The sequence below is a fragment of the Cupriavidus sp. KK10 genome (assembly GCF_018223725.1).
GTDB classification, from domain to species: domain Bacteria; phylum Pseudomonadota; class Gammaproteobacteria; order Burkholderiales; family Burkholderiaceae; genus Cupriavidus; species Cupriavidus necator.
In genome coordinates, this window is the sequence record NZ_CP073678.1 from 57,672 (window position 1) to 980,417 (window position 922,746).

General features: G+C 62.7%; 783 protein-coding genes, 1 other RNA gene and 109 pseudogenes (2 of these 893 running past the window's edge). 392 read left to right on the forward strand and 501 right to left on the reverse strand.

Annotated features, from left to right (window positions below; genetic code table 11):
- From KB879_RS31465 to KB879_RS31485, 5 genes and pseudogenes are all read left to right on the forward strand, one after another.
- Window positions 1–65, forward strand: the 3' end of a protein-coding gene (locus KB879_RS31465; RefSeq protein ID WP_051068932.1) for a transposase. It extends 346 nt beyond the left edge of the window; 65 of the gene's 411 nt are visible here — the last part of the coding sequence; its start codon lies beyond the left edge, outside the window; the stop codon is at window positions 63–65.
- Window positions 62–409, forward strand: coding sequence for an IS66 family insertion sequence element accessory protein TnpB (tnpB, locus tag KB879_RS31470; protein WP_011154074.1), 348 nt, complete (start codon window positions 62–64; stop codon window positions 407–409). Before KB879_RS31465 ends, tnpB (KB879_RS31470) begins: the two co-directional genes overlap by 4 nt.
- A gap of 30 nt (window positions 410–439) precedes the next feature.
- Window positions 440–1,993 (forward strand): IS66-like element IS883 family transposase, encoded by a 1,554-nt coding sequence (locus tag KB879_RS31475; protein ID WP_211983344.1) that lies wholly within the window; start codon window positions 440–442, stop codon window positions 1,991–1,993.
- A 223-nt stretch (window positions 1,994–2,216) separates the two neighbouring features.
- Window positions 2,217–2,714: pseudogene (locus tag KB879_RS31480) on the forward strand (hypothetical protein); the annotation flags it as partial.
- Between the two features lie 123 nt (window positions 2,715–2,837).
- Window positions 2,838–3,872 carry an H-NS family nucleoid-associated regulatory protein gene (locus KB879_RS31485; RefSeq protein ID WP_211983346.1) on the forward strand — a complete coding sequence of 345 codons (1,035 nt, stop codon included), beginning with the start codon at window positions 2,838–2,840 and terminating at the stop codon, window positions 3,870–3,872.
- A 269-nt stretch (window positions 3,873–4,141) separates the two neighbouring features.
- Here KB879_RS31485 and KB879_RS40495 read toward each other — a convergent pair whose 3' ends face one another.
- Window positions 4,142–4,774, reverse strand: coding sequence for a hypothetical protein (locus KB879_RS40495; RefSeq protein WP_371827453.1), 633 nt, complete (start codon window positions 4,772–4,774; stop codon window positions 4,142–4,144).
- A gap of 100 nt (window positions 4,775–4,874) precedes the next feature.
- Between KB879_RS40495 and KB879_RS31495 the strand changes: the two are divergent.
- A pseudogene (locus tag KB879_RS31495) lies at window positions 4,875–5,230 on the forward strand (transposase); the annotation flags it as partial.
- Between the two features lie 232 nt (window positions 5,231–5,462).
- Here the strand turns inward: KB879_RS31495 and KB879_RS31500 are convergent.
- Window positions 5,463–5,753, reverse strand: coding sequence for a hypothetical protein (locus KB879_RS31500; RefSeq protein WP_211983350.1), 291 nt, complete (start codon window positions 5,751–5,753; stop codon window positions 5,463–5,465).
- Between the two features lie 89 nt (window positions 5,754–5,842).
- Here KB879_RS31500 and KB879_RS31505 point away from each other — a divergent pair, with 89 nt between their 5' ends.
- The gene (locus tag KB879_RS31505) at window positions 5,843–6,766 is read left to right on the forward strand and encodes a Ppx/GppA family phosphatase (protein ID WP_211983352.1); all 924 of its coding nucleotides are present in this window, start codon (window positions 5,843–5,845) and stop codon (window positions 6,764–6,766) included.
- A gap of 116 nt (window positions 6,767–6,882) precedes the next feature.
- On the opposite strand, the gene KB879_RS31510 is transcribed toward KB879_RS31505, so the two are convergent.
- From KB879_RS31510 to KB879_RS40500, 5 genes are all read right to left on the reverse strand, one after another.
- Window positions 6,883–7,161: a hypothetical protein gene (locus KB879_RS31510; RefSeq protein ID WP_211983353.1), complete on the reverse strand. Its 279-nt coding sequence runs from the start codon at window positions 7,159–7,161 to the stop codon at window positions 6,883–6,885.
- A 10-nt stretch (window positions 7,162–7,171) separates the two neighbouring features.
- Window positions 7,172–7,414 (reverse strand): hypothetical protein, encoded by a 243-nt coding sequence (locus KB879_RS31515; protein WP_211983354.1) that lies wholly within the window; start codon window positions 7,412–7,414, stop codon window positions 7,172–7,174.
- Window positions 7,415–7,660: 246 nt separating this feature from the next.
- Entirely contained in the window at window positions 7,661–9,193 is a 1,533-nt protein-coding gene (locus KB879_RS31520; RefSeq protein WP_211983355.1) for a CYTH and CHAD domain-containing protein, read from the reverse strand.
- Entirely contained in the window at window positions 9,194–9,424 is a 231-nt protein-coding gene (locus KB879_RS31525; protein WP_211983356.1) for a hypothetical protein, read from the reverse strand.
- 64 nt (window positions 9,425–9,488) lie between these two features.
- On the reverse strand, window positions 9,489–9,848 hold the full coding sequence (locus KB879_RS40500; protein WP_211983357.1) for a DUF3562 domain-containing protein: 360 nt from the start codon (window positions 9,846–9,848) through the stop codon (window positions 9,489–9,491).
- 557 nt (window positions 9,849–10,405) lie between these two features.
- Here KB879_RS40500 and phaP (KB879_RS31535) point away from each other — a divergent pair.
- The 4 genes and pseudogenes from phaP (KB879_RS31535) (at window position 10,406) to pstS (KB879_RS31550) (ending at window position 15,867) form a co-directional block, all read left to right on the forward strand.
- Window positions 10,406–10,975: a TIGR01841 family phasin gene (gene phaP, locus KB879_RS31535; protein WP_211983358.1), complete on the forward strand. Its 570-nt coding sequence runs from the start codon at window positions 10,406–10,408 to the stop codon at window positions 10,973–10,975.
- Between the two features lie 619 nt (window positions 10,976–11,594).
- A complete protein-coding gene (locus KB879_RS31540; protein WP_211983360.1) occupies window positions 11,595–12,038 on the forward strand; it encodes a hypothetical protein in 444 nt (147 codons plus the stop codon).
- A gap of 511 nt (window positions 12,039–12,549) precedes the next feature.
- Window positions 12,550–14,599 (forward strand): annotated as a pseudogene (gene ppk1, locus KB879_RS40260) (polyphosphate kinase 1).
- A gap of 218 nt (window positions 14,600–14,817) precedes the next feature.
- Complete coding sequence (pstS, locus tag KB879_RS31550) at window positions 14,818–15,867, forward strand: phosphate ABC transporter substrate-binding protein PstS (RefSeq protein WP_211983362.1); 1,050 nt, start codon at window positions 14,818–14,820, stop codon at window positions 15,865–15,867.
- 282 nt (window positions 15,868–16,149) lie between these two features.
- Here pstS (KB879_RS31550) and KB879_RS31555 read toward each other — a convergent pair whose 3' ends face one another.
- The 4 genes and pseudogenes from KB879_RS31555 to KB879_RS31570 all read right to left on the reverse strand — a co-directional run bounded on the left by KB879_RS31555 (window position 16,150) and on the right by KB879_RS31570 (window position 18,627).
- On the reverse strand, window positions 16,150–16,380 hold the full coding sequence (locus KB879_RS31555; RefSeq protein WP_224011220.1) for a hypothetical protein: 231 nt from the start codon (window positions 16,378–16,380) through the stop codon (window positions 16,150–16,152).
- Window positions 16,377–17,038 (reverse strand): annotated as a pseudogene (locus KB879_RS31560) (ExeA family protein); the annotation flags it as partial. The gene KB879_RS31555 and the pseudogene KB879_RS31560, both read right to left, overlap by 4 nt.
- Complete coding sequence (locus tag KB879_RS31565; RefSeq protein WP_211983364.1) at window positions 17,025–17,414, reverse strand: transposase; 390 nt, start codon at window positions 17,412–17,414, stop codon at window positions 17,025–17,027. The gene KB879_RS31565 and the pseudogene KB879_RS31560, both read right to left, overlap by 14 nt.
- Window positions 17,415–18,333: 919 nt before the next feature.
- Entirely contained in the window at window positions 18,334–18,627 is a 294-nt protein-coding gene (locus KB879_RS31570; RefSeq protein ID WP_249221447.1) for a CoA transferase, read from the reverse strand.
- Window positions 18,628–18,710: 83 nt separating this feature from the next.
- On the opposite strand from KB879_RS31570, the gene KB879_RS31575 reads away from it, so the two are divergent.
- Window positions 18,711–18,935, forward strand: coding sequence for a transposase (locus tag KB879_RS31575; RefSeq protein WP_249221564.1), 225 nt, complete (start codon window positions 18,711–18,713; stop codon window positions 18,933–18,935).
- Window positions 18,936–19,046: 111 nt separating this feature from the next.
- On the opposite strand, the gene KB879_RS31580 is transcribed toward KB879_RS31575, so the two are convergent.
- Both KB879_RS31580 and KB879_RS31585 read right to left on the reverse strand, forming a co-directional pair.
- Window positions 19,047–20,168 (reverse strand): J domain-containing protein, encoded by a 1,122-nt coding sequence (locus KB879_RS31580; RefSeq protein WP_211984259.1) that lies wholly within the window; start codon window positions 20,166–20,168, stop codon window positions 19,047–19,049.
- Between the two features lie 315 nt (window positions 20,169–20,483).
- A pseudogene (locus KB879_RS31585) lies at window positions 20,484–21,077 on the reverse strand (IS110 family transposase); the annotation flags it as partial.
- A gap of 123 nt (window positions 21,078–21,200) precedes the next feature.
- Between KB879_RS31585 and KB879_RS31590 the strand changes: the two are divergent.
- Window positions 21,201–21,344, forward strand: a pseudogene (locus KB879_RS31590) (IS5/IS1182 family transposase); the annotation flags it as partial.
- A gap of 193 nt (window positions 21,345–21,537) precedes the next feature.
- On the opposite strand, the gene dmpG reads toward KB879_RS31590, so the two are convergent.
- Genes dmpG through KB879_RS31620 form a run of 6 tightly spaced genes read right to left on the reverse strand, consistent with a single transcriptional unit; the run spans window position 21,538 to window position 28,114 of the window.
- Window positions 21,538–22,563: a 4-hydroxy-2-oxovalerate aldolase gene (gene dmpG / locus KB879_RS31595; protein WP_211983368.1), complete on the reverse strand. Its 1,026-nt coding sequence runs from the start codon at window positions 22,561–22,563 to the stop codon at window positions 21,538–21,540.
- Between the two features lie 20 nt (window positions 22,564–22,583).
- A complete protein-coding gene (locus KB879_RS31600) occupies window positions 22,584–23,534 on the reverse strand; it encodes an acetaldehyde dehydrogenase (acetylating) (RefSeq protein ID WP_211983370.1) in 951 nt (316 codons plus the stop codon).
- Window positions 23,535–23,545: 11 nt separating this feature from the next.
- On the reverse strand, window positions 23,546–24,325 hold the full coding sequence (locus KB879_RS31605) for a 2-keto-4-pentenoate hydratase (RefSeq protein ID WP_211983372.1): 780 nt from the start codon (window positions 24,323–24,325) through the stop codon (window positions 23,546–23,548).
- Window positions 24,325–26,208 carry a bifunctional 3-(3-hydroxy-phenyl)propionate/3-hydroxycinnamic acid hydroxylase gene (locus tag KB879_RS31610; RefSeq protein WP_249221448.1) on the reverse strand — a complete coding sequence of 628 codons (1,884 nt, stop codon included), beginning with the start codon at window positions 26,206–26,208 and terminating at the stop codon, window positions 24,325–24,327. The genes KB879_RS31605 and KB879_RS31610 overlap by 1 nt, the downstream gene beginning before the upstream one ends.
- The gene (locus KB879_RS31615) at window positions 26,205–27,215 is read right to left on the reverse strand and encodes a VOC family protein (RefSeq protein WP_211983374.1); all 1,011 of its coding nucleotides are present in this window, start codon (window positions 27,213–27,215) and stop codon (window positions 26,205–26,207) included. The genes KB879_RS31610 and KB879_RS31615 overlap by 4 nt, the downstream gene beginning before the upstream one ends.
- On the reverse strand, window positions 27,212–28,114 hold the full coding sequence (locus KB879_RS31620) for an alpha/beta fold hydrolase (RefSeq protein WP_249221449.1): 903 nt from the start codon (window positions 28,112–28,114) through the stop codon (window positions 27,212–27,214). The genes KB879_RS31615 and KB879_RS31620 overlap by 4 nt, the downstream gene beginning before the upstream one ends.
- A 144-nt stretch (window positions 28,115–28,258) precedes the next feature.
- On the opposite strand from KB879_RS31620, the gene KB879_RS31625 reads away from it, so the two are divergent.
- Window positions 28,259–28,921 carry a TetR/AcrR family transcriptional regulator gene (locus KB879_RS31625; RefSeq protein ID WP_211983375.1) on the forward strand — a complete coding sequence of 221 codons (663 nt, stop codon included), beginning with the start codon at window positions 28,259–28,261 and terminating at the stop codon, window positions 28,919–28,921.
- 18 nt (window positions 28,922–28,939) lie between these two features.
- On the opposite strand, the gene KB879_RS31630 is transcribed toward KB879_RS31625, so the two are convergent.
- Window positions 28,940–29,392: a hypothetical protein gene (locus KB879_RS31630; protein WP_249221450.1), complete on the reverse strand. Its 453-nt coding sequence runs from the start codon at window positions 29,390–29,392 to the stop codon at window positions 28,940–28,942.
- 121 nt (window positions 29,393–29,513) lie between these two features.
- Window positions 29,514–29,707, reverse strand: a pseudogene (locus KB879_RS39605) (ISKra4 family transposase); the annotation flags it as partial.
- A 454-nt stretch (window positions 29,708–30,161) separates the two neighbouring features.
- On the opposite strand from KB879_RS39605, the gene ppk2 reads away from it, so the two are divergent.
- The 3 genes from ppk2 (at window position 30,162) to KB879_RS31645 (ending at window position 33,656) form a co-directional block, all read left to right on the forward strand.
- Window positions 30,162–30,983, forward strand: a complete 822-nt coding sequence (gene ppk2, locus KB879_RS31635; RefSeq protein WP_211983377.1) for a polyphosphate kinase 2 — start codon at window positions 30,162–30,164, stop codon at window positions 30,981–30,983.
- A gap of 77 nt (window positions 30,984–31,060) precedes the next feature.
- Window positions 31,061–31,843, forward strand: coding sequence for a potassium channel protein (locus KB879_RS31640; protein ID WP_211983378.1), 783 nt, complete (start codon window positions 31,061–31,063; stop codon window positions 31,841–31,843).
- A gap of 94 nt (window positions 31,844–31,937) precedes the next feature.
- Window positions 31,938–33,656, forward strand: a complete 1,719-nt coding sequence (locus KB879_RS31645) for a SulP family inorganic anion transporter (protein WP_211983379.1) — start codon at window positions 31,938–31,940, stop codon at window positions 33,654–33,656.
- A gap of 139 nt (window positions 33,657–33,795) precedes the next feature.
- Here the strand turns inward: KB879_RS31645 and KB879_RS31650 are convergent, their stop codons facing one another.
- The 12 genes and pseudogenes from KB879_RS31650 to KB879_RS31705 all read right to left on the reverse strand — a co-directional run bounded on the left by KB879_RS31650 (window position 33,796) and on the right by KB879_RS31705 (window position 50,318).
- The gene (locus tag KB879_RS31650; protein ID WP_211983381.1) at window positions 33,796–36,885 is read right to left on the reverse strand and encodes an efflux RND transporter permease subunit; all 3,090 of its coding nucleotides are present in this window, start codon (window positions 36,883–36,885) and stop codon (window positions 33,796–33,798) included.
- Complete coding sequence (locus KB879_RS31655) at window positions 36,882–37,994, reverse strand: efflux RND transporter periplasmic adaptor subunit (protein WP_211983383.1); 1,113 nt, start codon at window positions 37,992–37,994, stop codon at window positions 36,882–36,884. The genes KB879_RS31650 and KB879_RS31655 overlap by 4 nt, the downstream gene beginning before the upstream one ends.
- Window positions 37,991–39,388, reverse strand: a complete 1,398-nt coding sequence (locus KB879_RS31660; protein ID WP_371827454.1) for an efflux transporter outer membrane subunit — start codon at window positions 39,386–39,388, stop codon at window positions 37,991–37,993. Before KB879_RS31660 ends, KB879_RS31655 begins: the two co-directional genes overlap by 4 nt.
- A 935-nt stretch (window positions 39,389–40,323) precedes the next feature.
- Window positions 40,324–41,343: a hypothetical protein gene (locus KB879_RS31665; RefSeq protein WP_211983385.1), complete on the reverse strand. Its 1,020-nt coding sequence runs from the start codon at window positions 41,341–41,343 to the stop codon at window positions 40,324–40,326.
- 40 nt (window positions 41,344–41,383) lie between these two features.
- A complete protein-coding gene (locus tag KB879_RS31670; protein WP_211983387.1) occupies window positions 41,384–41,638 on the reverse strand; it encodes an RNA-binding protein in 255 nt (84 codons plus the stop codon).
- A 279-nt stretch (window positions 41,639–41,917) separates the two neighbouring features.
- Window positions 41,918–42,154, reverse strand: coding sequence for an RNA-binding protein (locus KB879_RS31675; RefSeq protein WP_211983389.1), 237 nt, complete (start codon window positions 42,152–42,154; stop codon window positions 41,918–41,920).
- A gap of 41 nt (window positions 42,155–42,195) precedes the next feature.
- Entirely contained in the window at window positions 42,196–44,514 is a 2,319-nt protein-coding gene (locus KB879_RS31680) for a DUF3141 domain-containing protein (RefSeq protein ID WP_211983391.1), read from the reverse strand.
- A gap of 163 nt (window positions 44,515–44,677) precedes the next feature.
- Window positions 44,678–44,839 (reverse strand): hypothetical protein, encoded by a 162-nt coding sequence (locus tag KB879_RS31685; RefSeq protein ID WP_211983393.1) that lies wholly within the window; start codon window positions 44,837–44,839, stop codon window positions 44,678–44,680.
- 143 nt (window positions 44,840–44,982) lie between these two features.
- Window positions 44,983–45,117, reverse strand: a pseudogene (locus KB879_RS31690) (3-hydroxyacyl-CoA dehydrogenase family protein); the annotation flags it as partial.
- Between the two features lie 270 nt (window positions 45,118–45,387).
- The gene (locus KB879_RS31695; protein WP_249221451.1) at window positions 45,388–45,699 is read right to left on the reverse strand and encodes a TetR/AcrR family transcriptional regulator; all 312 of its coding nucleotides are present in this window, start codon (window positions 45,697–45,699) and stop codon (window positions 45,388–45,390) included.
- Window positions 45,659–48,643, reverse strand: a complete 2,985-nt coding sequence (locus tag KB879_RS31700; protein WP_211983400.1) for a Tn3 family transposase — start codon at window positions 48,641–48,643, stop codon at window positions 45,659–45,661. Before KB879_RS31700 ends, KB879_RS31695 begins: the two co-directional genes overlap by 41 nt.
- A 5-nt stretch (window positions 48,644–48,648) precedes the next feature.
- Window positions 48,649–50,318 (reverse strand): annotated as a pseudogene (locus tag KB879_RS31705) (phage integrase family protein).
- A gap of 236 nt (window positions 50,319–50,554) precedes the next feature.
- Here KB879_RS31705 and KB879_RS31710 point away from each other — a divergent pair.
- Window positions 50,555–51,676 (forward strand): J domain-containing protein, encoded by a 1,122-nt coding sequence (locus KB879_RS31710; protein ID WP_211984259.1) that lies wholly within the window; start codon window positions 50,555–50,557, stop codon window positions 51,674–51,676.
- A 185-nt stretch (window positions 51,677–51,861) separates the two neighbouring features.
- Here the strand turns inward: KB879_RS31710 and kdgD are convergent, their stop codons facing one another.
- Both kdgD and KB879_RS31720 read right to left on the reverse strand, forming a co-directional pair.
- Window positions 51,862–52,776, reverse strand: coding sequence for a 5-dehydro-4-deoxyglucarate dehydratase (kdgD, locus tag KB879_RS31715; RefSeq protein ID WP_211983402.1), 915 nt, complete (start codon window positions 52,774–52,776; stop codon window positions 51,862–51,864).
- 66 nt (window positions 52,777–52,842) lie between these two features.
- On the reverse strand, window positions 52,843–54,339 hold the full coding sequence (locus KB879_RS31720) for an aldehyde dehydrogenase (NADP(+)) (protein ID WP_211984267.1): 1,497 nt from the start codon (window positions 54,337–54,339) through the stop codon (window positions 52,843–52,845).
- On the opposite strand from KB879_RS31720, the gene KB879_RS31725 reads away from it, so the two are divergent.
- Window positions 54,243–55,583, forward strand: coding sequence for a hypothetical protein (locus KB879_RS31725; protein ID WP_249221452.1), 1,341 nt, complete (start codon window positions 54,243–54,245; stop codon window positions 55,581–55,583). The two genes, KB879_RS31720 and KB879_RS31725, sit on opposite strands and share 97 nt — an antisense overlap.
- A 560-nt stretch (window positions 55,584–56,143) precedes the next feature.
- On the opposite strand, the gene KB879_RS31730 is transcribed toward KB879_RS31725, so the two are convergent.
- Both KB879_RS31730 and KB879_RS31735 read right to left on the reverse strand, forming a co-directional pair.
- Window positions 56,144–57,385, reverse strand: a complete 1,242-nt coding sequence (locus tag KB879_RS31730) for an IS4 family transposase (RefSeq protein ID WP_211984271.1) — start codon at window positions 57,383–57,385, stop codon at window positions 56,144–56,146.
- Window positions 57,386–58,031: 646 nt separating this feature from the next.
- Window positions 58,032–58,961, reverse strand: a complete 930-nt coding sequence (locus KB879_RS31735; protein WP_211983403.1) for an AraC family transcriptional regulator — start codon at window positions 58,959–58,961, stop codon at window positions 58,032–58,034.
- A 141-nt stretch (window positions 58,962–59,102) separates the two neighbouring features.
- Here KB879_RS31735 and KB879_RS31740 point away from each other — a divergent pair.
- Window positions 59,103–59,840 (forward strand): annotated as a pseudogene (locus tag KB879_RS31740) (SDR family oxidoreductase).
- 675 nt (window positions 59,841–60,515) lie between these two features.
- On the opposite strand, the gene KB879_RS31745 reads toward KB879_RS31740, so the two are convergent.
- A complete protein-coding gene (locus KB879_RS31745) occupies window positions 60,516–61,538 on the reverse strand; it encodes a hypothetical protein (RefSeq protein WP_211983405.1) in 1,023 nt (340 codons plus the stop codon).
- 17 nt (window positions 61,539–61,555) lie between these two features.
- Window positions 61,556–64,219, reverse strand: coding sequence for a DEAD/DEAH box helicase (locus tag KB879_RS31750; RefSeq protein WP_211984273.1), 2,664 nt, complete (start codon window positions 64,217–64,219; stop codon window positions 61,556–61,558).
- A gap of 848 nt (window positions 64,220–65,067) precedes the next feature.
- Between KB879_RS31750 and KB879_RS40265 the strand changes: the two genes are divergently transcribed.
- Entirely contained in the window at window positions 65,068–65,190 is a 123-nt protein-coding gene (locus tag KB879_RS40265; RefSeq protein WP_256449358.1) for a hypothetical protein, read from the forward strand.
- A 162-nt stretch (window positions 65,191–65,352) separates the two neighbouring features.
- Here KB879_RS40265 and KB879_RS31760 read toward each other — a convergent pair whose 3' ends face one another.
- The 3 genes and pseudogenes from KB879_RS31760 to KB879_RS40505 form a co-directional block, all read right to left on the reverse strand.
- Window positions 65,353–65,724 (reverse strand): type II toxin-antitoxin system VapC family toxin, encoded by a 372-nt coding sequence (locus tag KB879_RS31760; protein ID WP_211983406.1) that lies wholly within the window; start codon window positions 65,722–65,724, stop codon window positions 65,353–65,355.
- On the reverse strand, window positions 65,721–65,918 hold the full coding sequence (locus tag KB879_RS31765) for a type II toxin-antitoxin system VapB family antitoxin (protein WP_211983407.1): 198 nt from the start codon (window positions 65,916–65,918) through the stop codon (window positions 65,721–65,723). Before KB879_RS31765 ends, KB879_RS31760 begins: the two co-directional genes overlap by 4 nt.
- Window positions 65,919–66,096: 178 nt before the next feature.
- A pseudogene (locus KB879_RS40505) lies at window positions 66,097–66,289 on the reverse strand (hypothetical protein); the annotation flags it as partial.
- Window positions 66,290–66,563: 274 nt separating this feature from the next.
- Between KB879_RS40505 and KB879_RS39625 the strand changes: the two are divergent.
- Window positions 66,564–66,692, forward strand: a pseudogene (locus KB879_RS39625) (helix-turn-helix domain-containing protein); the annotation flags it as partial.
- 589 nt (window positions 66,693–67,281) lie between these two features.
- Here KB879_RS39625 and KB879_RS31775 read toward each other — a convergent pair.
- The 3 genes from KB879_RS31775 to KB879_RS31785 form a co-directional block, all read right to left on the reverse strand.
- Complete coding sequence (locus KB879_RS31775; RefSeq protein ID WP_211983409.1) at window positions 67,282–67,557, reverse strand: XRE family transcriptional regulator; 276 nt, start codon at window positions 67,555–67,557, stop codon at window positions 67,282–67,284.
- Between the two features lie 412 nt (window positions 67,558–67,969).
- Window positions 67,970–69,007 carry a nucleotidyl transferase AbiEii/AbiGii toxin family protein gene (locus KB879_RS31780; RefSeq protein ID WP_211983410.1) on the reverse strand — a complete coding sequence of 346 codons (1,038 nt, stop codon included), beginning with the start codon at window positions 69,005–69,007 and terminating at the stop codon, window positions 67,970–67,972.
- On the reverse strand, window positions 69,000–69,593 hold the full coding sequence (locus KB879_RS31785) for a DUF6088 family protein (protein ID WP_211984277.1): 594 nt from the start codon (window positions 69,591–69,593) through the stop codon (window positions 69,000–69,002). The genes KB879_RS31780 and KB879_RS31785 overlap by 8 nt, the downstream gene beginning before the upstream one ends.
- 292 nt (window positions 69,594–69,885) lie before the next feature.
- On the opposite strand from KB879_RS31785, the gene imuA reads away from it, so the two are divergent.
- The 3 genes and pseudogenes from imuA to KB879_RS39630 form a co-directional block, all read left to right on the forward strand.
- Entirely contained in the window at window positions 69,886–70,590 is a 705-nt protein-coding gene (gene imuA, locus KB879_RS31790) for a translesion DNA synthesis-associated protein ImuA (RefSeq protein ID WP_211983411.1), read from the forward strand.
- Window positions 70,517–71,980, forward strand: a complete 1,464-nt coding sequence (locus KB879_RS31795; protein ID WP_211983412.1) for a DNA polymerase Y family protein — start codon at window positions 70,517–70,519, stop codon at window positions 71,978–71,980. Before imuA ends, KB879_RS31795 begins: the two co-directional genes overlap by 74 nt.
- A 4-nt stretch (window positions 71,981–71,984) precedes the next feature.
- A pseudogene (locus KB879_RS39630) lies at window positions 71,985–73,636 on the forward strand (PHP domain-containing protein); the annotation flags it as partial.
- A gap of 15 nt (window positions 73,637–73,651) precedes the next feature.
- Here the strand turns inward: KB879_RS39630 and KB879_RS39635 are convergent.
- Window positions 73,652–73,888 (reverse strand): annotated as a pseudogene (locus KB879_RS39635) (hypothetical protein); the annotation flags it as partial.
- Here KB879_RS39635 and KB879_RS39640 point away from each other — a divergent pair.
- Window positions 73,829–75,130: pseudogene (locus KB879_RS39640) on the forward strand (OB-fold nucleic acid binding domain-containing protein); the annotation flags it as partial. The pseudogenes KB879_RS39635 and KB879_RS39640 overlap by 60 nt on opposite strands.
- A 20-nt stretch (window positions 75,131–75,150) precedes the next feature.
- Here KB879_RS39640 and KB879_RS31805 read toward each other — a convergent pair.
- The 3 genes from KB879_RS31805 to KB879_RS31815 form a co-directional block, all read right to left on the reverse strand.
- Window positions 75,151–75,597 carry a zinc-finger-containing protein gene (locus tag KB879_RS31805; protein WP_211983414.1) on the reverse strand — a complete coding sequence of 149 codons (447 nt, stop codon included), beginning with the start codon at window positions 75,595–75,597 and terminating at the stop codon, window positions 75,151–75,153.
- 306 nt (window positions 75,598–75,903) lie between these two features.
- Window positions 75,904–76,878 (reverse strand): IS5 family transposase, encoded by a 975-nt coding sequence (locus KB879_RS31810; protein WP_116386451.1) that lies wholly within the window; start codon window positions 76,876–76,878, stop codon window positions 75,904–75,906.
- 63 nt (window positions 76,879–76,941) lie between these two features.
- A complete protein-coding gene (locus KB879_RS31815; protein WP_249221454.1) occupies window positions 76,942–77,832 on the reverse strand; it encodes an SOS response-associated peptidase family protein in 891 nt (296 codons plus the stop codon).
- 316 nt (window positions 77,833–78,148) lie between these two features.
- Here KB879_RS31815 and KB879_RS40510 point away from each other — a divergent pair, with 316 nt between their 5' ends.
- Genes KB879_RS40510 through KB879_RS31835 form a run of 4 tightly spaced genes read left to right on the forward strand, consistent with a single transcriptional unit; the run spans window position 78,149 to window position 82,478 of the window.
- Window positions 78,149–78,250, forward strand: coding sequence for a hypothetical protein (locus KB879_RS40510; protein WP_371827484.1), 102 nt, complete (start codon window positions 78,149–78,151; stop codon window positions 78,248–78,250).
- Complete coding sequence (gene ligD / locus KB879_RS31825; RefSeq protein WP_211983416.1) at window positions 78,219–80,741, forward strand: DNA ligase D; 2,523 nt, start codon at window positions 78,219–78,221, stop codon at window positions 80,739–80,741. Before KB879_RS40510 ends, ligD begins: the two co-directional genes overlap by 32 nt.
- A gap of 31 nt (window positions 80,742–80,772) precedes the next feature.
- Window positions 80,773–81,666: a Ku protein gene (locus KB879_RS31830; protein ID WP_013959259.1), complete on the forward strand. Its 894-nt coding sequence runs from the start codon at window positions 80,773–80,775 to the stop codon at window positions 81,664–81,666.
- Entirely contained in the window at window positions 81,663–82,478 is an 816-nt protein-coding gene (locus tag KB879_RS31835) for a tetratricopeptide repeat protein (protein ID WP_013954363.1), read from the forward strand. The genes KB879_RS31830 and KB879_RS31835 overlap by 4 nt, the downstream gene beginning before the upstream one ends.
- 294 nt (window positions 82,479–82,772) lie before the next feature.
- Here KB879_RS31835 and KB879_RS31840 read toward each other — a convergent pair whose 3' ends face one another.
- From KB879_RS31840 to KB879_RS31870, 8 genes and pseudogenes are all read right to left on the reverse strand, one after another.
- On the reverse strand, window positions 82,773–84,326 hold the full coding sequence (locus tag KB879_RS31840; RefSeq protein WP_211983344.1) for an IS66-like element IS883 family transposase: 1,554 nt from the start codon (window positions 84,324–84,326) through the stop codon (window positions 82,773–82,775).
- 30 nt (window positions 84,327–84,356) lie between these two features.
- Window positions 84,357–84,704: an IS66 family insertion sequence element accessory protein TnpB gene (gene tnpB, locus KB879_RS31845; RefSeq protein WP_011154074.1), complete on the reverse strand. Its 348-nt coding sequence runs from the start codon at window positions 84,702–84,704 to the stop codon at window positions 84,357–84,359.
- Window positions 84,701–85,111, reverse strand: a complete 411-nt coding sequence (locus KB879_RS31850) for a transposase (RefSeq protein WP_051068932.1) — start codon at window positions 85,109–85,111, stop codon at window positions 84,701–84,703. Before KB879_RS31850 ends, tnpB (KB879_RS31845) begins: the two co-directional genes overlap by 4 nt.
- 231 nt (window positions 85,112–85,342) lie before the next feature.
- Window positions 85,343–85,652 (reverse strand): annotated as a pseudogene (locus KB879_RS31855) (DNA-binding protein); the annotation flags it as partial.
- A 65-nt stretch (window positions 85,653–85,717) separates the two neighbouring features.
- Complete coding sequence (locus KB879_RS31860) at window positions 85,718–85,951, reverse strand: hypothetical protein (RefSeq protein ID WP_211983418.1); 234 nt, start codon at window positions 85,949–85,951, stop codon at window positions 85,718–85,720.
- A gap of 520 nt (window positions 85,952–86,471) precedes the next feature.
- Window positions 86,472–86,861, reverse strand: coding sequence for a hypothetical protein (locus tag KB879_RS39645; RefSeq protein ID WP_249221455.1), 390 nt, complete (start codon window positions 86,859–86,861; stop codon window positions 86,472–86,474).
- On the reverse strand, window positions 86,858–87,082 hold the full coding sequence (locus tag KB879_RS39650; protein WP_249221456.1) for a hypothetical protein: 225 nt from the start codon (window positions 87,080–87,082) through the stop codon (window positions 86,858–86,860). The genes KB879_RS39645 and KB879_RS39650 overlap by 4 nt, the downstream gene beginning before the upstream one ends.
- A 926-nt stretch (window positions 87,083–88,008) precedes the next feature.
- A complete protein-coding gene (locus tag KB879_RS31870; RefSeq protein ID WP_211983420.1) occupies window positions 88,009–88,335 on the reverse strand; it encodes a hypothetical protein in 327 nt (108 codons plus the stop codon).
- An 856-nt stretch (window positions 88,336–89,191) separates the two neighbouring features.
- Between KB879_RS31870 and KB879_RS31875 the strand changes: the two genes are divergently transcribed.
- The 7 genes from KB879_RS31875 to KB879_RS31905 all read left to right on the forward strand — a co-directional run bounded on the left by KB879_RS31875 (window position 89,192) and on the right by KB879_RS31905 (window position 97,682).
- Window positions 89,192–90,067 (forward strand): site-specific integrase, encoded by an 876-nt coding sequence (locus tag KB879_RS31875; RefSeq protein ID WP_211983423.1) that lies wholly within the window; start codon window positions 89,192–89,194, stop codon window positions 90,065–90,067.
- A 22-nt stretch (window positions 90,068–90,089) separates the two neighbouring features.
- A complete protein-coding gene (locus tag KB879_RS31880) occupies window positions 90,090–91,259 on the forward strand; it encodes an IS91 family transposase (RefSeq protein WP_211983425.1) in 1,170 nt (389 codons plus the stop codon).
- Between the two features lie 838 nt (window positions 91,260–92,097).
- Entirely contained in the window at window positions 92,098–92,934 is an 837-nt protein-coding gene (locus tag KB879_RS31885; protein ID WP_211983427.1) for a phytanoyl-CoA dioxygenase family protein, read from the forward strand.
- A 25-nt stretch (window positions 92,935–92,959) separates the two neighbouring features.
- On the forward strand, window positions 92,960–93,367 hold the full coding sequence (locus KB879_RS31890) for a RidA family protein (RefSeq protein ID WP_211983429.1): 408 nt from the start codon (window positions 92,960–92,962) through the stop codon (window positions 93,365–93,367).
- A gap of 92 nt (window positions 93,368–93,459) precedes the next feature.
- Window positions 93,460–94,893 carry an MFS transporter gene (locus KB879_RS31895; RefSeq protein WP_211983432.1) on the forward strand — a complete coding sequence of 478 codons (1,434 nt, stop codon included), beginning with the start codon at window positions 93,460–93,462 and terminating at the stop codon, window positions 94,891–94,893.
- A gap of 38 nt (window positions 94,894–94,931) precedes the next feature.
- Window positions 94,932–96,293 carry an FAD-binding oxidoreductase gene (locus KB879_RS31900; protein ID WP_211983434.1) on the forward strand — a complete coding sequence of 454 codons (1,362 nt, stop codon included), beginning with the start codon at window positions 94,932–94,934 and terminating at the stop codon, window positions 96,291–96,293.
- An 84-nt stretch (window positions 96,294–96,377) separates the two neighbouring features.
- A complete protein-coding gene (locus KB879_RS31905) occupies window positions 96,378–97,682 on the forward strand; it encodes an NAD(P)/FAD-dependent oxidoreductase (protein ID WP_211983436.1) in 1,305 nt (434 codons plus the stop codon).
- Between the two features lie 6 nt (window positions 97,683–97,688).
- Here KB879_RS31905 and KB879_RS31910 read toward each other — a convergent pair whose 3' ends face one another.
- On the reverse strand, window positions 97,689–98,348 hold the full coding sequence (locus KB879_RS31910; RefSeq protein WP_211983438.1) for a TetR/AcrR family transcriptional regulator: 660 nt from the start codon (window positions 98,346–98,348) through the stop codon (window positions 97,689–97,691).
- A 370-nt stretch (window positions 98,349–98,718) separates the two neighbouring features.
- Here KB879_RS31910 and KB879_RS31915 point away from each other — a divergent pair, with 370 nt between their 5' ends.
- Complete coding sequence (locus tag KB879_RS31915; RefSeq protein ID WP_211983440.1) at window positions 98,719–99,933, forward strand: porin; 1,215 nt, start codon at window positions 98,719–98,721, stop codon at window positions 99,931–99,933.
- 110 nt (window positions 99,934–100,043) lie between these two features.
- Here KB879_RS31915 and KB879_RS31920 read toward each other — a convergent pair whose 3' ends face one another.
- The 22 genes and pseudogenes from KB879_RS31920 to KB879_RS32025 all read right to left on the reverse strand — a co-directional run bounded on the left by KB879_RS31920 (window position 100,044) and on the right by KB879_RS32025 (window position 125,306).
- Window positions 100,044–100,970 (reverse strand): MBL fold metallo-hydrolase, encoded by a 927-nt coding sequence (locus KB879_RS31920; protein ID WP_211983442.1) that lies wholly within the window; start codon window positions 100,968–100,970, stop codon window positions 100,044–100,046.
- Window positions 100,971–101,169: 199 nt separating this feature from the next.
- Window positions 101,170–102,648, reverse strand: a complete 1,479-nt coding sequence (locus KB879_RS31925; RefSeq protein WP_211983444.1) for an NAD(P)(+) transhydrogenase (Re/Si-specific) subunit beta — start codon at window positions 102,646–102,648, stop codon at window positions 101,170–101,172.
- Window positions 102,648–102,989: an NAD(P) transhydrogenase subunit alpha gene (locus tag KB879_RS31930; protein ID WP_211983446.1), complete on the reverse strand. Its 342-nt coding sequence runs from the start codon at window positions 102,987–102,989 to the stop codon at window positions 102,648–102,650. Before KB879_RS31930 ends, KB879_RS31925 begins: the two co-directional genes overlap by 1 nt.
- A 14-nt stretch (window positions 102,990–103,003) precedes the next feature.
- Entirely contained in the window at window positions 103,004–104,119 is a 1,116-nt protein-coding gene (locus KB879_RS31935) for a Re/Si-specific NAD(P)(+) transhydrogenase subunit alpha (RefSeq protein WP_211983448.1), read from the reverse strand.
- Window positions 104,120–104,135: 16 nt separating this feature from the next.
- Window positions 104,136–104,916, reverse strand: a pseudogene (locus KB879_RS31940) (SDR family NAD(P)-dependent oxidoreductase).
- Between the two features lie 28 nt (window positions 104,917–104,944).
- Window positions 104,945–106,021 (reverse strand): phosphotransferase, encoded by a 1,077-nt coding sequence (locus tag KB879_RS31945; RefSeq protein WP_211983450.1) that lies wholly within the window; start codon window positions 106,019–106,021, stop codon window positions 104,945–104,947.
- Between the two features lie 14 nt (window positions 106,022–106,035).
- Complete coding sequence (locus KB879_RS31950; RefSeq protein WP_018003921.1) at window positions 106,036–106,704, reverse strand: hypothetical protein; 669 nt, start codon at window positions 106,702–106,704, stop codon at window positions 106,036–106,038.
- A 34-nt stretch (window positions 106,705–106,738) separates the two neighbouring features.
- Window positions 106,739–107,395: a c-type cytochrome gene (locus KB879_RS31955; RefSeq protein ID WP_211983451.1), complete on the reverse strand. Its 657-nt coding sequence runs from the start codon at window positions 107,393–107,395 to the stop codon at window positions 106,739–106,741.
- 9 nt (window positions 107,396–107,404) lie between these two features.
- The gene (locus tag KB879_RS31960) at window positions 107,405–108,859 is read right to left on the reverse strand and encodes a flavin monoamine oxidase family protein (protein WP_371827485.1); all 1,455 of its coding nucleotides are present in this window, start codon (window positions 108,857–108,859) and stop codon (window positions 107,405–107,407) included.
- Window positions 108,860–108,881: 22 nt separating this feature from the next.
- Window positions 108,882–109,250 carry a hypothetical protein gene (locus KB879_RS31965; RefSeq protein WP_211983453.1) on the reverse strand — a complete coding sequence of 123 codons (369 nt, stop codon included), beginning with the start codon at window positions 109,248–109,250 and terminating at the stop codon, window positions 108,882–108,884.
- A gap of 98 nt (window positions 109,251–109,348) precedes the next feature.
- Window positions 109,349–110,638, reverse strand: coding sequence for an acyl-CoA dehydrogenase family protein (locus KB879_RS31970; RefSeq protein WP_211983454.1), 1,290 nt, complete (start codon window positions 110,636–110,638; stop codon window positions 109,349–109,351).
- A gap of 162 nt (window positions 110,639–110,800) precedes the next feature.
- Entirely contained in the window at window positions 110,801–111,487 is a 687-nt protein-coding gene (locus tag KB879_RS31975) for a TetR/AcrR family transcriptional regulator (RefSeq protein WP_018003916.1), read from the reverse strand.
- A 168-nt stretch (window positions 111,488–111,655) separates the two neighbouring features.
- Complete coding sequence (locus KB879_RS31980; RefSeq protein ID WP_211983455.1) at window positions 111,656–113,005, reverse strand: FAD-binding oxidoreductase; 1,350 nt, start codon at window positions 113,003–113,005, stop codon at window positions 111,656–111,658.
- Between the two features lie 11 nt (window positions 113,006–113,016).
- Complete coding sequence (locus tag KB879_RS31985; RefSeq protein ID WP_211983456.1) at window positions 113,017–114,258, reverse strand: thiolase family protein; 1,242 nt, start codon at window positions 114,256–114,258, stop codon at window positions 113,017–113,019.
- A 25-nt stretch (window positions 114,259–114,283) separates the two neighbouring features.
- The gene (locus tag KB879_RS31990) at window positions 114,284–115,840 is read right to left on the reverse strand and encodes an AMP-binding protein (protein WP_211983457.1); all 1,557 of its coding nucleotides are present in this window, start codon (window positions 115,838–115,840) and stop codon (window positions 114,284–114,286) included.
- A gap of 104 nt (window positions 115,841–115,944) precedes the next feature.
- On the reverse strand, window positions 115,945–117,075 hold the full coding sequence (locus KB879_RS31995) for a trans-acting enoyl reductase family protein (RefSeq protein ID WP_211983459.1): 1,131 nt from the start codon (window positions 117,073–117,075) through the stop codon (window positions 115,945–115,947).
- A gap of 79 nt (window positions 117,076–117,154) precedes the next feature.
- Complete coding sequence (locus KB879_RS32000; RefSeq protein WP_249221457.1) at window positions 117,155–118,150, reverse strand: YCF48-related protein; 996 nt, start codon at window positions 118,148–118,150, stop codon at window positions 117,155–117,157.
- 9 nt (window positions 118,151–118,159) lie between these two features.
- Window positions 118,160–120,538 carry an RND family transporter gene (locus KB879_RS32005; RefSeq protein WP_211983462.1) on the reverse strand — a complete coding sequence of 793 codons (2,379 nt, stop codon included), beginning with the start codon at window positions 120,536–120,538 and terminating at the stop codon, window positions 118,160–118,162.
- Window positions 120,538–122,511: a DUF1302 domain-containing protein gene (locus tag KB879_RS32010; protein WP_249221458.1), complete on the reverse strand. Its 1,974-nt coding sequence runs from the start codon at window positions 122,509–122,511 to the stop codon at window positions 120,538–120,540. Before KB879_RS32010 ends, KB879_RS32005 begins: the two co-directional genes overlap by 1 nt.
- A 28-nt stretch (window positions 122,512–122,539) precedes the next feature.
- Window positions 122,540–123,904 (reverse strand): DUF1329 domain-containing protein, encoded by a 1,365-nt coding sequence (locus KB879_RS32015; protein WP_211983464.1) that lies wholly within the window; start codon window positions 123,902–123,904, stop codon window positions 122,540–122,542.
- A gap of 133 nt (window positions 123,905–124,037) precedes the next feature.
- A complete protein-coding gene (locus KB879_RS32020; protein ID WP_211983466.1) occupies window positions 124,038–124,439 on the reverse strand; it encodes a RidA family protein in 402 nt (133 codons plus the stop codon).
- Between the two features lie 33 nt (window positions 124,440–124,472).
- Window positions 124,473–125,306 carry a phytanoyl-CoA dioxygenase family protein gene (locus tag KB879_RS32025; RefSeq protein WP_211983468.1) on the reverse strand — a complete coding sequence of 278 codons (834 nt, stop codon included), beginning with the start codon at window positions 125,304–125,306 and terminating at the stop codon, window positions 124,473–124,475.
- A 227-nt stretch (window positions 125,307–125,533) separates the two neighbouring features.
- On the opposite strand from KB879_RS32025, the gene KB879_RS32030 reads away from it, so the two are divergent.
- From KB879_RS32030 to KB879_RS32045, 4 genes are all read left to right on the forward strand, one after another.
- On the forward strand, window positions 125,534–127,099 hold the full coding sequence (locus KB879_RS32030; RefSeq protein WP_249221459.1) for an FAD-dependent oxidoreductase: 1,566 nt from the start codon (window positions 125,534–125,536) through the stop codon (window positions 127,097–127,099).
- 6 nt (window positions 127,100–127,105) lie between these two features.
- Window positions 127,106–127,744 (forward strand): cytochrome c, encoded by a 639-nt coding sequence (locus KB879_RS32035; protein ID WP_211984284.1) that lies wholly within the window; start codon window positions 127,106–127,108, stop codon window positions 127,742–127,744.
- A 297-nt stretch (window positions 127,745–128,041) separates the two neighbouring features.
- Window positions 128,042–129,523, forward strand: a complete 1,482-nt coding sequence (locus KB879_RS32040) for an ATP-binding protein (RefSeq protein WP_371827455.1) — start codon at window positions 128,042–128,044, stop codon at window positions 129,521–129,523.
- Window positions 129,520–130,707 carry an adenylate/guanylate cyclase domain-containing protein gene (locus tag KB879_RS32045; RefSeq protein WP_211983472.1) on the forward strand — a complete coding sequence of 396 codons (1,188 nt, stop codon included), beginning with the start codon at window positions 129,520–129,522 and terminating at the stop codon, window positions 130,705–130,707. Before KB879_RS32040 ends, KB879_RS32045 begins: the two co-directional genes overlap by 4 nt.
- Window positions 130,708–131,581: 874 nt before the next feature.
- Here the strand turns inward: KB879_RS32045 and KB879_RS32050 are convergent.
- Both KB879_RS32050 and KB879_RS32055 read right to left on the reverse strand, forming a co-directional pair.
- Complete coding sequence (locus tag KB879_RS32050; protein WP_211983474.1) at window positions 131,582–131,896, reverse strand: hypothetical protein; 315 nt, start codon at window positions 131,894–131,896, stop codon at window positions 131,582–131,584.
- Window positions 131,881–132,888, reverse strand: coding sequence for a hypothetical protein (locus KB879_RS32055; protein WP_211983476.1), 1,008 nt, complete (start codon window positions 132,886–132,888; stop codon window positions 131,881–131,883). The genes KB879_RS32050 and KB879_RS32055 overlap by 16 nt, the downstream gene beginning before the upstream one ends.
- Here KB879_RS32055 and KB879_RS32060 point away from each other — a divergent pair.
- The 3 genes and pseudogenes from KB879_RS32060 (at window position 132,859) to KB879_RS32070 (ending at window position 134,982) form a co-directional block, all read left to right on the forward strand.
- Window positions 132,859–133,053, forward strand: coding sequence for a hypothetical protein (locus KB879_RS32060; RefSeq protein WP_211983478.1), 195 nt, complete (start codon window positions 132,859–132,861; stop codon window positions 133,051–133,053). The genes KB879_RS32055 and KB879_RS32060 overlap by 30 nt on opposite strands.
- Complete coding sequence (tnpB, locus tag KB879_RS32065; protein WP_011154074.1) at window positions 133,050–133,397, forward strand: IS66 family insertion sequence element accessory protein TnpB; 348 nt, start codon at window positions 133,050–133,052, stop codon at window positions 133,395–133,397. Before KB879_RS32060 ends, tnpB (KB879_RS32065) begins: the two co-directional genes overlap by 4 nt.
- A 30-nt stretch (window positions 133,398–133,427) precedes the next feature.
- Window positions 133,428–134,982: pseudogene (locus KB879_RS32070) on the forward strand (IS66-like element IS883 family transposase).
- 76 nt (window positions 134,983–135,058) lie between these two features.
- On the opposite strand, the gene KB879_RS32075 reads toward KB879_RS32070, so the two are convergent.
- On the reverse strand, window positions 135,059–135,226 hold the full coding sequence (locus tag KB879_RS32075; RefSeq protein WP_211983480.1) for a hypothetical protein: 168 nt from the start codon (window positions 135,224–135,226) through the stop codon (window positions 135,059–135,061).
- Window positions 135,227–135,307: 81 nt separating this feature from the next.
- Between KB879_RS32075 and KB879_RS32080 the strand changes: the two genes are divergently transcribed.
- From KB879_RS32080 to KB879_RS32090, 3 genes and pseudogenes are all read left to right on the forward strand, one after another.
- Window positions 135,308–135,499, forward strand: coding sequence for a hypothetical protein (locus KB879_RS32080; protein ID WP_211983482.1), 192 nt, complete (start codon window positions 135,308–135,310; stop codon window positions 135,497–135,499).
- 870 nt (window positions 135,500–136,369) lie between these two features.
- Entirely contained in the window at window positions 136,370–137,623 is a 1,254-nt protein-coding gene (locus KB879_RS32085) for an IS256 family transposase (RefSeq protein ID WP_211980211.1), read from the forward strand.
- A 564-nt stretch (window positions 137,624–138,187) separates the two neighbouring features.
- Window positions 138,188–140,440, forward strand: a pseudogene (locus KB879_RS32090) (Tn3 family transposase); the annotation flags it as partial.
- A gap of 45 nt (window positions 140,441–140,485) precedes the next feature.
- On the opposite strand, the gene KB879_RS32095 reads toward KB879_RS32090, so the two are convergent.
- The gene (locus KB879_RS32095; protein WP_211984286.1) at window positions 140,486–141,739 is read right to left on the reverse strand and encodes an IS256 family transposase; all 1,254 of its coding nucleotides are present in this window, start codon (window positions 141,737–141,739) and stop codon (window positions 140,486–140,488) included.
- 78 nt (window positions 141,740–141,817) lie between these two features.
- On the opposite strand from KB879_RS32095, the pseudogene KB879_RS32100 reads away from it, so the two are divergent.
- The 3 genes and pseudogenes from KB879_RS32100 to KB879_RS32110 form a co-directional block, all read left to right on the forward strand.
- A pseudogene (locus KB879_RS32100) lies at window positions 141,818–142,570 on the forward strand (Tn3 family transposase); the annotation flags it as partial.
- Complete coding sequence (gene tnpC, locus KB879_RS32105) at window positions 142,563–142,907, forward strand: Tn3 family transposase post-transcriptional regulator TnpC (RefSeq protein WP_211983484.1); 345 nt, start codon at window positions 142,563–142,565, stop codon at window positions 142,905–142,907. The pseudogene KB879_RS32100 and the gene tnpC, both read left to right, overlap by 8 nt.
- 130 nt (window positions 142,908–143,037) lie before the next feature.
- Entirely contained in the window at window positions 143,038–144,078 is a 1,041-nt protein-coding gene (locus KB879_RS32110; protein WP_211983485.1) for an arsenic resistance protein, read from the forward strand.
- 363 nt (window positions 144,079–144,441) lie between these two features.
- Here the strand turns inward: KB879_RS32110 and KB879_RS32115 are convergent, their stop codons facing one another.
- Both KB879_RS32115 and KB879_RS32120 read right to left on the reverse strand, forming a co-directional pair.
- The gene (locus tag KB879_RS32115) at window positions 144,442–145,749 is read right to left on the reverse strand and encodes a lipopolysaccharide biosynthesis protein (protein ID WP_371827456.1); all 1,308 of its coding nucleotides are present in this window, start codon (window positions 145,747–145,749) and stop codon (window positions 144,442–144,444) included.
- A gap of 414 nt (window positions 145,750–146,163) precedes the next feature.
- Window positions 146,164–146,580, reverse strand: a pseudogene (locus tag KB879_RS32120) (transposase domain-containing protein); the annotation flags it as partial.
- 227 nt (window positions 146,581–146,807) lie between these two features.
- On the opposite strand from KB879_RS32120, the gene KB879_RS32125 reads away from it, so the two are divergent.
- Window positions 146,808–147,014 (forward strand): hypothetical protein, encoded by a 207-nt coding sequence (locus tag KB879_RS32125; protein WP_211983487.1) that lies wholly within the window; start codon window positions 146,808–146,810, stop codon window positions 147,012–147,014.
- 34 nt (window positions 147,015–147,048) lie between these two features.
- Here the strand turns inward: KB879_RS32125 and nhaR are convergent, their stop codons facing one another.
- Window positions 147,049–147,978: a transcriptional activator NhaR gene (gene nhaR / locus KB879_RS32130; protein WP_211983489.1), complete on the reverse strand. Its 930-nt coding sequence runs from the start codon at window positions 147,976–147,978 to the stop codon at window positions 147,049–147,051.
- 334 nt (window positions 147,979–148,312) lie between these two features.
- Between nhaR and KB879_RS32135 the strand changes: the two genes are divergently transcribed.
- The 3 genes from KB879_RS32135 to KB879_RS32145 all read left to right on the forward strand — a co-directional run bounded on the left by KB879_RS32135 (window position 148,313) and on the right by KB879_RS32145 (window position 151,888).
- Window positions 148,313–148,819, forward strand: a complete 507-nt coding sequence (locus KB879_RS32135; RefSeq protein WP_211983495.1) for a universal stress protein — start codon at window positions 148,313–148,315, stop codon at window positions 148,817–148,819.
- A gap of 117 nt (window positions 148,820–148,936) precedes the next feature.
- Window positions 148,937–149,908: a TerC family protein gene (locus KB879_RS32140; RefSeq protein ID WP_305852189.1), complete on the forward strand. Its 972-nt coding sequence runs from the start codon at window positions 148,937–148,939 to the stop codon at window positions 149,906–149,908.
- A gap of 409 nt (window positions 149,909–150,317) precedes the next feature.
- A protein-coding gene (locus tag KB879_RS32145) for an IS3 family transposase (RefSeq protein WP_211983496.1) occupies window positions 150,318–151,888 on the forward strand; the annotation gives its coding sequence in 2 pieces (ribosomal slippage) (window positions 150,318–150,747 and window positions 150,747–151,888; 1,572 coding nt in all).
- A gap of 419 nt (window positions 151,889–152,307) precedes the next feature.
- Here the strand turns inward: KB879_RS32145 and KB879_RS32150 are convergent.
- Together KB879_RS32150 and KB879_RS32155 are read right to left on the reverse strand one after the other, a co-directional pair.
- Window positions 152,308–152,605, reverse strand: a pseudogene (locus tag KB879_RS32150) (YbgF trimerization domain-containing protein); the annotation flags it as partial.
- A gap of 78 nt (window positions 152,606–152,683) precedes the next feature.
- Window positions 152,684–152,944: an H-NS family nucleoid-associated regulatory protein gene (locus KB879_RS32155; protein WP_211983497.1), complete on the reverse strand. Its 261-nt coding sequence runs from the start codon at window positions 152,942–152,944 to the stop codon at window positions 152,684–152,686.
- A gap of 398 nt (window positions 152,945–153,342) precedes the next feature.
- Here KB879_RS32155 and KB879_RS32165 point away from each other — a divergent pair.
- Window positions 153,343–154,370 (forward strand): annotated as a pseudogene (locus KB879_RS32165) (ISL3 family transposase); the annotation flags it as partial.
- A 152-nt stretch (window positions 154,371–154,522) separates the two neighbouring features.
- Here KB879_RS32165 and KB879_RS32170 read toward each other — a convergent pair.
- The 3 genes from KB879_RS32170 to KB879_RS32180 form a co-directional block, all read right to left on the reverse strand.
- Complete coding sequence (locus KB879_RS32170; RefSeq protein WP_211983498.1) at window positions 154,523–154,978, reverse strand: carboxymuconolactone decarboxylase family protein; 456 nt, start codon at window positions 154,976–154,978, stop codon at window positions 154,523–154,525.
- A gap of 24 nt (window positions 154,979–155,002) precedes the next feature.
- The gene (locus tag KB879_RS32175) at window positions 155,003–155,419 is read right to left on the reverse strand and encodes a cupin domain-containing protein (protein WP_211983499.1); all 417 of its coding nucleotides are present in this window, start codon (window positions 155,417–155,419) and stop codon (window positions 155,003–155,005) included.
- A 120-nt stretch (window positions 155,420–155,539) separates the two neighbouring features.
- Window positions 155,540–156,949 carry a PLP-dependent aminotransferase family protein gene (locus KB879_RS32180; protein WP_211983500.1) on the reverse strand — a complete coding sequence of 470 codons (1,410 nt, stop codon included), beginning with the start codon at window positions 156,947–156,949 and terminating at the stop codon, window positions 155,540–155,542.
- 181 nt (window positions 156,950–157,130) lie between these two features.
- On the opposite strand from KB879_RS32180, the gene KB879_RS32185 reads away from it, so the two are divergent.
- Together KB879_RS32185 and KB879_RS32190 are read left to right on the forward strand one after the other, a co-directional pair.
- Window positions 157,131–157,790: an HD domain-containing protein gene (locus KB879_RS32185; RefSeq protein WP_211983501.1), complete on the forward strand. Its 660-nt coding sequence runs from the start codon at window positions 157,131–157,133 to the stop codon at window positions 157,788–157,790.
- A 51-nt stretch (window positions 157,791–157,841) separates the two neighbouring features.
- Window positions 157,842–158,564, forward strand: coding sequence for an SDR family oxidoreductase (locus tag KB879_RS32190; protein WP_211983503.1), 723 nt, complete (start codon window positions 157,842–157,844; stop codon window positions 158,562–158,564).
- A 365-nt stretch (window positions 158,565–158,929) separates the two neighbouring features.
- Here KB879_RS32190 and KB879_RS32195 read toward each other — a convergent pair whose 3' ends face one another.
- Genes KB879_RS32195 through KB879_RS32205 form a run of 3 tightly spaced genes read right to left on the reverse strand, consistent with a single transcriptional unit; the run spans window position 158,930 to window position 161,844 of the window.
- On the reverse strand, window positions 158,930–159,655 hold the full coding sequence (locus tag KB879_RS32195) for an aminotransferase class I/II-fold pyridoxal phosphate-dependent enzyme (protein ID WP_211983505.1): 726 nt from the start codon (window positions 159,653–159,655) through the stop codon (window positions 158,930–158,932).
- A 46-nt stretch (window positions 159,656–159,701) separates the two neighbouring features.
- Complete coding sequence (locus KB879_RS32200; protein ID WP_211983506.1) at window positions 159,702–160,892, reverse strand: MFS transporter; 1,191 nt, start codon at window positions 160,890–160,892, stop codon at window positions 159,702–159,704.
- 46 nt (window positions 160,893–160,938) lie between these two features.
- Window positions 160,939–161,844 (reverse strand): MBL fold metallo-hydrolase, encoded by a 906-nt coding sequence (locus KB879_RS32205; protein ID WP_211983507.1) that lies wholly within the window; start codon window positions 161,842–161,844, stop codon window positions 160,939–160,941.
- A 198-nt stretch (window positions 161,845–162,042) separates the two neighbouring features.
- Between KB879_RS32205 and KB879_RS32210 the strand changes: the two genes are divergently transcribed.
- Window positions 162,043–162,954, forward strand: coding sequence for a helix-turn-helix domain-containing protein (locus KB879_RS32210; protein WP_371827457.1), 912 nt, complete (start codon window positions 162,043–162,045; stop codon window positions 162,952–162,954).
- Here the strand turns inward: KB879_RS32210 and KB879_RS32215 are convergent.
- The 4 genes from KB879_RS32215 to KB879_RS32230 all read right to left on the reverse strand — a co-directional run bounded on the left by KB879_RS32215 (window position 162,951) and on the right by KB879_RS32230 (window position 168,253).
- Entirely contained in the window at window positions 162,951–164,420 is a 1,470-nt protein-coding gene (locus tag KB879_RS32215) for an amidase family protein (RefSeq protein WP_249221461.1), read from the reverse strand. The genes KB879_RS32210 and KB879_RS32215 overlap by 4 nt on opposite strands.
- Window positions 164,421–164,527: 107 nt before the next feature.
- Window positions 164,528–165,901, reverse strand: coding sequence for an MFS transporter (locus KB879_RS32220; protein WP_211983508.1), 1,374 nt, complete (start codon window positions 165,899–165,901; stop codon window positions 164,528–164,530).
- A gap of 97 nt (window positions 165,902–165,998) precedes the next feature.
- Window positions 165,999–167,033, reverse strand: coding sequence for a GlxA family transcriptional regulator (locus KB879_RS32225; protein ID WP_211983509.1), 1,035 nt, complete (start codon window positions 167,031–167,033; stop codon window positions 165,999–166,001).
- Window positions 167,034–167,572: 539 nt separating this feature from the next.
- Window positions 167,573–168,253 (reverse strand): M24 family metallopeptidase, encoded by a 681-nt coding sequence (locus KB879_RS32230; RefSeq protein ID WP_211983510.1) that lies wholly within the window; start codon window positions 168,251–168,253, stop codon window positions 167,573–167,575.
- 279 nt (window positions 168,254–168,532) lie between these two features.
- Between KB879_RS32230 and KB879_RS32235 the strand changes: the two genes are divergently transcribed.
- Window positions 168,533–169,534, forward strand: a complete 1,002-nt coding sequence (locus KB879_RS32235) for a GlxA family transcriptional regulator (RefSeq protein WP_211983511.1) — start codon at window positions 168,533–168,535, stop codon at window positions 169,532–169,534.
- A gap of 144 nt (window positions 169,535–169,678) precedes the next feature.
- Window positions 169,679–170,653, forward strand: coding sequence for an MBL fold metallo-hydrolase (locus KB879_RS32240; protein ID WP_211983512.1), 975 nt, complete (start codon window positions 169,679–169,681; stop codon window positions 170,651–170,653).
- Window positions 170,654–170,770: 117 nt separating this feature from the next.
- Here KB879_RS32240 and KB879_RS32245 read toward each other — a convergent pair whose 3' ends face one another.
- The 3 genes from KB879_RS32245 to KB879_RS32255 form a co-directional block, all read right to left on the reverse strand.
- The gene (locus tag KB879_RS32245; protein WP_211983514.1) at window positions 170,771–171,040 is read right to left on the reverse strand and encodes an H-NS family nucleoid-associated regulatory protein; all 270 of its coding nucleotides are present in this window, start codon (window positions 171,038–171,040) and stop codon (window positions 170,771–170,773) included.
- Window positions 171,041–171,242: 202 nt separating this feature from the next.
- The gene (locus KB879_RS32250) at window positions 171,243–172,433 is read right to left on the reverse strand and encodes an H-NS family nucleoid-associated regulatory protein (RefSeq protein WP_211983516.1); all 1,191 of its coding nucleotides are present in this window, start codon (window positions 172,431–172,433) and stop codon (window positions 171,243–171,245) included.
- Between the two features lie 94 nt (window positions 172,434–172,527).
- Entirely contained in the window at window positions 172,528–173,640 is a 1,113-nt protein-coding gene (locus KB879_RS32255; RefSeq protein ID WP_249221567.1) for a DNA-binding protein, read from the reverse strand.
- A 242-nt stretch (window positions 173,641–173,882) separates the two neighbouring features.
- Between KB879_RS32255 and KB879_RS32260 the strand changes: the two genes are divergently transcribed.
- Complete coding sequence (locus tag KB879_RS32260) at window positions 173,883–176,816, forward strand: Tn3 family transposase (protein WP_211983518.1); 2,934 nt, start codon at window positions 173,883–173,885, stop codon at window positions 176,814–176,816.
- 608 nt (window positions 176,817–177,424) lie between these two features.
- Here KB879_RS32260 and KB879_RS32265 read toward each other — a convergent pair.
- The 14 genes and pseudogenes from KB879_RS32265 to KB879_RS32330 all read right to left on the reverse strand — a co-directional run.
- Window positions 177,425–177,688: pseudogene (locus KB879_RS32265) on the reverse strand (tyrosine-type recombinase/integrase); the annotation flags it as partial.
- Between the two features lie 192 nt (window positions 177,689–177,880).
- Window positions 177,881–178,129 carry a cupin domain-containing protein gene (locus KB879_RS40515; protein ID WP_211983519.1) on the reverse strand — a complete coding sequence of 83 codons (249 nt, stop codon included), beginning with the start codon at window positions 178,127–178,129 and terminating at the stop codon, window positions 177,881–177,883.
- Between the two features lie 96 nt (window positions 178,130–178,225).
- Entirely contained in the window at window positions 178,226–179,260 is a 1,035-nt protein-coding gene (locus KB879_RS32275) for an NAD(P)-dependent alcohol dehydrogenase (protein ID WP_211983520.1), read from the reverse strand.
- A 44-nt stretch (window positions 179,261–179,304) separates the two neighbouring features.
- Window positions 179,305–180,726, reverse strand: a complete 1,422-nt coding sequence (locus tag KB879_RS32280; protein ID WP_211983521.1) for an aldehyde dehydrogenase family protein — start codon at window positions 180,724–180,726, stop codon at window positions 179,305–179,307.
- A 23-nt stretch (window positions 180,727–180,749) separates the two neighbouring features.
- Window positions 180,750–182,267: a class I adenylate-forming enzyme family protein gene (locus KB879_RS32285; RefSeq protein WP_249221462.1), complete on the reverse strand. Its 1,518-nt coding sequence runs from the start codon at window positions 182,265–182,267 to the stop codon at window positions 180,750–180,752.
- Between the two features lie 342 nt (window positions 182,268–182,609).
- Window positions 182,610–183,575 carry a LysR family transcriptional regulator gene (locus KB879_RS32290; RefSeq protein WP_211983523.1) on the reverse strand — a complete coding sequence of 322 codons (966 nt, stop codon included), beginning with the start codon at window positions 183,573–183,575 and terminating at the stop codon, window positions 182,610–182,612.
- A 58-nt stretch (window positions 183,576–183,633) separates the two neighbouring features.
- The gene (locus KB879_RS32295) at window positions 183,634–184,437 is read right to left on the reverse strand and encodes an enoyl-CoA hydratase (protein ID WP_211983524.1); all 804 of its coding nucleotides are present in this window, start codon (window positions 184,435–184,437) and stop codon (window positions 183,634–183,636) included.
- A 49-nt stretch (window positions 184,438–184,486) separates the two neighbouring features.
- Entirely contained in the window at window positions 184,487–184,690 is a 204-nt protein-coding gene (locus tag KB879_RS32300; RefSeq protein WP_042876136.1) for a ferredoxin, read from the reverse strand.
- Between the two features lie 44 nt (window positions 184,691–184,734).
- The gene (locus tag KB879_RS32305; RefSeq protein ID WP_211983525.1) at window positions 184,735–185,928 is read right to left on the reverse strand and encodes a CaiB/BaiF CoA-transferase family protein; all 1,194 of its coding nucleotides are present in this window, start codon (window positions 185,926–185,928) and stop codon (window positions 184,735–184,737) included.
- Window positions 185,925–186,785, reverse strand: a complete 861-nt coding sequence (locus tag KB879_RS32310; RefSeq protein ID WP_211983527.1) for an enoyl-CoA hydratase-related protein — start codon at window positions 186,783–186,785, stop codon at window positions 185,925–185,927. Before KB879_RS32310 ends, KB879_RS32305 begins: the two co-directional genes overlap by 4 nt.
- Window positions 186,786–186,855: 70 nt before the next feature.
- Entirely contained in the window at window positions 186,856–187,716 is an 861-nt protein-coding gene (locus KB879_RS32315) for an enoyl-CoA hydratase/isomerase family protein (RefSeq protein ID WP_211983529.1), read from the reverse strand.
- Between the two features lie 41 nt (window positions 187,717–187,757).
- Window positions 187,758–188,954: a cytochrome P450 gene (locus KB879_RS32320; protein WP_211983531.1), complete on the reverse strand. Its 1,197-nt coding sequence runs from the start codon at window positions 188,952–188,954 to the stop codon at window positions 187,758–187,760.
- Between the two features lie 20 nt (window positions 188,955–188,974).
- Window positions 188,975–190,126, reverse strand: a complete 1,152-nt coding sequence (locus KB879_RS32325; protein ID WP_211983533.1) for a 4Fe-4S binding protein — start codon at window positions 190,124–190,126, stop codon at window positions 188,975–188,977.
- 55 nt (window positions 190,127–190,181) lie between these two features.
- Entirely contained in the window at window positions 190,182–191,288 is a 1,107-nt protein-coding gene (locus KB879_RS32330) for a Zn-dependent alcohol dehydrogenase (RefSeq protein ID WP_211983535.1), read from the reverse strand.
- 352 nt (window positions 191,289–191,640) lie between these two features.
- Between KB879_RS32330 and KB879_RS32335 the strand changes: the two genes are divergently transcribed.
- The 8 genes and pseudogenes from KB879_RS32335 to KB879_RS32370 all read left to right on the forward strand — a co-directional run.
- Window positions 191,641–193,710 (forward strand): NAD(P)/FAD-dependent oxidoreductase, encoded by a 2,070-nt coding sequence (locus tag KB879_RS32335; RefSeq protein WP_211983537.1) that lies wholly within the window; start codon window positions 191,641–191,643, stop codon window positions 193,708–193,710.
- Window positions 193,711–193,806: 96 nt separating this feature from the next.
- Window positions 193,807–194,643 carry a patatin-like phospholipase family protein gene (locus KB879_RS32340; RefSeq protein ID WP_211983539.1) on the forward strand — a complete coding sequence of 279 codons (837 nt, stop codon included), beginning with the start codon at window positions 193,807–193,809 and terminating at the stop codon, window positions 194,641–194,643.
- A 66-nt stretch (window positions 194,644–194,709) separates the two neighbouring features.
- The gene (locus KB879_RS32345; protein WP_211983541.1) at window positions 194,710–195,963 is read left to right on the forward strand and encodes a CaiB/BaiF CoA-transferase family protein; all 1,254 of its coding nucleotides are present in this window, start codon (window positions 194,710–194,712) and stop codon (window positions 195,961–195,963) included.
- Window positions 195,960–197,102: a CaiB/BaiF CoA-transferase family protein gene (locus KB879_RS32350; protein ID WP_211983543.1), complete on the forward strand. Its 1,143-nt coding sequence runs from the start codon at window positions 195,960–195,962 to the stop codon at window positions 197,100–197,102. Before KB879_RS32345 ends, KB879_RS32350 begins: the two co-directional genes overlap by 4 nt.
- Window positions 197,103–197,107: 5 nt before the next feature.
- Window positions 197,108–198,007 (forward strand): 3-hydroxyisobutyrate dehydrogenase, encoded by a 900-nt coding sequence (mmsB, locus tag KB879_RS32355; RefSeq protein WP_211983545.1) that lies wholly within the window; start codon window positions 197,108–197,110, stop codon window positions 198,005–198,007.
- A 24-nt stretch (window positions 198,008–198,031) separates the two neighbouring features.
- Window positions 198,032–199,531, forward strand: coding sequence for an aldehyde dehydrogenase family protein (locus KB879_RS32360; RefSeq protein ID WP_211983546.1), 1,500 nt, complete (start codon window positions 198,032–198,034; stop codon window positions 199,529–199,531).
- Window positions 199,532–199,585: 54 nt separating this feature from the next.
- Window positions 199,586–200,539, forward strand: coding sequence for a tripartite tricarboxylate transporter substrate binding protein (locus KB879_RS32365; protein ID WP_211983547.1), 954 nt, complete (start codon window positions 199,586–199,588; stop codon window positions 200,537–200,539).
- 43 nt (window positions 200,540–200,582) lie between these two features.
- Window positions 200,583–200,896, forward strand: a pseudogene (locus KB879_RS32370) (DUF3363 domain-containing protein); the annotation flags it as partial.
- A gap of 42 nt (window positions 200,897–200,938) precedes the next feature.
- On the opposite strand, the gene KB879_RS32375 reads toward KB879_RS32370, so the two are convergent.
- Entirely contained in the window at window positions 200,939–201,787 is an 849-nt protein-coding gene (locus tag KB879_RS32375; RefSeq protein ID WP_249221463.1) for an AraC family transcriptional regulator, read from the reverse strand.
- Window positions 201,788–201,925: 138 nt separating this feature from the next.
- On the opposite strand from KB879_RS32375, the gene KB879_RS32380 reads away from it, so the two are divergent.
- Window positions 201,926–202,660 (forward strand): SDR family oxidoreductase, encoded by a 735-nt coding sequence (locus KB879_RS32380; RefSeq protein ID WP_211983548.1) that lies wholly within the window; start codon window positions 201,926–201,928, stop codon window positions 202,658–202,660.
- A gap of 8 nt (window positions 202,661–202,668) precedes the next feature.
- Window positions 202,669–203,264 (forward strand): annotated as a pseudogene (locus KB879_RS32385) (alpha/beta hydrolase fold domain-containing protein); the annotation flags it as partial.
- 136 nt (window positions 203,265–203,400) lie between these two features.
- Here KB879_RS32385 and KB879_RS32390 read toward each other — a convergent pair.
- The 8 genes and pseudogenes from KB879_RS32390 to KB879_RS32425 form a co-directional block, all read right to left on the reverse strand.
- A pseudogene (locus tag KB879_RS32390) lies at window positions 203,401–205,128 on the reverse strand (Tn3 family transposase); the annotation flags it as partial.
- Entirely contained in the window at window positions 205,122–205,790 is a 669-nt protein-coding gene (ybgF, locus tag KB879_RS32395; protein WP_249221464.1) for a tol-pal system protein YbgF, read from the reverse strand. The pseudogene KB879_RS32390 and the gene ybgF, both read right to left, overlap by 7 nt.
- A 78-nt stretch (window positions 205,791–205,868) precedes the next feature.
- Complete coding sequence (locus KB879_RS32400; RefSeq protein WP_042876636.1) at window positions 205,869–206,135, reverse strand: H-NS family nucleoid-associated regulatory protein; 267 nt, start codon at window positions 206,133–206,135, stop codon at window positions 205,869–205,871.
- Window positions 206,136–206,310: 175 nt separating this feature from the next.
- A complete protein-coding gene (locus tag KB879_RS32405) occupies window positions 206,311–207,570 on the reverse strand; it encodes an H-NS family nucleoid-associated regulatory protein (RefSeq protein WP_211983549.1) in 1,260 nt (419 codons plus the stop codon).
- 94 nt (window positions 207,571–207,664) lie between these two features.
- Entirely contained in the window at window positions 207,665–208,876 is a 1,212-nt protein-coding gene (locus KB879_RS32410; RefSeq protein ID WP_211983550.1) for a DNA-binding protein, read from the reverse strand.
- A 258-nt stretch (window positions 208,877–209,134) separates the two neighbouring features.
- Window positions 209,135–210,577 carry a hypothetical protein gene (locus KB879_RS32415; RefSeq protein WP_211979737.1) on the reverse strand — a complete coding sequence of 481 codons (1,443 nt, stop codon included), beginning with the start codon at window positions 210,575–210,577 and terminating at the stop codon, window positions 209,135–209,137.
- A gap of 1 nt (window position 210,578) precedes the next feature.
- Window positions 210,579–211,559 (reverse strand): ATP-binding protein, encoded by a 981-nt coding sequence (locus tag KB879_RS32420; RefSeq protein ID WP_013954257.1) that lies wholly within the window; start codon window positions 211,557–211,559, stop codon window positions 210,579–210,581.
- A gap of 3 nt (window positions 211,560–211,562) precedes the next feature.
- Window positions 211,563–213,608, reverse strand: coding sequence for a hypothetical protein (locus KB879_RS32425; protein WP_211979736.1), 2,046 nt, complete (start codon window positions 213,606–213,608; stop codon window positions 211,563–211,565).
- 257 nt (window positions 213,609–213,865) lie between these two features.
- Between KB879_RS32425 and KB879_RS32430 the strand changes: the two genes are divergently transcribed.
- The 3 genes from KB879_RS32430 (at window position 213,866) to KB879_RS40525 (ending at window position 215,644) form a co-directional block, all read left to right on the forward strand.
- Window positions 213,866–215,101 (forward strand): tyrosine-type recombinase/integrase, encoded by a 1,236-nt coding sequence (locus KB879_RS32430; protein WP_211983551.1) that lies wholly within the window; start codon window positions 213,866–213,868, stop codon window positions 215,099–215,101.
- Between the two features lie 73 nt (window positions 215,102–215,174).
- Window positions 215,175–215,336 (forward strand): hypothetical protein, encoded by a 162-nt coding sequence (locus KB879_RS40520; RefSeq protein WP_371827458.1) that lies wholly within the window; start codon window positions 215,175–215,177, stop codon window positions 215,334–215,336.
- A 26-nt stretch (window positions 215,337–215,362) separates the two neighbouring features.
- A complete protein-coding gene (locus KB879_RS40525) occupies window positions 215,363–215,644 on the forward strand; it encodes a ProQ/FinO family protein (protein WP_371827459.1) in 282 nt (93 codons plus the stop codon).
- Window positions 215,645–215,849: 205 nt separating this feature from the next.
- Here the strand turns inward: KB879_RS40525 and KB879_RS32440 are convergent, their stop codons facing one another.
- Window positions 215,850–216,164 carry a helix-turn-helix domain-containing protein gene (locus tag KB879_RS32440; protein WP_211983552.1) on the reverse strand — a complete coding sequence of 105 codons (315 nt, stop codon included), beginning with the start codon at window positions 216,162–216,164 and terminating at the stop codon, window positions 215,850–215,852.
- Window positions 216,165–216,506: 342 nt separating this feature from the next.
- Here KB879_RS32440 and KB879_RS32445 point away from each other — a divergent pair, with 342 nt between their 5' ends.
- From KB879_RS32445 to KB879_RS32455, 3 genes are all read left to right on the forward strand, one after another.
- On the forward strand, window positions 216,507–216,725 hold the full coding sequence (locus tag KB879_RS32445) for a tyrosine-type recombinase/integrase (protein WP_249221466.1): 219 nt from the start codon (window positions 216,507–216,509) through the stop codon (window positions 216,723–216,725).
- Window positions 216,726–216,844: 119 nt separating this feature from the next.
- A complete protein-coding gene (locus KB879_RS32450; RefSeq protein WP_211983553.1) occupies window positions 216,845–217,081 on the forward strand; it encodes a DNA-binding protein in 237 nt (78 codons plus the stop codon).
- Window positions 217,068–217,484: a type II toxin-antitoxin system VapC family toxin gene (locus tag KB879_RS32455; RefSeq protein ID WP_211983554.1), complete on the forward strand. Its 417-nt coding sequence runs from the start codon at window positions 217,068–217,070 to the stop codon at window positions 217,482–217,484. The genes KB879_RS32450 and KB879_RS32455 overlap by 14 nt, the downstream gene beginning before the upstream one ends.
- Window positions 217,485–217,735: 251 nt before the next feature.
- Here the strand turns inward: KB879_RS32455 and KB879_RS32460 are convergent.
- Both KB879_RS32460 and KB879_RS32465 read right to left on the reverse strand, forming a co-directional pair.
- Window positions 217,736–219,288 (reverse strand): IS3 family transposase gene (locus KB879_RS32460; RefSeq protein WP_249221202.1). Its coding sequence is split into 2 segments (ribosomal slippage): window positions 217,736–218,826 and window positions 218,826–219,288, totalling 1,554 coding nucleotides; the frame shifts between segments, so codons are not numbered across the junction.
- Window positions 219,289–219,499: 211 nt separating this feature from the next.
- Window positions 219,500–220,783 carry an IS4 family transposase gene (locus KB879_RS32465; RefSeq protein WP_249221529.1) on the reverse strand — a complete coding sequence of 428 codons (1,284 nt, stop codon included), beginning with the start codon at window positions 220,781–220,783 and terminating at the stop codon, window positions 219,500–219,502.
- A 769-nt stretch (window positions 220,784–221,552) separates the two neighbouring features.
- Between KB879_RS32465 and KB879_RS32470 the strand changes: the two genes are divergently transcribed.
- Window positions 221,553–222,011, forward strand: a complete 459-nt coding sequence (locus KB879_RS32470; protein ID WP_249221568.1) for a reverse transcriptase domain-containing protein — start codon at window positions 221,553–221,555, stop codon at window positions 222,009–222,011.
- A 531-nt stretch (window positions 222,012–222,542) separates the two neighbouring features.
- Here KB879_RS32470 and KB879_RS39655 read toward each other — a convergent pair.
- Window positions 222,543–223,646 (reverse strand): annotated as a pseudogene (locus tag KB879_RS39655) (recombinase family protein); the annotation flags it as partial.
- A gap of 340 nt (window positions 223,647–223,986) precedes the next feature.
- Between KB879_RS39655 and KB879_RS32480 the strand changes: the two are divergent.
- From KB879_RS32480 to KB879_RS32490, 3 genes are all read left to right on the forward strand, one after another.
- The gene (locus KB879_RS32480) at window positions 223,987–224,637 is read left to right on the forward strand and encodes a reverse transcriptase domain-containing protein (protein ID WP_211983557.1); all 651 of its coding nucleotides are present in this window, start codon (window positions 223,987–223,989) and stop codon (window positions 224,635–224,637) included.
- 356 nt (window positions 224,638–224,993) lie between these two features.
- The gene (locus tag KB879_RS32485) at window positions 224,994–225,980 is read left to right on the forward strand and encodes a DNA-binding protein (RefSeq protein WP_211983559.1); all 987 of its coding nucleotides are present in this window, start codon (window positions 224,994–224,996) and stop codon (window positions 225,978–225,980) included.
- Window positions 225,981–225,990: 10 nt separating this feature from the next.
- A complete protein-coding gene (locus KB879_RS32490) occupies window positions 225,991–227,484 on the forward strand; it encodes a tyrosine-type recombinase/integrase (RefSeq protein ID WP_249221467.1) in 1,494 nt (497 codons plus the stop codon).
- 163 nt (window positions 227,485–227,647) lie between these two features.
- Here KB879_RS32490 and KB879_RS32495 read toward each other — a convergent pair.
- Window positions 227,648–227,959, reverse strand: a pseudogene (locus KB879_RS32495) (acetyl-coenzyme A synthetase); the annotation flags it as partial.
- Between the two features lie 52 nt (window positions 227,960–228,011).
- A complete protein-coding gene (locus KB879_RS32500) occupies window positions 228,012–229,088 on the reverse strand; it encodes a porin (protein ID WP_211983561.1) in 1,077 nt (358 codons plus the stop codon).
- A gap of 403 nt (window positions 229,089–229,491) precedes the next feature.
- Between KB879_RS32500 and KB879_RS32505 the strand changes: the two genes are divergently transcribed.
- The 4 genes from KB879_RS32505 (at window position 229,492) to KB879_RS32520 (ending at window position 233,981) form a co-directional block, all read left to right on the forward strand.
- Complete coding sequence (locus KB879_RS32505; protein WP_211983563.1) at window positions 229,492–230,682, forward strand: mandelate racemase/muconate lactonizing enzyme family protein; 1,191 nt, start codon at window positions 229,492–229,494, stop codon at window positions 230,680–230,682.
- Between the two features lie 142 nt (window positions 230,683–230,824).
- The gene (locus KB879_RS32510) at window positions 230,825–232,162 is read left to right on the forward strand and encodes an MFS transporter (RefSeq protein WP_211983565.1); all 1,338 of its coding nucleotides are present in this window, start codon (window positions 230,825–230,827) and stop codon (window positions 232,160–232,162) included.
- A gap of 30 nt (window positions 232,163–232,192) precedes the next feature.
- Window positions 232,193–233,107 carry a 2-dehydropantoate 2-reductase gene (locus KB879_RS32515; RefSeq protein ID WP_249221469.1) on the forward strand — a complete coding sequence of 305 codons (915 nt, stop codon included), beginning with the start codon at window positions 232,193–232,195 and terminating at the stop codon, window positions 233,105–233,107.
- 193 nt (window positions 233,108–233,300) lie between these two features.
- Entirely contained in the window at window positions 233,301–233,981 is a 681-nt protein-coding gene (locus KB879_RS32520; protein ID WP_249221470.1) for a GntR family transcriptional regulator, read from the forward strand.
- A 70-nt stretch (window positions 233,982–234,051) separates the two neighbouring features.
- Here KB879_RS32520 and KB879_RS32525 read toward each other — a convergent pair whose 3' ends face one another.
- On the reverse strand, window positions 234,052–234,951 hold the full coding sequence (locus tag KB879_RS32525) for an N-acyl homoserine lactonase family protein (protein ID WP_211983569.1): 900 nt from the start codon (window positions 234,949–234,951) through the stop codon (window positions 234,052–234,054).
- A 36-nt stretch (window positions 234,952–234,987) separates the two neighbouring features.
- The gene (locus KB879_RS32530) at window positions 234,988–235,377 is read right to left on the reverse strand and encodes a cupin domain-containing protein (RefSeq protein ID WP_211983571.1); all 390 of its coding nucleotides are present in this window, start codon (window positions 235,375–235,377) and stop codon (window positions 234,988–234,990) included.
- Window positions 235,378–235,784: 407 nt separating this feature from the next.
- Between KB879_RS32530 and KB879_RS32535 the strand changes: the two genes are divergently transcribed.
- From KB879_RS32535 to KB879_RS32555, 6 genes and pseudogenes are all read left to right on the forward strand, one after another.
- Complete coding sequence (locus KB879_RS32535) at window positions 235,785–236,714, forward strand: LysR family transcriptional regulator (RefSeq protein WP_211983573.1); 930 nt, start codon at window positions 235,785–235,787, stop codon at window positions 236,712–236,714.
- 301 nt (window positions 236,715–237,015) lie between these two features.
- Window positions 237,016–238,338 carry an epoxide hydrolase family protein gene (locus tag KB879_RS32540; protein WP_211983575.1) on the forward strand — a complete coding sequence of 441 codons (1,323 nt, stop codon included), beginning with the start codon at window positions 237,016–237,018 and terminating at the stop codon, window positions 238,336–238,338.
- 378 nt (window positions 238,339–238,716) lie between these two features.
- Window positions 238,717–239,001 (forward strand): annotated as a pseudogene (locus KB879_RS40530) (C4-dicarboxylate ABC transporter); the annotation flags it as partial.
- Window positions 239,002–239,071: 70 nt separating this feature from the next.
- A pseudogene (locus KB879_RS40535) lies at window positions 239,072–239,622 on the forward strand (hypothetical protein).
- A 169-nt stretch (window positions 239,623–239,791) separates the two neighbouring features.
- Complete coding sequence (locus KB879_RS32550) at window positions 239,792–240,502, forward strand: SDR family NAD(P)-dependent oxidoreductase (protein WP_211983577.1); 711 nt, start codon at window positions 239,792–239,794, stop codon at window positions 240,500–240,502.
- 85 nt (window positions 240,503–240,587) lie between these two features.
- Window positions 240,588–240,794: pseudogene (locus KB879_RS32555) on the forward strand (organic hydroperoxide resistance protein); the annotation flags it as partial.
- Between the two features lie 279 nt (window positions 240,795–241,073).
- Here the strand turns inward: KB879_RS32555 and KB879_RS39660 are convergent.
- Window positions 241,074–241,241, reverse strand: a pseudogene (locus KB879_RS39660) (acetamidase); the annotation flags it as partial.
- A 474-nt stretch (window positions 241,242–241,715) separates the two neighbouring features.
- Between KB879_RS39660 and KB879_RS32560 the strand changes: the two are divergent.
- Together KB879_RS32560 and KB879_RS32565 are read left to right on the forward strand one after the other, a co-directional pair.
- Window positions 241,716–242,870, forward strand: a complete 1,155-nt coding sequence (locus tag KB879_RS32560) for an MFS transporter (protein ID WP_371827460.1) — start codon at window positions 241,716–241,718, stop codon at window positions 242,868–242,870.
- A 129-nt stretch (window positions 242,871–242,999) separates the two neighbouring features.
- Window positions 243,000–243,839 (forward strand): oxidoreductase, encoded by an 840-nt coding sequence (locus KB879_RS32565; RefSeq protein WP_211983581.1) that lies wholly within the window; start codon window positions 243,000–243,002, stop codon window positions 243,837–243,839.
- Here the strand turns inward: KB879_RS32565 and KB879_RS32570 are convergent.
- Window positions 243,797–244,435: pseudogene (locus tag KB879_RS32570) on the reverse strand (substrate binding domain-containing protein); the annotation flags it as partial. The gene KB879_RS32565 and the pseudogene KB879_RS32570 sit on opposite strands and share 43 nt — an antisense overlap.
- A 457-nt stretch (window positions 244,436–244,892) precedes the next feature.
- Here KB879_RS32570 and KB879_RS39665 point away from each other — a divergent pair.
- Window positions 244,893–245,300, forward strand: a complete 408-nt coding sequence (locus KB879_RS39665; RefSeq protein ID WP_249221472.1) for a hypothetical protein — start codon at window positions 244,893–244,895, stop codon at window positions 245,298–245,300.
- Window positions 245,301–245,379: 79 nt separating this feature from the next.
- On the forward strand, window positions 245,380–245,826 hold the full coding sequence (locus KB879_RS39670; protein WP_249221473.1) for a transposase: 447 nt from the start codon (window positions 245,380–245,382) through the stop codon (window positions 245,824–245,826).
- A gap of 142 nt (window positions 245,827–245,968) precedes the next feature.
- Here KB879_RS39670 and KB879_RS32580 read toward each other — a convergent pair whose 3' ends face one another.
- From KB879_RS32580 to KB879_RS32600, 5 genes and pseudogenes are all read right to left on the reverse strand, one after another.
- Complete coding sequence (locus KB879_RS32580) at window positions 245,969–246,619, reverse strand: DsbA family protein (protein WP_211983584.1); 651 nt, start codon at window positions 246,617–246,619, stop codon at window positions 245,969–245,971.
- Between the two features lie 137 nt (window positions 246,620–246,756).
- Window positions 246,757–247,206, reverse strand: a complete 450-nt coding sequence (locus KB879_RS32585; protein ID WP_211983586.1) for an organic hydroperoxide resistance protein — start codon at window positions 247,204–247,206, stop codon at window positions 246,757–246,759.
- A 35-nt stretch (window positions 247,207–247,241) separates the two neighbouring features.
- Complete coding sequence (locus tag KB879_RS32590; RefSeq protein WP_211983588.1) at window positions 247,242–247,607, reverse strand: hypothetical protein; 366 nt, start codon at window positions 247,605–247,607, stop codon at window positions 247,242–247,244.
- A 222-nt stretch (window positions 247,608–247,829) separates the two neighbouring features.
- Window positions 247,830–249,165, reverse strand: a pseudogene (locus tag KB879_RS32595) (sensor histidine kinase).
- Window positions 249,162–249,755 (reverse strand): annotated as a pseudogene (locus KB879_RS32600) (winged helix-turn-helix domain-containing protein). The pseudogenes KB879_RS32595 and KB879_RS32600 overlap by 4 nt, the downstream one beginning before the upstream one ends.
- A gap of 280 nt (window positions 249,756–250,035) precedes the next feature.
- Between KB879_RS32600 and KB879_RS40270 the strand changes: the two are divergent.
- Complete coding sequence (locus KB879_RS40270; protein ID WP_256449359.1) at window positions 250,036–250,167, forward strand: hypothetical protein; 132 nt, start codon at window positions 250,036–250,038, stop codon at window positions 250,165–250,167.
- Window positions 250,168–250,254: 87 nt separating this feature from the next.
- Here KB879_RS40270 and KB879_RS32605 read toward each other — a convergent pair.
- Window positions 250,255–250,530 (reverse strand): annotated as a pseudogene (locus KB879_RS32605) (IS256 family transposase); the annotation flags it as partial.
- A gap of 161 nt (window positions 250,531–250,691) precedes the next feature.
- Between KB879_RS32605 and KB879_RS32610 the strand changes: the two are divergent.
- Genes KB879_RS32610 through KB879_RS32620 form a run of 3 tightly spaced genes read left to right on the forward strand, consistent with a single transcriptional unit; the run spans window position 250,692 to window position 253,856 of the window.
- Complete coding sequence (locus KB879_RS32610; RefSeq protein ID WP_211983591.1) at window positions 250,692–251,927, forward strand: tyrosine-type recombinase/integrase; 1,236 nt, start codon at window positions 250,692–250,694, stop codon at window positions 251,925–251,927.
- Window positions 251,924–252,868: a tyrosine-type recombinase/integrase gene (locus tag KB879_RS32615; RefSeq protein WP_211983593.1), complete on the forward strand. Its 945-nt coding sequence runs from the start codon at window positions 251,924–251,926 to the stop codon at window positions 252,866–252,868. The genes KB879_RS32610 and KB879_RS32615 overlap by 4 nt, the downstream gene beginning before the upstream one ends.
- Complete coding sequence (locus tag KB879_RS32620) at window positions 252,861–253,856, forward strand: tyrosine-type recombinase/integrase (protein ID WP_211983595.1); 996 nt, start codon at window positions 252,861–252,863, stop codon at window positions 253,854–253,856. Before KB879_RS32615 ends, KB879_RS32620 begins: the two co-directional genes overlap by 8 nt.
- A 97-nt stretch (window positions 253,857–253,953) precedes the next feature.
- Here the strand turns inward: KB879_RS32620 and KB879_RS32625 are convergent.
- Window positions 253,954–254,951, reverse strand: a pseudogene (locus tag KB879_RS32625) (IS256 family transposase); the annotation flags it as partial.
- A 12-nt stretch (window positions 254,952–254,963) separates the two neighbouring features.
- Between KB879_RS32625 and KB879_RS32630 the strand changes: the two are divergent.
- The 3 genes from KB879_RS32630 (at window position 254,964) to KB879_RS32640 (ending at window position 257,168) form a co-directional block, all read left to right on the forward strand.
- On the forward strand, window positions 254,964–255,425 hold the full coding sequence (locus KB879_RS32630) for a redoxin family protein (RefSeq protein WP_249221474.1): 462 nt from the start codon (window positions 254,964–254,966) through the stop codon (window positions 255,423–255,425).
- A 151-nt stretch (window positions 255,426–255,576) separates the two neighbouring features.
- Window positions 255,577–256,041, forward strand: coding sequence for a RidA family protein (locus KB879_RS32635; RefSeq protein WP_211983597.1), 465 nt, complete (start codon window positions 255,577–255,579; stop codon window positions 256,039–256,041).
- Between the two features lie 638 nt (window positions 256,042–256,679).
- Entirely contained in the window at window positions 256,680–257,168 is a 489-nt protein-coding gene (locus KB879_RS32640; RefSeq protein ID WP_249221475.1) for a reverse transcriptase domain-containing protein, read from the forward strand.
- A 14-nt stretch (window positions 257,169–257,182) separates the two neighbouring features.
- On the opposite strand, the gene KB879_RS32645 is transcribed toward KB879_RS32640, so the two are convergent.
- The 5 genes from KB879_RS32645 to KB879_RS32665 all read right to left on the reverse strand — a co-directional run bounded on the left by KB879_RS32645 (window position 257,183) and on the right by KB879_RS32665 (window position 263,096).
- The gene (locus tag KB879_RS32645) at window positions 257,183–257,749 is read right to left on the reverse strand and encodes a helix-turn-helix domain-containing protein (RefSeq protein ID WP_249221476.1); all 567 of its coding nucleotides are present in this window, start codon (window positions 257,747–257,749) and stop codon (window positions 257,183–257,185) included.
- A gap of 52 nt (window positions 257,750–257,801) precedes the next feature.
- Window positions 257,802–259,055 carry an IS256 family transposase gene (locus KB879_RS32650; RefSeq protein WP_211982161.1) on the reverse strand — a complete coding sequence of 418 codons (1,254 nt, stop codon included), beginning with the start codon at window positions 259,053–259,055 and terminating at the stop codon, window positions 257,802–257,804.
- 50 nt (window positions 259,056–259,105) lie between these two features.
- Window positions 259,106–260,782: a recombinase family protein gene (locus KB879_RS32655; protein WP_249221477.1), complete on the reverse strand. Its 1,677-nt coding sequence runs from the start codon at window positions 260,780–260,782 to the stop codon at window positions 259,106–259,108.
- Window positions 260,772–260,936: a hypothetical protein gene (locus KB879_RS39675; RefSeq protein ID WP_249221478.1), complete on the reverse strand. Its 165-nt coding sequence runs from the start codon at window positions 260,934–260,936 to the stop codon at window positions 260,772–260,774. The genes KB879_RS32655 and KB879_RS39675 overlap by 11 nt, the downstream gene beginning before the upstream one ends.
- A gap of 408 nt (window positions 260,937–261,344) precedes the next feature.
- Window positions 261,345–263,096 carry a recombinase family protein gene (locus tag KB879_RS32665; RefSeq protein WP_211983599.1) on the reverse strand — a complete coding sequence of 584 codons (1,752 nt, stop codon included), beginning with the start codon at window positions 263,094–263,096 and terminating at the stop codon, window positions 261,345–261,347.
- A gap of 340 nt (window positions 263,097–263,436) precedes the next feature.
- Here KB879_RS32665 and KB879_RS40540 point away from each other — a divergent pair, with 340 nt between their 5' ends.
- From KB879_RS40540 to KB879_RS32695, 6 genes and pseudogenes are all read left to right on the forward strand, one after another.
- Entirely contained in the window at window positions 263,437–263,973 is a 537-nt protein-coding gene (locus KB879_RS40540; RefSeq protein WP_211983600.1) for a reverse transcriptase domain-containing protein, read from the forward strand.
- Window positions 263,974–264,016: 43 nt separating this feature from the next.
- A pseudogene (locus KB879_RS32675) lies at window positions 264,017–264,888 on the forward strand (IS701 family transposase); the annotation flags it as partial.
- Window positions 264,889–264,981: 93 nt separating this feature from the next.
- On the forward strand, window positions 264,982–265,380 hold the full coding sequence (locus KB879_RS32680; protein ID WP_249221569.1) for a transposase: 399 nt from the start codon (window positions 264,982–264,984) through the stop codon (window positions 265,378–265,380).
- The gene (gene tnpB, locus KB879_RS32685) at window positions 265,377–265,724 is read left to right on the forward strand and encodes an IS66 family insertion sequence element accessory protein TnpB (protein ID WP_211984308.1); all 348 of its coding nucleotides are present in this window, start codon (window positions 265,377–265,379) and stop codon (window positions 265,722–265,724) included. The genes KB879_RS32680 and tnpB (KB879_RS32685) overlap by 4 nt, the downstream gene beginning before the upstream one ends.
- A gap of 51 nt (window positions 265,725–265,775) precedes the next feature.
- A complete protein-coding gene (locus KB879_RS32690) occupies window positions 265,776–267,374 on the forward strand; it encodes an IS66 family transposase (RefSeq protein WP_211983602.1) in 1,599 nt (532 codons plus the stop codon).
- A 44-nt stretch (window positions 267,375–267,418) separates the two neighbouring features.
- Window positions 267,419–267,958 (forward strand): annotated as a pseudogene (locus tag KB879_RS32695) (IS701 family transposase); the annotation flags it as partial.
- A gap of 220 nt (window positions 267,959–268,178) precedes the next feature.
- Here the strand turns inward: KB879_RS32695 and KB879_RS32700 are convergent.
- Window positions 268,179–269,198, reverse strand: a complete 1,020-nt coding sequence (locus KB879_RS32700; RefSeq protein WP_211983603.1) for an IS3 family transposase — start codon at window positions 269,196–269,198, stop codon at window positions 268,179–268,181.
- Between the two features lie 14 nt (window positions 269,199–269,212).
- Window positions 269,213–269,335: a hypothetical protein gene (locus tag KB879_RS40275; protein ID WP_256449360.1), complete on the reverse strand. Its 123-nt coding sequence runs from the start codon at window positions 269,333–269,335 to the stop codon at window positions 269,213–269,215.
- A gap of 59 nt (window positions 269,336–269,394) precedes the next feature.
- Here KB879_RS40275 and KB879_RS32705 point away from each other — a divergent pair, with 59 nt between their 5' ends.
- On the forward strand, window positions 269,395–269,691 hold the full coding sequence (locus KB879_RS32705; RefSeq protein WP_371827461.1) for an SOS response-associated peptidase family protein: 297 nt from the start codon (window positions 269,395–269,397) through the stop codon (window positions 269,689–269,691).
- Between the two features lie 547 nt (window positions 269,692–270,238).
- Here the strand turns inward: KB879_RS32705 and KB879_RS32710 are convergent.
- A pseudogene (locus tag KB879_RS32710) lies at window positions 270,239–270,463 on the reverse strand (transposase); the annotation flags it as partial.
- 233 nt (window positions 270,464–270,696) lie between these two features.
- Here KB879_RS32710 and KB879_RS32715 point away from each other — a divergent pair.
- From KB879_RS32715 to KB879_RS32755, 9 genes are all read left to right on the forward strand, one after another.
- Window positions 270,697–271,002, forward strand: coding sequence for a hydroxyquinol 1,2-dioxygenase (locus KB879_RS32715; RefSeq protein WP_211983606.1), 306 nt, complete (start codon window positions 270,697–270,699; stop codon window positions 271,000–271,002).
- A gap of 65 nt (window positions 271,003–271,067) precedes the next feature.
- Window positions 271,068–271,343: a DUF2282 domain-containing protein gene (locus KB879_RS32720; RefSeq protein WP_211983608.1), complete on the forward strand. Its 276-nt coding sequence runs from the start codon at window positions 271,068–271,070 to the stop codon at window positions 271,341–271,343.
- A 98-nt stretch (window positions 271,344–271,441) separates the two neighbouring features.
- Entirely contained in the window at window positions 271,442–271,825 is a 384-nt protein-coding gene (locus KB879_RS32725) for a DoxX family protein (protein WP_249221570.1), read from the forward strand.
- Window positions 271,826–271,882: 57 nt separating this feature from the next.
- Window positions 271,883–272,647, forward strand: coding sequence for an alpha/beta hydrolase (locus tag KB879_RS32730; protein ID WP_211983610.1), 765 nt, complete (start codon window positions 271,883–271,885; stop codon window positions 272,645–272,647).
- Window positions 272,648–272,694: 47 nt separating this feature from the next.
- Window positions 272,695–272,970, forward strand: a complete 276-nt coding sequence (locus KB879_RS32735) for a hypothetical protein (RefSeq protein WP_211983612.1) — start codon at window positions 272,695–272,697, stop codon at window positions 272,968–272,970.
- An 87-nt stretch (window positions 272,971–273,057) separates the two neighbouring features.
- Complete coding sequence (locus KB879_RS32740) at window positions 273,058–273,882, forward strand: DUF692 domain-containing protein (protein ID WP_211983614.1); 825 nt, start codon at window positions 273,058–273,060, stop codon at window positions 273,880–273,882.
- Window positions 273,879–274,631 (forward strand): DNA-binding domain-containing protein, encoded by a 753-nt coding sequence (locus KB879_RS32745; RefSeq protein ID WP_211983616.1) that lies wholly within the window; start codon window positions 273,879–273,881, stop codon window positions 274,629–274,631. Before KB879_RS32740 ends, KB879_RS32745 begins: the two co-directional genes overlap by 4 nt.
- Window positions 274,632–274,726: 95 nt before the next feature.
- Window positions 274,727–275,704, forward strand: coding sequence for an alpha/beta fold hydrolase (locus KB879_RS32750; RefSeq protein WP_211984314.1), 978 nt, complete (start codon window positions 274,727–274,729; stop codon window positions 275,702–275,704).
- A 47-nt stretch (window positions 275,705–275,751) separates the two neighbouring features.
- Window positions 275,752–277,092 carry an acetamidase/formamidase family protein gene (locus KB879_RS32755; RefSeq protein ID WP_211983618.1) on the forward strand — a complete coding sequence of 447 codons (1,341 nt, stop codon included), beginning with the start codon at window positions 275,752–275,754 and terminating at the stop codon, window positions 277,090–277,092.
- A gap of 38 nt (window positions 277,093–277,130) precedes the next feature.
- Here the strand turns inward: KB879_RS32755 and KB879_RS32760 are convergent, their stop codons facing one another.
- From KB879_RS32760 to KB879_RS32780, 5 genes are all read right to left on the reverse strand, one after another.
- On the reverse strand, window positions 277,131–277,286 hold the full coding sequence (locus KB879_RS32760; RefSeq protein WP_211983620.1) for a hypothetical protein: 156 nt from the start codon (window positions 277,284–277,286) through the stop codon (window positions 277,131–277,133).
- A 246-nt stretch (window positions 277,287–277,532) separates the two neighbouring features.
- Window positions 277,533–278,243, reverse strand: coding sequence for an SDR family NAD(P)-dependent oxidoreductase (locus tag KB879_RS32765; protein ID WP_211983621.1), 711 nt, complete (start codon window positions 278,241–278,243; stop codon window positions 277,533–277,535).
- Window positions 278,244–278,530: 287 nt separating this feature from the next.
- The gene (locus tag KB879_RS32770; RefSeq protein WP_211983622.1) at window positions 278,531–279,607 is read right to left on the reverse strand and encodes a porin; all 1,077 of its coding nucleotides are present in this window, start codon (window positions 279,605–279,607) and stop codon (window positions 278,531–278,533) included.
- Between the two features lie 198 nt (window positions 279,608–279,805).
- Entirely contained in the window at window positions 279,806–280,351 is a 546-nt protein-coding gene (locus KB879_RS32775) for a thioredoxin family protein (RefSeq protein ID WP_211983623.1), read from the reverse strand.
- Window positions 280,352–280,584: 233 nt separating this feature from the next.
- On the reverse strand, window positions 280,585–280,902 hold the full coding sequence (locus tag KB879_RS32780; RefSeq protein WP_211983624.1) for a hydroxyquinol 1,2-dioxygenase: 318 nt from the start codon (window positions 280,900–280,902) through the stop codon (window positions 280,585–280,587).
- A gap of 540 nt (window positions 280,903–281,442) precedes the next feature.
- Between KB879_RS32780 and KB879_RS32785 the strand changes: the two are divergent.
- The 3 genes and pseudogenes from KB879_RS32785 to KB879_RS32795 all read left to right on the forward strand — a co-directional run.
- Window positions 281,443–282,699, forward strand: a pseudogene (locus KB879_RS32785) (IS256 family transposase).
- 410 nt (window positions 282,700–283,109) lie between these two features.
- A complete protein-coding gene (tnpB, locus tag KB879_RS32790) occupies window positions 283,110–283,358 on the forward strand; it encodes an IS66 family insertion sequence element accessory protein TnpB (protein WP_211983625.1) in 249 nt (82 codons plus the stop codon).
- Window positions 283,256–284,272, forward strand: a pseudogene (locus KB879_RS32795) (MFS transporter); the annotation flags it as partial. The gene tnpB (KB879_RS32790) and the pseudogene KB879_RS32795, both read left to right, overlap by 103 nt.
- 61 nt (window positions 284,273–284,333) lie before the next feature.
- On the opposite strand, the pseudogene KB879_RS32800 reads toward KB879_RS32795, so the two are convergent.
- Window positions 284,334–285,464: pseudogene (locus KB879_RS32800) on the reverse strand (acetamidase/formamidase family protein); the annotation flags it as partial.
- A 173-nt stretch (window positions 285,465–285,637) separates the two neighbouring features.
- Between KB879_RS32800 and wrbA (KB879_RS32805) the strand changes: the two are divergent.
- The 3 genes from wrbA (KB879_RS32805) (at window position 285,638) to KB879_RS32815 (ending at window position 290,285) form a co-directional block, all read left to right on the forward strand.
- Window positions 285,638–286,252 carry an NAD(P)H:quinone oxidoreductase gene (gene wrbA, locus KB879_RS32805; protein WP_211984316.1) on the forward strand — a complete coding sequence of 205 codons (615 nt, stop codon included), beginning with the start codon at window positions 285,638–285,640 and terminating at the stop codon, window positions 286,250–286,252.
- A gap of 54 nt (window positions 286,253–286,306) precedes the next feature.
- Window positions 286,307–286,702, forward strand: a complete 396-nt coding sequence (locus KB879_RS32810) for a nuclear transport factor 2 family protein (protein WP_249221479.1) — start codon at window positions 286,307–286,309, stop codon at window positions 286,700–286,702.
- A 172-nt stretch (window positions 286,703–286,874) separates the two neighbouring features.
- A complete protein-coding gene (locus KB879_RS32815; protein ID WP_211983626.1) occupies window positions 286,875–290,285 on the forward strand; it encodes an adenylate/guanylate cyclase domain-containing protein in 3,411 nt (1,136 codons plus the stop codon).
- Window positions 290,286–290,535: 250 nt separating this feature from the next.
- Here KB879_RS32815 and KB879_RS32820 read toward each other — a convergent pair whose 3' ends face one another.
- Window positions 290,536–291,456 carry a LysR family transcriptional regulator gene (locus KB879_RS32820; protein ID WP_211983627.1) on the reverse strand — a complete coding sequence of 307 codons (921 nt, stop codon included), beginning with the start codon at window positions 291,454–291,456 and terminating at the stop codon, window positions 290,536–290,538.
- A gap of 145 nt (window positions 291,457–291,601) precedes the next feature.
- Between KB879_RS32820 and KB879_RS32825 the strand changes: the two genes are divergently transcribed.
- The 4 genes and pseudogenes from KB879_RS32825 to KB879_RS32840 all read left to right on the forward strand — a co-directional run.
- A complete protein-coding gene (locus tag KB879_RS32825) occupies window positions 291,602–292,336 on the forward strand; it encodes an SDR family NAD(P)-dependent oxidoreductase (RefSeq protein ID WP_211983629.1) in 735 nt (244 codons plus the stop codon).
- Between the two features lie 71 nt (window positions 292,337–292,407).
- Window positions 292,408–293,247 (forward strand): oxidoreductase, encoded by an 840-nt coding sequence (locus tag KB879_RS32830; protein ID WP_211983631.1) that lies wholly within the window; start codon window positions 292,408–292,410, stop codon window positions 293,245–293,247.
- A gap of 90 nt (window positions 293,248–293,337) precedes the next feature.
- Window positions 293,338–293,973 carry a glutathione S-transferase family protein gene (locus tag KB879_RS32835; RefSeq protein WP_211983633.1) on the forward strand — a complete coding sequence of 212 codons (636 nt, stop codon included), beginning with the start codon at window positions 293,338–293,340 and terminating at the stop codon, window positions 293,971–293,973.
- A gap of 248 nt (window positions 293,974–294,221) precedes the next feature.
- A pseudogene (locus KB879_RS32840) lies at window positions 294,222–294,587 on the forward strand (LysR substrate-binding domain-containing protein); the annotation flags it as partial.
- 19 nt (window positions 294,588–294,606) lie between these two features.
- On the opposite strand, the pseudogene KB879_RS32845 reads toward KB879_RS32840, so the two are convergent.
- Window positions 294,607–295,069: pseudogene (locus KB879_RS32845) on the reverse strand (RidA family protein).
- 619 nt (window positions 295,070–295,688) lie between these two features.
- Window positions 295,689–296,843 (reverse strand): MFS transporter, encoded by a 1,155-nt coding sequence (locus KB879_RS32850; RefSeq protein ID WP_371827462.1) that lies wholly within the window; start codon window positions 296,841–296,843, stop codon window positions 295,689–295,691.
- Window positions 296,844–297,062: 219 nt separating this feature from the next.
- Here KB879_RS32850 and KB879_RS39685 point away from each other — a divergent pair.
- Window positions 297,063–297,230: pseudogene (locus KB879_RS39685) on the forward strand (acetamidase); the annotation flags it as partial.
- A 355-nt stretch (window positions 297,231–297,585) separates the two neighbouring features.
- On the opposite strand, the gene KB879_RS32855 reads toward KB879_RS39685, so the two are convergent.
- Together KB879_RS32855 and KB879_RS32860 are read right to left on the reverse strand one after the other, a co-directional pair.
- Window positions 297,586–298,011 (reverse strand): organic hydroperoxide resistance protein, encoded by a 426-nt coding sequence (locus tag KB879_RS32855; protein WP_211983639.1) that lies wholly within the window; start codon window positions 298,009–298,011, stop codon window positions 297,586–297,588.
- Window positions 298,012–298,096: 85 nt separating this feature from the next.
- Complete coding sequence (locus KB879_RS32860; protein ID WP_211983577.1) at window positions 298,097–298,807, reverse strand: SDR family NAD(P)-dependent oxidoreductase; 711 nt, start codon at window positions 298,805–298,807, stop codon at window positions 298,097–298,099.
- 194 nt (window positions 298,808–299,001) lie between these two features.
- On the opposite strand from KB879_RS32860, the gene KB879_RS32865 reads away from it, so the two are divergent.
- Window positions 299,002–299,406, forward strand: a complete 405-nt coding sequence (locus KB879_RS32865; protein WP_211983641.1) for a hypothetical protein — start codon at window positions 299,002–299,004, stop codon at window positions 299,404–299,406.
- Window positions 299,407–299,672: 266 nt separating this feature from the next.
- On the opposite strand, the gene KB879_RS32870 is transcribed toward KB879_RS32865, so the two are convergent.
- Together KB879_RS32870 and KB879_RS32875 are read right to left on the reverse strand one after the other, a co-directional pair.
- A complete protein-coding gene (locus KB879_RS32870; RefSeq protein ID WP_249221480.1) occupies window positions 299,673–300,047 on the reverse strand; it encodes a GntR family transcriptional regulator in 375 nt (124 codons plus the stop codon).
- Between the two features lie 206 nt (window positions 300,048–300,253).
- Complete coding sequence (locus KB879_RS32875) at window positions 300,254–302,041, reverse strand: FAD-dependent oxidoreductase (protein WP_211983643.1); 1,788 nt, start codon at window positions 302,039–302,041, stop codon at window positions 300,254–300,256.
- A gap of 518 nt (window positions 302,042–302,559) precedes the next feature.
- Between KB879_RS32875 and KB879_RS40545 the strand changes: the two genes are divergently transcribed.
- Complete coding sequence (locus KB879_RS40545) at window positions 302,560–302,679, forward strand: hypothetical protein (protein ID WP_371827486.1); 120 nt, start codon at window positions 302,560–302,562, stop codon at window positions 302,677–302,679.
- 33 nt (window positions 302,680–302,712) lie between these two features.
- Window positions 302,713–303,111, forward strand: coding sequence for an FCD domain-containing protein (locus KB879_RS32885; protein WP_211983646.1), 399 nt, complete (start codon window positions 302,713–302,715; stop codon window positions 303,109–303,111).
- 73 nt (window positions 303,112–303,184) lie between these two features.
- On the opposite strand, the pseudogene KB879_RS40550 reads toward KB879_RS32885, so the two are convergent.
- The 4 genes and pseudogenes from KB879_RS40550 to KB879_RS32900 form a co-directional block, all read right to left on the reverse strand.
- Window positions 303,185–303,277, reverse strand: a pseudogene (locus KB879_RS40550) (RidA family protein); the annotation flags it as partial.
- 169 nt (window positions 303,278–303,446) lie between these two features.
- Window positions 303,447–304,457 (reverse strand): sigma factor-like helix-turn-helix DNA-binding protein, encoded by a 1,011-nt coding sequence (locus KB879_RS32890; protein ID WP_211983650.1) that lies wholly within the window; start codon window positions 304,455–304,457, stop codon window positions 303,447–303,449.
- 367 nt (window positions 304,458–304,824) lie between these two features.
- Window positions 304,825–305,103 carry a DUF1488 domain-containing protein gene (locus KB879_RS32895; protein WP_211983652.1) on the reverse strand — a complete coding sequence of 93 codons (279 nt, stop codon included), beginning with the start codon at window positions 305,101–305,103 and terminating at the stop codon, window positions 304,825–304,827.
- Between the two features lie 251 nt (window positions 305,104–305,354).
- Window positions 305,355–305,618 carry a hypothetical protein gene (locus KB879_RS32900; protein ID WP_211983654.1) on the reverse strand — a complete coding sequence of 88 codons (264 nt, stop codon included), beginning with the start codon at window positions 305,616–305,618 and terminating at the stop codon, window positions 305,355–305,357.
- Between the two features lie 251 nt (window positions 305,619–305,869).
- On the opposite strand from KB879_RS32900, the gene KB879_RS40555 reads away from it, so the two are divergent.
- On the forward strand, window positions 305,870–306,688 hold the full coding sequence (locus KB879_RS40555; RefSeq protein ID WP_371827463.1) for a DUF1016 N-terminal domain-containing protein: 819 nt from the start codon (window positions 305,870–305,872) through the stop codon (window positions 306,686–306,688).
- Here KB879_RS40555 and KB879_RS32910 read toward each other — a convergent pair.
- Window positions 306,680–307,765, reverse strand: a complete 1,086-nt coding sequence (locus KB879_RS32910) for an IS630 family transposase (protein WP_211983656.1) — start codon at window positions 307,763–307,765, stop codon at window positions 306,680–306,682. The genes KB879_RS40555 and KB879_RS32910 overlap by 9 nt on opposite strands.
- 73 nt (window positions 307,766–307,838) lie before the next feature.
- On the opposite strand from KB879_RS32910, the pseudogene KB879_RS32915 reads away from it, so the two are divergent.
- Window positions 307,839–308,075: pseudogene (locus KB879_RS32915) on the forward strand (PDDEXK nuclease domain-containing protein); the annotation flags it as partial.
- 23 nt (window positions 308,076–308,098) lie between these two features.
- Here the strand turns inward: KB879_RS32915 and KB879_RS32920 are convergent.
- From KB879_RS32920 to KB879_RS32935, 5 genes and pseudogenes are all read right to left on the reverse strand, one after another.
- Entirely contained in the window at window positions 308,099–308,650 is a 552-nt protein-coding gene (locus tag KB879_RS32920; protein ID WP_211984325.1) for a TniQ family protein, read from the reverse strand.
- Window positions 308,625–309,494 (reverse strand): TniB family NTP-binding protein, encoded by an 870-nt coding sequence (locus tag KB879_RS32925; protein ID WP_211983658.1) that lies wholly within the window; start codon window positions 309,492–309,494, stop codon window positions 308,625–308,627. Before KB879_RS32925 ends, KB879_RS32920 begins: the two co-directional genes overlap by 26 nt.
- A 6-nt stretch (window positions 309,495–309,500) precedes the next feature.
- The gene (locus tag KB879_RS39690) at window positions 309,501–309,995 is read right to left on the reverse strand and encodes a Mu transposase C-terminal domain-containing protein (RefSeq protein ID WP_249221482.1); all 495 of its coding nucleotides are present in this window, start codon (window positions 309,993–309,995) and stop codon (window positions 309,501–309,503) included.
- 24 nt (window positions 309,996–310,019) lie between these two features.
- Window positions 310,020–310,895 carry a DDE-type integrase/transposase/recombinase gene (locus tag KB879_RS39695; protein ID WP_249221483.1) on the reverse strand — a complete coding sequence of 292 codons (876 nt, stop codon included), beginning with the start codon at window positions 310,893–310,895 and terminating at the stop codon, window positions 310,020–310,022.
- 458 nt (window positions 310,896–311,353) lie between these two features.
- Window positions 311,354–311,812, reverse strand: a pseudogene (locus KB879_RS32935) (SDR family NAD(P)-dependent oxidoreductase); the annotation flags it as partial.
- A 2-nt stretch (window positions 311,813–311,814) separates the two neighbouring features.
- On the opposite strand from KB879_RS32935, the gene KB879_RS32940 reads away from it, so the two are divergent.
- Window positions 311,815–312,207, forward strand: a complete 393-nt coding sequence (locus KB879_RS32940) for a winged helix-turn-helix transcriptional regulator (protein WP_371827464.1) — start codon at window positions 311,815–311,817, stop codon at window positions 312,205–312,207.
- 430 nt (window positions 312,208–312,637) lie between these two features.
- On the opposite strand, the gene KB879_RS32945 is transcribed toward KB879_RS32940, so the two are convergent.
- Entirely contained in the window at window positions 312,638–313,201 is a 564-nt protein-coding gene (locus KB879_RS32945) for a PadR family transcriptional regulator (RefSeq protein ID WP_211983661.1), read from the reverse strand.
- Between the two features lie 274 nt (window positions 313,202–313,475).
- Between KB879_RS32945 and KB879_RS32950 the strand changes: the two genes are divergently transcribed.
- The 4 genes from KB879_RS32950 to KB879_RS32965 all read left to right on the forward strand — a co-directional run bounded on the left by KB879_RS32950 (window position 313,476) and on the right by KB879_RS32965 (window position 316,592).
- Window positions 313,476–314,381: an NmrA family NAD(P)-binding protein gene (locus KB879_RS32950; RefSeq protein ID WP_211983663.1), complete on the forward strand. Its 906-nt coding sequence runs from the start codon at window positions 313,476–313,478 to the stop codon at window positions 314,379–314,381.
- Between the two features lie 22 nt (window positions 314,382–314,403).
- Window positions 314,404–314,763, forward strand: coding sequence for a YciI family protein (locus KB879_RS32955; RefSeq protein WP_211983665.1), 360 nt, complete (start codon window positions 314,404–314,406; stop codon window positions 314,761–314,763).
- A gap of 189 nt (window positions 314,764–314,952) precedes the next feature.
- Window positions 314,953–316,239 (forward strand): MATE family efflux transporter, encoded by a 1,287-nt coding sequence (locus tag KB879_RS32960; RefSeq protein ID WP_211983667.1) that lies wholly within the window; start codon window positions 314,953–314,955, stop codon window positions 316,237–316,239.
- Window positions 316,240–316,382: 143 nt separating this feature from the next.
- Window positions 316,383–316,592 carry a hypothetical protein gene (locus tag KB879_RS32965; protein WP_211983669.1) on the forward strand — a complete coding sequence of 70 codons (210 nt, stop codon included), beginning with the start codon at window positions 316,383–316,385 and terminating at the stop codon, window positions 316,590–316,592.
- A gap of 205 nt (window positions 316,593–316,797) precedes the next feature.
- Here the strand turns inward: KB879_RS32965 and KB879_RS32970 are convergent, their stop codons facing one another.
- Complete coding sequence (locus tag KB879_RS32970; RefSeq protein ID WP_211983671.1) at window positions 316,798–317,865, reverse strand: alkene reductase; 1,068 nt, start codon at window positions 317,863–317,865, stop codon at window positions 316,798–316,800.
- Between the two features lie 364 nt (window positions 317,866–318,229).
- On the opposite strand from KB879_RS32970, the gene KB879_RS32975 reads away from it, so the two are divergent.
- Window positions 318,230–318,679, forward strand: coding sequence for an Rrf2 family transcriptional regulator (locus KB879_RS32975; RefSeq protein WP_211983673.1), 450 nt, complete (start codon window positions 318,230–318,232; stop codon window positions 318,677–318,679).
- A gap of 518 nt (window positions 318,680–319,197) precedes the next feature.
- On the opposite strand, the gene KB879_RS32980 is transcribed toward KB879_RS32975, so the two are convergent.
- Entirely contained in the window at window positions 319,198–320,214 is a 1,017-nt protein-coding gene (locus KB879_RS32980; protein ID WP_211983675.1) for a LysR family transcriptional regulator, read from the reverse strand.
- 416 nt (window positions 320,215–320,630) lie between these two features.
- On the opposite strand from KB879_RS32980, the gene KB879_RS32985 reads away from it, so the two are divergent.
- From KB879_RS32985 to KB879_RS33000, 4 genes are all read left to right on the forward strand, one after another.
- On the forward strand, window positions 320,631–320,927 hold the full coding sequence (locus KB879_RS32985) for a hypothetical protein (RefSeq protein ID WP_211983677.1): 297 nt from the start codon (window positions 320,631–320,633) through the stop codon (window positions 320,925–320,927).
- A 263-nt stretch (window positions 320,928–321,190) separates the two neighbouring features.
- Complete coding sequence (locus KB879_RS32990; RefSeq protein ID WP_211983679.1) at window positions 321,191–322,021, forward strand: alpha/beta fold hydrolase; 831 nt, start codon at window positions 321,191–321,193, stop codon at window positions 322,019–322,021.
- Between the two features lie 303 nt (window positions 322,022–322,324).
- Entirely contained in the window at window positions 322,325–322,879 is a 555-nt protein-coding gene (locus KB879_RS40560; protein WP_211983681.1) for a hypothetical protein, read from the forward strand.
- 5 nt (window positions 322,880–322,884) lie between these two features.
- A complete protein-coding gene (locus KB879_RS33000; protein ID WP_211983683.1) occupies window positions 322,885–323,334 on the forward strand; it encodes a transposase in 450 nt (149 codons plus the stop codon).
- 193 nt (window positions 323,335–323,527) lie between these two features.
- On the opposite strand, the gene KB879_RS40280 is transcribed toward KB879_RS33000, so the two are convergent.
- Window positions 323,528–323,659 (reverse strand): hypothetical protein, encoded by a 132-nt coding sequence (locus KB879_RS40280; protein ID WP_256449371.1) that lies wholly within the window; start codon window positions 323,657–323,659, stop codon window positions 323,528–323,530.
- Between the two features lie 132 nt (window positions 323,660–323,791).
- Window positions 323,792–325,121: pseudogene (locus tag KB879_RS33005) on the reverse strand (PLP-dependent aminotransferase family protein).
- 166 nt (window positions 325,122–325,287) lie between these two features.
- Between KB879_RS33005 and KB879_RS33010 the strand changes: the two are divergent.
- Window positions 325,288–326,064, forward strand: coding sequence for an enoyl-CoA hydratase (locus tag KB879_RS33010; RefSeq protein WP_042876415.1), 777 nt, complete (start codon window positions 325,288–325,290; stop codon window positions 326,062–326,064).
- 31 nt (window positions 326,065–326,095) lie between these two features.
- On the opposite strand, the gene KB879_RS33015 is transcribed toward KB879_RS33010, so the two are convergent.
- Window positions 326,096–326,530 carry a MarR family winged helix-turn-helix transcriptional regulator gene (locus KB879_RS33015; protein ID WP_211984327.1) on the reverse strand — a complete coding sequence of 145 codons (435 nt, stop codon included), beginning with the start codon at window positions 326,528–326,530 and terminating at the stop codon, window positions 326,096–326,098.
- A 183-nt stretch (window positions 326,531–326,713) separates the two neighbouring features.
- Here KB879_RS33015 and KB879_RS33020 point away from each other — a divergent pair, with 183 nt between their 5' ends.
- The gene (locus KB879_RS33020) at window positions 326,714–327,472 is read left to right on the forward strand and encodes a sulfite exporter TauE/SafE family protein (RefSeq protein WP_211983685.1); all 759 of its coding nucleotides are present in this window, start codon (window positions 326,714–326,716) and stop codon (window positions 327,470–327,472) included.
- Between the two features lie 512 nt (window positions 327,473–327,984).
- On the opposite strand, the gene KB879_RS33025 is transcribed toward KB879_RS33020, so the two are convergent.
- A complete protein-coding gene (locus tag KB879_RS33025; RefSeq protein ID WP_249221484.1) occupies window positions 327,985–328,773 on the reverse strand; it encodes a TetR/AcrR family transcriptional regulator in 789 nt (262 codons plus the stop codon).
- On the opposite strand from KB879_RS33025, the pseudogene KB879_RS39710 reads away from it, so the two are divergent.
- Window positions 328,711–328,932 (forward strand): annotated as a pseudogene (locus KB879_RS39710) (fumarylacetoacetase); the annotation flags it as partial. The gene KB879_RS33025 and the pseudogene KB879_RS39710 overlap by 63 nt on opposite strands.
- Window positions 328,933–329,036: 104 nt before the next feature.
- Here the strand turns inward: KB879_RS39710 and KB879_RS33030 are convergent.
- Together KB879_RS33030 and KB879_RS33035 are read right to left on the reverse strand one after the other, a co-directional pair.
- Window positions 329,037–329,393 carry a hypothetical protein gene (locus tag KB879_RS33030; RefSeq protein ID WP_211983687.1) on the reverse strand — a complete coding sequence of 119 codons (357 nt, stop codon included), beginning with the start codon at window positions 329,391–329,393 and terminating at the stop codon, window positions 329,037–329,039.
- Between the two features lie 105 nt (window positions 329,394–329,498).
- Entirely contained in the window at window positions 329,499–330,101 is a 603-nt protein-coding gene (locus KB879_RS33035) for a TetR/AcrR family transcriptional regulator (RefSeq protein ID WP_249221485.1), read from the reverse strand.
- Between the two features lie 140 nt (window positions 330,102–330,241).
- Between KB879_RS33035 and KB879_RS33040 the strand changes: the two genes are divergently transcribed.
- The 5 genes and pseudogenes from KB879_RS33040 to KB879_RS33065 all read left to right on the forward strand — a co-directional run.
- Window positions 330,242–331,024: an SDR family oxidoreductase gene (locus KB879_RS33040; protein WP_211984333.1), complete on the forward strand. Its 783-nt coding sequence runs from the start codon at window positions 330,242–330,244 to the stop codon at window positions 331,022–331,024.
- Between the two features lie 66 nt (window positions 331,025–331,090).
- Complete coding sequence (locus tag KB879_RS33045) at window positions 331,091–331,879, forward strand: crotonase/enoyl-CoA hydratase family protein (protein WP_211983689.1); 789 nt, start codon at window positions 331,091–331,093, stop codon at window positions 331,877–331,879.
- Between the two features lie 54 nt (window positions 331,880–331,933).
- Window positions 331,934–332,914 carry a nitronate monooxygenase family protein gene (locus KB879_RS33050; protein ID WP_211983691.1) on the forward strand — a complete coding sequence of 327 codons (981 nt, stop codon included), beginning with the start codon at window positions 331,934–331,936 and terminating at the stop codon, window positions 332,912–332,914.
- Between the two features lie 30 nt (window positions 332,915–332,944).
- The gene (locus KB879_RS33055; RefSeq protein ID WP_211983693.1) at window positions 332,945–333,226 is read left to right on the forward strand and encodes a putative quinol monooxygenase; all 282 of its coding nucleotides are present in this window, start codon (window positions 332,945–332,947) and stop codon (window positions 333,224–333,226) included.
- 436 nt (window positions 333,227–333,662) lie between these two features.
- Window positions 333,663–334,495, forward strand: a pseudogene (locus KB879_RS33065) (transposase); the annotation flags it as partial.
- Here KB879_RS33065 and KB879_RS33075 read toward each other — a convergent pair.
- Window positions 334,490–334,624: pseudogene (locus KB879_RS33075) on the reverse strand (IS110 family transposase); the annotation flags it as partial. The pseudogenes KB879_RS33065 and KB879_RS33075 sit on opposite strands and share 6 nt — an antisense overlap.
- Window positions 334,625–335,098: 474 nt before the next feature.
- Here KB879_RS33075 and KB879_RS33080 point away from each other — a divergent pair.
- From KB879_RS33080 to KB879_RS33090, 3 pseudogenes are all read left to right on the forward strand, one after another.
- Window positions 335,099–336,072: pseudogene (locus tag KB879_RS33080) on the forward strand (IS110 family transposase).
- Between the two features lie 38 nt (window positions 336,073–336,110).
- Window positions 336,111–337,037, forward strand: a pseudogene (locus KB879_RS33085) (alpha/beta fold hydrolase); the annotation flags it as partial.
- A 455-nt stretch (window positions 337,038–337,492) separates the two neighbouring features.
- Window positions 337,493–337,831 (forward strand): annotated as a pseudogene (locus KB879_RS33090) (efflux RND transporter permease subunit); the annotation flags it as partial.
- Window positions 337,832–337,919: 88 nt separating this feature from the next.
- On the opposite strand, the gene KB879_RS33095 reads toward KB879_RS33090, so the two are convergent.
- The 3 genes from KB879_RS33095 to KB879_RS33105 form a co-directional block, all read right to left on the reverse strand.
- Window positions 337,920–338,951, reverse strand: coding sequence for an XdhC family protein (locus tag KB879_RS33095; RefSeq protein ID WP_211983697.1), 1,032 nt, complete (start codon window positions 338,949–338,951; stop codon window positions 337,920–337,922).
- A gap of 92 nt (window positions 338,952–339,043) precedes the next feature.
- Window positions 339,044–340,411: an MFS transporter gene (locus tag KB879_RS33100; protein WP_211983699.1), complete on the reverse strand. Its 1,368-nt coding sequence runs from the start codon at window positions 340,409–340,411 to the stop codon at window positions 339,044–339,046.
- A gap of 75 nt (window positions 340,412–340,486) precedes the next feature.
- Entirely contained in the window at window positions 340,487–341,143 is a 657-nt protein-coding gene (locus KB879_RS33105; protein WP_211983702.1) for a DUF302 domain-containing protein, read from the reverse strand.
- Window positions 341,144–341,685: 542 nt separating this feature from the next.
- Between KB879_RS33105 and KB879_RS39730 the strand changes: the two genes are divergently transcribed.
- Window positions 341,686–341,838: a hypothetical protein gene (locus KB879_RS39730; RefSeq protein WP_249221486.1), complete on the forward strand. Its 153-nt coding sequence runs from the start codon at window positions 341,686–341,688 to the stop codon at window positions 341,836–341,838.
- Window positions 341,839–341,864: 26 nt separating this feature from the next.
- On the opposite strand, the gene KB879_RS33115 is transcribed toward KB879_RS39730, so the two are convergent.
- The 3 genes and pseudogenes from KB879_RS33115 to KB879_RS33125 all read right to left on the reverse strand — a co-directional run bounded on the left by KB879_RS33115 (window position 341,865) and on the right by KB879_RS33125 (window position 343,990).
- Window positions 341,865–342,551 carry an enoyl-CoA hydratase family protein gene (locus tag KB879_RS33115; protein WP_249221487.1) on the reverse strand — a complete coding sequence of 229 codons (687 nt, stop codon included), beginning with the start codon at window positions 342,549–342,551 and terminating at the stop codon, window positions 341,865–341,867.
- A 32-nt stretch (window positions 342,552–342,583) separates the two neighbouring features.
- Window positions 342,584–343,520, reverse strand: a pseudogene (locus tag KB879_RS33120) (ketopantoate reductase family protein).
- Window positions 343,521–343,531: 11 nt separating this feature from the next.
- The gene (locus KB879_RS33125) at window positions 343,532–343,990 is read right to left on the reverse strand and encodes a MaoC family dehydratase (protein ID WP_211983704.1); all 459 of its coding nucleotides are present in this window, start codon (window positions 343,988–343,990) and stop codon (window positions 343,532–343,534) included.
- 199 nt (window positions 343,991–344,189) lie between these two features.
- Between KB879_RS33125 and KB879_RS33130 the strand changes: the two genes are divergently transcribed.
- Window positions 344,190–344,864: an alpha/beta fold hydrolase gene (locus tag KB879_RS33130; protein ID WP_211983706.1), complete on the forward strand. Its 675-nt coding sequence runs from the start codon at window positions 344,190–344,192 to the stop codon at window positions 344,862–344,864.
- Window positions 344,865–344,977: 113 nt separating this feature from the next.
- Here KB879_RS33130 and KB879_RS33135 read toward each other — a convergent pair whose 3' ends face one another.
- Window positions 344,978–345,928 (reverse strand): GlxA family transcriptional regulator, encoded by a 951-nt coding sequence (locus KB879_RS33135; protein ID WP_211983708.1) that lies wholly within the window; start codon window positions 345,926–345,928, stop codon window positions 344,978–344,980.
- A 171-nt stretch (window positions 345,929–346,099) separates the two neighbouring features.
- Between KB879_RS33135 and KB879_RS33140 the strand changes: the two genes are divergently transcribed.
- Together KB879_RS33140 and KB879_RS33145 are read left to right on the forward strand one after the other, a co-directional pair.
- Window positions 346,100–346,909 carry an SDR family oxidoreductase gene (locus KB879_RS33140; protein ID WP_211983710.1) on the forward strand — a complete coding sequence of 270 codons (810 nt, stop codon included), beginning with the start codon at window positions 346,100–346,102 and terminating at the stop codon, window positions 346,907–346,909.
- A 259-nt stretch (window positions 346,910–347,168) separates the two neighbouring features.
- Window positions 347,169–347,905 (forward strand): annotated as a pseudogene (locus KB879_RS33145) (enoyl-CoA hydratase-related protein).
- A 34-nt stretch (window positions 347,906–347,939) separates the two neighbouring features.
- On the opposite strand, the gene KB879_RS33150 reads toward KB879_RS33145, so the two are convergent.
- Window positions 347,940–348,290 (reverse strand): MarR family winged helix-turn-helix transcriptional regulator, encoded by a 351-nt coding sequence (locus tag KB879_RS33150; RefSeq protein WP_249221488.1) that lies wholly within the window; start codon window positions 348,288–348,290, stop codon window positions 347,940–347,942.
- A 562-nt stretch (window positions 348,291–348,852) separates the two neighbouring features.
- Here KB879_RS33150 and KB879_RS33155 point away from each other — a divergent pair.
- The gene (locus KB879_RS33155; protein ID WP_249221489.1) at window positions 348,853–349,176 is read left to right on the forward strand and encodes a DUF3562 domain-containing protein; all 324 of its coding nucleotides are present in this window, start codon (window positions 348,853–348,855) and stop codon (window positions 349,174–349,176) included.
- 218 nt (window positions 349,177–349,394) lie between these two features.
- Window positions 349,395–349,625, forward strand: coding sequence for a hypothetical protein (locus KB879_RS33160; RefSeq protein WP_211983714.1), 231 nt, complete (start codon window positions 349,395–349,397; stop codon window positions 349,623–349,625).
- A 295-nt stretch (window positions 349,626–349,920) separates the two neighbouring features.
- Here the strand turns inward: KB879_RS33160 and KB879_RS33165 are convergent, their stop codons facing one another.
- From KB879_RS33165 to KB879_RS33175, 3 genes are all read right to left on the reverse strand, one after another.
- Window positions 349,921–351,249 carry an acetamidase/formamidase family protein gene (locus KB879_RS33165; protein ID WP_211983716.1) on the reverse strand — a complete coding sequence of 443 codons (1,329 nt, stop codon included), beginning with the start codon at window positions 351,247–351,249 and terminating at the stop codon, window positions 349,921–349,923.
- A gap of 89 nt (window positions 351,250–351,338) precedes the next feature.
- Entirely contained in the window at window positions 351,339–351,686 is a 348-nt protein-coding gene (locus KB879_RS33170; protein WP_249221490.1) for a GNAT family N-acetyltransferase, read from the reverse strand.
- A gap of 142 nt (window positions 351,687–351,828) precedes the next feature.
- Complete coding sequence (locus KB879_RS33175) at window positions 351,829–352,107, reverse strand: hypothetical protein (RefSeq protein ID WP_211983721.1); 279 nt, start codon at window positions 352,105–352,107, stop codon at window positions 351,829–351,831.
- 224 nt (window positions 352,108–352,331) lie between these two features.
- Between KB879_RS33175 and KB879_RS33180 the strand changes: the two genes are divergently transcribed.
- Genes KB879_RS33180 through KB879_RS33190 form a run of 3 tightly spaced genes read left to right on the forward strand, consistent with a single transcriptional unit; the run spans window position 352,332 to window position 356,209 of the window.
- Window positions 352,332–355,118, forward strand: a complete 2,787-nt coding sequence (locus KB879_RS33180) for a PAS domain S-box protein (protein WP_211983723.1) — start codon at window positions 352,332–352,334, stop codon at window positions 355,116–355,118.
- On the forward strand, window positions 355,118–355,510 hold the full coding sequence (locus tag KB879_RS33185; protein WP_211983725.1) for a response regulator: 393 nt from the start codon (window positions 355,118–355,120) through the stop codon (window positions 355,508–355,510). The genes KB879_RS33180 and KB879_RS33185 overlap by 1 nt, the downstream gene beginning before the upstream one ends.
- Before the next feature lie 12 nt (window positions 355,511–355,522).
- A complete protein-coding gene (locus KB879_RS33190) occupies window positions 355,523–356,209 on the forward strand; it encodes a response regulator transcription factor (protein WP_211983728.1) in 687 nt (228 codons plus the stop codon).
- Window positions 356,210–356,399: 190 nt separating this feature from the next.
- Here KB879_RS33190 and KB879_RS33195 read toward each other — a convergent pair whose 3' ends face one another.
- The 4 genes from KB879_RS33195 to KB879_RS33210 form a co-directional block, all read right to left on the reverse strand.
- Complete coding sequence (locus KB879_RS33195) at window positions 356,400–357,437, reverse strand: alpha/beta fold hydrolase (RefSeq protein WP_211983730.1); 1,038 nt, start codon at window positions 357,435–357,437, stop codon at window positions 356,400–356,402.
- A gap of 75 nt (window positions 357,438–357,512) precedes the next feature.
- The gene (locus tag KB879_RS33200) at window positions 357,513–357,905 is read right to left on the reverse strand and encodes an MAPEG family protein (RefSeq protein ID WP_211983732.1); all 393 of its coding nucleotides are present in this window, start codon (window positions 357,903–357,905) and stop codon (window positions 357,513–357,515) included.
- A gap of 64 nt (window positions 357,906–357,969) precedes the next feature.
- A complete protein-coding gene (locus KB879_RS33205) occupies window positions 357,970–359,316 on the reverse strand; it encodes an epoxide hydrolase family protein (protein ID WP_371827465.1) in 1,347 nt (448 codons plus the stop codon).
- Entirely contained in the window at window positions 359,313–359,981 is a 669-nt protein-coding gene (locus tag KB879_RS33210; protein ID WP_249221573.1) for a MarR family winged helix-turn-helix transcriptional regulator, read from the reverse strand. The genes KB879_RS33205 and KB879_RS33210 overlap by 4 nt, the downstream gene beginning before the upstream one ends.
- 751 nt (window positions 359,982–360,732) lie before the next feature.
- Between KB879_RS33210 and KB879_RS33215 the strand changes: the two are divergent.
- From KB879_RS33215 to KB879_RS33225, 3 genes and pseudogenes are all read left to right on the forward strand, one after another.
- Window positions 360,733–362,043, forward strand: a pseudogene (locus tag KB879_RS33215) (epoxide hydrolase family protein); the annotation flags it as partial.
- A gap of 109 nt (window positions 362,044–362,152) precedes the next feature.
- A pseudogene (locus tag KB879_RS33220) lies at window positions 362,153–362,556 on the forward strand (Ohr family peroxiredoxin); the annotation flags it as partial.
- A 138-nt stretch (window positions 362,557–362,694) separates the two neighbouring features.
- The gene (locus KB879_RS33225) at window positions 362,695–363,159 is read left to right on the forward strand and encodes a RidA family protein (protein ID WP_211983738.1); all 465 of its coding nucleotides are present in this window, start codon (window positions 362,695–362,697) and stop codon (window positions 363,157–363,159) included.
- A 177-nt stretch (window positions 363,160–363,336) separates the two neighbouring features.
- On the opposite strand, the gene KB879_RS33230 is transcribed toward KB879_RS33225, so the two are convergent.
- The gene (locus tag KB879_RS33230; RefSeq protein WP_211983740.1) at window positions 363,337–363,555 is read right to left on the reverse strand and encodes a cupin domain-containing protein; all 219 of its coding nucleotides are present in this window, start codon (window positions 363,553–363,555) and stop codon (window positions 363,337–363,339) included.
- A 35-nt stretch (window positions 363,556–363,590) separates the two neighbouring features.
- Window positions 363,591–364,094 carry a tripartite tricarboxylate transporter substrate-binding protein gene (locus KB879_RS33235; RefSeq protein WP_211983742.1) on the reverse strand — a complete coding sequence of 168 codons (504 nt, stop codon included), beginning with the start codon at window positions 364,092–364,094 and terminating at the stop codon, window positions 363,591–363,593.
- A gap of 163 nt (window positions 364,095–364,257) precedes the next feature.
- Here KB879_RS33235 and KB879_RS33240 point away from each other — a divergent pair.
- Window positions 364,258–364,478, forward strand: a pseudogene (locus KB879_RS33240) (sodium:solute symporter); the annotation flags it as partial.
- Window positions 364,479–364,645: 167 nt separating this feature from the next.
- On the opposite strand, the gene KB879_RS33245 reads toward KB879_RS33240, so the two are convergent.
- From KB879_RS33245 to KB879_RS33255, 4 genes and pseudogenes are all read right to left on the reverse strand, one after another.
- On the reverse strand, window positions 364,646–365,668 hold the full coding sequence (locus KB879_RS33245; protein ID WP_211983744.1) for a zinc-binding dehydrogenase: 1,023 nt from the start codon (window positions 365,666–365,668) through the stop codon (window positions 364,646–364,648).
- A 19-nt stretch (window positions 365,669–365,687) separates the two neighbouring features.
- Window positions 365,688–365,855: pseudogene (locus tag KB879_RS39735) on the reverse strand (amino acid ABC transporter permease); the annotation flags it as partial.
- Between the two features lie 114 nt (window positions 365,856–365,969).
- Window positions 365,970–366,758: an alpha/beta fold hydrolase gene (locus tag KB879_RS33250; RefSeq protein ID WP_211984338.1), complete on the reverse strand. Its 789-nt coding sequence runs from the start codon at window positions 366,756–366,758 to the stop codon at window positions 365,970–365,972.
- 138 nt (window positions 366,759–366,896) lie between these two features.
- The gene (locus KB879_RS33255) at window positions 366,897–368,339 is read right to left on the reverse strand and encodes an efflux transporter outer membrane subunit (RefSeq protein ID WP_211983746.1); all 1,443 of its coding nucleotides are present in this window, start codon (window positions 368,337–368,339) and stop codon (window positions 366,897–366,899) included.
- 90 nt (window positions 368,340–368,429) lie between these two features.
- On the opposite strand from KB879_RS33255, the gene KB879_RS33260 reads away from it, so the two are divergent.
- From KB879_RS33260 to KB879_RS33270, 3 genes are all read left to right on the forward strand, one after another.
- A complete protein-coding gene (locus KB879_RS33260; protein ID WP_211983748.1) occupies window positions 368,430–369,047 on the forward strand; it encodes a TetR/AcrR family transcriptional regulator in 618 nt (205 codons plus the stop codon).
- 79 nt (window positions 369,048–369,126) lie between these two features.
- A complete protein-coding gene (locus KB879_RS33265) occupies window positions 369,127–370,254 on the forward strand; it encodes an efflux RND transporter periplasmic adaptor subunit (protein WP_211983750.1) in 1,128 nt (375 codons plus the stop codon).
- A complete protein-coding gene (locus tag KB879_RS33270) occupies window positions 370,251–373,394 on the forward strand; it encodes an efflux RND transporter permease subunit (RefSeq protein WP_211983752.1) in 3,144 nt (1,047 codons plus the stop codon). The genes KB879_RS33265 and KB879_RS33270 overlap by 4 nt, the downstream gene beginning before the upstream one ends.
- A gap of 46 nt (window positions 373,395–373,440) precedes the next feature.
- Here the strand turns inward: KB879_RS33270 and KB879_RS33275 are convergent.
- Window positions 373,441–374,399, reverse strand: a pseudogene (locus tag KB879_RS33275) (XdhC family protein).
- 120 nt (window positions 374,400–374,519) lie between these two features.
- Between KB879_RS33275 and KB879_RS33280 the strand changes: the two are divergent.
- The 4 genes from KB879_RS33280 (at window position 374,520) to KB879_RS33295 (ending at window position 376,547) form a co-directional block, all read left to right on the forward strand.
- Window positions 374,520–375,221, forward strand: coding sequence for a TetR/AcrR family transcriptional regulator (locus tag KB879_RS33280; RefSeq protein ID WP_249221491.1), 702 nt, complete (start codon window positions 374,520–374,522; stop codon window positions 375,219–375,221).
- Between the two features lie 54 nt (window positions 375,222–375,275).
- Entirely contained in the window at window positions 375,276–375,431 is a 156-nt protein-coding gene (locus tag KB879_RS40565) for a helix-turn-helix domain-containing protein (RefSeq protein WP_211983754.1), read from the forward strand.
- Entirely contained in the window at window positions 375,428–375,697 is a 270-nt protein-coding gene (locus KB879_RS33290) for a hypothetical protein (RefSeq protein WP_211983756.1), read from the forward strand. Before KB879_RS40565 ends, KB879_RS33290 begins: the two co-directional genes overlap by 4 nt.
- A 130-nt stretch (window positions 375,698–375,827) precedes the next feature.
- A complete protein-coding gene (locus KB879_RS33295) occupies window positions 375,828–376,547 on the forward strand; it encodes a TetR/AcrR family transcriptional regulator (RefSeq protein WP_211983758.1) in 720 nt (239 codons plus the stop codon).
- A gap of 21 nt (window positions 376,548–376,568) precedes the next feature.
- Here KB879_RS33295 and KB879_RS33300 read toward each other — a convergent pair whose 3' ends face one another.
- From KB879_RS33300 to KB879_RS33315, 4 genes are all read right to left on the reverse strand, one after another.
- On the reverse strand, window positions 376,569–377,429 hold the full coding sequence (locus tag KB879_RS33300; RefSeq protein ID WP_211983761.1) for a xanthine dehydrogenase family protein subunit M: 861 nt from the start codon (window positions 377,427–377,429) through the stop codon (window positions 376,569–376,571).
- Complete coding sequence (locus KB879_RS33305) at window positions 377,426–379,915, reverse strand: xanthine dehydrogenase family protein molybdopterin-binding subunit (protein WP_249221574.1); 2,490 nt, start codon at window positions 379,913–379,915, stop codon at window positions 377,426–377,428. Before KB879_RS33305 ends, KB879_RS33300 begins: the two co-directional genes overlap by 4 nt.
- On the reverse strand, window positions 379,803–380,291 hold the full coding sequence (locus KB879_RS33310) for a (2Fe-2S)-binding protein (RefSeq protein ID WP_211983763.1): 489 nt from the start codon (window positions 380,289–380,291) through the stop codon (window positions 379,803–379,805). The genes KB879_RS33305 and KB879_RS33310 overlap by 113 nt, the downstream gene beginning before the upstream one ends.
- 119 nt (window positions 380,292–380,410) lie before the next feature.
- Window positions 380,411–380,890, reverse strand: coding sequence for a carbon monoxide dehydrogenase subunit G (locus KB879_RS33315; protein WP_211983765.1), 480 nt, complete (start codon window positions 380,888–380,890; stop codon window positions 380,411–380,413).
- Between the two features lie 451 nt (window positions 380,891–381,341).
- Between KB879_RS33315 and KB879_RS33320 the strand changes: the two genes are divergently transcribed.
- The 5 genes from KB879_RS33320 to KB879_RS33340 all read left to right on the forward strand — a co-directional run bounded on the left by KB879_RS33320 (window position 381,342) and on the right by KB879_RS33340 (window position 387,281).
- On the forward strand, window positions 381,342–382,526 hold the full coding sequence (locus tag KB879_RS33320) for an acetyl-CoA C-acyltransferase (protein WP_211983768.1): 1,185 nt from the start codon (window positions 381,342–381,344) through the stop codon (window positions 382,524–382,526).
- Between the two features lie 28 nt (window positions 382,527–382,554).
- On the forward strand, window positions 382,555–383,346 hold the full coding sequence (locus KB879_RS33325; RefSeq protein WP_211983770.1) for an enoyl-CoA hydratase/isomerase family protein: 792 nt from the start codon (window positions 382,555–382,557) through the stop codon (window positions 383,344–383,346).
- A gap of 2 nt (window positions 383,347–383,348) precedes the next feature.
- Entirely contained in the window at window positions 383,349–385,298 is a 1,950-nt protein-coding gene (locus tag KB879_RS33330) for an acyl-CoA synthetase (protein WP_211983772.1), read from the forward strand.
- Window positions 385,299–385,423: 125 nt separating this feature from the next.
- Window positions 385,424–386,422 (forward strand): tripartite tricarboxylate transporter substrate binding protein, encoded by a 999-nt coding sequence (locus KB879_RS33335; protein ID WP_211983774.1) that lies wholly within the window; start codon window positions 385,424–385,426, stop codon window positions 386,420–386,422.
- A gap of 31 nt (window positions 386,423–386,453) precedes the next feature.
- On the forward strand, window positions 386,454–387,281 hold the full coding sequence (locus tag KB879_RS33340) for an oxepin-CoA hydrolase, alternative type (protein ID WP_211983776.1): 828 nt from the start codon (window positions 386,454–386,456) through the stop codon (window positions 387,279–387,281).
- Between the two features lie 414 nt (window positions 387,282–387,695).
- Here KB879_RS33340 and KB879_RS33345 read toward each other — a convergent pair whose 3' ends face one another.
- From KB879_RS33345 to KB879_RS33360, 4 genes are all read right to left on the reverse strand, one after another.
- Window positions 387,696–389,168: an efflux transporter outer membrane subunit gene (locus tag KB879_RS33345; protein WP_211983778.1), complete on the reverse strand. Its 1,473-nt coding sequence runs from the start codon at window positions 389,166–389,168 to the stop codon at window positions 387,696–387,698.
- Between the two features lie 10 nt (window positions 389,169–389,178).
- Window positions 389,179–392,388 (reverse strand): efflux RND transporter permease subunit, encoded by a 3,210-nt coding sequence (locus KB879_RS33350; protein ID WP_211983780.1) that lies wholly within the window; start codon window positions 392,386–392,388, stop codon window positions 389,179–389,181.
- A 9-nt stretch (window positions 392,389–392,397) separates the two neighbouring features.
- Window positions 392,398–393,531, reverse strand: coding sequence for an efflux RND transporter periplasmic adaptor subunit (locus KB879_RS33355; RefSeq protein ID WP_211984344.1), 1,134 nt, complete (start codon window positions 393,529–393,531; stop codon window positions 392,398–392,400).
- Window positions 393,532–393,723: 192 nt separating this feature from the next.
- Window positions 393,724–394,254: a carbonic anhydrase gene (locus KB879_RS33360; RefSeq protein WP_211983782.1), complete on the reverse strand. Its 531-nt coding sequence runs from the start codon at window positions 394,252–394,254 to the stop codon at window positions 393,724–393,726.
- A 339-nt stretch (window positions 394,255–394,593) separates the two neighbouring features.
- Between KB879_RS33360 and KB879_RS33365 the strand changes: the two genes are divergently transcribed.
- Both KB879_RS33365 and KB879_RS33370 read left to right on the forward strand, forming a co-directional pair.
- Window positions 394,594–395,502 carry a LysR family transcriptional regulator gene (locus KB879_RS33365; RefSeq protein ID WP_211983783.1) on the forward strand — a complete coding sequence of 303 codons (909 nt, stop codon included), beginning with the start codon at window positions 394,594–394,596 and terminating at the stop codon, window positions 395,500–395,502.
- Between the two features lie 127 nt (window positions 395,503–395,629).
- Complete coding sequence (locus KB879_RS33370; protein WP_371827466.1) at window positions 395,630–396,031, forward strand: hypothetical protein; 402 nt, start codon at window positions 395,630–395,632, stop codon at window positions 396,029–396,031.
- A gap of 226 nt (window positions 396,032–396,257) precedes the next feature.
- Here KB879_RS33370 and KB879_RS33375 read toward each other — a convergent pair whose 3' ends face one another.
- Complete coding sequence (locus KB879_RS33375) at window positions 396,258–397,451, reverse strand: MFS transporter (RefSeq protein WP_211983784.1); 1,194 nt, start codon at window positions 397,449–397,451, stop codon at window positions 396,258–396,260.
- Window positions 397,452–397,669: 218 nt separating this feature from the next.
- On the opposite strand from KB879_RS33375, the gene KB879_RS33380 reads away from it, so the two are divergent.
- Window positions 397,670–399,222, forward strand: a protein-coding gene (locus KB879_RS33380) for an IS3 family transposase (RefSeq protein WP_249221202.1) whose coding sequence is annotated in 2 segments (ribosomal slippage) — window positions 397,670–398,132 and window positions 398,132–399,222 — 1,554 coding nt in all. Because the reading frame shifts where the segments join, the coding sequence is not laid out codon by codon here.
- A 45-nt stretch (window positions 399,223–399,267) separates the two neighbouring features.
- Window positions 399,268–399,741: a helix-turn-helix domain-containing protein gene (locus KB879_RS33385; RefSeq protein ID WP_211984348.1), complete on the forward strand. Its 474-nt coding sequence runs from the start codon at window positions 399,268–399,270 to the stop codon at window positions 399,739–399,741.
- A 66-nt stretch (window positions 399,742–399,807) separates the two neighbouring features.
- On the opposite strand, the gene KB879_RS33390 is transcribed toward KB879_RS33385, so the two are convergent.
- Window positions 399,808–400,032, reverse strand: coding sequence for an alpha/beta fold hydrolase (locus tag KB879_RS33390; protein WP_211983785.1), 225 nt, complete (start codon window positions 400,030–400,032; stop codon window positions 399,808–399,810).
- A complete protein-coding gene (locus KB879_RS33395; protein ID WP_211983786.1) occupies window positions 400,033–401,055 on the reverse strand; it encodes a GlxA family transcriptional regulator in 1,023 nt (340 codons plus the stop codon).
- 110 nt (window positions 401,056–401,165) lie between these two features.
- Between KB879_RS33395 and KB879_RS33400 the strand changes: the two genes are divergently transcribed.
- The 4 genes from KB879_RS33400 to KB879_RS33415 all read left to right on the forward strand — a co-directional run bounded on the left by KB879_RS33400 (window position 401,166) and on the right by KB879_RS33415 (window position 404,324).
- On the forward strand, window positions 401,166–401,666 hold the full coding sequence (locus tag KB879_RS33400) for a MarR family winged helix-turn-helix transcriptional regulator (RefSeq protein WP_371827467.1): 501 nt from the start codon (window positions 401,166–401,168) through the stop codon (window positions 401,664–401,666).
- Window positions 401,667–401,746: 80 nt separating this feature from the next.
- Window positions 401,747–402,739, forward strand: coding sequence for a carbon-nitrogen hydrolase family protein (locus tag KB879_RS33405; protein ID WP_211984352.1), 993 nt, complete (start codon window positions 401,747–401,749; stop codon window positions 402,737–402,739).
- Entirely contained in the window at window positions 402,687–403,823 is a 1,137-nt protein-coding gene (locus tag KB879_RS33410; RefSeq protein ID WP_249221492.1) for an alpha/beta fold hydrolase, read from the forward strand. The genes KB879_RS33405 and KB879_RS33410 overlap by 53 nt, the downstream gene beginning before the upstream one ends.
- 102 nt (window positions 403,824–403,925) lie before the next feature.
- The gene (locus KB879_RS33415; RefSeq protein ID WP_211983787.1) at window positions 403,926–404,324 is read left to right on the forward strand and encodes a cupin domain-containing protein; all 399 of its coding nucleotides are present in this window, start codon (window positions 403,926–403,928) and stop codon (window positions 404,322–404,324) included.
- Window positions 404,325–404,439: 115 nt separating this feature from the next.
- On the opposite strand, the gene KB879_RS39740 is transcribed toward KB879_RS33415, so the two are convergent.
- The gene (locus tag KB879_RS39740) at window positions 404,440–405,078 is read right to left on the reverse strand and encodes a helix-turn-helix transcriptional regulator (RefSeq protein WP_249221493.1); all 639 of its coding nucleotides are present in this window, start codon (window positions 405,076–405,078) and stop codon (window positions 404,440–404,442) included.
- Window positions 405,047–405,415, reverse strand: a pseudogene (locus KB879_RS39745) (cupin domain-containing protein). The gene KB879_RS39740 and the pseudogene KB879_RS39745 overlap by 32 nt, the downstream one beginning before the upstream one ends.
- A gap of 286 nt (window positions 405,416–405,701) precedes the next feature.
- Between KB879_RS39745 and KB879_RS33425 the strand changes: the two are divergent.
- Both KB879_RS33425 and KB879_RS33430 read left to right on the forward strand, forming a co-directional pair.
- On the forward strand, window positions 405,702–406,247 hold the full coding sequence (locus KB879_RS33425; RefSeq protein ID WP_211983788.1) for a carboxymuconolactone decarboxylase family protein: 546 nt from the start codon (window positions 405,702–405,704) through the stop codon (window positions 406,245–406,247).
- Window positions 406,248–406,624: 377 nt separating this feature from the next.
- Window positions 406,625–407,605: an alpha/beta fold hydrolase gene (locus tag KB879_RS33430; RefSeq protein WP_211983790.1), complete on the forward strand. Its 981-nt coding sequence runs from the start codon at window positions 406,625–406,627 to the stop codon at window positions 407,603–407,605.
- A gap of 262 nt (window positions 407,606–407,867) precedes the next feature.
- Here KB879_RS33430 and KB879_RS33435 read toward each other — a convergent pair whose 3' ends face one another.
- Together KB879_RS33435 and KB879_RS33440 are read right to left on the reverse strand one after the other, a co-directional pair.
- Entirely contained in the window at window positions 407,868–408,182 is a 315-nt protein-coding gene (locus tag KB879_RS33435; protein ID WP_249221494.1) for a tautomerase family protein, read from the reverse strand.
- A complete protein-coding gene (locus KB879_RS33440) occupies window positions 408,124–409,101 on the reverse strand; it encodes an alpha/beta hydrolase (RefSeq protein WP_371827487.1) in 978 nt (325 codons plus the stop codon). The genes KB879_RS33435 and KB879_RS33440 overlap by 59 nt, the downstream gene beginning before the upstream one ends.
- Between KB879_RS33440 and KB879_RS33445 the strand changes: the two genes are divergently transcribed.
- Together KB879_RS33445 and KB879_RS33450 are read left to right on the forward strand one after the other, a co-directional pair.
- On the forward strand, window positions 409,009–409,410 hold the full coding sequence (locus KB879_RS33445) for an alpha/beta fold hydrolase (RefSeq protein ID WP_211984627.1): 402 nt from the start codon (window positions 409,009–409,011) through the stop codon (window positions 409,408–409,410). The two genes, KB879_RS33440 and KB879_RS33445, sit on opposite strands and share 93 nt — an antisense overlap.
- A gap of 96 nt (window positions 409,411–409,506) precedes the next feature.
- A complete protein-coding gene (locus KB879_RS33450; RefSeq protein WP_249221495.1) occupies window positions 409,507–410,040 on the forward strand; it encodes a nuclear transport factor 2 family protein in 534 nt (177 codons plus the stop codon).
- Window positions 410,041–410,193: 153 nt separating this feature from the next.
- Here the strand turns inward: KB879_RS33450 and KB879_RS33455 are convergent, their stop codons facing one another.
- The 7 genes from KB879_RS33455 to KB879_RS33485 form a co-directional block, all read right to left on the reverse strand.
- Window positions 410,194–411,357 carry a porin gene (locus KB879_RS33455; protein WP_211983792.1) on the reverse strand — a complete coding sequence of 388 codons (1,164 nt, stop codon included), beginning with the start codon at window positions 411,355–411,357 and terminating at the stop codon, window positions 410,194–410,196.
- A 136-nt stretch (window positions 411,358–411,493) separates the two neighbouring features.
- The gene (locus KB879_RS33460; RefSeq protein WP_211983794.1) at window positions 411,494–412,441 is read right to left on the reverse strand and encodes a Bug family tripartite tricarboxylate transporter substrate binding protein; all 948 of its coding nucleotides are present in this window, start codon (window positions 412,439–412,441) and stop codon (window positions 411,494–411,496) included.
- A gap of 55 nt (window positions 412,442–412,496) precedes the next feature.
- Window positions 412,497–413,444, reverse strand: coding sequence for a TauD/TfdA family dioxygenase (locus KB879_RS33465; RefSeq protein WP_211983796.1), 948 nt, complete (start codon window positions 413,442–413,444; stop codon window positions 412,497–412,499).
- A 344-nt stretch (window positions 413,445–413,788) separates the two neighbouring features.
- On the reverse strand, window positions 413,789–415,144 hold the full coding sequence (locus KB879_RS33470; RefSeq protein ID WP_211983798.1) for an MFS transporter: 1,356 nt from the start codon (window positions 415,142–415,144) through the stop codon (window positions 413,789–413,791).
- A 95-nt stretch (window positions 415,145–415,239) separates the two neighbouring features.
- Entirely contained in the window at window positions 415,240–416,862 is a 1,623-nt protein-coding gene (locus tag KB879_RS33475; RefSeq protein ID WP_249221496.1) for a class I adenylate-forming enzyme family protein, read from the reverse strand.
- Between the two features lie 47 nt (window positions 416,863–416,909).
- Window positions 416,910–417,509, reverse strand: a complete 600-nt coding sequence (locus tag KB879_RS33480) for a gamma carbonic anhydrase family protein (protein ID WP_211983800.1) — start codon at window positions 417,507–417,509, stop codon at window positions 416,910–416,912.
- 50 nt (window positions 417,510–417,559) lie between these two features.
- Complete coding sequence (locus tag KB879_RS33485; protein WP_211983802.1) at window positions 417,560–418,327, reverse strand: crotonase/enoyl-CoA hydratase family protein; 768 nt, start codon at window positions 418,325–418,327, stop codon at window positions 417,560–417,562.
- Window positions 418,328–418,460: 133 nt separating this feature from the next.
- Here KB879_RS33485 and KB879_RS33490 point away from each other — a divergent pair, with 133 nt between their 5' ends.
- Window positions 418,461–419,129: a GntR family transcriptional regulator gene (locus tag KB879_RS33490; RefSeq protein ID WP_211983804.1), complete on the forward strand. Its 669-nt coding sequence runs from the start codon at window positions 418,461–418,463 to the stop codon at window positions 419,127–419,129.
- Between the two features lie 57 nt (window positions 419,130–419,186).
- On the opposite strand, the gene KB879_RS33495 is transcribed toward KB879_RS33490, so the two are convergent.
- From KB879_RS33495 to KB879_RS33550, 12 genes are all read right to left on the reverse strand, one after another.
- Window positions 419,187–420,407, reverse strand: coding sequence for a CaiB/BaiF CoA-transferase family protein (locus KB879_RS33495; protein ID WP_211983806.1), 1,221 nt, complete (start codon window positions 420,405–420,407; stop codon window positions 419,187–419,189).
- An 11-nt stretch (window positions 420,408–420,418) separates the two neighbouring features.
- Window positions 420,419–421,201 carry an enoyl-CoA hydratase/isomerase family protein gene (locus KB879_RS33500; RefSeq protein WP_211983808.1) on the reverse strand — a complete coding sequence of 261 codons (783 nt, stop codon included), beginning with the start codon at window positions 421,199–421,201 and terminating at the stop codon, window positions 420,419–420,421.
- Between the two features lie 64 nt (window positions 421,202–421,265).
- A complete protein-coding gene (locus tag KB879_RS33505) occupies window positions 421,266–422,861 on the reverse strand; it encodes a cation acetate symporter (protein ID WP_211983810.1) in 1,596 nt (531 codons plus the stop codon).
- On the reverse strand, window positions 422,854–423,225 hold the full coding sequence (locus KB879_RS33510; RefSeq protein WP_211983812.1) for a DUF485 domain-containing protein: 372 nt from the start codon (window positions 423,223–423,225) through the stop codon (window positions 422,854–422,856). Before KB879_RS33510 ends, KB879_RS33505 begins: the two co-directional genes overlap by 8 nt.
- A 36-nt stretch (window positions 423,226–423,261) precedes the next feature.
- Complete coding sequence (locus KB879_RS33515; protein WP_211983814.1) at window positions 423,262–424,197, reverse strand: 3-keto-5-aminohexanoate cleavage protein; 936 nt, start codon at window positions 424,195–424,197, stop codon at window positions 423,262–423,264.
- Window positions 424,198–424,215: 18 nt separating this feature from the next.
- Complete coding sequence (locus KB879_RS33520; protein WP_211983817.1) at window positions 424,216–424,527, reverse strand: YciI family protein; 312 nt, start codon at window positions 424,525–424,527, stop codon at window positions 424,216–424,218.
- Window positions 424,528–424,553: 26 nt separating this feature from the next.
- Window positions 424,554–425,564: an alpha/beta fold hydrolase gene (locus KB879_RS33525; RefSeq protein WP_211983819.1), complete on the reverse strand. Its 1,011-nt coding sequence runs from the start codon at window positions 425,562–425,564 to the stop codon at window positions 424,554–424,556.
- Window positions 425,565–425,583: 19 nt separating this feature from the next.
- Complete coding sequence (locus tag KB879_RS33530; protein WP_211983821.1) at window positions 425,584–426,444, reverse strand: fumarylacetoacetate hydrolase family protein; 861 nt, start codon at window positions 426,442–426,444, stop codon at window positions 425,584–425,586.
- 39 nt (window positions 426,445–426,483) lie between these two features.
- Complete coding sequence (locus tag KB879_RS33535; RefSeq protein ID WP_211983823.1) at window positions 426,484–427,248, reverse strand: 2-keto-4-pentenoate hydratase; 765 nt, start codon at window positions 427,246–427,248, stop codon at window positions 426,484–426,486.
- Window positions 427,249–427,430: 182 nt separating this feature from the next.
- Window positions 427,431–429,317 (reverse strand): dihydroxy-acid dehydratase, encoded by a 1,887-nt coding sequence (ilvD, locus tag KB879_RS33540; RefSeq protein WP_211983826.1) that lies wholly within the window; start codon window positions 429,315–429,317, stop codon window positions 427,431–427,433.
- Between the two features lie 175 nt (window positions 429,318–429,492).
- Window positions 429,493–429,675 carry a hypothetical protein gene (locus tag KB879_RS33545; protein ID WP_211983828.1) on the reverse strand — a complete coding sequence of 61 codons (183 nt, stop codon included), beginning with the start codon at window positions 429,673–429,675 and terminating at the stop codon, window positions 429,493–429,495.
- Between the two features lie 14 nt (window positions 429,676–429,689).
- Entirely contained in the window at window positions 429,690–430,091 is a 402-nt protein-coding gene (locus KB879_RS33550; RefSeq protein WP_211983830.1) for a hypothetical protein, read from the reverse strand.
- 449 nt (window positions 430,092–430,540) lie between these two features.
- Between KB879_RS33550 and KB879_RS33555 the strand changes: the two genes are divergently transcribed.
- Entirely contained in the window at window positions 430,541–431,014 is a 474-nt protein-coding gene (locus KB879_RS33555; protein ID WP_211983832.1) for a MarR family winged helix-turn-helix transcriptional regulator, read from the forward strand.
- A 441-nt stretch (window positions 431,015–431,455) separates the two neighbouring features.
- Here KB879_RS33555 and KB879_RS33560 read toward each other — a convergent pair.
- The 3 genes and pseudogenes from KB879_RS33560 to KB879_RS33570 all read right to left on the reverse strand — a co-directional run.
- Window positions 431,456–431,858: pseudogene (locus KB879_RS33560) on the reverse strand (hypothetical protein); the annotation flags it as partial.
- Window positions 431,852–431,980 carry a DUF3311 domain-containing protein gene (locus tag KB879_RS33565; RefSeq protein WP_249221497.1) on the reverse strand — a complete coding sequence of 43 codons (129 nt, stop codon included), beginning with the start codon at window positions 431,978–431,980 and terminating at the stop codon, window positions 431,852–431,854. The pseudogene KB879_RS33560 and the gene KB879_RS33565, both read right to left, overlap by 7 nt.
- 232 nt (window positions 431,981–432,212) lie before the next feature.
- Window positions 432,213–432,731 (reverse strand): flavin reductase family protein, encoded by a 519-nt coding sequence (locus KB879_RS33570; protein ID WP_211983836.1) that lies wholly within the window; start codon window positions 432,729–432,731, stop codon window positions 432,213–432,215.
- A 44-nt stretch (window positions 432,732–432,775) separates the two neighbouring features.
- Here KB879_RS33570 and KB879_RS33575 point away from each other — a divergent pair, with 44 nt between their 5' ends.
- Window positions 432,776–434,029, forward strand: coding sequence for an IS256 family transposase (locus KB879_RS33575; protein ID WP_211982161.1), 1,254 nt, complete (start codon window positions 432,776–432,778; stop codon window positions 434,027–434,029).
- A 7-nt stretch (window positions 434,030–434,036) separates the two neighbouring features.
- On the opposite strand, the gene KB879_RS33580 is transcribed toward KB879_RS33575, so the two are convergent.
- From KB879_RS33580 to KB879_RS33605, 6 genes are all read right to left on the reverse strand, one after another.
- Window positions 434,037–434,207 (reverse strand): hypothetical protein, encoded by a 171-nt coding sequence (locus KB879_RS33580; RefSeq protein ID WP_211983838.1) that lies wholly within the window; start codon window positions 434,205–434,207, stop codon window positions 434,037–434,039.
- Window positions 434,208–434,533: 326 nt separating this feature from the next.
- A complete protein-coding gene (locus tag KB879_RS33585) occupies window positions 434,534–435,472 on the reverse strand; it encodes a zinc-binding dehydrogenase (RefSeq protein ID WP_211983841.1) in 939 nt (312 codons plus the stop codon).
- A 283-nt stretch (window positions 435,473–435,755) separates the two neighbouring features.
- The gene (locus KB879_RS33590) at window positions 435,756–436,370 is read right to left on the reverse strand and encodes a DJ-1/PfpI family protein (protein WP_211983843.1); all 615 of its coding nucleotides are present in this window, start codon (window positions 436,368–436,370) and stop codon (window positions 435,756–435,758) included.
- A 336-nt stretch (window positions 436,371–436,706) separates the two neighbouring features.
- The gene (locus KB879_RS33595) at window positions 436,707–437,672 is read right to left on the reverse strand and encodes a tripartite tricarboxylate transporter substrate binding protein (protein ID WP_211983845.1); all 966 of its coding nucleotides are present in this window, start codon (window positions 437,670–437,672) and stop codon (window positions 436,707–436,709) included.
- A 62-nt stretch (window positions 437,673–437,734) separates the two neighbouring features.
- A complete protein-coding gene (locus KB879_RS33600) occupies window positions 437,735–438,487 on the reverse strand; it encodes an alpha/beta fold hydrolase (RefSeq protein WP_211983847.1) in 753 nt (250 codons plus the stop codon).
- A gap of 61 nt (window positions 438,488–438,548) precedes the next feature.
- Window positions 438,549–440,645 (reverse strand): NAD(P)/FAD-dependent oxidoreductase, encoded by a 2,097-nt coding sequence (locus KB879_RS33605; RefSeq protein WP_211983849.1) that lies wholly within the window; start codon window positions 440,643–440,645, stop codon window positions 438,549–438,551.
- Between KB879_RS33605 and KB879_RS33610 the strand changes: the two genes are divergently transcribed.
- Both KB879_RS33610 and KB879_RS33615 read left to right on the forward strand, forming a co-directional pair.
- Window positions 440,644–441,594 carry a LysR family transcriptional regulator gene (locus tag KB879_RS33610; protein WP_211983851.1) on the forward strand — a complete coding sequence of 317 codons (951 nt, stop codon included), beginning with the start codon at window positions 440,644–440,646 and terminating at the stop codon, window positions 441,592–441,594. The two genes, KB879_RS33605 and KB879_RS33610, sit on opposite strands and share 2 nt — an antisense overlap.
- A gap of 556 nt (window positions 441,595–442,150) precedes the next feature.
- Window positions 442,151–443,024: pseudogene (locus KB879_RS33615) on the forward strand (LysR family transcriptional regulator).
- Between the two features lie 149 nt (window positions 443,025–443,173).
- On the opposite strand, the gene KB879_RS33620 reads toward KB879_RS33615, so the two are convergent.
- Together KB879_RS33620 and KB879_RS33625 are read right to left on the reverse strand one after the other, a co-directional pair.
- Entirely contained in the window at window positions 443,174–444,478 is a 1,305-nt protein-coding gene (locus KB879_RS33620) for a cytosine permease (RefSeq protein WP_211983853.1), read from the reverse strand.
- A gap of 35 nt (window positions 444,479–444,513) precedes the next feature.
- Window positions 444,514–445,974, reverse strand: coding sequence for an amidase (locus KB879_RS33625; RefSeq protein ID WP_211983855.1), 1,461 nt, complete (start codon window positions 445,972–445,974; stop codon window positions 444,514–444,516).
- A 192-nt stretch (window positions 445,975–446,166) separates the two neighbouring features.
- Between KB879_RS33625 and KB879_RS33630 the strand changes: the two genes are divergently transcribed.
- Entirely contained in the window at window positions 446,167–446,919 is a 753-nt protein-coding gene (locus KB879_RS33630; protein WP_211983858.1) for a response regulator transcription factor, read from the forward strand.
- Here the strand turns inward: KB879_RS33630 and KB879_RS33635 are convergent.
- From KB879_RS33635 to KB879_RS33645, 3 genes are all read right to left on the reverse strand, one after another.
- Window positions 446,841–449,195 carry an ATP-binding protein gene (locus KB879_RS33635; protein ID WP_249221498.1) on the reverse strand — a complete coding sequence of 785 codons (2,355 nt, stop codon included), beginning with the start codon at window positions 449,193–449,195 and terminating at the stop codon, window positions 446,841–446,843. The genes KB879_RS33630 and KB879_RS33635 overlap by 79 nt on opposite strands.
- 68 nt (window positions 449,196–449,263) lie before the next feature.
- Window positions 449,264–450,556, reverse strand: a complete 1,293-nt coding sequence (locus KB879_RS33640; RefSeq protein ID WP_211983862.1) for a cytosine permease — start codon at window positions 450,554–450,556, stop codon at window positions 449,264–449,266.
- A 601-nt stretch (window positions 450,557–451,157) separates the two neighbouring features.
- Window positions 451,158–452,546 (reverse strand): MATE family efflux transporter, encoded by a 1,389-nt coding sequence (locus KB879_RS33645; protein WP_249221499.1) that lies wholly within the window; start codon window positions 452,544–452,546, stop codon window positions 451,158–451,160.
- A 185-nt stretch (window positions 452,547–452,731) separates the two neighbouring features.
- Here KB879_RS33645 and KB879_RS33650 point away from each other — a divergent pair, with 185 nt between their 5' ends.
- Entirely contained in the window at window positions 452,732–453,205 is a 474-nt protein-coding gene (locus KB879_RS33650; protein ID WP_211983864.1) for a MarR family winged helix-turn-helix transcriptional regulator, read from the forward strand.
- 20 nt (window positions 453,206–453,225) lie between these two features.
- On the opposite strand, the gene KB879_RS40570 is transcribed toward KB879_RS33650, so the two are convergent.
- From KB879_RS40570 to KB879_RS33750, 20 genes and pseudogenes are all read right to left on the reverse strand, one after another.
- Window positions 453,226–453,585: a winged helix-turn-helix transcriptional regulator gene (locus KB879_RS40570; protein ID WP_371827468.1), complete on the reverse strand. Its 360-nt coding sequence runs from the start codon at window positions 453,583–453,585 to the stop codon at window positions 453,226–453,228.
- A gap of 278 nt (window positions 453,586–453,863) precedes the next feature.
- A complete protein-coding gene (locus KB879_RS33660) occupies window positions 453,864–454,841 on the reverse strand; it encodes a tripartite tricarboxylate transporter substrate binding protein (protein WP_211984362.1) in 978 nt (325 codons plus the stop codon).
- Window positions 454,842–455,033: 192 nt separating this feature from the next.
- Window positions 455,034–456,377, reverse strand: coding sequence for an MFS transporter (locus KB879_RS33665; protein WP_211983868.1), 1,344 nt, complete (start codon window positions 456,375–456,377; stop codon window positions 455,034–455,036).
- A 141-nt stretch (window positions 456,378–456,518) separates the two neighbouring features.
- Window positions 456,519–456,815, reverse strand: a complete 297-nt coding sequence (locus KB879_RS33670) for a DUF1330 domain-containing protein (protein ID WP_211983870.1) — start codon at window positions 456,813–456,815, stop codon at window positions 456,519–456,521.
- Window positions 456,816–456,941: 126 nt separating this feature from the next.
- Entirely contained in the window at window positions 456,942–457,523 is a 582-nt protein-coding gene (locus KB879_RS33675; protein WP_249221500.1) for a DUF302 domain-containing protein, read from the reverse strand.
- 69 nt (window positions 457,524–457,592) lie between these two features.
- A complete protein-coding gene (locus KB879_RS33680; RefSeq protein WP_211983872.1) occupies window positions 457,593–458,891 on the reverse strand; it encodes a CaiB/BaiF CoA-transferase family protein in 1,299 nt (432 codons plus the stop codon).
- Between the two features lies 1 nt (window position 458,892).
- The gene (locus tag KB879_RS33685; RefSeq protein WP_211983874.1) at window positions 458,893–459,669 is read right to left on the reverse strand and encodes an enoyl-CoA hydratase/isomerase family protein; all 777 of its coding nucleotides are present in this window, start codon (window positions 459,667–459,669) and stop codon (window positions 458,893–458,895) included.
- A 112-nt stretch (window positions 459,670–459,781) separates the two neighbouring features.
- Window positions 459,782–460,429: a 3-oxoacid CoA-transferase subunit B gene (locus KB879_RS33690; protein WP_211983876.1), complete on the reverse strand. Its 648-nt coding sequence runs from the start codon at window positions 460,427–460,429 to the stop codon at window positions 459,782–459,784.
- A gap of 43 nt (window positions 460,430–460,472) precedes the next feature.
- A complete protein-coding gene (locus tag KB879_RS33695; RefSeq protein WP_211983877.1) occupies window positions 460,473–461,135 on the reverse strand; it encodes a 3-oxoacid CoA-transferase subunit A in 663 nt (220 codons plus the stop codon).
- 268 nt (window positions 461,136–461,403) lie between these two features.
- Window positions 461,404–461,835, reverse strand: a complete 432-nt coding sequence (locus KB879_RS33700; protein WP_211983878.1) for a tautomerase family protein — start codon at window positions 461,833–461,835, stop codon at window positions 461,404–461,406.
- A gap of 123 nt (window positions 461,836–461,958) precedes the next feature.
- Window positions 461,959–463,362 (reverse strand): NAD-dependent succinate-semialdehyde dehydrogenase, encoded by a 1,404-nt coding sequence (locus KB879_RS33705; protein WP_211983879.1) that lies wholly within the window; start codon window positions 463,360–463,362, stop codon window positions 461,959–461,961.
- A gap of 450 nt (window positions 463,363–463,812) precedes the next feature.
- Window positions 463,813–464,721 (reverse strand): LysR family transcriptional regulator, encoded by a 909-nt coding sequence (locus tag KB879_RS33710; RefSeq protein ID WP_211983880.1) that lies wholly within the window; start codon window positions 464,719–464,721, stop codon window positions 463,813–463,815.
- A gap of 87 nt (window positions 464,722–464,808) precedes the next feature.
- Window positions 464,809–465,684, reverse strand: a complete 876-nt coding sequence (locus tag KB879_RS33715) for a YciI family protein (RefSeq protein WP_211983881.1) — start codon at window positions 465,682–465,684, stop codon at window positions 464,809–464,811.
- 128 nt (window positions 465,685–465,812) lie between these two features.
- On the reverse strand, window positions 465,813–466,403 hold the full coding sequence (locus KB879_RS33720) for a TetR/AcrR family transcriptional regulator (protein WP_371827469.1): 591 nt from the start codon (window positions 466,401–466,403) through the stop codon (window positions 465,813–465,815).
- A 91-nt stretch (window positions 466,404–466,494) separates the two neighbouring features.
- Window positions 466,495–467,487 (reverse strand): zinc-binding dehydrogenase, encoded by a 993-nt coding sequence (locus KB879_RS33725; RefSeq protein WP_211983883.1) that lies wholly within the window; start codon window positions 467,485–467,487, stop codon window positions 466,495–466,497.
- Between the two features lie 315 nt (window positions 467,488–467,802).
- Window positions 467,803–468,216, reverse strand: coding sequence for a hypothetical protein (locus tag KB879_RS33730; protein ID WP_211983885.1), 414 nt, complete (start codon window positions 468,214–468,216; stop codon window positions 467,803–467,805).
- Window positions 468,217–468,590: 374 nt separating this feature from the next.
- Window positions 468,591–468,869, reverse strand: a pseudogene (locus KB879_RS33735) (alpha/beta fold hydrolase); the annotation flags it as partial.
- A gap of 425 nt (window positions 468,870–469,294) precedes the next feature.
- Window positions 469,295–470,233: a tripartite tricarboxylate transporter substrate binding protein gene (locus KB879_RS33740; protein WP_211983889.1), complete on the reverse strand. Its 939-nt coding sequence runs from the start codon at window positions 470,231–470,233 to the stop codon at window positions 469,295–469,297.
- 69 nt (window positions 470,234–470,302) lie between these two features.
- The gene (locus tag KB879_RS33745) at window positions 470,303–470,896 is read right to left on the reverse strand and encodes a UbiX family flavin prenyltransferase (RefSeq protein WP_211983891.1); all 594 of its coding nucleotides are present in this window, start codon (window positions 470,894–470,896) and stop codon (window positions 470,303–470,305) included.
- Window positions 470,897–470,900: 4 nt separating this feature from the next.
- A complete protein-coding gene (locus tag KB879_RS33750; protein WP_211983893.1) occupies window positions 470,901–472,394 on the reverse strand; it encodes a UbiD family decarboxylase in 1,494 nt (497 codons plus the stop codon).
- Between the two features lie 354 nt (window positions 472,395–472,748).
- Here KB879_RS33750 and KB879_RS33755 point away from each other — a divergent pair.
- Window positions 472,749–472,841: pseudogene (locus KB879_RS33755) on the forward strand (LysR family transcriptional regulator); the annotation flags it as partial.
- Here KB879_RS33755 and KB879_RS33760 read toward each other — a convergent pair.
- The 3 pseudogenes from KB879_RS33760 to KB879_RS33770 all read right to left on the reverse strand — a co-directional run.
- Window positions 472,839–473,126 (reverse strand): annotated as a pseudogene (locus KB879_RS33760) (aldehyde dehydrogenase family protein); the annotation flags it as partial. The pseudogenes KB879_RS33755 and KB879_RS33760 overlap by 3 nt on opposite strands.
- Before the next feature lie 255 nt (window positions 473,127–473,381).
- Window positions 473,382–474,115, reverse strand: a pseudogene (locus KB879_RS33765) (polysaccharide deacetylase family protein).
- A 10-nt stretch (window positions 474,116–474,125) separates the two neighbouring features.
- Window positions 474,126–474,827 (reverse strand): annotated as a pseudogene (locus KB879_RS33770) (reverse transcriptase domain-containing protein); the annotation flags it as partial.
- A gap of 343 nt (window positions 474,828–475,170) precedes the next feature.
- Between KB879_RS33770 and KB879_RS39750 the strand changes: the two are divergent.
- Window positions 475,171–476,259, forward strand: a pseudogene (locus tag KB879_RS39750) (recombinase family protein); the annotation flags it as partial.
- A 567-nt stretch (window positions 476,260–476,826) separates the two neighbouring features.
- Here the strand turns inward: KB879_RS39750 and KB879_RS33780 are convergent.
- The 6 genes and pseudogenes from KB879_RS33780 to KB879_RS33800 form a co-directional block, all read right to left on the reverse strand.
- Window positions 476,827–477,363, reverse strand: a pseudogene (locus KB879_RS33780) (reverse transcriptase domain-containing protein); the annotation flags it as partial.
- Window positions 477,364–477,506: 143 nt separating this feature from the next.
- Window positions 477,507–478,481 carry an IS5 family transposase gene (locus tag KB879_RS33785; RefSeq protein ID WP_116386451.1) on the reverse strand — a complete coding sequence of 325 codons (975 nt, stop codon included), beginning with the start codon at window positions 478,479–478,481 and terminating at the stop codon, window positions 477,507–477,509.
- A 73-nt stretch (window positions 478,482–478,554) separates the two neighbouring features.
- Window positions 478,555–478,830, reverse strand: a pseudogene (locus tag KB879_RS39755) (group II intron reverse transcriptase/maturase); the annotation flags it as partial.
- 367 nt (window positions 478,831–479,197) lie between these two features.
- Window positions 479,198–480,481 carry an IS4 family transposase gene (locus tag KB879_RS33790; RefSeq protein ID WP_249221529.1) on the reverse strand — a complete coding sequence of 428 codons (1,284 nt, stop codon included), beginning with the start codon at window positions 480,479–480,481 and terminating at the stop codon, window positions 479,198–479,200.
- Between the two features lie 170 nt (window positions 480,482–480,651).
- Window positions 480,652–480,821: pseudogene (locus KB879_RS33795) on the reverse strand (polysaccharide deacetylase); the annotation flags it as partial.
- 26 nt (window positions 480,822–480,847) lie between these two features.
- Window positions 480,848–481,441: a flavin reductase family protein gene (locus KB879_RS33800; protein WP_211983895.1), complete on the reverse strand. Its 594-nt coding sequence runs from the start codon at window positions 481,439–481,441 to the stop codon at window positions 480,848–480,850.
- 101 nt (window positions 481,442–481,542) lie between these two features.
- Between KB879_RS33800 and KB879_RS40575 the strand changes: the two are divergent.
- The 3 genes and pseudogenes from KB879_RS40575 to KB879_RS33810 form a co-directional block, all read left to right on the forward strand.
- Window positions 481,543–481,894 (forward strand): annotated as a pseudogene (locus tag KB879_RS40575) (LysR family transcriptional regulator); the annotation flags it as partial.
- Window positions 481,895–481,993: 99 nt separating this feature from the next.
- On the forward strand, window positions 481,994–482,221 hold the full coding sequence (locus KB879_RS40580; RefSeq protein ID WP_371827488.1) for a hypothetical protein: 228 nt from the start codon (window positions 481,994–481,996) through the stop codon (window positions 482,219–482,221).
- A gap of 118 nt (window positions 482,222–482,339) precedes the next feature.
- Window positions 482,340–482,596, forward strand: a pseudogene (locus KB879_RS33810) (transposase); the annotation flags it as partial.
- A 182-nt stretch (window positions 482,597–482,778) separates the two neighbouring features.
- On the opposite strand, the gene KB879_RS33815 reads toward KB879_RS33810, so the two are convergent.
- The 10 genes and pseudogenes from KB879_RS33815 to KB879_RS33860 all read right to left on the reverse strand — a co-directional run.
- The gene (locus tag KB879_RS33815; RefSeq protein WP_211983897.1) at window positions 482,779–483,480 is read right to left on the reverse strand and encodes a GntR family transcriptional regulator; all 702 of its coding nucleotides are present in this window, start codon (window positions 483,478–483,480) and stop codon (window positions 482,779–482,781) included.
- A gap of 61 nt (window positions 483,481–483,541) precedes the next feature.
- Window positions 483,542–483,949: an oxalurate catabolism protein HpxZ gene (gene hpxZ / locus KB879_RS33820; RefSeq protein WP_211983899.1), complete on the reverse strand. Its 408-nt coding sequence runs from the start codon at window positions 483,947–483,949 to the stop codon at window positions 483,542–483,544.
- 40 nt (window positions 483,950–483,989) lie between these two features.
- Window positions 483,990–484,679, reverse strand: coding sequence for a cysteine hydrolase family protein (locus tag KB879_RS33825; RefSeq protein WP_211983900.1), 690 nt, complete (start codon window positions 484,677–484,679; stop codon window positions 483,990–483,992).
- Window positions 484,676–486,319: an ABC transporter ATP-binding protein gene (locus KB879_RS33830; RefSeq protein ID WP_211983901.1), complete on the reverse strand. Its 1,644-nt coding sequence runs from the start codon at window positions 486,317–486,319 to the stop codon at window positions 484,676–484,678. Before KB879_RS33830 ends, KB879_RS33825 begins: the two co-directional genes overlap by 4 nt.
- Window positions 486,320–486,324: 5 nt before the next feature.
- Window positions 486,325–487,014 (reverse strand): cysteine hydrolase family protein, encoded by a 690-nt coding sequence (locus tag KB879_RS33835; protein ID WP_211983902.1) that lies wholly within the window; start codon window positions 487,012–487,014, stop codon window positions 486,325–486,327.
- Between the two features lie 39 nt (window positions 487,015–487,053).
- Window positions 487,054–487,980: an ABC transporter permease gene (locus KB879_RS33840; protein WP_211983903.1), complete on the reverse strand. Its 927-nt coding sequence runs from the start codon at window positions 487,978–487,980 to the stop codon at window positions 487,054–487,056.
- Entirely contained in the window at window positions 487,973–489,088 is a 1,116-nt protein-coding gene (locus KB879_RS33845; protein WP_211983904.1) for an ABC transporter permease, read from the reverse strand. Before KB879_RS33845 ends, KB879_RS33840 begins: the two co-directional genes overlap by 8 nt.
- A gap of 75 nt (window positions 489,089–489,163) precedes the next feature.
- Complete coding sequence (locus KB879_RS33850; RefSeq protein ID WP_211983906.1) at window positions 489,164–490,261, reverse strand: BMP family ABC transporter substrate-binding protein; 1,098 nt, start codon at window positions 490,259–490,261, stop codon at window positions 489,164–489,166.
- 102 nt (window positions 490,262–490,363) lie between these two features.
- Window positions 490,364–492,205 carry an allophanate hydrolase gene (atzF, locus tag KB879_RS33855; RefSeq protein WP_211983919.1) on the reverse strand — a complete coding sequence of 614 codons (1,842 nt, stop codon included), beginning with the start codon at window positions 492,203–492,205 and terminating at the stop codon, window positions 490,364–490,366.
- A gap of 458 nt (window positions 492,206–492,663) precedes the next feature.
- A pseudogene (locus KB879_RS33860) lies at window positions 492,664–492,822 on the reverse strand (2-dehydropantoate 2-reductase N-terminal domain-containing protein); the annotation flags it as partial.
- Between the two features lie 100 nt (window positions 492,823–492,922).
- On the opposite strand from KB879_RS33860, the pseudogene KB879_RS33865 reads away from it, so the two are divergent.
- Both KB879_RS33865 and KB879_RS33870 read left to right on the forward strand, forming a co-directional pair.
- Window positions 492,923–493,123: pseudogene (locus KB879_RS33865) on the forward strand (tyrosine-type recombinase/integrase); the annotation flags it as partial.
- Between the two features lie 348 nt (window positions 493,124–493,471).
- A complete protein-coding gene (locus KB879_RS33870; protein WP_211983920.1) occupies window positions 493,472–494,641 on the forward strand; it encodes a GGDEF domain-containing protein in 1,170 nt (389 codons plus the stop codon).
- Window positions 494,642–495,122: 481 nt separating this feature from the next.
- Here KB879_RS33870 and KB879_RS33875 read toward each other — a convergent pair whose 3' ends face one another.
- From KB879_RS33875 to KB879_RS33900, 6 genes are all read right to left on the reverse strand, one after another.
- Window positions 495,123–497,210 carry an FUSC family protein gene (locus KB879_RS33875; RefSeq protein ID WP_211983921.1) on the reverse strand — a complete coding sequence of 696 codons (2,088 nt, stop codon included), beginning with the start codon at window positions 497,208–497,210 and terminating at the stop codon, window positions 495,123–495,125.
- A 13-nt stretch (window positions 497,211–497,223) separates the two neighbouring features.
- The gene (locus KB879_RS33880; protein ID WP_211983922.1) at window positions 497,224–497,829 is read right to left on the reverse strand and encodes an LUD domain-containing protein; all 606 of its coding nucleotides are present in this window, start codon (window positions 497,827–497,829) and stop codon (window positions 497,224–497,226) included.
- Window positions 497,826–499,199: a lactate utilization protein B gene (locus KB879_RS33885; RefSeq protein ID WP_211983923.1), complete on the reverse strand. Its 1,374-nt coding sequence runs from the start codon at window positions 499,197–499,199 to the stop codon at window positions 497,826–497,828. The genes KB879_RS33880 and KB879_RS33885 overlap by 4 nt, the downstream gene beginning before the upstream one ends.
- Window positions 499,196–499,939: a (Fe-S)-binding protein gene (locus KB879_RS33890; protein ID WP_211983924.1), complete on the reverse strand. Its 744-nt coding sequence runs from the start codon at window positions 499,937–499,939 to the stop codon at window positions 499,196–499,198. Before KB879_RS33890 ends, KB879_RS33885 begins: the two co-directional genes overlap by 4 nt.
- Before the next feature lie 27 nt (window positions 499,940–499,966).
- Entirely contained in the window at window positions 499,967–500,953 is a 987-nt protein-coding gene (gene cydB / locus KB879_RS33895; protein WP_211983925.1) for a cytochrome d ubiquinol oxidase subunit II, read from the reverse strand.
- A 72-nt stretch (window positions 500,954–501,025) separates the two neighbouring features.
- Window positions 501,026–502,408: a cytochrome ubiquinol oxidase subunit I gene (locus KB879_RS33900; protein ID WP_211983926.1), complete on the reverse strand. Its 1,383-nt coding sequence runs from the start codon at window positions 502,406–502,408 to the stop codon at window positions 501,026–501,028.
- 282 nt (window positions 502,409–502,690) lie between these two features.
- On the opposite strand from KB879_RS33900, the gene KB879_RS33905 reads away from it, so the two are divergent.
- Complete coding sequence (locus KB879_RS33905; protein WP_211983927.1) at window positions 502,691–502,930, forward strand: hypothetical protein; 240 nt, start codon at window positions 502,691–502,693, stop codon at window positions 502,928–502,930.
- A 36-nt stretch (window positions 502,931–502,966) separates the two neighbouring features.
- Here KB879_RS33905 and KB879_RS33910 read toward each other — a convergent pair whose 3' ends face one another.
- The 8 genes from KB879_RS33910 to KB879_RS33945 all read right to left on the reverse strand — a co-directional run bounded on the left by KB879_RS33910 (window position 502,967) and on the right by KB879_RS33945 (window position 514,591).
- A complete protein-coding gene (locus KB879_RS33910) occupies window positions 502,967–505,408 on the reverse strand; it encodes an ATP-binding protein (RefSeq protein WP_211983929.1) in 2,442 nt (813 codons plus the stop codon).
- Window positions 505,409–505,670: 262 nt separating this feature from the next.
- Entirely contained in the window at window positions 505,671–506,420 is a 750-nt protein-coding gene (locus tag KB879_RS33915) for a response regulator (RefSeq protein ID WP_211983931.1), read from the reverse strand.
- Window positions 506,421–506,942: 522 nt separating this feature from the next.
- Window positions 506,943–507,119: a hypothetical protein gene (locus tag KB879_RS33920; protein WP_211983933.1), complete on the reverse strand. Its 177-nt coding sequence runs from the start codon at window positions 507,117–507,119 to the stop codon at window positions 506,943–506,945.
- 57 nt (window positions 507,120–507,176) lie between these two features.
- Window positions 507,177–508,250, reverse strand: a complete 1,074-nt coding sequence (locus KB879_RS33925; protein ID WP_371827489.1) for an AI-2E family transporter — start codon at window positions 508,248–508,250, stop codon at window positions 507,177–507,179.
- A 64-nt stretch (window positions 508,251–508,314) separates the two neighbouring features.
- Window positions 508,315–509,049 carry an MgtC/SapB family protein gene (locus KB879_RS33930; protein WP_211983934.1) on the reverse strand — a complete coding sequence of 245 codons (735 nt, stop codon included), beginning with the start codon at window positions 509,047–509,049 and terminating at the stop codon, window positions 508,315–508,317.
- A gap of 12 nt (window positions 509,050–509,061) precedes the next feature.
- Entirely contained in the window at window positions 509,062–510,414 is a 1,353-nt protein-coding gene (locus KB879_RS33935) for a TolC family outer membrane protein (RefSeq protein WP_249221501.1), read from the reverse strand.
- Window positions 510,415–510,443: 29 nt separating this feature from the next.
- A complete protein-coding gene (locus KB879_RS33940) occupies window positions 510,444–513,497 on the reverse strand; it encodes an efflux RND transporter permease subunit (protein ID WP_211983935.1) in 3,054 nt (1,017 codons plus the stop codon).
- Window positions 513,494–514,591 (reverse strand): efflux RND transporter periplasmic adaptor subunit, encoded by a 1,098-nt coding sequence (locus KB879_RS33945; RefSeq protein WP_249221503.1) that lies wholly within the window; start codon window positions 514,589–514,591, stop codon window positions 513,494–513,496. Before KB879_RS33945 ends, KB879_RS33940 begins: the two co-directional genes overlap by 4 nt.
- Window positions 514,592–514,909: 318 nt before the next feature.
- Between KB879_RS33945 and KB879_RS33950 the strand changes: the two genes are divergently transcribed.
- Window positions 514,910–515,623: a TetR/AcrR family transcriptional regulator gene (locus KB879_RS33950; protein ID WP_211983937.1), complete on the forward strand. Its 714-nt coding sequence runs from the start codon at window positions 514,910–514,912 to the stop codon at window positions 515,621–515,623.
- 17 nt (window positions 515,624–515,640) lie between these two features.
- Here the strand turns inward: KB879_RS33950 and KB879_RS33955 are convergent, their stop codons facing one another.
- Entirely contained in the window at window positions 515,641–516,348 is a 708-nt protein-coding gene (locus KB879_RS33955) for a TetR/AcrR family transcriptional regulator (protein WP_249221504.1), read from the reverse strand.
- Between the two features lie 173 nt (window positions 516,349–516,521).
- Here KB879_RS33955 and KB879_RS33960 point away from each other — a divergent pair, with 173 nt between their 5' ends.
- The 5 genes from KB879_RS33960 to KB879_RS33980 all read left to right on the forward strand — a co-directional run bounded on the left by KB879_RS33960 (window position 516,522) and on the right by KB879_RS33980 (window position 520,570).
- Complete coding sequence (locus KB879_RS33960; RefSeq protein WP_211983938.1) at window positions 516,522–517,202, forward strand: paraquat-inducible protein A; 681 nt, start codon at window positions 516,522–516,524, stop codon at window positions 517,200–517,202.
- Window positions 517,199–517,873 (forward strand): paraquat-inducible protein A, encoded by a 675-nt coding sequence (locus tag KB879_RS33965; RefSeq protein ID WP_211983939.1) that lies wholly within the window; start codon window positions 517,199–517,201, stop codon window positions 517,871–517,873. The genes KB879_RS33960 and KB879_RS33965 overlap by 4 nt, the downstream gene beginning before the upstream one ends.
- Entirely contained in the window at window positions 517,857–519,488 is a 1,632-nt protein-coding gene (locus KB879_RS33970) for an intermembrane transport protein PqiB (protein ID WP_211983941.1), read from the forward strand. The genes KB879_RS33965 and KB879_RS33970 overlap by 17 nt, the downstream gene beginning before the upstream one ends.
- Entirely contained in the window at window positions 519,485–520,093 is a 609-nt protein-coding gene (locus KB879_RS33975) for a membrane integrity-associated transporter subunit PqiC (protein WP_211983943.1), read from the forward strand. The genes KB879_RS33970 and KB879_RS33975 overlap by 4 nt, the downstream gene beginning before the upstream one ends.
- A 117-nt stretch (window positions 520,094–520,210) precedes the next feature.
- Window positions 520,211–520,570 carry a winged helix-turn-helix domain-containing protein gene (locus KB879_RS33980; RefSeq protein WP_249221505.1) on the forward strand — a complete coding sequence of 120 codons (360 nt, stop codon included), beginning with the start codon at window positions 520,211–520,213 and terminating at the stop codon, window positions 520,568–520,570.
- Here the strand turns inward: KB879_RS33980 and KB879_RS40285 are convergent.
- Together KB879_RS40285 and KB879_RS39760 are read right to left on the reverse strand one after the other, a co-directional pair.
- Window positions 520,533–520,781 carry a hypothetical protein gene (locus tag KB879_RS40285; protein WP_256449363.1) on the reverse strand — a complete coding sequence of 83 codons (249 nt, stop codon included), beginning with the start codon at window positions 520,779–520,781 and terminating at the stop codon, window positions 520,533–520,535. The genes KB879_RS33980 and KB879_RS40285 overlap by 38 nt on opposite strands.
- A complete protein-coding gene (locus KB879_RS39760; RefSeq protein WP_249221506.1) occupies window positions 520,696–520,965 on the reverse strand; it encodes a YbhB/YbcL family Raf kinase inhibitor-like protein in 270 nt (89 codons plus the stop codon). The genes KB879_RS40285 and KB879_RS39760 overlap by 86 nt, the downstream gene beginning before the upstream one ends.
- A 52-nt stretch (window positions 520,966–521,017) precedes the next feature.
- Between KB879_RS39760 and KB879_RS33990 the strand changes: the two genes are divergently transcribed.
- On the forward strand, window positions 521,018–521,569 hold the full coding sequence (locus tag KB879_RS33990) for a tripartite tricarboxylate transporter substrate binding protein (protein ID WP_249221507.1): 552 nt from the start codon (window positions 521,018–521,020) through the stop codon (window positions 521,567–521,569).
- A gap of 133 nt (window positions 521,570–521,702) precedes the next feature.
- Here the strand turns inward: KB879_RS33990 and KB879_RS33995 are convergent, their stop codons facing one another.
- The 3 genes from KB879_RS33995 to KB879_RS34005 all read right to left on the reverse strand — a co-directional run bounded on the left by KB879_RS33995 (window position 521,703) and on the right by KB879_RS34005 (window position 523,488).
- Window positions 521,703–522,446, reverse strand: coding sequence for a transporter (locus tag KB879_RS33995; RefSeq protein ID WP_211983945.1), 744 nt, complete (start codon window positions 522,444–522,446; stop codon window positions 521,703–521,705).
- Window positions 522,447–522,692: 246 nt separating this feature from the next.
- Window positions 522,693–522,935 (reverse strand): hypothetical protein, encoded by a 243-nt coding sequence (locus KB879_RS34000; protein ID WP_211983947.1) that lies wholly within the window; start codon window positions 522,933–522,935, stop codon window positions 522,693–522,695.
- A 94-nt stretch (window positions 522,936–523,029) separates the two neighbouring features.
- The gene (locus KB879_RS34005; RefSeq protein WP_211983950.1) at window positions 523,030–523,488 is read right to left on the reverse strand and encodes a hypothetical protein; all 459 of its coding nucleotides are present in this window, start codon (window positions 523,486–523,488) and stop codon (window positions 523,030–523,032) included.
- A 365-nt stretch (window positions 523,489–523,853) separates the two neighbouring features.
- Here KB879_RS34005 and KB879_RS34010 point away from each other — a divergent pair, with 365 nt between their 5' ends.
- Complete coding sequence (locus KB879_RS34010; protein WP_211983952.1) at window positions 523,854–524,597, forward strand: TetR/AcrR family transcriptional regulator; 744 nt, start codon at window positions 523,854–523,856, stop codon at window positions 524,595–524,597.
- Window positions 524,598–524,672: 75 nt separating this feature from the next.
- Here the strand turns inward: KB879_RS34010 and KB879_RS34015 are convergent, their stop codons facing one another.
- Window positions 524,673–524,888 (reverse strand): hypothetical protein, encoded by a 216-nt coding sequence (locus KB879_RS34015; protein ID WP_211983954.1) that lies wholly within the window; start codon window positions 524,886–524,888, stop codon window positions 524,673–524,675.
- A 196-nt stretch (window positions 524,889–525,084) separates the two neighbouring features.
- On the opposite strand from KB879_RS34015, the pseudogene KB879_RS34020 reads away from it, so the two are divergent.
- Window positions 525,085–525,948, forward strand: a pseudogene (locus KB879_RS34020) (IS701 family transposase); the annotation flags it as partial.
- 391 nt (window positions 525,949–526,339) lie between these two features.
- Here KB879_RS34020 and KB879_RS34025 read toward each other — a convergent pair.
- The 5 genes and pseudogenes from KB879_RS34025 to KB879_RS34040 form a co-directional block, all read right to left on the reverse strand.
- Entirely contained in the window at window positions 526,340–526,984 is a 645-nt protein-coding gene (locus KB879_RS34025) for a TetR/AcrR family transcriptional regulator (RefSeq protein ID WP_211983956.1), read from the reverse strand.
- 224 nt (window positions 526,985–527,208) lie between these two features.
- Window positions 527,209–527,340, reverse strand: a pseudogene (locus KB879_RS39765) (enoyl-[acyl-carrier-protein] reductase FabI); the annotation flags it as partial.
- Window positions 527,337–527,912 (reverse strand): annotated as a pseudogene (locus KB879_RS34030) (acetate kinase); the annotation flags it as partial. The pseudogenes KB879_RS34030 and KB879_RS39765, both read right to left, overlap by 4 nt.
- An 11-nt stretch (window positions 527,913–527,923) precedes the next feature.
- Window positions 527,924–528,865: a phosphate acetyltransferase gene (locus tag KB879_RS34035; RefSeq protein WP_211983958.1), complete on the reverse strand. Its 942-nt coding sequence runs from the start codon at window positions 528,863–528,865 to the stop codon at window positions 527,924–527,926.
- 78 nt (window positions 528,866–528,943) lie between these two features.
- On the reverse strand, window positions 528,944–531,229 hold the full coding sequence (locus KB879_RS34040; protein ID WP_211983960.1) for a DUF3141 domain-containing protein: 2,286 nt from the start codon (window positions 531,227–531,229) through the stop codon (window positions 528,944–528,946).
- A 183-nt stretch (window positions 531,230–531,412) separates the two neighbouring features.
- On the opposite strand from KB879_RS34040, the gene KB879_RS34045 reads away from it, so the two are divergent.
- Together KB879_RS34045 and KB879_RS34050 are read left to right on the forward strand one after the other, a co-directional pair.
- The gene (locus KB879_RS34045; protein ID WP_249221508.1) at window positions 531,413–531,622 is read left to right on the forward strand and encodes a hypothetical protein; all 210 of its coding nucleotides are present in this window, start codon (window positions 531,413–531,415) and stop codon (window positions 531,620–531,622) included.
- Window positions 531,623–531,898: 276 nt separating this feature from the next.
- The gene (locus KB879_RS34050; RefSeq protein WP_211983962.1) at window positions 531,899–532,690 is read left to right on the forward strand and encodes a hypothetical protein; all 792 of its coding nucleotides are present in this window, start codon (window positions 531,899–531,901) and stop codon (window positions 532,688–532,690) included.
- Window positions 532,691–533,278: 588 nt separating this feature from the next.
- Here KB879_RS34050 and KB879_RS40585 read toward each other — a convergent pair.
- A pseudogene (locus KB879_RS40585) lies at window positions 533,279–533,453 on the reverse strand (ISKra4 family transposase); the annotation flags it as partial.
- A 70-nt stretch (window positions 533,454–533,523) separates the two neighbouring features.
- Complete coding sequence (locus tag KB879_RS34060) at window positions 533,524–534,612, reverse strand: hypothetical protein (protein ID WP_211983966.1); 1,089 nt, start codon at window positions 534,610–534,612, stop codon at window positions 533,524–533,526.
- A 118-nt stretch (window positions 534,613–534,730) separates the two neighbouring features.
- Here KB879_RS34060 and KB879_RS40590 point away from each other — a divergent pair.
- Together KB879_RS40590 and KB879_RS34065 are read left to right on the forward strand one after the other, a co-directional pair.
- Window positions 534,731–534,832: pseudogene (locus tag KB879_RS40590) on the forward strand (integrase); the annotation flags it as partial.
- Between the two features lie 161 nt (window positions 534,833–534,993).
- The gene (locus tag KB879_RS34065) at window positions 534,994–535,776 is read left to right on the forward strand and encodes an IclR family transcriptional regulator (protein WP_211983968.1); all 783 of its coding nucleotides are present in this window, start codon (window positions 534,994–534,996) and stop codon (window positions 535,774–535,776) included.
- A gap of 65 nt (window positions 535,777–535,841) precedes the next feature.
- On the opposite strand, the gene KB879_RS34070 is transcribed toward KB879_RS34065, so the two are convergent.
- Window positions 535,842–537,089 carry a Zn-dependent hydrolase gene (locus KB879_RS34070; protein ID WP_211983969.1) on the reverse strand — a complete coding sequence of 416 codons (1,248 nt, stop codon included), beginning with the start codon at window positions 537,087–537,089 and terminating at the stop codon, window positions 535,842–535,844.
- Window positions 537,090–537,320: 231 nt separating this feature from the next.
- Between KB879_RS34070 and KB879_RS34075 the strand changes: the two genes are divergently transcribed.
- The 7 genes from KB879_RS34075 (at window position 537,321) to KB879_RS34105 (ending at window position 545,713) form a co-directional block, all read left to right on the forward strand.
- Window positions 537,321–538,898, forward strand: a complete 1,578-nt coding sequence (locus KB879_RS34075; protein WP_249221577.1) for an ABC transporter substrate-binding protein — start codon at window positions 537,321–537,323, stop codon at window positions 538,896–538,898.
- A 139-nt stretch (window positions 538,899–539,037) separates the two neighbouring features.
- Window positions 539,038–539,988 carry an ABC transporter permease gene (locus tag KB879_RS34080; protein ID WP_211983971.1) on the forward strand — a complete coding sequence of 317 codons (951 nt, stop codon included), beginning with the start codon at window positions 539,038–539,040 and terminating at the stop codon, window positions 539,986–539,988.
- A gap of 10 nt (window positions 539,989–539,998) precedes the next feature.
- Window positions 539,999–540,886: an ABC transporter permease gene (locus KB879_RS34085; RefSeq protein WP_211983973.1), complete on the forward strand. Its 888-nt coding sequence runs from the start codon at window positions 539,999–540,001 to the stop codon at window positions 540,884–540,886.
- A 2-nt stretch (window positions 540,887–540,888) separates the two neighbouring features.
- Window positions 540,889–541,932: an ABC transporter ATP-binding protein gene (locus tag KB879_RS34090; RefSeq protein ID WP_211983974.1), complete on the forward strand. Its 1,044-nt coding sequence runs from the start codon at window positions 540,889–540,891 to the stop codon at window positions 541,930–541,932.
- Between the two features lie 47 nt (window positions 541,933–541,979).
- Window positions 541,980–542,978 carry an ABC transporter ATP-binding protein gene (locus KB879_RS34095; protein ID WP_249221509.1) on the forward strand — a complete coding sequence of 333 codons (999 nt, stop codon included), beginning with the start codon at window positions 541,980–541,982 and terminating at the stop codon, window positions 542,976–542,978.
- Window positions 542,979–543,024: 46 nt separating this feature from the next.
- Window positions 543,025–544,215: an amidase gene (locus KB879_RS34100; protein ID WP_211983976.1), complete on the forward strand. Its 1,191-nt coding sequence runs from the start codon at window positions 543,025–543,027 to the stop codon at window positions 544,213–544,215.
- A gap of 256 nt (window positions 544,216–544,471) precedes the next feature.
- On the forward strand, window positions 544,472–545,713 hold the full coding sequence (locus tag KB879_RS34105) for an IS4 family transposase (protein WP_211984271.1): 1,242 nt from the start codon (window positions 544,472–544,474) through the stop codon (window positions 545,711–545,713).
- Between the two features lie 702 nt (window positions 545,714–546,415).
- On the opposite strand, the gene KB879_RS34110 is transcribed toward KB879_RS34105, so the two are convergent.
- From KB879_RS34110 to KB879_RS39770, 4 genes and pseudogenes are all read right to left on the reverse strand, one after another.
- A complete protein-coding gene (locus KB879_RS34110; protein ID WP_153956716.1) occupies window positions 546,416–546,856 on the reverse strand; it encodes a type II toxin-antitoxin system HigA family antitoxin in 441 nt (146 codons plus the stop codon).
- The gene (locus KB879_RS34115; RefSeq protein ID WP_371827470.1) at window positions 546,841–547,185 is read right to left on the reverse strand and encodes a type II toxin-antitoxin system HigB family toxin; all 345 of its coding nucleotides are present in this window, start codon (window positions 547,183–547,185) and stop codon (window positions 546,841–546,843) included. The genes KB879_RS34110 and KB879_RS34115 overlap by 16 nt, the downstream gene beginning before the upstream one ends.
- A gap of 29 nt (window positions 547,186–547,214) precedes the next feature.
- A complete protein-coding gene (locus KB879_RS34120; RefSeq protein WP_371827471.1) occupies window positions 547,215–547,400 on the reverse strand; it encodes a hypothetical protein in 186 nt (61 codons plus the stop codon).
- 344 nt (window positions 547,401–547,744) lie between these two features.
- Window positions 547,745–548,020: pseudogene (locus KB879_RS39770) on the reverse strand (transposase domain-containing protein); the annotation flags it as partial.
- 879 nt (window positions 548,021–548,899) lie between these two features.
- Here KB879_RS39770 and KB879_RS34130 point away from each other — a divergent pair.
- The gene (locus tag KB879_RS34130; protein WP_153956718.1) at window positions 548,900–549,202 is read left to right on the forward strand and encodes a hypothetical protein; all 303 of its coding nucleotides are present in this window, start codon (window positions 548,900–548,902) and stop codon (window positions 549,200–549,202) included.
- Between the two features lie 247 nt (window positions 549,203–549,449).
- Here the strand turns inward: KB879_RS34130 and ssrA are convergent.
- Window positions 549,450–549,809: a transfer-messenger RNA gene (ssrA, locus tag KB879_RS34135) on the reverse strand.
- Between ssrA and KB879_RS34140 the strand changes: the two are divergent.
- The 8 genes and pseudogenes from KB879_RS34140 to KB879_RS34175 form a co-directional block, all read left to right on the forward strand.
- Window positions 549,763–550,404: pseudogene (locus tag KB879_RS34140) on the forward strand (IS1634 family transposase); the annotation flags it as partial. The gene ssrA and the pseudogene KB879_RS34140 overlap by 47 nt on opposite strands.
- Before the next feature lie 84 nt (window positions 550,405–550,488).
- Entirely contained in the window at window positions 550,489–550,695 is a 207-nt protein-coding gene (locus KB879_RS34145; protein WP_249221511.1) for a RidA family protein, read from the forward strand.
- 656 nt (window positions 550,696–551,351) lie between these two features.
- The gene (locus KB879_RS34150) at window positions 551,352–552,131 is read left to right on the forward strand and encodes an ABC transporter ATP-binding protein (RefSeq protein WP_211983980.1); all 780 of its coding nucleotides are present in this window, start codon (window positions 551,352–551,354) and stop codon (window positions 552,129–552,131) included.
- A gap of 2 nt (window positions 552,132–552,133) precedes the next feature.
- Window positions 552,134–552,838, forward strand: a complete 705-nt coding sequence (locus KB879_RS34155) for an ABC transporter ATP-binding protein (RefSeq protein ID WP_211983981.1) — start codon at window positions 552,134–552,136, stop codon at window positions 552,836–552,838.
- Window positions 552,839–552,859: 21 nt separating this feature from the next.
- Complete coding sequence (locus KB879_RS34160; protein ID WP_211983982.1) at window positions 552,860–553,747, forward strand: branched-chain amino acid ABC transporter permease; 888 nt, start codon at window positions 552,860–552,862, stop codon at window positions 553,745–553,747.
- A gap of 8 nt (window positions 553,748–553,755) precedes the next feature.
- Window positions 553,756–554,736: a branched-chain amino acid ABC transporter permease gene (locus tag KB879_RS34165; RefSeq protein ID WP_249221512.1), complete on the forward strand. Its 981-nt coding sequence runs from the start codon at window positions 553,756–553,758 to the stop codon at window positions 554,734–554,736.
- Between the two features lie 111 nt (window positions 554,737–554,847).
- On the forward strand, window positions 554,848–556,068 hold the full coding sequence (locus KB879_RS34170) for an ABC transporter substrate-binding protein (RefSeq protein WP_211983983.1): 1,221 nt from the start codon (window positions 554,848–554,850) through the stop codon (window positions 556,066–556,068).
- The gene (locus KB879_RS34175; protein ID WP_211983984.1) at window positions 556,065–556,298 is read left to right on the forward strand and encodes a hypothetical protein; all 234 of its coding nucleotides are present in this window, start codon (window positions 556,065–556,067) and stop codon (window positions 556,296–556,298) included. The genes KB879_RS34170 and KB879_RS34175 overlap by 4 nt, the downstream gene beginning before the upstream one ends.
- 60 nt (window positions 556,299–556,358) lie before the next feature.
- On the opposite strand, the gene KB879_RS34180 is transcribed toward KB879_RS34175, so the two are convergent.
- Window positions 556,359–557,237, reverse strand: coding sequence for a LysR family transcriptional regulator (locus tag KB879_RS34180; RefSeq protein WP_115664331.1), 879 nt, complete (start codon window positions 557,235–557,237; stop codon window positions 556,359–556,361).
- A 164-nt stretch (window positions 557,238–557,401) separates the two neighbouring features.
- On the opposite strand from KB879_RS34180, the gene KB879_RS34185 reads away from it, so the two are divergent.
- From KB879_RS34185 to KB879_RS34225, 9 genes are all read left to right on the forward strand, one after another.
- Window positions 557,402–558,523 carry a glycoside hydrolase family 88 protein gene (locus KB879_RS34185; protein ID WP_211983986.1) on the forward strand — a complete coding sequence of 374 codons (1,122 nt, stop codon included), beginning with the start codon at window positions 557,402–557,404 and terminating at the stop codon, window positions 558,521–558,523.
- Between the two features lie 27 nt (window positions 558,524–558,550).
- Entirely contained in the window at window positions 558,551–558,991 is a 441-nt protein-coding gene (locus tag KB879_RS34190) for a MaoC/PaaZ C-terminal domain-containing protein (RefSeq protein ID WP_153955538.1), read from the forward strand.
- Window positions 558,992–559,028: 37 nt separating this feature from the next.
- A complete protein-coding gene (locus KB879_RS34195; RefSeq protein ID WP_211983988.1) occupies window positions 559,029–560,597 on the forward strand; it encodes an acyl CoA:acetate/3-ketoacid CoA transferase in 1,569 nt (522 codons plus the stop codon).
- 26 nt (window positions 560,598–560,623) lie between these two features.
- A complete protein-coding gene (locus KB879_RS34200) occupies window positions 560,624–561,754 on the forward strand; it encodes an iron-containing alcohol dehydrogenase (RefSeq protein WP_153955540.1) in 1,131 nt (376 codons plus the stop codon).
- Window positions 561,755–561,765: 11 nt separating this feature from the next.
- A complete protein-coding gene (locus tag KB879_RS34205) occupies window positions 561,766–562,908 on the forward strand; it encodes an acyl-CoA dehydrogenase family protein (protein ID WP_211983990.1) in 1,143 nt (380 codons plus the stop codon).
- Between the two features lie 28 nt (window positions 562,909–562,936).
- The gene (locus KB879_RS34210; protein WP_211983992.1) at window positions 562,937–564,592 is read left to right on the forward strand and encodes an acyl-CoA synthetase; all 1,656 of its coding nucleotides are present in this window, start codon (window positions 562,937–562,939) and stop codon (window positions 564,590–564,592) included.
- Window positions 564,593–566,147: 1,555 nt separating this feature from the next.
- Window positions 566,148–566,504 carry a hypothetical protein gene (locus KB879_RS34215; RefSeq protein WP_211984629.1) on the forward strand — a complete coding sequence of 119 codons (357 nt, stop codon included), beginning with the start codon at window positions 566,148–566,150 and terminating at the stop codon, window positions 566,502–566,504.
- Window positions 566,505–566,756: 252 nt separating this feature from the next.
- Complete coding sequence (locus KB879_RS34220; RefSeq protein ID WP_211983994.1) at window positions 566,757–567,059, forward strand: type II toxin-antitoxin system HigB family toxin; 303 nt, start codon at window positions 566,757–566,759, stop codon at window positions 567,057–567,059.
- Window positions 567,059–567,409: a type II toxin-antitoxin system HigA family antitoxin gene (locus KB879_RS34225; protein ID WP_211983996.1), complete on the forward strand. Its 351-nt coding sequence runs from the start codon at window positions 567,059–567,061 to the stop codon at window positions 567,407–567,409. Before KB879_RS34220 ends, KB879_RS34225 begins: the two co-directional genes overlap by 1 nt.
- A gap of 366 nt (window positions 567,410–567,775) precedes the next feature.
- Here the strand turns inward: KB879_RS34225 and KB879_RS34230 are convergent, their stop codons facing one another.
- From KB879_RS34230 to KB879_RS34285, 12 genes and pseudogenes are all read right to left on the reverse strand, one after another.
- Complete coding sequence (locus tag KB879_RS34230; RefSeq protein ID WP_211983998.1) at window positions 567,776–568,192, reverse strand: cupin domain-containing protein; 417 nt, start codon at window positions 568,190–568,192, stop codon at window positions 567,776–567,778.
- Window positions 568,193–568,426: 234 nt separating this feature from the next.
- The gene (locus KB879_RS34235; protein WP_211984000.1) at window positions 568,427–568,669 is read right to left on the reverse strand and encodes an H-NS family nucleoid-associated regulatory protein; all 243 of its coding nucleotides are present in this window, start codon (window positions 568,667–568,669) and stop codon (window positions 568,427–568,429) included.
- 11 nt (window positions 568,670–568,680) lie between these two features.
- Window positions 568,681–569,582 (reverse strand): annotated as a pseudogene (locus KB879_RS34240) (hypothetical protein).
- Between the two features lie 155 nt (window positions 569,583–569,737).
- Window positions 569,738–571,009 carry a glycolate oxidase subunit GlcF gene (gene glcF / locus KB879_RS34245; protein WP_211984380.1) on the reverse strand — a complete coding sequence of 424 codons (1,272 nt, stop codon included), beginning with the start codon at window positions 571,007–571,009 and terminating at the stop codon, window positions 569,738–569,740.
- Window positions 571,010–571,132: 123 nt separating this feature from the next.
- Entirely contained in the window at window positions 571,133–572,107 is a 975-nt protein-coding gene (locus tag KB879_RS34250; protein ID WP_116386451.1) for an IS5 family transposase, read from the reverse strand.
- A 101-nt stretch (window positions 572,108–572,208) separates the two neighbouring features.
- Window positions 572,209–573,282 (reverse strand): glycolate oxidase subunit GlcE, encoded by a 1,074-nt coding sequence (gene glcE, locus KB879_RS34255; protein WP_211984002.1) that lies wholly within the window; start codon window positions 573,280–573,282, stop codon window positions 572,209–572,211.
- A pseudogene (locus KB879_RS34260) lies at window positions 573,283–574,787 on the reverse strand (FAD-linked oxidase C-terminal domain-containing protein).
- A gap of 627 nt (window positions 574,788–575,414) precedes the next feature.
- On the reverse strand, window positions 575,415–577,088 hold the full coding sequence (locus KB879_RS34265) for an ABC transporter substrate-binding protein (protein ID WP_211984382.1): 1,674 nt from the start codon (window positions 577,086–577,088) through the stop codon (window positions 575,415–575,417).
- A 130-nt stretch (window positions 577,089–577,218) separates the two neighbouring features.
- The gene (locus KB879_RS34270; RefSeq protein ID WP_211984019.1) at window positions 577,219–577,965 is read right to left on the reverse strand and encodes an SDR family NAD(P)-dependent oxidoreductase; all 747 of its coding nucleotides are present in this window, start codon (window positions 577,963–577,965) and stop codon (window positions 577,219–577,221) included.
- A 19-nt stretch (window positions 577,966–577,984) separates the two neighbouring features.
- Complete coding sequence (locus tag KB879_RS34275) at window positions 577,985–578,239, reverse strand: oligopeptide/dipeptide ABC transporter ATP-binding protein (RefSeq protein ID WP_249221513.1); 255 nt, start codon at window positions 578,237–578,239, stop codon at window positions 577,985–577,987.
- Window positions 578,196–578,492: an ATP-binding cassette domain-containing protein gene (locus KB879_RS34280; RefSeq protein ID WP_211984021.1), complete on the reverse strand. Its 297-nt coding sequence runs from the start codon at window positions 578,490–578,492 to the stop codon at window positions 578,196–578,198. Before KB879_RS34280 ends, KB879_RS34275 begins: the two co-directional genes overlap by 44 nt.
- Window positions 578,489–579,511, reverse strand: coding sequence for an ABC transporter ATP-binding protein (locus KB879_RS34285; RefSeq protein ID WP_211984022.1), 1,023 nt, complete (start codon window positions 579,509–579,511; stop codon window positions 578,489–578,491). Before KB879_RS34285 ends, KB879_RS34280 begins: the two co-directional genes overlap by 4 nt.
- A gap of 177 nt (window positions 579,512–579,688) precedes the next feature.
- On the opposite strand from KB879_RS34285, the gene KB879_RS34290 reads away from it, so the two are divergent.
- Window positions 579,689–580,972, forward strand: a complete 1,284-nt coding sequence (locus KB879_RS34290) for an IS4 family transposase (RefSeq protein ID WP_249221529.1) — start codon at window positions 579,689–579,691, stop codon at window positions 580,970–580,972.
- A gap of 21 nt (window positions 580,973–580,993) precedes the next feature.
- On the opposite strand, the gene KB879_RS34295 is transcribed toward KB879_RS34290, so the two are convergent.
- The 9 genes from KB879_RS34295 to KB879_RS34335 form a co-directional block, all read right to left on the reverse strand.
- Window positions 580,994–582,004, reverse strand: coding sequence for an ABC transporter permease (locus tag KB879_RS34295; protein ID WP_211984023.1), 1,011 nt, complete (start codon window positions 582,002–582,004; stop codon window positions 580,994–580,996).
- Window positions 582,005–582,018: 14 nt separating this feature from the next.
- The gene (locus tag KB879_RS34300) at window positions 582,019–582,963 is read right to left on the reverse strand and encodes an ABC transporter permease (protein ID WP_211984024.1); all 945 of its coding nucleotides are present in this window, start codon (window positions 582,961–582,963) and stop codon (window positions 582,019–582,021) included.
- Window positions 582,964–583,299: 336 nt separating this feature from the next.
- Entirely contained in the window at window positions 583,300–584,700 is a 1,401-nt protein-coding gene (locus KB879_RS34305) for an amidase (protein WP_211984025.1), read from the reverse strand.
- A 19-nt stretch (window positions 584,701–584,719) separates the two neighbouring features.
- Entirely contained in the window at window positions 584,720–585,862 is a 1,143-nt protein-coding gene (locus tag KB879_RS34310; protein ID WP_211984027.1) for a GTP-binding protein, read from the reverse strand.
- Between the two features lie 76 nt (window positions 585,863–585,938).
- Window positions 585,939–586,640: a cyclase family protein gene (locus tag KB879_RS34315; RefSeq protein ID WP_211984029.1), complete on the reverse strand. Its 702-nt coding sequence runs from the start codon at window positions 586,638–586,640 to the stop codon at window positions 585,939–585,941.
- A gap of 111 nt (window positions 586,641–586,751) precedes the next feature.
- On the reverse strand, window positions 586,752–587,483 hold the full coding sequence (locus KB879_RS34320; protein WP_211984030.1) for an ABC transporter ATP-binding protein: 732 nt from the start codon (window positions 587,481–587,483) through the stop codon (window positions 586,752–586,754).
- The gene (locus KB879_RS34325; RefSeq protein WP_211984031.1) at window positions 587,480–589,312 is read right to left on the reverse strand and encodes an ATP-binding cassette domain-containing protein; all 1,833 of its coding nucleotides are present in this window, start codon (window positions 589,310–589,312) and stop codon (window positions 587,480–587,482) included. The genes KB879_RS34320 and KB879_RS34325 overlap by 4 nt, the downstream gene beginning before the upstream one ends.
- Entirely contained in the window at window positions 589,309–590,184 is an 876-nt protein-coding gene (locus KB879_RS34330; RefSeq protein ID WP_211984032.1) for a branched-chain amino acid ABC transporter permease, read from the reverse strand. The genes KB879_RS34325 and KB879_RS34330 overlap by 4 nt, the downstream gene beginning before the upstream one ends.
- A 111-nt stretch (window positions 590,185–590,295) precedes the next feature.
- Window positions 590,296–591,495, reverse strand: coding sequence for an ABC transporter substrate-binding protein (locus tag KB879_RS34335; RefSeq protein ID WP_211984033.1), 1,200 nt, complete (start codon window positions 591,493–591,495; stop codon window positions 590,296–590,298).
- Window positions 591,496–591,719: 224 nt separating this feature from the next.
- On the opposite strand from KB879_RS34335, the gene KB879_RS34340 reads away from it, so the two are divergent.
- Window positions 591,720–592,598 (forward strand): IclR family transcriptional regulator, encoded by an 879-nt coding sequence (locus tag KB879_RS34340; RefSeq protein ID WP_211984034.1) that lies wholly within the window; start codon window positions 591,720–591,722, stop codon window positions 592,596–592,598.
- 447 nt (window positions 592,599–593,045) lie between these two features.
- On the opposite strand, the gene KB879_RS34350 is transcribed toward KB879_RS34340, so the two are convergent.
- The 6 genes from KB879_RS34350 to KB879_RS34375 form a co-directional block, all read right to left on the reverse strand.
- A complete protein-coding gene (locus KB879_RS34350) occupies window positions 593,046–594,389 on the reverse strand; it encodes an MFS transporter (protein WP_211984036.1) in 1,344 nt (447 codons plus the stop codon).
- Between the two features lie 178 nt (window positions 594,390–594,567).
- Window positions 594,568–595,383 carry an enoyl-CoA hydratase/isomerase family protein gene (locus tag KB879_RS34355; protein WP_211984038.1) on the reverse strand — a complete coding sequence of 272 codons (816 nt, stop codon included), beginning with the start codon at window positions 595,381–595,383 and terminating at the stop codon, window positions 594,568–594,570.
- Between the two features lie 3 nt (window positions 595,384–595,386).
- The gene (locus KB879_RS34360; RefSeq protein WP_211984040.1) at window positions 595,387–596,991 is read right to left on the reverse strand and encodes an AMP-binding protein; all 1,605 of its coding nucleotides are present in this window, start codon (window positions 596,989–596,991) and stop codon (window positions 595,387–595,389) included.
- Window positions 596,984–597,562 carry a (2Fe-2S)-binding protein gene (locus KB879_RS34365; RefSeq protein WP_153955553.1) on the reverse strand — a complete coding sequence of 193 codons (579 nt, stop codon included), beginning with the start codon at window positions 597,560–597,562 and terminating at the stop codon, window positions 596,984–596,986. Before KB879_RS34365 ends, KB879_RS34360 begins: the two co-directional genes overlap by 8 nt.
- Window positions 597,559–598,374, reverse strand: coding sequence for a xanthine dehydrogenase family protein subunit M (locus KB879_RS34370; RefSeq protein WP_211984041.1), 816 nt, complete (start codon window positions 598,372–598,374; stop codon window positions 597,559–597,561). The genes KB879_RS34365 and KB879_RS34370 overlap by 4 nt, the downstream gene beginning before the upstream one ends.
- Window positions 598,371–601,415, reverse strand: coding sequence for a molybdopterin cofactor-binding domain-containing protein (locus KB879_RS34375; RefSeq protein WP_211984042.1), 3,045 nt, complete (start codon window positions 601,413–601,415; stop codon window positions 598,371–598,373). The genes KB879_RS34370 and KB879_RS34375 overlap by 4 nt, the downstream gene beginning before the upstream one ends.
- Before the next feature lie 453 nt (window positions 601,416–601,868).
- Here KB879_RS34375 and KB879_RS34380 point away from each other — a divergent pair, with 453 nt between their 5' ends.
- Complete coding sequence (locus tag KB879_RS34380; protein WP_018312595.1) at window positions 601,869–602,774, forward strand: LysR family transcriptional regulator; 906 nt, start codon at window positions 601,869–601,871, stop codon at window positions 602,772–602,774.
- Here the strand turns inward: KB879_RS34380 and KB879_RS34385 are convergent.
- From KB879_RS34385 to KB879_RS34405, 5 genes and pseudogenes are all read right to left on the reverse strand, one after another.
- Window positions 602,701–603,495, reverse strand: a complete 795-nt coding sequence (locus tag KB879_RS34385; RefSeq protein ID WP_211984043.1) for a sterol desaturase family protein — start codon at window positions 603,493–603,495, stop codon at window positions 602,701–602,703. The genes KB879_RS34380 and KB879_RS34385 overlap by 74 nt on opposite strands.
- A 79-nt stretch (window positions 603,496–603,574) precedes the next feature.
- Window positions 603,575–605,315: pseudogene (locus KB879_RS34390) on the reverse strand (GMC family oxidoreductase).
- 45 nt (window positions 605,316–605,360) lie between these two features.
- Window positions 605,361–606,323 carry a tripartite tricarboxylate transporter substrate binding protein gene (locus KB879_RS34395; protein ID WP_211984044.1) on the reverse strand — a complete coding sequence of 321 codons (963 nt, stop codon included), beginning with the start codon at window positions 606,321–606,323 and terminating at the stop codon, window positions 605,361–605,363.
- 69 nt (window positions 606,324–606,392) lie between these two features.
- Window positions 606,393–606,986 carry a UbiX family flavin prenyltransferase gene (locus tag KB879_RS34400; RefSeq protein WP_249221514.1) on the reverse strand — a complete coding sequence of 198 codons (594 nt, stop codon included), beginning with the start codon at window positions 606,984–606,986 and terminating at the stop codon, window positions 606,393–606,395.
- A gap of 4 nt (window positions 606,987–606,990) precedes the next feature.
- Window positions 606,991–608,460: a UbiD family decarboxylase gene (locus tag KB879_RS34405; protein ID WP_249221532.1), complete on the reverse strand. Its 1,470-nt coding sequence runs from the start codon at window positions 608,458–608,460 to the stop codon at window positions 606,991–606,993.
- Between the two features lie 370 nt (window positions 608,461–608,830).
- On the opposite strand from KB879_RS34405, the gene KB879_RS34410 reads away from it, so the two are divergent.
- The 6 genes and pseudogenes from KB879_RS34410 (at window position 608,831) to KB879_RS34435 (ending at window position 616,664) form a co-directional block, all read left to right on the forward strand.
- Window positions 608,831–609,775, forward strand: a complete 945-nt coding sequence (locus KB879_RS34410; protein WP_211984047.1) for a LysR family transcriptional regulator — start codon at window positions 608,831–608,833, stop codon at window positions 609,773–609,775.
- Window positions 609,772–611,231: pseudogene (locus KB879_RS34415) on the forward strand (aldehyde dehydrogenase family protein). Before KB879_RS34410 ends, KB879_RS34415 begins: the two are co-directional and overlap by 4 nt.
- A gap of 301 nt (window positions 611,232–611,532) precedes the next feature.
- Complete coding sequence (locus tag KB879_RS34420; RefSeq protein WP_211984049.1) at window positions 611,533–613,134, forward strand: FAD-binding oxidoreductase; 1,602 nt, start codon at window positions 611,533–611,535, stop codon at window positions 613,132–613,134.
- Between the two features lie 30 nt (window positions 613,135–613,164).
- Complete coding sequence (locus tag KB879_RS34425) at window positions 613,165–614,388, forward strand: CaiB/BaiF CoA-transferase family protein (RefSeq protein WP_211984051.1); 1,224 nt, start codon at window positions 613,165–613,167, stop codon at window positions 614,386–614,388.
- A gap of 62 nt (window positions 614,389–614,450) precedes the next feature.
- Entirely contained in the window at window positions 614,451–615,434 is a 984-nt protein-coding gene (locus KB879_RS34430) for a tripartite tricarboxylate transporter substrate binding protein (protein ID WP_211984053.1), read from the forward strand.
- A 153-nt stretch (window positions 615,435–615,587) separates the two neighbouring features.
- The gene (locus tag KB879_RS34435; protein WP_211984055.1) at window positions 615,588–616,664 is read left to right on the forward strand and encodes a substrate-binding domain-containing protein; all 1,077 of its coding nucleotides are present in this window, start codon (window positions 615,588–615,590) and stop codon (window positions 616,662–616,664) included.
- A gap of 218 nt (window positions 616,665–616,882) precedes the next feature.
- Here the strand turns inward: KB879_RS34435 and KB879_RS34440 are convergent, their stop codons facing one another.
- Complete coding sequence (locus KB879_RS34440; RefSeq protein WP_249221515.1) at window positions 616,883–617,755, reverse strand: FadR/GntR family transcriptional regulator; 873 nt, start codon at window positions 617,753–617,755, stop codon at window positions 616,883–616,885.
- 160 nt (window positions 617,756–617,915) lie between these two features.
- Between KB879_RS34440 and KB879_RS34445 the strand changes: the two genes are divergently transcribed.
- The 7 genes from KB879_RS34445 to KB879_RS34475 all read left to right on the forward strand — a co-directional run bounded on the left by KB879_RS34445 (window position 617,916) and on the right by KB879_RS34475 (window position 625,621).
- Complete coding sequence (locus KB879_RS34445) at window positions 617,916–618,899, forward strand: D-glycerate dehydrogenase (RefSeq protein ID WP_211984057.1); 984 nt, start codon at window positions 617,916–617,918, stop codon at window positions 618,897–618,899.
- Window positions 618,900–618,937: 38 nt separating this feature from the next.
- A complete protein-coding gene (locus KB879_RS34450) occupies window positions 618,938–620,398 on the forward strand; it encodes an NAD-dependent succinate-semialdehyde dehydrogenase (RefSeq protein WP_249221516.1) in 1,461 nt (486 codons plus the stop codon).
- A 29-nt stretch (window positions 620,399–620,427) separates the two neighbouring features.
- Window positions 620,428–621,309, forward strand: a complete 882-nt coding sequence (locus tag KB879_RS34455; protein WP_249221517.1) for an NAD(P)-dependent oxidoreductase — start codon at window positions 620,428–620,430, stop codon at window positions 621,307–621,309.
- A 21-nt stretch (window positions 621,310–621,330) separates the two neighbouring features.
- Window positions 621,331–622,407 carry a tartrate dehydrogenase gene (locus KB879_RS34460; protein WP_211984059.1) on the forward strand — a complete coding sequence of 359 codons (1,077 nt, stop codon included), beginning with the start codon at window positions 621,331–621,333 and terminating at the stop codon, window positions 622,405–622,407.
- Window positions 622,404–623,417: a hydroxyacid dehydrogenase gene (locus tag KB879_RS34465; RefSeq protein ID WP_211984061.1), complete on the forward strand. Its 1,014-nt coding sequence runs from the start codon at window positions 622,404–622,406 to the stop codon at window positions 623,415–623,417. Before KB879_RS34460 ends, KB879_RS34465 begins: the two co-directional genes overlap by 4 nt.
- Window positions 623,414–624,562, forward strand: a complete 1,149-nt coding sequence (locus KB879_RS34470; RefSeq protein ID WP_211984063.1) for a mandelate racemase/muconate lactonizing enzyme family protein — start codon at window positions 623,414–623,416, stop codon at window positions 624,560–624,562. The genes KB879_RS34465 and KB879_RS34470 overlap by 4 nt, the downstream gene beginning before the upstream one ends.
- Before the next feature lie 156 nt (window positions 624,563–624,718).
- The gene (locus KB879_RS34475; RefSeq protein WP_249221518.1) at window positions 624,719–625,621 is read left to right on the forward strand and encodes a tripartite tricarboxylate transporter substrate binding protein; all 903 of its coding nucleotides are present in this window, start codon (window positions 624,719–624,721) and stop codon (window positions 625,619–625,621) included.
- 407 nt (window positions 625,622–626,028) lie between these two features.
- Here KB879_RS34475 and KB879_RS34480 read toward each other — a convergent pair whose 3' ends face one another.
- The 14 genes and pseudogenes from KB879_RS34480 to KB879_RS34545 all read right to left on the reverse strand — a co-directional run bounded on the left by KB879_RS34480 (window position 626,029) and on the right by KB879_RS34545 (window position 641,976).
- Window positions 626,029–627,003 carry a tripartite tricarboxylate transporter substrate binding protein gene (locus KB879_RS34480; protein WP_211984066.1) on the reverse strand — a complete coding sequence of 325 codons (975 nt, stop codon included), beginning with the start codon at window positions 627,001–627,003 and terminating at the stop codon, window positions 626,029–626,031.
- A 22-nt stretch (window positions 627,004–627,025) separates the two neighbouring features.
- Window positions 627,026–628,711, reverse strand: coding sequence for a dihydroxy-acid dehydratase (locus KB879_RS34485; RefSeq protein ID WP_211984068.1), 1,686 nt, complete (start codon window positions 628,709–628,711; stop codon window positions 627,026–627,028).
- Complete coding sequence (locus KB879_RS34490; RefSeq protein WP_211984070.1) at window positions 628,708–630,042, reverse strand: FAD-dependent oxidoreductase; 1,335 nt, start codon at window positions 630,040–630,042, stop codon at window positions 628,708–628,710. Before KB879_RS34490 ends, KB879_RS34485 begins: the two co-directional genes overlap by 4 nt.
- Before the next feature lie 108 nt (window positions 630,043–630,150).
- Entirely contained in the window at window positions 630,151–631,158 is a 1,008-nt protein-coding gene (locus tag KB879_RS34495; protein WP_211984072.1) for a LacI family DNA-binding transcriptional regulator, read from the reverse strand.
- A 747-nt stretch (window positions 631,159–631,905) separates the two neighbouring features.
- Window positions 631,906–632,271: pseudogene (locus KB879_RS34500) on the reverse strand (zinc-binding dehydrogenase); the annotation flags it as partial.
- Between the two features lie 70 nt (window positions 632,272–632,341).
- Window positions 632,342–632,905, reverse strand: a complete 564-nt coding sequence (locus KB879_RS34505) for an Hsp20/alpha crystallin family protein (RefSeq protein WP_211984074.1) — start codon at window positions 632,903–632,905, stop codon at window positions 632,342–632,344.
- A 299-nt stretch (window positions 632,906–633,204) separates the two neighbouring features.
- Complete coding sequence (gene dnaK, locus KB879_RS34510; RefSeq protein WP_211984076.1) at window positions 633,205–635,142, reverse strand: molecular chaperone DnaK; 1,938 nt, start codon at window positions 635,140–635,142, stop codon at window positions 633,205–633,207.
- Window positions 635,143–635,193: 51 nt separating this feature from the next.
- The gene (gene groL / locus KB879_RS34515) at window positions 635,194–636,816 is read right to left on the reverse strand and encodes a chaperonin GroEL (protein ID WP_211984078.1); all 1,623 of its coding nucleotides are present in this window, start codon (window positions 636,814–636,816) and stop codon (window positions 635,194–635,196) included.
- Window positions 636,817–636,857: 41 nt separating this feature from the next.
- Window positions 636,858–637,145, reverse strand: a complete 288-nt coding sequence (locus KB879_RS34520) for a co-chaperone GroES (protein ID WP_211984080.1) — start codon at window positions 637,143–637,145, stop codon at window positions 636,858–636,860.
- Between the two features lie 143 nt (window positions 637,146–637,288).
- Window positions 637,289–637,669 (reverse strand): hypothetical protein, encoded by a 381-nt coding sequence (locus tag KB879_RS34525; protein WP_153957012.1) that lies wholly within the window; start codon window positions 637,667–637,669, stop codon window positions 637,289–637,291.
- Window positions 637,670–637,769: 100 nt separating this feature from the next.
- Window positions 637,770–638,336 carry an Hsp20/alpha crystallin family protein gene (locus KB879_RS34530; RefSeq protein ID WP_153957013.1) on the reverse strand — a complete coding sequence of 189 codons (567 nt, stop codon included), beginning with the start codon at window positions 638,334–638,336 and terminating at the stop codon, window positions 637,770–637,772.
- A gap of 85 nt (window positions 638,337–638,421) precedes the next feature.
- Window positions 638,422–638,829 (reverse strand): Hsp20/alpha crystallin family protein, encoded by a 408-nt coding sequence (locus KB879_RS34535; RefSeq protein WP_153957014.1) that lies wholly within the window; start codon window positions 638,827–638,829, stop codon window positions 638,422–638,424.
- Between the two features lie 15 nt (window positions 638,830–638,844).
- On the reverse strand, window positions 638,845–639,285 hold the full coding sequence (locus KB879_RS34540) for an Hsp20/alpha crystallin family protein (RefSeq protein WP_211984082.1): 441 nt from the start codon (window positions 639,283–639,285) through the stop codon (window positions 638,845–638,847).
- 1,035 nt (window positions 639,286–640,320) lie between these two features.
- Complete coding sequence (locus KB879_RS34545; protein ID WP_194946941.1) at window positions 640,321–641,976, reverse strand: SulP family inorganic anion transporter; 1,656 nt, start codon at window positions 641,974–641,976, stop codon at window positions 640,321–640,323.
- 589 nt (window positions 641,977–642,565) lie between these two features.
- Here KB879_RS34545 and KB879_RS34550 point away from each other — a divergent pair.
- Window positions 642,566–643,444, forward strand: coding sequence for an ADP-polyphosphate phosphotransferase (locus KB879_RS34550; protein WP_035823710.1), 879 nt, complete (start codon window positions 642,566–642,568; stop codon window positions 643,442–643,444).
- A gap of 561 nt (window positions 643,445–644,005) precedes the next feature.
- On the opposite strand, the gene KB879_RS34555 is transcribed toward KB879_RS34550, so the two are convergent.
- The 11 genes and pseudogenes from KB879_RS34555 to KB879_RS34605 all read right to left on the reverse strand — a co-directional run bounded on the left by KB879_RS34555 (window position 644,006) and on the right by KB879_RS34605 (window position 652,053).
- Complete coding sequence (locus KB879_RS34555) at window positions 644,006–644,962, reverse strand: AraC family transcriptional regulator (protein ID WP_153956675.1); 957 nt, start codon at window positions 644,960–644,962, stop codon at window positions 644,006–644,008.
- Between the two features lie 243 nt (window positions 644,963–645,205).
- Window positions 645,206–645,676 (reverse strand): pyridoxamine 5'-phosphate oxidase family protein, encoded by a 471-nt coding sequence (locus KB879_RS34560; protein WP_153956674.1) that lies wholly within the window; start codon window positions 645,674–645,676, stop codon window positions 645,206–645,208.
- Window positions 645,677–645,749: 73 nt separating this feature from the next.
- Window positions 645,750–646,448 carry a glutathione S-transferase N-terminal domain-containing protein gene (locus KB879_RS34565; protein ID WP_211984084.1) on the reverse strand — a complete coding sequence of 233 codons (699 nt, stop codon included), beginning with the start codon at window positions 646,446–646,448 and terminating at the stop codon, window positions 645,750–645,752.
- Window positions 646,449–646,591: 143 nt separating this feature from the next.
- Window positions 646,592–647,137 carry a carboxymuconolactone decarboxylase family protein gene (locus KB879_RS34570; RefSeq protein ID WP_153956673.1) on the reverse strand — a complete coding sequence of 182 codons (546 nt, stop codon included), beginning with the start codon at window positions 647,135–647,137 and terminating at the stop codon, window positions 646,592–646,594.
- Between the two features lie 187 nt (window positions 647,138–647,324).
- Entirely contained in the window at window positions 647,325–647,960 is a 636-nt protein-coding gene (locus KB879_RS34575; RefSeq protein ID WP_211984086.1) for a nitroreductase family protein, read from the reverse strand.
- Window positions 647,961–648,311: 351 nt separating this feature from the next.
- Window positions 648,312–648,398: pseudogene (locus tag KB879_RS40595) on the reverse strand (RidA family protein); the annotation flags it as partial.
- 135 nt (window positions 648,399–648,533) lie between these two features.
- Window positions 648,534–649,457: a LysR family transcriptional regulator gene (locus KB879_RS34585; RefSeq protein WP_153957088.1), complete on the reverse strand. Its 924-nt coding sequence runs from the start codon at window positions 649,455–649,457 to the stop codon at window positions 648,534–648,536.
- A gap of 223 nt (window positions 649,458–649,680) precedes the next feature.
- The gene (locus KB879_RS34590; RefSeq protein ID WP_013958580.1) at window positions 649,681–650,130 is read right to left on the reverse strand and encodes a GNAT family N-acetyltransferase; all 450 of its coding nucleotides are present in this window, start codon (window positions 650,128–650,130) and stop codon (window positions 649,681–649,683) included.
- A 159-nt stretch (window positions 650,131–650,289) separates the two neighbouring features.
- Window positions 650,290–650,787: a YkgB family protein gene (locus KB879_RS34595; protein WP_013958579.1), complete on the reverse strand. Its 498-nt coding sequence runs from the start codon at window positions 650,785–650,787 to the stop codon at window positions 650,290–650,292.
- A gap of 152 nt (window positions 650,788–650,939) precedes the next feature.
- Window positions 650,940–651,557, reverse strand: a complete 618-nt coding sequence (locus tag KB879_RS34600) for a nitroreductase family protein (protein WP_211984088.1) — start codon at window positions 651,555–651,557, stop codon at window positions 650,940–650,942.
- 64 nt (window positions 651,558–651,621) lie between these two features.
- Window positions 651,622–652,053, reverse strand: a complete 432-nt coding sequence (locus KB879_RS34605; protein ID WP_041229135.1) for a cupin domain-containing protein — start codon at window positions 652,051–652,053, stop codon at window positions 651,622–651,624.
- Between the two features lie 87 nt (window positions 652,054–652,140).
- Here KB879_RS34605 and KB879_RS34610 point away from each other — a divergent pair, with 87 nt between their 5' ends.
- On the forward strand, window positions 652,141–653,556 hold the full coding sequence (locus KB879_RS34610) for a PLP-dependent aminotransferase family protein (RefSeq protein ID WP_153957102.1): 1,416 nt from the start codon (window positions 652,141–652,143) through the stop codon (window positions 653,554–653,556).
- A 548-nt stretch (window positions 653,557–654,104) separates the two neighbouring features.
- Here KB879_RS34610 and KB879_RS34615 read toward each other — a convergent pair.
- Window positions 654,105–655,235, reverse strand: coding sequence for an IS110 family transposase (locus tag KB879_RS34615; protein WP_211984090.1), 1,131 nt, complete (start codon window positions 655,233–655,235; stop codon window positions 654,105–654,107).
- Window positions 655,236–655,438: 203 nt separating this feature from the next.
- On the opposite strand from KB879_RS34615, the gene KB879_RS34620 reads away from it, so the two are divergent.
- The gene (locus KB879_RS34620; RefSeq protein ID WP_013951806.1) at window positions 655,439–656,575 is read left to right on the forward strand and encodes an IS110 family transposase; all 1,137 of its coding nucleotides are present in this window, start codon (window positions 655,439–655,441) and stop codon (window positions 656,573–656,575) included.
- 349 nt (window positions 656,576–656,924) lie between these two features.
- Here the strand turns inward: KB879_RS34620 and KB879_RS34625 are convergent, their stop codons facing one another.
- Window positions 656,925–657,620: a TetR/AcrR family transcriptional regulator gene (locus tag KB879_RS34625; RefSeq protein WP_041228960.1), complete on the reverse strand. Its 696-nt coding sequence runs from the start codon at window positions 657,618–657,620 to the stop codon at window positions 656,925–656,927.
- 189 nt (window positions 657,621–657,809) lie between these two features.
- Between KB879_RS34625 and KB879_RS34630 the strand changes: the two genes are divergently transcribed.
- The 6 genes from KB879_RS34630 to KB879_RS40600 all read left to right on the forward strand — a co-directional run bounded on the left by KB879_RS34630 (window position 657,810) and on the right by KB879_RS40600 (window position 664,432).
- Window positions 657,810–659,075, forward strand: coding sequence for an MFS transporter (locus tag KB879_RS34630; protein WP_153956670.1), 1,266 nt, complete (start codon window positions 657,810–657,812; stop codon window positions 659,073–659,075).
- A gap of 46 nt (window positions 659,076–659,121) precedes the next feature.
- The gene (locus KB879_RS34635) at window positions 659,122–659,925 is read left to right on the forward strand and encodes a cyclase family protein (protein WP_041228959.1); all 804 of its coding nucleotides are present in this window, start codon (window positions 659,122–659,124) and stop codon (window positions 659,923–659,925) included.
- A 7-nt stretch (window positions 659,926–659,932) separates the two neighbouring features.
- Window positions 659,933–661,246: a fumarylacetoacetase gene (gene fahA, locus KB879_RS34640; RefSeq protein ID WP_211984091.1), complete on the forward strand. Its 1,314-nt coding sequence runs from the start codon at window positions 659,933–659,935 to the stop codon at window positions 661,244–661,246.
- Window positions 661,247–661,465: 219 nt separating this feature from the next.
- Window positions 661,466–662,545: a porin gene (locus KB879_RS34645; RefSeq protein WP_211984093.1), complete on the forward strand. Its 1,080-nt coding sequence runs from the start codon at window positions 661,466–661,468 to the stop codon at window positions 662,543–662,545.
- Between the two features lie 33 nt (window positions 662,546–662,578).
- Entirely contained in the window at window positions 662,579–664,291 is a 1,713-nt protein-coding gene (locus KB879_RS34650; RefSeq protein ID WP_211984095.1) for a CocE/NonD family hydrolase, read from the forward strand.
- 12 nt (window positions 664,292–664,303) lie between these two features.
- The gene (locus tag KB879_RS40600) at window positions 664,304–664,432 is read left to right on the forward strand and encodes a twin-arginine translocation signal domain-containing protein (protein ID WP_211984403.1); all 129 of its coding nucleotides are present in this window, start codon (window positions 664,304–664,306) and stop codon (window positions 664,430–664,432) included.
- A 353-nt stretch (window positions 664,433–664,785) separates the two neighbouring features.
- On the opposite strand, the gene KB879_RS34660 is transcribed toward KB879_RS40600, so the two are convergent.
- Window positions 664,786–665,412: a hydrolase gene (locus KB879_RS34660; protein WP_013953086.1), complete on the reverse strand. Its 627-nt coding sequence runs from the start codon at window positions 665,410–665,412 to the stop codon at window positions 664,786–664,788.
- 137 nt (window positions 665,413–665,549) lie between these two features.
- Window positions 665,550–665,966 (reverse strand): annotated as a pseudogene (locus KB879_RS34665) (DUF1348 family protein); the annotation flags it as partial.
- A 58-nt stretch (window positions 665,967–666,024) separates the two neighbouring features.
- Here KB879_RS34665 and KB879_RS34670 point away from each other — a divergent pair.
- Window positions 666,025–666,300: pseudogene (locus KB879_RS34670) on the forward strand (IS5/IS1182 family transposase); the annotation flags it as partial.
- Between the two features lie 102 nt (window positions 666,301–666,402).
- On the opposite strand, the gene pstS (KB879_RS34675) reads toward KB879_RS34670, so the two are convergent.
- The 4 genes from pstS (KB879_RS34675) to phaP (KB879_RS34690) form a co-directional block, all read right to left on the reverse strand.
- A complete protein-coding gene (gene pstS / locus KB879_RS34675; protein ID WP_249221533.1) occupies window positions 666,403–667,359 on the reverse strand; it encodes a phosphate ABC transporter substrate-binding protein PstS in 957 nt (318 codons plus the stop codon).
- A gap of 310 nt (window positions 667,360–667,669) precedes the next feature.
- A complete protein-coding gene (gene ppk1, locus KB879_RS34680; RefSeq protein WP_211984405.1) occupies window positions 667,670–669,784 on the reverse strand; it encodes a polyphosphate kinase 1 in 2,115 nt (704 codons plus the stop codon).
- 491 nt (window positions 669,785–670,275) lie between these two features.
- Window positions 670,276–670,692 carry a hypothetical protein gene (locus KB879_RS39790; protein WP_249221520.1) on the reverse strand — a complete coding sequence of 139 codons (417 nt, stop codon included), beginning with the start codon at window positions 670,690–670,692 and terminating at the stop codon, window positions 670,276–670,278.
- Window positions 670,693–671,340: 648 nt separating this feature from the next.
- A complete protein-coding gene (gene phaP / locus KB879_RS34690; protein WP_211984101.1) occupies window positions 671,341–671,910 on the reverse strand; it encodes a TIGR01841 family phasin in 570 nt (189 codons plus the stop codon).
- Between the two features lie 583 nt (window positions 671,911–672,493).
- Here phaP (KB879_RS34690) and KB879_RS40605 point away from each other — a divergent pair.
- The 5 genes from KB879_RS40605 (at window position 672,494) to KB879_RS34715 (ending at window position 675,420) form a co-directional block, all read left to right on the forward strand.
- On the forward strand, window positions 672,494–672,829 hold the full coding sequence (locus tag KB879_RS40605; RefSeq protein WP_211984103.1) for a DUF3562 domain-containing protein: 336 nt from the start codon (window positions 672,494–672,496) through the stop codon (window positions 672,827–672,829).
- 65 nt (window positions 672,830–672,894) lie between these two features.
- The gene (locus tag KB879_RS34700) at window positions 672,895–673,125 is read left to right on the forward strand and encodes a hypothetical protein (protein WP_211984105.1); all 231 of its coding nucleotides are present in this window, start codon (window positions 672,895–672,897) and stop codon (window positions 673,123–673,125) included.
- Window positions 673,126–674,658: a CYTH and CHAD domain-containing protein gene (locus tag KB879_RS34705; RefSeq protein WP_211984107.1), complete on the forward strand. Its 1,533-nt coding sequence runs from the start codon at window positions 673,126–673,128 to the stop codon at window positions 674,656–674,658.
- A 230-nt stretch (window positions 674,659–674,888) separates the two neighbouring features.
- Window positions 674,889–675,131 (forward strand): hypothetical protein, encoded by a 243-nt coding sequence (locus tag KB879_RS34710; RefSeq protein ID WP_211984109.1) that lies wholly within the window; start codon window positions 674,889–674,891, stop codon window positions 675,129–675,131.
- A 10-nt stretch (window positions 675,132–675,141) separates the two neighbouring features.
- Window positions 675,142–675,420: a hypothetical protein gene (locus KB879_RS34715; protein WP_211984112.1), complete on the forward strand. Its 279-nt coding sequence runs from the start codon at window positions 675,142–675,144 to the stop codon at window positions 675,418–675,420.
- A gap of 54 nt (window positions 675,421–675,474) precedes the next feature.
- Here the strand turns inward: KB879_RS34715 and KB879_RS34720 are convergent, their stop codons facing one another.
- Entirely contained in the window at window positions 675,475–676,398 is a 924-nt protein-coding gene (locus KB879_RS34720) for a Ppx/GppA family phosphatase (RefSeq protein ID WP_211984114.1), read from the reverse strand.
- A 165-nt stretch (window positions 676,399–676,563) separates the two neighbouring features.
- Between KB879_RS34720 and KB879_RS34725 the strand changes: the two genes are divergently transcribed.
- Window positions 676,564–676,866: a hypothetical protein gene (locus tag KB879_RS34725; RefSeq protein WP_211984631.1), complete on the forward strand. Its 303-nt coding sequence runs from the start codon at window positions 676,564–676,566 to the stop codon at window positions 676,864–676,866.
- A 68-nt stretch (window positions 676,867–676,934) separates the two neighbouring features.
- Here KB879_RS34725 and KB879_RS34730 read toward each other — a convergent pair whose 3' ends face one another.
- The 9 genes and pseudogenes from KB879_RS34730 to KB879_RS34770 all read right to left on the reverse strand — a co-directional run bounded on the left by KB879_RS34730 (window position 676,935) and on the right by KB879_RS34770 (window position 686,848).
- Window positions 676,935–677,165: a DUF2798 domain-containing protein gene (locus KB879_RS34730; RefSeq protein ID WP_211984116.1), complete on the reverse strand. Its 231-nt coding sequence runs from the start codon at window positions 677,163–677,165 to the stop codon at window positions 676,935–676,937.
- Window positions 677,166–677,230: 65 nt separating this feature from the next.
- Window positions 677,231–677,956: a cysteine hydrolase gene (locus KB879_RS34735; RefSeq protein WP_211984118.1), complete on the reverse strand. Its 726-nt coding sequence runs from the start codon at window positions 677,954–677,956 to the stop codon at window positions 677,231–677,233.
- Between the two features lie 69 nt (window positions 677,957–678,025).
- Window positions 678,026–679,015 carry an alpha/beta fold hydrolase gene (locus KB879_RS34740; protein ID WP_211984120.1) on the reverse strand — a complete coding sequence of 330 codons (990 nt, stop codon included), beginning with the start codon at window positions 679,013–679,015 and terminating at the stop codon, window positions 678,026–678,028.
- Window positions 679,016–679,443: 428 nt separating this feature from the next.
- Window positions 679,444–680,881: pseudogene (locus KB879_RS34745) on the reverse strand (PLP-dependent aminotransferase family protein).
- Window positions 680,882–681,125: 244 nt separating this feature from the next.
- On the reverse strand, window positions 681,126–682,169 hold the full coding sequence (locus tag KB879_RS34750) for a glutathione S-transferase family protein (protein ID WP_211984122.1): 1,044 nt from the start codon (window positions 682,167–682,169) through the stop codon (window positions 681,126–681,128).
- A 71-nt stretch (window positions 682,170–682,240) separates the two neighbouring features.
- Window positions 682,241–683,707: an amidase gene (locus KB879_RS34755; protein WP_371827472.1), complete on the reverse strand. Its 1,467-nt coding sequence runs from the start codon at window positions 683,705–683,707 to the stop codon at window positions 682,241–682,243.
- 177 nt (window positions 683,708–683,884) lie between these two features.
- Entirely contained in the window at window positions 683,885–684,796 is a 912-nt protein-coding gene (locus tag KB879_RS34760; RefSeq protein WP_153956662.1) for a LysR substrate-binding domain-containing protein, read from the reverse strand.
- A gap of 281 nt (window positions 684,797–685,077) precedes the next feature.
- A complete protein-coding gene (locus tag KB879_RS34765; protein WP_153956661.1) occupies window positions 685,078–685,986 on the reverse strand; it encodes a transporter in 909 nt (302 codons plus the stop codon).
- A 178-nt stretch (window positions 685,987–686,164) separates the two neighbouring features.
- Window positions 686,165–686,848 (reverse strand): nitroreductase, encoded by a 684-nt coding sequence (locus tag KB879_RS34770; protein ID WP_211984416.1) that lies wholly within the window; start codon window positions 686,846–686,848, stop codon window positions 686,165–686,167.
- A 258-nt stretch (window positions 686,849–687,106) separates the two neighbouring features.
- Between KB879_RS34770 and KB879_RS34775 the strand changes: the two genes are divergently transcribed.
- From KB879_RS34775 to KB879_RS34785, 3 genes are all read left to right on the forward strand, one after another.
- The gene (locus KB879_RS34775) at window positions 687,107–688,225 is read left to right on the forward strand and encodes an iron-containing alcohol dehydrogenase (RefSeq protein WP_211984124.1); all 1,119 of its coding nucleotides are present in this window, start codon (window positions 687,107–687,109) and stop codon (window positions 688,223–688,225) included.
- A gap of 173 nt (window positions 688,226–688,398) precedes the next feature.
- Window positions 688,399–689,307: a tryptophan 2,3-dioxygenase gene (locus KB879_RS34780; protein WP_211984126.1), complete on the forward strand. Its 909-nt coding sequence runs from the start codon at window positions 688,399–688,401 to the stop codon at window positions 689,305–689,307.
- 58 nt (window positions 689,308–689,365) lie between these two features.
- Window positions 689,366–689,701 carry a hypothetical protein gene (locus tag KB879_RS34785; RefSeq protein ID WP_211984128.1) on the forward strand — a complete coding sequence of 112 codons (336 nt, stop codon included), beginning with the start codon at window positions 689,366–689,368 and terminating at the stop codon, window positions 689,699–689,701.
- A 90-nt stretch (window positions 689,702–689,791) separates the two neighbouring features.
- Here KB879_RS34785 and wrbA (KB879_RS34790) read toward each other — a convergent pair whose 3' ends face one another.
- The 3 genes from wrbA (KB879_RS34790) to KB879_RS34800 all read right to left on the reverse strand — a co-directional run bounded on the left by wrbA (KB879_RS34790) (window position 689,792) and on the right by KB879_RS34800 (window position 692,446).
- The gene (gene wrbA, locus KB879_RS34790) at window positions 689,792–690,418 is read right to left on the reverse strand and encodes an NAD(P)H:quinone oxidoreductase (RefSeq protein WP_153956658.1); all 627 of its coding nucleotides are present in this window, start codon (window positions 690,416–690,418) and stop codon (window positions 689,792–689,794) included.
- A gap of 17 nt (window positions 690,419–690,435) precedes the next feature.
- Window positions 690,436–691,386 carry a ring-cleaving dioxygenase gene (locus KB879_RS34795; protein ID WP_153956657.1) on the reverse strand — a complete coding sequence of 317 codons (951 nt, stop codon included), beginning with the start codon at window positions 691,384–691,386 and terminating at the stop codon, window positions 690,436–690,438.
- Between the two features lie 388 nt (window positions 691,387–691,774).
- Window positions 691,775–692,446, reverse strand: a complete 672-nt coding sequence (locus KB879_RS34800) for a DsbA family oxidoreductase (protein ID WP_211984418.1) — start codon at window positions 692,444–692,446, stop codon at window positions 691,775–691,777.
- A 422-nt stretch (window positions 692,447–692,868) separates the two neighbouring features.
- Here KB879_RS34800 and KB879_RS34810 point away from each other — a divergent pair, with 422 nt between their 5' ends.
- From KB879_RS34810 to KB879_RS34835, 6 genes are all read left to right on the forward strand, one after another.
- Entirely contained in the window at window positions 692,869–693,612 is a 744-nt protein-coding gene (locus KB879_RS34810) for an SDR family oxidoreductase (RefSeq protein ID WP_249221521.1), read from the forward strand.
- A 38-nt stretch (window positions 693,613–693,650) separates the two neighbouring features.
- Window positions 693,651–694,157 carry a 2,4'-dihydroxyacetophenone dioxygenase family protein gene (locus KB879_RS34815; protein WP_211984130.1) on the forward strand — a complete coding sequence of 169 codons (507 nt, stop codon included), beginning with the start codon at window positions 693,651–693,653 and terminating at the stop codon, window positions 694,155–694,157.
- A 16-nt stretch (window positions 694,158–694,173) separates the two neighbouring features.
- The gene (locus KB879_RS34820) at window positions 694,174–695,283 is read left to right on the forward strand and encodes a glycerol dehydrogenase (RefSeq protein WP_211984132.1); all 1,110 of its coding nucleotides are present in this window, start codon (window positions 694,174–694,176) and stop codon (window positions 695,281–695,283) included.
- Between the two features lie 33 nt (window positions 695,284–695,316).
- Entirely contained in the window at window positions 695,317–696,954 is a 1,638-nt protein-coding gene (locus tag KB879_RS34825) for an arylsulfatase (protein WP_211984134.1), read from the forward strand.
- Window positions 696,955–697,014: 60 nt separating this feature from the next.
- On the forward strand, window positions 697,015–697,401 hold the full coding sequence (locus KB879_RS34830; RefSeq protein WP_305852191.1) for a MaoC family dehydratase: 387 nt from the start codon (window positions 697,015–697,017) through the stop codon (window positions 697,399–697,401).
- Window positions 697,402–697,513: 112 nt separating this feature from the next.
- Window positions 697,514–698,515, forward strand: coding sequence for a tripartite tricarboxylate transporter substrate binding protein (locus KB879_RS34835; protein ID WP_249221522.1), 1,002 nt, complete (start codon window positions 697,514–697,516; stop codon window positions 698,513–698,515).
- A 183-nt stretch (window positions 698,516–698,698) separates the two neighbouring features.
- On the opposite strand, the gene KB879_RS34840 is transcribed toward KB879_RS34835, so the two are convergent.
- Complete coding sequence (locus KB879_RS34840) at window positions 698,699–698,911, reverse strand: hypothetical protein (RefSeq protein ID WP_211984136.1); 213 nt, start codon at window positions 698,909–698,911, stop codon at window positions 698,699–698,701.
- Window positions 698,912–699,183: 272 nt separating this feature from the next.
- On the opposite strand from KB879_RS34840, the pseudogene KB879_RS34845 reads away from it, so the two are divergent.
- Window positions 699,184–699,474 (forward strand): annotated as a pseudogene (locus KB879_RS34845) (Tn3 family transposase); the annotation flags it as partial.
- A gap of 86 nt (window positions 699,475–699,560) precedes the next feature.
- On the opposite strand, the gene KB879_RS34850 reads toward KB879_RS34845, so the two are convergent.
- The 3 genes from KB879_RS34850 to KB879_RS34860 all read right to left on the reverse strand — a co-directional run bounded on the left by KB879_RS34850 (window position 699,561) and on the right by KB879_RS34860 (window position 702,512).
- Window positions 699,561–700,349, reverse strand: coding sequence for a GntR family transcriptional regulator (locus KB879_RS34850; RefSeq protein WP_211984138.1), 789 nt, complete (start codon window positions 700,347–700,349; stop codon window positions 699,561–699,563).
- Window positions 700,350–700,419: 70 nt separating this feature from the next.
- Window positions 700,420–701,415 carry a CoA ester lyase gene (locus KB879_RS34855; protein ID WP_211984141.1) on the reverse strand — a complete coding sequence of 332 codons (996 nt, stop codon included), beginning with the start codon at window positions 701,413–701,415 and terminating at the stop codon, window positions 700,420–700,422.
- A gap of 35 nt (window positions 701,416–701,450) precedes the next feature.
- Window positions 701,451–702,512 (reverse strand): MaoC family dehydratase, encoded by a 1,062-nt coding sequence (locus KB879_RS34860; protein ID WP_211984143.1) that lies wholly within the window; start codon window positions 702,510–702,512, stop codon window positions 701,451–701,453.
- 371 nt (window positions 702,513–702,883) lie between these two features.
- On the opposite strand from KB879_RS34860, the gene KB879_RS34865 reads away from it, so the two are divergent.
- The 12 genes from KB879_RS34865 (at window position 702,884) to KB879_RS34920 (ending at window position 715,406) form a co-directional block, all read left to right on the forward strand.
- Entirely contained in the window at window positions 702,884–703,591 is a 708-nt protein-coding gene (locus tag KB879_RS34865) for an IclR family transcriptional regulator (RefSeq protein ID WP_249221524.1), read from the forward strand.
- Between the two features lie 31 nt (window positions 703,592–703,622).
- The gene (locus KB879_RS34870) at window positions 703,623–704,372 is read left to right on the forward strand and encodes an SDR family NAD(P)-dependent oxidoreductase (protein ID WP_211984147.1); all 750 of its coding nucleotides are present in this window, start codon (window positions 703,623–703,625) and stop codon (window positions 704,370–704,372) included.
- Window positions 704,365–705,528 (forward strand): acyl-CoA dehydrogenase family protein, encoded by a 1,164-nt coding sequence (locus KB879_RS34875; RefSeq protein ID WP_211984149.1) that lies wholly within the window; start codon window positions 704,365–704,367, stop codon window positions 705,526–705,528. The genes KB879_RS34870 and KB879_RS34875 overlap by 8 nt, the downstream gene beginning before the upstream one ends.
- A gap of 105 nt (window positions 705,529–705,633) precedes the next feature.
- Complete coding sequence (locus KB879_RS34880) at window positions 705,634–706,134, forward strand: MaoC/PaaZ C-terminal domain-containing protein (RefSeq protein WP_211984151.1); 501 nt, start codon at window positions 705,634–705,636, stop codon at window positions 706,132–706,134.
- Window positions 706,131–708,266, forward strand: a complete 2,136-nt coding sequence (locus tag KB879_RS34885; RefSeq protein WP_211984153.1) for an acetate--CoA ligase family protein — start codon at window positions 706,131–706,133, stop codon at window positions 708,264–708,266. The genes KB879_RS34880 and KB879_RS34885 overlap by 4 nt, the downstream gene beginning before the upstream one ends.
- Complete coding sequence (locus tag KB879_RS34890; protein ID WP_211984156.1) at window positions 708,260–709,030, forward strand: citryl-CoA lyase; 771 nt, start codon at window positions 708,260–708,262, stop codon at window positions 709,028–709,030. Before KB879_RS34885 ends, KB879_RS34890 begins: the two co-directional genes overlap by 7 nt.
- 88 nt (window positions 709,031–709,118) lie before the next feature.
- Window positions 709,119–710,285, forward strand: a complete 1,167-nt coding sequence (locus KB879_RS34895; RefSeq protein WP_211984158.1) for an acyl-CoA dehydrogenase family protein — start codon at window positions 709,119–709,121, stop codon at window positions 710,283–710,285.
- 75 nt (window positions 710,286–710,360) lie between these two features.
- Window positions 710,361–711,527, forward strand: coding sequence for a CaiB/BaiF CoA-transferase family protein (locus KB879_RS34900; RefSeq protein ID WP_249221534.1), 1,167 nt, complete (start codon window positions 710,361–710,363; stop codon window positions 711,525–711,527).
- Window positions 711,528–711,598: 71 nt separating this feature from the next.
- Window positions 711,599–712,339, forward strand: a complete 741-nt coding sequence (locus KB879_RS34905) for an IclR family transcriptional regulator (protein WP_211984162.1) — start codon at window positions 711,599–711,601, stop codon at window positions 712,337–712,339.
- Between the two features lie 172 nt (window positions 712,340–712,511).
- Window positions 712,512–713,294: a crotonase/enoyl-CoA hydratase family protein gene (locus KB879_RS34910; protein WP_211984164.1), complete on the forward strand. Its 783-nt coding sequence runs from the start codon at window positions 712,512–712,514 to the stop codon at window positions 713,292–713,294.
- A 41-nt stretch (window positions 713,295–713,335) separates the two neighbouring features.
- Window positions 713,336–714,307, forward strand: coding sequence for a tripartite tricarboxylate transporter substrate binding protein (locus KB879_RS34915; protein ID WP_211984166.1), 972 nt, complete (start codon window positions 713,336–713,338; stop codon window positions 714,305–714,307).
- A gap of 175 nt (window positions 714,308–714,482) precedes the next feature.
- Window positions 714,483–715,406, forward strand: a complete 924-nt coding sequence (locus KB879_RS34920; RefSeq protein WP_211984169.1) for a LysR family transcriptional regulator — start codon at window positions 714,483–714,485, stop codon at window positions 715,404–715,406.
- A gap of 12 nt (window positions 715,407–715,418) precedes the next feature.
- On the opposite strand, the gene KB879_RS34925 is transcribed toward KB879_RS34920, so the two are convergent.
- Entirely contained in the window at window positions 715,419–716,591 is a 1,173-nt protein-coding gene (locus tag KB879_RS34925) for an acetate--CoA ligase family protein (RefSeq protein ID WP_211984171.1), read from the reverse strand.
- A 50-nt stretch (window positions 716,592–716,641) separates the two neighbouring features.
- On the opposite strand from KB879_RS34925, the gene KB879_RS34930 reads away from it, so the two are divergent.
- Window positions 716,642–718,194 (forward strand): IS3 family transposase gene (locus KB879_RS34930; protein WP_249221202.1). Its coding sequence is split into 2 segments (ribosomal slippage): window positions 716,642–717,104 and window positions 717,104–718,194, totalling 1,554 coding nucleotides; the frame shifts between segments, so codons are not numbered across the junction.
- Window positions 718,195–718,203: 9 nt separating this feature from the next.
- Here the strand turns inward: KB879_RS34930 and KB879_RS34935 are convergent.
- The 10 genes from KB879_RS34935 to KB879_RS34980 all read right to left on the reverse strand — a co-directional run bounded on the left by KB879_RS34935 (window position 718,204) and on the right by KB879_RS34980 (window position 729,071).
- Entirely contained in the window at window positions 718,204–719,241 is a 1,038-nt protein-coding gene (locus KB879_RS34935) for a CoA-binding protein (RefSeq protein WP_249221525.1), read from the reverse strand.
- Window positions 719,242–719,373: 132 nt separating this feature from the next.
- The gene (locus KB879_RS34940; protein WP_211984173.1) at window positions 719,374–720,144 is read right to left on the reverse strand and encodes an SDR family NAD(P)-dependent oxidoreductase; all 771 of its coding nucleotides are present in this window, start codon (window positions 720,142–720,144) and stop codon (window positions 719,374–719,376) included.
- 26 nt (window positions 720,145–720,170) lie between these two features.
- Entirely contained in the window at window positions 720,171–721,277 is a 1,107-nt protein-coding gene (locus KB879_RS34945) for an acyl-CoA dehydrogenase family protein (protein WP_211984175.1), read from the reverse strand.
- Window positions 721,274–722,413 (reverse strand): acyl-CoA dehydrogenase family protein, encoded by a 1,140-nt coding sequence (locus KB879_RS34950; RefSeq protein ID WP_211984177.1) that lies wholly within the window; start codon window positions 722,411–722,413, stop codon window positions 721,274–721,276. The genes KB879_RS34945 and KB879_RS34950 overlap by 4 nt, the downstream gene beginning before the upstream one ends.
- 27 nt (window positions 722,414–722,440) lie before the next feature.
- A complete protein-coding gene (locus KB879_RS34955; RefSeq protein ID WP_211984179.1) occupies window positions 722,441–723,211 on the reverse strand; it encodes an enoyl-CoA hydratase/isomerase family protein in 771 nt (256 codons plus the stop codon).
- Window positions 723,212–723,224: 13 nt separating this feature from the next.
- On the reverse strand, window positions 723,225–724,409 hold the full coding sequence (locus KB879_RS34960) for an acetyl-CoA C-acyltransferase (RefSeq protein WP_211984181.1): 1,185 nt from the start codon (window positions 724,407–724,409) through the stop codon (window positions 723,225–723,227).
- A 23-nt stretch (window positions 724,410–724,432) separates the two neighbouring features.
- The gene (locus KB879_RS34965) at window positions 724,433–725,452 is read right to left on the reverse strand and encodes an acyl-CoA dehydrogenase family protein (RefSeq protein ID WP_211984183.1); all 1,020 of its coding nucleotides are present in this window, start codon (window positions 725,450–725,452) and stop codon (window positions 724,433–724,435) included.
- Between the two features lie 13 nt (window positions 725,453–725,465).
- Window positions 725,466–726,608: an acyl-CoA dehydrogenase family protein gene (locus KB879_RS34970; RefSeq protein WP_211984439.1), complete on the reverse strand. Its 1,143-nt coding sequence runs from the start codon at window positions 726,606–726,608 to the stop codon at window positions 725,466–725,468.
- A 48-nt stretch (window positions 726,609–726,656) separates the two neighbouring features.
- Window positions 726,657–727,871 (reverse strand): CaiB/BaiF CoA-transferase family protein, encoded by a 1,215-nt coding sequence (locus KB879_RS34975; protein WP_211984184.1) that lies wholly within the window; start codon window positions 727,869–727,871, stop codon window positions 726,657–726,659.
- Between the two features lie 360 nt (window positions 727,872–728,231).
- Window positions 728,232–729,071, reverse strand: coding sequence for an enoyl-CoA hydratase/isomerase family protein (locus KB879_RS34980; protein ID WP_249221526.1), 840 nt, complete (start codon window positions 729,069–729,071; stop codon window positions 728,232–728,234).
- A gap of 260 nt (window positions 729,072–729,331) precedes the next feature.
- Between KB879_RS34980 and KB879_RS34985 the strand changes: the two genes are divergently transcribed.
- Complete coding sequence (locus KB879_RS34985) at window positions 729,332–730,534, forward strand: acyl-CoA dehydrogenase (RefSeq protein ID WP_211984186.1); 1,203 nt, start codon at window positions 729,332–729,334, stop codon at window positions 730,532–730,534.
- An 87-nt stretch (window positions 730,535–730,621) separates the two neighbouring features.
- On the opposite strand, the gene KB879_RS34990 is transcribed toward KB879_RS34985, so the two are convergent.
- The 6 genes from KB879_RS34990 to KB879_RS35015 form a co-directional block, all read right to left on the reverse strand.
- Window positions 730,622–731,077 (reverse strand): MaoC family dehydratase, encoded by a 456-nt coding sequence (locus KB879_RS34990; protein WP_211984188.1) that lies wholly within the window; start codon window positions 731,075–731,077, stop codon window positions 730,622–730,624.
- Window positions 731,074–732,240 carry an acyl-CoA dehydrogenase family protein gene (locus tag KB879_RS34995; protein ID WP_211984190.1) on the reverse strand — a complete coding sequence of 389 codons (1,167 nt, stop codon included), beginning with the start codon at window positions 732,238–732,240 and terminating at the stop codon, window positions 731,074–731,076. Before KB879_RS34995 ends, KB879_RS34990 begins: the two co-directional genes overlap by 4 nt.
- Window positions 732,241–732,248: 8 nt before the next feature.
- Window positions 732,249–733,448, reverse strand: coding sequence for an acyl-CoA dehydrogenase (locus KB879_RS35000; protein WP_211984192.1), 1,200 nt, complete (start codon window positions 733,446–733,448; stop codon window positions 732,249–732,251).
- A gap of 58 nt (window positions 733,449–733,506) precedes the next feature.
- Entirely contained in the window at window positions 733,507–734,418 is a 912-nt protein-coding gene (locus tag KB879_RS35005; RefSeq protein WP_211984194.1) for an SDR family NAD(P)-dependent oxidoreductase, read from the reverse strand.
- Window positions 734,419–734,726: 308 nt separating this feature from the next.
- Window positions 734,727–738,554, reverse strand: coding sequence for a LuxR C-terminal-related transcriptional regulator (locus tag KB879_RS35010; RefSeq protein WP_211984196.1), 3,828 nt, complete (start codon window positions 738,552–738,554; stop codon window positions 734,727–734,729).
- 98 nt (window positions 738,555–738,652) lie between these two features.
- A complete protein-coding gene (locus KB879_RS35015) occupies window positions 738,653–739,672 on the reverse strand; it encodes a tripartite tricarboxylate transporter substrate binding protein (protein WP_211984198.1) in 1,020 nt (339 codons plus the stop codon).
- A gap of 358 nt (window positions 739,673–740,030) precedes the next feature.
- Between KB879_RS35015 and KB879_RS35020 the strand changes: the two genes are divergently transcribed.
- The 6 genes from KB879_RS35020 to KB879_RS35045 all read left to right on the forward strand — a co-directional run bounded on the left by KB879_RS35020 (window position 740,031) and on the right by KB879_RS35045 (window position 746,033).
- Window positions 740,031–740,465 (forward strand): hypothetical protein, encoded by a 435-nt coding sequence (locus tag KB879_RS35020; RefSeq protein ID WP_249221527.1) that lies wholly within the window; start codon window positions 740,031–740,033, stop codon window positions 740,463–740,465.
- 56 nt (window positions 740,466–740,521) lie between these two features.
- The gene (locus tag KB879_RS35025; RefSeq protein ID WP_211984200.1) at window positions 740,522–741,100 is read left to right on the forward strand and encodes a DUF2889 domain-containing protein; all 579 of its coding nucleotides are present in this window, start codon (window positions 740,522–740,524) and stop codon (window positions 741,098–741,100) included.
- Between the two features lie 44 nt (window positions 741,101–741,144).
- Window positions 741,145–742,131: a tripartite tricarboxylate transporter substrate binding protein gene (locus tag KB879_RS35030; RefSeq protein WP_211984202.1), complete on the forward strand. Its 987-nt coding sequence runs from the start codon at window positions 741,145–741,147 to the stop codon at window positions 742,129–742,131.
- A gap of 73 nt (window positions 742,132–742,204) precedes the next feature.
- A complete protein-coding gene (locus KB879_RS35035) occupies window positions 742,205–743,371 on the forward strand; it encodes a thiolase domain-containing protein (protein WP_211984204.1) in 1,167 nt (388 codons plus the stop codon).
- A 37-nt stretch (window positions 743,372–743,408) separates the two neighbouring features.
- Window positions 743,409–743,807, forward strand: coding sequence for a Zn-ribbon domain-containing OB-fold protein (locus KB879_RS35040; RefSeq protein ID WP_211984206.1), 399 nt, complete (start codon window positions 743,409–743,411; stop codon window positions 743,805–743,807).
- A gap of 120 nt (window positions 743,808–743,927) precedes the next feature.
- Complete coding sequence (locus tag KB879_RS35045) at window positions 743,928–746,033, forward strand: acetate--CoA ligase family protein (RefSeq protein WP_211984208.1); 2,106 nt, start codon at window positions 743,928–743,930, stop codon at window positions 746,031–746,033.
- Window positions 746,034–746,136: 103 nt separating this feature from the next.
- On the opposite strand, the gene KB879_RS35050 is transcribed toward KB879_RS35045, so the two are convergent.
- Window positions 746,137–747,060, reverse strand: coding sequence for a tripartite tricarboxylate transporter substrate binding protein (locus KB879_RS35050; RefSeq protein WP_211984209.1), 924 nt, complete (start codon window positions 747,058–747,060; stop codon window positions 746,137–746,139).
- Window positions 747,061–747,567: 507 nt separating this feature from the next.
- On the opposite strand from KB879_RS35050, the gene KB879_RS35055 reads away from it, so the two are divergent.
- The 3 genes from KB879_RS35055 (at window position 747,568) to KB879_RS35065 (ending at window position 752,033) form a co-directional block, all read left to right on the forward strand.
- Window positions 747,568–748,680: a CaiB/BaiF CoA-transferase family protein gene (locus KB879_RS35055; protein ID WP_211984210.1), complete on the forward strand. Its 1,113-nt coding sequence runs from the start codon at window positions 747,568–747,570 to the stop codon at window positions 748,678–748,680.
- A gap of 19 nt (window positions 748,681–748,699) precedes the next feature.
- Window positions 748,700–750,268, forward strand: a complete 1,569-nt coding sequence (locus tag KB879_RS35060; protein WP_211984212.1) for a class I adenylate-forming enzyme family protein — start codon at window positions 748,700–748,702, stop codon at window positions 750,266–750,268.
- 115 nt (window positions 750,269–750,383) lie between these two features.
- Window positions 750,384–752,033: an ATP-dependent acyl-CoA ligase gene (locus tag KB879_RS35065; protein WP_211984213.1), complete on the forward strand. Its 1,650-nt coding sequence runs from the start codon at window positions 750,384–750,386 to the stop codon at window positions 752,031–752,033.
- Window positions 752,034–752,219: 186 nt separating this feature from the next.
- Here the strand turns inward: KB879_RS35065 and KB879_RS35070 are convergent, their stop codons facing one another.
- Both KB879_RS35070 and KB879_RS35075 read right to left on the reverse strand, forming a co-directional pair.
- Window positions 752,220–753,842: an arylsulfatase gene (locus KB879_RS35070; RefSeq protein WP_211984215.1), complete on the reverse strand. Its 1,623-nt coding sequence runs from the start codon at window positions 753,840–753,842 to the stop codon at window positions 752,220–752,222.
- Window positions 753,843–753,876: 34 nt separating this feature from the next.
- On the reverse strand, window positions 753,877–754,551 hold the full coding sequence (locus KB879_RS35075) for an iron-containing alcohol dehydrogenase (protein WP_211984217.1): 675 nt from the start codon (window positions 754,549–754,551) through the stop codon (window positions 753,877–753,879).
- A gap of 245 nt (window positions 754,552–754,796) precedes the next feature.
- Between KB879_RS35075 and KB879_RS35080 the strand changes: the two genes are divergently transcribed.
- Window positions 754,797–755,882: an AraC family transcriptional regulator gene (locus KB879_RS35080; RefSeq protein WP_249221528.1), complete on the forward strand. Its 1,086-nt coding sequence runs from the start codon at window positions 754,797–754,799 to the stop codon at window positions 755,880–755,882.
- Between the two features lie 138 nt (window positions 755,883–756,020).
- On the opposite strand, the gene KB879_RS35085 is transcribed toward KB879_RS35080, so the two are convergent.
- Window positions 756,021–756,767 carry a hypothetical protein gene (locus KB879_RS35085; RefSeq protein WP_211984219.1) on the reverse strand — a complete coding sequence of 249 codons (747 nt, stop codon included), beginning with the start codon at window positions 756,765–756,767 and terminating at the stop codon, window positions 756,021–756,023.
- A gap of 532 nt (window positions 756,768–757,299) precedes the next feature.
- Here KB879_RS35085 and KB879_RS35090 point away from each other — a divergent pair.
- Window positions 757,300–758,634, forward strand: coding sequence for an MFS transporter (locus KB879_RS35090; RefSeq protein ID WP_371827473.1), 1,335 nt, complete (start codon window positions 757,300–757,302; stop codon window positions 758,632–758,634).
- 83 nt (window positions 758,635–758,717) lie between these two features.
- Here KB879_RS35090 and KB879_RS35095 read toward each other — a convergent pair whose 3' ends face one another.
- The 4 genes from KB879_RS35095 to KB879_RS35110 form a co-directional block, all read right to left on the reverse strand.
- On the reverse strand, window positions 758,718–759,299 hold the full coding sequence (locus KB879_RS35095; protein ID WP_211984221.1) for an HD domain-containing protein: 582 nt from the start codon (window positions 759,297–759,299) through the stop codon (window positions 758,718–758,720).
- 220 nt (window positions 759,300–759,519) lie between these two features.
- Window positions 759,520–760,320, reverse strand: a complete 801-nt coding sequence (locus KB879_RS35100; RefSeq protein ID WP_211984223.1) for a class II aldolase/adducin family protein — start codon at window positions 760,318–760,320, stop codon at window positions 759,520–759,522.
- A gap of 405 nt (window positions 760,321–760,725) precedes the next feature.
- On the reverse strand, window positions 760,726–761,868 hold the full coding sequence (locus KB879_RS35105; RefSeq protein WP_211984225.1) for an acyl-CoA dehydrogenase family protein: 1,143 nt from the start codon (window positions 761,866–761,868) through the stop codon (window positions 760,726–760,728).
- Window positions 761,869–761,952: 84 nt separating this feature from the next.
- Complete coding sequence (locus KB879_RS35110) at window positions 761,953–762,723, reverse strand: enoyl-CoA hydratase/isomerase family protein (protein ID WP_211984227.1); 771 nt, start codon at window positions 762,721–762,723, stop codon at window positions 761,953–761,955.
- 235 nt (window positions 762,724–762,958) lie between these two features.
- Between KB879_RS35110 and KB879_RS35115 the strand changes: the two genes are divergently transcribed.
- From KB879_RS35115 to KB879_RS35160, 10 genes are all read left to right on the forward strand, one after another.
- Complete coding sequence (locus KB879_RS35115; protein ID WP_211984229.1) at window positions 762,959–766,774, forward strand: IS630 family transposase; 3,816 nt, start codon at window positions 762,959–762,961, stop codon at window positions 766,772–766,774.
- Between the two features lie 321 nt (window positions 766,775–767,095).
- Window positions 767,096–768,073 carry a tripartite tricarboxylate transporter substrate binding protein gene (locus tag KB879_RS35120; protein WP_211984231.1) on the forward strand — a complete coding sequence of 326 codons (978 nt, stop codon included), beginning with the start codon at window positions 767,096–767,098 and terminating at the stop codon, window positions 768,071–768,073.
- Window positions 768,074–768,106: 33 nt separating this feature from the next.
- Complete coding sequence (locus KB879_RS35125; protein ID WP_211984233.1) at window positions 768,107–768,868, forward strand: AMP-binding protein; 762 nt, start codon at window positions 768,107–768,109, stop codon at window positions 768,866–768,868.
- A gap of 133 nt (window positions 768,869–769,001) precedes the next feature.
- Window positions 769,002–770,180 carry a thiolase family protein gene (locus KB879_RS35130; RefSeq protein WP_211984235.1) on the forward strand — a complete coding sequence of 393 codons (1,179 nt, stop codon included), beginning with the start codon at window positions 769,002–769,004 and terminating at the stop codon, window positions 770,178–770,180.
- A gap of 59 nt (window positions 770,181–770,239) precedes the next feature.
- The gene (locus tag KB879_RS35135; protein ID WP_211984236.1) at window positions 770,240–771,100 is read left to right on the forward strand and encodes an SDR family oxidoreductase; all 861 of its coding nucleotides are present in this window, start codon (window positions 770,240–770,242) and stop codon (window positions 771,098–771,100) included.
- Window positions 771,101–771,508: 408 nt separating this feature from the next.
- Window positions 771,509–772,660, forward strand: a complete 1,152-nt coding sequence (locus KB879_RS35140; RefSeq protein ID WP_211984238.1) for a porin — start codon at window positions 771,509–771,511, stop codon at window positions 772,658–772,660.
- Between the two features lie 506 nt (window positions 772,661–773,166).
- The gene (locus KB879_RS35145; RefSeq protein WP_211984240.1) at window positions 773,167–774,099 is read left to right on the forward strand and encodes an SDR family oxidoreductase; all 933 of its coding nucleotides are present in this window, start codon (window positions 773,167–773,169) and stop codon (window positions 774,097–774,099) included.
- A gap of 42 nt (window positions 774,100–774,141) precedes the next feature.
- A complete protein-coding gene (locus KB879_RS35150; RefSeq protein ID WP_211984242.1) occupies window positions 774,142–774,585 on the forward strand; it encodes a MaoC family dehydratase N-terminal domain-containing protein in 444 nt (147 codons plus the stop codon).
- 13 nt (window positions 774,586–774,598) lie between these two features.
- Window positions 774,599–775,018 carry a MaoC family dehydratase gene (locus tag KB879_RS35155; RefSeq protein ID WP_371827474.1) on the forward strand — a complete coding sequence of 140 codons (420 nt, stop codon included), beginning with the start codon at window positions 774,599–774,601 and terminating at the stop codon, window positions 775,016–775,018.
- Window positions 775,019–775,042: 24 nt separating this feature from the next.
- Complete coding sequence (locus KB879_RS35160) at window positions 775,043–776,740, forward strand: AMP-binding protein (RefSeq protein WP_211984243.1); 1,698 nt, start codon at window positions 775,043–775,045, stop codon at window positions 776,738–776,740.
- 220 nt (window positions 776,741–776,960) lie between these two features.
- On the opposite strand, the gene KB879_RS35165 is transcribed toward KB879_RS35160, so the two are convergent.
- From KB879_RS35165 to KB879_RS35210, 11 genes and pseudogenes are all read right to left on the reverse strand, one after another.
- Window positions 776,961–777,947, reverse strand: coding sequence for a tripartite tricarboxylate transporter substrate binding protein (locus KB879_RS35165; RefSeq protein WP_211984245.1), 987 nt, complete (start codon window positions 777,945–777,947; stop codon window positions 776,961–776,963).
- Between the two features lie 69 nt (window positions 777,948–778,016).
- On the reverse strand, window positions 778,017–779,204 hold the full coding sequence (locus KB879_RS35170) for a lipid-transfer protein (protein ID WP_211982374.1): 1,188 nt from the start codon (window positions 779,202–779,204) through the stop codon (window positions 778,017–778,019).
- A gap of 53 nt (window positions 779,205–779,257) precedes the next feature.
- Window positions 779,258–780,397, reverse strand: a complete 1,140-nt coding sequence (locus KB879_RS35175; protein ID WP_211982376.1) for an acyl-CoA dehydrogenase family protein — start codon at window positions 780,395–780,397, stop codon at window positions 779,258–779,260.
- Window positions 780,398–780,517: 120 nt separating this feature from the next.
- A complete protein-coding gene (locus tag KB879_RS35180; protein ID WP_249221355.1) occupies window positions 780,518–783,286 on the reverse strand; it encodes a LuxR C-terminal-related transcriptional regulator in 2,769 nt (922 codons plus the stop codon).
- A 380-nt stretch (window positions 783,287–783,666) separates the two neighbouring features.
- Window positions 783,667–784,713: a formylglycine-generating enzyme family protein gene (locus tag KB879_RS35185; RefSeq protein WP_249221535.1), complete on the reverse strand. Its 1,047-nt coding sequence runs from the start codon at window positions 784,711–784,713 to the stop codon at window positions 783,667–783,669.
- A 227-nt stretch (window positions 784,714–784,940) separates the two neighbouring features.
- Entirely contained in the window at window positions 784,941–785,939 is a 999-nt protein-coding gene (locus KB879_RS39795; protein ID WP_371827475.1) for a hypothetical protein, read from the reverse strand.
- Window positions 785,919–787,352: pseudogene (locus KB879_RS39800) on the reverse strand (arylsulfatase); the annotation flags it as partial. The gene KB879_RS39795 and the pseudogene KB879_RS39800, both read right to left, overlap by 21 nt.
- A 157-nt stretch (window positions 787,353–787,509) precedes the next feature.
- Window positions 787,510–789,804 carry an arylsulfatase gene (locus KB879_RS35195; RefSeq protein WP_249221357.1) on the reverse strand — a complete coding sequence of 765 codons (2,295 nt, stop codon included), beginning with the start codon at window positions 789,802–789,804 and terminating at the stop codon, window positions 787,510–787,512.
- A 199-nt stretch (window positions 789,805–790,003) separates the two neighbouring features.
- The gene (locus tag KB879_RS35200; RefSeq protein WP_371827428.1) at window positions 790,004–790,720 is read right to left on the reverse strand and encodes an SDR family NAD(P)-dependent oxidoreductase; all 717 of its coding nucleotides are present in this window, start codon (window positions 790,718–790,720) and stop codon (window positions 790,004–790,006) included.
- A 61-nt stretch (window positions 790,721–790,781) separates the two neighbouring features.
- Window positions 790,782–791,684 carry an SDR family oxidoreductase gene (locus KB879_RS35205; protein WP_211982380.1) on the reverse strand — a complete coding sequence of 301 codons (903 nt, stop codon included), beginning with the start codon at window positions 791,682–791,684 and terminating at the stop codon, window positions 790,782–790,784.
- Window positions 791,685–791,712: 28 nt separating this feature from the next.
- Window positions 791,713–792,222 (reverse strand): 2,4'-dihydroxyacetophenone dioxygenase family protein, encoded by a 510-nt coding sequence (locus tag KB879_RS35210; protein WP_211982382.1) that lies wholly within the window; start codon window positions 792,220–792,222, stop codon window positions 791,713–791,715.
- A 184-nt stretch (window positions 792,223–792,406) separates the two neighbouring features.
- Between KB879_RS35210 and KB879_RS35215 the strand changes: the two genes are divergently transcribed.
- From KB879_RS35215 to KB879_RS35230, 4 genes are all read left to right on the forward strand, one after another.
- On the forward strand, window positions 792,407–793,444 hold the full coding sequence (locus KB879_RS35215) for an AraC family transcriptional regulator (protein WP_211982384.1): 1,038 nt from the start codon (window positions 792,407–792,409) through the stop codon (window positions 793,442–793,444).
- Between the two features lie 248 nt (window positions 793,445–793,692).
- A complete protein-coding gene (locus KB879_RS35220; protein WP_249221358.1) occupies window positions 793,693–794,907 on the forward strand; it encodes a CaiB/BaiF CoA-transferase family protein in 1,215 nt (404 codons plus the stop codon).
- A 545-nt stretch (window positions 794,908–795,452) separates the two neighbouring features.
- Window positions 795,453–796,826 (forward strand): MFS transporter, encoded by a 1,374-nt coding sequence (locus KB879_RS35225; RefSeq protein WP_211982387.1) that lies wholly within the window; start codon window positions 795,453–795,455, stop codon window positions 796,824–796,826.
- Between the two features lie 205 nt (window positions 796,827–797,031).
- A complete protein-coding gene (locus tag KB879_RS35230) occupies window positions 797,032–797,979 on the forward strand; it encodes a DUF1254 domain-containing protein (RefSeq protein ID WP_249221359.1) in 948 nt (315 codons plus the stop codon).
- 87 nt (window positions 797,980–798,066) lie between these two features.
- Here KB879_RS35230 and KB879_RS35235 read toward each other — a convergent pair whose 3' ends face one another.
- Window positions 798,067–799,647, reverse strand: a complete 1,581-nt coding sequence (locus KB879_RS35235) for a DUF1254 domain-containing protein (RefSeq protein WP_211982391.1) — start codon at window positions 799,645–799,647, stop codon at window positions 798,067–798,069.
- 199 nt (window positions 799,648–799,846) lie between these two features.
- Here KB879_RS35235 and KB879_RS35240 point away from each other — a divergent pair, with 199 nt between their 5' ends.
- From KB879_RS35240 to KB879_RS35265, 6 genes are all read left to right on the forward strand, one after another.
- A complete protein-coding gene (locus tag KB879_RS35240) occupies window positions 799,847–800,593 on the forward strand; it encodes an SDR family NAD(P)-dependent oxidoreductase (RefSeq protein WP_211982393.1) in 747 nt (248 codons plus the stop codon).
- Between the two features lie 52 nt (window positions 800,594–800,645).
- On the forward strand, window positions 800,646–801,401 hold the full coding sequence (locus KB879_RS35245; RefSeq protein ID WP_211982395.1) for an SDR family NAD(P)-dependent oxidoreductase: 756 nt from the start codon (window positions 800,646–800,648) through the stop codon (window positions 801,399–801,401).
- Window positions 801,402–801,605: 204 nt separating this feature from the next.
- On the forward strand, window positions 801,606–802,694 hold the full coding sequence (locus tag KB879_RS35250; protein WP_211982398.1) for a Zn-dependent alcohol dehydrogenase: 1,089 nt from the start codon (window positions 801,606–801,608) through the stop codon (window positions 802,692–802,694).
- A 125-nt stretch (window positions 802,695–802,819) separates the two neighbouring features.
- Window positions 802,820–804,433: an NAD(P)/FAD-dependent oxidoreductase gene (locus tag KB879_RS35255; RefSeq protein WP_211982400.1), complete on the forward strand. Its 1,614-nt coding sequence runs from the start codon at window positions 802,820–802,822 to the stop codon at window positions 804,431–804,433.
- Window positions 804,434–804,506: 73 nt separating this feature from the next.
- Window positions 804,507–805,469, forward strand: a complete 963-nt coding sequence (locus KB879_RS35260; RefSeq protein ID WP_211982402.1) for an alpha/beta hydrolase — start codon at window positions 804,507–804,509, stop codon at window positions 805,467–805,469.
- A 25-nt stretch (window positions 805,470–805,494) separates the two neighbouring features.
- Entirely contained in the window at window positions 805,495–806,922 is a 1,428-nt protein-coding gene (locus tag KB879_RS35265) for an aldehyde dehydrogenase family protein (RefSeq protein WP_211982404.1), read from the forward strand.
- Here the strand turns inward: KB879_RS35265 and KB879_RS35270 are convergent.
- From KB879_RS35270 to KB879_RS35285, 4 genes are all read right to left on the reverse strand, one after another.
- Window positions 806,897–807,958 carry a LysR family transcriptional regulator gene (locus KB879_RS35270; protein WP_211982406.1) on the reverse strand — a complete coding sequence of 354 codons (1,062 nt, stop codon included), beginning with the start codon at window positions 807,956–807,958 and terminating at the stop codon, window positions 806,897–806,899. The two genes, KB879_RS35265 and KB879_RS35270, sit on opposite strands and share 26 nt — an antisense overlap.
- A gap of 58 nt (window positions 807,959–808,016) precedes the next feature.
- Complete coding sequence (locus KB879_RS35275) at window positions 808,017–808,799, reverse strand: class II aldolase/adducin family protein (protein ID WP_211982408.1); 783 nt, start codon at window positions 808,797–808,799, stop codon at window positions 808,017–808,019.
- Window positions 808,800–808,809: 10 nt separating this feature from the next.
- A complete protein-coding gene (locus KB879_RS35280) occupies window positions 808,810–809,793 on the reverse strand; it encodes a tripartite tricarboxylate transporter substrate binding protein (RefSeq protein WP_211982410.1) in 984 nt (327 codons plus the stop codon).
- 83 nt (window positions 809,794–809,876) lie between these two features.
- Window positions 809,877–810,902 carry a TauD/TfdA family dioxygenase gene (locus KB879_RS35285; protein WP_211982412.1) on the reverse strand — a complete coding sequence of 342 codons (1,026 nt, stop codon included), beginning with the start codon at window positions 810,900–810,902 and terminating at the stop codon, window positions 809,877–809,879.
- Between the two features lie 172 nt (window positions 810,903–811,074).
- On the opposite strand from KB879_RS35285, the gene KB879_RS35290 reads away from it, so the two are divergent.
- A complete protein-coding gene (locus KB879_RS35290) occupies window positions 811,075–811,998 on the forward strand; it encodes a LysR family transcriptional regulator (protein WP_211982414.1) in 924 nt (307 codons plus the stop codon).
- A gap of 351 nt (window positions 811,999–812,349) precedes the next feature.
- On the opposite strand, the gene KB879_RS35295 is transcribed toward KB879_RS35290, so the two are convergent.
- Together KB879_RS35295 and KB879_RS35300 are read right to left on the reverse strand one after the other, a co-directional pair.
- Window positions 812,350–813,729, reverse strand: coding sequence for an arylsulfatase (locus KB879_RS35295; protein ID WP_249221360.1), 1,380 nt, complete (start codon window positions 813,727–813,729; stop codon window positions 812,350–812,352).
- A gap of 119 nt (window positions 813,730–813,848) precedes the next feature.
- Window positions 813,849–815,129, reverse strand: coding sequence for an NAD(P)/FAD-dependent oxidoreductase (locus tag KB879_RS35300; protein WP_211982418.1), 1,281 nt, complete (start codon window positions 815,127–815,129; stop codon window positions 813,849–813,851).
- 4 nt (window positions 815,130–815,133) lie between these two features.
- Here KB879_RS35300 and KB879_RS35305 point away from each other — a divergent pair, with 4 nt between their 5' ends.
- Window positions 815,134–816,012, forward strand: a complete 879-nt coding sequence (locus tag KB879_RS35305) for a helix-turn-helix domain-containing protein (protein WP_211982420.1) — start codon at window positions 815,134–815,136, stop codon at window positions 816,010–816,012.
- A 980-nt stretch (window positions 816,013–816,992) separates the two neighbouring features.
- The gene (locus KB879_RS35310; RefSeq protein WP_211982422.1) at window positions 816,993–818,162 is read left to right on the forward strand and encodes a site-specific integrase; all 1,170 of its coding nucleotides are present in this window, start codon (window positions 816,993–816,995) and stop codon (window positions 818,160–818,162) included.
- A gap of 1,717 nt (window positions 818,163–819,879) precedes the next feature.
- Here KB879_RS35310 and KB879_RS35315 read toward each other — a convergent pair.
- Together KB879_RS35315 and KB879_RS35320 are read right to left on the reverse strand one after the other, a co-directional pair.
- Entirely contained in the window at window positions 819,880–820,851 is a 972-nt protein-coding gene (locus KB879_RS35315; protein ID WP_035817758.1) for a ParB/RepB/Spo0J family partition protein, read from the reverse strand.
- A complete protein-coding gene (locus KB879_RS35320; RefSeq protein ID WP_013958495.1) occupies window positions 820,848–822,059 on the reverse strand; it encodes a ParA family protein in 1,212 nt (403 codons plus the stop codon). Before KB879_RS35320 ends, KB879_RS35315 begins: the two co-directional genes overlap by 4 nt.
- A gap of 1,364 nt (window positions 822,060–823,423) precedes the next feature.
- On the opposite strand from KB879_RS35320, the gene KB879_RS35325 reads away from it, so the two are divergent.
- Window positions 823,424–824,821 (forward strand): replication initiation protein, encoded by a 1,398-nt coding sequence (locus tag KB879_RS35325; protein ID WP_211982424.1) that lies wholly within the window; start codon window positions 823,424–823,426, stop codon window positions 824,819–824,821.
- A 334-nt stretch (window positions 824,822–825,155) separates the two neighbouring features.
- Here the strand turns inward: KB879_RS35325 and KB879_RS35330 are convergent, their stop codons facing one another.
- From KB879_RS35330 to KB879_RS35340, 3 genes are all read right to left on the reverse strand, one after another.
- Window positions 825,156–825,935 (reverse strand): PTS sugar transporter subunit IIA, encoded by a 780-nt coding sequence (locus tag KB879_RS35330; RefSeq protein ID WP_249221361.1) that lies wholly within the window; start codon window positions 825,933–825,935, stop codon window positions 825,156–825,158.
- Between the two features lie 86 nt (window positions 825,936–826,021).
- Window positions 826,022–826,243 (reverse strand): DUF2188 domain-containing protein, encoded by a 222-nt coding sequence (locus KB879_RS35335; RefSeq protein ID WP_211982428.1) that lies wholly within the window; start codon window positions 826,241–826,243, stop codon window positions 826,022–826,024.
- Window positions 826,244–826,364: 121 nt separating this feature from the next.
- Window positions 826,365–826,913, reverse strand: a complete 549-nt coding sequence (locus KB879_RS35340) for a universal stress protein (protein WP_211982430.1) — start codon at window positions 826,911–826,913, stop codon at window positions 826,365–826,367.
- 402 nt (window positions 826,914–827,315) lie between these two features.
- On the opposite strand from KB879_RS35340, the gene KB879_RS35345 reads away from it, so the two are divergent.
- The 10 genes from KB879_RS35345 (at window position 827,316) to dapA (ending at window position 838,479) form a co-directional block, all read left to right on the forward strand.
- Window positions 827,316–827,480 carry a hypothetical protein gene (locus KB879_RS35345; RefSeq protein ID WP_211982432.1) on the forward strand — a complete coding sequence of 55 codons (165 nt, stop codon included), beginning with the start codon at window positions 827,316–827,318 and terminating at the stop codon, window positions 827,478–827,480.
- Window positions 827,480–827,569: a K(+)-transporting ATPase subunit F gene (gene kdpF, locus KB879_RS35350; RefSeq protein WP_078199188.1), complete on the forward strand. Its 90-nt coding sequence runs from the start codon at window positions 827,480–827,482 to the stop codon at window positions 827,567–827,569. Before KB879_RS35345 ends, kdpF begins: the two co-directional genes overlap by 1 nt.
- Window positions 827,569–829,389: a potassium-transporting ATPase subunit KdpA gene (kdpA, locus tag KB879_RS35355; RefSeq protein WP_211982434.1), complete on the forward strand. Its 1,821-nt coding sequence runs from the start codon at window positions 827,569–827,571 to the stop codon at window positions 829,387–829,389. The genes kdpF and kdpA overlap by 1 nt, the downstream gene beginning before the upstream one ends.
- 103 nt (window positions 829,390–829,492) lie before the next feature.
- Window positions 829,493–831,730: a potassium-transporting ATPase subunit KdpB gene (gene kdpB, locus KB879_RS35360; RefSeq protein ID WP_211982436.1), complete on the forward strand. Its 2,238-nt coding sequence runs from the start codon at window positions 829,493–829,495 to the stop codon at window positions 831,728–831,730.
- 20 nt (window positions 831,731–831,750) lie between these two features.
- Window positions 831,751–832,377 (forward strand): potassium-transporting ATPase subunit KdpC, encoded by a 627-nt coding sequence (kdpC, locus tag KB879_RS35365; RefSeq protein WP_211982439.1) that lies wholly within the window; start codon window positions 831,751–831,753, stop codon window positions 832,375–832,377.
- A 114-nt stretch (window positions 832,378–832,491) separates the two neighbouring features.
- Window positions 832,492–835,338: a sensor histidine kinase KdpD gene (locus KB879_RS35370; RefSeq protein WP_211982441.1), complete on the forward strand. Its 2,847-nt coding sequence runs from the start codon at window positions 832,492–832,494 to the stop codon at window positions 835,336–835,338.
- Between the two features lie 31 nt (window positions 835,339–835,369).
- On the forward strand, window positions 835,370–836,065 hold the full coding sequence (gene kdpE / locus KB879_RS35375; RefSeq protein ID WP_211982443.1) for a two-component system response regulator KdpE: 696 nt from the start codon (window positions 835,370–835,372) through the stop codon (window positions 836,063–836,065).
- Window positions 836,066–836,197: 132 nt separating this feature from the next.
- Window positions 836,198–837,025 (forward strand): TorF family putative porin, encoded by an 828-nt coding sequence (locus KB879_RS35380; protein WP_211982445.1) that lies wholly within the window; start codon window positions 836,198–836,200, stop codon window positions 837,023–837,025.
- A gap of 142 nt (window positions 837,026–837,167) precedes the next feature.
- Entirely contained in the window at window positions 837,168–837,524 is a 357-nt protein-coding gene (locus KB879_RS35385; RefSeq protein ID WP_211984459.1) for a hypothetical protein, read from the forward strand.
- Window positions 837,511–838,479: a 4-hydroxy-tetrahydrodipicolinate synthase gene (dapA, locus tag KB879_RS35390; RefSeq protein ID WP_211982448.1), complete on the forward strand. Its 969-nt coding sequence runs from the start codon at window positions 837,511–837,513 to the stop codon at window positions 838,477–838,479. Before KB879_RS35385 ends, dapA begins: the two co-directional genes overlap by 14 nt.
- 606 nt (window positions 838,480–839,085) lie before the next feature.
- On the opposite strand, the gene KB879_RS35395 is transcribed toward dapA, so the two are convergent.
- From KB879_RS35395 to KB879_RS35420, 6 genes and pseudogenes are all read right to left on the reverse strand, one after another.
- Entirely contained in the window at window positions 839,086–839,808 is a 723-nt protein-coding gene (locus KB879_RS35395) for an MgtC/SapB family protein (protein WP_211982450.1), read from the reverse strand.
- Window positions 839,809–839,875: 67 nt separating this feature from the next.
- Complete coding sequence (locus tag KB879_RS35400) at window positions 839,876–841,174, reverse strand: nitrate/sulfonate/bicarbonate ABC transporter ATP-binding protein (protein WP_211982452.1); 1,299 nt, start codon at window positions 841,172–841,174, stop codon at window positions 839,876–839,878.
- Window positions 841,175–841,187: 13 nt separating this feature from the next.
- A pseudogene (locus KB879_RS35405) lies at window positions 841,188–842,923 on the reverse strand (ABC transporter permease).
- Between the two features lie 208 nt (window positions 842,924–843,131).
- Window positions 843,132–844,568 carry a carbohydrate porin gene (locus KB879_RS35410; RefSeq protein ID WP_371827429.1) on the reverse strand — a complete coding sequence of 479 codons (1,437 nt, stop codon included), beginning with the start codon at window positions 844,566–844,568 and terminating at the stop codon, window positions 843,132–843,134.
- A 238-nt stretch (window positions 844,569–844,806) separates the two neighbouring features.
- Window positions 844,807–845,292, reverse strand: a complete 486-nt coding sequence (locus tag KB879_RS35415; protein WP_211982454.1) for a hypothetical protein — start codon at window positions 845,290–845,292, stop codon at window positions 844,807–844,809.
- An 18-nt stretch (window positions 845,293–845,310) separates the two neighbouring features.
- Entirely contained in the window at window positions 845,311–845,907 is a 597-nt protein-coding gene (locus tag KB879_RS35420) for a hypothetical protein (protein ID WP_211982456.1), read from the reverse strand.
- A 145-nt stretch (window positions 845,908–846,052) separates the two neighbouring features.
- Between KB879_RS35420 and KB879_RS35425 the strand changes: the two genes are divergently transcribed.
- Window positions 846,053–847,138 (forward strand): IS630 family transposase, encoded by a 1,086-nt coding sequence (locus KB879_RS35425; RefSeq protein WP_211982458.1) that lies wholly within the window; start codon window positions 846,053–846,055, stop codon window positions 847,136–847,138.
- Here the strand turns inward: KB879_RS35425 and KB879_RS35430 are convergent.
- A complete protein-coding gene (locus KB879_RS35430; protein WP_211982460.1) occupies window positions 847,112–847,651 on the reverse strand; it encodes a GNAT family N-acetyltransferase in 540 nt (179 codons plus the stop codon). The genes KB879_RS35425 and KB879_RS35430 overlap by 27 nt on opposite strands.
- A 542-nt stretch (window positions 847,652–848,193) precedes the next feature.
- On the opposite strand from KB879_RS35430, the gene KB879_RS35435 reads away from it, so the two are divergent.
- The 6 genes from KB879_RS35435 to KB879_RS35460 all read left to right on the forward strand — a co-directional run bounded on the left by KB879_RS35435 (window position 848,194) and on the right by KB879_RS35460 (window position 856,300).
- Window positions 848,194–849,336 (forward strand): VOC family protein, encoded by a 1,143-nt coding sequence (locus tag KB879_RS35435; RefSeq protein ID WP_211982462.1) that lies wholly within the window; start codon window positions 848,194–848,196, stop codon window positions 849,334–849,336.
- Window positions 849,337–849,384: 48 nt separating this feature from the next.
- Window positions 849,385–850,341 carry a fumarylacetoacetate hydrolase family protein gene (locus KB879_RS35440; protein ID WP_211982464.1) on the forward strand — a complete coding sequence of 319 codons (957 nt, stop codon included), beginning with the start codon at window positions 849,385–849,387 and terminating at the stop codon, window positions 850,339–850,341.
- The gene (locus KB879_RS35445) at window positions 850,338–851,360 is read left to right on the forward strand and encodes an alcohol dehydrogenase catalytic domain-containing protein (protein ID WP_211982467.1); all 1,023 of its coding nucleotides are present in this window, start codon (window positions 850,338–850,340) and stop codon (window positions 851,358–851,360) included. Before KB879_RS35440 ends, KB879_RS35445 begins: the two co-directional genes overlap by 4 nt.
- Before the next feature lie 31 nt (window positions 851,361–851,391).
- Entirely contained in the window at window positions 851,392–853,320 is a 1,929-nt protein-coding gene (locus tag KB879_RS35450; RefSeq protein WP_211982469.1) for an acyl-CoA synthetase, read from the forward strand.
- 34 nt (window positions 853,321–853,354) lie between these two features.
- A complete protein-coding gene (locus KB879_RS35455; RefSeq protein WP_211982471.1) occupies window positions 853,355–855,010 on the forward strand; it encodes a bifunctional 3-(3-hydroxy-phenyl)propionate/3-hydroxycinnamic acid hydroxylase in 1,656 nt (551 codons plus the stop codon).
- Window positions 855,011–855,199: 189 nt separating this feature from the next.
- The gene (locus tag KB879_RS35460) at window positions 855,200–856,300 is read left to right on the forward strand and encodes a transporter (RefSeq protein WP_211982473.1); all 1,101 of its coding nucleotides are present in this window, start codon (window positions 855,200–855,202) and stop codon (window positions 856,298–856,300) included.
- Window positions 856,301–856,350: 50 nt separating this feature from the next.
- On the opposite strand, the gene KB879_RS35465 is transcribed toward KB879_RS35460, so the two are convergent.
- From KB879_RS35465 to KB879_RS35525, 13 genes are all read right to left on the reverse strand, one after another.
- Window positions 856,351–857,343, reverse strand: coding sequence for a tripartite tricarboxylate transporter substrate binding protein (locus KB879_RS35465; protein ID WP_211982475.1), 993 nt, complete (start codon window positions 857,341–857,343; stop codon window positions 856,351–856,353).
- 53 nt (window positions 857,344–857,396) lie between these two features.
- Window positions 857,397–858,158, reverse strand: coding sequence for a cupin domain-containing protein (locus tag KB879_RS35470; protein ID WP_211982477.1), 762 nt, complete (start codon window positions 858,156–858,158; stop codon window positions 857,397–857,399).
- 39 nt (window positions 858,159–858,197) lie between these two features.
- The gene (locus KB879_RS35475; RefSeq protein WP_013959830.1) at window positions 858,198–859,013 is read right to left on the reverse strand and encodes a GntR family transcriptional regulator; all 816 of its coding nucleotides are present in this window, start codon (window positions 859,011–859,013) and stop codon (window positions 858,198–858,200) included.
- Window positions 859,010–860,800, reverse strand: a complete 1,791-nt coding sequence (locus KB879_RS35480) for an acyclic terpene utilization AtuA family protein (protein ID WP_211982479.1) — start codon at window positions 860,798–860,800, stop codon at window positions 859,010–859,012. The genes KB879_RS35475 and KB879_RS35480 overlap by 4 nt, the downstream gene beginning before the upstream one ends.
- Before the next feature lie 10 nt (window positions 860,801–860,810).
- Window positions 860,811–861,578, reverse strand: coding sequence for an enoyl-CoA hydratase/isomerase family protein (locus KB879_RS35485; RefSeq protein ID WP_211982481.1), 768 nt, complete (start codon window positions 861,576–861,578; stop codon window positions 860,811–860,813).
- Window positions 861,571–862,824 (reverse strand): CaiB/BaiF CoA-transferase family protein, encoded by a 1,254-nt coding sequence (locus tag KB879_RS35490; RefSeq protein ID WP_211982483.1) that lies wholly within the window; start codon window positions 862,822–862,824, stop codon window positions 861,571–861,573. The genes KB879_RS35485 and KB879_RS35490 overlap by 8 nt, the downstream gene beginning before the upstream one ends.
- A 98-nt stretch (window positions 862,825–862,922) precedes the next feature.
- Window positions 862,923–863,990: an SMP-30/gluconolactonase/LRE family protein gene (locus tag KB879_RS35495; RefSeq protein WP_249221363.1), complete on the reverse strand. Its 1,068-nt coding sequence runs from the start codon at window positions 863,988–863,990 to the stop codon at window positions 862,923–862,925.
- Window positions 863,991–864,169: 179 nt separating this feature from the next.
- Window positions 864,170–864,718: a 2,4'-dihydroxyacetophenone dioxygenase family protein gene (locus KB879_RS35500; protein ID WP_013959825.1), complete on the reverse strand. Its 549-nt coding sequence runs from the start codon at window positions 864,716–864,718 to the stop codon at window positions 864,170–864,172.
- A 256-nt stretch (window positions 864,719–864,974) separates the two neighbouring features.
- Window positions 864,975–865,793 (reverse strand): GntR family transcriptional regulator, encoded by an 819-nt coding sequence (locus tag KB879_RS35505; RefSeq protein WP_013959824.1) that lies wholly within the window; start codon window positions 865,791–865,793, stop codon window positions 864,975–864,977.
- 143 nt (window positions 865,794–865,936) lie between these two features.
- Entirely contained in the window at window positions 865,937–866,542 is a 606-nt protein-coding gene (locus KB879_RS35510; protein ID WP_211982485.1) for a membrane integrity-associated transporter subunit PqiC, read from the reverse strand.
- Complete coding sequence (locus tag KB879_RS35515; protein ID WP_211982487.1) at window positions 866,539–868,170, reverse strand: intermembrane transport protein PqiB; 1,632 nt, start codon at window positions 868,168–868,170, stop codon at window positions 866,539–866,541. Before KB879_RS35515 ends, KB879_RS35510 begins: the two co-directional genes overlap by 4 nt.
- Window positions 868,154–868,828, reverse strand: coding sequence for a paraquat-inducible protein A (locus KB879_RS35520; RefSeq protein ID WP_211982489.1), 675 nt, complete (start codon window positions 868,826–868,828; stop codon window positions 868,154–868,156). The genes KB879_RS35515 and KB879_RS35520 overlap by 17 nt, the downstream gene beginning before the upstream one ends.
- Window positions 868,825–869,472, reverse strand: a complete 648-nt coding sequence (locus KB879_RS35525; RefSeq protein ID WP_051591464.1) for a paraquat-inducible protein A — start codon at window positions 869,470–869,472, stop codon at window positions 868,825–868,827. Before KB879_RS35525 ends, KB879_RS35520 begins: the two co-directional genes overlap by 4 nt.
- A 334-nt stretch (window positions 869,473–869,806) precedes the next feature.
- On the opposite strand from KB879_RS35525, the gene KB879_RS35530 reads away from it, so the two are divergent.
- Window positions 869,807–870,454, forward strand: coding sequence for a TetR/AcrR family transcriptional regulator (locus tag KB879_RS35530; RefSeq protein WP_049800746.1), 648 nt, complete (start codon window positions 869,807–869,809; stop codon window positions 870,452–870,454).
- Window positions 870,455–870,463: 9 nt separating this feature from the next.
- On the opposite strand, the gene KB879_RS35535 is transcribed toward KB879_RS35530, so the two are convergent.
- Window positions 870,464–871,177, reverse strand: a complete 714-nt coding sequence (locus tag KB879_RS35535) for a TetR/AcrR family transcriptional regulator (RefSeq protein ID WP_153955827.1) — start codon at window positions 871,175–871,177, stop codon at window positions 870,464–870,466.
- 329 nt (window positions 871,178–871,506) lie between these two features.
- Here KB879_RS35535 and KB879_RS35540 point away from each other — a divergent pair, with 329 nt between their 5' ends.
- From KB879_RS35540 to KB879_RS35560, 5 genes are all read left to right on the forward strand, one after another.
- The gene (locus KB879_RS35540) at window positions 871,507–872,655 is read left to right on the forward strand and encodes an efflux RND transporter periplasmic adaptor subunit (RefSeq protein ID WP_013959817.1); all 1,149 of its coding nucleotides are present in this window, start codon (window positions 871,507–871,509) and stop codon (window positions 872,653–872,655) included.
- Window positions 872,652–875,705 carry an efflux RND transporter permease subunit gene (locus KB879_RS35545; protein WP_211982490.1) on the forward strand — a complete coding sequence of 1,018 codons (3,054 nt, stop codon included), beginning with the start codon at window positions 872,652–872,654 and terminating at the stop codon, window positions 875,703–875,705. Before KB879_RS35540 ends, KB879_RS35545 begins: the two co-directional genes overlap by 4 nt.
- Before the next feature lie 80 nt (window positions 875,706–875,785).
- Window positions 875,786–877,099, forward strand: a complete 1,314-nt coding sequence (locus KB879_RS35550) for a TolC family outer membrane protein (protein WP_238553179.1) — start codon at window positions 875,786–875,788, stop codon at window positions 877,097–877,099.
- A 12-nt stretch (window positions 877,100–877,111) separates the two neighbouring features.
- Window positions 877,112–877,846 (forward strand): MgtC/SapB family protein, encoded by a 735-nt coding sequence (locus tag KB879_RS35555; RefSeq protein ID WP_013959814.1) that lies wholly within the window; start codon window positions 877,112–877,114, stop codon window positions 877,844–877,846.
- Window positions 877,847–878,603: 757 nt separating this feature from the next.
- On the forward strand, window positions 878,604–878,993 hold the full coding sequence (locus tag KB879_RS35560) for a BON domain-containing protein (protein WP_371827430.1): 390 nt from the start codon (window positions 878,604–878,606) through the stop codon (window positions 878,991–878,993).
- A gap of 137 nt (window positions 878,994–879,130) precedes the next feature.
- Here the strand turns inward: KB879_RS35560 and KB879_RS35565 are convergent, their stop codons facing one another.
- Together KB879_RS35565 and KB879_RS35570 are read right to left on the reverse strand one after the other, a co-directional pair.
- On the reverse strand, window positions 879,131–879,277 hold the full coding sequence (locus KB879_RS35565) for a DUF3096 domain-containing protein (RefSeq protein WP_084187141.1): 147 nt from the start codon (window positions 879,275–879,277) through the stop codon (window positions 879,131–879,133).
- Between the two features lie 1,047 nt (window positions 879,278–880,324).
- On the reverse strand, window positions 880,325–882,421 hold the full coding sequence (locus KB879_RS35570; RefSeq protein ID WP_211984472.1) for a TonB-dependent receptor: 2,097 nt from the start codon (window positions 882,419–882,421) through the stop codon (window positions 880,325–880,327).
- Window positions 882,422–882,797: 376 nt separating this feature from the next.
- On the opposite strand from KB879_RS35570, the gene KB879_RS35575 reads away from it, so the two are divergent.
- Window positions 882,798–884,177 (forward strand): PepSY domain-containing protein, encoded by a 1,380-nt coding sequence (locus KB879_RS35575; RefSeq protein ID WP_249221365.1) that lies wholly within the window; start codon window positions 882,798–882,800, stop codon window positions 884,175–884,177.
- An 86-nt stretch (window positions 884,178–884,263) separates the two neighbouring features.
- Here the strand turns inward: KB879_RS35575 and KB879_RS35580 are convergent.
- Window positions 884,264–884,560 (reverse strand): annotated as a pseudogene (locus KB879_RS35580) (TonB-dependent receptor); the annotation flags it as partial.
- 392 nt (window positions 884,561–884,952) lie between these two features.
- On the opposite strand from KB879_RS35580, the gene KB879_RS35585 reads away from it, so the two are divergent.
- The 4 genes from KB879_RS35585 to KB879_RS35600 all read left to right on the forward strand — a co-directional run bounded on the left by KB879_RS35585 (window position 884,953) and on the right by KB879_RS35600 (window position 887,856).
- Window positions 884,953–885,234 carry a hypothetical protein gene (locus KB879_RS35585; RefSeq protein ID WP_211982496.1) on the forward strand — a complete coding sequence of 94 codons (282 nt, stop codon included), beginning with the start codon at window positions 884,953–884,955 and terminating at the stop codon, window positions 885,232–885,234.
- 202 nt (window positions 885,235–885,436) lie between these two features.
- Window positions 885,437–886,399: a hypothetical protein gene (locus tag KB879_RS35590; protein WP_211982498.1), complete on the forward strand. Its 963-nt coding sequence runs from the start codon at window positions 885,437–885,439 to the stop codon at window positions 886,397–886,399.
- Window positions 886,400–886,404: 5 nt separating this feature from the next.
- Entirely contained in the window at window positions 886,405–886,779 is a 375-nt protein-coding gene (locus tag KB879_RS35595) for a copper resistance protein CopC (RefSeq protein WP_211982500.1), read from the forward strand.
- 6 nt (window positions 886,780–886,785) lie between these two features.
- Window positions 886,786–887,856: a copper resistance D family protein gene (locus KB879_RS35600; RefSeq protein WP_211982502.1), complete on the forward strand. Its 1,071-nt coding sequence runs from the start codon at window positions 886,786–886,788 to the stop codon at window positions 887,854–887,856.
- Window positions 887,857–888,626: 770 nt separating this feature from the next.
- Here KB879_RS35600 and KB879_RS35605 read toward each other — a convergent pair.
- Window positions 888,627–889,094, reverse strand: a complete 468-nt coding sequence (locus tag KB879_RS35605; protein WP_035817051.1) for an Lrp/AsnC family transcriptional regulator — start codon at window positions 889,092–889,094, stop codon at window positions 888,627–888,629.
- Window positions 889,095–889,284: 190 nt separating this feature from the next.
- On the opposite strand from KB879_RS35605, the gene KB879_RS35610 reads away from it, so the two are divergent.
- From KB879_RS35610 to KB879_RS35625, 4 genes are all read left to right on the forward strand, one after another.
- A complete protein-coding gene (locus tag KB879_RS35610) occupies window positions 889,285–890,487 on the forward strand; it encodes an amino acid aminotransferase (protein WP_211982505.1) in 1,203 nt (400 codons plus the stop codon).
- 34 nt (window positions 890,488–890,521) lie between these two features.
- On the forward strand, window positions 890,522–890,914 hold the full coding sequence (locus tag KB879_RS35615; protein ID WP_211982507.1) for a RidA family protein: 393 nt from the start codon (window positions 890,522–890,524) through the stop codon (window positions 890,912–890,914).
- A gap of 69 nt (window positions 890,915–890,983) precedes the next feature.
- Window positions 890,984–892,048 (forward strand): porin, encoded by a 1,065-nt coding sequence (locus KB879_RS35620; RefSeq protein ID WP_211982509.1) that lies wholly within the window; start codon window positions 890,984–890,986, stop codon window positions 892,046–892,048.
- A 41-nt stretch (window positions 892,049–892,089) separates the two neighbouring features.
- Entirely contained in the window at window positions 892,090–893,532 is a 1,443-nt protein-coding gene (locus KB879_RS35625) for an amino acid permease (protein ID WP_211982511.1), read from the forward strand.
- A gap of 165 nt (window positions 893,533–893,697) precedes the next feature.
- Here the strand turns inward: KB879_RS35625 and pxpB are convergent.
- A pseudogene (pxpB, locus tag KB879_RS35630) lies at window positions 893,698–894,599 on the reverse strand (5-oxoprolinase subunit PxpB).
- On the opposite strand from pxpB, the pseudogene KB879_RS40610 reads away from it, so the two are divergent.
- Window positions 894,532–894,753, forward strand: a pseudogene (locus KB879_RS40610) (acetyl-CoA carboxylase biotin carboxylase subunit); the annotation flags it as partial. The pseudogenes pxpB and KB879_RS40610 overlap by 68 nt on opposite strands.
- A gap of 47 nt (window positions 894,754–894,800) precedes the next feature.
- Here the strand turns inward: KB879_RS40610 and KB879_RS40615 are convergent.
- The gene (locus KB879_RS40615; protein WP_371827431.1) at window positions 894,801–894,917 is read right to left on the reverse strand and encodes a biotin carboxylase N-terminal domain-containing protein; all 117 of its coding nucleotides are present in this window, start codon (window positions 894,915–894,917) and stop codon (window positions 894,801–894,803) included.
- A 34-nt stretch (window positions 894,918–894,951) separates the two neighbouring features.
- Window positions 894,952–895,131 (reverse strand): annotated as a pseudogene (locus tag KB879_RS39810) (biotin carboxylase N-terminal domain-containing protein); the annotation flags it as partial.
- A gap of 657 nt (window positions 895,132–895,788) precedes the next feature.
- Here KB879_RS39810 and KB879_RS39815 point away from each other — a divergent pair.
- From KB879_RS39815 to KB879_RS35665, 6 genes and pseudogenes are all read left to right on the forward strand, one after another.
- Window positions 895,789–895,965, forward strand: a pseudogene (locus KB879_RS39815) (integrase); the annotation flags it as partial.
- Window positions 895,965–896,615: pseudogene (locus KB879_RS35645) on the forward strand (DUF1016 N-terminal domain-containing protein); the annotation flags it as partial. The pseudogenes KB879_RS39815 and KB879_RS35645, both read left to right, overlap by 1 nt.
- Before the next feature lie 103 nt (window positions 896,616–896,718).
- A complete protein-coding gene (locus KB879_RS39820) occupies window positions 896,719–896,856 on the forward strand; it encodes an N-terminal phage integrase SAM-like domain-containing protein (protein WP_249221540.1) in 138 nt (45 codons plus the stop codon).
- Between the two features lie 223 nt (window positions 896,857–897,079).
- Window positions 897,080–897,457, forward strand: coding sequence for a type II toxin-antitoxin system RelE/ParE family toxin (locus tag KB879_RS35655; RefSeq protein ID WP_211984474.1), 378 nt, complete (start codon window positions 897,080–897,082; stop codon window positions 897,455–897,457).
- The gene (locus KB879_RS35660; RefSeq protein ID WP_211982515.1) at window positions 897,441–897,743 is read left to right on the forward strand and encodes a DNA-binding transcriptional regulator; all 303 of its coding nucleotides are present in this window, start codon (window positions 897,441–897,443) and stop codon (window positions 897,741–897,743) included. The genes KB879_RS35655 and KB879_RS35660 overlap by 17 nt, the downstream gene beginning before the upstream one ends.
- Before the next feature lie 18 nt (window positions 897,744–897,761).
- A pseudogene (locus KB879_RS35665) lies at window positions 897,762–898,425 on the forward strand (TIGR02391 family protein).
- A gap of 23 nt (window positions 898,426–898,448) precedes the next feature.
- On the opposite strand, the gene KB879_RS35670 reads toward KB879_RS35665, so the two are convergent.
- The 10 genes and pseudogenes from KB879_RS35670 to KB879_RS35710 form a co-directional block, all read right to left on the reverse strand.
- Window positions 898,449–898,751 (reverse strand): AAA family ATPase, encoded by a 303-nt coding sequence (locus KB879_RS35670; protein WP_249221367.1) that lies wholly within the window; start codon window positions 898,749–898,751, stop codon window positions 898,449–898,451.
- A gap of 35 nt (window positions 898,752–898,786) precedes the next feature.
- Window positions 898,787–899,872, reverse strand: a complete 1,086-nt coding sequence (locus KB879_RS35675; RefSeq protein ID WP_013958932.1) for an IS630 family transposase — start codon at window positions 899,870–899,872, stop codon at window positions 898,787–898,789.
- Between the two features lie 24 nt (window positions 899,873–899,896).
- Window positions 899,897–900,145 carry an AAA family ATPase gene (locus KB879_RS35680; RefSeq protein ID WP_211982517.1) on the reverse strand — a complete coding sequence of 83 codons (249 nt, stop codon included), beginning with the start codon at window positions 900,143–900,145 and terminating at the stop codon, window positions 899,897–899,899.
- A gap of 85 nt (window positions 900,146–900,230) precedes the next feature.
- The gene (locus KB879_RS35685; protein ID WP_211982519.1) at window positions 900,231–901,061 is read right to left on the reverse strand and encodes a class I SAM-dependent methyltransferase; all 831 of its coding nucleotides are present in this window, start codon (window positions 901,059–901,061) and stop codon (window positions 900,231–900,233) included.
- Window positions 901,062–901,418: 357 nt separating this feature from the next.
- A pseudogene (locus KB879_RS39825) lies at window positions 901,419–901,550 on the reverse strand (VOC family protein); the annotation flags it as partial.
- A 109-nt stretch (window positions 901,551–901,659) separates the two neighbouring features.
- A pseudogene (locus KB879_RS35690) lies at window positions 901,660–901,812 on the reverse strand (copper-binding protein); the annotation flags it as partial.
- Between the two features lie 54 nt (window positions 901,813–901,866).
- A complete protein-coding gene (locus KB879_RS35695) occupies window positions 901,867–902,001 on the reverse strand; it encodes a YHYH domain-containing protein (protein ID WP_013959811.1) in 135 nt (44 codons plus the stop codon).
- Window positions 902,002–902,059: 58 nt separating this feature from the next.
- Entirely contained in the window at window positions 902,060–905,239 is a 3,180-nt protein-coding gene (locus KB879_RS35700; RefSeq protein WP_211982523.1) for an efflux RND transporter permease subunit, read from the reverse strand.
- Between the two features lie 17 nt (window positions 905,240–905,256).
- On the reverse strand, window positions 905,257–906,750 hold the full coding sequence (locus KB879_RS35705; protein WP_211982525.1) for an efflux RND transporter periplasmic adaptor subunit: 1,494 nt from the start codon (window positions 906,748–906,750) through the stop codon (window positions 905,257–905,259).
- On the reverse strand, window positions 906,747–908,078 hold the full coding sequence (locus KB879_RS35710) for a TolC family protein (RefSeq protein ID WP_211982527.1): 1,332 nt from the start codon (window positions 908,076–908,078) through the stop codon (window positions 906,747–906,749). The genes KB879_RS35705 and KB879_RS35710 overlap by 4 nt, the downstream gene beginning before the upstream one ends.
- A gap of 155 nt (window positions 908,079–908,233) precedes the next feature.
- Here KB879_RS35710 and KB879_RS40290 point away from each other — a divergent pair, with 155 nt between their 5' ends.
- The 7 genes and pseudogenes from KB879_RS40290 to KB879_RS35740 form a co-directional block, all read left to right on the forward strand.
- Window positions 908,234–908,368, forward strand: coding sequence for a hypothetical protein (locus KB879_RS40290; RefSeq protein ID WP_256449340.1), 135 nt, complete (start codon window positions 908,234–908,236; stop codon window positions 908,366–908,368).
- A 10-nt stretch (window positions 908,369–908,378) separates the two neighbouring features.
- Window positions 908,379–908,765 (forward strand): thioredoxin family protein, encoded by a 387-nt coding sequence (locus tag KB879_RS35715; protein ID WP_211982529.1) that lies wholly within the window; start codon window positions 908,379–908,381, stop codon window positions 908,763–908,765.
- Entirely contained in the window at window positions 908,765–909,493 is a 729-nt protein-coding gene (locus KB879_RS35720) for a cytochrome c biogenesis CcdA family protein (RefSeq protein WP_211982531.1), read from the forward strand. The genes KB879_RS35715 and KB879_RS35720 overlap by 1 nt, the downstream gene beginning before the upstream one ends.
- Window positions 909,494–909,526: 33 nt before the next feature.
- Entirely contained in the window at window positions 909,527–910,045 is a 519-nt protein-coding gene (locus KB879_RS35725) for a hypothetical protein (RefSeq protein ID WP_249221368.1), read from the forward strand.
- Window positions 910,046–910,149: 104 nt separating this feature from the next.
- Window positions 910,150–910,359, forward strand: a complete 210-nt coding sequence (locus KB879_RS35730) for a DUF2892 domain-containing protein (RefSeq protein WP_211982533.1) — start codon at window positions 910,150–910,152, stop codon at window positions 910,357–910,359.
- A 3-nt stretch (window positions 910,360–910,362) separates the two neighbouring features.
- Window positions 910,363–910,887, forward strand: a complete 525-nt coding sequence (locus tag KB879_RS35735) for an RNA polymerase sigma factor (protein ID WP_211982535.1) — start codon at window positions 910,363–910,365, stop codon at window positions 910,885–910,887.
- A gap of 1,272 nt (window positions 910,888–912,159) precedes the next feature.
- Window positions 912,160–912,993: pseudogene (locus KB879_RS35740) on the forward strand (patatin-like phospholipase family protein); the annotation flags it as partial.
- On the opposite strand, the gene KB879_RS35745 reads toward KB879_RS35740, so the two are convergent.
- The 3 genes from KB879_RS35745 to KB879_RS35755 form a co-directional block, all read right to left on the reverse strand.
- Window positions 912,926–913,558 carry a haloacid dehalogenase type II gene (locus KB879_RS35745; RefSeq protein WP_211982537.1) on the reverse strand — a complete coding sequence of 211 codons (633 nt, stop codon included), beginning with the start codon at window positions 913,556–913,558 and terminating at the stop codon, window positions 912,926–912,928. The pseudogene KB879_RS35740 and the gene KB879_RS35745 sit on opposite strands and share 68 nt — an antisense overlap.
- An 83-nt stretch (window positions 913,559–913,641) precedes the next feature.
- Window positions 913,642–914,220 carry a carboxymuconolactone decarboxylase family protein gene (locus KB879_RS35750; protein ID WP_211982538.1) on the reverse strand — a complete coding sequence of 193 codons (579 nt, stop codon included), beginning with the start codon at window positions 914,218–914,220 and terminating at the stop codon, window positions 913,642–913,644.
- Window positions 914,221–914,283: 63 nt separating this feature from the next.
- Window positions 914,284–914,856: a TetR/AcrR family transcriptional regulator gene (locus KB879_RS35755; RefSeq protein WP_211982539.1), complete on the reverse strand. Its 573-nt coding sequence runs from the start codon at window positions 914,854–914,856 to the stop codon at window positions 914,284–914,286.
- A 264-nt stretch (window positions 914,857–915,120) separates the two neighbouring features.
- On the opposite strand from KB879_RS35755, the gene KB879_RS35760 reads away from it, so the two are divergent.
- Both KB879_RS35760 and KB879_RS40325 read left to right on the forward strand, forming a co-directional pair.
- The gene (locus KB879_RS35760; protein WP_211982540.1) at window positions 915,121–915,318 is read left to right on the forward strand and encodes a hypothetical protein; all 198 of its coding nucleotides are present in this window, start codon (window positions 915,121–915,123) and stop codon (window positions 915,316–915,318) included.
- 50 nt (window positions 915,319–915,368) lie between these two features.
- A complete protein-coding gene (locus KB879_RS40325; RefSeq protein ID WP_305852192.1) occupies window positions 915,369–915,431 on the forward strand; it encodes a hypothetical protein in 63 nt (20 codons plus the stop codon).
- A 227-nt stretch (window positions 915,432–915,658) separates the two neighbouring features.
- Here KB879_RS40325 and KB879_RS35770 read toward each other — a convergent pair whose 3' ends face one another.
- Both KB879_RS35770 and KB879_RS35775 read right to left on the reverse strand, forming a co-directional pair.
- Entirely contained in the window at window positions 915,659–916,309 is a 651-nt protein-coding gene (locus KB879_RS35770) for an NrsF family protein (protein WP_211982542.1), read from the reverse strand.
- Window positions 916,306–916,908, reverse strand: a complete 603-nt coding sequence (locus tag KB879_RS35775) for a sigma-70 family RNA polymerase sigma factor (protein WP_249221369.1) — start codon at window positions 916,906–916,908, stop codon at window positions 916,306–916,308. The genes KB879_RS35770 and KB879_RS35775 overlap by 4 nt, the downstream gene beginning before the upstream one ends.
- Window positions 916,909–917,084: 176 nt before the next feature.
- Between KB879_RS35775 and KB879_RS35780 the strand changes: the two genes are divergently transcribed.
- The 7 genes from KB879_RS35780 to KB879_RS35810 all read left to right on the forward strand — a co-directional run.
- Window positions 917,085–917,399 carry a DUF2282 domain-containing protein gene (locus KB879_RS35780; RefSeq protein ID WP_211982543.1) on the forward strand — a complete coding sequence of 105 codons (315 nt, stop codon included), beginning with the start codon at window positions 917,085–917,087 and terminating at the stop codon, window positions 917,397–917,399.
- 12 nt (window positions 917,400–917,411) lie between these two features.
- Entirely contained in the window at window positions 917,412–918,272 is an 861-nt protein-coding gene (locus KB879_RS35785; protein ID WP_211982544.1) for a DUF692 domain-containing protein, read from the forward strand.
- 1 nt (window position 918,273) lies between these two features.
- The gene (locus KB879_RS35790) at window positions 918,274–919,065 is read left to right on the forward strand and encodes a DUF2063 domain-containing protein (protein ID WP_211982545.1); all 792 of its coding nucleotides are present in this window, start codon (window positions 918,274–918,276) and stop codon (window positions 919,063–919,065) included.
- 19 nt (window positions 919,066–919,084) lie between these two features.
- Entirely contained in the window at window positions 919,085–919,555 is a 471-nt protein-coding gene (locus tag KB879_RS35795; RefSeq protein ID WP_211982546.1) for a DoxX family protein, read from the forward strand.
- Window positions 919,556–919,576: 21 nt separating this feature from the next.
- Window positions 919,577–920,677, forward strand: a complete 1,101-nt coding sequence (locus tag KB879_RS35800) for a hypothetical protein (protein WP_211982548.1) — start codon at window positions 919,577–919,579, stop codon at window positions 920,675–920,677.
- A gap of 57 nt (window positions 920,678–920,734) precedes the next feature.
- Window positions 920,735–921,817, forward strand: a complete 1,083-nt coding sequence (locus KB879_RS35805; protein ID WP_211982550.1) for an inorganic phosphate transporter — start codon at window positions 920,735–920,737, stop codon at window positions 921,815–921,817.
- A 78-nt stretch (window positions 921,818–921,895) separates the two neighbouring features.
- A protein-coding gene (locus KB879_RS35810; protein WP_211982552.1) for a methyltransferase domain-containing protein crosses the window boundary here: on the forward strand, window positions 921,896–922,746 show its 5' portion. Its footprint extends 289 nt past the window's final position; the window shows 851 of its 1,140 coding nt (coding positions 1–851); the start codon lies at window positions 921,896–921,898; the stop codon falls past the right edge of the window.

A 922,746-nucleotide genomic window follows, 5' to 3' on the forward strand; every position in this document is an offset into this window, starting at 1 on the left:
TTCGCATTGAAGGGGCAGTCGACCCGGCCACGTTGCGTACCGTACTGGACCGTTTGACGCCATGATCGGGTTGCCGGCGGGAACACGCATCTGGATCGCTGCAGGCGTGACCGACATGCGCTGCGGATTCAACGGGCTCGCAGCGAAGGTGGAGGCGACTCTGCAGGAGAGCCCGTTCTCCGGTCATGTCTTCGTCTTCCGCGGCAGGCGCGGCAACGTCATCAAGGTGTTGTGGTCAACGGGCGATGGGCTTTGCTTGCTCTCGAAGCGCCTGGAGCGCGGACGTTTCGTCTGGCCGCAGGCCGACAGCGGCAAGATCCACCTGACGCAAGCGCAGTTGTCGATGCTGCTGGAGGGGATTAACTGGAAGCAGCCCGAGCGCACCTGGCCGCCACTGTCGGTGTTGTAAACCTTGCGCCATGTGCGTAAACTGCCGCGCATGCCAATCGACCCCAGCGATCTCCCCGACGACATTGAGGCCCTGAAGGCCTTGGTGTTGGCACAGCGGGAATCGATCGCACTCATGGAACGGGCCTTGGCGGTCCGCTCCATGGAGATCGAGCAGCTAAATCTGCAGATCTCAAAGCTGAGGCGGATGCAGTTTGGCCAGAAGTCCGAGAAACTGGATCGACAGATTGAACAGCTCGAGACCCGACTGGAAGATCTGCTGGCCGAGGAAGGTGCGGCCGAAACCGAAGCCGATCCGCAGGCTACCCCTCCTGTCCGGAAGAAAGCGGTACGCAAGCCGTTGCCGGAGCACTTGGAGCGGGAGGAGCGCATTCTCGAGCCCGAGACCGAAGCCTGTCCAGAGTGCGGCGGTAAGCTCAAGCCGCTGGGCGAGGACATCTCGGAGCAACTCGATATCATCAGCAGTTCATTCAGGGTGATTCGGCAGGTGCGGCGCAAGAAGGCCTGCGCCTGTTGTGATTGCATCGTCCAGGCTGAGGCGCCAAGCCGGCCGATTGAGCGCGGCATTGCCACGGCGGGGCTGCACGCTCACATACTGGTTGCCAAATACGCTGATCATCAACCACTGTACCGCCAAGCCGCTATCTATGCCCGGCAGGGCGTGGAGCTGGACCGCACGACCATGGCTCGCGGTGTCGGCGCTTGCGGTGCGCTGGTACGCCCCCTGGTCGAGGCTTTGCACCGATACGTGATGATGCCCGGCAAGGTGCACGCGGACGACACACCGCTGCCGGTACTTGCGCCAGGTAAGGGACAGACCAAGACGGGAAGACTATGGGCTTACGTGCGGGACGATCGTGCATCGGGTTCAGATGCTGCACCTGCGGTCTGGTTCGCCTACACACCAAATCGCCAGGGCCAACATCCCCAAGCGCATCTGGCCGGCTTCCGAGGCATCCTTCAGGCAGACGCGTATGCGGGCTTCAACGCTGTTTTTACCGATGGCAGTGTGCGCGAAGCAGCTTGTATGGCCCACGCGCGCCGTAAGGTGCACGATCTGCATGTCCGCAAGGCAACGCCGACCACAACGGAGGCGTTACGCCGGATCGGCGAGCTCTATGCCATCGAAGCGGAAATCCGGGGTAAGCCACCTGCCGTGCGTCAACAGGTGCGGCAGCAAAGATCCCGGCCCCTACTGGACAGCTTCGAAGTGTGGTTGCGAGAGCGGCTATTGACGCTCTCGACGCAGTCGGAAACGACCAAAGCCATCAACTACATGCTGAACCAGTGGCAAGCGCTAATCTACTACTGTGATGATGGCCTGGCAGAGATAGACAACAACATCGCGGAGAATGCGCTGCGCGGTGTCGCGTTGGGTCGGAAGAATTTTTTATTCGCCGGCGCTGACAGTGGCGGCGAGCGCGCGGCCGCAATGTACTCGCTCATCGGGTCCTGCAAACTCAACGGCATCGATCCTGAGGCCTATCTGCGTCACGTCTTGGCCCGCATCGCCGATCATCCCGTCAATCGGATCGACGAACTTCTGCCGTGGAACGTCGCCGCTCAACTGGCGTTGCAAGCCTAAAGCAGCACCATTCCTGTCTCGTCGTCAACCACGGTGCTGGCGATCCGCTTACTGTGATCTATAGCTCCAAGTACCACAAGGGCTGCGCTTGCGGGTAACGCGGGCGCCAGATTTTGCATCGAAAGGATGCGAGGCAGTGAACGTTCCGGTTTATTAAAGCTTTGATTTGTAAGGATAATTCTTAGTTCACCGCCAGATTTTGCACGAAAAGTACGATTACCCCCAGAAGAGCGAGCGAACGGCCGAACACCTGCGCGCCGAACTGGCGGTGGCACGCTGCGAGGCGCGTGATGCCGCGGTGGCGCAGGTGGAGGGCCGTGCCAAGCTGGAAGCGCAGGCCGTGGCGCTGGCCGAGCGGCTCGCAGTGGCCGAGCAGGCGCAACGCAAGGCGGCGGGCGACCTGGACACCGTGCAGGCGGAACTCGCGGCGGCGCAGCGCCGGGCCGAGCGCAGCGAAGCGGAAGCGGCGCTCGCGCGTCAGCTGCTGGCCACCCTGCGCGTCGCGCCGCGCGAACGCGACGGCGGTGGCGCTGGTGGAAGGCGGCGCAAGGGCGGCAGTTCGGCGGCGACCGCGCCGGAAGCGCAGGGCGACGGTCAGGGGGACGCTCAGCAGGATGAGCTGGGCGAAGAACCGGGTGACGAGCCGGGGGCGTCGGCGCTACCCAACAATCAGGACGAAGGCAACGACAGCAGTGACGGCAGCGATGACAGCAAAGACTGAGCGGGCGGACGCGATCCGCTGGATCCAGCCGCAGAGGGGCGTAGGCGAGAAGCGAACGACACGCAAGAGACAAGGTCTCACCGTCCATGGGATAAGGCAGCGTCTGCACGTGCAGTGACGTCAATGAAGGAGAACGAATTGGCCCCAAAGCAAGTGGTTGAACCCCTTGTCGCGAGCAATGCGACGGACGGATTGGGTCAGAAGGAGCTTCCCATCGCTGAGGCGATGCGCGACGCGGATCCCGTCAGTGGTGAAGCCAGTGGTGCAGGCGTCGGTAGTGGCAGCGTTGACACTCAGGCCCAACGCTTGGACTTCTGGTCGACAAGCCGGGATAGCGGCCCGACGGCGACCGTGTCATATCGGCGCCGGCGGCCTTACGCAGCCCCGGACGCTTCCACGGAAGACGTGGCACCGGAAGCATCGAGGGAAGCCGCCGCCTCGGAAGCGTTGAGGGAATCTGATGCGCCGGAAGCGCCCATTGAAGCCATGCCCTCGGCAGCGCCCACTGAAGCCGTGGCCGAAGCTCCGGTTGAAGTCCTGGCCACGGACGAACCGACGGAAGCTGCCGCCCAGGACGAACTGACCGAGACGGCCGCCCCGGTCGCACCGCTTGACGCCCCAGCTCCGGAAGTTGCGCCGGAAGAGACGCGGGCCCCGAAGCGCGGTCGGAAGCCGAAAATGCTAGCTGAAGTTGCCGCTCCGGAAGTCATGACTCACGAAACCCCAACCCGGAAGCGCGGGCCGAAGCAGATAACACTGCCTGGAGTGGAGGCTGCCCCGGCAGCGCCAACTCGGAAGCCGCCAACTCGGAAGCCGCGACAGGAGCAAAAAGCGCCTACCGCAACCCAAAGCCGGTCCCAATCCTCACTGCTCGCCCAACTGGCATCTGTCAATGCGCAACTTGAGCAGTTGCGAGCCACGGAAGTGCCAAAGGTCGTGGAACAGATTCGGCAGTGGATGCAGGAGTACGACCTCAGCATTGAGGACATTGCGGGCAAGCCCAGTGTTGAGCCCGCTGCCCGCGCTGTTCCGACGAAGGCCGCGCAGCCTCCGAGGTACCGCAACCCGAAGACGGGCCAGACCTGGTCGGGGCGCGGTAGGGCTCCCGCGTGGATTGGCAAGAAGCCCGAGCGTTTCCTAATCGATCTCTTGTACTGAACGACAGGTTGGCGGGCGCGGCCGGTCCGCCTAGCCATAGCGGACCGCCGGCGGGATCGCAGCCGCAACCATCTGAGTCTTTATCAGCTCTCGGCCCCCAGCGGCGGCTGCGAAACGCCGGGGCAGCCCCGTCCGCCGCCTGAAAGAGGGCGCGGCTGCAGCGCCGCGGTAGCCGGCGAGGCCTGCTCGGGGAGAAGGCGGCCGCGGCGGCCTTTCGCGCACCAGCGCTCCGCGCTATCTCTTGGGATGACGGCGCAGTTCCGCGGGCGTTAAGCCTTCGGCGGACGTCCAGTCTTCACGGCTTCGATCTTCCTGATTGCCGCCAGTAGTTCCTTCGGCGACCTCTCGGCCAGCAGTAACAACCCGGCACGCAGAATTTCGCTCTTCTTGATACGGACGCCGCCGTCCAGGCAGCGCTCCTTCAGTTCAGCGATCTTCTGGTAGTCCGACTTCGGCATCGTGAAGCTGTCGCGCACCACCTTTTCGCGCTTGGGCGCGGGCGCCTTCTTCGCCGGCTTTGCATTCGGGCGCGACCCGGACTTTGCGGCCTTGGTCTTTTCAGCCTTTGCCGGCTTTGCGGCCTTCACGGCCTCTGTGGGCTTTTCAACCTTCGCGGCCTTCACGGCTTTCACTGTCTTCACGGGCTTCTCGGCCTTTGTGGCCTTCGCGGACTTAGCGGCCTTCACCGTGTTCGTGGCTTTCACAGCCTTCGCGCTCTTTACTGCTTTCACGTCCTCCACAGGCCTCTTCGCCTTTGCGGTCTTAGCAGCCTTCGTGGCTTTCACAGCCTTGGTTGCATTTACAGCCGTCGGGTCGTTCACCGCCTCGGTGGCCTCTGTGGCTTGCGGGGCCTCCATGGCCTGCGGCTCGACCACTTCGTCGTTCGGGACTTGCTTCTTCACATCCGATTCCGCTTGTTCCGGAGGCGTGGCGCTGGTCGGGAAATAAAACGCTTGCTCCGTCGGAGCCTTGATAATCGGCGAGTTCACAATGGGTCCTGGCATGAAAAATTGGAGAAACAGTATATACCGTTTTTGGCCCATCCCTGGCGATGTGACGCGCCGCCAGCGCTTCATGAGGGAGATGGAAAGCGTGGTGCCATAGTCGCGCCTGATTGCGGCCGTCAAGCCGTATTACCCCAAGGGCAAACGTGGACGACCGACGATCGGCCTGGAGCGGATGCTGCGCATTTACCTCCTCCAGCAATGGTATGGTTGTCGGACGAGGCACTGGAAGACGCGCTGTACGAAAGCATGCCGATGCGAGCGGGATCGACCTGGCAGTCGAAACGGTGCCAGATGTGATCACATTGGCTGAAGTTTCGCCGCCTGCTCGTCGAGCATGAACTGACGCAAAAGCAATGAGGGTGGCATCCACGATCGTGCTTTTCTTCATCATCAGCCCCGCTCGCACAGCATGATGCTGATCTCGTCGAACAGCTGAGGCGCCACCGTCGACCGAGAACAAGGAGAGCGAAATCCTGCGTGCATGCCTATCGCTGTCGGCGAAGAAGTCTCCGAAGCAATTGCTAGCAGCCATCGCGAAAATAGAATCCGGCAAGCCGCCCAAGGCATAGCCTGACTCGGAGCGTTACTGCCGCACCTCGTATGCCGAGCGATTGGGCATGTGCCAGTCGAAAAATCCTGACCACCAGTAGCGCGCACGAGGGTGCTTGGTGAAGGCGCCGAAGCGCTTGGTGCTGCCCCCACTGCGGCACCTCGCTTTCTCCAGATGTTCTGGGATGCGCGCGGCCATCCTGCTGTTCTTCTTGATCACGCCGTCGCGCTCATTGCCAAGCCGAGGCCGCACCTGTGCCGACCAGGCTTTAGTCTCTCCCGCCGGCGGACCGGGGCGATTAAAGGGGGACATGCGTGTTGTCATCAGCTTGTCGTATTTCGCTGGGCATCATCCTGAACCTTCACAGATCGGGGCCAGCACAAGCGCTTCGCCTGACTGCCTCCGCGTTCCGTATGACAACCCCGTACTATGCCGCAGTAGACCTTGGCTCCAATGCGTTTCGCATGATGATCGGCCAACCCGCGCGCGATGGTAGCCGTGTCATCAGGGAAGTGGCATTTTTCCGTGAGCCGGTTCGTCTTTCCCACGGCCTGCGCGGCTCGGAGTTGGACAACTCCTCTCTCGAGCGGGGCTGGCGCGCGCTGGAGCGCTTTGGCAAGCGGTTGCGGGGATTCGAGCCCACCCGTGTACGGGCCGTGGCCACCAATACCGTGCGGGTGGCGAGCAATGCCACTGTGTTCCTCGCCAAAGCCGAGCAACGCCTTGGTTTCCAAATCGATGTGATCTCCGGTCACGAGGAGGCACGCCTGGTCTATGCAGGCATCGCACATACCATGCCGGACGCAAACACCACACGGCTGGTGGTCGATATTGGCGGCGGCTCGACGGAGCTGGCCATCGGTCGTGGCGAGCGGCTTCTGGCGGTGGACAGCGTGCCGATCGGCAGTGGCACATTCGGCAAGCGATTCTTTCCCAACGGCGTACTAGACGGACGCAGCTTACAGCTGGCTGAGCGGATCGCAGGCGAGGAAATCGAGAAGGTGGCTGCACGGTATCGGGATCATGCCTGGCAGCTGACCATCGGCTCGTCGGGTACGGCTCGCCTGCTTGCGCGGTTGTTGCGATGCAATGGCCTGAACACACCGAGCCGCAGCACGATTACCTATGATGGACTGTTACGGCTGTCGCTGCGCCTGCTGGAGGCGGGGCATCTGCGTCGCCTAGAGCTCGCCGGCCTGAAGCGCCATCGCCTCGAAGCGCTGCCGGGTGGCCTTGCCGTGATGCTGGCGGTGTTCAAAGTGTTTGGCATCGATGAGATGCTGCCATCCGAGCCCGGCTTGCGTTTCGGCGTATTGCACGGCTTGATGCAAAGCTAGCAGGGCGCTGGTAATCAGGGACTGAGGGCGCGGCGCCGGTCCGAGTCTGGCATCTGGCGGGAGGGTCCTGGCGCGGTCACTGGGAAGGTTGCGCCAGGACGCGGCAAACGCGCGACCTACCGTTGGCTGTCCAGCAGCGACCGACCATCGGCAATCATTGCCTTAAGCTTCGCAGCCTTCAATTCGGCACTGGTGAAAGCGGTAGCCTGTTGCACTTCCTTGCCGCCGGCTCGGAAGATGGTCTGCTGCAGGCCGGTCAACGTGTGATGGCGTACCAACACGAAGCCTTGGTAGCCTCCACTGGAAAGCGGCTCAACGTAGGCGCGGAAGTCGTAATAACCGGCGCGGTGGAAACTCTCAAAGGAAGAGGTGGGATTGTTACTAGTGGTGGTCAAGCTGGAAACTTCAATGCGATGGCGTCGGAATGTCAAACGGCGGCATTGCGGCCACCAGGTACCGGCGGTAGGCGTGCTCGATGTCGGCATCCGCGTCAAAGCGCGCCTCAAGGGGATCGCTTCGGTACTTCGAGCAGTGAAAGCTGCTAATGCCGGCGGGGGATTCCAACGTCACCAATCCTTGATACCGTCCGGACGGTAGTTCCAGGACCGAAGTCGTAATGGATACCTCTCCACGCTGATACGTCGCCATCTTTGATTCCATTCTGGACACCAAATATCGACAGCTTATCAGAGGCTTGCTGATTTCAAGCAGGATTTGATGTGCGCACCAACGTGGCGCATCAAGGCGGAGATCGTCCAACTTCCGAAGAGGATCCTCATCAACGATTGCGCCGGATGGCGCGCCTCGGTTTCGACGCCATCATCAATTGTAGTGCATAGATCACTTAGCAAGCCTCTTTGTTCGATGCCTCGGCCAGAGTCCGTAGCTGTTTCGCTAGAAGGGCAGGCGGGTTCCCTTGAAGCGTCTCCACAGGCTTTGCAGTTGCTCCTTGTCCGCGTCCACCCTACCTGCAAGGTAGCCGCGCGCATAGCCGGTGCCAGAGGCCAGCTGCGGGTCCTTGACGGTGAGGCTGCGCAACAGGTCATCCGCAACCGCCATGTCGTTGCGCCAACCCAGGTCATCCTGCAGGCGCGACAGCTGGCGACGGAAGCGCTGCAGCTTCTTCGCCGGGAACAACGACTCGAAAAATTCCGTCGCGTAGCGGAGCTTCTTGGCGGCAATGCGTGCGCGGTGGCGCCGATGTACGTCGAGCCTTGCCATGCGCCGGCCGCGCTTCAACAACTTGCGATGGCGCTGGTGCAAGGTGTCCAGCGCGAACTTCGCCGCCGGCCCAGCCAGCTCAGTGTGTTGCGCATCGCCGTGCCCATGACGCCAGTCGCCGCTACCTGCCCAATGGTTTAGTGCAAGGATCAGCCGGGTGTAGCGCACCGAGTCGACCGCTTGCGCGGCACGTTGTCGCGCTTCGGCGGCGACCTCATTCGCCGCAGCCAGGATCTCATCGGCGCCCACGTCACTCGGCGCCCCGTCGACGGCCTCGCGTAATGTGGAGTGGGCGAGGACCTCCCAGTCCCGTGCAGGGCCGAGCTCGCCGGCAATCCACTTGATTTCTTCCTGAAGTTCGGGCGGGCAGGCAATCAGCGACTGGAAGATGTCCAGTGCGGAGCGCAGGCGGCGTAGCCCGACCCGCATCTGATGCACTGTCTCCGGGTTGTCGCTGTTCACGACGCCGTGTTCGTTGGCTGAAATCTGCGCCAGGCAATTTTGCACAATGCTTTGGAACACGGCTTCGGTCGAAGCCTCGTCGGAAAGCGTGAGGGGGGCGGCGCGAACCGCTTCCGAAGGCTCGCAAACGACAAGCGCGTAGCCGCGGTCGCCCTTGCTCGCTCGGCTCAGGCGCATGGGAATCGCGTCGAGCAACTCCAGTGCGAACCCGAAGAGCGCCGTCGGCGCTCCGGCCTGGATCTCCAGTTCGAGCTCGCGGATGGGCACCGTGGCTTTTCCTGCCCGGATGCTGCCGCGATCCAGGGCCACCTCTACCTCTGCGCCTTGTGGCAAGCGCAGCAGCGCAACGGTCCGCTGCACCTCAGAGACGAAGAGCGGCTCCAGGCGCTCCGCCAGGTCGCCTTCACGAAGCAGGTCTCCCAACGCCGTGTCCTTGGGGAGTTTCTCCCGCAGCGCAGTCAGGTCGGGCGTGGGCCCGGCAATCGCAGATTCGAACTCATTCCGCTCGTACAGACCGCCCTGCCGCCTGCCTTGGGTCTTCAACGTCTGCACGAAGTGGTCCCCTGCCTGACGCACGCGCAGGGAGGCACGGTGTCGACGCAGCGATAGGTCACCCGTATCAAAATAGGTACTGACGAGCTGCTCGTCGTGAGGCGGCTCCACGCACCGCGACGAAAGCAGGGGCAGTGCAATCAGCCGGTCAACCTCGTCTTGCAGCAGTTCGAGCTTCAGTTCGCGTTCCATCTATTCCAGCTTGGCGGAACGCTCGAATTCCGCAAACACGCGGGCCTGTACCGCGTCCATGACCGCCAGGACCTGGGCATTTGCCGGCCCGCCGGCCATGACACCCGTCGCATTCTTGGGCTTCGACCCGAGCGGATAGAAAACAAACACCGTATCGAACTGGCCTGCCGCCTCCTTCTTGAGGTTCCGGTTGAGCGCTTTCAGGTATCGCTTCTTTGCGGTCTTCGACATGGGCGTCATCGCTTACTGATGTTGTCAAGGGTTGGCGGTTGCCGGCGAACTCCAACCAGTCCGTCTAGAGCCGTTGGTACCATTGCGCGCCGCCGAGGTCAAGCATCCACCCGCCCGTGGCAGACGGCGCCAAGGACGTAGCGGATGGGCAATTCGGGATCGTGTCTGCGACGGCTATATGCGTGCGGGACGTGATCCCGTCTCGATCCGGGTCCAAGTCTGGGGGCACTACCGACTCAAATTGCAATTTCCGAAGCCGAGCGATGGTGCGCTTTGCAGCGAACAATGGCAGATAAAAATGAACGCGGGCGTCCACGCTCAACTCTGCGATGGCGGTGAGGTAAGACTCCCTGACAACCTCTGGCGGAAAACCCGTGTCGACCGCGATTCTCGCGACCATAATGTCCTGGTCTTCTGTTCTCATCGCTCCCCCTTTCCCTTCTCATTCATGCATGGGTGATGGGAAGGCTCCGCATGCATGCTCGCGGCGTCCCTTAGATGTGATGACTGCGGCAGCCCTGTTTGGGGATGGCTCGTCGAGCCTGCCACCTATCGCTTGGAACTGATAACTACTCTAGTCAACCTCGCGAGCAAAAGTGGCACCGTCTTGCGTAACGTAGGGGCGAGCCCTTTTCGGTTGGTGCTTACTTAGGACTCCAGCGCAGAGGCGTCTTTCCTGGAGCACCGAGGATTGCGGCGATGACGAGGTGCCGCGGGCATGGTCCCGGCGCGCCGTCGCCTCGCTGTCACAGTCCCAACCTACATTCTTCTAAAAGTCTGCCGACCGTAGACGGTATCCGGATTGCCAGACGTCAAGTGCAAGCACGGTCACGGGTTGGAATGTCCACGCAGGCTCGATCCTGACCGTCTTGGGCAGTTCCGTTCCCGCCCCGCTCTCTCACGGGGCGATTCACTGGGCGCCTTCTCAAACGTGCCATCGCCGGCAGAGTGGGGCGCTTCCCTACAAGTCAGGAGTTGCAAATGGATCAATCGTCCTCCGATCAAATGACGGAAGCGCAGACCGCGCATGTTGACGCCTTCATTGGGCTGGCCAACACCACCTTTGAGGGATTCGAGAAATTGCTTGTGCTGAATTTTCAGACTGTGAAGACCGCGCTGGCGGAAACATACGCGGAAGCGCAGAAAGTGCTGTCAGCCAAGGACACCCACGAGTTGCTGTCGGTGGAATCGGACTGGCTTCGTCCGGTGCCGGACAAAATGCTTTCGTATCAGCGTCATCTTTGCAAGATCGCGACCGATACCCAGGCCAGGCTCGGCGAGGTAGCCGAAGCGCAATACGAGGCCAGCAAGCACAATATGACGGACTTCGTCAAAGGCACAGCAAGCGCAGTCGTAGCATGGGACGCCGGAACCTCCGACGCCGGCCTACGGGCTGCCATCGAGACAACGGACCTGCTGTTCGAAAGCATGCGGAAGGCCGCGAAGCAAATGGCGCAAGCCGCTGAAAGTAGCCTTGAAGCAGCCGGCGATGCTGTCGCCAATGCGAGTCAGTCTTCAGGCGAACGTTCATTGCAGGAGGCTGCGCAGTAGTCCCTGGTATGAACGCCTCATGGCCGCGGGCCGTTGCTGTGGGGCAGGACGCTGCACGGCCCCGTCTGGGGTCACCAGTGAGACCGTGTGAATACCAGCTCGGTACTCTCGAAAGAGCCCGATGATGCGCAAGCCGCGGCCTTGAGCGTCGGCCGCTCAATACCCGGTTGCGCCCGTGCAGGCCGCTACCAGAGGTTTTGGCGTGTTCGAGTGGCGGCGTCGGAGAATCCCCGATTGGACTTTTCATGTTGGTGCCCGGATTCTGAGGCGGGGATCCCTTGACCGGGCGCACACACGATTCACTCGGCTCAATCGCGTGGAAGAAGGGGGTGGTCAGTGGGGCCGTGAGGGCGGAAAGCCCACCGGCCGGGGCGTGAAATCTGCGCATGCTCGGCTCCTCTCGTCGCCATGCATCGCGCCGCAGGGCAACACAACGCCAGCGCGTTCTGGCAGGGCAAACAAAGAGCGGGGCTGCGAGGCGAACGTGGACCAGATCCACTGCCTCGTTCTTCTTTTCGTGGGTACCAAAAAGCCAGGCTACTCCTGGCGAATCCACGAACCTCGCATCGTCAATACTATATATACTGTATGAACGTAAATGCATAGGGTAGAGGGCTTGATGCCAGGTAATTCCCGGAAGAAGCTGGTGACGACGTTACCATCGGACGCACGGAACGAGAAGGGATCCGAAGGCACGCTGCGCGCTGGCAAGGCAGGACGGAAAACTTCTACCCAGACGATGTCGCCTGCCTTGGCGCCTCCGACCGACGAGGGGTCTGCCAGCGTAACGAAAGCCAAGACGCCGAGCAATGATGCGGCGCAGCAGTCAGACAAATCAACCAAGAAGCCAAAGGTCGTTCGGGACAGTTTCACGATGCCGGCGCACGACTATGGAAAGCTGGCCGAGCTCAAGCGAAAGTGCCTGGCAGGTGGCGTCCCGGTGAAGAAGAGCGAGTTGCTGGGGGCGGGACTATGGGCTCTCGAAGCCCTCTCGCAGGAGAGGCTACTCAGCGTTGTTGCGCAAGTCGAGGCAGTCAAGACGGGACACCCCGCGAAGTCCTGAAGCGGACGCCGTTACCGATACCCGAAGAAGCCGTCCATCGGGATCACTCCGACCCACCCGACAACAGGTCCAGCTAAGTTTGCAGCCACGGCCGAATGACTGTCTGCCGCTAACGGTAAGTGTCATGGTCGAAGCCTCCGGTCTCGAAGGATGGGGAGGTCGAAGGGCAGGGTGCAAGCGGATTTCGTCAAAAATTTGTCATTCGCCAGTGGCAAATGGCCCACGCCCTGCCCAATGCAGATTAGGACAGGAGTATCAACGTTTGATGACGAAAGTGGGCTGCGCTGCAGACCAGTGACGACCTCGGCGCTGAGAGACGAAGACAGAGGCAGCGTGCAAACGCCTCGGATAGGTTCAACCCGCAGCTAGAATCCAGGGTCTCTTGTTGACCGAGCCACAGCGTTGCCCAGGGGTCCCCCTCTGGGCCCGACCATCATGAAACACGCAGCCGAGCGCATGCAGACGACCCCGTCGAGCCCCCCGGGAGCGGACGGGAGCGGGGAGCCTTGATATCCTGGCAGAACCCGTTGGCGTGCAGAATGGCAATGACCTCCTCTTCAACCGCGAGCTCAGCGAACTCGAGTTTTACGACCGCGTTGTGCAACAGGCCGCCGATCCAGCGATGCCACTGCTGGAGCGTCTGCGCGCGCTGTGTACGGTCAGGAGCAATCTGGACCAGTTCTACGAGATCCGGGTCGCTGGCCTGAGAGAGCGCTGCTTGATTCAGTCTGCTACCGTCGGGCCGGACGGGATGGCGCCGCAGGAGCTCTACGCAAGTCTCAACTCGCGGGTCCGTGATCTGGTGGATCGACAGTACCGTCTGTTCAATGACGTGCTGGTGCCCGCGTTGGCCGAGCAACAAATATGCTTCTTGCGGCGTCCCACGTGGAATCCCACGCAATCAGCCTGGACCCGGGATTCTTCTTCGCCGAACTGATGCCGGTGCTGACGCCCATCGGACTGGACCCGGCGCATCCGTTCCCACGGTTGCTTAACAAGAGCCTGAACTTCGCCGTCGAGCTCGAGGGCAGGGACGCGTTCGGGCGCAACGCCGGCCATGCGATCGTGCAGGCGCCACGCGCGTTGCCGCGGGTGATTGCCCTGCCGGAGGACATCGCCGGATGTCAGTACGGCTTCGTTTTTTCTCTCGTCGATTCTGCACGCCCACGTTGGCGAGCTGTTTGGCTGCATGACAGTGCGCGGCTGCTACCAGTTCCGCGTGACCCGGAACAGTGAACTGTTCGTGGACGAGGAAGAAGTCAAGAACCTGCGCAGGCGCTGCAGGGCGAACTACCGCATCGCCACTTTGGCGATGCGGTTCGATTGGAAGTGGCGGACAACTGCACGCCGGGGATGACTACGTTCCTGCGGGAACAGTTCGGCCTGACGGCAAGCGAGATATTCGCCGTCAATGGCCCGGTCAACCTGGTTCGCCTGTTGCAGGTCCCGGACCAGGTCGATCGACCGGAGCTGAAGTACCCCCCGTTCCGGCCTAGCCTGCCAAGGGCCCTGCGGGAGCATTCGGACAAGTTCCGCGCCATGCGCGATGGCGACATCCTGCTGCATCATCCATTCCAGTCGTTCGCACCGGTCGTGGATTTTGTCAGGCAAGCGGCACGTGACCCGGATGTGGTGGCCATTCGCCAGACGGTCTATCGGGCGGGGCACGACTCGGCCCTGCTCACGGCATTGCTTGAGGCGGCGCGCAATGGCAAGGAAGTCACCGTTGTGGTGGGGAGTTGCTGGCCCGCTTCGATGAGGAAGCCAACATCGGCTGGGCTGCGCAGCTCGAGGAAGTCGGCGCGCATGTCGTCTATGGCGTCGTAGGCTTCAAGGCGCACGCCAAGATGGTCATGGTCTTGCGCCGCGAAGGCGGGGTGCTCAGGCGCTATGTGCACCTTGGCACCGGGAACTATCACAGCCTGACGACCCGAACCTATACGGATTTCGGGCTGCTGCCTGCCATGAGACGCTGACGCAGGATGTGGCGCAGGTCTTCAGCCAGCTGACGGGCCTCGGTCAGACCGAGGGCATGACCCATCTCTGGCAGTCTCCGTTCACCATGAAGCAGGCGTTGTTGTCAGCAATTCGCCGCGAGACCGAGAATGCTCGGGCGGGCCGCAAGGGGGCGATCGTCGCCAAGATGAATGCCTTGCTGGTTCCGGAGTTGATCCAGGCCCTCTACGAGGCCTCACGTAACGGTGCGGGGCGCTTGTGCGCTGCGGCCGGGCGTCGCCGACTTGTCGGAAAACATTGAGGTGAAATCGGTCATGGGCCGGTTTCTCGAACACGCCCCCATCTTCTACTTCCACGATGGCGGGGAAGAGCGGGTGATGCTGTCCAGCGGCGAATGGATGGAGCGCAGCCTCTCCCGACGGATTGAGATCTGCTTTCTGATCCTCGACCCCATCCTGAAGGCGCGCGTCATCGCCGAAGGCCTGAAACCCTACCTGACCGACCGGCGCGACGTCTGGCAGATGGCGCCGGACGGAACATATGAGCGCCGCTCACATCAGGAGGGCGCCTCGGCGCAAGATACTCTGCTGTCGTCTTTGACCTGAGTTGTCGTGGTTCTTCCGTTGGTTTATCTGGCCCGAAGCGCCACCATGTCAGAAATATGACCGTCACAATCGGGGCGAGTCTGGCGAGCCGGTCCACAGTGGCACGGATATTCCTCGGCAACAAGCATGGCGCTCTTTCCGCGCGATGGCGGCGGTGATCTGCTAGGCTGAATTGCCAAGGCGTTACAACGCAACCGTCAAACCACGGAAAAATAATCATGAAGCGGACGCACGACTTCCGGATACGTTCCTATATCCACGCTTTGGCTCGCCACCTGGCAATCGTGTTGCTATCTCTTGGCGTGGCTTCGTTGGCACGAGCCGGGGATATTACGGGGGCGGGTTCCACCTTTGTCTACCCGCTGATGTCCAAATGGGCGGCAACGTATTACGCCCGTACCGGTCAGCAGGTCAACTATCAGCCGACCGGATCCGGCAACGGCATCCGCCAGATCCGTGCGGCGAGCGTGACCTTCGGTGCCACGGACATGCCGCTCAAGTCGGAGGACTTGCGGACCGCGGGGTTAGCGCAGTTTCCCATTGTGATCGGTGGCGTGGTGCCGGTTCTGAACCTGGACGGCGTTGGCGCGGGACAGCTGCGCGTGACCGGTTCGCTATTGGCGGACATCTACCAGGGAAAAATCGTTAACTGGAATGATCCGGCCATTGCCGCCGCAAATCCAGGCATCAAACTACCCGATCAGAAGATCGTGGTCGTTCACCGTAGCGACAGTTCAGGCACTACTTTCAACTGGACAGATTACCTGGCCAAGGTTAGCCCCCAGTGGGGCGGGTCTGTTGGCGCTGGCACGACGGTGAAATGGCCCGTTGGCGTCGGCGCGAATGGCAATGAGGGCGTGGCGACCTATATTCGCAACGTCAAGGGATCCATTGGCTACGTAGAGCTGACCTATGCATTACAGAGTAGGCTGGCCTATGCCGCCGTCAGGAATCGCGATGGCATCTTTGTGCAGCCGTCACGCGAATCGTTCAGCGCCGCGGTGTCGGCGGCAGAGTGGAATCCGAAGGTAGACTTCTATCAGGTCCTGACGAATGCTTCTGGCTCTCAGGCTTGGCCGATTACGGGTGTCGTGTTCGTGCTGATCTCCAAGACACGCGGTAACGCTGCCGAGACCCGAGACGCGCTCGCATTTTTCCGTTGGGCGCTGTCCGAAGGACAGGCCGACGCGGCGGCCGAACACTATGTCGCTCTTCCAGAGAGTCTGGTCCGGCACGTGGAGTCGTATTGGAAGGAAACCTTCCAATGAGGGAGGGCAGAAGGCGCAGCAGATGCTGATGCGGAGGGCAGCGAGTGAAGACCCTAGACTCCCTTAACTCCCATTCATAAGGATTCAGTTGCTCCAGGTGTTCCGTTGCGGGCTGAATGAGAGTTGGCGTCGCGAGATATTTGGCATGAGACAGGGGCGGATGTCTCGCGCTTTTTGCACAAGAGATTCATTGCCGTAGAGCGCGAGACATGTTGGATCGCCTGGAAGCCGGTATCGGTGCGGCCCAAGCGAATCGGCCCCGGTGGAAGCCGGGGCCGATGTTCAGAATGGATCGTCAGGCAGATCGCCGCCGTCGGGCTCTTGGAGATCGGGCGGCGGGCGGTAGCGACGGGCCTGTTCGCCATAGACGGTGTTGAACCACAGCCATAGGTCGTCGAGGATAAGCTGGATGACGAAGGCGGTTTCGTCGGAGAGTTTCGGATCGGCAGCGCCGGTGCTGCGAGTGAACATGTACATGATGGATTCGCGGATTGAGGCGTGCGGGGTTCTCATCGCATTTCCCCGATGGCCTGCTGCAGCAGTTCGTCAGGCAGATGGTTCAGCCCCTTGGGCACGGCCAGCTGCATGGCGGTGCGCAGGATGCGTCCGGCGTTGCGGGGCAAGCCACGCGAGGCTTGGCGCAACAGCTCGAGCCCGGTCTCTGAGAGCAGCGTGTGGTTGCAGCCGGCGGTCTTGAGTGCGTGCGAGGCTGGGCGAAGCGGGCATGCTCGGTGACGGGTTGAAGTTGCGCGCAGGTCTGGATGCGGCTGTAAAGTGCGGCGTAGACGTTGCGTTCGAGCATTGAGGCCAGCTCCGGGTGGCCAACGAGCCAGACTGTGATGAGATGACGGGCGTCGAAGGCGAAGTTCAGGAATGAGGGGAAGTCGCGGAAAAACTCGGGAGGCAGGTTCTGCGCCTCATCGATTATCCATAGGGACAGAACCTGTTTGCCATTAGCCAGTTCGGTGATGCGCGCCTTGATGTCGCGCCAGAGATCGGCGCGGCGATGGCTGGGTTCGAGCCCGAGCGAGCGGGCCAGTGACCGGTACAGGTCAACGCGGCCGAACTCGGTCTCGGCCAGGTAGATGGTCTGGTAGCGATGCGGGTTGAGGTTGCGCGTGAGATGGCGTAGCACGGCGGTCTTGCCCACGCCGGGCTCACCGGTCAACATTTCGGGGTCGATTGGTCTTGCCGCTGTGCTCGCGCCGCCAGGCAACACCGGGGGCCTTCTCCGAGCAGCGCATCACCAGCGTGTCGTCGAGGACCAATGTGAGCATATCGCAGGGCAATACCGCAATCACCAAGCGCAGCAGTGGCCGTGCGAGCCGTACCGTGCGCAGGCTGCCGCGCTCCAGCAACTTGTAGTACGTCGTCCAGTGCTTGTTGCTGTCGATCGCCGAGATCGCTCGCGTCACACAACCCTCCGGCGAAACCATGCAGCCGCACAGCAGTTCCACGAAGCTGGCCTGCGAGCGAAGCGGGACAGTGATGAGGAGAATGTTGATCCATTCGGACAGGTAAAACCGTGTACGTTCAGTGAGGGACATCGACGGGCAAACAAGGATCGAAAACGATCCTCATTGGCCGCTGCGCTGCTTGCGCTAAGAACCCGCGCAAGCAGCGCAGCGGCCTCACGATTGCCCACCCATGTCAAGCGTTTTTCCGATTTCCAACTACTTTCTCGACCCCGATTCGGGGCGCTGAATGTCTAAAGTCCAGTATTGGGTTGCGACGATAGGTCCCGCGAACAGTCAACGGTCGTCTCTAGCCGACCCACCTTCAAGGTTGGCGCCTTGAGTGGCCCAATGGGCTTGATATGAGTCCGTAAAGCTGGCTTAGTTTCCCGGCGCCGATTTCTTTCACATGCCGCGTATGGTCCTTGTCAGCATGTTTAGCGAAAGTATTCTGAGGTACCGTCCCACAGCAACTTCAAAGCGGTGAAAACCCGATCGCGACCGCGCCGCGTACATCACCATCACATGCTGACAGCCGAGAATTAGGAGCGGAAAGCCTCCTATTTTTTGATCAACGCTACTCGGTTGCATTTCAGTTCTCCAAAGTAAAAGAAACAGTTCGACGGCTCCGCAAATAGGGAGACGTACCAGTTCCGTGCACTGGAGAGGGGTAGTAATCTTCGGCCTGATTTTTTGGGGCTCTCTTTTGTGTGCTTCCTCGTGCCTCGTGAGCGATCTGAACGATGACAATATGACATTCGCGCGTCCACTCCAGGGCGTCAAGGTTCGGGAGTTGTCGCAGATTATGGCAAGGGCCCACCTGCGGCCTCATGCTCGCATGACATGGGCGTCGAAATCTACAAAGTCGAGAAGTTCCCTGGCGGTGGCAATTCGAGCAACCGGGACTCCTCGGTTTCGACCGAAGGATGCTGTCCTGAGCCTGCTTCATCTGTAGCTATGTGTCGCCGCCGCAAGAGAAGACCACGAGTTCAACCGCCTGGTTCACGTCGCATCAACCCATCGTTATGCCGCGGCCGATGTCGAAATGTGGCAACCTGTGCGTGCCCACGCCGGCGAGCGCAGCACCAGTCTCCCCTGTACGGCCATCGCCAGTGATGGAGCAGTAGATCGGGGCCGGATTAACCTCCCGAAGCACGTCATAACCCAAGCCAAGCCGCTCCATGACGCCTAGGGGGAAGTTCTCGGTCAGCACATCCGCTTGTGCCACCATGCGCAACAACGCTGCCCGGCCCACCTCGTTCTCCATATTGATGCCGATTGAACGCTTGCCCCGGTTCAGCATCATGAACGACGGCGCAGGCCGGCGTCGCCATCACGGCGATAGTTTCGGGCGTCGTCGCCTTGTCCAAGCAATTCCGCACGCAAGTCGTGGCGGAAACGCTTGACCCGACACGCTCCCTGGCAGAAGTTGCCCGCTCACACGGCCTGAACGCGAATCTCGTGTCGAACTGGCGGCGGCATCAGCAGCGGGCCGCGGCGTCCGCATCCGAGCCGGCCGAACTATTCCTGCCTATAGAGAGATGGCATCGCCGCCAATGCCGAGGGTTGGCCGCCATTCGTGAAAAATCCGCCACATCTCCGGCAACCCACTGATTTGTATAGAAAATCAGCTGTTCTCGATGCGCAGAAACGGACGCGGAGGGTGCCGAGGCAGGCTACTGCGCAGCAAGCGTTTGCGCCGACAGCGCGGTGGCAATGCCGCCGCTAGAACGGCATCTCATCGAAGACGGGTGCAGACGGTGCAAGCTTGAAAGTCCTGAGCCAACCTTTCAGATTCTTAATGTCTTCGAACGCGGCAAGATCATGCTCAAGGGTTCGAATATTGAGCCGGAGATCTTTCATGTCTGCGGCAAGGTTTCGTAGGAGCGTCTGTGGAGATAGGTCTTCGAAAGGATCGATTCCATAGCTGTGCCGGAACGCGGTTTCGACATGCTGGATCTCCTGATCCAGTTCGCGAACTTGCTCCTTGAGGATCTTGTTGTAGTGCTTCAGCCGATCTTCGCCGATGCCATTGATCGAATGCTGGTCGATGTGTTCCAGCTCCAGTTGTAGCTCCAACAACTGCAGCAGGTTGTTCTTGTTGTAGGCCTCGTTGACGCGCTGCATCAGTTTGGTCTTTCGCTCGCGCTCCTGCGGGTCGGTTTCGCGGTCCGGATGCAGGGCGCTGGCCAGCTTGCGATAGACCTCGCGGATGGAGAGGCTGAGTTGAGCCTGCTCTTCCTGGGCACGTGCCTCTGCCGCAAGCTGCTTGGGGGATTTTTTCCGCTTGGCGCGACGCGCTTCGCGCGCAGCGGCTTCAGTGGTCGCTTCCGCTTGTTGTTGCTCAATGTGTGCCTGGGCGCGTTGGAGCAAGTCTTCTGGCGAACTCATGTCCACGTCGTCGCCCAGTTCGACACCAAGCACGGCCTCCAGCATGGATTTCATGCCGTCGATTTCGGCAGCGGTTTCGCTGTCATAGTCGGTCGTGCTGTACTTATTGTAGATGGCTTTCAGGCTGTCATCTTCACCTGCCAGATCACCTGCCAAATTCGTGATCACGGCGGCGAGCTTGTGGCGTTCTGCCTTGGTCAGTCCCTTGTGCTCGTAGGCGCGGTCAAGACAATGCACCATCTGGATCTGCAGATCGGTCGAGGACTGCTCAAGCGGCAGGAAGTCGTTGACGTACCGCTGATGGAACGTGGCGGTGGCAGATTCCCAGGCACGCAGCCTCATGCGACGCTTCTCAATCTGCTGGATCAGTGAGTTGAACGTCTTTTGCCCTTTCGATAGGGTGGATCGGTTGTGGTCAGGCGCGATGCTGACAGACTGGTGGTTGGTCCGGGCCATGAGCTGGATCTGCGCGAAGAAGCGGCGGAAAGCGAAGTCTGTCCGCATTCTAGTCGCTGTGGCGGATGGAAGCCACCTGGCGCAGGGCTCATATTCGCAGTCCTATATCGATAACCGCTGTTAGCGATATAGACATGTTTGTCTGGCAAACTGCCATCTTGCGACTTGCGCCTGACCCCAACGCGCCGGCCTGGTCATCGACCGTCAAGGCCGGCTCAATCCGACCAGCACTTGATGCCAGACACGAAGATCCCGCCCGACTTCCCGGATGCCGCCTCCCTGGCCGCCCTGCGCGCCTGGTATGCGGGCGCGCCATCTCTCGATGCCGGCTATCTGTTCGTCTAACCTTGCGAGCCCGCTCCACTGCTCACGCAATGTGTCGATTAGCGCCGCCGGCAAGCGATCGGCAACCCCCGCGAGCACTTCCGGTATCGTCTTATCCAAGGCAGTTCGTCCTTTGCACATCACTTCTCCGTACTCTGCCAGCAGTCCGCGCAATGCGTTGATCTGCATAGTGCGGAACTTCACCGGTTGCTCACACATACGGTGCAATGCCAGCATCGCCTGCTGCATCTCGGTCTTCACCGCAACCGCTTTGATTGGCTGCTGCACCGCCAGCCAGATCGCCCGGGCATCAGCAGCATCGTTCTTGTTGCGGATGTTGAACGCCTTAACGAACTCTGCTGGCATCAGCCTGACTTGGTGGCCCATCTTTGTCAGGCGTCTCGCCCAATGGTGCGCGTCGCCGCATGCTTCCATTCCGATCAGGCAGGGAGCACGGTTCGCAAAGTGCTCGAGGAATTTTGCTCGCTTGATCGGCCTGTTCACGATCTCGCCTGTTGCCTGATCGATGTAGTGCACCTGAAACACGGTCTTTGCGATATCCACACCCACGGCCGTACAGTTCATTTCTCGATCCTCCGGTTGCCTGGGAAATATGCACATCTTCGCACTTGGCCACTTCAATGCCGTTGGCCCGTGAGGATCCATCTTAAGATCCTTCGATCACCGCCTCACAGTGGGGACGCGTTCATTTCAATTCTCTTCGGTCATCGCAAAGTTCGCTACAAGGGTCTGGTCAAGAACACGGCGCAGTTGTTCAGCCTGTTTGGTCTGGCGAATCTAGCACTCGGCAGGAAACTGTTGCTGGCTTCCCAGGGTAGCAATCCGTCCTGAGCGCGCAAGGCGCGGCAGAAAAGGTACGAAGCGAGGCAAATGCCGTCCTGAATTGGCCTTCTTCTCTCACATTACGAAAGCCGAGGTCGGGCTGACCTGCATCGCCGTTCTCCGACCTCATTGATCAGCGTTTCCCAAGGAGCGCATGGCATGGTCGCGTCGACCACAGCCCGCCGCTGTGGGCTTCCCCGACCTACGCCCCTTGCTGCTCGCGCAGCAGATCCAGCGCCACATCGACGATCATGTCCTCCTGACCGCCCACCATGCGGCGGCGGCCCAACTCGACCAGCACGTCCACGGTCTTCAGGCCATATTTCTTCGCCGCCGTCTCGCTGTGGCGCAGGAAGCTCGAGTAAACGCCGGCATAGCCGAGCGCCAGCGTCTCGCGATCAACCCGCACCGGGCGGTCCTGCAGCGGGCGCACGATGTCGTCGGCCGCGTCCATCAGCTTGTACAGGTCGCAGCCGTGGTCCCATCTCATGCGTTCGGCGGCGGCGATGAACACCTCCAGGGGCGCATTGCCGCCGCCGGCACCCATACCGGCCAGGCTGGCGTCAACGCGGTCGCAACCTTCTTCCACCGCAACAATGCTGTTGGCCACGCCCAGGCTCAGGTTATGGTGAGCGTGAATGCCGGTCTCGGTCTCTGGCCGGAGTGCGTCCTTGAAGGCCCGCATGCGGTCGCGCACATCGTTCATATTCAGCGCGCCGCCCGAGTCAACCACGTAGACGCAGGTAGCACCGTAGCGCTCCATCAGCGTGGCCTGCTCGGCCAGCCCCTGCGGCGAGTTCATGTGGCTCATCATCAGGAAGCCGACGGCCTCCATGCCGAGGTGGCGGGCGTACTCGATATGCTGGCGCGAGATGTCAGCCTCAGTGCAGTGCGTGGCCACGCGCACGATGCGCGCGCCAGCCTCGTAGGCGGCCTTGAGGTCATGCACGGTGCCGATGCCGGGCAGCAGCAGCGTGGCGATCCGGGCGTGCTTGACCACGCTGGCGACGGCCTCGATCCATTCCAGATCGGTGTGGGCGCCGAAGCCGTAGTTGAAGCTGCCGCCCTGCAGCCCGTCCCCGTGCGCGACCTCGATCGAGTCCACGCGGGCCTCGTCGAGCGCGCGGGCGATGGCCTTGGCCTGCTCGACACTGTATTGGTGGCGCACGGCATGGCTGCCGTCGCGCAGCGTCACGTCGGAGATGTAGAGTTTCTTGCGGTTGCTCATGGCGAGGTGTCCTTGGTCAGTCAGGCGGCGGCTCTTCTGGCCAGCATGGATTCGGCCATGCGTTCGGCGGTGGTCAGCGCGGCGCTGGTCATGATGTCGAGGTTGCCGGCGTAGGCAGGCAGGTAGTGGGCGGCGCCCTCCACTTCCAGGAAGACGGTGGTCTTGAGCCCGCTCACGCGGCCCACACCCGGCACCAGCAGCGGCGCGGCGGCGGGGATGCGGTCGAACTGCACCTTCTGCTTGAGGCGATAGCCCGGCACATACTGCTGAACGGCCGCGGCCATTTCCTCGACGGAGCGCGCGACGGCGTCCTCGTCGGCGGACTCGCTCAGGCAATAGACCGTGTCGCGCATGATCAGGGGCGGCTCGGCCGGGTTCAGGACGATGATGGCCTTGCCCTTCTTCGCGCCGCCGACGACCTCGATCGCCTTGGAAGTCGTCTCGGTGAACTCGTCGATGTTGGCGCGGGTGCCGGGCCCGGCGCTCTTACTGGAGATGCTCGCCACGATTTCGCCGTACAGCACCGGCGCCACGCGCGACACGGCCGCTACCATGGGTATGGTGGCCTGGCCGCCGCACGTCACCATGTTGACGTTGGGCACGTCCAGGTGGGCGTCGCCGTTCACCACCGGAATGCAGTAGGGCCCGATCGCCGCCGGGGTCAGGTCGATCATACGGATGCCCGGCTTGAGCCCGCGCAGGAAGGCATCGTTCTTCACGTGCGCGCCGGCGCTGGTGGCGTCGAACACCACGTCGATATCTGCGAACACCGGCAGACGGGCGAGGCCCTCCACGCCTTCGTGGGTGGTTGCCACGCCCAGCCGCCCTGCGCGCGCCAGGCCGTCAGAGGCCGGGTCGATGCCGACCATTGCGCCCATCTCGACATACCTGCCGTGACGCAGGATCTTGATCATCAAGTCCGTGCCGATGTTGCCGCTGCCGACGATGGCAGCTTTCAATTTTCGGGTCATTCCCTTATCTCCTAAACTATGCGGCAGGCGACGCTGCCCAGTGCAGCGATCTGTGCGTGGATATGGTCGCCGGCGACGACCGGCACCATCGGGCCGAGAGCGCCCGAGAGAATCACCTCGCCTGCCTGGAGGCCCGCGCCGCGCGCAGCCATCGTGCGCGCCAGCCAGAACGCGGCGCGCAGCGGGTGCCCCAGACAGGCGGCGCCGCCGCCCACCGAGGCCAGTTCGCCGTTGCACGTCATCTGCATGCCCAACTCGCCCAGGTTGAGCGCTCCTAGCGCCACGGGCTGGTCACCGAGTACGTAGAGGCCGCAGGACGCGTTGTCGGCCACGGTATCGGCGAGCGTGATCTTCCAGTCGGCGATTGCGCTGTCGACGATCTCGATGGCGGGCAGCGCATAGGCGATGCAGCGCAGGAACTCCGCCCAACTCGGCACACCGGCGTCGAGCTCACGGCCGACGACGAAGGCGATCTCGGCTTCGGCCTTGGGCTGCATCAACCGACGCATCGGCACTTCCTGGGCATGCTGGAATTCCATGTCTTGGAACAGCATGCCGAAGTCGGGTTGGTCAACGCCCAGTTGCAGTTGCACCGCACGCGAGGTGAGGCCGATCTTCCTGCCGACGATGCGCCCCCCTTCGGCCACGCGAATCCGCGTGTTGATTTCGGCCACCTCATAGGCGGCCTCCAGACTGGCGATGGCGAAGCCCGCTGAAATCGGTGGGATCGGCGTACCGCTTCGGCGCGCTTCACGCAGCGCGGCCGCTGCGCGGTTGGCGGCGTAATCCATCACGCAGCCTCCCGGGTGACGACGCTCACGGGACGAGGCGACGCGCCGGCGACCATTCGGTCCCGCTGCAGTTGTTCGCTCGCAACCCGCGTGGCGCGGGCCAGCCCATCGCCGCGTTCTAGCGCAAACACGTACTTGTCCGGCCGGAGGATCGCGACGCTGCCGCGCTTGTGGCCCTGGGCCTTCAGCCAGGCGAACCAGGTGGATTCGAAGTCTTCGACCTCGATGAGCCCCTCGGGTCGCGTACGCTGACGCGGGTCCTGCGGCCTCAGGCCCCACGGGTAGACCACGACGAAGCGGGCGCCAAGCGTCTGCCAGGCCGCGAGTGCCTCCGCGCTAAGTTGAGCGCGGGGATCCACGCCGGCGCCGATCAGCGCATACTCGGCGCCGATCAAGTCGTCGAGGCGGTGCGTCCTGCCGTCGGGACCGATTACCTTCGGCTGCGGCATCAGCCGTCCTTCCGGCCCGCCCAGCCGGCGCCGTGCGAGGCCGTGGTAAGTCCCTCGACGGTAGGTGGCCGAGGGAATGAAGTTCCCCTCGCGCATGAACTTGCCCACCACGGGCAGCCTCAACGCCAGCCTGAACGCGATGTTGCGCAGCCGCGCGCCAAGGGGGCTGGTCATCGACACGATGCTCTTCACGCGCACCGCCTCGCGCGTCATTGCCGCGGCATGCGGGCGGCGTTCGGTTTCGTAGCTGTCGAGCAGGCGATCGCCAGCGCGGCCACGCAGTACGGCATCGAGCTTCCAACCCAGGTTGTAGGCGTCGCGTACACCGGCGTTCATGCCCTGGCCGACGAACTGAGGCGTCATGTGCGCCGCATCGCCCGACAGAAAGACGCGGCGCTCGCGCCAGCGCTCGGCCATCAGGGCGTTGAAGGTGTAGACGAGGTGGCGCAGGATCTCGAACTTATCGACCTCGATATGGCGCGCCAGCAGTTTGCGCACGGTATGGATGTCTTCGAGGTATTCGCGCTTCTGGCCCGGCATCAGCATGAACTCGAAGCGGTGGTGCCCATCGGGTTGCACGCAGTTCACTGTCGGGCAGGCGGGGTCGCAGATGAAGCTGAAATAGGGCAGATGGTGCAGGCCGTCGCCGCGTACTTTCTCCTTGATGTCGACCACCACCCAGGGATCGGGAAAGCTCTTGCCCTGCATGGAGATGCCGAGCTGCGTGCGCACGAGGCTGCGGCCGCCGTCGCAACCGATCAGGTAGCGCGCGCGCACTGCAGATTCGTGCGCCGAGGGCTTCAGCTTGACTTCCGCCGCCGCCGGCTTGCCGTAGTTGCAGCCCTCCGTGGTGATGTGAAAGACGGTGACGCCCTCATCGTCCTGCTCGAAGCGGGTCAGCTCCCGGCCTCGCTGCACCGTGACGTTCGGATAGCGTGCCAACGCGTCGCCAAGCGAGGTTTCGAGCCGCGGCTGATAGAGGAAGTAGGACGCGTCCCAGGCGTAAAGTCGGTTCGGGTTGCTCAACTGCAGGAACACGTCGCCGTCGGGCATGGCGAACTGCACGACCGGCGACTGCAGCATGCCTGCCGCTAGCTCCTCTGCCAGACCGAAGGACTGGAAGATGCGCATGCATTCACCATCGGTGTAGACCGCGCGCGCATTACCGTAGAACTGCGGCTCGCGCTCCAGCACCAGCACACTGTGGCCGCGCTGGCCGAGCACGTGGGCGAGCGTGAGTCCGGTCGGCCCAAGGCCGACGATAACGACGTCGTAGTTAAACTCCCCGACCCGACGGCCGGGGGGCTCCCACGATTCGGAGCGAAGCCTGTCCGCTCCCGAGTCGGAGCGATCGCCCTGCCGATCTCCGGCCTGCGTGCCCAAGCGCGCACTGGGCGCGTCGTCGAACGAACGGTTTGCGGTATCCATCTTCATGATGAAACCCCTGGCGTGTATTCCTTGCGGGTGAGCGAGCCGAGCGCTCGCGCCATCTGGACCAACTTCATGCCGAGCGTCAGGCTTTCGGGAAAATGCCCCCACAGGCTGATGCCTTGGTAGGTGCAGGCCTGCCAGCCGGCCTCGGCCTCCTCGGTGACGACGATCGGGTCCCAGCCGAACTCGACCGCGAAGCCGGAAGGGGTCGTGACGTAGAACGAGAGCTCGCGGTCGTTCGGATGCTGGCCGATGCCGTTGGCCATGGCAAAGCCCATCTCGCGCAGCCGGCGGTAGGCCGTCACCACGTCATCGAAGCGGGCGACCTGCAGGTTGAGGTGGTGAATGCGGTTGCGCAGCGGATCCATGCGCTTGCCGCGGGTCGCGGCAAGCGCGAGGCTGTGGTGGCGCTCGTTGAGACGCAGGAAGGTGATGTCCATCACCACGCCGTTGACGCGTTCCTCGATGAAGTCGGAGATCCGGGCGTCGAAAGTGCGCTGTAGGAAGGCGAGCAGGGCCTCGGGTTCGCGCGTCGAGATCGCGAGGTGGCCCATGCCGGCCGCTGCGGTGACGAAGCCGCCGGCCTTCATCTGAAGCGGTGCGGTGCTGAGGATCGACCGGGTGAAGAGCTCGAAGGCCATGTGTTTCGGCCCCTCGAAGGACCAGTAGCGCTCGACGCCGCGCAGGCCCGCCGCTTCGCCGGACTGCTCCCGCACGATCACGCCGTCATTGCGCAGGCGGCTCAAGACGAGTTCAAGTGCCGCTTCGTCTTCAAGCTGCCAGCCAACGGCCACCACATCTTCGGCAGGTCCGAGACGAACGATGAGCCGCCGCTGGTGTTCATCGATACGCATGGCCAGCACGCCGGCCTGAGGCGCGTCGACGTGCAGGCCGAGGCCTTCCCCGGCGAAACGCTGCCACTCATCAAGCCGGGACGACTCGACTAGCACATATCCCAGGCGGATGCGGCCGTACAGGCTGGTCGCGATTGGAGTCGAGCTCGATTTCATGCTGCGACTCCGACGACAGCCGGCTTGGCGGCAAGCTCATCCGCCTTCAAGAAGGCGCTGACCGCCGCATTGAATTCGTCGGCCCGTTCCCACTGCACCCAGTGGCCGGTGCGGCTGAAGAGGTACAGATCGCAACGGGGCATCAGCTTCTGCAGTGTCGCGCCGCCGCTTGCCGGATTGACGCGATCCTCCACGCCCCAGAGCACCAGGGTCGGATTGGCTAGGGCTGGCAGGCGCGGGTCGAGAGTCAGGTCCAGCTTTGCCAGCACCGCTGGATCCCCAGGCGCACGCAGCGGCGGATTGGCGATCACCTCGGGGTCGATGCTGGCCTCGTAACGCTCGCGCAGTACCGATTCGGGGACTTGGCTGCCGTCGTACACCAGGTCTTCGGTGATGAAGCGGCTCAGCTTTTCGAAAGTGGGCCCGTCACCGGTGTAGTAAGTGAGGAGGCGCTTCAGCCCGTCGGTGGGCGGCGCCTTGGAAACGTCTACACCGCCCGGGCCCATCAGTACGACGCGATCGATCCGCTCGGGCTGATCAAGCGCCATCCGCAGCGCGCAACCGCCGCCGGCGGAATTGCCGACCACGTGCGTGCGTGCGATGCCCAGCGCATCAAGCAGGCCATGCATGGTGTCGGCCAGGTCGCCCCAGATGTCGCTCGGGTCGAGGCCTTTACTCGACTTTCCATAGCCAGGCATGTCGGGCACCAGCACGCGGAAATGCGCGGCCAGCGCCGTGATGTTCCGCGCGTAATTGGAGACGCCCGAGGCGCCCGGGCCGCCGCCGTGGAGCATCAGCACCGGCGGGCCTTCACCCGTGTCGGCAAGATGGATCTGCCGGTTACCGACTCGCAGCATGCGGGTCTCGGTACTGCGATCGAGGGCTTGGATGACGCTCATGCGATGCTCTCCTGAGGTGGCTGAATGGGTATTGCGTAATACAACACACATGTTATATATTGAACATATGTGTTCAGTATAGAGCAATATGGTCCACTGTTGTCAAGGGTATAATCGTGCAAGAATTTCTGGAGCTGTCCTTTTATGAACGAATCTGTTCAAGGCGGAGTCGACTCCGCCCCGCCCCCCGAACCCGCCCTCAGCGCGGCCCAGAAGCGCATTCACAGTGCGGCGATGAAGCTGTTTGCAGAGATGGATGTGACCCGGGTGAGCATCAGCGATCTGGCCGCCGCGGCCGGCGTCGCGCGCGGCACGGTCTACAAGAACCTGGGCGACACCGAGGGCTTGTTCGAGCAGGTCGCGGCGCAGCTGGTGCGCGAGATGACGATCCGCGTCACCCAAAGCCTCGCGGACACGGGCGACCTCGCCTTGCGCCTGGCCTTCGGCATCCGTCATTACCTTCGACGCGCCCATGAGGAACCGCACTGGGGGCGCTTCCTGAACCGCTTCGGATTCAGTAGTGCTTCACTTCAGACGCTGTGGTCGACCGACCCTATCCATAACCTCAGTGAAGGCATCGAAGCTGGCCGCTACCGGATCACACGCGAGCAACTGCCGTCGGCCGTGGTCATGCTGGCCGGAACGGTGATCGCCGCCATGCTGCCGGTGCTCGAAGGCCACCGCACTTGGCGAGAGATCAGCGCCGATACGGCGGAATTGCTGCTTGTGGCCCTGGGAATTGCGCGCGACGAAGCAAGGGTTCTGGCGAATTGCGATTTGCCGCCGCTGCTGACACTGGACAAGTGATCCGCGTAACTGACACTCTCAACCCAGGCTTATCAGAAGCTGTTGCACGCGACCGGTATGAAGTAGCCTGAAAATGGCGGCGCGCACAAGCACGGGGTCACCCTTCGAGAACTCGCGCTCGATGGCTAGAAGCGGCTTCGGACTGGCAACAAAGCGCTCGACCGCGTCGAGCAGTGACACCGACACGAAACCTCGCGTGGCTACGATACTTGGCAGCATGCGCTGCCAGTTGTCGATCCACATGCGTGATGCTGCCTGTTCGGCCGCGTCGACCAGCCGGACATTGAGCACATCAGCGCTCAACTCAAGGCCCTTCTTCGCTTCTTCATCGATAACTGGATTCGGCAGGAGTACTAACTCCTGGCGGTCGGAGCATGAGAGCAGGAAGTCCGCAAGGTACCGCCGTCCGCGAAACTGAACGAACCCGGGACGCTCACAAGAGTGGGCGATCGCCGGATCTGATTCGATCAAGACCCATTGGTCGAACGCACAGCGTCGGTAGAAAGTGAGCCGCCGCTTCAGCTTCGGACTGAAGGCTTCGAAGCGGTGCGCGCCGCGGGGGCGGACGAGCGCAACCGGCTCCGCTAGTTGCAGAGATCTTCTGGAGGCCATTTGCGCCGTCAGTGATCACCGAGAGTCGCGGCTGAGCACAACCGGTGACGGACTGTACAAATCTGGCGAGCCTTTGCGCCGCATCTGCCAACTCACTTCTAACGAACGCGAAGACCCGCGGCGGTTGACTTTTAGCGGCCAGCCTCCCGTCAGGATTTCAAAGCTCGAACACTCAATTTGCACGGTGCGGAGAGGGGGCACCGGTTCCTATCATGCCGGTTATCAACCTCGTCGAGCGCAGAGGCTGTTCGGGCGACCAGGAAGACGGTTCATCTCTCGCGCACAGACATCTTGGCTCAGAAGGGCAAGGTTGATCTGCGTCAATATCGCCGGGTCCGGTTAGCCCAATCTTTTAGCATGACCGTTGCGATGGCACCCCCGATCCACCCGAAGGAGCGGAGATGGCTCGACCCGTACCTGGAACGGCTCCGCCTTGTTGGGCCCGGACGCTTCGGTGGTGGAAACGCAGTTTTCGAAGGGGACTGCAAATGCCTTTCGAGGGTCTTTGGCTAACGGGACGAGGCGTCAGTTTCAGGTCGATGCAGCCGCAAGAGTGCATCGCCTGGGTGGCCGAAACCCGCCTTCCTGAATGCTGATGCCATGAATCTGTTGCCGAGGAGATAATGCAATGTCCGGGTCCCGGAACGAGGTGAAGGCGAACGGTGCGAAAACAGGCAACAAGCCAAGCAAGAAGGCATACGAGAAGCAGTTGGCTTTGCTTCACATTGAACTGGTCAAGCTACAGGAATGGGTGGTGCGGACCGGTGCGAAGATTTGTATCGTATTCGAAGGGCGTGATGGCGCCGGCAAGGGCGGCGTGATCAAAGCGCTTACCGAGCGTGTGAATCCGCGCGTTTTCCGGGTCGTCGCGCTACCAGCGCCGACAGATCGCGAAAAGACACAGATGTACTTCCAACGCTATCTTTATCACCTGCCGGCTGCCGGCGAAGTCGTCGTGTTTGATCGAAGTTGGTACAGTCGGGCAGGTGTCGAACGGGTCATGGGGTTCTGCACTGAGGCGGATGTGCAGATGTTCATGTTGGCCACACCGATGGTGGAGCGTGCCTTCATCGACTCTGGGCTTATCCTCATCAAGTACTGGCTGGAAATCGGCCCTGAAGAGCAGACGCGCAGGCTGGAAGCCCGGATTCACGACGAGCGCAAGATCTGGAAACTTTCGCCGATGGATCTCGAATCCTATCGCCGCTGGTACGACTACTCACGAGCGCGAGACGCAATGTTCACCATGACCGACACAGAGTACTCGCCATGGTATGTCGCAAACGCGGATAACAAAAAGCGCACTCGACTCAACGTTATCAGCCATCTGCTCAGCAAGATTCCGTACGAGGATTTGCCGCGCAAGAAGGTTTCGTTGCCCACACGACAGAAAGCAGAAGGCTATCGCGAATCGGATCACCATTTCAGGTACGTGCCCGAGAAGTTCTGAAGGCGCATTGCAACTGGCGGCAATAAGGATTGTTGAACGTCGGTTACGTGGTCCGATCTCGCAAGAGGAAAATCAGAATGTACCGGATCGAGGAACCACGGCTGGGTGGTCTACGAATCAAGGAATGGCGACGCCGTACGCACCTTGCGATCGGGCTGTTGTTTCTGGTGCTGCTGGGATCGACGCTTGGGATTGCGCTGCTCGACCACACAGATGCACCGGTAAGAACCAAGACGTTCACGGCGTTTTGGGATGCGATCAACCTCATCTCGACACTTGGCGACTTCTCGGACTTCAATGCGGACCAGAAGGTTTTCATGCTGGTCGCCATTAGCGTCACGATGGTGGTCGCGGGCTACGCGTTGCGCCAGCTAACGGGGATGCTGTCGGGCGACGACGTGATGATTATTTGGGAGAACAAGGTCATGGAACGCACGCTGGAAACGCTGGGCAACCATGTCGCGGTTTGCCCGTTTGGCGCGGTTGGCCAGATGGTCGCCGCCCGCCTCCGAGATGCGGGATCGACCGTGCTAGTTCTCGATTCCGACGCGAAGCAGGCCGATAAGGCGTCCCGACTCGGATACATGGTCATGCTCGGCGATCAGAATTCCTTCGACGACGTACTCGAACGTGCCAGACTGGATACCGCCCATGCGCTCTTCCTGACGGGTTCCGATCCCAACAGCAATCTGGAAATCACGCTGGTGGCGCACACGCTCAATCCGGACCTCAAGATCGTGGTATCAGGCGAGAACAATTTGCGCAGGATGTTGCTGCAAAGGGCAGGCGCGTCGACCGTGATCGACCAGAACGACATCGTCGCGCGCGCCATGGTCGTGCAGATCGATGCCCGCAAATGAAGCCCGGTGATTGCAGCGCAATCTAGAGACCGGTATGACAAGGCGACTTTTCTAGAGTCGTGGCTTTTAGGACAACTGTGGGATCCGCGCGATCATGGGACAAGAGTCATCAAGACGTTCCACCGGCGGTTTTCGCGTTCCGCTGCCCGAATGGATCCGCGACTATCGGAAGACGTGGATCAAGCCCGATATCGTCGCCGGTGTCTCTGCTGCGGCGGTCGTCCTTCCGAAAGCCATGGCCTACGCGACTGTTGCTGGGCTGCCCGTGCAAGTCGGGCTTTACACGGCCTTCGTCCCGATGGTGATCTACGCCTTCCTCGGCACATCGCGTCCGCTCAGCGTGAGCACCACCGCAACGATCGCGATCCTCACCGCAGCGGCACTGGCCCGGGCGGTCCCGGGCGCGGGCCCGGCAGACCTGCTAAGCGCCTCTGCAACGTTGACATTGATGGTCGGTGCCATCCTCACGCTCGCAGGGCTCCTGCGGTTGGGCTTCGTTGCCAGCTTCATCTCCGATCCAGTGTTGACAGGGTTCAAGGCTGGTCTCGCCGTTGTTATCGTGCTGGATCAGTTGCCGAAGCTACTCGGCATTCACTTCCCAAAAGGGTCGTTTTTCCACAACATGCTGGCGATCGTCACGGGTATTCCACATACAAGCGCAGCGACGGTCGCTGTGGGAGTGATGACAGCAGGTGTTCTGGTGGCAATCGAACATTTCTTTCCACGAGCTCCCGCCCCGCTGTTAGCGGTGGCGGGCGGGATCGGCGCCGTAAGCCTGCTCCACCTGCAATCTCACGGGGTCGACATTGTCGGCCATGTGCCGCCAGGCTTGCCTTCCGTCGCCATCCCGAACCTTTCTCTTCTCGCATCGCTCGGGCCGGCTGCTGCGGGCATTGCTTTGATGAGCTTTACCGAAACCGTCGCATCGGGGCGAGCGTTCGTTGAGCGCGGGGAACCCGTGCCAAATGCCAGCCGGGAGTTGCTGGCGATCGGGCTGGCTAATGCGGGCGGCGCGCTGTTGGGCTCGATGCCGGCCGGCGGAGGAACGACGCAGACAGCCGTCAACCGGCTCGTCGGTGCCCGCAGCCAGCTTTCCGAGCTGGTCACAGCTGCCGTCACGCTAGGCACGATGCTGCTCCTTGGGCCTTTCATTGGACTCATGCCGCAAGCCACAATGGCGGCAGTTGTCATCGTCTATTCGATCGGCCTGATCGAGCCATCGGAATTTCGCGCGATTGCCGCTGTGCGGCGCACGGAGTTTCTCTGGGCCGTGATTGCGGTCTTCGGCGTTGTGCTGTTTGGAACGTTGCCGGGCATACTGACCGCCATTGTCGTCTCACTTCTGGCGCTTGCTTACCATACATCCGATCCACCGGTGCATGTCTTGCGCCGCAAGCCGGGTACGAACGTGTTCCGCCCTGTGTCCGCTGAGCACCCCGACGACGAAGCTTTTGCCGGCCTCCTGTTGTTGCGGCCGGAGGGTCCAATATTCTTTGCGAACGCCGAACGCGTCGGGCATAAGATTCGCACGCTGATCCACCAATATCAGCCGCAAATCGTCGCGCTCCATTTGCGCGCCGTGTCCGATCTCGAGTACACGGCGCTGAAGATGCTGACGGAAGCGGAAAAGGAACTGCGCAAGCAGGATATCGAGCTCTGGCTCGTTGGTCTCAACCCGGGCGTACTGGCGATGGTGCAGCGTTCGCCGCTCGGCGACGCCCTCGGGCGCGGCCGGATGTACTTCAACCTCGATCGCGTGGTGGCGGCATGGCAGGCGCGGCGATCACTCGATCGCCAGGGGCCACTCGGGTAGCTGTGCGTCGAGCAAGCCGGCCGGCTGCTCGTTCAGCATTTCAGACCGCAATGCCGCAGCCGCAGCAGAGGGGACTTGACCGTCTCGACAGCGGCGCGCGCGATTTGGGCATCGTGTCTTCCGTTCGCGCGACCACCGTTCAGGAAGGGTTGGAGGGCGACGAATTTCGCGCTTGCGATTCGGTCGTGCGTCGAACGTTGAACCACGCCGCATACAGAGCCGGCATGAAGAAAATGGTCAGCAAGGTCGCAACGGTAAGGCCGCCCATGATGGCGATGGCCATAGGCGCCCAAAAAATGCTTCGGGTCAGCGGAATCATGGCGAGGACCGTGGCCGCCGCAGTCAGCGCCACCGGACGCGTGCGATGCACGGCGGCATCGACGACCGCCGTCCAGGTGTCCCGCCCTTGCGCGATTTCCGCCTGCACCTGGTCGACAAGAATCACTGAGTTTCGCATGATCATCCCGCTCAAGGCGGTGACGCCAAGAATGGCGACGAACCCCAGCGGCGCCTGGAAAATGAGCAGCGCCGCGACCACGCCGATGAGCCCCAGCGGGGCGGTGAGGAAGACCATCGTCATGCGCGAGAAGCTCTGAAGCTGCAACATCAGGATCGTCAGGATGGTGACCAGCATCACGGGAAATACCGCCATCAGCGCGCGATTGGCCTTGTCGCTTTCCTCGACCGCGCCGCCGACGTCGATGCGGTAACCGAAGGGCAGCTTCGCCTCGATGTCCTTCAGGAGCGGCCGGATTTCCTGGGTCACTGACACGCCCTGCTCACCATCCTTGACGTCCGCGCGCACGGTGATCGCCATGTCGCGGTTGCGGCGCCAGAGCACCGGCTCTTCAACTTCGTACCGCACGCGCGCGACCTGCGACAGCGGCACCACCGTTACCTCGCGGGTATAAAGGCTCACGTCCTTCAGGGCGCCGAGATCGAGCCGCTCGGAAGGCACCGCACGGGCGACTATTTCAATCAGATCCTCCCCCTCGCGCAAGTGGGACAGCGTCGCGCCGTTCGTGAATGTTTGGGTCACGAAGGTGACGTCGGCCGGAGCCAGCCCGAGCGCGCGCGCCTTGTCCTGGTCGAGGTCGAACTTTAGCGTGCGAACCGGGTCGTTCCAGTCGAGCTGGACGTCGCGCACTTTGAGGCTCGACGCCACCACTCTTTCGACCTCGCGGGCGATTTCGCGAACCTTCTGTGTGTCCGAGCCGACGACGCGGAACTGTATCGGGAACCCTACCGGAGGACCGAGTTCGAGGCGGGTGACTCGAACCCACACTTGCGGGAATTGCTCGTTGACGCTTTCCATCAGGCGCGAGCGCACGCGCTCACGAGCCTTCGTGTCTTTCGTCATCACGACGAAGACAGCGTAGCCCGGGTTCGGCAGTTCGGGATTGAGGGCGAGATAGAAGCGTGGCTGCCCCGCCCCCGTGTAGGCCGTGAAGAAACGCACGTCCTGGTCCTTCTTGAGCACCGCCTCCATTTTCTTCACCTGCTCGGTGGTCGCGGCGAACGACGCGCCTTCCTTCAGTCGCAGCTCGACGATCAGCTCGGGTCGCGCGCTGCTCGGGAAGAACTGCTGTGGTACGAACCTGCTCGCGGCAACCGCAGCGGCGAGCGCGGTCAACGTCGCCCCGATGACCCACCAGCGTCGCACGAGAGCCAGGTCGATCCATGTTCGCAGCTTGCGGTAGAAAGGCGTGTCATACGGGTCGCCGCCATGGTGCTTCGTTCCGAGGTCCTTCGGCAGCATGTTGACGGCCAGATACGGCGTGATGATCCCGGACACAACCCACGAGAACAGCACCGCGGTGCCGACGATCCAGAAGATGCCGCCCGCGTACTCGCCGGTGGTCGACTGGGAGAAACCGATCGGCATGAAGGCGGCAGCCGTAATGAGCGCGCCAGTCAGCCGCGGCATCGCAGTCGCCATGTACGAGTAGGCGGCCGCCTTCACGCGGTCCCACCCTTCCTCCATTTTCACAACCATCATCTCGACCGCGATAATGCCGTCATCCACCAGCAGACCGAGGGCAATGATCAGGGACCCGAGCGAGACGCGCTCGAGATTCCAGCCCATTGCACGCATGACCAGGGCGACGACGCCGAGCACGATCGGCACTGAAATCCCGACCACGATTCCCGTGCGCCAGCCGAGACTGATGAGGCAGACAGCGAGAACGATGGTCAGCGCTTCCAGCAGCGAGCGCTCGAACTCCCAGATCGATTCGCTGACGACGGTCGGCTGATCGGCCACCCGCTCGAGTTCAACGCCATAGGGCAGCTCGAGCTGCACTTTTGCGACTGCCTGCTCGATCGCCTTGCCGAGGTCGACAATGTTGCCGTCGTCGGTCATCGTGATGCCGAGCATCAGCACCTGCTGCCCGTTATGGCGTACCGTATAAATCGGAGGATCTTCGTATCCTCGTGTGATCGATGTGAAGTCGCCGAGCTTGAGCAGCCGCCCGCCGGCGGCGATCGGCACGCTGCGGATCTCGTCCAGGTTATGGAACTGGCCGCTCACGCGCACGAGCACGCGATCGCCGTGCGTGTCGATCTGTCCGCTGGCCAATACGCTGTTTTGGCTTCTGAGGCTTTCAGCGATCTGTAGCGGCGTAATCCCGAGCGCGGCGAGCCGCTCGTTCGAGAATTCGACGTAAATCTTCTTGGCCTGCTTGCCATAGATGTCGATCTTTTTCACCATCGGCACCTTGAGCAGCTGCCGCTTGATATTTTCCGATACGTCGGATAGCTCCCACTGACTGATGCCGTCTCCTTTGACGGCATAGAGCAGGCCGGTCACGTCGCCGTATTCGTCGTTGAAGATCGGGCCGATGACGCCGTCAGGGAGCTCGAGCTTGATGTCGGTGAACTTCTTGCGCGCCTGGTACCAGGCCTCGCGCTGGTCTGCATGGGACGTGCCGCCCTTCACGGTGATCGTCATGCCGCCGTAGCCTTGGCGCGCATAGGTCACGACTTTCTCGAAATGATCGAGCTGTTCGAACTTCTTCTCCATGCGGTTGAGCACCTCGTCCTGGACCTGTTGCGCAGTGGCGCCGGGCCAGATCACAAGCGCCGTCATCGACGGTACCGAGAAGTTCGGATCCTCGAGCTGGCCGAGCTTTGCGAAGCTGAGCGAACCGCCAATGCCGACCAGGAGGATCAGGAACAGCACGATGGCGCGGTGGCTCAACGCCCATTCGGTGAGATTGAACGGCTTCATGGCACAGCTTTCCCGGTTTGCGAGGCGCCCGCCGCGCCTGCAAGCGCGACCTTCAGGCCCGGGGCCATCTTCTGCACTCCCGCAGTAACGACTAGCTCGCCAGCGGGCGGTCCGGAAACGAGCACATCGTCATTGCGATAGCCGTGCACCGAGACGCGGATCAGATCGACCCTGCCCACCGGCTGGGAACCCTCACGACGAACCGCCCAGACAGCGGGCTGGCCCTTGTTCTGCGTGAGCGCCGAGGCAGGGATCACTGCTGCTGACGCTTCGCCGGATGATCGTTCGACCAGCAGCGTAGCGGTCGCGCCGAGCGGCAGCAGCCGGGGTACCGTAGGCTTCAGGCGGGCGCGGTAGGTCCGAGTTTGCGCCGCCGCCTGCGGCGAGAGTTCGCGCAACTCGACCTCGAAGCTTTGCTCGGGCGTGCTAGCGAGCCGCGCCTCGTATCGCGCCGCCCTGAACGTTGCGAGGCGATCTTCCGGCAGATCGGCGACTATTTCTGGCTCGCCCTCGTTGGCGATCGATACCATCGTCTGTCCTTCGGCGACAACTGCTCCCACCTCGAAACGCACGGCGGTGATGACGCCACTCCGCGACGCACGCAGCACCGTGTACTTCAGCCGGTTGCGTGCGAGCTCGAGTTTCTTCCGCTCGGCTTCGGCCGTCGCGGAGGTTGTCTGCGCACCGGTCTGTGCCTTTTCGTCGTCGGAGACGCTGACGGAGCCGTCGGTTTTGAGCAAATTGAGCCGCTGCCGATCGGACTCGGCGAGCCGCGCCTGCGACACGGCCGCGGTGAGCTGCTGCCGCGCCGCTTCCTCGGCGAGCCGATAGTCGGTATCGTCGAGCACGGCCAGTACATCGCCCTCGCTAACCTTCTGACCGACGTCGACCTTGCGCTTGACGACCTTGCCGCTGACACGGAACGCCTCATTGACTTCATGACGTGACTGCACGGTGCCGACGTAACGGTCCGTCACCGCGCTCTTGTCGTAGCGGATCTCGGCAGTGCGGACCGCGCGAAGCGCCTCGGGGGCGGGCTTCGATCCGCATGCGAGTACCATCGCGGCACTCGGCAACACCGCGAACAGCGCGCGTAGAGAGGTTTTCACGATGGTTCCTTGTGTCGATCCACACTTGATGAATTGCCGGAAACCGACGTGCCGTCAGGCGCGTCAGCGGTCTCGAAAACCTCCCAGCCTCCACCGAGCGCCTTGTAGAGTTGGACGCTGGCGAGCAGCAATTGCGTGCTGCTGTCGTTGGCGATCGCACGGACGGCCAACCGCGTCCGCTGAGCATCCAGCAGCGGCAGCAGATCGATCTGGCCGCGGTCGTAGAGGGATTGCGCGCGGCCCAGCGCCGCTTCCGCCGTCGACGCGGCGTCGTGCAGCAGTTGCGCCCGTTGGCGCTCGTCGTCGAGCGCGACCAGCGCGTTCTCGACGTCTTCCAGCGCTCGCACGATCGCGTCCTCATAGTGGAGCACCGCTTCCTTCTGACCGCTTTCGGCGATGTCGTTGATCGAGCGCGTCCGTCCCGCATTGAAGATTGGCATTGCGATGAGGCCCGCTACGTTGCTGAAGCGCGCCGGACCGAGCGCAATCCCGTTGAGATCAATCGACTCACGGCCGAATACTGCGCCGAGAATGAGCCGCGGAAACCATTCCGCCATCGCCTGTTGCCTGCGCGCGTTGGCCGCGTCGAGTTGCGCGCTTGCGACGAGCAGATCCGGTCTGCGCTGCAACAGGGCGGCCGGTTGCCCCGGATGCGCGGGCGGAACGATGGCTTCGACGCCCGATGGCGTGATGCTCGCGGCGTTGAAGGCCTGATCCCCCACGAGCACCGCAATGTGATGGCGCGAGATCGCGGCAAGCGTCTCGAGCGGCGGTATCGCCGCGTGCGTCTTGGATGCTTCCGTTTTCACGCGCTCGACGTCGAACGGAGTCGCGAGCCCGACGCGTTCACGGGCGGTCACGAGGCGCAGCGTCTCGTCTTGCGCAGCCGATATCGCGCGCACGGTCTCCAGCTGGCGCAACGCCCCGACGAGCGTAAAGTAGTTCGTTGCAACATCGGTCAACACGAGAAGGCGCACGCCGCGCGCGGTATTCTCGACTGCGACCGCATCGGCTTCAGCCGCCTTCGCACCTGCCCGCAGGCGGCCGAACAGGTCGACTTCCCACGAGGCACCGATACCGACCTGTCCCGCCCGCGTATTCGCCGCTTCGGGCACGAAGTTTTTCAGGGCAGTATCGTAAGTCGTCGTGTGATTGAAGCCGTTGGCGCCAACGATCACGGTCGGCAAGAGCCACGACCGGCTGATCGTTTCTCCGGCTCGCGCGGCGCGCACGCGTTCCGCCGCGATCCGGATGTCCCGGTTTTCGTGCGCCGCGTGACGGACCAGATCAGACAGCACCGGATCGCCATAGCTATCCCACCAGGCGGCCTCGGGCTCCTCCACAGATGCCGACGTGGCCGCGAACCTGCCGGGAACCTCGATCGACGGTTGCATCACCAGTGTTGCGCAACCAGCCAGAACAACCGCCAGCGACACGGCCAACGTGACCGCCGTGCCGCGACCCGCCACTTCACCAGGGCGGGGTGGCAACCTCGGCGTCTGAGAAATGGTAGATGATGGCAGCATCGCGAGCGGATCCGGCAAAGTTGGTCTTGCGACTGGTGTAATGGAAGGCCGGCGTGATTCGGGTTCGCGGCGCAGACCCAACGCCAGCCGGTCCACCACGCCAGGTCTCTTATGCAGACGATTGCGGCTGGGACTGCGACCGCGGTTATCTGTCAGCCTGAAATCACGTTACTCATTCTGTAGCCCAAAACCTTGACGCAGATCATGAGACTGGCGCTGTGAAGCTCGGGCGGCCAAGGCCATGCGGCGGCCCCTCACCCGGGGTAGACGTCTATCGTTGAGCGTTATGCACCGGCATGGAAACCTGCGCAGGAATGGCAGGATTTCCGCAAATGATTCGAATTCGTTCCCAGGCATGTTTGGAAGGTCGCGAACGACCGCAGGTGGGGGGGGTGACGGGTGATCTGCGTGACCTGTTACTAACGCTCTCGGATGGCAGGAACTGGCCGATCTGACGCCCGGTGCCAGATTTCAAGCAGGCTTCAGCCAGAGTACACGCGCTAGAATCCGTGCGTGGCTGAGGCAGCGGTGCAGCCAAAAGCCATCCAGGCCGGCCTTATAGCAGGAGCGCAACGGTGCATCGGCGGCCAGATGACACCGAGCTTTCGCCTTGGCGATAGAGGTAAGAACCGACGCCATGTTGGTGGCCGGCCACCGAGCACCGGCTCGGCGCACGCGCGCCGTCGCCCTGCGCCAGCGCCGAACTCGCTATCACCGCGAGCCCAACCGTCATCAGGAATGTCTTGCTTTGCATTCTTCGCTGCTTTAACACACCAGAGACACCCCCCTTCTCCCGCTCCCCGCTACAGCAAGCGCTCGGCCTCGTCGAGCAAGCTCATGCGCGACAACATCGCTGCGCGTGCGAAGCGCACCAGCGCGAACGTCCGGACCAGCGGCGGATCGCCGGGAACACGCGCCGTCAGCAACTCCAGTTCATGCCCGGGCACGGTGCTGCCTTCCGGCAAAAGCAAATTCATCAGGCTTAGCCGCCTGCGCTGGCTTTCAATGGAGAAGCACGACCTTGCATCCTTGAACACCGCCGCCATGCCTTCCAACTGGCGGTCAAGCGCGCCGGACTTGTCGCCCAGTTCGCGCAGTTCCCTGTCGTTCTGTTCGATCTGCTCGCGCAGCCGGGCCCGTTCCCCGGCGTCCGCTTGCTCGTCGCCGCCCATCACCGAACGCAAACCGGTGCTCTGCCGTTCCAGCAGGCGCAAGCGCGCCTTCAGCAGACCATGCTCCCGCTCCAGCACATCGCGCCGCGATGTGTCGGCAGCAATATTGGCAAGGCTCTGAAGGGCCATCTGATCCAGCATTCGCCGGACGATCTCCTCGCGCAGCGTCGCATCGGTCGAGGCGCAAATCCGGACCTCATGGTCACTGAAGCAGACCCTGGTCTGTGGCACCTCGGCACGCATCACATCCCCTTCGAGGGCAATGCCCAGGGTACGGCGCTCCGTCATCGTCATACCCAGCACGGCGTAGGCCTGGTCCGCGCCAGTGGACGCATCGAAAAACTCGCGTAGGTCCGATGAGCGGCTGAAGGCGAGCTCCACGTCATGCGCCGTGCCAAAAAAAGCATGAATATAGGGATCGGTTCCCCACGTCGCCGCGCTGGCTTCCCGCGGCGCCGGCAAGCCGGCTACGAGGTCCCGCACATAATCGAGCGCCATGCCGACCGCGGGGCCGAGCCGTTGCTGGTAGCGCGGCACCAGCCGCAGACGCGGGCTGAACCCGAGCACGCGCTCCGTCAACCCGGCTATCTCTTGCTCGTCATGCGGGTGCGCCCCGGCCTCACGCCGCCGCAGCCAGTTCAGAATACTCATGCAACTGCTCCCTTCACACGCGTCGCCCTGCTCTGCGAGGTCAGCTATAGCGCTCCGCCATGACCAGCGCGCTGAGGTTGTGGCCTTTCCAGAACATGTTGTGGATGCGCGGCTGAAGCTTGCGCAAGGCATCCGGATCGAGGGAATGGAAGGTCAGCGTCACGGCTAGCCGTGACCCGTCCCCCGGAACATGCTCGATTTCGTCGAACGGTGGGAGGCTGTACTTGACCAGGAATGCCTTGATCTCGTCATCGGTCGTGCCGCTCTCGATATTCTCCAGTAATAGCAAGGACATGATTCACTCTCCTCAGTTGCTGCCGGGGCGCGCTACGCCATGATGTTGACGCCGCCTCCCGCGAAGCGGTTGCCAGCCCTGACAGGTATGGGTCGAAATGCCCGCCCTTCAACAAGACCAGTCGCTTGGGCTCCAATGCCTGTTGGTAAGCGTTTAGCGCCAGATCGGTGACAGCGATTTGATCGCGCTCGGCCACCAGCATCAGCAATCCATGGTTTCGTCACCCGGCGTTCAGCGGTGGGCACCGCTGAACGCCGGGCCCGTTCGAGAGTGCCGCCGCTACCCGTTCCACCGCGGCACCCAGGCTTGCAGGCGCTGGCCGTGATAGATATGACCGCTGATTCTCAGGGCCAGCGCCGTGGCCTCCGCGCGCGTCATCTCCATCTCGATGACCGCGGTCGGCATCTCGCCCTCCACGATGAGTGTGATTTTCTTGACCGGTGCGTATGCACTCAGGGCCTCACGGACTCCGTCTTCCGACACGTCGTGGGGCAGGTTTTGAATCACGATTCGCATAGACGTCTACCCTTCCGGCATTTCGCTCGATTACCGCTCCGTCACCGACCAACCGCGCGCAGGGCCCCGCTGCCGCCCGCCTCGCCGAGCACGCCGCGGATGCGCGCGAGCATCGCCCTCTGCGCGGCCGTGGGCTGGATGCCCTGCACCCGCTCGTCGGCGAGCACGCGCTCCAGCAGCGTGAGCAGCCGATCCCGGTCCTCATGCTCGGCCAGCAGTAGCGGCAGCGTCTCGATTGCTTCTTCCGGCTCGTAGCGCGCGATGATTGCCTGCTCGCCGCCGATGCGCCGCACTTGGTCGCGCGGCAGATCCGGCAGCAGCTCGCGATAGTCTTCGATCAACTCCTGCGCGAGCTGCACGCGGGAGAGCGGGAGCGGCTCGCCCTTGCGCGCCAGCAGGACGGCGACCCGCGCGAGTGCTTCCGCGTAGCCGCCGCTCCCGATCGAAGCCAGCGCTTCCTTGACGAAGGCGAGCTCGCGCGGGGCCGCTTGCTGCGCCTCCGTTTCGCCCTCTCGCCCGTCGGCGAGGTAGAAGGCGAACAGGTTGCCGTAGATCAGGAAGAAGGCAGCCTCGCTCAGCGCATCGCGCAGGGCGCGGTGGCATTCGAGCGACGCGCTGGTCAGCTCGGACACCACCTCCTCGATCCCTCGCGCCGGATGCTCGGCCCCCGGCGCCTGGCGCTGGGCCTTCACGGCCTGGGCGGCCGGCCCCAGCCACCACAGCCAGGGGTTGAGGTCGGAGATCGCCCAGCGTTGCAGGCGCATCGGGTGGAAGATGCGCCCCAGCTTGGCGGTGTACTCGTTTGCCAGCGCCTTGACCCATGGCCGCCCGAAGAGCTCGTACGCGTGCTGGTTGAATTCCGAGACGACGCTCACCGCCTCGAAGGGCCGTTCATCGGCGCGCTTGAAACGATTCAGGCGAGCGGCGACGTCCTCCAGGCGCAGTTCCTCGAAGCTCACCTCGTACGCCGACTTGCCGCCGGCGTCCTTCTGCTCCGCGATCCGCATTCCGTACAGGCCGGGCGGCAGCGCCTCGATGGACTTCAGAACCGAGACGATCTGGGTGTATTCCTTCCTCGCCACCTGGCCGGAAACGAAGATGCCGAGGTGGCCGACTTCCTCGTGCATCAGACCGACGATCACCTGCCCGTTGGCCTTGATCTCGTCCGTGCTGCCATAGACGTCGGCGACCCAGTTGAAGGCCTGTTGCGGCGGCGTGATGTTGTCTCCCAGCGAGGCGAACAGCACGATGGGCGACCTGATCTCGCGCAGGTCGAGCGCGCCGCGCGGGCCGGCTTTCACCGTGCCAGACCACAGCTTGTTGCCGACGAAGAGGTTCTGCGTGATCCATTCGATCTCCTCGCCGTTCAAGATGTAATAGCCGCCCCACCAGCGTTCGAACTCGAGGAAGCGTGCCGGCTCGGTGTCGACGTTGGCAAACACCCGGTAGTACTTGTCCCAGAAGGTGTTCGCAGGGTTGAGGTTCTCGAAGTTCTGCACCAGCCAGGCGCCGTCGAATTTCCCGGCGCCGAGGTCGGAGGTGAGGGAGGCGAGCCAGGTGCCGCCGAGCAGTCCCCCTGCATAGCGCATCGGATTGTCGCCCTCGCCCTCGCGCCAGGCGCCGCCCCAGTAGGACATCGGCGCGCCGACGATCACCACCGGGCCGATGTCGTCGGGGTCGGAAGCGGCCAGCATCATCGCCGCCCAGCCGGCCTGACAGTTGCCGATGATCGCGGGCTTCTCGGCGTCGGGGTGCAGCGAGCGCACGCGGTGCACGAACTCGCGCTCGGCATTGCACACGTCCAGCAGCGTCTGTCCCGGTTCGGGATTGGGGAAGAACATCACGAAGTACACCGGATGGCCTGCGCGCAATGCCACGCCGACCTGGGAATCGTCTTTGAATCCGCCTATGCCCGGTCCGTGGCCGCCACGCGGGTCGATGATCACGTAGGGGCGGCGCCTGGGATCGATCGTCGTGCCCTCGGGCGGAACGATGCGCACCAGTGCGTAGTTGACCGGACGCTCCAGCGAACGCCCGTCCATGATCGTCTCGTAGTCGAAGTGCAGCACCGGCGGCAAGCCTTGCTGCTCGTGCTCGATGAAGTTGTTGCCGCGCTGGCGCAGCGTGTCCCAGAGTAGGATGGAGCGCTGGCCGAAGTCCACCGCGTATTGCGCACCGCCCGCCCACATCTGCCACGGCATCATGGGGCTCGCCATCAGCCCGGCGGGTTGCCCCGCACAGGCCTTCTGTACCCGCTCGCCGAAGCGCTCCACCGCAAGCTTCGTGCGCGTCTGCAGTACCTGCGCGACCTTCGCGGAGATGTCGTGGCTCTGGGAGAGTTGTCTGGCTGTATTGCTCATCAGGTCTTCCTTTCCGGGGTGCCGGCAAACGGTTCGCCCCGGCACCATTTGTATCGAAAACGCATCAGTTCACTCCCGAGCGACGCGGCACCATGCACATCCTGGTGGCATCCGATCGCCAAGTCGAAACCCTGCTGCGCAGCCTCATTCGGAATTGCGGGGGTCAGGCGGGATTGAGGTCGGAGATCGCCCAGCGCTGGGCACACATGCCTGTTGCACGCGCTCTGAATTGTGTGAGCGCTAGTCCCGCGCGAGTCTGCGGCATCTGCGCAACCTTCGCCGTCATGTCGTGGCTCTGGGAAAGCTGTCTGGCCGGATTGCTCATGGTGTCCTTCCTCCTTGCGTGTGCCGGTTGCGCGGCGGCAGCGCGTGTGCCACGAGATGTGCTCGGCACGTGAGCCCTGCTCGAAGCGCGCCACCAAATGGAGCCGCGGCCGAGCGACGCGAGCCCCGGTCTCGGTGCAGGGCTCAATTCACAGCCTCATACGTGTAAAAGCCGCGGCCGGTCTTGCGGCTGAGGTGCCCGGCGGCCACCACTTCCTTGAGCAGCGCAGCCGGCCGGTACTTCGGATCGTTGAAGTCGTGGTGGAACACCTCCACCACGTCCGGGTCGATCAAGAGGTTTCTCTGCTCTGTACCAAGCGCTTGCATACGAATAGCAACCGTTTTATCGCTAAGTCCTCATGACCTTTCCCCGGCTCCTTGTGCTGCCCGCGTGCTGTTCAAACTGGGCTCCGTGACACCACTCGAAAAAGACTGGCACACGCGGGCCGAACCACCTTGCGCTACGTCAAGGAATGCGCGGTTGCCCTTGAGTGGGTGCTGCTATCGGCATAACGCCCGAGCCAGTCGGTCATAGCAGCGGCGCGGCAGTCATTCTCGGATGCGGTCCTCGATCGGTGCCGAAATGCCATCGGTGCGGACGATTTGGCTAGCAATTTCAGTGGCCAATTCCCGGATAAGGACATCCGGAGACGCGAAGTACTTGTAAAACGTCCCGCGTGACACGCCCGCCTCCCGGATCACGTCATCGACCGACATGGCGGCGTGGCCCTTGCTCGCTACCAGCTTCAGTGCACTGTTCAGAAGCCTCCAACGCATTCGAGGGTCGGCCGGAATTCGTGAAATTTTCGCCACATCTCCGCTAAGCGGCTGATTTGAATAGAAATTCAATCGTTGGGTCAAGCGGCGGAGCCCGTCTTCGGAGGTCCAGCAGGTAGTCCCCAAGCCGGTTGATATGCTCGCGCCGGTAAGGCGAAAGCACCTTCAGCACCTCGGCATCGACGGGGTGCCCCTTCTCCTGCAACGCCTTGAGCTTGCGCGACATCCACTGGACGTTGTAGAGAATGACCATGTTGGCGACGAGCTGGTTGTATTTGATGACCTTGCGCTGCTCGTGCCGCACGTTTTCGGCAATGGTGCCGTCCCCGCCGAACATCAGCCATTGCGCGAAGTCATTGAACTGCTCGCTCTTGTTCGTCGCCGCATGGATTGTGCGACGCAACTCCGGCTCGTTCAGGTACTTCAACAGGAACAGCGTGCGGATGACTCGGCCGAGTTCGCGGAACGCGAAGTACAGCTTGTTCTTGGCGCTGTCCGACCCCAGCCGGCGCAAGATGGTCGACGGCGTCATTCTGCCGGCCTTGATCGAGACCGCCACCCGCAGCATGTCGGGATAGTGGCGCTGAATCAGATCCCAGTTGATGGTCTGGCGACACAGGGACTCGATGTGAGCATATTTCCGGCGCCGGTCCGCCTTGAACAGCACCAGGCCCTTGATATTGCGCATACGCGGCATCAGGTTGATACCCAGCAGGTAGGACAAACCGAACACCGGCCCGCTCTGCGCCTGGGTGTCGCCGTGAATGGTATCGGGCTGGATCTCCGAACCATTGCGGATCAGCCCGTCCAGGATGTAGACGGCCTCATGCACCCCACACGGAATGAAGTTGCTGAAGAGCGCGATGTACATGTCGGAGACATGATAGTAGCCGATCCCGCCATACCCGCCATAACGGATGTGGTACTCCGACAGCAGGTTTTGCTCGTACAGGCTCCACTTGGTTCCGTCCGCCGACACGCGCTTGCCGCTGCCCCAGTACTTCGGCAGCGCGAACTGGTTGTAGGCGTTGATGACCTTCACGATCGCCTTGTCGAGCCGCTCTTCGGTGACGTGATGCAGATTCAGCCAGGCGATCTGCTTGCGGCTCAGCCCCTTGACCGAGCGCGCGGTCTGGCTGGGCCCGAGGTTGCAGCCGTAGCAGAACAGCGTGCTGATGAAGCGCTTGCGCGGCTCGTCGAGCTTGGCATCGAACCCGGACAGCGGCCCGAAGAGCTGGTGCAGGTTCAGCCATTGCTCGGTCTCGGTCAGCACATCCAGGATACTGATCTGCGGCATCGAGGCCGTGATGGCCTGGTCGATCAGCATCTTGTTGGGCGGGTCGGGCTCTTTGCCCGGCTTGTGAATGATCAGGCCCTGTTCGCCGAACTCGATGCTGTCGTTCGCAGGGAAGTTCGCGTCCACCTCGTCGAGCACGGCGCTGAGTTTGTCCCGCAGCGTCTTGATGAAGCTCTTGCCATCGGTCGGCAAGCCCACGATTTCACAGTAGCGCGGCATCTCCCGCTGGAATTCCTGCTGCGAGACCTGGTGCACGCGGAAATCATCAAAGCGATCGCTGCCTTCGACGTAGAGATCGCCGGAACTCAGTTCCTGCATCACCTGGTGGAACACGCACAATTCGAAGTACCGGCGGTGGAGCAGCCGGGCGCTGCGGCCGTCTGGGAAGATGGCCTTATTCCACTTGTCCGGGATCCAGTCCAGAGGCAGGTTGGCAAGATCGTTGTCAGTGAGCTGCAGATACTCGCGGTGGGAGGCTCGGAAGCCATCCATCCAGGCCAGCGCCACCAGGATCGCCTTGTCCTGCGAGCTGGAGCGCAGCGGCAGCACCTCAACGCACTGAAACAGCAAGGAGCGCTGCTGGCGATATGGCGCCAGCATGAACGGCGGGTCAAAGTTGCCGGCGTAGGCAATATGTTCATTGCAGCGCGCGAACGCCCCGGCGGCGTCGTTGCCGAGCACTTCGCGCACCTTCTGCAGCCGGAAAATGTCGGCGATGCCATCGTCCTGCAGAACCTGCAGCACGTCGCGGAACTGGCCGACCAGGCTCTCCAGCGCGTCCGCGTGCGCCAGCTGATATTGCTGCAGCCGGGTCCTGGCGAGGGATTCGAGCTTGCGCATCACCTTGATGAAGATCTCGGCCACATCATCGAGCGCCTTCTGCAGTTGCGCCTGAATGAAGAGCACCGCCAGCGTGTAGCGCTTGGGGGGCTTGAGCCCGCGCAACTTGGTAATGTCCAGCGCCCGCGCCTCCGTGACCAATTGCGTGCGCTTGGCGACCGAGAGCATGGGCGGTGCTGGCGGCAGGCCATCGGCCAGTTTCCGCAGACCGTGAATATGCTTCAGAAAGCTCGCGATCTCGCGCGTGGCCGGGCGTTTGGGCTCGCGTTTGAGCTGGTCCCAGCCGGACTTGCCGGTCTGGCCGTCAAACAGCGCCTCGATCCGAGTTTTCAGCGCGTCATCGAGCGCCCCCGTGATGGTGCGGTAGATCGCTTCGTTGAGCCGGGCCCGGGCCTGTGCGGCCATCCGCTGCAGGCCCGCCAACGGCGGCAATTCGTACCGCCCCCGGATCAGCTCCTCGATCAGCAACTTGACGATGTCCGGCAGTTCAGCCTTGGTCCGCGCGGCATCGGTTGCCTGCGACTCCAGCCATGCCTGCGCGTTGGCGTCCACCTGCCGGATGCCAACATAGGCGCGCAGCAACTTTTGATGCCGGGCGCGGGTGCCCGAGACATCGTAGCGTGTCAGCACGCTGCGCGACAACGGCCGCGCGCGCAGGGCAGCCCGTACGTGCTCGATCACCGCGGCCGGCACCTCGGTCAGCATCGGAAAGTAGCCAAGGCGCTGCAGCAATTTGAGCTGCACGAGAATCAGCACCGACGTCGAGGCCTGGCGCGCCTGGCTGCGCGCAAAGCGGATCTCGGCCGCGGTCGGCGTGAACGCTGCCCGCAGTTCCACAACGGTGGGCTCGGCGGGCAGCACCGGGTAGGCGGTCTCGTGGATCGGCGGCATGATTTTTATCTGCGCCAGAAGGCCTGCTCAAGCTGGCGCGTGCGCTGCACCTCGTCATCGTGCAAGTAGATCGAGGTGGTGGAGATGGAGGCGTGCCGCAAATTGTCACGCACCGTTGTCAGGGTTGCGCCGTGCGCCAGGGCATGAGTTGCATGGGTGTGTCTTACCCAGTGGGGCGTGGCGCGCCGCAGCTTGTCCGCCAGCGCCGGATGGTCACGCTGAATGAAGTCGGCGGCCAGCAGAAAGAAGCGGCGAAACACGTCGCGCAGACGCGGCGTGGTAATGGCCGCGGCGCTGTCCAGGTTGGCGAGCAGGGGCGTATCCGGCTTCCAGTGCGAGGGCGTCACCGGCAGGCCACGTTGGACCAGGTATTGATCGAGCGCGTGGCGCGCCAGGGACGGCAGCGCGACCTTGCCAGGCTTGGCACCTTTGCCGACCAAATGCAGCCAGCGCTCGCCGCGCGCGCCGATCTCGATTCCGCCAAGTGTCACGCCCACCAGTTCACCGGCGCGCAGCCCGGTGGCGTACCCGAAGTCCAACAGAAACCGCAGTCGCTGCGCGGCCGGCTCCGTCCAGCCATGGGACCATTCGAGCCCGTCGGCAATGGTCCGCACCAGTTCCCAATCGCCCGCCGAGAAGGCGCGGGAAGCGTCCAGGCCGGCCGCCCGCTGGCCGCCGCGCACTTTCAGTCCGGCAAAAGGGTTCGCCAGCACGTAGCGCTGCTGGATTAGCCAGCGGAACATGCCCCCGAGCACGGACAGGGCATAGGCGATCGAGCGTGGCGACAAGGCGCCAGTAAAGGGGCGCCATTCCGGCGACGTGCGCGGCCGTGCCGGCGCGACCCAGCGATGGTGCGGCGTGGGCCGGCGCAGGAAGGCGCGGTAAGCCGACGCGTCTTCCGAGGTCAGCGAGGACAACGCCTTGCCGCGCTCGAGGATGGCCCACAGCAGCAGGCGCTCCGCCTCCTTGCGGTAGGCACGTTCGGTCTCGGTCGACTCGTACAAGGCCAGCCAGGCCCCGATGGCGTCATAGTCATTGTCGGCAATGAGCGTGCACATCCGGCGCGGGGCCCGGAAGGCTCCATGCGATCCGTCGACCTCATGCGGCAGCCGGATCTGCTCCCAGGGCACGACCGGATCGGGCGGTGCCGCCGTGACCAGGGCGCGCGCCCGTTCGGTGAGCTTCGGGTGCGCCGCGAAGAAGGCCTCGATGGGCCTGGCGCCGCGGGCGCCCAGCCCATCGATGGCGGCCCACCAACGGCGTCGGCGCGGAATGCGCACCGTCAGGTCGGCGAGCGTGCGGATACCATGGGCGCGTAGCGCGGTGACCGCGCGTGGGGACAGCCACCAGTCAACCGAATCGCTGATCTGCGGCTCGGGGAGGGGCAGCGACCGCAACGTTTCGAGCGCGCGGGCGACCGCCTTGGCGTGGCTGGCCCGATCTGCCGCGTCACAGCAGAACAGTGCAGCAAAATCCTCGCGCGCCGCCGCCGCGCGAAGTCGGCGAGCTGGCGGCGAATGACCCCGAGCACGCCACGCGCCGACCGGCCCACGCCCAGCGCGTCGGGGCAATAGCGTGCGACCGCCTGGCGCGACGACGCGCCCACGTACCAGGCCCGCAAGGCCGCCAAGGAGGCGGCGTCGGGGAAATCGGGCGAGATCGTCGTGTCTTGCATCGAAAGTCGTTCGCGGGGTGCGTAAGCCTTGGTATGGAGATGGCCAGGCCGGCACGCCAAGGTGGGGGCAAATTGCAAGACTGCAGTTTGCCAGAAAAATGTTCCTATATCGCTAACAGCGGTTATCGATATAGGACTGCGAATATGAGCCCTGCGCCAGGTGGCTTCCATCCGCCACAGCGACTAGAATGCGGACAGACTTCGCTTTCCGCCGCTTCTTCGCGCAGATCCAGCTCATGGCCCGGACCAACCACCAGTCTGTCAGCATCGCGCCTGACCACAACCGATCCACCCTATCGAAAGGGCAAAAGACGTTCAACTCACTGATCCAGCAGATTGAGAAGCGTCGCATGAGGCTGCGTGCCTGGGAATCTGCCACCGCCACGTTCCATCAGCGGTACGTCAACGACTTCCTGCCGCTTGAGCAGTCCTCGACCGATCTGCAGATCCAGATGGTGCATTGTCTTGACCGCGCCTACGAGCACAAGGGACTGACCAAGGCAGAACGCCACAAGCTCGCCGCCGTGATCACGAATTTGGCAGGTGATCTGGCAGGTGAAGATGACAGCCTGAAAGCCATCTACAATAAGTACAGCACGACCGACTATGACAGCGAAACCGCTGCCGAAATCGACGGCATGAAATCCATGCTGGAGGCCGTGCTTGGTGTCGAACTGGGCGACGACGTGGACATGAGTTCGCCAGAAGACTTGCTCCAACGCGCCCAGGCACACATTGAGCAACAACAAGCGGAAGCGACCACTGAAGCCGCTGCGCGCGAAGCGCGTCGCGCCAAGCGGAAAAAATCCCCCAAGCAGCTTGCGGCAGAGGCACGTGCCCAGGAAGAGCAGGCTCAACTCAGCCTCTCCATCCGCGAGGTCTATCGCAAGCTGGCCAGCGCCCTGCATCCGGACCGCGAAACCGACCCGCAGGAGCGCGAGCGAAAGACCAAACTGATGCAGCGCGTCAACGAGGCCTACAACAAGAACAACCTGCTGCAGTTGTTGGAGCTACAACTGGAGCTGGAACACATCGACCAGCATTCGATCAATGGCATCGGCGAAGATCGGCTGAAGCACTACAACAAGATCCTCAAGGAGCAAGTTCGCGAACTGGATCAGGAGATCCAGCATGTCGAAACCGCGTTCCGGCACAGCTATGGAATCGATCCTTTCGAAGACCTATCTCCACAGACGCTCCTACGAAACCTTGCCGCAGACATGAAAGATCTCCGGCTCAATATTCGAACCCTTGAGCATGATCTTGCCGCGTTCGAAGACATTAAGAATCTGAAAGGTTGGCTCAGGACTTTCAAGCTTGCACCGTCTGCACCCGTCTTCGATGAGATGCCGTTCTAGCGGCGGCATTGCCACCGCGCTGTCGGCGCAAACGCTTGCTGCGCAGTAGCCTGCCTCGGCACCCTCCGCGTCCGTTTCTGCGCATCGAGAACAGCTGATTTTCTATACAAATCAGTGGGTTGCCGGAGATGTGGCGGATTTTTCACGAATGGCGGCCAACCCTCGTTTACCGCTGGATTTCCGGCTTACTGCGGACCCAGCTTGCAGATGAGGGCGTCGAGCTCGGCTATTTCCGCTTCGGTCAGGTCGGTCAGCGGCGCGCGCACCGGGCCGGCATCGTGGCCCACCAGGCGTGCGCCGGCCTTGACGATGCTGACGGCGTAACCCTGCTTGCGGTTGCGGATATTCAGGTAGGGCAGGAAGAAAGAGTCGATCAGACGGCCGACGGTCTCGTGGTCGTCGGCGGCGATGGCGCGGTAGAAGTCCATCGCAGTGCGAGGAATGAAGTTGAACACGGCCGAGGAGTACACGGGCACGCCCATGGCCTTGTAGGCGGCGGCATAGACTTCGGCGGTGGGCAGGCCGCCGAGGTAGGAGAGGCGGTCGCCCAAGCGGCGGCGCACGCGCACCATTGCCTCGATGTCGCCCACGCCGTCTTTGAAGCCGATCAGGTTGGGGCAGCGGTCGACCACGCGCTCGAGCAGGTCGGCGCCGATGCGCGAGTTGGCACGGTTGTAGACGATCACGCCGATGCGCACGGCCTTGCAGACCTCTTCGATATGGTTGGCAATGCCTTCCTCGCTGGCTTCGGTCGGATAGTGCGGCAGCAGCAGCACACCCTTGGCGCCCAGGCGCTCGGCTTCCTTGGCGTACTCGATGGCCACGCGGGTGGGGCCACCGGCGCCGGCGAGGATGGGTACCTTGCCGGCGCAGGTTTCGACGGCGGTTTGGATGACGTGGGAATAGTCCTGCGGGGTCAGCGAGAAGAACTCGCCGGTGCCGCCGGCGGCGAACAGTGCGGTCGCACCGTAGGGGGCGAGCCATTCGAGGCGTTCGACGTAGGTGCTTGCGCGGAAATTGCCCTGTTCGTCGAAATCGGTCACAGGGAAGGAAAGCAGGCCGTCTGAAATAATCTGCTTGATTTCTTGCGGTGTGGTCATAGTCGTTCTTTCGTAGTTGTTCGCAAGCGGCTCGGCAGCGCGCCTGCGGTCTATTTGCTGATAGCGTCAGGCGCGGCCGGGTTCGCCGTCCTTGAGACGCCACAGGCCGAGCGGGTTGCCGTCCTGCAGTGCGGCCGGCAGCAGGGCTTGCGGCACGTTCTGGTAGCACACCGGGCGCAGGAAGCGCTCGATGGACGAAGCGCCAACCGAGGTCGCCCTGGCGTCGGACGTGGCCGGGAAGGGGCCGCCGTGCACCATGGCATGGCAAACCTCGACGCCGGTCGGGTAACCATTGAAGAGCGCGCGGCCCGCCTTGCGTTCGAGCAGCGTCAGCAGTCGCGCGGCGAGGGCGTAATCGGCTTCGTCAGCTTGCACGGTGGCGGTCAACTGGCCTTCCAGCTGGCGTGCCACTTCAAACAGGGATTGTTCGTCGCGGCAGCGTACCAACACGGTGGACGGGCCGAAGACCTCTGCATGCATGCGCGGATCGGCCAAGAAGCGCTCGGCCGTGGTCTCGAAAAAAACTGCCTGCGCCTGGTTCGGGCCGGCAGGCGCCAGACCACACGCGGTGCGGATCAGGCCCTCGATGTCTTCGAGCGCGCTGACGCCGCGTGCGTAGGCCTGGTGAATGCCCGGGGTCAGCATGGTGCCGGCGGGCTTGGCTTGCTCGGCAGCGGCAGCGGCGGTGCGGAAGGCATCCAGCGCGGGGCTTTCGATGGCTAGCAGCAGGCCCGGGTTCGTGCAGAACTGGCCGACGCCGAGTACTAGCGAATCCACCAGATCACGCGCGATGGTCTCGCCACGGGCGGTCAGCGCCTGCGGCAGCAAGAAGACCGGATTGATGCTGCTCATTTCCGCGTAGACCGGAATGGGCTGGGAGCGCGCGGCAGCGACTTCCATCAGTGCCTGGCCGCCTGAGCGCGAGCCGGTGAAGCCAACCGCCTGGATGGCGGGGTTGGCCACCAGCGTGGTGCCAACGGACTGGCCCGAGCCAAACAGCAGCGAGAATACGCCTTCGGGCAGGCCGGCTTCGGCCACGGCGCGCTGGATGGCGCGGCCGACCAGTTCCGACGTGCCGGGATGGGCCGAGTGTGCCTTGACGACCACCGGGCAGCCAGCGGCCAGAGCGGCTGCGGTGTCGCCACCAGCCACGGAGAAGGCCAGCGGGAAGTTGCTGGCGCCGAACACGGCCACCGGGCCGAGCGGGATCTTTAGCAGGCGCAGGTCGGGACGCGGCGGGGTGCGCTGGGGGATGGCTGCATCGAGCGTGGCGCTTTGCCAAGTGCCGGCGCGCAGCACCTGGGCGAACAGGCGCAACTGGCCGGTGGTGCGGCCGCGCTCGCCCTGCAGGCGGGTCACTGGCAGGCCGCTCTCCTGGTGGGCGCGCTCAATCAGGGTATCGCCGATTCCTTCGATCTGCGTGGCCGCATTTGAAGAACCTTGGGGGTAACGCGGCAGTCTCCAGCATGACGCCCTACGACATCCCGCAACAATGGTCGCGTGCGCTGCATGACCATCCGGCGCACGTGGTTCGTGATGTCGAAACGGTCTGCATGCATGTATCCGGCTTGCCTAGTGGGCCCTTGCCGAAGCATGCCCGCTACCTCGAGGAGATCGGCAGCCCAGGCACGCCACCTTCGCTGTCGTCCATTGTCGTCAAAACGACAATTGCCGTTTTGACGACAATGGACGACAATACCCACATGATTACCTTCGACGATATCGAGATCCGCCGGCCCGAACTGGCCAAATCTTACTTGCAACTACTCCAAGCTCAGCCTGGGCGGCCAATTGCATTATTTGCACCACGGCGGGTCGGCAAGACGTTTTTCCTGGACCAGGATCTCACTCCTGTATCCCGAAAAGCGCGGTTCGTCCCCGTTTATGCGGATCTCTGGTTGAATCAGGCTGCGCCATTGGCGGCAATCAACCATGCGTTGGAAGAGGCGCTTGATGATCTCACTATGCCCACGACCCGCGCCGGAAAGATCGGGAAAACACCCGTCAAGAAAATTGGGATGCTCAGCGCCAGTGTTGAGCTGGGCGAAGAGCCTACCAGGCGCAAGCTGCCCGACGATCCTGCACTCCGGTTTGACACGCTGGTCGCACGGCTGGCGTCGCAATCTGGCCATACGGTTCTACTGATGTTGGATGAAGTGCAAGTGCTGGCCGAGATCGCCGACGGTCGATCAGCCATCGCTACGATCCGAGCGGTTCTGCAGAAGCGCAAGCGAGACGTCCTCGCGGTTTTCACGGGTTCCTCGCAAGAGGCCTTGGCAGCAATGACGGTCGCTTCCGGCGGACCGATGTATCAATTTGCCCAGTTGCTCGATTTTCCCGCACTGGGTATCGAGTACCCCAAGGCCCTGGCCAAACACTATGCATCAGTGCACACCGATAAGACCCTTGATGTCGACGATCTTGTAAAAGCATTCGAGTATCTCGGTCACAAGCCAGCATTGATGAAGGACCTGGTGAAATGGATGTCAGCCGAGGGCGTGACGGACGTGCAGCTTGCTCTGAATCGCTTCGTTCAAGACGGACGCCTTATCGCGGGCTGGGAAGGTCTGCTGGCAAGCCTGCAGCCATTTGAACAGGTATTGCTGAGCGTCATCGCGAAGGGTCACGCACCGTTCGCTAAGGGCACGATTACATTGCTCAATAAAGACCCGCGTTTCACCGCTTCGGTGTCGAAGGTCCGTGCCGCTCTGGAGCGCCTGCGCAAGTCCGGTGTTCTGGCCAAGACGGCAGGGCGCGGCTACCTCATAGACGACACGTTGTTCGCCGAGTTTCTGAAACGTCATTAAGACCAGATTGGACTGGACTGGTATGAATACGACGGACTCCCATGACGCGACATCTTCAATTCTTGGCCCGGACCTTCTGCGTCGGCCATCATTGTGATCGTCGCAATTGTCTCCCGGCAAGTATATCTGCGCAGCGCCGCAGAGGCTGACCTAGCGGATTCGGATGCGGAATCCGCGAGAATGATGTTGATTCGCTGCGAGACGATGCACGATCGTCTGCAGAATGAGCAGCGCAGTTTGGCTGTAGAAGCTGACCCGCGGCCGCGTGCTCGTTGTCGCGAATCCTGAGTTCGGCGAATCTCGATGCACTCTGTGCTGGTGTAGCGCTGGCGGCTGTCCGCTTCCGGAAGGAACGCAGGATTTTCCGCTTGCTTCATCCCCGTGGCTTCTTTTCGCGTAGCCCCGCTACAGGTAAATGCCAGCAGATCCCCCTGCGGCGGTTCAGACGCCACCACTGCCCGCGTTAGGGCGAAGACCTAAACCAAGCCAAAAAAAGAATAGCCCACTGCAAGGGCGGGCTGGAATCAATCCACCCAAGATAAGCACCGCCCAAATAGGCATCAAAAAGCCTTGTAAGTAGCATGTCGATGAGGTTTGTGGCGAGGCGGGCGTGGCTTAGCGCGATCCGGTCGCACGCGATGGGTACGTGTTGCGATCAAGGCCAAGGTCTCATTCAGAGCAGCCTTGGCCCAGCGCAAGCCGAGCAGCGCCGCTGACAGGACAGGTTTGAGAGCGGTGATGGCAAAGGTTCGGTTGATGCGATGGTCCGAGTCAATTTCATGTTCCTGCGCGGCGCTGAGGCAGCATAGGGCGTGCAGGTTGTCGCTGAGGATTTTGGCGCCGAAGTCCTGCCTGGCGGCCAACTGTGAGAGGCCGGACAGATGTTCGAGTGCCATGCGGTGCTTGAGGCGTTTGAACGCCTCCTCGAGGCGCCAGCGTTGATGGTAGAGATCGCGGAAGGTGGCCGCCGGATAGCGCTGCATGTCGAGCAGATTGGTGATGAGCACGCGCACCTTGCCGGCTGGCGAGATCTGCCGGATCAGCCGAACGGTCTGCGGGGTAGCCGCACACTCATAGTCGCGCGCGTCGATGCGGGCTGGAGCCGGGAGCCTGACGATGGCCTCGTCACGGCCAGAGCGCACAAAGCGCTGTACGGCAGCAAAGCCGCTGCCGTCTGCGCGCATGCAGAAAGGAATGCTTTGTTGGTTGAGCACGGCCACCAGCCAGCGAGCGGGGTAGCCGCGGTCGAGGAGAAGCAAGTCGTCGGATTGCAGGCGGTCCAGATGCTCGAACAGGATCTGGCGTTCGTTCTCGTGCACGCTGTGCAATGAGGCGGTGAGCATGATCTCGGCCTCGGGCAGGTACAGGCCGAAGGCGAGTTGATCGCGGGTGGCGGCTCGAGGGAGATGGCTGTGGCGGATGGCAAAACGCAAGTGTGAGGCGTCCGCGGCGACCAGCCGAAAGCCATGCCAGCGCGGCAAATGTTTGGACACTTGCTGAAGCAGCCAGTCGTTGAGGTGAGCAAAGACATCGCCGCTGAGTTTGCTGCGAGCCTGGGCGAACGCTTGTTCACTGACGCCTCGGCACAAGGTATTTTGGCGGGCGAGTGCGGCGAAGAATTGATCGAGTTCGGCTTGTACCCCCATGCGCAAGTTGCCAAGCATAAAGGTGATCAGTGTTGGCAGGGTGAGCTTACGCTGACGGGTGAATGCAGCCGGATATTCGGCATGACGGGCAAGATCGCGAAAGACCTGGGTGTGCAGATATTGGGTAAGCGTAGCGAACAGATCAGACAGGGGCATCAGAGCCAAGCGAGGATCGAGAAACGATCTTCTATTGGCCGCCGCCCTGCTTGCGCTAAACAGCCAGCGCAAGCAGGGCGGCGGCCCCTCGAACCTCGTCACCTGTCAAGCGTTCTTGGCGAAAATTGCGATTTTTCTTGGCGGCTTATCTTGGGTGGATTGGGGCTGGAATCCCTTCGGTGAAAGGGAGGAGACAGGGTGAGTATAAACCCCAATAAGAAATCTTGCAGAGCATGGTCAGGGCCGTCGGGTGGTGCCAACCCTAACTTTCATGATTGTGAAACAATGAAATGGCGATGCTAGCGAACGGTGCAATGAACGGCAAGATCTCGCCGGCGCCTACTCGTCGTCTCTTCGCGCCCCGAGGCGTCATACGAGTTCGCGAGTTCCCAAGTCAGCTTCCGAAGTACAGCGGTCACTCGTCATATGCGATAACTAGCGAGTTCCATCGGCCTCAGCGGCCTGTTACCCCGTCCGTCCTGGACGTCTGCCCAGGACTCCATACCGGCCATTTCTCTGTTACCGGGACCGAATCTGCGCTTTTTGTCTGTGGCAACGCGGAATCTTGACCTTCATGGGATATTCGCGATTTCGGAAAGCGACCATGCGAGCCGGTCGAACGATAATGCAATCAGGACACGGCTTATTATTTCCTGCTGCATGCCGCGGATTGCGATTGCCGGTAGCGCCCCGGACTTTGTCCAACGATCCGTTTGAACGCGGAATTGAAGGCAGCCTCTGAACCATAGCCGATGCTTTCGGCGACCGAAGCTATACTTTTCCCTTCTCGCAGCGCGGCGCCAGCTTTTGCGATACGCCAATCGGTCAGATAATCAATGGGCGTCATGCCGACTAGCGTCCTGAAGCGCTCGGCAAACGTCATGCGCGACATGGCCACTGCCGCCGCGAGTTCATCGACTTTCCAACGCCGGGCTACGTCCTCATGGATGAGGGCAAGGGCGGTCCCGATCTTTGGATCGGCCAGCGCGCCAAGCCAACCCGGCGTATGCGCTCCCGACGCCAAATATTCGCGCAGGACTTGCACAAGTACCATGTTCGCGAGGCTCGCTGCGGCAACCGACGCGCCCGGGCGGGGCGTCTCCGTTTCAAGTCGCAGCAGATCGAGCACGGCCCGCAGCGCCGGAGCCATTTCAGAAGCAGCCGGAATATGGATAAGGGGCGGCAAGGACTTCAGGAAGCGTTCGCTGGTATCGGCGTCGAAGACGAAGCGGCCTCCGGCTGCACTGACCTTCTCTCCGCTGCGGCCATAACGCACGATCCCGTCTGCGCAAAGGCTCGTGGCAAGCACTTCACGGCCATCGACAGGAGTAAGTGAAGGGTCGCTTCCGGTGCAATACGCCCGCCCTTGAGTCAACAGATAGAAATCGCCCGCCCTCAGCTCGACCGGCGGGGCGCCATCTTCGAACCATAGCCAGAAAGCACCTTCCAGGACGCTACCGAACTTGATGTGTTCATAACCAGAAAAGCGCAGCGACCATGCGCCATACGCTTCCAGCCGTGCCGACAGCACGCTGTCGACTTTGAGCAAGTGAAAGACATCTGAGAGTGGGTCCATCCGAATCCGTACGATCGATAAATAAATACGTTGATTCGATTATAGATTAGACGACCCAGCTAGGCGAACATGGGATGTGCAGAGCGTGCGGGGGCCATTTCATGATTCTCGCCCTCTTGGACAAACGATGAGGAAAATATCATGTCGACAATCAAGGACAAGGTCGTTGTCATCACCGGTGCAAGCAGCGGAATCGGCGAGGCGGCGGCACTGCTACTGGCTGAGCGCGGGGCGAAGGTGGTGCTGGGCGCCCGTGGGGAGTATCGGCTTCGCGACCTCGCCGATCGCCTTGCCAAGGCGCAGCGACCATGTGCATGGGCATGCACGGATGTTAGGCTCCGAGAGGACATGTCGCAACTCGTAAAACTGGCATGCGAGCGATTCGGTCAGCTTGACGTGCTGATCAACAACGCTGGCGTCGGGCCGATTTCTCCTCTCGACGAGCTGCGCGTGGACGATTGGGAAGACATGATCGACGTGAACATCAAAGGCGTGCTGAACGGTATTGCAGCGGCGTTACCGCTCTTTCGTACGCAGGGCTTCGGTCACTTCATCAATACCGCGTCCACCGCCGCTCTTCGCATCGCGCCGAACATGGCGGTCTACGCCGCAACCAAGAGTGCGGTGCGCGCGATCTCGGAGGGGCTAAGGCAAGAGGCGGGAGACAAACTGCGTGTAACGGTCATTTAACCCGGCTTCACGCGGACGAACTTTGCAGAATCGGTGACCAACTCGGAAGCCAAGGCGCAAATCTCCGCCTCGATGGATAAATTCGCCATGCCGCCGGACGCCATTGCCCGGGCGATGGCGTTTGCAATCGAGCAACCGGCCGATGTTGACGTGGGCGAGATTATCGTCCGCCCCACGGCGCAGGGATAGATTGCTGCCGCCGCAGCCGGCATTATCGCTTCTGACTGGTAGCTGACATTTCAACAAATTGCTCGGGTTGTTCGTGGCCGATGCGACGGGCGTCGGCGGCCTGCGAACGGCCGGAAACTGAACGGAGCCGACACCTGAATGTCAGGTCCACGACACTAGCGGACGGCTCTTCATGGCCGGTTGCCGACGCTGGCGGCGGTGAGGCTGTCTCGGTCGCGGCGGCGGGCCAAGTGTGGTAGCCCCCGGTGCGGGCCTTTTTATCGATCTCGCGACGCCAGCCGCCATGTCGGAATGCCGTCATCGAAACTATCGAACCACTCACGAATCGCGTCGACCACAACGCTTGGATCGCAAGTGGCGGCATCCGGAACGCATGCCCGAATGAGACCTTCAACGTCAAACCCTTCTTCCACCCGCGGCCGCCAGCGTCGTGGTCCGGGGCTAGGATAGCTTGGTGCTGTTTTCGGATCGGGAGTTACGCATGGCGCAGACAGGAAATGGAGTTGCCCCGTATTGACGGCCGCCTCGCCGACATCTTGACCCACTCACTGCTTTAGTCAGCAGAGTGTGAACTGTGTGCCGACCGTCAGGTACTGGCTCAGCTTCGGGGGGAATTGCACGGCAGTCCAGCTAATTCCGGTTTCCTACAGTAACCCTGCGAGATCAAATCGGGGTTTAACGGGAGCTACCTTTCACCCGTCGAGTACTGGCGCGCTTGCTTGTTGCCGTCTCTTTCGGGGTTGCAGACGAGTTCGCCACGTTCGCTTTACCGGCAACAACGTTGCCAGAGGTTGATTTGCGTGGCCCAGCAGATCTCTTGACCGGTAACTTCTTTGTGACCGATTTATTGTCCTCCGCAGTCTTCGCGTTCGCAGGGGGCTTGCGGATTTTCGAGACAGCCGACCTGGTCGCCTTCTTCGCTGTCACCTTACCTGCCGGTGGCTTGTTACGCCCGGCAGCAGGCGTCGACGGTGGGTAAGCGTCGGCCATTTCGATGCCAAACACATCGGCCACCAGCGCGTCGTCGAGCACCTTGCTGGAAGTGGGTCGTTTGGTGGATTTGGGCAGGCCAGCGCCGGCCTGCCTGACGAGATCAGTGGCCTCGACGCGGCGCAAGGCGAAGAGCAATTCCGGCTGTTGGTCGAGCCGCGCGCCGACGCCGTAGAGTACGGCGGCAACGTGCTTGCACATTGACGCCCAGTCCGGACAACTGCAATTGAACCTGATTTCCTTCGGCATCGGGAAAAGGCCGGTGCCAGGTTTGCAGATGCGCTCCATCACGGCTGTCGAGAGCTTGCCCTGCAAGAGTTCCACGACCGAATCGATTGACCCCGCGCAATCGGCTCCGATCGCTCGCCATTGCTTTGCAGGACACGCCGTCACGGTCACAGCAACCGTGTAGAGGCTCGAACCCATTACCTGCGCGCGGACTTCGCCTGCCGTAATCTGAAGGTCGATCACGGAACCGTTGCGCACATAGGTGCGGCCGCGCGGCAGCCGGTTGGCATAGTCGCTGTAGACTTCCAGATTGTCGCACCAGGCCTTGCCCCAGAAGGTCTTGGCGATAGCACCGCGATACGACGCAATGGGCGACAGGACCGCACCAGCCTTCTTCGCCTTCGCGGCGGCCACCTCCGCCTTTTTTCTGCGCTCGGCGGCCGAGACATAGGGCTTCCATTCCCCGTAACCGTAATCCATTGCGGTTCCTCTGACGATCAGTTTTCCTGCGCGGCATGAACGTCGAGCTTCACGAGATCGAGCAATTCGCGATCGCTCATCTCGGTGAGCAGGAGTTCTGCGCCGCCCTCCAGCACATCCTTCACCAATTGCTGCTTCGCTTCGATCAACTGGTCGATACGGTCCTCGATCGTGCCACGGCAGATAAATTTATGCACCAGGACGTTCCTCTGCTGGCCGATACGGAATGCTCGATCAGTCGCCTGATTTTCCACGGCGGGATTCCACCAGCGGTCGTAGTGGATCACATGCGAAGCGGCGGTGAGATTCAGACCGGCCCCACCGGCCTTGAGCGAGAGCACGAAGAAGGGGATCAGCTCATCTTCCTGGAATCGCTTGACCAGTTCGCGGCGCTTGGCTACCGGGGTGCCGCCATGGAGCACAAGACCTTCGCGGCCAAAGATCGACCCCAGAAATGCCGCCAGTGGCTCAGTGGTCTCGCGGAACTGGGTGAAGACCAGCACCTTTTCCTGCTTGGCGGCAATGACTTCGGCCAGTTGGCGCAGGCGGGCGAACTTGCCGCTGTCTTCCGCGTGCCAGGCCGCGTCGCCCAACCACTGTGACGGATGGTTGCAGATCTGTTTGAAGCGCATCAGGAAGCTCAGCACTACACCCTTGCGACCAATGCCTTCGGCGTCTTCAAGCGCGGTGGCCAGATCCTTCACTGCACGCTGATAAAGTGCCGCCTGGCTCGGGCTCAGGTGGCACCAGGCCTTGAGTTCGGTCTTGTCCGGAAGATCGTCGATGACCCGCTTGTCGGTCTTCAGGCGGCGCAGAATGTAGGGCCGTACCAGCGTTCGCAGCGGACCGAAGTGCTCGGCCTGCGCCAGCCGCCTGGTAAAGTTGGCAAAGACTTTGTCTGAGCCCAGCAAACCGGGGTGGGTGAAATCGAAAATGGACCACAGGTCGGACAGACGGTTTTCTACGGGGGTTCCGGTCAGCGCGATGCGCGATTGTGCCTGGAGTTGCTTGACCTGTCGCGTTTGCTTGGCGCCCGGATTCTTGATCGCCTGGGCTTCGTCGACAATGGCAACGCGCCATGGGATGGTGCCCAATACCGGCTGGCGCAGCAGCGAGCCAAAGCTGGTGATGACGAGATCGGTGTCCGCAAGCCGCGCGGGGTCCAGCGCACGCAATTCGGCCGCCGGCATGACCGACGGATGGGCGATCAGGAGGCGCAAGCTGGGGGCAAAGCGCTCGGCCTCTGCCGCCCAGTTGGCCAGCAGCGATGCGGGGGCGACCAGCAGGCTGGGCCGCACCTCGGCGCTTTCGCGCTTCAGCACGAGCAGCAGCGAGAGTACCTGCATGGTCTTGCCTAGGCCCATATCATCGGCCAGGCAAGCGCCCAGTCCGAGCCGGGTGAGCAGGTACAACCACCGCACGCCGGCCTGTTGGTAGGGCCGCAGGTTAGCCTTGAGTTCCGGCCCCGGGCAGATCTGCGCCAACCCCTCCGGCTGACGCAACTCCTGCAGGATGTGGGCCAGCCAGGGCCCTGCCACCAGCTGCGACCAGTCGCGGTCAGCGGGATCGGCGCTATCGTCGAGCGAAACACCCGCCAGAAGACGAAGCGCCTCATTAAAGGGTAGGCCGGTTTGCGCCGCCTTTTCCATGGCCTCGAATCGCTTCAGGAGGCGACCGAGCTTTTTCTTGTCCACCTCGACCCAGCGGCCCCGGATGAGTTGCAAGCCGTCGGCGCCTTTGAGCAGATCCCTGACCTCGGCGGCGCTGAGACGCTCGCCGTCGAGCGAGACTTCCATGTCGAAATCGAGTAACGCGTCCTTGCCCAGGAGCGAAGGCGGTTGTGCGCCGACGCTGGCTTTCACAACGGGACGGGCAGGGCGGCCCGATTGCCAGCTGCCTGGGGTGCGTACGACAATCCCGGCGGCTTCGAGTTGGGACAGGTCCGAGAGAAAGCGATAGGCATCGAGCGGCGTCCAGCGCAGCGGATGGTATATCTCGCCGGTATCCACCATCTCGCGTAGCCAATCGCAGTGTTCCGCGGCGCGCTGCACCGGCAGCAGTAACGACAGCAGTTGCGCCTTGCTCCTGGCTCCTGAAAATTCCGCCAGGGCTTGCGACAGTGGCTGATGTTGCGCTTTGCCAAGGGCCGACAGGCGCGAGGTGTACGTCGCAAGGAAGGCGAACGGTGACTCCGGATCCCTGCGGTTCTCAGCGAGATTGAAATGCACACGGCCGACAAGATTCCACGCCGGGTGACGCATTTTGAGGAAATCCTGAAGCGAGACATTGGCGGCCGCCAGTTCCTGATGCAAGGCAGTATCCATCTCGCCCCACAGCGTGGCCAGCACATCGGGCGTGAGATACTCGCCGCCCATCATTGGCGGCGCATCGTCGATCAGGGCATAAAGGTCTTGGGCAGCAGGCGTTGCGACCTCGATCTCACCGCCTTCGGGCGTAGCGCACAAGGCGGTAACATAGCGCGCGGCAAAATCACGCCACCAGGCCCATGCGGGGGGCAAAATGCGGTCGATTTCCGCCGCGCCCAGATGCAGCAGGCCATGCCCCGCGCCAAGGGCGAAGGAATTTGCCAGCCGCAGTCGCGTTTCATCTGCCAAGATTGGCGCGGCGTCCTCCGGCACTGCGAGCAGGTGTCCGCCGGGCGTCAGGTGTGGTGCGAGCATGTCGGCAGCAGTCAAAGGCGCCCGTCCCCATCGCACGGTTGCAGCAAGCGCTGACGCCGCATGTCAAGATAAGTGGCTGCGGCATCAAGCAGCAGGCCCGCCAGCCTAGGTCGGACCGGGCGAATCTCCGTTGACGTCGGGGCCGACCGAATTATCGGATCGACCAGTCGTCCGGGGTACGCCTGGCCGCCGCGTTGTACATGTTCTGCGCACTGTTTTTGCATCTGCTGTAGGAGAACTAATTGCTATGTATTCACTCACGGAAAGTCGCTTCGCGCTTTGCCGCCCATCAAAGGGTACCAAAACCTCAATCATGCGAGATTGAACTGCACGGCGAAAATCAGTTGGCTAAGCTTGCGCGCTGGTTTGCAAACGACTAAATGGAGGCGTGTCCGTGCTCGACGACGGCGCTGCCGGAGTTGCGGTGCCGGCACGGCCTAGGAAAGCTCTCGGCCAGCCCGTGAGGCCCACCGTATGTAGCCCTCAGCGGCGGGTCTAGCGTGGACCAAGCAGATATGTATCTAAAATCGATCAATACCACCAACATGCTCGATTTGACGAGCATATTACTAGCTGCGGATGCGTTTTATATAATGTTCGTGAAATCGAGCAATATCGCTTTTTGCGAGCGATTTTCCGAGCATGAAAGTCTCCCAGTCCTCCGTCCTCTCCCCAGAGTTGGCGCAGCAAGCGGCATGTTGGCTGGCTGCTGGCCCGGCTACGCCAGGCTCGCCACATCAAGCAAGCCGACGCTGCGGTGCGCGCGGGGCTTTCTCGCAACACGGCCTATCGAATCGAGAAGGGGGATCCAGGCCTCGCATTCGGCCAGATGCTCGAGTACCTCATTCATGGAGGCCGCAGAGCGTATCGAAGACGGCCTGCCTGTTCCGGCCAACCTCGAGCTGATCTCCGGCAACCGCCTCGGCAACCTGTGCCGCGACCATCGTGCGCTGCAGCCGGCTCAACAATAGTCTCGCTCGAACTGCGCGATCTCGGTCACGGTGGCCGGCGTGTCACTCGGTATCCACTACGATTTGTAAACTGATCCACATGGCGGCCTCCCACGCATGTCCGGGCAGCCAGTCTATGCCAGGATCTCTCTTATCTTTTCGGACGCATCGCTTTTTCGTTATCTAGTGCGCGAGCACCGCGCCGAGATTGAGTTCATCGGCAACTTTCTTCAATCGCTTGTCGCGCGTCCAGATGGTGATGCCTGGTTGTAGGCGCGCGGACGCCAACAGTGACGTGTCGACATATCCGATTCCACGATTGAACAAACCTTCGCGCTCGATCAGATAGAACGTCTCCTCCGGCGTTACAACTGGCGCGCGCGGCAGATCGAGCAACGCGCCAAGCACGACGTCACGGTCACGCAGACTACTGAGCGAAATCTCGCCTATCACATATGGATGAGCCAGCACACGCTCCTCGGCAAGCAGGCTAATCAGCACAGGATCAGAAGCGTTGATGTGGTCAATCCAGACCGACGTGTCGACAAGAATCATTCGACGTCCCGCCGGCGACGCGGCGCCCCCTTGATGCCCGGTTGGCTACCGCCAAGATTCGCGAGTCGTTTCGCGGCTTCGCGCTGGATCAAGGCCTTTAGCGCTTCGCGCACGAGTGCCGTTTTTTCCTCCAGGCCCGTATAGGCTTGAGCCTTGGCGATCAAGTCGTCATCAAGCGCAATAGTCGTGCGCATCGGAACCTCCGTAAGTACCGGCACTAATTATAGCATCTTTTGATGCTTATAATAGTGCGTTTTGCGTCTCGTAATGAACGCGTTTTGCCGCGACATTCCAATGCAGTTACACGCGAGAACAGCCGAAAACCGCCTGCGAACACACACCACATAATCGTGGTGCGGTGTGGCCCGGCAGTCAGCAGAAGTTGCGACTGCCGGTTTTCGAGCCTGCCGAGTAGCGGCGACAGATCCACCATGCGCTGCGCCACCAAGTGCCGGACCCCGTCTTCGCATTGCCATTGCCCATAGACTCCTGCTAGCGTTGCGCTCAGGATCTCCTTGCGGAATGCCTCCAGCACGCCGGGCCAGACAATCACGTTCACCAGTCCATCATTCGGGCACCCTCGCATATGTCCTCTTGAGCGAGATTCCCGAGCCTGCCCACTCGTTCTTCACTCGCAATAGCAAAGACTCGACCAGGCCAGCGGTTGACCGCGAGACCGACCCGAAGGACTGCGCGTATCTCTGGGATTGGGAGGACTTTTTTGATGGCAGGAGATGAATAGCTGGCAGCCGGGAGGCTAGCAATCATGTCCATCACATCCGTTCAGCAAGACTCACCATGCCAATCTGGCCAGCTAGGCCCGTGAGTTTGCAACTGGAATCTTTGCGTTGTACCCAAATACCAGCACGTCGACAGTTCAAAAGTGGGAAAGCGGCCAAAAGCAGCCCAGCGGCATGGCTGCCAGGCTCCTGCAGGTAGTCAAGAAGCATGGCCTAGATGAGGCCTAGATGTACTCTCTTGAACTGTCATTGGCTCTGACAATGCGGGGCTCGTATGGGATGGGGCGATCGGTGGAGGCCTTGCCATGCTCAACTTGTAGAGTCGCCGCGGCGGGGTTCGCGTTACTGCCGTAGGCGCCGATAATCGGACGCTGCATACCCCGGGGTCGTGCGGCTGGGGCGTGTCGCGTTCGTATTGCGCGAGCTCGCGTACGATCGGTATCGTCGCCACTCCGCGTTGCGGAGGATGAACGTGAGAACAGAGAGCGCGCCATCCGTGAAAGTGCCCCATAGAGCACGTTTCGCATAATTTGCATTATGTAAAATTGTTATGATGCATAACAATGGCCGGGCACGAGGACTTGCGGCATTGCTTAGATTGCAGTGTGCCTGCGCTGGCGGGTGCGGCGTCCTCATTCGTTGGCAGGCGCACCTGCAAAAAGTTCATGTGGCGTCGCGGACCGCTATAGGCGCCACGCTTGTCGGTCCGAGGGCGGGGACACCAAATTTCACGTTGGTGAGATTTCAACCTTAATGCCGGGGATGCTCGCGGAAGAGTATCTGGCGCAAGAACGGCGGAGCCCGCTTAGTCGTATTGTCATCTTCCACGGGGCGTCACTAGCGGGCAGCTTAGCCGTTTGAGCCAGCCGCGTAGCTCTGCCGCGCGAAAGGCTTGGAACTTGCCGCACAGGGCCAGGAGCAGATCCGCTTGCGATGCTTCAATGAGGGTTGCGGCCTGGCAAACCGTCAGTCCACTGCCCCGAATCCGTTCGGTGATGTCTCGCACAATGCCCGCCTTGAGCGGGATTTCGTCTGCGTCAGCGAAGCCAAGCTGCGCATAGACATTGGTCGTTCCATACTCGAAGCGAAACACGTGGACTCCTTTACTGGTAGACAACAACCCCTTTCTGCCGCTGCACGGTGGTGGCTGAGGGCGCGATTATTCCGGGAAGGCAATGTAAAGACAACTTCGGGGAAATACCAAGAGTGCCAGGGCATCCAAGGAACTGAGCGGTACTCGCACGGACGCGTCGCGACGGCTGATCACATCAAGATGTGATATAAAACCCGCCTTGTAAACGGCGAGAGCTCGGGCCGTGGGCATCCCCTACATTGGGGGATGGAAGGGAAGGATAGCCCGATGGCAATATCATTGCGCTGGTGGTTGCGACCCGCCAGCAGACGCTCCGCCCTCGGCATTTCCACGCCGAGGGCTTTCTTTTTTGCGGGTCATCGACTACAAGCAGCTAGCGCGGCAGCAAGCCCGCCGACGGTCTTTGCGGTCACTAGCCGTTGATGGTTCGTTCTAGGTTCTCGACCCTTGCAAGAATATCTTCGAACGAAGGCGGGTTCTCATCGAACATCATTGGCGCCATCGCCCGGTAGTCAATGCGTAGGTCCTTGATGCGCGTCGCGTTCGGGATGAGCTGTAAGGTGCCGGGCCGTGCGAGGTCGTAACGCGCCCAGCTCGACCGAAAGAACGTTGCTTTGTGCGTCACGACTTGTGCGAGAAGGCCGAAGTCGGTTGCGGCCTGCTTCCCCTCCTCGGTGTCGGACAGCATGGCGAGGTCGTAATAGTGTCGCGAAAAATACTGCGGTGTCGGCGCCTCCATTGGGCGGTGTGCCTCCGCATGCAATGCAGTGGCCTTCTCCCAGAAAGTACGTCGTGCGGATAGCACCGGCACCGTACAGGTGGAGTCTTCGAAGAAGCTGGGATAGTCCTCCGCCGCGTAAGGGCGAATCACTCGCTGCTCGGTCGGCCACGGATCACCGCGTGCGCCAAGCTCGAGCTTTACCCGCGGGGTGATGTAAGCCATGCCCTCGTATTCGGAGGCCTGTAGTGCGGTCGGATAATGGAAGTTCACCGTCTGCGCGTCGGCGGTGTCGATCTCCAGGGACCACCGCCCCTGGGTCGGCTCGCCCAGTTGCTCGACGATCGCGGCTCGAAGCGCAGGTAGCAGCTTCTGGGCAATATGGTCCTCGACATCGCCTATCAGGTCTTTGATGAGCTGGTTCGCTTGCTTCCGGCCGATTCCCTCCATTTCGGGATCGCGGTCGCCCGTGTAGCCGAGGTCGGCTCGATCGAAGGACAGATCGATATCCTCGGAGAAGCGGCGGATGGCGCCGAACGCCTTGGATAGCGATGTTCCGCCTTTGAAGACGAGGGCCGCAGCGTCCCGGCGCTGCAGGCCGAACAGTCGCTTTAACGTCCAGCAGACCCAGAAATCCTTTTCGATGATCGTATTGGCGACCCCTCGACCGGCGCCAGTTTCGCCAAAGAGAGCGGCTCGATCGTCCGCCGGAAGCTTGGCAACTTTATCCATCGATCTCACCCGTTGCCGCGTTAGCAATCGATACGAGGGTCGGTCGCATCCAGGCGGGCGCCTGGATCGCGGTCGATGCGAGCGTCCGCTTGTCGCTGGCCGACAGACGACTCGCTGCGACTCGCACAACGTCCGCTGCACGCACGGGCCCCACATGACGAAGCGCCTGAAACACGGTGCCCGCCGCACTGCCCGGAGCAATCAAATGCTTGGGCGAAGCATGCCGCAGATCGACGACGCGCTTGCCGAGCACGACACGGCGAGAGGGGCCGTTGGTCAGATAAGTCGTTTTCGCTGGAACCTGCGTGGTCAGCCCCAGAACATTTGCCGCGCGTGCGCCGGCGATCTGTACTTGAGACCCGGTCTCCCGCGCAAGCGCCTGCGCCACGTCATCAGGCGCCGGGGAAAGCGGGCCAAGCTTCGGGTGAACTTTGGGAAAGTCGTACAGGCCTCGTGCCAAACGACGGAGCTTTCCGCCTTTCGTCAACCGTGAAAGGGCCTGGTCAATGGCTGCCCTACCCCCTACGTCCAGAAAATCACTGGGTGTGAAAACTCCCCCACGCCCGGCAGCGCGGGCGCGCCTCATGATCTGGTCCGGAACGGATGGTGTGGTCGCTTTCATAAGTCAGAAATTAACCTATTTTTTTCTGACATACAAGCGCCGCCGCGCAAGAGTTTGAACGCGGCGTTTGTGGCACATATTGCTTCAGCAAATGCAGCATTCAGCGCAAATTATGTGCAATGGCAGGATTGCCGTCATGGCTCCCCGACTCAAAACCTGCCACTCACCAGCGCTTCCATCTGGCGCGGAAACGGCACCCGATTTTGTACAGGTGACCACTGTATAAATATACAGTAGACTGTTAGCAGGAGCCCTCATGCTGACAGTCGCCCCCGAAACCATCCATCCATCACTTTGGCTCGCCTCGCAGCTGGCCCGCGGCTACGAGCGCGCCGTGTCGACCGGACATCCCTCGCTGGACCGCGAATTGCCCGGCGGCGGCTGGCCGATTGGCGGCCTGACAGAACTGCTCCAGCACCAGCCCGGGATCGGTGAACTGCGCCTGCTCCGCCCCGCCCTGGCCGCCCGCTGCGGACGCCCGATCGCACTGCTGACGCCCCCGCACGCCCCACAAACGCTGGCGCTGGCCAACTGGGGCATCCCGCCGGAGCAACTGCTCTGGGTCGCCGCCGAGCGCACGGCCGACGCCCTGTGGGCAGCCGAGCAGATGCTGCGCGCCGGAACCTGTGGCGTCCTCATCCTCTGGCAGTCGCACCTGCGCAACGACGCCATGCGGCGGCTGCATCTGGCCGCTCAATCGTCGGACACGTTGTTCTTCGTCGTGCGCCCGAGCGCCTGCGCAAGGGACGCTTCGCCCGCGCCGTTGCGACTGGCGTTGGAGCCGGCCGCCGGCGGCGTTCGGGTCCAGTTCGTCAAGCGCCGCGGGCCGCAGCAGGAGTCGCCATTGCTTCTGACGCTGGAACCCTCCCCCATTCTGCTGTACCGCCATGCTGCGCCTCTGGATCTGCCTGCGCCTGCCGTGCCTGCCGCTCGAAGTCTTCCGGCCGAGCTGGTCCACTGAGCTGGCCGTCGCCGTCATCGAGCGCGAACGCGTGCACTTGGCCTCGCCACTGGCAGTCAGCGCCGGCGTCAGGCTGCAGATGCGCCGCGGCGGCGTGCAGACCATCGCACCCCAGACTATTCTGTACGAGCGGGACACCTGCGCCGAGGCAGCGGCGCAGGCGCGGGTCACCATGGCGATGCTGCAGTATTCGCCGAACGTGGTGGCGGCCGACGAGGCCGCGGTCCTGATCGACGTCAGCACCACGCTTCGGCTCTTTGGCGGACTGCGCAAGCTGCGCGGCCGGATGCGGGCGACCGTACAAGCGATGGGATTCAGTGCAGTCGTGGGCTGCGCGCCCACGGCGCAGGGCGCTTGGCTGCTTGCGCGCGTCGGGGGCGGCACCTCGCTTCGGATGCCCTCGCTGCAGCGTCGGATCGCTAGCCTGCCGGTAGACGTTCTCCCGGAGGCTCGCCCGTTCGCCGAATGGCTCGATGGCCTCGGCTGCCGCACCTTGGGCGATCTGCGCCGGCTGCCACGCGTCGGCCTGCAGCGACGATGCGGGGGCGACATTGTCGCGGCGCTGGACCGGGCTCACGGCGAAGCCCCGGAAATATTCACCTGGGCTGAGGCGCCTCTCGCCTTCGATGCCGCGGTGGACCTGCCGGACCGTTTGGAGAACGCCGAGGCGGCCCTGGCCTATGCCCGCGGCCTGCTGGTGCAGATGGTGGGCTGGCTGACCGCCCGGCACCTGGCGATCCGCCGCTTTGGCGTCGAACTGCGCCACGAGCGCGGCCGCGCCGCGGTCGCACCCACCAAGCTCGAGATCGCGCTCGCGGAACCCAACTGGCATGAAGAGCATCTGGTTCGCTTGGTGAAGGAGCGGCTGGCACGCCTCACCGTTGAAGCCCCGATGATCGCCGTGGCGGTGTCCGCGCTCGAGACCGAGCCGGTGGCGCCGCCCAGCGGATTGCTCTTCCCCGAGCCCGGCGGCACGCCCGCCGACCATGCGCGCTTGCTGGAACTGCTGGTCGCGCGTCTGGGCGCCGACCACGTGCGCCAGCCCTGCCTGCAGGCCGACTACCGGCCCGAGGTGGCCAACGGCTGGCAACCGGCGACCGAGAAGCCCGGGCGGTCGCCGCTGCCGCCGGCCCTGCCCCGCCCGACCTGGCTGCTCGGTAAGCCCGTCCCGCTGCTCGAGCGCGACCACCGGCCGTTCTACGGCTCACCACTGCATCTCGTGTCACCGCCCGAGCGCATCGAAGCGGGCTGGTGGGGCGGCGAGCTGTTGACGCGCGACTACTACGTGGCCGAGGCGCACGACCACACCTGCTACTGGATCTTCCAGGAACGCATGGGCAGCCGCGAGGGCGATGCGGCGCGCTGGTACCTGCACGGCCTCTTCGGATGACGGGATGCCAGAGATCACCGACCCAGGCCTGCCCGCTTATGCGGAGCTGCACTGCCTGTCCAATTTCAGCTTCTTATCAGGCGCCTCGCGTCCCGAAGAGCTTGCCGAGCGCGCCGCGCAACTGGGCTATCACGCACTGGCCATCACCGATGAATGCTCGCTGGCCGGCATCGTGCGGGCGCACATCGAGGCCAAGAAGGCTGGCGTTCGGCTGGTCGTGGGCGCGTCGTTTCGCCTGCAGAACGCCGATGGGTCGCCTGCCCTGTCTTTCGTGGCGCTGGCCCGCAACCGGGAGGGTTGCGGCAACCTGTGCGAGCTGATCACGCTCGGGCGCATGCGGGCCGCCAAGGGCTCGTACGTGCTGACGCCGCGGGACCTGGCCATGCCGGAAGCTCCGCAACAGCATTTGAAAGGTCTGCCGGACTGTCTAGTGGTCTTCACGCCGGACTACGACACTCCGGCCGAGAAGCTCGACGCCCAGGCCGCCTGGGTCAGCGCCACGTTCGCCGGGCGGGCCTGGATGGGATTGAGTCTGCTCTATCGGCCGATGGATGACATCCACCGCGGCACCGTCGAAGCGGCCGCGGCGCGCCACCACCTGCGCATCGTCGCCACCGGCCAGGTCAACCTGCACGTGCGCTCGCGCAAGCCCTTGCACGACGTGCTGACCGCGGTCCGGGTCGGGCGCCCGGTGTCGGCGTGCGGCTACCACCTGACACCGAATGCCGAGCAGCACCTGCGCTCGCGGCTGCGTCTGGCGAACATCTACCTCCATCGCTACCTCACCGAATCGGTACACATCGCCAACTTGTGCCAATTCTCGCTGGACGAGCTGCGCTACGAATATCCCGACGAACTGGTGCCGGACGGCGTCACGCCGGCGGAATACCTGCGCTCGGAGACCTTTGTCGGTGCGCACCGCCGCTTTCCGCAAGGCATCCCGCTCGCCGTTCAGCAGCAGATCGAGCATGAGCTCGCCCTCATCCGCGAGATGTCGTATGAGTTTTATTTTTTGACAGTTTTTGACATCGTGCGATTCGCGCGTTCTAACGGCATTCTGTGCCAGGGTCGGGGCTCCGCGGCCAACTCGGCCGTTTGCTACTGCCTGGGCATCACCGAGGTCGACCCAGCGCGGGGCAACCTGCTATTTGAGCGCTTCATCTCCAGGGAGCGCGGCGAGCCGCCCGACATCGATGTCGATTTTGAGCACCAGCGGCGCGAGGAGGTGATCCAGTACCTGTACCGCAAGTATGGGCGCGAGCGCGCCGCCTTGACCGCCGCCGTGTTCACCTATCGCCCGAGGAGCGCGCTGCGCGATACCGGCAAGGCCCTGGGCATCGATCCGGCGATTGTCGACATCGTGGCCAAGTCCCACCACTGGTTCGATAGCAAGGGTGATTTGCTCAAGCGCTTCAACGAGAGCGGCGTGGACCCGGACGCGGAGTTGTCCCAACGGTGGGCCAGCATGGCCGTGGCCCTGCTCGGCTTCCCGCGGCACCTGTCGCAGCACACCGGCGGCTTTGTGCTGTCCCGCGGCAAGCTGTCCCGCCTGGTACCGATCGAGAACGCGGCGATGGCCGATCGCAGCGTGATTCAGTGGGACAAGGATGATCTCGACGCCCTGGGCCTGCTAAGGTGGACGTGCTGGCGCTGGGCATAGAACGTGCGCGGCCGCAGGCGCGGCAGCATCGACATCTGGGCCCGGGACTCGATCTGGAATACCCCAACGGTGTCGGCCTTGCAGATCATGTCGTAGGTGGCGGGATCCTCGGCGGGAATGTCCTGCAGCTCAAAGGCCTCGCCACGCTGCTGCGCCACCAGGTCCAACGCACGGCGAATTGCAGACAGCACCTCGTCATCGAAGTGGCGATCGTGCGGCCGGGGCCGGTGCAAGGGGGCATGGTGCATCCCTACCTGCGCCGCCGGCAGGGGTTGGAGCCGGTCAGCTATCCGAGTCTGGAGATGGAGCAAGCCCTGTCCCGGACACTTGGTGTGCCGATCTTCCAGGAACAGGTGATGCAGGTGGCGATGCTGGCGGCCGGCTTCACCGCTGGGGAAGCGGATCAACTGCGTCGCGCCATGGCCGCGTGGAAACGCAAGGGCGGCCTCGACAAGTACCACGAGCGCATTGTGACGGGCATGCTCGAGCGCGGCTATGACCGCGAGTTCGCGGAGAGCATCTTCCGGCAGATCCAGGGCTTTGGCGAGTAGGGCTTTCCGGAAAGCCATGCAGCAAGTTTCGCACTTCTCGTCTACGCGAGTGCCTGGCTCAAGTGCCACGAGCCTGCCGCCTTCCTCTGCGCCATGCTGAATAGCCAGCCGATGGGCTTCTACACGCCATCGCAGCTGGTGCAGGACGCAAAGCGCCATGGCGTCACGGTTCTTCCTGTTGATGTGACAGTGAGTGGCTGGGACGCCAGCCTGGAAAGTCACGAAGGCTCGGTGCTGGCCGTACGCCTGGCCCTCTCGCAGCTGCGGGGCATGCGCCGCGAAGCGGCCGAACGCATCGAAACGACACGCGCACTCCGGCCCTTCGCCTCTGTCAAGGATCTCGCTCGCAGAGCCTCGCTAGACCGGCACGATGTCAATGTACTGGCCGCTGGCAATGCGTTGATTGGCCTTACCGGTAGCCGGCGTCAGGCGATGTGGCAGGCGGCCGCAGCAGTCCCTGACAAGGATCTGCTGCGGCCCGCGGATCTGGACGAGCCAACACCCGAACTCCCACAGCCAACGGAAGGCGAGGAGATCGTCAGCGACTATCGCTCGCTTGGCCTCACGCTGAACCGCCACCCGCTTGCCCTGCTCCGCCACAAGCTTGCCGCGTTTCGCTTTGTTCCCGCCGATGTGCTTGCCACCTATGCGACGCGGCAGATTGCCCGTGCCTGCGGAATCGTGACCGTACGGCAGCGCCCGAGCACGGCTAACGGGGTGGTGTTCTTGTCGCTGGAGGACGAGACTGGCACCGTCAGTGTCATCGTCTGGCCGTCCGTGATGGAGAAATACCGACGCGAGGTATTGACGGCCTCCCTGCTCGGTGTCTATGGCCAGTGGCAATGCGAAGGCGAGGTGAGACACCTGATCGCGCAACGCTTTGTCGACCTGTCGCCCATGCTTGGATCCCTGGACACCGCGAGCAGGAATTTCTGCTAACGGTATTCTCGTTGCCCTCATCAGGAAGGCTCTCGCCCACGTGAGGCCTGGAACTCGGCGATGAATTGGATTGCCTGTTCGCACTGATCAAGCGAAAGGGCATGGATGCTGGGGCTGTTGACTGGAATATGGAGCGATGCAATCAGCCACTTCATTGCCTTGCCCCGCGCCTCAAAGGCGTTGACACCGTCGCGCCGCATCTTCGCAGTGACCAAAGGCTCGAGGGCATCGTGCAGTCGGCTCTTCTTTTCGCGTAATGCCGCGTCGGCCAACCTTCCAAGCGGGGTGTGTTGCTTGCTTCGCGCACGCACGCCGATCCACGCCTGGCACGGGGAGCAGATCCACACAGGCCCGTGGTCCTCCAAATAGGGGTATGCCTCTTCTCCCACGCGGGCAAGAACCGCCTTCCCGCCGCAGTAATCGCAGAGGGGCTGGGGAGGAGCAGGTATCGGTCGGCCAACACGCATCAATGACCCTGAGTTGCGCAGTGCAGGAAGTGCGAGATTCTACGACATGGAATCGGGATCCTTCGTTCCCTACGCTGCCAGCTGGTGCTCGTAGTAGGGCTGGTTTCGGTCGTCCAGGATTGCATCGAGCGCGGCCAAGTTCTTCGCGTCGGGATTTAAGGCTACGCTGAATAAGCTGCTGATTTTTTGTGGAGCGGTTCGACGCGGAGCCTATTCGCTTTGAAAAATGGCTCTGATGACGAGATTTTGGCTTGCTGCGCCCCCCAACGGGGTGTGTTGGCGAGGCGCTCGCCCCGCACTCGCCCTTTATGGGCGGACTGCTCCCATCAGATGTCCTCGGCTCAGGTAAAGATTGGCCAGCGCCAGGGCCGTGAAGGCCCGGCCGGCATTCTTTTTCAGGCCGCGGTAGCGGACTTTGGTGAAACCCCACAGGCGCTTGACCACGGCAAAGACATGTTCGACCCGGGCACGGATCTTCGATTTGTTTCGGTTCTTCCCGCGTTGCACCTCGTCAATCTGGCCGTTCTTGCGGGTACGCTGATTGGTGAAGTCCTTGGCGTGGGGAGCTTTCGATGCGATCAGCTCCTGCTGACTGGCGTAGGCACTATCACCATAGACGCGCTGTTCCTGCCCATGCAGTAACTGGGGTAGCGCATGCTTGTCGTGGACATTGGCCGGCGTCACGACTGCCGAATGGGCCAACCCACTCTGGCTGTCCACGCCGATGTGCAGCTTCATCCCAAAGAACCACTGTTGTCCTTTCCGGGTCTGATGCATCTCGGGGTCGCGCGCCTTCTTTTCGTTCTTCGTCGAACTGGGGGCACCGATGATCGTGGCATCCACAATGGTGCCGGTTTTCAGTTTCACGCCGCTGGCTTGCAGGATCCGGCCTACCTCAGCGAATAGCCGCTCCGCAAGCTGGTGCTTTTCTAACAGGCGGCGAAACTTCAGCAGCGTGGTGGCATCCGGCACAGGTTCACGACCCAGGTCAATCCCAACGAAGCGGCGCAGGCTGGCGCTGTCATACAGCGCCTCTTCGCAGGCCAGATCCGCCAGGTTGAACCAGTGCTGCAAAAAGTGGATGCGCAGCATCCGCTCCAGGCCAATGGGCGGCCGGCCGTTGCCGGCCTTCGGATAGTACGGCTCGATCACCGCGCACAACGCCGCCCACGGCACGATCGTCTCCATCGTCGCCAGAAATGCCTCACGTCGCGTCGGCTTACGGTATTGCTCGAATCCAGCCCCTTGATCTGCACCCGCTGCCAACGTCATCTGCTTCATGTTCTTCTCTTTGCGCTCTTGATCCCTCACATAACGCTCTTCCTCATGAAGCGGAGGACTTAATCAGCATTGCCTTAACCAGGCTTCCACATGCTCGGGCTTGACTGGCACGATACAACGATCATGCCCTGCGGCCGACACCTCAGCGGGCGGCTCGTCGGTAATGGCAGCGAAGGAATAGAGCTCGGCCTCGCCCTCTCCTCCTTTGCTAAACGACCATAGACACGCCACCAGCATGTCCTGCCGCGGCTCGGGCCTGAACTCCAAAACTACGTTCTCTTCCGGCTCGCCAGGCGCCAGCTCTCGCTGCTCCATCCGATGCCGTGCGACATTTTCGTAGAAAGCATTGACGATCATGATGCCGTGTTTATAGCCGTATAGCTGTCGCCATGCCTTCTTCAAATTGTCGCGTCTTGCATTGTATGAACCAAGTTTCTGGCGCTCCATCGCCGGCGTCCACCCCGGCAGCCTGCACTGATAGCGCATCGGAATCACAACCCGCTGGCCGTCCTGCACCACCATCACAGGCGCGTAATGCCCCGGGGAAATACGCGAGTCCCGATCCATCAAATCGGCTCGCTGCAGGTCGGCAAGATTGCGCTGTGCCCTCGCGATCTTGTCAGTCGCGATGCGCTGATCGTTCTCCGCCTTCTTCGTCGGCTTGGCTGCCAATGCGCGCTCCGCGGCCGTCAGCCGGGTCTTCTGCTGGAACAGCTCCGTTTCCAACGCTCTCGCCTGATCTTTGTCACCCGCCGCCACAAGGTCGGCGACAGCGCGCTCCTTGTCGCTGGCGGCGGAAAGGAATGCGGCACGCATTGCCTTAGGCAGCTTGGACCAGCCGCCGTCTCTGCGCTTCTCCCAGAAAAGCTCGACAAAATGCTCAAAACTGACGGAGGCCCCGAATTCCCGAACGTACTTCCGATAGCTGGCGTGAATCTGCGCGGAATAGCACATCGCTGTCACCGTGGCGTTGTGGCTGAAGAAGCCATTCTAGTGGCGTCGGCCTGACCCTGCAGGGGCACCCCCTTCTTGAAAATGGGTGAGCACGCCGGTTGCACGGCAGGCCTTCCGAGCATACCTGTCAGACGCCGCCTTCTATATCGCATTGAGATAGCGGCCTAGACTGCAGCAATATGGCAACCCGAGGAGCCGACATGTCAAATGTTCATGTGGTGCCAAGCGGCGACCAACGGAAGGTTGAAGTGGAGGTGGCGCAGAGGACACTCCCACATTCGACAGCTAGGACGCAGCGATTAGCTCCGGGACGACGCTGGCAAAAAGACAGCAGGCCGAGCTGATCGTCCATGGAAGGGAAGTAGCGATCCGGATGCGAAACGCCTATGGCAATGACCCCAGGGACGTCAAAGGCTAGAGCTCGCACTGCAGAGCGATTGCCCAACCTCGACCGCTATCAGAAGAAGCGCAACTTCAGCGTCACTTCAGAGCCGGCGGGAACACGACAGCGGCTCCAACAGGCCAATCCGTTACGCTTCGTGGTCCAGAAGCATTGGGCACGGCGGCTGCACTACGACTTCCGGCTTGAACTCGATGGTGTGCTGCTCAGTTGGGCAGTGCCCAAGGGCCCTAGCTACGATCCCAGCGAAAAGCGCATCGCGGTCCATGTGGAGGACCACCCGCTCGACTATGCCAATTTTGAGGGAGAGATCCCGGCCAAACAGTATGGCGCCGGCTCGGTGATCGTCTGGGATCGTGGCACGTGGGAGCCAATCGGCGATCCGCATGAAGGTATGGCCGCAGGCAAGTTGCTCTTCGACCTGTATGGAGAAAAGCTGGCAGGCCGTTGGGAACTGGTACGCATCGCCAAGCCCGGTGACCAATCAGAACAGTGGATCCTGTTCAAGAAGCGAGATGCCTGGGCGCGACCACTGGCGGAGTTCGACGTGTTGGCAGCTTTGCCGGATAGCGTCATCGCAAAGCCACTGGGTACGCTGACTCAGACGTCACAGGGCTCAACCGAAATGGCTTCCGATTCCGCCATCACGGACGCCCCGCTCGCCCCCTTGCCGGCTAAGCTCGGGCCACAGCTTGCGAACCCGGCACCCGCACTTCCGACTGGTACCGGGTGGGTCATCGAAACCAAGTTCGACGGCTATCGCATCCTGGCCAGGATCTCCGACGCCCGGGTGACGCTCTTTACCCGCAATGGGCATGACTGGACCCGGATGCTGCGTTCGCTGGCCGCGGAGATCGAGAAGCTCGACATCTCGGAAGGCTGGCTGGACGGCGAGATCGTCGTGCTGCGCGATGGCATGCCAGATTTCAATGCCTTGCAGAACGCCATCGACGGGCATCGCAGCGACGCAATCGTCTTCTTCGCCTTCGATCTACCCTTCTGGGAAGGCCGGGATTTGCGCAACGTGCCCCTGGCCCAGCGTCGGGCTAAGCTGGCGGAGCTTGTCGGAGATCGCTCCGAACGCGTGCGCTTTAGCGAGGCCTTCGATGCCCCCCCGGCGCAGATCTTCCAGGCGGCGTGCCAGCTCGGTCTCGAAGGCTTGATGTTCAAGCGGGCGGACGCCTCCTATGTTTCCGCGCGCACGCAGACGTGGCTGAAGGCCAAATGCAAACTGCGTCAGGAGTTTGTGATTGGCGGGTTCTCGGACCGCAGTGGTGCGGCAGCCGAGGTAGGCAAGCTATTGCTTGGTGTGTATGCGCACAGGGAACTCCGTTACGTCGGCGGCGTTGGAACCGGCTGGGACAGCGCGACGGCGACAGAGCTCAGGAGGCGCTTGGCCGCCTTGGAGGTTGACCGAAGTCCCTTTTCGACGGAGGCGCATTCCAGCCGGCGATGGGGTGGAGGTCGAGAAGCCGCTGTGCGTTGGGTAAAACCCACCCTCGTTGCAGAAGTCGAGTTTTCCGATTGGACCCCTGAAGGCCAGGTGCGTCAAGCCTCGTTCAAAGGCCTGCGCGCCGATCATCCAGCTAAGTCGATCCGGCGAGAGGCGATCCAGACTACCGTGACGCCGCACGGTGTGAGCGCCATCAAGGTCACCAATCCGGACCGTGTCATCGACAAATCCACAGGGATCACGAAGGTCGAGTTGGTTCGCTACTACGAGAGCGTGGCGGAGCGGATGCTGCCCCACCTCAAAGATCGGCCGCTATCCTTGGTGCGCGCGCCGGATGGCATTGATGCGCCGACGTTCTTTCAGAAGCACGCGGAAACGGCGATGCCCGGCCTCACCGAGCAACCCCAATCCCTTTGGCCCGGCCATGCCGCATTACTCACTGCTGATTCGGCAGAAGCAATCGTCGCCGCTGCCCAGATGAATGCGGTTGAGTTTCATACGTGGAATTCGACAGCCCGCCACATAGCGTGTCCCGACCGAGTCATTTTCGACCTCGATCCTGGCGAAGGGATTGCATGGGAGACGATGGTCGAAGCCGCCATGCTGGTGCGCACGCTGCTGGATGAACTGGGGCTGCAGTCCTGGTTGAAAACGAGCGGTGGCAAGGGGCTGCACGTCGCCGTGCCACTGGCGCCGCAGCGTTCCTACGACGAAGTGAAGGCGTTTTCGCGGGCCGCCGTCAAGCACTTGGCGGCCACCCTGCCCCAGCGCTTCACCGCCCGCTCCGGGGCGGCCAACCGCAAGGGGCGGATTTTCGTGGATTATCTGCGCAACGGCTTCTCGCAAACCACCGCAGCCGCGTTCTCGGCGCGAGCGCGGCCAGGACTCGGTGTCTCCATGCCGGTGTCCTGGGAGCAGCTTACCAAGCTGAAAAGTGGCGCACAGTGGACTATCCGCGACGCCCGGGAATACCTCAGTTTCCAAGTGGCGGATCCCTGGCAGTCTTACTGGGAGGCACGCCAAAGTTTGACCGCCGCCATCGAACGATTAAGCTGAATGCTGGCGCATCTGTACTGTGGAGTATCCAATGCCTGCACGATCTCTCGCCTCTTTGTCCCTGTCGTTCGGCCTGGTGTCCATCCCCGTCAAGCTCTACACCGCCACCGAGACAAGTTCTGCCGTGCGCTTCAACTTACTGAGCAAAGACGGCGCGCGGCTGAAACAACAGTACGTTTCCGAGCAGACCCAAAAGGTTGTCGAGCGTGCAGACATGGTGAAGGGCTACGAGTTTGAGAAAGATCGCTTCGTGACGTTCTCCCCCGATGAACTCAAAGCCTTGGAAGAGAGCGCCAGCCACATGGTCGATATCGTTGCGTTCATTCCCGAGCACAGTGTGGATCCTCTGTATTACGACAAGGCGTACTTCATCGCTCCAGATAAGCGCGGCGGTAAGCCGTACAGCCTTCTACGCGAGGCCATGTCGAAGACCGGTCGCTGTGCCATTGCGAAGTGGGCCTCGAAAGGCAAATCGCATATCGTGCAGATCCGACCGGTCGAGGGCGGCCTGGTGTTCCAGCAACTGTTGTTCGCGGATGAAGTCCGCAACATCGCCGAACTGCATATCGAGGAAGTGGCAGTCTCAGATGCGGAGCTAAAGTTGGCGATGCAGCTTATCGAGCAAGCCTCGGAAGGCCAATACGATCCGGCCCAATACAAGGACGAGGAGAAGGTCAGGATTCTCGCCGCCATCGACGCGAAGATCGCCGGCAAGCAAATCGTATCGCCCGAACCGGTTGAAGTCACCGCTGGCGGGCAGGTCATCGATCTGATGGATGCACTTCGCGCGAGTCTGTCCAAGAAGGGAGCGCCCGCGGGCAGAGCGAAGGCCGCCGAGCCGTCAACTTCCCGCAGAGCCGGTAAGCGGGGCACAGCGCCTTCTGAGCCGACCCCGATCCGACGCAACACCAAAAAGTCGGCATGAACCACGGCGAAGGGTTGACCACGCGCGATTTGGAGACGCGCCTGGGCGCTTCGCGCCGGCTGATCTCCAGTCTGGTAGCGGCCGGGCTGGTCACTCCTGCACGAGGCCCACGCGGTCAGTACGTCTTCTCTTTCCAGGACGTGGTTCTGATTCGCACCGCCGAATCTCTGCACAGATCGAGCGTTGCGCCCGCACGGATTCTGCGGGCGCTGCGTCGTCTCGAACGGCTCACACCGAACCGGCACCTATCGGCGCTGCGAATCTCCGCAAGCAGCGGAAAAATATCGGCATGGGACCGGCACGGCGCGTGGCTTGTCGAGAGCGGCCAACGTCTGATCGAGTTCGGACCGGATGAAGCCGATGTGCGAGTCGTTGATCTAACGCGAACGCGTGCCAACCAAGCGACCGCCGAGGAAGCCTTTGCGCGAGGCTATGCACTTGAACCTGTCGACGCGGATGCGGCTGAAGCGGCGTACCGACGCGCCTTAGAGATCTCGCCAGGAATGCTGAACGCCTACCTGAACCTTGGGTGCATGTTGGCAGACCAAGAACGCTTCGACGAAGCCATCAGGCTCTATGAAGGGGCATTGTCAGTGCTTCCGAACGCGCCGCAGTTGCATTTCAACCTGGGGGTTGCACGCGAGGATGTCGGCGCCCTGCAGTCAGCTCTGGCGGCATATGAACGATGCATCGAACTTGCGCCTGATGATGCCGATGCCCACTACAACGCAGCGCGTTTGCATCAGGAGTTGGGCCACTTCCAGAATGCGCTGCGGCATTTCAACGCATTCCGGAAACTCGACCGTCCATAAAGCCACAAGTGGGTGGCCGCTCGATCAAGTGGTCACCAGCCCTCCTAGAGCGGACAATCGAGCGCGGCCAGCCGCGGCATTGGTGCCACGCCGTCATGAGCGACGGCGATGCCGTTCGGGCGGCATTTCTGGCTGGCCACCCCTCCAATGGGATGCCTTTCAAAATAACGTTTAGATCACTTAGAGAAAGAGATGCGTAGATCATTTTCACGCTTGAAAGTGATGGCTCCACTTTCCCATTGGTAAGCGGATCGCCAGCACCGTGGTTGACGACGAGACAGGAATGGTGCTGCTTTAGGCTTGCAACGCCAGTTGAGCGGCGACGTTCCACGGCAGAAGTTCGTCGATCCGATTGACGGGATGATCGGCGATGCGGGCCAAGACGTGACGCAGATAGGCCTCAGGATCGATGCCGTTGAGTTTGCAGGACCCGATGAGCGAGTACATTGCGGCCGCGCGCTCGCCGCCACTGTCAGCGCCGGCGAATAAAAAATTCTTCCGACCCAACGCGACACCGCGCAGCGCATTCTCCGCGATGTTGTTGTCTATCTCTGCCAGGCCATCATCACAGTAGTAGATTAGCGCTTGCCACTGGTTCAGCATGTAGTTGATGGCTTTGGTCGTTTCCGACTGCGTCGAGAGCGTCAATAGCCGCTCTCGCAACCACACTTCGAAGCTGTCCAGTAGGGGCCGGGATCTTTGCTGCCGCACCTGTTGACGCACGGCAGGTGGCTTACCCCGGATTTCCGCTTCGATGGCATAGAGCTCGCCGATCCGGCGTAACGCCTCCGTTGTGGTCGGCGTTGCCTTGCGGACATGCAGATCGTGCACCTTACGGCGCGCGTGGGCCATACAAGCTGCTTCGCGCACACTGCCATCGGTAAAAACAGCGTTGAAGCCCGCATACGCGTCTGCCTGAAGGATGCCTCGGAAGCCGGCCAGATGCGCTTGGGGATGTTGGCCCTGGCGATTTGGTGTGTAGGCGAACCAGACCGCAGGTGCAGCATCTGAACCCGATGCACGATCGTCCCGCACGTAAGCCCATAGTCTTCCCGTCTTGGTCTGTCCCTTACCTGGCGCAAGTACCGGCAGCGGTGTGTCGTCCGCGTGCACCTTGCCGGGCATCATCACGTATCGGTGCAAAGCCTCGACCAGGGGGCGTACCAGCGCACCGCAAGCGCCGACACCGCGAGCCATGGTCGTGCGGTCCAGCTCCACGCCCTGCCGGGCATAGATAGCGGCTTGGCGGTACAGTGGTTGATGATCAGCGTATTTGGCAACCAGTATGTGAGCGTGCAGCCCCGCCGTGGCAATGCCGCGCTCAATCGGCCGGCTTGGCGCCTCAGCCTGGACGATGCAATCACAACAGGCGCAGGCCTTCTTGCGCCGCACCTGCCGAATCACCCTGAATGAACTGCTGATGATATCGAGTTGCTCCGAGATGTCCTCGCCCAGCGGCTTGAGCTTACCGCCGCACTCTGGACAGGCTTCGGTCTCGGGCTCGAGAATGCGCTCCTCCCGCTCCAAGTGCTCCGGCAACGGCTTGCGTACCGCTTTCTTCCGGACAGGAGGGGTAGCCTGCGGATCGGCTTCGGTTTCGGCCGCACCTTCCTCGGCCAGCAGATCTTCCAGTCGGGTCTCGAGCTGTTCAATCTGTCGATCCAGTTTCTCGGACTTCTGGCCAAACTGCATCCGCCTCAGCTTTGAGATCTGCAGATTTAGCTGCTCGATCTCCATGGAGCGGACCGCCAAGGCCCGTTCCATGAGTGCGATCGATTCCCGCTGTGCCAACACCAAGGCCTTCAGGGCCTCAATGTCGTCGGGGAGATCGCTGGGGTCGATTGGCATGCGCGGCAGTTTACGCACATGGCGCAAGGTTTACAACACCGACAGTGGCGGCCAGGTGCGCTCGGGCTGCTTCCAGTTAATCCCCTCCAGCAGCATCGACAACTGCGCTTGCGTCAGGTGGATCTTGCCGCTGTCGGCCTGCGGCCAGACGAAACGTCCGCGCTCCAGGCGCTTCGAGAGCAAGCAAAGCCCATCGCCCGTTGACCACAACACCTTGATGACGTTGCCGCGCCTGCCGCGGAAGACGAAGACATGACCGGAGAACGGGCTCTCCTGCAGAGTCGCCTCCACCTTCGCTGCGAGCCCGTTGAATCCGCAGCGCATGTCGGTCACGCCTGCAGCGATCCAGATGCGTGTTCCCGCCGGCAACCCGATCATGGCGTCAAACGGTCCAGTACGGTACGCAACGTGGCCGGGTCGACTGCCCCTTCAATGCGAATCACCGCTCGGCCCAAACGGATCTCAATGGCGCCGTGCGGCGGCGTCGGCTCGCAAACCGCAGCGGCCGGACTCATTGGCATCGGACCGGGTGGCGAGCTTGGGTGTTCAACGGTCACCGGCAACAACACCGCGGCTTCATGGCGCTGCTCCATTCGATAGCGTCGGCGCCAGGTGAACAGCATGTTCGCGTTGATGCCGTGCTCGCGCGCCAATTTCGATACCGAGACACCCGGCTCACACGCGGCGGCTGCCAACCGCCGCTTGAATTCCTCGCTGTGGTTCGGCCGGCCTTTGCGACTGCCGGCGACTGGTTCTTCCTGTGACTGTGACAAAGTAGTTCCCATCACTATTTGGTGGGAACTACTTTGGCGCCACTCTACTGAACGGTACAGACGGTGCTGGCGACTCGCTTACCTTTCGGTGCTGATTGACACGGTTTCAGCAAGAAAACCGTTCTGTATCAACGAGTCGTGCAAAGAGCTTTTCGTGGAAAAGTCGGTGTGTGCAAATTGTTGATTTCAAAGAGGAATTCGCCCGCCGGCGTATCATTTTGCAGCTAAAGCACTATCGCCCCAAATAGCGCCCACCTCTACCCGAGCCGCAGCGGACTCGGCCGGGTCGCGTCGCGCTGGGCCTCAGTGGCGCTCGCGGCGTGGCGCGCCTCGGAGCACAGCCTGTCGAGCTCGCCAGTGGCCGCCTCGTTGGCCGCGTGCCAGATGGTCTGGACCGCCCCGACCGCGATTTCCTTCAACGAAGGTCGGGATGGTCGATGGTGACCCGCGTGCGCCTGCGCAGTTCTTGCCAGAACGCCTGCAGCACCTCGGCGGGTGTGGCCATGCTGCCCATTCGCACCAGGCTAGCGCTTTTGGCGGTGCGTGTGACACCAACTCAGCCAGGTCGGCATGTAGGTAGAAGCTCCCGCCCGCTCCGCGCCGACAGCTTCAATTGCCTTAATACTCGGCCGAGCGCTCAGCACTAAGATGCCATTTCCGTACCAGGGCGGCCGCCGCCGGCTGCGCTGCCAAGACTTGCTCCGCCTCGGGAAAGAACGCCACATCGTGATGCGCGAAGAAGCCCGGAATCACCTTGCCGGCCTGAGATTCGATCAGCTGCACTGTCAAGTGCAGCAATGTCCGGGATTCGCTCGTTCGCGCCTGCGTGACCACCACGTTGCTGTCTGCCATCACGCGTGGCGCAATCGTCTGGCTTTGCCAGCTCCTTTCCCGCCTGAAGTTGGGTGACTCTATCCCTTGCTTCTGGGCTTGCAGGGAGAAAACACAACTGTAACGCTAGGCTTCGATGGCGGAGCCGGAACTTCGTCGCCGGCCGGACGCAAACCAGCCGCCCTAGCCTCTTCAACCGCCTTCACGACCGCGCGGGAACAAGCTTCCTGAAACTTCTCGCTCATGATGTACTGGGTAAGTTTCGTCGCCATGCCGAATCCTCCTTCCCTGTCAGTCTACCGAACTCGGAACGCCTGTGCAGCGCACTATCTGCCAGGCAATTCCCATGTCGACGCGCCATCCGAGACCGATTGAGCCAAAAGATTATGTCCCCAAAACTCGCGGTTCGGATGGGAACTCGCCTGCCAGGCATGAGCGGTCGTATAGGGTTTATGCGCCTCTAATTTCTCAATTTGACATAGGTGGGGCTATGTCAAAAACACAGAGAAAAACGCAGCAAAAACAATGCATTGGCGGCGCATTACGGCTTGTCGATCTCCCAGAAGGCAGGCTCGGGCTTGCCTTCGAAACCCACGCGCATACCAGGACATTCGATGACGAGCCCTGACGATCGCGGGGCATCATTCTGGATCTTCACAGCTCGGGCTGGCGCAAGCGCCTCGCTTGGACTGCCTCCACTTTCCGTATGACAACCCCGTTCTATGCCGCAGTAGACCTTGGTTCCAATGCGTTTCGCATGATGATCGGCCGACCCGCGCCGATAGGCGTTAGCCATGTCATCAAAGAGGTGGCATCCTTCCGCGAGCCGGTCCGCCTCTCCCATGGCCTGCGCGGCTCGGAGTTGGACGACTCCTCGCTCGAGCGGAATCGCCTCGTGCCTGAGGTCGTGGAAATGGAGATCCTCAATCAAGAGGTTCCGGACCATACTGCGCCACGAGCTTTTGAATCCGTTGGCTTTGTACTTGAACACGCGCCCGGCGAGCTGCACACCTTGGGCCGCCAGAATGTCCCGGGCTCAAGCGTCAAAGGAACGTCTCGTTTGCTGCTGTTCTTTGTCTCCGGAAGATGGGCGATGCGGGCCTTCACGTTGATGTGCTCCCATCGCAGTGCCAACAACTGTCCCTGGCGCATTGCCGTCTCCAGCGCGAGCTGCACAATCGCCCGGACGTGCCTTGCTTTGCGCAGTACCGCATGATCTGACGTTCTTCCCGCGGCGAAAGGCGTCGGTCCCGACCTGGTGGAAGCTTCGGCTTGCGGACATGGGTTACGGGGTTGTCATCGCAGATTCCCCACTCGATCCGGCCGATGCGGAAAGCATCCGAGAGTAGCGCTAGATCCAACGGACGGTAGCTGGGGAAAGTGGTTTTTTGGTTCGAGGGTTGATTTCGGCTAGACGCTGATCGCGAAATGCCGCGACATCGACTGACGTGATCTCCCGCATTCGGAGGTCTGCAATGGGATATCGGGAGTAAAGGGCGCTGCGATAGACCTCTTGTGCGTACCCTTTCTTCAGAATACTAATGCGGTCGCGGTACATTGCGAGCGCTGCTCGCAAAGTGGGTTCTTCTGTGGTGCTCATTCCGTGTCGTCTGTGCCTCATGCGTCGATGCGTAAGTAACCACACCGTCACGTGTACAGGCACAGACAATTGTCGGAATTCGTGTCCTGGTCATGCCGTAGCCCACAGTCACCAGCTCGCTTGAAAAAGCCTATGGACAGCGGCAAGCCCCCGCTTCCGGCGAGGCCCGAGAGGAAGTCCCTGCAGCCAAGCATGGGCTGAGGCTTAGTGAGCGCGCCTCAGCATAGCTTTCATGCGGGTCGCCACGCCGCACGCGGCCCCGCGTGCAAAAACGGTGGGCCGCCCTCCCGCTGAGTCAGTACCACGTCGAGCCAGAAGCGTGTGCCGACCGGCCAGGCCGTGCGCATGGCGACTGAGCACCGTACCTTGAGCCCGCCGATATCCTGCCCGTCCAGCCTCTGATCCGGCAGGGCACGCACACGTACGCGCGCGTGGGAAGGCTCGCCAGGATTGCGATAGGTTTCAACGAGAATCTCCACTACGGGCCCTCCTTCACCCCATTCGTTGTCGATAGCGGGCGAGGATCCTCCGCATCGACCCAGTTGGCGGCCAGCGCAGCAGCGGCCCGCCGGGCGGCCGCCGGCACGTCGCCGGCCTGGACCGGTTCGCGGTGCTGCTGAGACATTGACTCCGCCACCATCTCGTCCCCGCAACGTTGGAATGAGATCCCGGTGGCCACCAGCAGGCGCAGGCAGTGGTCGCTGTCGTGTAGCGGCGCAAAGCCATCAAGGGGCTCGCGTACGCTGCCGTCCTCGTCCATGAAGGCAGCCAAGCCGGCGCGCAGGTTGAGGTCGTGATAGTTCATTGGTTCTTCGTGTGGTGGGAAAGCACTCACTAACGGTTGTCACGGGAGTCGGCTTAACGGCGTTGAGGCTTGGGGCGCGTTTTGGTGTCTGTTAGAGATACTTGCTCTTTGATTACAGCGACAACGTGGCCCATCATGCTCAACCATCCCGCCTTCTTCCAGGAGATCTCCGGCAAATGTGCTGAGGAGTGGGAGAACATCGGAGTGCCCGGCGGCATGAAGCCACGTGGCGCGAAGTCTGCAAATGCGAAACAGCCCCTGACAACATTTGTTGCGCGAATGCAACGGCATTGTGCGCATCGAAAGACATTGCACAAGGCGGCTTGGTGCGTCGCAGCAAATTGTGTATCGTGAAGTCTGTCTCCTCCACCACCTCGGTGGATTCCAACCCACGCATAACCTGCGTGGGTTTTTTTTGCCCTGAAGCCGGAACATCGTCAAAAGCCTGCCTGGTCTCGACGCGGCAACGCGCAAAAATTGTGAAGACACGCACTCCATCCTGGCTTGAACTGCCATCGCGGTGCAACGGACCGATGCGGCCCGCAGGATTCGTTTTGGTGCAGCGCACCAACCGCTGTTGTAGAGTGGTTACACGAAGCGCCGCCAGCGTGGCGGCCCGCGCGACCCTGGCCCGCGTGTTCGCCCCTACCGGGAATAATCCGCCACTACAGTAGTCAAGCGAACCTCTGGCGATAGCGCAGCCGTGGCCCGGTGGGCCGATGTCAGAGACCGGCCAGTGGACTAAACCGCTCCCGCGGTAACCCTCCGGCCAAGCGCAAAGTGACTGAACCGCCAGCGCTGTTTCCTATGTTGAGGACCGAGGCAACTCGCCTCGAGCCTCGACAGGAGCACAGCCATGTCAGTCGCGACGCCTACCATCAGCCCGCTACGCCAGCGCATGATCGAAGACATGCGGATGCGCAAGCTCTCAGACAAGACCCAGTCCCACTATATCCGCGCCGTGCGTCAGTTCGCGGTCTTTCTCGGCCGCTCGCCGGACACGGCCAGCACCGAGGATCTGCGGCGCTACCAACTCCATCTGGTCGATCACGGCATTTCTCCGGTTTCGCTCAATGCAGCGATCACCGGATTGAAGTTCTTCTTCGAGGTGACTCTCAGCGATGCCAACCGGATGGCCAAGATGCGCCCGGTGCGAGTGCCACGCGTCCTGCCAGTGGTGCTCAGCCCCGATGAAGTCGCCCGACTGCTGGCTGCCGCCAGCAACCTGAAGCACCAGACCGCGCTCGCGGTCGCCTATGGCGCAGGCCTGCGCGCCAGCGAAGTGGTGGCGTTAAAGGTCAGCGATATCGACAGTGAGCGGATGACCCTGCGGATCGATCAAGGCAAGGGCCGCAGGGACCGCTACGCCATGCTCTCGCCGGTCCTGCTCGAACGACTACGCGTCTGGTGGCGCGTGGCCCACGCTCAGGGCAAGATGCTCGATGGTGGCTGGCTGTTTCCGGGCCTCAACCCGATCGAGCCGCTCAGCACCCGGCAACTCAATCGCGCCATCCATGCCGCCGCCCTGGATGCACAGATTGACAAGCGCGTGTCCATGCATACGCTGCGACACAGTTTCGCCACTCACCTGCTGGAACAGAAGGTCGATATCCGCGTGATTCAGGCACTGCTTGGGCATAAGAAGCTTGAGACCACAGCGCTGTATGCCCAAGTCGCGACCGACCTGCTGCGCGAGGTGATCAGCCCGCTCGAGAACCTGCGTTCCGACTAGGCATACTGCCACCGAGCCTATTGTGCTCGAGGTCGCGGACATCTTCCGCCTCCACGGGCCGGCCTGGCGACAGACTGCACACCTGAGCCTAGGTCAGTTGCAAGTCATGTCGGCCATTGAACAGTGTCGCACCGCGGCACTGGGTGGGCATGTGCTGCGCTGTTCCGGCTGCACAAAGCTCGAGATTGCCTACAACTCCTGCCGCAACCGGCATTGCCCCAAGTGTCAGGCCAATGCTGCCCGGCGCTGGCTCGACGCACGCAGCGACGACCTCCTCCCCATTGAGTACTACCACGTCGTGTTCACGCTGCCTGCGCCCATCAGCGCCATCGCCTGGTACAACAAGGCGGTGATCTATGGTCTGTTGTTCGATGTCGCCGCTGATACCCTCCGAACCATCGCCGCTGACCCGAAGCACCTCGGTGCGCAGATTGGCGCCACCCTGGTGCTGCACACCTGGGGATCGGCACTCACACATCATCCGCATGTACATGGCATCGTCCCGGGCGGCGGCCTCTCACCAGATGGCGAGCGCTGGGTGGCCTGCCGCCCAGGTTTCTTCCTGCCAGTCCGCGTGCTCTCCCGTCTGTTCCGGCGGCGCTTCCTTGAGGCACTCCAGACAGCACACACGATGGGGCAACTGCAGTTCTTTGGCGAGTACGCTGCGCTCGCCGACCCGCACGCCTTCGCGCGGTGGTTGGCACCACTACGCGCCACCGAATGGGTCGTCTACGCCAAGCGACCGTTCGCTGGACCGGAAGCTGTGCTCGCCTACCTCTCGCGCTATACCCATCGTGTGGCCATCTCCAACCAACGCCTGGTCGCGCTCGACGAACGTGGCGTGACCTTCCGCTGGAAGGACTACCGCGCCAAGGGACGCACCCGCTACAAGACGATGACGCTGGATGTCGGAGAGTTCATGCGGCGCTTCCTGTTGCACGTGCTGCCTGGCGGCTTCCATCGCATCCGCCACTACGGTCTCCTTGCCAACCCCGTGCGCCGCACGAATCTGGTCAAGGCACGCGAGCTGTTGAACGTCGTGCCGACAGTCACCGCTCCCCCTGACGACACCGATCTCGCTATACGTCCCTCCTTCCTTTGCCGGCACTGTGGCACACCGATGCTCATCGTCGAGGTCATCCCTCGCAGTGTCTGCATCCGCGGACCGCCAACACAGTGGGTTATGCCATGAGCCCGCGCGCCCTCCGTCATCGACCCGCCCGACGGCTCTCCGGAATCCGGAGCCGCAAGCGGACAGTCGCGCTCGCCGTCTCGCGCGACCACGTTGCATGCGCACGGCGCCCTGGCGGTCCCGACCTGTCCGGACCTTCCCCCCATGACGGGCGCCGATCGACGCCTGGCTTACTCCATAAGCCCAGGCGCTACTGACCGCCCGACCCCATCAATCGCCATAGCCCGCATCACGACATCGCTGGGCTCCGCGGTTTCCTCCCTTGAGGTTTGTTCAACGCCTGCCCTCATGCGCCTAGAGTTCAGCAGCCACGGGCAGGCATCAAACAAACCTAAACACTTGCAGCCATTTGCCGAGGTAGCGTTTCGGGACACCCCTACCTTTCCGATGGCCTTAACTGAGCCTTAGTCAACGGGCGTTGCGCCAGTCCCCACACTTTGCACTCCCCACGCTTTTCATGACGGCGGCCATGGGCCGGCGTCGCACAGCACCTTCCACGACCCCGGTGCCCACGGCCCGGTGGGACATTCAACTACCCGATCTGCGACCAGCCCGCCACGCATCGAGGCGGCATGTTGCCACGGCGCACGCCGCGGTATCCGCACGTCCGTCTTTCCCGAGTTGAAGCCATATACCTGGACAACGCCTTCTTGTCCGCGGAGAACCAAGCACGGTCGAACTCTCGTCACGATTACACGGACGGCAAACTCGACGATTCTCCAAGAATCCCGAGGCTCGCACTTTAACACAACGCATGTTGTCTTAAATCGGATTGCGAGTTATTGTTCATGCATCGCGCCGGCCAGCGTCCATCACCGAGGAATGAAGGAGACTTATCATGCTCACCACCCAATCCCAACGAGAGGCGTTTCGCGAGCACGGCGCCGTACTTGTAAAGAACTGCCTCGACCCTGTGCAGCTGGCCCGGTGCTACGAGGCTTTCAAGTGGAACGTCGCCAACCCGGGCCCATATCACTTCCGCTCGCTGGACGGCACCAGCCTGCAGACCCACATCGACAACGCCAATCCGGTGGTTAAGCAGAAGCTTGACGACCTGGTCACGACGCTGCCGTTCGGAAAGGTGTTCCAGGAGTTATGGGGCTCTGAGCATGTCTGGTATTTCGCCGAGGAGGTGTTCGCCAAGGAAGGCGGCAACAGCGGCCGCGGGCCGTGGCATCAGGACACCGCGAACCTGCCGTGGGCCGGCAAGCATTGGGGCAACGCGTGGATTACCTTCCAGGCCATTCCAAAGAAGAATTCGCTGGAGATCATTCGCGGCTCGCACCTCGGCATCCAGTACGACGGGGCCAGTTTCGCGAATGCCGATGACCCGACCGATCCGCTGTACGGCGACGGCACCCTGCCCCGCCTGCCGCATATCGACAAGGAGCTCGCCGAAGACCCCAATTCCTGGGACGTGCTCTCTTGGGAGGTGACCCCTGGCGATGTCGTGTTCCTGCATCCACGTTCGCTTCACGGAGGAGCTGCCGTCGATGCCGCCTGCCCGATCCGGCACACGCTGGTGCTGCGCTTCTTCGGTGACGACGCCACGTTCCGCGCCCTGCCAATGTCGAACCCGCGCTATGCCCGCAACGGGCCGCTCTTCCGGGAAGAAATGGCCAGGCTCAATGAAGGCGAACCGTTCCGCTCGCCTGTCTTCCGCCAACTCGCCTGATATCGCCTTGCATGGAGCAGCCGCCATGAAACGACAAATGATCAATCCCGGCCTCATGCAGGCTAGGCACTACGACCAGCTTCACTTCTCTTCGGCAACCCGTGTCGGCGACATGATCTGGGTGTCCGGCCAGGTGGGCTTCGATCTGGCGACGGCCTCGGTGGGCCAGGGAATGGAAGCGCAGGCCCGGCTGGCGTTCGAAAACCTGAAGGCGGTGCTCGAAGCCGCAGGAGCCAGCCTTGCCGACGTCGTGGAAATCATGACGTTCCACACCGACCTGCGCGGCGAGATACAGGCGTTCGTGAAAGTCAAGGATGAGTACTTCCCCGACCGCTATCCCTCGTGGACAGGCGTGGGCGTAAGCCAGCTGGCACGTCCCGAGTTCCTGGTCGAGATACGCGCGATTGCAGTCGCCGGTTGCGGCGCCGGCTGACAGCCAGAAGCCGCGGCCCGTTTGCACACCAGGGTCGCGGCACGACATCCCTTAGAAAAAAGAACAGCGACAAAGCTGATGGAGACACAAACATGAACCGTCCGAATGCGGTCGTCAGAACGGACAAGCCAGCCAGCATTCTTGCGCGGCTTGACCGCCTGCCGGTAATGGCTTCCCACTACGTCTGGGCCGCGCTGCTCGCGGCCAACCTGATGCTGGAGTATTACGACAACGCCATCTTTGCCTATGCCAGTCCCACGATCAAGGCCCACACCAACCTGAGCACCGAGCAGATCGGCGCCATCAGCAGCGCGTTCTTCATCGGGATGATCATCGGAGCGCTGGTGGGAGGAAGACTGTCTGACCAATGGGGACGACGTTCGGTGCTCGTATGGACCACTGTGCTGTACTCGCTGGGAGCGTTGGCGACGGCATTCGCACCTACCTACGAGACCATACTGGCCTCCCGCGTCATCACAGGTATCGGCGTGCAGGCCGCCACCTCGGTGCTGCTGGTCTATATCGCCGAGATGTTTCCCGGCACGGCACGTGGCCGCTTCGTCTCCATCGTGACGATCGGGTTCGTGGTCTCCGGCATCGGTGCTGCCGCGCTGGCAATGTTCTATCTCCCCCACAGCAGTAGTGAGGCCTGGCGCAACCTGTTCCTGGGCGGCAGCGTCGGCCTGTTGATTGCGCCCCTGGCACGCTTCATCCTGCCGGAATCGGTGCGCTGGTGTGTCTCGCGCGGTCGATTCGATCGCGCCGAAGGCATCGTCAGCGAGTTGGAAGCGCGCGCGCTGCGCCACGGTCCGCTCGACGAACCCGCAATTGCCACCGTTCAGCCGACCGCCGCAGCGCCTACGCTACGCGACCTCTTCAACGACAAGGCCTTGCTGCGAACCATCGCCGTGCTCACGCTCGGCTACTTTGGTGCCAGCCTGGCCTATTACTTGTTCGGCCAATGGGGCGTCTACTCGCTCGTATACAGCCTCAAATACTCCGAGGAGCATGCGTATTACATCCAGTTCCTGTGGAACGTGATCTATGGCGCCACGCCGCTAGTCGCCATGCTGTTTCTCGACCGGTATGAACGCAAGTCCACCATCCTTGTCGTGTCCGTGCTAAGCGCACTGCCGTTGGCGGTGCTCGGCATCTCGGCCACCAGTTGGGCAGTGACCGGGGCAGGCGGACTCGCCGCCATCATCACGGGGCTCGTCGTCAACGCCTACTACACCTACATCCCGGAGACGATACCGACGCAGCTGCGTGCCCTCGGCAGCGGGATCGTGATGTCTGGCGGCCGGTTCGGCGGAGCGGCCGCCGGCGTCCTGGGCGCCGCGCTGTTCTCCGCAAGCGGCATGGCTGGCGTCATGCTGGCAGCGGCAGCCTGCTACATCGTCTTCTCCATCCCCGTCGCGCTGTTCGGCCCGCGCACGACCAACCGCTCGCTGGAAGCCGTTGCCGGCGACGAGCCGGGCGCTGCCAACGGAGCGCGTCCATGCCCGGACACGTCCATGGCCGCCTGACACGGCATTTGCGACAAGCGCGGATTGTTCCCGCCCGCATGGCTCACCAGACAAAGGAAGGCGGCAACGTGACCGAAGACTTCAAGACATATCGAACGCTGGGCGGCTGGATCGAAAGGCCGGCTGACCTGCAGCCATCGCTCGAGGGCCACACCAACGCCGATGTGGTCATCGTCGGCGCCGGCTTCGCCGGGCTATGCGCGGCGCTGGAGCTCGCCCGGCAGTGCGTGAAGGTGGTCGTGCTCGAACGCGAGTTCTGTGGCCATGGAGCGAGCAGCCGCAACGCGGGCTATCTCGCCGGCGGGCAGGGACTAAAGTACGACCGCTTCCTCAAGCGCGCGGGCCACGAAAAGGCGAAGCAGATCGTACGCTTCTACGAAGACGGGGTCCGCTTCGCCGAAGGCAAGTTCGCGGAGCATGGGATCGACTGCGACTACCACCGGTCGGGATTGATCCGTGCCGGCATCGAGCCGTCGCAGGAAGCCAGGGCGCGCGAGGATATGCGGATCGGCGCCGAACTCGGATGCCCATCGGAATACCTGGACCAGGCCGAGATGCGCGCACGCGGCATCCCGCCAGCGTTCCTGTTTGGCAGTTACGTGCCGACCGGCGGCACGCTCGATCCCGGCAAGTACGTCCTGGGACTGCGGCGCGCGGCCCTGCGGGCAGGCGTGACGATCCACGAAAACACGCCGTTGCTGTCCTTCACCGAAGGACCAACCGTCAGGGTGCAGACACCTCGCGGCAGCGTCAGTGCGCCGGTGATGATCCTGGCCACCAACGCCTATACGCCCCAGCTCGGCCCGCTTGCGGACAAGGTGGTGCCGTTGCGGCTTTCGGCCATGGAGACCGAACCGCTTTCCCCTGTACAGCTGGCGGCGCTTGGATGGCACCGCCGCGAAGGCATCACAACCATGCACTGGGTCATGGAGAGCCATCGCCTGACGGCGCGCAACACGCTGGTCTTGACCACCAAGCGCCTGCGCTACCCGTTCGGCTCGCGGACGCCCGAAGTGGCCGAGCACGACCAGTATCGAGCCCTGCGGATGGCACTGCATGACCGCTTCCCGCCCTTGAGGGGCATCGCCATCCGGCGCTGCTGGAGCGGCTACATCAGCTATGCCGACGATGGCCTGCCGGTGATCGGCCGCACAGGAGCAGACAGGAACATTTACTACGCGGCGGGATGTTCCGGCCACGGCGTCGGCACACAGGGCATGGTCGGACACATGCTGGCGCAAGACATCCAGGGTATCGGCAACCCGCTGCTTGCCATGCTGATGCAACACGCGCCGCCCGCGACGCTGCCGGAACCCCTGCGCTGGCTCGCCCTCAACGGCGCCCTGAAGGTCGCAAGCGGTCTCGATGAACGTTCGAACCGCAAGGCGCGCCGCGCATGAGGCAGCGTGAGAGGCGGCCTCGCAATTGCCGGGAGCCATCCTTTCCCGCCCACGCATCACCTGAAACTCAATACGGAAATTCCCATGACAGATCTGTACGATGTGGCCGTGATCGGCGCTGGCTTCGCAGGCGTGACCGCTGCGCGGGACCTCAGCATGGCAGGCCATTCGGTGCTGCTGCTCGAAGCGCGTGACCGGATTGGCGGGCGCACCTGGTGGGGCAAGGCGCTTGGCCTGGACCTCGATCTGGGCGGCACCTACGTGCACTGGACGCAGGCGCATGCGTGGCGGGAACTCAAGCGCTATGGCATCGGCCTGGCGACACCAATGCCGGTGACCAGGGCCTATTGGTACGCCGACGGCGTGGTACACGCCGGGACATGGGAACAGCTCAACCAACTGGCCACGCCGCTGGTCGCCCGCTTCTTTGCCGATGCGCGGATGCACTTTCCCCAGGTGGATGACCTGGCAGCCGCCGACGTCGGCACGATCGACAGGCAAACCATCGGCGACCGGCTTGACGCGCTTGAACTCTCGGCGCACGACCGCGACGTGCTGGTCAACGCGATGTCCATCCTGGTTTGCTCCGAACGCGAGCAAGGGCTTGCGCAGCTGCTGTTCTGGTGCGCGATCTGCTTCGGCAACTGGAGCGCGTTCAAGGAAATCGCCGGGCACTGGCCGATCGAGGGCGGCACCGGTCGCCTGATTGGCGCCATGAGCGCCGAATCGAAAGCCGAACTGCGCCTCTCGACGCCAGTGGCCGCTGTCGATGACAACGGGCACGAGGTCATTGTGACCACTCGCGATGGACAGCGTATCCGTTCCCGGCGCGCCGTGGTGGCATTGCCGCTGAACATGCTGAGCGAGTTTTCCGTCACGCCTGCGCTGCCGCGCCCCGTGCGCGCCATGATCGAGCAAAGAAACCCGATCATGCCCACCAAGATCTGGGTACGGGTCAGGGGCGAGATCGAGCCCTTCGTGATCTATGCACCGGCGGGCAAGCATCCCATCAACACCGCCCATGCCGAGCGGCGCGACCATGGCGATACGCTGGTGGTGTGCTTCTGTTCCGACAGCTCGGCGCTGGACGGCAATGACCGCGAGGCAGTACAGCAGGCGCTGCGGGACTTCATTCCGGACATCGAAGTGTTGGACACCGTCTGCCAGGACTGGGCGAACGACCCGTTCTCCAAAGGCGGATGGATGCATCACCGCCCCGGCAATCTGACGCAGGCCGCGCCCCTGATGCGGCAGAGCCACGGCCGCATCCATTTCGCGGGCGCGGACATAGCGCCCATCGGGGTCGGCGGCATCGACGGCGCCATCGAGACCGGCGCCAAAGCCGCTATTGACGTCGCTCGCGCCCTGCGTGGCGAGCACCGGTTGTGATCCGTGCTACGCGCGCGCCGCCCGTCCGCCAGGCTTCCGCTCGCCCGGCACGGGCGCCACCAGCACCGCCAGGGCATCAATGAGCGCCCGCATTCGCTTGGGCGTGAAGCGCTTGGGTTCGATCGGGTACATCATCATCCATCCATCCCCCATGGCAACGAGCTGGTCGGTGAGGATGTCCGCCGGAATATCGTTGCGGACCGTCCCCCGTTCCTGCGCGTCCTTGACAATGGCGGTGAGCAGGCGACGATAGCGAGCGTAGCGCCTGGTAATGACTTCCGCAAACGCAGGCTCGTGTCGTCCCTGCGCCAGCAATTCCGATGTCGCCGGCCAGAACCTGGTGCTGCGGTCGGTCAGCCTGATCCAGCTTTCGAACGGGGCGAGGATGTCACCGCTTTCCCGGGCCGACTCCAGCATCCCGTCGAAACGGTCGAATGCGCTTTCCATCAGCGCCACGACCAGCTCTTCCTTGTTGGCGAAGTAATAGGTCACCGCGCCGGTGGTGTAGCCCGCATGCTTCGCAACCTTGCGCAACGATGCGTTGGCATAGCCCTCCTGTGCGATCACCGTCGATGCCGCGCGCAGCAACTCCTTGCGCTTCGCTTCGCGATCGCCGACCGGACGACCCCGGGTTGAGACCTGCTCGATATCGTCGTCGCTTTCCATTGTCTTGTTCTGTCTCTTGAGCATTTCGATCACCAGCTGCCGGCCTGGTTAGCCGCCAGATGCGTGATTTTACAGAATCATCGTTATGTTCTGATTCCATGTGGTCCTCTCCCGCTAGCTCCGCTCGGGCAAGGCCTATGCGCAGTCTGTTCCACCCAGGTAGTGCGCCGGCGTTCGCACGCCCCCACGTAGCCACACCTGTGCCAGCTCAGGGCGCCGCCCAAGCAGGGAATACCCGGCCTTTTTATTTAACATTACGATCGTTATGCTAATTCACGATTTGCGCGAATCGCCGACAGGTTTCAGGACGAGTGCGCGGCCGATGCGCTGCATGCGGCCGCCAGGCAACTGACAAACAAGGAGATCGTTGATGGATGCATTCAGGCGCTATGCCTCTGACAAGGATGGGGCTGTGGTCACGGCGGTGCCGTGCAAGCTGGCACGCGACTGGGGCAAGACGCCTGTTGTCGCACTGGCAGCTTTTGGTGTCTTCGCAGGCGCGGCGCACGCCCAGTCGTCCGTCACGTTGTACGGTACGCTCGATACCAATCTGGAATTCGACACCAACTTCAAGAGCGCCGGCAGCGGCTCGGCCCATCGATACGCGCTGAACGGGGAAGGTCTCTCGGGTTCGCGTTGGGGCCTGCGCGGCGTGGAAGACCTCGGCAACGGACTGAGCAGCGTCTTCGTGCTGGAAAGCGGCATCGGCGCAGACGATGGCACCCTGCAGCAAGGCGGTCGCCTGTTTGGCCGGCAGGCGTTTGTCGGCCTGCAGAGCGCCACCTACGGCAAGATCACCTTCGGTCGCCAATACACCTCGATGCTGGAGGCACTGGCCAACTTCTCGCCAGCGGCGATGTCGAGCCTGTATGAGCCCGTGATCGCCCAGATCGGACCGGTGTACCGCGAGGACAACACCGTCAAATATTCGGGCACCTTCGGTCCGGTCAGCGTCGGGGCACACTGGAGCTTTGGCACCGGCGGCAGCAGCGGCACCGTGGACCTGAGTCGCCTGGGTGGCTCGGGCGAGGTTCCCGGCCAGTTTCGCCGCGATACCGGCTTTGGCGCCCGGGCCTCCTATGCGGCGGGGCCGTTCAGTGCCACCGTCACCTACGACCAGGTGAATCCGAGCATCATCGGCAATGGCGGTTTCGCCGGTACCGGCACATTCAAGAAGGCCGCCGCAGCAGCCAGCTACGCCGTCGGTCCAGCGATCTTCATGACTGGATACCGCTGGGGCATGTCGACTGCGCCGGGGCACACACTGACGCGCGACAACTTGTACTGGGCCGGCGTCTACTACGAGATGACGTCTGCGCTGAGCCTGACGCTGGACTACTACTACCAGACGTTCCGGTCCTCGACCTTGCCGGCGCTAAGGCCTGCCGGCAATCCGAGACAGTGGATGCTCATCGCCGACTACCGCCTTTCCAAGCGTACGGACCTGTACCTGACCACCGCTTACGCAAAGAATGCCGGCCTGTGCCTGGACACCGCGTCCATTGCGTTCAACAACGGCTATCAGCCCGCTGCCGGCAAGGACAGCATGTTCGGCGTCGCGCTGGGCATCCGCCACAACTTCTGACCGCGACGGCAATCGTCAAACTGATGCAATCCCGATGCGGGCAGCTTCAGTGATCCGCATCGGGAGATGATGCAAGGGCGGCCACTACCGAAGTGGTCCCCCCGGGTATCTCATCCCACCCGGTAGACGCCTTCTTCGTTCACCTCGACCCGCCCGTCCGCCAGCAGTTCTGCCAGATGCCGGGAAATCGTACGGGTCTCGGCATCGACTACCCATGAGCCTTGAAAGCCCGGCGGATACAGCAGCCGCAGGTCGACCAGCTGTGCCAGTGTCTTTGGCGATTCGCGCAGCAAGGCCAGCAGGCGCTGTTCGCGTTGGTCCAGCTTGGCCGCATAGGCAGCGAGATCGCGCAGGAAGTGCTCACGATCGGTATAGACGCCCCGATGATGGGACGTAACCCAAACCTTGGCCGGAACCTCAGGCAACCGTGCCAGGCTACGACGGAAGTCCCCCAGGCTGGACCCTGCATCGCCATAGTAGGGTCCGAATCCGGTCAGGTCGATATCGCCCGTGAAAGCCACCCCCTCCGGTTCCACCAGGAGAACGGTATGGCCCGCGGTGTGCCCTGGCAGGTGGAAAGCCCGAATTCCGGTCTGCCCCAGATCCCAGCACGCACCGTCCACGTAGCCTTGCGCGTCGGGCCGCGGCGCATAGAAGAATTCACGCTGAAACCTGAGCAGGGTCTCCGATGCATACGCCGCATTACCGAAAGCGGCAACCATGCCATCCCAGCTCCTCGCCGCCGGCAAATCGCCTTCGTGCACATGGACCGATGCATCCGGCAGGCGATGCAACCCAGCCATATGGTCCTCATGCACATGGCCCATCACCACCAGCTCGGTGGCGTCAAACTCGGGACCGATGTAGTTCGCGACAAGCGGCGTGTCGAAAGCCGCTCGGGTCTCGGACCCCCTTATCAATACCTGGTTGCCGTCGGGATACTTGCCGCTCTTCTCGCCAAAGAAGACCGACACGCGTCCGAAATCCACGCGCTGGATATGTCGCTTCGTGCCTGAATTGCAGAACGCTGTGCTCATGTCGATCATCCTTGCCTAGGCAGTCTTGGCGATCTGCCGCAGCCGGAGCGTCCCGGTAGCGATCAGGTCAGGCTGCGCAGTTCTGTTCTCTGTCTATTTATAATAACATCAGTCATCAAAATAAAAGATGCCTGCAAACGCGGCACAGGCAGAACGGGATGTCGTTATGGACGCAGACGCCTTCACGCGTGCATCAGGGTTATGCTTCGACCGCCTTGAACATGTCCTCGACCACCTTCTTGGCGTCGCCGAACACCATCATGGTCTTGTCCATGTAGAAAAGCTCGTTGTCCAGCCCGGCATAGCCGGCGGCCATCGAACGCTTGTTGACGATGATGGTCTTGGCCTTGTAAGCCTCCAGGATCGGCATGCCCGCGATCGGCGACTTGGGGTCGGTCTTGGCCGCCGGGTTGACCACGTCGTTGGCGCCTAGCACCAGCACCACGTCGGCCTGGCCGAACTCGCTATTGATGTCTTCCATCTCGAAGACCTGGTCGTAGGGCACCTCGGCCTCGGCCAGCAGCACGTTCATGTGGCCCGGCATCCGGCCCGCCACCGGGTGGATCGCGTACTTGACGGTCACGCCCCTCTCGGACAGCTTCTCGGTCAGCTCCTTCAGGGCGTGCTGGGCGCGTGCCACCGCCAGGCCGTAGCCGGGCACGATGATCACGGTCTCGGCGTTGCCCATCAGGAAGGCGGCGTCGTCCGCAGAGCCCGACTTGACGTTGCGCTGCGCCTGCGCGCCGGCGGCCGCGCCAGCCGATGCATCGCCGCCGAAGCCGCCCAGGATCACGTTGAAGAACGAGCGGTTCATCGCCTTGCACATGATGTACGAGAGGATTGCACCGCTGGATCCCACCAGCGAGCCGGCGATGATCAGCATCGGGTTGTTCAGCGAAAAGCCGATGCCCGCCGCCGCCCAGCCCGAGTACGAGTTCAGCATCGACACCACCACCGGCATGTCGGCGCCGCCGATCGGGATGATGATCAGCACGCCCAGCACGAAGGCGATCGCCAGCATCACCAGGAACGGCAGCCATTCCTGCGTCATGAAGAAGGCGATGCCGAAGCCGACCATGGCCACCGCCAGCGCCAGGTTCAGCATGTGCTGGCCGGCAAACACCACCGGCGCGCCCTGGAACAGGCGGAACTTGTAGCGCCCGGCCAGCTTGCCGAAGGCGATCACGGAACCGGAGAACGTGATCGCGCCGACGAAGCAGCCGATAAAGAGCTCGATGCGGTTGCCCAGCGGGATCAGGTGCGAGCCGGCCGGGCTGATGCCGAACGCCGCCGGCTCGGCCACCGCCGCCACCGCGATGAACACCGCGGCCAGGCCGATCAGCGAGTGCATCGCGGCGACCAGTTCCGGCATCTTGGTCATCTGCACCTTGCGCGCGACGTAGGCGCCGATGCCGCCGCCCACCACCAGCGCGGCAAAGATCAGCGCCAGCCCCGTGCCCACCGACGACTGGGCCGTGCCCGCCGCGAGGAATTCATTCTTCAGCTTGATGATCAGCACCAGCGTGGTGACCACCGCAATGGCCATGCCGATCATGCCGAAGGCATTGCCCTTGCGCGCCGAGGCCGGGTGCGACAGCCCCTTGAGCGCCTGGATAAAGCAAACCGAGGCCACCAGGTAGAGCAGGGTGACGAGGTTCATGCTGACAAGGCCCGCCATCACGCGCCCTCCTTGGCCAGTGCCGGCTTGGCCTCGGGCGCCTTGGCCTTCGGTTCCTTCTTCTTGAACATCTCCAGCATGCGCTGGGTCACCAGGAAGCCGCCGAACACGTTGACCGTCGCCAATGCCACCGCCAGCGTGCCCATCACGCGCCCGACGCCGCCTTCAGTCAGGCCCGCCGCGAGCATGGCGCCGACGATGATGATGGCCGAGATCGCGTTGGTTACCGCCATCAGGGGCGTATGCAGGGCCGGCGTGACCGTCCAGACCACGTGGTAACCCACGTAGATCGCCAGCACGAAGATGATCAGGTTGATCACCGTGTGGTTCACCATTTCCATGATTGTTCTCCTGATCAGGCCACTGCCTGTTCTTCCCGCCGCGTCATCAGACAGGCGGCGACGATGTCGTCTTCCTTGTTGATCACAAGCTGGCCGTCCTTGTCGATGATCAGCTTGAGGAAGTCCAGCACGTTGCGGGCGTAGAGCGCCGAGGCGTCGGCCGCCACCATTCTGGCCAGGTTGGTATGTCCGATCAGGATCACGCCGTTGTGGTTGACCACCTGGTCGGCCATCGTCAGTGGGCAGTTGCCGCCCTGCGCGGCGGCCAGGTCCACCACCACCGAGCCCGGCTTCATCTGCGCCACGGTGGCTTCCTGCAGCAGCACCGGCGCCTTGCGGCCCGGGATCAGCGCGGTGGTGATGACGATGTCGGCCTGGAGCGCGCGCTGGTGCACCAGCTCGGCCTGGCGTTTCATCCAGTCCGGCGGCATCGGGCGCGCGTAGCCGCCCACGCCCTGCGCGATCTCGCGCTCTTCGTCGGTCAGGAACGGCACGTCCACGAACTTGGCGCCGAGCGATTCGATCTGTTCCTTGACCGCGGGGCGCACGTCCGAGGCTTCGATCACCGCGCCCAGGCGCTTGGCGGTGGCGATGGCCTGCAGGCCGGCCACACCCGCGCCGAGGATCAGCACGCGCGCGGCCTTGACGGTGCCGGCGGCGGTCATCAGCATTGGCATGAAGCGCTGGTAGTGGTGCGCGGCCACCAGCACGGCCTTGTAGCCGGCGATATTGGCCTGCGACGACAGCACGTCCATGCTCTGCGCGCGCGTGGTGCGCGGCGCGGCTTCGAGCGCGAAGGCGGTGATGTTGGCGGCCGACATGCGCGCGTTGTTCTCGGCATCGAAGGGATTGAGCATGCCCACCAGCACCGCGCCGGGCTTCATCTGCGCCAGCTCGGCGGCATCGGGCGCGCGCACCTTCAGCACCAGTTGCGCGCCGAGCGCGTCGGCGGCGCTGCCGATGGTGGCGCCGACCGCCTCATACGCGCCGTCGGGCTGGCTGGCGTTCAGGCCGGCACCGGCCTGCACCACCACCTTGTGGCCCTGGGCGACGTACTTCTTGACGGTCTCCGGGGTGGCGGCGACGCGAGTCTCGCCGCGGAGTGTTTCCCGTGGAATACCAATTTGCATATTCGATTCCCTTGTGTCAGGCCAGCGTCAGCCCGCCGTCGACAAGCAGCGTCTCACCAACCATGTAGGAGGCCAACGGCGAGGCCAGGAAAAACGGCGACTCCGGCGATCTCGTGTGGCAAGCCCATGCGGCCCAGGGGCACGCGCGAAAGCGTTGCATCGAGCCGCGCCGGCGAAGCCGTGGTGACCTTGGTGAGCTTGGTATCGACCAGTCCCGGGGCAATGCCGTTGACGCGAATACCTTCGGCTGCCCAGGCTTCGCCCAGCGTGCGGGTCAGACCCACCACGCCTGACTTGGATGCGGCGTAGGCCGGGTTTCCGCGCACGGACCGGAAGCCCGCAATCGAGCTCAGCGTAACCAGGGAACCCTGGCTCTCGCGGAGCATTGGCCGGAACTTGACCGCGCACGCCATCACGCTGGACAGGTTAACGCTCAGGACCCGGTCAAAGGCTTCCATTTCGAACTCGGCCCGCTTGTACAGAATGGTGCCCTGTGACAGCACCAGCGCATCCAGGCGCTGGAAGGCAGGCTGCACGGCGTGGATGGCGGCCTGGTCGGAGACATCTACCTGCGCATAATGCAAACCGGAGAGATCAGAGCCGTCGTCGGCGCTGTAGTCCGCCGCGCGGGCACGCGTGCCCCATGCGTGGACCTCTGCGCCGAGTTGCCGGAATGCCTGGGCAATGCCGTTGCCGATGCCGCTGGAGCCTCCCACCACCAGCACCGTCTTGCCGGTGAAGTCCAGGAATCCGGCAAGGCTGGGCTGCGCGATAGGGGTCGGTGTTGAATTCGCCATGATGCTGTGATGTTGGAAGAAGTGCCGGTCAGCGCGAATGCATTTGCAGATGCTTCCAGGCCATTGCCGCGACCGGGCTGGCCAGTTTCCCGGCTTCGAGCGCACGCGTGGAAGTCGCGGTGCCATCCGACGCCCGCTTCATGATGCCTTGCAGGATGCCCGCGGTGCGAAACATGCTGAAGGCGAGGTAGAAGTGCCAGTCCTGCGCAATCTTGCGTCCGGTACGTTGCTCATAGGCACGCCGATAGGCCGCCTCGTCCGGGATACCCAGGCTGGCGGCGTGAACGCCTGCCATGCCCCGGAGCGGGCCCGGTTCGATATGCCAGCTCATGCAGTGATAGCTGAAGTCCGCCATCGGATGGCCGAGGGTCGAGAGTTCCCAGTCGAGCAGCGCAAGGACACGAGGCTCGGTCGGATGGAAGATGAGGTTGTCGAGCCGGTAATCACCGTGAACGATGCAGACCTGCTCCTCCGCTTCGTGCGGGATGTGCTGGGGCAGGCATGACATCAGCGCATCCATCGCCGGAATGGATTCGGTCTGGGAAGACTTGTACTGCCTGCTCCACCGCTCGATCTGTCGCGAAAAATAGTTGCCAGGCTTGCCATAATCGCCCAGGCCAACAGCCTTGCAGTCGACGCTGTGCAGCGCCGCGATGACCCGGTTCATCTCGTCGTAGATGGCCGCGCGCTCGTGCGGGGCCATGCCGGGCAGCGACGGGTCCCACAGCACGCGCCCTTCGACATGCTCCATGATGTAGAAGGCGCGGCCGATCACTGCCTCGTCCTCGCACATGGCATAGGTCCTCGCAACCGGCACGTCGGTACCGGCGAGCGCTGCCATCACGCGGAACTCGCGCTCGATGGCATGCGCCGATGGCAGCAGCCTTGCCCGCGGCCCGGGCTTGGCACGCATGACATAGGTCTGATCCGGCGTGACCAGCTTGAAGGTGGGATTGGACTGGCCGCCGTTGAACTGCTCGATGGCCAGCGGGCTGGCGAATCCCTCCACGTGCTGCGTCATCCAGTCCTGCAGTGCAGCGGGATCGAAGCCGATGGCTTCGGTCACCGGGCGCGTGCCGGCGAACGCAGAGAAGTCCGTGCTCATGGGAGTCGCCGGGTTCATCGGGCCGCCAGCATCGACGACAGCGATGCCTCGTTCTTCTCCGCGCGCTCCAGCGCACCATAGGCGTAATACATCACGACGCACATGAGCGACCACGCCAGGCACGCGAGCACATAGAAGAGGGCCTGCTCGTCATCGCCGGGGATCTTGTAAAAGTCGTAGATGGTGGCGATGGCCTGAGACGTCAGCAGGACTACGAGCACGCCGAGTGCAAGCAGACCTTCCCCGGCGCTCAGCAATCTCCAGGCAAAGTAGGCGAGGTACACCGAGAATGCGGACCACATCGCTACGTAGAAGTACGGCCGGGGCTGCGCCATGAAGTCTGCCGACACCAGGACCGCCGTTGCCGCGATAGCGGCGGCAAAGAACAGGACATCCGACAGGATGGACGGCTTGTAGCGATGCGTGACGGCCATCAGTCCGGCAGTGGCGATCACCGGAATACCGAAGCCCCGGGAGAACGCATCCAGGAAGTAAGAGATGCGATAGGAGAATTCCACACCGCCCAGGAAATAGAGCAGGAAGTTCGATGCCGAGAACGTCACGACCAGCCACTCGAACCCGAGAAGATAGTTGCGCTTGCCCAGAAACTTCAGGCCGAAGATCAAGGACGTTGCCACCAGTGTGGCGATCGAAAGGCAGAGAATGTAGAAGCTGAGTTCCATTACGACTCCAGGTATATGTTTTCGGGCAGCTTCGTCACTTCTGCGGGGCGAGGCTGGCGAGGTAGCTCGCCATCGCCTTGCGGTCCTGCGCTGAAGCCGCCATGGCAATGCGTTTCATCATTCCGGTCGGATCGCTGCGCGTGCCGTCGGCGAACGCGTCGAACTGCGCAAGCAGGTACTTATAACCCTGGCCGGCAAGGCGCGGAAACTGGTCACGCCCCATCAACTGGCCGCCGTGGCAAGCGATGCAGTTGCCCGATGCCACCAGCTGCCTGCCCCGCTCCCGCAACACCGCATCCGGCGTGAAAGTCCGGTTGGCCACGGCCGGTTGCCTGGCAAAGTGATCGGCCAGATGGTTGATCTCGGTCTCGCTCATGGTCATCGCCAGCGGGCCCATGGTAGGGTTGGGCCGCTCGCCGCTCGCGAACTTGTGGAGCTGGGCCGCCACGTACGGGGCCGGCTGGCCCGCCAGGCTCGGATAACCCTGATGCATCGAATTGCCCCTGACGCCGTGGCACGCGATGCAAGCGTCGGTCACGTGAGGCCAGGGCCCGCTATTGGTCTCGTAGGCCGCCGCGGACGCAGAGATGTAGCGGTCAAGCCGATAGAGTCCGAGGAGGTCGGCCCCCAACCAGGCCGTCAGTCCGGCAACGATGGCGCCGGCGGCGCCCAGCAATATACGTTTCTTCATCTCTGCCTCCTACACGCGACGCAGCGCGTTGAGCGCCTGGAGCGCGGCGTGGTGACCCGATCGCACGGCGCCGTCCATGTAGCCGGCCCAGATCTCGGCCGTCTCGGTGCCGGACCAGATCAGCTTCCCGCACGGTGGGCGCAAGGCCTCGCCGTGGGTGCTCCAGAAGCCCGGCGGGATCGCGGAGACGCAGGTGATCGTCCATGGATCAGCGCGGCCCCAGTCGTGGTCGTGATATGACACCGGGGACAGCGCTTCGCGGCCAAAGGCACGGGCGTACAGCGCCGTCAGGAATTGCTGCGCGGCCTTGGGTTCCGACGGGACCTGCGCGTTCGAGATAAAGGCGTTGATGACGCCGATCTCCCCCCCTGGCGGAGAGTTGTCAAAAGCCCACAGGATGGGCCCGTTCACCTGGAAGATATGTCCGTTCAAGCCCTTGTCGCGCCAGAACGGCCGGGAATAGACCATGGCCGTCTTCCGCGCCGGCGAGTGGGCGGGCCAGGCACGCTGCAGGGCGGCACGCTTTGCCGGCAGCGGGGGATCGAACTGGATCTGCTGGCACAAGGGTGGGCTCAGGGCCATGATCACCTGCCGGGCGCGCATCTCGCCATGGTCCCTGTGCAGCGTGACGACGTCGCGGTCCCATCCGGAGATTCGTCGCACCGGGCTCGACAGTCGCACCTTCCCGCCCAACGCCTGCGCCATCCGGTTGCTCAGTACCTGCGACCCGCCGACGAAACGCGTTTCCTGCGCGCTATGCTTGATGCTGTCGAGCTGCATGTAGTCGCAGGCAGCCGAATTGATCATCGAGAGGAAATGCAGCAGTCCCATCTTGGCCGGCATCACGCCGCCGGAGAGCGCGATGCTCGCATTCCAGCCGGTGCGGTCCTCCGGCTTGATGTTCTGTCGCGTCAGCCAGTCGCCGACCGAGAGCTTGTCCAGTTCGGCTGCCTTCGGCGACTTCCATGGCGCGCCGGCGGGAACTTCGCGCGAGAGCCCGCTGAGCTTGCTCCCGATCGCCTCGTCACTGCCGAACGTGCCCTTGAGGTCCATCTCCAGGCGGCCGTCGCCGCCGAGAATGACGGTGTTGCCCTGGTAGAAGCTCGGGAACGTGCCGACGTCCAGTTCGCGCGCAAGGTCGGCCACGGCGGTCTGGCCAGGGCCGATCCACTGGCCGCCGACCTCGGACACGTGCCCGGAACCCACGTCGTAGTTCAGCGTCCGCCCGCCAACGCGATCACGCGCTTCGAGCACGACCAATGACTCGCAGCCGGCATGGCTCAGGTCCCGTGCCGCCGTCAGGCCCGCCAGGCCCGCGCCGACAATGACGACGTCGAGGACGTCCCCCGGCTTGCCGGCATGCGCCGGCCCAGGGCTCAGGCTGCCCATACTGCCTACCGCAGTCGAGATGCCAGCCAGCTTGAGCAGCTGCCTGCGCTGCGTGTTGATTGAAGGCTTCACCATGTTGTTTCGCAATTTCATTGCCTCACTGCGGGTCGAGCGCGAACCTGCGCGCGCCCTTCCCGCTTCTCATGCTTCTGTGCCGGACAGCCCAGACCAGTCCGCGCAGCGCCTGCTGATCAGCCTGTTGCACGGCGGCCGTACACTGCTCCAGGACCTCCGGTTCCGGGAACAACATCAGTTCTGCCGCGCTCCCGAGCACCAGCGCGATCTCGAACGGCGAGCCCGCCGCGAGCGCGTGGCGCAGGAGGGTCGACAAGAGGCGTTCGATGCCGGCACCGTTTGCCGCATCCACGCGAATGCGCGCCACCGAGGCGCGGATCCGGTGGAGCAGTTCGCTGGAGCCGGGCTGCTGCCCCCATGCGGCTGCGCTCGCGCTGGAACATGTCGTCATGACTGCTTCTCACTGCAAAGGGCTGCTTTGTCCGTTGCCCTGCGCCGGCCGCCGCGACGGACGGTGTCTGGCGCATGGCCGGACGCATGCCGATACGCTTACTCGCGCGCCCAACCATTCTGGTAAAGCCGCCCGGCCAGCACCCCCAGGCGCGAGGCGAGCACGTAGTTCTCGCCGTCCTCGATCAGTGCGGAGCGCACATCGCGGAAGAGCTTCTCGATCGGGAACTCGCGCGTGGTGCCGTTGGCACCGAAGAGCTGGAAGGCCTCGTGCGTGATCTTCATCGCCTCTTCGGTCACGCTGACCTTGGCTTGCGCGGTCGCATAGGGATGGCTCTGCGGCGACAAGCGCGCGAATGCCAGGCTGCGGCGCGCGATGGCGCGCGCCATCTCCAGCCGGCGCAGCATCTCGCCGACGCGCAAGTGGGTCATCTGGTGGTCCATCAGCAGCGCCCCACCCTGCTTGCGTTCGTGGCAATAGGCCAGCGCCAGCTCGAAGGCCGCACGCGCCACGCCGACGAAGACCTGGCACATGTGGGTGCCCGCGAACGACCAGGTCGAAGCCAGGTTGCCAAGGTAGTCGTCCTTCAGCGCAATGGCGAAGCGCTTCGGCACCCTGACGTTGTCGAAATAGATCTCCCCCTGGGGCAGGGAACGCTGGCCGATCTTGTCCAGCGGTTTGCCGCGCGAGATTCCTGGCAGGTCGAGCGGCAGGATCAGGCCGATGCCGTTGGTGAACCCGCCCTGCTCCCCGGTGCCATGGAAGCCGTCGCCGTAGTCCGCCGCCATGTAGGCCAGCGCGACCTGCGCCACCGATCCGTTCGACACCCAGGCCGAGCTCTGGCCGTTGATGACGATCTCATCGGCACCGACCTTTGCGGTGACGTTGCCCACCGGCTGCTTGCCGCCGGCGCTCAGTTCCTCGCGGTACAAGATCGCGGCATCGGAACCGCGGTCGGGCTGTGTATTCATCCAGCAGCCGATCTTGCCCGCACACATCTCGACCAGTTCCTGGTTGCCGAGCGATTGCGCCATCGTCAGCGGCATGGTCGCGGCGCCCAGCGAGACGGCCAGGCCGGCATCGCCCCACCCGAGCTCCTCACCGATCAGCGATTCGATGCGAACGGCAACCTCAGGCGGAAACTGCGCGATCAGCTGCGGGTCGAGCCCCAGCTTCGCGCTTTCCATCATCGCCGCCCAATACGGCGACCCCGGGGCGACGACCTCCTCCGGCGTCATGCGGTCAAGCTCGCGGCCAACCGGCCGCAGTACCTCGCGAGCAAAACGATGAACGGTCTGCTGGATCGCGTTTTCCTCTTCGCTCAACGGCGTCTCGAATCCGGTCAGGCCGACTGCGGGCAGGGCCGTGGTCTTGTTCAGGCGAATCATCTCTGTCTCCTTTGTTCGTGGACAAACCGGGCGGCTGTCGGGACCAGTCGCTCATTTATTAGAACACTATACAAAACATAGGTCATGTTGCCAAACATACAAGCATAAAAAAAGACAGGGTAATCCCTGTCTTTCCGCATCCGGGCACCGACGTTGTGACGCCTAGCCGGCCTCTTCGGTCGACCGCTCGCCCAGCACGAGATGATTGACGGTGGCACGAAAGGCCTTGTTGAGGCCGCCGTGGTACGCACGCTTGCGTCGTCCCGCACCGAGCTGCAGGGCGAGTCCATCGGCCATGGCGATCAGCAGCGAGGCGACATGCAGACTTTCTGCCGTCTTCAGTTCAGGATTCACGGCTCGCGCCAGTTCAGCAATGCCGCGCGTGAGCGTGTCATACCACTCGTCGAACATGCGCGCACACTCGGGATCGGTGGAGGCCAGCGAAACGAAGTGCCACCACAACGCCGACTCCTTGTGGCTGCTGGCGTCTGTGAGCGCCTTATCCAGCAGCGTGTCGAGCGCCTCCCGCGGTGCCATGCGGCTGTCCAGCGCGCGCTTCAGGTCTTCGAGGTAGGCGTCGATGATCGGCGCCATGATGGCGCGCAGCACGGCCTGCCTGGTCGGGAAGTAGTACTGGAGGTTGCTGATGCTGATACCGGCGCCAAGGGCCACGGCGCGCAGCGAGAATTCCAGGCTGCCGCCTTCGAGCAGCAGCTTCCGCGCGACGCGGATGATGGCATTGCGCGTGCGCAGGCCCTGGGCCCGCAGCCCTTCGGGGTCTGCTCCGGTGGACGCTGCGGTCGCGGTGCGCCGCTTCCTGGTGGTGCGCGGTTCCGTAGGCACGGTCATCTCTTCTGCCTTGAATCAGGGCCTTTCGGCACTGGGGAAAGGATCGCGCCAGCGGGTCGCTGGGCGGGCGTCATTATAGCTGACGCCCGTCGGCGCGCATGGCGCCAGAGTCGCTTCGGCGGCGGCTCCCTCCTTGAAGATAGCAGTGAAATGGCATGCTGCCGCACCTTACCGGCGCGCGGCGTCCCTCGCCTTGCGGTTCACCCGGTGGTCCAGCCTGTTGGCCACGCCCAGCGCGGCATTGACCGCGCACCACTGCAGCGGTTCAGGCAGCGTCAGCGGCGTCTTGTGGCGCAACGCCGCAAGCAGCGGATTTTCCGCGCCGCAGATCCGCTCGGCCAGCAGCAGCCCCATCAGCGACTGGGTGCCGACGCCATGCCCCGAACAGCCGGCGGCATAGAGGACGTTGCGCTGTGCGCCGGCTTCGCCGACCACGGGCAGCGCGTCGTAGGCGAAACTGATATAGCCGCTCCAGCATGACCGGATGGCCAGGTCCCCCAGCATCGGGAAGCGCTGGTGCAGCCCGTTCGCCAGCGCCCGATAGGCTGCCTCGTCCGGCACATTCGGCGTCTGCCTGCCGTAGACGTAGTGCAGCCGCTTCGTCGTTGTCACAAGCGTGTTGCGCGCGGTCAGGCGATGGCTTTCCATGGTCCAGTGCGCCGTCACGATGCCTTCGCGCCGTGGCCAGCCGAGCGACGCCAGTTGTGCCGCGGACAGCGGCTCGGTCTCGAGCGCCGACACCCGCAGCGGGATCACCTTGTTGCTCAGCAGGCCAAGCTGCGGCGTATAGGCATTGGTGGCAAGCACCAGGAATGGCGCGTGCGCGCGGCCCCGTTCGGTCTGCACCGTGACGGTGGGGCCGTCGGCCCAGGACAGCACCTTCGTGTTCTCGCAGATCCTCACCCCGGCACGCAGCGCCGCGCGCCGCAAGCCCATGACATATTTGCCCGGATCGAGCGTGCCACCGCCTGGCAGGTAGCAACCGAACAGGAATGCCGGCGGTATGCCGCGCGCGCGCATCGCGGCGTAGTCAAGGAACTCCCCCGGCGAGCCGAGTGCCACGCCGGTCCGCAGGCTCTTGCGCAGCTTCTTCTCCTGCGAAGGATGAACCCCCGCACGGATAATGCCCGAGGCGTTGTATTCGCAATCGATCCCGAGCTCGGCAAGCTTTCGCTCCACGTAATCCACGCCGTCATCGTAGAAGCGGATGATCTGCTTCGCCTGCGCGTGACCCACGCGCCTGAGGAACAGATCGTACTCGAGCCCTTGCCCGCCCGCGAGATAGCCCGCGTTGCGACCGCTCGCGCCAAATCCGGCGAACTCGCGCTCGAGGACGATCACTTTTGCGCCGCGCGCGGCCAGCTCCAGCGCGGTGGAGAGGCCGGCAAAGCCGGCGCCGACAATGATCACGTCCGCGGCCGCCTCGCCCTCCAGTTCCGGCTGCAGGTCATCCGGCGCCTCCACCCAGCCGCCGAGCGGGCGATACACCGGCCTGCCCTGCCTGTCGAACCCAGCCATGTCTGTCTCCTTCAATCCTTGCTCAGGATATGGATGGCGAGCGCCGCTTCCTCGACGCCCTGCAAGCCCCCGCCGTTCTCCTGGATCGCGTGACGCGCGCCCTGCACCTGCCGCACGCCGGCTTCCCCGCGCAACTGGGTGACCAGTTCATAGAGCTGGCCAATGCCGGTCGCGCCCAAGGGATGACCCTTGGATTCGAGCCCGCCCGAGGTGTTGATGGGGATCCGCCCGCCCAGCGTGAACTCGCCGCGCTCGGCAGCCGGCCCGCCCTCGCCGAACGGCACCAGGCCGAGGTTCTCGGCCTGGATGATTTCACCCATCGCCGAGGCGTCATGGACTTCTGCGACGTGCATGTCCTGCGGGCCCAGGCCGGCCTGTTCATACGCCTGGCGCGCGGCCAGGTAGCCGATGTTGCGTTCCGGCGCATCAATGGGCCGGTGCGTGAAGCTGCGGATCACGCTCGCCGCAACCCGGATGCATCGGCCGCGGTCCGCGCCGATGCGCCGCAGGCCTGCCTCGGTGCAAAGAATGGCGGCCGCCGCGCCGTCCGAGACCGGCGCGCACATCGGCAGCGTGATTGGATACGTGATCGGCGGCGCGGCAAGCACCTCGTCGATCGTGAACGGCCGGCGGAACTGCGAGTGCGGGTTATGCACCGAATGCCCGTGGTTCTTCGCCGACACCGCCGCGATTTGGCGCTGTGTGGTGCCGTAGGTCTTCATGTGATACCGGCACAGCGCGGCATAGATCTTCATGAAACGGCTGTAGGGCTTGTCTGACTCCGATCCGGGCGGTGGCTCGATACCTTCGCCCAGCCGTGCCAGCGTCGCGAAATTCTCCTCGACCCTGGACACGTCCCACCCCCCTTCGAACAGCGCAAATGACCTGGCCTTGTCCGGAACGTTCATCTTCTCGGCGCCGATGGTCAGCGCCACGTCGCACGCTCCGGCCCTGAGGTGCTGCACCGCCAGGTGAACGGCGGTGCTGCCCGAGGCGCAGGCGTTCTCGACGTTGAACACCGGAATGCCCTCGACCCCGGTCTTGCTGAAGACAACTTGTCCGGGGACCGACAACTGGCCCTGCAGCGCGCCGTTGGTGATGCCGGAGTAGAACGCCGCGCCAATGGCGCCGGCGGTGCAGCCGGCGTCCGCCAGCGCGCCGCGCAGCGCCTCGCCGGCAAGGTCCTCGATGCTGCGCTCGGGATGCCGGCCGAATACGGTCATGGCGATGCCTGCGATGTAGATATTGCTCATAGCTTGTCGTTCCCCGAAAACCCGATCAGATCTTGCGTTGCAGGCCTTGCCAGTATTGCTCGCGCAGGTCTTTCTTCAGGACTTTGCCGACCGGGCTGCGCGGCAGCGCGGCGACGAAGTCCACGCTCTTGGGCGCCTTCACCGAGCCTAGCTTCTGCTTGCACAGGCCGACCAGTTCGTCCGCACTGACGCTATGGCCCGCGTTCAGTTCCACCACGGCCTTCACCGCCTCGCCCCACGTCTCGTCGGGCACCCCGATCACCGCGCAGTCCTGCACCGCCGGATGCGCCCAGATGACCTGTTCGACTTCGCTGGGGTACACGTTGAAGCCACCGCTGATGATCATGTCCTTCTTGCGGTCGGTGATATGCAGATAGCCGTCCGCGTCGAGATGGCCGATGTCGCCGGTGTGCAGCCAGCCGTCGACAATGGTCTCGGCCGTCTTGTCGGGCGCCTTGTAGTAACCCTTCATGACGAGGTCCCCGCGCACGCAGATCTCGCCGCTCTCGCCCTGGGGCAGCACCTCGCCACGGTCGTTCAGGATCTCCACGCGAATCAGCGGGTTCGGCCGGCCAACCGAGGACAGCCGCTCGTCCGATGCCAGCCGTCCGCCGACGAAATGCTCGGCCGGTGTCAGGTAGGAGATCGACGCCGGCGCCTCGGTCTGGCCGTAGCCGCCCGCCATGACCGGGCCAAACACTTCGATCGCGCGCTTGAGCTTCTCGACCGACATCGGCGCGGCGCCATAAAGGAAGCACTTGAGCGAGGAGAAGTCCTGCTTCGAGATGCCGGGGATGTCGAGCATACGATAGATGACCGTGGGCGGCAGGAAGAACTCCGTCACCCGGTGCCGCGCAATCGCGCCCAGCACGGCCGCGGGATCGGGCTTGGGCAGGACCACCACGGTGCCGCCCCGAGCGGTGCAAGGCAGCGACAGCATCCCGGCCGTATGCGTCATTGGCGCGGCGGCGAGGTTCACGGGGCGCTCCTCGCCCTGGTAGGGGAACGCAGTCATGAACTGCGCGAAATAGGTCTGGTAGGCGCGGTGCGTGTTCATCACGCCCTTGGGCCGGCCCGTGGTGCCGCCCGTGGCCGACAGGGTCACGACATCGTCCATGTCGTAGTCGACCACCGGTGCGCTCGACGGCTGGCCCGCGCTCCACGTCGCAAGCGACGGCGCCCACGGCAGGTCGGCGTCGATGCACACCCAGAGCTTCACCTTCGGCAGCCCGCCACGCAACGCATCGATCACCGGTGCGAACGCCTGCTGGAAGAACAGCACCTCGCAGTCGAAGGCGTCGAGGATGAACTGGTTCTCGTCGGGCGCATTGCGCCCGTTGACGGGGATATACGCCATCCCCGCGCGCCATAGCCCCAGCGCACAGCCCCAGGCCGTGACATCGTTGTCCGCCCAGACCGCGCCCTTGGTCTCCCTGGCGAGCCCTTCAGCGAGCAGCCCGTTGGCGATGCGGCACGACAGTTCGCCGATCTCCCGGAACGTAAAGCTGCGCTCGTCCTGGATATAGGCGATACCGTGCGGATTGATGCGCAGGCCGCGATCAAAAAAATCAATGATTGCCATCTCAGGCGTTCCTCACTCTCAGCGTGTTCTGACGAATTCTGTGAAACTATTCTGCGCAGCTATTCCCCGCCCTGAGGCGGGCAAGGAATAGCCGGACCGGCGAGTTAAAGGCTGGTCACCATGGCGCGGGCCAGCCCGCGCTGCTCGAGGAAGCCGAGCAGGTACCGATGGCCGAAGGCCTTCGAGCCCGAGGCAAAGCCGACGCGTGCCGTGTCGCCGTCAAGCAGCTTGATGACCTGGGCCGCCTGGATCGCGCCGGTGGCGATGTAGGGCGTGATGCCGTGCACGGTCGCGCGCACCGATGCGAGCTGGCCGCGACCGATGGCAAAGTCCACCGTGCGCTGCAGCGTGGTGCGTTCGCGCGGCGGCATGGCCGGCGTGGTCGAATCGACCAGCTGCTTGAGTACTGCGTCCTGCTGCTCGGGCGCGAGGTGCTTGTATTCGGACTCCCACTTCTGTCCGATCGCATGCACCATGCGCATGGCGTTGTTGTCGTAGAAGCCCACGCAGGAGGTACAGCTGCGCACGCGCGGATCGTTCTCGAAATAGACCGGCAGCGAGGTGCCGCCCCACGGCAGGCAGAACACCGGCTGCATGAACGCCGGGTCGACGATGTTGAACGACGCGTCCGGCGCATGGCGCTCCAGCTTCTTTTCCCACAGGAAGCACGCTTCCTGTCGGTAGCCTTCGAAGATGGTCGCGGTCGAGCCGACGCTGACCCCGGCGCCGCCGCGCGGGCCGCGGCACAGCGCGGCGGTCTCGAGCGCATCAACGCCCGGCGTCTCCAACGCGAGCTCGGCCGCGATTTCCGAGAACGTGTACATGTAGGCGTTCGACGGGGACACCAGCAGCCCGGCCTCGCGATACTGCTCGCCGAACTCGTCGCGGACCTGGCGGATGTAGTGCTGCTCGCCGGCCGGGTCTAGGTAGTGGCATCCGGCCTTGAGCGCCGCCTCGACCGCTACCATGCCGAAGCGGAAGAACGGTCCGACCGTGCTGCACACCACCTTGGCGCCACGGAAGGCCTTGACGAGCGAGTCGACGTCGTGCTCCGCCTCGATGATCTCGTACTCCGCCGCTTCGAGGCGGACGACACGCTGCGCCATCATTTCCCTGGTCCGGCCCGCATTGCGCGCGACAGCGGTGAAGGGAATGTTCTGGTCGATCAGCCAGTCCATGATCAGCATGCCGGTGTAGCCGCTTGCGCCATAGATGACGACGGGGTGTTTTGCCATGATTGTCTCCTTGAGAGGATGGGCAGGTTGGTTCTGCTCGGTGAATGAAGGTGTTGCAGTGCCGCGTGTGCGCGAAGGTCTATCGCTGCGCCGGGCCGGACGCCGGTAACGGGCCGGTCATCGACACCACCAGCGCGCGCGCGCCGTCAGCAAGCACCGCTGTCAGCGCCTCTTGCCCGGCGCGCTCCGTGCGCGCAAAGGTCTTGCCGTGGTCCGTGCTCGCGAGCACGGTGCCGCCCATGCCGACGATGGTCACGCTGCCGTCGGCGAGCTCCGCGATCCCCGTCAGCGACTGGGTTGTATGCGCGTCGACGGCTTGCCACGTCTTGCCGTCATCGCTGCTGCGATAGAGGTGACCGCGCATGCCACAGACGAGCAGCGTGCCGTCCGAGAGCGCAAGGCCGTGCCAGAGCGAGCCCTTGCCTGCGGTGGTCGTCGCTTCCCATGACTTGCCCCGGTCGGTTGAGCGGTAAATCGTCCCGCCCTCGCCGAAGACGAACAGCGAGCCGCGGGCGGTAGCGAACATGTGCAGCAGATGCCGGTCGGCGCTTTCGCCTGACGCGATCGCCAGGTCGGTCCAGGTCCGGCCTGCGTCGTGTGTCTCGATCGCCCAACCGTACAGGCCTACGACGATGCCATGCTTGAGGCTGTCGAAGTGCATCGCCAGAATCGGCTGCTCGACGCCGGGCGTGGCGCGCAGCAAGGTCCAGGTCTCGCCGCCGTCCTGCGTGGCCAGCACCACGCCATCGTGGCCCGCCGCGTAGCCGTGGCGGGCGTCGATGAATTGGACCGTGGTCAGCAGCGTACGGACCGGAACGGCTTTCGCCTGCCGGAAGCTGACGCCGTCATCGGACAGCAGGATCACGCCGTGGTCGCCGACCGCGACGACGCGCTTCCCGGCGCGCGCGGCTGCCAGCAGCGGCGCAGTGGCTGCGTTCGAAACCTGCCGGGCCCGTTCCATGGCCGGCCAGGGCGCGGGTGCCGTGGCCCCGGCGGCTGCTGCCGGCAACGACAGGCATGCCATGAGCGCGGCAAAGGGCAGGTATCGGAGCGGGCTCATCAAAAGGTGGCTCATCGTTGTGTCCTAGTGCTTCAGAATTTCCGGCATGTACACCGGTCCACGCCGCGGGAAGAATTTCTCGAGCATCGCCGCGAAGGCGGGCAGCAGCGTGATGGCCATCACCATGTTCACGATGAACATGAAGGTCAGCAGCGCGCCCATGTCGGCCTGGAACTTGAGGCTCGAGAACGTCCACGTGGCCACGCCGACCGACAGCGTGATGGCGGTGAACACGGTGGCAAGCCCGGTCTCCTTCATCGCCAGCTCGAGTGCCCGGGTGAACTCCAGACCGTGCGCAAGCTGCACCTGCAGGCGGTTGTAGATGTAGAAGGCGTAGTCCACGCCAACGCCGACCGCGAGCACCATCACCGGCAGCGTGGCCACGGTCAGCCCGATCTCCAGCTTCTTCATGAACCAGTAGCCGATCCACGTCGCGACGGTCAGCGGCAGGCAGCAGGCGATCATCGCGCGCCAGTCGCGGTAGACCAGGAACACCAGGATCAGGATGGCGGCGTAGACGTAGAGCATCATCGGCAGCTCGCTTGCCTCCAGCACCTCGTTGGTGGCGGCCTGCACGCCCGCGTTGCCGCTCGCCAGGCGCACGTGCACGCCGTCGATCCGGTTGGCGTCGCGGAAATCCTTCACCGCCTCCACCACCCTCTTGATCGTCGTGGCGCGGTGGTCCGGCAGGTAGAGGTTGACGCCCTGCACGCGGCAGTCGATCGACGACAGGCCGACGATGCGGTTGTTCACGCCCTGGAACTGCGAGCCGAGGCCGCGCGGGTCGCGCGTCACGGTCGCCATCTTGGGGCTGCCCTCGTTCATGCCGACGTTGTAGAGCTTGAGCTGCGCGGCCAGCGAGTCGGTCGACACGACCCCGGGCACGCTGCCCATGCGCCAGGCAAAGTCGTCGATGAACAGCAGCTCGTCGGCGCGCGAACAGACTTCGCCCTTGTGCTCCGGTCTCGCCTCGAACACGACGGTCAGCCAGTCCAGGCCCACGTCGAAGCGGTCGACGATCGCCGCCACGTCGAGGTTGTAGCGCGAGTCCGCGCTCAGTTCCGGCGCGCCCGCCTGCAGGCTGCCGATGTGGCGCCCCTGGCTCTGCCAAACCGCCAGGCCGAAGACCACCGCGCCGGCAAGCGTCACCATCGCGGCGTTGCGCGGCCGCGCGATGCGGGCGATGGCTTCCAGCCACAAGTTATGGCGTTCACGCCGGGCCAGGGACCGGCGCGCGAACTCCGGCGAAAAGCGGAAGTACGACGCGGCCACCGGCAGCATCATCAGGTTAGTGACGATCTTGTAGCCCACGCCGATCGCCGCGGTCAGCGCCAGCTCACGGATCATCGGGATCGGAATCAGGAGCAGCGTGACGAAGCTGACCAGCGCGGTGATCAGCGCGAGCGAGCCTGGAATCAGCAGGCCCGTGAAGCTGCGCCGCGCGGCCATGGCGGAATCGGTTCCCTGCGCAACTTCACGCACGATGAAGTTGATCTGCTGGATACCGTGCGAGACGCCGATGGCGAACACCAGGAACGGCACCAGGATCGCCAGCGGATCAAGCCCGTATCCGAGCAGGCGCAGCGTGCCGAACTGCCACACCAGCGACACCAGCGAGCACGCGAGCGGCAGCAGCGTCAGGCGGAGCGAGCGGCAGTACCAGTACACGGCGAGCCCGGTGAGCAGGAAGGCGATGGCGAAGAAGCGTGCCACGTCGGCCGCGCGGTCGGCGATGTCGCCGGTCTGCTTGGCAAACCCGATGATCTGGATCTCGACCTTGTCATTCTCGAACGGGCGCCGGATCTTCTCCTCCAGCAAGCGGTTGAACTGGATATAGTCGAGCTTCCTGCCCGTGGCCGGGTCGACATCACCAAGCTCGGCGGTGATCAGCGCGCTGGTCTGGTCGCGCGCGACCAGCGTGCCGATATGGCCCCCGGCGGTGGCACGCTGGCGGACCATGCCGATCACCTCGGCCGACAGCTTCTCCGGCACGACGTCTCCGCCGGTCACCGCCTCGGCGCGGAAGCCGTCTTCGGTGATCTCGGTGAAGAAGACGTTCGGCGTCCACAGCGAAGTCACGCTCGCCCGGTCCACGCCGGGCAGGTAGGTGACGGCTTCGGTTACCTTGAGCACCTGGGTCAGCGCCTGCGCGTTCCAGATGTCGCCGTCGCGGGCATGGACGGCGATGGTCAGCCGGTTGGCGCCGAACAGCTGGTGGCGGTACTGCTCGAAGGTCTTGATGTACTCATGGCCCTGCGGCAGCTGCTTTTCGAAGCCGGCTTCGAGCTCGAGCTTCGCCCCCAGCACGCCCATGACGGCCGTGAAGCCCGCCAGCAGCAGCAGGAATGGAAGGCGATGCCCGAACAGGGCAGCTTCTAGACGGGTTAACAGGCGTGCAAGCATCAGAAGGCGGTGGTCATGCTGAGGGAAAAGAAGTCGCGGTCGCGCAGCAGGTTGCTGCCGCTACCGCCCCAGTTGTGGGTGTAGTCCAGGCGCAGCTTGGTTTCCGGCTTGGTCTTGAAGTCGATGGTCGCGCCGATCACCGCGGCGCCCGCGCCCTGGATGAAGCCCGGCAGCGCCGTTGCCGAATAGCCACCGATGCCCTGCATCACGGCGATATCCGGCGACAGCGACGCCCTTGTGCCGATGATATTGGGATAGGTCACCGACGCCGCCAGCACCATGCCCGCCGAAAGCTTCGTCGGCAGCTTGTAGTCGGCGGTGACCGCATACGGGATGCCGGCGTTGAGCTTCAGCTTCGGGTAGTAGGCGAGCGCACCCTCGGCGGTGAGCGTGCCCTCGCTGGCGCCCAGCGCGCGCAGCAGCCAGCCGAACGATCCCGATGGCGACATGATGTGGATGCCGGTCAGGTGCAGCTGGTAGTGCTGCGTGTCGACCCAGCCCTTGCAGCTGCTGCCGACCGGCTTCACGTTGAAATCGGCCAGCGCATTGCAGTAGTACGGATTGCCCGGATCGATCACCGTGGTGGGGTCGATCGCGACGCCATCGCGCGGCCGATAGGAAAGCTCCGTGCCGATCACCCACTCGCCCGCCTGGAAGTTGTACGACAGGCCGAACAGGTCGCGGTTCTTGCCGTAGTCGAGCGACGCCTGCCAGCCGAAGGGGTTGGCCGTGGTGGTGCCCACCTGGTAGCTGACGAACGGCACCTTGTCGCTGTAGTGCTGGTAGTAGAAGCCGAGCTCGTTGCCGCTATCGGGGAACTTGTAGCGCAACGCTAGCCCGCCCTGCCCGGCATTGGTCGGCTTGTTGTCCGGGCCGCGCGGGATGAACGTGCCGGCGCCAAGCAGCGGCCCCACCGGGTTGGCGCCAGGGTCAGCCAGCTCGCCAGCGCTCAGGCGGCGGTTGTAAGGCAACCCGGTCGCGGGATTGATGCCAACGATCCGGGTGCCGTTGTCGCCGATGGTGGCGCGCGGAAACGGCGGCAAGCCCGCGGCGCCCAGCGCCGCATTGACCGTAGAGGTCGGGATATAGAGGCCGCGCCCACCACTGCCGACGAAGTCGCTGGTCGAAAAGAACGTCCCGGGCGCATCGAACACAAAGCTGTTCCACTTCCACTGGTAGAAGGCTTCGATGCCCAGGTCCGAACCCAGCGACGAACTGGCCGAGACCATCGGCGACGGGATGAACAGGTTCTTCAGCGGCGTGCCGGGCTGGTGCGCCGACGGCAGGTAGATCGGGTTGATCGAGTTCACGCCGCCCGGGATGTAGAGGTTTTCACCCCAGCTCAGCACCTGGTTGCCGACGCGCACGCGCGCCTGCTGGTCGCCGACCTCGAACTCCTTAGTCACGTAGGCGTCGAGCAGGCGCGGGTTGCTGGTGGCAAAGTTGCGCGCCGACGGGTCGAGGTCGCTGCGCCGGGTGTGGTCGACAGCGAAGTCGTAGTTGACCACGCCGCGCAGCAGCCCGCTCCAGCCGTCGGACGCCTTGACGTACAGGTCGCTGGTCCACTGCGCATTGGCGGACACCGGCTGCCAGCGCTTGTAGTTCAGGTTGCCGTCGTCCTGGTTCACGCGCAGCACGTCCAGGCTCGACGAGAACACGGCCGGGTTGCTCTGCTGCAGCGGCGTCGGGGCGTCGCCGACGCAACCGCCGTTGTCATTGCCGACGAAGCTGCAGTTCGTTTTCGACGTGCGCACCGCCACGCCGAACGACACCGTCGAGTCGAAGGCCACCTGCCAGCCGTTGTCGAGCGTCCATTGCGCGGCGCGGGCCGCTCCTGCATTGGCCCCAGCCAGCACGCCGACGATCGCGGTGCAGACCAGCTTCCGGTCCAGTTTCCTTGCGCTTGCACATGCATTCGCACTCGCCCTGCCGATCGCCCCGGCGACCGGTCCCGCGTGATCACGCAGTTTCATGATGGCCTCTCCGTACCCGTGTGATCGCTTAGCGCGTGGTGAATCGGCGCAGGCCGTCCGGCTCGAAGGTCTTCTCTTTCAGGCGTCCTTCGCGCGTGGCCAGCCAGTCCGGCTCCTTGCGGCCTGCGACCACGCGGTCGAGCACCGCGCGCCGGGTCTGGTGGTCATAGCTGGTGTTGGCCGCCCACACGCAGGCCGGGATTTCCCAGGCCATGTAGGGGCCCATCTCGGTCGTGCGCCAGACCTTGCCCTGCGCGTCGTACATGTCTTCCACCAGGATGGTCCAGGTGTCCTCGTCGAGATAGAACACGCGCTTGGGGAAGGTATGGCGCATGCCGGACTTGAGCGTGGCCTCCACCACCCACATGCGGTGCAGCTCGTAGCGCGTATGGTCGCGGCTGAGGAACTTCGGCTTGACGACATCCTCGACCTTGTTCGCGGAAGAATTGAGGCGATAGGTGTTGTACGGGACGTACATCTCCTTCTTGCCGACCAGCTTCCAGTCGTAGCGGTCCAGCGGGCCGTTGAACTGCATGTACTGGTCGACCGTCAGCAAGTTCTCCGTATTGAGCTGCGGCGCGTCGTACTGGTACGTCGGCGCCCGGCGTACGCGGCGCTGGCTGGCGAAGTACAGCCAGACGTCGTTGGCCTCGGCGAACTTGTACCGCGTGAGCGTGGCATCCCCGGCGATCGACGGCGGGCTGGTGAAGGTGTTGAGGTACAGGCTTTCGATGCCGCGCGCGTCGGCGACGCCCTTGTTCGACGGCGACCACATCGGCGACGTCTGCCATTCCTCCTGGCCGAGCGGCTCGCCGATGCCGTCGCCGCCTTTGGGCGGGATATAGCCGGCGTAGCTCATCTGAAAGCCCTCGCCCTTCCAGTGCAGCTTGTGGTTCCACATCGCTTCGACGCCGCTTTGCGGGATCGGGAAAGGCACGCCGGCACCGAGCGCCTCGGCCAGGTTCTGGCCGTTGTCGGCAAGCCTGGCGCTCGCCGCATTCTTCTTCGTGCGCTCGTAGTAGAAGTCGGGGAAGCCACAGGAACGGCGCGTCGTATAGACGTCCATGCGGTAGCCCGGGATCGTCTTCACCATCTCGACCTGCCCGGGGGCGAGCTTGTCCTTGTAGCGGTCGACATTGGACGCGTCGATCGACAGCAGGCGCTTGTCGTTCGCATAGGGGTCGGGGCGCGGCGTGCCGGGCTTCCAGCCGCCTGGCGCCTTCATGTCGCCACCGGTCCATTCCGGAATGGACCCGTCCTTGTTGCCGGCACGCTCGGCACCCACCGGGGTAAGGTCCTTGCCAAACCGGGCCATGTCCTGTTCGGGAGCGGCGGCGTAAGCTGCGCCGCCGAGCGCAACGGTCGCGCTGATCAACCACGTCGTGTATTTCATCTGTGTCTCCTACCACCAGGTTCAACCGGTTACTGTCCCGGCTTCGCATTCTTTAAACAGAGTGCCTAACATAGGACACTATGACAAACATAGGCGCAAAAAAATGGCGGTTGTTGCCCGCGAGCGACCTGGCTCAGGTTTCGCCGCTGCCCACTACCGCAACCGCCTGGATCTCGATGCACAGCCCCGGCAGCGCCAACTCGGTCACGCCGACCGCAGTCCAGGAGGGATAGCGGTTGGGGATGTACTCGTCCTTCACCCTGGTGAATTCGGCGAGCTCGCTGCGAAAGCGGGTGTGGTAGGTCGTCAGTTCGACCACGTCGGCAAGGCAGGCACCGGCCGCCGCCAGGACGCCTTTCAGCGCTTCGAAGGCGAGCCGCGCCTGCGCCTCCATGCCTTCTGCAGGGGTCATGGTGGCGTCGACGCCAACCTGCCCGGAAACCCAGATGGTGTCGCCAACGCGGGTCGCGGGAGAGAAATGGAGGGCGTCGTACAGCGCCTCGGTGCCGGGCGGAATGATGGACTGTCGGTTCATGGCGGGAGTCGTCATGTCAGGGAAGGCCTTGGCTTAGAAAATTTGACGGAAGCAGGAAGCTCGGAACGGGTCGCCCGCCTTCAGCGATGCCAGTTCTTCAACAAACAGGACGCCCGCCGGCGTGAAACCCGCATCGCTGTGCTCCGGCAGCGGACTGAAGACCGCATCGTCGCCAAAGAAGCGCATCACCAGCGTGTGGCGATCCGGGAAGTCGGCGTCGACGGCGCCGCCCCCGTGCAGCACGCCGGGATGCAGCAGCAGCACGTCGCCGGGCCGGGTCGCCCAGGAGACGATGTCGTACGCATCGGGATTGGCACGGCGCTCGACCTCAATATTCGGCAGCTGCGGCCAGGCGTCACCACCGTGCAAGGGTTCGGTGGGATCGTCAGGGTTCTGGAAGGTGCTGCCGTCGTGGCGCGTGCCGAGATGCGAGCCGCGGACGATCTCCAGCGCGTTGCGTTTGGGTACCGCTTCGAAACTGATCCAGGCGTTGGCGAAGTGCTTGCCGGCCCAGGGGAGATAGGAAGTGTCCTGATGCCAGGGCGAGCGCCCTGCGTTGCCGCCGGCCTTCAGGAACAGTTCCTCGGCGAAATACCAGACGTGCTCGGAGCCCCACAGGTCGGCAAACAACCTGCCAAAGGGCAGCGCGGCGGCCAGTTCATCCAGCCTGCCCTTGGCAAAGGGATTTGCGTTGTCGACATGCGACTTCTGCACCGAGCCGTCGAACAGGCTGTGCGCATTGGGACCGGGGTTCTCGATGCCCCAGTCGAACGCCTGCCGGCACAGCGCCAGCTGTTCCGAATTGAGACAGCCTTCGATAAGGACGGCCCCGTCCTCCGCGAAAGCCTTGCGCTTGGATTGATCCATGGGTGAACTCCTGTCGTTCCGAGGCCGATTCGTTAATAGGCCAACACACCAAAGTTAGGTCACTATGACAAATATCGAAAGAAGAAAAAAGACAGGGTATTCCCTTCCCTGACTCGTCATTCATGGCGCGAAGCGATGCCGAAACCACCTACACCGCGGTCTTTTGACTTGTTTGTCTTTTCGTCCTATATTTACACTCATATACTACTTTTGGCTTTCACCGAACAATGAGCGAGCACACAAGGCGCCGGGATGGCGCGGCACAGGTCGAGGCGATACAGGACAGGGCGCCCGGCTCCGGGCCGGACTCACACACGCGGCGCCGGCTGCTCGGCATTGCGGCAGCGGCGGCGGCGGCATCGCTAGCGGTAGCTGCCGCACCGCATGCCGCCAGCGCCGCACCCCTGCGCGCGGGCGCTGCACGCGCTCAGCGCGACGTGCTGGACGTGGCCATCCTCGGCGCCGGCCTGGCCGGACTGACCGCCGCGCGCGACCTGCAGCGCGCCGGCTGCCAGTCCTTCGTGGTGCTGGAGGCGCGCAACCGCGTCGGTGGCCGCACCTATAACCACGACCTCGGCAACAGCGTGGTTTCCGAAGCGGGCGGCCAGTGGATCGGCCCCGGCCAGACCGCCATTGCCGACCTGGCGCGCGAGCTCGGCGTCGAGACCTTCGGCACCTATTACGCCGGCAAGACCGTATTCCTCGCCGACAACATCCGCGTGACCCAGGACCTGCATGGGGGCATCGGTGCGCAGGGACAGGTTGCCGCCAGGCTCAGCGAGATGGCGCGCGGCGTGCCCAGCGGCGCGCCATGGAAGGCGTCGAAAGCGGCGGAATACGACAAGCTGACGCTTGGCGACTGGCTGGCGCGGCAAGGCCTGAGCAACGAGGAGAAGTTCTCCTTCAGCATGGCGGCGACCCTGTCGCTCGGCGCGCCGCCCGCACAACTCGGGTTGTTGCACTATCTGTCCGTGATCAACAGCGCGAACAGTGACTACGACACGCTCGAGAAGATCAAGGACGGCGCACAGGAAACCCGCTTCGTCGGCGGCTCGCAGATTCTCAGCATCCGGATGGCGCAAGACCTCGGCGACAAGGTCCGGCTGTCCTGCCCGGTGCGCAAGATCGTGGGCTGGGACCGCGAGATCGTCGAACTGCACACCGATCACGGCGTGGTGCGCGCGCGTCACGTGATTGCCGCGCTAAATCCGGCGCTGTGCCAGCAGATTGTGTTCGATCCCCCCCTGCCTCCCGGCCGGGCCCAGTTGCACCGGGCGTGGCCTGCCCATGCGCCCATGCGCAAGGCCGCACATGTCTACCCACAGCCGTTCTGGCGCGAGAAAGGCTTCAACGGCCAGGTGGTGCCGCTCGACGGCCCGCTGATCTGGTCGGTCGACAACTCGCCGCCGGACGGCTCGGTCGGCGTGCTCAGCGCCTTCGTCAAACCCGGCTACCTGCCGGCCGACCCGAACGCCGCCGAGCCCATCCTGTCCGCCATCTATGCCAGGGCATTCGGAGACCAGGCGCTGAAGCCCACGCAATACCACGACCTTGACTGGGGCAAGGTCGACCCCTGGTCGATGAGCTGCATCAACCCGATGCCCGCCGGCTTCTGGACGAAACTCGGCCAACACCTGCATCCACCGCTGGGCCGGCTGATCTGGTCGGGGACCGAGACGGCCGACATCTGGGCCGGCGCCATGGACGGCGCCGTGCGCTCGGGACACCGTGCCGCCCTGCAGGCACTCGGCGCGCTGCAAGCGCCGCTGCCCTCTCCCGTCCCGGAGGCATAAATGAAGATGAAGCGCATGATGCTCGCGACGGCCGCGGTAGTGGCGGCAGCGGCCGCATTCCTCGTTCCCGAACTGGTGGACTACCATCGGTTCGGCTCGGCACTGGACAATCAGGCCAGGGCAAGCCAGGCCAATGGCGGCCCCTGGCCGCAATTTGCGGAGACCTGCTTTGCCTGCCATGGTCCGCAAGGGCAATCCCGGAACGCGGAGTACCCGGCCCTGGCCGGGCAGCCGGCAGCGTATCTCGAGGCGCAGCTGCGCGCGTTCGCCAGCGGGCAGCGCGACAACCCGACCATGGGGCCACTTGCCAGGAGCCTGACCGACGAGCAGATCCGGTCACTGGCAGCCTACTACGCAAGGCAGGCACCGGCCGACAGCACGGACGCGATGGAGAGCGCCGCGCTCGAAGCGCGCGGCAAGGCCGTGGTCCAGGCGCGCAGCTGCCAGGCCTGCCATGGGGAAGCACTGACGGGCAAGGCGCTGGCACCGCGTCTCGCCGGCCAGGGAGAGCATTACCTAGCCCACCAACTTGCGGCGTACAAGAGCGGCAAGCGCCATGACGCGACCGGCGCGATGGACGGCATTGCCGCCACCTTGTCGAACGAAGACATCCCGGCCGTGGCCCGCTATCTCGCCAGGATGTAGTGGCATCCAGCCTCGGTTGAGCTGCCTGGAGTGGTGCACTATCGACTTACGAGTTGACCAGCGACTTCACCGCCCCGGCCGGTTTGCACCGGCAGTGGCTGGGCGTATTCTTTCCCTGAGACGCGGATTCCGGCCGGCCTGCCATCGCCGCTTGCATGCCAGGCGCCAGCCCGCGGACTGCGGGGGTAGATCATGCGCAGGCAGACTCACGGCGGAGCGGGAAAGGATCGCCTTTCCGCCCTCGACTTCAGGCAGTTCGAGCCGCACTTCAGGCAGCTAGCCGATGGCATTCCTCACATGATCATGACCGCCGATGCGGATGGTCAGATCGATTACTGCAACCGGCGGTGGACCAGCTATACCGGCCTTGGCCTCGACCAGACCCGGTCCGGCGCCTGGAAATCGGCCGTCCACCCCGAGGACATCGCGCGCAATCTCGGCCGCTGGGCAGACGCGGTGGCGCAGGGCCGCGAATACGAGATCGAATATCGCCTGAAACGGGCATCCGATGGCGCCTACCGGTGGCACCTCGAACGCGGGTCGCCATTGAAGGATGCCGACGGCAAGATCGTGAAATGGCTCGCATCCAGCACGGATATCGAAGCGCTGAAGCAAGCCCAGGCGTCCGCTGAAAGCGCCAATCATGCCAAGACGGAATTCCTGTCGAACATGAGCCATGAGTTGCGCAATCCGCTGAACGCCATCCTTGGCTTCGCGCAGGTGATGGCCTCCGAGTCTCCGCCTCCGACTGCGTCGCAGCAGGCCAGCATCGACCAGATCCTGAAAGCGGGCTGGCATTTGCTGGAGCTCATCAACGAAGTGCTTGACCTGGCCAGAATAGAAGCCGGCCAGGCGTCGCTGTCCCCCGAGCCGGTTTCGGTCATCGACACCGTGCACGAGTGCCAGGCAATGCTTGAGCAGCAAGCAGTGAAACGCGCGGTCCGCATGCGGTTTCCCGCGGCCACGCCACCCTGCTTCGTCCGTGCCGACCGGACCCGCCTGAAGCAGATCCTTCTCAACCTGCTTTCCAATGCCATCAAGTACAACCGGGACCGGGGCTCGGTCGATGTGCAGGTGACGACGACGGGACATCGCGTATGCGTCAGCGTGCGCGACACCGGCACGGGGTTGACACCGGAACGGCTCGCTCAGCTATTCCAGCCGTTCAACCGCCTCGGACATGAGGCGGGCCCCGTGGAGGGCACCGGGATCGGGCTCGTGGTAGCCAGGCGACTGGCCGAGCTGATGGGTGGGACCATCGACGTTGAAAGCACGCCCGGCGTGGGCAGCGTGTTTCGGGTCGAACTGCCTGCCGCCGCCCCTCCGGCAATCTCTCGCGAAAGCACGGACACCGCCGCGCCCGTCCGGGCGCGTGTCGAATCTTCGAGCACGATGCATACCTTGCTGTATGTGGAAGACAATCCGGCGAACCTCAAGCTCCTTGAGCAACTTGTCGCGCGCCGGGCAGATGTGCGTTTGTTGTCCGCGGCCACGGGGACGCTCGGCGTCGAACTTGCGCGCACTGCCCTGCCCGAGGTGATCGTGATGGACATCCATTTGCCCGACATCAACGGCATCGACGCACTGGCGCGCCTGCGCGACGACCCAGTGACGCGGCATATCCCGGTCATCGCCCTCAGTGCCAACGCGATGCCGCGCGACATCGAGCGTGGCGTGAAGGCAGGATTCTTTCGATACCTGACCAAGCCGATCAGGATTCAGGAGTTCATGGACGCACTGAACGCTGCGCTGGAACCGCCGCGAACCAGCTTGCCATGATCGACACGGCGGATATCCTCGCTGCAAGAATCCTGGTCGTTGACGATCTCGAGGCCAACGTCCTGCTGCTCGAGGCCATGCTGCATGGGGCCGGCTACACCCGTGTCGAGGCAACCACCGATCCACGCACGGTCGGCGAGCTTCACCGCAGGAATCACTATGACCTGATTGTGCTGGATCTCCAGATGCCGGGCATGGATGGCTTCGAAGTCATGGAGCACCTCCAGGCCGTACAGCCGGAAAGCTACCTGCCGGTGATCGTCATCACCGCCCAGCCCGATCACAAGCTGCGAGCACTTCGGGCCGGAGCGAGAGATTTCGTGAGCAAGCCGTTCGACCTCGGCGAGGTGCTGATGCGGGTAAGGAACATGTTGGAAGTGCGCCTACTCCACTGTGAGTCCCTGCGGTACGGCGAGGAACTCGAGCGCAAGGTATGTGAACTGGAAGCGAGCAGGGAAACGATCGTTCACCAAAGCGATGAACTCAGGCAGCTCTACGAAAAACTTGTTCGCGAGCAACAGGTCACCGAACGACTGCTCCTTAATGTACTGCCGGCGCCCGTTGCCGAACGGTTGAAGCTGCGATTCGATCTCATCGCCCCCGGTCCGCCCGAAATCATTGCCGACAGGTTCGAGGAAGTGTCGGTGCTGTTTGCCGACCTCGTCCAGTTCACCTGCTTCTCTCCTGCCCTGAGCCCCGAAGGCCTGGTAGCCGTACTAAACGAGATCTTCGCTGAGTTTGACGATATCGCGGAGAACCGCGGGCTGGAGAAGATCAAAACGATCGGCGACGCCTATATGGCAGCGGCCGGCCTTCCCGTCCCTGCTGACGACCACGCAGCCCGGGCCGCTCACATGGCACTGGACATGCTGGATTTCCTGACCCGGTTTAACCAGCAAAGCGGCTTCAGCTTGCAACTGCGGGTCGGTATCCACAGCGGCGCGGTCGTTGCCGGCGTGATCGGCCGACGAAAATTCATCTATGACTTGTGGGGCGAAACCGTCAATATTGCCAGCCGGATGGAGTCCCACGGTATTGCCGGCCGTGTTCAGATATCGGAAGCCACCAAGGAACAGCTGGGGGAATCCTTCCTGCTGGAAGCGCGCGGAACCATCAACGCGAAGGGAATCGGCGAGCTACGGACATGGTATGTAGCTGGACGAACCACTGACGGCTCTCGGTAATCGCCCGCTGGCCGCGACGCCGCATGGTTCCACCATTGATTTCAGCCCGCCTTAACACAGGCTCGAGCCCATTCCCCGCTCACGCTCGTTTCGTCCTTCGCCCGGAGCTTCGCCTGAAGTCGGTGCTGTACTCGCGCTAGCGCGCCCACTCAATTTTCGACGCCTTTCCCTGATCCTCCTTCGTGAGGAAGCGCCAGATCCCCTCCCTCGATTGCAGTAGATGAACTGGTCGCTTACTGTACACCGCTGCAACGAAGATCATTCTGGATGGCCGTTACAGATTGCTTACCGGCCTTAATTGCAATTAGGCCGGCTGACCGAGAAGGGTCGGGAGCAGCCGTAGCACTCGCGTCGGAGCGAAGGGCAAAAGTGGGTCGACTGCTGCCTGTCGCCGGTGACTTTTTCGCACCGGCGACGGCCGAAGTCGCGCCGACCTTCATATCATCGCAACGCTACCTGTCGCGCCCGAGTCCGGGCAGTCTCACGATTTCCGTTTTTCTAGTCTCACGAAAAGTCGTCCTAGTCTCACTAATTCCGTTTCCCTGCAGGAGATCGCAGTCTCGAGAATTCCGATTCCTCACACCAAGAAGGCTTTTAATGCGGGGTGATTTGGTCGCGCAGCTACCACAGCGTGAGGTGATTTGGTCGCGCCCACCGCGCGTATGGGGTGATTTGGTCGCGCCCCATCAAAGAGTCGCATGCAGCACATACAAGAGATGGGGTGAATTGGTCGCGCCCGCTCCCGGCGCGAGGTGAAATGGTCGCGCTGCAAAAGGATGGGTGTCGTTTGCCATTTCATCCTAGACCGAACTTTGAGCACGCGGCGCGCATAACGCTTTGATTGCTCGCGGTTATGTGCTCGCGAGCGAGTCGATTACTGGGTACAGGCGACGGGGCTGATGTTGAGGAGGCGGAAGGCCTTTTCTTGAATGGGGGTCGGCCGCGTGATCATGACGATCTTTGCTTGCGGGTTCAGGGGTGTGTGACAGACGTTGTACGCGAGCGTGGCCAGATCATCGAGCAACGTGCGGAAGCTGTGCACCGGCAAGCCGTCCTCGCCAAGCCTGGTGGCGTCCTTGGCTTTCGCCTGGTCCGAGCGTCGTGCCTTGGCCACTGGCGAAGGCCGGGCCGCACGCGCGAGCTCGACGTATTCATCGTCAAACAGCATCGGCTTTAACGTCTCGCGCATGTGCCACTCGACGTAATAAGCGAGCATGCACAGAAAGACGTGAGCGCGCACGCGCGCGGCGTTCCAATGGAACACGGGGCGCACCTGCAGATCGACCGTCTTGAGCGAACGGAAGGCCCGCTCCCCACGTACAGGCCATCGAGTGCAGCCTCCTGCTGAATCTGTTCGGCCTTGCGCCCCCACGTGAAGCTCGAGTCGGTGATGCTCAGCTCGAAGTGCTTGCCCATCCTGAAGTGATCGATGACGCGGCCTACGCGCAGGGCAATCGCCTCGGTGCCCTTGAGGCGGTTGCGGGCACGCGTGGTCGCGTCGGTAATCTTCATCAACTCGGCTTCGGTGGCCTGCAGCAGCGCCTCGCGTTTGCGGCTGCGCTCCTCGGCCAGTAGCGGATTGCGACACACGATGAGCCGCTCGCCGGGGAACGCCTCGCTGGTCACCTCCAGCAGGTTGCGCTCATCGAACAGCGAGGGCTGGAAGGGCCCCTTCTCGTGAGCAAGCGCGGCCATCTGCGGCGCGCGCAGGCTGCTCACCCAGTCCAGGCCAGCCGGGCGCAATACCGTGTCGATGCGCGCCTGCGTGAGCATGCCCCGGTCGCCCACCCACGCGAGCTTCTCGATGCCATAGCGATTCTTGAGCTTGTCCACCTGCGAGGCCACGGTTGCCGGATCGGCGGTGTTGCCAGCGAAGACTTCGACTGCCACCGGACAGCCCTCAGGCGTGCAAACCAGACCGAACACGATCTGGGGATCCGTCGAACTCGAGCAGGTCTCGTCGCGCTTGCCATCGCGGCTGTTGCCGTGGGCGGCAAGCTCGCAGCAGCGTCCCGTCACCCACGTGGAAGTGAGGTCATAGAGCACCAGCGTACTGCCGCTCAGATGCTGCCTGGCAAGCCGCTTCTCGATGCCTTCCTGAGCGTCTCCCAGCCAGTCGAGCGCGGCATAGAGTCCGCCGATGAGGCCTTCGTGATCGAGCGCAGCCTGCCACACGGACATGTGGCCGCCGTGCTCGGCGCGGCGCGCGCCTGCGGCGCCGAGCAGTTGGTTGTCCTCAGCGCCGGCCGCGCTGCGCTCGGTGGGGTGCGTACGAGCCTGCCGGCAACGGACCTGTCAGCTGAGGCGGCCGTGACGGCCTACAAGGGGCTGGCAGTGGTGGCATGATCGGGTTGCCGGCGGGAACACGCATCTGGATCGCTGCAGGCGTGACCGACATGCGCTGCGGATTCAACGGGCTCGCAGCGAAGGTGGAGGCGACTCTGCAGGAGAGCCCGTTCTCCGGCCATGTCTTCGTCTTCCGCGGCAGGCGCGGCAATGTCATCAAGGTGTTGTGGTCAACGGGCGATGGGCTTTGCTTGCTCTCGAAGCGCCTGGAGCGTGGACGTTTCGTCTGGCCGCAGGCCGACAGCGGCAAGATCCACCTGACGCAAGCGCAGTTGTCGATGCTGCTGGAGGGGATCAACTGGAAGCAGCCCGAGCGCACCTGGCCGCCACTGTCGGTGTTGTAAACCTTGCGGCAGGTGCGTAAACTGCCGCGCATGCCAATCGACCCCAGCGATCTCCCCGACGACATTGAGGCCCTGAAGGCCTTGGTGTTGGCACAGCGGGAATCGATTCGCACTCATGGAACGGGCCTTGGTGGTCCGCTCCATGGAGATCGAGCAGCTAAATCTGCAGATCTCGAAGCTGAGGCGGATGCAGTTTGGCCAGAAGTCCGAGAAGCTGGATCGACAGATTGAACAGCTCGAGACCCGACTAGAAGATCTGCTGTCCGAGGAAGGTGCGGCCGAAACCGAAGCCGATCCGCAGGCTACCCCTCCTGTCCGGAAGAAAGCGGTACGCAAGCCGTTGCCGGAGCACTTGGAGCGGGAGGAGCGCATTCTCGAGCCTGAGACCGAAGCCTGTCCAGAGTGCGGCGGTAAGCTCAAGCCGCTGGGCGAGGACATCTCGGAGCAACTCGATATCATCAGCAGTTCATTCAGGGTGATTCGGCAGGTGCGGCGCAAGAAGGCCTGCGCCTGTTGTGATTGCATCGTCCAGGCTGAGGCGCCAAGCCGGCCGATTGAGCGCGGCATTGCCACGGCGGGGCTGCACGCTCACATACTGGTTGCCAAATACGCTGATCATCAACCGCTGTACCGCCAAGCCGCCATCTATGCCCGGCAGGGCGTGGAGCTGGACCGCACGACCATGGCTCGCGGTGTCGGCGCTTGCGGTGCGCTGGTACGCCCCCTGGTCGAGGCTTTGCACCGATACGTGATGATGCCTGGCAAGGTGCACGCGGACGACACACCGCTGCCGGTACTTGCGCCAGGTAAGGGACAGACCAAGACGGGAAGACTATGGGCTTACGTGCGGGACGATCGCGCATCGGGTTCGGATGCTGCACCTGCGGTCTGGTTCGCCTACACACCAAATCGCCAGGGCCAACATCCCCAAGCGCATCTGGCCGGCTTCCGCGGCATCCTGCAGGCAGACGCGTATGCGGGCTTCAACGCTGTTTTTACCGATGGCAGTGTGCGCGAAGCAGCTTGTATGGCCCACGCGCGCCGTAAGGTGCACGATCTACATGTCCGCAAGGCAACGCCGACCACAACGGAGGCGTTACGCCGGATCGGCGAGCTCTATGCCATCGAAGCGGAAATCCGGGGTAAGCCACCTGCCGTGCGTCAACAGGTGCGGCAGCAAAGATCCCGGCCCCTACTGGACAGCTTCGAAGTGTGGTTGCGAGAGCGGCTATTGACGCTCTCGACGCAGTCGGAAACGACCAAAGCCATCAACTACATGCTGAACCAGTGGCAAGCGCTAATCTACTACTGTGATGATGGCCTGGCAGAGATAGACAACAACATCGCGGAGAATGCGCTGCGCGGTGTCGCGTTGGGTCGGAAGAATTTTTTATTCGCCGGCGCTGACAGTGGCGGCGAGCGCGCGGCCGCAATGTACTCGCTCATCGGGTCCTGCAAACTCAACGGCATCGATCCCGATGCCTATCTGCGTCACGTCTTGGCCCGCATCGCCGATCATCCCGTCAATCGGATCGACGAACTTCTGCCGTGGAACGTCGCCGCTCAACCGGCGTTGCAAGCCTAAAGCAGCACCATTCCTGTCTCGTCGTCAACCACGGTGCTGGCGATCCGCTTACGCCTAGGGCGCGCGCCAGTCCGGTTTACCACCCGCTCGATGCATTCTGAATGCCAATGGCAACCTTGTGCGCCGCGCGGTGATGAGGATAGATCTTGGCAAGGCTCGAAATGACCGCGTACTTGTAGAACATGACACTGGGCTGTGGTTCGCTGGCACTGCCGACAAATTCGCCGCTGTCGGGAAGGTGCACGACATATCCAACGAACACGGACTTTAGGAGGCCCAGCCTTCCTCGTCTCCCGCCCTCCAGGCCTATCCTTTGAACGTGCGCATGGACGAGATCCGCGAGCTGGAAGGAATCCTGCGCCATATCTATCGCTACGACGCCGAGTCTCAGGCGATGAACAAGCAACTGGCCTACATCAAGCTCAAGCGCACGCCCCAGATCGAGCTGAGCGAGTCCAACCGCAAGACTGTCGAATGGGTGAGCGACGACGAGGACGAGGCCCAGAAGTACAACTGACTGCCGGCGCGCGCGCCGAAAGAGAGGTTCGACTGAACGGGCCGGCTTGCGCCGGCCCGTCTTTGTCAGGTCACGATGAAGGGGACGGAGAGATGGGACGTTAGCGGGGCACCCGTGCAGACAGGTTCTTATTGCAAGTTTCATTGACCGCATTACGAACCAAGACAAATCCGGGTTGGTTCCATTGCTCTGGATGCGAGGCAATATAAAGGCGCGCAATGGTCGTGAACTGTCCCCTGCTCACTACTGAGCCAAAGCAGCTCTTATATGTCTTGTCGTCTTCGGCCCACAATTCGTCAACGATCCGCAATTCCTTTCACTAGTCTCGGCGCCGCAGGAGGCGCACCATCAGATGCGGCCTGGAATGCGTGCAAACGGGTTGTGAAGCCGAGTTCCATTGTTAGAATGGAATTATCGTCGACGCTCTGGAGGGCGTGATGGCATCGTATCAACGTGGATGTATATCAATCATCACTTCGGTGGAAGAACTGCCATCGGGACGATACCGTGGGTTCGTAACTCTTGCCGAAGGCAAGGACGAGTGCTCTCGGCACACATGCAAGCAGTGCCGAGACAACCCACTTGATGCGCACCTAGACGCGGACGGTGAAGTGGAGTACGCCTATCGGCACTATCTCTCTGAACACATTAAGGGCAGCGATCAGCGCGGCACTGCCGTGCACTGAAAGCAACCTGAAATTCCCGGGAGAGGAAATGGAAAGTGTCAGGCGAGCGGGGTATCACGACTTCAAGGCATTTACAGAGCAACTTGCAAGTGGGAAGTACCAGGGCTGAGCCTGTCAGATTTCTTGTGTGTTGAGGTCATGAGACGATATCGAAAGAAACGCCCTTATGACCGAAACAAAAAGCATGACCAAGAAGAGCAAGAAATCGAGCGCGCCGAAGCTGTTTCCGGATGAGTTGATCGATCAACTACTGGCTCAGGTACAGAACAAGGACGCCGAGTCGATTCTCGGTGAATCAGGCTTGGCCGGCCTGCTCAAGAAGCAGTTGGCCGAGCGTATGCTTGCCGCCGAACTGACGCACCATCTGGCCAGCGAGGCCAAGCAAGGCAAGAGCGGCAATCACCGCAACGGCAGCAGTGCAAAGACCGTCATCACGCCCAACGGCGAGCTGGAACTGGACATTCCGCGCGACCGGCAAGCCACCTTCGAGCCGCAACTGGTCGCCAAGTACCAACGCCGGCTGTCCGGCTTCGACGACCACGTAATCAGCATGTATGCTCGCGGGATGAGCGTGCGTGAGATTCAGGGCCATTTGCAGGAACTGTATGGGCTGCAGGTCTCGCCCGACCTGATTTCCACCATCACCGACGAAGTGCTGGCCGAGGTCGAACAATGGCAGCAGCGCCCGCTGGAGGCGATGTACCCCATTGTCTACTTCGACGCGCTGCGCCTGAAGATCCGCGACGAAGGCACCGTCAGGAACAAGGCGGTGTACCTCGCGCTGGGCATCCGCGCCGATGGGCGCAAGGAAGTCCTCGGCCTGTGGATCGAGCAGACCGAAGGCGCCAAGTTCTGGCTCAAGGTCTTCAACGAACTGAAGAACCGCGGCCTGGAGGACATCCTGATCGCCGTGGTCGATGGCCTGCGCGGCTTCCCCCAGGCCATCGAGGCCGTCTACCCGGCCGCGCAAATCCAGACCTGCATCGTCCACCTGATCCGCAACTCGCTCAACCTGGCGAGCTGGAAGGATCGCAAGGGCCTGGCGGCCGCACTCAAGCCGATTTACCAGGCTGCCACGGCCGATGCCGCTGCCACTGCGCTGGATGCCTTTGCCGGCAGCGACTGGGGCCGCAAATTCCCGACGGTGGCCGACATGTGGCGGCGGCAATGGGAGCAGGTCATCCCGTTCTTCGCCTATCCGCCGGAAGTGCGCAGAATCATCTACACCACTAATGCCATCGAGAGCATGCACATGCAGTTGCGCAAGATCGTCAAGAACCGGGGCCACTTCCCCAGCGACGAAGCCGCCAGCAAGCTGCTGTACCTGGCCTTGCGCAACATCGAGAAAGATTGGAAGATGCCGCCCATCACCTGGAAACAAGCGGCCAACCAGTTCGCCATTCTCTTCGGTGACCGCTTCACCAACGCCCTACGCTGAGATTTAATTAACCGACCTCAGCACACAGAATTCCTGACACCTCCCCAGGGCTTTGTACTCGTCCGACACCATACGGTGACCGGGACAGTCCAAACAGTATTTCGGGCCGGACGGGCGGTTCCGTTGGAGGAAGATGCCTTCGCAAGCGCCGAATTGAAGGCCGCTGCCCTCATTCGAGTCGCAGGAGAAGCCGCATTCCGGCCGCGCCGCAAGTTGTCAGCATGAAGGACAATCAACCTGCAGTAGGCAGCACAATGGCCAGCCATGCGGCGTTCCCAGCAACGACAGCGGCCAGGCGGGCCATGACCCTGCAACCGGCAGTCCCCAATGTGGGTCTTATCGGGATGCAGTTTCAAGCCGTTAGCGTCCACCCAAGCCCTCAGGCGAGTGAAAGCAGCTTCTGCTTCCTCACGCGTACGGCCCCTGACCAAGATACGCCCAAACCGCTATCATAAGTCTTTAGGTTATAAAGACAGCAACATTCATTACTTTCTAAAATAAGAGGCAAACTGTCACCTGCCCCAGCTAGGCTGGCCGGCCTTTCAGCGATTGTCGAGATCCTGTATGGCTACCGTCGAGCGTACCGCCTACCCGCGTTTCCCGAAGGTCTTTTCCCTCAAGGAATTGCGGGCCTGCTACATACCCAGCGCGGAAGAGCTGGACTGGGCGACTCGGTCCACACGCGGGCAAGAATCGCGACTTGGTCTGCTGGTGCTCCTGAAGGTCTTTCAGCAGCTACACCACTTCCCGGACCTTGACACAATTCCCGCCAGCGTGACGGAGCTGGTACGCATCAGCGCCGGCCTGAACCCAGGTACGAGGTTTGGCTACGACCGAAAGGTGTCGCCGACTTTGTTCCGGCACTACAGGGCGGTGCGAGAGTTCCTTGGTATCCAGGCCTACCTCGGCACCGATGCCAACGAGGTTACTATCCGCGCCGCGCGCGACGCCGCCGAAACGATGGACCAGCCGGTTGACATCATCAACGCGACGATCGACGCGCTGGTCCTGCATCAAATCGAACTGCCATCCTTCTCTACGTTGGATGCCATCGTTGAGCAAGTCCACGCGCGCACGCAAACGGCCCTGTTTCGCCGTATCACACGACGCCTGTCCGAGGACGAGCGACACCGGCTTGACCGGCTGCTGACCCGAGACCTGGCGAGCCGTCAGACCGCTTATCACAACATCAAACGCCACGCGCTGCGTCCCTCGCGCAAGCACCTGACTCTGCTGATCGAGCATCTGACCTGGCTGGACACCATTGGCGACTTTTCCAAGACCGTTGCAGGCGTGCCGGCGTCGAAGCTGCGGTCCTTGGCGAGCCAGGCCATGAGCCTGGACGCAGCCAATCTCAAGGAGATCTTGCCGGAGAAACGCTATACGCTGATGGTGGCCCTCCTCAATCAAATGCGGGTACGGGTGCGGGACGATCTCGCCGAAATGTTTATCCGGCGCATGAGCGCCATCCACAAGCGGGCACGGGAGGAATTGGAGCAAATCCACTCCCGCCGGCGCGCGCAAATGGAAAAGCTCGTCGCGCTGCTCGATGGCGTGGTGGAGATCGTCGCCCAGGGCGACGACGACGCTCAGATCGGCGTGGAGGTACGTCGCCTTCTTGCCCCCTCAGGCGATTTGGAGCCTCTACGTGAGTGCTGCGCCGAGGTCCGCGCCTTCAGCGGGAACAACTACTTGCCCCTCTTGTGGCGGCATTTTCGCCCGCACCGCTCAGTAATGTTGCGCCTCGCCGAAGTGCTGAAGTGGCAGTCAACCAGCCAGTCATGCACCCTGCTGGCCGCACTGGCAGTGGTGTTGAAGAATGCGGCTCTACACCGCGAGTGGCTTTCCACTGACGTCGATCTGAGCTTCGCCTCGGAGCGGTGGCGCAAGCTCGTCTATCGCACTGACAAGCTGGGGCCAGGCATCAATCGGCGCCATCTGGAGCTATGCGTACTTTCGCATATGGCCAGCGAATTGCGCTCTGGCGACCTCTGTGTCGTCGGCTCAGACGCGTATGCCGACTACCGGCTGCATCTGTTGCCCTGGCGTGAATGCGAGCGGCGCCTCCCTGACTACTGCGCCAAGTTGGAGATGCCGGCCAACGCGCAAGATTTCGTTGCACACCTACGTGAGTGGTTGGCCGTGACGGCACAGAACCTGGACGACTGCTTCCCGAGCAAGCGTCAGCACGTCACCATTGGCCGCAACGGCGAGCCGGTACTCCGTCGGACCGTCGCCAAGGAAATCCCCGCCAGCGCGCTTGCGCTTCAGCAGACGCTGATCGGCCACATACCGAACCGCAACCTGTTGGACGTCCTGGCCAACATCGAGCATTGGACCCACTTCACGCGCCACTTCGGCCCGCTCTCCGGCAGCGATCCCAAGATCCGCCATGCCGCCGAGCGCTACTTGCTGACGATCTTCGCGATGGGTTGCAATCTCGGACCCACGCAGGCAGCTCGCCACATGGGCGAACGGGTGACGCCGCACATGATGTCATTCGTCAATCGGCGGCATATGAGCCTCGAACGGCTGGAAACCGCGCAGCGCGAATTGATCGAGTTGTATCTCCAGCTCGACCTGCCCAAGCATTGGGGGGACGGTAAGACCGTGGCGGCTGACGGCACGCAATACGATTTCTACGACAATAACCTGCTCACGGGCTACCACTTCCGCTACCGCAAGAAGGGCGCGGTGGCTTACCGGCATGTCGCAGACAACTACATCGCCGTATTCCGACACTTCATCCCGCCCGGCGTGTGGGAGGCGGTCTACGTCATCGAGGGCTTGCTCAAGGCAGGCCTGAGCGTGGAGGCAGGGAGGTGTCAGAAATTCTGTGTGCTGAGGTCGGTTAAATAAATCTCAGCATAGGGCGTTGGTGAAGCGGTCACCGAAGAGAATGGCGAACTGGTTGGCCGCTTGTTTCCAGGTGATGGGCGGCATCTTCCAATCTTTCTCGATGTTGCGCAAGGCCAGGTACAGCAGCTTGCTGGCGGCTTCGTCGCTGGGGAAGTGGCCCCGGTTCTTGACGATCTTGCGCAACTGCATGTGCATGCTCTCGATGGCATTAGTGGTGTAGATGATTCTGCGCACTTCCGGCGGATAGGCAAAGAACGGGATGACCTGCTCCCATTGCCGCCGCCACATGTCGGCCACCGTCGGGAATTTGCGGCCCCAGTCGCTGCCGGCAAAGGCATCCAGCGCAGTGGCAGCGGCATCGGCCGTGGCAGCCTGGTAAATCGGCTTGAGCGCGGTCGCCAGGCCCTTGCGATCCTTCCAGCTCGCCAGGTTGAGCGAGTTGCGGATCAGGTGGACGATGCAGGTCTGGATTTGCGCGCCCGGGTAGACGGCCTCGATTGCCTGGGGGAAGCCGCGCAGGCCATCGACCACGGCGATCAGGATGTCCTCCAGGCCGCGGTTCTTCAGTTCGTTGAAGACCTTGAGCCAGAACTTGGCGCCTTCGGTCTGCTCGATCCACAGGCCGAGGACTTCCTTGCGCCCATCGGCGCGGATGCCCAGCGCGAGGTACACCGCCTTGTTCCTGACGGTGCCTTCGTCGCGGATCTTCAGGCGCAGCGCGTCGAAGTAGACAATGGGGTACATCGCCTCCAGCGGGCGCTGCTGCCATTGTTCGACCTCGGCCAGCACTTCGTCGGTGATGGTGGAAATCAGGTCAGGCGAGACCTGCAGCCCATACAGTTCCTGCAAATGGCCCTGAATCTCACGCACGCTCATCCCGCGTGCATACATGCTGATTACGTGGTCGTCGAAGCCGGACAGCCGGCGTTGGTACTTGGCGACCAGTTGCGGCTCGAAGGTGGCTTGCCGGTCGCGCGGAATGTCCAGTTCCAGCTCGCCGTTGGGCGTGATGACGGTCTTTGCACTGCTGCCGTTGCGGTGATTGCCGCTCTTGCCTTGCTTGGCCTCGCTGGCCAGATGGTGCGTCAGTTCGGCGGCAAGCATACGCTCGGCCAACTGCTTCTTGAGCAAGCCGGCCAAGCCTGATTCACCGAGAATCGACTCGGCGTCCTTGTTCTGTACCTGAGCCAGCAGTTGATCGATCAACTCATCCGGAAACAGCTTCGGCGCGCTCGATTTCTTGCTCTTCTTGGTCATGCTTGTTGTTTCGGTCATAAGGGCGTTTCTTTCGATATCGTCTCATGACCTCAACACACAAGAAATCTGACAGGCTCGGAGGCAGACACGGTGCATGCCGACACCCAGGGCCAGTCAGCTGCCGTTTTTGCCTTTACCTACCTGCTGGGCATCAACCTAATGCCGCGAATTCGTAACTGGCAGGATCTGAAACTTTACCGAGCCGATTCCACTTCCAAATATCGTCACATTGACCGCCTTTTTTCGGCCGCGGTGGATTGGGACCTGATCACCCTTCACTGGCAGGATCTAATGCAGGTCGCATTGTCGATCCAGGCCGGAACCATATCCTCTCCCCTACTGCTACGCCGCTTGGGATCGGATAGTCGCAAGAATCGCCTCCTGCTAGCCGCTCAGGAACTGGGCAAGGTTGTTCGCACCGTGTTTCTGCTGGAGTGGATCGGTAGCCGCGAATTGCGCCAGGAAATCACTGCGACGACCAACAAGATCGAGTCCTACAATGGCTTTGCCAAGTGGTTCTCGTTCGGCGGCGATGTGCTGCCCGTGAACGACCCCGACGAACAGCAAAAGCGATTGCGCTACAACGATCTGATCGCCTCCGCAGTGATCCTTCAGAACACCGCCGACATGATGCAGGCGCTTCGTGCCATGGAGAAGGACGGTATCAAGGTCGACGTGGACGACATCAGCTTCCTCAGCCCATATCTCACCAGCAACATCAAGCGCTTTGGCGACTACAAGCTAAACCTTGAGCGGACTCCGGAGGCCTGGATCCACGACAGTATTTTCGCTGCCCCAGCATTCTCCGTTCGGAAACCACGCCATGCCTAACACCCAGACCCCTTATGGCCCGGTTGACACCGAGGCCTTGCGTTGCCTGCAGGACAGTTTCGACACCCGGGAGATCCTGCGCATTGTGGACCTAGTTGATACTCTTCGAACTCGATTGTGCGAGCCAGAAGGGATTCGCGACGACCTACTCCAATTACATGGCATGGCCCATACGGTTCTCAATGGTGCTAGTCTCGTCTCAAGAGACACGAATCCTACCTTGGTCCAGCAGGCCGAGACCATTGTGGAGGAACTGGAAGACTTGATACGGGTGCTCCAACACGCTGTGCACGTGCTGCACCCACTAGAACTTCTCCGACCATCCGGCGACACGTGACAGGCTTGCTGCATCGATAGCTGCCCTGCCCTTCAATTGCCGACAGTCCATTCTGTACTGCCTTCATGCCATTCTCCCGGCTGAAAACAAGAAAAGCCTTCGTACGTCTCGATCTCCCGCCTTATATCAAATGAGCACAGTTAGATGGATTCATCATAACCGAAAGGCTTATGATAGTGGATTGGGCGTATCTTGGCAGGACCCCATACTGGAAAGCCGGCAAGTTGCCATCTACTTCTGCACCGTCGCGGCCGCCACGGTCGCCGCCTTGTTGGTACCCGATACGACCGCGTTGTTCGAGGTCGCCGTCAATCCTGCGTTGGCGCTGATGTTGTTTGTGACGTTCCTGCAAGTGCCAGTGGCGGAACTCAAGCGGGCCCTCGGGCAACTCCGCTTTCTCACTGCTCTGGTCGTTGCAAATTTCGTCGTGGCTCCGCTTCTCGTAGGCGTCCTCGTGCAGTTTCTACCCGTCGACCCCATGGTGCAGTTCGGGGTGCTCCTGGTGCTGCTCACACCATGCATAGACTATGTCGTTACGTTCTCCCATCTTGGGCGCGCCGACGCTCGGTTGTTGCTGGCAGCAACCCCGGCACTGCTGATCGCACAAATGTTGCTGTTGCCGGGCTACCTCGGTGTATTCCTTGGTGAAGATGCTGCCCGGCTTGTCAAATTGGGGCCGTTTATTCACGCATTCGTCTGGCTGATTGCCGTACCCCTCGCCCTGGCCGCGCTCACACAGGTCTGGGCGGCCCTAAGCGCGACCGGCTCGCGAGTGGCAACGAAGCTTGGACTGATGCCGGTGCCGGCCACTGCGCTGGTCCTTTTCGTCGTCGTTGCCGCCGTGGTGCCACAGCTAGGCCCAGCCATCGACGTAGCCTGGCGTGTGGTTCCAATCTATGTGGCTTTTGCGATCTGCGCCCCCCTGCTTGGGTGGCTCGTCGCCCGGATTTCCCGCCTTGAGGCGGCGGCCGGACGGGCGATTGCATTCAGCGTCGGTACTCGCAATTCGCTCGTGGTACTCCCATTGGCACTGGCAGTGCCTGGTGCGGTGCCGGTGCTGCCTGCGATCATCGTCACGCAAACGCTTGTGGAATTGTTCAGCGAACTGGTCTATGTGCGTTTGATCGCCATGCTGGGCAGCGGCGATCCGGCCGGTTCGCAGACATCATAGACGAGGGGGCGAGAGCACCTTAGGCACTGGTCTTAGTTGATTGTGATGGTCGATCCGGTAACGCCGCGACTCGCGGGAGCACAGGAAGCGCACAGATGCGGCCAACCCCCTTGAGTTGTCCCAGGCGCTCCACGGGGATCGTCAGGATGGCCTAGGTATTCAGCCGCCTTCACCAACTTGGTGGCGATATAAGGCCGAAGAGTTGGTATTGACAGTCGCGCCCGGCTTGTACCCCAGCAATCTGATGCGACCGAGCACGCCGGTCTTGGCGACCGCGTAGCTGTCCTGGCAGGCCCGTCGAAGGCTTAGCGTGCAATATTTTCCTTTTTCTGAAGCGACCCCAACATTGCCAACAGCCACAATTCAACGTAAGAACCAGGATCTGGCTGACGCGGCCTGCTCTGCCGCGAAAGGCTCTCGTGACCGGAAGAAGAAACCGATACCGACAATCACAGCCACTGCATTGCCCGCGATATAGCCGTAGACGGCGCCACTTGCACCGTGGTTCGGGATCGCGATGAGGTCGACCATGACGATGGTAACCAGCACCAGCAGCCATTTCTCCACCAACCACTTCGGTTTGCGCAGATGGATCACTAGCAGCGACAGCGCTGTATCAGCGAACACCAGGCCGGAGGCCCAGGAGCAAAGCCGCAGCAGGTCTGTCGCCGCAGCATAATGTTCGCCGTAGATCAGTGTAATGATCCAGGGGGCGCAGTAGGCGAGCACCACGCCACCGGCCACGCCGACGGCGACCATGCCGAGGGCAACACTCAGCACATTTCGCCGCACCAGCGCAATGGTTGGCTGCGCGTAGATCATTAACGGCGCGACTGAACTGGCAAGGATCGCGCTGAGCATCATGAAATTGTCCAGGATCTGCATACAAGCTGCATATGCACCTAGATCGAACAAGGAGATGTGTGGCCTAAGCAGGAGTTGGTCAACGCGCTTGGCACCGAACATCAGCATTAGGCCTACCCAGAACACCGAGCCGTCTCGCAGCAATTGCCTGGCTAGCGGCCAATCAAAGCGCACAGCAACGCGGGGGCTGTGCAGCCGGTAATAGCGGGCCAGCAGCCCGGCGATCAAGATGGACTCCACGGCGATGACCCACGCGAAATCCGGGGCGGAGTCCATGCCAACCAAGTAGAGCGCCGAGACCGCCACTACTCGGAACGCAAGGCCGATCATGCCGTACACCACGCCAGGCCGGCTATCGGTACGCGCCTGCATCCAGGACCGGACTACACCGAACGGTTCGCGCAACAGCATGGGGAAGCCGAGGATGGCGACGACCATCACAATGACCGTGTCCTCTTCTGTCATCGCCACGAGCGCCAGAAGCAGCCCATAGCCCGCCACCGCGGCAAGCTCGCTTAAGCCATACACATGAGCCAGTAGGCGATGCTGCGCGGCTGGCACATCGTTGGCCACCAAGCGCGGGATGACCACTTCATTGCCACAGATCAAGGCCATCGATGACGCAATTAGCACCAGCGACTGCGCGTACTGGAACTCGGCAAAGCCCTCTGGTCCGACGGCGCGTGCGATCATGGCCACGCTGACGATGCCGAACGCCACCTGTAAGCCGCGCTCGGCAACCAGCCAGAACACATTGCGCGCGATCTGCATACGCATGCCATAACTCCCCGGAAAGAAAATCAGCAACGTCGTCGCCGGATCCGGGTGCACCTTCCCGCTTACCAGCTGTCTGTTCTTTGGATTACTGAACGGTCAGTACACGCGGATCTGACTCATGCCGACGCCCGGATCGCCGGGAGCCTGCCCCGATTCTAGACATGTTTGCCCCCCTGGTTCGACGCTTACTGTTCCACTCCGCACAGTGCCGCGACGTGCCAGAGTGGTGCAACCAGACCGAGTCCTATGCTCGAGTGTCAGATTTCTCTGTTAATCGGGGTTGGTACCTTCAGCACTCCACCGAGAGCCTGACTCGATCTCCCTCACCGCTGAGCGGCGCCTTCAGCGAATATTTAGGCCCGACGATGCTCACTTCCCGTTCTGGGGCTTGGGGTTACCCCGTTTCATCGGACAGTTCTGCATTTGAATTTCATGTCGATGGGCCGTGCGTAGCGTCGTGCCATCCATCGCCCACAGGCTGAGTCCCTTGAAGGCGTAGTCGCTGGAATCCTGCAAGCTCCAGGCACGTGCTGTTCGTTCGAACAGCCAGGCCAGCGGCGCTTCCCCCACGCGCTGGCGAGCTTGTGCCGCCGCGCTCTTGCTGACGAACGGCGCCACCTCATCAGGCAATGCCCGTTCCAGGTTGTCGAGCACTTCGCTGATCGACCAATGGCGGTACATCGCCAGCGCAATCACCAGCCAAACCACCTGTTCCGCGGGCAACCGACGGCGACGAATACTCGCCGTTCCCGTCGCCTCTACCGCACGCTCGATCCACTCGTACGGCAGATGCTCGGCCAGCCGACTTAAGTCGGCTGGCTGTTGCGCTTCGAGCAGGAAGGTCAGGTGACTGGAGAGCATCGCGCCCGAAAGTTAACACCCCGGCGCAAGGTTTACAACTTCCTCTGACGCTCCATACAAAAATGCCGTTCAGCTCTTAACTGAACGGCATTACACCCTTCTGAGTGCTTTTTTATTCATTTCGCACGGCTTGTCCGCCAAGCTACCAGATAGTTTGGCCGTCTCTGGCGCGCCTTTGGTAGGTCGCCGGCTATGCGCTCCAGACGTCCCCTTTTTTGGTTGCTTCAATGGCCGCGCTGCGACGCCTGCGTTTCGGCCCCCCCTACAGTCACCTACAGTCGGAGGACCACGAGGCGCTGGCGCAGTTCGTCAAGCGCCTCACCTGGACGGACATGCGTGCCTGCGCCGTCGACGACGAGGAAGCGTATGCGATCCGAGACGCGGTAGACCGGCTGGGTAAAGCGCTCGCCGAGCAAGGCTACGCTCCGCGGTAGAGCCTCGCGCACAGGAGGGTTCGCTCGCGATGCCTCAGGCTCCGGCTCGGCGCGGTCGCTCGCGCGATGCCGGTGCGAATAGCTCGTTTCGCGCGGCCTCGGTAATCGCCGTCACGCAAGGATGTGTAATGCGGCGTTCGACCGAGATTGCGAAGAACTCTTCCGCCACGTCGGTGGCCGCCCCGAGCGCACGCACGCCGAATTGTTTCTCGATGTCCCGCTCTAGGACAGTGAGCCCGATAAAGATGCCCATCCCGCGCCGTCCGAACTCCTTGGCGAGGGCGCTGTCGTCGCATTCGCCGACGACCTGCGGGCGCAGCGCCCGCGCTTGCAACCAGTGTCGCAGGCGCTGGCCGACCGCGGACTCCTCGGCGGGCATGAGCATGGGTGCCCCGTCGAGGCACGCCGGGAAGGGCCTGTTGCAAAACTCGCGCAGCGCTGGCGCGGCGAAGAAGCTGATCCCGCAACCACCCAGCCGGTGGTTGAAAGCGCGCACGCTGACGGCGGAGGGAATCGGTGCATCCGCGATGATGAGGTCGAGGCGGTGAAGCGCCAACTCGGCAAGCAGCATGTCGAGCTTCCACTCGCGACAGATTATGCGAACGGGTTCCGGCAACTGCGAGGCCGGCTCGATCAGCCGACAGGCAATCGTTTTCGGAACGGCGTCGGCAACGCCCACGCGGAATTCTAGCAGCTTGCCTTTGTGGGGATACTCACGCACGGCCTCCTCAAGTTCCGCGCCGATAGAGAAGATGGCCTCAGCGTAGCCAAACACCATGCGTCCTGTCTCGGTAAGCGCTAGACCACGTCCGCTCCTGATCAGCAGCGGCATGCCAAGTGCCTCTTCGAGGGACTGGATCTGGCTGCTGATCGTCTGCGGCGACAGATGCAGACATTCGCTGGCTCGGATCACGCCCCCAAGTTTGGCTACCTGATAGAAATAGTGGAGATGCTTGTAGTTCATGATCGCCCCGTGTCGGAGCCTGGCCATGCAGGCAAATCCTCCCATTTTTTCGAATGATGGTATCCAAACAATCTGCTTTTCCCTGGCAGTTTCGCATCCTAGATTGCAAATGTCACCTGCAGCGGTGCCTAGGATTCGGCAGTCGTTGCATCCGGTCCGCACTCGCGAGCGATGAATTGGAACCCGCCGCGCCATGGATGGCCGCGGGAACGGTCGGGTCATTGCCACGTACCTGCGTGCGTCGCGGCAAGACGGCTCGCGAACCTGCCGCCGTACTTTTTTTCCAACGGCACGGGCGAGTGCATCACCCATCTCTTTCAGGAGATATCGCGACATGGCTACGCTCCTTTTGCCTTGCGACGGCTCACCCAGCGCGCTGCTTGCGGTGCAGCATGCCATCGCCGAATTCCGCCAGGGTGATGCACAGCGAATCCATTTGCTGAACGTGCAGCCGCCTTTCTCACACTACGTGAAACGCTACACGGCCCCCCAGCTGCGTGCCGACTTCCAACGCGAGCGGGCCGACGAGGAGCTTGCCGAGGCGCGGCGTATGCTCGATGCCGCCGGCGTCCCGAATTCTGCGCACTTCCAGGTTGGCGACAAGGCACGTTGCATCGCAGAGATGGCGAGCCAGCTGCATTGCGATCGCGTTCTCATCGGCACCGCACGAAAAAGCGCGTTCGTGCGCGCGGTGGAGCACTCGCTTACTAACCAGCTGCTAGAGAGTTGCCCGGTACCGGTCGAGGTGATCGGCGGCGCTCCCGCGCGCATGATCGAGCGCGTTGGCATTCCGGCAGGAGTGGGGGCCGGCCTGGCATTGCTTCTCGCGAGTCAAGCGTGAATCGTATGTCGATGAACGGAGCGCCCGCATGACTGGGTCTCGCTGGCCGCTTCGTCACCTTCGTCAATACGCCGTTCTCCGGCGTATCGGCGGGCCGGACTCGCATCGTTTCCTGTCATGATGATGGACTCTTTCGCAAACGCCGCAATGTGGGTTGGTTTTATCGCCTTCGTGCTGTCGATGCTGGCGCTGGACCTGTTCGTTTTTGGCGGGAACAAGGTGCACCGTGTCTCGGTCAAGGAAGCCGCCGCTTGGGTTGCCGCATGGGTCACGATGGCCTGCACCTTCGCAGGCCTCCTCTGGTGGTATCTCGATATCAATGCCAGCCGCGAAATCGCCAACAGCAAGGCGATGGAGTTCATCACCGGTTACCTGATCGAACAGTCGCTATCGATCGATAATATGTTTATTTTTGTCATGATCTTCAGCTACTTTTCCGTACCGCCGGAATTGCAGCGGCGAGTACTGCTGTACGGCGTGCTGGGGGCCATCGTGATGCGAGCCGGCATGATCTTGGCGGGCGTGTGGCTGGTGAGCGAGTTCGCCTGGGTCCTATACGTTTTTGGGGCCTTCCTGATCGTGACTGGCATCAAGATGCTCATCTTTGCCGAAAAGCAGCCCGATCTGGAGAAGAATGCGTTGCTGCGCTGGCTGCGAGGCCACATGCGTGTCACACCCGATTTCCACAGCGAGAAGTTCTTTGTGCGGATTAATGGCGTGCGCGGGGCGACGCCGATGTTCCTAGTACTGATGATGATCGAAGCAAGCGATCTCGTGTTCGCCGTCGACAGTATCCCGGCCATCTTCGCAGTGACTACCGACCCCTTCATTGTCTTCACGTCCAACATCTTCGCCATCATGGGGCTCCGGGCACTTTACTTCCTGCTCGCTGATATGTCGGAGCGCTTTCATCTTCTCAAATATGGATTGGCGCTGGTGCTGGTATTCATTGGCGGGAAAATGCTGGCGGCTCCGTGGTTCCACATGCCTGTGCAGTGGTCGCTGGCGATCGTCGGCTCGGTGATCCTGGTCTCCGTCCTCCTCAGCCTCAAGTTTTCCGCCCGCAAGCTCCACCACCGCGCAACATGACAGGTGTTACGTCCCGCGCAATCTGTGGGAAGGGCCGTTGATCCCGCGAACGGCTGGGGCGATTTTCTGAACATCTCCGCAATCAGCGCGAGACGCAACGGACATAAGGAAGGCCAGTACTGGGCCTCTGACCAAGATAAGGAGCGGGTAAGAGAGCAGCGTCGCCGCCACCCCCAATCCACCCTATAAGGAGCCTCGCCCTATAGCAAGGTCAGTTTGTGGTCGCGTGGCGTGGCGCGAGTTGTCCACGGGCGGGCGGCGGGTCGCCGTTGTCGATCACGACGCCGCCCAGCAGTGGGCAACTCGCTGGCGAGCGCGTTTCGTTGTGCTTCGGCCTGACGCTGCCCCCCGCGGCAGAATAGATGTCGCCCCGTTAGAATTTGAACCCTGGGGGCGATAAGAGATAGAAGTGGCTCGATACGGACAAGCATTCAAGGACCGGGCAGTAGCACGGTTGTTACCGCCGGAGAGTGCAGCGGTGGAAGTGGTTTCAAGGGAATTGGGTGTGGCAGTGGCCACGCTGGAGCGCTGGCGTGCGGACGCTATGTCCATGCCCGCTCGCGAGCGGGCATGGACAGCGGCGGCCCGGTTTGAGGCGGTGCTGGCGACGGCAGCGATGGACGAGGCCAGTAAGAGCGCCTGGTGCCGCGAGAACGGTGTGTTTCCGCAGGAGTTGGAGCAGTGGCGCCAGGCCGCCACGCAGGCGCTGGCCGAGCCCGAGGATGCCCGCGCCAGCCATCGCGAGACGAAGGCCGACCGGCGGCGGATCAAGGAGCTTGAGCGCGAACTGCGCCGCAAGGAGAAGGCCCTGGCCGAAGCCGCTGCCCTGTTGGTGCTTTCAAAAAAGCTCGAGGGGATCTTCCCGAAGGACAAGGACGAGGACGCATGATCGGCCTGGAAGATCGCCAAACGATGGTCCGCCATATCGAGACCGCTCACGCAGCCGGGGCGCGCCTGCGCCTGGCCTGCGAGGTAGCTGGCATTACCGTGCGCGCGCTGCAACGCTGGAAGGCCCACGATGGCCTGGTGGTCGGCGACCGCCGCCCCGGGGCCGAGCGGCCCACGCCAGGGCACGCGTTGAGCAACGAGGAGCGCGAACGCATTTTGGCCGTTGCCAACGAGCCGCGCTTCGCCGACATGCCGCCGGCGCGCATCGTGCCCATGCTGGCCGATGAGGGCGTGTACCTGGCCAGCGAGTCGAGCTTCGGCCGAGTGCTGCGCGCCCATGGGCAGACCCGGCATCGGGGGCGTGCCAAGGCGCCGCGCCAAAGCCGTCCGCCCACCACGCACGTGGCAACGGGGCCGCGCCAACTGTGGTGCTGGGACATGACCTATTTGCCGGCCGAGGTCGCCGGGCGCTGGTTTTATCTGTACCTGATCCTGGACGTGTACAGCCGCAAGATCGTGGGCTTCGAGGTCCATGATCGCGACGACGCCGACCACGCGGCGCATCTGGTCAAGCGTACGGCGCTGGCCGAGGGTATTCACGCCATGGCGGCCAAGCCGGTGCTGCACGGGGACAACGGCGCCACGCTCAAGGCCACTACGGTGCTGGCGATGTTGCACTGGTTGGGCGTCAAGCCCTCGTATTCGCGTCCGCGAGTGAGCGACGATAACGCGTTTGTGGAAAGCCTGTTCCGCACGGCCAAGTACCGGCCGGAGTTCCCCTCCAAGGGCTTTGCCGACCTGGACTCTGCGCGTACTTGGGCGGCGCACTTCGTCCACTGGTACAACCATGAGCATCGGCACAGCGGCATCCGCTATGTGAGCCCGGCACAGCGCCACGCCGGTCAAGACGACAAGATTCTCGCCGCGCGCCACGCGCTGTATGTTCAGGCCCGTGAGCGCAACCCGCGTCGCTGGACATGCGACACACGAGACTGGTCGCCAATCGACAGGGTCACGCTCAATCCGGAGCGCGAGATTGCCGTGCCCGCCGGTATCAAGCCAGGCGCCGAAAAACAGCGTTTGGCTGCATAAATGAGGCGACATCTACCTTGACGCGCGCCGGCTGTTCGCAGGCAAGTGGCGAGCAATAGCCCAGCGCGCAGTGAGGCTCTTGGGCATGATGGCACCTCCCCCCCAGGGGATGTGGGGTTCCCTTGGGTGAGGGACGAGTTGGCATGAAGCGGCGGGAGACACTGCACACCTATAATCGGCCTTGTTAGACGGGGAGTCACTGCACGTCCGGGCCCGGATAGTAACCGCGCAGCAGGACTCCATCCAAGATGCGGCGAAGTGAGCGCGACACTTCCCGTAGTACACCCCCATCCACCAGGACGCAACAAGCAACGATAGCGACAGGTCAGACCGGCAGCGGGCGAACTCGGCAATCCACCAGGCGCTACATCACATGTATGACCGTCGGCTGGCGGACATGGGCGGGATCGAATTTTTCCCCTTTCGCGAGGCAGCGTCGCTACCGTGTTCTGCAGCACTTCGTTCTGTGCCGCGTAGCCGCGCAAGTTCCTGGCGTAGACCTTCGAGCTGGTTCTGCAGGTCGAGCGTAGTTCGGCTATTCTGCTCAATGCGCTGGGTCGCCGTCGCCTGGAAGCTGTTGAACTGGTCGCGCAGGTTGATGACCGTTTTGCGCGCCTGCTCATCGTCGAACACTCCGGCGTGCGCCTGCGTGAGGGGCAGCATACCGCCGCTCGCCATGGCGGCGAGCCACAACAGGGTGGAAACGTGTACTTTCATAAATGGGTCGTCGTGGGTTGTGTCGGTTAGCCCTCGTCAGATCGCTGTTGGTCTGCGGGCCAAATGCATCGGCGGCCCCTATCCAACCCGGAAAAACTCAACGCTCTGCCCCGCATTGACCGCGCGCTTGAGCCATGACGGCATCTCGCCCTGCCCGTCCCAGGTCAGCCCCTCCGCATTGCGGTAGCAGACCACCGGCGCCGCTGGTGCGGGCGGTGGAGGTGGAGGCGGCGGCGCGAAGCACCCCGCCGCGTCGAGGTCTTCGAGGGTGAGCCCGTAGTCGTCCATCCGCGCCTGGATCCAGCGGATCGCGTCCGCCCGCTCAGTCTTTGCTGTCATCGGTGCCGTCACTGCCGTTACTGCTGTCGTTGCCTTCGTCCTGATTAACCAGGCAGCGCCGCCGCCCCCGGGCTCGTTGCCCGGCTCTTCCCCTTGGGCTTCCTACGCAGTGGCCGCCGAACTTCCGGCCTGCCGAGTTTGCTAGTCCGAAGGGGGGGCGGACCGGCCGCGCCCGCCAACCTGTCGTTCAGGACAAGAGATCGATGAGGAAACGCTCGGGCTTCTTGCCAAGCCACGCGGGAGCCCGACCGCGCCCCTCTACTTCGGAAGCTGACACCGGGGCTGTCGAGGGGCGAATGACGTCAGGGGGTCGTCCTCTGCCCCGGTGGCCGCTCCGAGATGAACGCTTGGTTGTGCTCAGCGTCGAGCGTGCGTCGGCGCCGGTACTGCAGTGGACGCGGGATCTGCCGGTATTCGAGATGCCGGTCGATTGATCGTGCCGCGGCTTCGTCTGGCGTGCCTGCGGTGTGGACCCAAACTGGAACGCCTGGACTGGCTTGCCCCTTATGCGCGGGTGACAACACGGCTGGCTACCAGCGTGGCGCGGCTTTGCAAGGTAATGTCGCTGCGCCATGTGGCCGCGTTCTATCGGCTGTCCTGGACCGCAGTCAAGCGGATAGACCAACGTCATCTGGAGCAGGAACTCGGGCCGGTGGACCTGCGTGGCGTCACGGTCATCGCCATGGACAAATTTGCAATCCAGAAGGGGCACCGCTACGCCACCGTCATCGTTGAGCCGTCGAGCAAGCGGGTGCTCTGGGTGGGCCGCGGGCGTTCCCGCGACGACATCCGACCGTTCTTCGAGCTACTCGGCCCTGACGGATGTGCCAGGCTGCGTGCCGCCGTCATGGACGTGAATACTGCCTACGATCTTGAGGTGCGCGAGCATTGCCCGCAAGCGCAGGTGGTCTACGACCTGTTCCACGTGGTAGCCAAGTATGGGGGGAGGTCATCGACCGAGTGCAAGTGGACGAGGCGAACCGGCTGCGCGGCGACCGCGTGGCTCGCAAGGTAGTGAAATCCTCGCGCTGGCTGCTGCTACGCAATCGGGAGAACGTCAAACGAGAGGCCGACCAGATCTGGCTCGAAGAGATCCTGGCTGCCAACCAGGCGCTCATGGCAGTCTACGTGCTCAAGGACAATCTCAAGGCGCTGTGGGACTACCGGCACCCGGGCTACGCCAGGCGCTTCTGGGAGGGCTGGTACGAGCGCGCCATGAGCAGCGGGATCGGGCCGCTGTGCCAGTTCGCCCGGCGGCTCAAGCCCTACCTGCAGGATATCCAGGCCCATACTCGCTGGCCCTGGGACCAATCTGGTTGAAGGCGTCAACAACCGGATCAAGGTGATCAAGCGCATGGCCTATGGCTTCCGCGATGACCACTACTTCTTCCTCAAGATCCGAGCGGCCTTCCCCGGAAATCGGTGAAGAACCTTTCTTTTTGGCGCTCTGACGGGATAACTCCAAGATATGCACTCGCGCCGCGCCTATCCATAGCGATTGGGGAAGCTCGTTGGAAAATTGCGTCGGCTTATGCCGAAGTCGGGGCGCTTTTATGCCGTATAAACCCGCGAGGCGTTTTACTGTTCCATCACGGCCTGAGGCGTGTTCCGGAAGCTGATCGCCATACGGTTATACGTATTCATCAGGCTGATGGCTATGGTCAGGTCAACCAGTTCGCGTTCATCGAACACGGCGCGGGCGGCCTCGTAGGCCGCGTCCGGCACGCCGGTCTGCGCCACCAGCGTGACCGATTCGGCCCACGCGAGTGCTGCTCGCTCGCGGTCGTCGAACAGCTGGCCTGCTTCCCTCCATGCTTGCACGAGCGCCAGCTTTTCGACCTTCACGCCTTTTTTTAGCAGGTCGCGTGTATGCATGTCGAGGCAATAGGCGCAGTTGTTGATCTGCGAGACGCGCAGGTAGACCAGGTCGACGAGGACCGGCGACAGGTCGCTCTGCATGACGTAGCCGTAGACGCCGCCAAGGGCTTTGACGCCCGTAGGCGCAATCTGGGTGTAGTCGAGGCGCTTGCTCATGAGGTGACTCCTGGAGGCGGCGGTTTACTTGATGGGGGTGGTCAGGGCTTTGTCGTTGCTGTCCGCGACGAACACGGCGAGCAACTTTGCAGGCCTTGTTTCGCTCGCGTTGCGGCTTATGCGGTGAACGGCGCCGGGCTCCTCGAAGAAGCTCTCGCCGGCATGGTAGACGTGCTTCGGACCGTCATCCACCTGTGACTCGATGTCGCCCGATACGACGTAGGCATAGATGAAAGCCGAGCCCGCATGCCTGTGCGCGGGCGACGCTGCACCGGGTGCGTAATCGACGACGACGGCGGTCAGCGACTTACCCGGAATGTTGGGAATGGCGTGCTGAAAGTTCGGTGTGACGGTTTCAGCCGCGCCATGTGCTGCGGCCGGCACGGTGATGGCGAAGGCCATGGCTGTGCCGGCGGCTCTTACGATGGATTGAATGTTCATGGATGTCTGGCTCCTTTGTGCTCCTGCATTGTGGTGTGACTTGGGTGCCAAGCAAAAGCACCAGGAATGAACATTTTCGATGTACCAAGAAGCGATGGCAGAGTAGGTGCCGGTGGTCCGTCAGTGGCGCCCGTGAACGAGTTCGAGCAGGCGGGCACAGTTGGCCGGCAGCGTTCTTTCATTCAAATTCGTCACGCCAAGCAGTAGCCCGTGCTGCGCCGGATTGCTCGTGTACCAGGGTGAGAGAGGAACTGGGGCCAGCCCGAAAGCTCGTGCCCGCAAAGTGATATCAATATCCGATACGGATTCGGGAAGCGCGGCGACGACGGTCATGCCGGCGGCGGCCTGCACTTTGATTGATTCCGAGGCCAGTTCCTTCAGACAACGAACGAGGGCTTCCTGTCGGGCAGTGTAAAGACGCTTCATACGTCGCAGATGGCGAAGAAAGTGTCCGTCGTGCATGAACTCGTTCACGGCGTGCTGCACGGATGCAGCCGGGGCGGGCGCAAGGCACGCCGCGACGTCGCCGAAGCGGCGTGCCATGTCCGGCGGGACAACGAGAAATCCCAGGCGCAGTGCCGGGCTGATCGTCTTGCTGAAGGTCCCGATGTGCAGCACTCGTCCGTCCTGATCGAGCGAGGCCAGCGCCGGTGCGGCCCGTCCTTTCAACTGCAACTCGCCGAGATAATCGTCTTCGACGATCCAGGCGTCGCGTTGTTTTGCCCAGCCGAGCAGTGAAATTCGTCGAGCGAGCGACATCGTCATCCCGAACGGCGCCTGTTGGCCCGGTGTCACCACCGCGAGGGGGGCTTCGGGCGCGATCCGCATGCCTGCTTCGATATCGAGCCCGTCCGCGTCCACCGGCACCCCTGCCACGGTCATGCCGGCCAGTCCGAGCGCCGTACGCGTGAGCGGAAAGCCAGGGTCTTCCATCCAGGCTTGTCTGCCTTCCACGCGCAGGGCGCGAATCGCGAGATTGAGCGCGCCAGAGAAACCTGCCGTGACGAAGACCTGAGAGGGACTGCATCGAAGCCCGCGCGAGACGCCAAGATACGCCGCGATCTCCTGCCGCAAATCCGGTTCGCCGCGTGGATCGGGGTATCCGACAGGAGCCGCTGCCGCCCGGCGCGCCGCGCGTGCCTGAATGCGTGACCAGAGCTTGAAGGGAAAGGCGTCCTGGGAGGGCACACCCATTTGAAACGCCAAAGGCGCCGTGCCGAAGTCGTAGAACAGATCCGGAAGGGGCGGCGCCTCCGGCGACCATCCAGTTGTCGCCTGCAGGGGCCGTGCGGCTACCCGGGTCCCGGCCGCGCCTAGGCCGATCGCCAACTGCTCGTCGATCAGACGTTCATAGGCGGCACGCACGGTGCCCCGGGACACGCCGAGCTGGGCGGCCAAATCCGACCAGGAGGGCAGCCGCGCGCCGGCGACAAGCTGGCCCGACTCGATCGCATCTCGGATCGAGCCGTAAATTTGCGCCGATAGCGAGATGCGTCCGGCGCGATCGAGGCCAATAGAAAGTGTTGCCATGGACGCGATAGTACATTGGTATTTCTCGATCTTGGTCCTGTTCCATGATCCATGGGCAGCGTAACCTCCTGGATGTAACCCCGCCAGTCAGTCCCGGCGCGGAATCAGCCGCCCACGTGGGGCGGTCGGGAAGTCAAGCGTGCCGCAGGAAACGCACGCTCTCTACAGCTCGAGTAACCCGATGAAGCAAGATAAGACAGCACCGACGAACGAAATGTTCGACGTCGTAATTCCAGACAGCCAGCTGGCGCGTGAGGTAGCCCAGCTCATTCGCGACACCGAAAGCGAATTGCTGTTTAACCACTCGACACGGGTCTACCTTTGGGGCGCGCTGTTGGGAATACGAAAGAGTGTCGCATTCGACCCAGAGCTGCTCTACGTTGCGGCCATGTTCCATGATATCGGTTTGACGTCCGCCTATCGCGAAAGCCAACTTCGTTTCGAAGTGGACGGCGCCAACGCCGCGCGCGAATTTCTGCGCAGCCATCATGTCGACGAGGCGGACATAGCAAAGGTGTGGACCGCTGTGGCGCTCCATACGACGCCGGGCATTCCCGAGCACATGCACGGTGAAATCGCGCTGGTGCAAGCTGGAGCTGGGATGGACGTGGCGGGACGGGGCTTCGATGCGTTTACCGAGGAACAGCGCACGGCGGTGGTCGCGGCCTATCCGCGCGGCGCCGATTTCGCCGGCAAGATGATCGATGCCTTCTACGATGGCATGAAACATCGCCCTGGCACCACGTTCGGCACGTTCAACGACGATTTTCTGGCGCACAAGGATCCGGGCTTCGAGCGCGTGAACGTGTGCAGCATCATCTTGACTTCCAGTTGGGGTTGACTTTCTCGGCGGACCCCAAGGGCTCACTCCTACATCTATCGGATTTTCGCAATGCTCAGACGTACATTTTTGGTCACTGGCGCCAGCAAGGGCATCGGGCGCGCGTTGTCACACCGGCTCGCCGGCGACGGACATCAGGTCATCGGGCTTGCGCGCGGGGCCTACGACCCCAGTTTCCCCGGCACACTGGTTTCCGTCGATCTGACCGATCGCGATGCGACGACACGAACGCTCGAGGGGCTGGTCGACCGTTATACCTTTGATGGCGTCATCAACAACGCGGGGTTCGTCCGTCTGGCCGGCGTTGAAGCGGTTGATCTCGACGATCTCGAAGCCTCCTTCCGTCACAATCTCACCTCCGCCGTGCAGACCGTGCAAGCCTTGCTACCCGGCATGCGGAACCGAGGGTGGGGACGAATCGTCAATCTCTCGAGTCTCGTCGTGCTTGGCGTCGCCAATCGCACGGCCTATGCCGCGGCGAAAGCCGAGATGATGAGCTTTACGCGCACTTGGGCGCTGGAGCTTGCGCAGACCGGCATTACCGTCAATGCTGTCGCGCCCGGGCCTACCGAGACCGAACTGTTCCGGCAGAACACGCCCGTCGGCAGCGAAGCGGAGCAGCGCTTTCTGTCGCTGGTGCCGATGAAGCGATTCGGCAAGCCTGAAGAATTGGCTGCGGCCGTGGCGTTTCTTTTGTCCGAGGATGCGGGCTTCATCACTGGACAGACCTTGTTCGTCGACGGTGGCGCGTCGGTGGGCAAAGCGGCATTCTGATCGTTCGCCTCTTGTCGTCCTCAAAATACGCGACGGAACAACGCCGCCCTCAAGCAATATTGCCTGAAGCGGCCTGGCGACTGACGCTAGGGAGTTTCACGATTTGTCATGCGCTGCCTCAATTCGGCAGGCAGCTCGACACCAGGATGACGAGCCGCCATATCGGCCAAATCCACTGCGATGACTGTAGCCGACCCAGACCGGGCATTCAGTCGCACCGATAACGGCCGTTCCCGTCGCCCCGCAGTTCTTCGACCGCCTCGTCAATGGGGCTCTTCCCGACCATGAAGCGCCATTCGACCGTCGCGTCGCACGGACGTTCAGATTGGCGAATACGAACGTTGCTTCGTCGGCCCTAAATGCCTCTATCCAGCGGACATGGCAACCGGAACTGATAGCTGCCCTTCACCCTGCCCGCCGGCAAGCGCGAGGGCATGACGCGCGGGAAGAAAGCCTGGGTCCTCGATCCATACCTCATCGCCCGTGGTCAGCAACGTCCGCGCAACCAGAGTCAAGGCGCCCATGAACCCTGATGTGACGAATATCTGTTCCTCGCTGCACGGAATGCCGCGGCCGATGGCCAGGTCATTCGCGATCGCCTCCCGTAGGGGGCCATACCCGCTTGTTCCTTGGTAGACCATCCTGGAGAGCGAGAGCGACCGCGCGTGGTGGGCGGCAAGTCGGGACCAAAGCTTACGCGGAAATGCGTCGAGCGCCGGTAACCCCATCTGAAAGAGGCGCGGAGGCTGATCAGGTTCCGAAGCCACCCCAGGAATCAATGTCCGCGGCGTCGGTGGCGCATGCCGAACAGGCAGGTAGATAGGGCGCGCCGCCACGCGCGTGCCGGCGGCATTCTGGCGGGTCAGATAGCCCTCGCCAGCGAGGATGCTGTAGGCAAGTTCGACGGTTGCGCGAGAAATCGACAGTTGGGTTGCTAGGCTGCGGGACGAAGGAAGACGGGCTCCCGGGCGCAGCGAGCCCGTCGAGATCGCCCGCTTGATGCGGTCTGAAACCTGCTGGTGCAGGGGCGTGGCTTGACTCCGATCAAGTGAGGAGTCAGCCAGCATCGACTCGGGCGTGCGTTTGATCATCGATCGTTCATTTCAAATGGCCTTGGTCAGCTTCGACAGGCGTGATTTACAGCGCTTCCGCCTGCGGGTCGGCCGTTGTGTAGTCCCGCCTGCGCGTTCGCTCAGTGCACAGATGCGCGGCCTCGGCACAAGCCAAAGCGACTGCAACCAAGCCCGATCCGACGAGACTGAGGTACTGCCGGTCGACGAATAGAAGCACAATGCCGCCGAGAACGCCCGAGCAGGCAAGTCCGCCGTAGGTGGCTGTATTGTTCAGGGCGAGCAGCAACGGAGCCACTTGCGGCGCGATCTTCACCAGCCGGTGTTGTTGCGGCACGATCAGTCCCCATCCGACCAGCCCCCAGACAATCAGGGCGGCCACGGCGGTAACCATATATGCGGAAGTCCACGGCAGCGCACAGAAATTCAGGATGCCAACGCAAAGCCCCGCATTGATGATCTTGCGGCCTTCGAAGCGATCGACTAGACGGCCAGCAAACATGTTCCCGACTGAGGCGGCGGTGCCCCAGACGAGAAGCATGCCAGCGAGCACGCGTTCGTCGCCGCCGGTGACCTGCTCCAGCACCAGTCCGGCATAGGTATAAACCATCAGGAACCCGCCAAAGGCGAACAGCGATGTGAGCAGGGTGAGCGCAACGCGAACATCGCGCAAGGGGGCCAGCCGCTCGCGCAGCGTGATGCGTTCAGGCTGAGGAACCGAGCTCAGCATGGCCCCTACCCCGACCATCGCGATCACCCCAAGAAGCGCGACGAACCAGAGCGTGCTTCTCCAGCTTCCGAATCCACCGATGAACGTGCCGATCGGGGCGCCCAGCGCCGTTGCGCCGGCTAGACCGGCGGTGACGGTGGCAAGCGCGCGCCCTCTTCTATCAGGTTCCGCAAGCAAGGTGGCAACACCCAGTGCGGTTGGAGAAAACATCGCCGCGCCAAGGCCCGCCAGCGCGCGGCTGAGCAGAACCGTATTCAGATCCGTTGCGAGCGCAGTGATGGCGTTGCCGACGACGAAGATACCGAGCGCGGATACCAGCAGCAGCTTCCTGGGCCACCGCCCTGCGACAGCCGCCATCACCGGAGCCAGGATCGCATAGGAGAGGGCATAGACGGTGACCATCTGGCCGGCCAGGCTGACAGTGGTGTGCAGTGATTCAGCGACACCCGGAAGAATGCCTGCGACAACGAAGTTGTCCGTCCCCATGGCGAACATGCCTAACGCAAGCATGAGCAGTCGACGATCCATTTGATTGACCTTTATGTGGTTCGGTAAGCTTGAGATGGGGCGCGGGCTAGAAGCTGTACGACTCGCCGTCCTGCGGCACCAACACGCGCCGCGGGTCCATTCCCTTCTCGGCGATGTAGTCGCGCAATTCCTTGCGTGATTGCGTGCAGTGGGCAAGCGCCTCCATATGGCTGGCAACCACTGTAGCTCTGGGCGCGGCCTGGTAGAAGCGATAGAGGTCTTCCTTGCCCATGATGAAAGCGCCGTCATAACCGACCAAACGTCCAAAGCAAGCGTTCAGGATCACGACGTCTGGCCGGTATTGCGAAATTGCGTCCTCCACATATCGGTTCCATACCGTGTCTCCGGCCACGTACACCGTCTTATATTCTGGCCGCTCGAATACGATGCCCGAAGACTTTCCCAGGCGCTTCCCCCGGCCTTCCTCCATGGCGTCACTGCCGTGCTGGCCACCAGTCTTGCTCAAGCGTGTCCCATGAAAGTCAACGTTGGCGGTAAGGACGCGCACGTTCTCAAAGCCATCCTTGCGCAGGCTTTCGGCATCGTCATCGCTCTGCGTAAAGATCGGAATGTCCTTGGGGAGACTGCGCCTGGCGACTTCATCCCAGTGATCATAGTGTTGCGCGTGGGTGATGATGACCGCGTCAGCCTTGATGACTTCGTCCAGTGGCATCGGCAGGTCTACCAACGGATTTCTCAGCTGGCTGTTGTAGGTACCCTCGAATCCGGGGTATGCGCCCTTCTTGCCGAGCATTGGGTCGATGAGGAAGGTGGCCCCGGCATACTCCACTTTGATCGTGGCGTTGCGAACCTGCCTGAATCGCACCACCGCCGTGACTGGGGCGGGGTTCGCGTGGGCGATGGCATCAGTGGCAACGACGTCCGCACAGCCGGCTAGCAGGATGGCGCATGCCGCGGCAACTGCGATCTGCAAGTGCGTGGAGATATTCATGGATATCCTTTGTATTGACCGGGAATGTTCCGGCAACAGCGCCGCTTCCCATGACCCGAATTCTGTGCGTATCGCTCGTGAGCGAACAGTGTCCTGGAGGCCCACCTTCGATATAATCGGGCCAGGCGGAAAACAGCCTCCACACCTCGACGCCTGAGAGTTGCTGTCGTTGCCTTCGACGGCATAACGCCTTTCCACTTGTCGGTGCCATGCCTGATTTTTGGCGGCAATCTCAGCGATCCCGGGGTATCGGCTTTCGACGTGATGGTTTGTGCAGCGGACGCGGTGCCGCTAAGGACTACCGCCGGCTTTGCCATCGACACCTCGTACGACCTTGCCGCCCTGGACTCTGCCGATCTCGTGATCATGCCTTCCTGGCATGACGACTGCCGTCAAGCGTCACCCGATTTGCTTGAGGCGCTGCGGCGCGCGCATCGTCGCGGCGCGAGGGTGGTGGGCTTATGCCTCGGGGCATTTCCACTGGCCCAGGCCGGCCTGCTGGATAGCAAAACCGCGACAACTCACTGGGAATGTGTCGGCACACTGTCGCAACGATATCCGAAGGTAAGAGTGAATCCGGATGTGCTGTATGTCGACGAAGGCGATATCCTCACCTCTGCGGGCGTCGCTGCTGGCATAGATTGCTGCTTGCATCTGTTACGCCAGATTTCTGGCGCAGAGGTTGCCAATCGTCGCGCCAAACGGCTACTGATCGCTCCACATCGACAGGGAGGGCAGGCGCAGTTTATCGAGCGGCCGTTACCGATCACCCACAGCGACGACCGGCTTTCACAGGTTCTTGACTGGGTGACGCACCATCTGGAGCAAGCCCACAGCATCGAATCGCTTGCGGAGCGCGCCGCGATGAGCCGACGCAACTTTACCCGCCATTTTCGCCAGACCACCGGCACGTCGTTCAAGCAGTGGATATTGCACCAGCGGCTGGCACGTGCTCAGCATATGCTTGAAAGTAGTGACGCCTCGATAGAATTCATCGCGCAAGCAGCGGGTTTTGGAACAAGCTTGTCCCTGCATCAACATTTTCGCGCCGCCCTGCTCATCTCGCCGTCGGCCTACCGCAAGCAATTCCGGTCGGATCCGTCCACCTAGCCGGGAAACCCCGGGCGCTGGTCCCAGAGCTGCTGGATCAGTGTTCCGTGCGCTGCCTCGATGATGGCGCCCGCATGCAATAGTCGCATTTCACGGAATGCCGGCGCAACGAGCTGTACCCCAAGGGGCAACCCCCGAGCCAGTCCCGTCGGAACGTGCAGACCCGGCAACCCGCATACTGCCACTGCCATCAGCGGACTCTGCACGTTGAGCAAGGCACGCATTTCATCGACTGACCCTTGGTCGGCGTCCCAGCACAATGGCAGGCGGCACGACGTAGGCATGAGGACCAGCGGATAGCGCCGGAACAGGATATTCCACTTGCGGCGCATTTCATCGCGAGAGGCAATCGCCTCGGCATAGCCGGACAGGCTCAGGTCTGGCGCACAGGCTGCCATGTTATGCACCGGCGTACTGATGACCGCGTCGCCAATTGCGTCCACGGCGTCAAGCATGCCGAGCCTGCATTCCGACATGACGATGCTTTCCCATAGCTCCATCCCTTGCTTAAGATCTGGCAAGGGAACCCGCTCAACCGTGTAACCCGCGCTGGCCAGCGCGGCGGCGGCCGAGAGTAGTGCTTGTTGAATCTCCCGATCGACATCGATGCCATCTATCTCGTCTACGAGAGCGACATGGGTTGGCAGTTCGTCATCGTCGTATCTGAGGCGCGCATCGACCCAGATCGGGTCAATGCCGCCATCACATGCCATCGCCTCCAGAGCCAGCCGCGCGTCTGAAATAGTGCGCGTGAGCGGACCCTGCGCAGAGATCGCCTGAAGTCCGAAGTAGCGTCGTGGCGCCGTGGCCTGGAAAGAGGGAATGCGACCAGTGGTTGCCCGCAAGCCTACGACACCATTGACATATGCCGGATAGCGGATTGACCCCGCTATATCAGTTCCGTGAGCGATCGGACCCACACCACTCGCCACGGCTGCGCCGGCGCCACCGCTCGAGCCACCTGATGTCACGCCCGCCGACCATGGGTTGCGCGTACGTCCATAAACCGAATTCTCGGTGAACCAGCGAAAAGAGTATGGCGGAGTGTTGGTCCGCCCGATGACCACAGCCCCCGCGCGGCGCAGGTTAGAAACAACGCCACTGTCTTCACTGGCAATTCGATTGAGCCATAGCGGATTGCCATTGCTCGTCGCCTCGCCAGCGACATCAACATTCAGCTTGATCGAGACGGGCACTCCGGCAAGCGGCCCCAGCGTTTCGCCCGCATTGCGCCGCCGATCCAGCGCTCTGGCTTCGGCCAGCGCGCGTTCCCGGTCCATATGGACGATGCTGTTGATCACGGGATTCACCGCCGCAGCACGAGCGTAAACGCTCTCTACGACCTCTACAGCCGAAATATCGCCATGACGAACCGCGGCCCCTATTTCTGCGCCAGTCCAGCGCCAGAGATCGTTGGGGCCATCGATCGCGCGTTTGCTGCTCTCCGTTTGATTCACTGACATCATTTCCTTCTCAGTCTCCTCTGGTGACGTGGCAGGCCCTGGTTGACATTGGCAATCACCTAACTGGCCGGGGCGCATTGTGTTCGCGCCAGATTTGGAAGCGTGCAAAATCAACGCATGTTGCAAGGCTGAACGCTCCCCTCCTCCAGGATCGTGGCTGTGACCGTCATTGAATTCGGTCGTCGGTCAATCAATGCGACCGCAACCATTGCGATAGCGGCTGGCGTCGCTATAAGCAGGAAATTTTGATGGAGCGGGAGTTGCATCCCGACCACGGCGCCAAGGATGACTGGCGCCGAGATTGCGCCAAACCGGCCCACGCCAGAACCGACACCGATACCAGTCGAACGAACCGATAACGGATAGTACTGCCCTGCATAAGCGTAGACGACAATCTGTGTGCCAATTGTTGATGCACCCGCTACGCACAGAAGGCAATACAGCACCGGCGATGACGTGAATCCCAGTAGCGTGATGGAGGCACCGGCCAATGCAAACATGAAGATGAGCACGCTGCGAATCTTCATGCGGTCCGCAAGGATCCCACCACCAATTGCGCCAAGCATGCCACCGATATTCAGGATGAGAACGAACGTCAACGCCGATCCCAGGCTATAGCCCGCATTGGCCATGAGTTTCGCCAGCCAGGAACTCAGGGCGTAGACCATGAACAAGCACATGAAAAACACAATCCAGAACATGCATGTACTCAGGGCCCTTCCATCACTCAACAACGTGCGCAAGGAAGCCTCGCCATCTCGGTTCGAGCCGATAACGAATTCATCATCGGGGCGGAACACGTAAGTACAATCCAACCTTGCACAGATACGGCTCAACTCCTTCCGGCGATTGTGCTTGACCAGGTAAGCGATTGACTCGGGAACATACTTCAATACCCAGGGAACCACCAGTACGGGCGCTGCCGCCGCGTAGAAGACCGCCTGCCATCCATAACTCTCGATAAGTCCCTTTCCGAGCAGCGCGGCAATCATGCCTCCGACAGAGTAGCCACTGAACATCACCGTAACCAGCGTGGTCTTCAACTTGCGCGGGGAATATTCCGTCATGTGCGCCACAACCGCGGGCATCACGCCACCAATGCCAAGTCCGGCAATGAATCGCGCAATGCCAAAGGCTACCGGATTGCTAGCCGAACCAGCGATTGCCGTAAACACACTGAAGAGAGACACGCAAAGCGCAATGGCACGACGTCTCCCGATGCGGTCAGCAAGGGTACCGAGCAACACCGCGCCGCACATCGCGCCAAACAGTGCTGAACCGACCATCATCCCGGCGCCGGTGGCGTCCACATGCAGATCTCGCATAATGGATGGCAGCGCGATCCCGGCAACAGCGAGGTCATAACCATCGAAGATAATGATCAATGCACACCACGCCAGCACCAATGCATGGAAAGCGCTGAAACGCGCATCGTCCGCAACTTTTTGCAAATCAATAGAACGCCCGACAAGTTTTCGGCCCACCACTGTCTCCTTCTTTATATCGCCTAATTGAATCCGAAATATTCTCTATCCTGGAGACCCATTCATCCCCAGGAATTGCGCTGCGGCCAATCTTGAGTCACGCGTTTGTGGTCGTCTCGTGAAGGCGATCATCGGAACGCACCTGGCGCTGACTGTGCGTCCGGGGCGCCGAAGATGGATCGAGAAAATGTGCCCGATAGTCTTGGGGTGAAATGCCCAGGCGCCGCCGAAATACCGAACGCATTCGGTGCGCGCTGCAAAAGCCGCACTGGTACGCGATGGTCTTGATGGGTTTCGATGATGTTTCGAGCAGGCCTCTCGCCGCATCTATCCGGACGGCCTCGACGAAATCCATGACGCTGACGTTGGACTCGCGCATGAAGGTTCGCGTGAAGTGGCGAACGCTCATTCTTACGACGTTCGCCAGAACGTTGAGTGACAGATCAGCGGTCAGATTGGCAAATACGTACTGCTGTACCTGCGATACCAATGAATTCGGCTCAGCCGAGATATTGAGGTATGAACTGAACTGGGACTGCCCCCCTGCGCGATGGGTAAAGAGCAACAACTGCTTGGCCACGTTGACGGCGACTTCCCGACCATGGTCTCGCGCAAGCAGATACAGGCTCATGTCAATGCCGGCGGTGACTCCGGCAGACGTAACCAGGTTACCGTCCTGGATGTATAGTCTGTCAGCACTTACCAAGGCGGACGGACACTCCCTTGCAAGACCGGCCGCGTCGTTCCAGTGAGTCGTGACATGCTTGCCATCGAGAACGCCAGCTCTGGCCAAAAGAAATGTGCCATTGCAGATGGTGCAAACGCATCCTGAATTTGCGAAGGCCGTCCGCAACCACGCATACAAGGACGGCGCAAAGCTCTGTTGAGGCAACGTAGGACCTCCTGCAATGAGCAACAGGTCGTACGCGCCACCCGAGTCCGAAAACAAGCGATTGGCATGGATTTCCAGGCCGTTCGAGCAACGTACGCGGCCGCTCTCTGTGCCCAGAATTTCAAAGCTGTACTGATCGTCTGGAGAAAGAAAGCGATTCGCTTCCGCAAAGACATCGAGCGGCCCGGAGACATCGAGCCCCTGAACCTCCGGGAATATCAATATGGCTGCGGTTTTCATGTACGGGCCTGCACTTCCGGTGATCTCCAACCACGGCAGCTACGAAACGGCACGGGCCGTTTTCCTGTCAGCCCCGGTCGGGTCGGCTTGCCCTGCAGGTCCGTCATACAGATCGGCAAATCTTCCACTCTTGCTTGCCTTCTCAAGCACGCATTCCGGAATCAGTGTGACAAGGAGGTACGTTGTGTACCCGCCGAAGAGCAGCGCCAGCAGAACATACGTCACGGAAAGTAGCGCGAACATGAATGGCCTCAGTCCAGAAACTTGAAGGGAAAGTCCGCTATGCCGTCCTTTGAGACGGCCAGCGACACGCTGATTGGCCCGTCGTCGTCCCTGCATGTACCTACGAGCCTTCACACCGCAGTTTAGGCGGTGTGGAACATGTCTCTCGTAGCAGACGGCGAACGAATCCAGCCAAAGTACGGTGGTTTCGGGTCGCGGTGGTCTGGCCGCTGTCCCGGAGGCGCACGGCACGGCACTTGTGATGGAGCCTTCCACCGCACTTCGCGTACGCGACTAGCCTCGGAGCGAGGTTATCGTTAGGCCGCTTCGTCCAGCAGCATGTCCTCGAAGAACGCGCCGAATCGCTTCCGTGGATCGCGTAGGTGAATCTCGAGAATCCAGCGCATTGCCGCCGGGCTGTCTTCGAAATCGGCTAGCGATCCGGTATAGATCGTGGCGTGAGGAAAGTCCGACACACGGTGACCCGGCAGATCGAAGTTGAGTTCCCAGCCCATCGATTTCGCCATACGGTCCGCTTCGGCGTACAGCGCCTGTCCGGTCAGACGATCGCGCTTCCAGACATTGCGCACCTCGTGGAACAGTACCTCTGCATCGCGTGCACAACGTTCGTACTCCGTATGCTGCCCGACCACAAAGGATGCCCCGCCGTCGCCTTCCCAGGCCTCCACGCGAGGGGCGATGTCGATGAAGAAGATGTCGTTCTCCTGCAGGATCACGCCGGGCTCCGACGCCAGCTTCATCGGTTTGATAGTGTTGCGGCCGAATCGGACACGCGTGGGATGCCAGCTGAGGACAAGGCCTGCGTCGAGCATAACGCGCTTGGCCATCTCAACGGCGTCCTCCTCGACCATGCCCGGTGTGACGCGTGCCGCGATCTCGGCGATTGCCTGGCGGGTCTTGCTGCGCGCCAGAAGCATGCCATCGACAGTAAAGGCCGGGCCGACGCGCTCGGCGAGGGATGCTGGAACTGCGCTCATTCAATGCTCTCCTGTGAGAAGGCCGAAACAGCTTCGGACCTCGAGCAGTGATTGTTCCCGCGTTCGCCATTCCAGGCAGCGCAGACAGACCGCTGGGGAGTGCCATTCTGCGTGCTTTTCGTGCCAGTCTCGCGTGGCTGCGATGTCAGCGGTGCTTCCGGGCCAAAAGGCGTTCAATTCGGGCTATGACAGAGGAGTTGCCATGGCTCGAACCGAGGCGTTCCGATATCGTTCTACATTCAACAATGTCCTCGTCCGCCGCCTTCCGCATCTGCGCCTGTGAGCCGAACTGTTGCCCTCCTCGTTTTCCCCGGCGTGCAGGCGCTGGACGTCGGCGGTCCGATGGATGTGTTTGCGGAGGCGAACCGCTTCGTGCCGGAGGACGCTCGCTACGAAATTGAAGTCATCGTCATAGGCGGTGATGGGTTGATCGCTTGCTCCAATGGATTGCTGCTCAAAGCGCATCGTGCGTATGGCGACGTCGATCCCGTGATCAGCAGTTACGACCTCGTCTTGACAGCCGGCGGCCCGGACTTGCCCAAGGTCATATGGAACTCCGGTGTCTATGACTGGTTGCGACGCATCTGCGCAGTATCGCGGCGTTACGGGTCCATCTGTAACGGCGCCTTCGCACTCGCGCGTGCAAGCCTGCTCGACGGGCGCACCGTCACCACGCACTGGAGCGATGCCGGGGAGCTTGCGAACCTATGCCCGAACGCACGCGTGGAGGCTGACCGGATCTTCGTACGTGACGGCAACCTTTATACGTCGGCAGGAGTGACGGCGGGCATTGACCTCTCGCTGTACCTGGTGGCGCAGGATCATGGCGACGATGTAGCACTCAACGTTGCCCGACGCCTCGTCGTGTTCAGGCAGCGCGCGGGTGGGCAATCGCAGTTCAGTCCCTACCTCACTCCCTGTGCGGAGCCGACTTCGCCGGTCGCGCTGGTGCAGGAATACGTGCTTGGGCACCTGTCGGAAGAGCTGAGCGTTCGCGTCCTCGCCGGCGTTGCGAGGATGAGCTTGCGCAACTTCGCGCGGGTCTTTGCGCGGGAATCCAGGATGACACCCGCCGCCTTCGTCGAAAGCGCTCGGGTCGATGCGGCGCGTGCCATGCTCGAGAAAGGCAATGCACCGCTCAAGCGCATCGCCTACGAATGCGGATTCAGCGATTCCCACAATATGCGGCAGATCTTCAAGCGGCGCCTTGGCGTGTCTCCTCAGCAGTATCGCGCCACCTTCTCTGCACCGGCAGCTGACCCGGTCTTCCCAACACGTTGACGCCAATGCTGAGGCTGGCACGAAGGCGTTGCAGTTTGGCCTGAATCGTCCCCCTGTCGCGACGCCGTCGCTCGCCCCCATTTGCCATACTTGTCCCAGATGCAGGCAATCCGGCTCGCGTCCCCGCATTAGACACACGACTTCATGTTAAAGCGACTTCTTCTATCTACTCTTATCGTGGCGAGCCCGCTGCTCCCGTCCGCGGCGATCGCTGGCAATCCTGCCAGTCTGGCCCCCGCCAGTCCCGAAGCCACACCAGACGATTACTTCCATACCGGTGCAGGGGCACGCTATCTGCGTCGCGCCGATGCCGATCTCGTTGTTCAACCCTTGCGCGGAAACATCACCGTGCTGATGGGATCCGGCGGTAATATCACAGTGCTGTCGGCCAAGGAAGGAATGTTCCTGGTTGACGCAGGTATCAGCAAATCGCAGGAGAAACTGCGGGCAGCGCTCATGAAGATTAGCCCGGCCCCGCCAAGGTTCGTCGTGAACACGCATTGGCACTGGGATCACACCGATGGCAATGCGTGGATGCACGCGGCGGGCGCCACCATCGTTGCGCAAGAGAATACCTTCAGGCATCTGACCGAAACCACACATGTGAACGCCTGGAACTGGACATTCGATCCGGTGCCCGAAGCGGCCCGCCCAACGCTGCTGGTCAAGGACGGGAAGACCTTCAACTTCGGGGGCACCCGAGTCGAAATCGAAAATTTCGGCCATGGCCATACCGATGGCGATCTATGGGTGTACTTCAAGGACGCAGACGTACTGGCGCTCGGCGACACCTTCTGGAACGGCTTCTATCCGTATATCGACAATGAGGACGGCGGCAGTATCGACGGCGCAATTAAATGGGCCAACAAGGCTGTCGCGCGTACCACCGCGAACACCATTGTCATTCCCGGCCACGGTGCGATCGGCACGCGCACGCAGTTGGTCGAGTTTCGAGACATGCTGGTCACGGTACGCAACAACGTGGCGGTCCTGAAAAAGCAAGGCAAGTCGCTCGACGAGGTCATCGCGGCCAGGCCGACGGCCGCGTTCGACGCGAAATGGGGAAATTTTGTGTTCAACGGCGACCAGTTCACAAAGATGGTCTATGCCGGCTTGTAGGTCTCCCTTTGTTTTTTCTGCAGTTTACTGGGGCGTGCCAAGATATGGGGAATCCGCTATCACAAGGGGCTACGGCCGCAGATCGATCCGCAGCCGATGCCGAGATAACCGACATCGCTATCCGACGCGGAAAAACTCAACGCTCTGCCCCGCATTGACCGCCCGCTTGAGCCACGACGGCATCTCGCCCTGCCCGTCCCAGGTCAGCCCCTCCGCGTTGCGGTAGCAGACCACCGGCGCCAGTGGTGCGGGCGGTGGAGGTGGCTCGGGTGGAGGCGGCGGCGCGAAGCACCCCGCCGCGTCGAGGTCTTCGAGGGTGAGCCCGTAGTCGTCCATCCGCGCGTGGATCCAGCGGATCGCGTCCGCCCGCTCAGTCTTTGCTGTCATCGCTGCCGTCACTGCCGTCACTGCCGTCACTGCTGTCACTGCTGTCGTTGCCTTCGTCCTGATTGCCAGGCAGCGCCGCCGCCCCCGGCTCGTTGCCCGGCTCTTCCCCTTGGACTTCCTACGCAGTGGCCGCCGAACTTCCGGCCTGCCGAGTTTCCTAGTCCGAAGGGGGGCGGACCGGCCGCGCCCGCCAACCTGTCGTTCAGGACAAGAGATCGATGAGGAAACGCTCGGGCTTCTTGCCAATCCACGCGGGAGCCCGACCGCGCCCCGACCAGGTCTGGCCCGTCTTGGGATTGCGGTATTTCGGGCGCGGCGCGGCCTTCGTCTTGGTCGGAACAGCGCGGGCAGCGGGCTCAACGCTGGGCTTGCCCGCAATGTCCTCAATGCTGAGGTCGTACTCCTGCATCCACTGCTGAATTTCCTCCACGACCTTTGGCACTTCCGTGGCTCGCAACTGCTCAAGTTGCGCATTGACAGATGCCAGTTGAGCGAGCAGTGAGGATTGGGACGGGCTTTGGGTTGCGGTAGGCGCTTTTTGCTCCTGTCGCGGCTTCCGGGGTTGCGTCTTCTGAGTCGGTGCTTCCGGGGCAGCCTCCACTCCAGGCAGTGTGATCTGCTTCGGCCCGCGCTTGCGGGTTGGGGTCTCTTGGGTCGTGACTTCCGGAGCGGCAACTTCCGCCAGGATTTTCGGCTTCCGACCGCGCTTCGGGGTCCGCCTCTCTTCCGGCGCAGCTTCCGGAGCGGCGGTTTCGGTGAGCGCTTTCAGCTTCCGACCGCGCTTCGGGGTCCGCGTCTCTTCCGGCGCTGCTTCCGGAGCGGCAGTTTCGGTGAGCGCTTTCGGCTTCCGACCGCGCTTCGGGGCCCGCGTCTCTTCCGGCGCAGCTTCCGGAGCTGGTGCGTAAAGCGGTGCGACCGGGGCGGCCGTTTCGGTCAGTTCGTCCTGGGCGGCAGCTTCCGTCGGTTCGTCCGTGGCCAGGACTTCAACCGGAGCTTCGGCCACGGCTTCAGTGGTCGCTTCCGAGGGCATGGCTTCAATGGGCGCTTCCAGCGCGTCAGATTCAGTCAACGTTTCCGAGGCGGCAGCTTCCATCGATGCTTCCGGTGCCACGTCTTCCGTTGAAGCGTCCGGGGCTGCGTAAGGCCGCCGGCGCCGATATGACACGGTCGCCGTCGGGCCGCTATCCCGGCTTGTCGACCAGAAGTCCAAGCGTTGGGCCTGAGTGTCAACGCTGCCACTACCGACGCCTGCACCACTGGCTTCACCACTGACGGGATCCGCGTCGCGCATCGCCTCAGCGATGGGAAGCTCCTTCTGACCAAGTCCGTCCGTCGCATTGCTCACGACAAGGGGTTCAACCACTTGCTCTGGGGCCAATTCGTTCTCCTTCATTGAAGTCACTGCACGTGCAGACGCTTCCTTATCCCATGGACGGTGAGACCTTGTCTCTTGCGTGTCGTTCGCTTCAGCGGATCGCGTCCCCCGCTCAGTCTTTGCTGTCATCGCTGCCGTCGTTGCCTTCGTCCTGATTGTTGGGTAGCGCCGCCCCCGGCTCGTCGCCCTGTTCTTCGCCCAGCTCATCCTGCGGAGCGCCCCCCTGACCGTCGCCCTGCTCTTCCGGCGCGGTCGCCGCCGAACTGCCGCCCTTGCGCCGCCTTCCACCAGCGCCACCGCCGTCGCGTTCGCGCGGCGCGACGCGCAGGGTGGCCAGCAGCTGACGCGCGAGCGCCGCTTCCGCTTCGCTGCGCTCGGCCCGGCGCTGCGCCACCGCGAGTTCCGCCTGCACGGTGTCCAGGTCGCCCGCCGCCTTGCGTTGCGCCTGCTCGGCCACTGCGAGCCGCTCGGCCAGCGCCACGGCCTGCGCTTCCAGCTTGGCACGGCCCTCCGCCTGCGCCACCGCGGCATCACGCGCCTCGCTGCGTGCCACCGCCAGTTCGGCGCGCAGGTCTTCGGCCGTGCGCTCGCTCTTCTGGCGCGCAGTGCGCTCCTGGTCCAGTTCGCGCAAGCTGCGACGCTCGCTGGCTTCGGCGCGTTCCTGCGCGAGCGTCACCGCCTCGCGCGCCCGCTCGAGCTCCGTCGAGAATTGGGTGCGCAAGGCGTCCAGCTGGCGCCGACCCGCCTCGAGTTCCGTCCGCCCCGCCTCGAGCCGGGCCTGCGTGGCGGCGTGCGCCAGCCGCTCGGTGGCCAGCTCCGCGTGCACGGTGTCGTGCGCCTGCCGGGCTTCCGCCAGTTGGGCGGCAATGGCCGCCGCGTCCTCGCGCGCGGCGGCCGTCTCCGCGCGCGCCGCATCGCGCTCGGCTTCCGCTTCGCTCGCGGCGTGCCGGGCCTCCGCGCGCAGCGTGGCGAGTTCCGCCGTCGCGGCCTCGTTGGCCGACTGCCAGATGGTCTGCACCGCCTCGGCGGCGATCTGCTTGAGGGGGTCCGGCAGGTCCGGATGGTCGATGGTCACGCGGGTGCGCCCGCGCAGTTCCTGCCAGAACCCCTGCAACACCTCGGCGGGCGTGCCCATGCTGCCCTTGCGCACCAGGCTGTAGAGCTTGTTGGCGGTGGGCGTGATGCCGTAGCGAAAGAACAGCAGGCCGCAGACCTCGCGATACAGCGCGCGGGTCTCGGGGAAAGGTCACCCCTTGTTTTTGCTGCAGTTTACCGGGCTAGCCACCCCAAGTAGTCATGCGGGTTTCCGGGCCGCCACCCAAGAAAAATGCCAATAAATCAATAGGTTGCTGTCTACCCCATTCTTTTCTTTAGGTGCTGCAGGCGGCATATTTTCGTGCTGAATGTTGCGACCACCTCTCATTGCCGCTACCCTCCGCAGTCCGTCTCACGCGTGGGAGAAGCGCGATGGATCACTGGCGGTTGGCCTACCTCGGGATGCGGCAGATCCCACAGGAACTCAGCGAGTTCGAGCTTGCCACGTTCTTCACCTACTCCCCCAAGGAGCGGGCACTGATTGATGCTCGGCGCAGCCCCTTGTATCGCTTGGCCGTTGCCGTACACATCGGCTTTATCCGCATGACGGGACGCACGCTTGATGCCTGCAAGCAAGTGCCTAGATTTCTCTGGGCGCATGTCGGTGCCCAGGTTGGTGTGACGCCGCCGGATATGGGCACGCTCAACGCACTCTACGATGGGCGCACCGATACACTGTCAAATCACCAGATGCTGGCTTACCAAGTCCTCGGCTTCAGTCCGATGGCTGAGCACCAGCGCCGCTATGTCACGCGCTGGCTCAAGGAACGTTTGACGGGACAGCCGAGCCGCACCGAGCTGTTTCATGAGCTGAAGCGCTGGCTGTATGAACATCGGATACTGATACCCCATGATCGCGCACTAAAAAGACTGATCAGCCTGGCCGTCGCCACCGCCGAGGCGGCGCTTGCCGTCGCTCTGGTGCGCGCCTACGGGGCTTCCGTGGATTCGTGGGGCATATCACTTGCGCGCCCGCATGGCGATCGCACGAGCCTGCAGCAATGGCTTTGGGCCGTCCCGTTGCGAACCTCGACCCACCAGATAGGGGAATTGTTCGACAAGGTCGAACTCCTTTACAAGATGGGCATTCACCGAAACTGGCCAGCGGCGTGCAATGAAGCGCTGATACGCTACTATGCCCGGCGCTGCGCCAATCGTCCGCCTTCAGTGAGCAAACGAGTCGCGCAGCAACCCCGCCGATTGGAAGCTGCCTGCTTTCTGCGTTACGCTTTATGCGCCGCCACGGATCATCTGGCGACCATGTTGCGACACTGGATTCAAAAGTCCGTCAATGACGTTCGGCGCCTGATTGAGGCTGGCCGACCGGACCCTGGCACCCAGATGCGAGAGTTCGCGACCGCGGTCAAAGCGCTGGCCGCGGATGAGATGCTAACCCGTGAAGCACTCTGCCAGCAGTTGTCGGCGCTGGCCGACGCGGCGCTCAACCGGCGTGTGCCCAGCCGTGCCAGCCTGATCCGCGCGCAACTCCTGTCGCGACACCGCCAAGCTCGAGCGTTGCTCGGCAGGTTGGTTCTGCTGCCATTCTCCGCCCTGTCAGCACACCCGGTGATTGAAGCGTTGGCAGTGCTCCAGGAACTCTACGCGCGGAAGTCCGATCATCTTCCCGACCATATCACGATTCGACTTGGCCGCGCCTGGCAACCCGCTCTGGATGGAGAGGACCGACAGCGGGCCCTGGCCGCATTCGAGTGGGGCACGCTTTTCGCCCTGCGGGTGGGATTGCGCAATGGCTCAGTCTTCCTTGAGCACAGCTTTGCCTTCCGAAGCCAAGCGACCCTCTTGATCGGCGCCAGCGATTGGAAGGCCAAACGCAACCACTTCTATGGCCATCTTAAGCTGCCACAGGATGCTCAGGCATTTCTGAAGCCTGTGATCGCGCATCTGGACGAAAGCCTCGCCAGGCTCCGGGACGCTGTCGTGTGTGGGAAGCTCAAGATTGACGATGCGATCCACATCGACCCCTTGGTGGCAAGCGCCACGCCCGCGAATGTGGAGACATTGCGAGGCGCACTGTTCGAGCGGCACCCAGGTGGTCAGTTGCCTGAAATCCTGCTCGAGATCGACAGCGCCACGCACTTTAGTTGGCTCTTGCTGGGAAGAGAGCCTCATTCCCGCAGCGAATTGCTATTGGTCTACGCAGCGATACTCGCGCACGGCACATCGATGTCAGCTGCGGATCTCGCCCGAATGGTGCCGGAGTTGTCGCCTCCCGCGATCCGGCAGATGATGCATCGCGTTGCGGACGAACGGAAGCTGCGCCACGCGGCTGAAGCCGTGCTGACCTTCATGCATCAACACCCGATTGCCCAGCATTGGGGACGCTCCGATTTGGCCTCGTCAGACATGATGTCGTTGGAAACGACACACTCTGTCTGGAAAGCGCGGGCCGACCCACGCCGGCGAACCGCATCGATCGGGATGTACACTCACGTTCGCGATCGGTGGGGAATTTTCTATGACCAGCCAATTTTGCTCAACGAGCGCCAGGCCGGCGCAGCGATCGAGGGCGTGATCCGACAAGGCGGTTCTGAAGACGTCGCGCAACTTGCAGTGGATACGCACGGCTTTACAGATTTCGCGATGAGTCTGTCACGGCTGTTGGGCTTCGATCTCTGCCCACGTCTGTCCCACCTGCGCGACAGACGTTTGCATGTTCCCAGGCATCATAATGTGCCTGGCGAACTGGCTGCCGTCACCGATGCAGATGTTCGACTGAGCCTCATTGAGTCCGCCTGGGACGAGCTGGTCCGGATTGCGGCGTCCGTGCAAAGCGGGCAATGCACTGCAGTCCAGGCACTCTCGCGCTTTGGGGTGGCGGCGCGCGGACAGCCCGTCTATGAGGCCGGCATGCATCTCGGACGGTTGTTTCGTACGATCTTCCTGATCGACTATTTCACGAATACCGCATTTCGCCATGAGATGCAGCACGTGCTGAACCGCGGTGAAGCGGTGCACATTCTCCAGCGGGCGATCCATTCCGGCAAGATACCGATCGAGCTGGCGCGCCATGACGCGTCGCTGGCGGCAGTGTCATCGGCCTTGACCTTGCTATCCAATTCAGTAATGGCTTGGAATACGATGCACATGCAACGCAGCTGGGACATCCTCGAGAGAATCAGCAGCGAGACGACTCGATCTGAGGACCTTCGGCACATCGGTCCCACTCATCTCGAGGGAATCAATCTGCGGGGCACATTTGAGTTTCCCATCGCGCGCTATGCGCATCGGCTCATGCCCACCGCGGCGTTCCGGTCCGACTCACCTTCGCAGTGGCGTACGGCATAACCAATCTGTTTTGAAAGCGGCCCCGAGGGCTGTACCAAAGACCAGATACCTCTGGGTCCGCGATAGGCGCACCAGCGGCACACGTCCCCGGGCCGGCGAGAGCGTGGCGTCATCCGTCCGTCGCGCCCGACTCGGTTTCTCGAAGGCTTACCGCCCTTCCCCGCGGTCAAGCCCATTCTGCGATCGGTATCTGTGGATGCGGGGAACGGGCCAGTCAGCAAATGATTGATTTTATGGGGATTTCTTGTGGGCACCGGCCGGAAACCCGCCTGAATACTGGGGGTAGCTATCCCGGAAAATTGCATCAAAAACAAAGGGACACCTGGACGGCTCGCTTTCAACCCGATGCCGGCGTTCTGGCTAGCGCTGATTCCGCCAAGCGCTCTCGCATTGAAAGTCGCCAGAAGGCGTGTTGGCTTTCGGGACGTAATAGTCTTGGACTTACCCTTCGCTGGTTGTGTTGCAGCCATCATGGCACTTCGGTGCTAACTGTCGGCTTCCGCCGCAACCTCTGGACGGGCAGTCCTTCCATTCGATTACCCCTATAGGGGTCGCTTCAGAATTCGGAAAATAAAGCACGCTAAGCCGGAAGACCCACCAGACGCCGGTTACCGGGCGGCAAAGGCCTGATCCATCTGGCGTGCCCGCTTGACCTCATCGCTTTGCAGGTAGATCGAGGTGGTGGCCACCAACGCGTGGCGAAGGTTATCGCGCACTGTGGTCAGCTCCGCACCGCGGGCCAGGGCATGGGTCGCGTGCGTATGCCGCATCCAGTGGGGACTGGCGCGGCGGAGCTTTTCCGCGACTGTCGGGTGATCGCCGGCGATGATGTCCGCAGCCTGGCCAAAGAAGCGCCGCATTACCGTCCACAGGATGGCCGACGCCTCGGCCGAATTACTGCCGATATGAAGGCAAGGTGGCAGAACCTCCGACAGCAAGCTTGCCACGCTCCTGGTCCAAGGCAATGTGCGCACCAACGGCGAAGAAGTCGACACCATGGCCGACTGTCACCATCTTTTCCAATGCCTCAGAGAAAAGCCCGCTGCAATCGACGGGAGTGGTTTTCAAGTCGCCGGCCAAAACGAAAGCCCGATCGGCCGGAAGCACGAATACGTCGCGCCCGTCATGACCTGACGCGGCGCTGCCTTCCCTTCAATGGTCAGCCAGCATTCGCCCTTCATGAGGGCCACAAACTTGAGCTTCCTGGGCGGAGGGAATCGCAGTGCCCACGATCCTCCCGCCGCCAGGCTCCCAACGTCAACACATCGCGCGCTGGCTAAGGTGAGAATGTCAGTGAGCGGGTCTTCCTTCATTTTTCAATCATGGCGCAGACCCCCGCGCTTTACAAGTCTCCATCCCCGACGCCCGAAGGCAGTCGGCTCTGAAGGTCAGATGTACAGAGCGCCTGCCTACATCTCCACGACGATCTTGCCAAAATGGCGACCGGCTTCCTGGCGCCGGAACGCTGCAGGCAGTTCCTGCAACTGGAAGCTTGAATCGATCACCGGACGTACTCCCAGCGACTCGATAGCGCGGATCATCTCCAGCTGATCCGTCCGACTGCCGACCACGACCCCTTGCAGCCGAACTTGTTGGGCCATGATCCGGCCTGTGGCGACACGGCCGGACGTGCCTGCGAGCAGGCCCACAAGCGCGATGCTGCCGCCAGTACGGCATGCCTCAATCGATTGGTTCAGAAGGTCGGCGCCGCCGATATCGACAATGTGATCGACGCCGCGCCCGCCGGTCCATCTCTTGGCCGCGCGCCCCCAGTTCGGCTCCGCTCTGTAGTTGATCACGTGGGACGCACCAAGCGCACGAAGACGCTCCAACTTGCCCTCGGACGATGAGGTAGCAACCACCGTTGCCCCCATCGCCTTGGCGAACTGCAGTGCGAATACCGACACCCCGCCAGTGCCTTGGACAAGAACCACATCACCGGGACGGATACCGCCGCAACACCCGAGCGCGCGCCAAGCGGTCAGGCCTGCGCAGGGCAACGTTGCGGCCTCAGCCAGCGAGAGTCCATGCGGTACGCGCGTCAGCGCGGCCACTGGCACGACGGCGAACTCGCGTGCGTACCCGTCGACGTGCTCGCCTGCCACTACGGCATGCCCCCACTGGGCAGGAGCACCTTCGCGCCAGTGACGGAAGAAGGTTCCCAGCACAGCTTCGCCCACCCGCAACGTCATGGACGGATCGGCATCGACCTCGTCCCCAGGTGGTGGCCCTACCTCGACTATCTCGCCTGCGCCGTCAGACAACGGGATACGGCCGACCGCGGTTGGCATGCGGCCGGTCACCACAAGGTAGTCATGGAAGTTCAGCGAACTGCCGCGCACCCGTACCAGCACCTCCCCGGCTCCCGGGCGACCCGGATCCTCTTCGAACGGCACCAATTGATCGATGCCGGCCGGCCGCCCCAAGCGCATTGTTATCGCCATGTCGATCGCCCTATGAATGTCTCAGGCGTGAAATCGGGCGGGCGTCAGGCACGTAGCTGAATTGCTTTGTACTCGAGGAACTCTTCCAGTCCGTAAATGCCGTTCTCGCGACCTTGTCCGGATTGTTTGTATCCGCCGAACGGTGCAAGGGGGTTCCAGCGGCCGCCGTTGATGTCGACCTGGCCTGTGCGCAATTGCCGCGCGACACCGAGCGCACGCTCGTCTGTTCCGGCCCAGACAGCGCCCGACAACCCGTATATCGTGTCATTGGCAATGCTCACAGCGTCGTCCTCGGAATCATAGGGAATGATCGTTAGTACAGGGCCGAAGATCTCTTCCTTTGCAATTGTGCTCCGATGATCAGCGACGAACACGGTAGGCCTGACGAAATACCCGCCGCCCGTGCCGGCCGGAGCCTCAGGTCCACCGGCCACGAGTTCGGCACCTTCTTCAAGGCCGAGGCGGATGTAGCTGAGTACCCGGTCGCGTTGCGCTACCGACGCCAACGGACCCAGCTTCACACCTGCGGAGAATGCACTTCCGACGACGTACGAATCGGCGGCCTCCTTGGCTAGTCCGCGTACGTGGTCCAGGTGAGCTCGCGGCACCAGCATCCGAGTCCAGGCAGCGCAGGTCTGGCCGGAGTTCAGGTAGCAGTGTGAAACGGTTGCCTTCACAGCCTTCTCCAGGTCAGCGTCCTCAAGCACGATCGATGCGCTCTTTCCGCCCAACTCCAGCGAGACGCGCTTGACCGTCTCCGAGCCGACGCTGCTGACGCGCTTGCCCGCGCGTGTCGAACCCGTAAACGACACCATGTCCACCTCCGGATGTGCTGCCAGTGCTTCACCGACCGACGGTCCGAGACCTGTCACGAGATTGAAGACCCCCGGCGGTATGCCCGCCTCATGGAGGACCTCAGCAAGAACGAAAGCATTGAGAGGAGCGATTTCAGACGGTTTCAGAACAACCGTGCAACCACTGGCCAGCGCCGGCGCAATCTTTTGCGTGATCTGGCTCAGCGGATAGTTCCAGGGCGTGATGGCGGCAACCACTCCCACTGGTTCGCGCAGGACCAGTGAGTTGCCAACGCGTGCCTCGTAGCCGAACTCCTGCGACAGTTTCGAATAGTACGCCCAGGAATTCACTGGCGCGGCGACCTGGACCAGTGAGCAAGCCTTTAGCGGTGTACCGACCTCTGTGGCAATCAACCGCGCGAGTTCGTTACTGCGGTTCAGCAGCCCATCGGACACCTTTTGCAGGAACCTCGCCCGATCGGTTGACGAGGTCCGGGACCATCGGGGGAACGCTGCGCGAGCCGCATTCACGGCCGCGTTCACATCGGCCTCGGAGCCCGCAGGGATAGTTCCGTAAAGGTCGCCCGTGTTCGAGTCTGTAACCTGCAGCGTCCCGGAGGAGGATGACGTCAACCAACGTCCGCCAATATAGAGTGTGGTGCGTTCGATCATAATGCCTGTCTCACGTCGTTCAATCAGCACGCGGGGAGATCCAACCCCGCCTGCCGCCACTGAGCCAGTACTTCTCGCTTGGCGACCTTGCCGGTAGCATTCGTTGGCAACGCCTCGGAGCGAAGCCACCAGCGGGAAGGCACTTCATGCCGCCCAAGCAGCGCGGCTGCATGGGCGCGCAAGAGCTCAGCCGTAATGGCCGTCCCGGGCCTTAAGACAACGACGGCGCCGACCTCCTCTCCAAGGTCGGCGTGCGGAAGTGGCACGACTGCTGCCTCGACCACGTCGCCGTGTTGCAAAAGACATTGCTCGACCTGCACGCATGCGATGTTTTCGCCCGCACGAATGATGATGTCTTTCGAGCGGCCAACCAAATATAAGTAGCCCTCGGCATCGAGCCAGCCGCGATCGCCAGTGGCAAACCATCCCTGCCGGTCAGTGATCGGCTTAGGGTCGCGAAGGTATCCGCCGGTGATCGTGGCTGTGCGCACCATGATCTCCCCTACGCCCTTTTCGTCCGGGGCGTCGATCCGAACCTCGACGAGGGGAAGCGGCCGGCCAACACAGCCTTTAGGCCGCCCTTCGATCTCCGCGCTGGAGCCCGCCGCCACAACACCGCCAGCCTCCGTCATCCCATACAAGCTGCCCACACGCTTCTGCATGGACGGGAACGCCTTCTGCACCTTGGCTCGAAGGTCGTCGGACAGCGCTGCTCCACCCATTGGAATCGACCGCAAGCTGGTGGTATCGAACTTGCCGAACAGTTCGTGCTCGACCACGCGCGAGACCATCGTGGGCACACTGCCCCAAACGCGTACCTTTTCCTGATCGATGAGCGCCAGCACCGTAACCGGGTCGAAGCGCCCCTCCAACAGAACAAGGGTACCGCCGGTCAGCAGGGTGGTCGTCGCAATTTGGATGCCGCCCATGTGGAACAGAGGCATCGTCAGCAGGCTGATAGTGCCCGGCGCTCCGGGCGCAAGTTCGTCAGGCAGACGCCCGGTCAGGACAAGGAGATTCTGGATATTGGCGATGATCGACCGATGCGAGATCACCACGGCTTTGGGGTCGCCACTGGTCCCCGAACTGAACATGACAACGGCGGTCTCGTCCTCCATCTCGGGGGCATGCTCCAAGCATAGCAACTCTGCAGTGGCGTCGCGAGAGACCTCGCCAATCTCATCGAAGGCAATGGTGAACCACGCTCCCTGAAGCGACCCCTTCGCTCTGTCCGTAATAAGCAGAACCGGTTCAGCCAATTCGGCGGAAGCTTTCGCTTGCGCGTTGCCCCACATTGCATTGCCAAGTACAGCAACTCCGCCAAGGCATTGCACCGCCCAAAATGAAAGCAGCCACTCGAGGCTGTTATAGCCGAGCAACATGACGCTCGTCCCGCGGCCAATCCCCTGCGCGGCAAGGAAGCGGGCAACGCGCCGCACGGCTCGCTCGAAATCCTGAGTGCTCAGGCGCAGATCACCTTGCACGATGAATGGACGGTCAGCCCAGCGGCGCGCGTCAATCAGGAACTCGACCAGCGACATCGGACGATGTGTATAGACCAGTGTTGAGTGGTTCTCAACCCTTGCGCTCGCGACGTCGCGAGACCAGCGTCGTGGGGAGATCATAGGAAGGTACGAATGCTGACGTTTACGTTGATGGGGGGCTAGCACAGGGCATCGACATCTGGCGTCCAACCCATGGGCCACGCGGTATCGATCATTGACCGGGATACCCCGATACCGATCGCACATCGCGTGGGTAGTAGTAGACCCTGCGCGCTGACGGAGATCAACGAAACGGAACGAACAAGAGTACTTCGCCAGACGAGAGATGCATGGCGTACCGAATTGAGCGGCGTGAGCTCGCCGTTCGGCGACCGTACCCTACAGCCGTTGCGCGAGCTTTCCTTCGGGCATCGACGCAGAGTCATCCGAGCGCATGCTCACGGCCATGCCACTCCAACCCACGGGCAGAACGCGGGACAGGAACTCGACGAAGGCCTTCACTTTGGCGTTTCGGCCTTGCGCTGGCGGGTAGACCGCGTACAGGGTCTGACCGCGCGCGACGTAGTTGGTCAGGACTTGTTCAAGGCGCCCGGCGCTGACGTCGACATCGAACAGGATCGAAGGGCCTTGGCCCAGCCCCAACCCGGCGAGAACGGCTTCTCGGTAGTTGTCGCTGTTGTCGAACGCAAGGTTGCCTTTCACGGGCACCAGGCGTTCTCCCTCCGGCATCTGAAAGAGCCACGAGCGCCCTCCATGAAAGAGGTCCGCAGTCAGGCAGTTATGCGATGCCAGATCCTCGATGCGTTGGGGTCGGCCGCAGCGGTCAAGATACTCTGGCGTTGCGCAGGTGACGCGCAGATTCCGTGTCAGCGGACGCGCGACGAGGCGTGAGTCGGGCAGATCGCCGCCCCAGACGGCAATGTCCAGGCCTTTTCCAATCAGGTCGTGCTGCAGCCCGTCCGCTTGTGTGATCTTCAGTTTGATTCCCGGATACTGCGCAACAAATTCACTGAGGCGTGGCACCACATGCAGCCGCGCCACAATCAGCGGCAGTTGGACATGCAATCGTCCGACCGGATCATCGCAGGCACGTTCTAGCTCCTGTTCCGCTTCCTCCATGGACGAGAGGATTTCGCGGCAGCGCACAAAATACGCCTCGCCCGCCGGCGTCAATGCGAGCTTTCGGGTATTGCGCACGAGCAGCGGCACGCGCAATTCCTGCTCCAGGCTCGCGATCCGCCGAGTCAGTATGGACGCCGTCACGCCGAGTTGGCGAGCGGCCGCAGAAAATCCTCCCCGTTGCGCAACGGCGACGAAGGATTGAATAGCCGCGAACTTGTCCACTAACCTTTTCTCCTGCGCCCAGTACTGCACTGCACTGCGCGCACGGTTTCAAGTCCACTCAACGTCCCATGAATCTCGGCGCGCGCCGCTCGGCGAATGCGGTGCAACCTTCGATGAAATCCTCGCTCGCGAAGCAGGCAGCAATGCATTGGTCCCAACGCCCAGTATTCCAGTCCACGGGTGGCTTGTCCAGATCGCGGTCTATCAGCTTGATTGCCCGAACCGTCAAGGGCGCAGCTGCGGCGATGGATGCGGCCACGCTCCCGGCTTCCGATGCCAACTCCTTATCGGGCACGATCGTGTTGACAAGTCCAATACGCAGAGCCTCCGATGCAGAGAACTGGCGTCCCGTCAGGAGGATTTCCTTCATGAACGCCGGGCCGACAAGCGAGCGGATCTTCTCCATGCTGTCACCCGGATAGCCAACCCCCAGCTTGACGGCAGGAATGCCAAACCTCGCCGTATCCGATGCGATCCGAAGGTCGCAACAGCATGCCAGCGCGAGTCCGCCGCCGAGGCAGTAGCCACGGATGACTGCCACGGTCGGCTTGGCACAGTCCCAGACTGCCCTGTAAGCCTGCAGCGCACTGCGTTCGACAGTGCGTACGGCATCGGCCTGCGACAACCGGCTATTGAACTCGGCAATGTCGGCACCGGACATGAAATCCCGTCCGCCGTCGCCCTCGATCAGGATGACTCGTATGCCCGGGTCAGCAGCGAACGAATCCAAGGCTGGCGCGAAGGCGCGCCACATCGAGTCGGTGCCGGCGTTGCGACGGGCCACATTGCTGATCGCTATACGCCCCGTCGCACCATCACGCTCGACGATCAGGTGTCCGCTATTCTCCATCGTGTTGTCCAATTATCGTTTCAAAGCGCCAGTCGCGTCAGGTGCCTTCGGCAAGGCCGGCTCAGCGCTCGGCATCCTCGACCTCGATAGCGAACTCGGGGCAGTTCGCCCAGGCGAGAAGCGCCTGTTCCTTCAGGGCCGGCGGCACATCGCCACATTCTCTGACCTGAGCAAAGCCGTCTTCCCCGACAACGAACAATTCCGGCGCCGCCCGGACGCAGTTCTGATGCCCTTTGCATCGCTCCGATTCAATTCGAATTTTCATTGTCACTCCGTAGTCTGTGGTTAGTTGGAAGCATTCGTCTGCAATCACACCACGTGACGCTCGCGCAGGTCCGAGATCTGTCCCGCGGTGTAGCCAAGTTCCATCAACACGTCGTCGGTGTGCTCGCCTCGCCCGGGCGTTGCCGCGCGCATCTGGCTTGGTGTTCGGGAAAGCGTGTACGGCTGCGCCACGACCTTTATCTCCTGAAGCACCGGATGCTGCAGGGATACGGCCATGCCGAGATGCTGGGCTTGGCGGTCCTTGAATACCTCGTCCATCCGGTAAATGGGACCACAGGCAACGCTCGCCTGCTCGAAAGTGCAGATCCATTCGGAACTTGTTTTGCGCATCGTATGTTTCGAAAGCTCGGCCTTCAACGCCTCCCGGTTCTTCGTTCGAAATTCGTTGCTGGAATATTCGACCCGCTCGAGCAACTGGGGCGCCTCGATCGCGTTGCACAGGCGCCTCCACATCTCCTCACCAGCCGTGGCAATGTTGATGTGGCCATCGGCGGTCGGGAACACGCCCGTTGGCGTCGCAGTTGGATGATCGTTGCCAGCCTGTTCTGGCACCTCACCGTCCATCAGCCATCGCGCCGCCTGGTAGTCGGTCAGTGCGATCATGCCCTGCAGCAAGGAGGTCTGTACCCATTGCCCACGGCCCGACACTTCGCGCTCGAGCAGGGCAGTCATGATGCCGAGCGCAGCGTACAGGCCTACTCCGGTATCCGCGAGCGAGATGCCGGTCCGCAAAGGCGGCTGCCCTTTTTCACCGGTAATTGCCATCAGCCCACCCATGCCCTGAACGATCTGGTCATAGCCCGGCCGGTCGGCATACGGGCCGTCCTGCCCGAACCCCGAGATGCTTGCGTAAACGAGCCCGGGATTGCTGCGCCGCAGCGTCTCATAGCTCACCCCAAGCCGTGTCTTCACGGTTGGCCGAAAGTTCTCTACCAGCACGTCAGCCGTCTCGGCCAGACGCTTAAGAATTCGGACGCCTTCCGGATCCTTGAGATTGAGAGTGACGCTGCGCTTGTTGCGATGCAAGTTCTGGAAATCAGAGCCCAGGCGGTCTCCGATCCAGCCGTCGCTGACGTTAAGCGCCTCCGGGCTTTCAACCTTGATGACATCTGCGCCCCAATCCGCGAGCTGGCGTACAGCCGTTGGGCCTGCCCGCAGGCGGGTAAGATCAAGCACACGAAAGCGTTCGAGCGGGCCCTGCCGATAGGATGAACTCATGACCCGGTACTCCCCATGGCTGTGCCCGGCAGCGGAGTGAAGGCCGGGGCGCGCTTGTCCTTCATGGCCCGCAAGGCTTCACTGAAATCCGGTTCCTTCATCAACTGCCCCATCAGTTCCCGGGAATCCTCAATCGCGGCACCTGCGTCGTGCCGCATGAGGTCGGCGTAGACCTGACGCTTGGCCGTCTTCACCGCCACAGGAGACGTTGAGCCCGCCAAACCGCGCGCGATTCGGAGTACTTCCTCCTCAAGCTCCTCACGCGGCATCACGCCGTTGAGAAAGCCCATGGCGCGTGCCTCGTCCGCCAAGAACACGCGACCCGACAGCAAGATGTCGGCACTGTGGGTCAGACCGACGATACGGGGCATGATCCAGGACAGCCCAAACTCGGCAGGCAATCCCAGACGCGGCGTTGACGTCGTGAATTTGGCGCCTTCCGCGGCATAGCGGAGGTCACAGTAAGCGGCCAGGGCGACGGCAATTCCGGCGCAGGCCCCGTTGATTGCAGCAATGACGGGCTTTTGCAGGCCCCAATGCCAGATCAGCTCGTGCTCGTATTCAGGGCGCACGCCGTAACCTGGCGTTGCCATCACGTCATTCCGAAAGCTTTCGAGATAGTTCTGATCGGACTCTCGGTAATGGTCCAGCGCCTTGGTGTCTGCGCCGACGCAAAACTGCTGGCCGGCTCCGGTAACGACAATCACGCGCACCCGTGGGTCATCGTCCAGGCATGACATCAGCCAGCGATATTCGGCATTCATGCGCGTGGTCCAAGAGTTTCCGCGCCCGGGTCGGTTGAGCCGAACCAGACCGACACCGTTGTCGACGTTCAGTTGGGTGACATGCAGTTCCACGCTGTCTCCTTGTCAGAGTGATTAGCATTGACGCTCAGGTGTGCGTCGTGGTTGGCGGTCGGGCCTTGCCTCAATCGGCGTCCCTATGGTTCATGTCGCGCAGCTTGAATGTCGCTGTCGTGCCTGACTCGCTGCGCTCGCGCAAGAAGTTGAACTCGTCGCTCTCGAACCTCAGGTTCGTACCGAGAGTGTGACCGACGAAGCCCCGCGTGAACTGGGCCGCGCAGCCAAGGCTTTCCAGCGCCATCTGGTGCATGGCCTTGCCCGTCACCAAGGCGTCACGTGGGTGCTTGGCGATACGCCCGGCCCAGTTCTCAACGGTAGACTCCAACTCCGCCAACGGCACCGCACGATTGACCAGACCGAGCCGGCAAGCCTCACTGCCGTTAAAGCGCTCGCCCAGCAGCATCAGTTCCCGAGCAACCTTGGCGCCGTACATCAGGATCTGCGAGTTCATGTGCCAGGTATTGCCGGCGAGACCAAATCGCTGCTCCGCATGACTAAAGCAGGCGTCCTCCGCGGCAATCGCCAGGTCCACCAACTCCACTAGGTAGATGCCTACGCCGGTGCAATGGCCATGGACCTGCGCGATGACCGGCTTGGCCGAATTCTGGAATGCCATGTAGCTCATACCCAGACGTCGGTCCCGCTGCAAGCGCATTCTCTGGCTGGGGCGGCGCGGCTTGCCGCCGTCCGGTGTCAGCTCCAGCCCGTACGACTTGACTGCATCGTTGTAGTCGTGCCCAGCGCAGAATGAGGGCCCGTTGCCCTTCAGGATGATGACTTTGATGTCATCGTCGTACTCGGCATCCCGCAAGGCGGCAACCAGATCGTCCATCTCATCGAAGCGCAGAGCATTGTGTTTCTCCGGTCGATTTAAGATCAGCCGTGCCACCGCGCCGTCCTTTTCCAGGATAACTGTGCTGTTCAACGGAGTCTCCTTGTTCTGTATCTGCTTTTGGAAACCAGGCGTCAAAGCACCCGGATACGCACATTCTCAGGACCGCGGGCATTGCCCGCAGACCACTTAACCGCGCCGGATATGCGCTCATAGTTCGGAATCGCCTTGAGCCATTCCTCGATGGCGACGCGCATCTCCATCCGGGCGAGGTGGGACCCGAGGCACCGGTGCACGCCCACCCCGAAGGTCAGGTGGCGGTTGCGCTTGCGCTCGAGCTGCACTTCGTCCGGGTTCTCGAATACCGCTGGGTCACGATTCGCCGCCGGGTAGGCCAGAATCACCCGCTCGCCAGCGCCGATGCAGCGCCCGCGCAGTTCTGCCTCCTGGGTGGTGACGCGCGCGATAGACAGCGGCGCGTAGAAGCGGAGCAGTTCCTCAACCGCGGTAGTCCTCAACAAAGCAGGCTCATTGATGAGCTTTTCCCGGTCGGCCGGGTTGTCGGCCAAATGGTTCAGACTCGCGTTGAGCGCGTTCCATGTAGTGTCGGCGCCGGCGAGGACGGCAAGCAGCAGGCTACCGATTCGGTGCTTGCGTGAGATGGGCTTGCCGTCGATCGTGGCCGTCGCGATATGGCTGACGAGGTCTTCGCCGGGATCCTGTGCCCGCTCATCGAGCAGTTGCTCGAGATCGGCGAAGGCTTCGTCGAAAGCCGCCTTGCGCAGTTCCTGGTCGAACGGCCCATACTTCAGAACCCGGATGGCCCAGTCCATAAAGCGCTCCTGACGGTCCTCGGGCACGTCGAGGAAGCGTGTCAGCAGCGACAGGACAAACGGCTTGGAGAAATCGTCACCAAGGTCAGCTTCGCCATTGGCGGCAATCCTCTGCGCATGATGACGAGCGATGCTCTGTGCATAGGGCTCAATCGCTGCAACGCGAGCGGGCGTAAAGTAGGGTTCGAGCAAGTCCCGGTGGATCTTGTGATCCGGCGGGTCGCTGGTCAGCGGTGGCAACACAAGGCCCGAACCTTCCGAAGGTACCTCGCCCGCAATTTCTGCTGCACGCGATGAAAACACGGCTGGATTTTGAGCGACGTGGTGGATGTCCTCGTATGTGGTGGGCAGCCATGATCCCCCCCATTTTTCACTATGCGCAACCGGGCAGCCGCTGGAACGGATGTCGCTCCACAGGACATGCGCCTCCTGTACATAGTGGTCGGAGAGAAGGTCATACCCGTCATGGGGTAGTGAGTGCTGGTTGGTGTCGGTCACCTGGGATCTCCTGGAAAAGGTCAATAGGTTTCAACGTGATAGCGTCCGCTGGTCAGCAGGCTCTCCCGGATCATTGGCCATGCAGATGTCCCATCCCCGCGAAGGACATCCGCGAAAGCCTCCTCCACACCGGTTTCCATGCCCTTGCGACCACACAGGAAAACGTGCGTGAGTTCGTCCTGCAGAAGCGTCCTGATTCGCTTGCCGGCGGCCCGGATTCCGTCCTGCACATACATCCGGGGCTCGTTCGGTTGGCGCGAGAAGCAGAAGTAGTGCTCTACGAAGCCCTCCGGTAACCCGTTCTCCTCGCCGGAGTAAGGCAGCTCTACAGGACGACGGCCCCCGAAGAACAGCATCAGGCTGCCGCTAGCGTCGCGCATACTGCGCAGGCGATGCTGAATGAAGCCCCGAAAGGGCGCGACGCCCGTGCCGGTGCAGACCATGATCAGGTTGGCGGACCTTTCCATGGGCAGCAGGAACGTGTCGCCCAGCGGGCCGACGACCCTCACCGTCTCGCCTGGCACCAGGTCGCACAGATAGTTTGAGCAAAGACCGCCTGGCTTGCGGCGCACCGTCAGCGCCACGGTGCTGGTGCCCCGCCGCTCGCCCGTTCGTGCGCTGGCGACCGAGTACAGCCTCTCGATGTGCGGGCGCCCATTGGCGTCGATGCCGGGCGGTAGGATGCCAATGCTCTGGCCCTCCAATACGGGCATCGACTGGTCTCCGAAATCCAGTACGATGTGCCAAACGTCATCGTCAGCGTCGAGCGCCGTGGCCCGCTGGCGCAATTTCACCGTTGCGACGGCCGGTGCAGCGCGGCTGTAAAGATGCAGCGCTGGCGCACTCGCCGACGCGGGCGCCCTCACGCTGACAGGACCTTCGGTGGCACGGATCTCGGTGCTCGGTTGCGTCGGTGGCGGCAGGTCCTGCCACGAAAGCTGTTGCTCAAGGGTGTACGGCTGCTGCAGCGAGTACCAGTGATTAATCGCACCTGTTGGGCACGGCGGGATGCACGCACGGCAATGGCTGCAGCGCTCGACGTCGACCACGTAGTTGTTGTGGTCGTGCGTGATAGCGCCGATCGGACAAGACTCCTCGCAGCTGTTGCAGCGGATGCAGATAGCGGGATCAATCAGGTGCTGCGTGATCGATGTTGGCTGAGGAAGCATCATTGGTGTTCCTGTTCGTTGGCATCGCGTGCGCGGTGATCTGTCATCGCGTGCGAACTCATGGCTTCACAATCGCCCGACCGCCCTCCTCCATGGCGCAATGGGCCATGGCCTCGTTAACCTGGTCGAGCGAATAGATGACTGACGCGAGGTTGGCTAGTTGCAGCTTGCCGGCGTCGTACAATTCAACCAGCCGCGCAATGTCGCGGCGCACGTGCGCTGAGCCATAAAGCGAGCCACGGATTGTCTTCTCGGTAAGAACCAGTCCGCCAAAGGCGGATATATTCACCACCACGTCCTTGCCCGGAGCACTGACGATGACGGCGCGACCGCCACGCCTTGTCATCCGTATGGCGTCGTCGATGGATTGCTGGCGCCCGGCGACTTCCAACGCGACCTCGACGCCTCGCCCGCCGGTGAGCGCGCGCACCTTTTCCACCAGGCCGGGCGCAGGCTGGAGCTGATGGGTCGCACCCAGTGACCGCGCCAGCTCCAGGCGATCGGGACGGGGATCGATCGCTATGATCATGCTGGCCCCGCTGACGCGCGCGCCCTGGACCGCATGCAAGCCGACACCACCGCAACCAAGAACGGCCACCGCTTCGCCGACCTCGACCTTTGCCGTGTTTACTGCCGCGCCCCAGCCCGTCATGACCCCGCAGCCGAGCAATGCCGCCTGCTCCAGCGGCAGCGAGTTCGGGATCGGAACGACCGATGAAGCGGGTACAACAACCCGCTGCGCAAGCGTTCCCAGGCCGGCCATCTGGAAAACCGGTGTGCCATTCCAGGCAAAACGCGTGGTGCCATCTGACATGGTGCCTTGAAGCATCGATGGCTGGCCAGACTCGCACAGCACCGGCTGGCCATGGTTGCAGTAGAAGCAGTTGCCACACTGAGCGAGCAGGCTGAGCACCACGCGATCGCCGATCGCCAAGCCCGAGACATGAGATCCCATGCCCACGACAACGCCTGCGCTTTCGTGTCCCAGGATCACCGGCAACGGTGTCGGGAGCACTGCCCGATACACGGACAGGTCCGAATGGCACACGCCTGTCGCGGCAATCTCCACCATCACTTCGTTATCGTGCGGTTCATCCAGGTCCAGCAACTCCACCTGGAGTTCGCGGGCCTGCACCATCACGGCAGCATGCACCTTTGTTCCCATCTCGTCGCCTCTTGTTTCCAGTCTTCAGTCGCTTGAAGTTTAGAGGCGCACATCCGAGTGCATTGCACCGTTTCACGAAGTACTCACTTGCTCAATTCGAGCAATTCCCACCTTTCTTCTGTCTGGCACTCCATACGCTGCTGCACTGCGTCAGCGCGCGTGCGCTTTGCCTGGCCAAGCGCTCGCAGACGTTGCCTATCGCGTTTTGCGAAGTTCTCATCTTCACGGGCTCCTGTTGGCTCGGCGGTGCGCCGTTCCTACACTTCCAACACGTGACCAGGGACGGCATGGTCCCCGCAGTCTGGAAGGCCGTGCCACACGAACAACCACTTGATCGAAACGCTAATCCACTATGTTCATTGATACTTCCGATGCAGCCATTGCATCCACTGCCCGGACCAATCCGATTTCGCCCAGGAGCGAACTTCGCGAAATCTTCACAAACATTGCGCGTCAACGTCGTATTGCAGAATCTGACCTTCGCAAATACCTTGCAGAAGTTGACCCCGCACTGCTGCTGGCGTCACTTGTGCATATCACGCGTGACCCAGCGCTGCTCAGCCGCTACGCGCCGGAACTGAAGATGCCGGACAAGGCCGAGCTCATGCCCGGCGTGAAGGTGGTCGAAACGCTAAAGGGCTTCGCTCAGGTCGCCACCATCCCCGGGGCAATCCGGCAGGAAATGATCGAGCTGGCAGTCGCCGCGCTGGACAAGCCTCCCTCCGAACAGACGGAATACCTGTCCGGCTACGATTTGGAGCCCGATCTGTTTCTCAAGATGGCAGCGATGGTTACCGGCGAGCCGATCGATGCCGAGTTTGGCGACATGCTTCTCGAACAGGCTGGCTTCGTACGCAACATGCCTGTGCTGCCTCAGCGCGGTCGCCCGACCGAGCGTATCGAACTGGCCATCATTGGTGCCGGCATGACTGGCATCGCGGCCGCCATCCAGGCGAAGGACCGCGGATTCCGCTACCGCATCTTCGATAGCAACAACAAGGTCGGAGGCGTATGGGCGGCGAACGACTACCCAGGTGTCGCGGTCGATACACCAGCCACGTACTACTCATTGTCATACGAGCTCAATCCGTCGTGGAGCAACTACTACCCGGTGGGCTCGGAGTACCTGCGCTATCTCGAAGGCATTGTCGAGAAGCACCACATGAGCGAGTTCATTGAGCTCGAGAGCGAAGTGCTGAAGATCCAGTGGATCGAAGAGGATGAGGAATGGGAGTTGATGGTGGTCAAGAAGGGGCGCGAGGCCTCGAAGGTGCGCGCCACAGCGGTCATGTCATGCCTGGGCCATCTCAACCGCCCGAACTATCCTGACCTGCAAGGTCGCGAGACGTTCAAAGGCGTATCGATTCACGCCAACCGCTGGAAACATGACGTCGATTTGCGTGGCAAGCGGGTCGGCATCATCGGTACGGGAGCTACCGGTGTGCAGGTGATCGGCAAGATCTCGCAGGAAGTTGATCACCTCACCGTCTTTATGCGCCAGCCGATGTGGATCATTCCCAACCAAGCGGGAGACGGGGATATCCCGCAGAGCAAGCGGTGGGCGCGCCAGCATCTGCCGTACTTCCTGCACTGGGACAGGCTGAAGTCATACTGGACCTATAGCGACAAGGTCGGATATCCGATCGTTCGCACGGATCCGGAATGGGCGAAGACACACATCTCCATCTCACCGGCCAACGACCGCCTGATGCAGTTCTGCATCAACTACATCAACTCGTGTTTTGGTGAGGGCAGCGAGCTGGCTCAAAAGCTGACGCCGGACTATGCGCCGCTGGGCAAGCGTAGCGTGCGTGACCCATACGATTTTGCCCCTGGCGGCTTCTACTACGCGTTGTCGCAGCCGAACGTGGCCCTCGAAACCAGCAAGCTCGCGCGGGTGGTTCCGGACGGCATTCTTACCGTGGACGGCAAGCTGATCGAATTGGACGTCATCATCTACGCAACCGGGCTGACCCTCGACTGGCTGTCGCCGATCCAGGTGGAGGGCCGCAACGGCGTACGGCTGTCCGACGTCTGGCGTGACAACAGTCCGTCCTCGTATCTGGGCGGGATGGTACCAAAATTCCCGAATCTCTTCGTGAACTCCGGCCCGCATACAGGGGCCGGACATGCCGGTGGGCACAACTTCATGGCGGAGGTCGTCAACCACTACGCGATGGAATGCCTGCAGATGTTGGTCGAGGAGGGTGCCCGCTCGCTCGAGGTGACTCAGGAAGCGTTTGATGAACACAACCGCAGGCTCGACGAGAAGATGGCCGGGTCGATCTGGGCCTGGGAGCGGCGTGCCCATACCTATTACACCAACCAGAAGGGGCGGCCCCTCCTTCCGACGCCATGGCGGCACGTTGAGTTCTGGCGCATGACCCGCGAGCCCATCAAGGAAGCCTTCATTCTGCGCTGAGGCAGTTCCATCGGCGCCCCGCAGTCCGGAAGCCCGCCTGCCGGCGGTCTTCCGGTGCGGGGTTGTGAACAAGTCAAGATAACGGGTATTTAGAGCATGAACCGCGGATTGATTCTTGGGGGCGGTGGCGTCCTCGGGCTCGCCTGGGAGATTGGGGTGCTCCACGGACTTGCGTCTGGTGGCATTGACCTGCTCGGCGTAAGCGAAGTGATAGGGACATCGGCCGGCGCCTTTGCCGGCTCCGCACTCCTTGACCAGAGGGGTATTTCATGGGCATACGAACGGCAGGTTTCCGCGAGCGTACAAGAGGTGCCGGTAGCCTCATCGTTAGACGTCATCGAGACCCTGACCACGATTCTGAGGCGATGCTCCGGAAACGAGCATCTCGCGGGACGGTGCATCGGCGAGTTTGCCCTGGCGGCATCTCCTATTGACATACGGCTGCGCCTGGCTGTCGTTCGAGACCGGCTCGACCGCGATGATTGGCCGTCCGACCGACTCACGCTCACCGCCATCGACGTGGACAGTGGCGAGTTGCACCTGCTTACCAGCGATTCGGGCATCGACCTCGTGCACGCAGCCGCTGCCAGCGGTGCGGCACCGGGAATCTGGCCCGTGATTGTCGCCGGAGGAAAACGCTGGGTGGACGGGGGCAGCGTATCGGTAACCAATGCCAAGCTGGCACGGAGATTCGACCGGTGCATCGTCATCTCGCCTCGACCTGGCAATCTGACCGGCCTCACCGTGCAGTCCGAGATCGACGGCTGTGGCAAGCGAGACGATGCCGTGCTCATTGTTCCCGACTCGCTCAGTGAAGCCGCGATCGGGCAGAACAACTTCGATCCGAGCCGGCGCCGTGTGGCAGCCGAGGCAGGAAGACAACAGGGTGAACGATTCGTCCGCGAGATGCCAGACGCATGGCGGGTGTGCTGACGTGGGGAGCCCAGCGGCAAAGTCGCACACACGCCGCCGAGCTGTACAGTAACTTCGGGGAACAATATGACTACCGACAACGGGGACAAAGCGTCCGGTCCGTGCGCAGGATTGCGCGTGTTGGAATTCGCAACGATGGTTGCGGGGCCGTTCGCCGGCCAGATGCTGGCCGACCTTGGGGCCGAGGTAATCAAAATAGAGCCCATCAGTGGTGATCCCATGCGCAAGGGCCACCCCCAGCACCAGGGAGTATCGGCCGGATTCGCTCTGTTCAACGGCAGCAAGCGGAGCATGTGCATCGATCTCAAGTCCCCTTCGGGACAAGCGCTGGCGCGCGAGCTGGCGTTGACGGCCGATGTGTTGATTGAAAACTTCCGCCCAGGCGTCATGGAGCAACTTGGGCTCGGGCATGATGCCCTTTGCCAGACCAATGCAAAGCTCATCTACGCGTCGATCAACGGCTTCGGCGTAGATGGACCGTACGCCCCACGGCCCGCGTACGATCACGTCGTTCAGGCGTTGAGTGGGACCATGCCGAGCATCGGAAGCCCGGACAAGCCCGAGCCTGTCCGCAATTCGGTCGTCGACAAGATTACCGCTGCCACCGCCGCCCAGGCAATCCTTGCCGCACTCGTCCACCGCGAACGGACCGGTGGGAAGGGCCAGCGGGTCTGCGTATCGCTGCTGGATTCCTACGCCGCATTTATGCTGCCGGATCTCATGGTGAACCACTACTTTCAAACGCCAGGTATCGGTGCGCATGCCCTACCCAACACCTACTTTCCGATCAGGACGTTGGACGGCCATGTCATGGGTCATATCTTTACCGACGAGCAGTTCAGGAATCTATGTCGAATGTTTGGCCGCTTGGATCTTATCGATGATCCCCGTTTCGCTGGCGTGAAAGAGCGTCGCGATCACTGCGAGGCGATGTGGGATGAAATCCGGTGCAGTGCGCAAAGGATCGACACGGCCACCATCGAGGCGCTTGCCGAGAAGTACAGCGTGCCGCTTGGACGCGTCAACGACCTTCCCGGGTTCTTCGCTGACCCGCAGGTCCTGCACAATGGCACGTACTCCGACGATGACGATCCACTGCTCGGAAAAGTGCGTCAGTTGCGATCCCCCATTCGCTTTGCACTGACACCCGCGGCCAGCCGCGGTCGGCCACCCCTGCTCGGAGAGGACACCAGCGAACTCCTCACGAGCCTGGGCAAGACGACGACGCAGATCGACAAGGCCTTTGCAGGTCATGTGGTCGCCGGTCGCATGGACGAAGCGGATGCCGCAGGCGAGTCCGTTGTGGGAGCACAACCATGAGCGGACCTTTGAAAGACGTCCGGATCATCGAGTTCGGAGCGATCGGCCCTGCACCGTTCGCCTGCATGATGCTGGCCGATAACGGCGCGGACGTGATCCGTGTGGCGCGACATGTACCGGCCTGGCGTCAAGGCATCATGGATGCGAGCAAGGACGTTCTGGCACGCTCGCGCCGTGTCGTGCACCTTGATCTCAAGACGCCCGACGGCGTGCGCGAGGCCCGAGCGCTCGCACGCAGCGCAGACGGCATTGTTGAGGGCTACCGCCCAGGCGTCATGGAAAAACTCGGGCTCGGGCCCGAGGTCTTGTTGGCAGACAACCCGCGGCTTGTGTACGGGCGAATGACGGGGTGGGGCCAGGAGGGACCCCTCGCGCAACGAGCCGGGCACGACATCAACTACATCGCGCTCGCCGGTGCCTTGCACGCCTTCGGGCGCGAGGGTGGCAAGCCAACGCCACCCGCCAACCTGGTCGCCGACTTCGGTGGCGGTGGCATGCTGCTTGCGTTCGGCATGGTCAGCGCCATCCTGCATGCACGAACCTCGGGTGAAGGCCAGGTGGTGGACTGCGCGATGGTCGATGGCACCGCTTTGCTGATGGGCATGATGTGGTCGCTTCGTTCCGCCGGCGTCTGGCGCGACGAACGCGGCGTCAATCTCCTCGACACCGGCGCGCATTTCTACGAGACATATGAGACCAGCGATGGTAAGCACGTCGCGATCGGCGCGGTTGAGCCCGAGTTCTATGCACTCTTGCGAGAGAGACTGGGTCTGGTTGATGACCCGGACTTCGACTGCCAGCGGGACCCGAAAGCTTGGCCGGGTCTCAAGGCCAAGCTTGCCAAGATCTTCAAGAGCCGCAGCCGTGACGAATGGTGCCGCATATTCGACGACAGCGATGCCTGCGTCACGCCGGTACTGTCGATGAGCGAGGCACCCAATCACCCGCACGCGCGCGCGCGCGGGGTGTTCGCGACAATCGACGGCGTCATTCAACCCAGCCCGGCACCGCGCTACTCGCGCACAGTAAACGATGCTCCCAGGATGCTTCGCCCTCAACAGGACGATCGCGATGCGGTCATCGCGAGTCTCGCACCGCTCCATGCGGAATCGGATAGTTCACTGACAAATAAGGGGTAAGAAAAATGAAAAGAATCGCATTCATTGGTCTCGGCAACATGGGCATGCCAATGGCTCTGAACCTTATACGTGCAGGCCACGAAGTTCGGGGATTCGATATCTCGGAAGCCGCAATGGCCGGCTTCGCTGAACATGGGGGGCAATCACATCGCTCCATCGCCTCAGCAGTCGACGGTGCGTCGATTGTCATTTCCATCGTTAGAAACGCCAATGACGTGAAAAGCTTGTACTGCGCAGCAGACGGTGTCCTGAAGGTCGCGACGCCGGGAACCTTGCTGATCGAGAGCTCCACGATAGGACCTTCTGCGGTACGTGCCGTCGCCGCCGAAGCGGCGCAAGCTGGCTTTGCGATGCTGGACGCGCCCGTGGCCGGCGGCCAGGCAGGCGCGCGGGATGCCCGGCTGACATTCATGGTCGGCGGCGATCGGCAGGCGTTCGATCAGGCTGAGCCAGTCTTGCGCCAGTTGGGCGCCAGGATCTTTTATGCCGGGGCCATCGGCAATGGCCAGATTGCCAAGCTGTGCAACAACCTGATCGCATGTGTCAGCAGCGCAGTGGTCTCGGAAGCCTTCATCCTGGGCCGTAAGCTCGGCATGGACTATCAGACGATGTACGACATCATCACTCAGTCAACCGGCCAATGTTGGACACTCACAAACAACTGTCCGGTACCGGGCCCGGTACCCTCATCGCCCGCAAGTCGCGACTATGTGCCTGGATTTGCGGCGGATCTGATGCTTAAGGACCTCTCCCTTGTCGCGTCTGCCGCCAATGAGGTTGGCGCAGCAACGCCTTTTGGTGCCAGGGCCGTCCAACTGTATAGGCAGCTAAGTGACTCTGGCTACGGCGCGCACGACTGGACCGTCGTATCCAAGTTGATCGAAGACGGCACTTTCCTCAATTAATACTGCATAGCCCAGGAGACATCTGTGTCAGCTAACACGCTCCATCCCAATCTAAACGCCGAAGACCTGGCCCGAACCCTGAGCGGGCACAATTTCATCGACGGTGAGCTCACGCCCGCGCGCTCGGGCAGAACCTTCGCTGTGATCAACCCTGCCACCGGCCGCAAGATCGCGGATGCGCCCTTCAGCGTTGCCGATGACGTGGATGTCGCCGTCCGGGCCGCGCATCGCGCCCAGCGCGAGTGGGCCAATGCGCCGGCGCGTAGGCGCGGTGCCTTGGTAATCGAGTGCGCCCGGTTGCTGGCCTCACACGTCGAGGAACTGGCTCGCCTGGTGACGCTGGAGACCGGCAAGGCGATTCGAACCGAGAGCCGTCCCGAAGCCGAAGGTATCGCCGACATGCTGCAGTACTACGGCGGACTGGCCTCGGAGCTGAAGGGCGAGACGGTGCCCCACCGGCCGGATGTCTTGACCCTCACGGTGCGCGAGCCGATCGGTGTCGTTGGCGCGATACTGCCGTGGAATGCGCCAATGTATATCCTCGCGATGAAGATTGGGCCTTCGCTCGTGGCGGGTAACGCTGTCGTGGTGAAGTCTGCCGAGGAGGCGCCATTGGCGGTGCTGCGTGTGTGTCAGATCTTGAACCAGGTGCTGCCCAAGGGCCTGCTCAACGTGGTCGCGGGCCACGGTCCGGAGTGCGGAGCGCCACTGGTCGCACATCCGAGTGTGCATAAGATAACTTTCACCGGGTCGGTGGAAACCGGCAAGATCATCTATAAAACAGCGGCCGAGAAGCTGATCCCCGTCACGCTTGAGTTGGGCGGCAAGAGCCCCATGATCGTCATGCCCGACGCTGACCTGGATCAGGCTGCCGCTGGCGCTGTGGCCGGCATGCGCTTCACCCGGCAGGGCCAAAGCTGCTCGGCCTCCAGCCGGATGATCGTGCATGAGTCGGTGCACGACGCGTTTGTCATCAAGGTGAAGGCGCTGGTCGACGCGATGACGATTGGCGATCCGATGGACGAGTCCACAGATATCGGCACCATCATCTCGCCAGCCCAGTACGACAAGGTGTGCGGCTACATTGAAACCGGGCGTTCCCTGCCCGGCACAACCGCGGTCGAATGCTCGACACTGCCAGCAAACGAGGCACTACGGGCCGGGCTGTTCGTGCGCCCTGTGATGTTCACCGGCCTGACCAACGATAGTAAGTTGGCGCGCGAAGAGATCTTCGGTCCGGTCGTCTGCGTCATAAAATTCTCGAGCTATGAGGAGGCGTTGGTGATGGCCAACGACACGGACTACGGCCTCACCGCGTCAGTGTGGACCCGGGATCTGCAGACTGCAATGGATGCCAGCCTGAGGCTTCAGGCCGGCTTCGTGCAAGTGAACCAAAATATCGTAGCCCAGCCTGGTCTTTCATATGGCGGCTACAAGAATTCGGGCTTGGGCAAGGAGGCGTCGCTTGAGGCGATGTTGGACCACTTCACACAGATGAAGACCATTCTCGTGAATCTCGCATAGCAGTAGCACCGTGGGCGCCGCCCTGCCCCAAAAAATATTAAGGAGACACCGGTCATGAAAAAATCGATTGCGTTGTTCCTCTGTACATTGGTCACGACAGTTTCTGTGCCGTCTCACGCCCATGATAGCCCGACGCCCCGTCGGTTGATTGTTCCCTACACCTCGGGCGGCGGCAGCGACATGCTTTCCAGGGCGCTCGGCCAGAAGCTGTCTCAGGCACTGGGCGAACCTGTTATCGTTGAGAATCGGCCCGGCGCAAACGGCTACATTGCTGCTGGCGTTGTCGCCAAGAGCCCGCCCGACGGGCATACCTTGCTTGTCGGCGGCAACGCGCTGATTATCGGGCCAATGTTGTACTCGTCGCACAAACTCAATACGCTGAAGGACTTCACTCCTATTGCCAGCCTGGTCAGGGTGACACTTGTACTGATCAGCAGCCCGGGCCTTCCGGCCAACAATGGCCGGGAATTTGTCCAGATGGCACGGAAAGAGAAAAACTTGAGCTATGCCTCCCCGTCGCCGGGTATCATGTTTGCGACCGAGCAAATCAAGGCGCTGGCCGGTGTCGACCTGATGCGCGTGTCGTACCGCGGAGCGCCTGAAGGTTTTATTGATGTGACTTCGGGTAGGGTTTCCGTGATGTTTGACAGCGTTGCCGCAGAACTGCCAAACATCAAATCAGGCCGCGCTAAGCCGCTTGTCGTAACCAGCGACAACCGCCACCCTCTCCTTCCCGACGTACCCACGCTGGTTGAATCGGGCATCGCGGGTTACGTAGAGGACAACTATATCGGCGTGCTTGGGCCGGCTGGCATGGATCCTCATGTCGTCGATACGCTGAACGCGGCGATGCTCAAGGTCCTGCGGGATCCTGAATTCAAGGCGTTCGCGGAAAAGCTGGGATTCCTCCCGTCACCTACATCGCCCAGGGTGTTCCGCGATATGCTCGCCGCGACAACGGCTCGGTACCAACAGATTGCCAATCAACTCGGCCTCAAGCCGGAATAGCGAAGCCTGCAACATTGGTACAAACAACCTGGCGTGCGCGCATCGCGGGCAGCGCGTCGTCTTCGCGCGCAATTTGCTGGCGACGCTGCGCGGGCGCGAGCTGGCGCAGGCCGCGAAGGACATTGCCGCCGAAACCGGCCTGGAGCATCGGCCGGCGGCCGACGGGCAGCGTGTGGCCGGCATCTACCGGCGCAGCCTCATGCTCGCCAGCGGGCGCTACGCGATGCTCGATGACGGCATGTCTCGCTGGTGCCGTGGAAACCGGTGATCGAGCCGCGGTTAGGGCAGGCTATGACTGCCATTGTTCGTCGAAGTAGTGTTTCTTGGACTCTGGACAGACGAGGATGGTCAATTTGACGCAGCGACTCGAACTCCAATAACAATTAGCTATGAAGTTTGTCACGACTGAACATTAGCTTTCGGAGGAGAACCAAAGGCACGTCGAAAAGCGTGGGAAAAAGCGCTTTGTGACGTGTAGCCGACCTTGCTCGCTATGCGAGCGATAGTCGTATCACCCCGCATCAATGCCGCACGAGCAATGGTAAGACGCCACGCTCGTAAGTAAGCAAGTGGCGGCTGTCCTAGCCGGCGTGTAAATTCCGCAGAGAAGGCTGCGCGCGACATGCCGGCCACACTAGCAAGTCGAGCCACCGTCCACGGTTGCGCAACATCTTCGTGAATTACGCGAAGTGCTTTGCCGAGGCGAGGATCTGAAATAGCACCGAGCCACCCCATTTCGGTTTTCTCGACATCACTCGCGTAAGTTCGGATCGCCTCCACTACCAGCACGTCGGCGAGGCGAGCACTCACGATCTCGCTGCCTATCATCTTGCGTTCTATCTCGTTACTCACAAGCGCGAGGATCGTCGCGATTGCTTCAGATGCGGGCGAAGATCGAGGAACGATCATGAAATCCGGCATCCTTTCAAGCAGGAAATCTGCGTTTGAGGCAGCGAACGTGACTGTTCCCCCGACTCCAATCGTATCGTCTCCGCCGATGCACGCTACGTCGCAGCCGGAACCGAAAACGGTTTGACCGTCAATTGGCATCACGTCCGGGTCGCTGGCCACCACATATGCAGTGCGTCCAAGCAAGCATATGTCCCCCTCATTCATAAGCTGTGGTGCGCGCCCAGGAAGCAGCATCCATTGGCTCCCACGCAGCATGGCGACAAATTTGAGCCGGTCGATGGCAGGAAATTCGAGCGCCCATCGTCCCGTAGCTTCCAGTCGAGTGCGTCTGGTCACCCTTGCACCGAGAACGTCAAGGAAGGGGGTCGAGCACAGTTTTAGACGATTGCGACAATTTCATATACTTCTTAGCATAGATGATCTTGAATCCATCGCATATCCTTTTCAAAGATTATTTTGTAAAGGAAAGAAGTCGTGAGCATCAGAGGCAAAGTTGTCGCGATCACGGGGGCAAGCAGCGGGATCGGCCGTGCGACGGCGAAGTTACTTGCAGAGCGTGGTGCGTTCGTTGTGCTGGGTTCTCGCAACGAATCAGCGCTTCAGGCCGTTGTGGACGAAATTACTTCCGCGGGCGGCAAAGCTGTATTTAAGACAACCGATGTACGCCACCGGGGCGAGCTTGAAGAGCTTGTCGCATTGGCGGTCGAGCGAGGTGGCAGGCTCGACGTCATGGTTAACAACGCAGGGGTTGGGCCGATCTCTCGTTTCGATGCGCTGAGTGTCGAGGACTGGGATTTAATGATAGATATTAACTTGCGCGGCACGCTTTACGGCATCGCTGCTGCCTTGCCGGTGTTTGCGCAACAGGGGAGCGGGCATGTGCTCAACGTCATTTCAACGGCGGGCATCCAGATCGTCCCAACCATGGGCGTCTATGCCGCCACTAAAAACGCAGTGCGCACGGCAACCGAGGTGCTGAGGCAGGAGGCAGGCCCAAATCTCCGTGTGACCGAAATCTCTCCCGGGGTGATCGCCACGAATTTCGGTGACAGCATCACGGATCAAGCCACGAAGAAACTGATTGACGAGCGGCTTGGAGGTATTGCGATCTCGCCTGATGCGATCGCGCGGGGCATCCTCTTTGCTCTTGAGCAACCGCCAGAAGTGGATGTTGGAAGCATCGTTATTCGTCCAACAGCACAGAGTTGAGTGCCAGTATGAGCCGAAAACAACGTAAGGCCGTGGACGCGCTACTGCGAAAAGGCTCCAGTGGCTTCGCGCCGCAGCCCGTTGAAGAAATGCGGAAAAAATTTACCGCCCTCATGGGGCTGTTCCCGATCCCAGATGCACGGACGCGTGAAATCCAGATTGCGAATCGCCCAGCGGTACTCGTCGAGTCCAATGGTGAAAACAGGCCGGGAACGATTCTGTATTTCCACGGCGGCTCGTTCTCGTTGGGATCGCCGCAAACGGCGATGGGCCTGACCGCGAGCCTAGTTACGCGGACGGGGTTTCGCGCAATCTCGCTCGATTACCGCCTCCCCCTGAGCACCCGTTTCCGGCGGCAATCGAGGATTGCGTTGCCGCGTACCGCTCCCTGTTGGAAGACGGAGTGGACGCAACCATGATCGCTTTTGCTGGCGATTCCGCGGGTGGCGCTCTGACAGTGACGGCAACGCTCGCCGCGCGGGCAGCCGGGCTTCCACTGCCGGGCGCGATCTTGGCCTTTTCGCCGGGCCTTGACCATACCCGATCAGGCAAGACTGTGGATACCAAGCCAGGCATCGATCCGTTTTTTACCCGAGAAGGGGTGGCTTTGATTTTGGTGCAATTTACGACGGTTTGCTAACCCAGCTTTGGCGCGGGCGTGTCGAGATAAGTCATTGAATATGAATGGATTTTTACCTTCCCTTCGATCATACGCAGGTGGAGGCAATGCAAGTCTGATTTCAGCTCGCAGCCCGTGTTTTGGGTGCAGTCTGTGACGGCAGCAACTGTCCGGTGTAATGCTCAATCGGGAAGCGATAGACGCCTCGCAAGTTGATGCCCTCCACCCTCGTTGGCGCGATGCGTCCGAACAACTCGGCTGGCAGGGGCTGGCGCCGGCTCATCTGCTGGTCGAGCATCGTCTGCATCTGGGTGGTATTCCACGCCATCAGAATATTTGCCAACAGGCTCAACGCGTCGGCAACGGCTTGCACCTCGTCTGTACGTTTGGCTTGCGTAGCCGAGACCCGACCTGTATAAATTGCCCGCTTCAGTGAGTTGACCGCCTCGCCGCGATTGAGCACTCGCAGCAACTCACGCCGAAAGCTGGCATTGACGAAGTAGTCGGCTAGGAAGGCGGTGCGCAGCAGCTTACCCAACTGCACGCCGGAGTCGTAGAGCGGGTCACCACGGGCGGCCGAGCCAAATCGGCCCAGCACAGCCACCGCGCTGGCGTGTCCCGACATCACCGAGGCCGCCAGATGTACCAAGGAGTCCCAATGCGCCTCGATGGCTGCAGTATCCACATTCGCAACGCAAACGGTTGCGATCTCATCGGGGATAGCGGTTCCGCGGGGCACAAATAGCCGACGCTGCTTGAGCTCGCGCAGCCGCGGGCAGAGGTCGAATCCCAGAAGCCTGGCCAAGGCCATGGCAAAATCCGTATAGCCATGGGTGTCGACCGCCAATTGTGTGGTCTCGATTCGCTCCTGCCGAACGACACCCTCAATTGCCGCGCCGGCCTGCCTTTCGTTGAGCACAATCGGCTGGGCGTGGAAGATCCCCCACCGATCTCGAACGTGAGTATAGATGCCGACCGCGGCGGTGTGGCGCCGTGGGTCTTGCCGAGCTTGCCAGACACGCTGACTCGTTTCCAAGCTCATCATGTCCGAGGACGCGAGGTCCGACCGGCCCCAACTTGCCGCGATCGGATGGCGGTGCATGAACTCCAGAACTGCCTTACAAGCCTGAGCCAGTCGCCGCTCATCGCCCGCCCAGCGCATGGCTTGGCGGATGCTTGTGGCCGACAATTGCGGAATCATCCTGGCACACTCGGCCGCCGTCAGACTCGTGCCATGCGCCAGGATGCCGGCGTATACCATCAACAGCTCCTCCTCAGACCGGGGTTCGCGGCCGAGCATATGCCAGCTGAAGCGCGCCTGGGCGTCCACTGCCAGGATGACCTCAGGTAGCTGGACATCGCCGATGTGGTGGTCAAGGCGGGCCCGCAGCCTTGAGACCTCAGGATCCTCTTCCTGTGCCGCTAGTGGTGCCAGGTGCAACTCGTCATCAACGCGTAACGTGCCAGCTTGCGTCGCTGCCGCCACTGCGGCAATGCCTGTGCGCACGCGCTCAAGTAACGGCCTGAGGAAGTCGTCAGCTTGGGCTGGCAGCGACAGCCGCGTATGGTGTCGCCGAGCTTCAGCCTGCCAACGCTCGGCTGGCAGAAATAAGCGCTCTCGACCTCGGAAGCTCAATGAATGCTCGATCCAAACCGAGCCGTTGCGAATAGCCCGACGTAAGGCAAACAGGGTGGCGACTTCAAATGCTCGGAAGGCGCGCTCGCGATCCGCACCGCTGACGGCCTCGAGCCAGGGTTGCCCTAGGCGAGGAGCGGTCACATCATCGGGTAAGCGTCGATCGCCCCTCGCATACAGGTCGCGCAGCTTGCCCAAAGCGTCGATTACTGGGTCTGGCCGGACTCGAGCTGATTATTGGCCACCGCGATCATGGCGTCCGGCACCTTGGGATGCGTCGGGTTGGCATCGATCATTTTGTGCAGCACCCAGGTGGATCCCTTATAGTCGCGCCGCGCGTAGAGCGAGTTGCCGAGCCAGTACTGCGCCAGCGGTAGGTACGAACTCTGCGGATACTTCTTGATAAACGACGAGAACGAATTCCCCGCGCTCTTGAAGTCGCCCGCCTGGAAATGCTTGAGCGCGGCGTCGTATTCGGGCTTCTCGCCCGGCGGCGACGTGCCCTGGCGGTCTTCGACCGAAGCGTGCTGGGGCTCGAACTTCTTCAGGCGCGCATCCAGGTCGGCGTAATAGTCCTTCTGCTGCTTCTGCAGCGTCGCTACCGTGTTCTGCAGCACTTCGTTCTGGCCGCGTAGCCGCGCAAGTTCCTGGCGTAGACCTTCGAGCTGGTTCTGCAGGTCGAGCGTAGTGCGGCTATTCTGCTCAATGCGCTGGGTCGCCGTCGCCTGGAAGCTGTTGAACTGGTCGCGCAGGTTGATGACCGTTTTGCGCGCCTGCTCATCGTCGAACACTCCGGCGTGCGCCTGCGTGAGGGGCAGCATACCGCCGCTCGCCATGGCGGCGAGCCACAACAGGGTGGAAACGTGTACTTTCATAAATGGGTCGTCGTGGGTTGTGTCGGTTAGCCCTCGTCAGATCGCTGTTGGTCTGCGGGCCAAATGCATCGGCGGCCCCTATCCAACCCGGAAAAACTCAACGCTCTGCCCCGCATTGACCGCGCGCTTGAGCCATGACGGCATCTCGCCCTGCCCGTCCCAAGTGAGCCCTTCCGCGTTGCGGTAGCAGACCACCGGCGCCGGCGGTGCGGCCGGTGGCGGCGGTGGGGGCGGCGGTGGCGCGAAGCACCCCGCCGCGTCGAGCTCTTCGAGGGTGAGCCCGTAGTCGTCCATCTGCGCCTGGATCCAGCGGATCGCGTCCGCCCGCTCAGTTTTTGCTGTCATCGCTGCCGTCACTGCTGTCGTTGCCTTCGTCCTGGTTGTTAGGCAGCGCCGCCGCCCCCGGCTCGTTGCCCGGCTCTTCCCCTTGGGCTTCCTGCGCAGTGGCCGCCGAACTTCCGGCCTGCCGAGTTTGCTTGTCAGAATGGGGGCGGACCGGCCGCGCCCGCCGACCTGTCGTTCAGTACAAGAGATCGATTAGGAAACGCTCGGGCTTCTTGCCAATCCACGCGGGAGCCCGACCGCGCCCCGACCAGGTCTGGCCCGTCTTCGGGTTGCGGTACCTCGGACGCGGCGCGGCCTTCGCCGGAACAGCGCGGGCAGCGGGCTCAACACTGGGCTTGCCCGCAATGTCCTCAATGCTGAGGTCGTACTCCTGCATCCACTGCCGAATCTTTTCCACGACCTTTGGCACTTCCGTGGCTCGCAACTGCTCAAGTTGCGCATTGACAGATGCCAGTTGGGCGAGCAGTGAGGATTGGGACCGGCTTTGGGTTGCGGTAGGCGCTTTTTGCTCCTGTCGCGGCTTCCGAGTTTGCGTCTTCCGAGTTGGTGCTTCCGGGGCAGCCTCCACTCCAGGCAGTGTTATCTGCTTCGGCCCGCGCTTCCGGGTTGGGGTTTCGTGAGTCATGACTTCCGGAGCGGCAACTTCAGCTAGCATTTTCGGCTTCCGACCGCGCTTCGGGGTCCGCGTCTCTTCCGGCGCAGCTTCCGGAGCGGCAGTTTCGGTGAGCGCTTTCGGCTTCCGACCGCGCTTCGGGGCCCGCGTCTCTTCAGGCGCAACTTCCGGAGCGGCAGTTTCGGTGAGCGCTTTCGGCTTCCGACCGCGCTTCGGGCCCCGCGTCTCTTCCGGCGCTGCTTCCGGAGCGGCAGTTTCGATGAGCGCTTTCGGCTTCCGACCGCGCTTCGGGGCCCGCGTCTCTTCCGGCGCAGCTTCCGGAGCTGGGGCGTAAAGCGGTGCGACCGGGGCGGCCGTTTCGGTCAGTTCGTCCTGGGCGGCAGCTTCCGTCGGTTCGTCCGTGGCCAGGACTTCAACCGGAGCTTCGGCCACGGCTTCAGTGGTCGCTTCCGAGGGCATGGCTTCAATAAGCGCTTCCGGCGCGTCAGATCCAGTCAACGTTTCCGAGGCGGCAGCTTCCATCGATGCTTCCGGTGCCACGTCTTCCGTTGAAGCGTCCGGGGCTGCGTAAGGCCGCCGGCGCCGATATGACACGGTCGCCGTCGGGCCGCTATTCCGGCTTGTCGACCAGAAGTCCAAGCGTTGGGCCTGAGTGTCAACGCTGCCACTACCGACGCCTGCACCACTGGCTTCACCACTGACGGGATCCGCGTCGCGCATCGCCTCAGCGATGGGAAGCTCCATCTGACCCAATCCGTCCGTCGCATTGCTCACGACAAGGGGTTCAACCACTTGCTCTGGGGCCAATTCGTTCTCCTTCATTGAAGTCACTGCACGTGCAGACGCTTCCTTATCCCATGGACGGTGAGACCTTGTCTCTTGCGTGTCGTTCGCTTCAGCGGATCGCGTCCCCCGCTCAGTCTTTGCTGTCATCGCTGCCGTCGTTGCCTTCGTCCTGATTGTTGGGTAGCGCCGCCCCCGGCTCGTCGCCCTGTTCTTCGCCCCGCTCATCCTGCGGAGCGTCCCCCTGACCGTCGCCCTGCTCTTCCGGCGCGGTCGCCGCCGAACTGCCGCCCTTGCGCCGCCTTCCACCAGCGCCACCGCCGTCGCGTTCGCGCGGCGCGACGCGCAGGGTGGCCAGCAGCTGGCGCGCCAGCGCCGCTTCGGCCTCGGCTCGTTCGGCCCGGCGCTGCGCCACGCCCAACGCCGCCTGCACCGCGTCCAGGTCGTGCGCCGCTTTGCGCTGCGCCTGCTCGGCACTGGCGAGCCGATCGGCGAGCGCCGCGGCCTGGACCTCGAGCCGGGCGCGGACTTCGGCCTGCGCCACCGCCGCGTCGCGCGCCTCGCTGCGCGCCGCCACCAGTTCGCCGCGCAACGCTTCGGCCGTGCGCTCGCTCTGCTGCCGCGCGGTACGTTCCGCATCCAGTTCGCGTAAGGCGCGCCGCTCGCTGGCCTCGGCCCGTTCCTGCGCGAGGGTCACCGCCTCGCGGGCGCGCTCGAGCTCGCTCGAGAATTGGGTGCGCAGTTCCGCCAGTTGCCGCCCGGCGGCCTCCAACTCCGCCCGCCCCGCCTCGAGCCGGGCCTGGGTCGCCGCGTGCGCCTGGCGCTCCGCGGCCAGGTCCGCCTGCACGGCGTCTTGCGCCGCGCGCGCCTCGGCCAACTGCGCCGAGAGGGCGGCCACCTCTTCCCTCGCGGCGGTGGTTTCGGCCCGGGCCGCGTCGCGCTCGGCCTCGGCGACGCTGGCCGCATGGCGGGCCTCGGCGCGCAGCGTGGCCAGCTCGCCGGTGGCGGCCTCGTTGGCCGCCTGCCAGATGGTCTGGACCGCCCCGGCCGCGATGTCCTTCAACGCATCCGGCAAGTCGGGATGGTCGATGGTGACGCGCGTGCGCCCACGCAGCTCCTGCCAGAACCCCTGCAGCACCTCGGCGGGCGTGCCCATGCTGCCCTTGCGCACCAGGCTGTAGAGCTTGTTGGCGGTGGGCGTGACGCCGTAGCGGAAGAACAGCAGGCCGCAAACCTCGCGGTACAGCGCGCGGGTCTCGGGGAAACGGCCGCGCAGCTCGGCAATGTCGTCGGCCATGGCGGCCTGCAGCGCAGCGTCGGTCAACTCCAGATCGGCGGTGGCCATCGGGTAAAAAAAGTGTCTTAAGACAGATAAATATTACTACGTAATACGTTATTTATCAAACACAACACGATATACTTTAGACATAAGTCCGCTTATGTCTATAATAAGGCTTCAAACCGCTCCCGAGACTGCCGACGTTGGTTTGCACAATTTTGTTTCCGTTTTCTGCACAATTTTGTTCCGAGCCCCCTGGGCCGAAACTCTGGCGTCGATACGCCGCAAGCCAACGGCTTTCACGTTGCCCACGGTGCGTCGCGTTCAGATCCGGGATCGCCCCCGACGCACATTCGCTTCTGCCCTCGTCCATTTGATCAGCAGCAGGCCATCGTCGGTTTCGCACAGGCGGACGCAAGATTTGGAATCGTCGCGCTCAAGTGGATCGACACCCCGATCGATGTCATCTAGCCAAGTGGTCAGCGCGTCGAACGTCAGCTCGGCTTCCCACGCGACCGCCATATCGAGCACTGCGCTTAGCGCCGATTCCCGGACCCACCCGCAGCAGGTCCAGACGTCCTGATCGGCATATAGATAACCCGCCGGCGCTACCGCTGCATCCCGTGTATAGCGGATGAGGCCCAAGTCGCGCATGGCGTGAGAAACGCAGGAGAAGCGCCGCCGTTCCTGCTCCGCCTGCCGATTGGAGAGCACCAGGTCCGAACGGCCCCAGCCGAGTTGAAGTTCGTTGAGCGCGATATCGTATGGGCAGATCAGGCCCCAGCGGGGCCCCTCCTCCGGATGCACGCTGACCCAGCGGGAAAGCCATCCCGCCTTGGTCAGCCTCCACCGACAGCGACAGGTGCCATGGCGAGTCTGCCGGTCCTGCATGGCATGCAGGCGAGTGACAAACGAAGACGGATTCGCCGAAGCGGCGTTGATGCGTATATAGAAGTGAAGAACTTCGGCAAAGCTGAGGTGGCACAACCTGAGGCGGCCGAGCTGGATTTTCGCTTGCCGCGCAAACGCGTGGCTTTCCAGAGTCCACCGATCACCGGCTTCGATAAGGAGCTGCTCGATGTCCTCGGGCGGGGGCTCAAGCGTGCGCAGCTGGCCGAACGCTTGGTCGAGGGAGACGGCCCCCGGCATGCCATCGTTGCCCGACGACCAGATCTCGCCGAGCGACATACGCGCGGCAGCGACGCTCGCCCGTGCGACCCAGCCAGCGAGCGACGCAACACGCCCCTGCTCTCGGGCGGGAAAGCCGGCATCAATGCCGTGCGGCCACGTCCTGCAGCGTTGCCGCATCACGAACTCCAACGCGCCCACGCGCTGCGACACGAGGCTGGCGGTGTGCTTCTGCGCCCAGGTCGTTTTCAGCTCGCTCAGGTGAAATGGGCACCGCGAAAGCCACCCAAGCTGATGCAGGTAGCTGTGGTAGCCGTGCTGCACACAGGTCTCGCAATAGCGGATGGCACCTCGCTCGCGACTATCGGGAGGCGGGCCATAACGGCCGACATCGATGAACCGTATGGAAGGCGAGAAAACGTCTTCGACAAGCGGCGCGGTCTCACCGAGCACGGACGCCAGACGCCTGATTTCGTCGATCGGAAGCGGCGTGTTGCTATCGGGCTCCACACTCAAAAACTTCGCGCATTTTCGGACGTTGATGCCATTCAGTGCGCAGAAGCGGGCGACGAACGACAGCCTCGACTCGTACGGACGGAGGTTTCCCGGCCACCAGTTCACCGATGGGTAGGCCGCCATGTCAACTACCCGTCGAGATGATCCTCATGTGGTCCGGGAAGTTCGCTTTTGCGAGTTCTCGCAACCAGCTCTCGTGGGAGGTCACGTCGTCCCAGTCTTCGCCCCGCGCCAGTTGGAAGAGTATCGCCTCGGTCGCTTTCGCGACATGCTGCATTGGAAACTCGAAATGCCGGCGCGCCGATTCGGGCGAAAGCTCCATCAGCGCTTTCCACAGCTGCGCCGCGCATTCGGCGAGCCGGCGCCCTGCCGCATAATCCGCCGGTGCGAAGTACTCCAAGTACGGAACGCCGCTGCTTGGCGGCCACTCGGAGTCGATATCGTAGCCGTTGAGCACGTACCCGATCTCCTCGGGGGAGCGCAGGCCGTGGAAGCGCGCATGCGCTGCCATAAAGCGCGCGGCGACGTGAGCGTTGCCCGTGATGGCCATATATTCGTGGCGATAGTTCAACTGGTGTGAGCCGACTGAAAATACGCTGAGTAAATAGCCCTCGTAATCGAGCTCATTTTGCAGGCCGGCCAGCCATTTCCACTCCCGCAACGTCAGGTCCTGCGCTTCGTCAATAAGCAGCACCACGTAGTTCCGTTGCGCGTTGTTCGCAATGGCGATGAAGCGTTGCTTGCACAGGTATATGCCTTCGGCTTTCTTCGGTGGCTTTGCCGGGTTGGCGAATTCGAAGCGTGAGGCGAGTAGGAGCTGGTGCCAGAATCCCGCTTCACTACTCTGACTGTCGGGGCGGCGATTCCACACCACCAGGGGCATGACGGCCTTGAAGCGCTCCTGCAATTCGTTTGCAACGTACCACTGCAAACAACGGGACTTGCCCAGGCGTGACGCGCCATAGATATAGCCGCCGGGGCGCTGCTGGTCGATCCATTCGCCGATTTGCTCGATCATTTCGTGCATGGGCGGTGTATACACCGCGTACTGCTTCGTCACGATGCAGTGCCGTGGATCGATGCGCTCGGGCAGTGAGAAGGACATGGCTTACCTCGACTGCGCCATTCGACGCGGAGGCAGCGTGGAACCCGCAGGAGGCTTCGGCGGGTCCGCGGCGCCAGACTGCGCGCGTCTTGCCGTCGGCTCCTGCGCGGACCCCTTGCTATGGTTCGAAAAACTGCTGCCTGCCTTGGCCCGAGCCATTGCTGCATCCAGCATGGAAGGCCCGATTGATGAATCGGCTGCGGCTGTCAGTATGCGCCGTGCCTCGAGGTAGGCCGGATGGACCGGCAAGCGGTTGTGCGCCTGGCTCTCCACGTAGCGCATGAAGACATCGATGGCGTCGACGCCTGCCGGGATCGCAAACTTTCCGTGAGAGCACGCCTGGCAAATTGCAGCACGTAGCGACAGGCTGTGCGGCGACATGTTCCAAGGCGGTGCTGCCCGCAACACGCCGAGTGACATACCGTCCAGCGTGGAGGCAAGCGCCACCCGGCAGTCATCCTCCTTGTGGCAGACCACCCAGATCTCGGATCCGACAAGGTCGTGCCGGTTGTGCAGCACGTCGTTGGTGTAACGGCCGTAATGGAACTCAACGAACGGGGCACGCCCGCTCGCAGCGCCCCCGCGCACGATGCAGCGCTTGCGGATGCTGAATAGCGTGTCCACGACAGCGGGGTCGGCTCGCCGGAAGCTCTGCTGCGAATGGTGGTACAAGAACTTCGCATACGCGAGCGGCGTGCGGTTACCAATCCCGCTGTGCGGTGTCGCGTTGTAGTTGGCAATGAGCACGTCCAGCAGCTCTTCCGCATATTCGTACTGGAATCGACTCGCCAGGGCGACCTCTTCCGGCTGTCTTCCCTTGCGGTCCTGGAAATTGGCGCCGGTGGTGTTGGAAAGACGCTGAAATCCCTGTCCGGCCAGATTGCGGAAAAACGCCTCGATGAACGGGCGGTCATCCTTGCTTCGACGTTTCGAAAACGAGGTCTTCGGGTCCAGTAGCGTGGAGCCGACGCTGTCGCGCAGCGCATCCCGCACGTGCTGACAAGTCTCGGCAAGCGCGCCATCTACGCTGGTCTCGTCCCAGCATAGTCCGACGAAATCGTTACCCAGAGCGGAAAGAAGCCCGGCTTCAGGTAGATACGGCGTATCGCAAAAACTGACCGGGCGCAGGCACCATCTGCCCAATGCCCGCTTCAGCGCGCGCATGACGTCATCATTCGATATTTCCCGTCTCACGCTGAAGTAGTACCCTAGCACCGCGCGCGAAATGACCTCCAGGATCACAACAACCCAGAGACGATGAACGATCTTCTCCTTGAAACCGCCCCCCATGAGCGGAAGCGACACGCAGAAACGTCCGTCTAGCTTGTGCGCGTCCATCTCGACGCGTTGCATGAACCTCAGCACCGGCCGCCCGGTTCCGTCACCGGACCTCAGCTTCAAAGCCAAATTCGGCCCGCCACTCGCCGCGGCCAGCGCCCTTGGGTTGGCCGACAGCACCTTGTCGATATACCGACAGATCGAATAGTAGCCAAGGCTCGATGTATTGAACGGCCATTCGTTTCGCGCTTCGTACCCGAAGCTACGCAATTGGTCCAGAAACCACGCGCAATGACGCCTTCTCGACTGTTTAGTTTCGACTAGCCGCTTGGCTGAGGCGCTCGCAAGGATACGCGCCTCAAATGCCTGACGAAGCGCCGGCTGGCAATCCAGCAGCGCCTGCATCGCGCCCGCAGCGCCGCGGCCGAACTGGTCGACATGGACCTTCCTGCTACGACGGTATGGCTTGACTCGGAGCCATGGTACAAGTCCGCGCCAGCCATAAGGACGCCCGTCGGGATGCGTCTCAAGGCAGCGCTCCCGGATGAGACGATAGACCTGTCTTGTGCCAAGCGACGTCAGCCGCCTGATGCTATCGGCCGAGGCACCGGAAAGATACAGCGAAACCGCCTGCTTTCTCGCAAGGTACAGGACGCGTCGGTCACCAGTAAGTGCTCCCTCGTCGGGGCTGGCCCAGTGGGAAGTGTCGACGGTTCGCCCGTCTATCATCCGGCGGGAGTAAAAGGAATTGTCGTCAATGCCCTCTTCCATGCGACGCTCCAAAATGGGCTGATCGCCCAAGAGGCGATGGTTGTAAACCATAGGGCACCTTCGGGAGAAATCGCACGACGAGCATGGAACAAACGTTGGCGAAGATACAAAATTGCTTCGAGTGTTCGCCGGAGGAACAAAATGGTGCAGAATTTTGTGAAGTAAATTTGTTCTCGCACGCCCGGACTGCGTCGCTTTCACGGCCACGTATCGGATACAAAATTGTGCAAACTAACGCCCCGGCCGACTCCCCGCCCATGGAACTCCTCCCCCTCGAACCCCTGCCAACCTCAGCCGCGGCGCCGCCCACCCCGCTCGAGCGCCTGCACTTGCCGCCCGCGCTCTCCGGCGCCGCCGGCAGCAACCGCGCGCCCGCCACGGCCACCCGCATTGCCGCGTCCGACGACCTGGCCGCCGTCACCGCCTGGCTCGCGCGCTATGCCGACACCCCGGCGACCGTGAGCGCCTACCGCCGCGAGGTCGAGCGGCTGCTGCTGTGGGCCGTGCTGCAACTCGGCAAGCCGCTGTCTTCGCTGACGCACGAGGACCTGCTGGTCTATGAACGCTTCCTGGCCGACCCGCAGCCGGCCGCGCGCTGGGTGCTGTCCGGCAGCAAGAAGCTCGCCCGCAGCCACCCCGACTGGCGCCCGTTTGCGGGGCCGCTGTCGCCCGCGAGCGTGCGCCACGCGCTGGTCATTCTGAATGCCCTCTTCGCCTGGCTGACCGAGGCCGGCTATCTGGCCGGCAATCCGCTCGCGCTGGCGCGCCGCCGGCGCGCGCCGACCCGGCCGCGCATCACGCGCTACCTCAGTCACAACTTGTGGGACGCGGTCAAGGCCACCATCGAGGCGATGCCGGTCGCGACCGAGCGTGAACGCCTGCACGCGGCGCGCTGCCGCTGGCTCTTGACCGTGCTCTATCTGGGCGGGTTGCGGGCGGCGGAGGTCACCGGCACGGCGATGGGCGCGTTTTTTTGCCGGCGTGATGCCCAGGGCGTCGAGCGCTGGTGGCTGGAGGTGACCGGCAAGGGCAACAAGACCCGGCTGGTGCCGGCCACCGACGAACTGATTGCCGAACTGGCGCGCTACCGCCGCGCCCACGGGCTGGCGCCCACCCCGCAGCCCGGCGAGACGCGCCCGCTGCTGCTGCCGGTGATTGGCCGCAAGGACCGGCAGCACGAAGAAAAAGGCCTGTCACGCGGCGCGCTGCACTTGATCCTGAAGGAGGTGTTCGGCCTGGCGGCCGCGCGGCTGCGGGCGCGTGGGCCCGAGTGGGCGGCGCAGGCCGATGTCCTGGCGAGCGCCTCGGCCCACTGGCTGCGCCACACCGCCGGCTCGCACATGACCGACCAGCAGGTCGACCTGCGCTATGTGCGGGACAATTTTGGCCATGCCTCGATCGCGACCACCAGCGGCTACCTGCACAGCGAAGAGGATGCGCGGCACGAGGCCACCCAGGAGCGACATCGTATTGGGTGGACCGCGAAGACGTAAGGCGCACCCGCGTGGCAAGCCCCGAAGGGGACGCGGCTGCTAAAATCGCTCCACGCGATAACCACTAGAGACGATGGGCTTCGAACAACTGGCGGCACTTAAAGCACAACTGGCAGAGCAGGCAAAGGCCGAAAAGGTTGCCAAGGCTCCGAAGCGGGCCAGGCCGCCCCGCGCCCGGGAAGCCACGCCAGCCAATCCGGCAAAGCCGGTCGATCCGGACGGCGTTTTCCGCTAGCCTTTCCGAAGCACCCGGCACCCAAGGTGCCGCTCAAGATCGGCCTCTTCGAGGATCTCCTCCCGCATGCCCATAAGCTTGCCCTCACGGAGGCCGAATTGCGCGAGGCGATCAAGACCTGGTGCCGCGGCGCCCGCTACTGGGCCTGCCTCATCGAAGGCGCATCGCGGATGGATCTGGCCGGCCAGCAGGCGGGGCAGGTTCGCCCGGAGGATGCAAAACGGGCGCAGCAACTGCAAGCGAGGCGTTCGCCGGGGGCACCATCCCAATCGGCGAAGGCGTCGCACCCCATTGACGCGGCTCGATAGGTTGAAGTTATGGCATGGACAGCCGGCTCAGCGAAGGCACACAGCAACCCATCTCCGCGCCACGGCACCCGGGGAGCGCGCTTCTCGCACGCGGCATTTTGTCTGACCTCGGCTGAGTCAGACCCGGCTGGCTTCGCGCATCGGCGACTCCCAACTTTGACGCCGATGCTGACCACAAACGCCAGCATGGCAGCCCCGCTAAGGACTAATACCACGCTGCCAGCTCGCCGGTCTTGGACGCATGGGCCGCAGCCTCCTCGAGCCAAGGTGCATGCGCCTTGGGCACGACCAGCATCGTCAAACCCAGTCCGTCCAGCACCCGCAGGGCGCGCTCGAGATTGACGCCCTTGCCGTTTTCGAGCTTGGACAGCATGCCTACAGAGACACCGCAATGCCTCGCCGCCTGGTCTATGGGCATCCCTTCCCCTGCCCGGGTGGCGCGAATGCGGTCGCCCAGTTGGTGAATGGTGCGAATCGTCGCGCGCGACGGTGGCGTCGGATCAGGTAGTGGTCGCGGCATAAAGGACCGTCCCGTGGAGAAGGCAAGCCAGCGTGGAGGCGGCGGGCCAGATTATTTCATGATGGTGAAATTATAATTCGAAACGGGACTGGCTGCCTTCTATGCAGAGGGGAACTCTCTCGTGCCAGCCGGCAATTGATGGTTGCAGGGGAAGCTTGGCGATTAATTGCATTTTAAGTTCGACGTAACGGCTGGGCCTGGATACGTGGGACGCCCCACTACCGGAAGAGCGCAACCACGGCAACCGCCAGGCCCGTCCGACCGGCCTAGCGCTCCTGGGGCAGAATCAACGAGGCCGGCGACCGGGTCGACTACCTTGCGGCGGACAGCCTGCAAAGCTATGTGACGGGACTCTATCGGGCGGCAGGGCTTGGGAATGGCTACAGCAGCCACTCTGGACGGCGGACGTTCGCCAGCCGGCTTCTGGCGCAGGGGCATTCGCTCGAAACCGTGCAACTGCTGTTGGGACATGCCGAGCTGGATCAGGTTGCTCCCTATTTGGAAGTGCCGAAGAAAGAATATCGAGAGGCGATAGCCGAGTTGGGCGCCGGCTGGGTGTAAAGAGCTAATCACAAATGCCGATACCTCAACGAGGTGTTGGCGCTCCGCTCTGATGCTATCAATGCTTGCACTTCGTTGTGTGCGTGCTATCATTGATAGCACAAAGACAAGGAGTAGCAATGGCAAATCTTTTGGTTCGAAATGTCGATGAGGCACTCGTGCAACGACTGCGTGAAGCGGCAGCAGCTCACGGGCGTAGCGCTGAAGCCGAGCATCGTGAAATCTTGGCCAAGGCGTTGAGCGGGACGAAGCGCAAGAGTTTTGCGGAAGTCCTTATGAGCATGCCCAACGTTGGCGAGGACGCCGACTTTGCGCGCATTGATGACGTGGGAGATGTCGCGCGTGTATTTGGTTGATACCAATGTCATCAGCGAGGTGCGAAAGCGCCTGCGTGCTAACAAAGGTGTACTGGCATTCTTTCGTCAGGCAGTCAAAAAGGATGACGGCCTCTACCTGTCCGTGGTGACTGTGGGAGAGTTGCGGCGAGGTGTCGAGGTGGTTCGTCACCGTGGCGATGAGCAGCAGGCAGCAATGCTTGACGCATGGCTGGAGACTGTTCTGAGTGATTTCGCGCAGAACATCCTTTCGGTGGACGAGGCAGTTGGCCAGGTGTGGGGACGCCTTCGGGTTCCGCATCCCGAGCACGCGCTAGACAAGCTGATTGCGGCAACTGCCCTGATACATGACCTGACCGTTGTAACGCGTAACGTAGAAGACTTCGCGGGGCTGGGTGTCCGAGTGCTGAACCCATTTGACTAAGGAAAAACGGTGTGCTGAATTGAGCGAAAGAACGCAGAGACATTGAGAACTAGCGCGAGACTGTGAATGCCAGATAAGACACCAATAGAACATCTTGTAGACCTAGCAGGCCGCTGAAATACCTCCAGGGAATGTCGGCGCCACGACAGGCTGAAGCGTTGATCTGAGGACTCCACCCAACCTGGGGTCTCCTTGATTTTGGTGCAATGTGTGCCAAGAACGGCGGTTGTCAAGATAGTTGACGCGTCACTTCATGCGGACTGCTTTAGTTCTTGCGGCTGCATCCGCTCCGGATTGAGCCAGACTTCGTTCTCCAGCTCCCAATTGCGCGTCGATCGAGACCAACGCTGCGGATTGCGCGCCTTGGCCTCTGCGTACACGCCCTTGCGCTGCGCGAGCACAGCAGCGGCTACACCGTTATGACGCTGCGCCGGCGTGACGAATTTCAGGCCGCTGTGCTTGTGCTCGTGGTTGTACCAACGCACGAACTTCTTCGTCCAGGCACGGGCCTCATCGACACTGCCAAAGGGCCTGCGTGGGTAGTCAGGCCGGTACTTGCAAGTGCGGAACAGCGACTCGGCGTACGGGTTGTCGTTGCTCACGCGCGGCCGGCTGAACGACGCCACCACCCCCAGGTTTTCCAGGGTGGCGAGCATCGTCGCGCCTTTCATCGGGCTGCCGTTATCCGAGTGCAGCACCAGCGGACGTCCCGCCAGGCTCTCGGCCAGACTGGCACGCCGCATCAGCAGCGCGGCCAGTTCCGCCGATTCCGCCTCATGCACTTCGTGACCGACAATCTTGCGGCTGAACACGTCCAGCATCATGTACCAGTAGTAATACCGTCCCTTGACCGCCGACGGCAGCCACGTGATGTCCCACGACCAGACCTGGTTCGGCGCCGTCGCACAATGACTGGTCACCACCCGAGCCGAGGGTTGGCGCGCACGACCCCGGTGGTGCTGCTGCGAAACGCTGCGCAGCACACGGTAAAAGCTCGACTCCGACGCGAGGTACACGCCGCGGTCCGCCAGACCCGGCACGATCTGGCTGGGCGGCAGGCTGGCAAACTCCTCACTGTTGGCAACCTCAAGAATCTGTTGCCGTTCGGTGTCGCTCAGTTTGTTGCCCGGCGCCGGCCGCACGGTCGTCGTGCGGCGATCGGCCGGCACTGCGTCGCCGTCAGCCACCCAGCGCTGGAACGTGCGCAGGCTCACGCCCAGCTCTTTGCAAGCCTTCTCCAACCGACAGCCGGACTGCGCCGCCTCGCGAATCAACGATACACATAACAGGCGATCCGGGACGTTGATCAATCGTCCTCTTTGTTTCCCCAAATCGCCTGGGCTTTTTTTCTCAGAATCAGCAGCGCAGCCGCTTCCGCCAGCGCTTTCTCCTTGCGCTGTAATTCCTTCTCGAGCTGCTGGATGCGTTTCCTGTCGTCTTTCGACTGATGCCGCTGCTCGCGCGCCTGCTCCGCAGCGTTCGCATTGGCTGTCAGACATGCGGCCCGCCAGGCGGCGATCTGTTCGGGATAAAGACCCTTTCGCCGGCAGTACTCGGCCAGCTCCGCGGCATTGAACGGGGCGGTTTCCAGCACCACCGCAAACTTGTCTTCCGAAGACCATCCTTCGGGATTCTTCCCATCGCCCGGCACGACCAGCCCCTTTCCTTTCGCCTGTCGGCGCCACGTGTACAACGTCTGCTCGGTAATCCCCGTTTCCCTGGCCAACGCTGAAACCAGCGCGTTTTCTGGCGGCATCATGCGACGAACCAGCGCTTCCTTTCTTTCTGCTGAGTAGGCTTTCATTTACCCCTGATTTTACCGCCCCCGGTCTTCGTCTCTAAGAATCAGGTGACGTGACATCTATCCTGACGCCGGGGGAGAACGTGAGCATCAGAAGACCGATGCTTGCGATGCTTTATCGAAGATGAGGGCCGGCCCCTCGAAGTCGGCTTGCAGGAGCAGGCTTCAAACCGCCACAAGCTGCGTGGGTAAAGAGCATTTCCTTATACAGAAGTCATGACTCTTCCCGCAGTGCTTGAATGGTGAGCGCGGCGTCCATGGTTCGCTGCATGCCGATCCAGATCGTCTTAGCGCCGGGCTCGCCATCGCTCTTCCGCCCAAGGAACCCACCCAGGGAAGCAACCAACCGAATCATCTGATTGAGTGTGACCGGTGTCTTCGGGCGGGCCTTCTTGGCAAGCACGTATGCTCCCCGAATCTCGTCGGCGTCAAAGAACAGGGACGCATCCAGATCCGGGCAGGTTCTGCCCAATCGCATCAGGCGGGCAATGCGCCACGCCACCACCATATACAACGCCAAGGCCCGCTCCACACGATCCATGTGCGATAGCTGTAGCGCTTCGACCTTGCAGCCGGTCTTCAGGACATGGAAGTACATCTCGATCTCCCACCTGGCCCGATACCATTCAACCAGCTCGATGACCGCATCGGCATCCTGTGCTTCTCGGTTCGTCAACAGCCGCCACACCACTGGCTTGACGCCTGCGGGCGCTCCGATCTCCCTGGCCTCTACACAGGTGAGAGTCGGGCCATCCAGGCCGGGTAGCTTCACACGTTGTGCGCGTAGCTCCTGTTGAACCTCGCGCGCCTTCTGGCCTGCACGCCCTGGCAAGATAAAGGTGATTTCCCCGAGTACCGGGCTGGCGCCGACGCTATCCCACAACTTGCCGCCCTCAGCAAGGTTGCGGTTGTGTTGGCTGCGGATCAACCAGTCGGCCGGTTGGCCCAGTTCCTGGGCGCGCGCCATCAACTCGGCAATATCACCCTCGCGGTCCGTCACATACACCAACCGTGTCCGGGGCAACAGCGCGGCTTGCTCCGCAACGCGTTCATACCCTTCAGTCCAGCGTACGCTTTCCTTGATCCCGCCGCGGTTGCCGTCGGCGTCCTTTGATTCCCGAGCCCACATCCAGGCATCGATCACCCCCAGCGGTTCACGGTCAGGCGTCACCGCGTAGGTCGGATGCAAGAACATGCCTCGCTGGGCTTCGTAGCTCAGCGGCCCCAGCCCCTCGGTTTCCTGGCCATTGAAGTTCAGCTCGGTCGTATCAGCGATGCACAGCACTACCGGAAACTGCGCGACTCTTTCCGCCGTGCGCTCCCAATGCGGCTGCATCACGTCCCGCCAATCGATCTGCTCGTTGCCGAGAAACCGATACGCCCCAATGGTTTGGGACCAGTCATCGCATGCGCCGGGAATGCTCGCCGTAGGCAGAGCCGCAAACCGCTTGAGCAATTCCTTGGCGCGCCGATCCCGCCGCGGATCACCAAGATCCAGACTCTCAAATTCCTCGTCCACCCATGCCCCCGACTCGTTGCCCATTGCTGCGCCAAAATCCGAGAGTAAACGCGAGTCTGGCGAAGTTAACAACCCCTTACCTCGAAATTTCCGCGACCGCAGGCTCCATGCACCGCTGCGGGGACGGTACTACTTCTGTATAAGGAGATGGGTAAAGAGCCCTCGTGGTGAGCGTTGTTGGAAAAGTCGGGGGGAACCCCGGCAGGTGGGAGTCAAAGAGACGAACGTGAGTGAACCGCTGATGACGTGTCGTAAGAATCATAATCGATGTCAAAACCGGGGGGATTGCACGCTCCGGGACAAGGTTGGGCGATGCCTGCTGACGGCCCAATCGGCATCCGGCATAAAGGCGGCGTGACTTTGATTCAGGCTTCGGTAAGGAACTTGGGAACCTGTCGTCCCGATGCGAAGGGAGAAATCCAAGCGGAAGGACTCCGCAAGGATGAGAGTACCGATGCGGGGCACAGGGGCGGAGACGTTCGTAGTAGGGTTGAAGGTCCTGTAATGGGGCTGGACCGAAGGGGCGTCATCGTCTGGCTTTGTGCTGCGGGCAACCCGCAAGGGGAGGACTCGCATGGATAAGGCAAAACCGTTTTGTATTTCCAAACGTGAGGTGTGGGAAGCGTATCAGCAGGTGAAGGCCAACCGCGGGGCGGCGGGCGTGGATGGACAGTCGATGAAGGAATTCGAGGCGGATTTGAAGAGCAATCTGTATCGGATCTGGAATCGGATGTCCTCTGGCAGCTACATGCCACCGCCAGTCTTACGGGTTGATATACCAAAGGACGGGGGTGCGGGAACGAGGCCGTTGGGGATAGCCACGATTTCGGATCGCATCGCTCAGACGGTGGTCAAGCGATACCTGGAGCCGCTCGTGGAACCTGTGTTTCACCGCGACTCATATGGATATCGTCCCGGACGATCGGCGCATCAGGCGCTCAACGTGGCTCGGCAGCGATGCTGGGAGTACGAGTGGGTGCTCGACCTCGACATCAAGAATTTCTTCGGTAGTATCGACTGGGAATTCATGATGCGCGCGGTGCGCTGTCATACGGACTGCGCGTGGGTGCTGCTGTATATCGAGCGTTGGCTCAAGGCACCCGTGCAAATGCCTGACGGGACCGTGGTGCATCCGGACAAGGGTACGCCGCAAGGCGGTGTCAGTACGCCGCCTACAATGTTGCATATTTTCCAGTCCCTCGTCTGAGTCGTTCGAATTTTCGCTGCTTGAAGCCGGCGGCTGCGGATCGACGCGGAACACAACTACGATTTCATCCTTGTGGATCTCGACACGTTTGACTAGACCCAGAACGATCTTGCGTTTCGTTTCAAGGTCAATCGTATCCAGCCTCTCGGTGACCGCGGTTGCAAATTCCTCAAGCCGGTTGATGACCAGAAACAGCTCGCTTTGCACTGCTCCGTGGCGCCGTGATTCCAGGATCTGCTGTTCAATCTGCACAAGCCGGTTCTTCAACTGCTGCATCTTCGGCTCGAAGTCGGCCTTGTCGATGATGCCGTCCGCGTAGCTGTCAATCAGTCGTGACTTGCCTTTTTCAAGCTGAAGCCGCTGCTTGTCCAGGCTGGTGGTGTCGAAGCCGTTCTTTTCATTTCGCTCCAACACGTCCAGTCGACGTTCGTATTCTCCCCTCAGTCGATCTGGTTGCCTGAGCAACTCCACAACTTGCTGCCATACAAGATCGTCGAGCTTGTCGGTTCGTACCTGCAGATTGTCACAGATGCGTTCGCCGCCGAAACGATAGGCGTCGGTTCCTACGCAGCGGTAATAGGCGTAATCCCGCTGATGTCCTTTGGCTGCGGCTTTGCTAACTTTTTTCGCGTAATAGGCGTAACGGCACTGTCCGCATACAGTCAGCCCCTGCAGCAGGCGCAGCGGCGCATTATCCCGTCTCTGACGTGCACGCTTGCGGTTCTCGGCAAGCTGCTCCTGGACCGTATGAAACAGCGCTTCACTGATGATGGCCGGCACCGGAATTTCGATCCATTGCTGCGGATCCGCGCGTATCGTCGAATACGGTTTCCTGGGCACATCAGCGCTGTGGCGTTGGGCACGTACGCGTACATGCAGATGATCGCGCACCTGCGTTTTGCCGAACGCGGCCCGTCCCATGTAAGCCGGATTGCGCAATATGCCCCACACCACGCTACGATCCCAGAACGGCTTACCCGAAGCCGTCTCGGTACCGGCCTCGGCAAGCCGGCGTACCACTTCTCCGATGCTCAGGCGCTCCAGACCCACCCATTGGAACATCGCTTTTACCGTTGCGGCTTGGGGCAGTTCGATGACGTAGTGGGCCGGCGTCCCGTCGAGCTGCCTGCGGATATAGCGATAGCCGTAAGGCGCCCCAGATAGCACATTGACGTTGCCACGTTTGGCACCGTGAAGCTTGCCACGGCGGTTGCGCTCAGCGATCTTGGCCCGCTCGTATTCCGCAATCATGCCCTGCATCTGCAAGAGCAGTGACTCTTCCGGCGTCGTGCCAATTGCGTGGTTGAGGAACATCACCTGTACGCCGCACGCGGACAACTCTTCCATCAGCAGCGCCTGATGCGCGTACTTGCGTGCCAGCCGGTCTGGCGACAGGATGTACAGCCGATCGATCGTCCCAAGTGCGGCGGCGTCCCGCAGGCGCTCAAGTTGCGGCCTAACCAGCGTTGCACCGCTCACCCCGGCATCAATGAAGCACAGGTCCTCCACAATCTGCGCACCGTCCGCCTGAATCCGCTCCTTCAATGCTGCGATCTGGCTGTCAATCGTTCCGCGTTTGCTTTGTTGCTCAGACGACACGCGCGCGTAAAGCGCGACCATGGCAGCGTTGTTCATCGCTTCCCTCGCTTCATAGCCCGTTGTGCCGCCACTTCGGGCTCGGCATCCGATGGCCTCGCAGTGCTGCGCGCGTCCACTGGACTGAGCCGTTCGTAGGCCTTCTGCAATTGTTCGCCGGAATATCGGTTCGGCTCAAAAGCGAGACGCACTCGCCAGTGCTTGCGTCGTCCCCGTGTCATCGATGCGACTCCCAGTCAGTGGGAGCAACGGCCTCAAGCACGAGAACCGCATCAATGGCAAGACATTCTCTGGACCATGGCGCCAGGCACTCCCTTGATATGCGAAGGCCACATCTTACCCGCGAGTTTGCTATGTTGTTGCCGGGGTTGTGAGTCCGGTGCTGGCTAACCTGTTTCTCCACTATGCGTTCGACCGGTGGATGCAGAAGCATCATCCGGACGTGCCATTCGAGCGTTATGCTGATGACGCCATCTGTCATTGCAAGAGCGAAGCGCAGGCGCAACGGCTCAAGCAGGGGCTGGAGACGCGGCTCGCCGATTGCAAGCTGGATCTGCATCCAGAGAAGACCAAAATCGTGTACTGCAAGCAGGCCAACCGGCATGCAAGCTATCCGATCTGTCAGTTCGACTTTCTCGGCTATACGTTCAGGCCGCGAAGTGTCAGAAATCGGGTGGGCAAGTTGTCGGTCGGCTTCTTACCCGCAGTCAGCAACAAGGCTGCGAAGGCGATGCGGCAGGAGCTGCGCCGTCGCAGTGTGTTGCACCGCTATGACCTGGGTCTGACTGAGTTGGCGGACCGAACCCGTCCGACTTTGCTCGGTTGGATTCAGTACTACGGTCGATTTTATCGGTCTGCGCTGGGGCAGGTACTGCTTGCAGTAGATGCCGCGCTAGTCCGCTGGGCTCAACGGAAATACAAACACCTCCGCGGCCGGAAGGTACGTGCGGCGGCATGGCTGAAGGACGTCAAGTCTCGGCAGCCGGGCCTATTTGCGCACTGGGCCATGGAAACCACGGTTGGACGATAGGAGCCGGATGAATCGAGAGATTCATGTCCGGATCTGTGAGGGCGTGAGGGTGTAATTCCCTTGCGCTACTCGACTTACCGGGGTAACCGCTCCTAGCATCCACGCGGGTTTCCGGGCGATGTCCCACTGAAATCCCTTTCGAAACAGTCATTTGCTGACTGGTCGCTTTCCCGCCTTTTTGAACCCTTTATGAGCCCCCGCGGGCCGGTTAGACCGGTTCGGCGGGCTCTCGATGCCGGTTTTGGTCTGATAATGAAATTTATCCGGTTTAGCTGCTTACAAGCGATATATAAATAGCTCTCCTAACGTTAGGATCGTGCGTAAGATGGCATGTAAATCCCCGCTCGGAAGCCGCCATGCCCCGTCTCGCCGTCCCCCCCGAACAGATCCGCGCCACCGTGCTGGCCATGCTGGCCGAGGCCGGCGACGCGGCGCCGCCCACCGCGGCGCGCTTTCGCCGTGCGGTGTCGGTGCGCAAGCTGCGCGCGCGCCTCGGCGGCGGCGATCCGGCGACGCTCTCCCGGACCCTGAACGCGATCGAGGCCGAGGTGGTGCGCGCGGGTCTCGCGGAGCTCGCGATCCCGGACCTCCCCGAGGAGATCGCCGAGGCGATGCGTGCGCTGTGGCAGGCAGCCGTGGCGGTGCAGCTCGACGACGTGGTGCGCCTGCGGCGCGAGGCGCAGCAGACCGCGGAGGCCGCGCAGTCCGCCCGCGCCGAGGCAGACCTGCGGGTCGAACTGCTGCGCGACGAGCTGGCCGACCTGCGTGCACTGCTCGCCGCGCGCGACACCGCGCTGGCCGAGGCGCGCGCGGGCGCTGCTGCCGAGGCGGGCCGCGCCGAAGCGCTCGCCGCGCGCACCGGCGAACTCGAGGCGGCGCTGGCTACCGCAGGGGAACGCCTTGCGGCGGGCGAGCGCGCCCAGGCCGAGGCCATCGCCAGTGCGCAGGCGCGCTACGAGGGTCTGTCCAGACAACTGCTGCAGGAAACCGCCCACCAGCGCGACGCGCTGGCGGCCGAGGGCAGCCGGCTGGCGTCGCAGCTGAAATTCGCCGAGCGGCGCATCGCGGGGCTGGAGCAGGAGCACAGCCGGCTCGAGGCAGAGCTCGCCGGCGAGCGCGCCGCGCGCCAGACGGCCGCCGGCGAGGCCAGCGCCCTGAAGGCGGTGAACGCCAGCCAGCGCGCCCAACTCGACGAACTGCTGCGCGCCACGCTCGCCGCGGCGACGCCTCCCGCGAAGCCCGGACCGGCAAAATCGTCGACGAACGCGCCGGCCAAAGGGGCAGCCAAACCGGCAAGCAAGCCCGCGACCAGGACGGCCACGAAGCGCGGGAGCCGCGCATGAATCCAGCCGCGTGGGTCGCACGGCCACCGTGCCGCCGCGCCACCTGCCGCCCACCGTTGAGGGGGCGCTGGCCTACCTGGCCGCAGCGCTCGGCCATCCGGTCTACGCGCACTGGACGCTCGCGGGCGTCAAGCTCCGCTATGGGTCGTTAGCCGAGGCCAAGGCCGCACAGCCGACCGTGCTCAAGCTGCTGCTGGCGCACGACGCCGCGGTCGAATACTGGGAGCGCGGGCGCCTGCGCACCGTCTCCGCCGAGGAGGCGCCAGGCCCTGAAACGGTCCTGACCCGGCTGCTGCACACCCACCGGCGCCGCTTCCAACAATACGCGACCCAGCCTCCCGCGAACCCGGTGTCGACGTCTGCGGCCGTCGGCCCGTGGCTCGCGACCCAGGATGCGCGCACGTTGGCCTGGCTGACCCGTGCCGGACGCTTCGCGCAGCCCGAGGCGCTCACCAACACGCTGGGCGTCCGCGACGACGGCCAGGCACTGGCGCACTTTCTGCGCGACCGCGCCACCCGCTCGGCCCACACGCTGCGGGCCTACGGCACCGAACTGCGCCGCCTGATCACCTGGTGCGACACGCACGGGCACGGGCCCCTGTCCGACCTGACGCGCCAGCACCTGCTCGCCTACCGCCATGCGCTGCAGCAGGGCGTGGGCAGCCCCGACGGCCGCGGTGAGGGCCCGACACCCCGGGGTCGGCCGCTGGCCGAGGCAACCCGCACCCGCGCGCTGGCGGTGGTGGCGAGTTGCTACCGCTTCTGGTACGACACGGGCTACCTGCACGCGAACCCGGCTGCGGGTCTGTCCGCGGGCAGCCGGGCCCGCGCCGCCTTTACGCCGACCCGGTGGCTGCCGCCGACGCTGCTGGCCGCCTGCGATGCGTGGTGCGCCACACCTATTGCCGATGAGGTCGACGCGCTGGCGACCCTGCGCCGGCGCGCGATCTGGGCCCTGTTCCGCTATGCCGGCGTGCGCCTGGCGGAGCTGGCGTGGTCGGCGGATACCGGGTTACCGCGTCTCGAGGCCGAGGCACCGGCGCGCTGGACCCTCTACGTGCACGGCAAGGGTGACAAGCGCCGCGCCATTCCGCTGCCTTCGGCCTGCGTGACCATGGTGCGCGCCTACCGCCTCGCGCGTGGCCTGCCAGCCGAGCCACCTGCGCATGAATCGCAGCCGCTCATTCACGGCAACAAGGCTGAGGCCCTGCAGACCGCCGGGTTGTACCGTGAAGTCAAATCCATCCTGGATGCGGTGGCGGACAGCTTGCCGGGCAACGATGCCACGCAGACCTTGCTGCGCAAGGCCTCGCCGCACTGGTTACGCCATGCCTATGCGCGCACGCTGGTGGTCGACCACCAGGTGCCGCTGTCGGCCGCGCAAGCACTGCTCGGGCATGCCTCGGTGCAGACCACGGCGGCGTATGCCCGGACCGACCTGAGTCAGTTGCGGGAGTTTGTGGAGCAGACCTTTGCCGATCCCCGCCAGCGGCCTGAACCGTAGGGGAGCGAACCTCGTGCGGGCTGGCAGGCAAAAATCGGCCATGGCGGCCTGGATGCTGCTGATCGGCAAGACCAGTAATCAGTCGAAGAACGGACGTTCCCGGTCGGCGCGCGTCAAGGTGTCCTCAACCGCCGCCTTGGCTTCGAGCGCCATTGCCCCACGTCAGCACATCATCGATACGGCCCATGATGGTGAAGTAGCCGGTCTCCTTGTCGCGAATCGAGCCATCGCCGGCCAGGTACAGCTTGCCGCCGAGCTCTTCCGGGAAATAGCTCTTCTTGAAGCGCTCCGGATCGCCCCAGATCGGCCACGGACGCTTGACGACGAGGATGCCGCCACTGTCGTTCGGCACATCCTGCCCGGTCTCGTCGACGATCGCGGCCATGATGCCCGGCAGCGGCAGCGGCAGCGGCAGCGGCAGCGGCAGCGGCAGCGGCAGCGGCAGCGTGCACGAGCCCGGCACCAGATGCAGCGCCAGATCGAACTCTCGGACGCATTCGCAATGTCGTTGCTACCTCCGCCTCCCGTCAAAACCGGTGACGAATGCCCACCACCGCGCCGAACTGGTTCGCGCCGGGCTCCACGTTGAAGATGGCAGTCGAGCCCGATCCGCTATTGAAGCCATTGACGCCCAGTTGCGACTTGTCCTTGTTGAGCGCATACGAAACCGAAGCATAGATATCGGTGCGCTTGCTCAACGAATAGTTGCCCATTATGGAGAACAACCACGGATCCGAACCGGTCTGACGGAAATCCTGGTAGTAAGCCGCGCTGGTGACCGAGAATGCTGGCGTCAGTTGATACCCGAGCGCGAGCCAGTAGAGATTCGATCCGGAATTTGCTGCTTGGGCACCTGGCAGCGTGGCGCCATCGAGCGCCTTGGCGAGTCGGTAGCCGGCGAATACCTTCGCCGGCCCTGTCGCGTACGTGCCCGCCACCGAATAGCGCCGGAAGACTGGCGCCTGGTTTGCAGGCGTGCCGGCATGGGCATCGTCGTAGGACACGCCCATTGAAAACGGGCCCTTGGTATAGTTGAAGAATGCACCGAAATCGCGACCGAACACATAGGCGCCGGGCACCTCGTTTCCGTTGGACTGGAACGAATAGAAGGCTACTGCGGTCAACCCGCCGAACTGGCCAACGTATTTGATTGAGTTGTCCGCGCGTGCGCCAAACTCCGGCGCGATCGACAGGATGCCGTAGCGGTCAGCCAGTTGCGCCGGGTCATAAACATTGCCGAACTCGCGCATGGCCGTCTGCTGCCGGCCGAGCAGCAACGACCCGTAGGGGCTGTTCGCCCCGACGTAGGCATTGCGCCCGAACAGACGCCCGCCCTGTGCCGAACTGCCGGTATCGAGATCAAATCCGCTTTCCAGGACGAATACGGCCTTCAGGCCGCGACCCAAGTCCTCGGCCCCACGCAATCCCCAGCGCGAGCCAGACAGATTCCCGGAAGTCAGTCGAGTGAGACTGTTGCCGTTGGCCCCTGCGTTGGTAACGAATTCGACACCAGCATCGACGATCCCGTACAGCGTGACATTGGACTGGGCGTATGCGGTGCCGGTCAGGGTGGCGGTCGCGATCAGCGCAAAGAACTTTTTCATGAGCTTCCGACTCCTCTTTTTGCGCACTTCCTATCCTGGATAGGCTAACCGGTTCGCCAGACGCGTGCCATTGGCCTCAAGGCCAATGGTCGTATGCGATTGATTGGTCGGTGCGTATGCCTGCGGAGAGTATCTCGACGGCTCTCACTCCTTGAATGTCCCCCTTCGCACACTCTTACCAGAAATCTGGTAGCCACCGGTTATCCCCAGGAAGGCTGCACTGCCGAACTGCGTGCGCCCTGGCAGCAAGAGGCCTCCGCATGCCACCTTCCCCCCAAACGGATCCCTCGGCCGGCGAGCTCTCTTCCTCGGGTTTACGTTAGTTGCCCAGCTCTGTACCACGGCCTAAATTTATCGTTAATTGTTAACAATCAATTGTTGGCGATCAACAAAGCGAGGAAACATGCGTATTGAGCACTTTGAGACCATCGCCTGCGATGCGGGGTGGCGTAATTATTACTTCTTGAAGGTTGTAACGTCTGATGGCACGGTTGGCTGGAGCGAGTACGACGAGTCCTTTGGTCCGCCGGGGCTGACCGCTGTAATCGAACAGTTGGCCGCGCGTTTAATCGGCAAGTCGGTGTACGACCACGAAGAGGCCTATGGGCGGCTGGCGGCATCGTTGCGTCCTGCTCCCTACGGCCTCAGTGCGGAGGCGATCGGTGCCATCGAGAATGCGCTGCTCGATGCGAAGGCCAAGTCGCTAGGGTTGCCGGTTTATCAGTTGCTGGGCGGCAAGCATCGGGACAGCGTGCCGATTTACTGGTCTCACTGCGCGACCTGGCGGATCTCCCATCCCAAGCTCTACCAACCGGCCATCGTCGATCTGGACGGGGTCAAGAAGGCCGGCGAAGATGCGCGCAAATCCGGCATTTCGGCGCTGAAGACCAATCTGTTTGTCGATGAGCATGGCAAGCCGCGCCAGTGGATGGCTGGATTCGGTTCGCCTTATGCGCCGTCGCTCAACGTCGACAAGGCATTGATCCGGAATTTGCGCGCTCACCTGGAAGCGTTGCGCGATGGGGCTGGCCCGGACGTCGATATTCTGGTCGATTTGAACTTCAACGCGCGTACCGAGGGTTATCTTGCGCTGATCAATGCGATCAAGGACTTCGATCTGTTCTGGGTCGAGCTCGATATCTACAACCCGGACGCCATGGCGTATATCCGCCAGCGCAGTCACGCGCCGATTGCCGCGTGCGAGACGCTGTTTGGCGTGCGCCAGTTCCTGCCCTACTTCAAGGCGCAGTCGATGGACGTGGCCATTGTCGATGCGGTGTGGAATGGCGTCTGGCAGGCGATGAAGATTGCCAACGTGGCCGACGCGTTCGACGTCAATATCGCGCCGCATAACTTCTACAGCCACCTCTCCACGATGATGAACGTGCATTTTGCGGCGGCGGTGCCGAATCTGCGCGTGATGGAAGTAGACGTGGATCGGCTGCCCTGGGACGACGCGCTCTTTACCAGCACGCCGCAGATCGAGCGTGGCGGCATTCTGGTTCCAGATGCTCCGGGCTGGGGTTGCGATCCCATCGAGGAAGCGCTGCGCGCCCATCCGCCGCAAGTCCGCCGCAGCCATCTGGGCCTGTAGTTGCCGTGTCTGAAGCGTAGCCCTCAAATCATAAATACCGATCGCTTCCGGGGAAAAGGTGGAGACCGTCGCGCCCTGGCGCGACCGACCTCTCCTCGGGAGCCGCCCATATCACCACCATTCCAATGGCTGGAGCAGGATCATGATGACAGTTTCCTCCCCCACCGCGCGGCAGCATTCAGCGCCCTCGCGCACAAGCGATGAGGTGCGGCGTACCTTTGCCAAGGTCACGCTGCGCATTATTCCGTTCCTTTTCGTCTGCTACGTCTTTGCCTACCTGGACCGCGTCAATATTGGCTTTGCCGCGCTGCAGATGAAACATGACCTGGCGTTCTCCGACGCTGTCTACGGGCTGGGAGCCGGCATTTTCTTCCTGGGGTATTTCCTGTTCGAGGTGCCCAGCAACCTGTTGCTCGAAAAAATTGGTGCACGCAAGACGCTGACGCGGATCATGGTCGTATGGGGATGCATTTCGGCGAGCTTTGCGTTTATAGCCACGCCAACGCAGTTCTATGTCGCGCGCTTCCTGCTGGGCGCGTTCGAAGCCGGCTTTTTCCCCGGCATCGTGCTGTATCTGACGTATTGGTATCCGCCCGCCATGCGTGGAAAGATCATTACGATTTTCATGTCGGCCATTGCGGTATCGGGCGTGATTGGCGGCCCGCTTTCCGGCTGGATCATGGTCCACATGACCGGTGCGTCCAGTCTTAATGGCTGGCAATGGCTGTTCATTATCGAGGCGGTGCCGTCGATTATTCTCGGCGTGATGGTGATGTTTGTGCTGTCCGACAAGCCGGCAGATGCCCGCTGGCTCACGGCGCGGGAAAAAGAGATCCTGATTCACGAAGTGGGTGAAACCGGCACGCATGGCCATGACCATTCGTTCGTGAAAACGCTGCGCGACCCGCGGCTCTATGCACTGTCGATGATTTACTTCACGATCGCCGCCGGCCTGTACATCATCAGTTTCTGGCTCCCGGAGATGGTGCGCAGCTATCACGTGACCAATCCCCTGCAGATCGGCATCCTGGCGGCGATTCCTTATGTGGTGACGTGCGTCGGCATGGTGATCGTCGGCAAGCATTCCGACAAGACCGGCGAACGCCGCTGGCACGTGGCGCTGGGCATGTTCGTTGCCGCGATTGGGCTGGTCACCGTAACGTTCGTCCATAGCAGCCTGGTCGTCGCGCTTGTCGTGTTTTCGATTACCACGCTCGGCATTCTGACCGCCATGCCGCTGTTCTGGACGATCCCCACCTCATACCTGTCCGCGTCCGGTGCGGCGGGTGGCATCGCGGTCATCAACAGTATTGGATTGATTGGCGGCTTCGCCAGCCCGTCCGTGCTCGGCTGGGTCAAGATTACGACCGGGTCCCTGAATTACGGCCTGTACACGTTCGCGATAGCGCTGGTACTGGGTGCGATTCTGCTGCTGACGGCCATGCCCCAGCGATTGCTCAAGGGCGACGCTCGCGTTTAATGACAAGGAGACATCATGCGAATTCTGGTTTTGGGCGCCGGCGCGATCGGCGGCTACTATGGCGGCCGGTTGGTCCAGCACGGTGCGGACGTCGCCTTCCTTGTGCGCCCCGCTCGGCGCGCCATTCTCGAACACGATGGCCTGAACATTCGCAGCCAGTTCGGCGATTTCAAGGCCACCGTGAAAACGGTCACCCAGCAGGAGCTGGACGGGCACTTTGACATCGTGCTGCTGACCAGCAAGGCTTATGACCTCGCTTCCGCCATCGAAGCCATTCGCCCCGCCGTGGGTCCGAATACCGCTGTGCTGCCGTTGCTGAACGGCATGGCGCATATCGACAGGCTCAATGCAGAGTTTGGTGCGGATCGCGTGCTCGGCGGGCTGGCGAAAATCATCGTCACGCTCGACAAGGAAGGCACGATCCAGCATTTGAACGACTGGTGCTATATCAAGTTCGGCGAACAGTCGGGCGTCTTGAGCGACCGGGTGCTGGCCCTGCAGGAGGCATTTCCGCAGGACAGCGTCAAGGCCAGTGCCGTGCCCGACATCATGCATAACCTCTGGGAGAAGTTCGTCCATCTCTCCACGGTTGCCACGGTGACCACGCTGCTGCGCGCCAGCGTCGGTGAAATTGCTACGGTGCCCGGCGGGACCGAGTTCTTCTATCAGGTGCTGGCAGTTCACGCCGAGGTCGCCGCTCGCGAGGGATATCCGATGACCGATGCATTCCTGGCGGAATATCGGGCGTTGTTCGCCAACAAGGAATCGGCGTATGTCCCGTCGATCTTGCGCGACCTGGAACGCAAGTCGGCCATCGAGGGCGAGCACATTGTCGGATACATGCTCTCGCGCATCCGGGCGCATGGCCTGGACGACAGCGTGCATCGGATTTGCTGGTTGAACCTGCAGGCCTACGAAGTGCGGCGGGCCGCTGGAAGGCTCTGATTTCGCGTCAAAATCGTGCCTGGAAAGGCACAAATGGGATATCTTGCCGCCAGGGTTAACTGCCCACAATTAACAATCGGCTCCGCCGGGCGGTATGATGCATGTCATCCGCCCCTGTCTGGCAGCCCAGGCTTGCGCCTCGCACCCGCTCCAGGATTGGTTCGGGTGCGTTTCCGTTTCCGGTCAAGCACCTATGAGTACTCGCATTGAAATCGACAAACGCAGTCTGGATCGGCAAGCAGCCGACTGGATTCGCGACGCCATTTTTTCTGGCGACCTCGCGCCCGGTTCACGGCTGACCGAAATAGCGCTGGCGAAACAAATCGGCCTCTCGCGCTCGACGGTCCGCGCCGGCATGCAGCGCCTGGCCAGTGAAGGGCTCCTGATCCAGCACGCCTATACCGGATGGGAAGTCGTGTCGCTGTCGGCGGAAGACGCCTGGGAGCTTTATACGCTGCGCAGCAACCTGGAAGGCATGGCTTCCAGGCTGGCGGCCGCGAATATCAACGACGCCGGCCGCAAGAAACTGCGAGCGGCACTGGCGGACCTGAAATCCGCCATCGCCGATTCAGACCGCCGGCGCATCGCCGAGGCCGACCTGACCTTTCATAAGACGGTTGTTGCGCTGTCGGGCCACCGCCGCCTGATCGTCCAGTACGGATTGATCAGCGACCCGGTGATGCTCTACATCCTCATGACGACAAAACTGATGGAGTATTCCGAGGCGATATATGCCGAACACGAGCATATGGCGTCGGCAATCCTGCAGGGGGACACGGCGGAAGCCGAGAAACTGGCCCATGACTATGCACAGATGCATGGCGAGCGTCTGGTGAAGGTGCTGCAGACGCAAGGCGAGTTCCAGGAAGTATGAAGCGGAACGGCGCCGATGCATCCAAAGCATCGGCGCCGTCATTCATCAGGCGCTAGTCGTCTCGCTCGTCTCAGTCGTAATACGCGGGAAGGACCTTAAGCTGTTCGGTCTGATGCTTGTCATGGTTGATGAACAGCTTCGCCTTGTAGGTGGTCATCAGTTTCCTGACCTTTTCCATCGACGCGAGCGAATCCGCATTACTGGTATTCAGCGACGGTACGATGCTGCGCTCGAAGTTGCCTTCCAGATGCACCACGTCGCCGGACAGAATCACGAAGCCCGAGTTCTTCAGGTGAACCATCAGCGACTGGCTACCCGGCGTGTGGCCCGGTGTGGCCACGAGCGTCACGCTGCCGTCGCCGAAAACGTCGGTATCGCCCTCCACCAGCTTGAGGTCCTTCGGTTTTCCCATCAGCTTGCGCGCCAATGCCATCAGCTGATTGACGTTATCGTTCGACCCGTTGGGAGAATGGATCCAGTCGTACTCGGCCTTCTGCATGAGAATCGTCGAATTCGGGAACAGGCTCACATTCCCGATATGGTCGCCATGCGTGTGCGAAATGGCCACGCGGCCGACGTCGTCCGGCTTGAGTCCGAGTTCCGCGAGCTGGCTCGTCAGCGTTTTGTCCAGGTGATAGACGATCAGTTTCGGCAGGGTCGACCAGCCCTTGGGATCGTTGTACGCCGACTCCGGCACGCCGGTATCCCACAGTAGCCAATCCTTCCCGTGCTTGACCAGCCAGCAGGTCGACGAGAATTCGATGCTCTTTCCGACGTTCTCGCCCGGTGTCCACACCGATTCGTCATTGGCCAGGGAGCGACCGCAGTCCACGCGGTAAAGCCTGTCGGCCACGCCGGCCCGAGTTGCATCCGGTAGTGCGGATGCCGCATGCGCAACCGGCGCGCCTTCAAGCAGGAACAGCAACGACATCACCGCGGATGCCACCGCCACTTTTGTTTGCCTCAGCATTACCAATTCTCCTGGTGAAGATAATCGAGTGGGATATCAGGGCGCACGCAGCACCAGTGGCTTGTTCTTCTCGACAATATAGTGAGCAATTGCCTTGAATCGCGAGGTGCCGGTGTTGCACACGTTATGCATTTCTTCCTGCCCGAATTGAAGTGGTCGCCCCGCCACAAGAATCTGGTCAGGCTTGTTGTCGAACTTCGCCACCGCCTCGCCTTCGAGCACATAGGCGCTTTCGATGCCCGGATGAGCATGCCGGGTCGTGCACTGCCCCGGTTCGAGTTCGGCAATCACGCTGATCGTCTGGTAACCGGGCGGAAAATCGATGGTCTGCAGTGGGGTTCGTTTCTGGGCCAACGCGTTGGTGCCTGCACCCAGCAGAACGACTCCGGCAGCCGCAAGGGCCAGCGATCGTGTTGAAAGCTTCATGGCGTCTTCTCCAATAGATAGTTTTTGCTGTACTACGGGGATTCTCTGACCCGTGCGCGTCGTACGCGGTGATTCACGAGCGCACAGGCCAGAAAGGGAGAGCGGTAGTGGCAAAGACTCGCCGCGGGCCGATATACGCGGCCGCCTCGCTGCCAAGCAACTGGCCAATGACCTGAGAAGAGAACTGTCTTGAGCATCGCTCCACCGCGGACGCCGCGTCATCCATTGTTCTCATCGTCGTAGGCCCATCGCTACCGCAGATGACTCAAGGCTATGTGCAATAGCGAATGCCGAGAACTGAAATATCGAGATATGAGCTATCTTTGATTCAGATAGGTCAACCCGTTCTTGCGCAACAGGCTACAGTTGCACAACAGCATTCCTTGGCAGACGGAGGCACGGTTCGTATGGAACTGGCAGACTTGAAGACTTTCGAGGTTGTGGCGCGGCTGGGCAGCATGAACCGGGCCGCTACCGAACTGCACACCGTGCAGTCGAACATCACGGCACGCATCCGCGGGCTGGAGGAAGAACTCGGCACGAAGCTGTTCGAGCGCCATGCACGTGGCGTGCGCCCCACACCCGCCGGCCAGCGGATCCTTCCGTTTGTCGCGCGCATTGGCAAGCTGATGGCCGAAGCACGTTCGGCGGCTCAGGACGATGGAGTTCCCAGCGGCACACTGACGCTTGGCGCACTAGAGACGGCTACGGCATTGCGGCTGTCACCATTGCTCACGGGGTTCGCGCGTGCCTATCCGGACGTCAGGCTTTCCGTGACGGCTGGGAGCACCGCCAGCTTGGTGCGAGATGTGGTGGCGTCCCGCTTCGATGGCGCTTTTGTCGCTGGCCCCATCTCGCATCCCGATTTGTATCACGAGCGCGTCTTCACGGAACAACTCGTTCTTGCCACCAGTCCAGAGGTTCGTTCGCTCAACGAGCTTTCCCACATCCCCGACCTGCGGATCGTAGTGTTTCAATCTGGCTGCTCGTACCGCCAACGGCTGGAATCATTCCTCGCTACGAAGGGAATCGTGGTTGCTAGGCCCCTCGAATTTGGCTCGCTGGATGCCATAGTCAGTTGTGTGTCGGCTGGCGTGGGCATTACGCTGCTTCCCCGCGGCGTACTGGGCGAATTCGCCGTTGCCGGACGCATCGCCATTCACAGCCTGCCGCGCAGTCTGTCCCAAGTGGACACATTGTTCATACACCGGAGAGACGCATACCTTTCGAGCGCAATGCAGGCCTTTCTTGCCATGGCGCGCGCAAGCGGCCAGGCCATCTTGGCCCCTAAGTCCAACGTGGCCAAGACTGCACAGCATGCGCAGATGGAGCAATAGTGATTGGAACCGGCTGTACCAAGACCCAACTCTACGAACATCGATGCTTGTTCTCGCCAAGAAAAAGTCTTATGTACGGACTGGCATTTATCTCGGTGACCCGGATGCACAGAATAGGTCGTACCACCGCGCAACATGATTCGCGGTTCATCAAGGTGGTGACGATCAGAGGCTCGCCGGCTCGCTGCCGGCCCACGTGGGACAGCTAAGCCTGGCAATCACAAGTCCGATTGGCAGGTAGCTTGCATTGCGGCGGCACTCATCGCTCCCCTACCCAGCTTATAGCCAACAGGAGCTTTGCATGCCACAGGACATCCCGCCCAAGGCGCCGTCGCGCCGACAGTTTATCGGCGCCGCTGCCGCGACCATCGCCACCGGTTCATGGGGTCTCGCTCTCGCGGAATCGGCGCAACCCATCATTGACGTTGCCCCCTTGAGGGAAGGCGACAGGACTGCTATCCGTCCGTTACGGGTGCGCGTCCCCGAGGCGCAACTCACCGATCTGCGCCGGCGTATCAAGGCGACCAGATGGCCCGAGCGGGAGACGGTTGCAGATGCTACGCAAGGCGTCCAGCTTGCAACGGTTCGGCATCTTGCCGATTACTGGTCGACAGGTTACGACTGGCGCAAGGTGGAAGCCAGACTGAACGCCCTGCCTCAGTTCATCACAGAGGTGGATGGACTCGACATTCATTTCATCCACGTTCGTTCCGGCCATGCAAACGCCTTGCCGGTGCTCGTCACCCATGGCTGGCCCGGTTCGATCATCGAGCAGTTGAAGATTATCGATCCGCTCGTCAATCCGACCGCGCATGGCGGAACGGCATCAGACGCGTTCGATGTCGTGATTCCATCGCTGCCGGGGCACGGGTTCTCTGGCAAACCAACCGCCACCGGGTGGGATCCGGCACGCATCGCACAAGCCTGGATTGCCCTGATGAAGCGCCTCGGATATACACGGTATGTCGCGCAAGGCGGCGACTGGGGCAATGCGGTAACCGAACAGATGGCCCTTCTCACACCATCCGGGCTCATCGGGATCCATACCAACATGCCAGCCACGATCCCTGACAACATCGCAGCCGCGCTGAAGACCGGTGGCCCTGTGCCGGCGGGTCTTTCGGTTGACGAGCGGCATGCGTACGAACAACTCGACTATTTCTACAAGCATGGCCTCGGCTATGCCCTGGAAATGGCCAACCGGCCGCAAACACTGTATGGCATCGCCGATTCGCCGATCGGTCTCGCAGCCTGGATGCTGGATCATGACGCCAGCAGCCAGGCACTGATCGCCCGCGTCTTCGACGGTCGGTCCGAGGGACTGACGCGCGATGACATCCTCGACAACATCACGCTCTACTGGCTGACCAACACCGCTGTGTCCTCGGCACGCCTGTACTGGGAAAACAAGCTGAACTTCTTTGCCCCGAAGCAAGTGTCCCTGCCGGTTGCAGTGAGCGTCTTCCCCGATGAAATCTATGCGGCCCCGAGGAGCTGGGCAGAGAAGGCCTATCCGAGGCTCATCCACTTCAATCGCCTGGCCAAGGGCGGGCATTTTGCCGCATGGGAGCAGCCGATGGCCTTCACGGACGAGGTGCGTAGCAGCTTCCGATCGCTACGCTAAATGCACCGGCGCGGACGATGCCCTAGCAAGCTGTCCGCGCTGTCGCGTAACGGGAAGAGAGGCAAGGCACCGATCGATCCGCCGGGCTTTGCGAGCGACGCTCCTATACGTCACCGGCAAGCCCCCTTTCCATTTGGCGCGAACCTTGCCATGTCTCCCGCAAGCGCATTTCCACGCCGCACCACGCATCCCCTCAGCGTCAGAATGATCGTTAGGCGATCCGCGTGAACCACGCGCAGCGAGAATGCGTACACCAGCCTCCCTAGGGCACGCTCCCATCTTGAAGCCATGCCATTCAATGAAACTTCCCCTATTTCCGCCGCTGCACGTCCTTATGTGTCGGTACGCAATCTTCCGGTCAGCCTGTTCGCTTCGGTCATGAGCATCGCCGGCCTGTCCCTCTCGTTGCGGCTTGCGTCGCGGCAGTTCCCGATCAGCGAGAAGATCTCGACAGCGGTCGGGATTATTGCGGTGACCGTGTTCCTGGTCCTATTCCTTGCCTATTCTGTGAAAATCGTCAAGCACCCCGACGCAGTGCTGACCGAATTTCGCCATCCGATTGCAGGTAATTTCTTCGGCGCGATCAGCATTGCAATGTTGCTGCTATCGGCTGTCATCGGACATACCACACCACGCCTCGCAGCAGTGCTATGGACGCTCGCGTCAATCGCTGCCATCGCACTCGCCTTCGTCGTCGTCAACCGACTGTTCCGGGGAAGGCTGGACCCCAGACATGCCCTCCCCCGCATGGCTGATTCCGGGCGTTGCATCGCTAGATATCGTCGTAACCGGTGCGCAAATGCCCATGCCATGGGCTCACGAGTTGAATGTGTTCGCGTTGGCCATCGGTACAGTGCTCGCACTGGTTTTCTTCACGCTAATCGTCTCGCGTGTGATCCACCACGAAAGACTAGCCAACCATCTCGCCCCTCCCTGATGATTCTGATCGGCCCGTTCGAGGTCGGCTTTCTTGCCTACACAAACTTCACCCAACAGGTGGACGTCTTCGCCGCCACCCTGTTCTACTTTGGCCTGTTCCTCTTCATCGCCCTGTTCTTCAGGGTCTTTCGCCGCAGCATTCCGTTCAGTACCGCGTGGTGGGCAGTTGGCTTTCCGCTTGCTGCGCTAACCAGCGCAGCCTTGAAGTACGCAGCGGTCGCCCAGTCTGAGGTCGTTTCCGTACTCGCGCTCCTTTTACTGATGCTCCTGACGGTTGTCATCGCCGTGTTGTCAGTGCGCACGCTACATATCGCCTTCAATGGCCGGCTTCTCGCCGGAAACTAGGCCGCAGGCCCCGGACCCTATACCGCGAAGACTTGTTCCGCCGACGAAAAATTGTCTATCCACAGTGTGTCTTTGCAGAGAGCGTCGGCGCGCCTAAATTTGATTCCCATCGGAGCCGCCTTCGGCCTCGTCCGGCAAGCAAGCCGAATTCAATTCTCTGGAGCTTTCAATGAGCACATCTCAAAAGGTAGTAGTCGTTACCGGCGCCTCGCAAGGCATTGGCGCAGAGTCGGTCAAGGCATTTCGCGCACTTGGCTATCGCGTCGTTGCAACCGCACGCAGCATCCAACCGTCTTCGGACCCGAACATCGTGACGGTCGCGGGTGATATCGCCGACCCTGATACGGCACGACGCGTGATCGCCGAGGCGGTGTCGCGCTTTGGCCGCGTTGACACGCTGATCAACAACGCGGGGGTTTTCATCGCCAAGCCGTTCACCGGTTACACCGCGGAAGACTACGCCGCCGTAACGGGTGTCAATCTCCAGGGTTTCTTCTACATCACACAACTGGCGATCGCCGAGATGGAAAAGAACAAGAGCGGCCACGTGGTCCAGATCACCACAAGTCTGGTGGACCACGCCATCGAAGGTGTGCCGTCGGTCCTGGCCTCGTTGACCAAAGGCGGCCTGAATGCAGCCACCAAGTCCCTGGCCATCGAATATGCCAAGACTGGTATCCGCGTCAACGCCGTGGCGCCGGGGATCATCAAGTCTCCCATGCATGCCCCCGAGACCCATGCAGCGCTTGGCGCACTGCACCCCATGGGCCATATGGGGGAGATGAGCGACATCGTCAACGCCATCGTCTATCTGGATTCGGCGCCGTTCGTGACCGGGGAGATCCTGCACGTGGACGGCGGGCAGAGCGCAGGACACTAACTCAAAAACATCCGCCCGGGACGACTCGGTCCTTGACCGCACCCTGGCCGTTTCATTGACAAACACCATCTCAGGAGCACACATAATGTCCATCGACAATGTTCTCTATCGCGCGCAAGCCGAAGCAACCGGAGGTCGGGAAGGCCGTGCCGTCGCTTCAGAAAGCGGTCTGGATCTCAAGCTGACGCGGCCCAAGGGACTGGGCGGAAAAGGCGAGAAAGGCACTAACCCGGAAGAACTCTTTGCAGCCGGGTACGCCGCATGCTTCATTGGCTCCCCACCATGCATTGCGCAATCAGGTTGGTCGCTGGCGTACTCCTGATGTCACCATCCTCGGCATGACAGCGTACGTGGGGCGGCTCGTTCCCCCAAGTTTCGGACCGGAGGCATATGCCAGCCTCGAGCCGGCCCGCAATCCAGAGGCTGAGGTTCTCACCTGCAGGAACTCCCATTTTCCAGAGCAAGAGGCCCGAAGCGTCACCGCACCCGCGGAAGGTGGAATGCGAGGACGCATGTGCGTCGAGGCCTGAGCACCGCTGAGGAAGGTGCGAGATAAAGTCATCCGGGTAACCGTAGGGAGCGAACTGACGCGCATGCGTCGGATCGTCAACGCCACTGCATCGCCAAACTCGGCATCGGCGATCGCCCGGCCGCCTTCGAAAGCCGGCGTGATCATCGGCCCCAAGCATCCAGGGGGCGCTTTCGCCACTGGCATGCCGCCATCGGCAAGCGGCCCCAGGCATTATCAATGGTGCGGAACAACTGATTTGCGGCCCACCCCGATGATCTCCCGAAGATCGTTGACCACAATGGCAAGCATCAACTCACTGCCTGGTCGTCGGGCAACACGTAAAGAGATCCCATGAAAACCAACCCTTCCGAATCGTCGAACGACACGCATCCCCATTGGGCCGAAGAGTTGCCACGAGACAGGTCGCTCGACGCAGCCGAGTTCTATGAGCTTCCCTATACGTTTATTCGCGGGGCCGAGAGTCTGCCTGGTATCTCGCGTAGAGCGACACGATAGATCGCGGATTCCCAAGATCGGCCGAAGCGCTCGGCGGCCGGATGACTTCATGCGAGCGCCAAGCATCATTCGCTCGCTCTATTGACTCATATGTCCAAATCCATCAGCGCCCTTCCTGCTCCGGAGAACCTTGCCGGCGCCAGCTACGCAGCACGCAATGCCTCGTACTGGAAACGCAACCTGGCCGTGGCGACATTCGGGTCGTTCACCACGCTGGTCAGTCTCAGCATGCTGCTGCCGTTCCTGCCGCTCTATGTGGAACAGCTTGGCATCACGGCGCAGGCCGAGATCGTCCAATGGTCTGGTGCCGCCTTCGGGGTAACCTTCCTGGCGACCGCCATCACCGCGCCCCTCTGGGGACGATTGGCAGATCGCTTCGGGCGCAAGCCGATGCTGGTTCGCGCTGCGGTGGGTATGGCCATCGTGATGTCGATGATCGGACTTGCGCACAACGTCTATGAACTCGTCGCCCTGCGGTTTGCGGCGGGCCTGATCGGGGGCTATGCGTCCGCAGCCACGGTCATGATCGGCACGCAGGCACCGCCCGACCGCGCGGGATGGGCGCTTGGCGTGCTGTCCAGCGGTGCACTTGTCGGCAACCTGGTTGGCCCTCTCGTCGGCGGCCTGCTGCCGAACCTGATTGGTATTCGAGGCACCTTTTTTGCGGGCGGTGCGGTCATCGCGGTGGCGGCGTTGCTGACCATCCTTGTGGTACGCGAGGATTTTCAGCGGCCGGCGAAGCGGACAGATGGCCTCCCTGCCGACACGGGCGTGCGCCAGCACACCTCCCGCCTTCCCTTAATCGCACTTCTGGTAACCGCGACCATGGTGCTGCTTTCCAACATGTCGATTGAACCCATCATCACGATCTACATTGGTCAACTCGGCGTGCCTCATTCGCAGTTGGCCAGCACCGCAGGAATCGTCATGGCGAGCTCGGCGTTTGGCAGCGTCATGACCGCTTCACGGCTTGGCGCGCTGGCTGACCGAATCGGCGCCTGGAAAGTCATCATTGGTTGCCTGGTGGCGACGGCCATTGTCATGATTCCTCAGGCGTTCGTCACCAACTGGTGGTCACTCGCCATTTTGCGCGGCCTGATGGGAATGACATTGGCCGGCCTGCTGCCTGCGATTGGGAAACTCGTGCGGCAGGCCGTAAAGGAGCACCAGTCCGGCAGGATGCTTGGCTATCTGCAGTCAGCCCAGTTTGCCGGTCAGGTGATTGGCCCGCTCATCGGCGGTCAGATCGGTGTGCACTTCGGCATGCGCTCCGTGTTCTTCGTGACCAGTGCGGTGCTGCTGGGGTGTGCGGCGTTCGATCGCTGGGCGAAGGCCCAGTGACCAGGTCCGGTGAGGATCCCAACCAGTTCAAAGGCGATGCCGCCATCACCACACGCACCTTGGCGGCGGCAAGTGTTGCGTCGCGTCCCATGACAAGCAAGTCACCATCAAGACACAGAAAGGAGAATCATGAGCAACTCACATCGCTTGTTTCTGATCACTGGCGTCGCCTCCGGTTTCGGACGCGCCTTCGCCGAAGCCGCACTGGCGGCAGGCCATACCGTGGTCGGCACCGTGCGGACCGAGGCCGCCCGGATTGCATTCGAGCGCTTGCACGAAAGCCATGCCCACGGGGTGATACTGGACGTGACCGAACTTTCCGCCGTCGCGCCCACGGTGGACAAGGTTGTCGAGCGCTACGGGCCGATCGACGTTCTGGTCAACAACGCCGGCTATGGTCATGAAGGAACGATGGAAGAGTCCTCACTGGACGATCTTCTCAAGCAGTTCCAGGTCAACGTGTTTGGCGCGGTAGCGATGATGAAGGCCGTGCTGCCTGGCATGCGAAATCGGCGTGCGGGGCATATCTTCAACATTACGTCGATGGCCGGCCACGTTGGTCTGCCGGGCATCACGTACTATGCCGGCAGCAAGTTTGCGCTCGAGGGCATTTCGCAGGCACTTGCCGCCGAAGTACGCGGCTTCGGCATCAAGGTCACCGCCGTGGCCCCCGGGTCGTTCCGCACCGATTGGGCGGGCCGGTCCATGGTGCGCACGGAACGCAGTATCGACGACTACGACGCTGTATTCACCCAGATCCGCGAAAATCGCCTGGCAAAGAACGGCAAACAAGCCGGCGATCCGGCCAAGGCGGCTGCTGTTCTGCTGTCGCTCGTCGAGAATGAGGATCCGCCGACCAGCCTGCTGCTTGGCAACGATGCCTTTGACCTGGTCACGAACAGGCTGGCATCACTGGACGCGGCGTTTCATGATTGGGAAGCCATTTCCCGGAGCACCGATTTTTCCTGACACCATCTCCCGGCCGTCAGGCATCGGCTATGCGCACAAGGAGGACACTCACCACCTGCAACAAGGACGAATGGCCGCGTGCTGCCGCCGAACTCCTGTAGAACTTCAACCAGCGTCCCGTCACGCAGATCCTGTTCCACCACGAAGCGATAGGTCTGGAACAGACCTGCTCCGGCGCGCGCCAACGTTGCGCCGCCGAGCGCGTCCTCCGACGTCGCATACGCGCCGCTGGTTGTCACGTCGAACGCCTCACCGTTCTGCATGAAGGTCCACGGGATGCGCCGCCCACTGCTAGGACGCTCGAACTGGATGCATTCGTGCGACGGCAGATCATCCAGCGATTTCGGCACGCCGGCGCGTTGCAGGTAGTCTCGAGTCGCCACCACTACCATCTCGGCGTCTTCAAGCTTGCACGCGATCAGCGTGGAATCGTCGGGGGCGCGTCCGCGAACCGACAGGTCATAGGTGTCGTCCGCAAAGTCGACGTTGCGGTTGCTGATATGCGTGTCGATCTCCACCTCCGGAAATCGCTTGCGGAACTCGGGCAGGACCGGCAGTACGCGGTAATGCGCATAGGGCGTGGGCAAGCTGACCCGAGTTTGCTGCGAGCCTGGGCGAAGGCTTGTTCACTGACTCGCCGGCACAAGGTGTTTTGGCGCGCGAGCGCGGCGAAGGCTTGCGCTGAGGGGTGAAAGCGGCGGGACGCTCACTCTGCCGACATTAATCGCATTCATGCTCGGCAACTTGCGCATGGGGGTACAAGCCGAACTCGATCAATTCGTTCGGGATGTCGAGCAAGATCGTGAAAGACTTTGGTGTGCAGATATTCGGTAAGCAACGCGAACAAATCGGACAGGGGCTTGGGAGCCAAGCGAAGATCGAAAAACGACCTCTATTGGCCGCCGCCCTGCTTGCGCTAAACAGCCCGCGCAAGCAGGGCGGCGGCCGCTCGAACCTCGTCATCTGTCAAGCGTTCACGTGGCAAATTGCGATTCCATTTGACGACTCAGCGGCGATGTCTTTGCTCACCTCAATGACTGGCTGCTTCTGCAGGTGTCCAACCATTTGCCGCGCTGGCATGGCTTTCGGCTGGTCGCAGCCGACGCCTCGCACCTGCGTTTTGCCATCCGCCACAGCCACCTGCCTCGAGCCGCCACCCGTGATCAACTCGCTTTCGGCCTGTACCTCCCCGGGGCCGAGATGATGCTCGCCGCCTCACTGCACAGCGTGCTCGAGAACGAACGCCAGATCCTGTTCGAGCATCTGGACCGCCTGCAATCCGACGACTTGCTGTTGCTCGACCGCGGCTACCCGGCCCGCTGGCTGGTAGCCGTGCTCAACCAACGAAACATCCCTTTCTGCGTGCGCGCCGACGGTAGCGGCTTTGCTGCCCTGCGGGACTTCGTCCGCTCCGACGGCGCCGAGGCCATTGTCACGCTCCCGGCTCCAGCCCGCAAATGACGCGCGCGACTATGAATGTGCGTCCGTCCCGCAGACCGTCCGGCTCATCCGGCAGATCTCGCCAGCCGGCAAGGCTCGCGTGCTCATCACCAATCTGCTCGACCGGCACCGCCATCCGGCTGCCACCTTCCGAGATCTCTATCACCAGCGCTGGCGTCTCGAGGAGGCCTTCAAACGCCTCAAACACCGCATGGCACTTGAACACCTGTCCGGCCTCTCACAGTTGGCCGCCAGGCAGGACTTTGGTGCCAAAGTCCTGTGCGATAACCTGCACGCCCTGTGCTGTCTTGCGGCCGCGCTGGAACATGACATTGACTCGGATCATCGGATCAACCGTGCCTACGCTATCACCGCCCTCAAACGTGTCCTGCCTGCAGTGCTGCTCGGCTTGCGCTGGGCCAAGGCTGCCCTGGACGAGACCTTGACCTTGATCGCAACACGTCTCCAGCGCGTGCGACCAGATCGCACCAAGCCCCGCCCACCACGCCACAAGCCTCATCGACATGCCGCTTATAAGGCTTGTTGATGCCACTTATCTTGAATTGGATTGCTCTCCCGCCGCGCAGGAGAGGGGTTGGGGGCGAGGGCCGGCGGCTCAATCCGCGACGCGTCGCAATTTGAACGGCGGCGCCCTCTCCCATACATGGGAGAGGGAAGCAAACCTGAAATCAGTTGAGCGCCTCGACGCCCTCAAGCAGCACCGCAAGCCTGCGCTCAAGCATCTCGACCGACGTATATCCCGTGGTCAACGCATGCAGTTCATTGCCCACGCGCAGCGCCAGCACCGGGAAGCTCGTGATGTTCCACGAGCGGACCAGCGTGAAGTCGGCCTGCGTATCCGCAACGGTTGCGGCATTGCTCCATTTGCCGAGGATCGTCTCGGCAGCGATATCGATGTCCTGGCGCTTCAGCGCCCGTGCTACCACCTCTGCCAGTACCACGCCATCCGTCGTGTCCAGCGCCTCGACATAGAACGCGTGTTGCAGCGCCCGGAACACCGCCAGGATGTTCGCCTCCGGTGCCAGACCGCGTGCTGCGACAACGGCCCGGCAAACGGGCTCGGTGTCGTAAACAAAATTCTTGCGATCCAGCAGACCCTGGCGGTTGAACGGCAGCCCGCTCATCTGCTCGACGCGGGCCCAGTGCTGCAACCGGAATTGCTTGCCGGCATCGTCGAGCACATCGGTGGCACTGGCCCTGAGGCCACCCACCACGATCCGAAGGTCCAGCGTGGGAAAGCGCGTTACCAGCAGATCAAGCGCCTTGCCGAAGCCGTAGCACCAGGAGCACATCGGGTCGCCAATGTAGATCAGTTCCATTTCAGTTTCCAGTCGAATGCGGTAGGGACCAATGTAGTGCCAGCGCGGGCGACGAAACATCTCTGGCCTGGAACATCTGTTGATCGGCGATGTAACAAGTCTCGGGCCTGCCCGCCATGCAGGCAGGCCTTGCGCGCTTAAACCACGTCGATCACGACATTGATATTGCCATGCGTGGCCTTCGAGTACGGGCAACGCTGATGCGCATCCTGCGCCAGCGAAAGCGCGGTCTCGCGATCGAGACCGGGCAGGCTGACGGTCAGGCGAGCCTGCAGGAAGTAGGCGTCGCCAGCCATGCCGAGATCGACCTCGGCGTCGACCGCCAGACCTGCCGGCAGCGTGATCTTTCTAGCCTGGGCAGCCTTGCCCAGCGCGCCGATAAAGCATGCCGACCAGCCCGCCGCGAACAGTTGCTCGGGATTGGTACCCTGGCCAGTGCCGCCCGGGGGCGTGAGCTTGATATCCAGACGGCCGTCGTCGCTGCGAGCCGCGCCATCGCGGCCACCGGTGGTGTGGGTCTTGCCGGTGTACAGGACTTTTTCAACCGCGGTCTTGCCGGTGTAGACAGCTTTTTCGAGCGTGGTCATGTTTGACTCCTTGTCAGGTATATGAATTGAACGGGTCAGGCGGTGGCCGAATCGGCGTGCGATGCATCGGGAGTGTAGCCGTCACGATTGCTGATGCGGGCGCCGTCGGTGTACGGATCGCGGTTGCGGATGCCGGCATCGGCAAGCTTCTGTTCGACGCGCTCACGCACGAAGGCGCCGTCGGTATAGGGATCACGGCGATCGCCGACGTAGGCGCCGTCCAGGTACGGGTCACGCTCGGCGCGCGATGCCGCGGCAGAGACGGCTGCGCCGTGACCGGCGTCCGCCCCGGAGTCCGCAGCCTGCGCTACGTGCATGGCGCCCGATGCGCCCACAAGTGCCGCTGCGGCAAACAGGCGTCGGGCTAGCTTTCCGGTGTTCGAAGTGTTGAAAAGGTTCATGATGGATCTCCAGGGTTGGCAGGCCGCCAGACTGAGCGGCCGAATCTGCATCGCTGTCCGGTACCTCACTTGAAACCGGCTGTGCACGGAGATCATTTAAGAAGATCGATGTATCAGCGCTGTAGCGACATGCACGCAGATTCTTGAGCGCGCGTATCCCGGCTTCGGTCTGATACAGAGGAATACAAAGCGGAGGGGCGATGCGGCGCTTGCCGCGCCCCATCAGTGGCTGACAGCAGGCTCGACCGAGTCAGGCAGCGTAAGCGTGGCCTGCAAGCCACCGCCCTTGCGGTTGGCCAGCACCAGATGTCCGCCCATGGCACGGGCCAGCTGCTGGGCGATCGCGAGACCCAACCCCGTGCCGCCGGTACCCCGGTTGCGCAATGTCTCGACGCGATAAAACGGCTGCATGACCCGTTCGAGTTCGGCTTCGGGAATCCCGGGGCCCCGATCCTGCACGACGATCGCTATATTGCCGTCGGCCTGGCGCGAGACCGCCACGCGTACGTCGTTGCCAAATTTGAGTGCGTTGTCGATCAGGTTGGTCAGGATGCGCCGCAGCGCCTGTGGCCGGGTCTGGACCGGCGCGCCGGCCTTGCCATCGACCGCGATATCCTGGCCGCCATCGCGGTAGTCGAACGAGAGGCTATCGAGGAACGCGTCGAAGTGGATACGCACCGGTGTTCCGGCACTGCCGTGCACCGTGCGCGCATAGGTGACACCTTCACGCACCAGATGCTCCATCTCGCGCAGGTCGTGCAGGAAGCGCTCCTGCGTGTCCGACGGCTCCATCAGGACGTAACCGCATGCGTGTAATCGGCGTCTGCAGGTCGTGCGAGATCGCCGCCAGGATCTGCACCCGTTCCGACAGATACCCCGCGATACGCCCGCTGCATCGCGTTGAAAGCCGCCGCGGCGTGCGCCACTTCGACCGGACCCGATTCGGGAACCTGGTCGGCCTTGAGATCCGGCCCCAGGTTCTCGGCCGCAGCGGCAAGTTGCTTGAGCGGCCGCGTGACCACGCGCACCGCGACCCACGCGATACGCCAAGCAGCACAAGCTGGAAGCACAGCAGGACGAGCAACCACATTGAAAGTGGCGTGGGCGCCGGATGGATGTCGATGGTCAGTGGGCTGCCGTCGCTGAGGCGCGTGTGCACCTGGAAATACTCCTCGGGGCCCGGTACGGCGTTGCTCGTGACTTCAAAGCGGCCTCGCGGTGCTTTGGCAATCGTCGCCACGGCGTGCCGCGAAAGTGCCTCGCGCGGCGGCTCGTCACTGCGCACGCCGGCATCGAACTGGTAGCTGTAGTTCTTGCGGTCCAGCTTGCCCACCCAGGCCGGACGCTTGTCGGCGGGCATCATGTCGAGGACCGACACGGAACTGGCCCACATCCTGTTCAAGGTTCGCCAGCATCAGACGGTCGGCCGCATTGAGCGCTCCATCACGACCAGCGCAAATGACAGCCCCTGCGCCAGCGCCAGCCCGACCAGCAGGATCACCATCAAACGCGCGAACAATGTACGCGGCCAGGCCCGCAGTGCCTCCGGACGACTCATGTCCGCTCCTCGCGCACCTCGACCGCCGCCGAGAAGACGTAGCCACCGTTACGCGCGGTCTTGATGCAACGTGCTTCACGCGCATCGTCGCCAAGCCGCTGGCGCAGCCGGCTGACCATCAGGTCAATCGAGCGATCGTAAAGATCGGCATCGCGTCCCTGCGTGAGATTCAGTAGCTGGTCGCGGCTCAGCACGCGCTGCGGATTGTCGAGGAAGACACGCAGCAGCCTACTCCGCCCCACTGAGGGCCACCATCACGTCGTTGGCGTCGAGCAGATGACGGGCGGTCGTATCGAGGCGCCAGTCGCCGAACGCCAGCACGGTGGCCGCTTCGGTGACCTGCAGGTTGGGCGGCAGCATGCGTGTGCGCCGCAGCACCGAGCGGATCCGCGCCAGCAGTTCGCGTGCGGCGAATGGCTTGACGAGGTAGTCGTCGGCTCATATCTCCAGCCCAAGTATCCGATCGGCATCTTCGTTGCGGGCGGTCAGCATCAGCACCGGCGTGATCTTGCGCGGGCCCGCACGCAGATCCCGACACAGGGTCAGGCCGTCTCGTTGCGATCGAGATACGTTGCCACGAGTTCGCGGATTTAGCGGTCGTCGTCCACGATAAGGATATGGTCAGGCCGATTCATTACCGCATCCATTCGATGCGCACGGCGTCCGTGGCCGTGCATGTCTTGCGCATTGTGCAACCTCTCGGACAGTGCTTTGTATCGTTACGTATCTGAGGCTAGCCCGTACAGGATTCTTTGCATTTCCCCCTGCCTCCCAACACAGGGTCGATACGCCGCAAGGCTCAAATTCCATCATCGGAACGGATCGAGCATGACCGTTTTCCACCATCTGCCCCTAATCGGGGTCTGAACCATGCGCATAACTACCCGCATCGGCATCGCAGCCGCTGCCCTGCTTGCCGCCACCACGGTCTATACGGCCACCACGCAGACGCCACCCGTCGGCAACTACGGCGAGGCGCCTGAATTCACCGGTATTACGTAAACAATGGCTGAATTCGCCTCCGCTGACCATGTCCTCGTTGCAGGGTAAGGGTGCTGGTCGGAGATAAAGCGTGATCGTGGCCGATGGTCAGGCGGCGAGCTTCTGCTGATCCGGCGGATTGTCTTGCGCCGGAGCCCCGTCCTTGAAGGGGATCCCCTTCAGGAGCAGTTCGATGTGTTCGGCACCGTTGATGCGGCGCCATGTTTTCTCGGCTTCCTCGATCAGCTTGAAGGCCAGGCCAAGGAAGGTCGCTCGTGACACACAATTGCGCGTGCGCGTCGTGCGGTGACGCACGGTCGCGAAGGTGGACTCAATCGCGTTCGTCGTGCGGATGTGCTGCCAGTGCTCGGCCGGGAAGTCGTAGACATGTTTTATAAAACATGTCTACGACTATGTGTTGGCCGAATTTATGTTGCGCTGCGTGGCGTCATGTCGTTGGCACGGTCTTCCGTCCCTGTATTGACAACACATAGATTTTGCCTTTCTGTGGCCGGACATCTTCATGTTTTTGTGGAGGTCCGGCCATGTTTGATCACCTGTTTAAGTCGCCTTCGACAATAGCCCTTCACGCCGCGGCGCCGTACGCCGAAGAGCGAATCCGATATCTGGATTACTGTGGGCAGCGAGGTGACACGCACCACACGGTGCTACGTAAAGCGTGGGACCTTGTCTGGGTCGCTCGCAAACTTCCCAGCTTGCAAGTCTCGATTGGGCAGATCCAAGCGCTCATGTTCGATTGCAGTGCTCGTGATGAACTCTGCCACTGCGATCTCGATAGTCGCTGGACACGACGGCGGATCATCGCCAACGCTCGCGGTTGGCTACGCTATCTCGGTTGTCTTCATAAACCGGCGGAGAAGCTCGCGTTCCAGTCGCAACTGGACGAATACTGCAGATGGGCGACGCATGAGCGCGGCCTGAGCGAATCGACGATCAGGCTTTACCACCGTCACATCAAACGGTTTCTGCATTGGTATGAACTGGTTGGACGACCGTTGTCTCACATTCATGTCAACGATGTCGATGCGTATCTTTCCTTGGGTAGCGAGCAAGGATGGGATCGCCTCACCATTCGCAGCGTAGTCAACGCACTGCGGGCATTTCTGCGTTTCGCCGCCGAACATGAATGGTGCGCGCCGCACGTGGCACCAGCCATTCGAGGGCCACGGATTTACGCTCTGGAGAGACTACCCTCCGGACCCACGTGGACAACTGTCGAACGTCTTTTTGCAGGACTGGATCCGAATCATCCGAGAGACGTGCGGGACCGGCCGATCCTGATGTTGTTCGCGATCTATGGCATGCGCACTAGTGAAGTGGCGGCACTTCGGCTCGACGACATCGACTGGGAGCGCGATCAATTGCATGTGCGTCGGGCCAAGCGGCGTGAACCACAAATTTATCCGCTCCTTCCTTCGGTAGGCAAAGCCATCGCGCAATACCTGCAAACGGTCCGCCCTGTATCCACCCATCGTCAGGTGTTCTTAACCCTCGTGTCGCCTTATGGCCCACTTTCGCTCGCAGGGCTCTATTCCTTGGTCTCCCGCAAATTGACGGCATGCGATGTGCATTGCGCGCATCATGGACCGCACGCGCTAAGACACGCTTGCGCGGCGCGTCTTGTTTCAGAGGGGTTGTCGCTCAAAGAGATAGGTGACCATTTGGGGCACCGCAGCACTGCCGCGACCCGTATTTATGCGAAGGTCGATCTGCCGGGCCTGCGCGAGGTGGCGGCCTTTGATCTTGGAGATCTATCATGAAACTCCATGATCTCACGGAGGCATATATCGATTACGAGCACGCTTTAGGTTTGCGCTTCCGCTCGGACGCCAAGGAACTCCGGTCCTATTGTCGCGCGATGGGGGACATCACCACCGAAGAGGTAAAGCCCGAAGCCGTTCTCACATTTATCGCCGGGCGCGGGCCGGTAACGGCCCGTTGGGTGCAAAAATATCGAATCCTCGCGCGCTTCTATCGGTATGCACTCGGTCGAGGTTTCGTTTCGATATCCCCGCTACCGAGCCAGATTCCGAAGCTTCCGCCGCCGTTGACGCCGTACATCTATTCCGTCGACGAGCTACAGCGCTTATTGACGGCCACCGACAGCCTGCAGACGCCCCAGTCACCGCTGCAGCCGGCGACCATGTACACCTTGCTCCTGCTTCTTTACGGTACGGGGATGCGGATCAGTGAGGCGCTTTCGCTAACGATACAAGATGCTAATCTGCGGGACTGCGTATTGACGGTTCGGAACACCAAGTTCTTCAAGACGCGGCTGGTTCCAATCGGTCCCCGACTAGTGAAGGTCTTGAACGACTATGTCTTGCGCCGCCGTCGACTCCCATTGCCCGCTGGCGAGGCCTCCACATTCTTTGCTACGCGTACCGGCCACCGCTTGAACTATGAGTGGATTGGCAAACAATTTCGGCGGCTACGAACGACTACAGGAATTCGCCGCGAAAGCTCCGCACGTTACCAGCCACGTATTCACGACATTCGGCATACCGCTGCCGTCCATCGGATTATTGCGTGGTATCGAGCCGGCGCTGACGTGCAACGCTTGCTTCCGCAATTGGCAACCTACCTCGGGCACGTCGACGTCTCGTCCACGCAGCAGTACCTAAGCATCACTGCGGATCTGCTGCATGAAGCCAGTCTGCGCTTCGAGCGCTACGCTCAACCGGAGCTGCGCCATGCGTGACCAAACCCTGATCGGCCCTTGGGTCCGCCGTTTCCTGATGGAATATCTTGTCACCGACCGGAACCTCGCCCGCAATACGCAGGCCAGCTATCGGGATACGCTCGTCCTCTTTCTTCCCTACCTGAGCAATGCCAACGGGAAACCGGTAGATCGCCTGACGATTGACGACCTCTCTCCGTCGCTGCTGCGCTCCTTCCTCGAGCACCTGGAGCAGGAGCGTGGCTGTAGCGGTGCCACTCGCAATCTGCGTCTGTCGGCGATCCACTCGCTGGCGAGGTTCATCGGCATGCACTGCCCGGAGTATGTGGCCTGGTGCTCCACGATACGCGCAGTACCGTTCAAGAAGACGGCGAAGTCAACGCTGACCTACCTGGATAAGCCCGAAATCGATACTCTCCTCAAGACACCTGACCTGCGTACGCCACTGGGGACGCGCGACTACGCTTTGTTGATATTCCTCTACAACACTGGGGCGCGCGTCGACGAGGCTGCCCACTTGACCGTGGGCGATATAACCTGGGGCGGCGCTCCCGCAGTCCGCCTGATGGGCAAGGGCAATAAGACGCGCTGGTGTCCTATTTGGACCCGTACTGCTGACGTTCTGAAACCGCTCGTCACGGGACGTGCTGCTCAAGACTTCGTCTTCCTTAACCGACTCGGCCACCCCCTAACGCGTTTCGGCATCTATGGTCTCGTCCGACGCGCCGTTGTGCAAGCGAGTCAGACCTTACCGTCGCTGACGCAGAAGCCCGTCGGCCCACATTGCATTCGACATTCGTGTGCCGTCCATCTGCTCCGTTCCGGCGTGGACATCAATACCATTCGCGCCTGGCTTGGACATGTCTCTCTGGACACTACACACATTTACGCTGAGGTTGATCTCGAAATGAAAGCGCATGCCCTTGCACGCTGCGATCTCCCCGATGATGTGCCGACCAAACCCTGGCATACCGATCAGGGACTTATTGCGTTCCTGAAAGCGCTCTGACGGTTACCCGGCAAGAACTATGTTGCCGCCCTTCGGGCGGCGGCGGCCTTCCTTCCGCGCTTCTGCGCGGTCCCGGCAACATAAATTCGGCCAACACATAGTCGTAGAACGTCAGCAGGCTGTCTCGATCTTTGGTGAGCACACCGGTGGCCTTGGGGTACTTGGCGCCGTAGATCGTCACAAAGCGATCGAAGGCAGCATAGGCATCTGCGCGGGTGGCCGCCATCCAAATCGCCTGCAGGTCTGCCTTGGCGCGGCCGTGCTGGGATTTTGGCAAGGCGTTCAGGACATTGCCCATCTTGTGGAACCAGCAACGCTGGGCGCGCGTGGCCGGAAACACCTCCTCCAGGGCAGCCCAGAATCCCATGGCGCCATCGCCGACCGCCGCCGCGGGCCAGCCTTCAGGCCGCGGGATTTCAGGTCCAGCAGTACTTCTGCCCACGATGCCTTCGATTCCCGATAGCCGTCACCGATCGCCACGCGCTCCTTCCTGCCGTCGGGCGTAACGCCGATGATCACCAGCAGGCATTGGCCGTCCGAGCCTTCGCTGCGCAGACCCGTGTGGATGCCGTCCACCCACCAATACACATAGCGCGCCGCCGACAGATCACGCTGATTCCAGCTCGCATGCTCGTCTGCCCACTGCGCCTTCAATCGGCTCACCACGTTGGCCGATAGCCCTTTGGCATCCTCGCCCAGCAGCACCGACAGCGCCTCGCTCATGTCGCCTGTCGAGACTCCCTTCAGGTATAGCCAGGGCAGCGCTGCACTCACCCGCGGCGATTTCCTCACATACGGCGGCACGATCGCCGAGTTGAACTTCACGCCAGACCCGGACCGGTCGCGCACCTTGGGCACCTTCACGGCAATCGGTCCGACGCCCGTCAGCACCTCGCGCTCCGGGAGGTAGCCATTGCGAACCACGGCGCGCTGCCCGCTCAACGTCTTGACGTTACTGAACTGCTCAAGCAGCTCTGCCAGCTCCACTTCAATCGCCTCCTGGATGACCCGTCGGGCCCCGCGCCTGATCAGCTCCTCGAGCCCAAGCCCGATTTCCGATAGACCGACTGCTTCTTTCCCTTTATCCTTGCTCATGGTGGACCTTTCTTGTGCTGGTTTCCGATCTCGACAATCAGATTCTCAGCGGAAAGCTCCACCGGCCTCTACTCCGCGCCTCAAATTCCCCGCCTGTACACCAGTTTCGACTTTAGCTCGCTGGTCGACTTCTGGACATACACCTGCATCAACTGCATCAATACGCTCCTCCATGTCAGGCAGTGGTACGACAAATACCGCCACAAGGGCTTGGTAGTCGTCGGCGTGCACACGCCTGAGTTTCCGTTCGAGAAGTCGACCGACAACGTCAAGGCTGCCATCAAGCGGCTCGACGTACGCTATCCCGTTGCGCAGGACAACAGCTATGCAACGTGGAACAACTTCGGCAACCAGTACTGGCCGGCGGTCTACCTGATCGACGCCAGTGGCAACGTCGTCTACAAGCATTTTGGCGAAGGGAACTACGAAGAGACGGAAGCCGAGATCCAGAAGTTGCTTGCAGCACGAAAGTAGCGCGCAAGACGCCATCCTAGCCGGAATCCGGATTACGCGTTTTCCGTTTGTTCCCCGGTGTAGGAAATCCTGTTCCGCCCGATGCCTTTTTCGGGCAGGGGCTGCCGCCTAGAGTCATACCATGAGCAACGGAACCCCATCAGGAGCCATCATGTCCGTCCAGGAACGCCTTGCAGCACGTGGCTTGACACTGCCCAATCCGCCACAGCCACTGGGCAGCTACACGGCTGTCAGCCAGGCAGGAGACCTGCTCTTCATTTCCGGGCAGCTTCCGCTGGCCGACGGCAAGGTGGTCTGGCAGGGCCAGGTCGGCCGGGATCTGACCCTCGATGAAGGCAGGCGCGCCGCGGAGCTTGCGGCACTCAATGTGCTGGCGCAGATTCATGCGCATCTGGGCGGCTTCGAGCGCCTGGACCATATCGTCCGGCTCGAAGGTCACGTGACCAGCGCCGAGGGATGGCTTCAGCAGCCGGCAGTGGTGGATGGCGCGTCCGATCTCTTCGCCGACGTGCTCGGCGAAAAGGCCGGCCATGCCCGCGCCGCCTATTCACACTTCCAGCAGCCCGGCAACGCGGCCGTGATTCTGGTGGTGATCGCCCAGATCCGCGCCGCCTGAAACCGCCGGTTGCGAGTCGTGGCACGTTCGAAACGTGCCACGTGCAAGCACTTCCCGACCCGCCCGATCGTTGCCCGCCGCGCCCGCCAGCGGTTGCATCCCGCAGCCCCGTTACTATCTTCATGCCCCGCGGCGCGAGTCAAGCTAGTTGTCGGTGTGCCAAGAAGGAAAGCGACAGTACGTCGCTGTACATGCTGTATCCGTGATGAGGGTAGGCCCCTCGGTTTCGCCGATCAGGCGGTGATACCAAACCACCCAGAGCTGCTTCCGTTAAGAGCGGTTGTGGTGAGCGTCTAGGGAAAAGGCGAGATGAATCTCGTCAGGTAGGCAGGAAGGAGGCGAACGCAAGTGAACCATCGAAGAAGTGTCGATAATTGCAATGATGTCAAAACCGAGGGCTCGACAACACCTCGGGATAAGTCAGACGGCAACCTGGAGGTGGGTCTGACGGCATCCGGCATAGAGATGGCGCGACCTTCCTGCAGGCATGGATACGGAACTTGGGAACCTGTCGTCTCGATGCTAAGGGAGAAGCTCAAGCGGAGAACCCGTGAGAGTCAGAGTACCAATGCGAGGCACAGGGGCGGAGTCATGCGTAGTAGCGTTGAAAGGGTTGTAATGACCTCTGGAGCGAAGGCATGACCTTGTCCGGCGGAGATCATAGAACAACCGCGATGCGGGAGGATCCCGGGGTCGACGCCAAGTCGTTCGAAATACCCAAGCGATTAATCTGGGAAGCCTGGAAGCGCGTGGCCGCCAATCAAGGAGGGCCGGGCGTGGACAGGGAAAGTATTGAAGTATTCCGAAATCGCTTGGCGAGAAATCTATACGCCCTGTGGAATCGAATGAGTTCGGGGAGTTATTTTCCTCAGCCGGTCAAAGAGGTGCTGGTTCCGAAGGGGGATGGGTTCCGCCCTCTCGGGATACCGACGATCACGGACCGAGTGGCTCAGATGGCGGTCAAGTTAATGGTTGAGCCGGGAATCGACGCGATATTTCATTCATCGTCGTTCGGTTATCGTCCTAACAAATCGGCGAAGCAAGCTGTGGCGCAAGCGAGAAGGAACTGTTGGCGCTACGACTGGGTAGTCGATATTGACTTGAAATCCTTCTTGGATCGCGCATGAGAATGCCCTTTGGTTCATGAAGAGTGTTCAAAGAGATCGGGTTGCTCGCTGACAGCCTTGATGCGTAAGCCTTTGCGCCGTCCCTGGCAGACCAGGACGGCATCGAGTTCGCCGCGCTTTACACGCTGCAATACAGTTTGGCGGGACACGCCGAGCAGCTTGGTTGCTTCCTGCATGACGACGTAGCCATCGGGGCTGTGCGCGACGAATTGTTGTCGCAGCGCATCGGTGATGCGGATGCGCCAGGGTGCACCGGGCGTGGTCTGTTCGCCGGCGATAAAGCCGTCGTTGACCCAGCGGTGTAGCGTGGACGGCGCGGTACCCAACACGCGAGCGGCTTGGCGGATGCTGAGCAACTCGCCGTCGGGAAGTTCGGTGGGGCGTTCAAAACAAGGGATATGCCAGTGCCGCCGTAAGTTGCCGACGAGGCTCTGGTTGAAGCGCAAACCGCGTGCAGTTACCCGGCCCTGCGTGTTGAGGATGCCGGCGATGGTGGCATCGGGATAGTGCTCGGCCAGACGGCGGACCAGGGCAATCGTGTCTTCGTCGGTGCGAATGGTCGCGGGTCGTGAGCGTGGCAAGGCGACCTGGAGGTGTCAGGAATTCTGTGTGCTGAGGTCGGTTAAATAAATCTCAGCGTAGGGCGTTGGTGAAGCGGTCACCGAAGAGAATGGCGAACTGGTTGGCCGCTTGTTTCCAGGTGATGGGCGGCATCTTCCAGTCTTTCTCGATGTTGCGCAAGGCCAGGTAAAGCAGCTTGCTGGCCGCCTCGTCGCTGGGGAAGTGACCTCGGTTCTTGACGATCTTGCGCAACTGCATGTGCATGCTTTCGATGGCGTTGGTCGTGTAGATGATCCTGCGCACTTCGGGCGGGTAGACGAAGAACGGGATGACCTGCTCCCATTGGCGGCGCCACATGTCGGTCACCGTGGGGAATTTGCGGCCCCAATCGCTGGCGGCGAACGCCTGCAGCGCGCCGGCGGCGGCGTCGGCCGTGGCAGCCTGGTAAATCGGCTTGAGCGCGGCCGCCAGGCCCTTGCGGTCCTTCCAGCTCGCCAGGTTCAGCGAGTTGCGGATCAGGTGGACGATACAGGTCTGGATTTGCGCGCCGGGGTAGACGGCCTCGATCGCTTCGGGGAAGCCACGCAGGCCGTCGACGACGGCGACCAGGATGTCGTCCAGGCCGCGGTTCTTCAACTCGTTGAAGACCTTGAGCCAGAACTTGGCGCCCTCGGTTTGCTCGATCCACAGGCCGAGCACCTCCTTGCGCCCGTCGGCGCGGATACCCAAGGCCAGGTAGACGGCCTTGTTCCTGACGGTGCCTTCGTCGCGGATCTTCAGGCGCAGCGCGTCGAAGTAGACGATGGGGTACATCGCCTCCAGCGGACGCTGCTGCCATTGTTCGACCTCGGCCAGCACTTCGTCGGTGATGGTGGAAATCAGGTCAGGCGAGACCTGCAGCCCATACAGTTCCTGCAAATGGCCCTGAATCTCACGCACGCTCATCCCGCGCGCATACATGCTGATTACGTGGTCGTCGAAGCCGGACAGCCGGCGTTGGTACTTGGCGACCAGTTGCGGCTCGAAGGTGGCTTGCCGGTCGCGCGGAATGTCCAGTTCCAGCTCGCCGTTGGGCGTGATGACGGTCTTTGCACTGCTGCCGTTGCGGTGATTGCCGCTCTTGCCTTGCTTGGCCTCGCTGGCCAGATGGTGCGTCAGTTCGGCGGCAAGCATACGCTCGGCCAACTGCTTCTTGAGCAGGCCGGCCAAGCCTGATTCACCGAGAATCGACTCGGCGTCCTTGTTCTGTACCTGAGCCAGTAGTTGATCGATCAACTCATCCGGAAACAGCTTCGGCGCGCTCGATTTCTTGCTCTTCTTGGTCATGCTTGTTGTTTCGGTCATAAGGGCGTTTCTTTCGATATCGTCTCATGACCTCAACACACAAGAAATCTGACAGGCTCGGCGACCTCGCAATCGGTGAGCTTGCCGCCGCGCCAACGCAGCTTCAGATGCGCCCGGTATTGTTCGCGATGGACGGTAATACTCACTTCCTCGAGTAGCGTGCGCAGCAATTGCTTCCTGTCGCGCAGTGTGAGGGTCGGCGCGTCCCACAGCTGTTTGAGGTCTTTACCGATAGCAAGCAGACTCTTGCGCTGTTCCGCGCTCAGCGTGCATGGACGAAGTTGTTCACGCCGAGTAAGTTCTGCCTGAGCCTGTTCGAGCTCACGCAACTGCTGCTCCCACTGCGTTTCGAGACCGCGTGCCACCAGGCGGTTCTCGGGGTCGACGGCGTGGTACCGCCGTTCGGCGCGCTGTGCCTCGTAGTGGGCACGTTCAACATTCAGTCGCCACTGTGCAAGCGCCGCGTCGTGATCGGCCTCGATGCGTTCGGCCGCACGTACGGCTGCTGCGATGCCAGCCGGCTCTACGGCTTGCAAGAAGGCCTGCGCAACGGCGGCATCGATTTGCAGGCCCCCGACATTGAGGCAGAAGACGCCGCGGCCATTCTCGATCCCTTTGTTGGAGCAATGGTACCCGGGCGTCTGATTGGTTCCGCGATAGTGCGTCTTGAGTCGCCGACCGCAGTGACCACAGCAGGCCAGGCCTTGCAGCAAGGCGGCCCCCTCTCTCACGGCGCCTCCGGCCTGATGAGGCCGGGGCTTGGTATTGGCCCCCAGGCGCATTTGATTGGCTTCATAGGTCATCCAATCGAGATATCCTTCGTGGTGGTCCCGGATGAGTACGGCCCATTCCGATTGGGGCAGCCGGCGCAATCGGGTCTTGAGCACGCCATGTTCATCGACGTAGCGCTCCTGCCGGGTCTTGCCGTAGCAGTAGGCGCCAGCATAAACCGGATTGGTGAGGACATTGTAGATGGCGGTATAGGTCGGGGCGACCCAGCGGATCTGCGCGGTGTGATTGAGCTGCAGCGGAAACGACAGATTCTCGGCGCGGAACCACAGCCAGACGCGGCGAGCAGAGCCGAATTCGCTAAAACGTTCGAACACGGCGCGCAGCGCACCGACAACGGCTTCGTCCGGATGCAGTCTGACTTCGCCCTCTGCCTCACCCCACACCAGCCCAATTGGCAGGCCGCGGCGCAACTCGCCCCGGGCAGCCTTGTTGCGGATGCCGCCGTCCAGACGCGCGCGCAGGATGTGCAGTTCGGCCTCGCTCATGGTGCCCTTCAGGCCGAGCAACAGACGGTCGTTGAACAGCGCCGGGTTATACACGCCGTCAGCATCGCCGATGAGCGTATCGGTCATGCTGCAGAGGTCCAACAGCCGGTACCAGTCGGAATTATTGCGCGCCAGGCGAGAGACCTCCAGTCCAAGAATGATGCCCACGTGCCCGAGCGCGACTTCGGCGGTCATGCGGGCGAATCCGCCACGGTTCGCGGCGCTGGCGCCCGAGAGGCCCAGATCCTCGTCGATCACGCTGACCTGCTGCGCGGACCAACCGAGGGCAGTGGCCCGTTGAGCGAGCGCGTACTGACGCTGCGTCGATTCGCGATTGTGCTCGACCTGGCTGGCACTGGACTGGCGGATGTAGACGAAGGCGGTGCGTTGCAAATGGCTGGGGCCGATCTTGTTGGCGGTGTCAGTCATCATTGCTCTCCCGTGGCATCGGGTTGTTGTGGATCACGAGCTTCGCGATCGCCTGGGCGAGACCGTTGATTACCGCCTCTTGTGTTGTTGGATCGAGTTGTTCCCACAGGCTGTCGTCGCCGGACGGCAGATCCGCAAGGGGTAGGTTCAGTTGCATCGTTGCTCTCCTGTTCCGTCTGGCGCAGCAAAGCGTCAATGATGAGGCGAGCGTGGAGCAGGTCGGCAATCGAGCCCAGCGTGTCAGATGCTAGAGCGGGAGTGCTTGCCGGAACGCTGCCGGAGCCGGCAGCGAAATCGGTCCAGTCGGCGGGAATGAGTCCGCGTGATTGGTCGGGAAGCGTTAGCAGAAGGTGCAATCGGCCGGCCCGTTGCCGTCGGCTGATGACCTGGAGGCGCCGGCCCTGGAACGGGTGGCCGGATCGTGTGATGACAACGGATTCAGGAACGTGGTGGAGAGGGGTAGTCTGTGGTGATTTCCTTTGACACCATCGACCACGAGCTTCTCAGACGTGCGGTAAAAAAGCATGTCACGGAGCCATGGGCACGACTCTACATTAGACGCTGGCTAGAGAGCCCGGTGCAGAAGCAAACCGGGGAACTGGTTGCTCGGGATAGAGGCACTCCGCAAGGCGGGGTGAGTACGCCGCCTACAATGTTGCATATTTTCCAGTCCCTCGTCTGAGTCGTTCGAATTTTCGCTGCTTGAAGCCGGCGGCTGCGGATCGACGCGGAACACAACTACGATTTCATCCTTGTGGATCTCGACACGTTTGACTAGACCCAGAACGATCTTGCGTTTCGTTTCAAGGTCAATCGTATCCAGCCTCTCGGTGACCGCGGTTGCAAATTCCTCAAGCCGGTTGATGACCAGAAACAGCTCGCTTTGCACTGCTCCGTGGCGCCGTGATTCCAGGATCTGCTGTTCAATCTGCACAAGCCGGTTCTTCAACTGCTGCATCTTCGGCTCGAAGTCGGCCTTGTCGATGATGCCGTCCGCGTAGCTGTCAATCAGTCGTGACTTGCCTTTTTCAAGCTGAAGCCGCTGCTTGTCCAGGCTGGTGGTGTCGAAGCCGTTCTTTTCATTTCGCTCCAACACGTCCAGTCGACGTTCGTATTCTCCCCTCAGTCGATCTGGTTGCCTGAGCAACTCCACAACTTGCTGCCATACAAGATCGTCGAGCTTGTCGGTTCGTACCTGCAGATTGTCACAGATGCGTTCGCCGCCGAAACGATAGGCGTCGGTTCCTACGCAGCGGTAATAGGCGTAATCCCGCTGATGTCCTTTGGCTGCGGCTTTGCTAACTTTTTTCGCGTAATAGGCGTAACGGCACTGTCCGCATACAGTCAGCCCCTGCAGCAGGCGCAGCGGCGCATTATCCCGTCTCTGACGTGCACGCTTGCGGTTCTCGGCAAGCTGCTCCTGGACCGTATGAAACAGCGCTTCACTGATGATGGCCGGCACCGGAATTTCGATCCATTGCTGCGGATCCGCGCGTATCGTCGAATACGGTTTCCTGGGCACATCAGCGCTGTGGCGTTGGGCACGTACGCGTACATGCAGATGATCGCGCACCTGCGTTTTGCCGAACGCGGCCCGTCCCATGTAAGCCGGATTGCGCAATATGCCCCACACCACGCTACGATCCCAGAACGGCTTACCCGAAGCCGTCTCGGTACCGGCCTCGGCAAGCCGGCGTACCACTTCTCCGATGCTCAGGCGCTCCAGACCCACCCATTGGAACATCGCTTTTACCGTTGCGGCTTGGGGCAGTTCGATGACGTAGTGGGCCGGCGTCCCGTCGAGCTGCCTGCGGATATAGCGATAGCCGTAAGGCGCCCCAGATAGCACATTGACGTTGCCACGTTTGGCACCGTGAAGCTTGCCACGGCGGTTGCGCTCAGCGATCTTGGCCCGCTCGTATTCCGCAATCATGCCCTGCATCTGCAAGAGCAGTGACTCTTCCGGCGTCGTGCCAATTGCGTGGTTGAGGAACATCACCTGTACGCCGCACGCGGACAACTCTTCCATCAGCAGCGCCTGATGCGCGTACTTGCGTGCCAGCCGGTCTGGCGACAGGATGTACAGCCGATCGATCGTCCCAAGTGCGGCGGCGTCCCGCAGGCGCTCAAGTTGCGGCCTAACCAGCGTTGCACCGCTCACCCCGGCATCAATGAAGCACAGGTCCTCCACAATCTGCGCACCGTCCGCCTGAATCCGCTCCTTCAATGCTGCGATCTGGCTGTCAATCGTTCCGCGTTTGCTTTGTTGCTCAGACGACACGCGCGCGTAAAGCGCGACCATGGCAGCGTTGTTCATCGCTTCCCTCGCTTCATAGCCCGTTGTGCCGCCACTTCGGGCTCGGCATCCGATGGCCTCGCAGTGCTGCGCGCGTCCACTGGACTGAGCCGTTCGTAGGCCTTCTGCAATTGTTCGCCGGAATATCGGTTCGGCTCAAAAGCGAGACGCACTCGCCAGTGCTTGCGTCGTCCCCGTGTCATCGATGCGACTCCCAGTCAGTGGGAGCAACGGCCTCAAGCACGAGAACCGCATCAATGGCAAGACATTCTCTGGACCATGGCGCCAGGCACTCCCTTGATATGCGAAGGCCACATCTTACCCGCGAGTTTGCTATGTTGTTGCCGGGGTTATCAGTCCATTGTTAGCTAACCTCTTTCTTCACTATGCGTTTGATCGATGGGTCCAGACTGAGCATCCGGAGGTGCCGTTTGAACGGTATGCCGACGATGTGGTCTGTCATTGCAAGACGAAGCAGCAGGCGGAAAAGTTCCTGTCTGTCTTGAGGGGGCGGCTTACCGCTTGTGGGCTTTCGCTACACCCGGAAAAGACACGCTTGGTTTACTGCAAAGATGGACGGCGTCGAGAGGAACATACCCACACCAAGTTCGACTTCCTTGGATTCAGCTTTCACGCTCGGACGGTACAAGACCGAGAGGGAAACTTGTTCACCGGATTCGGACCTGCGGTAAGTCAGAAGGCGCTAACGCGAATGTCTCAGGCCATCAAAAGCATGGGTCTCAATCGAAGTACCTCATTGACGCTGCCCGAACTGGCGCGGCGCATAAACCCAATGGTACGGGGATGGGTGAATTACTACGGTGCCTTCTATCCAGAGCCGCTAAAACGGTTCTTGATCAGAATAGACTTACGGCTTGGTAGTCTTACTGTGTCATAAATGTGCCATACTATAAACTCCTTGGCACCCTTCATGAAGAGCGATGAGCGCGAGCGAGCGATTTGAGCAATACATGGAGCATTTGGCGGCGGGACTGGGGCATGCGGACCGTCATGCGGGACTCAAGGGCTCTGCACAGGTCTGATGCTGCCGCTCACGCGGAAGAGCGTGGAGCCGATGGCGGCTGGAGTCGACCCGCTTCACGCTAGCGCTCGCCACCAGGCACTGCACCACTTTGTGGCCAAGGCCGATTGGTCCGATGAGGAGATGCTGCGCCGGATCAGTCAGTGGGTAGTGCCCAGGATGGATCTCTCGTCCGGCGGCTTCTGGATCATTGACGACACAGGCTTCCCAAAGAAAGGCAAACATTCGGTTGGGGTCGCGCGTCAGTATTGTGGGGTGCTGGGCAAGCAGGACAACTGCCAGGTCGCGGTCAGTGTGTCGCTGGCCTGTGCGCAGGCGAGTGTGCCTGTCGCCTATCAACTCTATCTGCCGCGGGAGTGGGCGGAAGATACTGAGCGGCGCAAGAAAGCGGGAATTCCCGACGAGGTAAGGTTCACGACGAAGACCGAGATTGCTCTGCAACAACTCGAATCGCTGTTGGCCGCCGGCGCGCCAAAGTATTGCGTGTTGGCCGATGCCGGCTATGGGGTGGACAACGCCTTTCGCCAGCGTCTGAGTGACCTGGGCATGCCGTATGTGGTGGGTATCACGTCCGCAGTCGTGGTCTGGCCACCCGGGGTGGAACCGTTGCCGCCGAAGCCATATAGCGGCATCGGCCGCCCGCCCGTGATGCCGCGACGCACTCGCAATCGACAGCCGATAAGCGTCAAGGACCTGGCGCATTCACTGCCGCCTACCGCGTTTCAGGCGATTAGCTGGCGCGAAGGCTCAAACGAAACACTCAGCGGGCGCTTGTAACCGTCCGCTGATGGCCGTGTAGACGCGCAAAGCGAATGTATCCAGAGTAGTCCCCACTAGAATTTGGCGGAGACTACTTTGGAGTCTGTGGCAAAGCAGGTTGGCCGCATTCAGGGCAGCCGCAATCATCCGATTGAGCTTAAACGTAGGCTGGCAGAAGCTGCATGCGTGCCAGGCGTCTCCGTTTCGAAGCTAGCGCTGGAACACGGCCTGAACGTCAACATGGTCTTTCGCTGGCGTCGCATGTATAGGGCTGGCCATTTCGGCCCTCCTGAGGTTGCGCACGACCCACTGCTGCTGCCCGTCATTGTTGCACCTGCAGTCGACGCTTCGTCCGACCTACCTCCTGCAGGGAATCAGTGCGATCAGCCGGGCGAGTCGCCGACCGGAGTCATACGATTGCAACTGGCCAAGGGACAAGTGACCATTGAAGGCCGAGTCGATCCGGAAGCTCTGCGCACGGTGGTGCAATGCCTGAGCCAATGATGGGGCCGCCGGCGAACACCCGAATCTGGGTTGCCGCAGGTTTTACGGACATGCGCTGCGGCTTTGATGGCCTGGCGGCCAAGGTGCAGACGGTACTTCAGAAGGATCCCTTCTCAGGCCATGTGTTCATCTTCAGAGGCAAACGTGGCGATCTGCTCAAGTGCCTGTACTGGCGCGATGGTGGACTGTGTTTGTTTGCCAAACGGCTAGAACGGGGGCGCTTCGCATGGCCGCGCGCTGACGGTGGGGTGGTAGCTCTGACGAGCGCGCAACTTGGCCTACTGCTGGAGGGATTCGATTGGCGGCAGCCGATCGATGCGGCTCGCCCGTGCAGTGCTTTGTAAACGTCTGTGACAACGCACGTGAGGGGAGATGCAGGCGCGTAAACTGCCTGCATGAACTCCAGCGACGCTTCGCTCCCGGACGACATCGACGCCTTGAAGGCGCTCCTGCTTGCGCGCGAAGCGGCGCTGCGCGAGCGTGACAGTGACCTGGAGCATCTGCGCGACACCGTCTCGACGCTTCAGAAGACCCTCTCTGACCGAGCGCTGGAGATCGAGAGCCTGAAGCTGTGGATCGCCAAGCTCCAGCGAATGCAGTTCGGGCGCAAGTCCGAGAAGATCGATCGCCAGATCGAACAACTGGAACTGCGACTTGAGGACCTTCAGGCCGACGAAGGTGCGACGGCTCTCGAAACGATCAAACAGCGCCCCAGTAGCGCAGGCAAATCTACAGAACGCAAACCGCTCCCTGATCATCTACCGCGCGAAGATATCGTCCATCAACCCGATGATGCGTGCTGTCCGCAGTGCGGTGGGACACTCAGCGATCTTGGCGAGGACATCGCCGAGCAGCTCGAGTACGTGCCCGGGCATTGGCGAGTGATTCGTCATCGTCGACCGAAAAAGGCTTGCGCTTGCTGTGACTGCATCGTCCAGGCGGCCGCGCCCAGCCGTCCCATTGATCGCGGTATGCCGGGTCCCGGCCTGCTCGCCCATGTCCTGGTTAGCAAGTTCTGCGATCATCTCCCGCTGTACCGTCAGTCAGTGATATACGCACGAGATGGTGTCGAGTTGAGCCGATCGACGCTGGCCGATTGGGTCGGCCAGGCCAGCGCACTGCTGCGCCCTCTGGTCGATGCCATTCGACAGTACGTGATGGCGGCCTCGAAGATCCATGCCGACGACACGCCGGTCCCGGTGCTCGAACCCGGCAATGGCAAGACCAAGACAGGCCGGCTCTGGACCTATGTGCGTGATGACCGGCCGGCCGGCTCGACGGACGCGCCGGCCGCCTGGTTCGCATACAGCCCCAGTCGCTCGGGAGAATATCCGCAAGCCCACTTGAAGGGCTTCAGGGGAGTCCTGCAGGCTGATGCGTTCGCGGGCTACAACGCCATCTATGAGAGAGGTGACGTGCGAGAGGCCGGATGCGTCGCTCACGCAAGACGCAAATTCCATGACCTGTACCTGGCTCGCAGGAACGAGGTCAACACCGAGGCATTGCGCCGGATCGGCGAACTGTACGCGATCGAGACCGAGATCCGCGGCAAGCCACCAGACGAGCGAAGACGCGTCCGACGGGAACGGGCGCGGCCCTTACTGGATGCCTTTGAAACGTGGTTGCGCTCGACACTCAGCACGGTGTCGCACAAAAGCGATACCGCGAAGGCAATCAATTACGCATTGAATCAGTGGGCCGCACTAACGCTGTATGTCGACCATGGTCACGTCGAGATCGACAATAATGCGGCGGAGCGCGCACTGCGAGGAGTCGCTCTCGGCCGGAAGAACTTCCTGCACTTCGGCTCCGACAGTGGCGGTGAGCGCGGCGCCGCAATCTATGCACTTGTTGCGACAGCCAAACTGAACGGTCTCGATCCCGAGGCTTACCTCCGACACGTCATTGCTCGCATTGCCGAGCACCCCGTCAATCGCGTCAGCGAACTACTGCCATGGGCTGTGGCGGATCAGGTTCGCCAGAGCGCAGCCTGAAAGTATTCCCTCGTCAAGAACGCTGACGGTCGGACGGTTACGGGCGCTTTGCCGCCGTACGAGTGCGTCACGCCGGTGGCAATAGCGGCAAGGCGCGTCTGCGCCCCGAGCAGTGGTTGCTAATCGAGTGGCCTGCTGGGGACGCTGACCCATTGAAGTACTTCCTATCGACCCTCCCGGCTGACATTGCGCTGGATGAACTGGTCGCCCAGGCACACATGCGTTGGCGCATCGAGCGCGACTACCAGGATTTGAAGCAGGAATTGGGGCTCGGGCATTACGAAGGCCGAGGGTGGCGGGGCTTTCACCACCATGCTGCAATGAGTATTGCCGCTTATGGACTCCTGGTCTCTGAACGAATTGCCGCCGGCGGTTCAGTTGGCGCCAAAAAAAACTTCATCGCACGCCAAACGCCTGCCCTTCCCGCAGATTACATTCCGCGGGGAAGCCCAGCGCGCCCAGCGACACGTGGCTGATTCAATCACCACGATCCGCCATCAACTCAGCATTCTATTGATCGGCAGACTCGCCATGTGTCCGTGCTGCCGGAAGCCGAACAAACGGCTTCTCTTGTGACACAGTAAGAGTAGGTGGGCGCGAAACAAGTACAAGCGGTTGAGAGGACACAAACGACAATCCTGGGCGTCGCTCAAACGATGTCGGGAAAGTCTTCCTCAGCTCTTCGCGCACTGGGATTTCTGTTTCGAAGAACGGCGGACAAGAGGAGCCGTATGAATCGAGAGATTCACGTACGGATCTGTGAGAGCCTGAGGGGGCAGTTCCCTCGGGCCACTCGACCCTCGGTCATGCGGCCAATGGGTGTATATCGACGCTCCCAGAATGGGTCTCGACGATGGAATCGCGTTCGGGGTTCAGGGTCACTGCACCGATAGGAGCCCAGTTGCGCGTGGTGCCCGACCAGCGCTGCGGATTGCGTGCACGAGCCTGGAGATATACCTCGTGGCGGGCGGCGAGGATCGCGGTGTCTTCACCCGCATGACGCTGTGCGGGGCTGACATAGCGGATGCCGCTGTGCCGGTGATCATGGTTATACCAATGCACGAAGCGCGAAGCCCAGGCGCGAGCCTCCTCGAGGTTGGCGAAGCCCTTGTCAGGGAACTCCGGCCGGTACTTCGCCGTGCGGAACAGGCTTTCGACATAGGCGTTGTCATCGCTCACACGCGGGCGCGAGTACGACGGCTTGACGCCCAGCCAGTTCAACATCGCCAGGACGGTCGTGGCTTTCAGGGTCGAGCCGTTGTCGCCGTGCAGCACTGGCTTGGCCGTCATGGCGTGGATGCCCTCGGCCAGCGCAGTGCGCTTGACCAGGTGCGCCGCATGGTGGGCATCGTCGCTGTCGTGCACCTCGAAGCCCACGATCTTGCGGTACCAGTCGATGATCGCCACCAAGTAGGCAAAGCCGCGCGCCAGCCGGACGTAGGTCACATCGATCGACCACACCTGGTTCGGCCGCGTCACCCTCACGCCGCGCAGCAGGTACGGATAGACCTTGTGCTTCGGATGCTTGGCGCTGGTCGCCGGCCCCGGCGCCATGCCCGACAACCCCATCTCGCGCATCAGGCGCTGCACGCGCTTGCGGCTCACCACGCAGCCCTGGCCACGCAGGAACACCGCCATGCGCCGGCTGCCGTAGAACGGCCGGTTCGTATATTCCTCGTCGATCAACCGGCACAGCCGCAGATCCTCGGCGCGCTCTTCACGCGTCCCCTTGCCCAGCCGCCGATACACTGTTGCGCGCGACACTTCCGCCAAGTCGCACTGCCGGCTCAAGGGCAGTTCCTCCGCACCATCGATCCACCCCATTCGGGCTTCCCGGCTCACTCCCCCAACTTTTTTTTAAGCCAATCCACTTCCATCTTCAGCCGCCCGATCTCGCCGTACAGGCGATCCTCGGCCTTGAATTCCGCCGTGTGTACCTTGCGCTTCTTGCCTTCACTCATTCGCCATCACCCCTTCAAGGACGACAGCTTAATCTACCGCCTGATCACTGTCTCAAATCGTGGGTCCACTTTACCGGATTAGCCCGGCCGACGAGCCTGCCTTTGGCATAGCGGGCCTCTGGCGTCGCTGGCCGGATGACACCTTCACCTTCACCATGCTGACGGTCAATGCGGAAGGCCATGAGGTGATGGGCCGAATGCACAAGCCCACCGCCGAGAAGCGGTCGGTCGTGCTACTGCCCTCTTGGGAGTGGGACTCCTGGCTCCAGTGTGGTGAGCCGGATATTGCACGTACTTTCATGAGGCTTTACCCGGCCGAGAAGATGCGGGCGACCCCCGCCCTGCAGGCCGTGTAATCGGTTTTCGATGGCATCACCCCTGGCCGCGGATTAGAGAAGGCACCAGACGGGCGCGACCATTTCACCCCAGTAGGGATGGCTGTCGCCCATGGATTCGCACAGCTGGTGGGCGCAGCGCACTGTACGGAACCGGAATTCGTGAGACTACGCGTCATTTCCCTTCGCATCCGAAGTAAGGTTCTCACGTTCCATACTGAAGCCTGAATTGGGCTCTTGCCGCCTTTACACCGACTGCCACCGGGCCAGTAAGCAGGTGTCGTCCCGGTTTGTCCCGCAGTACCTGGTCTGCTGCGGTTTCGACAGTACCTTGTAGCACTAACGATGTGTCATCGGCCGGTTCGCTTTCGCTCAACTTCCCAATCCTTACCTGCCACCCTGACTCGGATAGCGTTTCCACGGTCGCTCACCACCACGTATTTTGGACGCAGCAGCACCGTGCGGTTTGAAGCCCGCCCCTGCAGGCCGGCTTCGGGAGGTCTACTCCCATCTTCCGTACAGCACCGCAGGCTCACGCCTGCGTTCGTGACACACACCAGGCCGCGGCTTTTGCCAAGATATCGCGCTCCATCTTGACCTGCCGAAGCTCTCTACGAAGACTGGTCAGCTCCTGACGCTCGGCGGTGCTCAAGCCATCGTGACACTTGCCGGCGTCGCGGTCGGCCTGTGCAACCCAGTTGTAGATGGTTTGTGCTGTGGGTTCGAATTCCTTGGCCAGGTCTTCCGGCGTCCGGCCGGCATGGACCAGGTCACCCCGCCAAGCCAGCCGCAAACCACACCTCGCCCAGGAGCACCCCTCTCCACATCTCACCCCCAAATTCCCCCTCTTTGTATGCCTCTGTATCAATCCCCACCCCTGATACGCACACCCACACAATCCCCCCCCCACCCGCTACGGTGGCGATACATCGATCGCCTTAAATACGTTCCGTGGCCGGCGGCGAGCAGCAACGATCCGATCCGAAGGCCGCCATATCCAAACGCGAACTTTCAGGGAAACCGATCATGAACACCCACATCGTCAAGCGCTTTGCAATCGCCGTTGCTCTTCTCGCTGCCGCCGCGGGCGCGCAGGCCGCATCGTCCAACATCGGCGCGCGTGACGCATTCACCAACGGCGCGCGTTCCGTGCAGGAGCCGCGCAGCCCCTACAGCGATGGCGCGCGCGACTTCGACACGTTCACCGAAGGCGCGCGCACCGTCGACCCGTACCTCGACGGCGCCCGCACGCTGGCCGGCCTGGACCGCACCGGTGTGTCGGCCGAACCGTCCCGCAGCGTCGATCCCTACCTGGACGGCGCCTACGCCTGATACCCGCAGCAGAACCCGCCTTATCCACTACCACCAATCCCAATCCTGACAACCGGAGTCACCCAATGCACCGCTCGAAGGCCCTTATCGCCGCCACCCTCGCCCTGTCGATCAACGCCCTTGCCGGCGCCGCCCACGCTGCCGAGCCGCCCAAGGCCCTGGAGAAGTGCTACGGCGTCTCGCTCGCCGGCAAGAACGACTGTGCCGCCGGCCCCGGCACCAGCTGCGCCGCCACCTCCAAGGTCGACTACCAGGGCGACGCATGGACTATGGTCGAGAAAGGTACCTGCGCGACGATCAAGACGCCCAAGGGCTACGGCTCCCTCAAGCCGATCCAATGATGTCGCGCACCAGCCAACAAGCGATGGTGATGGTACCGGCCCCGGCAACGGCAACGTCGGCGGCGACAGCGGCAAAGGCAAGGGCTGTGAATGCCGCGATGCTGCTGGTCGCCCGGCTGGGCATCGCCTCGGTGTTCTTCCTGTCGGGAAGGACCAAGGTGGAGGGGCTGCTGACGATCAAGGCGTCCACCTACGCGCTGTTCGCGTCGGAGTACGCATTGCCGCTGATCCCGCCGGACGTGGCCGCGGTAATGGCCACGTGGGCGGAGCACCTGTTCCCAGTGCTGCTGGTGCTGGGCCTGTTCACGCGCTACTCGGCCGCGGCGCTGCTTCTCATGACCGCGGTGATCGAGATCTTCGTGTATCCGGCGGCATGGCCGACCCACCTGACCTGGGCCGGCCTGCTCCTTCCGCTGCTGGCATACGGCGGCGGCGCCTGGTCGCTGGATCGCGCCGTGCCTTGCGTGCTGCGCAAGGTCTAGCCGGACCAGATACTACTTCATTCAATGCAGGCCTTTCCGGCCTGTCGGAGATACGCAATGCGGTTCATACCGATGCTCGCCACCACGGTGGCGCTTGCAATCCCCGCGCTCGCGCCGGCGGCCACGCCGCCGGCACCCGCGGGTGCCAAACACATCCTGTTGATATCCGACGCCCATGAGGACGGCTCGGGCTGGCGCGTGGTCCACGACATCCTGTCCCACAAGGGCTACAAGGTCAGCGTGGTGCAGCTGCCGCACGTGTCGATCGGCGACGACGTTGGCGTCGTACGCGACCAGATCGCCATGCAGCTCGGCCCCGTCGTGGTGGTCGGCCATGGCTATGGCGGCCTGGTCATCTCGGAAGCCGGCGCCCGTCCCAAGGTGAAGGCGATGGTGTACGTCGCCGCCTACCAGCCGGACGTCGGCGAAGGCGTGAAGCAGCTCAACGCTTCCAAGCCGGCAGCCGGCGCGGCCAGCGTGCGCTCGACGCGCGATGGCCACCTGTACATCGATCCGGACCGCTTCAACGCGGACTACGCAGCCGACCTCAAGGTCAATCGCACCAACTTCATGGCGGCTTCGCAGCTGGCGGTGCCCGACGCGCTGTACGCCGGAAACATCTGGACCGCCGCATGGCACGACAAGCCCACCTACGCAATCGTCGCCACGGAAGACCGGCTGGTGAACCCTGACCTGCAGCGCATGATGTACAAGCGCGCCGGCTCGAAGGTGACCGAGGTCAAGTCCAGCCACGCCGTTCACATCTCGCAGCCGGAAGCGGTTGCGCAGGTGATCGAGGAAGCCGCGCGCAACGTCCAGTAGCGGCTCATCTGTTTGTTTCTTTCCCAATCCAATCTGGAGAATTCATCATGAGCATGACCAAGAAGTCCCGCGCCGCCCTGGCCGCCGCCACCGCCCTCGTTGCACTGGCCTCCCTGTCGATGACCGCGCCGGCCCGCGCCGCCTCGGCCGGCGGCGACGAGCCGGGCCGCTGCTACGGCGTCAATTCCTGCAAGGGCACCAGCCTGTGCGCCACCGCCAGCAACGACTGCGCCGGCCTGAACGAGTGCAAGGGCAAGGGCGTGCTGGTCAAGCCGGCGTCGGTGTGCCTGAAGGAAGGCGGCACCCTGACCGAGCCGAAGTAACCGCTGCAAGCAGCGCCGGAAAGCTCCCCGGCGGCACAGGCCGCCGGGGACCTTCCCCACCCTCCTCGCACTGCCGTGAGCATCCCCATGCCAGTACTCAGTCAACCGGTCGCAGGCTATGGCCTTGGCCTGCGCAAGGAACACTACCAGGACTTCCTCGAGACCGAAGTCCCGGTCGATTTCGTCGAAGTGATCTCCGAGAATTTCATGGTCGACGGCGGACGGCCGCGCCATGTGCTGCGCGAGGTGCGCGGCCGCTATCCGGTGGTCCTGCACGGTGTGTCGATGTCGATCGGCTCTTCCGACGGACTCGACCGCAAATACCTGCGGCGCCTGAAGGCGCTGGCCGACGAGATCGAACCGCTGTACGTATCCGACCACCTGAGCTGGTCCCGCATCGACGGCTTCAATTCCCACGACCTGCTGCCGCTGCCTTACACTGAAGAGGCACTCGATGTCGTCTGCGGCAACATCGCGGTGGCGCAGGACGTGCTCGGCCGCGCCATGCTGTTCGAGAACCCCTCGAGCTATCTCGCCTTTCCCGGCGGCATGACCGAATGGGAGTTCCTGGCGGCGATGTGCGAGCGTACCGGCTGCGGCCTGCTGCTCGACGTCAACAACATCTACGTCAGCGCAACCAATCACAGTTTCGACGCGCATGCCTTCGTCGACGGCATTCCCGCGGCGCATGTGCGCCAGATCCACCTCGCCGGACATACCCAGGGGCCCGAGCTGCTGATCGACACGCATGACAGCGCGGTCTGCGACGCAGTCTGGCAACTGTACGCCCGCGTGCGGTCCCGCGTCGGCGCCGTCGCAACCATGATCGAGCGCGACGGGAACATCCCGCCGCTCGCCGAGTTGCTCGACGAGCTTGCGGTCGCGCGCACCATCGGAGGAGAAGCCGCATGAGCCTCGCCGCATTGCAGAAGGATTTCCATGCCTGGCTGACCACGACATCGCCCGATGCGGCGCAGCGCATCGCGCCGGCTGCCACGGGCGGCCTGGCGGTCTACCAGAACAACTACCGGGCGCAGCTCGTCGGCTGCCTCGAGACTTCATATCCGCGCGTGCACGAGTGGATGGGTGATGAAGCCTTTCTCGCCACCGCCGTTGCGCATATCGCCAGCCATCCGCCGCATGCCTGGACGCTCGATGCCTATGCGGACGGCTTTGGTGAAACGCTGGCCGCACGCTATCCCGACAACCCCGATCTGCACGAGCTCGCGTGGATCGAGCACGCGATGTCCCAGTCCTTCATCGCCGCTGACGCCGCGCCGCTGGCGCCGGATGCGCTGCAGGACGTCGACTGGGATGCCGCCCGGCTGGTGCTGGCGCCGTCCGTCCGCATCCGCACCGCGACGACCAACGCGGGGGATACGTGGAGCGCCCTCAGCGACGGCGTGGCGCTGCCCGAGAGCGAAATGCTGGCGGCACCGGCGGGCCTCGTCGTGTGGCGCCGAGCCTTTGGCTGCTACCTGCACCAGGTCGACGCCCTCGAGCGCGACGCGCTCACCCTCATGCAGAACGACGGCCGCTTCGACACGTTGTGCGAGTGGCTGGTCGAACGTCTTGGCGAGGACGACGGCATCGCCAGGGCTGGTGCCCTGCTGGGCAACTGGCTCGGCAGCGACCTCATCGCACGCATAGAAGTGGTCTGACCATTCTCCACCATCCAACCCGGAGCAAAGACGCAGTGAGCAACCAGTTCCAATCCCGTCGCCGGCTGCTGCTGTCCGGCCTGGCAGGCGCCACCATGGCTGCCGCTTGCCACGTGCTGGCATCGCCGGCCGCCAGTGCTGCAGCAGCGGCCTCCCCGCTGAAGCGCATGCCGGTGCGGCAGGTGCGCACCGACTATCTCGATATCGGCTATCACGAGACCGGCCCGGAGAAGGGCCGTCCCGTGATCCTGCTGCATGGATTCCCGTACGACATCCACAGCTATGTGGATGTCGCCCCGATCCTGGCGGATCGCGGCTTTCGCGTCATCGTCCCGCACCTGCGCGGTCACGGCACCACGCGCATCCGCGATGCCGCCACGCCGCGCGCTGGGCAGCAGGCGGCCATCGGCGAGGATGTGATCGCGCTGATGGATGCGCTGCACATTCCCGAGGCCGTGCTGGCCGGCTACGACTGGGGCGGGCGCGCCGCCTGCGTCGTGGCGGCGGTGCGTCCGACACGCTGCGTGGGGCTGGTGTCCGTCAACAGCTACCTGATCCAGGACATCGCCCGCGCCACGGCACCGCTGCCGGCGCCGGTCGAGCACGGCCTCTGGTACCAGTACTACTTCCAGACTGAGCGCGGCCGCGCGGGGCTGGAGGCCGGCCGCCGCGACATCGCCCGCATCCTGTGGAAGAACAACTCGCCGACCTGGCAGTTCGATGACCAGACGTTCCTGCGCGCTGCCGAGGCGTTCGACAATCCGGACTATGTCGACATCGTGATCCATTCGTACCGGCACCGCCTTGGCCTGGCGCCGGGCTATCCGCTGCACGAGGCTACCGAGAAGAAGCTCGCGGCGATCCCGCCGATTCCTGTGCCGACCATCACGCTGGACGGCACCGCCGACGGCGTGGTGCCCGCCACCGACGGCAAGGCCTCGGCCGCCCGCTTCACCGGCCCGCGCACCCATCGCCAGGTCCCCGGCGTGGGCCACAACCTTCCGCAGGAAGCCCCCGAAGCCTTCGCCGACGCCGTGACCGAGCTCGTACGTGGCGGCAAGTGGCGCACGTAGGCAACCCAACCACCAATCAGGCAGCAAGTCTCAGGAGACAGCAAGACATGACATCCGAATCGCGCAACAGCATCGCCAATACCGAAGCCGTCGACTGGCTGCGGGTCCAGACCTACACGCAGGGCCTGATCGGGCCCGGCCAGCCGATGCTGGGGCCGCTGGCCGACGGCGGCACGCTGGTCGCCGGTACGCCGCCCGGCTGCTGGGGGCCGATGATCACGCCGTCATTCGAGGGCGGTCACGAGGTCACGCAACCCGTCGCCGTCGCCGGGGCCGAAGTCGGCGACGCCGTGGCGCTGAAGATCCGGCGGATGACGGTGACCTCGTTCGCGACCTCATCCGGGGTGATGGAGTTCGTCGAAGGCCGCTACCACGGCGACCCGTTCGTCGCCAAGTTCTGCGGCCAGTGTGGCACCGAGCACCCCGCCAGCCATGTCGAGGGCATCGGCGAGGCGGCGATCCGGTGCAGTCATTGCGGCGCGGAGGTGAGTGCCTTCCGCTTCAGCCACGGCTACGTCATCGTGCTGGACCAGGAGAACCACATCAGCCTGACGGTCAACCAGGAGGTGGCGAACCGGCTGGCCGGCAAGGCGCCGGAGATGTCCGCGCTGCCCGAACTGGCCGCGCAGCATTCGATCCTGTCGCTGGCGCGCGCCGACATGCCGGGCGTGGCGTCCCGCATGCGGCCGTTCCTGGGAAATATCGGCACGACGCCGTCGCGGGACATTCCCGACTCGCACAACTGCGCGGACTTCGGGCAGTACCTGGTCGGCGCGCCGCACCGGTTCGCGCTGAGCACCGAGGCGCTGCACGAGGCCAAGACCGACGGCCACATGGACACCAATTCCGTCCGCGCCGGCTGTATTGTGATCAGCCCGGTCAAGGTGCCGGGCGCCGGGGTGTACCTGGGCGACATGCACGCCCAGCAGGGCAATGGCGAGATCGCGGGCCATGCCACCGACGTGTCGGGCGAAACGGAACTGACGGTCGAGGTCATCAAGGGGCTGACGATCAGCGGCCCGATCCTGCTGCAGAACGTCGAGGACCTGCCGCCGCTGGCGCGCCCGATGTCGAAGGCAGAACGGCAGAAGGCGCGGGAACTGGGCAAGCGCTGGGGCCACGCGGAAGTCGAGGTCTCTGCTCCGGTCACCTTCATCGGCAGCGGCGTCGACCTCAACGCGGCGACGAAGAACGGCCTGCAGCGTGCCGCCGACGTGACGAGCCTGCCCTACGACGAAGTGCTCAACCGCGCGACGATCACCGGGTCGATCGACATCAGCCGGCTTCCCGGCACGGTCCGCGTCACCTTCCTGTGCCCGCTGCCCGTGCTGGACCGAATGGGGATCGGACACCTGGTGCGGGAGAAATACGAGATCGAACAGGACTGAGCATGCACGAATGCCCGGCGCTTTGGCGCCGGGCATGTTCAGCGGTCCCTGACCCAGCGTCCAAGCGCGGCACACGCCCGCAGCAGGGCACTGGTCACGAAGAATACCGAGCGCATGCCGACATGTACGCCGTCTGCGGCGTCTGCGGCGTCTGCGGCGTCTGCGGCGTCTGCGGCGTCTGCGGCGTTGTTCATCGTAAGCGCCCTGATGTCGATCGCGGGCGACCGGCGATATCACACATGCTGAAAATGCTAGCCAAGCCATTGCAAGTGCACTAACGATTTGTATTGATGTGAGGTATCACCGGGACAGTTAGCCGGCATGCCGGCTGAATTCGGCGCGCAACGGCTGTGCGTGCGCGCTTCGGGCATGGATGGAGGCGGCCTGGCCGCTCCCCGGGGCAAGGCGCCCAAGGCGGGCCCCTTGCCGCGCGATGGCGCTCAGTGTCCGGCGCTCTGCCCGCCGTCCACGTGCAGGATCTCGCCTGTCACGAACGGCGCATTGTCCAGGTACAGCACGGCCTGCGTGATGTCGTTCATCTCGCCCATGTGGCCGACCGGGTGCAGCGCGCCAAGCGCCTCGTGTGTCTCCGGCGCGTGCATCGGCGACTTGATCACGCCCGGCGCCACAGCGTTCACGCGGATGCCCGTCTTTGCATACTCGATCGCCAGCGACTTCGTCGCGCCGTTCAGCCCGCCCTTGCTGAGCGAGGCCAGCACCGACGGCACGCCGCTGATCGCGTGATCGGCCAGGCTCGTGGTGATGCTCACCACGTGGCCGCTGCGCTGCTTTTCCATCTGCGCGATGGCCAGCTGCGTGATGTGGAAGAAGCCCGACACGTTCACATTGAGCACCGCCGCGTAGTCCTCGGCCGTGTACGCGGTGAACGGCTTGGCGATGAAGATGCCGGTGTTGTTCACCAGCGTGTCGATGCGCCCGAACCTCTCCAGCGCAGTCTCGATCACGTGGCGCGCGGTGGCCGGATCGCCGATGTCGCCCGCCACGGTGACGACCTGCGGATCGTCGGACGGCCGGATGCTGCGCGCCGTGGCCACCACGCCGTAGCCACGTTCGCGGAAGGCCTTGACCAGTTCGGCACCAATACCCTGGGAAGCGCCGGTAACCACGGCAATCTTTTGCGAAGCACTCATTTGCACACCTCTACGTAAGTCAGTGAATGGGATCTGGCTGTCTTTGCCAATCGAGTCGCTGCGACCGATGGATACCAATCTTGGGGAAGACGCCCCGGCGTTGAATGCTCAGCGTGCACAGTCTCTTTTGCGCGGCAGGAACGAATTTGGGAAGGAGCGCGAGGGGCAAGGCGCTGAAACCGGGCGGATGATGGCGGTACGCGCTGTGGGGAATGCAAGGCAAGATAGCCCCCGCCAGTGCTTTCCGGCACCGGCGGGAGCAACGGGGATCTTCAGGAAACAGCGGGTCAGAAGCGGTGACGGACGCCCACCACGCCGCCGAACTGGTTCTTGCCGGGTTCGATGTTGTAGACGGCGGTGGATCCTGAGCCGCTGTTGTAGCCGTTCACGCCCAGGTACGAGTTGTCCTTGTTCAGCGCGTACGACACGGAGGCATAGAGATCGGTGCGCTTGGACAGCGCATAGTCGCCCGTCACCACGAACTGCCACGGATCGGCACCGGTCTGACGGAAGTCCTGGTAGTAAGCCGCGCTGGTCAGGCTGAACGCCGGCGTGAACTTGTACGCCAGGCCCGCCCAGTACAGGTTCGAGCCGGCATTGGCGGCCTGCGCGCCCGGCAGCGTGGCGCCGTTCAGTGCCTTGGCGAGGCGGTATCCGGCGAACACCTTGGCCTGGCCCGCCGCATACGTGCCCGCGACCGCATAGCGACGCAGGACCGGCGCCTGGTCCGCGGTGGTGCCGGTATGGGCGTCGTCGTAAGCCAAGCCCACCGAGAACGGACCGCTGGCATAGGAGAGGTAGGCGCCGAAATCGCGGCCGAACACGTTCTTGCCGGCCACCTCGTTGCCATTGGACTGGAACGAGTAGAACGCCGACGCTGTCAGTCCGCCGAACTTGCCGACATACTTGACCGCGTTGTCGGCGCGGGCAGCGAATTCCGGTGCGATCGAGAGAATCCCATAGCGGTCGGCGATCGCGGCGGGATCATAGACGTTGCCGAAGTCGCGCAGGGACGTCTGCTGGCGGCCGAACAGCAGCGAGCCGGATCCGCTTTCGAGTCCCACGTACGCATTGCGGCCGAACAGCCGTCCGCCCTGCGTCGAGTTGCCCGTATCCAGGTCGAAGCCGCTCTCCAGGTGGAATATCCCCTTCAGCCCGCCGCCCAGGTCCTCTACCCCTCGCAAGCCCCAGCGCGAGCCGGACTGGTTGCCGGAGCTCACCCGGAAAAGGTTGTCGCCGGATCGCCCTGCATTGCTGTTGTATTCGATGCCGGCATCTGCGATACCGAACAGGGTAACGCTTGTCTGGGCGTGCGCGGCGGTAGCCACCACCGAAGTGGTGACGATGACGAGGGTCCTCTTCATTGGATTGGATTTCCTATCGTGTTGGTGTTTCAGGCTCTTGGGAATGGGCGACGCGACCCGGGCTGGTCAATTCCTGGCCAGCCCGGGTCGCGGATCGCCGGTACAGCAGTCGCCCTGGAGGCGAGGTACTTGGTGCGCTCCTGCCGGCGCGCGGGATAGGTCGGTGCGCCAGGCGCAGGGAAGGCTCAGGGATGTGCATCAGGCGTGCGGGCGTTCGGCCAGCAGCTTGCGGATGGTCGCCTCCGTCTCGTCGTAGCTGCCCTCGCCATAGTGCTGGTAGACGATATGGCCGTTGGCATCGATGAGGTACGTGGCGGGCCAGTACTGGTTGCGGTACGCCGACCACATCGCGTAGCCATTGTCCTGCGCGACCGGGTAGCGGATGTCGTAGCGCTTCAGCGCCTCCTTCAAGTTCCCGGTCGATTTCTCGAACGGAAACTCCGGCGTATGCACGCCCACGATGACCAGTCCCTGGTCCTTGTACTTCTCGTGCCACTGCTTGAGGTACGGCAGCGTGTTGATGCAGTTGCCGCAGGAGTAGGTCCAGAAGTCGATCAGCACGACCTTGCCGCGCAGCGACTCCATCGTGAGCGGAGGCGAGTTCAGCCATTGGTCGATGCCGCCGAACTCCGGCGCGCGACCCTGGTCGCCCACCGTGGGCCCAAGCCCGGTACGGCCAAGACCTATGAAGCAAGCTACGGCAATGACGGCCGCGGCGATTGCGATGCGAAATAACGTGCGCATGATGCTGACCCGTGGAAAGCAGGCCTCGGATTCGATAGCCAGTATTTCAGCCCCTGCGCGTATCTCCGCCGTTTCACGAGGACTCGCCTTTGCATCGCTTCATGTCGCAGCGGCCTGCCGATACACGCGGATACAAAGCCCGGCGGATGCTTCACATGTAGAGGGGCTGGAAAGCGCCCGGGGCGTGACACCCGGGGGCAAGAGATCACGGCACGGCATGGCCGTGATGCATGTCAGGCGTAGGCGCCGTCGAGATAGGGGTCCGCGCTGCCTGCAGGCTGCGCCGACACGCCGGTCCGGTCCATGCCCGCCAGGAACCGCTCGCCGTGATCGTGCGGATCGACATTGCGCGCACCGTCAGTGTACGGGTCACGGGCTCCCTGCACCGTGCGGGCGCCATCGGTGTACGGGTCACGGGCTCCCTGCACCGTGCGGGCGCCATCGGTGTACGGGTCGCGCGCGCTGATGTTGGAGGACGTGGCGTGCGCGCCGGCGGCGCCGGCCAGCAGGGCGACGATAAGGACAAGACGCTTGGCGATGTTGGTGTTCATGATCGGTTTCCTTGGAGAGATGTTCATCTGGTATTGCGCTTCCGGGTTCTCAGCGTTGCTGTGCACTGCCGGGCACGGAACGTATTTAAGGAGACCGATGTATCGCGGGGTTAGCGTTTGGAAGGCGTTTGCGTCATTGGGTGTATCGGGTTGGGGGGGAGGATACAAACGGGTACAAAAAAGGGGATGTGAGCGGGGGATTTCTTGGGGATTTGGGGTTCTACTTCACAGCATGCGGGGCCTGCCTGCCACGTAGAACTCCGCGGCGGCCACGGATTGACGTGCTGATTGAACGAACCCCGAAACTGCACGTGGCCCCTGCTGCTGTTCGCCTTTGGCTGCGCTGCGCGCGTCTCAGAACTCCAGTCTGGATCGTGCCTCGCTGCGCTCGCACGGGAGCGTTGGAGGCGCGCGTCGCTGCGCTCGCATGGCGTGTCGTAGGTGGCCCTGCCGTTCGTCGTCTGGAACCTCGTGATGGCCTTCGTCAGGGCCTGTCAGAAATTTTGTGTTTAGGGCATAACATGTCACCAAGGAGCATGTATGCCACGCAAAACCAAGACGAGCCAGGCCGCTGACCGGGGAGCTGCCGACCATTCCCGAGGACCTGATCGCGCATTTCGTCAAGGGTCCGATGACCGCTGAGGCGGTCCAGGACGCCTCGATGGCGTTCAAGAAGGCCCTGATCGAGCGCGCCCTGGGCGCTGAACTGGGCCATCATCTGGGCTACCCGGCTGGTGCTGAGCGCCCAGCCGGCACGGCCAATCAGCGCAATGGCAAGAGCGCCAAGACGGTCTTGACCGATGACGGCCCACTGCGGGTGGATATCCCACGCGACCGCGATGGCAGCTTCGATCCGATCCTGATTCCCAAACACGAGCGGCGCTTTACCGGGTTCGACGACAAGATCATCGCCATGTACGCCCGCGGCATGACCATACGCGAGATCCAGGCGTTTCTGGCCGAGCAGTACGGCACCGAAGTGTCGCCCGAGTTCATCAGTTCGGTGACCGACGCAGTCATGGATGAGGTAATCACCTGGCAGTCGCGCCCGCTGGAAGTGATGTACCCAGTGGTGTTCTTCGACGCGCTGCGGGTCAAGATGCGCGAGGACGGCGTGGTGCGCAACAAGGCCGTCTACCTGGCCTTGGGCGTGCTGCCGGACGGCACGCGCGACATCCTGGGCCTGTGGATCGAGACTACCGAAGGCGCCAAGTTCTGGATGAAGGTGTTCAACGACCTGAAGACTCGCGGCACACAGGACATCCTGATTGCTGTCACTGATGGGCTCAGAGGCATGGAACAGGCCCTGAATGCGGTGTTCCCGAATACGACGCTGCAGACCTGCATCGTGCATCTGATCCGCAACAGCCTGGAGTACGCCAGTTGGAAGGAACGCCGGGCCGTGGCGGCGGCGCTCAAGCCCGTGTACACGGCACCCACTGTCGAAGCTGCGCTGGCCGAGCTGGCGGCCTTCGAGCAAGGGGAATGGGGTCAGCGGTACGCACCGATCGGCGCATCCGGGCGTCGTGCCTGCGATCAGGCGATCCCGTTCTTTATGTTCCCGCCAGCGATCCGCAAGATCATTTACACGACGCCATCGAGAGCATCAACGCACAGCTGCGCACGAACATCAAGACACGGGGCCACTTCCCCAGCGATGAAGCTGCGACCAAGCTGCTGTGGCTGGCCCTGCGCAACATCACCGGGAAGTGGGGCAGTTCAACGCACGACTGGAAGGCTGCCATGAACCAGTTTGCAATCCTCTACGAGGAACGTTTCACCCATCCGCATCGTTGAGATAATGCTGGCTCACCGCTCAAGTTGACGGTGAGCCTAGACTACCCCCTCGATCTTCCAGCACACGGCTCACAACGTGGATAAGACGATCCCGCTCTATCGCCTGGTCGACGCGGGAAAACCTAGGCCATAAAGTTCGGAATCTCGGCAACAGAGGCTTCCGGAGACCGAGCTTCCTGAACAACCGGAACGAACGCTGCCAGCGAACCGTGTTCCGCGGCCTTCGCTCAGACGGTGGTCGTGGCCCCGCATCCGCCGATGGCCGTCGCCGTTGAACCACAACCTCAGCCATCGCGACCAGTGGCGCTGCTGAGCGCGAAGTTGCCAAACGGCGTGACGGTTGAGCTCGCATGCGGTGGGCGCGACGGTGAGCTCGTAAAGGCAATGATCGAAGCGTTGGGAGCGAGCTGATGTTCCGCTTCGACGAAGGGCTGAAGGTCTACCTCCACCGGGAAGCAGTGGACTTCCGCAAGAGCATCAACGGTCTGTCGGCGCTTATCGAGCAATCGCTGGGGCTGGATCCGTTCGCGCAGGCGGTCTACGTGTTCCGCAACCCTTCCTGGCGACCGCCATCACCGCGCCCCTCTGGGGACGATTGGCAGATCGCTTCGGGCGCAAGCCGATGCTGGTTCGCGCTGCGGTGGGTATGGCCATCGTGATGTCGATGATCGGACTTGCGCACAACGTCTATGAACTCGTCGCCCTGCGGTTTGCGGCGGGCCTGATCGGGGGCTATGCGTCCGCAGCCACGGTCATGATCGGCACGCAGGCACCGCCCGACCGCGCGGGATGGGCGCTTGGCGTGCTGTCCAGCGGTGCACTTGTCGGCAACCTGGTTGGCCCTCTCGTCGGCGGCCTGCTGCCGAACCTGATTGGTATTCGAGGCACCTTTTTTGCGGGCGGTGCGGTCATCGCGGTGGCGGCGTTGCTGACCATCCTTGTGGTACGCGAGGATTTTCAGCGGCCGGCGAAGCGGACAGATGGCCTCCCTGCCGACACGGGCGTGCGCCAGCACACCTCCCGCCTTCCCTTAATCGCACTTCTGGTAACCGCGACCATGGTGCTGCTTTCCAACATGTCGATTGAACCCATCATCACGATCTACATTGGTCAACTCGGCGTGCCTCATTCGCAGTTGGCCAGCACCGCAGGAATCGTCATGGCGAGCTCGGCGTTTGGCAGCGTCATGACCGCTTCACGGCTTGGCGCGCTGGCTGACCGAATCGGCGCCTGGAAAGTCATCATTGGTTGCCTGGTGGCGACGGCCATTGTCATGATTCCGCAGGCTTTCGTGCAGAACTGGTGGACGCTGGCGATCTTGCGCGGCTTGATGGGCATGACGCTGGCCGGTCTGCTGCCGAGCATCGCCAAGCTCGTGCGCCAGTCGGTCAACGAAAACCAGTCGGGCAAGATGCTCGGCTACCTGCAATCGGCCCAGTTCGCTGGGCAGGTGATCGGCCCCTTGATTGGCGGCCAGATCGGTGTGCATGTCGGCATGCGCGCGGTGTTCTTCGCGACCAGCGGCCTGCTGCTCGCGTGCGCCGTGCTGGACCGCTGGGCGAAAGCCCGCTGATCGCACCTGATTGGCCCTGAGCAAACCGGCTGCCGGCGGATGCCTGCGGCCGGTCGCTGCATCAGTCAAGCAGGTATTTTTCTCGCACCAGATGCCCGATGCCAATTCGGTCGAGCACCTTCAGCGGACACAGGAAGGTCACGCGAATCGTACCGGGTAACCTGCTGATATCGATCGACCCGGTGATGGTGGCGCGATTCAGCACTTCGTCGTAAGGCAAGCCGGTTACATCGGCCGCGCGTTGCAACCCGTTCTTCGTCGCTACATTCAGATCGACGCCGCTGCCGACGAAAGTGATCGGCGCCGGATCCTCGATCTCGATCTTCCCACAGCGCGCGCCAAGCTCGCGAACCTTCTGTCGCTCCTCTTTCGACATCGGTCTGGCCAGCGGTGGCAGCCCTCAAGATTCTGCAGCAGGATCGGGCCGTCGATCGTCAGATGCTTGATCACCTCGACCTCCAGCTCGGCTTAGCCAGACACGTCCGTGGCGTGTCCGGCTATCTCGCCATTGCCTTGCTGGGCGTCCATGTCGCCAAGATACACACCGACGCCCGGCACCCTGACCGGACAGATCAGGATCGCGCCCTCGCGCACCGAGTTGGTATCCATGTGGCCATCGGTCTTGGCGGCGTGCAGTTCTTCGGTGCTCATTGCAAAGCGGTGCGGCGCACCGACCAGGTACTGCCCCGAAGTCGGCGCAGTTGTGCGAGTCAGGAATATCGCGTGCCCGCGTCGTGCCGATATTGCCCAGGAACGGCCACATGCGTGACGCCACTCCCGCCATGTCGGCACGAGCCAGCGACAGGATCGAGTGCTGTGCCGACAGTCCCGGCAGCGCGGACATCTCCGGTGCCTTGCCAGCCAGCCGATTCGCGACCTCCTGGTTGACCATCAGGCTAACCTGGTTCTCGTGGTCGAGCACGATAACGTATCCGTGACTGAAGCGAAAGGCGCTGACTTCCGCACCACAGTTGTTGCAGCGGATCGCCTCGTCGCCGATTCCTTCCACGTGGCTGGCCGGATGCTCGGCGCCACATTGGCCGCAGAATTTTGCGACAAACGGATCGCCGTGATAGCGGCCGTCGACGGTGTAATCATCGGCCCCCAGCAGCCTGGCGGCGTGCCAGCTACCAGCGTGCCGCCGTCGGCTAGGGGGCCCGAGCATCGGCTGGCTGGGGCCGCGGCAGTTGTTACGTCGTGTATGGACTCATGTTCCGCCGGGACGGTTTTTCCAGCACATTCCGCCGGCTACATTCCATTGCAACGACGCAACCGCTCGTTACCGGAATCAATGCAATGTTCAAGCTCATCAAGCAACTGTTCGCGTCGACCTTCAATCAGGAAGACGCCGCAAAGGAAGCCAACATGAAACCAAAAGTCCTCGTCCTCTACTACTCCACCTACGGCCACACGGAACACCTCGCCAACGCCATCGCCGAGGGTGCACGCAGTGCCGGAGCCGTGGCCACGGTCAAGCGCGTGCCAGAACTGATGCCACCGGAGGTCGCCAGCAAGGCTGGTGCCAAGACTGAGCAGGCCGCGCCGGTAGCGAGTCCCGAGGAGCTGGCCGATTACGACGCGATCATAGTCGGCACCCCGACGCGCTTCGGCCGTGTTGCGGCACAGATCGCAAACTTCTTTGACCAGACCGGCGGCCTGTGGGCGGCGGGCAAACTTATCGGCAAGGTTGGCGGCGCCTTCGTGTCGACGGCCAGCCAGCACGGGGGTGCCGAGACTACGCTTTTCTCGGTCCTGACCAGCCTGATGCACCACGGAATGATCACGGTGGGCCTCCCCTACTCGTTCAGCGGACTGACCCGCATGGACGAGGTCACGGGTGGTACCCCATATGGCGCCACGACGCTGGCCGGCGCGGACGGCTCACGCCAGCCGAGCGAAAACGAACTGGCCGGGGCTCGCTTCCAGGGTCGTCATATCGCCGAGGTCACCACCGCGCTGCTGCGCGGCCGCAACCAGTAAGCCAAGCCAGACGGGCGGCGCAGCCCCGTCGCCCACTTCCCAAAGGAACGCATCGTGTCTAACAGAAGCACTCTGCCGTCCGTCGACGACGACCATCAGCAAATCCTGGAACTGCTGCAGATCTACCTGGATGCCCTCTATGACGGCGACGTCCGCGCATTGCAGTCCACCTTCCACCCCAAGGCACAGCTATTCGCCGAAGTCCGCGGCGAGATCGTACAGAAGGCACTCGACATCTATCTCGACGGCGTGGCCAATCGCGAAAGTCCGGCATCGCGCAACGATCCCTATGGCATGTCGATCCTGTCCATCGACGTGATCGGCAACATTGCTTCGGCCAAAGTCCGTGTAAGAGTAACCGGCAACAACTATTTCAACTTCCTGTCGTTGCTCAGGGCTGACGGCGCATGGCGCATCGTCAACAAGCTATATACCCACATGGATGAGTAGGGAGAGTGGTGCCGCCCGGCGTCGACGTAGCGCAACATAGACGAGGAAACCTTCCAGATCATGTGATCCAAGGCGCTCAAAGAGACTCACTGCTGACATTGACCAAGCTTGATCGCGATGCAGGGAAGGCGTCTAATCACCCAGAGTCGGGCCGAAGAAATCGGGGTGGCATATGCGCTGCACAAATTGCGGATCGGAGAACCCCGACGGCGCCAAGTTCTGCGAAGCGTGCGGCGCTCGCCTTGTTCGACCCTGCCCGAACTGCGGACATGAATCGAGCCCCCTCGCCAAGTTCTGTGCCGAATGCGGCGTATCGCTGACCGGTTCCACTGAAGGCGCGCCCCGGGCAGAGAAGCTTGCCTCCGCCGCCCCTATTCACTACACCCCGCTGCACCTGGCCGAGCGCATCCTCGCAGAGCAGGCTGCCATGGAGGCCAGGGGAGCAACCGCCGGCGAACGCAAGACTATCACCGCGCTGTTCGCCGATATGGCCGGATCCACGGCCCTGATTCACGATCTGGATCCGGAAGAGGCTCGCCGCCTTATCGACCCAGTCATCGCCTTGATGATGGACTCCGTGCACCACTATGAAGGCTACGTGGCGAAGTCCCTCGGTGATGGCATCCTCGCACTGTTCGGGGCGCCGATTGCTCACGAGGATCATCCGCAGCGGGCGCTGTACGCGGCGCTGCGCATGCAGGAGGCTATGCGCCGTCATAGTGACCGCATCCGCCTGGAGCGCGGCATACCGCTACAGATCCGGGTAGGGATCCACACGGGCGAGGTGGTGGTGCGCTCCATCCGTAAGGATGACTTGCGCACGGACTACGACCCCGTGGGGCACACGATTCACATCGCCTCCCGTATGGAAAGCATCGCTGCACCCTCTTCCATTCTCGTGAGCCAGGCAACATGCCGGCTAAACGAGGGTTACTTCGACTTCAAGGCCCTGGGAGCCACCCAGCTGAAAGGCATCCCTGAGCCACTCGCCGTTTACGAAGTACTCGGCCTTGGGGCACTGCGGACGCGCTTGCAGGTAGCGGAGCGTCGAGGTCTGGCACAGTTCGTCGGGCGCCAGGCCGAGCTGGAGCAAATGCAGGTGGCATTGGACAGCGCCAAGGCGGGACATGGCCAGGGTATTGGGGTCGTGGGCGAGGCCGGGGCCGGAAAATCCCGCTTGTTCCATGAGTTCAAGGGGATTTCGCGGCGGGGCTGCCTGGTACTGGAGACCTTCTCGGTCTCGCACGGCAAGTCCTTCGCCTGTTTGCCGCTTATTGAGCTTGTGAAGAATTATTTCAGGATCGGCGCGCAGGACGATGAACGTATGTGCCGGGAAAAGGTTGCCGGCAAGGTGATCACACTTGATCGCGCGCTTGAGGATCTCTCGCCCTACCTGCTCTATCTGTTGGGTATTACCGAGCCCGGTTCATCCCTGCCGAATATGGATCCCGATATCCGGCGCCGGCGCACATTTGATGCCATCACGCAAATGTTCGTGCGCGAGAGCTTCAAACAGCCGCTTGAGATCCTGTTCGAAGATCTGCAATGGCTGGATAGTGAAACCGAGGCCTTCCTTGACGTGCTGATCGACAGCCTACCGAGCGCCAGAATTCTTCTCCTCCTGAACTACCGCCCGGAGTATCAGCATGGCTGGGGCCACAAGACCTACTGCACCCAGCTTCGGCTCGATCCGTTGGGCAAGGTCGAGGCGCAGGGATTGCTCACCGCGCTGCTTGGGGCCGATCCCGAACTTGATCCGCTCAAAGGGCTGATCCTTGAGAAGACGGAGGGCAACCCTTTCTTTATGGAAGAGGTCGTGCAGACCCTGTCCGAAGAAAAGGTACTGCTTGGCCAACCCGGACATTGCCGCGTTGAGCAGACCCCAACCGAGCTGCATATCCCGACCACGGTGCAGGGCGTTCTTGCCGCTCGCATAGATCGGCTTCCCTATGCAGAGAAGAAGCTGCTGCAAACCCTTGCCGTGATCGGCAAGGAGTTCTCGTTAAGTCTGATCGAGCGGATCGTGCCGCCATTGGGCGAAGAACTGCACGACCTCCTGGCTCGCCTCGAGGCTGGCGAGTTCATATACGAGCGGCCCGCATTTCCCGATATGGAGTACATGTTCAAGCATGCCCTGACCCAGGAAGTTGCCGGCAGGTCTCTGCTCACGGAGCAGCGCAGCGAACTGCATGAGCGAACGGCTCAGGCCATCGAAACACTATTCCGCCATCAACTGAGGGACCGCTGCGGCGAGCTGGCGCGCCACTACAGCCTGAGCGGCAACCATCCGAAAGCCGTCGAGTACCTTCATTGCGCGGGACAGCAAGCCCTCCAGCGGTCGGCGTACCTCGAAGCAATACATCACCTGAGTATGGCCTTGTCATTGCTAAACCGCCTGCCCGATACCCTCGAGCGCACGCGTCGGGAACTCACCTTGCAGCTCGCCATCGGTCCGGCCTTGGTTGCTGCCAGAGGTTTTGCCTCTTCCGAGGTGGAGGCGACTTATAGCCGAGCCCTTGCGCTGTGCGGGGAGGTTGGCGAAACGCCGCAGCTCTTCCCTACGCAATTGGGACTGCGCACGTATTTCACTTTGCGTGCCGAGCACGGCAAGGCGCAGGAGCTCGGCAAGCGGCTGCTCGGCCTGGCAGAGCATGCCCATGACCCGGAATTGCTGGGAGAGGCGTACGTCTCGCTCGGCTCCACCTTGCTTTTCCTGGGCGAGTTCAGCATGGCCAGCGCCCATTTTAGCCAGGCGCTTGCGCTCTATGGTAAGGAACCGAGTTGTGCCCATCCGAACCTTCATGGTGTCGACCCGGAGGTGCGCGCGTACTCGATCTCAGCCCATGTCCTGTGGTATCGGGGCTATCCTGATCAGGCCTATTCAAGGGGCCAGGAAGCGCTGACGCTCGCGCGCAAACTGGCCCATCCATTTGGCCTGGGTCAAGCCCTGGTCTTTATGGCGCAACTGCATCAGCTTCGGCGGGAGGCTCAACTCGCGCAACAATGCTCCGAGGCAGCCATTGCACTCTCGACCGAGCAAGGATTCCCACTATGGCTGGCGTGGGCAACCGTCCTTCAGGGCTGGGCGCTTGCCACGCAAGGAAACAGCGATCAAGGAATCGCGCAGATGCGTGCGGGATTGACGGCATATCGCGCCACAGGGGCCAGGTTTGCAGAGTCACACTTTCTCGCGCTCCTGGCAGAAATTCGTGCGAACGTTGGCAAACCCGAAACTGGACTGAGCCTGCTGGCGGACGCCATGGCCCTCGCAGACAGTACCGGCGAACGCTACTACGAGGCGGAATTACACCGACTGAAGGGCGAAATGATGCTCCAAGTCGCTGGGCCCGCGATGGACAACGATGCGCAGGCCTGCTTCCGCAAAGCGATTGCGGTGGCCCACAACCAGGAAGCCAGGTGGCTGGAGTTTCGGGCAACCTTGGGCCTTGCGCGGCTATTGCAACGACAAGGAAACAATGAGGCAGCACTGCAAAGCCTGGCCGGGATCCAGGGTGCCCTCACCGAAGGTTTTGACACGCCCGACTGGGAACAGGCCGTGGCACTGCTTGATCATCAGTCATGAAGACGATCGCGCCCTCTTAGTCGGCGGACTCTGTAACTGTTCGAGAGGCAGTTCTGCGTTATTAGTGCCGAACAGCGCGAGCGAAACAAGCATATGGAGGCCCGGATCAAGCGGCAATATCTTACGCGAAAACTCGCTCTCTAACCGCTGCTGCCCAATGTGCACATGCGCCGGTCAGTGTGGGCGCAAAAAGATTAATCAAGGTTCGACCGACGCCTTTGCAAGGTATCAGGACCTACACTGACCAAGCTCAGGTCGCCGGCGATCGGGCGTACTCCAACAGGAACTCGACGAACGCGCGTACGCGCGATGGCAGCGAACGGCCGTGCGGATAGATCAGGCTGACGGGGCGTGAGCGCCCGGCAAACGGCTGCAGAACTTCGACAAGCCCGCCATCGGCGAGATCCTTCTCGACAATGAAGCGGTAGGTCTGGAAGAGTCCCGCGCCCGCCTTTGCCAGCGTCACGCCGGCAAGCACATCTTCCGCGCAGATGTAGTTGCTTGAGGAGAGGATCTCCTTCTCGTGACCATCCTCCTTGAACAGCCACGAGATCTGTCGCCCGCTGCTCGGTAGCGCGAACTCGATGCACTCGTGCTGCTCCAGATCCGACAGGGCCTTGGGCACCCCCGCTCGTTTGAGATAAGTGGGACTCGCCACCACCACCAGGGCCGCGTCTTCGATATGGCGGGATACCAGCGTCGAGTCCGGCTGCGTGCGGAAGCGAATCGCAACGTCGAAGTTCTCTTCGTGGAAGTCGATGTTGCGGTTGCTGATGTGCGCCTCCACCCTGATCAGCGGGTACCTCGCGCGGAACGCCGGCAACAGTGGCAGCAGTCGGTAATGGCCGTACGTCGTGGGCGCGCTGATTCGGATCGTTCCAGAGGGCTGCACCTGCTCCCCGGTGACCTTGCGCTCGGCCTCAATCAACTGGTTAAGCGCGGCACGGCATTGCTCGAAGTAGATGTTGCCACCTTCGGTCAGGCGGATGCTTCGCGTGGAGCGAACGAACAGGCGCACGCCGAGGCGCTTCTCCAGGCGCGAGATCGAGCGGCTGACCGCTGCAGGCGTCACGCCGGCCGTATTGGCGGCCGCCGTGAAGCTGCTGGCCTCGGCAGCCAGGCAGAACAGTTCGATGCTACCAAGCAGGACGTCGTCAAATTGCCGGTGCATATCCGTTACGCCGTGTAATAGGAGAAGTGTAGCAAATCCTATTTTTTGCGGGCCACCGCGGCCCTACAGTACTTCCACACCGGTGACGGCTTTCGAGTTCAACACCGGCCCCTGAACCCGAATCCGAAACTACCGGAGATACATCATGAGCAACTCTGACAACACCGTCATCATCACGGGCGCAACCAGCGGCATCGGCCTGGGGCTGGCCGAAGCCTTCCTCAAGGCGGGCTACAACGTGGTCGGCACCGGCCGTTCCGCCGAGCGCCTGCAGGCCACCGCCGGGCGCCTGGACGCCGGCGAGCGCTTCCTAGGCGTCGAGGGCGACGTCGGCAACCCCGAATCGGCTCGCCGGGTCTTCGAACAGGCTGTTGCCAGGTTTGGCAAGGTTGACGTGCTGGTAAACAACGCCGGCATCTTCACGGCCAAGCCGTTTGTGCAGTTCACACCGGCCGAAGTCGAGGAGCAGATCTCCACCAACCTGAAGGGTGTGCTGTATCCCTCTCAGGAAGCGGCCAGGCACATGAGCGAGCGCAAACGCGGCAAGATCATTAACATCACCGCTTCGCTGGCACTGCAGCCACACGGCAACGTTCCAGCGCTGCTGGCGGTGGCCCTCAAGGGTGGCATCAACCAAGCCACACGGGCACTCGCGCTGGAACTGGCGCCCCACGGCGTGACAGTCAACGCTGTCGCCCCGGGTGTCGTAGACACGCCGATGCACGCACCCGAAACCCATGCGGCCCTGGGCAGTCTGCATCCGCTGGGCCGCATTGCCAGCATCACCGAGATCAGCGACGCGGTGCTCTACCTGGCCAAGGCCGACTTCGTATCCGGCACCGTGCTGCCGGTGGATGGCGGCTTCAGCGCGGGCCGGTAAGTTCGCAATCCTCCCGTTCAAGGCCTCAACACAGCCGCTTCAGCTGGCACTATCTCCGCGCGGAGTCCCAAATGAAAAACTCGACGAAGACGTTTCTGATCACCGGTGCCAGTGGCGGCTTGGGCCGCGCTTTTTCGGAAGCAGCCTTGCAGGCCGGGCACCGCGTGGTCGGCACCGTGCGGCGCAAGGACGATTGCACTGCGTTCAAGTCGCTGCACCGCACGCGGGCCAAGGCGGTCATCCTAGACGTCAGCCGCTTTGATGACATCGAGCCTGCCGTGCGCGGGATTGAAGAACAGTGGGGCCCGATCGACGTGCTGGTCAACAACGCTGGCTATGGCCACGAGGGCATCCTGGAGGAGTCGCCGCTGGCCGAACTGATCCGCCAGTTCGAGGTCAACGTGTTCGGCGCAGTGGCCATGATCAAGGCCGTGCTGCCCTTCATGCGCCAGCGGCGCCGTGGCCATATCGTCAATATCACGTCGATGGCCGGCTACGTGGGCTTGCCCGGCGTCGCCTACTACAACGGCAGCAAGTTCGCGCTCGAAGGCATCAGCGATGCACTGGCCAAGGAGGTCCGAGACCTCGGCGTCAAAGTCACGGCCGTTGCGCCAGGGTCTTTCCGCACGGAATGGGCCGGACGCTCGATGGTCCGCTCCGGGCGCTCCATCGCGGACTACGACGCGGTATTCAATCCGGTGCGCGAGCGCCGGCAGGAATACAGCGGCCACCAGGCCGGTGATCCGGCCAAGGCAGCCATTGCGCTCCTTCAGCTCATTGACGCCCACGATCCGCCGACCCATCTGCTGCTGGGCAACGATGCACGGCGGCTCGTCGAAGCGCGCCTGGCGGAATTAGGACGGGAAATCCGCGCCTGGGAGACCATCACAACTTCGACCGACTTTGGCTGACTGATCGACGGGCGTCTTTACACTTATCTGCTATCTATGGCGGTGCGAGACGTCAAAGCCGGCGCACCGTACAAACCGTACACGCATCCCATGAGCATCGTCCTGCACACCTGGAACACTCCAAACGGCCGAAAGATCAGTGTCGCGCTGGAGGAAATGAATTTGGCCTACACCGTTAAAACGGTAAACATTATGAAGGGCGAGCAATTTTCACCGGACTTCCTGCGCATCAGTCCGAACAACAAGATCCCGGCAATCGTCGATTCGGACGGGCCCGAAGGTCGGTCAACCAGCATCTTCGAATCCGGCGCGATTCTGCTCTATCTCGGGGAAAAGACCGGTCGATTCCTGCCTGACAGCCTAAGAGACCGCATACCGGTGCTTGAATGGCTGATGTGGCAAATGGGTGGTTTTGGCCCCATGCCAGGCCAAGTCCATCACTTCCGCACCGTCGAATCAGAAGTGGATCGGAAGTACGGTCTCAAGCGGTACTCGGAGGAAACGTCCCGCCTCTACGGGGTACTCGATCGCCGACTTGCGAAAGTGGAGTTCGTCGCAGGCGAGCTGTCCGTTGCCGATTTTGCAATTCTCGGCTGGGCGTGGCGACACGAGCGCCATCAGATTTCGCTGAATCAATACCCAAACGTCAAGCGCTGGTATGAGACATTGTGGGCACGTCCCGGTGTACAGCGAGGTTTCGCGGTCAAGCTGGACGACGCGAGCTAGACCATGATTCCATCAGCGCCGCGATCAGCCCCACATTTTGCAGCGCAGGTAGACACTCTGGCGTCTTCGCTGCGCGGATTCCACAACTAATCCATGGTTGTACTTCCAGAGCGGGCTCGTCTACTGCAAACATATTCACTCGCTCCAACCCCAGAGGCTGGAGGAGCGCCTTGGGGTCCGCCTTTTTCGTGCGCGCCACGCGACTGATTCGCCTGACCGGCGAAGGGCGGGTCTACATCGAGCAATGCCTGCGGCGTGCGGGCACGCCGCAGGTTCAGGCATGAGTGCATCCAGTTTGAGCCCCCGATCAGCGGCCGCAGGATTCCATGGACTCTCCGGATCGACGGCGATGAGTCGGATATCGTGACGACCGGCTCGTATGCGGCGTCAGAGGATATTCTTGGGGGGCAACGCTGGTGAGCGCCGGCGCCGGCCTATTCCAAACCTGCCGCTTCGTGGTGGAACAGGACCTGCGCGACGGCTCGCTCGTGGAAGTCTTGCGGGAGTATGGACGAAGTTCGCGGCCCTTTGAGCTGCTTTACCCGTCCGCGCGCCGCGTCACGCGCCGGGTACGAGTCTTCGTCGACTTCCTCGTCGAAAAATTCTCGGCGTAGCACCGCGGAACCATCGCACTCATGCGGGCCGGATCTGAGCGATGACGACGAGAATCACGGCTGCATCTCCAGGTTGCTGCAAATGCGACGAGATAGTCCGCGCATGACCGGCTTTTTCCGCCAGCACGTCACGAAACAGGTCTGACGCGCCATCCAGGACCGCAGGCTGTCCGAACCAGCCCGGAGCGCTGGCGATGTGACCGTCGACGCGAACGATATGGTCCAGTCGATCGAAGCCGTCCAGATAAGCGTTGATTTGTGCCAGCACGTTGAGCGCCGCCAGCTCGGCAGCGCTCCTGCCCTGCTCGACTGTCAAGTCCGAGCCAATTTGGCCCTGCCAGACCACCTTGCCATCCTGCAACGGCAACTGTCCCGAGATAAACAGCAGGTCCCCGGCCTGGCTGACCGCGGTATAGCTACCAAGGGGTTGCGGGGGAGGCGGCAAAAACAGGCCGCGCTGCAAGGCGTTCATCAATAGACATATTGGCTCCAGCCAGTTTGTGTCCGACGGGGGCGCCCCTGGAAGGGACATCCGTGGCGCCGGTTCGGGCGGCCAGGGCCGCAGGCAGTGACCGGTGCCCACTCGATCAACTCTATTTGACCATGAGCCCTGGATAAAGGCTTGGCGAGAAAAACAATTGGTACTGCGGGAAAAAAATCCGCTACTTGGCAGCATTGAATACAGGTCCAGCGTGTTTCGCGCCTTCGCCTGGGCGAAAACGAGGACGGGTTGTCTCTGGTGCATTGGCGGCCATTGAGCCGTAACGTGCGAACGTCACCATCGTAGAGGGCGTCGAGATACGTCTGCAGAAGCTCCAGAATCTGCCGATGCTCATCGTCGATGGACGGCGGGACGATTCGATCCAACTGCGCGGCCGCAATCAGTGAGCCACATCAGACGGATCGCCCGACGCGCGGTGTGTGGTGGTGACCTCGGCAATATGGCGACCGCTGGGAGCAGGCACTGGCGAGTTCGCTTTCGCCGTGCCTTGATGGTGACTTACTCGTCATGGGACGCGACGCAACGCTTGCCGTCGCCGCCGGAGTGCGTGTGGTGATGACAGCACCGCCTTTGAACTGGCTGGAACCCTCACCGTACCTTCACTGGGCTTTCACCCAACGATCGAACGCGGCGCACCCCAGCAACACCGCACTTGTCGCGAAGAACACGGAGCGCATGCCGAAGTGCACACCGATCTGACCGCCGATGAGCGGGCCAATTACCTGACCGGCAAACTGGGCTGACTGCAGATAGCCAAGCATCCTGCCGGACTGGTGCTCCTTTACGGCCTGCCGCACGAGTTTCCCAATCGCAGGCAGCAGGCCGGCCAATGTCATTCCCATCAGGCCGCGCAAAATGGCGAGTGACCACCAGTTGGTGACGAACGCCTGGGGAACCATGACGATGGCCGTCGCCACCAGGCAACCAATGATGACTTTCCAGGCGCCGATTCGGTCAGCCAGCGCGCCAAGCCGTGAAGCGGTCATGACGCTGCCAAACGCCGAGCTCGCCATGACGATTCCTGCGGTGCTGGCCAACTGCGAATGAGGCACGCCGAGTTGACCAATGTAGATCGTGATGATGGGTTCAATCGACATGTTGGAAAGCAGCACCATGGTCGCGGTTACCAGAAGTGCGATTAAGGGAAGGCGGGAGGTGTGCTGGCGCACGCCCGTGTCGGCAGGGAGGCCATCTGTCCGCTTCGCCGGCCGCTGAAAATCCTCGCGTACCACAAGGATGGTCAGCAACGCCGCCACCGCGATGACCGCACCGCCCGCAAAAAAGGTGCCTCGAATACCAATCAGGTTCGGCAGCAGGCCGCCGACGAGAGGGCCAACCAGGTTGCCGACAAGTGCACCGCTGGACAGCACGCCAAGCGCCCATCCCGCGCGGTCGGGCGGTGCCTGCGTGCCGATCATGACCGTGGCTGCGGACGCATAGCCCCCGATCAGGCCCGCCGCAAACCGCAGGGCGACGAGTTCATAGACGTTGTGCGCAAGTCCGATCATCGACATCACGATGGCCATACCCACCGCAGCGCGAACCAGCATCGGCTTGCGCCCGAAGCGATCTGCCAATCGTCCCCAGAGGGGCGCGGTGATGGCGGTCGCCAGGAAGGTTACCCCGAAGGCGGCACCAGACCATTGGACGATCTCGGCCTGCGCCGTGATGCCAAGCTGTTCCACATAGAGCGGCAGGAACGGCAGCAGCATGCTGAGACTGACCAGCGTGGTGAACGACCCGAATGTCGCCACGGCCAGGTTGCGTTTCCAGTACGAGGCATTGCGTGCTGCGTAGCTGGCGCCGGCAAGGTTCTCCGGAGCAGGAAGGGCGCTGATGGATTTGGACATATCTTGAGTCTGCGTGTTGCCCGACGACCAGGCAGTGGGTTGATGCTTGCTATTGTGGTCAACGATCTTCGGGAGATCATCGGGGTGGGCCGCAAATCAGTTGTTCCGCACCATTGAGAGTGCCTGGGGCCGCTTGCCGATGGCGGCATGCCAGTGGCGAAAGCGCCCCCTGGATGCTTGGGGCCGATGATCACGCCGGCTTTCGAAGGCGGCCGGGCGATCGCCGATGCCGAGTTTGGCGATGCAGTGGCGTTGACGATCCGACGCATGCGCGTCAGTTCGCTCCCTACGGTTACCCGGATGACTTTATCTCGCACCTTCCTCAGCGGTGCTCAGGCCTCGACGCACATGCGTCCTCGCATTCCACCTTCCGCGGGTGCGGTGACGCTTCGGGCCTCTTGCTCTGGAAAATGGGAGTTCCTGCAGGTGAGAACCTCAGCCTCTGGATTGCGGGCCGGCTCGAGGCTGGCATATGCCTCCGGTCCGAAACTTGGGGGAACGAGCCGCCCCACGTACGCTGTCATGCCGAGGATGGTGACATCAGGAGTACGCCAGCGACCAACCTGATTGCGCAATGCATGGTGGAGATCTGGTGAGGAGTCGGGCGGCATTGCGTAGCGCAATACCGCCCGATCCGCCTTGCGCCTCAAACGAGGGTGAGCGTTACATCAATGTTGTTTCGCGTGGCGTTCGAGTAGGGGCAAACAACGTGCGCCCTGCTGATGAGGTCCAGGGCTGCTTCGCGCTCCATGCCCGGCAACGAGATCTTCAACTCCACTTCGATACCGAAGCCATTGGGGATAAGTCCGATGCCTACGGTCCCGTTAACCGAAGCGTTGGCGGGAATCGCGATCTTGTCGCGGGAGGCAACGAACTGCATGGAGCCAATGAAGCATGCGGCGTACCCGGCTGCAAAGAGTTCTTCCGGGTTAGTGCCTTTCTCGCCTTTTCCGCCCAGTCCCTTGGGCCGCGTCAGCTTGAGATCCAGACCGCTTTCTGAAGCGACGGCACGGCCTTCCCGACCTCCGGTTGCTTCGGCTTGCGCGCGATAGAGAACATTGTCGATGGACATTATGTGTGCTCCTGAGATGGTGTTTGTCAATGAAACGGCCAGGGTGCGGTCAAGGACCGAGTCGTCCCGGGCGGATGTTTTTGAGTTAGTGTCCTGCGCTCTGCCCGCCGTCCACGTGCAGGATCTCCCCGGTCACGAACGGCGCCGAATCCAGATAGACGATGGCGTTGACGATGTCGCTCATCTCCCCCATATGGCCCATGGGGTGCAGTGCGCCAAGCGCTGCATGGGTCTCGGGGGCATGCATGGGAGACTTGATGATCCCCGGCGCCACGGCGTTGACGCGGATACCAGTCTTGGCATATTCGATGGCCAGGGACTTGGTGGCTGCATTCAGGCCGCCTTTGGTCAACGAGGCCAGGACCGACGGCACACCTTCGATGGCGTGGTCCACCAGACTTGTGGTGATCTGGACCACGTGGCCGCTCTTGTTCTTTTCCATCTCGGCGATCGCCAGTTGTGTGATGTAGAAGAAACCCTGGAGATTGACACCCGTTACGGCGGCGTAGTCTTCCGCGGTGTAACCGGTGAACGGCTTGGCGATGAAAACCCCCGCGTTGTTGATCAGCGTGTCAACGCGGCCAAAGCGCGACACCGCCTCGGCGATCACGCGTCGTGCCGTATCAGGGTCGGCGATATCACCCGCGACCGTCACGATGTTCGGGTCCGAAGACGGTTGGATGCTGCGTGCGGTTGCAACGACGCGATAGCCAAGTGCGCGAAATGCCTTGACCGACTCTGCGCCAATGCCTTGCGAGGCGCCGGTAACGACTACTACCTTTTGAGATGTGCTCATTGAAAGCTCCAGAGAATTGAATTCGGCTTGCTTGCCGGACGAGGCCGAAGGCGGCTCCGATGAGAATCAAATTTAGGCGCGCCGACGCTCTCTGCAAAGACACACTGTGGATAGACAATTTTGCGCCAGCGGAACAAGTGTTCGCGGTCTAGGGATCAGGGTCAGCGACCAGCTTCCCCTAGAGAAGCTGGCCATTGAAGCTGATCCTGTACCGCGTGGACTGCGGTCGCTCCCTTGCCAATGACGAATCTGTCTGGACGCCGGGCGAGAACGTCGGAAAGAGCATCGAATTCTCGTTGACCTGCTGGCTGGTCAAGCACGGGAAGGATTGGCTACTGTGGGATACCGGCGTGCCGGAATCGGCGTACAACGATCCCAAGGGTTGGTCGACGCTGCCGAAACTGATCGTCGACGTGGTGCATCTGGAAAGCAACTTCGAGCGAAGCATCGTGCCATCGCTGAATACCAGTAATGCGGGTTCGCTCGCGTCAATGGAAAAGGTCGGGAAACTGATGGCCACCTACAAGGCGACGCTGTTCATCAACCATGACAAGCCTCAGACCCAACAGCTTAAGGTGCTTCCCGCGCACTACGACTGAGACGAGCAAGATGACCAGCGCCTGATGAATGACGACGCCGGATGCTTTGTATGCATCGGCGCCGTTCCGCTTCATACTTCCTGAAACTCGCCTTGCGTCTGCAACACCTTCACCAGACGCTCGCCATGCATCTGTGCATAGTCATGAGCCAGTTTCTCGGCTTCCGCCGTGTCCCCCCTGCAGGATTGCCAACGCCATATGCTCGTGCTCGGCATATATCGCTTCGGAATACTCCATCAGTTTTGTCGTCATGAGGATGTAGAGCATCACCGGTTGGCGGCGATGGCGGATTTCAGGTCAGCCAGTGCCGCTCGTAGTTTCTTGCGGCCGGCGTCGTCGATATTCGCGGCCGCCAGCCGGGAGGCCATGCCTTCCAGGTTGCTGCGCAGCGTGTAAAGCTCCCAGGCATCTTCCGCCGACAGCGACACGACTTCCCATCCGGTATAGGCGTGCTGGATCAGAAGACCCTCACTGGCCAGGCGCTGCATGCCAGCGCGAACCGTCGAGCGCGAGAGGCCGATTTGTTTCGCCAGCGCTATTTCGGTCAGCCGTGAACCGGGCGCGAGGTCGCCAGAAAAAATGGCGTCGCGAATCCAGTCGGCTCTAACCCACGATTTGGCCAGCGCCCCGATCGGCCCCACGTCTTTGCAGCGCAGGTGGTCGAATCGCTGATGTTGCGACAGTCAAGTTGTGTGTTGGATTTCACGAATTTCGTATCGCTGGGTATATGGCAATGATGAAGATACACGTCGGTACAAATCAGCGCGCACCGAGGGTCGCCATCCTCCAGCGTCTCTTTTAGGTACGCCCAAATGCATCAGGGATAGGCCCGTCTAGAGTGGGGCCATCATGACGCCGGCTTTGGCGGGACGATCCCACCTGACGATCTCGTCTCTCGCACATCCACCGGGCTCCGGGCAATAAACCGGTGGATCTGTCCTACCACGGCCGCACCTTCTCCGACCGCGGACGCAACGCGCTTGGTCGATCCGGAACGAACGTCACCGATGGCGAAGACCCCCTCCACGCCGGTCTGCAAGGGCAGCGTCCGCACCGGCGCTCCTGTTACATCGGTACCGGTCAGAACGAAGCCCTTGCTGTCCAGCGACACGCCGCAATGGCCTAGCCACCGGGTGTTAGGGTCGGCGCCTATGAAGACAAAGAGGTGATGCGCAGTCAGGCTACCTTCGATACCGCCGGCACCGCGATAGCGGACGCGTTCGAGACGCGCCTCCCCCTCCAGCGCCGTAAGTTCGACCCGCGTATGCACTGTCACGTTAGGCAGCGAGCCGATCCGCTCGACCAGGTAATGCGACATGCTGTGCGCCAGGCTTGTCCCTCGGATGAACACGTGCACATGCTCCGCGTGCGAGGCCAGGAAGACCACTGCCTGTCCTGCAGAATTACCGCCGCCGACCAGCAGCACTGGTTCCTTGCGGCATAGCCTGGCCTCAATTGGCGTCGCCCAGTAATAGACGCCACTCCGCTCAAAGCGCGCCAGACCGTCCACGGCGGGGCGCCTGTATTCGGCGCCGCTGGCAATGACCACGGTACGCGCAAGGATGCGATGGGCGTCGGCAAGCTCCACCACCAACGGCTGCCGGTCGCAGTACAAGGCCTTGACCTCGCAGGGAATGCCGACATGCGCCCCGAACTTCTGCGCCTGCACGAACGCTCGACCCGCCAGCGCCTGCCCTGTGATGCCCGTGGGAAAGCCCAGGTAGTTCTCAATGCGTGCACTGCTACCGGCCTGGCCGCCCGGCGCGCGACAGTCGAGCACCACGACCGACAGCCCTTCCGACGCGCCATAGACGGCAGCCGCCAGCCCGGCCGGGCCGGCGCCAACAATAGCCACATCGTAGACGTGCGTGGGGTCGAACTCTGGAATCAGTCCGAGGCAGGAAGCGAGCTGGCCCAAGTCGGGATTTCGCAGCACGGTGCCATTCGGACAGAAGGCGAGCGGGAAGTCATCCGGTTGCGGAGTCAGGCGCTCCAGGAACGCGACGGCATCCGCGTCCTGCTTCGCATCCAGCACCATATTCGGGAATGCATTGCGACGCAGGAAATCCTGCAGCGCCACCAGCCGCGCATCGCAGGGAGCGCCGACCAGCACCACACCTCGCCCGCGCTCGATCGCCAGCACGCGCCGCAGGATCATGGCGCGCATGATCTTCTCACCGAGATCGGCTTCGCCGATCACCAGGGCGCTGAGCGCGTCGGGGCGCAGCAAGACCGCCTCGACGTCATCGATGACCAGCGCGTCGACGATTGCCGGCTTGTTCGACAGTTGGGTGATGTCGGACGTGAACTCGCCGCGCTCGGTATAGGTATGGACGATCCGGTGCCCTACCCCCTCGCGAATAACGATCCGGACCTTCCCCGAAAGTATCAGGAACATGCCGGGGCAGAGGTTTCCGGCGCGATAGAGGAATTCACCCTTGGGATAGTGGCATTGCCTGCCGAAGCGACGCACCCTGACGATCTCCGCCTCGGAGAGCACGGGAAACATCTGGTCGTAGCGCGGGTGCTCGCGCACGCTCGGGTCTTCAGCTAGCGCACTGTCGTCGAAACTGCTCGCGTCCCCTGCCGGCAGAGGATTGAGCTTGTCCCCGTCGGTCCTTAACTCGTCGCTCATCGCCAGTTCTCCTCGGCGCCAACCCCGGGACTGGCGCCGCAACCGTCTCACGTTAGGGTGACGCCCCCGGGATGGAGTGGCTGCTGAATAGTTTCGCCGCCAGTCACAGTTGCTGTGCCATGACCGCCTCACAAGAGTAATCAAGTTGCCCCGGCCAGCCAAGAAATCTTGGTCTTCCCAAGTCCCCGCGTGCACGCATGGCCTCCGGGCCGTGACCTCTTCCATTTTCGACAGGGCCGCGGCACGCCGGCCTAAGCGGCCATCTATCAGTTTCCGAGATACCACAATCACGACAAACCATTCGGAGCTACGTCAAGAGAGCAGGCACGTGGGCCAGGCATCCTGCACTTGGGATGGAGTGCGCATTTCCGCCCACCAGGACAAACAAGCATGAGTACTCGCATCGAAATTGACAAGCGCAGCCTGGACCGCCAGGCTGCCGACTGGATCCGGGAGCCATCTTTTCCAGTGATCTGGCACCTGGATCAAAGCTCACAGAGATCTCCCTTGCTACGCAAATTGGCCTGTCCGTTTCGACGGTTCGGGCTAGCATGCAGAGCCTCGCTACCGAGGGCTTTGTGATCCAACACGCCTACACCGGATGGGAAGTCGTCTCACTTTCGCCGGAAGACGCCTAGGATCTCTATACGCTGCGTAGCAACCTGGAAGGGATGCCCGCACGCCTTGTTGCGACAAATATCGACGACGCTGGTCGGAAGCGCCTGCGTGAGGCTCTGGCGGATCTGAAGTCCGCCATTGCGGACAAGGACCGCAAACGGATCGCTCAGTCCGACCTAGCCTTTCACGAGACGGTTGTGGCACTGTCACGGCATCGCCGACTCATGGTCCAGTACGGAATAATCAGCGACCCGGTAATGCTGTACATCCTGATGACCACAACCCTGATGGAATACTCAGACGCCATCTATGCCGAGCATGAGCATATGGCCTCGGAAATCTTCCAAGGTGACGCGATAGCAGCTGAAAAGCTCGCCCACGACTATGCGCAGAAGCACGGAGAGCGCTTGGTGAAGATGTTGCGGGCGCAAAGTGGGTTCCAGGAAGCCTGAACGGCTGCGTTCGCTTCCGATAAGGACATCGACGACTCCATGTCCAGCAACATCTGCGGTTGCGGCATCCCACTCATGCGGGCCGGATCTGGGCTACGACGACGAGAATCACGGCAGCATTTTCTGGCTGCTGCAAGTGCGACGAGATGGTCTGCGCATGGCCGGAAACCCGCATGAATACTGGGGGGTAGCTATCCCGGCAAATTGCATCAAAAACAAGGGGACACCTACCCCCGTCCAATCCCGACATGCGCTCAGGTGTAAGCCAGTTGGCCCTCCGTCTCGGTACCGCCTCTTGCTCGCCTGTGTCGCTTCTGGCCAGTCCCACTCATGGGTTACAGCCCGACCTCTTCGAGCCTGGCCTTGAGAAAGGCATCGGCATGATCCAGCCAGCTTCGCACTTCGCCTTCCGGTGTGTTCAGCAAGCGTGCAATGTTGTTCACTGGAACGTCGTCTACGCGTGCTAGCAGCACAGTTCGACGCCACTGGTTAGGCAGCTGCGATAGCAATTTGCCGACGATCTCATGCAATTCGTTCCGGGCGGCTACCGCGTCCGGGCTAATGGCAGCGTCAGGCACCACGTCTTCCATGCGCAGCAACTCATCCGGTTGCCAGTACTCGAACACCGCGTCATCAATCTCATCATGAGGGCGTGCCGGCAGATCCGTGGCCTTGGCCTCGAGCGAGACCCAGCGGCCTTCTTCGCTGCGCCGCCGCGCAACCTCAGCTTCCAGCACGGCCATCGCGAACCCATGCAGTTCATGCTCGCTCAGTACCACCTGCGGGGCCTGGTTCAGTCGCTCGAGGGCGCGAGTGAGTGTCTCGTCGACCACATCGTCCAAGGCCGGATCCGCTTCTGCCAAGTCGCCGCGCGCCCGCAGATAGGACAGCTCGCGCTGCGCGAAGCTTCGGAGTGGCGACAGCAGTGCCCGAACCTGTTCGTCGAAACGTGCCGATTCCGCCGGGGTCGCCGCCGCGGTGGCGGCCTTCAGTCGTCGCAGCCCCTCACGGCGCTGCTTGCGCCGCCAAGTATCCTCCCGGCGCAGGCGTGCGAGGTGGCGCTCGATCTGGCGCTCAAGGTCGACGAACGACGCCCTCAGCGCGCTTCGGATCGACTTCCCGTCTTCTGTGCTGACTAACGTGCCACGCGGCAGCGCCAGCCGCAGCCTGACATGATAGAAGGGGTGGGCGGCGTCCATCGCTAGATCGGCGCGCAGCAGCGCCCGTTCTGCCAAGAACCTTTTGAGATGACGCTTGAGATAGTGCGCAGCAGACTCAGTGAGCATCTGCTCGCACCGCGCGTGCGAAGCCTCGGCGATGTTTTGGTATCTCACCAGCAGTTTCACGACATCCCCGCAATGTGTTTGCAGCCACGTGGTCGTATGTCGGGTGCCCCGGCTGGCTAACGCGCCCTGTGTTGAACGCAGTCGGCCGCAATAGCCTATCGCGCCGCGGGATGATTGCAGCCAACATCCAACTCCTCTTCACGAAGGGCCTCCCCACGCGTGGGCCTCGCCAGCACGCTTGCGGCCGCATTCCCCCGGGGCCCAGTTGGTGTTGGGCTGAAGTTGCCCGCGTCGGGTAGCCTGAGCCTAAACACCCAAGGACAAACTCTTGCATGCTCCACCTGGCACCACGGCGTTCAACCAAAACTCGCAAGTGGGTGTGCCCGTTCAGGCGCACCCAAACAATCCGATCCCCAATGCACGGCCGTCACAGGGCGAAACGGAAATGCCCACTGTGCAGCACGATATTGCGTGATCCAGTCAAGTCGAATAGGGTGCGTGCGACGCTTTCAATATCATCGCGATGTCCCTGTAGGGCCTGTACCAGATCCTCTGGCCGAGGCGAGCGCGCCCCAAAGTGATCCTCAAGCGCCTCCGCGGTAATGGCATAGCACGCGGGCGTTCCATCCACGCGAGCGGCGCATTCGAGGCTCAAGTCGGCAGCACGAAAACGCGGTTCGGTGCGAGGAAAGTCAATGTGTTGCATCGCGAAAACCAGGAGCGAAACCGAGCGTGCAAGCGAACACGGTCGCCGCGCCGATTTGTTGCCAGTGTAGGCAGATTCCGACGGACTACAAAGTCGCGAAGCACGCGATTCTCGGCGCGGCTTACCGGTTCATCAGCATTGCCGGCTATGCGGCCGGCGTCAGGCACCACGCACGGCCTATCGTTTGCGTTGATGGCCCATGAGATTGGACCGTGGAGCGAGCGTCGGCCGCGCAATGCCCCGACCGGCGGCTACCCTGGGCGGCCCGACGAATCGAAATCCGGCAGCTCGTCGTCCAGAATTTCGAACACATCTTCCGCCTTGCGTCCTAAGCTGGACTCAGGGTTGCGCAACCTAGGTTCGTCGGCTCGCAACCATTGGTAGGCCCGCCGCACATCCTCAACGGTCGGCTCGATCTCCAGGATTCGTGTGATGACTTCGCCGTCAACGGGACCCACAATCTCGCGGATCTCACTCGCGCTCGCCAATTGCGAATCGCTCTTGGTCGTAGGCATGGCAATGTCTCCATGAGGTGGCTGCGCGCCTTACCGAATCCACCCGTCTGTGGGTGTTGGTCACAGGAACGCTTGCGGCAAGCAATCAGAGGCCAAGCCCGGCTTCGCCTCCAACTCTTCCAGCTTAGCGCACCTGGCAAGCGGCGCCCGCCCACGCACGCCCCGTCGCAACGCCACTGTGGCGCAGCATGGTCATACGGTCAGGATTGCGCGATCCTGGCGGCGACTCCCTGGCGACACTTGGAGCTGGCATGATCCCCGTGCCGACGGGCGCCGGTAGCATTTCGGATAGCCAAGAAGTCTCGCGTCGTGGCTGGATTTTCGCTAGCGTTGCAGTCGCCCTGTGCGCGGGTGGCTATGTCGCTCACGGCATTGTTGCCAACGAAGTGCGCACTTCGCAATGGCAGGCGCACTATCTTGGTCGCGTCACCAGGCAGTTGAGCTTCGACGTGCAGTCGGGCGCCAGCGACAGAATCCGCTTTCCCCATTCCGGCCCCTACGACGCGCGTCTGGGTTACGGCCGGATGCCAGACTTCACCGAGCGGCTGACGCAACACGGCTACGTACCAGCGGAGCAGGCGCGCATGTCGCCTGCGATGGTTCGGCTGATCGAGCGCTTGTCGGCTGACCTGACCCATCGCTTTGGGCGAGGGTTCAGCCGGCAAAATCTGTGGCAAATGCGCGCGTTCCATCTGGCCGGGCCGGCCACCCACATTCTCCAGACACTGTCTGGAGAATCGGCAAAACCCGGATTGCTACAGACACCGTCTGGAGAATCCACTGCCGAGCTCATTCGGCAATCACCGTCGGCACTTACTACAGACCTGCCAGTGCTGGCCCAGGCCTTCCCCTTCCCCTTACCCTGGTCGGCTTACGTCCGCCTGCTGTCCGTCAAGAACCCACAAGCCCGCGCCTTCTATGAAACCGAGGCCCTACGCGGCTGCTGGTCGGTCCGGCAACTCGACCGGCAAATCGGTAGCCAGTTCTACGAGCGAACAGCACTGTCGCGCAACAAGTCTGCGATGCTGGAGAACAGCGCGACCTCCGAGCCCGGCGACCTGCTAATGTAGTGTTCCGTTCTGTTTGGAACTTAAGCGGCGATTGGCGCGAATGACTTTCTGCAAGATGTCGCGAGCGCTCTTGGTCCAGATGAACGGCTTGGGGTTGGTGTTGTGGTGAGCGATGTACTCATTGATGGCATCGACCAGTTCCGGCACGCTCGTGAATACGCCGCGGCGAAGTCGCTCGGTTGTGATGTCGCGAAAGAACCGCTCGACCATGTTCAGCCATGACGCCGAGGTGGGCGTGAAGTGCATGTTGAAGCGCGGATGCTTGGCCAGCCAGTCTTGCACCGCAGGATGCTTGTGCGTGGCGTAGTTGTCGGCAATCAGATGCAGCGTTTTGTCCTTGGGCGTCTCGCGGTCGATCTTGCGCAGGAATTTCAACCACTCGCTATGGCGGTGGCGCTGCTGGCACTGGGCGATGACCTGGCCATCGAGCACGTTGAGCGCGGCAAACAGCGTGGTCGTGCCGTTGCGCTTGTAATCGTGCGTCATGGTCGCCGCGCGCCCCTTCTTCAGCGGCAACCCGGGCTGTGTGCGATCCAGCGCCTGCACCTGGCTCTTCTCATCGCAGCACAGCACCAGCGCGTGCTCGGGTGGCGACATGTACAGGCCAACGATATCTTCAAGCTTCTCGACGAACTTCGGATCGCGCGACACCTTGAAGCCGCGCACGATGTGCGGCTTCAAGCCGTGGGCGTGCCAATGGCGCATGACGGTGCTGGCGCTCACGCCCAACTCGGCGGCCATCTTGCGCGTGCTCCAGTGCGTGGCCGCCACGGGCTTGGCTTGAGTGGTCAGCTCCACCAGCCGCGCCGTGTCCACCTTCAATGGCGGAGCACCGCGCGGCAAGTCACGTTCAATACCGGCCAGCCCCGATTGCGCATACCGCTCACGCCAACGCGAGACCTGCACGCGTCCGATTCCCAACTGCTCGGCGATGTCCTTGTTCTGCATGCCATTGGCGGCCAGCAGCACGATGCGCGCGCGCTGCGCCAGCCTCACGCTCGTGAGCTTCGACTGAACCAGCCGCGTCAACTTGGTTCGCTCCTCGTCGGTCAACTGGATCTCGGGGGCAACTCGCACTCGCTCTCTCCACGCTGTGAGTAGAGCAATAGTCTCACATAAGTTCCATCAAGAACAGAACGCTACACTAACACCTGAGCAAGCGATCAAGGACCCCTTTGTCCTGGAGTTCCTCAACCTCAAGGACGAATATTCCGAATCCGACCTCGAAGACGCGCTGATCCAGCCTTTAGCCGATTTCCTGTTAGAACTGGGCGACGATTTCGCCTTCGTCGGTCGTCAGAGGCGGCTACGCATCGACGACAGCTGGTTCCGTGTCGATCTGCTGTTTTTCCACCGTCATCTGCACTGCCTGCTGATGTTGCAGATCGCTAATTCTGCGAATGGTGCGCACTAATACTGCGAACGTGGCGTGCCAAGGAGGCTTCGGAACGACTCGCGATCCCGCGCGTACTGTTTCCCTACCCAACCGATCACCGCATTGAGATTTTTGAGCTGGTGTAACCTGAACGATGAGATGGCCTGGAGGCGCTGATCGTGAATTTCACAGACAGTTGCCGCCGGATTCAGCCACTCGCGTTTCCAGCGAGGCGAATAGACATCGAGGGGATTCAGAGCGAGGCACTCGAAGCAGAATGAAATGCCGCGTCGGTGGGACACCCACGCTGCTGGTGTTTGGATCGCCACTAGTCTATCGATGTTAACGTGAGTCAGAGCTGCGAGACGGGCAAGCACCAGCTCATCAACCGGCGGAAACAGCAGCCATCCACAGCGGGGCAAGTAGGGGAACGCCCCAAGCTGCCCACTTGCCCATAACTGGGGGACGCTGATTCGATACGTGGCTGCCAAGCGCCCCAGCCAGCCGCCAAAGGCCTCGTCGTCAAACGGACGTGGCGCCACCGGCCAAGGTCTCACACGCTCAGCACAGGAGACCTCGCGCTGCATTCTCGATGTGGCCAAGTTCGATCACCTCTCTGCCGTCGCGAATGGCGAGTTCAGTCGCGACATTGAGCACCCGCGATACCTCCCCGGTTAGTCCGCCGCTCGCCGCCAGAATCGCCTGAACCATCTCTTGCCGCGCTAGGTTCGACGGCCGTCGAAGGGGCAGAATTCGTTCAAAGGCAGCAAGGAGGCATCGGAAGGCCTCTGATTCGTTCCACCTGGGAATTTCGAAGCGTGTGAACCGGCTCACCATCTGCGTATCCGTTTGCAACGCAATCAGGGCGTCTTGGGTGCCAACGAGGACGATGGAGATTCTCAAATCATTCGCCAGAAACTTCAGCAGATTCAAGGATGCCCGCTGTTCCCGGTAGCTTCCTGCCAGCAAGTGATGGACCTCATCAACAATCAGCATCCGCGGCGCTACCTTCCGAAGAAGCTCTCGGGTCAGCTTCTCGAGCGCGGAAAGCCGGGCTGTAGCATTGAAAGGCGCCCCCAGCTCGAAAAGCAGTGACGCATAGAATCGCTGCTGATCAGGTGTCGGCGGCATCTGCATGGCGACAATCTTGCACATCTCAACGCCCTTCTGCTCGTCATACTCGGGCGGATGATGACGCTGAAACTTGGAGATGATCTGCGTCTTTCCGATATTGGAGTCTCCGTGCAGTAACAGGCATGGCATACGCTCGCGCTCAGGTGTCTGGATGAGTCGTTCAAGAATCTCCAGCGCCTGCGTGGCACGCGGGTAATCGATCCATCGGTTACGGGCCAGCCCTCGAATCCGGACATTGTCATCGCACTGAGCCAATGGTCTTGCAACAGGCAGAAGATGTGTGAGTAGCGCGCCCATTACGGATCACCATTGCTCGATATCGTACGCTATGGCTGGCTTGCTGTAGTCGACGGACGCCTCAGTAGGTTTCACCGATGCGCTTTCGCTTTGCCGAACTTGAGAACTCTCTTGCCGAGCGTTCCTTGGCACCGGATCCTTCAAGACAGTGCCTCGACGGCTTGTGCCCAATGATTGCGTTCTTGCGCGCGCAACGATCCGTCGCTGTTCATCGATGGCCTCAAACAGCATCGCCTCGCTGACGTATTTCTGTCCCTGGGCGCGCAGATGCCGTAATGCGCTGCGCTGCTCCCATAACGAAACGCGCTCACGGCGCAAGTCGGCAAAGTTCGCCTCGAGGTACCGTTTGCCATCAACGCTGACAAAGATTTTGGAGAGATCTTCCGGGTGAAACCGTGTAATGACCTTCTGCTTGGTTGCCCGCCACGCAGTAAAGATTGGGTGCCAGTACCGAATGTAGAATAGCGTGAGGCCATCCGCCTGGACCGTTCGATAGGTCATCGGCAGGAACTGGATCAGGAAGCGCTAAGCCTCGGACGCCGTATCGGGAAGCAACTTCGGTGGCGTCACGCCGCCAAGAGTGGCCCACATGGAGTAGGGAGTGGCTCCGCGCAACCCCCGGTGCGCATTATGGTGATAGCGCTGCGCAATCTCCAGGACCAGCCACCGCTCGAACTCTCGGATAGTCAGGGATGCCTCTCGTTCAGGCGCCCTAGCCTTGCGGCCCTTTGGGGAGGATCCAGTCGACCCCGGCAAGCTGTGGACGCGCTCCATGAGGGTCCGGTTCAATCGCTCGATATGTCCGCCAAAGTATGGGCGTCCGGCGGGACGATACATCAACTCCACCCCGTACTGGCTACACGCGGAACGCAGCGCCCTGCTCTTGAACTCGGCCGCATTGTCGAGGTGAAGAACCTTCGGGATGCCGTGCATCGGCCATTCGGCACTGACCTCGAGGCTGGCGAGCCAGCTCACCTTGGCGAGCACGACGCGCGTCAACAGGAGAGCGACTGTGGCCGCATTCGGGCGGTCCATCCCCACATACACTCCCACGACACACCGTGTGGCAACGTCAACAGCGAGGCTAAGCCATGGCCTACCTATGGGACGCCGATATAACTCATCCACCAAGATCACATCGGCCAGCGTGTGATCGACCTGAACGATGTCCATCGGGTAATGCGCCACGAGACTGCCAGGCGGAATTGCTGCCGCCGGTAACGCCGCCTGCAGAAGCGCCTCTTCCTTCCGATGAGCGGCCCAGCGCCGTGAAATGGTTGACCTGGCTGGTGCGGTGATGCCGGCATCTGCACAACGTTTGCGAATTTCAATGGCCAGCTCAAACAGCGGATGCGCCAGATAACGCTGCGGCGGCAGCCATGTGGTTAGTACATCGTTCACGATGTTCTCGACTTGCGCCGGCAGTCGCCCCTTTCCGGATCTCGGACCGCGGTCATACGGGCTCAGCGCGCTCGCGACTGGATCAGCAAGAAACCGTTGCCGAAGACGATAGATCGTGGACCGATGCATTCCGAGCAATTTGCCAGCGTACTCTGCTTGCTTGCGCGAGAGCGGTCCCCTTCCAAGAGGACGCAGGACTCGCGCAATGGCAAGTTCACGCTCCGTAGGCTCAGTCATGGAGGTACGCAGAACACTAACCTTCGACCCACAGTAGTCGAATTACCGGTCCGCAGAGCCACAGTCGCGGAATTTGTGGTCCTGCGCCGGAAGGCCGTTGCCTCTGCGCAACGGCACCAATCGCCTTCCACCGACAGTTTTTCATTGAGAATCAATGCGTTAAGCCAGTGTGATTGCTCGCAGATATGTGGACGCCGCTCGCGGAATTAACGATCTGGAACAGCGGCATAGGCAATCGTGGCCTCTGGCAACGGTAACTGCCGCTGGATCGACGTGACGTGGATAACGACGCCCGAGCCCTGCTCGATCATCCAGGGCAACAGCGCACGATCGATCCGCACTGCCGGGAACAGGTTCAGGCTCAATGCCTTGTTCCATTCGTCGTCGTCGAGCGCCCTAAAGCCACCCGCCGGCGCAGATGAGCCACCCGCCACGTGCACGATAATATCGACGCCGCCGAGCCGTTCGAGCACGGCGTCGACAATGGTTTTACAGCCCTCGGCCATCGTGATGTCCGCACCGATGAACCTTTCTTCGGAAAGGTCATCGGGACGCGAACGTGCCGTCGCGAGGACGTTCGCGCCGGCCTCGCAAAGGTGCGCGACAACGGCTTTACCGACTCCCTTGGTCCCGCCCTTGACAAGCGCCCGAAGGCCCTGAAGTTCGGGTGCGGCGCTCATCAGTGAATCTCCAGAGACGCGATCTTGCCGCCAGCCAGGACAAACGCGTAGGTCAGCACGACCGGGCTACCGGGAAAGGTGCCCGTGAGCCTGGCGCGCATCGTGACGGTGGCGCCATGGTGATCCTGTTTCACCTTTTCGGTGGCCAGGTGCGGCGTTTTTCGGACCTCGAGAGGCTGATTCCCGGCATCACGCAAAAGATGCTTGCCCAGCAATTACGCCACCTCGAAGAGGACGGCATTGTGACGCGCACGGTTTATCACCAGGTGCCGCCGAAGGTGGACTACCGCCTAACCGATTGGGGCCAGGCGCTGTGCCCGGCACTGGATGCGATCCTGAAATGGGCTGAGCGCCGTGAAGACTTTCCATCGGCTGCGTCGAGTGTGCGTGCCTAAGGCTGACAGACCTGTGGGTGGTCGACGAGGTGTCTGCTGTAAAGAAACGGACGCGTTTACATCGGTTTTGTAACTCTCCACGCGCTTTGGTGGACCGCGTCAGCGATCTTTCCGTGATGGTCGATCCGACGCGTTATCCGGGCGGCCGTCGCATGTTGCTCCCGGAACGGACGGTCGTAGAGCTTTGTCCGAGCGGCTCAATCGGGGTCGGAAGCTGCCAAACGAGGGGAGTCGGCGCAATCAACGCGATGGATTACATGCGCTGGAGTCCTTTGCTGGCCCAATTTCGTAGTCATTCGGGGCCGATTCGCCCGGAGCCCGTATCAGATCAATTTATTCCTGACCTTGCCTCGCAGAGGTTTTTTTGCCGGCCCACCCGCCCGTCCATTGGCATATTCGAGCGGCGCACCTGCCTGAATTCGGCCAGGCATCAGGCTGGCCTGCGAGCGATCATTTCCGCCACCTCGTCACACCATGCGATATAGGCCTGTTCAGCCAGCACGCCGCGGCGTGTCACCAACAGCGGTCCAAGTTGCTGCTCGGTCAGCACGGCCTGCCTTGCGAGAAAGAACTCAAGTTGGGCCTGGTGGTCCGCACGCACCGCACGGATCTGCTGCAACGCCGTCTCGCGCGGCAGCAAATCGAAGCACAACACCCGCAGTATCTGTTCATCCTTGATGGCAGGGCGCGGTGAACCATTCGCCACCCAGGCCATCAGCTTCTCGCGTCCAGCAACGGTCATACTGTAGATCGAGCGTTCCGGCCCGCGCGTTCCCGGCAACCGCTCCGATTTGATGAGTCCATCCGTCTCGAGCTCTCGCAAAGCCGGGTACACCGAACTGTGCTCAACCGACCAGCAATGCTGGCCCGCCATCTGCAGCCATTTGGTCAGTTCATAGCCGGAACGCGGCTGGCTATGTATCCCGGCAAGAAGAACATGCTTCAGCGGCTTTTCCTTACTTGCCCTGGCTTCCTTCAGATCACTCACTCGCATTGCTCCTTGATTGCGTCAACGCGCACGCGGAATGACTATGTTTTTTTTGACATAGTCAAAAACCCGTGGCACTATGTATTTTTCCACATACTTGATTTTACCCTATTCCCCGGGCAGCGACTGCGCCAGGCGTCGCAGCGTCGACCGGGTGCGGCCAGTCCGCCGTGTCGCCGCCTCTGAGCGCCAAGGTTGCCTGGTCGAGGCGGCGCCGGCCGGTGCCGACAACATCAGCTACATCGGCTTTATTTTGCTCATTGATACAAGGAAGCAAATCATGTCCCAAGAAACCATCCTCGTCACCGGCGCCGCCGGCAGCGTCGGCTCGACCGCGCGCGCGGCTATCGCCATCCTGCTGGAGCAAGGCCATCGCGTACGCGCCATGGTGCGCAAGCGGGACGCGCGCGCCGACATGCTGCGTGACCTGGGCGCCGAAGTTGTAGTTGCCGACATGCTCGACATCATTGCCGTGCGCGCGGCCATGCGCGGCTGCTCAGTGGTGTATTTCACGATGTCGGTTTCGCCCGAATACCTGGTAGCAGCCGCCACCGTCGCAGTCGCAGCCAAAAGCCTGGGTGTGAAGGCCTTCGTCAATCTGTCGCAGATGACGCTGTCGCAGATGAGCGAGACAGAGACCACCGGCAGCCCGCAACAGAAGCAGCACTGGCTCGCAGAGCAGATGCTGCGGTGGTCCGGCCTGCCGGTGGTCTACCTGCGTCCAACCGCTTTCTTCGAAGGCTTGTTCCTGCCGGCGGCCAAGGGCATCCGCGACGACAACGCGATCCGCCTGCCGTTCGCCGACGGCAAGACCTCACCGATCGCCGCCGCCGACGTGGGGGCTGCCGCCGCTGCTGTACTGGCCAACCCAGAGCCGCATATCGGCAAGGTCTACGAACTGACCGGCCCCCAGTCGCTGACGATGGCCGAGCTCGCACAGGAGTTCAGTGGCGCACTGGGCCGCACCATCCAATACGTCAACGTACCGCCGCAGATCTGGGAAGCCAGGCTCCAGGAGGCCCAACAGCCGGCGCATCTGACCGCACACCTGGTCATCATGGCCCAGTTGCATCGCGACAACCGCTACGACCGCATGACCGACACCTTCCAGCAGTTGGTCGGCCGTGCGCCGATTTCCGCCGCTGAATTCGCTCGCCGCCAGGCGGCCGCGTTCACGCCTGCCTGATCCTCCCTTTTGAAAGGAAACAATGATGGAATTTGTTCTCGCTTTTCAAGAGCCACACAACGCCTATGAAATCCACGCCGATCCGCTCAAAGGGCAGCAAGTCTCGCTCGCGTGGAAACAGTATATGGGCGCCATGGCGGCCGCCGGCGTCATGCGGGACGGCACGCAGCTCGATCCGCGCAACGCCAGCACCGTGCGGGTGCGGGACGGCCAGCGCCAGGTTCAGGATGGCCCATCCCGGGAAGGGCACGCGCTATTTGGCGGCTATGTGGTGATCAATGTCGAGACGCGGCAAGAGGCTTTGAATTGGGCTGAACGCAGCCCCAGCTCATCAGCCGGATACACGGAAGTCATCCCGTTCCTGCCGATCATTCGCGCGTAGGCGCGCATCAGCGCTTGCATATGGCACTGTCATCGCCCGGCCATTGTCGGGCGGTCTCTTCTTCTTGGCATACAAAAAATCATGTCCGCTACTCTTGCTAGTCAGGCCGAGAAGACTTCTCCGCCTCCTGACATCCTTACGGCCGACCCTCCGGCCAACAGACTGCTCCACGGTCCATTGTTGTCAAACTTGATCCGCCTTGCCTTGCCGACAGTCGTCGTACTGTTCATGACGACCTTGCTCGGTGTCGCCGAGACCTATTTTGTCAGCTCACTGGGCGTGAAAGCGATCGCCGCAGCATCAATGGTCGTTCCCGTCATGCTGCTGATGGCCACGGTATCGAGTGCCGGCGTCGGCGGCGGCGTGTCCTCGGCCATCGCCCGCGCCACCGGCGCCCGCTGCCAGGATGAGGCGGAAAGCCTGGCCTGGCATACGGTGGTCATCGCCGCCGTAGCAGGAGGACTGTTCTCCCTGGTGACGGTGTTGGCCGGCCCGGCGCTGTACCGCAGCCTTGGCGGCAGCGGGTCATCGCTGGACCAGGCGGTACGCTACTCAAACATCCTGTTCGGAGGCGCGATCCCGTTCTGGATACTGATGCTGCTGCAGGCGGCGTTGCGCGGCGCCGGCAACGTCAAGGTGCCGGCGATGATCATACTGGGCGGCGCGGTCACCGGCCTGATACTGTCACCCGTGTTGATTAACGGCTGGCTGGGCGCACCGCGCATGGGAGTGGCGGGCGCCGGCGCCGCCCAGGTGCTATGCAATATCGCCGCGCTGAGCGTGATGGTCGTTTACATGCGTTCGCCCTCGTCGACGCTGCGCCTGCGCCGCTATCCGCTGCAGCGCAAGCATTTCAGTGCGATCCTCCGTGTCGGCTTGCTGTCGGCGATCAACGCCGTCATGTCAGCAGTGTCAGTCACCGTGCTGACCGCTGCGGCCGGTGCCATGAGCGTCGCCGCCATCGCCGGCTACGGCATTGCCTCCCGCCTCGACATGCTGCTTATGCCGGTGATGTTCGGATTCGGAACCGCCGCGATCACGCTGGTGGGCACCAACCTGGGTGCAGGCAACGTGGTGCGTGCCCGGCGCGTAGCGATCGTGAACGTACTGTTTGTTGCCAGCGTGGTTGGCATGGTCGGACTGGTTGTCTCGCTCTTCCCGCAACGCTGGCTGGGCCTGTTTACCAGCGATAGCACCGTTATGGCGGCCGGCGCGCAATACCTGCATGTGGTAGCGCCTTTCTATGCGGTGCTCGGCGTGATTTTCGAGCTCTACTTCGCAGGTCAGGGGGCACAACGCATCCTCTGGCCGATGACCGCGAGCGTGGTGCGCTTCGCATTTGCGCTGGCCGCGATGGTGCTGGTCACGCAAGGCTACGCGAGCCTGCACACTGCTTTCGTACTGGTGGCCGTCAGCATCGTCGTGGCAGCGACCATCAGTGTGATCGGATTTCGGCGGACCCGCTGGGACCGTTAGACACCAGGGCTTAACCATCCCGCTCAACTGGTCGCACATGCCCGGGGACGTCGACCGGCGCTTGCAAGTATTCGCGCAGCCGCTGGTCAACAGATCATGAGTCTTTCGCCTTGCAAGTTTCCTACTCAACCAAGGAGTTTCAGATGACCCCCACACGCATGCTAATCCTGGCGAATGCAGCCGCCGCTTTCGCCGCCGCCGCCAACCTTGCCTTGGCTACGGTCAATGACCACGCGGGAGAGCCACCTGTCGGCACAGTGCATCCGAGCGGCAATGCCCGCAGCGAACTTGCGTGCGACCCGCTGGACAATGCGCGCGAAGCCGGAGGCACACTCTACGGGTATCGCGTTTGAGGGACTGGCAGCCATCCGAATGGTCAATGACTAGGTGGAACTCGCGCGCCAGTTTGGCGCCACCGTCGTGATCTACGCGAAAAAGTGAAGACCCTCTTCGGAATTCCTTGCTCGGCAGGCAAGGCCCGCCGCCCTTCAGTGATGTCCGTCGGTAAGGGTGACGGGGCTCGAACCCGCCACCACCTCAGCCCGGCAGCGCTCGGCTTCAGGCCGCTTCGCCGAGCAATGGATAGTCGTTGTAGCCGGTTTCATCATCCGAGTAGATCGTTTCCGGATTGATCTCATTGAGCGGCGCGCCGCTTCGAAAGCGCTCCACCAGATCCGGGTTGGCGATAAAAGGACGTCCGAACGCAGCCGCGTCTGCCTCGCCGCGTTCGATGGCCTGCTCCGCGCTTTCCCTCGTCAGCCCTTCGTTGAGGATGTAGGCCCCTTTGAAGATGCGCCGCACGTCACGGCCGATGCGATCATCTCCGCGTTCGAGCGACTCACGCGCAAAAATGAAAGCGATGTGGCGCGCGTTGAGTTGCTCGGCAACATACGTGAACAGCGCACGCGGATTCGAATCGCGCATCGAGTATGAACTTGACATCAGGTTCAGATGCACGCCGATCCGGTCCGCTGGCCATACGGTGAGCAGCGCGTCGACTGCCTCCAGCAGGAAGCGCGCGCGATTCTCGATCGAACCGCCATAGCGGTCTGCCCGCCGGTTAGATCCGTCGTGCAGGAACTGGTCGAACAGGTAGCCATTTGCCGCGTGCAGTTCGACGCCATCAAAGCCAGCGCGTTTTGCGTTTGCGGCGCCGACCCGGAAATCCTCGACGATGCCGGGAATTTCTTTGGTCTCCAGCGCACGCGGTGTGGTGTACGGGCGATGAGGCCGCACACGACTGACGTGGCCGTCCGGCGCAATGGCGCTGGGGGCGACCGGCAGTTGGCCCTCATGGTAGATCGGGTCGGAAACCCGCCCGACGTGCCACAACTGGGAGACGATCAGGCCGCCCGCATCGTGTACTGCTGAAATCACCTCTTTCCAGCCGGCGATCTGCTTCTCGGACCAGATGCCCGGCGTGTTGGGGTAGCCCACGCCCTGAGGGGTGACCGAAGTGGCTTCGGTAATGACGAGTCCTGCGCTCGCACGCAGCGCGTAGTGCCGCGCGTTGAGGGGGCCTGGACTGCGCTCGGCAAACGCGCGCATGCGCGTGAGCGGTGCCATGACGATACGGTTCGACAGCTTCAGCGCGCCAATCTGGACAGGATCGAAGAGTGTGGACATTTGCGGACTTCTCGTTTCGGTATGGAAGATGAAAGGAACGGCTACTCCGTTTCCGTTGACCATGGAACATCGCAAGGCCCTATGTGTGTCGCCCCCGCACCTTCGATGTAACAATGTTGGTTACAACATAAACCACCCGATCCATCAGCGCAAGCCTTTCGTCATAGACGTCCGGCGCCAAGGAGACGGGGAGGTATGGGCGCGCGGCTTTGGCACGTTGATGCGACCGGGGCGCACAGGCTGGAATCGCCCGTCATATAAGACTGCGGACGCGCAAGGCCGCCCTATTCATCAAGACAGTCAGGTTGACAACCCGCATCGTAACGAATATTGTTACAACTAAATTGACTAATACAGGCTTTCCATGAGCGCCAACAGCCGCCTGACCGTGGCGACCCACATCCTCGCGTGGATGGCGCTCGTCACGCGGGACAATCCTGACCCGGTCACGTCCGACCGGATTGCCGCAAGTGTCAACACCAATCCGGTAGTGATTCGTCGTACGCTAGGATTGCTAGCGAAAGGCGGCCTTGTCGAGAGCTTTCGCGGCATCAATGCGGGATGGCGCCTGACCAGGAGCGCAGGCACAATCAGTCTTCTCGACGTATTTGATGCACTTGAAGACGGGACGCAGTTTGCGCTGCACCCTTCAAAGCCCAACCAAGCGTGCCCCATCGGGCGAGGCATCGGGTCGACGCTGTCCCACGTCTATGATTCGATCGACGCTGGCGTTCGAAAGGCGCTTGCCGCCACGTCGATCGAAGCGGTACTTGCAGACACCCTTGCATTGGGATCATCGAAAAGACGCGGCTGACTCCGGGGCGGCCGAAATGCCTGCTGGGGCCAAATCCGAGGTCTCGTGACTCGCTGCACGTTCCTTTCTGGTAGCGATTGCACTGAGACGTTCCGCATATGGACTGTGTCGCCAGCAGGCCTGGTCCCCGCGCCGGATTTACTGGGCGCCGATCGGCCAGCAATCCCGCCACCGCAATCGCGCCGGTCGACTGTTCTGCCTGATGGCCCGCAGTCTGGCGCGCAGCAAGGACATCGCCTTGGGTGGCTTCTACCGACGCATGGCAGCACGACGCGGCGGACTGATTGCCAAATTGCCTTGGCACGCAAGCTGGCCATCCTCTTCTGGCGCGTCATGGTTAAGGGAATGCAGTACGTCGAAAGTGGCTTGGCACACTACGAGGCCCGCGTCCTCGAAACCAAACGGCGGGCACTCAGGCGCCTGGCCAAACAACTCGGCCAGGAGCTAGTTTCCCTCCCTACTGCCGCATAGAAACCAATTTTCATAGCCTCGCCCAGTCAGCCGCTTTTCTATGACGGCTAATCGCCACATTTTCCGGGCCCTGAGCCAGCGGGGATAGCGACGTCAGCCACTTCCGTGACGCCGCTCATTGAGTCGTCATGGCCCATTTGCACCGCCGCCGGTGGTTGGTGTGCGTCGTAAGGAGCAAAAAGCTCCGCGACCCAGTCGATGAACACCCGCAAGCGAGCATTCATATGCCGATGCGATGGATACACCATGTAGATCGGGACTGTATCTGTGGACCAGTCGGTTAGCACTTGCTGCAGAGCCCCTGACTTCAGGTGCCGCCCCGCAGTCGCTGTGGTCGTGCGGATGACGCCCAAACCTTGAACGCCAGCCTCCAGCGTCGTCATCACGTCGTTCGTCGCTAACAAGTGAGAGCCCTGCACTTCCACGCGCTCCTCATCCCTGGACAAAACAAATGGATAGATGCGACCGGTTCGGTGAAGGAAGTAGTTCACGACGCGGTGAGATCCGCTTTCGAGGTCCTTGGGGTGGGTGGGAACGCCATGTCGCCTCAGATACTCTGGAGATGCACAGAAGATCCAACGAAACTGCCCCAATCGCCTGGCCACCAGTGACTCGTCGCGTAAGTTCCCCGCGCGCAAAACGCAGTCGATGTTTTCACTCACCAGGTCAACGGGACGATCGCTCACGCCGAGCTTGATATCAATGCCCGGATAGCGCGAGAAAAAGTCTGGCATGGCAGGCACAAGGATTGTTTGGGCGACGGCGGACCCAACGTCGACGCGAAGCTGGCCGCTAAGCATCGCCCGCTCGCTGGACAGCCCTGCTTCCAGGTCGTCGACTTCGGCAAGGATGCGGGTCGCGCGCTCAAAGTACGCAGCCCCGTAGGGTGTTACGGCGACTCGTCTTGCTGTCCTGTTGAGCAGAACCACTTTTAGCTCACTCTCCAACCACTGGACCCAGCGACTCACCGTCGGCTTCGGCCAACCTAGCGCTTCCGCCGCCTTTGTGAAGCTGCCGCATTCGACAACTCTGACAAACGCTCTCATCGCACTGAGCTTATCCATCTCCCCGTGACCTCACTCGTCACTACTTGCCGGCGAGCCCTCGCGGGCCGCCCGCTGCGCTCTGAATCGAGTCACCCTCTGCTGGAGAGGACTCTTTCCAGGCCCCGATGCCTGCTGCGCTGATCGCCGCGGCCTTCGCCAAGATCGCATAGCGCCCTCCGGGCCGGCTTGCAGATTCCCTATGTTTTACAGCGGATTCTATAAGAATCTTTCCGGTCCGATCGTCTCACTGCGCGAGACGATCGTTGCGGGACGACGACTTGTTCTTCGTCCGCCCTGACGCCATTCTTACCGTGCTGGCCTTGTGGCATCGACTCCGCGGCGCTGCATCGGCACGCATTGACCCTCACGATCGCCAAGCACTACACGAGGTTTGGTACAGATGTCTTTCTCCATTCAGTAGGAGCCTTCCTTCCATGAAATTCACAGCCAAGAAACTTGTCCTCGGCCTATCGGCCGCCGTTGTCTATTTTGTTGCCTCTGCGCCGCAGCTGGCATCCGCCTCTGTGCTGGCCGAGCACGACGTCCGTACTGACGGTGCGCGGTCCGTTCGCGATGCGCGCAACCCCTACTACGATAACGCTCGAAGCGTGACCGATCCGCGCGATCCCTATACCGACGGGGCACGAAGCATCGCAGAGCCGCGGGATCCTTACACCGATGGCGCCCGAAGTGTGACGGATCCGCGCGATTCCTACACCGATGGAGCTTGATCTGGCGCCTTCCAATGGGAGACGAAACGTCTTCGCGCGCGCCGACAGCGTTCATACCCATTCATTGCCGCCGTACAACTTATGAAAGATCTTGAATCATGAAATGCATGTCTGAGTCACCCAACCCTACCTTCCCTGAAATTACGCGCCGCCAATTGCTGGTTCTCGGGGCCGGCGCCGCAGTTACCGCGGCTGTGCCCAATGCAGCCTCCGCTACTTCGACCGCGTCTGGCAGCGCGGCAACCTCGCAAGGATATTTAGCCATGAGCTACGTCACAACCAAGGACGGTGTCCAAATCTTCTACAAGGACTGGGGTCCCGCCAATGCGACGCCCATCGTCTTCTCGCACGGATGGCCTCTGAGCTCCGATGATTGGGATGCCCAGATGATGTTCTTCCTCTCCAAGGGCTTTCGCGTCGTTGCCCATGACCGGCGGGGCCATGGGCGCTCGTCGCAGGTCTGGGACGGGAACGACATGGACCATTACGCCGACGACCTGGCAGCCGTGGTGACTCATCTCGACCTCAAGGGTGCCATCCACGTGGGCCATTCGACTGGCGGCGGTGAAGTTGTGCGTTACCTGGCGCGCCACGGCGAGAAGCGGGCTTCGAAGGCCTGCCTCGTCGCGGCAGTGCCGCCGCTTATGGTCAAGACTGCGTCCAATCCGGGCGGTCTGCCGAAGGAGGTGTTCGACGGTCTGCAATTGCAGACGGCCACCAACCGGGCGCAGTTCTTCCGCGACCTTCCCGCAGGGCCGTTCTACGGCTTCAACCGGCCGGGCGCAAAGCCCCAGGAAGGCATTATCCAGAACTGGTGGCGGCAAGGAATGATGGGTAGCGCAAAGGCGCACCACGACGGCATCGTGGCTTTCTCGCAGACTGACTTCACCGAGGACCTGAAGAAGATCAATCTGCCTGTTCTGGTGATGCACGGCGACGACGATCAGATCGTGCCCTATGCCGATTCCGGGCCGCTGTCGGCCAAGCTTCTGAAGAAAGGCACGTTGAAGACATACAAAGGCTTCCCACATGGTATGCCGACGACGCATGCGGACGTCATCAACGCGGACCTTTTGGCCTTTATCAAGGCCTGAGCGCGCCAGATGTAATGCACAACCTGGTTCGCTTCGAGGCGGACCAGGAGGTGCCGCTCCAACGCTGGTCTTGGAGCGGAACCACAACGCTCAGCAGGGCGCAGCAAAAGATTTGTCATGCCCTGAACGCGACCGGGCTGGCGGCAAGACACGCCATGACTTGCACCTTGCCAGGAGTGACTCATGAGGGATTTACCAGTTCTGGGCATGTGTCGATTGCAGGGGGACCCCCAGCAGTCTTCGGTACAGTGACGACGCAATTGCGGATGCGCACGCGGCCTTCGTCGACAGCGAACAGATGCAATGGTCAACGGCCGCCAGACCAAGAACCTGCCCGGGTGCAAGACCGATATGCTCGACTGCCAGTGGGGAGCGACGCTGCACGCCCACGGCCTGCTGCGCGCCGGCTTTGTGCCACCGGCCCACATTCGCGACCTGCAAGACTATATGCGCCTGCGGGCCGACCACATTGCCTTGGCCGCCAGCCACGTCCAGCCAGCGGCCTGGCCGTGGTGCGAGCCATCCTCGACGGTGAGCGCAATCCCGATCGACTGCTGTCGCTATGCGACATCCAGATTCAGCGCGCCAAAGCCGAGCGGGTCAAGGGAGTCACTGCGCGGCACCTGGGATGCCAAACACCTGTTCGCGCTACGCCAGGCCTTGCAAAGCTGGGAACACTACCAACACCAGATCACCGAGTGCGACCGCCAGATCCTGGCCTTATTACCCAGGCCAACGACAAACAGCCGCCAAGCGATCCCGCCAACACCAAGCCACGCAAACGTCCGGGTCCCAACGCCCCAGATATCGGGCAATTGCGTCACATCCTCACGCAGCTATGCCACGGGCAGGACCTGACCACCTTGCCAGCCCACACCGAATACAGCGTGCTGCAACTGATCTGCGAGGTCGGCACCGATCTGACCCGCTGGCCTACCGAGAAACACTTCACCGCATGGATGGGCCTGGCACCGGGAAGCCACCAAAGCGGCAAGCGCCGTGGCAGCGTCAAACGCCACCGCAATCGCGCCGGTCGACTGTTCTGCCTGATGGCCCGCAGCGCGCAGCAAGGACATCGCCTTGGGTGGCTTCTACCGACGCATAGCAGCACGACGCGGCGGACTGATTGCCAAATTGCCTTGGCACGCAAGCTGGCCATCCTCTTCTGGCGCGTCATGGTTAAGGGAATGCAGTACGTCGAAAGTGGCTTGGCACACTACGAGGCCCGCGTCCTCGAAACCAAACGGCGGGCACTCAGGCGCCTGGCCAAACAACTCGGCCAGGAGCTAGTTTCCCTCCCTACTGCCGCATAGAAACCAATGTGAACCGTACGCCGCCTCCAGCGTCGGTGCGGAGGTAATTCAAGAACCGGGCGACGAATTCATACAGTTATTAGTGCAGCCGATCGAGTGCTGCCAAGTGTGAAGCACATTTCTTGTTTGACGATCATTGTCGCTCTACGTTGCTCTCCAGATAACCTGGGCGATCCAAGATGGGCGGCAATGGCTATATGGCAGCAATGCCGCCGCCTTGGTGGTGATCCGCACCGAGCGGATGTCCGATGGAGATGCCGCCGCCGAAAAGCCGGACCAAGGCGAAGCCCTGGCTGTCGGTTCCGGCAAGGTCGGTCTGAGCCACGATCCCACCGAGGAGGCAGTCGTTATGCGCTGGCCACGCAGTGTATTGGTGGGGGTCAGGGTATCGCGACGATTCTGGAAAGGATCTGAGTCTAGCGACGGCGATGCGTGGACGACGCCCGGCGGGTCGCCCCTACCGATAGGCGTGGTCGTCCACGACCCTCGCCACTGTCCCAAGCGCCTGCCGCAGCGTCTCGAGCGGGACGGAGCCGAGTGCCCGCCGGATAGCGTGCGGCACCTGCTTCGCGGCGGCGAAAGGATGAGCGGTGGATACGGAGATGCGCTGCTCCAGCAACGCCTTGGCGATGGCATCGGCACGCGCTTCCTCTGGCAGTGGCAGCCAGACGAAGTAAGAGGCGGGATGCCGGACGAGATGCAGATGCCCCAAGACCTCGGTCACGATGCCCTGGCGTATTGCGGCGTCACGCCGCTTTTCCGCCTCCAGCCGCGCAACCGTCCCGTCCTCGATCCAGCCGCAGGTGCCGTCATCGTGGTCGGCGTATGCCAGGTGGTTGCCCGGATCGTTCGCTCCAGTCTGGGAATCAAGGCCTGCGGGGCGCAGACCTGGCCGATGCGCAGGCCGGTTGCCACACTCTTGGAGAGACTCGATACATATACGGTCAACTCTGGCGCCGATGCAGCGAACGGCGGCGGAGCGTCCGCCGCCAGGAAGGCGTACGCCGCATCCTCGATCACGATCAATCCGTGCTGCCGCGCTATGGCAACCAGATCGCGCCGCCGGCGCGCGCTCATGACCCAGCCAAGCGGATTGTGCAGCGTCGGCATGGTGTAGACGGCGCGCACCCGGCGTTGCCGGCATAGCCCGGCCAATGCATCGAGATCCGGACCGTTGGTCCCCGTCGGAATCGCCACCAGCTCCAACCGGCAGGCTTCCGCGGTGAGCTTGAAGCCAGGATAAGTCAGCGCATCAACCGCAACCACGTCGCCGGGTTCAAGCAGCGCCATCGCAGTGACCGTCAAGCCATGCTGTCCACCACTTACCAGTACCGTGTTATCCGGCGTAGCAGGCAATCCGCGTCCCGCTAGATGGCGGGCCATCGTCTCCCGGTCACGCGTTCGGCCTCCATGGGGATGGTATTTGAGCAACGCTTCAAGGTTGCCGGCACTGGCCAGTTCGCGCAGGGCCGTCCTGAGCAGGTCGCCCTGCCGGGCATCGATGGATTGTTGAAGCTCAGGTCGACCGTGTCGTCGCTCCACGGCTGGAGGTCGATACCGTGTCCGCGCGGAAGCACTTCCTTCACGAACGTCCCCCGGCCGGTCTCGCCGCTTACCAGCCCCATGGCGTGCAGTTCCGCATAAACGCGCGTCGCCGTGACCAGCGCCAGGCCTTCGCGGGCGGCGAGTTCACGGTGGGTAGGCAAGCGGGTACCAGGACGCAAGCGGCCCTCATGGATGTCTGCGGCGAACTGATCGACCAGTTGCTTGTAGCGGTGTCTGGGCATGGCGAACGGATGCACGACAATTGTGGGAATGTACTGATTATGGACCTGGTTCCACTCATCGCACAAAACCATCCGGCAGCGTCGCGAGTGTCGGCTCCTGGCAGTTTACTTCGCGCGCGAATTATGCATATACTTCGCATGCGAACTTAAACTTATGGAGACCAGCATGACCTCGGAAATTCACGTCGACCTGACCAATGGCGTCCTGACCATTACGCTTGCCCGGCCGGAGAAGAAGAACGCACTGACCAACGAGATGTACGGAGCCCTGGCCGACACCATCGCGAACGCCGAGCACGACGGCAATGTCCGCGTCGTGCTGGTACAGGGGGAAGGCGACATGTTCACTGCTGGAAATGATGTGAGCGAGTTCGCGGCGATCGCGTCGGGTAAGGGCCCCAGCGAACGTCATGTCCACCGCTTTCTGCATGCGCTGGCAAAGTCGACAGTGCCCGTCGTTGCAGCGGTCCACGGCAAGGCGGTGGGAGTCGGCACCACGATGCTGCTGCATTGCGACTACGTGCTGCTGGCCCAGGATGCGCAATTGATCACGCCATTCGTGAACCTGGCGCTGGTGCCCGAAGCGGCCTCAAGCTACCTGCTGCCGCTTCGCATCGGTCACGCCCGGGCATTCGAGATGTTTGCCATGGGGAATCCGCTCGATGCGCAGACCGCGCTGGCCTGGGGCATTGCCAACAAGGTCTGCGCCAATGACCAGCTCCGCACCGAGGCACGCCAGATGGCGGAGCGCATTGCCGCCAAGCCTGCGGGCTCGCTGAGCGCCATGAAGGCGCTGATGCGCCAGGCCGAGATGCTGGTGACGCAGATGGATAGAGAGAGCGCGAAGTTCCAGGAGCGGCTAACGAGTGCCGAAGCCCGGGAAGCGTTCGCAGCCTTTGCCGAAAAGCGCAAGCCGGACTTCTCGAAAGTCACCCAGCACTAGGCCCCTTCCTGCCGTCCAGCCGCGGATCAGGCTAATCGTCACCTTCGTCGGCGACCGGAAACTTGGTCTGCAGGCTGGTCAGCCACCTCGCCACCACGTCGATCTCGGCTTCGGTAAAGCCTTCGGTCAGCCTAGCGTTGAGATCCGCCATGCCGGCCTTGGAGCGCTGGCGCGCGGAGCGCCCAGCGTCGGTGAGCCACAGGCGCGATGCGCGCCCGTCGTTCTCGTCGGCACGACGCTCGATCAGGCCTGCTCTTTCCGTCCGGTCAGCCAGGCCACTCATCCCTGGCGCGCCCAAGTCCAGCGCGGCCGCGGCCTCGCTCATCAGCGCGCCGTTGTGCGTACCCAGAAAAAACAGCAGCCCCGACTGCGCCGCCGTTACGCCACCACGGGCAGCTCGCGCCTGCGACCAGCGTTGCAGCCGACGGTGCCCAACGTTCAGGAGATAGACGAGGCGATGTTTCATGTTCGGGCCGGCAGCGTTGATCGGTTTAATTCGCGTGCGAATCATATCACGCGCCATAAATGGCGGCTGGCAGCTTCTCCATCGCGTCATGGAACTTGTATCCATGACAATAGTTTGATTGTATTGTTTTTCCAGCCTACGATGGTTTCCAGCCTTTAGCCTCCAGTCTTTGTCGAAGCCACCATGGAACTGAATGTCACCACCATCCTCGTCACCTTTGCCGGAGTCTTCCTGATCTGCTTCATGAAGGGCGCCTTTGGAGGGGGCTTTGCCATCGTCGGCATTCCGCTGTTGTCGCTTGTGATGGATCCCGTATCGGCGGGTGGCCTGCTGGCGCCGCTGTTCATCGCCATGGACCTGTTCAGCCTGCGCTACTGGAAGCCATCGACGTGGTCCCGGCCCGACCTGCTCTTACTGGTGCCCGGACTGGTGGTCGGCATCGGTGTCGGCTACTTCCTGTTTCGGGTGCTGGACCACCGCGCCATCTCCATCGTCATGGCCGTGGTCACGCTGAGCTTTGTCGGGCTGTGGCTCTTGCGGGGCGGAGACGTCGCGGTGCGGCCCCGTTCTTCACCCAAGGCTGTGGCGGCGGGCCTGACATCGGGGATCACGACGATGGTCGCCCACTCCGGCGGGCCGCCGCTGGCGATGTACCTGCTTCCCCTGGGCCTCAGCAAACAGATCTATGCAGGAACGACCAGCATGTTCTTTACGGTGGGCAACGTCCTCAAGGCAGTGCCATGGCTGGTGCTGGCCAGGCCCGTGGGCGCCGTCTGGACGTTGATGGCGATCTGCCTTCTTGCCGTGCCAGCCGGCGTCTGGCTGGGCTGGCGGCTGCATGGGAGGCTCGATCAGCGCCAGATGTACCGGGCGTGCTACGGCCTGCTGGTTTTCACCGCTTTGAAGTTGCTGTGGGACGGTACCTCAGAATACTTTCGCTAAACATGCTGACAAGGACCATACGCGGCACGTGAAGAAATCGGCGCCGGGAGACTAAGCCAGCTTTACGGACTCATATCAAGCCCATTGGGCCACTCAAGGAGCCAACCTTGAAGGTGGGTCGGCTAGAGACGACCGTTGATTGTTCGCGGGACCTATCGTCGCAACCCAATAATTCACTATCGTGAAATTATTGATTGGGATGCGGAACTGAGCGCCTGTGCTTCGACGGCCGACTGAACTGCTAGCTGCCTTCGCACAAACGTCCGCCCTCCCCCAGTGAACCTCCACGTGTCAGGTTAGGCCGACAGTGTCCCCGAAGGGAGGCGCCGGGTCCATCTCAGTAGATTGATACGGTTGGTCTCCAAAAACGCTTGTGATTCAAGAGCTTGCAGAAGAAGCGATTTCTCAAGTGAGGCGAAACCGGAAAGCCTTGCTGTAAGCGGCTTCCCGGGGAGTCACCGTTACATTTTGCACGTTTCGAACGATTACCCCATTTTGGGCACGGTTGCCGCTTAGCGCCGGGCCCTGGTGGTCGGCAGTTGGTCCATCACCGTCTTGAGATGCCTGGGCCCCGCTGTCACGGCGCTCAGGAACATGGCGATCGCGAACTCGATCATCTGGTCCACCCGCACCGGCATATCCGATCTCGGCACACGGTCTGACAGGATCAGCGTGGCCAGGCCGTGCTCCATGCTCCATGCGGCGTGGGTCACCAGCGTGAGCGCGCCCTTCTGCCAGCCGCTTTCCAGCGCAATCTTTTCGACCGAAGTCGCGAACAGGTGGAAGGATTTTGTGTGCTGCTCGATCAGCTCTGGATACGTGTCCCGCGCCACCAGACGCAGCCCGACCATGAGATCGAACAGCCCCTTGTGGCGCTGCGCGAAGCTGACGTAGCTGCGCATCATCTCCGCCGCCGTGGCCATGGGCGGTTCCTGCTTCGCGACCGTCTCCAGCCGCAGTTCGGCCAGCTCCCTGAACCCGTCTGCCGCAATGGCCGCGAGCAATCCCTCTTTCCCGGCGAAGTGCCGGGAAGGCGCGGCTTCGGACACGCCGACAGCCCGCGCGAGATAGCGCAGGCTCAGTTCGTGCGCGCCGATCTCTTCCAGCGCACGGCGTCCCTCCTCAATCAGGGCGTTGCGCAGGTTGCCGTGGTGGTACGGCGCGGCGGCGGATGCTTTCGTGGACACGGTGTCGACAAATCTGGTGAACCAAAGGCCATAGGCGCGCCAAAGCCATGGGGCAGCGGCACCATTTCCGGTCCGTTGCCCGAAGAAGCCGGTGCGCTGATCGAACTGACACACGCCGGCCGCACGCCAGTCACGCTCTCGTCTGGCGAAACACGCGCGTTCCTGGAGGACGGCGATGCTGTCGTCATGACAGGATGGTGCGAACGGCCGGGCTTTGCCCGCATTGGCTTCGGGGAAAACCATGGCGAGGTCATCCCTGCTTTGCCGGAATAACGTCCCAATGCTGCTGCAGCGGCCACCAGCCTCACCGCTGGCGGCCGCTTGCCCCGGCCCCCTGGCCATCGACCAGAACACCAGACAGCCGTACCGCGACTCTATCACGAGCTGGATTGAAGACGCCGGTCCCGGACGACGACGGCGTCGCACACGATCTCCGAGCCATCTTCGCGCACGAGCGGCGCACTGCGGATCTGCGGCCCGGACCGGGCATCGAACAACTGCATAACGACGCCCTCCGTGCTGCCGGACCAATCGTATGCCCAGCTCTTGAGTGCCACATAGACCGGGAAGAAAGCCCGCCCCTTCTCCGTCAGGGGGTAGGTGTGCCGCTTTGCCGGGGCGCCGGATCGGCGCTCCAGCAGGCCTCCCCCGACAAGCGACAGGCGCGGCAGCCGAGGCTGCGCTCGATGCAGATACGCATCACGCCGGATGACGGCGTGTTCCGGCGTCGTCAACTCAGACGCAGTTCCTAGCGAGCTGCGTGGCCATTCGCCAATGCTGGCACTGACGCACGCCGGATGGTCTGCCTGTGGGTCGCGCAAGACCACGCGCCCGCCATGTCACTCCCGGTCGCACATTGCCAGCAATTGCCTTTTCGCCGCGGCCAGCACGGCGTCAGACCGCTTTTCGTCGGCCATCACCCGCGCAACCACCAGGGCGCCGATCATTGCGCTGACGGCGAAAATGGCCTCGTCAGGGTCATCAGCACCCAGTTCGGCGTCGATACGATCGACGAACCGTTCGATATGGGCCGACATGGTCTCGCGCGCCGGATCGTCAGCGCGCGCCACTTCACCCGCCAGCGCGGCAATCGCGCAGCCGGTCGTGCGTGAATCCCGATGCGTGCGGCTCAGGTAGCTGCGCACCGTCTTCTTGAAATCCGGCGCCGCATCGCCCTTATTCGCTTCGAACGCGGCCTTGCCATCCTCCATCGCGCGTTCGAGCGCGTGCGTCAGCAACTCCGAGCGCGATGCGAAGTGGCCATAGAAGCCTCCGTGGGTCAGGTTGGCGCTGCGCATCAGCTTCGCGACACTGATGGACTCCAGTCCACCATCCCTGATTTGCTCGGCCGCCTGGCTCAGGATGCGTTCCCTGCTGCGCGCCTTGTCCGCCTGTGAGTGTCCCATCGAACACACCTCATATGTTGTCTTGACATTCTGCATTTTGACCATCATTCTCCTGCATGACAACTGTCATGCAGAAAGGCGGTCACTGCAATACGAAGAACCGGATCAGCCCGGCCCATCGCTGGCGTCTAGATCCTCCAGGATGTTTCGTTCCATCCATCGACAAGGAGACAGTAATGACTGCTGTGGCAGATCTTTTCGACCTGAAGGGCCGAACGGCCCTGGTCACCGGCGGATCCGGCGGCCTGGGCCTGCAAATTGCCGAGGCGCTTGGCACGCAAGGTGCCCGCGTGGTGATCTCGGCGCGCAAGGCGGACGCACTTGAGTCCGCGCAGGCGCATCTGGCCAGCATGGGTGTGGACGCAAGCTGGATCGCGGCGGACAACGCCAGCGAGGACGATGTCGAGCGCCTTGCCAACGAAGCGATGGAACGCCTTGGCAAAGTCGACATCCTCGTCAACAATGCCGGCGCCACGTGGGGCGCGACTACGGCTGACCATCCGCTTGCAGCCTGGGACAAGGTCATGAACCTGAATGTGCGGGCGATCTTCCTGCTCACGCAGAAGATCGGGAAGCTGTCGATGATACCCAACCGCCATGGCCGCATCATCAACCTTGCCTCAATTGCCGGGCTGAAGGGCAACGGTCCCAAAGCCCAGCCGACCATCGCTTACAACACCAGCAAGGGTGCCGTCGTCAACTTCACCCGTGCGCTCGCCGGCGAGTGGGGGCCGTACGGCATCACCGTCAATGCGCTGGCACCAGGCTTTTTCCCGTCCAAGATGACCAGGGGCACGATCGAGAAGGTCGGCGTCGAGAAACTGTCGGAGCGCGCGCCCCTGCAACGCATCGGTGATGACGACGACCTCAAGGGCGCAGCCCTGCTGTTCGCCAGTGACGCAGGCAAGCACATTACCGGCCAGATTCTTGCCGTGGACGGTGGCGTGACGGCCGTCTGATTTCATCCGGCTATCTCCAAATCCAATCCATCCGCAGTGCCAATCCCGCTCAGGGAAGGAGACCTCATGAGCAACGCAGCAATGACGCCCGAAGTCCGTATGACGATCGAAGGCCATATCGCGATGATCTCGGTCGACAACACGACCAAGAAGAACGCTTTCACCCCGGAAATGATGCAGCAGCTCTCGCAGCGGCTGACCGAGTTCGACAACGACGACAACCTTTGGGTCGCAGTCCTAGATCCCGCCGGCGAGCACACCACGGCCGGACTCGACATGCCCAAGTTCTTCGGACCGACTGCTACGGCAAAGCCGATTCCCGACGACCAGGTAGATCCGTTTGGGCTCCGCAAACGCTGCCGCAAGCCGTTGATCTCGGTGGTCCACGGCATTACCTATACGATCGGCCTCGAGCAGATGCTGGCCTCGGACATCGTGATTGCAGCCGACACCGCCCGTTTCTGCCAGATGGAGTCGAAGCGGGGCATCGCGCCGCTGGGCGGCGCTCACTTCCGCTACCTCACCCGCACGGGCTGGGGCAATGCGATGTACCACCTGTTCCTGTGCGACGAATTCTCCGCCGAGGAGGCCTACCGCTGCGGCTTCGTCCAGGAAGTGCACTCGTACGGGCGGCACCGCGAGCGTGCGATGGAGATCGCCCGGGGGATCTGCAAGGTCGCGCCGATCGGCCTGCGCGCGACCAAGACAGCGGCGCTGACCTATATCGAGCACGGCGAGCAGGCAGCGATCGATGTCATCCCGCAGATTCGGGAGCAGGTGTTCGCGTCGGAGGACTTCAGGGAAGGGGTCCAGTCCTTTGTCGAGCGTCGCGAGGCCCGCTTCACTGGGCGTTGATCCTGCTCGAGCCACCCCGCGCTCCACTATTCATCCATTCAAGAGAGAAACTTAATGAAGACGCAGATCACCGAGCTGTTCGGCATCGAGCATCCCATCATCCAGGGCGGCATGCACTACGTAGGATTCGCGGAACTGGCTGCGGCAGTGTCCAATGCGGGCGGCCTGGGCATCATCACGGCGTTGACACAGCCGAGCCCAGAGGCACTGGCGCGCGAGATCCGGCGGTGCAGAGAGATGACCGATAAGCCGTTCGGCGTCAACCTGACTTTTCTGCCCGCACGCAATCCGCCGGACTATCCCGGCTATGTACGCGCGATCATCGATGGCGGCGTGAAGATCGTCGAGACCGCGGGCAACAATCCGCAGAAGTGGCTGCCCACGCTGCAGGAAGCCGGCGTCAAGGTGATTCACAAGTGCACATCGGTGCGGCATGCACTGAAGGCCGAGAGCATCGGCTGCGACGCGGTCAGCGTGGATGGCTTTGAATGCGGGGGCCATCCCGGCGAGGACGACGTCCCCAACTTCATCCTGCTGCCCCGTGCCGCGGACGAGCTCAAGGTCCCGTTCGTCGCCTCGGGCGGCATGGCCGATGGCCGCTCGCTTGTGGCGGCGCTTGCCATGGGCGCGGGCGGTATCAACATGGGCACGCGCTTCGTGGCGACCCATGAAGCGCCGGTCCACCAGAAAGTCAAGCAGGCCATCGTCGCGGCAACGGAACTGGATACGCGGCTCGTGATGCGCCCGCTGCGCAATACCGAGCGCGTGCTGAACAACGCTGGCGTTGAGCGCTTGCTGGAAAAGGAAAGGCGGCTCGGCGCAGACATCACCTTCTCGGACATCACGGACGAGGTGGGTGGCGTCTATCCGCGTGTCATGAAGGACGGCGACATGGACGCAGGGGCGTGGTCGTGCGGCATGGTCGCCGGACTCATTCATGACATCCCCAAGGTCGGCGAACTGGTCGAACGGATCATGCGCCAGGCCGAAGAGATCGTTGCGAAGCGGCTGCACGGGATGCTGTCGCTGGCTTGAACATTGGTGATACCAGCAAGGGAAAAGAGAATGCGCGCAATTGTTGCAAGGATCAGCGTAAAGCAAGGCCACGAGGCCGAGTTCGAAGTGCTGGCAGCCGGGCTGGTGGCCGAGTCGCGTGATGAAGCCGGGTGCCTGGCATATGACCTGTGGCGCTCGGACGAAGCGCAGGAATATGTCTTCATCGAGCGCTACGTCGATGAGGAAGCAGCCCAGGCGCACGTGAAATCCGATCACTATCGCCGGATTGGCCGACAGATGAGCGCGCTCATGGACGGTACCCCGACTGTGATCAGACTCGCTGCACCATAGCCGGGTGCGGGCGTGGCAGTGGACGATCAAGGAATGGCGAAGGGCAGGCTCGTCCCGGGGGCGGGCCAGACTGATGGGGCAGTGGCTTGTGACCTGGGCAGAAACTGCAAGTTCGGCTACGAAAGAAGCGGGCAGGCGAACTTGCCAGGTGCTGCCATCGGATGGACGCACGATGCTCAGCACGAGGTGCAGACGCCTGGAGCTGCTTCGTCGATGACAGCGTGTCCGGCGGCGTAGCGCGATCAGACGGACCTAAAGGAGAGGCCTTCATCCGCTATTGCCCATGACTGAGGTGGCGCCACACGGCCGCTGCTGCATCCTTTGCCTCGAAAGCAGCGATGATCGCGCGATGTTCCGCCACGGCTCCATGCACTCGAATCCCTTCCCTGCAAGCTGCCGGTAAAGGCCATAGCCGCATGGGCCTGCCTCGTAGACGATGCGGATCCGGCGCGCTTTAGACTGCAGGCGTTTGCACAGGCGATCGGTGTGCGCGCCATCGCTGATCCCGAAGAAACCCGGCGAGCGCGTCAAGACCGATCGGCGCGATGCGGTCAAGCTCGTGCGATCGCTGCGCGCCGGTGACCTCTCGGCCGTGTATGTGCCCAGCGTCGAAGACGAAGCATTCCGCGATCTGTCACGCGCCTGGGTCAGCGCCAAGGACGATCTGAAGCGCGCCCGCCAACGGCTGAAGGCCTTTCTGCTTTCGCACGGTGTCCGCTACAGCGGCAGAGCTGACTGGGGACCTGCGCATCGGCGCTGGATCAGTGCCTTTGCGTTTGACATCGCCTGGCAGCAACTTGCCTTTGACGAATATCGACGTGCCGTCGAAGACCGGCTTGCCCAATGCGCCCGCCTCGAAGCGGCCCTGCGCGAGGCAGTGATCAACTGGCGTTTCGCATCACCAAGACCGGCAATAGCTACGCAAGAAAGCTGCTCGTCGAGGCTGCCTGGAGTTACCGGCACCCGGCACGTGTGAGCCCCGACATCCAGCGCCGGCACGAAGGCATCCCAAAGGCTATCGTTGACCGGTCCTGGGACGCCCAGGTTCGACTGTGCCGGCGCTATCGGAGACTTGCCGCACGTGGCAAGAACCCGAACTATCCGGCTGTACTGGGCTTGCAGGCCATGCGCGGAGTGCAGTTCACCACAGCGATAGGCATCCTCGCCGAATTGGGTGATCTCTCACGCTTTGCGCATCCTCGCCAACTAATGGCCTGGCTCGGTGTGACGCCCGCCGAACACTCGTCAGGCGAAAAACGGCGCCAAGGCAGCGATATCTGCCTTCGAGGTACCGATCTTGCCAAGCAGTTCGACCTCGCCCGCGCCGAGTGCGTAGGCGACCGTGATCGAGTCCTTATGGACATCCAACCCGACATACAAAGTGCTATCGTGTTCCATGCTGGCCTCCGCTCTGGAAATCGCTGGGTGTGGCACTGTCCACACCATGCGGCTCTGGCAGTCATGCTAACCCGTGTTTGATTCCTTGTGGCAGGCCAGCCCTCTTGCCCCCAGGGGAGTCATACTGACTAAGATTGTCCATCCGTCGCAGCCACCATATCGGTTGCCTGGCGGCGCTCGCCAAGCAGGCAACCGATCGCGGCTACATAGCGTTGATCGCGACTCAGACCCGGCTGGCAAGCGCGTCGCCCTTATGGGGGTAATCGTTCAAAACGTGCAATATGTAACGGTGACTCCCCGGGAAGCCGCTTACAGCAAGGCTTTCCGGTTTCGCTTCACTTGAGAAACCGCTTCTTCTGCAAGCTCTTGAATCACAAGCGTTTTTGGAGGCCAACCGTATCAATTTACTGAGATGGACCCGGCGCCTCCCTTCGGGGGACACTGTCGGCCTAACCTGACACGTGGAGGTTCATCATGGAAATCGACATTCTCGGCATCGATTTCGCCAAACATGTGTTCCAACTCCATGCGCCGACCGCCGTGGACGGACTGTGCATCGAGCGAAGGTCTCGCGTGGCTCGCTCCTGGAGGCCGTGCGCACACTAAAGCCGGGGATGGTGGTCATGGAAGCCTGCAGCACCGCCCATCACTGGGCACGGCGCTTCCAGTCGCTCGGCATTGAGGTCCGGCTGATCAGTCCACAGTATGTGTCGCCCTTCGTCAAGACCAACAAGAATGATCGCAACGACGCCGAGGCAATTGTCGAGGCCGCCAGCCGGCCCGCGATGCGTTTCGTTTCAGTCAAATCGGTTGAGCAACAGGACATCCAGGCTGCGCACCGCATGCGTGCGATCCTGCTACGCCACCGTACGGCCATGATCAACCAGATGCGCGGCCTGCTCGGTGAGCGCGGACTCACGATTTCTCGCTCACCCGAGGCGTTCATGCGGGCCATCCCGGACCTACTCAGCAAGAGCGCCGACGAATTGACGTCGTTCTGTCAGACGCTGCTGACTGAAATGTTGCAGCACCTGCAGGCGATTGAGGAACGCGTCCATCTGATCGAAGCGTCGATCCAGTCGTTCATGAAGCGATCCGCGCTCTGCAAGAAGATCGCGGAAGTACCTGGCATTGGTCCGATTACCGCCACGGCCATGGTTGCTGCTGTCGGCGACGCGAAGCAATTCAGGAATGGCCGACATCTGGCGGCGTGGCTGGGCCTGGTGCCACGCCAGTACTCGTCGGGCGGTAAGCCTCGTCTGCACGGCATCAGCCGGCGCGGCGACACATACTTGCGGACTTTGCTCATCCACGGGGCGCGGGCGGTCCTCCGCTACGCAACGAAAAAGGTTGATCCGCAGAGCATCTGGCTGCAGCAGCTGATCGCGCGGCGCGGGCACAATTGCGCGGCAGTGGCGCTGGCCAACAAGAACGCGCGCGTCATCTAGGCGCTGCTCAGCAGTGACGCAACCTATGTGACACGAAGCGCGGCTTCGACTATCCGTATCCGGTGCACAACTTCTCCTTCATGTCACAGCGCCAGGCCATGAAGATGGCATACATGGAGGTGCGCCCGAAGCAGCCAAACGGTCGGGTAGCCGTGCTGCTGCATGGCAAGAACTTCTGCGCTGCGACATGGCAAGAGACGATCGAAAGCCTCGCTGACGCTGGCTACCGCGTGATTGCACCTGACCAGATCGGCTTCTGCAAATCGACAAAGCCGCAGGAATACCAATATTCCTTTCAGCAACTCGCTGCCAATACGCACGCGCTGCTTGCCTCGTTGAATGTGTCAAAGGTCACGCTGATCGCGCATTCCACCGGCGGCATGATCGCGACGCGCTACGCGCTGATGTATCCGCAACAGACGGAGCAACTGGTCCTGGTCAATCCGATTGGCCTGGAAGACTGGAAGGTAAAGGGCGTGCCACCGATTTCAGTCGATCAGTGGTATGAGAGTGAGCTTCAGACCAGCGCCGACAGGATTCGCCGCTACGAGCAAGGTACCTATTACGCGGGGCAATGGAACACCAGCTATGACAAATGGGTGCAGATGCTGGCCGGTATGTACAGGGGGTCGGGCAAAGAGGCGGTGGCATGGAATTCGGCGCTGCTGTACGACATGATCTATACCCAACCCGTCTTGTATGAATTTGGCCGGATCTCCATGCCAACGTTGTTGTTGATCGGAGATAAGGACAATACCGCGATCGGCAAGGAATTCGCGAAGCCAGAAGATCGCGCGGCATTGGGCAACTATCCCGAACTGGCGCGGCTCTCTGTCGAACGCATTCCGCACGCGACCCTGGTCGAGTTCCCGGATCTCGGACATGCACCGCAGATTCAGGATCCGCAGGCCTTCCACAAAGCCTTGCTGGATGGACTGGCCAAGCTTCGCGTGACGCCAAAGTGATTGCGGCGAGCACATGACCGGCCCCGATATACGGGGCCGGGATACTCAGAACGTGTGCTTAATCATCCCGACCAAGAAGCCACTCTGCCCTTTCCCGCTAATGGGTGTCAACTCGTCGCCGGCACTTCTATATACGGCGCGGGGTCCCAGGCAGATTCCGGACTGACAGAATTGCTTCGTTCTACGAATGCGCGATAACTGCAGCGAACTCGCGAATTCAGCACGCCGGGCAAGGTCGACTACGGGAAGACGGCATCACTGCCCCCGACCGTAAACAAGGAGATAGCTCTCCGTTTAAGACTGCGACTCTGACCTGCACATGCAGTGCGCCCCTTCGTCCGTCCAGCGCATCTGTCGCTTCTTAGCCATGCGAAGGCTGACGACCTGGTTCACTGCGGACTCCGCGATGCTACGGGACTCGCTGTCCCGCAGCGCCGATCAACGTGAAGCCGGCAATCCTGATGCGCAATACGCTGATCCTGATCATGCAAATCCAGCAAAACAAGAGCGAGGGACTGGCGCCGTACGACGCTGTCGTCGAAGCGACGGTGCAACGTGCCCGGCCAGTGATCCTGACCGCGCTGGCGGCGATCTTTGCCTTCATCCCGCTGACGCATTCGGTGTTCTGGGGAACGTTGGCCTACACGCTGATCGGCGGCACCTTCGCCGGCACGGTCCTGACGCTGGTGTTCCTGCCAGCGATGTACGCCATCTGGTTCCGGATCAGGGTTCCTGCGGATGCGGGCGACAGGAATCCGGAAGCTTCCACGGTCTTTTCGTATTCCGCGGAGTGAGCGACGGGAGCCCGGACACTCCCGCTGCCACCACTTGACTCGGCAGGCTGGCGTTCTTCCTTTCTCTGGACTCAGCCTGGCGCTGACCTCAGCCACATACGAGGTCGCCTGGCTGAGGCAGATCTCCTGGTATAGCCAACGCTGACTTTGCCCTTTCCACCTTCAGGACATCTGGCAAGGAGACGTGGTTCCTGGCGGCCACCACCTCGGCCAGAATCGAGATTGCGATCTCCGGCGGAGTACGGCTGCCGATATAGATGCCCGCCGGCCCACGTAGCCGCGCCAGCTGCTGGCCGGTCAGGTCGAATTCCGTCAGGCGCTCGCGCCGTGCCTGGTTGTTTCGGCGCGAACCCAGCGCGCCAACGTAGAAGGCCGGGGTGCGCAGCGCCTCCATCAGTGCCAAGTCGTCCAGCTTGGGATCGTGGGTCAGCGCGATGACTGCGCAGCGTTCGTCCAGCGCCATCGCCACCACGGTGTCGTCCGGCATGGTGCGCACCATGGTGACACCAGGGACGGTCCAGGTCTCGGTATATTCCTCGCGAGGGTCGCACACCGTCACATCGAAGCTGAGTCCGACGGCGATCTCGCAGAGGTATTTCGAGAGTTGCCCGGCGCCGATCACCAGCATGCGATAGCGCGGGCCGTGGATCGTCAACAAGGACTTGCCGTCGAACACCAAGCCGTCGGTGGCCGTGGCAGGTCCAAGCGTCGCGGTGCCAGTGGCCATGTCGAGCGTGCGCGTCACCAGCCGACCGGCTTCCACTGCGCCTAGCAGTTCGCGCAATCCACTTGCGGAGGACACCGGCTCGGCCACAAGTTCGATGGTGCCGCCGCAGGGAAGACCGAAACGGTGGGCTTCCTCGGCGCTGATGCCGTATTTGATCGCCTCAGGGCCGCGGTTGTGAATGCCTTCGCCGCGCGTCCGGTCAATGATGTCGTCCTCGATACAGCCGCCCGAAACCGAGCCCACTACCAGGCCGTCGTCACGCACCGCCAGCATCGCGCCCGCCGGTCGCGGCGACGAGCCCCAGGTACGGACCACCGTCACCAGAAGGCAACGGTGTCCCTGCTCCTGCCAGCGGACACTGCTTCTCAAGACCTCGAGATCCACGCTTTCCATGATCCTTCCCCACCTGCCATCCAGCCTGCGTATGCTGCCCCGGGAAGCGTCGCAAGCTGATGTGTGTTATCGACACCGGGGCCGCAAGAAGCTCACGCTTCGCTGGCAACGCCCGGCTGCGGCGCCGGCTCCGCCGCGCCCGCCCACCCCTTGTAGGCGACGGCCATGGCTGCAAACAGCGCAGGCACCGCAAGGATGCTGAGAATCGAACTCATACCGAGGCCAAGCTGCAGCAGCGTGCCGCCGGCAACGGCGCCCAGGATGCCGCCGAAGCGCCCGATTCCCAGCATCCATCCCACCCCGCAGGCACGGCCGTGGGTGGGATAGAACGAAGCGGCCAGCGCCGGCATGGAGACCAGGCCAGCCCCCATGAACAGCCCGGCAATCGGGGTCAGCATCGTCAGGTATGCGCCGCTGGTCGCCTGCCCCATCGCCAGCGTGAATACGGCGGTGAAGACATACGCCACGCCGATCACGCGATGCGGGTCGATGCGATCCATCAGCCAGCCGCAGGCAATGGCGCCCAGCGTGCCGCCCAGTGGAAACAGCGCCGCAATCAGCGAGGCCTCGGCCACGGTCGCGCCGGCCTCCTTGACTAGCGTCGGCATCCAACTGGTCACCAGGTAGAAAACCAGCACACCGAGGAAGTAGGTGGTCCAGAGCATGAGCGTTCCCGTCCGATATCGCTGCGACAGGATCAGCCCGAGCGGTGAGCGCAACTTGTCAGCCTGGTCTTCCGGCAACGTGAATCGGGACGCCTGGATTTTCGCCGAGCCCGCGATGCGCCGCAGCACCGCCTGGATCTTGTGGGCTGGCCAGTCGCGCAGCACCATGAACCGGATCGATTCCGGCAGGGCAAGTACCAGCAGGGCGAGGACCATCGGAGCCGCTCCGCCAACAATGAAGACGCTGCGCCATCCCCATGCGGGAATAATGAGGGCGGCCAGGAAGCCGCCGCCCGCCGCCCCGAGCGTAAAACCACAGAACATGCTATTCACCAGGAAAGCGCGACGCCTGGCTGGCGCATACTCGGCCAGCAGCGTGGTCGCGTTCGGAATCGCCGCACCAAGCCCGAGACCGGTCAGTAAGCGCCAGCCGGACAACTCCGCGGCGGATTGCGCCGAGGCAGTGGCCAGGCTGAAAAACCCGAAGACAGCCACGGAGACAAGCAGCACGGCCTTTCGCCCGAACCTGTCGGCGCACGGTCCCGCGATCAGCGCCCCCAGTGCCAGGCCAACGAGCGAAGCGCTGAGGACATTGCCGAGGACAAGCTTCGAGACGCCCCACTCCCTGGTCACCGATGGCGCCACATAGCCGATCGCGGCAGTGTCGAAGCCATCGGCCACCACCACCAGGAAGCAGACGATGAGCACCATCCATTGGTAGGGGGAGAATCTCTGGTTGTCGATAAACGCCTGGACGTCTATCGTCCCCGGCAGGGTGGACTTCTGTGGTTTCATGCGACCGTCTCCGTATGTATTTTGCGTGTTTGCCCGTCGTGCCCGGTGGCACGCTCGGGTTCCCTGTTGCCAGGCTTACCGCTGGGCGGCCAGCTGTGTGGCCCGCTGGATCACGTTCTCCAGCTTTCGGTCGAGGACGAGGCCGATCGCTGTAACAGCCGGGTTGCCAAACTGGCCGAACAGCGTGGAAGGCTGGTCGAAGTCGACCTTCACCACGCCAGGTTCCGCTTCATAGACCAGCACGGACAGCGGTGCATAGAGGCCGGCGCGGATATCGAGGCTGGTCATCTGCAGTGCAATCCTCGGGTTCCCCACGTGATAGCGCCTGGCTTTCCTGTGCGAGCCAACCATGGCGAACAGCGCGCCATGGTCCTGCGCCGCGAAGATCATCAGTCCTTGCTCGCCCTCCATGCGCGCCATCTTTGCGTTTGCCCCAGCGGGGTCGTTGGCAAGGGAAGCCATAACCGCCCGGTCGAATTTTCCCAGGATGGACTCGAAGCTGCGCGTGAATGCTTCATAGTCGATGCGTAGCTCAAGCGTCCTGTGCACGATGCTGACAGACTGTGAACCGGCCTGGGCCCGGGTAACTTCCGCCTGTCCTGTGGCCTGTTCGCCACCATGTGCCGCGGCATACGTCAGTACCAGCGTGGCGGACAAAGCGAACGCGAATGCGCGTCCTAGTTCTTGTCTCATTCCTCCTCCTACGTCACTCAATAGAATGATGATCGTCATACAGCACGGCAAAGGATCTGCGACCTCGCTATGAGTCGCTCTCGTGTCTATACCGCAGCTCTCTGTCAACCTTTCGATCAGCCCCCCGATATATCCGGCGTCTACATGCTAGTCAGGGGAACCGGCACGGTCAAGGAAGATCACGCTGCCCTCCCCTTGGTGCTATCCCTAAGGGCAAGGCCAGACAGTGCCGGCTACACGTCACTACGCGCTGACATCCAGGCCGAATCGGATGCAATGATGATCGTAATGCTATATATTTGGCAGACACATACGCCTTCAATCTGCACACTCTGACCATGCGTTATCCAGTCGGCCAGAAAGCCGAAACCCACAAGCACATCGTCAAGGCTGCTTCCACGCAATTCCGCAAGCACGGTGTCAATGGCAGTTGATGAAGAGCGCCCGGATGGCGCATGGCGGTTTCTACGCACACTTCGGATCCAAGGACGCCTTGATTGCCGAGGCAATCGATGCCGCCTTCGACCAGACCATGGAGTTTCTCGAGCAGGCAGCGCAAGAGCGCCATCGTTGGCGCCTATGTGAGCAAGAAGCAGCGCGATAATCCCGGATCGGGTTGCGCGATCGCGGCGCTCGGCACCGATGTTTCGCGCCTTGACCCCAAGACGCGGAAACGCTTCGAGGCGCTGGTCACGTCGCTGATCGATCAAGGCGCTGTGCCGGCATGCCCATGAGCGCACGCTCGACGACCAGGCGAGCGTCACAATCGCGTCCCTGCGGGAAGCCTCATCACTACTTCCCGCGACCAGTTCGACCCCATGGCCTGCCGCGGCCCTTGCGCAAGCCGTGCCGCCAGCGCGATCGCCACCGCGCCGGCCTGTCCGGCTTCAACCAGCTGGTTGACGACCCTGAAGTGCTGCAGCTGCTCCGCCGTGATGCGATCGCCGGCCAGGGCCAGCTGCGTCAGCACCTGCCGAGACAGGCTCTGCGCCAGCAGGCCCGTAATGCCGCCATCCGGTGTCAGACCCACCTTCACATAGGCGATCGAGAAGGCCGCACCGGCCGATGCCACAAGCAGGTCGCAAGCCAATGCCAGAGAGAAGCCCACGCCCGCCGCGCCGCCTTCAACCGCTGCCACGATCGGCTTCGGATAATCGCGCATCTTGCACACCACGTCGTGCAGGTGCCCCAGGCGCTCAATGCGCTCCTCATAGGTCAGTTCCCGCCGCTTGCTGACCAGCTCCAGGTCGCCGCCCGCACAGAAGTAGTTGTTGGCGCCGGTCAGCACGATCGCGCCAATCTCCGGATTGTCCGCGGCAGTGCCCAGCGCTGCGCGAATGTTGTCATAGAGGTCAGCCGCGATGGCGTTGCGCTTGCCGGGATTGTTGATGGTGAGCACCAGCACGCGGCCTTCCGTGCGCTGCAGCAAAGACGAAAAAGTGGTCATGTCGTGAAGCCTGTAAGCGGAGCGAGGTCCGATCAGCCTGCAGTCTGTTGGGCAGCGCGTTGACGTTCATAGACCTGCAGGTGGCAATAGGCCGTCGGCTCAACGGGAGATCGCGCCCGCGTTCGGCAGCGCATGCAACGAGATCGCCGACGATGGCGTCGGCTTCGATGCGTGGGGCGCCCTGGGCAATATCCCGCATCATCGAGGCCGCCCAGGTCGAGGAACTGTCCAGCAAGCGGCCCTGGATGGCATCGGAAACGGGTTCCGGGATGGGGTGGCCGCACAGCTGCGCCACCGCCTGGCACTCCGCCATCGCGTCAAGCATCAGGCGACGACCGTCTTGCGTCTGCATGATGTCCGCCACAGTGCCTCGCATCAGGCATGTCATGATCGCGCCCGCGGCGATCATGGCCCACTTGTTCCACAGCTCCTGCTCGATCGCGCCCGATACCTCGCGCGTGCCCGCCGCCCTGGACACCAGCGCATGGACTCCGCGGCCAGCGCCGAAGTCTGCGCGGCGCGCGGCCCGACCACCAGCCGGTCCATGCGGCCAGCGTGCAGGACGGTTCCGTCCGCGGCCAGCGTTGTCGCAATGTACGAGACGCCACCCAGCACGCGCTCCCTGCCAAAGCGATGATCAAGCCGGTCATAGGCAGACAGGCCATTGAGCAGGGGCAATATCGCGGTGCCGCGGCCGACGGCCGGGCTGATCGCTGCGATCGCGTCGTCAAGGTCATAGGCCTTGCAGGCGAGCAGGACGAGGTCGTACTGCGCATCGACCTCGCCCGCCTGGACTGTTCTTACCGGGCGATGGAAGTCGCCAAGCTCACTGCGCACCGCCAGTCCCTCGCGTTCCAGCGCCTGCGCGCGTCCAGGCCGCACCAGGAAAGTCACGTCCGCGCCCGCCTCGATCAGTCGCGCGCCGTAGTAACCACCCATTGCACCGGCACCGAGTACCAATATCTTCATGGCGCCCCCGTTTAAGCGTTACCGCCGGAACGGCACTGCACGACCAGATTGACGACGCCGGCTTGCACGGGTTCGTCATGCTGGTTGAGGGTTGTGATGCGCACCTTCACGATGCCTTGATCAGGACGCGACTTCGAGGTCCGCACCTCCAGGATCTCGCTCTCGACATGCAACTCATCGCCGGGGCGCACCGGCTTGGGCCAGCGCAACTCCTCGAAGCCCGCGCCGATGATGCCGCCCGCGGGGCGGAGTTCGCCGTCGACCAGCAGGCGCATGGTCAGTGCCGCCGTGTGCCAGCCGCTCGCGGCCAGGCCGCGGAACAGGGTGTCGCGGGCAGTCGCATCATCGAGATGGAAAGGCTGCGGGTCGAACTCGGCGGCGAAGGACTTGATCCTGTCTGCCTCGACGCGCAGCCGCCCGGAACCGTATTTCTGGCCTGGCGCCAGATCCTCGATGTATTGAATGTTCATATTTGCTCCTCCAGATTGTTGGGCAATACCGCGGCCTGGGCAATGCCGCGGCCCAAGGTGGCACACCGGGCGCGTAAAAGCAGTTCTTACAGGAGATAGATCTTGTCCGTGTCGCAGCTCGCAGGCTTTCGCCAACGCATAACTAACTCGCTCGTGCTGAATTCACGGCTTCCTCGATAGCCATGTCGGATGGGATCCGTTGATCGCCCAATGGCCCGCACAGGCGATCACCATCGTTGCGCCGGATCTACGCGGTGCTGGCGCGTGGCGCAACGCCGGCGGGCCCCACTCGCTTGAGCAGGCGGTCGACGACGTCGCCAGACTGATCGTTGAGGACGAACTTTACGCCGCGGCGCTGGTGGGCCACGGCGTGGGCGCGCAGATCGCTGAACTCGTGGCCGCGCGCCTGCCGGATCGCACTGCAGCCCTGGTGCTGATCACGCCGACACCGCTGGCCGGCAACACTCTGCCCGAAGACGTCCGTACCCTGCTCCGCAACTGCAGCGGCGATGCGCCTGCCCAACGGGCAATCCGCAGGATGTTCTCGCGCCAGCTCCCCGTCAATCAGCTGATGCGCCTGACCGATCCTGCAAACATGATGGAAAAGGCTGCCGTGAAGGCCTACTACGACGCCTTCACCGGCGGCCACCCCAGCGGCAATGCGCCCGGCACCTTTGCCGGCCCGGTGCTGGTGATTGCGGCGAACGAGGATCCAGTCATTCCGATCGCAATGGTCGAGCAGGCTTGCTCGGCGCGCTTTCCCGGCGCGGCAATGGCCGTCATCGAAGACTCCGGTCACTGGCCGCCGATGGAACAGCCGCAGACCACCGCAAGCTTGCTGGCTTCGTTCCTCCGCCTGCCCGTTGAGTGCTGACAGGCAGCACTCAAGGCGCTGCCTTGCAGATAGGAGCATATTCTCGTAGGACGAAATCCAAAGCCTTCGACGCTCCGTGTATCTCACTGTATCTGACGCAGGAGCCCATATTCCTACGCGGCCCAAACTTCGTCGCCGCGCGCCATGCGCCGGATGGCCTGCGGCGGCTGCCCGTAGGCCCGCAAGAATGCGCGCCGCATGCGCTCGCGATCGCCAAAACCGGTATCCCGTGCCACCACATCGATGGCATGGCGGCCGCTTTCCATCATCAGTCTGGCCGCCTCCACGCGCAGATGCTCCACTGCCTTCGCTGGCGTTTGGCCGGTTTCGTCCCGGAACGCGCGTGCGAACTGGCGCGGACTCAGGTGCGCCGCCTCAGCCATCTTCTCCACCGAAAGCTCCAGTTGAAGGTTCTGGCGTGCGAAATCCAGCGCCGCCCGGATCCGGTCAGACCGGGGCTCCAGGTCAAGCAGTGCCGAAAACTGAGACTGCCCGCCGGCGCGGCGGTGGTACACGACAAGCTTCTTCGCCACATCGCGTGCGACGGCGCCCCCAGCATCTTTCTCCACAAGCGCCAGCGCCAGGTCGATGCAGGCCGACATGCCGGCCGAGGTCCACACCGGGCCATCGATGATGAAGATCCGGTCTTCTTCCACCGCGATGTTTGGAAAGCGCCGCCGCAACTGCTCCGCGTAGTACCAGTGCGTGGTGGCGCGTCGGCCGTCCAGCAGCCCGGCTTCGGCCAAGTTGAAGGCGCCGGTGCAGGTAGCACCAATGCGCCGGGACGTACGCGATGCCCGTTGCAGGAATTTCACCAGCCCGGGTGACGCAGGCATAGCGTCGTTGTCTCCCACCACCAGCACAGTGTCGAAGCGGCGTCGGCCAAACGGCTCGGTGTTGACCGAAAAGCCGCCGGAACTCAGCACGGGGCCACCGTCTTCGGAGATCAGGTGGACCTGGTATAGCGGCTGCAGGAGCGAGCGGTTGGCAAATTCCAGCACCGTCGATACGGCAAGGTTCAGCGCCTGGAACCCGGGATATAGGACGAGCGCTACGTGATGCATATGGAACTCCTCGGGCCGTCTTGGCGCCGTCTGTGGCCATGGCAGAAAAGGTGGCATCTATGCCATTGGTGTCATCGCCATTGTGCGCCTAATCTTCGTTTCACGCAGCCACTAGGAAATTCCCCACCGACTGCCAGACGCATTCTTCCCCACCGACCATGGAATTCTGACATGACAACCCACTCCCACTCCCACGCCGGCACCGCACTCATCACCGGCGCATCTTCCGGCATCGGCGCCATCTATGCGGACCGCCTCGCACGCAGGGGCCATGACCTGATCCTGGTTGCACGCAGCCGCTCCCGGCTCGAGGCACTGGCCCGCCGTATCACCGACGACACCGGCCGCTCGGTCGAGATCGTGACCGCAGACCTTGGGCTGGCTGCCGATGTCCGGCGCATCGAAGACCTGCTGCGCTCCGATGCCAGCATCACCACGCTGGTCAACAATGCCGGCGTTGGCGCCGCGGCACCGTTGCTGGTGTCGGATGTCGACAAAATGCAGGCGATGATCGAGCTCAATGTCACGGCTCTGACTCGTCTCACCTATGCCGCAGCCCCGGCCTTCGTGGCACGCGGCGAAGGCACCATCATCAACATCGCTTCGATTGTCGCGGTGGCGCCCGAGGTTCTGAACGGGGTCTATGGTGGCTCGAAGGCCTTCGTGCTGGCCTTTACCCAATCGTTGCAGCATGAGCTTGCCGGCAAGGGCGTGCGCGTACAGGCCGTGCTGCCCGGGGCTACGCGAACCGAATTCTGGGATACCGCCGGCCAGCCGGTCGAGAACTTGCCGCAAGGCATTGTCATGAGCGGCGACGACCTGGTCGATGCCGCGCTTTCGGGGCTGGATCAGGGCGAGGTGGTTACCGTGCCGTCGTTGCCTGACGATGCCGACTGGAAGGCGTTCGATGCTGCACGTGCCGCGCTCGGCCCCAATCTCTCGCGTGACCAGCCTGCGGCCCGGTACGGCGTGGCGCGGTAATTCCACGTCCGGACGGGCGCCGGTTGCGGCGCCCGCAGGCCTTGTCGTCCGGCGGCAGGCCTTTGGTTGCTACCTGAACCTTGTTGGCGGCGTGGAGGCCGACGCACGGCGTGCAGCCTCGCCAGAGTCAACTGGGTGCGGTGATGGGCGTCCGACACCGCTTTTAACTGTCCAGAGAGCGGATCGAAGGCTCGCGGTCTGGCGCAGGGTTACTTCGCATGCGAATTATCTATATACTTTGCATGCGAACCTAACACTGATGCTCGCACGGAGCATGCAGCTTGCCCGGCCGGACAAGAAAAATGCCTTGACGGACGAGATGTATGGCGCACTCGCCGACGCTATTCAGCAGGCGCAGCACGGCCCGAATATCCGAGTCCTGCTGATTCAGGGGGACGGGGACATGTTTACAGCCGGCAATGACATCGGCGAGTTCGCCGTGATCGCCGCGGGAAAGGGCGCCAGCGAAGTCAAGTGCATCGCTTTCTGCACGCCCTCGCCAACTCGACCGTACGGATTGTCGCCGCGGTCAACGGCAAGGCCGTCGGCGTCGGGACCACGATGCTACTGCATTGCGATTACGTCGTGCTCGGTCAGGACGCGCAGCTGATCACACCCTTCGTTAATCTCACCCTTGTTCCCGAAGCGGCTTCAAGCTACCTGTTGCCGCTGCGGATCGGCGCCTTCGAAATGTTCGCACTGGGCGAGCCGCTTGACGCGCAAACCGCAGTGGCCTGGGGCATCGCGAACAAGGTTTGCGCCAATGACCAGTTACGGGCCGAAGCGCGCCGGATGGCCGAGAAGATTGCCGCCAGGCCGCCCGGCTCGCTCAGCGCAATGAAAAAGCTGATGCGCGATGCGGAAAAACTGGTTTCGCAGATGCACAGCGAAAGCGCCAGGTTCGAGGAGCGGCTAGCCAGTGCTGAAGCCAGGGAAGCATTCTCCGCCTTCGCCGAGAAGCGCAAACCGGACTTCACCAAGGTTGCCGGGCAGTAAGTCGACCGGCCTGGCTTTCCAGCCGCAGCCCAGGCTATGGCTCGCCCTCGTCGGCGGCCGGAAACTTTGTCTGCAGGCTGGTCAGCCACCGCGCCACCACGTCGATCTCGGCTGCGGTGAGACCTCCCGTCAGTCTGGTATTCAATACCTTCATGCTCGCCTTGGAACGCTGGCGAGCAGTGCGCCCTGCATCCGTCAACCATAGGCGCGATGGCCGGCGGTCGGTCCCGTCCGGCCGGCGCTCGATCAGGCCTGCCCTTTCGGTCCGGTCGGCCAGGCCGCTCATCCCGGGCGCCCCCAGATCCAGCGCCGCCGCAGCCTCGCTCATCAGCGCGCCATCGTTCCCGCCCAGAAAGAACAGCAGCCCGGCCTGGGCTGATGTCACACCACCCGCGGCAGTGCGCGCTTGCGATCACCGCTGCAGGCGCCGCTGGCCCACGTTCAACAGATAGATGAGGCGACTTCCATGTGTACGACGGCATAGGAGAAGGGATTTCGTTCGCATGCGAATATATCATGCACCCCCTGTCCTCATTGGCTGAAGGTGCTGCTGGTGCTGGGCAGCGGTGCGGGGGCGGACGTCTTGCAGGCGATCCGGGCCGCTGTCCGCCCTCACGGCACCGCTGACCTCCCCCTTCTTCCGCACGATTGCGCCGAGTGAATCGTGCGTGCAACCGGTCAAGAAGCCAGCGTCTCAAAATCCGGGCACCAGTGCACCAACCAATCGGTTGTTCTCCGACGCCGCCACCCGAATGAGGCGAAGCCACTGGTAGCGGGCCTGGCGAGGCTGCATTCCAGCAGCGCACTGCTCGGGACAGCGTCCTCGAAGCAGTGCTACCGCAGACGTCACATCAGTACGACAGCCGCGGCCGCGAATAGGCACTTCTGCTGTCACCTGCGCGAAAGAGAATGGAAGGGGAGCGATGAGAACGGAGGATCAAGACCATATGGTCGCGAGTATCGCGGTCCACACGGGCTTCCCCCCAGAGTTGGTCAGGGAATCCTACCTCGAGCTAAGCGCGGATGCCCGTGTGCATATGTATCTGCCGCTATTCGCCGCAAAACGCACAATCGCTCGGCTTCGCAGCTTGAAATCTGATGCGACAGCGCAAACTCCCGCCAACCCGGACGCGGCTCGGGACGATATCCCATCCGGCACCCGTGTGGCAGCCAAATCCCAGGACTTTACCTCCCTTACTCTCGCGGCACAGCCCGCGACGGGAGCTGGGCGCTTGACCTGGGTGGCGCCGCAGTGGTACCAAACGCCTTAGTAGATAGGTTGGGAAATAGCCTGCAATAATTGCCGAAATGTAAACCGATGCGAGCTTTCGGACTGTTGGCTGGCCCCAACGGAGCGATGAGCCATCGAGGCGCTTCGATGACATGGCCAATACACCCACGACGGGCGATGTCCCTGTGATCGCTATGCGCGCATGTATCCACACCGGACAGCCGTTCATCCTTGACGATGCAGAAAGCGACGAAACCTATGTCGAAGACCATAAAGAAGCGGTACCTGAAGGCGCTCAACCGAAACCTGAAGAAAGAGTCGGCAGGCAAGTTTGACACGGCTTTTGTTTTCTATCCGCTTGGCTCGAAGCCAAAGGACGCTACCGGCGTAGCGGCGAGCGCCCCAGCCGACGCACAGGTCCTGGCAGTCATGGACGCAGTACAAGCCCGCGTGTTCGCTGAGTTCGAGGATTCCGCAAAGATGGGATAAATGGAACGCGAACTCAAGCTGGAACTGCTGCGGTGCCTTGCACAGCGTGGCGCTTCGGCCCGCCCGTACTGGCGCCAGCATTGTTGACGAGGATGTCCACCTCGACCCGGACAAGGCCGTATTTGCGGTCAGCGCCATGATCGGGGCTCTGCTGGTATCTCGTGTAATGGCCGACGCACTGCGTCGGCGCGCTTTTGCTCATAGATGATGGTTAGCGAAGCGCCTCCCGAACACTTCGAAGTCGTCCTGGCACCGGGGCAGGCCGGAGCTATGTCCACGTAGCCTGTTGGCTACTTCAGTCCAGTAGGTACTTCTCCCGCGCCAGGCGGCCGATTCCGATACGATCGAGTATGGCCAGGGGGCACAGGAACGTCACGCGAACCGTGCCGGGTAGCCTGCTGATATCGATCGAACCGGTAATCGTCGCACGATTCAAGACTTCGTCGTAAGGCAGACCGGTCATGCCGGCAGCGCGCTGCAATCCGTTCGTTGTTGCAGCGTTCAAATCGACACCGCTCCCGATGAAAGTAATGGGTGCCGACTCCTCGATCTCAATCTGTCCCCAGCGGGCACCTAGCTCGCGCACCTTCTCACGCTCCTCCTTCGTCATCGGCCGCGCCAACGGCGGCAGATCCTCAGCGTTCTGGAGAAGAATCGGGCCGCCGATCGTCAGGTTCTTTATTACCTCGATCTGCAGTTCCGTTTCACCGGACACATCGGTGGCATGCCCAGCAATCTCGCCATTTCCCTGTTGCGCATGCATGTCACCGAGGTACACGCCGGCGCCTGGCACTCGGACCGGACAGATAAGGACTGCGCCCTCGCGTACCGAGTTGGTATCCATGTGACCGTCGGTCTTGGCCGCATGCAGTTCCTCATTCGTCATCGCGAACCGATGCGGCGCTCCGATCAGGTACTGCCCAAAGTCGGCACAGTTGTGCGAGTCGGGAATATCGCGTGCAGGCGTGGTGCCAATATTTCCGAGGAACGGCCGCATGCGCGACGCAACGCCTGCCATGTCCGCCCGCGCCAGCGACAGGATCGAATGCTGCGCAGCAAGTTCCGGCAGTGCGGACATTTCTGGTGCTTTGCCCGCAAGGCGATTTGCAATCTCCTGATTTACCGTCAGACTCAGTTGGTTCTCATGGTCGAGGACGATGACGTAGCCATGGCTAAAGCAGAAGGCACTCACTTCCGCACCACAGTTATTGCAGCGAATCGCGTCGTGGCCAATACCCTCTACGTGACTGGCCGGATGCTCGGTACCACATTGACCACAGAACTTCGCCACGAACGGATCGCCGTGGTAGCGGCCTTCGACGAACTTCATGACTCCAGACGACGTGGCGAACGACGTCACCCGCATGTGCCGGATCTTGATTGCGACTGCGTCACCAACCTCGGCTCCCGCGATCGCGACGGGCTGAGTCACCTCATGACCGCCTTCGAAGGCCGGTGTGATCATCGGCCCCCAGCAACCCGGAGGCGTGCCGGCAACCAGGGTCCCCCCGTCCGCGAGCGGCCCGAGCATCGGCTGACTTGGGCCGATCACACCTTGCGTGTAGGTTTGAACCCGTAGCCAATCCACGGCGTTCGAATTACGTTGATTTGCGTTGGCCGTCATAACACGTTTTCTCCTTGGTATCGTCAATGGGATGCTCAGCGCCATCTGAGCAGATCCGATGCGAAGCTGACTCATGGCACCGGTGTTGCTCACAACGCGGACTGCATCAAGGTCCCGATCCCGTTCAGATCGCGGCGGAACCCGTGAGCGGCGCGCACTGATTGTGGCAGCGCTGAAATGTCGATCGGGGCGAAGCCCAGGCGTGCGAAGTATCCGGACGCACTCTTGGTCTCCAGCACGATTGATTTGACGCCTCGCAGCCGCAGGTCAGCCACGATGGCCGCCATCAGCAGTTCGCCGAGACCTGCGGATCTTGCACGTTGCACAACGACGAGAACGCGAAGCACGCCCGTGGTCTCGTATCGCTCGATTCCGGCGCAGCCCAGAAGCCCGGCGTTGTCGCGGGACACGATGTACTGCGTGACTTGTTCGCGCATCCCATCGACTGCAAGTAACGAAGCGCTCAGAAGCGCTTTCACCTCCGGCCAGTCATCTTCAGTTGCATATCGCGGTCGCATGGCGTCCTCCCACAAGCGAGTGTGCCCCCCCAAAGGAGGACGGAATGAGGCTGGCAGCGCGTTAGCGCAGAACGTCACCCAGGTGCCCCAGCGCAATACTCATGACATACATCGAGCTTGCCAGCACCATCAGCAGCATGGCGCCCGTCAACGTGCGCTCAACGTCTGGACAGCAATCGTCGACACCGATGCTTAGCGGCGCCAGCTGACGGCGGCCAGGTGGTAAGCCGTACAGCCGACGCGCTTGACGGCGATAATGAAGAGCACGGTTCGCGTCATCAGGAGACACCGGAATGCCACCTCGGCTATGCAGCGGCACCATTGCCATGGATGCTTCCATCTGAAGGCTGCGTTCCAGTAGACAAGTTATCCCAGAGGCCAGCGGCAGTTCCATTGGACATTGGTATTGGTGAGAACTGCGCGCAGGCGCTTGTGCGACGTGCCGGACGCAGCTGAGCCGCTACCACGCAGCCACTGAGCGCCAGGACCGATACCAAAGTATATTGACTACCCGACCGCACCCAGCGATCGTGGCGTTATGGAAAGCCGGCAAGATGAATCGTGATGGAAAGTGACCTCAGACGCACCCTCGATGCGCTGCCAGGGTTGGTATGGACCGCCTTTGCCGACGGTCGCGTCGATTTTGTGAATCGGCGCTGGTGCGAGTACACCGGGCTTTCTGGCGAGCAAGCGTCGGGCGAGTGCTGGCTGACGGCGTTCCACCCCGACGACCGGCCCGCGCTGGTTGAAGCGTGGCGGGTCACCATCGCTTCTGGCGAGCCGGGCGAGGCGGAAGCGCGCATGCGGCGCTTCGACGGCGTGTATCGCTGGTTCCTGTGCCGTGCCAATCCAATTGTCAACGCTGCCGGCGAGGTCGTGAACTGGTGCGGGATCAACACGGACATCGAGGAGCGCAAGCAAGCCGACGAAGCACCGCGTCTGGACGAACAGCGCTATCGACGGATCGTGGACAGCATGCCCACCCGGGTCATCCTCTTTACGCCGGAGGGTGAAGTTTTTCATGCCAACCGCCATACGCTCGATTACGCCGGGGCGACACTCGAGGAAGTCAAAGCCTGGAAGAGCAACGGCATGCTGCATCCGGATGACCTGGAAGCGATCGTTAGCCGGATGCAAGCGTCGCTCCGGACTGGCCAGCCGTATGAGGCCGAGTCCCGCCACCGCCGTGCGGACGGCGTCTACAGATGGTTTCACGTGCAGGGCTTTCCATTGCGCGACAGCGCGGGCCGAATCGTTCTGTGGCATTTTCTGCAGACGGATATCGACGATCGCAAACGCGCCGAAGCACTCCTTGCGGCCGAGAAGCGTCTGCTCGAGATGATTGTCACCGGGCAACCTTTGCCTGCGGTGCTGGACGACTTGTGTCGCCATGTCGAGGCTATCTCCGACGACTGTCTCTGCAACATTTCCATGATTAGTCCCGACGATGTCACCTTCCAAGAGGGGGCGCCGCAACACCCTGAGTTGTCCAACATCGTCCCTGCGGACGGTAGCCCGGTCGCGGCCACACCGGGCCCTTGCGGGCTGGTGGCCACCACCAAATTGCCGTGCATCGTGCCGGATGTAGCAGCGGAGGCGCGCTTTGCGCAGCCATGGCGGGAGCACCTTCTGGCCCAGGGACTGCGCGCCTGCTGGGCCGCACCCATTCTGTCGCGCGCCGGCGAAACGCTCGGCACCTTTGCAATCTTTCGCTCGGAACCAGGGCATCCGACTTCTTTCCAACGCGATCTGATCGAGCAGCTCACCCATGTCGCGAGCATTGCCATCGAACACGCGCGAAGCAACCTCGCATTGAAGAGAAGCGAGGAAAGCTTTCGCGCGATCGTGGAGACGACGCCGGAATGCGTGAAGGTCGTCGCGCGCGACGGCACCCTGCTGCGCGTCAACTCGGCCGGCGTCGCCATAGCCGGAGCACCGTCCGAGCATGCCCTGCTCGGACGGAATTTCTACGATTTCGTCGCGCCGGAACATCGCAACCGCTACGTCGAGTTCAGCCACGGAGTCTGCTCCGACGAAAAAGATTTTCTGGAGTTCGACATTATCAACATGCACGGCGAGCGAATGCACATGGAAACCCATGCCGCACCGATGCGGTGGACCGACGGAACGGTGGTGCAACTCTGTGTGACGCGCGACATCACGGCGCGCAAACGGGCCGAAGAACAACTGCGGCGAAGCGCAGCGCTGATGGCGAATGTGGAAAAACTCAGCCTGAGCGGGAGCTTTAGCTGGCGTCCGGCAAACGGGGAGATCACCTGGTCGGAACAGCTCTATCGCATTTACGGGATCGAGCCAGGGGTGCCGATAACGACGGACATGATCGCGGCACGTGTCCACCCTGGCGACCTTCATCTGCTGCATGCCATGCTCGAGCATGCGCAAGAAGGCAAGGACCTTGACTGCGACTACCGCCTGCTAATGCCCGACGGCACGGTCAAGTACCTGCTCATACAGGCCCACGCCACGCGTGACCCGCAGGGCCGGCTGGAATACAACGGCGCCGCGCAGGATGTGACCGAGCGGCGTCAGTCAGAAGAGGCGCTCGGCAGCCTGCGCGCCGAACTGGCCCACGCTTGCCGGGTCAACAGCCTCGGTGCGCTGACCGCCTCGATTGCGCACGAAATCAGCCAGCCGCTGGCTGGCATCATGACCAACGCGAGCACAGGCTTGCGCATGCTGAGCGCGGAGCCACCCAACGTCGACGGCGCGCTCGACACCGTGCGACGCACAGTGCGCGACGGGCGCCGCGCTTCGGATATCCTGACGCGCCTGCGCGCGCTGTTCAGGAAGGAGGCCGTGACGACGGACGCGATCGATCTGGTGGAAGCGGCACACGAGGTCGTCGACATGCTGCACTCCGAGACCCGTACGCGACGAATCCTCCTGCGACTGAAAGCCGCCACCGATCTGCCACCTGTAACAGGCGACAGGGTCCAGCTACAGCAAGTAGTGCTGAATCTTCTTCTCAACGCCATGGAGGCGATGGACGGCGTCCACGACCGCCCACGGCAGACGCTGCTCAGCATCGAACGGCACGATGGGGAAAGCGTTCGCCTGGCCGTGACCGACTCCGGCGTCGGTTTCGGCCCCGAGCACGCGGGCAAGCTCTTTGATGCGTTCTACACGACCAAAGGCGGAGGCATGGGCCTCGGCCTATCCGTGTCCCGTTCCATCATCGAGCGTCATGGTGGCCACCTGTGGGCGACCCCTAACGGAAGCGTCGGCGCCACGTTTTCATTCTCCCTCCCATGCCGGCCGGACATCACGGCAGCCGCCGCCACGGCCCAGCCCGCACGCGCGGAGAATGAACAGTGCGCGAGGGCCCTGTGATGGACGAGCGCTCGCTGATCGCAGTGGTCGACGACGACGAATCAGTGCGCGAATCCCTGCCTGACCTGTTACGCGAGTTCGGCTTTGCAGCTCTGGCTTTTGCGTCGGCGGAGGAATTCCTGGATTCCGGCTGTGTCTGTCAGGCTCGATGCCTCATCCTCGATGTCGCCATGACAGGCATGTCCGGGCCGGACCTGCAGCACGAACTCCTGCGATGCCATCACTCCGTCCCGATCATCTTCATCACGGCACACGATGACGAGGCTCAGCGCCGGCGTCTGCTGGAACTGGGCGCCGTCGAGTACCTGTTCAAGCCATTCAGCGACACCGCTCTGCTCGCTGCGATCCAGACCGCGCTCCGGGCGGACTGGAACGACCCCAGGAGCCTGTGATTGGAGTTGCCGATGACACCCACCCATACCGCGGAATGCATCCCGGAACCGTCGTCGGTTCACACCCCGCCTGTCGTCCTCGTCGTCGACGACGACATCTCTGTGCGTGAATCGCTGGAAGCGATGATCCGCCTGGCGGGTTTCAGGGTGGAGACGTTCGCCTCCGCGCAGGCGTTTCTTGAGTGCCCGCGTGCCACGGCCCCTAACTGTCTGGTACTGGACGTCAGCCTTCCCGATCTCAGCGGCCTTGACCTGCAGAACCTGATCGCATCTGAGCGCCCCGACATGCCGATCATCTTTATCACCGGCTATGGCGACGTGCCGATGACGGTGCGGGCCATGAAGGCGGGAGCGGTTGAATTTCTCACCAAGCCTTTCGAAGATGAAGTCCTGCTTGACGCGATCCGGCAAGCCATCGAGCGTAGTCGCGCGACATTGGAAGAGAAAGCCGAGCTCAGCGCCATCCAGGACCGCTACGCCTCACTCAGTCAACGGGAGCGTGAGGTCATGGCGCTGGTGGTATCAGGCCTCCTGAACAAACAGGTAGGAGGCGAGCTGGGCATCAGCGAGATCACAGTCAAGGCGCACCGCGGGCAGGTCATGCGGAAGATGGAAGCACGTTCACTCGCCGATCTGGTGACCATCGCGGCGAGACTTCGGCTTGCCGGCAATCCAAGGACAGCGCCCAGGGCACGGTAAGCCATCACCGGCGCGTCACTCGATTGCAGCAATCACTGCGCGCCTTTCCCACTTCCAGATGGGTGCTCACGCCGAACCGAAGTCAGGCCGAATGCCAGCAGCAGCATCAACAGACTCGGGACGAGAGTGCCCATAGACGTCGATCTCACCTGGCATCGCCATATCAAGAATTCGGCTTCGACAGAAGGACTTAGAAGCTGTCGACGTCGATCACGGCATCCGCAAACGCCTTGGGCGCCTCCTGCGGCAAGTTGTGTCCGATGCCGCCCGCGACAGTTCGGTGCGCATATTTTCCGACGAACTTCTTGGCGTACGATGTAGGCTCCGGATGCGGCGCGCCGTTCGCGTCGCCTTCGAGACTGATTGTCGGCACGCCGATGACTGGCGCCGCGGCCAGTTGCCTTTCAAGTCCATCGTATTGCCGCTCCCCGTTCGAGATGCTTAGGCGCCAGCGATAGTTGTCGATCACGACCGAAACGTGATCAGCATTCTGGAAGGCGCGAGCCGATTGCTCGTAGGTCGCATCGTCAAAGTTCCATTTCGGCGAGGCGAGCTTCCAGATGAGCTTCGCGAAATCGTGCCGATGGGCGTCGTAACCCTGCCTGCCACGCTCCGTGGCGAAATAGAACTGATACCACCATTCCAACTCCGACTTCGGCGGCAAGGGAGCCTTGGCCGCCGCCTGGCTGCCGATCAGATACCCGCTCACCGAGACCAATGCCTTGCAACGCTCTGGCCAGACCGCGGCAACGACGTTGGCCGTGCGCGCGCCCCAATCGAAACCGCCGAGAATCGCGCTCTGGATCTTCAACGCATCCATCAGTGCGATGACATCGACGGCCAGCACCGACTGCTGGCCATTGCGGACTGTACTGCCGGATAGAAAACGCGTCGTCCCATGACCACGCAGGTACGGAATGATGACGCGATAGCCAGCCGATACGAGCCGAGGCGCCACCTCAGCGAAGCTGTGGATGTCATAAGGCCAGCCGTGCAGCAGAATCACAACCGCACCTTCAGCGGGGCCGACCTCGACATATCCGACGTTCAGTACGCCGGCGTTGATCTGCTTGATCTCGGTGAACGAGGTCTTTGACGTTGCAGCGTTCGCGCCGGCGTGAGTAGACTGCGCATGCGCGAGCCCGCCTACCACCGTTTCCATCGCGCCGATGCCGACGGCCGCAGTGCCGAGAAAATGTCGGCGACGCATGTTGATCGATTTCAACATCAGGACTTCTCCAGTTTCAATGGGTTCAATGTGCCCGCCGGCGCTTCCTGCCCGGCTGAAAATCCCTCTGAAAGGCTAGCGGCCAACGATCAATGCGGCACAGAGAGCAATGCCGAACACGTAGGTTCCCGTGCCGCCGATAGCTCGGGCCAGGTTGGGTTTCGACATGGACGGCCATGCAAGCAAACCAACTACCAGCAGCAACCGGCAAACCGTTGCGCCCGCCATGCACCAGAGCTGCCAATGAGGCGGATTTCGGGTCCCGAGGTATAGGAAGATCACCGCGAAGAAAGACACGTACTCGGCGGTATTTCCGTGGGCGCGAACCAGTTTGGTGAGCAAGCGATCGGGCTCAGGTGCGTAACCACTCAGCGCGCCGACACGAGAACGCTCGATCGAGGTAGCAAGCCCAAGCACAAACAGGAGCAATCCGAGTACGGCGGTACAGGCCAGGGCAATGCTGTTCATTCCATACTCCTTGCACGGGCGGCGCGTGATCGATTCATCGATAGGTTTCCATGGGGCTCTAGCGTCATGCTGAAACTCCCCCACGCAGGGATTTGAAGCCCGCCCGAAGTTCGGCGGCAAAGGCCTGGGGCTGTTCCCATGCCGCAAAATGGCCACCCTTTTCCAGCCGGTTGAAGTGGATAAGTTTTGGATAGGCCCGTTCCGCCCAGCTCCGTGGTGCCGCATAGATCTCGTCGGGGAAGACGCTCACGGCCACCGGAATCTTGATGTTCTTGACGTCGAAGAACGCGAGCTTGTTTTCCCAGTAGAGCCGCGCGGAAGAGATCGCCGTTTTAGTCAGCCAGTACAGGGTGACGTTGTCGAGGACGTCGTCACGCGAGAGGCCTTCGCGCTGGCCATCGAACACCCGCGCAATCATTGCCTGGCTCGCGGCATCGTGATCGAGCATCCAGGCAGCCAATCCGATGGGCGAATCTTCGATGCTGTAGAGCGTTTGCGGGCGATTGGCCATTTCAATCGCGTAGCCAAGGCCGTGCTTGAAGAACGTATCGAGCTGCTGGAATGCGTGCTGCTCGTCGGCCGACAGGCCTGCGGGCGCCGGCTCGACATACTTCAGTGCCTTCGATACATCGGCCGGAAGGGTCGCGGGCATATTGACGTGAATCCCAAGCAGTTCCGGCGGTGCGATCAGCGCCATCTGCTCCGAGATCGCGTCACCCCAATCACCGCCCTGCGCCACGTATTGCTTGTAGCCAAGACGCTGCATCAGGACGATCCAGGCGCGCGCGATATGGACGGGATCCCAGCCCGTTGTCGTTGGCTTGCCGGAGAATCCGTGTCCAGGAATCGATGGAATCACGACATCGAACGCATCTGACGCCTGGCCGCCATGGGCAGTCGGGTCGGTAAGCGGACCAATCACCTTCAACTGTTCGATCACAGATCCGGGCCAGCCGTGGGTGATGATGACAGGCAGCGCGTTGGCGTGCTGCGAACGCACATGAATGAAGTGGATGTCGACGCCATCGATCGTCGTCATGAACTGCGGCAAGGCGTTCAGGCGCGCTTCGACCTTGCGCCAGTCATGCTGCGTGGCCCAGTAGCGGGCAAGCAGCTGCATGGTTGCCAGTCCGACGCCCTGCGACGCATCGGTGACGGTTTCGCGCGTGGGCCAGCGTGTTGCGGCAATCCGTCGACGCAGATCCACCAGAGCTTCCTGGGGGAAGCTAACGCGGAACGGACGAACTGCGTCGCTCGCGCCGCCAGTCGCCGTTGTGGCTTGCGCAGCCGCTGCCGGGCTCACCAGTGCCATCAGACCAGCGCCATAGCCTGCGGCCGCCGCGGAGACGCCGAGAAAATCCCGCCGGGTGAATTGGCGCGATTCCGGAAACGAGTTGTCAGACATTTTCATTTGAGTTCCTTCGTATCGGTTAGCTTCGGTCGGGATAGACTGCGGCCCTGAGAACCGAGACCGGCGTCCCGGTGAATAGCGGCATTGAATGCGCGGTTGCACGCGCCTATGGGCTGCTTCAATTGCGGGGGACCGGACCAAGGTGCATCTTGAAGACCACCCTCTCCTGATCTCAACGGCTTCTTTCCTTGCGGCGTGTGCTCCAGCAGCAAGATGACAGCGTCGCGCAACGCCGCGGTTGCCCGGTCCATCACGCTAGTCATCTGGTCAACGGCATCACGCGACTGCAGCTCGTCCACCGCGCTTCCCAACTGCCGGCGCATTGCGCCTTCAACCGAGTTGCACAGCTCCCGGCCAGCCGGGGAGAGCTCGAGCCAAACCTTGCGCCGGTCGCCGTGCTTTGCCAGCGTCGTGACCAGCTGCCGCTGGCGCAGCCTGTATAGGGAACGGGAGAGACTGCCAAGGTCTTGATCGATCGCTGCCGCAAGTGCCGTTAGCGTTGTGCCTCCCGTGCTGTCGAGCAGTTGATGAAGTACCAGCCACTGCGGCAAATTCACGTCCGCATCCCGCATGGCTTGCGCCACAACAAATTGCAAGACGTGCTGCAGGCGCGTGGCCAGGACCAGTGCATCGGCGACCACGATGCAGACATCGGGCGATTTCATCGGGGTCAACGGCGACGCCTCCTGACTAAAGCCAGTGTCCATCGGCCCGCCGTGACCGGGAGCAGTGGGAGACGGGCGAGCGCTCCCACCATGAATAGCCCAAGGATGGAAAGGCCGCAAGATTGTCGAGCGGGCTCACGATGCGAACTCCGGAAGCGGCGACGCAGCAGCGCCCATTGAGCCATGCCGTCGGGATCTGAATTTCTCTGACATTCTTCCGCTCCTATTGATCCAATGACCTCAGGCCTTGACTTTGCGCCTGCTTGCTGACCGCAACGCGTGAAGCTGACTTGCATGAGCCGGATTTTGGGTGGAAGTTGGTACGAAACTCCATTGGACGATGGTATTGGCGATACCTTCGTATCAGTGGGAAGGCATGGCTGCAGCCGATGCGCAGAAGGGGTTGTGCCGGGCCGATCTGCGCAGTCATGGAACAACCCGAACAGAAGAGGTCGATAGGGCAATTCGTGCCTGGCGGCAGCAACGGCCAATCATGCTTTTCCCCCGGCACGGGGGGCGTCGCCAATACCATCGTCCAATAGAGCTCCGCGCGATCTTCGGCTTTACTGCCTTCCAGACAGACAGTATGGCGCGGTTGTCGCGGCAGCCATCGAGAAGCTCGAGCAATCGAAGTAGTACTTCTGACGCATTCGTCCACGTCAGGAATGGGGACCGTGGACGCTTTCATGCAGCACCAACGCGCCCGTCATTTACAAGACCGATAAGGAGAATCACCGTGTCAAACGCAGTCATTCGCAGCTTCCCACGCATCCCGTTCGCCATCGCCGCCGCTACCGCATCGCTCGCCTTTGCCGGGTATGTACCGCCTGCCAGGGCGGCCGAGGCCACCCCGAAAACGGTGGCCGCAAAAGCCACCAACGCGGACGAGAGCATCCGCCCCTTCAAGGTCCACGTGCCACAGGCCCAGCTCGACGAACTGCGCAAGCGTATTGCCGCCACGCGCTGGCCCGACAAGGAACTCGTCAATGACGAATCGCAGGGCATTCAGACCGCGCAGCTCCAGGAGCTGGTTCGCCACTGGGGCACCAAGTACGACTGGCGCAAGGCCGAGGCGCAGCTCAATGCGCTGCCACAGTTCGTCACGAAGATCGACAGCCTCGACATCCACTTCATCCACGTGCGGTCTAGCAACCCCAATGCCCTTCCCTTGATCCTGACACATGGCTGGCCCGGCTCCATCTTCGAGTTCATCAACACGATTGGACCGCTGACTGACCCCGAGAAGTATGGCGGGAAGGCGGAGGATGCGTTTGACGTCGTCATTCCGTCGATTCCCGGCTACGGTTTCTCGGGTCGACCCACAGAGCTCGGCTGGCAACCCGAACGCACCGCCCGCGCATGGGATGTCCTGATGAAGCGCCTGGGTTACACGCACTACGTTTCGCAAGGCGGCGACCACGGCTCGGTCATCTCCGACGCCCTCGCCCGCCAGGCACCGGCGGGCCTGCGTGCGATCCACCTCAACATGCCTGCTACCGTGCCCGGCAACCACATGAAGTCGCTTCTGGCCGGCGACCCGGCGCCGGCAGAGCTGACGGCCGCCGAGCGCGACGCCTACCAGTCGCTGAGCACGTTCTTCGGCCGCAATGCCGCATACGGCGGGATGATGGTCACGCGTCCGCAAACCATCGGCTATTCGCTGTCGGATTCGCCGTCCGGCCTGGCCGCATGGACCTACGAAAAGATCGCCGAGTGGAGCGACAGCAACGGCGTGCCCGAGCGCGTGCTGTCTCGTGACGCGATCCTGAACGACATCACGCTGTACTGGCTGACGAACACCGGCGCATCGTCGTCGCGGTTCTATTGGGAGAACAACAACAATAACTTCAGCGCCGACGCCCAGAAAACGCGCGACATCAAGGTGCCGGTAGCGATTACGGTGTTCCCGCATGAGATCTACCGTGCGCCGGAAAGCTGGAGCAAGCAGGCCTACCCGTCGCTCTACTACTACAACAAGGTGTCGAAGGGTGGGCATTTCGCGGCATGGGAACAGCCGCAACTGTTCGCCGAGGAGCTGCGGGCGGCGTTCAAGTCCGTGCGCAAAGCATCCCCCCAACCCGGTGATCTCACATCCGGAGCACGGCTGCGCGGGATACCGTCAATCGCCAATTCGCTGTCAAACACCAATTGAGCTCTTGAAGGGAAACGCCATGACCCGTATCGAAAAAAGTCCTCTACACCGGCGGGTCCACGTTACGTCTTGTGCTGCGAAGGCTCAGCATTCAGCGACGACCGCAGGCTCGATATCGAGTTGTCGTCCCCGGGCAGCAAAGGGCACGGCACGAACCCGGAACAGCTATTGGCCGCCGGCTGCTCCGCCTGCTTCATCGGCGCCATGGGACTGGCCGCGGGCAAACGGAAGATCAAGTTGCCTGAAGACCTTTCCGTGGATTCGGAAGTGGACCTTGGCACTGCGGGCATCGAATACTTCCTGCAGGCACGGCTGCGTGTGCACATCCCCGGCATCGATCGTGATGTTGCCCAGTCGCTGGTGGAGGCCGCGCACCGTACATGCCCGTATTCCAAGGCCCTACACGGCAATATCGACACGAACTGGCCGCGCAGTCCCTGGTGCGCGAACTCGATGCCTTCGGCCGCGAGCCGATGCCGGACTGAAACCGGTCCGCCGGCGCCACATGACTCGCGATGACTCCCCGTGGCGCCAGCCTCTTGCCCTCCCTCGACAAACATCATGCAATCACACGATATCCACCAAAGACTGAAAGAACTCGACATCGAGCTGTCCCCCGCAGGCGCGCCGGCTGCCGCGTACGTAATGAGCGCGCAGAGTGGCAACCTTGCCTACCTCTCCGGCCACATTGCGAAGAAGAACGGCAACGTGTGGGTTGGCAAGCTCGGCGCCACGATGTCGACGGACGAGGGACGCGCCGCGGCGCGCGCGGTCGCGATCGATCTGCTGTCGACGCTACAGGCCCACACCGGCGATCTGAATCGCGTCAAACGCATCGTCAAGGTCATGAGCCTGATCAATTCAACGCCCGACTTCACCGAGCAGAATCTGGTCACCAACGGCGCATCGGAGCTGTTCGTCGACGTGTTCGGCGATGCCGGCAAGCATGCACGGTCGGCATTCGGTGTCGCACAGATTCCGCTGGGGGCCTGCGTGGAGATCGAAGTCTGTGTCGAACTGGACTGAGACTTCAGATCGAACCAAGCAGTGCGCGCGGACGAACTCTCAAAGTCTGCACGACAATCTTCAGCGCGGCAACCAGTATCACGCGAAGCGGCACAGGCCAGGCTCATGAGCGCCTGCCGAATACAAGGCAGCGGCGATAGCTTCGGAGCAGTCGGCTGCCTCCTCGCTGGCGGCGCTCTAGAAGCTTTGCGGAGTATTGACCCACAGCACCCGGGCATCGATGGAGCCGATATTCCTGTAGCCGTGTGGAGGTGCAAAAGAAAGAAAAAGGAATCGCCTCTCTTTACAATCGCCTTCTGCCGGTCCACCGTCAATTAAAGCTCCATAGCCCATTTCTTCACCCTGGTGCTCAAGATAACCCTGAGACGAGGTGCCAACCGCCTCGATCGCGACCACGCGCCATCGTCGCGGTACCTCATGACGGTGCCCTCTTATTGCGGCGCCAGCTTGATCGACGCAACGACGCGCGCATTGCGTTGCCGTTCCGCCTGGTAGAAGGCTGAAGCCTCGGCGAGCGTCCTCGGCACCATGGGCTGGTTGCCGGTGTCGCGTGACCACTTCTGGTACGCGTCGCCGTTGACGATCCGCGAGATCTGCTGGTGCAGCATCGCCACGACCGACTCCGGCGTTTCCTTGCGCACGAAGATCCCCGGCCAGACCTTGTAATCGAAGTTCTTGAGCAGCTTGCTTTCGCTGGCCGCCGGCACATCCGGCTGGCTTGCATTGCGTTCGCGCGTGGCCATCGCCACCGCCTTGAGCTTGCCGCTGCGGATCATGTCGAGCGTGCTTCCGGCCAGCGGCAGGAAGGCAAAGTCGAGCTGGCGCCCCAGCAGGTCCTGGATGATGGGTGCGGCGCCTTTGTAGCGCACATCCAGCGAGGCGATGCCGGTCTGGACGCGCACGTCAGCCGCGGCAAGGTGCGGGGTGGTACCCATGCCCCAGTTCCCGAACGACAATTTCTTCGCACCGGGGCAACAGGCACAAGTAAACGCCTTTGCGACGCAGTTAACAAGCCCCTCTGCTATGTCAATTGAACGTAAACGGCTTTTTCTAGCCGCATGCCGGCCGCGTTTTGTATAAGGGCATGGCAATAGGCCCATCGTTGCAACGCAACCGTATATTGCCTTGCAACTCGTCGGCATGCAGGTAGTGATCAAGGGGTTCGGCGTCATGGCGAGATACCGTTGAAGGTCGCTTTCGCGATTCTGGCCGTCTACACGTATTCCAGCGGCTTGCGCGCGCCCGCGATGATTGCCTTTGTAAAGGACACCATGATCTATATCGTGGTGATCGTCGCCGTCTCGGTGATTCCTGCCAAGCCCTCGAGGGTGTCCCCACTCCCTCGGACGGCCGGGCGCACTTGTGGCGCACCACCCAACGCTCGAAGAGATCTTGCTTGTCGAGGAACAGCGCCTCTGTGCAGCGGGCCCGCTCACACGGCCCGGCTGGAGCCAGTCGATGGACTGGGAGACGGAATGCAGCTTGCTCAGGAAATGTTGAGCACTGCCTTGCCGGCTATCTGTCGGTTGAACAGTTGTTTTGCGATTGAATCGACCTCCTCCCAGGGAGCTTCCACCTCGATTCGCGGCTTGATCTGTCCGATCTCGACTGCCCGGACTAGGCGCGACAGCCCAATGGAAGGCGCCTCGTGCTGCATTTCAGAAACCAGAAACATAGCTTCCAGGCGCGGGCTTCCCGTCAGATAGAGTTTACTCACGTCGACCGACGCCACATCTCGTGAGGAATTGCCGTAAGACACACACACGCCCTGACGTGACAACATGGTCAAGGCGTTCGCAAGCGCCACGCCTCCGACAGATTCCAGGATCAGGTCAAAAGGACCGAACTGGTGAGCCGCCGCAAGGCTCGGATCGACGATGACCTCATGTGCGCCATCGGCAAAGGCTTGCGAGCAATGCTTGTCCTGTCGGATGGCCGCAACGATCTTGGCACCGGATGCGCTCGCGATCTGGCACGCAAGGTGGCCAACGCCGCCCGACGCGCCGTTGATCAGGACCTTTTGGCCAAGGAGGAGCCCACCCTTGGCAAGCGCGCGGAGCGCGGTCAGGCCAGCGACCGGTAGCGTCGCAGCCTGCTGAACGGTCACAGCGGGCGGCAGTTCAGCCAGAGCGCGCGTTCCGATTGCAATCCTCTGAGCCCACCCTCCACCCTCTGTAAAGCCGACGACCCTGGTGCCGACCTCAGGCCCGCTTCCGTCCGCTGCCGAGCGCTCGACTGTTCCGGCGAAGTCCCAGCCAGGACGGGTGTCGGCGGTCATCTGCATGATTCCAAGGCGCACTTCACCCAGATTGAGCGAGACGGCCTCGACGCTGACGATTGCCTCGTGAGGACCAGGGATGGGCTCGCCAACCTCCTCCAGCATGAACGTGGTATCCATTCCTTTCTTTACGACAACACTCAGCATTTTTTCACCTTTGTTGGATTTGCGCGATTGCGAATAATCTTCGGCTTTCGATGTGCGCCTGAAGCGAGAGACCGCGGGGGGCATTGCCCATGATTGTCCTGCTGCTAGCGTTCACGCCCAGGCTCGGCAGGCCGACGAAGAGGAAGAAGAGCTGGGGCAGGAACGGCGTGTTACGGATCAACTCGACAGAGGTGCCGATCGCGGCGCACGATCGCCGCCGCCACGCCCAGCACCGCCACCCGTTGACGGTGAGCTGGGCAGTGCGCGCGATGCCCTTGAGCCACGTTGCTCAGGCCAGGCGTGGGGGCGCGATTCACCGGACGCCTCGAGCAATTTCGGTGAACCGGTTGGTGAACCTGTCGGTCGACCGGTTCGGCTGGCTCGATCAGTCCGACGCTTGCGCCGCTGCCGCGGCGATGGCATCGGCCACTTGCTTCGGCCTCGACAACTGCGGCACATGGCTCGTCGGCAGGCTTACGATATGGGCGGAGATCTTCTGTGCCATCGCTTTCTGCAGCGCTGGCTGGATCATGTGATCACGCTCGGTAAGGACATACCAGGACGGCTTGGTTTTCCAGGCGGCCACGGTGATCGCTTCTTCGAAGTTCTTTCCCCTCACGGGGCCCTGGCTGACGGCCATGATCCTTGTCCGGGCTGCAGGGACGTCCTGGGCGAAGTGTTTCGCCACGCCTTCGGCGCTCAGGGTGACGAATCCCGCCTTGTCGGCGACAAGGAATTTCGACCCGTTCGGTGTCGGGTAATCCTTGACCAGGTCTGCCACCGACTGGCCTTCCTCGGGCGCGAACGCCGCGACATAGACCAGCGCCTTGACGCGCGTGTCCTGACCCGCTTCGGAGATCACCACACCGCCCCATGAGTGCCCCACCAGCACGACCGGCCCGGTCTGCCTGTCCAGCGCGCGGCGAGTGGCCGCGACATCATCGGCCAGCGAGGTCAGCGGGGCCTGGACCGAGACCACGTTGAGGCCCTTGGCCTGCAGCAGCGGGACCACCTTGTCCCAGGCCGACCCGTCGGCAAAGGCGCCGTGTACGAGCACGACCGTGGTCTTGCCGGCGTCCGTGGCAGGCGCAGGGGCAGTGCCCGCGGCCAATGCCGCGCCGCTAATCGCGCCGGTGATCACCACTGTTGTGATGAGCGTCTTTAATGCCTTCATGTGATTCCCTTCATTGGTTTGAGTCAATCGCTCCTGCGCCGACAACACTAGGATAAGGCCCGACTCAATGACATGAATGACGAACATCCCGCATTTAAGGACAGAATGAGATGACCTGATCGGGCAGCGGCCCAATCATCAAGCCCCTGCCGGCTCCCAGCCGCCACCAAGCGCCTTGAATGCCGCAACGGCGGCGCGGGCGGATTCGGCCTGCGCCTGGGCCCTTGCATCGGAGGTTTGCAGGAGCCGCTCGTCCGCATGCAGCACCTCTATCAGGCGCACAACACCTTTCTGGTAGGCGGCAAACGACGCGTTTCGCGCCTGGCTCAGTGAAGTCTCTCCTCGTGCCAGCGTGCCGGCCTGCTCCTCACGCTTGACTAGCGCGGAGAAGGCGTTCTCGACATCCTCCGTGGCGCGCAGGACGGCCTGGCGATAGGCAGCCAGCGATTCGGCCCCCTGCCCCCGCGCGAGGTCGATCTGCGCATTGATGCGGCCGAAATCGAATAGGCGCCAGCGCAAACCGACCACGCCTGCCGCCTGGCTCGCGCCGGCGGAAAAGAGATTCCCGCTAGCCACGGATGTGGCGCTGCCCAGCAACGCCCCCAATGAGAATTTCGGGTAGTACTCCGCAATGGCGACCCCAATGCGGGCATTGGCCGCAGCCAGCCGCCGCTCCGCGACGATGAGATCGGGCCGGCGCCGCAGCAGGTCCGCGGGCGACCCCACGCCGGTGATCTGCGGGGCAACAGGGATGGCTTTCGTGCCCTCCAGTTCGGTGCGGTACGTCCCGGGCGGTACACCGAGCATCACGTCCAGCGCGTTCAGCGCTGCATCGAGTCCTGTCTCGAGTACCGGGATGGAGGCCTGCACTTCCGCTAGGGCACCTTCGGCCTGCCGCACTTCCAGCTCGGCCGCCAGACCCTTGCCATAAAGCAGTCCAACGGTCGATAGCAACTTCTGTTGCGTTTCCACCTGCCGCGTGGCGATGGCAAGGCGGGCCTGCAGGCCGCGTATCGTGATGTAGAGGTCCGCGGTTTGCGCGGCCACGGCGAGCCGCGTGGCCGCGGCGCCCGCTTCCGAGGCGCGATAGTCGGCAAGCGCCGCCTCGCGCCCGCGCCGCAGGCCGCCGAACACATCGAGCTCCCAGGACGCGCCGAGATTCGCTTCATAGCTGCTGCCATACCTGTCGAAGCCCGGCGTGGCGTTTTGCAGCCGTCCCAGCGGCGTTTCGATCGACTGGTAGCTCCTCGCCGCCTGTGCGCTCGCGCTGGCCGAAGGCAGCAACGCCGCGGTGGCGGCGCCGAGCCCGGCGCGAGCCTGGTCCACCCGTGCCGTCGCCTGGGCCAGGTCCAGGTTCTGTTCGAGCGCCACCGACACCAGGCGGGTCAGCTGCGGATCGCCAAACCCTTCCCACCATTTCACGAGTTCCGCCGTGGATGCCGCGTGCCGTTGCTCAACCAGCGGCTGGCCCAGGTATCGGTCCGACACGGGGGCGTCCGGCCGGCTGTAGTCGGGTCCGACCGCGCAGCCTGCTGCTATGGCAACACTCAGCAAAGGGACAAAGAGACGGTGGGAAGACATAACCGCTGGACTCTGGAAAAGGAAGTTAGTGACTATTTTATAAAATAGTTACTCGTTGTCAATCGGCAATTCACGCGGTAATCTCGGGGCATGACCGAAACCAATACCAATGCGCCTTCCCAGCGGGGGCCCTCCGAGCACACCATCCGCTCCCAGATCGTGGAGGCGGCCACCGAGCACTTCAGTCTCTATGGCTATGAGAAGACGACGGTGTCCGACCTGGCCAAGGCGATCGGCTTCTCCAAGGCGTATATCTACAAGTTCTACGATTCCAAGCAGGCCATCGGCGAAGTGATCTGCGCAAACTGTCTGGACGCCGTCGTCCAGGCAGTGGACAAAGCTCTGGCCGACGTACCCACGTCATCGGAGCGGTTGCGCCGGCTATTCCGCTCGTTGGTGGAAGAAGGTGTCCGCCTGTTCTTCCAGGACCGCAAGCTCTACGCCATTGCCGCAGCCGCGGCCGCGGAGAAGTGGCCGCCGGTGAATGCCTATGAAGTCCACATCAGGCAACTGATCCTGCAGATCATCCGGGATGGGCGGGACTCGGGAGAGTTCGAACGCAAGACACCGCTGGACGAGATGACCAGCGCCATCTACCTGACCATGCGCCCGTTTTTCGATCCGCTGCTGCTCCAGCACAACCTGGATCTTGCCGAAGAGGCGCCGGCCCTGCTTTCCAGCCTCATCCTACGCAGCTTGGCGCCTTGATCGCCACTTTTCAGTAGTGACTGTTGACGAAAATAGTCACACGAGCAATACTTGGGTCCTGCCTTTCAGGAGAGACCTCATGCTTTCGCGTCGCTTTGCCTCTTCCGCCGCAAGTTGCCTCTTGCCCGTCGCCTTGGCCGCGTGTGGCGAAAAGGCCGAGCCGGATCCACGTACCCAGGCTCCACTAGTCAGGATCGAAACCGTTCAGGCCACGTCTGTCTCGTCCCGGTCATTCACGGGAACCGTTGCTGCCCGCGTCCAAGGCGACCTGGGTTTTCGCGTCTCCGGGAAAGTGCTGGAGCGACTGGTCGATGCCGGGCAGACGGTCAGGCGCGGCCAGCCACTCATGCGGATCGATCCCAACGACCTGAAGCTGGCCGCCCACGCACAGCAGGAGGCAGTCGTGGCCGCCAAGGCACGGGCCAGGCAAACCGCGGAAGACGAAGCCCGCTACCGCGACCTGGTGGGATCTGGCGCCGTATCGGCCTCGGCCTATGACCAGGTGAAAGCTGCAGCGGACTCGGCCCGGGCGCAACTCAATGCGGCGGAAGCCCAGGCCGACGTGGCAAGGAACGCTACGGGCTATGCGGTACTGGTAGCCGACGCCGATGGCGTGGTCGTCGAAACGCTGGCTGACGCCGGCCAGGTTGTCAGCGCCGGCCAGATCGTCGTGCGCGTCGCGCACGCCGGTCGCCGCGAGGCCATCGTCCACCTGCCGGAAACCCTGCGTCCTGCCATGGGCTCCGTCGGCCAGGCAACCCTCTATGGCAAGGACAGCGGGACCGTGCCGGCGAAGCTCAGGCAGCTTTCGGATGCAGCAGACCGGCAGACCCGGACATATGAAGCGAGGTATGTGCTGGAAGGCGCGCTGGCCGAAGCCCCGCTCGGCGCGACCGTGACCATCCGGCTCCCAGAAAGCAATGCTGCCACGGCGCAATCCGATCTGCAGGTACCGATCGGCGCGCTGCACGATGCCGGCAAGGGTCCGGGCGTGTGGGTGCTCGATCCAAAGCTCAATCGTGTCAGCTGGCGCCCGGTGAAGGTCCGCGGTCTCGGTGACGACGCCGCGCGCGTCGCCGGTGACCTCAGGATCGGCGACAGGATCGTGGCGCTTGGCGCCCATCTCCTGCGCGAAGGCGAGCAGGTCCGCTTCGCTACCAATGAAACCGTGGCCGCCCGCGAGTCTGGACGTGGAGTGCAGCAATGAGTGGCTTCAACCTTTCCGCGCTCGCCGTCCGCGAGCGATCCGTCACGCTGTTCCTGATCATCCTGGTATCGGTGGCGGGTGTCATCGCCTTTTTCGAGCTCGGCCGGGCGGAGGATCCCGCCTTCACGGTCAAGACCATGACCGTGGTCACGGTGTGGCCCGGGGCCACCACGCAGGAAATGCAGGACCAGGTAGTGGAACGGCTGGAAAAGCGCATGCAGGAACTGCGCTGGTATGACCGCACGGAGACCTATACCCGTCCCGGCCTGGCCTTTACCACGGTGACCCTGCTCGACAGCACGCCGCCCGCCAAAGTCGAGGAAGAGTTCTATCAGGCGCGCAAGAAGCTGCGCGATGAATCGGCCTTTCTGCCCGCCGGCGTCATTGGTCCCATCGTTAACGACGAGTATTCGGATGTGACCTTTGCCCTGTTCGCGCTCAAGGCCAAGGGAGAGCCGCAAAGGCTGCTGGCCCGCGACGCCGAAAAGCTGCGACAGCGCCTGCTGCATGTAGCGGGCGTGAAGAAGGTGAACATCATCGGCGAACAGCCGGAACGCATCTTTGTGGCCTTTTCCCATGACCGGCTAGCCACGCTGGGTGTCGCGCCGCAGGACATCTTCTCCGCCCTCAACAGCCAGAACGTCCTCACGCCGGCCGGATCGATCGATACCGCAGGCCCTCAGGTATTCATTCGCCTCGACGGCGCCTTCGACAAGCTGCAGAAGATCCGCGACACGCCAGTGGTGGCCCAGGGGCGGACCTTGAAGCTGTCGGATATCGCCACGGTCGAGCGCGGCTACGAGGACCCGGCGACATTCCTGATCCGCAATAACGGCGAACCCGCGCTGCTGCTCGGCATCGTGATGCGCGAGGGCTGGAACGGCCTGGATCTGGGCAAGGCGCTGGAAACAGAAGTGGCGACAATCAATGCCGGCTTGCCACTGGGCATGAGCCTGACCAAGGTGACCGACCAGTCTGTCAATATCAGCTCGGCGGTCGGCGAGTTCATGGTCAAGTTCTTCGTCGCACTCCTGGTGGTCATGGTGGTCAGTTTCCTGAGCATGGGCTGGCGCGTCGGGATCGTCGTCGCGGCGGCCGTGCCACTGACGCTGGCCGCCGTGTTCGTCGTCATGGCGGCCACAGGCAAGAACTTCGACCGCATCACACTGGGCGCGCTGATCCTGGCACTGGGCCTGCTGGTGGACGACGCCATCATCGCCATCGAGATGATGGTGGTGAAGATGGAGGAAGGCTACAGCCGCGTTGCCGCCTCCGCCTATGCCTGGAGCCACACTGCCGCGCCGATGCTGTCCGGCACGCTGGTGACCGCGATCGGTTTCATGCCCAATGGCTTTGCCCGCTCCACGGCCGGCGAATACACCAGCAACATGTTCTGGATCGTGGGCATTGCCCTGATCGCGTCGTGGATAGTTGCCGTCGCCTTCACGCCATACCTGGGTGTCAAGCTGCTTCCTGAGATCCGGAAGGCAGAAGGTCACGGTACCGTCTATGACACCCCGAACTACAACCGCTTCCGCAATCTGCTAGGGCGCGTCATCCGGCGCAAGTGGATCGTCGCCGGCATCGTGGTGGGCACCTTCGTGGTGGCCGTGCTTGGCATGAGCCTGGTGAAGAAGCAATTCTTCCCGACGTCGGACCGGCCCGAGGTGCTGGTCGAAGTCCAGATGCCTTATGGAGCTTCCATCAACCAGACCAGCGCGGCCACCGCCAAGGTAGAAGCATGGCTCGCCAGGCAGACAGAGGCAAAGATCGTCACGGCCTACGTAGGCCAAGGTGCGCCCCGCTTCTACCTGGCACTGGCACCTGAGCTGCCCGATCCTTCCTTCGCCAAGATCATCGTGCTGACGGGAAGCCAGGAGGAACGCGAGGCCCTGAAGGTCCGGCTGCGCAAGGCGATCGCCGACGGACTCGCGCCGGAGGCCCGCGTGCGCGTCACCCAGCTGGTATTCGGGCCTTACTCGCCCTTCCCGGTGGCGTTCCGTGTCTCCGGCCCCGACCCCGACAAGCTGCGTGACATCGCCGCGGATATGGGAAAGGTCATGGAGGCCAGCCCACTGATGCGTACGGTCAATACCGACTGGGGAACGCGCACGCCCGCCCTGCACTTTGCGCTCCAGCAGGACCGGCTGCAGGCCGTCGGCCTGACTTCCAGCGGGGTCGCGCAGCAACTCCAGTTCCTGCTCAGTGGCTTGCCCGTCACCGAAGTCCGCGAGGACATCCGCTCGGTGCAGGTCCTGGCGCGCGCGGCGGGAAACATACGCTTGGATCCGGAGAAGATCGCCGGCTTCACGTTGATCGGCGCCGCGGGGCAGCGTATCCCGCTTTCGCAGGTAGGCACCGTCGACGTGCGCATGGAAGACCCGATCCTGCGCCGACGCGACCGCACGCCCACCATCACGGTGCGCGGCGACATTGCCGAGGGGCTGCAACCGCCCGATGTGTCAACAGCCATCCATAAGCAACTGGCGCCCGTCATCGACAAGCTGCCCGCCGGCTACAGGATCGAGCAGGCGGGAGCCATCGAGGAATCGGCAAAGGCCACCGAGGCGCTGCTGCCGCTGTTTCCGATCATGCTGGCTTTGACCCTGGTGATCATCATTCTGCAGGTGCGCTCGATTTCGGCCATGGTCATGGTGCTGGCGACGAGCCCGCTGGGACTGATCGGCGTGGTGCCGACCCTGCTCCTGTTTCGGCAGCCGTTCGGCATCAATGCCCTGGTCGGCCTGATCGCACTGTCGGGCATCCTGATGCGCAATACACTGATCCTGATCGGGCAGATCCACCAGAACAAGTCCGAAGGGCTGGCCCCGTTCGACGCTGTCGTCGAAGCCACCGTGCAACGTGCCCGGCCGGTGATCCTGACCGCGCTGGCGGCGATCTTTGCCTTCATTCCGCTGACACACTCGGTGTTCTGGGGAACCTTGGCCTACACGCTGATCGGCGGCACGTTTGCCGGCACGGTGTTGACTCTGGTGTTCCTGCCCGCGATGTACGCGATCTGGTACCGGATCAAGGTACCTGCGGGGAAGAGCGAGCGGCTCTGGGGTGCTCCCATCACCTTGGCGACTGCTGGCGACATGAACGATCGGAACTCGGACACGCCAGCTGCCACCACGTGATACCGACATGGCGTCCCGACCCCGGCGAGCCAGGGTTGGGGCGCCGTCACGAAAGCACCGGCACTCCGCACGCGCTGCCGACATCCTCACGCACTTCCTGCGCGGACTTGGCTTTTTCCACCTTAAGGTGGTCCGGCAGGCAGACACGGCTCTTCGCCGCCACTACCTCGGCGAGAATCGTTATGGCGATCTCCGGCGGCGTGCGGCTGCCGATATAGATGCCCGCGGGTCCATGAAGCCGCGCCAGCTGCCGGCTGGTCAGGTCGAACTCCTTCAGGCGCTCGCGCCGTGCCTGCGGCGCGATCCCAGCGCCTCGACGTAGAAGGCAGGGTACGCAAAGCCTCCATCAGAGCCAGGTCGTCCAGCTTGGGATCGTGCGTGAGCGCGACCACCGCACTGCGTTCATCCAGCGACAACTCCATCAGTGTCGTCCGGCATGATGCGCACCATGGTGACGCCGGGAATGGACCACGTCTCCGTATACTCCTCGCGCGGGTCGCACACTATTACATCGAAGCCGAGTCCGACGGCGATCTCGCAGAGGTACTTCGAGAGCTGACCGGCGCCGATCACCAGCAGCCGATAGCGAGGCCCGTGGATCGTCGACAGGGACTTCCCATCGAACACCAGGCCGTCGGTGGCCATGGCAGGCTCGAGCGTGGCGTTGCCGGTAGCCATGTCGAGCCTGCGTGTCACCAGCCGGCGGCCTTCCACCGCCTCCAGCAGTTCGCGCAAGCCGCTTGCCGCGGACACCGCCTCGGCGACCAGTTCGATGGTGCCGCCGCACGGAAGACCAAATCGGTGGGCCTCCTCGGCACTGATGCCGTATCGGACTATCTCCGGGCTTTGGTAGCCAATGCCTTCGCGGCGCGTTCGATCGATAATGTCGTCCTCGATGCAGCCGCCTGACACCGAACCCACTACCAGACCGTCATCACGCACCGCCAGCATCGCGCCCGGCGGCCGCGGCGACGAGCCCCAGGTGCGGACCACCGTCACCAGCAGGCAACGGTGGCCTTATTCCTCCCACCGTACACTGCTTCTCAAGACTTCGAGATCTACGCTTTATATGATTTTCCACCCACTTATGTATCGAGCGTCTACATCCTAGTCAGCCGACCCGGCATGGTCAAGCAGGATCACGGTGGTGCTATCCCTAAGGAACATTGCGCCTCCCGCATTTCAGTGCTTGACGGATTCAGGAAGGAGCCCGATGCAATGATGCTCGTAATACTATATATTGCATGGATACACATTCCCTCGCCTCGTCCAATCATGCGCTATCCGCTCGACCAGAAAGCTGAAACCCACAGGCACATCGTCAAGACTGCCTCGACGGAGTTCCGCAAGCATGGCGTCAACGGCATCGGCGTGGCGCAGTTGATGAAGAACGCCGGCATGACCCATGGCGGCTTTTACGCACACTTCGATTCCAAGGACGCCTTGATTGCCGAGGCGGTCGATGCCGCCTTCGACCAGACCATGGAGTTCCTGGAAAATGCGGCGGCAACGGCACCCGCTCGGGGGCGCAAGGAAGCCATTGTGAATGCGTATCTGAGCAAGAAGCACCGCGATAATCCGGGATCCGGTTGCGCCATCGCCGCACTTGGCACCGATGTATCACGCCTCGATGCCAAGACGCGCCGGCGTTTCGAGGCACGGGTCAACTCGCTGGTCAAACTGATTGAGGGCGAGGATGACGCGGCTTCGCGCAAGGATGCCATCGTGACGCTGGCGGCCATGGTCGGCGGCATGGTGCTGGCCCGCGCCATCCGCTCGGAAGCGCTGTCCGTGGAAATCGTGGAGGCACTTCAGACGTCCCTGTAGCGCAACTGACCTACGCCGGAGCCACGCAGCCATGAACCAGACGCATCCCCCGCGATGTCATGTTCTGTTGCTCACGCCGCGGCGGTGCTGGGCGAGCGCTGGGTCATCCTGATCCTGCGCGAAGCGTATGACGGCGCGACGCGCTTCGAGGAGTTCACTCGCCGCCTCGGTATAGCCCCGAATATTCTGAGGCCAGGCTGCAGGCCATGACCGATTTTGGGCTGCTGATACACCGGCCGGTCGAAGGCAGCACACGCTGCGCATACTTCCTGACCGACAGCGCGCGCGATTTCCTGCCAACGTACCTGAGCCTCAAGGCATGGGCCGAGCGGTGGGCGCCGGTGCCGGGACGCCGCGCCAAGGTCTTCCTGGACAAGCGGACCGGGAAGGAGATCGAGGCGCCGCCGCTGAAGCGCCTCGACGGTTCGTTGATCGACTTCGATGACATCCAGGTCATTGATCCCATGCCGCATTAGCTGGCAAGCGAGGCAAGGCAGCATACTCCGACCGCGATGGCTCCCCCATCATCCGGCACGCGGCGTCATGGGAAACGGCATGGGTTGGCGCTAAGATGGAGGCCTCACACCACAATGCGACCGGCATTCCATGACCACGTCCAAGACTCGCCCGATCCGCCAGGGCTATCACCACGGCAACCTCCGGGAAGAAATGATCCGCTGCGGCCGCGAGATCCTGGCCAGCGAAGGCGTTCATGGACTGACCCTGCGCTCCGCGGCCAAGCTTGCCGGAGTTTCACACGGCGCGCCACGCAACCAGTTTACCGACAAGGAAGGCCTGCTTGCTGCGATCGCCACGGAAGGATTCCGTGAAATGCTCGCCGTACGCCGGGCCCGGCTTTCCCCAGAGATGAGCGCCGAAGCGCGGCTGCTCACGATCATGGATGGCTATATTGAATATGCCGTCAAGAATCCTGCCCTTTTCTACCTGATGTTCGGGCCGCAGATCGAGGACAAGGAGAAATATCCTGAGTTGCTGGAGGCGGGCAGCGCGTCTTACCAGCTGTTGTCTAGCGGAGTCCAGGACTATTTCCGGGAAAAACATCTGGCTGAGCAGTTCGACGACATGATGGTGCGGTGTGCATGGTCTGCCGTGCACGGTGTCAGCATGTTCTTCAGCGCCAGGCCGACGGGACCCAGCCCGCGCCCTAGGATCGCGCTGACGCAATGGCGGCAAAGTGTCCAGCAGTTCGTGCTGACCGGCCTGCTGGCTGCTGCGGGTCAGAAGAAGGCTGCCGTGGCGGCAGGGACTTCGAATGCCTCGGCGAGCAAACCCAGGGCAAGGCCACGAACTGCCGCACAGTCGTAGCCTGCCCCGGGTCCCGGTGCCTCAGCCTCTCTGCTCCAGGACATCGAGGAGAGCCCGTTTCAGCATCACCCTGCCAAGCTGTAGCCGGTATTCGCCGTCGGCGAAATTGTCTTCCAGCGGGCTCACGCCGGCGAGCGCTGCTTCTACGACCGCATCAACCCTGCCCCGCAGGTCGGTGAAGTTTCCTTCCAGCAATGCCTCGCCCTCCCTTGCGCGGAAAGCGGTATCGGTGACGCCGGTGACACCGATCCGTCCCCTTGCGTGGCCGTCCTCGCCAACGTCGATCGCGACGGCGGCGGCAGCGACCGCGTAGCCGGACGATGGGTGGCGAAACTTGCGATAGCTGACCCGCCCCGGGGTAGGCAATGGCACATGGATGCGCGTCAGGACTTCGTCGGGCTCCACGGCCGTGGACATGAAGCCGACGAAGAACTCATCCGCGGGGATACGCCTGGGGCCTTGCTTTCCCACCACTTCCATCTCCGCACACAGCGCAAGCGCGACAGCCGGCCAGTCGGCCGACGGGTCGGCGTGGACGAGCGCACCACCGATGGTTCCACGGTTCCTGACCGTCGGATCGGCGATCACGCCGGCGGCCAGGGAAAACAGCGGCGCCACCCGCTTCAGCGCTGCGCTCGCTTCCAGTTCCGCGTGGGTCGTGGCGCTGCCGATCGACACCGAATCCTCGTGGACCGTGATGCCACGGAGTTCTGGCAGGCGGCCGATATCAACCAGCAAGCCAGGCTTCGCCAGCCTGAGCTTCATCATCGGCAGCAGCGTATGGCCGCCGGCCAGGATCTTGGCGTCGGGGTTCAGCGCCAGGACGGAGAGCGCCTGTTCCACACTGCTCGCCCGGAGGTACTCGACTTCATAGGGAATCATGCTGCGCTCCGGCTCGTCTCATGGATGGCGCGCCAGACCTTCGGCGGCGTCAGCGGCATATCGAGATGGGATATGCCGAATGGCTTCAAGGCGTCGCATACCGCCGCGACGACCGCGGGCGGCGCACCGACGCAGCCTGCCTCCCCGATGCCCTTGACCCCCAGCGGGTTCGACGGTGCAGGAGAGATATGGAAGCCGGTGCGCATGCGAGGAATCTGCTCGATGCGCGGAAAGCCATAATCGAGCAGTGAACCCGACAGCAGCTGCCCCGCCTCGTCATATTTGGCCTCTTCGAACAGTGCCTGCCCGATCCCCTGGGCGATCCCGCCATGCATCTGGCCGTGGCAAAGCATGGGGTTGATCATGACACCGACGTCATCCACCGCGACATAGTCGAGAATCGTCACCACGCCGGTCTCCGCATCGACTTCCACGACCACCGCATGGCAGCCGTTCGGCGCGCCCAGCGCGACCGGCTCATAGAAGACGCGCTCATCCAGCCCTGCTTCAAAACCCCGGGGCAGCTTGTGCGCAAGATAGGCCATTCTTGCGACCTGCGAGAAGGGAAGGACGGCCGGATTCGCGGCGCTGGAGAATTGGCCATCCGCATAGTGCACCTCCTCTTCCGGGACTTCTAGCATGAAGCCGGCGATCCGGCGCGCCTTCTCGAGGATCTTGCCCGCTGCCATATAGGCGGCGCTGCCCCCGACGGGCATCGATCGTGAATTGAAGGTGCCATGGCCTGCCAGCACGCGGTCGGTGTCGCCCTGGACGACATCGATATCCTCCATCGGCAACTGCAGGGCTTCCGCAACGATCTGCGCATAGCTGGTGGCGTGGCCGTGGCCTTGCGGCATCGAGCCGCTGAACAGCGTGACCTTGCCATCGGAATGCACCCGGATATGCGCGCTCTCCCAGCCGCCGCGGTTGAACCCGACCTTCTCCATCATCGGCGAAATGCCCACGCCCACCAGTTCGAGATAGCAGATCACGCCGATGCCGATGTACTTCCCCTGCTCTCGCAGCAACGCCTGCTCCTCGCGCCAGCGCCGGTAGCCGATGAGTTCGGTTGCCTTGTTCAGGCACGCCTCGTAGTCGCCGGAGTCCCATTTGCCGCGCGCACCGTCGTGCGGCAGATACGGAAACTGATGCGGCTGCACCAGGTTGCGCCGCCGCAGTTCCACCGGGTCGATCTCCAGTTCCCCGGCAATGGCATCCATCATCCGCTCGATGATGTAGGCGGCTTCCGGGCGTCCGGCACCGCGATAGGCATCTACCGGCGTGGTATTGGTCGTCACCAGGTTGACTTCCACATCCACGGATGAGATCTGGTAGTTGCCGGTGACGTAGTTGGCGGTGTTGATGGTGGGAATCCCCGTCGCCATATTCGACAGATAGGCGCCAAGGTTGGCAAACGAGCGCAGGCGCAGCCCCAGCACCTTGCCGTCGCTGGTGACGGGTGCTTCCACGTACTCGGTATGCGCGCGGCCGTGTGTGGTCGCGACATAGTTCTCGCTGCGCGTCTCGGTCCAGCTCACGGGCCTGCCGAAGTGCCTGGACGCGAATGCCACGAGTATCTCTTCCGCATAGAAATGCATCTTCGCGCCGAATCCGCCGCCAATATCCGGAGCCACGATCCGGACCTGGTTCTCGGGCCAGCCGAGTGTTTCCGCCAGCCACCGCCTCGACATATGCGGAACCTGTGTCGGAACGATAAACGTCAGGCGCTCATCGACCGGGTCGAAGTTCGCGCACAGGGCCCGTGGCTCGAGCGGACTGGGTATCAGCCGCTGGTTCACCAGCCGGATCGACACGACCCGGTCGGCCTGCTTCAGCGCATCCTCGTAGTTGCCGCCCTTCAGCCGGAACACGCCGATGCGGTTGCCCGGCACGTTGTCGTGAAGCTGGGGCGCGGTGTCTGACAGCGCGGCTTCCGCATCGACGACAGGTGGCAGCTCTTCGTAGGCAACATTGACGAGCTCTGCGGCGTCCGCGGCAATTTCGCGAGTCTGCGCCACCACCATTGCCACGGCTTCGCCCACGTACCGCACGTGCCCGGCGGCAAGCGGAGGATGCGGAGGCACCTTCGAGTTGCCCACCACCCAGTTCGGCCGGATATCGCCGACCTTGCCCTCAATGTCCGCATAGGTCAGCACGCCGATCACACCAGGCAGTGCCAGCGCCGCCGAGGTGTCGATATCACCTGCCATGGCATGGGCATAAGGCGATCGCACGAAGGCCGCATACACCATTCCCGGGAACTGATGATCGTCTGTAAACCTGCCTTGGCCACTCATCAGGCGCTTGTCTTCGCGGCGCTTGACGGACTTGCCGATAAACCTGGTTGCACTACCGTTCTGTGCTTCGCTCATCTCAGGACTCCGCAGTGACGGATGGCGCCTGCGGCACGCGTGTCGCAGCAAGCAGGACGGCATCGACGATATTCTGGTACCCGGTGCAGCGACACAGGTTGCCATGCAGCGCATCCCTGACATCGCTCTCCGCGGGCGCTGGCTGGTGCGCAAGCAGTGCCCGGGCCGCCAGCAGCATCCCCGGGGTGCAGAATCCGCATTGCAGCCCATGGAGCTCATTGAACGCTTGCTTCAGCACAGTCGTGATGCGATCGTCTTCCATTCCCTCGATCGTATGCAGGCTGCAGCCATCGGTCTGGGCGGCAAGCACGGTGCACGACTTCACAGTCGTGCCGTCGACGAGCACTGTACAGGCGCCGCACTGGGAGGTGTCGCAACCGATGTGGACACCGGTCAGCCGCTTCTGGTCTCGTAGAAAATGCACCAGTAGCCGCCTCGGTTCGATCTCGGTTGTGGCTTTCAAGCCATTGATCGTGTTCTGAATTTTCACAGTCGCCTCTGTCTCTCCGTTAGCACGTTCAGCATTCGTGCTCTTTTCGCTTATAGTATTACGTTCATAATACTAAAGGGCAAAAAAAATTTTCCTCCCTTGCCAGGGTCGGCCAACGCTCACTCAGGAGACGGCTCCAGGACACTACCCGCATCTGCCTCTTGACTAACCAGCTTCTCAAAGCGTAAAAAAAACTCCGCCAGAAACTTGTTCGCGACAGAGCCCACCAGGCGGGAGCCAACCTGCGCCAGCTTCCCTCCCATCTGCGCCGCGGCGACGTATTGCAGGGACGTACCGCCCTCGACGTCTTCCAGCCTGACAGTTGCGCCAAGCTTGCCGAAACCCGCTACGCCGCCGCTTCCGCTGCCTTCGATGTGATAGCCAGTGGCTTCCTCATGGTGGGAAAAGCGGGCAGTGCCCTTGAACCTGGCCTTGATCGGCCCGACGGACGCGACGATGACTGCGTCATAGCCACCGTCGGTTCCCTGCTGGTATTGCTCACATCCCGGCAAACATTGCTGGAAGGTAGCCGGATCGTTCAACCGCTTCCAGACCTCTGCTCTGGAAGCCTTGATAATTTGTGTACCAGTGAATTCCATTCACGTCCTCCGGTTTGCGCCATGCCACGACCGCGATCCCGCGAAGGCGCGAAACGCCTCCTGCCGAGCGGGTCAATCTATCCAACGTCTATATCGTAGGGAGAGGCCCGCCCACCGTCAAGGAACGATATGCCTAGTGCAAACCCTAGCGGCGATCCGGTCCTGCATTTCACGCGCACGGCGCCCTCCTTCTTCGAGACAGGCAGGTAAACCCGAATTTTCCCAACCAGTTCTTGACGTTGCCTGGAATGCAACCCTAGTATGTAGACAGTGGATACACGACGTGTGTAGCGACAGGCTGAAGTCGGGATACAGCAGACAAGACAGCTGGCACGTTCTACACCGCCCGTCCTTCGTTCCAATGGAACACGTTTCGCTAGATGTATCCGCTGTCTATATAAAGTTTCGCAGGCTTTGAATGCTTGCCCCCCCCAATCCCAAAGGAGAACCCATGTCTCGTGCAGTGATCGTTTCATATGCGCGCACCCCGATCGGCAAGGCCAGCCGAGGCGCCTTCAACATGACTCACGGTGCAACCATGGCCGGTCATGTGATTCAGCATGCCGTCCAGCGCGCGGGCATCGACGGCGGCGAAGTCGAGGACATCATTTTCGGCTGCGGCCAGCCCATCGCGGCCACCGGCGGCAACGTGGCCCGCGCGGGCGGCATCCGCGCTGGCCTGCCGGTCTCGGTTAGCGGCACCACGCTGACCCGCTTCTGCGCCTCCGGGCTGCAGGCGGTCGCGTTCGCCGCGCAACGCGTGCTCGTCGACAAGGTGCCGGTGATGGTAGCGGGCGGGGTCGAATCGATCAGCCTCTCGCAGCCGGTCACGCTGAAGGTCGCGCAGCAGGAAGCATGGCTGGCGAAGAATCGTCCCGACGTCTATCTGCATATGATCGATACCGCGGAGATCCTGGCCAAGCGCTATGGCATGTCGCGCGAGCGTTCCGACGAATTTTCGGTGCGCAGCCAACAGCTGACCGTCGCGGCACAGGAGGCCGGCCGCTTTGACGAGGAGATCGTTCCACTCGCAAGCATCAAGTCGGTGACGGACAAGGCGACGGGCGAGACGTCATCGGTCGAGTTCCTGCTTGAGGCCGACGAAGGTGTCCGCGCCGACACCACCCTGGAAGGGCTGCGTGTGCTGCCGGCCGTGAAGGGCGAGGGCTTCCAGGTGACAGCGGGCAATTCCAGCCAGTTGTCGGATGGGGCCGCGGCTCTGGTGGTGATGTCCGAACGCGAAGCGGAACGGCGCGGTCTGGAGCCGCTCGGTTACTTCGTTGGCCTGGCTACCGCCGGGGTGGAGCCCGACGAAATGGGCATTGGTCCGGTGCTTGCCGTACCGCGCCTGCTGGAGCGCAACGAGCTCTCCATCGACGATATCGACCTGTGGGAACTCAACGAGGCATTCGGCTGCCAGGCGCTGTATTGCATCGACAAGCTCGGCCTGCCGCTGGAGCGCGTCAATGTCAACGGGGGCGCCATTGCCATCGGGCACCCGTATGGCATGACAGGCGCACGCCAGACCGGCCACATCCTGCTCGAAGGCCGTCGCCGCAAGGCCAAGTACGGCGTCGTGACCATGTGCGCCGCCGGCGGAATGGGCGCGGCCGGCCTGTTCGAGTTCATTCACTGAGCAGCCAACCGAAATGGCGGAGACAGAGATGACCCAAACTACCGAATACGACACGGTCTTCATCGACCGTGACGGCCCCTGCGCCGTCGTCACCATGAACCGACTGGAGAAGTACAACGCGCTCAACACCGGACTGCGCAGCGACCTCTACGCGGCGCTGTCGTCGCTGATGGCCGACCGCACGGTCCGCGGCATTGTCCTGTGGGGTGGCACCAAGGCCTTCGTCGCTGGCGGCGACATCCCCGAAATGCTGGCGCGGCGCCCGATCGAGGCCTTCGTGCCGACTAGCGGCGCGCCCGATCTGTGGGCGCTGATCCACCACAGCACCATTCCCGTCATCGCCGCGATTGCCGGGCCGTGCTTTGGCGGTGGCCTGGAACTGGCCATGGCGTGCGATCTGCGCGTCGCGGCGGACAACGCCCTGCTCGGGCAGACCGAAACCAACGTCGGCCTGATCCCGGGACGCGGGGGCACCCAGCGGCTGACCCGGCTGGTCGGGGCAACCCGCGCCAAGGAGATGATCTTTACCGGCGAAATCATCAAGGCGGACGAGGCCTACCGGATCGGCCTGGTCAACAAGGTGGTGCCTGCCGGCGAGTTGCTCGCTGAAGCGACGGCCTATGTGCACCGCATTGCCGAAAAGTCGCCCCATTCGATCGCCATGGCCAAGCTGATGATCAACAACGGTCAGGACGCCAGCCTCGACACGGCGCTGATGCTGGAGCAGCTGGCGTTTGCCACGCTATTCAGCACGGAAGACATGCACGAAGGCGGCGAAGCATTCCTGAACAAGCGTCGTCCTGTCTACCGCGGAGTCTGATCATGACCACGCTGAACACACACGTTCCGGCAGTCGTGGCCACGGTGGCCGGTACTGTGAAAGCGGACCCGTACACGCCGCGGCTCACGGTGACGGCGCTCGCCGATCTCCGCCGCTTCGAGCAAACCCCTATCGCCGAACGTGGCTTGCCCGACAGCACCTACGAGCTGCTGCGCCTGGCGCGGGACCGTTCGCCGGACGCACCTGCCTTGCACTACTTCACCTCCGGGGATGAACTGGGCAAATCGGTCACCATCACTCATGCGCAGCTGTTCGGGCGCATTACGCAGACGGCCAACTTGCTGCATTCGCTCGGCCTGGGTCCCGATGACGTGATCGGGGTGCTGATGCCGGTGACCCCGGAGTCGCAGTACGCAATCTGGGGCAGCGAAGCGGCAGGCATTGCCTGCCCGGTCAACTGGATGCTGGAGCCGGAAATCATCGCAGCCCTGCTGCGCAACGCCGGCGCCAAGGCCGTGATTGCCTACGGCCCCGACGTGGATATCGAAGCCTGGAACAAGGCCATGCTGATACGGCGCGAGCTGCCCGGCGTGCAGCACTGGATCAAGGCCGGCGGTGGCAAGGCAAGCGAGGAAGGCATCGTGGATCTCGACGCGGAACTGGCTCGCTTCGATGGCGACACGCTTGACAGCAAGCGTGTCTTTTCGTCGCAGGACACGGCCTCCATGTTCCATACTGGCGGCACCACCGGCACGCCGAAGCTTGCGCTGCATACCCACGGCAACGAAGTGACGATGGCATGGGTCAGCGCGATGCAGTTCGACGTCCAGCAAGAAGACGTGCGGGTGTGCGGAGTACCGATGTTCCACGTCACCGGCGTGCTCACCAGTTGCCTGATGCCGCTGGCACGCGGCGCCTCGGTCGTGCTGCTGACATCGAGCGGATGGCGCGACCCTTCCGTCATCCGCAACCTGTGGCAGATCGTGGAACACTTTGGCGTCACCGCCCTGAGCATGGTGCCGAGCGTGGTCAACATGGCGCTGAACATCCCGATCGGAGACGCCGACATCAGCTCACTAAAGATGGCAAGCTGCGGCACAGCCCCGTTGTCGGTCGCCGTCGCCGAGGCGTTCGAGCAGAAGACCGGCGCGACGATCTTCGAAGGCTACGGGCTGACCGAAGGCACCGCGCTGAGTGCCACCAACCCACGCTATGGCCAGCGGCGCATCGGTTCCATCGGCCTGCCCATGGCCTACCAGGAGATGAAGGTCGTCAAGGCCGCCGGCGGACGCATCGAGCGCGAGTGCGAGCCGGGCGAGTCCGGCATCGTGGTGGTGCGCGGGCCCAATATCTTTGCCGGCTACCTGAACCCGGAGCAGAACAAGAGCATCTGGTTCGAAGGCGGCTGGTTCAATACCGGTGACCTGGGCTACGCGGACGAGGATGGCTACATGTGGCTGACGGGCCGGGCCAAGGACCTGATCATCCGCGGCGGCAACAATATCGATCCGCGCATGATCGAGGAGGCCCTGTATCGACATCCCGAGGTGTTCGATGCCGCCGCGGTCGGCCTGCCGGACGCGCATGCCGGCGAGCTGCCGGTTGCCTATATCTCGCTCAAGCCGGGCAGCACCTACCCGCTTGGCCGCATCAAGCACTACGCGTATGAGGTGATCCCGGAACGGGCCGCCGTGCCCAAGCAGTTCTACCTGGTCGACGCCATCCCGAAGACTGCGGTCGGCAAGATCCAGAAGAACTCGCTGCGAAGTGACGCGGTACTGCGGGCACAACGGCAGATGCTTGCCGAGATCAAGGCGGACACGCCGGTGCCTCTTGTCGATATCCGCATCGAGGACCGGGGGGACCAGGGCATCCTGTCCACGCTGGTGCTACCCGCCAGCCTGAACGACGAGGAAAGGGAACTTGCCGTATCCACCATCAGCCGGGCCTTCACGACGCTGACCATCAAATACACGGTGGTCTACGAGTAGCGCCTGCCCCGTCCACGGGGCTCATCACAGGCAAGATTGAGTTGGAAGCCGGCAGCGCCTCACCCCCGGCGCATCCATAACAAGAGGTGTGCTGCCGGCATGCATCAACCATGAAGGAGACAACCATGACCATCCAGATTTCCCGCAGGCGCCTCTTGCAGGCCACCTGCGGTGCCGTGCCGGCGTTGCTTGCCCCATCCTGGCTGCGGGCGGAAGCGCCCTATCCGAGCAAACCGGTTGTCGTCAAGGTCGCATTCCCCGCTGGCGGTCCGGCGGACGAATCGGTCCGTGCAGCGGCCGTCGTGATGAAGCGGACACTGGGGCAAAACGTCATTGCCGACAACCTTCCCGGCGCAAGCGGATCCATCTGCGCGATGAATGTGCTGCGCAGCGCGCCTGACGGCTACACCTTGCTGGGCACCACCGGTATCGACTTCCTGATCGCGCCGCTCACCATCCCATCGGCGAAGTACTCGCCGGACACATTCAGGCTGGCGGGCTTTAGCGGGATTTCGGACTTCATTCTGGTCTCCAACCCCTCGTTGCCGTTCAAGAGCGTCGACGAGATCATCGCCTATGCGAAGAATCCAAAGAACCGTCCGCTATCCCTGGCCCACTGGGGCCCCGGCTCGGCGCCACACCTAGTCGGCGCCGACTTCCAGGCGCGCACCGGCGCGCGCTTCCTGGAGGTGCCATACAAAGGCGCGGCCCCTGTCACCAGCGACATCGTCGGTTCACAGGTCGACCTGACGTTCATCCCGATGGGAGGCCCGACCTACGGGATGATCAAGTCCGGCCGCTTCAGGCCGATCGCGGTCGCCAGCAAGGGCCGGCATCCGTCGTTGCCCGACGTGCCCGCGCTCTCGGAGCGCAAGGACCTGGCCGACTTCGAATACAGCCAGTGGGCGGCCGTTCTGGCCCCGCCGAATACCCCGGACCCGGTGATGGCACGCGTGGTGGAGGCCATGAACGCCTGGGTGGCGAGCCCCGAGAACCGTACCCGCCGCACCGTCAACCTTCAGCGCGCGATTGAGCCGATGACGGTGGCTCAGGCGCAAGCCTTCCTCCGCAGCGAGCACGCCAAGCTGATCCGCATTGCCAGGAGCCTCAAGATCGCTGTCTGATTGGCCCTCGCCCACTTTTGGATATCACGTCATGACTACCTTCTCTTCGTTGCTGCAGCGCAAGGAAGACCGCGTACTGGTACTGACCATCAATAATCCCGGTAAACGCAACGCCATTGCGGCGGACCTCTATGACAACATCCGCACCGCATTGGCCGCCGCGGCGGATGATCCGGACATCGGCGCGATCGTGCTGACCGGCGCCGACAATTATTTCTGTGCAGGCGGCGACCTCGAACTGATCAGCAAGCGGCGGGGACTGAACTACGAAGCGCGCATCGAGCGCCTGGGGCATCTGCACGACGTGGTGTGCAAGCTGCGCGACTTTCCCAAGCCGATCGTTGCTGCGGTCGAAGGTGGTGCCGCAGGCGCGGGTTTCTCTCTCGCACTGGCCTGCGACCTCCTCGTGGCATCCGCCGACGCGGCCTTCTCGATCGCCTATGTCAAGGTCGGGCTGACACCCGACGGCGGCATCACGGGCCTGCTGGCCCAGAGCCTGTCGCGGCAATTGCTGACGCAGTTGGCACTTACTGGTGATCGCATTACGGCCGAACAATTGGAGCACCACGGGGTTGTCAACAAGCTGGCTGCGGCAGGACAGGCCGGCGCGGCGGCAATCACGCTGGCGGCGCGGCTTGCACAAGGGCCGCTGCATGCCATGGCTTCGATCAAGGCGCTGTGCCGGCATGCACACGAACGCACGCTTGACGACCAGTTGGAAGCCGAGCGGACCGCAATGGCGGTGGCGCAGGGGGGCGCGGAAGCCGCTGAAGGCATTGCCGCATTCCTTGGAAAGCGGCCCGCCGACTTTGCCAGTCTCCGCCGCGATGATGCGGCAAGCGGCACCGCCGCCGGCTGAAACAAGAGCATCCGTCACACCTTCCAAGGCTCACTCTCGCATTCGTTGGCACCTGCGACGGCATGCTGTCGGCCTCCGCTGTCGCGAGTCAAACCACCGAAAAAGAGATGCTGCTATGTCCGCTGTCATCCATTGCTACGGTACTCCTTCGATAAATGGCTCGGCGGTAAGATCACTCAGCACCTTCGTTATCGTCTCTTCAGGCGATGGTGTGCAAACCAGCGTTGCGTCGAGATCGAAGTCGTAAATTCCCATCCACCGGTATCGTTGCCTTTCTTCCGTCATGCTTGGCATATCGACCCGCAACAAGCCTTGGGGCAGTCCTCTGTTGCTCGCCGCTATGCCACTTCCTCGCACCGCCGCCTAGTCGCAAGCGCCCCGCGCAGACTGCTCTTTGCTGGCGCCGCTTGCTCCTTAGCCGGCGCCGGGCGCGTCTGCAGGACGCGGCGCTTCGCCTGATCGCTCGATCCACCCACCGCCGAGCGTGCGATACAGACCGACGAGGCTCGTCAGACGCTGCACCCGCGTAGTGATCAATGACTGACGCGACGCGTATAGGTCATTTTGCGCAGTCAAAACGGACAGATAGCTGTCTACGCCGCTCCGATACCGCAGTTGCGACAGTTCGAGCCTGCGTTGTTCGGCCAACGTGTCACGCTGACGGGCTTCGATCTCTTGATCGTATGTACCGCGTGCGGCAAGCCCGTCGGCCACTTCGCGAAATGCGGCCTGGATCGCCCTTTCGTATTGCGCGACCTGGATCTCCTTTCGTACCTCCGCGAGATCGAGGTTTGCCAGGTTTGTTCCGCCTTCGAAAATCGGTATGGAGATCTGTGGCCCAAAGGCCCAAGCCGCGGAACCTGGCTTGAACAGCCCGCCCAGCGACGGACTGAGCGTGCCGAAAGTGCCGGTCAGCGTAACCTTCGGAAAGAACGCGGCGCGCGCTGCGCCGATATTCGCATTCGCCGCCAGGAGGTTCTCTTCGGCTTCCATGATATCCGGCCGGCGGCTCAGCAGATCGGAGGGCAGGCCCGCTGGAATGTCCTCCAGCAAATCCTGGCTGTCGAGACCGGCGCCCGGCGCAAGATCCGAAGGCAATGGTTCGCCGATCAGGAGAACGAGCAAGTTCTCGGCCTGAGCGCGCGCACGTGCCTGGGCCTGCAGGCTCGCCTGCGCCTGGTCGACCACGGTCTGCGCCTGACGCAGATCGAGCTCGGAACCAGTGCCGTTGTCGAACTTCAACTGCGTGAGCCGATAGGAACCCTGCGCAGTATTGAGCGTATCCTGCGTCACCGCGATCAGCTCATCATAAGCGAGCATTGTCAGATACTGGTCCGCCACCTGGGAGACAAGTGAGAGCTCGGCCGCCTTGCGAGCCTGCGCCGTGGCGAGATATTGGGAGAGCGCCTGGTCCTTGAGACTTCGGATCCGACCAAACAAGTCGATCTCCCAAGACGCGTTCAGGCCGACGGAATATACGTCCGAAACTGTCTGCGACATCCGCGACAGGTCTGGCGGAGTGCGTTGTTTGCTCTGCGACGCCGCTGCGCCGACCGCTGGAAGCAATCCTGCTCGCGTGATCTGATATTGCGCGCGTGCAGCCTCGATGTTGAGGACTGCCACGCGCAAGTCGCGGTTGTTCCTCAGCGCGATCCCGATAAGTTGCTGCAGGCTCCGGTCGACGAAGAAGTCGCGCCAGCCTATATCCGGTGCCGCCTGTCCGTTCGCCGAGCGCTTGCCACTCGCTTCCGGCGACTGCGTCTGATAGACGCCGCCGTTCGGAAACGATGCCGACACCGGCGCATCCGGGCGGCGGTAGTGCGGCGCCATCGTGCACCCGGTGATCCAAAGCGCGACCACGATTGTCGCCAACGAAAGTTTTCGCATTCCACTATCCTCAACTGGCCGTATCAGCGTCGACACCAACCTTGATGCGCTCGCAGGAACCATCGGGTTGGTGCGGTTCGTCGTGCGGGTACGTTTGGGTCGATTTCCGCTTCTCACCGGAGAACTTCGAACGGACCACGACAAAGAACATGGGGATCATGAAAATGGCAAAGAAGGTCGCCGTCAGCATCCCGCCGATAACGCCCGTGCCAATCGCGTGTTGGCTTGCCGATCCTGCGCCAAGGCTGATGGCGAGCGGAAACACGCCGAGGATGAACGCCAGAGACGTCATCAAAATCGGACGCAGCCGCAAGCGGGACGCCTCGAGCGCCGCTGCCACGGGTCCCATGCCATGGGACTGCTGCAGTTCCCGCGCAAACTCCACGATCAGGATCGCGTTCTTCGCGGACAAGCCCACTGTGGTCAACAGACCCACCTGGAAGAACACGTCGTTCTCGAGTCCGCGCAGTGTCGTTGCCAGGAGTGCGCCGATCACGCCGAGCGGCACGACCAGGATCACCGAGAGCGGGATAGACCAGCTCTCATAGAGCGCCGCGAGACACAGAAACACGACGAGAACCGAGATGCCGTACAAGACTGTCGCCTGTGAACCGGACTCTATTTCCTGGAGCGACAGACCGGTCCATTCAAAGCCGACACCCTTCGGAAGTTGTGCCGCGATCTTCTCCATTGCGGCTATCGCCTGCCCTGTACTCTTGCCCGGCGCGGCCGCGCCCTGGATTTCGACCGCCGACACACCGTTGTAGCGTTCGAGCTTCGGCGACCCGTACGTCCAATGGCCGGTCGCGAACGCGCTGAAGGGCACCATCCCTCCCGAGGCGTTGCGCACATACCAGAGGTCAAGGTCTCCCGGCGACTTCCGGAACGGCGCATCGCCCTGCACATACACCTTCTTGATCCGGTTATCGGTATCGAGGAAGTTGTTCACGTAGTGCGATGCCCATGCGATCGAGAACGTCTGGTCGATGGCAGCCGGAGTGACACCGAGCGCCAGGGCCTTCTCCCGATCGATATCCACCTTGAACTGCGGTGTGTCGTTCAGGCCATTCGGCCGTACGCGCGCGAGCTCGGGGTCCTTCGCCGCGGGCTCAAGCAGTCGGTTGCGCGCCGCCATCAACACGTCGTGCCCCACACCGGCGCGGTCCTCGAGTTCGAAATCGAAGCCGGATGCCGTCCCCAGTTCAGGTATCGAGGGCGGGTTGATCGGTACGACCAATGCAGTCTTGTAAGGCGCGAACCGCGTGGCGAGTCGGGCGACCAGTGCTTGCGCAGTCTGATCGGCGCGTTGCCGCAGCGCATAATCCTTCAGGCGGATGAAGACAAGCGCAGAATTCTGGCCGCGCCCCGCGAAGCTGAAGCCGTTTACCGTGAACGCGGCCTCGACGATGCTCTTTTCGTCCTTGAGCAGATAGTCGGTAACATCCTTCAGGGTACGCGCGGTGGTTTCCTGGGTCGAACCGGCGGGCGTGCGGACCAGCACGTACAACGTTCCCTGATCCTCGTCCGGCAGGAACGACTTCGGCAGCTTCACGAACAGCAGGCCGACTGCGGCAATCACCGCGACATAGATGATGAGCCAGCGACCCGAGCGGCTGATCACATGAGACACACCGGCATGATACTGATCGCGGCTTCTGTCGAAGGTCCGGTTGAACCAGCCGAAGAAGCCAGTCTTTTCTTCGTGATGGCCTCGCGGAATCGGCTTCAGGATCGTCGCGCACAGCGCGGGCGTCAGGACCAGCGCAACCAGCACGGACAGCACCATCGCTGCCACGATGGTCAGGGAGAACTGCCGGTAGATTGCGCCCACCGAACCGCCCGAGAACGCCACCGGCACGAACACCGCCGACAGCACGAGCGCCACACCCACCAGCGCGCCAGTGATCTGTCTCATCGCCTTGCGCGTGGCCTCGCGCGGGGGCAGGCCCTCTTCCACCATGACCCGCTCGACGTTCTCGACCACGACGATCGCATCGTCCACCAGCAGGCCAATGGCGAGCACCAGGCCGAACATCGACAGCACGTTGATCGAGAATCCCACCGCAGCCATCACGGCAAACGTCCCCAGCAGCACCACGGGTACCGCGATTGTCGGGATCAGCGTGGCGCGCAGGTTCTGCAAGAACAGGTACATCACGAGAAACACGAGAACGATGCCCTCGAGCAGCGTCTTGACGACGTCCTCGATTGACAGCTTCACGAATGGCGTCGTGTCATACGGATACTTCACGACAAGACCGTGCGGAAAATACTTCGAGAGCTCGTCGATCTTCTGTCGCACGTCCTTTGCCGTCGCCAGGGCGTTCGCGCCGGTCGCGAGAGAGATGCCAACGCCTGCGGCAGGTTGGCCGTTGTATTTCGTTTCGATGTTAAAGTTTTCGCCGCCGAGTTCGACACGTCCCACATCCTTGATGCGGACCTGTGAGCCGTCCTTACTGACCTTCAGGAGAACGCTGCCGAACTGCTCCGGCGAGCGCAGCAACGTCGCCTCCGTAATGGTCGCCTGTAGCGCTTGGCCGGGAACAGAAGGCGTGCCGCCGAGCTGGCCGGAAGCCACTTGGACGTTCTGCGCCTGTAACGCCTGCTCGACGTCGACCGGGGTCAGCCCGAAGTCATCCAGCTTGTTTGGGTCCAGCCATACACGCATCGCGAACTGCGTGCCGCCAAGAAGTGTCACGGTGCCGACGCCGTTGATCCGGCTGATGGGATCCTGCACCTTCGAGGCTACATAGTTGGCAAGGTCATATTTGTTCATGCTCCCGTCTTCAGAGACAAAAGCGAGGGTCAGCAAAAAGCTGCTGCTCGACTTGGTGACCTTTGTCCCCAGTTGCTGAACCGCCTGCGGCAACAGTGGTGTCGCCAGAGACAACTTGTTCTGTACCTGCACCTGTGCGGTATCGGGATTTGTTCCGGCCGCAAACGTCAGCGTGGTGGTCGCGTTGCCGAAGTCGTCCGACTGGGACGAAATATAGAGCAAGTGATCGAGACCATTCATCTGCTGTTCGATCACCTGGGTAACGGTGTCTTCCACGGTCTTCGCGGACGCACCGGGGTAAGTCGCCGTGACCTGGATCGACGGCGGTGCGATCGTCGGATACTGCGCTACCGGCAGCTTGGAGAGCGACGCCGCACCCGCCAGCATCAGGATGATGGCAATGACCCAGGCAAAGATGGGACGATCAATAAAGAAATTGGCCATATGCGTCCCTTACCGCGCCGCAATGGTTTTCACGACCATGCCGGGGCGTACTTTCTCAGTCCCCTCCACGACTACGCGGTCTCCCGCCTTCAGGCCGCTTTCGACAATCCAGTTTGTTCCGGAAGTCGATGACGCCACGACCTGACGCAACAGCACCTTGCTATCCTGGCCGACGACAAGCGCCGTTGCGTGGCCCTTCTGATCATGGGTGATGCCGATTTGCGGCACCAGGTACGCGTCCTGTCTTAAGCCCTCCTGAATGCGCGCGCGCACGAACATGCCCGGCAGCAGAACATGGTTCGGGTTGGGGAAAATCGCGCGGATCGTCACCGATCCGGTGGTCTGATCGACGGTTACATCCGAGAATTGCAATTTGCCTTGCAATGGGTAAGCGCGCCCATCTTCGAGGGTAAGCGTAACCGCAGCGGCATTCGGTCCGGCTGTGTCAAGCTTCCCTTCTGCGAATTCGCGGCGCAGTCGCAAGCCGTCGACACTCGATTGCGTCAGGTCCACGTACATCGGATCCAGTTGCTGGACCGTCGCCATCAGCGTCGCCTGACTCGTCTGCACATACGCGCCGGGTGTCACTTGCGAGATGCCGACCCGGCCTGAGATCGGCGATATCACGTCCGTGTAGTGGAGATTGATCTGCGCTGTTTCGACCGCTGCCTTCGCCGCGGCCACTTCGGCTGCAGCTTGCCCGGCCGCTGCCACCGCGTTGTCATATTCCTGCTTGCTGATGGCATTTGCGGCCACCAGTGGTTTATCACGCTCCGCGAGGGCGGCGGCGGCGGCGGCATTTGCCCTGGCCTTCGCGAGCGACGCCTTTGCGCTGTTCGACGCGGCGATGTATGGCGCCGGGTCGATCTTGTAGAGGCGTTGCCCTTCCTTGACATCCTCACCTTCGTTAAATCCGCGGTGCTGCACAATCCCATCGACGCGTGCCCGAACCTGTGCGACAAGAAAGGCGTTCGTGCGGCCAGGCAGTTCGGTTGTCGTTGCGATCGCTTGCGGCGCGACCGCAATCACGCCCACTTCTGGCAGAGCTGGTGGATGCACTGGCGGCTTTTGCCCGCATGCGGCCAAGGCCAGCGTTCCCGCCACCGCGCCTGCCACTTCAATCCTTATCCATGTGACATTCATAATCAACGTGTACAAGTAGCCAAAATTCAGATGCCGGCAGGCGGCCAGCGAGACTTTGCGTTGGCGAACGGAAACTGCGACATCACGTTCCCCAATACAGTGTTATTCCCTGGCAGCGCTACGCACTTGCCTGACTGCATAGAGTCGTGAGGGGCACATAGAGAAGCCTGGGCCCGGGCCGCTCTCAGCCGCTCAGAGACGCGAGGGTGGAACAACTACCTCGACCTTGCCGGTTGCAACGTCGTACACGAGACCCGAGACCGTGTAGCCGCCGGAAACAGCAGGGCCTGCCCTGAGCGCCGCCACATCGAGCGCTACTGCCTTGTACGGGTCGTTAATTTCAAGCGTATCGAGTTCATCAGTCTTGACGCCCATATGTTTAGCCAGCAGCTCTGGCTCATGGCAGTAGCAGTGCTTGATGCCGCAGTCCGTATGGTGCAAGACGATGAGATTCGAGTCGGGACCGCTGTTGCCGCCTGCCGCATGCTTGACCGTGCGCAGAATCTGGAGCGTCTCGGACAGCGCCGGAGTCACCCGGCCGCCGACGTTGCGGAAAATCGCCGCTTCGCCCGGCGCGAGCTTGAGAATATCCATAGGGTCAACGCGCGGGTCGACGCACCCGATAATGAGCGACTTACTTGTCGGCATCATTCGGAGCGTCGGGTTGAAGCCACGGTCGGCAAACTCAACGTTCCGCCGCATCAGCGTGTCAAGATAGTCCATGTCGCTTTCCCCGGTTTGAGCAGTGAAACAGCTTCGCTGTCATGACAGTAGCTCCTAAGAATTCACATTGGGCGGAACGCTCACGACTTGTGTCGTGGTCGCTGCGTTGGAATGAATGATGGGGTTGCTGCGCCGGTACCGGTAGCCCCAGATTTCATCTAACATTTATGCTGAGGCAGCATAGGTCGGCTGCGGACTACGACGACATCGCAAACGCCCAAGCAAACCCAGAGTCTCTCCGGACAGGGTGTGCGCTGATTGCCCGCAATCTGTGCTGGGTTGATATGAGGTTGCGCGCTCTTTTCCGGGCAGCGGCACCTTAGAGGAAAGGGACGAGTCTTGAAAGACCTTCTTACGCTGAGGCTCTACACCCGCGTCGCGCGGCTCGGCAGCTTTTCTGCCGCAGCGCGGGAAGCGCGCCTTGCCCAGTCGCAGGTTTCGCGGATGATCGCGGAACTTGAGGCAAACCTCGGCGTGCGGCTGCTCACGCGTACGACTCGCGCCGTTGTCCCGACTGAGGCGGGGCTTGAGTTTCTTGCGCGCTTGGACCCTGCTCTGGCCGCAATCGAGGACGCCCAGAACAGTGTGCGCGATACGGGCGAGCTTCGGGGATTGCTTCGTGTCGGAATGCCCTCAACGATGGGCATGCGCGTCATCATGCCCAGATTGTCACCATTTATCGAGCGGCATCCTCAGCTTCGCGTCGAGCTCCTCCTCGACGACCGCGGCAAGGACTTGGTGCGCGATGCAGTCGACGTTGGAATCCGGGTGGGCAATCTCCCCGACGCGTCTGGGACCAGAAGGCTGCTGGGCATCATGCAGCGGGTTTTCGTCGCATCACCAGCTTACGTTGCGCGCCACGGCACGCCCAAAGAGCCGTCGGACCTGGAGAAGCATCGAATCGTTACCGGGCCGATCGCGCCGAACTCAAGGTCATGGAAGTTTGAGCGCGACGGAAAAACTGTGTCGGTTGAGGTGGAGCCCCATTTTGCAACGAATGACACGGCGGGAGCGCTTGCTGCGGCGGCTAGCGGCCTCGGTATTACGCCCACAACTTCGTGGGCTTGCCGTCGGGAGGTACAAAGCGGCGAACTATTGCTCATGTTGTCAGACTGGAAGACGGCGGAACTCCCCGTTCAAGCCTATTTCCCGATGGGACGAGCGACTCGCAAGGCCGCCCGTGCGTTCGTTGACTTTATCGCGGCGGAACTTAAAGCCGACCCGCTCCTTGTTCGTCCGCCGGCATAGGCCAACTAGCTTCGTCTCTCCTCTTTGGCCGTGCGTGGTGAACTCGTCTTGCGTATATTGAATGTGGTCTTAAACTAGGCGGAGGCTCACGACAATCGCCCCCGGACCAAGGCGAAAAGGACAGAACATGGTTAAATGCCTTCTTAACCTGGCGGCGGCGGCAGTTCTGGTTGCATCGGTCGGAGTCTCTACGGCGCAAACCAATCCGATGGCAACTACGCCGACGACGAAGATATTGGCTATTGGCACCTTCCCGCCAGGCACGGACATGCAACTTGTCCAACGCATTCTTCCGACCGAGGTTCGCGAGACCGCCCGGCTCTACCTCGAAGGCAAGATTGACCAGTGGTATTCACTGGAAGACCGGGCTGGGGTTGCGTTCATCCTGAACGTTACGGACGTGAGCCGGGCGCATGAAATGCTTGAGGCATTGCCCTTGGGGAAAGAGCACTTGATGACATTCTCGCTCCTTCCGATTGGCCCACTGAATCCGTTGCGTCAGCTTCTTAATCCGCCTTCCGCTCAGTAGAAAGACAACTCGCACGTGCTTGGGTCGTCGGCTTTGGGATGACCTAGATGAGGCCTGCAACCGCTCGACGCACTCGCAAGACGTCGCTGATAGCGGTCCCACTTATTGGCTTCAAGGTTTGGGCTTCATCCAGGCGATTAATTGCGTTGGCAGATTCATCGGCCCATCATCGGTGATTCGATTAGACGGCGCGCCGCGCGTGGCTGTTGGGTTCCCCTCCTGGGCTTCAGCGCGCCGTGCCGGATGTTGCGGCGACCACGCCGGCCGGTTGCCCATCCGGCCGGGCGATCCGCTGCCGCGCCCATTCGGCGACCGACAGTGCCACCGCCAGAAAGACCGCGCCCACGAGGCCAAGGGCATGACGGTCGAACCAGGTGATGGCCGCGCCGCCGATGACGCCGGACATCGATACGCCGACATAGATCGCCGCCGAATTCAGCCCCAACAGCAGCGGCGCGGCGGCCGGCGTGATGCTGATGAGCCGGTGCTGCTGCGGTACCAGCACGCCCCAGCCGCACACGCCCCAGACGATGAGCGCGGGGACGGCGGTCACCAGCGATGCCGACGTCAGGGGCAGCAGCGCGAAGTCGATGACCAGCGCGGCGATCGCGACGTTGATGATGCGGCGGCTGCCGTAGCGATCGGTCAGCCGGCCGGCGGCGAGGTTGCCGGCGGTCGCCGCCACGCCCCACAGCAGCAGCAGGCCTGCCAGCACACGCGAGTCGCCGCCGGTGGCCCGGTCGAAACTCAGGCCGATGTAGGTGTAGACCAGGAAGAGGCCCCCATAGACCAGCCAGGTGGTCAGTAGCGTCAGCAACACGCGCGAATCCGCCAGCGGCGCGAGACGGCGCGACAGGCTGACCGCCGGCGGCGTCGGGATCTCCGGCAGACGCCACGCCACGCCCAGTCCGGCCAGCGTGCCGACGGCGGCCACGAACCACATCGTCGCGCGCCAGTCCAGCGCGCCGCCGATGAAAGTGCCCAGCGGCGCGCCCAAAGCTGTCGCGCTGGACAACCCGCCGATCACGATGGCGAGCGCCCGCCCGCGCTGCTCTGGCGGCACCAGCGACGCCCCGGCGGCGGTCGCGGTCGGACTGAACATGGCCGCGCCGAGGCCTGCGATCAGGCGGCTGGCCAGCACGAGTTCGATGTTCGGCGCCAGGGCGGTCACGACGTTGCCCACCACGAACACGGCGAGGCCGGCGAGCAGCAAGCGCTTGCGCGGCCAGTGGGCTGCCGCCGCGGCGATGACGGGCGACAGCAGTGCATAGCTCATCGCATACAGCGTGACCATCTGGCCGGCCAGCGCCACCGATATGCCAAGCGAGGCCGAGACCTGCGACAGCACGCCGGCAACAACGAAGCTGTCCGTGCCGATCGCGAACATGCCGCTGGCCAGGACGATAAGACGTTTATCCATGTTAGGGTCCTTCGCGGCACATCCGGTGCCGCCCATTGGGGAAGTGGGTCGATCTTGGAAGTTTCGTGACGAAACTTACGATAGCGCATTAAGTTGCATCACGCAACTTTCTCATCTAAGATGCGGTTCATGTACCGCAAGACCCCCCGGCGTCAGGATAGATGTCACGTCACCTGATTCTTAGAGACGAAGACCGGGGGCGGTAAAATCAGGGGTAAATGAAAGCCTACTCAGCAGAAAGAAAGGAAGCGCTGGTTCGTCGCATGATGCCGCCAGAAAACGCGCTGGTTTCAGCGTTGGCCAGGGAAACGGGGATTACCGAGCAGACGTTGTACACGTGGCGCCGACAGGCGAAAGGAAAGGGGCTGGTCGTGCCGGGCGATGGGAAGAATCCCGAAGGATGGTCTTCGGAAGACAAGTTTGCGGTGGTGCTGGAAACCGCCCCGTTCAATGCCGCGGAGCTGGCCGAGTACTGCCGGCGAAAGGGTCTTTATCCCGAACAGATCGCCGCCTGGCGGGCCGCATGTCTGACAGCCAATGCGAACGCTGCGGAGCAGGCGCGCGAGCAGCGGCATCAGTCGAAAGACGACAGGAAACGCATCCAGCAGCTCGAGAAGGAATTACAGCGCAAGGAGAAAGCGCTGGCGGAAGCGGCTGCGCTGCTGATTCTGAGAAAAAAAGCCCAGGCGATTTGGGGAAACAAAGAGGACGATTGATCAACGTCCCGGATCGCCTGTTATGTGTATCGTTGATTCGCGAGGCGGCGCAGTCCGGCTGTCGGTTGGAGAAGGCTTGCAAAGAGCTGGGCGTGAGCCTGCGCACGTTCCAGCGCTGGGTGGCTGACGGCGACGCAGTGCCGGCCGATCGCCGCACGACGACCGTGCGGCCGGCGCCGGGCAACAAACTGAGCGACACCGAACGGCAACAGATTCTTGAGGTTGCCAACAGTGAGGAGTTTGCCAGCCTGCCGCCCAGCCAGATCGTGCCGGGTCTGGCGGACCGCGGCGTGTACCTCGCGTCGGAGTCGAGCTTTTACCGTGTGCTGCGCAGCGTTTCGCAGCAGCACCACCGGGGTCGTGCGCGCCAACCCTCGGCTCGGGTGGTGACCAGTCATTGTGCGACGGCGCCGAACCAGGTCTGGTCGTGGGACATCACGTGGCTGCCGTCGGCGGTCAAGGGACGGTATTACTACTGGTACATGATGCTGGACGTGTTCAGCCGCAAGATTGTCGGTCACGAAGTGCATGAGGCGGAATCGGCGGAACTGGCCGCGCTGCTGATGCGGCGTGCCAGTCTGGCCGAGAGCCTGGCGGGACGTCCGCTGGTGCTGCACTCGGATAACGGCAGCCCGATGAAAGGCGCGACGATGCTCGCCACCCTGGAAAACCTGGGGGTGGTGGCGTCGTTCAGCCGGCCGCGCGTGAGCAACGACAACCCGTACGCCGAGTCGCTGTTCCGCACTTGCAAGTACCGGCCTGACTACCCACGCAGGCCCTTTGGCAGTGTCGATGAGGCCCGTGCCTGGACGAAGAAGTTCGTGCGTTGGTACAACCACGAGCACAAGCACAGCGGCCTGAAATTCGTCACGCCGGCGCAGCGTCATAACGGTGTAGCCGCTGCTGTGCTCGCGCAGCGCAAGGGCGTGTACGCAGAGGCCAAGGCGCGCAATCCGCAGCGTTGGTCTCGATCGACGCGCAATTGGGAGCTGGAGAACGAAGTCTGGCTCAATCCGGAGCGGATGCAGCCGCAAGAACTAAAGCAGTCCGCATGAAGTGACGCGTCAACTATCTTGACAACCGCCGAGACTTTCACAGGCATGAACTGCTCCGTGGCTGGTGCGCTGGAGCAGATCGGCGAATGGTGGAGCCTGCTCATCGTGCGCGAGTGCATGATGGGCACGACGCGCTTTGACGACTTCCAGCAGCGCCTTGGGATCGCGCGAAACGTGCTGACCACGCGACTGAACACGCTGATCGAGCACGGTGTGCTTGTGAAGGTGGTAGCCGAGGGCAACGAGCGGCGCACCGAGTACCGGCTGACGGAAAAGGGTGAGGCGCTCTATCCGATCATCGTGGGGCTGATGCAATGGGGCGACGAATGGTGCGGTGCGCGGCGGCCGCCCATCCGTCTCGTCGAGGACAGCACCGGCGAACCGGTCGAACCGGTGTGCCTGCGCGTGGGTCCGCGCAGGCTGGGCTTGCGCGACGTGCGCCTTGAAGCCGGTGAGGGCGCGACGCAGCGAACGGCCGAGATGATCGAAGCGCGCAACAAGGCCATTCTCGGCAAGTAATCAGGCAACTCACGGCCGGTGAAGCCGCCGGCCAGACGCATCCGGCGGCTGCTCCGGCATCAGTCGCTACTTCCCATCGAACGCGCCGCGCACCTCGGCAATGGTTGTTTCCTTGCTTTGCAGGTGCGGATAGTGGCCGATGTTCGGCAGCACTTCGAATTCCAGGCCGGCGCGCTTCGCCAGTTCCTCACCCATCTCTTTCTTGATATAGACGCCCTGCTCGCCCCAGATCAGCTTGACAGATTCTGTTCGTCGTCGATGATCACGCGGACCGCTTTTTGATTTCTCCAATCAAGACGGCAGGCGAGGCGCGTCGTCGCCGGCGGGGCGCGCAAAACGCATTTGATACGCACTGGGCGAGAGACCGGTCTTACGTTTGAATAGTTGCCTGAATGTGCTGGTATCCCCGTAGCCGACGCGCTCACTAACCATTTCAAGCGTAATGGGCCGGGTTTCCAGCAACTGCTTGGCCACTTCGATGCGAAGATTCTGTAAATACTCCAGGGGTGCAAGGCCAATCGCCTCCTTGAAGTGGCGATTGAGCGTACGCTCGCTGACTGCAAGCCATGCAGCGAGTTCGCTTAGCCGACAGCCCTTTGCAAGCGTTGCCTCCATGCGCTGCTGCGCGCGCGCAACCAGGGCGTCGGTATGACCATGTTCGCCGAGCAGCGTCGCGTAGGAAGCCTGGGAGGTGCGGCTCACGTCGATCAACAGCGCCTTGGCGGTCGTCAGTGCGAGTTTCTCGCCGGCGAACATTTCCACCAGCCGCACTGCCAGGTTGAGATAGGACGTCACCGAACCGCCCGAGACAATGCCGTCTTGCCCGGTCAGCACTTCCCGGGCCCGTAGTTCGACACGGGGATAGCGCCGCGCAAAGTCAGCCGCCTTGGCCCAGTGTGTCGTGGCAACACGTTGGTCCAGCAACCCCGCCTCGGCAAGCAGATAGTTGCCAGTGCAGTAGGCGGCCAGCACGGCGCCGGCTTTGTGTTGACGACGTAGCGCAGAAGACAGCGTGGCAAGCCGCTCCCGGCCGCCCACGAAGTCGTCCATGCTGGTGAAGAAGGGGGCTGTCAGCAGCACCACATCGGCACGTTTGCGTGCGTCGATCTTGCCGTCGACCGCGATGCTCTGGCCCGAAGCCGTCCTGACCGGTTGACCGTCAAGCGATTCCACGCGCCACGCGAACTTTGGCAAGGAGCCGCCCGGCATGCTTTCCCGGGCACCTAGAAGGTTGGCCGCATTGAACACGTCGATGGGGCCTGCGACGCCGGAGGCAAGAATGCCGTCATAGACCCAGATCCGGATGGTAATCATTCGTGCGGCCTGTCTTATATCCCTCGAATCATGGCAATACTGCCACTTCCGAGGTATCCCGTAAAGCCCGATGATCGCCACATCCAAGCAGCCGGGAAAGGAGTAGCACCATGCCAATGATCGACGCACTATGGCAGGAAAGCGCCCTGTCGGCCAAGGCGGAAGCGCGACTGGTCAATGAAACCAGCCGCGATATCGCGCACAGGTGTCTGCTGACGCGCACGCGACAGATTTCCCGGGTCATGACAACGCTCTATGACCAGGCCCTTCGCCCCTTCGACATCCATGCGCCGCAGTTCTCGTTACTGGTGCTCATCATGGAATTCGGCCCGATCAGTCGCGCAGACCTCGGGCGCCGGAATTATCAGGATAGGTCGACGCTGACCAGAAACCTGCAGCCGCTCATTGCGCAGGGATGGGTTTGCGAAGGGCCCCCTGAAGAAGGTGGTCGCCTGCGTCCCCTCTCGCTCGCAGCAAAAGGCAAGGAACTCCTCCGTGGCGCGACACCCGCCTGGTCAGCCGCCCAGGAAAAAGCCCATGCGCTGATGGGCGAAGCTGGCGCCACCGCCATCATGGACATCGCAAGCGCCCTGCCGCGACGTCTGATCTGATTATTTTGTTCGCGATGTTGCATATGCAATGTCGCTCATCAGGGTATTTCGTACCCTTATCCAGCCGCAAAGGAATTGCCATGAAAGTTATCAAAGCTGCCGCAGTGCAGATCAGCCCTGTCCTCTACAGCCGCGAGGCAACCGTCGAGAAAGTCGTGCGGAAGATCCTCGAGCTTGGTGAGAAAGGGGTGCAGTTCGCCACGTTTCCGGAGACCGTGGTGCCTTACTACCCGTACTTTTCCGCGGTCCAGTCGGGCATTGAGCTTCTGTCCGGAAAAGGGCACCTCAGGTTGCTTGAGCAGTCCGTGACAGTGCCCTCCCCCGCCACGGTCGCAATCGGCGAGGCAGCCCGTCAGGCAGGTATGGTGGTGTCCATTGGCGTGAATGAGCGTGACGGCGGCACCATTTACAACACGCAGTTGCTCTTCGATGCCGATGGCACATTGATCCAGCGCCGCCGCAAGATCACGCCGACCCATTTCGAACGCATGATCTGGGGCCAGGGCGACGGATGGGGCCTGCGCGCCGTCGACAGCAAGGTCGGGCGCATTGGCCAGCTCGCCTGCTTTGAGCACAACAACCCGCTCATCCGCTACGCGATGATTGCCGATGGCGAGCAGATCCATTCGGCCATGTATCCGGGTTCGGCCTTTGGCGAAGGGTTTGCCCAACGCATGGAAATCAATATCCGCCAGCATGCCCTGGAATCCGGCGCCTTCGTCGTCAACGCCACGGCCTGGCTCGACGCCGACCAGCAGGCGCAGATCATGAAGGATACGGGCTGTGCAATCGGTCCGATCTCTGGCGGTTGCTTTACTGCGATTGTGGCCCCCGACGGCATGCTGATCGGCGAACCGCTGCGCTCGGGTGAGGGCGAGGTCATCGCCGATCTCGATTTCTCGCAGATCGACCGCCGCAAGATGCTGATGGATGCGGCCGGCCATTACAACCGGCCAGAGCTGCTCAGTCTGATGATCGACCGTACGCCTGCCGCGCACGTGCACGAACGCACGGCGTCCCTTGCGCCTGCCGCCGAGCAAAGCCCCAACGATCCACCCGCCACGGTTGCCTGACCGCCCCACTCAGCATCCTCTGGAGATAGCCTTGAATGCCTCCCTTGCCAAGTTCGCCATTGCAGGCGTCACGATTTCCGCGCTGTTGACGGCCGCGCCGCCAAGTATGGCACAGCCGCTCGATAGGGCTCATACGACATCACCCGCCGCATGGAAGGCTGGCGCGGCACGCAAGGCTGACGTCTCGGACGCCGCGCTGGCAAAGTCGCTGCCCGGATTCCGCAACGCCTATGCCGACGTCAATGGCGTCCGACTTCACTACGTCGCAGGCGGCAAGGGCGATCCGCTGGTATTGCTGCCGGGCTGGCCGGAAACGTGGTGGACCTTCCACAAGATCATGCCGGCACTGGCCGAGCACTACACCATCATTGCCGTGGACCTGCGGGGCATGGGCGGCTCGTCGAAGCCTGCCGACGGCTACGACAAGAAGACGATGGCCAATGATATCCACGCGCTGGTGCAGTCGCTTGGTTATGACAAGGTCCATATCGCCGGTCATGACATCGGCTCGGCCGTCGCCTTCGCCTACGGCGCGAACTTCCCCCAAGCCACCGGCAAGCTGATGATGCTGGAACTGCCTCACCCCGACGAAAGCCTGCTGACGTTCCCGCTGCTGCCAGCGCAGGGGACGTTCACCGACAAGCTCGACTTCGCGCACCCGTACCTGTGGTGGTTTGCCTTCAACCAGATCAAGGGACTACCCGAGCAGGTGCTCGCCGGCCACATTCGCGCCGAGCAGGACTGGCTTTTCAAGTACTTCCTCGTGGATGAATCCGCGATCGATGCGCGAGACCGTGCCGTGTACGAACGCGCCTACAACACCGCCGACGCCATCCGAGCCAGCAACGGCTGGTATCAAACGCTGACGCAGGACATCGCCGACAGCAAGGGTTACGGCAAGCTAGAGATGCCGGTGCTCGCGGTTGGCGGCCCGGCGTACCGATGGATGAACAAAGTCATCCCGCCAAAGGCTTCCAACGTCACAACCCTGCATCTCGAGAACACCGGCCATTTCCTGCAGGAAGAGCGCCCGGAACTCGTCGCCGCGGCGATGACCGAGTTTCTGCAGCACGATCGCCAATAAAAGCGTTCATTACCACCCTCAAATTTGACCATTGACGAAGTCACTGCCGCCAGCGCCATCGGAAGCGTCGGCCACAACGTCACAACGTGAAGGAATCTCCAAATGAAATCGAAGCGAATCATAGCTGCCGTGCTGCTCGCCGGCATGGGTCTACTGCAGGCCGCACAGGCGCAATCGGCAGAAGTACACCGCACGGATCTCGTCCAGCAAGAACTTAGCGCGCCGGGCCTCGAAGGCATCCAGGTCCGCGTGGACTTTGATCCTGGCGCATTTGCCTCGAAGCATACACACCCCGGCGAAGAGATCGCCCATGTCCTCCAGGGGACGTTGGAGTATCAGCTCGGAGACCAGCCGCCCGTCACGCTGAAGGCCGGCGACTCCCTGTTCATTCCGGCGGGGGCGGCGCATTCGGCCAGAAATGTCGGCAGCGGACAGGCCTCCGAACTGGCGACCTATGTCGTCAGAAAGGGCGCACCGCTCGTGGCACCAGCCAAGCCATGAAATCAACACCTGGAGCAGGTGGCACACATGAAAAAGCGGACAGCATCTGCTGGCTCACTTATGCCACCGGGCGCGCTATCTTGAACTCCAACTCCTCTGGCTGTGCGAGTCGCGTCTACAGCGCACGGAGACACCGGTGGATCCTGCGCGTTCGTACGGAGATTCTGTGAACCTCATGCCATGCGATAAAAGGCCAAGCGTCCCGGCAGGGGCCGCTGCGAGGAAGTAGCGTTGTCCTCCCGATTGCCATTGGGGCGGCTTGTGAAAGGCTTTGGGATTCCGTACGTCTATGCGACGCTGCGCAACGCCCGATGCTGGCGCCGATAAGCACCGGCCCGACACCGAAGTGCTGCGTGAAAGCCCGCCCGAACGCCGCCTGCGACGCGTAGCCGCACAGCTCAGCAACCGCCGCGGCCGACATGCCATCCTGCCGCAGCAGCCGCGCCGCGCGCTCCATGCGCAGCCTCGTCACCATCTCCAGCGGTGTCATGCCGAGTTGCGCGAAGCGCCGGGCCAGCGTGGCGCGCGAGACGTTGCATACTTGCGCAAGGCTGTCGAGTGTCCATGGCAGCTCGGGCGCACGTACCACTGCATCGACTGCGCGCGCCATGCGCCCATCCGCCATCAACGCCATCACCCCTTGCGATACCCCGCGCTGGGCAATCAGCGCGCGCAACAACACCGTGAACAACGCGGTCGACAGTTCTGCAATGATGACTGCACTAACCGGGGCGAGGCTGATCCGCTTCGGCATGCATCATGCCGATCAGGCCACGCAGCCACGCCAGATCGCCCTCGGCAGGGCCCGTGGTGGCAATGCACAGTACCTCTGGCAGCGTGCGCAGCAGTACGTCTGACGAACTGCCGAGCACGAACGTGCCACACAGGATATCGAGCGGCGCGGCGGCGCCAGGCACGGTCACCTCCGTCATCACCCCATTGAAGGGTCACGACTCTGTGGCCCTGCGCCTGCGGCCCTGCATGCACGACAGCGTGTGTGCGGCGCCATGCGGAAACAGCAGGACATCGCCCGCACCGACCCGTAGGCTCTGCTTTCCTACCGAGACTTCGGCTTTGCCGTCGAGGATCACGTGGGTATGGCACGTGGCCGGGGGCCGCCTGTTCGTTGTACGCCGACCATGGCCTGGCCACGCGGCAATGGAGATCGACCGTGCCGGCCGGCGCGAGCAGCCGCATTTCGCTGAGGCTATCCATCTGCAAATTTCCCGTTGAGACGATTGATCAAAAAATTGACCTGATTCTAATCAATACGAATCGTCGGCGCATCTACCATGTACTCCATGGAAGCGCGGCGAACACGACCCACGCAGCGCAGCCAGAACCACCCGATACCCCTGAACCTTAAGGAGAAGGATCATGACCACCCGCCTGCATACTATCGCTGTCCAGGATGCCACCGGTCAGACCGCTGAACTGTTCGGCGCAATTCGCAGCGCTGTCGGCAAGGTGCCGAATGCCTATGCAACGATCGGCAGCAATGCCCCCTCCGTTCTGGCCCAGACGCTACAGACCAATGCGATGCTGAAGAAGGGCAAGCTGTCGGAGCGCGAACTGGAAGCGATCAATCTCGCGGTCAGCGAACACAGCGGTTGTGACTACTGTGTGGCCGCACATACGCTGACGGGGAAGATGGCCGGCTACACGGCCGAGCAAACCCGGCAACTGCGCAAGGGCGGCTATCCCGAGGACGCGAAGGTCGATACGCTGACGCGCTTTGCCGTGGAACTGGTCAGCACTGCCGGCACGGTACCTGCAGCGAGTGTTGAGGCGGTGCGTGCCGCGGGCTACAGCGACGCACAGATTGTCGAGGCGATCGGCGCGATCAGTGCGATCCTGTTCACCAACATGATCAACCGCGTGAACGACACGACGCTGGATTTTCCGGCCGTCGACCAAGAGTGATTTGAGCCACCGGGACGGCGCGGGACCCTGGTTCCCGTGTCCTCCGACGCTGGTGACAAGCGAGAAGCGCCCGATACCCGATACGCCAGTCATCCGTCACGCCGCGCCTGCGTCGAGCATGGGCCTGGCGCTCCGCCGGCAGCTCGCCCAGCACGGCTTCTCGCGCGGCTGTGGTCTCGGCGCGCGCAGTTTCCAGAATCCGTCATTGACCCAGTTCCCCTTGGGATCGTTTGGGTCTGGCTGATTTCCCTCGAAGAATGGCAAACCTGCCACTACCGGGCGATCTGGCAACCCCCGATGATCTAGCCTTCAATGTTGCACATACAACAAGCTAGCTCTTGTACTTCCAAGCACCAGGATCCAACGAGGTGAAAGACATGACGACCCAATCCAAAAATCGCCGTTTGCTTACCGCAGGTGCCGTTGGCGCCATCGGGGTTGTGGCGGCGGCATTCATGGCCGGTTGCGCGAGCATCGGGCATACGGCAAAGACGGAACCCGAAATCGGGTATGTGCAGGTCAATTCCGAGGTGAAAGTCAGGCGCCTGGTCGTGCACAACAACGCGCCAAAGGGCACTGTGCTGTTCCTGCACGGCTTCCCGGAGACGATCTATGCCTGGAAGGAGATTTCCACCGAGTTGGGCAAGGACTACGAAGTCCATGCCTTCGACTGGCCGGGCTATGGCGACTCGTCACGGCCTTTGGCGGACAAGTTCTCTTATGCGCCGCGGGACTACGCCAAGGTGCTAAAGGGCTATATCGATCAGGCCGGGATCGACAAGCAGAATCTCGTGATCTATGCGACCGACATCGGCGCGTTGCCCGCCCTGCTCGCGGCCATCGATGATCCGGCGATTGCGAAGCGCATCATCGTCGGCGACTTCGCGCCGTTCAACCGCCCGCAATACATGCAGGAGCGACTGCAAGGCCTGAAGGAGCCGAAGTCGGCTGAAGCGGTGCGGGCGGCCTTCAATAAGACACGGGACGAGATTCTTCAGAACGCCTTCACCCGCGGGCTGCCTGCGGCGTCGCACTATGAGGTCTCACCGGAATTCAAGGACGACATGGCGCGTGGTTGGTCAAACGGACCGCTGACGACCGCCGATGCCTTCTATCACTACTATTCGCACTTCACCCGCGACGAGGATTACTTCGAAGGGAACTTGGCGAAACTGAAGACCCCCGTCAAGGTGATCTGGGGCGAGCAGGACATCTACATCAAGAAAGAAATGGGTGAGGAACTGGCGAAGCGCGCCGGCCTGGAATTCGAAGTGCTGCCGAACATCGGCCACTATCCGCACCTGCAAAGCAAGGAAACAACCATTGCCGAGGTGCGCACCGCGTTCGATGGGAAGTAACTGCTGATGCCGGGCCAGCCGCCGGGTGCGTTGGGCAGGCGGCTTTGCGGTGGGGCGGCGCCGAAGCGGTGAAGGAATTGCCGCCTTCCCTGGAAAGCGGCCCACCGACTTTGCCAGCCTTCGCCACGATGACGTTGCAAACCGCGCAGCTGACAGCTGAAACAGCGCGTCGTCAGTAGGCTTCCACGAGACCTCCAGTTCATGCAATCGGCCGCCAAACCGCCGCTGCAAGCTCCGCATCAGGTTCCAGATGACGCGGTCGTCACCACCGCGGCGGCTTGTCCGCCAGTTGGGCAATGCCGCGACCGAATGAGAAGTTCTCGTTCGGAACCGGGACCAGCGCGATAAAGACATCGTCCGGCGAGATGCCAGCGGCGCCCTTGAGCTGTCGGCAGATTTCGGTCATCACCGCCAGCTTGTCGCTGGCCGGTCGGTGCGCGCCGATGAGGACCGTGATGATCATCGCACCGGCCGAGCGTCCCATCTCCATAAAGGTGGGATCGATAAACAACTCGTCATCACCGTGCTCGCTTAGCACGATGAAGCGATCGCCGGCCGGGATATCCAGCGCGACCACCAGCGAGCGGTTCAGTGCGTTGCCGATTGCAAGCCTCTGCTCGCGCGAGCAGCGGCCTTTGGGATATGCGCGTGGAATACGGGCATCGAAACTCTCCTTTCGTCAATGAGTAAGGGTCAACCCTGCGGGGATCGGTACTCCGCTCGGCTGCTTGAGGTGCTGCAGGAACCAGTTTGTAGCGGCAAGGCTGGCTACGAGAAGATTCTCGCTGTAAGGCGTGAAATGGCCTCCTGGAACCATCACGAGCCGCTTCGGCTGTCCGGCGCGCGCATAGGCGTCGACCTCCAGGTCGGTCATCATGATGTCGTCGTCGCTGGCAATGACCATCATCAACGGCGTCGGCGCGATCTCGCCGATCCATACCCCGGGCTCGTAGGAACGAGCCTCCAGGGTCGAGCGCAGCGTGACGGTGTTTGTCCAGTTGGCGCCGCCAGGTCCTGGCCTCGGTCCGGTACGCCGCCAGTGTGCCGGTATCCGCGCTGACCACCGCTTGCACCCTGGGCGGTGCGCCGCCTTGCTGTGTGCGCGCATCGTCGGCAAGCATCTCCAGGAAGGCAGGCAAAGCCTCCGGGCTTACCCGGCGCCGGCCCTGTTCGGAGCCGCTGATGGTCGGCACTTGCGACACCACGCATTTCACCCGACGGTCCGACGCGACTACGATCAGGGCGTGACCGCCGCTGTAACTGCTGCCCCAGATGCCAAGCTGATCGGGATCTGCCTCCGGCCGTGCGGCTAGGTACCCCAGCGCAACGCGCCAGTCGGCAATCAGCATTGGGGCGACGTCTTGCCGCGGCTCTCCGTCACTCGCGCCGAAGTTGCGGTGGTCATGCACCAGCACCACAAAGCCGGCCTGCGCGAATGCCCGCGCGAACGGCTCCAGCCCGTGTTCCTTGACCGCGGCAAAACCATGACACATCATCGTGCCGCAGGGCCATACTCCCTTGAACAAGCCGTCGAGGACGTCGTGAGCCTGATCGTCGAGCAGGAGCTTCAGGCCGTGGCGGCCATGCCCCTGCAGCTTTCTCAGCCCGATGCTGGTAATCGCCGCGAAAGAGGATCCCGTCATTCCGAGCAGGCGCGTGCGGACCGCTTTCCACGCGCGGCATTCGCCGTGGTCGAGGGTTCCGGCCACTGGCCGCAGATGGAGCAGCCGGAAATTACCGCCAGCGTCATGGCTTCGTTCCTCAGCCTGCCCGTCGACGCGCGACAGGCAACTACCGCGATCTGATCGCCAGGCTGAGTCGGACAAGTCGTAGCGTACCTTCCGGGTGACGACGCCGCTCATTTTTGTCGTTACTATATGAGTGCATGTTTTTGCAGCTTCTTGATCTTCAACTGTCAAAGCATGAGACAACCATGGCGAATCCCCACATCATCGAAGCCTGCAGAAAGGCTGACCGGCTTTGAGAAGAACGACAAGACCGACCTTCTCAATGTCCTTGCCGACGATGTCGTCTTCGAATTCTCGGACTCGCTGCCCTACGGCGGCACCTACAACGGCAAGGCCGAGTTTCAGACGTTCTGGAAGCACGTGTTCCAGGAGTATGACTACTTCAACTACGACGCACATGCCATCCTCGAAGCAGACGACTATGTCATCGTCCCCGTCATCGCCCGTGCGAAGACCAAGCTTCTCCATGGAGAACGAGCATCTGTTCCTGTTCCGCGTCCGGAACGGGAAGATTGTCTATGGACGCATCTATGCCGATACCGCGCGCGCGCGCGCGATGTGCTTGATGGACGCGAACCCCGGCGCTTCCCAAAACTCCAGCTTTCCAGACCGCGCTGTGCCGCCGCGATGTTCCTGACAACCGCTGCCGGCGGCACGCGAAGCCCTGCGTCAACTGGAAATACCTAATGGAGATTGGTCCGCTCACTCTCGGCCTTGGCGCGCCAGCCTCAGTCGCGAAGTACACGCGCGACCTGAGAGGTCGCGCCGCACGTTGCAGGAAGTTCATCAGGCCGGGCAAATGGCACTGGAAGGTGCCTTACCGATTCAAGCCCACAGCGCTCAAAACTTGTGTCGGATGCCCACTGCCGCGCCAAACATCGAACTCTGACCATTAGCCAGCGCGTAGCTGTTGCCAACAGACAGACTGGATGCGAACGTAGTCGCCAGGGATTCCATCGTGAGGCCGGCATTCTTGGCGTATGCCGTGCTCAGGTAGACATCGGTACGCTTGGAGAAGGCGTAGCTCGCAATGAAGGCAATCTGCCACGGGTTGGCAACGTGCGTGTCGCCGAACAGGCTCTTGAGATTGTCGTAGTTGTACTCGAGCGTCAGGCCGACGGCTGGGGTGAGCTGGTAATTCGCACCGATCCAGTAGAAGTCGTCACGCTGGATCAGCACATCTGCATTGTTCTTCTGCTGACCCCACCGGTAGCCACCCATGATCTTGGCCGGCCCGAACGCATAGCTCGCAGCAACCGATGCCTTCTTGATGGCGCCGTTGCCGGTACCGATCGTCGGATTCCACTGGTCGTAGGCAATAGTCGCGCCGAACGGTCCGGCACCGTAGGCCGCCGCCGCACCATAGCCGGTGTCTCGCCGGAACTGGCCCGGAACTTCGCCGTTACCGCCGATCGGCGTAGCCACGCCAACCGTAGCCGGCAAGGCCACCCCAACCCCGAACGACCAGTGGGCCACCGCCGTGATCGGGCCAAACTTTCCCGTGTACTTGACGGTGTTGTCTTCACGGTAGTTCGGGCCTTGCTGCAGTACGTTAGGCTCGTACTGGGTTGAATAGGCGGCCGGCGAGAAGTTCGCCAGGGCGTCGAACGTCGAGGTGTACTGCCGGCCGAAGGTCAACCGTCCAATGCTGTCGCTTTCCAGACCCACGAACGACTGGCGACCAAACAAACGGCCACTTTGCTGGAGATTGCCGCTGTCGGTGCTGAAGCCGCTTTCGAGCACGAACACCGCCTTCAGGCCGTCACCGAGCTCCTCCGTGCCGCGCAAACCCCAGCGTGAGCCAGACAGGCCGCCCGAATCCAAGCGGGCAACGGAGTGGGCCGGCCCGCGATTAAAGTTGTTGGCTGCAACGGGTACGGCGCCTACCTTATTGACGTATTCGATGTTGGCGTCCACCAGACCGTAAAGAGTCACGCCCGATTGTGCTTGCGCCGCGTCTGCAAAGGCGCCAAGTGTTGCGAGCGCGATAAGGGATTTCTTCATGCCTCTAGGTTCTCCACTAATGATTGTTATGTGACAAGCCGGCAGACCTCCTTGGTCTCCATTCGCCACGGCCCAGAGCGCGCCTAAGGCAGCTCGGGCGGCGGTGTGCCTGAGACTTCAGCTCACGCCGTGTCCATCACTGGACCTTGATGCCTGCTTCGCCAAACAGGAAACTCCAATGCCGGCTTCCCCTCACTATCCATCCCTGCAGTTCCGTCGGGGCAGCATAAGTTGCGACGTTGCCCAATCTCCTGAACTTCTCCTTGATCTCGGGAGATAGCAGCGAAACGGCTACCGCTTTGGAGAACCGGTCAACGAATTCGGGTGGAAGTCCCTTCGGCCCCACGAATGCCACCCAGGGATTTACGTCTAGCTGGGCCAGCCCGAGTTCCTTGAAAGTTGGGATGTCCGGCGCCACCTCTGGCCGAGTCGTACCCGAAGCAGCAAGGATCCTGAAACGCCCTGCGCGATGGTGCTCAATGTATTCGGACAGCGACGAGATCCCGGCCGGCACCTGGCCAGCGAGCAAATCGACAACAAGCGGAGCGCTCCCGCGGTACGGGACTGCGATGGCATTGGTGCCAAGTGCTCTCGCTATTGCGAGCGCAGTGAACTCGGGAACGCTCGCAGGGGCCGGAACGCCAATGTTTGCTTTGTTGGGATGTGCTTTCAGCCACCGACCGAAGGATTTGAAATCTTGTACCTGCGTGCTGGCCGAAACGGCGAGGACGTTCTGGTAGACGGAAACGCCGGCGAGAGGAGTGAAGTCTCTCAGAGCATCGAATCCCACGCTCTTGTTAATAATCGGAAGGATCACCAACGTATGGTCCAGAGCCAGCATCACCGTTGAGCCGTCGGCCGGCGCACCCTTGAGCGTCTGCGCAGCGATCAGACCTCCGGCGCCACTTTTGTTCTCGATGATGATCGGTTGCCCGAGCGCCGTCGTCAGGCGCTCGGCAAGCAGCCGCGCGAGGACGTCGGTTGCACCACCCGCGGGCCAACCAACCAGGATCCTGACAACGCCTGTATAGTCCTTGGCCGCCGCGGGAAATGCCAGGAATGCAGAGCAAGCCAGCAGTGCCATCTGCAGGACTCGTATCGCTCGATCCGCGAATGATTGAAAGGCCATCTCAATCCCCTTAGATGAAATCCGCGTCATTGGCATCGCTCGCGTCCACCACGCTGCCGACCTTGAACGGGAGGTCGAGGGTGGTCGTACGTCTCACGTCCCGCTTGTGCTTCTTGTCCTCGAACGGGCGGGCCCGGTGCATGGTGCACCGGTTGTCCCAGATGACGAAGTCGTACAGGCGCCATTCATGGCGGTAGACGAACTGTCGTTGCGTGGCATGCGCCATCAGGTCGTTGATAAGCAGCCTCCCCTCCGGGACCGGCATGCCTTCCACGCTCGAAGCATGCGCGGCAAGGTACAGCGCCTGGCGATTTGACCGCGGGATGGTGCGCACAAGGGGATGGATCGCTCCCGGGAGCTTCGCAAGCTCGTCAGGCGCGAACGCGAAGCCGAGCATCTGTCGTGAGTGCACCGCAGTGTGATGGACCCGCAGGGCGTTGACCTGCGCCTTTTCGTCGTCAGTTAGCGCATCGTATGCGGCACGCATATCGGCGTACTCTGTATCGGCATTCACGGGGGGAACCAACCGCGCCGACAGCATCGAGAATCTCCCCGCGGGATCCTGAAACGACGCGTCGGTGTGCCACAGCCTGTTGCTCACCGCAATCATGCGAGCCCGCGAATCGGCGGGAAGGATGTTGCCGTCTGAACCAATATTCGACCCGTCGGTAATGGCCTCGTTGCCGAACTTGTTCTTCGCCACAACCGAGACCGACGTCCTCGAGTGAAGCTTGCCGTCGAAGCGTTGTGCAAACGCGAGCTGTGAGGCATCGTCGAACGGCTGGTTGCGGAAGACCAGGACCGCGTAACTCGCCATAGCGTCCTGGAGCAATTCCAGCGTTTCGACATCGTGAACCTCCCGGAGATCGATGTCTTCGACCTCCGCGACAAAGAGGGAGTGCAGCGGGCGGATCTTCAGCGCACTGCGTGCCGCGCGCAGCGAATGAGCGTTGTCCATATTGTCTCCGTATTGTTGGCGTCCCGCGGCTCAGGCGGGTTGCTGAGCCTTATTGCTGACTAGCTTCAAAGTTCTGTGACCTGTTTCGCCCAGGTTCACCGTGCTCACGCTGCGAGCGACTGGAGTCGCTCGCGGTACTTCTCCTCAGGGGGTGACCACACAGAACATCATGAAGATCATGCAGGACAGCGGCAGGACAGCGCATGCCGCAACGATCAACAAACCTGCGCGTAATCCGTCCCGGTAGTGCGAGAGCTGGTCCTTCGGAATCCACGCCACGCTGTGATCCGGCCACGCCACCGGTACTAACTCGCTGTCGGAGCGCGTGGCTTCATTTGCGCCCTTCACAATGATGCCCCTTTCCGCTGGACCAGTTTGTCCGCCTTGGCCTGGGCCGAGCGCGCCAACGCAAGGGACTGCTCGCGCCTGCTGCCAAAGTCCAGGGCAATGGCGATCAATGCAGCGGCAAAGGGAAAAGCGGCAAGCGCAAGAAGGGAGTAGGTGAAACTTCCTGTGGTGCTCTTCAGCCAACCGAAGATCGTGGGTCCAAAGAAGCCGCCAAGATTTCCGAAGGAGTTCACCAACGCAATGCCAACGGCACCGGCCGCGCCGCTGAACGTGGAAGAAGCCCAGGACCAGAATGGAGGTGCGCCGGAAAAAAGTCCCAATGCAGCCACGGACAGCATGACCAGCGTGAGCGGGGCCGAAGTTGTCAACGCCGCGGCCGCCAGTCCGACACAGGCAAGCAGCCCGGAAAGCGCCGTGTGCCATGCACGATCACCAGTGCGATCGGAATGCCTGCCCCAGTACACCATGCCTGCCGCGGCGAACACATAAGGAATCGCAGTAACCAGCCCCGTTTCGAGAACCGATAGGCCAAGTCCCTTGACGATTTGCGGCAGCCACAGACTGAAGCCGATCATCCCGCCGATAAAGCCGAACAGTACGAGCGTAAGACCCCATAGCCTGATATCGACGAACGCTCTCCAGACTTCCGTGCCGTGCTGCCGGGCCTGCTCCGCCTTTTCCTGTTCGATCACCGATTCCAGCCATTCGCGTTCCGCCTGTTCGAGCCAGCGAGCGTTGCGGGGCCTGTCGGTGAGGAAAAACAGGCATGCCAGGCCCAGCACCATTGCAGGCAGTCCCTCCACGACGAACAGGAGCTGCCAACCCTTCAGTCCGAAAAGGCCGTCGAACGTCATCAGCCATCCCGACACTGGCGCCCCTAGCAAACTGGACAAAGGCGCGGCGACCATGAACCATGCGACTGCCCGTCCCCGATAAGATCGGGGGAACCAAGAGGTCATGTAGTAGATGATGCCAGGGAAGAACCCTGCTTCGGCAAGACCGAGCGCAAAACGCAAGGCGTAGAACGTCCATTCGTCATGCACAAACGCCATGCCTGCCGAAATGGCTCCCCAAGTCAGCATGATTCTGGTCATCCATACGCGCGCGCCGTATCTCGCCAGCAGGATATTGCTTGGAACTTCGAAGAGGAAATATCCAAGAAAGAAGAGACCCGCGCCAAAGCCGTAGGCGGCAGCCGAAATATTGACATCGGCGTTCATCGTCACGGCCGCGAACCCGACATTTACCCGGTCCAGATAAGCGACAAAGAACAGCAGACTCAGAAACGGTAATAAGCGTCTTCCTACTTTCCCGAGCGTTTCGCGCTCCATTTGCTCCGGTTTGGTCTCCATCCCTCTTCTCCTTTGATGTTCTGTCAGTTGTGCACACCGCCGCTCTTGGTGCCGACGATCTGCTGGCTAGCGAAGATGCTGTCCCGCATGGTGTGTCAGATAGCGAAGGCTCGCCCTGCCCAATATGGCTCCCGCAACTCTCGCTTCAGCACCTTGCCAATCTCGCTGCGCGGCAGCGACTCGCGGATTTCAACCGCGGCCAACCGTTCGGCCTTGCCCAGCTTGCTGTTTGCCCATGCCATCAGTTCGGCCGGAGTCACGGAAGCCGGTTGGCGCAGAACGACTAACGCCATTGCCGACTCCCCCCATTCATCGCTGGGGATGCCAATCACAGCGATATCCGCGACGGCAGGATGGCGCATCAGAAGCACTTCGATGTCCGCCGGGTAGACATTGAAGCCCCCCGAGATGATCATGTCCTTTTGGCGATCCAGTAACTGAAGGAAGCCATCCGCATCAATCTTTCCCATGTCACCGGAGCGGAAAAACAGGCTGCCGTCGCCGTCGAACCACTGCAGCTCGCGGGTCTTCACTGGGTTCTTGTAGTACCCCTTCATCATCAGCGGGGCACGGCCGACCACCTGCCCAATCGCGCCCGGGCCCAGTTCCTGCCCGTCCTCCCCAAGGATCTTCAGAACGCAGCCAGGTCCGGCGCGCCCCACGGTATGCAGCTTGTCCGGATGTGCCGCGGCATCGAGGACAGCTACGATCCCCCCTTCCGTCAGCGTATAGACCTCCATCAATCGCCCCGGCCAGCGCTCGAGGCACTCGCGCTTGATCGTTTCCCGAAGCGGTGCACTGGTAGAGACCTTCATGCGGAAGCTGCCCAGGTCGTAATCGCGGAACGCCGGATGAGACAGGATGCGCTGATACTGAACGGGAACGAGCAGCGCGTGCGTGACCTTCCAGGTTTCCGCGAGCCTGAGGAAGTGGGTCACGTCAAACTTTCGCATCAGCACGAGCGTGCCACCGTGCTGCAACGTGAGGAGCACGCCCGCGAGGGTGGCGTTCGAGAATAGCGGCGTTGAAACCAGGGAGACTGTCTCCCTGTCGTATTCGAGCGGTCCGCCGAGACTACGCATGGCGGAGCGGAGGTAGTGGGAGTGAAGAATGCCTTTCGGCTTTCCCGTGGTACCCGAACTGTAGATGATGTTGAAGTCGTCGTCCGGGTCAATTTCCGTGTGGCATGGCTGCGCTGACGCACCCGCAACCCAGCGCGGATAGTCCTGCCATCCCTGTCCCGAAAAATCGATGGCAATGCATCCGTCCTGCCGGAGCTTGCCCAGTTGCGGCAGCAACGGCTCAATAAAGCTCCGGAAGTCTTCCGAGACGAAGATCAGTTGGCTGTCGCTATCGTCAATCATGTCGCGACAGGCATCGGCCTGCCCCATGCTGGACAAAGGCACTACGCAAACACCTGCACGGACAGCTCCCATGAAGAGCTCGAGATATTCGACCGAATTGATCGCGAGAATGGCGATCTTGTCCCCGCGCAGCAGCCCATGCTCCGTCAGCGCGTTGGCGACCTTGTCGAGCCTGGCATCGAATTCCCGCCACGTCAGGGCAACGTCCTCATGTATGACCGCAAGGTGCTCCGGATGTCTCCTTGCCGTTTCCCTGATTGCTTCCGGTATGGCAAGAAACGGGACGCCCCGGCCTTCCGCTCCAGCACCGCCCTCACCTGCGTTGGATGTCATAAGAACCTCGTCATTCAGCATGAGCCGGCGCCACGAGGCGCCGGCGGGTTGGATTGTGTAGTGAAAGATCAGGAATACTCGTGGATCAGCCGGTCCCTTTCGATCTGCCGTTCCGCGAGAAAATCCGGGCGCGACCAGAGCCGAAAGTCCCCGTTTGCGTACGCCTTGGCGTTCCTCCAGTATGTCCAGGCATTCAACCGGTTCGCGACTGCACTATTCCGGGTTGCCTTGATGAGCGCCGGAGCACCGGCCACGATGGAATTGGGTGGAATAATGGTTCCTTCTTTCAGAAAACTATGCCCGGCGATGACGCTGTTATCGCCGATCTCGCAGCCATCCATGATGGTGGCGCCGATGCCGACCAGAACGCTATCTCCAAGCGTGCAGCCATGGAGTGTCGCACCATGGCAAATCGAGCACCATGCGCCGACGATCGTCCCGGCGTTGGCGGCAACGTGGATCATCACCTGATCCTGGATATTGGAAAATGCGCCAATCCTTACCTGGTGCATTTCGGCTCGTATCGCGGCGTTAAGCCACATGGATGCGCCTTCATCGAAATGAGCATCCCCGTAGATCAAGGCCGAGGGATGAATGAACGCGGCCTGTTCCACCTTCACGTCGGGCCCGAGGCGGGGAAAAGCGATGGGCAAGGCGTCCTTCGACATGCTGTCTCCTTCATTGAGTATGCGAAGCTGCGAGGCTGACTGGGCTATTGCTATTGCCCGCTCCACACCGGCTCTCTCTTCTCCGAAAACGCCACCGCTCCTTCATGGGCGTCGGCCGATGCCATGATCTGCGCGGCTACGGCATCCTGGAGAACAAACATCTCCTCTTCCGGCGTGTGTTGGGCCTGCTCGATCATCTGCTTGCTGGCAGCGACCGCGAGCGGGGCGTTTCTGGCAATCTGTTGCGCGAGTTCCACGGCAGTGCGTCGTGCTTCTCCGGTCGGCACGAGCCGGTTCAACAGTCCCATCGCGTAAGCGCGATCGGCGCTGAGCAAGCCACCCGTAAGTGCCATCTCCATGGCAATGTGATACGGCAGCCGGCGCGACAGGCGAATCAGTCCGCCGCCGGCCGCAATAAGGCCCCGCTTCACCTCAGGGATGCCGAACGTTGCGCCCTGTCCCGCCACAATCAGGTCGCAGGCGAGTGCGATTTCAAATCCTCCGGCCAGTGCGTAGCCTTCCACTGCGGCAAGGAGAGGCTTGCGGCGCTTTGCCCTGGCAATTCCTGCAAAGCCTGTTCCATCCAGCACGGGCGTCTCTCCGCGGGCAAAGGCTTTCAAGTCCATGCCGGCACTGAATACCGAGTCCGCCCCGGTGATGACACCCACGCGAAGCGCCGGATCCTCGTCCAACTGCCGCAGCGCGGCGTCAATTGCCATCGCCATTTCAAGATTGACTGCGTTCCTTGCTTCTGCCCTGTTGAGCCGGATGCTCAGCACGCCTTCGAGTAGTACCTCCACCTCGACCACGTTCGACATTCGTCCTTCTCCTTCGCACTTTTAAAATCTATTTTTTGTATGATAGTAGATTTGTTGCGAGCAGCAATCACTGGAAAACCCTAGCGCCGCCCCTGCTTGTCGAACCCAGCAGAAAAATTGATAGAATGAACAAATGTCTACTTCCTCAAGTTCGAGCCTGACCTATTCGGTCTATCAAAACCTGCGAGCGGAACTCCTGAATGGTCGGCTGGTGCCGGGCGAGAAGCTCAAGCCAGCAGATCTGTCAGAGGCGTTCTCCGTCAGCCTTGGCGCCGTCCGCGAAGCGTTGTCCCGATTGACGGCCGAAGGCTTGGTGATAGCCGAGCCACAGCGGGGGTTCCGGGTGGCGCCGATTGGCGCGGACGAACTGCTTGACATCACCAATGTCCGGATCGAGATCGAATCCCTGTGCCTCAAGCGCGCCATAGCGGTCGGCGACACTGAATGGGAAAGTGGTATCGTGTCCGCACTCCACAGGCTCACCCGCACTCCCAAGCAGGCTGCTCCCGGGGAACGGGTCTCTCAGGAATGGGCAACGGCGCATACGACATTTCACGCCGCCCTGGTGGCTGCCTGTGACAGTCCGTGGCTGCTGCGACTCCGGGAAATCCTTTATGTCCAAAGCGAGCGCTACCGGTGGTTTTCAATCCCGCCATCCACTGGCAAGCGAAATCTCGACAAGGAGCATCGCAAGCTCGCTGACGCCGTCATCGGCCGTGACGAACAGGCTGCGTGTCAGTTGATTACCGAGCATTTGCGTATCACGGCGGAGTATTCGCTCACCATGGATGCCAACCGATAGCGCCCGGTGCGCCGTCCTCCAGGCTGTCATGCCCACGCACCGGGTCTTGCTCTCAATTCACTGCGGCACCGGGTCTGCGGTAATGGCTCCCTTCCTTGTCAGCGCGTCGATCTCTTTCTCGCACCGCCCGAGTTCCTTGAGGACTTCCTTGTTGTGTTCCCCACGGAATGCGGGAACGCCGGGATGATCGAGTTTGTCCGCTGAGAATCGCCAGGGCTTCCCGGGAATCCTGACCATGCCGCCGGCACGATCATCCACCTCGTCGATTGCGCCCCACCATTCGGCCCAATCCGAACGCGCAAAATCACCGATGTCGCGCACCACGCCAAACGCCAGCTTCGCTTCGTCGAGTTGGGCATCCAAGGTGTCCAGCGAGTCGAACGTCAGGATCCAGTTCTGCACGATCGCGTGGAACGCCTCCAGATTCTTTGCACGAAGCGCCGGGGTCGAGAAGCGCGGGTCGCTCGCCAGCTCCGGCCGGCGCATTGCCGTCAGGTAGAACGGAAACGTCAAGCTGCTGACCACGCTGGTCGCGATCGTAATCTTCTCGCCGCCGACAGTCGTAAAGAACGGCGACTGAGCAGGCCCCAAGGCGGCCGGCTCGGCACCGATGTCGACGCCGGAAAGATCGATATGCACACGCTCGTTGACGGACAGCATGGTGGCAGCCATGGCAATGTCGACGTACTGGCCCTCGTTGGTCAGGCTGCGCTTATGGAGGGCCGCCAAGATGCCGATCACGGCTTCCAGGCCCGTATAGATGTCCGCGTGCGAATAGGCATCGTGCCGGTCTGTGGCTAGGTCGCCGGACAGGTGTGACAGGAAGGTCGAGGTGAAACCCGATTCTGCGTGCACGGTCGGCGCGTAGGCGGCTCGGTGCGAGAGCGGCCCGCCTTGTCCATAGCCACTGATGGACGCATAGACCACGCGCGGGTTCTGCTGCCGCACCGATTCGTAGTCCAGCCCGAAGAACGCCAGCGTTCCGGCACGGAAGTTCTCAACGACGATATCTGCCTGACGGCACAGTTCCATCGCAATATCGCGTGCCTCGGGGTGGTTCAGGTCCAAGCTGATATTGCGTTTTCCGGTATTCTGCTGAATGTAGTAGTACGACATGGTGTCGTTCTTGGGCAACGCAGATCGCGAAATGTCTGGTCGTGGCGGCTCGATCTTGATGACGTCGGCGCCCAGGTCATGCAACGTCTTTGCACAATGAGGCCCCGCCAGCACGCGCGAGAAATCGACGACCTTCAGCCCTGCTAGTGGTCCGTTTGCCATGGCTCGCCTCGTTATTGACCCGTAAACACAGCGCCACCCGAGGCGCCCGCCTGAAACGCCGCCACGCCAAGCTTCAAATCGGCACTGGCAAGGATAGGTGCGACGATGTCCCGCATCCCTTCGTCCGCGGCGCGCATGCCCTCGTTCAGATATTGGTTCGTGAGCCTTTTGGTTGCCGCATGCGCCACGGTCGGCCCGGCAGCCAATTCGGTGGCGAATGCAAGCGTGACGTCCGCGAGCTGGGCGTCCGGAACCACACGATTCACGATGTTCCAGCGCTCCAGCGTTGCTGCGTCATGGCGGCGGCCCAGCATCACCAGCTCCTTGGCGCGCGCAGTGCCGGCACGCTCGATGATGCGTTGAATGCCGCCCATGAGGGGATGCAATCCAAGCGTGGCCTCCACCAGTCCGAGCTTCGCCGTGGCCGCAGCAACGATGAAATCGCAGGCGAGCGCCAGTTCGAAGCCCCCTCCGAGCGCCACGCCATGGACGCTGGCAACAATGGGGATGGGAAGTTCTTCAAACGCGCGCAGCACGCCGACCAGATCGAGTTCCCGGTGCAGGCGCTCGCCCCCGTTTTCAAACAGGCCGATTTCGGCGCCTGCCGAAAAATGGCGCAGCGCGCTCTTCAGGATAATTGCACGGCAGGAATCCGCCTGTGCTCGCTGCAACCCTGCAATCAATGCCTGCGATAGTGTTCCGCCAACGAGGTTGTGGGGCCCGAATTGCATCGTGAGAATGCCTACGTCGCCGGCGCGTGCGTAGGCGACCGGATCGGAAGAAGGGGATGTCATGGAGTCTCCTGGTGGTAGAAGGGCGGCAGCCGCAACACGCGGGGGCGCTACAGCCGCCGGGAAATCAGTGATGGCTTGCCTGCTCCGCGCCGTATCCGCTGAGCATGCGCAGTTGCTGCGCGTCGAAATTGGCGTCTCTCGTGTGGCGCTCCGAGTTGCGATCCGTCAGCAACGCCACCAGCCAGGCCGCAGCAAAGCCGCATGGAATGCTCACAATGCCTGGATTGGCCAGCGGGAACAGGGGCTTGAGGCTGGTGGCGAGCAACCCGTTCGGGCCCATGACCGCCGGCCCGACCAGCACCAGGCCCACGGAAGTCACCGTGCCGGCCACCACGCCGGCGATTGCACCGGCATCGTTGAATCGTCGCCAGAAGAGGGAAAGCAAGATGACGGGAAGATTGGCGCTGGCGGCAAGAGAGAACGCCAGTCCAACCAGGAACGCAACATTGAGCGACTTCACCAGCAGCGCGATGCCGACTGCCACCGCAGCCAGTGTCGCCGTCGCCATCCTGCCAATCGCGACCTGCCGGCGTTCGGGCATGTCGCCCCGGAACACCAGGGTCCCGAAGATGTCGTGTGCGACGGTTGCGGCGGAAGAGATCATGATGCCAGCCACCACGGCGAGAATCGTTGCAAACGCAATCACACTCACGCCTGCCAGCAGCAATTCTCCGCCGATCGAACCGGCGCCTCCGCCTAGGCTCAATGCAAGCAGCATGATGGCGCTATTCCCTGACGGACTTTCCGCCAGGATGGCATCTGGTCCAACGATTGCCGACGCACAAAAGCCCAGAAGACAAACCACAACGGCGAAGGTCGTCATGACACCCAGTGCCACCCTGGCAGACTGGCGAGCCGCCACCGCTGACGGCACGGTGTAGAAGCGCGTCATCACGTGGGGCAAGCCAGCGGTGCCCAGTACCAGCGCCAGGGCCAGCGAAAGCGTGTCGACCGGGTTTCTGAAATACGCACCGGGCATGAGATAGCGCGTGGGATGCAATGCTGCGTCCCGGGCCTTGCCGAACAGCGCGCCAAAGTCGAAGGAAAAATGCGCCAGCGACAGCACCAGCAAGCCAACTGCAGCAGTCCAGACCAGTACGGCCTTCACTATCTGTACGTACGTCGCGGCAACCATGCCGCCCAACAATACGTAGGCCATCATCAGCACCCCGACCAGCAGGATCGCGGTGTTCGCCCCCACTTGTAGCAGCAAAGCCGCCAGCGCTCCAGCGCCGACAAGTTGCGCAAGCAGGTAGACCAGAGCAATCAACAGCGACACGCCGGCGGTGGCCGCGCGTACCGGCCTGCCGGAAAGCCGCAGGGCAACCACGTCGGACAGTGTGTATTTCCCGCAGTTCCTGACGGGTTCGGCCACGACCAGCATGATCAGCAGCCATCCCGCAATGAAGCCGACCTGGTACACCAGACCGTCGAAGCCATACAGCGCGACCAGTCCTGTCACCCCGAGAAACGAGGCCGCCGACATGAAGTCGCCTGAAATGGCCAGGCCATTCTGAAGCCCGGACAAATTGCGCCCGGCAACAAAGAATCCCGCACTGCCCCGCGCACGACGCGACGCCCACGCCGTCAACGCAAGGCTCAGTGCGATGAATGCCACAAAGACGACGAGACGCAGACCGCCGAAACTTGACTCATTCATCGCGCGCTCCCGTCTGGTAATCGCGGGCCATGGCATGCAGCGTCGCTGCCTCGCCATCGTACCGGCGCTCCGCCCACGCGCAGTACACCCAGAAGCCGACGACTGTCGAGAATAGTTGCAAGGAGACCAACAGCAAACCCACGCTGAAATCGCCAATTGCGGAGACAGCCATCAACTCTGGCCACGCCAGCACCGCGAACAATGCACCGAAGTAACAGGCAAGCGCGACCGCCAGCAGGCGCCACACAAATCTGCCGCGATAGCTCGCAAGCGCTCGCATCTGCTCCCGCAGCGCGCCGGGCATTCTCGTCGCCGCGCAGCCATGCGGCGAGTCTTCACGACCAATGGAATCGGATCGATTCACGTTCCCTCTCCTACTCATAATCTGCACCGATGCGCATCAGAACCTGACGTTGTCCGCGCCCTTCAGCGCCAGCAGATCGCGCGCCTCATCCGGCGTTGCAACGTCCAGCGACAACTCTGAGAGGATCCGTCTGATCTTGGAAACCTGCTGCGCGTTGCTTTCGGCAAGCTTCCCCTTTGCGATGTAGAGGCTGTCCTCCAAGCCGACCCGGACATTTCCGCCCATCAATGCGGCCTGGCTCGCCACTGGCATCTGGTGCCGGCCGCCAGCAAGTACCGACCAGACATAGTCGCCACCAAACAGCCGGTCGGCGGTGCGGCGCATGAACAGGACATTGTCAGGATCCGCGCCGATGCCACCCAAAATGCCGAACACGCTCTGGATGAAGATCGGCGGCTTGACCAATCCCCGATCAAGGAAATAGGCGAGGTTGTAGAGATGGCCGATGTCATAACACTCGTGCTCGAAGCGCGTGCCGAAATCCGCCATCATCTGGTAAATGCGTGCGATATCCCGGAAGGTATTCCGGAAGATGAAGGCCTCGCTAGCCAGCAAGTAGTCCTTTTCCCACGGGAACTTCCACGTCGCTACCTTTTCCGCCATGGGATGCATGGCAAAGTTCATCGACCCCATATTGAGGGAGCACATCTCCGGTTGAAAACGCAGCGCCGCCGCGAGCCGCGCCTCGACCGTCATCTCCGGACTGCCTCCCGTTGTCAGATTGATGACGGCCGATGTCCTCTCCTTGATTGTGGGCAGGAATTCGGCAAACACGTCCGGGTCGCCGGTTGGTGAGCCGTCATGCGGATTGCGCGCATGCAGATGGAGGATGGCCGCTCCGGCATCGGCAGCATCGATCGCCTGCCTGGCGATGTCTTCCGGGGTATAAGGCAAGGCCTTGGAAAGTGTCGGTGTATGGATGGCGCCGGTGATCGCGCAACTGACAATGACTTTGCGTTGAATCTGCTTCATGGTGACCTGTCTCGCTGCTCAATGACTTGGAACGGTGGCGCTCTGCGCGGGAATACCCGCACTCATGACGAGGTTCCACTGGTGCACCTCGACCTTTTCATAAATGCCGATCTTCCTGAATGGATCTCCGTCGGCCCATTCGAGCGCATCAGCGAAGTGGTGTACGTCCAGCATGAAAATTCCTCCGACGGGTTCGCCCTCCGCAGACAACAGCGGGCCCGCTGCTTTGACAACGGACTGGGTCGTCTTGATATAAGCGACATGCAAGGCGCGGTTCTGCTTGCGGCTTGCGGCTGCACCGGCCTTATCTAGGCAATGCACGATGAACATCGAATATCTCCCCTACCTTGAAGCGATCAGGCCAGAAACCGGCGCACGTGGGCCACGACCTGCCCGGGAACTTCTTCAGGAATCCAATGATTCGCCGGCAGCGCCGCGCCGGTGACATTGGTGGCGTAGTCGCGCCAGACCGACAGGACGTCGTATCGCGTACCGACGAGTCCCTTCCCTCCCCAAAGCACAAGCAATGGACAAGCCAGCTTCTTCCCCCTGTCCGCCGCATCGTGATCCAGGTCGATGGACGCACTGGCCCGGTAGTCCTCGCATGTCGCGTGGATCGTAGCGGGGTCGCTGAAGCACCTGACATACTGGGCGTAGGCGTCGTGCTCGATCACATGTGGAATCAGCGGGCCCATCGCGCTCTTCAGGAAAGCATCGACCCTGCCGGCCAACAGCGATTCCGGAAGCGGCGCAGGCTGTATCAGGAAGAACCAGTGGTAGTACCCCGTAGCGAATCGCGCATCCGTGGTCCGGTACATGTACTCGGTTGGCACGATGTCCATCAACACCAGGCGCGATATCCTGCCGGGATAGTCCAGGGCCATCCGATGCGCCACGCGCGAACCCCGGTCATGGCTCACTACGGCAAAGTGGTCGAAGCCCAGTGACGCCATCACTTCGATCTGGTCGACGGCCATGGCGCGCTTCGAATATCCGGCGTGGTTCTCGCCATCCGCTGGCTTGCCGCTGTCCCCATACCCTCGCAGGTCAGTAAGAACCACGGTATGGTCCCGGGCCAGATCGGGTGCGATCTTTCGCCAGACAATATGCGTTTGCGGGTAGCCGTGCAGCAGCAGCAAAGGCGGCCCGCTGCCGCCGACCAGTGTGTTGATGGTCGTCCCTCCGGCCTGGATTCGCAGGCGGCGGAAGCCGGAGAAGTATGGTTCTGCCGAAGGCTCGCTGTCAGATGGCAAAGCAGCCGACGATTGCCCCGAAAGTACACCGGCAAGGGAGACCGCTGCACTGATCAGGAATCCGCGGCGGCGGCTATCGGGATGACCGGCTTCACCGGCTTCCAGGGTTTTCATGTCCGATCGCTCCGCCGCCTCAGGCTTCGTCCATGATCGGGTTGCGCAGCACCCCGAGGCCATCCGCGCGAACCTCGCATACGTCGCCCGGCTTCATCCACAGCGGTGGCTTGCGCGCGACACCGACGCCCGCCGGCGTACCGGTCACGATGATGTCGCCAGGGCTAAGGGTCATAACTTCACTAAGCAAGGAGACTAGGGTGGCAACATCAAAGATCAGATCGTTGGTATTCCCGTCCTGTACCACTTCGCCGTTCAGCAGGGTCTGCAGTCGCAGGCCCTTCGCACCGGCGGGCAATTCGTCAGCGGTGACGATGTAGGGTCCAAAGGCGCCAGTGCCGTCGAAGTTCTTGCCGATGGTCCACTGAGGCGTCCGAGTCTGATAGTCGCGCAGCGATGCGTCGTTGAACAACGAGTAGCCGAATACGTGATCCAGCGCCGCGGCCCGCGCTATGTTTCGTCCCGTCTTGCCGATGACCACGACGATCTCGCCTTCGTAGTCCAGCATCGTGGATACGCCTGGGCGAATGATGGCATCGCCGTGCCCAATTAGACTCGAGGCAAAACGCGAAAAGATGGTGGGGTAAGCCGGCGGCTCGAAGCCCGTTTCAGCGGAATGGTCCGCGTAGTTGAGACCGATGCAGATGATCTTCTGCGGTGTTGCCAGCGGCGGCAGCACCTGAACTTCGTCGAGCGATACCGCGCTGCCGTTCAGCAACAGGTCGGTAAGCGCGGATACTGCCTCAGGGCCGCGTGCTAGCGCAGACAGCAAATCCGCCTGCTCTCCCCCCTGGTCAATAAAGCTGCCGAAAAATCCCTGTTCGGGATGTGAAACCGCAATGCCTTCGCGGCCGTTTTTCTTGAATCTCGCGAACCTCATTTATCTTCACCTCTGACGAATGAAAGAGTTGTACGGGCCTTACTGCACGATACTCAGCTCAACTGAGCCGATACCTGTGAATTCCGCTCGAACGCGGTCTCCCGGCATAAGCGGCAGCTGACGCACGAACGATCCGGTCATGATCAGATCGCCCTTGACCAGCGCACGGTCGTACTTCTCCAGTGCCTGCTTTAGCCAGAGGATGGAATTCAACGGATCGCCCAGCACCGCCTCTCCATTCGCGGACGAGATTTCCTCTTCGCCGCGTGTCAGCGTGCAAACGACGCTCTTGAAATCGATGTCCTGTTGCAGTTTCATCGGCTTTCCTAGCACAATGCCGGTGTGCTCGACGTTGTCGGCAATCGCCAATGCGAGTTCTGTCATGGGAACGCGCTTTTCGATAAACTCGAACGCCGGATACACCACGTCCAGCGCTGCGCGGATATCTGCGACCGAGCGTGCGGTCGCGATCTTTTCGTTGACCCGAAAGCACAGTTCGCATTCGACATGCGCCTGGGCAAGGTTGCCGATGGCCAGAACACCTCCGGACCACAGGACATCCTTGTCGCGCAGCGAACCGAAGGCCGGTTCGGAAACGCCGAGTTGGGCCTGCACGACCTTGTTGGTCGCAGCGACTTTCCAGCCTACGCGATTGGTCCCGCTTGCCTGGTAGTGGTCGGCGATACCCAGTTGAACACGGTAACCTTCTTCGTTCGACAGACGCCCACTCCACGCCAGCGGGGGACGGTTCCCGCGTTGGGTTGCTTTCCAGAAATCACTGATGACATCGGTCAGTTGCACCATGGCTTGATTCTCCTTTCAATTTGGAATTCGTTGCTGCGACTCCGCGATCCGGAAGCCGCGCAGTCAATTGCTGAACCCCTACATCACACAATGTATATATATACAGAAAATCGATTTTTAATCCGAGCGTGAATGAGCCCCGCACGCAAGCGTGCGTCGTAGCGGCCGACGCCGCCCTTCCTTTACTCCCCCTGAGCTTGCTTCTGGCCCGAATCCCTTACAGCGCGAACGACATTAAGGTCGCGCACTGCGCCGCGCGACGCACTCGTAGTCAGCGCGGCATAGGCCTGGAGCGCCGTCGAGACGTGCCGGACGCGATGCTCCGGCTTCCATGCCTTGTCCGCGCGTGCCCGCATTTCGGCGCGGCGGGTTGCCAGTTCCTCGTCGGAGACATCTAGCTCCAGCGAGCGCTTTGAAATGCTGATCAGGATGCGGTCACCTTCACGCACCAGTGCGATGGCGCCGCCATCCGCCGCCTCAGGCGAAATGTGGCCAATGGCCAGACCGGTTGAGGCACCGGAGAAACGCCCATCGGTGATCAGTGCACAGGTCTTCTCCAGCTTCATCGACTTCAGATAGCTGGTCGGCGCGAGCATCTCCTGCATGCCGGGTCCACCGCGGGGTCCTTCGTAGCGGATGACGACGACATCGCCGTCCTTAACGTCGCCGGAGAGGATGGCTTCGCCGGCCGTGTCCTGACTTTCGAAGATACGTGCGCGACCGGCGAATTCGTGCATAACGGGATCGACGCCCGCCGTTTTCACAATGCAGCCATCCGCTGCCAGGTTGCCGCGCAATACGGCGAGGCCGCCATTCGCGGTGTACGCGTGCTCAATACTTCGAATGGCACCTGCCTTGCGGTCTCGGTCGAGCGTCTCGAAACGCTTGTCCTGGCTAAAGGCCCTGGTAGTCCGCACGCCGCCCGGGGCTGCACGATAGAAGCGCTCGATTTCCGCGTGAGGCGCGCGCATAACGTCCCACTGATCGATCGCGTCGCCGAGCGACCTTCCGTAGACGGTACTAGCCTCGCGATGAATGAGGCCCGCCCGGTCGAGTTCGCCAAGAATGCCCATGATGCCGCCTGCACGATGCAGGTCCTCGATATGAAGATCCGGCCGGTTCGGGCTGAGCTGGCACATCACCGGTACCTTGCGTGACAGGCGATCGAAATCATCCAGCGTGAAGTCCATACCGCCTTCCTGCGCCACGGCAAGCAAGTGCAAGACAGTATTGGTCGAGGCGCCAATTGCAATATCGAGCAAGGTAGCGTTCTCGAATGCCTGACGCGACATGACGTTGCGCGGAAGTACCGAGGCATCGTCCTGCTCATAATAGCGTCTGGTGATAGCCACCGCAGTGCGCGCCGCTTCCAGGAACAGGGCTTCTCGATCGGCGTGGGTCGCCAGCACGGTACCGTTACCAGGAAGCGCAATACCCAGCGCCTCAGTCAGCGAGTTCATTGAGTTGGCAGTCGCCATACCAGAACACGAACCGCAGGTCGGACATGCCGAACTCTCGACCGCATGGGTCTCCGTTTCGCTCGCGTGCTGGTTGCCGGACGCGATCATTGCGTCGACGAAGTCGACCTTGATTACCTTGTGCTTGAAGGTCGCCTTCCCGGCCTCCATGGGGCCGCCCGAGACGAAAACTGTTGGAATATTGAGGCGCATGGCGGCCATCATCATTCCCGGCGTGATCTTGTCGCAATTGGATATGCATACAAGCGCGTCGGCGCAATGGGCGTTCGCCATGTACTCCACACTGTCTGCGATCAGTTCGCGCGACGGCAAGCTATACAGCATTCCGTCGTGGCCCATCGCAATCCCGTCGTCGATCGCAATCGTATTGAATTCCTTGGCCACGCCTCCCGCCTTTTCGATCTCACGCGCCACCAGTTGACCGAGATCCTTCAGGTGTACGTGGCCCGGAACAAACTGGGTGAAGGAGTTTGCGATAGCGATGATTGGCTTGCCGAAATCGGCGTCAGTCATCCCGGTTGCCCGCCACAAACTGCGGGCGCCCGTCCGATTGCGACCGTGCGTGGACGTGCGGGATCTGTACTGTGGCATCTGAATTCTCCGAATTGGCTGGTGATTACCGAAGCTTGGTGCGCGACAGGCGGTGGTAAATCCGCTTTTCAACCGGTAGTAAAGCTCGCGCCGTCCGATGATGATCGATTATACGTAGAAAAATCTATTTTTTATCAGAACGAGGGTATCCCCTAATGCGGCTTCACAAACACCGTCAGGACAACAGCATCCACTCCAGTACCAGCATTGCGCAGACCACTGCCACCAGCAAACCAAGGCCTAAGCCTTCACGGTAGTCTGGCAACTGGCTTTTCTCGATCCATACCACGCTATGGACGAACCAGGGTACGGGCACGAGGTCCTGTTCGGGGCTGGCGCCTTCAGTAAGGTACGGCATGACTTTTCTCGCTCTTATTGGGGCTTCAGTTTGATCGACGTAATCACGCGCGCATTACGCTGTCGCTCCGTTTGGTAGAAGTCTGATGCTGAAGCAAGCGTCATCGGTACCATGGGCTGATTGCCGGTATCGCGCGACCACTTCTGGTACGCCGCCCCATTGACGATGGCGTTATCTGCTGGAGCAGCATCGCCACGACCGGCCCTGGCGTCTCTCTTCGTGCGCAAGGGTTGCAGCGGCGCCGCTAGTTGTCGCGTCGCGACATCTGCCCCACCGCGGGCGGCGTATGCCACCTTGATCGAGATTGGGCGCGACGGAAAATTCTCGGCATGGGCGATGCCCGCCACGGTGCCCAGCACAGCAGCGGCTTGCACATCGCATAGGCGGGCGAGCCTCCGCTTGAATCGAGCTTGCACGCTTGTCTCCTGTTGTTTATAGGTTTATCTGGTTGTCGCAGACCTTCTCCACCGCGGTAGCCTTTTCAGGCTGCTGCGCGATGCCGCCGCGGAAGCAGAAGCTCTTGTTTCGCACCGGTACCCGTGCGCTTAAAAGTTCGTCCGGAACCATCTGTCGCTAGCGCAACGGTGCGCGTCGACTATCCAATTACGCGCATGTACTCATAATATGGCAGGACGATACCGCTTACAAGCACTACTTCTAGACGAGGCTCATCATGTCCGTGTACCGGCGCCGCGTTCGCAATGAGCGAAATCTGATCGGAGATGGAGCTGCACCGAAAAAGTGCGGGCGCAATGGGCATCGTTCCTTTCCGAGCAGACCGCGCGTCTACCGCATCCGCTTGCACATACGCGCATATTCTCCTATGATGAGCGATGAAATATGCGATATGTTAGGCAATAGGCCCATGACAGTCTCCAGCAAGGCAATGGACGAATTTGATGGCCGGTGCAACTGCCTGGCAGCACGTCAGGCCGCCCGCTACCTCACCGCGGTCTATGACAAGGCGCTGCAGCCGGTGAATCTGCGTGCGACGCAGTTTTCCATCCTTCACAAGCTCGCGAATCATGGTCCACTCACGATCGGCGAGCTGGCGGGCGAGATGGCGATGGATCGCACCACGCTCGCAACGAACCTCAAGCCACTGGAACGCGACGGCTTGGTCAACATGGCGGCTGGTGTCGATCGACGCGTCAAGAACGCGTCGGTTACGAAGGCGGGCATGATTCGCTATCGCAAGGCGTTTCCCTTGTGGCTGGAAGTCCAGACCGAATTCGAGGCTGCCTATGGTGGGGAACGCAAGGCAGCCAATCTGCGCGAGGCGATGCGCGCTGTCCTCACGACAGGGTTCGAGCCTTGGGCTGAAGCTGGCGTTGCATGATTCGGGAGCGTTTTTCCCATCTCTAGCTTCTGAACGGAGCGATTCCTGCTATCCAAACATGTCGAAGGCGTCCGCCCATGGGGCAGAGTCGTCCGACAATGGCGATACTTCCCGCGCCCCTCCTGCCGGTCGGATCTGCGCGATCACGCAGAGGATCATGGCAGCATTTGCCGGCTGGAGGTGCGTCGAGATGACTAAGCATCCCTATTTACGGATTTCTCGTCGCCCAGCGTTTGCTTCAGGGCGACAGTAAAAGAAACGGCGCAACCCACAGCCAATCTGCCTTCCCAGCGCGCACAGCGACACTTGTCTGATTCCATCACTATTCTGCGCTGGCACATTGCTACCTACGTCGCCGACGACTTAGCCGGTGCCCGTTCTGCGCTGGAAGTTCCAGAATGAATGACACTGTGAGATTAAGCACCCCCTCACGGGGTTCCCTCACGGGGTTCCCTCACGGGGCGCCCTTTCTCGCCCATGCAGGATCATTGCCGCCACCGGCCCTGCTGCGCGTGTTCTCGGCATGACCGCGGTGACGACCACGGACACCACGATATTTGCCGCCAGCGCCAGCACGCAAATGTAGACGAGATACGTCGCGCCACCGAGTTGCAGCGGGTAGACCGGTTTCAGCCCCATCCCGATGGCCATCCCCGTACCGGCCACGATGCCGACGAACCATCCGGCAAGCAGGCCAGAGGACGTCAGGCGACGCGTGTACAGCGAGAAGACCACGGCCGGAAATATCTTCAAGATCCAGACACCGCCAAGAAGCTGCAAGTCAATCGCGAACTGGGTCGGGAGCGCACAACGATGAACACAGTGCGCCGAACTTCACTAGAAGAACGGAAACCCAAACAGGGTCGGTTGCACGCTGCTATAGAACGGCAACCACAGCAGTGCGATATAGGGGGCTAGCAGCAGCGGCCATATCCAGGCACGCCCTGCGCAATTCGATGTCTCCATGACCTTCTCCGGAGTTGGGATCGTCCCGTGCCGGCCATCAATACAGATGTGTTTCGTGGGGGCGATTCTAGGAGTGGTGGCGCGCGGCAGTGTGTCGGTCTGCGGTGGAAGTTGCGCGCGTCAATATATCGCCATGCATCCGCTCGCGGTGGAGATACGCTGTGATACAAAGAAGTAGCGCGGCAACACTAAACGGCAAGGCGACGCGGCGACCGTTCCGAGGCTGGCAGCCTCATTCAGGCTCACGCCCAGTCGGTGGCTGTTTGACGATTACTGGTCCAAGCGTTCCATAAACTGGTCCCGCCAGGCGAGACAGTGGACGCAGATCCATGGTTTCTATCTTGAAGTCTGAGATCAGTCCATCACGTGCGTGCACGTGGACAATCTCTACCACTGCAAACTCGGATGCCGTGCCAAATGAGAGCATCTCCCTAAGTCGGCATTCGATGGCCAGTGGAACATCCCGTAGTCGCGGTACCGAGACTGCCGCACTCGGTTCCAACGCGAGACCGAGAAGCTCGACTTCGCTTACATGGGGCGGGTGCGGGAAAGAACTCTCGTGAATCAGATCGATCATCGTCTCGTCGGCAATGTGAATAACTAGCTCTTTGATGCGTGCCGCGTTTCCGGCTGAGTCCTTTCGAGACCCGTCCTCCTTCTTACTAAAGTTGATTCCAAGCAGAGGCGGATCGTAAGATACGATGCTGAAGGCGCTGAAGAGCCTGTCAGATTTCTTGTGTGTTGAGGTCATGAGACGATATCGAAAGAAACGCCCTTATGACCGAAACAACAAGCATGACCAAGAAGAGCAAGAAATCGAGCGCGCCGAAGCTGTTTCCGGATGAGTTGATCGATCAACTACTGGCTCAGGTACAGAACAAGGACGCCGAGTCGATTCTCGGTGAATCAGGCTTGGCCGGCCTGCTCAAGAAGCAGTTGGCCGAGCGTATGCTTGCCGCCGAACTGACGCACCATCTGGCCAGCGAGGCCAAGCAAGGCAAGAGCGGCAATCACCGCAACGGCAGCAGTGCAAAGACCGTCATCACGCCCAACGGCGAGCTGGAACTGGACATTCCGCGCGACCGGCAAGCCACCTTCGAGCCGCAACTGGTCGCCAAGTACCAACGCCGGCTGTCCGGCTTCGACGACCACGTAATCAGCATGTATGCGCGCGGGATGAGCGTGCGTGAGATTCAGGGCCATTTGCAGGAACTGTATGGGCTGCAGGTCTCGCCTGACCTGATTTCCACCATCACCGACGAAGTGCTGGCCGAGGTCGAACAATGGCAGCAGCGTCCGCTGGAGGCGATGTACCCCATCGTCTACTTCGACGCGCTGCGCCTGAAGATCCGCGACGAAGGCACCGTCAGGAACAAGGCCGTCTACCTGGCCTTGGGTATCCGCGCCGACGGGCGCAAGGAGGTGCTCGGCCTGTGGATCGAGCAAACCGAGGGCGCCAAGTTCTGGCTCAAGGTCTTCAACGAGTTGAAGAACCGCGGCCTGGACGACATCCTGGTCGCCGTCGTCGACGGCCTGCGTGGCTTCCCCGAAGCGATCGAGGCCGTCTACCCCGGCGCGCAAATCCAGACCTGTATCGTCCACCTGATCCGCAACTCGCTGAACCTGGCGAGCTGGAAGGACCGCAAGGGCCTGGCGGCCGCGCTCAAGCCGATTTACCAGGCTGCCACGGCCGACGCCGCCGCCGGCGCGCTGCAGGCGTTCGCCGCCAGCGATTGGGGCCGCAAATTCCCCACGGTGACCGACATGTGGCGCCGCCAATGGGAGCAGGTCATCCCGTTCTTCGTCTACCCGCCCGAAGTGCGCAGGATCATCTACACGACCAACGCCATCGAAAGCATGCACATGCAGTTGCGCAAGATCGTCAAGAACCGAGGTCACTTCCCCAGCGACGAGGCGGCCAGCAAGCTGCTTTACCTGGCCTTGCGCAACATCGAGAAAGACTGGAAGATGCCGCCCATCACCTGGAAACAAGCGGCCAACCAGTTCGCCATTCTCTTCGGTGACCGCTTCACCAACGCCCTACGCTGAGATTTATTTAACCGACCTCAGCACACAGAATTCCTGACACCTCCGCGCTGAACGGAGCGAGGTTCACCAATCCGTCCTCCGACAGGGTAGTGACCCAGGCAATTGCCCGCGGAACGATCATACAAGTCATCAGCTTGTAGATTTCAGCCTTTTTCATGCCAGAAAATGAAAGGTCCATCGCAATCTCCGACTCGTTTGTTTGCCCAGTTCACCACGTGTTAGCAGCGAGTGCTAGCGGTTCTATGACCTCTAGACTTGATCTTCCACGGCCGTAACAGCGTGGACATCTCCTCTTAGCAGTCCAGTCCTTTGTCTCGGCTGCATAAGATTTCATTGATCCCAATAGATGAATAGATATTCCCTGACCGGTGGCTAATTTTCGAATGCCCATATTGGAGCTGGATCTACGGGGGGATATCTCGGTCGGCAAATTGCCAAGCCGGACGCAACGTGGCATTGCCGACCTGGCCTCAACGCGCACCGAGACACGGAATGCAGCTTTGCTCAGGAAATATTGAGCACTGCCTTGCCGGCTATCTGGCGGTTGAACAGTTGCCTTGCGATCGAATCGACCTCCTCCCAGGGAGCTTCCACCTCGATTCGCGGCTTGATCTGTCCGACCTCGACCGCACGGACGAGGCGCGACAGTCCAGTGGAAGGCGCCTCGTACTGCATTTCAGAAGCCAGAAACATGGCTTCGAGACGCGGGCTTCCCGTGAGATAGAGCTTACTCACATCGACCGGCGCCACATCGCGCGACGAGTTGCCGTAAGAAACACAGATGCCCTGACGTGACAACATGGTCAAGGCATTCGCAAGCGCTCCGCCTCCGACAGATTCCAGGATCAGGTCAAAGGGACCGAGCCGGTGAGCCGCAGCAAGGCTCGAATCGACGATCACCTCATGTGCGCCATCGGCAAAGGCTTGCGAGCAGTGCTTGTCCTGTCGGATGGCCGCAACTACCTGCGCACCGGATGCGCTCGCGATCTGGCACGCAAGGTGGCCAACGCCACCGGACGCACCGTTGATCAGGACCTTTTGGCCTAGCAGGAGCCCACCCTTTGCAAGCGCGCGGAGCGCGGTCAGGCCAGCGACCGGTAGCGTCGCAGCCTGCTGAACGGTCACAGCGGACGGTAGTTCAGCCAGAGCGCGCGTTGCGATCGCAATCCTCTGAGCCCACGCTCCACGCTCCGTAAAGCCGACTACCCTGGTGCCGGCCTCGGGCCCGCTTCCGTCCGCTGCCGCGCGTTCGACTGTCCCGGCGAAGTCCCAGCCTGGACGGGTGCCGGTGGTCATCTGCATGATTCCAAGGCGAACCTCGCCCAGATTGAGCGAGACGGCCTCGACTCTGACTATTGCCTCGTGAGGATCAGGTACGGGCTCGCCAACCTCCTCCAGCACGAACGTGGCATCCATTCCATTCTTTACGACGACACTCAGCATTGTTGTACCTTGGTTGGGTCTGCGCGATTGCGAATAATTTTCGGCCTTCGATATGCGCCTGAAGCGAGAGACCACTCCGTGCGGCATTGGCCGTGCCATAACCTTCATGCGGGTTGGCGAAGGTGGGATCGAGCAGCGAAGATGCCGCACGATCCCTCTTCTCCTCCTGACCGCATTGCAAGTCTGCGAAAGCCACCGGCTCAGGATGTCAGAGTGACTTGGCCTTCTTCAGTTTTGCCACGAACGCGTCCCCGAACGCCTCAGAGGAAACGGCTGCTGACCGCTAACCAGCTCTCGATCCTCCAGAACGTTGACATTCCAGGTGGCGAGCCGGTCGACATGTGCGCCAGCCTGGGCCAGAGCATCCGCTGCATAGAACAGCACCGAGCCTCCGAGCCGCTGCCCTGCCCCCTCGATCGCGTGCTCCTCGCCTGACGAAGACCGTGAGGCGATAGCCGGTATAGGGCCAGGTTGCCGCGATCTTCTGGGTAGCAGTGAAGTCGTTGGCGATGATAGCCTTGCGGAACGCTTCGGGGTCACTGACTGCAGAGAGCAAAGCCGTAGGCCCGTGACAGATCACACTCGTCGGCTTTCCGGCCGCGTGGAAGCTCGCCAGGATGCCGCCGAGCGTCTTGTCGTGCGAGAGATCCTCCATCGGCGCGTGCCCGCCGGGAATGAAGATGCCGACATAGTCCGACGTGCCCTCCTTGGCGATCTCCGCAAGTGTCTTCGGATGTCGAAGGTCCTTGACGCCTTCCACGAACTGCACATTCTCGGCGCGGACCGCATCGCTCCCGCCGAAGAAAACCTTGTCATTGGAGACCGGATCGAAAGTCACCGCATTGCCCTTCGGATTGGCGAAAACCGGCGTGAAGCCAGCCGCGATGATCTTGCGCAAGGGGGAGCGCGAGCTCGTCAAGGTAGTAGCCGGTCTGGTAATGCTTGCCATCTCGCAGCTGGAGTTGGTTCGCGCTCGACATGACCACAAGCGCCTTACCGCTATCAGCCGCTGCGGTCGGCGCCGAGACATAGACCAATGCGAGGGTGGCAATGCACGCGAAAGCCGCACGCATGCTGGAGAGGCTGATTGATTTGGCGGCCATGAGCGCGCGACATTTTCCGGTTTGATCCCGGTGAGCAAACCTGACCATGAGAAATCCTTTGTCGATTGTTGATAACAGCAAGCACCGTCAGACTCGAGCCTGCCGGCTCGATCTTCAGATTCATACCGCGACTAATTTTGATTTTGTCGCAGGCCGAAGCGTTGCACGATTGCCGCTTGGCGTGCGGTCTCAGCTTTGGCGTGTTCCGCGAACTGGGCGCTCGACATATAGACGGCATCCTGATTGAGCGTCTCAAGTGTTTTCAGATGCGCCGAGTCGTACAAAGCCCGTTTGAAGGCATCGTGAAGCTTCGCGACAATGGCGGCAGGCATCTTTGGCGGGCCTGCGATACCGTATGGAGACTGCTCTGAGATGCCGAGACCCAGCTCCTTGAGCGTCGGCACATCGGGCCATTTCTTTGCTCGCTTGTCGCTATACACGGCCAGCAACCGCAGCTTGCCCGAATTGATCAGCTCCGCCCACGCGCTGCCGTCGGAACTGACATCGATCTGGCCGGAAAGCAGCGCGAGATTGACCTCAGCATTTCCCTTGTAGGGTACGTGCAGCCACTCGATGCCGAGCTGCTGCGCGATAGCTTCCATCGTGACATGCTGGACCGAACCCGTGCCGATGGTGCCGTAGCGAACTTTGCCCGGATGCGCCTTGGCGTAAGCCAGCAGATCCTTGAACGACTTCCAGGGTGCGTCGGCCCGGACAGCCGCACCAAACAGGTAACCCGAGATGCCGATCACGTAGGTCAGCGAACCCGGATCGTAGGACATCCGGTTGATCGCAGGCATGCGGAACACGCCCACTGACACTTGCGACAACGTGTAGCCGTCTGGAGCCGCGTTCGCCAGGTTCACGGCGCCGAGTGCCCCACCGGCACCAGGCTTGTTGACGATCACGATCGGTTGTCCGAGATAGCGTGACGCTACCGCGCACAGGCTCCGCATCTGGATGTCGGTAGCTCCCCCCGGAGGATAGGGCACGATCATCGTGATTGGGCGGTCGGGGTACTCCGCGCGTGCCGGCCCGCCGATGAACAGGCTGGCGACGGCTATCAGCGCCAGCAGCGCATTTCCAAGGAGTTTCATGAAATGTCTCCCCATGTCATTGTCATGTGGTGTCAGGTGGTGTCAGTTGGTCAATTCCGGACTCAGGAATGCATCGCGAGGAAATCCTGGATGCGGCGGTCCACAGTGGCTGGTTGCTCGAAATGCGGCAGATGCCCGCAGTTCGCGAACACTGTCAGCTCTGACCGGCGCAGGCAGCCATGCCAGAGCGGGGCCTGGTCCGCCGGTACCAGCTGATCTTGATCGCCCCACAGCACCAGTGCAGGCGCATTGATCGTAGTCAGTGCCGGCTCCAGATCCGGGTTGTGGAAGCTGCCGCCAAGCCGGGCCGCGGCATTTCGATTCACGGTTTGCAGCCGGCGCTGCTCTTCGTCCATCGGGGTGGCCAGTACACGGTCCGCTACCGTCTGGTCGTAATAGAGCTTGCGCACGAATGCTTCCTCGGTGGCAGGCCTGGCGCCCGCGACGCGCGCCCGTAGCCCAGCGGGACCGATCAGAGTCAGGCTGCGCAGCGCCACGTCTTCGAGCGTCGCGAGTTCGGCAGCCAGCCATCCGCCGAACGAACTGCCGATCACATGGCATGGTCCGACGCCGGTGCCCTCGATAAAATGGCGATAGTAGCCGGCCAGTTCGGTGATATTTGTAATGGCGGACGATTCCTCTGTCAGGCCGAAACCGGGATGCTCGGGAAACCAGATCTCGTAACGGCTTGCCAACAACTGGAAGAACTCGGACCAGCCGCTCAATCCTGCCGCACCGTGAAGGAACAGCACCCGTGGCCCCGCGCCGCCACGCAGCATGCGCGTACGAATGCCGCGCACGGTCAATTCGGTCATGACGCTGTTCAATTCAATGCTCCTTGTCTGCTCATCGTGAAAACCTGGAAAGTTCGGGAAATCACGCGGCCAGGGGTTCGGCCACGGTGCAAATGAAATCGTCCGGGTTGAATTCGCGGGTCATCGCCCAGAAATCCACGAGTCGCCAGGGCGACGTCATCGTGACGCGGTTGTGCCGGTTCTTGTACCAGCTCGTCACGCCGGGGTGAGCCCAGACCATCGTACTGTGCTTCTCGTCAACGAGCCGGTTGTACTCGTCGTGCACGTCGCGCCGCACCTCCAGCGTACGCAGATTGGAATCGATCATCTCGCGCAGCGCCTGCATGATGTAGGTCACCTGGCATTCGCTATGAAAGATCGCGCTGCCGCCGTGGGAAAGGATCGTGTTGGGTCCGGCCAGGACAAACAGGTTCGGAAATCCGGGCACCGTCATGCCCTTGTATGCACGCGGATCGTCATCGCCCCAAAGCTCGCGGATCGTGCGGCCGCCGCGGCCAGCGATTTCCATCGGCCAGAGCAGCTTTGACGCGTGGAACCCGGTTGCCATGACGATGGCATCGACGTCGTATGTCGCGCCATTGCGGGTCTCGATGCCCGTCTGGGTGACACGCGCGATCGAATCAGTCACCAGATCGACGTTGGGCCGCCTAAGCATCCTGAACCAATGGTTGTCGCGCAGCAGGCGCTTGCCGTAGGGCGGATAGGCAGGCGTGCATTTGCCAAGGAGTCCCTCGTCACCGTCCAGTTGCTCGCGCATATAGGCAATGATGGCCTCACGCATCTGGTGGTTTTTCTGATTGAGCGAGAGCGAGGGCTGGTCCCAGTTGGGATCGACCTGCAGCGTGTCGTGGAAACCGTCGGAGGCTGCCCAGAAAATCAGGAAGCGTGCCCATTGATTAAAGTACGGGATATGGCGCAGGGCCCATTTCTGACCTGCCGCCACTTCGCGGTGGTAATTGGGGTTGCCCATAGCCCAGTGAGGCGTGCGCTGGAACACCCTCAGCCTGTCGACAATCGGCGCGAGCGCCGGGCCCGCCTGCATCCCGCTGGCGCCCGTGCCGATCATGGCTACCTTGCGCCCCGCCAACGTGACATTGGTATCCCACCGCGCGGTATGCAGTACATCGCCACGGAAATCCGACAGGCCCTCCAGCTGCGGCGTGGCCGGCACGTTGTGCCCGACGGCGGTAATCAACGCGTTGCCGGCCAGGACCTGGGCGTGACCGTCCCGGTCGACGCAGTGCGTGATCCACAGGCCGCTGGCTTCATCGAGGCGCGCCGCCTGCACCGATACACCAAAGCGAATGTGTTCGCGCAGGCCGAACTTGTCGGTGGTCTCTTCGATGTACCGTTGGATCTCGTCTCGCTTGGCGAAATAGCGCGACCAGTCGGGATTGGGATTGAACGAGAAGGAGTAGAAGTGGGAAGGCGTGTCGACGCCGCAATCCGGATAGTCATTCTCGTACCAGGTGCCGCCGACCGTTTCGTTGCGTTCCAGAATCACGAAGGGAATGCCTGCCTGCTTGAGCCGCACGCCGGCACAGATGCCCGAGAGTCCCGCCCCGACAACGATCACGCGAAAGCTGTCGGGATTCCGGTGGGCAGCGTCGGCACGCCACCCGGGCGCGCGCGGGTCAGCTTCGGTCAGGCGCAGTTCTTCGACGAACAGCGGAACATACTCGGCCGGTACCGGCGCACCGACACTCGCGCTCATGATGCGCTGCAGCACATCGGCACGCGGCAACGGCGGTAGCGTTGGATTCAAGGCCTTCTGTTTGAGCGCCTGCACAAGCCGGTCCCGCACTTGGCGACGCAGTGTGCCGGGAACCTGTTCCATATAGTTCCAGCCACCCTGGAGGTAGGGGGCCATCTCGTCCAGCACCGACAGATCGCCGGTAAGATGCACAAGTACGAGGGCCGCGGGCACGATATCGGCCTCCGCCAACGCATCTCGCAGTACGGCCTCATCGCTAATTGCGGCTTCGAATATATTCTGGTTGGGATGGTTCATGTCGCCAACATCTCTGGACAAAGGGGAGTGGTTAAAGTCTAAGGACCATCCGTAGCGCGCGTGACGATTTCGATTGATGATGCCCATCAGGAATACTGATGACGGCAAGCCGCGGTGGGACTGTGGCAAAAAGGAGACGTAGTCCATGGATATCCGCGCAATTCATTACTTCATCAGCGTTTACGAAGAGGCCAGCTTTACGCGCGCAGCGGAACGGATGCATGTCGTCCAGTCTGCGCTGAGCATGCAGATCCGTAATCTCGAGGACGAACTCGGCACGCAGCTTTTCGAGCGCAACCAGCGCGGTCTGGTGCCGACCGTGGCGGGCCGTCGCTTCTATGAACTTGCCGTGCCCATCGCAGGCAGCCTATCTGCGGCCAAGCAGGAGATTCGCGACCTCGCGGCGGGCGAGGTGGTCAGCGGCCCGCTTCGGGTGGGCGTGACATCGTCGATGTGCAAGAATGTGCTGGGCAAGGTACTCGCGGATTTTTACACCCTCTACCCCGCTGTGGATATCTCGGTCACGGAAGGCTATGCACGCAATATCACCGAACTCGTTCAAGCCGGAGCTCTGGATCTTGGGCTTGGTGCGATGCCGGTCGACAACAACAGCCTCTCGTGCGAACTCGGATTCACCGACGAATTCGTCCTCGTCTCCAGCCAGCCGATCAATGGACCTACATTCACGCCTTGCGACTTGTCCAACATGCGTGATCTGGTCCTGGTCATTCCCTCTGAACGACATCTGCTCGGCTCGACGATCCAGAGCTACATTGGTAGCGGGCGCGTGTCAGTGAGGAAGGTCATTAGGATCGACGGGATGGTGGCAACCTTGGAAAGTATTCGCCATTCAAACTGGGGGGCAATTTGCCTGATGAATTCTGTGGCAGACAAGATTTCATCCGGCGAGTACTACATCTATCCGATTGCCTATCCGCGCGTGCAGTTCGACTTGTTTCTCCTGCACGACCTGCGCACACCACCAACCCTTGCGGCAAGGCGCTTCAGTGGCATGTTTTCTCGGCGATTGCGAGAGATCAAGACTATGTGGGAGCGTGTGTTTCCAGTGCTCGAATCGCCCGCAAGGAACAACTGAATCCGTCACCGCCGATATCGCGCCGCGATGCGAAAAAGCAGCGTCGCGGCGACAGACTTCCACCCGGAGCGCGACCATGGTGCTATTGGATTGAACAGGGTGATGCAAATGAAGCTGGACAGCCCTCGCGACGACATTACAAAGCGCGGATGGGAGCGTCGACTGCCCGTTGCGATGGTTTGACGCGGATCGCGGGGCCTGAACCCCGATGTGCTCGAAATGGTGCGGCGCTCGCCCTGAGCGACACGCTGACGCGTGAAAGGATGTCCTTCACTTTCGACCTGGCAGTGGCCGGATACGAGGCTGACCACGCACACGGGACAACCCACGGGGCAACCCAGGTCAGCCTGACCTGAGCAGCGCCGGGTTGACGCAAGCGGCAACCGGCAGTGTGTGCGGCCAAGCCCGGCGCGTTTTCCGCCTCCGCCATCGCAAGCACTGCCAAGCCGACCATGACCTTCGATACATTCAACGTGAACCCCAACCATCCATAATCTATCCCAATTTGCCGACTAGCCGCTAATATCGGGAAGTACCCTCTCATTGGTGGAAGGCTGTGGACCGACTCGAGGCAATGACCCTTTTGTTGGCGGCGATAGCGATACGGGAAGTCTCTCCGCCGCCAGCCACAAGCTCCGCATACCTCTCGCGACGGTCAGCCGCCGGATATCGGGGCTCGAAGTGCACCTGAATGTGCGCCCGAGGCAGGGCATGCCTACATTGCGTCATGCCGGCGGATTCTCGAGGATATCGCCGAGGGCGAACGCACCGCGTCCGGCGAATATCACGCTCCGCAGGGGGAGTTGATTATCAGCGTGCCGCCAGCGATGGGCCGTATTCACATATTGCCGGTGATCGTCGAGTTCCAGCGCGCCTACCCGCAGATTCGCATGCAGGTGCAATTGACTGACCGCTTTGTCAACCTGCTGGAAGAGCGTATCGACCTGGCGATACGCATTGGCGAACTTTCAAACAGCAGCTTGATTGGTACACGCATCGGGCTGCTTCGCGAGGTCGTATGCGCAAGCCCGGCCTACCTCAAAAAGCATGGCGTGCCCAAGAAGCCCGAAGACCTCCAGTCGCACGATTGCGTGACATATGAAGGATATGCAACGGGGAACCAGTGGGCGTTCCAGTCGAAAGGTACCGCGCAGACCCTGCAGGTACCGTCCCGACTCGTGGTGAACTCCGTGGAGGCAGCCATGGTCGCCGCGGTGGACGGAGCCGGGATTGCACGCGTGGCGTCATACCAGATCGATAACGCACAGATACCGTGCAAGCTGGTAACGCTGCTGGAAGCTTTCGAACCATTGCCGGTGCCCGTTAGCCTCATATACGTCAGCCAAGGCCAGATACCGCTGAAGCTGCGGGCGTTCCTTGACTTTGCGATTCCACGACTAAGGAAACGTCTCGGCTACGCGCACGCGTAAATGACGGAGTCGACCGTGCTGGCCCGTTACCTGCGATTTCGCGATGACATTTCGGCGCCAGTGCCGGGCACTTGTCGTTCGGCGTTGATATTCGCCCCCCGTTTTGCAGGGCCGCCATTTTGCGGCCCTGCAAAACGGCGCCCGGCCCGCTAAAGCAAGCCATTTCGCTGACGCACCTCGCGCATCGCCCCTTGCGACAGCACATAATGTGCCACCGAACCGACGAGCATCCCCGCGACGGCTTCGGAAAACCACGGCGCCATCCCGTGCACGAACAATGCGGCGAGGGCGCCGAGTGCCCACGCGGCGAAGGCGCTACCGCGGAAGTTCGGTACGTCATCGTCGTACGAGTAATGTCGGACGAGGATCTGGTCGACAATGATCACCGCTCCTATGGGCGGTACCAGCACGCCGAGCAGGTTCAGCCAGTTCAGGAACAGGCTCCACACGCCGGCCACGGCCAGCAACCCACCAAGCAGGCCAAGCAGGACCGTCATGGTTCTCATCTTCTTGCCCGCGATGCGTCCCCAGCCAACCGCACCGTTGTAGAGGCAATGCGTGCATACGGACCCGAGGTTCACAAAGACGAACACCAGTGCAATGGCCGACAGCAAGCCTCCATGGCTGGTCAGCACCGACATAAAGTCACCACCCTGCGTGGCCGGCGCCGCGGCAGCGCCCGCGCATACGATCAGGATGCCAAAAAGCTGGGCTGTCATGTTCGCAAACGGAAACGCCGTCAGCGTTGCGTAGACCGCACTCTTTCCGTCTTTTGACCAGCGCGTGAAGTCCGCGGTCATCGTGCCGGAATCGGCAAAGGTTGCCACCACCAGCGTGACCGCGCCGCCGAAGGACATCATGCTGCCTATGCCAAGCCCGTCGTAGTGAAACACGGCGGCCAGCGAATGCTCCGATCCGATCAGGTACAGCGCCACGAGGCCGAGCACCACGTATAGCGGCGCGGCGATCATGCCGACGATCGACAGGGCGCGAATGCCGATGAACGTCACGCCGGTATAGAGCAGGGTGGCGCCGATGGTGGTGGCCGTTTCGTTCCAGCCGAACGACGCATGGACCGTCGTGCCTGTGAGGCCGGTCTGGAACGCGTACCATCCCACGACGACGCTCGCGAGGAAGCCGGAAGTGATCGCATAGCCCTTCCGGCCAAACGTGCGTTCCGCCTGGAGCCCGAAATTGCGGCCGGTACTGCCGGCGATGAAGCTCAGCGTACCGACGTAGGCGAGCAGGATGGCATTGCCCATCAGGATCGCGAGCAGCGCTCGGGAGAAGCCGAGGTTATAGGCGATGATCCCGCCGAATACCGCATTCGTAATGATCATCGGAAAGCCGAACCACACGGCCGCCACCGAAGAAAACCGGTGACGATGCGAGAGCGGGACGGGCTTGTGCTCGAACTCTTCGTCGAGCCCATGCTGTTCGGTCGGATGGGTCATGGTGTTCCCCTGGGTTTCGTTACTGGACAGGCAGTTCACTGCACGAGACCGAGATCCTTGAGCAGCGGCGGCAACGTGTTGCGCCACGGACGCGCCCGCTCGAACGCCGCCGACGCGCGCAGCACAAGCGGATCGTCGAGATGACGCCCGACGATTTGCAGGCCGACCGGCAACCCGACCCTGGTGAAGCCTGCCGGCACGGAGGCTGCTGGCTGTCCCGTCAGGTTGATCGGATAGGTGAAAGAGAGCCACTGTGTCGGCGCGACCATACGTCCGTCGATTTTCTCGGGCCCCTGGCAATGAACCGGGAAAGCCGGAACCGACAGCGTCGGCGTGAGCAGCAGGTCATAGCTCGCCATGAAGCGCCACATCTTGTTGACCACGCTCTTGCGGGTCACCATTGCGTTGGTGAAGTCCTCCGCCGTCCACGGATGATTCAGGAACGCGACCAAGTGTGGCGACATCTCCTTGCCCCATTGCGCCACCATCTCGCGCATGCCCTTGAGGTCGGTGTCCATCGCGACAATTGCCCAGAATGCGTCGAAGGGATCGCTCCAACCGGGATGCGCGACCTCGACGCTGCAGCCCAGGTCGCGCTCGAAGACGCGCACGGCGTCATCGACGACGCGGCGCACCTCCGGGTCGACAGCCGCGTAGCCCCAGTCCGGGCTGTACGCGACACGCAGCCCTTTCAGGTCGCCATCGACCGCCTGGTGCCAATCAAAGCCAGCGGCGGGCAGCGAATGACGGTCACGCGAATCGGGGCCTGCGATCACCGACAGCATCAGGGCGCTGTCCGCCACTGTCCGGCTCATCGGGCCGATATGTTCGAGGCTCTCCCAGCTCGACACCCCCGGATAGCGTTCGTCGCGGCAACCGGGATACAGCGGCACGCGCCCCATCGACGGCTTGATGCCGTAGATTCCCGAGTGCGCCGCCGGAATGCGGATCGACCCACCGCCGTCGCTGCCGATGGCAAACGGAACCTCTCCGCTTGCCACCGCCGCGCCGGAGCCTGCGCTGGAGCCGCCCGGCGTCATGTCCAGGTTCCATGGGTTCCGGGTGGTTTCGAATATTGGGTTGTGGCCGACACCGCTGTATCCGAATTCCGGGACGTTGGTCTTGCCGACGATAATGGCGTCGGCCTGCTTCAGGCGCTCGACCACGACGTCGTCTTCGTCGGGCACGAAATCCCTGTACGCGGGGGATCCGGAAGCCGTCCTGATGCCAGCCGTGCAAACCAGGTCCTTGATGCCGACGGGCAGGCCTGCCAAGGGACCAACGTCATCGCCACGCAGGATGCGCGCCTCCAGCTGGCGGGCCTGGTCGCGCGCCGCTTCCGCCGTAATCGTGCAGAACGCGTGGATCGCCGGCTCGACGGCTTCCATCCGCGCCAGGTGGGCCTCAACCACTTCGACGGGCGAAAGCTCCTTGCTCCGCATGGCCCTTGCGAGGCCGACCGCGTCCATGCCGCAAATCTGTTGCTTGATATCCATGATCAATCCCTGTGGCAGTTCGTTGGGGTGGTGACCTCACTATCGGGCGATCTTGTGAACGAGTCTGCCCTGCAAATTGAACAGGCTATGGCGGTTTGTTAAAATTTGTGAATAGAGGCGCAAAGGCGACATGAGATGCACGAGAGTCGGCCGGCGCCCCGGACAGGCGGGCGAAGATTTCTCGAGGAACCCATGCAGCAGAGCCGGACAGACCAATGCATTGCCGTGGTCGACGACGATCCGTCCATTCGCGAGACACTCGAAGGCTTTCTGGAGGCGGAGGGCTACGACATTTGTTGTGCGGCCGATGCCGACGAACTTGACCGCCTGATGCTCGTCCGTCCCGTGGATCTCGTGCTGCTGGATATCCGGCTGCCAGGACGCGACGGCCTGTCGTTGACGCGCGACCTGCGCGAGAAGTCCGAGATGGGCATCATCCTGATCACGGGCCGCAACGACCGGGTGGATCGCATTCTCGGCCTCGAATACGGCGCGGACGACTACATTGCGAAGCCCATCGATGAACGTGAACTGCTGCCGCGCGTGCGCAACCTGCTCCGGCGTGTGGAACACAGCCGGGGCGTCGCTGCGCCCTCGACGCTGTCGTTCGGTCAGTTCAGGCTCGACACGCGTGGCCGCAGCCTGACCGATCCGGCGGGCGAAAACGTGCCCCTCACGACCGCGGAGTTTGACCTTCTTCTGGTACTCGTCAGGAACGCAGGCCACGTGATGTCGCGGGAGCGGCTGATCTCGGCCATCAAGCGGCGCCGCTTCGAGTCAATGGACCGGACGGTCGACACGCTGGTGCGTCGTCTGCGTCGCAAGATCGAGGCGGACCCCGACAACCCGCACCTGATCAAGACCGTTCACGGCACCGGGTATCTGTTCTCTGGCCCGGCGTCGGGCGACACCAGGACGCCCACGAAGCGCTCCACGTCCCGGTAGATCGTCACGACAGTCAACGCCGCATCCAGGACCTCTGTGGCGCTGCCTGTCCGGGCAATCTGCTCGAGGTTGGCAGCGGCCTTCGCCAACTGGTCAAATCCGACGTTCGATGCGGCGCCCGCAAGGCGATGCGCGTCTTCCGCGACCGTGTCGAGGCCGGCGCGGGCGCAGCCGGTCGCGATGCCTTCCAGCGCTTCGGCCGCCGTTTGCGTGAACGCCATGACGATGCGCAGGGTTCGATCCTGTCCGAGCTTCTGGCGCAGCCGACCGAGGCGCTCCGGCTCTTCGGGGGCAGCGGTTGTCGCTGGCAGAGCCGCCTGTCTTAACGCCGTGCGCAGCGCTTCCACCTCGACTGGCTTCTCGATGATTCCGTCGATCCCGCGCAACAAGTAAAGCGGCCTGTCGGTCGGCAGCGGATTCGCCGTCAGCCCGAGTATCGGGCCTGTATGCCGGTTCGGCTCGCGGCTCGACCGGATCGCGGCGGTGGTGGCGAGCCCGTCCATCACGGGCATGCGGATGTCCATCAGTATCAGGTCGAAATGCCGGGTCTTGAGGATATCCAGCGCCTCCTGCCCTGAGCCGGTGGTCGTCACTTCGCATCCTTCGGCGCGCAGCAAGTCGCTCACGACATCGCGATTCAGCGCCACGTCGTCGACAACCAGAACGCGCGACGCCGGCGCCGGCTTCGGCGCACTCTCGCCGTCGCGCAGCGCCAGCTCGAACGGCAAGCGCACCGAGAAAGTCGAGCCTTCCCCGATCGTGCTGCGCACCGAAATCGACCCGCCCATCGCTTCGGCGAGCCCCTTGCTGATGGCGAGGCCGAGGCCGGTGCCTTCGAAGCGCCTTTCGTGTCCGGCTTCCGCCTGCGAGAACGGCCGGAAGAGCCGCGGGACGACCTCGGGCGCAATGCCAATCCCCGTGTCGGCCACGTCGATGACGATTTCGATCGAATCGTTGACCCGCGCAGCGATATCCGTCCTGACCTCGATATGCCCTGCGTCAGTGAACTTGATGCCATTACCGACGAGGTTGATGATGATCTGCTGCAAGCGCGCAGGGTCGCCGAACACGGCTGGCGGCAACGGCGCGAGCGCGCTCACACGGACCATCAGCCCCTTCTCCGCGGCAGCCGCGCTCGCCAGTGTGGCCGCGCCCGTGATCACCTCACGCAGATCGAAGCGGCGCCGCTCCAGCCGGATGTGCCGGACCTCGAGCAATGCAAAATCGACGATATCGTTGATGATGACGGCCAGCGTCTTGCCTGCCTGGATCATCCGTCCCACGATCTGCGCCGCGCCATCGGGAAGCTCATGTTGCGCGAGCAGTTGCGCAAGCCCGAGCACCCCATTGACCGGCGTGCGCAGTTCATGGCTCATCATCGCGAGCGATTCGGACTTCATCCGCTCGAGCGCCTCCGCCGCGTTCTTTGCCTTGACGAGTGCACTCTCGGCTTCACGCCTCACCGTGATGTCCGCCATACTCGCGATGATCATCCGCTTCGCGCGAACCGCCAGCGACTGTCGCGAGACCAGCAGATGTCGCGCTGCACCTGCCTGGCTGCGGGTCTCGAATTCGCAGGTCTCAGTCGCGCCGCCCGCGTCCTGTTCAGAGATCAGCCAGGTGAACAGTTTCCCCTCGCGCCGCAGTGCTTCCTGCAGCCGTCCCGGCGTGCGCAGCGGATCGTCCAAGAAGAGGTCGAGCGCCTGGCGGTTGGCGAATTCGACCTGCCCTTGCGCATCGATGAGCAGAAGCGGAATGGGCGAAGCGTCCAGCAGGCGGTGAACCGAGTAGTCGCTCAGGCGGCTCTCGCGCACCAGCAAGAGTAGGCACCCAAGGAAGAACACCGCCGCAATATCCATCGCAAGACGGCCGAACAGGCCCGCCGGCAGTGCCGAGAGTGGCGCGGACGTCGTGACGGCGACCTTGCTGCCATGCAGCGAAGCGAATAGTGCCCCATTCCGGATGACGAACCGGCCCCTGGTGTCCTCGGTCTGCGCCCCTGCCAGATCATCGCAAAGCGGACTTGCCGCGCAGCCCGATGCGAGCGGAATGAGGATCGTCTTCTGCCCCGGCCATGCACCGATGCCCGCGACCAGGTTGCCTGAATGGCGTTCACCGTCGTCGATCAGCGTGACGCCGTCCGACGTATCGGAACGGAGTTCGGCAGAAGCAAGCTGGACGGCAAGGCGTGCCTGGTGCAGGAGCAGATTGTCGAGCGCGTCCTTGCGTGCCTGGAATAGCAGGTACGCGAGCGAGGAGATCAGCACGATCACCACGATGGCGGTTCTCGCCTCGGCAGGGGGACGCGGAGCGAGCGTTCTGCTTCGGGCGCCGAACATACGTGTCAGTCGAGCGCTTCCGCCCCGGCAGACTGGCCGCCGAGATCTGCGCCAAGATGATGTGAAGCGATGCCGGACATGACGAGATAGAGGCATCCGGCAACGGGCGCACTAACCAGCGGTGTGATCACGCCGGGAATCAGCCGGTGACAGAGCACCGCCACCAGCATCCCTGCTCCGGTGGCGAGCAAAGCCGCCAGGTTCACTGGCGCTGTCCGTGCGCGCGAAAAACCTGCCCGTACGCGCACGACATAGTAATCCGCGATGATCACACCGCCGATCGGAGATGCCATGGCTGTGAGCAGCAGCGTCCAGCCGGGCACATCGCCAACGCTGTTGGTGATGGCGAGAAAAATGCCGAGGAGCGTCGCGCCGCCCGCAACGCCCATCCAGGGCAGTGTCGGAAACGCACTCTTGAACGTCACGGCGGCGTTTGTCAGGCACGCATCGCAGGTGGTCCAGTTGGCGATGATGACGAGCACCAACAGCAGCCACGACAGCGCATGGCCCGCAGTGAAGAGGTCGTTCACTTTGATGCCTGATGCGGCGAGCAGTACACCCAGGATGAGGAATGGCAGGTTCGCCAGCAGGAAACCGAATGCCGTCGCCTGTACCGCTTCGTTGCCGGTGCGGCAATACCTTACGATGTCGCCCGTCATCGTACCGCTCACGACGAAGGTGCCGAAGGCAATGCACACGCCCGTACCGAACGGCATCGGCCCGCCGATCGGACCGTCCAGCAGCACACCCCACCTGGGTGCGAGCCGATGCGCGAAGACGACGACGGCGAATATGGCCATCGCAGGGATCCCGATCGCGGTCATGTTGAAGCCGCGGCTGATGCGGACGATGACCGGCATCGCGAACAGGACGCCTATGAGGCAGATTGCGAGCGTCGATTCGCCCTGCACGTGCAGCGCGGTGACCAGGATGTTCGCCGTCACGGCAACGTGGAACGCGAACCAGCCCGTAACTAGCGCCCCCAGCAACGCGCCAGGCATGATGGCACCCCAGCGGCCAAAGACGCCTTCCAGCACGAGTTGCGAACTCAGGCCCCAGCGCCCGGCGGCAAAACCTATTGCCGCCGAATAGATGAAGAGAATCCAGTTGCCGAGGGTCGCCGCAAACAGCGCGTCGAACGTGCCCAGGGAGGCCTGCAGGTAACCGCCGACGATGATAGAGGCAAATGCGGACGAGAAGCCCGTCCACGCAAACGCGGGGAACAGGAGGCCACGCCGCCGGGGTAGCGGGATGGGCCTCGTAACGCTGCCGTCATTAGATTCGTCAAGACGGTTCATGGATCCTGGTCAATCCAGCCATACTGGAGACTGATCTGCATGCCAGATAGTCTCACAGGCGCGGGATCGCCCCCAAACTCGTGACGGGTGTAGAAACCCCAGGCGCGCATTTCCGTATGCCACTCCCCGTCCACCAGCCGAATGAACGGCATCACGCTGGTGGGCGTGACATGCCCGTTGGGCTCGGTAGACATTTTGCAGTTATTGCCATCCAGAAGCCGCCGAGTTTTCCAGTTCCTGGTCCTGGTCCTGGTCCGTGAATCGATTCGCATTCCCTTGATTGTCTCGAACAGTTCGTACTGGATGTGAATGAAGCCGGCGGATACTCCTGGACGGCGGGGTGCGCCTTCAAAGAGACTTCAGGCCCGTCGCCGAAGGAAGCCGGTGCTCTGATCGAACTGATGCAAGGTGGCCGCACGCTTGTCACACTGGCGTCTCTCGAGGACGCGAGCGCTCCTCGAAGACGGCGATGCCGTCGTCATGACCGGATGGTGCGAGCGGCCGGGCTTCGCCCGCATTGGGTTCGGCGAAAACCATGGTCATATCATCCCCGCTCAGCCGAGATGACATCCCGATGCATTGCAGGGGCGGTCCGCCGGCTTCACCGCTGGCGGTCGCTTGCCCACCCGCCCCTGGCTACCGACCACAGTACGACGCTGCCGTACAGGAACATGGCAAGCGCACCTAGCGCGAAGTACTGGGCCATCGACGCACCCAAGGCCAGCGCCATGGCTCCGCCCCCCGCAAACAGCGTAAGCCGCAGCGCGCCGGCAAGCAGCGGCCACTTGAGACGGCCGGCCCCCTGCGAGGCAAAGTACAGCGAAAAGCCCAGCGCAAAGAATCCATATGCCGGGCCCACGATACGAAGATAGAGCGAGCCAGTCTCGAGCAGTTGTGCATCGGCGCCAAACAGCCGCAGCCAGGCTTCTGGCCAGAAGGCCGCGCCCAATCCGATCAACTCGGCGAAGGCGAAGGCCATGCAGCCGCCAGAAATCGCAATGCGCTGCGCCCGCTCGTACTGGCCCGCGCCGATATTGGCGCCAACAAGTGCGACCATCGGTGCACCCAGTCCAAACGCAATGGGAATCAGCAGGTACTCCAAGCGTGCCGCCGTGGCATAGCCGGCCAGGGCCACAGTGCCACCGTGATATCCGACCTGCGCGGTAGTCAGCGCGATCAGTGCGTTCGTCAGGACCGGATTCAGGCACGCCAACCCACCCACCACGAAGATGCTGCGCATGGGTGCCCAATGTAGCGGCCCCATCGAAAGCCGCGCAGCGCAAAGGCCCGACAGGCAATACCAGCCGAGCACCAGCGTGCCCGCTGCGTAATACAGCACCAGCGCCCAGGCTCCGCCGGCCACGCCCAGCCGCGGCAGCGGCCCCAGCCCGAAGATCAGGCACGGTGACAATGGAATCATCAACAAGGCACCGACGCAAATCACCATCCCAGGCATCGACATGTTGCCTGTGCCACGAATAACGCTCGCCAGCGCGTTCATGGCCCACATCAGCGGCAGGGCCGCGAACAGTACGCCGCCGTACGTGCATGCGGCATCGAGCGACGCGCCTTGGGCACCCAGCAGTGCGAACACCGGTCGCTCCCCGAAGAACAGCAGCAACGCAAAAACGGTACCGATCATCACGTTGATCGCCAGCGCGTGTCGGGCAAGCTGCCCGACCAACGCCCCATTGTCCGCACCAAGTGCCCGAGCCACCGAGGACGAGATGCCTCCGCCCATCGCCCCCTGCGACATGTTCTGCATCAGCATCAGCACCGGCACGACTACCGCCACGCCGGCCAGCACATCCGTGCCCAGCTTCGCCAGAAACAATGTCTCAATCAGCCCCGTGGATGATTGCGCCAGCATCATCAGCATGTTGGACCAACTCATGCGTCCGAGCGTTGGAATGATGGGCGCCTCGAGCATGGCTCGTAGTCGGGGATTGGCGCCTCGCAGGCTTGCCGTATTGGGCGGATTCGTGGTCATTCCCTGCTCTCCATGGCGGGCGGCGCCGGACTCTTCAATTTAGGTGCATATGCACGCATATCAATTTACTGGCATATACACGCATTCGTCAAGAACGCCTATACTTCCGATGGACCACCTGTCGGAATTCGCGCCCGCCAGCATATCCAGGCGGATGAGGAATTCGGGAAAAGAAAGTTTTGCCAATGACGCCATCGATTGTGAGAGATCCATTGGTCTGCAATGGCGCAGCGCTGCGCAAGGCAACGCGCCGCCTGACGCAGCTCTATGACGCCGTACTCGAACCGTGTGGACTGAGTATCTCGCAGCGATCGGTCCTCCTGCATGTCGCGCGGGGCGATCGCCCGACCATGACCGAGTTGGCCCACGCCATGGTGTTGGATCGCTCAGCACTGGCACGCAACCTTCAACCGCTGGAGCGAGATGGATATCTAATACAGAGGTGTGATGAACGCGATCGGCGGAGCCGGCGCGTGGAACTGACACTGTCGGGACGCGACAAGCTTGCCGAAGCAAACGTACTCTGGCGACGGGCACAGGAACGCTTCGAATTAGTCTATGGCGCCGAGCGCGCCGCAGCCTTGCGCCTTGCGCTGGCCGAAATCTACTCGGATGAGTTCAGTGAGGCGTTCAGCACCGGCACGTCCGGGCGGCCGTAGCGTCGTCGCCGCGTGGGGAGCTAACGCGAATTGGTTCGAAGACGCCGGTCCCAGACAACCACGTCCTCGCACGTAATCTCCGATCCGTCTTCGCGCAGAAGCGGCGCACTTCGGACGCGCTGTCCCGACCGCGCATCGAACAGCTCCGTCACTACGCCTTCCTGGCTGCACGACCAGTCGTCTGCCCAGCACTTGAGCGCCACGTAGACCGGGAAGAAGGCGCGCCCCTTCTCGGTCAGATGGTAGCTAGGCCGCTTTGCCTCGACACTCGATCGACGTTCCAGCAGGCCTGCACCAACAAGCGACTTAAGACGCCCACTCAGGACAGTTCGACGCGATGCCAAGTACCCCTTCGAATTCCTCGAAACGGGAACGCCCATAGAACGCCTCACGCATGACAAGGATGGCCCATCGGTCACCGACCACCCGTGTCGCCTCTGCGACCGAACAGCGCCTTTCAGCCGCCGGCCTGCCCACGTCCGACTCGACTTCGCCCACGCCGTGGGGCAACGAAAGATAACGCATCGTTGACATCTTCCATCAGATTGCGTGCGAACATAGGGATACCCATTATTTAATGTTTGGGGCAATCACCAAGATCCTTCGTGGCGCAATCGCTTTTGCAGTACCCCAGGATAACGTCGGTAACGCGAACGTCCTACTCGGCTGCGATACCCTTGTCGCGGATCACCTTGCCCCACTTGGCGTAGTCCTGGCCGATGCGCTGGCTCATCTGCGCTGGCGGCTGGAAGTTTGCGATGGCCCCGGCCTTCAGCAGCTTGTTCTGCACGTCCTTGTTCGCCAGGATCTTGCCGACCTCGCCGGAGATACGGTCCACCACCACTTTAGGCGTTCCCGGTGGCGCCAGCAGGCCACCCCAGGACACCGCGTCATAGCCCGGGAACCCCTGCTCGGCAATGGTCTTGACGTCGGGCAGGATACTCACGCGCTGCGGCGAGCCGATCGCGATCGCACGCAGCTTCCCTGCCTGAATGTGCGGCAGTGCGCCAATGAGATCGGCGTACATCACGGGCACCTGGCCACCAAGGGTGTCGCTGATCGCGGGCGCAGCGCCCTTGTAGGGCACGTGTTGCATGTCAAATCCGCCGATCTGCTTAAGCAGTTCCATGCTCAAGTGGCCGAAGCTGCCCGCGCCCGAACTGGTGTAGTTGAGCTTGCCAGGCTGGTCCTTAGCCTGCGCGATCAGCTTGGACAGGTCCGTCACCTTGGGCAGCGCTGTCGGGTTGACCACCATCACGATCGGCAGGTCATAAACGGTCGCAACGGGCGTGAAGTTCTTGGTGGTGTCGTACCCTGCCCGCTTGTACAGGTGCGGCGCCAACAGCGTGGGCATGGCCAGCATCATCAGCGTGTAGCCATCGGGCGCGCCCCTGGCCACCTGGGCAGCCGCGATAGAGCCCGAAGCGCCAGCGCGGTTTTCCACCACCACCGGCTGTTTGAGCGCCTCGCCCAGTTTCAGTGCCACGACGCGAGACGCAGTATCCGTGGGACCGCCCGGCGGGAACGGCACGACCAGCTTGATCGGCTTGCTGGGCCAGTCTTGCGCGAAGGCGCTCGCGATCACCAGCGGCATGGCGGCCAGGCCCAAGATGGCCCGACGCCGGGCGTGGACCATACGACTGATAAATCGAATACCCATGTTTGTTGCTCCAGGTTGGGATGAATACTAAGGACTGAATCCAGCGGAGTCGCTTCGTCACGCAGAGGTGTGAACGTATGGGCAAGCCGCTGCCGGACGCACGAGGGTATGCGTCATCCGGCTTGCTGACTGGCGTGCCTTGCCCATCTGTGCGTGCGGGTCGGACATTCAAGCTCCGGCAGCAGGTGTCAAGTCGGGCGACTTCGCACCGGTCGTCTCCAGATTGCCAAGGACCAGAAACAGGGCAATACCCCCCAGAATCATCAGCGCGCCCAGGACGAACAGGCCATTGTTAAGACTGCCGGTCGTAGCCTTGATCCAGCCAATCATGGTGGGGCTGAAGAAGCTGCCCAACTGACCCAGGCTGCTGATGACGGCAATCCCCCCTGCCGCGCCAACACCAGATAGGTAGCGTTGCGGAATCGCCCAAAAGACAGGTAGGGCCGAGAAGGAGAACGTCACTGCAATAGCAAGCAACACCAGCGCAGCCGGCAAGCTGTGTGTCCAGAAGGCCAGGACAAACAACGCAATGCCGCCGCCGAACGTACAGACGAGATAGTGCCAGCGTCGCTCCTGCGTTGTGTCCGAATGTCTGGAGATCAGAAGGATTCCAATTGCCCCGATTCCATACGGAATCGCGCTGAGATAGCCGACCTCAAAGATCGTCTTCGCACCGGCGTCCTTGATCACGGCTGGTAGCCAGAAGCTGATCGCCATCGTTCCGCAGTACAGCGAGAAATAGACAGTAGCCAAGAGATACACACGCGCATCCCTGAGCACATCCCTCATGGAATTCGCTACACCTTCGGTCTTTCGTTTGTCCTCTTCGCTCAGCCTGGCGAGCAAGGTATCGCGCTCCTTCGGGGACAGCCACGCGGCGGTGCGCGGACCGTCATCGATCATCCAGTAGGCCATGATCCCAAGTACTACCGCAGGAACTCCCTCCAGTATGAACATCCATTGCCAGCCTCTGAGACCATGAAGCCCATTGGTTTGGTCGATGATCGCGCCAGACATGATCCCCCCAACGACGCCGGCGACAGCAATGCCCACGAACATCCACGAAGTTGCGGTAGCTCGCCGGCTTGACGGGAACCAGTAGGTCAGATACAGCACGATCCCAGGGAAAAAGCCGGCCTCGAACAGACCCAACAGGAAGCGCATCCCATACAGTTGCCAAGGTTCCACAACGAACGCCATCCCGGCGGAAACCAGACCCCAGCATGCCATGATCCGCACAAAGGTTCGGCGGGCACCGATCCTGTGCAGGAAAAGATTACTGGGCACTTCGAACAGGAAATAGCCGATAAAGAAAATCCCGGCGCCCAGACCGTACACGGCATCGCTGAAGCCGAGGTCGCCCTTCATCTGCAACTGCGCAAAGCCAATATTGATACGATCAATGAAGGAAACGACGTAGGAAACGAAGAGGAAGGGAATCACGCGTAACGAGACCTTCCGGTAAAGTGCGTCCTCCACCGCGACGTGGCGGTGTTGAATCGTGGGGATCATGTTTGTCTCCGAATGCCTCTGCCTGCAGCAGAAGTCGTTATGTGTCGCGTCACCTTTATCGTTGGCGTCGCGATCGATGACCAAGGCTGGCCTTTCTGCCGCTATCATGCAGCGTCCCTTGGCTTCTTTTCTGGTCCTTGCTCAGTCGTCTACACCTGCGACGATGCGTGCGTCCCTTTCGGCGCCATCGCCCAGTACAGCCAATGCCGCCTGGTACGCCTCGCTCTGATACGCAGCGAGAGCCTGCTCGAAACTCGTAAATTCAACCACGACAGTCCTCTGTTTCAGACCCGCTTCGAACGCGACAACCTCGCCGCCTCGCGCCAGGAATCTTCCGCCTGCTGCGCTCACTAAAGGTCCTGCGAGGGCACCGTACGCTGCCAACTTATCCGGGTCATGAATCGCTCGATATGCTGCCACCCAATATCCTTTTGCCATGTTTCTTCCTTAGTAGAAAAACACTTGAGACCGCAGATACCCTAAAGCACGTGTACGCACGCGACAAAGGAGGGACAAGGTATCCAATGGTCCTTGCCCTTAACTGCGACGGTGAAGCGGGAAAAGTCAGCTAGCCGCGTCGTGCATGAGCTTGCCCATCCGCTCATCCAGACTCACGCCCATTGCATCGGTGGTGGGATTGTGGAACTGCCCGAACAGTGAAGAGGGCTGATCGTATTCGATGGTCGTGCCGCCCGACGCGTTCTGATATACGACCGCACGCAGTGGCGCATACAGGCCCGCTGCGCGCACCTCGCGCGTCATCGTGGATGCAGACAGGATGTCGCCAATGTAGTAGGCCTTCAGGTTTTCCGCCGGACCGTTCAGCGCAAGCACCTTGCCATGGTAGGCAATGTAGTGAATGGACAGGCCGTAGTTCCTGATGATTCGCCTAGCCGATTCGCGGAGTTGCTCGGTCTGTTCGTTCTGCAGCATGTCGCGCATCGGCTGGTCCAGGCGGCCCAATTTGCCCTCGATGAACCCGCATACGTCGGCATACTTCTTCTTCGTTTCAATGATCACGTGCTTCATCGCGAAATCGCGAATCTGCGGTTGGACCTCATCGGCCGCGTGACCTGAAATCGGCAACGTCGCCGACGCCGCAACGCCAACCACAATCCCGATTAACGTACGACTTGCTTTTTTCATGGAAGTCTCCTGTTTGTCGCGCGTATCGCTACTCGCGCGTTCTCTCAACCTGCAAAGGCGTTGGCCCGATCAATCCGCTTCGATGGAGGCCGCGACTTCTTGATCCGATCCGACGACGTCGCGCACTTCCACCGACGGCAGGCTCTTCACCGAGTCCGGAAGGCCGCCGACGAGGACGCCCGCCTCGACGGCTGCGCGCACTTCGCTCTCTGACAGGCCTACGCTGCGGAACACCTGTTCGTTGTGCTCACCGCGAAACGCCGGCGCGCTGCGCGGGCCGAGCTCGTCGTCTGAAAACCGCCAGGGATAGCCGTGGATTAGGTACGAACCACCTCGGCGGTCAGGCACTTCCTGCACAGCGCCCCACTCTTTCGCCCAGTCGGTCTCGGCGAGTTCCTTCAGCGAGCGAATCTGGCCGATCGCGATCTTCGCTTCGTCGAGCTGCGCGTCGAGCGTTTTCAGGTCGCGGAACGTTAACATCCATTTTTGGATCACTGCATGTAGTGCGCCGTAGTTCTGCAGACGCCGCTCAGCGGTACTGAAGCGCGGATCGCGCCCAAGGTCCATCCGGCGCATTGCGCGCAGGTAGTTCGGAAACGTGTTACTGCCGACGATGCTCTGCGCCGCGACGAACGCCTCTCCTCCCGGACCGACGAAGTGCGGGCCCTCTGTCGCGCCGAGCACGCCTGGCTCCGCACCGGTATCGATACCCGCGAGATCCAGATGCGCGCGCTCGTTGATGGACAGCATCACGGCTGCCATCGCGACGTCGATGTACTGTCCCCGGCCAGTCACTTCGCGCTTGCGCACCGCGGCGAGCACCGCGATGGTTGCCTGCAGGCCCGCGTAGACATCGGCGTGCGACAGCGGATCTGTCCATTTGCGACCCGCATCGATACCCTCGAAATGGCGCATCGTGTTGTGCGTGAAGCCGGCTTCAGCTTGCACCGTGGGGGCATAGGCCATGCGCGACGCCCACGGCCCGCGCTGCCCGTAGCCCGTGATAGACACGTACACCAGCTTCGGATTGCGCCGGCTAAGCGTCTCATAGTTAAGGCCAAACGATTTGAGCGTGCCCGCGCGAAAGTTCTCGACGATGATGTCGGCCTCATCGCAAAGACGCAGCACAAGCTCGCGCGCGTTGCCCACGTTCAAGTCGATGCTGATGTTGCGCTTACCGCTGTTCTGCTGCGCGTAGTAACCCGACATGCCGTCCTGATTCGGGTACGCGGCGCGTGACACGTCTGGACGTGGCGGCTCGATCTTGATCACGTCCGCGCCGAGATCAGCAAGCGTGCGTGCGCAGAGCGGTCCGGCCAACACCCGAGAGAAATCAACAACCTTGAGTCCTTCAAGTGGTCCAGTCATGTCAGTTCCCTTCAAATTCCGCTGTGCCGGGGCCAGTCTTGCCAAAGGCTTCAAGCCCGCGCTTGAGGTCTTGCGACGCCCAGATCGGCTTTTGCAGTTCGAACATCGCCTCGTCGGCAGCGTGAACGCCGTCGTCGAGCGCAATGCGCACAAGTTGTTTCGTAGCGCCATGCGCAACGGTCGGGCCAGCGGCCAGTTCCTGAGCGACCGACAGCGCAGCCTCGTCGAGCTTGTCGTCAGGCACCACGAGGTTGATCAGGCCCCAGCGTTCCAGCGTTGCCGCGTCATAGCGACGCCCAAGCATCGCCATTTCCTTAGCGCGTGCCGGGCCCGCGCGCACTACCTGGCGCTGGATACCCCCAAGCAGCGGATGCAGGCCGAGCGCGACCTCGACCGACCCAATCTTGGCGGATTCTGCGACCACGCTGTAGTCGCAGGCGAGCACCACTTCGAAGCCGCCACCGAGGCAGGTGCCGTTGACGGCTGCGACGATCGGAATTGGCAGTGTCTCGAACGCACGCAGTATTTCAAGCGGATCGACCAGTCCTTTTCCCTCTCGCGCAATGCGATCCGGAAACAGCGACACTTCGGCGCCCGCCGAGAAATGCCGCAATCCGCTGCGCAACAGGATTGCGCGGGATCCGCGCTTGACCGCCACGTCGAATTCCTCGAGCAGCGCACGGTACATCGTTGGACCCATGAGGTTGTGGGGACGAAAATTCATCGTCAACACGGTCACGCGGTCGTTAATCTCACACATCACAATTGGTTCGCTCATGCTTACTCCATGTATTTGGTTCGGGCGTTGTCGCGTTGAACGGACAAGGCTTGTTGCGAGGCTCCCCCAGCGTGCATCCGGCGTACCGGGGTATGGACCGGGCTTGCAACCCTTATCCGGCTGGCCCTCGGCGCATCTGGACACCCGTCAATTCGCAGAGTGCGTCGAACGTTAAGTCCGACAAGATCTCGATGACCTCCAGGCCTGAAGGCGTGACATCGATAACCGCCAGGTCGGTGTATATCCGGCTCACACAACCCATCCCGGTGACGGGATAGGAGCATCTTTCGACGATCTTGCTTACGCCCTGTTTCGTCAGATGCTCCATCATCACGTAGACATCCTTCGCGCCAGTCGCAAGATCCATCGCACCGCCAACCGCTGGAATGGCGTCGCCTTGCCCGGTGTGCCAGTTCGCTAGGTCGCCATTGACCGATACCTGGAACGCGCCCAGTACGCAGTAGTCCAGGTGTCCGCCGCGGATCATTGAAAAGGAATCGGCATGGTGAAAGAAGGCGCCTCCTGGAAGCAGCGTGACCGGCTCCTTTCCTGCGTTGATCAGGTCATCGTCCTCCTCACCGGGCGCTGGCGCAGGTCCCATCCCCAGGATGCCGTTTTCGCTGTGAAGAATGATTTCCCGGTGTGGGTCCAGATGATTGGCGACAAGCGTCGGTACGCCAATGCCCAGATTGACGTATGCGCCTTCCGGGATGTCTCGCGCAACGCGTTGCGCCATTTCTATCCGTGTAAGCTTTTTCATTTCTGCGATCTCATCTCAATTCTTCCGCCAGATTTGCAGGACACTACGAGACCTGCACCACGCGTTCCACAAAGATTCCCGGGGTCACAATGGCCTCTGGATTCAATGTGCCGAGTGGAACTATTTCGCTGACCTGGGCGATCGCAGTCGTCGCCGCGCTGGCCATGACGGGGCCGAAATTGCGACCGGACATCCTGTAAGTCATGTTGCCCCACCGGTCTGCGCGATATGCTTTCACCAACGCATAATCAGCTTTCAGCGGTAACTCAAAGACGTAGTTCTTGCCGTCCAGCTTGCGGGATTCTTTTCCTTCCGCGAGCTTGGTGCCGTAGGCTGTTGGGGTATAGAATCCGCCGATTCCGGCGCCCGCTGCCCGCATACGTTCCGCCAACGTACCTTGTGGAATGACTTCAAGGTCCACTTCTCCCGCCCGATATGCCGCGTCAAACAGTGTTGCGCCGGCGAGCCGCGGAAACGAGCAAATCAGCTTCCTTACCCGCTTCTGCCGAATGAGCGCGCCGAATCCCGAATCGTCGCTTCCAGAGTTGTTGCTGATGATGGTGAGATCGCGTGCACCCTGTGCAACCAGCGCGTCAATCAGTTGCAAGGGAAGGCCTGCTCGCCCGAAGCCGCTGATCATGATGGTTGCACCATCCTTGACGTCCTCCAGCGCGGCTTCGCATGTTTCCAGAATCTTGTTGAGCATCAGAAATATCCAAAGGCGAGCCACTGGTGTGTTTGGCCGCCTGGGTAAGTGGCGCGCCAACGACGTGCCTTGCGGTGGTCTGGAACCAGACATGGAGCGAGATCTGCTGCGAGGCGCGAAGGTTCGCATCATGTCTCCACTTTGATAAAAAGCGATCTCGAGCGAGGCGAGCAGCCATAGAGCTGGGAGAGACCGCGGTCGCGGCTCGGCCGCTACCGCGGTCTGTTGCGTATCGGCGTACGAACTATTTCAGCCGAAACTGGCCCGATCAGCCTTCGCTCGGATCATAGGGCGACGCGCGGTTCTCAAGCTTCCATCGCTTCTCGGCTACCGTGTCAGGCCGCGGTGGGTGAATGCTGTCGATCAACCACAGTTCGCGCGGTGTTTCGCCGACATGCAACTCGAAGTGGTAGCCCCGATCCTGAACGAAAGGTGCAATCGCGGCATTCGCCTTGCGCAGCCAGGACGCCGTCCACTCGGGGTCCTTGGAGATGTGCCTGGCGAACTGGTCCAGTCGGATCCTGACAAAATCGCCTCGCGCTTCGCCTCCCATGTAGAAGGAGTCTTTCGGCTGTTCATGGAACAGAACACCCACGTAGAAACGAGGAATGATGTAGATGTCGGCGATACGATTGGCCATCTCCCTTTTGTCTTCTGCCGTGTAGGCGCCGACTGGATGATAGATATTCCACAAAGGCATTTTTTGTCTCCATACTTGATAGATGCCGCCCTTCTCATGTCAAATCGCCTGAATTTCTTTCGAAAAATGACGGGACATGCGTAAGGCGTCGATATCGATAGCTCAGGAACGAGCCACCGCCTGTCAGCTTCCCTTCGGTTTCGTGGGAAGCGTGCCAACCGGGTCCGTTGTGATCAGCTTTTTGTTCACGAACTCCTCGAATCCGGCCATCGACAGTTCGCGCCCGAATCCAGAGTTCTTGATTCCGCCAAATGGCAACTGAGGCGTCGTCGAGAACGGTCGATTGACAAACACCATGCCGCTGTCGATACGCGCAGCGACCTGCTCGCCGCGCTCAGGATCGGCCGTCATGACGGAGCCACCGAGCCCATATTGCGTATCGTTTGCGAGCCGAATTGCTTCTTCTTCATCTGCAACAACGAAGAAAGAAGCGACAGGGCCGAAGAACTCTTCCTGATAGATCGGCGCGTTCGTGTTGATGTTGCTAAGAATGGTGGGCTCGATATAGAACCCTTCCCGATCAATGCGATGGCCGCCACATTCGATCACTGCGCCGGAATCCACTGCGCGCTGGATTTGGCCAAGAAGATGATCGAGGGCGCGTTCCGACGAAATCGGCCCAAGCGTCGTGTTCGCGTCCGCAGGGTCGCCAGCCTGTAGCGCGCTCATGGCTTTTTTGAAGCCGCTGAGGAATTCCTTCCCGCGCTGATTTCCCACGACAATGATGCGCTTCGAGCCAACGCAGACTTGTCCGCAATTCAGAGTCCGGCCGATTAATGCGGTATTGATGGCCCAATCGAGCGGAGCATCCTCCAGGACGATCATGGCATCGTTGCCACCGAGTTCGAGCACGACCTTTTTCAGATTGCGCCCAGCCCGCTCAGCAACCGCGGCGCCGGCTCTTTCACTGCCCGTGAGGGTGACGCCGCGCACTCGTGGATCATCGATGATCGTCCCGACTTGATCGATCGACGCGAACACGTTGGTGTACACGCCCACCGGTGCACCCGCTTCTTCAAACAGTCGGGCAAAAGCCAGCGCACATTGCGGCACGTTTTCGGCGTGCTTCAAGATGAGCACATTGCCAACCATGAGCTGTGGAGCTGCAACGCGCGCGATCTGGTAGTACGGGTAATTCCAAGGTTCAACACCGAGCAGGATGCCAACTGGATGAACATGGACTTTGGCACCGGACACTTCCGGCACCTGCTTCGGTTCAAGGAATTCTTGCGCGTGCTGCGCGTAATAATCGAGGATACTTGCCGATAACCTCACTTCGACGCGGGCTTCGGCAATCCTCTTTCCCATTTCCATCGTGATAATCTGCGCGTACTCTTCCGCCTTGTCCCGCAGAATGGATGCGGCCTTCGCGATAATCTGCGCACGATCCGCAACGGACCGATGTCGCCAATCCAGTTCAAAAGCATTCTGAGCCGTCACAATAATCTTCGCGATCTCGTGGTCCTTCGCAGCGTCGAACGACTTGACTAGCTTCCCTGTCGCCGGGTTGATTGTCTGGTATTCCATCTGGCGGTCCTCGGTGTGTCAGCGGAACATGGACTGAGTTTCTTCACCGTCCATGCATCGTTAACACATTCTGGAATTCACGCCGGCGGCTGACAATCCCATTGGAAACGGATGCAGCGTTAACTAGTAGTGAACATGACGCCGTCGACACAGGTACCAGGAATGGAGGCATGGCACGTCGCCCAGTGCGCACGTGACGCGGCCTGGAGTGACGCGGGCAGCCGCTTTGGGCGTCATGATGAGGTGTGCGCAGGTGGCTTTTTGGACATGCACGCACTGGTGGCGAGTAGTGTGGTCGCACTGAACCTATGGTTCAAAGGGGCGATTGTCGTGGCGCCCTGCGGCCGCGAGATTGTCGTGATTCCTTGTTGACAGCAGCGGCACAGCAAGTGTGGTGAGGTGTCGAATTGGCGCACCGCGATTTTGAGGGACCGGCGCAATTTGAGGCGCTTATTTCCAGCTCTCAGCGTATTCCCTCAATTCCTTTTCAAGAAACTCTATCAGCGCCCGCTTTGCGGGTGACGGGAAATGGCTGGGCAGCGTGAGAATGTACAGGCTGTTTAGTTGCCCGACGATCCGGTACTGCGGAAGTACTTGCTGGAGATTTTGGGCGGTCGACCCGCGCATGGCGTATTTCGGCAGAATGCCGATTCCCATGCCTTCGAGCACAGCATCGAGAATAAATGGGTAGTCTGCCGATTGCAGCGTTGGCTGGATATGGATGAGCTGGGCGTCTGTATCGTCACTTCGATTTCGAAGCTCGATCGTCGTTTCCTGGCTCGGCGGCAGCCCGATAAAAACCTGCGACGCGAGGTCTGCAGGATGGTTAATCGGTCCGTGTCTCATAAAATAATCCGCGGATGCGCAAAGGACCCAGTCAATGGAGCAAACTTCACGTGCGACGTAATCCAAAGGCGGTGTTCGCTCGATGCGAAGCGCGATATCGATTTCGGAAGCGATAAGATCTTCGACCCTGTTATTGAAGGTGATCGTCAGCGATATTCCGGGGTGAATCCGCGCGAACTCACGTAGCTTCGGCCCGACGAACAGCCTGCCAATTCCGGTGGGTACGCTGATGCGAATCCGACCCGTCAGCGTGTGCCCAAGCATGTCGATGGATGCGCGGGCGTTGTCCAGATCATCAAGCGTTCGCCGTCCGGCGGCATAGAGTACCTGGCCCGCTTCGGTCAACTCGAAACTGCGTGCCGATCGTCGAACAAGTTGCGCGCGTGTTTCGCGCTCGAGAACCTTGAGTCTCTGGCTGATGTTTGACTTCGACATATCGAGCTTGCGCGCTGCCGCAGCCAGGCCATGGCACTCCACAATCTCAACGAATAGCGTGATCAGGTTCAGGTCCATTCGGCGTACTCGATACGTGGCGGAACCAGGTGCGCTTTCGCCCTTATGACCGGGCATTATCCACGCAAGGCCCGGTCAGTATGCGCTTCAACGTTTCTCGATCAATCCTGCATTCAATCCGAACAGCCGCCACTCTGAAAGCGCGTAAGTTTCGTACACGCCCTCGGCGTGGTACGGGTCCTCTAATACCAGCGCCATCGCCTCGTCTTTCGACTGTGCCCGATAAATGAGCAGCGCGCCCGAGTCGTCTGCGAAAGGACCACCAATCATCAGCGCGCCTTTCGCCCTGATCGCCCGCGCATACGACCGGTGCGCAGGCCTCACCCGCTCGATGCGCGAGTGGTCGGAAACGTATTTCGCGTAATTGACATAAAGCCTCGCGGGGCGTGCGTCCGGTGCGACCGACGTAGCACCAGAGGCGCGCAGTTCCTTGGGCTGAGCTTGCCGATCCGCCGTGACGAGCGAAGCGGCAAGGGTCTTGACGTCGACATTTCTGCTAAGCACGGCCCACTCCGCCAGGCGATAGTCCGCGATCGCACCTTGCAGAACGAACGGATCTCTTTGCGCTAACGTCTCTGCTTCCTGTTCAGACGCAACCTGATAAACGAGCAGGACACCGCCGGCCCGCCCGTCGTCGTCGAGCAACGGCCCCCCCATCACTAGCCGGTCGTGTTCGCGAAGTGCATCTGCATAAGCAACGTGTTCGGCTCGGGACGCGTTCACTCTGTCCTGATCGTGAACGTACTTCGCGTAGTTCACGATTTTCATTGCGCCAGGATCTCCTGACAGGACTTCAGAAAGTGTGGGAAGCGTAGGCGCCGCGCCTTGCTCGGCAGCGTGGTGGGAGAGCGAGGACGCTGCCACGGCCGAGCGCATGTCGGCAAGCGCAAGGCCTGCGACGCCTGCGGCGGCGGATACAAGGAAGCGGCGGCGTGACAGATCTTGTGACACGATGTTGTCCATGAGTTGGGGTATCTGTGATGACGGTTGGTTAGTGCGCTTCAGTGCCGAGGATGAACTCGCGAGCCAGCCGGCGAGGAACGATCCGCGCATTCTCGGTGACGTGGCGCAGCCAGATATCGAATGTCGTTTTACTGTCCCTTCGATGCTTTCACCAGTACGGCATGCACCGCCTTCAGTATTTCATCGGACAACGACGGGTCGCTTTTGGCGACAGCGCGGGCGGCAGCCATTGCCCCGATTTCCGCCGCGACAATGGTCATCGCCAGACGGCGCCGTTCGGCCTCGGGCATAGCTTCGTCAAGCACGGCCTCGAATGCGCTCGCCTTGTCCTGAAACCCTTGGGCGAAGCGCGCGCTGATGTCCTTTCCATGTCGCCCGATTTCGCTAGCCGAGGCCGTCATCGGGCAACTCATGCCGGGATCGTCACGTCTTTGCGGCGAAAGCAAATAGTCGAGATATGCCGACACGCTGCGCGTGCGACGCGTTGCCTCGCCCCGGAACGCTTCGCGGCTCCGCGCCAGGCCCTGCGAAAAGGCTTCCGTCGCCAGATCGTCCTTCGAGCGAAAATGCGCATACAGCGCCCCATGGGTCAGCCCGGCTTCGCGCGCGATTTCCGCAACACCCACGCCATCGATACCTCGTTCGCGAAACAACCGGCCAGCCGTGGCCAGCAAGGCCGCGCGGTTCTCGTCGGATTGCTCTCGTCGTACATACACCATGAATGTCCCCCTATTGCTTCGGTGTCAGACCACGTTCCAGACTGATGCACATGAGCATGCGGTCTCGTCGAACTCTGGAAACGGCTTTGGACTACGGTCTCAGGACAACCGCTCCGATCACCTCCCTGCCTTCGAGCATTCGGTGTGCGCGACTTGCTTCGGCGAGCGGGACCTCTTCAGCGATCCGAACGTTGATGTTCCTGGCGACCACGTGGTCAACCAGGAACTGGAGGCCTTGACTCGTTCTTTCGACATCAGCGTAGAGCACCGGCAAGTAGAATCCGGCGAGACTTTGGCATCGGGTCATCAAGCGACGGGGTTCGACAGGTTTTCCGGGGCCACGGGCCGAACCAAAGATGACGCAGCGTCCGAAGTCGGCCAGGCATTCAAAGTTTCGTTCGAACACATCCCCGCCAATTGACTCCAACAGCACATCCACACCGCGACCCCTCGTCGCCTGCAGTACCTTACTGGGCCAGTCGGGTCTTTCATAGTCGATCGCGAAATCTGCGCCCATTGCGAGCGCATAATCACGTTTCTCTGGTGTTGCCGCGGTCGCTATGACGGGGCCGGCACCGATGATTTTCGCGATCTGGACCGCAATGCTGCCGACCCCGCCGCCGGCCGCATGCACGAGGATGCTTTCCCCCGTTTTGAGCGCCGTTGACGCTGTCAGCAGACAGTAGGCGGTTAGCCCTTGCATGGGAATAGCGGCCAGCACCGCTTCGTCGGCATCATCGGGGACCACGACGCAGTCCGGCCCCGGTGCTATCAGGTATTCGGCATAAGCCCCTTTCCGGACGTGCGCAACGACCTTCCGTCCATGCAAGGCCCGGTTTGCCGTCGGGCCAAGCGCGACGACCTTTCCGACGGCCTGTGAGCCTGGAACGTGAGGAAATGAGATGCCCCCAACACGTGTCGCCGCCTGATTGTAGACACCGAGGCGCTGCCGCACGTCGACGAAGCTGACGCCAGCCGCAGCGACCTCAATCAGAACCTCGTCATCGCGCGGAACTGGAACTTCAACATCAGAGAAGCCGAGCACATCTGCTTCGCCAAATGCATTCAATTGAATGGCTTTCATACTTTCCTTTTGCTCGACTCAAGGACGATTCCGTTCAACTCAGTCTAGGATTAATTGCGGTCGCAATCAAGATAGGCATAAACCCATGGCGCGCCGGGTATCGAGTCGCACCGAGATGGCGTGATCAACGCCGTAATTCGAGAGAAGAAAAATTCACATTGAAGGCAGCGGCCCAGTCGCGTACCGCACAAGCGCTGAGGCGCCACTGGTCTTGAGCTCGCGAGGCGTCAATGGGTTCGAAGGCATCGCCGCTGCCAGTACGCCCTTACCGCGCCCGCGCCATGGCCACGCTGACGCCGATTCGCGATCGTAACCTCAGGCCTCGGGCTCGTAGTCCCACATGCCGACACCCAGGCTATCGCCCAAGCTTGCCTTCATCCTGTCCCGAAAGATGCGCAATGCGGGGTAAGGGCGAAAAGCGATGGTCCGCTCGACCAAGAGGCCGTTAGCGTCGTCCACCAGCAACTCCAGGCTCTCGAGTGGATGACCGTCAATCGTGCCTTTCCAGCGCAGCAGTGTGGTGTTGGCGTCAATCTTGCACTCGAGGACGTACTCGCCCGGACTTCCTCGGGTGGTGCTGGATTGGACCAAAGTTCGGGCGACTGCGTCGCGCCCAACAATGGGGCGTACAAGCAGCGGGCTGTTGAAGACGACGTCCTCCGCGAGGATGGCGGCAATCGCCTCATACGTGGGAGCGCTCGATTCCCTGAGCTGACGAAGTGGGTGCATGTGATGTGCCTCCTGGTTGGGGTGTGCCCCCGTCTAGTCTTTCAAAAAACCGTCTCGCTCCGGCGGCTTCAAATTTGATGAACGCGTGGTTGGATACGGAAAACGGGTTCAGATTGTGCCGGAGCCGCGCTGCATAACCAGCGCATACCAAGTGCCAACTGCTTATCGGGTCTCCTGAATCTCTTCGCCATCCTTACATCGTTGGCTCATTCTGGATTTGACCCGGCCGCCTGACAATCCCATTGGGACAGGACGCAGCGTTCACCGCCAGTTAACGTGGAGCCGTCAACATCAGTCTCCCAAATCGGATGGGCAGGCACGTCGTTCAGTGCGCAATTTGGGTGCCGATGCTCATTCGACGCAACTTCCTTTTCTTACCTGCGCGCCTCAACCGCGTGCACGGCATCGAGAACGACCTTTGCCACTTCCTCGAGTCGCGACTGCTGGGGGACATGGCTTGTCGGGAGACTCGTCACCCGTGCGCCAATCTTCTTCGCCATGGCCCGCTCCAGATCCGGCTGGATCATCCGGTCGTGTTCGCTGACGATGTACCACGAAGGCTTCTCAGCCCAGGCAGCAACCGTCGTCTTTTCGCCAAATGCCGTGGCCTTGATCGGCCCCTGCGTGGCCGCCATGACGCGCGCCTGCGCGGCCTAGCTTGAGTCGGTCATTCGAAACCGGCTTGCGCCATTCAAGAAACTGGACGCCGTCGAATCGCGTTCATACCGATATGCCCCAGACCCACTGATCTCGAAATCACACTGACGAGGCGCGCTGTACAAATGGCTGCGCAGACGACGATCGCCACCCTCCCCCTCCGTTGACCGGGGTCGGCCATAAGCGACGCTCGCCGATGCGCCAGGCCGGACATCCGAATGTCTGCTACGAGCAAATAGCGGCCCCGCCCGTCGTTGACATTCAGGGCGGAGCCTCCGCTGTTTCCCTTTTTCTAACTAGCCACCTTCAGCAGAATTTTTCCGCCCTTCTCGGCATGGACGATCGCAGCACCGATTTCCTCGAGTCCGTATTCCGCCGCGATGGGAACTGACATCTCGCCCGATACCACCATCTGCGCGGCTCACACCACCTGCTTCCACTTCGCCAGTTCCTTGCCGATAAACGCAGAGAAGTCGGCGGGGCTGCCGCCGTCGGGGCGCACGCCCTGCTCGTGGAAGATATTGCGCACATCCGCCGTGCGCAGCGCGTCGTTGATCTGCGCATTCAGCTTTCGCACGATCTCCGGGGGCGTGCCGGCCGGCGCGACAATGCCGTGCCAGGATGACGCGTCGTAGCCGGGCAGGCCGCTCTCGGCCATGGTGGGCACCGTGGAAAGCGACGCAAAGCGGCTCCGGTCGGCGACGGCAAGCGCGCGCACCTTGCCGGACTTCACGAAAGGCAGCACATGGGGCAACGCGTCGAAGGCCACTTCGACCTGCCCGCCGGCCAGATCGGTCAGCATGGGCGTGCTGCCCTTGTAGGGAACCTGGGCGAGCGTGACGCCGGCACTGCGCTCGAACAGCGCCATGGCAAGGTGGTTGGACGAGCCGCTGCCCGACGAGCCGTAGTTGATCTTGCCGGGCGTGCCCTTAGCGGATTTGACAAGATCGTCCACGGAGCGGATCGGCGATCCGTTGGTCACCACAAGGGTCATCGGCGACTGGCCTGCCAGGATGACGGGCGTGAAGTCCTTGAGGGTGTCGTACGGCAGTGACTTATAGAGCCAGGGATTGGCACCGAAGGGGAACTGCACCACCAGCAGCGTGTAGCCATCGGGCGCGGCCTTGGCCACGAACGAGGTGCCGATGATGGTGCCCGCGCCAGGCTTGTTGTCCACCACCACGGGCTGGCCCCAGGCTGCGGTGAGCCTGCTGCCGACGATGCGGGCCAGCGTGTCGTTGAAACCGCCGGGTGGGTACGGCACCACGATGCGGATCGGCTTGGTGGGATAGCCTTGTGCATGGGCAAGCCCCGTCAGCAACAGCAGAGCGAGCCCGGCATGGGCGAGCCAAGTTTTCATGTCTGTCTCCTGCCTGTTCAGTATTCAAAGTTCGGCCGGAATCAGCGCCCCGGTCCGCAGCGCTGGCCGTCAGCCGGCAAAGTCGTGAGCGAGGCCCGACCAGCGGCTGGCCAGCGTGTCGTGCTCGATCTGGAACAGGTCCAGGATGCGGCCCACGGTGTGATTGACCACGTCCTCGATGCTGGTCGGATGTGCGTAGAAGGCGGGCACGGGCGGCATCACGATCGCGCCCATCTCGGTGGCGTGCAGCATGTTGCGCAGGTGCGCGAGGTTCAGCGGGGTTTCGCGCGCCACCAGCACCAGGCGCCGCCGCTCCTTGAGCACCACGTCCGCGGCGCGGGTCAGCAGGTTGTCGGAAAACCCGTTGGCCACCGACGCTAGTGTCTTCATCGAGCACGGGGCGACCACCATGCCCTCGGTCACGAAAGAGCCGCTGGCCACCGCCGCGCCGATATCGCGCACGTTATGCACTACGTCGGCAAGCGCCTCGAGTTCGCTGCGCTTGATGCCGAGTTCCTGGCTCGCGGTGAGCATGCCGGAAGCCGACACGATGAGGTGCGACTCGACGCCGTCCAGGCTGTGCATCGCCTTGAGGAGATTGACGCCGATGGCCGCGCCGCTGGCGCCGGATATGCCGACAATGATGCGTCTCTGGCTGGCCATGGCATCAAGCTCCATCGCCGAGATACGCTTCCCAGTGCGATGGGTCGACCGACACCAGCGCCTGTAAATCGATGGTTGACTCGCCGGGAATCCGCACGCGCGTGAACACATGCGCCGCGTACTTGACCGGGCGGGTCGCGTCCAGCCCCATCTTGGCGCAGATGCCTTGCAGGTGCGGCTCGGGATTATCGATGCCGGCGAGGCTGGCCGCGACGGTCGTGGAGGGGTCGAGCACCGAGCCCTGCGCCCCGGCGATCACCACTAGGTCCTGGTCTGCCTGGAAGCGCGTCGCGACGGCCCATTCCACCTCGGCCGGGTCGTGGACGTCGACATCGGTATCCACCACGACCACCTGCTTGATGTCGTAGTGCGCGCCAAACGCCGAGAGAATGACGTTCTTCGCTTCACCCTCGCGCTTCTTGTCGAGCTTTACATACAAGTGGTACCGGCATACGCCGCCCACCGACAGATGCACATCCTGCACCCCGGGATGGCTGCGCTGCAGATGCGCCAGCAAGGTCGCCTCGCGCGGAATCGCCCCGAGCAGCAGGTGCTCCATCTCCGCCGGCACGATGGTGTGATAGATCGGGCGATGACGGTGCGTTACTGCGTCGACCTGGATGACCTCGCGCGGCTCGGCGCTGCTGTAGTACTTCGGAAACTCGCCAAAGGGCCCTTCCATCTCGCGCTCGCCGGGCAGAAGCCGGCCCTCGATCACGATCTCGGCATTGGCCGGCACACGCACATCGCTGGTGCGGCACTTGATCACGGCAAGCGGCGCGCCGTGCAATGCCCCGGCGATCTCCAACTCGTCATGGTCGATCGGCGTGATGGCCTGCGAAGCCAGCATGGTGAGGGGATCGACGCCGATGACGATTGCAATCGGCAGCGCCTCGCCGCATTCCTCCGCCGCGCGGTAGAACGCATCGAGATGCCGCGGCAGCAGCAGGATGGCCATTCGATCCCCGGCATGCACCTGGATGCGGTGGATCGATACGTTCTGCACGCCGGTGCGCGGGTTGCGCGCGATGGCCAGGCCGGCAGTGATATAGGGGCCGTTGTCATGCTCGCTGTGGGTCGGGATGGGCAACAGCTTGTGTAGGTCCACCTTGTCCAGGTGGATGACCTGCTGGCATGCGGCCTCGCCCTGGGCCACCTCGCTCACCGGCAAAGGCTGCGCGGCGGCGCTGCGCAAGCGCTCGAGCAAGCCGGCCTCGGGCACGCCCATCGCCTCGGCGATCCACGCGCGGCGCGACATGAACCCGCTCACGACCGGAACGGCATGGCCGCCAGGCCGGCGGAAGAATGCCGCGCGCTCGCCATCGAGCCGCTTGGCGACGGCTGCGAGGGTGTGCTCTAGTGCCACCGGCTCGTCGATTGCAGCCAGCCGGTCCGTGTTGCCGAGGTGGCGCAGCCAGCTGCGCAGGGTCAGCGCCCCTTCGGGCAATGGCGCGGCTTGCGGCGTGCTGTTCGTCGTTTCGGCGGGTTTCCTGGGCATGGCGTGACTCCTGGGTCGTCGGTGTGCGGCCCAGGCCAGACTGGTCCAGACTGGCCCCGCCGCACTCAATGTGAGGCAAGCCTAGTCAGGAAGATGCATCAGGTCGAATACTGTTTATTGATCCGAAATATCATAGTTGCTGATATACGTGTTTGACCCGATGACAGGCGAAAGGCACTGAACGCTAATAGAGACCTTGGAAGCCATCTTCGCTTTACAGGGCCGCGCCCGGTGGATTTTGCACCTCAGGCCGATCGCCGGCGCTGGCACCCGGCGCCTTGTAGATCACTGATTTATATCTATTGATTTCACAGTATCATTTTTAATGATAAAAAAATGAGGCGACTCTGGCACATGGATTTAAAGCAGATCCAGTACTTCATCGCACTCTTCAAGGACGGATCAGTCACTCGGGCCGCCAAGCGGCTGCATATCGTGCAGCCTGCCGGGCCCGAGGCACAGCGCGGCAAGGGCCTCGGTCAGGTGCCGGCGCATCTGTGGCGCGATGCCTTCGTGCACCAGTACCCGCCGCGCGGCGGTGCATTGCTGGCCCGAGATGACGGTGGCGGCCAGCGCGAGCCGTTTCGCGACTGCTTGCGCGTCGACGTCGTCGAACACCAGGCAGCACGATTTCCCGCCGAGTTCCAGCGAGAGTTTTTTCATGCTGTCCGCAGCGGCGATCATGATCTTCTTGCCGGTTGCGGTCGATCCTGAGCGCGAAATCACTTGAACTACGCGCTGCGCTGAGCCTTGCACGGCTTGGGCAAGAACCTGGCAAGACGGCATGGCGCCAGGCGCTCGCCGAGATTCTCGGGACCTTCACGGAAGGATTCGACACTGCCGACTTGCAGCGGGCCAGGGCTTTTCTGGATTCCGGAGAATGAACGGAAAGGTCCGTGGGAAGAATACCGGGTTGCCCGGCCCCGCGCACAGATCCCGGCGTGCACGGGTGGGGCCCGGGGTCATCTCTCCCGCAGCGGGGCGTCGCTACACTGCTTCTGCCTGGAAGGGAGGCATTTCATCGAACGCGCGCGCAATGGACTCGAGCGTGGTGAAGCGCAGGCCCATATGGCGCAGCATATGGTCGATAAGCCATGACAGCATGCGCAGCACCTGCGGGCGGCCTGCCACATCGGGATGAAGGCAGAAGGTAAAGACTGCTTCGTCCATGTTTTCGTAGACCCAGTCGAACTGTTCCCGCCAGAGTTCCTCGATATCACGCGGGTTCATGAATCCGTGGCTGTTCGGCGACTTCTTGATGAACATCATCGGTGGCAGGTCATCGAGATACCAGCTCACCGGAATCTCGACCAGGCGCGACTCCTTACCACGGATCATCGGCTTCATCCAGGAAGAAGCCGGCTGCCCGTAATCGATGGTGGTCCACTGGTCGCCGGTACGGAGCCGGTAGCACGACAGATCACGATGCATTATGCTGTGATCGTAGAGGATGCCCCGCTCCAGCAGCAGATCGGGCGTATGTGGGCTCAATTCCCACCAGGGGGCGGCATAAACGACCGGCTTCCTGCGCCTGCGACATCGCCAGAGGGTTCTCATGTTTGTAGCCGTGCAAGCCTACTTCGTGGCCTCGTTCCGCCACCATTGCCATTTCGCGCGGGAAACGTCTCGATCGAGTGCCCGGGAATAAACCACGTGGTCTTGAGCCATTTCCTATCGCGGTAGGAATGTTCATTACTGAACACCCCCCGCACAGATCCCAGCGTGCGCAATTCACGCACTGGGCTCCCACCTTGGGTGATTGACGGCAAAGCGCTGACTGGGCCATGGATGAAGGATTCGAGGTTTCGGGAGCCAGGCAGCCGCGATCTCCGTGATCCGCTCCCACGTCATCCCATCCCTCTGACTGCGTCGCCGGAGCGCGCGCCGCCAGAGATCGACGATATGGTGACGGAAGGCACTCAGCGCCCGCGAATTCGTAGGCACCGCGTGATACGCGAGGAAACCACTGACCACCTGCTTGAGCCACCGTCCCTGGACAGGGATCGGGTCATGCATGCGCCGTCGTAGTTGCTCCTTCACCCGCCTGAGGGCTTCTCGCATGCGGTCGCCGCGCGTCTTCCGGTGAAGCAAGAAGGCGCCGCGACGCGACTTTCCGCAGATGTGGATAAAGCCCAGAAAGGTGAAGGTCTCCGGTTTTCCAAGCCCACGGCGTGCCCTGTTTGCCGCTGCGAAGCGACCAAACTCAAGCAGCCGGGTCTTGTCCGGGTGAAGCGCAAGCGAGAACTGCTCAAACCTTGAACGCAGTGCACCCCAGAAGCGCCGTGCGTCAGTTTCGTGCGCAAAGCCCACAACGATGTCATCTGCATAGCGCAGAATGATGATGTTGCCTTTGGCTTCACGCCGTCGCCATTGCTCGGCCCAGAGATCGAAGACGTAGTGCAGGTATACATTGGCGAGCAGCGGTGATACAACCCCGGCAACAACATAGCAAACTCGCGGGTAAGATGTGGCCTTCGCATATCAAGGGAGTGCCTGGCGCCATGGTCCAGAGAATGTCTTGCCATTGATGCGGTTCTCGTGCTTGAGGCCGTTGCTCCCACTGACTGGGAGTCGCATCGATGACACGGGGACGACGCAAGCACTGGCGAGTGCGTCTCGCTTTTGAGCCGAACCGATATTCCGGCGAACAATTGCAGAAGGCCTACGAACGGCTCAGTCCAGTGGACGCGCGCAGCACTGCGAGGCCATCGGATGCCGAGCCCGAAGTGGCGGCACAACGGGCTATGAAGCGAGGGAAGCGATGAACAACGCTGCCATGGTCGCGCTTTACGCGCGCGTGTCGTCTGAGCAACAAAGCAAACGCGGAACGATTGACAGCCAGATCGCAGCATTGAAGGAGCGGATTCAGGCGGACGGTGCGCAGATTGTGGAGGACCTGTGCTTCATTGATGCCGGGGTGAGCGGTGCAACGCTGGTTAGGCCGCAACTTGAGCGCCTGCGGGACGCCGCCGCACTTGGGACGATCGATCGGCTGTACATCCTGTCGCCAGACCGGCTGGCACGCAAGTACGCGCATCAGGCGCTGCTGATGGAAGAGTTGTCCGCGTGCGGCGTACAGGTGATGTTCCTCAACCACGCAATTGGCACGACGCCGGAAGAGTCACTGCTCTTGCAGATGCAGGGCATGATTGCGGAATACGAGCGGGCCAAGATCGCTGAGCGCAACCGCCGTGGCAAGCTTCACGGTGCCAAACGTGGCAACGTCAATGTGCTATCTGGGGCGCCTTACGGCTATCGCTATATCCGCAGGCAGCTCGACGGGACGCCGGCCCACTACGTCATCGAACTGCCCCAAGCCGCAACGGTAAAAGCGATGTTCCAATGGGTGGGTCTGGAGCGCCTGAGCATCGGAGAAGTGGTACGCCGGCTTGCCGAGGCCGGTACCGAGACGGCTTCGGGTAAGCCGTTCTGGGATCGTAGCGTGGTGTGGGGCATATTGCGCAATCCGGCTTACATGGGACGGGCCGCGTTCGGCAAAACGCAGGTGCGCGATCATCTGCATGTACGCGTACGTGCCCAACGCCACAGCGCTGATGTGCCCAGGAAACCGTATTCGACGATACGCGCGGATCCGCAGCAATGGATCGAAATTCCGGTGCCGGCCATCATCAGTGAAGCGCTGTTTCATACGGTCCAGGAGCAGCTTGCCGAGAACCGCAAGCGTGCACGTCAGAGACGGGATAATGCGCCGCTGCGCCTGCTGCAGGGGCTGACTGTATGCGGACAGTGCCGTTACGCCTATTACGCGAAAAAAGTTAGCAAAGCCGCAGCCAAAGGACATCAGCGGGATTACGCCTATTACCGCTGCGTAGGAACCGACGCCTATCGTTTCGGCGGCGAACGCATCTGTGACAATCTGCAGGTACGAACCGACAAGCTCGACGATCTTGTATGGCAGCAAGTTGTGGAGTTGCTCAGGCAACCAGATCGACTGAGGGGAGAATACGAACGTCGACTGGACGTGTTGGAGCGAAATGAAAAGAACGGCTTCGACACCACCAGCCTGGACAAGCAGCGGCTTCAGCTTGAAAAAGGCAAGTCACGACTGATTGACAGCTACGCGGACGGCATCATCGACAAGGCCGACTTCGAGCCGAAGATGCAGCAGTTGAAGAACCGGCTTGTGCAGATTGAACAGCAGATCCTGGAATCACGGCGCCACGGAGCAGTGCAAAGCGAGCTGTTTCTGGTCATCAACCGGCTTGAGGAATTTGCAACCGCGGTCACCGAGAGGCTGGATACGATTGACCTTGAAACGAAACGCAAGATCGTTCTGGGTCTAGTCAAACGTGTCGAGATCCACAAGGATGAAATCGTAGTTGTGTTCCGCGTCGATCCGCAGCCGCCGGCTTCAAGCAGCGAAAATTCGAACGACTCAGACGAGGGACTGGAAAATATGCAACATTGTAGGCGGCGTACTCACTGCCCCTTGAGGCGTACCTGTCTCGCTGACGCTCCATTCTCCATCCTCCAGGACGCCCGCCTTGAGCCACTTGCGCACAAGGCGGATGATGCGTTCGTCGCCGATCCGGTGCTCCAGGAAACGGATTAGCCATTCCTGGCTTACCGAGTCAAAGAAGCCTCGGATGTCGGCGTCGAGAATCCAGTTCACCGGGGTGCTAGTGATCCCCACCGCCAGCGCATCCAGCGCATCGTGCTGGCTGCGCTTGGGCCGGAAGCCGTACGAGAACCCGAGGAAGTCCTCCTCGTAGATCGCATTTAGCACCGCGACCACCGCTCGCTGGACGATTTTGTCCTCCAGTGCGGCGATCCCCAGCGGACGCTGCTTGCCGTCCGACTTCGGTATGTACCGACGCCGTACGGGCAGCGCCCGGTACGCTCCGCTCTGAACTTTCGAGTGCAAGGCTTGAAGATGCTCCTCCAATCCTGCCTCATAGTCCTGCCACGTCAGACCGTCAACCCCAGGTGCTGCCTTGCGCTTAAGGCTACGCTGAATAAGCTGCTGATTTTTTGTGGAGCGGTTCGACGCGGAGCCTATTCGCTTTGAAAAATGGCTCTGATGACGAGATTTTGGCTTGCTGCGCCCCCCAACGGGGTGTGTTGGCGAGGCGCTCGCCCCGCACTCGCCCTTTATGGGCGGACTGCTCCCATCAGATGTCCTCGGCTCAGGTAAAGATTGGCCAGCGCCAGGGCCGTGAAGGCCCGGCCGGCATTCTTTTTCAGGCCGCGGTAGCGGACTTTGGTGAAACCCCACAGGCGCTTGACCACGGCAAAGACATGTTCGACCCGGGCACGGATCTTCGATTTGTTTCGGTTCTTCCCGCGTTGCACCTCGTCAATCTGGCCGTTCTTGCGGGTACGCTGATTGGTGAAGTCCTTGGCGTGGGGAGCTTTCGATGCGATCAGCTCCTGCTGACTGGCGTAGGCACTATCACCATAGACGCGCTGTTCCTGCCCATGCAGTAACTGGGGTAGCGCATGCTTGTCGTGGACATTGGCCGGCGTCACGACTGCCGAATGGGCCAACCCACTCTGGCTGTCCACGCCGATGTGCAGCTTCATCCCAAAGAACCACTGTTGTCCTTTCCGGGTCTGATGCATCTCGGGGTCGCGCGCCTTCTTTTCGTTCTTCGTCGAACTGGGGGCACCGATGATCGTGGCATCCACAATGGTGCCGGTTTTCAGTTTCACGCCGCTGGCTTGCAGGATCCGGCCTACCTCAGCGAATAGCCGCTCCGCAAGCTGGTGCTTTTCTAACAGGCGGCGAAACTTCAGCAGCGTGGTGGCATCCGGCACAGGTTCACGACCCAGGTCAATCCCAACGAAGCGGCGCAGGCTGGCGCTGTCATACAGCGCCTCTTCGCAGGCCAGATCCGCCAGGTTGAACCAGTGCTGCAAAAAGTGGATGCGCAGCATCCGCTCCAGGCCAATGGGCGGCCGGCCGTTGCCGGCCTTCGGATAGTACGGCTCGATCACCGCGCACAACGCCGCCCACGGCACGATCGTCTCCATCGTCGCCAGAAATGCCTCACGTCGCGTCGGCTTACGGTATTGCTCGAATCCAGCCCCTTGATCTGCACCCGCTGCCAACGTCATCTGCTTCATGTTCTTCTCTTTGCGCTCTTGATCCCTCACATAACGCTCTTCCTCATGAAGCGGAGGACTTAATCAGCATTGCCTTAAGCGCGAGGAAAGCCTCCCGGAGCGCGTCAACAGTGACGTGGTGCATGAGCGCGGTGAACCGCTCCTTCTTCCGCTGCCTTGCAGCGTGCCGTACACGGTCCAGCCCCTGTGGCACGCTTTCCCGGTTCTGTGCCCGGCACGTGTGTGGCTGACCCGCGTTCCCCTTGGTCCCCGCCCTTCGCTCCACCCACTCCGCAGCCGGTTCCCCGGCTTTGTTCGCAGGCTTCATTGCTACTATGGCGGAGTCTGACTTCTCTCGTCCGTTCTTCATCGGCTACGGCTCCTCGCCTTCCCGACACGGACCAGTCCTGTACTGCGACTGGCCAGACGAGAGATCTCCCGGTTCCCATGCAAGGAGCGTACGTACATGCCAGGGTCTCAGACCGCGCCGGGCCGATGGGGAGCTCGCGGTAGCGCGCCCCACTGTGTTGCCTTCCGCATGTATAACTGCGTCGGCACCCGGGATTAGACTTCTATCGCGGCTCAATGGCTGGCCTATGCGCACCCCTGTCAACGCTTCGCAACGCACCTCGCGGTGCGCTGCGCATGACTCGGGGACAACGTGATTTGCTAGATCTTCGATGTCAGGGACTTTCACCCTTTACTCCTTACCGGTCTCCCGGCGCACTATACAGAAGTCATGACTCTTCCCGCAGTGCTTGAATGGTGAGCGCGGCGTCCATGGTTCGCTGCATGCCGATCCAGATCGTCTTAGCGCCGGGCTCGCCATCGCTCTTCCGCCCAAGGAACCCACCCAGGGAAGCAACCAACCGAATCATCTGATTGAGTGTGACCGGTGTCTTCGGGCGGGCCTTCTTGGCAAGCACGTATGCTCCCCGAATCTCGTCGGCGTCAAAGAACAGGGACGCATCCAGATCCGGGCAGGTTCTGCCCAATCGCATCAGGCGGGCAATGCGCCACGCCACCACCATATACAACGCCAAGGCCCGCTCCACACGATCCATGTGCGATAGCTGTAGCGCTTCGACCTTGCAGCCGGTCTTCAGGACATGGAAGTACATCTCGATCTCCCACCTGGCCCGATACCATTCAACCAGCTCGATGACCGCATCGGCATCCTGTGCTTCTCGGTTCGTCAACAGCCGCCACACCACTGGCTTGACGCCTGCGGGCGCTCCGATCTCCCTGGCCTCTACACAGGTGAGAGTCGGGCCATCCAGGCCGGGTAGCTTCACACGTTGTGCGCGTAGCTCCTGTTGAACCTCGCGCGCCTTCTGGCCTGCACGCCCTGGCAAGATAAAGGTGATTTCCCCGAGTACCGGGCTGGCGCCGACGCTATCCCACAACTTGCCGCCCTCAGCAAGGTTGCGGTTGTGTTGGCTGCGGATCAACCAGTCGGCCGGTTGGCCCAGTTCCTGGGCGCGCGCCATCAACTCGGCAATATCACCCTCGCGGTCCGTCACATACACCAACCGTGTCCGGGGCAACAGCGCGGCTTGCTCCGCAACGCGTTCATACCCTTCAGTCCAGCGTACGCTTTCCTTGATCCCGCCGCGGTTGCCGTCGGCGTCCTTTGATTCCCGAGCCCACATCCAGGCATCGATCACCCCCAGCGGTTCACGGTCAGGCGTCACCGCGTAGGTCGGATGCAAGAACATGCCTCGCTGGGCTTCGTAGCTCAGCGGCCCCAGCCCCTCGGTTTCCTGGCCATTGAAGTTCAGCTCGGTCGTATCAGCGATGCACAGCACTACCGGAAACTGCGCGACTCTTTCCGCCGTGCGCTCCCAATGCGGCTGCATCACGTCCCGCCAATCGATCTGCTCGTTGCCGAGAAACCGATACGCCCCAATGGTTTGGGACCAGTCATCGCATGCGCCGGGAATGCTCGCCGTAGGCAGAGCCGCAAACCGCTTGAGCAATTCCTTGGCGCGCCGATCCCGCCGCGGATCACCAAGATCCAGACTCTCAAATTCCTCGTCCACCCATGCCCCCGACTCGTTGCCCATTGCTGCGCCAAAATCCGAGAGTAAACGCGAGTCTGGCGAAGTTAACAACCCCTTACCTCGAAATTTCCGCGACCGCAGGCTCCATGCACCGCTGCGGGGACGGTACTACTTCTGTATAAGGAGATGGTCTTGAGCCTGTAGCGCTCGAACAGGTCGAGCAGACGCAGACTGCCCACCTCGCCCGCAAATACGCCGCGAGAAATGTCGTGAGGCGAATCGGCGCCACCGAATGTTCCGATCCATCCGCGACGGCATCGACGTCTACGCCAAACGCACAGGTAATGTTCTTGGCCATGTGTTGTGACTCCAGTTGATTCTCGTTCAGATGTCCAGCATCAGTTGGCCGCCGTCCTTGCAACGCGCAGTGCAGACGGCCAGGTAGCGGGCGCGATCGGCTTCGGACAAGCAGGTGTCCCGATGCATCGGCGTGCCTTCGACACAACGCGTCAGGCAGGTGCCGCACCAGCCCTCCTTGCACGAGTGATCGACTTCCACGCCAGCCTCCAGCAAGGTATCGAGGATCGACTGTGCGGGTGGAACCAGCACCGTGATCTCGCTGAGGCGACAGAGCACCTCGAACGGCGCCTGGTTGTCTTCGCCGCTGGCTCGCGAGTCCGACGTCGCGCCAAAGGCCTCGAAATGAAGCTCGACTTTCGAATCGCCGTCCGCGGCCGAGCGCTCCGCGTCCATCAGCGAATTCGGGCCACAGCAATCGACCTGCGCGCCGGGCGTGGCAGCAGCCAGCAGTTCGCGAGCGTCGAAACCGTTCTCGGGGTTGCCATTGTCGAGTAAGAATCTCACATGATTGGCCAGGGGCGTGCCGAGCAGCTCGTCCGTATAGATCAACCGGCTTTCGTCGCGCGCACAGACAATCAGATCGAACGGATTGCCGCGCACCAGCAGTGCCAGCGCCATGCGGAGTGGCTACAGTGCAGCAGCGATGCCTAATCTATGCCTCTCCGAATTTGCCGACTAGGCGCTAATATCTGGAAGTACCCTCTCGTTGGTGGAAGGCTGTGGATCGACTCGAGGCAATGACCATTCTGCTTGCGGCAATAGATATGGGAAGTCTCTCCGCCGCCAGCCGCAAACTCCGCAGCTCTCGCGACGGTCAGCCGCCGTATATCGGAGCGCGAAGCACACCTGAATGTACGCCTGCTGGTGCGCGGCAACCGCAAGCTGGCAGTGACTGAGCCAGGGCATGCCTACGTTGCATCATGCCGGCGGATTCTCGAGGAGATCGCCGAGGTCGAACGTACGGCGTCCGGCGAATATCACGCGCCGCAGGGGGAGTTGACTATCAGCGTGCCGCCAGTGATGGGCCGTATTCACATACGGCCAGTGATCGTTGAGTTCCACCGCGCCTACCAGCAGATTCGCGTGCAGGTGTGGGCGTTCCGGTCGAAAGGTACAGTACAGACCCTGCAGGTACCTTCCCGACTCGTGGTGAATTCCGTGGAGGCAGCCATGGTCGCCGCGGTGGACGGAGCCGGGATTGCACGCGTGGCGTCATACCAGATCGATGAAGCGCAGAGACCGCGCAGATTGGTAACGCTGCTGGAGGCTTTCGAACCGTTTCCGGTGCCTGTTAGCCTCATTTACGTCAGCCAGGGCCAGATACCACTGAAGCTGCTGGCGTTCCTTGACTTTGCGATTCCACGATTAAGGAAGCGTCTCGGCTACGCACACGCGTAAGCGACGGAGTCGACCGCGCTGGACCGTTACCTGCATTTTCGCGATGACAATTCGGCGCCAGTGCCAGGAATTGGCACTTGTCGTTCGGCGTTGATGTTCGCCCCCCGTTTTGCAGGGCCGCCATTATGCGGCCCTGAAAAACGGAGCCGGCCCGCTAAAGCAAGCCATCGAGGTGTTTTACCTGCCCAGCTACAGCCCGGAACTCAATCCGACGAGATGGCCAACGCCGATATAAGGCAGGTGATGACTTCGCGGGCACCGGCTCGCACCAAACTGCAACTCGTCAAGGCCGCGTCGAGCCATCTGCGCAGTGTCCAGAAACAGCCCAAACACATTCGACGCTACTTTCAGCTTCACTCGGTCAAGTACGCGGCGCAATTCAAGTTCATGAATGCCGGATCAATTGCTGTGAAAATCGACCTGATTGCGTTGCATTCGCGTGGGTGTCGACGCGATGAGAGCGTGCATAGTCCGCTGGCACCTCGTCGCGGGCAACCAAGGGAGAAGCTTCACCGCAGCGGGCTCTGGGATGGAATATCGACAACGGAAATGACGCCTCAACTGACGAACGGCAGCTTCTGGTCGCGGGCCGCGGCAAGCATCGACAGGGTAATTTTGCGTACCTCCGCCTTGCTCTGCGTAATATGCGCGCGCAGCAAGATGGTTGCTTCGGCATGCCGGTTACGCCCCAGGAGATCCAGCAGCTTGCCGTGCTCCTCATAGGTGGCACTGGTCCGCTGCGGCTTGAGGAAATCCAGCCGCCGCATGATGCGAATGCGCTCCGTCACGTCGTTGTGCACGCGCAACATTTCCTGGTTGCCGGCGGCCGCAACCAGGCGGCGGTGGAAATCCTCGTCCATTTCAAACATGGTCGCGGGGTCCGACTCCCGCTGTCCGGGATCCACGCACCAGATGGCCTTCAGTGTCTCCATCGCTTCACGGCCATGTTCGGCGCACAGGATACGGTCCAGCGCAGCCAGTTCCAGTACGATGCGCAGGTCATACAGTTGGTCGAGCTGCTCGAAGTTGATTGGCGCGACACGCCAGCCGCGGCGGAAGCCCACTTCGAGGTAGCCTTCGCGCTGCAGGCGGAAGAGCCCGTCGCGCATGGGTGTGCGCGACACCCCGTAGTAGGCGGCGATGCCGTGCTCCGAGAAGCGGTCCCCCGGGAACAGGCGAAAACTGAAGATGTCGCTCTTGAGCCGCTGGTAGACCTGCTCGGCCATTGCATTGGGCGCGTTTGACGCTGGTGCTTCCATGAGTCCGTGAAAACAGGTGAGTTGCGGCGGTGACGAGTTGATTATGCCCATTCTTCTTCAGCTACCGCTCATTCGGTGCGGGAATCACGCTGACATGGGCGGCCACGATCTTCCAGCCGCCACAGGGATCCGCCTGCGTCCCGACCCTGGCCCATGTCTGCATCTGCCGGCCCAGCAGCGGCGTGGCATCGCTGGCGAACTCGGTGCTGACCGTGGCGAAGTCCGCACCAAAGGCTGTGACCACGGTACGCAGCAAGCGGCGGCTGCGTGGCACGGCTTCGCACGTCTGCCGCCACGCGCGGATCGCATCGCTGCCGAGCTGGACTTCGGCAATGCCGTAGCGCACGGTTTCCGGCGTGTCCCAGAACAGCGCGTTCATCATGTCGATGTCGTTGTCGACCAGGGCGCGCTCATACGTCTCGAATGCCGCCGCCACCTGGGCGACGACCTCGGCACGGTTCACTTCCATCCCTTTCTCTCCCGGTGCGGAAGCGCCATCACTCCCCGATTCATTCCCATGCTCCCGCCAACGCCTGGAATGGCACCGTCCAGCCCACGATGCCCCCTTGCGAGCGCACCATGTCCAGCGTGGCCTGCCTGAAGGCCGGGAAGTAGCTTGCCGTGGCATCCTCGACCAGCAGGCACTCGTAACCACGGTCGTTCGCTTCACGCATCGACGTCTGCACGCACACTTCCGTTGTTACGCCCGCGAACACCAGTTGCGAGATGCCGCGCGACCTGAGAACCTGGTCAAGCCCGGTCGCGTAGAAGGCGCCCTTACCCGGCTTGTCGACCACCAGTTCACCAACCCACGGTGCCAGCGCGTCGATAATCTCGCTACCGGGCTCGCCCCGCACGAGGATCCGCCCCATTGGGCCGGGATCACCGATACGCATCGATGGTGCGCCGCGCAGACGCTTCGCCGGCGGGCAATCCGACAGGTCCGGCGCATGCGATTCCCGGGTATGCACCACAAACCACCCGGCGCGCCGCGCCAGCGCAAGAAGCGCCGCCACGGTGGGAACGATTTCCGCGAGCAGCGATACGTCGTTGCCAAGCGATTCCCCAAACCCGCCCGGCTCGATGAAATCGCGCTGCATGTCGATGACCACCAGCGCAGTGCTGGCGCCATCGAGCTGCAACGGCGCCGGCAGCGCGTCCACGGTCCGCGCCGTCGGCAATGCGGCAGTCTGCGTCATACGCTCAGCTCCGGAACGATCATGGGCGATACCGGCACGGGGCCGGCCGCATGGCCATGCCCGGCCATATGCCGGCCCAGCTCAGCACGCTCGGCGCCGGCCGCCGTGGTTTCGTAGACGATCCGACCTTCGGCCATGACCGCGATGCGATCCGCCAGCGCCAGAAGTTCGTCCAGGTCTTCGCTCACCAGCAGCACTGCGGCGCCGGCATCGCGGGCCGCCACCAAGCGCGCGTGAATGTCGGCGACGGAGGCAAAATCCAGGCCGAACACCGGATTGGCGACGATCAGCACATCCACCGGCTGGCCCAGTTCGCGCGCCAGGACGGCGCGCTGCACGTTGCCACCGGAAAGCGTGCCGATCTGCTGCTCCGGCAGCGGCGGGCGCACGTTGAAATCGGCGATCAGCCTGAGCGCGCGTTCACGGATCGCGCGGCGGTCCAGCAGCCCGCCGGCGCGCTTCAGCGGGCGCCGGTCGAATTCCCGCAAGGCAAGGTTCTCGGCCACGCTCATGCCTGCCACGCAGGCATTCTTCAGCGGCTCTTCGGGAATGGCATAGACGCGCTGTCCGGCCATCTGCGCGCGCGTGGCGTGATACGGCTTGCCGCCGACAGCCATGTCCCCGTCCGACAAGGGGCGCTGCCCCACCAGCGCCTCCACCAGTTCGCGCTGGCCATTGCCGGAGACGCCGGCGATGCCGAGAATCTCGCCAGCACGCACGGCAAGGCTCAGTTCCCGCACGACGGCGTGGCCGCGCTCGTCGATCACGGTCGCGTTGCGAACATGGAGGCGCGTCTGCGCCTGCGGATCGAGCGGCTTACGCGCGGTGCGCTTCGTCCCGATCCCGGCAAGCACTCCCGTCGCCTCGGCAGCTCCCTCCGGCCCGGCAGCGTACGTGGCCCCCATCATCCAGGCGGCGAGCTGCTCGGGGTTCGTCGACGCTACCGCGCTAGTACCGACCTGCCGCCCCTTGCGCAGCACCGTCACGTCATCCGCATAGTCCATCACCTCCCGGAACTTGTGCGTGATCATCAGTACGGTGACTTCCCCTCGCGAGGTCAATGTGCGCATCAGGCCAAGCACCTCGTCCGCCTCATGCGGCGTCAGCACCGAGGTGGGCTCGTCCAGGATCAGGAAACGCTGGCGCAGGTAGAGTTGCTTGAGGATCTCCAGCTTCTGCTTTTCGCCCGCTGCCAGGGCCGCCACCTTCCGGTCCAGCGGCAGGCTGAACGGCATCTGCCGCATGAAGGCCGCCAGCGCCGCCCGCTCCGCGACCCAGTCCAGTTTCCAGGGCAACGTGCCGCGCGCCAGCAGCAGGTTCTCTTCCACTGTCAGCCCTTCGGCCACGGTGAAGTGCTGGTACACCATGCCGATGCCCAGCGCCTGTGCCGCGCGCGGCGAGTCGATGCGGACTTCACGATGCTGCGCGATGATCTGTCCTTCGTCGAGCACGGAATAGCCAACCAGCCCCTTGACCAGCGTGCTCTTGCCCGCGCCGTTCTCTCCGAGCAGTGCGTGGATCGTTCCCGCCGCCACCTTGATCGACACGCCGTCGAGTGCGCGGAATGCGCCGAACGTCTTGGTCGCGCCGATCATTTCGATGCCAAGCGCCTGCGCACCTTGGAATGGATGGCCCTTCATCGTCGTTACCCTAGTGTTGCCAGCAATGCGTGGGAGTCCGATACCGTGCCGAACACCCCGCCCTGCATCGTGATCATGTGCAACGCCGCCTCATGATTGCCGCGATCGGTCGCGCCGCAGCAGTCGGACAGCAGCGTGCACTCGAAGCCACGGTCGTTGGCCTCGCGCATGGTGGTGTGCACGCAGACGTCGGTGGTGATGCCGGTCAGGATCAGGTTGTCGATACCGCGCGTGCGCAGGATCAGTTCGAGGTCGGTGGCACAGAAGGAACCCTTCCCGGGCTTGTCGATAATGACCTCGCCCGGCAGCGGCGCGAGTTCATCAATGATTTCCCACCCCGGTTCGCCGCGCACCAGCAGCCGGCCGCAGGGACCCTCGTCACCAATGCCGATGCCGTCGCTGCCCGCACAGCGGCTGCGCCAGCGCTTGTTCGCGGGCAGGTCCGAGAGATCCGGCCGGTGCCCTTCGCGCGTATGGATGATGGTGAAGCCTTGCTCGCGCATTGTCGCCAGCACGCGGCTGATCGGTTCGATCGGTGCGCGGGTCAGCGACAGGTCGTATCCCATGCGGTCCACATAGCCGCCATAGCCGCAGAAATCGGTCTGCATGTCGATGATGACCAGCGCGGTATTGTCCGGACGCAGGTTGCCGTCATAGGGCCACGGATAGGGCCGGGCGTCGATGGTTCGGTTCATTTCTGGATTCCGTTCATGGATGGATTGAGTTGGCATGCCTCACCGCGTGAGGCTCAGTTCGCCCGGCGCGCCGGCGAGGGAGCGGTTCGGCCGGCAGCTGATGGTCATGATCGCCAGCGTCAAGACATAGGGCGCGGCATTGAAGAGGTAGTAGCCGCTGGTGATGCCGATCGCCTGCAAGGCCGGCCCCAGCGCGCCCGCTGCACCGAACAGCAGCGCAGCCCACAGGCAGCGCAGCGGCTGCCAGCGCGCAAAGATCACCAGCGCCACGGCCATCAAGCCTTGCCCGCTCGACAGGCCTTCGTTCCAGCTGCCGGGATAGACCAGCGACAGATAGGCGCCGCCAATGCCAGCGAACAGGCCGCCGACCGCGGTCGCGGCGATGCGGATGCGGGTCAGCGGATAGCCCATGGCACGCGCGGTTTCCGCGTGATCGCCCACCAGGCGCAGCACCAGGCCCCAGCGTGTCGCGCGCATGCCCCATTGCAGGACAAAGGCCAGCACGACGCCGATCACGAACAACAGGTTGATCCGCAGCAGCTGCTGGACCTGGACAGACGCAGCCCACTTGCCCAGCTCCAGCGAAGGCAAGGCCGGCGCATGCGGTTCAATGAACGGCTTGCCGAGGAAGAATGCGAGGCCCGTCCCGAGCAGCATCAGCGCAATGCCGAAGGCAATATCGGACACGCGCGGCAGGGAGCACACCAGGCCGTGGAGGCAGCCAAGCAGCAGGCCGGCCAGGGCCGCCGCCAGCACGCCCGTCCATGGCGAGCCCGACAGGTAGGACACGGCATACCCGCTCATGGCCCCGGACACCAGGATGCCTTCCAGCCCGAGGTTCACGCGGCCGCCCTTTTCCGTCAGGCATTCGCCCAGGCTGACGAACAGGTATGGCGTGCTGACGCGGATCGCGCCGCTCACGAGCGACAGGGCCAGCACCAGCCATGGCGATTGCAGGTCAGACATGGCGTGCCTCCAGTTGGGCAGGTTTGCCGGCAAAGACAATGCCCTGCAGGCGCACGCGCCACGCCGAGATACGACCGCCCAGCGCTTCCCAGGCGAGCAGGTTGGCAAACAGCAGGCCCTGCAGCACCAGTGTGGTGGCATCGGGCAGCTCCAGGCGGCGCTGCAACAGGCTGCCGCTGGTCTCGATGCCGCCGATCATCAGCGCGCATGCAATGATGGCAAGCGGGTTCTGGCGTGCGGCAAAGGCCACGAGTATGCCGGAGTAGCCGTAGCCGGCCAGCAGCGCGGCATTGGCGCTGCCCTGCACGGCCGCCACCTCGAACATGCCGGCCAGTCCGGCCGCTGCGCCGCCCAGCAGGCAGGCCACCAGGGCCAGCCGTCCGACCGGCAGCCCGACCAGCCGCGCGGCACGGGGATTGCCACCGGTCACGCGCATGGCAAAGCCGAGCGTGCTGCGCCGGACCAGCACCCAGCCGGCCACGCAGGCCAGCACGCCGAAGAGCAGCCCCCAGTGCACATCCAGCCCCGGGAGCGTGCCGATCATTATGGCGTCCGGCACCGGTGGCGTCGAAGGCTTGTTCAGGCTTGCCGGGTCGCGCAACGGTCCTTCCACCAGATGCTTGAACAGCGCAATAGCGATGTAGGACATCAGCAGGCTGCTGATCGTCTCATTGACCCCCCGCCACTGCCGCAGCATGCCGACGGCGCAGATCCACAACCCTCCCGCGAGCATGCCCGCCAGCGCCATGGCCGGCGCGGCGATACACCACGCGGTGCCCTGCGGCAGGCACTGCGGCACCATGGCCGCGGCCAACCCGCCCAGCGCGAGCGCGCCTTCGCCGCCGATCACGATCAGCCCCACCTGCGCGGGTAGGGCCACGCACAGCGCGGTCAGCATCAAGGGCGCGGCACGCGTCAGCGTGCTCTGCCACGCAAATGGCGTACCGAATGCTCCCTGGAAGATCAGCTGCAGCGCCTCGATGGCCGGAGCGCCTTGCAGGAACAGGAATAGTGAGAAGAGCAGGAGCGTGCCCGCCACCGCCGCCACGGTGGGCAGCGCAGGCAACACACCAAGCATCATGGCCGCCGAACTGGCATTGACGCGCATGGGAGTTTCCTTGTGCAACATGGGAGGATGGCGGACGTTGCCGCCTTCCGTTCATCAGGTACGGCGAATGCAGCGTCAGCCCTGGCCGATGACACCGGCAACCAGGTAGTTCATGCTTTCGAGCGTGTAGTCGGTCTGCACGAGAGTCGTGCCCGCCGGCACAGCGGTACCACCCTTGTTGTCCTTCAGCGGGCCTTTGAAGATGATGAAGTCGCCGGCCATCATCCTGGCCTTGACCGAGTCCGCATGCTGCTTTGCGGCCGCGCTCACCTTCGCGCCGTAGGCCGAGGACCTGACGAAGCCCTCCTTCAGGCCACCGCGAAGGAGGTTGGGCTGCGGCTTGCCCGACTGTGCGTTGCCGACCAGGCCCTTGTATGGCGTGGCCCAATCCCACTCCGCGCCTGTCAGGTAGCCTTTAGGGGCCAGAGCCGCCTGGCTGGCGTGGTAGCCGCAGCTCATCACACCGCGCTTCTCGGCGGTTTCGATCACGACCTTGGGCCCGTCCACGTGGCAGGTCAGCACATCGCAGCCCTGGTCGATCAGGCTGTTGGCCGCCTCGGCCTCCTTGACGGGCATCGACCAGTCGCCGGTAAAGATGACCCGGGTCGTGATCGACGGGTCCACCGACTGCGCCCCCAGCGTGAACGCATTGATATTGCGCAGCACCTGGGGAATCGGCTTGGCCGCGACGAAGCCCAGCTTCTTGCTCTTGCTCATGTGGCCGGCCACGACACCATCCAGGTACTGGCACTCGTCGATGTAGCCGAAATAGCTGGCAATGTTGGGCGGGTTGCCCTGCTTCCAGAGCCCGCCGCAATGCGCGAACCGCACCTTCGGATATTTGGCGGCCATCTTCAGCACATGCGGATCGAAGTAGCCGAAGGAGGTTGCGAATATCAGCGAGGCACCGTCTTGCTGGATCATCGCCTCCATGGTCTTCTGGGCGGCGATGGTTTCCGGGACGTTCTCCTCTTCCACCACCTTCACGTTCGGAAGCTTGCGGATGACGCTGGTCGCGGCGGCCTGCGCCTGGTTGTAGCCGAAGTCGCCGCGCGCGCCGACGTAGAGCACGCCTACGGTCAGCTTTTCCGCAGCCAGAAGGGTTTCGAAAGGCAGCGCGCCGCCCAGTGTGAGGAGGCTGGCCTGTTTGAGAAAGTCACGGCGGTTTGTCATGGCAGTCTGCAGTCGTAGGTGAGGTGGATGGAGCAGTCAAGTAGGAGACTGGGCGGCTCGTTGGCGTTGGTGTTCGGAGGCATCAGGCTGGCGGCAACGTGGTCAGGCGGCGGGCACAACGGCTTCCAGGCTGCTGAGGTACGCACGCCAGCCGCCAAAGGCCGTGATGTTCCGTGCACCGCCTCCACTGGCGAGCGCTACCGGCTCGCAGATGAAGCCCTTGACGTACCGGCCGTCGGCCAGTTCTACCGAGCCGATGCCGAGCGGTGCCGGCACGTCGGCGACAAACTTGCCGAACAGGCGCAGCGGCAGCTCCCACAGTTCGAGTTCGATGGCAGCACCTTCGCCGTCATCGGTCCGCGCAAGGCCAGGCTTGGGCGGTGTCGTCGCCGCCAGGGCATACAGCCGATAGCAGGCCGAGGTCCTGGTCGTCTCCAAGTAGCGCGCGCCGGCTTCACGCAATTGCCAGTTCAGCGGCTGTCCGCGCAGGTGCGCGCCCACCACTGCGAGCGTCACAGTCGGCTCGCTGAACGGCAGCGGCGAATACTCCAGCCCGGTCGGCACAGACCGTTTGCTGAACAGCGACTGGATCCGGGCGCCAAGCACCGCCAGCCGGTGGTCAGCCCCCGACGGGCCGATCAGCGTGATGCCCGCCGGCAATCCGTCGGCGCGGGCGACGCACGGTACGGCCAGTGCGCACAGGTCGAGCAGGTTGACGAAGTTGGTATAGCGGCCAAGCTTGCTATTTAGGCCAATGGGGTCCGCCCTAACCGCATCAATGGTCGGATGTGTCGGCGTGGTCGGCACGATCAGCACGTCGATATCCTGGAACAGCGCCTCGACCCGGCGCTTCAGTTCCGCCAGCCGGTACTGGCCATTGAACGCATCGACCGCGCTGTACTGGTCGGCCTTGGCGATGACGGCGGCCACCACGGGGTCGATCGCGTCGCGGTGGGTATCGAAGAACGCGCCGACCGCTGCGCGCCGTTCCGCGACCCACGGGCCGTCATAAAGGAGTGCCGACGTTTGCTGCAAAGGCTCGAAGTCCACCGGCGCTGGCATGATCGACAAGCCGGTAGTCAAAACGTCGAGTGCCGTGGCAAAGGCCTTCCTGGCGAGCAAGTCGCCGCCGAATTCCAGCGTATCGGGTACCCCCACGCGCAGCGGGCCGCGCGGCAGTCCAAGCGCCGGAATGTGGCGTGAATAGCCGTCCAGCGCATCGGGAGCGGCAAGCTGCTCCATGACGCGCCACGCATCGGCCACGTCGTGCGCAAAGACGGAAATGGTATCCAGCGTGCGGCATGCCGGGACGACACCCCGCTTGCTGACCAGCCCCAGGGAAGGCTTCATGCCGACGAGGCCATTGAAGCCGGCCGGCACGCGGCCCGATCCGGCCGTGTCAGTGCCCAGAGAGAAGGCCACGCAGCCCGCCGCGACGGCCACGGCGGAGCCGGAGCTCGATCCGCCCGATACGTGGTCCGCCGAGGCAATCTGGCGCACCGCCCCGTACGGTGAACGCGTGCCAACCAGCCCCGTGGCAAACTGGTCCAGGTTGGTCTTGCCGACCAGGATGGCGCCGGCGTCCAGCAGCCGCTGCACCGCAAAGGCCGCGTTATGCGGCACGTAAGCAAACTCCGGGCAGGCAGCGGTGGTGGGCATGCCCGCCACATCGATATTGTCCTTGACCGCGAATGGCACGCCGAACAACGGCATGCGCGCCAGCGCAGAATCGCCCTCTTCCGTCAAGAGGGACTGCAATGCCGCGGCACGACCAAGCAAGTCCTCGGCGGGAACGCGATGCGTCCAGGCCTCCGGTCGGTCGGAGGCTTCGATCCGATGCAGGACCTGGGCGATGCAGTCGACAGGGGTGAGCGCGCGGCGCGCAAAACTTTCGAGCAGTGAGCTGATCGACGAAAGCGGGACTGAGACGACTTGTTGATTCATGCGTTCCATCTTGTATTCAAGATTGGACGCAACTACGCAAGGGACGTGCCATGTGACATGCTGTCCCATAGCATCTGCCAGAAAACCTTTATCAAACAGAAACTTAAGACGATCCGACTCAGTGGAGCCGAGGCGCGAGCCGGAACGTACGAGGACTACCTCCAGGACGTCGTTGGTGCATCATTCCCCATTTGGGTGCGCAGTCGTCGTGAAGTGTAGTTGGAATGGCCGCCTCCAAGTTCGGCGGGTCGCCGGCCCAGGTCGGCCCAGTTTTCACCAGTCCTAGCTCCGTTGTGCCCACAGTGCTGAGTCTGTCGTCGGAACTCGGTAACGAGGACATGGAACCGACCACAGTAGCCATCGACCTCGCGAAGCACATTTTTCAGGTTCACTTTGTCGAGCCCGAGACCGGTGCCATCCGTAGCAAGGCTATCAGGGTATTGGCGAAACGAGGTACCTTCGCCGTAGTCGACGGTTCTGACCGGACGGCGGAAGTCTCCGAGTTCGCTGCGCACCTTCAGGCCATCGCGATCGAGCGCCTGCGCGCGGCCCGGCCGCACGAGGAAGCTGACATCGGCTCCGGCCTCGATGAGCCGCGCGCCGTAGTAGCCGCCCATGGCGCCGGCGGCCGCTGCTTGCTGGTCGGTGCTTATTTCGCCGTTGAGCCGCGGCCTGGCGGCGCAAAGATGCTGTTTGCCGGACAAGGATTCCACGCAGGCCTTGCTGCGCAAGGCCTCGCCGCACTGGTTGCGCCACGCCTATGCACGCACCCTGGTGGTCGACCACCAAGTGCCTCTGCCCGCCGCGCAGGCGCTGCTCGGGCACGCCTCGGTGCAGACCACAGCGGCGTATGCCAGGACCGACCTGAGTCAGTTGCGGGCCTTTGTCGACGCCACGTTTACTAACGATGTGCCGTAGCGATCTGTCAGACCGGCGGGAACCGCAGGCGACCCGACGCCTTGTCGACCCACGCCAGATGCCTCAGAATGACCCTGAACTTCCGTTCAACGCAAGCGCAGGCGGGGAGTCTGGAGGCTGTAAAAGCCGAATCGCGCAACGTTCAGTTCAGGCTCGAACAAACAACCCCGCGCCAGCGACGGCACTGCTCGCGCTGATCCCTGAATATTTTCTCTACACGCACATGCGATACGATAAGCGCTCGCCGCCGCAGCGATGTAGCGATTTGATTCGCCTTCGTTTTTCATTCACTCGTCGGATACCGTCTCGATTTCCTTGGTCTTTCTTTTTGTCGCCTAGCTCGATCTCATGTTCAGCCCACTCGCTCTAATCGGCGTCGTAGTCGTGTCTTGCCTGATGAGCGTCGCCATCCTTGGTTCCCTGCTTCGGACTTCAGTGCCGGGTATTAGCCGCTGGTGCGTGGCTTATGCGCTATTGGCCGCCGCGGCGTTGTGGGTGTTGACCGCTGGCGCTCAGCCAAGACAGTTCGTGATTATCGGCGCTTCGCTCATTGCGCTCGTGGCGGCCCTATTGCTCGTACAGGGGACACGTCAGTTTTTTGGTAAGGGCCCCGCGCGACACGAAGAGTCGGCGGCGTTCGTCACTGCCTTCGTGGCGTTGGTGTACTTTACGTGCGTGTCGCCGAACATCGATGCGAGGGTCGCGCTCATATCCATCCTCCTGGCGTATGCACGGATCACCGTGGGCACGTTGGCTCTGCGTCACGCGCCGCGCGACGGTGCGCGCTACCCCTACCGATTCGTCGCGGCGGCCACATATCTTGGCGCGTTGGTCCACGTCGCGCGAGCCGTCGCGGTTGCCTTCGGCGTCGTGCCGCAGATGACATTCCTGCAACCGTCGCCCTGGAACGTTCTGTTTGTAGGGCTCGCAATCGTCACGTTGCCGTGCATGTCGACCGGCATGGTGATGCTCGCACACGATCAGCTCGTCCGAAGGATGGAGCAGCTTGCGAGTATCGACGAACTGACGGGCGTACTCATGCGGCGCGCGTTCATGGCGAGGGCGAATGTCCTGCTTTGCCACGCGCTGGAAAAGGGCTCGCCGCTGTCGGTCGCCATTCTCGACATCGACAACTTCAAAGCCGTCAACGACGGCTTTGGCCATGGGGCCGGCGATCGGATCCTTACGCACATCGCCTCGGTTATTTCCGCGCGGCTGCGGCCGTGCGATCTTTTCGGGCGGCTGGGTGGGGAGGAGTTCGCGATCGTGTTCGTGGACGCGCGAAAGACTGACGCAGTAGGGTTGACGAATGCACTGCGGCTTGCCGTTGACCGGTCGCCTTGCGAAGGCGTGCGCTGCACATTTAGCGCAGGGGTCGAATGCGTAGCGGCCGGTGATACGCTAGCGGGCGCCCTGGCGCGGGCCGACGCGGCGCTTTACTTGGCGAAGGCAACAGGGCGCAACCGCGTCGTAACGGCGTCAGCGGTCGACGAGCGCGACGTCGTGAAGTCGGACTGAGCGACTCTCGGCCCGTTCAGAATCTTCCGGACCGCCTACTGCGACAAGTTTTTGAACTGCGCCGGCGTGTTATGCACTGTCGGCCATATGACCACAACATGTGTAGAGCGACCGTTCATGACCGCAAGGATGAGTAATTCGCACGCGCCTTATTTGAACGTCCAGACGTCGCATCCACGCAGCAAGCGATCGTTCAATTCGCGACGGCAAAGACTGCTTCGTCCGCCTGAGCGGACGACAGGAAGTAGCCGGTAGCCGCGATTGTCCACCCCAAACGCAACTGGCATCAGCCCTGCTCGTCGAGCTGTTCCCCTACTGGCTCGACGAACACCTTCCGCTGCGTCCTTCCACCTGTCGCGCCAACCCCGGCCCGCCAAGGTGCGGGCGCTCCTCGATTTCGTAACCGAGATGGTGGAGACGATCCTGACTTCGCGCAGATGTTCCTGACGCCGTTGTGATACGTCCTGACATGCCCCTGGGGCTAGGCGACGTTCCACCGGACCATACCGATTACAAAGGCATGTTCCATTGCCTGCTGCTCGACGTGCTGCAGCAGGAACGACTGGTGCGGAGATGTGTCTGGCATCGTCGCTAGCGACGCATGGGCGTCCACGCGCCGCTGCCCGCGCATGAGCGTCGTGCACCGGCCAGCCAGTCCGGAAAGCCGTGCATCATCCCCGTCGCCGAGGGTGTCGGGGACACATTCGAGCGTCGACATGACGCCTACCAAACCTCCCAGATGCGCCGTGAGCACGCTTGCGTGCGATATGCGGTGGCTCGACGAGAGCGGTTCGAGTCGCATCGCGTTGACGACGCCCTCGAGCTCGTCGATGGCGAGGCAGGCGTCCCGTCGCACCGCCGCAACCGTGCAGAGGTCCTTCTCCGGTCCGAACTCGTCGCCTATTGAGATCATGTTGATATAAGTCATGACCGCGGAAATCGCGCGCGCCGCAACCGCACCGAGCTTGTGCCGCTCCCATTCCGGCCACGCGATCAAGCTAACGACCACACCGACCATTGCGCCCGCGACGCTGTTTCCGACACGTGAGAAAGCCAGCGCCCACGGCGGGCCAGCGGGCGTACCGAGATAGGCAACAAGGATGAAGTGTGGTGTCAAAAACAGGATGTACGACACGTAGCTCATTGCTCGCGCACCGAGCGTTCCCATCGCCAACGGAACGATGGCCAGCGCTAGAAGGATCGGGTTGTGGACGAGCAGCGCCAGGACTGACGCAAGCATCGCACCGAGAATCGTCCCGCAGATGCGCAGGCCCGATACCTTGAGCGTCTGCGAGACTGTCGGCTGCACAACGAACATGGTTGTGAGCGCGAGCCAATAGCCCTGATCCACCTTTGATACCCGCGCGACCGTGACGGCGATCATCGCCGCCACCGATAGGCGCAAAGCGTAGCGAGCGACTTCGCTATTGGAGCGGACGTGATCGAGGATGGCGGTCTTGATGCGGCGCCGCGTGCTTCTCGTGCTCTCGACCGACGATCTCTGGAGGGACCCAGGCGCCACAGCCGCTTCCGCAGCTTCTGCGCCCGTCAATTCGGCCAGTTGGTCGACAAGCGTCATGCACCCCTGCAGCCACGCGCACTCCGTCTCCGTCACGTCCGCAGAACCCGCGTGCGCCATTGCGGCGCGGATCTCTCCCAGCGGGCCATCGAGCGCGCCGCACGCGTCTGGATTCGATGCGCACCGCACCGCATCGGCGCATAAGTCGATGCGAGTGGCGAGCGTGCGCAACGGCGCCGAGAGCCGCTTCGCCGACGCGCTGCGCACAGGCGACGCAGGATCGGACAACAGGCTTTCCAAGCCCGCAAGCAAGGCGATCGACCTCTCGCCGTTCTCGCGCCACCGCCGGCACGAGGCGTCAATGCCTGAGGTCGCCTTTCCGGTGATCCTGGTAAGCGCATCAAGCTTCGCCCGCAGTTCGGCACGGCCGTGAACGGCCGGCACGTCATCGCTGGAAACGGCATCCGCAAGCCGGTGGACATACGATCCCGCCGCATAAAGGTAGGCAAAGACCGCCCGCCGCGCCCGGGTCGACGGACTGTACTGCCACAGACCCACGCTGCAGGCGACCGCCCACGCGCTGCCCCCCATGAAGAACGCTGCGTAGTGCAGGCCCGTCGGCAATCCGTGAATCGGCATGGACGCGCACACGCACCAGGAAGTTGCGACCAGCAGACCGCGCAACCCCGGCGCGGCGCCTTGGATGCGGGCAAGCGCCCCGGCGTACGCCACGACGCCTGTTAGCGCGATTGCCAGCCACGAAGTCCACGCCGACGCGATCGCGCAAAAGGACATGAGCGCACCGAATGCACCGAACAGCATGCCATACAGCATCCGCCTCGATACCGGCGCACCTGATTCGTCCGACAGGCACGTCCAGAATGCGGCGATCGCAGACCAGCACAGTAGCGGCTCGTGCAGCATCGCAGCCAGGACCGCGGGCGTCGCACAGACGATGCCGCCGCGCAGCGCCTCGGCCAGCGGAAAGTGATGCCGCCCGCGTGTCAACATGCGCAGCGGCTCCCCGCCATGGGTCGTCGCCCAGTTCATGCACAACCCTCCTTCAGCGCTGCCGCACGGCTGTCTGCTTTCGAACGGGGATGACCGTCAGCGACCGGATGCCTTGCGCCCCCCGGATCAGCACCCCCTCGATATCCGCGGTTGCGGACGGACCGCTCATCAGCACCGCGTAGTTCGCCGTGAAGAACTCGCGCCGATGGTAGGCCTGATGCAGATTGCCGACAATATCATCGGGATCGAGCAAGGCAACCAGATGCTGCGACAGGTAGCCAAGTGCGTTGACGTTATATTCGCGCTCGCTCAGCCAAATCGAGCCGGTTTCTGCGACAGCAAAGGCAGGGCGCACGATACCGACGTCGACGTCGTTGAGAGCTTGCGGAAGATCGATCGTACCGATATCGCGGGTTCCCCTGATTTCGGGCGTGGCCGAGCAGAAGACTCGCGCGTCGGGGAAGCGCGCGCGGAGAAATCTCTCGATATCGCCGTCAGCCGGTGCTTCGCACCAGATGCCGCCGATGCGGTCGAGCGATTTTTGGAATGACACCACTGCCGGCTGAAGATCCGCTTCGAACATCGGTACTTCGGGCAACGCGCGGGGGGCTGGCGCGACTTCGCGCAAGCGGGAGAGAATCACTTCGCGGCTACTCATTTCTTGCTCCTCTTCAGATACCAATCGCGGAAAGTATGTTTCGGTGCTTCAGGCAGTTCGCGCTGCTTGCCCCAGGCATTCAGCGGGTTGTAGAGGACCGCGCGCGGCAACGTGCTGACGGCGGTGCCGGCGGTCTTGATGGCGGCGCGGTAAAGCGCCGGTCGGGATAGCACCTGCCCGGCAACCTCCATCGCCTCTTTCTTGACGAACGGCAGTTCATGTTGCTCGGCGATGATCTGCCGCCATTTGTAGATCTGCTCATGGATATTGATCTTGACCGGACAAACGCTCGTGCAACTGCCATTCATGGTCGAGGCGAAAGGTAGGGAGCTGAATTTTTTGAGGTTAAAGGTCGGGTTAATGATTGCGCCGATGGGACCGGAATACACACCGCCGTAGCTAAGGCCGCTGCTGCGCCGATACACGGGACATGTGTTCATGCAGGCGCCACATCGGATGCACTTGAGCGAGTACCAGAAGTCATCCATCGCAAGGCGCTCGGACCGGCCGTTATCCACAAGTACGAAGTGCATTTCGCCACCCCTGCGCGGCCCGCGGAAATGCGAGGTGTATTGCGTGATAGGAGAACCGAGAGCACTTCGCGACAGCATGCGGATGAACACGCCAAGATGCTCAAGCTTCGGAATCAACTTCTCGATGCCGATCGATGCGATATGCAACTGCGGCACGTTGGCGCTCAGATCGGCGTTGCCTTCGTTGGTGCAGACGGTGATCCCGCCTGTTTCCGCTACAGCGAAATTGCAGCCGGTCATGCCCGCGTCCGCATTCAGAATGAGTGGGCGTGTGGCCTGGCGCTGTGCTTCGGCCAGCTTTGGAATACTGCTCTCATTGGGGTCGGTTCCGATCTTCTCTGCAAAGATCTTTGCGACGTCAGTAGCGAGCTTGTGCACGGCTGGCACCACAATGTGCGACGGCAGTTGATCGTCCAACTGCTGGATCTGTTCGCCAAGATCCGTCTCCACCACCACGATGCCTCGCGATTCAAGATACGGCCGCATTTCGCATTCCTCGGTGAGCATAGACTTGCTTTTCACCAAGACTTTCGCCTGACGTTGACTCAGGATCTCGTACACGATGCGGTTGTGTTCCTCTGCATCCTTCGCCCAGTGAACAGTGACACCGTTGGCGGTCGCATTACGCTCGAACTGCACCAGGTAATCAGGCAAATGCGTCAGCGTGTGCTCCTTGATGGCAGACGCCAGCGACCGAAGTTCCTCCCATTCGGGGATACCGTGGACCTCGGTGTCGCGCGAGCTTCGCAACCCCCAAAGACGCTTGTCGTGAAATTCAATATGCTTTTCGTCGGCGATGAACGTCCTCGATGCGCCGACATGGTCAACCCGCTTCATGCTTGTGCTCCATTCAGGATTTGCGCGATGTGAATGAACTTCAGGCCAAGTCCGATCCGGTCCGCACAACCCTTCTGGTGCATGAGGCAGGAAGAGTCTGCCGAAACGATATATTCGGCACCGTTGCGCTTATGATCGCTGACCTTGTCGGCGCCCATGCGCGCCGACACCGGCTCCTCCGACACGCAGAACGTGCCGCCGAAACCGCAGCACTCGTCGGGCCGGTCAGGTTGGATGAATTCAATGCCTTCGACGCCTTTCAGGAGCGCCATCGGCTTGGAGAAGTACGGCTCCTCGATCTCGGACATCTTGGCCGTACGCAACCCGCGCAGCGTGCCGCAACTGTTGTGCAGTCCGACCTTGTGGGGGAACTTCGCCCACGGAAACTCGCGGACACCCAGCACATCGTGCAGGAACTCGACGAGTTCGTACGTATTGGTTCGCACCGCGTTCGCGTCTCGCGTCTGCGTCGCGGCGGTCAGATGATCTCGGACGTGATGCACGCAGCTGCCACTAGGGGAGACAATGTAGTCGTAGCCGGTGAAGTTCCTGACGAAGAGATTCTCCGTGGCGGCGGCCTGCTTCTCGCAGCCGCTGTTGCCCATCGGCTGGCCGCAACACGTCTGGTCGAGCGGGTAGTCGACTTCGCAGCCGACACGCTCCAGCAATTCCAGCGTCGCAATTCCGACGTCTGGATAGAAAGCATCAATGAAGCAGGGGATAAACAGTGCGACTTTCATGATGGATCCTCATTTTCAATGGGTGAGTCAGTGATAGGTATGGTCGCTCGACACCTTGCCCCGGAATACCGAGTAGGCGACGCAGGTGTAAAGGACGATGAGCGGCAGAATGAACAATCCAGCACCCCAGAACATGAACGTCTGGCTGGCTTTTGGCGCCGCCGCGGCGCTCAGCGTGACCTGGAACGGAACGATGTAAGGCAGGTATGAGGCAGCCAGCATCAACAGCAGCAGCACACAGCCGGTCACCGTGAGCACGTAGGGGCTAAGGCTGGCCCGGCGCGCTGCGACAGGGGCGCAGGCGAATGCCGCGATGCATAGCAAAGGCAGTACATCAAGCACCGGATGCGCGTACCAGCGCGCTTCAATTGCCCGATGCTCGAACAGGGTAGCCACGAAGATCGCGGCAAGCACGAGCAGGGTCAGTGGGGTCAACCACCCTAGCGTGTTGCGGCCAAACCTCTGCAGTCGGCCCTCGCCTTTCAGCACAAGCCATCCCGAGCCAAGCAGCATGTAGCCAAGCACGAGGCCGAGCCCACACAAAAGCGGGAATGCTGCAGACCACTCGAGGCCGTTGCCCGTGTAGCGCAAATGTTCCACCGGCAGGCCCTGTGCATACGCGCCGACCGATACGCCCTGCATGAACGCGGCAAGCAGCGAACCGATGAACAGGAGCATGTCCCACACCCACCGCGAGCACACGGCCCGGTGACGGAATTCGATGGCGACGCCGCGCATGATGAGGCCGGCGAGCATGGCAGAAAGAGGGATGTAGAGCGCGGGCAGGAGTATCGAGTACACCGGTGGGAACGCGCCGAAAAGGATGGTCCCCGCAATCACGAGCCACGTGCCGTTTCCGTCCCACACGGGCGAAATGGACGCCACCATGCCGTCCCGCAGTTCGTTGCTGCGGGCGACTCCGCTGAGCACGCCGACGCCCAGATCGAACCCATCGAGCATGACGTATGCTGTCACCGCGACGACCAGCTCCACCAACCAGAACCAATTCAACATGTTTCTTCCCCTGTTTAACGACGCGGAATGCGGGCGTGCCCAGACGACGTTGGCTGATATGCGGTGGCTGTGTCAGGTGCGCCGGGTCCCTGGTGTGAACGTTTGTGGGATGACATGGCCGTCCCACACCGTCAGGACCTTGCCTGCGAAGATGCCGCGACGCACGATGCGGGCGATGTAGTAAACCCCGAAGCAAAAGATGAACGTGTAGATGCCAACGTACATGACCAGCGTCGTTGCCGCGAAATGCGGGGCCAAGCCCGACGTCAGCGCATCTGCAGTCCGCAGCACGCCCCACACCGTCCATGGCTGCCGGCCGACTTCCGCCGTGAACCAGCCCGCCAGGACTGCAAGAAAGCCAAGCGGGAAGCTGCAGACAACGGGCCACAGCAGCCACCGGTGCACTTCAAGCCTGCCGCGACGCGCGACGACGCTGCCAATCCATGCAAGCGCCAGCATCACCATGCCGCAACCCGCCATGATGCGGAACGCGAAGAACGGAATCAGAACCGGTGGGCGGTCGGAGGCCGGAAAATCCGTCAACCCAACCTCCTTGGAGTCAAGCGTTCCTGATCCGACAAGGCTGCCCAGCACCGGTACTTTCCACTCGTAACGATTGCGCTGGCCATCGACGTCCGGAATCGCGAAGATGACCTCGGTGGCGGGCTGTTCGTCGGCCCAGCGCCCCTCAACCGCCGCAAACTTCGCCGGCTGGTAATCGTGAATGTAGTCGCCGGTCAGGTGCCCGAAGAAAATCTGCAGCGGCACGAGCACGGCAGCGAGGCCGAGCGCCATGCGGACCATGACCGTCGCCTCGACGCGATACGTTCGATTGAGCAGGTAGCCCGCCCCGACGGCCGCCACACAGAACGCCGTGGTCAGGTAGGCCCCAAGCAGCATGTGCGGAAAGCGCACCCAGACGACGCCGTTGAAGATGATGGCCGCCCAGTCGGTCGGAACGAAAACGCCGTTCTGTATGACGAAGCCGACGGGATGCTGCATCCACGAGTTGTTCACGAGGATCCAGAAGGCGGAGAGCGTCGTTCCAGCGGCGACAAGAATGCACGACAGCAGGTAAAACCATGGGCGGACGCGATGGCGCCCGAATATCATCACGCCGAAGAACGTCGCTTCAAGTGCGAATGCCGTGAAGGACTCGTAGCTGAGCAGCGGACCCTGGATCGGGCCGCTTGCACGCGATAGTTCGCTCCAGTTGGTGCCGAACTGGAATGCCATCACGATGCCGGAGACCACGCCCATACCGAAGGCAACGGCGAAGATCTTCAGCCAGAAGTCGAAGAGCTGTCGGTAGACCCGATTGCCGGTGGCCAGCGAAATGCCCTCGAGCACGGCCAGCCATGCCGCCAGGCCAATCGTGAAGGAAGGGAAAATTATGTGAAACGAAACAGTAGCCGCGAACTGTATGCGCGACAACAGCAGGGCCGATGCTTCCAAGAGCGCGCTCCATGAGTTAGATGCGTCACGGAGAAGTTTCGGTGCCGGCTGTTGCCGCGCCATTGCGAGGCGGGCGATTCGGGTTACATCTGTAATACAGCCTGCATCAACCGGGATCGATGGTCCTGTGCGACCGGAAGACGGCGTCCCATTACGACTGTAACCAAGGCGCGCCGGTCTGCAACGGCGCCGAAATTGCAGTTGGGCAGAATGGCTCCAACTTTTTTGGAAGCTTACCGGGCGACCACGGCAAGCGGGACGCCCGTCGCTCGATTAGTCATCATGGAATTGGAACAGGCCGACAAGGCGGTTTTGCCCTCTCGCGACACTGGGCTGCGTCGCATGTTGAGCGCCCATGAGGTTGGCATGCTGCTACGTCTCTCGTCCGCACCGGTCGGAATCGACGCCGCTTCGCCTGATCTCATCGCGCTTCAAGACCTGGGCCTCGTTCGGGTGATCGGCGTGCAATTCACATTGACGGCGGCAGGAAGGATCGTGGTGGAGCGGCTCGCACGATACTGAATCCGCGCAGCCTCGCATTCCGGCTTCCGCGCGGTGTCAGCGTTGCGACATTGTTTGAAATACGGCAGCCAGCGCCTTGGCCAGCTCCGCTTGGCGCAACGGTTTGCGCAGCACGAAGCGCACGCCTGCCCCGCGCGCGTCACGTTCAAGCGCCGGGTTACTGAATCCGCTGCAAAGAATTACCGGCAAGTCGGGACGCAGTTCCGCGACGCGGGCGGCAAGCGCCAATCCGGTCAGGTCCGGCATGGTTTGGTCGGTGATGATCGCATCGAACCGGTCCGGCTCGACTTCCAGCGCCTGCCATGCCGCCACGCTCGAACGAAATCCCACCGGCTCGTAGCCGAGGTCGGCCAGCACCTCCTCCTCCAGCGCGACGAGCGCTTCCTCGTCGTCGACAAGCAGCACGACTTGTCCGTTCCCGCGCGGCACATCCTCGCAGTCGGCACTCTCCGGTGAGGGCCGCGCTTCAGTCAAGGGTAGGTATACGTCGAATCTCGAGCCCGAACCTTGTACTGTGTGCACGTCAATGCCGCCGCCGTACTCGCGCACGATGCCGTCCACGAGCGATAGTCCTAGTCCAGTGCCTTCTCCCGCGCGCCGCGTCGTGAAGAACGGATTGAACATACGTTCGAGGACGTCTGCGGAAATACCCACGCCCTGATCGGTCACGCGGAGCTGCGCGAAAGCGCCCGGGCCTACGGCGCCGACGGAAAACGACACGGGCGATTGAAACGAGACCCGGTCGAGTGAGATGCCAAGCATGCCGCCGTTGGGCATCGCGTGCACCGCATTGCTGCACAGGTTCATGATGACTTGGTGCATATGCGTTGCATCTCCCATCACATACGTGCCCTCGCCATCCAGCTTGACATCCAGTAAAACTTTCACCGGTGCCGTCGCCCTGAGGAGCTCGACCGCTTCTGTGGCCACCGCATGCAAATCGACCGGCACGCGCGCAGTGGTGCCGCTGCGGCTGAAGGTCAGGATGCGCTCGACGAGCAGGCGCGCGCGGTCTCCCGCTTTCATCACTTGTTCAATGTGCTTGCGAGCCGTTGGGTTTTCGCTCGAGAACGCCAGCGCGCGCTCGCCGAAACCGAGAATCGCGCCGAGGATATTGTTGAAATCGTGCGCGACGCCTCCGGCAAACGTCCCCAGCGCCTCGAGCTTCTGCGATTGTCGCAACTGCCCCTCGAGACGGCGCCGTTCTCGTTCATCCGCAAGCCGATGCGTGATGTCCTCGACCGTCGCGATGATCAGGACTTCACCCTGTCGGCCGTCCTGACGGGTTGCCGGACGATCCGCGAAGACCCGTGCGACGCTCATGTCGGTCCAGACCACGTGTCCGTCGCGATGCAGATAACGCTTCTGGAACCTGACACTGTCCCGCCCATCTCGGACCAGTTCGTCGATGTGGGCCTGCGTGAGCGCATGATCGTCTGGGTGGGTAATGTCCAAGGCGCGGCGCTCAGCGAGTTCGGCATCGGTGTAGCCCACCATGCGCTGAAATGCCGGATTGGCCATCAAATAGCGGCCATGCGCGCGAAGCACCATGATGCCGACCGGCGCGTTCTCGTAGACAGTGCGCCACCTCCGCTCGCTCGACTCCAATTCATCGTTGACCCTCTCGAGCCTGCGCATCCGGGCAATCAACGCGAACATGAGCAGCATGATGAACGCGGAAATGAATCCTGTGCGCGCGAGCACGCTGGCGGCCGTGGCATGCCAAGGGTTGAGTACCGCCGCATCGTTACGGGATACCACCAGTGTCAGCGGCATGTTTGGCACGGCACGGGCGGCTGAGCGCACGTCGCCGCTCAGCTTCAACTCGCCCGGATTCGAATACGTCATGACTGATCGCCCGTCCGCGCGCCTGAGCACGATGGTCGTGCCCGGCACGATGTCGATGTCGCGGTAGAAGCTGGTCATATACGCCTCGTCGATCTCCGCGAGCGCGACCCCCTGGAATTGGCCGTCTTTGTCCTGCAAGCGCACCCCGATGTCGAATGCTCTTTTACCGTCGATCGCGCTTGTGAAAGGCTCGCTCACATCCAGTGCGCCGCCTTGGGCCTGTTTTAGCCGCTGGAAGTCACTGCGCGACCCAATGCTGGGCTGGCCGACATCGGTCGGCCGTGATGTCGCAAACAGTTTGCCCGATGCGTCCCCAATCGACAGAGCGCGCACTTGTGGTACACCGACCGTTTGCGGGGCGAGGAAGCGCGCGGCATCCGCAGGATCCAACCTCCCGCTGTGAACCGCCTCCGAGGCCGCGATACTGCGCAGGATCTGCTCGGCGCCTTGCAGCAAGCGTGCAGTCTGTCCGGCAAGGGCGCTCGACAAGCTTGCAAGCTCTCGATCGTTGGCCGCGAGCGTCAATTGACGGGTGCGCTGCAGATCTCCGATGGCCGTTGTCCAAACGAGCGCGACGACAAGAAACCCGCCTGCAGTGAACGCCCAATAGCGGCGCGCCCGAGGTTTCATTCGAATCTTCAGTTCCCTATCCGGCATGATTTATCGCGCAGTCGAAAGTCGCGTAGATCGGCGCGGCGCACCACGGCCGCCGATCTCCGCCCTGATCAGGTGATTCAGCGGTGGATGACTTCACTAACGATCAAAGAGTCCGCGCGGCTGCGTCAACATCCCGACATAAGCAGCCAGCCTGAACCAGCGCGAGTGATGTTGCCTTGTGTCGATTTGGGGCCGCCACATCGTCCACCGTTGCTACAGCACCTGTGCCGATCGTTCAATCGGGAAAGCCCACGGCCCGGCTAAGCTTTTCCACTATTGCGTCGAACACATAGCCCGCCCCGCGGACGGTCAGGATGAACGTGGGATGCGACGGATCCTGCTCGATCTTTCTCCGGAGGCGCAAGATCTGAACATCAATGGAGCGATCGTACACGTCGTCGTACAAGCGGCTTGATTCCAGCAACTGCTCGCGGGACAGCACCTGGCGGGGCGCCGCAAGAAACGCATTGAGCAGACAGAATTCGCCGTTAGTCAGTTCAACGCGTTCCCCCATTGGCGAGGTGAGCCTGCGTGTCCCAATATTGAGTTCCCATCCATCAAACCGGTAGGCCCGTGCATCCGTCCCACGTCCCGCGCCTGACGCCGACACGGCCGAGCGCCGCAACAGCGCACGAATCCGTGCGAGCAGCTCCCGCGAACTGAACGGTTTCGTAAGGTAATCGTCAGCGCCAAGTTCGAGCGCCATGACGCGGTCTGCTTCGTCGCGTCGCCCAGAAACGATGATGATCGGTAGCGCGGACTGTTCCCGAAGTCGCCGCGCGATCTGCATCCCGTCCTCGCCGGGCATGCGCAGATCCAGAACAATGAGGTCGATGGCAAATGACTCGAACGCCGCGGCCATTTCCGTGCCGTTGCATGCCACGGTAACGCGAATGTCGTTATCGCCCAGATAGTCGGCGAGTAGTTCCCGCATCGCGGGATCGTCGTCAACCACGAGGACATGGGGGATATTGACATTCGTCATCGCTGCAGCGTCCTTGTGAATCTGAGGAGATCATTATAGCGACGGCCTCGGGCTTCATGGGCCAGCGCCTCGTCGCGAAACTGCTCTAGGCTGATAGGCGTTGACAAGCGGGCCAGCAGCACGCGAGCAGGGACACCTGACTCCGGGTGTTCTGATGGTCTGCACCAGCCAGCAAGGTTCCCCACGTCATCACCGTTGACCGTCATCTTGCGCTCCCATGTCTAGGAACGTACAGCTGTAGATAAAGCATAAAAGGCCGCAAAAAGCACAATGCTGACCATAGGTCACCAGACGGAAGTCGCCCGGCGCAAGGAGGAATGCTGCATGCAACATCCACTCCAGGGGTTGCGGACGACCGGGGCGGCTATGGCAAGAGCGGCAGCGGCCGGGGCTGCGGACGAGGAGCGGGCCCCCACGCGGGGTACCTTCCCATACGGCACGACAACGTAAGGATATATCGCCGTGCCGTCGCCTTGCTGATACCGGGATCTCGAAGCGGGCTGCGCCCCGACGTTGTTCTGGCTATGAGAGCGGCGCCGTCTTCAGCTCAGAGCCACCGCGGCCGTCATCAATACCGCCCTTGCTGCTTAGCGTCAGGGCGTGGCCGCCTGACTGCGGCGCGGCTGCAACCGTAGCCCCCACACAAAGCGTGAGCGCGGCAGTGGCGTTCAACAGATGGATCGGATGGGCTATGAACATGCGTGCTCCTCTGTTGGTCAGTCGGCGGCGCGGGTTTCTGGCGGTTCTTGCAACGGGTCAACTCCTATATAGCGGGCTCTCTAGATAGCGGCGGCGCAATTCGCGCAGGGCCGTCGCCAGGATCGCGCTGACGGGCAATGCGAGCAGCACACCGAAAAAACCAAAAAGTTGCCCGAATGCAAGTAGAGCGAAGATTACCGCCAGCGGATGCAGCCCGATGCGCTCGCCGACGAAACGTGGCGTCAGGAAGAAACTCTCGAGGACCTGGCCGGTGCCGTAGATGATCGCTACCGCCGCGAAGCCGTACGAAGTGTCGAATTGCAGCAGCGCGGCGAGCAGCGCAAGCGCCAGCCCGGTCGCGAAGCCGACGTAGGGTATCAACACCGCCAAGCCGGTCAGGATGCCAAGCGGCAGCGCTATCTTGAAGCCCGCGATCGACAGTGCAATGGGATAGAACGCGGCAAGCACGCCCATCACCAACAGCTGGCCGCGCAGGTATTGCGACAGCATGCGGTCCATCTCGGTGACGAACTCCCGCGTCTTGCCAAGCCAGCGCCGGGGTACCAGGCTCTCCATGCGGCGGAATATTTGGTGCCGGTCATAGAGCAGATAGAACAGCACGAGCGGCACCAGCACGACGTTGCCGATCACAGTAGTCATCATGTCGCCACTGGTGCGCACGTACTGCCATGCGGTGAGCGCCACCGTCTTCTCGCTACCTTCGAGGTTCGCCAGTACGTCGCGCACATTGCCGAAATGGAGCGATTGGCCGAGGCCGAGCACAGCCAGCTTCGGTTTTAGCCAAGCATCCAGCCCAGCAATGAAGACGGGAATCCGACTTGTCAGCTGCGGGCCTTCCGCTTGCACCACCGCAACCACCAGTAACACCAGCAGCGCGGCCAACAACGCAAAGACGAGGATCATCAAGAGCGCCGCAAGGCCGCGCGGTGCGCGATGGCGCACCAGCCACTCGACGCCCGGCTGCAACATGTACGCTATGAGCGCGCCGAGCAGGAACGGCGTGAGGACGGGCCGCAAGCTCCAAAGCAGGATGCCGAAGCCCAGTGCGACAGCGCCCCCGAACAGGGCCATTCGGCGCGATGGCGTTGGGAGTTGCACGTTCGTCGACAATATATCGGATTTCCGGTCGAGCTCCGGCGTTGATCGCCGAAGCATGTTCATTCTGGTCACGGGATCAACTGCGCACCGGCACGATGCTGAAGCGCGAAACGCCCTCGGTTGCCGCCATCTCCGCCGCCAGTGCTGCCGGCGACAGCGCGCGCGCCTTGTCCGGGGCGACGAGGCTCACGCGCCACAGCGCCTGGTTGTCGGCATAGGTGATGGTCAGCGTGTCGTTCAGCACGCGATAGCCGCGCGACTTCGCCCTCTGGATCAGCAGATCGAAGTCGGGCGCTTCGCCGGGCTGAAATGTTAGCGACAGATCGAGCGTCATGCGTCCCGGCAGCCGTGACTCCAGCCCGTGCAACATGGACATCGATGCCACGCACAGCACAGCGAGCAGCAATGCGGCGGCGTAGAACCCGACGCCGAGCAACACGCCGATAGCCGCGGCGGCCCAGATGGATGCGGCAGTGGTGAGGCCACGGATGCTCATGCCGTCCTTCATGATGACGCCCGCGCAGAGGAAGCCGATGCCGGTGACCACCCCCTGGACGACACGGGTCGGGTCTGGCTGGATGTGCGCGGAGGTGCCGCCGTACCAGAGCGACGCATGCCCGACGAACACGGTCAGTGCCGTCGACGCCATGCAGACGAGGCCGTAGGTGCGCATGCCGGCGGCACGGCCGTTGTACGACCGCTCGTAGCCGACCAGCATGCCGAGCAGCAACGCGCCCGCCAGGTTCAGCCCGATGAACGCGTTGGCGGCCAGGAAACTACCGCTCCAATAGTGCTGCAGATCGCCGAGCATGGGATGTCCTGGTCAGGAGGCGAGCCAGTCGTTCAGCGAACGGAGGGTGTCCTCGCTCAATTCGCCCGTCGCGGCGGCAAGCCTCAAGCGGCCGAGGAGGTAGTCCAGCCGTGCCTGCACCACGTCCAGTTCAGCGGCGAACACGCGCTGCTGCGCGTCGAGCACGTCGGGTTCGGTGCGGGTGCCAACGTCCCGGCCAAGCGTTGTCGCCGCCAGCGCGCTACGCGCAGAAATCAACGACTGCTCGAGTGCGGCGATACGCGACACGCCGGTCTTCACCGACAGGAATCCGTCCTGCACGTTCAGGCGCACATCGCGCCGGGCGGCGGCAAGTTCCTGCTCGGCCTGGCTCTTCTTCGAAATGGATTCCCGCTCACGCGAGTCCAGTCCGCCGCCTGCGTACAGCGGAATGTTGACCTGCAATCCCACGGTCGCGGAGCGCGTATTGGCCGCAATCCAGGGCGCCAGATTGCCTGTTTGCCCCTGTGCGCTATAACCCGCCACGAGTGCGACGGTCGGGCGACTGAGAAGACGGTACTTGTCGATCTCGGCGCCGGCAATATCGAGTTCCGACTGCCGGGTCTTGACGAGGAAGCTCTGCTCTTCCCCCTTGGCCTGCCACGCCGGGAGATTGTCCGGCTCCGGCGGCCGTGGTGCAAAGCGAGCCGCTAACCCGCTCAACTGATCGGGCAGCGTGCCGACGATTTCCTGAAAGCGCGTGCGTCGCTGTTCGAGCGCGGATTGTGCCGTCACTTCGCGGCTCTCCACGCCATCCAGTCGCGCCTGGGCTTCATTCAGATCGGTAATCTTGCCCTGGCCGATGTCGAAGCGCGCCTTTGCGCGGTCGCGTTGCTGCCGCAGGGCAGCTTTCTCGGCCTGCACCACGCGTAGCGTCTCCTCGCCGAGCACCACGCCGAAATAGGCTTCGGCCACCCGCAGAGCCAGATCCTGGCGCGACTGGCCGAACTGCGTTTGCGCCAGGCTCGTTTGTTCGCGCAATTGCTTCTTCGCCGCCACCGCTCCCCGATCGTATATCGGCTGCACCAGCACCACACCGGCTTGCCGCACGGTGCCCGACGTATTGGGCGAGATCAGCGACGCGCCGTCTGTGGCAGAAGAATGCGCGGTGGTCCTGTCCAGCCCCCCCTGCAGCCTGACGCTGGGAAGCAGCAGGGCCCTGCCCTGCACGGCCTTCTCCTGGCCCGCCGCGAGCGCATCATTCGCTGCAAGGGTCGTCGGATCATGCGCCAATGCCTGCTCATAGGCGCCCACGAGGTCGATCGCGCCCGATTCTCCGGCGCCCAATAACAGCATGCAGCCCAAGGCCACCTGCCCGGCCCGCAGGGCCATATTCAATCTCTTCATCACAATCACTCTCAACGTCACATTCGCGATCAGACGGTCGCGGGGCGCTTGGCCCGGTACCACGTCGCATACAGGGCGGGAAGGAACACGAGCGTCAGCACCGTTGCCACGGCGAGCCCGCCCATGATTGCCCACGCCATGGGGCCCCAGAACACGGAATGGGTGAGCGGCACCATCGCCAGGATTGCCGCCAGCGCGGTCAGCACGATCGGACGCAGCCGTCGCACCGCCGCCTCGACGATGGCCGTCCACAGCGGGACGCCGGCGCCCACATCCTGATCGATCTGTACGACCAGAATCACCGAGTTGCGGATGATCATCCCGGCGAGCGCGATGACACCCAACATCGCAACAAAGCCGAAAGGAATCCGGAAGGCGGCAAGAACCACGCTCACACCGATTAGCCCGAGCGGCGCGGTCAGCAGGACAATCGCCATTTTCTTCATGTCCTGAAGCTGGATCATCAGCAGCACCAGCACCGCGATGATGGTCCACGGCATCACCGCAAAGACGGAGCGTTGGGCCTTTGCACTCGATTCCGACGCACCGCCGATCTCGATGCCATAGCCGAGCGGGAGATCCTTTGCCAGTGCGTCGATCTTCGGTTGCAGCGCCCGCGTCACATCAGGCGCCTGCGCACCGGCGATATCGGCACGCACGGTCATTGTCGGCACGCGGTTGCGCCGCCACAGTTCGCCTTCCTCGCTGGCGAGCGTGAGCCGGGCCACCTGCGAGGCCGGCACGAACTTGCCGTCGCGCACATAGATCTTGGCGTCCTTCAGATTGTTCAGGTCCGTGCGCTCCGCCGCGACGAGACGTGACACAACGTCGATATCCTGGTCTTCCTCGCGGAACTGCGTGATCGGTGTGCCCGAGATCGACGCCTCGAGCGCCTGCTTGATCTGGCCTGAGCTGATGCCCAGCGCACGCGCCTTGTCCTGATCGACGTCAACCTGCACGCGCTTGATGCGCTCGCCCCAGTCCTGGTTGACCTGGCGCACGTGCGGTTCCTCACGCATGATGGCCGCCACCTTCTGTCCGATGGCACGGACCTTGTCGTTGTCCTGGCCGAAAACGCGGAACTGCACCGGGTAACCGACGGGCGGCCCGTTCTCGAGTCGATTGACGCGGCCGCGCACGTTCGGGAACTTGTCTGCGAACAGCTTCTCGAGCTTCTCTTTGACCCGCTCCCGTGCCTCGCCGCCCTTGGTCATCACCATCATTTCGCCGAGGTTCAGGTTAGGGGTCTGCGCATCGAGCGGCAGGTAGAAGCGCGGCGCCCCATTGCCCACGAAGCTGGTCACCGCGGCAATGTCCGGATCGCCCTTGAGCATCGCTTCGAGCTTCTGCACCTCGCTCTGGCTCGCGTCGAACGTCGAGGCCTCCGGCATCCACATGTCCACGATCAGCTCGGCCCGGTCCGATGCCGGAAAGAACTGCTGGGGTACAGCCTTGAACAGCATCAGAGCACCCACAAACGCGGCGAGCGTGACGCCGAGCACCCATACGCGCTGTCTCAGGCAAAAATCGATGAAGCGGCGGAACTTGACATAGAAGCCGCGCTGGTAGACCGCCTCCTCATCATGCGAGGCATGCGCATGCTCCTTCAACAGCTTGAAGCCGATGTACGGCGTGAACAGCACGGCCACGATCCACGACAACAGCAGCGAGATGCCCACCACCTGGAACAGTGAATACACATACTCGCCGGTGCCGGACTTCGCAAAGCCGACCGGAAGAAAGCCCGCCGCCGTGATCAGCGTGCCGGTCAGCATCGGGAAAGCGGTGGCCGTGTAGGCGTAGGTGGCGGCGCGGAATTTGTCCCAGCCCTGTTCGAGCTTCAGTGCCATCATTTCGACGGCAATGATGGCGTCGTCCACCAGCAGCCCGAGCGCAATGATCAGCGCACCGAGCGAGATGCGCTGCAGGTCGATCCCCATCACGTACATCGCCAGGAACGTCATGGCCAGCACGAGCGGGATGCTCAGCGCAACAACAAGTCCGGTGCGCAGGCCCAACGACAGGAAACTCACGACGAGCACAATGATCACCGCCTCCGCGAGGCTCTTCTTGAACTCGAAAACGGAATGCTCGACGATGCGTGGCTGGTCGCTGACCGCGTGAATCTGCACCCCAACCGGCAGGGTAGCCTCGATGCGCTTGACTGTTTCATCGAGCTTCGCGCCAAGTCGAATCACATCGCCGCCCTTGCGCATGCTCACCGCAAGGCCGATGGTCTCGTTGCCGTTGAAGCGCATCCGCGAGGTGGCGGGGTCGACAAAACCGCGACGGACGTCGGCGATATCGCCCAGCCGGAAGGTACGCGGGCCGGCACGGATGCCGATGGCGCGAATGCCTTCGACGGAGTCGAACTCGCCGCTCACGTCCAGCCGCACCCGTTCAGCGCTGGTTTGCACTGTCCCGCCCGAGGTCACCACATTAGTTTGCGCGAGGGTCTGGGCAATCAGTGCCGGGTCAATCCCCAGCGACGCGAGCTTGGCGGTGGAGACTTCCACATAGACCTTCTGTTCCTGCTTGCCGACGAGGTCAACCTTGTTGACGTCGTCGACGCGAAGGAACTCATTACGCGCGGCATCGGCGATCCGTCTCAGGTCGTCATAGTTGAATCCATCGCCCGTGATGGCATAGAGGTTACCGAAAGTGTCCCCGAACTCGTCATTGAAGAAGGGCCCCTGCGTGCCCTGCGGCAAGGTATGGCGGATGTCACCTATCTTCTTGCGGACCTGATACCACACATCCGGCACGGCAGACCGGGGTACTTCCTCACGCAGGTTGACCTTGATCTGCGTTTCGCCCGGCTTCACGTAGGTGGACGTATAGTCAATCTCCGCCACCTCCTGCAGCTTGCGCTCGAGTTTGTCCGCAACCTGGTCGGCCATCTGCTGCGCGGAGCTTCCCGGCCAGTAGGCTTGCACGACCATGGTCTTGATCGTGAATTCGGGGTCTTCCTTCTGGCCCAGGCTACCATAGGCCAGCACGCCGGCCACGGACAACAGCAGCAGCAGGAACGCGATCATCTGCGGGTGCTTCAGCGCCCATTCGGACAAATTGACGCCTTTCACTTCGAACCTCCCACCTGAGCGACGGACACCGCCTCCGCCACCTTCACCTCCTGGCCGGGCTGCAGCATATGCACGCCGGCACTCACCACGGTTTCTCCGCTGGCCAGTCCCCCGACCACAATGACGCTGTCGTTCTGCGCGGCGCCGAGATTGACTTCACGCGCGGTCACCCGCGACGTCTTGGGGTCCACCACCCACACCTGCCGGCCACGCTCGTGATCGACGATGGCGGTCAGTGGCACCCGAATCGCGCCACTTCCGTCCACGTCGGGGACCATGACGGACGCTGTCATGCCCAGCCGGAGGAGGCTGGGATCGGCGTCTGCGTCCAGGATCGAAATGCGCGCGGAGTACGTGCGCGTGACACTGTCAGCGTCCGGCGCAAGCTCGCGGAGCTTGCCGCTCCAGGACTTGTCCGGATGCGCCCACACCGTGATCGAAAGCTTCTGGGCCTTGCGCAGTTCGTCGACGCGCGACTCCGGAATGCTGATCGAGACCTCGCGCTCGCCGTCGGCCGCAACGGTGGCGATCGACTGGCCGGCCGCTACCACCTGGCCGGCTTCCGCGTTGACGGCGCTGACCACGCCATCGCGGTCGGCCACGAGCGTGGTGAACCCGCGCAGGTTGGTGTTCAGTTGCTGGCGCGCCTGGGCCGAGCGCAGTTGGGCTTCGGCCTGGCTCAGCGCCAGGCGCTGCTGATCCAGTTCGGCCTGCGAGGCAAAGTTCTGCGCCAACAGTTGCTCGGTACGTTTCACATCGACCCGCGCCTGGGCTACCCGGCTTCGCGCCGCATCGGCCTCCGCGCCAGCCGCCGCCACCTGCAACGTTTCCTGGGTGGGATCGAGCTGGAACAACTGCTGGCCGCGCTTGACATGGCTGCCCACTTCCACCATCCGCGCGACGATCTTCCCCGCCGTGCGGAATCCCAGCTGACTTTCGTAACGCGCCCGGATCTCGCCCGAATAGTTCGCGCCGACCGAGCCGTTGCTACGCCCGACGACCACCGTCCGGACCGGCCTCACGTCCGTGTGTTCAGACGCAGGTTTCTGTGTACACGCCGCCAGCAGGCTCGCCGCCGCGATGATGGTGAGCACTGCCGCTCGATGATTCCTGTTCAATTTCTACGCTCCAATAGGTCCGTCACTCGCCTGCGAGTCATCAGCGGTTCGCGCCACCGAGCCGATGCAACGAACTCGTTCCGGGCGTAGTGACAGCAGGCCTGTTCGGGCTTTCGCCCTTCCCAAGAGCCCGAAATATACCTTATAATGACTTAGGTGTCATGATGACGTACAAATTATTTTGCTTGTGACATGAAACGACATGGAGATGCTGAGCGGATGCCTGAGCGCATGAGACGAAAAAGGCGCGCGCGGCCATGCCGATTCCACTGACCCCGAGGAGAGAACAGATCAATGACCGCGATAGAGAAGGGATTTGCCGCTGAAGGAGAGCCGTGGGAGGCAACCGACCACCGTCAGCGCGTTGCGGCCAAGCGGCGGCAGCGCATGCGTTCGCTGTTGCTGAACAGCGCGCTGCAGTTGCTGGTGGAGAATCGCGCAACGTCGCCTTCGATCGACGACATCATCTCCACGGCGCAGGTGTCGCGCGGAACGTTCTACAAGTACTTTCCGTCGTCCGATTCAATCATGCGCGAACTGATAGGGAAGGTCGCCGTACAATGGGTCCGAGTGGCCGACCCCATCGTGCGGGGCCATGACGATCCTGCCGAACACATCGCCAGGGGCATACGGTTGGCCTCGATGCTGGCGGTACACCAGCCTGGTGTGGCGGGCATCCTGGGACGGTTCGGGTGGGCGGGCCACCAGGCGCCCAGTATGCTGGAATTTGTCCGCCGGGACATAGAAGAAGGGGTTCGCCGCAATCGCTTCACGCGCATGCCGATCACACTGGCGTTCAATATCGTTACCGGCGCCGCAATGAGCGCGATGCACCGCATGCTGGAGACCGAGTGCCGCGATGATTTTTCGGAACTAGCCGCCGCAGTGGCATTGCGCGCCCTGGGCGTGGAAGGCGCTGCGGCCGACGCCATATCCAGTTCGCCGCTAAATGCGAGCATCGTGCTATTCAAGGACATGCTCGCCGAAACGATCAACGACGCGTCATAGACGCAGGTGCGGGGTCGCTAGCTGGAGGCTTCGGCGAGGGCGGCGAACTTCTGCTGCGCCGCTTTGAGCAAGGATTCCGGTGGCGCGACCAACTTAGGCAGCGGCGCCGCTATCAACTTTGCAGCGCTCGCTGCCGGTACCCCAAGCGCTTTCAACACCACTCGGACAATGCGTTCAGGATAATCCCTGGCCGTTCTCCCGTTGGCAATGCGTTGGACGGCGATCAGCACGGCGCCCGTCGCCATGTCCAGCCCTATGTCGGCGGCGTCCGCGTCGAACGTGCCGCGCTTCACGCCCTCCTTGATATCCGCGGGCAGGTGTTCATATATCGCGCTCTTCTTGCCGACGAGACTGAAACCCGTACCGGAAAGAAACTGCGCAACGATCGGATAGGTGCGCACCAGGTGCAGATACAGCCGACCAGCGGTGGCAACGCGCAGCGCCGGATCCTCGATATCGCCCGCCACGCCCTCGATCATTTGCACCATGTCATGACTGAGCACGTCGCTGACAGCCTCCAGCAGATCATCGTTCGTGCGGAAGTAGTTGTAGAAGGAGCCCTGCGAGACGCCGGCTGCCGCGATGACCTCCGGGATCACGCTCGAGCCAATGCCCCGCTGTGCAAAGACGACCATCGCGCTTTCAATGAGACGCCTGCGCATCCGCGCACGCCGTTCAGCGGCGACGCGTGGACGATGGTCTTGGAATTCGGGATCGGCGGGCATGTTCAGTAAGAGGAGCTTATGTGACGGGCGATTATGGCACAGCGCGAGACGGGCATCTTGCGCGCCCGCGTCGCCCCTGGATGCTTTGTAAGATAACGTGTGTCATGATGACTCTCAAGTCAATATGTAGCATACTGCCAGACTTTCATCTTCCTGTTCCCTGAACCCCGTCCGTGCATCAGCCCCCCTCATCTCCGCCGCCTCCGTGCCAGAATCCACATCGGCTGATCGCGTGCGAGCATTGCGACGCACTTCATGTCCACTTGGCACTTAAGGCCGGTGAACGGGCCATCTGCCTGCGCTGCGGCGGGTTGCTGTATCGCAACAGCACGCAGGCCTACCGTCGCCTGCTGCCGCTCGTCGTGACGGCCGTGCTCCTTTTGCTGGTCTCGAACGCGTACCCGATCGTCGCCATGGACCTCAAGGGCACGCGCATGGAGACCACCCTATGGGGCGCGATACAGGTGCTCTACACAGACGACATGACGCTGGTGGCCGTGCTCGTGTTCGCCACGACGCTCATGCTGCCACTGGCCGAGCTGCTCATGATGGGCTTCCTGCTCGTGCCGATGGCCCGGCGCCGCATGCCCCGCGCGTTCCATTGCATCGTGCGGACCATCCTGCTAATCCGCCCATGGGGCATGATCGAAGTGTTCATGATCGGCGTGCTCGTCACGTTGGTGAAACTCTCGACCGTCGCACAGGTGCTGCCTGGCGTCGCACTCTGGTCGTTCGGCGCGCTCGTGGTGGTCCTTGCCGCCATCCTGTCGTTCCCCCCGCGCGACCTCTGGCACCATCTCGACGTGCGCGGCACGGACAGCGTACCGGCCGTCCCGCCGGATACCGCGTCATGAGCGCGCACCGATTGCACCGCCCGACGGCGACTTCCCAGGGCCTGCTGGCGTGCCACGCGTGCGACCTGCTCAGTCCGATGACGCTGGAGGGGGCACCCTGTCCACGCTGCGGCGCCGCATTGCATCATCGCAAGCCGGCCAGCATGACGCGCGCCTGGGCCTTCCTGCTGGCCGCCTACCTCCTGTATATCCCGGCCAATCTGCTGCCGATCATGGTGACGCAGTCAATTTTCGGCACGCAGCGCGACACCATCATGTCCGGCGTGATCTATCTGTGGCTGTCCGGCTCGCACATGCTGGCCCTTGTGGTGCTGGTCGCCAGCATCGTCGTGCCGCTGCTGAAGATGATGATCCTGACATTGCTGCTGCTATCGGTGCGCCGCAAATCGACCTGGCGCATCCGCGAGCAGACCCGGCTCTACGCGCTGGTCGAAGTCATCGGCCGGTGGTCCATGCTCGATATCTTCGTGGTGGCACTGCTGGCCTCGCTGGTGCGGGCCGGGGCGCTGGCCACCATCACGCCAGGGGCCGGCGCCCTGGCCTTTGCCTCGGTCGTCGTACTGACCATGCTCGCATCATTGAGCTTCGATCCCCGTCTTCTGTGGGATACCTTCGATACGCCACCTCATCCTCTCGACTCTTCGCAAGCCGACCATGCCGGAACACATTAATCCCCCCACGCCGCAAGCCATACCGCTGCCGGACCGCAAGCCGCCAGCGCGCTGGGTGCCTTCGCTGGTCTGGCTGATCCCCATCGTTGCCGCGGTGGTCGGACTTTCGCTGCTGATCCACACGCTGGCATCGCGCGGGCCAGAAATCACCGTGACGTTCAGCACCGCAGAAGGCCTGACACCGGGCAAGACGCCCGTGCGCTACAAGGACGTCGACATCGGCCTGGTCAAGACGGCACGGCTGGCAGCGGACCGCTCACATGTGATCGCGACGATTGCGCTGACCAAGGACGCCAAAAGCTTCGCCGTGGCCGACACACGATTCTGGGTGGTACGTCCCCGCTTTGCCATGAGCGGCGTGTCGGGACTGGAGACGCTGCTATCGGGCGCATATATCGGCGTGGATGCCGGCAAGTCGGGCGAGACCACGCACAGCTTCACCGGGCTCGAAAATCCGCCGGTCATCACCACCGACGCCTCGGGCAGGCAGTTCGTGCTGCGTGCGCAGGACCTGGGCTCGCTCGACATCGGCTCACCGGTCTACTATCGTCGCGTGCGGGTCGGCCATGTGGTGGCGTACCAGCTCGAACCGAACGGCCGCGACATCACGCTGCGGGTCTTCGTCGACAAGCCCTATGACAAGCTCGTTTCCGCCGATACGCGCTTCTGGCACGCCAGCGGTGTCGACCTAAAACTGGACGCGAACGGACTGAAGTTGTCCACGCAGTCGCTGGCCACCGTGATGCTTGGCGGCGTAGCCTTCCAGGCCCCGGACCACTCGACCGCGCATGCCGCGGCCGCCGAGAACACCGAGTACCTGCTGGCAGCGGACCAGTCCGAAGCCATGAAGGAACCGGACGAGCTCGCCCCCGCGCTGGCAGTGCTGAACTTCGATCAGTCCGTGCGCGGGCTGTCGCCCGGTGCGCCGGTCGATTTCCGCGGCGTGACGGTTGGGCAGGTACGCTCGATCGGCATCGAGTACCAGCGTGACAAGAAGGCCTTCCGCATGCCTGTGGTGGTGGAGCTCTATCCGTCACGCATGGGACTGCGCGAGAAAGACGTGGCTGACGACACGCGCAAGCTTGCCATCGTGCATAGCCTGGTACAGCGCGGCATGCGTGCGCAGTTGCGCACCGGCAACCTGCTGACCGGCCAGCTATATGTGGCACTCGATTTCTTTCCGAAGGCGCCTCTACCAGCTGATCCGGACCTGAACGCGCCGCTTCCGGAACTTCCAACCACGCCCGGCACCTTCGACGAACTGCAGGCAAAGCTTGGCGACATCGTGACCAAGATCGGCAAGGTGCCGTTCGACCAGATCGGGCAGGACGCGCGCACGGCGATGGTGTCGATGAACAAGATGCTGGTCAAGGCGGACAAGCTCGTGGCACAGGTCAATGGCGACGTGGCACCACAGGTGGTCGCCGCGCTGCAGGATGTGCGCCGCACGCTCACCACGGCCAATGGCGCGCTGGCGCCCGACGCATCGCTGCAACAGGATACGCGCCGGATGATGCAGGAACTCACGCAAACCGCCGTCTCGCTGCGCACGCTCACCGATTATCTCGAGCGGCATCCCGAAGCGCTCCTGCAAGGCAAGAGGGAAGAGAAATGATAAAACGTCTGACGATGCTTGTTACGCTGGCCGCCGCGGCCACGGCCGTGATGAACGGCTGCGCGTCGCCCGAGGCGCGCTACTACACGCTGGCCGCCAGTCGCTCCGACGCCGCGCCGCCCGTGACGGGGCGAACCAGCCGTAGCGGCGACCCGTTATGGATCGAGGTCACGCCGGTGCGCGTCCCAGAGCGCCTGAACCGCATTCAGCTGGTGGTGCGTGACGGCAACAGCGGTGGCCTCAAGCTGTCCGACACCTCGCGCTGGACGTCGCCATTACCCAACGAACTGCGCGATGCGCTGTCGCAGCAACTGCAAGCGAGCCTCGATGCGGTGGATGTCTACCAGCGCGGCCTGTCGGCGACGCAGCCGGCATTCCGCGTGACGACCGATGTGGTGGCCCTCGACGCCGACGTGGGCAAGCGGGCAGCGGCAACCATCGCCTGGACCGTGCGGCGGCTGCCGGACGGCAAGGTCCTGAGCGGCCGCACCGAAGCGGAGGTGCCTGCGCCCGGACAGGTGGAGGGCGTGGTGAAGGCGTATCGGGAGATCCTCGCGGCCACCGCGGCCGATATTGCAGTTGGCGTGCAATCGCTTGACCGCTAGACGTGAAACGCTTCGCACCGGCTGCCACCGCTCCACATGTCGCTGCTACCGGCTCCAGCTAAGGGCCCCCCGTTCTTCTGGTGCATACTCCAAGGTTCTGAATGTCAGGCAACTGGAATGACGGACGATCGAACTACGGGGATGGAGCGGGCGGAGCTGTCCGCTGGACGGGGCGTTGCGCAATATCAGCGGCTGGCTTCGTTGCTGAGGCACCGGATTGCAAAGGGCGAGTATCCGCTCGGCATGCTGCTGCCGCCGATCACGCAGCTCGCGGCTGACCTGGGCGTGGCCGTGGTTACCGTCCGGCAGGCGTACGAGCTGCTTTCCAAGGAAGGGCTGATTCGTAGCCAGCGGGGTGTCGGCACCCACGTGGCTGCCCTGCCCGCTGCCACGGGCGACCTCGAACTGGCGATCAATGATCCACCGTCGAGAATTACTGCTACGTCGCTCTCAGGAAATTCAGATCAAATGCACTGACCAGAAACCGAACCAATCCGATTGACAACGGGTAGCGGTGCGGGGGCAGACCCTTGGGCGGGCAGGGACCGCCGTAGCCGATGGCGCCATAGTCGTTGGCGACCTGAGTGCCGCATGCGCCCGGGTCAGTGCCGTCGCTGGAGCCCAGGCCCTGCGGCGAGCTGGGTGACGGACGAATGGATGTCGAACAGGATCCAGTGCCAGAAACCACTGCCGGTGGGTGCGTCCGGGTCGAACAGTGTCAGCGCGAAACTCTTGGTGCCTTCCGGCGCGCCCTGCCATTGCAGCGCGGGCGAACGGTTCTGGCCGGTGCCGTCGTAGCCGTCGAACTCATGCACCCGTTGCAACGGCTCCTGATCCTTGAATTCAGGAGATGTTAATTTGAAGTTACTCATGCCTTTTCCTTGCACTTGATTTAGTCAAATCAGCGGAGGTGCGCCGTAGAAGGTGTCAGAACTGACCACGCTGGCGAAATACCGGCAAGGCAAGATGACCTTCGCCAGCGGCAGTTCCTCCACCCGGGTCGCCAGTGAGCTCTACAAGATGATGAGCGGCGCACCGGCACTGCATGTGCCCTACAAGGGCGTGCCGCAGGGACTGACCGACTTGATGGGCCAACAGGTCGACTTCATGATTTCCGATATCAATCCGGCCCTGCCCCTGATCCAGAACGGCAAGCTGCGCGCAGTCGCCGTGACCACGTCCAGGCGCAATCCCCTGCTCGGCAATGTCCCGACCATGGCGGAAAGCGGCCTGCCAGGGTACGAGATGACGGCCTGGGTGGCTGCCTTCTTCCCTGCCAATACGCCAAAGCCGATCGTCGCGCGGATGAGCGAGCTGATTCGACAAGGGCTGACGAGCCCGGCGGCTACCGAACACTTCAGCCGGACAGGAGGCCAAACCTCCCCATCGACGCCAGAAGAGCTGGCAGCGTTCGTGCGCGGTGAGACCGTGAAATGGGCTGAGGTGATCAAAGCCGCCGGCATCCAGCCGGAATGACCCGCGCTATCGGGCACCCACGCGTCAGATAGCCGGAAGCTTCATTCAGGCATGCCGCTGAGCTGCGCCATGTGCAGACGACCCCGACTGCTGCCGGCTTTCGTCCGCCCAAGCAGCAGTCGGCTCATTTTCATCAGCCGGGGGCCTGGGTGAAGTTTCCGTGCCTGGCATTGCGCGACAATGTCGTCGCCATGTTCTGCACGGTCATTGCCGCATTCAGCACCGGAATCTGCGTCGTGGAGAACATCCCTACATTGTCGGAACGAAACCGGCTTGCGCCCAGCGGATCGTTGTCGTCGTCCTGGTACTGCCGGACCCGGTTCGCATGCGCTCCCACCACCCCGATCGGCGCTTTATATCCCGCGGCGAGCCCCACGCCGAACCGGTTGCCGCTGTGCAGATTGCTGACCCGGTTCCGGCTATTCAGGCCGGCGCATACCTTGACCGCGAAGGCCAAGTCGGATGTGGGAAGATAGACCGTGGTCAGATAGGCCGCCTGAATGGCGGGACGCACCCTGTAGTAATTTCCGGTGCCGATATCCGGGACGGCGCTAGCGCTGTATTTTCCCGTCGGCACCACAAGCGACGCACCGCCCAGCATCCGCAGCTTGTCGCCGACGTAATGCCAGCCGGCAATCATCTCGACATCACCCATACCCTCACCGCTTTCGCTCGCGCCCTGCGCATTGAGCGGGCGCTGGCACTGGCTGCTGAATTGCCCTTGTACGGCAGACTGCACGCCGACCCGGACCGCGGGATTCCAGTTCACAACCGGCGCGGCACCGCTTGCGCTGACCGGTTGCGATCTCTTGGCGAACGGAATGTCGATGCCGAAGGTCGTGAGAACGCCGATTGCTGATTGGGAAAGACGATTCATTTAGTTCTCCTTGGCGAAGCTTGGGTCGCCAGTTGGGACCGGCGCGCGATATATAGATGATGCAAAACTCTGATCTGATACTAATGTCATTTATGATTCTTGACAACTATCATTAAGCTGTCCAGACGTACATGAGGTCGGCCACCCACTTCCGACTTTGGCGGTCAGCCACGAACCCGTGCAGTAGTTGAGCGCAAGGGAGGAGCGCGGGCAAAGTCCAACTTGCCTCGATGGCGCGTTCGCGCGCTATCCCAGCTGGTACGCAAACGCACCCGCATCAGAATCCAGGGTGGCCGAGCCGTCGTCCAACGAGACCAGCGCCTTCAACAAACTCGCGACAGCGATCAACTCACCCAGGGTGAAGCAGATCGTCAATTGCTGGAGCAGCAAAGTGCCGTCGGCTGTGGTGGTCAGAAAATATATGACCAACGCCAAAACCACCGCCAATGCGAAAACGGCGGCTGCTGTGAAACGCGAAGAGAGGTACACGGTAAGGAATCCCCAGGTTTGAGGCTGGAGCCAATGTCCCAGGGGAACGTGGCTTCATTTGGTGGAAAGGATATGAGGAAGAGTAGCCGCGTGATCAGCAATGATCGAACATAAAGGTAGCGCCATGGCGATTGACGAAGGAGAGCAGCTTCGCGCCCTCTTCCTCGTCAAACCGGAACTCGCACCACCCCTTGTTGAACAACACCCCAAGGCCAGGAAGTTGCCGCGATAGGTGCGAATACGGCAAGGTCGCATCCAGGTCTTCAATCGCGACCGCTAGTTCGGCAAGGCCGCTAGCTCCTGCGAAATAAGCGAGCGCCTCGAACGAGCAACGCATGCTCTCGATACTCGTGGCACGCATTCGATTCGAGTCCATGAAGAGGAAACTCTTGCGCAAGACCACTGCGCTCACGGGCTGGCGTTCGAGGGCGCGCTTCGACAGCAGGAAGCGCCTGACGATCTCCTTCGCTGCGTTACGCGATTTCGCGTGAGTGGCGGCCCGGTTGGCTGCGATTCCTGCTTTTAGAATGGTTTGCTGGGAAAGTGTTTGCATGGCTGATCCAGTTATTTCGCGATCAGTATAGATCTTTCACTCGTAACTGACAATCTCATCAGTAATGATCATCATACAATTTCCTGCGCATCAGGGTGTCGACGGACTTTGTCCCATGCTGGTGGTCGGGAATTGGCGAGGTAGTTCGCCTGATAGGCTGTCGTGATTTCAAGACGCCGAAGCTCCAATACCAAGTTTTCGCATGACTGAGTCGCCCCGGCGCGGCGTCGGTGACCCGACGGCAGATGCCGGCTCCGCGGCGTTGTCGAACGCAGCAGTGCGACTCCTCATGTCATTAATGATTGTGTTGTCACTAATGACGTTGGAATCTATACTGTCATCCGAGTGAAAGCCCCGGAAGTCCTATGCCCACTACGTCGAATCGCCGCGCACTCAAGCGCCCCGCCCCTGAACCAGTCGCGCTGCCGAAGCCGGCCGAGGACCGGGAGCCGCGCGGCGCCCGCCGCAAGCGCGAAACGCGCGCCCGCCTGCTCGACGCTGCCCTCAGGCTCATGGCCGAAAAAGGCATGGAAGGCGTTGCCATCAACGAAATTACGGAAGCCGCCGATGTCGGCTTCGGCTCGTTCTATAACCATTTTGAATCAAAGGAAGCGATCTACGCTGCGCTCGTCGATTCGGTATTCGAGGAATTTGCCGACACGGTGGACCGCCTTTCCAGCGGCCTGACCGACCCGGCCGAAGTGATCGCCGTTGCCGTGCGCTATACGCTGATGCGTGCGCGGCGCGAACCGGTATGGGGACAATTTCTTATCCGGGACGGGCTGTCGGCGCGCGTCTTGCAAAGGGGGCTCGGTCACCGGCTTCTTCGGGATATTGAACGCGGCATTGCGGCGAAACGCTTTACCTCGGACGATCTGCTCATGTCCTTCGCGTCTGTGGGCGGGACCGTGCTCACAGCCATCGCGATGATGCCTTTCTTTGACGATCCGGCGGCAATGAAAGCGGAAGCCGCGAGGTTCAAGAAACTTGGCCTCAACGCAAACAACATCGGCGAGCGAACAGTGGCAACCCTGCTTCAGACGCTGGGGCTGAAGCGGGCCGAGGCCGAGAAGATTGCATATCGGCCCGCAGTATCGTCGCTCGAATGAGTCACGCCCAATGTGCCAAAGCCACTACGCCGGGCCTCGGGCACTACTCCCGGGCGCTTCGCTTGCATGCGGCCTCTATCGCAGCGTGACATCGGGCCGGACCCCGCCGAGCATGGCAGGCGTCAGAACATCCGGATCAGCCTGACCTGGGTGAACTTCCGGTGCTTGGCATTGCGCGACGATGTCGTCGCCATGTTCATCGTCGACCAGCATCGGCTTTAACTTCTCGCGCATGTGGTCGGGATAGAAGTGCGGCGCGCACGTGACGGCAGGGTCCGGTGGCTTGTCCAACAGTTTCCCGTTGGGCCTCAGTCCGGCTCCCATGGTCACAACGATTCCGCAAGCCCCCCTACGATCCCGGACGGTGGGATTTCCCCAGTCCGGTTCTGACCTTGGCTTTCCTTCGTAGGTCTTCCCAGATTCGCGGCGAAACTTAAGCACTGACCTGCATACACCCCGCCCACGCCGGTTTACCAACGAAACCGCCGATGAGACTCGCCGCCTGAAGGCCGGCGTGCCAGACGATGTCGCGTTCGCTACCAAGCCGGAGATTGCTCTGCCGCAAGTTCGCGAGGCGATCGCAGCCGGCGTGCCTGCCGGAGTCGTGTTGGCCGACGCTGCGTATGGCGATGAAACCGGGTTTCGGGAAAGCCTGACCAAGTTGGGGCTGCTTTACGCCGTCGGGATTGGCTCCACGACGACAGTCTGGGCGCCAGGCGTCTCGCCACTGCCGGCCAAACCAGCGAGCGGTCCGGGTAGGCCGCCGAAGTTGCTGCGTCGCGCACCGGGCCATGAACCGGTTTCGGCGAAGGCTCTGGCGATGGCATTACCCGCGAGTGCTTACCAAGTGGTGACTTGGCGGGAAGGCACCAATACGGCCCTTTCATCGCGATTTGCGGCCGTGCGCGTTCGCCCGGCGCATCGGGACTATTGGCGCAGCACCTTGCCTGACGAAGAGTGGTTGCTGGTTGAGTGGCCGCAGGGCGAAGCCGAGCCAACCAAATACTTCTTGTCCACAGCACCAGCCGATGCGCTGATAGAACAACTGGTGTTCGTGACCAAAATGCGTTGGCATATTGAGCGCGATTACCAGGACTTGAAACAAGAGATCGGCCGTGGTCACTACGAAGGTCGGGGCTGGCGTGGATTCCACCATCATGCGACGCTGAGTATCGCAGCCTATGGCTTCCTGATGGCCGAACGACTCACTGCAGACAAGCCCATAGGGGAATAAAAAAACTTCCTCGAGTGCCAGATACCTGCGCTTCCCGCGGATTACATCCCCCGTGGCAGCCCTGCGCGCGCAACGACACGTGAGGAATTCAATCACCACACTCCGTCATCAACTTAGCTTTCACCTGATGCGCAGTCTTGGGCTTTGCCCATCTTGCGCGTCCGGCTGATCAATCACATTGGTGACACAGTAAGATTAACAGACTGTTGAAATTCCCTTGGCAAAGATGGCCTGGGAGCGATTAGGTACGACTCGACATGCAAATTGCCGCTCAATCGCTAACGCGCCATGCAATTGGCGGCCCCAATCCCGGGCACGCCAGCATGGCGCAGTGCGGCATCCGCGCTTCGGCGGCTCATTGCACCGCTCCTCGCGGCACCGCGCCCAGTATTCGGGCGATTCGGCGCTGAGTGCGCTGCGCCGCATTCAACTACTACCTGGATTACCTATGGCCGGGCACTAGACAATAGTCCTGACCGAACGCAGGCACTGACCTCCGCCTCCCCCACTATCGCGTCAGCGGTTTAGTACAACCAGGCCTACGCGTCATATACAATACCCACGAAAATAATCCTGCAAGCACGGTCTGCATCCCCTTGTCGCTCACCGTCTGCGGATCGCACATTCTGGAGAACTGCACACCATCGCACAGGCTCACCAAGCCGAGCGCGAGGGCGTCCGCCTGCATGGGCAATGGCCTGCCGCCGCGCTCCGACAACGTGCAGATGTACGCACTGAACTGGTCGAGCTTTTCGTGCCGTAAGACGCTAAGGCGCTCCTGAAACTCGGTGTCTCGGCACGCGAGTAGCTGGGCCTCGACCCAAAGCGGAAAGCAGTCGTGGTCACGAAGATATTGGCTGAAGTACGCGATATCGCGCGCCTTCATTTCCGCGGACGTGCCGCCCTCTTCCATGAGAGCCTGAAGATTTTCCCGTGCCCTATTGTTGTCGCGGCGCAGCAACTCGATCAGCAGCTCCGGTTTGCCGCCGAAATTCGAATAGAACGCGCCGCGCGTATAGCCGGCCGCCTCTGCGATATCCTCCACGCTTGTTGCGGCCAATCCCTTTTTGACGAACATCTTTCGCGCAGCCTCGAGCAGACGCTCTCGCGTCTGCTCTCTGCGCTGTGCGTGTGTCTGGCGTTCCCGCTTCATGGCATAACGTACTGGTCAGCCCGTCATCTGTGGTGCCGCCACATGCGCGCGCGTGTCAGATGACGGGCTTCGCAATGATTCCCTCGACAACGGCTTTGACAGTCTCATGCCCCATCCCAGATGGTTCGCGCAAACTCCGCACGTCTTTTCCGGAGCGTGATGGGTATCCACAATCTTTCGTCCAACCTGATTGGCTTCGTTCGAGCGCCGTCTTCATTCATCTAAGGCGCGGCGAGACGCGCCATACGAATGAACGAGTGCCACGAGATGTCCATCGCTTGCGCGAAGCCTTCCACCGAACTGACCAACCGACCGCCTTGCAGATCGCTTTTCGGTGCGAACGCGATTGAATGGGCAGGACGCTGGCAATGTACTCGTAGGAAAGCCCATGAAACCCGTAGCGCCGAACGCCGCGCTGGGTGATCTCGGGTGGCAGCGCGAAGCGGGTCGCCACGTCGGGCTGGGTATGGTGGAACGCCGTGTCGAAGCATGCGATTTGAGGTACCACCGGGTTGCTCGCCTGGATCGACCGGATCGCCGCGAGGTTATGCGGCTGATGCAGCGGCGCGAGGGGAATGAGCGCTTCCAGTTCGGCCATCACCTTCGCGTCGACGCGTACGGGCGCCGAATAACGTTCACCACCGTGCACGACGCGATGGCCGACGGCGAGCAGCCTGGCGTCGCCCGCGTGTCCGCGTAGCCATTCCAGCAGGAATGCAATCGCCTTGTCATGGCCGAGACGTTCGCCCTCCGGCCAGCGCTTGTCGTCGATTATCTCGCCGCTTTGCCGTTTGACCTGAAAGCGCGGGTTGGTGTAGATCTCCTCAAGCTTGCCGCCGGCGATTGGGTCAAGCGCGCCGTCACTCGCCGCGAATGCATGAAACTTGATGCTGGATGACCCCGCATTGATGACCAGAATGACGTCCATACGTGAACCCTTTAGACGATGGCGGCAGAAGGCTTCTCGCGCCGCGCAAGTGCGACGAGCGAAGCAACCGCGCACGACGCAAGCCGCGTGATCACCGAATCGGCACGGCTGGTGAGAATGATGGGAACCCTCGCACCAAGCACGATACCGGCGGCATCCGCACCGGCGAGAAATGACAGGCTCTTGGCGAGCAGATTGCCGGCTTCGAGGTTCGGTACGACGAGCACGTTGGCATGCCCGGCTACTGGCGACGAAATGCCTTTTATCTTCGCGGCCTCTTCGCTGATCGCATTGTCGAGGGCGAGCGGGCCGTCGAGAATCCCACCTGTGATCTGCTGGCGGTCGGCCATTTTGCACAATGCGGCGGCGTCGAGTGTCGACGGCACCTTCGGGTTCACGGTTTCCATTGCCGACAGGATCGCCACCCGCACGGACGGAAATCGCAATGCCTGGGCGAGGTCGATGGCGTTCTGCACGATGTCACGTTTTTCATCGAGTGTCGGTGAGATGTTCACGGCTGCGTCGGTGATGATCAACGCGTCGGCCTGGCCGGGCACGTCCATCACGAAGCAATGGCTGACGCGCCGCTCGGTGCGCAGCCCGGTGCCTCGCGCGACGACCGCTGCCATCAGTTCGTCCGTGTGCAGCGAACCTTTCATCAGTGCTTGCGCCTTGCCTTCATGCACGAGTTGCACGGCGACTTCTGCCGCCGCGTGACTGTGTGGCACGTCGACGATGGGCAGATCGCCGAGGTCGAGGTTGCCTTCCCGTGCAGCCGCCTCGAGCTTGGCGCGCGGCGCCACTAATATCGGCGCAATCAGACAGAGGCGCGCGGCTTCGATCACTGAGGACAAGGAGTCGTGATCGCATGGGTGCGCAACGGCGGTCGGCATTGCCGGCAGCGTTGTCGCGAAAGCGATCAGCCGCCCATATTTTTCGCGTTTGTGTTCCATGTCGTGTGCCTTCGATTGGCTAAACTTCCTGGAGCCCGACAGCGATCAACCACCGGGCACGCGCGCTCACACGCGCTGTTACTTGACCTGCTGGCGGGCGTTGGCACGCGGCGCCGATTTCGCCTTCGCTGCCGACTCAAAAATGGTCAGAACGCGCGCCAGATCGGCGCGTTCTTGTTCGTCGAGCGGCAGCGTGGTGCTGAGCTTTTCGATGTCGCGTGCGGCGTTACGGACCTCCGCGGGCGGCGCGCCGGACAGCATGCCGGGTAGTGCATCGATTGCGGCATCGGCGTCAAGGCGCAGCAACGTGGCTTGCTCGCGAACAACCTGCTTGAACGAAAGAATGCCGCGATCGGACAGCGTGCCGAGCATGGCGCGCGCGAGATTGAAGCCGCGTTCATCAGCTTCGCGGTGCGTACGACGCACAAAGAGCAGCGCGCGCGCACTCGCTTCGATGAGGCCGCCCGTTGTCATGCTATGGCGCAACCGTTCGTGTTCTGCGGCGATCGCTGCGTGACGATCGTCGACCTCGCCGGAGTCTTCCGATACGGCAGATCGGCCGTCGTCGCGTTGCGGGGGAAGCCCGGCGAGGGCCTGCAGCCAGGGGGCGCCGTAGATGGCTTCGAAGAGCTGTTCGACCGCCGCATCACGTATGTCGCGATAGCAATTCAGCGACGCCTCGATCGAGTCCGATACCACGCTTTGCATTTGCCAGAATGGATTATCGGCAGGGGCGGCTTTGCGCGACTCTCGCACGCTTTGCGCAGCCTGGGCGACGCTCGATGCCAGCGGATGGCGGTCCGACCAAGACTCGTAGGGGATCCGCAGTGGATGAAACTTGCTCGCGAGATCTGCGCTCCACGGCGTTACGCACAGGCGTAGCCACGGTTGTACAAAGCTGCGATAGAGGCCGAGATTGAAATTGGACACATAGGCTGCTGTTGCGAAACGACGGTCGCTTTCCGGGTCTGGCTGCACGATCGCCCGCACATCATCGATGCTGCGCGGCGCGATCGACAGCACGTGATCGCCTTCGACGAGGTCAGCACGCGGCGTTGCTTCGGTCCTCGCCCCCATGTGCGCTTCATACAGGCCGGACGGCAACAGGTCGATGAGATCGATGTTGCTCACGAATTCGCGATGCTCCTTGCGGCCCGTACTGCTCGACACGAAGATGCCGAGATGGCCGATGTTGTCATGGGTTGCGTAGACGATGGTCTGGTCGTGCCCGAACAGGTCGGCGTCGTCGCGATACAGGTCGGTAATCCAGCCGAGCGCCTGGGGTGGCGGCGTGATGTTGTCACCGTATGAGCAGAACACGACAATCGGCGAGCGGATATTGCGCAGGTCGAGACGCACGCCATCCGACATAACGATATCGCCGCGCGCGAGCCGGTTGCCGACGAATAGGTTGTCGACGATGTATTGCATTTCTGCCGCGTTGAGGAACACGTGGCCGCCCCAGTATTTTTCGAAGCCTAAATACCGTGGCGCTTCGGTATCGATATTCGCATACAGGTTGTTGTACTTTTGCCAGAGTGTGTTGGCCGGGTTGAGGTTCTCGAAGTTCTGCACGAGCCACGCGCCGTCGAAGCGGCCGTCGCCGAGATCGCCCGTGAGCGCGGTCAGCCAGGAACCGCCGAGCAAACCTCCGGAATAGCGCATCGGATTCTTGCCGCGCCAGCCTGCCCAATACGAAACGGGCGCGCCCGCGACGATGATCGGCCCGAACAGCTCAGGTCGCATCGCGGCTGTCATCAGTACCTGCCAGCCTGCCTGGCAATTGCCGACTACGGCGGGCTTTCCAGGACTATCCGGATGCAGTTCGATGACTTTCTCGAGGAACGTCGCTTCGGCATGCATGACATCTTCGACTGTCTGACCGGGTACGGGGTCAGGAAGGAAGCCTACGAAATAGCACGGATGTCCCGCTCGCAACGCGGCGCCGATTTCGCTGTCGCGCTTGAAGCCGCCAATGCCCGGCCCGTGCCCCGCGCGCGGGTCGAACACGATGAACGGACGAAGACGGCCCGCGTCGTGCGCTTCGGTCGCATTGCGATCGGGTTGCAGATCGTCAGGCGAAATGATGCGCACGAGGCCGTAGCTGACCGGTCGCGGCAAGGTGCGCCCATCCAGGATCAACTCGGCAGCGAAATCGAGCACATTGGGTGTGCGCTCATGCAAGTGCGCCTGGTATTGGTTGCCGCGCTCGCGCATCACGTCGGCGAACAGCACATTGCGCTGCCACGCGTCGATTGCGTACTCAGCGCCCGCGTTTGGCAACGTCGTTCCCGGCGCAAATACGTAGGGCAAGGCCGTAGCGGGATCATCTTGCGGATCGGATGACAGGTTCAAGTGATGCATGCCGCATTAACCTCCTCAAAGAGTCCGCGCCAGTGCCTGGCGTCTCGTGGCCGAGTTCGCGGAACGTTTACGACCTGGTCATCACCATACTCCCTGTCATGATGACACGCAAGTCAATATGGGGGAGAAATCCGGAGATCTTGTAGGGTTCGCGTGCAACCACCTTAGCTGGAGGTGTCCCAAATGAAGCTCACCGCGATCGGCATGGATATTGTCAAGCACATCTTCCAATTGCATGCGGTCAATGCGAACTCTAGCGAGATCGAGCGCAAGCTCAAGCGCCAGGTGACAGAGTTCTTCACAAAGCGGGAGCGCGCACTCGTTGCTCTGGAAGCATGCGGCAGTGCTCACCATTGGGCGCGGCAGTTGCAGCCACTCTCGGCCACGACGTAAAGCTGATCTCTGCGCGATCGGTTCGCACCGGCGCTCCCCCGCCCTCATACCGTCCGTATCGCATGAATTCCAGATCACAGCGGGACCTTTGTCTTCAAACTCGATTTATGCAACAAGGCCGCTCAGATGTATGATCTTGAACCCGATGCGTGCGTTCTGGAGTGTCAAGAACGGTCAGGCACGTCAGGATAGGCTTGGCTTGGCTTGGCTTGGCTTGGCTTGACTTGGGAACTCAATCAGTACTTGGATTGTGCGACGAATTAAAGAAAATAACGTTTGTGGACGATTTTAATGAGTATACTTTGTCGCTGCATTGCAATTGCCATTGCTGCTTTTGCGTGTGCAATTGTCGGGATTTATGTTCATACACTATTCCCTACCGATATTAATTTATCGGGGGATGTAATCAGATCGGTTTCCGGATTGATTGGCACTCTTTTTGCCATTGTTTTGGGTCTGCTGGTGTCTTCCTCTTATACCACCTTCAATAGCCAACAGGCTGATTTTAATTCGCTCGTAAATGCGGTAGCTAATATCGATCTTTTATTGAAGCAATTCCCTGTAGTGTCTGATAGTCCACGAATTATGTTGCGGCGGATGGCTGCTCGCTTACTGATAAGATATTGGCCGGATGAGAGTGGAAAGCATGGCGGAGAGGTAAATTATGATCACCTTTCCGAAGATGTTGAGACGGTGCTGGAGATAAATAAGATCTCCGAAGAGTTTGAAAATATTACTCGTGACGATCTGAACTCAATCCGCCAGTTTTCCAGCAATTTTATTGCCATTCAATCCAATATTGTCCGGAGTCTGTCGAGTCAGGTACCAACCTTGCTTCTTGATATTGTATTCGGCTGGGCCTGTTTGTTGTTTTTCCTTTATGGCAGCCTCAATGGCGGCAATATAATTGCAATATTTTTTCTGTTGTTGGGGGCTATCGCCATCACGAGTGCCAATTTTCTCATACTGGAATTAACCCATCCGTACAAGGGCGTATTCAAGGTCTCCAGTGCTCCACTCGATTTGCTTCTGAAATCCATGATCCAGGAAAAAGATTCGTCAGGCTAAGGATGGTGTCCAAAACCAGGTCAGCGACGCTGAACTGACCATACGAGTGCCGCCAGATGAAATCGAGGAGCCAATTCGATGCCAATTTCGGCATGAACGCGGACGATTTCTCCCCCTGTTTCGGGACTGCTTCCCGATTCCGTCCATCTCGTCAAGAACCAACGCGCTTGCGCGTGCGGCGGTTGCTCGGGTCCAGGCGAAGGTCGATGCTTCATGCGCCTATTGCGGCTGGAAACTTTGTTTATGCGTACCCGCAGACGCATGACTTTGGGGTCTTCCGCACTTTGTGTGACGAGGGCGCACTGGCGTGGAGGATGTTGTAGCGTGGAACGGCCGTCGTCTCCACCGCCCACCACCGCCATTCTTCTTCTTGTTGATGAACGTGGGCGAGCCTGCCAGCCGTAGCACAAAGGAAAGTCGTCAACGATCCGAGAGCGTGCAAAAGTTGGGGAGGCGGATTTCGTCAGGCGCCCTGACTTGCGGCAAGGATGTTGATTTTGTTCGTTCGTCGGTGCCAGTCTGGCGATGCTGCCACGATGCATTTGCCGTGACGCGAGGCGGCGATCTTGAGCGCCGAGATGCGGTCGGAAGAGAGCTCTCCGTTTAAGACTGCGACTCTGACCTGCACCATGCAGTGCGCCCCTTCGTCCGTCCAGCGCATCTGTCGCTTCTTAGCCATGCGAAGGCTGACGACCTGGTTCACCGCGGACTCCGCGATGCTACTGCTGATCGGCAGGCCCTTCCGATGCCGAGCGCCTTAGTTGACCAACGTATTTGCGTTCTTCCGCAGGTACCAGGAGACTTTATCCAGGTTCCACCAAAGCGTGCTGAATTCATACCCCGTCCTCATCAGCAGTCGAGTGTCCAATGCCTTGATGCGCTCCAACGCTTTGCGGCCCTTGCCATGCCAGACCCTTGGCGTGAGTGATTTCGGTCTCTATCGATTCCCGTTCCAATGAGTCGATCACCTTGCTGCCGAACACGGAACGCTGCGCCGCGTTGAACTTCATGGCGATGTGGAACCAATCGAGAAGCCTGCCGCGTGCGAGCTGACTGCCCTGGACGGTCTTCGCAAACTCACCGGCGTCGTCGCTGATCACGGTCACGCGTTCATCGGTCGCCACATCGTTTCTATGGAGGAACTGATCGAGTCGCGCCGCAGCTGAGGGGACTTCCCGGTGCACATAGGCGTAAAACTTTGGCGGACTGTCCGTGAACGTCGCTCGCCCGGCTACGAGATTGACGTGGCGGCCAAGGCCTCTCACGGAGTCGCAATGCCTCAGCCACGCCGAGTCGACGCTCACGGTCGCGACATGGCTGGATTCGCGAATCTGGACGTCCGCTACAGGCTGGGGCAACTTCGCGATGTCATCTTCGATGTCAGCGTCGAGCTGCTTTCCAATGGCTCGAATTCGATCGCGAGCGCCGCTGAACGAAATGCCCTTGTCCAGCGGCAGAACTTCCTTAAGCAAAGCCGTGGCCTGCCGGCACGGAAGATGGCTTGCCCACTTTGCCTGGAGGTATTCCAGCTCCGGCGTGGCGCGGTTCGTCAGAGCTTTAGATAAGGGATGGACCACACACCGCGGCGTCCTCGCAGTCCGTTGGCAAGCACACGACCACAGCCGCGGGCTGTGCACGGTCACCTTGCCGTATACAGTACGCATTACCGTCGAGCGACTGTCCTTGTGTCTCAATGTTGCTCCGCAGCACTGACAATGGGTCTGGCCCGAAAACCACCTCTTCACTTGTTTCGAAACCAGCTCGGCCTGCACCTTGGCCAACAGCGACCGTCCCTCCGCAAGGGTAAGGCCCAGGTCCGCAAGGCTACCGTCAGGGCGCTCAATGACGGCCAAAGCTGCGTCATCGTCATGGCCGGTGTCGCTACCTTCGTCGACCAACCTGGCTTCGATGATTAACCGCATGGTTCGCTCCCACCGTTGCGATACCGAGCAGCGTAGTCCACATGGATCCGGCGCGACATCCCAAGCGGCTCTCCCTTGGTGCCCTCCCCAACTTTTGCACGCTCTCGTCTACGTCAGGGCCACGCTGCAGCGTGTCAAGCCAATGGCGTCACTGATCCATGAAGATCTGCTGGCTTACGAGCACTTCCTGGCCGATCCCCAGCTCGCTGCACGCTGGGTGCGGTCACCCGCTCTAAACACACCCATCGAGTCCAAAGTCCTGAAGACCGTGTATCATTGACCTCCGCAATGAATCGATAATCGATTCTGTAATATCTCGGTGCAATACTCTACCATCGTGGTGCAGCGGATCACGCCGATGGTGCTACCTCAGACTTCCCGATGTCCACGGAACCTCGACGACCGGACCCGCTTTTCAACCAATCGCTCGAAAAAGGCCTCGAAGTCCTGCGCGCTTTCAATGCCGTTCACCGCACCCTGACGCTAGCCGAGCTGGCCGAACTGACCGGCATGACCAAGAGTTCGGCGCAACGCACGGTCCATACCCTGGAGCGGCTCGGCTATGTCGACAGGCACCCGCAGACGCGCCGCTTCCGCCTGACGCCGGAGGTGATGGAGATCGGCTACAACTACCTGGCCGCCGATACCCTGATTCCCATTGCCAGCCCCTATCTCTCGCAGCTGGCCAACGCCAGCGGCGAAACGGCGAATCTCACTGAGCCCGTGGGGCTCGACATGGTCTATGTGGCGCAGTTGATGACGGCCAAGCACATGCCTGTGCTGACGCCTGTGGGCATGCGCATTCCGATGTACTGCACGAGTTCAGGCCGCGCTTACCTGAGCACGCTGCCCGATGAACAGGTGCGGGCAGTGCTCGAAGCGTCGGCGCGCGTGCCGCGCACCCCGGCCACGTTGACCGATGTCGATGCGATCTTCGAGCGTGTGGTGGCTTGCAGGAGCGTGGGCTACACGTGCAACGAGGAGGAACTGTTCCTGGGCGACATGGGCGTCGGCGCGCCGATCGTGAACAACCGTGGCGTGGCGGTTGGCGCGGTACATGTGTCGCCACCCGCGAGCCGCTGGACCATGGCCGAGGCACAGAAAAAACTCGGGCCGCTGGTCGTGGAATGTGCGTGGGCAATCTCCAGGTCCATCGGACACTGAAACTGCACGCAGGCCCGCCCCCTCGCCGCATGAAGGCGCGAAGCCTGCCGGTGATGCCTCAGGCTTCAGCGCGCATGCGCCAGCATCGCCTGCAGCAACACGTTGGCGCCGGCTTCGATATGCTCGGGCAGCGCGTCTTCCAGTTCGTTGTGGCTGATGCCGTCCTTGCACGGCACGAAGATCATCCCCGTCGGGGCACGCTGCGCAAGATAGACGGCGTCATGCCCTGCCCCGCTCACCACCTCCATATGGGGAAGGCCCAATGAGGCCGCGGCCCGGCGGACGCTGTCGACGCACGACGGCGCGAACAGGCACGGCTCGAACTTGACCACCTGGCGTATGTCGACCGATACCGCCGCCGCATCGGCAATCCCCGCGAACGCCGCGCGCATCGCCCCATCCATCCGATCCAGGCCTTCCTGCGAGAGGTTGCGGAAGTCCACCGTGAAGTCGACCCGGCCAGGGATCACGTTGCGCGAATTCGGCTTGACCTCGACATAGCCAACCGTGCCGCGCCCATGCGGCGCTTCTTCGCGCGCGATGCGGTTGACAGTCTCGATCATGCGCGCGGATGCGAGCAGCGCATCATGGCGCAGCGCCAATGGCGTCGGGCCCGCGTGGGCATCCTGGCCTGTCACGGTCACGTCATACCACTGCTGGCCGAGCGCGCCCGAGACCACACCGATGGGCAGGCCCTCCGCTTCCAGCACAGGCCCTTGCTCGATATGGGCTTCGAAATAGGCGGCATACATGCCGCCCGGCACCTCGCCCGCGCGGTGTTCACCCCGATAGCCAATGGCCGCGAGCGCCTCATCGACACTGACGCCGTCGCGGTCCCTCTGGGCGCGAGCATGCTCCGCCCCGAATACGCCGGCAAACACACCCGATCCCATCATGACCGGGGTAAAGCGCGTGCCCTCCTCATTGGTCCAGAACGCGACTTCGAGCGACGCGCGCGTGTCGATGCCCAGGTCGTTGAGCGTGCGCATCACCTCGAGCCCCGCCAGCACGCCGAAGTTGCCATCGAACTTGCCGCCGGACGGCTGCGTGTCGATATGGCTGCCCGTTGCCACTGCCGGCGCTGCGGGATCGGTTCCGTGGCGGCGCGCGAACACGTTGCCGATCTCGTCGACGCGCACGTCGAGCCCGGCCTCGCGGAACCATTGCACGACGAGGTCACGGCCCTTGCGGTCCTCATCAGTCAACGCGATACGGCATACGCCGCCGTTCGGCGTGGCGCCGATCGCGCCGAGATCCATCAGCGACTGCCAGAGGCGGGCGCCATTGATGCGGGGGAGGTGCTGCGAATCCATGTCTGTCATGCCTTCGGTGGTTGAACATCGCGCTCCATGTCGCAAGAAGCAGACCATGACCGCGCCTGTCTTGCTGGCATATCAATTGCTAGATCGTTCGCAGCCCTTCCCAACCCAGGAGCATTGCCTGTGAACCACCCCACGTCCACCCAAGCGAAAGGTTTCTCTGCTGCCGTGCAGTCCGTGTCCGCTGCCGTCGCACTCTCGCTGCTCGCCCTGCCCGGTGCCGCGATGGCCGAGAAGGTGTTGCGCATTGGCATGACCGCTGCCGATATCCCGCGTACGCTCGGCCAGCCCGATCAGGGCTTTGAGGGCAACCGCTTCACCGGCATTCCGATGTATGACGCGCTCACGCAATGGGACCTGTCCAAGAGCAACGGACCCAGCCTACTGATTCCCGACCTTGCCACCGACTGGAAGGTCGATGACAAGGACAAGACCAGGTGGACCTTCAAGCTGCGCCCCGGGGTCAAGTTCCACGATGGTTCGCCGTTCAATGCCGATGCCGTGGTGTGGAACGTCAACAAGGTCCTCGACAAGACGGCGCGGCAATTCGATCCGAGCCAAGTCGGCGTGACCGCTTCGCGCATGCCCACGCTGCGCAGCGCAAAGAAGATCGACGAACTGACCGTGGAACTGGTCACGTCCGAGCCCGACTCCTTCCTCCCGTATAACCTGTCGAACCTTTTCATGGCCTCGCCCGTGCAGTGGGAGAAGAAATACGCCGCAGTTCCCGCGTCCGTCTCCGATGCGGGCGAGCGAAGCAAACAGGCATGGGTGGCGTTCGCCGCCGACGCGTCCGGCACGGGCCCGTTCAAGATGACCCGCTTCGTGCCGCGCGAGCGGCTGGAACTGGCAAAGAACGCGACGTACTGGGACAGCAAGCGCGTGCCCCGGATCGACAAGGTCGTGATGGTGCCGATGCCCGAGGCCAACGCACGCACGGCGGCCCTGCTGTCGGGCCAGGTCGACTGGATCGAGGCACCGGCCCCCGACGCGGTCGCCCAGATCAAGAGCCGCGGCTTCAACGTTTACGCCAACGCCCAGCCCCATGTGTGGCCATGGCAGCTGTCGTTCGCACCGAACTCGCCGTGGCTCGACAAGCGGGTGCGGGAAGCCGCCAACCTCTGCGTGAACCGCCCGGGTCTGAAGACGCTGCTTGGCGGCTATATGGCGGAGGCCAAGGGCATTGTCGAGCCGGGCAACCCGTGGTGGGGCAACCCGAAGTTCGACATCAGGTACGACGCCAATGCCGCGCGCAAGCTGATGAGCGAGGCGGGCTACTCCGCGGCCAGGCCGCTCAAGGTCAAGGTACAGGTATCGGCCTCCGGCTCCGGCCAGATGCAGCCGCTGCCGATGAACGAGTACGTCCAACAGAATCTCAAGGAATGCTTTTTCGACGTCGATTTCGATGTGGTCGAATGGAACACGCTGTTCACGAACTGGCGCGTCGGCACCAAGGATGCAAGCGCGCACGGAGCCAATGCCATCAACGTGAGCTTTGCCGCCATGGACCCGTTCTTTGCCATGGTCCGCTTTGTCAGCACCAAGACGCAGCCGCCGGTGTCGAACAACTGGGGCTACTTCGGCAATGCCGAATTCGACAAGCTGATCGAGACGGCACGCACGTCGTTCGACGCCAAGGCGCGCGACGCGGCGCTGGCGAAGCTGCACGCCCGCATTGTCGAGGAAGCGCCGTTCGTGCTGATTGCGCATGACGTCGGTCCCCGCGCGCTCTCGAAGAAGGTCAAGGGCGTGGTCCAGCCGCAAAGCTGGTTCATTGATATCGCGACGATGTCGATGGATTGACCCTGAAGATCGCGCCCTGTGCTCTTCCGCCAAGCGGGAGAGCACCCAAGGGGAAACGACTCGGCACGCCTCGTCCAACCCCCACCTCCCTGCCCTCGCGGGCGGGGAGACATGACACCCCACAAGACGGGCACAGACCATGATTTACCTGCTCCGCCGCATTCTCTATGCGTTGCCGATCCTGCTCGGGGTCGCGCTGCTCTGCTTCTCGCTGGTCCACATTGCTCCCGGCGATCCGCTGGTGTCCGTCCTGCCGCCCGATGCCTCGGAAGAACTCCGGCGCCAGCTCACCGCGCTGTATGGCTTCGACAAGCCGTTCCTTGAGCAATTCGTGCACTGGCTGATCCGCGCGCTGCACGGCGACCTGGGCACGTCCATCGCCACCAACCGCCCCGTGATGGCCGAAGTATCGAACGCCGTGATCAACTCGATCCGGCTTGCAGCCGTGGCTACGTTGATCGGCTTCACGTTTGGCAGCCTGTTCGGATTTGTCGCGGGCTACCTGCGCGATTCGGTGCCCGACCGCGTTGCCTCGTTCCTGTCGGTGCTCGGCGTCAGCATTCCGCACTACTGGCTCGGCATGGTCCTGGTAATCGCCTTCTCCGTGCTGCTCGGGTGGCTGCCAGCCACCGGCGCGGGCCCCGGGGGCTCCGAGGACTGGACCTGGGACTGGGGGCACGTCCAGTACATGCTGCTGCCCGCAGTGACGATGTCGGTGATCCCGATGGGCATTGTGGCCCGCACGATCCGCGCGCTCGTGGCGGAGATCCTGTCCAACGAGTTCATCGTCGGCCTGCGCGCGCGCGGGCTGTCGGACTTCGCCGTGTTCCGCCATGTGGTCAAAAACGTGGCGCCCACCGCGCTGTCGGTGATGGGCCTGCAGCTCGGGTACCTGCTTGGCGGCTCGATCTTGATCGAAACCGTGTTCTCGTGGCCGGGCACCGGCTTCCTGCTCAACTCGGCCATCTTCCAGCGCGACTTCCCGCTCCTGCAGGGCACGATCCTGGTCCTGGCCGTGTTCTTCGTGCTGCTGAACCTGTTCGTGGATGCGCTGCAGACGGTGTTCGACCCGCGCATCCAGCGCAACTGAGGAGTCCCCGATGGAAATGACACTCAACAAGACCGTGGCGCCGTTGCCCGTCGAACGCTCTCCGGGCTATTGGGCCACGGTCGGACGCCGCCTGCTGCGCAACAAGCTCGCGATGGTGGCGGCCCTGATCCTGATCGCCCTGGTGCTGATGGCGGTATTCGCCCCGGCGCTGATGCCAGCCGACCCCTATGCCTCGTCGATCCTGAAGCGCTTGAAGCCGATCGGTACGGAGCACTACCTGCTCGGCACCGACGAACTGGGCCGCGACATGCTGTCGCGCCTGATGCTGGGTGGCAGGCTTTCGCTGTTCATGGGCATCACCCCGGTGCTGCTGGCATTCATGATCGGCAGCGCCATCGGCATCGTGGCGGGCTACGCCGGCGGCCGGACCAATACGGTAATCATGCGCTTGACGGATGTGCTGTACGCCTTCCCGTCGGTGCTGCTGGCCATCGCGCTGTCGGGCACGCTCGGCGCCGGCGTGGGCAATGCGCTGCTGTCGCTGACCATCGTGTTCGTGCCGCAGATCGTGCGCGTCGCGGAAAGCGTGACCACGCAGGTGCGCAATCGCGAGTTCGTTGATGCGGCCCGTGCCTCCGGTGCGTCAGCGCTGACCATCGTGCGGGCCCAGGTGCTCAACAACGTGCTCGGTCCGATCTTCGTCTATGCAACGAGCCTGATTTCCGTATCGATGATCCTGGCCTCTGGCCTGTCATTCCTCGGCCTGGGCGTCAAGCCACCCGAGCCCGAATGGGGCCTGATGCTGAACACGCTGCGCACGGCGATCTATACCCAGCCCTGGGTGGCCGCGCTGCCCGGCGCGATGATCTTCCTGACCTCGATCTCCTTCAACCTGCTGGCGGACGGCATCCGTTCGGCCATGGAAATCAAGGACTGATCATGACCGATAAGCTTGCCTCCCCCGCCGCCGACGTTGGCGGCCCGGCCCAGCCGCTCGTGATCGCGCGCGACCTGGTCAAGCACTTCCCGCTCAAGTCCCCGATCCCGCTGCGCCGGGCGGGCGTGGTCCGGGCCGTCGACAGCGTCAGCTTCGACGTGCTCAAGGGCGAGACGCTCGGCGTGGTCGGCGAATCCGGCTGCGGCAAGTCCACCACGGCGCGCCTGCTGATGCAGCTGACACCGCACGACAGCGGCGAACTGATCTTCGACGCGCAGGGCGTCGGCTCCCCGCAGTTACCGATGAAAGCCTTCCGCAGCCAGGTCCAGATGGTCTTCCAGGACAGCTACTCCTCGCTGAACCCGCGCCTGACCATCGAGGAGTCGATCGCCTTCACGCCACGCGTACATGGCGTGAAGGCACGCGAAGCCACCGAACGTGCCCGCTACCTGCTGAATCGCGTCGGACTGGAGCCTTCGCGCTTTGCCGGACGCTACCCGCACGAGCTTTCCGGCGGGCAGCGCCAGCGCGTCAATATCGCGCGGGCACTGGCGCTGCGCCCGCGCCTGGTGATCCTGGACGAAGCGGTTTCCGCGCTGGACAAATCCGTCGAGGCCCAGGTGCTGAACCTGCTGCTCGATCTCAAGGCCGAATTCGACCTGACCTACGTCTTCATCAGCCACGACCTCAACGTGATCCGTCACCTGTGCGACCGGGTCATGGTGATGTACCTGGGAAAGGTCGTGGAGGTCGGGGATACCGAATCCATCTACCAGAGCCCCGCCCACCCCTATACGCGCGTCCTGCTGGCCTCGATGCCGTCGATGGATCCCGATCATCGTACGCTGGCCGCCCCGCTGGCGGGCGACCCGCCGAACCCGATCAACCCGCCATCCGGCTGCAGCTTTCATCCACGCTGCGCCAACGCGGAACCAGTCTGCGCGCGCCAGGCGCCGGCATTGTCCGACGCACTGGCCGGGCACCCGGTGTCCTGCCTGATGGCAATGCCCGATGGCCGCCATTCGCAGCCGCTGCGCGCCGCATGACGCCCGGCATGCACGCCGCCACCCCCTGAACCCGGCCGGAGATGAACATGCCCACTACTATCCCCGCCGTTTCGCTTCGGGACCTGCGCGTGACATTCTCGGGCGGCGGAAAGACCATCCAGGCCGTCAATGGCGTGTCGCTCGACGTTGCCCCTGGAGAAGCCGTCGCACTGATCGGCGAGTCCGGTTCCGGCAAGAGCGTGACCCTGCGCGCGCTGATGCGTCTTCACCCGCCGCGCCGCACGACGATGACCGGTGACATCCGGGTCGAAGGCCAGGACGTGCTGAGCCTCGACAAGCGGGCCCTGGCGCGCCTGCGCGGCGGCACCGTCGCGATGGTGTTCCAGGAGCCGCTGCTGGCGCTGGATCCGGTCTACACCGTCGGCCAGCAGATCATCGAGTGCATCCGCACGCATCGCAAGGTATCGAAGGCCGAAGCCCAGGCACTCGCGCTCAAAGCGCTGGAAGCAGTGCGAATCCCGAGTCCGGAGCGCCGGCTGGCCGCCTATCCCCACGAAATGTCCGGCGGTATGAGGCAGCGTGCGATGATCGCGCTGGCGCTTTCCGCGCAGCCGAAGATCCTGCTAGCCGACGAGCCCACCACGGCGCTCGACGCCACTGTGCAGATCCAGGTGCTGATCCTGCTGCGCGAACTGCAACGCGAACTGGGCCTGTCGATCCTCTTCGTCACGCACGACATCGGCGCCGCGGTGGAAATCGCCGACCGCGTGGCTGTGATGTACGGTGGGCGCATTGTCGAGGAAGGTCCCATCCGCACGCTGATGCGCGAAGCGCGCCACCCGTACACGATCGCGCTCCTGCAAAGCCGCCAGCACGGCATGCATCGCGGCGAGCGGCTGCCGTCCATCGGAGGCGCGCCGCCCGATCTCGCGGCATTGCCGCCAGGCTGCACTTTCGCGCCGCGCTGCCCGCGCGCACGCGCCGAATGCCTGGCCGACGTGCCCCGCGCGGTGCCGCTCGGCAACGGCCACCACGTAAGTTGCACCCTCGTTTCCGCACCCGCTGCGGCCGAGGCCGCCGCCTGAGCCCCTCAGGCTTCCTGCATTCACCGGTAAAAGGAACCCGAAAGCCATGAGTCTGGCCACCCATCCGTCCCGCGCCTTCCTGCCCTACCCCGAGGCGCCTGTTCCCAATGCGGCGCAGGGCCCGCTGAGCGGGCTGACGTTCGCGGTCAAGGACCTGTTCGACGTAGCCGGATACCCGACCGGCGGCGGCAACCCGCATGTGCTGGCGCGCTCCGGCATCAAGACAGCCACAGCGCCGACGGTGCGCAGGCTGCTCGATGCCGGTGCCGCGTTCCTCGGCAAGGTCCATACCGATGAACTCGCGTTCTCGATGAACGGCCAGAACTATCACTATGGCGGCCCTTACAACGGCGCCGCGCCCGACCGCATCACCGGCGGGTCCTCGTCAGGATCGGCATCCGCGGTCTCGCACGGCCTGTGCGATTTCGCGCTCGGCACCGACACAGGTGGCTCGGTCCGTGCGCCTGCCAGCCACTGCGGCCTGTTCGGCATCCGGCCCTCGCACGGCCGCGTCTCGCTGGACCTGTGCATGCCGCTGAGCGAGTCGCTCGATACCTGCGGCTTCTTTGCGCGCGATATCGGTACGTTCATCCGCGTCGCCGACGTACTGCTCGGCAACGACAGCCAGCCCCTGCCCGCTACGCCGAAACTGCTGCTGGCATCGGACCTGTTCGAACTGCCAACGCCCGAAGCACGTGCGGCGCTCGCGCCGACCGTCGCGCGCATCGAATCCATACTCGGCAAGGCCATGCCTGTCGACGTGGCAGACCGCCCGCTGTCCGAGCTGTATTGGGCCTTCCGCTACGTGCAAGGCTGGGAAGCATGGCAGGCCGACGGCGCGCTGATCGAGGACTATGGGCTGCAGCTTGGCCCCGACGTGACCGGGCGGTTCCAGTTCAGCAAGGGCGTCACGCCGGCCCAGTTCGAACAGTCCGGCACGATCCGCCTCGCGTTCACTGCGCATCTGGGCCGGCTGCTCGGGCAGGACAGTATCCTGGTGTTGCCTACCATGCCCGACATCGCCCCCCTGCGGACCATGCCGATGGAAGCCCTCGAAAACTATCGCACGGCCGCCGCGCACTCGCTGTGCCTGACGCCGCTGACCGGGTTCCCGCAGCTGAATCTTCCGCTGTCGGGCCGACAGGGCGCGCCCCTCGGCATTTCCCTGCTTGGACCGAAGGGGAGCGACCGCAGCCTGATCGCCGTGGCCGAAATGCTGATGACCGCGCTCGCCTGAGATACGCTCTTCGATACGCTTTCCGACGCGCCCCTTCACGACAGGCCCGACATGACCCGACATGACCCGACTTCGCATCACCCCCGCCGGCTACCAATCCACCCAAGATAAGCCGCCAAGAAAAATCGCAATTTTCGCCAAGAACGCTTGACAGGTGACGAGGTTCGAGGGGCCGCCGCCCTGCTTGCGCTGGCTGTTTAGCGCAAGCAGGGCGGCGGCCAATAGAAGATCGTTTCTCGATCCTCGCTTGGCTCTGATGCCCCTGTCTGATCTGTTCGCTACGCTTACCCAATATCTGCACACCCAGGTCTTTCGCGATCTTGCCCGTCATGCCGAATATCCGGCTGCATTCACCCGTCAGCGTAAGCTCACCCTGCCAACACTGATCACCTTTATGCTTGGCAACTTGCGCATGGGGGTACAAGCCGAACTCGATCAATTCTTCGCCGCACTCGCCCGCCAAAATACCTTGTGCCGAGGCGTCAGTGAACAAGCGTTCGCCCAGGCTCGCAGCAAACTCAGCGGCGATGTCTTTGCTCACCTCAACGACTGGCTGCTTCAGCAAGTGTCCAAACATTTGCCGCGCTGGCATGGCTTTCGGCTGGTCGCCGCGGACGCCTCACACTTGCGTTTTGCCATCCGCCACAGCCATCTCCCTCGAGCCGCCACCCGCGATCAACTCGCCTTCGGCCTGTACCTGCCCGAGGCCGAGATCATGCTCACCGCCTCATTGCACAGCGTGCACGAGAACGAACGCCAGATCCTGTTCGAGCATCTGGACCGCCTGCAATCCGACGACTTGCTTCTCCTCGACCGCGGCTACCCCGCTCGCTGGCTGGTGGCCGTGCTCAACCAACAAAGCATTCCTTTCTGCATGCGCGCAGACGGCAGCGGCTTTGCTGCCGTACAGCGCTTTGTGCGCTCTGGCCGTGACGAGGCCATCGTCAGGCTCCCGGCTCCAGCCCGCATCGACGCGCGCGACTATGAGTGTGCGGCTACCCCGCAGACCGTTCGGCTGATCCGGCAGATCTCGCCAGCCGGCAAGGTGCGCGTGCTCATCACCAATCTGCTCGACATGCAGCGCTATCCGGCGGCCACCTTCCGCGATCTCTACCATCAACGCTGGCGCCTCGAGGAGGCGTTCAAACGCCTCAAGCACCGCATGGCACTCGAACATCTGTCCGGCCTCTCACAGTTGGCCGCCAGGCAGGACTTCGGCGCCAAAATCCTCAGCGACAACCTGCACGCCCTATGCTGCCTCAGCGCCGCGCAGGAACATGAAATTGACTCGGACCATCGCATCAACCGAACCTTTGCCATCACCGCTCTCAAACCTGTCCTGTCAGCGGCGCTGCTCGGCTTGCGCTGGGCCAAGGCTGCTCTGAATGAGACCTTGGCCTTGATCGCAACACGTACCCATCGCGTGCGACCGGATCGCGCTAAGCCACGCCCGCCTCGCCACAAACCTCATCGACATGCTACTTACAAGGCTTTTTGATGCCTATTTGGGCGGTGCTTATCTTGGGTGGATTGCCCCCCCCCCCCGCGCACTCCCTATTTCTTAATAGCGTGATTGTTCCGCTGGCATTTGCATTAGGCTCGGTGAGGGTCCTCCAGCCGATCCACGTAATCCTGAGCCCACAGAATTGCATGCCCCTGTGCGTCCTCATTTCTCTTGTAGAGCCCGAGCACCTCCGACTCCATGAGAACGTGGCGATCTTTGGTCACGCGCCCCAAGGATGCAAATTCCCGACTCCCAGCAGGTTTTGCGAATCCCTCGATAATGTATCCTCGATACTTCTCGATAGACATGGTTGGTCTCCCTCCAATCGATACCCGAGGGCGCGCCGTCGCTCATTGAACGGGCCCTGGCTAGCACACAGAGCAATGCACCTGCTTGGCAGCCTTTCGCCGTTGGTCCTGGCGAACCTACGCCCCGCCTCGCCAGCGAACTGCGCCTCGGCCCCAACAGCTTCAGATTCTGTAATCCAGCACCTTGACAGCAACGCTTGCAAATGCTGTGTTTAAGCGCGATCTGTCGCAAGAATATATTCCCTAAACCCCTTCAGCGGCCAGCTTCTCCAAAATTGCGCGCTGTTCTTGAATGCAACAGCGTCAGATATAATGCCTGACGCACGCTTGTCCCGAACTCTGTCTCCATGCTGAAAGTCGCTGCAACGCTGGGAGTGTGGGTGTCGCCTCACACGACGGCAACTGGCGCGTCGACCGGGAAGAACACGGAAGTCGCGACGCCAAAGCGAGCGGCCAGCGCCCGGATCTGGCGCACGTTGAGTTCGCGGCGTCCGTTCAGGACTTCCGAAACCACGCCTTGGCTTCCGATTTCGGGCACTTGTGCCTGCGTGAGATGGTGCTGCTCCATCAGGAATCGCAAGGCATCCACGCCGGTCACCTCGGGGAAGGCGTAATGATCCTCGTCGTAGTCACCAATCAGCTCACCGAGCGTCGCGACCAGATCCGCCAGCGGATGCGCTTCGTCTGCCGCGCCCGCGTCCAGCAGGGCATTCATGGCGGCAACGGCCGCATCGTAGTCGCCTTCCGTGCGAATGGGGTGCAGGGGTACGACTTCGGACAGCGCGCGGAAGTGATCGGTCAGGGCAGCCACATTCAAGAGGGCTTCCATTTGTCGTACTCCTTGTGAGTTAAGACTTCGCGCACATAGAGCATCTGGCGGTCGAAGTGAATTGCGGTGATGAGGCGATATTTATTGCCACCGATGTCAAAGATATAAAAATTTCCCACACGATCCGTAGCGTTGAAAGTTGCCTTCAAGTGGGCGAAGCTTCCGAAGTTGGTGGCCTCGACCAGTTTGCGCCAAGCCTGTAAGGGAACATTGGCATCCGGATATCGGGCCGCGAAATCCACCAGGGCTTTGTTAGAGATTACGCGCATACCCGCAGTATATCTCAAATTGAGATTGATCGCACGTGGAGCGGCGCTGCTGCGGGCCAACCTTGGTCAGCAGGACGCTGGTACCTGCACTATGTCCGATCAAGACCCAGGCGGAAATGCTCCACGCTCTGCCCAGCGTTGACCGCCCGCCGCAGCCAGTCCGGCATCTCCCCTGCCCCGTCGTCCGCGCTGCGGTAGCGCACGGCCGTTGGCGCCGCCTCGGTCCGTCCTACCGGCGCGAAGCAACTGGCCGCCACCAGGTCAGCAAGGGTCAAGCCGTGCCGCGCCAATTGTGTGCGCACCCACAGCACGGCCCCGCCCCGGCGGCGAGCGGGTCGAAGTGGGGGACAGGTGGCTCACGACTATGTACCCCCTACACTGCCGCCCGCGCCTTCCCCGTCCGCAGCACATCCCGCCGCCCCCCCTCGGGCGCTCTGATGTAGCGGGGGCCTGCCGCCGCACTGGCAAGATGCGGGGCCGATCCCCGCGACTGCCTGCCGCCATCACCGATTCCGCTGATGACAGACCTCCTTACATTTGCGCTTTTTTGATCACTTATGGTATGACCATACCGGAAAAACATCTTTTTGCAGCGCTGATGTCCTACGTGGCCTGACCGTCAACGTTCTATAGCAGGTGTTACCGCTCGATCATGGTAAGCGTCCGAGCGAGGCCGTCCTTGACGAGGCGCTGTAGTGGGCAACTGATCAGCGACGGCCCACGGCAGGAGATCGCTCACGCGATTGACCGGATGGTCGGCAATGCGAGAGATGACGTAGCGCAGATAAGCCTCAGGATCGAGGCCGTTGAGTTTGGTGGTCGCGACCAGTGTGTAGATCGCGGCGCCTCGCTCGCCACCGCTGTCAGAGCCGAAGAAGTTCTTGCGGCCGATCGCTCAGGCAAGCAGGTGGCGACCGGACTGAAGGTGGGGGCGTCGCCCTTACATTGCCGACAGGGATACAGCCTGGGGCCATCAATTAACATCCATCCAAATGGCGAGCGAAGGCCGAGCCGATGGTGCCCCTTGCATGCCAGACGCGCACCGCACGTGCGGCAAACACTGGTCCGGGCAACCGCCTCGGCAACCTGTGCCGCGACCATCGTGCGCTGTAACTGACCCAGCAATGATTTTGACTCCACCTGATGCAGGCCCAGCGATCCGGCATTGGATCAGCAATTGCCGGGCGACCGGCCCATGCCCCGGCACGACCGATACGCCTCCCGAAATGAACGGGTGAAAGCCCGTTGACGGTGCGGCTGTGCGAGCGCGATGCCCTGGCGGATCTGCCGGTGCTGCTGCGCCTGGTGGATCAGGGAAAGGCTCAGGTCAGCGAGAAGACATCGCTGCCGGGCACGGTGACGCTGCGTTTGTTGTGCGGGCAACTGTCCGGTAGCGACTACTACTCCGACGACGCGGGCGCCGAGCGGCTCTTTCGTGCGGACGTCATGAAAAGTCATTTGGTTAGAGCTTCTAAGCGCGTATGCTGGAACTGCCACCTTGGCAAGCAACGCACTAGGAGCAATCCATGGCCAAGAGTCAACTACGCAGCACTCGCGAAGCGAAAAAGCCCAAGCAGCCCAAGAAGCCGTCAGTGCCGGCAACCCCGTTCAGCACGGTTCATTCGAGGGTTGGGAACGAAGGTGTCGCCAAGAAGAAGACGTAAATTGGTTGGCCGCGGACACGCGGCACAGTGATCACACGCAACTTGTAACGTTCACCGCAGGGAATTGATATCTCTACATTGAAAGCGCAGACCGCTTCGGGAGGCGCATCATGATCCATCACAACACGGACCCCACTTTTCGCGGGCTTCCGCTCACCGCCGAGCAAGACTCGGAAATTCGTCACTACCTGAACAGGAAGGCCAGGCTGGGCAAGCCATGGAATACCCCCGAGCTGCGCGGGATGCTTGAGGACATGCTGCTGCCGCCGACTACCGAGGACGACAGCCAGAGCGACATCCCGCGCGACGCGTTGGCCGCCGCGGAGCGTGCAGCCGCGTTTGTCGACCAGGATATGGAGCCAATCGAGGCGTATGAGGAATTGCATGCTGCAATGGAAGGAGATACGCACTAGCGCTAAGGACAGGATGCGCGGATCTCATCGAGGCTGCGGGCATGCTTCGGCAAGGCCCACCAGGCAAGCCGGATACATGCATGCAGACCGTTTCGACATCACGAACAAGAAGCTTGCAAAAGGCGTCGGGTCCATACATGCAGGAAAAGAACGATCACCCCGATATCCCCTCCACAGGCTGCCATTTGCCGTCTTGATCGAGCATTTCCGAGTATTCGCATGCTGCCATCGATGCCAAGCCCTCAAATGAACAAGGACCCCCGAAGGAGCCCTTGTCAGTAACTTTTCTGTTTCGAGGTCAGTTACAACCCAAGGCGGCTGTTAGGCGGCCAATGCGAACTTTTCGTCGTTAGCATTTACTTCGATTTAGTTTTAACGTCTTCTCTGACGAGTTGCCTCACGACCCTATCTCCCCCTGTCGAAACCAGGTCAGGCCCATCAGAAGCGCACTGCCCGTGCAATGTGCTTCTGGTGGACCTGGGCGGAATCGAACCGCCGTCCAGAAGGCCTTCAAGAAGAAGGTTTACAACCATTACCGGGAACCTTGCGGCACCCGACCATGCAGATTCTACGCCTCCTGCCGGCAGCGTCAAGGCAGTTTGCGTGCGGCTCTCACCGACTCGAGCTTCATGTGGGGACGCAAGGCCGAACAGATTCAGCAGGAGGCTGCACTCGATGGCCTGTACGTGGTGCGTACGAGCCTGCCGGCAACGGACCTGTCGGCTGAGGCGGCCGCGGCGGCCTACAAGGGGCTGGCGGTGGTGGAGCGGGCCTTCCGTTCGCTCAAGACGGTCGATCTGCAGGTGCGCCCCGTGTTCCATTGGAACGCCGCGCGCGTGCGCGCTCACGTCTTTCTGTGCATGCTCGCTTATTACGTCGAGTGGCACATGCGCGAGACGTTAAAGCCGATGCTGTTTGACGATGAATACGTCGAGCTCGCGCGTGCGGCCCGGCCTTCGCCAGTGGCCAAGGCACGACGCTCGGACCAGGCGAAAGCCAAGGACGCCACCAGGCTTGGCGAGGACGGCTTGCCGGTGCACAGCTTCCGCACGTTGCTCGATGATCTGGCCACGCTCGCGTACAACGTCTGTCACACACCCCTGAACCCGCAAGCAAAGATCGTCATGATCACGCGGCCGACCCCCATTCAAGAAAAGGCCTTCCGCCTCCTCAACATCAGCCCCGTCGCCTGTACCCAGTAATCGACTCGCTCGCGAGCACATAACCGCGAGCAATCAAAGCGTTATGCGCGCCGCGTGCTCAAAGTTCGGTCTAACGTATCCACTGTGCTAAGCGACGCAGGCTGTGAGTGGCGTGATGTGATAAAGGTGACAGTATTCCTCACCGACATGAGTAACTACGACAGCTTCAACACCACTTACGCCGAGTACCTTGGCAGCATGCTCCCCGCTCGTTCCTGCGTGGCCGTCGCGAGCCTCCCGCGGGGTGCTGCTGTCGAAATCGAAGTGGTTGCACGACGAACCGGTGCATGATGACGTGGGCAACGGTGGCAACGGTTTCGGCCCATTCGAGTTCGTACCTCCGGCCTCTCTAATCTTGGCTGTCGGTTGCGATTCGATATGGAGCTGTCCGCTGACGGTCTAAGTTCCGCAGTTCGCCCTCGGCCGGCGAAGGCTAGTGCCGGCCGATTCTCCGCTGTTCGCGCGGCCACAGGCTGAGGCCGTTCTTGGCCACGAGCCGCCGTCCACATATGTCATCGGTCGGACGTTCAGACGTCGGCTCAGCCCTGTAAACCTCACCGAAGGCTTCAACCGCTTCGTTACCTCCACGATTGCTGGTTGCTTCCGGCTGGAGCGGTTGCCGGGTGGGGCTTTCACCCACTGGAAAAGCGCCGCCTTGTCACGGCGCACGCCATGAAGCGTCATTCGCCTTCACCGACGCGTGGACGTTCGTGCGTCCGCTTCGCTCAAGCAACAGACCCTTGTTCGCAATCGTTTCTGTCGCCTCTGTGGCGCTTCGACACGCCTTCGTGTCCTGACGTCCGCGACAATCCGCGAGTGGCGCGCGATTGGCTGCGCCTCCGACATATATACACAAAAAGTGTCAATGACTAACAAATAATATATTGGACTTGATCTTGTTGCGACCATATTCTCCAGCAGACCCAACAACGGGCGCGGAAATGACTATGGCAAGCAATCTCATTCTTGAAACCGTCGGACTGAGGAAGGAATTCAAGGGATTTGTCGCCGTAAACGACGTCAGTCTCAAGGTCAGGCGTGGGCATATCCACGCGCTGATTGGTCCGAACGGTGCAGGCAAGACCACCTGCTTCAACCTCCTTACTAAGTTCCTGGATCCCACGCGCGGCACCATACGGTTCAACGGTGCCGAGATCACCGACGAAAAGCCGGCGCAGGTCGCACGCAGGGGCGTGGTGCGCTCCTTCCAGATCTCGGCGGTGTTTCCGCACCTGACCGTGCTCGAGAACGTACGTATCTCGCTGCAGCGCAGGCTCGGGATTTCCTTCCAGTTCTGGCGCTCGCCGAAAGTCCTCGCACCGCTCGATGACAGGGCCATGGCATTGCTCGCCGACGTCGGACTGGAGGACTTCGCCGACATGACGACCGCCGAGATGCCCTACGGTCGCAAGCGCGCGCTGGAAATCGCCACCACGCTGGCCCTCGACCCCGAGCTGATGCTGCTCGACGAGCCTACGCAGGGCATGGGCCACGAAGACGTTGACCGCGTCATGCAGCTCATCAAGAAGGTTTCGGCCAATCGCAGCATCCTGATGGTGGAGCACAACATGAAAGTGGTGTCCGGCATCAGCGACGCCATCACGGTGCTGGCGCGCGGCAGCGTGCTGGCCGAGGGCACATACGCGGAAGTCTCCGCCAACCCGCAGGTCATCGAGGCCTATATGGGCAGCGCTGATGCCGCGCTCGCTGCGCCGGGAGGGCATTGATCATGGCGACGGAATACCTGCGGGTCACCGACCTCCATGCCTTCTACGGCGAATCGCACATCCTGCACGGCATCGACTTGCTGGTGAACGAGGGAGAGTGCGTGACCCTGCTCGGCCGCAACGGGGCAGGCCGTACCACCACCCTGCGCGCCATCATGGGCCTGACGGGGCGGCGCGCCGGCTCGGTCATGATCGACGGCCGCGAGGCAATCGGCATGCCGGCCCATCGCATCGCGCGTCTCGGCGTCGGCTTTTGCCCGGAAGAGCGGGCGATTTATTCCAGCCTCTCGTGCGAGGAGAACCTCCTGCTGCCGCCGCAGGTGGGTGGCGGCGGGATGAGCCTCGACGAGATCTACGCGATGTTTCCCAACCTCCAAGAGCGGCGGCATAGCCAGGGCACGCGGCTCTCGGGCGGCGAGCAACAGATGCTGGCGATGGCGCGCATCCTGCGCACCGGGGCGCGGCTGCTGCTGCTGGACGAAATCTCCGAGGGACTGGCGCCGGTGATCGTGCAGAAGCTCGCCCAGGTCATCCGCGACCTCAAGGCGAAGGGCTACACGATCGTGCTGGTGGAGCAGAACTTCCGGTTCGCCGCGCCGCTGTCCGACCGCATGTACGTGGTGGAGCACGGCCAAATCGCCGCGGAGATCCACCAGCACGAGACTCACGAGAAGCAGCACCTGCTCCAGGAACTACTGGGTGTCTGAGACCGCTGCGGAGGAGACAACATGACAACGATTCTGGGAGTCCCGCTACAGGGGCTGTTGGGGCAACTCGTGCTCGGGCTGGTGAACGGCTCGTTCTACGCGATTCTCAGCCTCGGGCTTGCCGTGATCTTCGGCATGCTCAACATCATCAACTTTGCCCACGGCGCGCTGTTTATGGTGGGCGCATTCGTCGCCTGGGCGGGCCTGGAGTATCTCGGCATCAGCTACTGGTGGTCGCTGCTGGCGGCGCCGGCGCTGGTCGGGCTAGCGGGTATCGCCATCGAGCGCGGCCTGCTGCGGTGGCTGTACAAGCTCGACCACCTGTACGGGCTGCTGCTCACCTTCGGGCTGGCGCTCATTATCGAAGGCCTGTTCCGCTTCCAGTTCGGCGTCTCGGGACAGCCCTATTCGATTCCCGACGAGGTGGCCGGCGCCTTCAACCTCGGCTTCATGATCCTGCCGAAATACCGCGCGTGGGTCATCGGCGCCTCGCTCACAGTGTGCCTGCTGACCTGGTTCACGATCGAGAAGACCAGCCTCGGCGCCTACCTGCGCGCCGCTACCGAGAACCCAAGCATTACCCAAGCATTCGGCATCAACGTGCCGGTGATGGTGATGCTGACCTATGCCTTCGGCGTGGGCCTGGCCGGGCTGGCCGGCGTGCTGGCAGCACCGACGGGGCAACTAGGTCCGCTGATGGGGTCGAACCTGATCATCGTCGTGTTCGCGGTGGTGGTGATCGGCGGCATGGGTTCCATCCTTGGCGCGATCGTCGCCGGGCTGGGGCTGGGCGTGGTCGAAGGACTGACCAAGGTGTTTTATCCGGAGGCGTCGGCCACGGTGGTCTTCGTGATCATGGTCATCGTACTGATGGTTCGGCCGGCCGGCCTGTTTGGCAAGGAAAAGTGAGGTCGAGTATGAAAATGAGAAATCTTGGCTACGGAGTCCTGCTGCTGGGCGCGCTGGCGGCCCCGGCCGTGCTCTATCCGGTGATGCTGATGAAGGTGCTGTGCTTCGCCTTGTTCGCCTGCGCCTTCAACCTGCTGCTCGGCTATACCGGCCTGCTCTCGTTCGGCCATGCGGCGTTCCTCGGCACGGCGGCCTATATATCGGGCTACGGCATGAAGACCTGGGGGCTGACCCCGGAACTCGGCCTGCTGCTCGGCACGGCCGTCTCGGCTGCCGCGGGCTTTGTCGTCGGGGCGCTCGCTATTCGCCGGCAGGGCATCTACTTCGCGATGATCACGCTTGCTTTGGCACAGATGTTCTACTTCCTGTTCCTGCAGGCGCCGTTCACCGGCGGCGAGGACGGCATGCAGGCCATTGCGCGAGGCAGGCTGTTCGGCTTGATCGACCTGGCGTCGGACCTGCGCATGTACTACTTCGTGCTGGCGATCTTCCTGTCCTCCTTCTGGCTGATCCACCGCATCATCCATTCGCCTTTCGGCCAGATCCTGAAGGCGATCCGCGAGAACGAGGCGCGCACCACCTCGCTGGGCTACGACGTCGCGCGCTACAAGCTGCTGGCCTTCGTCCTCTCGGCGGGCCTGGCCGGCCTTGCCGGGGCCACCAAGACCCTTGTCTTTCAGTTTGCCACACTGACCGACGCGCACTGGCACACCTCCGGCGAAGTCGTGCTGATGACGCTGTTGGGCGGCCTTGGCACTGCCTTCGGCCCGGTGGTGGGCGCGGGCATCGTGGTCGCCATCCAGAACGCCTTGGCGGACAAGGTCGGTTCCATGATCACCGTGATCATGGGGAGCATCTTCGTCGTGTGCGTGTTGACGTTCCGCCGCGGCATCGTCGGCGAATTGAACGCGTTGTGCCAGAGCATCGTGGGCAACCGCCGCGGCCCGGCCCGCACCGCGCCACGCTGCCGCGTCGGCACCAAGTCATGACGAAACGCCCGCCGGAGCAGGCGTGCATGCCCGGCGCGTGGAAGGAAAGGCATGAAATCGAGCGCTGAACGGAACACCCCATATATATCCACACAGTAGAGGAGACACAGGATGAACAATCGCATCAAGCTGCTTTCGCTCGCCGCGTTGCTGGCGGCCTCGACGGCGCAGGCCGAGATCACGGACGGCGTGGTCCGGATCGGCGTGCTCAACGATCAGACCGGCGTTTATGCCGGGCTGGCCGGTCCCGGTTCGGTCTGGGCCGCGAAGAAGGCGGTCCAGGACTTTGCGCCCGAGAAGCACGGTCTGAAGGTGGAGATCGTGGCCGCCGACCACCAGAATAAGCCGGACGTCGGGGCGAGCATCGCCCGTCGCTGGTTCGACGTGGACAAGGTGGACGCTATCGTCGACGTGCCGACCTCGTCGGTCGTCCTGGCGGTCAACCAGGTGGCCAAGGAGAAGAACAAGGTGATGATTGTCACCGGCGGCGGCACCTCCGACCTCACCGGCAAGGCCTGCACGCCCAATGCGATCCACTGGGCCTACGACACGTGGGCACTGGCGAATGGGACGGGTAAGGCGGTTGTCAAGTCGGGTGGCAAGAGTTGGTTCTTCGTGACTGCTGACTACGCCTTCGGCCACTCGCTCGAACGCGACACCGAGGCCGTTGTCGTCAAGAACGGTGGCAAGGTCCTCGGCAAGGTCCGGCATCCTTTCCCGGGCAACGATTTCTCCTCCTACCTGCTTCAGGCTCAGGCCTCGAAGGCGCAGGTAGTGGGCCTGGCCAACGCCGGGGGCGACACCATCGGCGCGGTCAAGCAGGCCGCCGAGTTCGGCGTGACCGCCGGCGGTCAGAAGCTGGCAGGCCTGCTCGTCTTCAGCAGCGACGTCCAGGCGCTCGGCCTCAAGGCTGCCCAGGGCCTGTTGCTGAGCGAGACCTGGTATTGGGATATGACCGACGAGAACCGCAAGTTTGGCAAGGAATTCGCCGCTGCCAACAACGGCAAGTTCCCGACCATGGCGCAGGCGGGTACGTACTCGGCTGTGATCCACTACCTGAAGGCAGTAACGGCAATGAAGGCGGATGGCGACGGCGGCGCCGTGGTAGCGAAGATGAAGGCGATGCCCACCGACGACAAGCTGTTCGGCAAGGGCAGCATTCGCGAAGACGGCCGGAAGATCCACCCGCTCTATCTGTTCGAGGTGAAGACGCCGTCGGAATCGAAGTATGCGGGCGACTTCTACAAGCTCATCGCCTCCATTCCCGCCAACGAGGCGTTCCGGCCGATGGAAGATGGTGGCTGCCCGCTGGTTGGGAAGAAGACGTCATGAAGATCACCTGTCGCGAGACGACGCCCGAGGCAAGCGCCAGCTTCCTGGAGGCCATCGACCTCGGCATCGAAGGGCTGGACGACACCCTCACCGAGCGCAATGGCCGAGACCGCCCTGTTATCAGAACTTCCTCTCACGCCTGTTGCGGGCCGCCCTGGCCGACGGCAACTCGCTGGCGTTCGACCGCCACGTACGGCTGCTGCCTATTGCCGGCAGCCCGGCGCGACTGAACGTCCGCGCCATTCTCCGGCCCTCGCCAACGTTACAGCGGGCGAGGCCCGGGGGAACCTTCACAGCATGCTTTTCGCCGTCTCGATGAAAGCCGTCATCAGCGGCGTTGGGGTGCGCTGGCTATAGCCGAGCATGATCTCGACTGTTGGTTGCCGGCCTTTGATCGGCTTGTAGACGACGTGGTCGAACTTCATCTGCCGGACCGATGCCGGCACGAAGCCAATGCCCGCACCGGAGCTGACCAACCCGACCAGCGTGTAGACCTGCCCCACTTCAGACACGACCTTCGGCACGAAACCCGCCGACGCGCACATGCGCATGTTCATGGCGTGGAAGTCCGGCGCCGCCTCGGGCATGTACATGATGAAGGGCTCCTGCGCGCAATCCTTCAGCGAGATTGACTCCGCGTTCGCGAATGGGTGCCTTGCAGGCACAGCCAGCACGAACGGCTCTTCGAGAATGGTTTCCCACGTCACGTCCTCGAGGTCGGGCACGGGCCGCATGAAGGAGATATCCGCGTCACCCCGCCGCAGCGCTTCTGCCTGTTCGACGACCGGAAACCAGCGCAGCAGGATTTCCACGGAGGGAAAACGCTCCCGGTAGGCGCGCAGGATGGGCGGCAGCAACGTATAGGACGTGTGCTCGAAGAAGCCGACCGTCAGCCGGCCAGTCTCGCCGCGATGCGCGCGCTGCGTCTGGATGACCGCACTCTCGGTAGCGCGCAGGATCTGCCGCGCCTGCTCCAGGAAAATGCGACCCGCCTCGGTCAGCTCCACGTGCCGACGCGAGCGGTTCAGCAGTGTCACATCCATCTCTTCCTCGAGTTGGCGGATCTGCAGGCTCAGCGGCGGCTGGGCGATGTGCAGGCGCTCGGCCGCCCGCGTGAAGTTGAGTTCCTCGGCGACGGCGATGAAGTACCGGAGGTGGCGAAGGTCCATCGCTATATCCTGTAAGTATAAAAGAGCGATCAATTATATATTGGACACTAGTTTGCGCAATCCCTACGATTCCATGCATACCCCGCTCCGCGCTCCACCCCTGCCTGTCCGCACGGCTGGCACCGGAGACCGGACAAGCCAAATGTACCCATGGAGACAAACATATGAATTCCCGACTGATCGATGATGCGCTAGATCGCATCCTGCACCGCATCGATGCAACGATCGCGCAGGACGAGGCGGGCTTTCCGCACTATGGCAATCCGGCCGACGGCACCTGGACACGCTCCCCGGCCGGCGACTGGACCGGGGGCTTCTGGGTCGGGATGCTGTGGCTGGCTGCCCTGCGCACCGGCGAGCAGAAGTACCGCGACAGCGCCCGCATGTGGTCCGCACGGCTGGCGCCGCGGGTGGCGTCGAAGTCGGTGTTCAAAGGATTCCTCTTCTGGTACGGCGCGCAACTCGGCGGCTCGCTGCTGGCCGATCCGCAGGCCGCGGGGCTCGCGCTCGACGGCACGCGTGGCCTGGCGGAGATGTACAGCGAAGCGGCCCGCCTGATCCCGCTCGGCACCGAGGCCGAGGAGGCCTCCAGCGTGGGGACGAGCGAGGCCAACATCGATGCGATTCCGGGCACCGTGGCGCTGCTGCTGCGGCACGACGCCGCTCTCGGCACGGGCGAGATCGGCCGCCAACACCTGCGCCAGCACATTGCCCTGTGCGTGCGGGAGGATGGCTCGGTTTGCCAGTCCGCCACATTCAACGCCGCCGATGGCTCGCTCGTGAAGCGCTACACGCACAAGGGCATCCATGACAGCAGCACCTGGGCCCGCGCCCAGGCGTGGGGCATGCTCGGGCTCGCGCAGGCGCTGTCGTGCGGCGAGCAGGCGTTCACGTCCGACGCGATCCGCGTGGCAGATTGGTGGGTCGCGCACCTGCCCGCCGACGGCGTGGCCTTCTGGGATTTCGACGATCCCGCCATCCCGCACACCAACCGCGACACCTCGGCCGCCGCCATCGCCGCCGCCAGCCTGCTCAAACTGGCCGCGCTCATCCCGGAGCGCGCGGCGGTCTACCGCCAGGCCGCCGTCGACAGCATCGAGCAACTCGTGACCCGCTTCCTGACCCCGGTCGGCCCAGGCGATGTACGGCAGCCTGGCATCCTCACCGGCGGCTGCTTTAACAAGCGCAATGGCGTCGCCATGGATAACGAACTGGTCTGGGGCGACTACTTTCTCCTCGAATCCCTGCTCGTCCTCGCGGGCAGGATCGACGCCACCCAGGTCTGAACCCCAACCCACTTCCGGAGAACCCACATGTCCGACATCAAGCTCCCGCACGAAGGCAACGTATCCACCCTTATTGGCACGCACACCAGCTACACCCGCACCCTCGGCGAGTATGACATCTATGCCTTCGCCGGCATCAGCGGTGACAACCACCCCAACCACATGGACGACGAATACTGCAAGCGCATGGGCTTCGGCGGCCGCATCGCGCAGGGCGCCATGATGGTCGGTTTCATCGCCGGCGCCGTGACCAAGTATCTCGACATGATCCAGCGCCCGGCGGTCTCCTACGGCTACGACAACGTGCGCTTCACCAAGCCCGTGCGCATCGGCGACACCCTCACCGTGAACTACCGCATCGCCCGCGCCGACGACGAGAAGAAGCGCCTGTGGGCCGAGGCGACGCTACTCAACCAGCGGGGCGAGACGGTCTGCGTCGGCACCCACATCATCCATTTCCAGGCCTGAGCCCGGGCTGCGAGCGGCGAGAAAGGTGAGAGATCGCATGAGCAAGATCTGCACTGCGGCGCAGGCCGTTTTGGACATCCGGCCCGGCCAGAGCGTGGGCAGCGTCGGCGTGATCGGCTGGCTGACGCCGGACGCGTTGTTCCAGGCGCTGGCGCAACGCTTCCACGAGACGGGATCGCCTCGTGACCTGACGTTCTTCTTCCCGGTCAGTGTCGGCGACGGCATGGGCATCCGCGGCATGGATCACGTGGCCGTCGAAGGGCTGATGAAGCGGATCGTGTCGGGCAACTTTACCAATGCGGTGAATCCGGCCACCGGCAAGCGCCCGGAGTTCATGCGCCTGATCCGCGAGAATCGGGTGGAAGCCTACTGCTGGCCGATCGGCGCCACCATGCACTGGCTGCGCGAAGTCGCCCGGCGCAGCCCAGGCTACCTGACCCGCATCGGCCTCGGCTCCTACATCGACCCGCGCCAGCAGGGCGGCAAGTACACGGCGCGCGCCACCGACGACCTGGTGCGGATGCAGGAGCTGGACGGCAAGGAATACCTGTTCTATCCGAGCTGGCCGCTCGACGTGGCGTTCCTGCGTGCCACCAGCGCCGACGAGCACGGCAACCTGAGCTTCGAGGACGAGCCTATCACGTCGTGCGCGCTGGCCATGGCGCTGGCGGTGAAGGCGTCAGGCGGCACCGTGATCGCACAGGTGCGCAAGCTGGTGCCGCGCCACGCCCGGCCGGCGCACGCGGTGCGGATTCCCGGCGTGCTGGTGGATCGCGTCGTGGTGGAACCCGACGCCATGATGACCACCGACATCCGGTACGACGATGCCTATCTCGGCGGCCAGCTTTTCGACGGCCGCGCCTCGGACCGCCTGATGCCCGGCGCCGACAAGGTGATCGCTCGGCGGGCGGCCCGGGAAATCAGGCCCGGCGAGGTCAGCATCTTCGGCTTCGGCGCTTCGTCCGACGTGCCCACGGTGATGATGGAAGATGGCCTGTTCGCCGACGGCGGCCTGCATCGCTACAGCTTTACCACCGAGCACGGCCCCTTCGGCGGCGTCGTGATGAGCGGCTGGCAATTCTCCGCCAACAAGTATCCGGAGGCCTTGATCGACGGCCCGTCGCAGTTCGACTTCATCGACGGCGGCAACTGCCCGATGGCGGCGCTGGCCTTTGCCCAGTTCGACCGGGCCGGGAACATCAACGTCAGCCGCTTCGGCGCGGCCAATCCGGGGCCGGGCGGCTTCATCGACATCGCCTACAACGCGCGCAAGCTGCTGTTCACCGGCACCTTCACCACCGGCGGCCTCGCCGCCGACACTACCGACGGCTTCCTGTCGGTCGGGCGTGAGGGGAGCGTGCGCAAGTTCGTCGAGCGCGTGGACGAGATCACCTATCCGCTCGGGCGCAACGTGGCCGCGCGCGGCCAGGAGGCCAAAGTCATCACCGAGCGCGCAGTCTTCTCGGTGGCGCCAGACGGACTGGTGCTGGAGGAGGTTGCGCCCGGCATCGACGTCAAGTCGCAGGTGCTGGACCTGATGGCCTTCCCGCCGGTGCGCGTGGCGGAGCCGCTTCCGTGCATGGACCCGACGCTGTTCCGCGCCTGACGCATCGACATATCTACGAGGAAAACATGGCTGTCATCAACTACCTGACTACCGTCCACATCGACTTCGGCGCCCTCCAGGTGCTGGGGGCCGAGCTGCAGCGCCTGGGCATCCAGCGACCGCTGATCGTCACCGACCGCGGCATCCGCGCCGCCGGTATCGCCGACAAGGTGCTCGAGGCCTTGGGCCCGGATTGCACTCCCACCGTCTTCGAGGACACCCCACCCAACCCGACGGAAGCCGCCGTGTCCGCGGCGACCGGCCTTTACCTCGGCAACGGCTGCGACGGCATCGTGGCCGTTGGCGGCGGGTCGCCCATCGACCTGGGCAAGGCCACTGCGCTGCTGGCGACCCACCCGGCACCCCTGCAGACCTACGCGGCGGTGGAAGGCGGCGCGAGCCGGATCACCAGCCGGGTCGCCCCGCTGGTGGCCATCCCGACAACTGCGGGTACCGGCAGCGAAGTGGGCCGGGGCGCGGTCATCGTCATGGAGTCCGGCCGCAAGCTCGGCCTGCTTAGTCCGTTCCTGCTGCCGAAGTTCGCCATCTGCGACCCCGAACTGACGCTGGGCCTGCCGCCGGCCCTGACCGCCGCGACCGGCATGGACGCCATCGCCCACTGCATCGAGACCTTTCTGGCGCCGGCCATCAACCCGCCCGCCGAAGCGATCGCCCTGGACGGTCTGCGCCGCGGCATAGCCAATATTGGCAAGGCCACCGCGGACGGCTGCGACCGCGACGCGCGCTGGAACATGATGATGGCCGCCATGGAAGGCGCGCTGGCCTTCCAGAAGGGGCTGGGTGCGGTGCATGCCCTGTCGCACCCGCTGGGCGCGGTGCCCGGCGTCTCGTTGCACCACGGCACGCTGAACGCCGTGCTGCTGCCGGCCGTGCTGCGCTTCAACAAGCCGGCGACCCAAGCCAAGCAGGCCGCACTGGTACAGGCCATGGGCCTGCCCGCCGGCGGGAACCCGGCTCAGGCTATCAGCGAACTCAACGCCGGTCTCGGCTTGCCGGCTGGTCTCGGCGCCATGGGCGTGCCGCGTGACGTGTTGGAGGACATCGCGGTCGCCGCCACGAAGGACCACTGCCACGCCACTAATCCCCGCACTGCCACGGTCAACGACTACTTGGCGATGCTGCAGGAATCATATTGAGGAGAAAGACGATGTCATACATCGCAGAACACCACGAGATGATCCGCGAGGCGGTGCGCCGCTTCGCCGAGGAAGAGATCGCACCGGTCGCCCACCGGTTGTGGGAAGAGGAGTGTTTTCCCTACGAGATCTGGCGCCGGGCCGGCGAACTGGGCTATATCGGGCTGCCGTACCCCGAAGCCTGGGGAGGCAGCGGCGGTGACTGGCTTGGCTTCGCCATTGCGCTGGAAGAGATCGCCCGCGTCGATTGCGCCGTGGCGGTGGCCATCATGGCCAACTCGACGGCGGCCAGCCTGCTCAACAACTACGGCACCGACGGCCAGAAGGCGCGGTTCCTGCGGCCGATCCTGACGGGCACGCAGGTCGGCTGCATCGGCCTGACAGAGCCGAACGCCGGCTCCGACGCCGCCAATATCCAGACCCGCGCCGTGCTGAAGGATAGCTGCTGGGTCATCAATGGCGCCAAGACCTTCATCAGCAACTCGGGTTCCGAGATCACCGGCCCGATCGTCATTGCGGCGGTGACGGGAACCCGGCCCGACGGCCGCAAGGAGATTTCGAACTTCATCGTGCCGAACGGCACGCCCGGCTTCAGCCACGGCAAGAAGCTGCACAAGATCGGCTGGCGCGGATCGACCACATTCGAGCTGTTCTTCGAGGACTGCACCATTCCTGCCGAGCACCTGCTCGGCGAGCTTGGGGCCGGCCTTAGACAGACCCTGTCACAGGTGAGCACCGGCCGCATCCTGATCGGAACGCTGGGCCTGGGCATCCTGCAGGGCTCGCTGGAACGCTCCGTCCGCTACATGAGCGAGCGCACAGCGTTTGGCAAGACGCTCAACCAGTTCCAGTCGCTGCAGTTCAAGCTGGCCGACATGGCGACCCACGCGCACGCTGCCCGCCTGATGCTCTACGACGCCGCGGTGGCCAAGGACGAGGGCCTGCCCTACGAACGGCAGGCCTCGATGGCAAAGCTCTTCGCAACCGAGAAGGCCATGGAGGCGGCCCACCAGGCCGTGCAGATCCACGGCGGCAACGGGATCATGACGGAGTACGCGGTATCGCGCGCGTTCGGGGATGCCAAGGTGCTCGAGATCGTTGAGGGGACCTCCGAGATCCAGCGGATGATCATCTCCCGCGACGTAATGCGCTGACGCACGGCTGCAGCCAGTGAGGCAATCCATGGAACACGTCGAACACAGCGCGGATGGGCTGGAGCGCAGCCCGGTCAACTTCGTGCCCCTGACGCCGATCTCCTTCCTGCGCAGGACGGCCGAGGTCTACCCTGAGCGTGCAGCCATCGTCTACGGCGAGCGCCGCACGAGCTGGCGGGCAATGCTGGAACGCAGCCGCCGCCTCGCATCAGCGCTGGTGGCCGCCGGCGTCAGGACTGGCGATACGGTGGCCGTGATGGCCGCCAACACGCCGGAGATGCTGGAGATGCATTTCGGCGTGCCCATGAGCGGCGCCATGCTGAACACGTTGAACGTGCGTTTGGACGCGGCCGCCATCGCCTTCATGCTCAGGCACGCGGATGCAAAGGTGCTGGTCACCGACACGGAGTACGCTGACGTAGTTGAAGCCGCACTGGCCCTGCTTGACGACAAGCCGCTGGTGATCGACATCGTCGATCCCGCCATCGAAGGGGGCCGCAGGCTGGCGGAGATCGAATACGAGGGCTTCCTGGCCGGGGGCGATCCGCACTGGGAGGGCGGCGAGCCCGCCGACGAATGGCAGGCCATCGCCCTTAACTACACCTCCGGCACCACGGGCAACCCGAAGGGCGTGGTCTACCACCATCGCGGCGCCTATCTGGCTGCGCTGTCGAACATGCTCGACTGGGGCATGCCCCGGCACGCCGTTTTCCTGTGGACGCTGCCGCTGTTCCACTGCAATGGCTGGTGCTTCGCCTGGACGCTGGCTGCCAACGCCGGTACCAGCGTCTGCCTGCGGCGGGTGGAGGCTGCCGCCGTGCTCGATGCGATTCGCGAGTGCCAGGTCACGCACTACTGCGGGGCGCCGATCGTGCATGCGATGCTTGCCCACGCACCCGAAGCGTGGAAGGCGGGCATCGACCATCCGGTCCACGGACTCATCGGCGGCGCCCCCCCGCCGATGCCGGTGATCGAGGGCCTGCTGCGCATGGGGATCAGGATCACCCAGATCTACGGGCTGACCGAGGTCTACGGCCCCGCGGCGGTTTGCGTGGAGCAGCCCGAATGGGAGGAACTCGGCATAGGTGCGCTGGCGGAACGAAAAGGACGGCAGGGCGTCCGCTACACCGCACAGGAAGGCATGGCCGTGCTGCATCCCGAAACCCTTGTGCCGGTGCCGTGGGACGGGAAGACCATCGGCGAAGTCATGTTCCGCGGCAACATGACGATGAAGGGCTACCTGAAGAACCCCGAGGCCACGGCGGAAGCTTTTGCCGGCGGCTGGTTCCACTCGGGTGACCTCGCAGTCGTCTGCCCGGATGGCTATGTACAGATCCGGGACCGTTCCAAGGACGTCATCATTTCGGGCGGAGAGAATATCAACTCGCTGGAGGTGGAAGAGGTGCTCTACCGGCACCCCGCGGTGCGCGTGGCAGCCGTCGTCGCCCAGCCGGACGAGCGTTGGGGGGAGACGCCATGCGCCTTTGTCGAAGTCATCGATGGCGCCAGGGTCGGCGAGCGCGAACTGATCGAACATTGCCGCGCCCACTTGGCGCACTTCAAGGCGCCGAAGAAGGTGGTCATCGGCCACCTTCCCAGGACGTCGACCGGCAAGATCCAGAAGTTCCTCCTCAGGCAACGAGCAAGCTCCGGCGCTCCCTGGCCCGGCCACGTACAGGCGTGAGTTCCCCCGTGAATGTGTTTCGGTGGCCCGCCGAGCCTGCTCTCCACATTCGGGATATCCGTGAGCGCCCGGTCGTGACGGAGCAGAAGACTCGTGTCCGGCATCGCATTGGCAGCGAAGACCGGTTGATCGACCGCCTTGGCGACATCTTGCGCGAGATGCGGGGCTGGCGCGGTGCTACAGCACGGCAGGCACGGCACCTGTCCAGGCGTCACGGTATCGGCTACCACGCCGCGCTGCTCTTCCTCTATCGCGCGGAGATGCGTTCAGCGTGCCCGAGCCGCATGGTGATCTGTCTAGCTGCGGCGGTGGAACTTGGCATTGACTTGAGCGGCTTCCCACCTGGATGCAGGATCGAAGAGGCGGAGTTGTCTTCGGAACTTCGGGTCATGTATTGGGCGGCCTTACGGAGGGGCGCAGGGCGGAAATGGAGGCAGTGGCCGGGTGATGGCGCCGGACAAGTATGAGTACAGGGTAATTTCGGATAGTGGTAGGCTGAATCCGCGGTGGTAAGCGGCCGTAGGCATGGCAACCTGTGACAGCTGCTCCGATCCTTTTCTGCCGTTGGCGCGCTGATTGCCGAATGACTGAAATGGCGACCATCTGCCGAAGAAGCATGAGGGCGGATGACCGTTGGACTCGGATAGCCGTCATCGTGTTGAGGAAGATTCGAACGGCGCAGAAGGGTCGGCAAAAGACGAACGAACTGCCGCCGAGGCGCTTCCCTGTGCTCAGCACAGCAATCGCAGCGGCAGAACTAGACGGAGTCATGGTCTGGCGCCGAGCCGTTGGCGAATCTGCCAGGCCAGCACGTCTACCGAGCGAGTGGATGGGGCGAAACGAAAGCGACCTGGTGCGACCCACTCCCCAAGCCGCATCCATCCATCAGGAAATATGCAGACATGCAGGTCCTCATTAATGACGACTACACCAGCCAGCCCTGGATGGGTGGTTACCCCGTGGCAGGGAATGCCGAGGCGCTCCAGATGACGTCGCACGGCACTTGCTCGCATGGCGGCTTACCCCGGTTGTCCCGCCATTCTGAGGCCAACTCTAGGAGCGCATCAGTTCGCGTTCGCACCGAATGGAGGTTGTGCCGCGGCGCGAGGCGTCATTAGTCTCGATCGGCTCATTATTCTGCGGACGGCCAGTGGCATCAAAGGTCTTGGCTTGCATGTCAAATACGCCGATCTCGATACCCTCCGCCACTTTCATAGTTTCGCGATCATGAAGCTATCCGAGCCCCCAGCGTCCCGGTATTGGGAAGCATTCGCCAGCTCAGGACTCACGACAACGAGCGCGTGGCCGCTCTTCTGCATCCGCAGCCGAAGGGGGCCGACTCTGCAGACGGTTGTGCATTGTCTCGCAGCGGATCATCATCATTGTCGCGGGTTCCTCATCGGCCTCGGCTACGTCGGCCTCCGCGGTGCTGCGCAGATATGCTTGCCGGGAGGCGACGGCGGCGATCACAATCATGGCGCCAACGCAAAAGACCCGGGCCATCAATTGAAAGTAACGAGCCATGAAATTTCGCACCGGGTAGCAGGAGGTAAAAGTGTCGAAGCTACACGAAGATGCCGCGAAGCGGTGCTATGCCGTTGAAGGATTGACACCGGCTTTGTTTCGCCGTGGAGCGGCGCCAAGCCTGATGAGTATGCCTCAAGAAGCGATCGCGCCCCTCCCGAGCGGCCACTACTGGACCAGGCCGCACACGCCCTTCCCGCTGGACGGTCCGAACCGCCACGATGAGGTCTTCCCCGGCGCGCACTACGTCAGCAACGGCAACGGGGTCACCTTTTACAAGAACTGGGCGTGCATGCTGACAGCGCAGGAAGACACCCTGCCCTTCCTGACAATCAAACATAACACCCCCGGCGATCAGCAAAAACGCGCCCTTCGGGCGTTATGTTAAGTATGAGGAACTTATAGTGACTGTACGCCAGGTGTAGATTGACAGCGCTCGACTGCCATGTTCGCGTATTTTGTTCCTCGCCCTACGACTCATCCAAAGCCCTTGGGCCCGCGATGGTGCCCGAACTTCCTGTAATGGCTGGCTTGCTCCGCCCCGGGGTAGCATCCACATCCTTTCGGTAAGCATTCCTGCGGCGATACGCGAATCTCCCAAAATGGGAGTACAATCCTCCCAAAACGGGAGTGTCAAAGGATGCGGATCATTGCGCGGCGGACGCTGCGAGAGTTTTGGGAGAGCGACCCCGCGTATGCGGATGCGATATCGCCCCTTACGGAGTGGTATCGCCACATGGAGAAAGTGAGATATGCGACACCTCAGGATGTGAAGGCCGAACTACGGACAGCCAGCATCCTCAAGGGTGGTCGCGTGGTGTTCAATATCGCCGGGAACAAGTATCGCGTGATCCTGGCTCTCGACTATGAGCGCCAGATCGGGTGGGTCCGTTTCGTTGGCACCCATGCCCAATACGACAAAGTGGACGCGGAGAGCGTGTGATGGATATCAAGCCCATTCGTACCGAACAAGACTACAGCACCGCCATGGAGCGCATTCGCCAACTGTGGGGCGCGCCGGTCGGCTCGCCCGAAGGCGATGAATTGGAAGTCTTGTCGATCCTCGTGGAGCGCTACGAGGAAGAGCATTACCCTATTCCCCCATCCGATCCGGTCGAGGCGATCAAGTTTCGGTTGGATCAGCAGGGCCTCACCACGCGCGATCTTGAGCCGTTCATTGGTTCCAGTGGTCGCGTGTCTGAGGTTCTGAACCGCAAGCGCAAGCTCAGCCTGAGCATGGTCAAGCGCTTGCATGATGGCCTGCGCATCCCCTATGAAAGCCTGCTGTCGTAGGAGCGCGAGCGCCAGGCAAACGGCCGAGGTGCCAAGCGAATGCAATTTGCAGTGAGCATGCCGGCTACGGGGCGCACGCCATCGTCGCGGAGGCGCTGCCCGACTGGCTGCGCAAGGGACAGCCTCAATTGTCGACCCAGTGTGCGTCGGTAATGGGGTGATCGTCCTTCCCGTGCATTTTCTGGGCGGTTTGCTCCAGAGAATCTCGATCTATCAAGGACTTACAAGTACACCGATCGGACGAGACTTATTGCACCGAAAAGCCTTGCTGCAGGCGGATGCGCGCCCTGTAGCCGCCATTTTCTACACGGAAAGTACCATCACCCCTATGTCAGGTCAGCGGGGTCGACCATCCTGCGTGCCTGCTCAGGCCGTCTGGCCCGGCAACTCCACCACCACAAGCGTCGCCGCGGTGCCGCCGATCACCCTGCTGCGATGCCCCTTGCCGGTGGTGTTTTCCAGCAGCAGGCCTGCGCCGATGGTGAGGGGGTGGATCTGGCCGTCGGATGCCTCGAATTCCATCTCCCCTTCCAACAGGAATATCCACATCCGCAAGGAGGAAGGATGCAGGATGCCTATCCAGCCTGCAGGCACCACCAGGAAGCCCTGGCGTGCTGCCTCCACCATTGGCGAAACCATAAAGGGGGGCGCGGGCGGCGCGAAGTTGCGCTCGGCAATGGTTACGGCTAGAGGCCCGAAACGGGATTCGCCGGCATCGTCGGCATAGAGCCGTGCAAACGCCAGGGTGGAATGGCCCGCAGCTGGCTTCGCGGTATCAGGCATGCCGCTTCTCCCGCCAAGGCCGTCACGCGGCCGTTTTCATCCTAAAGAGTCTAGTTCGCGGCGGCGCAAACGCAATAGTGTGCCCGAACGAAGAACGCTCCTCGAACGCCAAGTCCCTGTGCTTTCCGAGGACTACCTGGCGGCGTGCCAAGATAGGTAACCTGCTATCACAAGGGGTTTCGCCCCATGATCGGCTATCAGCTGAGCCGGGAAGCGGCGACGCTATCCGACCCGCTAAAACTCCACCGACTGCCCCGCATTGACCGCCCGCCGCAGCCAGTCCGGCATCTCGCCAGTCCCGTCCCAGCTCTGCCCCGCGGCGTTGCGGTAGCAGACCACCGGCGGCGGCACGGGTGGCGGTGGGGGCGGCGGATCGAAGCACCCTGCCGCCCGCAGTTCCTCCATGGTCAGGTCGTAGTCGGCCATCTGGTCCAGGATCCAGCGGATCGCCGCCGCCCGCTCAGTTTTCGTGGTCATCGTTGCTGTTGCTAGCCTTCCTGGTGGTCGCCGGGCACCGCCGGTGCCTCCTGCTCGTGGTCCTGCACTTTGTCCTGGCCATCCTGCACGGCCGGCGCCGGGCTGCCGGTCTTGCGCCGCCGCCCACCACCGGCGCCCTCCCGCTCGCGCGGCAGGCGCAATTCTGCCAGCAGCTGGCGCGCCAGCGCCGCCTCGGCCTCGGCACGCTCGGCCCGGCGCTGCGCCGCGGCCAGCTCGGCGTGCACCGTGTCCAGCTCGCTGATGGTTCGCTGCGCCGCCTCTCCGGCGGCCGCAAGCCGATCGGCCAGCGCCACGGCCTGGGCTTCGAGCCGGGCCCGGGCTTCCGCCTGCGACACCGCCGCGTCGCGGGCTTCGTGGCGCACCGCCGCCAGCTCCATGCGCAGGTCCTCGGCGGCACGCTCGCTCTGCTGTCGGCGTCGAGCTCGCGCAGCACGCGCCGCTCGCTGGCCTCGGCCCGCTCCTGGGCAATAGCGACCTGCTCGCGGGCACGCTCGAGCTCGGTCGAGAATTGGGTGCGCAGCTCCTCCAGCTGGCGCCGCCCCGCCTCGAGTTCCGCCCACCCCGCCTCCAGCCGGGCCTGGGTCGCGGCGTGGTCCCGCCGCTCCGCCGCCAGCGCGGCCCGACACTCCTCGAATGGCCTGTCGGGCAGCATCCAGCTGCGCGACGAGCGCCGCGGCTTCCTCCCGCGCGCCCGCGGTCTCGGTCGGCGCGGCATCGCGCTCGGCCTCGGCTGCGCTGGCGGCGGCGCGCGCCTCGGCGCGCAGCGTGGCCAGCTCGCCGGTGGCGGCCTCGTTGGCCGCCTGCCAGATAGTCTGCGCCGCCGGGCCGCGATGTCCTTCAGCGCATCCGGCAGGTCCGGATGGTCGATGGTGACACGGGTGCGCCCGCGCAACTCCTGCCAGAAGGCCTACGACCAAGATCCGTGATTATGCTCTGCAGCGCAGGTCCGCTTATGCACTGCAGAGCATAATCACGGATCTTGGCCGGAGAGCGGCCCACAATATATGGCGAGGCTTTCTACGTGAGTCGGCATGTTGTTGCACCTAGTCAGAAGAATACCTGCACCTCGGGCTGAGGCACTCGCTCGAGAACCTCATCGACAACCTCGATCCAATGCTTGACCGGCGTAGCAGTGCCGCTCTGCAGATGCTGGATGCAACCGATGTTCGCGGAAACAATGCATTCAGCCTCGTTCGCAGCCAGATGCTCCAGCTTACGATCCCGCAGCTTGTACGCGATTTCAGGTTGGAGGACAGAATATGTGCCCGCTGATCCACAGCAGAGATGGCTCTCATTGCGAGCGAGGTGGACGGTGAATCCAAGCAATCTCAGAGAATCCTCAACGGTTCCGCGCAGCTTCTGGCCGTGTTGGAGCGTGCAAGGGGGGTGAAACGCCAGCGCGCTGCATTTTCCAGACTTGACCCTCTCGCAAAGGGCTGGCAGCAGGTCGGGGAGAAATTCGCTGAGATCGCGGGTTAGCGCGCCGATCCTAGCTGCTTTTTCGGCATATTCCCGGTCATGTCGTAGGGGATGGCCGTAGTCTTTTACGGTCGCACCGCAACCTGAGGCATTCATGACGATTGCCTCGACCTCCCCTAACGAAATCGAGGGCCACCAGGCATCGATATTCCGACGCATCTCGTCGAGTGCGCCGTCATGATCTCCCGTATGCATACGTATTGCACCACAGCAACCTGTCTTGGCTGCAGTCACTACCTCAATGCCGGCAGCGTCCAGAACCCTGGCTGTTGCAGTATTGATGTTGGGCATCATAGCGGGCTGGACACACCCCGCTAATAACAGCACTTTCCTCTTGTGCTTGCGGGACGGCCAGTGTCCGGCGAACTTCGCGACTGGTAGCTTGTTTCCGAGCTTTGCCGGCAACAGCGGACGCATCAATCTTCCTATCTTCAGCGCTGGGGCAAACAAAGGGGACGTCAGGCCTTCGCGCAGCAGCCAACGGATTGCACGCTCCTTCGCAGGGCGACGAACCCTTTCGTCGATCAGTCTTCGGCCGATATCAACCAACCTCCCGTACTGCACGCCACTCGGACAAGTGCTTTCGCAATTTCTGCAAGTAAGACAGCGATCCAAGTGCTGCTGTGTGTGAACTGTAACCTCTTCGCCCTCCAACAGTTGCTTCATCAAGTAGATGCGCCCCCGCGGCCCGTCCCGCTCATCGCCCAACAACTGGTAGGTCGGACAAGTCGCCGTGCAGAAGCCGCAGTGCACGCACTTTCGCAAGATTGCCTCTGCCTCTTCACCGTCGGGGGTCTGGGCAAACTCAGGACTTAGGGCTACGCTGAATAAGCTGCTGATTTTTTGTGGAGCGGTTCGACGCGGAGCCTATTCGCTTTGAAAAATGGCTCTGATGACGAGATTTTGGCTTGCTGCGCCCCCCAACGGGGTGTGTTGGCGAGGCGCTCGCCCCGCACTCGCCCTTTATGGGCGGACTGCTCCCATCAGATGTCCTCGGCTCAGGTAAAGATTGGCCAGCGCCAGGGCCGTGAAGGCCCGGCCGGCATTCTTTTTCAGGCCGCGGTAGCGGACTTTGGTGAAACCCCACAGGCGCTTGACCACGGCAAAGACATGTTCGACCCGGGCACGGATCTTCGATTTGTTTCGGTTCTTCCCGCGTTGCACCTCGTCAATCTGGCCGTTCTTGCGGGTACGCTGATTGGTGAAGTCCTTGGCGTGGGGAGCTTTCGATGCGATCAGCTCCTGCTGACTGGCGTAGGCACTATCACCATAGACGCGCTGTTCCTGCCCATGCAGTAACTGGGGTAGCGCATGCTTGTCGTGGACATTGGCCGGCGTCACGACTGCCGAATGGGCCAACCCACTCTGGCTGTCCACGCCGATGTGCAGCTTCATCCCAAAGAACCACTGTTGTCCTTTCCGGGTCTGATGCATCTCGGGGTCGCGCGCCTTCTTTTCGTTCTTCGTCGAACTGGGGGCACCGATGATCGTGGCATCCACAATGGTGCCGGTTTTCAGTTTCACGCCGCTGGCTTGCAGGATCCGGCCTACCTCAGCGAATAGCCGCTCCGCAAGCTGGTGCTTTTCCAACAGGCGGCGAAACTTCAGCAGCGTGGTGGCATCCGGCACAGGTTCACGACCCAGGTCAATCCCAACGAAGCGGCGCAGGCTGGCGCTGTCATACAGCGCCTCTTCGCAGGCCAGATCCGCCAGGTTGAACCAGTGCTGCAAAAAGTGGATGCGCAGCATCCGCTCCAGGCCAATGGGCGGCCGGCCGTTGCCGGCCTTCGGATAGTACGGCTCGATCACCGCGCACAACGCCGCCCACGGCACGATCGTCTCCATCGTCGCCAGAAATGCCTCACGTCGCGTCGGCTTACGGTATTGCTCGAATCCAGCCCCTTGATCTGCACCCGCTGCCAACGTCATCTGCTTCATGTTCTTCTCTTTGCGCTCTTGATCCCTCACATAACGCTCTTCCTCATGAAGCGGAGGACTTAATCAGCATTGCCTTAGATTTGTCTGCATACGATAGTCCTTTATAGGCCGCAGTAGAGCCTGCCAGGATTGAAGACGCGATCAGGATCGAAAGCACACTTGAGATCCCGATGAATCTGCGAGAGTGCCTCGCTGAGCGGAGTGAATACGCCACTTCTGCGTTGCGGGTCCTTAAACAGAGTGGCATGACCGCCGAGTTTCGCCGCCATGGCCCGCACTTCGTCCACATGTGCCTCGGTACGCAACCACCGTAGTGCGCCACCCCATTCGATAAACTGATTCGGCAAATGGAGTGGTGCGGCGACGGCTGGCACAGAAAGGCGCCAGAGTGGAGTATCGTTGTCAGCAAAGTACGAGTGACGGTGGTCGCGCACTGCTTGCCACCACGCCATGGCCTCACCCGGTTCGAGTGCATTCCCGCCTAGACGGGTCTGTGCGTCCAGGACCGCGGCTGCAGCGCCGCTCAATCGCAAGAAGAGTTGTCCGTGATGCCAGGCACTGGCATTGACCGGCAGCGCCTGCGCAGCGAACGCCGTTAATGCGGAAAGCGCTGTTGCCTCATCGCGATTAAACATCAACGTGACCGATGAAGAATGAACTGGCAAAACCTTCAGCGACACTTCGCAGATCACACCGAGTATGCCCAGAGAACCTACCAGGAGACGTGAAACATCATAGCCGGCCACGTTCTTCATGACCTGGCCGCCGAACGTAAGCACCTCGCCTTTACCGTTGAGCATGGTGGCGCCAAGGACAAAATCCCGGATAGACCCTGCACTGACTCGTGCCGGCCCGCTGAGGCCCGTCGCGACCATGCCGCCCACCGTGCTTCCCTGACTATAGTGCGGGGGGTCGAACGGCAGATGCTGGTGGTGCTCTGCCAATGCTGCTTCCAACTCCGTAACAGGAGTGCCCGCCCGCGCTGTGATGACCAGTTCCGACGGCTCGTAGCTGCTAATCCCTGTGAGATAACGAACGTCTAGCGGTTCGCCCGATGGCTCTTCGCCGAAGAAGCGCTTGGTGCCACCTCCGACAATGTCCAAGGCCCTTCCTTTCGCGCGCGCGGACATGATTGCATCCATCAGATGCAACAGTTCTGGGTGATCGAGCTTCATTTAAAACCTCGGGATATCAGGGAACGGGAGCATCCCGCGGCGTACCGTCATCCGACCATACTCGGCACATCTATGGAGCGTGGGGATAGCCTTTCCCGGATTCAGCAGCGAGTGTGGGTCGAATGGACGTTTTAGCGCGAACATTTGTTCCCTCTCGGCATCAGAGAATTGGACGCACATCGAGTTCAGCTTCTCGACACCAACGCCATGCTCGCCTGTCACAGTCCCTCCCAGCTCAACGCTGGTCTCCAGGATCTCTGCGCCAAACCGCTCCGCGATATGCAGTTCTTCAGGATCGTTTGCATCGAACAGAATCAAAGGATGCAAATTTCCGTCCCCGGCATGGAACACGTTGACACAGCGCAGGCCATAGCGCAATTCCATCTCGCCGATGGCATGCAAAATCTCCGCCAGCCGCTTGCGTGGAATGGTGGAATCCATGCATAGATAGTCGGGACTCATTCGGCCCGTCGCCGGAAATGCATTCTTACGCCCGCTCCAGAAGCGCAATCGCTGCGCTTCATCCTAGCTTACTTCAAGCCGGGTGGCGCCACTGGCCGTAAGCACGGCACTCATCCTGGCCACTTCCTCCTCGACCTCGCATGCCGTCCCGTCGCTCTCACACAAGAGGATAGCTGCTGCATCCAGGTCGTAACCCGCGTGCACGAAGTCCTCCACGGCCGCAGTCATTGGCTTGTCCATTAGTTCCAGCCCTGCAGGCACGATGCCAGCGGCAACTACGTTGGCCACGGCATTGCCCGCTGCTTCGACGGTGTCGAAGCTCGCAACGATGCATTGCGCCAGCGCTGGCTTCGGGATTAGCTTGACTGTGATCTCCAAGCTTATGGCAAGCATTCCCTCACTTCCCACGACGACGCCCATCAGGTCCAGTCCCGGCGCGTCAAGTGCGTCCGAGCCAAACTCGACCGGTTCACCAAAAATGGTGAACCCGCGAACCTTCGGCACATTCTGCAGGGTGAGCCCGTATTTCAAGCAGTGCACACCGCCGGAATTTTCAGCTACGTTCCCACCGATCGTGCAAGCAATCTGACTAGATGGATCCGGTGCGTAATACAGGCCATAAGGCGCTGCCGCCTCGCTGATTGCGGCGTTGCGCACCCCGCATTGGACCACGGCTGTGCAGCTAACCGGGTCCACGCGGAGGATGCGGTTAAAGCGAGCAAGCGACAGCAGCACACCCATATCATGCGGCAAAGCTCCCCCCGAGAGCCCCGTACCCGCCCCCCTTGCGACGACTGGAATGGAGAGCGCCTGACAAGTCTTCATACGACCTGCTCTTCCGTTTCAGGGAGCACTACGACAAGAGGCTGGGTGCGATAGGCGGTAAGCCCGTCACATTCGAATGGCTGCGTATCCTCACGTCGCGAAAGTATCGCCGTCTGGGGCAACAGTCCATCCAGAGCGGCAACGACTTCCGCTCGGCGTGCGTCCCGCAACTCCTTAGCCTGGGGATCCGCCAACCAGCCTTCCCGAATCGCATTCATAGGATTCCGCCCCCATCGATGACGCACCCTCGGCGGCTATCGCGGGTTGAACTCTGGGCCGAATCCCGGAACCCCGCTGTACCGAGGGAAAGACATGGGTTATCCGTGACTGCGATCGAGGCGCCATGCAGGAATAGCGCCAGAGCCTGGAACTCCAGGCCCTTGCCCCCAAGGGATGAGTGAAGTCTTCGACGCATTGTGAGGTTGTCTCCAATAAGTTCTCGTTATTAGCTTCATTAGCGCCGTCGCGCTGCAGAGTCTCACAACCGCTTCAAAAGTGATCAGGCACTGGATCGGAGGAATGTGCTGAATGCCCATATCGTCCACTCACTGCAGTGGAACCAACTCTTGTAACGGGTGTGACGTGCCGACAATCTAGCCGCACCAACCCGACCTATCCTCATGCCGCGACGTACGCGCGACCGCTTGAGCATCGCTATACACATACTCGCTCAGGACTGGCCGGGATCGAGACCGTATGCCACATCGTCGCGAAGATGGCTGACAAAGTGCTGCGCATAGCTTGGCAAAGTGAGCAAAGAATCTCTATCGAAAACGCTGGGACCTGATGCTGAAATCTTCAGGATCAGGCCTCATCATTCACTTTCCGGTCACGGCAGCCGAACGCTACGCGCGAGAAAAATCCTGGAAGCGAAGATTGTTAGAGGTGTAGTAGGTAAACCCCTTCAGATTCTTCTTTCTGGCCAGCGTGAATTTCGGGTTCGTCAGGAATCCCCACGCCGCGTCTTCCATCAGGATGCGTTGCACGTCGCGGTAGACCTTCTGTCTCACCTCATTGTCTAGCGTTGCGAGCCCACGCTCGATCTCCCCGTTCACCTTTGCGTTCGCATAGTTGCTATAGTTGACGAAACTCTTCTGATGGAAGTAAAGAAACATCGAGTATCCGGGGTCAGACACCCAAGGCGAGTCGAGATAGAAGATAATGGGCTTCTGCCGCTTGGTGACTGCCTCGTAGAAGACCCCGGCTGGCAATTTCTCAAGCTGCAGATCGACCCCGATCTTCCGCAGTGCCGTCTGATACATCAGGGCGATAGGCTCTTGAACAGGATCCCCTGCGTTGTAGCTGAGCGTCGTCTTGAAGCCGCTCGCAAATCCCGCCTCAGCCAACAGCTTCTTCGCCATTTCCAGGTTGTAATCGTAGCGACCGAATTCGCTCGTCGCCATCGGATAGATCCGCGGCATCGGTGCACTTAGCTTGTCAGCCAGGCCGTAGTAGATCGTGTTGATGATGTCCGCATGAGGGATCGCGAAGTTCAACGCCTGTCTGACTTTGACATTGTCCAGCGGAGCCACCTTGGCATTCAACTCCAGCCACAGCATGTAAGACGAGTTCACGGCGTCGAACGTCGCGTTCGGATTGTTTTTCAGGCTCAAGTATTCGCGCGGCTGAAGATACTGCGCGATATCCACGGCGCCTCCTGCAAGAAGCGATAGCCGGGTTGCCGAAGTGGGGACTTCACGCATGATTACCGTATCCATGAAAGGCTTCGATCCCCAGTAATCACTTCTGGCCTTGAATACGGCCTGCTGGCCGCGCATGATCTTTTCGACCTTGTAGGGCCCAAATCCCGCACTCTCGTTCTGCAGGAAGTTGGTCGCCCACGGGTCGTTTGCGCCGCCGGCGGACTTGCATTTTCTTGCGTCGTAGATGGGATTGTTCAACGCGGCCTGCAACTTCAGCAGCAGGGGATTCGGCTCGTCGAGATTGAAGGAAATGGCCATCGGCCCTTCGATCTTGATCTGATCGGGCTTTTTCAGACCGAGCGTAGCGGTCAGGAACGGCCCCATTCCCTTCAGATTGAATTTGCGATCCCACGTCCACTTTACGTCCTCGGCGCTGAGGAGGTTGCCCCAATTGCTCCGCACGCCTTCCCGAAGTTTGAACACGGCCTTCCGGCCGTCTTTCGAGACGTCCCAGCTCTCTGCCAGGCTTCCCTTGAGCGCCATGTTGTTTGGTCTTCCCGCGTGAATGGACGTATCCTCGCGAAGCACAGTAGGGCTTTGCGGGTCAGGGATCTTCTCGTATGCCACGAGATAATCGTACAGTGCGCCCAGCGAGTCCACCGAGCCCAGGCTTACGTCGAATTCGATGTCGAGACTTTGTGGGGTGGCAGGTGCCGCTATCACTAACGTCTTCGCCGTACTCTGCGCCTGTGCCGACAAGGGGCTTAGCGCCCCGCCCAGGGCAGCCGCGCCGGTGAGCGCCGTGCCCTTCTTCAAGAATTCTCGCCGGCCCTGGTTGGCCTCCCTGTCATTACCGCTATTCTTCGGATCATCCATGACATCCTCCATCCTGTTCCATATCGATTTCCGCCCGGCGCTAGACGTTCACGCGTCATCATCTCCGTTTGGAACTATGAGAATCGAAGGGAACTCTTTCGTCTAAAGCATGGAGTTCCCCTGTCCCCGCTCAAATCATGTAATCGCCGCCGTTGGGATTAAGAGTGGCACCAATGAAATAGGCGCCTTCGTCGGACGCCAACAGGACCGCCGACGGCGCAATCTCCTCGACGGACGCCATGCGGCCGATGGGCAGCTCGGAAAGCTTCTTGGCACGCCATGCTTCCGGCAGGCCACGGAAGAGCTCGGTGTCTACCGGACCAGGACAGATGGCGTTGACCGTGACTCCTTCCCGGGCGACTTCATACGCGAGAGACCGCGTAAAGCCGATCACACCCGCCTTCGCCGCCACGTAGTGCGCCATCTCGGGAGCGCCTTTGTGCGCCAGTTGCGAACTGAGATTGATGATCCGGCCATGCTTGTTCTTCAGCATGCCCGGTAGCGCAGCTCTCGTACACAGGAATACCCCGCGCAGATTGACGTCGATCATCCGGTCCCACATTTCGGTCGTCATATTGACCACGTGAGATGCGCTGTCGAAACCAGCGTTGTTGACCAGAATGTCGATGCGCCCGAATTCCCCCTCGACCTCCGCAAGTGCCGCATTGACGGAGGACTCACTGGCCACATCCGCCGCGACCGCCAGACCCTCGACTTCAAGTTCAGCGACTTCTGCAGCCGCGCGGACGGCGTCTTCCTTCCGAAGATCAAGCACGGCGACATCGGCGCCCTCACGGGCAAACGCCAATGCGATGGCGCGCCCGATGCCCCTCGCACCACCTGTAACCACAGCCTTCTTTCCAGTCAGTTTTCCCATCTTGAATCTCCCTCCCTTCTTACATTGACAATGCAACTGGCGGCTTCCCGAGTACCCGTTCCGCTTCCTGCTGGAACTCCGCGAACGTGTCGGCAGCGCGGTCGAGCTTCGCCACCTCCTGATGCCTGAAGCAGTGAACGATATGGCCGCTCCCAAGATCTTCCGGCGGTGGCATTTCTTTCCGACAGCGGTCGACCGCAAATGGACACCGCTTGGCCAGGAAGCAGCCTTCAGGCAGATTGATTGGACTTGGAATCTCTCCCGAGAGGTTCACGCTTGTATCGAACGAAAAGTCCGGGCGACCCGGTGTCCCGGCCGTCAAACTGAATCGAGCCGTCGGACTTCTCGATCAGCCCCAGAATGCACCGACCCACGGTAGTCTTCCCCGATCCGCTTTCGCCGACCAATCCAAGCGTCTCACCCGGCTGAATGTTGAGGGAAACGCCGTTGATGGCCTGAACCACACTGCGTGAGCCTGCAATAGGAAACCGCTTACGCAATCCATTAACTTCAAGTAGCTTCGTCATACTCGCTCCACTGGAAAATGACACCGTACCGAGTGGCCGTCGGCCAAGTCCGCCAGTGCCGGCGCTTGCTCCCTGCATTTCTGTTGCGCCATGGGGCAACGATCGGCGTAGCAGCAACCAGACTTTCGATCCGCACCACCCGATGCCGACCTGTGCCAGTCATTGCGCAGCTTCGCGTTGTGGGAGAAAGCAGCCATCAGCATGATGGTGTAGGGGTGCCGAGGGCGAAGAAAGAGGGCGTTGCGAGAAGCGACTTCTAGCACCTCCCCCGCGTACATGACAGCCACCCGATCGCAGAAATGTGCTGTGATCCCAATATCTCTCGTGATGAACAGCATTGCGCTGTCCTGCTCTTGAGATAGCTGACGCATCGTCTTCAGAATCTGCGCCTGGACGGTAACGTCCAGACCGCTTGTGGCATCGTCGGAAATTACGAAGTGCGGTGAGCAGACCAGCGCCATCGCAATGACGACGCGCTGTGCCATCCCACCGGACAGTTCATGCGCATACGCGTTCATGCGTCGCTCGGGGTCAGGAATCTGGACCTTACGCAGCATGTCCAGCGCCTTGGCACGGGCGGCTCTCTTATCGAGCTTGAGATGGACGCGAGCTCGCGTCGCAATCTGCTCGCCGACCGGGATCAGCGGATTGAGTTCACCACGTGGGTTGGGTACCACGATGGACAGGTCGCGCCCGCGCTTGCGTTGCTGCTCCCCTTCGGATAGCTGCCGGAGATCGACGCCGTCAAACCAGATTTTCCCGTTGGTAATGCGACCCGGTGCGGGGGGATGATTAAGAATCGACCGGGCGAGCGTCGTCTTTCCTGCGCCTGATTCGCCCACCAATCCCAGGATGCACCCGGGCGCAATATCGATATCAAGACTGTTGATCGCTACCGACGGTGCACCCATTGCCTTCGGAAACTCGACCCGCAAGTCCCGAATGCTCAGCGCATTGCGTTTCAGCGGATCCGGCAGGCCGGATCGGAGAGAAGCATTTTTGTTCATATCGAACACCATTCAATGCATCTCCTTATACAGAAGTAGTACCGTCCCCGCAGCGGTGCATGGAGCCTGCGGTCGCGGAAATTTCGAGGTAAGGGGTTGTTAACTTCGCCAGACTCGCGTTTACTCTCGGATTTTGGCGCAGCAATGGGCAACGAGTCGGGGGCATGGGTGGACGAGGAATTTGAGAGTCTGGATCTTGGTGATCCGCGGCGGGATCGGCGCGCCAAGGAATTGCTCAAGCGGTTTGCGGCTCTGCCTACGGCGAGCATTCCCGGCGCATGCGATGACTGGTCCCAAACCATTGGGGCGTATCGGTTTCTCGGCAACGAGCAGATCGATTGGCGGGACGTGATGCAGCCGCATTGGGAGCGCACGGCGGAAAGAGTCGCGCAGTTTCCGGTAGTGCTGTGCATCGCTGATACGACCGAGCTGAACTTCAATGGCCAGGAAACCGAGGGGCTGGGGCCGCTGAGCTACGAAGCCCAGCGAGGCATGTTCTTGCATCCGACCTACGCGGTGACGCCTGACCGTGAACCGCTGGGGGTGATCGATGCCTGGATGTGGGCTCGGGAATCAAAGGACGCCGACGGCAACCGCGGCGGGATCAAGGAAAGCGTACGCTGGACTGAAGGGTATGAACGCGTTGCGGAGCAAGCCGCGCTGTTGCCCCGGACACGGTTGGTGTATGTGACGGACCGCGAGGGTGATATTGCCGAGTTGATGGCGCGCGCCCAGGAACTGGGCCAACCGGCCGACTGGTTGATCCGCAGCCAACACAACCGCAACCTTGCTGAGGGCGGCAAGTTGTGGGATAGCGTCGGCGCCAGCCCGGTACTCGGGGAAATCACCTTTATCTTGCCAGGGCGTGCAGGCCAGAAGGCGCGCGAGGTTCAACAGGAGCTACGCGCACAACGTGTGAAGCTACCCGGCCTGGATGGCCCGACTCTCACCTGTGTAGAGGCCAGGGAGATCGGAGCGCCCGCAGGCGTCAAGCCAGTGGTGTGGCGGCTGTTGACGAACCGAGAAGCACAGGATGCCGATGCGGTCATCGAGCTGGTTGAATGGTATCGGGCCAGGTGGGAGATCGAGATGTACTTCCATGTCCTGAAGACCGGCTGCAAGGTCGAAGCGCTACAGCTATCGCACATGGATCGTGTGGAGCGGGCCTTGGCGTTGTATATGGTGGTGGCGTGGCGCATTGCCCGCCTGATGCGATTGGGCAGAACCTGCCCGGATCTGGATGCGTCCCTGTTCTTTGACGCCGACGAGATTCGGGGAGCATACGTGCTTGCCAAGAAGGCCCGCCCGAAGACACCGGTCACACTCAATCAGATGATTCGGTTGGTTGCTTCCCTGGGTGGGTTCCTTGGGCGGAAGAGCGATGGCGAGCCCGGCGCTAAGACGATCTGGATCGGCATGCAGCGAACCATGGACGCCGCGCTCACCATTCAAGCACTGCGGGAAGAGTCATGACTTCTGTATAAGGAAATGCATTCAATGTGCCAACCGCGGGTCGACAACGAAATACAGCAGGTCGACGATCAGGTAGACGAACAGGGAAAAGACCGCAGAGAACAGTACGAAGCCGAGCACTGGATACAGATCGGCATTGAGAACCCCTTGGACCGCGTACTGCCCTGCCCCACCCCAACTGAACACAATCTCGATCAGCACCGCACCACCAATCAGAAACCCGTACAGCACACTTACGATGGTGAGGATCGACGGCGCCGCATTGCGCAGCGCGTGGGCGACTACCAACCTATGCGGCATACCGCACAGCACTTCAAACCTGCTGAAGTCCGAATGCAGCATCCTTTCCACAGTGGACTGTGTCATCTTGAAGATCGGCCCGGCATTGATCAGGCCGAGTGCCAGCACGGGAAGGACAAGATGCGACACGGAAGATTTGAAGCCCTCCCAGTCCATCGCGATCAGCGAATCAACCGTGTACATTCCAGTAACATGCGGCGGTGGCATGATTGCCAGGTCGATGCGACCCAAAGGCGCTGGCGCTACCCCAAGGAGCGCATAGAACACGTAGATAAGCACGAGCGCCAGCCAGAAGTCTGGAAGGGATCCCGCGATAAGACTGTAGAAGTCCGCAACCTTCGAGAGCCAGCTTCTGGGTCGAAATGCTGAGATCAATCCGAGAGGCAGTCCAATCAAGATGGAAACCAGCAAACCTGCGGTGACCAGTTCCAACGTCGCAGGAAACCTCGTTACTAGATCCTCGAGAACAGGGCGGGTCGTCTGCCAAGATGTGCCCATGTCGCCTTTCACCAGGTTCTTCAGGTAAAGACCGAACTGCACAGGGAGGGGCTTGTCCAAGCCCATGCTTTCCCGCAGCGAGGCGATGGCATCCGGCGTCGCTGTAGGGCCGAGCATCAGGACAGCGGGATCCCCGGGGATAGTCTTCACGAGCATAAAGCTTACGAAGACGATGCCAATGATCTGCGGAACTACAAGGAGCATCCGACGACCGATATACTTAAGAATCTGCATAGTGGTTGCTCCTCTTAGCCTTGAATCCGCTGACCACGAACCGGAAGCTCGCTGATAAGGGCGCGACGCTTCACGGGATCAGCCAAGGTTTCGATGCTCGCGCCGACCAGGGCGAAGCCGAATACCGTGATTGCGAGCGCTAGGCCGGGAAACAGCGAAGGCCACCAATAGCCCGTTACCAGGTCCTGAAAGCCCATGGCGATCATGCTGCCCCATTCGGGTGTCGGAGCCCGTACCCCAGCCCCAACAAAACTGAGGCCTGCGGTCAGAAGTACCGCCCACCCGATGTTCACGGAGAGCTGCGCCAATACGGGTGACATCGCATTTGGAATGACATGGCGCCGGATGATGCCCCAGTCCGATAGGCCGGCAACGCGTCCCGCCTCGACATAACGGGCGCCCCGGATCGCCAGGACCTGTCCGCGCATGAGCCGCAGATAGATGGGAACGTTGACGAATGCAATCGCCGCGATGACGGTCGGCAAGCTCTGTCCCAGGCTGGCCACCAGCGCGATGGCCAGCACGAACACTGGAAACGCTTGCACGACGTCCGCGGCCCGCATCACGCCAACGCTGAGCCATGAGCGAAAACCGCGAGCACCGCCGTAGTAGCCGACAAAGGATCCGATCAGCGAACCGATCAACGCCGAGATCAGGGTGGCGGAAATGGCAATCGTCAGGTCGATCCGAGGCGCGTAGATGGTTCGGCTGAAGATGTCCATCCCAACCGAATCCGTACCCAGCAGATGGGACCAGCTTGGCGGTTGCAAGACCTGTGACGGATCTGCCTGGATCGGCGAGAATGAACTGATCATCGGCGCCAGAGCACCGCAGGCAACCACTGCAATGACGATGACGTAACCCAATACGAAACGTGGACGCGCAATGGCAACGCGCGTCATCAGGTCCATGTAGGCACCGATTTTTACCCTGTGCCGGCCATCACTGATGGCTTCCATTTGTAACTCCACTGAAGACACAACTCACCCCCCATCCTCTGATTGATTCACGCCCGTACTTTTAAGTCTCGAGTTCTGACACATTCAATAGCTAATATATGTGAAATTAAACCTAATCCGTGACTTGTTATTAAATTAACAAGTCCATTATGTGAACCACGAAATAACGCACCTTTATTCAGAAGTCGCCAGTCCTTCGCGCGCAACATTCTCTGCCATGATTCCGAGGAGAACCACTGCACTACTGCAAATATCGGCTTCTGAAAATTTGCCTGGCGGCGTTGTGTCGCGCTTCTGGACGTGAGGTCAGTGCTTGGCTTTATTGAAGATGGGGCTTCAGAGACAAGGCGGCCTTATATTCACCCATGGCTTCTCCATTTCAAATGCGGAGGCTGCTCGGAAAATGTCGGTCTCAGCATTGATCCTCGAGACCAATTGAAGTCCTACTGGCAAGCCTGCCGGTGTGAACCCTACCGGTAGTGACGCGGCGGGTTGCCCGGTGAGGTTGAACGGGTATGTGTAATACTGCCAGGTACAGGGATTTCGTCCCGCAAACTGAGGCGGTACATCCACGTTCACCGGGATCGCCGCCACGGGCGCTGTAGGTGTGAGGAGCAAATCGAACGACTCGAACATCGCGCGGATCCTTTCGCGAAACTCGTAGCGCGCAAACACTTTCGTGTAGTACTGCAGTAGCGACTGGTCGAGCGCCTTGTCGAGAAGTGATGCCACGGCTGGATCGAGGATCTCCCGCGACTCGCTCAGTGTGCCGTTCAATCGTGTCCCCACTCCCGCATAGAATTCTGCCATCCAGAGTTGGTCCGGGTCTGGGCCGATTCCTTCCGGCAGTTCGACAACCTCGCATCCCAACCTCTCAAAAACCCTCACTGCGGATTCGCAGAGGCTCATGACCTCATCGTCGGGCTTCGCATAACCGAGCGTGGGACTCCATGCCAATCGCATGCCTTTGACTGGTAGATCGCAGGCTTGAAGCCACGCCGGCACGGGAGCCGCGACCGAGAACGGATCGCGCCTATCGTGCCCAGCAATTGCCGACAATAGGAGAGCGGCGTCTCTAACGGTACGCGCCAGAGGACCGACATGCGCCAGCGTTGGTGTGGCTGAGGCTGGGAACACCGGCACGCGCCCAAACTGAGCCTTGATGCCAAACAGGCCGGTAAGTGCCGCAGGCTCGCGGATCGATCCGCCGCCATCGGTACCCAGTGCGAATGGTGTAACGCCGGCCGCGACGCTGGCAGCCGCACCGCAGCTTGATCCCCCCGGCGTACACTCCGTATTCCACGGATTTCGCGTCACGCCGGTGAGTGGAGAATCGCCGACAGCCTTGCACCCGAATTCACTGGTGGTCGTGGTTCCCACAATGCATGCGCCCGCCTGCTTGATGCGCCCTACGGCCGGTGCATCCGTCTTCGCAATATTGCTGGCCATTGAGCGCGAGCCGAACGTCTGCCTCACACCGCCCACGGAGATGAGATCCTTGACCGAGATCGGCAATCCGTGGAGCAGGCCCACGGGTTCCCCGGCCATCAGAGCCCTTTCTGCCGACCTGGCAGCGTCCATAGCCAGGTCAGGCGTTCTGGTCACGAAGCAGTTCAACAGCGGCTCGACCGCTTCCAGGCGTGTCAGACACTCCTTCATGACCTCGACCGGTGAAACAGCCTTGCTCAGGATTGCCTCGCGCAAATGAAGTGCCGAGGAATATGCGTAGTCCTGCATGGTTACTTTCCTCTTCGACTTAAACCAGACCCAGCGCTCGATCAAGCTGCGGCTCCGTGCTCGCGACGCACTGATCGAATTGCGCCAGGATTTGGTCCTTTGCAAGACCGCGACCGATGAGCACGACACGGGTTTCCGCCTCGCCACGCGGCCAATCCTCTGCATAGGTCAGCGGACTGAATACACTTTGAACTCCCTGCAGAATGACCGGTTTTTCGATCTCAAAGAAATTAAGCAATCCCTTTACCCGATACAGGTTGCTGCCGTACGTCTCTACCTGATGAGCGAGAAACCTCATCACCTTGTCATAGGAGAGTGGACGCGGCTCTCGAATACTGATTGAGGCCACATCGGCAAGATGAGATAGACTCGGATCATGCCCATGCCCATGCCCATGCCCATGGCCGGTCACGCACTCTGTGCAGGAGCTGTCGTGCTGATGCGCATGGCTATCATGACTGGCGTGGTGGGCAGGCTCTGCGCCAATCCATGTTGCGATCGCGGACTGCTTGGTATTCGGATCAAACAAGTCGAGGCCAAGGAGCGCGTTCGCCCGCAGGTTTCCAAAGGAAGCGACCTCCTTAGGCGACAACGGATTCAGGCGATTGACAATCTCATGGGCGCGTTTTCGCTGACGATCAGTAGCCAGGTCGGTCTTGGTGAGCACCAGTTTATCGGCGAGAGCAACCTGCCTCATCGCTTCCTGCGAGCCTTCGACCTGGCCCTCGATGTGCACCACATCCACCAGCGTCACGATTGCGTCCAGACGGTAGGTCAGACTTAGCGACATATCCGTGTAGAAGGCCTGCGCAAGCGGAGTCGGGTCTGCAAGGCCCGTCGTCTCGATGATAATGCGCTCGAAGTCGACTTTTGGTTCTACGAGGCCCGCCTTGCGCATATAGAGCTTGTACAAGGCTCCGATGAGATCGTCCTTACTGGAGCAGCAGATACAGCCGTTGTTGAGTTCCAGCATATCGTCTGACGACCTGGCGATCAGGTCCCCATCGATTCCAATCTCGCCAAACTCGTTGACAATGACGGCGATGTGACCGCTCGAGGGATCCGACAGGATGCGATTGAGCAGCGTTGTCTTGCCTGCACCTAGAAATCCTGTCAGGAGCGTGATGGGAATCCGCCGGTCATTGTTGCTCGCTTCGGTCATGGTCTTGTATCTCCGCTGCTTGGGAGGCAGCAAGCGATTTGCTGCCTCCCCTGTCATTTAGACTGTGTTGCCACGCTCAGGCATCGAGAACGGCCCATGCCCGGACCGGCGAACCGCTGCCCTGATGGATCTTGAGAGGCGGGCCATAGAACATGAATTCCTTCTTGCCGACCAGTTCCTCGAGATTCACGAGCCACTCGTAGTGGGTAATGCCACGATCTCGGCAAACGCGGTGGCTAGGGAACAGGTTATGCGAGGGCTTGTCGGTGGACGGCCCCTCGACGCCGTGGAGCTTGGAACCCCGGTCAGCCAGCCAGTGCGTAGCTTCCGCAGTCAGGCCAGGATTGGTCCAGACCACCTCAACATTCGGGTAATGGCGCTTATGGAGGCCGGTGTTCATCAGGACGATATGACCATCCACCTTCACCCCTGCCTTCTCTTCCGCTTCCTCCAAATCCTTAACGTCAATATCGCCAAGGTCCGGGATGTGGGTCAGATCGAAGCAGACTGCCTTCCCCATGAACATGTCCAGCGGCATTTCGTCCACGGGCAAGCCGTCCGGATTGGTGTGATAGAACGCATCCACGTGCGTCGCGATATGGTCGATCGTAGCGATGAACGTCGTGGCGAACGTCATCTTGTCTTCCGGCGCGCCCAAGCCAAAGGACTGTGTCTTTTCATGCGTCAGATGCGGCGTGACGATCGGACGCTGGAACAGCTTGTGCGCCGGCATGTTGTCAGACAGCGTCAGCGTCAGGTCAACGATACGTTGTGGCATTTCCCTTCTCCTTTCTTACTCTCAGTGAAAACACATGAATTCCTCTTACCGACCGGCCGGCCGATACAGCGGTGATTCGACGGTCCAACAGAACCAATAGGGCGGCAGACTTCAAGCTGCCTTTCCCAGGTATGCCTCCATCACCGCCGGGTTTCTGGCGAGTTGTCCCGACGGACCGCTCATGGTGATGCGACCGTTCTCCATCACGTAAGCACGAGTGGTTACGGACAGTGCCTGCACGGCCAGTTGTTCCACGAGCAGAATTGCCAAGCCCTGCCGGTTCAACTCTTTCAAGACCGGGAACAGAAAGTCGAGGACCTTGGGCGCTAGACCGAGAGATACTTCGTCGATCATCAACAACCTGGGCTTGGACAATAGCCCCCGACCAATCGCAAGCATTTGCTGCTCGCCACCCGAGAGGGAACCCGCAGCTTGCAATCGCCGCTCCTTCAAGCGTGGAAAGAGGTCGTAGATCCTGTCGATATCTCCCCGCAGGGACGCGACGCCCTTTCTCTGAGCGTGTACGTAGCCACCGAGGATCAGGTTGTCTTCCACTGTCTGATCCGCGAAAACGTAACGCCCCTCTGGCACCATCGCGATTCCGCACGCAACCATTTCGTGCGGGCCACGGCCATGCACAGGTTTACCTGCAAAGGTAATGGCGCCAGAGACCGGCTTCACGACCCCCGCGATGGCCTTGAGAGTGGAGCTCTTGCCAGCGCCATTTGATCCAATGATGCCGACGAACTCGCCCTCGTGAACTTCGAGGGAAACCTCACGTGCCGCTTCGATCCGTCCATAGTTCACGGATACGCCATCAAGCTTCAATAAGGGTTTGCTCATGACCGCACCTCCAGCGCAGGCTCAGGATCTTCGTGTGACTTGTTTGAGCCAAAATAGGCTTCAATCACGGCAGGGTTGTTTCGGACTTCGGCCACCGGCCCCGATGCGATTACTTTCCCGTAATCCAGGACGGTCACATGGTCCGAAACAGCCATGATCATGTCCACATGGTGCTCGACAAGAATCATCGTCATGTGACGTGCGGCAAGGTCCCGGATCAGTCCGCTGAGGCTTTCGATTTCGCCGTGCGTAAGGCCCGCTGCAGGCTCGTCAAGCAAGAGAAGCTTGGGTGACAGGGCAAGCGCTCGAGCAATCTCTAGCCGTCTCTGGTGACCAAACGGGAGGTTCTTGGCCAGTTCATCGGCAAAGCCCGCCAGTCCGACGTACTCAAGCAGAACCTTCGCCTCTTCCTGGAAACGCTTCTCATCATGAAAGAAGCTAGGCATCCTGAACAGGGTCGAGAGCAATCCGCTTTCAAAGCGCGTGTGATAGCCCACCAAAACATTCTCGAGAACCGTCATGTTGCCGAACAGCTCCGTGTTCTGGAAGGTTCGTGCCAGCCCCATTCTTGCGAGTTCGTGGCTCACCTTTCTAGTGGCTGAGACGCCCAGAAATTCGATCTCTCCGCCAGTTGGTGCATAGAATCCTGAAACACAATTGATGAACGTCGACTTGCCTGCACCATTGGGGCCAATGACGGCATGAACCTGCCCTGCCCTGAGAACTTCACTGACGTTATCGTTGGCAACCAGGCCGCCAAATGCCATCGTCAGTCCCTTTGTCTTCAGGCAGACCGCGCCTCGTTGCGCATCGACCTGCAGCATTGTGTTGATACGCGTGCTGAGCCGCGGCCACTCCTCGGATGCGCGGCTAACGGAAGCGCGAAACCGACCGCGAAGATTTGAGAGGGCACCCACGATGCCCAGCGGGAGACAGAACATGACCAGCGCGAGAAGTGCGCCGTAGGCAAAACGTTGCCACTCTCCGAATGCCTGCAGATACTCCGGAAGGAACGTCAGAACGGTCGCACCCAACACCGGCCCGACGATGGTTCCCGAGCCGCCGAGAATGACCATCAGAAGGAATCGGACCGAGTCGTCAAATCTGAACGTGTCGGGGTTGACGTACAGGTTCAGATAGGCATACAGACCGCCGGCCATCCCGGCAAAAGCTGCGGCAATGACGAACGAGAACGTTCGAATGGCAATGGGATTGATGCCCATCGAGCGAGCCGCAATTTCGCTCTGACTGACCGCATGCATCGCTCGCCCGAAGCGCGACTTCATGATGTTGTAATGCAGTACGTACGCCGCGAGGAACAACACTGCGAGTAGATAGAAGTATCCCGTATCGTCCAGCGCCTTACCCAGAAAGGCGGGCCCTGGAATTGCCGAAATCCCGTTCGTTCCACCTGTTACGCCCTGCCACTCGATGGCAACGTTCTCAACAATAATGCCGAACGCGATTGTGATGACGGCAAGATAAACGCCCTTGACACGTACCGTTGGGTAGGCGAGTAATGCGCCGAACAGCGCGGCCACTATCATCGCAATTACGATTGTGGCGACGAATCCGACGCCAAGCTTGGCGGCCAGAATCGCGGCTACATAGGCACCGATGGCAAAGAGTCCTGCCTGGCCCAGACTCACCAGTCCCGTGAGGCCTACCAGAATGTTTAGACCAAGTGCGACAAGCGCGTAAATGGTAAGAAGCATCCATATACGCAGCTCATAGGTGTTCGACACAAGCTGGGGCAACAAAGCCATCCCTACGCCGAGCGCGCCGACGAGCGAGGGAAACAGCAAGGATCTGAGTGTTTCGGCTTTCATACCTTCATCGCCTCCTTCTTGCCAAACACACCTTGAGGGAACGCGAGCAGCACGAGAATCATGATTGAGAATCCGATGACTTCCCGTGCCGCTGTGCTGATGTAGCCTTCCACGAATTTCTCCATGACGCCGTAGAGCAGACCTGTAACCACTACGCCACGTGCACTCGTGATGCTTGCCATAATCGCAACGGCGAAGCCCTTGAGGCCAATGAGCACGCCCATCGTCGTAGAGACCTGGATGATCGGTCCGACGAGAACCCCTGCGGCACCCCCCAGACCTGCAGCCAAGCCGAAGGAAATGGCAGTGATTCGGTTTACGTTGATGCCCATCAGACCCGCTGCCACTCGGTTAAATGCAACTGCCCGCATGGCACGACCTAGCACGGTCCGTCGATAGAAGATGTCCAATGCAAGCATGAACAAGACCGCGAAGGCAGGAATGAAGAGCTCTTGGGCATAGACGCCGGCGCCCAGAATTGAGATGGGCTTGTCTACCCCGGGGGAAGGCAAGGCTCTCGCGAACGATCCGAACTTGATCGTGGCATACGACTCCACCATGATGCCGATGGCAATCGTGGTCAGCATCCAGCCGATCGCCGTACCGTCCTTGTTGAACGGACGAATGGCAAATCGCTCGATTAGCACGCCATATCCGATGCATACAAGAATCGCTGCAGGGATCCCTAACACCAGGGGAACGTTCGCGTCCATAGAGACGACGGCGATCACAGCTCCGACCATTAGGACGTCGCCGTGGGCAAAGTTCACCGATCGACAGGCGGACCACATGATGCAAAATCCCAGACCGATCAGGCTGTAGATTGCCCCGATGGACAGTCCGCTGAGGATGTATTGCACAAAGGAGCTCATTGCAGGTCCTCCTCCTATCCTGTTGGATATACGTTTTGAAAAAATCGGGCAAAAAGGGATCCAGCAGAAGCATCCGTATCGATGCTTCCGTTATGGATAGTTAATGCACGATTACTTGTAGGGAGTCTGGTCTACCGGCAACAGTGAACCGTTATGCCAAGCAGTAAGTTTGTAGTATTTCTGCTTGATTGCATCGTGCTGCTCTTGCGCTTGTCCGAACGCCGGATCGTAATTCGCCACCAGGCCCTCATATTTGACTCGGAAAAGCGCGTCGCGGACCTTTACACGGTCATAGCTTCCGGCGCCCGCAATAGCCTTTGCGAGGATATGTACGGCGTCGTATGCATTCGCGGTGCCACTCCCCATTTTCAGGTCAGCAGGGCTCTTGAGCTTGTATTTGTCGGTAATTTTTTGATACACGGCTGCCGTCTTGGGATCTTGCTTGCCCATCCAGGAAAAAGTCTGGAAGACCAACACTCCATTCGCCAACGGGCCGGCGAGTTCGCCCAGGTTCCCCGCTAGTCCCCAGGCGCTGGCGATTACCGGCTTGTACTTGAGCTTGTCCATGCCACGGAGAATTTGGTTGCCTTCCCGGTCCAACGCAAACATGACGATCGCATCGGCGCCTGCATCCCGCGCCCGGATGAGTTGCGCCGTCATATCCTGGTCGCCCCAGTTGAACGTCTCCATGGCGACGGGACTGATGCCCTTAGCCTGCAAGGCCGCCTTCACGTCGGGAGCGGCCCCATTTCCCCAGCCTGTATTTTCATAGAAGACGGCGATTTTCTTGGTCGAGGATTTTTGCAGCGCAACATCCGAGAGGTATTGCGCAACCCAGCGGTCCTTGGCCGAGACCCGGAACATCCAAGCATTTTTGCCCGAATCGTGCTCGATGATTTTCGTTCCCGCCGCCATGACGCCGACGTAAGAGATGCCGATCTGTTCGATAGGCTCACGCATCGCGAGGGCAACGCCACTATGGTATCCGCCGAGTATGGCGATGCAGTTGTCGGCCATGGCGATGCGCCTGACATTGTCAACGCCTTTTGGCGGTTGACCGCCGTCGTCATACACCTTGAGCACGAGCTTCTTGCCGAGCACACCGCCGCTTCCGTTGATCTCGTCGATCGCGATCTCGGCCCCCATCCGAGCCGCCAGTCCAGTAAAGGCCTGCGGACCCGTCAGTGCGCCCGACAGGCCAATGCAGGGCTGGCGCTCCTGCGCATGGCCGATTTGGGCGGCCGTCGTACAGATTACAGCGCATGCAAATGCCGTCACATTGCGAAGCGAACTTTTGAATATCGACTTCATTGCAGACTCCCCATTTGTCTCATAACGGTGCAGGAAATTTTCTTTAGGCACTCTTTTAAGGCGGTCCCCGGTTTGGAGCGTCCATAATGTAGACTGTTGTCGGTTGCCGCTAAGTTGTTAAAAAGATATCCTTAGGATCAACGAGTTACAACGCTTCTTGGTAAAAATAGAAGTCCACGATACGGACCATGCAGTTGCGAAATCATCGAAGGAGACTGTTTTAGATGAACAAAGTGGCCCCTACCCCAGCATTTTCTGAACGTAGTAAAGCGTCCGGCACGCAGAGTATCGAACGCGCGGCGAGGATCCTTCGCGAGATCGCTTCCTATAGCGTTCATGGTTTGCGCTTAGTTGATTTGTCCAAACAACTCGGTATCGAACGCCCTACCGTCCATCGGATGCTCAACTGCCTGATTCGGGAGGGGTTGGTGATGCAACATGCGACGTCCCGGCGGTACCTGCTGGGATATGGTCTCTTCGAGTTGGGTCTAACCGCGGCCTCTCACTTCAAGCTCTGGCACCTTTGCGAGCCATCGTTGAAGCGATTGGCGGACGAGACTGGCGGCATTGCCTTCATGACGATCCGGAGCGGGGCGGACGCCATCTCCGTCGCACGTGCGGAAGGACGGAACGCCATCAATATCGCGAGCCTGGAGATCGGCGTGCACCGGCCACTGGGAGTCGGGGCTGGGAGCCTTGCGCTGCTCATGTCCCTGCCGGACGATGAAATCGAGCGGATCGTGTGCGCCAACGCGAGGCGTTTGTTCGGCTACGGCAAGCTAAGCGTCCCGCTAATGCTCGAGATTGTCAGAGCCTCCCAGGAGGTTGGGTATGCCGTGCACGATAGCCGCCTCATCGAAGGCGTGAGCGGAGTCGGGATCGTTGTGCATGACAGCCATGGCGCGCCACTCGGAGCAATCAGTATCACGGCCTTAGAAGACCACCTACCTGTCAGCCGCCAGATTGAATTTCTTGCCCTGCTCCGGAAGGAGTCGCGCATTATTCAGAATCTTGTTCATCAATCGAACTTTGACATGGCCCAATATGCTCATTTACTCGCAGAAGGTGAGCTTTACAGTACTCGCGCGTTAGAGGTGGAATGAGCATAGCCCACCGCTGAGCGACCGTCTGGTCTGGGAATGGCAACCCGCTACCATCGGTGCGTCCTTTTAGCCGGGGAGGTAATCGTACGCGGTTGGCGAACTGCTGCAGCGGTGAAGGACCTCATCGACACAGCCGCCATAGCCGCGACCTACGGCCCCCCATCAATGAGAATTTCACCTCGCATGGACGCTGCGGCGGTCACGCTCGCGAAAACTGCCGGAGCTGTGATTCGTGGCAAGACGGTCACTGCAACCGAGTTTGCTGCGTTCCATCCTGGCCCAACGCGCAACCCCCGCTCCCCGCAGCTCGCGCCCCGCACACTGGGCAAAACAGCGCCTGGACGCAGCGGCGCCGTGGAGGCCCCTGCCAGCGCACGAAGGGATGCCTGACCGTCCAGTCCTGCGACAGTCCTGAACGGCCGGTTTTCCCAAACTGCGCAGTCACCCTCACTTTTCCCCAAGGCGGCCGGCGGTCTCCGGAACGATCGCCGCACCGGCCAGGTAAATGGCAGTGACCACCGCGACGAAGATCCCCAGCACTTTTGGCAGGTCGGCGGGGGTGCTCGCGCACAGCGACGCAAACGTCGGCATCATGCCGCCGATGGCAAAGCCGATATTCCATGACAGGCCAGTCCCCGTGGCACGGATGCTGGTGGGAAACCGTTCGTTCAGGAAAATGAGGATCGGAGCAAAACCCATGCTGCCCAGCATCGCCAGCGCCACGGCATACATGCCAAGCGTGGTGACATCCGGCACGTCGGGCATCCGTTGGTAGATCAACGGCAGCAGCACCACGTTCAAGGCGCCTATCACCAGGAAAGATCGCTTGCGACCAATCAGCGTGCTGAGGTGACCGGCAAATATCGATGCCACGATAACGCCGACACTGCTGGCCATCAGGATGGCCGCGGATGCGCCCGCCGGTGCCTTCACCACGACCTTGAGGAAGGTCGGCAAATAGCCTGAGGTCAGGTAGTAGGCGCTGCCACCGCCGATCGTGAGCAGGATGTTGACAGCAAGGACGCCGCGGTACTTGCTAGAGAACAGGACACGCAACGGGTTCTCAACCGGAGCGGCATGTCCCTTGGCCGCCTGCAACTGCTTCCACAGCGGCGACTCCTCCAGCGAATTGAAGATGAATAGGCCGAGCACCGAGCTGATGATGCCGGAGAAGAACATGCAGCGCCAACCCCAAGTGTCGAACGCATCCCCGGGAAACAGCGCGGTCATTGCCATGTAGGTGATGGAAGCCAGCAGTGCCCCGATACCCGCGCCACCGCCGCCAACCAGCCCCGAGACGGCGCCGCGCCAGGACGGCGGCACCGATTCAGTGCCGATGGTGTGGGTGGATGCCACCACGCCGCCGACAAAGATCCCCTGTACCAGCCGCAGCAGGATGAACAAGGCTGGCGCAAGCAGGCCCACCTGTCCCACCGTGGGCAGCAGCCCGAACGCCGCCGTGGACAAGCCAACGCCGGTAACCGCAACCACCATCGCGCCCTTGCGGCCGTGGCGGTCGGCATAGGAGCCGAAAATCGCGGAGCCGAGCGGACGCATCAGCAGCGTCACGGCAAAAGACGCATACACTGCCGCCAGCGACAGCATGGCGTGCTCCGACGGGAAAAACAGCCTGCCGATCACCGGCGCCACGAACAGCAGGATGAACAGGTCGAACAGGTCCAGCGCCCATCCCATGCATGACGCCGTCACGGCACCAAACACCTGGCGATTGCTCGCCGCTGGCAGCGGCTCGCTGATCGTCTCTGTACTCTTCTTTGCTACGGCTTCCATTGTTGTCTCCTTTGATTTGGATCTCTGCTTGGATCATTACGGCAGCGATGGCGCGCGAGCGGTGCCTTGCCGGCAGGCGAGCGCTCTCCCGCGATGCTTGCGCCGTGGCAGAAGGCATCGTTATCCGGTCAATTCGTCCGGGATGCGGGCGGCCTTGCCGGCGCGCCCGCGATTTGCATCAGCTGCCGCGGAACGCCGGCTTGCGCTTGCCGTGGAACGCTTCCACGCCTTCTCGGAAATCGTCCGAGCTGCGCAGGCGGCTGTAGCAATGCCCTTCCAGCTCGATGGCGATCGACAGCGGCGCATCCTCGGTGTCGTTGAGCAGCTTCTTGGCGGTGCGCTGCGCCAGCGGCGAGAAGCCGCGCAGCTCGTCGACCAGCGCATAGGTGGCGGCTTCCAGCTCGGCGTCGGCCACGCATTCCACCGCGATGCCCCACTCGTAGGCTTCTTTGCCCGAGATACGGCGCGAGCGCATCACGATGTCCTTGGTGCGGCCGATGCCTACCATCTTCTGCAGGCGCGCCGAGCCGCCCGATCCAGGGATCTGCCCGAGCTTCTGCTCCGGCAGCGCGTACTGCGTGGTCTCGGTGGCGATGCGGAAGTCGCAGGCCAGCGATAGCTCAAAGCCCACGCCGAAGCAATAGCCGCGGTTGGCGGCAATCACCGGCTTGCTGCAGCGCGCCGGCGCCGCCACGTTCCAGGCCAACTGCGAGACGTGCTCGGGCGAGGCCTCCAGGAATCCCTTGATATCGCCGCCGCTGGAAAAATGCTCGCCCTGCGAGCGCAGCACGATCACGCGCACGCGCTCGTCGGCATCCAGTGCTTCGATGACGGCGCGCAGCTGGTCGCGCGCCGCCATAGCGATCACGTTGTACGGCGGACGGTGCAGGATGATGTCCGCGCGCTCGCGCGCGGCATTGATCTCCACGGAGAAGCCGTCGAGCTGTTGCAGGCGTTGCTGGTCGGGATGGATCAGTTCAGTTACCTGGGTCATGTCTTACTCCTTGATCGTGTCGACAGGCGTGGCGTCCGCTGCCTGGTTGGGGTTGGGGTTGAGATTGAGGTCAGGGTTGCGGGAATGCGAGGCCGGCTCGTACTCGCCGGCGGAGAGCTTGCGGCGCAGGATCTTGCCGACCGGCGACTTGGGGATCTCCTCCACGAAGACGTAATCGCGTGGGCGCTTGAAGTTCACCAGGTCCGAGCCGCGGCAGTAGGTATCCAGTGCTTGCGCATCGACGTTGCTGCGCGACTTGACGAAGGCCACCACCTTCTGGCCCCAGCGCGGGTCCGGCACGCCGGCCACCGCCACTTCTTCCACCGCCGGATGCAGCGACAGCACCGACTCGATATCGACCGGCGAGATGTTCTCGCCGCCGCTGATGATCATGTCGTCGACCCGGCCGCTGACGAAGAGGTCGCCCTCGGCGTCGAAGTAGCCGGTGTCGCCGGTGAAGTACCAGCCGTCGCGCAGCGACTTGGCGTTGGCGTCGTCGCGGTTCCAGTAGCCTTCGAAGGCCTCATCGCCGCGCAGGTCGGCGATGATCTGGCCTTCCTCACCAGTGGCCGCCAGATCGTCGGGCGAGCGGGCGTCCAGGCGCACCACGCGCAGGCGCGTGTTGATGCCGGCGCGCCCCGCGCTGCCGGGCTTGCGGGTGGCGCGCTGGTCGATGCTGAAGGTGTACACCTCGGATGAGCCGTAGTGGTTCACGAACAGCTCCGGCTCGAAGGCCAGCGCAAGGCGGCGCAGCAGGCCGTCGCTCATCGCCGCGCCGGCAAAGCCGAGCTTGGTCGCGGTGCGGATCGCCGAGGGATCGAATCCCGGATCGGCCAGCAGGTCGTGGTACAGCGTCGGCACCAGGTACAGGCAGGTGATCCGGTGGGTGGCGATCTCCTTGAGCGCCTGCCCGGCGTTCCAGCGCCGCACGCAGACGAACAGGCCGTCCACCAGCGCCATCGCCAGCAGCGAGCGCACGCCCATGGTGTGGTAAAGCGGCATCACGCCAAGGGTGCGCTCGCCATGGCGATATAGGTTCTGCGCCACGTGGGCGAGCGCGGCGGCGCGCTCCTGCCGGTGCCGGCGCGGCACGCCCTTGGGCTTGCCGGTGGTGCCCGAGGTGTAGAGCATCAGCGAGACAGCGCTCGCTTCGGCCACCGGGGCGTCATGCAACGCAACGCTGTCCAGCAGCGAGGCGAACGACATCGAGCCGCCCGCCGCGCGGTCCAGCGCAATGCAGGGCACGGCCTGCGCCGCCGGGCTGGCCAGCACGGCATCGGCGCTGACCGGCTCGAACACCAGCGCCTTGACGGCGGCATCCTGCACGCAATAATCAAGCTCCTCCGGCTTGGCGCGCCAGTTCAGGGGCACCATCACGATGCCGGCGAACTGGCAGGCCCAGTGCAGCGTGGCCATTTCCCAGCGGTTTTGCAAGACGGCCAGCAGGCGGTCGCCTGGTTCCAGGCCAATCTCGCGCAGGCCGGACGCGACGCAACGGATACGCTCGTACCACTGCGCATAGGTGAGCATCAGGTCGCCATCGACGATGGCGGGCGCATGCGGGCTGCGCTCCACGCTCTGCAGGAAGGTGCGGCCGAGATCAAGCATCGCAGGCCTCCTCGATAACTACGCCGGCAGCAGCATGGCGAGCCCGTGCACGGATCGCGGCTACGTCGAGCACGGCGGCCACGATGGGGGTGTAGCCCGTACAGCGGCACAGGTGCCCGGACAGCATGTCGCGCACCTGCGCTTCGCTGGGTTCCGGCACGCGTTCCAGGTAGTCCGCGCACGACATCAGAATGCCAGCCGTGCAGAATCCGCACTGCAGCGCGTGGTGGCGGCGGAAGGCCTCCTGCAGGTCGCTTAGCCCCTCGGCCGGCGCCAGGCCTTCGACGGTATCGATGGCGCGGTCCTCGGCCTGCAAGGCCAGCATCAGGCACGAGCGCGCGGCTACGCCGTCGACCCGCACCGTGCAGGCGCCGCAGACGCCGTGCTCGCAGCCAACGTGGGTGCCGGTGGCGCCGAGCTCGTGGCGCAGGAAATCCGACAGCAGCTCGCGCGGCTCGCAATAGCCGCTGCGTTCGCGGCCGTTCAGGGTCAGGGTAATGCGGCGCCGCTCCTGGCGCTGCATCACCTCGGCGGGCTTGCCGGATTCGGCGCCCTTGGTGGTCTTGCTCATTTTGCCTCCTCGATCACACGCATGCCCAGTTGCCGCACCAGGTGCCGACGGTACTGCGCGCTGATATGGGCGTCGTCCTGCGCGCCCAGTTTCCAACTGAAATCGTTGATGGCCTCCTCCAGGTCCTTGCCCTGCAGGCGCGGCCAGGTTTCCAGCACCGGCCTGTCTGCCACGCCACCAACCACCAGCGCGATGGCGTCATCGGTCACGGTGGCCGCGCAGGCCACCAGCGCAAAATCGCCGTGGCGTGCGGAGAATTCGGCAAAGCCGTAGCGCGCCCCGGGGCGCCGCAGCGGAAAGCGCACCGCCTCCACCAGCTCGTCGGGCTCGCGTGCCGTCATCAACATGCCCTGGAAGAAGCTGGCCGCCGGCAATACGCGGCGGCGCCGCGCGGCGCGCAGCACAACCTCGCCGCCCAGCGCGGTCAGCACCAGGGGCAATTCGGCGCTCGGATCGGCATGAGCCACCGAGCCGCACACGGTGCCACGGTTGCGAATCTGGAAATGCGAAATATGCGGAAAGGCCATGGCCAGCAGCGGCACCTCGTCGGCCAGCGTGGCGCGCCATTCGACGCTGCCCTGCGTGGCCGCGGCACCCACCACCAGGTGAGCGTCTTCCACCCGCACCGTGTTCAGCTCGGCGGTGCGCGAGATATCGATCAGCAGTTGCGGCTGCGCCAGGCGCATGTTGAGCACCGCCATCAGCGACTGGCCGCCGGCCAGCACGCGCGCGCCCTCGCCGCCACGGGCCAGCGCATCGAGCGCGTGCTGCGTGGTTTCGGCGCGCAGGTAATCGAAAGCGGATGGTTTCATCGACGGACTCCCAAACGGGCCAGCAGGCGGGTAAGCCAGCCTTGCGGCCGTACCGGCTTGCCGGCGGCCTGGCGGCCGAGCGATTCGAACAACTGGCGCAGCACCACCTTGGCGGCGCCTTCCAGCATGCGTCCGCCCACGGCGGCGACCTTGCCGGATACCTCGGCCTCGTAGTCGTAACTCAGGCGCGTGCCGCTGCCATGCGGGACCAGCTCCACCAGGCCGGCGCCGCGCGCGCTGCCCAGCGAGGACATGCCGGCGCCCGCCAGCCGCAGCCGGCACGGGGGATCGAGGTCCGACAGGGCGATCTCCGCCTCGAAGCGCGCCTTGATCATCCCGACCCCTACCGTCACGTCGGCGCGGTAGTGGTTCTCGGCGGTGCGCTCCAGCGCGTGGCAGCCGGGCACCACCTTGGCCAGTGCCTGCGGGTCCAGCAGCACGGCGAAGATGGCTTCGGGCGTGGCGTCGAGATCCACCGAGCCGCGCGCCGTGAGCGCCTTGCCACTGCCCTTGCGGGCCGCGGGCACGGCGGCCTCGCGTATGGCTTCCAGCAATTCGGGGCGCGACGGTGGCGGATCGTCGAAGCCCACCATGGCCATCACCTTGGCCGGGGTCAGCGGCAGGCGGATGTCCTGCACGCCGAGCGCGTCCGCCACCGCGTTGGCGATGCAGGGGGGCGTGCTCATGTTGTTGCCCTCGCCCAGGCCCTTGGCGCCGAGCGGCGTGAAGGGGCTTGGCGTTTCCAGGTGCACGATCACCGGATCGGGCACCTCGCAGGTGGTCGGCATCAGGTAGTCGGCCAGCGTGCCGGACTGGAAGCTGCCGTCGGCGCCATAGCGGAACTCCTCCATCAGCGCCGCGCCCAGCCCCTGGGCGAAGGCGCCGCGGATCTGGCCATCGGCCAGCGCCGGGTTGAGCAGCGTGCCGGCGTCGTGCGCGGTCACGTAGCGATCGATACGCACGCGCCCCGTGGCGCGGTCGATCTCCACGCCGCACATATCGAAGGCAAAGCCGTAGGCGGCCGAGGTGTTGATGCGGTCGTTCTCATCCGGCGCTTCCAGGTTGGGCGGCGACCAGAACACCGTCTCGCGCAGGCCAGGCTCTTCTCCCGCCGGCAGCTGCTGTGGTGACCAGTGCGGCGCATTGCTGGCTACACGCGTGAACGGCAGGCCGGATTCGGGCGCTCCTTTGCGGGCAATGCGGCCGTCTTCGAACACGACCTCCGCAGGCGTGCAGCCGAACTGCGGCGCCACGATGCGCGCCAGCTTGTCGCGCACCCGCTCGGCGGCCAGATGCACGGTGCCGGCCACCGCGCCGGCAAAGCGGCTAGAGTAATTGCCGGCGGCAACCGACCACGCATCCTTGTGGGTATCGAACTCGACGTTCACCACCACGTCGGCCGGGTCCACGCCAAGCACGTCGGCCACGACCTGCGCGCACACGGTCATATGGCCCTGCCCGGCTGGCGTCGAGGCAATGGTGACCACCACGCCGCCGAGCAGGTCGACGCTGACCGTGGCGCTGGCGATGGCGCCGTTCTTCGGCCCCACCTTCTTGCGCGCCTCGGCCGGCATGGCGGTGGTGATATAGCCCATGTTGGACACGGACGGCTCGACGATGGCGGCAAAGCCTATGCCATACAGCCGGCCCTCGGCGCGCGCGGCTTCGCGGCGGCGCTTCAGCTCGGAGTAGCCGCCTTCTTCCAGCGCGCGAGCCAGCGCCAGCTGGTAGTTGCCGGAGTCCAGCAACGCGCCCGCGGCGGCGCGATAGGGAAAGGCCTCGGCGGCAACAAAGTTGCGGCGATACACATCGAGCGGATCGAGGCGGAGCTGCGTCGCGATGCGCTGCACCAGCCGCTCCAGGGCGAAATACACTTGCGGGCCGCCAAAGCCACGCACCAGGCCGGTGGGCGTCTTGTTGGTCATCACCACCCGGTTGCGCACCAGCAGGTTGGGGATGTCGTAGGCGCCGGTCAGGCAGCCGTGCATGCGATAGAAGGTGGCGGGCTCCGGCGCGCGCAAGTAGCCGCCGCAGTCTTCGACCTGGTCATAGGACAGCGCCACGATGCGGCCATCAGCCTTCACCGCGGCTTCCAGCGTGGACAGCCGCGCGGTGGCGGAGGTGGCGGCGCTGAGATGCTCGAGCCGGTCTTCCACCCACTTCACCGGTGCGCCGGCCTTGCGGGACGCCAGGCACATCAGCACCACATAGGGAAACACGGCCTGCTTCACGCCGAAGCTGCCGCCGGAATCGCGCGGGGCTTTGTGGCGCAGCCGGTTGGCCGGCACCTTGAGCGCCATCGCCATCACCGCATGCAGCGAGAACGGCCCCATGAAATTGGAGGTGACGTCATAGCCCTCGTCACCGGACAGGAACTCGGCAATCACCACGCCGCATTCGATCGGCGTACAGGTGTTGCGCGGATAGTGCGCGGTCAGCGTGATCCGGTGCGGCGCGGTGGCAAAGGCGGCCTCGGGTTCGCCGTAGCGGAAGTGCCGGTCGCTCACCACATTGGTGCCCACGCCGGGATGCAGGATGGGGGCATCGTCGTCCAGCGCGGCTTCGATGGACACCACCGGCGGCAGCACACGATAGGCGACGCGCACCAGGTCGAGCGCGTCTTCGGCCAGGGCACGGCTCTCGGCCATTACCACGGCCACCGGCTCGCCCACGTAGCGCACGCGATCGATGGCCAGCGCCCACTGCTCCATCGGCGACTTCACGGCGACCACGAAGGGCCGCGACCAGGCCGCCAGGTCGGCGCCGGTCAGGACCGCATGCACGCCCGGCGCGGCAAGCGCCGCGCCGGTATCGATGGTGCCGAGTTCGGCATGCGCATGCGGGGAGCGTACGATGGCCGCGTGCAGGGTGCCCGGCTTCACGCCGAGGTCGTCGCCATAGCGGCCACGGCCGGTGAGGATGGCGGCGTCCTCGAGCCGCTCCATCGAACGGCCGACGTGGCGCTGGCGCGCGGCCGCGCCTGCTGCGGATGCATGGTGGATGGCCGCCGCTGCCGCGGCCAGGTTGCGCTTGTCGCTCATGACCGGCCTTCCCGCCTGGCGGGGCCGGGACGGTCCATCTGGTTAGCGGGGATTGCGGGCCGGCACGGGGAGATGCCACGCGGCACGGGGCGAACGTCCGCTACCGCTGTCTCCAGTGTCGTGCCGGTCATGCCGCCAGCATCGTTCTGTCTCATTCCTGACTCCGTTCTTCGCGTCGGCCCCGGCAGGCGAATCCACCCGGGACATGCAACGTTGAACAGGAGCTTAGGGAGGTTATGGTATTAGTTCTAATATTGTTTTTTGATTCACTTCATCATCTACGATGATCACTGTCCGGATGGGCGTTAATGTGCACATCCGTGCTGCTGACGCGCCACGGCTAAGTGTTCGGCCGCGAACAACGGCCCGAAAAGTACGCGATGAGGGCGACAAAAAATCTGATACGCTCATTCCCGTCCAACGAATTTATTGATACCTGATCGATCACTTGGCATGGACCTCAAACAGATCCAATATTTCATCGCCCTGTTCGAAGACGGCTCCGTCACGCGCGCGGCGAAACGGCTGAATATCGTTCAGCCGGCGCTGAGCATGCAGATCGCCAAGCTGGAGGAAGAGTTCGGACAGAAGCTGTTCGATCGCATCCCGCATGGCATGGTGCCAACCGCCGCCGGCCGCATGATGTATCGGCTATTCCTGCCGCTCGTGCGCGACCTGGCCAATGCGCGGCAACAGCTGATGCAACGCGACGAGCAAGTGGCGGGCAGCATCTCCATCGGCATGGTGGCGTCGGAGACGGAGAGCGTGCTGGTGGGTTCGCTGGCGCGTTTCAACGCGCGCTACCCGAACGTCGAGGTATCAGTCGCCGACGGCTTCAGCGCCACGCTGATCGACCTGGTTTCCGCCGGCCAGCTCGACGCGGCCGTGGTGCATAAGCCCCGCGGCAAGCTCTCGCTCCATGTGCAATCCCTGCACGACGAGGAAATGGTGCTGGTCACTAGTGCGGAACATGGCCCGGAACTGCCGGCAGCGGTGGAACTTACCAAGCTGCCGGGGCTGGAACTGGTGCTGCCCACCAAGCGCCATGGCTTGCGCGGCGTGCTGGATGCGGCCACGCAACTGGAAGACGTGACTTTGCAGCCGAAGTTCGAGATCGACATCCTCGGCACCATCGTCCAGTTCGTCGAGGCCACGCGCTTTGCCACGGTGCTGCCGCGCATCGTGGTGCAACGCGCCGTGGACGAGGGCCGGCTGCGCGTGTACCCCATCCTGGCGCCGCGCATCGTGCGCCACCTGGTGTGCGTGAGCCATCCGCAGCGCCCGCTCAGCACGGCCGCCGACGCGCTGATCGCGATCGTGGCCGAGGAGATCCGGAGGGTATCCGGCACCGCCGCCTGATCGGGGCGCTGCGGCCATCGCTGTCCTGCCCTTGCACCGGGCTGCGCGCCGCGCGCGGGGCATCGTTGCGCGTGCCGAACAGCGTGTCGCAGATCGGGAAGGTCAGGTTGAAGTTCTGCGTGGCCATCAGTTCGGGATCGTGATGCGTGACGTGCAGGCGCCGCACGGTACCCACCAATGGCATCTTGTCGAGCAGCGGGATGTCCGTGACGTGCGATAGCGTATGCGTTCCTTCGTACATCAGGTAGTACGCCGCCATCGTCATCAGCGCGATATACCCCGCGTTCTTCGAGAACACCGCGCCGATCGCCAGTGCAAACGGCACTGCGGCCAGCACGAAAGCCACCGGCGCGAACGGCGGGAACAACAAGGCGCGCCAGTGTTTCTGGCCTTTGTACTCAAGCGTCACGTGCGTGAAGAAGCGATGGTGCACGGCGCAATGCCGTTTGTAGATCATGCTGAAAAAGCGCGTCGGCCGAAGCAGTACATAGCGGTGCGCGGCCCACTCGGCCCAGTTCCCGAATAGGAAGATCGGCACGATCGCGAGCCACTGCGCCAGCGTCGGTGCTTGCAGTTTCATCGCGCACCAGGCAATCACCCCGCCCGTGAACAGCAGCGTGAAGGCGAGATGCAGTTCGCCGCGGTACCACGCGGGCGTGGACGCGACATACTCGTCGCGGAAGCGGTAAGAGCGTGCGCGGACTTCGTTATCGTATTTCATCGTTGTCTCCTCGTTCCAGGCGCTGGTGGCGCCGCAGAGTGCAGCTTCGGTGTTTACCTTTGGTTTCCAGCTTCGGTGTTCAGCCCGGATCGGCAACTTCGCTCAACGCCCGCCGGGTTGCGCGACGCTCGGCCAACATGGCGTCGGCGATCTTTTCCGCGAGCATGATGGTGGGAATGTTGGTATTGGCCGTCGGCAGCCGAGGCATCAGCGACGCGTCGACGACGCGCAACCGGCCGACATCGTGGACGCGGCCCGTTGCGTCCGTCACCGTGCTCCGGTCCGCCTGCGCGCCCATCCGGCAAGTGCCGCTGGCATGCCAGACCCCGAAGACGCTCTGGCGCACGAAGCCCTCCAACGCGGACTCATCCGCGAGCAGGCTGGTCAGGTTTGCCCCGCCCGTGACAAAGCGCGCGATCAGGCTTCTGCGTAGCGGCCCCGAGACATCGAGCAGTGCCCCCAGCAACGCGGTGAGCATCGCATTGCCGGGGCTCACGCGGCTCATTACCTTGACGCGCGGCGAAAACATAGCGGGGAAGAAATCATCCGGATGCTGATGCAAGGCCGACGCACCGACGAAGCGCACCAGCCTGCGCACACCAGCCACCATGCGTCGCAGATCCCGTTGGTCATCCAGCAGGTTGAGCTCCACTAGTGGCGGCACCTCCGGCTGGGCGCCCGCAAGGCTCACCTGCCCGCGCGAGAATGGCCGGCTGCACCACAGGAAGAAGAGGCCGAGCCGATTACCGAGCGCATGCCAGCCCGCCCGTGTCGAGCTGGACAAATACATGTCAGACGCTTCGCCGCCCGGCACTTCGGATGAGAAGCGCGCCGCCGTCATGCTGGAGCGCCGGCGCGCGAGCGGCATGCGGTACTCGGGCGCGAGGAACTGGCAGAAGGTCAGCGCAGGATGATCCTGGAGATTGCGGCCAACGCCGGGCCGGTCGGCCACCACCTCGATGCCGAGCGCCTGCAGCGCGGCCGCGTCGCCAATCCCCGCGCGCATCAGGATGGCGGGAGACTGCAGCGCGCCCGCTGACACGATGACCTCTCCGGCTTCCAGCGCCAGCCGCGCCCCGTCGGCACGAACGGCGATCACCCCGCGCGCTTCGCGTTCGGATACGACCAGCTCCTTCACCGTTGTCTCGGCAAAGATCCGCAGATTGGTCCGCTTGCGCGTGTTCGCATCGAGATAGGCGATGGCGGTCGATATCCGCTTGCCATCGAGGTTCGAGAAGGCAGCGGGAAACCAGCCATCGCCGAACTCCGCGTTCTGGTCGGCCAGCGCGGACAAGCCGCTGCGGCCCATCGCGTGCGCAAACTTCGCGCAGAACGGCGGCCAAGCCTGCGGCAGGATGCGGCGGATCGGCACCGGTCCGTGGCTGCCGTGCAGCGGGCTGTTTGCCGTAATCCACATCGCGCTCAAGGTTGCGGAAATACGGCAACACATCCTGCCACGACCAGCCGGGCGCGCCCGACGCCGCCCACTCGTCGTAGTCGCGCGGCAGCCCGCGGTTGGCGGCCTGCACATTGATGCTCGAGCCGCCGCCCATGACGCGCCCTTGCTCGTAGAGTCTGGCGCGCGCCCCTGCCACGGCGCGCGCCTGCAGCGATGGCCAGATGTACCGGTCGCCGAAGAACAAGGGCATCGGATAGCTGTCGAGAATCTCCGCCGGCACCGCGCCGGGCGGCGTATCGACGCCCCCCTCGATCAGCGCGACGCGTATGCCCGGGTCCCGCGAGAGGCGATTGGCCAGCACGCAGCCGGCCGACCCGCCGCCAACGATCACATAGTCGAAGCGGTTTCTCGGCGTACCCATGTGTTCTCCACTTGTCATGTGCGTGGTTGCTGCGTCATTGCCGCGTCATTGCAAGGGGATGGCCGCGTCATGCACGACCTGCTTCCACTTCGCCAGTTCCTTGCCGATGAACGCCGAGAAGTCCGCCGCGCTGCCGCCCGCCGGCCTGACGCCCTGCTCGTGGAAGATGCTGCGCACATCTGCCGTGCGCAGCGCGTCGTTGATCTGCGCGTTCAGCTTTCGCACGATCTCCGGGGGCGTGCCGGCCGGCGCGACAATGCCGTGCCAGGATGACGCGTCGTAGCCGGGCAGGCCGCTCTCGGCCATGGTGGGCACCGTGGAAAGCGACGCGAAGCGGCTCCGGTCGGCGACGGCAAGCGCGCGCACCTTGCCGGACTTCACGAAAGGCAGCACATGGGGCAACGCGTCGAAGGCCACTTCGACCTGCCCGCCGGCCAGATCGGTCAGCATGGGCGTGCTGCCCTTGTAGGGAACCTGGGCGAGCGCGACGCCGGCACTGCGCTCGAACAGCGCCATCGCAAGGTGGTTGGACGAGCCGCTGCCCGACGAGCCGTAGTTGATCTTGCCGGGCTTACCCTTAGCGGATTTGACAAGATCGTCCACGGAGCGGATCGGCGATCCGTTGGTCACCACAAGGGTCATCGGCGACTGGCCTGCCAGGATGACGGGCGTGAAGTCCTTGAGGGTGTCGTACGGCAGCGACTTATAGAGCCAGGGATTGGCACCGAAGGGGAACTGCACCACCAGCAGCGTGTAGCCATCGGGCGCGGCCTTGGCCACGAACGAGGTGCCGATGATGGTGCCCGCGCCGGGCTTGTTGTCCACCACCACGGGCTGGCCCCAGGCTGCAGTGAGCCTGCTGCCGACGATTCGGGCCAGCGTGTCGTTAAAGCCGCCGGGCGGGTACGGCACCACGATGCGGATCGGCTTGGCGGGATAGCCGTCCGCATGGGCAAGTCCCGTTGCCAACAGCAAAGCGAGCCCGGCATGGGCGAGCCACGTTTTCATGTCTGTCTCCTGCTGGTTCAGTATTCAAGGCGCGGCCGGGATCGACGCCCCGGTCCGCTGCGCTGGCGTTCAGCCGGCGAAATCGTGAGCGAGCCCCGACCAGCGGCCGGCCAGCGTGTCGTGCTCGATCTGGAACAGGTCGAGGATGCGTCCCACGGTGTGATTGACCACGTCCTCGATGCTGACCGGATGCGTGTAGAAGGCGGGAACGGGCGGCATCACAACCGCGCCCATCTCGGTGGCGTGCACCATGTTGCGCAGATGGGCCAGGTTCAGTGGGGTTTCGCGCGCCACCAGCACCAGGCGCCGCCGCTCCTTGAGCACCACGTCCGCGGCACGCGTCAGCAGGTTGTCGGAGAACCCGTTGGCCACCGACGCCAGCGTCTTCATCGAGCACGGCGCAACCACCATGCCCTCGGTCACGAAGGAGCCGCTGGCCACCGCCGCGCCGATATCGCGCACGTTATGCACGATGTCGGCCAGCGCTTCGAGCTCGCTGCGCTTGATGCCGAGTTCCTGGGTCGCGGTGAGCATGCCCGAAGCCGACACGATCAGATGCGACTCGACGTTGTCCAGGCTGCGTATCGCCTTGAGCAGGTTGACGCCGATGGCGGCGCCGCTGGCGCCGGAGATGCCGACGATGATGCGTTTCTGGTTGGCCATGACATCAAGCTCCATCGCCGAGATACGCTTCCCAGCGCGATGGGTCGGCGGACACCAGCGCCTGCACATCGATGGTTGACTCACCGGGAATCCGCACGCGCGTGAACACATGCGCCGCGTACTTGACCGGGCGGGTCGCGTCCAGCCCCATCTTGGCGCAGATGCCTTGCAGGTGCGGCTCCGGGTTGTCGATACCGGCGAGGCTGGCGGCGACGGTCGTGGAGGGATCGAGCACCGAGCCCTGCGCCCCCGCGATCACCACCAGGTCCTGGTCCGCCTGGAAGCGCGTCGCGACGGCCCATTCCACCTCGGCCGGGTCGTGGACGTCGACATCGGTATCCACCACGACCACCTGCTTGATGTCGTAGTGCGCGCCAAACGCCGAGAGAATGACGTTCTTCGCTTCACCCTCGCGCTTCTTGTCGAGCTTTACATACAAGTGGTACCGGCATACGCCGCCCACCGACAGATGCACATCCTGCACCCCGGGATGGCTGCGCTGCAGATGCGCCAGCAAGGTCGCCTCGCGCGGAATCGCCCCGAGCAGCAGGTGCTCCATCTCCGCCGGCACGATGGTGTGATAGATCGGGCGAAGCCGGTGCGTGACGGCGTCGACCTGGATGACCTCGCGCGGCTCGGCGCTGCTGTAGTACTTGGGAAACTCGCCAAAGGGCCCTTCCATCTCGCGCTCGCCGGGCAGAAGCCGGCCCTCGATCACGATCTCGGCATTGGCCGGCACGCGCACATCGCTGGTGCGGCACTTGACCACGGGAAGCGGCGCCCCATGCAGCGCGCCGGCGATTTCCAGTTCGTCATGGTCGATCGGTGCGATGGCCTGCGAAGCCAGCATGGTGAGAGGATCGACACCGATGACGATGGCGATCGGCAGCGCCTCGCCGCATGCTTCGGCCGCACGGTAGAACGCATCGAGATGGCGTGGCAGCATCAGGATCGCCATGCGGTCCGGCGCGTGCACCTGGATGCGGTGGATCGAGACGTTCTGCACGCCCGTGCGCGGGTTTCGCGCGATGGCCAGGCCGGCCGTGATATAGGGACCGTTGTCGTGCTCGCTGTGGGTCGGGATGGGCAACAGTTCGTGCAGGTTCACCTTGTCCAGGTGGATGACCTGCTGGCACGCTGCCTCGCACTGGGCGATCTCGCGCACCGGCAGGGGCTGCGCGGCCGCACTGCGGAAGCGCTCCAGCAAGCCGTCTTCGGGCACCCTCATCGCCTCGGCGATCCACGAGCGGCGAGACATGAATCCGCTCACCACCGGAATCGCATGGCCGCCGGGCTGGTTGAAGAAGGCCGCGCGCTCGCCATCCAGCCGCTTGGCGACCGCGGCAAGGGTGTGCTCAAGCGCAACCGGCTCGTCTATTGCCGCCAGCCTCCCGGTGTCGCCAAGGTGGCGCAGCCAGCTGCGCAGGGTCAGCGCCTCCTCCGGCATGGCCATGGGTTCCGGCGCGCGGTTCATCGATTCGGTTATCTGCCTGAACATTGCATTGCTCCTGAGTCGTCGGCGTGCGGCCCAGGTCCTGACTGGCCCACCGCACGCGAGGTGAGGCAAGCCTAGTCAGGAAGCAACATCAGGTCTAATACTGTTTATTGATTCGAAATATCATCGTTGCTGATATAAGTAATTGACCTGATGACATCCGGCAAGCACGGAACGCTAATAGAGGGACCCTAGGAAGCGCCACGTTTTTTCGTTCAGCTGCTCCCGATGAAATGCACGATCAGCGGCTTTTAACGGCATTCTCCCCACGCGCCACGAAATCACCGCTTCACATAAATTGATCGCATGTATCACTATTAATGATGAATTAATGCGGCACACCGGGCACATGGACTTAAAGCAAATCCAGTACTTTATTGCGCTGTTCGAGGACGGCTCCGTCACGCGAGCGGCCAGGCGACTGCATATCGTGCAGCCTGCACTGAGCATGCAGATCGCAAAACTCGAGGAAGAGCTGAATCAAAAGCTGTTCGAAAGAGGCGCGCACGGCATGTCGCCGACCCGGGCAGGCCGCCAGATGTACGGGCTGTTCCTGCCCATCATGCGCGACATCACGCATGCGCGTGAACAACTGGTGCAACGTGAGGAGATCATTTCCGACAGTATCACGATCGGCTTGATCGCCTCGATCGCGGAGGGCGCGCTCGCCGAGTCGCTCGCCCGCTTCCGAGCACGTTACCCGCACGTGGAGGTGACCGTGGCCGACGGCTACAGCACGACGCTGATCGACTGGGTAGCGGGCGGTCAGTTGGATGTGGCCATCATCAACAAGCCACGCGCCCAATTGTCCCTGGATTCCCGGCCGCTGCTGGACGAGGAAATGGTGCTGGCAACGAGCGCCGCCCACGGCCTGGACCTGCCCCCCTCGGTCCAGTTGTCCAGTCTTACCCAATTGGAACAGGTCCTGCCAACCAAACGCCACGGCCTGCGCGGCGTTCTCGACAGCGCGGCGCACCAGTTCGACCTGATGCTCACACCGAAATATGAGGTCGACGCGCTTGGCACGATCGTCAAGCTGGTCGAGTCGACGAACATGGCGACCATCTTGTCCCGCATCGCGGTGCAGCGCGCGGTAGGCCACGGCACATTGCGCGCGCACTCCATCCTCGCCCCTCGTCTGGTCCGGCACATCGTGCGCATCAGTCACTCGCGCCGCGCGCCGAGCACTGCTGCGGAAGCGCGGATCGGCATCATTTCCGGCGAGATGCAGCGCGCGTCGCATGCCGCTGCGTCTTCCGACAGTCCAGACTCGACCAAGGAGAACAACGAATGAACGCGCAACACTGGATTTACGGCATGTGGTCCGGCGAGCCTTCCGCCGATAGCATCAACCCCGCGGACGGAACCCTGATCGGAAAATTTCCCGACGGCGGAACGACGGAAGCCAACGGTGCCATCGCCGCCGCGCGGCACGTCCTTGAACGCACGACATGGGGCCACGATGCCCGCCTGCGGCAGAATGTGCTGCTCGCCTGGGCTGGCGCGCTCGAAGGAGAACGAGAGGCCCTGGCCCGAGTGCTCACCGCCGAAAATGGCAAGCCCATCGCGCAGGCCCGGGGCGAGATCGGCTCCGCCATCTCGGAAGTCCGCTATTACGCCGGGCTGGCGCGGCACATTCCGGGCCACGTGCTGGAGCCGGAGCCCGGCACGATATCGACCATCCTGCGAGAGCCGGCCGGCGTCGCCGCCATCATCGTCCCCTGGAACGCGCCCGCGGTGCTGCTCGTGCGCTCGCTCGCACCGGCGCTCGCCGCCGGCTGCACGGCAGTGGTCAAGGCTGCTGCGCAAACCACGCTACTCACGGCGGCCATGCTGCGCCTGTTCGAGCGGACCGGCCTGCCGGCCGGCGCCGTCAATCTTGTCTGCGAAACGGGCTATGCCGCATCGGACCGCCTGGTGCGTTCGCACGACGTGGATGTGGTGAGCTTTACCGGATCTACCGCGACTGGCAAGAAGATCATGATTGCCGCCGCGGATAGCGTGGAAAAGCTCTCGCTCGAACTCGGCGGGAAATCGTGCTGCCTGGTGTTCGATGACGTCGACACGGAGGCGGTTGCCAACCGGCTCGCGCTCGCGGCCACCATCATCTCGGGCCAGCAATGCACGGCGGCGCGCCGCATACTGGTACGCGAGGCCATCGCACCGCAGATGCGCGGGCACTTGACTGCGGCCCTTGCCGCGCTTCGCCTCGGGCCCGGCATCGAGCCGGACACGCAAATCGGCCCGCTGATCGACCACCCGACGCGCGCAGCGATCAGCGCCCTCGTCGAACGCGCCTGCGACGAGGCTGACTCGGTACTGCTGCGCGGCGCCATGCCAACTGGCGCGTTCGCGCGCGGCGCCTTCCTCAGCCCCACGCTGGTGGAACACAGCGACCCGATGCCTTCTTCTGCCAAGAGGAGATTTTCGGTCCGTTCGCCACACTCGAGACCTTCGCGACCGAAGAAGAGGCACTGGCAAAAGCCAACAACACCGTCTTCGGCCTGTCCGCCAGCGTGTGGACGCAACAAGGCGAGCGTGCCATGCGGCTTGCGCGGGCCTTGCGCAACGGCACCGTCTGGGTCAACGACCACAACCGCCTGTTTGCCGAAGCGGAGACGGGCGACTATCGGCGGAGCGGACCTGGACGGCTCCACGGGTACGATGCCTTGGCCGACTTCACCGAGTTGAAGCACATCTGCATCCATGCGGGCATACCGCAAGGAAGCAGCAGAGTGTGGGCGGCGTGATCCGCGGCAAGCGGGTTCGCATGACGACTCCGGATACGACAGCAGCGCGCCCGCTGGTTTGTGATCGACGTGCTCGCCCGGGCCTAGCCTCCAATCCCTTGCCCCGCTTCTACCCAATGTCTCCCATCGTCGTCCCGCTTCTGCTGAAATCCCTTTCCCCTCTTGACATCGTTCTCCCTTCGCCTAGACTGATGTAATCGATTGCATTTGAAAGTTTGCCATCCAGTCTGCGGATGTGCAATATTTTTTGTACTTAAATGTAATCGATTACATTGAATGAAGACCACGAGGAGACATCGACATGCAGGAACGCCGTCGGAAGTTTTATGGCTGGGGCTACGAAGGGGACACCGTCACGCCGGAGGAAATCTCCGAGTTCGAGGCCGCGTGGAGCCGCCTGCTAGGCGTCGAGCATTTCGAGGCCATGCCCTTCCCCACTGCGGATGAAATCGAGCTTCGCGCGCCGCGCGTTCAGCCGCCTGCAACGCTGCGCGAGATCTGCACGACGGACCACTATGATCGCCTTTATCACACCTATGGCGCCGGTACGGTGGACGTGGCGCGGGCCATTCGGAAGGAGTTCCCGAATCCGCCAGACGTTGTCGCGTATCCCAAGACCGAACAGGAGATCGTCGATCTCTTCGACTGGTGCGGCCGCCAACAGCTCGCCGTCGTTCCCTACGGCGGCGGTTCCAGCGTGGTCGGCGGGGTGAACCCTCCGGAGCACGATCGCTACCGAGGCGTCCTCACACTCGACCTCAAACATTTCGACAAGGTGCTGGAAGTCGACCAGACCTCGCAAGCCGCACGCATCCAGGCCGGCGTGCTCGGGCCGAGCCTGGAACGTCAACTCAAGCCGACCGGGCTGACCATGCGCTTTTTCCTGCAGGCATGGGAGTTCTCGTCGCTGGGGGGCTGGATCGCGACCCGCGCCGCCGGGCATTTCGCCACCGCCTACACGCAGATCGACGACCACATCGAAAGCCTCAAGGTCGTGACTCCCGCGGGCAATATCGAGTCGCGCCGCTTTCCGGTATCGGGCGCAGGCCCCAATCCCGACCGGCTGTTCCTGGGCTCGGAGGGCGCGCTTGGCATCATTACCGAGGCCTGGGTCAAACTGCACCGCCGCCCGGTCTTCCGCAAGCAGACCACGGTGCGCTTCCGCGATTATGCGAAGGCTGTGGAGGCGACGCGGCTGCTGTCCCAGTCTGGCCTGAACCCCGCGAACGCGCGGTTGGTCGAGCGCGAGGAGGCAGCCTACACCGGCTCCAGCGACGGCACCTACGACATCCTCGTGCTCGGCTTCGAGTCGGCGGATCACCCGGTCGATGCGTGGATGGCGCGCGCGCTGGAGATCTGCGCAGCATGCGCCGGCGATTGGGATACCGCTCCGTCAGCCAAGGAGGAAGGTGCCGATTCGGCCACGGCGAGCTGGCGCAACAAGTTCCTGCGCGGACCCTATCTGCGCGAGTACGCCATTGCACGCGGCGTCATGCGCGAAACCATGGAAACAGCCGTCACATGGGACCGCTTCGCCGCGCTTCACCAGCACGTCAAGAACGAGACGCATCGCATCATCCGCGAAGTGACGGGCCGCCCGGGCTCGGTGACGTGCCGCTTCACCCACCTGTATCCGGACGGCCCCGCGCCCTACTTCACCTGGTTTGCCTATGGGGACAAGGCCCGTATTCCCGAGCAGTACCTGGCAATCAAGCGGGTGGCCGAACAGGCCATGGTGGACGCCGGCGGCACCGTCACGCACCACCACGCGCTCGGACGGGACCATCGGCCCTGGTATGACAAGGAGCGGCCAGAGCTGTTCTGCACCGCGCTGAAGGCGGCAAAGCAAGCGCTCGACCCTAAGCAGATCCTGAATCCCGGCGTACTGTTCGACCCGAGCTGAAGCGCTCTGGCATTCACAGGAGGCAAGACCATGGCAGGACCTTTGGAAGGCATCCGGGTGCTCGACCTGAGCCGCATCCTTGCGGGACCGTGGAGCACCCAATTGCTGTCGGACCTCGGTGCCGACGTGATCAAGGTGGAGCGGCCCGGCAGCGGGGACGATACGCGCGCTTGGGGGCCGCCCTTCCTGGCCCGGGAAGACGGCACCCCGACGGCTGAATCGGCCTATTTTCTTTGTGCCAATCGTGGCAAGCGCTCGATCACCGTGGACGTCAGCAGCGAGGCGGGACAGGCCGTGCTCCGCGAACTGGCGAAGACGGCCGACGTCTTCGTCGAGAATTATAAATGCGGCGACATGCGGCGCTATGGCCTCGACTACGACACGTTGGCGGAGCTCAATCCACGCCTGGTCTACTGTTCGATCACTGGCTTCGGACAGACCGGGCCGTACCGTCACCGGGCCGGCTACGACTTCGTTGTGCAGGCCATGGGCGGGCTCATGAGTATCACCGGCGAGTGCGACGACCGTCCCGGCGGAGGGCCGCAGAAATGCGGCGTACCTATCTCGGACCTGATGACAGGGATGTACGCGTCGGTGGCCATCGTCAGCGCCTTGTTCGAACGGGTAGAGAGCGCGCGCGGCCAGTACATCGACATGAGCCTGCTCGACACGCAGGTCGCGTGGCTTGCGAACCAGGCTTCCAACTTCCTGGTAGCGGGTTCCGAGCCACGACGCTGGGGTAACGCCCATCCGAATCTCGCGCCGTACCAATCGTTCGCGACCAGCAATGGCGCGCTGATCGTTGCAGTCGGCAACGACCGGCAGTTCGGCGCTCTGTGCGCCGCACTGGACCTGGGCGAACTGGCACGCGACGAGCGCTACGCGACCAACGCCGCGCGCCTGAAGCACCGCGAGGGCCTGGTGTCCTTGCTGGCGGACCGATTTCGTGGCCGCGACACGGCAGCCTGGCTGGTCGACCTGGAAGCCGCCAGCGTGCCGTGCGGACCGATCCATTCGATTCCGCAGGCCTTGTCGGATCCGCAGGTGCGCTCGCGCGGCATGGTGTTCTCGCTTCCCCATGGAAGCGGAGCGATCGCGCCGCAGATCGCCAACCCGATCAAGTTTTCCCGCTCCACCGTCGCGTATCGGCGTGCCCCGCCAGTGCTCGGCGAGCATACGGACGACATCCTGAGCCGCGACCTCGGCTGGTCCGCGGACCGGATTTCGGTATTGCGCAAGGGAGGAACGATTTGAACCGCAGGTAGCACAAGCGCGATCCCGAAGCAGGATCGCATCAGGAGACAGGAGACCCCATCATGCATCGATATCTACGACAAGCGTCCGCCGCCCTGCTTTGCCTGGCTGCGATCTCCGGTTGGCAGCACGCTGCGGCCAAGGACTGGCCCGCCCAGCCGGTCCGTGTGGTCTTGCCCTATCCGCCCGGCGGCGCTTCAGATGTCACCGCCAGGCTGCTGAGCGCAAAGCTTAGCCAGGCCTGGGGAGAATCCGTCGTCATCGAGAATCGGCCGGGCGCCAACGGCATCATTGCCAACGAACTGGTGGCGAAATCGGCCGCGGACGGATATACGGTGCTGATGGCCAATCTTGGTCCGAATGCGATCAATCCTGCGGTTTATTCGAAGTTGCCCTATGACTCGGTCAAGGATTTCGCGCCCGTGATCCTGGCGACTACCGTTCCGCTGATCATCGTCACGGCGGCGAACTCACCCATCAAGGATCTGAAGCAACTGATCGCCATGGCCAAGGATAAGCCTGGCGAGATCACCTTCGGCTCGGCAGGCAACGGGGCGAGCAACCACCTCGCGGGCGAACTGCTCAATACCATGGCGGGCGTCAAGATGGCGCATGTCCCGTACAAGGGCGACGGCCCCTCGTTGACCGACGTGCTGGGCGGCCAGATCCATGTCGCGTTGCCGACGGCCCTGGCCGGCATGCCGCAGGTCAAAAGCGGCAAGCTGCGCGCGCTTGCGGTCACCAGCAAGAAGCGCCTACCGTCCTTGCCGGAGGTTCCCACGGTAGACGAAGCACTGGGCATTAATGGCTATGAGGCCGTATCCTGGGGCGGCTTCATGGTGCCGACGGGAACGCCGCCGGCCATCATCGGCAAGATGAATGCTGAGTTCAACAAGGCGTTGCAATATCAGGACATCCGGGAGAAGCTGCGGGCTCAGGGCGCCGAGATCGTCGGCGGCACGCCGGAGTCGTTCGACACCTTCCTTCGCGCCGAACTCGCCAAATGGAAAAAGGTGGCGGACTCTGCCAAGGTGCGGCTCGACTAGCCGAGGCAAGCGCCGGCCGCATTTGCCGCGACCGGCGCTTGCGTGGCGTTCCTGCCCCGCGGACTTGCCCCCCGCGATACAATGCGACCCGTGGACAGGCTCATCCTTCACTCCAACCTTGCTCGTCCCCTTCGTTTTCGAGGCATGCCGAATATGGTCAACGTGAAACAGGTCGCTCTCCTTGCCGGCGTGTCTTCCGCCACCGTATCGCGCGCGTTGTCAGCACCGGAATTGCTGCGCCCAGAGACCCTCAAGCGCGTGCAGGAAGCGATTGTCAGCCTCGACTATGTGCCCTTTGCCGCGGCCCGGATCCTGCGTTCGGGACGGACCATGTCCATCGGCATCATTGCGCCGACGCTGATGAACGAGCTGTACGCAAGAGCTGTGGACACCCTTGAGAAGCAGCTCGAAGCGCTCGGCTATACCGTTGTTCTGACGTGCCATCGCGACAACAGCGAAATCGAGTTGCGCTGTGCGCGCGAACTGCTGGAGCGGCGCGTGGACGGCATCGCCATCATCGGTTCGCAGCACCATCCCGAAGTCTTCTCTCTTATCCATAAGCACAATGTCCCCTATGTGCTGATGTGGGCAACGGATCGCGAAGGCAGCCATCCTACGGTCGGCTACGACAACCGGCTCGCGATGCGGCGGCTGACCGCCTACCTGGTAGGCCTTGGGCACCGCGAATTCGCTGTCCTCCCGGGGCCGCTGAACACTCAGCATCTGTCGGTCCAGCGGCTGGAAGGCGTCAAGGACGTGCTCAGCGAACACGGCATCGCATTGCGTGAGGAGCTGGTCCTGCCCACTCCCTATGAGGTCGAGCCGGCCCGCGCCGCGGCGCGCGCGTGTCTGACCAGTCCACATCGGCCTACCGCACTGATCTGCATAAACGACTTCATCGCGGTCGCCGCGATCGCCGAATGCCGCGCTCTGGGCCGGTCCATTCCGGCCGATATCTCCGTGACCGGTTTCGGGGACTGGCAGGTCGCGGAGCTTATCACCCCCACCCTGACAACCATGCGGTCGAATCCAGTGCGTATCGGCGAACTGACCGCGAGGAACATCATTGCGCAGATAGAAGGCACGGCACGGCGAGAAGAACTGCAGAACGAATTCGAGCCCGAGTTGATCGTACGGGAAAGCACGGCCCGCCTCGGCGGTCCAGTTCCTGCGCTTCCCGAGGACCACGTGGCGGCAGGCCAAGTCGCAGGGCATCCACCAGGGCGCTGATTGCTCCTACGTATTGAGCAAAGAACATCCATGAGGTACATAAATGGCTACGTATGCATTTTTACGGTGAACGAAGGCCAAACGGAAGCGTCTATTATTGTTCAGCGCACCGAACCAGAGTTACGGGGACGGGTAGTAGGGGAAAACTACAGGCGACCAAAAAGTGCTTCTAGATGGCGTCGACTCCCACTGGAGCGATCTGGTTCATGAAGCGAAGGTCACTTCAAGTCGGATTCGGACCTGCCCCCATCCGCAGCACGCCTTATCACTGTCGAAAGGTCGGCGCGCGCAAGTCTCTGCGCAGCAGTTCGGCTATCGCCAGTCCAGAAGTCACGTTCAGCAGCGAGAATCCGCTCCTCCGTATTGCGCATGTGAAGGAAGGCCGCCTGCCGGGCGCGTTGCTGATCCCGGGATTCGATCGCGGCACAGATCTCCGCATGCTCGGTCCGGACATGCGCAGCAAGATCACTTCGCCTGGCTTCATTGCCGCGTGTGAGACGAATTGCATCTCTCAACGCCCGCGTCAGCATGCCGAGTAGCTCGGTGTAATGGGGATTGCCCGTTGCACGGGACACCGCAAGATGGAACGCCAAGTCTTCTTCGACGCCGTCACCGCCCGCGCGCACTGCAGAGTCGATCTCGCGCAAGGCGTGCCGGATGTCGTCCATCTGGCTTTCGCTACGGCGCTCCGCAGCCAGCGCGGCCATTTCCGCCTCAATCCCACGGCGCAGTTCCAGGATTCGCACGACGCCCAAGGCCGGGTCGGAACCGCCACGCCCAAGGCGGAATACCTCTGCGGTCGCCGGGTTGAGCACAACCGTACCGCTCCCCTGCCGGCTTTCCACGAGACCCTCGGACTTCAAGCGGGAAATGGCTTCACGAATCACCGTGCGGCTTACGCCGTATTGCTCGGTCATGAATTTTTCCGTCGGCAGGCGAGAATTTACGGGGTACATGCCGCGTCTGATCTGCCCAGCGAGGTGTTCGGTGACGCGATCGGCCAAGGTAGGCTCAAAACCGCTTTTCCCCACCGGTTGCTGCTCTGCTCCTGCCAGATTTTCTGTCGTGCTCTGCAAGGTAATGCTCCACATGTCCGTTGCTCGCCGCGCGTCGGGGCCGCGGCATCGCCAGTCCGCATGATAGCACCCAAACAAATTTGCTTGACATATTAGTCATATGAATTTGTAATACAAATACTAGAACACAACCTCCGCCCGACACTTGTCGTAAACCAACGAGGAGACTGCATCAATGACGGCTCAGGATCACAATCAGTCGCTTGAAAATGCTTACGTATGCAGACGCATGCCTGCGGAGATCGAGGCAGCGTTGAAAAAGCGTTTCGTCGTCAAGCTGAACGAAAGCGACGAACTGATGGATTCCGCCACGCTCATCGAGCACGCCAAAGGCGTGAGCGTTCTGCTCGTGACCGCGACGGAGCACATCAACGGCAATGTGTTGCGCGCTCTCTCGCCAACCCTCAAAACGGTGGCTACGCTCTCGGTGGGTTACGACCACATCGACCTGGCCACGGCTCGCGAACTCGGCATCGAGGTTCTGCATACGCCAGACGTCCTGAGCGATGCATGCGCCGAAGTCGCGCTGATGCTCCTCCTCAATGCCGCGCGGCGGGGTTATGAAGCAGATCGCATGGTCCGCAGCGGCCAATGGCCCGGTTGGGCACCCACTCAACTGCTGGGCAAGGGGCTGGTCGGCAAGCGGCTCGGCATATTCGGCATGGGGCGCATCGGCCGAGCCATCGCGACGCGTGCCCGCGCGTTCGGCATGCAAATCCACTACCACAACCGATCCCAACTCGGGCCAGAGGACGCCGAGGGCGCCATCTACCACGCCACCCTCGATAGCCTGTGCCGACACAGCGAGATGCTGCTGGTCGCGGCGCCGGGTTCACCACAACTCAAAGGGGCGCTCGATCAAACGCACATCCGCGCGCTGCCACCTGGCGCTGTCGTCGCCAATATTTCCCGCGGCGACATCGTCGACGACCATGCGCTGATCGAAGCGCTGAACAACGGCCATGTCTTTGCTGCTGGGCTCGATGTCTTCGCCAACGAGCCGAACGTCGATCCGCGTTACCGCGCGCTCGACAACGTCTTTCTCAGTCCGCATATCGGCAGCGCGACAGAGGAAACGCGCAACGCCATGGGATGGCTTCTGATCGACGGGATCGCGGCACTACGCCGCGGCGAGCGACCTGCCAACCTGCTTTCCTGATTCTCCCATTCAAGTCAAAGCGACCGGAGTTCCTTTTCATGCAGATCCAGAATGCTTTTCTCTTCCGCCAACAGTGCCACGTGAATGGCCAATGGGTAGACGCTGCTGACGGCGAAGTGGTGCCCGTCACAAATCCCGCAACAGGGCAACCGCTCGGTACTGTGCCTCGCATGACGGCCATCGACGTCCAGACAGCCATCGCCGCCGCGGACCGCGCCCTTCCGGCATGGCGCGCAACCAGTTCGCGCGAACGCAGCCGCCTGCTGCGTCGATGGTTCGACCTCTGCATGGCCAACCAAGAGGACCTGGCAACGATCCTGACGCTTGAGCAAGGCAAACCGCTTAAAGAATCCCGTGGCGAGATTGCCTACGGGTCTGGCTTTATTGAATGGTTCTCGGAGGAAGCTCGTCGAATCTATGGCGACGTGATTCCTGCGCCGTCATCGGACCGACGCATCATCGTCATCAAGCAGCCCGTCGGCGTCGTCGCCGCCATCACCCCATGGAATTTCCCCAATGCGATGATCACGCGCAAGGCTGGCGCCGCTTTGGCTGCAGGCTGCACGATCGTGATCAAGCCAGCCTCTGCCACGCCCTTCTCTGCGCTGGCGCTCGCCGCCCTGGCCAAGGAAGCAGGCATCCCTGATGGGGTACTGAATGTGGTCACCGGTTCCGCCTCCGTTGTGGGGGGTGAGCTCACATCGAGCCCCGTCGTGCGCAAGCTGTCGTTCACAGGTTCCACCGATGTTGGCAAGACTCTCCTTGAGCAATGCGCCGGTACGGTGAAGAAAGTTTCTATGGAACTGGGCGGAAACGCACCATTCCTCATCTTCGACGACGCGGACCTCGACGCCGCCGTCGCTGGCGTCATGGCCTCGAAGTTTCGTAATGCCGGGCAGACCTGCGTCTGCGCGAACCGGATCTTCGTCCAGGACGGCGTCTACGACGCGTTCGCCGAGAAGCTCAGGATCGCAGTGGAAGCTCAAGTCGTTGGCGATGGCATGGCACCCGGTGTAGATCTCGGACCGCTGATCGACGACGCGGCGATCGAAAAGGTTCGTCAACATATCGACGACGCGGTCTCTCTGGGTGCTCAAGTGTTCACGGGCGGCAAGGGCCACGCCCTCGGCGGCCGCTTCTTCAAGCCGACGATCCTCACGGACGTTTCTCCGAAGGCGAAGCTTATGAACGAGGAGACTTTCGGTCCGGTGGCTCCCCTCATCCGCTTCAAGACCGAGGAAGAAGGCATCGCAATGGCAAATGACACGCCCTTCGGACTGGCTGCCTATTTCTACACCACCAACTACGCCCGCTCCTGGCGCGTGGCAGAAGCGCTCGAATGCGGCATCGTGGGCCTGAACGAGGGCCTGATCTCCACCGAGGTGGCACCGTTCGGCGGCGTGAAGGAATCGGGTGTTGGCCGGGAGGGATCCAAATACGGCATCGAAGACTACATCGAGGTCAAGTACATCTGCGCTGGCGGCCTGGCACTGCGCTAAGCCACAAGCCAACAACAGGAGACAAAAACATGAAAACTGTGGGCATGATTGGCATTGGCATGATGGGCCATGGCATCGCGACGAATGTTGCAAAGCATGGCTATCCCTTGGTGGTCCTCGAACATCCCGGTAACCAGCCAGTCGACGCGCTGCTGAAGGCGGGAGCAAAAACGGTACCGGCTATCTCGCAACTCGCCGGCCAAGCGGACATCGTCATTCTCTGCGTCACCGGCACGCCCGAGGTCGAGGATGTGCTTTTCAGCGCCCAAGGCCTCCTCAGCGCCTTGCGGCCCGGTACTGTAGTCATCGATTGTTCGACGGCGATCCCCTCCTCGACCGAGCGCATCGCTGCCGCCGTGCAGCAGGCCGGTGGCAGGTTCATCGACGCACCAATGACGCGTACGCCCAAAGAAGCCGCCGAGGGGCGACTGAACCTGATCGTCGGCGGCGACGAGTCGCTCTACCGAGAATGCCTGCCACTGCTGCAGAGCTTCGCCGAGAACATCACGTTCGCCGGGCCGGTCGGCTCCGGACACCGACTCAAGCTGCTGCACAACTTCGTGTCTCTAGGTTTCTCCGCGGTCCTGGCAGAGGCAGCCGCCTGTGCGGCACGCGCTGATGTCAGCCCAGAGGTCCTTGTAGACGTGCTGGCCAAGGGCGGCGGTGCCGGTGTCATCCTGGAACGCCTGCGTCCCTTCATCGAGCGGGGCGACAGCTCCGGGTTCCGCTTCACCATCTCCAACGCGCTGAAGGACATGACCTACTACGACACGATGGCGAGTGAAGTGGGCGCCAGTCACGCGACCGCGTCAGCGATCCGCGATACCTATGCCGGCGCCTATGGCCAACGGTCCAACGGCACCGTGCCGGAGCTTGTCGCGCTGCTGGCCGAACCGGCATCCGTTCGCTGACAGTCCACGGGAACCGCCACCATGATCACAAACCAGCAGTACAAGATCGCCGTCATTCCTGGCGATGGCATTGGCAACGAAGTAGTCCCCGAGGGCATTCGGGTTTTGGAAGCCGCCAGCGCAAAGTTCGGCTTCAAGCTCGCCTTCACGACCTATGACTGGAGCTGCGCCCGCTACCACGCTCAAGGAAGCATGATGCCGCCCGACGGCATCGAGCGACTACGCGACTCTGACGCCATCTTTCTCGGAGCAGTCGGGTTCCCCGGAGTGCCGGACCACGTATCGCTGTGGAATCTGCTCATCCCGATCCGTCGCGAATTCGACCAGTACGTGAATCTGCGACCGGTCAGGCTTCTGCCCGGTGTTCCCTGCCCGCTCGCCAACAAGGAGCCGGGCGACATCGACTTCTGGATCGTGCGCGAGAACACCGAAGGCGAATACTCTCAAGTTGGTGGACGCATGTTCGCCGGCACGGAACATGAATTCGTCACGCAGGTGGCCATCTTCACTCGTCGAGGGACCGATCGAATCATGCGCTATGCGTTTGATCTTGCGAGGAAGCTCGGGCGGAATCACGTTACATCGGCAACAAAGTCCAACGGCATCTTCCACTCGATGCCCTTCTGGGACGAGCGATTTTCCGCAGTGGGTGCGGACTACCCCGACATCCGCACCGACCAGTACCACATCGATATCCTGGCAGCGCGGTTCGTGATGTCCCCAGAGCGCTTCGACGTGGTGGTTGGATCGAACCTGTTCGGCGACATCCTCTCCGATCTCGGCCCGGGTATCACGGGGACGATTGCAGTGGCGCCGAGCGCAAACATCAACCCTGAGGGGAAATTTCCATCGATGTTTGAACCGGTGCATGGCTCTGCCCCGGACATTGCCGGACAAGGCATTGCGAATCCTATCGGTCAGATCTGGTCGGGCGCGATGATGCTGGAACACCTCGGACAGCCTGAGGCAGCAGCCGCGATCATGAAGGCCATCGAAGCTGTCCTTACGCATCCGAATCGCGTACATACGCCAGACCTGGGTGGAAGGGCCAGTACACAGGAAATGGGCGCCGAGATCGCGAGGGCGGTGCTCGCATGACACAAGCCTCCAGGGTAGCCAGTCGCCCGCTTGTACTTCTGACTGATCCCATCGCCCCAGAGGCGCACGCTCGACTGGCGGCTGACGCTGACGTCGAGTTACTGCCTCCAGGACTGATCGGCGAGGCAAGTGATCAAGCCCTTCGAGATCGCATTGCGCAGGTTGACGGTCTGATCGTCCGGCGACAACTCCCTGGCGACCTGTTCGAGCGCGAGCATCGTCTTCGTGCCGTCGTTCGCCATGGCGTTGGCGTGGACTTCATTCCGGTAGACCGCGCAACGGCTCACGGCATTCCAGTCGCCAATACGCCGGACACGAACTCGAACGCCGTCGCTGAATATGCGGTCTCTGCCATGCTCGCAATGACCAGAAAGCTGGAGGATTTCGACGATGCAGTGCGTAACGGGGACTGGAATCGCCGCATGATCGCGGGAGAGCAATCCAGGGAGCTTCGTGGCTCCACACTGGGGATTATTGGCTTCGGTGCCATCGGCCGCCGCGTCGCGGAGATCGCAGGCGTGGGCTTCGGCATGAAGCTGCTTGCGCACACGTCGACACCATCGAAGCTCCCGCCACACGTCGACCCGGCGGAACTCACCGAGTTGTTCGCGCGCAGCGATTACATCGTAATCGCGTGCCCTCTTATTCCTGCAACAAGAGGCATGGTGAACAAGACGCTTTTGGCTCATGCGCGTCCGACAACTGTACTCGTCAACGTGGCACGGGGGCCGATCATCCAGCAGGCGGATCTGATCGATGTTTTGAGCAGCGGCACCATAGGCGGTGCCGTACTCGATGTATTTGAACAGCATCCGCTCCCAGACGACAGCCCGCTTCGAGCTCTGCAGAACGTCCTTTTGACACCGCATATCGCAGGTCTGACCCAAGACGCCTCCATGGCCATGGGCCTGGCCGCCGTCCAGACGATGCTCGCCCTGCTGCGGGGCGAACGAGCACACAACATCGTCAACCCCGAATTCAACGCCGTCAACCAGGAGACAACCAAATGAAGATCACCCGCATTACCGCAATCCCCTTGTCCTATTGTCTGCCGGAAGGCAAAACGGTCACCATGGGCGTGGGCAGTACGCTCAAGCGTGACGCGATCATCATCCGCGTTGAAACGTCCGAGGGCATCGTCGGCTACGGCGAGTCGCATCCCGGGCGCAGTCCTGGCGCCATCACCAGCCTTATCCACAACACGCTGTCGCCGCTGCTGGTTGGCATGGACGCCACGGACGTCGTCGGCACCTGGCAGCGCGTGCACCGCATGCAGTTCTCCAGCCACGGTCTTGGCGCCGGCGCCGCGCTAGCGCATTCGGGCATCGACATGGCACTCTGGGACATTCGCGGCAAGGCGGCGAACATGCCGCTCTACAAGCTGCTTGGCGGCTCGCGTCGTCGAATTCCCGCCTATGCCGGCGGCATCGCGCTCGGATACCAGCCGGCGGCGTCCCTGGCCGAAGAGTCCCAGTCCTATATCGAGCAGGGCTACAAGGCCGTCAAGCTGCGGATTGGCGACTCGGTCAAGGCGGATATCGAGCGCGTACGGCATGTGCGCCGCGTGGTCGGCGATGACATCGACATCCTGACCGATGCCAATACGGCCTACACGATCGCCGACGTGCGCCGCGTTATGCCTGTGCTGGCGGAAATTCAAGCGGGGTGGCTCGAAGAGCCGTTCGCCTGCAACGATTTCGCCTCGTATCGTGAGGCAGCCCGGATTTCTCCTGTCGTACCGATCGCAGCAGGCGAGAATCACTTCATGCGATTCGAGTTTGCGCAACTGCTGGAAGCCGGGGCAGTCCAGGTCTGGCAACCCGACCTGTCCAAGACGGGCGGAATTACGGAAGGCATGCGCATCGCTGCTATGGCCTCGGCGTTCCGCATCCCCATCAACGCCCACAGTTCCGCTACGGGCCTCAATCATGCCGCGACGCTGCATTTCCTCGCTGCAACCGAGAACGCCGGCTACTTCGAAGCCTGCGTTTCCCATTTCAATCCGTTCCGGGACATGTTCGGCAAGACCTTCGAAATCGGCAGCGATGGTTGCGTGGTTCCGCCGGAAGAGCCGGGCCTGGGAGTCGAAGTCGATGAGGAGATCTTCAAGCAGTACCCCTTGATCGACGGCCCCGGTTACGTCGTCAAGTTCTGAGCAACTACGCTCTACAGACACCGATCCACCACGTATAAAAGATGGTGAAGGAGACAAACATGCCTAGCAGAAGAACCGCATGCAAATGGATTCTGTCTTCGCTGGCGGGCGCCGCTGGCGCGACTGCCTTCGGTAGCGCCATTGGCGCTGCGAGCGATGCATACCCGGACAGGCCCATTCGAATCGTCGTGCCATATACCCCCGGGCGGCTTTAACGACACCCTCGCCCGCACCGTCGGAGAGAAGCTGACTAAACTCTGGAAGCAGCCGGTAGTCGTTGACAATCGACCAGGCGCCAACACATTGATCGGCAATTCAATGGTTGCGAAAGCCGCCCCCGATGGCTACACGTTGCTAATTACCCCCCTGCCGTTCGCCGCACTCCCCGCGTTATATGACACGAAACTTCCCTACAACGCGACGAAGGATTTTTCGCCGGTCATCTGGGCGGCTAGCACCCAAAACGTGCTGGTGGCGCGCAACGACCTTGGATTTGCGACTATCAAGGACATAGTCGATTTTGCCAAGAAGAATCCCGGCAAGCTGAACTATGGGTCCACTGGATCCGGCTCCTCCAATCATCTGTCGATGGAACTCTTCGAGAAGATGACTGGTACAAAGCTGACGCACGTCCCGTATAAGGGCAGCGGACCGGCAGTTGTTGCTCTACTCGGCGGTGAAATCGACGTGCTGTTTGACAACTTGCCCAATGTGATGAACCAGATTCGGGCCGGCAAGCTCAAGCCTGTTGCCGTCACTGGTCAGCAGCGATCCACGCTGTTGCCAAATGTGCCGACCATCGCTGAATCGGGGGTGCCCGGCTACGAGGTCAACGTGTGGTTTGGCATTCAGGCACCCGCTGGCACGCCAAAGGAGGTCGTCCAGAAACTCAACCAGGAAATCGCGAAGGCATTGGCGGATCCTGAAATTGTGAAGCGATTCCGAGAACAAGGCGTGGAGGTTGTGGGTAGCTCCCCGACCAAATTCGCCACGCTCGTGGAAGCGGAGATCCAGAAATGGGGAAGCGTGGTCCGCGATGCGAACGTTCGGCTGGAGTAGTTGCTGCGTCTAGAGCGTGCCCGCACGGCAGCGAACACGCTCTGACCCGCAAGCACATGCTCTTCAGTATCCCGCCGTATTTTCGGCGGGATTCTTGTTTTTCCTCGACCGATCCCGGACGTTGACAGCGCGCAGATGCAACGCCGCGCGGTCGCCTATTTCTACCTACCCCAAGCTGCCGGCCCAAGGCGGTCTCTGCGCAGGCCTTCACCCGAAGAGTCGCCAAAGATCCCTTGACCACCCAGTAGTCGAACGCGAACCCAAGCAAAAGGCCCTGCAAATTATGTTTGCAGGGCCTTTTTCTTGCCGCACACTTCGCGGAGTTTCCGTCCAGGGACAACGGGCTAAATGCGCGCGGCCATTAAGAACAAGCGATGTCTCAATGCCCGATCACGTTCCGAGCTGGCTTATTCGGCGACAACGTTTGCCGACTTCGCGACAGCCCCCCACTTTTCGGCTTCGCTCTTGATATAGCCTGCAAACTCCTCAGGCTTTGTTGCCACCACTTCGGCACCGAGCGTCGCCAACTTGCTCTTCACCTCTGGCATAGCAAGTACCTTCATCAGTGCTGCGCTGAGTTGCTTGACGATTTCAGGCGACGTTCCGGCAGGTGCGACAAGACCGCCCCAAGAAGAGGCATCGAATCCCTTGATCACCGATTCATCGATTGTTGGTGCATTGGGAAACGCCGGCACGCGCTTCTTGCTCGCCACGGCCACGAGCTTGAGCTTGCCGCCCGTGACGTACGGACGTGCAGCAACTGCCGTAGTGAACATCATCGATACCTGCCCAGCCATAACATCGGTCATTGCTGGGCCATCACCCTTATAGGGCACGTGCATCATATCCAGCTTCAGCCCAGACTTGAACATCTCGCCAACAAGGTGGTTGGAGGAGCCATTGCCGGCCGAGGCAAATGTGTACTTTCCCGGGTTGACCTTGACTTCTGCTACCAGTCCCTTGATGTCTGTCGCTTTGACCTTAGGCCCGGCCACAAGGACGATCGGCACCGTGGTGGTTTGCCCGATTGGGGCGAAGCTCTTGTTGACGTCGTAGCCGAGGTGCGGGTAGATCGACTGGCTGATGGCATTCGGGCCGACGTTCGCCATCAGAAGCGTATAGCCATCTGCCGGCGACTTGGCCACCATCTCAGCCGCGATATTCCCGTTTGCGCCCGGCCGGTTCTCGACTACGAATGTCCCACCGGTGACTTCCTTCAGCTTTTCGCTCAGTAGACGTGCCGTTGTATCGGAAGCGCCCCCCGGCGGGTATGGCACGACAATGCGCACAGGCTTATCCGGGTAGGCTGCCATGGCGATGCCTGACGCCAGGGCTGAAGCAGCGAGGATTGCACGCCACGCAGTTTTGATGAGTGATTTCATGAGTGTCTCCTTCAATTCTAGTTTATCGAGGATGGATGGGAATCAGTACCGCTCCTCTCGCCAGCGGCTTCACCGTCTTGCTATAGATGTTCAGCCAGCCCTGCTCCGTAGCGCCCTGGATCGGTGCTGCGTCGACGCGACGCGAAGCCATCTCGTTCTGGTCGACAAGCAGATTAATCTGCCGACCGGGAATGTCGATCTCGATCGCGTCGCCATCCTTGACGAGAGCCAAGGGGCCACCCGCGGCGGCTTCGGGGCAAACCTGACCGACTGCGACACCCCGGTTTAACCCAGATAGCTGGCCATCCGTCACGACGGCGACCTTGCCATTGAAGCCCGCACCTTCGACGGCTGCAACAAATGACGACGCCAACGCCACGCCCGGGCCGCCAATCGGCCCCATACCACGCAGGCACGCTACGGTCCCCTCCGTGATACGTCCATCCGCCAACGCTGCGATAGCTTCTTCCTGAGAGTGAAACACCATCGCTTTGCCACGGAAGGTTTCCGCCTTCTCACCGGCATTGCCGAGCTTGAGAATGCTACCTTCGGGTGCAAGCGATCCTTTCAGGATGACCAGCGATGGCTTCGTGGAGATTGGGTTCTCCAACGTGCGCAGGATAGATGGCGATGGCGCCTCGTACTCGTCGAGAATTGCCTTCCAAGTCTTACCCGAGACCGTCAAACACTCCTGCTCGATCATGGACGTTAGACGTTTAATCGTCGCAAGGGTGCCACCTGCCGCTTCTAGCTCTTCCGTACGGTGGGGACCGTTGGGCTTGACGGTCGCTAGCAGCGGGACTTCGCGTCCAAGCCGGTCAAACAGATCGTAGAGATCCACATCCGTTCCAGCCTCTTCCGCAACAGCTTGCAAATGGCGAAGTACGTTGATCGACGTCGACAGCGCCAACGCGACGCGCACAGCGTTTCGGAAGGCCGCCGGCGTCAGGAGGCTCCGGGGCGTCAGACCTTCATTGACCATCTCGACAATGCGTGCGCCGGCTGCTCGGGCCTGGTCGACCATCGAAGGCGAGTTGGCCAGTACGGGACTGGCGCCTGGCAGCGTCAGGCCCAATGCCTCGCAAACGATGTGCATGGAATTCGCAGTCCCAAGACCCGCGCACACACCGGGGCTGCGCACGGCACGCTTGCACATGCCGTCCAGGTCTTCAAAGGAGAGTTGCCCAGTCACGTGCATGCCGACTTTCTCGAAGACATCTTCGATGTCCACATGCTCGCCCTTGTACTGGCCGCTGGCCTGATAGCCGCAGATCACCACGAGTGTCGGAATGTTTAGCCGTGCAGCGGCCATCATTTGTCCGGGCGTTGTTTTATCGCAGGAAGCCAGGCAAACCATACCGTCGAGTTGTGCGCCCTCAACCTGCACTTCGATGTCGTTCACGATCAGGTCGCGCGACGGGAGGATATAGCGGCCCTGCTTGCCCGCGCTAGTGATGAAGTCGCTTGGTGCCGCAGTTCGAACCTCGAAAGGTACGCCCCCTGCTGCGCGGATTGCCGCCTTCACGTGGGCGGATACGCCATCGAGGTGACTGAAGCAGCTCGACAGCTCCGACGAGGTGTTGACCACCGCAATTTTCGGCTTGTCCAGGTCGGCGTCGCTCAGTCCCAGGGCTTGCCATTGGGCCTTGCGCAGTGCCCAACGGGTCGTACCCGGGGCGAAATTGCTACGGTATTTCGGGGAGTTCATTGCAAGGCTCCAAGGAAGGCACCATTGTTTTCCAGCACCTGCTGGATATCGGAGGCCGGCACATGGTGAACGCTGATATCGCGTGCCACGGCCGTTGCAGCGGTATGCCCAGCCGCTTCGCCCATGGCGAAGCATTGCGCGGTCACTCTGATCGAGGCCTGCGCGCCATGAGTGGCCGATGCACACCGGCCAGCCACCATCAGGTTGTCGAAACCTTCCAGCAGAAGCGAACGCAAGGGAATCTGGAAGTACGTGCCAGGCGGCAACCAAATCCATTTGGTGGCCCTACCCGCAGCGTGGTCCTCCATTGGCCAGGCACAGCACGCGATGGCATCGTAGAAGCGCGCTCCTTCGAGAACATCCTTGTCCGTAAGGACGTAGCTGCCTACGGTGCGCCGACTTTCTCGGATGCCGATTACAGCGCCCGTATCCATGACGAAGGCAGACTCGAATCCCGGCACATACTTTCGGAATGCCTTCAGGTACGTGCAAACTTGTTCCCGCCCTGCAATCTCTGCCCGTGACATGACACTGAGGTCGAACGGATTCGGCGATTTTCCGTCCACCGCCACTTTCGTGATGTTCAGATGCGCAAGCCCGGGGCGTTCGGCAAAAACACCGCCCGCGGTGCGCGGAAGTTCGTAACCGTCGGCGACGGCCTGCTCAAGCCTTTCGCGAAGAGCCGGACGGCTCAAGCGGGCCAGCGAGTCGGTGTCTACACCGCCGAACCGCACCATGGTGGTAGGGAACTGAAGATCGCCTTCCGAAATTTCGCAAGGCGCGCCTGCGAAGTTCACCAGGTCGGCATCGCCAGAGCAGTCTACGAACGACTTTGCGCGGAGGGCGAGACGCCCTTCCTTGGTCTCGATCAGAACGGCGTCCAGTTCGCGCCCCTTCATGGCGACACCAACCACCATCGCATGAAACAACACCTCGACCCTCGCTTCCTGGACGAGCTGATCGAGAGCGACCTTCATGGCGAACAAGTCGTAAGGCAACGATGCCGTCTCCAGCCAGCGGGTCGGCTCACCGAGACCGTCAAGTGACCGCAGTCGATCGATGACCTCGTTGCAGAAGCCACCCACAATCTGCTGCACGTCTGTATCGGTGACCGCGTAGAGGCCGCAGATGCTGCCCAGGCTCACCGACGTCAGGGTGCCGCCTAGAAAGCCCTCGCGCTCCAGAAGCAGTACCTTGGCACCCGTCCGCGCCGCCGAAATCGCGGCGGCCACCCCCGCAGCTCCGCCTCCGACGACGCAGACGTCTGCGGTGCGAAACACGGATGTAGAACGCGCTGGCTCGGACACTGCACCCAATGAATACGTAGTCATTTTCTCTCCGAAAAAATGCGTGATGCCGGGTCCCTACTGACACGGCACACGCTTCCCCGTTCTTTTGGTTACGTAGTCATTATATGCGGAATCGAGAAACTGCCAAGCTCAAGATGTTGTGCGTCGCAATACGAGGTCGTTAGGAAGCACAAACGTGTGTGGCGCCAAATCCGGCGAAGTTATACGACGCTGGAGCCGATCTACAACCTGCTCGACCATGGCGGGCAGGGGCTGCTGGACTGTGCTCAAGCTGATGCATTCCCACCGCGCCATGGGAATATCGTCATAGCCGACGATCCAAATGTCCCTCGGAACTTGCTTGCCACTGCGTCGAGCAGCATCCAGGACACCGATCGCAACGATGTCATTTGTGCAGAACACTGCATCAACATCTGGGCGTTCTGTGACTAGTGTCTGCATCGCCCGGAAGCCGAACTCGTAGCCAAAGTCGGCGGCATCAGCCCGCACAAACGTGTTGCCCTGGGTCAACTCGCCAAGGCCTTCCATAAAGCCTCGTTCGCGTTCGCGAATCGTGCTTGCCTTGGAACTCTTGCTTGACGCGGCGGAGATCAATCCAATGCACTTTCTGCCCGCGGACACGAAATAGTCTGCGACCCGCCGGCCGCCAGCATAGTTGTCGCTCACGATCGTGTCGAACAAGTCGGTTCCGACAGAGCGATTAATCAGGATGATCGGCTTCTCGGCCGCGACCCGGCTCAGCATCTCCCTGGATTCATCCAGGGCAGCGGCAAAGATGACGCCATCGGTTGCGCTTTCGGCAAGTGCACGCACCGTTGCCTCGTCCATCTTTCCTTCAAGCTCCCAGACCGTTGTGCGGAAGCCCCGGCTAGCGAGCCGCTCAACCAGCAGTTGGAGCAGCAGTGGGTACAACGGGTTAGACAGGCTCGCGATGACGACCGCAACCGTCCCGCTGCGCCGCGTTTTCATCTGTCGTGCTGCTGCGCTCGGCGAATATTCGTGGTCTTGTATGACCTTCAAGACGCGCGCCTTGGTCTCCGGTTTCACCGATGGCAAATCCTGGAGTACGCGGGAAACGGTGGTTTGCGAAACCCCTGCCAGGTTGGCAATGTCGATGCTGGTAAGCCTCTTGCTCATGGTGAGGTCGGAATTGCGCACGTTAGTGTTAATGCCCCGGATTTTAAGTTGAGGGCAGCAGCGCTGGCAATGCCACTTGAGCGACCTCAAACTCGAGCGGTATCGGACGTCTCGTGTAGCTGTGTTGAGCTTGTTTCAGGTTCTTCTCGCAGTCCGAGATGAGCCGTTGAGTACTTCGTGTGCGGGGGCATAGCTTGTTGAGGAGCCGCCTATGCCACGTAATTGCCATAGGGGCAGCCCCACAAAGCTGCCTCCCCAGCAGCGGGTTGAAGGCCTCACAGGGCGGCTCGAGAGGCTAAGGGTGTGGCGAGACGTTGCAGGCGCCAGGCTGACATTCCTCCGGAATGCTAAGTCGGCACATCTGGTGCCGCCAAGTCCTAGCTTCGCAAAGACAATCAGTGAAGCTATCCGACCTGGCTCGCTCGCCCTAGCATTTGCTGCCGTTGCCAATGCCCCAATCGGAGCTTGCGACCCGTCACGTAGGATCCATCAGTCCGACGGGCCGAGAAGGGTCCGGCAGCGGTCATCCGACCGCCCCAAGCACTTTCTTCACCCACAACTGCCTCGACCAGCTTGGAAGCAAGGATTGCTTACAAGATGGGCATGCGCTCGCGTCGACTGCGGGCGCGCGGGCCGCCGAGGGAAACCATGCCTGGCCCGGTCCGCAAGCGCCAGTTGGCCAGGCGGCCTGAGCGAGCGGGCTAAATCCACTGTCGTATTCCGCCTGCCGGCAACGTAGTGATCCAACTATGCGCCGGTCGACAGGATTATCTTACCCACGCTTTGGTTCGACTCCATGCGCCGGTGCGCTTCGGCGGCCTGAGCCAGCGGGTACACGCTGTCCACCACCGGCACCAGTCCGCTCTCGGTAAAGCCCGGCAGCCAGCGCTGCGCGAAGCGCGCGACCATCTGCCGCTTGACCTCCGGCGTACGCGATTTCATCACCGTGCCGATGATCTGCAGATGGCCGTAAAGCAGCCGCTCCAGTGGCAGATTGGCACCTTCTGCGCCGCCAAGCAGGCCGACCTGCACCAGCCGGCCGCCATTGGCCAGCGACAGGACGTTTCGTTCCAGGTAGGAACCGCCGATGAAATCAACGATCACGTCCCCTCCCGGCAGTGGTCCGGTGGTTTGCCCCCGTTTTGGCGCGGTCTCCCACCAAGACGCTTCTTGCCTGCTTGCCCTAGCCAATATCGATCGTGCGACTCGCGGATCGCGCCGGCTCCGATTTCGGCACGGTCAACGTAAGCACACCATTGTCAAACTTTGCCAGGATGTGATCGGGGTCGGCGTTTTCCGGCATGGGAATCGTGCGCACGAAGCTTCCATAGGCGCGCTCTAGCCGGTAGCAGCCATCTTCCTCGCTGCTCACGTCCTGCTTTTTCTCGCCGCGCAGCACGATCGCTCCGTCCTCGACGCTCACGTTCAGGTCTTCGCGCTCCACCCCTGGCAATTCGGCGGTCACGCGCAGCACCTGCCCTTCGTCGACCACGTCGATGCGGGGCTGGAAGCGCGATGAACTGAAGTCGCCAAACCATCGCTCGAGCGCACCACGGCCGGCAAACGGGTCATGAAAGAACTCCTCCACTGCGCGCCACGGTTCGCGTGAGAACAGTCGCGGAATGTCAGGCCAGGCGGCACGCCACTGTTCACTTGCCGGCGGGCTTTCCGGGCTGTCCGCATCGGACTTGCGGGCCGCCCCGCGAAGAAACTTGAAGAGATTCCACTTTTTCGGGTCGGTGTTCATCGTATCCTCCATTAAGAGGTCTGGCAGGAGAACCGGATTCCAATCGGTGTCAGCCGCATCGTCGATGATCTGTGGGCCGCAGGAGCCCACTGATGTGCGGTTTTCTGACGGTACATAAATGGCGCACGGGGAAAACTCCCTGAAGACATCTCACAGATGGCAGTCGCAGAAAGCAGGACCAGTATGGGGGCTGGCTTTCGGTACCGCGAAAGCATTACAAGAAAACACCGACAGAGGTCGCTAACACACAAAAAAATCCGTTTCGTGAGGGCACCCCAATTTGACGGACGTCGGCCGGCTTACTGCTTGGCACCCGCTTCTTTGAACTCAACATCCTCCACGTCCTCGTCTTTTTTCTCGGCGCTCGCCTCTTTCGCGTCCGCGGCGCGATCGGAGCGAGTGTCCGGCTGAGCCTGAACGTCCGCATAGGCCTTTTCACCGAGTTTCAGCGAGGCCGTGGCCAGGGCCTGCGCCCTGGCCACGATCTCGGCCTTGTCTGAGGTCTTCAGTGCCGCCTCAAGGTCCTTGATTGCGGCTTCGATCTTCTCCTTCTCGCCCGCCTCCAGCTTCTCGCCGAATTCAGCCAGCGCCTTGCGCGTACTGTGTGCCAGTGCGTCGCCGTGGTTGCGCGCATCGACCAACTCGCGTTGTCGACGGTCTTCGTCGGCGTGGGACTCGGCGTCCTTCACCATGCGCTCGATCTCGCCTTCAGACAGGCCGGAGTTGGCCTTGATGGTGATCCGATTCTCCTTGCCAGTGGCCTTGTCCCTCGCCGACACGTGCAGGATGCCGTTGGCGTCGATGTCAAACGTCACCTCGATCTGCGGCATGCCACGCGGCGCCGGTGCAATGCCCTCCAGGTTGAACTCGCCCAGCATCTTGTTGCCCGTAACGATCTCGCGCTCGCCCTGGTAGACCTTGATAGTCACCGCCGCCTGGTTATCCTCGGCCGTGGAGAAGACCTGTGAGAACTTGGTCGGGATGGTGGTGTTCTTGGTGATCATCTTGCTCATCACGCTGCCCAGGGTCTCGATCCCCAGCGACAGTGGGGTGACGTCAAGCAGCAGCACGTCCTTGCGCTCACCGGTGAGCACCGCGCCCTGGATCGCCGCCCCCACCGCCACCGCTTCGTCGGGGTTGACGTCCTTGCGCGGCTCGCGGCCGAAGAACGCTTTGACCTTCTCCTGCACCCTGGACATGCGGGTCATGCCGCCCACCAGAATCACGTCGTCGATCTTTTCCACCGATACACCGGCGTCCTTGATGGCGATGCGGCACGGCTCCATCGTCCGCTCGACCAGGTCTTCGACCAGGGCTTCGAGCTTGGCGCGCGTGAGCTTCAGGTTCAAATGCCGCGGTCCGCTGGCGTCGGCCGTGATGTATGGCAGGCTGATCTCCGTCTGCAGGCTCGACGAGAGCTCGATCTTGGCCTTCTCCGCAGCTTCCTTCAGGCGTTGCAGCGCCAGCACGTCGCGCGACAAGTCAACCCCCTGGTTCTTCTTGAATTCGCCAATGATGTAGTCGATGATGCGCTGGTCGAAGTCTTCTCCGCCCAGGAAGGTATCACCATTGGTCGACAGCACTTCGAATTGCTTCTCGCCTTGCACGTCAGCGATCTCGATGATGGAGATATCGAAGGTGCCGCCGCCGAGATCGAACACGGCGATCTTGCGGTCGCGGCTTTCCTTTTTGTCCAGACCGAACGCGAGCGCCGCCGCGGTAGGCTCGTTGGTGATCCGCTTGACATCCAGCCCGGCGATGCGCCCGGTATCCTTCGTTGCCTGGCGCTGGCTGTCGTTGAAGTAGGCGGACACCGTGATGACGGCTTCGGTGACGGGCTCGCCCAGATAGTCTTCGGCGGTTTTCTTCATCTTGCGCAGCACTTCAGCTGAAACCTGCGGTGGGGCGAGCTTCCTGCCTTGCGCTTCGACCCAGGCATCGCCGTTGTCGGCCTTCAAGATCGTGAAGGGCATCAGGCCGATGTCCTTCTGCACTTCCTTTTCCTCATAGCGGCGGCCGATCAGCCGCTTGACAGCAAATAGCGTGTTCTTTGGATTCGTGACGGCCTGTCGCTTGGCTGGTGCGCCGACGAGGATTTCCTCGTCGTTCACATAGGCGACGATGGATGGTGTCGTGCGTGAGCCTTCGGAGTTCTCAATCACTTTGACCTGGTTGGCTTCCATCAGCGCCACACACGAATTCGTAGTGCCGAGGTCAATGCCGATGATCTTGCTCATGATATCCTCCACAGCCGTATGGGACCGGCCGCACGCCTTGCGTGTCCCCCGTCAATACTCCAGCTCCGGTGACACCGCAACGGCTTTGCCGTGGTCTTTCGGCATCTCTACCACGGTCGCGTCCGTGGTCAGAATCAGCCCGGCGACCGATGCCGCGTTCTGTAGTCCGGTGCGAGTCACCTTGGTTGGGTCAATCACACCCATCTCGAACAGGTCGCCGTATTCACCCGTGGCCGCGTTCCAACCGAAGTTGCCGCTATGTTCGAGCACCCGGCTTAACACCACGGATGCTTCCTCGCCGGCATTGGCGGCGATCTGCCGCAGCGGCTCCTCCAGGGCACGCAGCACGATTCGGATGCCGGCTTCCTGGTCGGCGTTGGCGCCCTGGAGCGGCGCAAGCTGGGCGCGGGCGCGCAGCAGCGCGACGCCGCCGCCCGCCACGATGCCTTCCTCGACCGCGGCCCGCGTGGCGTGCAGGGCGTCTTCGACGCGCGCCTTCTTCTCCTTCATTTCCACCTCAGTGGCGGCGCCAACCCGGATCACCGCCACGCCGCCGGCCAGCTTGGCGACCCGCTCCTGCAACTTCTCCTTGTCGTAGTCGCTGGTGGCCTCGTCGATCTGCCGGCGGATGGCCTTGATGCGGGCTTCGACTGCCGCGTGCTCGCCCGCGCCGCCAACGAGGGTCGTGTTCTCCTTCTCAATTTCGACGCGCTTGGCGTGGCCCAGATCCTCCAGCACGACATTCTTGAGCTGCTTGCCCGTCTGTTCCTCAATCAGCGTGCCGGCGGTCAAGATGGCAATGTCTTCCAGCATGGCCTTGCGCCGGTCGCCGAAGCCCGGCGCCTTCACCGCGGCGGCCTTGAAGGTGCCGCGCAGAGAGTTGACGACGAGGGTCGCAAGCGCCTCGCCTTCCACGTCTTCGGCCACGACGAGCAGCGGCTTGCCGGTCTTGGCCACGGCCTCGAGCACCGGCAGCAGATCGTGAATCGCCGAGATCTTCTTGTCATGCAGCACGATATACGGCTCTTCGAGGATGACGGATTGCTTCTCGGGCTGGTTGATGAAGTACGAGGCCAGATAACCGCGATCGAACTGCATGCCTTCGACCACCTCCAACTCGCTCTCCAGCGACTTACCGTCTTCGATCGTGATGGCCCCGTCCTTGCCGACCTTGGCCATTGCATCGGCGATGATCTTGCCGATCGCCTCATCGGCGTTGGCGGAGATTGCGCCGATCTGGCCGATCTCCTTGCTGGTGGTGCAGGGCCGGCTCAGCTCGCGCAGCTTCTCGACGACCGCGCCCACGGCCAGGTCCATGCCGCGCTTCAGATCGATGGGGTTCAGGCCAGCCACTACGTCCTTCATGCCTTCCTGAACCATCGCCTGGGCCAGCACGGTGGCGGTCGTGGTGCCGTCGCCGGCCACGTCGGAAGTCTTGGCCGCAACTTGCTTGACCAACTGGGCCCCCATGTTCTCGAACTTGTCGCGGAGCTCGATTTCCTTGGCGACCGACACGCCATCCTTGGTGATCAGCGGGGCCCCGAACGATCGCTCAAGGACCACATTGCGCCCCTTGGGACCGAGCGTGACCTTGACCGCGTTGGCCAGCAGATTGACACCCGCCACGATGCGGCGGCGCGCGGTCTCCTGAAACTGGATCTCCTTGGCTGCCATGATGAGACTCCTCGCGAGACGCTAGTCTTCTGTACCTTCCTCTATTCGACGACGCACAGAATGTCCTCGTCACGCATGACCAGCACCTCCTCGCCTTCAAGCTTGACGGTGGTGCCCGTATACTTGCCAAATAGCACGCGCTCGCCAATCTTCACACTCGGCACGCTGACACTGCCATCGCCCAAAACCTTGCCGGGACCGACAGCCAGGACTTCGCCCTGGTCCGGCTTTTCGGCGGCGGTATCGGGGATGACAATACCGCTGGCCGTCTTGTGTTCTGCGTCCAAGCGTCTGACGATGACGCGATCGTGTAGTGGACGGATGTTCATAGCCTTGCTCCTCGTCCCATCACTGTGATCATGAGCTTGCCGATCGGGTCGTGTCCGGGCCGCCGTTCAGGGCATTCACGTGTCAACGCCGGCGTCTGGATTCAAGCCACAAGCATTATGGGCCAGGAACCGATCATAGCGCTTCACTGAATGGCCGGCACGGTGCCGAGCTTCTCTGCCAGCATCCGCTCATACACGCCAAAATGCGTATCCACCTCAGCCTGACTGACGACGACAACGTCAATCGTGACCTGCTCGGGCGTCAAGCCGAACATCGTGGCCAGCGCCACTTCCAGGTGGGGGGCCGCCACTCTATCCTTTTCGAACGTCGTGCCGATGCTGATCACGTAAGCCTCGCCTTGCGCGGTGACGTCCACCAAGCGGGCCCGCGCGCTGAGGTTGTTGTCGATCGCGACTGTGACCAACTCAGCCACGCGCCGCGTCCGTTCGGTAGGAAATCCGCGCGTGCACTTAAGCCGCACCCGATGCCTGCCTATCGTCACCCACTCAGAATCGAATTCCATCGAAGTCTCCATCTTGGAAAGTGTTTGCCGCAAATATCCCTGGCTGAGCGCAGCAGGCTCAAGCGTGCCAATGATCTTGAGGCAACTCGCCATCTTCCGCTCACTTCACCTCGATCTTCTTCACCGAAGACTGCGACGTACCGGTCTTTGGCAGGCGCAGCGTCAAGACACCTCGGTCGAATTTCGCCTCGACGTGATCGAGGTCGACGCCATCCGGCAGCGGAATACTGCGCATGAAGGCGCCGTACGCCCGCTCCAGCCGGTAGCAGCCGTTTTCCTCGCTCCGAATGTCCTGCTTCTTCTCACCCCGTAACACCAGCGCACCATCTTCGATGGTGGTCTTCAGGTCCTCGCGATCCATGCCGGGTAGCTCCGCCGTGATCCTCAGCGCCGAGCCATCATCGACCACATCGATGCGCGGCTGGAAGCGCGACGAACTGAAGTCGCCGAACCATCGATCGAGTCCCCCGAAGCCCGCGAAGGGTTCATGCAGAAACTCGCCCATCGCACGCCAGGGATCGCTTGAAAACAGCCGCGAAACGTCCGGCCAGTCCGGTGTCCAGTGCCTTGGCGCGGGGACATTCGACGACTCGCCCGTCGGTTGCCTGTCTTCGGTCGATTTGCGTAGGAACTTGAAGGGATTCCATTTGCCCAGATCTGTTTTCATCTTGCCCTCACCCAATGTTCAGCCAGTTTCCGCAGGCGCTGCGGTGGCGCCCTTGCGGACGCCACCGGCACCTGGCGACGGCAACTCACGCCACGTTGACGGCAATGCGGCGTGGACGCGCTTCGTCGCGACGCGGGATCGTCAGCTTTAGCACGCCGTCCTGCAGGTTCGCCTCGATCTTCGACGCGTCAAGGTCCACACTCAACGAGAAAGCGCGTGCGAAGTGCGGCTGGCGTATTTCCGCATGTTGCACCCGCAGTCCTTGGGGGGTGGGCACGACCGCTTCCGCCTCAATATGGAGGTTACCGTCGTGAACATTCACCTCGAGCTTGTCCTTCGTCACACCTGGAAGGTCGGCCCAAAGGGTGACGCCGTTGCTGTCCTCGACGATGTCGACCGCGGGAAGTAGCGTCAGCGTCGGTGTCGACCTGTCCTCCTGACTCTTTGTCATCGCGTTCTGGTTGCGTTCCGCCACTTGGGTAGTCTCGTTCATGGCTGTCTCCTGGCGTTACTGGACCGTGATCGCCCGGGGCTTCGAGGTTTCGCGCTTGCCGACACTGATAGACAGGCAGCCGTTGGCATAGCGCGCCTGGACTTTGTCGGGGTCCGCGCTCTGCGGCAATTCGACCACACGCCGGAACGTGCCTGTGAATCGCTCTTGCGCGTACAGCCGCACCTCCGGATCATCCCCCGCTTGCACCGCTTCGCGCTCGCCGCTGAGGGTCAGCAAGCCCTTGTCGATCGACACCTCGAACTGGTCCGGCTTGAGCCCTGGTGCGAACGCGACGATCTCGATGGAATCGTCCGTGGCGCCGATATTGACCGGGGGAAATGCCCCGAAGCGGCCGGAGCGGATGCTGGATGGGAAACCGCCGAACAAGCTCGCCATCTGCCGTTGCATGCGGTCGATTTCGCTGAAGAGGTCAGTTCCAAAGAAAAGGTCGCTCATGGTCGTATCCTCCTTCGACGCAGCAAGGAGGCGAAGGGGCATACGCGCTCCCATTCACCTGCCAAGCTGCTGGCAAACAAACAGAAACACGCAGCGCGCGATGGTCGCGACTGCCTGAGCGAAAATAAAATAGTAATTGGCCACCCAAATTTCAAGGGGGCAACCTGCGCCGTTCCGCGAAAGGACATCCGACGATTCGTGCTGCACCGGTCACGTTTGGGCGTTGCATCAGCGGGGGCTCCCGTTGCACGGCGCTTAAACATGCCGGGACAGCCTCATCGCTTAATCGGCAAAGCCGTGGCAAAGCTAATCGCCAATATAATCCACGCGCCACTCGCCGAAGTGAGCCCTCGACGGCAGCGCCGGCTTGCCTCTCGTTGAGCAGAATCGGCTGGTCATAGAATGACGGCCGCGAACGGGGGGTTCAGGTGTACATGCCGATCGAGGCGGTGCGCCGACGCGGATCCACTGTTCGGCCCTCTAGCGCCGGACGCTCTTAAGGCTCGCGGCCTTGCGCTCGACATAGCGACTGGTCCAGGCGATGCCAGGTTGGAGGGTGCCAGGTGTGGGGCACGAGCAGAAGGTCGACGGCTCAACGCGGTGGCCGGCGTGGAAGGGGCACAGGGACGACTGCGTGCACGCATCAAGCGCTGGACGAAGACCTTGCGGGACCAAGGTCATGCGCTTCCCGATGGCGACGACGCCTAGTGGGAGCTACCTTGTCTTCGGCGTCCGTTAGGATCCTAGTTGCAGTAACAACGTTGCCGCGTGCTCGGCAACTCGCCATAAGCGGGCGTTATCGGATCTTATTGCCATGCCCCCGGCTCACGCTCTTCTCCCCGCCCATGCCTTGCGACGGACGGCGTGGAGTGCAACGGCAGTAACCGGCCATCTCCTTCCATTCGCCAGCGCGCGCAGACGGACATCCAAACGGCGGCTCCACCAGACAACGGACATTCGTGCGCGGCCCATATCAGTTGCATCTTCGGCCACCATAAGCGACATTCGTCCCCTCGTCTGACAAGCGTCCGTGCGTCAACTCGACTGAGCGAGCGCGGCGGCGACCGCATCGTCGACGCTGTAATGAACGTCTGACGGGGTGAGACCAGGCATGCCTGCCAAAGTCAGCAACGCCAGCGCGGGCTCCTTCAGGCGCGCGAAGAACAACCTCTTGCCGCGCGCAGCAGCAAAGCGTTCGAATTCCATCAATGCCTCCACGCTGGTGCTATCCAGATCGGGGGACTCTTCCAGACTGAGAACAATCGATTGCGTGCTGTCCCCCGCGTTGACGACCAACGTCCTCACATGCTGCATCATGACTTCGACATTGCCAAAAAAGAGCGGTGCCTCCGGACGCAGGACGATCACGCCCGGGACTGGTCGCGCATCAGAATGCGCTGCGAGAACAAGGAAATCGTGTCCTTCGCCAAGGCGGCCGAGGGTGCTCACGTTCGGAACCGAGAGCCCTCGCAAAAGCATCAGCAGGCTGAGCCCAATCGCGGCGAGCAACCCGTAGAGCACGCCTAGTACGAGCACTGCCAGCACGGCGGCGGCGACGAGGATACGGTCGCGATGCAAGCGCAAATACGGGGTGAATACTGATGGGTTCAACGCGTGACTAAGCGCATGGCAAACGACAGCAGCGAGAACCGCGGTGGGCGTGAGCGCCACCAATGGCAGCAAGGGGAGCATGATGACGGCCACCACTACCGCAGCGAACCAACCTGCCCAGCGCGACTGGGCACCAGCCGCTTCGCTAGTGGCACTTGCCGAATAGCCCGCGCCTACAGGCAGACCATGAAAGAGCCCTGACAGCATATTTGCAGCGCCGAGCGCGAGCAACTCACGGTTCGGCACCGTCAAGTCTCCATGCTTGAGTGCTAACGTGCGGATCGAGCTATACGATTCGGCGTAAAGGATCAGCGCCAGCGCAAAGGCGAATTCGCCAAGTTGGGCCCATTGGTGGTGATCAAGGCTGGGCAACGAAGGCATTTGGCCCGATAGTTCGATTGTGCCGACCACCGACACCCCATGGGCGTGAAGGCCGAACCAACGACTGGCGACGATGCCTAGCGAGATGACGACGAACGCGCCCGGCACCTGGCGTGAGCGACCGAAAGCGAATAGCAGGACCAGCGCGACGAGCCCGGTTGCTAACTGCCAGACGTTCCACTGCGGGTAGCTACGGGCAAGCTCGATCAGGAAGCCGGCAGAATCGGTGTGCTTGAGGCTCACGCCGAGAAAACTCGGGATCTGTCTTATAATGATGACAATTGCTAGACCGAACGCGTAGCCTCGCAGCACGGGTTTGGCGATGAACTCAGAAGCGCTGCCCAAGCGTGCGAGCGACGCGCTCACGAAGATCAACCCGGTAATCAATACGAGCCCGGCGGCCAGCAGCATGCGCATCGGCAGGCTGTCACCGGCCATTCCCACTGCTACGGCTGCAACGACGGCTGCCGACGATGACGTGGCCGACACAATCGCAAAGCGGCTGTTGCCCAGCAGGCCGTAGGCGACGAGTCCCGCGAGCAGCGCTATGACGCCCGTCTGAGGTGGTAGGTTGGCAATGGTTGAATACGCGATTGCCTCAGGAACGAGCAGGCCAGCGACAGACAACCCGGCGCGCAGGTCAGGCAAGTAATGGCCCGCGAGAACGCGCGCGGACGCCTTGCACGGATACTTTTTCATACCCTTCCGGTCGTTTTGCATTAGCTATGCAGGATAACGGTATCACGTTGGCTCGAAGGAACTGGCGAAGTACCACTGCTTTTCGCTGGGGCGCTTCAGATTACCAGGATGAGCCGGAACATCGCTGGACCTCCATTGGACATTCCCCGACGCACTGAGCGAGCGCGTGTCCCGCATGCGGCATGCCGTTGCAGTTCGTGATCGCTCATCCTCTATTCGGCTGTAGGAATGCAACCGGGACCCCGAAGTGTTCCAGTGGCAATATTGCTCAACTGGACAAATTGCGATAATGCCGTGACTCGGCTATTTTTCATAGTTGGTCGATCGCCTATTGTTTCCGACACCGCGATTGCGAAGACCCGCGGAGATTGCAGGCAACCGCCAGTTCGATCGTCGTCACGCGCGACAGCCGCATCCCTCGCGCACGGTGAAGAACATGCCGCAGTCTGGGTTCGGCCAGGGGGGCGCTTGCGGTTTCCGAATCGACGGCCGGAGTAAGGAGGCGGTGCGCGCATATTGGATACCGACTGCGCTCGTTGATCTATTAGGACGCGGCAGTTTCGCCATTCGTCCCGCTGGGAGAACGACCATGAATTTCAATTCCGACGATTTCCGAGTGCGCGAGGGCGACACGGTTTTGCTTACGAAATGGCCGACGCGCGTGACTCCCCTCCACGGGTCGAGGGACCAGTATCGTACTCTGCTAGCCGAGCACATCGAGAGGCTCAGCAAGCTACAAAGTTTGCTCTATGCGGACAACCGCTACTCTGTTCTCCTCATCTTCCAGGCAATGGATGCGGCGGGCAAGGACGGCGTCATCAAACACGTCATGTCGGGCGTCAACCCGCAGGGATGCCAGGTGTTCAGCTTCAAGCATCCGAGCGCAAACGAACTTCAGCATGATTTCCTCTGGCGCACCACCCACGACCTGCCGGAACGCGGCCGCATCGGCATCTTCAACCGCTCTTACTATGAGGAGGTGTTGATCCTTCGTGTGCATCCCGAGATCCTTCGCGGCGAGGGTCTATCGCTTGTGTCGGGTTCTGGCGAATCCCTCTGGCATGGCCGCTACCGTTCGATCGCTGATTTGGAAGCCCATCTTTACCGTAACGGCACGCGTGTCGTGAAGTTCTTCCTGCATCTTTCGAAGGAGGAACAGCGTAAGCGCTTTCTCGCGCGCATTGACGATCCGAATAAGAACTGGAAATTCAGCATGGCCGACGTCGAGGAGCGAAAATTCTGGACGAAATACATGACGGCGTACGAGAAATGTCTGAGCGCGACTAGCACGGAACTCGCGCCCTGGTACGTAGTACCCGCCGACGACAAGGAGGACGCACGGCTGATCGTGTCGCAGATCATCCTCGACACCCTCGGTGAGCTGAAATTGCAGTACCCGAAGACGACCGCCGAGCGGAAAAAGGAATTATCCGAGATCCGCGAGCAACTCACGAAGCAGAGAGACTAATCGGACAGGCCGACGAAACACGTCCTTGGCAGCAGCTGATTGTTTAAGGCTTACGCATCGTGGGAAGAACGTCCGGTTTCGGGCTTCTCGGACGGCCGCAACAGGTCGATCACGCACCTGTGCACGATACTGGACATTTCGGACCGGCTGCAACGGGGAATGCACGAATGGCGAGTTTGGCGGATGATCTGCCGACCGACCCGAAGACATGAATGACAGCTGTACCCTCAAAAGCTGCCGATGAGGTGGTGTCTGGTCCAGCGGCCGGAGTGCAGCCGGCAAGAGCCGACCGCCACCCTCCCGTCAATCGACCGAGGTCGGAGGCCAGCAAGCTGTTCGCTTGCGCTGAAGTAGCGTGTCGCGACTTCTGCAACGTAGCCGACCCTCAATTTAGTCATGGCCCAGAGACACATTCGATACCATACAGCCGCACTATTCGCAGCGGCGCTCTTTCTTATTGGACGACTCCTCCTATGAGGTCGCGTTGGAGCGCGGAAGAGTGGTCGCAAGCGCCGGCGTGTCTAGCGCCTCATCCAGGCTGCACACCGAAACCGAATCGCATTACTGGCCCTCGCGCGCCAGACGGCGCCATTCCCCCGGCGTCATCCCCATCGTGTCGGTGAACACACGCCGGAACGCTGCCACGGATCGATACCCGACTGAGTCGGCCACGGCCTCGGTGGTCATCATCGGCTTCTTCAGTTCGTTGGCGGCCAGGCTCATGCGGATATCGGTCAGCAATTCGATGGCCGAGCGCCCCAGCTTGTCCTGAAAGTGCCGCATGAAGGTGGCGCGCGACATGCTGCACAAGTCGGCCAGATCAGGCAGGTTCCAGGGTCGCGCCGGATCGGCGAACATCGCCGAAATAGCCGGAGCCAGCCGTGGATGGCCGGCAAGCGCCAACAAGCCTGCCGGGGCCTGCTCGGATTCGCTTGCTGCGCGCAGTACCAGTGTGAACAGCGCCGAGGTAAGCGCGTTGAGCATGGCATATCCGCCCAGTTTGTCTCCGGCGGCCTCCATGCGCATCAGCCCCACGAGACTGGCCAGGTGGTTCGAAGCGGACCCGATGGCGTCATCATCATGGCCGTCCATGGCCCGTACCACCAGATTCGTGGGTAGATAATTGCGAATCAGCCGATCATGGGGCGGCTCGATGAATAATCGCCCGCACAACAGGTCCAGATGATCGCCCTGGCCGTCATTCTGGCTAAGCATCCATCCTGCAGAACCTTGGCGATTGTAGGTAAGACCCGGCGCATGTCCGCTGCCATCGTGCAGGACGTGCGCCGACCCGTGAGGCAACAGCACGATATCTCCTCCCACCAACTCCATGGTCGTCTCGGTCTCCGGATTCTCGATAATCGCCCGGCCCTTGAGCACGACGTGGTAGGGAATCTCGTGCGCTGCGGACTGGGGCCAGGCCACACGCCATGGCTCGCCGTAGACGCAACGGACCTCCAGCCGGCCAGTGATGGTGATCATTTGCAGGAGCTGGCTCAGCCAGTCGACTTGGGACATAGGACCTCGAGAATTTGAAACGCTCAAGCATCATATTGCGATTGCACACCGGTTGTGCGAAGCAAATGGCCTCAGTGCTCGAGCTGACCGGACACGTAGCGCGCAAGCTCGTCCGGGCAACTGGACGGCCAGGAATTCCTTCGCGTACGCGCCGCCATCCAGGCACTTGCATGCCGGCTGGGAAGCCCGAGCGATGAACGATGCGGTCGTAAAGCCGCATGCCGTACTTCGCGGACCCTGCACCTATGCTCCGATGGGTTTCACCCTGTACTTTTGATGGTAGGTGCTCCTGATTTCGTCCTGACTTCGAGGAGGGTGGGCAAAGACATGGGCTGGAGACAGTAACGGGATGATCGAAGTGGTTTCGATTTTGACGACGTGATTGACGGGATACTCTGGGCCATTCGTCGCCCGAACCCAATCGGCGATCATCAAGTACTCACCATCGCCTGGCGGCAGCACCAACGCGCGACCCTTGAATCGATAACCGCGTCTCTGGAAGATGTCGACCACGTTAATTTCGATGGCGGGATTTCGCCTCAAGTTCAGTATCGTTCGGGGCGATGCGATATCGGCGAAGTAGAGAACGCCGTTCGTGACCGTCAAGGACGCCTTCGGCGAAAGATTGGGCGTTCCGTCCGCGTTGACTGTCGCGACGAACGACAGCATCGCCTGCTTGATGATCGCCTCCATGTCGGCGGTGATTTCAATCATAGATATCCTCGCTTGAATAGAATTTGAGCGGCTCCGTGCGTCGCCGGCCGTTGCGGTATCCATCTACATGCACTCAGTCGCGAGGCGGAATATTGATTCCCATTTGAACGGCTGGGCGCGCGAAACCGCGATCGAGCCATGCCTGCACATGAAGGAAGCGATCGAAGCCGACGAGCTCACGCGCCTCATAAAAGCCGATCAGGTTACGCACCCACCCGAGCAGCGAAATATCGGCGATGCTGTAGTCAGCGCCCATCACCCAGTCGCGGCCCGCGAGACGTTCGTCGAGGACACCGAGCAGCCGGGCTGATTCGGTTGCGTAGCGGTCGCGTGGGCGCTTGTCTTCATAGGCTTTGCCGGCAAACTTGTTGAAGAAGCCGACCTGGCCGAACATCGGCCCGACACTGCCCATCTGCCACATCAGCCACTGGATCGTTTCGTAGCGCGTGTTGGGATCGGTGGAGAGGAACTGCCCCGTCTTGTCTGCGAGGTAGATCAGGATCGCTCCCGATTCGAACAACGCCAGCGGCCGGCCGCCCGGCCCTTCGGGATCGTAGATCGCCGGAATCTTGCCATTAGGATTGAGTGCCAGGAAGGCCGGATCGTGGTTTTCGTTCGCCATGATGTCGATGCGGTGAGGCTCATAGGCAAGGCCTGTTTCCTCCAGCATGATGCCGACCTTCACTCCGTTGGGCGTCGGTAAGGAAAAGAGTTGCAGCCGATCGGGGTACTGCACCGGCCAGCGCGCAAAAATTGGATGATCGAGTGTCACATTCTTTCTCCTAGACTTGTCGGGTCATACGAAAAGCCCGGACGCATTCCCAAGAATCTTTCCCGGGTGCCTCCGGGCTTTGGCGTAGCGCTCGCATCAAACCTTCAAGCCCCTCGGAGAGGGTCGATGCGACCGGATAGCGTTCAGATCGAGCCAGCCGGCGTAACGGCGGGAAAGTCCTTCTCGGGATCGAACACGTTATTGAAGAAATTCGTCAGGGAGTACATGGCAACCAGCGCGACGATCTCCATGACGTTCGCATCCGTGTAGCCGGCTTCGCGGACGGCTTTCAGATCGGCGTCAGTGACGTTGCCGCGGGCCTCGATGACTTTGCGCGCAAACTGGACGGCGGCGTCGCGCTTCGGGTCGTTGGCACGGCCCTTCCGAGCGAGAATGATTTCATCGGCCGACAGCTTGGCCAGATGCTCGGCCGTATAACTGTGAACTGTCAGGCAGTAGTTGCAGCCATTCACTTCGGAGACAGCGAGGCCGATGCTGTCACGCGTCTTCACGTCGAGCGCCTTACTCAAGGAGCCAAGCAGGGTGGCCCATGAGTTGAACGCGACGGGGCTCTGTGCGAAGGTCGCCATCATATTTGGGGTGAACCCGATGTTCTTGGTAATTGCATCGAGGGTCGGTTTCGAATCGGCCGGCACCTGTTCCGGCTTTAGAGCAGCAGTTCTTGGCATCGTAATCTCTGTAAGTTGCTGGTTTCACTAATTGGGGAATGTCCATGTGGGAACCATCCCCCGGCTTACTTCGTGCCCAAGTCCTGGGTCGAAGCTGGTCAGGCCTTCAAGTGGGAGGTACCTTGTGTTTGCCTCTCACTTGGCAGCCGCTTGGTCGTTCGGCGTGATCACTGCCGCGGCGACGCGCCTATACCAAATCCAACACATCGGCCACTGGCAGGCGCGGCTTCTGCGGCCAGTTTCCGGGACGCTCCGCTCCTACGGACAACAGCAGGACCGGCACTTCGTCTTGGGCCAGTCCGAACTCGCGGTGCACCCCTTCGGCATCGAAACCAATCATCGGCGTCGAACCCAGGCCCAGCGAGCGGGCCGCGTAGATCATCGCCGCCGCGCCGAAGGTGGCAGTGCGTACTGCCTCGTCGCGCTGGCGCTGCGGGTACTCCATGTACAGATTGCGTGCGGGGATTTCCCATTCCGGCACCATCTCTGCCGGCATGACGCCCGCTTCCACCAGCGGCGCCAGGCGATCTGGTATTACGCTGGAATCGGCCAACTGACCGCAGACGATGAAGGTAACGGCTGCTTCGGTGATCGGGGGCTGGCTCCAAGCGATCGGACTCAGCCGAGCCTTGGCTTCAGGCGAGCGTACGGCGATGAAGCGCCAGTTCTGCATGTGGAAGGATGTCGGCGCGCTTGTGCCGATCCGCACCAGCTCGCGGATTTGCTCGTCGCTCAAGGTTGCGGTGGAGTCGTAGTACTTGGCCGCGCTGCGGCTCAAGATACAGTCGATGACAGCGTTGGTCATGGTGGTTCCGTTGGTCATGGGCGCGAGACTCATTCATCAGGTGGTTAGGAGCCTCAACTTTAGGTCTACCGAATGCAGATTTCGAGACTCCATGTACTCAAAAGAATGCCCAAAAGGATCAAAGCAACAAGGCAATCCATCCGGCATCGGCGGCACGGCTCAGGGAAAATCGCCGCGTCGGGATCAGCCGAGCGAAACTTCGAAGTGTGATGTCGTGCTCGCCCGGCAAGGCGGTTTACTCGATGGGTGGAAAGTCAACGTCGGTACAGACGGTGAGCGCGATGGCCAGCGAGATCTCAGCCAAATGGGTGTCGGTGTAGCCGGCGGCATGATGGATGAGGCCGGGGCGAGGTGGCCCAATGCGGTAGGCAGCACTGCCTTGAAGACGGCCTCGATGAGCTGCTCAGGAAAGGCCAGCCTCGATACACCAATCAAATCGCTTCCGCACTGAGATCGAATAGTCGTCTTCCGCAGGCACACCATGAGAGGCCACCTCTTTTCCATTCGCTGCGGTCGTGTTGGTCACATCTGATCTCCTGTTGAATGACCCGGCCCGGAAAGCTTGTCGCGCCGAAACTCCGACTACGCAAACTACGCGGCCAGTTGCCGCCGTGCCGCGCCGAAGCGCGGATGCCGCGAGAAAATCTCGGCAGCCCAGTTCACGAATACGCGCACCTTGGCCGACAAGTGCCGGTTCTGTGGATACATCGCGGAGATTGGCAGTTCGTCGGATTGCCACTCGGTCATGATTTCCACCAGCCGGCCACTGTTGATATAGGGATCGGCCATCGCTTGCGAGATGCGGGCGATTCCGTGGCCGTCCAATGCGCAGCCCAGGTAGACGTCGGCATCGTTGGTGGAGATCGCCGAAGGCAGCAAAACTTCGCTGCGTTCGCCGGCACGGATCAGCGGCCACGGCGTTTCGCGCCCGGTGCGGTTCGACAGGAAGTTCACCGCCTTATGCAGGGCCAGTTCTGTGAGATCGTGAGGTGTACCAAAGCGGCGCAGATAGATCGGTGATGCATAGAACGCCATCACCTGGCCGATGCGACGTGCCACCATCGATTCGTCTAGCGCACCCACGCGCAGGACCACATCCACGCCTTCCTTGAGCATGTCGATCGGCTTGCCGTTGGTGGTCAGCTCGAGCTTCAGTTCCGGATACGCATTGAAGAAGTCGCGCAGTCGCGGCATCAACACCATTTGCGCGAGTACGCTCGTGGTGTCCACTGCCAGTGTGCCGCGTGGCGAGTTGTTGTGATGCGTCAACGACTGTTCCGATTCCTCGACGTCGGCCAGGATGCGGACGCAGCGTTCGTAATAGGCAGCGCCTTCGGTGGTCAAACTGATGCGGCGCGTGGTCCGGTGCAGCAGCTTGACTCCAAGGTGAGTCTCGAGATGCTGGATCTGGCGGGTGAGCGTAGGCTTTGGCAGGTCGAGCGACTCCGCCGCGCCCGCAAAGCTGCCGACATCCACCACCCGAGTGAATGCCTGCATTGAGACTAGACGATCCATGATGAAAGCTATCGAAAGGAGTAAGACCTAAGCTACGGGGCGGGCCGTATCGCGCAGTGTCGAGGCACCCCGCGACGGCCTGATCCGGCTCTTTTGCGCGAGCAGGCTGAAGCAGGCCCGTACCGCCGATCACGACCATCTTCTTGGGCCTTCTCTTTCTGAGTATCGGTTGGTTTTCGGCGATGCACCGCACGAGTCCTGAGGACGGACCCGAACCAGCGTGTCACGCAAATAGTTTTCGGTACTGGATGAACTCCGAGCGATCAGCGATGCAGTCGTAAAGCTGCATGGCCCCATGGTTGGCTTCGTGCGTCAGCCAGTGCACACGGGACGCCCCGCGACGTTTCGCATCCGCATAGACATGCTCGATCAGCGCGCGGCCAATTCCGCCGCCACGCGCCTGGTCGGCAACAAACAGGTCCTGCAGGTAGCAGTAGTCGCCGGTTTCCCAGGTGGATCGGTGGTAGATCGAATGCACCAGCCCCAATGCTTTCCCCCCAACCATGGCAAGCGCTGCATGCATCGGTTCCGCTGGGTCCAAGAAGCGTGCCCAGGTCCGGAGCGTCACGGACTCGGGAATATCCACATCGTAAAACCTCTGATAGCCTTTCCACAGCGGAAGCCAAAGATCAAAATCGTAGTTTTCAATGGCTTTGATCTCGACTGATTGCATAGAATGCTCCCGAAATAGAGGATGCTGGCCGCCCGGCTGCTGCTCGCGGACGGCGCGCGGACGTGGCCCAATACCTCCAACGGGCGATTTGCAGGCACCGATGATCCGCCGCATTCCGCGCGTCGGCAGAACTTAGCGCCAGCGAATCGCCCTATCCACTCAGGACTTCTGATCGCTGAGCCACGGACCACGTAGAGATGCCAGGAGAAGAGAAAGCGATGCAGCCAGTAGAACAAGATCCTTAAGAAGGAACTGGCCCGGTGCTGCGGAAATCGCCGGGAATCCACCCGCCGTCGCTTCTGCCACGCCAGGTGTGCTCACGAAGAAGGTGAGCGTTATAAGATAGGTCGTGGCGGACATCGCCGCTCCCAATGCTGAAAAAATGGGCTCGAAGGCCCCAAGAATAAGAGCCGCAGCGGTGGATAGCTCAAGTACGCCTATCACGTAGCTTGCCCCTTGAACTCCAAATAGGGCGTGCAGCCAGCTCATGATCGGACTGTGTTCGATAAACGGAGCGATACCGGCTGCTTCGTATGCGGTGAACTTCATTCCGCCGAACCAAAGAAAGATAACGACCAAAGCCCATCTAAGCAGGGCCAAGAAGTTGAGTGAACCGGCGCCCTTTTCAGCAATTTGAAGAGGAATCGGACTGGCCATTTGCGAACCTCCTTGAGTTGAATGTGCCTCTGACATATATGCAGTGCACCGCCCTTCCCTCACAGCGCTCGCGGGTCTTGCACCGTGCAAGCCTTCAATACCTGGCGCTGTCGAGTGCGTCTGAATGTCTATTTGATGGGCGTGATCAGCAATTAGACGAGGTCCAACACATCGGCCACTGGCAGGCGCGGCTTCTGCGGCCAGTTTCCGGGACGCTCCGCTCCTACGGACAACAGCAGGACCGGCACTTCGTCTTGGGCCAGTCCGAACTCGCGGTGCACCCCTTCGGCATCGAAACCAATCATCGGCGTCGAACCCAGGCCCAGCGAGCGGGCCGCGTAGATCATCGCCGCCGCGCCGAAGGTGGCAGTGCGTACTGCCTCGTCGCGCTGGCGCTGCGGGTACTCCATGTACAGATTGCGTGCGGGGATTTCCCATTCCGGCACCATCTCTGCCGGCATGACGCCCGCTTCCACCAGCGGCGCCAGGCGATCTGGTATTACGCTGGAATCGGCCAACTGACCGCAGACGATGAAGGTAACGGCTGCTTCGGTGATCGGGGGCTGGCTCCAAGCGATCGGACTCAGCCGAGCCTTGGCTTCAGGCGAGCGTACGGCGATGAAGCGCCAGTTCTGCATGTGGAAGGATGTCGGCGCGCTTGTGCCGATCCGCACCAGCTCGCGGATTTGCTCGTCGCTCAAGGTCGCGGTGGGGTCGTAGTACTTGGCCGCGCTGCGGCTCAGGATACAGTCGATGACGGCGTTGGTCATAGTGATCCCTATGGGTGAAGGGACAGATGTAGGTATGCGAGTGCTTCGCGTTCCGAGGCGATGCTTACTTGAGCGGCGTGGTCAGTTCTTTGTCGTTGCTATCAACGACGAATACCGCCAACAGCTTTGCTGGTTCGGTTTTGCTCGCGTTCCGGCTCACGGGATGGCGTGAGCCCGGCTCCTCGAAAAACGCCTCCCCAGCCTTGTAGACGCGTTCCCGCTCGTCATTCACCTTGCTGGCGATGCTGCCCGAGACAACATACGCATAGATGAACGCCGACTTGGCATGGGTATGAGGTAGCGAAGCGCCTCCGGGTGGATAGATGACTTCCACGGTAACGAGCGATTTACCCGGGATGTTTTGTATGGCGCGCGAAAAGTTCGGCTTGACGACATCGCCAGGGCCGCCGGTTTCCGCGCCATGAGCAGCAGCGACCCCGGAATAGGCCACGCTGGCAGCGACAACGAGAGAAAGAAGTGTGCGTTGACGTTTCATGTTCAGCTCCGTGTTGGCTAGAATCATGAACGTCAGGCGGTTCGCATAAAAGAACCAAAAACCTGAAATCCTAATGCACCACGAACCATGGCGAAAATCCTGGATTTGAAGGTCGACCGCGCGTCGAAGACAGCACTTGCAGAACAGATACGCGCGGGAATCACCGTCGCCATTGAGAGCGGGGTACTGCTTCCAGGTGCCAGGCTGCCGTCGTGGGTGGACCTGGCAGCGCAGCTGGGCGTGGCGCGCGGCACCGTCAAGACCGCCTACGAGCGGCTGACCGACGCGCAGTTGATCGTCTCGTCGCGTGCCGGCGGAACAAGAGTTTCCGAGCACGCGCCGGCAGTGCGCCCGAGCACGGACCGGACGCGGTCGATCGAGACGGATCTGCAATCCGATCTATACCAGCACTTCCTGCCCGGCCCCGCAGTGTTTCAGATGGGCGTGCCCGCATCGGACTGTTTTCCGACCACATTGTTTGCACGACTGCGCGCCCGTGCGGCGCGCGATGAAGTCGAAGCGCCGGCGTCCTATCCGGACCCGCGCGGCGAGCATGAACTCCGCCGGGAAATCGCCGCGCATCTCGCCTTGTCACGCGGCATCGAATGCCAGCTCTCGCAGATCTTCATCACGGCAGGTTTCTCGGGAGCGCTCGGTATAGCCTTACGCGTGCTCCAGGCCGAAGGCCGCAAGGCATGGGTCGAAAATCCGGGCTTTCTTCCGAGCCGCAGGGCTTTGTCCATTTCCCAGCTCACGACTGTTCCCGTGCCTGTCGATGATGAAGGCATCGACGTCAGCTACGGCGAAACGCACGCACCGGATGCCGCGCTGGCGCTTGTCACTGCGGGACAACAGGCGCCCCTGGGCCCGACGTTGTCGCTGGCCCGCCGGGTGCAACTGCTCGAATGGGCGATCCGCTCGGAGAGCTGGATCATCGAAGACGACTACTTGGGTGAACTCCAGCTCAAACGCCACGCGGCGCCGGCGCTGGCATCACAGGATCGAGCGGGACGGGTCATTCATGTCGGGACGTTCAGCAAGACGATCAGCCCGACGCTGCGGCTGGGCTTCGTCGTGGTGCCACCGGCCCTGGTATCCCGTTTCGATGAAGCTGTGGCCTGCCTGGCTTCCGCACCTGGGCCGGCCGTGCAGATGGCGACGGCAGAGTTCATGCGAGACGGCCATTACATGCGGCACTTGCGGCGCATGAAGCGCATCTATGCGGCCCGAAGCCAAGCGCTGCTGGCAGGCCTCGAGTCCCGGGAATTCGAGGCCTATCCGGCTGGACTGGCTATGGTGGTGCGGCTCCCCGACGACGCCGACGACAAGACGATCGCCCGGGAAGCCTACGCCTATGGGCTCGCGCCCGCGGCGTTGTCGGGCTGGTACTGTTCCACATCTACGCAGCGATCGGGGCTGCTACTCGGGGTGGCGACAGCGATTGAACAGCAGATTCCAGCCGCTTGCGATCGCCTGCACCACCTGATCCGAAAGTTCACCTGATCGCAATGGGTCGGGAGCGGAAGTTCGACGCGACAGCGGCGTCGGCGACCTGATGGATTTCCGGTTTCGGCCATGAAGCGTAGTTGGTCCACGCGATCACTCGGCCAATCGAACGTCGGCTCCGGCCAAGCTAACGGACTTTCGCTGGCCAGCGATGCAAGTCGCTCCATCGGCGGAAGCGGAACGCTCTGGTCATCTCAGAGACTTATCATGAGAACGATTTCTATTTCTAGATAATCCAGATACCGGTTGATTAGATACTGATATGACTTCCGTTGTCAATCGGATTGGTTCGGTTTCTGGTCAGTGCATTTGATCTGAATTTCCTGAGGGCGACGTAGCAGTAATTCTCGACGGTGGATCACACTGATATTCGCGGGTTGGCTACCGCATTACAGAGGTCCGTCCAACGAGCCTGCCGCTACCTATGGTCGCAAATCGGATGACATTCCTTGCGTAGTATCTTCGCGGGTTACTCGGATGCCCGGGCTACGCCGCCTTCAGGAAACTCTTCCAGTGGGTTGTGGGGTGGTTGACGAAGCGCTGTGTTACACGGCGGGCGCCTCTTCCGATACGGCCAAGGACATGGACAGCTGGCTGATGTCCCAGATGAAGCCGGCCAGTTCGCGAGCCGTCGCGACTACCGCGATGTTCGCGTTTTTGCCTCGCGCGGCCAGCTTGCGATAGCGCCGGCATAGCCGGACCTGCGCGTCCCAGGCGCGATCGATGATAGCCTTCGGGATGCCTTCGTGCCGACGTTGAATGTCGGGACTTACGCGTGCCGGATGCCGGTAGCTCCAGGCGGCCTCCACGAGCAGCTTCCTTGCATAGCTGTTGCCGGTCTTGGTGATGCTGCCCTGACGGCGCCTATCGCCGGAGGAGTGTTCGGATGGTGTCACCCCCAGCCATGCCATCAATTGGCGCGGATGCTCAAAGCGCGAGAGATCGCCCAACTCCGCGAGCATGCCCACTGCTGTGGTGAATTGCACGCCGCGCATCGTTTGCAGGCCGAGCACGGCCGGATAGAAGTGCCAGTTGACGACCGCCTCGCGCAACGCGGCCTCCAGCCGGGCGCATTGCGCGAGGCGGTCCTCGATCGTGCGTCGATGCTCCTCGAACGCCAGTTGCTGCCACGCGCTGTCGAACGCATACGTGCTCAGCCAGCGCCGGTGCGCCGGCCCCCAGTCGGCCCGGCCCGCATAGCGCACCCCATGCGAGAGCAGAAAGGCCTTCAGCCGTTGCCGGGCACGCTTCAGATCGTCTTTGGCACTTACCCACGTACGTGAGAGATCGCGGAACGCTTCGTCCTCCACGGTGGGCACATAGACCCTCGACAGGTCGCCCGCGCGGAGCGCACGCACGAGCTTCACGGCGTCACGTCGATCAGTCTTGACGCGTTCACCCGGCTTTTTGGGAATCAACGACGGTGCGCACACCATGCAGTCGAATCCCTTCCCTGCAAGCTGTCGGTAAAGACCATATCCGCATGGGCCCGCCTCGTAGACGACCCTGACCCGTCGCGCTTTGGACTGCAGGCGCTTGCACAAGCGTTCGACTTCCGCCTTCGTCGTGCCGATCTTGCCGAGCAGTTCAACCTCGCCCTCGCCGAGCGCATAGGCGACCGTGATCGATTCCTTGTGAACGTCGAGCCCTACATAAAGCGTGCTATCGTGGTCCATGCTGGCCTCCGTGCCGGAAATCGCCGGGTGCGGCCCTGTCCGCACCGTGCGGCTCTGGCAGCAATGCTAACCCGCGTTTGATTCCTCGCGGCAGGCCAGCCTCTGCCTCACGGAAGTCATACTGTCTATGGAAGGGCTGGACAGATAAGCCCCCTGGAGTAAAACGAAGCTTCACGAACCCGTTTTACGAAAGGAGCCTGCAAATGAATGCGCCTGACACAGCCCTTCAAGGACAGGATAGGGCAGTTATTGGCCGACTGTATATGGCCTTCGAACTGGGCGAGAAGAGTTGGAAGCTGTCGCTTGGCGACGGCGTACGCGGGCCGAGCCGGTATACGGTGGCGGCCGGTGACAAGGACGCGGTCCTGCGAGCGATTGCCAAGGCCAAAGCACGCTGCGGACTGACATCGCAGGTGCCGGTCCGCAGTTGTTACGAGGCTGGCCGCGATGGCTTCTGGCTGCACCGCTGGCTGACCGAACAAGGCATTGATAACCTGGTGGTGGACTCGTCCAGTATCGAAGTCAACCGGCGTGCACGACGTGCCAAGACCGACCGGCTCGACGGCGACAAGCTGCTCTCGATGCTGCTGCGTTATCACGCGGGGGAGCGACGCGTGTGGGGCGTCGCGCGGGTTCCCACCCCGGAGCAAGAAGACGAGCGGCGGTTGCACCGGGAACTGGGGCGACTCAGGCAGGAACGCACCGCCCTCAGCAACCGAATTCGCTCGCTGCTGGTATTGCACAACCTGCGGGTCGCCCACGTCGGCGGCCGTTCCTGGGCGCACTGGTGGAACGATCATGGCGCGCAACTGCCTGTGGGGCTGCGCGCCGAGATCGAGCGCAGTGTCGCGCGACTGTCACTGGCGGTTACGCAGATCAGGACGATCGAAGCCCAGCAGCACGCGACCGTAAAGACCGGCGCGCAGCCGGCGATCGCCCTGCTCGCGCGGCTGCGCGGGATTGGCGTCGGCAGTGCCTGGATCCTGGTCAAGGAACTGTTTGGCTGGCGGAACTTTCACAACCGACGCGAAGTCGCCAGCTCCCTGGGCTTGGCGCCGACGCCCTACAGCAGCGGCGAAAGCCAGGTCGAGCAAGGCATCAGCAAGGCTGGCAACAAACGAGCCCGCTGGCTGATGATTGAACTGGCGTGGAGCTGGTTACGCTACCAGCCTGCAAGTCAGCTCACCCAATGGTTCAATGAGCGCTTTGCGCCAGGTGGCAAGCGCATGCGGCGCATCGGTATTGTGGCACTGGCACGGCGATTGGCTATTGGCCTGTGGCGCTATCTCGAGTACGGCGAGATTCCAGTCCAGGCCAGCTTCAAACCCGTCGCAACGTGATGCCGCCTGAGTATGGAAGGCTAAGCGGTAACGATCGCAGGTCAGCGCGCCCGTAACAGACTCGGGCTGCCCCCAGCGGGTAGCCGTTCTTATAGATGGGGCGCGCGCAGGTAACAGGGGTGTTCCAGCGCTTCGCGCATGCGGTATGTGGTGACCCGGCCTTGCGCCGGGCACGGATAGAAGGTAGACCGGGGCTGGGTCCCGGCCTTAAGTAACCCCGACCTCGGTTTCACGCCGTGTCAGCCCACGAAGATTCGAGGCTTGCAAGGAGAAAGCATCGCGCCAGTCATGTCTATGGAAATTCAATCCCGGAGGAGCTTGACATCCTCGCCCTCATAGAAGGGTCTGTTCAGGTCCGGTCGGCCCCGGCGCGAATCCCCGCTGCGATGAAGGTCACCAGGTACTCGGACTTGCGCCGCACGTCGCCGGCCTTGACCTTGCCGCCGGAGATGCGCTCGATACGGCTGTCGAACACGCTCATTACCAGCGCCCCCACGGCAAACAGATAGGCCCAATGCGCATAGCCGGCGCTGTTGCCTGGCAGGGCCTTGCGGATCGCCTTGACGAATTCCATGGCAAAGGGGTCGAAGTAGTCCGCAACAATGCCTCGCTCAGCTTCTCTTGGATCCGATGCCTCGCGTGCGACGAGCTTGGCGTAGGCAATGCCGGCCTCCGTGTCCTGGATCCGCATTACTGGCTGCACGAACGCACGCACGATGTGCTCCACCGGATCCTCGCCGGCGATGAGGGGTTCGTGTAGCGCCGCCAGCCGGGCCTCGAAGAGCGTCTTACGCCGTTCAAAGAGCGCGCGGTACAGATTTCGTTTGGTCTCGAAGTGGTAAACGATCAGCGGCAAGCCAACGTCCGCGGCCGCCGCGATATCACGCATCGACACGCCGTCAAAGCCGCCCTCGGCAAAGAGCCGCTCCGCTGCATCGAGCACGCGTTCGCGCTTGCTCGCTTCCGGGATCGGCAGCCCCTGCACTTCTTCCCGCGCCCTGCCCCGCGCCCCGACCGCCGACTTCCGCGCTTCCCTGCCTTCCATGCTGCCTCCATATAGACGCGCCATTGTAGCGAACCTCACTTCGCCACATTCGCACCCGAGTTTACCCCAGTGTAACGTTTGACTGTACGAGCGTACAGTCCGTTCCGTTCGAGACTGCACGATCGTACAGTCAGTGCAAACGGGTGCGTCACCTGCTTCGGCCAGGGGCACCAAATCAGGAGACCCATCATGCCCCCCAATCCTGCTTCGCTGAAGTGGCGCGTGCTTATCGGCTGCTTCCTGAGCTATATGTTCGACGCGGTGGACATCATCATCCTTGCCATCGCCATGCCGGCCATTACCGCATCCCTTCACATCACACAGGCGCAGGCCGGCTTGCTGGTCACAGCCACGCTGCTCGGCATCGGGCTGAGCAGCGTGGTGATGGGGAGGCTGGCGGATACCATGGGCCGCCGCACGGCGCTGCTACTGTCGCTGGTGACTTTCGGCGCGCTCACGATGGCAATTTCCGGCGCCACCGACTGGCGCCAGATCCTCTTCCTGCGTTTCCTCTCAGGCCTCGGCCTGGGCGGGGTCTGGAGCACGGCCGCGGCACATGTCAACGAGACCTGGCCCGCGCACCAGCGAGGACGGGCCACTGCCTTCGTGCTAAGTTCCTTCTCGGCGGGCGCAACCGTGGCCGCCCTGGCAGCGGCCTACCTGCTACCGACGCATGGCTGGCGCATGTTGTTCCTTCTCTGCGGCGGGGCCGTGGCCATCGCCATCTTCTACGTCTGGCTGCGCGTGCCGGAATCGGAGGTCTGGCTCGCGCAACGCTATGGCGACCAGTCCGCCAGAGCAAGCGCCGGCCGCGCCACCCTTGCTGAGTTGTTCGCGCCGAGCTTGCTGCGCATTACCCTGCTCGGCACCGCGACCTCGGCCTTGGCGCTGTCCGCGTACTGGGGCGCTTCGACCTGGCTACCGACCTTCCTGGTCAAGGAGCGGGGGCTCGATGTCACCACCATGGCAAGCTTCGTGGCCGTGCTGAATGTCGGCATGTTCCTTGGCTATAACGTCTTCGGCCTGCTCGCAGACCGCATCGGGAAACAGCGTGCCGTGATCGCGTCGCTGGTCGGCTCCGGACTGACGCTACCGGCCTACGCTTTCGCCACGGACCATGCGACCCTGCTCGTCCTCGGCCCGGTATTCGCCTTCTTCATGGCCTTCGCCGGCCTCGTGGGCTCCTACTTCGCCGAACTGTTCCCGACGCACATCCGCGCAACCGGCGCCGGATTCTGCTTCAACGTCGGCCGTGGCATCTCCGCCTTTGCTCCGCTGGCGCTGGGCTGGGCGGCGACTGGGTTCGGCTTTGCGCCCGGTATCGCGCTGTGCGGCGGCTTGTTCCTGCTATCCGCGATCGTGGTTGCCCTGCTGCCACGCGAAATTGCCGAGCAGGATACCGGTGTGGGCGCCCGCAAGGCGCCGGGCACCGCGCCGTCCCTCGATGCCAGTTGAGCCCGCCTTCCCCCTTTTCACGCATCTCCAAAGAGGACCTCCCACCATGACCCGCCGCTTCGTCGATCTCTCGATCTACCTGGAAAACGATGTCGTCTCCGATCCTCCCGGCTATGGCCCCCGGATCGAATACCTGTCGCACCGCTCGACCGCCGAGCAGGTCACGTCTTTTTTCCCGGGACTGAAGCCGTCCGACCTGCCGGACAGCGAAGGCTGGGCGATCGAGCGCATCCAGCTCAATACGCACAATGGCACCCACCTGGATGCACCCTATCACTTCCACAGCACCATGAACGAGTCATTGGGGCAGCGCGAGCGCGCCATCACCATTGACGAGGTGCCGCTGGAGTGGTGCTTCCAGCCAGGCGTGAAGCTCGACTTCACCGGTCTGGACGACGGCTATGTGGTGACCGCTAACGACGTTGATGCCGAACTCGACAGAATCGGGCACGTGCTCAAGCCGCTGGAGATCGTGGTGGTCAACACGCGTGCGGGCAAGCGCTACGGCCAGCCTGACTACGTCTCGTCCGGCTGCGGCATGGGGTTCGACGCCACCATGTACCTGCTTGAACGTGGCGTGCGGCTGACCGGTACCGACGCGTGGAGTTGGGACGCGCCGTTCGTGCACACGGCCCGCAAGTATGCCGAGACACAGGACGCCTCGCTGATCTGGGAAGGCCACAAGGCGGGCCGCAACATTGGCTATTGCCACCTGGAGAAGCTGCACAACTTGGAGGCGCTGCCGCCGCATGGCTTCTACATCTCCTGCTTCCCGCACAAGATTCGCGGGGCCTCGGCCGGCTGGACCCGCGCCGTTGCCATCTTCGACGATGCCCTGAATGCCGCCTGATACCACCATGGAACTGAACCACACCCATGATGCCTCCCGCCACACCTGGCTGGACTCGGCCAATGCTGCAGGCTGCGATTTTCCGCTGCAGAATCTTCCGCTCTGCATATTCCGTCGGCTTGGCCGCGCGGAGCCCTGGCGTGGCGGCGTTGCGATCGGTGACCAGATCGTCGACCTGGCCGCCTTGCATGGCAGAGGCTGCCTGCAAGACCTGGCCGCCGAAGCCACGCAGGCCGCCGCAGCGCCGACGCTAAATGCACTGCTGGACCTGGGTCCGAGCGCCTGGCGCGCATTGCGCCACGGCATCTTTGCGCTGCTGGAGGCAGACAGTGTGCATGAGCGTCCAGTACGCGAAACGCTGGTGCCGCAGGCGGCGGCCGAGTTTGCGGTCCCGGTACACATTGGCGACTACACGGATTTCTATACTTCGCTCGACCACGCCGTGAACTGCTGTCGCCAGTTCGGGCTGGAGGTGAACCCCAATTTTGATTGGCTGCCGATCGCGTATCACGGCCGGGCGTCTTCCATCGGCGTCAGTGGCCAGCAGGTCTACCGGCCGATGGGGCAGTACCGCGCCGATCCGGGCAGCGCACCTGTGTATGGACCTTGCCAGCGTCTGGACTACGAACTGGAAGTGGGCGCGGTGATTGGCATCGGAAATGCACGTGGTACGCCTATCCCGCTGGCAAAGGCACAGCAGCACATATTCGGCCTGTGCCTGCTCAACGATTGGTCCGCGCGCGACATTCAGACTTGGGAGATGCAACCGTTAGGGCCTTTTCTGGCCAAGAACTTCGCCACCACATTGTCGCCCTGGATCGTCACGCTGGAAGCCCTGCTGCCTTACCGTACAGGCTGGACGCGCGCCCCAGGGCGCCCGCAACCGCTCGACTACCTTCGCTCGGCGGACAATGCCGCGGCCGGCGCCTTCGACATCCAACTGGAGGTCTCGATACTCAGCGCGCGCCAGCTAACACAGGGCCGGCAACCGCGCACGCTGACCCATACCAGCTTCCGACACCAGTACTGGACGCTGAGCCAGATGATTGCGCACCACACCATGGGCGGTTGCAACCTACAGAGCGGCGACCTGCTGGGCAGCGGCACGATCTCGGGCCCCGCCCCAGGCGAGGCGGGTGCGCTGATCGAACTCACAGTATCCGGGACGCAACCGGTAGATATCGGCGACGGCGAACAACGCGGCTTCCTTGAGGATGGCGATACCGTCGTGTTCCGTGGCTGGTGCGAGCGCGACGACTATGCGCGGATCGGCTTCGGCCTCAACTATGGGACCGTGCTGCCGGCCCCCGCGTCCGCCTGACCGTCTCCAACCCACTACTGCCGCGCGCGCCACTCCCCGCCGATTATGGGCTGCGATGCTGTGGTGAGTGGGGCCTCGCGCTCAGCTCCCTCGGGCGAATACCGGCATTCGCAATGCCGCAGAAAAGGACGACCGCCCCCGTCAGTGAGGCTGCTCATGCGCCAAGACCACGCTGTTCTTTTGAGGTGATCGAAGTAAATAAAACGGAGGAGATCAATTTTGTACAAGGAACGACAAGCAAGCTTTGCCGTCTATGGTAAGGCTGGTAGCGAACCGGGTTGCACACGGAGGGCGCAACCGATAGTAAGGTTGTATGCGCTGGCACTCTTTGCGCTGCCTTGCGGGTCCTACGCGACCAACGCACAGCTATATGGACTCGCGGACGCATATGTCGGCGTTACCCATCTCAGTGGACAACGTTCTGCAACTGGCGTGGAAAGTGGAGGTCTGCAGACGTCCTTCTGGGGCATGACAGGAAGCGAAGATTTGGGAGCCGGTCTTAAGGCGAACTACCGCCTCGAGGGATTCTTCCAAATGGACACGGGTGCCAATGGGCGCGCTCCCACGGATGGCCTCTTTTCCCGAAATGCCTACGTCGGCCTGGAGGGCGGTTTTGGCGAAGTGCGTCTCGGGCGACTAGCAAATCCGACGTTTCTGGCGACCGCGCTCTTCGATGCGTTTTCCGGCTCGACGAAGTTTTCGCCGCTCCAGAACGTCCTGTGGACGCCCCAGCAGGGCCGATACATTGCCGGCGATACCGCGTGGAATAACGCGATTGGCTACTACTCACCGGAATTCGCGGGAATTTCGTTCCGGGGCTTGTATAGCCTTGGCGAGCAGCCGGGCACGAATTCGCAGAACAATGCTGTCGGTATGCTGCTCTATGATCGCGGGCCTTTATCGGCGAGTTTTGCCATCCAGAGAACCCGGCTTGGTCCCGGACTTCCTGCGGGAAGCTGGGCGCAGACAGCGATGGTCGGGGGATTGTCCTATGACTTCAAGGTCATCAAGCTGCTGACCGAGTATGTCCACACAAGTACCAGCGGTGCATCAACGACGACCGACGCGCTGCAGGTGGGTGCCCAGATTCCGGTCGGCAGCGGGAAGATCCTGGCCTCTGCAGTGTCTTCACGCGTACGTAGCGATGTCATGGCGGACTATCGGCGTCACGGACTTGCCGGTGGTTATGACTATGCTCTGTCGAAACGCACGGACGTATACGCTGTGACGATGTTCGACAAGGTTACCGGAAAAGGCAGTGGCACCAGCTTTGCGCTGGGCATGCGCCACAAGCTTTAGCCGCTTACAAGATAAACCGATCAGGAGACAGACATGCAAATCGATTGGGACGTTGAAATCCCCATGGACGATGGTTTGGTGGTTCGGGCCGACGTCTTTCGCCCGAAAGAGGAAGGACGCTACCCGGTGTTGATGTCCTACGGGCCATACGCCAAAGGCCTGCCATTCCAGGTGGGATTCCCCGCACAATGGCAATCGCTCACTACTAAGCACCCGGAAATTCTGAAGGGCAGCAGCAGCAAGTACGCGAACTGGGAAACCGCGGATCCGGAGAGATGGGTGCCGTTGGGTTACATCTGCATTCGCGTGGACTCGCGCGGCGCTGGCCGATCGCCGGGCGTCATCGATTGCTTCTCCCCGCGCGAGGCGCAGGACTTCTACGATTGCATTGAATGGGCAGCGAAACAACCGTGGAGCAACGGGAAGATCGGCCTGGCCGGCGTTTCCTACTACGGAGCCACCCAATGGCTGGTGGCGGCGAAACGTCCTCCGCATCTGGCCGCGATCTGCCCGTTCGAGGGGTTCTCCGACTACTATCGCGACGCCTGCCGGCATGGCGGCATCCTCAACACGTTCATGGTGGCCTGGTATCCGAAGCAGGTGGAAAACGTGCAGCACGGCCTCGGACGGCGTGGGCATGTGAATCCCAACACCGGGTTGCCTATCTCCGGGCCAGCCGAGCTCAGCGACGAGGAACTGCTCGCCAATCGCGTGGACATCAACGCGACGCAGTTGAGCGCCGAGCTCATCAGTGATAGCTACTTCGACGGCCGCCGTGCGGACTTGGGTGCAATCGAGGTACCGGTGCTTTCCTGCGCAAACTGGGGTGGCCATGGCCTGCACCTCCGCGGCAATGTCCAAGGCTACTTGGGGGCCGGCTCGAAGCATAAGTGGCTCGAATTGCACGGGCTCGAGCATTGGACGGAGTTCTATACGGACTACGGCGTGGCGCTCCAGAAGCGGTTTTTTGACCGCTTCCTCAAGGGCGAGGACAACGGCTGGGATCGGCAGCCGCCGATCAAGATGCAGGTGCGCCACGTGGATCGTTTTGTGGAGCGCGACGAGCATGAATGGCCCTTGGCGCGCACCGCATGGACGCCCATGTATCTGGACGCCGGCGCACAGAGCCTGCGATCGGAGCCGAGCGTGACAGCTTCGCGCGTCTCGTTTGACGGCATGGCAGGCAAGGTAAGCTTCAGCACTGCACCCTTCGAGCGCGAAACCGAGGTGACCGGCCCGCTGTCTGCCACGCTCTGGATCTCCACGACGGCCCGCGATGCGGATCTGTTCCTGACGCTGCGGGCTTTCGCTCCGGACGGCAAGGAGCACCTGATCTTGGGGGCAGTCGAACCCAATGCCCCCCTCGCGCAAGGCTGGCTTAGAGCGTCGCACCGAAAGCTGGATCCTCAAGCCTCCAGGCCGTATCAGCCCGTGCACACGCACCAGGAGATCCAACTTCTCGAACCGAACGAGATCTACGAGCTGCAGGTCGAGATCTGGCCCATGTGCTTCGTCTTCCCGAAGGGCTACCGGCTGGTGCTGACTGTGGGCAGCTCGGACTTCGAGCACGACCTGCCCGGACCCTATCCGCAGATTTATGGCAAGTCGATGCGCGGCTCGTCGGTGCTGCTGCACGATCACCCCGACGACCGCAGGTCTGACCGCTTCGCCGGTCAGACCACCGTCCACACGGGCGAGAAGTACGCGTCGTTCCTGCTTCTCCCCGTCATTCCCGCAACATGCTGAAAGGGGGGCGCCATCAGCACGACGCGTCGGAAATTCCTCGCGCGCACCGCTGGTGCATTTGCGGCCGCCGGCCTCCTGCCGCGACACGCCGCCAACGCACAACAGGCATGGCCGGCCAGAGTGGAGGTTCCACCAAGATGACGCCGAGAGAGCGGCTTGCCCCGCCGCTGCGTTTCAGGCCCGAGATGGCGTCGCTCAACAGGGCTCGATGAACTTCTCGATCCATCCAGAGGCCCGGGCAATGCTTCTTCGCTCGGGAACTTGCAGCAGCTTGCGTTGCATGCCCCCCATTCGGACGGGTGCGTATCAGAGGGAAAGGGACGCGCTGACGATAGCAGCTCTACGAGCTGACCATAGTTCGGCCCGAAGCGGCCATCTGTCGGCGTGATTGCGAATGGCAGAGAGGGGTCGGAAAGCGCCGGTCGCCCCCTCCCCTCAACTTACGTCCCTCAGAATGAGGCAGAGTTAGCCGCATGCATGACCGATACACGCGCTCATGTCGGTTTGATCATGTCACGCGCGTATGCGAGCCCCGTGCCATACCCACCACCATGCTCAACCACGATCGAGCGAGCCTTCTCATATGTGTCATGACGCGTCCAGTCTCTCTGAAATTCGAGAAGGAGTTGGAGCCAGGAAGTCATGACTGCGCCAGCGGAAGCCATCCGTCGCAACGCAAGGTCATGGCTTGTTGGTGTCAGTCCACCGCAAGCATCGGCAACCACGTAGACTTGATATCCCTCGGACAGCGCTGAAAGAACCGGGAAGCTCACGCAGGCCTCCGTCAGCATGCCCGCGATGATCAGCGTACGCTTTCCGGTAGCCGTAATCGCGTCGCGGACCGCATCGTCTTCCCAAAGGTTCATGTTGCGGCGTTCAATCGGCGTGACGTTTGGCAGCACTTCCCGAAAAGCCGGCATCAATGGGCCGCTGTAGACCTTCGAGGCCGAAGTGGAGACCACAACCGGCAAGTCAAAGGCGACCGCCGTCTTCGCGACCGCAAGGCCATTACTGCGCAGAATCTGGGGGTCTTGAGAACCCGCGGCGAACGCAAGGCCCGCCTGTTCATCAACGAGGATCAATGCACAATCCGCGGGTTCGAGCAACGGTAGTTTGGACATGGGAGTTCTCCTGTTCATTTGAGGCCGCGATCTTGCTTCAAGCCGCGGTCTGAGTCAGTCGGGATTGAAGTAGGCAGTTGGCCCCGTTTCTGAAATGACTGGACGTCCTATGGAACGTCCAGCCCGCGAATGCAGAATTACCGCTCGATCACCTGTGCATGGACCGGAGCCAGCGACTCGTGCTTCGTGGCGGTGCGCTGCTCGGCCTTGTGGACCATGGTGTAGGCGTAGTCCACGCCCATGCCGTAGGCACCCGAGTGTTCCTTGGCCACCTTCATTACCGCGTCGTACGTGTCGCGGTTCTTCCAGTCGCGCTGCCATTCAAGCAGCACCTGCTGCCAGGTCACCGGCACTACGCCGGCCTGCACCATGCGCTGCATCGCGTAGTCGTGCGCTTCCTTGGTGGTGCCGCCCGAGGCGTCGGCCACCATGTAGATCTCGTAGTTGCCTTCCTTGCGCTCTAGAAACGCTCGGGCTTCATCGCGGCCGCTTGCGAATTCAGCACGGTTGCGCCATCGCGTATCCAGGCTGTACGCGAGGGACACTTTGGCAGCGTCGCGGGTGTTCCAGCCATCCTCGGCTAGGCGCACTTTCTCGATGGCGGATTCGCGAGTCCCGCCGCGCGGGGGCGCGATGGCTTGGCCTGACAACACGCCCGGTGCAGCTTGGCGCAATGCGGCCATCGACGCTATCGGAAAGAGCAGTAGGCGAGAATGGAAGCAAGCCTGCGGCTATCACCGGCGCTCGCTGTACCGGCTCAAGACTCTCACCGGCCCCTGCCTGTGGGCGCGTGAGATAGGCTCCCAGGCGACCGAGGTCTCGATCCGCGTAGGCGTGCTGAACCGCATGGCGGCTGTCGCTCGCCCGAAGTCCGTCCGCATCGCCTGAAATCATGATCATAGCGGTGCCTTTGCCTTCAAATTCGATTTATGCAACAAGGCCGCTCAAATCGCATCGATAACTCGCATTGTTGGCGCCTTCTGCCCTCCCTCATTGGAAGGCTTCCCTCCAATACGACTCCACGTGCCGAACCAGACTCTCAGGAAGAGCGACATAGTGTTCGGCCGCCGCGTCGGCCTGTCCCTCGGACAGCGCCCAACGGAAAAATGCGAGTGCGTCTTTGGTCTCGCCAGCGTTACCGCGAGTCTTGGAGATCAGCACGAACACGGCACCGGTAATCGGCCAGGCCTGGGAGCCAGAAGCATTCGTCAGCACCTGATAGAAGTCTGCCTTCGGATTCCACTCTGCCGCAGACACCGCGGCACTGAACGATTCGCGTGACGGCTGCACAAAGATGCCATCGCGATTCATGACGGCGGCATAGGCCAGCTTACGCTGCAATGCATAGGTCAGTTCAACGTAGCCAATGGCTCCGTTGACATTGCGAATATAGGTCGCGACACCATCATTGCCATTTGCTCCTACGCCAACGGGCCATTTCACTGTCGTGCCGGCCCCAACAGATGCACCCCAATGCGGACTGATCTTTGCAAGATAATCCGTCCAGTTGAAGGTGGTGCCAGAGCTGTCACTACGATGAACGACTACGATCTTCTGGTCGGGTAATTTGATTGCAGGATTTGCGGCGGCAATGGCCGGATCATTCCAGTTAACGATTTTTCCCTGATAAATGTCCGCCAATAGCGAACCGGTCATGCGCAGCTGACCCGCGCCAACGCCGTCCAGGTTCAGAACCGGCACCACCCCACCGATCACAATGGGAAACTGCGCTAACCCTGCCGTTCGCAAGTCCTCCGACTTGAGCGGCATGTCCGTGGCACCGAAGGTCACGCTCGCCGCACGGATCTGCCGGATGCCGTTGCCCGATCCGGTCGGCTGATAGTTGACCTGCTGACCGGTACGGGCGTAATACGTTGCCGCCCATTTGGACATTAGCGGGTAGACGAAGGTTGAACCCGCGCCCGTGATATCTCCGGCTCGTGCCATCGAAACCGCGCCAAGAGATAGCAACACGATTGCCAGTTGGCGAGCCAAAGCGTGGATATAGGAACGTATCCGGAAGTCGTGCGTCCGCTTCATGATTATTCTTCCGTGGTTTGCAGGTTGCGTTGTAACGCCTTGGCAATTCAGCGTAGCAGATCACCGCCGCAATCGCGCGGAAAAAGCGCCATGCTTGTTGCCGAGGAGTATCCGTTCCACAGCGGCCGGACTCGCCAGACGTGTCCCGATCGTGATCGTCATATTTCTGACATGGTGGCGCTTCAGATCAGATAACCAATGGAAGAGCCAAGAGAACTCAGGTCAAAGCCGACAGCAGAAAATCTTGCGCCGAGTCGCCTCCCTGCTGTGAGCGGCGCTCATATTTTCCGTCCGGCGCCATCTGCCAGACGTCACGCCGGTCGGTCAGGTAGGGCTTCAGGCCTTCGGCGATGACGCGTGCCTTCAGGATGGGGTCGAGGATCGGAAAGCAGATCTCGATCCGTCGGGAGAGGCTGCGCTCCATCCATTCGCCGCTGGACAGCATCACCCGCTCTTCCCCGCCATCGTGGAAGTAGAAGATGCGGGCGTGTTCGAGAAACCGGCCCATGACCGATTTCACCTCAATGTTTTCCGACAAGCCGGCGACGCCCGGCCGCAGCGCACAGGCGCCCCTGACGATCAGGTCGATGCGTACACGGTTACGTGAGGCCTCGTAGAGGGCCTGGATCAACTCCGGATCCAGCAAGGCATTCATCTTGGCAATGATCGCCCCCTTGCGGCCCGCCCGGGCCTGCTCGGCCTCGCGGCGAATTGCTGACAACAGCGCCTGCTTCATGGTGAATGGCGATTGCCAGAGATGGGTCATGCCCTCGGTCTGACCGAGGCCCGTCAGCTGGCTGAAGACCTGCGCGACATCCTGCGTCAGCGTTTCATGGCAGGTCAGCAGCCCGAAATCCGTATAGGTTCGGGTCGTCAGGCCGTGATAGTTCCCGGTGCCAAGGTGCACATAGCGCCTGAGCGCCCCGCCTTCGCGGCGCAAGACCATGACCATCTTGGCGTGCGCCTTGAAGCCTACGACGCCATAGACGACATGCGCGCCGACTTCCTCCAGCTGCGCCGCCCAGCCGATGTTGGCTTCCTCATCGAAGCGGGCCAGCAACTCCACCACGACGGTAACTTCCTTGCCATTGCGCGCCGCCTCGAGCAATGCCGTTAGCAGGGCCGAGTCGTGCCCTGCCCGATAGACCGTATGGCGAATGGCCACCACATCCGGGTCGTGTGCCGCTTGCCTGACAAAGTCAACGACGGGTGCGAAAGACTGGAACGGATGATGCAGCAGGATGTCGCCATCGCGCATGGCGCGGAACATGTCCGAATGCTCCCGCAGGGCCTTTGGCAGGCTAGGCCGGAACGGGGGGTACTTCAGCTCCGGTCGATTGACCTGGTCCGGGACCTGCAACAGGCGAACCAGGTTGACCGGGCCATTGACGGAGAACACCTCGCTTGCCGTCAGACCGAACTGTTCCTGCAGGAACGCAGTCATTCCCGACGTGCAGTTGTCGGCCACCTCCAGTCGAACCGCATCGCCAAAGTGGCGATGCGGCAGTTCGCCCTGCAGCGCCTCGCGCAGGTTCTTGACTTCTTCCTCGTCCACGAACAGCTCACTGTTTCGGGTCACGCGGAACTGGTAGCAGCCGCGCACTGTCATGCCGCCAAACAGCTCGCCGACGTGGGCGTGCAGAATCGACGAGAGAAAAACGAAGCCGTACTGGCATCCGGCGATGTCCTCCGGCAGAGCAATCACCCGCGGCAACGCGCGTGGCGCCTGTACGATCGCATGGCTGGCGTTGCGCCCGAACGCGTCTCTGCCCTCGAGCTCGACGGCGAAGTTCAGGCTCTTGTTAAGCAACCGCGGGAACGGATGCGCCGGGTCCAGTCCGATGGGCGTCAGCACCGGCATCAGTTCGGCGAAGAAGAATTCCCGGATCCAGGCTGACTGCGTGGGATTCCACGTGGGACGCCGCAAAAAGCATATTTGTTGCTCGGCCAACGCGGGCACCAGCACGTCATTGAACAGACGGTACTGTCGATCCACCAGTTCACGGACCCGCAAGTTGAGACTTGCGTAGAGCTCCTGCGGCGCCATCCCGTCCGGCCCGACGGCAGCAGACTGAATCAAGCAGCGCTCTCTCAGGCCAGCGACCCGGATCTCGTAGAACTGGTCCAGATTGCTGCTGACCGTACACAGCGCGCGCAGACGCTCCAGCAGTGGCACCGCTGGATCGGCGGCCTGTTGCAGAACGCGGTCGTAAAACTCGAGTTCGCTGAGCTCGCGGTTGATGAAGAGGTCATTGCCATTCTGCACGCCAACGCGTTCTGCCAGGATATCAAGGCTCGCCGCTCCCGGGGGGCTCGACGGGGTCGTCTGCATGCGCTCGGCTGCGTGTTTCATGATGGTCGGGCCCACGGAGGGACACCTGGGCAACGCTGTGGCTCGGTCAGCAAGAGCATCAGCGGAAATCTGCCTTCATTTTTGGATCTGTACCCTGGATTCTAGCTGCGGGCTGAACCTATCCGAGGCGTTTGCACGCTGCCTCTGTCTTCGTCTCTCAGCGCCGAGGTCGTCACTGGTCTGCAGCGCAGCCCACTTTCGTCATCAAACCTTGATACTCCTGTCCTAATCTGCATTGGGCAGGGCGTGGGCCATTTGCCACTGGCGAATGACAGATTTTTGACGAAATCCGCTTGCCCCCTGCCCTTCGACCTCCCCACTCGTCGAGACCGGATGCTTCGACCATGACACTTACCGTTAGCGGCAGACAGTCATTCGGCCGTGGCTCCAAACTTAGCTGGACGTGTTGTCGGATGTGTCGGAGTGATCCCGATGGACGGCTTCTTCGGGTATCGGTAACGGCGTCCGCTTTAGGACTTCGCGGGGCGCCCCGTCTTGACTGCCTCGACTTGCGCAACAACGCCGAGTAGCCTCTCCTGCGAGAGGGCTTCAAGAGCCCGTAGTCCTGCCCTCAGCAACTCGCTCTTCTTCACCGGGACGCCACCTGCGAGGCACTTCCGCTTGAGCTCGGCAAGCTTTTCATAGTCGTGCTCCGGCATCGTGAAACTGTCCCGAACGACCTTTGGCTTCTTGGTTGATTTGTCTGACTGCTGCGCCGCACCATTGCTCGGCGTCTTGGCTTTCGTTACGCTGGCAGACCCCTCGTCGGTCGGAGGCGCCAAGGCAGGCGACATCGTCTGGGTAGAAGTTTTCCGTCCTGCCTTGCCAGCGCGCAGCGTGCCTTCGGATCCCTTCTCGTTCCGTGCGTCCGATGGTAACGTCGTCACCAGCTTCCTCCGGGAATTACCTGGCATCAAGCCCTCTGTCCTATGCATTTACGTTCATACAGTATATATAGTATTGACGATGCGAGGTTCGTGGATCCGCCAGGAGTAGCTTGGCTTTTTGGTACCCACGAAAAGAAGAACGAGGCAGTGGATCTGGTCCACGTTCGCCTCGCAGCCCCGCTCTTTGTTTGCCCTGCCAGAACGCGCTGGCGTTGTGTTGCCCTGCGGCGCGATGCATGGCGACGAGAGGAGCCGAGCATGCGCAGATTTCACGCCCCGGCCGGTGGGCTTTCCGCCCTCACGGCCCCACTGACCTCCCCCTTCTTCCACGCGATTGAGCCGAGTGAATCGTGTGTGCGCCCGGTCAAGGGATCCCCGCCTCAGAATCAGGGTACCAACATGCAAAAGTCCAATCGGGGATTCTCCGACGCCGCCACTCGAACACGCCAAAACCTCTGGTAGCGGGCCTGCACGGGCGCAACCGGGTATTGAGCGGCCGACGCTCATGGCCGCGGCTTGCGCATCATCGGGCTCTTTCGATAGTACCGAACCGGTATTCCCACGGTCTCACTGGTGACCCCAGACGGGGCCGTGCAGCGTCCTGCGCCACAGCAACGGCCCGCGGCCATGAGGCGTTCATACCAGGTACTACTGCGCAGCCTCCTGCAATGAACGTTCGCCTGACGACTGACTCGCATTGGCGACAGCATCGCTGGCTGCTTCAAGGCTACTTTCAGCGGCTTGCGCCATTTGCTTCGCGGCCTTCCGCATGCTTTCGAACAGCAGGTCCGTTGTCTCGATGGCAGCCCGTAGGCCGGCGTCGGAAGTTCCGGCGTCCCATGCCACGACTGCGCTTGCAGCGCCTTTGATGAAGTCCGTCATGTTGTGCTTGCTGGCCTCGTATTGCGCTACGGCTACCTCGCCGAGCCTGGCCTGGGTATCGGTCGCGATCTGGCAAAGATGACGCTGATACGAAAGCATTTTGTCTGGCACCGGACGAAGCCAGTCCGATTCCACCGTAAGCAACTCCTGGGTGTCCTTGGCTGACAGCACTTTCTGCGCCTCCTCGTGTGTCTCCGCCAGCGCCGTCTTCACAGTCTGAAAATTCAGTACAAGCAATTTCTCGAATCCCTCAATGGTGGTGTTGGCCAGCCCCATGAAGGCGTCAACATGCGCGGTTTGCGCTTCCGTAATTTGCTTGGAGGACGATTGATCCATTTGCAACTCCTGACTTGTAGAAGAGCGCCCCACTCTGCCAGCGATGACACGTTTGAGAAGGCACGCAGTGAATCGACCCGTGAGAAAGCGGGGCGGGAGCGGAACTGCCCAATGCGGTCAGGATCGAGCCTGCGCTGGGCATCCCAACCCGTGACCGGGCTTGCACTTGACGTCTGACAATCCGGATACCGTCTACGGTCGGCAGACTCTTAGAAGAATATAGGTTGGGACTGTGACAGCGCGGCGACGGCAACGCGCCGGGATCATGCCCCGCCGCATCTCGTCATCGCCGAAAAATCCTCGATGCTCCAGGAAAGACGCCTCTGCGCTGGAGTCCTAAGTAAGCATCAACCGAAAAGGGCCCACCCCAAGTTATGCAAGACGGTGCCACTATTGCTCGCGAAGTTGACTAGAGTAGTTATCCGTTCCAGCGATAAGCGGCAGGCTCAACGAGCCATCCCAAAACAGCGCAGGTCATAACATCAGGAGGAACGCCGAGGGCATTTATGGACACTTTTTTTCGGCAACCGTTCATGAATGAGAAGGGAAAGGGGGAGCAATGAGAGCAGAGGACTGCGACCATATGGTCGCGAGAATCGCCGTCGACACGGGTTTTCCGCCAGAGATCGTCAGGGAGTCTTACCTCACCGCCATCGCAGAGTTGAGCGTGGACGCCCGCGTTCATGTCTATCTGCCATTGTTTGCTGCAAAGCGCACCATCGCCCGGATTCGCAGATTGCAATCTGAGTCGGTAGTGCCCCTAGGCTTGGACCCGGATCGGGACGGGATCACGTCCCGCACGCATATAGCCGTCGCAGGCACGATCCCGCATTGCCCACCCTCTACTTCCTTGGCACCGCCTGCCACGGGCGGGTGGATAATTGACCTCGGCGGGGCGCAGTGGTACCAACGGCTCTAAGCGGACTGGTTTGGAGATTGCCGGCAACCGCCAACCCTTGACAACAACAGTAAGCGATGATGCCCATGTCGAAGACCGCAAGGAAGCGATACCTGAAAGCGCTCAACCGGAGCCTGAAGATGGAGGCGGCAGGCCAGTTCGATACGGTTTTTGTTTTCTATCCGCTCGGGTCGAAGCCCAAGAATGCCACGGGTGTCACAGCCGGCGGGCCGGCAAATGCCCAGGTCCTGGCGGTCATGGACGCGGTACAGGCCCGCGTGTTTGCGGAATTCGAGAGTTCCGCCAAGCTGGAATAGATGGAACGCGAACTGAAGCTCGAACTTCTGCACGACGAGGTTGACCGGCTGATCGCGCTGCCCCTGCTGTCGTCCCGGTGCGTGGAGCCGCCCCACGACGAGCAGCTCGTCAGTACGTATTTTGATACGGCTGACCTGTCCTTGCGTCAACACCGTGCATCCCTGCGGGTGCGCCAGGCGGGAAACCACTATGTGCAGACATTGAAAACCCACGGCAGGCGGCAGGGTGGCCTATACGAGCGCGAGGAGTTCGAAACTGCGATTGCCGGGCCCGTGCCCGACTTGAGTGCACTGCAGGAGACCCCCCCCAAGGACACGGCGTTGGGAGACCTGCTTCGTGAAAGCGACCTGGCGGAGCGCCTCGAGCCGGTCTTCGTCGCCGAGGTGCAGCGGACCGTTGCGCTGCTGCGCTTACCGCAAGGCGCAGAGGTGGAGGCGGCCCTGGATCGCGGGGTCATCCGGGCAGGGGAAGCCACGGCTCCCATCCGTGAGCTCGAGTTGGAGATCCAGGCCGGTGCACCGACAGAGCTCTTCGGGTTCGCACTGGAGCTGCTCGATGCGATTCCCATGCGCGTGAGCCGAGCGAGCAAGGGCGACCGCGGCTACGCGCTTGTCGTTTGCGAGCCATCGGAAGCGGTTCGCGCCGCCCCCCTCACGCTTTCCGACGAGGCTTCGACCGAAGCCGTGTTCCAAAGCATTGTGCAAAACTGCCTGGCGCAGATTTCAGCCAACGAGCACGGCGTCGTGAACAGCGACAACCCGGAGACGGTGCATCAGATGCGGGTCGGACTACGCCGCCTGCGCTCCGCACTGGACATCTTCCAGTCACTGCTTGCCTGCCCGTCCGAGCTTCAGGAAGAAATCAAGTGGATTGCCGGCGAGCTGGGCCCTGCACGGGACTGGGAGGTACTTGCCCACTCAACATTACGCGAGGCCGTCGACGGGGCGCCGAGTGACGTGGGCGCGGACGAGATCCTGGCTGCGGCGAATGAGGTTGCCGCCGAAGCGCGACAACGCGCCGCGCAAGCAGTCGACTCCACGCGCTACACTCGGCTGATCCTTGCACTAAACCATTGGGCAAGCAGCGGCAACTGGCGTCATGCGCACGTCGATACGCAACGCAGTGAGCTGGCTGAGCCGGCCACGAAGTTTGCGCTGGACACCTTGCACCAGCGCCATCGCAAATTGTTGAAACGCGGCCGGCGCATGGCAAGGCTCGACGTACATCGGCGCCACCGCGCTCGCATTGCCGCCAAGAAGCTCCGCTACGCGACGGAATTTTTCGAATCCTTGTTCCCGGCGAAGAAGTTGCAGCGCTTCCGTCGCCAGCTGTCGCGTCTGCAGGATGACTTGGGTTGGCGCAACGACATTGCGGTTGCGGATGACCTGTTGCGCAGCCTCACCGTCAAGGACCCGCAGTTGGCATCTGGCACCGGCTATGCGCGCGGCTACCTTGCAGGCAGGGTGGACGCGGACAAGGAGCAACTGCGTAGCCTGTGGAAGCGCTTCAAGGGAGCGCGCCTCCCCTTCTAGCGGAAAAGCTACGGACTCATGCCGTGGCATCGCGCAAAGAGACGTCCCAGGTGATGTCTGCGCTACCATTGAAAATAGGCATCGAAACCGAAACGCCGCCATCCGATGCCCCTTCGAAGGGGGCAATTTTCCTGTCCGCGCACCACGTTAGTGCGCAAGAGAAATCTGTGTTTGGAAACAGTAGGCCTCTGATAAGCTGTCCATATTTGGTGTCCAGAATGGAATCAAAGATGGCGACGTATCAGCGTGGAGAGGTATCCATTACGACCTCGGTCCTGGAGCTACCGTCCGGACGGTACCAAGGATTGGTGACATTGGAATCTACCGCCGGCATCAGCAGCTTTCACTGCTCGAAGTACCGAAGCGATCCCCTCGAGGCGCGCTTTGACGCGGATGCCGATATTGAGCACGCCTACCGCCGGTACTTGGTGGCCGCAATGCCGCCGTTTGCCATTCCGACGCCATCGCAGTGAAGTTTCCAGCTTGACCATCACTGATAACAGTCCCAACTCTTCCTTTGAGAGTTTTCACCGCGCCGGTTATTACGACTTCCGCGCCTACACTGAGCCGCTGTCCAATGGGGGCTGCCAAGGCTTCGTGTTGGTACGCCATCACACGTTGACCGGCCTGCAGCAGACCATCTTCCGAGCTGGTGGCAAGGCGGCGCAGCAGTCTACCGCTTTCACCAGTGCCGAATTGACGGTTGCGAAACTTAAGGCAATGATTGCCGAAGGTAGGTCGCCGCTGGACGGCCAACGGTAGGTCGCGCGTTTGCCGCCGGCCTGGCGCCCCTTCCTCAGTGACCGCACCAGGACGCTAGCTCTGCATCAAGCCATGCAATACGCCGAAACGCAAGCCGGGCTCGGATGGCAGCATCTCATCGATGCCAAATACTTTGAACACCGCCAGCATCACGGCAAGGCCACCCGGCAGCGCTTCGAGGCGATGGCGCTTCAGGCCGGCAAGCTCCAGGCGACGGAGATGCCCCGCCTCCAGCAGGCGCAGCGCCAGCCGTAGCAGTCCATCATAGGTAATCGTGCTGCTCCCTCGTGTGTTCAGGCCATTACATTGCAACAACCGCGCAAGCAGGCGAGCCGTACCCGACGAGCCGATGGTCAGCTGCCAGGCATGATCCCGATACCGTGTGGCCACCTTCTCGATTTCCTCGCCTGCTATCCGCTCAGCCAGTTGCAAGCTGCGCCCGTCTAGCACGCCGTTGGGAAAGAATCGCTTGCCGAATGTGCCACTGCCGATCGGCACGCTGTCCACCGCCAGAAGCTGCTCGCCACGACCGATGGCCAACTCCGTCGAGCCGCCGCCGATATCGACCACCAGCCGTGTGGTGTTTGCGTCCGGCATGTTATGTGCGATGCCAGCATAGACCAGGCGTGCCTCCTCGTGGCCGGAGATCACATCGATTTGGAAACCAAGGCGTTGCTCGGCTTTGGCGAGGAACACAGTGGCATTGCTCGCCACCCGCACTGTATTGGTGGCCACCGCCCGTACTCGGGTGGGCTCGAATCCCCGCAACCGCTTGCCAAAGCGCTCCAGCGCGCGCCAGCCCCGCTCGAGGGAAGAGTCGTCCAACTCCGAGCCGCGCAGACCGTGGGAAAGACGAACCGGCTCGCGGAAAAATGCCACTTCCCTGATGACACGGCTACCACCGCGCGCGGGTTGGCCGATCATCATGCGAAACGCATTGGAGCCAAGGTCTACTGCGGCATAGTACGGGGTTGTCATACGGAACGCGGAGGCTGCCAAGCGAAGCGCTTGCGCTGGCCCCGATCTGTGAAGGTTCAGGATGATGCCCAGCGAATTACGACAAGTTGATGACAACACGCATGTCCCCCTTTAATCGCCCAGGTCCGCCGGCGGGAGAAACCAGTTGAAAGGCCCACAGAGGCCGTGAAGGCCGCAAAGCCGGCAAAGGCTGAAAAGACCAAGGCCGCAAAGCCCGGGGCGCGCCCGAATGCAAAGCCGGCGAAGAAGCTGATCCGCGGGCGCTTTCTGAACGTCGACGACCCGATCACCGATGCCGAAGGCCGGGGGCAGGGTCATGGCGAGCGCCTGCTGCAAGCGCTTTGCGAGCTTGGACGCACAGAAGGGAAGCAGGCACGGATCTCGGCCTCCGTTTCCGCATGTCTGAGCGTCAGGTTCTTGGTCATGGTGCCGATGCGTGCTGGTTTGTGCAGACTTCAATGTAGTTGAGCGATGACACAGTCAACAGGCACATGTCTATCGTTTTCAACTAGGCCATCGATATAGGACGGTATGACCTAAGAGTGGCTTGTCATGCGATCGACCAGGCGGCGAATGACGGGCGTGGCCGACACGACAACCGGCAGCATGGTCAGCCAGGAAACGCTCCAGGACCTTAGCCAGTGCTGAAAAAACAGGCCCTCTTCTGCAAATGGAATGCTTGCGATGGCAGCAGCGATGGAGCAGGTCAAGCCGGCCTGGATAACGCCATAGGCGAAATAGCTGTAGCGCGAAGGAATCTTGGGCATGTGAGTCGCCTCTATGCATTCTTTGAACCAGACATTGATGCACCCTGCCATTGCCGCGCCAGGCGCTACGCGGCTGCTTCAAACTTTCCTGCCAACCGCTGCACGGTTTCGTTGGTATCCCACAGCGCGTTTGCGATGAAGCGGAAGTTGACCAGTGCCGCGTGATACCCGTCCCCTTCGGGTAGCTTCGGCCCTGCTACGGCGTCGCGTACGACAGCAACTTCGAAACCTTGCTCCAACAGATCACGCAGATGGGATTCGACGCACAGATTGGCGGCCATGCCCGCAAGGATCACCTGGTCGACGCGCTGCTTGCGCAACTGCAGGACAAGATCGTTGGCCTGCGGGCCGTACAGCTTGTGCGTGGAGCAGATGATGGTCTTGCCATCCTCAATATACGGCTTGAGTTCCGGCATGAAGTCCGCGCCCGAGTCACGGAATCCGTCCAGGTTCAGCGCGCCCGGACGGTCGAACATGCCGATGGCATGCTGGAACATCTCGGCGGGGCCCTGCACTTTCCATGTGTGATCATGGGGAAAGTAATAGTGGGGAGAGATGGCGACCGTGATGCCCGCCTGTTTTGCTGCCTCGAACAGACGGACCAGGTTGGCCACGAGGTTCTGCTCCGTCACGCTTTCTCCGACCACGCCCCAGCTGCGGCCTTCGGGGCTCATGAAGTCGATCTGCGGGTCGATCACAACGAGCGCGGTGCGTGGCAGGTCCAGCGTAATGCCGGACTTCGGCAGAGCCGGATCAACGGGATCTGCATAGCGGCCATGGTGGTTGCACATGGGAAGTACCTCTTATGGTGAGCCCACTCTGCCGGCGCCTTCGTGGGGTCCGGCAGATGCGGCGTCGTTTCAACTACGGATGAATGCCAACAAGTCGGCGCTGAACCGGTCCTTGTGGGTGTCGGTGAGCCCATGCGGCGCACCGGGGTAGACAATCAGCTTCGCATTCCTGACGATCTTTGCCGATGCGCGTCCAGCGGCGTCGATCGGCACGATCTGATCGTCGTCGCCGTGGATGATCAGGGTCGGCACATCGATCTTCCTGAGATCCTCGGTGAAATCGGTCTCGGAAAATGCCTTGATCGAGTCGTACGTACTCTTGTGTCCACCCTGCATGCCCTGCGCCCACCATGCGTCGATCAACCCCTGCGACGGCTTTGCGCCTGGACGGTTGAAGCCATAGAACGGCCCCGCCGGGACGTCCTTGTAGAACTGCGACCGATTGACAAGTTGTGCGGCGCGCAGACCGTCGAACACTTCAATTGGCAGTCCGCGCGGATTGGCGGCGGTCTTCACCATCAAAGGCGGCACCGCTGAAACCAGCACCACCTTTGAAACGCGCCGCGTCCCATGCCGGCCCATATACCGGGCCACCTCGCCTCCACCTGTGGAGAAGCCCACCAGGATGGCATCCCGCAGGTCAAGGGTTTCGAACACAGTGGCCAGGTCGTCGGCATAAGTGTTCATCTCATTGCCATTCCATGGCTGGCTTGAACGGCCGTGGCCCCGACGGTCATGTGCAACGGCGCGATACCCTTCCGACGCAACGAGCATCATCTGGGATTCCCAACTGTCCGAGCTCAGCGGCCAGCCATGACTGAATACAACGGGGCGACCGGCGCCCCAGTCCTTGAAATAGAGCTGGGTGCCGTCCTTTGCCGTGATGTAGCCGCCTGACGCCTTGCCGCTTGCCTTTGCGGTGTTCGCCTTTTCTGCCGACGGTGCTGCCGCCGCAGGTCCGGGCAAGCCGGAAGCCACTAGCGCGCTGGCTGCGGCCGCGCTACCCAACAGCAGGTTTCGTCGCGATAGGCCTTGATCGAGGCTGCGATCTGAATACATGGTGAGACTCCTTTATTGGCACATGCGCGCGTTGCCCTGAATAGGTCCGAGCATCAGGTTCTTGCTCATGGTGCGGATGCGTGCTGGTTTGTGCAGGCTTCAATATAGTTGGGCGATAACACAGTCAACAGGCACATGTTTATTGTTTTCGACTGGGCCATCGACATGGGGCGGCAGGACCGATGGTTGGTAGCGCGTCGACCAGAGTGATCCATGGTGCGAGTGCGCATTGCCTGATATGAGCAGTCGTCCTTTTTGAAGCCGCAAAAAAAATCAGTACAACAACCGCTTGGGGGTGACTTGCTGAAATCGTCGGCAGGCGTCGCCATTCGCTCGACCTTGCTGCGCAGGACCGCCCCTTACCAGGCTTCGATCATGATGGACGCGAGCTGCGCGGAATCAACGGTCAAGCGTCCCATGACGATCGCCTATGCTTTCAGCGCGCGCATCAGTTCGGCAACCAGGCGATCGGCTTCAGTCTGACTGCGCAGATTGGTAAAGCCCATCATCAAGCCACGCCGCCCTGGCGCACCATGCCGCCAGGCGGTCAGCGAATGGACGGCGAATCCTGCCTCGCGCGCACGACGGGCCATCGCCAGATCGTCAAGATCGTCCCTGACGTCGACCAGAAGGTGCATGCCGCCATCCTGCAGGCAAACAGTGAAGCCGTCCGTCTTGTATGGAGCCAGCGCCTCGGCCAGCATTGCGCGTCGTCGCGCGTAAAGCGTGCGCATGCGTTTGATGTGCCGGGCGAAGTGCCCCTGCGCAATAAACTCCGCCGCCACGGCTTGCAAGAGTTCGGGGCAGCCGCCATGCACCGTGCGCCTGCAGGCCAGATCCATGGTCGGCACCAAACTTTGTGGCACGACCACGTAAGCGAGCCGTAGCCCCGGGGTACAGCACCTTGCTAAGCGTGCCGCAATAGATCACCCGGTCGCATGTGTCCAGGCTCTTCAAGGCCGGCAACGGGTGGCCGCGGTAGCGAAACTCGCCGTCGTAGTCGTCCTCGATGATCCATGCGCCCCGCTCACCGGCCCAGTCGAGCAGTTCGACGCGACGTTGCAGTGTCAGTGCCACGCCAGTCGGGCTCTGGTGCGATGGCGTCACTACGGCCAGGCGCGCCTCTGGATAATGCTGACGCCCAAATTCGACGTCGAGGCCATGATCATCCACTGGCACATTCCGGACCTGCAGGTTCAGGCGCCTGAGTGACTGGGCTGTCAGTGGGTAGCTGGGATCCTCAACCCAGGCGCTTTCGCCCGTCAGCCTGAGCGCATCCACAATCAGCGCAAGGCTGGCCGTATATGCCGGCACGACGTACACTTGGTGCGGCTGGGCGTCGATGCCCCTTGAGCGCTGCAGGTAAGCGGCCAACGCGTCTCGCAGCGGGCCAAATCCGGCTGACGCCGGCCTGGTCAGCGAGCTGGCGCTGCGCCGTATTTGCCGCGCCATCAACCTCGTCCATAGTTTTCGCGGGAACTCATCCAGCGCGGGAAGCCCCAGTTGCAACGGCCCGGGGATTCCACCCTCCGTTTCGATCGAAAACTCGGTAAGTTCCTGGCCCGGTGGCGTGCGGCTGGATCCAGCCGTTGCGGTCACGCGGTGGAGGCGCGATGGCGCAATTTGCTCGGAAACGAACGTCCCCGCAGGGCCTCTGGCGATCAGGTAACCTTCGCCCAAGAGCCGCTCATAGGCGACCTGAACGGTCCCGCGCGCCACTCCGAGCTCGCCCGCAAACGCACGCAAGGAGGGCACCCGCTGCCCGGGTTTCAGTTGCCCTTGCTGGATCGAGGCACGAATCCGTGCGTAGATCTGCTCATGCAGCGGCGCAGCATTTGATGGATCCCGAGCCGGTGACTTCGTCATAGCCTGGCAGACGTATCCGGGCAGTGCCGCAACGCCGATGCATGGGAATGCGAATCATTGCCGGGGGCGGCAACGGATCGGATGCGTGTGTGATCTAGACCTCCGATCATACCCCAAGGGCGCGCATCCGCCGGGATCCGGCCCGTGACAGCCTGAGAAAGCAAATGGGCGGAGATTCAGAGTCTCCGCCCATTCCTCTCTTGCCACAGGCACCGGCATTGACCGGCGCCATCGGGCTGGAGAACTACACCAGCACCGCCTCCCCGCAGCCGGCAATGACATGCATATAGCGAGAGGGCGGCATGGATTCGACCGTGGACTGGACCGCTTCCCTGCACAAGGACGGACGCTTGACCAGCGCATCAACATATCGCTCGACGTTGGGCAGGTTTTCCCACATCGACGCAAGCCCCAGATAGGCCATCCGGACCAGGTTGACACCCCACAGCACATCGCCAAGCGAGAAAGATTCCCCCCTGAGGTACGGTGACGACGGACCAAGCGCATGGTCGAGTTCCGTCAAGAGGCCCGCGACGTGCTGACGTGCGGCGCGCTGAAATGCCGCATCGTGGCAGACCGACTTGCCGCCCCGCTCCTTCGCGATCTTCGCGCGATAGGCTGCAACGAGCTCCGCATCGTCGGCATTGGCGTCAATCATGGCTTCGAGCGCCTTGATCTTGTAGTCGTAGACCGTGTCCATGACCGTCTTGAGTGCTTCAGGGCGCAGGTCGGCATCGGGATGAAAGCCGTAGAGCAAGGTGCCGTTCGGGATCCGATCGACGATGCTCACCTGGTGCATCACCCGGGCACGCGCACCGGCATCATCCGGCACGAGATGAATGGGATCGCGCGACACCGCATCGAGATAGCAGCAGATCCGTCTGGAATCGGCAATGACACGGCCAGCCTTGTAGTCCACAAGCAACGGGACCGCGCAGGGATCAAAGCCTTCGGTCTCCACCGAAGTGCGCCCGCTATAGCCGCTGACAAGTTCCCGCCCCACTTCCCGGCCTGCAAGCAACCGCAGTCGGACGTAGGGCGGATGGTAGTGCTCGGCTGGAACAACGCCATCCGGACCCATCGAACCGAGGATCATCATATTGTTCGAACGGTACGGCAACTGCTTCTCGAACAGTACCGTGCGCACTTTCTGCGAGCAGAGCGAACTGGCCGCGTGGAACAGTTCGAAGCGCGGGTTGGCGTCACTACCCACGAAAGAGATTCGCGCGGGGTCCGCGATGGCGGCACGGGCACCGGCCGCCATATTCATCAATTTTTCATGGCTCATTGCTGGCTTCCTTGCACTCAGGTTTGGCGCTTTCGTTCATCGATGTCTCCTGGTTGTGGGGTTGACGTCTATCAGCTCTTGTGGGCGGTGCCCGTTCGCAGCATCAGTTCCATCTGCTGTGCAATCTGCAGCAGCGCTCCGTCGTCGCCGGGCTTCGCGACGATCTGCAAAGCAGCGGGAAGGCTGCGTTCGCCGGTCGCCAGGGGAATCGAAATGGCAGGAAATCCCGCGACATTGAACGGTGCCGTATAGGTCATCAGCGCCTCGCGGACCGTGCCGGTCCAGGCACCAATGCTGACGGTGCCGGCATCGAGATGCGGTGCGGTGCACGGGCATGTCGGCAGCACGAGATAGTCAACCGTCGACATCACCTCGTGCAGCCTTGCCGTGAAATCTCGCCTGGCCTGCTGGGCCACCGCATAGGCACGCAGGTCCATGGTTTCGGCGCGTTTCAGCCGGTCGACGGTTTCCGGGTTGTAGTGCGTCGAGATACGGTCCCAGTCGTTTCGGCGGAAATGCTCGATGCCGCCTTCGATCAGGACGATGCTCGCGAAGGCACCGAATACCGCATCGAACAGACCGGACGTGCTGATGTTCACGCAGGCAAAGTCTTGCGCCAGCTGCTTCATCGCGCCATCAAATGCCCCCGCAATTTCCGGGCTGAGCGGAACCGGTGCGATGTCACGAATGACGCCCAGCCGTGCGGACAGCCACGCATCGCTCTCGGGAACCTTGATATCAATGGCATCGGCGAGCAACAGCACGTCGTCGACCTGCTCGCCGAGCAGGCCAACGTGGTCGCAAGTGGGCGCCAGGGGGAACACGCCGCGCGTGGATAACGTGCCGAGCGTGGGCTTGTATCCGACGACGCCGCACAGCGCGGCGGGAATCCGGACCGAGCCGCCGGTATCCGTGCCCACGCCCGCCATGATGGCACCGTGCGCAATCGCCGCCGCGGCGCCACCACTGGAACCCCCGGGTATGCGTGCATGGTCCAGCGGATTCAGGGTATCACCAAACTTGGCGCTGGCGGTTGTCACGCCCCACGCGAATTCGTGGGTCGTGGTCTTTCCGATGATGATCGCGCCGCGCTCCACCAGAGTTTTCACGATGTCCGCATCGGCGTCCGGCACATGACCGAGATAGGCTGCGGAACCGTAGCGGGTCTCCATGCCCTTGGTGTCGATCAGATCCTTGACCGCAATGGGCAGTCCTTCCAGCGGCCGCGGCCGGCATTCGCCATAGCGGCGATCGCTTTCCGCGGCCGCCTTCAGGGCACGGTCCCAATCGATCGCCGAGAATGCATTGAGCAGCCGCTTGCTGGCTTCCGCGCGTTCGAGTGCCTGCTCCGTCAATGCCGTCGCGGTGATCTGCCGCGTGGCAAGGGCATCCAGCGCGTTGCGCAAGCCCATGGTATGCGGGGCCGTCGTTCGGGATGGGCGTCGGATGCCGTGCTGGTCGAACGACGCGACAGCCGTCGGAAGTATGTCGTGGCCAGAGAAGATCGCGTCTTGTGGCTGGCAGTTCAACTGGTTCATGTATTCCACTCCGGGGTGACGTTGCGGTTGGCTTATCCCTGGTTGGAAACGATAGTTGATCGGCTCGGCGTTGGAAGCTGGCTGGCACCGAACGCAGCGTCCATGAATATGGAACGCCCGGCGGGACACACGGGGCGTGGGCCGCGTGGCATTGGAGGCAGAGGAGATAGTGCCGGGTCAGCGGCCGTCGAACGCGGTGACCTTGGGCAGCTCTACGGCGAGGAAATCGACCAGCGACCGCACTGCGGGAAGCAGTCCGGTCCGATAGGGCATGAGGGCAGAGATGCGCGCATCCGCGGCGATCCAGCCCGGCAGGACTTGCCGCAGCACGCCAGCCTGCAGCTCGGACCGGCAGATATACCCGGGCAGGGCTGCAACGCCAACGTTGGCGCAGGCTGCCTCCTTCAGGGACATCATGCTGTTGCTCTGGAATCTTGGCTCGATCGGGATGGTGACGAGCCTGTCGTCGGGGCCGCGCAGTTGCCACTGCAGCGGCCCTTTGCGCACCATCGAGACGATGGCATGGGATGCAAGTTGCTCCGGTGCCTCCAGGAGTGGCATCCGTTCGAGGTAGTCGGCACCCGCAAACAGGTACCATGGAGCCCTAACAATGGGCCGTTGCACCAGGTTGGAATCCTGCAGCGCCGAGCTATGTCCGCGCAGCGCCAGGTCGAAGCCCTCGCCGACAACGTCGACGAGCCTGTCCGTCGCGATTTCCACGATGCTGACCTTGGGATTGCTGCTCAGGAACGCCGGCAGGACCTGTCGCAGCGCAAACTGCGCAAGCTCGACCGCTACCGTCACGCGGATGATCCCGCTGGGTTCCGCGAGCCTCTGGCGCATCGCCTGTTCCGCGACGTCGGCGCTCTGCAGCAAGGCGACAGCGTACTGGTAGAACTCGGCGCCTACGTCGGTCAAGGCAAACTGGCGCGAGGTCCGGTTGATCAGGCGAACGCCCAGCGAAGCCTCCAACTCCTTGACCCTGTGACTTAACGTGGACTTGGGCAGCCCCAGGCTGTTGCCGGCAGACGTAAAGCCACCGCGGTCGACCACTTGCACGAAGTGAAAAACGTCTTTCAGGTCCAGCATCTGGCTGCCTTGGTAGCGGTTGGGTTTGGGCCTATGGTGTCTGCTTCCATCGCATGGTACTGCAGGGGTGCGCGCAGCGCCACGGTCAGATGCCCCCAATGACCGCCATTGCCGTGGCCGGAGCCCGCTCGCGCCACGACCGTCGATGCGCCCGAACCCCACCGATCACGGCAAACCTGGCAGCAAACGACACCACGTCGCCGTAGACCACGAGCGCACGCATGCGCAGCGTGCCGGGTTCGGCAAGCCGCGTATTCGCTTCGAACGTCGCCTCATTCCGATCAAAGCGGGAAGCACAGTTCAACCCAGAACTTGTTGCCTTGCGGCCGATTCTGCACGTCGAACTCGCGCTGATACTTGAACACAATGCCGGCCGCCGGCGACCACATGTATCGTAGTTGCGGCCCGACTGCGACAGCTTTTCCGCGAAACCCATCCCCTGGTACGGACGTGCCGTTGACTTTGTCATCGGTGAACTGCTTCAGCAGATATCCCTGAAGTCCGAGCTGGAACTTGCTGTTAAGCGAATAGCCAACAAGATACTCAAGTGCTGCAACCGCGCCAGAGTGATATCGAGTCGCTGAATTCGGTGAACTGATCTCTACGAGCGTAGTGGTAGAGACTTCAACTGCGGGCGTGGGGAACCATGTCGTACTGAGGTGTGGCATCAGGGCATATGTATTCCGGCCAGTGTTCGCCACCCGGTTGGCGGAGTAGGACCCGCTCGGCACCGCAATATCGGTGGCGAGGAAGGCGAAGAATGATCGCGATGGACTTGAATAACCAATCAGCCACGGCTCAAGGATGATGTCTCCAATTCCATTGCGCTTGCCGCTGCCGCCTGGCGTGTCCGCTCGGAGATGAACGATTGGGACGATTACACCACTGGACACAGTAAAGGGGCCGAGTGTGCTGCCCCATGTATGAATGACACGCGGGGCGTCAACAAACGCGTTCAGCTGGAACCCGGGCAGGAGACTTTCTCCATTCGGGCCAGCGAACTTTCTGGCATCGTAGTAGAGCGTGTAATTGTAAAACTGGGTTTCACCAGGCGGTGGCAATATTCCATTCAATACCGTATTGACGCCCATAGGGTAACTGGTCTGTCCATTCTCGGTTGCCTCAACGTTCGAGGCCAGCAAGCATGCGAGCGCAACCACCGCCAAAAATCTCGCGGGCACTTTAATCATGTCTCCTCCGTCTCTTTATTGTCTTTTTCGGCTGAGGGCTCCGGGCATCCGCATCAGCCGGTTAAGCGCGCCTACGTTAAGTATTCGACATCTCCGCAACTTCCCGAGACTCGCTAACGATGGCTATCGCTTGTTCGCGCTTTTCCAGGTCAAGGAGCGACCTGGACGGTTCCGCGTGTCAGCGATCGACGAACGAGACGAACTCGTCCAGTTCCAGCTTGCGAAGCTCCATGTTGTTTTCCGGAAAACTGTTGTCTGCATAGCCGAGTGACATGCCGGCCACGATCATCTCCTCGTCGGGAATGGCGAGGCCTTCACGAAGGACCGGCGATTGCAGCGACCAGATCTGCTGCGGACAGGTGTCCAGCCCCCGGGCGCGCGCGGCCAGCATGATGTTCTGGAGAAAGCAGCCGTAGCAGATGAAGCTGGCCCATTCCAGGCGCCGGTCCATGGTGAAGATCAGTCCCACTGGCGCATCGAAGAACCGGAACTGCCGTTCGACGTCGCGCCGGCGCCCGACGATATCGCTCCTGTGCACGCCCTGCGCATCGCCCAGCATCCCGCGAAACGTATTGAAGCGCGACGAGAATGGCGCCGGCAATTCCTTTGGAAAGAACGGGTAGTCGGGCGCCAGTCCCTCAGGATCGGCGCGATACGCCTCGACCGCGGCTCCCGCAATCTTCTCGCGAGCCTTTCCGGTCAGTACATAGCAGCGCCAGGGCTGCGTGTTGCTCGAACTCGGCGCGTATTTCGCGACCGACAGGATGTCCCTGACAGTCTCGATCGGCACCGGCTGGCCAAGGAAGCCGCGCTTGCTGTGGCGTCCGCGAATCAGCGCTTCTGTAATCTGGATTGCCTCCATCTTCATGTCTCCGTTCTCGTGGTGGGGGTCGCTACGGTGGAAAGATCATAGACACGTCCCCTGCCTTGTGAAGACGGCAAAACTTGAAAGCTTCGTCCGGAAACAACGAACGACAGGCCCCTACTCGCACATGTGCAGCGTCCAAAATCCTGGACGCTCTGTTCTCCAATCCCGCGCGCACACGCGAACCCGATTCGCCTATCTTCCTACTCGGGATCGGAGCCCCGATCGCATAAGAGAACATGGTGGAGACGTGGAATGAACCAGTTGAAATGCTTGCCGCAGGAAGAGATTGTCTGGGGGCACGACGTGCTGAAAACCGTCGCCCCCTGCATGGGGAACTACGGCATCCGCCGTCCGATGACGTTCACGGTGGAATTCCTTGAGGCGTTGAACCGCGAGCACCTGCAGCCAGCCATCGGCGACGGCGTGGGCACCTTCACCGGCCTGCCGCCGCATGTGCCCGATTTCGCCGTACGCGACGGACTGCGTGCATGCATCGAGGCCAATGCGGGATCGATCATCGCCCTCGGCGGCGGCTCTGTACTCGATGCCGCGAAGGCAGTCTCCTACTGGCATTTCCAGCAGACAGGCCGCTACCTGCCCATTGCCGCGATTCCGACGACCCTGTCGGGTTCGGAGTTCTCCCACTACTTCGGCGTGACGGAAACGGACGGTCCCCAGAAGTTCAAGCGCAGTCATGCCGTGCGCGAAACGACCCCCAGGCTGGTGGTGATCGATCCCCGGATGATTGTCGACACGCCACGTATGCTGCTGCTGAGCTCGGCCATCAAGGGGATCGACCATGCGGTGGAAGGCATGCGCCGGGTCGACGTGGATCACCCTCACGCCATCCTGGCCACCAGGGGCGTGGAGCGCTTCCTTGCCGTGCTGGAGAAGTGGCCGCGCAAGCTCGAAACGCGCGAGGCCGTCGCGGGCGGCCACGTGTCGACCGACGACCTGCTGCAGCTTCAGCTCGCCGCGTGGCAGTGTTACTTCTATCCTGCTTCGGTCATCTACGGCCTGAGCCATCGCATCGGGCACATCCTCGGCGGGACGTTCGGGGTACCGCACAGCGTGACATCGTGCATTGCGCTGGCGCCCGTCATCCGCGCCTGCGCCGACGCCTATGGCCGAAAGCTTGAGATTTTCTCCACGGACCGTGGCAGTCGCACGCCCGCCGCATTCCTCGCTGACCGCATTGAGGCAGCCGTGGACGCACTGGAATTGCCGAGCCGGCTCGGCGACCTCGATTTCGATCGGGCGAAGCTTCCCGAGATGGCGGCCCTGCTCAAGCAGAACTATCCATCCGAGGTCGGCGACCTTGGCGAGGATGCCGGCACGAAGCTGGATGCGCTGCTGGAGAGGCTGTGGTAATGACCGGCCAGCCATCCGTCAGCTTCCCGCATCCCGTCGGCCTGCGCCCACGCGCTCAATGCCTTGGCCAGTCGGCAGATCACCGCGACAGGCCTGACGCAGATGGAGTCGATGCTGCGGACCGTCGCCGTTCCACAAAACTTGCCTGACCCCACCACCACGAGGAGACTAAAGTGAACGATACCGTCAAGCCCGCATCCCCGGCGCCGGCCGGAACGCCAGCCGGGCATACGCCATACAGTGACTGGTTACAGACAGACGTGCTCCACTCGCTGCAGCAACCGGTCAGCGATCATCCCGGCGAGCACGCCTGGATCGTATCGGCGCAGGTGTCCGAGCTCTACTGGATGCTGATCATCAAGGAAATACAGGCCGCGCAGGCGCAATTGCGAGCCGATGACCTGACCGGGGCCTGCCGGACGCTGCGGCGCGTCGTCGCCCACCACGAGCCGCTCAATGCCACATGGCGCTCCATCGCGTGGATGACGCCTGTCGACCTGCTGGCCATCCTGTCCTGCGTTGGCCCGAAGTTCGGCAAGGACACTGCCCTCCAGGGCTGGACGTACCGGCAGATGGTCTACCTGCTCGGCATCAAGCAGGGGGAGCACCTGCAGCACTTCCTGCCGCAACCCCGGCGCTGGGAACAACTCAGCAAGGCCCTCGCAGAGCCGAGCCTGTATGACGACGTGCTCGCCCACCTGAGCCGCAAGGGCTTCGCCGTGCCGGCGGTGGTACTCGACCGCGATTTCAGTGTGCCCTACACGCCGGACAAGACGGTCGAGAACGTCTGGCGCGACGTCTACGCCGACCCGGACGAGCACGGGGAATTGCAGCAGCTCGGCGAGACGCTGGCCGATATCGCGGAGGGATTCTCCGCGTGGAAGCACCTGCACCTGATGGCAACGCGCCGGACGTTCGGCGCCCGGCCGGCCTACTTCGGCACCGAGGGCATTGCCTGGCTCCTGCCGACCATGAACGAGATCCCGTTCCCGGAACTCTGGTCGGCGCGCGGCTTCATCGGCGACCCGCCTGCGGTATGTCCGCACGCCCGCGGACCGGGAAACGCCCGGGCTGTGGAGTGACGCGCTCAAGACGGTCATGTAAACGGTCTGCGATCACAAGAACGCGGCGCTCGAGTCCGTGATCGTCAACCATGCCGGGGACGCAAGACTTGTTGCCGCCTGTCGCATCAGGATCGCGAAGGAACGAGGCCGCATTGCGGTCCTCCGCGATACCGCATGCCAGCGCACCGCACGCCATCACGTCGGAGGCGTGTTGAAGGCGCTAGACCGCACGCCGGGTTCCGCACCAGCCCCGTATCTCGCGGGATGCGCGTTCGCCCTTGGCGATGTGCTTTGGGGTGTCAACCTGATGCGGCAGGCGTATCTGGGGCTCACGTCGATGTGGGACGGCCTGCTACCGCCATCGCGCCGCATCGATGCCATGGCAAGCTGCGTGGAGACGGCGCCAGCCTGAGCGGATGCCATCGTGTCATCGGCCTGTGCCGATGCAGGAATTGGGCGGAGACTGCGAGTCTCCGCCCTTTTTTACTATCGGGCTTTACTTTCAGGCTGCCACGGGCTGCGGCTGGACGTGCAAGGCGCGGGCGACGGTCGTCACCCTGCGGCCCTGGAACCGGGCAACCGCCAGGTGATCGTCGTCGGGCTTCACGGCGTCACGCTGCGAGACGTGAGTCGCGCCGTACGGGGTGCCGGCCTTGAACATCGCCGCGTCGGCATAGCCCAGCGGCACGATGATCAGGCCCAGGTGCGCCATGGGCGCGTAGGTCGCCAGCAGCGTGGCTTCATTGCCGCCGTGGCGCGAGGACGTCGAGCCGAAGACCGAGCCCACCTTGCCATTCAATTTTCCCGCGAACCAGAGGCCGCCGAGCCCGTCGATATACGCCTTGAGTTCGGCCGAGATCGACCCGAACCGCGTCGGCGTGCCGAACACGATGGCGTCAGCCCACTCGGCATCGGCTTCGGTCGGCGCCTCGTACTTCGCGTTCATCTCCGTGGCGTTCTCGAGCCAGCCCGGCGCCTGCCGCATGACGTCGGGGCCGACAACCTCCCGCACACGCCGCATGCGGACTTCTGCGCCAGCCTCGAGGGCCCCCTCGGCGACAGCCTTGGCCAGCATCTCGGTGGAGCTGTTTCGTGAGTAGAAAACAATCAGTACTTTCGGTTTTTGCATGGTGATCCCCGGCAACGTCATACAGAGATGGGCTCGAGCCGGCCCAGCAGCTCGTCCTTGCGATCCGCCAGCCACGGCGGGAGCTGGAACTCCTCGCCAAAATGGCCGGGCTCTTCATCGATCGCGAAGCCGATGTCGGTGGTGGTCGCCTCGAACATCACGCCGCCGGGCATCTTGAAGTACATCGAGCGGAAGTAGTTGCGGTGCACCGATTCGGACGTATCGATGTAGCCCAGAGCAAACATTCTCTCCTTCAAGATCGCCTGCTGCTCCACGTTGTCCACCGCGAAGGCCACATGGTGGACCGTGCCTTCGCCGTAGATCGACGAACCCTGGTGCCGGTCCGGCTCATGCAGGAACTCGACGATCATGCCCGGGCCGCCGTTGTACGTCTCGAAGCGGTAGTAGGATCCCGCCTGGCCTGCGTTGCGGAAACCGATCGCTTCGCTCATGAAGCGGATCGATTCGGCGACTTCCCGCAGCGACAGCGTGATGCTGTGGACGCCGCGGATGGCATGGGCTTCGGGGATATCGATGGCCACGCAAGCCGGACGCGAATCGAGATCCGTTTCGACGAGATCGAACTCGATGCCGCACGGATGCTGGAACCGCTGGCGGCGCTCTCCGAAGCGCTCCACGATCTCGCTGTCATACGGCACGTCCATGGCATCGAAGCGGCTGCGCCAGAATTCGAGCGAGCCCTTGGGAACCGAGTAGTTGATGACCCGCACCTGGCCCGATCCCGGACGCGCCATGACGCCCCGCTGACGGAACGGGAACGACGTCACCAGGGTCCCTGGATCGCCATTCGCGTTGCCATAGTAGAGGTGGTAGATGGGATCCTCGCCGTCGAGAAGCACAGTCTTCTTCACGAGGCTCTGCCCGAGCAGCTTGACGTAGAAGTCCACATCCTCCTGTGCGTGCCTCACGCCGAGGGTCAGATGATGAAATCCCTTGAGCATTAACATTGTCCTCTCCAGTTTGAAATAGACATGTAGAAACAGCGCATAGCCGCTCCTGTGCAACAGCTTATGACGGCAGATACCGATTGGGCAGCCGTCACGGGTTGTACGCAGGGTTCGGCAAACTTGGACAATGCCGTCCTGTGAGGCGCGGTGCGCGCGATGGCGCAGGAGGGGCATTTCCCGAGGCTGTCGGGACGCAGACGCGGCAGGCCGCCAAGGTTTGCCCGGGTGGCAGTGGGGGCCGTTCTGTAGCGTAGCGCGGCCGTTGCCTTATCAAGGTGCAATGGCGGAGAAGGGTCGCTAAGCGACCCACAGCCATCCCACAGACCGGGCACTGAACCGAGAATGAGTCCATACACCGTCTTCGAAACGACCACCCGCCATAAACTTGCTAGATTTTGCAGCCTTCGGAATCACAGATCGCACCGATGTCGGCCAGCCCCTCTGGAGCGTCTATCGCAGCCTGAAGAAGAGCTCTCTCGAACACCGCAACCTCTCGTGCACCTAACAGGTAAGATCTCCCGTTCAACACGAAGAGAGGCACACCGTTGGCAACTCGATTCGCGGCCATCTCGTCGTGCGCGATCTCCGCTACGATACGACTGTCATCGAAATTGATCTGACCTCCGGTCTCTACGTCCTTCGCAATACCGCTAAGGACGCTCCTATCAAAGATGTCAAGCCCTTCCGTGGTGGCTGCAGAGAAGATCCGTTCGATTAGCCGGCGCTGTTCGGCGGGGTCGGCCAACTTCACCAGCATATGAGCGTCGGTCGTATCGCCAAACCGCATAGTGCCGAAGTTGTACACCAAGCTTTCGATGGCGCCCATCTGAGTGACTGCATCCATCATCCCGTCGGCAGCGATTCGGTTACCAAATTTCTTGTAAAGCGCGCTGCTGAAATCCTCGGGGACCAAGCCTCGCGCAAGCCGGTAGGATTTTTGGGAGACCACCACCTCGACCGTACCCGGTAGGGCCTTCGCCGCCTTCTCTAGGCGGCGCTTTTCAATCCAGCACCACGGACACACGAAATCTGACCAAACCTCTACATTGAGTCGCTTAATGAAGTTGCTCCTGGGTTGGAGATGGCAATGCGGCATCCTTCGGCGTCGACGAAACGCCTACCGCAAAGAATTGCCGCCGGAAATGAAGCGCCATGGCGCAGAGCATTCGCGTGGCTGCACTGCACTCTGCGGTGAATGGCGGAGTGAAGGTGGCTTTCGGAAGCCCCTCTGAAGCCGAGACTACGTCAGTATGTCAACCAGCTTTGCAGTAATCTCATCCACAGTCCCTAACGCATTTATCTTCCGATACCTGGTCGACCTGCAGTGGAGCAAACACACGGCCCTCGCTCAACGCCGCCAGCATCTGGCGCTAACGGTCTTCGCGCATCCATCGATGCACCGTGTTCGGGTTCAGCCCGTGGCTGAGCGCACCCCCCGCCATCGAAGCTCCCGCCGGGCGAACCTGTTCCGGGACCATCGCCTTGAATTCGGCGCTGTACTCCCGCCGGCGCGGCCGGCGCCTCGCCCAGGAAGGCGCGAAAGTCTGGTTCACCGACATCAACGAAGCCGGCGGCAAATACGCCGAGCAGGACCTGAAGGCGACCAGCCTCGACGTGGCATTCCTGCCGCAGGACGTATCGGCGGAAGCCGACTGGCTGCGCGTGCTCAACCACATCCGCGCCACGGACGGCCGGCTCGACGTGCTGGTAAACAACGCCGGCATCGGCCTCTCGCACAACATCGAGACCTGCACGATCGAGGACTTCGACCGGACCATGAACGTCAACCTGAAGAGCGTCTTTCTCGGCTGCAAGCACGGGCTGGCGCTGATGAAGGAGACAGGCGGCTCGATCATCAACGTGTCGTCGATCACCGCGATCTGCGGCGAGCCGGCGGCGCTAGCCTACAGCGCGTCGAAGGCCGGCGTGCGCTACCTGTCGAAGTCGGTGGCGCTGCACTGTGCCGAGAAGGGCTACGCCATCCGCGTCAACAGCCTGCATCCCGGCTATATCGACACCCCCCTGCTGGCCGGCAGCAATTCCGGCGGCCGCCTGACCGAGGCCGAGATCACGGCCGCGCGCGTGCGCATCGGCGGGGAGATCCCGCTGAAGCGGCGCGGCACGCCCGACGAAGTGGCCGGCGCCGTACTGTACCTGGCGAGCGACGACTCCACCTACGTCACCGGCACCGAACTGCTAGTCGACGGCGGCTACGCCTGCCACTGAACCCCATCCCGACAACAACCAACCCACGGAGACCCCACATGGCCCTTCCCGCCGTCCAGACCGAGCAAGACCGCCTGCTGACCGTCGACACCACCGCCCACCCTTTCCTCAAGTCGCTGAGCGGCCACGCAGGCACCGACATCTTCCCGCTTTTCCTCGACCCTTACAACGGCTTGATGGTGATGCGCGCGCGCTTCGCGCCGGGCGTCACGCTGCCCCTGCACTTCCACACGGGCGCGGTCCACATGTACACGATCTCGGGCTGCTGGTACTACACCGAGTATCCCGACCAGAAGCAGACCGACGGCTGCTACTTGTTCGAGCCGGGCGGCTCGATCCACCAGTTCAACACGCCCCCCGACGGGGGCCCGACTGAAGTCATCTTCATGCTTTTCGGCAGCAACGTGAACTACATGCCGGACGGCTCCTACCTCGGGCTGTCCGACGCCGGCCACATCAAGAGCTGGGTCGACCGCGCCATCAAGGAGCAGGACAACGGCCTGCAGTACATCTCGGCCGCCGTGCCGACGTACTCGGCAAAGTGAGCCCCGGAGAGATTGCATGTTGCGCATGATGGGTTTCCCCGGCCAGTATGTGCAGGGGCCCGGCGCCCTGCCGGAACTGGGCGCACTGCTGGCGAAGTCCGGATGGCAGCGGCCGCTGGTGCTGTGCGACGCAATCGTAACCGACAAGATCTGGCCGGTCGTGTCAGACAGCCTGCAATCGGCCGGTCTTGCCGTCCGGCACGCCTTGTTCCCCGGCGAATGCACGCGGGCCGCCATCGACGCCCTGGCTGACAGGGCACGCGGGGACGGCCATGACGTGGTGGTCGGCCTCGGCGGCGGCAAGGCGCTCGACACGGCCAAGGGCGTGTCGCTGGCGCTGGACGTGCCCGTCGTCGTCTGCCCGACCATCGCGTCCAACGACGCCCCCACCAGCCGCGTGATCGTGCTGTACGACAAGGCCCACCGGCTGGCTGGCGCGGAGTTCCTGAAGTCGAATCCAGCAGCGGTGATCGTCGACACGCAGATCATCGCCCAGGCGCCCGCCCGCTTCTTCGCGGCAGGCATCGGCGACGCCGTCAGCAAGAAGTTCGAGGCCCAGCAATGCAAGGCAACCGGGCGCAATAACGTCTTCGGGACGCCGCCGCTCGACACGGCCCTGTTGCTGGCAACCGCCACCTACGACACGCTGGTGAAGCACGGCCCCGCCGCGTACCGCGCCGTGATCGCACGGCAGGCGGACGAGGCCGTGGAGCGCGTGGTCGAAGCAACCGTGCTGCTCAGTGGCGTGGGGTTCGAGGGCGGCGGGCTGTCGCTGGCCCATGGGCTGACGCGAGGCTTCAGCGCCATCCCGGCACTTGCGAACGCGCTGCATGGCGAACAGGTGGCATTCGGTGCGCTGGTGCAACTGGTCGCAGAGGGACGTCCGCAAGCCGAGATCGACGAACTGCTCGACCTGCTCTGCACGGTCGGCCTGCCGGTCACGCTGACGGAACTCGGCCTGCCACCCACCCAAGCCACCGCAGCCGTGGCGCAGATCGCCGATCTCACGCTGAGCGGGCAGGTCAGCCAGATCCTCAGCCCGCCGCTCACCGCCGCCCGGCTCGAAACCGCCATCCGGCTCGCCGACCGGAAGGGAGCCATCGCGCTGAACCGCCGCAAGCCATAACAAGTAGACAACACACCAGGTACTGGAAGAGACATGATCAAACATTGGAAAAACTCGCTCGCTGTCGCGGCCACCAAGTGCACGCTCGGGCCGACCGCGTCGGCCGCCCCGCAGAAGCCGAACATCCTCGTTATCTGGGGCGACGACATCGGCTGGGAAAACGTCAGCGCCTACGGCATGGGCGTGATGGGCTACACCACCCCGAACATCGACAGCATCGGCAAGGAAGGCATCCGCTTTACTGACCAGTACGCGCAGCCGTCTTGCACGGCGGGGCGCGCGGCGTTCATCACTGGCCAGTACCCGATACGCTCCGGGATGACCACCGTCGGCCAGCCGGGAGACAAGCTTGGCTGGCAGGCCGCCTCGCCCAGCCTGGCCGAAGTGATGAAGCAGGCCGGCTACCGCACTGGCCACTTCGGCAAGGCCCACATGGGCGACCTGAACTCCCACCTGCCGACCGCGCACGGCTTCGACGAGTTCTTCGGCAACCTCTATCACCTGAACACCGAGGAACAGCCCGAGTACCACGACTACAAGGCCTACGCCGAGAACTACCCCGGCGGTCCCAAGGCGTTCGCGGCCAGGTTCGGTCCGCGCGGCGTGCTGCATGCCTTCGCCACGGACAAGGATGACCCCACCGAGATGCCGCGCTTCGGGCGCATCGGCAAGCAGACCATCGAGGACGTCGGCCCCCTCACCATGAAGCGGATGGAGGACTTCGACGCCGACGAGGTCATACCGAAGGCGATCGACTTCATGGACCGTTCACAGAAGGCCGACGAGCCCTTCTTCGTCTGGCTCAATACCAGCCGCATGCACCTCTACACCCACCTGAACGACAAGTGGCGCTACGCGGCGGCCAAGTACACACACGAGGACGACCTGCACGGCGGCGGCATGATGCAGCACGACCACGACATCGGCCTCGTGCTCGACTACCTGAAGAAGTCCGGCCTCGACAGCAACACCGTCGTCTGGTACTCCACCGACAACGGCCCCGAGCACTCGTCATGGCCGCACGGTGCCACGACGCCGTTCCGGGGCGAGAAGATGACGACCTACGAGGGCGGCGTGCGCGTGATCTCGATGCTGCGCTGGCCCGACGTCATCAAGCCGGGCCAGGTAATGAACGGCATTCAGGCGCACCAGGACATGTTCACCACTTTCGCCGCCATCGCGGGTGTGCCGGACGTAAACGAGGAGTTGAAACGCGAAAAGAAGCAATACATCGACGGCGTCAACAACCTCGACTACTGGACCGGCAAGTCGCCCGAAAGCGCGCGCAAGGACTTCCTCTACTACTACGAGAGCAAGCTGGCAGCCGTCCGGATGGGACCGTGGAAATTCCACTTCTCGCAGAAGGAGAACTACTACGCCAGCCTGCAACCCCGGACGACCATGATGCTGTTCAACCTGCGCAGCGACCCGTTCGAGAGCTACGACAGCAAGGACTCGTACGGCCATCTCGTGCAGAAGGCCGCGTGGATGTCGGGTCCGCTGGGCGAGACCATCGCCACTCACCTGCGCACGCTGGCCGAGTATCCGCCAGTGCAGCCCGCCAAGTCGTTCGATCGCTCGAACATGGTGCAGGATTTCCTGAACCAGCAGGCGCAGCTCAGGATGCAGCAGCAGGCGCAGCCGGCCCCCTCCAGGGAAGCAAAGGAATAGAGGCGGCAGATCAGGGATCTCCTGCCGCTCGTCGGCGAGGTCATCGGCACCAGTGACTGGGTGACCATCGAGCAGGGCCGCATCAACCAGTTCGCCGACGCCACGGGCGACCACCAATGCATCCACGTCGTCCTCGAGCGGGCCAAGGACGGCCCCTTCGGCGCACCGATCGCCCACGGCTTCCTAACGCTGAGCCTGCCGCCGGAGTTCTCGAACGCGGCCTATCGCGTGAAGGAAAGCCGCACGGGTGTGAACTACGGCCTCGACAAGGTGCGCTTTCCGGCGCCGGTGCCGGTACACAGCAAGCTGCGCTCACACTTCAAGCTGCTGTCGTACGAGGCGCTGGAAGGTGGCGGCGCGCAGACCAAGGTGGAGATGATCGTCGAGCGGGATGGGGGCACCAAGCCGGTGTGTATCGCCGAGTCGATCACGCGCCGGTATCCCTGAGCACCGCGTGGCAGCCTCCAGTACGCAAGAGGGGGCGCCGCGCAACATCGAGATTGCGGGAACCACCCGCGCCGGGCATCGGCGCGGCTTTCCGACTTTGAGGAGACAAGAAATGAAACTTAGCCAACCGATGCGCCGCAGTGTCCTGCTCGCCGTCGCCTGCGGAGCAATGCTGGCCGGCGCCGGACCCGCGCTCGCGGACACGTATCCGAATCGCCCAATCCGCATCGTGTCCGTGGCGGCCCCTGGCACCGGCGCCGACGACTACACCCGCCTGCTGGCGAAGTTCCTGGGCGAGCGGCTCGGCCAGAACGCGGTGGTGGAGAACCGGCCGGGAGCCAACGGGATCCTGGCAAGCGACGCGGTCGCCAAGTCGGCGCCGGACGGATACACGCTGCTGTTCACGTCGTCCAGCGCGATGTCGGCCAATCCGTTCCTGTACCGGAAACTGCCCTACAACCCCAACAAGGACTTCGTGCCGGTGGCGCGCATGTCGACACTGCCTATTGCCCTGGTGGTGTCGGGGCGTTCGTCGTACAAGACTGTGGCCGACCTGGTGGCGGCCGCGCGTACGAAGCCCAGCGCAGTCAACGGCGGGAGCACCGGCAACGGCTACCGCCTGATGGCGGCGGCCTTCACTGAGGCGGCCGGCATCAAAACGACGGACGTTCCTTACAAGGCCGCCTCCGGCTTGCTTCCCGACGTGATCAGTGGCACGGTGGACTACTGTATGCTGGAACTCTCGTCAGCGCTGCCGATGGTGCAGGCGGGGAAGCTGCATGCGCTGGCCGTGCTGAGCCCGAAGCGGGTGCCGCTGCTGCCGGACGTGCCGACGCTGGCCGAAGCTGGTGTCCTGAACCCGGGCCTGATGGAAGCCGTCTCGCGCACGAACTGGACGGGCCTGTTCGCACCAGCCGGCACGCCCGCGCCGATTGTCGATAAGCTCGCCAGGCTGACGCTTGAGTTCGTCAGCTCGCCCGAGGCTTTGAAGCACTACGCGGCGCGTGGCAGCCTGCCCAACCCGGGCACCGGCGCGGATCTGACCAAGGCGGTGCAGGCGGACCAGCAGGTGTGGAAAGGGATGATCGTGGTAGCGGGGATACAGCCGGAGTGAGAACCGGCTGACTGCGCTGCGTGACATGAGCGCCGCTTCCCGGGAGGGAAAGTTACTGGGTCCCCGTGCAGCAGGCGGGCACCCAGTGTCTTTTCACGCCGTGAAGGAAGTCCAAGTCGCCGGGCCCCCGCTTGCGCGGAACGGCGACACAAGATACTTGCCTGCGAAATCCCAAACAGGCTCCTACATCCGGAGCAGCCACTTGGCGATTATGCTGCGCTGGATCTCGCTGGTCCCGCCATGAATGGCGGTCCGGCGGAAGAACATCTCCGTGGCGATATCCTGCATCGTGTCCTGCATTGGCAGCGCGTCATCCCGGCCGGGTTGGCGGTCGTCGCTGGCGGGATAGGCCACGGGCGCATAGTCGCCAACGCTTTCCACCAGGAACTGGCCCATCTGCTGCTGCAGCTCGGTGCCGCCGGATCTTGAGCATTGACCCCATCGCATGGGCCGCCGGGCTCTGGTCTTCCTCCAGCGCGGCCACGCGCTGGCCCCTAACTTAGATGGCCTTCAATTCGGCCTCGCAGCATGCCAGGCGCAGGGCGAACTGGTGGTGGTCGCCCAAGGCGGCTGAGCGAAGCAAGATGAGGCTTGCGACAATCCAGGCCCCTGACCAAGATACAGGCTTATGCTCTGCAGAGCATAAGGGCGTATCTTGGTCGTAGGCTCTGTTCGAGCGGCACCCAGGCGGTCAGCTGCCTGAGATCCTGCTCGAGATCGACAGCGCCACGCACTTTAATTGGCTTTTGCTGGGAAGAGAGCCGCATTCCCACAGCGAATTGCTATTGGCCTACGCAGCGATACTCGCGCACGACACATCGATGTCGGCTGCCGATTTCGTCCGAATGGTGCCGGAGTTGTCGCCTCCCGCGATCCGGCAGATGATGCATCGGGTTACGGATGAACGGAAGCTGCGCCACGCGGCTGAAGCCGTGTTGACCTTCATGCATCAGCACCCGCGATCTCTACCGTCATGACTCTGTGCTGGCGCGTTATATCTCTAACGAATTGGTCGGAGATGCGAGCCATGGCGAAGAAGCAATTATTAATAAGTGCCGGCTACCGGGCTTCGGCTCCTCTTCAGCTGGAATGCAATGGACACTCGATCGGCAGGATAGATGGTGTCAGTGATCTCGAGAATCCTGCCTGAAGCATCCTTGTAATGCCGGATCAGGCGCAGGCCGGCGGACCCTGCATCCACCCCGAGTTGCCCGGCCAGCGGCGCATCGATCAGCGTCGCCGTGACAACCTGCCGGATTTCCGCAATGGCCACCGCGTATTCCCGCTCGATCAGCCCGCTGACCAGGACCTGCGGATGATCGCGGATCGTATCCACCAGCCCTGCCATCGAAGCGTCGATATAGATGTCCGCACGCGCGACCGGCGTGCTGCCCTTGCGCGCATCCACGCGCGTGCCCGAAAGGCGTATCCAGTCGCTGCCGACCGGGGCTTCCAGCCCCCTCGCCAGCGCGCGGTCCAGCGTGACGTTGCGCACGTCCTCGATGGCGCGCACTTCGGTGGCCGCCACGCGCACGAGGTCTTCGGCAGTGCCGAAGGACTGCGTGTAGGCCGCGTTTGGGTTGGTGCTTTCGACAATCGTGCCGACCGCCTTCCTGCGTGAGATGTAGCCGAGGTCCTGCAGCATCCTGAGCGATGCGCGCACCGTATGGCGGCTGACGCCATGCAGCCCGGCGAGTTCATGCTCGGTCGGCAGCAGGCTGCCGACCACCCGGTGGCCTTCCACGATTTCCCTGACCAGCGTGCTCGCCAGTTCGGCGTAGCGCGTCGGCGCGGCGGGCGAACCGGTCCTGCTGTCCTTCTGTATGGCGGCCATGGCGGTTGATGTGGGGATCGGGATGCCCGCGTAATGAATGACCCCCTGGCGCGGGCACTAGCTGCATGGCTCAACCGGCAAAGAAGCGTTTGTCAGCCTCGGCCGGCAACGTCATGCCGGTGACTTTGGCCTTTTCGAGCACTTCCCAGAAGTAGCGGTAGGTCGCCCGGTCGTGGAGTTCGCCCTTGTACTGGATCGGCCCCCATTCGGCGTCCTGCGCGGCGATGAGGATGCCGGCGGCGTCATCCACTTCAGTGAAGTCCGGACGCATGGCGTTGACGATCGGCAGGATCTGCGCCGGGTAGATGCTCCACATGCGCAGGAAGCCGAACTCGTTGCGCGCACGGCTGGCATCGCCCGCAATCACGTCGGCGTCCTTGAGGTTCAGGCAGACGTTGTGCGCCGGGACGATGCCATTGGCCAGCGCTGCGGCCACCATGTCAGCCTTGGCGCGCGCAAGCAGCGCGTGCTCGAACTGGCCGGGGCTGCGCATGGCGGCGGCGGGAATCGCCCCGTGGTGGCCGCTGACGAAGTCCATCAGGCCGAAGTCGAGCACTTCGATATTCGGCAGCGCGGCGATCCGGAAGACATCGCGCAGCGCGCCATGGGTTTCGATCAGCACATGCACGGGCACCGGACGTGCCAGGCCCGCCTTCTGCGCGGCCTGCCCGATGTATTCGATCACCTCGGCCACCTGCTCATGGCTGGTGGCCTTGGGCACGGTGATATAGGCCAGCCGGCTGCCGCCCTGGCCCACGATGATGTCCACGTCCTGGCGCCAGGCCGGGTGCGACGGGTCATGGATGCGCGCCCCGGCGCGGCCATGCTGGTTGCGCTCAGAAGCAATCATGCGCGCCACCATGGCGGCATGCTCGCGTTCCTGGCCGGCCGCGGCGCCATCCTCGCAGTCGCAGGTCACGTCAAAGACCGGGCCGAATTCGACCTGCAGGTCCAAGGCCTTGCCGATCAGCTTTTCGCTGCCGGCAAAGTGTTCGCAGGCAGCCAGCACGGGGAAAGCCCGTTCGCCGGCAAAGAGGGCATCCCTCGGATGTGTCGCAGTTGTCATGTTGTCTCTCTAGGGTTCGGAAGGAAGGATGCGGCCTACTGTTGCCGCTTCGGCATGGCGATGGTGTAGTCGAGGTCGAGCACCACGCTGGACGGGTGCGCTGCCCTGGCCTCGCCCTGCGCCGGGAAGACGATGGACGCGGCGCCGGCGTTCTTCACGCCGATCGTGCGCAGCCGCAGCCCGCCCAAGTGCTCCTGGTCCAGGTCGACCTGGTCGAGCACCATGGTCGCGCAGGCAATGGTGTCGCCGGCATAGCTAGGGTTCACATGGCTGCCGCCGTTGATGGCCAGGACCGACAAGGCGTTTTCCAGCCCGTCGTAGGCCAGCGCGCGGCATACCGAGATCACGTGGCCGCCGTAGACCAGCCGCTGGCCGCCGCCGGCTGCCATGGCATGGCCGTCGAAGTGCGCGCGGGCAGTGTTCTGGTACAGGCGCGTGGCGATGCTGTGGTCGCTGTCGTTGATGGTCATCGCGCCCACGTGATCGATACGCTCGCCCGCGGCGTAGTCCTCCCACAGGTCGTCAATGCCCGTCATTGCGGTGATTTCCCGCACGCGCGCGGTGTAGTCGCGGCGGCGCAGGCGCTCAACCGGCACTACCGCCTGCGTGGCGGGGACCACCGCCTCGCCACAGGTGGCGCCGTGGTCGCGCTTGTGCACCATCACCCAGCGCACCCAGCTCAGTACCTCGCCTCCGTGCTGGTTACGGGCGGTGGAGCGAACGTACACCACCCCGCTCTTTCGGTTGGAGTTCTCCTTGAGGCCGATGACCTCCGATTCCACGGCCAGCGTGTCGCCCGGATACACATGGGACACGAAGCGTACTTCCGCGTAGCCCAGGTTGGCCACGGCATTGAGCGAGATATCCGGCACCGTCTTGCCGAAAGCCGTATTGAACACCAGCAGGTCTTCCAGCGGGCGGTGCTCGAAGCCCAGTTGACGGGCGTTGGTCTCGGCCGTGCACAGCGCGGTGCGGCTGCCGGTCAGGCCGATATACAGGCTGCGGTCGCCCTCCGTCAGCGTACGCGGAGTGGCATGCCGGATCTTCATGCCGAGGCGAAAGTCCTCGAAGTAGTTGCCGCTGCGATTCTTGGTCATCTCCTGCCCTTCCTGCTGTTTAGCCTGTGTTCTCACACGGCACATTGTCGTGGTCTAGCCGCTTAGGTACGTACATAGTCCATGTGACGACGCATCCGGTCAACGTTCCCACCCCAAATAACCCCGCTGTTTCAGACAAAATGAGACAAATGCGCCGTGCCATGGGCCTTCTTAGTCTCATCCTATGTTTGTACGTACATATGCCAGCCTGAAACCCACAATAATTCGCTATTTCGTAGGCTTGTACGCCCCCTCGAAAAAATCCTTGCTACGCACTACGATACCTCATACATTAGTACCACATATCGTAATAGCATCCGGTCAATCGGAGATTGGATTTGCCTACCCAGATTCCAGCAGCCAGCCGTGCCATGGCCGTATTCGAGGTGTTCGCCCGCGAAAAGCGGGACCTGTCCAATTCGGACATGGCGAAGCTGTTGTCCGTGGCAGACAGCAGTTGTTCGGACTTGCTGCACACGCTGCATTCGCTCGGGTACCTGATGCGCACCTCGCGCACGCGGCGCTTCTACCCTACCGGGCGGTTGCTGGAGACCGCTCGCAAGATTGCCGAGAATGACCCGTTGACCCGGCTTGCACAGGACGCCGTGGGGCACCTCGCTCAAGCGACGAACGAAAGCGCCTTCTTTGGTTTGCTGGAACCGTTCGCCGTCCGGGTGGCCGCGGCGGCGCAGAGCCGCTTGCCATTGCGCTACATCCTGGATGTGGGCGAGCGCGTGGCCCTGCACGCCTCGGCCCTGGGCAAGGCCATGCTGGGCCTACTGACCGAGGAAGAGGCACGCGCGCGCCTCGACGTCATCAAGCGGCCGGCAGTCACGCCCAACACCGTGGTGGACGTCGAGCAACTGATGGCGCAGCTTGCGCGCGGGCGCGAACAGGGGTGGTACGAAGCGCACGACGAGGGCACGGCGGGCGTGACCGCACTCGCCGTCTCCGCGCGCCTTGGCGACCGTCCGGTGGCCATCTCGCTGGCGGGCCCCACCGACCGCATCGAAAAACATCGCGAACCCTATCTGGCAGCCTTGCGCGAAGTGCGCAACGCCCTGCTGGCTGATCACTGAACCCGCTCAAAGCAACGCAACAGGAGGAGATATGGATCTTGGATTGAAAGGCCGCGTGGCAATCGTCACCGGATCGGCGCGCGGCATCGGCGCCGAGACCGCCCGCATGCTGGCGCAGGAAGGCATGGCCGTGGTCATTACCGACCTGGACCTCGACGCCGCCACTGAAACCGCGCGCGGCATCGAGAGCGCCGGTGGCAAGGCCATCGCCGTGCAGTGCGACGTGCGCAATGAAGAGCAGGTGCGCAACATGGTGGGCGCCGGCAAGGACGCCTTCGGCAGCGTGGATGTGCTGGTGAACAATGCCGGCCTGGTCAAGGACCGCACCATCCTGAAGATGGACGAGGCAGACTGGGACCTGGTGCTGAACGTGACGCTGAAGGGCAGCTTCCACTGCGTGCGCGCAGCCCTGCCGCACATGCATGAGAAAGGCTGGGGCCGCATCATCAATATCAGCTCGCGCGCGCTGTTCGGCAACCCGGGCCAGGCCAACTACTCCGCCGCCAAGGCCGGCATCATCGGTTTCACCCGCGCACTGTCGCTGGAGCAGGCGCGCAAGGGTGTGACCGTCAACGCCATCGCGCCGGGCTATATCGAGACCGAGTACATCAAGAGCCTGCCCAACTACGACACCATCCTCGAGAACGTCATGGCAAAGAACGCCGTGACCTTCCCCGGCCAGACCAGCGACATCGCCGGAGCCGTGGCCTTCATGGCGTCGGAACACGCCCGCTACATCACTGGCACCACCCTGTTCGTCACCGGAGGCCGCTATGGTTGACCCCAACGTGGACGTCGACGGCCTGGATGCCAGCCAGCTGCTGCTGCGCGACAACATCCGCCGCTACCTGAAGGAACATGTCGCCCCGCGCATCGACAAAGCGGAAGCGGACAAACACTTCCCGCACGAAGTGCTGACCGGGCTGGCCGACTTCGGCTACTTCGGCGGCTACCTGCCCGAGGCCGACGGCGGCCTGGGCCTTGACTACCTGACCTGGGCCGTGATGATGGAAGAAGCCGGCTACTGCTGGCTGTCGCTGCGCATCCTGCTCAACGGGCTGAACATCGTCTCGGGCATCGTCAACACCTACGGCACCGAAGAGCAGAGGGCGCGCTTCATGCGCCCGCTGCTGCGCAACGAGCGCAAGGCCTTCGTGTCGATCTCGGAGCCGGACGTTGGCTCCAACGTGGCCGAGATTAAGACCCGCGCCGACAAGCGCGGCGACCGCTACGTGCTCAACGGCAGCAAGCTGTGGATCACCAACGGCATGTTCGCCGACTTCGGCATCGTGGTGGCGCGCACCTTCAGTGAAACCAGCAACGGCGAGCTGTCGCTGTTCCTGGTGGAGCGCGACGTGACGCCGTACAGCGCCACGCCGGTGGAGACCATGTTCACCCGCAGCACCGGCACCGCGGCGTTCACGTTCGAAAACGCCGAGGTGCCCGCAGCCAACCTGCTGGGCCAGGAAGGCCAGGGCCTGCGCCAGATCCTGATCGGCCTGAACTTCGGCCGCCTGAATGTGGCAATGGGCGCGGTGGGCGCGGCGCAGTGCGCGCTGGACCTGTCGGCGGACTATGCGCTGCAGCGCAAGCAGTTCGGCCGCCCGATCGGCTCGTTCCAGCTGGTGCAGAAGCATATCGTGGACATGACCATGCGCACCCAGGCCGCGCGCGCGCTCGGCTACCGCGCGGCGCGCTCGATGCAGAACGGCACCTCGCGCACGGAATGCTCGATCGCCAAGCTTTACGCCACCGAAGCCGCCTTTGAAGTCGCCAACCTGGCGCTGCAGGTACACGGCGGCATGGGCTACGCCACCGGCTACCCGATCGAGCGCATCTTCCGCGACACGCGCGGCGGGATGATTCCGGAGGGAACCACCGAGATCCAGACCCTGATCATTGGGCGCGAAATCCTCGGCATCAGTGCCTTGACCTGAGCCCGGGATGCACCGCAAACCGCTCTCGTGGGCTCCCCTCTCCCGCTCGCGGATGAGGGGAGCAAGCAAGAGACGCTGAAATAACGAATACCGCAGAAACACACCATGACCCAACCCGCCATCCTCGAACAGATCGCCAACACCACGCTCTACTGGGAAGACCTGACGCCTGGCATGACGTACACCACCTCGTCGCGCACCATCACGGAAGCCGACGTGGCCGCCTTTGCCGCGTTGACCGGCGACTTCAACAAGGTCCACGTCGATGCCGAGTACGCCAAGGGCACCATCTTCGGCCAGCGCATTGCGCATGGCATGCTGGTCGCGTCGTTCATGGCCGGCCTGACCTCGCGCTCGATTCCCAACCAGTTCTTCGAAGGCTCGCTGTTCAGCGTGCTTGAGAACCGGCTGAAGTTCCCCAAGCCCACCTTCATCGGCGACACCATCCGCGTTGAGATCGAGGTGGTGGAGCAGAAAACCACCAGTCGCCCGGACCGCGGCATCATCGCATTCCTGCGCAAGGGCATCAACCAGCGCGGCGAAGTGGTGGCCGAGATGGCTGCCACCTGCCTGTTCAAGCGCCGCACGCCCGGAGATGCGCAATGAGCAGCCAAGACACCTGGTTCAGCGACCTGTCGCGGCTGGTGAACCCGCGCTCCATCGTGCTGGTGGGCGCGTCGGAAAAGCCGGACAGCATCGGCGGCCGCACGCTGGAAAACCTGACCACTTTCTCGGAATTCAAGGGCGACCTCTATCTGGTCAATCCCGGTCGCGCCGAAATCCACGGCCGCCCGTGCGTCGCCTCGGTCAATGACCTGAAGCAGGCGCCTGACCTGGCGATCCTGGCCGTGCGCGCGGACATGGTGATCCAGACGCTGAGCGACTGCGGCAACCTCGGCATCAAGTTCGCCATTGTCTTCACCTCTGGCTTCGGCGAGACCGGCGAAGACGGGCGCGCCGTGGAAGCCGAGATGCGCGAGATCGTGGCCCGCACCGGCATGCGCATCTACGGGCCGAACTGCCCGGGCCTGAACAATATGAACGCGCGCCTGGGCCTGACTTTCTCGCCGGCGTGGCGCATCGACCGCCGCCCCGGCCCCATCGGCGTGGCCACGCAGGGCGGCGGCCTGGGACGCTCATTCATCCAGGCAATGGACCGCGGCGTGGGTGTGGGCCTGTGGTGCTCCGGCGGCAACGAGGTGGATCTGGAGGTCAGCGACTACATCCACTACATGGCCGACGCCCCCGACATCGAGGTCATCGTCACGACGCTGGAAGGCGTGCGCAACGGCCCGCGCTTCATGGCGGCGGCGCTGCATGCGGCGCGGCGCGGCAAGCCCATCGTGGCCATCAAGGTGGGCAAGTCGGAATATGGCGCGAAGGCGGCCCAGTCGCATACCGCCGCGATTGCCGGCTCGGCCGAGATCAACAGCGCGGTGTTCCGCCAACTGGGCATCATTGAAGTCGACGATATCGACGAGCTGATCGACGTGGCGTCCCTGCTGGCGCGGCGCAAGCCCACGGGCAAGGAACAGCTGGCCGTCTACAGCTTCTCGGGCGGCACGGCTGCGCTGGCCTCCGACATGGTCGGACTGGCCGGCCTGAAGCTGGCCGAGTTTGCCCCGGCGACCATCGAGGCGCTCAGGCAGGCCCTGCCCGATTTTGCGGCCTTCAGCAATCCCGTGGACGTGACTGCCGAGGTACTGGTGAACACCGAGGTCAGCTACGCCACGCTCAAGGCCACGGCGAGCGACCCCAATACCGACCTGGTGCTGGTCCCGATCCCGGTCGAGTATGGCAAGACCACCGCCATGCTCGCCGACAGCATGGTGCGCGTGCAGTCCGAGGAGGTTTCGACCCCGATCGTCCCGGTGTGGATGAGTGACCGCACGGGCGAAGGCCAGCGCAAGATGATCGACGGTGGCCTGATGCCGATGCGCGCGGTCGGCAACGCCGTGCTGGCCGTCAAGCGCTTCATCGAATACGGCCGCTGGAAGGCGACATTCGACGCCGAATGGCAACCGTTGAACAGCACGGCCGACGGCAGCGCGACTGCCAATCTCTCCGAGGCCAGGACCAAGGTCTTGCTGGAACGCGCCGGCATTCCTACGCCTCAGGGCGTGGTGGCGCGCTCGCCCGCCGACGCGGCCATGGCCTTCCGCAACGTGGCCAATGGCAAGGCCGTGATGAAGATCGTCAGCGCCGCCATCACCCACAAGACGGACATCGGTGGTGTGCGCCTTGGCATCGCTTCCGATGGCGCGGCGATGGCTGCCTATGAGGAAATCCACGCCAACTGCAGCAAGGCCTGTGCGGGGTCGGAGATCGAAGGCGTGCTGGTGGAATCGATGCTGCCTTCGCCCTTCATCGAAGCCGTAGTGGGCATCCATCGCGACCCGGTGTTCGGCCATGTCTGCACCTTTGGCCTCGGCGGCGTCAGCATCGAGCTGTTCAAGGATGTCAGCCGCCGCCTGCTGCCGCTCACGCCGGCATCTGCGCGCCAGATGATCAGCGAGACGCGTTGCCACGAGCTGCTGAAGGGATACCGGGGCCAGCCGCCCTTCGATATCGACGCGCTGGTCGACGTGCTGGTCAGGCTGTCCGATTTTGTCAGACAGCACGCCGGCAACATCGATGAACTGGAAATCAATCCCCTTGCGGTGCGTCCGCAAGGCCAGGGAGTGACCGCGCTGGACGCCGTCCTCTCCTATCAAGGCAAGGAGCCTGCCACATGGTAAAGACTGAAATTGGCTACACCACCACTGACACGATCATGGTGCGTGGCCTAAACCTCGCCACCGAGATCATCGGCAAGTTCGACTTTGTCGACATGATCTTCTTCACCACGCTGTCGCGCCTGCCCAGCCCGCAGGAAAAGACCATGGTCAACGCGCTGCTGGTCACCACCGCCGACCACGGCATCACGCCCAGCTCGCTGGCTGCCCGCCTGACCTACATCGGCGCGCCGGAAGCGCTGCAGGGTGCCGTGGCTGCCGGCCTGCTTGGCGCAGGCAGCGTCTTCCTCGGCACCATGCAGAACGCCGCGGAGATGCTGATCGAAGGCGCCCGCGAACTGGTGCCCGACGCCAGCGACGAGGCGGTGCGCGAAGCCGCGCGCGCCACCATCCGCAGCTACAAGGAGCAGCGCCGGGCCATCTATGGCGTGGGGCACCCGATCCACGTCAACGGCGACCCGCGCGTGCCGACCCTGCGCGAACTGTCGCGTGCCAACGGCTACTACAACGTGCATTGGCGGCTGATGGACGCGATTGGTGACGTGCTGACCAAGGAGCAGGGCAAGAACCTGCCGCTCAACGCCGTGGGCGCCATTGCCGCCGCAGTGGCGGCCATGGGCCTTGACCCCCTCATCGCGCGTGGCCTCTCCCTGGTCGGCCGCTCGGCCGGCCTGCTGGCTCATGTCATGGAAGAGAAGAGCGCGCCGATGGCGCGCGAGGCATGGCAGCTCGTGCTGAAGGACGACCCGCGCAACGTCCTGCCCTGAGGCCACAACCCTGCCGTGACAGGACTGCGGCAAGGCTGCGCGCCAGCGGGCGCGCAGCCAGCATACACAGAACACCGAGGAGTACAGGATGCAGAAACTGACCGAAGAGCGCCGCATGATCCAGGAGGCCGCCCGTCAATTCACGATGGAGCGCGTGCTGCCGATCGCCAACAAGCTGGACCCGGAAAAGGGCCAGATCCCGCGCGAGCTGATCGACGAAATGGCCGAGCTGGGCTACTTCGGCATCCTGATTCCCGAGGAATACGGCGGCCTGGGCCTGGGCGCCTATGAGTACTGCCTGGTCGCCGAGCAACTGTCGCGCGGCTGGATGAGCGTGGGCAGCCTGATCGCGCGCGGCAACGGCCTGATTGGCGCGCTCAAGGGCCTGCCGCCCGAGAAGAAGGCCGAGTACCTGCCACGCATGGCCCGGGGCGAGTTCCTCGGCGCGTTCTCGCTGTCGGAACCCAATGCCGGGTCCGACGTTGCCAATATCTCGTGCCGCGCGGTGCGCGATGGTGACGACTGGCTCATCACCGGCAATAAGTACTGGTGCACCTTCGCCGACGAAGCCGATTTCATCGTGGTGATCTGCCGCACCGACCCGGTCATCGACCCCAAGGCGCGCCACAAGGGCCTGACCGCCTTCATGGTGGAAAAGCCGCGCGGCGAACTGCCCGAGGGCGTCAAGGGCAGCATCATCCCCAAGATCGGCTATCACGGCTGGACCACCTGGGAGCTGGCCTTCGACGGCTGCCGCGTGCCGGCCTCGAAAGTGGTGGGTGAGGAAGGCAAGGCCTTCTACCTGACCACGGCCGGGCTCGAAACCGCGCGCGCCCATACCGCCGCGCGTTCCATCGGCCTGGCGCAGGGCAGCCTGGAGGATTCGATCCAGTACGCGAAAGACCGTGCGCAGTTCGGCTCGCCGATTGGCAACTTCCAGGCGATCCGTTTCAAGCTGGCCGATATGGCCACCCAGATCGAAGCGGCCCGCGCCCTGCTGTACACCGTGTGCGAGAAGATCGACGACGGCACGCGCGCCGATACCGAGGCCTCGATGGTCAAGCTCTTTGCCAGCGAGATGTCCGAGCGCGTCACCAGCGAAGGCCTGCAGATCCACGGCGGTGCGGGCTATACCACGCACTTTGCCGCCGAACGCTACTGGCGCGATGCGCGCCTGACCAAGATCTTCGAAGGCACCTCGGAAATCCAGATGCGCATCATCTCTGATGCGATGCTGGGCAAGATTGCCGCCTGACCAGGAGTGCCTGTGCAAACCCAAGCCAAACCAACGGGCGCCCTTGCCGGCCTGCGCGTGATCGATCTCACGCAGATGCTGGCGGGCCCGTTCTGCACCCAGATCCTGGCCGATCACGGGGCCGACGTTATCAAGGTGGAAGCCATGACCGGCGACGGCACGCGCGTCACTGGCCCCTTCTGTGCCGATGACAAGCTGCGCGACTTCGGCGGCTATTTCCAGAGCGTCAACCGCAACAAGCGCTCCATCGCCGTCGACCTGAAGACCGAGGAAGGCCGCAGCATCGTCCGCAGCCTGATCGACAATGCCGACATCGTCGTCGAGAACTTCCGCGCCGGCGTGATGGAGCGGCTCGGGCTGTCATTCGAAACGCTGCGCCAGACCAACCCGCGCCTGGTCTATGGCACCGTGCGCGGCTTCGGCGACCCGCGCAGCGGCGAGAGCCCCTATGCGCAATGGCCGGCCTACGACGTGGTGTCCCAGGCCATGGGCGGCATGATGGGCATCACCGGCCCGGACCGCGACACCCCCACCAAGATCGGCCCGGGCGTCGGCGACACGGTGCCGGCACTGATGCTGTGCATCGGCATCCTCGCGGCGGTACACCGCGCGAAGGAGACCGGCCAGGGTCAGTTTGTCGATGTGGCGATGACCGACGCGGTGCTGGCCATGTGCGAGCGCATTGTCTACCAGACCTCCTACACCGGCGATGTGCCGGCACCAGAGGGCAACCGGCACCCGTTGCTGTGCCCGTTCGGGCTGTTCCGCGCACGCGACGGCCATGTCTCCATCGCCTGCGCCACCGACGCCTTCTGGGCCAAGCTCGCCATCGCGATCGGGCGCCCCGAGATGGCCACCGACGCATCGTTCGCCACCAATGCCGCACGCGTGCAGCACCAGCAGCAGGTGATCGATGCGATCGAAGCGTTCACGTCCGTGCGCACCAAGGAGGAAATCGCCGTGGTGCTGGGCGGCAAGGTGCCTTTCGGCCCGGTCTATACCTCGGCTGAGATCTTTGCCGACAAGCACTACGCCGTGCGCGAGATGCTGGTGGCAGTGGAGCAGCCCGGGTCGGCCACGCCGGTCAGGATCGCCGGCGTGCCGGTCAAGCTCAGCGAAACACCAGGCGCGGTGTACCGGCGGGCGCCGCTGCTGGGCGAGCATACCGACGAGGTCCTGCTGGCAGCGGGTTACACCGACAGCGATATCCGGCGCCTGAGGCAAGGGAGTGTGGTGCGATAGGCAGGGCAGGCTTCCGGTGTTCTACGAAATTTCGTATAGTACTGCCGTTCACCGAAAATGCCTGCCCACCGATGCCTACCCTGATCCCTGCCGCCAGCCGCGCCATGGCGGTGTTCGAAGTCTTTGCCCGCGAGAAACGCGAGCTGTCGAATTCCGATATGGCGCGCCTGCTGTCGCTGCCTGAAAGCAGCACCTCCGACCTGCTGCACACCCTGCATTCGCTCGGCTACCTGGTGCGCACCACGCGCACCCGGCGCTTCTACCCAACCGGGCGCCTGGTCGAGATCGCCCGCCAGATTGCCCAGAACGACCCGCTTGGCAGCATCGCCCAGGAGGCCGTGGAGCAGATCGGGGCAAAGACCAACGAGAGTGTCTTCTTCGGCGTGCTCGACACCAACGCCGTCAAGGTGGTTGCGGTCCAGGCCAGCCGCCTGCCGCTGCGCTACATCATCGAGGTCGGCTACCGCGCATCGCTGCACGCTTCCGCGCTGGGCAAGGGCCTGCTGGGCCTGCTGCCCCCGGACGAGGCACGCGCCACATTGGCCAGCAGCAAGCTGCACCGCGTGACCGAACACACCATCGTCGACATCGACACGCTGATGGCGCAGATTGCCCGGAGCCAGGAGCGCGGCTGGTACGAAGCCGAGGAGGAAGGCAGCGAAGGCGTCTATGGGCTGGCGGTGACGGGCTGGCTCGGCGGGCAGGCAGCCGGCATCTCCCTGGCGGGCCCTGCCGACCGCATGAAGAAGAACCACGATGCCTACCTGGCGGCACTGTTCGAGGTGCGTGACGCGCTGATGGAAAAAGCCTGACAGCCGGGGCAGCGCTCGCCGTCCCGGCCGGGCGCGCGCATCGCGATACAGGCGAAGTATCGCGCGACATACCGAAAGTATTTTCCCCGGCGCCCGCGCATCCGTAGCATCGAATGGAAGTCCACCGCCCGCCCTCTTGCGCGCGTTCCCAGCCAATCCATTCGACCTCAAGATGAGCAGCTTCCTCGATATCCGGCGCGACGGCGCCGTCGCCATTGTCACCATGAACCGGCCCGAAACGCGCAACGCGATTTCGGACGACGACGCCATCGAGGCAATGGTGCAGATGTGCGAGACCATCAACCGCGACCTGTCCGTGCGCGCCGTCATCCTGACCGGCGCGGGGTCAACCTTCTCTTCCGGCGGCAACCTCAAGACCCTGCGCGACAAGCTCGGCAGCGGGCTCAGCCAGCCCGTCATGAGCCGCTACGGCTACCGGGACGGCATCCAGCGCGTGCCCCTTGCCATGTGCAACCTCGAGGTGCCAACCATTGCCGCGGTCAACGGCCCTGCCCTGGGCGCGGGCAATGACCTGGCCTGCACCTGCGATATCCGCATCGCCTCCGAGCAGGCGAAGTTTGCCGCCACCTTCGTCAAGCTTGGGCTGATCCCGGGCGATGGTGGCGCCTGGCTGCTGCCCCAGGCAGTCGGCATGTCGCGCGCCTGCGAACTGGCCTTTACCGGCGACACCATCAGCGCCGGCCAGGCGCTGGAATGGGGGCTGGTGTCCAAGGTGGTGCCGGCCGACGCGCTGCTGCCCACCGCCATGGAACTGGCGCAGCGCATTGCGTGCAACTCCGGCCATGCGCTGCGCATGACCAAGCGCCTGCTGCGCGAGTCCATCCACGCGCGGCTGGACACCATCATGGAGATGTCGGCGGGCTTCCAGGCCCTGGCCCACAACACCCCCGAGCACAACGCCGCACTGGACAGCGTCCTTGGGCAGCGCGCCTGAACGCCTCGCGCGGCTGCTCAAAAACAAAGCAAGGAGACGACATGGCATTCCATCACCTGAAGCGTTGCCTGATCGTGGCATCGCTCACGCTGGCCGCATTACCGGCAAGCGCGCAGCCCGACTATCCCAGCCGCCCGGTCAAGGTCATTGTCTCGTTGCCGCCGGGCAGCGGCGCGGACACCACGGCGCGCTTTATCTCGCAGCAACTGAGCGAGAAATTCAGGCAGCCGTTCGTGGTGGAGAACCGCCCTGGCGCCAACAGCTTCATCGCCGCGCGCGCCGTGGCGGAAGCCGCGCCTGACGGGTACACGCTGTTCGTCGGCAGCAACTCGTCGATGGTGACGAATGTAGCGGTGTTCAGGACGCTGCCCTACGACCCGGTCAAGGATTTTGTGCCAGTGGAGCGTATCGCCCGCTTTGCTATGGTCGTGGTGGTGCCGGCCAGCTCGCCCTACAAAACGCTCGACAACCTGCTGGATGCCGCCCGCAAGGCGCCAGGCAAGCTAAACTACGCCAGTGGCAGCGCGGGCTACCAGGTGGCGATGGAGCTCTTCCATGAACGCTTCCACGTCAAGGGCAACCCGATCGCCTACAAGGGCACGGCGCCGGCGATCACCGACGTGGCCGCCGGCAACGTGGACTACTCCATCGGCGAAATCAGTTCGGTGCTCCCGCTGATCCGCGCTGGCCGCATCCGCGCGCTGGCCGTCACCGACACGCAGCGGCTGAAGGAACTGCCGCAGGTGCCCACGGTTGCGGAAAGCGGTGCGCCGGGCTTCGAGGTATTTGCCTGGACCGGCATGTTCGCGCCGGCCAAAGTGCCCGAGAAGATCGTCAAGGCGCTCGCCGACGCCGTGCGCGACGCCATGCAGCAACGCGAAAGCGCGAAGTTCATCGAAAACCTCGGCGGCAGCGTGTTCTCCGGCGGGCCCCAGCAGCTCAGGCAGTTCCAGCTGGCTGAAATCGAGCGCACCCGCGATATCGTCAAGACCGCCGGGATTCCCGTCGAGTGATGGCATCGCGGTCACCATCCGGCCGTTTATGAGGACCTTCGGCACCATGCGTGCCATCGCCGCCAGGACGCCGGGCTGAGCGCTTTCAGGGTCAGTGCCGGTTGCGCATTGCGCCGGCTTCGCGCATAGTCGGTCGCGCGGCAACGATGCCGCGCGACCGACGCCTTCCTTCCGCATGGATCTCCGCCAAATCAAGCAGGCCCTGGTGCTGAGCGAAACGCTCAATTTCCACCGCGCGGCCGAACGGCTGCACATGGCGCAGCCCCCGCTCTCCACCGCCATCCGCAAGCTGGAAGAAGAACTCGGCGTGACCCTGTTCGAGCGCCTGACCTCGGGCCTGCGCCTGACCCCGGTGGGCGAGACCGTGCTGCGCCAGATGCGCAACACCCTGTTCTTCGCCGACGAGATCCGCCGGGCCGCCAGTGAAGGCGAACGCGGCGAGCAGGGCAAGCTGCGCGTTGGCTTTGTCGGTTCTGCGGTGTACTCGCTGATGCCGCGGCTGATCCGCATCTTCCGCCAGCAGTACCCGCGCGTGGACCTGGTGATCGAGGAATCCACCACGGTAGAGCTGCTGCGCCGGCTGGAGGAGCACTCGCTGGACGTAGCCCTGGTGCGCTATCCCATTCTGGAACGCACCAGTGCCGATGTGCTGCTGCTGCAGCCCGACCCGATGGTGCTGGCGGTCAGCGCCGATTCGCCGCTGTCCGCGCGCCACTCCGTGGACCTGCCGGAACTCGGTGCGACGCCCTTTATCGTGTACTCACGCACGCTGGTGCCGGCCATGCATGCGATGACAATGCTGGCGTTCCACGAAGCCGGCATCCAGCCGCCGGTGGTCCAGGAAGCGGTGCAGGTGCCGTCCATCCTGGCGCTGGTGGAAAGTGGCCTCGGCGTGGCGCTGGTGCCGGCCACCGCTGCCAGGCAGGCCGGTGAAGGCGTCAGGCTGATTCCGCTCACCGGCATGCCGTCACGGATGGATCTCGGCATTGCCCTGGTGGCGCTGCCGGAAACGGTCAACGCCACCACGCGAAACTTCGTCGCCATTGCCCGCGAAATCATGCCCGAGCCGCCCGCCGCGCCCGCGTCGGCCGGGGCCTGACCAGCGCCGCGTTCAGCCGGCCGGCGCCGGCTTTCTGGTGATCAGCGCATCCACGGCCACGACGCGGTCGGCCGAGCAGATCAGCGGGTTGACGTCGAACTCCGCCATCACGTCGCGCTGGTCGGCAGCGAATTCCGACAGCGAAGCGATGACCCCGGCCAGACGGTCAATGTCCACGCCGGCCGCACCGCGAAAGCCTGTCAGCAGGGACTTGCCGCGCAGCTGTCCGAGCAGGTGGCGCGCCTGCGCCTGCGTGCAGGGCGCCATGGTCGCCACCGTGTCCTGCATCAGTTCCACCATCACCCCGCCGAGCCCCACCACCAGCAGCGGCCCCAGGTGCGCATCGACGCGCGCGCCCACCAGGATTTCCACGCCCGCGGGCACCTGGCTTTGCACCAGCACGCCGTTGATGTGCGCGTCGGTGGTCACCCGGCGCGCATTGGCCAGGATCTCCCGGTAAGCCGTGGCCAGTTCATCGGCGTTCTTCACACCGATGCGGATGACGCCCGCCTCTGACTTGTGGGGAATCTGCGGGCTTTCCACCTTGAGCACGACCGGGTAGCCACACTCGGCCGCCGCGCCACAGGCCTCTGCTTCGCTGCGGGCCAGGCGCTCCTGCACGACCGGCACGCCGTACATGGCCAGCACCTCCTTGGCCTGGCGTTCCGTGAGCACATCGGTGGGCGACGCGAGGATCTGGTCGCGGCAACGACCGGCGGCAGATTCCGGCGTCAGCCGCCGTGCACGCGACATGGCCGCCTGCTCCCGCCCGCGCAGCCACTCGGCATGCGCATGCCAGGCCGACAGTGCGGCGAAGCAGTGCGACACCGAGCGGAACAGCGCCAGCCGCGGCAGCGCCTCGGCCTCTTTTGCGTCGGGCCCTTCCAGCCACTCCGACATCCACAGCCCGCAGGCCATCTTGCCTTGCTTGCGCGCCAGTTCGTCGAACACTTCGAAGCGCCGCCCGTTGCCTTCGCCGGTCACCACCAGCGGCACCACCGCCGCGCCGTAAGCCGGATCCGCAAAAACCGCATCACCGCACTGGACGAAGGATTCGAAATTATTGGCCGCCTGCGCAGTCAGGTCGCAAGGGTTGCGAGCCGCGCCGAAATCCGGAATGTGCGATTCCAGCACCGCGCGGGTCTTGTCGTCAGGCTGCGCCCCCGGCGTCAGGATAGATGTCACGTCACCTGATTCTTAGAGACGAAGACCGGGGGCGGTAAAATCAGGGGTAAATGAAAGCCTACTCAGCAGAAAGAAAGGAAGCGCTGGTTCGTCGCATGATGCCGCCAGAAAACGCGCTGGTTTCAGCGTTGGCCAGGGAAACGGGGATTACCGAGCAGACGTTGTACACGTGGCGCCGACAGGCGAAAGGAAAGGGGCTGGTCGTGCCGGGCGATGGGAAGAATCCCGAAGGATGGTCTTCGGAAGACAAGTTTGCGGTGGTGCTGGAAACCGCCCCGTTCAATGCCGCGGAGCTGGCCGAGTACTGCCGGCGAAAGGGTCTTTATCCCGAACAGATCGCCGCCTGGCGGGCCGCATGTCTGACAGCCAATGCGAACGCTGCGGAGCAGGCGCGCGAGCAGCGGCATCAGTCGAAAGACGACAGGAAACGCATCCAGCAGCTCGAGAAGGAATTACAGCGCAAGGAGAAAGCGCTGGCGGAAGCGGCTGCGCTGCTGATTCTGAGAAAAAAAGCCCAGGCGATTTGGGGAAACAAAGAGGACGATTGATCAACGTCCCGGATCGCCTGTTATGTGTATCGTTGATTCGCGAGGCGGCGCAGTCCGGCTGTCGGTTGGAGAAGGCTTGCAAAGAGCTGGGCGTGAGCCTGCGCACGTTCCAGCGCTGGGTGGCTGACGGCGACGCAGTGCCGGCCGATCGCCGCACGACGACCGTGCGGCCGGCGCCGGGCAACAAACTGAGCGACACCGAACGGCAACAGATTCTTGAGGTTGCCAACAGTGAGGAGTTTGCCAGCCTGCCGCCCAGCCAGATCGTGCCGGGTCTGGCGGACCGCGGCGTGTACCTCGCGTCGGAGTCGAGCTTTTACCGTGTGCTGCGCAGCGTTTCGCAGCAGCACCACCGGGGTCGTGCGCGCCAACCCTCGGCTCGGGTGGTGACCAGTCATTGTGCGACGGCGCCGAACCAGGTCTGGTCGTGGGACATCACGTGGCTGCCGTCGGCGGTCAAGGGACGGTATTACTACTGGTACATGATGCTGGACGTGTTCAGCCGCAAGATTGTCGGTCACGAAGTGCATGAGGCGGAATCGGCGGAACTGGCCGCGCTGCTGATGCGGCGTGCCAGTCTGGCCGAGAGCCTGGCGGGACGTCCGCTGGTGCTGCACTCGGATAACGGCAGCCCGATGAAAGGCGCGACGATGCTCGCCACCCTGGAAAACCTGGGGGTGGTGGCGTCGTTCAGCCGGCCGCGCGTGAGCAACGACAACCCGTACGCCGAGTCGCTGTTCCGCACTTGCAAGTACCGGCCTGACTACCCACGCAGGCCCTTTGGCAGTGTCGATGAGGCCCGTGCCTGGACGAAGAAGTTCGTGCGTTGGTACAACCACGAGCACAAGCACAGCGGCCTGAAATTCGTCACGCCGGCGCAGCGTCATAACGGTGTAGCCGCTGCTGTGCTCGCGCAGCGCAAGGGCGTGTACGCAGAGGCCAAGGCGCGCAATCCGCAGCGTTGGTCTCGATCGACGCGCAATTGGGAGCTGGAGAACGAAGTCTGGCTCAATCCGGAGCGGATGCAGCCGCAAGAACTAAAGCAGTCCGCATGAAGTGACGCGTCAACTATCTTGACAACCGCCGTGCGGCAGCGGCACGCCATGGCGCTCCGCTTCATCCGCCGCCACGATGCCCGCGCCGCCCGAGCCGGACACAATGACCACACCGGTCACCGTCGGCGGCGGCGCCTTGGCGAAGAACACCGTGGTCGGCACCAGTTGCTCGATGGTGTCCACCTGGATGACGCCAGCCTCCCGGAGCGCGGTGGCATATGCCCGGTCCGAGCCGGCCATCGACCCGGTGTGCGACATGGCCGCGGCGGCACCCAGCGCGCCGCGCGCCATCTTGTACACGACCAGCGGCTTGCCGGCATTTGCGCAGAGCTCCGCGGCGCGGATGATGCGGCTGGCGTCCGACAGCCCCTCGAACACGCAGGCCACGGCGGCGCACGCCGGGTCACCGGCCAGGAAGGCGATCTGGTCAGTCACGTCGATGTCGCAGGCGTTGCCGCAGGACAGCACATGACTGAAAGCGGTGCCGTGGTTGGCCGACTGCTGCAGGGCGAAGGCCAGCGCGCCGGACTGGCTCACCAGCCCGATCGCATGGCGCGGCAGCGCCGACGTCCGCGGGGGCAGCGGTGTAAAGGAAACCAGGGCGTTGGTGAGGTAGTTGGCGTAGCCAATGCTGTTGGGGCCGAGCAGCCGCAACCCGCCTTCGCGCGCGATGCTGGCCAGGCGTGACTGGTCGGCCGCCTTGTCGGCCTTGCCGGTCTCTGCGTAGCCGGAAGCAAACAGCACCACACCGCCGACGCCGATCTGCGCGCATTCGCGCACGATGGGCTCGACCGTATCGCGCGCGGTGGCGATCAGCACGCAGTCCGGCACCTCGGGCAACGCCGACAGCGAAGGGTAGCAGGCCTGGTCGCCGACGGCGTCATAGCGCGGATTGACCAGATCGATCCGCCCGCGGAAATGGCGCAGGTTGGCCATCGAGCGGCCGGCGAAGGCCTTTTCGTTGGGCGTGGCGCCGACGATCGCGATGGAGCGCGGGTTCAGCGTCCGCGAGAGGTCTTCGTGGGTGTACAGGGTGCGGGAAAGCATATGAAGGTCTTCAGCTTGCGGGCTCGCCATGCCCTCAGGCAGGCAGTACGCTGTCGATGTGAAGCCAGGCCCGGGTACGGCCTAAAGACTGCGGGCGCCGGGGACTGCACTATGGCGCCCCGCTTATGGTCGTCAGCTCGACAGGTGATAGCCGCCGTTCACGCCGATATGCTGGCCGAGGATGTACGAAGCCGCGTCTGACAGCAGGAAGCAGATCGGCGGCGCCACTTCTTCGGCTTGCGCCCAGCGGCCCATCGGGATCATCGACAGGATGCCGTCGCGGAAGCGCTCGCCACGGATGGTCTCGGTCATCGGCGTTTCCACCACGCCCAGGCAGACGGAGTTGGTGCGTACCCCATACTTGCCCCACTCGCGCGCGGCGCTCATGGTCATGCCGAGCAAGCCGGCCTTGGCGCTCGCATAGTTGATCTGGCCGATCGAGCCGCGGCGGCCGGCCTCGGACGAGATATTGACAATGGATCCACTGACCTTCTCGCCCTTCCTGGCGCGTTCCACCAGATGCGCGCCGACTGCCTGCAGCCACAGGAAGGAGCCGGTCAGGTGGCAATTGACGACCTCGTTCCAGGTCTGCAGCGTCATGTTCTCGATCATCGCGGCGCGCACGATGCCGGCACAGTTGACCAGGCCGTCCACCTTGCCGAAATGCGACAGCGCATGCTCCATCGACAAGGCCACGAAGTCGGCATCGGAAACACTGCCCGTGTAGGCAATGGTATGGTCCGGATGGCGCGCGGTGATCTCCTGCAGCGCCTCGCCCTTCATGTCGACCAGGCCGACCTTGGCGCCCAGCTTCAGCGCCAGCTCCGCCGTGGCCTTGCCCACGCCCTGTGCGGCGCCGGTGATGATGATGACTTTCCCTTTCAGGGACATCAGATCCGTCATGGTGTATTCCTCGCTCTGTTTCCGGTTCATTGGCATGGGCGGCCTTCCAGGCAGCCCAGGTGGTATTGGGTGTCGCCGTGCAGTTGGTCCAGCACCAGCACGCGGCGCAGGTAGTGCCCGACGGCGTATTCCTCGGTCATGCCGATGGCGCCGTGCATCTGGATGGCTTCCTGCGTGACCTGGCGCGCGGCCTGGCCGATATAGGCCTTGGCCGCATGCACCTGCGCGGCGCCGCCGGCCAGGTCATTGCGCCCGGCGAGCGCCAGGGCCAGCGAGAGCGACAGGCTGCGGCTCTGCTCCAGCGACGCCAGCATGTCCACCGCGCGGTGCTGCAAGGCCTGGTTGGCGCCGATCAGCTTGCCGAACTGCTTGCGGGTCTTGAGGTATTCGACCGCAAGGCTGCAGGCGGCTTGCATAGCGCCCACCATCTCGGCGCAGGCGGCGCTGATGCCGGCGGCGAGGATGCGCCGGAGCACGGCGCTGGCATCGGAGGCCTCCAGCAGCTCCGCCTGCGCGCCGTCGAGCCGCACATCGGCGGCCGGCGTGCCGTCGATCAGCCGATAGCCGTCGCGTTGCACGCCGACACCGCTGCTGTCGACCAGGAAGAGCTGCACCCCCCTCTGCGCAACCTGCGCAGTGACGAGCAGATAGTCGCTGCCTGCCCCATGCAGCACGCACGGCTTGGTGCCGAACACGCACCAGCCGTCCACGCCGGCGGCAGCCTGCACCGACACGCGCCCGGGGACGGCTTCGCCATGCGCCCAGGCCAGCTTCAGGTCTCCCTGCGCGATGGGCGGCAGCAGCCTGGCCTTCCGTGCCGCAGACCACTCCGCCGCGGCAATTGCTGCCGATGCCATGACCGCGGTGCCGTGGTAAGGCTCCAGCGCCAGGCAGCCGCCCAGTGCCTCGGAGATCAGCATCTGGTCGACGGCATCGCCGCCGAAGCCGCCATGCTCTTCAGGAATTGCCGCGCCGAGCACGCCAAGTTCGGCCAGCGCCTGCCACACCTGCTCGCTGTGGCCGCTGTCGTGGGCCGCATACTGCTGGCGCTTGTCAAAGCCGTACTCGCGGCCCAGCAGCCGCGACAGGCTGTCCAGCAGCTGCTGCTGCACATCGTTGAGTTGCAGGTTCATCGCAGATCCAGGACCGTGGCTGAAAGAATGTTCTTCTGTACCTCAGTGCTGCCGCCAAAGATCGAAACAGCGCGTGAATACAGGTAAGACTTGGCGAGCGTGCCGGTATCCGCCCGCAGCGCGCCGGTGCCGTTCATGCGGCAGATCACGTCGGTGATGGCCTGGAAGATTTCACTGCCGCGCGCCTTGAGCATGGGCGAGAGCTTCATGTCCGCATGCCCGCCATGCATGCGCAGCTGCGTGACCTCCAGCGCGTGCAGGTCAGCCTCGATCATGGCGATGCGCCCGCGCCAGGGCGCGATGGCATCGGCAGGCCACCCTTCGGACTCCAGCCGGCCCAGCAATGCCCTGGCATACGCCACGCGCTCCTTGCTGCGGCCGATGCCGGCAACATAGGCGCGCTCATGCCCAAGCAGGAACTTGGCGTAATCCCAGCCACGGTTCTCCTGGCCGACAAGGTTCTCCACCGGCACCAGCACGTTGTCGAAGAACACCTCGTTCAGGCTATGGCGGCCGTCGATGCTGACGATCGGGCGCACCGTGATGCCCGGCGACTTCAGGTCGATCAGGAGAAACGAGATGCCGGCCTGCGGCTTGGCGGCATCGGGGTCCGTGCGCACCAGGCAGAAGATCCAGTCCGAGTAGTGCGCCTGGCTGGTCCATATCTTCTGGCCGTTGACCACGTAGCCGGCCGCCGTGCGCTCGGCACGGGTTTTCAGCGAGGCCAGGTCCGAGCCGGAACCGGGTTCCGAGAATCCCTGGCAGACCTGGATATCGGCGTTGAGCAGCTTCGGCAGGAAGGTCTCGTGCTGCGCGTTGCTGCCGAAGTGGATCAGCACCGGCCCCAGCATGGTGATATTGAAGATGTGCGGTGGCGGCGCCGGCGCGCAGGCGCATTCGTCAGCAAAGATCTGCTGTTCGGCGGCATCCCAGCCGGCGCCACCAAAGGCCCTGGGCCAGGCCGGGGCACCCCAGCCGCGCGCATTCAGCCGGCGCTGCCAGAGTTCGGTGTCCGCCTTGCTGGCAAAGCCCCCGGCGCGCAGGCGCTGGCGCATGTCGCCGGGCAGGTTTGCGGCGATGAAGTCGCGGATCTCCTGACGGAACGCCTTGTGTTGCTCGGAGTAGAGCAGGTCCATGGTTGTCCTTCCGGTTGATGGGCGGGGTCAGTACCCCTTGAAGCCGGGGGCGCGTTTCTCCGCGAAGGCGCGCAGCCCCTCCTGCATGTCGTAGGAACGCTGGTGCGTGCGGAACGCCAGCAGTTCGTGGCGCAGCGCGTCGGCAACCGGTTTGTCGGCGGCCTCGGCCGCCACCTGCTTCATGCGGGCGAGCACCAGCGGGCTGCGGGTGGCCAGTTCCTCGGCCAGCGCCTGGGCGTGGGCGGCCAGTTCGCTGTCGGGCACCACCTCGTTGACCAGGCCGTGCCGCTCCATCTGCGCGGCCGTGAAGGTGCGGCCGGTGAACAGCAGGAAGCGAGCCACGTTGACCGGCAGCTTGCGCGGCAGCACCGCCGCGCCGCCCGCACCCGGAAATACGCCAAAATTGGCGTGCGCGTCGCCCAGGCGCGCCGACTCGGCCGCCACCACCAGGTCGCAGGCCAGCACCAGCTCCAGGCCGCCCGCCACGGCCAGGCCGTTGACCGCCGCGATCACCGGCTTGGGAAAGGCCCGCAGCGTGGCGAAGAACCCGGTCGCCACGTCAATGAAATCCGCTTCGCCGGCCGCCGCCGGCGCGGACACCTCCTTCAGGTCGGCACCGGCGCAGAACGCGCGCCCGCTGCCGGTCAGCACCACGACGCGCACCGCGGGGTCGTCGCGCCACTGCCGCAGTTGCGCATCGAGTCCGCGCATCAGTTCGCAGCTCAGGCTGTTCATGGCGGCGGGCCGGTCCAGGGTCAGCCAGCCCACCGTGCCGCGCAGTTCATGCAGATGACTCATCGCCGTTCCCCGCTCAGCACAGTTCGACCGCCACGGCGGTGGCCTCGCCCCCGCCCAGGCACAGGCTGGCCATGCCGCGACGCAGGCCACGCTGCCTGAGCGCGTGGATCAGCGTCACCAGCAGCCGCGCGCCGGTGGCGCCGACCGGGTGGCCGAGCGCGCAGGCGCCACCATTGACGTTGAGGCGGCCGTGCGAGATACCCAGCTCCTGCAGTGCGACCATGGCCACCAGTGCAAAGGCCTCATTGACCTCGTACAGGTCCACGTCCTGCGCGCTCCAGCCGGTCTTGGCCAGCACGCGGCGGATCGCGGCGACCGGCGCATCCACGAACTGCTGCGGGGCCTGCGCATGCGTGGCATGGGCAGCGACGCGCGCCAGCGGGGTCAGCCCCTGGCGCAGTGCATCGCTTTCGCGCATCAGCACCAGCGCGGCGGCGCCGTCCGAGATCGAAGAGGCATTGCCTGCCGTGACCGTGCCACCGTCGCGGAACACGGCCTTGAGCGCCGGCAGCCTGGCGGCGTCGCACTGACCCGGTGTTTCGTCGCGCGCAAGCAGGGCTTCCTCCTGCTTGCGCTTGAGCCTGACTGGCGCAATCTCTTCATCAAACGCGCCCTCCTGCACGGCCCGCTGCGCGCGCAGCAGGCTTTCGCGGGCATAAGCATCCTGGGCCTCGCGGCCGACGCCGCGTTCCTGCGCGGACAGGTCGGCGTAGTGGCCCATCAGGTGGCCTTCATAGGCGTCCTCCAGGCCGTCGCGGTACATGTGGTCCAGGAACTGGCCGTGGCCCAGCCGGTAGCCGTGGCGGCCGCGCGGCACGATGTAGGGCGCGTTGGTCATCGACTCCATGCCACCGGCCACGGCCACCGTGCAGGTTCCGGCCAGCAGCAGGTCGTGCGCCAGCATCACGGCCTTCATGCCCGAGCCGCACATCTTGCTCAGCGTGGTGGCCGGCGTAGACACCGGCAGGCCCGCGCCCAGCACGGCCTGGCGCGCCGGCGCCTGGCCCAGGCCGGCGAACAGGCAGCAGCCCATGATGGCTTCGTCGACGCTGGCCGGGTCGACCCCGGCCTGGGCGACAGCGGCACGGATGGCGACGGCCGCCAGTTCCGGTGCCGTATGCTGCGCCAGCGCGCCATTGAAGGCGCCGATCGGGGTGCGCCTGGCGCCGACGACAACGATGGAATCAGTCTTCTGCATGGTGTGTGTCAAGGGTTCTGGTGTCAGGCTGCGGCAGGCGACAGCTGCTGCCGCGCGAAGTCCAGGATTTCCTGTCCGCCGCCGGTGTGCCGGACGAACAGCGCGTCGCCCAGCAGCGTGGCGCAGGCGGTTTCCGTTCCCGCGCAGGCTCGCCATTCGTGCAGGCGGCGCGTGAACAGGCCCAGTGCCAGCGCTTCGGTGATACCGATGGCGCCGTGCACGGCGTGGGCAATCGCGGCAACACGGCTGGCTGCCTCGCAGCAACGCAGCTTGGCGGTGGCCGCCAGCAGCGGCGCGGGCAGGACACCATCCGCGGCACAGCCCAGGCGCGCGCCGAAGGTGGCCGAACTGGCCTGCTCGGCCAGCACGCTCAGTTCCTGCTGCATGGCCTGGAACTGCGAAATGGCGCGGCCAAACTGCTGGCGGTCGTTGACATACCCGACACTCATGGCCTGGATACGTGTCATGGCGCCGGCCATGCCAGCCGCATGGGCGGCGTTGCAAACGGCTGCCACGTCGGCGCTGCCGGCCGGCATGCGCAGGATGGCCTGGCTGGCCGAGGCCCAACGCAGCGTGGCGGAAGCTTGCGGCCGATAGGTGCCAGGCGTGGCCTGGGCGAGACTGCGCGGCATCAGCAGCCATTCGCCGCGCCACCCCACCAGCACCTGGTGGGCCAGCGCGCCGCCCGGCACGTCGCGGCACACGATGGCATCGCCGGACACGGGCACCGCGGGGGCGACTGCGATGCACTCGCCCTGGTGCGCATGGCCGGTGCTGGCCAGGATGGCCCGGGCGAAAACAGTCTCGGCAAAAGGATGGCTCAGGCCGGCTCGGCCGGCGGCCAGGAACAGCGGGAAGGCATCGGTCAGCGACAGGCCGGCGCCACCCTGCTCCACCGGGACCAGGGCGTCGGTGAAGCCCAGCGCATCGATGGCGTTCCATTGCGCATCGGCATCCTGGCCGGACTCGCTGCGCCGTACATGCTCATCGGTGCACAAGCCGGCCAGCGCGCGCTCGAAGGCCTCCATCAGGGAATCAGTCATCGTGTCTTTCATCTCAGCGAAGTCCGAGGGAGCGGGCGATGATGCCGCGCAGGATCTGGCGGGTGCCGCCGCGCAGCGAGAAGCTGGGCGACAGCTGCGTGATATAGGCTTGCGCCCGCAGCAAGTCGTCGGATGGGGCAAAGCCGGGCATCTGCTCCATCGCCTCGCTGATCCAGCCGGGCACGGCCTGCTCGAACTCCGTGCCCAGGTCCTTGACATAGGAAGCATCGATCTCCGGGTTCTCGCCGCGGTCCAGGCGCGCCGCCACGGCCAGCGACATGGCGCGCAGCACCGCCATGCGGCCCGCGATGCGCCCGGCGATGGCCTTGACCGAATCCGGTACCGGCAGCCCGCAGGCCCTGACCTCGGCCAGCCAGGTCTCGGCCAGCATCAGGCTGGTCAGGATGCGTTCCGGCCCGCTGCGCTCGAAGGCCAGCTCCGCGGTGACCTGCTTCCAGCCAGAGCCTTCTTCCCCGATCAGCGCGCCGGCCGGCAGGTCCACGTCCTCGAACACCACCTCGCAGAAGTGGCTGTCGCCGGCCAGGTCGCGGATCGGGCGCGCGGTGATGCCGGGCAGGCTGAGGTCGATCAGGATCTGCGACAGGCCCTTGTGGCGGTCGCCATGCTGGCCGGAGGTCCGCACCAGCGCGCACATGTACTGCGCGCGGTGGGCATTGGTCGTCCAGATCTTGCGGCCGTTCAGGCGCCAGCCGGTTTCGGTGCGTACTGCGCGGGTGCGTACCGATGACAGGTCCGAGCCGGTATCCGGCTCGCTCATGCCGATGCAGATGAAGATCTCGCCGCGAATGAGTTTCGGCAGGAAGAACTGCTTCTGTGCTTCGCTGCCATAGCGCAGGATCAGCGGTGCGGTCTGGCGGTCGGCAAACCAGTGCGCCGACACCGGCGCGCCGGCGGCGATCAGTTCCTCCACCAGCACAAAGCGGGCAAAGGCGCTGCGGCCCGCGCCGCCATATTCGGGCGGCAGCGCCAGGCCGATCCAGCCCTGGCGGCCCAGCGCGCGGCTGAAATCGGCGTCAAAGCCCATCCAGGTGCGCGCGCGCACCGGCACCGGCACCTTGCTCAGTGCGGATTGCAGGAACTGGCGGATCGTGCCGCGCAATGCCTCATCTTCCGGCGGGATGGTGACGAGCGGCATGGTGTCGAAGGTCGAATTCAAAGTGGCTCCCGGTATCTGGTTCTGGATTCAGGCGGCAGGTTCATCGGCCAGGCGCGTTGCGCCCACTCTGGCCAGCTCGCCGATCTGTTCCTGGCTGTAGCCGGCTTGCCCGAGCACCTGTGCGCTGTGCTCGCCCAGGCGTGGCGCCTGCCGCGTGACCTGCGGCGGTGACTTCGACCACTTGGACGGAACCGCCATCGAGCGGATCGCGCCCTCGCTCGGGTGCTCGACCACATCGAAGAAGCCCACCGCATTGAGGTGCGGGTCGGCCAGCAGCGAGTCCACGGTATGCAGCTGCATCACCGGCATGTCAGCCGCTTCCAGGATGGCAGTCCATTCCGCGGTGGTGCGTGTGGGCATGATCTCGGCCACCATCCTGTACAGCTCGTGGATATGCTTGTTGCGCTCGACAATCGAGCTGAAGCGCGGATCGCTGTCCATCAGGTCCGGCTGGCCGATCAGCGCCAGGAACTTGCGCCACTGCTTGTCGTTGTAGAGCAGCACGCACAGATAGCCGTCCTTCGTCATGTAAGGGCGGCGGTGCTCGTTGAGGATGCGCGAGTAGCCGCTGGGGCCGATGGGCGGCTCGAAAGTCAGCCCGCCCATGTGATCGCCGAGGATGAACTGCGCCATGGTCTCGAACATCGGCACCTCGACCGACTGGCCCTCGCCGGTGCGCTCGCGGTGGTACAGCCCCGCCGTCACGGCGTTGACCGCGGCCAGGCCGACGATGCGGTCGGCGATCGCGCTGGGCGCGTAGCGCGGCACATCGCTGCCCGCCAGCTTGGCCAGCGTGGGAATCGCCACCGCACCCTGAATCAGGTCGTCATAGGCCGACTTGGCCGCATACGGGCCGTCCTGCCCATAGCCGTACAGGCCCACATACAGGATGCGGGGATTGACCTTCGCCACCTCCTCATAGCTGAGGTTCAGGCGCGCCATCGCCTGCGGGCGCACGTTGTAGATCAGCACGTCGGCATTGGCCGCGATCCGCAGCAGCGCTTCACGCCCCGCGGGCTCCTTCAGGTCCAGCACGATGCTGCGCTTGCTGCGGTTCGCATGCAGGAAGATGCCGGACATGCCGGCATGGCGGCGCGGACCCACTTCGCGCACGGTGTCGCCATCGGGCGGCTCTACCTTGATCACGTCGGCACCGAGGTCGCCCAGGATCTGCGTGGCATAGGGCCCCATCAGGACCGTCGTCATATCGACGATGCGCACGCCATGCAGGGGGCCGCTCATGCGGGGCTCCCGGCCTGCGTCACAGGCATCGGACTGTGGGCGTTGCTTGTCATCTTGTCTTCTCCAAACGTACTGGCATGGATGCTACGTGGGGCGATGACGTGTGAAAAATACTTTGTGTGTGTCGATCAATACATGGCCTGTATCGGCGCGCCATATGGAATGGCTCATCGCGATGCGGCCGGCGCCACAGGCTGCAGGCTGCGGCGAGCCACAAAAAAAAACTCCGGCACAAGTGCCGGAGCGAAAGCCCGTGCCACCGACTGGTAACGGGCGTGGAGACAACCTGCATGGACCCGGAGCAGCCGGCGCGGCAGCGCATGGGTACTGAAGCGCCCACCGCACGCGACCTGCGCCCGGTTATGCTTCTGTTTGCCGGTCCCAGTCAAAGCGCGCCGGTTTGCCGTTGAGGAATCCGTCGACGGCCTCCGCGTAGTACGGCACTGCCGACGCCAGCGCCTGCGCCTGGCATTCCAGGTCCAGCAGCGTGTCATAGGGGCTTTCAAAGCTCCGGTTCAGCGCGCGCTTTGTCAGCGCCAGCGCCTCCTGGGGTGCTGCCGCGAAGCGCCGCGCGAAGCGCCTGGCTTGCTCGGGCAAGGTGTCGGTCGGGTGAATCGCATGCACGATGCCGCAACGCCGGGCATCCGCCACCTCCAGGCGGCGCCCGGTAAACATCAGTTCCTTCGCCAGCGTCATGCCCACCACGCGCGGCAACGCATACAGCGAGCCCATATCCGGCAGCAGGCCGACCTTGGCGAACGACATGCAGAACCAGGCGCGCTCCGAGGCCAGCACGAAGTCCGCAGCCAGCGCCAGCGAAAACCCCGCGCCCGCCGCCGCACCGTCCACTGCGGCGATGACCGGGATCTCCAGGTCGCGCAGGCGCCGCAGCCACTTGTGGATGTCCTGCAAGCGGCGGCGCATCATTTCCGGCCTGCGCGCCGAGGGGTCCGGGCCGGAGAAAATGTCCTGGATGGCCTTCAGGTCACCGCCGGCGCAGAAGCTCCCGCCGGAGCCGGTCAGGATCAGCGCGCGGATGCTGCGGTCCGCTTCCACGCGGTCCAGCATGTCGTGGTAGTCCTGGCGCATCTCCGGCGACAGTGCATTGCGTGACGCCGGGCGCTGGTGCGTGAATTCGGCGACGCCGTCCGCGATGCTGAGGTGGCTATGCCGCAAGGGAAGCTGCTGGGCCTGCATCATCTTGTTTCCTTTGCCGAGTGGAGGTACGCAAGTGCGCCTGCGGCCGCCTGGAAGGCGGGCTGGCGAGCCGGCGGATCCAAGTGTGGCGCCGCGGCTTCCTTGCCGCCCCCCTCATCTCAAGGGGGCACCGTCGCGTTCACTATGAATCGGCACCTAATTGCAGCACCCCGCCCCCAATGGTGGGGGGCGTTGCCGCTGCAGCGCCCGCATAAGGTGTAGGCATCAACAAGGCCCGCAGGCCGAAATCTGAGAGACTTCCCATGAACTTCCAACCCGACTCGAACCTGGATAGCTTCCGTCAGGAAGTCCGTCTGTTCCTTGGCCGCAACCTGCCCGCGGACATGCCGCGCCGCAAGGACGGCATGCGCTCGCCGCGTGCCGAGCTGGTGCGCTGGCAGCGCATCCTGAACGCCAACGGCTGGGGCGCGCCCTACTGGACCAAAGAGCACGGAGGCACCGGCTGGAGCGTGGCGCAGCGGCTGGTGTTCGACGAGGAATGCGCCGCGGCCGGAACGCCCTCGCTGGACGCCTTCGCGCACAAGCTGGTGGGACCGGTGATCAACTACTTCGCCACGCCGGAGCAAAAGGCCGAGCACCTGGCGCCGATCTTCAACGGCGACCGCCTCTGGTGCCAGGGCTTCTCCGAGCCCGGCTCCGGTTCCGACCTGGCCTCGCTGCGCACGCGTGCCGAGCGCGATGGCGACCACTACGTCGTCAACGGCCAGAAGATCTGGACCAGCTACGCCCACCAGGCCGACTGGATCTTCCTGCTGGTGCGCACCGGCAACGAGACCAAGAAGCAGGCCGGCATCAGCTTCCTGCTGGTGGACATGAAAACGCCGGGCATCACCGTGCGCCCGATCATCAGCATCGACGGCTGCCACCACCTGAACGAGACCTTCTTTGACAATGTTCGCGTTCCCGTCGGGAACCTGGTCGGCACCGAGGGCGAAGGCTGGAAACTGACCAAGTTCCTGCTTAACAACGAGCATGCCACCACCGCCGACCTGCCCACGCTGCGGCGCTTCCACCGCCAGTTGCAGGCGCTGGCAGGCACGGCCCGCGCCTGCGGCGTAACGCTGGCCGAGCGCCACGAGTTCCTGCTGCGGCTGGCGCGCTATGAGGCGGAACTGAAGGCAATCACCGTGATGGTCCAGCGCGTGGCGGAGATGGAGCAGGACCACAGTCCGGCGGCGCATGCGATGGGCTCCATGCTCAAGATCCGCGGCACCGAGCTGCAGCAGAAGATGAGTGAATTCCTGGTTGAGTCGCTCGGAGACCATGGCGCGGTGTCGTACCCTGACCCGCACGCGCAGCAAGCGCCTACCGGCGCGACGCTGCCGCCGCAGGAAACCGCGCAGGGCGTGGCCACGGAGATGTTCTTCCGTCGCGCTACCACCATCTACGGTGGCACCAGCGAAATCCAGCGCTCGATCATCGCCAGGACGCTGTTCCATTTCTGAGGCTGCAAACAAGCACGCCCGCAGGCGATAAAGCCTGCGGGCGTGGCGGAGTTCTCGCCGCCGGCCCTGGCAGCCGGCCGGGTAGCGCTACGGGAAGCGCCTGACAATCGACTCCGCGATACACACCGGCTTGCTGCCCCCCTGCCGCTCAACGGTCATCTCGACCTTCATCTGGGCACCGCCCTTCTCCAGCGCCTCGAAAGACAGCAGCTTGAAATGCGCACGCAGCAGGCTGCCCACCGGCACCGGCGCGGGAAAGCGCACCTTGTCCAGGCCGTAATTCACGCCCGTGCTGCTGTTCTGAATCTTGTAGGCGGTATGGGAAAACGCCGGCAGCAGGCTGAGCGTAAGGAAGCCGTGCGCGATCGGCACGCCGAACGGGCCATTCCTGGCGCGCTCAGGGTCAACGTGGATCCACTGGTGGTCACCGGTGGCGTCCGCGAACAGGTTGACGCGGTCCTGCTCCAGCGCCAGCCAGTCGCTGGTGCCGATGACTTCGCCGACCAGCGGCTGCAGGTCACTGATGTTCTCGTAGGTCTTCATGCTTGCACTTCCTTTCCGGTCAGGGTTGCCTGCAGTGCCCGGGCATTGGCCGCCTCGTGCAAGTCTGCGTTGCCAAACAGCACGTCCGCCACCACGGCGCGCTTGAAGTAGTGGCCGACGGTGTATTCCTCGGTCATGCCAATGCCGCCGTGCAGCTGGATGCCTTGCCCGCAGACATAGCGCGCGGCACGGCTGATTAGGGTCTTGGCCTGCGACACGGTGCGCGCCAGCGCCTGGGCGCTGTCGTTCTCGATCGACCCCAGCAGCGCATACAGCATGGAGCGGGCCACTTCCAGTTCGGCCGCCATGTCGGCCATGCGGTGCTGCAGCGCCTGGAAACTGCCGATGGGAACGCCGAACTGCTTGCGCACCTTGAGGTATTCGGCGGTGATCTCGATGGTCTTTTCCATACCGCCGACCAGCTCGGCGCACAGTGCCGTGATCGCATGCGTGAGCCCGTGGCCAAGCGCGGCCTGCGCCGTGCCGGGTTCGCCCAGCAGCGCGTCGGCCGGCACCAGGGCGCCGTCGAACGCCACTTCGGCGGCCCAGCTGCCGTCATGCAGCGGCAGCGGCGTGCGCCTGACCCCTTGCGTGTCCGCCGGGACCAGGAACAGGCTGCACAGGGCGGCCTCCCCGGCCTTGCCCGGCAGGACGGCAGAGACAATGAAGGCGTCGGCATCGCAGCCGCCGAGCACCAGGGTCTTGGTGCCGTGCAGACGGTAGCCGCCCGGCGCCGGCTCGGCGCGGGTCGCGACCGGCTCAGGCAGGCCGCGCGACTGCGCCTCGCTGTAGGCCAGCGCGAAGCGGCGCGAACCATCCGCCAGCGCGGGCAGCAAGGTCTCGAGCTGCTGCGGCGTGGCACCTGCCACCAGCGTCTGCGCAGCCAGCACCGCACAGCCCAGGTAGGGTTCGACCACCAGGCCACGGCCCAGCTCCGCGGCAATCAGCATGGTGTCGATGATGGTGCCGTCCAGGCCACCGGCCGCCTCCGGCAATGCCGCCGCCAGCCAGCCGTTCTCGGCAAACATCGCCCAGTGCCGGGCGTTGCACGGCTCGCCTGACTTCAGCCGTGCCGTGCGGGCTTCGAAGTCGTAGTCTTTCTCGACAAAGCGGCGAACGCTGTCCTGCAGCAGGCGCTGTTCGTCAGTCAGGTTGAAGTTCATGATCAGTTTCAGAGTTGGAACATCGACTTGGCGATGATGGAGCGCTGCACCTCGCTGGTGCCGCCGTAGATGGTCGAGGCGCGGCGAAAGAACATTTCGTTGGCGATGCCACGTGCCTCATCCTGCTCCGGCAGCGCGGGCGCCACGGCGCCGGCCTGCGGGATCGGGTAGGCCACGGCGCCGTAGTCGCCCAGCGCATCGACCAGAAAGCTGCTCATCTTCTGCAGCAGCTCGGTGCCGCGGATCTTCAGGATGGAACCCATCGCGTGTGCCGCGGGGCTGTGGTCCTGCTCCATCGCCGCCACGCGTTGCACCAGTGTGGCAATGGCGGCAAGCTCGGCCTCGAAGCGCGCCAGCTGCAACGCGAACTCGTGCCGGTCCAGCAGCACGCTGCCTGCAGGGCAGTCGCGCGTGGCCAAGGCCCGGATCCGGGCCAGGTAACGCCGCAGCATGGGCAGGTCAGCGGCCGTGGCATGCTCGTTGTTGAGCAGGAACTTGGTGAGCTTCCAGCCCTCGCCCTCCGCGCCGACCAGGTTCCCGACGGGAACGCGGACATTGTCAAAGAAGGTCTCGTTCAGGTGGTGGCAGCCGTCGATCGTGACGATCGGGCGCACGGTAATGCCGGGCGTCTTCATGTCCAGCAGCAGGAAACTGATGCCGGCCTGCTTTTTCACTTCCGTGTCGGTGCGCACCAGCAGGAAAATCCAGTCGGCACGATGCGCGTAGCTGGTCCAGAGCTTCTGGCCATTGACGATGTAGTGGTCGCCGTCGCGCTCGGCGCGCGTGCGCAGCGAGGCCAGGTCGGAGCCGGAGCCGGGCTCCGAGAAGCCCTGGCACCACTGGCGCTCGCCGCTGAAGATATGGGGCAGGTGCTCAGCCTTCTGTTCTGGCGTGCCGAAGGCATTGAGCACCGGGCCGAGCAGCTTCTGCGCGCCGGTGTCCTGCGAGGGCGCGCCCACGGCAGTGCACTCCTCGTCAAAGACCAGGCGCTGCATCACGCTCCAGCCAGTGCCGCCATGCTCAGTCGCCCAGTACGGCGCGCCCCACCCCTTGGCGTCAAGGATGCGCTGCCAGCGCGTCAGTTCGGCACGCGGCGAGCGCGTGCCGATGCGAATGCGCCCGGCCAGATCCTCAGGCAGGTTATCGCGCAGAAACGCGCGCACCTCCTCGCGGAAGGCTTCGAGCCCCAGGTCACGTTGAAAATCCATGGCTAGTCTCCTCGGAAACCGGCGGCGGGCGGCCAGGCGCCCACCGCCACGGCAAGGCTCAGACCGGGTCCCAGGGGAAGACGTCGCGCGAAAGGTGCATCGGGATGAAGCTGCCCTGCAGCATCGGGATGGCGCGTTCGACGCACGACTCAACGGTCCAGCCGTCGCTGTTGTGCGCGGTGCGGATCGGGCGCGGCTGCGAGAACAGGTAGATCTCGTTGTTGCGCACGCCGAAGATCTGGGCGTTGACATGGCTGGCCTGGTCGCTGAGCAGCGCAAGCGTAAGCGGCGCGATCTTGCCCGCCTCCAGCCGCATGTTGATCTTCATGCGCTCGGCAGCCTCGGGGGTGTTGGTCGGGATGCTGCCCACCATGCGCGTGAACGCGAACGGTGCGATGCAGTTCGAGCGCACGTTGAACTTCTGCATGTCCACCGCGATGGACTTGGACAGGCCCACGATGCCCATCTTGGCCGCCGCATAGTTGGCCTGGCCGAAGTTGCCGATCAGGCCCGAGGTGGAGGTCATGTGCACGAAGGCGCCGCTTTCCTGCGCCTTGAAGTGCGGCGCGGCCGCGCGGGCCATGTTCCAGCTGCCCTTCAGGTGCACGCGGATGACGGCGTCGAAGTCGTCCTCGGTCATCTTGTGGAAGATGACGTCGCGCAGGTTGCCAGCGTTATTGACCACGCCGTCGATGCGGCCGTAGGTATCCAGCGCCTGCTGCACGATCTTCTGCGCGGCGCCCCAGTCGGCCACGCTGTCGGTGTTGGCGACAGCCTGGCCACCGGCGGCCAGGATCTCCTCCACAGCTTGCTGTGCCGGTCCGGCGCTGCCGCCCGAGCCGTCCATGTTCACGCCCAGGTCATTGACGACCACGCGCGCGCCCTGGCGCGCTGCTTCCAGCGCGATGCCCTTGCCGACGCCGGCGCCGGCTCCCGTGACGATGATGACTTTTCCTTCCAGCAAGCTCATGGTTGGTACTCCATTGATGATCGGTTGAACAAACTTCGGTCTTGGCAAGCAACTGCCGATGTAGCCATGATTGCGTGCCCGGCGGCGGGGGGCACTACCCGTCGCGGGTGGCAGCTGTGGAACGGAGCTTATGGAGCCATGCCGTTTGGTCAAGACATCAGGAACCACTGTCATTCCCTGCGCAGGCGGGAACGACGAGCGGCTGGCTGCGCGGCGCAGGCGCTGAGGGAGGGGCCTGGGGTGCGGGCCAGCGCTGCTTGGCCGGAATGACAAGCCGGGACCGGAGCGTGCCGGATCCCCCGGGCCGCTCAGGCGGGCCCGTCGCCCGCCACCGGCGCTTCCAGGTCGCGCAAGCGCGCCGCCGCCCCGCCGCGGCCGCAGACGCCGAGCTTGGCGTAGATGTTCTTCAGATGCCACTTCACCGTTTCGGCCGAAACGTTGAGCACCTTGGCGATCTTTTTGTTCGACATCGCCTGGGCCAGCAGGTGCAGGATCTCGCGCTCGCGCTCACTGAGCGCAGCGATCGCACCGGCTGCCGCCATCGGCCGCGCCGGCCGCGGTGCCGGCGCAGCGCGGCTGGCCGCTGTCAGCAGGCGCCGGATGTAGAAGCGCAGCACGGGATCTCCCACCTCCTGGTCCGCGAGGTTCGCGAGCGCCTCCGGCATGCCGGCGGCGGCATCCAGCAAGGTGCGTGTCAGCCCCAGCCTGTGCCCCTGGCGCATGGCCTCGACAAAATCCTGGTGTGCGGACTGAACCTCGCCCAGGCCCTGGCGGGCGATGGCCAGTTGCAGGCGCAGGCCGGCCGCGCCCAGTAGCTCCTCGGCCTGTCCACAGGAGGCCAGCCGCCGGGCACAGGCCAACGCGCCGGCGTAATCCTTGGTGTGCAGCGCCATCTCGATGCGGGCGCGTGCGGCCGCCGCGGCTGTGACAGCGGCCTTCTGCGGTCCGCCACCGGCGGCGCGCGCGGCAATCGCCTGCACCCGTTCCAGCGCCACGTTGGCACGCTCAGTTTCCCCCAGCTGCAGGTGCCAACGCAGGCGCAGTACCTGCGACTCGGCCTGCAGGCGGTCCAGCCCATAGCGGTCGGCATAGGCATCCAGCCGGTCCAGGCTGGCCAAGGCCTGCGCGCTGCGGCCGTTGACCCAATGCGCACTGGCCAACACCGTGGAGGCGCGCAGCACCACCTCAGGCAGCGACACGCGCTCAAGCACGCCTATGCGCGGCTCAAGCAACTCGCAGGCGGCCTCGGTCTCGTTGAGTTCGTAGAGGGCATCGGCAAGCAGGCCGGCCGCCATGCCGGCCAGGCCCGCATAGGCTGCGCCAAAGCGCTCGGCCTCTTCCATCACCTCGCGCACGATCTTGCAGGCCTGCCTGATGCGACCCTGGCGCGCCAGGCTGATGGCATGGATGCAGCGGCCCAGTTGTCCGCTGCGCGGGGCTTCGGTGCGCTGGTCGGCTTCGTCCAGCACCTGGCGCGCCAGGTCGTACTGGCCGCGCCGGGTCAGCAGCCACGAGACCACGTTGGCGCGCGCATGCCACGCAAAGTCGTCGGCATCCGGCGGCGGCTCCCATAGCTGCGGCAGCATGACAGCCGCCTCGTCGTTGTCGTCCAGCTGATGCGCAAGGCCGGCACGCAACAGCAGCAGAGTATACCGCTCGCACGGCTGCAGCCCGGGCTGCCGCGCAGCCATCTCATCCAGGCTGCGCCGCAGCGCATCGAAGTCACGGCTGTACAACTGCACGTAGGCAAGCACCACGTGTAGGCCGAAGCGCCTGCGCACCTCTTCGGCCGGCAACTGGCGCAACAGGCCTGCCAGCTGGACCAGTTCGCCGCGCTCCAGCAACTGGCGGGCACAGGCTTGCACCATCCCGGCCGCAGCCTCCGCATCGCCGGCCCTGACCGCATGGAAGACCGCATCGTCGATCTCACCGCGGGCCTCGAACCAGCGCCACGCCGTGCCATGCAGCGCGCCCTGCGCGGCTTCTCCCTGCGCTGCCAGCCGGGTCAGCAGGGTTTCACGCAACAGCGGATGGAGGCGGTACCAGGTCTCGCAGTCGTGACCGCCGATGGCGCTGATAAACAGGTTGTCGGCCACCAGCTGGCACAGACGCCCCTTGATCTGCACGACGGCCCCCGGCTCGCCCAGGATGGCGGCGCACAGCGGTGCGCAGATGCGCTGGCAGACCGCCACGCGGGTCAGCAGCTCGAGATCAGCCGGCGCCAGCCGCGCCAGGACTTCGCGCTCGAAATAGCCGGCAAAGGCGCCTGCATCGCGCACCTGGACCGGCGCACAATCGCCGCCAGGCCGCGCGCGCAGGTCGATGGCGAACAGCTGCAGCCCGGCCACCCACCCGTCGGTCAGCGCATGCAGTGCGCCAGCCACGCCGCTGTCGACGCCACCAAGCTGCTCGCGCAGAAACCGCTCCGACTCCGATGGCGTGAAGCGCAGGTCGCGCATGTCGAACTCGGACAGCGTGCCCTGCATGCGCTGGTGCTCGAGCGACAGCACCAGTGCGCTGCGCGAGCTGAACACCAGATGCACCTGCGGCGGCAGGTAGTCCAGCAGCCATTGCAGAGCCTGCAGGATGCGCGCGTCGGCAATCTCATGCAGGTCGTCGATCATCAGCACCAGCTCGCGCTGCCGGCGCGCCAGGGCCTGCACCAGGGTGATGACCCACAGTTCGATGGCAGCTTCGTCGATTTCGCTGCCCGTCAACTGCTCGGCCTCGTGCGCCGCGGCCGGGTCGGCTTCGGCGATGCTGGCCAGCAGGCAATCGAAGAAGCGCGCCGGCTCGTTGTCTTCCACCGACAGCGTCAGCCAGCAGACGTCATAGCCAAGCGAGATGATGGCCTTGCGCCATGCCATCAGCGTGCTGGTCTTGCCGCTGCCCGCCTGGCCCTGGATCACCACGCAGCGTTGCTGGCGCGCGTCCACCAGACGCGACAGCAACGCCTCGCGCGGCATCAGCTGGCGCGCGCCCCGCGGCGGCTGTATCTTGGCATCGGCGATCGGCCGCGGCATGCGCGCGGATGCTGCCGGCAGCGGCCCGGCGCCGGGAACGGGCGCGACGCCGAAGCGCGAGGCCTCGGCATCGCCCATGTCCTGGCTCGAATCCGGCCCCACGGCGGGGAGCGGCTGTGGCACCCCGCGCAGCCAGCGGTACGAGGTCCCGGGACCGGCCTGCGCCGCGGCTTCAATGGCCGCCAGAAGCTCAGGAATGCCTGACGGGAATGCGAGGGATGGCCGTCCTGCCTGCGCCTCGCGCAACAGGCGCTGGATGGCACGCAGCCAGCCAGGCCAGGTGGGCGCCAGCTGCAGCCGGATGCGAGGATGCTGCTGCAGCCACTGCTGCACTCCGGCATGGTGATGTCCGGCCGGGTTGTCCGTGATCACGCACACGGCCTTGCTGGCCGGTATCGCGAAATCGAGTTTGCGCAGGAATGCCAGCCAGTCGGCATGCCGCTCGTTTGCGCAGACGGCCGCGGCGGTGGGCAGCGCGGCTTCCAGCATCTGCAGCGCCGTCAGCAGGGAGGTGGCAAGGCTGCGCTGGTGTGCGGGCAGTGCGCGTCCGGCTTGCCTGGTACTACCGTGTCCGGGCAGCGGCGCAATAGCCCCCTGCTCGTCCGAGCACAGCGCCAGGGCGTGGACGGACGAGGCCATGTACAGCCCGACGATTTCCGATGCGCAGGCATCGACGTCCGGCGTGCCTGCAGTGCGAGGCATCCCGGTGGCGGCCAGGCCAGCCGCACGCCAGTGGCGTGAAATGCTTGCGGGGCTCACGCCGAGCTCTCCGGCCAGACGCCTGGTACTCCATGGCCGGGAGGTGCCGTCCTGATGCTCGCTGGCCAGGGCCACCAGGCGGGCCACGTCCACCTTGACCGGCGGCGCGCCGCGCGGCAGGTCCTGGACGATGCCCGGCAGACCCGAAAGTGCGTAGCGCTCGCGCCAACGTGCCACCTGGGCCCGGCCGATGCCGAGCTGGGGCGCGATCGACTTGTTCTGCTCGCCGCATGCCGCCAGCAGGACGATGCGGGCGCGCTGCGCCAGCCTGGACGTTTCTTCTGCCGCTGTGGCCAGCGATTCCAGTTCGGTGCGTTCCTGTTCCGACAGGACAATTGGCGGGGCAACACGCATTGACAGCCTCTGCGAATTGACGGGAAAAAAATGCGGCGGCGCGTTGCGCATCCTGCCGCCAGGACTTCTGTCCGGCGCGGGCCGGGGCAAACCATGCGTCAGTCGATGGTGGCGCCGGCACGCTCAATGGTGGCCTTCCACTTGGTACGCTCTGCGCGCACAAACCCGGCAAACGCCTCCCCGCCGAGCGGCAGCGGCACGCCGCCCATCCGGTGGATGGCTTCCACCACAGCGGGATCCTTGAGCAGGCGGGTCACGTCCGCCTGCCATTTCGCCACCACGGCTGCCTGAGTCCGCGCCGGGAAGAACAGGCCTATCCACGAGGTGGATTCCGCGCCGGGATAGCCCGCCTCGGCAATGGTCGGCACCTGCGGCAATGCCGGCAGACGGGTTGCGCCGGTCACTGCCAGCGCGCGCAGCTTGCCGGCCTGGATCTGCGCCAGCGTGGAGGTGGGGTAGTCAAAGGTCAGGTCGACCTGACCGCTCAGCAGGTCATTGATGGAAGGCGCGCTGCCCTTGTACGGGATATGCACGAACTTCACGCCGGCCAGCGTCTGGAACAGCTCGGCCGCCAAGTGGCTGCCAGTGCCATTGCCGGCCGAGGACACCGACAGCTTGCCCGGGTGCCCCTTGGCATACGTGACCAGGTCCCTGACCGTCTGGTAAGGCAGCTTGCCGTTCACCACCAGCACGTTCGGCACAGCAATCAGTCCGTGTGCCGCGACAAAGTCCCTGGCCGGATCGAAGCGCAATGACCGGTACAGGAACTGGTTGCTGGCCATGGTGCCCTGCGTGCCGAGCAGGACCGTGTAGCCGTCCGGCTCGGCACGTGCCACGACTTCCGAGGCAAGGTTGCCGCCGGCACCGGGACGGTTGTCGACGATCACCCGTATGCCGTAGTCGCTTGTCATCCTGGCCGCAACCAGGCGCCCGAGCTGGTCGGTGATACCGCCCGGCGGGCCCGGCACGACCAAGGTCACCGGCTTGGCCGGATAGGCCGTTTGCGCGAACGCCGCGGGCGCAGTGGCGGCCAGCGCGCCGCAGGCCAGCAGCACTGCCTGGCCCAAGGATGCCCAGCGGGCAAGCCGGGTTCTGAAAGAGGGGGTGAGCGATGTCATGGGCTGTGTCTCCTGTGTGCCGGATATGCCGGCCTTGCCCTCTGAGGGGACTTATCGTACTCATGTTCTACTGAATGTCGTATATATATACGATATATCGTAGTTAGATGATAGTCTACGTCATTTCGTACTCGTGTACCAGGTTTCGTAATTTAGGGCGAATGGATAGTGGACGGCGCTGGTGCCCGATGCCCGGTGTTTCACGGAAAGCGAGCCATATCCCTCCCAAAACAGCGGTCCCGTGCCGATGCCCCCCTTGGTGGAGTGGGGTCACGCCTGCGTTCGCGCAGGAAACTGGTTCCCGACGCCGCGCCTGCGGATGTTGCCGCCGCGCGGCAACCCCTTTCGAGACAAGACGATGCAGTTTCAACAGATCCCGCCAGATACACGTACGACCGGCCCGCGCCAGCGCCACGTGTCCAGAACCGCGCCGCAGGCCGTTGCCCCGATGGAGCGGCTGATGGACTTGCTGCAGGAAGTCCGCCAGTTCAGCCTGCAGCTGCAGCGCTGTGCGCGGGAATCGGCCGGCACGCCCGGCCAGCTGTCATACGCCGACACGCTGCACGCACTGCTGGACAGCCGCATGCAAGGCGGCGACGCGCGCATGCGCATCGTCTGCTACGCCTCGGCAGCCGAGCTCGGCGTGCCGGTGGAACTGGAGGCCGAACACTGCAGGCAGGCAATGAGCGGCGTGGCCGGGTTTGCGCTGCGCGTGCTGTTCTGGGCGGCGCACCGCCGCATGCAAGGCGCGCGGCGAGGCCGCCACGGCGCCTGGCTGCAGCCGCAGAGCTAACGACACCGATGAAGTGCCCGGGTGCGCAACCCGCCCGGTCCGGCACAGAGGCCAACATGAACCCGACTACCCCCACCCGCCAGCCCATTCACGTGCGCCGCATCACCTGCACTGGCTATGAACGCAGCGATGGCTTGTTCGACATCGAGGGCGAAATGCAGGACATCTCGCCCACCGGCACGGACCTGCTGTTCAAGCTGGTGCCCCCGGGGGCCGCGATTCACCACATGCGTATCGTGCTGACGGTGGACCGCGACCTGTTGATCCACGACGTCAGCGCCAGCATCGAAGCCGGCCCGACGGTGCACTGCCCGGACATCTCGCCGGCCTATGCGGGCTTAAAAGGCCTGCAAATTCGCGGCGGGTTCCGGCAGAAGGTCAAGGCGATCGTGGGCGGCGTGAACGGCTGCACCCATCTCACCGAACTGCTCGGCCCCATGGCCACTACCGCCATGCAGACCACCATGGCGGTGATGCGCCGGGAGCGCAACGGCAACAAGCCCACGCCGGACGGCAAGCCGATTCCGCGGCCGATGCTGATCAACAGCTGCCACACCTACCGTGAGGACGGCGAGACGGCAAAACTGTTGTGGCCCGAGGGCCGGCGCGCCGGCCAGGCCGCTCACGGCGAATGAAGCGCCCCGGCAACCAGTTTCAACAACCAGAACGGAGGAGACCTATGCATGGATTTGCGACACGGGCAAGCCGGCCACTGAAGGCATTGCTGGCCTTGCTGGCAGTGCCGGCGCTGATGCAGGCGGCTGCGGCACAGACCTATCCGGAGCGCCCGGTGCGGATCGTATCGGTCACCAGCGCCGGCACCGGACTGGACGACTACACCCGGCTGCTGGCCAAATACCTCGGCCAGAAGCTGGGCCAGAGCTTTATCGTGGAAAACAAGCCCGGCGCCAACATGATCCTCGCCAGCGACTATGTCGCCAAGGCCGCGCCAGATGGCTACACGCTGCTGCTGTCCGGCTCGGGGGCCATGGCCGCCAACCCTTTCCTGTTCAAGCGCCTGCCTTACGATCCGCAGAAGGATTTCGTGCCCGTCGCGCGCATGTCGGCGCTGCCGGTAGCCGTGGTGGTAGCGGGATCCTCGCCCTACCGCACCCTGGCCGACCTGGTTGCGGCGGCCAGGGCCAGGCCGGGCAGTCTCAACTACGGCACCTCCAGTACCGGTTACCGCACCATCCTCGCCGCCGTCAACGACGCCGCCAAGATCCAGGCCGTCAGCGTGCCCTACAAGGCCATGAGCACGCTGCTGCCCGACCTGATGACGGGCGTGGTGGACTATGGCGCCGTGGAGGTTTCCGCGGTGATCCCGCACGTGCAGACCGGCAAGCTGCGCGCGCTGGCCGTGGCCGCGCCGGCCCGGGTGCCGCAGCTCAAGGATGTGCCAACGGTCGCCGAGGCCGGCGTGCCGAATGCATCGTTCAACACCTGGACCGGCCTGTTCGCGCCGGCCGGCACGCCCCCGGCCATCGTGGACAAACTGGCGCAGCTCACGCTGGAGTTCGTCAGATCGCCGGAAGCCGCGGCGCACTATGCGGCCCGTGGCGCCGTGCCCTACCCCGCCAGCGGCCCGGAACTGCGCAAGACCATTGTCGAGGACCAGCAGAACTGGAAGCGGATGATCGCCACGGCCGGCATCGAGCCGGAATGATCCGCGCGGCTGCCTCACAGAACGGGATGCCCGGCATCCTGACACTCCTCTCTGACCCAACAGGAAAGCAAGCATGAGCATCAAAGGCAAGGCATACATCGTCGGCGCCTACGAGCACCCGACCCGCAAGGCCCCGGACAAGACCGTGGCGCAGCTGCACGCGGAAAGCGCCAAGGGCGCGCTGGAAGACGCGGGGCTGTCGCTACAGGACGTGGACGGCTACTTCTGCGCCGGCGACGCGCCCGGACTGGGCGTGCTGAACATGGTCGACTACCTCGGCCTCAAGGTGCGCCACGTGGACTCCACTGAAACCGGCGGGTCGTCCTACCTCGCGCACGTCTCGCACGCGGCGCAGGCGATCGCCATGGGCAAGTGCAATGTCGCGCTGATCACGCTGGCAGGCCGTCCGCGCTCGGAAGGCTCCAGCGGCACCAAGGCGCGCAACTGGGGCAGCGACCTCCCCGACCTGCCGTTCGAGGCGCCCTTCAGCCCGCTCACCGTCAACATGTACGCCATGGTGGCGATGCGCCACATGCATGAGTACGGCACCACGCCCGAGCAACTCGCGTGGATCAAGGTGGCCGCGTCGCACCACGCGCAGCACAACCCCCTCGCCATGCTGCGCGATGTCGTGACCGTGGAAGACGTGCTGAACTCGCCGATGATTTCCGACCCGCTGCACAAGCTCGACTGCTGCGTGGTGTCCGACGGCGGCGGCGCGCTGATCGTCGCCCGTCCGGAGATTGCCGCGAAGCTGAACCGCCCGAGGATCAAGGTGCTGGGCGCCGGAGAGCACGTCAAGGGCCAGCTCGGCGGGGAAGTCGATCTCACCTGGTCGGCAGCGAAGGTGTCCGGGGCCGCGGCGTTCGCCGAGGCCGGCGTCACGCCCGCGGACATCCAGTACGCGTCCATCTACGACAGCTTCACCATCACCGTGCTGATGCAGCTGGAAGACCTCGGCTTCTGCAAGAAGGGCGAGGGCGGCAAGTTCGTCGCCGACGGCAACCTGATCTCGGGCGTTGGTAAGCTGCCCTTCAACACCGACGGCGGCGGCCTGTGCAACAACCACCCGGCCAACCGCGGCGGCATCACCAAGGTGATCGAGGCCGTGCGCCAGCTGCGCGGCGAGGCCCATCCCGCCGTGCAGGTGAAGCACTGCAACCTGGCACTGGCGCAGGGCACCGGCGGCCTCCTCGGCTCACGCCATGGCAGTGCCACCCTGATCCTGGAACGCGAGTAATCGCTGTAGCCGTCCACGCAAGGCATCGAGCAAGATCATGACGACACCCTACACCCCCACTACCTTCAAGGCTCCGTCGGAGCAGCCCGACAACGCCGAGTTCTGGCAGGCCGCGCGCGAAGGCCGCCTGCTGGTGCGCCACTGCGACAGCTGCGGCAAGCCGCACTGGTACCCGCGCACGCTGTGCCCGTTCTGCATGGGCACCACCCACTGGAAGCAGGCCGGCGGCCACGGCACCGTCTATTCGTACAGCGTCACGCGCCGCGCCGGCCCCACGCCGTTCTGCATGGCCTATGTGACGCTTGACGAAGGCGTGACGATGATGACCAACATCGTCGATTGCAACCTTGACGCCGTGCATATCGGCCAGCGCGTGCAGGTCACGTTCTCGCCCTCCGACAACGGCCCGCCGGTACCGACCTTCAAGCCGCTCTGATAGCTGCCGGGGAGCGGCCATGTCGCCCTCCCCGGTCCAAGTGCCCCTGCCATGCCGCCGCCCTCTGCGTCCAGCCCGAGAGAGGGAACCGATTGCACACCCAACCCCAGCACGCCGACCATGCCTACCCACTCCACACCAGACTGCCTGCTGAATCCGCGCTCCGTCGCCGTCATCGGCGCCTCTGACGACCCCGGCCGCATCGGTGGCCGCCCGATCGCCTCGATGCGCAAGCAGGGCTTTGCCGGCCGCATTCTGCCGGTCAATCCGAACCGCACCGAGGTGCAGGGCCTGCCCGCCTATGCCTCGATTGCGGACTTGCCCGAAGTTCCCGACGTCGCCATCGTCGCGGTGCCCGCGTCGCAGGTACAGGGCGTAGTGGAAGCGCTTGCCGGGCGCGGCGTGCGCGCCGCCATCCTCTTCAGCGCGGGCTTTGCCGAAGTCGGCGGCGAAGGCCCGGCCATGCAGGCCGCCATGGTCGCGGCGGCGCGGCGTGGCGGCATGCGCCTGCTGGGACCGAATTCGCTGGGCCTGGCCAACCTGCATAACGGTTTCATCGGCACCTTCTCAACCTTCACCGGGGTCGCCGAGGTGCGCGCCGGCCGGGTCGGCATCGTCAGCCAGTCTGGTGCCTACGGCAGCCACCTGGTGGTGTCGGCCATGGAAGCGGGCGTCTATCCGTCCAGCGTCGTCATGACGGGCAACGAGGCCGACCTGACGGTCGGCGACATCGTCCGCCTGCTGGTGGATGACCCCAATACCGATGTCATCGCCCTGTACTCCGAGGGCATCAACGACGGCGACGGGCTGGTCGAGGCACTGCAGGCAGCGCGTGCGGCGCGCAAGCCCGTGGTGATGATGAAGGTCGGCCGCAGCGAGGTGGGCGGCGCGGCGGCGCGCTCGCACACCGCTTCCATCGCCGGTGACGACGCCGTGTTCAGCGCCGTGCTCGACGAACTTGGGGTGGTGCGCGCGCGCACCACCGAAGAAATGCTCGACATCGTGCGCCTGGCCATGCGCGGCGTCTTCCCGGCCGACAACACGCTGGGCGTGATCACCGTGAGCGGTGGCGCGGGCGTGATCGTATCGGACGTCGCCGAGGAACTCGGCCTGCCGATGCCCGAGATGCCCGCGGCCGCGCAGGCGCGCATGCTGGAGATGCTGCCGATCTGCTCTCCACGCAATCCGGTGGATACGACCGCCCAGTTCATCAACGATCCGTCGCTCATCACCCCCTTCACCGAGGCCATGGTCAGCGAGGGCGGCTACCGTTCCGTGCTCGGCTTCTTCAGCTACGCCGCCGCCTCGCCCGCTGTGACCGAAACTCTGCTCGCGCAGTTGGGCAAGGTGCGCGAGCGCTACCCGGACCGTCTCTACGTGCTGGTCGCCCGCGGCCCGGCCGAAATGATGGCGCGCTATGAGGAGGCGGGCTTCACCGTGTTCGGTGACCCGACCCGCGCCGTCACGGCCATCGCCGCCATGGGACGCTTCGGGCGCGTCTTTGCCGCCACGGCACCGGCGGCAGCGCCGCAATTGCCGCCAGTGACCCTGCCGGCCGAAACCCCCACCGAGGCGCAGGCCAAGCAGTTGCTGGCCCAGGCCGGCATTGCCAGCGCCCCCGAACGCGAATGCCGCACTGCCGAGACCGCGGTGCTGGCCGCCCGCGAGATCGGCTACCCGGTGGTGATGAAGATCCTGTCGCCGGACATCCTGCACAAATCCGAGATCGGCGGCGTGCTGCTGGATGTGCGCGACGAAGCCGCCGTGCGCAGCGGCTTCGAGACCCTGATGGAACGCGCCCGCCAGGCCGCGCCCGACGCGCGCATCGAAGGCGTGCTGGTGGCCAGGCAGCTGTCGGGCGGCGTGGAATGCATCATGGGCATCAACCGCGACCCGACGTTCGGCCCCGTCGCCATGTTCGGCCTGGGCGGCGTCTTCGTCGAAGTGCTCAAGGACGTGGTATTCCACCGCTGCCCGTTCGGCGAAGACGTGGCCGAAACGATGATCCGCTCGATCAAGGGGGCGCCGCTGCTGCTGGGCGCACGCGGCCGGCCGGTGGCGGATATTGCGGCGCTGGCACGCACGCTGTCGCGCCTCTCCGCGTTCGCTGCCGCAGCCGGCCCGCGCCTGCAATCGGTGGACCTCAACCCCGTCTTTGCGATGCCGAAGGGCGAAGGCGCGTACGCCGCGGACGCCGTCATCGAAATCAACTCGTGCGCTGATTAAGCGTCAATGACAGGCATCGATTGCGGCAAGCGCTGATCCGGCCCAGCGCTTGCCGGGATTCGGGGAACACCGGCACGCTCCGCGGCCGGTGTTCCCACCCCGGTCAGTCCTGCGGGATATCGGCCGTCTTCACGATCTTCCTGGCGCGCTCGAGCTCGCTTGCCTGGAATGCCCTCAGCTGCGCCGGGCCCGCTGGGTACACCACGCCACTGAGCGCCTCGATGGAGCGGACCGTGGCCGGCTTGCGCAGTATCCCGTCCACCGCTTCATGCAGGGCTTCCACCAGGTTCGGCGGCATTCTGGCCGGGCCATAGAGCGCGATCCAGCCGTCCACCTCGAAGCCTTGCGCGCCGCCGTCGGCAACCGTTGGCACGTCAGGCAGCTCCTTCAGGCGCTGCGCGCCGGTGACTGCCAGCACCCGCAACTTGCCCGCGCGCGCCAGCGGCATGACCGCGTTGATCTCGCCGATCGAGTAGTCCACGTGGCCTGCGGCGAGGTCGGTCATCGCGGGTGCGGTGCCCTTGTACGGTACGGCGTTGGCTTTCACATGGTTGCGTTCGTGAAGCAGCTCCATGACCACATGGTAGGTGGCCGAGCCGCTGGCATAGTTCAGCTTGCCGGGCGACGCCCGGCCCGCCGCCATCAGGCCGTCCAGCGTCTTATAGGGCGAGCCGGCCGGCACGACGATCACCAGCGGCAGGCGCACCAGCCGCGCGATCGGCGTGAAATCGTTGACGGGGTCATACGGCAGGTTCCGGAACACGGCCGCGTTGGTGACCATCGGTGAATTACTGCTCATCCATAGCGTGTAGCCGTCGGGCGCTGCGCCGGCCACCGATCTGGCGGCGATGAAGCCGTTGGCCCCGGGGCGATTCTCGACAACGAAGGGCTGCCTGAACTGCTCGGAAAGTTCCTTGGCAAGATAGCGTGCCGTGGTGTCGAGCCCGCCGCCTGGCGGCATGGCAACGATGAGCTTGACCGGCCGGGCCGGATAGTCCGGTACTGCCTGCGCAGCGTGCGCACTCATGGACGCCGCCGCGGCCGCAAGCAGCAGGCATGCTTTCCGTCGCCTGATATTCATGCATCTCCTCTCATGATCTGTTCTGTCGTGGGAAGCGACCGCTGTCCATTGCGTGTCAACAGCGCCGTCGACATTGGCCGCGAGCCTCATGCTACGAACTGGCGGGAGATGGCGGAAATACATTCGCTGTCTCGCGCGATACAGGCCGGGTATTGCCGGCGCCGCGAGCCACGGCAAGGAAGGCCTCGTTGCGCATCTAATGGCGTTTATGCCGTTCGGGGCCGCAGGCAGCGGCACATGCCGCAACCGTGCCGCGGCATGCAAAGTGCCCGGCTGACCACCAGCAGCGCCATGTCAGCCGTTTGCTGCCTCGGGGCGTGCCGGCGCAGCGTGGGGTCTGCGTTACGTCCGCCATGCCTGTTACACCCGCACGGCCTCACCCGGCATGGGGGGCCACACGGTGGCACCGCCCTGTCTATCATCGCGTTAATCGCGATTCGCTGAGGCAAGACCATGACGTCAGGAAAGCAGGGCCCGCTCGCCGGCCTAAGGGTGCTGGAAATGGCCGGGATCGGCCCCGGCCCGTTCTGCGGCATGCTGCTGGCCGACCTGGGCGCCGACGTCGTGGTGGTCGACCGCCTCCAGGCCGGCGCGCAAAGCATCGACCTGGGCCGCCATGCCTTTGCCCGGCGCGGCAAGCGCTCGGTGGCGGTCGACCTGAAAACGCCGGGCGGCGTGGAAACCGTGCTCCGGCTGGCGCAACACTGCGACGCGCTGATCGAAGGCATGCGCCCGGGGGTAATGGATCGCCTCGGGCTGGGCCCCGATGTGTGCCTGGCGCGCAACCCGCGCCTGGTGTTCGGACGGATGACGGGCTGGGGGCAGGACGGTCCCCTGTCCCAGGCCGCTGGCCACGACATCAACTACATCGCACTATCCGGAGCGCTGTGGTACGCGGGGCAGCCCGGCGAAGCGCCGATGGCCCCGCCCAGCCTGGTGGGCGACATCGGTGGCGGCGCCATGTACCTGGCCGTCGGGCTGCTGGCGGGCGTCATGAACGCGCGCGCCACCGGCAGGGGCCAGGTGGTGGATGCTGCCATCGTCGATGGCAGCGCACACATGATGTCGATGCTGCTCGGTCTGCAGGCGTCTGGCAGGATGCATGCCGAGCGCGGCAAGAGCCTGCTGGACGGCCCGCACTGGTACAACACCTATCGCTGCGCTGACGGCGGCCATATCTCCGTGGGCGCGCTGGAACCCAGGTTCTACCGCGAGTTGCGCGAGAGGCTGGGCCTGGCCGAGGATCCCGCCTACGATGAAGCATATGACCCGGCCAACTGGCCCGCCCTGCGCGAGCGCCTGGCCGAACTGTTCGCGACGCGCAACCGGGACGCCTGGTGCGCGTCGCTGGAGGGCACCGACGCCTGCTTTGCACCGGTGCTGAGCCCCGACGAAGCGGCGGCCCACCCCCACATGCGGGCACGCGGCGTCTATTTCGATACGGACGGTGTCCTGCAGGCGAGCCCGGCGCCGAGGTTTTCCGCTACGCCGGCCGGAGCGCCCGGGCCCATCCCCGCGCGCGGCGAGCATTCCGCCACGGTCCTGGACGAGTGGATCAGGAATTGAAGCAACACGGAGACAGTAGATGAAAACAAATTTTGCCCACCTGACCGGGCAGATTGCGATGCACCATGGCCACCGCGAGGCACTGGTCAATACCGAGCGCGACCGCCGCTTCACGCACGACCAGCTGCACCGGTTCACCAACCGCGTCGCCAACATGTTGCGCGATCGCCTGGCACTGCGCCGCGGCGATACCTACCTGTGCATCCTCGAAAACGACAACCTGTCGCTGCTGCATGCATGGACCGCTCTGAAGGGCGAGGCGGCGGCATGCTGGACCAACTTCCGCGATGGCATTGACGAGCACCGCTGGCAGATCGAATTCATCCGTCCCAAGGTCGTGTTCATCGAGAACGCGCTGATCGACGCGTACTTCGGCATGCTGCACGAGCGCGGCATCACGGTGGTCTGCATGGACCCGCCCGCCACCCCGAGGCCCGGGCTGCTGTACATTGATGACCTGCTCCACGGCGTACCCGATACCAATCCCGGCGTGGAAAGCGATGTGACGCAGGACGTGCTGGTCTATCGCTTCACCGGCGGCACCACCGGCAAGAGCAAGTGCGCGCAGTACACCATGGACAACTGGCTGGCCAACCGGGATTCCTTCTATGCCAGCCCCGAGAACTGGCTCAACGCCGACACCCGCTACCTGCACATGGCGCCGGTCAGCCACGGCTCCGGGCTGGGCCTGCTGCCCACGTTGTTCCGCGGCGGCTGCACGGTCACGCAGAACGCGCCCGACCTGCGCCAGTGGTGCCGCAACGTGCAGGAGCACCGGATCACCATTGCCATGATGGTGCCCACGCTGCTCTACCGCCTGCTGGAGCTGCCCGAGGCCAGCAGCTATGACCTGTCCAGCCTGGACACCTGCTTCTACGGCGCCGCGCCGATCAGCCCCGACAAGCTGCGCCTGCTGCAGAACCGCTTTGGCAATATCTTCGTGCAGGCCTACGGCTCCACGGAATGCATGCAGCGCGTGGCGGTGCTGACCAAGGCTGACCATGCCACCGTCTCGGACGAACGTCTCGGCTCCGCGGGCCGCGTCACCGGCCAGGCCGAAGTCGTGGTGGTCGACGAAGCCGGCAAGCCGGTGGCGCCGGGCGTCACCGGCGAGATCTGGCTGCGCTCGCGCGCGGTGATCTCGGGCTACTACAACAATCCGGAAGGCACGGCGGCGGAGTTCGAGAACGGCTTCTGGAAGTCAGGCGACCTGGGCTATGTCGATGAAGAAGGCTTCCTCTTCATCGTGGACCGCAAGAAAGACATGATCATCACCGGCGGCTTCAACGTCTACGCCATCGAGGTCGAGGGCGCGCTCAGCTCGCACCCGGCGGTCGCCATCTCGGCGGTGGTGGGCGTGCCCGACGAGCAGTGGGGCGAGATCGTGCACGCGGAGGTGGTGCTCAAGCCCGGCTGCGAGGTCAGCACGCAAACGCTGATCGATCACGTCAAGGCACGCATCGGCAGGTTCAAGGCACCCAAGTCCATCGTGTTCGTGGACGACGTCCCGGTCAGCGTGGTTGGCAAAGTGCAGCGCCGGCAGGTACGGGAGAAATACTGGAAGAATCACTCGCGCAGGGTGGCCTGATTCTTCGCCCCGCCCATTCTGAAGGGCGCCCGCTTCGCACCGGGCGCCCTTCTTCATTGGGGCTGCTTTGCATCTCGTGAGGCGACGGCCCCGAACCTGACAAGAGGAGAGACAGATGAAGGCAGCCATCGACATCGAAGCTACGTTCGGCGATATCAGGCAATGGACGATGTCGTCAGTCATCGCGCAGCGCGCCCGGCTGTCGGGCGCGCATACGTTCCTGCGCTACCTGCCGGACGGGCGGCACTACACCTATGCCGACCTTGAACGCGAGACCAACGGCATCGCCCGCGCCTTCGCGGACCTCGGCATCGGATACCGGGATCACGTGGCCGTCATGTTCGATAACTGCCCCGAGCAGGTCCTCAGCCATTTCGCGCTGGGCAAGCTCGGCGCCGTGGCGGTGCCGATCAATACCGCGGCAAAAGGCCAGTTGCTGCGCTATTACCTCGACCATGCCGACTGTGCGGCGATCATCGTCTCCGATGGCCTCGCCGGGGAAGTGCTGCGGATCGCCGCAGACCTGCCCGCGTTGAAGCGCGTGATCGTGCTTGGCGATGTCTCCACCGCACAGGCACGGCTGGACGGATCGCCGGTCAGCGTCCACCCGTTTCCGGCAAACTGCGCGACGGACACGCCGGTAGACAGCCCGGCAAAGTTCAGCGACCTCGCCTACCTGCTCTACACGTCCGGCACCACCGGCCCATCCAAGGCCATCATGCTCACGCACGCCTGCACCCACTTCTGGGCCGAGCAGGCGATCCGCTACCGGCAATTCCGGCCGGACGATGTCGACTATGTCTTCCTGCCGCTCTTCCACGCGAACGCCCTGCTGCTCGGCGTGACAACCGCGTTGATGGCAGGGTCCACCGTCGCACTGGCCCAGCGGTTCTCGGCCAGCCGCTTCTGGGATGACGTGCGCGCCGCAGGCGCCACGCGGTTCGCCTCGATCGGCGCGGTGGGCAGCTTCCTGTACGGCCGGCCGCCCGACCCGCAGGACCGCGACCATAAGGTCCGCGTCTGCACGCTGGCGCCCCCGCCGCCCCTTGTCCACGACTTCGAGAAACGCTTCGGCATCAAGGTGCTGACCGGCTACGCCCTGAGCGACTACTGCGCCGCCACGTGGTGCCCGCCCGGCGCGCCGCCCGACAAGGTGTTCAGCGCGGGCATCCCGCGCGACAGCGTGCGCGTGCGCGTGGTTGACGACGACGACTTCGACGTGCCCGCCGGCACCGCCGGCGAGATCCTGCTACGCGTGGAACAGCCCTGGGCGACGCCGCTCGGCTACTACAAGATGCCCGAGGCCACCATTGCCTCGCACCTCAATGGCTGGTTCCACACCGGCGACTGCGGCTACTTCGACGACGACGGCTACCTGCATTTCACCGACCGGAAGAAGGACGCCATCCGGCGCCGGGGCGAGAACATTTCCGCCTTCGAAGTCGAGAACATCATCCTTGGAATCCCGCAGGTGAAGCAGGTTGCCGTGTATCCGGTACGCTCGGCATTCACCGAGGACGAGGTAGCTGCCTCGATCATCCTGCACGATGGCGAGCACCTCTCGCATGAAGCCCTGATCCTGCACTGTGCGGCCAATATGAGCCGCTTCATGGTGCCGCGCTTTGTCGAGTTCGTCGACGAACTGCCGGTGACGCTGACCAACAAGGTCCAGAAGTTCAAGCTCAAGGAGCGGGCCGAGGCCGAACCTGGACGCTTGTGGGACCGCGACCAGACACCGTTGCGCGACCAAAGCCGCCGCCGATAGCCACCGTCGTACGCCGGCTGATGACAAACATGGGGCCGGATTCGCTTCACGCCTCTTGTCCGTGACCTGCTCATCCGGCCCCGTGAGCGCCATCATCACCAGCCGCAGGCCGGAGTGCGACGTGCAGTGGTACGGTTCGGCCCCGCGCCGCGCGCCGGACCGTCATGCTCCTCATCTCCCGCCGTGCTATTCGCGCGCCTGGGCTTTCGCCGCCGCCTGTTGCCGCTTTTGCTGTTGCAGGAAATCCTGGACGAAATTCGAGCGGTCAAAGGATTTGGCCGGTTGCACGGGCGGGTATTCGGCCAGAGACTTCAGGTGATTCGCCATCAGCTCGTTCAGCGGGCCGGACAGCCACTGGGCCTGCTGTATCAGGTGACCGTACGAGTCCTTGCTGTCATAGCTTTCAAAGGGGTCGCTGCGCAGGTTGAACAGCATGGGGAAGGTTTGCGGCCGCAGTTCGGCATAGTAGTTCTCCTTCAGCGAGAAATGCAGCTTCCACGGGCCCATGCGAACGGCCGTCAGCTTGTTCTCGTAGTAGTACAGGAAATCCTTGCGCGCGCTCTCCTGCGCCTTTCCGGTCCAGTAGTCGACATTGTTCACGCCGTCGATGTACTGCGTCTTCTCCTGCTTCATCCGTTCAGCGACGTCCGGCACGCCGCCGATGGCGGCAAGGCTGCTGAACATGTCCTGGTGTGCCTGGATGCCGTTCTTGATCTGCCCGGGCTTGATGACGCCTGGCCACCGCAACATCGAGATCACGCGTACGCCGCCTTCGTAAGTGGTCATCTTCTCGCCACGGAACGGCGTGGTCGCACCGTGGGGCCAGGAGGAGTGCTCCGGGCCGTTATCGGTTGAGTACCAGACGATCGTGTTGTTATCCAGACCATTGCGTTTGAGAAAGTCGAGCGCCATGCCGACGTCATGATCGTGCTGCAGCATGCCGCTGCCTTGCATGTCTTCCTGATGCGTGTATTTCGACGCCGCATAGCGCCATTTCTCATTCAGGTGGGTGTAAAGGTGCATGCGGCTGGTATTGAGCCAGACGAAGAACGGCTTTCCCTCCTGCCTGGAGCGTTGCATGAAGTCAATGGCCTTGGGAATGACCTCGGCACCGTCGAAATCCTCCATCCGCTTCATCGTAAGCGGACCTGAATCTTCAATCGTCTGGCGACCGACGCGTCCGAACCTCGGCATGACCGTCGGGTCGTCCTTGTCCGTCGCGAATGAGTGAAGCACGCCACGCGATGCGAACTTCTGCGCGAAGGCCTTGGCGCCGCCCGGATAGGCGTCCGCGTACGCCTTGTAGTCCGGATACTCGGGGAGCTCTTCCGTGTTCAGGTGATAGAGATTGCCATAGAACTCATCAAAGCCGTGCGCCGTGGGCAGGTGTTCGTTGAGATCGCCCATGTGGCTCTTGCCGAAGTGGCCGGTGCGGTAGCCCGCCGCCTTCAGCACTTCTGCCAGGCTGGGAGAAGCCGCCTGCCAGCCAAGCTTGTCGCCCGGTTGCCCGACGGTCGTCATGCCGGAACGAATCGGGTACTGGCCCGTGATGAACGCCGCGCGGCCCGCGGTGCAGGATGGCTGGCCGTAGTGATCGGTAAACCGGATGCCAGCCATGCCGATGCTGTCGATATTCGGAGTGGTGTATCCCATCACGCCCATGCCGTAGGCACTGACGTTCTCCCAGCCGATGTCGTCTCCCCAGATGACGAGGATGTTCGGCCTGTCTTGCTGGGCTGCCGCCGCGAAAGGACTGGTCAGCGCCAGGACGGCGGCCAGGACCGAAAATGCACGTTTCCAGTGTTTCATAGAGATTTATCCTCGATGCGTTGCGTTGTCGCCGTTACCACAGGGCCGATGCGCCGATGGCATCGGCGCGCAGCAGCGTGGCTTCGAGCTCGGCTGCGCTGAGCGGCGAACTGATCAGATTGCTTTTCTGCCCGTTCAGCGTTGTGCTGGCAATGCATGCAGCGCTCTCCTTGAGCTGCGCCACAGGCACCCCGAGCTGCGCAAGCGTAACCGGCAGCTTCACCGCACAAAGCAGATCCAGCAACTCCGCAATCTCGGCGTCGGCGCGCGCTGCGGCCACGAGTTGCACGAGCGTGCCAAATGCGACCTGCTCGGCGTGCAGCGAGGATGCGATGGTCGGACAGATGACGACCGGCACATTCAACGCCAGCGATATGCCTTTGGCCGTATCCACCGCCTTGACGCCGCCTAGGCCGACGATCACGTCGGGGTTGCCATCGCGCGCGTGGCAGGCAAGCAGGTCAATGACCGCCCTGGTGCACTCGCCGGGAAACGCCAGTTGCGTGGCTTCGATTCCGTGGGACTGCAAGCTGACGGCAACCGTGGGCAAGATCTTGTCCGCGATGATGGCGTCGCAGAGGACCGCTGGGCGCTGGTATCCCATCCTGACCAGCAACTGGCCCAGATACTGCAGCGCACCGGCTCCCTGCAGGTACTGGCCCGGAAAGCCCATCGTACGAATGCCGGGAGGAACTTCTGGCAGGACCATTGTGCAGTCTCCTGTTCCTTATGGACTTGAAGCGCGGGGGGGCGCTAATGGCGGGCTGCGCAAGGCACGCGATAACGTACCTTGCCGCTTGCGGGCTGCACCGGGGTGATGGATGTTGCTCGCCGGACCTGGCAGCAGCCGGCGTTGGCCGTTGCGACGAGTATCGGACCGGGGGAACGCCCTCCTTGCTAGGGCAGATGCTAGCTTGGCGTCGCGTTCATCGTTATGGCATATTTGGACAAGATATGATCATTTCCGGACAATCGCCCAACGGCGCTCCGGCCCCTCCCCCGATGCCGTCGATGCCACGCACCTGCCAGCCCTCCCCACACAGCGGGCCCGGTCTGCAATTGCTGCTCCAGTTCGGTCTGGACCATGGCCTGTCTGGCGACCGTTGCCTGGCGGGAACTGGCCTGGACTGGCAGCATCTGACCGCGCCAGGGTTCGTCGTGGAGATCGAGCAGGAGCTGCAGCTGATCCGGAACCTGATGAATGAACTGGGTCATATCCCGGGAATCGGCATTCAGGCGGGCTTGCGTTACCGGCTCGCCACGCGCGGCATCTGGGGCTTTGCATTGCTCAGCTGCGCCACGCTGCGAGACGCGCTCGCCATGGCGTTACGCTACGAAACCCTGTGGAATCCCTTCACGGACATTCGCGTCGAAGAGGATGGTGACAGGCTTGTCACGACCATCGATGCCAGCAGGATGCCCGAGGCGGTGCGGACATTCATTGTGGATCGCGATCTCGGCATTTCAGCCAGCTTCATGCGAGACCTCATCGGCACCACGATACCGGCGCACAGCGTCACACTGTGCTGCTCGGAACCGTCCGATGCCCGTCCCTACCAGGAGCTGTTCGGCATGATGCCGGTGTTCGGCGCCAGCGAGAACCGCGTTGCGCGGAACGCCGCAGGATATCTGGACAGGCCATTGCCAGGCGCCAACAGCGAAGTGGCCCGCCAATGTGAATTGCAATGCCAGGCCCTGCTGGCCAAGCGGCGGGCACGCAGCGGCCTTGCGGGTCAGTTGCGCAACAGGCTTGCGGCAGGTCCCGGACCGCTGCCCGACATGGAAAGGCTGGCCCGGGAGTTCCACATCACCTCGCGCACGCTGCGCCGGCGGCTTGCCGAAGAAGGTACCAGCTTCCGGCAGTTGCAGGATGAAGTGCTCGAAGCCCAGGCCGAGGAAATGCTTGCCGGCGGCCTGAAGCTCGAACATGTGGCCGCGGCGCTTGGTTATGGTGAGGCGTCGAACTTCATCCGCGCGTACCGGCGCTGGAAAGGCGTGACGCCACTCCAGTACCGCAAGCAGGTTGCCGGAGGCGGCTAGTCCACTGAATCACTGAAATTGGTCGGTGCCTGCCATGTCAATGATTCAGTGGACTAGCGGCGGCAGTAGCAGAACGCGCCGCGCATCGCGCCATGAAGCAAACACGCTCCCGTCGCTTCACAGCCCTCACCACAGCCCTCACAAGTAGGCAGCGGCCTTTTCCGGCGTGTATAGCAAAGCCACCTGTAACCCGCTGGCAGCGGCCACCATGTCCGGCACGGCTTCGTCGGCCGAGATGAACATGCTCTCCCATTGGCCAAGGCTTTGACTAGCGGCGTTCAGCTGCCCGGCCAGCACCACGATGAAGAGATTGCCGGCATGCGGGGGCCTGTCGGGCACGAGTGCCTCGCCGGCAGGCACCTCCGCCAGGGTCACGCCCAGGCCATCGGCCCCCAGCGGAATCACATCATCCTGCGCCTGCCCTCGCAATGTACGCAGTTGACTCGGATCGGCGATCCTGACCGGCCCGGCGTGCTCGTGCCGCTTGGGTCCGCGGACCATCTTCTCCCGCTCGCTCACCGGGGTCAGCCCGGTTTCAAACACCGGACGAATCGTGAAGTACTTGAGGCCGTCAGGCCCGGCAACGAGCGGGCCATAGCCGGTGTACGCACCCGCATAGTGAACGGTGAGCGGCTGCAAGGGCCTCCTGCCAATCTGCCCGTCCCCCTCGATGAACAGCTGAAACTGATTCTGGCGATGAAAATGCGCCGGCGCAACGGAATGTGCCGGCTGCTCGACCAGAAAGATGCTGGGGGACAGTTCCGGGTCCTGTCCTGTGTCCATCCACTCCGATTTATGGAACAGGCGGCTGATGCCGTCTTCAAGCTGGACCGGAACGGCCCTGCGCGTGGCCTCTGCACGCGCACGGGTGCCGAAGGCAATCATGGGGGGTCTCCTTTTGGGGAACAGGTTCTTGCGGCTGGATGCAATCACGACAAGGCAAGCCCGACAATGCTGACCATTCCCGCGCGCCGGCTGTACCCACGCGCGCAGCGGTGACCCTGTGTCCGCTCCTTGCGATGCCTGCGCCAGTCTCCGATGCAAACGGCCAGTCAGCCATGAGCTAACCACGTCGTCCTGTCATATTGCCCCCCCGACTCGGGGTGGTTCGACCGCCCCGCGGCCGTGCCCGGTCGCAGCCCATCGCCAGCGTCCGCAAATGACAACCTCCTGTCCGAATAGGCCATAACGCGGCCGCACCTTAACTCTTAGTATTGCCGAAACAGAGGAGACAGGGTTCCGACCACTACCGGACCCGGTAGCGCGCTGGCCCAGACACGCCTCGCGGTAGCGTGGCCGCCGGAAGGATCCCGGATTCATGAGTTTCCCCGAGGGCACCCGTGTCAACCGGCGGGGCGCCGCACCGCGGCAGGCCTTGTTTGCACCCCCAGTACAACAAGCAGAGGAGGAGCAACTCGTGAGTCAGACAGATCAGTACGTTCCCACAGGAGCCGGCATTGCGATGCCGGAGCTGAGCGGTGTCTACAGCAAGGTGATATGGCGGCTGATGCCGTTCCTGTTCCTTGCACATGTCATCTGCGCGATTGACCGGCTGAATATCTCCTTCGCCAAGCTGCACATGGCACAGGACATCGGGCTGAGCGATGCCGCCTACGGATTGGGGGCCGGGATCTTCTACCTCGGCTACATCCTCTTCGAAGTGCCCAGCAATCTTTACCTGAAGCGCGTCGGCGCCCGGGCCACGATCACGCGCATCATGCTGCTGTGGGGCGCGATCTCGCTGGGCATGGCGTTCATCACCACGACGAACCAACTGGTGGTCGCACGCTTCCTGCTGGGCATGGCCGAAGCGGGCTTCTTTCCGGGCGTGATCCTCTATCTGACCTACTGGTTCCCGGCCGCGCTGCGGGGCCGGATCACGGCCGTGTTCCTGATGGCGGCAATGGTTGCCGGAATCGCCAGCGGCCCGCTTGCCGGCTGGATCATGACCCAGTACCAGGGCTGGGCCGGCCTGAGCGGCTGGCAGGCATTGTTCGTGCTCGAAGGTATCCCGGCGGTATTGCTGGCCTTGTTTGGCTGGTTCTGGCTCACCGACAAGCCTGAACGGGCCTCATGGCTGACGGCGCAGGAAAAGCAGGCCATTGCCGCGGCACTGGCATCGGAAAACGCACAGCACAATGCGGAAGGCAGCATGCTGCAAGGCCTGCGCGAGCCGCGGGTCTACATCGCGGGGATCGTGTACTGCTGCATCTTCTGCGGCACCACGACCATGGCGTACTGGATGCCGACGCTGATCCGCGGGTTCGGCATGGAAGACCTGCGCACCGTCGGCATGCTGTCCAGCCTGCCCTATCTGCTCGCCCTGCCCGGTATGTACTGGCTCGGACGCAGTTCCGACCGGCGCAAGGAACGCCGCTGGCATATCGCGCTGGCCATGCTCGCCAGCTCGGCCTGCTTCCTGTTGCTCAGCCTTGCACAGGGCAGCCCGACACTCTCGGTGGCGTTGATGACGGTCGGTGCAGCGGCCGCGATGTGCGCCATTTCACTGTTCTGGACGCTACCGCCCGCACTGCTTTCGCCCGCCGCGGCAGTCGGTGGCATCGCGGTGATCAACAGCATTGGCAATCTCGCTGCCGTCCTGACGCCGGGTGCGGTCGGCGCGCTCAAGTCGGCAACCGGGAGCCTTTACCTGGCCTTTGCCGTAGTTGCCGCCATCCAGGTGTTTGGCACGATCTGGCTGTTGCTGGCCATCCCCGCCCGAAGCCTCAGTGAGCGGCGTGAAGCTCAGTAACTGAATGCGGGGCCGGGATGCCCCGCCCCCGCCCTCTCTCCCGGGCGGGGCCTCCCGGCCAGCAATGGCCCGACGACGCCGGCTCAGGCAGACTCCGTGACCTTCGCGTACGTCGAACGCTTCGGCATGGCAAACAACCGCCGCACCATGGGCTCGAAGGTGCTCAGCGGATAGATCTCCCCGTCAGCGTCGAAGGCCGGGCTGTCATACCGGTCGATGAACTCGACGGTACGGTCATAGTGCGGATGCGTCTTGAACTGATCGCGCATATTGCGGTCCATGCCCACATGATGGAAGAAGTTGTGCCCCTGGAATATGCCATGATGCTCGACCATCCAGTGATTGGCTTCGGATACGAAGGGCTTCAGGATGGCGGCCGCCACCTCCGGATGGTTGTACGAGCCCAGCGTGTCACCGACATCGTGCAGCAGGGCGCAGACCACGTATTCTTCGTCGCGTCCATCCTTCAGCGCGAGCGTTGCGGTCTGCAGGCAGTGGCTGTAGCGATCGATCGGGAAGCCGCTGAAATCGCCCTGCAGCAACCTGAGGTGCGCCAGTACGCGATCGGGCAGGCCCGAAGCGAAGCGCGCGGCCTCTGGCCGAATGATCTCAAAGTCCTCACGCGTGCTGTCCTGCATGCGTCGAAAGGTCACTCGCTGGCTCATGGGGACTCCTCTCTCGTGGTGATGGTGCGATGGTGTGATGGTGTGCTGGTGCGATGGTGGACGGCGAAGGCAGTTGGCCTGCCGCTGCTATGTGTGCGTCCCGGCCTGACGCTCAGGCCGAAAGCGTCGGAATGCCGACTGAGATGTACCGGACCTGGCCCTCGCGGCGGAAAATGCCGAGTGCCGCGCCGTCAGCCCCCGGGCAAGCCATTGCGCCGCGTCACTCCGCGTAGCCGGGCAGCTCACGGTCGAGTTTGCGCAGCAGCGCCGGCCACGCGCGTTCTCCGTAACGCGCCATGGCGCCAACGCCCATGGCCTCGGTGGTCATGCGCGCAGGCTCGGTGGCAGCGTGCAGGGGCCGGCCCATGCCTAGCGTGCGAACCTGCGCCGAGCAAGCGCGCTCCAGCATGTGCATCCGCACGAAGGCCTCGGCAACGGTAGCGCCCAGCGCCAGGGTGCCATGATTGCGCAGCAACATCACGTGGCACTCGCCGAGGTCGCGTTGCAGCCTTGCGCGCTCTTCCAGATGAAGGGCAGGCCCCTCATACTCATGGATGGCGATATCGCCGGTGAGCAGCATCGCGGTCTGATTCAGCGGCAACAAGCCCTCTTCCAGAGCGGAAACCGCCATGCCGTCGGCGCTATGCAGATGCATGACGCAGCCCGCGTCATGGCGCACCTGATGCACGGCGCTGTGGATCGTGAAGCCGGCCTTGTTGACGCCGTACGGCGACGCGCCGATGACATCGCCGTCGAGATCGATCTTGATCAGGCTCGACGCCGTGATTTCGTCGAAGGCCATGCCGAATGGATTGATCAGGAACTCGTTGCGGCCGGGCAGCCTCGCGGAGATATGGGTGGCAATGAGGTCGCTCCAGCCAAACAACTCTACCAGCCGGTAGCAGGCCGCAAGATCCACACGAACCTGCCATTCGATCGCGGGGACATCGCCCCGATGGCCAGCTGCCGACGGCGCGCGGGCCGGATTGGGTTGCGCGGTGGCGAGCGAAGTTGCTTCCATGCTGTCTCCTGTCGGGTCTGTCGTGCCGCCTGATCGAGCGGTCTCACTGCGTCATGTGATATGCCCCCGCAGTACGCGCGGGCGCGTTCGGCATGCAGCCCTTTGCGAGCCGCGACGCCGTGTGCACCGCAAAATGGTAGTTCGGTGGTACGCGGCGCGCCATGGCATATCTGGACAAATACAATCATTTCCGGACAGAGGGCCCGACTACTCCGGACTTGCCCTGCGATGCGCGTATCCCGCATGCATCCGGCGTTTCGCAGTCGAAGCCGGCCTTCTGCATTGGACTGCCATCGGATAGCCTGCCTCACGGGTGCGTGGATGCACGCATCTCCGTGCCAGGAGCACGGTCAACAAACAAAGAAGGGCTGGCGCACGGCACCAGCCCTTTACAGGCATGAAGCGTCAGACAAACGCAGAGATGCCCGTCAGCCGACGCGAGATGAACAGCCGCTGAATCTCCGTCGTACCGTCCGGAATCGGGATGATGATCGCTTCGCGCAGGTATTTCTCTACGTTGAACTCCTTGGTAATCCCGTTGCCGCCATGCAGCTGCACCGCATCGCGGCACACCCGCACCGCGGCCTCGCTGGCGAACGCCTTGGCCATCGAAGCCTCCAGGTCGCAGCGCACCCCCGCGTCGATCATGCCGAACACGCGCTGGCACATCAGGCGCGAAGCGTCGAGCAGCATCGCCATATTGGCGAGCTTGGCCGCCACCAGCTGGTGGCCGGCAATCACCTTGCCAAACTGCTTGCGCTCCTTGGCATAGGCGATCGAATCTTCCAGCGCGGCACGCATCAGGCCGACCGACAGCATGCCGACGTGGCCGCGTGCGTGCTCGAACATGCGCATGGTGTTCTTCAGGCCTTCGCCCTCGCCGTCGATCAGGTTCTTGTCAGGCACGCGCGTGTCGGTGAAGAAGACCTGCGCAGTGGACTGCGAGTTGAGCGCCATCTTTTCGATGTTGCGCGTCTCGTAGCCATGCTCCTTGCGGTCGATCAGGATGTGCGACAGGCCCTTCTCGCCCTTCACGGTGCAGATGATGAAGTCCGAGTAATGGCCGTTGGTGATCCAGGTCTTCTCGCCGTTGATGATGAAATGATCGCCGTCACGCACGGCCCGGGTCTTGAGTTCCGCGACATTGGAGCCGACGTCCGGCTCGCTGATGCCGGCGCAGCCAAACAGTTCCCCGGCAAGGATGCCTGGCAGGTAGCGGTCGCGAATCTCCGGGCTGGCCGACAGCAGGCGGCGAGAGATGCCGTTGTTGATCATCACGCACAGCGCGATATCGCACGAGACCGCCATCAGCTCCTCGAACAGCATGCCCTGTGCAGTATAGGTCCAGCCCATGCCGCCATGCTCGACCGGCACGGTGCAGCCCGGCAGGCCGAACTGGGCGATCTTCATGGTCAGCTCGCGCATCTTCTCCTTGGGAATATGGCGGTCGCGGTATTCCTTGACCACCGGCTTGACTTCGGCGTGGAGGAACTTCCGGAAGCTGTCGGTCGCAAGGATGATGTCGTCAGTGGGCAGTTGGTATGGCATCTTGGTTACCTGTTCGGTGGATACGTAGAAAGTGGCCCCGCGCCTCTCAGGCGGGGGCGGCCCCGGTGATTTCGTGGTGGTGAATCAATAGCCGCGGAATTCCGGCTGGCGCCTTTCCGCGAAGGCGCGCAGGCCCTCCTGGATGTCGTAGGAACGCTTGTGGTCGCGCAGTTCCAGCAGTTCGTGACGAATGGCGTCGGCCGTGGTCTTGTCATTGGCATTGGCAGCCACGCGCTTCATGCGGGCCAGCACCAGCGGGCTCTTGTTGGCCAGCTTGTCGGCCAGGGCCCGGGCGCGAGCAGACAGTTCGGCGTCTGGCAGGACCTCGTTGACCAGACCGTGGATCTTCATTTCTGCGGCGCTGAGCGAGTCGCCCGTGAAGAGCAGATAGCGCGCCACGTTGTCGGGCACCTTGCGCGGCAGCAGGGCCGCGCCGCCGCCGCCCGGGAACACGCCGTAGTTCGAGTGCGCGTCACCAAGCCGGGCACTCTCCGCGGCCAGCACGATGTCGCACGAGAGCACGACTTCCATGCCGCCGGCCAGCGCCAGGCCGTTGACGGCCGCGATCACCGGCTTGGGAAAGTTGCGCAGCGTGTCGAAAAACTCGACGATGATGTCCAGCGAATCCTTCTCGCCGGGCTGCAGCACCGCGTTGCCCTGCTTCAGGTCCGCCCCGGCGCAGAAGGCGCGGCCGGTGCCGGTGACGACCACGACGCGCACGGCGGGGTCGTCACGCCACGACTTCAGGGCGGCGGTCATGCTCTCCACCATGTCCCGCGTCATGCTGTTCAGCTTGTCGGGGCGATTCAGCGTCAGCCAGCCAGCCGACCCCATCAGGGCTTGCGAAACACTCATTTGTCTCTCCAGAGAATGGACGGGCGTCCGTCCTGATATCGATGGTGTCAATCTACGGGCAGGCACGGCACCCCGCACTACTCGCCGGGGGTGGCAAGGCCCCTCTGCCGGCGTGACACCCCGTTCCCGAAGACGGCTTATGGTTCTTGTGAGTTGCACACAAAATGGACTTTATGTTCTACTCCGGCCCATCAACGCCGGCGGGCAGGACATCAAGTTGAGGAGAGCGCACCCAATGCGAGTGGCACACGAGATCGTGTTGACGGACGCGGAGCGCGCCGAGTTGTCCAGGCTGGCCGAGGCCGGTTACGACAGTCCGCGCCTGGCGCAGCGTGCGCGCATGGTTCTGCTGGCCGCGCAAGGCATGCGCAACAAGGACATCGCCGAGCAACTGGACATGGGCCGCGCCCAGGTATCGCGCTGGCGCGAGCGCTTTGCGCAGTGGCGGCTGGCGGGCATTACCAACGAATTGCCTCGCGGCGCCCCCCCGGTGAAGATCAACCTGGCCCGGCTGGCGGCCCTGACCTCCAGCCACCGGCTCGATTCCCCAGACCCGTGGAGCACGCGCAAGCTGGCGCAGGAACTGGGCGTCAGCGCCGCCACCATCTCCCGCCACTGGCGTGCGCTGGGGCAGGAACCGAGGACGCAACGCAGTCAGCAGACACCGGGCGGGTTCTTCCCCGGCGGACTGGACCTGGATCTCGCCGGGCTCTATATGGCACCCGCCGAGCATGCCATGGCGTTCAGCTCGGAGGATCCAGCGCAGTTTGCGGCGCACGCCCCTGCCCCGGCAGAGGAGGTGGCGCCCGCACCGAGGCGCCTGGGCATCACCAATTTGCTTGGCACGCTGAAGGTGCTGGATGGACATCTGGGTAGCCTGCAGCAGCACGACGCCGCGGCAACCGACTGGCTCGCGTTCCTGCGGCAACTGGAAGGCACTGCACCTGCAGGCCACACGCTGCATATCATTGCGGACAACTACAGTACCAACCAACAGGATGCGGTCAGAAAGTGGATCAGCGTGCATCCACGCGTCCGCGTCCATTTCACGGCCACGCATGCATCGTGGCTGCGGATGGTGCAGCGCTTCTTCCGCGAGATGACGACCGCGCAGTTGCTCCGCGCCATGGGCGGCGCCCACGAGTTGCTCGCGGCAATCGATCTTTACCTGAAGTTGCCGGCCGGCAAGTCTTTTACGTGGCTTGCGGGCAGCCCGGTGCCAGCGTACCCGCTCGAGGGGGAAGGCCCAGCTGTCGTGGCGCAGGAGGTGCACGCTGACGCCCCCGCGGCAGCGGCGGAGAACGGCCAGCGCGAGTCCGCTGATGACGCACCGGCCAGCGCTGAGCCGGCGCTGTCCCGCGCAGCCGTGGAATCGGTCGCCAGCACCAAGCTGATGCCGCCACGCGTGACCCATGCGCTGGTGCCGCGCGCCGGTCTGATGGCGCGCCTGCAGGAAGCCCGACGCCAGCGCTGCGTGGTGATTCAGGGACAGGCCGGCAGCGGCAAGACCAGCACCTTGCTAGCGTGGCGGCGCTCGCTGATGTCGCTCGACTATGACGTGACATGGCTTTCGCTGTCTGCGGAAGACAATGATCCGGTCCGGTTCTTCGAATGCCTGCTGGCGAGCATCGCCGAAGCAAACCCGGCAGTCGTCCGCGAAGCGGCCCTGCTGATCGGCCGCGGCAATGACGAAGCCGCGATCGAGCATTGGGTCATCAGCCTGGTCCAGGGCCTGGCGGACCATCCGCGCGAGCTGGTGGTCATGCTGGATGACCTGCATCATATCGACGACGCGCGCATCTTCCAGGCCCTGCAGTGGCTGCTTGCCTATGCGCCACCCAATGTCCACCTGGCGCTCTGTTCCCGCAACGCGCTGCCCCTTTCGTTCGAACGGCTGCGCGCCCAGGGCCGGCTGACCGAGATCGATACGCGGGACCTGCGCTTCAGTGCCGAGGAATCAGAGCGCTTCCTGTGCGATCAGCTCGGGGACATCGACCGGCGCGATGCGGTCGAGCTGCACCGGCTCACTGACGGCTGGGTAGCGGGACTGCAGCTTTTTGCGGTGGACTTGCGCAACCGTCGCGGCCAGGGTTACCGCAACGTGCAAGTGCGCGACGCCCATGCCTTCGCCAGCTATTTCGACCAGGAAGTCCTAGGCCGGCTGGCCCCGGAAGACCTGGAGATGCTGATCCGCACCGCGATCTGCAACCGCTTTTGCGCGCCGCTGTGCGCAGCCATGGCCGGACGTGCGCAGGATGCCGAGCATACCGCGGGGCGATTGGAGCGCCTGGAGGAAGACAACCTCTTCATCACGCAGATTGGCGGAAATGAACGCGAAACCTGGTACCGGCTGCATCCCTTGCTGCGCGAAGTCCTGATGGCACGACTGGACCTACGGCCCGACGCAGACCGGCAGGCCCTGCACGCCGCCGCCTGCGCCTGGTTCAAGGCACATGGGTATGTGGACGACGCCGTCAGGCATGCCGTGCTGGCCGGTGACGTCGAGACCGCCGCCGGCATGGTGCAGGAGCGTGCCTACGGCATGCTGGTCAACGGAGACCTGAGCCAGCTTGCGCGGCTGTTGCGGCAGCTGCCGCCCGGGCAATTGCAGCGACGCTTCGGCCTGCTGGTGGCTTCGGCATATCTGCAGATGTATACAAGCCGCTTCGACGAGGCACGCGAGAGCGTGCAGCACATCCAGGCGCAGCACGGGCAACTGGACCGCCACCAGCGCTATACCGGTGCCCTGATCCGGGCAGGCCTGGCCCTGCAGCAGGACGACACCGACACAGTCCTGTCGATGGCGCCGGAACTGCGCGAGATTCCGCCCGATGCGGACGACTTCAGCTGGACCTGCCGCAGCAATATTCTCGGCTGGGCCTTCGTGTACCGCGGCGAGTACGACCAGGCCCGTGCCATCGTCGATCACACCGGCGCGCGCGCTGCCGCGCCGCGCAGCAGGCTGCTGGGCCAGTGCATCAGTGCCATGAGCCTTGCGCTGGAGGGCCGCCTGGAACAAGCCGAGAAGGCCGTGCGCGAGGTGCTGGCAAGGGCGGATGCAAGCGGGGCGGCCTACACCGGCTTGTCGTGCATGGCCGCCGGCCTGCTGGCCGACATGCTGTATGAGCTGAACGACACGGCAGGCGCCATTCATCTGCTGGAACCGCGCATCAACCTGCTCGAGCGCGTATCGCTGCCGGACACCGTCCTTCATGCGATGACGGTGCTGTCCGACTCACACTGGCTGGAGGGGCGCGGCGAGCAATCCGTGGTCTACATTGACCGGCTCGAAGCCTATGCCAGCCGGTTCGGGATGGACCGCGTGCTGCTGGGAGCGCTGGCGTTGCGGCTGCGGCGCCATCAGCAACTGGGCGAGATGGAGGCAGCCGGTGACGTGATGCGGCGGCTCGAGGCAGTGGCTGCCCGCCATGCGGATACGCGCTCGCAGCACAGCCGGCAGATTCAGGCTGCGATGGAGCGCATCCGTGCCGGGATGAGCCTCTACCTGCGGGATTTCGGGGGCGCCGCCGCCCGGCTGGAAGCGCTGCTCGAGGATCCGCGCACCCTGCGCCAGCCGGCGCGCGCCGCAGCACTCAGGCTGCAGCTGGCCATCGCGCAGCTGCAGCTTGGCCGTCTGCCCTTGGCCCAGGACCACCTGCGCGAGGGGCTGAGCCTCGGACACAGCCTGGGGCTGGTGCGAACCCTGCTGGACGCCTGCGACCTGCCGCAGCAGCTCGGCGCGCTCTTGCACGCCGACGGGCTCAATCCGGTGCTTGCGTTCTACCTGAATCGCCTGCTGGCCGAGGCGGCCCGGGCGGAGCAAGGCACGCGGCCGGGCCCGGCCAGCGCCCACGGCGCCGCACCCGTGCTTAGCGAGCGCGAACGCGAGATCCTGAACCTGGTAGCGCAGGCCATGCCGAACAAGAAGATCGCCATGGTGCTTGGGCTGTCGGCGGAAACGGTCAAGTGGCACCTGAAGAACATCTACGCCAAGCTTGGCGTGAGCGGCCGTGGCGGCGCCGCAGCCCGGCTGCGCGATCTCGCTGACTGATCTCGCGGACTGAGCCGGTCCACGCAGCCGGACCTGCGTCAGCGCCTCTCTCGCCTCTCTCGTCTCTCTCGGGCGCTCTTCGCCGTCGCCGCGGTCCGATCCGGCCGGCCGGCGGCTGCCATTTCATCCGATACACCCTGCCCTCCCCGGTTCCGGCGCGCGGCGGGACCCCACCCACACCGGGGAGTGCCTCGCGCATCGTCGGCGCGCAATCATGCTTCAACAGGCTGCTGCCGCAGCGTGTAGCCCGCCGCCCGGTGCTCCGGCCGGCGCCGACAGTCAACTGGCCGCCGCCTGGCGGCCAAGGCATCCTCACAAGCAATGACCCTGTTCAATTCACTGAAGAAATGGTGCCTGGCCGTGTTCGGCGCCTGGCTTGTGCTGGCCGCTCCGGCATTCGCGCAGGCCTATCCGGAACGGCCCGTGAAGATTATCTCGGTGTCCAGCGCCGGCACCGGCGCCGACGCCTACACGCGGCTGCTGGCGAAGCACCTGTCTGACAAGCTCGGCCAGAGCTTCCTGGTGGACAACCGCCCGGGCGGCAACATGATGGTCGCCAGCGAGTTCGTCGCGAAAGCCGCGCCCGATGGCTACACGCTGCTGCTTGCCACCTCCGGCACGATGGCGGCCAACCCTTTCCTGTTCAAGCGGCTGCCCTACGACCCGCGCAAGGATTTCGTGCCCATTGCGCGCTTGTCCATGCTGCCGGTGGCGCTGGTGGTGCCGGCAGGCTCGCCCTATCGCAGTGTCTCAGACCTTGTCGCCGCCGCGCGCGCAAAACCTGGCAAGCTCAACTACGGCAGCGCCAGCGCGCCCTCGCAGGCGACACTTGCCGCCTTTAATGAGGCGGCCCACATCCAGGCCGTCAGCGTGCCTTACAAGGGCATGGCCGGGATGCTGACCGACCTGATGGGAGGTGTGCTGGATTACGGGCTGGCCGACACGGCCTCCGCGGTGCCGCAGATCCAGGGCAAGAAGCTGCGCGCACTGGCGGTGTTCAGCCCGAGCCGCGTGGCCTTGATGCCCGATGTTCCCACGCTTGCCGAAGCCGGGGTTCCTGGCGTGCTGGTTGCCAGCTGGACCGGCTTGTTCGCACCGGCGGGAACGCCCGCGGCCATCGTCGACAAGCTTTCGCGCCTGTGCATCGAGTTCGCCGGCTCGCCGCAGGCCCAGGCGCACTATGCCGAACGCGGCACGCTCGCCTTCCCTGCAGCCGGCCCGGAGCTGGCCAGAGGGATTGTCGAAGACCAGAAGATGTGGAAGCGCCTGATCACCATCGCCGGCATCCAGCCGGAGTGAAGGCCCGCGCCTGACATGCACTGCCTCTGCGCGATGCCAGCACCTGTCCAGACCGGCGAGAATGCCTGCCCCGAGCCGCCAGCCCACCTGTTCGGCCAGCTTGCAGCCGTGGCCCGGGCCCGGCCTCATGCCAGCGTGCTGGTCAACCATGACGGCATGCCGATGAGCTACCGCGAACTGCACGATGCCGCGCAGTACCTGGCCGGCTATCTGCAGCACCACCTGGAGGTACGCGCCGGCGACCGCGTGGCGTTGCTGATGGGTGCAGGCCGCGAACTGGCAATCGCCTGCTACGCGGTCCTGCGGTGCGATGCGGCAGTGGTAGCGATCCGTCCGGGCACCCCCGCTACGGAGACCGCCGGCCATCTGCAGGCCAGTCATGCACAAGTCATCATCACTGCGCAGGCAATGCACGACGCGCTGGCTCCGCTGCTGGCGGCGGGCAGCCTGCGCGGCACGGTTGTCGCCGCGGCCGGGAACGGTTCCGATGCGCCGGTGCAACGCCATACCCACACCCTCTCCGGCGCGCTGGCCGCGGGCATTGCTCCCCTGCGCATGGGACCGGGCGGCGACGGGCTGGCGGTTGTCGACTGCGCATCCGGAGCCGGCTCGCCGGCCAGCGCCCCCACCGCGATGCTGAGCCATCGGGCACTGGCGGCCATGGCCGCCAGTGAATGCCGCAGCCCGTGCAACGCCGGCCTCGACGACCTGCTTGCCCTGCAGCGCGCCGTCAGCCATGGCGGCTGCCTGATCGTGCGCGCCGCCCCGGAGCCAGCATTTTCAACCCATTTTTGAAGAGCGCGTCAACCATGAGCCTGCTGGCAGGAAACGCCGTCTTCCCGGCCTGAGCGCCCGGCCTCGCACGCTGCCGGCGGACCTCCGCCGGCCGGACCCACCCCATCACACCAACCATTGAGAAGGAACCCAGATGAACAAGACATGCGCAATCATCGGCGCCGGCATGACCGCCTTCGGCAAGTTCCCGGACAAGACCGTCCGCATGCTGGCCGAGCACGCTGCGCGGACCGCGCTCGACAATGCAGGCATCCAGCCGAAGGACATTGACCAGGTCTATTTCTCCAATGCTGTCTCCGGCCTCATCACCGGCCAGGAGATGGTCCGCGGCCAGGCGGCGCTGCGCTTCCTGGGCCTGTCGGGCCAGCCCATCTTCAACGTGGAGAACGCCTGCGCCTCGGGCAGCTCGGCCTTCTTCCTGGCCTGGAACGCTGTGCGCAGCGGCCAGGCCCAGGTCGCGCTGGTCGTGGGCGCCGAGCGCATGACCCATGAAGACAAACGGGTCTCACTGGGCGCGCTGGCCAAGGCCGTTGACCTGGAAGAGGAACAGCCCGCCCACGTCGGCTCGGGCAGCGGCTCCATCTTCATGGACATCTATGCCGCCAAGACCCGCAAGTTCATGGAGGCGACCGGTGCCACGCGTGAAGACCTGGCCCAGATCGTGGTCAAGAGCCGCCATGCTGCCTCGCTCAACCCGGTGGCACAGTTCCGCAGCGAGACCACGGTTGAGGAGGTGCTGGCCAGCCGCATGATCAGTGACCCGCTCACGCTGCAGATGTGCTCGTCGATCGGCGACGGCGCCGCCGCCGTGGTGCTGTGCTCGCCGGAGTTCCTGAAGCGGCATGAAACCGCACGCCCGATCTGGGTCGGGGGGTCGGTGATCGTGTCAGGCTCGCCGGACGGCAGCCTTGAGCCCTGCCCCCAGCGTGCCACCTACGGGGTCTACGAGCAAACCGGCATAGATCCGCTCGACATCCACGTTGCCGAGGTGCATGACGCATCCGCGCCCTCGGAGCTGATGTACTACGAAAGCCTGGGGCTGTGCCGCCCGGGCGAAAGCGTCGAACTGCTGCGCAGCGGTGCCTCCGGGCTGAACGGCCGCGTCTCGGTCAATCCCAGCGGCGGCCTGCTCAGCAAGGGCCACCCGATCGGCGCCACCGGCGTGGCGCAGTTGGTCGAGCTGACCCAGCAGCTGCGCGGCGAGTCGGGCCCGCGCCAGCGCCAGGGCGCGAAGCTGGCGCTGGCCGAGAATGGCGGCGGCCAGGTGGGTGTGGACGGCGCAACGGCCGTGGCCACCATCCTGTACGTCTGAGCGGAACTGGCTGCGCGGCACCGGGATCCCGGGCGCCGCGCAGCCGGCAGCCATCACTCATGCCGTACCAGTCGATCTACCGCCCCGGCCTGTTCGCCGGCAAGACCGTGATTGTCACCGGCGGCGGCAGCGGCATTGGCCGCTGCACCGCCCATGAACTGGCCTCGCTTGGCGCGCATGTCGCGCTGGTCGGGCGCAAGCCGGACCGGCTCGAGGCCGTGCAAAGCGAGGTGCTCGCCGACGGTGGCGAGGCGTCCACGCATGTGTGCGACATCCGCGACGAGCCAGCGGTCATCCGCGCCATTGGCGACGTGCTGGCCGCGCAGGGTCGCATCGACGGCCTGGTGAACAATGCAGGCGGGCAGTACCACGGCCAGATGCGGGACTTCACCACGAGCGGTTTCGAAGCCGTGGTCCGCACCAACCTCACCGGCGGCTTCATCTTCATGCGCGAGGTCTACAACCGGTGGATGGCCCAGCATGGCGGCGCCATTGTCAACATGGTGGCGGCAATCAGCGGCAGCCTGCCCGGTTATGCCCATTCCGGCGCGGCCCGCTGCGCGATGCTGAGCCTGACCGAGACTGCTGCCTGCGAATGGGCCGCCTCAGGTGTGCGCGTCAACGCGGTAGCGCCGGGCCTGGTCGCTTCGAGCGGCTTCGACAACTACAGCGATGCTGGCGCCGCGGCCATCCGCGCCAGGCTTGCCGGCATCCCGCTACAGCGCTATGGCAATGTCGCCGAAGTCTCCTCGGCCATTGTCTACCTGCTTTCACCCGCCGCGGCATTCGTCAGCGGGGCTTGCCTGCGCATCGACGGTGCCGCGGCAACGGCCAGGTCGTGGACATTCGCGCCGCACGACAAGAGCGTGGCCTTTGACGGCTTTCACCTGCCTTCGCTTCCCGTCATGCTGCGTGGCTAGCGTGCCCGGCGATCCCGCACGACACCGGCCAGAACCGTGGTTTTTCAGCCACGGCCCTTGCACATCGGCGGCTCATGCATGGGGTGGTGGCGCCGCTCCCCCAAGCCCCCCAAGTTGCGCATGAACTGGAATAAGCCTCGGCAATGAGGCAGGACCGGGGCCACACTACCGTACTCCGCGCCATGCGCGTGACGCTAACGTGGCACCGCGGGTGTTAGGCGTGCGGCACGTGACGGTGTTTCAGATGTCCATCGGCAAATGGCACCCCGAAACGGGTAGCGTTGCGCCCCCTGAACGTAGTTACCGTGCTAGCACACGCACTGTGTGTGAAATATAAATCAGCCCCGACGCCGCGCGAGCAAGCGTGGCCCGGACAGCGAATACAAAAAACGGAGGAGATGACAGGATATGAAACTGAGACTGTGCACACTGGCAGTGCTGGGGACTTTTTCCGCTTGGCATGAAGCCGCGCAGGCGGCTAACGGGGTAACGCTGTACGGTGTGATCGATGCCCCGATCGAGTATGTAAACCGTGTGGCAACGTCGGTGGCCACACGCAATACCGGCGGCAGCCGGGTCGGCATGCCTAGTGTAGGGGGGCTCTCCGCGTCGCGCTGGGGCCTGCGCGGCACCGAAGACCTTGGCGGCGGCGCGCAGGCGCTGTTTGTGCTTGAAGGGGCCTTTATGCCGGACACCGGCGCCTCGCCCTCGAGCGGTCTCTTCAGCCGGGTGGCCATGGTCGGCCTGAAGAACAGCCTGGGACAAGTTACGCTCGGGCGGCAGACCACCAGCCTGCTCGATGGCCTGGTCAACTTCGCGCCGCTGCGCTTTGCAGCGACCTATGAACCTGGCATCTGGTGGATGGGGCTGAACTACCGCCAAAGCAATATGGTGAAGTACACCGGCCAGTTCGGCAGCCTTCAGGCCGTGGCGCACTATTCGTTCGGGACCGGCGTTCCGGCATTGTCGACGGGCAACCTGCTTGCCAACGGCGGCGCCGGCGAAGATCCTGCACACCGCAAGGACAACACGGCCTACGGCGCTTCGCTGATGTACCTGGACGACACCTTCGGCCTGGGCATCGGCTATGACCAGTGGAACCCGGCTGTTGTCACGGGCCAGACCGGCAAGGTCCGCAAGCTCTCGGTCGGCGGCAGCTACGCCACCGGGCCGCTGAAGTTCTCGGCAGGCTACCGCTGGAACAAGGCCGACTTCGCCAACGGCAACACCTTCCTGCGCGACGACTACTGGTGGGCAGGTGTCAACTACCAGGTGACGCCCGCTCTGGCCCTCTCGCTGGCCTACTACTACGCCGATGTCAAGCGGACAGCCGCCACCCCCACGGCGCCTTCGACCAACCCGCCGAACATGCAGCAATACACCTTCTTGGCGGACTACAACCTGAGCAAGCGCACCGACGTGTATTTTTCAGTGGGCCTTGCGCACAATGGCAGCCTGAGCTTTGACAGCGCGGCCACCGCTTACGCGTTCAATTACCCGACCATGACGGGACAAAAGAACATGGTGGGCGTCATCACGGGCGTGCGACACAGATTCTGAGAACCGGTCTGAGCAGTTCCGGGTGCCTGGTTTTTCGTCCCTGCGCAGGCGGGGACCCGGTGTTTTTTGAGTTGTCAGATGCGCGCATAAAGACGCCGGGCTCCCGCATACGCGGGAGCGACACGCATTTTCAAACAGGTTCTGAGCACGAGCGGACCGGCAACGGGAGGGGCGGGCCCGTGCGCCCAGGCCGGCGCCGGCCTCCTCCATGCCGCATACCGTCACGGGCCAATTGCCCATCTCTCCATCGCCTCGCGACCTGAACACGTCGCAACGGGTCAGCGCAATCAGGGCTCCATGCCCGACGACGGGTCGACTGCCGTCAGCATTCCCATCCTATCTCTGTCGCCCACTGCCCGATCCGGCTAGTGGCATCCGACTCCCCGCAGGAAATAATGAACACATGCATCAGCGTTGTGGAAGACATCGCGGCCGCAGCACGACCGCACCTTCCATGACGCGACCGCATGCCTCTCATCAAAACCGAATCCACGAAAGGAAGCCAGATGCAACAACTCTGCAAGGACCGGGTGGTCGTCATTACCGGAGCAGGCCGCGGCCTGGGCCGCGAATACGCGTTGGAATTCGCGCGCCATGGCGCCAAGGTGGTTGTCAATGACCTGGGCGCTTCGCCCGATGGCACCAGCGCCGCTGCAGGCCCGGCCCAGGAAGTCGTCGAAGAAATCCGCGCGCTTGGCGGGCAGGCGGTCGCCAACAACGATGACGTGGCGGACTGGCAAGGCGCAAAGCGAATGATCCAGACCGCGATCACCGAATTCGGGGGTCTAGATGTCCTGGTCAACAATGCGGCCATCCTGCGCGACCGCATGCTGGTCAACATGGAGGTCGAGGACTGGGACGCCGTGATCCGCGTGCACTTGCGCGGCACTTTCGCCCCCATGCGCCACGCCTGCGCCTACTGGCGCGACGAATCGAAGGCCGGTCGCCAGCGTGCGGCGCGGGTGATTAACACCTCATCATCGGCCGGGTTGTTCGGCAATATCGGCCAGACCTGCTATGGCGCCGCGAAGGCCGGCATTGCCTGCATGTCCAATGTCGCTGCGATGGAACTCGGTCGCTATGGCGTCACCGTCAACACCATCTATCCGAGCGGCGCAACCCGCCACACCGAGCAACTGCTCAAGAGCGGCCGGCTCAACCCTTCGTTCAGTGCCGTCGAGGGTTTCGACGCCTTCGATCCTGCCAATGTCGCGCCGATCATCGTGTGGCTTGGCAGCGAGCAGTCCGGCGAGGTCACCGGCCGTGCATTCGGCAGCCGGGGCGGGCGTATCACGGTGGCCGAGGGCTGGCGCGCCGGCCCTCACATCGAGAAGGCGGGACGCTGGGAGGTAGCCGAGCTGGGCGCGCTCGTGCCCGATCTTGTCAGGCGCGCCGCGCCCAATGCCAACCTGGATGGCGTCATTCCGTCCGCCATCTGACGGCGCGCATCGAAAAACAGGAACGACACACGGAGACAGATCATGCTCGACAAGAACCTGATTGGCCACAGCTTCGGCAAGCGCAGCATCAACGTTGAGGAATGGGCAGTGCGTTGGTACGCCAACGCCATCGGCGAAACCGATCCGGTATACAGCGACGTGGCGGCGGCGCACGCGGCCGGTCACCGCTCGCTGCGGGTCCCGCCCACCTTCCTCTCGTGCATGGAAGGCTGGCTCTTCAAGACCTTCGACCTGCTTGCGCTTGCCAGGATCGAGCCCTCCCGCGTGCTGCATGCCGAGCAGCAATACGACTATCACGTACCCGTTCATGTGGGAGACACCCTGACCTACGAGCCGAGGATCGTCGACATCTACGACAAGAAGGGCGGCGCGCTCGAGTTCCTGGTCAAGGAGTCGCGCATCACCAACCAGGATGGCGTGCACGTTGCCGATGCGCGTTCCGTGCTCGTACAGCGACAGATCTGAAGGACATTCCGCCATGATGAAGAACATCCTGAACGACCTCCGGGTCGGAGACAGCATTCCTCAGTTGCAGTTGCCCGCCATCACCCGCAAGACGCTGGCGGTATATGCCGGCGCTTCGGGCGACCACCACCCGCTGCACATCGACTCCGACTACGCCCACAACGCCGGCTTCGATGACGTATTCGCGCACGGCATGCTTTCCGCCGCCTACCTTGGCCGCCTCATCACTGGCTGGGCAGGCCAGGAACGGGTGCGCAGCCTGAGGCTGCGCTTTACCGGCATCATGCACCTGCACGACGCGCCCCTGTGCAGCGGGCGCGTCAGCGAGCGCTTCGAAGTCAACGGCGAACCGCGCCTGCGCATCGAGATGCAATGCGCCAACCAGAATGGCGAGGCAAAGATCGTCGGCGAAGCCGACATCGCACTCATCTGATCCATTTCATCCGGTCACGTGCCCATGCCCCAACTGACTCGACATCTCACTCATTGGCCCCCAGGCGTCCCGCGCTCACTGGAAGTGGCGGACTGCAATCTGTTCAGCCATCTTGAAGGTTCGGCGCAGCGCGTGCCGGACCAGGCAGCCACCGTCTTCTACGGCCGGCAGACCAGCTTTCGCGAACTACACCAGGCCGCACTGGCGCTGGCGGGCTATCTGCAGCAGCGGCTGGGCGTGCGGCGTGGCGACCGGGTGCTCCTGATGATGCAGACCTGCCCGCAGTTCTTCATGGCCTATTACGCCGTCATGCGCTGTGATGCGGTCGTGGTAGCCATCAATCCGATGAGTACCGCCGACGAGATCGCTTACTATGCCGGCGATTCGAGAGCACGGGTGATGATTGCCACCCAAGACATGGCCGACCGGGTGGAAGCGCTGCTGCACGACGGCAGGCTCGAGGCCTGCGTAGTCGGCGCGCCGTCCGAGTTTGCCGGGCTGCCTGAGGATGTCCCTTACCTGGAGATTCCCGCCTTCGTACGCGAGCCCCGCCGCCCGGCTCCACTTGCCGGGTTCCATGACTTCATGCAGGCGCTGGCGGCCGGCCTCGCCCCCGGACCCATGCATGCCGGCGGGAGTGACCTGGCCGTGGTCGGCTACACCTCGGGCACCACGGGCCGGCCCAAGGGCGCCATGCTCACTCACCGCAACTTCGCCTACTCCATGGCACACCGTGAGCACTGGCAGAATGACCGCGCTGACGAGCACGAACTGCTGGCACTGCCGGTCAGCCACCTGGCCGGCATGCGGGTAATGAACCAGGCCGTGCGCATCGGCCGCACCGTGGTGCTGCTGGCGCGCTGGGACGCGCAAGCAGCGGTCGAACTGATCGGGCGCCTGCGCATCCAGTCCTGGCCCGCCGTTCCCACCATGTTTGCGGAGGTGTTCGGGCGTGCCGACGTCGGCCGGCACGACCTGTCGTCGCTCAAGCGGATCTATGGCGGAGCCGCGGCAATGCCTGAGTCCCTGGCGCACGAAATGCAGCGGCGCCTGGGGCTCACCTACCTGGAAAGCTACGGCATGACCGAGTTCTGCGGCTTTTCGCTCAGCAACCCGCCGCAGGCAGCCCGGCGCCAGTGCGCCGGGATTCCCGTGATCAATTGCGATGCCCGGGTGATCGACCCCGACAGCGGTGCGGAACTGGGTCCGCGCCAGCCAGGCGAGATCGTAATGCACGGCCCCACCCTGTTCGAAGGCTACCTGAACGATGCCGAGGCGAGCGCCGCCGCCTTTATCGACATCGACGGCAAACGTTTTCTGCGCAGCGGCGACCTGGGCTATTACGACGACGACGGCTATTTCTATGTGACCGACCGCCTCAAGCGCATGATCAACTGTTCCGGGCTGAAGGTGTGGCCGGCGGAAGTCGAAGCGGCGCTCTACGCCCACCCGGCCGTGCAGGAGGTTTGCGTGATATCCGCCCGCGATTCACATCGTGGCGAGACCGTCAAGGCCGTTGTCGTCATGCGCCCGTCCGCGCGCGGCGCCATCACGGCGCATGAGCTGGCCGAGTGGGCGCGCGCACGCATGGCGGGCTACAAGGCACCGCGGCTGGTCGAGTTCGTCGAGGCCCTGCCCAAGACGGCGACTGGCAAGGTCCTGTGGCGCGAAGTCCAGGCGCAGCAGAACGAGCGCGACCAGTCGGCGCTGGCGAACGCCTGAGGCCACGCCAGAAGGCAGACAAGGCCCACATTCTTTGGAATGTGGGCCTTGTCGTTTCCGCCGTTTGGTTTAGATCAGAGATCAGAGCGTCTGGTCCGGCAACCGGCAACCCGAAGAAAACAACGCAGGAACACCAGCGAACGGGCCTTGCAGCCTTTCCGCAAGTTTCAACCCCTTGCGGCAACTGGTACTGCTTCGCTGTTCCCAGCGGCCTGCAGCCTCATCGCTGCGCCGCCTGCAACTGCCGGGCGAACGGCCGGTAGCGCGCAGTCTCCGAAGCCACCAGGGCGCTGACCTCCTTGCCGGGGACGGCAAAGACTTCCGCGCCGGCATTCTGGGTCACGTAAGCGCTGAACTCAGGATGCTTCATGGCCTTGAGCACGGCAGCCTCGATCGCCTGGACCACGGGTTCCGGCGTCCTGGCGGCAACCCCAAGGCTGATCCAGCCGTACAGGTCGTAGTTTGCCAGGCCCGCCTCGCTCACGGTCGGCACGCCGGGCAACCGGGGGTGGCGCTCCTTGCCGGTTACGGCCAGCACCTTGAGCTTGCCTGTGGCAATCAGCGGCAGGGCGCCGCCAATGTCCATGAGCGCGACGTCGACAGCACCGCCCATCAGGTCGGTCTGGACCGGCGCCGCTCCCTTGTAAGGCACGTGGTTGAACTCGACCTTTGCCATCTGCTGCATCTGGAGCGCCCCCAGCCGGTAGTGCGCACTGTAACTGGCCATACTGACCGACCCGGGAGCCTGGCGTGCCGCAGTCATCAGATCAGCAAAGCTGTTGAAGCGCGACCCGCTGCCCGTGACGAGCACGGCGATAACACGGATCATGCCGGCGACCGGCCGCAGGTCTCGCTGCGGATCGTACGGCAGGTTCTCGCTGATCAGCGGGTTGATCACCAGTGAGCTGGGGGAAAGCATCATGATGTTGTAGCCATCCGCCGGTGCGCTCAGCAGGGTCTGCACGGCCACCAGCGAATCGGCACCCGGCTTGTTCTCCACATAGGTGGGCTGGCCGAGTTCCTGCGCCGCAAGCCTGGCCACCAGCCGGGTAATGGTGTCGGAACCGCTGCCCGGCCCGAGTGGCACGATAAAGCGCACCGGGCGCGAGGGGAAGGATTCGGCATGGGCGCTCTTCATCGCCATCATGCATGGCATCAGCGCGGACAAGGAAAGTCCGATCATACCGACGCAAACGAGCCGTTTCATGGGGTTCTCCGGTAGTGATGGCGCCGGATCGCACGTTCGCGCCCGGCGCCGACATCGAACTGCCGTGCGTCAGGCCCTGCCATAGAGCGTCACCACGCAGGCGCCGCCCAGGCCAAGGTTGTGCGCCAGCGCGAGCCTGGCACCTTCGACCTGCCGCTTGTCGGCAGTGCCGCGCAACTGGTGCGTCAGCTCGAAGCACTGGGCAAGGCCGGTGGCACCTAGCGGGTGGCCCTTGGACAACAGGCCACCGGAGGGATTGATCACGATCCTGCCGCCGTAGGTGTTGTCACCGTCCTGTACAAACTTCTCGGCACCGCCTTCCGGACAGAAACCGAGCGACTCATAGCAGATCACCTCATTCTGGGCGAAGCAGTCGTGCAGTTCGCACACGTCGATGTCCTCGGGGCCGACACCGCTCTTCTCGTAGACCCTGGCCGCCGCGGCGCTGGTCATGTGCGATCCGACCCAACTCAGCATCGAGGGCGGATCAAAGGCTTCGGGTGGGTCCGTTGTGAGCGCCTGGGCCAGGATCTGCACGTCGGCGCGCAATCCGTGCTTTCTTGCGAAGCTTTCGGACACGATCACCGCCGCTGCGGCGCCGCAGGTAGGCGGGCATGCCATCAGGCGGGTCATCACGCCGGGCACGATCACGGTATCGGCCATCACCTCCTCCGTAGTCAACACTTTGCGGAAGATCGCGAGCGGATTGTTGGCGGCATGGCGGCTGGCCTTTGCGCGCACCGCGGCGAACGTCTCCATGCGGGTGCCATACTTCTCCATGTGTTCACGCCCTGCCCCGCCGAAGGTTCGCAGCGACTGGCCCAGATCACCCATGTCGGCGGTAAGGGAGCGCAGCACGGGCAGAAAGCGTACCCGCGGCGGGGGCCGGTCGTCCCAGTGCATCTTCAGCGGGCCGGGTTGCATCTGCTCGAAGCCGAGCGCCAGCACGCAGTCAGCCTCGCCGGACGCGATGGCCTTGCGTGCGAGATACAGCGCCGTCGAGCCAGTCGAGCAGTTGTTGTTGACATTGATGATCGGGATGCCGGTCATGCCGACTTCGTACAACGTGGTCTGCCCGCAGGTGGAATCGCCGTACACGTGCCCGGCGTACGCTTCCTGCACCTGCTCGTAGCCGATGCCGGCATCGGCCAGGGCAAGGCGCACCGCCTCGGCGCCCATTTCGAAATAGGGCTTGCTCGCGCCCGGCTTGAGAAAGGGGATCATGCCGACGCCGGCGACAATGGCTTTTTCACTCATGATGTTCCTGTTCAGGATGGTTGGAGGCTGCCGTACAGCCAGGCAGGCATGGCTTACAGCTTGCGCGAGATAAGGTCGCGCATGACCTCGCTGGCGCCGCCGGCGATGCGCGACAGGCGGTAGTCGGTGAACGCGCGCGCAATCGGGTACTCAAGCATGTAGCCGTACCCACCGTGCAGTTGCACCATGTCGTCGATGCACTTCCACATCGTTTCGGTGGCAAAGAGCTTGGCGATCGCGGCCTCCTGCACGGTCAGCTTTCGCTTCATGTGCTCGGCGATGTAGTAGTCGACCATCGTGCGCACGGCGACCGACCGGGCCTTGACGTCGGCCAGCTTGAACTTGGTGTTCTGGAAGTCCCACACAGTCTGGTTGAAGGCGCGCCGGTCCTTGACGTAGTCAACCGTGATCCGGAGCAGCCGTTCGATGGCAATTGCCGAATACAATGCGATCAGCAAGCGCTCCTGAGGCAGTTCCTGCATCAGGTAGGCGAAGCCCTGGTTCTCCTCCCCCAGACGATTCCCCACCGGCACGCGCACATTGTCGAAGAAAAGCTCGGCGGTATCCGCGCCGGGCTGGCCGACTTTCTCCAGCTTGCGCCCGCGCCGGAAGCCAGGACGGTCGGCCTCCACCATCATCAGGCTCACGCCCTTCGCGCCGGCGGCTTGGTCAGTCTTGCAGACCAGCATGATCATGTCGCAATTCAGGCCATTGCTGATGAAGGTCTTGCTGCCGTTGATGACGTACTCGTCGCCATCGCGCTCGGCGGTCGTTCGGATCGCCTTGACGTCGGAGCCGCCGCCCGGCTCGGTGATGGCCACTGCCATGATGGTGTCGCCGGCGCAGATCCCGGGCAGCCAGCGCCGCTTCTGCGCCTCGGTGCCCAGGCGCACGATATAGGGAGCGATAATGTCCGAATGGATCGAAAAGCCGGCGCCCGAGATGCCGGCACGGTGCATTTCTTCCATGACGATCGCCGAATGGCCGAAATCACCGCCCCCGCCGCCGTACTCGGCGGGCACCGACACACATAGCAGACCTTCACGGCCAGCCTTCAGCCAAGTCTCGCGGTCGGTGCGGCCCGCCTTGTCCCATTCGGCCTGGCGCGGCGCGCACTCGCGTTCGAAGAATCGCCTCGCGGTGGGGCGCAGCATTTCGTGGTCTTCCCGGAAGACCGTGCGATTGACTTCCACTGTCAGCTCCTTTCAATGAGTCGGATCCGGGCCGGCTGCTCCCGCGGGGCAGCGTTGCCAGACAACCCATCATGGCCAATCGCGCGGCTTGACACACTAGCCGGATTGGCGAGCCGGATCTCAGTGGAACCCCGGGAAATCACCTCCCAGTTCGAGATCGCGCATGCGCGCAACCGCTTCGTCGCGCTCGGACACGCCGAGCTTGGCGTAGATCTTGCGCAGATGCCACTTGACCGTGTGCGGTGTCACCCCGATTACGCGGGCGATCTTCTTGTTGGGCATGGCCTGCGCGACCAGTGCCAGCACCTCCCGCTCCCGGTCGTTAAGGAGGTCTGCCGCCACTGCCGAGGGAGCGCTCGCAGGAGGCCCGGCCACCAGTTCCGTATGCGACGCGGCGGCGAGGAGCCGCTTGACATAGAAGGCCAGGACCGGATCAAGCACCTCGTCCCGGAGGAGCGCTTCAAGCATGGCGGGCACCTGTGTCGAAACATCGAGCAGGCTGCGGACAAGTCCAAGCTGGTGGCCCAGCTGCACGGCCTTGAACAGGTGTTCCCGGGCCGCATGGAGGTCACCTCGACCCCGCTGCGCGATGGCAAGATTCAGGTGCAAGGCGGCCACGCCAGACCATCTGCCAGCTGTGGCCGTATGCTCCAGGAGCGGTCCCAGGCAGGCAGCGGCACCATCGAAATCCTGCCAGTGCAGGCAGGTTTCCGCGCGGCCCCATTCACAGATGCGGAAGGTTTCGGCTGCCGTACCCCTTGTCGCCGCGGCATGCTGGGCGCCCAGCAGGTTGAGTCGCTCCAGCACGTCCATGGCCTGCGATGTCGCCCCCTGCGCCAGGTGCACGCGCAGACGCAAAGCCAGGGCTTGAGCGAGCGCACGGTCGAGCCCCTGGCGCATGGCATAGTCTTCCAACCGCTCGATATGCTCGAGCGCCTCGAGCCTGCGCCCCAGGCGCCAATGCGAGCGGGCCAGCGCCACCAGTGCCCGCAGTGCCGCATCGGGCAGGGAAGTCCGTTCCAGCAGTTCCAGGCGAGGCTCCAGCAGGCGGCAGACGGCTTTGAGTTCGTTGAATTCGTACAGCGTTTCACCCAGCAGCCCGTCAGCCAGGCCAGCCACGTCCATATGCGCCTGCCCGTACAGCTCGGACTCACGGTGGACCTCGCGCAGCAGCCGTTCAGCCTCAGCCATCCGGCCCTCGAGCGCCAGGCTCATCCCTTCCAGCGCGCGCCCGACCAGGCGGCGAGCGGGCGCCGTATTGTGGCGCGCCCCTTCGCCCAGCACCGCACGCGCAGCTTCGTATTCCCCTTCATACATGTGCATCCAAGCGAGCAAGTGAGCGCGCCCGGCGAAGGCAAAGGCCCGGGAATCGTCCGGTATGGCCTGCAACTCAGGCTGGAGCGCCCGCACCGCGTCCGTGTCGTCGCGCTGCATGGCGAGCGCGCCACGCAAGAGCCGCACGGCGAAGCGCTCGTGGGTACTGATGGTGTCCTGCCCCGCTTCCAGCTGCAGCAGCGCGGCCTTGAGGGAGCCAAGATCGCGCGCGTACATGCTTAGGTACGCCGTGACCAGCCTGAGTGCAAAGCGCGCCTGCACCTGTTCGGCGGGCAGGCGCCTCATGAGGTTGGCAAGCTGGGCCAGTTCGCCACGGCCCATCATGTCCACCGCGCATGCCTCCACGATATCAGCGGCCGCCTGTTGATCGGCGGCGTGCACGGCATGGCGCACGGCTTCATCAAGGTGGCCACGCAGCTCGAACCAGCGCCAGGCCCGCGCGTGGAGGGCCCGCCGTTCGGCCTCGGAAACGCCCTCCAGGCGGGTGGCCAGGACCTCGCGCAGCAGCGGGTGCACGCGATACCAGCTCTCGTGGTCATGGCTGCTGACCTGGCTGATGAAAAGGTTGTCGCGATCCAGGCGCGCCAGCCGCGAAGTCATGCTGGCCACGGCGTGGGGCTGGTTCATCAGGGTGGCGCACAAGGAAGCGCAAAGGCGGTTGCAAGCCGAGGCACGGGTCAGCAGCTCGAGGTCTTCGGCTGCAAGGTTCACCAGCACCTCCTGCTCGAAGTAGCTGGCAAAGGCCTGTGCGTCCCGAACCTGTACCCGCGCGTAGCCGGCGCCGCGCTTGGCCTGGAGGTCAATGGCGAAGAGCTGCAAGCCGGCCACCCATCCATCCGTGAGCTCGTGGAGCACCTGCGCGTCGCGCCGGTCGATATGACCCAGGTGCTCGCGCAGGAACCGTTCGGATTCCTCGGCCGAGAAGCGCAAGTCCTTCAGATCGAACTCACTCACCAGGTCCTGTGCACGTGGCCGTGCCAGCGAAAGCGGCGGCGCGGTACGCGTGCCGAAGGCCAGGTGAAGGTTCGGCGGGGCATACTCAAGCAGCCATTGCAGCACCTGGTGGATGCGTATGTCATCCAGGAGCTGTACGTCGTCAATGATCAGCACCAGATCCCGCTGGCGGGTCGAGAGCGCCTCCACCACCGTGATCACGCAGTGCTCAAGGATCGCTTCGCTGCAGTCGCACCCGACCAGCAGCGCTGCCTCCCTGACTGCATCGTCGTCCACCACCGCGATGCTGGCGAGCAGGCAACCGACGAAACGCATCAACTCATTGTCTTCTGCGGCGACCGAGAGCCAGGCGACGTCGAAGTCCAGCGCCAGAAGCGCCTGCCGCCAGGCCACCAGCGTGCTGGTCTTTCCGCTTCCGGCCGGCCCCTGCACGATCACGCAGCGTTGGCGCCGGGCGTCCAGCAACCGGGCCTGAAGCGCGTCGCGCGGCATCAGCCGGCGGGCTCCGCGCGGCGGAACAAGCTTGGTGCTGGCCACGGACTCGATCACCCGTCCTGGCGGTGGCGGCGGCACGGTCGACGATGGGCCTTTCTGGGACATGGGCGTACTTTCCGGAGAGAGCGGTGTGCCGGTATGGTGGCAGCCAAGCCTGTGCCAGAAAGATACGCGTTGACGCGCCGGCCTGTCCCCACCCGAATCGAGGTGTCTCGCCCACGGTCGTCTTGCAGCAACAGCTGCTGGTTCTGCACGCTGCGCGACGCCCGCTGAAGTTTGCGCAGTGCGATGCGGCCAGAATGCCAACGTGCATCCGGGCGGATGCCCGACGCTCACAAACCAGCGACTATGGCCAACCTTCCGGGAAATGACCGCTTCATTTGAAACGCCGGCGACATGAGATGGCCGTTCTGCCGCCGCTGGCGCGCTGATTCTCCCCGGCGTCCGTAGTCAGCCATGCTCAATGCCAATGGGTGAAGCGTCCGCTATTTCCTGCGCGCCTCCCATCGGCTGTCATCCAGAACCAGCCGGAATCCGAGATGCGACATGCTGTTGTACGGGTCGGTCCCCCGGCGTGCGCTTGGCCGATAGCTGAGGCAATAGTCCTCGTTGCAGAGGAAGGAGCCACCGCGGGTGACGCGCTTGGGTGCACTGACGGGCACGCCCGCGTCATCGGGGTCCCAGGACGCCGCCGGACCTGCCGGGTTGTCGACAAGGCGGCCGGAACCTGCCTCCTGCCGGAACTGGTCGGCGCGGTACCAGTCGGCCACCCACTGCCATGCGTTGCCGGTCATGTCGGACAGGCCATAGCCGTTGGCCGGGAAGGTGCCAACCGCGCTTGTACCGAGCGCGCCACCGGCCTTCGGACTGACCACTGGAAACGGCTGCGCCTGTCGGCCCTGCCAGACGTTGGCCATCTGCTTGCCGTCAGGCGCGAATTTCTCGCCCCAGGCATAGGTCGCCTGCTCCAGTCCGCCACGTGCGGCAAACTCCCATTCGGCCTCGGTTGGCAGACGCTTGCCGACCCATCGGGAGTAGGCCTGGGCGTCCTCGTACGACACCTGCACGACCGGGTGGTCGTCCTTGCCGTCGATCGACGTGCCGGGGCCGCCGGGGTGGCGCCAGTCCGCACCAGGCACATAGCGCCACCATTGCGAATAGTCCTGCAGCGGCACCGGGCGAGGCGTGCCGACGAAGACCATGCCACCCGGCACCAGGTCGCTGTCGGACGGGCGCGGCGTGCCGGCGGGCAACTGGACCTTCAGCGTCTCCCAGTCGGGTGTCTTCTCGGCGGTGGTGATATAGCCTGTCGCCGCGACGAACTTGCGGAATTCGGCATTCGTGACATGGTGCTGGTCCATCCAGAAGCCATGCACGTGAACCTTGTGCGCGGGCCGCTCGTTGGGCTGCGCCAGTTTGCTGTCGCTGCCCATCAGGAATTCCCCGCCGGGGACGTGAACCATCCCCATCGGTCCGCTGACGCCATCGCCGGGCAGTATGATGGCCGGCCCGGACGGTGCCGTGCCGGCCATCCATGCCGCATACCCGGCCCCCGCGGCGACAGCGCCAGCCAGTAGCGCCAGCGTCACGCGCCTGCGCCGCCGGGACGGCTCTGCCGCGCTGGCGCCTTCATTCTGCGCTGCCCGCAGCATCCGAGGTGCTGATCCTTCCTTCTTCACGACGTACTCCTTTTCCTGCGATCTGCCATCTGTCGCGAAGGGATGCGCGGCGCCAATGCCGTGGCCTGCCGCGCCTCCCCTCATTTCAAGTCAAACACCACCTTCTCGATCTTGCCATTGAAGGCGAACGGCGGATTGTAGGTAAAGTCCACGGGCGAGCCGGCGTCCATGCCGATGTCCATCCCCTCGACCAGACTGATCATATTGGGTATCGTCTTCGGCACCACGCCCTCGGCGACCTTCTTTCCGTTGACCGTCATCACGACGGCCATGGCCTTGCCGCGTTCCTTCGGGCCACCCTTGTAGGTCACGTCGACTTTCACCTGCACCTTGCCCCTGGGCAACGGCTCCTGGCCGGAGAACGCGAAACGTTCGATCGAAAGATAGTTGTAGACGAACGTCGGCTTGCCGTCACGGATGTACAAGCCATAGCCGCCGGTGCTTCCACCGTGTGTCGCGATGACCCCCTGTGCGCCGCCTTGCGGGACCTCGACATCTGCCGTCAGCGTCCAGGACCGGTTGAGCAGGCGCGGAGCCGCCTCGTTGGGCAGGGCAACCTGTCCGGGGTAGTAGGTCAGCGTCCGGCTGTTCCCGGCCAGGCTCGGCCGGCCCATCAGTTCGGCATTGAATTTTTCCACCCCGCGCCAGTCCAGCGGCAGTACGTTGTGCCGGGCCGCTTCCGCCCACCACAAGTCCTGCAACTCACGCAGCTTCTGCGGATTCGCGCTGGCCAGATCCTCTGCCTGCGAGAAATCCTTGTCCAGGTTGTAGAGCTCCCACTTCTGCTTGTCGGGGTCGAAGACCGAGCGATTGGGCTGCCACGGCACGAAGCCCATCGCCGAGGCCATCCAGCCGTTGTGAAAGATGGCCCGGTTGACGGACAGCGAGAAGTACTGGGTGGTATGGCGGTCCTTGGCCTTCGCGTCGTTGAACGTGTAGGCGAAGCTGACCCCTTCGATCGGTTTTTGCTGCACGCCGTTGAGCTGCGTCGGCGGCGTGATGCCAATGGCCTCATAGAGGGTGGGGACGACGTCGATCACGTGGGTGAACTGGCTGCGCAGGCCGCCCTTGTCCTTGATATGCCCCGGCCACGCAATGATCATGGGGTTGCGGATGCCGCCGAGGTGACTGGCGATCTGCTTGGTCCACTGGAACGGGGTGTTCATTGCGTGGGCCCAGGCAGCCGGGAAATGGTTGAAGTGCTTCGGGCCGCCGAGTTCGTCGATGACTTTCAGGTTGTCCTGCCATGTCTCGACGATGCCGTTGAAGAAGCGCGTCTCGTTGAGCTAGCCTTCGATGCCGCCCTCGGCACTGGCGCCGTTGTCTCCGGCCATATAGATGAAGATAGTGTTCTCGCCGCCGGGCAACTGTTTCACGGCGTCGACGATCCGGCCCATTTCATGGTCGGCATGCGCGCCAAAGCCGGCGAACACTTCCATCATGCGGGCATAGAGCCGCTTCTGCTCGGGATTGAGAGAGTCCCACGCCGGCAGGCTTTCCGGGCGCGGCGTGAGCCTGGCATCGGCCGGGATGACACCGAGCTTCTTCTGCCGCTCGAACGTCATCTCGCGGTATTTGTCCCAGCCTGCGTCGAACTGGCCCTTGAACTTGTCGATCCATTCCTGCGGCGCGTGATGCGGCGCGTGCGTCGCGCCTGGCGCGACATGCAGCAGGAAGGGACGGTCCGGCGCAATGCTCTTGACCTGGCGTGCCCAGGCAATGGCGTGGTCGGCCAGGTCAGTCGTCAGGTGGTAGTTCCGGTCGGTCGAAGCCGGGACGAGATTGCGGTTTTCGTACAGGACCGGATGCCATTGATCCGTGTCCCCACCCATGAACCCGTAGAAATAGTCGAAGCCCAGCCCGTTCGGCCAGCGGTCAAACGGGCCCGCGGCACTTGCCTCCCACGGCGGCGTGTTGTGGTTCTTGCCGATCCACGCCGTCATGTAGCCGTTCTGCCGCAGTACTTCCGCCACCGTGCCGACGCTGCGCGGCAACACGGCGGTGAAGCCTTCATAGCCGGTGGCGACTTCCGCGATGCTGCCGAAGGCGGCGGAATGGTGGTTCCGCCCGGTGAGCAGCGCGGCCCGGGTCGGACTGCACAGCGCCGTGGTGTGGAACCGGTTGTAGCGCAGGCCCTCGGCTGCTAGCTTGTCCATGGTGGGCGACGGCACGCCGCCGCCGAACGTGCTGAATTGCCCGAAGCCGGCGTCATCGAGCAGGATCACCACCACATTGGGCGCCCCCTTTGGCGCCTTGACCGGCTGCGGAAATTGCCCAGGGTCGGAATCGAGATAGGTCCGGCCGACGGTGCCCTGAAAGCGGAAGTCGGGCCGCGGCAGCACGCTCGGGGTTGCCGCCTGGGACGGCGCCGGCGTCGCGGATTGCGCCTGGGCGTCTGTCGCGTTCGCGAAGAGACCAAGCAACATGGCGGCAGAGACTACCGCGCAGAACATCCTTGGCATATTCATGACATCCCTCCTGGAGTTCAGCATGTGCACAGCGGTGCGATAACCGGTGGCGACGGATGAAAGCAGGCGTTTCACGGATTTGCCTCGTTTATTTGCTGTAAGAAGAACAAGCGGCAAGGGGCGGCGTCCTGCCCTGCCCCCCTGCCCATGACGCCGGACTGTGCGAATGGCTCCGCAGCGCCTACCTGGCTGCCGGCGCTGCCGCAAACGTGATGTCGTCAATCCTGCCGGTGAACGGGAATGTCCCCTTCGACCCGTAGCCCGGACTGACCGCGGAAATCGAGTCCCGGCCAACTTCAAAGGGCTCGGCCCCGTGGCGGCGCATGCCGGTGCCGACGCTACCCTCACCGGCGAGATCACCGTTGACAAACAATTTCACCGTCGCGCCGTTGTTCAACGCGCTACCGCGCTTCGGTCCGTTGGACGCATACTCCAGCCGCACGGCGACCTTCCCGCCTGGGAGCGGTGCCCGGACCTGAACGGTCGAATGCTCGAAGTCGGCGGAGTTGTAGTGATAGGTAAGCTTCCCATCCAGGACGTACAGGCTCCACCCGCCGGAGCGGCCGCCGGCGGCAGCGATGACCCCTTCGGCACCCGCCGGCGGAATCGTCAGCGTCGCCGTGATGACGTGTGAGTTCGGGTAGACACGCGGTCCGCTCGGCTCGGGCAGGCGAACGTTGTTCCCGTGGTAGGTCCAACTGGTGGGGAGTTCGCCGGCAATACGATTGCGCGGATCGCCACGCTCCGAGAAACGCGAGTCCAGCGGGAACACGTCATACTTCTTCGCCTCTTCCAGGAACAGCGCCTGAAGCTGCCGGAGCTTCTGCGGGTTGGTTGCGGCGAGGTCATCGGCTTCGCTGAAATCAGCGTCGACGTGGTACAGCTCCCACGGCGCGTCGAGGAAATTCCCCACTCGCCCGACCAAGTTCCACGGCACGCCAAACCGGCTGGCCGCCACCCAGCCGTCGTGGTAGATGGCTCGGTTGACGAACATCTCGAAGTACTGCGTGGTCCTGCGGCTCCTCGCCTTCGCATCGGCAAACGAGTAAGCCATGCTGACACCTTCCATCGGCTTCTGCGGGATACCGTTGACGACCTTCGGTGCCGGGACGTGAGTGGCTTCGAGAATGGTCGGCACGACGTCGATCACGTGATGAAACTGTGTGCGCAGCTCGCCATGCGCCTTGATGCCAGCAGGCCAGTGAACCACCAATGGATTGCGGGTGCCGCCAAAGTGGCTGGCGACCTGCTTGGTCCACTGGAACGGCGTGTCCATGGCCCAGGCCCAGCCGACCGGAATCTGCGGCTCGGATTCAGGCCCGCCGATCTGGTCCAACCGCTTGTTGAGAACCTCCAGCCCCGGGTTGTATCCAAGCAGGCTGGCAATGTCATTGAACGATCCCTCCAGGCCGCCTTCGGCACTGGCCCCGTTGTCGCCAACGATGTAGAAGATCAGCGTGTTATCAAGCTCGCCGGCCTGGGCGACGCTGTCGACCAGGCGGCCGATCTCATTGTCTGCGTACGCGAGGTAGGCAGCATAATTCTCCATCAACCGGGCATATACACGCTTCGCGGCTTCCGGCTGATCGTCCCAGGCAGGAATCTCCTTTGGCCGTGGCGTCAGCCTGGCATCCTGCGGAATCACGCCAAGCCGCTTCTGCTCGGCGAAAGTGATTTCGCGCTGCTTGTCCCACCCCTGGTCGAACCTACCCTTGAACTTGTCCCGCCATGCCTTTGGCGCATGATGCGGTGCGTGCGCTGCCGCTGCCGCGTAATACATGAACCAGGGCTGGTCCTTCTTCGCCGCCCGGATGCCGCCAAGCCAGTTGATGGCTTCATCCGTCATGTCGGCGGTGAAGTGATATCCCTGCTCCGGCGTCCTGGGCTGTGCGACCGGGGTCGTGTTCCGGTAGAGAACCGGATACCACTGGCTCGTCTCGCCCTGGTTGAAGCCGTAGAAATAGTCGAAGCCAAAGCCTGTGGGCCAGTGGTTGAAGGGGCCTGCCGGGCTGATCTCTGTCTCGGGCGTGTTGTGCCACTTGCCGAACATGGCGGTGGCATAGCCATTGCCCCGGAGAATTTCGGGCACCATGGCGGTGCTCTGGGGAATGATGCCCGTGTAGCCCGGGTATCCGGTGCCAGTTTCAATAATCACGCCGGAACCGGCCGAATGATGATTGCGGCCGGTCAGCAAGGCCGCGCGCGTGGGCGAACACAATGCCGTGGTATGGAACGTGTTGTATCGCAGACCGCCTTTTGCCAGGCGCTCAAGGGTTGGCGTGGGAACCGGCCCGCCAAAAGTACTCGCTTGCCCGAAGCCCACATCGTCCAGCATGATGATCAGCACGTTCGGGGCACCCTTCGGCGCCTTGAGCGGCGCGGGGTAGTCAGGTGTCGAATCTTTCACGGTTTCGCCGATTTTCCCGCGAAAAACCGGATCCGGCCTGGGCAATGCCAGGCCGGATGTGCTCTGCATAGCAGTCCGTTCCCCCTGTAGCGGACCAGTCTGCGCCCTGGCATTACTGACCAGAAGCCCTGTCGCAACAAGGGCCAGAATCATCCGAAGATGTGGAGCCATAAATCGTTCCCCGCGGTTCCCGTTTGCCGACATTCCCAATGGCAAACACATGCCGTGCAGATCTGGTTCACCGACCCGCTGTTTCCCGATGATGCCGTCAGGTGACCGAGTACCCGCCGTCTACCGGTACCGTCGCGCCATTGATCAGTCTGGACGCGGCCGATGCCAAGAACACAGCGGTTCCGGCAACGTCTTCCGGTTGCCCCCACTTGCCGTCCGGAATACGGCTGACGATCTTCCGATTGGCCTCTTCGTTCGCTTGCCCGGCACGCGTGAGCGCGGTACTGATCCAGCCCGGAGCGATGGCGTTGACGCGGATCCCGTCCGCGGCAAAGCTGATCGCCAGCGACTTCGTCAGCGACACCACGCCCGCCTTTGCCGCGCCATAGGCGGGCACGCTGGGTGAGCCGAAGTACGAGTACATCGAGGCAATATTGATGATGCAACCCTTGCTTGCCTTCAAATGCGGGCGAAAAGCGTTGGCAAGGCGCAGGTTGCCAACCAGGTGAATGTCGATGATGTCGGCAAATACCTCGGGCTTGTACTCCTCGTTGCTGGCGCGGCCGGCGCAGTGAATCAGTACGTCCAGCTGATCGACGCTTGCAGCCAGTGCATCGATGGCTGCGCTGTCGCGCACATCCAGGGATGCATAGCGAATGCGTGAATCGAGGCCACTCGCCGGAATCACGAGATCCCCCACGATCACGCTGGCGCCGTGCTCAAGGAACGCCTTGGCGAAGGCGCCGCCGATGCCACCGGTACCGCCGGTGATCAGGACTTGCTTTCCTGCTACGCTGAAATCGGGCATCTTCATCTTCTATGCTTTCAACTGACAGACCAATGGACGGCGCCAGCGCATGGGCGCCGGACGAGGGTTAGCGGCCCAGCGCCGCGATCACCGCGGCCCGGATCTCCGGGTGCCCGCCGAACGGGTCGCGGGGATTGTGCATGCCCAGGATGTCGTCGAAGCGCGGCTGCACGGTGGCAAGCGATTGCGGCTGCGGGAAGATGTAGAAGCGATCATCGCGGATCGCATCGAAGGTGATGCGCGCCACGTCTTCCGCACTGATCGTCGCCCCCGCGATGCCCCGGTCGAGCATGGCCTGCGCGGCCAGTTGCGACCGGCTCATGGCCGTGGCGCTGCCGCCATCGGCCGGGCGGTTGCGCTGCGAGCGATTGATGCCGGTGGCCACGAAGGACGGGCACAGGACCGAGCACTTCACCTGTTCCGAGACGAGCCCCAGATCATGGAAAAGCGTCTCGCTCAGCGCCACCACCGCTTGCTTCGAGACGCAGTACAGGCCAAAGGTCGGCGCCGCGGTCAGCCCGGCCATGGAGGCGGTATTGACGATGTGGCCGCGGTAGCCGGGATCGGCTTGTGCAGCGGCGAGCATCAGCGGCGTGAAGACGCGCAGGCCGTGAATGGCGCCGTGCAGGTTCACACCCAGCGCCCAGTTCCAGTCTTGCTCGGTGCTTTCCCAGACCAGCCCGCCAGGGGCCACGCCGGCGTTGTTGAACAGAAGGTTGACCTGGCCGAATGCGGCCACGGCCGCATCGGCGAGCGCCTGCACGTCGGCAGCCTTCGACACATCGGTGCGGCGCGCGATGACGGCAGCGCCGGTTGCCTGCAGCTCCGCCACCGTGGCATCCAGGGCACCCTGCTCGATATCGGCAAGCACGAGCTTCATGCCGAGCGAGGCGCCCAGGCGGGCGAACTCCTTGCCGAAGCCAGACGCACCGCCAGTGATGACAGCGACTTGGTCGCGGAACTTGTCCATGCTGTGTCCCCTGTTCCTGTTCTTTTGTTCAGCGCACGCTGTACGCAGCACCCAGGCTTCGGATGTACTTCAGCGGCGACATGCCCCGCTCGCTTGCGACCTTGTTCAGCATCATTTCAATAAAGCCGGAATCGCCGATGTTGACGAAGTTGCCATCGGCATCGAAGTTGATGTTGGCGCCGTAGATAACCATGAACATGTCGGTCGGCTCAGTGTTGCTGGCGGGCGTGGTGAACTGGTGGATGGAGCCGCCCGGCTCGTACAGGTAGCATCCGGCGGTCTGGGGCTGGTGGGGATACTGCGAGTAGTTCCAGTTGCCGCTCATCGTGAACAGATGCACGGTCCCGGTATGGAAGTGATTCGAAAGCACTATGCCGGGGCCGACTCTTGCGCGTACGACCCAGATGCCATTCTGCGGGTCGAGGAATAGCGGACAGATGTCGGCGCCGGGTACCGGGAAATCCGTGATCCACGGCTCCTTGTCCGAATCGATGGTGAGCAGGTTGTCCTGATGGGTGATGTATGTCGGCAGTGGCATGCCAGTCTCCTTGGATTCTTTGGATCTTCTGTGTGATGGCGCGGCACGGGCGCGGTGGTCCGTAGCAGCCTCTTTGTCAGGGGAGATGCTAGCTTGGCGTTGCGCCGGGCTGTATGGCATATTGGGACAAGACATAGTCATTTTCGGTCAACCGTCCGCTGGCCGCTTTGCCCCGAGGTTATGAATGCCACGCAATGACCAGTTGCCGCCCCTGAGTGGATCCAGCGTGCAGCTCCTCCTCCAGTTCGGTCTGGACCATGGCCTTCCGGGAGACCGTTGCCTGGCAGGCACCGGCCTCGATTGGCAGTATTTGTCCGACCCCGCCTGCGTCGTGCGCGTGGACCAGGAGCTCCAGCTGATCCGCAATCTGGCGCAGGCACTGGGCGACATCCCCGGCGCCGGCATCCAGGCGGGCCTGCGTTACCGTCTGGCCAGCCGCAGCGTGTGGGGCTTTGCCCTGCTCAGTTGCGCCACGCTGCGCGATGCGATCGGCATGGCATTCCGCTATGAGAGTCTCTGGAATCCGCTGACGGAATTCCATGTCGAAGAGCACGATGACCGGCTTGTCACGACCATCGACGACAGCGCGCTGCCGGAAGATCTGCGGGCGTTTATCGTCGACCGCGATCTTGGCATCTCCATCAGCTTCATGCGCGATCTCATCGGCACCACGCTGCCGGCGGTCAGCGTGGCGCTGCGTCGTCCCCAACCGGCCGACACCCTGCCTTACGAGGATATCTTCGGCTTGACGCCGGTTTTCGGGGCCGCGCAGAACAGGGTTGTGCGAAACGCGGCAGGGTATCTCGACCGGCCCCTGCCTGGCGCCAATACCGAAGTGGTTCGCCAGTGCGAGGCACAGTGCCAGGCCTTGCTCGCGAGATGGCCGGCGCGGGAGGGCCTGGCAGTCCAGTTGCGCAACAGGCTGGTCGCCCGGCCGGGCGCGTTGCCTGGCATGGAAACGCTGGCCGAGGAACTCCACATGAGCCTGCGCACGCTGCGCCGCCGCCTTGCCGACGAAGGCACCAGTTTCCGGCAGTTGCAGGACGAGGTGCGCGAAGCCCTGGCCGAAGAGCTGCTCGCCGAAGGGCTGAAGCTGGAGCACGTGGCCGATACCCTGGGCTATGGGGAAGTGTCGAACTTCATCCGTGCATACCGGCGCTGGAAGGGCGTGACACCGCACGACGATCGCGGGCGCCTCAGATTGCATATCAGCTCGCACTAAAGGCATCGGCCGGCGTCGCCCGGCTTCGACCCCGCCGCCAATACAGTCCATGTATCGGCCAACACATCGAAAGTATTTTCCAGCTTGTCATCCTTGCTCGTAGCATCGGGTGGCCTTGGCGCAGCCACGGCACCGGCTGGGACTCCGCTGTACCCATCCACGCGTTCCAGCTTGCCAGGGTCGCCCGTAAGCGCGAGCGCTTCAAGGCAGCCGGCATCCTGGTGGATTGCGCTCCCGGGAAGCCCAAAATGCAAAGGATCACAATGGAACAGGAAGTCAGGAAGGGGCCGCTGGCGGGCATCCGGATCATCGAACTGGCCGGCATTGGCCCCGGCCCGCTGGCGGGCATGATGCTGGCCGACATGGGCGCCGAGGTGCTGCGCATCGAGCGCCCCGGCGAGACCGACCTCGGCGTGAAACGCGAGCGCCGGCATGACCTGATGCTGCGCGGCCGCAAGCCGATCACGCTCGATCTGAAGGATCCGCAGGCCGTGGCGGTGGTGCTGGATCTGGTTGCATCGGCCGACGCGCTGATCGAAGGCTATCGGCCCGGCGTCACCGAACGCCTGGGCCTCGGCCCGGATGTCTGCCTGGCGCGCAACCCGCGCCTGGTCTATGGCCGGATCACCGGCTGGGGACAGACCGGGCCGCTCGCGCATACCGCCGGCCACGACATCAACTACATCTCGCTCACCGGCGCGCTCAACGCCATCGGCCGGCGCGGCCAACCGCCGTCGGTGCCGCTGGCCTACCTGGGCGATTTCGCGGGCGGCGGCATGTTTCTGCTTGCGGGCGTGCTCGCCGCGCTGCTCGAGGCGGGCAAGTCCGGCAAGGGACAGGTGGTGGACGCCGCCATCGTGGACGGCGTTGCCGCGCTCGGCAGCGTGTTCCACGGCATGGTCGCCGCCGGCCAGTGGCGCGCCGAGCGCGGCACCAACGTACTGGACTCGGGCGCGCACTACTACGACGTGTACCAGTGCAAGGATGGCGGCTGGATCTCGGTGGGCCCGATCGAGGCGCGCTTCTATCGCGACCTGCTTGCCCGCCTCGACATCGACCCGGCCTGCCTCGGCGAACAGGGTGACCAGACCAGATGGGAAGCCGCGGGCGAGCGCCTGGCCGAGGTTTTCCGCACACGCACGCGCGGCGAATGGTGCGATCTGCTCGAAGGCACCGACGTCTGCTTCGCCCCGGTGCTCAGCTACGAGGACGCGCCGCACCACCCGCACCTGAAGGCCCGCGGGACCTTCGTGGAGATCGACGGTGTCATGCAGCCCGCGCCCGCGCCGCGCTTCAGCCGCACGCCGTCGGCACTGCCCGCATCGCCGCGCAATGCCGATGTGCGCGACTACGAGCAGACCCTGGCTGGCTGGCTGCCGCCGGGGCGGATCGAGGCTGTCCGCGCCCTGTCCGAGCGGGTGGCTTCGGCAACGGCGAGCGGCCTCGCTGCTCCACCTCGTTGAGCATTCGGCATACCTGAACACGCAGAGGCCTGCCGGGGAGTAATACCGCCTGAGTCTGACGACGGCTGGCGCCTCACCTATTGCACAAGTCGGAAGGAATGGGGACAAGCGCGGACCCGACGCTGTCCCCGACCCGCTTCTGCACACTGGCGGCCGCGACATCCATGCCGGTCACCGGCGCTCGCATAAAGACCGGCAGCCATAAGCCCCTCCGTGGTTTACCCTCTCCCACCCATTCCCTCCGTTGCGCGCGCGCTGACCGCAGACAAATAATGGTGCGCAGTCGATTGGACACGAATCACAGGGACACCATGAAGCGTTCATCACGCGGGCATCGCAGCTGCGATCCAGAGACCCTTCGCTTCGCATGACGTCCAGCCGCTGAGCGGCACGCGCACGGATACCGCTGCGCGCCACCACCAATTCCGACGTATCGGAAAAGTTCCAGACAGGCACACCCTGCGTGCGGGACCGCGTTCGTCCCTGCTGCGCGGAGATCTGCTGCACCAGTACCGCATTCCAACACCTCAAGAGGAGACAGCAAGATGGGCACATCCCCGAATATCAACCCGAATATCGACGTGAAGCAGTTCATTGACGAACAGCGCTTTTCCCCCTACCAGTGGTGCATCCTTGTGGTCTGTTTCGTGGTGATCGCCATCGACGCCTACGATGCCCTGACCGTCGGATTCGTGGTGCCGGCGCTGATGCAGGCATGGCATATGGACAAGGCCGTATTCGGCCCGGTCATGAGCGCTTCGATCGTCGGCATGGCCGTCGGCGCGATAATCTCGGGCCCGTTGTACGACCGCTCCACGCCGAAGACCGTGATGGTCGTCTCCATGATCATGTTCGGCCTGTGCAGCCTCGGCAGCATCTTCTCTGAAACACCGCTGTCGCTCGGCATCTGGCGGCTGCTGACCGGCCTCGGCATCGGTGCGGCGGTGCCCGGCGTCAACACGCTGATGTACGAATATGCGCCTTCGCGGCGCAGCTCGCTGGTGATCAACACGATCGCCTGCGGCGGGATGCTCGGCGCCGCGGCCTGCGGTGTCGCGGCCGGGCTGCTGGTGCCACAGTATGGCTGGAAGTGCCTGTTCGTCGTAGGCGCGGTGCTGCCGATCATGCTGGCGCTCGTGGTGCACTTCGCCATGCCCGAACCGCTGCGCTTCATGGTCATGCGCAACTGGCCGGCCGAGCGGATCACCGCGGTGCTGCGCCGCGTCGCCCCGAAGCACGACTTCAATGGCGCCCGCTTCGTCGTCGCCGAAGAACAGGCCGAGGACCGCAAGTCAGGCATGGGCGTCTTGCTTTCCCGTCGCCTGCGCACCGGCACCCTGATGCTCTGGCTCGCTTACTTCAGCGGCACCTTCGCCTATTACCTGCTGATGGGCTGGTTGCCCACGCTGCTTCAGGAAGCCGGCGCATCGCTGCGCCACGCCACGCTAGCCACCAGTGTGCTCTCCGTGGGCGGCATCGCCGGCGCACTCTGCTTCGGCTGGCTGATGGACCGCTTCGACCGCAATACCGTGATCGCACTGGCCTTCGCCGCGGGCGGCGCGTCGATCTGGACGCTCGGACACCAGGCCGGCAATCCGGAACTGCTGCCGGTCATCCTCTTCATCGCCGGCGCCGGCCTCAGCGGTGCGATGTTCTCACTGCCCGGCCTGGCGGCCGCGTACTACCCGACCAACGGCCGTTCGGCGGGCATCGCCTGGATGTATGGCGTCGGACGCCTCGGCGGCATCCTGGGGCCCGTCGCGGGCGGCATGCTGCTGCATACCAGCGGCGGGGCCGCCACGTTCTACGCGGTCGTTACCGCGACCATCCTGGTGCCGGGATTCGCGCTGTGGATCAAGCGGCGAGCCACTTCGCGCAATGCGGACGTCGAGGGTGTCGGTGTCATGCGCGACGCTTGAGAAGTCATAGCGCCCGCTCAAGTTGAGGAGGACAGAAAATCCGGGCGCGCTGCCCGGGCCCTCCCCGATCGTTATCAAGCTTCGATTCCTAAGGACATTCACGATGAAACTCATTCTGGCTTGCACGCTCTCAGTCCTCAGCGCTGCGGCAGCCGTCATGCCGGCCCACGCCCAGAGCAATGCGCCCATCTCTCACGCGGCTCCGATGCTCGCCGTCACGCTGGACAACTACATCCGCGCGGAGAGCGACAGGAGCCTTGAGTCCGTGGTGCGGCGGGGCGGGTTCGGCAAATTCTTCAACCAGCGCGAGCTCGCGCCGATCGACCGGCAGGTTGTGGTGCGCCCCAATCGCGATACGCTCTATTCGCTGGGGGTTGTCGACCTTGACGCAGGCCCGGTAACCATCACGATGCCGGATGCAGGCAAGCGCTTTATGTCGCTACAGGTGATCGACGAAGACCACTACACGCATGCCGATATCTATGGTGCTGGTACCTATACCTTCACGCGCGATCGCATCGGGACGCGCTATGCGCTGATGGCTGTCCGGACACTGCTCGATCCGGATAGCCCCAGCGATGTGGCGCAGGCTCATGCGCTGCAGGATGCGCTGAGGCTGACACAGAAGCATCCTGGCAGCTTTGAGATCCCCAACTGGGACCAGGCTCAGCTGACGAAGCTGCGCGAGGCCCTGCTTGTGCTGGGGACCACCGTCCAGGACACGAGGGGCATGTTTGGCGGCCCGCGCCAGGTAGATCCGGTGCGCCGTCTGGTTGGCACCGCACTGGCCTGGGGAGGCAGCCCTGAGAAGGACGCCTATTACCTGCCGATCACGCCGGCGAAGAACGACGGCGCGACCATCTACAAGCTCAGCATTGGAGAGGTGCCGGTCGATGGCTTCTGGTCGGTCAGCGTCTACAACGCCAAAGGCCTGTTCGAGCCGAATAAGCTCGGCTCTTATTCGCTCAACAATCTCACGGCGAAGAAGAATGCCAACGGCGAGGTGATGATCCAGTTCGGCGGCTGCGACACCAATACGGTGAACTGCCTGCCAACCATGCCGGGCTGGAACTACCTGGTACGACTCTATCGCGCGCACCCGTACGTCCTGAGTGGCAAGTGGAAGTTCCCGCAGGCGCAGGCCGTCAACTAGGAACCGGCTTCTCAATGAGGCAGGGGCGCACGGATCCAGCCGATGCGCCCCTTCTACCCGAACTCGCTCCTGCGGAGCGACGACGGACTACTGACGCACCAGGTCCGGCAGCTTCCAAGTCCTGTCGGTCAGGGCCTTGTCCGGCCCGTAGAAGCGGAACGCTGCAAACCAGTCCTTGTCAGGCGTTGTGTAGATCCAGTTTGCCTCCTTGCCCGCCGGTGCCTTCGGACCGAAATAGATATCGACCGAGCCGTCAGCGTTGCGCTGCATGTCGTGGCTGTAGGAATCCAGGTTGATCCGCGGCGAGCCGCGCATGAAGCCACCCGTCTCGACGTCATAGATCGTCACCGCCCAGAACTGCCTGGCCGGAACGTTGGGCGGAACGTGCAGGACATAGCTGTGGTTGCCGCCCAAGGCCTCCCCGGTGGCGTCGTACCACGACGTCAGATAGGCGGTCGCCTTGCCGAGCCTGGCAGGGGGAGCATAGGCGAGGAAATAGAAGGCGCCGCGGGCATCCGTCTCCAGGTGGCCGTCCGTCCGGAAGCTGAACCCTGTCTTTGCACCAACCGTGCTTGGCAGATTGCCCCCCCAGCGCGAACCCGGCCACCAGGGTCTGGCACCAGCGCGCCAGGTACTGATAAACGCTGCGTGGGCTTGCTGTACGCCGGCGCGCAAGGCCGCGCGCGTGGCCGGATCGGGATCGAAAGGCTTGCCGCGCCCGATGCCCAGCCCGCTGATGCGGGCCGTGATTGCGGCATCCCCTGGCGACTCCGGCTCCTCGCTCACCATCCTTGCCAGGCGCGCATAGAAGCTCTCATCGTACCTGACGATGCCATCGAAGACTTTGCCGTCCATATCGATAAATCGCTGACGTGGTGGCTTGCCGGCGTGCGCAAGCGGATAGAGCCGGAGTCGCTTCAGCAGTCCGATGGTCCTGGCAACATCAGCTGCGGACGACGAGGCTGGCGAGAAGCGCAGCAGCGCGTAGCCGTTGTACGTCGAGGACGGGATTGCGATGTAGCCCGGGGGAGCGTCGCCCTTGAAGCCTGGCGGCAATAGCAGGTACTTTCCCCCCTTCCCCTCATCCTCCCCGGCCGGGCCGACATCGGCCAGTGGCACCTGCCATGCGTCGAGCACGCTGCCGAAGATGCCGGCGCCTTCGGCAGCCGGCAGATCGAGCGCCACCGGCCCGTCCTTCAGATTGAAGTTGAAGTAGACGTACAGGGACGACGAATTTGGCGTCGTGGTCTGGTTCTTCCAGTCGGCCGGCCTGGACCAGAACACGATGTCGTTGTATGCCGCTCCCGCGTCGCGGAAGAACGCCTCGCGCATCGCATCCACGCTGACAATCGGCATGCCCCAGACGGCTGCTTCGGCCGCGAGCTGTTGCCGTGAATCGACGGTGGCCCCGGCAGGCAGGGTGGCGGCACTGGCCGCGGCTCGCGCTGTGATGAAACTTCCCGCCGCGAAGAGATGGCCGACGATGAGGACGACAGCGGTGAGCCCCGTATTGCATCGTTTCATATCAATCCTGTGTGTTGGTTTGACCGTCCCTTGCCGACAGGAGATGGCATCGGCATCCGGGGTCATGCAGATGGTGACCGCCGCGGCATCTGTTGTCGCTTCTCCTCGCTGCTGCAGAGGGACATGCCCCGGGGCGGAGCTCATACTGGTCTCGGCCCGCGGTCCTGTCGCCTCCCCATCTGGGGGGCCGAGCCCTGCCGTGTCGCGCGAAGAGCCCGAGGCAGCCTCTTAAGCTCCGGTATGCCTGCCAGGAATGCCCCGGAAAAATAGGAATTGGACATCGTCAAACCGAGCGGGGGATCATCCACGACACACGCTTTACCCCTGAATCCAGGAGAGCACGATGAAGCTCAGCAAGAAGGTAGCGATTGTCACCGGCGGCGGAAGTGGCATTGGCGAAGCCACCGTACGGAGGTTCGTGGCCGAAGGCGCGAAGGTCGTGGTGGCGGATATCACTGATCGTGGCGCGGCACTTTGTGGCGAGTTGAACGAGGCGGGACACGAAGCGCTGTTCTGCAGAGCCGATGTCGCGCAGGAAGGCGACATCCGTCACCTGATCGAGCAGACCGTCAGCCGCTTCGGCCGGCTGGACATCGTCGTCGCCAATGCAGGGATCGGGCAAGCAGCGGTTCCGTTGGAGCAGACCGAACTGGATAGCTGGCAACAGATGATCGATACCAATCTGACCGGCGTATTCCTGACCAACAAGCACGCGATCGTGCAGATGAAGCGACAACAGTCCGGGGGAGCCGTGGTGAACGTCGCCTCGATCCTGGGGCATGTCGGCATGGCCGGCGCCACGGCTTACAACGCCGCCAAGGGCGGCGTGGCGAATCTAACCCGTTCGATCGGGGTGGCTTGCGCCCAGGACGGGATACGTGTCAACGCGGTATGTCCGGGATTTGTCGACACCCCGATTCTCGATGCCGCAGGCGAGGAGAAGAAGGCGCGGATCGCAGCGATGCACCCGATCGGCCGTCTCGGGCGGAGTGAGGAGATTGCCGCTGCGATTCTGTTCCTGGCCAGCGATGGCGCCTCCTTCATGGTTGGCGCCAATCTGATCGTCGATGGCGGTTATACCGCGCAATAGGATTAGCGGGATGGACGGTGTACCCGTCTCACAGAGATCTGGAGGTGAAGACATGCGTATGCAGGACAAGGTCGTGCTCATCACGGGCAGTGGCACGGGAATCGGCAAAGCGACGGCGTTGCGCCTTGCGCGCGAAGGCGCAACGATCGTGGCAACGGATATCGACCCCGCAGGCGCCAGGGCCACTGCCCAGGCTGTGGAGGCGCTGGGTGCCAGGGCCATGGCGTTGCCGCTCGATGTCACCAGTGAAGCCCAATGGAAGCAGGTCGTCGAGGAAACACTCGCGGCCTTCGGCCGCTTCGATGTCCTGTTCAACAATGCAGGCATCTGGATCATCAAGGCCCTGGCCGACACCACGCTGGAGGAATGGAACCGGCTTATGTCGATCAACGTGACGGGGACCTTCCTCGGCATGAAGCACGTGATGCCGCAGATGGCCAGGCAAGGCAAGGGCTCCGTCATCAATGCCTCGTCGGTCGCCGGCCTGGTCGGGGCCGCGGGCAACGCACTCTATGGCGCCAGCAAGGGCGCCGTCCGCTTGCTGACCAAGGATGCGGCAATCGAGTACGCGAGCCGTGGCGTGCGTGCCAACTCGATCCATCCTGGCCTGATCCAGACCGCCATGGCCGACTACGCGTCGGTGACCATGGGAGCCAGCCAGGAAGAGCTCGGGCAGCGGCTTGCCCCGATGGGCCGCGTCGGTAAGGCCGAAGAAGTCAGTGACCTGGTTCTGTTCCTGGCGTCGGATGAGTCGTCCTATATCACCGGTGCCGAGTTGGTCGTGGACGGCGGCCTGACCGCACGATAAGACCTTGCTGCCACGTTCCCGAGCACCGCGCGCATGGAATGGGCACCGTCAGGTCATGGCATGAGTTCACGGAATACCCCGGAAAAGATTGAATTGGACAGTCCGGACAGTGCGAGCGAGCATTAAGAAAACAGAAGCAAGCGCGATCCGACAGAGGTGCCTCGCCCCCGTCGGCCGGATCCCATCAAGATGGCAAGGAGACATATGAAAGCCGCAGTGCTACACCAGACCAATTCCCCGTTTGTCATCGAAGACATCGGCATCTCGAAGCCGGGACCGCATGAGGTCCTGGTGCGGACCGCCGCGGTCGGGGTGTGCCATTCCGACCTTCACTTCGTTGAGGGATCGCTGCCGTTCCCCCTGCCCGCGGTGCTGGGGCACGAGGCAGCCGGCATCGTCGAGCAGGTGGGCAGCGAGGTGCGCACGGTCAAGCCGGGCGATCACGTCATCAGCTGCCTGTCCGCCTATTGCGGGCATTGCGACCATTGCCTGACCGGGCATCTGTCACTGTGCATGTCGCCGGACACGAAGCGCCGCGATGACGAGGAGCCGCGCCTGCTCGCCAGGACCGGCAAGGCCATGCCGCAGTACATGAACCTGTCGGCGTTCGCCGAGCAGATGCTGGTCCACGAGCATGCGCTGGTGGCGGTCCGGCGCGACATGCCGATGGACCGTGCGGCCCTGATCGGCTGCGGGGTGGTGACGGGGGTCGGCGCGGTCATGCATACCGCAAAGGTGCAGCCGGGCGAGATCGTCGCCGTGATCGGCTGCGGTGGCATCGGGCTTGCCGCCATCAACGGCGCCGCGATTGCCGGGGCCGGCCGCATCATCGCCATCGACCGCCTGCCGGTCAAGCTGGAACTGGCGCGCAAGTTCGGGGCCACGGACGTGATCGATGCCAGCAGCACCGACCCCGTGCAGGCGGTGCGGGAACTGACCAGCGGCGGCGTCCATCATGCCCTCGAGGCCATCGGACTCAAGCAGACCGTGGAGCAGGCCTTCGGCATGCTGCGCCGTGGCGGCACCGCGACCGTGGTGGGCGTTGTCCCGCCCGGCGTCGAGATCGGCATCAAGGGCTTCGAGCTGATGGAAGAGAAGCGCCTGCAGGGCTGCCGCATGGGCTCGAACCGCTTCCCCGTCGACATGCCGCGCCTGGTGGACTTCTATCTGTCCGGCAAGCTCAAGCTGGACGACATGATCTCGCGGCGCATGCCCCTGGAGGGCATCAACGAGGCATTCGACGAACTGCGCCGTGGCGAACTGGCCCGCTCGGTGCTGATGTTCGAGCAGTAAGCCATCGCGCCTGCCGCCCGCGCGACGCGGGCATCTCCAACGATCAATGCGACCCGTGCCGCTGTCCCGCAAGGGGCAACGTTTGCCCTGCACCGGTACCGCCGCGCCCACAACAGGTGGTTCACATGGAAAGATTCGATGCAATCGTGGTGGGTGCGGGCTTCTCCGGCCTGTACATGCTGCACAAGCTGCGCGAGCAGCGCATGAGCGCCCGCGTCTATGAAGCCGGCGACAACGTCGGCGGCGTCTGGTACTGGAACCGCTATCCCGGTGCCAAGTGCGACGTCGAGAGCATCTACTACAACTACACGTTCTCTGAAGAGCTCTACAAGGAATGGACGTGGACCAGCCGGTATCCGGACCAGCCGTCTATCCTGCGCTATCTGAACCACGTAGCGGACCGGTTCGACCTGCGCCGCGACATCCAGTTCAAGACGCGCGTCACCGCTGCCCACTACGACGAGAAGGCGCGCGAATGGCGGGTGAAAACCGACGACGGCAAGACCGTGGCCGCCCGCTATTTCATCTCGGGCGCCGGCTGCCTGTCTGCGGCCAACCGGCCGGACATCAAGGGCCTCGAGAGCTTTCGCGGCGAAGTCTTCCACACCGGTACATGGCCGCACCAGCCAGTGGAGTTCACCGGCAAGCGCGTCGGCGTGATCGGCACCGGCTCCAGCGGCATCCAGGCCATTCCGGTCATTGCCGGGCAGGCTGACCAACTCTACGTCTTCCAGCGCACGCCACAGTACAGCACGCCGGCGGCGGACCGTCCCTACGATGCCGAGCACATCCGCGAGGTCAAGGAAAACCTCGGCGAGATCAGGACCCGCGTGCGCAACTCCTGGTCCGGCGTGCCACGTTCGCCGATCGCGATGGAGCGCAGCGCACTGGCCGAGCCCCCCTTGCAGCGCAGGCAGACCTACGAGGCCGCCTGGCAGCACGGCGGCTGGATCCATTCGTCGTATAGTGACCTGATCACCGACGCACAGGCCAACGAGACCGTGGCGCAGTTCGTACGCGACAAGATCCGCAGTATCGTGAAAGACCCGCAGGTTGCAGACAAGCTGACGCCGGGTTATCTCTTCGGCACCAAGCGCCCTGTCATCGACACAGACTACTTCCAGACCTACAACCGCGACAACGTCACGCTGGTCGACATCAGGCAGGATCCGATCACCGAGATCACGCCGGACGGTGTGCGCACGGCGCGCACCGGCTATGCGCTGGACGCGCTTGTGCTGGCCACCGGCTACGACGCCATCACGGGGCCGCTGTTCCGCATCGACATCCGCGGCAAGGACGGCATGTCTCTGCAGGACAAATGGGGGGGCGGCAAGGAGATCCACACCTACCTGGGCCTGGCCAACGCGGGCTTCCCCAACTTCTTCACGATCACCGGCCCGCAAAGTCCGTCTGTGCTCAGCAACATGGTGTGCTCCATCGAACAGCACGTCGAGTGGATCGCCGACTGCCTGCGCCACCTGCGCGACCAGGGACTGGACACCATCGAAGCCACGGTGACCGCCGAGCAGGCATGGAGCAAGCACTGCGCCGAGGTGGCCCACACCACGCTGTTTCCGCGCGGAGAGTCCTGGTACACCGGCGCCAACATCCCGGGCAAGACCATGCCTTTCCCCATCTACGTGGCAGGCGTGAATGTCTACCGCGGCGTTTGCGACAAGGTCGCCGCCAACGGCTATGAAGGCTTCGCGCTGACCCGTTCCGCCACCGCACGCTGATCGTCGCTGCCGGCATTCGTCGCCGGCAGCCATTCTCCCCTTCCGTTCCGCTCTCCGGAGAATCTCAAGCACCATGGCCCTTGATCCCAAAGCCAGGCACATCCTCGACCTTGTGGCAGCCGCAGGCAATCCGCCGCTGCACCAGCGCACGCCGGAGCAAGCGCGCGCCACGCTGGTGACCCAGCCGCTTGCCGGCGAGCCCGAACCGGTCGCCAGCGTGGAAGACCGCACCGTGCCGGCCGGCGACGCCGCGCTGCCGGTGCGCATCTATCGGCCGGACGCCACCGGGCCGCTACCCGCGCTGGTGTACTACCACGGCGGCGGCTGGGTTGTCGGCAACCTCGACGCCGTGGACGTGCCCTGCCGCCGGCTGGCCAACCGGGCCGGCTGCGTGGTGGTGTCGGTGGATTACCGGCTCGCGCCCGAGCACAAGTTCCCGACGGCTGTCGAAGACGCCTACGCTGCCGCCCGCTGGGTGACGGCCAACGCCGGCGCGCTCGGCGTCGACCCGGCCCGCGTTGCCGTGGGCGGGGACAGTGCCGGCGCGAATCTCGCCGCCGTCGTGGCGCTGATGTCGCGCGACCGGGGCCACTTCCGCCTGTGCCACCAGACGCTGCTGTATCCCATCACGAACCACTCCTTCGACACGGCCTCTTACCGCGACAACGGCGAGGGCTACTACCTCACGCGCGACGGCATGGCCTGGTTCTGGAACCACTACCTGGGCGACGCGCAGGACGGCAGACATCCCTATGCGTCGCCACTGCTGGCGCCGGACCACACCGGCCTGCCCCCGGCGCTGGTCATTACCGCCGAATTCGACCCGCTGCGCGACGAGGGCGAAGCCTACGGACGCCAGCTGGCCGCCGCAGGCGTCCCCGTCGAGGTAACGCGGTACGACGGCATGATCCATGGCTTCTGCTGGATGCCCGGTGTACTGGCGCAGGGCGGACAAGCACTCGACCAGGCCGGCGACGCACTCAGGCGCGCATTCGCGGCAAGCGAGACACGCGAGGCAACCCCCTACAACCACTGACCCTACCTCCGGTAAGGAGACAATCATGAAGCGACTCGATACGTTCTACATCCACGGCGAATGGGTGCCGCCCGTCGGCGATGCCTTATTCACGGACATCGTCAATCCGGCGACCGAAGCGGTAATCGGCACGGTTGCGCTCGGGGGCGAGGCCGACGTTGACCGCGCCGTCGCGGCGGCACGCGCGGCGTTTCCAGCGTGGTCACGCTCCACCCGCGAAGCACGCATCGCCCTGCTGGAACGGGTGGCCGACATCTACAAGACCCGCATGCCCACGCTGGCAGACGCCGTCACGGCCGAAATGGGGTCGCCGCTCTGGTTCAGCCAACAGCGTCAGGTACCTGCCGGACTGGCGCAGATCCTGTCCACCCTTGCCGCGCTGAAGACGTTCCCCTTCAGCGTGCAACAGGGCACGACGCAAGTCCTGCGCGAGCCGGTTGGCGTGGTCGCGCTGGTGACGCCATGGAACTATCCGTTGAACCAGATTGCCGCCAAAGTGGCACCGGCCCTCGCGGCCGGCTGCACCGTCGTGCTCAAGCCGTCGGAAATCGCACCGCTCGATGCGCGCCTGTTCGCCGAGATCCTGCATGAGGCGGGCGTACCGGCCGGGGTCTTCAACATGCTCTACGGCGACGGCCAGCTGGTCGGCCGCGCCTTGTCGCGCCACCCGGACGTGGCCATGGTCTCCATCACGGGATCGACACGGGCCGGCGTCGATGTCGCCATCCATGCGGCGCCCACGGTCAAGCGCGTGGCGCAGGAACTGGGCGGCAAGTCGCCGTGCGTGATCCTGGATGACGCCGAGCTGAAGACGGCCGTGACGACCACCGTGGTCGCCTGCATGATGAATTCCGGACAGACCTGCATCGCCCCGACCCGCATGCTGGTGCCGCGCAGCCGGCATGCCGAGGCGGTAGCCATCGCTGCTGCCGTCGCCAATGGCCTGCCGGTGGGCAACCCGCTGGACGACACCAGCAAGATCGGGCCGCTGTCCAGCCGCCGCCAGTACGAGCGGGTGCAGCAGATGATCGAAGCCGGTATCCGCGAAGGCGCACGGCTGGCGGCGGGCGGCCCCGGCCGGCCCGAAGGGTTGGACTGCGGCTACTTCGCCCGCCCCACGGTGTTCGCCGAAGTCAGCAACCAGATGGCGATCGCACGCGAAGAAATCTTCGGCCCGGTCATGAGCATGATTCCGTATGACGACGAAGACGAAGCCATCGCCATCGCGAACGACACCGACTATGGCCTGGCTGCCTACGTCTGGAGCGGATCGCCGGACCGTGCCGCGCGCGTGGCAGGTGCGATGCGTGCCGGCACGGTACAAGTCAACGGCGCGACCCTGGACTTCACCGCGCCGTTTGGCGGCTACAAGGCTTCCGGCAACGGACGGGAATTTGGCGAGTACGGACTGGCGGAGTTCCTGGAGTTCAAGGCCGTGCTGCGGACGGCCTGACCGTATCCCCGCGCGCCGGCGGGATCGGCACGGCCGGTCCCGCCGGGATATCGCCCGCGGGGGCAGCTATGTACGCGCCGTGGAGGTCGTCATACCGGGGCGCGGCATGTTGATGGGCCAGCATGCGGTTCCCCATGTCGCTGCTTGGCCGGCCGTCGGCGTGTATCGCCTGCAGCATCGCAATCAGGGCCTTCGCTGCCGCCTTCGGCTCCCATTGCTTGCGCACTGCGCAGTCGATGCGTACTGGCGGGATCTGGCAGACATCATGCAGCGTGACAAAGCGCTCGCGGAAGTATTCGGTCAGTGAGAAGCCGATATCCGCCAGCCCGATCGCATCGGAGCACTCCACCGCCTTGCACGACAGGGCCAGGCTCTCGATCTTGTGGCAACGGCCGAGCCAGTCGTCGCCGCAGAGCCTGGACAGCGAAGGATACAGCGACGAATGCCAGATCTCCGAGGGCAGGATGAGAGGGAAATCCGTGAGCCGGGCATTCGCCGGCGGCTTGCCAGCCAGTAGCGGATGCCCGCGCCGGACAAATGCTTCCGGGCAGATTTCGGCGATGGGCTCGCACTGATACTGTGGCCGGTCACAGAACATGGATGCCATGCCAATGGCCACGTCCACGTCGCCGCGTTCGAGCATTTGCAGGCCGCGCTCCTTGGTGCACGAGCAGAGGTCGAGCCTGACCTCCGGGTAGCGCGCCAGCAGGCGCTCGATGCCACGGGTCAGCAGCCATTCCAGGGTTGGGGGAAACACGCCCACGCGCAGCGTTTCCTTGCCGGGTTCTGGCTTGGGCATGCCAAGCAGGTCAGCGGCATCCGCCAGCAGGCGCCGGGCGCGCTCAAGGAATACCTGCCCCTCCTCGGTCGGCACCACGCCCTTCGAGGTACGACGGAAGACCGGATATCCGAGCCGCCGTTCCAGTTCGGCAACGCTCTTGGTTGCCGCCGACTGCGTGATGCCGATCACGTCCGCAGCCTTCGAGAAAGAGCCGAAGCGGCCAACCGCGACCGCGTGCTTCAGGCGAGCGTCCATCTGGTATTCCCCCCGAAAGAGTTTGCGCGCGGGGCACCCGCCGCCGCGCGATTGCCAGTCAGTCCTTATAGGTGGGGTCCATGCGTTCCACCTGACGCAGCAAGGCGGGCCATTCGCGCTTGCCGAAGGTATTGTCGCGGGTGTCCATCACGGCACGCGTGTCGTCGATGGCCTGCTGGTCCGGCAGGGTCAGCCCGGCACCGCATGCCATGGCGTCTACCTGCGTGCGGCAGGCCATCTCCAGCCAGTACATGCGACTGAATGCCTCGGCCACGCCCGGCCCCACCGCAAGCAGACCGTGGTTGCGCAGAATCACCACCTCATGGTTGCCCAGGGAATTGACCAGGGGCGCCTGCTGGCCGAGCTGGAGCACCGGGCTGTCGAAGTCGTGGTAGCCGGTCTTGCCGTAGAAGCGCAGCGCGGTCTGCGTCATGGGCAACAGCCCCGACGCCAGCGCCGACAAGGCCATGCCGGCACGGGTGTGGGTGTGGATCACGCACGACACATCGGGCCGGGCCTTGTGGATGGCCGTGTGGATCACCATGCCGGCGCGGTTGACTTCATACCCGTGGGCGTTCTGCGGTGCCAGCAGGACGTTGCCGTCCAGGTCGATCCGGATCAGGTTGGATGCGCAAATCTCGGTGTACAGGTAGCCGTACGTGTTGATCAGCAGGTGTTCGGTACCAGGTATGCGCAGCGTGATGTGGTTGTAGATGAGGTCCGTCATGCCGTACCGGTCCATCAGACGGTAGCAGGCGGCGAGTTCCACGCGGGCGCGCCACTCGGCCTCGCTGACGAGGCCTCGCACGGCGTCCTGGGGAACGGAGGTTTGCTGGTTCATGTCAGGCTCCTCATTCCACCCGGATGTTTCCGGCCTTAATGACCTTGCTCCAGCGCTGGCTCTCCGCATCGAAATAGCGGTTGACCTGCGCCGGGGTCATGACATCGGCCTCCATGCCGTACTCGGCGATGCGCTTGCGTACGTCGTCCTCCCGCAGCACTTCAGTGGTCGTCTGCGCCAGCTTGTCGATGACCCGCTGTGGCGTCCGGGACGGTGCAACGATGGCCAGCCACGACATCGCCACGGCATCGGGATAGCCAGACTCCGCCAGCGTGGGGACATTGGGCAGCGCCGGCACTCGCTTCGCGCCGGTGAACGCGATCGCACGCAACTTGCCCGACTTGATGTACGGCCCAAGCAGTTGCAAGGTATCGACTGTCATCTCGACGCGCCCGGCGATCAGGTCCGGCAGGACGGCGGCGGCACCCTTATAGGGCACGTGATTCAGCTTGATGCCGGCGTGCATGGCAAACAGTTCGGCAGCCAGGTTCGCGGTAGAACCGGCACCCGAGGTGCCATAGCGCATCTGGTCCGGGTGTGCCTTGGCCCATGCCACCAGTTCCTGCACCGAGCGGACCGGCAGGTCGGCGTTTACCACCACCAGCAGCGGCACGCGGGCCATCATCGCCACCCCGGTCAGGTCCTTGAGCGGGTCGTAGGGCAGCTTGCTGTACAGCAGCGGATTGGTGACGTGGGCCGGCGATGTGGTCAGCAGGGTATAGCCATCCGGGTCCGACTTCACCACGTAATTGCTGCCAATCTGCACGTTGCCGCCCGGCTTGTTCTCGATGTAGAAGCTGGTGCCAAGGCGCGCGCCCAGCTTGTCGCTGACGAGGCGGGACACCGTATCGATCGGTCCGCCCGGAACGGACGGCACGACGACCTTGACCGGCCGCGCGGGGTAGGACGGCTCGGCCGCCCGGGATGCGTTGATGCCAGACACGGCGGCTGCCGCGATGGCCAGCATGGGGGCGAGGCGCTGGAATGCGCGCATGGGTAGTCTCCTGCCTGTTGTCGTTATGTGTGATGAAAGCCGCTGGCACGCAGTGCCGCGGCCTCATTCGGGCTGAACTGCCTTCAGTCGAGCAGCGCAACCTGTACGTCGCGCTTCCCCTCATAGGGATCTCGACCGTGCCATACCTGCAGGTTGTCGAGGATCATCAGATCGCCGTCGCACCACTGCCAGCTGTAGGTGTAGCGGTCGCACACTGCATTGATGTGCGCGACGTCTTCGTCGCTTAGCCGTTCTCCATTGGCGAGGAACATGCCGGTGGGGTATTTCCTGTTCTTGCGCATCTCCGGGTCCAGGACCTTCATCGCGGTGTGATCACGATGCAGGCCCGAGCGGTACAGCTTCTTGCCGGTGACGGGATGGTGCAGGAACGGGTCCAGCGTGGCGAAGACCGTCAGCGAGCCGTCGTCATGCCACAGCGGCTCCAGGCCGCGGCTGGCGCATCGCGCTTCGACCTCGGCGGGCTCTTCCGTGCCGAACGCATGGTTCCAGCCATGCCGGTCCTGGTCTTCGTACGACGACTCGACGGTGTCTGTCCTCGGGCCATAGTTCAGTGCCGAGCGGATGCCGATGGCGCTGATCTTCGCCACCAGTTCTGGGCCGATGCCCTCGACGAACTGGCGCGCGTCGGCAATTGTGGTGGCGCCGCCCACGGGAGCCGTCAGCCGGGAGAAGAAGGCGATGCGCTTCGGGTACTGCCGCCGGTACGCCATCTCCGAATGCACGCCGAGCTTGACGCCTGCATCCAGGCGGGTCGATTCCATGACCCGGCCGGCGATCTGCAGGCGGGGGGCGCGTCCACCCACATAGCCGTCCTGGAACGGCGGAAACTGGTCAACGACGTCGGCAAAGTCCTCAGTGTCAGGCGTAGGAAAGCCGCGCAGCACAATGCCGCCGTGGCGGACGATGAGTTGTTCGAGCGCGGGCTTCGCCTGTCGCGTCCAGGCGCGGAAGCGGTCGCGGTCCAGCAAGGCCTCGCCCTTCGGTTCGATGAAGAGCGGCGGCTGCCCCGGCGCGCGCTCGTGGCATCGGACGTCATTACCCAGGGCAGAGATCAGGCTCGGATCGAGCGATTCCGGGATCGTATTCATTGCAGTTTTTCCAGTTGTGTCGGTGGACGGGGCTCCGCTGCGCCTTGCTTCAGCCCAGAGGTGTCGGAGGTCTACTGTACGGAGCGAGGCAGGCCTCGGTGATTCCCCGTCTGTTTGCGGTGATTCCAATCTGGAATACTGAGAGCCACCCAAACCATGGACGCGATATGCGATGCGAATAGACGACCTGCGAGCCTTCATGCTCGTTGCGCAACACGGCAGCCTGCATCGGGCGACGGAATACCTCGGGGTGACGCAGTCGGCGCTATCCAAGGCGCTCGGACGGCTGGAAGCGGATACCGGCATGCGCCTGTTCGAGCGCAGTTCACGCGGTGTAACGCTTACGCCGGTAGGAGAGTCAATGCTGGCCCGCGCGCGGCAGGTCGTACTGGCCGCACATGACTTCGAAAAGGAAATCGAAGCCCAGCGCGCGGCCCGTTCAGGAAAGATCCGGCTCGCGGCGACGCCCTATCTCGTTGCCACGCTCCTGACACCCGTGATCGCGCGGTTCCTCGCGCATCGCCCGTTGGCAAGCTTCGCCGTCGAGACGCGTCTCACGCGTGGGGCAATCCAGGCATTGCAATCTGGCGAGGCCGACTTCGCCTGTGGCGGCCTCACCGCCGACGTGCCGGGCGATTTTTGCCGCGCCCTGCTGCAACCGCTGCGGCTGAACATCGTCGCCCGGGAAGACCACCCCCGGAGACAGACGTTCAGGGCACTGCCCGACCTTATCAACGAGCGTTGGGCCCTGCCGCAGACCTCATCGAGCCTCTATCAGGTGATGGCCCACCAGTTCGCGGAAGTTGGCCTGCCACCACCGCACGTCGCGGTGGAATGGACTGGCTCGGGTGTCCCGATTGCTGAATTGCTGCGAAACACTGACTTGCTCGGGCTGCTGCCGCACCGCACGCTGGCGGGACCGGATGGCCACGGCTTGTGCGTTATTGCGGATGGCGAAAGGCTACGCGAGCCCGACGTCGCCCTGTTGTGGCGCGACGATGGCTATCTTTCCCCGCTCTGCCTAGAATTCCGCGAGGCGCTGGTGGCGTTCAGCAGGGAAGGCGAAATGGGCACGACGCAAAAGTCCAAAGACTAACCTGGCTGATCACTGTTGCAGTCGATTATCAAAGCGCAATAGTCAAGGTGACGCGCACATCGGATGCACGCTTAGCGCGCCGCCGTTGTAGCTGGACGGCACGTTGAAGCCGAAATTGTCGCCGCGTATCAGCACGATGTTGGGGCGTTAGGCGGCGCCGGCAGGGCCCGCAAAGCAGCCCCGCGAACCCGCCCGGCAAGGCGCGCGCGCAGGTGCGCCACTGCAGGCGATCTGCATTCAGGGTTGTTTCCGTGGGATGGGAAAGAATTGCGGCCGCGCTTGTGGGCCACCGGGTGAGGACGGCGGCGCGCGACGCGGGAAAGAATCAGCTGGCGGGAACCGCCCGCGCGGTCAGGGCGGTGCCGCGGGTGGTTGGTATGGGTCCGGCGTGCCCATTGGAATCAGCGGGAACTTCTTCACGCTGGCCTCGAACGCTCCCATCATCTTGAGCATGGGTCCGAGTACCCAACTCGCGTAGGCGCGCTTTTGCTCATCTTCGCGCGGGTTGGTGTAGAGGTCGAACAGATATGGTACGGCGAGCTTGAGAGGCGGCGCTTCCATATTGTCCTGCTGGTAGAAGTGGGCCTTGAAATTCTGCCACTTAACCGCCTGCAGGCGGTTGTCGACCCAGATCAGGATGCCCTCGCGCGCGGACTTCGCGGTCTTGCCCTCGAAGAAGGTGGCCTGGTTCACGCCGTCGATGGGGCGGTCACCCTGTACGCGCGCGCCGGCCATACCGGCGATGGTCGGAAACAGGTCCACGCCGTGCACGATCTGGTTGCTCACGGCGCCGGCGGGAATTTTCCCCGGCCAGCGAATCATGAAGGGCACGCGGATGCCGCCCTCGTACGCGGTGAAATACTGACCGCGCCAGGGGCCAGCCCAACCGTCCCATGGCCTGAAGTATTCAGCGCCGTTATCGCTGGCGAAGATGACGACGGTGCTATTGCGCAGACCAAGCCGGTCGACTGTATCGAGCATCTTGCCGACGTTGTCATCCATTTCGGCCAGCATGTCGGCCCAGTCGCCGTTTCCGGTCTTGCCGGCGAAGCGCGGATTCGGCACCGTGGGCAAGTGCGGCTGTGTCAGGCTGGCGAAGGCGAAGAAGGGCTTCCCGGATTTTGCCTGCTGCTCCATGAAGGCGATCGAGCGGCGCGTGAGTTCCGCATCCATCAGACGGCGCTGCTCCATGTCGTAGACCTTCAGTTCGCGGCTCTTTTCTCCTTTGCGGCCTTCCAGGATGTATTCTGGCTTCATCCGCTCAGGCGAATAGCCGTTGGAGCCCGGCCACATGGCCTCGTTGGTAGTGCACGGAATGCCATACCACTCGTCGAAGCCCTGGTCATTGGGCAGGCGCCCGTCATGGCTGCCCAAGTGCCACTTGCCGAAGAGCGCGGTGGCATAGCCGGCGTCAGATAGAGACTCGGCGAGGGTGACTTCCCACTGCGTCAGGCCTTCGGCCGCGCCGCCGATCGGCACCGCGTAGGTGCCCGAGCGGATGGCATAGCGGCCGGTCATCATGCTGGAGCGGCTCGGCGTGCACTGCGGCTCCATGTTCATGTTGGTCAGGCGCATGCCCTCGGCGGCTAGCTTGTCGATGCGCGGCGTGGGTGCGCCGCGCAGTTCTCCGCCGCCATAGACCCCCAGCTCGCCGTACCCGAGGTTGTCGGCAAGGATGAACAGGATGTTCGGCTTCTGCGACGCCTGCGCCGATGCAACCGAAGTGAGCACTGCCCCTGCGGCAAGCAGAGCGGCAGCGACGAGCCGAACTGCCCGCCGAGCGGGCGCTGACTGTATCGGATGGATGGGTTTCATGCCGGCGTTACCTGGATGGATTGGGAAGGAATGCATCAGCCGAGCAGCGTCCTGACCCGCACGGCCGCCCGGGAGCCGGCGCCGATCGCGCCGTCGATGAAGCCGCGCCAGCCTTCCCCGTGGTCGCCCTGGCCGAAGATGACGCGGCCGCGATCTTGCTGGAAGTGCGCGTAGTATTTTCCGAACCAGCCCGGCCGATAGTTGGCCCAGGTGCCGAGGCTGTAGGGGTCTTCGGTCCACGGGTAGAACTCAACCTGCTCCACCACTGCGTCGGGGAAGAAGTCCCGCAGGGCCTGCTGCACGGCGGCCTTGTCGCGATAGTCGATTCGCTTCGGATCAGGCCCGAACGTGACGAGAATGGTATGGTCGTCGGCCATGGCATAGGTCGACGTCAGGGAGAGCGGGTGCGTAGGCGATGCCAGGGCGGTCACGCGGCCCTCCGCAAGACGCCCCTTCACCTTCGTCAGCAGTTTGATGCCCACACCCGCGTGCCGCTCGCGCCCGGCGGCCACCACCTTTTCATCCAGAGGCGGGAAGAACTGCACGCCGGGCAGCACATTCATCGGCAGCGCCACGATGACCCCGGCCGCGCTCAGTCGCTCGCCGGTGGCCGTGGTGACGACCACATGGCTGCCCCGGTCCTCGACCGAACGTACGGGCGTGCCGAGGCGGATTTCCGGCTTGCCGTCCGCCACCATCTTGTTGATCAGACTGACGGTGCCGTGCTTGAAGCGATAGCGCCCCGCCGCATCGCGCAGCGCCGGCAGATTGCCGCCAGGTAGCGCCCACCAGCGGTTCACATCCACCTGCGATGCCAATTCCGGCGGGCAATGCGCTAGCCCCGCCGCGTAGCATTCGAGGACCACCTGCTGGACCGGGGTCAGCTTCATGCCGCCGATGACATCCTGCGCGCTAAGCCGGTCGCTCCCAGTGATGGCTTTCCAGCCGTGGGATGCGTCGTACGGGCGCTCCCACATCTCGCCCGCCTTCGCAAAATACTGGTTGAACGCGCCGAAGACCGCACCCAGTTGCTCGGGCGACTTCAGGTATTCACGCCGGCCGTCCACCAGCACGACGGTCACAGCGCCGGCCAGATCGACTTGAGCATCCGGCGTTTCCACCACTTCCAGCTTGTAACGTTGCACCTCCGACCAGACGAAGGGTTGCGACCAGTGGATCCAGGTGCCGCCCAGTTCGACCTGGTGGCCGGCGAAATCGCTGGTATGCGTACGGCCGCCCAGGCGATCGCGCGCTTCCAGCACCAGCGTGCGGTAACCGTTCTTGCAGCAGGCGAAGGGCTGGCGTACGTTCGGCATCTCCATGTCCGAGAGCAGTTCGACGCTCCAGGGGCGCGCCGTCGGCGCTACCATCGGGCATTTGCAGGGAGGGGGCGACTGGGCCGTCCAGACAGCGGGACCGACTGACCATGTAGGGATCGTGATTCGCGACGAGACCTTCGCCCAGTATGCCGAATACCTTGGCGGCGTCGATGGTATGTCGTGGGCCAGCCTGCCCTTGCTCGAAACCAGCCAGCCGGCACGCCAGCACGCCTCGGCCGGCATCGGCAATTGCCTATTGGCTGCCGCGGACAATCCTGGAGCCCTAACGCATCAGGCGGCGCGCACGGCGTTGCGCGATAGCATTCTCGAACACCTTTTCTGCCTGCTGATCGATGCACAACCGGCCCGGCGCCGCAATGACGTGACGCGGTTGACCTACAGCGAGATCGTCAATCGCAGCCGCGAACACTTGATGAAGAACCCGGGTTCGCCCGCAGGCCTCCTAGAGTTCTGCCAACTGCTGCGCATCAGCCGTCGGACGTTGCAGACTGCCTTCTTGGACGTCACAGGTGTTACTCCACAGGCATACATGCGTGCCGTGCGACTCTCATCGGTACACAAGGTGTTGCGAAAGGCCGATGCGCCGGAGATCAATGTTGCGGCCGCCAGTTGGGGCTTTGTTAACATGGGTAGGTTCGCGGCGGACTACCGGCTCATGTTTGGCTATCTGCCGTCGGAGACGGCTCGAACCTGTGGGACGCTCCATTTGGCCCGCTGGCCCTTATTTCGGCCGCCTCCTCGGGGGCCAGGAAGTCGACATTCCGCCTGCCGGCCGACATCACTCGGAATGTCCGCCCGACATGACAGCCGGGCTCTTTCGTGTACCGCAGCAAAAGTGGGACCTCCGCAATTTGTGTGACGACGGCGAACTGGGGTGGAGGATGTTGTAGTCAGCGTGGAACGGCCGCCGCCCGCCGTAGAACAAGGGAAAGTTGTCACCGACTCCGAAGCACTGTCGTCAATTTGCGTGGGGCGCATTAAAAACCTTGGGGTTCGGCTTCAGCAATTCGCCCTAACCGGTCGAGGAACTCGGCCACTTCAGCGGGTAGCTCCGCCATGCGCCGTCGGAAGGCGGTGAGTCTTTCGCTTAGATCGCCGTTGATGAACTCGCCTCGCTGGAACTTGTCCTGGCGCGCAGGGCAAAGTCCAAGCACCCGCCTTGCGAGTTCCTGGCCGAACAGATCATTCGGAACTGCACCGGTAGTCGGCACGATCGGGACATTACAGGCTCGGAACCTGCCGAATTCTCTGGCGAGGATAAGTGAAAAGCGGGACAGCGTTGGGCGGACGGTCTTCCCGCCTGTCTGGCCAACAACTCGCCCTCATACCGCAATAATTATCGGCATTGTGTTTTGCTATGCATTTTCGGATGGTGCGAACGGGGGCGCGGATAAAATTGTTAAGAATCAGTGGCTTATTGTGCCCTCGTCTCCGTCCGCTAACCGGGCATCTGCCGCAGCCGCGTTGATCTTAGATGGGGCGGCCCGCGCAACATCCACGTGCGCGGCGTGGCCAGCGTCCGTGGGCGCTTCAACATCCGCGGCAGGACGGATGCATTAGGAAGTCAGCACACGGCAATAGGTGGAACTGCCCGGCCCCTGTCGTGGGAAGGAAGTCATTCCACGTCGAGGATGGCGGCGTGGGCCTGCGTTGCCGTGGCGTCGACCGGGAATACTATTTACCATTATCCGAATAATGGTAAGTGATTAGCTGGATATAATGGATCACAGGGCCGAGAACTCGGCGCTGGCTTTGCCCCGGTCTATGCGCTGGCCGACGGGCCCCGTCGCCGGGCCCTGCCATTGACGCGGCCCAGACTACCCCTGCCCCAAGCCTCCCATGAATACGTCGCCCCTCACGCCGAACGCACTGCCTAGCCCAGTATTGCCGGGCGGGCTTTCCGACGCCGAGCTGGTGCGCACATGGCTAGACGCCAAGGCCGCCGCGGGTCTCGGTCTGCGCGCCAGCACCTGCAGTCAGTACGAGCTCGAGGCGCGGCGCTTGCTTTGGTATGCGGACGCGCAGGGCCGGCCTCTGGCCACCTGGCAGGTGACTCATGCCAGCGACTACCTTACCTTCTTGCGTGACCCGCCCGCGCACGCGGTCAGCAACGGCCGAGTTCGCCGCGGCAGCGCGGCTTGGCGACCGCTGCGCGGCCCGCTTTCCGAAGCATCGCGACGCCAGAGCGCAGTCATCGTGGGTAGCCTGTTCGACTGGCTGGTACGGGTTGGGGCTCTGCGGATCAATCCGTTCGCGCCAGTGCCGCGAGAGCGCTCTGCCACAGGGCCCGGCTCCCAGCGGAGGTTCCTCGAACTGGAACAGATGGCAGCGGTATTCGAAGCGATTGAAGCACGCCCGGCGCCGACGCGGTGGGCGCAGCTACACCAGGCGCGCGACCGCCTGCTAGTTGCGCTGCTGTTCCAGACCGGGCTGCGCGCCTCCGAGGTGGCTGCACTAACTTGGGCGGATTTCGAACGCCATCCTGGCCGGTCCCGTGCGTTCTGGACCGTGCGCATCCGTCAAGCCAAGGGGGGCAACGATCAACTGGTGCCCTGCGACAACGCGATGGACGAACTGGCACGCTTTCGCCGTTTGGTAGGGCTGCCGCCCATGCCTAGCACCACCGACACCGCAGCAGTCATCCCGGCGATCGCCGGTGGGCGTCAACGCGCTGTGCCGCCGGTCGATCCGTTTGAGCTACAGCGAAAGCTGAGCCGGCCGCTTCGTACGCGCCAGGGAATCTATGCCATCGTGCGTACAGCATTTGCGGAAGCGGCCGACCGTCTGGAGCGGGAGGACCGCAGCGAAGAGGCGGCCAGGCTCCGAGGTGCGTCGACGCACTGGCTGCGGCATACGCATGCCACGCATCTGCTACGCGCCGGCGTGCCGGTAACCGACGTGCAGCGCGCCCTGCGACACCGCGACATCAACACCACGCGGCGGTACACCCACGAGGCGCTGGAAGATGTAGCTTTTGCGCTGGCCGGCAAAATCCCGGGCGCCGCGTAGCGTGTCAGACGCCAGCCATTCCTGCGCTCTCTCGCTGTGTGGGGCGGTTGCCTTCGGCTGGCCGTGGAAGGCGGTGAAGAACCGGGTGCGAGAACACTCTATGGCTCTGCCCGGTGAGCAATAAATTCCCTGCGGTTGGGTCGAAGTCAAGCTGACCTAGCATTGGCGCATGCGGTTATGTGGCCGGGGTACGTCCGCGCTTGCCATACCGTTGAGAGGCCGGTCGTCGCACCTGGATCGAGCCAATATTTTCCGGGGACTCCGCGGCGGAGGCACCAAGCGGACTCGAATGCCGGCGTCGCCCAACGCGGGAAGATCGGTGAGCCGTGCGGGGCACCGTCCCAACATGGGAAGGTCGGCGAGCCGCACTATGAGCGTCCCAGGTTATGAAAACTAGCAGCCGTAGATGGGACCATCACAACTTGAGGTGGTCGTAAAGCGGGCCTAGCAGCGGATCAACGTGGAAGGTCGGCGCGCGCATATCTGGCACCGTCCCAACTTGGGAAGGTTGGTGAGCTGTGCCGGGCACCGTCTCAACTTGGGAAGATCGGCGAGCCGTGTGGGGCATCGTCCCAACTTGGGAAGGCTGGCGAGCCGTGCCTGACACCGTCCCAACTTGGGAAGGTCGGCGAGCCGTGCGGGGCATCGTCCCAACTTGGGAAGGCTGGCGAGCCGTGCCTGACACCGTCCCAATTTGGGAAGGTCGGTGAGGCGCGCCGGGCACCGTCCCAACTTGGGACGGTCGGTGAGCCGTGCGGGGACAGTCCCAACTTGGGAAGGTCGGCGAGCCGTGGGGGCACCGTCCCAACTTGGGAAGATCAATTGAGCCGCGCCGGGCACCGTCCCAATTTGGGAAGGTCGGCGAGCCGTGGGGGGCACCGTCCCAACTTGGGAAGATTGGCGAGCCATGCCGGGCACCGTCCCAACTTGGGACGATTGGCGAACCGTACGGGCACCGTCCCAACTTGGGACGATTGGCGAGCCATGCCGGACACCGTCCCAACTTGGGACGATCGGTGAGCCGTGCGGGGCACCGTCCCAACTTGGGAAGGCTGGCATCCGTGCGGGGCCGTCCCAATTTGGGAAGGTCGGTGAGCCATGCCGGGCACCGTCCCAACTTGGGAAGATCGGTGAGCCGTGCGGGGCACCGCCCCAACTTGGGAAGCTTGGCGAGCCGTGCGGGGCACCGTCCCAACTTGGGAAGGTCGGCGAGCCGTGCGGGGCACCGTCCCTATTTGGGAAGGTCGGCGAGCCGTGGGGGGCACCGTCCCTATTTGGGAAGGTCGGCGAGCCGTGGGGGGCACCGTCCCAACTTGGGAAGATCAATTGAACCGCGCCGGGCACCGTCCCAATTTGGGAAGGCTGGCGCGAGCCGTGCGGACCGTCCCAATTTGGGAAGATCGGTGAGCCGTGCGGGGCACCGTCCCTATTTGGGAAGATCGGTGAGCCGTGCGGGGCACCGTCCCAACTTGGAAAAGTTGGCGAACCGTGCGGGGCACCGTCCCAACTTGGGAAGGTCGGCGAGCCATGCGTGCGGCGCACCGTCCCAACTTGGGAAGATCATTGAGCCGCGCCCCTGGCACCGCCCCAAACTGGGAAGATCACCAAGACGTGCCAGGGACCGTCCCAACTTCGGAAGGTCAGCGCGCGTGGCCCATGCGGAGCGTTGGGCAAAAAAAAGCCCGCTCGAAGCGGGCGTGGTTACCTGAAGCTGTACTTACTTGGGCTGGTGGTGAAACGATTCGCTAATGAGCTGCCGGATTTGCGTCTCCAGGGCCTCGGACAGGACCCCAGCTCTGATTTTCACAGTGAAGCCGTTGACGTCCTTCGTAATGGAACCAGCCTGTTCCTTGCCGGAAAAAAACTTGTCAATGCTTCGCTCACTCGCGGAACTTGGCGCCGAAGCGCGCCGGGTTGCGAGTGCTTTGATAGCGCCAGCGACTTTACCTTGCTCCATCTTTCCCGATGCTACGAGCGGCCAAATCTCCTTCGCAGCATCGTTGCCGGCTTCTCCATACTTCCGAATCGTTGTGACAATGGCTTCGGCCGCGCTTCCGCCAAGCAGTCGCGGCTGAAGGTCGAGATCCTTCAACACGAAATCTGGCAACTGCGCGAAGCTAAGGAATCGATAGAGACCGCTCTTGGACAGGCCGAGCGCCTCCGCAAGTCGTACGCGGGACGGAAATTCCTTCTCTGTCCGCCGGACAGACAGCGCAATTTCATAGTCGGAAAGGTCGTCACGGCTGATATTCTCGACCATGGCGAGCACCGCCATATCAGCATCAGAACACTCCACGACGACGGCCTTGACGGTATCGAGCCCAAGCATTTTGTGGGCGCGCCAGCGGCGCTCCCCTGCCACAATCTGGTAGCCGGATTCAGCGCGGCGTACCACGATAGGCTGCATGAGCCCCACCTCACGAATGGACTCTGCAAGCTCTGACAGCTTGAGTTCATTGAACACGCGCCGAGGCTGCCATGGGTTCGGCACAATATCGGCAACAGCCAGTTGCGACGCGACGCCGGTTGCCTCCAACTCCTGGACACGGAGTTGCGCAACGGCCAGTGCCCCAGTGAGGCCTGGCGCGGTCTGGGTTCGGTCGCTACGCTTGACTTCGTCCTGATTAATTGCCGAGGTCTTGCGGATGCCCGCCGTCTTAGCCAGCAGCTGTTCTCGCATATTGCTCATTGCGCGCTCCTCCATTTTTCTGCGTAGATCTCATCCAACCACCGGCAATAGTCCATGATCGGCTGACGCACGCGGGTCAGCGACTTGGCCGCGCTATGCGTGCTACTCACGTCGAACACCGTCGAGAATGCCAGCGCCCCAGTGCTCATCACCGAACTCGCCGGCACTTCGATCGAATGCAGCCACTTCTCATAAGCGCTCTGCGCCCAGGCACGCACGATGGGTGCCGACGAGGTGCGCCCATAATCGACCTTGGAGAGCAACAACGAGACGAAGTCGTATTTCTTGTCGGCTTCATACTTGATGAAGCTTTTGGAGACGTCTGAAAACAAGCGCCAGAAAGACAGCGAGCTGATGAAGTCCAGGTTCTCAGGAACCATCGGCATGACCATCGCGTCTGCCGCAAGCAAGGCGTTCAGGTTCATGTAGGAAAGCGAGGGAGACGTATCCATGAGGATATAGTCATAGTGCTTGCGCAATGGCTCCAACCCTTCCCTCAGCACCGTCCAGAAGCGAAAGCCAGGCTTGATTTTCTGCATCGCGGGCAGATGGAACTCTGCCCCAATCAGTTCGGTGTGCGCTGGAATCAAGTCAAGGCCATCCCAATAGGTTGACTGGATGCTTCCCTGTAGTCCCCCTTCGATTTGCTGATCATAGATATAGGGCAAGACCGTGTCTTCCGGCGTGACATCCTTCTCGGCATACAAACCACATAGTTCCGAGAGCGAGGCCTGAGGATCCAGGTCGACAACCAGGACTTTTCGGCCACGCAATGTCAGCCCCTGAGCCAGACACATAGTCGTGGTAGTCTTGGCCGAGCCGCCCTTGAGCTGGGCGGTGATAATGATTTTTCCTTCAGGCTCTCTCGTGCCTGTGACGAGCGGCGTCTGATAAATGTCGGAGACCTTCTGCACCCAGATGCGTGCCTCCTCCAGCGTGAAGGTCCGGGTACGTCCAGTACCGGCGGCCTTTCCTGGCGGCAATTCTCCATCTCCCTTGGTCGCGAGGTACTGAACTTGCGAGTGGGAGATGTTGCATAGGTCTGCAATCTCCCCCGTCTTAAAAATCGGGGCGGTTTTTCGCGGCCGCGGTGCGAGAATCGTCTCGCGAAGTTCATCCGTAAAAATGGTGACCCTTTCCGCGAACTGAGATATCTGTTCTAGCGGTACAGTTCGGTCGACTGCTGGAAGTTGGCTCGTTTTCACCATTCTGAGGTTTATCCGGAAAATTCGAGAAAGCTCAGAATACAGGAAATCCATGAGCAACGGCTCATAAATCGCTGATTTTGAATAAGAGTTTCTTTGAAAACAACGATTTTGCCTAAGCTTTAGGCAGTTTTGGGACGTCTTGGGGTTCACATGAGGTACCCGATAAGCTCTGGGAGATCCCTCGACTTATTGGCGGACCCAAAGCGTGACACAAATGACCTCACCTTCAATGGCTACATCGCCTTTCGGGCGCCGGCAAGGTGAGGTCATTTGTGCCGTTCGGCAAAACCGGAGAAGTGAACTCGCCGAAATCCGGCACAATGAAACTCACCTTCGTTCCCGTCCAGCCAAAGTCTTGCCCAGGGCTTGGTATGGGGAGGGCACCTGCTCGGCGTTTCCGCACAATTGACCTCACCTTTACACGGCCCAGACAAAGAAGTCCGTCAGGCAAGAACAGTGATGGTGAGGTTATTTGTGCTGCTCTGCAGCATGGTCTAGTGCTGGAGCAGCATCTCGTCGCAATGACACCCCTTTTCAGGGCTGGGAGTCAGTGAGCGAGGGTGCACGTGCCAGCCGATGCACAATCAACCTCACCATCCTTTGAGCGGCCAGACCCTTTCATCGGACGGTGAGGTTCATTGTGCAAGGTTTAACCTCGGCAATCGCCAGCACAAAAAACCTCACCTTCATCTCATGCACAAAGAACCTCACCATGAGGCTGAGCGCGGGTCATTACAGGACTTCCAGCGATCCTCTTGCCAGCTCCGTAGCGTCGGACAGGTCCGTCGATCCTATTGCTTCGGGGCAATCCCGGTTAAATCACATCAATCGGGACGCAGAAATGGGTACGCACGTGTGCAGAACTCGAAGGGTCCCGACACGCACCGTTCGCATCGTGACTGCCGGCGTTATGTTGGTTGGATGTTTTTGAAGTAAACCACCCAACTTACCAACAAAGAATTGCGTAATCCTTGTTGATCAAGGACTTAACCTTTCAAAGGTGAGGTTAGCTGTGTCAAAGGTGAGGTTCCGTGTGTTGCGAAGGTGCGGTTTACTGTGTGATGACGGTGAGGTCTATTCCCCGACAAGGTGAGGCTCATTGTGCAAACACCCCGAAGGTGAGATCTATTGTGCGTCACCTGTGGACAAGTCCGCTTTGCCCAGACTGGTCCTAGGCTTGAACGATTCGCGTGACGGAGATCGGTGAGGTTGGTTGTGCATCAGGTGAGATTCATTGTGCGCATTGACCCACGCTGACCCGACAGCCCGACGGATCAACATGAAGGTGAGGTTTGTTGTGTTGACAGGACCTCACCATCACATGCTAGAGTCGCCCGAGCAATAAAACGAGCGGGAAGACGCGTATGGAGACGGACAATCCGGTGGAGGTCAAAGCGAGGACGACGCCTCGCCAAATGGCGCTGGCATTGTTTGAGGACATGTTTGACCTCGGGATGCCCATCAACGAGGCCAACCGTGAAATTGGCTATCAGCGCAACAATTTCTTCACGGAAATTGTCAACATGGGATTGGCGGCACGACGGTTCCTGGATGCCGCGTATTTCATCGTGGCACAAGAGCCGGAGGTTCCTGAGCAATACGATGTTGAGCTGAACTACTTTAAGTGGTTGATGCGCTATGACAGCCGGAACCTGAAGCACCTGCGTACTATCGCGGACGAGGCGCAGAACGCCAAGGTTCGCGTGACCAATACACCGTCAGACCGGGAGCCAGATGAGAACGATATCTGGGTCCAGGTCCAGCTGATCGGCATGGTGGCGATGCATCGCGGCCGCGTCCGTTTCGATGTGCATCACAGTTTGATCCCGCATATTCGAGATCCCCGCAAGTCTCATTGGCTCAGCCTTCGCATCTCAACGGCATTTACCCGCAGTCTCGCGCGTGCGATCTATGACAAGGTCTTGCCGAGTGTGCCCAACGGGCGTACGGACTGGATCAAACTTGATGAGATGCGGACCTGGCCGGGAAAGATGGGCGCGAATGCCAACATCTTCAAATACTTCAAGCGCGACTGGCTGGAGCCTGCGGTCCGCGAAATCAATGAGATCTCGGACATCGAGCTGTCCTACGAGACCAAGACCGAGTCCACTTCCTCGAAGAAGGTTGACCGGATTCGCTTTCTCCTCAAGCGTAAGGACACGGCCGACGCTGTCATGGCAAGCCTGTCCGATGCCAGCCAGATCTATAAGATTCTTAAGGAAGAGTTCAACCTCTCAACCCGGCAGTTCGGCGAGCTCTCCGAGAACCGCGAGACATGGAATGATGATCGCATCCTGCAGGCGATCGAGTACACGCGCTTCAAGCTCAATCGCGGTCAGGTCAAGAAGAGTCCCGCAGGCTATTTGATGAAGGCCTTGCGTGACAACTGGCGCATGTCAGAGGCTGAGCGCACGATGGTCCAGGTCCAGACCAAGCTGCTTGTCGAGGAAGAACAGAAGGACGCCGCGAAGATCGCCGTCAAGACCAGCGTGGAGCGCAGTGTTGCCTCGCGTGAAGACGAGACCCGCACTCGCATGAATGAAGAATCGCGGCAAGGGCGCGAGCACTTCGGGGCAGCGGATACCAAAGCGCGAGGGGATTTTGTCCGGGCATGGTTGGCCTCGCGCGAGGGCAAGCTTGTGTTGAAGCGGATGAGGCTGGAGGCATCGTCCGTATCCGAAGACATCATCCTGGCGAATTCAGAGTTGGCATGGTACCTGGGCCAATTCGTGTTTGGGCGTATGGCCTCCTTGCGCGCCTGAAGGCCGCAGCTTTCCTGCCTGGCTGATGGTGTTTTACCCCAGATCCTGTTATGACGAACCGGCTCTTTCCTTTCGGGGTGGCATAGGAGCCGGTTCGGCTTCCATATATTCAGCGGGCAGGAGTCGGAGGTATGTCCGGCGGATCTCGACACGTCAGCCAATCGTCCCATTCGCGGCTAGACACGGAGTGTCCGCTCTTCGGTGAGGCTGTTTGAAAACTCGTGTCAGAGGGGCGTCAGCAAGCCAGACCGCTCAGATCACGGTAGGCGGTAGGATCGCAACCTCTGGCTTGCCAGGAGAAGCAGCAGACCGCAACCTCACAAATGCCTGAGCCTCAATGCCAGACAGGCTTCCGCGAAGATCCGCAGCTGGAGAACAACGTGTACACGGAATTGGCATCGACGCAATTCTCAAGCAATGAGCGAAAGTGCCGGTCGCAGAAGCTCTGGGCCACGCTGGCCAGCATGTGCAGGTGTGTGTAAATATCCCAGTCCGGGAAGAGCAGGACGACGAGATCTCCTACCGGCTCCCCGTCTGGCGCATTGAACGATATCGGCTTCAAGAGTCGGACGTAGAAAGCTATTGCCTGCGGTATCGCCGCAATGCGGCCGTGGGGGACGGCCACACCTTGACCTAGGCCGGTCGATCCCAACGCTTCACGCGCGGTAAGAGCGGCGGCGACTACTTCGGCGCTCAGTCCATACCGTTCGGCAGCAAGCGCACCGAGGCTGTGAAACAGCGACGGCTGGTCCGGAGCGTCGAGTCGGAGCACGACATTCGCTTCGCACAGGAGGTTTCCGATCGACTGCGCCAGAGGCCGAGTTTGGCAGCCAGAATCAGGGCGTTGTACCCCGCCGCCTCGCATCAAGTCCCTCCAGGCATCAGTCGGTTCAGCTGGGACTTCGACAAGTTGCCCCACAACCGCCCCTTGTGCAGCCTCTACGATTTGAAGCATGGCGTCGCTGACAGCTGCTTTCGGGAGGGTCAACGAAAGGCGCATACGTGCGCCTCCCGGCAATATGGCCAGGCGGATTGACCAGGACTGATCGGTGCATTCCCGAATCAAGGCGTGCCGCGGCGGGGCGGCGTGCTTTGCATCGATGGTGATATGCATTGTCACGCAACGGCCTGCACGGACAGGTGCGTCGTTGACATCCGACCCGGTTCGGAGGATAGGCCGTTGAGTGATCGAGGCGCGTGTCACGCTATCCATGCCGCGTGAGCGGTGCCGTAGTCGTGCCGGGCGATCTCGTTGCCATCGCGATCGAATGTGACGAGGATCGCGCCATCGCGCCTGGCCTGGACGGTCGCAGCCACCACCGCGGCCTCGCGGGTAGGATGGTGTGACTCTGCGTTCCGCGCGCGCTCGTAGATGACATCCCATCCGTTACCGTAGGGGACGACTTGGAGTTCGGCGGACATGGGGCTCCTTTTGCCGACCAACACATTTCACTTACGAGCGTCGATCGCGCATTGTTAGCTGGACCTGCTTTTGGGCTGCCTTCACGGAGAGCGCCGAGCTAGCAGGCCCTGAGGGGGGCACTCAGTGGGCAAGCCTGTCAACGCATCGAGGCAAGGATGCAGACGGATAGACGACAAGCGCAGGGGGTGCATGACTGGTGCGTGGCCGGTGCACCGTGAACTCGGATGGGACCTGCGCGTGCGGGGCATTGACCAGCGTGACGGGTACGCGGGAGCGTCGCATGACCTTGGCCGGAGTACCGGCACCTGCAAGGGCCAATACCCGCGCCCAGGCTGACAGACCCAACACGATACCGTCGCATTGGCACGCCTGTGCGGCATTCAATATCGTATTCGCGGGCGAGCCGATGCCGATCTGCGCCACGTAATCCACGCCGGAATCGTCAAGGATTTCGGCTGCACGTGCCAGTGCGGCTTCCCCTTCCTTGCGTTCTCGCTCTCGCAGCTCAGCGAGGGAGTGGTAGGCGCTGGCCTTTCCATGCTCAATCGGAGCTTGCACGTTGAGCAGCACAATCTGCGAAACGCTGCCCTCTCTATTGAGGAACGCTGCGTGCCGGACGGCCCATAACGAACTATCTGAGTCGTCAACAGCGACGAGGAGCTTGATCATGGTGGTTCAACACTGGTAGCGGCACCGCGCTAGCGAAGATTTGTCGGCGCGGAAGTCCTATGCAACCAGCGTATGCGAGATCGCGTTTACCTTGCATCAATAAATGGCATCAGCGCATAAAGATCCGATAAAGAAGCACCGGCCCGATCTGGCGGTTCCTTGCTCGATGACGGTGGGCAACCAGCAAGCGCATTGGAACGGGCAGCCCTGGAGTCATCTCAGGTGTGAATCTGCCGCTGTTGATCAGGCCGCCAACAGGCAGCGAGGTGATGTTCTGTTCGCTTGCCTGGGCCGTTTGGGCTGATCTTTATGCGTTCTTTATACATACCGATCACCTTTCTACCCAGTTTTTACGACCCCGTCGCTAAGCTCCAAGCGGAAACCACGCAAGGGTGTTTTGTCATGGACGGGATCTTTCTGATCGTATTGATTGGCTTTGCCGTGCTGAGCGCGGCCCTGCTGGGGCTGTGCGTCGTGCTGGCCCCGCAATCTTCGGCGGGCACCGGGCACGGCGGTCCGCATAACCAGTCGCTGGCAAAAGACAGCGCGTCGGACAGGGGGCTGTGATGAGCTGGACCGATCTGCTGAGCGGCGCGCTGGCAGCCGCCATTTTTGTTTACCTCCTCGTTGCGCTGTTCCGGCCGGAGAAATTCTGATGTCCTCGCAATTCGTGGGCCTGCTGCTCCTGTATCTCGCCATCCTCCTGGCGTGCGCACCGTTCCTTGGGCGCTATCTCCGGCGTGCCGTGGAGGATGGCCGCTACGCGCTGACCGCGTGGGGGCGCCCCCTGGAGCGACTGCTGTATCGCCTGGGCGGCGTGCGCGCCGACGCCGAGATGGGGTGGAAGCAATACACCGTCGCGCTCCTCGCCTTCAACCTACTTGGCGTGGTAGCGGTCTACGCGCTGCAGCGCCTGCAGGGCATGCTGCCGCTGAATCCGCAAGGCTTCGGTGCCGTCACGCCGGACTCGGCCTTCAACACGGCGATCAGCTTTGTCACCAATACCAACTGGCAAGGCTATGCCGGCGAGTCGACCATGGGCTATCTGACGCAGATGCTCGCGCTTACCGTGCAGAACTTCCTGTCCGCCGCCACCGGCATCGCCGTGGTGTTCGCGCTGATCCGCGGCTTCGCGCGCCAGAGCGCGGCCACCATCGGCAACATCTGGGTCGATGTCACGCGCATCACGCTGTATGTACTGGCGCCGATTGCCACGGTGATCGCGCTGGCGCTGGTCAGCCAGGGCGTGATCCAGAATTTCGATGCCTACAAGGAAGTCAGCCTGGTCACGCCGGTCGAGTACAGCCAGCCCAAGGTCGATGCGGCCGGGCAGCCGGTGCTCGATGCGCAGGGCAAGCCGGTGACGGAAGACCTGAAGACGGACAAGCAGACGCTGGCGATGGGGCCGGTCGCCTCGCAGGAGGCCATCAAGATGCTTGGCACCAACGGGGGTGGCTTCTTCAATGCCAATTCGGCGCATCCGTTCGAGAACCCCAATGCCCTGGCCAACTTCATCCAGATGCTGGCGATCTTCCTGATCCCTGCGGCGCTTTGCTTCACCTTCGGCGAGATGGTTGGAGACAGACGGCAGGGCGTGGCGGTGCTGGCTTCCATGACGGCAATCTTCGTGGCCATGGCATGCGTGGCCGCGCTGTCCGAGCAATCGGTAAACGCAGCCTTGTCCGGCCTGCCTGTGGACCATGCCAGCTCGTTGCTGCAGGCGGGCGGCAATATGGAAGGCAAAGAGACGCGTTTCGGCATCGCGGCCTCGGCATTGTTCGCCACCATCACCACCGCGGCTTCCTGTGGCGCCGTCAACAGCATGCATGACTCGTTCACCGCCATCGGCGGGGCGGTGCCGATGCTGCTGATCCAGCTGGGCGAAGTGGTGTTCGGCGGGGTCGGCTCGGGGCTGTACGGCATGCTTGTCTATGCGGTGCTCGCCGTGTTCATCGCCGGCCTGATGATCGGCCGCACGCCGGAGTATCTCGGCAAGAAGATCGAAACCTACGAAATGAAGATGACTGCCGTGGCGATCCTGGTCACGCCGCTGCTGGTGCTGCTCGGCACGTCGGTGGCGGTGATGGCCGAAGCGGGGCGCGCGGGCGTGTTCAATCCCGGCACGCACGGCTTCTCGGAGATCCTCTACGCGCTCTCGTCGGCGGCCAACAACAACGGCAGCGCCTTTGCGGGCCTCTCTGCCAACACGCCGTTCTACAACACGCTGCTGGCGGCGGCCATGTGGCTTGGCCGGTTCTGGATCATCATCCCGGTGCTGGCGCTGGCGGGCTCGCTCGCGGCCAAGAAGCGCGTGCCGCCCAGCGGCGGCACGATGCCGACGCACGGCCCACTGTTCGTCGTCCTGCTGGTGGGGACGGTATTGATGGTCGGTGCGCTGACCTATGTGCCGGCCCTGGCGCTCGGGCCGGTTGCCGAGCAGCTGCAGGGCACGGTGACGGCCACCGCGGCGAAGTAAGACGACCACTGACGAAGAGATATCGAGCATTCCGACACGTCCGGTACCTGCACTGCGATGCAGACGCGGGTGCCGGGTGTCTCCAGCGGATTGCGGAGAAACCATGCAACATGATTCGACGGCCCCAGCGGGCAAGCGCGGCGGCAAGACGCCCGAAGCTTCTTCTTCCGACACGCTCCAGGCGAAGGGTGCGCCGGCCTCCGGCCAGCAACGCGGAACGCACCCTCACCGTCACCCGCATCACCCCCGTTCGCGGAGCATGTTCGCGCCGGAGCTGGTGAAGCCCGCGCTCGTTGCGGCCTTCCGGAAGCTGTCGCCGCGCGACCAGCTGCGCAACCCGGTGATGTTTGTCGTCTACGTGGGCAGTATTCTGACGACCATCCTGTTCCTGCGCGCTTTGTTCGCGCCCACCGCTGTCCATGGCGGAGAAAGCGCGGGCTTTATCCTCGCGGTCTCGGTCTGGCTGTGGTTCACCGTGCTGTTCGCCAACTTTGCCGAGGCGCTGGCCGAAGGGCGCAGCAAGCAGCAAGCCGAAGCGCTGCGCGGCCTGAAGACCACGGTGACCGCGCGTGTACTGAAGGACGGCAGGCGTGGCGGCGCCACGGAGAGCCGTGCCGCCACGGCGCTGCGGCGTGGTGACGTTGTCCTGGTGCAAGCCGGCGACATGATCCCTGGGGACGGCGAAGTGATCGACGGCGTGGCCTCGGTTGACGAGAGCGCCATCACGGGCGAATCGGCGCCGGTGATCCGGGAATCCGGCGGCGATTTCTCGTCCGTGACCGGTGGCACGCGGGTGCTGTCCGACTGGATCGTGGTACGCATCATGACCAACCCGGGCGAGAGCTTCATCGACCGCATGATCACGATGGTCGAGGGCGCCAAGCGGCAGAAGACCCCGAACGAGCTGGCCCTGACCATCCTGCTGGTTGGCCTGACCCTGGTGCTGTTGCTGACCACTGCCACGCTGCAGCCGTTCTCGCTCTACAGCGTGATGGTGACCAAGGCTGGCCTGCCGGTGACGATCACCGTGCTGGTGGCGCTGCTGGTCTGCCTGATTCCGACCACGATTGGCGGCCTGCTGTCGGCCATCGGCGTGGCTGGCATGAGCCGGATGATGGAAGCAAACGTGATCGCCACGTCGGGCCGTGCCGTCGAAGCCGCCGGTGACGTGGATGTGCTGCTGCTCGACAAGACCGGCACGATCACCCACGGCAACCGCCAGGCATCGCGCTTTATCCCGGCGCCGGGCGTTTCGCTGTTGCAGCTCGCGGAAGCCGCCTGGCTGTCGTCGCTGGCCGACGAGACCCCGGAAGGCCGCAGCATCGTCACGCTGGCCCGCCAGCAGCCGGGGCTGGCGGCGCCGGAGATGGCCAACCTGAAGCCGGACTTCGTGCCGTTCAGCGCCCAGACCCGCATGAGCGGCGTCGATCTAGGCGATGGCGGCGGCGAGCGTCACGTGCGCAAGGGTGCAGCAGATTCCGTGCGCCGCTACGTGACCGAGCGCGGCGGCAAGTTCCCTGATGCCGTACTGCAGGCCGTGGACGAGGTAGCGCGCGTCGGCAGCACACCGCTGGTGGTGGCCGACGCCAGGGGCGATGCGGTGCGCGTGCTGGGCGTGATCGAACTGAAGGACATCGTCAAGACCGGCATCCGCGAGCGCTTCGGCGAGCTGCGCAAGATGGGCATCAGGACCGTGATGATCACCGGCGACAACCGGCTGACGGCGGCCACGATTGCGGCTGAGGCGGGCGTTGACGACTTCCTGGCCGAGGCCACGCCGGAAGCCAAGCTGAAGCTGATCCGCCAGTACCAGACCGAAGGTCGGCTCGTCGCGATGACCGGCGACGGCACCAACGATGCCCCGGCACTCGCCCAGGCCGATGTGGCCGTGGCGATGAACAGCGGCACGCAGGCGGCCAAAGAAGCCGGCAACATGGTGGACCTGGACAGCAACCCGACCAAGCTGATCGAGATCGTTGAGATCGGCAAGCAGATGCTGATGACGCGCGGCTCGCTGACGACCTTCAGCGTGGCCAACGACATCGCCAAGTACTTTGCGATCATCCCGGCGGCGTTTGCCACCACCTATCCGCAGCTCAACCTGTTGAACGTGATGGCCCTCGCGACGCCGGCTTCGGCCATCATGTCGGCGGTGATCTTCAACGCGCTGATCATCGTCGTGCTGATTCCGCTCGCGCTGAAGGGCGTCGTCTACCGGCCGCTGGGCGCCGCAGTGCTGCTGCGCCGCAACCTGCTGATCTACGGGCTTGGCGGCATCCTGGTGCCGTTTGCCGGCATCAAGCTGATCGACATGATCCTTACCCTGTTTGGCTGGGTCTGATTTCCCCTATCGGAGCATTCATGAATACGCAAGTGCAGTCCCCGCGGCCGTCGCCGCCGCCCGTGCAGGGGGGGCTTGTCAGGCCGATGCTCGCGGTGTTCATCGCCCTGTCGCTGATTACCGGCCTGTTGTATCCTGGCATGATCACCGCGATCTCGAAAGCCGTGTTTCCGCATCAGGCAGGCGGCTCGCTGATCGAGAAGGACGGGAAGGGGGTCGGATCGGAACTGATCGGCCAGCCGTTCTCCGACCCGAAGTACTTCTGGGGCCGGTTGTCGGCGACGGCGCCCATGCCATATAACCCCGCGGCTTCGGCCGGGTCGAACCTGGGCTCCACCAATCCGGCGCTGACCGACGCGGCCCGTGCGCGCATCGACGCGCTGCATGCCGCGGATCCCGACAACCAGGCGCGGGTACCCGTGGACCTGGTCACGGCATCCGGAAGCGGGCTGGATCCGCATATCAGTCCTGCCGCGGCCGAATATCAGGCGGCGCGCGTCGCCCGGATCAGGGGGATTTCGACCGAACAGGTGAAGCAGCTGATCGCCGCGAGTACCGAAGCGCCGCTGCTGCCGGTACTGGGTGACCCAGGCGTCAATGTCCTGAAGCTGAACCTTGCATTGGATGGCATTGCGCCGAAGCAATGAAGTCCCCGAAGGTTGGGCGATGCTGCGGGGCCCCACGCCGGCCACATCGGCGGCGGTACCCCGACGCGGTGCCGACTGGTTCTGCTTCTGCCAGGATTGGGGGTGAGCCATCCTATGTCTGATGCCGAATTTCGCGATGCCGACGCACGCCCCGACCCCGATGCGCTCCTTCAGAGGGTTCAGGCCGAAGGTGAGCGGGCATCGCGCGGCAAGCTCAGGGTGTACTTTGGCGCTTCGGCCGGGGTTGGCAAGACCTTTGCCATGCTCACCGCGGCGCGGGCGGCATTCATGCAGGGCACGGACGTCGTCATTGGCATCGTCGAGACCCACGGCCGCGCAGAGACCGAAGCGCTGATCACCGGTGTCGAGCGGCTGCCAATGAAGGATGTGCCGTACCGTGAGCGGGTGCTCAAGGAGTTCGACCTGGACGCGGCGCTGGCCCGCCATCCTTCGCTGATCCTGGTGGACGAACTCGCACATTCCAACGCGCCGGGCAGCCGCCATCCCAAGCGGTGGCAGGACATCCAGGAACTGCAGGCCGCCGGCATTGACGTCTGGACCACGGTCAATGTGCAGCACCTCGACAGCCTGAACGAGGCTGTTGGGGGCATCACAGGAATCCGCGTGTGGGAAACGGTGCCGGACACTGTCTTCGATAGTGCAGATGAAGTCGTGCTAGTCGACCTGCCCGCCGATGAGCTGCTGCGTCGGCTGAAGGAAGGCAAGGTGTATCTGCCGGAGCAGGCGCGACATGCGGCGCGCAATTTCTTCCGCAAAGGCAACCTGATTGCCCTGCGCGAGCTGGCGCTGCGCCGGACCGCCGACCGCGTGGACTACGATGTCCGGGCATGGCGCCAGTCCGAAGCCGTGCAGTCGGTCTGGCGCACCCGGGAAGCGGTGCTTGCCTGCATCGGCAGCGGCGATGATGCGGAGCAGGTCGTCAAGAGCGCCCGCCGGCTTGCCGGCCAGCTCGATTGCGACTGGCATGTGGTGACGATCGCCACGCCGAGGCTGGCGCCGCCCTCCAATGTCGCCAGGGTGCGCCTGCAGACGGCCATGCGCCTTGCAGAAGAACTGGGTGCGCGCACCGAGACCCTGGCGGGCAATGACATGGTGCAGGCGGTGGTCGGCTACGTTCGCCGCCACAACCTGACCAAGGTTGTGATCGGCCGCGCGCCGGCAGACTGGCGCCGGGGCGGGACCTCCTTTGCGGAGCGGGCGCGCTCGCTGCTTGGCCTGGCCTTGTCGCCCTTCGTGAATGCGCCGGCATGGCTGTTCGGCCGGCGCAGTTTTGCCGATGCGCTGGCGCTCGGCTGCCCGGAGATCGATATCATCCGCGTGGCGGCCGACACCACCCGGGCCGACATTCGCCCGCGCCACGGCGCCGAGGAGCCGGAGGCCCCCGAGGCCATCGACGGGGCGACCCGAAAGGACTATCTGTGGGCCACCATATGGTGCGCGGGGGCCACGGCACTGTCGGCGCTGGCGTTTAAGTGGTTCGATGTCGTCAACATCGCCATGCTGTTCCTGGCCGCGGTGGTCGGGGTCGCGCTGCGTCATGGCCGCGGGCCGGCAGCGCTGGCCTCGGTGCTGGCCGTAGCCGCTTTCGATTTCTTCTTCGTGCCGCCGCGGCTGTCCTTTGCCGTCAGCGACGTGCAGTACCTGCTGACCTTCCTGGTGCTGCTCTCCGTCGGACTGGTCATCGGGCAACTGACGGCCGGCTTGCGCGAACAGGCGCAACTGGCCGTGCAGCGCGAAGAAGACGCGCGCACGCTGTACGAGCTGGCGCGCGAACTGTCGGCCGCGCTGATGCCGGAACAGATCGTTTCGATCGGCAGCCGCTTCCTGCGCGCCGCCTTCGATGCCAACTCGGCCTTCTTCCTGGTTTCGCCGCAAGGGCGCCTGCTGCCGCCGGTGTCCGATGCCGGTCAGCAAGACACGGGGGCGCGCACCGACTCGATCGACCGTGTGTTGGCGAAGTGGGTCTTTGATCACGGCGAGCCGGCCGGCACCGGCACGCATACGCTGCCGGGCAGTACCGTGCTGTACCTACCGTTGAAGGCGCCGATGCAGACCCGCGGCGTGCTGGCGGTCGAGCCCGCGGTGGCGCGCGCCTTTGCGCAACCCGCGCTGCGTCGTCAGGTCGACGTGTACTGCACACTGATCGCGATCGCGATCGAACGGCTGCACTACGTCGAGGTGGCTCAGCAGGCCTTGCTGTCGATGGAGTCAGAGCGTTTGCGCAGCTCATTGCTGGCGGCCGTATCCCATGACCTGCGCACCCCGCTGACCAGCCTGATCGGCATGGCCGAAACCATGCAGCGCAGCGAGCCTGCGCTGGCCCCGCCGCTGGACGAGAACGTATCCGCCATGCTGGAGCAGGCCAGGCGGATGCGGACGATGGTGGTGAACCTGCTTGACATGGCCAAGCTGCAGAGCCGCGATGTCCGGACCAACATGGAGTGGCAGTCGGTGGAGGAACTGGTTGGCGCCAGCCTTGCCGCCATGCGCGATGCGCTCGCTCGCCATCGTGTGGTCGTCGCCGACTTGTCCAGGGTGCCCCTGGTCGAATGCGATGCGGTGCTGATGGAGCGCGTGCTTTGCAACCTTCTGGAAAACGCGGCTAAATACACGCCCGCGGGCACTGAGATCCGGCTGTCGGCCGCAGCGGTCGATGATGAAATCCGGATTGCGGTCGAGGACGATGGCCCGGGCGTGCCCAAAGGCATGGAGCGGCAGATCTTCGAGAAATTCACGCGCGGCGAGCGCGAGTCGGCGACCGCAGGCGTGGGCCTCGGCCTCGCCGTCTGCGAGGCAATCGTCCAGGCGCATGGCGGGCGCATCTGGGTGGAACCGGCGCTGCGGCCAGACCGGCCCGGCGAGAAAGCCGGCGCGCGCTTCTTGGTCGCGTTGCCTCGCGGGAAACCGCCGGCAGTGGAACCGGAGCCGGCTGATGCCTAGTGCGTCGCCAGTTAGGAAGGAGAGGGAGTTCATGCCATTCGATTTTTCCCCAACCGTTTTGCTCATTGAGGATGAGCGGCATATCCGGCGCTTTGTTCGCGCGACGCTGGAGTCTGAAGGCTGCACGGTGTACGAGGCAGAATCGCTCAAGCGCGGATTGGTTGAGGCAGGTACCCGGCAGCCTGACCTAGTCATACTCGACCTGGGGTTGCCGGACGGTGATGGGGTGCAATTGATCAACGAGATGCGTACGTGGACTGACGTACCGATCCTTGTCCTATCGGCACGTAGTGGAGAGGCCGACAAGATTGGTGCGTTGGATGCCGGCGCCGACGACTATCTGACCAAGCCATTTGGCGTCGGAGAACTGGTTGCACGCCTGCGCGTGCTGCTGCGCCGGCATGCCAGGGCCAGCCCGCAAGGCTCCCACCAGATTCTGTTCGGTGACGTACAAGTTGACCTGGCCAGCCGTCTGGTCACCCGTGCCGGACAGGCCGTGCACCTGACCCCGATCGAGTACCGTCTCCTGGCGGCTCTGATCGCCCACCGCGGCAAGGTCATGACGCACCGGGAATTGCTGCGGGAAGTGCGGGGGCCTTCTCAGGCAGAAAGCAGCCAGTATCTGCGCGTCTACATGGGACATCTGCGGCACAAACTCGAAGCGGACCCGGCGCAGCCCGCCCACCTGCTGACGGAAATCGGTTTGGGCTATCGGTTTGCCGGATAACGCTGAATCCCAGCCGTCTTTATTGGATTTGTACGCAGGCATTGCGGCTTTTGATACCTTTTTTAGGCGTCAGGCCATATCGTGGCGAGGCTCCCTGCAATGGGGATTTTTTCAACTTTTCGCCACAAAAAAATGACTGACCTGCGCCATACGGCAGCCGCGCTGCTTGCATGTTCCGTACCTTCCATCCTCTTGTTCGCCGCCGTGCCCGCCATGGCGCAATCCCAGCCAGACGCCGAGGCGGCTGCCGCGGCTCCGGCTGCTGCCGCTGCTGAGCCGGCATCGCCGCATACGTTCACGGCCAACGTTTCGCTGGTTTCGGACTACCGCTATCGCGGCATCAGCCAGACCAACCTGCGCCCGGCGATCCAGGGTGGCTTCGACTACGCGCATGAGAGCGGCTTCTACGTGGGCAACTGGAACTCGAGCATCAGCTGGCTCGAAGATGCCAACTCGTCGGTGTCGGCACCGGTCGAAATGGATTTCTACGGAGGCTTCAAGAACACCTTCAAGGTGTCTGGTCTCGAGTTCAACTACGACCTGGGCGTGCTCGAATACTACTACCCGGGCGGCTACAACAACCCGCGACCGTACACCACGGAACTGTACGCCGGCATCGGCTGGGGCCCGGTGTTCCTGAAGTACTCGCATGCCGTGACAAACCTGTTCGGTTTCAACGACAGCAAGAACAGCTACTACGTCGACCTGACGGCCAACGTGCCGCTGAATTTCTGGGACCTGACGCTGAATGCGCATGTGGGTTACCAGGGCGTGACGCACAACAGCGACGCCTCGTACACCGACTGGAAGATCGGCCTGACCAAGGATCTGGGCAAGGGCTTTGCGCTGGCGGTGGCCTACGTGGACACCAACGCCAAGGAATCGGTCTACACCAGCGCCAACCGGGGCCGCTACCTCGGCAAGGCCGCGGCCTGGGCTTCGCTGACGAAGACGTTCTGAGCGCGAGCGCTTTGCCAGCGTCGCCGATTTTGATGCGGATTTAACGCCAAAGCCCAACATCCTTGCATCAAATTTAGACGGTGCTGGCTAGCATAAAGCCATGTCCAACACGCGACCCGCTACCGCGCGGGTCTATCCAATCATGCGACAGTCAAGCCTGGCCGTTGACACCGTTCCCCGACGTACCGCCTCGCGCAGCAGCGAAGGCACCATGCCCGCGCTGCGCGCGGTTTCCCAGCCGGCACCGGCCTGGATCCGCATGCGTCTTGCGGTGACATCCACCGAGGTGTTCGAGCTGCGGCAGACCATCCACAGGGCGCTCGGTGAGCTGGCCCGCGCCTATGTGGTAAACGTTGACTACCGGCACGGCGAAACTTTGATGCACGTGGAGATGGCCCGCACGGACCGCGACGCGGCCATGCATGCCATCATGATGGCATTTCCGGCTGCGGAGTTCGGGGTCACGACAGCCTTGGGAGACGACTATGTGGCGCACTGAGGAAGAGAGCTTCTCCGGTGCCGCCGTTCGCGCCTGCACCGGTATCGCAGCGATCTCCCGCGAGTCACCGTGGGGCATTTGGGTGCCCATGGTCACGCCGATGGGTGCCGGCTCGCTGGACTTGTCAGGTGCGGCCAGGCTGGCCGAGCGCTACGCCGAGGCAGGCGTGAATGGCTTGATCATATTGGGCACGACGGGCGAGGGAAGCCTGCTTTCCACACGCGAGCGGCAAGTATTCGCGGCGGCAGTCCTAGAAGCCGTCCATGGCGAGCTACCGGTGATGGCTGGCGTGGGTGCGGTCGATACACGCGCGGTGTGTGCGCAAATTGCCGAACTGGACGCCTTTGACCTTGCCGGCTACCTGGTGCCACCGCCATACTATCTGCGGCCCTCCGATGAGGGCATCGTGTGGCATTTCAACGAGGTGGCGCGTGCAACCGATCGCCCCCTGATGCTGTACAACGTTCCCAAGCGGACGGGGTGTGCGATGTCGCCGCCGCTCATACGATCCCTGCTTGCCCATCCGCAGATCGCGGCGGTCAAAGAGTGCGACAGCGGCAATCTTGGCGCGCTTTCCGGCGATCTGCACACCACCGTGCTGTGCGGTGAGGACGCCGCCATGCTGGATCACCTGCTTGCCGGCGGTGCCGGCGTTATCGCAGCGTCGTCGCATATTCGTCCGGATCTCTTCGTCCGCCTGCTGCATCTGGCGCAGACCGGCCATTTCGGTGCGGCTCGCGCATTGTTTGCCAGACTCGCCCGGTTGATTTCCCCCATGTTCTCAGAGCCGAATCCCGCACCAGTGAAGGCGGCTTTGGCACTTTCCGGCGCGATCTCCCCGGAAACCCGCCTGCCGTTGCAACCGGCAAGTTCCCTGTTGGTCCAGCGGCTGGAGGAGGCCATGGCCCTTCTTCCTCCGCCTTCTGTGGCACGGGACGAGCATCTGGCGGCCTGAAAGACTAGCCATCGTTGCCCCCGCTTCACCGTCGGCAGGCCAGCGATGTCTGGGGATCGGTTTTATGCGTTGTTTATGCCGTGAGCCCAGGTCTTTACACAATTTTTTCGATGGCATTTGTACATTGATATCAGGGCTTGGTCGCGTGAGATTCCACACAAGTCGGTCCGGAGCGTAGACCCAGCCCTTGCCGAACTATCCGGCGACCGATCCGTCGAGGCGACAATGAAACCTCCTGTCCCACTCTTCTTCACCTGCACGGCGTGCGGGCACGTTCACTCTGAGACCCTGCAGGATATGGTCTCGAGAAAACTCCCGCTGCCGCTGACTTGTCCCGCTTGCCACCGCGAGCTGAGCGTCGACTGGGACTGGATCACTGACCTGGCCGAGCAGATGGGACTCATCTTCACGGAGCGATAAGGCGTTCGTCGACCTCACTGACCCGGGCAAACGAGTGCCAACGTGGCGGTCTCACTTGAAGCCTGAAACCACTAAACTTCGTCATAAGCCGCACCCACCACTCGAACTGCTCGGGGAAACCCGCCTGTCCCGGGAAGCGCCCCCTGTCCGGGCAACGCTGACGATGTCGCTGGCGGCCACAGCAATTCAATCAGTGGTGCTGGGGCTCCAGAAGGCCTGACTGACAGCACTTGACTCTGCCAGTTGCTCGACAACGTTATCGAGCTTCTCCCCATCGACCGAGGTCGCCATCAGCACGGCCTCGATCTCCACGTCGTCCGAGCCAAAGGCGTGAACCACCAGGTCGCGCGTGGGATAATTACTGCTTTCCAGGGCCTCATCCAACATGCGCATTGCTTCCTTCTGGCGCTCCCGCGGTGCGATGACGTAGACGGTATTGGTCACCTCCACGGCGGGAGTATCGATGGGCTGGCGGTTGATGCGGTCGACCATGGGGCGAAGCAGCGTATTGGCAGCCAGCACGAATAGACAACCGACCGTAGCCTCCAGAAGCAGATCCGCGCCGGCACACGCGCCTATGGCTGCCGAGCCCCACAAGGTGGCAGCGGTATTGAGTCCGCGCACGTTTCCCTCTTCCCGCATGATCACACCGGCGCCAAGGAAGCCGATTCCCGAGACCACATAGGCGACGACGCGCACGGCACCATCGTGCCCTGCCAGCCGGTTGGCCATATCCACGAAGATGGCCGCGCCGACCGCCACCAGCACATTCGTGCGCAGGCCGGCGGTACGTTGGCGGTACTGTCGTTCGTAACCGATCACCGCGCCCAGCACGAATGCCGCGGCCACACTGATGCTGGTATCGAATAGAGAATCCAGATTGATGTTTTGGATGGCTTCAATGGTCATGTTTCACTCGAACTGGTCAGAGTCGGGCTCAAGGTGACTGCGTCAGGTTGAGGACAGACAAGTTGCATTAGCTTTCAAGCGAAAACCGCTCCGTATGGTCATCGTACGAGAAGATCTCCGCATAACGTCCCCATTCAATGATCGCCTCCAGCGTCTGCCTGGCCAGTTCTTCGCTCAGAAAATCCTCTAACTTCTGCTCAAACCGGACGCGCGGGGCTTGCTGGTCTTTCCGCTCCGCCAGCACCGTGCGGATATAGCCGGCCATCGGCACACGTCGCACCAGATGCTCGGCGAAGAGGGCTTTGCGTTCCTGCGTGCCATGTTCATTGAAGACCAGCCCTGCCGCGGTCAGCACAATGTCGCCCTCGCGCAGTTCGGCAAAGCCGAGATGTCCTAGCATCTCGGCGACTGGAAAGAGATCGTCCACCTCCAGATGCATGGTCGCTGCGATCTCCGGCAGATCGGCCTGGCCCCGATACGGCTCAGCAGCCACAGTTTCGATCAGACCCGCCATCGGGTTTGTGGAAACCGGCTGCAGCGGGATGCCGATGTCCAGGCCGTTCCTTGGTGCAACTCCCTTGGTTGGCCGGGCTGTCATCTTGGCGTAGATCTCGTCGACAAGTTCGCGGAATGCCGGATCAAGGCGGTCACGCCGATGCTTGAACGGTACTTCGAACTCGGCGACGACAGCCCCCGGGTTGGATGACAGCAGCAGGATACGGTCGCACATGAAGACCGCCTCCTCGATGTTGTGGGTCACGATCAGCATCGACTTGATCGGCAACATGCGCTCCGTCCACAGATCGAGCAGGTCGGTACGCAGGGTTTCGGCCGTTAGCACGTCGAGCGCCGAGAATGGTTCGTCCATCAGCAGCAACGTCGGATTGACGACGAGAGCGCGAGCAAAGCCCATACGCTGGCGCATGCCACCCGACAACTCGCGTGGGAAGGCATTCTCAAAGCCGTCCAGCCCGATCAGGTCGATGGCCGCAAGCGCGCGCTCACGCCGCTCCGCCGGCGGCACGCCCAGGGCTTCCAGGCCAGCTTCAACATTGTCGAGGACTGTGAGCCATGGGAATAGCGCAAAGGTCTGGAAGACCATGGCGACGCCTTCGGCTGGGCCCTTGATAGGAACACCGCAGTAGTCGAGCTGGCCCGATGTAGGGGAAATCAGCCCGGCAATCATCCGCAGCAGCGTGGACTTGCCAGAGCCCGACCGGCCAAGCAGGCCGACGATCTCGCCTTCGCGCAGTTCGAGGTTCACGCCGTCCAGCACCAGGCGCTTGCCTTGCTCGCGGCCATAGCCGTGGCTCAGGTCGCGAATGCTCAGGATGTTCCGGGAAGGGGTCAGAATTTCGTTTTGCATTGTGCTTGCCCTCTCAGTTCATGCGCAGCTTGTTTTCGGCGATGGCATACAGCGGACGCCACAGGAAACGGTTGAAACAGACCACCATGATCGACATGACCGCAATACCAAGGACGATCTTGGGATAGTCCCCGGCGGCGGTGGCTTGGGCGATGTAGGAGCCAAGGCCGTGCGCCGACAGGCTGGTAGATCCCCATGACACCGCCTCGGACACGATGCTCGCGTTCCATGCCCCGCCCGACGCGGTGATGGCGCCGGTCACGTAGTAGGGAAAAATCCCGGGCAGCATGATCTTTTTCCACCACTGCCAGCCGTGAATATGGAAATTGGTGGCCGCTTCGCGGAAATCGTTCGGAAATGCGGTTGCCCCGGCGATGACATTGAAGAGGATGTACCACTGCACCCCCAACACAATCAGCGGACTCAGCCAGATGTCCGGATTGAGATGAAAATGGACGATGCCGAACACAAACACGGGTAACAGCAGGTTGGCCGGAAATGCGGCCAGGAACTGGGCCAGCGGCTGGATTTTTTCGGCAAGCCGGGGCCGCAGGCCAATCATGACCCCGACCGGCACCCAGATCAGGGAGGCGAGGACGATCAGCACCAGCACGCGCAGCAGCGTCAGCAGCCCAGCCCGATAACTTTCACAACTTCGTCCAGCCCGGCTTCAGTGTGGACATAGCTGATCGTCCGCAACAGCAGATAGCCGGCAAGCACTGCCACCAAAAAGCTCGAGACGAGGTCGACGACTCGGGTCAGGCCTGCCCGTTAGACGCCTGAGGCCACGGGCAGGCGGACCGCGAAGCGGGCCCGCGCCAGCTTGCGCAGCAGGCGGCCGAAGGGACGCAGCAGGCTCTGGATCAAGTGGGTACGGTGCACGAGGTTTAGCACCCAGGACTCCGGTGCGGTTTGTGCGCTCGTGCTTTCCAGCCGGAAGCGATCTGCCCAGGCCACCATCGGACGAAATAGGAACTGGTCGTACAGGACGATCACTGCGATCATGGTCAGGATGACCCAACCCACCGCTGCCATATTGCTGTCGGCAATGGCGGTGGCCAGGTAGGCCCCGACCCCAGGCAGGGTGATCGACTTGTCGCCGACCGTGATGGCTTCCGAGGCGACGACAAAGAACCAGCCGCCCGACATGCTCATCATCATGTTCCAGATCAGCCCCGGCATGGCAAACGGCACCTCCAGCTTCCAGAACTTCTGCCAGGGCGTCAGGCGCATGCTGCTCGACACCTCGATCAGGTCAGGCGGTAGCGTTCGCAATGACTGGTAGAAGCTGAACGTCATGTTCCAGGCCTGGCTGGTGAAGATCGCGAAGATCGCTGCGAGCTCGGCGCCCAGCATGCGGCCCGGAAAGAGCGCGAGGAAAAAGACCACGGTAAAGGAGATATAGCCCAGCACCGGCACCGACTGCAGGATGTCGAGAATGGGGACCAGTACCTTCTCTGCCCGGCGGCTCTTGGCTGCCAGCGTGCCGTACGTGAAGGTGAACAGCAGCGACACCGCCAGTGCGGCCAGCATGCGCAGCGTGGTCCGCAGGGCGTATTCGGGCAGCATGGCGGGATCTAGCGAGATCGCCTCGGCGCTGGGGCCCGCGAGCGGTGCCAGCGTTTCACGGATGCCCGACGCGGCCACTACCAGCAGACCGATAATCAGCGGAAGTGCGACGAAATCCCAGCGGTTCGGAAGCAGACGCCGAGCCGTGCCGGGGGGTTGCGGAAGGAATTCGTTTGCCATGGGGCCTCCTTGGCCGACAGCATGGTTAAACGGGAACCCACGGAGCTTGTGCTGGCAGCTTCGTCAGAACGGGCTCGCGAGCCATTGGATTCACCACCCTGCCAGCCGCGAAGCCGGCTGCTACGAGCAGTTGGTAGGCGCAGCGCAGCGATAGGGTCGTCGTCCATGATGGCCCCTCCTGTTCACTGGAAGGTTATCGCCTTGCGCCTCAGAATTCGGCGTGGAACCGGACGCCATAGAACTTTGCAGGCCCCCGATCCCGGTTGTAGCCGGGGTTGCGGATGTACTGGAAACTCGGGCTGATGCTGAAGTACTTCAACAGTTCCAGGCTGTAATAGATTTCGAGCACTTGTTCCGGCCCATAACGCAGCGCGCCATCGCCCAGGAACGCTCCCAGGCCGCCGGCGGCCAGGTAGTCCCGGTGCGGTGATCGCAGCATGTTGACGGCCATCGCCACCCCGAGTTCATCATTGGGCCGCCCCCAGGACGTGCCTTTCAACGTACCGCCGCCGGCGACCTGCTTGCCGATTTCGGTAAAGGCATAGGTTTCCGTCTTGTCGTCCGACATATTGGCGCGGAAGAACACGCCCAGCGAATCATTGACCTCCTGCAGCAACGTAATGCCCACGCCCACCTTGGCATGTTCCGCGCGCACGTCGGCGACGTCGGGCGTCACGTTGTTGGCCTGCCCGAATGCGATGGCATCGCTAAACTTGCCCATCTTCGCTTTATTGCGCCAGAGCAGCAGGCGCGCAGCTCCGGGACGGCCAGCCAGGTTATAGCGCTTTTCCAGTTCGAGGATGTCGCCGTAGTGCTCAAACATCCGTGTGTCGAGCTTCAGCCCATTGGATTCCAGCGGTTGCAGGAAATGGCCAAAGCGCGCCGACCAGCCATCGCCAACGTACTCCAGCGCCAAGCCCCAGTTGTAGCCGCGCGCATCGGCAGGATAGTCGAACGAGCCATGCGTCAGTGAGGACCAGTTCATGAACTGCGTGCGCGGGTCGGAGCCGTAGGGGTTCAGATCGAAGATGTCGAGCACGCCAAAGTTGCCGGCGGTCAGCACGACGCGCTGCTTGTCGACGGTTCGGGCGAACTGGTTGAAGTCGGCATCGAGCTTCTCCTCGCCGCCACCCAGGCCCCACGTCTGGCGCACGAAGGCCCGGGCCCGGTAGAACGTGGGATTGGTGCCCGACGACTTGGCCAGTTCTCCGTTGGTCAGGCCGCCCAGGCCGTGCAGGCCGGAGAACGGCACGCCCTGCGAGACCTCGGGATTGAAGTGGAACTCTGCCCCTTGCCACAGGCGCAGGCCCAAATCGAGCGTGCTAGTGAACGAATAACTCTTGGCCCGTTCCGTGCCGAGGCTGTGCTCGCCCGAATAGGCCGCGCCAAACGATGGCTTGCGCTGCCAGATGTAGGTGGCCTGCCCGTGGAAGGCAAAGCGGTCCTCCATCGGATCCGACGCCGTATTGCCAGGGGCAGCGCCCGGAGCCGGCTGGCTTTCACCGGCGTCCTGGGCATGCGCCGGTGCGAGGCCAATGCCAAGCAGCGCCAGGGTCAGCGCCACAAGCGAGCGGTGCGACCAACGGGTGCCCTTCAAAAAAGTAAGGGCGGAGAAGGCAAACTGGAAACAGGTAAGGAACGACATGAGACCTCCCTCACGCGTTTCTATGGCGCGTGTAGGCTCGGTGCGACTGCTCGCGAAGGTCAAAGAGTGAGGGCGATGTTGCCCGCGACTGCCTTCTTGGTACAGAACGCTAACAAAAAAAATCGGGAGGTGGCCACACAGAGAATCTGTATGGTTGCCACTACCCGCCGGTAACGGCTAGGCAGTGGCGAGATGTCGCCTTGACTGACTAGCCGTTCAGAGATCGGCGTGACGCCGACTAGAACAACAGTCCATGGGGAGAACCCTTAGTGATGACGGAGCGGAGGATACCAGAAGGTTTCATCGGCCCACAAATGGTTTTTTCCAGCCTCTCGGCCGCTCGCAGCATTTCTGCTACAACGCTTTTCCGGCGGTCAAACGAAGGTTGAGGAAGGCCCGACGTAGCGAGCGGAATGGCACCGTTGTCCAGACCGCAGTCGCGCCAAGAAAGGAGGAGAATTCGATCATACGAGACATGCATGAGGTCGATTGTTGGCGTGTCGTCCTGCGCGGTCGGATCCTGATACAGGAACTTACCAGCCGCCTCCAGACGGGAAATCACGCGCGCGGCCTTGCCACAAGGATGGGAAGGTTTCTCGTCCCATCCGCCTGTGTAGTTCATGAGATCGCGTAGGGCTCCTGCCAACTCCGAGTATGTTGGCAGGCCGACGTCTTTGAGATGCGCATCGGCGTTTGCGATGCCTGCGGGCGTAGCTGGGTTCATATTCTCTATCTCACCAGGTCACATGCGCTGTGCGGGAGGCTTGGAATGGGTAACTTGAGCGGGCGCATCCGATCCGGATCGAAATCGAGCCAATGCCGAATTCGTCAGCGCGGCGGCGCGCTCGCGCAGCCAGGCGTCTGCCGATTTGGCAAATCCGAAAGTCCGGGTGATCAGGTCAGACGGCGTCACGCCGCTGTCGCTCGTCGCCTCGGGATCCGCGCCTGCCATGGCTTCAACCTGGGCCTTCGATTCGAAGCCATCGAGGACTCGTTGCGCCTCCTTGGCATCATTCGGAATCCTTGGCGAAAGGTACTTTTGGATGTACTCCGTCCGCACTTCCGGGATATCGCCGTCAAGAAGTCGCGTCACGGTATGGGACCTGCCATAGTCTGGACATGTCCACGATTCGCCGACTTTCAGACTCGGAATCCGCTCGATGTCTTCTGCCGAGTAGCCCGCATCGGTAGTGAAGTCCCGTTCCAGCTGCACCTTTTCGCCACGCTGCTCGAAGCTGGTGTCCCATCGCGCCGAGAACAGCTTCATCGTTAGCGGTTCCAGCTGTAGTGCGCCGACCTGGTCGGCGTCCCTTCGCATCGGATCGCGTCGGGTGTCCATGTTCATTCCTGTGGTGGTTGTGATGAGTTGCTTGACGGCGCTCTTACCAGCGACTTCCTGCTCTAGTGTCATGAGTCAGAAATTGATTGCATTATTTGGCTCGCGTTGTACTCTGCATTGAAGGCACGCACGGGGCGAGGTAGCGATGAGGGGAAGACCAAAGGCGGAACTAATCTTGAGTGAGGCTGAACGCGAGCAGCTCAAGGCGCTGACGATGCGGCGCAAGACGGCACAGGCGTTGGCTTTGCGCGCGCGCATCGTGCTGGCCAGTGCTGAAGGCCTGGACAACAAGACCGTCGCGGCAAAGCAGCGTGTCGACGTGCATACGGTCTCCAAGTGGCGATCGCGATTCGTCGCGGATCGCCTGGATGGGTTGCTGGATGCTCCGCGCCCAGGGGCGCCGAGGACCATCGGTGATGCACAGGTGGATGCGATTATTGCCAAGACGCTCGAATCCGTGCCAGCCGGCGCCACCCACTGGAGCACGCGCACCATGGCTCGCGCGGCGGATCTGTCGCAGTCGACCGTGACGCGTATCTGGCGTGCCTTCGGGCTGCAGCCGCATCGACAGGAGACCTTCAAGCTCTCCAGCGACCCATTGTTCGTGGAGAAGGTGCGCGATATCGTGGGGTTGTACCTCGACCCACCGCTCAAGGCCATGGTGTTGTGCGTTGACGAGAAGAGCCAGATCCAGGCACTGGACCGCACGCAGCCCATTCTGCCGCTGGCGCCAGGTATCCCCGAGCGACGTACGCACGACTACATGCGCCATGGCACGACAACGTTGTTCGCCGCGCTGGACATCGCCACAGGGAAAGTTATCGGTGAATTGCATCGCAGACATCGCAGCAGTGAGTTCCTGCAGTTTCTACGCACAATCGAAGCCAACGTGCCACCCAAGCTCGATGTGCATCTCGTCATGGACAACTACGGCACGCACAAGACGGCGTCGATTAAGGCTTGGTTCGCCCGCCATCCGCGCTTCCACGTTCATTTCACACCGACCTCCGCCTCATGGATCAATCAGGTGGAACGCTGGTTTGCAACCATCACCGAACAATACATACGCCGCGGCACGCATCGCTCAACCCGACAACTTGAGCAAGCCATCCGCCAATACCTTGACCTGAACAACGCCAACCCCACGCCTTTCGTGTGGACAAAGTCCGCCGATGACATCCTCGCTAGCATCAGGCGATTTTGTCTACGAATTTCTGACTCGGGACACTAGCCCCTCGATGCGGTAGTGCAGCATATTGAGTCGGGCGAAGTCGGTGGGATCGCCGCTCGTGGCCGCATTGATAGGTGCATCACGCTCGCTCCGGGCAAGCTCCAACTCCGCCCCGGCCTCAACGACAGCTCGATCAGGCACCGACACCATCGGGAGACTGCACCGCCACGCGGCCCCCTCATCAGTGAGCATCCCGAACTCGATTTCCTGCCCGGGATACGCGTCTTGGAGTGCGTAAGCCAGTGCAGTGCCGATCCCTCGCCGCCGATGCCCTTCGCTCACTTCGATAAAGGAGATCTTCGGGACGCCCTGGAAGCAGGAGTTATCAAGATGTCCGGCACATACGTCGCCCATGCGTGCTTCAAGCATGTAGTCGTCCTGGCCGTGGTGCGCGCCGCCGTGGATAGCGCGAATCTGCAGCACTGATTTCGCCATGGTTCGCGACTCAGGAATGGCGCATACGGGATGCCGCCCGATCCGCCGGCGAATCCTCTGCCTTGGCGTCTTCGTCATGCTGCTCGTCAACAGCCTTCCGGCCTTGCGCGGTCGCCCGTTGTCTGCTCTCTACACCTTCACCGAAATCCGCAGCTTGGCTAGGCGTTGGCTCGGATGCTGCAGCATCCAGGGCTCTCGCCGACTTTGACGGGCGTCACTTTGGGCGTTTCCCCCCGAAAGCTCAAATTGTTCAAGTCCCTTGTGTCTATCGATTTCACCACTCAGGCCTAGCGCGAAGCGCTGGACCTTACGATTTCCTTCTACCGGCGCCTAGTTTGGCTCCTGACCGCTGGTCAAGCCATGAAGCCACTGCGTGGCTGCTCGCAATTCGTTGCCGCAATTGGCCTTTTGCCTTGGTGTTGTGAGAGAGAAAGCTTGACGAAACAGCATCACAATAACGCGGGCCGCCCGCGAATCGCGCCGAATGAAGCACACGTCGCAAGCGGCTGCGGGCAAAGGTCTGCTCGTCTCTTTGATATTGACTAAAACATCAGGATGACGATAATGTCGTCAAAACATCGGGTGCCACCTATGGGCGGCGCCCGGCCATTGGAGACGCCATGACCCGTCCGCCCCGCAGCGTGCTGCGCACGCCGCCGGCTTTCCCCGAAAGTGCGCTGCCTGCCTTCGTCCAGAAGCTCGACCGGCCCGAAGCCCTGGTCAAGGCCCAGGCGCTTGCCTTCCTGATGTTCGAGAAGCGCGACCTGCGCGCGACGCAGACCTTCCTGACGGATTTCGGCATGCATTGCGTGTCGCGCACCGGCAGCCGGCTGTTGATGCGCGGCGCCGGCCCCCAGCCGTGCCTGATGCTCGCGACGCCAGGGCAGCGCTCGCGTTATGTCGGCGCGGCCTTTTCGGTGCGCAGCGAGGCAGACCTGGACTACCTCGAGGCCAACGCGAATGCGCGCCGCCTCCAGGCAGACGAGATTCCGGGCGGCGGCGCCGGCGTCGAACTGACCGACCCCGCCGGGAACTTGCTGTGGCTGGTGACCGGCCAGCAGCCGGTCGACCCGCTGCCATTGCGGGACCCGCTGCATTCGCTCACCAACGACCCGGGACAGCTTCGGCGGGTGAATGCTACGGTCCGGCCGCCGCTGGAGCCCGCGGCCGTGGTCAAGCTCGGCCACGTCGTGCTCCAGACCGTCGACTTTCCCGGCATGGCGCGCTGGTATATGCGTCATCTCGGCCTGATCCCGACCGATGTCCAGTATCTGGAGGACGGGTCTCCCAATCTCTGCTTCTTCCGCCTGGACCTCGGCAGCACGCCCGCGGACCATCACGCCTTCGTGCTCGCCGGCGGCATCGAGGAGAAATACGAGCACAGCGCATACGAAGTGCTCGACCTCGACGCGCTCGGCCAGGGCAACAACGTGCTGCGCGCGAATGGCCACCGCCATATGTGGGGTATCGGGCGCCATGTGCTCGGCAGTCAACTGTTCGATTACTGGTTCGATCCGGACGGCATGGAATTCGAGCACTACGCCGACGGTGATGTCTTCACCGCCGACCGGGAAACCCACTACGTGCCGCTGGAAATGTCCGGCATCTGGGCATGGGGCGACGACGTCCCCGCCAGCATGGGTGTCAAGCGCAATCTCGCCACGGTGTTCCGGGTTGCGCGGCTGCTGCGCGCCGGCCGGCTCTCGGCCGCGCGGCTGAAGCTGCTTGGCCGCGCGATGACCCAGGCGCGGCCCTGGCTCTGAGCCTGCGCATCCGCCCCTCTACGAACCCCCTCACGTCAAGGAAAGCAAATGTCCGTCAAAGTCGTCCGATATCTCCACGGCGGCGAACCCTGCTGGGGTGTGGTCCACGACCGCCGCATCGCGCCCCTGTCTTGCGGCTCTGCCAGCACCGCCGACTTCGTCACGAACGGCCTCGAAGCCGCGTGGCGCAGCACCCCCGGCCAGGCCACGCTGCCGCTCGACGCCGTCACGCTGCTGCCGCCGGTCACGTCTGACCGCCAGTTCCTGTGCCAGGGCATCAACTACGCCAGCCATGTGCGTGAGTCCGGCATGGACCCTGACAAGATCGCCTTCAACACCCTGTTCACCAAGGCCCCGTCCTGCCTTGCGCCCGCCGACGCCGACGTGGTGCGGCCGGCGCATGTGCATCTGCTCGACTACGAAATCGAGCTTGGTCTCGTGGTGCGCAAGCCGCTGAGCGAGGCGGTCCAGGTCGGGCCGGACCAACTGCACGAGTACCTCGCTGGCGTGACCATCGTCAACGACATTTCGGCGCGCGACGTCCAGCTGCCGCAGGCCCAGTTCTACAAGGGCAAGAGCTACCGCAGCTTCGGCCCGGTCGGGCCTTTCCTGGTGCTGTTGGACAAGGAGGAATGGCGGCGCTGGCCCGCGTTCCGCATGCAACTGCATGTCAACGGGCAGCCCCGCCAGGACGCCTATTGCGGCGACATGATTTTCAAGCCGCACCAGACGCTTACCGAGATGTCCTCGCTGCACGACCTGCAAGCCGGCGATCTGATTGCCACCGGCACGCCGGCCGGCTGCGCCGCCCGTGCGCCTGGCAAGCTGGCGATGTGGGTGTTCCGGCATTTGCTGTCCGAGAGTGCGAAGTGGCGCCTCTTCATCAAGAAGGGCTTGTCCAACCCGGCTTACCTGCGGCCCGGCGACGTCATGACCGCTTCGATCCGCACCGACGACGGCGCCATCGACCTGGGCGAGCAGCGCAATCGGGTGGTGGCAGCATGAGCCACAGTTATACCGCCGCCATCGACGGCTTTGGCGATGCGTTCGCGTTGCGGCTGCGCCCGGCGCCCCGCCCGCAGCCGCGCCAGGGCGAGATCGTGGTGCAAGTGGAGGCCGCGGCGGTCAATGCCATCGATGTGCGCCGCCGCGGCGGCTACGGCAGCAGGCTTTTCTCTTTGATGGGCGCGGCGCGCATGCCGCTCGTGCTCGGTAACGATTTTGTCGGGACGGTTTGCGCGGTGGGCCAGGGTGTGACCGGGCTGCGCGAAGGCGATGCCGTGTTCGGCGCCAAGCCGCCATCAAGTGCGGGCACGCATGCCACCCATGTCGCCATGCGCGCCGAACACGCTCGCCTGAGGCCGTCGTCCATCCCGGCCGCCGCCTTGGCGACGCTACCGTACAACTTCCTGACCGTGACGCGCGCGTTCGCCGACGCCGGGATCTGCCGCGAGACCGTGAACGGGCGGCCCGTGCTCGTGCACGGCGCAACCGGTGGCCTGGGCCAGATCGCGGTCTGGTTGCTGCGCAGGCTGGGAGCGAGTGTTACCGCTGTCGGCGGAGGTAAAGGACTCGTTGCCTGCCTGGCCGCTGGCGCTGACGTACTCGTCGATCGCCACCGCCAGTCGCTGGCGAGCCTGCCGCGGCATTTCGCCGCCACCCTGAATTTCGCCAGCTGGGATGACGAAGCGGACCTGCTGCGCCGGCTGGCGCCCGACGCGGCCGGTCATGCGACCACGGTACATCCGCTGCTCGGCAACTTCGACCGGCTGGGACTGTTCAGAGGCGGGGTGGCCACGCTGGTCGGCAAGCGTGGCAAACGCGGGCTGATACCGAAGGGCGCGCGCTATGGGTGGACGACCTTCCGCCCGAACCCTTCGGCCTTGCAGGCACTGGCCGATTGCGCGGCGGCGCTGGCGCCCGCCGAGGTTAAGACTTTTGCGCTCAGCCAGGCCGGGCAGGCGTTCCTGCACGTCGGGCAAGGCCAACCCCGGCGGGCCGTCCTGCTGCCAGGGGAACTCTAGAAAAAGACAGCGCCACAACAAGGAGACAAGCATGCCCCATAACATAAACGACCGCGGGACGCGTACCGGCGGCATTCGGACCCAGGCCGATATCGACGAATTCGAACGCACACCCTGGCAGGAAAAACTGCCCGCGCAGAACACCTACGAACTGCTGTGCCGTGCCTGCGACAGTCATCCGGACAAGACCGCGTTGCGCTTCGTCATGACCGGGGAGGCTGACGCGCCAGACTTTGTCGTCGATTACGCAACCCTCAAGGCGCGCGTGACGCAAGCGGCCAACGCCTTTCACCGCGCCGGCATTACCACCGGCACGGCGGTGGCGTTGCTGCTGCCCAATCTGCCCCAGACCCATTACGCCTTGCTGGGCGCGCAGGCTGCCGGCATCGCCAGTCCCATCAACCCGATGCTGGAGGTCGACTATGTCGCCGCCATCGTCAATGAGACAGGCGCGCAAGCGCTGGTCGCCTGCGCCCCGGTCTCTGACAGCGCGCTGTGGGACAAAGCCGTCGCCGTGGCCGACCGTTGCCCATCGGTGCGGACCCTGTTCGTCGTCAGCGCTGCGCCGTATCTTCCTGCCGCGCAGCGTGCGCGGGTCGACGCGGCCTTCGACACGGCGTCAAGGCCATGCCGCGCGGACGTGAAGATGGTCGGCTTCGACCAGGCGCTGGCGGCCGAGCCGTCGGACACGCTGGTTTCGAAGCGCCGCATCCTGGCGACTGACCTCTGCTCGCATTTCCATACCGGCGGTACTACCGGCCTGCCCAAAGTCGCGACGCACACGCATCTCAATGAAGTCTTCGTCGCGTCGATGCTCAAGGCGCTGATCCCGTCGCCAAACACGATCCTGTGCGGCCTCCCACTGTTCCACGTGAACGGCGCGATGATCACCGGCCTTGCCGCATTCCATGGCGGCTGGGAGGTCGTGATGCTGACGCCCGCCGGATATCGGGGCCAGGGCGTGATGCCGAACTTCTGGAAGCTGGTCGAACGGTTCCGCGCCACTAGCTTCAGCGGCGTGCCGACGATCTACGCCGCGCTGGCCGATCTGCCGCGGGAAGGCGCCGACATTGCGTCGTTGCGCTTCGCCTTTTGCGGCGCCGCGCCGCTGCCGGCCGAGGTCGCGCGGCGCTTCGAAGCCGCCGCTGGCATTCCGCTGTACGAGGGCTACGGTCTGACCGAAGGCGCGTGCGTCTCGGCCCTCAATCCGCCGCAGGGCGAACGTCGCCCCGGCACGGTCGGCCTGCGCCTGCCGCACCAGGCAATCGGCGCCTGGAAGGTCGACGGCTCCGGCCACGCCACCGAGCCTTGCGCGCCGGGCGAAACCGGCGTCATCGGCATCAACGGCCCCAATGTGTTTCCCGGCTATCTGCGCGAGCAAGACAATGGTGGCATCTGGCTCAAGCCGGGATGGCTCAATACCGGCGACCTCGGCCATCTCGATGCCGACGGCTATCTGCATCTGACCGGCCGTGCCAAGGAACTGATCATCCGCGGCGGCCACAACATCGATCCGGCGATGATCGAGGACGCGCTGCTGCAGCATCCGGCCGTGGCAATGGCGGCAGCGGTCGGCCAGCCGGATGCGCACAGCGGGGAGTTGCCAGTGGCCTACGTCACGCTCAAGCCAGGCTTCACCCCGGCTGCCGACGAACTGCTGGCGGCCGCGCGCAACCTCGTGCCGGAACGCGCTGCAGTGCCGGTGCGCATCGACATCCTGCAGGAGATGCCGCTGACTTCCGTCGGCAAGGTGGCCCGGGCGGAGCTGCGCATGCGCGCTGCCGGGCAAGTGTTCCGAGAGATCCTGGCGCGGGCCGGCACGGCCGCCAGCGTGCGCGTGGGGCCGGATATCCGGCGCGGCACCGTCGCCTTCGTCCAATGCCCCGCCCCGGACGTCGCGCGCGTGCAGGATCTGCTCGGACGGTTTCCGTTCCCGCTCGACTTCAACGGCCCGGTGTGAACGCGCCGAGTCCCCTCCCGTAGAGAAACCGCTCATGAATACCACATTGCCCGAGCAGGTCGACGTCTTGCTGGTGGGCCTAGGCCCGGTGGGCGCCACCGCGGCCAACCTGCTGGGACGCTACGGCGTCCGTACCCTGGCCATCGACAAGGCCGCTGATATTTTCACCGCGCCCCGGGCCATCGTGCTCGATAACGAAGCGCTGCGCATCTTGCAGATGGCAGGGCTCGAGGAAGGCGCGTTCGAAACGCTGGCCATTGCCAAGGTGCAGATGCATTCGCCGCTGTTCGGCAGATACGCGCGTGCCAACACAGCCGGCACCATGGACTGCCACCCGCGACTGGTCACGTTCTATCAGCCAGATCTCGAACGCGCCTTGCGCGCCCGCTTGAGCCGCTATCCCTGCGTGAGCATCGCGCTTGGCGCCGATCTCACCGGTTTCGACGACGACGGCGAAACGGTGCGCGCCACTGTGTGTCTTCCCGGCGGTGACACGGCCACCGTGCGCGCGCGCTATATCGTGGGCGCGGACGGCGCCAATTCTTTCGTGCGGCGCCACGCCGGCCTTGCCTTCGAAGGCAAGACCTTCACGCAGGACTGGCTGGTCGTCGACGCCCTGAACGTGCCCAACCCGATCGACCATGTCGAATTCCTGTGCGACCCGCGCCGGCCTACGCCGCACATGGTTGCCCCGGGCGGCAGGCAACGCTGGGAGTTCATGCTGCAGCCCGGCGAGACGCGTGAACAGATGGAATCGCCTGACAAGATCCGCGAGCTGCTCGCCCCCTGGTGCAAGCCGGAGGACATCACGATCGAGCGCACAGCGGTCTACCGGTTCCATGCGCGCATCGTCGATCGTTTCTCCAAGGGTAGGGCGTTCCTGGTGGGCGACGCCGCGCATATCACGCCGCCCTTCGTCGGCCAGGGGCTCGTCGCCGGGCTGCGCGACGTGGCCAACCTGTGCTGGAAGCTCGCTTGGGTCGTGCAGGGAAGGGCGACGCCCGCCATTCTTGAAACCTACGACACCGAGCGGCGCCCACACGCCCGCTCCATCATCAACCTGGCGCTCCTGATGGGCCGGCTGGTGATGCCGCGCAACCGGCTGGCGGCATTTGCCGTCCATGGCGCGATGGCGCTGATGCAGCGCATGCCCTGGGCTCGAGCCTTCTTCGAGGACCTGAAGATCAAGCCGCCGGCGCGTTTCAGGCGCGGCCTGTTCCAGCGCGGCAAGACGCGCGCGAGGCTGGTGCGCGGCGGTCTGCTGCCGCAAGCGCTTGTGCGCCGCGGGCCGGGGGCACCCATCGTGCCGAGCGACGATGTGCTCGGGGCGCGGCTCGTGCTGGCGGGATTCGGCTGCGATCCCGCGCCGATGCTCGACCGTAGCCTCCTGGCGGCATGGCGGCAGGCAGGTGGCGCCATCATGCAGCTGCGCCATTGCGGACAAGGCGAGCATGGGCCGCAGCAGGCGCACGAGCGGCAGGACGGACATTCCTGGGAGGACATGTCGGACCAGCTTATCCCGGGGGCTGCACCCGTCGGCTGGATCGCGGTCGTGCGTCCCGACCGCACCGTGCTGCACGACGGCCCGCTCGAAGCCGTCGACGACATCGTCCGAGAGTCGCTGGCAATGCTGGGAGAGGGAAGCCCCTTGCCAGACGGCATGGCGCGCGCGTTGCGCGCCGCAGGCTGACATTGGTCTGACCTGATCGCTTTGGCGTGCGCCCCCGCGCGCCAGCGATGTGCTGGCGATGACGCCCCGTCCGACCAGAGGCATCCCGCGATAACCGCGGGCGAACACACCGGCCCCGGTCGAGGCAAGGGTCGATCCCGGCTCGTCAAAAAATAAAGCAAAACGGCCTTGATGCCGGAGGAGACAAAGATGGCAACGAGAACAGCGGACGCGCTTCGCTCCGTCGTTTCATGGACCATGCTTGCGTGGTCTTGCGCGGGATGGGGGGCGGAGGGCTTCGAGCCGCGCTACAACCTCGCCGGAAGCCTGGGCGGCGAGATGTTTGCGCCGCCCAACCAGACCGGCTTTATCAGCGCGCTCGCCGCCACCTACGTCAGTGTCAGCAAGGTGACCGGGGACGATGGCGGGCAGCTGACCCAGAGCCTTCCGGGGGGCACCGTTGCCTTGCCCAAGCCGACGCCGTCGGCCCTTTATCCCTCTTATTCGCGTGGCACGGTAGAGATTCCAGCCTCCGGCACCATGACGCGCTGGGACCTCGTGCTCGGCTATATCACCAGCGAGCAGTATGGCGGCGGGCGGCTGGCCTTTGCCGTCGACGTTCCATTCGCCAGGAAATCTCAGTCAATCAGCACGAGCGGCGCCACGCCGGTGCTCAACTGGAGTCCCGCGGTTCCGGCCGACGTGCAGAGCGCCGTGCAAGGGCAATTCAGCAGCCAGTACCAGGGCGCGCTCAAGGCGCAGGGCGCAAGCGAAAGCGGCGACGTCAGCGGTCTCGGGGACGTCGAGCTCATCGCCGGCTGGCACTACGTGGGCGACAAGTTGCGGGTGCTGGGCAGCGCTGCGCTGGTGGTGCCGACGGGGAAGTACAGCGCCAACGCCGGCCCGGATATCGGCAACGGCAACTTCTACACGGTGCGCCCTGCCATCCAGGTGGCCTACCTGCCCACATCGAACCTGGCCTTCGCGGCCAAGGTATCCGCGGGCCTGAACAGCCGCAACCGGGACAACGAGGTACGTAGCGGGAACTGGTTCGGCGTGGAGGTGGCTGCCGGGTACAAAACGCCGATCGGGGTGGTGGGCGTGCATGGGATCCGGATCCAGCAGTACCAGGACGACGAGAACAATCCGCTGGGCGCAAGCCGTCTCCGTTCCAACAACCTGGGGGCGTTCTTCACGACGATGATCCCGGTGGTCGATGTGGCATTGACCGTGCAGTACATGGCGACGACATCGTCGCGCAATGCCAAGCACGGAAACTTTACCCAGGTCCGACTGATCCGGATGTTCTGACTGCCGCCAGGGGCCGGCCGAGTATTCCCGGCGCTCCCCGACGGCGCCGGTCATTCCGGCTGAATGCCGGCGGCTTTGATCACCTCAGCCCATTTCACGGTCTCTCCGCGCACGAACGCGGCCAGCTCTTCTGGCGTCGATGGGGAGGGGTGGCCTCCTGTCCGGCTGAAGTATTCGGTAGCCGCGGGGTTCGTCAACCCCTGTCGAATCAGCTGGCTCATCCGCGCGACGACCGGTTTTGGCGTATTGGCAGGGAAGAAGGCAGCAACCCAGGCCGTCATCTCGTACCCTGGCAGGCCGCTTTCCGCCATGGTCGGGACATTGCCGAGCAGGGGATGGCGGCTGGACGTGGTCACGGCGACCGCGCGCAGCTTGCCGTTCTGGATCAGGGGCAGGGCCGGATTGATGTCGGAAATCATGAAGTCCACCTGGTGGCCCATCAAGTCGGTCAGGCCCTGCGGCACGCCCTTGTAGGGCACATGCAGTGCCGATGCGCCGCTCATCATCTTGTAGAGCTCACTGGCGACCCGGGTGGAAGAACTGCCGCTGGCGAAGGTCATCTTGCCTTGCCGGCTTTTCGCCAGCGTGGTCAGTTCTGACACCTTCTGCACCGGGCTGTCGGATGGCACCACCAGGACCAATCCGCTCTTGGCGATCAGCGAAACCGGCGCATAGTCCTTGATGGGATCATAGGGCAGCTTCCTGAACAGGGACGCATTGGCCGCGTGGGTGGTATTTGTCGTGATCAGCATCGTGTACCCATCTCCGGGCGCCGTCGCGACCGCCGTGGCCGCGATGAACCCGTTGGCACCGGGGCGGTTTTCCACGACGACGGTCTGTCCGGTCTGGGCCGTGATGGTCCGCGCGATGTAGCGCGCGATGTTGTCCGTGCCACTGCCTGCAGGGAACGGCACCACGACACGAATTGGCTTTTCCGGATACTCGTTCGGGCCGGTTGCCCACACCCATTGCGGGGCCGCTGAGGCAGCTGCCAGTCCGGACAGCAGGGCGAGCATGCGTCGCCGGGGAAATCGCTGGATCATCTTGTCTCCTCCCGCATCCCGGGATCTGATGGATTGACTTGGCCGCGCTTGCGTCAGGACAGCGGATCGTGTGCGCGAATGACAATCAGCTCGCACGTCCCGTCTGCCGATTCGAGGCTGAGCTCCGCACCGTCGGGAACGTAGACCCACTCCCCAGTCCCGGCGGCAAAGCGCTCGCCTTCGATGCGACCGTGAATCGTGCCGCCACGCACGAAGAGCACCTGCTCGGTCTCGCCAAGCCTGTGCGGCTCGGCGCCGCCATCGGGAGCAAGATCGACCATGTAGATGTCGAGAAACCGGGAATCGACGGTCTGGCGTGTGATGACCGGCCTGGCGAGCGCGCCACGGTAGTGCGGCAGGGCGATCGGTTCGGTGCTGGCGGGAACGTCGCGGACCTCGGCGGCACCGGCCTGAAGGCGCGGATCGTCCGGGCCGGTCGCAGTCACTGCTGCGTTCGGGTTCTCGCTGTACGGCGGCGCGTAGACCACCATCACCTGCACCGGTTCGTCGCTGATGACCTCGAAGCGATGGAAGACGCCGGCCGCATTGAAGCTCCAGTCCCCTGCGCGCAAGACGCGCTGCTTTCCCGGTAGTTCGCCGAGACCCTCGCCGGCGAGCAGGAACGACGCCTGCTCGAGGTTCGGGTGTGCATGCGGCAACGCGCCATGGCCCCGCGATATCGTGCCCAGCAGGACCTCGAGCCGGCGCGCGCCGACAGTCTCCTTGCCGATGATGCGCTGGTTCGCCGTTCCCGTGTGGTTGGCCGGTGCGTATGCGGCCACGTCAGTGGCCCTCCGTACAAAGGGTGATGTCATACCGATGTCTCCTTTCTCGAATGGTGAAGGCTGTCGCGCTCAGCGGCGGCTGTCGGGGATGGCCAGCGCCGGGTAGTGCTCGGTCAGCTTGGCTGGCATCTCCACATCCAGGATGAATCGATCACCGCGATACCAGAACTCCCCTGCCAGGAGCACATTGCCGTCGACGTCCAGCGTCGATCGAATGATCCTGGCGATTGGCGCCCCGAAGCCATAGGCGAGATCGCGTGCCAGGATGTAGTCGGCCGGCTCGACCGTCATGGTCTGCTGCATCATGCCAAGGCGGTCGCCTTCGACCTGGCGCAGCAGGTGACCGAGCTTGTGGTGCTTTTCGCCACCGCGTGGAAAGCGGGCAAAGACTGACGAGGCCACATACACCTCGATCAGGCAGAATGGCGTGCCACCATGCAAATGCAGTTTGCGGACCATCACATAGCTGTCCAGCGGCGTGCCGCGGCGGGCCAGCCCCGGCCGCAGCGCCACGCCCTCGCGCATTTCCAGGATGCGGATTTCCAGCTCGCTGCCATGGGCCGATTCGTCATTGATGGCGGAGCGCAGGCCTTCTCCGGGTGCTGGCGGCTGCTTCATGACGTGGGTGCCACGACCGCGCTGGCTGCTGACCAGCCCCTCTTCCGTCAGCGCAGCAAATGCCTGGCGCACGGTGACCTTGGCGATCCCGTAGGTTTGCGCGAGGCTGTCCACGGTTGGCAGCTGCATGCCCACCGGGTACTCGCCCGAAACGATCTTGTGCCGGATGACGCTGGCCAGTTGTCGATATCGCGTCACGCCGCCGATGCCGTCGTCGGCGAGGATGACGCCCTCGTTGGCAGCTGCGTTGGACGCATTGCTCGTCATGACAACAACTCCCGCGGCACGCGCACCGGCATGGTCAGCAGGATCTGCGCCATGCCCTTGCCAAGCGGATCATTGCGCAGCGACGCCATGCCACCGCCATCCAATGCTGACTCGCAGACAAAGTTCATGGCGTCGAAGCCGGGCAGGTCGTAGCATGTCACCGGCCCCTTCACCAGGTACCCAAGCCAGTCCGCCACGCGCGCCACCGTCACTTCGGCCCGCAGCACGGGCAGGTACGCCGGCCGGCGGGCGATCAGCCCGATGTTGGAGGTATCCCCCTTGTCGCCGCTGCGGCCATAGGCAAGCCGTATCAGCGGAACTTCGACGGTATCGTGTTCCGCAGGGCCGGCGCCCGTTGGTTCAGCGACTGCAGGTGCTGCGGCCGCGACCGGTGCCGCCGGGCTGCCCGAAGGAACGGTGACGCCGCTGCGTACGCCGTCCATCACCACCGCCGGGGTCAGGGCGCTCTTGTCGAGCAGGAATGCATACTGGCGGATCGATGGCGAGGGACTGGAACGCCCACCAGCCGAGCCCGTCGTGCCCGGCGCCCAACTGGTCCCCGCCGCGGCGATTTCCCGCGCGAACAGTTCCAGCGCCGCCTTCTCGGGATGCATCACCGCCAGCCGCATCACCGCCTCGCGGGTGTGCCGGACGGCAGCATGTGGCCCAAAGCAGGACTCCGCTCCCAGCACCTCAATGTGGGTGCGACTGTAGTCTCCCCACCCGTTCTCCGCGAACAGCATGCGCGTGCGGGCAAGGATCGCCTGCGCCGTGCGTTCCGCCTTGGCGACCGCGTCGACGCCGACGATGGAAAGCTGTGCATTGCAGCGAAAGCCGTCGACGTAGGTGGCACAGACCTTGTAGGCATTGCCCGGGGCCCGCCCGCGCGCGCCGCTGACTTCCACCACGTCCGGTGCGGCCTGCCGAAGGGCTACCTGCGTGAAATCGCAGGTGACGTCTGGCAGCAGGTAGGTGGCCGGGTCGCCGATCTCGTACAGCACTTGCTCGCCGACCGTGGCGGTATTGACCAGTCCGCCGGTGGCGGGCGGCTTGCCGACCAGGAAGGTGCCGTCGGCACGGCACTCGACCACCGGATAGCCGATGTCGTGCCAGTCCGGGACGCTTTCCCAGTCGGTATGCAAGCCGCCCGTCGCCTGGCACCCGCACTCGATGATGTGCCCGGCCAGACTGCCTTGCGCCAGGCGGTCATAGTCGTCCGCCTGCCAACCGAACTCGTGCATCAGCACGCCGAGCGTCACGGCACTGTCCACGCAGCGTCCGGTGATGACGATCTGGGCGCCCTGGTCCAGCGCTTGTTTGATCGGCAAGGCCCCCAGGTACGCGTTGGCGCTGACCACCTTCTCCGGCAGGGGTCGGCCTTTCTGCATGTCCTGCACACCGGCTTCGCGCAGCTGTGGAAGCAGCGGCATCACGTCATCGCCTTCCACCACGGCGATGCGCAGCGTCAGGCCCTGTTCCGCGGCCAGCGCGGCAATTGCCTGGGCACACCCGTGCGGGTTCATGCCGCCGGCATTGCTGACCACGCGAATCCCACGCTCGGCAATCTCTCCGAGCAGGGCCTTCATTGTCACCGTCACGAAATCGGTGGCGTAACCCAGTTCCGGCTTGCGCAATCGGGCGGCGGCGAGAATCGACATGGTCAGTTCGGCCAGGTAGTCGAACACCAGGTAGTCGATATCGCCGTGGCGCACAAGCTGTGGCGCGCCAACGCTGCTGTCGCCCCAGAACCCGGAAGCCCCGCCAATGCGTACCGTTTTCGCGTCCATTCCCATCTCCCTATCTGCCAGTCCACTCGGGCTGGCGCTTCTCGCGGAATGCCAGCTGGCCTTCGCGCGCGTCCTCGGTCAGTGCAAACAGCCCGATCTGGCTTTCCGTGAACGCCATGGACTGCTCGAACGACATGGTTTCCATATGCTTGAGCGTGTACAGCCCCCGACGGATGGCGGCGGGCGAATTGTTCCGCAGGCGGGTCAGCAGCAAGTCCAGCCTGGCGTCGAGATCGTCGCTGACATCGTTGATGAGCCCCGCGGCCAGCGCTTCCCGCGCGGACAGTGGCTCGCCGCACAGGCACAATTCGGTGAGCGTGCGACGCGGCACCAGGTGCTGCAGCACGCTCAGCACCTGCGCCGGGAACAAGCCCAGCTTGACCTCCGGCAGGCCGAAGCGGGCACCTTCGCTGGCTATCGCCAGATCGCACATCGCCATCAGCCCCATGCCGCCCGCCATGCAGGCGCCATTGACACGGGCGATCAGCGGCACCGTCGACTGCCTGGCGCAGCGGAAAAGGTCCGCCATCCCCAGGTAGGGCTCGGCGTAATCGAAGGCAAAGGATTTGCCGGTCTGCAGATCGGCGCCGGCGCAAAACGCCTGCTCGCCCATTCCGGTAATGACCACAGCGCGGATGTCGGCGTCGCGATTGGCGCGCAGGATGCCGTCGCGAAGTCCCTCCAGCACCCCCGGCGTGATGGCATTGCGGCGCTCCGGCCGGTTGATGGTCAGGTAGAGTGCTGCGTCCCGGACCTCGCTCAGCAGTTCATCATTCATGCGGAGTTTCTCCTTCGGTGCGTTGCACTTGTGACCCATCCCTGGAGATGCCAGACGCGAACAGCGTATCGATGGCGTCGTCGTCGTAGCCGGCCTCACGCAGTACCTCGCGGCTGTGCTCACCCAGGCTTGGTGCATGGCGGCGGCTGGTCGGTGGGGTGCCATGCCATTCGCTGGGCACCGCCATCTCCCGGATACGCCCGACGGCCGGGTGGTCCGATTCGCTGAAGAAACCGATGTCCTGCAAATGGGGATCGTCCAGCAGCGACTCGAATGTGTGCATCGGAAAGACCGGAACATCGGCGTCCTTGAGCAGGGTGCGCCATTCCTCGGTGGTGCGCTTGGCCATTTCGTCGCTGACCATGGCATACAGCTCGGTGATGTTGGCGGTGCGGGTGTTGATGTTGGCGTAGCGCGGATCGGTGTCGTACACCTCCGGCTTGCCAATGACCTCGAGGAAGGCCCGCCAATGATGATCGTGATAGATCAGGCAGCAGACATGTCCGTCCTTGGTCTGGTACGGTCGCCGCTCGGGCGAGAGCAGGCGCGGATAGCCGAAGCCGCCCTTGGGCGGGACGAAGGTCTCGCCATACAGGTGGTCTCCCATCACATAGGGAACCATGGTCTCGAACATGGGGACATCAACGCGCTGGCCTTTGCCGGTGCTCATGCGCGCATACAGGGCGGCACAGATCACGCCGAAAGCATAGAGTCCCACCGAGCGATCGGCGATGGTGATTGGCAGGTATCGCGGACTGTCGCCACTGCCCAGCGAAACGGCCAGCGGCAGGCCGGTTGCGGCCTGGATCAGATCATCGAAGGCAGCCTGGGGTGCGTAGCGTCCGCGCTGCGAAAAGCCGAACATGCCGACATAGACCAGGCGCGGATTGATGGCCGACAGCGATTCATAGTCCAGCCCCAGCCGCTGCATGGCCTGCGGGCGCACGTTGTAGGCCAGCACGTCGGCATCCCGTACCAGGGAAAGCAGGGCCTCCCGCCCCTCGGGCGCTTTCAGGTCAAGCACGATGCTGCGCTTGTTGCGGTTCAGGCCAAGGAAGAGCGGCCCCAGCTTTTCATCGCCGCAGGGACCTATGCCGCGCGTACTGTCTCCGCCCGGCGCCTCGACCTTGATTACATCGGCGCCAAGGTCAGCCAGCATCTGCGTGGCAGAGGGCCCCATGAATACTGACGTGATGTCAACGACTTTCACGCCGGCCAGCGGCCCCGTTGTCTGGTCTTTCTTCATATCCCTTTCATCTCGGTGGGGCACTGTATGACGGCTGGCCGGGAGGCCACCGTTGCCTGCCGGTTGGCCGCCACATCGCGCTTGCAACAACACATCGATCATCGGTCGACCTCCGGCCTGGCCAGCCCTGGTATCCGCTTCTTGATTTTCGAGACGGTGTGGAGCTTCACCCGCTGCGCCCATGGCCCATCGATGGTGCGCAGATTCTTGTCCTTGAGATGCGCCAGGCCGAGCTCGTCGCTGAGTTGCGCAAGGGACGTCTCGACATCGAGCGAGAGGTTGGTGACAAGAACGTCGCCGCCATGGAAGACGAGGCTGTTCGACCAAAGGAAGCCGATGGGCGCCCCCTTGCGATCGATGCCGCCGAAGTCGCCGAGCTTGGCAATCACCTGCCCCTGCGTCGGCTCGAGCACAAGAATCTCGTTAGACTGGTTGCACGCGATCCAGAGGTTGTCGTGCTCGTCGATGATCAGGCCGTCGGGTCCGCCGCCGATCCGGTTGACGAAGACTTCAGGCGTGCCGGGCTCGAGCGTCGACCCGGTCACCGGTATCTTGACGATGGTGTCGTTCGCCGTATTGGCGACGAACAAGGCCGTCTTCTTGTTGTTGAACGACAAGCCATTGGCGCCGATGGTCGGTGGTATCCGCGTGGGCTTCAGCAGCGCGCTGGTGACCCATGCCGACGCTTCGCCGCCGGCGGGTCCGACTTTCCAGATGATGCCCTGGTGGGCGTCGGTCACGTAGACGTTTCCGGCGGGGTCGAACGTCATCCCGTCGAGGCCGGGGTTCTTGCCGCTGACCGTCATGAATACGGACGAGGCACCCGTCCTGGGATCGACGCTCAGGACCTTCGCGCCCAGGTAGTCGACGACGAGCAACTGGCCCGTCCGGGGATGGAAGCCGAGGTCAAGCAACAATCGGCTCGAGCCCTTGATGGTGACAGTGCGCAGGTGCTTGCCCTGCGGGTCGAACACAAGCAGCGCGCCCTCGCTCGTCCTGGGTTTTTCTACCGCCACCGTGACGACGTAGACGTTGCCCTCGCGGTCCACGGTGATCCCCTCGGGATGCGCCTCACCCGCGGGCAAGGTGGCGAATGTCTCAACCTTGCCGCGCTCCCAGGCTCTTGCGGTCAGCGGTGTCGCCAGCAACACAAGCCAAATCAGCATTGGCAGTATCGGCATCCTGTGGGCTTTGATCATTCTCATGTTGCACTCGCTCAATCGCGCGGATTGATGGATCGTCACAAATTGATCTGATCGGTGTCGTACACGCTGGTCTCCAAAGGAGCAGAGCAACGGCACCGCGCAGGCCGACGAGCGGCCTGCCATGGTGGAAAGTCGCCTTTTTATTCCTCAGTAACGTCGGAGCCGTTGCCGCGGACGTAGGGCATCGGTCCGATGCCGCGCGCCGCCGCGAGCGTGTGGAGCGCGTACTGGATCGAGAGCGCGTCATTGAGCGAGTGGAAGGTGCCGTCCTCGTTGAAGCTCACTTGCGCGCCTTCGATCCAGGCGATGGTGATCGTGTCCTCGGTGTTGTCCTCGGGGGTATAGAAGGTGTGCACGGAGCCGCCGGGTTCGTACAGGTAGGAGCCGGCCGTCTGCGGCTGGTCGGGGTACTCGCGATACTTCCAGCAGCCCTGGATCGTCCACACCTGCGCCGTCCCGGTGTGGTAGTGAATCGGCAGGGAACAACCGGGTTCCACGATGGCCATGAAGACCCACTCGCCGCGCTCCGGGTCCAGGCGCAGCGGCTTGATGTGGATGCCCGGAAAGACGTCCTTGATCAGCGGGATCTGCTCGATGTTGACGGTCAGCAGCTTGTCTTGCGGCAGGGCGGGCAGCGGCAGCTTCGCGCCGGTGGACGTGGTGGGCTGCTCGAGAATTCTTGCATTCATGAGTTGTCTCCGTTTGTCAGAGGATGTGAAACAGTGGAAGGAAGCCGTCCTTTGATGAGACGGAAGAGTCACGCCGGTCCGGCGGGAAACTCAGAGCTGTAGCGGCAATGCGCCGAGGAACAGAAGCGTCCAGCGCGACGGTGAAGCCTGGATAACCTCTGCCCGGCCGCATGTCACTGCATACTCCTAAAGTTCTAATGTTAGAAGTTTAGAGGCTGAGGAAGGTTTTTTCTGCCCCTTGTTTACCCCTATCGCTTCATTTGTGCTCGCTAGCCGCTCGCCGCTGAGGTTCGGTGATGGCGGGCACCGCCTTCAATGCGGACGCCGGGATCTCGATTTCGGAGACGTAGCGGTCACCCCGATACCATGTGACGCCTGCGTACAGCACGCTGCCTTTGCCATCTAGAAGACGCCGCGACATCTTGGCGACGGGTGAGGCGAACGGGATCTTCAGCATGTCGCACAGAGGAAAATCCGCCGGCATCACGGTCATGCGTTGTCGCACACGTTTGCTGCGCGAGCCCAGTTCATCGAGCACCGCGGCGAGAAGCTTTTTCTTTCTGGCGGTGTCCTTGGGCAAGGCGTCGAAGACCGGGGCCAACACATAGATCTCTGCGTAGCAGAACGGCTCGCCGGAATAGGTGTGCAGCTTGCGGACACAGACGTATTCGCCGTCCGACTGGTCGCCCGGTCCGAGCAGTTCCTGCGGCACGCCGGTGCGGCGCCGGACTTCGAGTACCTCAAAGGCGAGCGCCGCAGGTGCGGCGAACGGATCGTTGATCGCCAGTTCGATGTCGCCCGTGGCGGCGGGCAGGGCAGCCACGTGGGTGCCGACACCCCGCTGGCTACGAATCAGCCCTTCTTTGGAAAGCAGCTCATACGCCTGCCGGACGCTGACGACGGCCACGCCGAGGTCAGCCGCGAGCTGCGTGATCGGCGGCAGCAGCATGCCGAGCGGATATTCGCCCTTTGCGATCCGGTACCTCAGCAACGAAGCCAGGCGCTGATATTGCGCAACGCCCCGTTCAGCCGACAGCTCCGCCCGCTCAATCCCCGTAGTTCGTTCGTCCGTCATTCCAGTTGCCTGATACCCAGAACATTGGAGTATGCACCAGAAGAACGGGCGGCCTATCAGCTGGCAGGCGTCTACCGTCGGCCGGCTGGAGCCGGTAGCGTCGAGATGTGGCGCGGTGGCAGCGGGTGCGGAGCGTTTCACGTCTAGCGGTTAAGCGTTTGCACGCCAACCGCTATATCGGCCGCGGTTGCCGCGAGGATCTCCCGATACGCTTTCACCACGCCTTCCACCGGCCCGGGCGCGGGCACCTCCGTTTCGGTGCGGCCGCTCAGGACCTTGCCGTCCGGCAGCCGCCGCACGGTCCAGGCGATGGTCGCCGCTGCCCGCTTGCCCACGTCGGCGTCGAGGGCTACCACATCGGTCGTCACGCGGAATGCCCGCTGCGTCGCCGACAGGCCGCGCTGGTAGACATCCACCGCATCGAGGCTCGCCTGCAGTTGCTGCGACAGCGCATCGCGCAGTTCGTTGGGGAATGGTGAGGTCCAGCGCGAGGTGTCGGACAGCTTGAGGCCACCGCCGTTGGCGTCACGCACCACCAGCTGAATGCGGTTCAGGCGCTCCGGCACGCGCACCGGCGTGACTTCGATCCATAACGGGTCGCCGCTACGGCTGGCTCGCGCGGTCGCGGGCGGCGCGGCGTCGGAGCGACTGGCCGCCAGCGTGTAGTAGCGTGCCTCGGGCGACGCGCAGCCGTTCGTCAGGGTCGTGGCGGCGGCCAGCGCAACAAGCATCGTCAGACGCTTCATCATTTCTCTTCCCTCTTGCCTTGCAGGAGCGCTTCGGGATGCCGCTCGAGATAATCGGTGAGCATGCGCAGCGAGGCGGCTGTTTGCGTGAGTTCCTGCATCATCCGGCGCGTATCCTGTTGCAGCGAGGCGTCGGGCGCCAGCGCGCCATTGGCCGTGGCGAGCGTGCGGCGCATATCCTGCAGCGCGGCGACCACCTGTGGTGCCACATCGCCATTGACCTGGGCCACGAGCTTGTCCGCATTGACGAGCATCTTGTTCATCGACACTAGCGCCGTGCGCGCGTCCTGCCCGATCTGGTCGAACGGCACCTTGCCGATCTTGGTGACGATGTCGCCAAGCTTGGCCTGCAGCTCGTCGAAGGTGCCCGGTGTGGTGGGAAGCTCAGGCACGGACGCGTTCAGGTCCAGATCAACCGGCGCGGACACTTTCGGAAAGAAGTCGAGTGCCACATACATCTGGCCGGTGAGCAGGTTGCCGGTGCGCAACTGCGCACGCATGCCGCGCTGTACCAGGCTATGCACGATGGCGCGCTTGCGCGTGTCGTCAGCCACGTCGTTCTCGCGCAGACCCATGCGAGACGGATAGAGCTCCACCACCACGGGCATGCGGAAGGCCTTCTTGTCACGCTGGTATTCGATACCGATCGAGCGCACCTGCCCGACGGTCACGCCGCGGAAATCGACCGGCGCACCGGGCGACAGCCCGCGCACGGACTGATCGAAGTTCAGCACTGCCAGTGCGGGGGCGAGCTCGTCCGGTTCCTTCATGGCTTCGGACTGGTCCGCTGCCAGCAGGTACTCGGTGTTCTCGGCGGCCGCGGCATGCGCGGTCGAGTGGTCCGGGGCCTGGAAGGCTACGCCGCCAAGCATCACGCTGGCCAGCGACTGCGTGGACAACTTCAGCCCGTTCGCGTCCAGTTTTAGGTCGACACCGCTGGCGTGCCAGAAGCGCGTATCGGCGGAAACGAGCTTGTCATAGGGCTTGTCGACGAAGACCCGCAGCGTGATGTCGCGGCCGTTCGGTTCGAGCTGGTACGCCACCACATGGCCGACCCGCACGCGACGATAGTAGACCGGTGAGCCGATGTCGAGCGAGCCCAGGTCCTGCGCACGCAGCACGAACTGCCTGCCGGAGGCGTCGGTGGTGATGACCGGCGGATTTTCGAGCCCGGTGAAGCTGTGCGTGGTCTCGCCCGACTTGCCGGCATCCACGCCGATATATGCGCCCGATAGCAGTGTTTCCAGTCCCGACACGCCACTGATGGCAAAGCGGGGCCGTACCACCCAGAACCGTGTGTCGGCGACGGCGAAGTTCTTGGCGTCCTTGGTCAGCGCAATCGTCGCGATCACATGCGAACGGTCCGCTGCCAGCCGTGCTGTCTTGACCAGTCCGATATCGACATCCTTGTAGCGCACGGCAGTCTTGCCTGGCGTCAGGCCTTCGGCAGTGCGGAAGGTGACAGTGATCTCGGGCCCGCGCGACGCAAGCGTGCTGACCAGCAGCGAGAGCCCGACCACCGCGGCAACGATCGGGATTACCCAGACAAGGGACGGTAGCCAGCGCGCGCGGGGCTGGCGTCCTGGCTGCGGTATGTCGTTGGGAGGAGGATGGTTAACGTGTTCGGGCATTATTGGCGTGCAGAAATTCGATGGGGGAGGGCGAGGTCTCGAGCGCATCCCACAGCAGACGGGGATCAAAGCTCAGTGACGCGAGCATGGTCAGTACGACAACCGAGGCAAAAGCCAGAGCTCCGGCACCGGCCGTAATCGTGGCCAGCGCCCCGGCACGCACCAGCGATGCCAGCAGTGCCACCACGAAGATATCGAGCATGGACCACCGGCCGATGACTTCGACCAGGGTGTAGAGCCTGGTCTGCTCGCGAATGCGCCAGGTCGATCCGCGGCGCGCCGATAGCAGCAGCAAGGTCAGGATCATCATCTTCAGCAACGGGACGACGATGCTGGCGATCAGCACCACGATTGCCAGCATGTATGAGCCGGACAACCACAGATAGATCACGCCGGACAGGATGGTGTCGCGCTGCGTGCCGAAAATTGACTGCGTCACCATGATCGGCAGCAGATTGGCCGGGATATACAGCAGGTAGGCGGCCAGCAGGAAGGCCCAGGCGCGCGCCAGGCTGGCCGGCTTGCGATGATGCAGTACGGTGCCGCAGCGCGGACACGGTTCGGCCTCGAGCGTCATCGGACTGAGCCGGTCGCAGGTGTGGCACGACAGCAGTCCGCACGAGGTCGCGGTGGGGTGGGGCGAGTGAAGCGCGGTCACGGCGCGGCATCCCGCGAGCGGGCCGGTACGTCATCTGCATCGTGCGCATCGAGGTGGTGCCAGAGTTCACGCGGGTCGAACGACAGGATGACGGCGAGTACGACCACCAGGGCAGCGAACGACCAGAGCGCGACGCCAGGCACCACCTGCGCTATGGTCGACAGCTTCACCAGCGTAACCAGCACGCCGATCATGAACACTTCGATCATGCCCCACGGCCGCGTGCGGCAAATGCCGCGCAAGATGCGCTCGAACCCGGGTGGCGTGCGCTGCCGCGCCATCGGCACGAGCAAATAGCACATCATCAGCAACTCGGCCAGCGGAAACAGGATGGTCGTGGCGAACACGAGCATCGCCACCGGCGCCATGTCGTCCGCGTAGAGTGCCTGTACCGCGCTCCATAGCGTGGTCTCCATGCGCGAACCCTTGAGGTCCATGGCGACAATGGGGTACGCGTTGGAAATAAAAAGCAGGATCAAGGCAGTCACCACGAGCGGCAGCAAGCGGCGATAGGCTCGCGAACTGTCGCGATAGAGCGCGCCGCCGCAGCGCAGGCACGTGGCACGTTCGTCGTGCTTCAGCGCCGCGCGCGTATGGAGCGCGTCGCAATGCTCGCACGCCAACAGCCTGTGCGGATCCAGCATGGCAACCGGCGGCGAGGCGTGGTTCTGATGCACAGGTGTCCTGGGGAAAATGATCGGCCTCGTTGCGTGAGGCAAGCAGCGCGTGCGCGCACCGGAATCCTTCATGAGTTCCGTATTCTTCCACATAATGACTTATGTGTCATCATGACATTGTGTATGTTATAAGAAGAGCACGGGCGCCGCTGCTGCCAGCATGGCGTACTCCATGTTGGCGGCGTTGAAGCGGCGTATTGATATAATCGCCTCGTCACATAAGGTCCTCTAACTGAAGATGCCTGCCGTTCCTGATCCCAAAGACCACCGCCCTCGCGTTGCCGCAGAACGGCGTGCACGGATGCGCCAGCGTCTCATTGAAAGCGCGATGATTGTTTTTGCGCAAAGGGGTGTCGGAGCCAGCGTGATCCCGGAAGTCATTGCATCAGCTGGCGTCTCGCAAGGTTCCTTCTACAACTACTTCCGTACTAACGAGGATCTGCTGGCGGCTGTCGGCGACGCGCTCAGTCACGACATGGTGCAAATGATCGAGAGCGTGGTCGGCGATATCGAAGACCCGGCGTTGCGTGTTGCAACGGGTATGCGCTTATACCTGCACCTTGCGCGCTCCTATCCTGTCGTGGCGCAATTTCTTTCCGGTACGGGCCTGCTTCTGGTCGGCGGCAAGGGTGCTGCCGTCTACGAATACCTGCCCTCGGATATCAAGGAAGGCCTGAAGACGGGCACGTTTGACGAGGCTTCGGCCGACGTGGCATTGGACATGGTGGCCGGCGCCGGGCTGATCGCCGTTCACCGCATGGCCAAGGGAAGAACCGCCAGGGATTATCCCGAACGGATTGTGCGGGCGGTGTTGCGGTCGCTTGGCGTGTCCGCAGCGAGTGCGGTACGGTTGACCTCCGCGCCTTTGCCAAAGCTGGTGGCTCCGCCGGAATCATTGCTCGAAAAAGCCCAGGAGAAGCTCGCCGCGAAGGCCGAGCCCTCCAACTAGCAGCCAGCGCTACGGCACATCGCTGATCGTTTCCGCGAGCAAGCCATCGAACAGCGCTTCGCTCGCCTGCAGCGGCGACCTGGATATCGCATCGGCCGCTGATTCCTCCACGCCCAGGGCGCGCAATGCCACCGCAGCGGCGAGCTCCGAAAAGTCTTCGCGGCATTCGGTATCAAGCATGCTCTGCATTGCGCTCATTGCGGCGCCGGCAACGATATTGAAGCCCAGGGCGATCGGCATGCGCTTGAAACGATTGCGACGAACGCCTTCCTCTATGTCCCTGCGGACAAACTCCAGCATATTCGGCGCGTGGTAGCCCGCCCATCCGAGCCGGCCAAGGATGCCAGCCACACCGGGCTGGTGTACCGTCAGGATCGACGCCAGCCGTATTCCCCTGGCGATGTGCTCGGCCGGGTCGTCATGGTCGCGCACAATGGGGTCGGCCGCCCGCACCCACTGTTCAGCCATCTTCCCGACAAGCTCCCGCACGATCGCATCAGACGACGGAAAGTACTTGTAGAACGTTCCGCGTGAAACCCGTGCTGCCGAAATGATGTCGTCGATGGACGGCGTCGAGGCGCTGTTCTCCAGCATCAGGCGCATCGCACTGTTCAGCAACAGCGAGCGCATACGCTGCCGCCGTGTTGCCGCAACGCGCTGACGGTGGTCGCCAGTCTTCCACGGTCCTGTTTCAGCTGCGAATTGCGTCTGCATCGGGGTCATTGATCTGTTTCCTCCTCATGGTTAATGCGTCGACAACGCCGCGCGCCGGTCTTCCTGCGTCTTCGGCCTATACCCGTCGCATCACTTTGCGTATGCCGTTGTCGTTGCGCACCACAGCCTTCGGGCGCGCGCGTTCTTCGTCTCATGCGGTCCGGGACCGCAAAGTCGACCCGTCCTCACACAATAAAATAAATTGTACGTCATCATGACACCTAAGTCATTATGAAGTAGACTTCGAATCCTCAGGAAGGGCGAAGAGCCCGAACAGGCTTGCCGTCAATGACGCCAGCACGAGTCCGGTCAGACCGGCTCGGTGACGTGGATCGCTGATGACTCGCAGGCGAGCGACGGACCTTAGTGGAGCGCAGAAATTGAACAGGAACCTTCGAGCGGCAGCTCTTACCATCATCGCGGCACATCTGGCCGCGTGTACCCCGGGTCCGGAACCCGAACGCAAGGACGTGAGGCCGGTGCGGACAGTGGTCGCCGGACGCACCGCCGGGTCGGTCGGTGCGACCTATTCAGGTGAGATTCGTGCGCGTTACGAAAGTCAGTTGGGATTCCGCACCGCCGGCAAGATCGTCGCGCGCATGGTGGAAGTCGGCAGCCATGTCAAGCGCGGCCAGCCGCTGTTCCAGCTCGACACCACGCAGGAAACGTTGCAGGTAGCCGCAGCGGGTGCGGAGGCTGATGCGGCAAGAGGCCGGGTAGCCCAGGCGCGGGTGGACGTCAAGCGTACCGAGCAACTGCTCGCCCAGAACTTTGCCTCGCAAGCCGAGCTGGACCAGCAGCGGCTGGCGCTTAACCAGGCGGAAGCACAACTGCGCTCGGCACAGGCGCGCCAGCAGCTCAATGCCAACATGCGCGGATTTACCACGCTCGTAGCAGACCGCGATGGCGTGGTCAGCGCAATCAATGCGGAAGCCGGCCAGGTGGTTTCAGCGGGGCAGACGGTCGCCACCGTCGCGGCAGACGGCGAACGCGAGGTCTCGATCAGCATTCCGGAGTCGCGCGTCGACGAACTACGCAAGGCGCCGACACTGACGATTACGGTGTGGGCGCAGCCGGACAAGTCCTGGACAGGCAAGCTCCGCGAGCTCGCGCCGGACGCGGACGGCGTCACCAGAACGTACTCGGCACGCATTTCCATTCAGGAGGCGGATCCGGAGCTGCGGTTAGGCATGACAGCGTCGGTGATCGCACCCGACGTGGACGGCAGCGGCGTAGTCCGCGTGCCGCTGACCGCCATCGTCGATCATGAGCGTGGCCGCCAGGTATGGGTGGTCGACCCGAAGACGTCGCGGGTGATCGCACGTGAAGTCAAGCTGGGCGCAGCGCAGAACGACAGCGTGATCGTGGTTGGGGGACTGGCGGGCGGAGAGACCGTGGTCAGTGCCGGCGTGCACATGCTGCAGGCTGGCCAGCAGGTGAAGGTGGCCGAGGCGGTGACTGTCGCCAGGGCGGGAGGTGCGAAGTGAAAGGTATCAACCTGTCCGAATGGGCACTGAAGCACCAGCAGATGGTCGCGTTCCTGCTGTTGCTGTTGTCAGTGGCCGGCGCGCTCGCATACGGCAGCTTGGGTCAGAAGGAAGACCCCGAGTTCACGATCAAGACCATGGTTGTGCAGGCGTACTGGCCGGGAAGCTCCGCGCAGCAGATGGCCGACCAGGTCACCGACAAGATCGAGCGCAAGCTGCAAGAGGTTGCGGAAATCGACTATACGTCTACCTATGTGAAGCCGGGCGAAACGCAGGTCAAGGTCAACCTGCGCGAGGATGTACCGCCGGGTGCCGTGCCGGATGTGTGGTACCAGGTCCGCAAGAAGATGGGCGACATCCGGCATACCTTGCCACAGGGCACGCAAGGTCCGTTCTTCAATGACGAGTTCGGAGACACGTTCGGTAACCTCTATGCCATCACGGGCGATGGCTTCGACTATGACGACCTGAGACGGATTGCGGACGCCGCGCGTAATGAGTTCCTTCGTATCGGCGATGTCAACAAGGTCGACCTGGTAGGCAAGCAGGAACAGAAGATCTATGTCGAAGTCTCCACCGCCAAGCTCGCCTCGCTGGGTATCGACCCGGCACTGATCGCGTCGACCCTCGCACAAACCAATGCCGTGACATCGGGCGGGACGGTGCAGACCACCGCGGAGCAAGTACGGTTGGCGGTCAGTGGCGAGTTTGACTCGGTCGAGAAAATTCGCGCCATCGGCATCCGTGCCGGTCAGCGTACCTTCCGTCTTGGCGATATCGCCGACGTCCGCCGGGGCTTTGTGGAGCCCGCCACCTCGAGGATGCGCTTCAACGGCAATGAGGCGATCGGACTGGCGGTGAGCATGCGCAAGGGCGGCGACGTGATTCGGCTTGGCGCAAGGCTGGATGAAACGATCAAGCACATCGAGTCCAACCTGCCGGTGGGCGTGCAGATCCACGCGGTCAGCGACCAGCCGCGTATCGTCGAGCATTCCGTATTCGAGTTCAAGAAGAGTCTGGCCGAGGCTGTGATCATTGTGCTCGTCGTCAGCTTCCTCTCGTTGGGCTTGCGCACCGGACTGGTCGTCGCGCTCAGCATCCCGCTCGTGCTGGCCATGACCTTCCTGGCGATGTACGTGATGGGCATTGAGTTGCAACGCATCTCGCTGGGCGCGCTGATCATTGCGCTCGGACTGTTGGTGGACGACGCCATCATTGCCGTCGAAATGATGGCGCTGAAGCTAGAGCAGGGCTGGGACAAGTTCCGCGCCGCCACATATGCCTACACAGCCACCGCTTTCCCGATGCTTACCGGCACGCTGATCACGGCGGCGGGTTTTCTTCCGGTCGGCTTTGCGAAGTCGGGAACGGGCGAATATGTGTACTCCCTGTTCCAGGTGGTGGGTATTTCGCTGGTGTTGTCCTGGATCGTGGCCGTCCTCTTTACGCCATACATCGGCTTCAAGCTCCTGAAGGAACATGCGCACGCGTCGCATGACGAGAACGCGGTCTACCAGCGCGGCTTCTATGTCAGGTTCCGCCGCTTTATCGACTTCTGCCTGAAGCAGCGCGTGTGGGTGCTCGGCATCACGCTCGCCGCGTTTATCGGCTCGCTGCTGCTGTTCAAGGCAATACCCCAACAGTTCTTTCCCGCGTCTGACCGGCCCGAACTCATCGTGGACCTGTGGATGCCGAAGGCTTCCACGTTCGAGGCGAGTCAACGCGAGGTCCAGAAGCTGGAAGGCCTGCTCAAGGGCGATCCGGACATTGCGGCGATGACCAGCTTTGTTGGCAACGGTGCGCCGCGATTCTACCTGCCCCTCGACGTGCAGACGCCCAATCTGAACCTGGGCGAGATGCTGGTGATGACGAAGGGCGGGGAAGCACGGGAGCGAGTGAAGGAGAAGCTCGAGAAGCTGTTCGACGAGAGATTCCCCAATGTGCGTGGCCGCGTCAATCGACTGGAAAACGGTCCGCCGGTCGGTTACCCGGTGCAGTTCCGCGTGTTCGGGCAGGACAACGCCAAAGTTCGCGCAATCGGGCAGAAGCTGGCCGCAATCATGCGCGAAGAGCCGCACGTGCGCGAGGTCAACCAGGACTGGGGCGAACGCGTCAAGCGCTTGCAGGTCGACGTCGACCAGGACAAGGCGCGTGCACTGGGTGTCAGCTCAGGCCAGATCAAGGAGGCACTTGAGGCTTCGCTGTCGGGCACGCCAATCACCCAGTACCGCGAGGAAGACCAGGGTATCGACGTGGTCTCGCGCCTGGTCGCGGCGGAACGCACGGACCTGAACAACCTGAAGGATGCAAAGATCTACGTGCGTGACGGCAAGTTCGTGCCGGTCTCTCAGGTGGCCCGACTCACGCTTGACAGCGAGGACAGTGAGCTGTGGCGGCGTAATCGCGTGCCGACGCTGACGGTTCGTGCCGATATCGCCGGGGCGCAGGCACCCGACGTCACGCGTGCACTGCAGCCGAAGCTCGACGCACTGGAGAAAGAGCTTCCGCTCGGCTATGGCATCGAGATCGGTGGCGCTTACGAATCGAGTGCGAAGGCCCAGCATTCTGTTTTCGCGGTGATGCCTGTGACGATCATCGCGGTGCTCCTGCTGCTGATGATTCAACTGCAGGATATGAGAAAGATGGCGATGGTCCTGCTGACCGCGCCGCTCGGGCTGATCGGTGTCAGCATCATCATGGCCGCGTTCCGGATTCCATTTGGTTTTGTCGCCATGTTGGGCGTGATCGCCCTCGCCGGAATGATCATCCGCAACTCGGTGATCCTGGTCGTGCAGATCGACCAGGACGTGGCCGCAGGTGTCCCCTTGTGGACGGCCATCGTCGAGGCCGCGGTGCGACGGCTGCGACCGATCGTGCTGACTGCCCTGGCGGCGATCCTGGCGATGGTGCCGCTTACCCATTCCGTGTTCTGGGGTCCCATGGCATGGGCAATCATGGGAGGGCTCGCCGTTGCCACGGTACTGACCCTCGTCTTCCTTCCCGCCCTGTATGCGACCTGGTACCGGGCCAAGCGTCCTGCGACCGTCTGATCGCAAATGTGACGATGAGAGTGTTTTCGATGAAAAGATTGAGTATGGCCATGCGGGCCGGGCAAGTGGCGTTGGGCTGCATGCTTTTCCTGAACGCTGGAGAGTCGGGCGCTATCGATCTCGTGGGGGCCTATCAGCAGGCATTGGCGCATGATCCGACGAGCCTCGCTGCGAACGATGCGCTCACGGCGGGGCGGGAGAGGGCAGTGCAGGGCGACGCCTTGCTGCGTCCCCGCGTAAGCCTCCAGGCGACACTGGACCGGATCAATAATCGTTCGTCCGGCAACCCGCCGGCCGACGTTGCGCCGTTGGTATCCAGCGATAGCTCGGGAACTGCGCGCCAGGCCGGCGTGGTGCTGGTTCAGCCGCTGTACGACAGGACCGCCGTAGCCACGAGGAAGCAGTTCCGCGAGCAATCGAACCTGGCGCAGACGCAGTTCGACCAGTCTCGCCAGGACCTGGCCTTGCGGGTGGCCGAGGCATACTTCGGCGTGGTGTTGAGCGAGGAGACGCTTCGCGTGGTGCAGGCCGAGAAGGCGGCGTTGCGACAGCAACGCGACCGCGCGAAGGCGCGCTTTGACATCGGCCAGGGCAAGATCACCGATCTCCATGAAGCCCAGGCGCGCCTGGATGGGGTCGAGAGTCGCGAAGTCACGGCGCAATCTGCTCTCGAACAGCGACGTACGCGATTCCAGGAAACCGTCGGCATGCCGCCCGATCAGCTCAGCGGGCCGGCGCCCGGTTTCACGCCGCGGCCGCCGGAACCGGACAATCTCACGGCGTGGCAGGCAAAGGGTGAAGAACAAAGCTACCTCGTCAAGACCAGACAGTCGGAGCGCGACATTGCCGGCGCGGAGATCGATAAGTACCGCGTCAGCAGTCGCCCGACCGTCGCGCTCGTGGCGCGTTATGGCGCACAAGGGCAAACCGGCAACCTGGCTCCCTGGGTTGCAGCCAGCAACACCCGGACCGCGACGGTCGGCTTGCAGCTCACCATTCCGCTGTACGCGGGCGGCGGACTGGATTCGCGCGAGCGGGAATCCGTTGCGAGGAAGAGCCAGGCGGAGCAGGAGGTTGCCGCCGCCCGGCGCGACGTGCGCCTGAAGGTGCAGGACGGATTCCTCTCGGTCAAAACGGGCGTGTCGCGCGTCGCCGCACTCGAGCAGTCGTTGACTTCGGCGCGTAGCGCGCTCGCGGCAACGACGCTTGGCCGGGACCTCGGTACCCGTACGGAACCCGACGTGCTCGACGCGCAGCAGCGCGTGTTCACCGCTGAACTCGACCTGGTCCAGGCACGCCTGGACTACCTCCTTGGCCGTCTGCGGCTTGCCGCCGCGGCGGGGGAACTGAGCGAGGAGACCTTGCGCTCGCTGAATGTCTGGCTCGCAGCCTGATCGAGAAATCCTATGCCAGGGGATCTGCAGCACTACTGGAGCGGCGCCTTTCTCGCCGCTAACGCGTTCATCGGGCTGAACATGGTGGGCGCGTTGCTGCTCGGCATGCTGGTTGGCTACGAGCGCTCATACAACGGTCGCGCCGCCGGCATGCGCACTTATGGCCTCGTCTGCATGGCGTCGACGGCCTTGACTGTGTTCGTCGGCTACCCGGGGCTGTGGTACGGGGGTGTTTCAGCGCACGCCCAGGCAGACCCGACCCATATCGTCCAGGGAGTCGTCACCGGCTGCGGCTTCCTTTGCGCGGGGGTCATCATGAAGGACGGCATGAGCATCCGCGGCCTCACGACCGCGGCATCGATCTGGGCTGCCTCGGCCATAGGGGTCTTGCTCGGCGTTGGCTTCTATGCCGCCGCGTTGCTGCTTGCCGTGCTCTGCGTGGGCTCGATGTCCCTGTTGCACCGGCTGGAGGCTAGGCTTCCGGGGCGCATGACGCTTGATGTGTCTCTGACTTTCCAACCCGGAGAAGCGCCTGACCTCGATCTGCTGATCGACAGGGCAAAGTCCCGCGGCTATCGCGTGTTGCACGACAGCCTGACCATCACGTTTGCCGACAACCAGGCGGTGTGGAGAGTCAGCCTGGTCGCACCGGACAAGGCGCGCGCAACATCGCCGGCAGCATTGGCGGCCGAGATGGCTGCCACACAGGGTGTCTCCCGGTTCAGCATCCTGCCGGTGCGCAGTTGATTTGGGTACGCGAACTTCTTTATCAACCAACGCTGTCTTGCTGACAATGCATGGTGATCTAAATGAAATTACTGAGGAGCCTGGCGCTATTGACACAGAAAACAAGAGCGCACATGGTTTCAGGCCATAGGATCCAATTAGTGAAGTCCACCGTTGCGATCACGCTGTTTGGAATGGTGTCGGCGGCAGCGTTTTCCGCTCCGCAGACAAGCAGTCGAGCCCAGATTCCAGACCAGCGCGGCATTAACGAAGGCTGGAATGGCACTGAGCTGGAAACCGCGCCACTTTCAAAGCAGGAAAGCTCCGGGGCACAGCCGATTTCAACACCCGCGACGATGCCGGCTAATGGATCGGCGACCTTTCCTTACGCCGTCGTGCCGTACGTTAGGTTGCCTAGCGTTGCTCCGACTCCTCCACCGATTCCACGTTTGCCGTAGAAGGCACGGGCCACCCGCGAAGGCGAGCTGAGCAGTGGCAGTGCTGCAATTGCGGCCGCCGTGTCGTCTGTTGCAACCAATCATTTTGCGCTGACCGGAATTACAATCCCCTGCTCCGAATTGCACATATTGCGATGGATCGGGAGAGTGACATAGACTGCTTGACCACAGCTTAGGGCCCGTTCCGGCAGGTACACTCCTTGCGGGTGACGTTCATGCGGTTCACGAGGAACCCGTGGTCGCGATGCATGCATCGCCCGCAAGTCAGCTCGTGTGGCGCCTCATGAAGAATCGTGTGACCACACCATCAGGAGAGAGCGATGAAAATTCCTACCCATACCCTGCGCTCGACCTGTGTCGTTGCTGCACTGGCGGCGGCTGCAGGGAGCGCGTTCGCACTCGATACAGGCGGCTTTATGCGTGTCGCCGCCGATACCACGGCTGCGCCTCCCAGCTCCGCCCCTGGCATGCCGGGCCGCGCCGAGGGTGATCGCGAGCAGCGGCCTGCGGCTACCACTGACCTGAGTGCCGAAAAGACCAAGCAAAGCGTCAGCGACAGCGCCATCACGACCAAGGTGAAGACCAAGCTGCTTGCCACCAAGGACCTGAAGTCCACGGGCATTCACGTGAAGACCAGGAACGGCACGGTCAACCTGAGTGGCTCGGTGCCGACGAAGGAACAGCACCAACTTGCGGTGGACCACGCGTAGCGTGGAGGGTGTGAGTTCGGTGAACGACAAGCTGAAGGTATTGTCGCGGTAAGCAGCAAAAGCCTGCCCGGGCATAGTTGGCGGGGCAGGCTTACCCGAGCGGCGCAGACTCAGGCCACGATCCCCTTATTGTTCACTCAGCGCAGATGCCCGCCAAACAGTCCGAGCAGGCCGATCACGATAAGGTAAATGGCGACGATATAGTTAAGCAGCCGCGGCATGGCAAGAATCAGGATCCCGGCGATCAGCGAAATGAGAGGGCCAGCGCTGGTGATGATGTTCACGATGACTCCACGGGATTGACGTGCTCGGGCGGTGATCCCGCCGGTGGTTACAGGCGGCCGCTTATTTGGCAACGATTCAGCGTAGGCCAGCGTGTACACGATTGCAATATGACAGCGTACGGAGGAAGCGCCAGGCAGACGCGTTGGTGCCCGGTCTTCTTGCCCGCGGTCTTGATGTCATTCTTGAGTGCGCGCTCAGCGCACGCTCGTATGCGCCATCGATTCGCGTACAGGCCTGACATGGCGTCAGCCAGGTGACCAAGCAACGCGCGAGTGTCAACCCGCCCTGTTCCAGTTGCTGGAAAACGGAATTAGTGAGACTAGGGCGCTTTTCGTGAGACTGGAAAAAGCGGAAATCGTGAGACTGGCCGGACTCGGGCGCGACGGGTAGCGTTGCGATGACATGAAGGCCGGCACGACCTCCGCCGTCGGCGGGGCGACAAGGTCACCGGCGACAGGCAGCAGTCGACCCGTTGCTGCCGGTCGAGCTGTTGAGGTTCCAAGGGCGGGTACTGGAGCGGACCGTTCATTCCATACCATCGATCGAGGATAACTCATCGGCCATAACGGCCGTTCGTGACAGCAAGACGATGACGGCGAATGAGAGCGCAATACGTTTGGCCACGACCCCAGGGACATCAAGGGCTAGAGCACCACCGCGGAAGTCAGCGCTTAAGACACACTTGGCATAGCGCTGGCAGTCCCCGGCGGTAGCTGTTCTTATCGCTTGCGCCGCCCGCGAAGTTCGTTGTCGTGCCCTACCACGGCTGCCCACTGGCTCTTACCGACCCTACCAATGCGGTGCCGGCCTACGGCGCCCGGGAGTACTGTTAACTACGCCGCCCCTCGGCCAGGGCGCGACCACCTCGGCGCGTGGCGCAGCCAGTGCGGAGAGGCCGCACGTAGCAGCGGAGCAGCATCGCTCTAGGCGAGTCCCTGACCACGTCTGGATTGCAGCTGGTGTCAACTTCCGCCATCAGGGGTCATTCACGTAATCCCAAACGGCACTACACTCTGTGTGTGTGACCCGGCCCTGCCCCGAAGTCATCAGAACTTGTACTTGACCCCCGCGTAAAACGCGCGGCCGACACCCGGATAGAACACCGAGGTATTGGCCGTGCGCGCGTCAGCGACCGTGCTGAAGTCGCTAACATAGCGCTTGTCGGCCAGGTTGCGGGCGTCAAGGAACACTGTCACGCCGCGCTCGAACTCGTAGCTGGCTTCGATCCCGAACAGCACATAGGACGGCACCTTCAGCGTGTTGGCGTAGTCCACGTAGGCGCCGGTCGGCACCCAGTCGATTGTGCCGGCCACGCGCAACCGCGATGCCCGGCTGTAGGCCAGCGTCGTGCGTAATACGTGCTTGGGAACCCCGGCAATGCGGTTGTTGCCGTAGACCGGATCGCTATCGAAGCGGAAATCGCTGTAGTTCCACAACTGCGAAACGGTGACCTTGTCCCCCTTGCCGATCACATCGCGCAGCACCTCGGCGCTGGCGCCTAGCTCCACCCCCTGCAGAACGGTCTTGTTGGCGTTGAACGTCGACGCAGGAATATCGGGACTGGCTGTGAACTGCAGCAATTGGTCACGCACCAGCGAACGATATACGGTCAGGTCCCAGCCAAAGCGATCCTGCTGGCTACGCGTGCCCGCCTCGAGCGTCCAGCCGTGTTGCGCGGCGAGCGGCACGAAGCCCTGGGTGGTGCCGATGGTCTGGTTCAGATCCGAGAAGTCGGGCACGTCGGCGCTGCGGGTGATATCGATAAAGGCCTGGACATCCTTGCGCGGTTCCCACAGCACGCCGAACTTCGGATTCACGCCGCTGTAGGTGGTGGCGTCGGCCTTGGGCATCGGATTCGTCGGTAGCCCGCCGTAATCTGTGTACTCGCGTCGGTTGCGATACGCCTTCGCGCCAGCCATCAGGGCCACGGTGGGCAGCACATAGAGCCGGTCTTCGAGATATGCCTCGTAGTTGTAGGCGTCTTGCTTGGAATTAAGCGTCTGCGCGCCGCGATTGCCGTTGACGTTGATGTACTGGCGTGCGTCGTTGTTGCCGCCGAAGAAACGCAGTCCGGCGATCACCTGGTTACGCAGACCGCCAAGCGTGAACTGGCCGGTGTAACGGGGCGCAAAACCATAGGTCCAGCTATCCTGATCGATCACCTGAAAGATCGGGTGGTACAGGCTCTTGTGGATACCCCAGGTGGTGAAATCGATTTGTCCGTTGTCCAGCTTGACGCTGGTGACGTTCGCCAGGCGTTCGGTACGCGTGTTGCGGGCCTGATCGCCAGCCAGTGCGCTGGCGGACGCCATGCGCGGGTTGTTCAGCGCATTGTTAAGGGATAGCGCGCCGGGCAACAACTGGTCGACAATATAGGCGCCGAAGTAGAAGCGCGTCTCCACGGCCGGACTGAAGCGATAGCCGACGTTGGCGTTGATCTGCTCATACTGGCCGCGCTCGTGATTGCGATACCCCTCAGAGTGGCTGACCGTGCCGTTGACGAGGAAATCCCACGCGCCAATCTGGCGCGACACCTGGCCGCTGCCGCGCACGGTGCCGAAGCTGCCGCCGTCGAGCCGCACCATGTTGGGCGAGTCAGCGGCGAGCGCCGTGGGCGTGGTGAAGTTGATCGCCCCACCCAGCGTGGTGCTGCCGTAGGCGAGCCCGTTGCCGCCCTTATAAACCTCTGCTGCGGACAGGGCCAGTGGATCGACCTGGTAGAAATCGCCGCTGCCGTCGGCGAAGTTGGTCGGCACGCCATCCTGAAGGATCTCAATGCCACGCGTATGGAAACCGCGCGCGACCCCCGACCCACGGATCGACAGGCGCAATTCCTGCCCATAGCGTTCCTGAACATGGACGCCAGGCGAATCCTTCAGCACGTCGCGCAGGTCATATGCGTAGGTATTGCTATAGGAGGTGGCGTCGACGAAGCCGACTGAGCCTGCCGATTGAAACAGCGACTGCCGTTGCCGCGCCACACCAGGGGCTGTCAGCGAGCCTTCGACATTTGCCCTGGCGGTGACTGTCGGCAGCGTAGGAACTTCAGTATCTGCCGCAGGCAAAGCCTGCGCCAAGGCAGCGCCGGACAGCGCAGCGGCAGGAAGCACCGCTGCGCGGCGCCACAGTTTAGCTCGTTTCATGCTTTGTTGTCGTGAATCTGCACCGGGGGCTGGCTCGATTTCGTGTATATGGTTTGGCTCGGGCGCAAGGATATACGTCCGCTGTCCACCATGCCATGCGACATTACGACACAAGCGCCGGGATCTTTTTGCATGCGTCATAACGGACGGAACGGACGGAAGAGTCTCCTAAGCGCCCACCTAGGCTTGTGCCAATGATGGGTTGCGGCCACAACTGCCATCTGATGTTTCTTGTGAGTTCTCTTCCAGCGACGCGTCATTTGGTCGCACGGATGATGGTTCCTGGCGCGATATGCTTCATGTTGGCACGCTGTTTCGTTAACCCATGTCCCATTCAACTTCCCGGACGCCTGCGTCGACGGCCTCCGCTTATCGCATGCTGTGGCGCTGGCATTTCTACGCCGGCCTGTTCGTCATGCCGTTCCTGATTGTCTTGGCGATCACCGGCACGATCTATTGCTTTCAGCCGCAGATCGAGCCTTTGTTATATCCAAAGCTGTTGCGCGTCGAGCCTGAAGACAAGAGGCTTCCTGCACAGTCCTTGCTGGAGAAGGCAAAGACGGCAGCGCCGGCCGGGGCGGTGGCAACCACCTATACCGCCGCGACCAAACCGGATGCCAGCGCCGAGTTCATTTTCCGTCTGCCTTCCGGAAAAAGCGAAAGCCTGTACCTGAACCCTTATTCCGGCGAAGTGCTTGGCAGCCTCAGTGTGGAAGACCGCTTCATGAAGCAGGTCCGCATGGTGCACCGGGCCTTGCTACTGGGTAAGACGGGCGAATTATTGATGGAACTGGCGGCATGCTGGACGCTCGTGATGATTGCCACGGGTCTTGCCATGTGGTGGCCACGCTTGCGTCTGTCTGGCGTTGCAGCGTTTCGGATGAGTCCGGCGACCGGCAGGCGTGGCTGGTGGAAGGAAGTCCACCTGGTTCTTGGGTCATGGCTGGCGGTCGGGGCAATCGCCTTTGTCCTCTCCGGCCTGCCGTGGACCGCCTCCTGGGGCAAGCAATTTAAGGCGCTGGCAACGGCCACAAATCTCGGACGCCCTGACGCCAACGCTGCCGCGCATTCCCACGGGCCTGCGACCGCAGAGGATAAATCGCTCGGTTCCCATGCCAGTCATGATCACCACAGCCAAACAGCCGAAGCGCTGCCCCTTACGGAGGTGCCGTGGGCTACCGGCCTGAGCATCGTGCCGACAGGCTCCATGGGTAAGACGCCGGTCAGCCTGGACCACGTGCTCGCCACTGCGCAGGCCAATGGCGCTGTGGCCGGATGCCAGGTCGCGCTTCCCGCGGCGGCCAAGGCGGTCTATACGGTGTCATGCTTCCCCAGTGATCCCAAGGGCGAGCGCACGTTGCATATCGATCAGCACAACGGCGCAGTCGTCAAGGACATCCGCTACGTTGACTATGGCCCTGTTGCCAAGGCCATTTCGTATGGCACGTCCCTGCATATGGGGCGTTATTTCGGTCTTACCAATCAGATCATTTGCGCTGCAATCTCACTTGGACTGATGGGGCTCGCCGCCACCGGCTTCATCATGTGGATCAGGCGCAAGCCCGCCCGCGCGCTAGGCGCTCCGTCATACCCTGCCGCGTTGCCTCCGATGCGCGCCTGGCTGGTGGGATTGGGGTTGCTGGGACTGGTCTTTCCCATGACGGGCGTGACCTTGCTTCTGGTCTGGCTGATCGATCGTGTGGTTGCCCGCGTCACTGGTGTGCCGAAGACCAGGCCCGGTAACATTACCGTCTGACGACCAGCCTTCATATCCGCAACAGAAGCCATTGCAAGCTTCCGCCCGGACATGCTCGCTGGCTAAAAGCTCCACACCACGACGAAATCGTTCGCACGCTTGCCGAAGACGTTGAGGACTTCCGCAAAGACACGGTGGTTCTTCATGTCCTGGTAGCCGACTTTCAGGTTAACCAGAAATGAGGAGGCCGAGCGCACACTGTTGTCCTCGACCAGTGGGCGCGGGCCAAAGTACCGGCCGCGCGCACCGACCGACCACCTCCCCCGATTGAGCGAGATCCCCATGGATGTCGTTGTCTGGATGGATTCCGGAATGTAGTCGCCGGTATTCTCGGTGGCGCCCGATAGCGCGCCCGGTGGCGAGGGCGAGATCAACGCCGTCAAACTGCTGATCGTATTTGACGCATTCCATCCCGTTTTCGTCCTGTGTGACAATGCGCGCCCCGATTGCTGGTATCCCGCCTTATTGCGACCGTAGCCAGACGCCCTGGAACGCAAGTTGGCAGTCGCACATTCCGATGGCATTTCCAGCAATAGCAACGATGGCAACATGCCCTTCCTGGATGCCATCTTCCCGCTGGAGATCGCATCGATCCGTCACCGTGTCCCGGCCACATCGGCGTCGTCGGCAGATTGGTATTTGGCTTGCGCGATGTTACGGGTCGCCTACACTTTTCAATGAGGCTGGCATTCTGCTTGCAGTGCCTGTCCAATTCCGATCCAGAATGCCGAGCCTGACGCAACGACCGCCATGATTTATCGCTTGGAGGTACATCATGAAGAAGGTACTTCTGCTCGTTGTATCGACGATGCTAATGACGATTTCAGCAACGTCGGCGTTTGCTCATAAAGACACGCCGGGGATCATGGGTGAACACGATATGACTGGGACCGTCAGCCAGCTTGATCACAAGAAGGGAACGTTTGCCCTGCAAACCAAGGGCGGGCCCACCCTTCATCTGCATTTCCCAGCCGATCAAATCAAGGACGTCAAGAACGGCGACACCATCACCGTTCATCTGGGATTTACCAAGGAAGGTGGCACCGAGAAAAAGTAAGCTTTCCTAGCATTCGGCCGGCAATCACTTGGGAAACTCTGGCATGCGCACTTTTGTAGTGCATGCCAGAGTTTATTGGGTGGCACCTTTGCCGGCCGAAAGCCAAACCAGCAGTGCAAGAGAACGCCAGCCTGAAGGCATGGCTGGACCATCTCCGTTGTGTGTGCAGCGTGAATCTGCCTCCAACCAAGCTCGACCCGTCATGAAACAGACCGCTTGTGATTACCTGACCGGTGCCTTGCTGGCTGCTGCCGGCGCCCTGGGATTGTGCAGCTCGCCTGCTCACGCCCATGGCGTGGTCGGCAAGCGCTTTCTGCCGGCCACCATCACGGTTGACGACCCGTTCGTTGCGGACGAAGCGAGCTTTGTGGTCGGTCACCGCAAGCTCCCGCGGGAGGCTGAGGCGGGCAGTACGGGCGGCAGTGACGAGGCGGTGCCATCGAGCGGCACGCCGGGCGCTCATACAACGGCGTTTTCCACCGAACTCAGCAAGCGCATCACGCCCGACCTTGGCATCTCGCTCGGCGCCACCTATCAGCGCGTCAGGCCGGACGATACAACCGTCCCCCAATATGGATTCGACAACCTGTCGCTGGGGGTCAAGTACCAGGTGATCAAGAATGCCGAGCATGAAGCGATCGTGTCGCTGGGGTTGGATGCCGACCTCGGCGGAACCGGCAGCCACCGGGTCGGTGCCGAGTCCTTCTCCACCCTTTCGCCTGGCATTTTCTATGGCAAGGGCTTCGGTGACCTGCCGGAAGGGGTCAAGTACCTGCGTCCATTGGCAATCACCGGTATCCTCGCGCCCGAGTTGCCCACGAGCCGGTCGGAACCCGATCGGCTGAACTGGGGCTTTACAGTCCAGTACAGTCTGCAGTATCTCCAAACTTATGTAAAAGATGTGGGCCTGGGCGCCCCGTTCAATCGCATGATCGCCTTGATCGAAGTCCCAGTGAAAACCTGCCTGAGCGGAGATTGCGCCGGCCAGACTACGGGGACCGTCAACCCGGGCTTGATGTGGTTCGGAAAGTACATGCAGGTCGCCCTGGAAGCGGCCATCCCGGTCAACCGTTGGTCCGGGCGTGACGTCGGGGTGTTCCTTCAACTTCACTTGTTTCTGGACGACATGTTTCCCGGTGGTATCGGGAAACCGATCTTCCGCTGACCGGAATGAACCTTCGCCCATTGAAGATTTGCCTGGCGATCGCCGCGCTATGGGGACTGCTAGCGCCCCAGGCGACCTTGGCGCACGCATTTCCTGAACACATGGAGCCGCGTGTCGGCGCGGTCATCGACAATGTTCCCGGCCAGGTTCAAATCTGGTTTGACGCGGATCTGGAGCCCACCTTCAGCACCCTGCGCGTGCTGGATGCTCAAGGGCGGCAAGTCAATCGAGACCCGGGCCAAGTCAATGCCGGGCAGGCCCGCCTGCTCGAGGCACGGCTGCCGCCGCTGGCACGAGGGGTCTACCACGTCTACTGGCGGGTGATCGCGCGCGACGGGCATGTTACAGAAGGGGACTACGCCTTCACCGTGGGGCGATAGACGGCCATGGCCCATGCAATGATGGCTGCGAATCCGGGCAGCATAATCCTTGCCGCGGCTGATCTGCTGGCGCTCTCGACATGTATCGGGATCCTGGGTTTTCGAATCTGGGTTATCCGCTTCAAGGACGAATTGCCGCCACCGTCCACCGCCGCCGTCGTGCCACTCTGGTGGCTGGTTGGCATCTGCCTCGCAGTGCTCACGCTAAGCAGCGTTGGCGAACTGATCCGGCGCACCGTCGAGATGAGTGGACGGCCGCTGGCGGAGGTCGGCCTGGTGCTGCCGCAGGTCCTGTCCCAGACCCATTTTGGGCGAGTCTGGCTGCTTCGTCCTGTGGCGCTACTGGTGCTATGGTCCGGCTGGCGCACCCGGCCTCGCCTCGGCTCGCCAGCGATCACTGCGGTAATGCTGGCTGCGGCCAGCCTGATCGCCGCAAGCAGAAGTTTGTCCGGCCATGCGGCCGACTGGGGCGATATCACGCTGCCCGAACTAGTGGACTGGTCGCACTTGCTCGCCGTATCCCTCTGGGGAGGCAGTCTGATCGGGCTGACACTTACCGGATTTCGTAGCTTGACCGAGGCAGCAGATGAACGGCGCCAGTTCGTTGCCGCCATGGTCCGTCGCTGGTCGACACTCGCAGGCGTAGCACTGACAGTGGTAGCCCTGACCGGCATCTACAACGCGTGGCTGGAGTTGGAGCATTTCGAGGCGTTTTGGCAGACCGCTTACGGCAGGATCCTGTTGCTCAAGTTGTCACTGGTACTGATCATAGTTGTGCTGGGCGCAAGCAACCGCTATCTCGGCATCCCTTCGCTGCTGGCCTGGGCAGGCGGGTCGCCCGGCAGCGCGAAGCCTTCAGGGTTATTGGCGACCACACTGTCCTTCCTGACGCTGGAGCGCCGCAGAGCGGGAAAGCATGGTCCACTTGAGCGCTTTGTGCGCAGGGCAAAAGTGGAAGGTGTTCTGATGATAGGGGCGCTGCTCTGTGTCACGATTCTGCTCGGCCAGATGCCCGCCCGCCATCAAAGCCGCGTGCCAGCCAGCCACCACACGCATGCTAAAGGTATGGCTCGCTGAGCCCCAGAACGGTCAATCAAGTGGTTTGTGATCGTCTCTACATGGACCTATTCAGGCGCCGCAATCAGAACGGTAGCAGCAGCGGACGGAAAACGGCCACCACTTCATGGGTGTTGGGCCGAGCCGCCAACGTCGAGTACCGCTACTGGCCAAAGGTCGGGCTTCAATCATTACTAACCTAACGGAACGACTCCATCGCCGGTCGAATCCCGGTTCGTCACAGATGCGGGCGAACCTCAAATGGTAGTCCGCAGCCCTGGTACTGCCTGACGGTTTTCATACGTCACTCTCCGCCGGCGGCAAACGGAGAGGGGACGGCAAGCATCGCAAGCGTTCGCCGTGGCACAGGCCTGGCGCCTGCGGAGCAGTCCAACGAATTCGTGCTTTGCGTCAGGGTAGTCTCACTAACTCCGATTCTTAGATGGCCGAGCGGTGACGGAATTAATGCAGTCTCATGAATTCCGGTTCCTCACACAGTAGAGCCGATTTGACAGCGAGCGGATTTCGCAGAAGGTAGGGGCATCATCGCCAGTTGATCCCCGCCAAGTCGCGAGCCTTAGAGAACGCGGCGCTGATAGTCGCCAACCAAACGGCATCGCCGCGCGATACGCGTCCCACTGGGCGGACATAATGGATCAGGTATTTGCTGACGACGCGTGTCGCTTTGCAAAGAGCGGCGGGCGATGATCGCCCTTTACGGCTGACCTCTCCCAGCGCGCAACCGTCGAACGAAATGCTGGCAGCCAGAGCTTGAGCCGCCGAGCGAACAGTTATTCCAGCAAGTCCAGCACGGAGCCGTGCAATTTCAGCGTCTCCAGGACAATGTTCGAGTTGATCGCCATGACGCCCGGCTCCTTGTGAAGCTTGTGGACCACGAAGTGGGAGAAGTGCTCCAGGTCTTTCGTCCGCACGGTCAGCACATAGTTTGACGTGCCCGTCACGATACGGGCCGTCACGACTTCGGGCCACCGGTGGATGGCCTTCACGAAGTTCTCGTGCCAGTCCTCGATGTCCGAGCGCATCGAGACATGTACCAGTGCCTCGAAGGCCACACCGACCTGCTTCGCGCCGATCACGCACCGATAGCCGGCAATCACGCCACGCTCCTCCAGCAGTTTTACCCGCCTGAAGCAGGCGGAGGCCGAGAGGCCGACGGCCTCCGCCAGTTCCTGGTTGGTGATGCGCCCGTTGCCTTCCAGGTGATGCAAGATGCGCACGTCGGTCTGGTCCAGTTCCATTTCGAAGAATCCACCGTTAGAAATTAAAAAAGCCGATTTAGCTTCGATATATACATAAAAGCAAGCAATAAACGCAAGCACATTCGTCTTTTCGTTTGATAGGATTCCGTTCCCATGAAGACGCGGCGGATGGCGATAGAGGCAAGTCCGCTGCTGTCCGCATTCCTAATCCGAACCCCGACGAATTCCAATGTTTGCGCACATCCCCGCCTATGCCGGCGACCCCATCCTTTCGTTAATGGAGGCTTACCAGGCCGATTCCCGACGGCAGAAAGCGAACCTCAGCATCGGCCTTTACTACGACGATGACGGCCGGATTCCGGTGCTCGGAAGCGTCGGCGCGGCGGCGCTCCAGCTCGCCGAACAGCACGGTCCGCACACTTACCTGCCGATGGAAGGCATGGCGCCGTACCGGCACGCGCTGCAGCAGCTTGTGTTCGGCTCGGACAGCCCGGCGCTCAAGGAGAAACGGGTCGCCACGATCCAGTCGGTCGGCGGCTCGAGCGCGCTACGCATCGGCGCCGAATTCCTGAAGCTCTGCTTCCCGGGCTGTGCCGTGTGGATTAGCGATCCGAGCTGGGAGAATCATCAGGTTCTGTTCGCCGGCGCGGGCGTGCCGGTGCACACCTACCCGTACTACGACCCGCAAACGAACGGGCTTCGCTTTGACGAAATGCTGGAGACGATCCGCGGACTGCCGGCACGCAGCGTGGTGCTGCTGCAGCCGAGCTGCCACAACCCCACCGGCATCGAACTGTCCCGCGAGCAATGGGCAGAACTGATCGAGGTGCTGCGGCAACACGGGCTGATTCCGTTCCTCGACATGGCCTACCAGGGCTTCGGACATGGGCTCGAGGAGGATGCATGGCCGGTGCGCGCGCTGGTCGATGCCGGCGTGTCGTTCCTCGTCAGCAACTCCTTCTCGAAAAACTTCTCGCTGTACGGGGAGCGGTGCGGCGGGCTTTCCGTCGTGACGCCGAACGAGGACGAGGCCAATCGCGTGCTGGGGCAACTGAAAGCGGCCGTGCGGCGCGTGTACTCGAGCCCGCCGCTCCATGGGGCCCGGTTGATCTCGACGGTGCTCTGCGATCCCGCGCTGGCCGGACAGTGGGCTGCCGAGGTGGCGCAGATGCGCGAACGCATCGCGCGCATGCGCCGCTCGCTCAGGGAGCGGCTGGAGGCGAGCCTGCCCGGCGCGCCGTTCGACTACCTGACCACGCAGCGCGGCATGTTCAGCTACACGGGCCTGTCGGGGCCGGAGGCCGATTGCCTGCGCGAAGCGCACGGCGTCTACGTGCTGCGCTCGGGCCGCCTGTGCGTGGCGGGGCTCAACGACACCAATCTTGAGCACGTCGCGCACGCGATGGCGACGGTCCTGCGCGCGCGCTGCTGAACAGCGGCACACGGGCATTCTTCAGAGGAGACACATGGCAGACATCATTCAGACCCCCTTGCCGGAACCCCCGCAGCCATTCTCATGGGCCACGCATGCCAACGGCATGATGTTCACGGCCCATGGCCCCATCGATGCGGCCGGCAACATCGTCGGGGACGACATCACCGCGCAAGCGCGGCTGACGTTCGGCAATCTCGCGGCGACCGTGGAAGCGGCCGGATGCCGGCTCGACGATGTCGCGCAGGTGCTCGTGTACATGCACGCCCCGGGCGACATGCCGGTCATCGATTCGGTGTACCGCGAGTTCTTTCGCGCTCCCTATCCGAACCGGGCCAGTGTGGCGGTGGCCGGCTTTGCCCATCCGGCCATGCTGATCGAGATTGTGGCGTACGTCAGGCTGCCGGCGAGCAGGCAGCAGGCCTGATTCCGGCTCTTTCCCGCCGCCGAACGGCGCTTTCATCAGAAAAACAGAACGAAATCACGTGGAGGAGACATGCAGAAGTTTGCTTTCCCGCTGGTACTAGGTAGCCTGGTAGCGGGTTCGGCCTGCGCACAGAGCGCCGTCACGCTGTATGGCATTGTTGACCAGAGCATCCGGCTTACGACCAATGCCAACGCGAGCAACAACAGCGTCGTGCAGCTGACCAACGGCGCCGTGACCAACAGCCGCTTCGGCTTGCGGGGCGAGGAGGAACTCGGCGGCGGCATGAAGGCCCTGTTCCGGCTCGAGAATGGCTTCGATCCGGACACCGGGCGCGTGAACCAGAACGGTCGCCTGTTCGGCCGCCACGCCTATGTCGGATTATCCGGCGGCCTGGGTACGCTCAAGCTCGGCCGCCAGTCGACCGAAGGCTTCAACCTGTTCGGTGAATTCGATCCGCTGACCGTAGGCAACTACACGGCCAATGCTTGGCCGTACTTCATGACCGGCGGCCGCATCGACAACGCGGTCAGTTACGACGGCACGTTCGGCGGCCTCAACGTCGGCGCCAGCTACGGACTTGGCGAGTTGCAGGGCAACCTGAAGCAGGGCTCCTACTGGGGCGCGCGCGTCGCGTACAACCACGGCAATCTCGGCGTGGGCGCCGTCTATCAGGAGATTCGGGACGCCGCGAGCGAGACCCAGCGCATGTGGGGCGTGGCGGGGCGTTATGCGTTCGGACCGGCGAGGCTGTTTGCCGGCTACATCGGCGGCGAGGACGCCACCGGGATGGTCGATGGCATGCTGAACGATCCTTCGCGCACCGTCAGCTACGGATCTTTCGCCGCCAACCCGCGCAAGGACATGACGTTCTATACGGGCCTGACGTACCAGGTTTCTGGCGCGCTGGCGATGACGGGCGTTGTCTATCACGACAACATCCGCGACGTGAACGGCGTGGCCGGCCAGAGCGGCAAGCGGCTGACTGCCGTGCTGCTCGCAGAATACTCACTGTCCAGGCGCTCCCAGCTGTACGGCACCGTGGACTACAACCGCGTCAGCGGCGCAGCGGCCACCGAGCTGCCGGGGCGCGGCAACCAGACCGGCGTGGCCATTGGCATGCGCCACGTGTTCTGAGCCTAGCGGTTCACGTTCAAAAGTAGAAGGAGAGAGACACCATGAGCAAGTCAACGCAGAGCTTTCAGCAAATCGTGGAGCGGGAGCGGGGGCTCAAGCGGACCCTGAACGCCAGCCAGATGGCGATGATCGCCATCGGCGGCGCGATCGGTACCGGCCTGTTCCTCGGCAGCGGCTTTGCCATCGGCTTTGCCGGCCCCAGCGTGCTGGTCAGCTATGCCATCGGCGCCTTCATCGCGTTGATCCTGATGGGCTGCCTGGCGGAAATGACCGTGGCGCATCCGACCTCGGGCTCGTTCGGTGCCTACGCGGAGCACTATGTCAGCCCTTGGGCTGGCTTCCTCGTGCGCTACGCGTACTGGGCCTGCATCGTGCTGGCTGTCGGGACGGAGGTGATCGCGATCGCGCTCTATATGAAGTACTGGTTTCCCGCGGTGCCTGGCTGGTTCTGGATTGCCTCGTTCTCCGCGGCGCTGGTGCTGGTCAACGCGCTCAGCGTCAACATCTTCGGTGCCGTCGAATACTGGTTCTCGGTCATCAAGGTCGCAGCGATCGTCGGCTTCATACTCATCGGTGCCTATGTTGTCTTCGGCGCCCCGGCTTCGGTGGCCGGATCAGGGGAGGGGGGCGTGGCCGGCTTTCACCACTACACCGCAAACGGTGGCTTCTTTCCGAAAGGCCTGTGGGGCATGTGGGTGGCCGTCATCATCTCAATCTTCAGCTACCTGAGCATCGAGATGATCGCGGTGGCCGCGGGTGAGGCCGAGGATCCGGAGCATGCGATCACGCGTGCCTTCCGTTCCACAATGATTCGCCTGGTGCTGTTCTACTTGCTCACGCTGGCGCTGATGCTGGCGATCGTGCCGTGGACCGTCGCCGGCCGGGAGGAAAGTCCGTTCGTCAAGGTGATGGAGGCCATCAACATCCCCGGGGCCGCGGGCGTGATCAACTTCGTCGTGCTGGTGGCGGCGCTGTCGTCGATGAACAGCCAGCTGTACATCACGACGCGGATGATGTTCAGCCTGTCGCGAGCGGGCTATGCTCCCGCCCGATTCGGGCGTGTCAGCCGGCGCGGCGTGCCGCTATCCGCGCTGCTGGTGTCGACGCTGGGGATCGCGCTGGCGACCCTGCTGAGCGTCGTCTATCCTGATGCCTCGTCCACGCTGATGATGGCAGTTTCTATGTTCGGCGCCATGTTCACGTGGATGATGATCTTCGTTACCCACTACTGCTTCCGCCGCAAGTGGGAAGCGCAAGGCAATGCCCCTCTGCGCTTTCGCATGAAGGGCTTTCCGGCGCTGACGCTGCTGGGCGCCGCGCTGATGCTCGCCATTATGCTCACCACGATGTTCACCGCAGAGTTTCGCATGACTATGATCTTCGGGGCGCCGTGGCTCATGCTCCTGAGCCTCGCCTACTTCGGCTGGTATGCGAAGCGGGCGCGGGCCATCGGGAGCGAACCGCTCGAGCCGCACGCGGGTTGATGCCGGCAGGGGCGATCGGCGCCCCGTCTGCGCCTTCGACGGCGTGGTCAACGTGGGCGCAGCGTCTTCAGGATTCGAGTTGGGGCGTCACAAATTTCGGAAGAGCTACCCATGGCGGCCTGGCGCGCCTCAGAAAACGCGCCAAGACGTGGGCAAACGCGCGATCTACTTATCGATTCGCGCCTGGTCGCCTGCATCGAGCAGGCAAGGCGCATCGCGGTGCGCATCGAACAAGGACAGCGGCGTGCGCCCAATCAGGTTCCAGCCGCCGGGAGCACCATCGGATAGATCACGGACTGGCAGTTGGCCAGCCCGATCGAGCCAGCGGGCACGGCGGTGCGCGGCGTGGTGCGCCGGGGAGGGGCCAGGCGTGCGTCGAACTTGCCCACGTACGGGTGGCCGGGCGCGAAACCCAGCATCAGCACATCGACCGGCGCCGCACTATGCAGCGTGATCACCGCATCGGGCGCGAGCCCGCGGCTTGCGGCCACCTCCTCGAGGTCAGGCCCGTGGCCGCCGCCGTAGCAGACCGGGATTTCGACCACGCGATCGGAGGCGGTCGAGGCGCCGAGCGGCTCGGCAAGCAGCACGGACAGCGCTGCGCTCAGCGCCTGGAACGGTGCCGTGTCTGCCGCGGCGCTAACGGCGGACGGACGGTAGTGGATGCCCACGGTCGCCAGCGCGGGCACGACATCGGTCACGCCCGGCAGTGCGGCGGCACCAATGCGTGCCGCCGCGGCGCAGGCTTGTCGGTTGGCAGCGTGCAATGCAGTGGCATCACGGCCGGCGTCAAATGCAACCGCAAGCAAGCGCTCGCCCGACGGCTCGATGCGCCACGGGATGGCCGCGGCAGTCATGCGTGCCAGCACCTCGGGCGGCAGGCCGGGTGCCCGGCTTTCTTCGAAGATCTTCTGGAAGCGGCGCTGCACCGAGCATTCCCGCTCGAACAGATGCTCGGCCGTGCCGTCGCCATAGCCAAATACCTGGACGATAGAGAACATGGGCGACAAGAACCGCGCACGCGAGATCGCGGCCGCCTGCGGGGTGTCGGTCCTGCCGGGCAGCATCCGATTCCTGCCCGGTGAGCTGGCTGGACTGGAAGAGGCTGCCGCGCAAGTGGGCTATCCGCTGCTGGCCAAGGCCGCGGGCGGTGGCGGCGGCATCGGCATGAGATTCGTCAACGGCCCCGACACGCTGGCAGCCACCTTGGCCACCACGCAGGCGCTCGCGCTCAAGGCCTTCGGCGACGGCAGCATTTACCTGGAGCGCTACGTCGCCCGCGCCACGATTCGACCGAAGGCCAGATTCAGTGCATGCCAGGCTTGGACAAAGGCAGTGTTCTCGGAGAGGAAGCCGTAGCCCGGATGCCACGCCGTCGGCGCCATGCGCCAGCCCGGCTGCCAGGACGGCTTCGGTATTCAGATAGCCTTGTGCCGCGGGGGCAGGGCCGATGGACACGGCCACGTCGGCCATCTGGCAATGCAGTGCACCGGCGTCGGCCTTGGGATACACGGCCTCGGTCTCGATGCCAAGCGCCTGCGCGGCGCGGATGATGCGACAGGCAATCTCGCCGCGATTGGCTACCAGGATTCTTCGCATTTCAGGCTCTTGCTGCTTGGGGCGGACACGCGGCGCTGGATTCGGCGGCGCGTGGAGTGCCGGCCTGCGGCCGGTCGGGGCGCGGCGTGGCCGCGCTCTTTTCAGACTTACTTGGCGAACAGCGAGGCGATATTGGAAAATCGACTCACAGGAGGCAACCTCCGACAGCGCCTTGACGACGTGGCATTCCTCGTGTTTGCTCAGAGCATAGCTTGCATCCACACGCTCAACGCACACGTTGATGATGAACTTTCAGAACGTGCCGCCCGCCGAGCGGGAATGAAATCCGGTCTTTTCGGGGAATGTTGGCCATTATCGAAAAGCTCTCGTAAGGGTTGATCGACAAAGCAATACGTTACGAGAGCGAGCGGTGACTATTGCCGGCCAGCGGAACAGGTTGGCGGTAGAGCTCTGAGGCCGGATTCAGACCCTCCCGTTTACTATCCAGACCAAATCGGTCTTTGACGGTAAAAGTCTCCTCGGTAAGCTCAGTTTCTGCGGCTTTTCTGGCATCGGCAGGTCTCCTGACCCATGACGGAAAAAGCCGTCACGAACAGGAAAAACCTCGATGCTCACCGAAACCGCACGGCCTAACCTCAAGCCTAAGCCCAAGCCTTGTAAGACTCGCGACGGCATGTACGTGACGATATCCCCCGCCGGTACCGCGCTGCTACCGATATCGCCAGTTCCGGCGCTGCGATCAAAGTCGACATGGTGCTTACAGCCCACAAGACCATAGCGATGTGCATGCGGTATGTCCATACGGAAGACGATCCGCTGCGCAAAGCAGTCGAGCTGGTGGCGAAGAGGCGCAAGGAAATCACGAGAGCGCAATGTGCCGAGGGGGAGTTGGTACGAACAAGCGCAAATCCGCCCCCGCATCGCCCGTCGCGCGTCCTGCGCTGCTGGGCGATATTCGAGCACTGATCGAGGTATCGCGTCAGCGCGTCGCCTCCGCGGTGAATAGCGAGTTGGCCCTGCTGTTCTGGCGCATCGGCCATCGTATTCATACATACTTTCTGAACGGCCAGCGGGCGGGGTACGGCGAGGAAATCCTGCCAACCCTGGCCGCGCAGCTTGTCCGGGACTACGGACGTAGCTTTGCGGACAAGAATCTGCGCAGAATGGTGCAATTCGCCACCGCATTTCCGGAAGAACCAATTGTCGTGACGCTGTCACGACAATTGAGCTGGTCGCATTTCGTGGCGCTGCTGCCGCTGAAAGACGCGCTCCAGCGTGACTACTACGTGCTGATGGCCAGCGCCGAACGCTGGAGCGTGCGAACGCTGCGCGAGCGCATCGACTCGATGCTGTACGAACGCACGACGCTATCCAGGAAGCCGGACGCGCTGATCGCACAGGAACTGGACACGATGCGCGATGCGCAGCGCATGTCGCCCAGCCTCGTCATGCGCGACCCATACATTCTCGACTTCCTGGGGCTTCGAGACGCCTGGCAGGAGGGCGATCTGGAAGCGGCGATTGGCGCAGGACTGGCTGGCCGAAATCCGGCGCGGCGGCGATCCCGGCCACGGCAAGGCCGAGGCTCGCAAGGCGCCGACGGTCAAGGAGCTGTGCGGCCGGTTCATGGAAGACCACTCCAAGCTCCACAACAAACCGAGCACGCAGGACGGCTACCAGTACCAGATCGACAACTTCGTCATCCCAGCCTTTGGCAACAAGAAGGTACACGAGGTCACGCGCCCCACGACATCACCGCGCTGATGAAGCGCATGGAGAAATCCCCAACGCATGCCAATCGCGTGCTGTCGCTCGTTCGCAAGATGTTCAACCTGGCCGAACTGTGGGGCTACCGGCACGACGGCGCCAATCCTTGCCGCCACGTGCCCAAGTACCCGGAGAAAGGTGGCGATATGTCCAAGCCGTTGAGCGAGGAAGCCCGCCGGCTGCTGACGAACGCGCCGCGCTACGGCAAGTCGCCCTACGTCTGTCCGGCCATCCTCGACCACGACAAGCCGCTCGGCCCCCATTCCAACTGCCCGATGCCGCCTTGTGCAAGGCGGTTCAGGAGATGGAAAGCGGTCTGATTGACGCGGATTTGGGCGGCTTCCTCTACAAGAAGCGGGTGGCGCGCCCCGGCGGCGGCGAGAGTGGCGGCTACCGCACGCTGGTGTCGGCCCGGATAGGTAGCCGCTACGTGTTCCTGCATGGGTTCCCCAAGAGCGATAAGGCGAACATCACGCAGGACGAGAAGAAGGCGCTGCAATTCGCCGGCAAGGTGTTCCTGGAGCTGTCCGCGGAAGCCCTGGCGAAGGCGCTGCAGGCTGGCTTGTTATTGGAGGTGTGTTGTGAGCAAGATCATTGAATCCCTACGTGGCGACTTGGCTGCGCTCCACGAAGCGGGAGCGATCAGCAAGGTGACGATGCGCGAGTTCGACGCGATCTGCCCGCCGCCGGTGCGGGAGTTCAGTGCTGTCGACATCAAACGCCTGCGCGAAGCCTTGAAGTTCAGCCAGCCGGTGTTCGCGCTGCACCTCCACACCACCGCTTCGACCGTGCGCAAATGGGAGCAAGGCGAAACCCACCCCACGGGGCCGGCGCTCAAACTGCTCAACGTCATCGCCGACAAGGGATTGCAGGCCATCATCTGATGCCCGGGACGACAAGCATTGGCGACACGGATTGCCCCTTTCAACTCACAGCAACTTGAAGCCGCCTGTCGTGTCTTGGCCGACACTGAACGCGGCCTGAGCGGCACACAGATCGAGCGCTTGCTGCAAGAGATCGAAGTTGCGGACACGTCGCCTGGCTTGACCCAATGCGCTGGCCGGTGCGCAAAACCAGCACCAGATCGGCAACTATCTCATCATGTTCATCAATCGCGCGATGAACCCGGTGAACTACGCCCGTGACCCGGCGACGTTCGCTTGGCGGCGTGACGAACTCAATGTCGTCCTCGCCTTTTCCGGCTTCTATGTGCGTGAAGATGGCAAGGTTGGGTATGCCGACAAGGCCACGACGCTCGATGCCGCGCGCGCCCGAGCTGGACGGCTCAAGGCCGCGCTAGAAAGTCGCGTTGTCCATGCGGAAGTGCTGAACTACTGCCGTGCAGAGCTGCTGGACGAGAATTATTTTCATGTCCTAAGCGAGGCGACAAAAGGCGTTGCCAACCTGCTGATCGGCCTGTTCGGCGCCGTGCGCAATCCACTGGCCCATGCTCCCAAGACGAATTGGCCCATGTCCGAACAGGACGCACTGGACGTCCTGACGCTGGTATCACTGATTCACCGCAAGCTGGATGGCACGCAGAGAATGACGACAGGCACAACATAGATAGAAAAAGGAAGTGGCATGAACTATCCGGATATCCGTGCAAGGACGAATGCTACTCGCTCTCGCACCGATGCCTTGGGAATAACGCAAGTCCCATACCCCGATTCGACATAGGCTGACACAGTTGACTCATAGGATCTCGCTGCCTGTTCGAAGCTGGCATGGCGCTCGCGGTCGCGAACGTAAATCTCCGGCCAAGGCTCCGCCAAAAACACGGTGCCGGCATAGCGGCACTGCGCCGCCGCCATGTGGAGAGGCGTAGCGCCCACGCCAAGTAAACGTAACCACTCAGGAATGCCCCGGCCAAAGAATATGGGTGACTTCAAGGCTTGAGCCGCTTCATGATCTTGGATGCTGCGGGCTAGTGTCCCGAGTCAGAAATTCGTAGACAAAATCGCTTGATGCTGGCGAGGATGTCATCGGCGGACTTTGTCCACACGAAAGGCGTGGGGTTGGCGTTGTTCAGGTCAAGGTATTGGCGGATAGCTTGCTCAAGTTGTCGGGTTGAGCGATGCGTGCCGCGGCGGATGTATTGTTCGGTGATGGTTGCAAACCAGCGCTCCACCTGATTGATCCACGAGGCGGAGGTCGGTGTGAAATGAACATGGAAGCGTGGATGGCGAGCGAACCAAGCCTTGATCGACGCCGTCTTGTGCGTGCCGTAGTTGTCCATGACGAGATGCACATCGAGCTTGGGTGGCACGTTGGCTTCGATCGTGCGTAGAAACTGCAGGAACTCACTGCTGCGATGTCTGCGATGCAATTCACCGATAACTTTTCCTGTGGCGATGTCCAGCGCGGCGAACAACGTTGTCGTGCCATGGCGCATGTAGTCATGCGTGCGTCGCTCGGGGATGCCTGGCGCCATCGGCAAAATCGGCTGCGTGCGGTCCAGCGCCTGAATCTGGCTCTTCTCGTCAACGCACAACACCATGGCCTTGAGCGGTGGGTCGAGGTACAACCCCACGATATCTCGCACCTTCTCCACGAACAATGGGTCGCTGGACAGCTTGAAGGTCTCCTGTCGATGCGGCTGCAGCCCAAAGGCGCGCCAGATACGCGTCACGGTCGACTGCGACAGATCTGCCGCGCGAGCCATGCTGCGCGTGCTCCAGTGAGTAGCCCCGGCTGGCACGGATTCGAGCGTCTTGGCAATAATCGCATCGACCTGTGCGTCAGCGATGGTCCTCGGCGCCCCTGGGCGCGGAGCATCCAGCAGCCCATCCAGGCGATCCGCGACGAATCGCGAGCGCCACTTGGAAACCGTATGCACGTCGACACGCTGCTTTGCGGCAACGGTCTTGTTGTCCAGGCCTTCAGCACTGGCCAGCACAATGCGCGCGCGCAAAGCCAACGCCTGTGCCGTCTTGCGCCGCATCGTCAGCGCCTTGAGCTGCTCGCGTTCAGCCTCACTCAAGATTAGTTCCGCCTTTGGTCTTCCCCTCATCGCTACCTCGCCCCGTGCGTGCCTTCAATGCAGAGTACAACGCGAGCCAAATAATGCAATCAATTTCTGACTCATGACACTAGGACTTTGTTGCATGAATGCTGCGCGATCGACCGATGGAAGAATTCTGCCATTGCATTCCAATTGCTCTCGCACGACAGCGCGAGCTGCTTCCGGGACGGCGGAATATCCAAGATCACCCAGCGCCGCCAAGAGAGTTGATTTGCCAGCCCCCGAGGCACCAGTGATCACATAGAAATTGGGATTGTCCAAGGTGCGTCCTTTCTCTGGCGCCTAACTTTCGGCGTCAGCCGCGCCCGCTTGCGGGCGTCGGCTGCACCCCATTGTTGGGCAACGCCTATTTCCTTGCGACAACTTGTCCAAGAACAATCCGCCCTTCTTGAAGATTTCGCCCTTGATTTTGCGCCATCGCCTGAAAATCAGTCCCCAAGAGCAGATGGAATCCAAGGGGCGGAAAGCCTTCCTTGCGGATCTTCTCGGCCAGGGACACAAACCACGCACGCGCTGCCTCTGTCGTGTCTAACCAGTTTGAAATTGTGAATCCAGCGTTCTCAAGAAGCCTGCGCAACTCGTTCGGCTGCACGAGGAAGCTCGTATCCGGCGTGCGCGCCCATGGGACGGGAAACAGGACCGGGCCAGAAGGGCCGGCCAATACGTCGTAGATGGCGAGCGTGCCGCCCGGCTTCAGAACCCGGTGCATCTCCTCGTACAGCCGGAGTTTGTCTGGAATGTTCATTGCCACGTGCTCCGTCCAGACGACGTCGAACACTCCGTCATCAAACGGCAAGTTGGTGGCGTCACCCTGGCGATAATCAACCAGGTCCGCGAGCCCAACCTTGGCAGAGAGCATTGCAGCGGCACGGCAGTATTCGTCTGTGAGGTCAATGCCAGTGACGCGGCAACCGAATTCCCTTGCAAGACATCGCGAAGTCCCGCCAACACCGCTACCGACATCGAGAACACGCTTGCTCGCATCGAGACCAGCGGCCCGGGCAAGCTCAAGCGTCGCTGCCCGACCCCGGATATGAAACTCGTCGACAGGTGCTAAGTCTTCCGGCGTGAGGCGGTCTAGGTCTTTGCCCGCCTTTTCCAGAGCCGCCAAGATGACGCTTCCCACATCCGGGCGACCGTAATGCGTCTGGATTGCTTCGTTGACTCGATTCGGCATAGAAATCCTCCAGTACCTGTTGGCGTTGCCTAGCGAATGAAAGGGACTTCTCCGTCCCGAACCAGCCGCATGGCGGCTAACGGCTACGAGTGCCACGGGCTGGGAATCTCATCAACTCATCCGGAAGGGGCAGTCCATGGCTATTCTGACCGACGGCATTGATCTCGCCAAGAATGTTTTCACCGTGCACGGCGTCAATGAGCCCGGCAGGCCTGCGTTGAGGTTGCCATACGGTATCTTGCGCCACCTAACGAATGAAGGGGACTTCCCCGTCCCGAACCAGCTGCATGGCGGCGAACGGCAACAGGTGCCACGATGGGGCTGCGAATCTCATCGACTCATCTGGAGCTTGAATTGTTAGGTCTGCAGCGGCTCACTGTCTGACCAAACGGCCAGCTCATTGCCGCCTGGCTCTTTGAAATGGAACCGTTGACCGCCCGGAAAGGAAAATATGTCTCTGGTGATTTTTCCACCTGCCGCAAGCACCCTTGCCTGGCAAAGGGCTATCCTTACGCCCATACTGTCGGGGGCACGCGATGCATCTGTTCGAGCGATATATGCGCATGCCGCCGACACAGCGGCATGCGATTTGAGGCGCCTACTTGCGCTGCATGTCCACGACGGTCGGCTTGCCGTTGACCTTGTCGAACGTGACTGAAACGGACTCGCCTTCCTTGAAGTGCTTCAACGAGGCGCGATTCTTGACCGGGAACGCCATGGCCATGGCGGACGTGCCGAGGTTCTCGATCGGGTCGAACCAGAGAGGCAAAGGCGTTGAGCACCGCCGCGAAGGTGCTCAACCATCTCAATGGCAGTGGCGAATGCCAGTGCTGTGGTCCACGTGGCAGCCTTGCCTGTCTGTGCCGCCGCTGTGGGCATTCGCAGTGCCAACTGCTGCAAACAGCGCCAATGCCATGATTGCCGTCGCAAGCTTCTTCATTTTGTCTCCCGTTAGGATGCCGGTTCTATACCGGCTCCCGGACCATAGCACGTGGGTCCTAATCTCCCACCCCCCCAAAAGGTAGCGCAATGTCACGGGCAGGACGCGCTGTTTGCGAGCATTCTTCCGCGCCGTTCCGATACGCCCATCTATAGAGCAATGGCAGGACAAGCAGTGTCAGGAACGTCGAAGATAGGACCCCGCCAATGACGACCGTAGCTAGCGGGCGTTGCACCTCCGCACCGGCTCCGGTGGCGATCGCCATCGGTACAAAGCCCAACGAAGCCACGAGCCCGGTGCACAACACCGGCCGCAGGCGAAGCAACGCACCGTCCCTGACCGCTTCGTCAAGCGGCGTCCCCTCGGCCCGGAGCTGGCGGATAAACGAGACCATCACCAGGCCGTTGAGCACCGCCACCCCGGAAAGCGCGATGAAGCCCACGCCAGCCGAGATGGAGAAGGGAATGTCGCGGAGCCACAGCGCGATGACGCCCCCGGTCAATGCAAACGGCACGCCGGTAAATACCAACAGGCCATCCTTGACGCTTGTGAACATGCCGTACAGCAGCAGAAAGATCAGGCCAAGCGCGACCGGGATCACTATCTTGAGCCGGTTGGCAGCGGACTCCAGCTTCTCGAACTGACCGCCCCAGCTAGACCAATAGCCTGGTGGCAACTTGATGCCGCCGGCAACCTTCGCTTGCGCTTCGCGGACGAAGGAGCCCAGGTCCCTGCCGCGAACGTTTGCCGTCACGACCATCCGGCGCTTGCCGTTGTCGCGGCTCAACTGGTTGGGACCTTGCGTCACGTCCAGTGTGGCTACCTCCCCAAGCAACACATAGCGCGCCGCTCCGCCCGGCACGGGGAGTGGCAGCATGCGCAATTTGTCCGGGTCGGAGCGAACATGCTCCTGTAAGCGCACGACAATGTCGAAGCGCCGATCGCCTTCAAACAAGGTGCCACTTTCCTGCCCGCCGATGGCTGCGTTCACCACCCGCTGTGCACTGGCCAAAGAGATACCGTAGCGCGCGAGCTTTTGCCGGTCAAAGTTCACCGACAGCACGGGCAAGCCCGTCAGTTGCTCAGCTTTGACGTCTGCGGCGCCCGGCACGGTTTCGAGCAACGCCTCGGCGCGCTTACCCAGGCTCTCCAGGGTCCCCATGTCATCGCCAAAGATCTTGAACGCCACGTCGGCACGCACGCCAGACAGGAGTTCATTGAATCGCATCTGGATAGGCTGTGTGAATTCGTAATTGTTACCAGGAACCCTGGCAACAGCCTGCTCCATTTCTGCAACCAGGGTCTCTTTGCGCTTGCCCGGGTCCGGCCACTCGGACGACGGCTTCATGATGACGAAGTTATCGGCCACGCTGGGCGGTACCGGGTCCGTCGCGGTCTCGGCGGTCCCGATCTTGGCAAAGACGCGCTCCACCTCCGGAAACGCCTTGATGCGCTTTTCGAGCGCCTCCTGCATCTGGATTGCCTGCGACAGGCTGGTGCCGGGAATCCGCAGGGCATGCAAGGCAATGTCCCCTTCGTTGAGACTGGGGATGAACTCCGAACCCAGCCTTGCAGCAAGCACCACGCTTCCGGCAAGGATGGCGCCAGCGATCCCGAGGGTAAGAGCCGGCCTGCCCAATGCGCGATCGAGCTGTCGCGCATAGAAACGCTTGATCGCGGCGTAGGTTCTGCCCTCGCTCTCCTTGATGCTCCCGGTCAGGAACATGGCGATGGCGGCGGGCACGAAGACCACCGACAGTATGATGGCGCCGACGAGCGCCAGCACCACCGTGAGCGCCATCGGATGGAACATCTTGCCTTCGACGCCGGTCAAGGTAAAGATGGGCAGGTAGACCACCATGATGATGAGCTGCCCGTAGAGAATGGCCTTGCGCGCCTCGCGTGAAGACTTGAATACCAGGGCAAAGCGTTCGTCGCGAGTCAACGGGCGGCCCAGCCGGCGCTGCTCGTCCGCGAGGTGCCGGATGCAGTTCTCGACGATGACGATGGCACCGTCGATGATGATGCCGAAATCGAGCGCCCCGAGGCTCATCAGGTTGGCGCTGATGCCGTTGCCCGCCATGCCGGTGATCGTGAACAGCATGGAGAGCGGAATCACCATTGCAGTGATGATCGCGGCGCGCAGGTTGCCGAGCAGTACGAAGAGCACGGCGATGACGAGCGCGGCCCCCTCAAGCAGATTCTTGCTGACGGTATTGATCGTGCGGTCCACCAAGGTGGTCCGGTCGTACACGGGTTCCGCGACTATGCCGCCGGGCAGGCTGGCATTGATTTCCTGAAGCCGGGCGGCGGCGGCGGACGAAACTGTGCGGCTGTTCTCGCCGATCAGCATGAAGACCGTTCCCAGCACCACCTCCTGACCGTTTTCCGTCGCCGCGCCGTTGCGCAACTCCTGGCCCAGGTGCACCGTAGCGACATCACCGATGCGGATTGGCGTGCTGCCGCGGGTTTCAATGACGATGGCCGACAAGTCGTCGAGCGATGTCACCTGTCCGGGCGAGCGGACCAGGTATTGCTCGCCCTGGCGTTCGATGTATCCGGCGCCGACGTTGGCATTGTTCTCCGCGAGCGCACGCGAGACGTCCGAAAGGGTCAAGCCGAATCCGGCCAGCTTTGTCAGATCCGGGGTCACGTGGAACTGTTTGACAAAGCCACCAACGGAGTTCACCTCGGTGACACCTTTTACCGTGCGCAACTGCGGCCGGATGATCCAGTCCTGGACCTCGCGCAAATCGGTCGGGGTATAGGCGGAACCATCCTGCTTGCGGGCTCCAGGGCGAGCCTTCACTGTGTACATGAAGATTTCGCCCAGACCGGTCGCGATCGGTCCCATCGCCGGGGTGACGCCGGCCGGCAGCCGCTCACGGGCCTCGGTTATCCGCTCGTTGACGAGCTGCCTGGCGAAATAGATGTCGGTACCATCCTTGAAGGTCACGGTCACCTGGGACAGCCCGTAGCGGGAGACCGAGCGCGTGGCTTCGAGGCTCGGCAGGCCCGCCATCACCGTCTCGATCGGGAAGGTGATGCGCTGCTCCACCTCTAGTGGCGAATACCCCTCCGCACGCGTGTTGATCTGCACCTGCACATTGGTGATGTCTGGCACAGCGTCGATGGGCAGCCTCAGGAGGCTGGCGGCGCCGACAAGGACCAGGGCGAGGACGCCCAGCATCACAAGCCAGCGGCGCTGGATGGAGAATTGAAGCAATCTGTCGAACATGGCGGACTCCCGTGGCCTCAGTGGTCGTGTGTCGCGCCGGCCTTGCCGAGCTCAGCCTTCACGGTGAAGCTGTTGCCGGCCGCGTACTGCTCACCGGCTGACAGGCCCTCGATCACCTCCACCATCTTCCCGTCACTACGCCCAAGCTCGAGCGGGCGGGCTTCGAGGTACTGCCCGTATCGACCAAACACCACCTTCCAGTCGCGCACCGTCTGGATCGCGCTTTTGTCCACCGCGACAGCGACTTCCTGCTCGTTGGTAATCAGTACAGCATTGACCAGAGTGCCCGGGCGCCATACACCTTCGCGGTTGGGTAGGACAACGCGCGCCGTGGCCGTGCGCGTCTGCTCGCCGGCGACCGCGCTGACAGCTTCCACCTTGCCCTGCGCCTCGGTCTCGCCGTCGCTCGTCTTGATGACGACAGCCTGGCCGGGGCGCACGGCAGCCATGTCCTTTGGATAGATCGGCAACTCGACCCAGACCGTGGAGGTGTCCGCGACCGACATCAGCACTGTGCCGGCGTCGACAGCCTGGCCCGGCGCTACTGACTTCCCCGTGACCACGCCATCAATGGGGGCGCGCAGTTCGACGCGGGCGACATTGGCGCCGCCGCCGGCGGTCACGCGCATTGCTTCCAGCTTGCGTGCAGCGGCGTTTGCTGAGATCTGGGCTTCGCGATAGGCTTGCCGCGCTAAGAGCACGTCCTGTTCCGGCGAAATGCGCTCGGCAAAGAGCTTTTCTTCCCGCTCGAGTGTTCGCCGATACAGCTCCGCCTTGTCTCTCGCGACGGCGAGCGCGCTACGCAGGTCGCCGACTTCAGGACTTTCCACCACTGCCAGAATGTCGCCACGCTTGACGTGCATCCCTTCTCCAACTGGCGCCGCGACCACGGTTCCATTGAACTGCTGCAACAGCGGCACGAAGCGGTCGCCATTGGGCTTGATCGCGCCGGGCAACTCAAGGACGGAGCGAATGCTGACTGGCCCCGCGGTCAGTATATTGACGCCCGCCTCCTTTAACTGCGCGTCGCCCATCTCGACCCGCGCTTCGACCTGCGCGTATCGCCAGCGCGACGTTTTGCCATTGTGGTCGGCCGACACGGTCACATCGAACGAGTGTGGCTCGACCACGGTCTTGTCGCCGCGCAGGTAGTCCCGTTCGGCATAGAAGGCGATGGGCTCGGCCGGGCGGCCCAGGCGTTGCAGCGAGATCGCCGCTTGCGCAGTCTTGGGCGATAGCGGCTTGCCGTTCTCATACAGATAGAGCCGGAACTGTGGAGGGACGCCTTGCTCGAAGATCGTCACTTCTACCTGGAACGACCCGTCCTCGAGCAGGCGCCCGCCGTGAGGGCCGCGCGTGGCCTCTTCCGCGACTGACGCCGCGGAGCTATGGGCAGCTTGAGCGGACTCATGCGAGCTGCCTGCATTGCGGTAGTGTCCGAGTTGAAAGCCGGCAAAGGAGCCGACGAGGAGCGTCGCTACAGCCAGTACGACAGCGGATTTGGTGTTCATGGTTGCGCTCCCGGGTTGGCGGCCGGGCTACCGGCAAAGTCAAGGATCTCGTTCTTCAGACGCTCGTACCGCGCTGCGGCGGCGATGTACTGAGCTTCGTTGCGGATTTGGGCACGCTGCGCGTCCAGTGCTTCCAGGTAGGAAAACTTACCGAACTCATAGCCTTTCATGACCGCACGAGCCGTTTCGCGCGAAGCGGGAAGTACCTCTTCGCGCAGGGTCTTGAGTTCTTTGGCCGCCAGTGTGATGCCGTCAGACAGCTCGAGCGCCCTGAGCTGCAACTGGTTACGTGTGGCATCGGCTTCCAGGCGGGCCCGGTCTACCTGTTGGGTCGCCTCATAGATATTCCCCTGGTTCCGGTCAAACAGCGGCAAGGGGATGCCGACGGATAGCATCAACGTATTCTGCGCAGTGGGCTGGCCAAACGTGGGGGCCTGATGAACCCGCTTGACGCCTGCGGCAACCGTGAGGTCACCGACCCGGCGAGCGCGCTCCAGCTCAAGCCGCGCCTCTTGCTCACGGATGGCCTGCTGCCGTGCCTGATATTCCGGGCGCTGCGGCAAGGCGTTCAAAACGATCTGGCGGTCCGGGAACGCTGCCTCCTCGCCAAACGGCCCATTGACCGTGGTGAAATCCGGCGCATCGGTGCGAGCCCAGAAGCTGGCCAGACGCCGGCGGGCCAGCGCGGTCCGTTGCCTCGCTTCCTGCGCCTCGATGAGAGCGCCTCCCGCATCCGAACCGACTTTCTCCCGCTCGATCGGCGACACCTTGCCTGCGACCACGCGGCGGCCGACTGCACTCCGGAACGACTCAATCGTCTCCAGTTTCTGGTCCGCCAGGCGCTCCAGCGCTTCGGCCTCCTGCAGCGATACAAAGGCGCTCGCCACCATGAGGCGCAGTTCGTTGCGCCTTGCCGTTAGGGTAGCGTTGGTCCGGTCTCTGCCTGCCTCGGCTACGGCGGCAAGGGCGCGTCGCTTGCCGCTTACGTCAATGGGCTGAATCAGTCGGATCGCCTCAGTGCGGTTATCGCTGCGCAACTCATCGCCCTCCAGGGAGAGCTCGGGATTCGCGTAGGCCCCGGCCTGGCGCACCGTGCCATCCCAGGCAAGCCGCTCTTTCTCTGCGGCAAGGAGTGAAGGATTCGCTGCCAGCGCGCGGCTCTGCGCGGCTTGCAACGTCAGTGCGGGCTGTGCGGAAACTAAGGCTGCGGGTGCGGCAGCGCTGATACCGGCATCATACGGCTGGGCATGCGAAGCGCACGGCAGGAGCGTCAGAAGAAACGCTGCTGCCGTTGCCGCGCGCCCGCGTGGGCACGGAAATGCGACCATGTCGGAACTCGTTAAGCGACAGGAATGGGCCGCCGACGTGGGCAAGCCGCGTCAGCAGATAGGCTTGGACGGCGTCGTATTCGGACAGTTTCGCGAAGCCCTATCCCCACACCGTCGGCATGGCCAGGGACCAGTTGGGACGCAAGCAGGTCTACTTGGACGAGATGATTCAGGCCTGCATGGTGATGCCGATGGCCGCCAAACCGTTGCCCTGGGACTCGAAGGAACTGGCGGCGCTGGTCGCCTTCATGGGGCAAAAGCAAAGCACCTTCAGGCCTGTGAACCATTAAAGGAGAAGAAATGACCATTCTACGAGCACTCATTGCCATCACCCTGGCCACCTCGGCTTCCCTAGCCACCGCGGGCGAAATCAAGCCGTACACGCCGGAGGCGTTTGACCAACTGACGCACGCGGGCAAGCCCGTGGTCGTTGATGTCAGCGCAACGTGGTGCCCGACCTGCAAGGCGCAAAAGCCGATCGTCGAGGGCCTCATGAAGGAACCCGCCTATCGCGACGTGACCGTGCTGACCGTCGATTTCGATTCCAACAAGGCCGCACTGACGAAGTTCTGCGTCGGCATGCAAAGCACGCTGGTAGCCTTCAAAGGCACATCGGAGGTAGCGCGCTCGATCGGCGACACAACCCCGTCCGGTATCGAAGCGCTCATCAAGAAAACGGCCAACTGATGGAATTCGGTCTGGGCTCGTACGGATTTGGCTTTCTGGCCGGGCTTCTTTCAACGCTATCGCCCTGCGTGCTGCCACTCGTTCCTATCCTGCTTGGGTCGGCAACGGGTGTGCATCCGCGTGCGCCACTTGCACTCGCCGGTGGTCTGGCCATTTCGTATGCAACTATCGGGACATTACTTGCCTGGGCAGGGGCAGCCCTGGGCATCGATACCGGTGTCTTTCGTCTTGCGGGGGCGACGACGCTGGGCCTGCTAGGCATCGCCTTGATGTCAAGCAGCCTGCAGCAACGCTTCGCCACCGCGACGTCCAGCCTGAGCGCCGCCGGCGACCGCCTGATTTCCCTCGTGCAATCTAACGGGGTGTGGGGACAGTTTGCCGTCGGACTGATATTGGGCGTGGTCTGGAGTCCCTGCGTCGGCCCCACATTGGGTGGGGCCGTCGTGCTCGCTAGCCAGGGCTCGCATTTGCCCCAGGTCGCGCTGCTCATGGGCGTCTTTGGGGCGGGTGCCGCCTTACCCGTCGTGGCTTTAACCTACGTCTCCCGCGGAGTCATGACAACAGTGCGGGGCAAACTGATGCAGGCGGGAAAGACTGGCAAAATTATGATGGGCGTAATCATGGTGGCCATCGCCATGCTTATCCTGAGCGGAAGCGACAAGGCCCTGGAGGCTTGGCTGGTGAACCATTCCCCCGCGTGGCTCACCGCATTGACGACGCGTTTTTAACCCTGTCTCAGAACATCTTCAAAGAACCTTCCCATGCGCAAACATCAAGCCATACTTCGCAGGCTCGCCGCCCTCGCTCTCAGTGCCGTCTCCCTCGCCGCCAGCACGGCCATGGCAGACCCCTTGAATGTACAGGCAACCTTGGTTCCCAAGGAGCAAATCAAGCTCGACTTCAAGGACGGCTCGGGCCATTTCGTGTTGATGGTTTGGCGGGAAGGCGCTGCCTCCGGTTCAGGCCTGCTGGATGGCGCACAACTTGTCGAGTACGGGCGTCACGACATTGTCCCTGGGGTCTCCGGCGACCCAAGCGGCTACCTAGTTGCCACCAAGGGCGAAGGCAACGTCGCCTACATCAAATGGACCGTCCGTGCCATCTTCTTGCCCGGCAAGGATGGCAAGCCCGAAATCAACGACAACGGCTTCTGGGAGGTCGTCTCGGGCACTGGCAGCTTCAAGGGCCTAAAAGGTGCCGGAACCCTTCATATCAAGTCCGCCAATCCGACTGACCGTATCTTCATTCTGGACGGACAGATCGTTGCCGCGCAGCACTAGCCGCAGCATGGGCGCGCGTTCTTCATGTTCGGCGAACCACTTTGCCCAGTGGACGCCTCTTAGTCTGTGAGGGCTGTCCTCAACCACTGACAAAGGAAATCGCTATGTTCTATGTGAAGAATGTCCCAGCTTGGGAGCGCATCCTGCGTGGCATCATGGGCCTGATTGGCCTGGGCTATGCAGTATTGAACTGGGGAGGCTCAAGCCTGGCCATCGGCCTGGGTATCATGGGGGCAATGCTGGCCATGACAGGCCTGGTCGGCTTCTGCCCCATGTGTGCGATGGTGGGGCGCAAACTCGACCGGAGGCACTGAGCCATGGCGGCGAGTGGAACCGAACGTGACAACCTGATACTGGCTGCGCAGACGGGAGACCCAGCCGCCATCTCCCGTTTGCTGGCGGTGTGCCAAGCCGATGCGCGACGCTACGCCTACAAGCACTGCCATGCCAGCGATGTCGACGATGCCGTACAGGAGTCGTTGCTGGCCGTTTCGCGTAAGGTGAAGGGTCTCAAGGCGGCGGCGGCTTTCTCCGCCTGGCTGTTCACGGTCATCAAGCGCGAGTGCCGCAGGCTTGAGCGGATGATGTTCAAACACGACCCGCTGCCGGAGGAGGCAGCGGAGGAGTTGCTCGCCCGCAGAAGTGATGATGCTCTACGGGTGGACCTCGCCAACGCCCTGGAGTCCTTGCCAGCGCACTATCTGGAAGTTGTTCTGCTTCGTGACTTCGAGGAGTTGACCATTGCCGAAATTGCGAAGCGACTAGAGGAACCACAGGGCGCCATCAAGAGCAGGTTGCATCGCGCGCGGGAACTGGTGCGGGAATACATGCTGGGGGCCTGATATCACCCCTGCGCCACCGGCTAGGCCATAGGTACTCGGAAGGGCGGAGGCGAGCGCGTATGAAGCATCAAAAGTCCCTCAATGAGCGCCCCCGCAATTCAATGCGCTCGACATGAACGGTCCGGCGTGCAGGCATGCCAGTCAAACGAGAGATGAAAACGAACGCGTATTCTTGAGTGCCAGACCTGCCACAGGCGGTTAGCCCGCTTCATCGCGACTGCTGTGTACTCTTGCTACTACGGCTCGGTGTGCAAAAAAGCGCTGCGCAGATGCGACGGCTTGCGCAGGAAGCACGATTGAAAGTGGCGCGAGACGTAGGAGGCGCCGCAACAACGCACGGAGAAATCGACTCGCGTGCTCGAGATGCCCAGCGTGCCATTGAGTCGAATTCCCTTCGGTCTTGAGATGCCGGCCGCGCGCCTTGATGCCGAGTGCCGTGGCTTCGGCGGAGGCGTTGAGATTTGAACCGCGGCCCCCATTACTGCAGTCGACTGGAATCCTGCACAACCATTCTTCGGGTGCCCGAACCTGTTGGCGAACCCGGTTGCCTCTGAGTCTGCGCGCAGTGCGGCGGCGTTACCCGGCCATTAACTTTCAATCGCGCGGCAATAGAGAAACCTTTTCTTCCATGTGAGCGAACTTCAATACAGAGGGAAGCTTCGAACGACATTAGACATGTGACGGAAGGAGCGAACGATGGACGCAAAACATGTACTCCACACTTCGACTGTGCTGCGGAGGGAAATCCCAGAGGCGGAGCATGCTGCTCCAGCCGACCTCGTTCAGAGGAGCACCCTTGCCGTGACTCCCTATGAAGATGGTCGGCCTGTCGGCCCGTTCTTCCGATTCGATGCCGGCGCTCAGGCGCTTAAGCCGATGCACCGACATCAAGCATACCCAAGCCACAGATCCTCCTGTCTTTGCCATAGGCAACGCATGCGACGGCGGTGCCGGCATGCCATATGGCTACCAGGACGAGTCCGAGCCCACCTCGCGTCGGGGTAAGCGGGCTAAAGACGGGGGAGATGCGGGCGGGGACTGTAACCTATTTGCGCCTGCCGACGAATCTTTAGTACGGGGATCCCAATCGGTAGATTGGGGTGGAGAAACTGTTCGGCCGCTGCGGGCGAGAAGGAAGGTCATCGCCTCGAGAAGGCTTTGAACTCCGATCAGCGGGGGGCGCTAATTTGGGAGTCGCGTTCCGCAGCGGCCCGGCGTGGGCATACGCCGGACCCCGCGGGAGTAAAATGTGAGAGGCTCATGGACACGCAAATGGCGACGTTCGCGAACACACGCCGTAACCTTCAGGCAAGAGGGCGCCTGCCTGGACAAGTCGTGCTGGTATTCCAGGGAGGTGGGGCGCTGGGAAGCTACCAGGCAGGAGTTTATCAAGCGCTTCATGAAGCTTGCATCGAGCCGGACTGGGTCGTCGGCACTTCGATCGGCGCTATTAACGGAGCAATTATTGCCGGCAACGCGCCAGCGGCACGACTGGCCTGCCTACGGCGGTTCTGGCACCGGGCGTCGTGCCATGGCTTGTCCACGCTGATCGGCCCATACGCCGGCGCCAGCGACTCTTGGTGCAAGCTTACTGCACTCATCGAAGGGGTCCCGAGCCTGTTCAGACCCCAACCCGAAGCTTGGCTTAGCCTCCATGCGAGATTGGGGTCCGACATGGCGGCGTACTACTCGACAGCACCATTGCGCGAGTCGCTTGCCACACTTGTGGATTTCGATTACGTGAATAATAAGCACGTGAGGCTTACCGTGGGCACCGTGAATGTACGGAAGGGCAATCTGCGCTATTTCACGAACCGCGATACGTCACTGGCGCTCGAGCACATTCTGGCCTCTGCCGCCCTGCCTCCGGCCTTTCCAGCGGTGCGCATCGAAGGTGAGAGCTACTGGGATGGCGGGATTCATTCGAATACGCCGATCGAGGCGGTGCTGGATGACCGGTCCCGCCGCGACTCGGTTATCTTTGCCGTGCAATTGTGGCCGGCGGAGGGGCCAGAACCGGAAACGATCTGGCAGGTAATCAGCCGCCAGAAGGATATTCAGTACGCGAGCCGGGTAGAAAGCCAGCTCGCGCGGCAGCGCCAGATTCCCACGCCGCTCCGCTCACGTCCCACCCGTTCGATGACACAAAGGTGATCCGGTCAGCCGGAAGGCCGAACGCTTCGCATGCCAACGCGTAAACCGCCGGGTCCGGCTTGTATTTTCTGATCTGGTCGACGCTCAGGACGTGAGTGAACAGTCCCTCCATCCCGGCACTGCGCAATGCGCCTTCCAGCATCGGCGGGCTGCCATTCGACAGAATCGCCAGGTCGCCGCCCAATTGCCTGAGGGATTGCAGCGCAGCGAGATTCTCCGGAAACGGGGCGGGATGCAGGTAGGCGTCCATCAATCCCTTCCGTTGCGGTTCCAAGAGAGGGAGTCCCAATTGCTCGGCGGCGTGCGCTAAGGCGGCTTCCGTGATTGTCCAGAAGTCGACGTATCGATTTGCGATGGTCCGCAGGAAGCAATACTCAAGCTGCTTCGCCCGCCACGCCTGCGACAGCGCGCGGCCGTGGCCGGGATGGAGGCCCTCGGCTGCCGCTGCGACCGAGTGTACGTCGAAGAGTGTGCCGTAAGCGTCAAAAGCCACGGCAAATCGGCCAGGGGTTTCCATGCGGGCGTCCTTTTGGCTGCGGTGATCGGAATCGTCGGTGAGAGGCGGGGCCATTCACGGAGAAGGTGACGGCCCCGCGAACTTCATTGGCGCGGAAGCTCCCACGCATGCCCCTCGAACCGCGCGTCCAGCTTGGTGTGGAACACATGATTGGCGTAATTGCTGAGCGTCTTGACCCCAATTGCGAGAATGATCTCGAGCACGTGCCGTTCACCGTATCCGGCCGCAAGGAAGGCTTGGACGTTCTGTTCGGTGGGGCGGCCGCGCGACTCGACCATCATCCGTGTGAAGGCCGCCAACGCGCGCAGTTTCGGATCGTCGATCGGCTGGTCCTCACGCAGAGCGGCGATGGCCTGGGCCGGCGTCTTGGAGACGGCCTCGGCAATCATGCTGTGGGCTGCCATGCAATAGTCGCACTCGTTGACCCGGCTGATCGCGAGGAACACCACCTCCTGCTCGGCTGCCGTGAAGCCCGACTCCTTGCGGAACAGGTTGTAGCCGAACAGATAAGTCTCGAGCAGCCCGGGCGCATTGGCCATCCTGGCATACATATTGGGAATCATGCCGACCTGCCTGAGGGCTGTGTCGAGCGCTTCCTTGGCACGACCTTGGGCGGTCTCCAGTGACTGCGCGGGCAAGGATAGATGTGCAACGTTTTCCATGGTGATTCTCCCCGTGATGGAAGGAAACTGGATCAATCGGTACAAAAAGAGAAAAAAAAGAATCTAGGTTTCAACTCTCGACAGCAACGCTTCAATGGTTGGATTCAACACTTTGGCACTAAAGCCGGCCTTGGCGAGAACCCGCAGACCCGCAATGCCGCTGACAAGGGTGATGGCTTCCGCTTTGGGCTCAATGCCGGCGCGGATCTCTCCCCGCGCCTGGCCGGCGCGAAGCGCCGATTCGAAGACGTGTGCCATCTGGCTGAAGCCCTCCTGCACGATGGCGGCGATTTCCGGGTCGTGTGGTGCTACCTCAACGGCTGAATTGACCAGCAGGCACCCTTTGCCTGCATCGTTGTCCTTCGCGATCGCGGTCAGCAGCGCCCGTATGCCCTTGGGCACGGGCTGGTGCCCGAGGCTTTTCGCCAACTGCGCGGCGCGCTCGGTACTGTATTGCGCCAGGGCTGTCATAAAAACTTCCCGCTTGCTGCCGAAGGTGTTGTACAGGGAAGACCTCGCGAGCCCCATCTCGGCCGTCAGGTCGCTGGTCGAGACGGCGTGATAGCCACGATGCCAAATCGCTTCGATCGCGGCGGAGAGCGCCTGGGATTTGTCAAATTCAATGGAGCGTGCCATGACGGGATTCCTTTCTGTACCGATCGTACCAGAATTAGGTAGCCGGTACAGAGGCGTCAGGGGGAGTTGTGCGGTCTGCATCCGCCAAACCGCTGTCGGCGCCACTTCCTGACCGACAGCGCGTTGGGCGGAGCATCGACTTGGGGTGCGTCATATGCTCGGTTGGGGGACCCGTAACCTTTCCGCGGCTTGCAACGAATCTTGTAGTACGGGCTTCCTGTGGATTCCCGCAGGAAGAGGATCCTTTATGGAAGGAGGCGGAAAATGGACAAGAGACTCTGGATTCTCGCTGCGGCGGTCACCGCGGCTATGGGTACGACAGTAGCGTATGCGGCCACGGCGCGTGATGTGTACATGGACGGCAGCAACATCATGGCGCCGCGCGATCCATACACCGATGGCGGAAAGGCCGGGAAACTCGACGTGTATTCGGATGGCGCCAGGATTGGGGCCGCGCCGTAAGCATGAAGGACGGTTAGGTGTTGGAGGCGAAAGACGGCACCGGGCTCACCATGAAGGGCAATGAGGTGATTCGCCTCGACTCGGCGTTGAATGCCGATCGGCGCGGGCATTGATCTTTTGGCCCCGTCGTATGTGCCCCGAGGTGTGGCCGCGGGAGGCGGGCACGAATGGCCGGTGCGCAGCAAACTCGCGAGGTCGATCATTGGATATGACCCTGTTTCAAAAAACAAGGGTTATCAGAGCGCCACCCGGCGCGAATGCATGCTGGGCCTTCCTTCCAGGCAGCCTGCAGCCCCCCTGGGGCATGTTCGGCTTATACAGCAGTGACGACTCGGTCGACTCAATGCAGCGCCACCCAGGCAAATAGCTGACGTCCAAACCGGCCGCTGACAACAAGGAACAGCAGCGTGACGCCAATGTTCCACAGCAGGATCATCACCGTGGCATCCAGTGGGTGAAGGATGGACAGCGCCGCTGCCGTCGTCGCAGCGACGGCGAGGCTAGCGCATATCGCGATTGGCTCGCAGGACAGCTTCGCGACATACCGCAGCATGATCAGCAAGGCCAGCGACAGTGGCAAAGCGACCATCATGACCGTGGCAAAGCAACTGGCAGTCTCGCCAAGCGAGATGCCTGCCGGTCCGATCCTGACCCAATCCGTCAGGCAACCGTAGCCGATTGTGGCGAACCAGCCCGCCAGCGCCGGTATCGGCAGCAGCAACCACCGTTGCGAGCGGCCGGGCACGCTGGCAACGAACGCAGCAACAGCGGCCAGCACGCCCGTCAACAGGGCGGCCGCCACACTGGCGACAAAGACGGACTGCTCCAGCTTCAGCGCCAAGTCTGGCCGCACGCCATGATGGAACGCGGCCATCACGACAACAAAGACAGACAGCGATAACCACCCAGCCGCACGTACTGTCGGCGGGCGCAAGCGCCGCACTGGCGTGGCGTCGGCCGCCAGTGTGTCGATCAGGTCAGGGGTTTTCACGGTCTGTTACCTTGTGATGCAAACAGTTTGCGCAGCGTCTTCAGACCACGATGCGCCGCGACTTTCAACGCGGCAACCGACATGCCGCTGGCGGTGGCAGCTTCTTTCAACGACATTTCCTCCAGTTTGAGCATGCGCACCGCCTCGCGCTGCCCGGCAGGCAGGCGCTCGACAGCGTCGCGCACCGCTCGCGCGTCCATTGCCTCTTCCTGTAAGTTCGCTGCAGGGTCCGAAAAGGTTTCATATTGGACGTCGAGCTCGGTCTCACGCGACCCGATGCGTCCGCGCCGGCGCAGGCCATCGACAATGCGGTGATTGGTGATGGCAACCAGCCACGGTCCGAATGGCCGCGCCGGATCATAGGTGTGGCGCACGGCGTGTATGGTCAGCAGTACATCTTGCACCGTGTCCTCGAGGTCGCTGCGGTTACGGACATGGCGCGCCGCCAGCGCCCGCACGTAGGGGGTGATGTCTTCGAGCAGGCGCCGATAGGCATCATGATCGCCGCCTTGCGCGCGGGCCATCGCCGCCGACCAGTCTGCCGTGCCATCTGACCGGCGGGGCACTGACTGGGAAGGAGGGGCATGGGTGTCACTCATGAAGCCCGGATACGGTCATGGCGGTGCGCTGGGGAAGACATGCCTGAATTCTGCGTCAGGGAAATCAGTTTGTCTCGCAAAATAAAATCTTGGGAAGGACGTAACCTTTGCTCGCGTCTCGTCGAACTTCTAGACACGGTTCCGGATTCGGACCGCAACTCTCAGGAGAACGCAAGATGAGCAAGCACTTGTTGGCCGCATCGACCTTGTCGTCCGCACTCGGGCTCGCCCTCGCCATGGCCGCCACGCCAGGACTGGCGCAGCAGCCCATGAAGGCAATGCCCCAGATCGTCAAGGACAATATGGCCAGGATGGAAAAGGGCAAGCTGGAAAAGTGCTACGGAATCAACACCGTATCGAAGAACGATTGCGCGGAAGGCGCGCATTCCTGCGCGGGGCAGGCGACCAAGGCGCGCGATACAAAATCGTTCGTGCTGCTGCCGGCCGGCGACTGCAGCAAGATCCAGGGCGGCAGCCTCAAGGCCACCTGATCGAGACGAAGCATGGATGCCGTGTCTGTTGCGCTGCAACGCGGGCCCGGCCCGATCCCGGCGCGAGCCGGTGTCGGGTTGCGCTTCCGCCACCACCGGGTGGTAGTGGCGGAGTGGCCCGCAGTCGCGTGGTTTGAGGTACATACGGAGAACTACATGGGCGGCGGCAGCGCGCCCGGCTACTTGGATGCCATTCGAGGTGATTATCCGATCTCGCTGCACGGCGTCGGCCTGTCCTTGGGCAGTGCCGAAGGGCTGGACATGGCCCACCTGGAGCGCGTACGCGAGGTGGTGGCGCGGGTCGAGCCGGGGCTGGTCTCTGAGCATCTGTCCTGGAGCGTGGCCGGCGGAACCTATCTCGCCGATCTCTTACCGCTACCAATGACCGGGGAGGCGCTGGCGGTCGTGTGCCGGCACATCGACCAGACCCAGACGTATCTCAAACGCCGCATCCTGATCGAAAACCCGTCGACCTACTTGCGCTATGCCCACTCGACCATTCCTGAGTCGGAATTCCTGGCCGAGGTCGCGCGCCGCACCGGGTGCGGCATCCTCTGCGATGTCAACAACATCTACGTCAGCGCCTGCAACCACGGGTGGGATGCCATTGCCTACCTCGACGCGTTGCCGCCGGCAGCGATCGGCGAGATTCATCTGGCCGGCCACAGCGTGCGGCAACTCGAGCAGGGGCGAACGCTGCGCATCGACGATCATGGCTCGCGCGTGGTGCCTGCGGTATGGGCCTTGTACGAGGCAGCGCTCCAGCGCTTCGGACCGGTGCCTACACTGATCGAATGGGACACCGACGTGCCCGCGCTCGACATCCTGATGGCAGAGGCCGTCATTGCCGAAAAGGCTCTGGAGAGGCAATAGCATGCATCCGCATCCTCCAACGCTGTTTGAGTTGCAGCGCGCTATCGGCCAGGGCCTGCTGCACGGCGTCGACGGCGACCTGGGCGCTTTTGTGGCGGCAGACGGCCTGACGCCCCAGGCGCGGCTCGGCATCTACCGGAACACAGCCATCGGCACACTGGTCACGGCGCTGCGCCTGTCCTATCCGGCCGTCCAGGCCTTGGTCGGCCCCGAATTCTTCGAAGGCGCGGCCAGGCTGTTCATGGAAGGCTCGCCTCCGGGGAGCGCGTGGCTGGACACATATGGCCAGACCTTCCCGGAGTTCCTGGCCGGGATGCCGCAGGCCGCCTCGCTAGCCTATCTGCCGGACACCGCGCGGCTCGAATGGGCGGTCAATGCCGCGCTGCACGCACCTGACGCGAAGCCGCTCCACCTGGCGCGTCTGGCACAACTGGAGGAAGCCCAACGTGGCGACGTGTGTTTCGTGCGGCATCCCGCGGTGCGGCTGTTGCAATCCGATTTTCCCATCGACGCGATCTGGCGGGCTGTGCTGAGCGGCGACGATGGCGCCATGGGGGCCATCGACCTGAACGCTGGCCCGGTCTGGCTGCTCGTCCACCGGACACCGTCCGGCATCGAAGTCGACCGCCTGAGCGCATGGCAGTGGCGCTTTGCCGCAGCCCTGTTCGCCGGGCGCCCGCTACACGCCGCGCTGGAGGAAACCCCTTTGTCCGAAACCCACGCCTGGCTTGGCTCGCTACTGGCGTCCGGCTGTTTTACCGCCGCCGGGCGGTGCGGTCAGCCAATCGACTAACCCATCCGGACCGTTCCTCATGAGCAACCTCACACATTCCGCCCATTCATCGATGACACTTGCCGAGCGCGCTCGGCGCGTGCTGGCATGGTTGGACCGTATTCCATATACCGTCCTCGCGATCCCGTTACGGCTCGCGGTCGCCACGGTCTTCTGGAACTCGGCAATGGCCAAGCTCGCAAACTGGGAATCGGCCCTGGAACTCTTCCGGGAAGACTACAAAGTGCCGCTGATCCCGCCCGATCTGGCCGCCTATGTCGCGGTGTCGATCGAACTGACTGCGCCGGTCCTGCTCGTGCTGGGCCTGGCGACTCGCCCCGTGGCGTTGGTCTTGCTCGGCATGACGACGGTGATCGAGGTATTCGTCTATCCGCAGGCGTGGCCCACGCATATCCAATGGGCGGCCATGCTGCTGGTACTGCTGGCACGCGGACCGGGGAAATTCTCGATCGACTGGCTGATTCGCCGGCGCATGCTGGGTTCAGACTGACTCGTAGACAGGAGCATGCACATGCGTCCGGAGCCCCCGATCCTTTTTCTGCCGCCCCTCGTTCTGGCACTCGCGCTGGCCGGTTGCGCAAACATGCGAACCGGCTCCGCGGATACGCCAACCAGTGCCGAGCAGTCTTTAGCCGTCATGCCGGCGCCAGTGCCCCCTGACGGCTACACGGCCGGCGCGGCGACGCATTTGGTGTTTGTGCTGGTCCCAAACAGCGATCCCGCCGTCGAGGGCATCGAGTTGAAGCGTGGCGATACCCTCGGCGTCTCGCTTCCCGCCGCCTTCAAGCGAAACGATAAGGTCCGCCTGCAGGAGGATTCCGATTTCAATCTCACGCTGAACAAGGGCTGGCCGCAAGCCGCCGTGAAGCAAGCCGGGCAATACAAGATCTTTTTCGATGAGCGCACCAATACCATCGGCGTGCGTGCAGAGCAAGATGTAGCAGCCGAGGGAGCGAATAGCCCGGGCGTCAAGAGGATCCATCTCCGGGGGGAGACTTTTATGAATCCTGTGGCAGGAGCGTATCCGGTGGAGGTACGCCTGGTGGCCGGCGATGGGACCGTCAGGAAAACCTGGAAGGGCACGATCCAGATCCTGTCCGCGCCAACGGCGGCAAGACTGGCACCGACCAACTTCCATCTCGGTCCAGGCATGAACGGGGATTTCCAGAAAGCGGGTGTAAATCGGGACGCCCCTTTATTGCTGGGGGTGCTCTTGTGGGATCAGTCGGGGCAACCTTTGAATGGGGTCGGCATCGCTCCGCCTGACCGCACCCGCTTCCCCAGATACACAGGCGGTCTGCTCGTACAACACACCAGGGGCGATAAGACGCCCGATCCCGCCAATGATCGCGTGGTCGGCGGGATCATCGGCGCCGCCCCGACGGGCGCCACAGGCCAATCGGCCACCACCCCGATTGGTGGCGATGGCAAACCAATCCTTTCCGGGGAAATGACCCGCCATGCGGCATTTCCTGCGACGCAAGGGGGTGGCAAGCCGAATCCCGGACTGATGCCAATCCGATTCCATACCGGCAGCAAGGCTGGGCTGTATCGCCCAACCGTCGAACTTCTGGGCGGCAACGGCTATCAGTTCACGATTGACGCGCAATGAATGGTCACCAGGTTTCGGCCGAGCGAGCGGGAATGGATCGGAAGGAGGGACAAAGTGATGCTAGGAATTGTGGCCGCAGTCGTCCTGCTGCTGGCGTGGGCGAATGGCGCGAACGATGTCTCGAAGGGCGTTGCCAGCCTCGTCGGCGGCGGTGTGGCGCAGGTCCGCTGGGCGCTCTGGTGGGGCACGCTGTGGACTGTGCTGGGCGGGCTGGCGGCGGTAATACTCGGCGCGGCGCTAGTCAACACCTTCAGCAAGGGGATTCTGACGCCTGAGATTCATCTGAGTGCCGGCTTCCTGCTTGCCGTGCTAAGCGGCGCAGTGGCCTGGGTGCTCGGTGCCACTCGCTTCGGCCTACCTGTATCGACCACTCATGCGCTGCTTGGCGGCCTGGTCGGCGCGGCGCTGGCTGCGGTCGGCCCCGAAGAGTTACTGGCCCGCTCGATCCTGAGCAAGGCCGCGCTGCCTTTGCTGGTGAGCCCACTCATCGCAGTCTTGCTGTGCGGTGGCTTGCTGGTGCTTGCCAATCGCCTGGTGCGCAAGGTGCCCATCAGGCAGGGGGACTGCTGCAGTCACGAAGCCTGGGGAGAAGATCCCTTCCTTTGCAGCACGCCACTAGGGTGCCACCCGACGCCATCACGCGTACGCCACCTGTGGACGGCTCTGCACTGGATGAGCGCGGCGGCCACCAGCTTCGCCCGGGCACTCAATGATGTGCCGAAAATCGCATCCGTGCTGATCATGGGGCTGGCCCTGGCACCGGGTGCGGCACATGGTTTACCAATGGCTGGCGCGGCTGGCTCCATCGTTGCCGTGACAGTGACGATGGGCCTGGGCGGATTATGGGGCGGATGCAAGGTGCTCAACGTGCTCGCTCATCGGGTGGCGCCACTTGACGCCTACACGGGGCTGGTCGCGAACTTGTGCACCTCGTCGCTGGTCTTGCTCGCCTCGCCTCTCGGCCTGCCGGTGTCCACCACCCATGTGAGCACGGGCGCCTTAATGGGAGTCCGGTGGAGCACGGGCCAGCAGCCGGCCATTGCGGACGCGCTCAAAGGCGTCCTCTACGGCTGGCTGGTCACTTTTCCTGTGGCCGGCGCGATTTCGGCAAGCGCTGTTGCGCTGTCGCGCCTCACGTAGGGCCCATACGATTTCCTGACAATGGCGAATACACCTAACGACGGGCCCGACCGCAGGCAATTTGGAGAGCAAGCGACCATGTCGATGCAAGATGCAGTGTACGAACGCTATAGTGGTGGCGCCCGGGCCATCGAACCCCAGCTATGTTGTCCGGTCAGCTACGATCCACGCTATCTGGCCGCACTCCCGCCCGAGATCCTCGACAAGGATTACGGTTGCGGAGACCCCTCGCGGTACGTACGCCCCGGCGATACCGTGCTCGATCTCGGCTCTGGCGGTGGCAAGATCTGCTACATCGCCGCACAGATCGTTGGCGCGGGTGGCCAGGTGACTGGTGTGGACATGAACGACGACATGCTGGCGCTCGCCCGCAAGTACCAGCCGCATATGGCGCGTCAACTGGGTGGCGACCGCGTACGCTTTCTCAAGGGGAAGATCGAGGACCTGGCCCTGGATGTCGCCGCCATGGACACCTGGCTCGCCGACAACCCGGTCCATGACACGCGCGGACTCGCCGCGCTTCAAGCATGGCAAGCCGAACAGAGGCGCCGGACACCGCTGGTGCCAGACAACTCGGTGGACCTGGTGATTTCAAACTGCGTCCTGAATCTGGTGGACGAGAACGAGAAACTGGCGGTCGTGCGGGAAATCTTCCGCGTGCTCAAGCCCCATGGCCGGGTAGCCATTTCCGACATTGTTGCCGATGAGCCGGTGCCCGCGGCCCTGAAGACCGACCCGCAGCTATGGAGCGGATGCATCTCCGGCGCGCTCACCGAAACGGCATTCCAGCAGGCGTTCGTGCAGGCGGGCTTCCTTGCCGTCGGGATCGACACATGGGCACCCGCGCCGTGGCAGGTGGTCCATGGCATTGAGTTCCGCGCGTTGACCTTGGTAGCGCAAAAGCCGTCCAGTCAGCCGTGCATCGACAA

Bases quoted from the DNA above. Each gene is read 5' to 3' on its own strand.
- tnpB (WP_011154074.1), top strand. From the start codon at position 62: ATGATCGGGTTGCCGGCGGGAACACGCATCTGGATCGCTGCAGGCGTG.
- KB879_RS31475 (WP_211983344.1), top strand. From the start codon at position 440: ATGCCAATCGACCCCAGCGATCTCCCCGACGACATTGAGGCCCTGAAG.
- KB879_RS31485 (WP_211983346.1), top strand. From the start codon at position 2,838: ATGAAGGAGAACGAATTGGCCCCAAAGCAAGTGGTTGAACCCCTTGTC.
- KB879_RS31500 (WP_211983350.1), bottom strand. From the start codon at position 5,753: ATGACAACACGCATGTCCCCCTTTAATCGCCCCGGTCCGCCGGCGGGA.
- KB879_RS31505 (WP_211983352.1), top strand. From the start codon at position 5,843: ATGACAACCCCGTACTATGCCGCAGTAGACCTTGGCTCCAATGCGTTT.
- KB879_RS31515 (WP_211983354.1), bottom strand. From the start codon at position 7,414: ATGGCGACGTATCAGCGTGGAGAGGTATCCATTACGACTTCGGTCCTG.
- KB879_RS31520 (WP_211983355.1), bottom strand. From the start codon at position 9,193: ATGGAACGCGAACTGAAGCTCGAACTGCTGCAAGACGAGGTTGACCGG.
- KB879_RS31525 (WP_211983356.1), bottom strand. From the start codon at position 9,424: ATGTCGAAGACCGCAAAGAAGCGATACCTGAAAGCGCTCAACCGGAAC.
- KB879_RS40500 (WP_211983357.1), bottom strand. From the start codon at position 9,848: ATGAGAACAGAAGACCAGGACATTATGGTCGCGAGAATCGCGGTCGAC.
- phaP (WP_211983358.1), top strand. From the start codon at position 10,406: ATGGATCAATCGTCCTCCGATCAAATGACGGAAGCGCAGACCGCGCAT.
- KB879_RS31540 (WP_211983360.1), top strand. From the start codon at position 11,595: ATGCCAGGTAATTCCCGGAAGAAGCTGGTGACGACGTTACCATCGGAC.
- pstS (WP_211983362.1), top strand. From the start codon at position 14,818: ATGAAGCGGACGCACGACTTCCGGATACGTTCCTATATCCACGCTTTG.
- KB879_RS31555 (WP_224011220.1), bottom strand. From the start codon at position 16,380: ATGAGAACCCCGCACGCCTCAATCCGCGAATCCATCATGTACATGTTC.
- KB879_RS31565 (WP_211983364.1), bottom strand. From the start codon at position 17,414: ATGTCCCTCACTGAACGTACACGGTTTTACCTGTCCGAATGGATCAAC.
- KB879_RS31570 (WP_249221447.1), bottom strand. From the start codon at position 18,627: ATGATGCTGAACCGGGGCAAGCGTTCAATCGGCATCAATATGGAGAAC.
- KB879_RS31580 (WP_211984259.1), bottom strand. From the start codon at position 20,168: ATGGCCCGGACCAACCACCAGTCTGTCAGCATCGCGCCTGACCACAAC.
- dmpG (WP_211983368.1), bottom strand. From the start codon at position 22,563: ATGAGCAACCGCAAGAAACTCTACATCTCCGACGTGACGCTGCGCGAC.
- KB879_RS31600 (WP_211983370.1), bottom strand. From the start codon at position 23,534: ATGACCCGAAAATTGAAAGCTGCCATCGTCGGCAGCGGCAACATCGGC.
- KB879_RS31605 (WP_211983372.1), bottom strand. From the start codon at position 24,325: ATGGATTACGCCGCCAACCGCGCAGCGGCCGCGCTGCGTGAAGCGCGC.
- KB879_RS31610 (WP_249221448.1), bottom strand. From the start codon at position 26,208: ATGAAGATGGATACCGCAAACCGTTCGTTCGACGACGCGCCCAGTGCG.
- KB879_RS31615 (WP_211983374.1), bottom strand. From the start codon at position 27,215: ATGAAATCGAGCTCGACTCCAATCGCGACCAGCCTGTACGGCCGCATC.
- KB879_RS31620 (WP_249221449.1), bottom strand. From the start codon at position 28,114: ATGAGCGTCATCCAAGCCCTCGATCGCAGTACCGAGACCCGCATGCTG.
- KB879_RS31625 (WP_211983375.1), top strand. From the start codon at position 28,259: ATGAACGAATCTGTTCAAGGCGGAGTCGACTCCGCCCCGCCCCCCGAA.
- ppk2 (WP_211983377.1), top strand. From the start codon at position 30,162: ATGTCCGGGTCCCGGAACGAGGTGAAGGCGAACGGTGCGAAAACAGGC.
- KB879_RS31640 (WP_211983378.1), top strand. From the start codon at position 31,061: ATGTACCGGATCGAGGAACCACGGCTGGGTGGTCTACGAATCAAGGAA.
- KB879_RS31645 (WP_211983379.1), top strand. From the start codon at position 31,938: ATGGGACAAGAGTCATCAAGACGTTCCACCGGCGGTTTTCGCGTTCCG.
- KB879_RS31650 (WP_211983381.1), bottom strand. From the start codon at position 36,885: ATGAAGCCGTTCAATCTCACCGAATGGGCGTTGAGCCACCGCGCCATC.
- KB879_RS31660 (WP_371827454.1), bottom strand. From the start codon at position 39,388: ATGCAACCGTCGATCGAGGTTCCCGGCAGGTTCGCGGCCACGTCGGCA.
- KB879_RS31665 (WP_211983385.1), bottom strand. From the start codon at position 41,343: ATGAGTATTCTGAACTGGCTGCGGCGGCGTGAGGCCGGGGCGCACCCG.
- KB879_RS31670 (WP_211983387.1), bottom strand. From the start codon at position 41,638: ATGTCCTTGCTATTACTGGAGAATATCGAGAGCGGCACGACCGATGAC.
- KB879_RS31675 (WP_211983389.1), bottom strand. From the start codon at position 42,154: ATGCGAATCGTGATTCAAAACCTGCCCCACGACGTGTCGGAAGACGGA.
- KB879_RS31680 (WP_211983391.1), bottom strand. From the start codon at position 44,514: ATGAGCAATACAGCCAGACAACTCTCCCAGAGCCACGACATCTCCGCG.
- KB879_RS31685 (WP_211983393.1), bottom strand. From the start codon at position 44,839: ATGAGCAATCCGGCCAGACAGCTTTCCCAGAGCCACGACATGACGGCG.
- KB879_RS31700 (WP_211983400.1), bottom strand. From the start codon at position 48,643: ATGCCGCCGATCCACGAGACCGCCTACCCGGTGCTGCCCGCCGAGCCC.
- KB879_RS31710 (WP_211984259.1), top strand. From the start codon at position 50,555: ATGGCCCGGACCAACCACCAGTCTGTCAGCATCGCGCCTGACCACAAC.
- kdgD (WP_211983402.1), bottom strand. From the start codon at position 52,776: ATGACCACACCGCAAGAAATCAAGCAGATTATTTCAGACGGCCTGCTT.
- KB879_RS31725 (WP_249221452.1), top strand. From the start codon at position 54,243: ATGACGCCCTACGACATCCCGCAACAATGGTCGCGTGCGCTGCATGAC.
- KB879_RS31730 (WP_211984271.1), bottom strand. From the start codon at position 57,385: ATGCCCCTGTCTGATCTGTTCGCTACGCTTACCCAATATCTGCACACC.
- KB879_RS31735 (WP_211983403.1), bottom strand. From the start codon at position 58,961: ATGGACCCACTCTCAGATGTCTTTCACTTGCTCAAAGTCGACAGCGTG.
- KB879_RS31745 (WP_211983405.1), bottom strand. From the start codon at position 61,538: ATGGATTACGGTTACGGGGAATGGAAGCCCTATGTCTCGGCCGCCGAG.
- KB879_RS31750 (WP_211984273.1), bottom strand. From the start codon at position 64,219: ATGCTCGCACCACACCTGACGCCCGGCGGACACCTGCTCGCAGTGCCG.
- KB879_RS40265 (WP_256449358.1), top strand. From the start codon at position 65,068: ATGGAGGCCGCAGAGCGTATCGAAGACGGCCTGCCTGTTCCGGCCAAC.
- KB879_RS31760 (WP_211983406.1), bottom strand. From the start codon at position 65,724: ATGATTCTTGTCGACACGTCGGTCTGGATTGACCACATCAACGCTTCT.
- KB879_RS31765 (WP_211983407.1), bottom strand. From the start codon at position 65,918: ATGCGCACGACTATTGCGCTTGATGACGACTTGATCGCCAAGGCTCAA.
- KB879_RS31780 (WP_211983410.1), bottom strand. From the start codon at position 69,007: ATGGATAAAGTTGCCAAGCTTCCGGCGGACGATCGAGCCGCTCTCTTT.
- KB879_RS31785 (WP_211984277.1), bottom strand. From the start codon at position 69,593: ATGAGGCGCGCCCGCGCTGCCGGGCGTGGGGGAGTTTTCACACCCAGT.
- imuA (WP_211983411.1), top strand. From the start codon at position 69,886: ATGCTGACAGTCGCCCCCGAAACCATCCATCCATCACTTTGGCTCGCC.
- KB879_RS31795 (WP_211983412.1), top strand. From the start codon at position 70,517: ATGCTGCGCCTCTGGATCTGCCTGCGCCTGCCGTGCCTGCCGCTCGAA.
- KB879_RS31805 (WP_211983414.1), bottom strand. From the start codon at position 75,597: ATGCGTGTTGGCCGACCGATACCTGCTCCTCCCCAGCCCCTCTGCGAT.
- KB879_RS31810 (WP_116386451.1), bottom strand. From the start codon at position 76,878: ATGAAGCAGATGACGTTGGCAGCGGGTGCAGATCAAGGGGCTGGATTC.
- KB879_RS31815 (WP_249221454.1), bottom strand. From the start codon at position 77,832: ATGTGCTATTCCGCGCAGATTCACGCCAGCTATCGGAAGTACGTTCGG.
- ligD (WP_211983416.1), top strand. From the start codon at position 78,219: ATGGCAATGACCCCAGGGACGTCAAAGGCTAGAGCTCGCACTGCAGAG.
- KB879_RS31830 (WP_013959259.1), top strand. From the start codon at position 80,773: ATGCCTGCACGATCTCTCGCCTCTTTGTCCCTGTCGTTCGGCCTGGTG.
- KB879_RS31835 (WP_013954363.1), top strand. From the start codon at position 81,663: ATGAACCACGGCGAAGGGTTGACCACGCGCGATTTGGAGACGCGCCTG.
- KB879_RS31840 (WP_211983344.1), bottom strand. From the start codon at position 84,326: ATGCCAATCGACCCCAGCGATCTCCCCGACGACATTGAGGCCCTGAAG.
- tnpB (WP_011154074.1), bottom strand. From the start codon at position 84,704: ATGATCGGGTTGCCGGCGGGAACACGCATCTGGATCGCTGCAGGCGTG.
- KB879_RS31850 (WP_051068932.1), bottom strand. From the start codon at position 85,111: ATGGGAACTACTTTGTCACAGTCACAGGAAGAACCAGTCGCCGGCAGT.
- KB879_RS31860 (WP_211983418.1), bottom strand. From the start codon at position 85,951: ATGGCAGACAGCAACGTGGTGGTCACGCAGGCGCGAACGAGCGAATCC.
- KB879_RS39650 (WP_249221456.1), bottom strand. From the start codon at position 87,082: ATGCGCCAGGGACAGTTGTTGGCACTGCGATGGGAGCACATCAACGTG.
- KB879_RS31870 (WP_211983420.1), bottom strand. From the start codon at position 88,335: ATGAACTATCACGACCTCAACCTGCGCGCCGGCTTGGCTGCCTTCATG.
- KB879_RS31875 (WP_211983423.1), top strand. From the start codon at position 89,192: ATGTCAGTCGCGACGCCTACCATCAGCCCGCTACGCCAGCGCATGATC.
- KB879_RS31885 (WP_211983427.1), top strand. From the start codon at position 92,098: ATGCTCACCACCCAATCCCAACGAGAGGCGTTTCGCGAGCACGGCGCC.
- KB879_RS31890 (WP_211983429.1), top strand. From the start codon at position 92,960: ATGAAACGACAAATGATCAATCCCGGCCTCATGCAGGCTAGGCACTAC.
- KB879_RS31895 (WP_211983432.1), top strand. From the start codon at position 93,460: ATGAACCGTCCGAATGCGGTCGTCAGAACGGACAAGCCAGCCAGCATT.
- KB879_RS31900 (WP_211983434.1), top strand. From the start codon at position 94,932: ATGGCTCACCAGACAAAGGAAGGCGGCAACGTGACCGAAGACTTCAAG.
- KB879_RS31905 (WP_211983436.1), top strand. From the start codon at position 96,378: ATGACAGATCTGTACGATGTGGCCGTGATCGGCGCTGGCTTCGCAGGC.
- KB879_RS31910 (WP_211983438.1), bottom strand. From the start codon at position 98,348: ATGGAAAGCGACGACGATATCGAGCAGGTCTCAACCCGGGGTCGTCCG.
- KB879_RS31915 (WP_211983440.1), top strand. From the start codon at position 98,719: ATGGATGCATTCAGGCGCTATGCCTCTGACAAGGATGGGGCTGTGGTC.
- KB879_RS31920 (WP_211983442.1), bottom strand. From the start codon at position 100,970: ATGAGCACAGCGTTCTGCAATTCAGGCACGAAGCGACATATCCAGCGC.
- KB879_RS31925 (WP_211983444.1), bottom strand. From the start codon at position 102,648: ATGGCGGGCCTTGTCAGCATGAACCTCGTCACCCTGCTCTACCTGGTG.
- KB879_RS31930 (WP_211983446.1), bottom strand. From the start codon at position 102,989: ATGGAAATGGTGAACCACACGGTGATCAACCTGATCATCTTCGTGCTG.
- KB879_RS31935 (WP_211983448.1), bottom strand. From the start codon at position 104,119: ATGCAAATTGGTATTCCACGGGAAACACTCCGCGGCGAGACTCGCGTC.
- KB879_RS31945 (WP_211983450.1), bottom strand. From the start codon at position 106,021: ATGAGCACGGACTTCTCTGCGTTCGCCGGCACGCGCCCGGTGACCGAA.
- KB879_RS31950 (WP_018003921.1), bottom strand. From the start codon at position 106,704: ATGGAACTCAGCTTCTACATTCTCTGCCTTTCGATCGCCACACTGGTG.
- KB879_RS31955 (WP_211983451.1), bottom strand. From the start codon at position 107,395: ATGAAGAAACGTATATTGCTGGGCGCCGCCGGCGCCATCGTTGCCGGA.
- KB879_RS31960 (WP_371827485.1), bottom strand. From the start codon at position 108,859: ATGGTGAAGCCTTCAATCAACACGCAGCGCAGGCAGCTGCTCAAGCTG.
- KB879_RS31965 (WP_211983453.1), bottom strand. From the start codon at position 109,250: ATGACGACATGTTCCAGCGCGAGCGCAGCCGCATGGGGGCAGCAGCCC.
- KB879_RS31970 (WP_211983454.1), bottom strand. From the start codon at position 110,638: ATGATTCGCCTGAACAAGACCACGGCCCTGCCCGCAGTCGGCCTGACC.
- KB879_RS31975 (WP_018003916.1), bottom strand. From the start codon at position 111,487: ATGACCGTGCCTACGGAACCGCGCACCACCAGGAAGCGGCGCACCGCG.
- KB879_RS31980 (WP_211983455.1), bottom strand. From the start codon at position 113,005: ATGGCTGGGTTCGACAGGCAGGGCAGGCCGGTGTATCGCCCGCTCGGC.
- KB879_RS31985 (WP_211983456.1), bottom strand. From the start codon at position 114,258: ATGAGCAATATCTACATCGCAGGCATCGCCATGACCGTATTCGGCCGG.
- KB879_RS31990 (WP_211983457.1), bottom strand. From the start codon at position 115,840: ATGGCAATCATTGATTTTTTTGATCGCGGCCTGCGCATCAATCCGCAC.
- KB879_RS31995 (WP_211983459.1), bottom strand. From the start codon at position 117,075: ATGGCAAAACACCCCGTCGTCATCTATGGCGCAAGCGGCTACACCGGC.
- KB879_RS32000 (WP_249221457.1), bottom strand. From the start codon at position 118,150: ATGAGCCACCTTTTGATGAGCCCGCTCCGATACCTGCCCTTTGCCGCG.
- KB879_RS32005 (WP_211983462.1), bottom strand. From the start codon at position 120,538: ATGCTTGCACGCCTGTTAACCCGTCTAGAAGCTGCCCTGTTCGGGCAT.
- KB879_RS32010 (WP_249221458.1), bottom strand. From the start codon at position 122,511: ATGAAACTGCGTGATCACGCGGGACCGGTCGCCGGGGCGATCGGCAGG.
- KB879_RS32015 (WP_211983464.1), bottom strand. From the start codon at position 123,904: ATGAAATACACGACGTGGTTGATCAGCGCGACCGTTGCGCTCGGCGGC.
- KB879_RS32020 (WP_211983466.1), bottom strand. From the start codon at position 124,439: ATGAACCGACAGTCCATCATTCCGCCCGGCACCGAGGCGCTGTACGAC.
- KB879_RS32025 (WP_211983468.1), bottom strand. From the start codon at position 125,306: ATGGATCAATCCAAGCGCAAGGCTTTCGCGGAGGACGGGGCCGTCCTT.
- KB879_RS32030 (WP_249221459.1), top strand. From the start codon at position 125,534: ATGAGCGAGCACACAAGGCGCCGGGATGGCGCGGCACAGGTCGAGGCG.
- KB879_RS32035 (WP_211984284.1), top strand. From the start codon at position 127,106: ATGAAGCGCATGATGCTCGCGACGGCCGCGGTAGTGGCGGCAGCGGCC.
- KB879_RS32040 (WP_371827455.1), top strand. From the start codon at position 128,042: ATGATCATGACCGCCGATGCGGATGGTCAGATCGATTACTGCAACCGG.
- KB879_RS32045 (WP_211983472.1), top strand. From the start codon at position 129,520: ATGATCGACACGGCGGATATCCTCGCTGCAAGAATCCTGGTCGTTGAC.
- KB879_RS32050 (WP_211983474.1), bottom strand. From the start codon at position 131,896: ATGCGCGAGACGTTAAAGCCGATGCTGTTTGACGATGAATACGTCGAG.
- KB879_RS32055 (WP_211983476.1), bottom strand. From the start codon at position 132,888: ATGTCCGTGTGGCAGGCTGCGCTCGATCACGAAGGCCTCATCGGCGGA.
- tnpB (WP_011154074.1), top strand. From the start codon at position 133,050: ATGATCGGGTTGCCGGCGGGAACACGCATCTGGATCGCTGCAGGCGTG.
- KB879_RS32080 (WP_211983482.1), top strand. From the start codon at position 135,308: ATGGACGAGATCCGCGAGCTGGAAGGAATCCTGCGCCATATCTATCGC.
- KB879_RS32085 (WP_211980211.1), top strand. From the start codon at position 136,370: ATGACCAAGAAGAGCAAGAAATCGAGCGCGCCGAAGCTGTTTCCGGAT.
- KB879_RS32095 (WP_211984286.1), bottom strand. From the start codon at position 141,739: ATGACCAAGAAGAGCAAGAAATCGAGCGCGCCGAAGCTGTTTCCGGAT.
- tnpC (WP_211983484.1), top strand. From the start codon at position 142,563: ATGCCTAACACCCAGACCCCTTATGGCCCGGTTGACACCGAGGCCTTG.
- KB879_RS32110 (WP_211983485.1), top strand. From the start codon at position 143,038: ATGAGCACAGTTAGATGGATTCATCATAACCGAAAGGCTTATGATAGT.
- KB879_RS32125 (WP_211983487.1), top strand. From the start codon at position 146,808: ATGGCCGCGCTGCGACGCCTGCGTTTCGGCCCCCCCTACAGTCACCTA.
- nhaR (WP_211983489.1), bottom strand. From the start codon at position 147,978: ATGAACTACAAGCATCTCCACTATTTCTATCAGGTAGCCAAACTTGGG.
- KB879_RS32135 (WP_211983495.1), top strand. From the start codon at position 148,313: ATGGCTACGCTCCTTTTGCCTTGCGACGGCTCACCCAGCGCGCTGCTT.
- KB879_RS32140 (WP_305852189.1), top strand. From the start codon at position 148,937: ATGATGATGGACTCTTTCGCAAACGCCGCAATGTGGGTTGGTTTTATC.
- KB879_RS32155 (WP_211983497.1), bottom strand. From the start codon at position 152,944: ATGACAGCAAAGACTGAGCGGGCGGACGCGATCCGCTGGATCCAGGCG.
- KB879_RS32170 (WP_211983498.1), bottom strand. From the start codon at position 154,978: ATGAGCAAGCGCCTCGACTACACCCAGATTGCGCCTACGGGCGTCAAA.
- KB879_RS32175 (WP_211983499.1), bottom strand. From the start codon at position 155,419: ATGAACATTCAATCCATCGTAAGAGCCGCCGGCACAGCCATGGCCTTC.
- KB879_RS32180 (WP_211983500.1), bottom strand. From the start codon at position 156,949: ATGGCAACACTTTCTATTGGCCTCGATCGCGCCGGACGCATCTCGCTA.
- KB879_RS32185 (WP_211983501.1), top strand. From the start codon at position 157,131: ATGAAGCAAGATAAGACAGCACCGACGAACGAAATGTTCGACGTCGTA.
- KB879_RS32190 (WP_211983503.1), top strand. From the start codon at position 157,842: ATGCTCAGACGTACATTTTTGGTCACTGGCGCCAGCAAGGGCATCGGG.
- KB879_RS32195 (WP_211983505.1), bottom strand. From the start codon at position 159,655: ATGATCAAACGCACGCCCGAGTCGATGCTGGCTGACTCCTCACTTGAT.
- KB879_RS32200 (WP_211983506.1), bottom strand. From the start codon at position 160,892: ATGGATCGTCGACTGCTCATGCTTGCGTTAGGCATGTTCGCCATGGGG.
- KB879_RS32205 (WP_211983507.1), bottom strand. From the start codon at position 161,844: ATGAATATCTCCACGCACTTGCAGATCGCAGTTGCCGCGGCATGCGCC.
- KB879_RS32215 (WP_249221461.1), bottom strand. From the start codon at position 164,420: ATGATGTCAGTGAATCAAACGGAGAGCAGCAAACGCGCGATCGATGGC.
- KB879_RS32225 (WP_211983509.1), bottom strand. From the start codon at position 167,033: ATGAAAACCGCAGCCATATTGATATTCCCGGAGGTTCAGGGGCTCGAT.
- KB879_RS32230 (WP_211983510.1), bottom strand. From the start codon at position 168,253: ATGAGCGCAGTTCCAGCATCCCTCGCCGAGCGCGTCGGCCCGGCCTTT.
- KB879_RS32240 (WP_211983512.1), top strand. From the start codon at position 169,679: ATGTTAAAGCGACTTCTTCTATCTACTCTTATCGTGGCGAGCCCGCTG.
- KB879_RS32245 (WP_211983514.1), bottom strand. From the start codon at position 171,040: ATGACAGCAAAGACTGAGCGGGCGGACGCGATCCGCTGGATCCACGCG.
- KB879_RS32250 (WP_211983516.1), bottom strand. From the start codon at position 172,433: ATGAAGGAGAACGAATTGGCCCCAGAGCAAGTGGTTGAACCCCTTGTC.
- KB879_RS32260 (WP_211983518.1), top strand. From the start codon at position 173,883: ATGGATCACTGGCGGTTGGCCTACCTCGGGATGCGGCAGATCCCACAG.
- KB879_RS40515 (WP_211983519.1), bottom strand. From the start codon at position 178,129: ATGAAGGAAGACCCGCTCACTGACATTCTCACCTTAGCCAGCGCGCGA.
- KB879_RS32275 (WP_211983520.1), bottom strand. From the start codon at position 179,260: ATGGCGATAACAATGCGCTTGGGGCGGCCGGCCGGCATCGATCAATTG.
- KB879_RS32280 (WP_211983521.1), bottom strand. From the start codon at position 180,726: ATGATCGAACGCACCACACTCTATATTGGCGGACGTTGGTTGACGTCA.
- KB879_RS32285 (WP_249221462.1), bottom strand. From the start codon at position 182,267: ATGTCGCTGGTCGAGTTCCTGATTGACGCGCGCCGCTGGGCTGACCGT.
- KB879_RS32300 (WP_042876136.1), bottom strand. From the start codon at position 184,690: ATGAAAATTCGAATTGAATCGGAGCGATGCAAAGGGCATCAGAACTGC.
- KB879_RS32305 (WP_211983525.1), bottom strand. From the start codon at position 185,928: ATGAGTTCATCCTATCGGCAGGGCCCGCTCGAACGCTTTCGTGTGCTT.
- KB879_RS32325 (WP_211983533.1), bottom strand. From the start codon at position 190,126: ATGATGCTTCCTCAGCCAACATCGATCACGCAGCACCTGATTGATCCC.
- KB879_RS32330 (WP_211983535.1), bottom strand. From the start codon at position 191,288: ATGGGAACAAAGGTGCATGCTGCCGTGATGGTGCAGGCCCGCGAACTC.
- KB879_RS32335 (WP_211983537.1), top strand. From the start codon at position 191,641: ATGTTCATTGATACTTCCGATGCAGCCATTGCATCCACTGCCCGGACC.
- KB879_RS32340 (WP_211983539.1), top strand. From the start codon at position 193,807: ATGAACCGCGGATTGATTCTTGGGGGCGGTGGCGTCCTCGGGCTCGCC.
- KB879_RS32345 (WP_211983541.1), top strand. From the start codon at position 194,710: ATGACTACCGACAACGGGGACAAAGCGTCCGGTCCGTGCGCAGGATTG.
- KB879_RS32350 (WP_211983543.1), top strand. From the start codon at position 195,960: ATGAGCGGACCTTTGAAAGACGTCCGGATCATCGAGTTCGGAGCGATC.
- mmsB (WP_211983545.1), top strand. From the start codon at position 197,108: ATGAAAAGAATCGCATTCATTGGTCTCGGCAACATGGGCATGCCAATG.
- KB879_RS32365 (WP_211983547.1), top strand. From the start codon at position 199,586: ATGAAAAAATCGATTGCGTTGTTCCTCTGTACATTGGTCACGACAGTT.
- ybgF (WP_249221464.1), bottom strand. From the start codon at position 205,790: ATGAAAGTACACGTTTCCACCCTGTTGTGGCTCGCCGCCATGGCGAGC.
- KB879_RS32400 (WP_042876636.1), bottom strand. From the start codon at position 206,135: ATGACAGCAAAAACTGAGCGGGCGGACGCGATCCGCTGGATCCAGGCG.
- KB879_RS32405 (WP_211983549.1), bottom strand. From the start codon at position 207,570: ATGAAGGAGAACGAATTGGCCCCAGAGCAAGTGGTTGAACCCCTTGTC.
- KB879_RS32410 (WP_211983550.1), bottom strand. From the start codon at position 208,876: ATGGCCACCGCCGATCTGGAGTTGACCGACGCTGCGCTGCAGGCCGCC.
- KB879_RS32415 (WP_211979737.1), bottom strand. From the start codon at position 210,577: ATGGCGGCCTACCCATCGGTGAACTGGTGGCCGGGAAACCTCCGTCCG.
- KB879_RS32420 (WP_013954257.1), bottom strand. From the start codon at position 211,559: ATGTCCTTCTCACTGCCCGAGCGCATCGATCCACGGCACTGCATCGTG.
- KB879_RS32425 (WP_211979736.1), bottom strand. From the start codon at position 213,608: ATGGAAGAGGGCATTGACGACAATTCCTTTTACTCCCGCCGGATGATA.
- KB879_RS32430 (WP_211983551.1), top strand. From the start codon at position 213,866: ATGGAACTCCTCCCCCTCGAACCCCTGCCAACCTCAGCCGCGGCGCCG.
- KB879_RS40520 (WP_371827458.1), top strand. From the start codon at position 215,175: ATGGGCTTCGAACAACTGGCGGCACTTAAAGCACAACTGGCAGAGCAG.
- KB879_RS32440 (WP_211983552.1), bottom strand. From the start codon at position 216,164: ATGCCGCGACCACTACCTGATCCGACGCCACCGTCGCGCGCGACGATT.
- KB879_RS32450 (WP_211983553.1), top strand. From the start codon at position 216,845: ATGGCAAATCTTTTGGTTCGAAATGTCGATGAGGCACTCGTGCAACGA.
- KB879_RS32470 (WP_249221568.1), top strand. From the start codon at position 221,553: ATGCCACCGCCAGTCTTACGGGTTGATATACCAAAGGACGGGGGTGCG.
- KB879_RS32485 (WP_211983559.1), top strand. From the start codon at position 224,994: ATGCCCCGTCTCGCCGTCCCCCCCGAACAGATCCGCGCCACCGTGCTG.
- KB879_RS32500 (WP_211983561.1), bottom strand. From the start codon at position 229,088: ATGAAAAAGTTCTTTGCGCTGATCGCGACCGCCACCCTGACCGGCACC.
- KB879_RS32505 (WP_211983563.1), top strand. From the start codon at position 229,492: ATGCGTATTGAGCACTTTGAGACCATCGCCTGCGATGCGGGGTGGCGT.
- KB879_RS32510 (WP_211983565.1), top strand. From the start codon at position 230,825: ATGATGACAGTTTCCTCCCCCACCGCGCGGCAGCATTCAGCGCCCTCG.
- KB879_RS32520 (WP_249221470.1), top strand. From the start codon at position 233,301: ATGAGTACTCGCATTGAAATCGACAAACGCAGTCTGGATCGGCAAGCA.
- KB879_RS32525 (WP_211983569.1), bottom strand. From the start codon at position 234,951: ATGCTGAGGCAAACAAAAGTGGCGGTGGCATCCGCGGTGATGTCGTTG.
- KB879_RS32530 (WP_211983571.1), bottom strand. From the start codon at position 235,377: ATGAAGCTTTCAACACGATCGCTGGCCCTTGCGGCTGCCGGAGTCGTT.
- KB879_RS32535 (WP_211983573.1), top strand. From the start codon at position 235,785: ATGGAACTGGCAGACTTGAAGACTTTCGAGGTTGTGGCGCGGCTGGGC.
- KB879_RS32540 (WP_211983575.1), top strand. From the start codon at position 237,016: ATGCCACAGGACATCCCGCCCAAGGCGCCGTCGCGCCGACAGTTTATC.
- KB879_RS32550 (WP_211983577.1), top strand. From the start codon at position 239,792: ATGAGCACATCTCAAAAGGTAGTAGTCGTTACCGGCGCCTCGCAAGGC.
- KB879_RS32565 (WP_211983581.1), top strand. From the start codon at position 243,000: ATGAGCAACTCACATCGCTTGTTTCTGATCACTGGCGTCGCCTCCGGT.
- KB879_RS32580 (WP_211983584.1), bottom strand. From the start codon at position 246,619: ATGGAACTGATCTACATTGGCGACCCGATGTGCTCCTGGTGCTACGGC.
- KB879_RS32585 (WP_211983586.1), bottom strand. From the start codon at position 247,206: ATGACCACGCTCGAAAAAGCTGTCTACACCGGCAAGACCGCGGTTGAA.
- KB879_RS32590 (WP_211983588.1), bottom strand. From the start codon at position 247,607: ATGAACCTTTTCAACACTTCGAACACCGGAAAGCTAGCCCGACGCCTG.
- KB879_RS40270 (WP_256449359.1), top strand. From the start codon at position 250,036: ATGCGCATAACTACCCGCATCGGCATCGCAGCCGCTGCCCTGCTTGCC.
- KB879_RS32610 (WP_211983591.1), top strand. From the start codon at position 250,692: ATGTTTGATCACCTGTTTAAGTCGCCTTCGACAATAGCCCTTCACGCC.
- KB879_RS32615 (WP_211983593.1), top strand. From the start codon at position 251,924: ATGAAACTCCATGATCTCACGGAGGCATATATCGATTACGAGCACGCT.
- KB879_RS32620 (WP_211983595.1), top strand. From the start codon at position 252,861: ATGCGTGACCAAACCCTGATCGGCCCTTGGGTCCGCCGTTTCCTGATG.
- KB879_RS32635 (WP_211983597.1), top strand. From the start codon at position 255,577: ATGTCCGTCCAGGAACGCCTTGCAGCACGTGGCTTGACACTGCCCAAT.
- KB879_RS32640 (WP_249221475.1), top strand. From the start codon at position 256,680: ATGACCTTGTCCGGCGGAGATCATAGAACAACCGCGATGCGGGAGGAT.
- KB879_RS32650 (WP_211982161.1), bottom strand. From the start codon at position 259,055: ATGACCAAGAAGAGCAAGAAATCGAGCGCGCCGAAGCTGTTTCCGGAT.
- KB879_RS32655 (WP_249221477.1), bottom strand. From the start codon at position 260,782: ATGATGACTGACACCGCCAACAAGATCGGCCCCAGCCATTTGCAACGC.
- KB879_RS39675 (WP_249221478.1), bottom strand. From the start codon at position 260,936: ATGCAACTGAACCTACCCCTTGCGGATCTGCCGTCCGGCGACGACAGC.
- KB879_RS32665 (WP_211983599.1), bottom strand. From the start codon at position 263,096: ATGAACAACGCTGCCATGGTCGCGCTTTACGCGCGCGTGTCGTCTGAG.
- tnpB (WP_211984308.1), top strand. From the start codon at position 265,377: ATGATGGGGCCGCCGGCGAACACCCGAATCTGGGTTGCCGCAGGTTTT.
- KB879_RS32690 (WP_211983602.1), top strand. From the start codon at position 265,776: ATGAACTCCAGCGACGCTTCGCTCCCGGACGACATCGACGCCTTGAAG.
- KB879_RS32700 (WP_211983603.1), bottom strand. From the start codon at position 269,198: ATGGGGTGGATCGATGGTGCGGAGGAACTGCCCTTGAGCCGGCAGTGC.
- KB879_RS40275 (WP_256449360.1), bottom strand. From the start codon at position 269,335: ATGAGTGAAGGCAAGAAGCGCAAGGTACACACGGCGGAATTCAAGGCC.
- KB879_RS32715 (WP_211983606.1), top strand. From the start codon at position 270,697: ATGAACACCCACATCGTCAAGCGCTTTGCAATCGCCGTTGCTCTTCTC.
- KB879_RS32720 (WP_211983608.1), top strand. From the start codon at position 271,068: ATGCACCGCTCGAAGGCCCTTATCGCCGCCACCCTCGCCCTGTCGATC.
- KB879_RS32725 (WP_249221570.1), top strand. From the start codon at position 271,442: ATGCTGCTGGTCGCCCGGCTGGGCATCGCCTCGGTGTTCTTCCTGTCG.
- KB879_RS32730 (WP_211983610.1), top strand. From the start codon at position 271,883: ATGCGGTTCATACCGATGCTCGCCACCACGGTGGCGCTTGCAATCCCC.
- KB879_RS32735 (WP_211983612.1), top strand. From the start codon at position 272,695: ATGAGCATGACCAAGAAGTCCCGCGCCGCCCTGGCCGCCGCCACCGCC.
- KB879_RS32740 (WP_211983614.1), top strand. From the start codon at position 273,058: ATGCCAGTACTCAGTCAACCGGTCGCAGGCTATGGCCTTGGCCTGCGC.
- KB879_RS32745 (WP_211983616.1), top strand. From the start codon at position 273,879: ATGAGCCTCGCCGCATTGCAGAAGGATTTCCATGCCTGGCTGACCACG.
- KB879_RS32750 (WP_211984314.1), top strand. From the start codon at position 274,727: ATGGCTGCCGCTTGCCACGTGCTGGCATCGCCGGCCGCCAGTGCTGCA.
- KB879_RS32755 (WP_211983618.1), top strand. From the start codon at position 275,752: ATGACATCCGAATCGCGCAACAGCATCGCCAATACCGAAGCCGTCGAC.
- KB879_RS32760 (WP_211983620.1), bottom strand. From the start codon at position 277,286: ATGAACAACGCCGCAGACGCCGCAGACGCCGCAGACGCCGCAGACGCC.
- KB879_RS32765 (WP_211983621.1), bottom strand. From the start codon at position 278,243: ATGAGTGCTTCGCAAAAGATTGCCGTGGTTACCGGCGCTTCCCAGGGT.
- KB879_RS32770 (WP_211983622.1), bottom strand. From the start codon at position 279,607: ATGAAGAGGACCCTCGTCATCGTCACCACTTCGGTGGTGGCTACCGCC.
- KB879_RS32775 (WP_211983623.1), bottom strand. From the start codon at position 280,351: ATGCGCACGTTATTTCGCATCGCAATCGCCGCGGCCGTCATTGCCGTA.
- KB879_RS32780 (WP_211983624.1), bottom strand. From the start codon at position 280,902: ATGAACACCAACATCGCCAAGCGTCTTGTCCTTATCGTCGCCCTGCTG.
- tnpB (WP_211983625.1), top strand. From the start codon at position 283,110: ATGTTCCGCTTCGACGAAGGGCTGAAGGTCTACCTCCACCGGGAAGCA.
- wrbA (WP_211984316.1), top strand. From the start codon at position 285,638: ATGAAACCAAAAGTCCTCGTCCTCTACTACTCCACCTACGGCCACACG.
- KB879_RS32815 (WP_211983626.1), top strand. From the start codon at position 286,875: ATGCGCTGCACAAATTGCGGATCGGAGAACCCCGACGGCGCCAAGTTC.
- KB879_RS32820 (WP_211983627.1), bottom strand. From the start codon at position 291,456: ATGCACCGGCAATTTGACGACGTCCTGCTTGGTAGCATCGAACTGTTC.
- KB879_RS32825 (WP_211983629.1), top strand. From the start codon at position 291,602: ATGAGCAACTCTGACAACACCGTCATCATCACGGGCGCAACCAGCGGC.
- KB879_RS32830 (WP_211983631.1), top strand. From the start codon at position 292,408: ATGAAAAACTCGACGAAGACGTTTCTGATCACCGGTGCCAGTGGCGGC.
- KB879_RS32835 (WP_211983633.1), top strand. From the start codon at position 293,338: ATGAGCATCGTCCTGCACACCTGGAACACTCCAAACGGCCGAAAGATC.
- KB879_RS32855 (WP_211983639.1), bottom strand. From the start codon at position 298,011: ATGTCCATCGACAATGTTCTCTATCGCGCGCAAGCCGAAGCAACCGGA.
- KB879_RS32860 (WP_211983577.1), bottom strand. From the start codon at position 298,807: ATGAGCACATCTCAAAAGGTAGTAGTCGTTACCGGCGCCTCGCAAGGC.
- KB879_RS32875 (WP_211983643.1), bottom strand. From the start codon at position 302,041: ATGAGCGACGAGTTAAGGACCGACGGGGACAAGCTCAATCCTCTGCCG.
- KB879_RS32885 (WP_211983646.1), top strand. From the start codon at position 302,713: ATGCCCGCACGCCTTGTTGCGACAAATATCGACGACGCTGGTCGGAAG.
- KB879_RS32895 (WP_211983652.1), bottom strand. From the start codon at position 305,103: ATGCAACACATTGACTTTCCTCGCACCGAACCGCGTTTTCGTGCTGCC.
- KB879_RS32900 (WP_211983654.1), bottom strand. From the start codon at position 305,618: ATGCCTACGACCAAGAGCGATTCGCAATTGGCGAGCGCGAGTGAGATC.
- KB879_RS40555 (WP_371827463.1), top strand. From the start codon at position 305,870: ATGATCCCCGTGCCGACGGGCGCCGGTAGCATTTCGGATAGCCAAGAA.
- KB879_RS32920 (WP_211984325.1), bottom strand. From the start codon at position 308,650: ATGCAGCGCGAGGTCTCCTGTGCTGAGCGTGTGAGACCTTGGCCGGTG.
- KB879_RS32925 (WP_211983658.1), bottom strand. From the start codon at position 309,494: ATGGGCGCGCTACTCACACATCTTCTGCCTGTTGCAAGACCATTGGCT.
- KB879_RS39690 (WP_249221482.1), bottom strand. From the start codon at position 309,995: ATGACCTATCGAACGGTCCAGGCGGATGGCCTCACGCTATTCTACATT.
- KB879_RS32945 (WP_211983661.1), bottom strand. From the start codon at position 313,201: ATGCGAGTGAGTGATCTGAAGGAAGCCAGGGCAAGTAAGGAAAAGCCG.
- KB879_RS32950 (WP_211983663.1), top strand. From the start codon at position 313,476: ATGTCCCAAGAAACCATCCTCGTCACCGGCGCCGCCGGCAGCGTCGGC.
- KB879_RS32955 (WP_211983665.1), top strand. From the start codon at position 314,404: ATGATGGAATTTGTTCTCGCTTTTCAAGAGCCACACAACGCCTATGAA.
- KB879_RS32965 (WP_211983669.1), top strand. From the start codon at position 316,383: ATGACCCCCACACGCATGCTAATCCTGGCGAATGCAGCCGCCGCTTTC.
- KB879_RS32970 (WP_211983671.1), bottom strand. From the start codon at position 317,865: ATGTCCACACTCTTCGATCCTGTCCAGATTGGCGCGCTGAAGCTGTCG.
- KB879_RS32975 (WP_211983673.1), top strand. From the start codon at position 318,230: ATGAGCGCCAACAGCCGCCTGACCGTGGCGACCCACATCCTCGCGTGG.
- KB879_RS32980 (WP_211983675.1), bottom strand. From the start codon at position 320,214: ATGGATAAGCTCAGTGCGATGAGAGCGTTTGTCAGAGTTGTCGAATGC.
- KB879_RS32985 (WP_211983677.1), top strand. From the start codon at position 320,631: ATGAAATTCACAGCCAAGAAACTTGTCCTCGGCCTATCGGCCGCCGTT.
- KB879_RS32990 (WP_211983679.1), top strand. From the start codon at position 321,191: ATGAGCTACGTCACAACCAAGGACGGTGTCCAAATCTTCTACAAGGAC.
- KB879_RS40560 (WP_211983681.1), top strand. From the start codon at position 322,325: ATGGTCAACGGCCGCCAGACCAAGAACCTGCCCGGGTGCAAGACCGAT.
- KB879_RS33010 (WP_042876415.1), top strand. From the start codon at position 325,288: ATGACCTCGGAAATTCACGTCGACCTGACCAATGGCGTCCTGACCATT.
- KB879_RS33015 (WP_211984327.1), bottom strand. From the start codon at position 326,530: ATGAAACATCGCCTCGTCTATCTCCTGAACGTTGGGCACCGTCGGCTG.
- KB879_RS33020 (WP_211983685.1), top strand. From the start codon at position 326,714: ATGGAACTGAATGTCACCACCATCCTCGTCACCTTTGCCGGAGTCTTC.
- KB879_RS33035 (WP_249221485.1), bottom strand. From the start codon at position 330,101: ATGCAGAATGTCAAGACAACATATGAGGTGTGTTCGATGGGACACTCA.
- KB879_RS33040 (WP_211984333.1), top strand. From the start codon at position 330,242: ATGACTGCTGTGGCAGATCTTTTCGACCTGAAGGGCCGAACGGCCCTG.
- KB879_RS33045 (WP_211983689.1), top strand. From the start codon at position 331,091: ATGAGCAACGCAGCAATGACGCCCGAAGTCCGTATGACGATCGAAGGC.
- KB879_RS33050 (WP_211983691.1), top strand. From the start codon at position 331,934: ATGAAGACGCAGATCACCGAGCTGTTCGGCATCGAGCATCCCATCATC.
- KB879_RS33055 (WP_211983693.1), top strand. From the start codon at position 332,945: ATGCGCGCAATTGTTGCAAGGATCAGCGTAAAGCAAGGCCACGAGGCC.
- KB879_RS33095 (WP_211983697.1), bottom strand. From the start codon at position 338,951: ATGGAAAGCGTGGATCTCGAGGTCTTGAGAAGCAGTGTCCGCTGGCAG.
- KB879_RS33100 (WP_211983699.1), bottom strand. From the start codon at position 340,411: ATGAAACCACAGAAGTCCACCCTGCCGGGGACGATAGACGTCCAGGCG.
- KB879_RS33105 (WP_211983702.1), bottom strand. From the start codon at position 341,143: ATGACGATCATCATTCTATTGAGTGACGTAGGAGGAGGAATGAGACAA.
- KB879_RS33115 (WP_249221487.1), bottom strand. From the start codon at position 342,551: ATGACCACTTTTTCGTCTTTGCTGCAGCGCACGGAAGGCCGCGTGCTG.
- KB879_RS33125 (WP_211983704.1), bottom strand. From the start codon at position 343,990: ATGAACATTCAATACATCGAGGATCTGGCGCCAGGCCAGAAATACGGT.
- KB879_RS33135 (WP_211983708.1), bottom strand. From the start codon at position 345,928: ATGCATCACGTAGCGCTCGTCCTATATCCCGGGTTCCAGGCGCTGAAC.
- KB879_RS33140 (WP_211983710.1), top strand. From the start codon at position 346,100: ATGACAACCCACTCCCACTCCCACGCCGGCACCGCACTCATCACCGGC.
- KB879_RS33155 (WP_249221489.1), top strand. From the start codon at position 348,853: ATGGTCGCGAGTATCGCGGTCCACACGGGCTTCCCCCCAGAGTTGGTC.
- KB879_RS33160 (WP_211983714.1), top strand. From the start codon at position 349,395: ATGTCGAAGACCATAAAGAAGCGGTACCTGAAGGCGCTCAACCGAAAC.
- KB879_RS33165 (WP_211983716.1), bottom strand. From the start codon at position 351,249: ATGACGGCCAACGCAAATCAACGTAATTCGAACGCCGTGGATTGGCTA.
- KB879_RS33170 (WP_249221490.1), bottom strand. From the start codon at position 351,686: ATGCGCGAACAAGTCACGCAGTACATCGTGTCCCGCGACAACGCCGGG.
- KB879_RS33175 (WP_211983721.1), bottom strand. From the start codon at position 352,107: ATGGAAGCATCCATGGCAATGGTGCCGCTGCATAGCCGAGGTGGCATT.
- KB879_RS33180 (WP_211983723.1), top strand. From the start codon at position 352,332: ATGGAAAGTGACCTCAGACGCACCCTCGATGCGCTGCCAGGGTTGGTA.
- KB879_RS33185 (WP_211983725.1), top strand. From the start codon at position 355,118: ATGGACGAGCGCTCGCTGATCGCAGTGGTCGACGACGACGAATCAGTG.
- KB879_RS33190 (WP_211983728.1), top strand. From the start codon at position 355,523: ATGACACCCACCCATACCGCGGAATGCATCCCGGAACCGTCGTCGGTT.
- KB879_RS33195 (WP_211983730.1), bottom strand. From the start codon at position 357,437: ATGTTGAAATCGATCAACATGCGTCGCCGACATTTTCTCGGCACTGCG.
- KB879_RS33200 (WP_211983732.1), bottom strand. From the start codon at position 357,905: ATGAACAGCATTGCCCTGGCCTGTACCGCCGTACTCGGATTGCTCCTG.
- KB879_RS33205 (WP_371827465.1), bottom strand. From the start codon at position 359,316: ATGAAAATGTCTGACAACTCGTTTCCGGAATCGCGCCAATTCACCCGG.
- KB879_RS33210 (WP_249221573.1), bottom strand. From the start codon at position 359,981: ATGAAATCGCCCGATGTCTGCATCGTGGTCGCCGATGCACTGGTCCTG.
- KB879_RS33225 (WP_211983738.1), top strand. From the start codon at position 362,695: ATGCAATCACACGATATCCACCAAAGACTGAAAGAACTCGACATCGAG.
- KB879_RS33235 (WP_211983742.1), bottom strand. From the start codon at position 364,094: ATGGGTACCACCCCGCACCTTGCCGCGGCTGACGTGCGCGTCCAGACC.
- KB879_RS33245 (WP_211983744.1), bottom strand. From the start codon at position 365,668: ATGCCCCCCGCGGTCTCTCGCTTCAGGCGCACATCGAAAGCCGAAGAT.
- KB879_RS33250 (WP_211984338.1), bottom strand. From the start codon at position 366,758: ATGAAGGCATTAAAGACGCTCATCACAACAGTGGTGATCACCGGCGCG.
- KB879_RS33255 (WP_211983746.1), bottom strand. From the start codon at position 368,339: ATGTCTTCCCACCGTCTCTTTGTCCCTTTGCTGAGTGTTGCCATAGCA.
- KB879_RS33260 (WP_211983748.1), top strand. From the start codon at position 368,430: ATGACCGAAACCAATACCAATGCGCCTTCCCAGCGGGGGCCCTCCGAG.
- KB879_RS33265 (WP_211983750.1), top strand. From the start codon at position 369,127: ATGCTTTCGCGTCGCTTTGCCTCTTCCGCCGCAAGTTGCCTCTTGCCC.
- KB879_RS33270 (WP_211983752.1), top strand. From the start codon at position 370,251: ATGAGTGGCTTCAACCTTTCCGCGCTCGCCGTCCGCGAGCGATCCGTC.
- KB879_RS33280 (WP_249221491.1), top strand. From the start codon at position 374,520: ATGGTCAAGCAGGATCACGGTGGTGCTATCCCTAAGGAACATTGCGCC.
- KB879_RS40565 (WP_211983754.1), top strand. From the start codon at position 375,276: ATGTCATGTTCTGTTGCTCACGCCGCGGCGGTGCTGGGCGAGCGCTGG.
- KB879_RS33290 (WP_211983756.1), top strand. From the start codon at position 375,428: ATGACCGATTTTGGGCTGCTGATACACCGGCCGGTCGAAGGCAGCACA.
- KB879_RS33295 (WP_211983758.1), top strand. From the start codon at position 375,828: ATGACCACGTCCAAGACTCGCCCGATCCGCCAGGGCTATCACCACGGC.
- KB879_RS33300 (WP_211983761.1), bottom strand. From the start codon at position 377,429: ATGATTCCCTATGAAGTCGAGTACCTCCGGGCGAGCAGTGTGGAACAG.
- KB879_RS33305 (WP_249221574.1), bottom strand. From the start codon at position 379,915: ATGCGCTGCATGGCAACCTGTGTCGCTGCACCGGGTACCAGAATATCG.
- KB879_RS33315 (WP_211983765.1), bottom strand. From the start codon at position 380,890: ATGGAATTCACTGGTACACAAATTATCAAGGCTTCCAGAGCAGAGGTC.
- KB879_RS33320 (WP_211983768.1), top strand. From the start codon at position 381,342: ATGTCTCGTGCAGTGATCGTTTCATATGCGCGCACCCCGATCGGCAAG.
- KB879_RS33325 (WP_211983770.1), top strand. From the start codon at position 382,555: ATGACCCAAACTACCGAATACGACACGGTCTTCATCGACCGTGACGGC.
- KB879_RS33330 (WP_211983772.1), top strand. From the start codon at position 383,349: ATGACCACGCTGAACACACACGTTCCGGCAGTCGTGGCCACGGTGGCC.
- KB879_RS33335 (WP_211983774.1), top strand. From the start codon at position 385,424: ATGACCATCCAGATTTCCCGCAGGCGCCTCTTGCAGGCCACCTGCGGT.
- KB879_RS33340 (WP_211983776.1), top strand. From the start codon at position 386,454: ATGACTACCTTCTCTTCGTTGCTGCAGCGCAAGGAAGACCGCGTACTG.
- KB879_RS33345 (WP_211983778.1), bottom strand. From the start codon at position 389,168: ATGCGAAAACTTTCGTTGGCGACAATCGTGGTCGCGCTTTGGATCACC.
- KB879_RS33350 (WP_211983780.1), bottom strand. From the start codon at position 392,388: ATGGCCAATTTCTTTATTGATCGTCCCATCTTTGCCTGGGTCATTGCC.
- KB879_RS33355 (WP_211984344.1), bottom strand. From the start codon at position 393,531: ATGAATGTCACATGGATAAGGATTGAAGTGGCAGGCGCGGTGGCGGGA.
- KB879_RS33360 (WP_211983782.1), bottom strand. From the start codon at position 394,254: ATGGACTATCTTGACACGCTGATGCGGCGGAACGTTGAGTTTGCCGAC.
- KB879_RS33370 (WP_371827466.1), top strand. From the start codon at position 395,630: ATGGTTAAATGCCTTCTTAACCTGGCGGCGGCGGCAGTTCTGGTTGCA.
- KB879_RS33375 (WP_211983784.1), bottom strand. From the start codon at position 397,451: ATGGATAAACGTCTTATCGTCCTGGCCAGCGGCATGTTCGCGATCGGC.
- KB879_RS33385 (WP_211984348.1), top strand. From the start codon at position 399,268: ATGAACTGCTCCGTGGCTGGTGCGCTGGAGCAGATCGGCGAATGGTGG.
- KB879_RS33395 (WP_211983786.1), bottom strand. From the start codon at position 401,055: ATGATTACCATCCGGATCTGGGTCTATGACGGCATTCTTGCCTCCGGC.
- KB879_RS33400 (WP_371827467.1), top strand. From the start codon at position 401,166: ATGCCAATGATCGACGCACTATGGCAGGAAAGCGCCCTGTCGGCCAAG.
- KB879_RS33405 (WP_211984352.1), top strand. From the start codon at position 401,747: ATGAAAGTTATCAAAGCTGCCGCAGTGCAGATCAGCCCTGTCCTCTAC.
- KB879_RS33415 (WP_211983787.1), top strand. From the start codon at position 403,926: ATGAAATCGAAGCGAATCATAGCTGCCGTGCTGCTCGCCGGCATGGGT.
- KB879_RS39740 (WP_249221493.1), bottom strand. From the start codon at position 405,078: ATGCCGAAGCGGATCAGCCTCGCCCCGGTTAGTGCAGTCATCATTGCA.
- KB879_RS33425 (WP_211983788.1), top strand. From the start codon at position 405,702: ATGACCACCCGCCTGCATACTATCGCTGTCCAGGATGCCACCGGTCAG.
- KB879_RS33430 (WP_211983790.1), top strand. From the start codon at position 406,625: ATGACGACCCAATCCAAAAATCGCCGTTTGCTTACCGCAGGTGCCGTT.
- KB879_RS33445 (WP_211984627.1), top strand. From the start codon at position 409,009: ATGCACCAGCACCACAAAGCCGGCCTGCGCGAATGCCCGCGCGAACGG.
- KB879_RS33440 (WP_371827487.1), bottom strand. From the start codon at position 409,101: ATGATGTGTCATGGTTTTGCCGCGGTCAAGGAACACGGGCTGGAGCCG.
- KB879_RS33455 (WP_211983792.1), bottom strand. From the start codon at position 411,357: ATGAAGAAATCCCTTATCGCGCTCGCAACACTTGGCGCCTTTGCAGAC.
- KB879_RS33460 (WP_211983794.1), bottom strand. From the start codon at position 412,441: ATGGCACTGCTGGCTTGCTCTGCATTCCTGGCATTTCCCGCGGCGGCC.
- KB879_RS33465 (WP_211983796.1), bottom strand. From the start codon at position 413,444: ATGGACAACGCTCATTCGCTGCGCGCGGCACGCAGTGCGCTGAAGATC.
- KB879_RS33470 (WP_211983798.1), bottom strand. From the start codon at position 415,144: ATGGAGACCAAACCGGAGCAAATGGAGCGCGAAACGCTCGGGAAAGTA.
- KB879_RS33475 (WP_249221496.1), bottom strand. From the start codon at position 416,862: ATGCTGAATGACGAGGTTCTTATGACATCCAACGCAGGTGAGGGCGGT.
- KB879_RS33480 (WP_211983800.1), bottom strand. From the start codon at position 417,509: ATGTCGAAGGACGCCTTGCCCATCGCTTTTCCCCGCCTCGGGCCCGAC.
- KB879_RS33485 (WP_211983802.1), bottom strand. From the start codon at position 418,327: ATGTCGAACGTGGTCGAGGTGGAGGTACTACTCGAAGGCGTGCTGAGC.
- KB879_RS33490 (WP_211983804.1), top strand. From the start codon at position 418,461: ATGTCTACTTCCTCAAGTTCGAGCCTGACCTATTCGGTCTATCAAAAC.
- KB879_RS33495 (WP_211983806.1), bottom strand. From the start codon at position 420,407: ATGGCAAACGGACCACTAGCAGGGCTGAAGGTCGTCGATTTCTCGCGC.
- KB879_RS33500 (WP_211983808.1), bottom strand. From the start codon at position 421,201: ATGACATCCCCTTCTTCCGATCCGGTCGCCTACGCACGCGCCGGCGAC.
- KB879_RS33505 (WP_211983810.1), bottom strand. From the start codon at position 422,861: ATGAATGAGTCAAGTTTCGGCGGTCTGCGTCTCGTCGTCTTTGTGGCA.
- KB879_RS33515 (WP_211983814.1), bottom strand. From the start codon at position 424,197: ATGAAGCAGATTCAACGCAAAGTCATTGTCAGTTGCGCGATCACCGGC.
- KB879_RS33520 (WP_211983817.1), bottom strand. From the start codon at position 424,527: ATGTTCATCGTGCATTGCCTAGATAAGGCCGGTGCAGCCGCAAGCCGC.
- KB879_RS33525 (WP_211983819.1), bottom strand. From the start codon at position 425,564: ATGAAAACCCTGGAAGCCGGTGAAGCCGGTCATCCCGATAGCCGCCGC.
- KB879_RS33530 (WP_211983821.1), bottom strand. From the start codon at position 426,444: ATGAGGTTCGCGAGATTCAAGAAAAACGGCCGCGAAGGCATTGCGGTT.
- KB879_RS33535 (WP_211983823.1), bottom strand. From the start codon at position 427,248: ATGGTGCAACTGACCGATGTCATCAGTGATTTCTGGAAAGCAACCCAA.
- ilvD (WP_211983826.1), bottom strand. From the start codon at position 429,317: ATGCCACAGTACAGATCCCGCACGTCCACGCACGGTCGCAATCGGACG.
- KB879_RS33545 (WP_211983828.1), bottom strand. From the start codon at position 429,675: ATGCCGTACCTTACTGAAGGCGCCAGCCCCGAACAGGACCTCGTGCCC.
- KB879_RS33555 (WP_211983832.1), top strand. From the start codon at position 430,541: ATGACAGTCTCCAGCAAGGCAATGGACGAATTTGATGGCCGGTGCAAC.
- KB879_RS33565 (WP_249221497.1), bottom strand. From the start codon at position 431,980: ATGGAGACATCGAATTGCGCAGGGCGTGCCTGGATATGGCCGCTGCTG.
- KB879_RS33570 (WP_211983836.1), bottom strand. From the start codon at position 432,731: ATGACCTCAACACACAAGAAATCTGACAGGCTCTTCAGCGCCTTCAGC.
- KB879_RS33575 (WP_211982161.1), top strand. From the start codon at position 432,776: ATGACCAAGAAGAGCAAGAAATCGAGCGCGCCGAAGCTGTTTCCGGAT.
- KB879_RS33580 (WP_211983838.1), bottom strand. From the start codon at position 434,207: ATGGACCTTTCATTTTCTGGCATGAAAAAGGCTGAAATCTACAAGCTG.
- KB879_RS33585 (WP_211983841.1), bottom strand. From the start codon at position 435,472: ATGCTGAGTGTCGTCGTAAAGAATGGAATGGATGCCACGTTCGTGCTG.
- KB879_RS33595 (WP_211983845.1), bottom strand. From the start codon at position 437,672: ATGAAACTCCTTGGAAATGCGCTGCTGGCGCTGATAGCCGTCGCCAGC.
- KB879_RS33600 (WP_211983847.1), bottom strand. From the start codon at position 438,487: ATGACCGAATTGACCGTGCGCGGCATTCGTACGCGCATGCTGCGTGGC.
- KB879_RS33610 (WP_211983851.1), top strand. From the start codon at position 440,644: ATGGATATCCGCGCAATTCATTACTTCATCAGCGTTTACGAAGAGGCC.
- KB879_RS33605 (WP_211983849.1), bottom strand. From the start codon at position 440,645: ATGGACTACGTCTCCTTTTTGCCACAGTCCCACCGCGGCTTGCCGTCA.
- KB879_RS33620 (WP_211983853.1), bottom strand. From the start codon at position 444,478: ATGACCCATCCGACCGAACAGCATGGGCTCGACGAAGAGTTCGAGCAC.
- KB879_RS33625 (WP_211983855.1), bottom strand. From the start codon at position 445,974: ATGGATATCAAGCAACAGATTTGCGGCATGGACGCGGTCGGCCTCGCA.
- KB879_RS33630 (WP_211983858.1), top strand. From the start codon at position 446,167: ATGCAGCAGAGCCGGACAGACCAATGCATTGCCGTGGTCGACGACGAT.
- KB879_RS33640 (WP_211983862.1), bottom strand. From the start codon at position 450,556: ATGAACCGTCTTGACGAATCTAATGACGGCAGCGTTACGAGGCCCATC.
- KB879_RS33645 (WP_249221499.1), bottom strand. From the start codon at position 452,546: ATGACCACGAATCCGCCCAATACGGCAAGCCTGCGAGGCGCCAATCCC.
- KB879_RS33650 (WP_211983864.1), top strand. From the start codon at position 452,732: ATGACGCCATCGATTGTGAGAGATCCATTGGTCTGCAATGGCGCAGCG.
- KB879_RS40570 (WP_371827468.1), bottom strand. From the start codon at position 453,585: ATGGGCGTTCCCGTTTCGAGGAATTCGAAGGGGTACTTGGCATCGCGT.
- KB879_RS33660 (WP_211984362.1), bottom strand. From the start codon at position 454,841: ATGGTCCACGCCCGGCGTCGGGCCATCTTGGGCCTGGCCGCCATGCCG.
- KB879_RS33665 (WP_211983868.1), bottom strand. From the start codon at position 456,377: ATGATCCCCACGATTCAACACCGCCACGTCGCGGTGGAGGACGCACTT.
- KB879_RS33670 (WP_211983870.1), bottom strand. From the start codon at position 456,815: ATGGCAAAAGGATATTGGGTGGCAGCATATCGAGCGATTCATGACCCG.
- KB879_RS33675 (WP_249221500.1), bottom strand. From the start codon at position 457,523: ATGAAAAAAGCAAGTCGTACGTTAATCGGGATTGTGGTTGGCGTTGCG.
- KB879_RS33680 (WP_211983872.1), bottom strand. From the start codon at position 458,891: ATGACTGGACCACTTGAAGGACTCAAGGTTGTTGATTTCTCTCGGGTG.
- KB879_RS33685 (WP_211983874.1), bottom strand. From the start codon at position 459,669: ATGAGCGAACCAATTGTGATGTGTGAGATTAACGACCGCGTGACCGTG.
- KB879_RS33690 (WP_211983876.1), bottom strand. From the start codon at position 460,429: ATGAAAAAGCTTACACGGATAGAAATGGCGCAACGCGTTGCGCGAGAC.
- KB879_RS33695 (WP_211983877.1), bottom strand. From the start codon at position 461,135: ATGCTCAACAAGATTCTGGAAACATGCGAAGCCGCGCTGGAGGACGTC.
- KB879_RS33700 (WP_211983878.1), bottom strand. From the start codon at position 461,835: ATGCCTTTGTGGAATATCTATCATCCAGTCGGCGCCTACACGGCAGAA.
- KB879_RS33705 (WP_211983879.1), bottom strand. From the start codon at position 463,362: ATGGAATACCAGACAATCAACCCGGCGACAGGGAAGCTAGTCAAGTCG.
- KB879_RS33710 (WP_211983880.1), bottom strand. From the start codon at position 464,721: ATGGACCTGAACCTGATCACGCTATTCGTTGAGATTGTGGAGTGCCAT.
- KB879_RS33715 (WP_211983881.1), bottom strand. From the start codon at position 465,684: ATGGACAACATCGTGTCACAAGATCTGTCACGCCGCCGCTTCCTTGTA.
- KB879_RS33720 (WP_371827469.1), bottom strand. From the start codon at position 466,403: ATGGTGTATGTACGACGAGAGCAATCCGACGAGAACCGCGCGGCCTTG.
- KB879_RS33725 (WP_211983883.1), bottom strand. From the start codon at position 467,487: ATGAAAGCCATTCAATTGAATGCATTTGGCGAAGCAGATGTGCTCGGC.
- KB879_RS33730 (WP_211983885.1), bottom strand. From the start codon at position 468,216: ATGCACCCACTTCGTCAGCTCAGGGAATCGAGCGCTCCCACGTATGAG.
- KB879_RS33740 (WP_211983889.1), bottom strand. From the start codon at position 470,233: ATGAAAACTTGGCTCGCCCATGCCGGGCTCGCTCTGCTGTTGCTGACG.
- KB879_RS33745 (WP_211983891.1), bottom strand. From the start codon at position 470,896: ATGGCCAGCCAGAGACGCATCATTGTCGGCATATCCGGCGCCAGCGGC.
- KB879_RS33750 (WP_211983893.1), bottom strand. From the start codon at position 472,394: ATGCCCAGGAAACCCGCCGAAACGACGAACAGCACGCCGCAAGCCGCG.
- KB879_RS33785 (WP_116386451.1), bottom strand. From the start codon at position 478,481: ATGAAGCAGATGACGTTGGCAGCGGGTGCAGATCAAGGGGCTGGATTC.
- KB879_RS33800 (WP_211983895.1), bottom strand. From the start codon at position 481,441: ATGGCGCTGGCACTGCTGGTGCGCGGCAATCCGTTCGATCTGATTGTC.
- KB879_RS40580 (WP_371827488.1), top strand. From the start codon at position 481,994: ATGGTCGCCGCGGTGGACGGAGCCGGGATTGCACGCGTGGCGTCATAC.
- KB879_RS33815 (WP_211983897.1), bottom strand. From the start codon at position 483,480: ATGGAAGCACCAGCGTCAAACGCGCCCAATGCAATGGCCGAGCAGGTC.
- hpxZ (WP_211983899.1), bottom strand. From the start codon at position 483,949: ATGGAAGTGAACCGTGCCGAGGTCGTCGCCCAGGTGGCGGCGGCATTC.
- KB879_RS33825 (WP_211983900.1), bottom strand. From the start codon at position 484,679: ATGACGCAGACTGCCGCATTGCCGACGGCGCGGACCGTGGACGCGCTG.
- KB879_RS33830 (WP_211983901.1), bottom strand. From the start codon at position 486,319: ATGAAGGGCCATCCATTCCAAGGTGCGCAGGCGCTTGGCATCGAAATG.
- KB879_RS33835 (WP_211983902.1), bottom strand. From the start codon at position 487,014: ATGAACCGAACCATCGACGCCCGGCCCTATCCGTGGCCCTATGACGGC.
- KB879_RS33840 (WP_211983903.1), bottom strand. From the start codon at position 487,980: ATGTCTGACCTGCAATCGCCATGGCTGGTGCTGGCCCTGTCGCTCGTG.
- KB879_RS33845 (WP_211983904.1), bottom strand. From the start codon at position 489,088: ATGCGCGTCAATGCCAGTTCGGCGGCCATGATGCTTGGTGTGTTGCCT.
- KB879_RS33850 (WP_211983906.1), bottom strand. From the start codon at position 490,261: ATGACAAACCGCCGTGACTTTCTCAAACAGGCCAGCCTCCTCACACTG.
- atzF (WP_211983919.1), bottom strand. From the start codon at position 492,205: ATGAATCAACAAGTCGTCTCAGTCCCGCTTTCGTCGATCAGCTCACTG.
- KB879_RS33870 (WP_211983920.1), top strand. From the start codon at position 493,472: ATGTTCAGCCCACTCGCTCTAATCGGCGTCGTAGTCGTGTCTTGCCTG.
- KB879_RS33875 (WP_211983921.1), bottom strand. From the start codon at position 497,210: ATGAACTGGGCGACGACCCATGGCGGGGAGCCGCTGCGCATGTTGACA.
- KB879_RS33880 (WP_211983922.1), bottom strand. From the start codon at position 497,829: ATGAGTAGCCGCGAAGTGATTCTCTCCCGCTTGCGCGAAGTCGCGCCA.
- KB879_RS33885 (WP_211983923.1), bottom strand. From the start codon at position 499,199: ATGAAGCGGGTTGACCATGTCGGCGCATCGAGGACGTTCATCGCCGAC.
- KB879_RS33890 (WP_211983924.1), bottom strand. From the start codon at position 499,939: ATGAAAGTCGCACTGTTTATCCCCTGCTTCATTGATGCTTTCTATCCA.
- cydB (WP_211983925.1), bottom strand. From the start codon at position 500,953: ATGTTGAATTGGTTCTGGTTGGTGGAGCTGGTCGTCGCGGTGACAGCA.
- KB879_RS33905 (WP_211983927.1), top strand. From the start codon at position 502,691: ATGGAATTGGAACAGGCCGACAAGGCGGTTTTGCCCTCTCGCGACACT.
- KB879_RS33910 (WP_211983929.1), bottom strand. From the start codon at position 505,408: ATGAAACCTCGGGCGCGCCGCTATTGGGCGTTCACTGCAGGCGGGTTT.
- KB879_RS33915 (WP_211983931.1), bottom strand. From the start codon at position 506,420: ATGACGAATGTCAATATCCCCCATGTCCTCGTGGTTGACGACGATCCC.
- KB879_RS33920 (WP_211983933.1), bottom strand. From the start codon at position 507,119: ATGTTCATAGCCCATCCGATCCATCTGTTGAACGCCACTGCCGCGCTC.
- KB879_RS33930 (WP_211983934.1), bottom strand. From the start codon at position 509,049: ATGCTCGGCGATCTGCAGCACTATTGGAGCGGTAGTTTCCTGGCCGCC.
- KB879_RS33935 (WP_249221501.1), bottom strand. From the start codon at position 510,414: ATGAAGAGATTGAATATGGCCCTGCGGGCCGGGCAGGTGGCCTTGGGC.
- KB879_RS33950 (WP_211983937.1), top strand. From the start codon at position 514,910: ATGACCGCGATAGAGAAGGGATTTGCCGCTGAAGGAGAGCCGTGGGAG.
- KB879_RS33955 (WP_249221504.1), bottom strand. From the start codon at position 516,348: ATGCCCGCCGATCCCGAATTCCAAGACCATCGTCCACGCGTCGCCGCT.
- KB879_RS33965 (WP_211983939.1), top strand. From the start codon at position 517,199: ATGAGCGCGCACCGATTGCACCGCCCGACGGCGACTTCCCAGGGCCTG.
- KB879_RS33970 (WP_211983941.1), top strand. From the start codon at position 517,857: ATGCCGGAACACATTAATCCCCCCACGCCGCAAGCCATACCGCTGCCG.
- KB879_RS33975 (WP_211983943.1), top strand. From the start codon at position 519,485: ATGATAAAACGTCTGACGATGCTTGTTACGCTGGCCGCCGCGGCCACG.
- KB879_RS33980 (WP_249221505.1), top strand. From the start codon at position 520,211: ATGACGGACGATCGAACTACGGGGATGGAGCGGGCGGAGCTGTCCGCT.
- KB879_RS39760 (WP_249221506.1), bottom strand. From the start codon at position 520,965: ATGAGTAACTTCAAATTAACATCTCCTGAATTCAAGGATCAGGAGCCG.
- KB879_RS33995 (WP_211983945.1), bottom strand. From the start codon at position 522,446: ATGAATCGTCTTTCCCAATCAGCAATCGGCGTTCTCACGACCTTCGGC.
- KB879_RS34005 (WP_211983950.1), bottom strand. From the start codon at position 523,488: ATGCAAACACTTTCCCAGCAAACCATTCTAAAAGCAGGAATCGCAGCC.
- KB879_RS34010 (WP_211983952.1), top strand. From the start codon at position 523,854: ATGCCCACTACGTCGAATCGCCGCGCACTCAAGCGCCCCGCCCCTGAA.
- KB879_RS34025 (WP_211983956.1), bottom strand. From the start codon at position 526,984: ATGAAGCGGGAACGCCAGACACACGCACAGCGCAGAGAGCAGACGCGA.
- KB879_RS34035 (WP_211983958.1), bottom strand. From the start codon at position 528,865: ATGGAACACAAACGCGAAAAATATGGGCGGCTGATCGCTTTCGCGACA.
- KB879_RS34040 (WP_211983960.1), bottom strand. From the start codon at position 531,229: ATGCATCACTTGAACCTGTCATCCGATCCGCAAGATGATCCCGCTACG.
- KB879_RS34045 (WP_249221508.1), top strand. From the start codon at position 531,413: ATGAAGCTCACCGCGATCGGCATGGATATTGTCAAGCACATCTTCCAA.
- KB879_RS34060 (WP_211983966.1), bottom strand. From the start codon at position 534,612: ATGCGGTTAATCATCGAAGCCAGGTTGGTCGACGAAGGTAGCGACACC.
- KB879_RS34065 (WP_211983968.1), top strand. From the start codon at position 534,994: ATGTCCACGGAACCTCGACGACCGGACCCGCTTTTCAACCAATCGCTC.
- KB879_RS34070 (WP_211983969.1), bottom strand. From the start codon at position 537,089: ATGGATTCGCAGCACCTCCCCCGCATCAATGGCGCCCGCCTCTGGCAG.
- KB879_RS34075 (WP_249221577.1), top strand. From the start codon at position 537,321: ATGGCCGAGAAGGTGTTGCGCATTGGCATGACCGCTGCCGATATCCCG.
- KB879_RS34080 (WP_211983971.1), top strand. From the start codon at position 539,038: ATGATTTACCTGCTCCGCCGCATTCTCTATGCGTTGCCGATCCTGCTC.
- KB879_RS34085 (WP_211983973.1), top strand. From the start codon at position 539,999: ATGGAAATGACACTCAACAAGACCGTGGCGCCGTTGCCCGTCGAACGC.
- KB879_RS34090 (WP_211983974.1), top strand. From the start codon at position 540,889: ATGACCGATAAGCTTGCCTCCCCCGCCGCCGACGTTGGCGGCCCGGCC.
- KB879_RS34095 (WP_249221509.1), top strand. From the start codon at position 541,980: ATGCCCACTACTATCCCCGCCGTTTCGCTTCGGGACCTGCGCGTGACA.
- KB879_RS34100 (WP_211983976.1), top strand. From the start codon at position 543,025: ATGAGTCTGGCCACCCATCCGTCCCGCGCCTTCCTGCCCTACCCCGAG.
- KB879_RS34105 (WP_211984271.1), top strand. From the start codon at position 544,472: ATGCCCCTGTCTGATCTGTTCGCTACGCTTACCCAATATCTGCACACC.
- KB879_RS34110 (WP_153956716.1), bottom strand. From the start codon at position 546,856: ATGGAAGCCCTCTTGAATGTGGCTGCCCTGACCGATCACTTCCGCGCG.
- KB879_RS34130 (WP_153956718.1), top strand. From the start codon at position 548,900: ATGATCCATCACAACACGGACCCCACTTTTCGCGGGCTTCCGCTCACC.
- KB879_RS34150 (WP_211983980.1), top strand. From the start codon at position 551,352: ATGGCAAGCAATCTCATTCTTGAAACCGTCGGACTGAGGAAGGAATTC.
- KB879_RS34155 (WP_211983981.1), top strand. From the start codon at position 552,134: ATGGCGACGGAATACCTGCGGGTCACCGACCTCCATGCCTTCTACGGC.
- KB879_RS34160 (WP_211983982.1), top strand. From the start codon at position 552,860: ATGACAACGATTCTGGGAGTCCCGCTACAGGGGCTGTTGGGGCAACTC.
- KB879_RS34165 (WP_249221512.1), top strand. From the start codon at position 553,756: ATGAAAATGAGAAATCTTGGCTACGGAGTCCTGCTGCTGGGCGCGCTG.
- KB879_RS34170 (WP_211983983.1), top strand. From the start codon at position 554,848: ATGAACAATCGCATCAAGCTGCTTTCGCTCGCCGCGTTGCTGGCGGCC.
- KB879_RS34175 (WP_211983984.1), top strand. From the start codon at position 556,065: ATGAAGATCACCTGTCGCGAGACGACGCCCGAGGCAAGCGCCAGCTTC.
- KB879_RS34180 (WP_115664331.1), bottom strand. From the start codon at position 557,237: ATGGACCTTCGCCACCTCCGGTACTTCATCGCCGTCGCCGAGGAACTC.
- KB879_RS34185 (WP_211983986.1), top strand. From the start codon at position 557,402: ATGAATTCCCGACTGATCGATGATGCGCTAGATCGCATCCTGCACCGC.
- KB879_RS34190 (WP_153955538.1), top strand. From the start codon at position 558,551: ATGTCCGACATCAAGCTCCCGCACGAAGGCAACGTATCCACCCTTATT.
- KB879_RS34195 (WP_211983988.1), top strand. From the start codon at position 559,029: ATGAGCAAGATCTGCACTGCGGCGCAGGCCGTTTTGGACATCCGGCCC.
- KB879_RS34200 (WP_153955540.1), top strand. From the start codon at position 560,624: ATGGCTGTCATCAACTACCTGACTACCGTCCACATCGACTTCGGCGCC.
- KB879_RS34205 (WP_211983990.1), top strand. From the start codon at position 561,766: ATGTCATACATCGCAGAACACCACGAGATGATCCGCGAGGCGGTGCGC.
- KB879_RS34210 (WP_211983992.1), top strand. From the start codon at position 562,937: ATGGAACACGTCGAACACAGCGCGGATGGGCTGGAGCGCAGCCCGGTC.
- KB879_RS34220 (WP_211983994.1), top strand. From the start codon at position 566,757: ATGCGGATCATTGCGCGGCGGACGCTGCGAGAGTTTTGGGAGAGCGAC.
- KB879_RS34225 (WP_211983996.1), top strand. From the start codon at position 567,059: ATGGATATCAAGCCCATTCGTACCGAACAAGACTACAGCACCGCCATG.
- KB879_RS34230 (WP_211983998.1), bottom strand. From the start codon at position 568,192: ATGCCTGATACCGCGAAGCCAGCTGCGGGCCATTCCACCCTGGCGTTT.
- KB879_RS34235 (WP_211984000.1), bottom strand. From the start codon at position 568,669: ATGACCACGAAAACTGAGCGGGCGGCGGCGATCCGCTGGATCCTGGAC.
- KB879_RS34250 (WP_116386451.1), bottom strand. From the start codon at position 572,107: ATGAAGCAGATGACGTTGGCAGCGGGTGCAGATCAAGGGGCTGGATTC.
- glcE (WP_211984002.1), bottom strand. From the start codon at position 573,282: ATGAAGCTCGATCACCCAGAACTGTTGCATCTGATGGATGCAATCATG.
- KB879_RS34265 (WP_211984382.1), bottom strand. From the start codon at position 577,088: ATGGATGATCCGAAGAATAGCGGTAATGACAGGGAGGCCAACCAGGGC.
- KB879_RS34270 (WP_211984019.1), bottom strand. From the start codon at position 577,965: ATGGGAAAACTGACTGGAAAGAAGGCTGTGGTTACAGGTGGTGCGAGG.
- KB879_RS34280 (WP_211984021.1), bottom strand. From the start codon at position 578,492: ATGACGAAGCTACTTGAAGTTAATGGATTGCGTAAGCGGTTTCCTATT.
- KB879_RS34285 (WP_211984022.1), bottom strand. From the start codon at position 579,511: ATGGTGTTCGATATGAACAAAAATGCTTCTCTCCGATCCGGCCTGCCG.
- KB879_RS34295 (WP_211984023.1), bottom strand. From the start codon at position 582,004: ATGCAGATTCTTAAGTATATCGGTCGTCGGATGCTCCTTGTAGTTCCG.
- KB879_RS34300 (WP_211984024.1), bottom strand. From the start codon at position 582,963: ATGGAAGCCATCAGTGATGGCCGGCACAGGGTAAAAATCGGTGCCTAC.
- KB879_RS34305 (WP_211984025.1), bottom strand. From the start codon at position 584,700: ATGCAGGACTACGCATATTCCTCGGCACTTCATTTGCGCGAGGCAATC.
- KB879_RS34310 (WP_211984027.1), bottom strand. From the start codon at position 585,862: ATGACCGAAGCGAGCAACAATGACCGGCGGATTCCCATCACGCTCCTG.
- KB879_RS34315 (WP_211984029.1), bottom strand. From the start codon at position 586,640: ATGCCACAACGTATCGTTGACCTGACGCTGACGCTGTCTGACAACATG.
- KB879_RS34320 (WP_211984030.1), bottom strand. From the start codon at position 587,483: ATGAGCAAACCCTTATTGAAGCTTGATGGCGTATCCGTGAACTATGGA.
- KB879_RS34325 (WP_211984031.1), bottom strand. From the start codon at position 589,312: ATGAAAGCCGAAACACTCAGATCCTTGCTGTTTCCCTCGCTCGTCGGC.
- KB879_RS34330 (WP_211984032.1), bottom strand. From the start codon at position 590,184: ATGAGCTCCTTTGTGCAATACATCCTCAGCGGACTGTCCATCGGGGCA.
- KB879_RS34335 (WP_211984033.1), bottom strand. From the start codon at position 591,495: ATGAAGTCGATATTCAAAAGTTCGCTTCGCAATGTGACGGCATTTGCA.
- KB879_RS34340 (WP_211984034.1), top strand. From the start codon at position 591,720: ATGAACAAAGTGGCCCCTACCCCAGCATTTTCTGAACGTAGTAAAGCG.
- KB879_RS34350 (WP_211984036.1), bottom strand. From the start codon at position 594,389: ATGGAAGCCGTAGCAAAGAAGAGTACAGAGACGATCAGCGAGCCGCTG.
- KB879_RS34355 (WP_211984038.1), bottom strand. From the start codon at position 595,383: ATGACCCAGGTAACTGAACTGATCCATCCCGACCAGCAACGCCTGCAA.
- KB879_RS34360 (WP_211984040.1), bottom strand. From the start codon at position 596,991: ATGCTTGATCTCGGCCGCACCTTCCTGCAGAGCGTGGAGCGCAGCCCG.
- KB879_RS34365 (WP_153955553.1), bottom strand. From the start codon at position 597,562: ATGAGCAAGACCACCAAGGGCGCCGAATCCGGCAAGCCCGCCGAGGTG.
- KB879_RS34370 (WP_211984041.1), bottom strand. From the start codon at position 598,374: ATGAAACCATCCGCTTTCGATTACCTGCGCGCCGAAACCACGCAGCAC.
- KB879_RS34375 (WP_211984042.1), bottom strand. From the start codon at position 601,415: ATGAGCGACAAGCGCAACCTGGCCGCGGCAGCGGCGGCCATCCACCAT.
- KB879_RS34380 (WP_018312595.1), top strand. From the start codon at position 601,869: ATGGACCTCAAACAGATCCAATATTTCATCGCCCTGTTCGAAGACGGC.
- KB879_RS34385 (WP_211984043.1), bottom strand. From the start codon at position 603,495: ATGAAATACGATAACGAAGTCCGCGCACGCTCTTACCGCTTCCGCGAC.
- KB879_RS34395 (WP_211984044.1), bottom strand. From the start codon at position 606,323: ATGAAAACGTGGCTCGCCCATGCCGGGCTCGCTTTGCTGTTGGCAACG.
- KB879_RS34400 (WP_249221514.1), bottom strand. From the start codon at position 606,986: ATGGCCAACCAGAAACGCATCATCGTCGGCATCTCCGGCGCCAGCGGC.
- KB879_RS34405 (WP_249221532.1), bottom strand. From the start codon at position 608,460: ATGAACCGCGCGCCGGAACCCATGGCCATGCCGGAGGAGGCGCTGACC.
- KB879_RS34410 (WP_211984047.1), top strand. From the start codon at position 608,831: ATGGACTTAAAGCAAATCCAGTACTTTATTGCGCTGTTCGAGGACGGC.
- KB879_RS34420 (WP_211984049.1), top strand. From the start codon at position 611,533: ATGCAGGAACGCCGTCGGAAGTTTTATGGCTGGGGCTACGAAGGGGAC.
- KB879_RS34425 (WP_211984051.1), top strand. From the start codon at position 613,165: ATGGCAGGACCTTTGGAAGGCATCCGGGTGCTCGACCTGAGCCGCATC.
- KB879_RS34430 (WP_211984053.1), top strand. From the start codon at position 614,451: ATGCATCGATATCTACGACAAGCGTCCGCCGCCCTGCTTTGCCTGGCT.
- KB879_RS34435 (WP_211984055.1), top strand. From the start codon at position 615,588: ATGGTCAACGTGAAACAGGTCGCTCTCCTTGCCGGCGTGTCTTCCGCC.
- KB879_RS34440 (WP_249221515.1), bottom strand. From the start codon at position 617,755: ATGTGGAGCATTACCTTGCAGAGCACGACAGAAAATCTGGCAGGAGCA.
- KB879_RS34445 (WP_211984057.1), top strand. From the start codon at position 617,916: ATGACGGCTCAGGATCACAATCAGTCGCTTGAAAATGCTTACGTATGC.
- KB879_RS34450 (WP_249221516.1), top strand. From the start codon at position 618,938: ATGCAGATCCAGAATGCTTTTCTCTTCCGCCAACAGTGCCACGTGAAT.
- KB879_RS34455 (WP_249221517.1), top strand. From the start codon at position 620,428: ATGAAAACTGTGGGCATGATTGGCATTGGCATGATGGGCCATGGCATC.
- KB879_RS34460 (WP_211984059.1), top strand. From the start codon at position 621,331: ATGATCACAAACCAGCAGTACAAGATCGCCGTCATTCCTGGCGATGGC.
- KB879_RS34465 (WP_211984061.1), top strand. From the start codon at position 622,404: ATGACACAAGCCTCCAGGGTAGCCAGTCGCCCGCTTGTACTTCTGACT.
- KB879_RS34470 (WP_211984063.1), top strand. From the start codon at position 623,414: ATGAAGATCACCCGCATTACCGCAATCCCCTTGTCCTATTGTCTGCCG.
- KB879_RS34475 (WP_249221518.1), top strand. From the start codon at position 624,719: ATGCATACCCGGACAGGCCCATTCGAATCGTCGTGCCATATACCCCCG.
- KB879_RS34480 (WP_211984066.1), bottom strand. From the start codon at position 627,003: ATGAAATCACTCATCAAAACTGCGTGGCGTGCAATCCTCGCTGCTTCA.
- KB879_RS34485 (WP_211984068.1), bottom strand. From the start codon at position 628,711: ATGAACTCCCCGAAATACCGTAGCAATTTCGCCCCGGGTACGACCCGT.
- KB879_RS34490 (WP_211984070.1), bottom strand. From the start codon at position 630,042: ATGACTACGTATTCATTGGGTGCAGTGTCCGAGCCAGCGCGTTCTACA.
- KB879_RS34495 (WP_211984072.1), bottom strand. From the start codon at position 631,158: ATGAGCAAGAGGCTTACCAGCATCGACATTGCCAACCTGGCAGGGGTT.
- KB879_RS34505 (WP_211984074.1), bottom strand. From the start codon at position 632,905: ATGAACACCGACCCGAAAAAGTGGAATCTCTTCAAGTTTCTTCGCGGG.
- dnaK (WP_211984076.1), bottom strand. From the start codon at position 635,142: ATGAGCAAGATCATCGGCATTGACCTCGGCACTACGAATTCGTGTGTG.
- groL (WP_211984078.1), bottom strand. From the start codon at position 636,816: ATGGCAGCCAAGGAGATCCAGTTTCAGGAGACCGCGCGCCGCCGCATC.
- KB879_RS34520 (WP_211984080.1), bottom strand. From the start codon at position 637,145: ATGAACATCCGTCCACTACACGATCGCGTCATCGTCAGACGCTTGGAC.
- KB879_RS34525 (WP_153957012.1), bottom strand. From the start codon at position 637,669: ATGGAATTCGATTCTGAGTGGGTGACGATAGGCAGGCATCGGGTGCGG.
- KB879_RS34530 (WP_153957013.1), bottom strand. From the start codon at position 638,336: ATGAAAACAGATCTGGGCAAATGGAATCCCTTCAAGTTCCTACGCAAA.
- KB879_RS34535 (WP_153957014.1), bottom strand. From the start codon at position 638,829: ATGAACGAGACTACCCAAGTGGCGGAACGCAACCAGAACGCGATGACA.
- KB879_RS34540 (WP_211984082.1), bottom strand. From the start codon at position 639,285: ATGAGCGACCTTTTCTTTGGAACTGACCTCTTCAGCGAAATCGACCGC.
- KB879_RS34545 (WP_194946941.1), bottom strand. From the start codon at position 641,976: ATGAAAAAGTATCCGTGCAAGGCGTCCGCGCGCGTTCTCGCGGGCCAT.
- KB879_RS34550 (WP_035823710.1), top strand. From the start codon at position 642,566: ATGAATTTCAATTCCGACGATTTCCGAGTGCGCGAGGGCGACACGGTT.
- KB879_RS34555 (WP_153956675.1), bottom strand. From the start codon at position 644,962: ATGTCCCAAGTCGACTGGCTGAGCCAGCTCCTGCAAATGATCACCATC.
- KB879_RS34560 (WP_153956674.1), bottom strand. From the start codon at position 645,676: ATGATTGAAATCACCGCCGACATGGAGGCGATCATCAAGCAGGCGATG.
- KB879_RS34570 (WP_153956673.1), bottom strand. From the start codon at position 647,137: ATGCCAAGAACTGCTGCTCTAAAGCCGGAACAGGTGCCGGCCGATTCG.
- KB879_RS34575 (WP_211984086.1), bottom strand. From the start codon at position 647,960: ATGACCAACGGAACCACCATGACCAACGCTGTCATCGACTGTATCTTG.
- KB879_RS34585 (WP_153957088.1), bottom strand. From the start codon at position 649,457: ATGGATCGTCTAGTCTCAATGCAGGCATTCACTCGGGTGGTGGATGTC.
- KB879_RS34590 (WP_013958580.1), bottom strand. From the start codon at position 650,130: ATGCAATCAGTCGAGATCAAAGCCATTGAAAACTACGATTTTGATCTT.
- KB879_RS34595 (WP_013958579.1), bottom strand. From the start codon at position 650,787: ATGGCCAGTCCGATTCCTCTTCAAATTGCTGAAAAGGGCGCCGGTTCA.
- KB879_RS34600 (WP_211984088.1), bottom strand. From the start codon at position 651,557: ATGACCAACGCCGTCATCGACTGTATCCTGAGCCGCAGCGCGGCCAAG.
- KB879_RS34605 (WP_041229135.1), bottom strand. From the start codon at position 652,053: ATGAAACGTCAACGCACACTTCTTTCTCTCGTTGTCGCTGCCAGCGTG.
- KB879_RS34610 (WP_153957102.1), top strand. From the start codon at position 652,141: ATGGCGAAAATCCTGGATTTGAAGGTCGACCGCGCGTCGAAGACAGCA.
- KB879_RS34615 (WP_211984090.1), bottom strand. From the start codon at position 655,235: ATGGACCACGATAGCACGCTTTATGTAGGGCTCGACGTTCACAAGGAA.
- KB879_RS34620 (WP_013951806.1), top strand. From the start codon at position 655,439: ATGAATGCGCCTGACACAGCCCTTCAAGGACAGGATAGGGCAGTTATT.
- KB879_RS34625 (WP_041228960.1), bottom strand. From the start codon at position 657,620: ATGGAAGGCAGGGAAGCGCGGAAGTCGGCGGTCGGGGCGCGGGGCAGG.
- KB879_RS34630 (WP_153956670.1), top strand. From the start codon at position 657,810: ATGCCCCCCAATCCTGCTTCGCTGAAGTGGCGCGTGCTTATCGGCTGC.
- KB879_RS34635 (WP_041228959.1), top strand. From the start codon at position 659,122: ATGACCCGCCGCTTCGTCGATCTCTCGATCTACCTGGAAAACGATGTC.
- fahA (WP_211984091.1), top strand. From the start codon at position 659,933: ATGGAACTGAACCACACCCATGATGCCTCCCGCCACACCTGGCTGGAC.
- KB879_RS34650 (WP_211984095.1), top strand. From the start codon at position 662,579: ATGCAAATCGATTGGGACGTTGAAATCCCCATGGACGATGGTTTGGTG.
- KB879_RS34660 (WP_013953086.1), bottom strand. From the start codon at position 665,412: ATGTCCAAACTACCGTTGCTCGAACCCGCGGATTGTGCATTGATCCTC.
- pstS (WP_249221533.1), bottom strand. From the start codon at position 667,359: ATGGCACGAGCCGGAGATATCACGGGCGCGGGTTCAACCTTCGTCTAC.
- ppk1 (WP_211984405.1), bottom strand. From the start codon at position 669,784: ATGCAGACGACCCCGTCGAGCCCCCCGGGAGCGGCGAGCCTTGATATC.
- phaP (WP_211984101.1), bottom strand. From the start codon at position 671,910: ATGGATCAATCGTCCTCCAAGCAAATTACGGAAGCGCAAACCGCGCAT.
- KB879_RS40605 (WP_211984103.1), top strand. From the start codon at position 672,494: ATGGTCGCGAGAATCGCCGTCGACACGGGTTTTCCGCCAGAGATCGTC.
- KB879_RS34700 (WP_211984105.1), top strand. From the start codon at position 672,895: ATGTCGAAGACCGCAAGGAAGCGATACCTGAAAGCGCTCAACCGGAGC.
- KB879_RS34705 (WP_211984107.1), top strand. From the start codon at position 673,126: ATGGAACGCGAACTGAAGCTCGAACTTCTGCACGACGAGGTTGACCGG.
- KB879_RS34710 (WP_211984109.1), top strand. From the start codon at position 674,889: ATGGCGACGTATCAGCGTGGAGAGGTATCCATTACGACCTCGGTCCTG.
- KB879_RS34720 (WP_211984114.1), bottom strand. From the start codon at position 676,398: ATGACAACCCCGTACTATGCCGCAGTAGACCTTGGCTCCAATGCGTTT.
- KB879_RS34730 (WP_211984116.1), bottom strand. From the start codon at position 677,165: ATGCCCAAGATTCCTTCGCGCTACAGCTATTTCGCCTATGGCGTTATC.
- KB879_RS34735 (WP_211984118.1), bottom strand. From the start codon at position 677,956: ATGTGCAACCACCATGGCCGCTATGCAGATCCCGTTGATCCGGCTCTG.
- KB879_RS34740 (WP_211984120.1), bottom strand. From the start codon at position 679,015: ATGTATTCAGATCGCAGCCTCGATCAAGGCCTATCGCGACGAAACCTG.
- KB879_RS34750 (WP_211984122.1), bottom strand. From the start codon at position 682,169: ATGAGCCATGAAAAATTGATGAATATGGCGGCCGGTGCCCGTGCCGCC.
- KB879_RS34755 (WP_371827472.1), bottom strand. From the start codon at position 683,707: ATGAACCAGTTGAACTGCCAGCCACAAGACGCGATCTTCTCTGGCCAC.
- KB879_RS34760 (WP_153956662.1), bottom strand. From the start codon at position 684,796: ATGCTGGACCTGAAAGACGTTTTTCACTTCGTGCAAGTGGTCGACCGC.
- KB879_RS34765 (WP_153956661.1), bottom strand. From the start codon at position 685,986: ATGATTAAAGTGCCCGCGAGATTTTTGGCGGTGGTTGCGCTCGCATGC.
- KB879_RS34770 (WP_211984416.1), bottom strand. From the start codon at position 686,848: ATGGAGGCAATCCAGATTACAGAAGCGCTGATTCGCGGACGCCACAGC.
- KB879_RS34775 (WP_211984124.1), top strand. From the start codon at position 687,107: ATGAACCAGTTGAAATGCTTGCCGCAGGAAGAGATTGTCTGGGGGCAC.
- wrbA (WP_153956658.1), bottom strand. From the start codon at position 690,418: ATGCAAAAACCGAAAGTACTGATTGTTTTCTACTCACGAAACAGCTCC.
- KB879_RS34795 (WP_153956657.1), bottom strand. From the start codon at position 691,386: ATGTTAATGCTCAAGGGATTTCATCATCTGACCCTCGGCGTGAGGCAC.
- KB879_RS34815 (WP_211984130.1), top strand. From the start codon at position 693,651: ATGGCCCTTCCCGCCGTCCAGACCGAGCAAGACCGCCTGCTGACCGTC.
- KB879_RS34820 (WP_211984132.1), top strand. From the start codon at position 694,174: ATGTTGCGCATGATGGGTTTCCCCGGCCAGTATGTGCAGGGGCCCGGC.
- KB879_RS34825 (WP_211984134.1), top strand. From the start codon at position 695,317: ATGATCAAACATTGGAAAAACTCGCTCGCTGTCGCGGCCACCAAGTGC.
- KB879_RS34835 (WP_249221522.1), top strand. From the start codon at position 697,514: ATGAAACTTAGCCAACCGATGCGCCGCAGTGTCCTGCTCGCCGTCGCC.
- KB879_RS34840 (WP_211984136.1), bottom strand. From the start codon at position 698,911: ATGGGCCAGTTCCTGGTGGAAAGCGTTGGCGACTATGCGCCCGTGGCC.
- KB879_RS34850 (WP_211984138.1), bottom strand. From the start codon at position 700,349: ATGGCCGCCATACAGAAGGACAGCAGGACCGGTTCGCCCGCCGCGCCG.
- KB879_RS34855 (WP_211984141.1), bottom strand. From the start codon at position 701,415: ATGACAACTGCGACACATCCGAGGGATGCCCTCTTTGCCGGCGAACGG.
- KB879_RS34860 (WP_211984143.1), bottom strand. From the start codon at position 702,512: ATGACCAAGAATCGCAGCGGCAACTACTTCGAGGACTTTCGCCTCGGC.
- KB879_RS34865 (WP_249221524.1), top strand. From the start codon at position 702,884: ATGGCCGTATTCGAGGTGTTCGCCCGCGAAAAGCGGGACCTGTCCAAT.
- KB879_RS34870 (WP_211984147.1), top strand. From the start codon at position 703,623: ATGGATCTTGGATTGAAAGGCCGCGTGGCAATCGTCACCGGATCGGCG.
- KB879_RS34875 (WP_211984149.1), top strand. From the start codon at position 704,365: ATGGTTGACCCCAACGTGGACGTCGACGGCCTGGATGCCAGCCAGCTG.
- KB879_RS34880 (WP_211984151.1), top strand. From the start codon at position 705,634: ATGACCCAACCCGCCATCCTCGAACAGATCGCCAACACCACGCTCTAC.
- KB879_RS34885 (WP_211984153.1), top strand. From the start codon at position 706,131: ATGAGCAGCCAAGACACCTGGTTCAGCGACCTGTCGCGGCTGGTGAAC.
- KB879_RS34890 (WP_211984156.1), top strand. From the start codon at position 708,260: ATGGTAAAGACTGAAATTGGCTACACCACCACTGACACGATCATGGTG.
- KB879_RS34895 (WP_211984158.1), top strand. From the start codon at position 709,119: ATGCAGAAACTGACCGAAGAGCGCCGCATGATCCAGGAGGCCGCCCGT.
- KB879_RS34900 (WP_249221534.1), top strand. From the start codon at position 710,361: ATGCTGGCGGGCCCGTTCTGCACCCAGATCCTGGCCGATCACGGGGCC.
- KB879_RS34905 (WP_211984162.1), top strand. From the start codon at position 711,599: ATGCCTACCCTGATCCCTGCCGCCAGCCGCGCCATGGCGGTGTTCGAA.
- KB879_RS34910 (WP_211984164.1), top strand. From the start codon at position 712,512: ATGAGCAGCTTCCTCGATATCCGGCGCGACGGCGCCGTCGCCATTGTC.
- KB879_RS34915 (WP_211984166.1), top strand. From the start codon at position 713,336: ATGGCATTCCATCACCTGAAGCGTTGCCTGATCGTGGCATCGCTCACG.
- KB879_RS34920 (WP_211984169.1), top strand. From the start codon at position 714,483: ATGGATCTCCGCCAAATCAAGCAGGCCCTGGTGCTGAGCGAAACGCTC.
- KB879_RS34935 (WP_249221525.1), bottom strand. From the start codon at position 719,241: ATGCTTTCCCGCACCCTGTACACCCACGAAGACCTCTCGCGGACGCTG.
- KB879_RS34940 (WP_211984173.1), bottom strand. From the start codon at position 720,144: ATGACGGATCTGATGTCCCTGAAAGGGAAAGTCATCATCATCACCGGC.
- KB879_RS34945 (WP_211984175.1), bottom strand. From the start codon at position 721,277: ATGAACCTGCAACTCAACGATGTGCAGCAGCAGCTGCTGGACAGCCTG.
- KB879_RS34950 (WP_211984177.1), bottom strand. From the start codon at position 722,413: ATGGACCTGCTCTACTCCGAGCAACACAAGGCGTTCCGTCAGGAGATC.
- KB879_RS34955 (WP_211984179.1), bottom strand. From the start codon at position 723,211: ATGAGTCATCTGCATGAACTGCGCGGCACGGTGGGCTGGCTGACCCTG.
- KB879_RS34960 (WP_211984181.1), bottom strand. From the start codon at position 724,409: ATGCAGAAGACTGATTCCATCGTTGTCGTCGGCGCCAGGCGCACCCCG.
- KB879_RS34965 (WP_211984183.1), bottom strand. From the start codon at position 725,452: ATGACTGATTCCCTGATGGAGGCCTTCGAGCGCGCGCTGGCCGGCTTG.
- KB879_RS34970 (WP_211984439.1), bottom strand. From the start codon at position 726,608: ATGCCGCTCGTCACCATCCCGCCGGAAGATGAGGCATTGCGCGGCACG.
- KB879_RS34975 (WP_211984184.1), bottom strand. From the start codon at position 727,871: ATGAGCGGCCCCCTGCATGGCGTGCGCATCGTCGATATGACGACGGTC.
- KB879_RS34980 (WP_249221526.1), bottom strand. From the start codon at position 729,071: ATGATGCAGGCCCAGCAGCTTCCCTTGCGGCATAGCCACCTCAGCATC.
- KB879_RS34985 (WP_211984186.1), top strand. From the start codon at position 729,332: ATGAACTTCCAACCCGACTCGAACCTGGATAGCTTCCGTCAGGAAGTC.
- KB879_RS34990 (WP_211984188.1), bottom strand. From the start codon at position 731,077: ATGAAGACCTACGAGAACATCAGTGACCTGCAGCCGCTGGTCGGCGAA.
- KB879_RS34995 (WP_211984190.1), bottom strand. From the start codon at position 732,240: ATGAACTTCAACCTGACTGACGAACAGCGCCTGCTGCAGGACAGCGTT.
- KB879_RS35000 (WP_211984192.1), bottom strand. From the start codon at position 733,448: ATGGATTTTCAACGTGACCTGGGGCTCGAAGCCTTCCGCGAGGAGGTG.
- KB879_RS35005 (WP_211984194.1), bottom strand. From the start codon at position 734,418: ATGAGCTTGCTGGAAGGAAAAGTCATCATCGTCACGGGAGCCGGCGCC.
- KB879_RS35010 (WP_211984196.1), bottom strand. From the start codon at position 738,554: ATGCGTGTTGCCCCGCCAATTGTCCTGTCGGAACAGGAACGCACCGAA.
- KB879_RS35015 (WP_211984198.1), bottom strand. From the start codon at position 739,672: ATGACATCGCTCACCCCCTCTTTCAGAACCCGGCTTGCCCGCTGGGCA.
- KB879_RS35020 (WP_249221527.1), top strand. From the start codon at position 740,031: ATGCAGTTTCAACAGATCCCGCCAGATACACGTACGACCGGCCCGCGC.
- KB879_RS35025 (WP_211984200.1), top strand. From the start codon at position 740,522: ATGAACCCGACTACCCCCACCCGCCAGCCCATTCACGTGCGCCGCATC.
- KB879_RS35030 (WP_211984202.1), top strand. From the start codon at position 741,145: ATGCATGGATTTGCGACACGGGCAAGCCGGCCACTGAAGGCATTGCTG.
- KB879_RS35035 (WP_211984204.1), top strand. From the start codon at position 742,205: ATGAGCATCAAAGGCAAGGCATACATCGTCGGCGCCTACGAGCACCCG.
- KB879_RS35040 (WP_211984206.1), top strand. From the start codon at position 743,409: ATGACGACACCCTACACCCCCACTACCTTCAAGGCTCCGTCGGAGCAG.
- KB879_RS35045 (WP_211984208.1), top strand. From the start codon at position 743,928: ATGCCTACCCACTCCACACCAGACTGCCTGCTGAATCCGCGCTCCGTC.
- KB879_RS35050 (WP_211984209.1), bottom strand. From the start codon at position 747,060: ATGAGTGCGCACGCTGCGCAGGCAGTACCGGACTATCCGGCCCGGCCG.
- KB879_RS35055 (WP_211984210.1), top strand. From the start codon at position 747,568: ATGACGTCAGGAAAGCAGGGCCCGCTCGCCGGCCTAAGGGTGCTGGAA.
- KB879_RS35060 (WP_211984212.1), top strand. From the start codon at position 748,700: ATGAAAACAAATTTTGCCCACCTGACCGGGCAGATTGCGATGCACCAT.
- KB879_RS35065 (WP_211984213.1), top strand. From the start codon at position 750,384: ATGAAGGCAGCCATCGACATCGAAGCTACGTTCGGCGATATCAGGCAA.
- KB879_RS35070 (WP_211984215.1), bottom strand. From the start codon at position 753,842: ATGAAACACTGGAAACGTGCATTTTCGGTCCTGGCCGCCGTCCTGGCG.
- KB879_RS35075 (WP_211984217.1), bottom strand. From the start codon at position 754,551: ATGGTCCTGCCAGAAGTTCCTCCCGGCATTCGTACGATGGGCTTTCCG.
- KB879_RS35080 (WP_249221528.1), top strand. From the start codon at position 754,797: ATGATCATTTCCGGACAATCGCCCAACGGCGCTCCGGCCCCTCCCCCG.
- KB879_RS35085 (WP_211984219.1), bottom strand. From the start codon at position 756,767: ATGATTGCCTTCGGCACCCGTGCGCGTGCAGAGGCCACGCGCAGGGCC.
- KB879_RS35095 (WP_211984221.1), bottom strand. From the start codon at position 759,299: ATGAGCCAGCGAGTGACCTTTCGACGCATGCAGGACAGCACGCGTGAG.
- KB879_RS35100 (WP_211984223.1), bottom strand. From the start codon at position 760,320: ATGGAAGCAACTTCGCTCGCCACCGCGCAACCCAATCCGGCCCGCGCG.
- KB879_RS35105 (WP_211984225.1), bottom strand. From the start codon at position 761,868: ATGCCATACCAACTGCCCACTGACGACATCATCCTTGCGACCGACAGC.
- KB879_RS35110 (WP_211984227.1), bottom strand. From the start codon at position 762,723: ATGAGTGTTTCGCAAGCCCTGATGGGGTCGGCTGGCTGGCTGACGCTG.
- KB879_RS35115 (WP_211984229.1), top strand. From the start codon at position 762,959: ATGCGAGTGGCACACGAGATCGTGTTGACGGACGCGGAGCGCGCCGAG.
- KB879_RS35120 (WP_211984231.1), top strand. From the start codon at position 767,096: ATGACCCTGTTCAATTCACTGAAGAAATGGTGCCTGGCCGTGTTCGGC.
- KB879_RS35125 (WP_211984233.1), top strand. From the start codon at position 768,107: ATGCCAGCACCTGTCCAGACCGGCGAGAATGCCTGCCCCGAGCCGCCA.
- KB879_RS35130 (WP_211984235.1), top strand. From the start codon at position 769,002: ATGAACAAGACATGCGCAATCATCGGCGCCGGCATGACCGCCTTCGGC.
- KB879_RS35135 (WP_211984236.1), top strand. From the start codon at position 770,240: ATGCCGTACCAGTCGATCTACCGCCCCGGCCTGTTCGCCGGCAAGACC.
- KB879_RS35140 (WP_211984238.1), top strand. From the start codon at position 771,509: ATGAAACTGAGACTGTGCACACTGGCAGTGCTGGGGACTTTTTCCGCT.
- KB879_RS35145 (WP_211984240.1), top strand. From the start codon at position 773,167: ATGCAACAACTCTGCAAGGACCGGGTGGTCGTCATTACCGGAGCAGGC.
- KB879_RS35150 (WP_211984242.1), top strand. From the start codon at position 774,142: ATGCTCGACAAGAACCTGATTGGCCACAGCTTCGGCAAGCGCAGCATC.
- KB879_RS35155 (WP_371827474.1), top strand. From the start codon at position 774,599: ATGATGAAGAACATCCTGAACGACCTCCGGGTCGGAGACAGCATTCCT.
- KB879_RS35160 (WP_211984243.1), top strand. From the start codon at position 775,043: ATGCCCCAACTGACTCGACATCTCACTCATTGGCCCCCAGGCGTCCCG.
- KB879_RS35165 (WP_211984245.1), bottom strand. From the start codon at position 777,947: ATGAAACGGCTCGTTTGCGTCGGTATGATCGGACTTTCCTTGTCCGCG.
- KB879_RS35170 (WP_211982374.1), bottom strand. From the start codon at position 779,204: ATGAGTGAAAAAGCCATTGTCGCCGGCGTCGGCATGATCCCCTTTCTC.
- KB879_RS35180 (WP_249221355.1), bottom strand. From the start codon at position 783,286: ATGTCCCAGAAAGGCCCATCGTCGACCGTGCCGCCGCCACCGCCAGGA.
- KB879_RS35185 (WP_249221535.1), bottom strand. From the start codon at position 784,713: ATGGCCGGCACGGCACCGTCCGGGCCGGCCATCATACTGCCCGGCGAT.
- KB879_RS35195 (WP_249221357.1), bottom strand. From the start codon at position 789,804: ATGCAGAGCACATCCGGCCTGGCATTGCCCAGGCCGGATCCGGTTTTT.
- KB879_RS35200 (WP_371827428.1), bottom strand. From the start codon at position 790,720: ATGAAGATGCCCGATTTCAGCGTAGCAGGAAAGCAAGTCCTGATCACC.
- KB879_RS35205 (WP_211982380.1), bottom strand. From the start codon at position 791,684: ATGGACAAGTTCCGCGACCAAGTCGCTGTCATCACTGGCGGTGCGTCT.
- KB879_RS35210 (WP_211982382.1), bottom strand. From the start codon at position 792,222: ATGCCACTGCCGACATACATCACCCATCAGGACAACCTGCTCACCATC.
- KB879_RS35215 (WP_211982384.1), top strand. From the start codon at position 792,407: ATGCCACGCAATGACCAGTTGCCGCCCCTGAGTGGATCCAGCGTGCAG.
- KB879_RS35220 (WP_249221358.1), top strand. From the start codon at position 793,693: ATGCAAAGGATCACAATGGAACAGGAAGTCAGGAAGGGGCCGCTGGCG.
- KB879_RS35225 (WP_211982387.1), top strand. From the start codon at position 795,453: ATGGGCACATCCCCGAATATCAACCCGAATATCGACGTGAAGCAGTTC.
- KB879_RS35230 (WP_249221359.1), top strand. From the start codon at position 797,032: ATGCTCGCCGTCACGCTGGACAACTACATCCGCGCGGAGAGCGACAGG.
- KB879_RS35235 (WP_211982391.1), bottom strand. From the start codon at position 799,647: ATGAGCTCCGCCCCGGGGCATGTCCCTCTGCAGCAGCGAGGAGAAGCG.
- KB879_RS35240 (WP_211982393.1), top strand. From the start codon at position 799,847: ATGAAGCTCAGCAAGAAGGTAGCGATTGTCACCGGCGGCGGAAGTGGC.
- KB879_RS35245 (WP_211982395.1), top strand. From the start codon at position 800,646: ATGCGTATGCAGGACAAGGTCGTGCTCATCACGGGCAGTGGCACGGGA.
- KB879_RS35250 (WP_211982398.1), top strand. From the start codon at position 801,606: ATGAAAGCCGCAGTGCTACACCAGACCAATTCCCCGTTTGTCATCGAA.
- KB879_RS35255 (WP_211982400.1), top strand. From the start codon at position 802,820: ATGGAAAGATTCGATGCAATCGTGGTGGGTGCGGGCTTCTCCGGCCTG.
- KB879_RS35260 (WP_211982402.1), top strand. From the start codon at position 804,507: ATGGCCCTTGATCCCAAAGCCAGGCACATCCTCGACCTTGTGGCAGCC.
- KB879_RS35265 (WP_211982404.1), top strand. From the start codon at position 805,495: ATGAAGCGACTCGATACGTTCTACATCCACGGCGAATGGGTGCCGCCC.
- KB879_RS35270 (WP_211982406.1), bottom strand. From the start codon at position 807,958: ATGGACGCTCGCCTGAAGCACGCGGTCGCGGTTGGCCGCTTCGGCTCT.
- KB879_RS35275 (WP_211982408.1), bottom strand. From the start codon at position 808,799: ATGAACCAGCAAACCTCCGTTCCCCAGGACGCCGTGCGAGGCCTCGTC.
- KB879_RS35280 (WP_211982410.1), bottom strand. From the start codon at position 809,793: ATGCGCGCATTCCAGCGCCTCGCCCCCATGCTGGCCATCGCGGCAGCC.
- KB879_RS35285 (WP_211982412.1), bottom strand. From the start codon at position 810,902: ATGAATACGATCCCGGAATCGCTCGATCCGAGCCTGATCTCTGCCCTG.
- KB879_RS35290 (WP_211982414.1), top strand. From the start codon at position 811,075: ATGCGAATAGACGACCTGCGAGCCTTCATGCTCGTTGCGCAACACGGC.
- KB879_RS35300 (WP_211982418.1), bottom strand. From the start codon at position 815,129: ATGCCGAACGTACGCCAGCCCTTCGCCTGCTGCAAGAACGGTTACCGC.
- KB879_RS35305 (WP_211982420.1), top strand. From the start codon at position 815,134: ATGTCCGAGAGCAGTTCGACGCTCCAGGGGCGCGCCGTCGGCGCTACC.
- KB879_RS35310 (WP_211982422.1), top strand. From the start codon at position 816,993: ATGAATACGTCGCCCCTCACGCCGAACGCACTGCCTAGCCCAGTATTG.
- KB879_RS35315 (WP_035817758.1), bottom strand. From the start codon at position 820,851: ATGAGCAATATGCGAGAACAGCTGCTGGCTAAGACGGCGGGCATCCGC.
- KB879_RS35320 (WP_013958495.1), bottom strand. From the start codon at position 822,059: ATGGTGAAAACGAGCCAACTTCCAGCAGTCGACCGAACTGTACCGCTA.
- KB879_RS35325 (WP_211982424.1), top strand. From the start codon at position 823,424: ATGGAGACGGACAATCCGGTGGAGGTCAAAGCGAGGACGACGCCTCGC.
- KB879_RS35330 (WP_249221361.1), bottom strand. From the start codon at position 825,935: ATGCATATCACCATCGATGCAAAGCACGCCGCCCCGCCGCGGCACGCC.
- KB879_RS35335 (WP_211982428.1), bottom strand. From the start codon at position 826,243: ATGTCCGCCGAACTCCAAGTCGTCCCCTACGGTAACGGATGGGATGTC.
- KB879_RS35340 (WP_211982430.1), bottom strand. From the start codon at position 826,913: ATGATCAAGCTCCTCGTCGCTGTTGACGACTCAGATAGTTCGTTATGG.
- KB879_RS35345 (WP_211982432.1), top strand. From the start codon at position 827,316: ATGGACGGGATCTTTCTGATCGTATTGATTGGCTTTGCCGTGCTGAGC.
- kdpF (WP_078199188.1), top strand. From the start codon at position 827,480: ATGAGCTGGACCGATCTGCTGAGCGGCGCGCTGGCAGCCGCCATTTTT.
- kdpA (WP_211982434.1), top strand. From the start codon at position 827,569: ATGTCCTCGCAATTCGTGGGCCTGCTGCTCCTGTATCTCGCCATCCTC.
- kdpB (WP_211982436.1), top strand. From the start codon at position 829,493: ATGCAACATGATTCGACGGCCCCAGCGGGCAAGCGCGGCGGCAAGACG.
- kdpC (WP_211982439.1), top strand. From the start codon at position 831,751: ATGAATACGCAAGTGCAGTCCCCGCGGCCGTCGCCGCCGCCCGTGCAG.
- KB879_RS35370 (WP_211982441.1), top strand. From the start codon at position 832,492: ATGTCTGATGCCGAATTTCGCGATGCCGACGCACGCCCCGACCCCGAT.
- kdpE (WP_211982443.1), top strand. From the start codon at position 835,370: ATGCCATTCGATTTTTCCCCAACCGTTTTGCTCATTGAGGATGAGCGG.
- KB879_RS35380 (WP_211982445.1), top strand. From the start codon at position 836,198: ATGACTGACCTGCGCCATACGGCAGCCGCGCTGCTTGCATGTTCCGTA.
- KB879_RS35385 (WP_211984459.1), top strand. From the start codon at position 837,168: ATGCGACAGTCAAGCCTGGCCGTTGACACCGTTCCCCGACGTACCGCC.
- dapA (WP_211982448.1), top strand. From the start codon at position 837,511: ATGTGGCGCACTGAGGAAGAGAGCTTCTCCGGTGCCGCCGTTCGCGCC.
- KB879_RS35395 (WP_211982450.1), bottom strand. From the start codon at position 839,808: ATGACCATTGAAGCCATCCAAAACATCAATCTGGATTCTCTATTCGAT.
- KB879_RS35400 (WP_211982452.1), bottom strand. From the start codon at position 841,174: ATGCAAAACGAAATTCTGACCCCTTCCCGGAACATCCTGAGCATTCGC.
- KB879_RS35410 (WP_371827429.1), bottom strand. From the start codon at position 844,568: ATGTCGTTCCTTACCTGTTTCCAGTTTGCCTTCTCCGCCCTTACTTTT.
- KB879_RS35415 (WP_211982454.1), bottom strand. From the start codon at position 845,292: ATGAACCCAGCTACGCCCGCAGGCATCGCAAACGCCGATGCGCATCTC.
- KB879_RS35420 (WP_211982456.1), bottom strand. From the start codon at position 845,907: ATGGACACCCGACGCGATCCGATGCGAAGGGACGCCGACCAGGTCGGC.
- KB879_RS35425 (WP_211982458.1), top strand. From the start codon at position 846,053: ATGAGGGGAAGACCAAAGGCGGAACTAATCTTGAGTGAGGCTGAACGC.
- KB879_RS35430 (WP_211982460.1), bottom strand. From the start codon at position 847,651: ATGACGAAGACGCCAAGGCAGAGGATTCGCCGGCGGATCGGGCGGCAT.
- KB879_RS35435 (WP_211982462.1), top strand. From the start codon at position 848,194: ATGACCCGTCCGCCCCGCAGCGTGCTGCGCACGCCGCCGGCTTTCCCC.
- KB879_RS35440 (WP_211982464.1), top strand. From the start codon at position 849,385: ATGTCCGTCAAAGTCGTCCGATATCTCCACGGCGGCGAACCCTGCTGG.
- KB879_RS35445 (WP_211982467.1), top strand. From the start codon at position 850,338: ATGAGCCACAGTTATACCGCCGCCATCGACGGCTTTGGCGATGCGTTC.
- KB879_RS35450 (WP_211982469.1), top strand. From the start codon at position 851,392: ATGCCCCATAACATAAACGACCGCGGGACGCGTACCGGCGGCATTCGG.
- KB879_RS35455 (WP_211982471.1), top strand. From the start codon at position 853,355: ATGAATACCACATTGCCCGAGCAGGTCGACGTCTTGCTGGTGGGCCTA.
- KB879_RS35460 (WP_211982473.1), top strand. From the start codon at position 855,200: ATGGCAACGAGAACAGCGGACGCGCTTCGCTCCGTCGTTTCATGGACC.
- KB879_RS35465 (WP_211982475.1), bottom strand. From the start codon at position 857,343: ATGATCCAGCGATTTCCCCGGCGACGCATGCTCGCCCTGCTGTCCGGA.
- KB879_RS35470 (WP_211982477.1), bottom strand. From the start codon at position 858,158: ATGACATCACCCTTTGTACGGAGGGCCACTGACGTGGCCGCATACGCA.
- KB879_RS35475 (WP_013959830.1), bottom strand. From the start codon at position 859,013: ATGACGAGCAATGCGTCCAACGCAGCTGCCAACGAGGGCGTCATCCTC.
- KB879_RS35480 (WP_211982479.1), bottom strand. From the start codon at position 860,800: ATGGACGCGAAAACGGTACGCATTGGCGGGGCTTCCGGGTTCTGGGGC.
- KB879_RS35485 (WP_211982481.1), bottom strand. From the start codon at position 861,578: ATGAATGATGAACTGCTGAGCGAGGTCCGGGACGCAGCACTCTACCTG.
- KB879_RS35490 (WP_211982483.1), bottom strand. From the start codon at position 862,824: ATGAAGAAAGACCAGACAACGGGGCCGCTGGCCGGCGTGAAAGTCGTT.
- KB879_RS35495 (WP_249221363.1), bottom strand. From the start codon at position 863,990: ATGCTGATTTGGCTTGTGTTGCTGGCGACACCGCTGACCGCAAGAGCC.
- KB879_RS35500 (WP_013959825.1), bottom strand. From the start codon at position 864,718: ATGAATGCAAGAATTCTCGAGCAGCCCACCACGTCCACCGGCGCGAAG.
- KB879_RS35505 (WP_013959824.1), bottom strand. From the start codon at position 865,793: ATGACGGACGAACGAACTACGGGGATTGAGCGGGCGGAGCTGTCGGCT.
- KB879_RS35510 (WP_211982485.1), bottom strand. From the start codon at position 866,542: ATGATGAAGCGTCTGACGATGCTTGTTGCGCTGGCCGCCGCCACGACC.
- KB879_RS35515 (WP_211982487.1), bottom strand. From the start codon at position 868,170: ATGCCCGAACACGTTAACCATCCTCCTCCCAACGACATACCGCAGCCA.
- KB879_RS35525 (WP_051591464.1), bottom strand. From the start codon at position 869,472: ATGCTGGATCCGCACAGGCTGTTGGCGTGCGAGCATTGCGACGCGCTC.
- KB879_RS35530 (WP_049800746.1), top strand. From the start codon at position 869,807: ATGCGCCAGCGTCTCATTGAAAGCGCGATGATTGTTTTTGCGCAAAGG.
- KB879_RS35535 (WP_153955827.1), bottom strand. From the start codon at position 871,177: ATGACCCCGATGCAGACGCAATTCGCAGCTGAAACAGGACCGTGGAAG.
- KB879_RS35540 (WP_013959817.1), top strand. From the start codon at position 871,507: ATGACTCGCAGGCGAGCGACGGACCTTAGTGGAGCGCAGAAATTGAAC.
- KB879_RS35550 (WP_238553179.1), top strand. From the start codon at position 875,786: ATGCTTTTCCTGAACGCTGGAGAGTCGGGCGCTATCGATCTCGTGGGG.
- KB879_RS35555 (WP_013959814.1), top strand. From the start codon at position 877,112: ATGCCAGGGGATCTGCAGCACTACTGGAGCGGCGCCTTTCTCGCCGCT.
- KB879_RS35560 (WP_371827430.1), top strand. From the start codon at position 878,604: ATGAAAATTCCTACCCATACCCTGCGCTCGACCTGTGTCGTTGCTGCA.
- KB879_RS35570 (WP_211984472.1), bottom strand. From the start codon at position 882,421: ATGAAACGAGCTAAACTGTGGCGCCGCGCAGCGGTGCTTCCTGCCGCT.
- KB879_RS35575 (WP_249221365.1), top strand. From the start codon at position 882,798: ATGCTGTGGCGCTGGCATTTCTACGCCGGCCTGTTCGTCATGCCGTTC.
- KB879_RS35585 (WP_211982496.1), top strand. From the start codon at position 884,953: ATGAAGAAGGTACTTCTGCTCGTTGTATCGACGATGCTAATGACGATT.
- KB879_RS35590 (WP_211982498.1), top strand. From the start codon at position 885,437: ATGAAACAGACCGCTTGTGATTACCTGACCGGTGCCTTGCTGGCTGCT.
- KB879_RS35595 (WP_211982500.1), top strand. From the start codon at position 886,405: ATGAACCTTCGCCCATTGAAGATTTGCCTGGCGATCGCCGCGCTATGG.
- KB879_RS35600 (WP_211982502.1), top strand. From the start codon at position 886,786: ATGGCCCATGCAATGATGGCTGCGAATCCGGGCAGCATAATCCTTGCC.
- KB879_RS35605 (WP_035817051.1), bottom strand. From the start codon at position 889,094: ATGGAACTGGACCAGACCGACGTGCGCATCTTGCATCACCTGGAAGGC.
- KB879_RS35610 (WP_211982505.1), top strand. From the start codon at position 889,285: ATGTTTGCGCACATCCCCGCCTATGCCGGCGACCCCATCCTTTCGTTA.
- KB879_RS35615 (WP_211982507.1), top strand. From the start codon at position 890,522: ATGGCAGACATCATTCAGACCCCCTTGCCGGAACCCCCGCAGCCATTC.
- KB879_RS35620 (WP_211982509.1), top strand. From the start codon at position 890,984: ATGCAGAAGTTTGCTTTCCCGCTGGTACTAGGTAGCCTGGTAGCGGGT.
- KB879_RS35625 (WP_211982511.1), top strand. From the start codon at position 892,090: ATGAGCAAGTCAACGCAGAGCTTTCAGCAAATCGTGGAGCGGGAGCGG.
- KB879_RS40615 (WP_371827431.1), bottom strand. From the start codon at position 894,917: ATGGCGCCGACGGCGTGGCATCCGGGCTACGGCTTCCTCTCCGAGAAC.
- KB879_RS39820 (WP_249221540.1), top strand. From the start codon at position 896,719: ATGGAAGACCACTCCAAGCTCCACAACAAACCGAGCACGCAGGACGGC.
- KB879_RS35675 (WP_013958932.1), bottom strand. From the start codon at position 899,872: ATGAGGGGAAGACCAAAGGCGGAACTAATCTTGAGTGAGGCTGAACGC.
- KB879_RS35685 (WP_211982519.1), bottom strand. From the start codon at position 901,061: ATGCCGAATCGAGTCAACGAAGCAATCCAGACGCATTACGGTCGCCCG.
- KB879_RS35695 (WP_013959811.1), bottom strand. From the start codon at position 902,001: ATGAAGAAGCTTGCGACGGCAATCATGGCATTGGCGCTGTTTGCAGCA.
- KB879_RS35700 (WP_211982523.1), bottom strand. From the start codon at position 905,239: ATGTTCGACAGATTGCTTCAATTCTCCATCCAGCGCCGCTGGCTTGTG.
- KB879_RS35705 (WP_211982525.1), bottom strand. From the start codon at position 906,750: ATGAACACCAAATCCGCTGTCGTACTGGCTGTAGCGACGCTCCTCGTC.
- KB879_RS35710 (WP_211982527.1), bottom strand. From the start codon at position 908,078: ATGGTCGCATTTCCGTGCCCACGCGGGCGCGCGGCAACGGCAGCAGCG.
- KB879_RS35715 (WP_211982529.1), top strand. From the start codon at position 908,379: ATGACCATTCTACGAGCACTCATTGCCATCACCCTGGCCACCTCGGCT.
- KB879_RS35720 (WP_211982531.1), top strand. From the start codon at position 908,765: ATGGAATTCGGTCTGGGCTCGTACGGATTTGGCTTTCTGGCCGGGCTT.
- KB879_RS35725 (WP_249221368.1), top strand. From the start codon at position 909,527: ATGCGCAAACATCAAGCCATACTTCGCAGGCTCGCCGCCCTCGCTCTC.
- KB879_RS35730 (WP_211982533.1), top strand. From the start codon at position 910,150: ATGTTCTATGTGAAGAATGTCCCAGCTTGGGAGCGCATCCTGCGTGGC.
- KB879_RS35735 (WP_211982535.1), top strand. From the start codon at position 910,363: ATGGCGGCGAGTGGAACCGAACGTGACAACCTGATACTGGCTGCGCAG.
- KB879_RS35745 (WP_211982537.1), bottom strand. From the start codon at position 913,558: ATGGAAACCCCTGGCCGATTTGCCGTGGCTTTTGACGCTTACGGCACA.
- KB879_RS35750 (WP_211982538.1), bottom strand. From the start codon at position 914,220: ATGGAAAACGTTGCACATCTATCCTTGCCCGCGCAGTCACTGGAGACC.
- KB879_RS35755 (WP_211982539.1), bottom strand. From the start codon at position 914,856: ATGGCACGCTCCATTGAATTTGACAAATCCCAGGCGCTCTCCGCCGCG.
- KB879_RS35760 (WP_211982540.1), top strand. From the start codon at position 915,121: ATGGACAAGAGACTCTGGATTCTCGCTGCGGCGGTCACCGCGGCTATG.
- KB879_RS35775 (WP_249221369.1), bottom strand. From the start codon at position 916,908: ATGAGTGACACCCATGCCCCTCCTTCCCAGTCAGTGCCCCGCCGGTCA.
- KB879_RS35780 (WP_211982543.1), top strand. From the start codon at position 917,085: ATGAGCAAGCACTTGTTGGCCGCATCGACCTTGTCGTCCGCACTCGGG.
- KB879_RS35785 (WP_211982544.1), top strand. From the start codon at position 917,412: ATGGATGCCGTGTCTGTTGCGCTGCAACGCGGGCCCGGCCCGATCCCG.
- KB879_RS35790 (WP_211982545.1), top strand. From the start codon at position 918,274: ATGCATCCGCATCCTCCAACGCTGTTTGAGTTGCAGCGCGCTATCGGC.
- KB879_RS35795 (WP_211982546.1), top strand. From the start codon at position 919,085: ATGAGCAACCTCACACATTCCGCCCATTCATCGATGACACTTGCCGAG.
- KB879_RS35800 (WP_211982548.1), top strand. From the start codon at position 919,577: ATGCGTCCGGAGCCCCCGATCCTTTTTCTGCCGCCCCTCGTTCTGGCA.
- KB879_RS35805 (WP_211982550.1), top strand. From the start codon at position 920,735: ATGCTAGGAATTGTGGCCGCAGTCGTCCTGCTGCTGGCGTGGGCGAAT.